Consider the following 917,074-nt stretch of genomic DNA (forward strand, 5'->3'; position numbering starts at 1 on the left):
GTACCAGGATTGGTGCGAGCAGCAAAATGGTGGGGGTGAGGTCCATGACCATGGAAATCACCAGGATCAGCAGCATCAGCACTACGATCAGCAGCCGCGGGTTGTCCATCACTGGCTGGATCAGGTCGATGATTTGCCCGGGGATGTCGGCGATGGTAATCATCCAGGCCGGGATCGAAGCGGCAGCTACCAGGAACATCACGGCAGCGGTGGTCTTGCCGGCGCGCAGCAGCAGTTGGTTGAGCGACTTGAGGCTGAGCTCGCGGTAGATCAGCGACGACACCAGCAGGGCATAGACACTGGCCACCGCACCGGCCTCGGTCGGGGTGACCACGCCAAAACGCAGGCCGACGACGATGATCACCGGCAGCATCAGCGCCCAGAAGCTGTCCACCAGGGCCTTGAGGCGCTCCTTGCCGCTGGCCTTGGGGCTCAGTTGCACATCGTTGTTACGCCGCGACATCAGCCACCAGGCCACCACCAGTGCGGCGGCGATCATCAGCCCCGGGGCGATGCCGGCGAGGAACAGCTTGGTGATCGACAGCCCCGAAGCCACGCCAAGCACAACGAAACCGATGCTGGGTGGAATGATTGAACCCAGCACCGACACCGATGCGATCAGGCCCCCGGAGCGGTTACGGTTGTAGCCGGCGATGACCATCATCGGCAGCAACAGGGCGGTCAGCGAGGCGGCGTCGGCCAAGGCCGAACCGGACAGGCTCGACAGCAGCACGCCGGCAAAAATGGTGACGTAGCCAAGCCCGCCGCGCAGATGGCCGACCAGGGTGATGGCCAGCTTGATGATGCGCTTGGACAAGCCGCCGCTGTTCATTACCTCGCCAGCGATGATGAACAGCGGAATTGCCAGCAGCGGGAAGCTGCCGGCCGAGTTGATGATGTTCTGCGCGATGATCTGGCCATCGAACAGGCCCAGCAGCCACATCAACGCCACGCCGCAAAGGATCAGGGCATAGGCGATGGGGGCGCCGATCAGGATGGCGGCCATCAGCACGCCGACGAAAACAGACAGGGCCATTATTCGACTGCTCCATCTTTGAGCGAAGTTTCGGTCTGGGCGGGCGCCGGGAGGGTGCCCGTCAGGTTCCTGACCAGCTGGGTGCAGATCAGCAGCGCGCTGAGGATGCAGAACACCAGGCCCGCGCCGTAGAACAGCGCCATGGAAATACCCGTGGAGGGAGCACCGACATGCAGGTTGATCAGGGTCTGCTTCCAGCTGCCGTCGAGAAACAGCCAGGTCACATACAGCATCAGCAGTTGTGTCAGTGCCAGCAGCCAGCGGGCCACGCCAGGCGAGACGCGGCGGGTGACGATGTCGACGCCGATGTGGCCGTGTTCGTGCAGCATCAGCTGCGCGCCAGCAAACACCAGCCATACAAACGCCAGGCGGGAAATCTCTTCGCTGAAGAACAACCCTGAGTTGAAGCCATAGCGCAGCACGACGTTGGTGAAGATCAGGCAGGTGATGCCGACCAGACAACCTACCACCAGCGTCTTGAGGATGATGAAGTAACCATCGACCAGGGTTTTCATGGCGCCTCCTGAGGCAGAGCTGCCCAGGAAGCGCCAAAAGCGCCCGGTGCGATCATGCGGACGCGAGCATCCACCTGTATGTATGAGCGGGACATGGGTTCACCTTTATTATTATTCGACATACGTCGTCGTATGACTGCCCCGATTCTTCTACGAAACGCCCGGCTTGCGCTGCCTCAAGTTTTTTATCAGCGGGATAAGAAATGGCGATCAGCGCAGACGCCACGGGTAGTTGTCCTATGACTTGGTTGCAAGGTGTAACGTATGGTCGCGGTTCTTGCGCATGGCCCTCGTGCTAGAATCCGCCCCTTCGAATCTGGAGGTACACGCGTGCGCAAACTGGCTGTGGTAATGGCAGTGCTTGCCCTGGCGGGCTGTGAAAACGAGGTCGAAGGCGTGCACAAGCAGGTGGCCGAACACCTGCATAACCCCAAAACCGCCAAGTTCGGCAACGTGCGGATCGACACACAGGGCACCATCTGCGGCCAGGTTCGCGGCAAGGACGATGCCGGGCAGTACGAAGCCTACCGCAGCTATGTGGCGATCAAGCGTGACGGCCAGTACGACATCATCGTCGACGACACCGGCAACAACCTGCGCATCCGCGAGGTGTGCGGCGGCGCCGATCTGCAGCGCCGTGCCGATGCACTGGCTGGCCAGCCGGCACCCGAGGGCTGGGACGTGGAAGTGATCCAGGGTGCCAACATGGGCGCGCTGAGCGACATGACCGCGCGGCTCATCGAGAAGGGTATCCCGTCTTCGGTGGAATACCGCAACGGCAAGCCGGTGGTGCTGATGGGGCCGTTCCCAACCCGTGAAGAAGCTCAAGCGCGCAAGGACGAAGTGATGGCCAAGCTGGGCACCGATTCGGTGGTCATCCAGCATGGCGCAACCCGCTAGAACTGCAGCAGTGGGTGGGAGCCCGGTGCCTTCGCGGCAGTTGTGGGAGCGGGCATGCCCGCTCCCACAACTGTTGCCGTCATAAGGCCCCGCCAACTGGGTGTGTGCAGCTTTGTGAGGCGTGTGTTAGACATTGTTCACACAAGTTTGGCTATGCTTGGGTGGAAGATGCCGAACGGGGGAGGGGCCTCATGTCTACACTGGAGCGGGCCATTGCCGTGGCCGCCAGGGCGCATGAAGGGCAATACGACAAGGGCGGGGTGGCGTATATTCTCCACCCGCTACGCGTGATGATGCGGGTGTCCACACCCGAGCAACGTATTGTCGCAGTCCTTCACGATGTGATCGAGGACACCCCGCTGACCGTGTCCGACCTGGCCCGCGAGGGTTTTACCCTGAAAATCCTTGCCGCCTTGCTGGCACTCAGTCGCCGTGAGGGCGAGCCGTACCAGGATTTCGTGGTACGCCTGGGCGATGACCCGTTGGCGCGAACCGTCAAGCTGGCCGACCTGGCCGATAACAGTGACCTTTCACGCATTCCTTGCCCTGGCCCCGCCGACCTGGCGCGGCTGGCCCGTTACCGGGAAGCCAGCGCCTATCTCCAGGCACTGGCCTGAGGCTCAACCGCACGCCTTGAGGTTGACTGGCCCGACAAACTCGTTTCCCCGCCCCATCACGCAGGCGACCTGTTGGTTGCGTTGCTGCTCCCAAACCTGCGGCGGGTAGGTCTTGTTCCAGGCCTCGAACAACTGGCGGTCCTGTTTGGACAGGCGCAGGTTGTACTGCTTGCTCATGTAGAAGTAGGTGCGGGCGATCATGCCGCGAATCGACGGGCGCGGCATCACCTTCCTGGCCTTGAAGTCGACCTGGGTCAGGCAGCTACCGTACTGGCCGCGTTGTTCCGGCAACCAGCCGAAACTGAAGTTGCTGCGGTCGCCGTTGACCTCACCGATGCTGGGCACCAGGTTGTGCAGGTCGGCTTCGGCGCGTTTGTACACTTCGTCATGCTGCGCGCACTGCTTGCGACCGCCGCTCTGCCAGCATTGGCGCTGATGGCCAATTTGCCAGGCAGGCACGATGTGTTCCCACTCGATGCGCGACGCGCGCTGGGCATTCTTGCGTGGGGCATAGCCGCAGGACGCCAGGTCGACCTTGTTGCCCTTGTATTTGCACCCGCAATAAAACTCGGTCGATTGCGGGGCATAGAGCTTCCAGGCGACCTTCTTGGCCTCCTGGAAGGTGCGTGGGGCATCGGCTTGAACAAGCGGCGTGGTCAGTAACAGGCAGGCTGCCGCGAAAAGCGAAACTCTCATGCGCGGTCAGTCTTCCTTCGGCACAGTCCAGAAAATCTGCACACCGCCATCGTCGCGGTGGGCGAGGGTCACGTTGTCGTTTTCTGCGATCTCCTCCAGCAAGCTTTCCCAGTCTTCCGGGCTTTCCTGTTCCAGGCGGAAGATCAGCGCCGCACGGCTGCGCTGGGCGGTGGGGCTGTTGATGATCTTCTGGATGCGTACACCCAGCTGTTCATAGCTGCTCGGAGTGGCGGAGGCGGTGCTGGACACAGGAAATTCCTTATTTTTGCTGTATGTGCATACAGTATTTCAGCGTAAGTAAATTCGCAACAGCTTGTCAGGAAAAAAACCACCGTTCGCGCTGGCGCTGCCGGTCTGGTGTAATACCGGCAATTTCCGGAAGCTGCGCATGTATCGATTTCTTTCTCGTTTTCCTTCATCTACAAGTCTGGTCCTGCTGTTTGCAGGTGGCATGAGCGTTAATGGCAGTGCCAAGGCCAGTTCACCCGATGTCGTCGTCATGGCACCGCTGGTGGTGACCGGTGCCTATGCCCCCACCAGCACATTCGACCTGCCGTTTTCGGTGGATACCGTTGACCTGTCCCACGGCACCGATGGCCAACTTGGCGTCAACCTGTCAGAAGTGCTGAGCAAAGTCCCTGGGCTGGTGGTGCAGAACCGTCAGAACTATGCGCAAGACCTGCAGATTTCGTCGCGGGGCTACGGTGCACGCTCGGCCTTCGGCGTGCGTGGCATCAAGCTGCTAAGCGACGGCATACCGGCCAGCACGCCCGACGGGCAAGGGCAGGCCGCCACGCTGAACCTGGATGTGGCCGACCGTATTGAAGTGCTGCGCGGCCCGGCAGCGACACTGTATGGCAGCAACGCCGGTGGTGTGATCCAGATGTTTACCCGGGACGGGCAGGGGCCTGCGCGCGTGGGGGCCGAAACCACCTTCGGCAGCGACGGCTTCAACAAGAATCACCTGTCGGCAGAGGGCGGGAACGACACCGCAGGGTTCGTGCTGGATGCCTCGCGCCTGGATACCGATGGCTATCGCGACCACAGTGCCGCGCGCCGTGACCAGACTTTCGCCAAGGTCAACTTCAAGCCCGACGACGACTCGCGCATGGCGCTGATCTACAGCAGCCTGGAGCAGAACAACACGCAGGACCCGCTGGGGCAGACCTGGGATGCCTACAAGCATGACCCACGTTCCACGGCAGCAGTGGCCGAAACCTACAACACCCGCAAAAGCATCGACCACCAGCAACTGGGCATGAACTACGAACGCTACTTTGGCGATGCCACGCTGCAGTTCAACCTGTACGCGGGGCGACGCAGCGTGGTGCAGTATTTGTCCATCCCCAAATCGGTGGCCTCCAACAGCCAGCGTGGCGGCGGGGTCGTTGACTTCGACCGCGAGTTCCACGGCGGCACCCTGCGCTGGATACAGCCGGTTGCGAATGTGCCCGGCAACCTAACCTTCACGGTCGGCGCCGATTACGACCAGAGCAAGGACGACCGACGCGGTTATCAGAATTTCAGCGGTGACCAACTGGGGCTTAAAGGTGAGTTGCGCCGCGACGAGAAAGACACCGCTACCAGCCTGGACCCTTACCTTCAGGCGCATTGGGAAATCGGCAACTGGACCAGTGAGCTGGGGCTGCGCTACAGCACCATGGAAATGCGTGTCGACGACCACTACTTGGCCAACGGTGACTCCAGCGGCTCGAAGAAGTATCAGCAGGCCACGCCATCGCTGTCGGTGATGTACGCGTTCACGCCAGATCTGCGCGGTTACGTGAGCGTCGGCAAAGGCTTCGAAACCCCCACGCAGGCCGAAATGGCCTATGCGCCGGGTGTGCTCGAAAGCTTTAACTTCGGCCTCAAGCCCGCCACCAGCATGCAGTACGAATTGGGTGTGAAGTACCGGCTTGGCGAGCGCACGCGCCTGAATGCAGCGGTGTACGAGATTCATACCGATGACGAAATCGTCGTCGCCAGCGCTACGGATGGTCGAACCAGCTATCGCAATGCGGGGCGTACTGTACGACGCGGCTTTGAGGCGAGCCTGCAAAGTGACTTGAGCCAGCAGTGGCAGACCACCTTGGTGTATACCCGCACTGATGCCCGCTATGCCGATGACATCAGCCAGACCATCCAAAGTGGCAACCGCCTGCCAGGTGTGCCGCTGGACAACCTGTATGGCGAGCTGGTCTGGAAGCCAGTGTCGTCCATCAGCATGGGGGTTGAAGGGCAGTACCGCAGTAAGGTGTATGTGGACGACAGCAACAACGCCAAGGCCGCACCTGCGTATGCGGTATTCAACTGGCGGACCCGGTTCGAGCAACATGTGGGGCCTTGGACGTTCCACCAGCTGGTGCGGCTGGACAACCTGTTTGACCGGCAGTATGTAGGCTCGGTCATTGTCGGCGACGGCAACGGGCGTTACTACGAAGCAGCGCCCGGGCGGTCGTGGTATGCGGGGGCGGGGTTGGAGTACCGGTTCAGGTAGCTGGCAACATCCTGACGAAGCATGCAGTGCGGTGAATGGCGGGGTGAACCCGATCTCATGGAATAAACGCTAACTCGGTGCCTTAGCAGGGGGTTTGTGGGAGCAGGCTTGCCCGACGCAAGGCCGCTCCCACAGTGGGGCGCGAGGTACTCAGTATTCCCAGAAGATCCGCTGCAGCTCTTTGCTGTCCTGGGTCTTGGTCATGGCGACCATCGCCAGAATACGAGCCTTCTGCGGGTTCAGGTCGTGGGCCACCACCCAGTCGTTCTTGTCATCCGGCTGTTCGGCATTGCGCAGCACAAAGCCACCCTGGTTGACGTGCGACGAACGGATGATCTGCACGCCGTTCTTGCGCAGCTCCTGCAACGCCGGCACCACCCGCGACGACACCGAACCGTTGCCGGTACCGGCGTGGATCAGCGCCTTGGCACCGTTCTGCGCCAGTGCCTTGTAAGCGGTGTCGGTCACGTTGCCATAGCCATAGGCAATGTCCACCTGTGGCAGGCTGCTGATCTGCTTGATGTCGAACTCGGAATTGACCGTGTGGCGCTTGGCTGGCAGGCGGAACCAGTAGGACTTGCCTTCTACCACCATGCCCATTGGGCCCCAGGCGCTCTTGAAGGCTTCGGTCTTGATGTTGACCGACTTGCTCACGTCACGCCCAGACTGGATCTCGTCGTTCATGGTCACCAGCACGCCCTTGCCGCGCGACTGCTTGTCGCCGGCCACGGCCACGGCGTTGTACAGGTTGAGCATGCCGTCGGCAGACATGGCGGTGCCCGGGCGCATCGAGCCGACCACCACGATTGGCTTGTCGGTCTTTTCCACCAGGTTGAGGAAGTAGGCGGTTTCTTCGAGGGTGTCGGTGCCGTGGGTAATGACGATACCGTCGACGTCCTTGCTCTCGGCCAGTTCGGCAACCCGCTTGCCAAGCTTGAGCAAGTCCTCGTTGGTGATGCTTTCAGAGGCGATCTGCATCACCTGCTCGCCGCGTACGTTGGCGATGTCGGCCAGTTCCGGCACGCCGGCAATCAGCTTGTCGATGCCCAGCTTGGCAGCCTGGTAGGTGGCGCTGTTGGCCGCGCTGGCGCCGGCGCCGGCAATGGTGCCGCCCGTGGCGAGGATGACGACGTTGGCCAGTTTCTGCTGTGTTTCGGCTTCTTTGGCAGAGGCGGTGGCTGGCAGGATCAGCAGCAGGGCGAGTGCGCTGGGGGCGAAGGTTTTGAGTGCGGCGTTCATCATTATTGTTCTCTCTTCCTAATGAGATTGTTGTTATTTCGCACAGAGCGGTAGGCATATTTCGTACCAAGCCATCGTGCGCCCCTTGTAGGGGCGGCTTTGCGTCGCGATGGGCTGCGTAGCAGCCCCGACAATGTAGGGTGTTGCACCTAAAACGGAGCGGCTACGCGACCCTTTCGCGACACAAGGACGTTCCTGCAAGAGACAATGTTCCATTCGTAATTCCGAACAAGCATAGGAAAGGCTGTTCGGTTTTCCGGAAAAAACTGCATAATCGGCTCCAGCAGCATCTGCCTCCGACAGCCAAACGGATTTGACAAACGCCGGTCTTGTTTCCATAGTTAGCCAACGCAAACGTTTGCGATCCGATAAAAAAACAAGATTCGGAGTCATCGTCCATGAAACTGCCGTTCCCCGGTCGTCTGCTGGCCCTCGCTGTCGTTTCCTCCCTTTCACTCGCACTTCCCCTGGCTGCCGCTCACGCCGAAGACAAACCCAAAGTCGCTCTGGTGATGAAGTCACTGGCCAACGAATTTTTCCGCACCATGGAAGACGGCGCCAAGGACTACCAAAAAAGTCACGCCGACGAATTTGAGCTGATTGCCAACGGCATCAAGAACGAGACCGACACCGGCGAGCAGATTCGCATTGTCGAACAAATGGTCAATGCCGGCGCCAAGGCGCTGGTGATTGCCCCGGCTGATTCCAAGGCGCTGGTGTCGGCGGTGAAGAAGGCCATGGACCAGGGTGTGGTGGTGATCAACATCGACAACCGCCTGGACCCTGATCTGCTCAAGAGCAAAGGCATCAGCGTGCCGTTCGTGGGCCCCGACAACCGCAAAGGCGCGCGCCTGGTCGGCGACTACCTGGCCAGCCAGAAGCTCAAGGCAGGCGACCAGGTGGGCATCATCGAAGGGGTCCCGACCACCACCAACGCCCAGCAGCGCACCGCCGGTTTCAAGGACGCCATGGACGCCGCAAAGATGGAAATCGTCTCGGTACAAAGCGGCAATTGGGAAATCGACAAAGGCAATGCCGTCGCCGCCTCCATGCTTAACGAATACCCCGACCTGAAAGCCTTGCTGGCCGGCAACGACAGTATGGCCCTGGGCGCCGTATCGGCCGTGCGCGCCGCCGGCAAGGCCGGCCAGGTGCAAGTGGTGGGCTACGACAACATCAACGCCATCAAGCCGATGCTTGCCGATGGTCGCGTGCTGGCCACCCTCGACCAGGCCGCCAGCCAGCAGGCGGTGTACGGCATCCAGGCTGCGCTGAAAATGGTCAAGGGCGAGAAACCGGATGTGGATGCCGACAACGTCATCCAGACCCCGGTCCAACTCATCACCAAGAAGCCCTGATGCTGCCAGGAGACACGGCCATGCCTGCATCGGCCAATGAAGTGGTGCTCGCCGGCAACGGCCTGGGCAAGACGTACGCCCAGCCGGTGCTGGGCGAAGTCAGCCTGAACCTGCGGGCTGGCGAAGTACTGGCCCTGACTGGCGAGAACGGCGCGGGCAAGAGTACGCTTTCTAAGCTCATCAGCGGCCTGGAGGCGCCCACCACCGGGCACATGACCTACCGCGGCCAGGCATACGCGCCCGGCAGCCGCAGCGAGGCCGAGCGCCTTGGCGTGCGTATGGTCATGCAGGAGTTGAACCTGCTGCCCACGCTGACCGTGGCGGAAAACCTGTTTCTCGACAACCTGCCCAGCCGCTTTGGCTGGATCAGCCAAAAGCGCCTGCGCCAGCTGGCTACGGCCGCCATGGCCCAGGTCGGGCTTGACGCCATCAACCCGGACACCCCGGTCGGCGAACTGGGCATAGGCCATCAGCAGATGGTCGAAATTGCCCGCAACCTGATCGGTGACTGCCATGTGCTGATCTTCGATGAACCTACCGCCATGCTCACCGCGCGCGAGGTGGAGTTGCTGTTCACCCAGATCGAGCGCCTGCGCGCGCGGGGCGTGGCCATCGTGTATATCTCGCATCGCCTCGAAGAGTTGCAGCGCGTGGCCCAACGCATCGTTGTGCTGCGCGATGGCAAGCTGGTGTGCGACGAGCCGATCCAACGCTACAGCAGCACCGAGCTGGTCAACCTGATGGTCGGCCGCGAGCTGGGCGAGCATATCGACCTGGGCCGCCGGCAGATCGGTGCACCGCTGCTCAAGGTCGACAAGCTCAGCCGTGCGGACAAGGTGCGCGAAGTGTCATTCGAGGTGAGGGCAGGGGAGATCTTCGGCATATCCGGCCTGATCGGCGCCGGCCGTACCGAGCTGTTGCGCCTGATCTACGGTGCCGATCGCGCCGACAGCGGCTGCATCGCGCTGGGCCTGCCGCCGCAGCCGGTAAGTATCGACTCGCCCAAAGCCGCGGTGCGCGCTGGTATCGCGCTGATCACCGAAGACCGCAAAGGCGAGGGCCTGCTGCTGACGCAGTCGATCAGCGCCAACATCGCCCTGGGCAACCTGGGTGCGGTATCGCGGGCCGGCGTGCTCGACGGCGAGGCGGAACAGGCTTTGGCCGAACGCCAGATCCAGGCCATGCGCATTCGCAGTGCCGGCGCGCAACAAGTGGTGGGCGAGCTGTCTGGCGGCAATCAGCAGAAAGTGGTGATTGGCCGCTGGCTGGAACGCGACTGCCAGGTGCTGCTGTTCGACGAGCCCACCCGTGGCATCGATGTGGGTGCCAAATTCGATATCTATGGCCTGTTGGCCGAGCTGGCGCGCCAGGGTAAGGCCCTGGTGGTGGTGTCCAGCGACCTGCGCGAGCTGATGTTGATCTGCGATCGCATCGCGGTGCTGTCCGCCGGCCGCCTGATCGACACCTTCGAACGTGACCATTGGAGCCAGGATCAGCTGCTTGCGGCCGCCTTTGCCGGCTATCAGAAACGTGACGGAATGCTGCACGGTGCAGCCCCCAGGATGGACGCATGAAAACCACCCCGCTCGATAGCCAAGGCGCCGCCCCTGTGCGCCGCAGTGGCACGTACTTTGGCCTGGGCACCTACCTGGGCCTGGCTGCCGCCTTGCTGGCCATGATTGTGCTGTTTTCGTTTCTTAGCAGCCACTTCTGGTCGTACAACACCTTCAGTACCCTGGCCAACCAGATCCCCGACCTGATGGTGCTGGCCGTGGGCATGACCTTGGTGCTGATCATCGGTGGCATTGACCTGTCGGTGGGCTCGGTGCTGGCGTTGGCGGCTTCTGCAGTGAGTGTGGCAATCCTCGGCTGGGGCTGGGGCGTGCTGCCCTCGGCGCTGCTGGGCATGGCCGTGGCCGCGCTGGCCGGCAGCATCACCGGCGGCGTTACCGTGGCCTGGCGCATCCCGTCGTTCATCGTCTCGCTCGGGGTGCTGGAAATGGCCCGCGGCCTGGCCTACCAGTTCACCGACTCGCGCACCGCCTACATCGGCGATGCCTATGCCTGGTTCTCCAACCCGGTTGCCTTTGGTATTTCGCCAGCGTTCATCATCGCCTTGCTGGTGATTGTGCTGGCCCACCTGGTGCTGACCCGCACGGTGTTCGGCCGTTACCTGATCGGCATTGGGACCAACGAAGAAGCCGTACGCCTGGCAGGCATCGACCCACGCCCGTACAAAGTGCTGGTATTCGCCCTGATGGGGCTGCTGGCAGGCCTGGCCGCGCTGTTCCAGATATCGCGCCTGGAAGCAGCCGACCCCAACGCCGGCTCCGGCCTGGAGCTGCAGGTGATCGCCGCCGTGGTGATTGGCGGTACCAGCCTGATGGGTGGGCGCGGCTCGGTCATCAGCACCTTCTTTGGCGTACTGATCATTTCCGTGCTGGCCGCCGGGCTGGCGCAGATTGGCGCCAGCGAGCCGACCAAACGCATCATTACCGGGGCGGTCATCGTCATCGCCGTGGTACTCGACACTTACCGCAGCCGGCGTGCAGGCCGGCGGAACTGACTATATGGCAACCATCAAAGACGTCGCGGCATTGGCGGGCATTTCCTACACCACCGTGTCCCATGTATTGAACAAGACCCGGCCGGTCAGCGAACACGTGCGGCAGAAGGTTGAAGCCGCCATTATCGAGCTGGACTACGTGCCCAGCGCGGTGGCGCGTTCACTCAAGGCGCGCAGCACAGCCACCATCGGCCTGCTGGTGCCCAACAGCGTCAACCCGTACTTCGCCGAGCTGGCACGGGGCATTGAAGATGCCTGCGAACGCAACGGCTACTGTGTGATTTTGTGCAACTCCGACGATAACCCACAGAAGCAGCGCAGTTACCTGCGCGTGCTGCTGGAAAAGCGCATCGATGGCCTGGTGGTGGCCTCGGTGGGCCAGGACAGCGACCTGCTGCAAAGCCTGGCATGCGTGCGCACGCCCATGGTGATCGTCGACCGTGAGCTGGAAGGCGTGGATGCCGACCTGGTGCGCATCGACCACGAGCACGGCGCCTACCTGGCTACCCAGCATCTGCTAGAGCTTGGCCACCGCGACGTCGCCTATATTGGCGGCCCCGCCGAAACCGGGGTTACCCAGCTGCGCCTGAACGGCTTCCGCCGTGCCATGGCCGAAGCCGGCGTGCCGGTACTGGGCAGCCGTGTGCTGCACTGCGACTTCACCAGCCCGGGTGGGCATGCGGCAGCGGCGCAGGTACTGGAGGGCAAACGGCCCACGGCGATTTTTGCCGGCAATGACATGATCGGGTTTGGCGTGCTGCGTGCGGCAGCCGAACGCAATATCAGCGTGCCGGGCGAGCTGTCGGTGATCGGTTTCGACGACATCGAGCTCAGCCGCTATGTGTACCCGCCGCTGACCACGGTAGGCCAGTCGATTCGCGAGCTGGGCGAGAGCGCCGCCTCTTTGCTGCTGTCGCGTATCGGCACACCGCGCCAAGGTGCGGCGGAGCAACGCATCGTTGCGCCGCGCATCGTACTGCGTGAGTCCACCGGGCCGCGCCCGGACCTGTTCAACGATTACCGCTAACGCTAAGGAAATGTCATGAATGCCAAGGTTGTGGTGGTCGGCAGCCTCAATATGGACCTGGTGGCTCGCGCCCAGCGCCTGCCCCGGGCCGGCGAAACACTCCCCGGCGATAGCTTTTTCACCGTGCCGGGCGGCAAGGGCGCCAACCAGGCCGTGGCGGTGGCACGGCTGGGCGGTAGCGTGGCAATGATCGGCAATGTGGGTGACGATGACTATGGCCGGCAACTGCATCGGGCCCTTTATGTCGAGGGCATCGACTGCCAGGGCGTCAGCACGTGCCCAGGGGTATCCAGCGGTGTGGCACTGATTACCGTGGATGCTGCCAGCCAGAACTGCATTGTCATCATTCCTGGCGGCAACGGCCTGCTGACGCCGCACTCGGTACAGCGCTTCGATGCGCTGCTGCAGGCAGCCGAGGTGGTCATCTGCCAACTGGAAGTGCCGGCCGACACCGTGGCCTGGACCCTGGCCAGGGCCCGTGAACTGGGCAAGCAGGTGATCCTGAACCCGGCGCCGGCCACCGGGCCCTTGCCGGCGGGCTGGTTTGCCTGCATCGATTACCTCACACCTAACGAAAGCGAGGCCGAAGCCCTGACCGGCGTGGCTGTTACGGACCAGGACAGTGCGCGGCGTGCTGGCGAGCGCTTGCTGCAACTGGGGGCGGGTAAAGTGATCATCACCCTGGGCGCGCAAGGGGCCTTGCTGGTGACTGCCCAAGGTCATCAGCACTACCCGGCGCCGGTGGTGCAGCCGCTGGACACCACCGCTGCTGGTGATACTTTCATCGGTGGCTTTGCTGCCGGGCTGGTGCGGGGGCTGGAGGAGGGCGAAGCCATTGCCTTTGGCCAGCGTGCCGCAGCCTTGTCGGTTACCCGTGCTGGCGCCCAGCCGTCGATCCCTTACCTGGCGGAGCTGACACCATGAAGAAAACCCCCTTGCTGAACGTTGCCCTGTCGCGGGTCATTGCCGGCATGGGGCATGGCGATATCCTGGTGATCGGCGATGCCGGGCTGCCGGTGCCACCAGGCGTGGAACTGATCGACCTGGCCATCACGCCCGGTCTGCCGGATTTCGCCAGCGTGTTGCGGGCGGTGTTGAGCGAGCTGCAGGTAGAGCGGCATGTGCTGGCTGAAGAAATGCAGAAAGTGGTGCCGCCAGCGCTGATCGAAATCGAGCGGCTGAAGGGCAAGCTGGGCAAGCGCGAATGGCTGAGCCATGAGGATTTCAAGGTGTTGTCGCGCAGTGCCCGTGCAGTGGTGCGTACCGGTGAGTGCCAGCCCTACAGCAACATCGCCCTCATCTCCGGCGTCACTTTCTGATAGCCACCGCGCTTTTTGTAGGAGCGGCCTTGTGCCGCGATGGGGCGCCAAGCGGCCCCAGATTTTCAGCTTCGCAGCAAAACTTTCCGGCGCCGCTTCGCGCCCCATCGCGGCACAAGGCCGCTCCTACAGGGGGCTGCGGTGTGTTTGTGTCCTGTGTTCTGGCAACAAGGAGTGCCCCATGCTCAAACCCCTGCTACAAGGACTCGCCTTCATGGCCACAGCCACCACCCTTCAGGCCGCCCCCATCGACCTGATCATCGACACCGACCCTGGCGCCGACGACGTGGTCGCGCTGTTTCTGGCCATGGCCTCGCCCGACGAGCTCAATATCCGCGCCATCACCACCGTGGCAGGCAACGTGCGCCTGGATAAAACCTCGCGAAACGCCCGCCTGGCCCGCGAATGGGCGGGTCGCGAAGACATCCCCGTGTACGCCGGCGCCGGCCGCCCACTGGTGCGCGCGCCGATATACGCCGCCGATGTTCATGGTGAAGAAGGCCTTACCGGGGTACAGGTGCACGAGCCCAAAGCGCCTCTGGCCCAAGGCAATGCCGTGCAATACCTGATCGACACCCTCGGCACAGCCAAACCGCACAGCATCACCGTGGCCATGCTCGGCCCGCAGACCAACCTGGCCTTGGCGCTGATCCAGCGCCCGGACATCGTCAAGGCCATCAAGGAGGTGGTGGTCATGGGCGGTGCCCATTTCAACGGAGGCAACATCACCCCTGTGGCGGAATTCAACCTCTATGCCGACCCGCATGCCGCCGAAGTGGTGCTGGCCAGCGGTGTGCAGCTCACCTACCTGCCGCTGGACGTCACTCACAAGCTGCTGACCAGCGACGCACGCCTGAAACAACTGGCAACCGTGAACAACCAGGCCAGCAAGCGCGTGGTGGATATCCTGAATGCCTACATCACCCACGACATGGACCTGTACGGCATGCCCGGCGGCCCGGTGCACGACGCCAGTGTCATTGCCTACCTGCTAAAGCCCGAGCTGTTCAGTGGCCGGCGTATCCACATGAGCATCGACAGCCGCGAAGGCCCGACTTTCGGCCAGACGGTTGCCGACTGGTACGGCGTGCTCAAGCAGCCGGCGAATGTGTTGTGGGTGGAGCAGGGCGATGCTCAGGGGCTGTTTGACCTGCTCAGCGCCCGTCTGGCGCGATTGGAATAGCCGCGTGCGGCGCGTAGCGCTCGAACACCTGGTCGATGAAGCTGCGGGCCGCCTCGGCACCGTTGTCGCGTACCAACAGGTCGATGGCGATCAACAGCAATTCTTCCGGTGTGCCAGGGCTGTACGCGCTCTGGCCCTCCGCCCATTTGACCTTGATGTCGGCATCGATGCTGTGGGTACTCATGAAAAGCTCTCGCTGGGGCCCGGGACGAAGGGGTGAACACCTGACCCTGGTGTTCGATGGAGGCGGGATGCGCTCCACTTCTTGCAGTAAATCATGGCTTTGCGCCAGTGACTGTGCGCGCTAAGCATATGGCAAACGCAGTGGGTTGTGCAAAATCCGGTCACGATTGCTTTTCGCCTCGCTGCCAGAGTTCAGGCAGACTTGACCGGTTTTGCAACGAATACCCAGCGGAGCTGTCGGAACAGACAGTTCCCGGACCTATTTAGGAGGCTTCATGTTCCGTACCCGTGCTTACCTGGCAACCCTGGCGGTGGCTGCTGTCCTGGCTGGTTGCAGCACTGGTGGCAACGCCGATGGTGGTGCTGTGCCAGCTTCGCCTGTAGCCAATGACGGCCGCTGCGATGCCAGTGGCGCCGATTTTGCCATTGGCAAGCCTGCCAGCGCCGAGCTGCTGGAGCAGGCACGCAAGGCCAGTGGCTCGCAGATGGCACGCATTCTCAAGCCGCACGACGTGGTAACCCTGGAGTACCGCTCCGAACGCCTGAACCTGAACGTGGACGAGCAGGGCAAGGTAACCCGCGTCAACTGCGGTTGATGCAGCTCCAAAGGCCCATGCGGTCCCTGTAGGAGCGGCCTTGCCGGGGCGCCGGACCGGCCGGAAAGGGCCGCAAAGCGGCCCCAGGTTTTTAGCTTCACCGCCTGAAGCAAAGAGCAGCGTGTGCCGCCTGGTCTGCGCCCATAAAAAAACCCGCCACAAGGGCGGGTTTTTTCACAGCTTCCGAATTACTCCGGACGAACCTGAGCAGCCTGCATGCCCTTCTGACCGCGCTCGGCGACGAAGGAAACAGTCTGACCTTCTTTCAGGCTCTTGAAGCCGTCGGATTCGATGGCTTTGAAGTGAACGAACAGGTCGTCGCCGCCGCCTTGTGGGGTGATGAAGCCGAAGCCTTTCTCATCATTGAACCATTTGACGGTGCCGGTTTGGCGATTGGACATGGGATGAATCTCCAGAAACTTGAAATTTTTCGAAGTGCCTAGACGCCTGAGCTGTCTGGCACAGAGGACATCATAGTCTAATTCTGCAGAACTAGCGCCTTTTACCTTCACCAGATGTTGATCTAACGCAAAATAGTTACCGGCGGTCACCGGCTTTAAGGGTTCAGCGCTTCGGTGCGCAGGCCTGTTGCACCACAGTCTGGGCCTTCTGCATCAGCTTGGCGTCAACGCCATCGTTGCTGTTAAGGTCGGCAATCTCGGCGTCGGTGAAATTCTTTTCGATGGCTCGTGCGCCGCAGTCGCAGTGTTTTTTCGCGGTGGCAGCGTCAACGCCCTGGCTGCCGGCCACTTGCGTGCACTGGGCGGTGTAGGCGGCCTCCTTCCCGGCGGGGAAGTTGCCAGCGTTCGCAGCCACGGGCAGCAGCAGGGCGCCAGCGGCCGCCAGGGCCAGAAGAGACGGAACTCGCATAACCAGTTACTCCTTGGGTCAAGGTCTCATCAAGAGTAGGTTGCTTCCTAAGGTCTGAGCCGTATTTTTCCGCGATAGTTCACCGCTGCGGTGCAATTTCCAAATATTTCTGCCTGGGGCGCAACCCGCGTGCTAGCATGCCCGGCTTGTAGTCGCGCTGTGCCGGCTGCAGCTATCTTTTTTCTTTCCAGTCACTCTGGTTCGTCCCTTGCAAGCCGAAAGGCTTCTGCCACTGTGAGGCAGGCTTCCTTATGAAGGAAGGCAGGTCGGATCTTGTACTGGCTCATCCCAACCCACGTGACCTTTGGTAGGGGTCACCACTAGGAGAGGAGGCGCCATGCCCATTATTACTCTTCCCGATGGCAGTCAACGTTCGTTTGACCACGCCGTATCCGTCGCCGACGTAGCCGCATCCATCGGTGCCGGCCTGGCCAAGGCCACGGTCGCCGGCAAGGTCGATGGCAAACTGGTCGACGCGTGCGACCTGATCAGCCACGACGCCACCCTGCAGATCATCACCCCTAAAGATGAAGAGGGACTGGAGATCATCCGTCACTCGTGCGCCCACTTGGTCGGCCACGCAGTGAAGCAGCTGTACCCGACCGCCAAGATGGTCATCGGCCCGGTTATCGATGAAGGCTTCTATTACGACATCGCCTACGAGCGCCCCTTCACCCCTGAAGACATGGCTGCCATCGAAAAGCGCATGATGGAGCTGATCGAGAAAGACTACGACGTGGTCAAGAAAGTGACCCCGCGCGCCGAAGTCATCGATGTGTTCAAGGCCCGTGGCGAAGACTACAAGCTGCGCCTGGTCGAGGACATGCCGGATGAGCAGGCCATGGGCCTGTATTATCACGAAGAATATGTCGACATGTGCCGTGGCCCGCACGTGCCGAACACCCGCTTCCTCAAGGCATTCAAGCTGACCAAGCTGTCCGGTGCCTACTGGCGCGGTGATGCCAAGAACGAGCAGCTGCAGCGCGTGTACGGCACCGCCTGGGCCGACAAAAAGCAGCTGGCTGCCTACGTTCAGCGCATCGAAGAAGCCGAAAAACGCGACCATCGCAAGATCGGCAAGCAGCTCGACTTGTTCCACCTGCAGGAAGAAGCCCCGGGCATGGTGTTCTGGCATGCCAACGGCTGGACTGTATACCAGGTGCTTGAGCAGTACATGCGCCAGGTTCAGCGCGCCAACGGCTACCTGGAAATCAAGACCCCGCAGGTTGTTGACCGTATTCTCTGGGAGCGTTCCGGGCATTGGTCCAACTACGCCGAGAACATGTTCACCACGTCGTCGGAAAGCCGTGACTACGCGGTAAAACCGATGAACTGCCCGTGCCACGTGCAGGTGTTCAACCAGGGCCTGAAAAGCTACCGCGACCTGCCGCTGCGCCTGGCCGAGTTTGGTGCCTGCCACCGTAACGAGCCGTCCGGCGCCCTGCACGGCATCATGCGCGTGCGTGGCTTCGTGCAGGACGACGCGCACATCTTCTGCACCGAAGACCAGGTGAAGAAAGAAGCCGCCGACTTCATCAAGCTGACCCTGGACGTGTACAAAGACTTCGGCTTCAGCGATATCGCCATGAAGTTGTCTACCCGTCCGGCCAAGCGTGTCGGTTCTGAAGAGCTGTGGGACCGTGCCGAATCGGCACTGGCCGACGCCCTGAACGAATCGGGCCTGGAGTGGGAATACCAGCCAGGCGAGGGCGCTTTCTATGGCCCGAAAATCGAGTTTACCCTGCGCGACTGCCTCGGCCGTAACTGGCAGTGTGGTACCCTGCAGTACGACCCGAACCTGCCAGAGCGTCTGGATGCCAGCTATATCGCCGAAGATAACAGCCGTGTTCGCCCGGTCATGCTGCACCGCGCCATCCTCGGTTCGTTCGAGCGCTTTATCGGCATGCTGATCGAGCACTACGCGGGTGTGTTCCCGGCGTGGCTGGCACCGACCCAGGCGGTGATCATGAATATCACCGACAAACAGGCCGATTTCGCCCTCGAGGTTGAGAAATCTCTGAACGGTAGCGGTTTCCGTGCCAAGTCGGACTTGAGAAATGAGAAGATCGGCTTTAAAATCCGCGAGCATACTTTGCTCAAGGTCCCGTACCTTTTGGTTATAGGGGATCGCGAAGTCGAAACGCAGACCGTTGCAGTGCGTACTCGCGAAGGCGCAGACCTGGGCTCCATGCCCGTCGCCCAATTCGCTGAGCTTCTGACACAAGCGGTTTCCCGGCGTGGTCGCCAAGAATCGGAGTAATGACTATTAAGCGTGAAATGAGAAACGATAAGCGTGCTGTACCGAAGGCCCCGATCAACGAGAATATCTCGGCCCGCGAGGTTCGGTTAATTGGCGCAGACGGCGAGCAGGTTGGCATCGTCTCGATTGATGAAGCGCTGCGTATCGCTGATGAAGCGAAGCTGGACCTGGTAGAAATCTCTGCAGACGCGGTACCGCCCGTCTGCAAGGTCATGGACTACGGCAAGCACCTCTTCGAGAAGAAGAAGCAGGCCAACGAAGCCAAGAAAAACCAGAAGCAGATCCAGATCAAAGAAATCAAGTTTCGTCCAGGGACGGAGGATGGGGATTACCAGGTAAAACTACGCAACCTGGTACGTTTCCTTACCGATGGGGACAAGGCCAAGATCTCTCTGAGATTCCGTGGTCGTGAGATGGCCCACCAGGAGCTGGGCATGGAGCTGTTGAAGCGGGTTGAAAATGACCTGCTTGAATACGGCACCGTTGAGCAGCATCCGAAGATGGAAGGACGCCAGCTTATGATGGTCATCGCCCCCAAGAAAAAGAAGTAATCTCCCGGGCACGGCAGGCCTGATGATTATGTGTAATTTTATCGAATGCGGAGTTCCAACATGCCAAAAATGAAAACCAAAAGCGGTGCTGCGAAGCGCTTCCTGAAGACAGCTTCGGGCTTCAAGCACAAGCACGCTTTCAAGAGCCACATCCTGACCAAAATGTCGACCAAGCGTAAGCGTCAACTGCGCGGTGCCAGCTTGCTGCACCCGTCTGACGTGGCAAAAGTCGAGCGCATGCTGCGCGTTCGTTAATTCTGGTTAAGATAGAGGAAGTTACTCATGGCTCGTGTTAAGCGTGGCGTCATCGCTCGTAAGCGTCACAAGAAAATTCTGAAACTGGCTAAAGGTTACTACGGTGCACGCTCGCGCGTATTCCGCGTAGCCAAGCAAGCGGTCATCAAGGCAGGCCAATACGCCTACCGCGACCGTCGCCAGAAGAAGCGTCAGTTCCGCGCACTGTGGATCGCTCGTATCAACGCCGGTGCCCGCAATAACGGTCTGTCCTACAGCCGTCTGATTGCTGGCCTGAAAAAGGCTTCGATCGAAATCGACCGTAAGGTTCTGGCCGATCTGGCAGTGAACGAAAAAGCGGCGTTTGCTGCGATTGTCGAGAAAGCTAAAGCCGTTCTGGCTTAAGTACCCGCGACAATCACCCGGCGGCGCTAGCGCCGTCGGGCATTGAACGTCATCGATAGGGGAAGAGCCTTCAAAGCTCTTCCCCTATTTTCGTATCTGGAGTCTGTACATGGAAAACCTGGATGCGCTGGTCTCCCAAGCCCTAGAGGCCGTGGAGCGCGCTGAAGACATCAATGCCCTGGAACAGATCCGGGTTAATTATCTCGGCAAGAAGGGCGAACTGACCCAGGTGATGAAGACCCTGGGCAACCTGCCAGCCGAAGAGCGGCCGAAAGTCGGCGCGCTGATCAACGACGCCAAAGAGCGCGTCACCGTTGTGCTCAATGCCCGCAAGGCTGCCTTTGAAGAAGCCGAGCTCAGCGCTCGCCTGGCTGCCGAATGCATTGACGTCACCCTGCCAGGCCGCGGCCAGGCCACCGGTGGCCTGCACCCGATCACCCGTACACTCGAGCGCATCGAGCAGTTCTTCACCCACATCGGCTACGGCATTGCCGAAGGCCCAGAGGTCGAAGACGACTACCACAACTTCGAAGCGCTCAACATCCCTGGCCACCACCCGGCGCGGGCGATGCACGATACCTTCTACTTCAATGCCAACATGCTGCTGCGCACCCACACCTCGCCGGTGCAGGTGCGGACCATGGAGTCCACCCAGCCGCCCATCCGCATTGTATGCCCGGGCCGCGTATACCGCTGTGACTCGGATATCACCCACTCGCCGATGTTCCACCAGGTCGAAGGCCTGCTGATCGATCGCGATATCAACTTCGCCGACCTCAAGGGCACTATCGAAGAATTCCTGCGGGTGTTCTTCGAAAAAGAACTGGCGGTGCGTTTCCGCCCGTCGTTCTTCCCCTTCACCGAGCCTTCCGCCGAAGTCGACATCCAGTGCGTGATGTGTTCCGGCAACGGCTGCCGCGTGTGCAAGCAAACCGGCTGGCTGGAAGTAATGGGCTGCGGCATGGTGCACCCGAGCGTGCTGCGCATGTCCGGCATCGACCCTGAAGAGTTCCAGGGCTTCGCCTTCGGCATGGGCGCCGAGCGCCTGGCCATGCTGCGCTATGGCGTCAACGATTTGCGTCTGTTCTTCGACAACGACCTGCGGTTCCTTGCCCAATTCCGCTAGGCCCAATCGACGCACATTCTAGGAGAACAGCATGAAATTCAGTGAACAGTGGCTGCGCGGTTGGGTAAACCCGCAAGTCTCCCGTGACGAACTGGTCGCCCGCCTGTCCATGGCCGGCCTCGAAGTCGACAGCGTTACCCCCGCTGCCGGCCAGTTCAGCGGCATTGTCGTGGGCGAAATCCTCGCCACCGAACAGCACCCGGACGCCGACAAGCTGCGCGTGTGCCAGGTGAGCAACGGCCAGGAAACTTTCCAGGTCGTGTGCGGCGCCCCTAACGCCCGCCCAGGCATCAAGGTGCCGTTCGCCATGATCGGCGCCGAGCTGTCTGGCGACTTCAAGATCAAGAAGGCCAAGCTGCGCGGCGTCGAGTCCTTCGGCATGCTGTGCTCGGCGGCCGAGCTGGAAATCAGCGAAGAGAACGACGGCCTGCTGGAGCTGGCGGCTGATGCCCCGGTTGGCGAAAACATTCGCACCTACCTGAGCTTGGACGACGCCAGCATCGAGATCGGCCTGACGCCCAACCGCGGTGACTGCCTGTCCATCGCCGGCCTGGCCCGCGACGTCAGCGCGTTGTATGACACCCCGGTCACCCGCCCGGTGGTGCCTGCCGTAGCGCCTGCCCACGACGAAGTGCGCCCGGTCGAGGTCAGCGCCCCGGCTGCCTGCCCACGCTACCTGGGCCGCGTTATCCGTAACGTCGACCTGAGCAAGCCGACCCCACTGTGGATGGTCGAACGCCTGCGCCGCAGCGATGTGCGCAGCATCGACGCCGCCGTCGACATCACCAACTACGTGATGCTCGAACTCGGCCAGCCGATGCACGCCTTCGACCTGGCAGAAATCAACGGCGGCATCCGCGTACGCATGGCCGAAGAGGGCGAAAAACTCGTCCTGCTCGACGGCCAGGAAGTTGCCCTGCGCGCAGACACCCTGGTAATCGCCGACCACACCCGCGCCCTGGCCATCGCCGGCGTCATGGGTGGCGAGCACAGCGGTGTGAACACCGAAAAAACCCGCGACCTGTTCCTGGAAAGCGCCTTCTTCGAGCCGATTTCCGTTGCCGGTAAAGCCCGTTCCTACGGCCTGCACACCGATGCCTCGCACCGCTACGAGCGCGGCGTCGACTCGCAGCTGGCCCGCGAAGCTATCGAGCGCGCCACCCAGCTGCTGCTGGACATCGTTGGCGGCGAAGCCGGCCCGGTCGTTGAAGCTGTCAGCGAGCAACACCTGCCAAAAGTGGCCCCCGTCACCCTGCGCGCCGAACGCATCACCCAGATGCTCGGCATGGAAATGGACCCAGCCCAGGTCGAGCAACTGCTCAACGCTCTGGAGCTGACCACCACCAAGAGTGGCGGCTCTGAAGGTGTAGCGCAGTGGACCGTCAACGTCCCGAGCCACCGCTTCGACATCAGCCTGGAAGTGGACCTGATCGAAGAGCTGGCCCGCCTGTACGGCTACAACAACCTGCCGGTTCGCTACCCGCAAGCCCGCCTGGCGCCAAAAGGCAAGCCGGAAACCCGCGGTGACCTGCCGACCCTGCGCCGCCTGCTGGTTGCCCGCGGCTACCAGGAAGCCATCACCTACAGTTTCATCGACCCGAAACTGTTCGAACTGTTCAGCCCGGGCGTAGAGCCGCTGTTGCTGGCCAACCCCATTTCCAGCGACATGGCCGCCATGCGCGCCTCGCTGTGGCCGGGCCTGGTCAAGGCACTGCAGCACAACCTGAACCGCCAGCAAGACCGCGTGCGCCTGTTCGAAAGCGGCCTGCGCTTCGTCGGCCAACTGGGTGACCTGCAACAGCAGCCAATGATTGCCGGCGTAATCACCGGCAGCCGCCTGCCAGAAGGCTGGGCCAACGGCCGCGACGGCGTCGACTTCTTCGACGTAAAAGCCGACGTCGAAGCCCTGCTGGGCTACTCCGGCGCCCTGAGCGACTTCACCTTCAGCGCCGGCAAACACCCAGCCCTGCACCCAGGCCAGACCGCCGCTATCGAGCGCGACGGCAAACTGGTCGGCTACCTTGGCGCCATCCACCCAGAGCTGGCCAAAGCCCTGGGCCTGGATCGCCCGGTGTTCCTGTTCGAGCTGGTGCTGGGCGACGTGGTCGAAGGCCGCCTGCCGAAATTCAGCGAGCTGTCCAAGTTCCCGGAAACCCGTCGCGACCTGGCTTTGATTGCAGGACGTGATGTAGCTTCTAGCGCGGTGCTTGAATTAATTCGTGACAATGCAGGCGAATGGCTCACAGACCTCAGGCTGTTTGATGTCTACCAAGGTAAAGGCATTGATCCTGATAGAAAAAGCCTTGCCGTTGGCTTGACCTGGCAGCATCCATCGCGCACTCTTAACGACGATGAGGTGAACACTACCCTGCAAAACATCCTCACCTCGCTCGAACAAAGGTTGAACACCACGTTAAGGAAATAACGGCATGGGTGCTCTGACGAAAGCTGAGATGGCCGAAAGGCTGTACGAGGAGCTGGGGCTTAACAAGCGTGAGGCCAAGGAGCTGGTCGAGCTGTTTTTCGAAGAAATTCGGCACGCACTTGAAGAGAACGAGCAGGTGAAGCTGTCCGGTTTCGGCAACTTCGACCTTCGCGACAAACGCCAGCGGCCGGGCCGCAACCCTAAAACAGGGGAAGAGATCCCGATCACTGCACGGCGCGTCGTCACCTTTCGTCCAGGGCAGAAGTTGAAGGCCCGGGTTGAGGCCTATGCTGGAACCAAGCCATAACGACGAACTGCCCCCCATACCGGGCAAACGCTACTTCACCATTGGTGAAGTCAGCGAGCTGTGTGCTGTAAAGCCACACGTGCTGCGGTATTGGGAGCAGGAGTTCGACCAGCTTAACCCTGTGAAGCGGCGGGGGAACCGGCGGTATTACCAGCGGCAGGATGTGCTGATGATCCGACAGATTCGTGCGCTGCTTTATGACCAGGGGTTCACCATTGGCGGGGCCCGGTTACGGCTCTCCAGTGATGAGGCTAAGGATGAATCCAGCCAGTACAAGCAGCTGATTCGGCAGATGATTGTTGAGTTGGAGGATGTGTTGGTGGTTTTGAAGAAGTGAGATCTTTCGCATAGGTGGAATTTTTTTAAGAAAAAGCTTCCACTTATCAGATGGTTAGGGTACATTCTTCAACGTCCTCAGCAACATTGAGGACATGCTTCAAAGCCCAGTCGGGGCGTAGCGCAGCCCGGTAGCGCACTTGCATGGGGTGCAAGGGGTCGAGTGTTCGAATCACTCCGTCCCGACCATATATTTCAATGACTTAGGCCATTTCCGAAAGGGATGGCCTTTTTCATATGCGTGATTTTTGCGTGACCTCTCAGGGTTTTACGCCTGCCTCCTCTTCAAAATTGTCAGCGTCGGTCCACGCGAGTCCGTCGCTGAAACTTTGGTTGCCGCCTCTATCAATGCTCCCTCACCCAAGCGGCATCAGTGAATCTCGTGGCTCGCCGGGACCCGCTGAGTTCCAGCGCCGCTCAATGCCGAAGCTCAGGGCGCTACCTCAATACTGTCTTATCCCAAGCTCCGGTCGCTCACGCCTTCCTTTTCGGAAAAGAATAGCCCCGACGAGCACGGCCCTAGCAGGGTGGATAATCGGTAGAACGGGCGGAAGCTACCGAGGCTTCTGCGGAGAGAGAAAGTGGCGAATGCCTTGCTGAAGTACTTGGTGATCGATACGCCCGACAGGAAGAACAACGGCGCGTAACAGCGCAGGAGGAGGCACGAGCCCATGCCCCAAGTTGCATGACGCGAACGACTGCGCCTTTCGACCATCGAACGTTCGTTTAGCGAGCGCCTGTCCAGATGAGGCGATCTCGTATAGGGGATCATCGCTCCATGTTACCGAGTCTTAACTTCCTCAGGATAACGCTGGCACATAGACAACTTGGTCACGCCCCCCATGTTTGGCCGCATAGAGACCGCCGTGAGCGAGCTTTATTGCATCATCAATCTGCTCACCAGAGGGTAGGAGACAAGATGGCATTTCTGTTACTCCACTCCTTGGTTCGTTTTTTCACAAAAGCGGATAGAAAATTCTCAAGCATCTTGGCCAATGCCGCACACGCTCGGCGCCTTCAGGCCAGCCTAAGTAGAAAGCATAGCAAACAGGTTGGCTCTATCCCGGATCTTCCAGTGGGTAATACCTGGCGTTGATCGGCGCGGCTCAATCGGTCGCTCAAGACCTCGACAAACTTCTCAGACCTACAGGTGGCTTGAACAAACGGTTGAGGTTGTCGCCCCTGGCAGCCTTATTGGAAAACCGGTATTGACCTCAAGTTAAGTCGGGGTTTTAGAGTGGCGTCCGGATGCTCTCGCTGCTTTCGGAAACGAACTCACAAAGGACCAGCAATGGACACTCCGACGTCACTGCTGATTTTTCAGATCACCTGCTGCATTGGCTTTAGCCTGTGGCTGAGTATAAGCCTGATCAACAACCTGCAGGCCTTTGCCAGCTCAGCCGGGGCGATCGGGGAGACCATGTCGATGGCGCCGCTGGCCCAACCTCCCGGAATCAGCCTCCCTCTGCTGGTGCGAGCGATGACCCCTCACGCCATCCATCGCTTGGCCTTGTCGATCATAGTGCTGACACAGGCAGCCGCCGTTCTCGCGGCCTGGATCGGGTGCTACGAACTGCTGCTTGGCGCCGGCTTGGAGGTGGCGCGGCCCTGGTTGAACTTGGCCTCGAGCGCAACGCTCAGGTTCCTGCTTGCGATGCTGCTGGGCGGGATATGGTTCGGGTACTGGATGCGCCAGGAAGTGTTGCAACTGACCCATCTGCTGATGATGGTCTGGATCCTGCTGCACTCAGTCGTACTGAATGTGCGGTGGAGTTGAACGGCCCAGTGAACCTCGGAGCATTTCAGCTAAAAGGAGCAACAGATGAAGATGATGATCGTAGGCGCCGGCAGAGGGTTGGGCCGGGCTTTGCTCGAAGGGCTCGGCAAGCCAGGGGACACGCTGATCGGCGTATCACGCAAACAGCCGTCAGACTTGGCCCTTGCCCCGGGCATCGATCTGCACTGGATCGATGCCGACCTTGCCAAGCCAACGGCGGCTGTGGCACAGATCGCGGATCGGACTCCTGCCGATCTGGATGTCCTGATCTACAACGTTGGCATCTGGGAAGAACACGCCTTCAGCGATCACTATGCATTCCTTGACGACAGCGACGAATCGATCACCAGGCTGGTCGAGGTGAATATCACGGCCACGCTGCTTCTGCTCAGGCGGCTAGTGCCCAAGTTGCTTGGTGCGCTCCGGCCGCAGTTGATCCTCACCGGTTCGACCTCAGCTCTTCGTCAGAGTGGGCGCCCGGAGGTAGCGTTCGGCGCCTCAAAGTTCGCCCTCAACGGCATGGCTGATGCACTGCGCGAAGGTTTCAGGGATGACAACCTGGCGGTGACCGTGCTTCACCTGGGTTATCTGAATACCGACGACTCCCTGAACACGCCATTGGCGCAAGCCGCAGCACGTGGCGAGCGGCGCCAGGTACCGGTGCATGATGTGGTCACCATGGTCGACGCGCTGTTGCGCTTGTCCGGGGCTTCGTTCGTACGGGAGCTGATCTTGCCGGCTATCGGCGATGAGCGCTTCTGACGCCAAAGCTGCCATCAGCCCTCAAGTTTGGTGGCTGTGCTGCCGTCGGTACTCGCCCGGTGTCATGCCTCTTCAGGCTCGAAGCGCGCAGGAAAGAAATGGAATTCATAAACTCAACCAGAAACGCGATTTCCCCTGGGTGCGGATTCCACGCCATCCGGCCACCCAGTCCACGCTCATCTGGCCAGGCATTCCACGGCCATCTGGCCACCTGTTCCACGGCCATCCGGCCGGGCAGTCGGAGCGCAGCGACGCAGGGGTGGCATTGTTAGTCTGAGGTGCCCGGCGTCGTCAATTTCTGCGTCCGTTTGCGCATTGATTCACCCTTCAGATTGATCCGATAAGCGTTGTGCACCAGGCGGTCGAGGATGGCGTCGGCCAGGGTCGGGTCGCCGATCAGCTCGTGCCAGTTGTCCACCGGCATCTGGCTGGTGACGATGGTCGAGCGCTGGCCGTAGCGGTCGTCCAGTAGCTCCAGCATGTCGCGCCGCTGTTCGGCGGTGAACGGGGCCAGGCCCCAGTCATCGAGGATCAGCAGGTCGGTCTTGGCGTAGCTGCTCATCAGCTTGGCGAAGCGCCCGTCGCCATGGGCCAGGCCCAGCTCTTCCAACAGGCGCGGCAAGCGCAGGTAACGCACGCTGTAGCCCTCTCGGCAGGCCTGGTGGGCCAGGGCGCAGGCCAGCCAGGTTTTACCGACACCGGTGGGGCCGCCGATGATCAGGTTGAGGCCGTCGCGCAGCCACTGGCCACTGCTCAGTTGCAGGATCAGCGCCTTATCCAGTCCGCGCGGGCTACGGTAGTCGATGTCTTCGAGGCAGGCGTTGTGCTTGAGCCGGGCCTGGCGCAGGCGGCTGCTCAGGCGCTTGTCATCGCGTTCGGTCAGCTCGCGGTCGACCAGCAGGCCGAGGCGTTCCTCGAAGCTCAGGCTGTCGATGTCTGGGGTTTTCAGTTGTTCGTTCAGCGCCTTGAGCATGCCGTGCAGGCGCAGGGTTTGCAGCTTGTCCAGGGTCGGATGGGGCAGCATGGTGAGTTTCCTTGTGTTCAGTGGTAGTAGCCGGGGCCGCGCAGGTTGGCGTGGTCGTCCGGCAGCAGCGGCAGGTTGGCTTGAGCCAGCGGCAGGCTTTCCAGGCCCTGGCGCAGGATCGATTCGAGGCTCTTGTAGCTGCACGCGCCGAGGCTGAGGGCGCGTCGGCAGGCCAGCTCCAAGCGCACTTCGCCATGAGTCTTGCCCAGGCGCAGGATGCCCAGGCAGGCCCGGTAACCCTGCTGCGGATGGATGCACCGCTCGAGGATGTGGCTGATCACGCCGGCGGTGTTCGGCCCGGTCTGCTCGGCCCAGCGGATCAGCCGCTGCGGCGTCCACTCGGCATGCTCGCGATGGCTCTTGGGCATGTGCTCGGCCTGCGTGCTGTGCCGGCCCTTGTGCATTGAGCGCAGGTGGCTGGCCACTCGCTGGTTGGCGTGGAAAAACTCGACGGTGCGCGCCGTCAGGCGCACCTCCAGCTGCTTCTTCACCAGTTGATACGGCACCGAGTAGTAATGCCCATCGACCTCGACGTGGTAGTCGATGTGCACCCGCGCCTTCTTCCACTCGGCGTAGACGTAGGGTTGCTCCGGCAGGGGGCGCAGCGCCGGACGATCCAGAGCTTCGAAGGCCGACTGCCGGGAGCCCGGCAGCTTGCGAAACGGTCGTCGGTTGAGCCTGTCCAGCAGCGCCGCGATGGCTGTGTTGAGTTCGTCCAGGGAGAAGAACTGGCGGTTCCTCAGCGCGGCGAGGATCCAGCGCTCGACCACCTGCACGCCGACCTCGGCCTTAGCCTTGTCGCGCGGCTTACGCGCCCGCGCCGGCACCACCGCCACGCCATAATGCTCGGCCAGATCGCGGTAGCTCGGGTTGATGTCCGGCTCGTAGCGATGGCTCTTGCTCACCGCGCTGCGCAGGTTGTCCGGCACCACGATCTCCGGCACGCCGCCGAGGAAGGCGAAGCAACGGGTATGCGAGCCTAGCCAGTCCGGCAGCTGCTGCGACCAGGTGGCTTCGGCGAAGGTGTAGCTGGACGCGCCAAGCACCGCGACGAACACCTGCGCCTGGCGGATCTCGCCGCTGTGGCGGTCGATAACCGGCACCGTCTGGCCGGCATAGTCGACGAACAGCTTCTCGCCGACGCGGTGCTCCTGACGCATCACCACGTCCAGCTTGCCCTGCCAGGCTCGGTAGTGCTCACAGAACCAGCTGTACTGAAAGCCCTGAGGCTGGCTCAGGCGGTACTCCTGCCAGAGCAGCGCCAGGGTTACGCCGGGGCGGCGCAGTTCGGCATGCACCCATGCCCAATCGGGTAAAGGCCGCTTCTCACTGGCAACCGCCGGGGCCGGCGGGAACAGTTGCTGCTCCAACTCGGCATCGGACAACGAACAGGGCCAACTGAGACCGCTGGCGGCAAAACGATTGAGGTAGTCGCCGACGGTGACACGACCGACCTGCACGCTGACCGCAATCTGGCGAGCCGATAGTCCGACCTCGAACTTGAGACGTAGTACTTCGCGAATCTTACGCATGGATAAACGCTCCACGACGACCTCTCTGCTTCGAAAAAGAGGTCGATGGTAGTGAAGAAATCCTGCGTTACTGCCTGCCCGGTTGAGTGGCCGGATGGCCGTGGAATCAGTGGCCGGATGCGCGTGGAATGGGTGGCCGGATCACCGTGGAATCGGTGGTCAGATGCTCATGGAATGGGTGGCCAGATGACCGTGGAATCCGCACTGGGGACAGGTTTGAGCGAAACGGCCTGTAGCCGTGCCGTTTCGTCTTCTTTTGAATCGAGAGCTACGCAAAACCACCCCTGCAGAGAGTTCGCTTGAGCGGTTAGGGCGACTGTGATCACGCCGGAATGGTGTCCTTTTTCCACTGCGCTGTAGGAAAATCCCTCTTTTTTGATAGGCTTCTGCCGTCAGTCGAGAGGAAAATGGAATGCCCGTCGTCATCGTTGAAAACGATACATCACAGTGGGAAGACCAGACAGGCGCTGTCTATCACTTCCCCAAGCGTTACCAAACCTTGCTCGCTCAGGGAACCGAGGTTGTTTACTACAAAGGGCGTATCAAAGATAAAGCCTTTGCCTCGGTCCGTCTGAGTGCCAATCCGCACTATTTTGGCAAGGCACGTATAGGCAAGGTCTACGCAGATAGCAGTAGTAATAAGGGTGATCTTTTTGCTTTGATTGAAAATTTCACTCCATTTGAAAGCGCTGTTCCCGCCAAAATCGACGGCGCGTACATGGAGACTATCCCCGGCAGCCGCGCGAGTAACTACTGGCGTGACGGGGTTCGGCTCATTTCTCAGTCTGATTACGACGCTATCTTAAGCCACGCGAAGCTTTTAGATCCGCGGTTGGATACTGCTCTACCGCAGTCAGAAGACGATCCGATTACATTTGAATCGTCTAATGAAGGCAGCAAGACAAGCTACTTTGGAAGCCGATACGAACGCCGGAAAGATCTTAGGATTAAGGCCATCGCTATTCACGGGCTTGACTGCAAAGCATGCGGTTTTGATTTCGAGCAGGCTTACGGCGAATATGCAAAGGGCTTCATTCACGTTCATCACGTAGTACCTATCTCGAAATTTGGTGGAGAACAGGCTGTGAATCCTGAGACAGACCTCGTAACGTTATGTGCCAACTGTCATGCGGTAGTCCACCGCAAGCGCGACATGACCCTCAGTGTCGATGAGCTGAAAGGCATGTTACGCGGACGATGGGTCATCGAACCTCAGTAGGCATACACATCCAAGCGTACCCGGGATATAGCCTAGCTACAGCGTTCAATCCAATAATATGAGTATCTTCTGACACGGCAATAGCTCTCGCTGAAGCAATGCACAATGGAGGTGGTATGCTCTTTGTTCGCCCTGTAGCAGCATCTGATTGGCGATCTTATCGGGATCTACGTCTGCGGGCCCTACGTGACTCTCATGAGGCGTTCGCGAGTACTCACGAGCGCGAATCAGTCCGGGCCGACGATGATTGGCGAGCCCGCGTATCAGCCGTCGCTAGCTCCAGCACTGCTCAAGCTTTCTTCGCTCATTGGAATAATGAGGCGTGTGGCTTGGTGTGGTGCAAGGCATCCGACGTTGAGTCAAGCGTTGTCGAGATTTTCCAGATGTGGGTTGCGCCTGATGCACGTGGGCTCGGAGCCGGGAGTGCCTTGCTTGAGAGGGCTATCACATGGGCTGAAGATCGCGGTGCGGCATGTGTCCGTCTTGGTGTGACGATTGCAGATCGCCCGGCGATGCACTTGTACAAAGCGAGCGGATTTCATGCAGCCGGTGCACCGGAGCCTTTGCGTGAAGGTTCGGCTTTGATGTCGCAATCGATGGAGCTGAATCTTGGATCACGTCTAGCAAGAAAGGGGCAGGGGCTAGGTCGTTGAGTCGCCTTCAAAACCGGAAGTCCCATAGGTCTTGAAGGCACCCAGTCAATGATGAGTCATTCAGCGCATCATCCCCAGCTCCGCATCATCCATCAGCGCTTTGGCCAAAGCGCAAAGGTAGTGGGAGGCCCAAATCAGCTGTGGCTTGTCTTCCATCAAGCCATCCAAGGTCATATCCCTTGCGTAGCCCATCAGCTCTGATGCTTGTTCCCGCGCGCTCTGGCAAGGGATACCGGCTTCAATGCGAAACAGCGGATGGGTCTGGTTTTCACCCTGATAGAAGGTGGTTTTGCCGACGGTGAATGTGGTTTCTTCTGTGGACATTGTTCAATCTCCCCGAAATCTCTAGTGCCTGGGCTGGCCTCTCGCCGGCAAGCCAGCTCCCACAAGTGCTGCATAGGCTTCACGGTCTGCGGCCTTGCACACATCAATGTCGGGGCTCGGCTTGCAGGCGTTTGGTTTCTGAGCGACACATCATTTAGGCTTCAGTGCAAAGTACTAGGCTCGGTGGGCATCTGCACCTGGATCAGTGCGGACTCAAGCAAAGCTCGCAGCGTCTCCAGTTCATGCATCGAGGCCATCATCAGAATCGACGCTGGTGACTTGGGCTGTAGCAGCATTGCCTGATGCACAACGGTCGCCGCGCATAGCGCGTAGTCCGTGGCTTGGATGAGGGTGTCTTCAAGGCAGAGAGTATTTTGGGGTGGATCTGGGACTATCTTCAGCATGCTTACGCTCCAACAATGGTTGAGCTGCTATCCACTTCGCTGTCAAACGGGAGGGTGGCAGCTGTACGCGGGTTGACAGACCGAGATTGTTGGCACTCGGCGCACACGAGGGTGCCCGCACGTACAGCCGCCATAAGCGTTTGCACACGGACAACAATCGACGGTCTGTCAAAACCGGTCGCTGAATTGGCAGCGACCGGTCGAGACTAGGGCTGACTATTTCCATGTGCAACGAAAAACAGGCGCGAGGAGTATCTTTGGGAAATGGCCTACAAGGAAGGGGTTATTTCTGATTTTTCGACCCGCTGCCGTTCCTCAAGACGTCGACAGGAAACAGGCGGGCAAAAGAAAGCCCGCCGAGGCGGGCTAAGTACTATCACGTAGGGATAGCTTGATACTGCCCAAGCCACTGTGAAAATGGGGTGAAAGAAAAGTCCCCAGAATGTGATCAGCCAGCGACGTTAGCGGGGCCTTGCGCCCTTTACAGCTGGGCTTTGTGCCGCTGGTAGCGCTGAAAACGGGTAACAGCGATCTGGACGGCAGCTGCCACGAGGCACAGCAGGCCGATTTTCCAGCTGCCCTCCAGGCCGTAATGCTCGGCGATTTTTCCAGTGAGTAGGACGCTAACGAAGATGGCGAAAGGCAGGATCAATTTGTTCATCGGGTCTTCCAGCAGGCTGCAAATGGCTTGGGTGAGGATGCGGTCACCCAGCGGAAATGCCGCGATCTTAGCAAATCTGCTACCGGCTTTGTGGTCACATCCCCAGCGGCTGCAAGGTCTGCTGTCTGTAGCGCGATAATAGCAAAGGGGCAGCATGGACTTCCGCCGTTCGGCGCTCGAAACTGATCCACTCTCATCTCGACCAGGGCAGGTCATGAATAACCTGAAACGGACCACCTCTCTCATCCTACTGCTGGCAGTGGCTTCGTTAACCGCTTGCGTCCCTTGGAAACGCGAGCGTGCCGCCTACGCGGACCTCTGCGAATCCCAGTTCCAGTTCAAGGTGCCAGGGCCGCAGGGTGAGACCACGCTTTACCTGGAAACCTACCTCTACGACCACGCCGCCCTATGGGGCGAAAAGCCCTACAAGCAAGCCCTGTACGTGCAGTACCCGGGCGAGAAGTACTCGCGGCAGGAATTTTATGTGCAAATGGTCGCCTACAACAAAGACCGTCAGCGCCCGTCGACTGGTTCCAAGCGTGGCGAGCCGCCGATACCGGTGCTGTACGACAGCCGTCAGGCTTACATTACCTTTGAAGACGGTTCGCGGCTGAATGCACGGCCCGAGGTGTACGTGGGCGTTAACGAGACCTACGACTTTCCGTTGGTAAATGAGAAGACCGCCCGGCCATCGCCGTACGACATCAACAGCGATGAAGTGCACCGGATGATTCCCAAGATGACCAACAACAAGCGCTATGGCTCGGCGTATGTGATTTTCCAGACGGACAAGTTCGATGCGGACTCCAAATGGACGATTCATCTGGGGGCACTGGATGTGCAGGGCCGCAAGGTGGAGATTCCGCCGCTGAAGCTCTGCTATCACCCGGTGAAGAAATGGATTGGGATTGAGCCGCTGATGAGGCCTTAAGGGTATTTCCGAAATGGGCCGGGGTGGGGCCGGGCCTGAGGTCGGCCAGCTATGGCCAATGGGGCCGCTTCGCGGCCCATCGCAGGCAAGCCAGCTCCTACAGCTGGCGGGGTGGGGCAGGGCTTGATGTTGGTCAGTTATGGCCAATGGGGCCGCTTTGCGGCCCATCGCAGGCAAGCCAGCTCCTACAGGTGCGGTGCATGGCTTGCTTTTGGGGCTTGAGGCTTGGGCAGCCGTGGTCAGTCAACCCACCGCCACAGGGGCTCGTCCAGCAAACCCACCCCTCGCAACTGCGTTTGCCCGTGGTGCTTCTCAAGCTCCAGCACATTGCACCCGTCGCACGCGGTCAATGCGTCGATCAGCGGCTTGCTGTGCGACACCACCCACACCTGGCTACGTTGGGAAGCGCGGATGATCAGGCGGGCAAGCGCAGGGAGCAGGTCGGCATGCAGGCTGGTTTCCGGTTCGTTCAGCACCATCAGTGACGGCGGGCGTGGTGTCAGCAGCGCCGCCATCAGCAACAGGTACCTCAAGGTGCCATCCGATAATTCAGCAGCCCCTAACGGGCGCAGCAGCCCATGCTGGTGTAGCCGCACGCTGAACAGCCCGCCCGGCGGTGCATCGATCGCCAGGCGGCTGCCGGGAAACGCGTCGTCCAGCGCCGCTACCAGGTCTTCGACATCACCTATCTCGATAATGGTCTGCAGCGCCGAAGCGAGGTTGCGGCCGTCGTGATGCAACACTGGCGACCGGGTACCCAGCTGTGGCTGTCGGCAAGGCGCGTCGCGGTCGATGCGAAAGTGGTCGTAGAACCGCCAGCTGTTGATGAACGCGCGCAGCTCACCAATCTCTGGCGCCTGGCGGGGCCGGCCGACGATGTTGAAAAAGCTTTCGCCGCTGTCGGCATGCTGATCGAGCACCGCCCAGCTGCGGCCCTCGCGGGCGCGCACCAGGGCGTTCTTGCGCTCGACCAGCAATGAAGCGGGCCGGTAGGCGCCAGCGCCCCAGATGGCCTCGCACTTTATCTCAGGGTCGAGCATGAACGCGGTTGGATACGGCAGGGGAATCGGCAGGCCGAGGGAGATGGCAAAACCGAAATGCTCGGTGGCAAAGCCCAGGCGCAGGCGCCTGGCTTCGCTCGGGTGCTGGCCTTGGATGGGCACTTCGCCGCGCCTCATCCGTGCGCTGGTTTCCGGGCCAGCCCACCAGGTCGAATCCAGCCCGCCTTCACGGGCCAGGGCTTCGATCACGCCGCCCTGGGCGGTTTCGGCCAGCAGGCGCAGGGCTTTGTACAGGTTGGATTTGCCGCTGCCGTTGGCACCGGTCACCAGGTTGAGTTGGCCTAACGGCAACACCAGGTGGTTGATCGAGCGGTAGTTGCCGATGGCGAGGGTGGTGAGCATGCGGTGCGTCCCAGCTTGACTGAGGGAGCGATTGTGGCCGAACTGCACCTGGCTTACTACCGCTCAACACGGCTGCGGGGGAGGGGCATGCACCCATCAAAAGCCGTTCCGCTTGGCTGCCGTCACCGAAAGTTGTCACGGCCATTGCGAAATTCCTGGTTTCGGCTAACTTGTACAAAAACCTGTACAAGCATGAGAGGTTGTACATGTCTTGCAAGTGGCCCTTCACGCTGTACTTTGACGGCGCCTGCCCATTGTGCGCTCGGGAGATAGCCTTTCTGCGCAGGCAATCGACCGGGGCAAAGCTCATCCTGATGGACATCAGTGATGACGATTTCGATCCGGCAGCATTGGGCTTGACGGTTGAGCAACTGAGGTCGTGCCTGCATGGAAGGTTCGCGAGCGGGCACTGGGTTACAGGCTTGGACGCCACCTTGTGGAGTTGGCGTGCTGCCGATGTGGGGATGTGGGTCGCGCCACTGGCCTGGCGTCCGCTACGTCCCCTGTTTTCGGTGCTTTACAGACTGTTCTGCCGTTTGAGGCCACACTTGGCCTGGCTACCACATCCCGCTGGCGGGCACCGCTGTAGCGGTGAGGAGTCCAAATGTCACATTCGTTAGCCGAGCACTATCATGAAATCCTGGTCGGTATTGGTGAAAACCCCCAGCGCGAAGGGCTCCTGGACACACCCCAGCGTGCGGCCAAAGCGATGCAGTACCTGTGCAACGGGTATGCGCAGAATCTTCACGAGGTCGTTAACGGTGCTTTGTTCGAGAGTGAAAACGATGAAATGATTGTGGTGCGCGACATCGAACTCTACTCCTTGTGCGAACACCACCTGTTGCCATTCATTGGCAAGGCGCATGTCGCGTACCTGCCAACAGGGCGCGTGTTAGGGCTTTCCAAGGTTGCACGCGTGGTGGACATGTTCGCCCGTCGTTTACAGATACAGGAAAACCTCACGCGGCAAATTGCGTATGCCGTGCAGGAGGTCACAGATGCCGCAGGGGTAGCGGTCGTGATCGAAGCCAAGCATATGTGCATGATGATGCGCGGTGTAGAGAAGCAGAACTCGGTGATGATGACATCCGTGATGTTAGGTGAATTTCGCGACGCCCCGTCGACGCGGCACGAATTCCTTAACCTCATTGGACGACACAATTGACACCCGGTCCTGAACCGCTGCGAAGGGGCGCCCAGATGAATACCGATGCTACTGCTTTATCTCCAAGCCGCTTCGCTGTCCTGGGGTACGGCGGTGTGCTGCCGTTTATTGGTTTGACGTTGCTCATCTTTTTTGGGGCTGAATATCGAGCGTTTTTCTCGATGATGCTGGTGGGCTATGGCGCGGTGATATTGAGCTTCGTCGGTGCCCTGCACTGGGGGTTCGCCATGACGTTGCAGGGGTTGCCCGCAAAGCAGCGTCAAGACCGACTGGTGTGGAGTGTCATACCGGCCCTGATCGGTTGGGTTGGCACGTTGCTGCCTGTGCCATTGGGGTGTCTGGTGTTGACCTTTGGTTTTATCGGCCATCTTTGGCAGGACCACAAACTGGCGCAAGCGGTGCCTGGGTGGTATCTGCCGATGCGCGTGCAGCTCACTGCTGTAGCGAGCCTCTGTTTGCTGATCAGTGGACTTGCGGTATCCCTTCATTTTTGAAACCCCAAGCCACCCTTGATGAGTCACTTCTCCGGCCCACCCCAAATATCTGTCCCGATGCACACAACCCCGTCAAATAACAAACGCGCCGTTCTCACCAACCCGCACCCTTTGATCACGCCATGTTCCAGGCTGATTTCCACCGTAAATTCCCCACTCGGATGCTCCACCGCCAAACGCTGACGATCACCGCCTGGCGTGCGGGCAAGGCCCTGTGCAACCGACCGTTCAATCAAGCAGGCCGTAGCGACACTCACCGCACCAAACACCCCGATGGACGCATGGCAACGGTGCGGGATGAACGAGCGCGTATTGACCGTGCCGCCGTTGCGCGGTGCCGACAGCAGGCACATTTTCGGCACATTGCGCTGGCTCACATCACCCAGGTTCATGCGTGGGCCCAGGTGCAGGCGGATAGCCTCCAGGCGTGTTTTCAGGGCGCTGTCGGCCTCCAGCGTTTCGCAAGGCTCGTAGCCCGTCACGCCAAGGTCTTCGGCACGCAGCAGCACTACCGGCATGCCGTTGTCGATGCAGGTGACTTCCAGCCCATCGACACGGTCGCGGCTGTTGCCGGTGGGCAGCAGGGCTCCGCAGCTGGCGCCGGCCACGTCGGCAAACGTCACCACCAGCGCCGCCGCCCGGCCCGGCACCCCATCAATGTGGGTATCGCCGGCGTACTCCACTTGGCCATCGGTGGTCGGCACCTGGGCGATGGCGATCTGCCCGGTGTTTTCCATGAAGATGCGCACCGGTGTGCTCGCGCCGCTGGCGGTCACCAGGCCGCGCTCGAGGGCGAACGGCCCTACGCCGGCCAGGATGTTGCCGCAGTTCTGCCCATAGTCCACCCGTGCCTCGTCCACCACCACCTGAGCGAACAGGTAGTCGACGTCGGCGTCATCGCGCTGCGAGGCGCGGATGATGGCGACTTTGCTGGTGAGCGAGTCGGCGCCGCCGATGCCGTCAATCTGCCGGGCATCGGGCGAGCCCATCACCGCCAGCAGCACCCGGTCACGCAGCGGGCCAGGGGCGGGCAGGTCGTCATACAGAAAATAGGCGCCCTTGGAGGTGCCGCCGCGCATCAGCAGGCAGGGGATGCGGGTCTGGCCCATGTTCAGCCTTCCAGGTCTGTGAGGTGGTCGACATAATGCAAACCCTTCGCCGCCAGGCGCGGTCGCATCTCATAAATATCCAGGCCAAGCTCGCCGGCGGCCAGGCGCTGGCGTTTGCGTTCTTCCAGGTCGGCGCGCTGGGTGGCGGCATCGAGTACCGCCTGGGCTTCGCCATGGCGCACCACCACGACACCGTCGTCATCGGCCACCACGATGTCACCGGCCTTTACCAGCTGCCCGGCACACAGCAGTGGCAGGTTCACCGAGCCCAGCACTTCCTTCACGGTGCCCTGGGCGTTGATGGCGCGGGACCACACGGCAAAGCCCATGTCGCGCAGTGTCTGGCTGTCGCGCACGCCCGCATCGATCACCAGGCCGCGCACGCCGCGGGCCTGGAGCGAGGTCGCCAGCAGGTCGCCGAAATAGCCATCGCTGCACGGCGAACTGGGCGCCACCACCAGCACGTCGCCCGGGCGGCACTGCTCCACGGCAACATGGAACATCCAGTTGTCGCCAGGGGCCACCAGCACGGTTACCGCGCTGCCGGCCACGGTCACACCCTGCTGGATGGGGCGCACGGCAGTGTTGAGCAGCCCCTTGCGACCTTGGGCCTCATGCACCGTGGCGACACCCAGCCGGCCCAGGGCATCAATCATGTGTGGCTCAACGCGCGGGATATTACGCACCACGATGCCGGTCTTGCCGATCAGCCCGCTCATGCCAGGTTCTCCGTCACACGCGGGAACACGCTCTGCAGGCCTTCGGCGTAGACGATGTTGCGTGCACTGGCGATGCCCACGTTGCGCTTGGCCTGCACGCCGCGCTGCAGGGCCACGCGGGTGTAGTACTCCCAGAGGTGTTCCTGGCCGGCCATGCACTGGATGGCGGCATACTTTTTGTCCCACACCGAGGTGATGTCCAGGAAGGTGTCCGGGCGCCATTCACACTGTTCGGGCTGGTGCGGCTCAAAGGCGTACACCGGCGGTGCGCCCACGATCTTCTCGCCCGGCTTGTAGCCTTCAGCCTGCGCGATAATGCGGGCTTCCTGGGCCAGGTGCATGGCCAGCGGGTGGTCGTAGTTGTAGGGGTCTTTAAGGGAGTGGCTGAGCACGAACTCCGGTTGGACCCGGCGATACACATCGGCCAGGCGGAACAGGGTGTCCTTGTCGGCGCGCATCGGGTAGTCGCCGATGTCAAAGAACTCCACGCTGGCACCGAGGATTTCGGCCGCCGCCATGGCCTCTTCACGGCGGGCGTCCTTGACCTTGGCTTCGTTCATTTCACCCTTGCGCCACAGCTTGGCAGACTCACCACGCTCACCGAAAGACAGGCAAACCACGTGCATGGCATAGCCTTGCTCGGCGTGCAGCGCAATGGCGCCACCGGCACGCCAGACAAAGTCGGCCGAATGTGCGCTGACCACCAGGGCGGATTTTTGTGGGGTATTCATTGCTTGTTGGCTCCTGCAGTGGGGGTTGGCGCAGGATGTCATTGGCCTGTGCAGGGCACTAATGCATTCATTTGCAACGGCTATGCGTTTTATTTATTGCCGGGCAAGCGGGGTAGAGGCATAGTCGCCGCAGTCACGAGCCGAGCGCCGGGGAACCTTCATGATCGACGTCGAACTGCCCAACCTGATGCAAGTACGCGCGTTCATCCGGGTAGCCGAGCTGGGCAGCGTGTCGCGGGCGACGCAGGTGTTGTTCCGTGCTCAGTCCGTGGTCACCCGCGCCATTGCCGAGTTGGAGGCGCGCTTTGCCGTGCCCCTGTTCGAGCGCCATGCCAATGGCATGCGCCTGACCGACTACGGCGAGTGCCTGCTGCCGCGTGCACAGCGGGTGTTGGCTGAACTGGACGGCGTGCCGAGTTTGCTGGGCACCGCGCAGGGCGAGCCCCTCTACCTGTTTCAGGCGCGGCGCCTGCAGGTGTTCGTGAAACTGTGTGAAACACGGCACATGCAAACCGTGGCGCGGCACTTCGGCCTTAGCCAGCCGGCCGTCAGTGCTGCTTTGAAGGTGCTCGAAGGCGGGTGCGGGCAGCCCTTGTTCGTGCGTACGTCGCGCGGCCTGCAGCCCACTGTGGCCAGCCGGGACATTCTGTTCCCCATACGCCGGGCGCTGAACGAGTTGCGCCTGCTGGACAGTGACCTCAGCGCGATGCAAGGCACCCTGCGTGGGGTGGTGCACGTGGGCGCGTTACCATTGGGCCGCTCGCGCATTCTGCCGGATGCCATTTTACGCTTCACTGCCCAGCATCCCCAGGTTCGGGTGGTGACCAACGAAAGCCCGTTCGACCTGCTGGCAACCGAGCTGCGGGTAGGGGATGTGGATTTTGTGCTGGGCGCCTTGCGGCCTTACGACTATGCCAGCGACCTGGTGGGCGAGCCGCTCATCAACGAGGAAATGGTGCTGCTGGCCCGTCGGGGGCATCCGCTGTTGCACACCCACCTGACGCTCCAGGGCGTGCACCAGGCGCGCTGGGTGTTGCCGCGGGCCGGCTCGCCTGCGCGCCAGCTGCTGGACAACTGCTTTGCCGCCGCCGGCCTGGCAGCGCCGTGGCCGGTGGTGGAAAGCGCTGATCTGGCGGTTATCCGTGGCCTGTTGGTGCGTTCGGACATGCTGGCAGCGGTGTCTGCGCACCAGCTGGCCTACGAGATTGCCAGCGGCGAACTGCAACGCCTGCCGCTGGCCCTGCCCGGTACCGCCCGCGCCATCGGCCTGATTCAGCGCAGCGGCTGCCTGCAATCGCCGGCGGCGGTTGCGCTAATGGCTTGTATCCGCCAGGTCATCACTGAGCAGGCGTAAGCCCAGGAGGGTGCCTTGTAGCAGGCTCAGCGGGCTGCATTAGTCAGTTGGGCGCTTTGCCGGCCACCGAGTAGCGAACCTGCTGGTTACGGGTTTTCATGAAGTCTTCGATGCTCTGCCCGCGCATGGCGGCGTAAATATCCAGGTTGGACACACCCAGCACGGCACCCAGCTTCTCCAGCACGAAGAAGATCACCCCGTAGTGGATCAGCCCACGCCAGTCGCGGCGGCGCAGCAAGTCGCTTTCTTCTTCGCTCAGGCCTGCCTCGCTGTACAGCGCTTCGGGCTCGCTGAGGAAGCGCTGGCGCCAGTGAGGCTCGATCATGCGATGCAAGAACTTGTTCAGGCGGTAGCCTTTGGCACTGCGCTCCAGGGTGTAGGGGTAGGTGCCTTCAAGCTGCTGCGCCCCAGCCAGCTGATGCTGCATGTGCTGGCGGTGGCGTTCGTTGACCGGCGCCGGCAGCGCCTGGTCGCGGTTTTCCAGCAGCAGGGTGGCGATGCCGGTCATCGACGGCAGGTAGTAGCTTTGGTGCTTGCGCTCAACATTGGCAGACAACGCGCCGCGCATGATCAGCCAGGTGATCACCTCGGCGCCTTCCATGCCCCCGAGCGTGGCGTACTCGGCCAGCGTCATCTCGGTAAGGCGCTGCGGGTCATTTACCAGCAGGTCAAGGAACTGCGCGTCCCACTCCGGGTTGTTGAAGCCGCAACGCTCGCCATGCACCTGGTGCGACACCCCGCCGGTGGCGACGATCGCCACCTTGAGGTCCTCGGGGTAGCTCTCGATGGCGCGGCGCAGCGCCTGGCCCAGTTTGTAGCAGCGCCGCGCCGTGGGTATCGGCAGTTGGAGTACGCCGACCTGCAGCGGCACGATCTGTACGGGCCAGCTTTCATCACAGGGCAGTAGCGCCGACATGGGCGAGAAGAAGCCGTGGTCCAGCGGCTTGTCGCGGAAAAAGCTCATGTCGAACTCATCGGCCATCAGGCTCTGGCCGATGTGCCGTGATAGCGCCGCATGGCCGCCTACTGGCGGCAGGTCCCGTGGGTTGCCCCCTTCATCGGCCACGCCGTATTGCTCGTCTACACCCAGGGTGAAGGCACTGTAATGATCAAAGAAGAACGAGGTGACGTGGTCGTTGAAGATGTAGAAGAGTACGTCCGGCTGGCGCTGCTGCAACCACGTGCGAATCGGCTCGAAGCTTTCGAAGATCGGCGCCCAGGCGGCTTCTTCCTGTTTGTCGTGGTCGACTGCGAAGCCGATGGTTGGGGTGTGGGAGACGGCCAGGCCACCAATGATACGAGCCATGTGAAGGTCCTCTTTTACAGGTTACGGCGCGGTTACTGCGGGTGTCGCGCGCAGCCGGGCGTGGCCGTTGGCCAGGATCGCCAGGGCGGCGGCGAATGCCGGCAGGCCGAGGAGGGTGAACAGCAGCGGCAGGCCCAGCCCCAGGCTGAGCACGGCACCACCGATGAGGGAGCCGAAAATGGCCCCGAAGCGCCCGATACCGAGCATCCAGCTTACACCTGTGGCGCGGAACTCGGTCGGGTAGTAGCCAGGGGCGAAGGCGTTAAGGCCGGTCTGCGCGCCGCTCATGCAGAACCCGGCAGCCGCCACGCCCACCACCAGCAGGCTCGACTCCAGGCTCAGGGCGCCCAGTGAGACGATGCAAAGGCCGCCCAAGGCGTACGCGATGGCGATGGCCCGGTTGGGGTTGTGTCGGTCCATGATCCAGCCGACCACGATTGCACCCACTGCACCGCCGATCTGGAACAGGCCGGTGATGGTGGCGGCGCGCTCGATGGACAGCCCGCCATCACGCAGCAGGGTCGGCAACCAGCCCATGGTCAGGTAGATCACCAGCAGGCCCATGAAGTAGGTCAGCCACAGGGCCAGGGTGCCAAACCGGTAGCGCTCGCTGAACAGCTGCCGGGCCGGCGCCTTGTGCTGCGTGGTTGGCTCACTGACGGTAAAGCGGGTGCCGGCAGCGAAGCGGCCGCCGAGTTTGGCCAAGGCTGCCGCAATCTGGCTGGCCGGTGCCTGGCGTGCAGCAAGGAAGCGGGCGGACTCTGGCAGCAGCCACCACAGCAAGGGCAGCAAGGCCAGTGGCAGCAGGCCGCCGGCCAGCAGTACCGATTTCCAGCCGTGATGAGGGATCAGCCAGGCGGACAAAAAACCGCCCAGGCCCGAGCCCATGTTGAAGCCGGTGAACATGATGGTGATCATCAGCGAGCGGTTGCGTGTGGGCAGGTATTCGGCGAGCAGGGTAGTGCAGTTGGGCATGGCCGCACCCAGGGCAATGCCGGTCAGCAGCCGCAGCACGGCCAGCTCATACGGGTTGCGGGCGAAGGCGCAGGCCAGGCTCAACAGGCTGAAACCGCTGACCGCAACCAGCAGCACTTTCTTGCGGCCCAACCGGTCGGCGTACGGGCCGGCGGTCAGTGCGCCGATGGCAAGGCCGACCATGCCGGCACTCATCACCGGGCCAAAGGCGGCGCGTGACAGGCCCCAGTCCTGCATCAGCGAAGGCGCGATAAACCCCATGACGGCGACGTCGAAGCCATCGAACAGCACGATCAGGAAGCACAGCGACAGGAGCAGCCACTGGTAGGCAGCAAGGGGGCGGTTATCGATCCAGTCTTTGACATCGATAGGGGCATCGACAGGCGGCTTGGGCATGCGTGGTCACCTTTGTTCTTGTATTGGTGTGAATTGCGCCGGGTTGCGGTAGGGCTTCCAGAGCGCTACGGCCCAGCAGCAATCACCCCGCCGGACTACGGCGTGAGGGCGACTCTAATCCCATGGCCCAGCCAGCGCCTGCGGGATTTCTTTAATGAGATATCTAATTTTTTTATCGCGGGCGTCGTAGCATTAAGGCGTACGTTAGCTTTATTGTCTGCATCTTTAGCCGCGTCCTAGCCTGTAAAGGTCTGGACAGGTTGGAAGTGAACTGGCGCGTAGCGGTGGCCTGGCAGTTGGCAGTACTCTTGAAGAACACACCACTTCTGCATGGTCCGAACAGATGACTCAACCACCGGATGGGCTGCCGATTTACCGAGTGCTGACTGGCCCCGATGACGCTTCCTTTTACCATAGGGTCAGTGATGCCTTGAAGCTGGGGTATCAACTTCATGGCTCGCCTGCACTCACGTTCAATGGCAAAAATGCGATCGTGGCGCAGGCTGTTATCTGGCCTGAGGCACGGAATGGGGCCGGCGACTAACCACTCAGGGCCCGTTTCAACACGTCGTAGATTCTGGCATCACCCGATTGAGCAACGTTAAAGCGGAGAAAGTCACCCGCAGTCATGGACTGGCTAAAAGCATTTCCGGGCGCCAGCACTACCCCGTCATTCAGACAGGTTCTGGCCAGGGTTGCTGCATCCTTGCCTTGAGGCAGTTGGCACCAGACGTACAGGCCTGCCTTGGGAATTATCCAGGGTTTGATCCCAATGGCCTGAAGCCTCGCTACTGTCTTGTCCATTGCCTCGGCCAACCGAAGGCGCACACTCTCCATGTGTTTTCGGTAGCCGCTATCGGTAATAGCGTGATGGATGATGTCCGCGGCCAACCGTCCTCCTCCGAATGTAGTCGCAATCTTGAGGTCGACCAGGCTCTCGATCCATTCACCACGCGCAGCAATGTAGCCGCATCGAACCGAAGCGGAGATGGTCTTGGAAAAGCTGCCTATCTGGATGACACGAGAGAGGCCATCGAAGGCAGACAGCCGTGGCGCGGGATTGGTCTCGAAATCCCCGAAGATGTCGTCCTCGACAATCACGAGGCTAGAGGTATCGGCCAGTTTTAGCAGCCTGTGCGCGGTGACCGGCGACAGGGTGGCTCCGCTGGGGTTGTGGATGCCGGAATTTGTTATGTACAGCCGGGGCGCGTGCGCGAGCAGGGCGGCGCCGAACGCATCGATGTCCGGGCCCGTGGCTGTGTAGGGGACGCCAACAATCTTCACCCTGTGCGCTTTCAATAATGCGTGAAAGTTGAAATAGCAGGGGTCGTCCACCAGCACAGTGTCGCCCGGTTCCAGCAGAAAACGGCACACCAGGTCAATGGCGTGAGTGCCGGACTCCGTGAGCATGATCTGTTCCAGAGGGGCTTCGATCCCGGCGGCTGCCAGTCGTCGCGACAAGAATTGCCTGAGGGGCGGATGCCCAAGGGGAGAAGCGTACTCAGTCAACTTCGCAGTATCAGAGCGGGCAACCGTTCGAAGGGCTTTTCGCATGCCAGCTTCGTACATCCAGGAGGGAGGTAGCCACCCGCACCCTGGCTTCAATGCATCGCTGGAGGTTTCAAGGGCCTGGCGCGAGATCCACAGCGGGTCTACCTCCCGATCAAGCTTGGGGCCAAGGTCGGTCAGTGCCAATGGCGCCACTGGCCCGGCTACGTAAAAGCCTGAACCAGGACGGGAGCTGAGTACACCCTGTGCCATCAATCGCTCATAGGCTTCAAGCACGGTGGATACCGATACCTGCATGGTCTGGGCCATGGCGCGGACCGAGGGGATTCTCGCACCTGGCGTGTAGGTGCGAGCGGCGATCCTGGACTGGATCTGACCCATGACAGTTTGAATACGCGTGCCGTTACGTTTCATCGCACCCTCAACTGTGCTGGATTAACATGCATAACAGTTCGGTTTAACTGTATTGGATTGTACGTGGCCCTGGTGAGCCTGTCAGTGATGTACTCAACCCTCGTTTATCGAGGGGTTACCGATGGAAAAATCAACAAGCGGGTGGATCAACGGCTTTATAGGCGTTGCAATCTTTGCGGGCTCGTTGCCGGCAACCCGTGTGGCAGTGGGGGCCTTCGAACCCACGTTTCTGACCTGTGCCAGGGCAACCATTGCCGCCCTGTTGGGGGCGCTTTTTCTGCTCGTGCTTCGGCAGCCGAGACCTGAACGTGCAGATTTGTCGTCATTGGCTATAACAGCGCTCGGCGTTGTCATCGGTTTCCCGCTACTGACTGCACTGGCGCTGCAGCACGTCACCTCTGCTCATTCCATTGTTTTTGTCGGGCTCCTGCCGCTCTGCACGGCAGGGTTTGCCGTTTTACGGGGCGGTGAGCGACCTCGGCCAGGTTTCTGGTTGTTCTCGATCGCAGGTGCCGGGCTGGTCGTTGGCTACGCGTTGATGAATGGGGGAGAGGCGTCGGCGGTGGGCGATCTGCTGATGATGGCGGCGGTGGTTGTGTGTGGGTTGGGTTATGCGGGAGGGGCGCGGCTGTCGAGAACACTGGGGGGGTGGCAGGTGATCAGTTGGGCATTGATTGTGGCATTGCCATTCATGCTGCTGCTGACAATCGCCAATTTCCCAGCGCTAGATGCCTTCGCCAAGGTAAGCGCCCCAGCATGGTTCAGCTTCGGCTACGTTTCATTGTTCAGCATGCTGATCGGCTTTGTGTTCTGGTACCGAGGGCTCGTCCAGGGTGGCATTGCAGCAGTGGGCCAACTGCAACTCTTCCAGCCGTTCATGGGGCTTGGCCTGGCTGCATTGCTGCTGCATGAACACGTCAGCTGGATGATGCTTGTGGTGACGCTCGGCGCTGTCGTCTGTGTTGCCGGGGCCAAGAAATACGCCCGGTAGATGAAGCGTCTTCGTAATACCTAAGTACAAAGACCGCGACCATACCGTTTGATGCCCAGCTTGTGCCGGGTGTAGCCACAGTCTGCGCTCAGGCGCAGGGCATCGCGTTGGGCGCCGGTGCACAGGCCCAGGTGGTAGTAGTCGCTGTGGCCTTTGGCATCGCGGTCGTCGGCATGTGCTTGCCGAATGTGTGATCTAAGCCGCTCAGTCTTCGTCAAGCATGCGACCCCTTACCTACCTCTGAAGGGGATTGAGCCAGGGCCTTTCATGCAAACGCTGTTGAACGAGATTCTTGAAGAAGTACGCCACTTGATCGGCAAGGGCAAAGTGGCTGATTACATCCCTGCGCTGGCCGACGTACCGGCGCAGCAGTTGGGCATCGCGGTCTATAGCAACGATGGCAGCCATTCCTGCGCAGGCGACGCAAGGGTGCCTTTTTCGGTCCAGAGTATTTCCAAGGTGTTCAGCCTGGTCCAGGCAATAGGCCACTCAGGTGAAGCCATTTGGGAGCGGCTTGGCCATGAGCCTTCAGGCCAGCCGTTCAACTCGCTGGTGCAGCTGGAGTTCGAGCGCGGGCGCCCGCGCAACCCGTTTATCAATGCGGGGGCGTTGGTGATCTGCGATATCAACCAGTCACGCTTCGCAGCACCCACGTTGTCGATGCGTGATTTTGTTCGACGGCTTTCGGGCAACCCTCACATTTCAATCGATGCCCGTGTCGCCGATTCGGAATATCAGTTCCGTGCGCGCAACGCTGCCATGGCTTACCTGATGCAGTCTTTTGGTAACTTCCATAACGAGGTCGAGCCGGTGCTGCGCAGTTACTTCAGTTACTGCGCGCTGCAAATGAACTGTCTGGACCTGGCCCGGGCATTCTGCTTCCTGGCCAACGACGGGTTCTGCAAGCACAGCGAAGAGCAAATCCTCACCCGGCGCCAGGCCCAGCAGGTGAACTCGATCATGGCCACCAGCGGGCTGTATGACGAAGCCGGTAATTTCGCCTATCGAGTGGGGTTGCCAGGCAAGAGTGGCGTGGGTGGCGGCATTGTGGCAATCGTGCCGGGGCAATTTACCGTATGCGTTTGGTCCCCCGGGTTGAATGCTGCGGGCAACTCCCTCGCGGGCATGGCGGCGCTGGAGTTGCTGAGTTCACGGATCGGGTGGTCGGTGTTTTGATCAGGGGGCGGGCTCGCCGGTAACGGAGCCTGCTATCTCCTGAGTCAGCCAACCCTTGAACGCCTCCGCGACCGGCGACGGGTGCATGGCGCCTGACTGGGCCAGCACCACTTTTTGGGGTGACACCTCTTCCAGTAATGGCCGGCACAGCAGCGGTGTACCGTCATAACAGTGGTCCCCGGCGGGGCGGGTGCATGACAAGGCAACCCCGTAGCCATGCGCGACCAGGCCGCGTTGCATCTCGAAGGTCTGGGTGTATTGCTGAGTGCGCGGTTGCAGGTTGTGCGCCCAAAACAGTGAAAGGAAATACTCACGCGTTTGCGCGATGTCCTCAAGAATAAGGCATTCCTGGGCCAGTTCATGCAGCGGTATCGCTGCCAGGTGGGCCAGGCGATGGTCCGTAGCGATGAGCGCGTACGGTTTCAACTCAGCCAGTACCTGGCGCGGCAGCGAGGGATCAAGGCCTATGTCGTAAGTAAGCGCAAGCTCTGCTTTACCGGCGCTCAGGTGGCGGTGCACGCCTGCCAGGTCCGTTTCGAACAGCGTTACCTCGACACCGGGGTACTGCTTGCGAAAGCTCGATAGCAGCCGGGGTGCGAAGTAAGGGCCTAAGTCTTGAAAGCAGATAAGCGACAGATTGCCGCGCAGCAAGCCTTGCGCCGAATCGGCGTTCTGATTCATGGCGATGGCCATGCCAATGATATCGCGGGCCTGTGCGAGCAATCGCGTGCCCGCTGACGTCAGCTCCAGGCCACGGCTGACCTGGCGGCGGAAAAGCCGCTCATTCAGTGCCTCTTCAAGTTGGGCAATGGCAACTGACACCGAGGGCTGTGAAACGTGGCGGGCTCTCGCCGCAGCGCTGATGCTGCCGTGTTCGGCCACGGCGACGAAATATTCGAGTTGCCTGAATGAGAACCCTATCATCTTTTCCTATACTCAGGATTAGGAAATATATTCTTTTCCTATTGGTGCCGAAAAGCAATACTCGCCGTGCACCTTGCAGAGTCCGCTTAACATCTGGCAGTGGTGCTGTTGCCCAATAAAAAGACCAAAGGGTGCTTTATGAAACAGTCCGCCGAATTTCAACTCAGCGAAGAAACCATCGAAGCTTTCCAGCGTGAGGGTGCTGTCTGCGTACGTAATCTGTTCACGCCGGAAGAAGTTGCACTGCTCGAAACGGGTATCGAACAGAACCTGAAAACCCCAAGCGAGCGCGCCAAAGTGGCGAGCCGCCCCGACGACCCGGGTTGGTTCTTCGAGGACTTTTGCAACTGGGGCGATATCGCAGCCTATCGCCAGTTCATCTTCGAAAGCCGGGTGGGTAGCGTTGCTGCTCAACTCATGAACAGCGAGACTGCCCGGCTTTATCACGATCACCTGCTGGTCAAAGAGCCGAACACGCGCCAGCGCACGCCTTGGCACCAGGACCAGCCGTACTACAACATCGATGGGCGCCAGAACTGCAGCATGTGGATGCCTATCGATCCCGTCGCCAGGGAGTCCACCCTTGAATTTGTAGCGGGCTCGCACCTCGGACCGTGGCTGATGCCACGCAGCTTCCTCAACAGCCAGGCGCAATGGTTCCCGGAGGGGAGCCTTGCTGACTTGCCGGATATCGAGGCCGATCGCAGTGCCTGGCATATCCTTGGCTGGGAACTCTCCCCAGGCGACGCGGTGTTCTTCCACATGCTGACCTTGCACGCTTCTGGAGGTGTCGGGGGCAACCGCCGGCGCCGTGCCTTCTCGGTGCGTTTCCTGGGCGACGACATCACTCACGCACCGCGCCAGTGGAAAACTTCACCCCAGTTTCCCGGGCTCGAAACACAATTGGCCAGCGGTGCCCAAATGAACCATGAGTTGTTCCCGGTGCTGTGGCCAAGAGCTTGATGATTGAATAAATGCGTGCCTGATTAAAACGCACAGCATCTGCGCTGTGCGGACCTGATAATAAGATCAAGAAGGTATCTATGAGCGCTCAATCTTCACAACAGCTGAAGCGGGGTCTCTCTACCCGGCATATTCGCTTCATGGCATTAGGTTCTGCTATCGGTACGGGGCTGTTCTATGGCTCGGCATCGGCAATAAAACTGGCAGGGCCATCAGTGTTGCTCGCCTATTTGATAGGGGGTGCAGCCATTTACATGATGATGCGCGCCCTTGGCGAAATGGCAGTTCATAACCCGGTGTCAGGCTCGTTCGGCCACTATGCCAGCCAATACCTGGGCCGCTATTTTGGCTTTCTGACTGGTTGGAGCTACGCGTTCTCCATGTTGGTGGTGTGCCTGGCAGACGTGACGGCGTTTGGCGTCTACATGGGGCTGTGGTTCCCCGAGGCACCCGCCTGGATCTGGGTGCTTGGAATAGTGCTCTTCATCGGGGCGCTGAACCTGTGTAGCGTGAAAGTGTTCGGCGAGATGGAGTTCTGGCTGTCGTTGCTCAAGGTGACCGCTATCGTTGCCATGATTGTGGCAGGCGGGGCCGTGCTGCTGTTGGGCATCCAGCTGAACGACGGGGCAGGCACCGTTGCCGGCATCTCGAACCTGTGGAGCCACGGCGGGTTCTTCCCTAATGGCATCGGTGGGATGATTGCTTCGTTCACCGTTGTGATGTTCGCTTTTGGCGGGGTGGAAATGATCGGCATCACTGCAGGCGAGGCAAAGGACCCGAAGCGCGTGCTGCCGAAGGCGATCAACTCGGTGCCTCTGCGTATTCTGCTGTTCTATATCCTGACCCTGTTCGTGCTCATGGCCATTTACCCCTGGACCGGCATTGGCAGCCACGGTAGCCCATTCGTTCAGATATTCAGTGGCCTTGGCATAAGCTCAGCGGCAACTGTGTTGAACATCGTTGTAATTTCCGCTGCGGTATCAGCCATCAATAGCGACATCTTCAGCGCCGGGCGAATGATGTACGGCATGGCTCAAAACGGCCAAGCCCCTGCCGGCTTCGCATCATTGTCGCGTTTCGGTGTGCCGTGGATGACGGTTGCGGTGATGGGCGTCGCTCTGCTGTTGGGCGTGGTATTGAATTACCTGGTACCAGAAGGCTTGTTTCTGGTGCTTGCCGCGGTTGTCACTTTCTCTATTGTCTGGGTCTGGTTGATGATCCTGCTGTCGCAAGTGGCCATGCGGCGGGGCATGAGCAAGGAGGAGGCTGCGGCACTGGATTATCGGGTGCCGCTGTGGCCGGTAGGGCCAGCGTGCGCGATTGCGTTCATGGTGTTCATCTTTGGCGTGCTCGGTTGGTTCCCGGCCAGCCGCACAGCCCTGTATGTCGGGGTTGGCTGGTTGGTCCTTCTGTCTTTGGGCTACTGGCTGTGGGGCTTGCGTACACCGCGACCAGTGTCAGCGAGTGCTTGAAGCATTGAAGCGTTCGCGTCCGCATGGCGAGGTGTTGTCTGGGCAGCTGCTCTTGCAGAAATATCCACGTCATGTGCTGTACCTGTGGGAGCGGGTTCACCCGCGAACACCGGCAAAGCCGGTGCCATCCAGCGCGCTGTCTGGTCCCGCAGGCATGATCTTGGCCGAATCGCCAGTACCGAGTGCGGTAGTTTTCAGCAGACCTCATCCGTTGCTGGCGCAGTGCGAGACTCAAGGTCGATTTCCGTTGGCCACTGGACTTTCGGGGCCAAGCAATGCATGTGGCTCAGGCCATCGTCATCGTTCCAGTCGCGGGGTGGGTGCACGAACTTGGGCAGGGCTTCAGGGCCTTGCTGCATGAAGAGCCGGGCGATGGCCCAGTACGCCTCGCCCTCATTCAGGGTATGAGTGAAGAAGACACGATCTATGACTTCGTCAGTCTCAGGATTACGGACTGACAGCATGACGTTTTCGATCAGGCCACCATGGCCAGGGGCGTAGATTCGGTAGACCTCGGCGGTGACGTCGTCCCAGTTGTAGGCGACGGGTTGGACACCCCAGCGCTTGCGGCTGAAGATGAAGACGCGGTCGAAGCGGTATTCGTAGATGTAGATTTTTCGACGCAGGCGATTGAAGCGAATGGGTTCGTCTCTGGGCAAGACAAGATCCTCCTTTATGTAAGGGATAAGGGCCCAAAGAGCTGCTGGTGGACCGAGCACTATCAATACATTAGTTAACCAGTCGCGCGTCCAGCCGTAGACAAATAAATCCCAGTATAATAAAAGTATTATTCCGGCGCAAAAGCACAAGCCAGGAATGCCGACGAGCGCTGCAAACCCTCGCAAACTTACTGTTTTTCTCGGCAGTTCTAGATATACGTCATTAAAATAGTTGGGTGAGGGGTTTACAGTCTCTGCCCAATAGTGGCTGTCTGGTGCCTCTCCCGTTGGAGGCAGGTCATGGCTCCAACCTATCGCGCGCTCCCATAACACCTTGGGCTTAAATGTCATTCATTCATTCCTCGAGAACAAACTTCAATATAGGCGTCCGGCAAATTGCGGTCAGGCCAATACATAACCAGCAGGGTGGCGGCGCTTAAGCTGTGGCTCCCAATCGTAGGTGCTAGCGGCACAACTCCTGAAATCTCAAGCTGAAAAACACCGCCATCTTCACCGGGATAAGGTCTTTGATATTCATCAGTGGAAAAATCACTCACATAGTCTGGATGTCGCGGGGGTGTAAACTTAGAAAAAGAGGATGACGGGGAAAGTGGCCTTATTGGGTGCGAAAAGTAATCACCCGAAGCAATACTTTCTCCGCCAACATAATCTGGAAACGCTCCATCACCGACACGATGTGCTATCAATTTCCAGCGATATGCGGATTTCGCTTTATTGAACTTGGGTAATGCAACGAGAAACTTGAGCTGTTGCACCGTGTTCAAGCTGACCAACCCTCCTATTCTTGGGAGTGTAGGATCCGTAGCCATACTTGACTCAAAATTTAGCCTTGCCTGCACACCCAACGTCGCAGCATTGAGCTCAGCGAATGCTATGTCTGAAAATTCCGGAGCATTCCAGTGTATGGAAGGTGTTTCATTAGCAAGCCCAAAATAGCAACGACGCGCCCAGCGTTCGAGAGCAGTTGATTCGTTGTTTTCTGCTCGCTTGCTAAACTCGTAGGCGACTAGCGTTAATGTGACTGCTAGCCCCAACGGTCCAAATACTAAAGGCCTGAAAACTGCAAACGCAAACGCCACTGTGCCCAAGCCGTACGCTGAAACTGCAATTCTATATTGCCGTGCAGCTGTACTGTCGCCAGTGGCCAAAGTGCGTTGTCTTGCCAGAATCGCTTGTGCCGTGTCAAAGACCCCTGCGACTGTGCTCAGTACAGCACCGATTTTTATTATTGCCTGTCCAGTGACAGCAGCTCCCTTAGCCCATGGCCTATGTATGTTGCCGGCGCCGGACCGCGTTATGAGTCCGATCAACTCAATCTGCCCGCCCAATATCCCCAATAGCGAACCCTGCAACGCCAGTTTGGCCTCATGCGCCTTGGACCCAATCTCCACTTCCGCTTTTTCCTGATTTCTGGCGAGGCTGTCGGATTGCAAGTACAGCCCTCCAATCGCCAGCAGTACTTCCCAGCTTCCCGCCACACCCCGCAAGCCGCGAAACGCGGTTCGCACCAACTGCGCCGCCTGCTGCGAAGTAATACGCATGCCCTGCAACACCTTTCGCGCATTCGACTCGAGCGTCCCCGCCGCGACCGAGACCTCCACCAAGGTACGCTGCGCCAAGCTGCTTGCCTGAGTTACCTGCATGTTGGCTTCCTCAAACAACCGACCATGCACGTCCGCCGCGGTACCCTCGACCCACACCGAGACACGAATCATGGTGTTGGTAAACCGCGGGTCCAGCACGGCCAGGCTCATCAACCCGTGCTGGATGATCGGCCGCACCTTGTTCCAGGCCTTGGTCGAATGAATGTCGATGTCAGCGATGTTGCGATGCATCCGGTCCCTGGCCTCGGCAATCGAGGCATTGGCCTTGTGCTGCAATTCGCGTAAATGGGCACTCTGCAGGGCGTAGTACTCGCCCAGCTTCATCTTCACTTCCAGCTCGATGAGGTGCACGCCGTTGTACAGGAACTGGGTTGCACTGTTCAGGTGCCGCACGGCGGTCTGAATGCCAGGTGGCAAATTGGGCGACAAGCGTTGGCTGGCGGCGTTGAGCGCGCCTTGGGTTTCGGCAATGGCCTGCTTGAGGGTGTTGCGCATGCGCAAGCCGGCGTCGTCGCTCGCAATGATCTTGCTCAGCATGCCGTAGAGCTTGTCGCTGTCATTCCAGTTGGTGACGTCGGAAAAGCTGGGAAGCAGCCCGGCCAACAACGCACGGTCACGCATCAACAACGCGCGATAGGGAGGGCTATCAGGATCCTGTAGCCATTTCTGCCAGAGCGTTTCGCTGGTGCCGGCAGCGGGACTCACATCGGACGCCACCGCCTCGGTAATACCGCCACCTAGGCATAAGGCCATGGTCTTGGCATACGCCACGCCAGACTCACGATGATCACCGTCGTAATCGTACTGCTCGGCCACCTTGAACATGGGCGTGTCGAACAGCGCGGCGTAAGCACGGGCGTCCTTGTCGATGAAGCGCTGGAACTCGGCTTCCTGCTGGTCATACCCGGCCTGGAACGCCGCCCGTTGCGGTTCGTGGTAGCGCTGTTCGAGTTTATCGTCGCTGTCCTTCATCGCTTGCTCGACCATGCGCAGCCGCTCTACCGTCGGATCAACCGGTACAAACGGCCCTCTACCCGCCATCGGCTCCAGCGAAGGCACCTTCTGCGCCGCCCACTCTCGCTGCGTGGCACGAATGACTTGCAGGATCTGCGAGGTCTGCAGCTGGTAGGCACGCATGGGGTCCTCACGCCAGACCTGGCGCTTCACCACCCAGGTCAACCGCTGATGGTTGAATTCCTGAATCAGGCCAACGGTATCGTCGAGCACCACTGCCAGCACGCCGTTCTCCAGCGTGTGCCGGTTCATCGCGTTGACCAGGTATCCCTTCAAGGCAAACCTGCGCAGCTTGCGAGTGTGAAAGCCATGCGCACTGTCAAACGGCGAGCACCCATGCTGGGCGTACTCGAACACATCCTTGTCGACCTGCAGGTTATCCGGCGTCATTGCAATGCCCAGTAATTCTGGGTTGTTACGCGCCTGGGTCAGGTCAATCCCCTCGAAGCGATGTGCAGGTGCCTGGCCCTTCTTGTAGGCATTCAGCACGCTGACCGGCCAGGCATCGCTGGAGAAGGCCAGCCAGGCTGTGCCATACCGGTCGGTATCGATGTTCAGGAAGGATGAAGGAATGTCGTGGTTTTCATTCACGCACTTTTCGGGCAGCGATGCGGGCAGGCCCTCTGACGGTTCGTAGGGGTTGAAGCGGCGCAGATGGCCCTGTTCGCTGACTTCGTAGGCATGCCAGACCTGCTGGTCGAGCAGTACATACAGGTAACCCATGCGCAAAGTACGCAGGCCCATCTTCCCCGAGATATGTTGGCTACCTGCCACAGTCGTGATGCACTCCTGTCGGGTATCCGGTACCAGGGCGCGGCGCAGCGGCAGGATCGGCAGGCCCTGGCGTTCGCAAGACATGCACTGGTCATGCGGCAGCCCGGCTTCGGCTGCCGCAATGGCGATACGTTGGCTGATTGTCAAAAACGACCTCGCATTGAAAGGACCGTGATGGTCCCTGAACACTAACGAGGAATCGCTTGCCGGAGGTTTATGGGCGTCTTAAAACCGTGTAGGAAACGTCTCTAAATCAACCATTGGACATTTTTTCCACTGACGGGCTCTCGAGTCAGGCGCAGACGTGTAGGGGGGGCGCGCCCGCAAACACCGCAAAGCCGGTGCCTGCACGGCGTCACCTGCTTCGCGGGACAAGCCCGCTCCCACAACTCAGGTGCATGCAGCTTCGCCGGCTGATCAGATTGAACGTTTCAGCTCCCAGCACCGTCGGTACTTCCATGTCTTGCGCAAAAGAGGTTGTCCATGAAGTATCGTGCACTCGGTAACACCGGCCTGTTGGTCTCAGAATTGGTGGTTGGCACTGTCCCCTTCGGCGGGCGTGGCGCGTTCGAAAAAACGGGTAGCGTGGATGTCGACCAGGCGCGGCGTATGTTCGACATGGCCTTCGATGCCGGGGTTAACCTGGTGGATACCGCCGACCTGTACTCCCACGGCCTGGCAGAAGAAATCGTTGGCACTGCGCTGGGGCAGCGACGCCATTCCATCATCCTCGCCACCAAGGCCCGCAGCCCGATGGGCGACAACCCCAACGACAGCGGGGCGTCGCGTTATCACCTGATTCGCGCCTGCGAGGCCAGCCTCAAGCGGCTTGGTACCGACCATATCGACCTGTACCAGATCCACAACTGGGACGGTGTCACGCCGGTCGAGGAAACCTTGGCGGCCTTGGACCACCTGGTGCAAAGCGGCAAGATCCGTTACTTCGGCACCTCCAACTACACCGCCTGGCAAATGATGAAAACCCTCGGCTGCGCCCGCCTCAACGGCTGGCAGCAGCCGGTGTCCCAGCAGATCTATTACACCCCTGAGGCCCGCGAGGCAGAGTACGAGTTGCTGCCGATGGCCATCGACCAGGGTTTCGCGACGCTGGTGTGGGGGCCGCTGGGGGAGGGTTTGCTGACCGGCAAGGTGCGGCGCGGGCAGCCGACCCCAGAGGGTACCCGCCAGGGTAATGATTGGCCGGAGCCTTACGTGCACGACCGCGAGCGGGCCTACGACATCATCGAGGCACTGATTGAAATCGCCCAGCGCCACGCGTGCTCACCGGCACGGGTGTGCTTGGCCTGGCTCAAAGACCGGCCTGGGATAACCAGCGTCATCACCGCAGGGCGTACCTTCGAGCAGTTGCACGACAACCTGCAGGCGGTGGAGCTGGTGCTCACGGCAGACGACCTGGAGCAGCTCGAGCAAGTAACGCGCATTGCACCGCAGTATCCGTACTGGCACCGCATTGCGGCAGGCATGGACCGCATCGATCCGGCGGAGGCGCCGTTCATCGAACTGCACCGCAAGACGATGAAGCTGCAGCAGCCATGATCGGCGTATGACGCGGCGGTGCGCTGAAGCGCCTGCTGCGTCAGCATCGAGGCATTATGAATTAATTCCTGCCCGGTTGGTCAGGTAATGAGCCCCTTATCTGCTTTTGAGGTTCTCATGCACGCGTACACAGTTCGCTATCTGATCAACGGCCAATCGGCCACTCATACCTTCGAACTTAAGCAGCCCAAGCTCGCCCTGCACGAAGCGGCGCTTCACCTGATGGTGCTGCACTTTGGTGATGGCGAGAACAGCTTGGTCATGCCGCCCGCCGACGCCACCCCTCAGCAGGTTCTCGCGCAGGCCCAGGTACTGGGTTTATCGCAAATCCACCTGGCTTGACGGATACCGGTGCAACACGCCTGCAACCTGGCCAGCAAAAGCCGCGAGCCCGGCCTTTTGCACCACCGGTCGAACACAAGGCACTCTCGCCAGCCGATTGCTCTCTGAACAACAGGCGCACCCTTGCTGCGCTGCAACCAGGAGAACGCCCATGGCAATCGACCACAATGGCCCCGACTCGCCGTACCCGGGGCCACCGCAAAACACCCCTGACGCAGGCGCGGGCCATGGCTCGGGCCTTGAACAGGCTGAGTCCGAGCCTAAGCAAGGCGTCGGTGAGGCTTGGTCCGAGAATCGCCCCGTAGACTGGGACCCACCTCCCGGCAATCCCGGTTCAGACCAGGACGGGCAGCTTGACCGGGACAACGGCACCGCAAGAACCAACGATGAGCAGGCTGGTGCAGGTGACGCAGAGGTGCCATTACCCGCAGATGATGACGGCCCGATTGAAGAGGAAATGAAAGACGTGGAGGCCAATAACTCGGTGTCTGCCGAGCATCCTCAACCGCGTTGATGGCGTTTGCATTTCAGGGCCGATGCCAACTCAGTGCGGCGTCCTGGGTCTGCCAGCCTGGCTTCATCGGCCGCTTTTCCATCAGGTATGGCACCGGCTGCGCCGGTGTTCGCGAGGCAAGCCCGCTCCCACAGACAGGGTGCTAAGCCCAGGATTTACGCGGTCCCTGTAGGGGCGGCCTTGTGCCGCGATGGGCTGCCCAGCAGCCCCAAATGGCGCATCAACGCCGCCGCAACACAGTGGCGAGCCCAACGGTCAGCAGCACGGCACAAGCCATGGCCAGCCCGATGGTAACGCCAACGCCCCACGTTTCGAGCAGCCCCGCCAATACAAGATAAAATGCGATCACCCCAACCGCCCCGATCGCATTGCCCCGCACCATTGCTACCATCCCGGGGCGCCCCCCTTGCACATGGGCGAACACCACCAGCGGCCAGGCAATCACCGGTATCGGCGCGAGCATCCCGCTGGTCGCCGGGCCCAGCCAGCTGGCCAGGCTGGTGGTGATCATCAGCAGGGATGTGGCAGACACCATGCGTAGCGGGATTTCCCAGTACCGGTGCCTGGGGCGGGCCAAGGTATCTGGTTCTGGTTCACGGCCGCTGGCGCGTATCAGCACGCCGATCAGCACCAGTGCCACGGCAATCGACAGGTTAAGGTTGCCCCAGTGGGTAAACGCATAGGCGGCCATACCATAGAAAAGCAACGCCAGCAGGGCTGCCAAGGCAACGCCGAGCCTGCGCGTGGCCAACAGATAGAAGGTGTAGGTGGCCTGCACTGCCGCCAGGCCGCCCAGTGCACCGGTTATTGCACCCAAGGCGAAGGCATTGCCCTGTTCCAGGCACAGGAAAGTCATCACCAGTGCCGAGGTGATCGGCAGGCCGGATAGCAAGCCCCCCAGCAAACCGCCCCAGCGCCGCGAGGCGAGGGAGATGGCCCACATCAGCAGGGGCGTGACGATAAGTTTCAGGTAGAGCAGGGTCATTGCGGGTGTATCCAGGCTAAATGAAGGTGCGCCCGCCGTCGGCATTGGGTGGGGCGCGGATGCATCACCCGCGGCTGGCCTCCAGGGCCTGGGCCAGGTCGGCGATGATGTCGTCGCTGTGCTCTATGCCAATCGACAGGCGCACCATGTCGCGCGGCACGCCGGCTTTTTCCAGCTCCTCGTCGTTGAGCTGGCGGTGAGTGGTGGAGGCGGGGTGGCAAGCCAGTGACTTGGCGTCGCCGATGTTCACCAGGCGCACTACCAACTGCAGCGCATCGATGAAGCGCGCCCCGGCAACCTGGCCGCCCTTGATGCCAAACGACAGGATCGACGCTGGCTTGCCGCCCGTGTAGCGCTGTGCCAGTTCATGCTCGGGATGGTCGGGCAGCCCGGCGTACTTCACCCAGGCCACCTGTTCGTGGGCTTGCAGGTAATGGGCAACTTTCAGCGCGTTTTCAGTGTGGCGCTCCATGCGCAGGGCCAGAGTTTCCAGGCCTTGCAGGATCAGGAAGGCGTTGAACGGTGACAGCGCGGCGCCCGTGTTGCGCAGCGGCACCACACGGCATCGGCCAATGAAGGCGGCGGGGCCGAAAGCTTCGGTGTAGGTAACACCGTGGTAGGACGGGTCGGGGGTGTTGAGCAGGGCGAAACGCTCCTTGTTGTCGGCCCAGGGGAACGTGCCGGCGTCGATGACGATACCGCCGATGCTGGTACCGTGGCCGCCGATGTACTTGGTCAGCGAGTGCACGACGATGTCCGCGCCATGCTCGAACGGTCGGCACAGCACCGGGGTGGCCACGGTGTTGTCGACGATCAGTGGTACACCGTGGCGGTGGGCGGCCTCGGCCAGTGCGGCGATGTCGACGATATTGCCGGCGGGGTTGCCGATAGACTCGCAGAACACCGCCTTGGTGCGCGCGTCGATCAACGCTTCGAGGGCGGCGACGTCGTCATGAGCGGCGAAGCGGGTCTGGATGCCCATGCGCGGCAGGGTGTGGGCCAGCAGGTTATAGGTGCCGCCGTACAGCTTGGCCACCGAGACAATGTTGTCGCCGGCCTCGGCGACGGTCTGGATGGCGTAGGTGATGGCCGCCATGCCCGAGGCCACCGCCAGCGCGCCCACCCCGCCTTCGAGGGCGGCCATGCGCTGCTCGAGCACATCGTTGGTAGGGGTCATGATGCGCGAGTAGATGTTGCCTGCCACTTTCAGGTCGAACAGGTCCGCGCCGTGCTGGGTGTCGTCGAAGGCGAAGGAGGTGGTCTGGTAGATCGGTACGGCCACGGCCTTGGTGGTCGGGTCGGGGCTGAAGCCCGCGTGGAGGGCGAGTGTTTCCAGCTTCATGCAATCGTTCCTTGAGCGTGGGGTGGAAGCGTTCGAGCATGCGGCGGTGGAAGGGCGTGGGTCAAGGACGCTTTAGAGCGTCAGTCACTCCATCCGACTGTAAAGATATGCAAAGTTTCCCTGTGCCATCACCCTGCAGTTCTAGAATCCGCTCGCTGCCAGACTGCTACTGGCAGGCAGCAGATCTAACCCTGTGGAGCGTTCCAATGAAGTCGAAACATCTTTTCCGTGCAGCCCTGGTTGCAGTCCTGGTATCCAGCCTGTCGGGTTGCTGGATGTTCATGCCGCCAGGTGGTGGCGGGGGGCACGGTGGTGGTCATGGTGGCGGTGGCTTCGGCGGTCATCAGGGTGGTGGCCCTCGCTGAGCTGATCTCGCGATGGAACGCATTGCCTCGGCCGGGCTGCAACCGCTACCCGGCGCGAGCGCACTCACCACGCTATCCGCTCGCCATCCCACCCCCAAAAACTGCCACTCTCCGATGGCCCAAGCCGCCCCACCTGCTCCATCACGCACTGTGCCGCAAACGCCGGTTCAAACAGCTTCCCCTCCGGCACATTCCCTTGAAACGGCCGCGACAGCCCGGTATCGGTAGTGCCCGGATGCAGCGCCAGCACCGTGGCGTTCGGGTTCAGGCGTTTCAGTTCGATGCTTGCCGTGTGCAGCAGCTGGTTCAGCGCCGCTTTGCTCGCGCGATAGCTGTACCAGCCGCCCAGTCGGTTGTCACCGATCGAGCCTACCCTGGCCGACAGCGCCGCAAAGGTGGCGGGCTGGTTGCGCAGCAGCGGCAACAGATGCTTGAGCAGCAGGATCGGTGCGAATGCGTTGGTGGCGAAGCTGGCCTGCAGGCTGGAGAGGTCCAGTTGGGCCAGCGATTTCTCGGCTTTGCTGCCCTCCTGGTGGAGGATACCGAGTGTGCTGATAACCAGGTGAAGGTGTGGGCAGGCATGGCCCACCTCGGATGCAAGCGCAGCCAGCGCCAGCTCGTCGCGAGCATCGCAATTGAGCAGTACCAAGCGTTCGCCATGTGCCTGGGCAAGTGCAAGCAGTCCCTCAGCGGTGCGGGCGTGCCGCGACACAGCGCAGACGCGGCTTACATCATCGCGGGCCAGCATCGCCTTACACAATGCCAGGCCGATACCTCGGCTTGCACCGCATATCAGCACGCGAGCATTGTCAGATAATCCGGGGATCAGGCTCATGGGGTGCGCCTCGTCTTTCGAATGAATCTAGCCCACCGGCATGGTCTTTTGTTTTAAATATGCGTTCTAGTTTGGGTTTTCGGGGCTGCGCAGCAGCCCCAGTCTGCCAACGGTGCATATCAGAAGTTGTAAGTCAGCCGGGTGAAGTAGTAACCCCCGGTAAAACCATAAGGCGAATAGGCCCCATACCCCTTGGTCATGGTCTTGCTGCTGGGGTTCTGCCGCTCGGGGTAAACATCAAACAGGTTCTGTGCTCCCACCGCCAGGTTGAGGTCTTTGCTCAGCTGGTACCCCACGTCGATATCGGTGATCCAGCGCGCCTTGTATTCACGGTCGAGGCTGCGGTCAGTCGCCGAGTTCACTTCACGCCATGAACCATAGCGGGTCAGGGTCAGGTTGCTGGTCCAGCGGTCGCGCTGCCAGTTGGCGCCCAGAATCAACTTGGTGTGCGGCTGCACCTCGGTCAGGAAGTTGCGCGCCTGGCGGTCCATCAGGCTGTAGTCCGTGCCCTGGATATTGACGTTCTCCTTGTAGCTCAGGATCTGCGTCTGGTTCCAGTTGAAGGCGGCGGTCCATTTCAGTTGCCCCCAGTTGCCCAGGTTCTGGTCGAAATTGCCCACCAGGTCCAGGCCCTTGGTGCGGGTATTGGCGCCGTTGGTGAAATAGCGCCCGCCAGAGGTGGAATCGATACCGTTGTCCAGCAGCGTCTGGGTCACTTCGTCGCCCAGCAGGGTACCGGTGAGGGTGATGCGGTCGCGCACGTTGATCACGTAAGCATCTGCGGTGAACGACAGCTGCGGTGCAGGCTGGTAGGTCAGGCCCAGGCTGTAGTTGGTCGAGCGCTCGGGCTTGAGTGCGGTGGCGCCCAATGCCTTGGCTGCCGCCGAGTCCACAGGCAGTACGCCGTAGTTGATCGATTGGTACACGCCATTGACCACACCGTAGGTGGTCGAGCGGGCGCTGAACAGGCTGTTGGCCAGCGACGGTGCGCGAAAGCCGTTGCTGACCGTGGCGCGCACGGCCAGCGCGGGGGTGAAGTCATAGCGGGTGGTCAGTTTGCCGCTGCGGGTGGCGCCCACCCCGCGGTTGTAGTGTTCGTAGCGCAGCGCGCTGCCCAGGTACCACTGCGGCAGCGGGTTGAAGCCGACGTCGATGTAGCTGGCCACGCTGTTGCGGCTGGTGCTGGTGGCTTCTTCCGGTGAGATACCGTTGGTGACCTGTGCACCGGAGGCGGCGCAGTCCCCGGGCGCACGGCAGTAGCCGCCGTTGGCCCACGAGGCCCAGTCGCCATCGCGCACCTGGTAGGTGTCACGGCGGTGCTCCAGGCCCCAGGACAGGTCAAGCGGCTTGCCCAGGCCAATGTCGAAGCTGCGCTGCAGGTCCAGGTTGCTGGTCAGCTGTGTGGCGACCCAGGTGCCCGATTCGAAATGGTTGGGCGTGGCCTCGCCCAGCGAGGCGTTCTGGTTGTGCGTGGTGCCTTGCAGCGCCTCGTTGCGCCCGTAGGTGCTGGACAGGTCCCAGGCCCATTCCCCGACATTGCCCTTGGCGCCGAAGGCGCCCTGCACATCCTCTTCCTCGATGTACCAGGTGGGTGTGTAACCGCTGGGGTAACCGTTAGGCCCGGTGGTGATGGTGTTGGTGATGGTCGGCAGGCGGAAGTTCTGCCCCTGCTCGGCCTTGCGGTGTGAATAGGTGGTGAACGAATACAGGGCCAGGTCGTCGCTTAGCGGCAGCTCGGCGTTGTAGCCCAAGGTCAGCAGGTTGATCTTCGGTGTGCCGTAGCCGCCGTAGGTTGACTTGCCAGCCTTGTCGAAGGCTTCGGCATAGCTGTAGCCGTTAGCACTGGCCTTGTTGTCGTCGTTCTGGCTGCGCGCATCCAGGGCCAGCTGCACGATGCCGCTGTCGCCGATCTCGAAGCCCTTGTTCAAGCCTTGCTGCACGGTCTGCTTTTTGCCGTCGTAACCCTGGCCTGCGTTGGTCACCGAGGTGCCGGAAGCGTCGGCCTTGAGGATCACGTTGATCACCCCGGCGATGGCGTCGGAGCCGTACTGGGCGGCTGCGCCATCGCGCAGCACCTCGACGTGGTCGATGAGGCTGATGGGGATCAGGTCGAGGTCGGTGGGCGCTGCGCCCGCATGGATGCCGCTGATGTTCAGGGTGGCGCTGGTATGGCGGCGTTTGCCGTTCACCAGCACCAGCACCTGGGCCGCATTTAACCCGCGCAAGCTGGGCGCACGGGCCATGCCGCTGGCGTCCCAGCCGGTTTTCTCCGGCAGGGTGAAAGACGGCACGCTGGCACTGAGGGCTTCCATCAGGCCGGGTTTACCGGTTTGCTGCAGCTGCTTGGCGCTGATCACATCGATCGGCACCGGGCTTGTGGTGACCGTGCGTTTTTCCGAGCCGCGGTTACCTGTGACGATCACGGTGCCCAGCTGTGCCGGGTCGTTGGCCTGGGCAGTGGTTTCGGCAAATGCAGCAGGCGTGGCCAGGCCGGTGGTGCCAAGGGCCATGGTCAGCAGTGCGGGTTGCAGGCGCGGGCTGGGCAGTTTCAGGGCGTGAAGCATGTTCGCTCTCCATGAGCGCTGTTGAACAGCGGGTGCACAGGGGCCGCCCGCCGGGTGGTCCCGGCAGGCAAGCAATAGGGGTGGGTTAGCGGCGTTTCAGGGCGCTTTTGCAGCGACCGCTTCGATTTCGACCAGGGCGCCCGGCAGGGGCAGGGCCACCACTTGCAAGGCGGTGCGGGTTGGCTTTCTCGGTTGCTCGGCAGTGGCGAAAAACTCGGTGTAGGCGGCTTGCAGCCCGGCAAAATCCAGCTTGCCCTCAGTGGCCGGGTCGCCTACCAGAAACACCCTCAGCTGTACTACGTCACCCAGGCCCAGACCCTGGCTTTGCAGCGCAGCCTGGATCTTGTTCAGCACTGAGCGGGTCTGGGTTTCGGTGTTGCCATAGGCGGCAATGGTCTGTGGTGGTGCCTTGGGGTCGGCAACGTCGGGCAAGGTGCCGCTGACGAAGGTCAGCGAGGTGCCGGCGGGTACGGTGACCAGTTGCGAAATGGGGAACTTCGAGCCTGGCGGGTCGACACGCTTGATGGTGTCGGCCTGGGCGGTCAGTGCGGACAGTGACATGAAGGCTCCAAGCAGCAGGGCAGTTGTGTTCATCAAAGGGCTTCCTTGTTCAGGCGGCGACGCCGCGTTGCTGTTGCAGGGCGTGCCGGGCGATCTGCCCGACCACATGGCGGGCCGAGTCCGCAGCACTGTTCTGCCAGATACCCACCCCGCCATGGGCCAGTGCATCGCTGGCCAGCCAGGTGCGGCCTTGGGGCTGGTTGAGGTGCGAATAACCGGGCTCGGCAAGCACGTCATGGACAATCCACGGGCTTTCGCTGAACGGTACCTTGGACCAGTTGACCGCCACCCCACGCTGCAACTTGCCGGCGTGGCCCGGGTGCAGCGACTCCACGGCCTGGCGCGACGCTGCCAGTTGCTGCTCTGTCGAGCGCGTGGCAAATGTGCGCGCCACTTCGCCGGTGTTGTAGGTGCCCACCAGGATGCCCTGGGCACTGTTCAGGTGGTCGCTGGGGTACCACAGCAGCCGCGCTTCGTGGTTGATATAGGAGAGCCCGCCATAGATCTGGAACTCGCTTTCCCAAAACCGGGGTGCCTGCCAGGCCACCTTGTTGGCCAGGTCCGGCTTGGCCTGGGCGATGGCCGCCTGGGTGGTTTTGCCAAAGTTGTGGTCAACCCGGGCCAGCAGTGGCAGGGGGATGGTGACGATGGCGTAGTCGGCGGTTTCCACTTGGGACTTGCCGCTGCGCCGGTCACGCCAGGTAACCTGGCTACCGTTGTCTCCGGTGCGGATCGCCTGCACTTCGGCATGCAGTTGCACCTTGTCCTGCACCTTGGCGTACAGGGCCTTGGCAATCTGGTCCATGCCGCCGACCGGCTGGAACATGGTGGCGGAAAACTCCGGGATCTCGTCGAACACCAGCGGCAGCATCAGGTTAGGGTTGAGCAGCTGCTTGAGTGCCACTGGCTGGCGCTGGATCGGTGTCTGGTCGCCCGCCCCGGCGAAGCGGGTGTAGCCGGCACGAACCGAGCCCTTGTAATGACGCTGCTCGTCGAGGTCACCGTACACCTTGAGAAAGTCCAGCAAGGCCTTCTGATCGCCCGTGTCCAGCTCCTTGTCCAGCGCTTTGCCGCTGATGCTGCGCGACAGCAGTTCGCTGAGGTGTCCACGGGTGTCATTCACCGCCTGGCGCAGCAGTAACGGTGGCTGCGCAAGGTCCGGTTGGGCGAGGGCGTTGCGGCTGCTGTTGACCAGCACTTCCAGCGGCACGCCCAGCTCGCGGCAGTAGCCGAGGATGGTCAGGTGATGGCTGGGCAGGCGTGCGGGCCCTGCATTGAAATAGTGGCCGTTGTCGAACCGCACCTGCTGGCGGCTGCCGTCATTGTGCAGGACCTCGTCACCGTTGCGCAGCGTCCAGGCGCGGCCGCCGATTCGCTCGCGGGCTTCCAGCACGCGCACGTCAAAACCGGCTTTGCCAAGTTCATAGGCTGCCACCAGGCCGCTGATGCCAGCCCCCACCACCAGCACGCGCTTGCCGTTGCCGGACGTGGTCGGCAGGCCCAGCGGCTGGAAGGTGCTGGCCGTGGCTGCTGCGGGCAACAGGCCCAGCGCGGACAGGCTGCCAAGCGCGGCGCCGTAGCTGCCAGCGGCCATCAGGTGGGCAATAAGGTCTCTACGGGTCAAGCCCATGGTGTGTTCTCCTTGCAAGTGGAAAGTGAGTCCGTTCAGCGCGGCGCTACAGCTCGTAGCGCACACTCAGCAGCACGGTGCGTGGGTCGTTGACCGAGTAGTAGGCGGTGCGGCTGGCGGCCGAGTAGGCGATGCTTTGCGGGTAGGCGCGGTCGAGCAGGTTCTTGACCGACAGGGTGGTGGTCCAGTGGCCGTCCGCGCTGGCATAGCTGGTGCTGGCATTCCAGAAGCCCTGGGCAGGTACTTCGTAGATGTCGGCGTTCAGCGGGTTGGCGTAGGAGCGGGTCTGGTACTGGTAGTCGGTGTTGGCCACCAGCTCACCCGGCAGGTTGACGGGCAGCGTCCAGTTCAGGCCAAGGCTGGCGTTCCATTGCGGTGCAAAGATCATTTCCTTGCCGTCGGCACTCACGCCTGGGCCACTGGCGTTCTGGAAGTCGTCGTACTGGCTTTTCAGGTAGCCCAGGTTGGCGGTCAGGCGCAGGTCGCGCGCCAGCAGCACGGTGTTTTCCAGTTCCACGCCGTAGGTGTGGGCACTGCCTACGTTGGTGCGCAGGTTGGCGCTGATGGCTGGGTCCCAGGCATTGGTCTGCAGGTCGTCGTAGTCGTTATAGAAGAAGGCGATGTTGCTGCGCAGGCGGCCATCGGCAAAGTCGCCCTTGAAGCCCACCTCATAGGTGGTGACGTTTTCCGGCTCAAAGCCCTGCTCGGCAGCGGCGCGGGTTGGCGCGCGGTTGTCGAAGCCGCCGGCCTTGAAGCCCCGGGCCACATAGCCGTACTGCACCAGGTTGTCGCTCCAGGCGTACTCCAGGCCGATCTTGGGGCTGAGTGATGCCCAGGAGTCGCTGGTTTCGGCAGCGAAGTTGGTGCCAGTAATTGCTCTGTCGGTGGTGATGGCGTAGTTGGTGTAATCGAAGTGCTTGTGCTCGTGGGTAAAGCGCAGGCCGGTGGTCAGCGACAGGCGTGGGGTGAGCTTGTAATTGCTCTGCCCGTACAACGCGTAGCTTTCGGTATCGGTGGTGCTGTATTGGCCGCTGGCGTTGACCCGGTTCTGCGCCACCGAGAAGGTCAGGCTGTCGCGCTCGGCGCGGAAGCGCTCCTTGTACAGGTACACGCCGAGGGTGTAGCTGAACCTGTCGTATTCGCCGTTGAGCTGGAATTCCTGGGTGGCGTAGCGCTGCTTGTAGGTGATCAGGTTGTTCTGGATCGGTGACGCGGTGCCGCTGTTGGCCTGGCCGGAGTTGTCGTAGTCCACCGGCTGGTCGAATTCCGACCAGGCCGTGACCGACTTGAAATTCAGGTGGTCATCGATGCTGTAGATCGCGCGCAGCACCGCGCTGCCCTGATCCAGCTGGTTCTTGGGGTCGAGGCTACTGTAGGTCTTGAATTTGTCGAAATGGCCGTTGGCCGGGTTGAAGGGCGTATAGCTGGTGGTATCGCCACGGTCGAAGGTGCCGGCCAGGGTCAGTTGCACGTCCCAGGGCGAATCCTGCGGGGCCAGGCGCAGCTTGCCGCGGTAGGACTGGATGTCGATGTTGTTGACATCCTTGTCACGGGTGCGGTTGTACACGGTGCCGTCGCGGGTCAGGCGGATCGCTGAAAAGCTGCCGAACAGGGTGTTGTCCACCAATGGCCCGCTGACCAGCAGGCGCCCGTTCTGTGCATTGAAGTTGCCGGCACCCAGCTCGACGAAGGCGCGGGCCTGCTGGGTCGGGTCGCGGGTGATTACCCGTATCGCGCCGGCTGCACTGTTGCGCCCGTACAGGGTGCCTTGTGGGCCGCGCAGCACCTCAACGCGCTCCACGTCGTTGAAGTCCAGCATCGAAGAAATCGCCCGCGGGATGTATAGGTCGTCGGCGTAGACCGCAACAGCCGCTTCCTGGATTGGGTCGGTCTCGCCAATGCCGCGTATGCCGTAGGTTTGTGCGCTGTAGGAAATGGATTGGCGGTTAAGCGTCAGGTTGGGCACCCAGCCAGACAGGTCGCGGATGTTGTTGATCTGCGCGTCCTGCAGGGTGCGCTCGTCGAAGGCGCTGATCGCCAGCGGGGTTTTCTGCAGGTTTTCTTCCCGGTGCTCCGCCGTGACGGTGACGGTTGGCAGCTTGTCGCCAGGCTTTTCGACAGGCTCGGCGAAGGCTGTGGGCGTGAACAGGGCGAACGCAACGGCGGCGGACAGGTGATGGCGAACAGGGTAGGGCAAGGGCTTCATGCTGCAGCTTCCAGATAACCAGCATCGAATGGGATTTCGGATACCTGGATACCGGAGCCGGGTGAGGTGACCTGAGGCTGAAGGAGGTATTAGGTTCCTTTGCCTCCGCCAGTCAGGGGTCGGTCTGGTGAGAACATATCTCTATGAAAAACGCTTTTGAAATACTTTTTCAACCTAAGCTAATATTCTCAAAAATGATTAAATCAAATTTGTAAAATCGAAAAAATGCATTTTTTGTGATGCCCAGGCGGGTGTTCTCCTTACGCCTGGTAGATCTTCGTCAGCAACCGCAACAACTGCCCGCGTTCCTCATCATCCAGCGCCGAGGTCGCCTCGCGGTCACTGTCATGGGCAATTTGCTTCAGTTCCTTCAACAGCGCTTCACCCGCTTTGCTCAGAAAAATCCCATAAGAGCGCTTGTCGGGCTTGCACCGCACGCGCACGGCCAGGGCTCGTTCCTCCAGCTTGTTCAGCAGGGGCACCACCTGCGGTGGCTCGATCGCCAGCGACCGCGCCAGGTCCGCCTGCATCAACCCAGGGTTCTGCTCGATCACCGCCAGCGCCGAGAACTGCGCCGGGCGCAGGTCGTGTGCCGAGAGCCGGCCAATAAGGTTCTGAAACAGCTTCAATTGGGCGCGGCGCAGGGCGTAACCGATCAAGTCTTCAAGCACTCCATCCGCAGCTGCAGCGGGCATGGAAGCGGTTTCGGTAGTGCGGGCAGACCTTGCCATGGGGGTACAGGCTCCTGGCTCATGGATAAGAAAGTTACCCAGTCTGCCTGCCTTGGCGTAATCCGGCTAGAGGAGTGTCTGGGAAATCACCGTCCAACAGGCAGTGCAGGAAAGATAATTTTCATAATAGTTAATTGACATAACTAATTAGCTCGCTTAGCTTGGTGTTCACCACCTCGAACAACAAGAGTGCAGAACCATGAGCAAATACGAAGGCCGCTGGGCTACCGTGAAGGTCGAACTGGAGTCGGGCATTGCCTGGGTCACCCTCAACCGCCCGGAAAAGCGCAATGCCATGAGCCCCACGCTGAACCGGGAAATGGTCGACGTGCTGGAAACCCTGGAGCAGGACAGCGACGCCGGGGTGCTGGTGCTGACTGGGGCAGGTGAGTCGTGGACCGCAGGCATGGACCTGAAGGAATACTTCCGTGAAGTGGACGCCGGCCCGGAAATCCTCCAGGAAAAAATCCGCCGCGAAGCCTCGCAATGGCAATGGAAGCTGTTGCGCATGTACGCCAAGCCGACTATCGCCATGGTCAACGGCTGGTGCTTTGGCGGCGGCTTCAGCCCGCTGGTGGCCTGCGACCTGGCCATCTGTGCCGACGAGGCCACCTTTGGCCTGTCGGAAATCAACTGGGGCATCCCGCCGGGCAACCTGGTCAGCAAAGCCATGGCCGATACCGTTGGCCACCGCCAGTCGCTGTACTACATCATGACCGGCAAGACGTTCGGCGGGCCTAAAGCCGCCGAGATGGGGCTGGTTAACGAAAGCGTGCCGCTGGCGCAATTGCGCGACGTCACCCGCGAACTGGCGCTCAACCTGCTTGAAAAGAACCCGGTGGTGCTGCGTGCGGCCAAGCACGGCTTCAAGCGCTGCCGCGAACTGACCTGGGAGCAGAACGAAGACTACCTGTACGCCAAGCTTGACCAGTCCCGCCTGCTGGACACCGAAGGCGGGCGCGAGCAGGGCATGAAGCAGTTCCTGGACGACAAGAGCATCAAGCCAGGCCTGCAGGCCTACAAGCGCTGAGTTCAAGCGGGCTGGGCCATTACCGGTCACAGCCTGCAGATATTCCCGACAAGTACAAAAAGAGGAATAAGCATGTTGCAGGTGCCTTTGCTGATCGGCGGGCGGGCGTGCCCCGCCAGTGACGGACGTACTTTCGAACGCTGCAATCCGGTCACCGGCGAAGGGGTGTCGCAAGCCGCCGCCGCCACGCTGGCCGATGCTGATGCGGCGGTAGCCGCTGCCAGTGCTGCGTTCCCGGCCTGGGCCGCCTTGGCGCCCGGCGAGCGCCGCAGCCGGTTGTTGGCCGGTGCAGACTTGCTGCAGGCGCGGGCAAACGAGTTCATCGCGCTGGCGGGTGAAACCGGGGCCATGGCCAACTGGTATGGCTTCAACGTGAAACTGGCCGCCAACATGCTGCGCGAAGCTGCAGCCATGACCACGCAGATAACCGGCGAAGTCATCCCATCGGATGTACCCGGCAGTTTCGCCATGGCCTTGCGCGCACCCTGTGGCGTGGTGCTGGGCATCGCGCCCTGGAACGCGCCGGTCATCCTTGCCACCCGGGCCATCGCCATGCCGCTGGCGTGCGGCAACACGGTGGTGCTCAAGGCATCGGAGCTGAGCCCGGCAGTGCATCGGCTGATCGGCCAGGTGTTGCACGATGCAGGCCTGGGTGACGGCGTTGTCAACGTGATCAGCAATGCCCCGCAAGACGCCCCGGCCATCGTCGAACGGCTGATCGCCAACCCGGCCGTGCGCCGCGTGAATTTTACCGGTTCTACCCACGTCGGGCGCATTGTCGGTGAGCTGGCCGCTCGGCACCTCAAGCCAGCCTTGCTGGAGCTGGGCGGCAAAGCCCCGTTGCTGGTACTGGACGACGCCGACCTGGACGCCACAGTCGAAGCCGCGGCGTTTGGTGCCTACTTCAACCAAGGGCAGATCTGCATGTCCACGGAGCGGCTGGTGGTGGACAGTCGCATCGCCGATGCCTTCGTCGAGAAGCTGGCGGCGAAGGTGACCGGGCTGCGCGCCGGCGACCCGCAGGCCAGTACGTCAGTGCTCGGCTCACTGGTCAGCGGGGCGGCTGGTGAGCGCATCAAGGCCTTGATCGACGATGCCGTGGCCAAGGGCGCACGCCTGGTATGCGGCGGCCAGCTGCAGGGCAGCATCCTGCAGCCGACCCTGCTCGATCACGTCGACAACAGCATGCGCCTGTACCGCGAGGAGTCCTTCGGGCCGGTGGCGGTGGTGTTGCGCGGTGAGGGTGACGAGGCCCTGCTGAAGCTGGCCAACGACTCCGAGTTCGGCCTGTCGTCAGCCATCTTCAGCCGCGACACCAGCCGTGCGCTGGCCTTGGCCCAGCGGGTGGAGTCGGGCATTTGCCACATCAATGGCCCGACCGTGCACGACGAGGCGCAGATGCCGTTTGGCGGGGTCAAGTCGAGTGGCTACGGCAGTTTCGGCAGCCGCACGGCCATCGACCAGTTCACCCAGCTGCGCTGGGTCACCCTGCAGCATGGCCCGCGGCATTATCCCATCTGAGCAACACGCGATTGGCCGCCACCGGCAGCGCCGGGCGGCGGCAGGATGTACAACAAGAACAAGGAGCAACCTGCGTGAATACCGAAGCCCGCTTACGGTCGTCCGACCCTGGCCAATGCACGCCCTACCGGCAGGTGTCCATCGGGCACCCTCAGGTGCAGGTCAGTGAAGCCGACGGCATCCTGCGCATGCAGCCGGTCGAGCCGCTGGCGCCGCTGCCTGCGCGCTTGCTCGACCGGCTGCTGCACTGGGCGCAGATGCGCCCCGATACAGTTTTTATTGCCGCGCGTGAGCCTGACGGCGCCTGGCGCGAGATCACCTATGCGCAAATGCTCAGCCAGGTGCGCACCATCGCCACCCACCTGCTGGGCTTTGGCCTGAGCGCCGAGCGGCCGTTGGCGCTGTTTTCCGGCAATGACATCGAGCATCTGCAGATTGCGCTGGGCGCCATGTATGCCGGCATCCCGTATTGCCCGGTGTCGCCGGCCTATGCGCTGCTGTCGCAGGACTTTGCCAAGCTGCGGCATGTGTGCCAGGTGTTGACCCCCGGCCTGGTGTTCACCACCGATACTCAGCCGTTTTTGCGCGCCTTCGATGCCGTGCTTGATGCGTCGGTACCCGTGGTCAGCATGCGCGGCGAAGCGCCGGGGCGTGGGCACTTGAGCTTCGACAGCCTGCTGCAACCGTGCGACACCGCTGCTGGCGATGCAGCGTTTGCCGCCACCGGGCCCGACACCATCGCCAAGTTCCTCTTCACGTCGGGCTCCACCAAACTGCCCAAGGCAGTGATCACCACCCAGCGCATGCTCTGCGCCAATCAGCAGATGTTGCTGCAGACCTTTCCGGTGTTTGCTGAAGAGCCGCCGGTGCTGGTGGACTGGCTACCCTGGAACCACACCTTTGGCGGCAGCCACAACCTTGGCATCGTACTGTACAACGGTGGCAGTTTTTACCTGGACGCGGGCAAACCCACCCCGCAAGGCTTCGGCGAAACCTTGCGCAACCTGCGCGAAATCTCGCCAACAGCCTACCTGACCGTACCCAAGGGCTGGGAAGAGCTGGCCAAGGCACTGGAACAGGACGCCCAGTTGCGTGACGTGTTCTTCGCCCGCATCAAGCTGTTCTTCTTCGCCGCCGCGGGCCTGTCGCAAAGCGTATGGGACCGCCTGGACCGCATCGCCGAGCAGCACTGTGGCGAGCGCATCCGCATGATGGCTGGCCTGGGCATGACCGAAGCGGCGCCGTCCTGCACCTTCACCACCGGGCCGTTATCGATGGCCGGTTATGTGGGGCTGCCGGCGCCGGGTTGCGAAGTGAAGCTGGTACCCCAGGCCGACAAGCTGGAGGCGCGCTTCCGTGGCCCGCACATCATGCCGGGGTACTGGCGTTCGCCGCAGCAAACCGCCGAAGCCTTTGACGAGGAGGGCTTCTACTGCTCTGGCGATGCGCTGAAACTGGCCGACCTGCAGCAGCCCGAGCAGGGGCTGATGTTCGATGGCCGTATCGCCGAGGACTTCAAGTTATCGTCCGGGGTATTCGTCAGTGTCGGCCCGCTGCGTAACCGAGCGGTACTGGAAGGCTCGCCCTATGTGCAGGACATCGTGGTAACCGCGCCGGACCGCGAGTGCCTGGGGTTGCTGGTGTTCCCGCGTTTGCCCGAGTGCCGGGCACTTGCTGGCCTGGCGGCCGATGCCAGTGATGCCGAGGTGCTGGGCTGCGAAACGGTACGCCACTGGTTTGCCGCGTGGCTGGCGCGCCTGAACCGTGACGCCCAGGGCAACGCCAGCCGCATCGAGTGGCTGGCGCTGCTCGAAGAGCCGCCGTCGATCGACGCGGGCGAAATCACCGACAAGGGTTCGATCAACCAGCGTGCGGTGCTGCAGCGGCGGGCCGTGCAGGTAGATGCGTTGTACCGCGGTGAAGGCCCGACCCAGCTGCACGCACAGGGTCGGTCATGAGCAGTGCCGGCCTGTGTACAGCGTTCGATGACGCAGCCATTGTGGGCATGGTGCGTACCCCCTGGGTAGACCTGGGCGGCGCACTGTCCGCTGTGTCGCCCATCGACCTGGGGATCAAGGCCGGGCGTGCGGTGCTGGCTCGGGCAGGTATTGCCCCGCAGGCGGTGGACAGCGTGCTCGCCGGCAGCATGGCCCAGGCCAGTTTCGATGCCTACTTCCTGCCGCGCCATGTGGGCTTGTACTGCGGCGTGCCTCAGGCCGTCCCGGCGCTGGCGGTGCAACGTATCTGCGGCACCGGCCTTGAACTGTTGCGCCAGGCCGGCGAGCAGCTGCGCAGTGGCGCCCAGCAGGTGCTGTGCGTGGGCGCCGAGTCGATGTCGCGCAACCCGGTTGCGGCCTACGAACATCGAAACGGTTTTCGGCTGGGTGCGCCGGTCGGCTTCAAGGACTTCCTCTGGGAAGCGCTGTACGACCCCGCTGCCGGGGTGGATATGATCGGTACTGCTGACAACCTGGCGCGTGAGTACGGCTTGCACCGTGAATGCGTGGATGCCTGGGCCTTGCGCAGCCACCAGCGCGCCTTGCGCGCCCAGCAGCAGGGCTGGTTCGATGAGGAGATCGTCGGTGTCACGGCTGAGGCATTCGATATTGAAGGCTGCTTGCCACGCGGGATCGAGCTGCCCCGTGGGGTAAGCGAAATCAGCCGGGACAGCCACCCACGCACGACGGATGCTGCAGCGTTGGCCCGGCTGCGTGCGGTGCACCGTGACGGCGTACAAACGGCGGGCAACAGTTGTGCAGTAGTCGATGGCGCTGCCGCAGCTGTGGTGGCGCGCTACTCAGCCTGTACCCGGCTGCCGTTGGCGCGCTTGCTGATGGCCACGGCGGTTGGTGTGTCGCCGCACACCATGGGCATCGGGCCTGCCCCAGCCATCGCGCTGCTGCTGGAACGCAGCGGCCTGCGCCTGGCGCAGATCGACCGTTTCGAAATCAACGAGGCCCAGGCTGCCCAGGTGCTGGCCGTGGCCCGGGCGCTGCAGCTCGATGTGGAAAAGCTCAACGTTCATGGTGGTGCCATCGCCCTGGGCCACCCTTTGGCCGCCACCGGCCTGCGGCTGGTGCACACCCTGGCTCGGCAACTGCGCCGGGACGGCCTGCGCTACGGGATCGCAGCCGCCTGCATCGGTGGCGGCCAAGGCATGGCGCTGCTGATCGAAAACCCCCAATTCACGGCTTGAACGCGAGGTAGCCCATGCCCTGGAAGGCGCCATTGGCGGACATGCAATTCGTGCTGCAACACTGGCTGCGGGCCGAGCAGGCCTGGCAGGCAATGCCTCCCTATGCAGATATCGATCTCGACCTGGCCACTCAGGTGCTGGAAGAGGCCGCCCGCTTCAGTGAACAGGTGCTGGCCCCGCTGAATGCACCGGGCGATCGCCAAGGCTGCCGCCTGGACGACGGTGATGTACGCACGCCGGAGGGTTTTGCGGCGGCCTATCGAGCCTATGTCGAGGGTGGTTGGCCGGCGCTGGCCTGTGCCCCGGAACTCGGCGGGCAAGGGCTGCCCCAGGTGCTGGATGCTGCCTTGCAGGAGATGCTGTTCGCCAGCAATCACGCCTGGGCCATGTACACCGGCATCGCCCATGGCGCCTACCTGTGCCTGAAAACCCATGCGTCTGACGAACTGCAGGCGCGCTATCTGCCGGGCATCGTCAGCGGCGAGACACTGCCGACCATGTGCCTGACCGAGCCTCAGGCCGGCAGTGACCTCGGCTTGCTACGTTGTCGCGCTGAACCCATGGGCGACGGCCGCTACGCCGTCACCGGCAACAAGTTGTTCATTTCTGGCGGCGACCACGACCTGACACACGACATCGTGCATCTGGTGCTGGCGCGGCTAACGGATGCGCCAGCGGGCAGCCGTGGTTTGTCGCTGCTGCTGGTGCCGAAATGGCTGGACGATGGCCAGCGCAATGCCGTGTACTGCGATGGCCTTGAGCACAAGCTGGGCATTCGCGGCAGCGCCACCTGCGCGCTGCGTTTCGAAGGGGCCAGCGGCTGGCTGGTGGGGCAGGCGCACGGTGGCCTGGCCGCCATGTTCGTGATGATGAACTCGGCCAGGCTGCATGTCGGCCTGCAGGGGCTGGCGCATGCCCAGGCGGCTTGGCAGTACGCCAGCGCGTACGCCTGGGAGCGCCGGCAGATGAATGCACCGGGGCAGGTCAAGGGCGCTGCCGACCCCATTCACCTGCACCCTGCCATGCGCCGCATCTTGCTGGAGCTGCGTGTGCGCACCGAAGGCATGCGGGCCCTGGGCTACTGGGCAGCGCACTGGCTGGATATTGCCGATGCATCAGCTGACCTCGCACAACGGGCGAAGGCCTCGAAGCTGGCAGCGCTGTTGACGCCCATCATCAAGGCCGTGTTCACCGACCTCGGTTTCAACCTGGCCAGCAAGGCGCTGCAGGTGTTCGGCGGCTATGGCTACACCTGCGAGTTCGCCATCGAGCAAACGCTGCGCGACAGCCGCATTGCGATGATCTACGAAGGCACCAATGAAGTGCAGGCCAACGATTTGCTGCTGCGAAAGGTGCTGGGGGATGGGGGCGAAGGCTTTGCGCTGCTGCTGGTCGAGCTGCGGCAGGAAACGGGTGCGGGCGAGGAGGGCGATGCGTTGCGCAGGGTTTGCGACACGCTGGAAATGGTGCTTGCCAAGGTGCAGCTCAGCGCAGCAGACGACCCCGAGTACCCGTACCGGGCTGCGGGCGATTTTCTGCAACTTTGCGGTACAGCCTTGCAGGCCTATGCCTGGGCCCGCACGTGCCGCTGCATCCAGGCGCTGCCTGTCGACGCGCCGCAGCGCCTGGAAAAGCAGGAAAGTGCCCGTTACTTCTTCGACTACCTGTTGCCCGATTTCGACCGGCAGGTGGCGGCCATCGACGCGGCCGCAGCACCTTTGCCGTTTATTCACCAACCGTTCTGAACCCTACGTGTGAGGTCGCCATGAACACCGGCTGCGGTTGCCGCGCCGAGGGCCGGTAGCGCATGCACCGGTCTGCCGAGCACAGGTGCGAACCGCCCTTGATCACGGCCACTTTCACCCCAGGTTCGGCGGGGTCGAAGCTTTGGTCCAGGGTGGGGCCTGGCGGGTCGAGGGCGGCGTCACGCTGTGGGTCGTGGCCAGGACGATAGCCCGTTCGGGTCAGTTCCCACACATTGCCCCCGGCATCGAACAGGCCAAAGCGGTTGGCCGGAAAGCAGCCCACCGGTGAAGTACCGGTGAAGCCGTCGGCTGCCGCGTTGTGATAAGGAAACTGGCCCTGCCAGGTATTGGCCATGATCCGGCCTTTGGGCAGTTCCGTTTTGCCCCAGCTGAAGTCGGCATCCTGCAAGCCTCCGCGCATGGCGTATTCCAGCTGGGCCTCGGTGGGTAGCGTGCGCCCGGCCCAGTGGGCATACGCCTGGGCATCTTCAAGCGCCACCTGCACCACCGGGTGGTTTTCCAGCCCCGCCAAGCTGCTGCCCGGGCCTTGCGGGTGACGCCAGCTCGCCCCAGGCATGAATTGCCAGCCAGGGCTGAGCACGTCCGGCCCTTGCTGGAATACCATCGCGCCAGGCACCCGCAGGTGCTCGGGCAGGGTGGGGTCGTCCTTGAAGCTGATGCCCCGCTCGGCATGGGTGAGGTAACCGGTAGCGGCTACGAAGCGTTCGAACTGGGCGTTGGTGACCGGATGCACATCGATCCAGAAATCCGCCACGCTAGCCGTATGGGGCGGGCCTTCTTCGTCGTAGAAGCGGTCCGAGCCAAAGCTGAACGTGCCGCCTGGCACGCGCACCAGGCCGTCACGCCAGGCGCCCTGGCGTGCTGCGGGCAGGCCACTGTAGCCGTTGCACAGCAGCACCGGCGCCGGGGCTTCTGGCCAGGCGCTGTAGCCCACGGCGAGCAGGCCGGCGGCGACCAGTGCGCAGCCGGCTACTCGGGCAATCATGGCTTGCTGGCCACGGTCGGGGTGGCCGGTTTGGCGGGGCTTGCGGGGTGGCCATCGGCGTCGATAGCGATATTGCTGCGCTGCGCATACGCTTTCCAGTCGCGCAGCATGCTGGCGACCTGCTCGGGGTGATCGGCAGCGATGTCGTGGTGCTCACCGGGGTCTTTGCCCAGGTCGTACAGGTGCCAGGCCGGCTTGCCATCGGTGGCATCCCACAGCAGTTTCATCGGGCCTTTGCGCAACGAGGCGCTGCCGTTGATTTCCCAGCCCAGGGCTTCGTCCTCGGCATGAATTCGCGTGTCCTGGCCCTGCAGGTAGGCCAACGCCGAGGTGCCTTGCGGCGGCACGATATCGCGTTCCCGGTATTTGATGCCGGGCATGGGCGCACCCGCCAGTTGCAGCAGGGTGGGCATGATGTCTCTGACGCTGGCCAGTTCTTCGCTGCGCCCAGGCTTGATCGTTGCCGGGTAATAGACAAAGGCGGGCACGCGGATGCCGCCTTGGTAGGTCGTCATCTTGTAGCGACGGCTGGGCAGGGCGCTGACCTGGGCCCAGGCCGGGCCGATCATCAGGAACGAGGCAGGTTTGCCGTAGTTGTCCAGGTTGTTGTCAAAATGCTGCTTGATCCAGTTCGGGTCGACGCGGGTAGCGTTTTCCGGCCCGTTGTCGGACATGAACAGGATCAGCGTGTTATCCAGCTCGCCGGCCTTGCGCAGGTGATCTACCAGCCGACCGACTTCGGCATCCAGTGCGGCGACCATGGCTGCGTACACCTCCATGGTGCGCGCTGACTGGCGTTGCTGCTCAACGGTCAGTGATGCCCAGCTCGGCACGCCCTCCAGTTGCGCTTGGCGCGGGAAGTCCGCCGGCACCAGCCCGGCTTTGCGCTGGCGCTCCAGGCGTGCGTGGGCAATGGCCTCGTAACCCTGATCGTAGCGGCCGCGGTACTGCGCCAGGTATTTGTCTGGCGCCTGCAAGGGCCAGTGTGGCGCGGTGTAGGCGGCGAAGGCGAAGAAGGGTTTTTGGCTGGCCTTGCCTTCGTCGATGGCGGAAATCAGGCGGTCAGTGAACCAGGTGCTTGAGTAGAAGTCGTCGGGCAGTTCGATGGGTTTGCCGTTGTGCTGGAACGTTGCGCTGTAGTTCGACTGCAAGTCCATGTTGGCTTGCTTGAAGTGCGCAGCGCCCCCTTCCAGCAGCACGTAGGCCTGGTCGAAACCGCGATTTTGCGGCTGCTGAGCGGGCTGCATGCCCAGGTGCCATTTGCCAGATATGTAGGTGCGGTACCCGGCATCGTGCAGCAGTTCGGCCAAGGTGGCGACGTTGGCCCCGAGCACGCCTTCGTAGCCTGCGCGCACTTCGGAACCCGAGGGCAGCCGTTTGCGTGCTTCGGCCATCATGCCCAGCCCGGCAATGTGCGGGTCGTTGCCCGACATCAGCATTGCGCGGGTGGGGGAGCAACTGGGCGCGGCATGAAAGTCCAGCATCAGGCGGCCGTCGGCCAGTAGCTGGTCCAGATGCGGGGTCTGGATTTCGCTTCCAAGCGCAGACAAGTCGGAAAAGCCGAGGTCATCGGCAACAATCAGCAGAATGTTTGGTTGCTTAACGGTTGGCGCAGCCAGGCTTTGGCTTGCGCCAAGCATCAGCAGGCCGAGGGCAGCAAGGGGTTTGAGGCAGTTCATGTAGGTGCTCTTGTTGTTTTAATGAGTGTTTAGACGCGTATGACCGCGTAGCAGACAGCGCGCAAGGCCAATAGTAGCCATCAATGGCGCCATATCGCAGCACCTGCGTGCATAAGCGTTCGATCAGCGAACGCTCAATGCCGCCTGCCTCTTGCGGGCAGTCGATTGGCTATTGACGGCAAGATGATTAACAAAAATAATCGTTAACAGAGTTATCCAATTTTATAAAAACAAGTAAAGGGAAATTCTGATGACGAGGTCGTTGAACCGGGCGTTGGTGCCCGTTGTGCTGCTTTCGCTGTGCCAGTGCGTGCAAGCGGCCAGTCCGCTTGAAGACAGCCGGCCAGGCAGGCCTGGCGCCCCGCGCTGGGTCGAGGACTACCGTTTTCTGGATGACCCCGCCAAGGCCGGCGACCCGTTCGATGGGCTGCGCTACCATCGTTTGTCCGAGTCGGCCTGGCTGCAACTGGGGGCTGAGGCGCGTTATCGCGCCGACGTACTGAACAAGCCCTTCTTCGGCTTGCGTGGCCTGAACGACGATTCCTATTTGTTGCAGCGCTTGCAAGCGCATGCTGACCTGCACCTGTTTGATGACGCCCTGCGCACCTTCGTGCAGGTCGAGAACACCCGTGCATTCGGCAAAGACCTGTACTCACCTAATGACGAAGGTCGAAATGAAATCCGCCAGGCATTCATCGACTTCAATCACGATTTTGCTGCGGGGCGCTATACGACGCGGGTCGGACGCCAGGAGATGGCCTTCGGCGACCAGGTGTTCGTCACCTACCGTGATGTGCCCAACCTGCGCTTGAGCTTCTATGGCGTGCGTGCCAGCCTCAACCTCAAGGACGGGCGCAAGCTCGATGCCTTTGCCGTCAGGCCGTTGAAAACAGGTGAAGACAGCTGGGACGATGGCAGTAACAACGCGGTGAAGTTTTACGGTCTGTACGGCACCCTGCCGCTGACGGCCGTATGGAACATGGATTTGTTCGCGTTCGGCCTGCAAACCGATGACCGCAGCCTGGCCGGCGAGGCTGGGGACGAACAGCGCTACACCTACGGCACGCGCCTGTTTGGCCGCTATCAGGCCTTGGACTGGAGCTGGAACCTGGCCGGGCAGGGCGGCCACCTGGGCGGCGCCTCGATCCGTGCCTGGGCAGTGTCGAGCGACAGTGGTTACACCTTCGACCACCCCTGGCAGCCGCGCCTGGGCATGCGTGCCGACGCCGCCAGCGGTGATAGCGACCCCGGCGACGGCAAGGTCGGCACCTTCGACCCGCTGTTCCCGCGAAACGGCGTTTACGGTGAGGCCAGCCTGACCACCTTGAGCAACGTGATCGTGGTCGGGCCTACGTTCGGCTTCTCGCCCTGGCGCACGGTGCGCTTCGAACAAGGCGTGCTCGAAGTCTGGAAGCAGCGCGAAGAGGATGGCGTGTACATGCCTGGCATGAGCATGCTGGCCAACACCCGCGGCACCGGCCGGCATGTGGGCACCATCTACCGCGCCAACACCCGATGGCTGGCGACGCCCAACCTCACGCTGGATCTCGACATGAAGTACTACGACGTAGGTTCCGCCATCAAGGAAGCCGGTGGCGAAGACTCGTCGTTCGTTTCCTTGCGTGCCACGTTCAGGCTTTGACTTCCCGACCCATAACAACAAAAGGGGCCATACATGAGTGATTCATCCTCATCTTCAAGCAAGCCGGTGCTTACCATCGGCCTGTGTTTTCTGGTGGCGCTGCTGGAAGGGCTGGACCTTCAGGCCACCGGGGTTGCTGCACCGCACATGGCCAAGGCATTCGCGCTGACGCCCGCCATGCTTGGCTGGGTATTCAGTGCCGGGCTGCTGGGGCTGTTGCCGGGGGCGTTCATTGGCGGCTGGCTGGCCGACCGCCTGGGCCGCAAGGCAATCCTGATCGTGGCGGTGCTGCTGTTCGGCGGCTTCTCGCTGGGTACCGCCCACGCTGATACATACACCTCGTTGCTGATCGCGCGCCTGATGACCGGGTTGGGATTGGGGGCAGCCTTGCCGATCCTGATTGCCCTGGCCAGCGAGGCCGCGCCGCAGCGCCTGCGCAGCACGGCGGTGAGCGTCACCTATTGCGGCGTGCCCTTGGGAGGGGCGATCGCGTCGGTCATCGGCATGGCCGGCCTGGGCGAGGACTGGAGGGCGGTGTTCTACGTGGGCGGTATCGCCCCCATTGCGATTGCCTTTGTGCTGATGGTGTGGCTGAAGGAGTCCCAGGCGTTCCGTGGCCAGCCTGCTGCCAGCACCGGCGGCAACGGCATGCTGGCCCAGCTGTTCGGCCCGGGGCAGGTAAGCCGTACCCTGTTGCTGTGGGTGGCGTGCTTTTTCACGCTAACCGTGCTGTACATGCTGCTCAACTGGTTGCCGTCGCTACTGATCGGGCAGGGCTACAGCCGTCCTCAGGCAGGTGCGGTGCAGATACTGTTCAACCTGGGGGGCGCAGCAGGCTCGTTCCTCACCGGGCGAATGATGGACCGAGGCTTGGCGGGGCGGGCCGTTTTCATTGCGTATGCTGGCATGCTCGCTTCGTTGGCAGGCCTTGGGTTGTCGACCAGCTTCGGCCTGATGCTGCTGGCAGGATTTACCGCAGGCTATTGCGCCATCGGTGGCCAGCTGGTGCTGTATGCACTTGCGCCGACGTTGTATTCGACCCACGTGCGTGCGACCGGCGTGGGGGCTTCGGTGGCTGTAGGGCGCCTGGGGTCGATGGCCGGGCCATTGGCTGCAGGGCAGATTTTGGCGGCCGGGGCCGGTGTAGGTGGTCTGCTGCTGGCAGCGTCACCTGGCCTTGTAGTAGCGGCATTGGCGGCGCGTGCGTTGCTGGGGCAGCGTAGCCGCCCGGCCGTCAATACCCCGGTCGAGGAAGTTGCTCGCTAGACAGGCTGGATGGCACCGGCAACGCCGGTGTCGTCCTGCTCCTGCACAGGCGTGTCGAGCGGGGAGCGCGTCGTTGAACGCTCCCTGTTCGCCACCCCGAACGGCACATGCACCATCGGCAAATCACCTGCCGGCGACTGCAGGTGACTGCGCTGGTCGTCAAAGAAGACATGCGGCTTGAGAATCGACAGCACCCTGGGTTTCTCCATCCCACCGAGAAAGAAGCACTCATCCGGCGACACCCCCCAATCCTTCAACGTCGTCACCACCCGCTCATGTGAGGGCGCATTGCGCGCTGTCACAATGGCAATCCGCAAGATCCGCTTGTACGCCGGGTCCTCGGCCAGCTTGCGGTCCTCCAGCATGCGTATCAGCGACAGCTTGCGGTACAAGTCCGCCAACGGCCCGGGCGAATGTGGAATGCCCTTGTGCACGCGCTCGTGCTCTTGAAAATCGTCCAGGTTGTCGTTGCGCTTGTACACGCTTTCCGCCTCGTCGTCGGCAATCACACCATCGAAGTCGAAGGCCACCCGCAATTCAGTGTCGATCTCGTCATCGTAGATGCGCGTCGGCAGCACCCGCCCGGCCGGGTAGTTGGCATCGATGGCTTTCTGCACGTCTTCCTCGTTGGCACTGAGAAACAGCGAGGCATTGAATGCCGGGATGTACTCGTAGGGCGAGCGACCCGACATGAACGCTGCGCGGGTGATGTCCAGCTGATAGTGGTTGATCGAACGAAACACCCGCAGGCCGGTTTCCGGGGAGTTGCGCGAAAGCAGCACCACTTCTACCGGCAGTTGATGGGGAAAGGCCTGGTTGATGCTCAGGAAGCGGCGGATGAACGGGAACGCCACGCCTTTGGGGAATGGCTCGTCCAGGTTCTGCTGCTGGTGATGGCGGTACGCCTCGACCCCCTGGGTCTTGTAGATGTCGTCCGAGACGGTGAGGTCGAACAGCGCACTCGAGGCAACGCCAATGACCAGTTTCTGTTCGATGGGGTAGGGCATTGAGCAACTCCTGAACCTGTGCTGAAGGGAAGTGTACGCCTGCGCAGCGACGAAAGCCCCCAGGCCTGCGGTGCCCTCGTTACCTGATCAACTGCTCAATTCTCTCGTTGGCCGGTGGATTCAGTGATGCCAATTTGATAGCTTTCCGCCCTTTACCGCTGTATCCGGACAGAAATTGATGAACCAGCCATACGAACCCAAGCAACAGCTCGACGACCTGCCGGCGCCGGCCGAGGGCCATGCTTTCTGCAGGCAAGAGGTGGAGCGCCTTGAAAGTGTGCAGGCCCAGCATGCACTCGAACTGGCTGCGCTGCAGGCCAGTGGCGAGGCGCAGAACCGGAAACTGGTGGCAAGTACCCTGGCCCGCGTGCAGAAGGAAGGGGCGATTCGCAAGAGCCTTGAGCAGTACCAGGAGCAACTGGCCGCGAGCAACCTGGCACGGGACGCGTTGTCCACCACTGTGACTACGGCGTTGAAGCGGCTAGCGCTGGCCACCAGCACCCAGGCTCAGCGAGTTGACAGCGTCGAGGCGCGTCTGGCCAGCCTGGCTGAGCGCCAGCGTGAATGCGAGCTGCAATTGCAGCAGCTGGCCGGCCCTGGCTGGGCGGCGTACCTGGAGCGCAATGCTGTGCCATTGGTAGCGCTGGCGGTGGCCGTTTTTGCGCTGGGGCTGAACCTGTTCGGTTGAACGCAACTTGAAGGCACATGCCCAATGGGCGCGTGCAGTCCATACGTAATGACTGGGGCTGCTATGCGGCCCATCGCGGGCATGCCCGCGCCCACAGGGCTCAGCGCCGAGCCGCCAGCACCTCGGGGTTGGCAACGTTCTTTGGCGTTCCTTCGAAAAACGCCAGCACATTGTCGAAGGCGTCGCCAAAGTACAGCTCGTAACCGTTCTTCTCCACATACCCCAGGTGCGGTGTACTGAGTACACGAGGGTGGCGCAGCAGCGGATGGGCGGGGTCGAGCACCGGCTCCTCTTCGAAAACATCCACTGCCGCGTAACCCGGCCGCCCGGCATCCAGTGCCTGCAGCAATGCCCCTGGGGCAATCAGTTCTGCGCGGCTGACGTTGACCAGCAGGGCATCGGGCTTCATGCTGGACAAGTCGCGGAAGGTGACCCCGTGGCGCGACTGTGCCGACAGGCGCAGGTTCAGGCTGACAATGTCCGCTTCAGCAAAAAATGCCTCACGCGAGGCGGCTGCGCGGTGGCCATCAGCCTGGGCTGCGGCGCGGCTGCTGTCGCTGCCCCACACCAGCACGTGCATGTCGAATGCCTGTGCGTAACGCGCCAGGCGCTGGCCGATCTTGCCGTAACCCCAAATGCCCAGCAGCTGGCCGGCCAGCGCCTGCCCCAGGTTGACCTGCCAATGGCCTTGGCGCAAGGCATCGATGGCCGGTACCAGCTGCCGACGGGCATTCAGGATAAGCGCCCAGGCAAGTTCCGCAGGCGCCACCGGCGAGCCACGCCCCTCGGTTACGGCTATGCCCCGCGCCGTGCACGCTGCCAGGTCCAGGTGGCTGGACACCTTGCCGGTCTGGCTGATCAGCTTGAGGTCAGGCAGGTGGTCGAGCAAGGCGGCGTCGATGCGGGTACGTTCGCGGGTGAGTACCAGTGCGTCGGCGTCGGCAAAGCGTGCTGCAAGTTGCTCTGGCGTGGCGGGTTGGCATTCATGAAGCACGCTGACAGCGTGCCCGCTCAGTTTGGCGAAGCAGTCGAGCGTGCGGATCACATCCTGGTAGTCGTCGGGAATGACAATGCGCATGGTGGTCTGGCCCTGGCCGTACAGTGAAGCGTCGAAGATAACCCAACTGTAGATATCAACGTCAGGTCAGACTGTGGTCGCAGCGCACCACGACCGGCTCATGCACCCTGTCGTGACACCAGGCCGCTCCCAACGCGTAGCCCGGAAGACGTTCTACAAGGGGGTGCGCAGGCCGCCCGACAAGTGCTCTATCAGAAAATCCACGAACACCCGGACCCGCGCCGGCATGGCCGGCCCGCCAACGAACACCGCATGGATCGGCTCGCGGTCGTCAGGGTTGTACGCCTCCAGCAATGGCACCAGCCGCCCGCTGGCCAAGTCATCGACCACCGTGAAGGTACCGATGCGTGCCACGCCGGCACCAAGCCTGGCCAGTTGCGCCAAGGCTTCGCCGCTGCTGCATTCGATATTCCCCGTCACCTTCAACGAGAACGCCTGCCCGTCGCGGCGGAACGGCCAGTCGGGCGCCGCGCGGCGGAAATTGAAGCGCAGGCAGTTGTGCCGGGCCAAGTCTTCAGGCTCAAGCGGGGTACCGCAGCGTTGCAGGTATTCGGGTGAGGCGACCACCACCTGGCCGGTTTCGCCAATGGCGCGGGCGCTCAACGAGCTGTCCGGCAGGTGCCCGAAGCGTAATGCCACGTCGGCCTGGCCACCGAGAATGTCGGCCACTTCGTCACTGAGGGTAAGGTCAACCAGCACTTGCGGATAGCGGGCGCTGAAGGCCGCCAGCAGCGGCACTACGGTCAACCGGGCGTGGCCCAGTGCGGCGCTCACCCGCAAGCGCCCGCGCGGCACCCCCTGGTCGGTGATGGCTTCTTCCACTTCGAGCATGTCGGCCAGCACCCGCCGTGCACCGCGCAGGTACGCCTCACCCTCGGGAGTGAGGGTGATTGCCCGTGTGGTGCGCAGCAGCAGGCGGGTGCCCAGGCGCTGTTCGGTGCGGGCGAGGATACGGCTGACCGCAGAAGGCGTCAGGTTCAGTGCCCGCGCGGCAGCCGACAAGCTGCCTTCTTGCGCCACCCTGGCAAATATCTCCATCTCGCCGGATCTTCCACTGAAGTCCATTTGTGCCTCGTGCGCAAAGGTGGTTAGCAAAAAAGCAGTCTAGTGCGCTTTTGAAACAGATCGTAGCATTTGCGGCATAGATAAGGAGCTTGCCATGCGTATCAATCCACCTCTTGTCGCACTCGCCATCGGTGCCTTTGGCATCGGTGTCACCGAGTTCGCCCCCATGGGCATGTTGCCCAGTATCGCCACTGACCTTGGCGTTTCCATCCCTGCTGCCGGGCTGCTGGTCAGCGCCTATGCCATCGGCGTGCTGATCGGCGCACCGCTGATGACCCTGGCCACGGTGAAGATCCCGCGGCGTTATCTGCTGATCGGGCTGATGGCCATTTTCACACTGGGCAACCTGATGTCGGCCCTGGCCAGCGACTACGCCAGCCTGTTGGTGGCCCGCGTTGTCACCTCACTGAACCACGGTGCTTTCTTCGGCATCGGCTCGATTGTCGCAGCCAGCGTGGTACCACCCGAGAAGCGTGCCGGGGCGGTGGCGGCGATGTTCATGGGCTTGACCCTGGCCACCATCGGCGGCGTGCCGCTGGCGACCTGGTTCGGTGAAATGCTGGGCTGGCGCACAGCCTTCTGGGGTATCGCCGGGCTTGGCCTGGTGGCGATGACCACCCTCTGGTACGCGCTGCCCAATGTGCCGTCGCCCAAAGGCGACGGGGCCATGGCTGAAATCCGTGTGCTGGGCCGCGGCCCGGTGCCGTCGCCCAAAGGCGACGGGGCCATGGCTGAAATCCGTGTGCTGGGCCGCGGCCCGGTGCTGGCAGCTTTGCTGCTGACGGTGGTGGGTTCCAGTGCGATGTTTACGGTGTTCACCTACATTGCGCCGATCCTGCAGAGTGAGGCGGCCGCATCCACCACGTTCGTGACAGCCATGCTGGTGTTGTTCGGTGTTGGCCTGACCTTGGGCAATGTGTGGGGGGGCAAGGCGGCAGACCGCTCGATCGACCGTACCCTGATCCTGTCGTTGGCGTTGTTGATTGCCGTGCTGCTGGTGTTCCCGCTGGTGCTCGACTGGCCGCTGCCGACAGCCGTGGCGATTCTGCTCTGGGGCGCGGCCAGTTTTGCCTTGGTGCCGCCGTTGCAGATGCGCGTGATGGAGGCAGCCAAGGATGCGCCCAACCTGGCCTCGGCGGTGAACATCGGTGCGTTCAACCTGGGCAATGCGATTGGCGCCGCGCTGGGTGGCGCAGTGATCAACGCAGGGCTGGGCTACCCGGCGATTTCCCTGGCGGGCGCCGCGATGGCGGCACTGGGGTTGGTGATGGTGTTGCTGTTTGCCTGGCGTGGGCGGGTGGTGGCAGCGGGGGGGCAGGTTGCGGCGTAACAAACTGAGATCGCCGGGGGCGCTGTGCGCCCCTTTCGCGACACAAGGCCGCGCCTACAGGGAAAATGGGATCTCTTGTAGGCGCGGCCTTGTGTCGCGATGGGCTGCAAAGCAGCCCCAGAATCCAGCAGTGCCGTTGCCGCCACCACGGTGATGCCGTTTTCGGTCTGCTCGCCGAGGCTGGCAGTGCCGGTCACGTTGGTCGGGTCCAGTGCCACAGCACCCAATGGCAGCGGTTGGCCGGGATCAGGCGGTAACCGCCGTCCTGCGGCATGGCTTGCAGGCCGCAGGACCAGTAACTGCTGCAGGGCTTGCTGGCTGAAGCTGCCACGCAGCCCGGCGCTGTATTTGCCGGCCAGGTCACCCGGGGGTAAAGGACTAGTGGTAATGACTCGCAGTATTACCCAATGCCCGGCAGTGAAACCCGTGTTGTACGTTTACGGTGTACCGTTACGGCCGTGCAGGTGATAGGCCGGGCGTTCGCTGAGGCGTTCGTAATAATCGCGCACCGCTGGCAGGTGCGGGTGTTCGAACGGCGTTTCGAACCAGCGGTTGACCGACAGGCCGATAGGGATATCGGCCAGGGTGAACTGGCTGCCGGCCACATACGCACCGGTGCTGGCCAGCTGGTGGTCGAGGATGTGCATGTAGCGAGACCAGTCCGCGCAACCGGCGGCAAGTGCTTGCGGGTCCTGGTGCGCGGGGGAGTGCCTGACCAGTGACATGAATGCGTAGCTCCACGAGCGGTTCAGGTCTGAGGCCTGCCAGTCGATCCACTGGTCGATCCTGGCCCGCGCCTGGGCATCGTCGGGGTAGAACGCGGTGGCACCATAGCGGTTGGCCAGGTAGCGGATGATGCTGTTGGATTCCCACAAGGTGAAGTCGCCATCCTGGATCACCGGGATCATGGCATTGGGGTTCAACGCCAGGAACTCGGCGCTGTCAGTGGCCTTGAAGCCAGAGCCCCAGTCTTCGCGCTCGAATGCAACCTCGAATTCAGCGCAGGCCCACAGCACTTTTCGCACATTGATGGAGGAGGCTCTGCCGAGTATCCGTAGCATGGTGTTCGTCCTGGGGTGGGGGAGGTTGATCGTCCGACACTGCCAGGTGGCGGTCAAGGGCTGATCGGTGGCGGAGGGCACACTTCATGGAGTGCTTGTAGTCCATTTCCGAAAGTGATTGTTACCACCCTGCTGGTCATTGTGGGGGGCAAAGCAGCGTCCTAGTCTGGGCATGCCCGCAACCGCCCGAGGAATGGACATGGACAACGACAACCCGAAAAGCAGCAAGCTCAATGTTGTGCGTGCAGCGAGCCGGTTTGGCAACGCCGATGCCGAACTGGTGCAGATGAAACCGCAGCTGCCGATGAGGACCGCACTGATGGAGGCATCTAGCATCATGGGCTGCATGACTGAAATCACTCGCAAGGCCATCGACAGGCCTGGCGACCGCAAGGTGATGATGCAGGCCACGGTTTACCTGGCGGGCATGGCCAAAGCACTGATCGATGGCCAGCTGCTGCAGATGCGTCAGGCGCGGGAAGGTGAACGCGAACGCTAGTCAAGCTTGCCTGGGGGGCCTTAACTTGGCACCCTTGGGCGGTTTGAATCGTCTGTATCACCACAAAAGGAAGTTCGCATTGAGCTGGGACAAGGTGGGGAAATTCCTCGTAGCCGTGCTTGCGGGCCTGATGGTCCTTTTGGCCGCCTACGTGTTGCTCAGGGGAAACCCGCGTCTGGAGGCGTCACTGACTTATGCCTACCTCACCTATCCCACCCAGTTCAGCGAGCGCATAAGCAAAGCCAGCGGGCAACTCAAGTATGAGCAGTTGCAGGGGCGCATCAACAGCATTGGCCAAGGCGAGCTAAGCCACGATCAGGTCGAGCGGTTGATAGAAATGGCCCAGGCACCCTATGCCCAGCTGTTCGCCAAGCCTTTCGAGGCCGGGCTGGTCGATCACCGTACTGGCTTGCTCATCGAACTACGCAACAGGGGTGATGCGCCAGTACGGGAGGTCAAGGTCCGTCTGCCAGCCAAGGGCCTGGTGCAGGTGCGTGATGCTGCCGGCAACGACACCCTGCTGGAAACCGCCACCGCGCAGGTGGACATCCCGGCCATCGAGCCGGGTGGCACGTGCAAGGTCTGGGTCTATTTCGATGCAGACTATTTGCAGATCCGCCAAGGCGGGGTCAGCATCAGCCACGCCGACGGCGTGGCCAATGTGCAGGTGTACCACGAAGTCATCGGTTTTCCGGCCATGGTGGCGCGCTACAGCCGCGAGTTGATGGTGTTGCTGAGCGTACTGGCGATCAGTGTGCTGGGCCTGGGTTACGCCTGCCTGGCACGGCGTAGACTGCGGTAAGCGCGTTACTCGAACATAAATACCTGATTGGGCGGGGCCCCTGGGGGAGCGGGCAAGCCCGCGAACACCGGCGCAGCCGGTGCCATGCAGCGCGTCGCACTCTTCGCGGGCGCGCCCGCTCCCACAGGATAAAGCGGCGTTTGCCGAAGCCTTGTTCCACGGGCGACAGCGCAGCATAACGGGCTGGTATGCGTGTTCTGCGATCAAGGGTCATTTGCTTGAAACTCAATACTCCCCCGTTGACGACCCTCTATAGTGCTCGGCATTACAAGACCCATGTCGAGCCTGCCTGATGATCCCTTCCCTGGATTCCATTTTTTCTCGCCTGCGCCTGCGCCAGTTGCGCCTGCTGATCGAGCTGGATCGCTGTGGTTCGCTGCACAAGGCTGCCGAAGCCATGGCCATTTCCCAGCCTGGGGCTACCAAGGCGCTGCGCGAGGTGGAGGAGGTGCTGGGGGTACCGTTGTTCCAGCGCCTGCCCAGCGGGCTGGTAGCCAACGACGTGGGCCGTTGCGTGGTGCGCTATGCGCGGCTGATCCACAGCGACCTGGGGCATCTGCGCGAAGAGGTGTTAGGCATCGTCCAGGGCCAGGGCGGGCGCCTGGCGGTGGGCAGCATCATGGGGGCCATGCCGACCCTAATCAGCGCCCTGGGGCGCTTGCGCCGCAAGCAGCCGCAGCTGGCAGTGGAAATTGCCGAGAATACCAGCGCCAACCTGCTCGCCCAGCTGGACGAGGGGCGCCTGGACCTGGCGATCTGCCGGCCGGGGCTGGGCCGCAACGCCACAGACTATGCCTTTGTCGAACTGGCCCAGGAGCCATTGGTAGTGGTCGCGCACCCGCAACACCCGCTTGCCGGGGCAGCGTCACTGCATATCAGCGACTTGAGCCATTACCGCTGGGTGGTCTACCCGGCGAACATGCCCATGCGCCAGGCGCTGGAGCGCGAGTTGAGCGAGGCAGGGGTGGAGGTGCCCCGTTATCCGCTGGAAACCTTTTCAACCTTCGCTACTTTCATGCTGCTGGAAGATGACCCGACGCTGGTGGCGGTCATTCCCAGTGCTGTGGCGACTTTTGCCGAGCAGCGCGGGTTACTGGTGTCGCTGGCGGTGCAGCTACGGGCCTTGAGCGAGCCGTTCGGCATCGTGCACCGTGTGGCGACGCCGCTAGCGCCAGCGGCGCGGTTGCTGGTAGAGGAATTGACGGCCGATTGAAACTTGTTGACGCCAGCCCTTCAGCCTGTTGCTGGCGGGGATAAATGCCGGTTATTGGTGGATCAGCTCTTTTCATTATCGGCGGCCCTGTCCTGTGCTCTAGATTACCCCCCTGAAACCCTACTGCATCAAGGACCAACACAATGGATCTAGGCATTACCGGCCGCTGGGCCATCGTCTGCGCGGCCAGCCAAGGCTTGGGCAAAGGCTGCGCCGAGGCGCTTGGCAAAGAAGGCGTGAACCTGGTCATCAATGCCCGCACCCAAGCCACCCTGGTACAGACCGCCAGCGAGTTGCGTGCGGCCTGCCCGGGCATCGAGGTGCTTACCGTGGCCGGCGATGTTGCTGATGCCCAGGTGCGCCAGGCGCTGTTGGCGGCCTGCCCGCAGGTCGACATCCTGGTCAACAACGCCGGTGGCCCGCCACCGGGGGACTTCCGTGACTGGGGGCGTGACGACTGGCTGAAGGCGCTGGACGCCAACATGCTCACCCCCATCGAGCTGATCAAGGCAGTTGTCGACGGCATGGCCGAGCGGGGCTTCGGGCGGGTAGTGAATATCACCTCAGGCGCGGTGAAGGCGCCGATCGACATGCTTGGTCTGTCCAACGGCGCCCGCAGTGGCCTGACCGGTTTCATTGCCGGCCTGGCCCGGCAGCAGCGCCTGGCGGGCAGCAATGTGACACTGAACAACCTGCTGCCTGGGGCGTTCGACACCGCGCGCTTGCAAAAAACGTTGCAGGCGGCGGGTGGCGATGTGCAAGCCACTGCCCAGGCCAGGCGCAAGGCCATCCCGGCGGCGCGCTTTGGCGATGCCGGGGAGTTTGGCGCGTACTGTGCGTTCCTGTGCAGTGCGCATGCCGGCTATATCACCGGGCAGAACCTGCTGATCGATGGCGGGGCTTATCCGGGTACCTTCTGAAAGGTGCGGGGGCGCAGTGCCCCTACAACCAAGGGGCCAGTCAAACTGGCAATGATCCGGTGAATACCGCATACTTGTCGGCAAACGCCGAAACAGGAGTATGCCATGCTTGCCGAAGTGCTTCGTGACAACGGTTACCACGAGTACCGGGCGCGCCTGCAGGCGCTGCTGGAAATACCCGAACTTGCCAGTGACTTCGAAATCCACACCCGGATCACCCACGGTTTTGCCGCTACCTGGCTGGTGAAGCTGACCGAGCGCGGTGTGTTCACGCCGGTGGAGCGGGACCAGATCATTCCCCTGCGCACCCTGAAAACCCGTATCGAGCGGGACCAGCCGCTGACCGTGGAAGAGAGTGATCGGCTGTTCCGTTCGGCCCACATCACCGCCATGGCCGAAGCCGTGTTTGGCGAGGCGGACAAGGCCAAGCGCTGGCTGTCCAAGCCCAAGGAACGTTTTTCGGGGCTGACGCCGATGCAGATGCTCACAACCCAGCAAGGCACCACTCAGGTCGAAGAGATGCTGCTGCAGATTGCCGAGGGTTTTGGCCTGTGATTTTGTGGCGTATCAGCGCCTATGCAGATTTGAGCGGCACTGGGGGGCTGCGTGTTAGCGGACGCTGGCACCAGGCGGGCCGGCCCGTGGTGTATGCCGCCACCAGCCCTTCCGGGGCGATGCTCGAGGTGCTTGTGCACCTGGAGATCGACCCAGAGGATTTTCCTACCACCATGCGCCTGATCCGTATCGAATTGCCTGATACGGTTTCACAGGCGCAGTTGCCCGCCTTGCAGCCCGGCTGGTCCGCTCAGCCTGAGTTGACCCGGGCGCTGGGCAATCGCTTTCTGGATGACTGCTCGGCTCTACTGCTGCCCGTGCCGAGCGCGATCATGCCCAGCACCATCAACTACCTGTTCAACCCACGGCACGCGCAGGCACAGCGTGCGAAAATCCAGGTCGAGGATTTTACCCCGGACAGCCGCTTGTTCTAGCGTGTGTTCACCACAGTGCAGCCGATGCCGTCGTCAGCACCCGGCCAAACACTGCGAGCGCCTGGTCCACTTGCGCCTCGGTCGTGAATCGGCCGATGCTCAAGCGCACACTGTTGCGCGCCTGACGCTCGTCCAGCCCCAGTGCCAGCAGCACATGGGAGGCGGCGTTACTCGCCGAGTTGCAGGCCGAAGTGGTCGACAAGGCCAGCTCGCTGGCCAGGGCCGCGCTGTTGAAGCCCTTGCTGTCGATGCACAGGTTCAGGGTGTGGGGGATGCGTTGGCTGGCGCTGCCGTTGAGGGTGACGCCGGGTAAAGCCAGCAGGCCCTCGCGCAGGCGCGTGGCCAGTTGCTCAAGGCGCTGGTGCTCGCTGTCACCTGGTTCGCCGGCCAAGGCAAAGGCGCTGCCCATGCCCGCGATCTGATGGGTTGCCAGGGTGCCGGAACGCAGGCCCTGCTCATGGCCGCCGCCATGCATCTGCGCGCGCATCAGCGTACGGGCGCGTGGGCCGACATAGAGCGCGCCGATCCCTTTTGGCCCGTAAACCTTGTGCGCCGAAAATGACATCATGTCCACGGCCACCGCCTTCAGGTCGATGGCCAGCTTGCCTACGGCCTGTGCGGCGTCCACGTGCAGGAGGGCACCGTGGTCACGCACCTGTTGGCCGATGGCGGCAAAATCGGTAACCGTGCCCAGCTCGTTGTTGACCGCCATCAGCGACACCAGGCGGGTATCGGCGCGCAACGCTGCCTGCACGCTTGCAGGCTGGATCAGGCCGGCAGCATCCGGCGCCAGGCGGGTGACGGCCCAGCCTTGGCGTTCAAGTTCGGCCGCGGTGTCGAGCACGGCTTTGTGCTCTAGCTGACTGGTGATCAGGTGCCCGGGCTGGTCGATGCCTTGGGCAATGCCTTTGAGTGCCAGGTTGTTGGACTCGGTCGCGCCCGAGGTCCAGACCAGGTTGTCGGCTTGCGCGCCGACGCGCTCGGCCACCTGCTGGCGAGCGTGCTCCACGGCCTGTCGCGCGGCCTGGCCGTAGGCATGGCCACTGGACGCCGGGTTGCCGAAGTTGGCCTCGCTGCCAAGGCAGGCAAGCATGGTTTCGATGACCCGGTCGTCGACGGGGGTGGTGGCGGCGTAATCGAAATAAAGAGGGGCGCTAGGCATTCGGGCGGGTCCATATCTGTCGCCGTGAAATCGGCGATTGTTGGGATAAGCGTACCCGCCATGAAGAAGATAGTTTTCGCTTCCCGCCAATTTTTTCTGAATCTCTGTAATATAAATTTCTCCCCTGTGAACTTTTTGGAGAATATTTTTCTACAGTCGAGCAGAGCTGAGGCGCCGCCGCTCGCAGGCGTCTTCAGGCGGGCTGTGGGGCTTTCTCTTCCTCGGCTACCACGCGTTCGCACAATTCGGTGATCTGCTCGCGCATCCAGCGGTTGGCCGGGTCCTGGTCGGTGCTTTCATGCCAGTACAGGTGCGTTTCCAGTGCCGGCACCTCCACTGGCAGTGGCTGGTAACGCAACTGGTGGCGACGGGCGAAGCGCTCGGGGACGGTCATCGCCATGTCGGTCTGCTGCAACACCTGCGAGGCCATCAGGTAGTGCTGCGAACGCAGGGCGACCTTGCGTTGTACACCCATCTTGCCCAGCGCCAGGTCGACGTAACCCAGGCCGTTGCGGCGGCTGGAAATATGGATGTGGGTCATGCTCAGGTAGCTGTCGAGGGTCAGCTTGCTGTCAGCCAGCGGGTGGCCTTGGCGCAGGGCGCACACATAGCGGTCTTGCATCAGTTTGATGTGGCGCACCTGCGGGTCGGTGTTCAGGGGCGCGTCAATGGCGAAGTCCAGGCGGCCGGCGGCGAGCTCCTTGGTGGTCTCGCGGCGCTTGCACAGGAAGCTTTCGATCAGCACCGCAGGCGCCAGACGGCGCAGGCGCTGGAACAGCGGCGGCAGGATGACCGCTTCGGTCAGGTCGGTCATGCTGATGCGGAAGGTCTTGTTGGCCTGCTGCGGGTTGAAGATGCGGCTTTCCTGCACCGAGGTACGCAGCAGTGCCAAAGCGTTGCGCACCGGGCCGATGATGTTCTGCGCCATCGGCGTGGGCACCATGCCTTGTGCAGTGCGCACAAACAGCGGGTCGTTGAAGGTTTCGCGCAGCCGCGAAAGGGCATTGGACACCGCTGGCTGGGTAATGCCGACAATCTGCCCGGCGCGGGTCAGGTTGGCTTCGGTGTAGATCGCATCGAACACGATGAACAGGTTGAGGTCGACCTTGCTGAGGTTCATGGGCGCCGCTCTTTGTTGGAATTATTGGCCGATCATATATCGGTTATGAATGTTTATACACGCGGAAAATAGACTAGGTGGATGGGGCTGCGCTGCTCTAGGCTCTGCCCATGTACTCCGAACCGTGAAGGTAGCCCCGATGGATTTCGCCTATTCGCCCAAGGTCCAGGCACTGCGCGAGCGCGTTACTGCGTTCATGGACGCCTACGTGTACCCCGCCGAAGCCGTGTTCGAGCGCCAGGTTGCCGAGGGCGACCGCTGGCAGCCCACGGCAATCATGGAAGAACTCAAGGCCAAGGCCCGCGCCGAAGGGCTGTGGAACCTGTTCTTGCCCGAATCGGAATACGGCGCCGGCCTGAGCAACCTGGAATACGCCCCACTGGCGGAAATCATGGGCCGCTCGCTGCTCGGGCCAGAACCGTTCAACTGCTCGGCGCCGGACACCGGCAACATGGAAGTGCTGGTGCGTTATGGCAGCGAAGCGCAGAAACGCCAGTGGCTGGAGCCGCTGTTACGCGGCGAGATCCGCTCGGCGTTTGCCATGACTGAGCCGGACGTGGCCTCCTCGGACGCGACCAACATGGCAGCCACTGCCGTGCGTGACGGTGACGAATGGGTCATCAATGGCCGCAAGTGGTGGACCTCCGGCGCCTGCGACCCGCGCTGCAAGGTCATGATTTACATGGGCCTGTCCGACCCTGAAGGGCCACGCCACCAGCAGCATTCGATGGTGCTGGTGCCCACCGATGCGCCGGGCGTGAAGATCGTCCGCCCGTTACCGGTGTTCGGCTATGACGATGCCCCTCATGGCCATGCCGAAGTGCTTTTCGAGAACGTGCGGGTGCCTTATGAAAACGTGCTGCTCGGTGAGGGGCGCGGCTTTGAGATTGCCCAAGGGCGCCTTGGCCCTGGCCGTATCCACCACTGCATGCGCTCGATCGGCATGGCCGAGCGTGCGCTGGAGCTGATGTGTAAACGTTCGGTGGAACGTACTGCATTTGGTCGGCCACTGGCACGGCTGGGCGGCAACGTCGACAAGATCGCCGACTCACGCATGGAAATCGACATGGCCCGGCTGCTGACGCTGAAAGCGGCATACATGATGGACACCGTGGGCAACAAGGTGGCCCGCAGCGAGATCGCGCAGATCAAGGTGGTGGCGCCGAACGTGGCGTTGAAGGTGATCGACCGGGCGATTCAGATTCACGGTGGGGCAGGGGTGAGTGGCGATTTCCCGCTGGCTTACATGTACGCCATGCAGCGCACCCTGCGCCTGGCCGACGGGCCGGATGAAGTGCACCGGGCGGCGATTGGCAAATATGAAATTGGCAAGTATGTGCCGGTGGAGCTGTTGCGTAGCGGGCGCTGAGTCAGCGGCCTGCACCGGCCTCTTCGCGGGTGAACCCGCTCCCACAGTGATCGCGCAAACTCCCGCAATGTGTAGGAAGTATCTGACCATGGGCGTCGGCAAGGACATGCTCGATCAAGGTTTGAAACAGGTCAGTCATACATTGACCAGTATCGAGCAGTTGCACCAGCGAGAGTTCATGCGCCATGGCCACTTGAACAGCCCAGCGTTTTTCGCTGAACGGCGCCGACTTTTGCAGCAGCTAGATGGACAGTTGAAAACGGCATTTCTGAACAAGCAGTTGAACCTTGGGAACTATGAGCGCTTGAGGAGGAGCTTGAATATTTCGACCAAGAGTCTTGTGCATCATTGGTCCAAGGCCGGTGGTCCGGGGCAGATTCCGGGGTACGCGACGCATCTGGATAAGGTTGCCAAGCTTAGCAAGCATCTCTCCTGCGGTGGATACGCTGCGGTTGGGCTAGGAGGGACTTCGTCCTACTTGAAAGTACGTGAGGTATGTCAAGCTGGAGAAACCGAAGCTTGTAAAAAGGTCAGACTGACCGAGACAGGAGGTTTTGCTGTTGGAACCGCCGGAGCTATGCTTGGCTCCTCAGGAGCAGTCCTCGTATCCGGAACAGTATGTGCCGTTGTTACTATGGGCTCTGCAGGTCTGGCCGGGCCAGTGTGCGGCATAGTGCTGGTGGGTGCCAGCGGTATGGCTGGGGGAGTGCTGGGCGGCAAGCTCGGTGAGTCGGTAGGCGAGGTTATCTACGAGGCGACCAGTGATTGATATTACTGGCTGGCAACCACTTGCCAAATTGGTAATTCTACTAAGTCCTTTTGTTATCGGTATACCTGGGCTAGCTCTTAGTGTTGTCGCGACGTTGACGAAAGATTATGGCGTCGCCTGCTCGGCCATCACGAGCAATCCCTACTTCGAAAGCATTAAGCGTGTATGGGGTTCTGGATCATTTGAGTGGCGCTGGCTGACCCTTTGTACGGTAAGTGGACTAGTTGCATTTCCGTGGTTAGCGCTGCGTATGGGGCAACTGGATGCTGGCGAGTTGAATGCCTTTCCGCAGAAGCTGAAGCGTAAGTTGAAGGTTGCTGCGTGGCTAAGCATGACTGGATTCATCTGGATGGTAGTTGTATGGGCATTATTTAAAATCAAGTAGCCGTATCAGATCCGCATCTGCGGGTCTTCGTCTTTCGGGCTGACTGGACAATCGGCATTTGAAGACTGCTCAGGCGAATGATCCGCGATCGCCGGGTTCTCCCCCCGCGTCTTGACCAACGAAACCACCACCCCACCCAGCAACAACCCGAACGTCACCCCCAACGACAGCAGTGCTGGCACCTTGCCCACCATGCCGTGATAGAAAATCTTGCAACCAATAAAGATAAGCACCAGCGCCAACGCATACTTGAGGTATACAAACCGGTGCATCAACGCCGACAGCGCGAAGTACAACGATCGCAGCCCAAGAATGGCGAAGATGTTCGAGGTGTAGACAATGAATGGATCCTGGGTGATGGCGAAAATCGCGGGCACGCTGTCGACTGCAAACACCAGGTCGGCCAGTTCGATCAGCACCAGCGCCAGAAACAACGGGGTGGCGTAGCGCAGCGCCTTGCTGTGCCCGGGCGGGGTCTGGCGCACGAAGAAGTGCGAGCCGTGGATCTGGTCGGTGACCCGCATGTGCCGGCGCACGAACTTGAGTATCGGGTTGTTGGCCAGGTCAGGGTGGCTGTCTTCTTTCGAAAGCGCCATCTTCACCCCGGTAAACAACAGGAAAGCACCGAAGAGATACAGCACCCAGGCAAAGTTCTGCACCAGCGCGGCGCCTACACCAATCATGATCGCCCGCAGGAATACCACCCCCAGGATGCCCCAGAACAGCACGCGATGCTGGTAACGGCGGGGAATGGCGAAGTAGCTGAAAATCATCGCCATGACAAAGACATTGTCCATCGACAGCGATTGCTCGACCAGGAAACCGGTGTAGAACTCCAGCGCCGATTGCGCGCCCAGCTGGTACCAGACCCCGACGCCGAACAAGACGCCAACGCTGAAGTAGCCCGAGTACAGCAGCAGGCTTTCGCGCATTTCGATTTCCCGGTCGTGGCGGTGCAGCACGCCCAGGTCGAGCACCAGCAAACCGATGACGATGGCAATGAACACCAGCCACAACCAGGTGCTGGTACCGAGTACGGGGGTGGTGAGGAATGCTTGCAGAGCTGTCATGAGCCCCTCCTTGAATGTCGACGTTGCATGGCAACAGTGATCCGACATGGCGGCTTGGCAGCCGTCAGAGGGGCCCGGTATCACATGACTTTGAGCCTAGACCCGATTGCAGGAGATACCGAATGGGGAGCTGTTACATTTCTTTGCCAGGGCCCCTGCATCAATTCAGTACACCCACACCTCAACCCGCCGATTGCGCAGTCGCCCTTGCTCCAGCTCATTGCCGGCCACCGGCAGTTCATCGCCCATGCCCGTCACCTCCAGCAACTCCACGCCATCGCGCGCCAGCTCCCGGCGCACTGCCTGGGCCCGAAGGCGCGAGAGCAGGGCGGCGCGGCCAGGCGTTTCCTTGGGGTCGCCAAACCCTACCAGCACCGCTTTGCTCTGCAGCTTGCCAGCCTGGCGCAGGTACTCGGCCACCCGCTGCACATCACGCAGGGCCTTGTTATCGAGGCTGGCGCTGCCTTCCTGAAAGCGGAAGTTCACACTCAGCCGCTGCGCCTGTTGGGCCAAGGTACGGTAGCGCGGCGGCATGTCTGCCTGGGGCACGACTGGCTGGGCCTTGATCTGCTGCGAAACAAAGCCCTGCTGGGCGACGATGGCCTGGCCGGCCGGGCTCTGGGCAAAGTCGGCCAGGGCTCTGGCCTGTGGCTTGGGGTTGGCCGGCAGGTAGAAGTACAGGCGCCGTGACAGCGGGTAATCTTCGCTGGCCACCAGGGCGCGCTCCGGCAGCATGGCCGGTGCGTCGCCTTCGGCTACCGCCAGCACCTTGGCCCCGTGCACCGCAGCCAGGCTGCTGAAGCCGATGGCCTGGCGGTCGGTGGCCACCTGCGCGGCCAGTTCGTCACTGGACTCGTAACGCAGAGCCTTGGCTGACAGCTCGTTGTGCTGGGGCTCCAGCACCAGCGCCTTGAACGTCTCGAAGGTGCCGGAGCGGTCGTCGCGGGCGTACAGGTGAATGGCGCCGCCAGGAATGCCCAATTGCTCCCAGCGTTGGATCTGCCCAGAGAAAATCTGCGCCAGCTGCTGCGTGTTCAATTGTGGTAGCGGGTTGTCGGGGTGGACGATGACCGCGACACCGTCCAGGCCGATCACTTGTTCGGCGCTGGCAGTGCGCAGGTCGCCAAGGGCCCGTAGTAGGCGCACTTCACTGTCGTTGATCGGCCGCGAGGCAGCTGCCAGGTCGGCATCGCCACGGCCGAGGGCGACGAAGCCGGTGCTGGACCCATGAGCGGCGATGTCGATGCGTACGGTTTGCCCCTGTGCGTCGCGCGCGGTTATCACCAACTCGTTGGCGACCTTGCCCGGCTGCTGCTCGACGACTGTGGCCTGCTGCGCGCGCAGTTGCCCTTTTACCAGGGCAGGGAGCAGCGCTGCGCCGATGGTGTTGGAGCCTTGAACGCGCAGGTGTACAGGCTCGGCCAGGGTGGCCAGCGGTAGCAAAGTGAGCAGCAAGACAAACAGGCGGGGCATGCCGGGTGGCCTATGGCATAGAGATGGCCGGCAGATTACGACAGTGGCGTGATGATAATGTGACAGCCGCTAGGGGAGGGCCTTGCCCTCCCTGTGCGGCGAGTGATGGACTCAATGCGCCCCGGCGGATTTGCTCAGGTCACTCTCGGCCCACTCGGTATAGATGCACGCATCGGCTACCGCCCAACGCACCTTCACGCTGTCACCCGGCTGCATCGGCATGCCCGCAGCCGACAGTGCTTTCACCGTCAGCTCGGTGCCCCCTGCAGTCACCACATGGCAGGTCTGGCTTTCACCCAGGAACAGCACTTCGCCCACCTTGGCACTCACCTCGTTCCAGCCCGCCGGCAGTGGTTCGCGGGCGGCCTGTTCGACGGTCAGGGCCAGGGCTTTTTCCGGGCGCACCATGATCAGCGCATCCTGCGCAGCGGCCACGCCCGGGGTCAGGCGGATGGCCACCGACTGGCCTTCGAAGCTGCCTGCGCCGTTGCTGCTGGCTTTGATGCGCAAGAAGTTGGAGTTGCCCAGGAACGAGGCGACAAAGGCATTCGGCGGGTTTTGGTACAGGTCGTAACCGGTGCCCAGGCCGACGATCTTGCCATGGCTGAAGATGGCGATGCGCTGGGACAGGCGCATGGCTTCCTCTTGGTCATGGGTGACGTAGACGATGGTGATACCCAGCCGACGGTGCAACTGGCGCAGCTCGTCCTGCAGGTCTTCGCGCAGCTTCTTGTCCAGTGCGCCGAGCGGTTCGTCCATCAGCAGAATGCGTGGCTCGTACACCAGTGCCCGGGCAATCGCCACGCGCTGCTGTTGCCCGCCGGACATCTGCGACGGCTTGCGGTGGGCGAACTGCTCCAGCTGTACCAGCTTGAGCATGGCGTCGACCCGTTTTTGGGTCTCGCTGGTGCTGAGCTTGCGGATGGCCAGGGGGAACGCGATGTTGTCGCGCACGTTGAGGTGCGGGAACAGCGAGTAACGCTGGAACACCATGCCGATGTCACGTTTGTGCGGCGGTACATTCACCAGCGACTGGCCATCCACCAGAATCTCGCCACTGCTGGGTGTTTCGAAGCCGGCCAGCATCGACAGGGTCGTGGATTTGCCCGAGCCGCTGGACCCGAGGAAGGTCAGGAACTCGCCGTCCTGGATTTCCAGGTCAAGGTTGTCCACGGCGGTGAAGTCACCGTAGTGCTTGTTCAGGCCGCGCAGGCTGACCAGGGTCTTGCCTGGCGCGTTGTCTTTGATCACTGCACTCATTGTTGTTTTCTCCGCGCGCTCAGGCGTTTGTTTCGGTGCGCCGGCGCAAGGCGGCGGCAATGAACATGACAAGCAGCGACAGGCCGATCAGCAGGGTCGATGCCACGGCGATGACCGGGCTGAGGTCCTGGCGCAGAGTGGTCCACATTTTCACCGGCAGGGTCTGCAGGTCGGGGCTGGCCATCATCACGCTCAGCACCACCTCATCCCACGACACCAGGAAGGCGAACAGGCCACCGGCGATCATCCCCGGGCGAATGGCCGGGAAGGTGACCTTGAAAATAGCCTGCAGGCGCGAGGCACCGCAGATCACCGCGGCATCTTCGATCGACTGGTCGAACAGCTTCAGCGAGTTGATGATCGAGATGATGGTGAAGGGCAGGGCGACGATCACGTGGCTGACCACGAAGGCGAACAGCGTGCCGGTGTAGCCGAGCTTGAGAAACAGTGCGTACACCGCCACGGCGATGATCACCAGCGGCACGATCATCGGCATGGTGAACAGGCCGTACAGCAGCTCACGGCCCGGGAAGCGGCCACGCACCAGGGCGAATGCGCTGGGCAGGCCCAGCAGCACGGCGGCGACGGTGGTCAGCACGGCCACCTTGAGGCTGGCCAGCGCGGCGTCCATCCACTCCGGGTTGGAGAAGAACTGGCCGTACCACTTGAAGGTCCAGCCCGGGGGCGGAAATACCAGCCACTGGGACGAGCCGAACGACAGCAACACGATGAACACCACCGGTAGCAGCAGGAAGGCCGCGATGACCCCGGTGGTCAGGTACAGGCCCGTACGCAGCGGGCGGCCCATGGCATTGGGAGACAGGAGCATGGCGGTTTACCTCGCGTTGCCGACCGGGGATTCCGGCTGCAGCTTCAGGTACAGGTAGAAGAGCACCAGGGTGATCGCCACCAGCAATGCCGCAGCGGCGCTGGCCAAGCCCCAGTTGAGGAACGACTGCACCTGCTGGATGATGAATTCGGGCAGCATCATGTTCTGCGCCCCGCCCAGCAGCGCAGGAGTAACGTAGTAGCCCAGCGACATCACGAACACCATCAGCGCCCCGGAGAACAGCCCCGAACGGCACAGCGGCAGGAACACCTTCCAGAAGTTGGTCCACGGGCTGGCGCCGCAGATGGAACCGGCCTGCAGCACCATCGGGTCGATGGCGTGCATGGTGGCCTGCAGCGGCAGCACGATGAACGGGATCATGATGTAGCTCATGCCGATTACCACGCCCGTGAGGTTATGCACCATTTCCAGCGGGGTATCGATGATACCCATGGCCATCAACGCCTTGTTGATCACCCCCGAGCTTTGCAGCAACACCAGCCACGAGTAGGTGCGCGCCAGCAGGCTGGTCCACATCGACAGCAGCACGATGTTCAGCAGCCAGCGGCCCCAGCCCTTGGGCACCAGGGTGATCGCCCAAGCCAGTGGGAAGCCCAGCAGCACGCTGATCAGGGTGACTACGCCAGCTACCGAGAAGGTGTTGAACAGCACCCGTGCGTAGGCTGAGTTGGCAAACAGCTGCTCGTAGTTGCCCAGCCCCGGCGTTGGCTCCAGCACGCCACGCAGCAACAGGCCGACCAGCGGTGCGAAGAAGAACAAGCCAAGGAACAGCAGGGCCGGCAGTAGGTTGCGGCTGCCTTTCCAGCGTTGGCTCAGGCTGGTGCGGCGAGGGGCCGTCCCAGGGGCGCCGGTGCCCGTGGGGGCACCTTGCGCGTTATGCAGGGCGTTGATGGCGACTTTCATTTGACCAACCACTCATTCCAGCGGGCCGCGATGGCCTGACCGTTTTTAGCCCAGTAGGCGAAGTCGAGTGTGACCTGGTCCTGGGCGTAGGCAGTGGGCAGGTTTGGCGCAAGGTCTTTGTCCAGCTTGGCCACGCTGTCGACGTTCACCGGGGCGTAGGCGGTCTTGTTGGCGAACTCGGCCTGGCCTTCGGCGCTGCTGGCGTTGGCCAGGAACTTCATGGCCGCCTCCTTGTTCTTGGCACCTTTGGGGATGACCAGGAAATCGGCCATGACCAGATTCTGCTTCCAGCTCACGCCCACGGGAGCGCCGTCTTGCTGCAGGGCGTAGACACGGCCGTTCCAGAACTGCCCGAGGGAAGCTTCACCCGAAGCCAGCAGCTGCTGCGACTGGGCTCCACCGCCCCACCAGACGATGTCTTTCTTGATGGTGTCGAGCTTCTTGAAGGCGCGGTCCAGGTCCAACGGGTACAGCTTGTCCGGCGCTACGCCGTCGGCCAGCAGGGCCAGTTCAAGCACGCCGGGGCTGGGCCATTTGTACAGGGCGCGTTTGCCAGGGTAGGTCTTGGTGTCGAACAGTGCGGTCCAGTCCACCGGCTTGTTGGCACCGAGCTTGCCTTCGTTGTAGCCCAGTACGAAGGAGAAGAAGAACGAGCCGACGCCGTGGTCGGACACGAAGCGCGGGTCGATCTTGTCGCGCTTGATCTGGTTGAAGTCGAGGGGTTCGAGCAGGCCTTCGCTGGCGGCGCGCAGGGCAAAGTCGGCTTCGACATCCACCACGTCCCATTGCACGTTGCCGCTTTCGACCATGGCCTTGAGCTTGCCGTAGTCGGTGGGGCCGTCCTGCACGACCTTGATGTCGGTGGCTTTGGTGAAGGGTACGGCCCACGCTTCTTTCTGGGCGTCCTGGGTGGTCCCGCCCCAGCTGACGAAGTTGAGGCTGTCAGCGGCTTGGGCGGCTTGACATGCCAGGGTCAGCAGGCTGGCGGACAGCACTGCGGTTACACGTTTGCTCAACAGCATGGTTACGCCCTCGTTGCTTTTGTTATTCGAGGCGGGGCTTGTGGTGCGCCCGCCAACAGTGTTCGGGGAGCAGCTAAAACAAAGTGTCTGGGTGGCCGTTTTTAATTGTAGGTGCCGGCCTGCAGATTTAAGGTCTACGGGATATCATATTATGGTATTCCAAACTTTTGGCAAGGGGTATGAGGCGACCGGCCATCACCCTGCCCTCAGGTTTGGTTGCCGGGGGCGTTGTGGGAGCGGCCTTGTGTCGCGAATGGGCCGCAAAGCGGCCCCAGGATTTCAGAGCTGACCGAAAGATTGCAGGGGCCGCTCTGCGGCCCATTCGCGACACAAGGCCGCTCCCACAAGGCCGGCGTCGCAGGGAGGGCGGAGGTCAGCCCGGCATTACGGGCTCGAACGCAATGCTCTGCACCACCTCCAGCTCATATCCCGCCAGGCCGGCGTACTTCAGCGGTGGCCCCAGGTGACGCAGCTTGCCCACGCCCAGGTCCTGCAGAATCTGCGCCCCGGTGCCCACTTCGGAGTACACCTTCGACTGCCCACGCTGATAAGGCCTTACCGGCTGGGTCAGCTGCGGTACACGCTCCAGCAGCGCCTGGGAGGATTCATGGTTGGCCAGGATCACCACCACGCCAGTACCTTCATCGGCCACCTTCTGCAGCGCTGCCCACAGCGTCCAATTGGGCGGGCCTGCGTATTCGGCACCGACCAGGTCGCGCAGCGGGTCGATCACGTGCACCCGCACCAGCGTCGGTTGCTCGCGACGGATGTCGCCCATGACCATGGCCATGTGCACACCGCCTTCAATGCGGTCCTCATAGGTGACCAGGCGGAAGGTGCCGTGCACGGTCGGCAGCTCGCGCTCGCCGATGCGCTTGATGGTCTGCTCGGTGCTCAGGCGGTAGTGAATGAGGTCGGCGATGGTGCCGATCTTGATGCCATGCCGGGCGGCGAACACTTCAAGGTCAGGGCGGCGGGCCATGGTGCCGTCGTCATTCAGCACTTCAACAATGACCGACGCCGGGCTGAAGCCAGCCAGGCGCGCCAGGTCGCAGCCGGCCTCGGTGTGGCCGGCGCGGGTCAGCACGCCGCCTTCGCGTGCGCGCAGGGGGAAGATGTGGCCGGGTTGTACCAGGTCTTCGGGGCGGGCGGTGGGGGCCATGGCCGCTGCCACGGTGCGCGCCCGGTCGGCGGCGGAAATGCCGGTGGTGACGCCGGTGGCCGCCTCGATCGACACGGTGAACGCCGTGCTGAAAGCGCTGCCGTTGGCCGGTACCATCTGCTCCAGGCCCAGGCGCTGGCAGTGTTCGTCGGTCAGGGTCAGGCAGATCAGGCCACGCGCTTCGCGGGCCATGAAGTTGATGGCCTGGGCGTCGCAACGCTCGGCAGCGATCAGCAGGTCGCCTTCGTTCTCTCGGTCCTCGTCATCCACCAGCAGGACCATCTTGCCTTGCCGGTAGTCCGCTAGAAGTTCCTCGATGGTGTTGAATGCCATGTTGCACGCTCACTGTGGTGGGGTGATTATTATGGTATACCATCATACACAAATATCGTCGTTTCAGGAGAGCAGCGCATGAAGGCCTATTGGATCGCCCACGTGGACGTAACCAACCCCGAGCAATACCAGCAGTACACCCAACGCGCTCCGGCAGCCTTCAAGGCATTCGGCGGCCGCTTCCTGGCACGTGGCGGGCGCAGTGAAGCGATGGAAGGGCGGCTAACCCCGCAGCGTAGCGTGGTGATCGAGTTTGATTCGTACGAGCAGGCCGTGGCGTGTTACCGGTCCGCGCTGTACCAGGAGGCGTGCAGCCATCGCCAGGGGGTGGCGAAGGCTGAAGTGATCATTGTCGAAGGGTTTGAACCCTGATGTTGGGCTGATGGCACTTTCGCGGGTAAACCCGCTTGTGTCTTGGAGAAGGAATAGAATCTGAAGTGAGAGCGGTGAATGGCAAGCTGATAGCCCGAGGTGCCCAGAGCACGTGTGGGAGCAAAAGCTGCCATTCACCGTTCCACTTTGGCGAGAGCCCGAACAGTTGGATGAGGGCCGTAATCTCGAATCACAAGCGTGGGCCAAACGCCGAAAATCGTGCGGCGAACACGCTGCAGGCCTCACCGCGTATCAACCCACCAACGCACCCAGCTCAATCAAACCGCCATCGAATTCATCCATGGCATCCAGCATCGCTGCCCGCATGTACACCCGTGACGCCCGATCAAACAGCAACTGTAATGTTGGACGCTCATCGCTGCCCACATTCACCACAATCACATTGATGCGTGCCACCGAAGTCTGCGCCACCGCCCCGGCCGGAAACGCCTCGGCACGCAAGTCCACTGCGCACAACTTGGCCATCACCGCACTGCCAAGGGCTCCAGACAACTGCAGCCAGGCATGGCTGTCCTGGCGCGGCAGCAAGTAGTTACGCTGGGCATCCTGCACCCACTCGGCCTCTGCGCCAGCCACCCGTGCGCCTTTGTCGGCCAGGCTGCCCAGCAGCAGGTACTCGGTCTGCGACAACCGCGCTACCCAGCCGCCGTCGTCCTGGCGCACGGCCTGGTTCGGCTGCGGCGGCAAACGGTAGCCGCGCTGCTGCAGGTAGGCGGCGGTGTCACCCCCGCGAAACCCGACCCGTGCCACATCGGTCAGGTCGGTCAACGCGCAGGTGTGCCGCCACTCGGCCCGCGGGCTGTGAGGGAGAAACGCTTCGGCTTGCAAACGGGTCATGGCTCAGAGCTCCTGGCGCTGGTTGTCGGGATCGTGGAACGGCAGTTGCACCACCTTGGCCTGCACCATCGCGCCGCCCTGCACGCGGATCGGGATGTGCATGCCTGGGGTGGCCTGGTGGGCACCGGCATAGGCCAGGCCGATGATCTGCCCTACGGTTTGCGAGTATTCGCAGGAAGTGACGTTGCCGCTGATGTCCGGCCCGTCCAGCACCAGGTGCCCCTCCAGTGGTTGCGGGCTGCCCTTCGGCAGGGTGAAACCGACCAGCTTGCGCTTGAGCGGCTGCGCCTCAAGGATTTCGATGGAGCGCTTGCCGACGAAGAACGGCTTCTTGCGGCCGATGGCCCATTGCATGTCGATCTCTGCCGGGTGGGTCATGCCGTCGGTATCCTGGCTGATGATCACATGGCCTTTTTCCAGGCGTAGCAGGCGCTGGGTCTCGACGCCGAAAGGGCGAATATCCAGGCCTGCACCGGCTTGCATCAGTTCGTCCCACAGGCGCTCGGCATGGCGCGCCGGCACATGCACTTCGTAGCCCAGCTCACCGACGAAGCCCACCCGCAGGATGCGTGCGGGGATGCCCGCTACATTGCCCAGGCGTACGCCGAGGTAGGGGAAGGCTTCGGCCGACAGGTCCACGTCAGCGCACACCTTGGCCAGCACCTGGCGTGACAGTGGCCCGGCCAGGTTTACCGCGGCCAGGGCGGCGGTGACGTTGGTGATGTCCACGTCCAGGCGCCACTGCGCGTTCCACTTCAGCATCTGTTGATAGATGCGGTCCACGCCGCTGGTGGTGGCGGTGACATAGAAGTGTTGCTCGCCCAGGCGTGCGCAGACGCCGTCGTCGATCACCACGCCCTGTTCGTTGGTCATCAGCGCGTAGCGGGTGCGGCCGACAGGCAGCTTGGCAAAGCCGAAGGTGTAGACGCGCTCCAGCAGTTCTGCGGCGTCTGGGCCGCGCACGTCCAGGCCGCCCAATGTAGACACGTCGATCAGGCCGACTTTTTCGCGCACATGGCGGGCTTCTTCCTGCATGCAGCGCTCACGTTCCTCGGGCTTGCCGTAGTAGGCCGGGCGTTGCCAGGTGCCGGCAGGCATCATTTTCGCCCCGGCTTGCAAGTGGCGGCGGTGCATTGGCGTTTGCCGGTAAGGGTCGAAGGCACGGCCGGCGACATGCGCCAGCTTTTCTGCCTGGAACGGTGGGCGGGCAGTAGTCACCCCGGTCTCGCTGATGCTGCGGCCGGTCGCCTGCGCTACCAGGCGTGCGGTGGGCAGCGCCGAGTGGCGGCCTTGGGACGGGCCCATGCCGACCGTGGAAAAGCGCTTAACCAACTGCACGTCGCGATAGCCGCTGCGGGTGGCGTTGACGATGTCGCGCACCTGCAGGTCTTCGTCGAAGTCGACGAAATCCTTGCCCTTGGGGTGCGCAAAGATTGGCCAAGGGAAATTGACCTTGGCTTCGGCGCTGAACACCGATTGTGGTGGCGCTTGCAGGCCCAGCGCTGCCACTGCATCGGCAGCCCCGCGCGTGGCATCGGCCAGCACGTTGGTCAGCGCGTGACGGCCGTTCACCGAGCCGGCGATGCCCAACCCGGCTGGCAGGTCGCTGATGGTGAACTCGTCGCGGTTGACGTCATAGGCCAACTTGCCACCGGCCTGGCACAGCAGCTGGTATACCGGCATGTAGCCCGCCGACATGCACAGCAGGTCGCAAGCCAGGCGCAGGCCATGAGGGCCGACCTTGCCCTGGCCGGTGATCGGGCGAATGTCCACGCCGTTCACATGACGCATACCCGCTTCGTGCAGTGCTTCGTACACCGTGCTGCCCAGGTACACGGGGATATCGCGGCGCTTCAGTTCGGCGGCCAGTGCGGCATCGGCCGGCGCAGCGCGCATATCGACCACTGCGGCCACGGCCACGCCTTGCTCCTGCAAGTCGAGGGCGGCCAGATAGCCGTCATCGTGGCCGGTGAGGATCACCGCGCGCTGGCCGGGCTTGACCGCATACAGCTTCATCAGCCGCTGGGCAGCGCTGGTCAGCATCACGCCCGGCAGGTCGTTATTGCGAAACACCACCGGCTGGTCGAACGAACCGGCTGCCACCAGGCAACGGCTGGCACGCACCTTGTACAAGCGTGTGTGCTGGATCACTGGCAAGTAGTTGTCGGTGAACCAGCCGTTGCAGGTGGCATCCAGCAGTACCTGGATGTTCGGGTGGACCTCGATGGCGGCCAACAGCGCCTGGCGCAGGCTGGCGGCGCGGGTGCCGGCGATGTCGAAGCGGGCGTAGGTGAGCGAGCCGCCCAGTACCGGCTGTTGTTCGATGAGCAGCACCTTGGCCCCGGCATTGGCCGCGTCCAGCGCGGCGCGCAGGCCGGCAGGGCCGCCGCCGATGACCGCCACATCGACGAACAGATAGGCTTTGTCGTAGTACTGCGGCTTGAAGCCAAGGTCGAGCACGCCCAGGCCGGCCTTTTTGCGAATCAGCGGTTCCCACACTTTCCACATGCCCTTGGGCTTGTAGAACGAGCGGTAGTAGAAGCCCACCGGCATGAAGCGTGAAAACTTCCCCAGACAGGCGTCGCGGTCATGCTCCAGGCTGCCGTTGAAGTTCTGCCCTGTGACCACCTGGCCCTCGCATGCGGCCTCCAGGTCGGCCAGCACGTTGGGTTCGTCAGGCAACTGCACCAGGGTGTTGGCATCCTGCCCGGCCATGCTCAGCGGGCCGCGTGGGCGATGGTATTTGAACGAACGCGACAGCAGCCAGCGGCCGTTACCGAGCAGGGCGCTGGCAATGGTGTCACCGGCAAAGCCCTGGCAGGCCTGGCCATCGAACTGGAAGCGCAGGGGCCGCTCGCGGTCGATCAGCAGGCCCATGGGCGCAGGGAGGCGGGTGTGGCTGTTCATCCGGCGATCTCCGGTGTGGCAACGGGGGTGAAATCGACACGGCGGTCGAACAGTGCTTTCGGGTCGAAGGTGCGCAGCACCTGGTCACTCACCGTGTGGCGCTCGGCCAGAAACCAGTAGCTGGAGGCGTTGTGCAGCCACCACTCGGTCACCACCCCGGCCAGGTTGTCGCTGTTGAACACGTAGTCTGCCCACTCGGCATCGCTGCAGCGGGCCGGGTCGGGCATGTGCTTGAATTCGCCGCCGTAGGTGAACTCGCTGATGTTGCGCGGGCCGTTCAAGGGGCAGGTCAGGATCTTCATTGGCGTTGCTCCTAGTGGCTGGCCGCAGTGGCGCCCATTTCGTTGACTTGCTGGAAGCGGCTGAAGCGCTCCAGGGCGAAGGGGGCGATCATTTCGGGCACTTTGCCGCCGCTGGCCACCAGCTCGGCCATGGTCTTGCCGCAAATTGGCGTGGCCTTGAAGCCCCAGGTGCCCCAGCCGGCGTCCAGGTAGTAGTTGTGCACCGGCGACAGGCCCATGATCGGGCTGTAGTCCGGGGTCATGTCGGTCATCCCGGCCCACTGGCGCATCAGCTTGGCGTTGGCCATGAACGGGAACATCTCGATGGCGTGGGCCAGCAGGCTTTCCTTGAGATCCAGTGTGGAGCGCGTGTTGTACAGCGGGTAGGGGTCGGAGCCGCCGCCAAAGACGATCTCGCCACGGCTGGTCTGCTGCACATAACAGTGCAGTGCCGACGAACTGACCAGCGGATCGAGGAACGGCTTGAACGGCTGCGTGACCATGGCCTGGAGCGGGTAGGTGTGAATCGGCGCACGTATGCCAGCCTTGGCCATCAGCAGCGAACTGGCGCCGGCCACGGCCTGGACCACGCAGCCGCACTGTACGGTGCCACGGTTGGTCTTGACCGCTTCGATGCGGCCATTGCGAATCAGCAGGTCCTGCACTTCGGTCAGCGGGTGGATTTCCACGCCACGCTTGGCTGCCTGCTTGGCGTAGCCCCAGGCGACTGCGTCATGGCGCGCGGTGGCGCCGTCGATGTGCCAAAGGCCCGCCAGCACCGGCAGGTGGCCGGGGTCGAGGTTAAGGCTGGGCACCAGTTCACGAATCTGCTGGCGGTCGATCATTTCGGTGCGCCCGCCGAAGTGCTTGTTGACTTCGGCCCGCTGGCGGAAGGCGCGCACGGTGGCATCGGTGTGCGCCAGGGTGAGCTGGCCGCGCTCGGAATACATGATGTTGAAGTCGAACTCGTTCGACAGGTTCTGGAACATGCGCACCGATTCTGCGTAAAAGCGCACACCTTCGCTGGTGAGGTAGTTGGAGCGGATAACCGCGGTGTTGCGTGCGGTATTGCCACCGCCCAGGTAGGCCTTTTCCAGCACAGCGACGTTGGTCACGCCATGGTACCTGGCGAGGTAGTAGGCGATGGCCAGGCCATGGCCGCCGGCGCCAATGATCACCACGTCATAGCGTGGCTTGAGTTCGCACGGTGGCGGCAGGTCGACCTCCACCGGGTAGTCGGCACTCAGGCCGTATTTCAGCAGGGCGAAAGGCATCAGGTGCGCTCCTGGTGGGCGGCCTGTTGTTGCAGGTCGAGGGCGAGCAGGGTGTTTTTCATCAGGTAGGCGATGGTCATCGGGCCGACGCCGCCGGGCACCGGAGTAATGCCGGCGACCTGGGGCAGGGCAGCGGCGAAGTCGACATCACCGACCAGGCGGCTGTGGCCGCCGTCATCGACGCGGTTGATGCCGACGTCGATCACCATCGCGCCGGGCTTGAGCCAGTCGGCACCGATCAGCCGTGGCTGGCCCACTGCCGCCACCAGGATGTCGGCCTGGCGGCAAAGCGCTGGCAGGTCGCGGCTGTGCGAGTGCACCACGGTCACCGTACAGTCGGCCTGCAGCAGCAGGGCAGCCATGGGTTTGCCGACAATGTTCGAGCGGCCGACCACCACCGCATGCTTGCCGCGCAGCTCGCCACAGGCGTCGCGCAGCAGGCGCATGCAAGCGCTGGGGGTGCACGGGGTGAGCACATCGCGGCCTTGGGCCAGGCCACCAACGTTCTCGCTGTGGAAGCCGTCCACGTCCTTGAACGGGCTGATGGCTTGCAATACACGGTGCTCGTCGATGTGCCCGGGCAACGGCAGTTGCACGAGGATGCCGTTTACCTCCGGGTCGCGGTTCAGGCGGTCGATCAAGGTCAGCAGGTGGGCCTGGGTGGTGTCGGCGTGCAGGCGATGTTCCAGCGAGCGGATGCCCACCTCTTCGGCGCGCAGCACTTTGTTGCGTACGTACACGTGGCTGGCGGCATCGGCGCCCACCAGCACCACGGCCAGGCCGGGTTGCACGCCGCCCTGGCGCAGTTCCAGCACCTGCTCGCGCACTTCGGCCAGCACCCGCGCGGCGGTGGCCTTGCCGTCGATCAGCTTGACGCTGAGAAGGGCGCTCATTTGAAGATCACCGTGCGGTCGTGGTTAAGGAACACCCGGTGTTCCAGGTGGTATTTCACGGCGCGGGACAGGGCGATGGTCTCGGTGTCGCGGCCGATGGCCACCAGATCGTCCGGTGCGTAGGCGTGGTCCACGCGCTGCACTTCCTGCTCGATGATCGGGCCCTCGTCCAGGTCGCTGGTCACGTAGTGGGCGGTGGCGCCGATCAGTTTGACCCCGCGCTGATAGGCCTGGTGGTAGGGCTTGGCACCTTTGAAACCGGGCAGGAACGAGTGATGGATGTTGATCGCCCGCCCCGACAGCTGCCGGCACAGGTCATCGGAGAGGATTTGCATGTAGCGCGCCAGCACCACCAGTTCGGTGCCAGTGTCCTCGACGATGCGCAGCAGCGCGGCTTCCTGTTCGGCCTTGGTGTCTTTGGTCACCGGCAGGTAGACGAAGCGGATGCCCTGGCGCTCGGCCATCGGGCGCAGGTCCAGGTGGTTGGAGACCACAGCGGTAATGTGCATGTCCAGCTCGCCCTTGGCGTGGCGGTACAGCAGGTCGGACAGGCAGTGGTCGAACTTGCTCACCATCAGCAGCACGCGCATCGGCCGGGCGCTACTGTGCAGGCTCCACTGCATGCCGAAGCGCTGGGCCACGTCGGTAAAGCCTGCCTCCAGTTGCGGCGTATCACCACGGATACCGGTGTTGAAGCGAAACACCGCGCGCATGAAGAAGCGCCCATTGTCCTCGTCGTCGAACTGCGCCATCTCGCTGATGTAGCAACCGTGCTCGGCCAGGTAGGTGGTCACTGCGGCGACGATGCCGGACACGGCCGGGCAACTGACGCGCAGGATGAAGTGATCGGGAGCGGGGTGCATGTCGGGTAGGCCTCGTGATGGAGTGGGGCAGGTCGGGCACAAGGGCAAAAAAGCTTCGCGAGGGGCAAAGTGGTGTTTCTTAGTGGGAATATAAATTTCCTTTTGGAGATTTATAGGCGAAATGAGGGGTGGGGGTCTAGCGGTTTGTGAAATTTTTTATCCTGACAGGAAAGTTTTTTTTCGAGGCCTTTGCCGGGCTATGCTTGCTCCATGACACCACCCCCTCTGCGCCAACCTTGCCCTCCTGGTGCCTGCGACTGCGGCCGTGAACACTTGGTCGATCACCCGCAGGCGGCCCAGCGCATCCTCCTGCTGACCCGACAGGAAGAAAAGCGCCTGCTTGAACGCCTGGAAAACCTCAAGGACTTCGAGGACCTGCAACGCCTGCAGCAACGCCTGTACGAAAACCTCGGCATCCGCGTGCACATTGCCCCCGGCTACAACGAAGTGCGGACCATGCGCGGTATCGTCATTGAACTGGATGACCAGCCGGGTCTGTGCCGCAAGACCCGGCAGTCGATCCCGGCGGCAATTCGCCGCGGGCTGGAGCGCAACCCGCAGGTAGCCTTCCGTCTGCTCGATACCCACGACCTGCTGCGTGATGCCTGACCTTTGATTTCTGCACCGCTCCCACATGGGGCGCGCCAGTTGCTCTAATTTTTTCACCGCGTGCTACGTCTACTTGAAAGCCCCCCTGCACCAGGCGTGCAGCGGCACTCATCATTCAAGGAGACAGGCAATGACTTCCGTTTTCGACCGCGACGATATTCAGTTCCAGGTAGTGGTCAACCACGAAGAGCAATACTCGATCTGGCCAGATTACAAAGCCATCCCCAACGGCTGGCGTGCCGTCGGCAAGAGCGGCTTGAAGAAGGAATGCCTGGCCTACATCGACGAGGTGTGGACCGACATGCGCCCGCTGAGCCTGCGTCAGAAAATGGCCGAAGCCGCCCAGTGACCGCGCTGAACCTGCTGTGCCTGCCGTACTCCGGGGCCAGCGCCATGGTCTACAACCGCTGGCGGCGCAAACTGCCCGCCTGGTTGCAAGTGCGCCCGGTGGAGCTGCCCGGGCGCGGCGCACGCATGGCCGAGCCGCTGCACACCGACATGCAAGTGCTGGCCCGGCAACTGGCCAGCGAGCAGCGCCTGGCGACGAGCGCCCCTTATGCGTTGCTCGGCCACAGCCTGGGTGCATTGCTGGCCTTCGAGCTGGCGCATGAGCTGCAGGCGCTGGGCTGCCCCGCGCCATTGGCCCTGTTTGCCTGCGGTACGGCGGCACCCTCCCGGCGCGAAGACTACGACGGCAAGAACTGGCGCGAGCCCAAGAGCGACGCCGAGCTGATCCGCGAGTTGCGTGAACTCCAGGGTACCCCTGAGGAAGTGCTGGCCAACGCCGAGTTGATGAGCCTGACCCTGCCTACCCTGCGCGCCGATTTTCTGCTTTGCGGCACTTACGCCTACCGCCAGCGGGCGGCGTTGCAGTGCCCGCTGCACGTGCTGGGCGGGGCGGATGACCGGGCCAGCGACGAGCAATTGCAGGCCTGGCGCCAGGAAACCCAAGCCGAGTTCTCGCTGCAGATGTTTCCCGGTGGCCACTTCTTCATCCATGAGCAGGAGGACCACGTGCTTGGCGCGCTCACGGCTTCACTGGAACCGCTTCGGCTTTCTGCCTGATTGACGTCACCGCTTGCCTGGGGGAGGCTAGGCCTTTTCCCAGGCAAGGGGCGGACAATGCTGATCGATCCACACAAGGCCACGCTGCTGGTCGTCGACATCCAGGAAAAACTCATCGACGCCATGAGCGACCCTGAGGGTACTCGGGCACGGGCACGCTGGTTGTTGGCGGCGACCGCCGAGCTGGAGCTTCCGACGGTGATTTCCGAACAGTATCCCAAGGGCCTGGGGCATACCTTGGCGCCACTGCTGGCCGCAGCACCGGCAGCCGAAGTGGTGGAGAAAAGCCATTTTTCCTGTGTGGCTGCCGGTTGCCTGCCAGCGAGCCTGATGGCGCGTGAGCAGGTGATCGTGTGTGGTATGGAAACCCATGTCTGCGTGCTACAGACGGTGCTTGGCCTGCTGGCCTTGGGCAAGCAAGTGTTCGTGGTCGAGGATGCCTGCGACAGCCGTACCGCTGCCAGCAAGGCGGCGGGCCTGGCGCGCATGCGTGAGGCCGGGGCGCAGGTGGTGACCCGCGAGATGGTGTTGTTCGAATTGATGGGCAGCGCCGGCCACCCGCTGTTTCGCCACATCAGCAAAACCTACCTGGTCGGTGAACAGCCCTGAACGGCCGGTTACTGGCTGCCGGGTTGATGGCGCTGGCGCTGCTGCAAGGCTGTGCCGGGCGCCGTGAAGAAGCGCCCGAGGCGGACCCGGTCAAAGTCCGCGCCCAGCTGTTGCGGTTGCTGCCTGCGCAGGCCAAGGACCGCGAAGGCTGGGCCAAGGACATCCAAGTGGCGTTCGAGGCCCAGCGTATTACGCCGAGCAAAAGCAATTTGTGCGCTGTATTGGCGGTGACCGAGCAGGAATCCACTTTCACTGCCGACCCGCAGGTGCCCAACCTGGGGCGTATCGCCCGCGAGGAAATCGACCGCCGTGCCGGGCGCTTGCATATCCCCAGGCTACTGGTTGACGGTGCGCTCAAGGCGCCCTCCGGTAACGGCCAGAGCTACCAGCAGCGTTTGCAGGCGGTTCGCAGCGAGAAGCAACTGAGCGAGCTTTACGACGAGGTCATCGCCCGTGTACCGCTGGGCAAGACCTTGCTGGACGGGCTGAACCCGGTGCGCACCGGCGGGCCGATGCAGGTCAGCATCGACTTCGCCGAAAAGCATGCGCAGGCGTATCCCTACAGCCATGACGGCACGATTCGCCAGGAGGTGTTCACGCGGCGCGGCGGCATGTACTTCGGCATCGCCCACCTGTTGGGCTACCCCGCCAGTTACGAACGCCAGCTCTACCGTTTTGCCGATTTCAACGCGGGCTGGTACGCCAGCCGCAACGCGGCGTTCCAGGCCGCATTGGGCAAGGCGACCGGCGTGCCGCTTGCCTTGGACGGCGACCTGATTGCACCGGGGGCGATCATGCCAGGTGCCACCGAGCAAGCCGCAAGAAAGCTGGGGGCGAAGCTGGGGCTGCGTAACCCGCAGATTCGCAGCCAGCTGGAAGAGGGCGACAGCCTGGCGTTCGAGGACAGCAAGTTGTACAGCGGGGTGTTTGCCCTGGCAGATGCCAAGGCCGGTAAACCTGTGCCGCGGGCGGTATTGCCGGGGATCGAACTGAAGAGCCCCAAGATCACCCGCAAGTTGACCACGGCGTGGTTTGCCGGGCGGGTGGACGAGCTCTATCAGCGGTGCATGAAGCGTTAACTTTTCAGCTGACGCGATCCATTGTGGGAGCGGCCTTGCGTCGCGAAAGGGCCGCATAGCGGCCCCAGGGTTTCTGCGTTGATACAAAAATTGCGGGGCTGCTGTGCAGCCCTTTCGCGACGCAAGGCCGCTCCCACATTGACCACATCGGCCTGCTCGATCAGCTTTCGCCCAATGCCCCAACCACCTGGTCGACACTGGTCTTGAGCCCTGCAAACGCATCGTCAGGGTCACTCTCCACCACCACCAGCTTCGCCCCGGCGGCCTTGATCGCTTCGGCTACTGCGGCCTCCGGCTGGCGGTGGTCCAGCACCAGTGCTACATCCTGCGCTTTCAGGTTCTCCTCCAGCGCCTTGAGCGCGGCAGCATCCCATTCGGTCGGCAGCGGTTGCTCCACCACATCCAGGTTCAACCCGCTGGCCAGGTAACCCAACCGCTCGGACAGGCTCACCACCGTCAGGTTGTCGACCTTGGCCAGGCGTGTCTGGCTGCTGGCAGAAAGCTCCAGCAGCTGGCGCTTGAGCCCCGCCAGGTTGCCCTGGATCTTCGCTTTGTCACCCGGGGCCAGGCGCTCCAGGTCATTGGCCACCACATCGGCCATACGCCCGAGGTTGGTCGGGTTGAGCCAAGGGTAGGCGCCATAGGCATCATCACCGGAGACTGCAATCCCTGGCAGCGCACCATCCACCGGCCGTGCGGCATCGATTTCGACGATGCGGATGTTGCTGCGCCGGGCCATCGGGTACAGCGGGTCGTCACGCCAGATCGAACGCACACCGATTACCGCGTCGGCCTGTTGTGCGGCTTTTTCCAGGCTGGCGCCACCGCGCCCGCTGAAGTACGACGGCTGCCGGCTGGCCGGCAGGTTGGCCGGCGCCGCACGTTTTAGCTGTACCGCAGTGCCGTCGAGCAGGGCGCTGGCCAGGCTGTGGGTGACGGGCAGGGTGGTCAGCACTTGTGTGGCAAAAGACAGCGACGGCAGGCCGGCCAGGGCCAGCGCCAGGGTCAGGCGTTTCAGGTTCATGCCGGGTTTCCTTGCAGGCGAGGGACAAGGGCGCGGGCCAGGGCGGCCAGGGCAAAGCAGATGCCCGCGACCAGGATGATGGCGGCGCCTGACGGTACTGGCAGGTCGAACACGATCGGAAGCAGGATGCCAAACAGGGTGCTGACAGTGGCAATCACCACCGACAGGAAGAAAAAGCCCTTGAGCGACTGGCTGACAAGGCGAGCGGCGGCAGCGGGAATGACCAGCAGCGCGCCGACCAGGATGGCCCCGATCACCTTCACGGCGGCCACGGTCACCAAAGTCACCAGCACCACGAACAGGTAGTCCAGGGTTTTCACCGCTACCCCGCGCACAGCTGCCAGCTGTGGGTTGAAGCTGGCCAGCATGATGCGGTTGTACAGCGGCAGCGCCAAAGCCAGCACCAGGACCGCGACGATGCCCAACACCACCAGGTCCTGGCCGCTGACGGTCAGCACCGAGCCGAACAGCACGTTCTCGAGGATGTGCACGTTGATCTTGCCCGCCAGCATCAACAGCAGGCTGGCGCCCAGCGCCAGCGACACCGACAGGAACACGCCAATCAGGGTGTCCGGCGACAGCCCGGTACGGTTGCGCAGGAAGTTGAGCAGGATGCCGAACAGCAGGCAGTAGCCGAACAGGCTGCCGTAAGGGCCGGTGTAGGGCTCGCCCAGCAGGATACCGATGGCCACCCCGGTCAGCGCGGCATGGCCCACTGCCTCGGAGAAGAAAGCGAAGCGCTTGACCACCACCAGGGTGCCCAGGCCGCCCAGCACCGGGCCGATCATCAGGCCGGCCAACAGGGCGTTGACCACGAAACCGTAGGCCAGCGCCTCGGGCAGGTAACCAGCGGTGGCCCAGTCCTGGACCAGTTGGCGAAATGCTTCAAAACTCATGGGGCAAGGCTCTCGCTACGCGGGTGAACAGAGAACAGGCCGAGCAGGCGCTCCGGGGTCAGGGCCTGGGCGGGGGGGGCGTCGAACAGCACCTTGCGGCTCAGGCCGGTTACCCGGTCAGCAAGGCGCAGCACCGCTTCCAGGTCGTGCTCGATCCACAGCACGGTGGTGCCCGCCTGGCGCCAGCCCTTGAGCAACTGCTCGAACACCTGGATACCGGCTTCATCGAGTGCCGACATGGGTTCGTCCAGCACCAGCAACTGCGGCTCGGGGATCAAGCCCTGGGCCAGCAGCACGCGCTGGCGCTCGCCCCCGGACAGCGCACCCATGCGCCGCTTGCGTTTGTCTAGCATGCCGACCTGCGCCAAGGCGGCGTCTATGGCCGGTTGCACCCGCCGCGACAGGCCGAGAAAGGCGGGGCGGCGCTGGCACATGGCGGCCATGAAGTCGTCCACGGTCATCGGCAGGCCGCGGTCGAACTCCAGGGCCTGCGGCACATAGCCGATCACCTCGCGTACGCTTGGCCAATGCAGGGTCAACTGGCCCTGATGCGGCATCTGCCCGAGCAGGGTCTTGATCAGCGAGCTCTTGCCGCCGCCATTGGGGCCGACGATGGCATGCACGCTGCCGGCGGCCACAGTGAAAGCGACCTGTTCAAGGATGCGTGTGCGGCCTAGCGTCAGGTCGATGCCAGCGAACTCGATGCGTGGCCCGCAGGCCGTCAGCAGGTTGGCGGCGGCGGTCACGCGCGGTTCTCCTGAATGGCGCGGACCACGGTGTCGAGGTTGCGCTTCATTTCCACTTCGTACTTGTCCTTGGTGTATTCGCCATAGGAGATGTGCGTCAGCGGGTACAGGCGCACACCAGATTCACGCTGGATGGTTTCGACATAGGCCGACGGGAAGTCCATTTCCGAGAAGATCACCTTCACGTCCAGGGCTTTGAGCTGGTCGATGGTCTTTTTCAACTGGGCCGGGCTGGGTTCGATGCCGTGGGCCGGTTCGACCACGGCGGTCACCTCCAGGCCGAAGTCGCGGACCAGGTAATCGTAGGCGGCGTGGATGGTGGCCACCCGGAAGGTGGCGCTGGGGGCCTCGGTGACCTTGGCCAGGGCATCGGCACGCAGGGCGCGCAGGCGCTTGGCGTAGGCGCGGGCGTTTTGCGTGTAGAGCTTGGCGTTGTCCGGGTCGAGCTTGCCCAGTTCGCGGGCGATGTTGTTGACCTGGGCGATGGTGGTGCTGATCGACAGGAAGGTGTGTGGGTTGACCACCTTGCCGGCGCCGCGGGCGGCAATACCGGTGGCCGCCAGCAACGGAACGTTCTGGTTGGCCTCGATGGTATTGATGCCGGGCTTTTCGCTGGCGGCGATCATGCGGTCGGCGAAGTCGTCGTGGCCCACGCCGTTGAGCACCACCACGTCCAGGGTGCCGATGCGCCTGATGTCCTCGGCCCGTGGCTCGTAGGCGTGGGGGTTGAAGCCCGCTGGAATCAGCGGCACCACTTCGGCCTTGTCGCCGACGATGTTGGTCACGTAGCTGTAGTAGGGGTGCAGGGTGATGCCGATGCGCAGCGGCTTGCCGTTATCGGCCAGGGCCGTTGCCGGCAGGGCAAGCGCCAGGAGCAGGGCGAGGGCGGAGCGGAACATGGGGAAGTCCTTGGGTTCAGTGACGGTGTTCGCGGGTAACCCCGGCGTCGTAGTGGCTGACCACCTGCTGCCAGCCAGCGGCAATCAGTGCCGCCTGGCCGAGGTCGTCCGGGGGCGTGGCGGCGCTGTCGCGGCGCAGCCAGACATCGGCCTGGCCAGTGCTCTCGGCCGGCAGGATCAGCAGCAGGCTGCCGGCGATTTCAGGGGCCTGGCTGCGGCCCAGGTAGGCGCCGGGCTCCAGCCATGACCAGTGGTGGCCGCCACGGCTCTGGCTGCCTGCGTCGACCACGAAGGGCGGCAGGCCTTCTTCGGCCAGGGCCTGCACGCTAGGCACGGCAGCGTTTTCTTCACGCAGCAGCTGGATCTCGTCGAAGGCCACCCGCAGGTCGGTGTACAGGCCTTGCTCGGCGGCGGTGAGGTCGCGACGGGCGTCGATCTGGTGGCTGGCGATGGTCTGTTCGTCTTCGCGCTCGCCACGCAGCAGCACCACGCTGGCGGCGAGCAGCACGATCAGCAGGCTGATCAGCAGCACGTACAGGGTTTCGTGCCCGGCGCCGGCCGGGCGAATCACTTGGGCGCGGCTCATGGCTGGCCAATATCGGCGTAGTCGACTTCCACGACATGCCCTGGGCCGGCATCAAACAGCACGTAGAACTCGCCGTCCGGGCGCTTGAAGGTGAGTGTCGAGTCGTCGCCAAGCTTGCCGCCGACCAGCACCTGTTCGTCATAACCGATCACATCCAGGGTCACCCCGGGGGCACCGCTGCCGTCCGAAAAACCGCCGGTGCACTTGACCTGGCCGCCGGCCGTCTCTTCGCATTCGCACATCGGGTTATGCGCCAGGGCGGGGCCGGCGGCCAGTACCAGCAAGGGCAGGGCGAGGGTTCGCATCAGCTGTTTCATTTCTTGCCTCCTTGTTTTTCGAGCCAGGCCACGGTGGCTGGCGATGCTTTGGCCAGGGGGACCGACGCCTGGTGCATGCTGCCGTCCCAGCCTTCCAGGGTGATCCAGATCTGTGCGTCAGGCTTGGTGCGGGGCGGGATGGGCAGGTTGGTGCCCATGCGATAAGGCGCACCAAAGAAGATCGTGCCGGCAGCACGCAGGCTGCGCGGTTTGCCAATGCGCAGGTAAACGGCCTTGACGTCATTGATGCAGGCCTTGCACAGCGCTGCGTTGAAGGATTTGAAATCGCCAGCGGGGCCGTCCGGGCGTGGTGCTTCGTCACGCAGTTCAGCCAAATCCAGGGTGTAGGGGCCTGCCTGGATACCGGTGATCACGTTGGCACCCAGCCCGGCGTCGCCACGGAACAGCTTTGCGTCGTTGAAATACTTGGGCATGAAGCCCAGCGGTACCAGGATCAGCAGGATGTTCAGGTGAAAACGCCACTTCAGCCACCACTGCTTCAGTGGGCTGGCGGGTACGGCCTGGGCGTGGCTCATGATTGGGTCTCCAGGGAGGTCTGGGCGCGTTCGGTACGGGGTGCGCGTTCGCTGCGCTTGAGGGCGGCGGCGGTGGCCTGCGCGGTGCGCTTGGTCCAGATCAGCAAACCGCTGAAAACCATCAGGGTGAGTATCAGCCCGAAGAAGAACCAGATCAGCTTGATCGGCAGGCCGCCGAAGTCGCCGGTGTGCAAGGGGCGCATGGACTCGGTGACGAACTCCAGCGTGGAGCGGTCGCTGAGCAGGAACTGGCTGTCGACTTTGCGCGTGTAAGGATTGACTTCGGCGCTTTGGAACATCAGCGGATACCAGCCGCGCCCGCCCATTGAAACATGGCTGTAAGCGGTAGACGGCAACGAAACGAAGGTGATATCCAGGCCGGGAATGGCCAGGCCGGCGATGCGTGCCGCCTCATCGAGGTCAATGCGCGGGGCAGGGCTGCCATCTGGTGTTTGCGGCACTTCTTCGCGGGCGATCACCGGCACGATGGGCCGGCTGGAAATGGTGATGTGGTTGTCGAACAGGATTGCCTGGATCAGGAACCAGGTACCGGTGATGGAAATGACCGCGATGAACCAGATCGACCAGACGCCCGCCAGGCGATGCAGGTCGCCCCAGAAGATGCGCGAACCATGCCCCGTGCGTACCGGTTTGAAGAAGCCCTTCCAGAACTTCTTGTACACCACCAGCCCGGTTACCAGCGATGCCAGCATGGGCAAGCCAAGGATCGACACCAGGTACCAGCCCCAGCTGAAGCCGTTGGTGAACGGCACCAGCCACCAGCCGTGCAGGGCGCGGGTGAAGGCTTCGAAGTTGAAGTCGGGGGACTTGCCCTGGATGGCACCGGTGTACGGGTTGACGTACAGCGTCGGGCTGGTGCCGTCGGGGAAGGTGACATCGGCCGTGAGGGCAAAGTGCGAGCCGTCGGGCTGTATGAGCGAGTCCACGACCATGTCCGGTTCGGCTTTGTGCAGGGCGTCCAGCACTTGCTGGAAGCTAAGGCGCTCGGCGTCGGCATCGGGTTTGCTGGCGCGCACATCGGGGTTGGCGAGCCAGACGATTTCCTGGCTGACCACGGCGAGCATGCCGGTAAAGCAGACAATCAGCACAAAGAACCAGATCGGCAGGGCGAGCCAGCTATGGACCAGGAACCACAGCCTGGATTTGGATTTTTTCGGTGATTTGGCCATCAGACGGTCTTCTGCATTGGGTGGTCGAGCGTGTGCCCAACCAAAGAGGGCTGTACTGATAAGGACGAATGAGAATTGAAAACCTGCCGTTTTAAATGCAAGCAAATGTTTCTAAGCGCAAAGCCGGCCTGTGCGCGAGGCGTCAGGCCGGCTTTGAAGGCATGCAGCAGCGGGGTCAGGCGTGGGTCATGGCCACGGCCGGTTGCGGTTTGCCGTGCAACTGCGCCAGGTCCTGGTACAGCGCCCGGCCAATTTCCGCAGCGCGGGCCGGCAGCACCGAGAGCAGGGTGTCGCTCAGGCCGTGGCTGTTCTCGCAGAACCCTTGCAAGTAAACCGACGCCTGCAGGTCGGGGCTTGCCAGTACGCGGTAGTTGCGGTCAACGCTGAAATCGTCCAGGTAACCGGCAAGCGGTGCCAGCAGGTCACGGTGCGAGCGGCGCTCGTAGCCGGTGGCGAGGATCACGGCGTCGTAGCGGTGGGTTTGCTGCTGGCCGGTGGCAAGGTCGCGCAGGGTCAGTTCCAGGCCGTCGCGGGTGGCCACCACGGCTTCGACCTGGCGGCGGCACAGCACGTTGTGACGGTGCTGGTGGGCGACCTTCTGCCGGTACAGGATGCCGTAGATGCGCTCGATCAGGTTAAGGTCGACCACCGAGTAGTTGGTGTTGTGGTATTCGCCCAGCAGTTTGCTGCGCTGGTCGGCCGGTTCGTTGTAGACCAGGTCGGTGTAGTCCGGTGAGAAGATTTCGTTGACGAACGGGCTGTCGTCGGCGGGTTTGAGGGCCGACCCACGCAGGATCATGTCGACCTTGACCGACGGGTAGCTGTCGTTCAGATCAATGAACGCCTCGGCGGCGCTTTGCCCCGACCCGATCACCGCGATGCGCATGGGTTTGCCGGCGGTGCACGGCAGCTTGTTGAGGCTGCTCAGGTATTGGGAGTGATGGAAAACCCGCGGGTCGTCCTTGAAGGCACCAAACTTTTCCGGGATTTTTGGTGTGCCGCCGCTGCCGACCACCACCGAGCGGGTGCGGCGGCTGTATTCGCGGCCTTGGGCGTCGCGCGAGACCAGGCGCAGGTGCTCGACCCGGCCGGCATTCACCTCTGGTTCGATGCGCAGCACTTCCTGGCCATATACCGCCTGGGTGGCGAAATGGTCGGCGGCCCAGCGCAGGTAGTCGTTGTACTCCAGGCGGCAGGGGTAGAAGGTGCCGAGGTTGATGAAGTCGGCCAGGCGCTGCTTCTGGTGCAGGTAGTTGACGAAGCTGTAGGGGCTGGTGGGGTTGCGCAACGACACCAGGTCCTTGAGGAACGAAATCTGCAGCTCGCTCTGGGTGGCAAGGGTTTCGCCGTGCCAGCGGTAGTCCTGCTGCTTGTCGATGAACAGCGCGTCGAGGGCATGGCCCTGGGACTCGGCGAGTTCTTCCAGGGCAATGGCCAAGGCCAGGTTGGAAGGGCCGAAGCCCACGCCGATCAGATCTTTGATGGTTTCCTGCTGTGAGGACTGGCTCATGGCTGCGATTCCCTGAATGGTCGAAATTGGACGCCCGCCGGCGCTCCGGCTCCTGCGCAAGTACATGTGTTGGAACGAGCCAGTCGCGGGGGAATTTAAGCGGGCTAAAGAACTGCCAGGGATGGCCGATAGGGTGGTTACGGCAAGGACCTATCTTTCAGCCAGGGAATCGAGATGAGCGCAATTACGGCTAGCAACCTCATGATCAATGGCGTTTCAGCGCAGACGCTGAGCGCCAACGCAGCCAACGAACGCGAACAGGCAAAGCAGGCCGGTGAGGCGCTGGGCCCCTTGAGCATCAGTAGCGACAGCATGAAAGTTTCAGCGGGTAGCCAGGCGCAACCTGCGGACAGTGAAGACAGTGGTGAGTCAGAGGCCGTATCCGAGCTGCGTCAGCTGATCAAGGATCTGCAGAAGCAACTGGTCGAGGAGCAGAAGCAGTTGGCTGCGCTGCAGAACAGCAAGATGGATGAAGCGGCCAAGGCCGCTGCGGTGGGCGCCAAGCAGGCAAGCATTGCCACTATCAACGGCCAGATCATGGCAGCCACGGCACAGCTGCTGGAGCTGTTGCAGCAAGAGGGTGGCAGCAGCTCGGGCGGGATGGTCAGCGCCACGGCCTGACTGCCTGGTGCAACGCCTGCAGGAGCGGCCTTGCGTCGCGATGGGCCGCTCCTGCACAGGTTCTGTGCAGCCCCAGGGGCATGCGGTTATTCGGCCGCTACACGCCCCTTGTTCTGCCGCTCGGTCTTGTACTGCATGGCCACTGCCGGTGCCGGCTTGGCGGCCCCGGTCTCCAGCCACTGACGCATGCGGCTGGCATCGGCAAAGTGGGTGTACTTGCCGAAGGCGTCGAGGATGACCATGGCCACCGGACGGTTATCCATGCGGGTCAGCAGCACCAGGCAGTGCCCTGCTTCGTTGGTGAAGCCGGTCTTGGTCAGCTTGATGTCCCAGTTGCTCTTGTTCACCAGGTGGTCGGTGTTACGGAAGCCCAGGGTGTAGTTGGGCTTGCGGAAGGCCACAGTCTTCTCACGCGTGGTCGACAGCTCGCTCAGCATCGGGTATTTGCGCGAGGCCATCAGCAGTTTGGCCAGGTCGCGTGCGGTGGACACGTTCTGCGTCGACAAGCCGGTCGGCTCAACGTAGCGGGTATGCGCCATGCCCAGGCTGCGGGCCTTGGCATTCATCGCCTTGATGAACGCCGGGTAGCCGCCGGGGTAGGCGTTGGCCAGGCTGTTGGCCGCACGGTTTTCCGACGACATGAGGGTGATCAGCAGGGTCTCGCGGCGATCGAGTTGGCTGCCCAGGCGTACGCGGGAATACACGCCTTTCATTTCCGGGTTGTTGGCAATGGTCATGGTGAGCATTTCATCCATGGGCAGCTTGGCATCCAGTACCACCATCGCCGTCATCAGCTTGGTGACCGAGGCGATCGGCACCACGCGGTCGGCGTGGCTCGAATACAACTCCTGGTTGGTATTCAGGTCGATCAGCAAGGCGCTGCCTGAAGCCAGATGCAACTTGGACGGATCTCGTTGGGCTTGGGCCGGGGGTTGTGCAGCAGCAGTCGACGGAAGGGTCGCGGTACCTGTGAGCAACAGCAGCAGGCTGAGGATGGACAGGGATTTTTTCACGTTGAGGCTCACTAAAAGTTGGTATGTCGTTGGCTGTGCAAGGGTTTTCCCCCTAAAACCGATGCATTCTGGAGTATGGCTGAATTGCTGTCGAATGCCTTATGACTAAAGGGCGCAAGGTGAACGAAATTTAATCCTGCGCCGATGCTGTACCCATTACGTTCTTTTCCAGTTTCGCCAGTTCCGCCCAATCGTTGGCAGAATTCAACCACTTAGCGTAGGTCGAGAGAAGCACCTGCACCGAGTGCCCAAGCTGCCCAGCAATAAACGCTGGATTCATCCCCGACATGAGGCACATCGTGGCATATGTGTGCCGGCAATTGTACTGAGGCCTGTGCCTGAGCCCCTTTGCCTCTAGCGCCTGGTTGAAGTGCCTGCCGCCGGTTTCGGGCACGGTGATGTGTGGTGATGAGCCAGAAGGCTGGAAGATGAATGGCGACTTCGTCGAGACGCGAATATCGCCGCTGTCGCCCGAGGCGAGGTAGCCACCCGCGCCGCCATTGTGCTCTCCGAGCTGCTCTCACGGGCTGATGAACGAGCGGGAGAGTTGGCGCAGGCTTATGACCGGGCACGCATAGCCGGTCATCAGTGCGAAGCGTCCTATGACGCACTCGGGCGAAAATAACCATCTGAGACTTCAGCCTCTCAAGATATTGAGAAATGCGACGTACCTGGCGATAATGGCGAATTAATCTCATACACTTGCAATGGACTGCGCGCGTGGAAAAATTCTACGGAATACAATATTTGAGAGGCATTGCAGCTGGGCTGGTTATCATCTACCATTCCATGGTGATGATTGCTGTAGCACCATACTTCGATAACCCGGTGGGTGATTTTGGTGTAGATATATTCTTTGTTATATCCGGGTTCGTAATGTGGGTAACCACAGAGGGTAAGAATAAAGGTATAAGAGAGTTTTGGGTTTCGCGGATATTGAGAGTGGCGCCGTTATACTGGGTGTTCACCTGTGTGCTTGTCGCTGCCGCGCTATTAATGCCAAGCTTGTTTTTCAACTCCCGCGCAGTCGATCCAGTATTCCTGCTTAAGTCACTGTTTTTCATTCCCGCCCTAAACCCAGATGTGGGTGATGTCACGCCTGTATACACCATTGGGTGGACCCTCACATATGAGATGTTCTTTTACGCGATATTCGGTCTCTCCTTAGCATTGCAAAACCTAAGAATGAGACTTCTGTTCTTGGCTGCAGTTATAGTTGCACTTGCTATTGTTGGGTCTGCTTTGGCTCCAGAAGGGCCATTGGGCAAAACCTACACAAGCCCGATCATCATTGAATTTCTGCTTGGCGTCTTGCTAGGGGTCACCAGGCAGCGCTGGGTGGGTATCGGTTTTTTGCCGACAAGTCTATTGGTTGGGGCTAGTAGTGTGGCGCTGGTATTAGCTGATTTCACCCTATTCACTCGGCCTTTAGTATATGGCGTCCCGGCGTTTTTCTTAGTCGCAGGATTTATCTCGATTGAGAAGTACATTCGGTCAAATATCAATAGGGTCGCTCTGTTGTTTGGGGAGGCATCTTATTCACTGTATTTGTCGCATCCAATTTCTCAACGAATCTGGTATGTGCTATTTGTAACGACGTTTGGGCAGATAACCAGCCTTGCGATGGCAGTCTGGTACGCGGTAGGCGCTGTGACTGCTGGGCTGCTAGGTGGAATTGTATGCTACCTTCTTGTAGAGAAATATCTGCTGACGCTGGCAAAAATTATTTCACGCTCGTCCCTTAAGGCCGGCACGGCTATTGAAGTGCAGCGCTAGCGTGATCACACCATTAGGCTGCTTGCTGGTTTTTTCTTTGAAGCAGCCTAATCTTGGCTCTGGAGGTTTCACGCTTGAATGGGCTTCAACGTTGGTTACTGACCAAACCTTTCCATATCATTCCTGCTTGGAGCTTAGGCATGGATGAGCGGACTTTCATCGGGATGGTTGAGGCCGGCGAGCCGCTGATTCAGAAGGCGATCGACGCCATGCGCTGTTACCACCAGACGCAGGATCATGGCGCGCCTGCAGAGGAGATCGAGCGCCTGCGCCTGCTGGCTGAGTCGCTCTTCCAGGCGGTCTCCGATTACAAGCTCCACGTCGTGGCCAAGGCCCGGGGCAAGGATCTGCCGCCGCTCCACTCAGCTGGCTTTATCAACTCAGCTCCCTGTTTGCGTACATTCCTCACGACTGAGCCCAACCGATACCACTCGAACCCGTCGGATAGCCCCTCGTCCAAAGTTGAGGGTTATTTGCTCGGCATGTGTGTTCGATGTAGTCAGGTTAGGCACGCTCTAGCAAGACTGGGAAAAGTACGCCGGATGTCGACCATGCTGTTGGAAATATTGGCTGTAAAGACCCCACCCTACGGAGGGGTGGGGCTCTACCTTTACGATAAATACAGCTTTTTAGCTGAGGCGCGCAGTTCTGGTGAGGCGGATTTAAGATATTTCTCCAAATTGAGAGGTCGTTTTGCTTCGCGCTCTTTCTGAATCTGTTCAATAATGGCGTTGCGATATTCTTGTGGGATTCCGATCAACTTAAGAGATTGATCGATTTGGAGATTGCTTGGGATGTTGCTGTAGTCAAGCAGGGACGTCTGTGCGTAATAGGCAATAGCATTTGTTGCTATATCTGAGATGCCTGAGCTTTCGAAATTGTAGGTCCACAGGCAATAGTCAATGCGTACGGGAACGTATGTTTCTTCGATGCCTTTATCTGGATCTGCTGCATGTCCATCGAGTGCGATTAAATAGAGCTTTTTGTTGCTTGATGCACCTGATGAGTTACCAATTAATGTGTCTAGTGCAGTACCTATCAAGCCGGTTAAGGCATCGCGCCATTTAGCTTCCGGACTATGTAATAGACTGTCGACAGCATTCTTGATGCCTGCCGACGGTCCAGAAGATGACATTACATGAGTCCCCTCGTCCTGCATAATGTAGAGGCCTGGAGGGATCTGGGTGGGCGATCCAGACTTAGCGTCAGACTTAGATTTGGCAATGTCGTCTTCAACGAGTCGTTTTATTTCTGAAAGTTTTGTTTGAGCGAGTACATCTAACATCTGCAAAGAAGCTTTCACTTCTTTAGCTTTTTCGTCAGCGTGATTCTCTAAAGCCCTAATAGCGTTTTGAACAATTCCCACTGTTAGCTCCTTGCTTACGTTATCCCTGGGGAGAGCTCTTGAAAAAAATCAAGAATCAAAATATCTAGCACAAAACTGGAAATCTGCCAGCTGCAGCCCGAAAGCACTTTCGAAAAATGTGGGCTAAGGGTCCTAACCTTGTGCTTGGAACGTAGCCGCCTGGTGACGAGAGGGGCTGGAAGGCCCGTAAATACGGGCCTCCGTAACTTTCTAGAACCCGCCAAAATCCAAAAAACACCTCTGGAGTATGGCTGAATTGCTGTCGAATGCCTTATGACTAAAGGGCGCAAGTTGAACGAAATTTATCCTGCGCCGCGTGAAAGGCGTATCAGGATGCGATCAGATAGGCCGCCAGGCCCTTGGCAATTCGCCACGGCTTCCAGATTGAAAGGTGATCGAACAGTCGGCTGTAGTTGCCCGCCAGCCCTGCAACCGCAAGGTAGACAAACCACTTTCGCAGCACCCTGGAGAACTTTCTTTTGATGAGTCGCAACAATCGGCACACCTTGAACCATGGCCCTGTCGCAAAAACGAAAAAGCCCAACATGGTGTTGGGCCTCAGCGCCACTCCTCAACGCAGGAATGACAGGAGGGGGAAATTTACGGCACGGCCATATGATACCGCAAGCCTTTTAGAGCCCCTGTTTCATGGGCGGGGCTGCTCTCTAGCCTTCGGGAAGCGTAATGCCGCACACGAACTCACTCGAGCCAAGGCGATGTGAACCGTACTCCACAACATAACCAGCGCCGAGGCGCGCTGCCTCCACCTGGGCTGTCTTCTGGTCGGCATAGACGTCGACAAAATGCCATGGATGCTTGTCCCGAAGCACACCCCAGCCGAGCACCCAGCCCTCCTTGTCGGGGTCTGGAGGCAGGTTTTTCGCCAGGCTGCGTATAACCATCAATCTGCTCGCAATATGGGGAACTGCTCTGCGGGATTGCGTGACTCGGCGTTCATCAACCCGCACGCAGTCGCAGCCTCGGATTTGTTGATATAGCCGCGCTTGAGTCGTTGTTTCTCCTGGTTGTCATAGATATCGAAGCCGCCCGAAGCGGTCGCGGCGTAGAACCGGTTGCCGATGCGGAAGGATTCACCTTCCACTGGCACAGCAGGAACGATAACGAATCTTGGTTGCATGTTTCGCGCCTCCCCAGGCAGAGAGGTAATTATTAGTCTGAGAGCGGGCAGGCAACAATATGACTCATCGAGACTAATCACTGGCGTGGCGTGTCACGCGCGTCAACCATGCGCTTTTGGTCAGTTGGCATCCCGATGCAATCTGTGATGGGGCGGGGCATCGGGATGCTTTGCCGGCTAATGTCGCTCAGCGATGAATCAGCGAGAGTTCGCTGATGATGCAGACCGAGCCGTCGTCGGCCGGTGTTGCGTCGGTATAGTCAACCTGGTTGTAGATGCCGCCGTGGAACTCGAACAGCTGCGAAGACCAGGTGCTGTCGAGCTGTAGATCGCCGGACGTGCCGGATACCCCGTAGCATTTGGCTGTTACATTGACCACGCCTGCAGACGTGGTGTGGAGGCTCACGTCGAACCTGCCCCCCAGCGGCACACCTTTGAGTACTGTCGAGTTTACCGGGTCGGTCTGGTTGTAGGTCCGCCGAAACCCCAGGGTAATGTTGCCTTTGTTCCAGAACACCTTCACCGGCGGGCTGTCATCCCCGCGCACGTGCATCTGGGCGATCACCACCTTTTGCGCCGCGTTGACCTTGGTCAGCGTCATGGTCTGGCGATTCCAGTGGTCCTGGGCGCTTCCCAGTGTCCAGTCTTCTGTTTCTGTCCATTCGCAGCGGGTCCTGTGGGTACTTTTGCTCGAAGCGCCCTTGGTGGGGGCTGAAAGCTGGATTGACCCATCGCTGAGGACCTTCACCACACTCGGGAACCGGGCGATCGCTTCAGCACCGCTGAGTTCGAGTGCTACAGGGTTGCTTGGGGAGACCGCCACCGGGGTGGCGATGGTGAGATCGTTGATGTCTACGGTCATGGTAACTCCTGACGAAAAGGGCCTGAATGACGAAGCGTTCCAGCAGCTTTGCGGTGGCTGGCGCAACGAAATTAGCCTTGGGCTAAATTCAAGTCAATAGCCATTGGCTAAATAAATTTCGCTATAGGCAAAATTGCCTGGAGGCGAAATTTTCCGGTTGCAGGGGTTTACGGTGGATTTGGCGGTGAGATAAGCTTTCCCTGAATACTGTACAAACATACAGATATCAGGATGAGAATATGTTCAAGCACGTGAACGCAGCCCCCCGGCAGTGCCAGGGAATGACCGGAGTAGAGCGGCTTAGCCTGCGGGTGTCGTCGATGATCAACCACCCGCTGGCGCAGACGCAGCGCTGGGTGGTTGTGCACCGGCTGGATACCGACGGTGATGCGGAATGGGACGAGGTGATGGGCCTGCTGCTGGAGACGCCCGAGTTGAACCTTACCTTCAACGATGACCAGAGCGTGACGGTGCGCTGGGCGCGCACCAGCGTGCAAGCACGTGACGACTTCAGCGTCGAGCAGTACAACGAGGAGGTGATGGAGGAGGCGCCGCCATTTTGAGCCTCAGCAAACGCCCGCCTTAAGAGGCGGGCTTCGTTTTACACAAGGTGGGCATTCCACACCAGTAGGACCCTGGCCTGGATGTAGGTCTCTTCTCGGCGGATCATGCGGTCCTTGTGCCGCGAATTGTCGGAGATCATCTCGAAATGGTCCTCATCAGCAATCTGCAGTCGCTTGATGTAAATATGGTCGCCCCAGGAGAAAAAGTAGATGCCATCGCCGACGAACTCGCGGATGCTGACATCGACGATCAGCGGGTCGCGGTGCTTGATGGTCGGCTCCATCGACTGGCCCCAGCCCGTTACCATCTTCAGGTGATGGTGCTCCGTGAACGTCACACCCAGTTCGCGCAGATGGCTGGGGCTGACGCGGACGTCTGTGAACATCTCGGGGTAGTCGTGAGGGATCTGGCCACCGCCCATGGCAGCCCGCACATCGTAGTGAGCAATCCACACTTCGTCGCCGACCAAGCCAGGGCGAACACGGTCAGCCTTTAGCAGCGTGGCATTCTGCGGTTCTTCTGCAGCGGCCAGCAACCTTTGGCGGGTTTCTTCAGGGATGCCTCTGCCGCTTCTGGCAAGCATCTGCTTGACCAGGTCGGCTGCCGAAAGTTTACCGTCGCCGGCTTCGACCGAAGGCTGCCCAGGGTCGCCTGCCGACAGTGCGTCGAACCAACCCCGAGGCAAACCTTCGATGCCCTCGATTCGGCGGGCCACGTCATCGCCCAGGTTTTTCACGGTCTTGTCGGAAAGGATCTGGCTGAGGTGTGCAGGCGCCATCCCCCAGCGTTCTGCGCAGGATCCCTTTCTCTGGCTGCCGATGAGCTTGACCAGGTTGTGCTTGCGAATGTCGTAGATGTCCATAGGGCGAAGCATGCCAGTGTTTAGCTTGCTGCTAAATGTTCGCATAGCTAAATTTCTCTTGTGGCAAAGTTAGCTGTAGGCTAAATTAAATTCACCAGCAAGGGAAGCCAGCGAGACATTTTTCTCCGGGGCTCATGGCATCATCATCTGTAATGAGGTTCACATGGATCCGACCGACTTCGGCCCGGGCACAGTCACTTGGCTGAGCGGCACGGGCACTGTGTTACTGGGTGCAGGTCTGTGGCTGCGCAAGTGGTTATCCAGGGATGCAACCGAGCGTGCGATGGACAGTGCAGATATTGCAGTCATCCGCCGACTGACCGACCTGCTGGACATTGAGCGCGATGCCCGCAGAGAGGCAGAGGCCAAAGCCGACCAGTTCGCCAGGGAACGCAACGAGCTGGTGATAAGCGTCGGCCGGCTACAGGGCAAAGTCCTGGCACTGACCAGCCAGTTGGCTATGGCTACAAAAAACACTGGCCCGAAAAAATTGTAGGAGCGAGCTTGCTCGCGATGCGCCCCCCACACAGTAACGGCCAGGCGTTTCGGCAAAAAAAAGCCCGCCAGATCGGCGGGCCATAAAGGGCGTAGGGAGCAACGCACAACAAATTCGGGTCAGGCGACCAGGGTGCCTGGTTGCAACTGTTCAACCAGGGCCTGCGCCGCAGCAAGGGTCGGCATCGGGCCGCTTACGGCTTCGCCGTTGCGCACCAGGTACCAGCATGCCAGCCGGCCCTGTTCACGCAGTGAAGTGGGAACGGCGCTGCCGACAACGGACATGATCTGGATAGTGGCCATGTGGACCTCCTGTGAAACATGGCCCTACCATACGCAGCAGCCTGGGCACTTTGAAATCAACTTCCTCGATAGTGGTCATTAGTTCTATCAACCATTACCAGCGTGGCGGTCCGTAATACACCGGTGGCGGGCCGTAGTAGGTGCGGTAGCCCGGGGGCGGTGGTGCCGGTGCGTAGTACGGCTGGTAGTACACCGGTTGCGGCGGCGGTTGCACGTACACCGGCGGCGGCCCGTAATAGACCGGCTGGCGTTCAACGTACACAGTACGGTCACGCCCGCCATAAACCGTTGCCCCGACCACGGCGCCGACCACTGCCGCACCCAGGACCGGGCCCGGTCCATACCAGCCACCGCCGCCATGGCCACCGTGAGCAGCAGCGGGCCCGCTGATGGCCAAGGCACCGACCAGCAGGGCGATTCCGGGAATGTGACGGATCATGGAGCACCTCGCAGAGAAAGCCCACGTTCGGGGGGCCTTGATAATATGACTCCAGTCTCTGTCAGCTGAGCACAGGGGAACGGTAAAGGTTGTGTAAGGGACGACCAGTGGTCGCCTCTGTTACGCTGCACAAACGTTTCAGTTCTGACACAGGAGCAGGTTATGTCGACAACTCCCAGCAGGGATACCGTGCTGTGCATCTCCTTGGCCGGCCGCCCCGGCACCTTTGGCGTGCGTTTTCACAACCACCTGTACCAGCAGCTGGGCCTGGACTTTTACTACAAGGCCATGCGTACCGATGACCTGCCGGCGGCGGTGGCGGGTATCCGCGCCTTGGGTATCCGCGGCTGCGGCGTGTCCATGCCGTACAAGGAGGCCTGTATGGCGCTGGTCGATGAAATCGACCCGTCGGCGGCGGCCATCGAGTCGGTCAATACCTTGGTCAATACCGGTGGCCACCTGAAGGCCTACAACACCGATTACCTGGCCGTGCGCCAGTTGCTGGCGCAGCATCAGGTCGATCCGGGCACCGCCTTTGCCCTGCGTGGCAGTGGTGGCATGGCCAAGGCCGTGGCCAGTGCCCTGCGTGATGCAGGCTTTGCCGAAGGCATCATCGTTGCGCGCAACGAGCAGGCCGGTCGGCAACTGGCAGATGTGTGTGGTTATCGCTGGCTGGCTGAGTTGGGCGACATCTGCCCGCCGATGCTGGTGAACGTGACGCCGATCGGTATGGCTGGCGGGCCGGAGGCAGAGGTGCTGGCGTTTTCTGAGCATGCCATAGCGGCGGCCGAGCGGGTGTTCGATGTGGTGGCGATGCCGGCGCAGACGCCGTTGATTCGCCGGGCGCAGGCGTTGGGCAAGCCGGTGATTACCGGGCTGGAGGTCATTGCGCTGCAAGCGCTGGAGCAGTTTGTGCTGTACACGGGTATCAGGCCGACGCGGGCGCAGGTGGATGCCGCAGTGGCTTACGCCCGGGAGGGCTAGTTACTCCTGTGCTGGCCCCTTCGCGGCTAAAGCCGCTCCCACAGGTACAGCAAAGCATCTGAAATCTGTGGATTACCTGTGGGAGCGGCTTTAGCCGCGAAGGGGCCAGTACAAACCTTGGAAGGGTCAGAACAGCTTGTGCCCGTCATCCAGCTGCTGGTCGACCAGTGCGCGGCCGTGGGCCAGCGACACATGCTGCGCGTTCTCCAGGTCGGAGACAAACTTCATCGGCATCGACATGCGCTTGCTGGTGTGCCCGTCGGGCGCGGTAATCAGGCAGCCGGCGGCGTAGGGCAGGGGGGAGTCGGGGTGGGGCATCACGCTGGCGGTGATGGTGTGCTCGCGGTATTCACAGTGAAGAGATTGCATCGTCCTTACCTCGCTGTGGCATGTGAAGCCGTTACCTTCATATACCACAGCAAGGGGCCGGGAGTTCCCGGCCCGACGAGCGAACAGCGATGAATGCTTAGCCTTTGAGCTCGGTCGGCTGGATCACTTCTACCCAGTAACCGTCCGGGTCCTTGACGAAGGCCAGGTGGTTCATGCGCCCGTCCTGCAGGCGTTTCTGGAACGGCACATCCAGTGCTTCAAAGCGCGCACAGGCGGCGCGCACGTCCGGCACCGAAATGCAGATGTGGCCAAACCCGCGCGGGTCGGTATTGCCGTTGTGGTAGGCAAACTCAGCATCGTTTTCGGTGCCGTGGTTGTGGGTCAGCTCCAGTACGCCAGGGATCGACTTCATCCACTGGTGGCGTGCAGCGTCATCAGCGGGAATCTGCGCCGGGTCGACCAGGGCAAGGAAGTACAGGCTGAAGGCGGCTTCAGGGAAGTCACGCTTGTCCACCACGCGGAAACCCAGTACCCGGGTGTAGAAGTCCAGCGACTTCTCGATATCCTTGACGCGCAACATGGTGTGGTTGAAGACGAAGTGGGCGGTAGCGGCATCCGGTTGGGCGGTGACGCCAGGCAGGGTGTGCAGATCGTGCAGGCTCATGGGAACTCCTGAGACGGGGCCGGGCGCAGGGCACCGGCAAAACAGACAGGCTGGCCATGATACGGAAGTGCGCCGATTGCGCAAATGAAAGCGCCCTGCACGGGGCAGGGCGCTGGAATTAGAGGCCCGCATGTGCGGGCGCGTGGGGTCGCTAGTCCTTTAGCTGTCTCGATATTGAGCCAGCCCTTGTGAAAAAAGTGTGAAGTGTGCGTTGACGTTTCATCAGCGTACCCAACTTTCCACCGTGGCGCCCCCATACTGTTCTTTCCAGGCCTTGAGGCCGCGGTGGTTGCCGCCCTTGGTCTCGATCCGCTCGCCGGTGTGCGGGTTTTGATAAACCTTTACCACGCGTGGGCGGCGCTGTTGCTTGGGCGCTGGGCCGCTAGTCTTGGCTACCGCCTTGGGATCGAGGATGGCGATGATATCGCGCAGGCTCTTGTCATAGCTTTTCATCAGGCCGACTAGTTTCTGCTCGAATTCGATTTCGCGTTTGAGGCCGGCATCCTTTTTCAATGCCTCCAGTTGCGCCATCTGCTCCTGGAGCGCTTTTTCGGCAGCACGAAACTCTGCAAGTCTGGACACTGTAATCACTCCTGTACGTCGGTCGTGGCAGGGCGTGACGAACATTAAAACTACATAAAACGCCAGCCACGCAGGTGGGGTCTGCTGTTCGCTGATAGTGAGTGTAGACATTCATCGGGACTGGGTAAACAGCAAACTTTTGTAAGTAAGGCGGGAACTTTCCTAGTTTTGCGCGCGCTATTTCACGGTTTTTTTGCCGTTCCCCAGCGGTTCGTCTAGACCATGGTCCAATGGCGCGCGCCAGCGCCGTTGCGCGATCATTTCAGATGATGGCCGTTGATTGTTCGGCCTTGTCGCAGTGCCGTGGCCAGTTCGTGCCGCAGTGTGTATCCCGCCTTTGATTCTGGATGTGTCTTCGCATGTTTGCCCCTTTCCCCCTCGCCCCTGGGCGCCGTGTTGCCGGCCTGTTCCTCTTGTGTGCCGGCGTCAACGCCCAGGCCACCGGATTTCTTGAAGACAGCAGTGCCAAGGTCGAAGCACGCAATGTTTATTTCAACCGGGATTTTCGTGATGGCCAAAGCGGTTCCAGCCAAGGCGCTTCCAAGCGGGAAGAATGGGCGCAAGGTTTCATCCTTAATGTGCAGTCGGGTTATACCCAAGGGCCGGTCGGTTTTGGCGTAGATGCGCTGGGCATGTTCGGCTTCAAACTGGACTCGAGTCCGGCAGACAGTAACAGTGGCCTGCTTCCTTCTTCCGGTCATGACCCGCGGCACTCGGTTGACCAATATGCAAAGATGGGGCTGGCGGCCAAGGTCAAGGTGTCCAAGAGCGTGCTCAAATACGGCTCGATGATGCCTGATGTGCCATTGCTCAAATACAACGACGGCCGCTTGCTGCCCACCCTGTTCCATGGCGCCATGCTCACTTCTGAAGAAGTGCGCGACTTGAAGTTCACCCTGGCCCGCCTGGACAAATACACCGCGCGGGATTCCACTGACCGCCAGGACATCCGCGTGCACTGCAAGAACAAGCGCTATGCCTGCGATATCGAAGCTGACCACTTTGACCTGGCCGGTGTCGACTACCGCTTCAACGAGCGAATCAGCGCCCAGTACCAGGTGGCCAAGCTGGAAAATATTTACCGCCAGCACTTCCTCGGCCTGGTGGCCAGCCAGCCGTTGGCGTTGGGCAGCCTGTCGGCCGACCTGCGCCTGATCAAGAGTGATGACATTGGCAATGCCCGCGCCGGTGCAATCGACCATCGCGCCTTCAGCGGCATGCTCGGCTACAGCCTGGGTGGCCACAAGATCAGTGCCGGCTGGCAGCGGATGTATGGCGACAGCGCCATGCCGTACCTGGATGGCAGCAACCCGTATCTGGTCAACTATGCTCAGGTCAACGATTTCGCCGCCGCTCAGGAGCGTTCCTGGCAGGTGCGTTATGACTATGACTTCAAGGCGCTGGGTGTGCCCGGCCTGACCTTCTTCACCCGCTACATCAATGGCGACAATATCAAGGTGCCGGGCAGCAGGGCCGAAGGCAAGGAATGGGAACGCGACACCGAGTTCAAGTACCAGGTGCAAAGTGGCACTTTCAAGGATGTCAGCGTGCGCCTGCGTAATTCCACTTACCGTAGCAATTATGAAAAGTGGGCGCGTGACATGGATGAAACACGGGTGATTGTCAGCTACAACTTCTCGGTTTTCTAAGCGGGCGTTTTGCCAAATACCGGTAGCCGCCTGACAATGGCGGCTGGTTCCCGCAAAGGGCAAAGCAATGAAAGACCTGTTGTTGATCGGGATCGGTGCGGGTGACCCGCGCCAGGTCACTTATGAAGCAGTCGATGCACTGCGCCGCGCCTGCGTGTTTTTCGTGCTCGACAAGGGCAGCGACAAGGATGAGCTGGTACGCCTGCGCAAGGCCATTGTGCAGCGCTACCGCCCCGAGGGTGGCTATCGCCTGGTGCAGGTCGCCGACCCCCTGCGCGATGGCCAGGCAGATGACTACCTGGGTGCGGTGCAGGACTGGCACCGGCAGCGTGCTGCGCTGTATGCCCAACTGATCGAGCAGGAGATTGGCGACGGCGAAACCGGCGCCTTTCTGCTGTGGGGCGAGCCGACCCTTTACGACAGTACCCTGCGGATTCTCGATCTGGTCCGCGAGCGCGGCGTGGCGCTGCGCTTGCAGATCATTCCAGGCATCAGCAGTGTACAGGCGCTGGCGGCGCGTCATCAGGTGCCCCTCAACCGCATCGGCGAGCCGCTGACCGTGCTGCCAGGGCGGCGCCTGGCCGCGCATGGGCCTATCGACAACGTGGTGGTGATGCTCGACGGGCAGTGCGCGTTTGCTCAGCTCGATGATCCGGGGTTGGTGATCTACTGGGGCGCTTGCCTGGGTACCGAGGATGAAGTGCTGATTGCCGGGCCGTTGCAGGAGGTGAAGGCGCGGATACTGGAAGTGCGTGAACAGGAGAGGCGGCGTAAGGGGTGGATCATGGATACTTATTTGTTGCGCAGGGAGCTGTGAGTTGTGTGCCCTGTGCCGGCCTCTTCGCGGGTCAACCCGCTCCCACAGGACCGTCACAGCGTTCGAAACCATGCGGTCTTTGTGCGAGTGGGCAAGCCCGCGAAGCAGGCTACACCGATTTCACGGGTGACCCAGAATGGCCACCACCTTGTCCCGCAACTGGTCGATGCTGAACGGCTTGCCGATCAGGTGCATGCCCTCGGGCACATTGATGCTGTCGGCATAACCACTGGCGAACAGCACGGGCAGCAGTGGCCGCAACTCGCGCGCTTTGCCTGCCAGCACATCGCCACGCATGTCCGGCAAACCCACATCGGTCATCATCAGTTCCAGCGGCTGGCTTGGGTTTGCGAGCACCTGCAGGGCGGCTTCGCCGTCTTCAGCCTCAATGACCGTGTAGCCCAACTCGTCGAGCACTTCGACCATCAGCATGCGTACGATGTCGTCGTCTTCGACTACAAGAAGATGCATGGTTCGGATCCTGTACAAATGAATGTCTTTTATCTGTGCGCCAAGTGACAACAGAAGTTCCCGAGGATACCGATCCCTGCAATCAGATGGAACGATTGGCGCACACCGCCTTCAAATACTGGCTAAATGCCCTGCCAGACCCGTCAAAGCTGGTTAGACTCGCTTATCAGGACGGCGCAGTGGCAGATAACAACAACGGTTGATCCGCCACTCTTTCCAATGGACTTTTTTTGCTCGGGCGTTTTCTCATGATTCAAGCAGCCTCGATAGACCAGCGAAGCTTTCGCAAGCTGTTGAGCCGCAACATCGGCCTCCCCCTGGGGGTGGGCCTGCTGGGGGCCGTAGCCTTCGTTGCGGTGATCAACTACCTGCTTTCGGCCATGCAGTGGGTCGAACACACCGATCGGGTCATCGGCAATGCCAACGAAGCGGTCAAGCTGTCGATCGACATGGAAACCGGCATGCGCGGTTTCCTGATCACCGGTGACGAGCGTTTCCTTGACCCCTACGAGGTGGCCAAGCCACGTATTCTCGGCAGCCTGCAAAGCCTGCGGGGCATGGTGGAGGACAACCCGCAGCAGGTCGACCGTATCGACCGGTTGATTGCTTTGCAGCAGGCCTGGAACGACTTCGGCAACGAGATGATTAACCTGCGCCGTAGCCAGGGCGATTACCAGGCCTCGATCGGCAACGGCCGGGGCAAGCGCATCACCGATGAAATCCGCAAGGAATTCGATGGCCTGATCAGCACCGAACAGCAACTGCGCATGGCCCGTAACGAAAAGGTCAGCTCTGTCACTGTGACGGCGATCTCGGCCTTCGTGCTGTTCATCGTCGGCCTCAGCGCCTTGCTGGCTTACCTGGGTCGTCGAGACCTGGTGGCGCTGTCGACCAGCTATGATGAGAACCTTCAGGCCCAGCAACGCTCGGCTCAGCGCCTGGAGCAGCAGGCCTGGTTGCGCAACGGCCAGACCCAGCTGGCTCAGCAGGTGCTCGGGCAACTGACCTTGCCCATGCTTGGTGACAACATCCTGCGCTTCTTTGCTTCTTATCTGGGCAGTGTAGTGGGCGCCGTGTATGTGCGCGATGAGCATGGCCGCCTGGTCCGGGTGGCCTGTTATGGCCTGGGCGCCGAAGAGCAGGCGCGCGAGCAGATCAGGCTGGACCACGACGGCCTGTTGGCTCAGGCCGTGCGTGAAGGCCGCCTGTTGCGCCTGGACAACCTGCCGGAAGACTTCTATCGCCTCAGTTCCGGCCTGGGCAGCGGCTTGCCGCGCAGTGCGCTGCTGATGCCGGCCACCGAGGACGGTCAGATCAACGGGGTGATCGAGCTGGGCTTCCTGCGCCCCCTGCAGGAGCGCGATGAAGAGCTGCTGGAACGGGTCGGCGGCAACCTGGGCATGTCGATCGAGAGTGCCCGTTATCGTCAGCGGCTGCAGGAAGTGCTGGCCGAAACCCAGCAGCTGAATGAAGAGCTGCAGGTGCAGCAGGAAGAGCTCAAGACTGCCAACGAAGAGCTCGAAGAGCAGTCACGGGTGCTCAAGGAGTCCCAGGCCCACCTGGAGACCCAACAGGCTGAGCTTGAGCAGACCAACGAGCAGTTGTCGGAACGCACCGATGCGCTGGACCGCAAGAACGAAGAGCTGGGCCGGGCACAGCTGGAGCTGCAGGCCCGCGCCGACGACTTGCAGCGATCGAGCAAGTACAAGTCCGAATTCCTCGCCAACATGTCCCATGAGCTGCGCACGCCGCTCAACAGCTCGTTGATCCTGGCCAAACTGCTGGCAGAAAACGGTGAGGGCAACCTCAGCGAGGAGCAAGTCAAGTTCGCCGAATCCATCTACTCGGCAGGCAACGACCTGCTCAACCTGATCAACGACATTCTCGACATTGCCAAGGTTGAGGCCGGCAAGCTTGAAGTGCGCCCCGAGACCACCCAGGTCGAGCGCCTGGCCGAAGGCTTGCGCGGCATGTTCCAGCCGCTTGCCGGCCACAAAGGCCTGGCCTTCGACGTCAAGCTCGAGCCGCAGGTGCCGGCCACGCTGTTCACGGATCGTCAGCGCCTGGAGCAGATCCTCAAGAATCTGCTGTCCAACGCCATCAAGTTCACTGAGCGTGGCCAGGTCAGCATGAACGTCAGCTACCAGCCTGGCAGCGGTATTGTGTTCGCCGTGCGTGACAGCGGTATCGGTATTGCTGCCGATCAGCACCAGGCGATCTTTGGCGCCTTCCACCAGGTCGATGGCACCAGCAACCGCCGCTATGGTGGCACTGGCCTGGGTCTGTCGATCTCCCGGGACCTGGCGCATCTGCTCGGTGGCCAGATCAATGTCGAGAGCAGCCCAGGCCAAGGCAGTGTGTTCAGCCTGATTTTGCCGGAACGCTATGCCGCCGATGCCGAAGACATCGAGCCGCAAAGCCTGCGCCCCGCCGTCGACGCGTTGCCGCCAGCACCGCAAGTGCCTGTGGCCGCTGCCGCCATGCGCCTGGTACCGACCTTTGCCGACGACCGCGAGCATGCCCCCTTCGATTCCCGTTGCATTCTGGTGATCGAAGACGAGCCAAACTTTGCCCGCATTCTGTTCGACCTTGCGCACGAACTGGGCTACAGCTGCCTGGTGGCCCATGGCGCCGACGAAGGCTTCGAGCTGGCGGCCCAATACATACCGGATGCGATCTTGCTGGACATGCGCCTGCCCGACCACTCGGGGTTGACCGTGCTGCAGCGGCTCAAGGAGCAGGCCGGCACCCGCCATATCCCGGTGCACATCATTTCGGTGGAAGACCGCGTCGAGGCAGCCATGCACATGGGGGCGGTGGGGTATGCGGTAAAACCCACCAGTCGTGAGGAGCTCAAGGAAGTCTTCGCGCGCCTGGAAGCCAAGCTGACGCAAAAGCTCAAGCATATCCTGCTGGTGGAGGACGACGACCTGCAGCGCGAGAGCATCGCCCGGCTGATTGGCGACGACGACGTCGAGATCACTGCCGTGGCCATGGCTCAGGATGCCTTGGCGCTGTTGCGCGAGAACATCTACGACTGCATGATCATCGACCTCAAGCTGCCGGACATGCTCGGCAACGAGCTGCTCAAGCGCATGACCGCCGAGGATATCCGTTCCTTCCCGCCGGTGATCGTGTACACCGGGCGCAACCTGACCCGCGAAGAAGAAGCCGATCTACTCAAGTACTCGCGGTCGATCATCATCAAGGGCGCGCGTTCGCCGGAGCGCCTGCTCGATGAAGTGACGTTGTTCCTGCACAAGGTAGAATCGCAGCTGTCCAACGAACGCCAGCGCATGCTCAAGACCGCCCGCAGCCGCGACAAGGTGTTCGAGGGGCGCAAGGTGCTGCTGGTGGACGACGATGTGCGTAATATCTTTGCCCTGACCAGTGCCCTGGAGCACAAGGGCGCCATCGTCGAGATTGGCCGTAACGGCCGCGAGGCCATCGAGCGCCTGGAGCAGCATGATGACATCGACCTGGTGCTGATGGACGTGATGATGCCTGAAATGGACGGCTTCGAGGCCACCCGGTTGATCCGCCAGCAAGCGCGCTGGCGCAAACTGCCGATCATCGCCGTGACCGCCAAGGCCATGAAGGATGACCAGCAGCGTTGCCTGCAGGCCGGCGCCAATGATTACCTGGCCAAACCGATTGACCTGGACCGTTTGTTCTCGTTGATTCGTGTATGGCTGCCGCAACTGGAGCGAATTTGACTAGCGAACGTAACACCGACATCGAAATCCGCTTGCTGATCGAGGCCATCTATCTCAAGTACAGCTACGATTTCCGCAACTATTCCGGCGCCTCGATCAAGCGCCGGATCCTGCATGCGCTGCGCCAGTTTGATTGCCTCACGGTGTCGGCGCTGCAGGAGCGCGTGCTGCACGACCCCGGCATGTTCATGCAGTTGCTGCAGTACCTGACGATCCCCGTCAGCGAGATGTTCCGCGACCCTGACCACTTCCTTGCCGTGCGCAACGAAGTGGTGCCGCTGCTGCGTACCTGGCCTTCGATCAAGGTATGGATCGCGGGCTGCAGCACGGGGGAGGAGGTGTATTCCATGGCCATCCTGTTGCGTGAGGAAGGGCTGCTTGAGCGCACCATCATCTACGCCACCGACATCAACCCGCATTCGCTAGACAGGGCCAAGCAGGGGATCTACTCGATGCAAAGCATGCGCGAGTACGAAGAAAACTACCGGCTGGCCGGCGGCCGTCGTGACTTTAGCGAGTACTACACAGCGGCCTATGGCAACGCCATCATGGACAGCAGCCTGCGCGATAACGTGACCTTCGCCGACCACAGCCTGGCCACCGACAGCGTGTTCTCCGAGACCCAACTGGTGTCGTGCCGCAATGTGCTGATCTACTTCAACAAAGAGCTGCAGGACCGCGCCCTCGGGCTGTTCCATGAGTCGCTCTGCCATCGGGGTTTCCTGGTGCTGGGCAGCAAGGAGTCGGTGGATTTTTCGGCCTACAGCGATCGTTTCGAGCCGCTGGTCAAGCCCGAACGGATCTTCCGTAAATCATGAACGGCGTACGCGCAGTGGTGATCGGCGCCTCGGCGGGCGGTGTGGCGGCATTGTTCGAGGTGCTTGGCGCGCTGCCGCCAGCGTTCGCCATACCTGTGCTTTGCGTGCTGCACCTGCCGGACGACCGCCACAGCCAACTGGCCGAAGTGCTGCAGCGTCGCTTGCATCGCCCGGTATGCGAGGCCGCTGACAAGGCGCAGATCAGCAGCGGGCGGATCTACGTGGCGGGGCCGGGTTACCACCTGTCGGTGGAGCACGACCTCACGCTGTCGCTGAGCCAGGAAGACCCCGTGCATTTCTCCCGTCCAGCGATCGATTTCCTGTTCATCTCGGCGGCCGATGCCTATGGCGAGGGCCTGCTTGGCGTGCTGCTCACCGGTGCCAACGAAGACGGCGCCAGAGGGCTTTCCTATATCAAGAACAACGGGGGCCGCACGATCGTCCAGGACCCTCGCGACGCACAGGTCTCCCTGATGCCGGAGGCCGCCCTGGTCCTGCATCAGCCCGACCATATCCTTACTCTGAGTGGTATCGGGCAGCTGCTCGCGACCTTGGAATACAGCGCATGCTAAGCCACACCATCGCCAAACTGCTGATCGTCGACGACCTGCCGGAAAACCTTCTGGCGCTCGATGCCCTTATCCAGGGCGAAGACCGCGAAGTGCACCAGGCCCAGTCTGCCGAAGCTGCGTTGTCGTTGCTGCTTGAGCACGAGTTCGCGCTGGCCATCCTCGATGTGCAGATGCCGGGCATGAACGGTTTCGAATTTGCCGAGCTGATGCGCGGCACCGACAAGACCAAGAATATCCCGATCGTTTTCGTCAGCGCGGCGGGCCGCGAGATGAATTATGCCTTCAAAGGCTACGAGAGCGGGGCCGTGGACTTTCTGCACAAACCGCTCGACACCCTGGCAGTGAAAAGCAAAGTCTCGGTGTTTGTTGACCTGTTCCGCCAGCGCAAGGTGCTTGGCCGGCAATTGGAAGCCCTGGAGCACAGCCGCCAGGAGCAGGAACTGCTGCTCAGCCAGTTACAGGTGGCGCGAGGTGAGCTTGAGCATGCAGTGCGCATGCGTGACGACTTCATGTCGATCGTCTCACATGAGGTGCGCACACCGCTCAATGGCCTGATCCTGGAAACCCAGTTGCGCAAGATGCACCTGGCGCGGGGCAACCTGGAAGCCTTCAGCGCCGACAAGCTGCAAGCCATGGTCGAACGCGACGAGCGGCAGATCAACAGCCTGATCCGGTTGGTCGAGGACATGCTTGATGTGTCACGCATCCGCACCGGTAAATTGTCGCTACGCCCCAGGCTGTTCGATCTCGGTCAACTGGTGCGTGGGTTGGTGGAAAACTTCACCGCGCAAGCCATGGCGCTGGACACCCACATCGAACTGCAGCGCTGTGAAGCATTGAAGGGTGAGTGGGACGAATTCCGGATTGAACAAGTAGTGGCCAACCTGTTGTCCAATGCAATGCGTTACGGCGAGCGCAAGCCGGTGGAGGTACGGGTGTTCGAGCAAGCGGGGATGGCCTGGGTGCAGGTTCAGGATCACGGCATTGGGATAAGCGCGGCCAACCAGCAGCGCATTTTCCAGCAGTTCGAACGGGTCGCTGCCCTGCAAGCCAGCGGGGGCTTGGGGCTGGGGTTGTACATATCCGAGCAGATCGTGCAAGCGCATGGTGGACGGATTCACGTTGAAAGCGAGGAAGGCAAGGGCGCCACATTCACCCTGCAATTGCCGCTGGCAACATTCAAAGAACAAAACGACCAGGCGCGGGCAACCTCTGCGTAAGCTTGGGGTCTGATGGCCAACTGTAAGAATTTCAAGGCGTTAACATGAGTGAAGATGCACAAGATGTGGTGTTGGTCGTCGAGGACGAACCGGCGATTCGCATGATTTTGCGCGATTACCTGGCGGGTGAGGGGTACCACGTGCTGGTTGCCGAAGATGGCGAGCAGGCGTTTGCGATCCTGGCCAGCAAACCGCACCTGGACCTGATGGTGACGGACTTCCGTTTGCCGGGTGGTATCTCCGGCGTGGAGATTGCCGAGCCCGCGGTGAAATTGCGACCAGACCTGAAGGTGATCTTCATCAGTGGCTACCCGGCCGAGATCCTCGAGTCTGGCAGCCCGATCACCCGCAAGGCACCGATCCTGGCCAAGCCGTTTGACCTGGATACCCTGCACGAGCAGATCCAGAGACTTTTGCGTTAAAGCGGGTGGCCCAAATCGTCGGCAAGCCAGCGCCCACAGGTACGCTACAGATCTCAAGGCCTGTGCAGTCCTTGTGGGCGCTGGCTTGCCGGCGATAGCGCCAGTACAGGCTATCGCAGGGTCCGCTCTATACCGCCTGCCAACATGCTCTCCATCAGCCCCAGCCCCTGTTCCTCGGGCAATGCCTTCAACATCCCCGGCAACTGGTTCAGCAGCGTCGCCACCACATGCGCCGTCGCCACCAAGGCTTGCCCCTGCAACGTTGCCTGTGGCGCGATCAACCTCAGCAACCCCGCCTCGTAACGTTTGCGCAACAAGGCCAGGCGCGCCTGCTGGTCATCGCTCAAACAGCACAAGTCGCGCTCCGCCAGCCGAAACTGCATCGGCCGCTCGGCATGCAATTGCCAGTGCGCTGCAATCAGGCAGCCCAGTGCCGAGGCCCCGCGCGCCATGGCTCGACGCCCCTGATCCAGAGTGGCCTGCAGTTCTTCGTACAACTCCTCGATCAAGTCGTACAACAGGTCCTGCTTGCTGGGAAAGTGATGGTACAGCGAGCCCGCAGTCAGCCCCACATGGGCCGCCAGTTCGCGCATGCTGACCTGGCCAAAGCCCTTTTCGGCAAACAGCGCCATGGCCCGGTCACGTCGCTCTTCAAAATTGGCACAGCGCATTGCGGCATTGACCGGAGGCATGGCGACTCGTCCTCAGTAGGTGAAGAAACCGCGACCGCTCTTGCGCCCCAGCCAGCCGGCCGCGACCATTTCCTTCAGCAGCGGGGCAGGGCGGTATTTGCTGTCGTTGAAGCCCTCATGGAAGGCTTCCATGATCGCCAGCAGGGTATCCAGGCCGATCAGGTCGGCCAGTGCCAGCGGGCCGATTGGCTGGTTGCAGCCCAGGCGCATGCCGGTGTCGATGTCCTCGGCACTGGCCAGGCCTTCCTGGCGCACGAAGATGGCCTCGTTGATCATTGGCACCAGAATGCGGTTGACCACAAAGCCTGGGCGGTTGCCCGCGGTGATCGGGGTCTTGCCGACCTTTTCGGTCACCACCAGCGCCTGGGCGTAGGTGCTGTCGCTGGTCTGCAGGCCGCGAATGATCTCCACCAGCGCCATCATTGGTACCGGGTTGAAGAAGTGCACACCAATGAAGCGCTCGGGGTGCTCGATGCTGGCGGCCAGCTGAGTCACCGACAGCGACGAAGTGTTGGTGGCGATGAGGCAGTCGGCAGCGACGTTGGCGGCCACTTGCTGCAGGATGCGCTGCTTGAGCTGCAGGCTTTCGGTGGCGGCCTCGATCACCAGCTGCGCGCCGCTGAGCTGGGCGTAGTCGGTGCTGGTGCGGATGCGCGTTTTCGCCGCCGCGGCCTTGTCCGCATCCAGGGTGCCTTTGCTGACCTGGCGTTCGAGGTTTTTGCTCAAGGTGGCCACGCCGCGCTCCAGCGCCGCGTCGGAAACATCCACCAGCAGCACCTGGTAGCCGGCGACGGCGCACACCTGGGCAATGCCGTTGCCCATGGTGCCGGCGCCGATCACGGCGATCTGTTCAATGCTCATGTGTCAGGCTCTCTCAGACGCGCTCGAAGACTACGGCGATGCCTTGGCCGCCACCGATGCACATGGTCGCCAGGGCGTAGCGGCCCTGGATGCGCTGCAGCTCATGGATGGCCTTGGTGGCGATGATCGCGCCAGTGGCACCCACCGGGTGGCCCAGGGAAATGCCCGAACCATTGGGGTTGACCTTCTCCGGGTCGAAGCCCAGTTCGCGGGCCACGGCGCAGGCTTGGGCGGCGAAGGCTTCGTTGGACTCGATCACGTCCAGGTCCTGTAGCTTCAGGCCGGTCTTTTCCAGCACCTTGCGGGTGGCCGGGATCGGGCCCAGGCCCATCAGTTCGGGCTCGACACCGGCGTGGGCATAGCCCACCAGACGCGCCAGCGGCTTCAGGCCCAGGCGACGCACGGCGTCACCGCTGGCCAGCACCAGGCCGGCTGCGCCATCGTTGATGCCGCTGGCGTTGCCGGCAGTCACGGTGCCGTCCTTCTTGAACACGGTCTTCATGCCGGCCAGTTGCTCGGCGGTGACGTCGCCCCGTACGTGCTCGTCCACGGCGAACTGTACGGTGCCTTTGCGGGTTTTCAGCTCCACCGGGACGATCTGGCTGTCGAAACGGCCTTCGGCGATGGCGCGGGCGGCGCGGCGCTGGCTGGTCAGGGCCAGCTCATCCTGCATCTCGCGGGTAATGCCGTGTTTGGCGGCGACGTTTTCTGCGGTGATGCCCATGTGGAAGTGTTCGAAGGGGTCCTGCAGCACGCCTACGGTGTAGTCGATGCCTTGCAGGTCGCCCATGCGCGCGCCCCAGCGTGCCTGCGGCAGCAGGTACGGGCCACGGCTCATGGATTCGGCACCGGCGGCCACGGCTACATCGGCATCGCCGAGCAGCAGGCACTGGGTGGCAGAGACGATGGCCTGCAGGCCCGAGCCACACAGTCGGTTGACGTTGAAGGCAGGGGTTTCCTTGGGAATGCCGGCGTTCATTGCGGCAACCCGCGACAGGTAGGCATCGCGCGGTTCGGTGGGGATCACGGTGCCCATGACCACATGGCCAACCTGCTCGGCGGCCACGCCCGAGCGCTCGATGGCGGCGCGGGTAATGGTAGTGGCCAGGTCGGCCAGGGGCAGGTCCTTGAGCGAGCCTCCAAAACCACCGATGGCGGAACGCACGGCACTGACGACATAGATTTCTGGGCTGCTCATAGAGGCTCCGTAAGCTTAGGCATGGCGGGAGCGGGCCAGGCTCTGCGAGAATGGCCGGCGGTCCCGGAGTGGGATCGAGTCTAGGCAAAGGCTCTGTTGCAGCCTATGCCGGATCTGTTCAAACAACCTGGCACTTTTTGCCACTCAGCATAGACAGCGAAAACCACCATGCGCGATAGCGATTCGGTCGCCGTGTACTTTCTCAATGCCATGCTCCACGCCCTGCGCAATAGCCCGGCCGAGCGCGATGCACAGCTGCGCGCGGTGGGCATCGACCCCCAGCTGCTTGAGCAGTCACAGGCCCGCGTACCGGCCAAGGCCTTCGCCGAGCTGTGGCTGACACAGATACAGCGCCTGGACGACGAGTTCTTCCGCCTCGACAGCCATGGCATGCCGCTGGGCAGCTTCGCCCTGATTTGCCGGGGCCTGATCCTTGAGCCGAACCTGGAAAAGGCCTTGCGCCAGTGCATGGCTGGCTTCGGCCTGTTCCTGCGCGACCTGCGCGGCAGCCTGACCGTACGCGGTGGGCGCGCGCTGATCAGCGTGCAGTCGAGCATTGCCGACCCGTTGACCCAGGTGTACGCCGAGGAAACCTACCTGGTGCTGATGATCGGCATGTTGTGCTGGCTGGCCGGGCGGCGGATCGCCATCGACCGCACCGAGCTGGCCGTCTCGCGCCCGGCCCAGGAAGACGACCTGCTGTTGTGGGGGCCGGACCTGCGCCTGGGCAGCGGCCGTACCGAAGTGGAGTTCGACAGCGCCTACCTGCGTCTGCCAGTGGTGCAGGACCTGGCGACCCTGAAAACCTTTCTGCGCAGTGCACCGCAGGGGTTGGTGATCCGCTTTCGCAACCAGAACGGGCTGGTGGCGGAGGTGTACCGCCATTTGCGCGCCCGGCACTATGGGCAGTGGCCGACCTTGGCGGCGCTGGCGCAGCTGCAGGGGATCAGTGCCAGTACGTTCCGCCGGCAGCTGGAGCGGGAAGGGCGGTCGTACCAGCAGATCAAGGATGAGGTGCGCCGGGCGATGGCCTTCGAGCGGTTGCGCGAGGGGGTGTTGAGCATTGCCGAGATAGCCGAGCAGGCCGGGTTCCAGGAGCCGAGTGCGTTTCACCGGGCGTTCAAGAAGTGGACCGGGCAGAGCCCCGGCAGCTATAGGGCGCGGTTGGCCGGGCGTTAGTTGTTCCCTGTACCGGCGATAGGGCCGGTACGGCGATCATTGAATGATCAGGCCGGCACCATGGCAAACCCGACCCCGAAGCGGTTCCAGGCGTTGATGGTGGCAATCGCCAGGGTCAGGTTGACCACCTCGGCCGGCTCGAAGTGTTCCTGCAGGGCTTCATATTGCCCCTGTGGCGCGCCCTGCTCAGGCAGGCGGGTAAGGCTTTCGACCCAGGCCAGCGCCGCACGTTCGCGCGGGGTGAAGTAGGCGGTTTCGCGCCACACGCTCAAGGTCTGCAAGCGTGCTTCGGTCTCACCTGCCTTGCGTGCATCGTTGGCGTGCAGGTTGACGCAGTAGGCGCAGCCGTTGACCTGCGAAGCCCGCAGGCGTACCAGCTCCAACAGGGAACTCTCCAGGCCGCTCTTGGCCAGGGCCTGCTCCAGGCCGACCATGGCTTTGTAGGCTTCCGGGGCGTGCTTGGCCCATTCGATACGGTTGTGCATGGCTGTCTCCAAAGGGTGCTGGATGGGAATGGCACTACTGTAGCGCTGCCGATTGGCCTCCCCGATAGCCAATTGCGCACATAAGCGGGAGGCCAATCGCCCATTCAGGTGGCCACTGACAAGCATCCAATCTCTTCATTTCTGCCAGCCCTGCCAAGCCGGGATAATGCCTGGGTCCTGTTACCCGAGAACCGATGCGCAATGAGAGCTGCTTTGAACCTGTTGCTGGTGATCCTGCTGGCGCTGAACCTGCGGCCGATCCTGACCAGTATCGGCCCGTTACTCGAACCCATGCGCGCCAGCACCGGGCTGGGCTACCAGCAGGCTGCCTTGCTGACGGCGTTGCCGGTACTGTGCATGGGCCTGGTGCCGTTGCTGCAGCCATGGTTGCGACGCTGGATCAGCGAGCATGGCGGCATGCTCGGTGGCCTGGCTGCAATCGCCCTGGCCTGCCTGTGGCGCCTGCAACTGGACAGCGCCTGGGCGCTGATTGCCAGTGCCGTGGTCGCCGGTCTGGGGGTGGCGGTGGTGCAGGGCATGATGCCTGGCCTGGTCAACCGCTGGTTCCCCAGCCGCCTGGCGGGGGCGATGGGGCTGTACTCGGCAGCGTTGATGAGCGGTGGCGGCATGGCTGCCGTGCTTGGCCCCCATATCAGCGACCATTTCGGCCACTGGCAGGTCGGCCTGGGCCTTTGGGCGATCCCGGCGCTGTTGGCGCTGGTGGCATGGGCGATATGGCGGCCACGGCAGGGGGCGCCAACGCTGGCCGGCACTGCTGGCGGGCACTGGTTCGGCACGCGCCGGGCCTGGTTGCTGGCCCTGTATTTCGGCCTGATCAACGGCGGCTACACCAGCATGGTGGCGTGGCTGCCGGCGTACCATCTCGAGCACGGCGGCAGTGCTCAGGGCGGTGCAGACCTGGTGGGCCTGATGACGGTCTTCCAGGTGGCCGGTGCACTGGGGTTGCCGCTGTTGCTGCGGCGTTGGACTGACCGCCGTCCAGGCTTGTGGTTGGCTCTGGCGATCCAGCTGGCCGGTTTTCTCGGCCTGCTGCTGGCACCCACGCAGGCGGCGGGGCTGTGGGTCGCGATGATCGGTTTTGGCCTGGGCGCCTGCTTCAGCCAATGCCTGACCCTGACCCTGGAGCACTTGAAGACGCCCGCCGAGGCCGGCAGCCTGGCCGCTTTCGTGCAGGGCATCGGTTTCATCATCACCGGTACAGTGCCGTATATCACCGGCTGGCTGCGTGACGTGAGTGGTGACTTCCAGGCGTCGTGGACGCTGCTCACTGTGACCGTGATGGCCATGTTGCTGGTAACCCGCTGGTTCAGTCCGCGTGGCTATGCCGCAGCCATCGCGCGCCCCGCCGCGCCAGGCAAGGCTGCGCCGGTCAGCTGAGGCGTTGCAGGGTATCGCGCACCCGGTCCAGCGCCGGGTCAATGTCCAGCAGCTCGATGGCGCCGAAGCCCAGCAATAACCCCGGGCGTACCGGCGCTTCGCTGAAGAATGGCGCCAGCGAGTACAGGCCGACCTCTACCTTGCGCGCGAGGTTGGCCAGCAGTTCGACATCGACCCCGGGATTGGCCAGTGCACTGAGGTGGAAGCCGGCGCTGGCAGGGATGGCGCTGAGCCACGGCGACAGGTCGCCCCCCAGGCGCGCCAGGATGCGCTCGCGACGGGCGCTGTAGACCTCGTGGCAGCGGCGGATATGCTTGTTCAGGTGGCCTTCGCCCAAAAAACGCGCCAGCGCCCACTGCAGCAAAGTCGGGCTGTGCCAGTCGCTGAGGTGCTTGGCCACGCAAGCGGCCTGCAGTACGGCAGGCGGCAGTACGGCATAGCCCAGCCGCAGTTCTTGCAGCAAGGTCTTGGAAAAGGTCCCGACATAGGCCACCAGCCCATGCCGGTCCAGGCGCTGGAGTGCGTCCGAGGCTGGCCCGTGGTAGCGGAACTCGCAGTCGTAGTCGTCTTCGATGATCAGTGCACCCAGTTCCGCGGCCCTTGCCAGCAGGGCGTGTCGGCGTGGCTCGCTCATCGGCATACCCAGCGGGAACTGGTGCGAGGGCGTTACGTAGATCAGCCGGGTGCCATCGGCGATCTGCTCCACGCACAGGCCTTCATCATCCACCGGCACGGACTGCAGGCGTGCGCCAAGGGCCAGGAACAGTTGCCGTGCCGGCGGGTAGCCGGGGTCTTCCATGGCCACCTGACAGCCTGGCTCGACCAGTACCCGGGCGATCAGGTCCAGCGCTTGCTGGGCACCGTTGCACACCAGCAGATCGGCTGCGCTGCAGTGCACGCCGCGGGCGTAGGCGATGTGGTGGGCAATGGCCTCGCGCAGCTCTGGCAGGCCCTGGGCCTGGAACTGCCGCTCGGGGTGGCGCTGGCTGCGGCGCAGCGCGTAATTCAGGCAGCTGCGCCATTGGTCGAACGGGAACTGCGACTTGCTCGATGCACCGCCGACAAAGTCATAGCGCGAGGGCGTTTGCAGCTGGCGTTGAGCGAGCACGGTGGCGCGCTGCTGCCAGCGTTCAAGGGATGCAGCGCCGGCCAGGGGAATGCTGGCTGATTCATTGCTGCGCAGTGGTTGGCGCGGGGTGATGAACGTGCCGCGGCCGACCACGCCGCTGAGCAGGTTGTCGTAGGTCAGCCGTGAGTAAGCCTCGGCCACGGTCTTGCGCGATACGCCCAGTTGTGCTGCCAGCAGGCGGGTGGGTGGCAGTTGGGTGCCGGCGGCCAGGTGGCCGCTGTCGATACCGGCGCGCAATTGCTGGTAAAGCTGCTCGGCCAGGCCTTTGCGGCCCTCCAGGCGAATGTGCAGTTCCATGGGCGGGTCCGGAGCGGGGGAGTGCTCAGGATAGCGGATTGGGCAGGAAGGCTCCCACAGGTATCGCGTGCCCCACAGGCTTGACGCGACCCCTATGAGAGCTGGCTTGCCGGCGATGGGCTGCAAAGCAGCCCCAAAAAGCTCAGAACCGGGCGGCGCTGACAGTGATGTAGCCTTTTTCCGCCAGCGCGATGCGTATTACTGTCTCATCCTCTGCCGCGTTGCGGTTGCGCCTGATGCGCACGCCTTCTACCGTCGAAGCCTTCATATACTCTGAAATGGCCCGCCCGTTCGCGTCGAAGAACACCTCGCTGGCCAGCAACTCGATGCGTTCGATCAATTGCCGGGAATGCTCATCGGTGGCGCAGAAGAACATGACCCCCGACAGGTGTGGGTCTTCATCGGGGTTACTCATGTCATGGGCCAGCATTTCGCGCAGGCTGCTGCGCAGTTCGGCGATGGGGCGGGCGTACAGGTGCATGCGGAGCCTCCTCTGGAGCGCAGCGTTGCTTGATCCAGCCCCGATCTTGTTTTCTGCGGGCGGCGGTAGCAAGTAAGACACTTCCGAGAACCCTGTGGGAAATGTCTGAAGCTGCCGGAATGCCACCCTTGACTGGCAGCAGGCGGGTGTCTGCGGCACAATTCGTCCCCACCCGATCGCGCCACAAGGCCGCTCCTGGAGTGACCGCGCAGCCTGGGCTAGCGTTGAACTTCCTGCTTGAAGCGCAACCGCCAGCCATGTAGCAACGGCTCGGTATAGCCGCTGGGCTGCTCGCGCCCTTTGAACACCAGGTCCCGCGCAGCTCGGAAGGCATACGATGTTTCGAAACCGGTGGCCATCGGCCGGTATGCCGGGTCCCCGGCATTCTGCTGGTCGACCACCTGGGCCATGCGTTGCAACGTCGCCTCGACCTGCTCGGCCCCGACTACCCCATGGTGCAGCCAGTTGGCAATGTGCTGCGCTGAAATGCGCAAGGTGGCGCGGTCCTCCATCAGGCCCACATCGTGAATGTCCGGCACCTTGGAGCAGCCGACCCCTTGCTCGACCCAGCGCGCCACGTAACCGAGGATGCCTTGGCAGTTGTTGTCCAGCTCAGCCTGGATATCAGCGGCGCTCCACGGCCGTTCGGGGCTGACCGGAATGCTCAGCAGGTCATGCAGCAATGCGCCACGCAGGGCCCCCAGGTCTACCTGTTCCAGCGTCTGCTGCACGGCAGCTACGTCTACCTGGTGGTAGTGCAGCGCATGCAGGGTGGCGGCAGTGGGCGACGGCACCCAGGCGGTGTTGGCACCGGCCTTTGGCTGGGCAACTTTCTGTTCCAGCATGGCCGCCATCAGGTCGGGCATGGCCCACATGCCCTTGCCGATCTGTGCCTTGCCGCGCAGGCCACAAGCCAGCCCGACCAGCACGTTGCTGCGTTCGTAGGCCTGGATCCAGGCGCTGCCTTTCATGTCGCCCTTGCGCAGCATGGCGCCGGCTTCCATGGCGCTGTGCATTTCGTCACCGGTGCGGTCGAGGAAGCCGGTATTGATGAACACCACCCGGGATGCCGCGCTGGCGATACAGGCCTTGAGGTTGACGCTGGTGCGCCGCTCCTCGTCCATGATGCCCATCTTCAGGGTCTGTGCCGGCAGGCCCAGCAGGGCTTCGACGCGGCCGAACAACTGGTCGGCGAAGGCCACTTCGGCCGGCCCGTGCATCTTCGGTTTGACGATGTACAGGCTGCCTTCGCGGGAATTGCCGCGGTGCTTGAGGTCGTGCAGACCGATCAGGCTGGTAATCACGGCATCGAGGATACCTTCGGGAATTTCACGGCCATCACGGTCGTGGATGGCCGGGTTGGTCATCAGGTGGCCGACGTTGCGGATGAACAGCAGCGAGCGGCCCGGTAGTGTCAGGGGGAGGCCGTCTATACCGTGGTAATGGCGGTCTGCAGCCAGGGTGCGGTTGAAGGTTTTGCTGCCTTTGCTCACCTGTTCGCTCAGGTCACCCTTCATCAGGCCGAGCCAGTTGCGGTAGACGTGGACTTTGTCGTTGGCATCCACGGCCGCTACCGAGTCTTCGCAGTCGATGATGGTGGTCAGTGCGGCTTCCAGGGTGATGTCCTTGACCCCGGCCAGGTCCTGCTGGCCGATCGCACTGGTCGGGTCGATCTGGATTTCGAAATGCAGCTGGTGGTGCTGCAACAGGATCGCCGTGGGTGTGTTCGGCTCTCCCTGGTAACCCCGCAGTTGTGCGCGATTGTGCAACACGGCCTGGCGGCCGTCGGCCAGGGTGACCCGTAGCGTGCCCTGGTCGATCACGTAGGCAGTGGCGTCGCTGTGTGAAGCGCCGTCGAGTGGGGCGCTAGCGTCGAGGAACTGCCGGCCATAGGCAATTACCTTGGCGCCGCGCGCCGGGTTGTAGCCTTGGCCGCGTTCGGCGCCAGCGGTTTCGGCGATGGCATCGGTGCCGTACAGCGCATCGTACAGCGAACCCCAGCGGGCGTTGGCGGCGTTGAGGGCGTAGCGGGCGTTGCTCAGCGGCACGACCAGCTGCGGGCCGGCTTGCAAGGCGATTTCGCGGTCAACGTTGGCGGTGCTGATCTGCACGTTTTCGGGAGCGTCGACCAGGTAGCCGATGCCTTGCAGAAAGTGCTGGTAGGCGGCCATGTCGCGGATCGGGCCAGGGTGTTGGCGGTGCCAGTTGTCCAGCTCGGTTTGCAGGCGCTGGCGTTCGGCGAGCAAGGCGCGGTTTTGCGGGGCGAGGTCGTGGACCAAGGTGCTGAAGCCTTGCCAGAAAGTGTTGGCTTCGATGCCGGTGCCGGGGAGGACTTCGTCTTCGATGAAGTGCTGGAGGGTGGGGGCGATCTGGAGTTCGTTTGGCATTGTCTGTTCGCTCGATGTTCTGTCTTCGGGAATTCAGTCACCTGTTCTGGCCTCTTCGCGGGCAAGCCCGCGAAGAAGCCAGCACAGGATCTACAGGGCTGCAGCTCCAGCCTTGGCCACCTGGGCATCCTGTTCGGATTTGACCCCGGACACACCAATGGCACCCACCACCTGGCCATCCACCCGCAGTGGCACGCCACCTTCCAGGCTGGTCAGCAGCGGTGCGGTGACGAATGCAGTGCGGCCCCCATTGACCATTTCCTCGTAATCCCGGGTTTCCTTGCGCCCCAGCGCGGAGGTGCGGGCTTTCTCCACGGCTATGTAGGCACTGGCTGGCGCACAGCCATCCAGGCGCTCCAGGGCCAAGGGGTGGCCACCGTCGTCGACCACGGCGATGGTCACGTTCCAATGCTGGGCCAGGGCTTCCTGGCGGGCGGCGGCCAGCACACGGGCGACGTCGGCCTGGCCGATCACGAACTTGCTATGCATGGGGGTTCTCCGGGTTCAAGGCGGCTTCGACGATTTCGATCCAGTGCCGTACCGGCGTGCGCCCGGCCCCGTCGAGGTGGGCCTGGCAGCCGATGTTGGCGGTAGCGATGACTTGCGGTTTGCCGCTTTCCAGTGCGTTGAGGCGGTTGTCACGCAGTTGCAGTGACAGCGCAGGCTGGGTCAGCGAATAGGTGCCAGCCGAGCCGCAACACAGGTGGCCGTCCGGTACCGAGGTCAGGGTAAAGCCCAGGCGCGTCAGCAGCGCCTCTACCGCCCCCCCCAGTTTCAGGGCGTGTTGCAGCGTGCAGGGGCAGTGGAAGGCCAGGCGTTGCTCGGCGCACAGGCCCAGTTGCTCGACCGGCTCATCGCGCAGTACTTCTACCAGGTCGCGGGACAGGGCGCTGACCCTGGCCGCTTTGGCTGCGTAGCGGGTGTCGTGTTCCAGCAGGTGACCATAGTCGCGCACGAACGCGCCGCAGCCGCTGGCGGTTTGCACGATGGCCTGGGCACCTGCTTCGATGGCCGGCCACCAGGCGTCGATATTGCGCCGCGCACGTTGCAGGCCTTGCTCCTGGGCATTGAGGTGGTAGTCCACCGCGCCACAGCAGCCGGCCTGGTGGATGGGTTGCACGCTAATCCCCAGGCGATCGAGCAGGCGCGTCGCAGCGGCATTGGTATTGGGTGACAAGGCCGGCTGCACGCAGCCTTCCAGCATCAGCACCTGGCGTGCGTGGCGCGGCGCGGGGCGCTCGCCGGGTGCCGTGATGTGCGCCGGCAGTTTGCGCTTGAGCGTGGCCGGCAACAGTGGGCGCAGGGCCTGGCCGCTGCGGGTCAGGGCCTTGAACAGCGCCGGGCGCGGCACTACCGCACGCAGGCCCTGGCGCAGCAGGCGCTGACCGAGCGCGCGCGGTACTTGTTGGTCGACGACGGCGCGACCGATGTCCAGCAGGTCGTGGTATCTGACCCCGGATGGGCAGGTGGTTTCGCAGTTGCGGCAACTCAGGCAGCGGTCCAGGTGCTGTTGGGTGCTGGCGGTGACCGGCTCGCCTTCGAGTACCTGCTTGATCAGGTAGATGCGCCCGCGCGGGCCGTCCAGTTCATCGCCCAGCAACTGGTAGGTAGGGCAGGTGGCGGTGCAAAACCCACAATGCACGCAGGAACGCAGGATGCTTTCGGCCTCGTCGGCGCGGGCCAGCCGGCGGCTTGTTTCGCTCAGGTTGGTTTGCATGGTCTGGCCTCACAGGTCCGGGTACAGGCGGCCAGGGTTGAACACCCCCTGGGGGTCGAGTTGCTGCTTGAGGGCACGGTGGTAACGCATCAGTGCGGCGGGCAGGGGCGGGCTGCTGGCTGCCCCGGGGGCGTAGCAGGTGGCGTGGCCGCCCACCTTGGCGACATGGTCGCGAATCGCCTGCGCCGGTGCACTGGACTTCAGCCAGCGCTGGGCACCCCCCCAGTCGATCAACTGCTGGCCGGGCAGTTGCAGCTCGCCGGTGGCGTTGGGCAGCGACAAACGCCATAGCGGCGCAGGGTCACTGAAGAACGCCAGGCGCTGTTCGCGCAGGTCGCTCCAGAAACCGCTGTCGAGCATTTCGCCGCCCAGCCGCTGGCGGGCCGACTGCACCGAGCCTTCACCGCCTTCCAGGCGCAGGAACAGGGCGTCACCGTCATGGCAGGCCGCGCTGATCGGCAGCGGCTGCTGGCCCCATTCGGCCAGCTCGGCCAGTGCCTGGTGGCAGCCCATCGGCAGGCGCAGGCTCAGGCATTCGCGCGGCCGAGGCAGCACTTTCAAGGAAATTTCAGTCAACAGCCCCAGGCAACCGAAGCTACCCGCCATCAGCCGTGATACATCGTAACCGGCCACATTCTTCATCACCTCGCCACCAAAGCGCAGCAGCTTGCCGTGGCCGGTGATTACCCGCGTGCCGAGCACGTAGTCACGTACCGACCCGGCCCACGGCCGCCTGGGGCCGGACAGGCCTGCCGCGACCATGCCGCCCAGGGTGGCCTCGGGGCCCAGGTGCGGCGGTTCGCAGGGCAGCATCTGGCCGGCCTCGTGCAGGGCCGCTTCGATCTCGCGCAGCGGTGTGCCCGCACGGGCGGTGAGCACCAGTTCGGTGGGGTCGTAGCTGACGATGCCACGGTGGCTGCGGGTGTCGACAACTTCGCCGGCCACCGGGCTGCCGAGCATGGCCTTGCTGTTGCTGCCCTGGATACGTAGTGGCGTGCCGTGGTTCAAGGCCTGGGTGACCTGCTGTAGCAGGGCCTGGCTGATGTCGCGGTCCATGCTCATCAGAAACGCTCCAGGTCAGGGAAGGGCAGTTGCCCGTGGTGCACATGCATGGCGCCGAACTCGGCGCAGCGGTGCAGGGTGGGGATGTTCTTGCCGGGGTTCAGCAGGCCCTGCGGGTCGAAGGCGGCCTTGACCGCGTGGAACAGGGTGATTTCGTCGCTGTTGAACTGGGCGCACATCTGGTTGATTTTTTCGCGGCCTACGCCGTGCTCGCCGGTAATGCTGCCGCCCACCGCCACGCACAGTTCGAGGATCTTGCCGCCGATGGCTTCGGCCCGCTCCAGCTCCCCGGGCAGGTTGGCATCGAACAGGATCAGCGGGTGCATGTTGCCGTCGCCGGCGTGGAACACGTTGGCCACGCGCAGGCCGTATTCGCGGGACAGGTCACTGATGCCCTTGAGTACCCGCGGCAGTTCGCGGCGCGGGATGGTGCCGTCCATGCAGTAGTAGTCCGGGGAAATGCGCCCCACCGCCGGGAAGGCGTTCTTGCGCCCGGCCCAGAAGCGCACGCGTTCGGCCTCATCGCAGGCCAGCCGCACCTCGCGGGCGCCGGCTTGCGTCAGCACCGCGGCCACCCGTTCGCAGTCGTCGTGCACATCGGCCTCCACGCCGTCCAGTTCGCATAACAGGATGGCCGCCGCGTCCACCGGGTAGCCGGCGTGGATGAAGTCTTCGGCGGCGCGGATTGCCAGGTTGTCCATCATCTCCAGGCCGCCTGGAATGATGCCGGCGGCGATGATGTCGGCCACTGCCCGGCCAGCGTCCTCGACGCTGTCGAAACTGGCCAGCAGCACCCGTGCCACCTGAGGCTTGGGCAGCAGTTTCACGGTCACTTCGGTGACAATGCCGAGCATGCCTTCAGAGCCGGTGAACAGTGCCAGCAGGTCGAAGCCGGGGCTGTCCAGGGCATCGCTACCCAAGGTCAGGTGTTCACCTTCGACCGTGAGAATGTCCACCTTCAGCAGGTTATGCACGGTCAGGCCGTATTTGAGGCAGTGCACGCCACCTGCGTTCTCGGCGACGTTGCCACCAATGGAGCAGGCGATTTGCGAGGACGGGTCTGGCGCGTAGTACATACCATGAGGTGCGGCGGCCTGGGAGATGGCCAGGTTGCGTACGCCGGGTTGCACACGGGCGTAGCGGCCCTGTGGGTTGACCTCAAGGATGCGGTTGAAACGTGCCATTACCAGCAGGATCCCCTTGGTCAGCGGCAGGGCACCCCCCGACAGGCCGGTACCGGCGCCACGCGCTACCACCGGTACGCCGCGTTGGTGGCAGAGCTTGAGCAGCGTCTGCACCTGCTCCAGGCGCTCGGGCAGCACCACCAGCAGCGGCACCGTGCGATAGGCCGACAGGCCATCGCATTCGTAGGGTTTCAGGTCTTCTTCGCGGTGCAGGATATCGAGGTCCGGCAGGGCGCTGTGCAGTGCCTGCAGCAGGGCTGCCTGGTCCACGGCGGGTAGCGCGCCATCGACGCGTTCGTCGTACAGGATATTCATCGGCTCACTCGGCAACGGTTTTTGTTGTTGTTGGCAAAGCGGTCACGGTTGCAGCCTGCGCGTGCCAGCGCCTGGGGTCGAGCATGGCGGGCACTGGTCCTACCAGTTTTTCGCCGTGGTACTGGTTATTGGTGGGTTTACCCGGCTAGATTTGGATAGATGGGCTAACTGGTCCTACCAGGAGGAGGGGGCACAATGGTTACTGACGGCAAAGCCAAGGTCGCCGACCAGGTGGCCGAGCGGGTCGAGCGGCTGATCGTCGACGGCGTGTTGAAGGTGGGCCAGGCCCTGCCATCGGAGCGGCGGCTGGTAGAGAAGCTGGGTTGTTCACGCTCGGCCCTGCGTGAAGGGCTACGCATTTTGCGCGGGCGCGGCATCATCGACACCGAGCAGGGGCGAGGCTCGTTCGTTGCGGACCTGACGGGGCAGGTGGGTGCCACCCCATTGATGCACCTGTTTAGTTCGCAGCCACGCACGCTGTTCGACTTGCTGGAGGTACGGGCTTTGCTGGAGGCCGAGTCGGCGCGGCTGGCAGCGTTGCGTGCCACCGAGGTCGACCGCTTGCTGATTCGCCGGCGTTATGAAGAAATGCTGGCTGCCCACGAGTCGGCCCAGGCGCTGGACGCCCGTGAGCATGCCCGCCGTGACCATTCCTTCCATCGGGCGATCAGCGAAGCGTCACATAACCCGGTGCTGGTGCATACCCTGCAATCGCTCAGTGATCTGACCTTGAGCACCGTGTTCGCTTCGGTCAACAACCTGTACTGCCGGCCGGCTCAGAAACGCCAGATTGATCGGCAGCATGCGCGGTTGTATCAGGCGGTGATGGAGCAATTGCCGGAGCAGGCGCAGCGGGCTGCGCGTGAGCATATCAACGGGATACGCGACAGTTTGCGGGAGATCGAGCAGGAAGAGCAGCGCCTGGTCAGGGCGACCATGCGCATGGATGGTTGGGGGTGATGCTGCCTGTGCCGGCCCTTTCGCTGGCTTGCCCGCGAAAGGGCCGGCACAGGATTGCCTCAATGATCGGCTATGCGGTCATCCTGAGAAAGAATAGCCCTGGCCAGTTCTTCATCATTGGCCTGTAGCCCTGGGTGGTCCTTGCGCGCCTGTTCCAGCGCCGACTCTACATAGGCGCCACGGATTGCACCGCCGCTGGCGACGAAGGCAGAAAGCTCGTCACGGGCCGGGATGATCCGTTTGTCGTCCTTGAAGGTCGAATACAGCGAAGCGGAAACACCGGCTGAGGTGGCGACGTCGCCCGCATCGACGCGGGCCAGGGCAGCACCGGCAGGCAGCAGGAGCAGCAGCGCAGGGGCGAGGAGTAGGTGGCGCATGTCGAGTTCTCCAATACGTGAAGCACAGGGAAATAAACCACTCAGTGTTTAAGAGGGCCAGGGGGGCGGGTAGTTCCCTTTGCAGGCTGGAGATTGTCGGGGCCGCCGCGCGGCCCCCGAGGCAGGGGCAGGCCAACTGGTTGGTGGTCTTCCCCCGGGCAAAGCACACGAAAACGGCTGGTCCGTTTACCGGGGCTGATACGTTCGATCATCCCTTAGTGCCCGGCCCGCCCTGACCGCGTCAACAGCCCGTCTAGCACCACCTCGCATGCCGCGCCCCAGGTGGCGCTTACCGGCTGATGCATCAGCACCGCGAGGCCATCGGCAGTAAAGGTGCCCGGCGTGGCAATGGCCTCGCCCAAGGCCTTGAGCGTACACGCTGGCTGCTGCCCGGCACTGGCCACGCAGTCTTGCAGGTTGCCCAGCACCAGCGCACGCGCTTCGGTTGCGGGCAGGCCTTTGTCCATCAGCCACTGCTGCAGGTCGTGTAGCAAGAAGTAGAACCAGCCATTCATGCACGCCGCCACGGTGGCCAGCTCGAATTCCGGCTCGCCCTGCAGCACCACCAGTTTGCCCAGTGGCTCCAGGTACTGCGTAGTGAGCGCATCGGGTGGGCACACCACTACCGTGGACTGGTTGTACTGCGCCGCATACGACAGCATCGCACGCACACAGAGGGCACCAGGGAACGCGGTGGACAGTTGCGCAAGGTTGACCCCGGCGGCGAGCGAGACCAGGCGCTGGCCTGAGCGCAGCTGTACGTCATTTGCCAGTTCGGCGAGCGATTGCGGGCGCACGCCAAGGATCACAAGTTCTGCCTGGTCGACCACTGCCTGGTTGCTTGCCATCACCTGGCAACCATGCTCCTGGGCCAGCACGGCTGCCCGTTGCGCATTGCGCGGTGACAACAGGATGGGGCCTTCGAAACCGCTGCGACGCAGGCCGATGACTGTTTTTTCGGTGAGCTCGCCCACCCCGAGAATGCCAAGGCTATGCATGGTGCCTCCTGATCAGCTTTGCAGGCCGGCGCGGCGCTGGCCCCGGTGCAGGTTGAGGTTGACGCCGGCGCTCAGCAGCGGCTCCGGCGGGTTGCGGTTGGGGCCTGCGGAGCCCAGAAGGACGTCGATCAGCGCGTCGCGTTCGCCGCTCACCCAGTCGGCCAGCAGGGTAACGGTAGCTGTGCCACGGGTGATGGCAAGGCCGTTGCAGCACAGTGCCGCATGCACGTTGGGAGCGAGGGTACCGAAGTGCGACAGGTGGTTGCGCGACAGGCCCATCGAGGCACCCACGTCTATTCAAACGCCATGCCAGACAGCATCGGGAAGCGCCGCTCGAACGAATCGCGATGCTGGCGTCCGGCACGGGCGATGTGGCGTGGGTTGGCGCCGAAACCGCCGCAACCGTTGTCGTGCGCGGGGGTAGAGGTGTTTCTGTACATGGTTTTTATCCGTGTTTTTTTGTCCACTATGGCATTGGCGGTTGGGCGGGGACTATGACGGGAGGGACGGGGAACGGGATGTTATGGCTGCAGGATTGCCTGCGGACGGATTGACCGCGCCGGGCCGAGCGTGATTTGCTCGGCGCTACGGCTTCTTCGCGGGTGAACCCGTGAATGACTCGATACGATCATTCAAAGGAAACTGAAGGTCCCACCATGCCCGACTACAAGCTGCATTGCTTCGCCGAATCCGGCAACGCCTACAAGGCTGCGCTGATGCTCGAACTCACGGGTCAGGACTGGCAGCCGGTGTTCGTCGACTTCTTCCATGGCCAGACCCGTGAGCAAACCTGGCGCGATGAGGTGAACGAGCAGGGCGAGGTGCCGGTGATGGAGCACGCTGGCAAGCGTTTCACCCAGTCTGCGCTGATTCTGGACTACCTCGCCGAACAGACCGGCCAGTTCGGGCCCCGTGACGATGACGAAAAGCGCGAGATCTGGCGCTGGATGCTGTTCGACAACCACAAGTTCACCAGCTATTACGCCGCGCTGCGCTTTCTGTTCTGCCTGAAGAATACCGGCGAAACGGACGTGACCCGGTTCCTGCGTGAGCGTGCCACGGCGGCTTACCGCATTGTCGACGCGCACCTGGCGAAGACGCCGTTCATGGTTGGCGGCCGGCTGACCATCGCCGACCTGTCGTTGGCTGGGTATGTATTCATGCCGGAAGACACCGGTATTCCATTGGCGGAGTTCACCCATATCGAGGCGTGGAAGGCGCGGATCCAGGCGCTGCCAGGCTGGAAGCACCCGTATGAACTGATGCCGCGCACGGCATCCTGACCCATTCGCGGGCACGCCCGCTCCCACAGGTACTGCATAAGCTTCAAGCTTGCGCTGTCCCTGTGGGAGCGGCTTTAGCCGCGAAAGGGCCGGCTCAGGCATTACAAAACTCAGATCGACAACCGCACCTCCCGGTTATCCAGCGCCTGCTGTTCCTGCCCGCGCCGCTTGTTCACCACCAGCTCGCCAATCGCAATCAGTCGCGTGCGGGTGATGTTGCGCGATAACCCCAGCAATTGCGCGGTATGCACCTGATTGTAATGGCAGAACCGATAGGCCGAGCGCAGCAGGGCGTTTTCCACTTTCTCGTACAGGTCGCCCGACTGCTCCTCGTACAGCCGGCTGAACGCCCGCTGTAGCAGGTCCTCCACACCATTGCCTGCCGGCTCCTCTTCTTGCCGCTCGATGCGCAGGTTGGACAAACGCAGGTCCTGTGCCTGTATCGTACCGTCGCCACAGGTCAGCAAGCTGTGGTGAATCACGTTTTCCAGCTCACGGATATTGCCCGGCCAACTGTATTCCACCAGCTTGGCCTGTGCCTTGGGGCTCAGTTCCATCGGTCCGTAGCCAAGCCGGTCGCTGTAAGTGCGGATGAAGTGCCGGGCCAGCGGCAGGATGTCACCCGGGCGGTCGCGCAACGGGTGCAACTGCAAGGTCACCACGTTCAGGCGGTAATACAGGTCTTCGCGGAAATGCCCGGCATTGATGGCCTTTTCCAGCTGTACGTTGGTCGCAGCCAGTACCCGCACGTTGATCGGGATGCTCTTGCGCGACCCAAGCCGTACCACCTCGCGCTCCTGCAGCACGCGCAGCAGCTTGACCTGGATCGGCAGTGGCAAGTCGCCGATCTCGTCGAGGAACAGGGTGCCGCCGTTGGCCTCCTCGAACCAGCCGGCCTTGGCCGACAGGGCGCCGGTGAAGGCGCCTTTTTCATGGCCGAACAGTTCGGCTTCCACCAGCGATTCGGAGAATGCGCCGCAGTTGACCGCAACGAACGGCCCGTTGCGCCGGCCGCTGAGGTTGTGGATGTGGCGCGCGACCAGCTCCTTGCCCGTGCCGGTTTCGCCAATGATCAGGACGCTGGCCTCGCTGGGGGCGACCTGTTGCAAGTGAGCGAGCAGCGCCTGCGATCTGGGGTCTTCGAAGACCTGTGCGGTCGCCCTGATCGAGGTGGCCAGTGTCGGTGACGGGGGGAGGGTCAGCAGTTGCATGGGCAGTCCTCAGGAGTAGAAGGATGGGGCAGGACGTTTGTCGTTGAGGGCCCACTCGCCGAGTTCGTGGATGCGATAGTCCACCGGGTCGTGCAGGGTTTGTGTGCGCAGGTTGCGCCAGTGCCGGTCGAAGCGCAGCGAGGCATGGGTGGCACGGGCACCGGTGACTTCGAACAGGCGGTTGCAGATGTCCAGGCCGTGGCGGCTGGCGGCGACCTTGGCGGTGCCGATGGCCAGCGCCAGGTCGCCGCGCTCCTCGGCGGTGAGGGCATGTTCCTTGGCCCAGGCGGCGTCCAGTTGGCGCGCGGCCCGTTCGATCAGCAGGCGCACGCTTTCCAGGCCGACCCAGAACTCGCCGTAATGACGCAGCACGTAAGGGTCTTCGGCACTGCTGGCGGCGCTGGAGCGGAACCACGGCCGGCTTTCCTTGAGCGTGTACTGACGGGCTTCGTCGAAGGCGCCCTCGGCAATGCCGAGGAACAGGTTGGCGAAGTGCAACTGGGCAATCAGCGGCCGCAGGGCGGCAAACGGCGTGCTCAGGGGGCCTGGGTCGAGCAGCAGTTCATTGTGCTCGACCCGCACACGTTCGAATGTGGCGCTGCCACTGTCGGTCTGGCGCTGGCCGATGTTGTTCCAGTCGCGGTGCAGGCTGATGCCGGTGCGGCCGCTGGGAATGGCGGCGATCAGCAGTTTGCCGCCGGCACGTTCGTCCACCGCCGAGGCGATGAGCATTTCTGAGTCGCTGGCGCCGGAGCAGAAGCTTTTCTTGCCAGAGAACTCGCACCAGCCGTCGAAGTGCTTGACCACCGTGCGCGTGTCCAGCGGGTTCAGGGCATTACCCCAGAACCACTGTTTGCGGGCGGTCTGTTCAAACCACGGCTGCCACTGGTCCGGGCGTGAGAACAGGCGAACGGTGGCCAGCATCAGGTGGTGAAAGCCGAATACATGGGCGATGGAGCTGTCGACCCGGGCGAATTCGCGCACCACCGCGAAGGTGTCGTGCCAGTTGGCGCCCTGGCCGCCGAAGGCCTGCGGGATCGCCAGCGACAGCAGGCCGCTGCCACGCAGCGCATCGCGCTCGGCTTTTGGCGTGCCGCCGCGCTCGTCGCGCTCGACGGCGGTCTGGGCAAACTGCCCGGCCAGTTCTCGGGCGATTGCCAACGCCGGGCGCAGGGGGGCATTTACAGGTGCATTCATGGCCGCTCCTCAGGCGCTTTTACGCAATGCGTGGTGGGCGCCGAACAGCGGCACGGCACGCTCGGCGGCCAGGCGGATGCGGGCGGCGAGGGCATCGCTGGACACCCGATAGTCGGCCAGTTCCGCCTGGCTGGCGAACACGCCGATGGGCAGGGTCAGGGCCTGCAGGAAGCTGAACAGCGGGCGCAGCTGGTGGTCGAGCACCAGTGCATGGCGTTCGCTGCCACCGGTGGCAGCGAGCAGTACCGGGGTGTCGACCAGGGCGTCCTGGCCGATCAGGTCGAACAGGTGCTTGAAGTGGCCGGTGAAACTGCCACGGTACACGGGTGTGGTCACCACCAGCAGGTCGGCCTTTTCCACCAGGCGCAGCTGCTGTTCGACGGTTTCGGGCAGTTCGCTGCGCCACAGGGCACTGCCCAGCGGACGGGCGATGTCGCCCAGTTCGATCAGGTGCGGCTTGATGTGCAGGTGTTCGGCCAGTTCGGCCAGGATTGCCTCGGTCAGGGCCAAGGTGCGCGAAGGGCGGGAAGTACCGCCGGACAGGGCTACGACGTTCAGTGGGGTGCTCATGGGCAGGTCTCCGGTTCTGGTGAGCGGGACTTTGCTTGAGCAATCGTCGTGCCGAATAAAAAAATCCCTATAAATCAACAAGTCAGCAACTTTTCAAAGGCGAGCTGCTGTTGCCGGACGGGCGTTTCGTGTTGATCGGGTGTTGCGCTGCCAACAGTTGGCCAAGTGTTGGCGGCTGTGCAGTGGCGAGAGTTATAGAGGATTATTTTTCATTAAAAAAAGAATAAGAATTTATATTGTTATTCTATTTTATCGATGTACGGCTGTTTTGCCGGTACCGACGATGCCCTGCACGAAGGTCACCAGTTGCTCCTTGGCGGTCATTACAGTCCCCCATTGCGCCTGCCCGCACAGCAAGCCCAGCACTGCATGGGCAATCGACCGCGCGCGCGGAGTCGTCAGGCCGCACTCGGCGGCGACGATGTCGCTGAGTAGCCCGCTGTATTCAGCTTTCAACTGTTCAACTTGCAACAGTTGCTCCTCGTTCAGATTCATGGCCTCCCGCGTCAGCAACACCAGCTTGTCCGGGTTGGCTTGGCTGTAGGTCACAAAGGCCTGTACAAAACAGGGCAAGCGTTCACTGGTGGCTCGGGCGCCTTTGAGGCATTGTCGGGTTTCATACAGCAGGTCGGTCAGGCTCGACTCGATCAGCTCGAACAGCAGGCCCTGTTTGGTATCGATATGGTGATACAGCGAGCCGGCGCGCAGGCCCAGGTGACTGGCCAGGTCACGCAGGCCGATGGCCTGGTAGCCATGGCTGGCAAACAGCGCGGTGGCCGCCTCCAGCAAGCGGTCCCGGGCGTGTGGGGTAGGTACGGGCGAGAGGCTGGAAGCGGGCATGGCAGCACCTGTCGGCGAATTGATGTTTGACCAAATGTAAGACAACAGGCATCTTACGTAAAGACTCAATCGCGGAGGTGTCTTGTGGATAATCAAACGGTGGTGATCGTAGGTGGTGCCTCGGGTCTGGGCCTGGAAACAGCCCGGCTGATGGTCAAGCGTGGCGCTGGCAAAATCGGCCTGATCGACCGCAACGAGCAATTGTTGGTACAAGCTGCAGAAGAGCTGCGCGGGCAGGGTGTGGAGGTGGCAATCGCAGTCGGTGACATTGCCCGCAAGGACACCGCCCACGCAGCCTTCGCACAGATCGTTGAAGGCCTGGGACGGGTGCATTGCCTGGTCAACAGCGCGGCCATCTACCCGCGCCAGGACATCTTCGAGATCACCGACGAAGAGTGGGACCTGGAAAACGCCGTGAACATCAAGGGCACCTACCACATGATGGTCGCGGCGGTGCGCCACATGCAGCAGTACGTGGCAGCCCCGGCGGTGACCGGGCGCATCGTCAACGTCACCTCGGTGGATGCCTTCAAGGCCCACCCGCAAAACGCCCACTATGCGGCGACCAAGGCTGCGGTGGTAAGCCTGACCAAGTCGTTCGCCCAGGCCTGTGCCAAGGACCAGATCCTGGTCAACTCGGTGGCGCCGGCCGGTTTTGCCACCGAGCGCGCCAAGCAGTTGGGCTTCCTTGGCGAACTGGCCGCCGCCAACCCGCTGGGCCGCGCGGCGGAGCCGGCAGAAATCGCCGAGTGGATCGTGATGATGGGCAGTAGCCGCAACAGCTATGCCACGGGTGAAAACGTGATTGTCAGCGGGGGTTACATCTATGCCTGAAGTCGCATTCCCCGAGGGCTACCAGCGCGCGCTGGTGACCGGGGCTACCAGCGGTATCGGCAAGGCCATCGTGCTGGCGCTGCGTGACGCCGGCCTGCAGGTGATTGCCGTGGGGCGCAGCCCGCAGGCGCTGGCGGAGCTTGCTGGCGAGCCAGGTGTGACCACCTTGCAGGCGGATGTGCGCGACTACCGGTCGCTGGCTGCCGCGCTGGAAGGGCAGGCGGTGGATGTGCTGGTCAACAACGCGGGCATTCTGTCTACCCGTGCGGCGTTCCAGGACATCGACGAAGCCGAAATCGACAATATGCTCGACATCAACCTCAAGGCGCCGCTGCACCTGGCGCGCCAGGTGTTGCCGGGCATGGTCGGGCGGGGCAGGGGGCATCTGTTTTTCATCGGCTCCAGTGCCGGCCGCGCGCCGCACCCTGGTGCGGCGGTGTACGGGGCGTCCAAGGCCGGCGTCAGCCTGTTCTGCGATGCCTTGCGCTGTGATCTGCTGGGCAGCGGGGTGCGGGTGACCGAAATTGCCCCGGGCAGGGTGCAGACCGAGCTGTACAAGGCAGCGATGGGCATGCAGGCAGCGGGTAGCGAGCTGTATGACGGCTACGAGTCGATCCAGCCGGAAGACATCGCACAGCTGCTGCTGGCGGCGCTGAAGATGCCCCGGCAGGTGGATGTGTCGCGGCTGGAAGTGTTCCCCACGGCGCAGGCGGTGGGTGGCGGGCGGATGGTCAAGACTGCGGGTTGATCTAGCAGTTGTGTTGCCTGTGCCAGCCTCTTCGCGGCGGTTCGGCGCCTCGATGAACCGCTCCGGCAGAAGCCGGCACAGGAAGGCGAGATTTGGGAAAATAGGTGCTTGACCACCTGTAAGACAACATATAACTTACATGAAGACCGTTTCAGCCGGTCGAGACAACTACAAAGCACTGCAGGGGATATGACGATGACTGCGACATCATGCCGGGTCGGCGTGGACATAGGCGGGACCTTCACCGATATCGCGCTGGACGTGAACGGCGTGCTGCATTCGACCAAGATCCTGACCGACTACGAGCTGCCCGAACGGGCCATCCTCACTGGCGTGCGCCAGGTGGTGGAGCAGGCAGGCCTGGCGCTGTCGGACATTGATCAGTTGATCCACGGTACCACCCTGGCCACCAACGCCCTGATCGAGCGCCGTGGCGCACGCACAGCCTTCATCACCACCGAAGGCTTCCGCGACACCTTGGAAATGCGCACCGAGAACCGCTTCGAGCAGTACGACATCAACATCGTCCTGCCGCCGCCGCTGATCGACCGCGAACACCGCTACACCCTGCGTGAACGCCTGAATGTCAAAGGCCAAGTGCTGATTGCCCCTGCGCAGGCCGAAATCGATGCCCTGGTCGAGCGCATCGCCGAAGGCAACTACCAGAGCGTCGCCATCGGCTTCATTCACAGCTACGTCAACGGCGCCCACGAGCGCCAGCTGCGCGATGCCCTGCAGGCGCGCCTGCCGCAGCTGTCGATTTCCATCTCCAGTGAAGTCTCGCCGCAGATGCGCGAGTTCGAGCGCTTCAATACCGTGTGCGCCAATGCCTACGTCAAGCCGCTGATCAAATCCTACCTGGACCGCCTGGTGGTTACCCTCAAGCAAGAGGGCGCCGATTGCCCGGTGTTCATGATTCACTCCGGCGGCGGCATCATCTCGGTGCAGAGCGCAGCAGAGTTTCCGGTGCGCCTGGTGGAGTCCGGCCCGGCCGGTGGTGCCATCTTTGCTGCCGACATCGCCCGCCGTTACCAGCTGGAGAACGTGCTGTCGTTCGACATGGGCGGCACCACGGCAAAAATCTGCCTGATCGAAGACCAGGTGCCGAAAACCGCGAAAACCTTCGAAGTTGCACGTACCTACCGCTTCAAGAAGGGCAGCGGCATGCCGATTTCCATCCCGGTGGTGGAAATGGTCGAGATCGGCGCGGGTGGTGGTTCCATCGCCAGCATCGACAGCATGCGCCAGATTCGCGTGGGCCCGCACAGCGCGGCGTCCGAGCCTGGCCCGGCCTGCTATGGCCGTGGCGGCCTGGAGCCGACCATCACCGACGCCAACCTGCTGCTTGGTCGCCTGGATGCCGACAACTTCGCCGGTGGCGCGCTACGCCTGTCCCGAGACAACGCCGCCAACGCCATGGCCCGGGTGATCGGCCAGCCGCTGGGCATGCAGGCCGACACAGCAGCGTTCGGCGTGTGCGAAGTGGTCGACGAGAATATGGCCAACGCCGGCCGTGTGCACGCGGTGGAAAGCGGCAAAGACATCGCCGACTACACCATGATCACCTTTGGTGGTGGAGGCCCGCTACACGCTGCGCGGCTGTGCGAAAAAATGGGCGTGGCGCGTTTCATCGTCCCGGCCGGTGCCGGGGTGGGCTCGGCCATTGGCTTCCTGCGTGCGCCGTTCGGCTATGAGGCCGTACGCAGCGCCTTCGTGCGCCTGTCCGAGTTCGAGGCCGCGCAAGTCAACGGCCTGATCGACGAGATGAAAGCCGAGTCGCTGGGCTTCCTGCGCCAGGGCATGCCGCAAGGCGAGCCGGAAATGGACTGCACCGCATTCATGCGCTATGTCGGCCAGGGCTGGGAAATCCCCGTCGCGCTGCCTTTCAAAGCCTTCAGCGCTGCCGACACGGTAGAGTTCAAGGCGCGCTTCGAAGAAGCCTACACCCGCTTCTTCGGCCGCCCCATCGAAGGACCGGACATCGAGATCGTCAGCTGGTCGGTCCGGGCCAGTTCGCCGCTGCCGCCGGTGGCACGCATCGAAGAAGTGGGCGCTGCCTACCGCGCCCACGAAGTCACGCGGCGCCAGGTGTTCGACGTGGCCGCTGGCGGTTTCGTCGAAGCCGGCATCTACCCACGCGAAGAGCTGCAGGTCGGTGCCCGTGTGGACGGCCCGGCGATCATCGTCGAGCGCGAAACTTCGACCTTCGTCACCTCCAACTTCACCGCCACGGTCCAGCCAGACGGCTGCCTGCTGGTCGTGCGCCGCTAACGCCTGATTCGGAAGCCAGAACCATGAGCGATACTTTGATCGACATTCAAATGCAGGTGATGTGGAACCGCCTGGTCTCGGTGGTCGAAGAGCAGGCGCTGACCCTGATCCGCACCGCGTTTTCCACCAGCGTACGTGAAGCCGGCGACCTGTCTGCGGGGGTGTTCGACCGTGCCGGCAACATGCTGGCCCAGGCAGTCACCGGTACCCCGGGCCACGTCAATACCATGGCCGAGGCGGTGGTGCACTTCATCAACGACATCGGCGAAGACAACATCTTCGAAGGCGATGTGTACGTGACCAACGACCCGTGGAAGGGTACCGGCCACCTGCACGACATCACCATCGTTTCGCCGTCGTTCTACAAAGGCAGGCTGATCGGCTACTTCGCCAGTACCGCCCACGTGGTGGACATCGGTGGCCGCGGTTTTGGCCCCGATGCCCGCGAGGTGTACGAGGAAGGGCTTTTCATCCCGATCATGAAGCTGTTCGAGCGCGGCAAGGTCAACCGTGACCTGATCAACATCCTGCGCAACAACGTGCGCGAGAACGACCGCGTAGTGGGCGACTTCTATGCGCTGTCGGCGTGCAACGAGACCGGTCACAAACGCCTGCTGGACATGCTCGAAGAGTTCAAGCTGGACGACCTGGAACACATCGGTGGCTTCATCCTGGAGCACAGCCGCCGCGCTACCCTTGAATGCTTCAAGTCGTTGCCCCACGGTACCTACACCAACAGCATGACCCTGGATGGCTACGACGTGCCGGTGACCCTGGTGGTGACCCTCACTGTTGGCTCCGACGGCATCAAGAGCGATTTCACCGGCACTTCGGGCATGAGCCAGTTCGGCATCAACGTGCCGCTGGGCTACGCCAAGGCCTATGCTTGCTATGGCCTCAAATGCATCGTCGCGCCGGAAATCCCGAACAACACTGCATCGTTGGCGCCGTTCGAGGTCACTGCGCCGGAAGGCTGCATCCTCAACGCCAAGCACCCGGCGCCGGTGTCGGTGCGCCATGTGCTGGGCCATTTCGTGCCCGACCTGGTGCTTGGCGCACTGCACAAGTGCCTGCCCGGCAAAGTGCCGGCCGAGGGCGCCAGTGCCTTGTGGAACCTGCACCTGAGCGTGCGCCCGCTGGAAAGCAACCCGACTGGCCGGAATGCCGAGATGCTGATGTTCAACAGTGGCGGCATGGGTGCCCGTTCGGCCATGGATGGCCTCAGTGCCACGGCGTTCCCCAGCGGCGTGCACACCATGCCGGTGGAAGCCACCGAGCATGCTGGCCCGGTGGTGGTGTGGCGCAAGGAGCTGCGTGAAGGCTCTGGTGGCGCCGGCCAGTTGCGCGGCGGCCTGGGCCAGGAGATCGAAGTGTCGGCGGCCGAGGGTTACAGCTTCCGCTTCAGTGCCATGTTCGACCGTATCCAGTACGCGGCACGCGGCCTGGAGGGTGGCAAAGCGGGCGCCGAAGGTTTTGTCGGCCTGGACGATGGCAGCCTGCTGCGCGGCAAGGGCCAGCAGTTCGTGCCTGCCGAGCGTCGCCTGGTGCTGCGCCTGCCCGGTGGTGGTGGCTACGGTGACCCGCGCCAGCGCGACCCCAGACAGGTTGAACGCGATGTGCGTGCGGGCTACATCAGCGCCGAACAGGCACGCAACGACTACGGCTTCGACGCCGCCCAGGAGCGCTAGAAAATGGACGTGCAAAGCAGCCGCGTGCGTGCGGTAAAAAGCTCGCCAAGCATGGCGGTGTCGGTACTGGCCAAGCAGATGCTGGCCCAGGGCGAACCGGTCATCAACCTGGCCCTTGGCGAGCCAGACTACAACGTGCCGGCTCACGTTATCGAGGCCGCGTACCAGGCAATGCGCGCGGGCAACAACCACTACACCGGGCCCAATGGCCTTGAAGTGTTGCGCCAGGCCATCGTCGACAAGTTTGCCCGGGAAAACGATCTGGTCTATGGCCTGGACGAAATCTGCGTGGGCAATGGTGCCAAGCAACTGTTGTTCAATGCCTTCCTCGCTACGCTCGAGTCGGGTGACGAGGTAATCACCCCGGCGCCGTACTGGGTGTCTTATACCGACATGGCCCTGCTCAATGGTGGCGTGCCAAAGGTCATCCCGTGCAGCGCGCAGCAGGGCTTCAAGCTCAAGCCCGAACAGCTGGAAGCTGCCATCACCCCACGCACCCGTTGGGTGATGCTCAACTCGCCGAACAACCCGAGCGGTGCGATTTTCACCCAAGAAGAGTTTGCTGCGTTGGGCAAGGTGCTGGAGCGGCACCCGAACGTGCTGATCATCTCTGACGAGATCTACGAGCACATCGTGCTGGGCGATCAGCCGTTCGTGTCCTTCGTCACGGCTTGCCCGCAGTTGCGTGAGCGCACCTTGCTGATCAACGGTGTGTCCAAGGCCTATGCCATGACCGGCTACCGGCTTGGCTACGCCGCCGGGCCAAAAGACCTGGTGGTGGCGATGAACAAGACCCAATCGCAGACCACCACCTGCCCGTCGAGCATTTCGCAGCTGGCGGCCGTGGCGGCGCTGAACGGGCCGCAGAACTTCGTGCGCGAAGCCAACCGCGAGTACCAGGCGCGTGGCGCGCTGGTGGTACAGGGGTTGGCGCAGATCCCGGGCCTGCAATTGCAGATGCCACAGGGCGCGTTTTATGCCTTCCCTGACGTCAGTGCCTTCATTGGCAAGCGCACCCCCGATGGCCAGGTCATTTGTAACGATGCCGACCTTTCGGCCTACCTGCTGCGCGTTGGCAAGGTCGCGACCGTCCCGGGTTCGGCGTTTGGCCTTGAGCCCTACATTCGTCTGTCGTTCGCCACGTCGCGGCAGGAACTGGAACAAGCCCTGGGGCAGTTGCGCGATGCGTTCGCGGCGCTGTCCTGACCCCACCAAGCATTCGAGGTAAGACATGAGCAAGCCTTTCAAACGACTGCTGATCACCGGCGCCGCCGGACGCCTTGGCAGCGTGCTGCGCAAGCACCTGGCCGCTTTCGCCGACGAGCTGCGCCTGACCGACATCGCCGAGATGGGCCACGCTGCGCCGCATGAACAGCTGGTGCGTTGCGACCTGGCCAATTTCAACGATGTGCTGCCGCTGACTGAAGGCGTCGACGCCATCGTGCATGCGGGTGGCGTACCCGTGGAGGACACCTTCGACAAGATCCTCAACGGTAACATCGTTGGCACCTACAACATCTACGAAGCGGCACGGCGCAATGGCGTCAAGCGTGTGGTGTACACCAGCTCCAACCACGCCATCGGTTTCTACGACCGCACCGAAACCATCGACGCAACCGCCGCGCACCGCCCCGACAGCCTGTATGGCGTCAGCAAGTGCTTCGCCGAGGACCTGGGCCGCTATTACTGGGACAAGTTCGCCATCGAGTCGGTCAACCTGCGCATCGGCTCGTCGTTCCCTGAGCCACTGGACCGGCGGATGCTCGCTACCTGGCTGTCGTTCGACGACTTCGCCCAGCTCACCGAGCGCTCGCTGCTGGCGCCGCGGGTCGGGCACATGATCGTCTACGGCATGTCGGCCAACCGCGAAAGCCTGTGGGACAACCGCCTGGCTTCGTCCATCGGTTACGTGCCCAAGGACAGCGCCGACGACTACCGTGACAAGGTGCTGGCCGAGCACCCGCCACTGGATCCGAACGAACCGGCCGCGCGCTACCACGGCGGCAACTTCGCCGGCGCCGGGCACTTCGAAGACCCGAAATAATCGCCTCGTCTGCCACAGGGACAGCGCGGCCCATTGTGGGAGCGGGTTTACCCGCGAAGAGGCCGGTGCGGGTAAAAGAAGCCCGCGTGGCGAGTGTGAATCTTGTATATCGCAACATCAGAAGAGAGCTAATTCCATGGCTTCCACCGCTAAACAACAGAATTACGATGTGGTGATCGTCGGTGGCGCGGTCAACGGCAGCGCCACCGCCTACTTCCTGGCCAACAACCCGGACTTCAACGGTTCGGTACTGGTCATCGAGCGCGACTGGACCTACAACAAGTCGGCCACCGCGCTGTCGAGCAGCTCGATCCGCCAGCAGTTCTCCAACCCGATCAACATCGAAATTTCCAGATTCGGTGCCGAGTTCGTGCGCAGCTTCCCCGAAGTGATGGAGGTAGATGGCGATCGCCCGGACCTGGCCTTCCACGAGAACGGCTACCTGTTTCTGGGTGATGACAAAGGCTACGAAGTGCTGCGCCGCCTGCACGATACCCAGGTATCCCACGGCGCTGACGTGCACTTGCTCGACCCCGAGCAGCTGCAGCGCACATTCCCTTGGGTGAACATCGACAGCCTCGCCGGTGCCAGCTACGGGCGTAGCGGTGAAGGCTGGTTCGACAGCCTGGGCATGCTCAACGGCTTCCGCCGCAAGGCGCGCTCGATGGGCATCGAGTACATCGAGAACGAAGTGGTGAGTGTCCAGCGTGAAGGCGACCGGATTACCGGCGTGCAACTGGCCAGCGGAGAGCGCATCGGCTGCGGCCTGCTGGTCAACTGTGCCGGTACCCGCGGTACCAAGGTGGCGCGCATGGCCGGCCTGGATATCCCGGTCGAGCCGCGCCGCCGCTCGCTGTTCGTGTTCGATTGCCGTACCCCGCTGGAAGGCACCGTGCCCCTGACCATCGACCCGACCGGGGTGTTCTTCCGCCCCGAAGGCAAGTTCTACCTGGGCGGTACCTACCCGAAAAACGACCCGGAAGTGGACTTCGAAGATTTCGATGTGCTGCACGAAGAGTTCGACGAAGAGGTGTGGCCGATCCTCGCTGAGCGGGTGCCGGCGTTCGAAGGCATCAAGGTGGTCAACTTCTGGGCCGGGCACTACGACTTCTGCGTGCTGGACCACAACGCCATCGTTGGCCCGCATAACGAGGTGAACAACTTCCTGTTCTGCAATGGCTTCAGCGGGCATGGGCTGCAGCAGGCACCGGCCATTGGTCGGGGGCTGTCCGAATTGATCACCTATGGCGGCTACCGCTCGCTCGACCTGAGCGCGCTGAGTTACCAGCGGGTGATCGACAACAAGCCGTTCCTGGAAGATTCGGTCATCTGACCGCAGCGCATGAGGGAGAACAACAATGAGCAACTCCGAAGTGAAGCGCAGTGGCGGTCAGGTACTGGTCGATGCCCTGCGGGTGAATGGTGTCGAGCGTGCGTTCTGCGTGCCAGGTGAAAGCTACCTGGCAGTGCTCGATGCGCTACACGATGTGCAGGATGAGATCGACCTGATCGTCTGCCGCCAGGAGGGCGGTGCTGCCTACATGGCCGAGGCCTACGGCAAGCTGACAGGCCAGCCAGGCATCTGCTTCGTCACCCGCGGCCCAGGTGCCACCAACGCCTCGGTGGGCGTGCACACCGCGTTCCAGGACTCCACGCCGATGCTGCTGTTCATCGGCCAGGTGGCACGTGACCAGATCGAACGCGAAGCCTTCCAGGAAGTGGACTACCGGCGCATGTTCGGCCAGATGGCCAAGTGGGTGGTGCAGATCGACGATGCCGCGCGCATTCCCGAACTGGTCAACCAGGCTTTCCAGCGCGCCATCAGTGGCCGCCCTGGTCCGGTGGTAATCGCGCTGCCAGAAGACATGCTCACCGACCTGGTGCAGGTCGCCGATGCGCGCCCGGCCCAGCGTGTCGAGGCTGCTCCGGCGCCCCAGGCACTGGGCGAGTTGCAGGCGCTGCTGGCCAAGGCCCAGCGGCCACTGGTGATTGCCGGTGGCGGTGGCTGGAATGACCAGGCGGTGGCCGACCTGAAGCGCTTCGTGCAGGCGCAGAACGTGCCACTGGCGGCGTCGTTCCGCTGCCAGGACCTGTTCGACAACACCGACCCGCACTATGCCGGTGACCTGGGCCTGGCTGCCGGCCCGTTGTTGGTCGATGCGGTAAAGCAGTCTGACCTGTTGATTGTGGTGGGTGCCCGCCTGGGTGAGATGACCACGGGCGGATATGCGCTGGTCGACATTCCAACGCCAAAGCAGGCGCTGGTGCATGTACATGCCAGCGCCGAGGAGATCGGCCGCGTTTACCAGCCGACCCTGGGCATCAATGCCGGCCCCGGCAGCTTCCTGGCCCAGGCCGCTGCCTTGCAGGCGGTGCGTCCGGCGGAATTCGCCGACTGGGTCGCCAGCCTGAACAGCGGCTACCGCGGCAACTTCGAAACACCGCGCTCGCCGGGTGATGTGCAGATGAGCGAAGTGATCGCCTGGCTGAACAAGACCCTGCCGGCCGACAGCATCCTCACCTGTGGTGCCGGCAACTACACCGGCTGGGTGCACCGTGGCTACCAGCACCGTGTATTCCGCACGCTGCTCGGGCCTACCAACGGCTCGATGGGCTACGGCGTGCCGGCGGCAGTGGCGGCCAAGCTGACCTACCCGCAGCGCACGGTGGTGGCGTTTGCCGGTGACGGTTGTTTCCTGATGAATGGCCAGGAACTGGCCACTGCGGCGCACTACGACGCACGGGTGATCACCGTGGTGGTCAACAACGGCATGTACGGCACCATCCGCATGCACCAGGAGCGCACCTATCCTGGGCGGGTGTCCGGCACCGAACTGCACAACCCGGACTTTGCCGCCCTGGCGCGCGCCTATGGGCTGCACGGTGAAACCGTTACCCGTACCGAGGACTTCGCTGCCGCTTTCGAGCGTTGCCAAGTATCCGGCAAGCCGGCGCTGATCGAAGTGCAGGTCGACCCCGAAGCCCTGACCCCGCGCATGACCCTCAGCCAGATTCGCGACAAGGCCCTGCAAGCCAAGCGCTGATTCACCTCGGGTGGGGCGCGGTCCGGCCCCACCTTTTTTCATTATCCGAACGAGCCAATCGACATGAAACTTGCCGATCGTGATCTGCTGCGTGAAGTTTGCTATATCGATGGAAAATGGCTGGCGGCTGACAGCGGCCAGCGCATTGCCGTGACCAACCCGGCCACCGGCCAAGTGCTGGGCCACGTGCCGCGGATGGGGGCAGAAGAAACCCGCCGTGCCATCGCGGCTGCCGAGTGCGCCTTGCCAGCGTGGCGGGCGCTGACTGCCAAGGAGCGTGCCGCCCGGCTGCAGGCCTGGTTCCGCGAAATCCTCGCTCATCAGGAAGACCTGGCGCGCATCATGACCGCCGAGCAGGGCAAGCCCCTGGCCGAATCCCGTGGCGAGATTGCCTTTGCCGCCGCTTATGTGGAGTTCTATGCCGAGGAAGGCAAACGCATCTATGGCGATGTGATTCCTTCGCCGAACGCTGATCGGCGCTTGATCGTGACCAAGGAACCGATTGGTGTGTGTGCGGCGATTACACCTTGGAACTTCCCGGCGGCGATGATCACCCGCAAGGCGGCGCCGGCTTTGGCGGCGGGCTGCACGTTGGTGCTCAAGCCCGCTTCGCAAACCCCGTTCAGCGCGCTGGCACTGTGCGTGCTGGCCGAGCGTGCCGGTATCCCGGTGGGTGTGCTTAGCGTGGTGACCGGCGATTCGGCGGCCATTGGCGGCGAGCTGACGGCCAGCCCGGTGGTGCGCAAGTTGTCGTTCACCGGCTCGACCCCCATCGGCATCCAGTTGCTGCGGCAGTCGGCGGCAACGGTGAAGAAGGTGACCATGGAGCTGGGCGGCAACGCTCCGTTCATCGTGTTCGACGATGCCGACCTGGAAAAAGCGGTGGAAGGCGCGCTGATCGCCAAGTTCCGCAACAGCGGGCAGACCTGCGTGTGCGCCAACCGCTTCTATATCCAGGACGGCATCTACGAGCGCTTCGTGGCGCGCTTTGCCGAGCGCGTGGGTGAGCTGGTCGTCGGGCAGGGCGATGCACCAGGTACACAGGTCGGCCCGATGATCGACGGGCGTGCGGCCAATGGTGTCGAACGGCTGGTCGGCGAAGCTGTGGAGGCCGGTGCGCGGGTGGTGGCGGGAGGGCGTCGGCACGCCATGGGCGAGGCCTTCTTCGAGCCGACCTTGCTGGCGGATGTGACGCCGGACATGCGCGTGGCGCGCGAGGAAATTTTCGGGCCGGTGGCGCCGATCTTCCGCTTCGGCAGTGAGGAGGAAGTGATTGCCCAGGCCAACGACACCGAGTTCGGCCTGGCCTGCTACCTGTATGCCCGGGATGTCGGGCGCATCTGGCGGGTGACGGAAGCGCTGGAGTACGGCATGGTCGGGGTCAACGTCGGCGTGGTGGCGACTGAAGTGGCGCCGTTTGGCGGGGTGAAGGCCTCGGGGTTGGGCAGGGAGGGGTCACGCTACGGGATCGAGGATTACCTGGAACTCAAGTATGTGTGCCTTGGGCTTTAAGGCATTCCTGAGGCTCTGAGGTTGCCTGTACCGGCCTCTTTGCGGGCAAACCCGCTCCCACAGGTACTGCACAGCTCTCAAGATCTGCATGGCACCTGTGGAAATTTCCCACAGGTACGGCGCATGATTTGAAGGCCGTGCGGTCACTGTGGGAGCGGGTTTACCCGCGAAGAGGCCGACACAGGGTTACGATCAGGCCTTGCTGTCGAGCAGCCGCTGGTAGCGCGACAGGCTTTCTTCCAGGTGCTTGCGCAGCGCCGTACGTGCGCTGGCCACATCGCCCATGCTGATCGCTGACAGGATTGCCCCGTGCTCGCGGGCAATTTTCTTGATGTGTGCCTGGCGGTTCTTGCCGGTTACTTGGCCATGTTTGAGGTTCAGGTCAAGGATGATGTCCGGCCCCAGCGCTTCCAGCAATTGCGTGAAATGCGGGTTGTTGGTGGCCCGTGCAATCGCCAGGTGGAATTCGAAGTCGGCCTTGGCTTCCTCTTCCTGCGTGGCACCGTCCAGCGAGTTGAAGCGGTCGAACGCCTCGGTGATCGCCGCCATGCTGGCCGGGCTGCGGCGCTCGGCGGCGCGGGCCACCGATTCCGCCTCGATCCCCAGGCGCAATTCAAGGATCTGCGCCGCAGCGCGTACGTCATCGACCACGCTGTCGATGGCAAAGCCGATGCGTTTCACATCCTGCTCGACCACGAATACGCCCACACCTTGACGGGCAACCAGGCGCCCGCCCAGGCGCAGCGAGGCCACCGCTTCGCGGATGACCGGGCGGCTGACGTTGAACTCTTTGCACAGCGCTTGTTCGGACGGCAGCTTGTCGCCCGGGCCGTAGGTGCCAGTGTCGATCCGGCTGGAAAGCTCCTGGATCACGATTTCCGCCAGATTGGCGCGACGCGTGCCTAACGACGCATTCATAGAAGGGTTGCTCCTGAAACTGATTGGCTCATCACGGTTGATTCTCCGGCAGGTTGCGCGCAGCCCTCATGCCCCTTGCGGCGGGATCCGTAGCCAACCAGCGGTGATGTTGTCGGCATATGTTATCAAACATCTTACTAGCTCGTCTGATGCCCCACTTCTTGACCACGCAGATCTCGTCGCCGGGAAAATTATTTTACCTGCTCGCGTAGCATACACCCATTGACAGTTGCCTGCTGACTGTTATCTTACAAGTGCGATGGCGTTCCGGCCATTTCGCATGCGGTAAGCGATGTCGAGGTTCGTCCAATCACTACTGGGAGCTGAGCATGAATAACAACAAGGGAGGGCGTACAGCCCTCGCGACCGCGGTAACATTGCTGATGGCCATGGGGACGGCAAACGCAGCAGACAGTGAAGTTGTCAGGATCGGCTTCGCCGGCCCCCTGACCGGCCCTTCGGCGCACCAGGGACAGGACGTCGAGCATGGCATTCAGATTGCCGTAGAAGAGGCCAACCAGCAGCAACTGAAAATCGGTGACAAGGTGGCCCAGTTCAAACTGGTCTCCGAGGACGATGTCGCCGACCCACGCACGGGCACGGCGGTGGCGCAACGCCTGGTGGACTCGAAAGTGGCGGTGGTGATCGGCCACTACAACTCCGGCACCAGCATCCCGGCTTCGAAGATCTACGCCGCCGCCGGCATCCCGCAGATCTCGCCCTCGGCCACCAACCCCACCTTGACCCAGCAGGGCATCCCTTCGGTGTTTCGCACGGTCAACGACGACGCCACCCTGGGCCGCTACGCCGGCAACTACCTGGTCAGCCAGCTCAAGGCCCAGCGCATCGCCATCTTCGATGACCGCACCGCCTATGGCCAAGGCCTGGCCGACGAGGTGACCAGGGCGGTCAAGGCGGCTGGCGGCAATGTGGTGGTGCGTGAGTACACCAACGACAAGTCCACCGATTTCAACGCCATCCTCACCACTGCCAAGGCGCAAAAGGCCGACGCGGTGTTCTTCGCGGCACTCGACTACCAGGCCGCACCCATGGCCAAGCAGATGAAAAACCTGGGCCTCAAGGCGCGCTTCATGAACATCGGCAACCTGCCCAATGACTCGTTCAAGCAGATGGCTGGCAGCGCCGCCGAAGGTACCTATGCCTGGAACTATGGCACGCCGCTGCTGGACATGCCCAAAGGGGCAGCCTTCGAACAGAAGCTCAAGGACAAGTTCGGCGTGGGTGTGGTGCAGTCGTCGCCCGCTGCGTATGACGCCACCTGGGCCGCGATCAACGCCATGGTCAAGGCCGGCTCCGACGACCCCAAAGTGTATCTGCCAGTGCTCAAGAGCCAGAGCTATGACGGCGTCACCGGCACCATCGCCTTCGATGACAAGGGCAACCTGAAGAACCCGGCTGCCACCGTGTTCCAGTTCGCCGAAGGTGGCTGGAAAACCTTGTCGGTCGAGCGCGACTGAGTTTCACCCCATAACAAGCGGGCGCACGCCTGCGACATAACAAGAAGACTTTTCCCACCTGCCAGGCCAGTCGGCGTGTGGCGCTGAGCCGCCGCGCGCCGACGACAACGCAGTTTCGAGGATTCAGCGCGTGGACGGTAATTTCGATATCTTGTTGCAACAGGTCCTTAACGGCCTGGTGCTGGGCAGCATCTATGCCCTGGTAGCCTTGGGCTACACCATGGTCTACGGCATCATCGGCCTGATCAACTTCGCCCACGGCGAGGTGGTGATGATCGGCGCCATGGTCACCATTTCGGTACTGACAATGCTCGCTGGCGCCGGCTTTGCCCCTGGCGTCATCACGTTGCTGCTGGCAATCATGGCTGCTGCGGTGGTGTGCATGCTGCTGGCCCAGGGCATGGAAAAGTACGCCTATCGGCCCTTGCGCAAAGCCCCGCGGCTGACCCCGCTGATCCTTGCCATCGGCATCTCCATCGCCTTGCAGAACCTGGCGATGATGATCTGGGGGCGCGGCTACAAGACCTTCCCTGAAGTGGTAGAGACGCGGCCCGTGGACGTGTTCGGCGCCACTGTCACCAACGTGCAGCTCTCGATCATGCTGGTTGCCGTGGTGATCATGCTTGGCTTGTGGCTATTGGTGGACAAGACTCGCCTGGGCAAAGCCATGCGCGCCACCGCGCAGAATCAGGAAGTGGCCGGGCTGATGGGCATCAACATCAATCGGGTGATCAGCGCCACCTTCCTGATTGGCGCCAGCCTGGGTGCCATCGCCGGGGTAATGCGCGCCATCAACTACGGCCAGGCCGATGCCTACATGGGCCTGCTGCTGGGCCTGAAAGCATTCTCCGCAGCGGTGCTTGGTGGTATCGGCAACCTGTTCGGGGCCATGGCCGGTGGCCTGTTGCTGGGGCTGATCGAATCGCTGGCGGCAGGCTACACCGGACAGTTGACGGGAGGCTTCCTGGGGGCCAACTACCAGGACATCTTCGCCTTTGCGGTGCTGATCCTGGTGTTGCTGTTCCGGCCCAATGGGCTGCTTGGCGAACGCCAGGCTGACCGGGCGTGAGGAGGCTGTCATGAAAAACCTCAAGACCCAGTACCTGTTGTTGATTCTCGGCTTCATCGCCTTGCCGTTCCTGGTCGAGGCCATTCCCATGCTGGGCGCTACCTGGGTGCGCATTCTTGGCTTTGCCATGCTCTACGTGCTGCTGGCGTTGGGACTGAACATTGTCATCGGTTATGCCGGCCTGCTCGACATGGGCTACATCGGCTTCTACGCCATTGGTGCCTACCTGTATGCACTGCTGGCTTCGCCCCACCTGCAAATGGCCGGCCTGCTTGAGGCTGTGCTGGACTGGCCGGTGTGGGTGATCATCCCGTTGGCTGCCGTGGCTGCGGCCATTTGCGGGGTGCTGATCGGTGCGCCGGTACTCAAGTTGCGCGGCGATTACCTGGCCATCGTCACCCTGGGCTTCGGCGAGATCATTCGCATCTTCATGAACAACCTGGACCAGCCGGTGAACCTCACCAACGGTCCCCAGGGCATCAGCAACATTGCCCCGCTGCACGTCGACTTCGGGGCATGGGCGCACGCGCCAGGTGCCGGGGCAACGCCGGTGCTGTCGCTGCAGCAAAGCTGGAGCCTGTTCGGCCTGCCCGTGTCGCCGGTGATCAGCTACTACCTGTTCTTCCTGTTCGTCGTCATCCTCTGCATCGTGCTGTCCAAGCGCCTGGAAGTGTCGCGTATCGGCCGCGCCTGGATGGCCCTGCGCGAAGACGAAGTGGCGGCCGAGGCCATGGGCCTGAACAAGCGCAACCTCAAGCTGCTGGCCTTTGCCATGGGGGCGACCTTTGGCGGGGTGTCCGGTGTGCTGTTCTCCAGCTACCAGGGTTTCGTCAGCCCCGAATCGTTCACCCTGATGGAGTCGATCATGGTCCTGGCCATGGTGGTGCTCGGCGGCATGGGCTCGATCCGGGGCGTGGTGCTGGGGGCGCTGATCCTGTCGGTGATGCCCGAACTGTTCCGCGACCTGGTCAACTGGGTCCAGCCGTGGGTGATGGACAACGTCACCTTCATCAGTCGCGATATCCTGCGCAACGTGCTGGATGCCTCAACCCTGCGCATGCTGGTATTCGGCCTGGCGCTGATCCTGGTGATGCGTTTTCGCCCCGAAGGACTCTGGCCGTCCAGTCGCCGCCGTGCCGAACTGCACGATGACGACCCTGAAGCCGAGCCGGCGCCTGCGGTGCTCAGCACTGCAATCAATGGACCGGCCAGCGAAGCCTCCTTCGAACTCCCGATCAAACAGGCGGACAAGGCATGAGCGATTTCCTTCTCGAGCTGCATCAGGTGAGCAAGTTCTTCGGTGGCCTGCAGGCCCTGCATGGCATTGACCTGAGCATCCGTCGCGGCGAGATCCGCGGCCTGCTGGGCCCCAATGGCGCCGGCAAGACCACGCTGTTCAACGTGCTCACTGGGCTGTATCGGGCCGAGCAGGGCAGGGTGATGTTCGACGGCAAGCCACTGCGCATCAGCAAACCGCACAAGGTGGTGGAGGCAGGCATCTCCCGCACCTTCCAGAACATCCGCCTGTTCCACAACATGACCGCCCTGGAAAACGTGATGATCGGCCGCCACGTACGCACCCGCAGTGGTGTGTTCGGCGCAATTCTGCGTACCCCGGCCTGTGTGCGTGAAGAGCGGGAAATCCGCCAGGCCGCGCGTTACTGGCTGAACTACGTCGGCATCGGCCACTTGGCCGGTGAACTGGCAAAGAGCCTGTCCTACGGCGACCAGCGCCGCCTGGAAATCGCTCGGGCGCTGGCCACCGAGCCAAAGCTGATTGCGCTCGACGAACCGGCGGCGGGGATGAACGCTTCGGAAACCGAAGGCTTGCGCCAGCTGATGTGCAAGATGAAGGCGGATGGCAAGACAGTGTTGTTGATCGAGCACGACGTGAAGCTGGTGATGGGCCTTTGCGACCACATCACCGTACTGGAATTCGGCCGCAAGATCGCCGACGGCCTGCCGGCCGACGTGCGCAAGGATCCACGCGTGATCGAGGCCTACCTGGGTGCAGAGGCAGTGGCATGAAAAACATCCTGCAAGTGAGTGACCTGAAGGTCAGCTACGGGGCTATCCAGGCCATCAAGGGCATCGACCTGACGGTGGGCGAGGGTGAGATGGTGGCGCTGATCGGCGCCAATGGCGCCGGCAAGACCACCACCCTGAAAACCTTGGCCGGCTTGCTGAAGCCCAGCGCCGGCAGCATCACCTTCGATGGCAAGGCGCACGCGGCGATCAAGGGCCATGACCTGATCCGCGAGGGGCTGGCGCTGGTGCCGGAAGGGCGGGGCATTTTCCCCAAGCTGACGGTGCACGAAAACCTCGAGATGGGGGCCTTCAGTCGGCGCGACGGCAAGGACGCCATCGGTGCTGACATCGAACGCATGTACGGTATCTTTCCGCGTTTGAAAGAACGTGCCTTTCAGCTGGCCGGCACCATGTCGGGTGGCGAGCAGCAGATGCTGGCCATTTCACGGGCACTGATGGGGCGGCCCAAGCTATTGTTGCTGGACGAGCCCTCCATGGGGTTGGCGCCGATCATCGTGCAGAAGATTTTCGAAACTATCGTCGAAGTGGTCAAGGGCGGGGTAACGCTACTGCTGGTGGAGCAGAACGCCCGCCTGGCGCTGCAGACCTGTCAGCGCGCCTACGTGATCGATGGCGGCCGTATCAGCCTGGAAGGCTGTGCCAAGACCTTGTTGCATGACGACCAGGTGAAGAAGGCCTACCTGGGCGAATGATCCAATCACAATGACAAGAGGATTTGCCCTGGGGTTGAGTGTTTGTCTTGCTGGCCTCTTCGCGGGCACGCCCGCTCCCACAGGAATCTCACAGGCCTCAGGATCTGTGCAGTACTTGTGGGCGCGGGCGTGCCCGCGAAGAGGCTAGTAGGCCCATGGCCGATTTCCTCCCAGGCAGGTTCCCCGAGCCCAGCACCGCACCGCAGCCATTGGGCGCGAAGCAGCCCCGAATTCTCAGATGTGTGGCACGTTACGGCCACTTGCACCGCCCGCATACTCAGGCTTCAGGTGCCCTTGCTCATCCAGCAGGTAAGCATCCATCACCTCGCGCACCACCGGCCCCGCCACCCGGCCCCCAGCCTCACCGTTCTCGATCATCACCGCCACCACCACACTCGGGTGGTCGGCCGGTGCAAAGCCGACAAACAGGGCGTTGTCGCGGTGGCGCTCCAGGGTCTTGTTGCGGTTGTAACGCTCACCCTGCTTGATCGCCACCACCTGCGCGGTACCACTCTTGCCGGCGATCCGGTATTGCGCGCCCGCCGCAGCGGCGCGGGCAATACCGCGCGGGTCGTGCATGACCATCTGCATGCCCTGGCTGACCTGATCCCAGGCATGCTTGTCGTGCAGCACGATGTTGGGCATCGGGTTGGGGTCCACCGGCGCATCGCCACCCACGGTCATGGCCAGGTGCGGGCGATGCCACACGCCCTTGCTCGCCAGCAGGCTGGTGGCCTGGGCCAGCTGCAGCGGGGTGACCTGCATGTAACCTTGACCAATGCCAAGAATCAGCGTTTCGCCCGGGAACCAGGCCTGGCGCCGGGTGGCACGCTTCCACTGGGCCGACGGCATCAGCCCGGAGGCCTCTTCGAACATGTCCAGCGACACCTTCTGGCCCAGGCCGAATTCGGCCATGTAGTCATGCAGGCGGTCGATGCCCAGCTTGTGCGCCAGGTCGTAGAAATAGGTGTCGTTGGACCGCATGATGGCGGTGTACATGTCCACCCAGCCGTCGCCGCTGCGGTTCCAGTTGCGGTACTTGTGGTCATAGTTGGGCAGCTCGTAATAGCCCGGGTCGAACACCCGGCTGCCTGGGGTGATCACGCCGCTGTCGAGGCCGGCGATGGCCACTTCCGGTTTCACCGTCGAGCCTGGGGCATACAGGCCGCGCAGCACACGGTTGAACAGCGGTCGGTCGATGGAATCGCGCAGTTCGGCGTACTGCTTGAAGCTGATGCCCTTGACGAACAGGTTGGGGTCGAAGCTGGGGTTGCTGACCATTGCCAGCACGTCGCCATTGGCCGGGTCCAGTACCACCACCGAGCCACGGCGGTCGCCCAAGGCCTTTTCTGCGGCCACCTGCAAGTGGGCGTCCAGGGTCAGGACGATGTCTTGTCCCGGGGTCGGGGCCTTGTGGTTGAGCACGCGCATCACCCGGCCCTGGGCGTTGGTCTCGACCTCCTCGTAGCCCACATGCCCGTGCAGCTGGCTTTCGTAGAAGTGTTCGATACCGGTCTTGCCGATTGACTGGGTGCCACGGTACTCGGTGCTGTCGAGAACCTTGGCCTCTTTCTCGTTGATGCGCCCCACATAACCCACCGAGTGGGCGAAATGTTCGGCCAAGGGGTATTCGCGGATGAACTGTGGCTCTACTTCCAGGCCCGGCAGGCGGAACTGGTTCACCGCCACCAGGGCGATCTGCTCTTCGCTCAGGCCCACCATCAGGGTTACCGGTTCGAACGGCTTGCGGCCACGGCGCAGGTCTTTGTCGAACTGCTTGCGGTCGTCTTCGGTCAGGCCTAGCACCTGGGTGAGGGTGTCGAGCACCTTGGCCGAGTCGCCGCCGGCCCGCTCGCGGGTCATGGTCAGGTCGAAGCTGGGTTTGTTGTCGGCCAGCACCACGCCGTTGCGGTCGTAGATCAGCCCGCGTTCGGGGGCGATGGGCAGCACGTGCACACGGTTGTTTTCCGACACGGCGGTCTGCTGGTCGTGCTGCAGCACCTGCAAGACATACAGCCGCCCCACCAGCACGGCGACCAGGCTGAAGACCAGGATGGCGCAGGCCAGGAGCCGGCGATTGACCAGGTGCTTTTCCTTTTCGTGGTCCTTGAGGGGGATGGGTTGTGGCATCAGTAGCTCTTGTCTGCAGGTATCGCGGTGGCTGTACGGGCGCGCGATCGGGCCGGGGATGCTACGCAACACCCACCGCGCCCTCAAGGCGAGTGGCGACTGACGGTGGGCGGTTAATGTCTGCCCACCCCGGAATCAGGGCGCTGGCGGGGAACATGAAGATTTGTTCATCGCTGCTGCCTCTTGAGCGCTCAGGCATGGATTTGGGCTTCTTTTATGGATCCACAAAATTGTAGCGTTCGATAAACGAACAAAATTTTTATCCAGCATTAAATCTGTAAATACCTGATTAATATAGATAAATACAATTTTGTTTGATGATTTTATCTTTTTCATGAACGGTTTAACTGGGGGGACTAAGCCTTGCTCATTGTTTGTGGATCCATTATCTGGTTGATTGAGCGCCTGACAGCGGCAGGAGCCCTCCTGCCGTATGCGATAACAATTACAAAAAGGGTCCAAGTCATGAATGGCTTCTCACGGCCACGGAACCGTCATGGTTCCTACCGCTTCGCCTGCGTCTGCACATCTGTCCTCTCACTTGTGGCCAACCCAGGCCGGCAGGTGACCCTATGAATGCCGATCTCAAGCAACGGCTGGACAACGACCCGATGGGCCGCTTTCAGTACCTGGCCATCGGTATTTGTATCGTCCTCAACATGGTCGATGGCTTCGACGTCCTGGTGATGGCCTTCACCGCTGCCTCGGTGTCCGCCGAATGGGGCCTTAACGGGGCGCAGGTGGGGCTGCTGCTCAGTGCCGGCCTGTTCGGCATGGCGGCCGGTTCGTTGTTCATCGCGCCTTGGGCCGACCGCTTTGGCCGCCGCCCGCTGATCCTGCTGTGCCTGGCGCTTTCCGGTATTGGCATGTTGCTCTCGGCAATGAGCCAGAGCCCGTTGCAACTGGCGCTGCTGCGTGGCCTGACCGGGCTGGGCATTGGCGGCATCCTGGCCAGCAGCAATGTGATTGCCAGTGAGTACGCCAGCAAACGCTGGCGCGGCCTGGCGGTGAGCCTGCAGTCAACCGGCTACGCCCTGGGCGCGACGCTGGGCGGTTTGCTGGCGGTATGGCTGCTGGGGCATTGGGGTTGGCGCTCGGTGTTTTTGTTTGGCGGCATTGTCACCGTGCTGGTAATCCCGCTGGTGCTGTTGTGGCTGCCGGAGTCGCTGGATTTTCTGCTGGCGCGTCGACCGGCCAATGCGCTGGCACGGGTCAACCGCCTGGCCATGCGCCTTGGCCAGCCGGCGCTGGCACACCTGCCAACACCCGTAGCAAGGGAGCCGGGCGCCGCCCGCGGCTTCCGGCAACTACTGGCGCCGTCCATGCGCCGCACCACGCTGGTGATCTGGTTACTGTTCTTCCTGGTCATGTTCGGGTTCTACTTCGTCATGAGCTGGACGCCGAAACTGCTGGTCGCCGCCGGCCTGTCGGCACAGCAGGGCATCACCGGCGGGGTGCTGTTGAGTGTCGGCGGCATCCTCGGCGCGGCGCTGATCGGTGGCCTGGCGTCGCGCTGGCCACTCACCCGCGTGCTGGTGCTGTTCATGCTGATCACGGCGGCGCTGCTGGTGCTGTTCGTGGTCAATGGCGCGTCGGTCAGTGCAGCCTTGGCCTTGGGGCTGCTGATCGGGCTGTTCTCCAACGGCTGCGTAGCCGGCCTGTATGCCCTGTCGCCGGTGGTCTATGACGCCTCGGTGCGCGCTACCGGCGTGGGTTGGGGTATTGGCATCGGCCGCATGGGCGCCATCTTGTCGCCGACCGTGGCCGGCGTGTTGCTCGATGGCGGCTGGCAGCCACTGCACCTGTACGGGGTGTTTGCCAGCGTATTCGTGCTTGCCGCGGGTTGCCTGCTGTTGCTGCGCCCAATGACCAAGCCGGCGCCTGCGCAGCCGGCAGATGCACTGAGCCACTGAGCGCAACCCGGCCTGGCCGGGTACCTGAATGCAGCGTGCTGCCCTGGGCCAAGTTGGCCTGGGGCGTTCGGCTGCGCCTATTGAAAGCGGAGAACAATAATAATGATGCACACAACCTGCACCCTGGCCCGTTCGGCCTCGGTGGTTTCGCTGGCGCTTGGCCTTGGTATGCCGGCTTGGGCCGAGGAGGGGGGCTTTTTTGAAGATGCCAAGGCCGGGCTGACACTGCGCAACTACTACTTCAACCGCGATTTCCGCGACCCAGGAGCGGCCAAGAGCAACGTCGAAGAATGGGCCCAGGGCTTCATCTTCAAGTTCAGCTCTGGCTACACCCCGGGGCTGATCGGTGTTGGCCTGGACGGCATCGCAATGTTCGGCATGAAGCTGGACAGTGGCCGCGGTACCAGCGGCTCCGAACTGCTGCCAGTGCACGATGACGTGCGTGCGGCCGACGAGTATGGCCGCGCCGGGCTGGCGGCCAAGCTGCGTATTTCATCGACCGAGCTGAAGGTGGGTGAGTTGCTGCCGGATATTCCGCTGCTGCGCTACGACGATGGCCGCCTGCTGCCGCAGACCTTCCGTGGCGCCATGCTCGACTCGCGGGAAATCGAAGGCCTGAGCCTGCAAGCCGGCCAGTACCGCGAGGTCAGCCTGCGCAACTCGTCCGATATGCAGGACCTTTCTGCCTGGGCCGCCCCCGGGGTTACCTCGGACGGCTTCAACTACGCCGGCACAGAATACCGTTTCAACCAGCAGCGTACGCTGATTGGCGCCTGGCATTCGCAGCTGGAGGATATCTACCAGCAAAGCTACTTCAACCTGCTGCATAGCCAGCGAGTGGGCGAGTGGACGCTGGGGGCCAACCTGGGTTACTTCATCGACCGGGATGACGGCCAGGCGCGCATTGGCGATATCAAGAGCCGCACTGGTTACGCTCTGCTGTCAGCTTCGCACAGTGGCCACACGCTGTACCTGGGGTTGCAGAAAGTCAGTGGCGACAGCCAGTGGATGTCGGTGTACGGCAGCAGCGGCCGCACCTTGGGTAACGACATGTTCAACGGCAACTTCAGTAACGCCGACGAGCGCTCGTGGCAAGTGCGCTACGACTACAACTTTGCCGCGCTGGGTGTGCCGGGACTGTTGGCCATGGTGCGTTACGGGCATGGCGAAAATGCCACCACGGCGGCGGGCAGCAATGGCAAGGAGTGGGAGCGTGATACCGAGGTGAACTACACGTTCCAGAGCGGAGCGCTGAAGAACCTCAACATCCGCCTGAACAACGCCACCAACCGGCGCAGCTTCAACAGCGATTTCGACCAGACGCGACTGATCGTCAGCTACCCGCTGACGCTGTAAGCGGCAATATGCCCAGTGAGCACGCTCCTTGTATCGCGCAGGGTTCAGGCTAATGCAGTACCTGTAGGGGCAACTGTCTTGCACCACACCTGAAAGCTGGCGCGAAAACCGCGGGGGCCATTGTGTTGCTCAATATCCGGAATCTAGCGCGGTATCTGTGGGAGCGGGCTTGTCCCGCGAACACCGGCAAAGCCGGTGCCAGGTACCGCGTTGCCTGCTTCGCGGGTGAACCCACACGCACACACCTGTCTCGAGCCTTGTGTGGTGCGCTCCGAACAGGCCTGCAGCATCCCCTCGGCTTGCGCTAAGATGCCCGCTCATGTCCCTGGAAGTAGCCTGGATGAGCAAACCCGGTCAAATGGTGCTGGTTGCGCTGCGCAAGATGATCGCCTCGGGCGAGCTGGCGGCCGGCGAGCGCTTGATGGAAGTCCCCACTGCCGAACTGTTCGGCGTCTCCCGCATGCCGGTGCGCATGGCGTTTCGTACCCTCGAGCAGGAAGGCCTGCTGGTGCGTTTTGGCGGCCGGGGTTTTCAGGTGCGCTCGGTCAGCGCCGATGACATCGCAGGTGCGGTGGAGGTCCGCGGCGTGCTGGAGGGGTTGGCCGCTCGCCAGGCTGCAGAGCGTGGCTTGTCGGCGCAAGCGCGCGCGGCGCTGCAACAGTGCCTGGTCGAGGGCGATCAGTTGTTCGACAAGGGCTTCGTCACCGAAGAGGACCTGCAGGCCTATCACGACCTGAACATGCGCTTTCACCAGGTGATCATCGAAGCCAGCCACAACCCGGCCATCGCCGATGCCCTGGCACGCAACGACCACCTGCCGTTCGCCTCCGTCACCGCACTGGCCGTGGACCGCCATGACCTGGCCCGCGAGTACCGGCGCTTCAACTTCGCCCATATGCAGCACCACGCGGTGTTCGACGCCCTGACCAACCGTCAGGGTGCCCGCGCCGAAGCGATCATGCGCGAGCACGCCAATGCCACTTTGCGCTACGCCGAGACCTTTGGCGGGGCAACGGCGGACGCGAGCATGAAAGTCATCCTGCCCTTGTCGTAAAACTGGTTCAGATATCCAGCACCAGCAGCGGCGACTTCGAGCGCGAGCAGCAGGGCGTGAACTGATCGTTCAGCGCCTGCTCCTCTTCGGTGAGGAACATGTCGCGATGGTCCGGCGTGCCTTGCAGCACCCGCGTCAGGCAGGTGCCGCAAATACCCTGCTCGCATGACATGGCGATCTCGATACCGTGCTCTTCCAGCACCTGCACCACGGTCTGGTCGGCTGGCACCTCGAACACTTGCCCCGTGCTGCTCACCTGCACCGAAAAACTACCGTCGTTGCTGGCATCCACGGGCGCTGCGGCAAAGTACTCGCGGTGCAGGTTGGCCTCCTGCCAGCCCAGCCCCTTGGCGCTGGCCAGCACATGCTGCATGAACCCGCCGGGCCCGCATACATACAGGTGCACATCGTCTTGCGGGTTGCCCAGCACCTGAGCGATATCCAGTGCGGTTTCCGGTTGCTCGTCAAAGTGCACGACCAGGCGATCAGCGAATGGCGCGTTGCGAATGCGCTCGACAAAGGCCGCACGCTCGCTGGAGCGGGCGCAGTAGTGCAGCTCGAACGGTTGGCCGCTGTGGGACAACTGCTCGGCCATGCACAGGATCGGGGTAATGCCGATGCCACCGGCAAACAAAAGGCTGCGCCGCGCACCCTCGGCCAGCGGGAACAGGTTGCGCGGCGCGCTGATGCGCAGCCGGGCGCCGGCCTGCACCTGCTCATGCAAGCTGCGTGAGCCGCCCCGCGAAGCCGGGTCGTTGAGGACGCCAATCAGATAACGGTGGCGTTCTTCGGGGTGGTTGCACAGCGAATACTGGCGCACGAGCCCATCAGGCAAATGCACGTCGATATGCGCGCCGGCGCTGAACGCCGGCAGCAGGCTGCCATCCGCCGCCGCCAACTCGAAACTGCAGATACCCTGCGCTTCATCGTTACGGGATACCACTACGGCATCGATCATGTCGGCTTCCTCAGGCAGGGGTGGCGCTGGTGGCGATCAGTTGCGGCTGCGGCGCACGTTCTTTGGCGATAATCCGCTCCAGCACCTTGCGCGACTGCACGCCGCCAGCATCGATGTTCAGCTTCAGCAGGTTGCGCTCGGGGTGGGCCAGCAGGTTCTGTTGCTGGCGCTCGAGCATCTCCAGGTCTTCGCTGAAAATCTTGCCCTGGCCCTCACGAATGTTGTCGGTCAGGGCCTGGTCGTGCGCGGCGAAGTTGCGCGCCATGCCCCAGAAGTACCAGATTGAGGTATCGGTTTCCGGGGTGATGAAATCGACCACGATGCTCGACGCCTTGTGCTGCGCTTCGGCGTGGTAGCCACCCTTGCCGGCATGGGCTACGCCCACTTCGATCAGCACATGGCTGGGCGGGGTGAAGCGGCAGATCTGCCAGCGATCCACCGGCACATCGTCGGCCAGGCCGTTGCCACGCAGGGCCATGCGCCAGAAGGGCGGGGCCATGATGTTTTCCATATGCCGGGCGGTGACCACCTCGTCTCCTGTGACGGTGGTGACTGGCGGGGCCTCGTCGATTTCCTTCTGGCCGATGCTGGAGGCATGCACATAGGTTTCGTGGGTGAGGTCCATCAGATTGTCGATCATCAGCCGGTAGTCGCAACCGATGTGGAACAGCCCGCCGCCGTAAGCCCACTCATCATTCACCGCCCATTCCAGATGCGGGATCAGCGCCGGGTCGGCCTGCGCCTGGTCGCCGGGCCAGACCCAGATAAAGCCGTAGCGCTCGACGGCCGCAAAGGTCTTGTTGCAAGGGAAGCCACGCACCCGCTGGCCCGGCATCGACACAGTCTTGCCGTCGCAGCCCATGACCAGGCCGTGGTAGCCGCACACCAGGTTGCCGTCCTCGACATAGCCCAGCGACAACGGTGCGCCGCGGTGGGGGCAGAAGTCCTCGACAGCGGCCACTTGGTTCTCCTTGGCGCGGTAGAACACGATCTTTTCACCGCAGATCTGTCGACCCAGGGGCTTGGTGGCTATCTCGTCGGGGGTGCAGGCGACGTACCAGGTGTTTTTGGGGTACATGGAAGGCTCTCCAGGGTTTTGTTTTTATTTAATGGATCCATTAGAGCTCTGGTATGAGAAGCAGGTCAACACCCTATGCGTATATTTCGCTGGTCATGTGCGGTTATCGAACGATCAGTGGATCCATTAATGCCAGTCCCTTAGGGCGCTCTCGGTAGCAGATGGGGCGGTTTCAGCGGCAGGTCTTGAAGGCAGGTGGGCGTGTGCCTTGGCCATGAGCCAAGGGCTGACGCACCCTCTGTAGGAGCAGGCTTGCCCGCTAACACGGGCGACCCCCGTGTCATTTGGTTGCGAGTTCTGTAGATGACACAAGTGATCTAAGCATTATTCGATATCTTGTAAGCTAAAGGATCTGCTTAAGACCAGATGATTCCTACGTGATAACTCTCGTCGCGCTTAGTTGCAATGCACGCCCTTGGCAGGGCCATCAAGCGGCTTATGAATAGAGTGCTCGCAAACATAATAGGTGTGAAAAAAGTGAAGCTCATTCAATACAACATGGGGTGTTGAAGTGGATGTGCTGATGGGTTTGGTGGCAGCCTTATGTTGGAAGGTTACGGTAGCGATCACTTCCCGCTCTATCGGCACGCAGCACGTCGGCGACAGGGAAAAACAGGCTGTGGCGACGTGTCTCACGAGAGGGCGGACGCTGCTCAAGGTCATCACCCTGCAAGGGGTACAACAACTCAAGCAGTTGGAAATAGTTGTACGGTTGGGCGCCCGTCAAAACAATGACGACAGTTTTTGCTCCAGGCCATTGATTTAATTTCAAGAAGTTAATTTTTATAAAGCCAGGAATAATCTTTAGGAAGTCTCCTTTTTGCTTGTTGGTGATTGTTCATTTTGACTGTTGGTTGCACCGATAAGCGTGGCGTCGCTAGCTATTTTGAGCTGTTGATTTATGCGCCAATTACCAAGACAACTGGTTATTCGCCCTGAAAAATTCAGACACGTGTTCGGCTGAAACTCCCCGAACCTGCTATTCCTGAAAGGACCCCCAAATCACCAAGGCCCGTCGATGCTCGCCATCGAACAGCTCCACAAATCATTCCTCACCCCCCAAGGCCCGCTCCCCGTTCTGCAGGGTGTGGACCTGCGCCTGGCACGCGGCAGCAGCCTGGCGCTGATGGGCGAGTCGGGCAGCGGCAAGAGCACGTTGCTGCACCTGATTGCCGGCCTAGACCGTGCCGACAGCGGCCGTATCCTGATCGATGACGTCCCGCTCGACGGCCGTTCGGAGGCGTCGCTGGCGCAGTGGAGACGGCAGGGGATTGGGCTGGTGTTCCAGCAATACAACCTGATCAGCAGCCTGGACGTGGCGGCGAACCTGGCCTTTCAGGCCAGGCTGGCGGGCAGGCATGACCCACAATGGGTGGCTTACCTGGCAGAGCAGTTGGGCTTGGCAGGTTTGCTGGCGCGCTACCCAGAGCAGTTGTCCGGTGGCCAGCAGCAACGGGTCGCCATCGGCCGCGCGCTGGCTGGGCGCCCGGCCTGGCTTTTGGCTGACGAACCCACCGGCAGCCTTGACGAAGCCAGCAGCGATGAGGTGCTGAGCCTGTTGCTGGAACTGGTCGCCGAGGCCGGCAGCGGTGTGTTGATGGTGACCCACAGCCCCCGGCTGGCGGCACGCTTGCAGCGGCGTTGCCAGCTGCAGGCCGGCCGCGTTCAGCCAGAGTTGGGGTGATGAGGCTTTTGTCGCTGGCCCTGTTGGCGTTGTTCAGCCATTGGCGGCGCCATCGTGTGCAGTTTTTCAGCATCTTCACCGGGCTGTGGCTGGCCACGGCGCTGTGGACGGGCGTGCAGGCGCTGAACAGCCAGGCACGCAGCGATTACGCCCGGGCCAGTGCCGTGCTGGCCGGGCCGCTGCAGGCGCAGCTAGTGCCGCGCAACGGTGAGCGCTTCGACCAAGGGCTTTACGTGCAATTGCGCAAGCAGGGTTGGCCAGTAATGCCCGTGCTGGAAGGGCGCTTGCGTTTGCCTGGGGAGCCCGCGCGCAGCGTGCGCCTGCTGGGCATCGACCCTTTGAGCCTGCCGCCAGCCAGCAGCATTGCCGGTGTCCAGCCGCAAGCATTCGATGTGCAGGCGTTCATCGGCACGCCCGGGCAAGCGTGGGCCGGGCCAGACACCTTGCGGCAACTGGGCGCAGAGCGTGGGGCAGCGGTGCGCGACAGCGAAGGGCAACTGTTGCCACCCATGGTCCTGCAGCCTGCATTGGCGCCCGGCGTGATCGTGGTCGATATCGGCCATGCCCAGCGGTTGCTGCACGCGCCTGGGCAGTTGTCGCGATTGCTGGTGGCCGGCAAGCCAGGGCCGCTGCCTGCTGATATTGCGGTTTACCTCGAACTGCAACCGCAACAGGACGACGGCGGGTTGCAGCGGCTGACTGAGAGCTTTCACCTCAACCTGACTGCTCTCGGCCTGCTGGCGTTCGTCGTAGGCCTGTTTATCGCCCATGCCGCAATCGGTCTGGCGCTAGAACAGCGGCGTGGATTGATCCGCAATCTGCGCGCCTGTGGCGTCAGCTTGAACACCCTGCTGTGCGCCTTGATGCTGGAGCTGGGACTGTTCGCCGTCCTGGGCGGGCTGGCCGGCGTGGCCAGCGGGTATGTGCTGGCGGCGTGGTTATTGCCCGATGTGGCAGCCAGTTTGCGCGGCCTGTACGGCGCCCAGGTTGCCGGTTCCCTGAGCCTGCCCGCGTGGTGGTGGCTGGTGGGGGTGCTTGTGAGCGTGCTGGGGGCATTGCTGGCAGGGCTGGGCAGCGTGTTGCGTGCTGCCCGGTTGCCATTACTGGCGTTGGCGCAGCCTCAGGCCTGGCGGCTGGCGCAGGGGCCATGGTTGAGGCGCCAGGCTTGCATAGCGTGCGTTCTGTTGCTGCTGGCCTTGGGCTGCGGCCTGCTGGGTAACCGCCTGGCCAGCGCGTTTGCCATGCTGGCTGGGTTGTTGCTGGCGGCGGCGCTGTTGTTGCCGGCCTTGCTCGACCGGGCTCTGGCCTTGCTGACGCCGTATTGCCGGCGACCTTTGGCGCAATGGTTCGTCGCCGATAGCCGCCAGCAACTGCCGGCACTGAGTTTGGCGCTGATGGCACTGTTGCTCGCGTTGGCTGCCAGTGTCGGCGTGGGCAGCATGACCGAAGGCTTTCGCAAGACTTTTGTCGGCTGGCTGGACCTGCGCCTGTCTGCCGACCTGTACGTCAGCCCTCGGGATACCGCCCAAGGTCTGGAAATTGCGCAATGGCTAGGGCAGCAATCGGCAGCCAGTGTGGTGCTGCCCGGCTGGCGTGTAGAAACGCAGTTGCAGGGCTGGCCAGTGCAGCTTCAGGGCATCGTCGATCACCCGGTCTACCTCAAGCGTTGGCCGTTGCTGCAGCAGCAGCCTCACGCCTGGGAAACGTTGGCCGGCGGGCATGCGGTGATGCTCAGCGAACAGCTGGCCAGGCGCCTGAAGCTGCAACTGGGCGATCGCCTGGCGCTGCCTTCAGAGGCCATGACGGTGGTGGGGATCTATGCCGATTACGGTAACCCCAAGGGGCACGTACTGGTCGATGCCAGCTGGTTGCGCAGGCAATGGCCGCAGGCAACGCTGACCGGGTTGAGCGTTGATCTGCCCGCTGAACAATTGCCCGTCATCAAGGCAGCGTTGCAGCAGCACTTCGCCTTGGACGACAGCCGCGTGGTGGAGCAGGCAAGCCTGAAACGCTGGTCCACCGAAGTGTTCAACCGCACCTTCGCCGCCACCGCCGCGCTCAACAGCCTCACGCTTGGCGTGGCCGGCGTGGCGCTGTTCATCAACTTGCTGACGTTGGGCCAGACGCGGCTGAGCCAGCTGGCCCCCCTGTGGGCACTGGGTGTGCAGCGCAGGCAACTGGTGTGGCTGAGCTTGGGGCAGACCCTGATGCTGAGCAGTTTCACGGTACTGCTGGCAATCCCGTTGGGGGTGTTGCTGGCCTGGGGCCTGGTGGCGGTGGTCAACGTGCAGGCGTTCGGCTGGCGCCTGCCGCTTTACGTTTTCCCCATGCAGTTGCTGCAACTGGCCGCGCTGGGTTTGTTCACCAGCCTGTTGGCCAGCGCCTGGCCGCTGTGGCAACTGGCGCGCCGCCAGCCCCGTGAATTGTTGAGGCCGTTTGCCGATGAAGCGTAACACCTTGCTGTTGCTATGCGGCCTGCTATGCGCTTGTGACCCGCCGGCGCCACAAAGCTATGCCGGGCTGGGGCAGCAGGCGGACGGTTTCAGCCAGGTGGCCCGCGCGCATCGCCTGGAATTCCCGCGTGACCATGGCGCACACGATGGCTTTCGCATCGAATGGTGGTACGTCACCGCCAACCTCAAGGACGCCCAGGGGCGTGACTGGGGCGCCCAGTGGACCCTGTTCCGCTCGGCCCTGCGCCCCGGCCCTGAAACCACCGACTGGAACAGCCCCAACCTGTGGATGGGGCACGCGGCCCTGACCGGGCCGGGTGGTCACCAGTCTGGCGAAACCCTGGCGCGTGGCGGTATCGGCCAGGCTGGTGTGCAGGCCCAGCCGTTCCGGGCGTGGATCAATGATTGGTCATTGCAGGGCAGGGGGGGTATCGAAAGCCTGCACATGGTTGCCGGTGGCGAAGGCTTTCGCTACGACTTGCGTTTGCGCAGTGATCGGCCCCTGGTGCTGCATGGCGATCAGGGTTACAGCGAGAAATCCGGCAAGGGGCAGGCCTCGTACTATTACAGCCAGCCGTTTTACCGGGTGCGCGGGGAAGTGGAACGTGAAGGCATGTGCATCGCGGTCACCGGCCAGGCCTGGCTCGACCGGGAGTGGAGCAGCCAGCCGCTGGCGGCCGGGCAAACGGGGTGGGACTGGTTTTCCCTGCACCTGGACAATGGTGCCAGGCTGATGGTGTTCCAGGTGCGTCAGGCTGAGGGCGATGCCTACCGCGCCGGCACGTGGGTTGGCCCGCACGGTGAAGTGGTCGCGCTGCTGGGCGCGCAGGTTCAGTTGCAGGCCTTGGCCTGGGCCGAGCAGAAGAATGGCAAGCAGGTACCGACGCACTGGCGGGTGCAGGTGCCGGCGCAGGGGGTGGATGTGCAGGTCGAGGCGGTGGAACCACGGGCCTGGATGGATACGCGGTTCCCTTACTGGGAAGGACCGGTGCGGTTGAGCGGGAGTGCGGGTGGGCGCGGGTATCTGGAGATGACAGGCTACTAGTGCAACACATTCCCGCGATCATGCACCCACCCTGTGGGAGCGGCCTTGTGTCGCGAAAGGGCCGCACAGCGGCCCCGGCAATTCTGCGGCGAGGCGCAAATCCCGGGGGCGCTGCGCACCCCTTTCGCGACGCAAGGCCGCTCCCACAAGGGACGCGTCATCGTTTCAGTCTTTGATCAGCCGCCGTAACACGGCGCGTGCTTCGTCGGTGCGCAAGCACTCGATGAACAACTGGCTTTCACGCGCCACCGTGGCCTCCAGCTCCGCCCGCTGGCTGTCCTTGATCAGCCGCTTGCTGATGCGCAATGCCGCCTGCGGGTAACTTTGCAGCTGCCGCGCCAGCTTGCGCGCTGCGGCCAGGCACTGTTCGCCATCTTCATGCAGCTCATTGGCCAGCCCCCAGGCCACTGCCTGTTCGCCATCCAGCAACGCGTTACCCAGCAGCAGGCCGGCGGCGCGGGCCTGGCCAAGCAAGCGGGGCAGTAGCAGGCTGGAGCCAAACTCTGGGCACACCCCCAACGGTGCGAAAGGCATGCGCAACTTGGTCGAGCGGCTGACCAGCACCTGGTCGCAATGCAACAGCAAGGTGGCGCCGATGCCGATTGCTGCGCCACTGACTGCCGCGATCAGCGGCTTGTCCAGGCCCATGACCACCCGCATCAGGCGGAACACCGGGCTGTCCAGGTCAGTGGGCGGGTTGTCGAGAAAGTCGCGCAGGTCGTTGCCAGCCGTGAAACAGTGCGGCCCTCCGGTGAGGATGATGACATCCACAGCAGGGTCTTCACCCGCCGCCAGCAACAAGTCGCCCAGTTGCTGGTACATGGCGGTGTTCAGGGCATTTAGCTTGTCGGGGCGGTTAAAGGCCAGGGTCAGCAGGCCTTGGTCCAGCTCGCGTGTGATCAGGTCGTTCATGGCAGCCGTTTTTGTTGTTGTGGGCGGGAGTGCCAAGGGTTTATCACGCAGTCCGGCTTGTTGTACAGTCGTTCAGCCCCGCACTGGAACCGAGAACTGCCGATGAGCCAGGAAGCCCGCTACCACCGCATGCTGCCGGAATTACGCAAGGCCAACCTGGTCGAAGCGACCTTGGTGTGCCTCAAGCGCCATGGTTTCCAGGGGGCTTCGATCCGCAAGATCTCGGCCGAGGCCGGTGTCTCGGTGGGGCTGATCAGCCACCACTACGCCGGCAAGGATGAACTGGTGGCCGAAGCCTACCTGGCCGTCACCGGCCGGGTGATGGGGCTGCTGCGTGACGCCATGGCGCAGGCTGCGCCCAATGCCCGCGAGCGGTTGTCGGCGTTTTTCCGCGCCTCGTTCTGTGCAGAGTTGCTCGACCCGCAACTGCTCGACGCCTGGCTGGCCTTCTGGGGCGCGGTGAAGACAGCCGACGCGATCAACCAGGTGCATGACCATTCCTATGGCGAGTACCGCAAGGAACTGAGCCGGTTGCTGGCCGAGCTGGCCACGCAGGAGGGCTGGCAGGGCTTCGATGCCGATCTCGCGGCCATCAGCCTCAGTGCCCTGCTCGATGGCCTGTGGCTGGAGTCAGGGCTTAACCCCGGCACCTTCACCCCCGAGCAAGGCGTGATTATCTGCGAAGCCTGGGTCGATGGCCTGCAGGCCGGCGGCCGGCGGCGCTTCAGCCTGCCCGAGGGCTGTTGATCGTCTGTTCAGTAACGAGTACGCTGCTGGCGCGAGTGTGTAGAACAACACCAATAAAAAAGAGACAACACGCAATGACGCCTCGGGTATTGATCGTCGATGACGATCCGCTTATTCGTGACTTGCTGCAGGCCTATCTGTCCCAGGAAGGCTATGACGTGCACTGCGCCGATACGGCGGAAAAGGCCGAAGCCTGGCTCGGCAGCCAGGACGTCGACCTGGTGTTGCTGGATATCCGCCTGCCTGGCAAGGACGGCCTCACCCTGACCCGCGAACTGCGCGTGCGCTCGGAGGTGGGCATCATCCTCATTACCGGCCGTAACGACGACATCGACCGCATTGTCGGGCTGGAATGTGGTGCTGATGACTACGTGATCAAACCGCTCAACCCCCGTGAGCTGGTATCGCGCGCCAAAAACCTGATCCGCCGCGTGCGCCATGCCCGCGAAGCGCAACCGGCACCGGCCTGCGCGCAGTCGCTGAAGCAGTTTGCCGACTGGGCGCTGGACACCGACCGCCGTCGCCTGATCGATCCACGCGGGGGGCAAACCCTGCTCACCCACGGTGAGTTCCAGTTGCTCAGCGTGTTCCTGCGTAACAGCGGCCATACCCTGAGCCGCGACCAGTTGATGGACCAGATTCGCAACCGCGAGTGGGTGCCCAACGACCGCTCCATCGATGTGCTGGTCGGCCGCCTGCGGCGCAAGCTGCACGATGACCCGGCCGAGCCGCAACTGATCATCACCATTCACGGTACCGGCTACCTGTTCACTGCCAGCGTGGCCGCATGATCCACCGCGCCCGCCGCGCCTGGGGGATGGTGCTGGCGTTGCTCGCCGTGCCGGCCGGCGCAGCACAGACGGTGCGCTACTGCGATTACCCGGTGTACCCGCCGATGTCCTGGAGCGACGGCCACCAGGTGCGTGGCCTGGCGCCAACCGTGGTGCGCGAACTGTTCGCCCGCATGGGCTACCCAGTGCAGACCGTGGTGCTGGGCAACTGGAAGCGTTGCCTGATGGACGCCGCCGCCGGGCGTGTGGACGTGGTACTGGCCTACAACAGCGATCAGCGGGACCAGCGCATGCGCTTTTCCACGGAGCCGGTGGTACGCGAAGAAGTCGCGGTGTTCTACAACCGCCTGCGGCCGGTCAGTTTCCAGCGCCTGGAAGACCTGGCCGGCTACCGTGGCGGCCTGTTGTACGGCGAAAGCTACGGCGCCGAATTCGACCGCTTCGTCGCCCGGCACCAGAACATCGAACGGGTGTCTTCCAGCCAGCAGAACTTTGGCAAGCTGATGCGCGGGCGCATCGACTACGTCATCCAGGAGCGGCGCACTGGCCAGCTGTTTATCGAGCACCTGCCCGGGGCGCAGGACATCCGCGTATTGCCCCGGGCACTGAGCGTGGACTACCTGCGCGTTGCCGTGTCCAGGCAATCACCCCTCAGCCAGCACATGGACGAAATCGACGCGCAGCTGCGGCGCATGAACCAGGCTGGCGAAATCGCGCGCTGGCTGGAGCAGAGCGAAGTCACCTACCGCGACATGATCAACCTGCCGGCAGATGCCCGATGATACGCCTGCACACCGATGGCCTGCTGCGCCGTCTGTTGCGGTTCATCCTGCTGTTCAGCCTGTGCTTCACCGTGCTGGCCAGTGGCGTGCAGCTGTACTTCGAATACCGCCGCGAAATGCGCGACATCGAGGCCCGCATGGCGTTGATCCGCGCCGGCTACCTGGCCAGCCTGGAACGCAGCCTGTGGGACCTGGACGAGGCGCAGCTGGACACACAACTGCGCGGCCTGGTGGATTTTTCCGACGTGGCCCGGGTGCGCCTGGTCAGCGACGATTTTCAACTGCTACGTGGGGAGGCTGAACCCAGAGGGCCGCTGCGCATCGAGCGCTTCCCCCTGGACTATCAGCCCCCCACCGGGCCGGCCAGGCACCTGGGCGAGCTGGAGGTCAGTATCGACCTGGGTGCGGTGCACCGTCGGCTGTACGCCACGGGCCTTGCCAGCCTGCTGTGGATGGGCGTGTTCCTGTGTGGCCTGGCGGTAGCGCTGTCGGGCCTGTTCTATCGCCTGGTTACCCGCCACCTGCAAGTGATGGCCGAGTTCGCCCGGCGTATTGGCGCCGGGCAGTGGCAGGAGCCGCTGCGGCTGGGGCGCCGCCGCTCGGCGCGGCCGGATGAAATTGACACCGTGGCCCATGCCCTGGACGACATGCGCCGCGCCATCCTCAGCGACATCGAGCGCCGCGAGCGCGACCGCCTGGCGTTGCAAGACAAGCGCGACGAACTGCAGGCCATGGTCGAACGACGTACAGCCAGCCTGGCCCGGGCCAAGGATGACGCTGAGGCCGCCAACCTGGCCAAGTCGCGCTTCCTGGCGACCATGAGCCACGAGCTGCGCACCCCGCTCAACGGCATTCTGGGCATGGCCGAGCTGCTACGCGGTGGCCGGCTGGAAGCAGCCGATCGCCAGCGCGTGGAGGCCCTGTACAAGGCCGGCGAGGGGCTGTTGGCGATTCTCAACGAAGTGCTGTATTTCGCCCGGCTAGAAGAAGGTGAGAGCCGCGCCGAACTGGTCGGCTTTTCGCTGCGCCAATTGTGCCAGGAGGTGCTGGCGCTGCTCGAACCCATGGCCGTGGACAACGGCGACACGCTGCACCTGGAGGTTGATGAGCAATTGGCCGTCTACCAGCACGGCGCCGAACAGTACCTGCGTCAGGTGCTCAGCAACCTGTTGGCCAATGCCATCAAATTCACCGAGCACGGCCAGGTGCGGCTCAAGGTGCAGGTGCTGGCCAGTGATGCGAGCGCGCAGCGCCTGCGGCTGTCGGTCAGTGACAACGGCATCGGCATCGAGCCGGCCGTACAGGCGAAAATCTTCGACCGCTTTGTCCAGGCCAGCGAGGCCGTGGCCCGGCGCTACGGCGGCACGGGTCTGGGCCTGGCGATCTGCAAACACCTGGTGGAAAAGCTGGGAGGCTGTATTGGCCTGGACAGTGTGCAAGGGCAGGGCAGTTGCTTCTGGTTCGAACTCGACATCGCCCTTGGGCAGCCGGTTTCGCCCTTTGACGCCGCCCAGGGGGCCAGCGCCAGCCTGGATATCCTGGTGGTCGAGGACGTCGCGCTGAACCGGGACGTGGCCGGCGGCTTGCTGGTGCGTGATGGCCACCGGGTGAGCTTTGCCGAAGATGCCGGGCAGGCCCTGCAAGTGTGCACACAGCAGCGCTTCGACCTGATCCTGCTCGACGTTCACCTGCCCGGCATGAGCGGGGTGGAGCTGTGCCGGCAGCTTCGCGCCACCCCTGGGCCTAACCAACACAGCCGGATCGTGGCACTGACCGCGGGCGTTCAACCGGGGCAAGTGCCAGTTTACCTGGAGGCCGGCATGCAAGGTGTATTGGCCAAGCCACTGCGCCTGGCCAACCTGCGCCAGGCGCTGGCCGACGCAACGCCGACCGAAGAGGCCGGTAATGACGCGAACATGGACTGGTCGCTGCTGGCCACTCACCGCTCCCTGCTGGGCGCACAGAAGCTGCAGGGCCTGTTGAACGTGTTGCGCCAGTCCCTGGAGCAGCACGCCACGGCGTTGGCCGAGGCGCTGACGGCCCAGGACTTTACCGAAGTGCTGCACCTGGCCCATCGCCTCGCCGGCAGTTGCGACTCCCTGGGTTTTTCTGGCCTGGCTGCGCTGTTGCGACGCCTGGAGGATGCAGCCCGCCAGCATGACGGGCAGGCGCTGAACGCCCTCGCCGAGCCATTGGCAAACCAGCTCGGCCAGGCCCGCGACACGCTGGAACGGTTGATCCAGAGCTGACGTACAAAAAACTTACGACTTTTTACATCTTCGATCCGTTCGTACAACGGCACCTTACATCCGTTTCCAATAATCCATGGCAACCGTGTTGCACGCGGTCCATGAGGCTTATTGGAGACAAGAATAATGACATGCCGTAGCGCTCAGCCCCTCCTTTGTACCGCCCCCCGTACCTGCCGCAATGGCGAGGTGCGCCATGACTGACAACCACGAAAAAATCCAGCTCACCCGCGCCCTGAAAAGCCGGCACATTTTCATGCTGTCGCTGGGCGGGGTAATCGGCACCGGCCTGTTCATGGGCTCGGGCGTGACCATCAACCAGGGCGGGCCGGTGGGCGCGATCCTGGCGTATCTGGTGGCGGGCTTGCTGATGTATCTGGTGATGGTGTGCCTGGGCGAACTGTCGGTGCAGATGCCGGTGTCCGGTTCTTTTCAGGCCCACGCCACGAAGTTCATCGGCCCGGCCACCGGCTTCATGATTGGCTGGGTGTACTGGATGAGCTGGGCCACCACTGTGGGCCTGGAGTTCACCGCCGCCGGCATGCTGATGACCCGTTGGTTCCCCGAGGTGCCGATCTGGTACTGGTCGGCATTGTTCGTGGTGGTGCTGTTCGGCCTCAACGCCTTGGCCACTCGCGCGTTTGGCGAGGCAGAGTACTGGTTCTCGGGCATCAAGGTGGCGACCATCCTTGGCTTCATCATCGTCGGCCTGCTGGTGATATTCGGCGCCATCCCGCTGAGCAGCGGGGCACCGGCGCCAATGCTGGACAACCTGGTGGGCGAGTCGCTGTTCCCCCACGGCCTGTCGGCGGTGTTCGCGGTGATGATGACCGTGGTCTATGCCTTCCAGGGCTGCGAAATCATGGGCGTGGCGGCCGGCGAGACCGAGCACCCGGAAAAAAGCATCCCGCGGGCGGTGCGCAACGTGGTGTTCCGCGTGCTGATTTTCTACGTGCTGGCGATTGCCGTGCTGTCGGCCATTGTGCCGTTCGAGCAGGCCGGCCTGATGGAAAGCCCGTTCGTGCAGGTATTCGACATGGTCGGCATCCCCTTTGCTGCCGACGTGATGAACTTCGTCATCCTTACCGCCATCCTGTCGGTGGGCAACTCTGGGCTGTATGCCTCTACGCGCATTCTCTGGGCGATGTCCAAGAGCGGCATGGCGCCGAAAAGCCTGGCACCGCTGAGCAAGCGCGGCGTACCGCTGCGGGCGCTGAGCATCACCCTGTGCTTTGCCCTGGTGTCGCTGATGACCAGCTTCATTGCCGCCGACACCCTGTTCATGGTGCTGATGGCGGTGAGCGGCATGTCTGGCACCGTGACCTGGATCGTGATCGCCCTCGCGCAGTACCGCTTCCGCAAGGCCTACCTGCGTGAAGGTGGGCAACTGCAGGACCTGAAGTACAAGGCGCCGCTGTACCCGCTGGTGCCGCTGCTGTGCATCACCCTGTGCAGCTCGCTGTTCGTGTTCCTGGCGCTGGATGAAACCCAGCGACCGTCGCTGTACTGGGGCTTTGGCTTCATTGCCCTGTGCTACGCGGCGTACTTCATCGTCAACCGCCGCCGGCAGGGCGCCTTCGAGCCCAGCGCGCCTGGCGTTTGATTCACGATTGCCGGGGCCGCTTTGCGCCCCTTTCGCGACACAAGGCCGCTCCCACAGGTACTACGCAGACTTGAACGCTGTGAAAGACCCTGTGGGAGCGGCCTTGTGTCGCGAAAGGGGCGCAAAGCGCCCCCGGCAATCCCACAGTTGTACAAAGTTGTAACAACCACCTCGGATTTAACCCTCACAAGTTCAAAAAAATCACTATTGAAACAATAGGTTAGGTTGCTTTCGAGTGATGTTGCAGGCCATTTTTCCGCCAATTGCCGCCTTGTTGAACACTCGTTTAGTATCTCCCTCATCAAGCCCTCCCAAAACCATCACAACAACACCGAGGCCCCCCATGACCATTCCGTCGTCGTCACTGTTGAGCAAGGTCGAAGCCGGCGTTGCCTGGATCACCCTCAACCGCCCAGAGCAGCGCAACGCGCTGGACATCCCCACCCTCAGGCAACTGCACGCCTTGCTCGACAGCCACAACAGCGACCCGGCGGTACGCGTGGTGGTGCTCACCGGCAGCGGTCGCAGCTTCTGCGCCGGCGCCGACCTGGCCGAGTGGGCTGCTGCCCAAGCCGCGGGCACCCTGGAAAGCTACGGCTGGACCGAAACCGCCCACGCCCTGATGTTGCGCCTGCACAGCCTCGACAAGCCCACCCTCGCCGCCATCAACGGCACCGCTGTGGGCGGTGGCATGGACCTGAGCCTGTGCTGCGACCTGCGTGTCGCCGCCGCCTCTGCGCGTTTCAAGGCCGGCTACACCAGCATGGGCTACAGCCCCGATGCCGGCGCCAGCTGGCACCTGCCACGGTTGATCGGCAGCGAGCAGGCCAAGCGCTTGTTGTTCCTCGATGAACTGTGGGGGGCCGAGCGCGCCCTGGCGGCCGGGCTGGTGAGTGAAGTCTGCGCCGACGAACAACTGCCCGCCGTGGCTGCCGAGCTGGCCGGGCGCCTGGCCAATGGCCCAACGTTCGCCTACGCGCAGACCAAGCAGCTGATCCGCGATGGCGCCCGGCGCACCCTGGCCGAGCAGCTGGAAGCCGAGCGCCAGGCGGGCCTGCTGTGTGGCCGCAGCCAGGATGGCGCCGAGGCGCTGCAAGCCTCGGTAGAACGCCGCGCCCCCCGTTTTATCGGCCAGTAACCCGATACCGACCCTGATCAGGACCTTTGCAGATGAATTTCCAACTGACCCAAGAACAAGAAATGTTGGTGGAAGCGGTACGCAGCTTTGTTGCCAAGGAGTTGGCGCCCCATGAGGAAGCGGTGGACCGCGCCGATGCCGTGTCGCCAGAGCTGGCCGCACACATCCGTGGCAAGGCCATCGCCGCCGGGTTCTATGCCTTCAACATGCCCGAGGAAGTCGGCGGCGGTGGCCTGGACTACTTGTCCCAGGCGCTGATCGAACGTGAGCTGTCCAAGGTGTCCTGGGCGCTGCACGTGTTTGTCGCACGCCCGTCGAAAATCCTCATGGCCTGCAAGGACGAGCAGATCAACGACTACCTGCTGCCTTGCGTGCAGGGTGAAAAAACCGATTGCTTCGCCCTCACCGAGCCGGGCGCCGGCTCCGATGCCAATGCCATCAAGACCCGCGCCGTGCGCCAGGGCGATGACTTTGTCATCAACGGCAGCAAACACTTCATCAGCCACGCCGGCCACGCCGATTTTGCCATTGTCTTCGCGGTCACCGACACCTACGAGCACAACGGGCGCAAGCGCAATGCGGTCACGGCGCTGCTGGTCGACCGCGGCACACCGGGCATGACCATCCGCCGCGGGCCCAAGTGCGTGAGCAACCGGGGCTACCACACCTACGAGCTGTTCTTCGACGACTGTCGGGTGCCGGCCAGCAAGGTACTGGGCGAAGTCGGCAAGGGCTGGGAAGTGGCCAACGCCTGGCTGACCGCTGGCCGGGTCATGGTCGCCGCCAACTGCGTGGGCCAGGCCCAGCGTGCCCTGGACCTGTCGCTGCAGTGGGCCGCCGACCGCAAGCAGTTCGGCCAGGCCATCGGTAGCTACCAGGGCGTGTCGTTCAAGCTGGCCGACATGGCCACGCAGATTCGCGCGGCCGAAATGCTCACCCTGCACACTGCCTGGAAGATGGACCAGGGCAGCATGACCGACGGTGAAGCCGGCATGGCCAAGCTGTTTGCCAGCGAAGTACTGGGCAAGGTGGCCGACGAAGCCGTGCAGATCTTCGGCGGCATGGGCCTGATGGACGAAGGGCCGGTCGAGCGCATCTGGCGCAACGCGCGTATCGAGCGTATCTGGGAGGGCACCTCGGAAATCCAGCGGCACATCATCGCCCGCGAACTGCTGCGCCCGCTGTTGCGCTGAGCGCCAGGAGAACACCCATGTCGCAATCGATTCGTGACAACCTCAAGCGCCTGCTGGCGCCCCGGCACCTGGCCTTCGTTGGCGGGCGCAGCATGGCGCGGGCGCTCAAGCGCTGCGCCGAAGGTGGCTTTGGCGGCGAGCTGTGGCTGATCAACCCTCAGCATGAAAGCCTCGAAGGCATCCCCTGCGTGGCACACGTGGGCGACTTGCCCTATGCCCCGGACGCAGTGTTCATCGCCACCAACCGTGAGCTGACCTTGCAGTGCGTTGCCGAGCTGGCCGCGCGTGGCGCCGGTGGTGCCATCTGCTATGCCTCCGGCTTTGCCGAAAGCGGCGAAGAGGGCCGCCAGTTGCAGCAGCGCCTGCTCGCTGCGGCCGGCAACATGGCCCTGCTCGGCCCCAACTGCTATGGCCTGCTCGATTACCTGCACGGTGCCGCCCTGTGGCCGGTGGCCCACGGCGGCAAGCCGGTGGAGAAGGGCGTGGCGATCCTCACCCAGAGCGGCAACTTCGCCTACAACCTGTCCATGAGCGACCGCTCGCTGCCGGTGGCCTACATGGCCTCGGTCGGCAACCAGGCGCAACTGGGGGTGGCCGAGTTGATGGACGTCATGCTCGACGACCCACGGGTAACGGCCATCGGGCTGCACCTGGAAGGCGTGAAGAACGTACCGGGTTTTGCACGCGCCGCTTACAAGGCATTGCAGCAGGGCACGCCGATCATTGCCCTGAAGACGGGTGTGTCGCAGATCGGCGCTGAACTGGCGCTCAGCCACACCAGCTCGTTGTCCGGCTCCGATGCTCTGTACGACAGCCTGTTCCAGCGCCTGGGCGTGATCCGCGTCAGCGGCCCGGTGAGCTTTGTCGAAACGCTCAAGGCCGCCGCTTGCGGGCGCTTGCCGGCAGAGGGCGAACTGATCGCGCTGGCCTGTTCAGGCGGCGATGCGGGCCTGATTGCCGATTATGCCGAACGCAACCATCTGCACCTGCCAAAGCTTGAACAAGGCCAAGTGACGGCACTGGCCGAAGTGCTGCCGGCCTATGCCAACCTGGTCAACCCACTGGATTTCACCACTGCCATCTGGGGCGATGAAGCTGCCCTGCAACGTATGCTCGACAGCACCCTGAGCGGCGCGGCCGATGCCGCCATGCTGGTGCTGGACTACCCGGCGGCCTTCACTGGCGAGCGCAAGGAGTGCGACTTGCTGCTGGCGCTTTACTGCGACGCGCTGGAGCGTCACGGCAAGATCGGTTTTGTCACCTCCGCCTTTCCGGAGCTGCTGCCTGCCAGTGCGCGTGAGCGCCTGCATGCCCGAGGCATCGCCGCCCTGCAGGGTGTGGAAGACGGCCTGGCGGCCTGGGGCCGCATCGTCGCTTACCAACGCAACCGTCAACGGTTGCTGGAGCAAGGCGAGGCTGCGCGGGTACCGCTGTGCCCACAAGCCGTCACGGGCGAAGGCCGTTTGCTGGACGAATGGCAAGCCAAGCAAGCCCTGCGCGCCTTCGGTTTGCCGGTGCCGGCAGGTGTGCTCAGTACGCCCGAGCGCGCTGTAGTGGATGCCGCCCGCGTAGGTTACCCGCTGGTACTGAAGGCGGTCAGCGCACAACTGCCGCACAAGACCGAAGCCGGTGCGGTGGCACTTAACCTGCGCGATGCCGCTGCCCTGGAGGCTGCACTGGTACAGATGCGCCAGCGTATCGCTGCCTATGCCCCACAGGTAGCGTTCGACCAGATACTGCTCGAACCCATGGCCGCGCCGCCACTGGCCGAGCTGATAGTGGGCATCAAACGTGAACACGACTTTGCCCTGGCGTTGGTAATCGGCGCCGGTGGCGTGCTGGTCGAACTGCTCAAGGACAGTGTCAGCCTGTTGCTGCCCACTACCGACAGCGCCATCCGCGCCGCGTTGCTGAGCCTGCGCAGCGCCAGCCTGCTGCAAGGTTTCCGTGGCCGGCCGGCCGCCGACCTGGACGCCTTGGTCGCAGCCATCCGCGCGGTAGCCGACTATGCCTGCGAAAACGCCGGGCAACTGCTGGAACTGGATGTGAACCCACTGATGGTCGGTGCCCACGGCACCCTCGCGGTCGACGCGCTGATCCGCCTCGGCCAGGCGCAAGGAGAACGACATGAATGACCTTACCCTGACTGCCGGCCAGGCGCTGGTGCGCCTTTTGGCCAACTATGGCGTGCAGACCGTTTTCGGTATCCCGGGTGTGCACACCCTGGAGTTGTACCGCGGCCTGCCGGGCAGCGGTATCCGCCATGTGCTTACCCGCCACGAGCAGGGCGCCGGTTTCATGGCAGACGGCTATGCGCGGGTGAGCGGCAAGCCGGGCGTGTGCTTTGTCATCACCGGCCCGGGGGTGACCAACGCCGCCACCGCCATCGGCCAGGCCTATGCCGATTCCATTCCGATGCTGGTGATTTCCAGCGTCAACCATACCGCCAGCCTGGGCAAGGGCTGGGGCTGCCTGCACGAAACCCAGGACCAACGTGCCATGACCGCGCCGATTACCGCGTTCTCTGCGGTGGCTTTGAGTGGCGACGACCTACCCGAATTGATTGCCCGTGCCTGGGCTGTGTTCGACAGCGAGCGGCCGCGCCCGGTGCACATTTCGGTGCCGCTGGACGTGCTGGCCGCACCCGTCAGCCGTGACTGGAGCGATGAGGTGGCACGCCGCCCCGAGCGTGGCCAGCCGTGCCGCGAAACCCTCGACCAGGCTGCCCTGAAGCTGGCAGCGGCCAAGCGGCCAATGATCATCGCCGGTGGCGGTGCGCTGCACGCGGCTGAACAGCTGGCGCAGTTGAGCACCCGGCTGGCCGCACCAGTATTCACCAGCGTGGCCGGCAAGGGCCTGCTGCCGCCGCAGGCGCCATTGAATGCGGGTTCCAGCCTGTGCGTGGAGCCTGGTTGGCAGTTGATCAGCCAAGCCGATGTGGTGCTGGCAGTGGGCACCGAAATGGCCGACACCGACTTCTGGCGCGAGCGCCTGCCAATCACTGGCGAGCTGCTGCGGGTGGACATCGACCCACGCAAGTTCAACGACTTCTACCCCTGTGCCATTGCCTTGCAAGGTGATGCCCGGCAAACCCTGGCCGGCTTGCTCGAACACCTGCCAGCACTCGACCGGGACCCGGCTCAGGCCAGCGAAGCGGTCAGCCAGTTGCGCCAGGCCATCCGCACCGGGCATGCACCGTTGCAGGCCACGCATCAGGCCATTCTGGACCGCATCGCCACCGTGCTGCCCGATGAGGCGTTCATCAGCAGCGACATGACCCAACTGGCCTACACCGGCAACTACGCTTTCGCCAGCCGGGCGCCGCGCAGCTGGCTGCACCCCACTGGCTACGGCACCCTTGGCTACGGCCTGCCGGCCGGCATCGGCGGCATGCTTGCCACCGGCCACCGCCCGGGCCTGGTGCTGGTGGGCGACGGTGGTTTTCTTTATACCGCCCAGGAGCTCGCCACTGCCGTGGAGGAGCTGGACCGGCCTTTGGTGGTGCTGCTGTGGAACAACGACGCCCTCGGGCAGATCCGCGATGACATGCTCGGCCTGAACATCGAGCCGGTCGGCGTGCTGCCGCGTAACCCGGACTTCATCGGCCTGGCCCGTGCCTTTGGTTGCGCGGTGCGCCAGCCACGTGATCTGGACACGCTGCAGGCCGACCTGGCCAGTGGTTTCGCCACCCCCGGCGTTACTTTCATCGAACTCAAACACACCTGCGTCTGTTAAGACGCGCACAACGACAAGAACAAGAGAAACCGACATGCCATTTCGCCGCACCCTGCTGGCCGCATCCCTGGCCCTGCTGATCACCGGTCAAGCCCCCCTGTATGCCGCACCTCCGCTGTCGATGGACAATGGCACCAACGCCCTGACCGTGCAGAACAGCAACGCCTGGGTCGAAGTCAGCGCCAGCGCCCTGCAACACAACATCCGCACCCTGCAGGCCGAGCTGGCTGGCAAGTCCAGGCTGTGCGCCGTGCTCAAGGCTGACGCCTATGGCCACGGTATCGGCCTGGTGATGCCGTCTATCATTGCCCAGGGCGTGCCCTGCGTGGCGGTGGCCAGCAACGAGGAGGCCCGCGTGGTCCGCGCCAGTGGCTTCACCGGGCAACTGGTGCGGGTACGCCTGGCCAGCCTCAGCGAGCTGGAAGATGCCTTGCAGTACGACATGGAAGAGCTGGTCGGCAGCGCCGAATTTGCCCGCCAGGTCGATGCCATCGCCGCACGCCACGGCAAGACCCTGCGCATACATATGGCGCTCAACTCCAGTGGCATGAGCCGCAACGGTGTGGAGATGGCGACCTGGTCCGGCCGTGGCGAAGCGCTGCAGATCACCGATCAGAAGCACCTCAAGCTGGTTGCGCTGATGACCCACTTCGCCGTCGAAGACAAGGACGATGTCCGCAAGGGCCTGGCGGCCTTCAACGAGCAGACCGATTGGTTGATCAAGCACGCGAAGCTCGACCGCAGCAAGCTCACCCTGCACGCCGCCAACTCGTTCGCTACCCTGGAGGTGCCGGAGGCGCGCCTGGACATGGTACGCACCGGCGGCGCGCTGTTCGGTGACACCGTGCCGGCGCGCACCGAGTACCAACGCGCCATGCAGTTCAAGTCGCACGTGGCGGCGGTGCACAGTTACCCGGCCGGCAACACCGTCGGCTACGACCGCACCTTCACCCTGGCCCGTGATTCGCGCCTGGCCAACATCACCGTCGGTTATTCCGATGGCTATCGCCGGGTGTTCACCAACAAGGGCCATGTGCTGATCAACGGCCACCGCATACCGGTGGTGGGCAAGGTGTCGATGAACACGCTGATGGTCGATGTCACCGACTTCCCGGACGTGAAGGGCGGCAACGAAGTGGTGCTGTTCGGCAAGCAGGCCGGGGGCGAAATCACCCAGGCCGAGATGGAAGAAATCAACGGCGCGCTGCTGGCCGACCTGTACACCGTGTGGGGCAGTTCCAACCCGAAGATCCTCGTCGACTGAAACCGCCAAAGAAGGGAGATTACCATGCGCTACGCCAAGCTCACCCAACGCATCGCCGGCGACGGGGCTGCGGCCTGGGACATCCACTACCGCGCCCTGGCGCTGCAGGCCGAGGGCAAGGACATCCTGCTGTTGTCGGTGGGTGACCCAGACTTCGACACACCTGCGCCGATTGTCGAGGCGGCCATCGACAGCCTGCGGGCGGGTCACACCCATTACGCCGATGTACGCGGCAAGCTGGCCCTGCGCCAGGCCATTGCCAGGCGCCACCAGCAGCGTAGCGGCCAGGCCGTCGACGCCGACCAGGTGACGGTGCTGGCAGGGGCCCAGTGCGCGCTGTACTGCGTGGCCCAGTGCGTACTGGACCCAGGCGACGAGGTGCTTGTCGCCGAACCGATGTATGTGACCTATGAGGCGGTGTTCGGTGCCTGTGGTGCCAAGGTGGTGCCGGTGCCGGTCAAGCCGGAAAACGGCTTTCGGGTATGCCCGCAAGACGTGGCCGAGCGCATCACCCCGCGCACCCGCGCGCTGGCCTTGAACAGCCCGCACAACCCGTCGGGGGCAAGCCTGCCCCGTGCTACCTGGGAAGCACTGGCCGAACTGTGCATTGCCCACGACCTGTGGCTGATCTCTGACGAGGTGTACAGCGAATTGCTGTACGAGGGCGAGCATGTCAGCCCTGCCAGCCTGCCGGGCATGGCCGAACGCACCGCCACCCTCAACAGCCTGTCGAAGTCGCATGCCATGACGGGCTGGCGGGTGGGTTGGGTGGTCGGTTCTACCGAATTGGCCGCCCATTTGGAAAACCTCGCGCTGTGCATGCTGTATGGCTCGCCCGACTTCATTCAGGACGCCGCTGTGGTGGCGCTGGAGCAGCCGTTGCCCGAGCTGGCCGCCATGCGCGAGGCCTACCGCCAGCGCCGTGACCTCGTGTGCGAACAGCTGGCCGGCTGCCCGGGCCTGAAGGCACTGAAGCCCGATGGTGGCATGTTCGTGATGGTTGATATCCGTGAGACCGGCGTAAGTGCCCAGGCCTTTGCCGACCGCCTGCTGGACCGCCAGGGCGTGTCGGTACTCGCCGGCGAAGCGTTCGGCCCCAGTGCTGCCGGGCATATCCGCCTGGGCCTGGTGCTGGGCGATGCGGCGCTGGTCGATGCCTGCCAGCGCATCGCCCGCTGTGCCGACGAGCTGAAACGGGAGTACGGCAATGCGTGAGTATGCGCGGCTGTACATCGATGGCGCCTGGCAGGTGCCGAGTGGGCAGGGTATGGCTGAGGTGATCGACCCGGCCACCGAGCAGGCCATTGGCCGGGTACCACTGGGTGGCGAGGCGGATGTCGAGCGGGCAGTGATGGCGGCGCGGCGGGCTTTCGCTGGCTGGTCGCGCACGCCGTCCAGTGTGCGTGCAGGGTACATCCAGGCGTTGGTGGCGCAGCTGAAAAGCCACGCGGCGGAAATGGCCGGGGCCATTACCGACGAACTGGGCATGCCGGTGCAGTGGTGCCAGGCGGTGCAGGTCGAAGGCCCGATTGTGGGGCTTGCGCAGTACGCCGAACTGACCGGGTTGATGGATGAGGTGCGCGAAGTCGGCAATTCGATGGTGTACCGCGAGGCCGTTGGCGTGTGCGCTTTCATCAACCCATGGAATTACCCGCTGCACCAGATGATCGGCAAGCTGGCGCCGGCCTTGGCCGCCGGCTGCACGGTGGTGGTCAAGCCCAGCCAGGAAACGCCGTTGCACGCGTTTTTACTGGCCGAAATGATCGACGCCATCGGCCTGCCGGCCGGGGTGTTCAACCTGGTCAGCGGCCCGGGGGCAAAGGTGGGTGAGGCCCTGGCCCGGCACCCGCAGGTGGACATGGTGTCGTTCACCGGTTCAACCGGTGCCGGTGTCCGGGTGGCACAAGCGGCCGCGCCGACGGTGAAGCGGGTGTGCCTGGAGCTGGGTGGCAAATCACCGTTTCTGATTACCGCCGATGCCGACCTGCACGCTGCGGTGCGCCATGGCGTGCAGGACGTGATGATCAACTCGGGGCAGACCTGCACGGCACTGACCCGTATGCTGCTGCCGGCCAGCCGCTACGCCGAGGCGCTGGAAATCGCCGAGGCCGAAACCCGCGCACTGGTCATGGGCGACCCGCGTGACCCGGCCAGTTTTCTCGGGCCGATGTGTTCGGCAGGCCAGCGGCGCACGGTGCTCGACTACATTCGCCAGGGCCAGGAGGAGGGCGCGCGCTTGTTGTGCGGTGGTGATAGCGGCGGCTTCGAGCGCGGGTTCTACGTGGCGCCCACGTTGTTCGCCGACGTCGACAACCGCATGCGCATTGCCCAGGAAGAAATCTTCGGCCCGGTGCTGTGCCTGATCCCCTACGCCGACGAGGCCCAGGCGCTGGCGCTGGCCAATGACTCGCCGTTCGGCCTGTCCAGCGCGGTGTGGGCGGGCAGCCGCGAGCACGGCCTGGCGCTGGCGCGGCAGATTCGGGCCGGGCAGTGCTTCATCAACGGGGGCGGGTTCAACTACCGGGCGCCGTTTGGTGGCTACAAGCAGTCGGGCAACGGCCGCGAGTGGGGCGAAGAGGGCCTGGCGGAGTTCGTCGAGGTGAAAGCCGTACAGTGCTGAGCCACCGCTGCAAGACAACCTGTTTTGTGTAAGGAGAATGTTTGTGAATGTACTGATCATCCACGCTCACCCCGAGCCGCAATCGTTCACCGCTGCCCTGCGCGACCAGGCCGTGGAAACCTTCCGCGCCCAGGGCCACCAGGTGCAGGTCAGCGACCTGTACGCCATGGGCTGGAACCCGGTGGCCAGTGCCGATGACTTCACCCAGCGTGAGAACCCCGAGTACCTGGTGTATGCCCTGGAGCAGCGCCAGGGGGTCAAGCGCGGCGCCCTTGCCGAGGATATCCAGCAGGAGCTGGACAAGTTGTTGTGGGCCGACTTGCTGGTGCTGAACTTCCCGATCTTCTGGTTCTCGGCCCCGGCCATGCTCAAGGGCTGGATCGACCGGGTGCTGGTGTCGGGGGTGTGCTATGGCGGCAAGCGTTTCTACGACCAGGGCGGGTTGGCGGGCAAGAAGGCGCTGGTGACCGTGACCCTGGGCGGGCGCGAGCACATGTTTGGCGAAGGGGCGATTCATGGGCCGCTGGAAGACATGCTGCGGCCGATACTGCGGGGCACGCTGGCTTATGTGGGGCTTGAAGTGCTGCCGCCATTCGTGGCCTGGCATGTGCCGTATATCAGCGATGAGGCGCGCCAGGACTTTTTGCAGCAATACCGGCAGCGCCTGGAGCAGCTCTCGGACGACCAGCCATTGGTGTTCCCACGCCTGGCCCAGTTCGATGAGGCGCTTTACCCTCTATCTTGAGTCGTGCGCAGCCCCCTGTAGGAGCGGCCTTGTGTCGCGATGGGCTGCGCCGCAGCCCCAGGATCTGCGCCCCAGTACAAATTGTCGGGGCTGCTGTCGCAGCCCATCGCGACACAAGGCCGCTCCTACAAAAAAGCGCGCACTCAGCGAAGCACTAAAAACGACCACCCACACATTCGGGGTATGTTGCCCCTCGGCAAATCCCTCGATAGTGAACCCATCGGCTCGATCCGGAGCACTCACACGATGGAGTTGCCATGCGCAAGGTACTGAAGGTGATTGGTGGTCTGCTGCTGGCGTCTGGTGCCAGCCTGGCCCAGGCGACAGAGGTAGACAGCGCCAACACGCTACGGCTGTACAACTGGACCGACTACATCGGCGAAACCACCCTGGCCGACTTCGAGAAGGCCACCGGCATCAAGGTCATCTACGACACCTTCGACGGCTACGAAACGGTACAGACCAAACTGCTGACCGGCCGCTCCGGCTACGACCTGGTCATGCTCAACGCCTCGCTGGTCCCCCCGCTGATCAGCGCCGGCGTGTTCCAGGCACTGGACAAGCAGCAACTGCCCAGCTGGCAAAACCTCGATCAGCAGGTGGTCAACAACCTGCAGGGTTACGACCCTGGCCTGAAGTACTCGGCGCCCTACACCTGGGGCAGCTCGGGGGTCACTTACAACGTCGACAAGATCACCGCGCGCATGCCCGATGCGCCGATCGGTTCGCTGGCCATGCTGTTCGACCCCAAGATCGTCTCGCGTTTCGCTGACTGCGGCGTCACCCTGATGGACGCGCCCACCGAGGTCATCCCGCTGGCCCTGCAGTACCTGGGCAAGGACCCGCGCAGTGCGTCGGCCGCCGACCTCAAGGCAGCCGAACAACTGCTGCTGGGCATCCGCCCCTACATTCGCAAGTTCGACTCGGTCAACTACCTCACCAGCCTGCCCAACGGCGATGTCTGCCTGGCGCTGACCTGGTCCGGTGACTACGCCACCGCCCAGGCCCGTGCGGTGGAGGCGAAGAAGGACATCAAGCTGTCGTTCTTCATCCCCCAGGAAGGTTCACTGATCTGGTTCGACAACCTGTACATCCCCAAGGATGCGCCGCACGCGGCCAACGCCCACCGCTTCATCGAGTTCCTGCTGCAGCCGCAGACCATGGCCAAGGTCACTGACTACATCCACTACGCCAACAGCAACGCCGCCGCCACCGCGCTGGTGCGTGACGATATCCGCCAGGACCCGGCCATCTACCCCGACGCACAAACCCGTGAGCGCCTGTTCGCGCAGAAAACCCAGAGCCCCAAGGACATGCGCGCCATCACCCGGGTCTGGAGCACGGTCAAGACCGGTTTCTGAACACTGCCTAACGTTTCCCGCCAAGGAGCTGCCCATGGCCACCCCAAGCAAAGCATTCGCTATCGCCCACGACACGCTGGTGGAAGCCGACAAGGCCCACTACATGCACGGCTACCATGTGTTCGACGAGCACCGCGAGCAAGGCGCGCTGAACATCGTCGCCGGCGAGGGCGCCTACATTCGTGACAGCCACGGCAACCGTTTCCTCGATGCCGTCGGCGGCATGTGGTGCACCAACATCGGCCTGGGTCGCGAGGAAATGGCCCTGGCCATCGCCGACCAGGTGCGTCAGCTGGCGTATTCGAACCCGTTCTCCGACATGGCCAACGCTGTGGCCATCGAGCTGTGCCAGAAGCTTGCGCAGCTGGCACCGGGCGACCTGAACCACGTGTTCCTCACCACCGGCGGCTCGACTGCTGTCGACACCGCCTACCGGCTGATCCAGTACTACCAGAACTGCCGCGGCAAACCACACAAGAAGCACATCATCGCCCGCTACAACGCCTACCACGGCTCTACTACCCTGACCATGTCGATTGGCAACAAGGCCGCCGACCGGGTGCCGGAGTTCGACTATCACCACGACCTGATCCACCACGTCTCCAACCCCAACCCGTACCGCGCCCCGCACGACATGGACGAGGCCGAGTTCCTCGACTTCCTGGTGGCCGAGTTCGAGGACAAGATCCTGTCGCTGGGCGCCGACAACGTGGCCGCGTTCTTTGCCGAACCGATCATGGGCTCGGGCGGGGTGATCATCCCGCCCAAGGGCTACTTCCAGCGCATGTGGCAACTGTGCCAGACCTACGACATCCTGTTCGTCGCCGACGAGGTGGTGACCTCGTTCGGGCGCCTGGGCACCTTCTTCGCCAGTGAAGAACTGTTTGGCGTCACCCCCGACATCATCACCACCGCCAAGGGCCTGACCTCGGCCTATCTGCCGCTGGGCGCGTGTATCTTCTCCGAGCGTATCTGGGAAGTGATTGCCGAGCCGGGCAAGGGCCGCTGCTTCACCCATGGCTTCACCTACAGCGGTCACCCGGTGTGCTGCACGGCGGCGCTGAAGAACATCGAGATTATCGAGCGCGAACAACTGCTCGATCACGTCAAGGACGTGGGTGGCTACTTGGAGCAGCGCCTGCAAAGCCTGCGCGAGTTGCCGCTGGTGGGTGATGTGCGTTGCATGAAGCTGATGGCCTGCGTCGAGTTTGTCGCCGACAAAGCCAGCAAGGCGCTGTTCGCGGATGAGGTAAACATCGGCGAGCGCATCCACAGCAAGGCCCAGGCCCGCGGCTTGCTGGTGCGTCCGATCATGCACCTGAACGTGATGTCGCCACCGCTGATCATCACCCATGCGCAGGTGGACGAGATTGTCGAAACCTTGCGCCAGTGCATCCTCGAAACCGCGCGTGAACTCACGGCGCTTGGCCTGTACCAAGGCCGATGAACCTGGCGCAAAGGGCTGTGCGCGGGCGTACCCGGCAGGCTAGACTGCCGGGCATGACCCAGGCCACTCCCGACACCCCGCTTACCCTGACAATGGGCGCGCTGCAGCAATGGCATGCGGCGCTGCAGCGTGCTTTGGCCAATAGCGAAACGCCCGAGGCGTTGGAGTATGTGGCCGCTGCCATTGGCCAGCTGGTGCAGGTGGAATCGATGATGATCAGCCTTGAGTGCCAGGGGCGCGCGCCGCAGCTGCTCTACCAGCAGGGCATTCCCGAGCTGCACCGCGCTGCGGTGCTGGAGCGTTATTTCAGTGCCGGCTACTTGCTCGACCCGTTCTGCCTCGCCGTGCAAAGCGGCCTGGCCGAAGGCTTTTACCACCTGCAGGAAATCGCCCCGGACAACTTCTTCGACAGCGACTATTACAAGGCCTATTACCTGGGCACCGGTTGCAGCGAAGACAGCTACTACATCGTCGATCTCAGCGCTGGGCGCAAGCTGTCGCTGAGCCTGTTCCAGGGTTGCAGCGGCACGCCTCTGAGTGCCGGGCAGGTCGACTTGCTGCGGGCGCTGGAGCCGATGGTGCGGGAACTGTTGGGGCGTTATGCCCGGCATAACCTGGAGCCCGGCGCAGCATCGGCCGAACACGGCAGCCTGCAGGCAGCGTTCGACAGCTTTGGTTGCCAGGTGCTGACCGACCGTGAGCGGGAGGTGGCACACATGATCTTGCGCGGGCACTCGGTGAAGTCGACCGCGCTGGCGCTGGGCATCTCACCGGAGACGGTGCGCATGCACCGCAAGAACCTGTACCTGAAGCTGGAGATCAACTCGCAGTCCGAGTTGTTTGCACGGTTTATCGACTGGTTGCGCGGCGATCAGCTGAAAATCTAGAAGTTTTTGCGGTCCCTGTGGGAGCGGGCATGCCCGCTCCCACAGGGACCGCGTCAGTTTTGAAATTTGGGGTAGTTCACGAAGCGGCCAGGCGGGCCTCCAGCGCGGCGATGTGCGCCTGTAGCCGCTCATGCTCCTGGCGCTCGGCGCTGATGTCTTCGAACACGCTGATCAGGTGTTCCGGTTCGCCGCTGTCCCGGCGCTGCAGTGAGGTGCGGGCGCGTACCCAGATGTACTCGCCATTCTTGCGGCGCACGCGTTTTTCCACTTCGTAACGCTCGGTTTCACCGGCCAGCATGCGTTGCAGCAACTGCAGGTTCTGCGCCAGATCGTCAGCGTGGGTGATCTGCTGGAAGGTCATGCCGTAAAGCTCTTCGGCGCGGTAGCCCAGCAACTCGCACAGGCTGTTGTTGACCCGCTGCCAGGTGCCGTCCGGGTCGATGTAGGCCAGGGCGCCCCAGGCCAGCTCGAAGATTGCCCGGAAGCGTTCCTCGCTCTGGCTTAGCGCCTGCTGGGCCACTTGGCGTTCGGTGTTGTCCATGCTGATGCCGACCATCTTCACCGACCGCCCGGCGCTGTCGCGTACCACCGTGGCGCGGGAAGAAATCCAGCGCACTTCACCGTCCGGGCGGGCAATGCGGAAGTCACATTCACAGCCACCGCCGTCTGCCACCGCGTCGGCGTACATCAGCTGCATGCGCTGCACGTCTTCGTCGGGCAGGTGCTTCCAGAAGTCTTCGTTGTGCCGCACCGGCCAGCCATAGACCTGCTCGACGTTGGGCGAGTAGGTGACTTCGTCGCTGATCAGGTTCCATTCCCAGGTGACGATGCGTGCGCCTTCCTGGGCGAGCTTCATGCGCGTTTCGCTTTCCATGATCTCGGCGGTCAGGCGCCGACGCACATCCGTCATCGGCAGCTCGACCACCTGCGGTTGCTGGATGTTCTGCAGTGCTTCGTCGCCATAGCGCAACCAGATCCAGTTGACCTTGAGAAAGTCGGCCAGCTTGCGCAGGTTGTCGTAGTCGATCTCGCCGCCGCGGGTCCACTTGTGCACGGCGGTGCGCGAGATGCCCAAGGCCGTGCCCACGGCTTGCAGGGTCAGCTTGTGATGCTCGAGCAGTTCCTTGAGGCGGAAGGCGAAGCTGTTTTCCAACATCGGCAGGGTGTCCTGATCTGGGCCAAGAGCCTGCCAGTATACCCAAGCTGTCAACTTTTGGTTGACGGGTCCTCACGCTGCCTCTTTTGGGGAGAACCTTGTGCTGCCTGCACTGGCCTCATCGCCGGCACAGGCAACATCAGCCGGGCGGTTGTTAAAGGTCCAGCACCAGCCGCGCCGTACGGGCGCGGGAAACGCACAGCATGATGCTCTGCTGCGCCGCTTTTTCTTCATCGCTCAGGTACTGGTCGTAGTGCTCTGCTTCACCCTCGAGGATGGCCGTCTCGCACGTACCGCACACACCTTCGCGGCACAGGCACTCGACCTTGGCAGCCTTGGACTTCTCGATGGCCTGCAGAATGGTCATGCCTTCTTCCACCTGCAGTTCCACGCCCGATTGCGCCAGCACCACGGTAAAGGCACTGCCGGTGACCGGGGTGGCGGCAAACTGTTCCCAATGCACGCGCTGCTCGGCAATGCCGGCCTTGGCGGCGCAGGCGATGACCGCATCGATCAGCGGTTTTGGTCCGCACACGTACAGGTGCGCTTGCTCGTCCAGCCCCGCGCACAGGGCGGCCAGGTCAAGCTTGCGGTCGAGGCTGTCGATGTAGAACTGGGTGCGTGCAGCGTGCGGGCCGTTGGCCAACTGGTCCTGGAACGCGCCGTGCCCTGGCGCGCGGAAAGCATAGTGCAGCTCGTAGTCGGCGCTGCCGCCTTCCAGCTCATGCAGTTGCGCCAGGAACGGGGTAATGCCGATGCCGCCGGCAATCAGCACGTGCCGGCCGGCCGAAGGGTCCAGGGCGAAGAGGTTGTTGGGCGAGGAGATGGTCAGGCGGGTGCCGACTTCCACCTGTTGGTGCATGAACGCCGAGCCCCCCTTGGACTGTTCTTCCAGGCGCACGCCGATCTGGTAGCTGCGGGTGTCACGCGGGTCGCTCATCAACGAGTAGGCGTTACTGAACTGGTTGCCGTCAGCGCCTTGCATCTGCACGATGACGTGGCTGCCGCCGGTGAAGGCGGGCATCGCCGCGCCGTCTTCGCGGGCCAGGGTAAAGCGCTTGATCAGCGGTGTGGCGTGTTCCACGTCGGTCACGCGCACGCTGAACATTTCATAAGTGTTGGCCATGGTTCACCTCGACTGCCTGGGTGCGCGGCAGGCCCTGCCGCGCACCTTTACGTGCCAATAAACGTGGAGCGGTTGCCATCAATCGTCGAGGTGGGCCACGGCGATCAGGTTGTGGAAGTGGGCAATGCCGTGTTCGCTCATGCCACTGCGCTCGCGGTCGGCCATGATGCGGCCCTGGCCACGGTAGCCACGCGACTTCAGGCCCTTCTGCACGCTTTCGACCAGGCGCAGGTCTTCTGGGCGGAACACTTCGCGGTACCAGTCGATCAACTTCTGCTGCTCTTCGGTGATGTCCTTGTTCAGGAAGTAGATGTCGTAGTGCTGCAGGGTGGTTTCGGCATCGACCGGGAACTCATAGATCACGGTCATGAAGTTGGCCCCTGGCGGCACGTTGAACATGGTGCACGGCCAGGCCCAGAAGCCGGCGAACGACGGGTCTTTCACGGTTTCGTCGAACTTGAACGACTGCTCCGAAGGCTTGGCCAGGCCATATTGCAGGGTCCAGTTACCGTGCATGGTGTGGCTGTACTGGCCGACGTCGACCGAGTCGGAGAAGCCTGGGTGCGCCGGGGCGCAGTGGTAGCATTCCAGGTAGTTATCGACGATCGACTTCCAGTTGGCCGGGGTGTCACTGACGAAGCGCGCCGCCAGGTGCAGGTCGTCGATGACCGCGCAGGCTTCACGCATGCGTGCTTGCATGCCTGGCAGCTGGTCTTCGACGGAGCCGGCCTCCATGTCCATGTTGATGAAGATGAAGCCGGCGTATTCCTCGACGCGCAGCTGCACCAGGGTGGAGTTCTCTTTGTCGAAGTTGACCACGTTGTCGCAATTGCGGGCGTGGGCCAGTTCGCCGTCGAGCTTGAAGGTCCAGGCGTGGTACGGGCAGGTGATGACGTTTTTGGCCTTGCCGCTACCGCTGAGCAGCTGGTGGCCACGGTGCGGGCAGACGTTGTAGAACGCACGCAGCACGCTGTCACGGCCGCGTACGACGATGATGCTTTCGCCGATCACTTCGCGGGTGATGTAGGCATTGTTGTCTGCCACTTCGCTGCGGTGGCCCACGCAGATCCAGCTGCGGGCGAAAATGGCTTCTTTCTCGTGTTCGAACACTGCGGCCTTGGTGTAGAAATTGGCCGGGATGGTGAAGGCCTCGTCGGCGTTCGCACAGAAATCGGCGGGCAGGCGTTTGAAGTCGTTCATGACAGGTTTCTCACAAGCTCGGTTTATAGTTGTTGGTTAACGCGTACCTGCCGGTTAACAGGCCAGGCAAAAAAAATTGCAGACAGCAAGGGGGCTGCTAGGCAGCCCATCGCGGGCAAGCTCGCTCCTACAGGGTTAATCAGTGCACCGCAGCTGCACTGCGCGGGGCCTGTTCGGCAGGTGTTTCACCGGCCATGCGGGCAGCCTCTTCCTCGATGACGTGGGCCGGTACCTGGCCGTAGTCGGCGATCATCCACTTGAAAAAGCCATAGATCTTCACCAGCAGAATCACCATGAACGGGATTGCAGTGAGCACCACGGCGGTCTTCATGGTCGACAGCGAGGCCTTGGCGAACAGCATGGCCAGTGGCACCAGGGTCAGCACCACGCACCAGAACAGGCGGTGGGTGGGTGTCGGGTCGTCACCTTCACGCAGGTTGCGGGTGCTGGTGGCAGCCACCGCATAGGCCGCGGCATCCATGTGCGAGGCACAGAAGATGGCCATGATGAACAGGTACACACCGAGGAACACCTGGCCCCACGGCAAGGCCAGCAGCAGGTGCGTCACGGCCGATTCGCCGCCTTGTTCGGCGAGCATTTTCGGTACATCCACGGCGCCGGTGATGAACTGGTGCATGCTGTAGCTTTCCAGCGCGCCGAAGAAGAACCAGCAACCGAAACTGCCCCCCAGCAGCAGGGCCAGGACCACTTCCTTGATCTGCCGACCGCGCGAAACGCGGGTGACGAACATGGCCACACCCGGGGCGTACGACACCCACCACAGCCAGTAGAATACTGTCCAGTTGCGGGTGAAGGCGCCGTCGCCCGCCGGGTCGGTGAACAGGCTCATGTGCACGTAGTTCTGGATCATCAGGCCAATCGAGTTGGCGGTGTTGTTGAGGGTGAACTGGGTCGGGCCCACCAGCAGGACGACAGCGGCAAACACCAGCGCGCCGATGCACACCATCTTGCTCAGGCGCTGCAGGCCACCATCGATACCGATGTAAGAGCTGAGCGAGAACATCACTGCGACGCCACCGATCACCATCAATTGCACGGTGAAGGTATCCGGGGTGCCGGTCAGGTCATGCAGGCCGCGGGTCAGGGTCGAGGCGGTGAGGGCCAGCGACACAGTCAGTGCGCCCATCATGGTCAGCAGGAAGATCAGGTCGACGCTACGGCCTACCGGCCCGGTGGCCTTGAAGCCCGTCACCGCTTCGATAACCGAAGCCAGGTTCAGGCCGCTCTTCTTGCGTACATGGAAGTGATAGGCCATGGCCAGTGATGCCAGGGCGTAGATCGACCAGGCGCTGATGCCCCAGTGGAAGAACGAATAGCCCACGCTGTACTCGAGTGCCTTGGGGGTGGCAGCAGCGATGTTCAGGCCCGGGGTCTGGTAATAGTAGGCCCATTCCATCACGCCCCAGTAGAGGGTCGACGAACCCATGCCGGCACAGATGAACATGAACACCCAGGTGGCGGTGGCATATTCAGGCTTGCCACTGCCCAGGCGGATGTTGCCGTACTTGCTGAAGGCCAGGTACAGCACGGCCAGGGTACTGCCAAACACCAGCACCTGCACGCTGGTACCGAAGGTGCGGGTGGACAGCTCGAACAACTGGTTGGCGGCGCTTTCAGCCTGGGCGGGGAAGGCTGCAAGGCCGATCACGGTGAGCAACACGGCGATCAGGCTCACGGTAATCAGGAACACATCAATCTTTTTATTCTTGTGCGACATCATCGTCTCCTGGACGTTGGCGTACTTGTTATACCCGGCAGGCATCCGGGGTGTTGCGGTACCACTCCTTCCTTGGCCGTTAACCGGTGGTTAACCAATATCTAATGGTTAACAGATTTTGCATACAATCCACGTCGCTCGCAAGAGGCAAAGGGCCGATTGTCAGACACTTCTGACAATCGGCCCGGGTGTTATCAGGCTTCGATCAGCGCGGTGATGGCCTGGCCCACCTGCTGGGTAGACTGCTGGCCACCCATGTCGCGGGTCACGTCACCGGCGGCGATGACCTGCTCGATGGCTTTGAGGATGTCGTCGTGGGCGGCGCGGTAGCGTGGGTCGGCGCCTTCGTTGCCGAGGAAGTCGAGCATCAGTGCACCGGACCAGATCATCGCGATCGGGTTGGCGATGTTCTTGCCGTAGATGTCTGGCGCCGAGCCGTGCACCGGCTCGAACAGCGACGGGAATTTGCGTTCGGGGTTCAGGTTGGCCGAAGGCGCGATGCCGATGGTGCCGGCGCACGCCGGGCCCAGGTCGGACAGGATATCGCCGAACAGGTTCGAGGCCACGACCACGTCGAAGCGGTCCGGTTGCAGTACAAAGCGGGCGCAGAGGATATCAATGTGCTGCTTGTCCCAGCTGATTTCCGGATAATTGGCTGCCATTGCTGCGGTGCGCTCGTCCCAGTACGGCATGCTCACGGCCATGCCGTTGGACTTGGTGGCCGAGGTGACGTGCTTGCGCTCGCGGGTCTGGGCCACCTCGAAGGCGTACTTGAGAATGCGGTCGACGCCACGGCGGGTGAACACCGATTCCTGCAGCACGAACTCGTTTTCGGTGCCTTCGAACATGCGCCCGCCCAGCGACGAGTACTCGCCTTCGGTGTTTTCGCGGATAACCACGAAGTCGATATCGCCGGGTTCACGACCCGCCAGCGGGCAGGGTACGCCGGGGAACAGGCGCACCGGGCGAATGTTCACGTACTGGTCGAAGTCGCGGCGGAACTTGAGCAGCGAACCCCACAGCGAGATGTGGTCCGGCACTTTGTCTGGCCAGCCTACGGCACCAAAGTACAGGGCGTCGAAACCTTTGAGCTGTTCGAACCAGTCATCCGGCATCATCTTGCCGTGGGCCAGGTAGTAATCGCAGCTGGCCCACTCGAAGAACTCGAAACTGATGTCCAGGCCGTGCTTGCGCGCGGCGGCCTCGACTACCCGAATGCCTTCCGGCAGTACTTCGTTGCCGATGCCGTCGCCTGGGATTGCCGCGATTCTGAACGTCTTGCTCATGGGGTGCACTCGTTGTCTAGGGAACAGGTGCTGGTCATGCTATAAGGGCTTGAGCCGGAGATAATCTCGCCAATCATGGATTCTTGGAACACGATACGTGAATAATCTGCCCAACCTCGACGACCTCAATATCTTCCTGCAAGTGGCCAAGCGCGCCAGCTTTGCGGCTGTGGCCGATGAGCTGGGCATGTCGGCGGCGTATATCAGCAAACGCATCCGCATGCTCGAGCAAACACTGGAAGTGCGCTTGTTGCACCGCACCACGCGGCGGGTGACGGTGAGTGAGGAAGGGGAGCGGGTGTATCAGTGGGCTTTGCAGATATTCGATGCCGTACAGCGCATGGGTGATGACATCAGCGCCCAGCACCGCGAGCCGGCCGGGCAGTTGCGCATCGCCAGCAGCCTGGGGCTGGGGCGGCGCTTCGTGGCGCCGGCTTTGTCGGAGCTGGCCGAGCGCTACCCGCGGCTGGACATTCGCCTGGATGTGCACGATCGCCTGGTGGACCTGATCGCCGAAGGTGTCGACCTGGACATCCGCGTGGGCAACGCCATTGCCCCCAACCTGATCGCCAAGCCGCTGGCGCGTAACCGCCGGGTGCTCTGTGCTGCGCCGGCTTACCTGGCGCGGCGGGGTTCGCCCAAGGTGCTGGGCGACCTGGGCAGCCACGACTGCCTGGTGATCAAGGAACGTGACCACCCGTTTGGTGTGTGGCAACTGATGGGGCCGATGGGTGAAGAAAGCGTGCGTGTGACGGGCGGCCTGTCGACCAACCATGGTGAAGTGGCGCACCAGTGGTGCCTGGATGGCCGAGGGATACTGCTGCGTTCATGGTGGGATGTGCATGACAGCCTGCAGGACGGGCGCCTGGTGCAGGTGCTGGAGGCCTATCACCAGCCGGCGGATATCTGGGCGGTATACACCTCGCCGCTGGCCAGCTCGGCCAAGGTGCGGGTGGCGGTGGACTTTTTCCGGCAGTACTTTGCCGAGCGCTACAGCTTGCCGGAGTAGGCCGAACCCAGATCATGTGCGCTCCGCTTTTGATTTTTTGTGGGATCAACTGTCTCGCACCATCAATCAGGCTACCGCATCACCCTGCAGGAGCAGCACAAGGCTGCTCCTGCAACAATCAAAAGCGCAGCGCGGTGGGTTTCAGGGCACGGGGATACGGGAAACCGCCTTCACTTCGCGCAGCGCCAGGCTTGACTGGATCGAGGCAATGCCTGGCTGACGGCGCAACACCTCTTCCACGAATCGCCCATAACTCTCCAGGTCATTTGCCAACACCGTCAGCACATAGTCAGCCTCGCCGGTTACCTTGTGGCAGGACAGCACCTGCGGCAGTTTCAATATCACCTGCTCGAACTCATCCGGTGCGTTGGCCGAATGGTTGCCAAAGCGCACCTGGGCAAACGCCATCACGTCGTAGCCCAGCTTCCTGCGGTCGAGGTTGGCCTGGTAATCCTTGATGATGCCCAGCTCTTCCAGCCGTTTGCGCCTGCGCCAGCAGGGTGTCACGGTCATCGACAAACGCTCGCCCAGCGCAGCGCTCGACAGGGTGCCGTCCTCCTGCAAAAGGCGCAGCAGCTCGCGGTCGGTGTCGTCCAAATGTTCGATAGCAAAGGCTTTGCTCATTACCGGCCAATTCTGTGATTAATTTCCTCAAGCATCCGGTTTGGCTGAGCATAAAGCAAAGCATTTTCACGGTTCAGGCGCGAAAATTGGTTATCCGGTAACCCCTTGAAAAAGGACATTCGTGTGCTGACAGTTTTTAGCAACAATCACCGCTTGCACCATGGCTCGGAACTCAAGGACGGCGCCATTACGCCATCGTTCGAAAACCCCCAGCGTGCCGACACCGTACTGGCCCGGGTGCGCAGCACGGGCCTTGGCGATGTCATTGCCGAACAGGCCTTCGACCGGGCCTGCTACGTGGCGGCGCACAGCGAGCGCTACGTAAGCTTCCTGGAAAACGCCTGGTCGGAATGGGCCGCCACCGGCAAAACCCACGATGCGCTGCCGCTGGTGTGGCCAGTGCGCGACCTGGCTATCGACCGTGAGCCCGGCTTCATCGACGGCAAGCTGGGCTTTTATGCCATGGACGCGGGGGCCCCGATCACCGCCGGCACCTGGGAGGCGGTGCGCAGCAGCGCCGACGTTGCCTTGACCGGCATGCAGCGCATCATCGACGGTGCCGACAGTGCCTTCGCCCTGTGCCGCCCACCGGGGCACCATGCGGCCCGGGAATACATGGGCGGCTATTGCTACCTGAACAACGCCGCCATCGCCGCCGAGCGCTGCCTGAGCCAGGGCGCCAGGCGCGTGGCTGTGCTGGATGTGGACTTCCACCACGGTAACGGCACACAGAACATCTTCTACGATCGCCCCGATGTGTTCTTTGCCTCCCTGCATGGCGACCCGCACGTGTCCTACCCGTATTTTTCCGGCTACGCCCATGAACAAGGCGCAGGCGCTGGCGAGGGTTTCAACGCCAACTACCCGATGGGCAAGGGCACCCGCTGGGCCCAGTACCAGCCGGCTTTGCAGGATGCACTCAAGCGCATTGTCGCGCACAAGCCGCAGTTTCTGGTTGTGTCGCTGGGGGTCGACACCTTCGAGGATGACCCGATCAGCCACTTCAAGCTTACCAGCGACGACTTCCTGCGCATGGGCGCCGAGATCGCCAGTGCCGGTATCCCGACCCTGTTCGTGATGGAGGGCGGTTACATGGTCGACGAAATCGGCATCAACGCAGTGAACACCTTGCAAGGTTTTGAAAGCGCGCGCTAACCCGCCTGAGAAGCCGTGACGAAGCCAGTAATGGGCGTCGCCACGGCACCGCGACATGTGACAGGCCAACAATAACAAGAGGTCGCCATGCAAGACATGCCCGCAAGCCTTGAGCAAAGCAAACCGGTAACGCCCGACCGTGACGGGCACCTGCAACGCACGCTGGAAAACCGCCACATCCAGCTGATTTCCATAGGGGGCGCCATTGGCACCGGCCTGTTCATGGGCTCGGGCAAGGTGATCGCGCTGTCCGGCACCTCGATCCTGTTGGTCTACGCCATCCTCGGGTTCTTCGTGTTCTTCGTCATGCGCGCCATGGGCGAGTTGCTGTTGTCCGACCTGCGCTTCAAGTCGTTCGCCGATATCGTTGCCCATTACCTGGGCTCGCGCGCCGGCTTTGTGCTGAGCTGGTCGTACTGGCTGAGCTGGAGCGTGGCGGTGGTGGGGGACGTGGTCGTGGTGGCCGGTTTTTTCCAGTACTGGTACCCCGATGCACCGGCCTGGCTACCCGCGTTCTTCACCCTGTTCGTGCTGCTGGGGCTGAACATGCTGGCGGTGAGGATTTTTGGCGAGGTAGAGTTCTGGTTCGGCATCATCAAGATCGTCGCCATCGTGCTGTTGATCATCACGGCAGCGGTCATGATCGCCACGTCCTATACCTCGCCCAATGGCGTGGTTGCCTCGCTGTCGCACGTGGTCGCGCCGGGTGCGGTGCTGCCCCATGGCATCAGCGGTTTTTTTGCCGGGTTCCAGATTGCCGTGTTTTCCTTTGCCGGTACCGAGCTGATCGGCACCACCGCAGCGGAAGCGAAGAACCCTCATCGCTCGCTGCCCAAGGCCATCAACACCATCCCCTTGCGCATTCTGCTGTTCTACATCCTGGCGCTGGTGTGCATTATCAGCGTGGTGTCGTGGGCCGAGGTGCCGGCCAACCGCAGCCCCTTCGTCGAACTGTTCCTGCTGGCCGGCTTTCCGGCGGCGGCCGGCATGATCAACTTTGTGGTATTGACCTCGGCTGCCTCTTCGGCCAACAGCGGTGTCTACTCGGGCTGCCGGATGCTGTTCGGGCTGGCCGAGCGGCGTAACGCGCCGGCCCTGTTCGCCAGGCTTTCGGCACTGAGCGTGCCGGTGTACAGCCTGGTGTTTTCCGGCGTGTGCATGCTGATCGGGTTGAGCCTGCTGTTCATCATCCCGGAGGTGATGACGGTGTTCACGCTGATTTCGACCGTGTCGGCAATCTTGGTGATCTTTACCTGGTCGATGATCCTTGCTGCGTACCTCGCCTATCGCAAACGCAACCCGGCTGCGCACAATGCTTCAGTGTTCAAGTTGCCGGGCGGGGTGCCGGTGGCGGTCACGACCCTGGGCTTTCTCGGCTTTGTGCTGGTGTTGCTGGCACTGCAGCCGGATACCCGCCTGGCACTGTGCGTGATGCCGTTGTGGTTCGTGTTCCTGTTGCTGGCCTACCGCCGCCGCGCTCAAGCGCATTCCTGAGCACAACACATACCCTGTGGGAGCGGGCATGCCCGCGAAGCAGGCGACGCGGTGGATGGCACGGGCTCTGCCCGTGATCGCGGGCGCGCCCGCTCCCACAGGGTGCAAGTTTTGTTCATAGTGCCTGTTGCTCGATCAACCCCAGGCACCGCTGCACGATCGGGCTCACATCACCCTTGCGCCGGCTCAGAATGATCGGGCTGACGGCGCTGCTATCGAGCAAGCCGACATATTCGATATCGGTGCGGTGTTGCTGTTGTACCGACGCCGGCACCAGCGTTACCCCCACGCCGACGGCCACCAGGCCGATGGCCGTCTGCAATTCGTTGGCCCACTGGCTGACGCGGATGCTCATGCCATGCTGGGCAAACAGCGCCAGCACGTGGTCGGCATAACTGGGCCGGGGGTTGGCCGGGTAGAGGATGAACGCCTCGCCAGCCAGCTGCGCCAGGCTGACCGGGCTGCCCGCCAGCGGGTGGCCCTTGGGCAGCACGGCCACCAGCGGGTCCTCCCGCAGAACCTCTTGGTGGATGGCCGCGTCGTCGATGCGAATGCGCCCGAAGGCGATGTCGATGCGCCCGCTCTTCAAGGCTTCCACCTGCTGCAGCGTGGTCATCTCGCTCAGGCCCAGTTCCAGCTCGCTGTCCTGGCGCAGCTCGCGGATCAGCTCTGGCAACACGTTGTACAGGGTCGAGGGGGCAAACCCGATGCCCAGCCACTGGCGCTGGCCCTGGCCAATGCGGCGGGTGTTGTCGCTGATGTTCTGCAGTTGCTGCAGCACGGTGCAGGTCTGTTCGTAAAAAAAACGACCGGCCTCGGTCAGCCGCAGCGGGCGTTCGCGCACGACCAGCAGGGTGCCGAGCTGGTCCTCCAGCTGGCTGATCTGCCGGCTCAAGGGGGGTTGGGCGATGTGCAGCAGCTCGGCGGCGCGGGTGAAGTTCAGGGTCTCGGCCAAGACTTTGAAGTAACGCAGGTGGCGCAGCTCCATCAGACCTCCAGGGTATGGTGGGAGATTCATTTGATATTGGACGGTCATCAGGGTCTCGCGCAATCCTTGAGCAATCAAGTAAATGCACCATTCGGGCCTGCAGCTGGCAGCCCGACCTGACGGGACCTGGCCACAATGACAAGCGCGCTGATTGAACGTATTGATGCAATTATCGTCGACCTGCCGACCATTCGCCCGCACAAGCTGGCAATGCACACCATGCAGCAGCAGACCTTGGTGGTATTGCGCGTGCGCTGCAGCGATGGCGTGGAAGGTATCGGCGAGGCCACCACCATCGGTGGCCTGGCGTATGGCTACGAAAGCCCCGAGGGCATCAAGGCCAACATCGACGCGCACCTGGCTCCGGCGCTGATTGGCCTGGCGGCAGACAACATCAATGCGGCCATGCTCAAGCTGGACAAGCTGGCCAAGGGCAACACTTTTGCCAAATCGGGTATTGAAAGCGCCTTGCTCGACGCCCAAGGCAAACGCCTGGGGCTGCCGGTGAGCGAGCTGCTGGGCGGCCGAGTGCGTGACAGCCTGGAAGTGGCCTGGACCCTGGCCAGCGGCGACACCGCCCGTGATATCGCCGAAGCGCAGCACATGCTGGAAATTCGCCGTCACCGGGTGTTCAAGCTGAAGATTGGCGCCAACCCGGTGGAGCAGGACATCAAGCACGTGGTGACGATAAAACGCGAACTGGGCGACAGTGCCAGCGTGCGGGTCGACGTCAACCAGTACTGGGACGAGTCCCAGGCCGTGCGTGCTTGCCAGGTGCTTGGCGACAACGGTATTGACCTGATCGAGCAACCGATCTCGCGCATCAACCGTGGCGGCCAGGTGCGCCTGAACCAGCGCAGCCCGGCCCCGATCATGGCCGATGAGTCGATCGAAAGCGTCGAGGACGCCTTCAGCCTGGCCGCCGACGGCGCGGCCAGCATCTTCGCCCTGAAAATCGCCAAGAACGGTGGCCCGCGAGCGGTGTTGCGCACTGCGCAAATCGCCGAGGCCGCCGGTATAGCGCTGTATGGCGGCACCATGCTCGAAGGCTCTATCGGCACCCTGGCCTCGGCCCATGCCTTCCTTACCCTGCGCCAACTGACCTGGGGCACCGAGCTGTTCGGCCCGCTGCTGCTGACCGAAGAAATCGTCAACGAGCCGCCGCAGTACCGCGACTTCCAACTGCACATCCCCCGCACCCCAGGCCTGGGCCTGACCCTGGACGAACAGCGCCTGGCGCGCTTCGCCCGTTGCTGATCAGCCAACAAGGAGATAATCATGCTGTTCCACGTGAAGATGACCGTGAAACTGCCGGTCGACATGGACCCGGCCAAGGCCACCCAGCTCAAGGCTGATGAAAAGGAACTGGCCCAGCGCCTGCAACGTGAAGGGACCTGGCGCCACTTGTGGCGCATTGCCGGGCACTACGCCAACTACAGCGTGTTCGACGTGCCCAGCGTCGAGGCGCTGCACGACACACTGATGCAGCTGCCGCTGTTCCCGTACATGGACATCGAGGTCGACGGCCTGTGCCGGCATCCCTCGTCGATTCACAGCGACGACCGCTGATACGCACCTGTCTGCCTGACAAGAACAATATGAGGTACGCACGATGACCGTGAAAATTTCCCACACTGCCGACATTCAAGCCTTCTTCAACAAAGTGGCTGGCCTGGACCACGCCGATGGCAACCCGCGCTTCAAGCAGATCATTCTGCGTGTGCTGCAGGACACCGCGCGCCTGGTCGAAGACCTGGAAATCACCGAAGACGAATTTTGGCACGCCATTGATTACCTCAACCGCCTGGGGGGGCGTAACGAGGCTGGCCTGCTGGCCGCAGGCCTGGGTATCGAGCACTTCCTCGACCTGCTGCAGGACGCCAAGGATGCTGAGGCCGGCCTGAGCGGTGGCACCCCGCGTACCATCGAAGGCCCGCTGTACGTCGCCGGGGCGCCGTTGGCACAAGGCGAAGCGCGCATGGACGACGGTACCGACCCCGGCGTGGTGATGTTCCTGCAGGGGCAGGTGTTCGATGCCGACGGCAAGCCGCTGGCCGGCGCCACCGTCGACCTGTGGCACGCCAACACCCAAGGTACCTATTCGTACTTCGACTCGACCCAGTCCGAGTACAACCTGCGCCGCCGCATCATTACCGACGCCGAGGGGCGCTACCGTGCGCGCTCCATCGTGCCGTCGGGATATGGCTGCGACCCGCAGGGCCCGACCCAGGAGTGCCTGGACCTGCTCGGCCGTCATGGTCAGCGACCGGCGCACGTGCACTTCTTCATCTCGGCACCGGGGCACCGCCACCTGACCACGCAGATCAACTTCGAGGGTGACAAATACCTGTGGGACGACTTTGCCTACGCCACCCGCGACGGTTTGATCGGCGAGCTGCGGTTTGTCGAGGACGCTGCTGCGGCGCGTGATCGCGGCGTGCAAGGCGAGCGTTTTGCCGAGCTGGCGTTCGACTTCCACCTGCAGGGGACCACGGCGCCGGAGGCCGAGGCCCGCAGCCACCGGCCCCGTGCGTTGCAGGAAGGCTGAGACTTTTGGGGCTGCTGCGCAGCCCATTCGCGGCACAAGGCCGCTCCCACAGGGATCGCGCGCGACAGTGCCATCGTGCAATCCCTGTGGGAGCGGCCTTGCGCCGCGAATGGGGCGCGTAGCGCCCCCACAATGCTGACCGTTTTTCGCTGTGATTTTGCCTGGGCCTTTCCGTGCGGGGAGGGCCCGGGCTTTTTGCTGCCGGGGCCGGTGATCTAGAATCGATCTTTTGCCCGAGCCCCGCCCATGCTGCCCATCGCGCTGCTGCCAACCACCGCTGACCAGGCTCCGCTGGTCCGCAACCTCTACCAGTTCTATGCCTACGAGTCCTCCGACTGGGAGCAGGAAGACGTCGAAGTGGATGGTCGTTTCTACATCCACGACGGGCACCTGCAACGCTACTGGCAGGACGAGGGCTGGGGCGCGTACCTGGTGCTGGCGGACGGCTTTATCGCCGGTTTCGTGCTGGTGGAACGCAGTGAGCTGCCGGGCATTCACGCGCTTGAACTGGCTGACCTGTTCATCCTGAAAAAGTACCGCCGCCAGGGCATCGGCCAGGCGGTAGCGTTGCAGCTGCTGGGCGGCGAGGGCGACTGGTTGCTGCGGTGCTACGCACACGACGCACCGGCCGTGGCGTTCTGCAGCGCCGTACTGGCGAACCTGTCGCGCCCGGCACAGGCCATTACGCTGACGGATGAACCGGACCTGCTCAGTTTCCTGGTGAGCGGCGCCCGGCATTGAGGATTGGCCGGCTGTTGTGCGGCGTTGAAGCGGAATAGCGACATTTTTGTGAGCTACTTCACAAAATCGTCATGGGCGGCATAATGCCATTAACGCCTCCCTAGACCTGGCAACCGCTTGCCGGGGTCCTTTTTCTTGCGCTTCGAAGGTTCAGGTAAAGTTCATGTCGCTAGCTGCAAACCCCGACATCATGTACCGGCTGTTGATTCAGAGCGTGGTGGATTACGCCATCTACCTGCTCACCCCCGAGGGTATCGTCGCCAACTGGAACCCCGGTGCCCAGCGCGCCAAGGGCTACCTTGCCGATGAAATCGTCGGCCAGCATTACTCGTTGTTCTACCCCGATGCCGAGCGTGCAGCCGGGCGGCCAGCGCTAAACCTTGAACAGGCGCGGCGCACGGGGCGTTTTGAAGAGACAGGCTCCCGCCTGCGCAAGGACGGCACGGCGTTCCACGCCCATGTAGTGATTGAAGCCGTGTACGACGATGCCGGGCAACTGGTGGGGTTCGCCAAGGTCACCCGCGACATTTCCGAACGCCGCCGCCAGGAACTGGAGCTGCTGCAGGCCAAGGAGCTGGCCGAGCAGTACAGCCAGGAAATGGCCAAGCTGTCGCAATTCCTGGACTCGGTCATTGCCAATATTCCCGCCAGCGTCATTGTCCAGGACCTGGAAAGCCAGCGCATCCTGTTGGCCAACCAGCAGGCCGAGCGCCTGTTCGGCGGCCCAGGGCGCAGCATGATCGGCCAACTGCCTGGCGAATGCCTGAGCCCGGCGGCCGCCGACTACCTTGAGCAGCAGCTGGCCCGTGGTGCCCGTAACACCAAAGGCCATGCTGCCGAGACCCGGGTCGAGACCGCCCGTGGTCCACGGACCCTGCGCAGCCGTACCTTGCTCAGCCAGCACTCCGAGGGCCAGGCGGATTACGTGCTGTTTGTCGCCGAAGATGCCACCGAGGAACTGGCGGCCCACGCACAGATTCACCACATGGCGCACCATGATGCGCTTACCGGGCTACCCAACCGCACCTTGTTCCACGAACGCCTGCGCCAGGCGCTGGTGCGTGGCAGCGAGAACGCCAAGCTGACCGCCGCCCTGTGCCTGGACCTGGACAACTTCAAGAACATCAATGACTCCCTTGGCCATGCCTTCGGCGACAAGCTGCTGCGCGAGCTGGGCAAACGCCTGCGCCGCGAGCTGCGCGAGCACGACACCCTGGCCCGGCTGGGTGGTGACGAGTTTGCCGTGGTACTGACCGGGCTCGATGGCCGCGATGCTGCGTGCAACACTGCGCAGCGGCTGATCAACGCGATCAGCCCGCCGTTCCGGATCGAAGGGCACCAGTTCTCCGTGGGGGTAAGTATCGGCATCGCCATCGCCCCGGATGACAATGATCAGGCCGAGCAGCTGCTGGGCTATGCCGACATGGCGTTGTACGAGGCCAAGCGCAACGGCCGCAATCGCTACGAATGCTTCGACGTGGAGCTTGACGTCGCTGCCCGCCAGCGCCGCCTGGTGGAAACCGACTTGCGCACAGCGCTGCACCTGAGCCAGTTGCAGCTGCATTACCAACCCGTGGTGGACCAGAAAACCAGTAGCGTGACCGGTTATGAGGCATTGCTGCGCTGGGAGCACCCGACCCGGGGCATGGTCATGCCCATGGACTTCATCCCTATCGCCGAGGAAACCGGGCTGATTCATGAACTGGGTATCCGGGCCTTGAACCTGGCCTGCCAGGAAGCGGCCAGCTGGGACAGTGAGCAGACGGTGTCGGTCAACCTGTCGCCGGTGCAGTTCAAAAATGCCAACCTGGTGCAGCTTGTCGCCTTGGCCCTGGCCGATTCGGGCCTGCCGGCGCAGCGCCTGGAGCTGGAAATAACCGAGTCGGTGTTGCTGGGTAACAGCGACGAAAACGTGCGCACCTTGCGCGCGCTGAAGGACTTGGGGGTATCGATTTCGCTGGACGATTTTGGAACCGGCTATTCATCGCTCGGCTACTTGCGCTCGTTCCCGTTCGACCGGATCAAGATCGACAAGTCGTTCGTGCATGACATGTGCGACAGCCGTGAAGCAATGTCGATCATCCGCGCCATTACCGACCTGTCCAACAGCCTGATGATCAAGACCACGGCCGAAGGGGTGGAGTCGCAAGAGCAGATGCGCCGGCTGGCGGCGGAGGGGTGCTCGCATTTCCAGGGCTACCTGTACGGGCGGCCGGCACCGGCGAGCGAGCGGTTGAAGCAGGTCATTACGCCAGGCTGACGGCTCACGCAGCCGATTGTGGGGGTAATTGGCTTGCTCAAATTTCAAGAGCTTGTGCAATCCTTGTGGGAGCGGCCATGCCCGCGAACACCGGCGCAGCCGGTGCCAGCCACCGAGTTGGCTTCTTCGCGGGCACGCCCGCGCCCACAAGGTCCGTGTCGCGCTTACGAATTTCAGCTATTCCAGTCTGGCGCAAACGGCGGGCTTACCACGCGCTGGTCTTTCGGCAATTGGGCAATCGCCGCGCGGTCTTCGTCGTCCAGTTGCACGTTCAATGCAGCCAGGTTGGCCAACTGGTTCTCGCAGCTGCTGGCTTTGGGGATCGCCGCCACACCGTCCTGGTCCAGCAACCACTTCAGTGCCACCTGGCTGGGCAGCACGCCATGCTTGCGGGCAATCGCCTGGATCACTGGCTGCGCCGCCGCCTGGCCCCGGGCCAGCGGGGTGTAGGCGGTGAGCAACAGGTCATGGCGGCGGGCGTAGTCGAGCAGCGGTTGCTGGCCGAGCAGCACGTGGTATTCCACCTGAATCGCCGACAACGGCGCACCCAGGGTTTCCACCACCTGGCGCAGCAGGCCCAGCGGGAAGTTGGCCACGCCAATATGCCGTGCCTTGCCCTCGTCACGCAGCGCAACCAGGGTGTCGATACTGCGCGCCAGGTCCCAATCCTTGCCGGGCCAGTGGATATGGAACAGGTCGACCTGCTCGGTGCCCAATGCGCGCAGGCTGTCTTCCAGCGACTGGCGCATGGCCTTGGGCTCCAGGCGGTCCCACCACACCTTGGTGGTGAGGTGGATCTGTTCGCGTGGTACGTCGCTGTCGCGCAGGGCCTGGCCAACGGCCGCTTCGTTTTCGTAGGCTGTGGCAGTGTCGATGTGCCGGTAACCCAGGTCCAGCGCCTGGTGCACGGCCTGGGTGCATTCGGTGCCGGTCATCGGCCAGGTGCCCAGGCCGATTGCAGGCAGGTCCAGACCGTTTCGGGTGGTGAGCCTTTGCATGTAAATTCCTTGTAGGGTGTGCAGGGTTCGCACTCGATGGTCGGCGATCAGCGAAGCGCGGGCCATGCGTTGGAGGCACAAACTGGTCGATCAGCGAACAGTATTTGCCGTCAGCGTGCGCAAGCGGCAATTGAACTTCCTTATCCTGCGGCATCTCTTCTAGAATTCGAGCTGTTGCATCCGCCGGGCCACGCCTGCGCGGCCTTCCCTGGGCGTGGCATGCCGCCGCGCCGTCATCGAGAGAGCCATGAGTTCCAGCACACCGCTGTCCGGCGTCAACCAACCCTTGCGGGGTATCGCACTGGTGGTGGGAGCGACGTTCCTGTTCGCCAGCCACGATGCCCTGTCCAAATTCCTCGGCGGCCTTTACCCGATCGTGATGGTGGTGTGGGCACGTTATGTGGTGCATACGCTGCTGATGGCCGGCATTTTCCTGCCCAAGTCTGGCCTCAACGTATTGCGCACCCGCCGGCCGGTATTGCAGACCTTGCGGGCCTTGAGCCTGCTGAGCACCAGCTTGCTGTTCACCAGCGGCCTTCAGTACCTGCCGCTGGCTGAGGCGACGGCGGTCAACTTCCTTGCCCCGGTGCTGGTCACCGCGTTGTCGGCGCCGCTGCTCAAAGAGCGGGTGACGGTGGGGCAGTGGGTGGCGGTAGTGCTGGGTTTCATCGGCGTGCTGGTGGTGGTGCACCCGGGTGGTGCGATGTTTACCCCGGCCATTCTGTACCCGTTCGGTTCGGCGTTGGGCTTCTGCTTCTATCAGCTGCTGACGCGCATTCTGGCTGCACATGACAGCCCGACTACCAGCAACTTCTATGCAGGGCTGTGCAATACCCTGGCAATGAGTGCACTGGTGCCGTTCTTCTGGGAGGTGCCGCGGTGGGACCATGCCCTGCTGATGCTGGCACTGGGCGGCTTTGGCATGACTGCGCACCTGCTGCTGACCCAGGCCTTCCGCCATGCGGCACCGGCGTTGCTGGCGCCGTTCAGCTACTGCCAGATCGTGTTTGCCGGTTTGCTTGGGCTTGTATTCTATAGCCAGGTGCCGGATACCTTGAGCCTGGTGGGGATTTCAGTGATCTGCCTCAGTGGGCTGGGGGCGGCGTGGATGCAGCGGCGCAAGTAAAACCTGTACCGCCTGTTCGGATTGATGCGCGGGTTTACCTGCGAAGAGGCCGGTACAAGCAAACCTGACAGAGCCAGCCTATCACCCTCTAACAGCCACTCTATTAGAACTCTGCCCAAGCTCGTCTAGTCTTTCCCGTGGCCCCGTGTAGACCTGATGAGGGGTAGCACGACCCCCACGCTCGGCTGAAAGAACACCTGGCATAGACCGGAAATCTGGATAACCGACCCAAAGGTACCCGCAGATGTCGAACGAATCGAAATGCCCGTTCCATCAAACCGCAGGTGGCGGCACCACCAACCGTGACTGGTGGCCTGACCAGCTCAACCTTCGAATTCTTCACCAGCATTCGTCGAAGTCCAGCCCCGATCCGGACTTCGACTATGCCAAGGCGTTCAAAAGCCTCGACTTCCAGGCCCTGAAGAACGACCTGGCTGCCCTGATGACCGACTCGCAGGACTGGTGGCCTGCCGACTTCGGCCACTATGGCCCGCTGTTCATCCGCATGGCCTGGCACAGCGCCGGCACCTACCGCATTGGCGATGGCCGCGGCGGCGCGGGCTCGGGGCAGCAACGTTTCGCCCCGCTCAACAGCTGGCCGGACAATGTCAGCCTGGACAAGGCCCGGCGGCTGCTGTGGCCGATCAAGCAGAAGTACGGCAACAAGATTTCCTGGGCCGACCTGATCGTGCTCACCGGCAACGTTGCTCTCGAATCCATGGGCTTCAAGACTTTCGGCTTCTCGGGCGGGCGCGCTGATGTATGGGAGCCGGACGAAGATGTGTACTGGGGGTCGGAAAAGGTCTGGCTCGGTGGCGATACCCGCTACGGCAAGGAACAGGTCAAGGCGCAGCCACCCGGGCAGGGTGACCTGGTGGCCGAGCCGGCCAAGCATGGTGAAGAGCAGAACCGCGACCTGTCGGCTGAGCGTAACCTGGAAAACCCGCTGGCCGCCGTACAGATGGGCCTGATCTACGTGAACCCGGAAGGCCCGGAAGGCAACCCAGACCCGGTGGCCTCTGGCCGGGACATCCGTGAAACCTTTGGCCGCATGGCCATGAACGATGAAGAAACCGTGGCGTTGATCGCCGGTGGCCACGCCTTCGGCAAGACCCACGGTGCCGGCCCCGCCGACAACGTCGGCCCCGAACCCGAAGCGGCAGGCCTGGAGTTGCAGGGCCTGGGTTGGCCCAACAAGTTTGGTTCGGGCAAAGGTGGGGATACCATCACCAGCGGCCTGGAAGTGACCTGGACCTCCACCCCGACCAAGTGGAGCAACGAGTACCTGAACAACCTCTTCAACTTTGAGTGGGAGCTGACCAAAAGCCCGGCCGGCGCGCATCAGTGGCAGCCGAAAGAAGGCAAAGGCGCAGGCACAGTGCCAGATGCCCACGATCCAGGTAAAAAACATGCACCGTCCATGTTGACCTCTGACCTGGCGCTGCGCTTCGACCCCATCTACGAGCCGATCGCTCGCCGCTTCAAGGACAACCCTGACCAGCTGGCGGATGCCTTCGCCCGCGCCTGGTACAAGCTCATCCACCGCGACATGGGCCCACTGGCGCGCTACCTGGGCCCGGAAATGCCCAATGAAGAGTTGCTGTGGCAAGACCCGTTGCCCAAGGCCGATCCAGCCACGATCAGCGAGCAAGACATCGCAGACCTCAAAACCAGGATTCTGGCTTCGGGCTTGACTGTGGGTGAGCTGGTCTCCACCGCGTGGGCATCCGCGTCGACCTTCCGTGGCTCCGACAAGCGCGGGGGGGCCAATGGCGCACGTTTGCGCCTGGCGCCGCAGAAAGACTGGGCTGCCAACCAGGGTGTAGACAAGGTGCTGGCGGCGCTGGAGAAGATACAGGGCGAGTTCAATAGCGGCGGCAAAAAGGTCTCCCTGGCCGATCTGATCGTACTGGCCGGTACTGCAGCCGTTGAAAAAGCTGCCCGGGATGCTGGCTACAGTGGCAGCGTCGGGTTCCGCCCGGGCCGCGTCGATGCGTCCCAGGCGCAGACCGACGTCGAGTCGTTCGCCGTGCTGGAGCCGTTGGCCGATGGCTTCCGCAATTTCGCCAAGGCTCGCTACAGCGTCAAGGCCGAAAAGCTGTTGCTGGACAAGGCCCAGTTGCTGACCCTGACTGCGCCGGAACTGACCGTGCTGATCGGCGGCCTGCGGGTGCTGGGTGCCAACCATGGCGGCAGCCAGCAGGGCGTGTTCACCGACAAGCCCGGCACCTTGAGCAACGACTTCTTCCGCAACCTGCTGGACATGGGCGTGGAATGGAAGTCGACGTCGCCGGACGACGAAACCTTCGAAGGCCGCGACCGCAAGACCGGGCAGGTTAAATGGAACGCTAGCCGGGTTGACCTGGTGTTTGGTTCGCATGCCCAGCTGCGGGCGCTGAGCGAGGTGTATGGCAGCAGTGACGGGGGTGACAAGTTCGTTCGGGACTTTGTGGCCGCCTGGCAGAAGGTCATGGAGCTGGACCGTTTTGACCTGAAGTAAAGGTGTTATGGGGGGCGCAAAGCGCCCCCTTGGCCCTGGTGATCCCGCCAATTCCAGGTCGGATAGGTACAAAAGCGTCCTCGTCGGTTCTGTTGCAATGCTTCTCAGGCAGCCAGCCTGAACAGCGTGCTTACAACGACAAGGAACCCCGACCATGCAAATGCCCAAGACCCTCAAAATCCGCAATGGTGACAAGGTGCAGCCGACCTTTTCGGCGCAGGAGTATGCGGCTCGCCATGCGCGGCTGCGGGCCTACATGGCAGACCAGGACATTGAGGCGGCGATCTTCACCTCGTACCATAACGTCAACTACTACAGTGATTTCCTCTACTGCTCGTTTGGCCGTCCCTATGCGCTGGTAATCACCCAGGACAAGGTTGTCTCTATCAGCGCCAACATTGATGGCGGCCAGCCATGGCGGCGTACCGTCGGCACTGACAACATCGTCTACACCGACTGGCAACGCGACAACTACTTCGTTGCCATCCAGCAGGCGCTGCCGCTGGCCTCGCGTATTGGCGTCGAATACGACCACCTCAACCTGCAGAACCATGCCAAGCTGGCCGCCTGCTACCCCAAAGCCGAGCTGCTGGACATTGGCGCGCCTTGCATGCGTATGCGCATGATCAAATCGGCCGAGGAACAGGCGCTGATCCGCCATGGTGCACAGGTCGCGGACATTGGCGGCGCGGCAATTGTAGAGGCGCTGCGCGACCAGGTGCCTGAGTACGAGGTGGCGCTGCATGCCACCCAGGCAATGGTCCGCGAAATCGCCAAGCGCTTCCCCGATGCGGAGCTGATGGACACCTGGACCTGGTTCCAGTCCGGGCTCAACACCGATGGCGCACACAACCCAGTGACCAGCCGCCGCGTCGGCAAAGGTGAAATCCTGAGCCTCAACTGCTTCCCGATGATCGCCGGCTACTACACCGCGCTGGAGCGCACACTGTTCCTCGACCACTGCCCGGATGAATACCTGCGCCTGTGGCAGGCCAACGTGGAAGTGCACGAGGCGGGGTTGAAACTGGTACGCCCGGGCATGCGCTGCAGCGACATCGCCCGTGAACTGAACGAAATCTTCCTGCGCCATGACCTGCTGCAGTACCGCACCTTCGGTTATGGCCATTCGTTCGGCACCCTGAGCCACTACTACGGGCGCGAAGCGGGGCTGGAGCTGCGCGAAGACATCGACACAGTGCTGGAGCCTGGCATGGTGGTGTCGATCGAACCGATGATCATGCTGCCCGAAGGGCGACCGGGGGCGGGTGGGTATCGCGAGCATGACATCCTGATCGTCAACGACAAAGGCGCCGAGAACATCACCAAATTCCCGTATGGGCCGGAGCACAACATCATTCGCAAATAAACACCGAAGCTGGCCTCATCGCCGGCAAGCCAGCTCCCATAGCTACTGCATAGCACGCAATACCTGTGCAGTCCCGTGGGAGCTGGCTTGCCGGCGATGAGGCCAGCCCGGACAACAAAAACATCACTGTATGACCACCAGACCCTGCCTCCAATTAAAAGAACCAGAGGGTCCCCGTCATGTCCAGCACCACACTTGACCCATCCGCCGTCGCCGGCCCCACATACAACGCCGAACGCCAGGCCCTGCGCAAGGCCGCCCGGGCCAGTTTCATGGGCAACTTCGTCGAGTGGTTCGACTACGCCGCCTACGGCTACCTGGCCACCATCATCGCCGCCACCTTCTTCCCGCAAACCGACAAGACCACTGGCCTGCTGGCAACCTTCGCCGTGTTTGCCCTGTCGTTCCTGGTACGTCCGCTGGGCGGCATCGTCTGGGGGCACTTTGGCGACCGCCATGGTCGGCGCAACGCACTGTCGTGGTCGATCCTGATCATGTCGGTATCCACCTTCTGCATTGGCCTGTTGCCAGGTTATGCGCAGATCGGCTTGTGGGCGCCGGGCTTGTTGCTACTTATCCGCCTGGTGCAGGGCTTTTCCGCCTCCGGTGAGTACGCTGGTGCTGCGGCGTTTCTGGCTGAATACGCGCCGCCCGGCCGGCGTGGCCTGTACACCAGCATCGTGCCGGCCAGTACGGCGGCGGGGTTGCTGTTTGGTGCGGCGTTCGTGGCGGTGCTGCACGAACTGCTCAGCAGCCAGGCCCTGCACGAATGGGGCTGGCGCCTGCCGTTCCTGCTGGCGGCACCGTTCGGCCTTGTAGGGCGCTATATCCGCATGAGCCTGCAGGACACACCCAAGTTCCTGGAGATGGAACAGCGCCTGGAAAACAAGGCCGGCATGACGCCTATGCCGCTGCGCGAGCTGCTGGGCCAGCACCGCCGCAGCCTGGCCATCGGCATTGGTGTCACCTGCCTGAACGCGGTGGCGTTCTATTTGCTGCTCAGCTACATGCCGACTTATCTGTCCAGTGAAATGGGCATGAGTGAGCGGGATTCATTCATTGCTTCGACCGTGTCGCTGGCCACTTACATCGGCTTGATCTTCCTGATGGGGCGGCTGTCTGACCGGTTTGGCCGCAAGACCATGCTGGTGGTGGCTTCGCTGTTGTTCCTGGGGCTGACCGTACCGTTGTTCCGCCTGCTTGACGGTCAACCGCTGCTGGTCATCCTGGCGATCCAGATTTGCTTCGGGGCGATTCTGGCGATGAATGACGGGACGTTGCCGTGCCTGCTGGCCGAGATTTTCCCCACCCGGGTGCGTTTCAGCGGGTTTGCCCTGAGCTTCAATGTGGCCAACGCGCTGTTTGGCGGGACTGCGCCGTTCATTGCCACCTGGCTTATCCAGGTGACTGGCAGCAAGCTGGCGCCGGCGGGGTATTTGCTGGCGGCAGCACTGGTGGCGCTGGTTGCCATGCTTATGTGTCGGGAGACCGCACATTCCGCCCTTGAGGATTAACTACCCTGTACCGGCCTCTTCGCGGGCGCGCCCGCTCCCACAGGGACCCCACAGATTCGAATACTGTGGGGTCCCTGTGGGAGAGGGCGTGCCCGCGAAGAGGCCGGTAAAACCAGTACAAACCTTGAATTAATGCAGCGAAGCCTGCCGCCGCTCCCCCAGCGGCGACAAGCCAAAGAACCGGCTGTAGCTCTTGGAAAAGTGCGCCGGCGAGCTGAACCCGCAGGCCAGCGCCACCTCGCGCACCTGCACGTCACTGCGCAGCAGCAACTCCCGCGCCCGCGACAGCCGCAGCTCCAGGTAGTACTGGCTGGGCGTGCGCTGCAGGTATTTATGGAACAGCCGCTCCAGTTGGCGCACGGTGACCTCGTTGAGGCTGGCAAGCTCCTCGAGCCCCAATGGTTCCTCCAGGTTGGCCTCCATGATCGCCACCACCTGGCTCAGCTTGGGTTGGGCGCTGCCAAGCAGGGTGCGCAGCGGTACCCGCTGGCGATCACGCTCGCCCCGCACCCGGTCGCACAGCAATAACTCGGCCGCCTTGGCCGCAATGTCCTGACCCCCGGGCTCGCGCGCCACCAGTTGCAGCATCATGTCCATGGCTGCCACACCGCCCGAGCAGGTATAGCGGTCGCGGTCCAGTTCGAACAGCTGGCTGGAAATGACAATGCCGGGGAAGTGCGCCTGCAGTGTCGGCAGGTCTTCCCAATGGATGGTGCAGCGGTAGCCTTTGAGCAGTTCGGCCTTGGCCAACAGGTAGCTCCCGGTGCAGATACCACCCAATGGCAGGTGCTGGCGGGCCAGCTTGCGCAACCAGTCGATCAGCGGGCGGCTGCTACGGCCCCGGTCGATCGGGTTGGCCCCGACCACCAGCAGCGCATCCAGCTGGGGGGCGTTGGCGATGCCGTAGTCAGGCAGTACCCGCATGCCGTTGCTGGCGACCACTGGCGCCTCGTCTGCGGCAATCAGCACGCTGCGAAACAGTGGTTTGCGTGCGGCCAGGTTGGCCATGCGCAGGGTTTCCACCGCCGACGCCAGGCCGATGGTGGTGAAGTTGGGCAAAATCAGAAAGCCGAACGTCTTTACCGAACAACTCTTTACAATAGAGGGCGATAGGTTTGCAGAAGCGGGGTAGACCATTGCGCTGTTCCTGTGCAAGCTGAGGCATAGTTCGTCAGGGGCAGTGAGAAAATACAGCCTCGCGTGGTTCTTGTTGTTATAGGTCGTTGCCGGCTCGATCTTACACCCCGGGCGCAGCGGCCAGGAATGGCCCCGCCGGCTGGCAGGGCCGACAGTGATTGCACAGAGAAGGTGATCGTTCGTGAACCCCGAAACCATGCTGGCGGCATTGCCAGGCTACGCCATGTCGCCCGAGTCGATCCAGGTGCTGCCGGATGCCAAGGCATACCGCGCCTGCTTGCTCGAACGCATCCACGCCGCGACCCGGCGCATCGTCATCGTCGCCCTGTACCTGCAGGAAGACGAGGCAGGCCAGGAAGTGCTGGATGCGTTGTACCAGGTCAAGGCCGAGCGACCAGGCCTGGAAATCACCATTGTGGTCGACTGGTTTCGTGCCCGCCGTGGTCTGCTGGGGGGCGGGCGCCAGCCGGGTAACGCCGCCTGGTATCAGGCCCAACGCCAGTTGCGTGGGCTGGATATCGTGATTCATGGGGTGCCGGTGCAGACCCGCGAGCTGTTCGGCGTGTTGCACCTGAAGGGTAGCATCATCGACGACTGCGTGATCTACACCGGCGCCAGCCTGAACAACGTGTACCTGCACCGCTTCGACCGTTATCGCCTGGACCGCTACCACCTGTTCCAGTCCCCGGGGCTGGCCGATGCCATGGTCGACCTGGTGCGGCGCCTGCTGCACCACACCGCCACACCGCGCCTCGACTTGCCTGCGCCACCTGCCACCCGTAGCCTGCGCGGCGACATCCGGCGCTTGCGTGCGCGGTTGCGGCGCATGGCCTACGAGGCACCGGCCAGCATGGCAGGGGAAGGGCTGCGGGTTATTCCGCTGTTGGGCGTGGGCCGTGGCAACCCGCTGAACCGGGCGCTGTGCGCCTTGTTGGCGGCGGCGCGCACGCAACTCATCATCAGTACGCCGTATTTCAACCCCCCGCGGGTGGTGATGCGCGAGCTTGACCATGCGCTGGAGCGTGGTGTGCAGGTTGAGCTGATTGTCGGCGATCGCACGGCCAATGACTTCTATATCGCCCCTGGCGAGCCGTTCAGCGCCAGTGGCGCCTTGCCTTATCTGTATGAAGACAACCTGCGTGCCTTCGCCCGGCGCCGCCATGCCGCCATTGCCAGCGGCCAGTTACAGGTACGCATCTGGAACGATCCTGGGCATACCTTTCATGCCAAGGGCGTGTGGGTCGACCAGCGCTATTCGTTGCTGACCGGCAACAACCTGAACCCGCGCGGGTTCAACCTGGACCTGGAGAACGGCCTGCTGATCGATGACCCGCACGGGCAATGGCTGACGCCGAGGGAAGCGGAGTTGAACGCGCTACGCCGGCATGCGCCGAAGATTGGTTCGGCAGAGGCGCTGGGCGTGAAGGCCGAGCATCCCAAGGAGGTCCGCAAATTTCTGCGGCGCTTGCGTTTCAGCCGGTTGGAACCGTTGATCAAGCGCGTGCTCTGAGGCACTGCTCCAGGCACTGCCGTGCTTTTTTGGGGGCAACGGGTGAGTTTGCTTTCAGGCATCGAGGGGGCGAGGGCACCGCGATTTCGGTGGTGCACGCGGTGCCTTGATGTCAATATGATGTTACCTGCGTGAGCCCTCCGTTGGGGGCTGGGCTATCATTTGCAGTCAACCGTACAAGGCCCCTCTGAAAAATCATCACGAGCGCATACAATCGGGCCCTTTCTTCGTTAACCAGATAGGCCAAAGCGTATATGGCGCTAGATCCACCCACGATGCTGACCATCTCGGTCGCCCTGGCAGCGGCGGCTGCCCTGTACCTGGCGATTGAGTGGCGCAGTGTCCGCGAAACCTCCTTGCTGTTCTGGAGCGCCGGCTTTGCCACGATTACTGTCGGTTGTGTCCTGGCCTTGTTGCGCGGGTCTGGGTTGTTGTTCATCGGCATCTGGTTCGCCAACGGTTTGCTGGTGGTGGCGCACGGGTTCTTCCTGACGGGCGTATTGCGTTTTACCCAGGACCGCTTGTCGCGGGGCTGGCTAATGATTGTGGTGGTCTGGTTCGCCTTGCTGTTGCTGCCTGTAGGGCCGCAGTGGTCGAAGGTGATGCTGATGGTCAACTCGTTGCTGGTGGCGTCGCTGACGCTCAAGGCCAGCTCCCTGCTGCGGCCCCATGGCAAGTCGCTGAGTGTGGGGGCAGTACAACTGCGCTATGTGTTGCTGATCCATGGGCTGTTCTATGCGGCCAAGGCGGGCATTGCCATCACGCCGGGGACGTTGATTGACCTGGCCACCTTTGGTGGCCTGATCATCCAGATCTCCTTGGTCGAGGGGGCGATGGCGATCATGCTGATTGCCTTGTCGATGACCGGCACCGTGCGCTATCGGCGCGAGGAGCGGATTGCCCGGCTGGCAGCCCGCGACCCGTTGACCGCGTTGTATAACCGGCGTGCGCTGGAGGTGCGGGCCGGGCATTTCTTCAAGGACGTGAGCCCGGCGCAGCCTGGGGCGTTGCTGCTGATCGACATCGACAACTTCAAGCTGGTCAACGACCTGCACGGGCATATTGCCGGGGACCGCTTGCTGGTTGCCTTGAGCGAGATGATTCGCACGGTGCTGCCGGAGCGGGCACTGGCCGCGCGGTTGGGCGGCGATGAGTTCGTCATCTTGTTGAATGGGGCGAGTAGCGAGCAGGTAATGGAGCTGGGCGGGCTGTTGCGCGAGCAATTCCAGCAGTATGCCGGCAAGACCGTGCCCACGCCGCACGCGGTTACCTTGAGTATTGGCGTGAACCTGTTCGACCAGCCGCCGGCGAGCCTGGCGGCATTGATCGAGCAAGGGGATGTGGCCTTGTACCAGTCCAAGCGCAGTGGGCGCGACAGTATTCGGTTTGTGGAGCGTCCGATGGCTGACATTAATCACTAGGCTGATTTTTGCTTTTTGCTTTTGCTTTTGCTTCTAAGCGCGCGACAGTTCAGGCAACGCAGATTGCGACTTCAGGAGGCCGAGCGCAGGGCTTGCGGAGGGAGGTGACGGGCATGGATGCCCGTCAAGCGCTGGGCCCCAGGATGGGGCCTGCAGCGCGGTCCTCCCGGGAGCAAGCCCGGAGCGAGGGGACCCCGGAGCGCAGCGTAGGGGCCGGATGATGGGAGCGCAGCGTTTTTTGGTTACTTTTTGTCGCGTTTGACAAAAAGTGACCCGCCGTAAGGGCGGAAAGGTGATTTGGCGCCACCTTTGAAAATGAATGTTGACTCATTGTTGATGCCCACACCTGAATGCGAACAGCGAACAGCGAACAGCGAACAGCGAACAGCGAACAGCGAACAGCGAAACAGTGCTGGTTTTTAGCTCGCGCATAGGCCATTTGCGATGGCGACACTAACTCACCTTTTCGCCCTTACGGCGAGTCACTTTTTGTCAGACGCGACAAAAAGTAACCAAAAAACGCTGCGCTCCGATCATCCGGCCCCTGCGCTGCGCTCCGGGGTCCCCTCGCTCCGGGCTTGCTCCCGGGAGGACCGCGCTGCAGGCCCCATCCTGGGGCCCAGCGCTTGACGGGCATCCATGCCCGTCACCTCCCTTCGCAAGGCCTGCGTTCGGCCTCCTGAAGTCGCGAAGATCAAGATCAAGATCAAGATCAAGATCAAGATCAAGATCAAGATCAAGATCAGAAGTATCAGGCCGTCAGGTTACCACTTGGTAGCAAGGTACATACGCCGCGCCGCCGGGCAACTTCATGCGATGCTGGTCAACGAAGGCTTGCAACAGCCGGCCCAGCGGGTCCAGCACGGCGCTGTCGCCGCGGATCTGGTACGGCCCATGCTCTTCGATCAGGCGGATGCCCTTGTCCTTCACGTTACCCGCTACCACGCCAGAAAACGCCCGGCGCAGGTTGGCAGCCAGCTCATGGGGTGGCAGCTCGCGGCGCAGGTCCAGTTCGGCCATTGCCTGGTGGGTCGGGTCGAACGGGCGCTGGAAACTCTCCTCGATCTTCAGCAGCCAGTTGAAGTGGAAGGCATCGTTGCGCTCGCGGCGGAACTGTTTGACCACCTTGAGCCCTTCGACCATGTGCCGGGCAACTTCTGCCGGGTCATCAATGATGATTTCGTACAACCGGTGCGCCGCCTCGCCCAGCGTGGCGCCCACGAAGGCATGCAACTGTTGCAGGTAAGGCTCGGCGCTGCGCGGGCCGGTGAGCACCACCGGGAACGGCACGTCCTGGTTATCGGGGTGCATGAGGATGCCCAGCAGGTACAGGAACTCCTCGGCTGTGCCGGCGCCGCCGGGGAAGATGATGATGCCGTGACCGACACGCACGAAGGCTTCCAGGCGCTTCTCGATGTCCGGCAGAATCACCAGCTCGTTGACGATCGGGTTGGGCGCCTCGGCGGCGATGATGCCCGGCTCGGTCAGGCCAAGGTAGCGGCTGCCATGCATGCGTTGCTTGGCGTGGGCAATGGTGGCGCCCTTCATCGGGCCCTTCATCACGCCCGGGCCGCAACCGGTGCACACGTCCAGCTTGCGCAGGCCCAGTTCGTGGCCGACCTTCTTGGTGTACTGGTACTCCTCGCTGCTGATCGAGTGACCACCCCAGCACACCACCATCTTCGGCTCCACACCCGGGCGCAGGGTGCGCGCGTTGCGCAGCAAATGGAAAACGTAATCAGTGATGCCCTGGGAGCTTTCCAGGTCGATACGCTGGCTGGCCAGCTCGCTTTCGGTGTAAACGATGTCGCGCAGGGCGCTGAACAGCATTTCACGGGTGCTGGCGATCATTTCGCCATCGACGAAGGCATCGGCCGGGGCATTCAGCAGCTCCAGGCGCACACCACGGTCTTGTTGATGGATTTTGACCTCGAAGTCTTTGTAGGCCTCGAGGATTGTCTTGGCATTGTCGACATGGGCGCCAGTGTTGAGGATGGCCAGGGCGCACTGGCGGAAAAGGGTGTAAAGGCTACCAGTACCGACTTCACTCAGTTGCTGAACTTCACGTTGTGACAGCGTTTCCAGGCTGCCTTTGGGGCTGACGGATGCATTGATGACATTGCGTTGAGGCATCTAAGTCTTTCCTGTGCGGGTAAAACATCCTTCTTTGACAACACCATACCGAGAAATGTGGGCGGCAACGAGGGGGCTGGTGAAAAACCTTGAGACCGGGTTGGCTTCTTCGCGGGCAACCCCGCGATGAAGCCAACCCGGTCCCGATTCAGCCCAACAGCTTTTGCACGCCAAGGGTAATCGCCAATCCACCCCCTACCAGCCACAGGTTCAGAATCGCCCCGGTAGCCAGCGCCTTTGGCCCCGCCTGGCGAATCTGGCTGAAGCGGGTTTCCATACCCAGCGCAGTCATGGCCATGGTCAGGGCAAAAGTGTCGAGGCTATTGACCGCTTGCGTCACGCTACCCGGCAGTACCTGCAGAGAATTCACCAATACCAGGGCGAGGAAGCCAAAGGCGAACCAGGGCATCGTAATGCGCCCATTGCCTTGCGCCTGATCAGCGTTGCGCGAGCGGCTGATCCACAGGCCGACTACCAGCAGTACCGGCACCAGCAGCATCACCCGGGTCATCTTGACGATGGTGGCGATATGGGTGGCTTCAGGGCTGACATTACTGGCTGCGCCCACCACCTGGGCGACTTCGTGGATAGTGCCGCCCAGAAACAGCCCCGCTCCCAGGGTGTCCAGGTGCAGCCAGCCGGCGTTGATGGCCAGCGGGTACAGGAACATCGACAAGGTGCCGAACAGCACCACGCTGCCGACGGCCATGGCGCTCTTGTGCGGGGCACTGCGCAGTGCCGACTCGAAGGCCAGCACGGCGGCGGCACCGCAGATGGCGCTGCCAGCGGCGGTCAGCAGGGCGGTATCGCGGTCCAGCTTGAACAGTTTCATGCCGCACCACAGGCCGATCAACAGGGTGCTGGACACCACCAGCAGCGACACGATAAGGCCCGACCAGCCGACTTCGGCAATTTCCTGCAGGCTGACCCGCAGGCCAAAGAAGGCCACGGCGATGCGCAGCAGGCCGCGGGCCGAAAAGTTGATGCCGGCTGCCCAGCTGGCCGGTACACCATCGCGCAAGGCATTGCCGTAGAGGGCGCCGGCGACGATGCCGACAATCAGCGGGCTGATGCCCAGATTGGCGATGGCGGGCAGTGCGGCCAGCTGAGTGACCGCAAGCGCGAACAGCGCGACGAACAGGATGCCATTGAGCCGCCCTCGGGTAGAGAGGGTAGGCGTAAAAGCGGGGTTGGACGGAACCGTGGCCATGTGTGTCCTCCGGAAAGGTGTTTCGACAAGGGCTACGTTAATCGGGTTATAAGCTTATAAAAAATCGTAATTTAAAATGGCAAATATCCGTTTAGCTGATATTTTTAAATCATGACCCCAGAACAACTGATAACGTTTGCCACCGTTGCCGAGCACGGCAACATCAGCCATGCGGCCCAGGCGCTTCATTTGTCGCAACCGGCGGTGTCCGGCCAGCTCAAGCTGTTGCAGGAGGCTTTTGGCGAGCCGCTGTATCAGCGCGCCGGGCGGGGGGTGCGGTTGACGGCAGCCGGCGAACAGCTGTTGGCCCATGCCGAGCGCCTGCGCGAAACCTTCCGCCAGGCCCAGGCACTGCGCGACGCCATGCGTGGCCTGGAGCGCGGTACCTTGCGCATCGGTGCCAGTACCACGCCTGCCAGTTACCTGCTGCCGTACCTGATCGCCGATTTCCATGCCAGTCACCCGGACGTGCTGGTGACTACATCACACGGCAACACGGCGGAGATCGTCGCTGCGCTGGGCAGTGTCGACATCGCCCTGATCGAAGGGCCGCCTGGGCAAGAGCTGCCGTTGGGCACGCAAGTGACAGCCTGGCGTGAGGACGAGATCGTTGCCATCGTGCCCAGCGGTCATCCGCTGGCTGGCAGTGGTCCGCAGACCTTGGGGGCGCTGGGCACTTACCCGTTGGTATTGCGCGAGAGCGGCTCGGGTGTGCGGCAGGTCGTCGAGCGCGCGTTTGCCCGTGAGGGTGTGGCGATGCGCGTAGCGCTGGAGATTGCCGGGGTGGAAGGGGTGAAGGAGGCGGTGCGTGCGGGGATGGGGGTTGGCTTTGTGTCGGCAATGTCGATCCGCCATGAGGATGGGGCCCTGCACCGACTGCAAGTTGCCCCTGAGCCGTTGGTCAGGCGGTTTTCCATATTGATGCCACATGCGGCAACGCCCTCAAGGGCGGCAGCGCGGTTTCTCGAGTTGTGTGTCGGCTTGCAGGCGGTGGGGTAACGGCCCCGGCCTGTTTGCGGGTGAACCCGCTCCCACAGGTCGAGAGTGCTGGCAGATCATCCCTCACATTGATGGGTCCAGCTGAGGTAGGCTGCCTTGAGTGATTGCGGAAGGTTGGGCAGGTTGCGTCCTAAATCCGGCACGGTGCCTCGCTGCCGCGCCCACTCCGTTAGCCATGCGATCACCAAAGGCCTGGTTACGGGGCTGGGCGATATTTGGCGTTCAAGCTCGTCTGCGACCTGGCCGAGTATCGCCATGTCCACATCCAGTTGGGCAATTTTGTCCACCCTGTAGTCACCCCTCATCAAGTCGTTTGCTTTGAAAGATAGCGTTTGCTCGATAGCAGTCAGCAACTGGCCAACCGTCCAAGGTTTTGAGAGGAACGTAGCAGACCCGGGTAAGCGGGAGCCGGCATCACGTTGGCCGGCCGACATCACGATCACGGCGGTGCCCGGCCATCGGTCAATGACCAGGTGCGCGAGGTCCACTCCATCGAGCTGGCCTGGCATCTGGATATCGGTCAACACGAGATCCAGGCGGGCCGTGGTTTCCAGCACCGTTATCGCCTCATCGACGCAGCCGCAGCTGCGCACGTCGAGGTCGAGCGATTCCAGCGCTTCGCAGGCGAGCATTCGAATCAACGCGTCATCCTCTACTACCAATACACTGCGAGCCATAACAAAACCCCGATCATGTAGCCATTCGGCGGGCGGCTATGACCAGTGGTTTCATGCAACTGACGGGTGGCGCTTGGGTTGTTGGCAAACCGAGCGATCTATACTTTCCCATTACCGCCGGGCTTAGATGGTTTTCGTCATTGCCATCGATGCTGGATCGTTGGTAAATGAAGCCACGAAAAGTTTTCGATCCCTGCCTGGCACGTCCGCAGGGGCCATGGTGTCGAACGGCGCGCCCGAAAGTAATCTTCCCAATTGCCAGCTGTGGATGAGAACCCATGCATCAACTGCCTCCCGATGAAATGATCAGGCTTGCACTGCAGAAGTCACAGGCCCGTTTACACAAGCAGCATCAGTTGGTGGTGGAGTATGGCGTTTCGTCGCTCAGGTCGACGAGTCTCGATACTTTGCTCACGCAGGCTTGTACCGTTGTGGCCAAAGGCATGCACACGCGTTTTGCCAAGGTGTTGATGCCATTGCCTGGCAGCGATGATTTTTTGCTGACCCACGGTGTCGGTTGGGATCCCTCTGATATCGGCCACGCCAAGGTCGGTGGCGATGTGGCCAGTCCGGCGGGTTATGCCCTCTCTACGTACCGCCCGGTGCTCTCCAACCATCTGGGCCAGGAGCAGCGCTTCCGCACGCCGGATCTGTTGAAAAAGTATGGCATCGAACGCGCCATCAACGTGCCCATCCGGGGGGCGCTACAGCCGTTTGGTGTGCTGGAGGCGGACAGCACCGAGGGTGACGATTTCATCGAAAGCGACCTGGTGTTCCTCGAAGGTATCTCCAACGTCATCTCCATGGCCGTGGAACGCCTGGCAAATGGGGCAGATGAGCAGCTACCGGATCGCTATTCGGAAAGCATGCTCAATGCCAGCCCCGATTGCGTAAAGATCCTCACCACGCATGGCGATATCGAATTCATGAATGATGCCGGAATGTACCTCATGCACATAAGCGAGCTGGCAGAGGTGCGCGGCAAACCCTGGACCCAGCTGTGGCCTGACGACTCCAAACCCGTCGTGCGTGATGCCATGGCGCGGTCCGTGGCCGGCGAATCGGCGAGGTTTGAGGCCTATTGCCCCACGGCCGGCGATGAGCCGAGATGGTGGGATGTAACCATTGCGCCCATTCTGAGTGCCGAGGGCAAGGTGGACAGGCTGATCGCAGTGTCGCGGGACATCACCGAGCGGCACCAGCACGAGGCTCAGTTGCTGTCCCTGATTGCTGTGCAAAACACCAAGCTGAGCGACAGCGATCTCTATCTTGAAGAGATACACCATCGGGTAAAGAACAGCCTGCACCTGGTGAACACTTTGCTCCAGCTTCAGGCCAACCTGTCGGCGGATGAGGCGGTCAAGGTCCAGCTGCAGACGGCAGCGAGCCGCGTGCTGACGATTGCCAGTGTGCATGAGCGCCTCTATCAGACTGCAGAAACCCAGGGCGTCCTGGCATCGGAGTATCTTGGCGCCTTGTTGAGTGACCTGGGGTCGGCGCTGGCTGAACGTAAGATCGTGCTCAACGCCGATGCTTTCATTCTCCCCCCACAGCGGATGGCGCCGTTGGGCCTGGTCATTTCCGAGCTGATCACCAATGCCCTCAAGTATGGCAAGGGCACGATTGGGGTGAGCGTCCAGAACGCAGGCGACCATGCTGTGATTACAGTAAGGGACGAGGGGGAGGGCTTTCCGGAGTCTTATCCCGAACCAAGCGGAACAGGCTTGGGTATGCGGCTGGTGAAAAGCTATTCAGGGTATGGAGCTGATGCAATCACGCTGGATCGGCTAGCCGAAAACAGTACGATTTGCGTGAAGTTCAAGCTGTAGTGCCCACTGCAATTCGCCCTGTGCCGCGCGTCACTCGTCGCCGTAGTTCATGATCGAGAGCAGGCGTATGGGCACCTGCACCAGTTTCTCCGGGCCGTGCGGGGTTTCGCCGTCGAATGTGAGGCTGTCGCCGGCGTGCATGTGATAGAGCTGGTTGCCATGGCGGTACACCAGCTCGCCCTCCAGCAAGTGGAGGAACTCGGTGCCGGGGTGGGCGAAGGTGGGGAACTCTTCGCTGGCGTCGTCCATGCTCACCCTATAGGCCTCGAAGTTTTTCTTCGGCCCCCTGGCGTGATTGAGCAAGTGGTAGGTGTGGCCCTTCTCGGTGCCGCGGCGCACTACTTCCAGACCTTCGCCAGCCTTTACCAGCAGAGCATTGCCGTCGGGCTGGTCATATTGGCTGAACAGCTTGGCCATCGGCATGCCCAGTACGTCGCACAGGCGGCTGAGGGTGTCGAGGCTGGTGGACACCTGGGCGTTTTCGATCTTGCTCAGCATGCCCTGGCTAATGCCGGCAATGCGCGCCACATCGGCGAGCTTGAGGGACTGGGCCTGGCGCTGGCGCTTGATCTGCAGTCCCAGGTACTGCTCCAGACGAAGGCGCGGTTCGGTTTCGGTCGACATCGAAAGTCCTGCACGGTTTCAGTTCAAGAATAAAGTTTTCGCACTGGGAAAGTGCGAAATGCAGCTGCGCTGGCCGCTTCTTTCCTCAGGTGAAAACAAGTTTCCCACAAATAGAACAGAAAATCCTGCCTGGGTTTTGTCTTGCCTGTGCCGGCCTCTTCGCGGGCAAGTCCACTCCCAAGCGGCTTTGCGGCGAATCCTGTGGGAGCGGGCTTGCCCGCGAAGAGGCCCGAACAGACACCCAAGGGCGCACCTTGAACAAACTTGGCAAGCGCATTGCATTCCTGTGAGGAAAGTAAGTTTCCTTTGCGGAATCGTCGCCCTTGCCCAGGAGTGTTCAACCCATGTTGCCAGCAGAAACCCAGCGCACCCTCGACCAGCACGGCATCAAGTACGTGCTGGCGCAGTTCGTCGACATCCATGGCTCGGCGAAGACCAAATCGGTGCCGGTATCGGGCCTGAAGATGGTAGCCGAGGAGGGCGCCGGCTTTGCCGGGTTCGCCATCTGCGGCATGGGCATGGAGCCGCACGGCCCGGACTTCATGGCCCGCGGCGATCTGTCCACACTGGTTCCGGTGCCGTGGCAGCCAGGCTATGGCCGGGTGGTGTGCGTGGGCCATGTCAACGGCCAGCCTTGGCCCTATGACAGCCGCTACGTATTGCAGCAGCAGGTGCAGCGCCTGGCCGAGAAGGGCTGGACCCTGAACACCGGCCTTGAGCCCGAGTTCAGCCTGTTCCGCCGCGACGAAGGCGGCAAGCTGCAACTGGTTGACGCCTCCGACAACCTCGACAAGCCCTGCTACGACTACAAGGGCCTGTCGCGCTCGCGGCTGTTCCTCGAACGCCTGACCGAGGCGCTGCAGCCGGTGGGCTTCGACATCTACCAGATTGACCACGAAGACGCCAATGGCCAGTTCGAGATCAACTACACCTACAGCGACGCCATGGAGTCGGCCGACCGCTTCACCTTCTTCCGCATGGCTGCCGGTGAGATCGCCAACGACCTGGGCATGATCTGCTCGTTCATGCCCAAGCCTGACCCCAAGCGCGCCGGCAACGGCATGCACTTTCACCTGTCGCTGGCCAGCAGCACCCACAAGAACCTGTTCCACGACCCGTCCGACAGCAGCGGCATGGGCCTGTCAAAGCTGGCCTATCACTTTGCTGCAGGGCTCATGGCCCACGGCGCGGCGTTGTGTGCCTTTGCGGCGCCGACGGTCAACTCCTACAAGCGTCTGGTGGTTGGCCGTTCATTGTCGGGCTCGACGTGGGCCCCGGCCTTCGTCGCCTGGGGGGCCAATAACCGTTCTGCAATGGTGCGCATTCCTTATGGTCGCCTGGAGTTCCGCCTGCCGGACGCCGGCTGCAACCCGTATCTGGTCACCGCCGCCATTATCGCCGCCGGCCTCGATGGCATCGACCGCCAGCTGGATCCGGGCGAGATGTGCAATGAAAACCTCTACAACCTGAGCCTTGAAGAAATTGCCGCGCGCGGCATCAAGACCTTGCCGCAATCGCTGAAGGAGGCCGTCGACGCGCTCGAAGCCGACCCGTTGTTCCGCGAGGTGCTGGGCGCCGGGATCGTCGACGAGTTCATCAAGCTCAAGCGCATGGAGTGGGTGGAGTACTGCCGCCACGTCTCCGACTGGGAAATCCAGCGTTACACCGAGTTCTTCTGACCGCCCCAATCCCCTGGGCGGCAGACACGAAAGCGCTCGCCCACTGCCTAGTAAGGAGCATCACCATGTGTGGAATCGTAGGTCTGTACCTGAAAAAGCCCGAGCTGGAAGGCCAGCTAGGCAAGCTGTTCGAACCCATGCTCCAAGCCATGACCGACCGTGGGCCGGACAGCGCCGGCTTTGCCATCTACGGCGATGATGTGGCCGAAGGCTGGGTCAAGCTGACCCTGCAAGCGACTGACACCAACTACCCCTGGACCACCCTGATGGGCCAGCTGGAAGGGCACCTGGGTTGCTCGCTGGACTGGTACCAGAACGCCAGCGCCGCTGTGCTCAAAGTGCACACAGATGAGGCCGCAGCCCGCGGCGCCTTGGCCGAGCTAGCGCCCGATGTGCGCATCATGAGCGCCGGGCAGAGCATCGAAATCCTCAAGGGCATGGGCCTGCCGGCGGAAATATCCAGTCGCTTCGGCCTGGCCGGCATGAAGGGCAGCCACATCATCGGCCACACCCGCATGGCCACCGAAAGCGCCGTGACCATGGAGGGCAGTCACCCGTTCTCCACCGGCGCCGACCTGTGCCTGGTGCACAACGGCTCGCTCTCCAACCACTTCCGCTTGCGCCAGGTACTCAAGCGCGAAGGCATCAGCTTCGAGACCGATAACGACACCGAAGTGGCCGCCGGCTACCTGACCTGGCGGCTACAGCAGGGCGACAGCCTGGCCCAGGCCCTGGATGGCGCGCTGGAAGACCTGGACGGCTTCTTCACGTTTGCCATCGGCACCCGCAACGGCTTTGCCGTGATCCGTGACCCGATTGCCTGCAAGCCGGCGGTGCTGGCCGAGACCGAAGACTACGTGGCCATGGCCTCGGAATACCAGGCACTGGCCGGCCTGCCCGGCATCGAGCACGCCAAGGTCTGGGAACCGGCGCCGGCCACCCTGTACGTCTGGGAGCGCGAAAGCGCCTGACCTGCCACCGAACCCCTGGAGAACCTTATGAAGACGATCGACCTATCCAGCACTTCGGTGCGTGTGCTCAACCAGTCACTGCACGGCGAGGTGCAGGACCTCGAATGGCAAGTGACCCATCCCGGCGGCAAGCACAACCTGGCGGTGGGCATCAACGCCGCCGTGGCGGTGGATATCGAAGGCCATGCCGGCTACTACTGCGCCGGCATGAACCAGCAGGCCAGCGTGACCGTGCACGGCAACGTGGGTGTCGGCGTGGCCGAGAACATGATGTCCGGCCTGGTGAGGGTCAAGGGCAGTGCCTCGCAGGCCGCAGGCGCCACCGCCCATGGCGGGCTGCTGGTGATCGAAGGTGATGCCGGTGCCCGTTGCGGTATTTCCATGAAAGGCGTGGACATTGTGGTCGGCGGCAGCATTGGCCACATGAGCTGCTTCATGGGCCAGGCCGGACGCCTGGTGGTGTGTGGCGATGCCGGCGATGCGCTGGGCGACTCGCTGTATGAGGTGCGCATCTACGTCAAGGGCTCGGTGCAGTCACTGGGCTCGGACTGCATCGAGAAAGAAATGCGCGCCGAACACCTGCAAGAGCTGCAGGAACTGCTGAACAAGGCTGGCCTGGACCATAAGGCCGCCGATTTCAAACGCTACGGCTCGGCCCGCCAGCTGTACAACTTCAAAGTCGACAACGCCAGCGCGTACTGATCCAGGAGCATTCCCATGAGCGAGCAATTCCCCCCGGTACTGCGTGAGTCGGCCACCTTCGATCGCCTGACCATCCAGGAAATCCAGCGTGCCGCCGAAACCGGCATCTACGACATCCGCGGCGGTGGCACCAAGCGCCGTGTGCCGCACTTCGACGACCTGTTGCTGCTCGGCGCCAGCGTGTCGCGCTATCCCCTGGAAGGCTACCGCGAGAAGTGCGGCACCGACGTGGTGCTGGGCAACCGGTTTGCGAAAAAGCCGATCCACCTGAAAATCCCGGTGACCATCGCCGGCATGAGCTTCGGCGCGTTGTCGGCCAACGCCAAGGAAGCGCTGGGCCGTGGTGCGACCATCGCCGGCACCAGCACCACCACCGGTGACGGCGGCATGACCCCGGAAGAACGTCGCCAGTCGCAGCACCTGGTGTACCAGTACCTGCCTTCGCGCTACGGCATGAACCCCGACGACCTGCGCAAGGCCGACGCCATCGAGATCGTCCTCGGCCAGGGCGCCAAGCCGGGCGGTGGCGGCATGCTGCTGGGCATGAAGGTAACCGAGCGGGTAGCCGGCATGCGCACCTTGCCGATCGGCGTCGACCAGCGCAGTGCCTGCCGCCACCCGGACTGGACCGGCCCGGATGACCTGGCGATCAAGATTGCCGAGATCCGCGAGATCACCGAATGGGAAAAACCCATTTACGTGAAGATCGGTGCCAGCCGCCCTTACTACGACGTCAAGCTGGCGGTAAAGGCTGGTGCAGATGTGATCGTGCTAGACGGCATGCAGGGCGGTACCGCAGCCACTCAGGAAGTGTTCATCGAGCACGTTGGCATCCCGATTCTTCCGGCCATCCCGCAGGCGGTGCAGGCGCTTCAGGAAATGGGCATGCACCGCAAGGTGCAGCTGATCGTCTCTGGCGGTATCCGCAACGGTGCCGACGTAGCCAAGGCCATGGCCCTGGGGGCAGACGCAGTGGCCATCGGCACGGCGGCATTGATTGCACTGGGTGACAACCATCCGCGGCTGGACAGCGAGCTGAAGAAGATTGGCTCGGCTGCGGGCTTCTATGACGACTGGCAGAACGGTCGCGATCCGGCTGGCATCACCACCCAGGACCCAGACCTGGCCGGGCGCCTGAACCCGGAAGAAGCGGGTCGCCGGCTGGCGAACTATCTGCGGGTGCTGGTGCTGGAGGCGCAGACCATGGCGCGGGCGTGTGGCAAGTCGCACCTGCACAACCTTGACCCGGAGGACCTGGTGGCGTTGACCGTGGAAGCGGCCGCGATGGCGCGGGTGCCCTTGGCGGGGACGGCCTGGGTGCCGGGGCAGGCGCAGTACTGATCCACCGTTTTTGGGGCTGCAAAGCAGCCCCAAGGCACCCCAATCGCCCATATCAGCGCCATCGCTGGGAGGCTATGTCGAGGGCGTATCGCCCATTGGGCAGGCACTGGTGCAGCTCAAGGGGGTGGCGTTCACCTTCGTGTACTGCTTCGTGGTGAGGCTGGGCGATAGGGCCGTTACAGGTTGAATCAGTGTCCCATGGCCAACTTGGCACTTGTCTGCCGACGACGGTAGGCACTGTCACGGCTGGCCAGCCACCAGTACAGCGGTGAGGTAATTGCCAGCCCTACCAGCCACGACAGGTCAGCCCCGTTGATGTGCTCGGAAATCGGCCCGACATACAGCGGCGTGTTCATGAAGGGGATCTGCACCACGATACCTACCGCATAGGCTATCAACGCCTGTGGGTTGTAACGCCCGTAGATACCGCCATCGACCTGGAAGATCGACTGGATGTCGTAGTCACCTTTGTGGATGGCATAAAAGTCGATCAGGTTGATCGCCGTCCACGGTACCAGCACCACCAGCAGCACCAGCACCATGTCGACGAAGTGGCCGATGAAGTCTGCCGAGGCGAACACCGCCACCACGCAGCAGGCCGACAGCACGATCAGCGACAGCACCGCACGGCTTTTGGCGGTGGGGATCCAGCGATAGGCGAAGGTTTGCACCAGGGTGATGATCGACAGTACAGCGCCATACAGGTTGAGGGCGTTGTGGCTGATGACGCTGAGCAGGAACAGCACCAGCATGATCGGGCCCAGGGTACCGGTGGCCAGCTTGACCGCATCCATGGTGTCCATCCCGGCCGGAATCGCCAGTACCGCCACGGCGCCGAAGATGAACGACAGGCTCGAACCCAGGGCTGAGCCCAGGTACGTTGTCCAGAACGTCGAGCTGACTTTCACATCTGCCGGCAGATAACGCGAGTAGTCCGACACATAGGGCGCAAAGGCGATCTGCCACAGCGCCGCCAGCGACACGGTGGCCAACCAGCCGGCCAGGTTGAAGCCGCCGCGGGTGAGGAAGTCGTCGCTTTGCACGTGGCTGAAGATGTAGCCGAAGCCGACCACGATACCGATGCCCAGTACCCAGGTGCCAATGCGGTTGAGCACGTGGATGAAGCGATAGCCGATGATGCCGATGATGCCTGAACCCAAGGCACCGATGACGATGCCCACCGGCACCGGTACGGCATCGACCACACCGTGCAGCGATTTGCCGGCGAGCACGATGTTGGAGGCGAAGAAGCCGATGTACATGACGCCGGCGATTACCACCACCAGCAGCGCGCCGAGCGTGCCGAACTGGGCGCGGCTCTGGATCATCTGCGGGATACCCATTTGCGGGCCCTGGGCCGAGTGCAGTGCCATCAGCACCCCCCCGACCAGGTGACCGACCAGGATGGCGACGATGCCCCATATCAGGTTCAGGTGGAACAGCTGCACGCCCAGCGCGCCGGTGACGATGGGCAGCGGGGCGATGTTGCCGCCGAACCACAGTGTGAACAGATCCCTTACCTTTCCATGGCGGTCTTGCGGGGGCACGTAGCCGATTGTGTGTTTTTCTATCAGGGGTGCCGAATTGGCTGCACTGGTCATGACTGACTCCAAGGCAAGGTAGGGCATCGGGAGCTGCCCGGGGGCGTGCCGGCGATGGGCAACGCGTTCTTGTTGGAGGGATGATGCGGGGCGCGGGGATAACGAGAAATTAGTAAATATGTACCCATAAACCTTAAAAAACCTAAGGCTGACAAAAGCTTAAGCGGGGGACGGTAGCAAGGACGGTGCCAGTTGGCGGCAGGGCTTGAAGTAGAGGGGTTGAGCCCTGTTTCGGCAGAACGCGGTGGGCTTTGATGGTGCGTCGTGCGCATTTGCAGGGCAGCTGAATGGTTGCCTGTACTGGCCCTTTCGCGGGGCTAGCCCGCGAAAGGGCCAGTACAGGCAATAGAGCTACATCGGCAACAACCGGTCCTGGATCACTTCCTTCATCACCAGGGTTGAGCTCAGGCGTTTCACATTGGGAATGCTGGTCAGGTGCTCGTCATACAGCTTCTGAAACGCCGGCAGGTCCTTGGCCACCACATGCAGCAGGTAATCCGGGTCGCCGAATAACCGCTGTGCTTCGACAATCTGCGGAATCTCCGAAAGTGCCGCTTCAAAATCCGCCACCGGCTGCCGGGTCACCTCGCGCAGGGTCACGAACACCAACGCGGCAAAATTCAGCCCCAGGGCGCTCGGCGCCAGGCGGGCGTGATAGCCCAGAATCGCCCCGGATTCTTCCAGTGCCTTCAAGCGCCGATGGCAGGGCGACAGGCTGAGCCCTACGCGGTCGGCCAGTTCGGTTACCGATAGCCGACCGTCTTTTTGCAGCTCGGCAAGCATTTTTCTATCAGTTCTGTCCATTGAGAAGGATCTTCCAGTCATTGAGCGATTGCAGGGAATATACGAAAGAAAATCCCCGGGCGGAATCCGTAATCTTTCGACATCCCAAGGCAGTAGATAAGGAAGATTCAAGTGGCTATCAGTGTGCTGACGGCGTTTTGGGCCGTGTCGATGCTGTTCGTGATTACCCCGGGCGCAGATTGGGCTTACGCCATTTCGGCAGGCATGCGTGGGCGCTGGGTAATGCCCGCGGTGGCGGGCATGTTGTCGGGGCATTGCCTGGCGACGCTGGTGGTGGCGGCCGGGGTAGGCAGCCTGCTGGCAGGCCACCCATTGGCACTGACCTTGCTCACCCTGGCGGGGTGCAGCTACCTGCTGTGGCTGGGTGGTAACCTGTTGTTGAGCCCGGCATTGCCGGCAGCCGGGCAGGGCGGTGCGGGGGATTCGGGTTCGCGCTGGGCGTTGAAGGGCTTCTGCGTCAGCGGCCTGAACCCGAAGGTTTTCCTGCTGTTCCTGGCTTTGCTGCCGCAGTTCACCGACCCACAGTCGAACTGGCCAGTGTCGTTGCAGATCTTGCTGCTGGGGCTGGTGCACCTGTGCAGCTCGCTGGTGATCTACTCACTGGTCGGCTATGGCGCCAAAGCCGTGTTGAGTACCCGGCCGGGGGCGGCGAAGCTGGTCGGGCGGGTGTCGGGGGTGGCGATGATTACGGTGGCCCTGGGCTTGATTGCCGGGCAAATCAACTGACACCGTGAGGCAAGGGGGCCAGGACGTTCCCGAGCGTCTGGCACAGCTGTTCTGCCGAGTAAGGCTTGGCCAGAAAGGTAAACCCTTGGTGCCCGCCTTCGGCAATTGCATCGCTGTAGCCCGAAGTAAGGATCACCGGAAGCTGCGGGCGCTGACGGCGCAGCTCCAGGGCAAGTGCCAACCCACCCATGCCGGGCATGACCACATCGGAAAACACCGCATCAAAACCGCCCGCCGGGCCAGTCAACTGCGCCAGCGCCTCTTCCGCCGAGCGTGCACAGCTGACCTGATAACCATGGTCCTCAAGGATCTGCGCGCTGAAGCGGGCCAGGTCGGAATTGTCCTCTACCAGCAGTATCCGTCGCCGCTCGCTCTGTGCTTGCAGCAGGCTGCCGGCCGAGGCGTCTTCCGACGGGGCAGCGGGCGGGTCCTCCTGCGGCAGGTAAAGGGTAAACGTTGTGCCTTGGCCGGGGGCACTGGTCACTGCTACATCCCCCCCGGACTGCTTGGCAAAGCCGAACACCTGCGACAGCCCAAGCCCGGTCCCTTCACCTGCAGCTTTGGTTGTGAAAAACGGGTCGAAGATGCGCTCCAGCAAATCGGCGGCAATACCGGTACCACTGTCGCTCACGGATATCGCCGCGAATGGGCCTGGCAGGGACGGCTGGCCGCGCAAGGCCGGCAGGCGCTGATCGGCCTGCAGGCGCAGTTGCAACACACCTTCGCCGGCCATGGCATCCCGGCCGTTGAGCATGAGGTTGATCACTGCGTTCTCCAGCTGGCTGAGGTCGGCGCGGATGTGGCACGGCGCAGGCGGTAACTGCAGCTCGACCTGGATGCGTGCGCCGGTGGCGGTGTCGAGCATGTCAGCCATCGCTTCCAACCGTGGTCCTGCCTCGAACACGTGTGGGCTGAGGGCCTGTCGGCGGGCGAAGGCCAGGAGCTGACCGGTTAGTTTGGCACCACGGTCGACGGTGTCGGATATGGTCTTGAGGTAACGTTCGCGACGCTTCTCGTCGAGGTTGGGGCGTTGCAGGAAGTGCAGCGAGGAACGGATGATGGTCAGCAGGTTGTTGAAGTCGTGGGCAACGCCACCTGTCAGCTGGCCGATGGCTTCCAGCTTTTGTGCCTGGCGCAGCACCGCTTCGGTGTGCAGCAGCTGGGTCGTGCGTTCTTCCACGCGGTGCTCAAGGTTGGCGTTGAGCGCCTCCAGCGCTGCCATCGCCTCACGCACTTCAGCATTGGCCTGAACCCGCTGGATATGCGCCCAGCAACGTTCGGTAACCTCGCTGATCAGCGCTTGCTCGTAGTCGGTCCATTCCCGGGGAAAACGGTCGTGAATCGCCATCAGCGCGGTCAGCCTGCCAGCCTTGATCAGCGGCATGCAGACAGTAGCGGTGATGCCGATGGCCTGAAATGTCGCCGCTTCGTCAGCGGCCAGTTCGCGAAGATTGTCATTGATCACCAACGCCAGGCCGCTGCGCAGGCGGCTGACCGCCAGGCGGCCGAAATCATGCAGGTGATATTGGCCCACCAGGCGTGGGGAGCCGGGTGCTACGGCATCGCCGCAGATGGTGAAGCCATTCTCGTCCGGCTCCATTACCGCATAGGCGCAGCTGGACAAGCCAAGGTGCTCGACCAGCATGCGCGTGGTGATGGCCATGATCTGGTCGGGGTCGGTGGCGTCGGCCACGGCGCGCCCGAGGCTGTCGAGAAAGTTGAGGCGCAGGTTGGTGACCACACCGGCGGTGGTTTCGGTAACCGTATCGAGCATGCCAAGCACTTCGCCATCCAGGCCGCGAATCGGGCTGTAGCAGAAGGTGAAATAAGCCTGCTCCGGGCCGCCGTTGCGGTCGATCGTCAGTGGGAAGTCTTCGATGTACACCGCTTCGCCGGACAACGCACAGTCGGCCATTTTGCTGATATCGGCCCAGGCCTCATGCCACACGTCGCGGAAGGGGATACCCAAGGCCGAGGGCTTGCGCCCGAGAATCGGGATGAAAGCATCGTTGTGCAGGGTGATGAGGTCAGGGCCCCAGAGCACCGCCTGCGGAAAACGCGAAGCCAGGCACAGGGCCATGGTGGTCTTCAGGGCGTCAGGCCAATGTTCCAATGCCCCCAGGGGGGTGGCGGCCCAGTTGTGGTTGCGGATGCGTTCGGCCATCAGCCCGCCGCCGTCTAGCCATTTCGCCATTTGTTCTGTCGGTCCTTTAACACAAGGCCTTAGGGTGCACCGAGAATAGACGGTTGGCGAGCATTTTGTGGTGGCCTGTGCCGGCCTCTTCGCGGGTTCACGCGCGAAGAGGCCGGCACAGGCTAGCGCATGAAGTGCACCTTGCCAGTGTCGTCATTGCCCATGTAGATCCCGTAGACCCCGGCCTGCCGTTCAAGGATGTAGCGCTCGAGAATCTGCCGGATAGCCGGATAGTAGATATCGTCCCACGGAATCTCGTCGGGCTCGAAGAACTTGTATGCCAGGGTCTCCGGCCCGTAGTGCCCGGTTTCTTCGGCGACGACGGCGCGGAAGATGATGTACACCTCGCTGATCCTGGGTACGCTGAAGATGGAGTAGGGCGAGACGATGTCGGCACGCACCCCGCTTTCTTCCCAGACCTCGCGCAGTGCAGCCTGCTCGGTGGTCTCGCCAGCTTCCATGAACCCGGCCGGCAAGGTCCAGGTGCCGGGGCGCGGCGGGATGGCGCGCTGGCACAACAGGTACTTGCCATCGCGCTCGATGATGCAGCCGGCGATGATCTTCGGGTTGATGTAATGGATGTAGCCGCAGCCGGTGCAGTGCAGGCGTTCGTGGGTGTCGCCTGTGGGAACGCCCCGGGCCAGTTCCGTGGTGCAGTGCGGGCAGTAGCGGGGGGCGTTGGGCATGATCAGCGGCCTATGCGAGGTTCCTTCAGGGCCAGGGGCTCGACGATGTCGCGCACCTTGGTGTTGTCATCCTGCTTCTGGCGCAGGTAGTCCAGGGCCACCTTGGCGGCAGCGCGGACGTGGTCGACCGAAGCTTGGTGGGCCACCAGCGGGTCACCACCCTTGATGGCTTCGACGATCTTTTCCATTTCGCGGTTGCTGGCGCCGCGGCGGTTTTCTTGCGACACCGAGGTGGCGCGCAGGTAGCTGATGCGCGCCTGCAACTGGCGCAGTTGCTGGGCCGCCACCTGGTTGCCGGAGCCTTCCAGCAGCACGTCGTAGAAACCTTGTACCGAATCCAGCACCTGTTGCAGCTCGCCCTCTTCCAGCGCTTCGCGGTTCACCTCCAGGGCGCGTTCCAGGGCACGGATGTCCTTGGCCTTGGCGTTGAGGGTGAACAGCTGCACGATCAGGCCTTCGAGCACACAGCGCAGCTCGTAGATGTCGCGGGCGTCTTCCAGGGTGATGATGGCGACACGCGGGCCTTTGGCGTCGGCGAATTCCACCAGGCCTTCGGACTCCAGGTGGCGCAGGGCTTCGCGCACCGAGGTACGGCTGACGCCGAGGCGGTCGCAGAGGTCGCGCTCCACCAGGCGGTCGCCGGGCAGCAGATGGAAGTTCATGATTGCGGCGCGCAGCTTGTCTAGCACGATTTCGCGCAGGGTAACGGGGTTGCGGTTGACCTTGAAGCTGTCGTCGAGTGGCTGGCGTTTCATCAGGAGCGCTCTTTATGAGGCTGTTGCGCCAACATCGCGGAACGCCCCGAACCGAGGCTTTCCATGCAGTGGTTCGAACAGCCCGTTGTTAACGGGTTGACTCCGCATCGGCTTCGGCAAACGCTTCACGGGCCAGGCGGAAACTGTCCACCGCCGCGGGTACGCCGCAATAAATGCCGACCTGGAGCAGAATTTCGCGAATCTGTTCACGGCTCAGGCCATTGCGCAATGCGCCGCGGATGTGCAGCTTGAGCTCGTGGGGCCTGTTGAGCGCGGAAATCATGGCCAAGTTTATCATGCTGCGCTCTTTGAGCGACAAGCCTTCGCGGCCCCAGACGTGGCCCCAGCAGTATTCGGTGACCAGTTCCTGCAATGGCTTGGTGAACTCGTCGGCATTCTGGATCGAGCGGTTGACGTAGTCCTCGCCCAGCACCTGGGTGCGGATGGCCAGGCCTTTGTCGTACTTCTCGTTACTCATGTGCCGTACTCCGGAAGAAAAAAGGGAACGGGGGCTGCAAAGCAGCCCCGGCGGTCTCAAGGTCAGCCCAGGGGCGGCAGGGCGCCCAGTTTGCCTTTGTGGTACACCATCGGCGTCACCGGCTCGGCCGGCAACACCAGGTTCTTCACTGCACCGACGATGATCGCGTGGTCCCCACCGTCATACTCGCGCCACAGTTCGCACTCGATGATCGCGGTCGCCTTGGCCAGCAGCGGGTTGCCCAGCTCGCTCAAATGCCACTCGACGCCCTTGGCCTTGTCCTTGCCCTTGCCGGCGAAGGCGTAAGCTTCAGCGGTCTGTTCGGCAGACAGCAGGTGAATCGCGAACTGCTTGCTGTCACGCAGGATCGGGTAGGTGTCGGAAGCGTAGTTGGGGCAGAACAGTACCAGCGCCGGGTCGATCGACAATGCGCTGAAGGCGCTGGCGGTGATGCCGACGATGGCGCCGTCGGCGTCCAGGGTGGTCACTACCGTGACGCCGGACGGGAAAGAGCCCATCACGTCTTTGTAGATGCCGGGTTCGATCATCTTGTGTTCCTCCTAGCGCATCACGAACGGGTCGGGCATCGGCGCGGTGGACAGGTTGATCCACACGGTCTTCAGCTCGGTATAGGCCAGCACCGAATCGATGCCGCTCTCACGGCCGTAGCCGCTGTTCTTGAAACCACCAATTGGCGCCATGGCCGACACGGCGCGGTAGGTGTTGACCCAGATGATCCCCGAACGCACGTCGCGGGCCAGGCGATGAGCACGGCCCAGGTCACGGGTCCAGATGCCGGCGGCCAGGCCGAACTGCGAGTCGTTGGCGATTTCCAGGGCCTCCTCCTCGGTCTTGAAGCGGATGACCGCGGCGACAGGGCCGAACACTTCTTCCTGCATGATGGTCATCGAGTTGCTGTCGCACTCGAACAGGGTCGGCTCGTAGAACCAGCCGTCACCCTCGACCTCGGCACGCTTGCCGCCCATGTGCAGCTTGGCACCTTCAGCCTTGGCCGCAGCCACCAGGCCTTCGACGACGGCCAACTGCTGCGCGGTGGCCATAGGGCCCATTTCGCTGGCGTCGTCCTGCGGGTTACCGATGCGGATGCGCTTGGCGCGGGTAATCAGGCGCTCTACGAATTCGTCGAAAATCTCGTCCTGCACCAGCAGGCGCGAACCGGCTACGCAGCTTTGCCCGGAGGCGGCATAGATGCCGGCCACGGCACCGTTGATGGCGCTGTCCAGGTCGGCGTCGGCGAAGATGATGTTCGGCGACTTGCCGCCCAGCTCCAGCGACAGCTTGGCAAAGTTCTCGGCACTGCTGCGCACCACATGGCGGGCTGTAGCGGCGCCGCCGGTGAAGGCGATCTTGCGCACCAGCGGGTGGCGGGTCAGTGCCGCGCCGGTGGTCGGGCCGTAGCCGGTGACCACGTTGACCACACCGGCCGGGAAGCCGGCTTCGAGGGCCAGACGGGCCAGCTCGAGGATGGTCGCCGAGGCATGTTCGGACGGTTTGAGCACGATGGTGTTGCCGGCAGCCAGGGCTGGGGCCAGCTTGATCGCGGTGAGGTACAGCGGGCTGTTCCACGGGATGATCCCGGCAACCACGCCGATGGGCTCGTGCACGGTGTAGGCGAACAGGTCGGGCTTGTCCAGCGGCAGGGTGCCGCCTTCAAGCTTGTCGGCCAGCCCTGCGGTGTAGTGGAAGAACTCTGGCAGATAGCCGACCTGGCCGCGGGTTTCGCGGATCAGCTTGCCGTTGTCACGGCTTTCCAGCTGGGCCAGGTGTTCCTTGTTCTCGCTAATCAGGTCACCCAGGCGACGCAGCAGCTTGCCACGCGCGGTGGCGGTGATGCTGCGCCATTCCTTGCTGTCGAAGGCACGCTGGGCGGCCTGCACGGCCAGTTCGACGTCGGTTTCGTCAGCGTCGGGAAGCTGCGCCCAGGCTTGGGCGGTGGCCGGGTTGAGGCTGTCGAAGGTCTTGCCGCTCTGCGCATCGCGCCATTGGCCGTCGATGCACATCTGGAAACGAACGAGGGTCATGCAACAATCCCCTTGGCGGATTCGGTGAGGGTGCGGGCTTGCGCGAGGAAGTCCAGCAGCATCTTGTTGACTTCACGGGGTGCTTCTACCGGCATCATATGCCGTTGCTCGGCGAGGACCACGCTGTGCGCACCCGGAATGCTGGCGGCAAGCTGGCGGGTCATGGCCGGGGTGGAGCCCGAATCGAGTTCGCCCGTGGCGATCAGCGTCGGCACCTGGATGCTGCCCAGGTCGTCAGCGCGGTACATGTCCTGAGTGGCGAACAACGAATACGTGGTGTGGTAGCCCTGCGGGTCGTTGCTCGCCAGCACTTGGCGAATGGCGGCGACCTGCGCCGGGTTGGCAGCCTTGTATTCACGGCTGAACCAACGATCCAGGGCGGCATCGACGTTGGCGTCGGGGCCCAGCTCCGCTGCCTGGGCAGCGCGAGCGATCACGCCGGCACTTTGCTCGGGGGTGCGGTTGAACACGCTGTTGAGCACGACCAGTGCAGTCAGGCGCTGCGGGTAGTGCAGGGCGAATGCACGGGCAACCAGGCCGCCCATGGAGAAGCCGATCACGGTCGCTTGTTGAATTTGCAGGTGGTCGAGCAGCTCGGCGAGCTGGTCGGCGTAGGCTTGCAGCGGTGTGTCGGCAGCCGGCACGCGGCTTTGACCGTGGCCGAGCATGTCGTAGGCGATGACACGGTAGTCGTTGGCCAGGCCAACGATCTGGCCGCCCCACATTTCCTTGTTCAGGCCCACGCCGTGGATCAGTACCACGGGTTGGCCCTGGCCTACGGACAGGTAGCTGGTGCCGGCAGGTGTACGTTCAGCGACAGGCTGAATCATGGAGGGCGCTCCTTGAAGGTCGGGCGCGGCGGGAAAGCACGCCACGCCCCGGCCCGTCTTGGTTGTTGTTATTGAGCGTTGGCTTTTTCGGCAGCCAGTTCTTCCAGGTCGATGTAGCGGTTGCCGATGCGCGGGTGCAGGCGGCCGCCGTCGGCAGCGCCCAGCACCACAACGATTTCATCGGCCCGCGGGGCGTCTTCGATCTGCATTTCCAGAGTGATGTAGTGCGAACGCAGGCCTTCGTCGTCCTTCTGCATCATCGGGATCTGAATCGAGGTGCCGGGGCCGCCGCGCTTGTTGGTGAAGCTCAGGTAGCTCTTGGCCTGCACCGCTTCGCGGTAGTGGTTGCCGAAGCGCAGGGTGTGGATCACAGCCGAGGCGTGCTCGATTTCGCCGTCGGCGCCGACCACGGCCGCTTTACCGTAGGCTTCGATCTTGTCGGCACCGCCAATGGCAGCGGTCAGGCGCTCGACCATCAGTGCACCCAGCTCCGAGCAGTTGGCGCGGATTTCCGGCTTCAGATCTTCAACAAAACCGCGACCGGCCCATGGGTTCTTGATCACGACGGCCAGGCCGACCATGGTCACTGGTTTGTCGGTGGCCTTGCCGCCTTCGATGCGGGTCTCTTCGGAGTAGGTGACGATCTTGCGGATTTCGAAACTCATGGAGGGCTCCTGGTGAGGGTTATCAGCTCTTGTTGTCTGATGGTATACCATAATATTTGTTGTGCAAGAGGTGTCAGGAAATTTCTCTTGTCGGGGGACGAAAGGTGGCCTGATGCCTTGATTTCGCTGCTGTCTGTACCTGGCCCTATCGCCGGCAAGCCAGCTCCCACAGGTACCGCGCTGCATTCAGAGCCTGTAGTGGCAATGTGGGAGCTGGCTTGCCGGCGATAGGGCCAGTAAAGGTTTAAAAAAAAGCCCGCTCACGCAGGCTGAAGGGGCCCACGTGAGCGGGCGCGTCCCGCAATGATTCAGGCAATGGGAATTCAGGCGAACGCCGGCACCACTTCCTTGATGAACAGTTCCAGCGACTTCTTCTTCTCGGCGTGGGGCAGGCTGTTGTCGCACCAGAAGCTGAACTCGTCGACGCCGAGCTCCTGGTAGTACTTGATGCGCGCGATGATTTCTTCCGGAGTGCCGATCATGGTGTTCTTGCGAATGTTCTCCAGCTGGAACGCCGGCACTTCGGCAAACTTCGATTCCGGGCTCGGCTCCAGGAAGCCGTTGACCGGAACGGTCTTGTTACCGAACCAGGCATCGAAGGTGCGATAGAAGCGCGAGATGGCCTGCGCGCCGACTTTCCAGCCTTCCGGCTCGGCCGGGCTGTGCACGTGGGTGTGGCGCAGCACCATCAGTTGTGGGCGCGGCACGTCCGGGTTGTTGTCCAGAGCGGCCTGGAACTTGTTCTTCAGGTCCAGTACTTCTTCGTCACCCTTCATCAGCGGGGTGACCATGACGTTGCAGCCGTTGGCCACGGCGAAGTTGTGCGAATCCGGGTCGCGGGCGGCGATCCACATCGGCGGCGTCGCGTTGAACGGTTTCGGCACGCTGGTGGAGGTGGGGAACTTGTACACTTCGCCGTCATGGGCGTAGTCGCCTTCCCACAGCTTACGTACGACCGGCACCATCTCGCGCAGCGCCTTGCCGCCGTCGGTGGCTGGCATGCCATTGGCCATGCGGTCGAACTCGAACTGGTAGGCGCCACGGGCCAGGCCCACTTCCATGCGGCCGTTGCTGATCACGTCGAGCAGGGCGCATTCGCCGGCGACGCGGATCGGGTTCCAGAACGGCGCAATGATAGTGCCGGCACCCAGGCGAATCTTGTCGGTGCGCGCGGCCAGGTAGGCCAGCAGCGGCATCGGGCTCGGCGAAATGGTGTATTCCATGGCGTGGTGCTCGCCAATCCACACGGTGCTGAAACCGCCGTTTTCGGCCATCAGGGTCAGTTCGGTCAGGTCTTCGAACAACTGGCGGTGGCTGACCTGTTCATCCCAACGTTCCATGTGTACGAACAACGAAAATTTCATGGGGCTTTCCTCAACGCTTGAAAGGGGCTGGCGCCTGGCAGGGGAGGCGCCAGTGGTCTCGATTCAGAACAGGCTTCAGGCAAAGGCCGGCAGGCTGGCCATCTTGCCGCGGCAGTACACCATCGGCCGGGGCGCTTCTTCGGGCACGATCAGGTTATGCACCTTGCCGACCATGATGGCGTGGTCGCCACCTTCATATTCACGCCACAGTTCGCATTCGATGACGGCGGTGGCGCCGGCCAGGATCGGGTTACCCAGTTCGCTCATGGACCACTCGATGCCGCTGGCCTTGTCCTTGCCCTTCTTGGCGAACGCATAGGCTTCGGCTTGCTGTTCACCCGAGAGCAGGTGAATGGCAAAACGCTTCTGTTTGATCAGCACCGGGTAGGAGTCGGAGGTGTAGTTGGGGCAGAACAGCACCAGCGGCGGGTCCATCGACAGGGAGGAGAAGGCGCTGGCGGTCAGGCCGACAACCGAGCCGTCATCGTCCAGGGTGGTGATGACGGTAACGCCGGAGGGGAAGGAGCCCAGGACGTTCTTGTAGACGGTTGCGTCGATCATCGGGAATACCTCTAAAAGGCTGCGGTGGTCCGCGGTTTTTATCGTTGATGTGTCTGATGGTATACCGTAATACCTATTTTGCAAGCGGAATTTTAATGCCCGAGGTTTACACGATGAACGGCTAAAGGCCACGTATACCGTGGCTTAGAGCGGTGACGCGGTTTGTTGTATGGGTTTGCAAAGCAGATCAGTGGACGCTTTTTCGTGCGGATCAGTGTTGTCAAAAGCTTGGAATACCATAATATGGTCCGCAGCTGAGAGGCCGCCTAGATGCGGTTTCCTTACAACGATAAAAACGACCTTTCGAGCTGAATCCTATGTCCCAACCGTCATCGCAACACCCGTTTGTCGAGAATCACACGGTCGATTACGTTCCACCTGCCGAGCGCCACGGGAAGGCGCGCGACCTGTTCACCCTCTGGTTCAGTACCAACATTGCGCCACTGCCAATTGTCACCGGCGCCATGGTGGTCCAGGTGTTCCACCTGAACCTGTTGTGGGGGCTGATCGCCATTGTGCTGGGCCATCTGGTCGGGGGCGTGGTCATCGCCCTTGCCTCTGCGCAGGGACCGCAGCTGGGCATTCCACAGATGGTGCAAAGCCGTGGCCAGTTCGGCCGCTACGGCGCCTTGCTGATCGTGTTCTTCACTGCACTGATCTATGTCGGCTTCTTTATTTCCAACATCGTCCTGGCGGGCAAGACCATTCACGGCATTGCCCCGAGCATGCCGATGCCGGGCGCGATCGTGATCGGTGCCCTGAGCGCCACGGCCATTGGCGTGATCGGCTACCGCTTCATCCATGTCCTGAACCGCATCGGTACCTGGGTGATGGGCTCTGCGCTGCTGGCGGGGTTCATCATGATGTTCGCCCAGGAGCTGCCGGCCGACTTCTTCAGCCGTGGTGCATTCAATCTGTCGGGCTTTATCGCCACCGTGTCACTGGGCACCATCTGGCAGATCAGCTTCTCGCCGTACACGTCCGACTATTCGCGTTATCTGCCACGTGAAGTGGGCATTGCCAAGCCGTTCTGGGCCACTTACTTTGGCGCGACCCTGGGCACCATCCTGTGCTTCAGCTTTGGTGCCGTGGCGGTGCTGTGCGTGCCGGAAGGTACTGACGCCATGGACGCAGTGAAGCAGGCTACCGGTTGGCTGGGCCCGATCCTGATGGTGCTGTTCCTGCTCAATATCATCAGCCATAACGCCCTTAACCTGTATGGCGCGGTGCTGTCGATCGTCACTGCTATTCAGACGTTCTTTGCCGAATGGACGCCAAGCATCAAGGTGCGGGTAATCCTGGCCTCGGTGATTCTGCTGGGCTGCGGGATGGTCGCGCTGAACGCCTCGGCGGACTTCATCGGCCACTTCATCGGCCTGATCCTGGCGTTGCTGCTGGTGCTGGTGCCGTGGGCTTCGATCAACCTGATCGACTTCTATCTGATCAAGAAGGGCCAGTACGACATTCCTTCGATCTTCAGCGCTGATGGCGGCATCTATGGTCGCTTCAATCACCACGCGATCATTGCCTATGCCTGCGGCATTCTGGTGCAGTTGCCGTTTGCCAACACCGCCCTGTATGTGGGGCCGTATTCGAACATTGTCGAAGGGGCGGACTTGTCCTGGCTGTTCGGGTTGCTGGTGACGGTGCCGTTGTATTACTGCCTGGCGACGCGGGGGCAGGCGGTCAACAGTGCGCGGGTTATCAGCGTCAACGACTGACAGTTGCAATGGGGGCCGCCTTGCGGCCCATTCGCGGGGCAAGCCCGCTCCCACAGATTCAACCAAAGCAATGGAGTGAACCTGTGGGAGCGGGCTTGCCCCGCGAATGGGCTGCAAAGCAGCCCCGGCTATATCCGATCAAACCTTGAACTGCGCCACCATGCCATTCAGGTCCACCGCCAACCGCGACAAGTCCTGTGCCGCCGCGCTGGTCTGGTTGGCCCCCGCTGAGGTCTGCATCGCCAAATCACGAATGTTCACCAAATTGCGGTCCACTTCGCGCGCCACCTGCGCCTGCTCCTCTGAAGCACTGGCAATCACCAGGTTACGCTGGTTGATCGACGCAATCGCCTCGGCAATCACCTCCAGCGCCTGACCGGCGCCCTGGGCCACTTCCAGCGTGCCCGTCGCACGCCCCTGGCTGCTGTGCATCGCCGTCACGGCCCGCTCGGTACCGTTCTGGATGCCGGCAATCATCTGCTCGATCTCTGCGGTCGACTGCTGGGTGCGGTGGGCGAGGGCGCGGACTTCGTCGGCCACCACGGCAAAGCCACGGCCTGCCTCGCCGGCGCGGGCTGCTTCGATAGCGGCGTTCAGTGCCAGCAGGTTGGTCTGCCCGGCAATCGCGCCGATCACATCCAGCACACGGCTGATCTCATTGGCATTATTGGCCAGCTGTTCGATCTCGGCCGAGGTGCCGGTCACGTCGGCCACCAGGTGCTGGATGGACGCCAGTGCCTGGTTGACCCGGTCACGGCCATCGCGGGTGGTCTGGTCGGCGCCTTTGGAGGCGTCCGCAGTGCTGACCGCATTGTTCGCCACTTCCTCGACTGCTGCGGTCATCTGGTTGACAGCCGTGGCGGCCTGGTCGATTTCGGCGCTTTGCTGATGCAGGCCGCGGCTGGTGTCTTCGGTGACGGTGTGGAGTTCTTCCGAGGCTGAGGCCAACTGGTCGGACGAGGCGGCGATCTTGCGGATGGTGTCGCGCAGGCTGCCTTGCATGCGGCTCAGGGCGCGCAGCAGCAAGGCGGGCTCGTCGCGGCCGGTGACGCGGATTTCCTGGGTGAGGTCGCCCGTGGCCACACGTTCGGCCACGGCCACTGCATCGGCCAGAGGCAGCACGATGCTGCGAGTCAGCACGGTAGCCATCGCGGCCAGGGCAAGCATGATCACAAGCAACGAGAAGATGATGGCGTTAAATGCTTCGTCCGCTACATCGCTGCTGCGCTGCGAGGCATCTTCGGCACCCTTGCTGTTGTAGTCGATCAGCGCCGTCAAGGCCTTCATCATGCTGTCGGCTCGTTGGGTGAGCGGGCCGCTGATCTGCTGCTTTGCCTCGTCCATGCGGCCTGCAGCAATGTCCTGCAGCACTTTCAGCTGCAGTTCGAGGTACTGGTGATACCCGTCGTTGAAGGTGTTGAAAAGGGCACGGTCGTCGGCCGCGATGATGGTGTCGGCGTAGTTCTTCAGGCCACCTTTGAGCTCGGCATTGATGGCTTCGAGCATCTGCAGGTTACGTGTGCGCTCGCCGGGGTTATCGTCCAGCGCGGCCCGCAGGGTAACGGCGCGGGCGCGCCCGAGGTTGCTGCTGATGTCACCCAGCGCTACCACAGCGGGTATCCAGGTGACCCGGATCTCGTCGGTGGCCGTGTCCATCTGGCGGGTTTCGTAAAGTGCGATAAGGCCCATGATCAGGACCAGGACGCCCAGCAGGGCAAACACGCTGGCAGCGCGAATGCCGATTTTCAAATTCCTTAACTGCATGGAATGCTCCTTGACGGTGGCGTGCAGGCGTCAGGAGCTGGCTGCAAAGCCAGGACACCGAGGTGGCGCCAGGCTCTTGATGCACTGCGGGTTAGTAGATTTTTCTCACCCTCTTGCATGGTTTTCTTCGAATGATGCCATATGGCCATCATTGTTGAACAGTCATTCAATGTAACGAAATAATTGACAAAACCGACGTTTTTTGACGGTTTTGTCAGGTTTTCTCGCATCAAACGATGGCAATCATCGGGTCGGCAGCTGCCAACGCCAAAGTGCGGTCAGCTGCCGGCGGGTAGATCCACACCGAGTTGATCTGGCGCTTGAGGTGCTTGCCTTCCTGGCCCTGCAGTTTCAATTCTCGTTCCCAGCCTTCGCTGTACGCCGCCCCCCACTCACCCAGGTCGAGGCAGGTGACGTACTTGGGCTGGCGGTACACCACAGGTGCCAGCCCCAGCAGGTCGGCCATGGCGTTGTTGCCACTGTGGCGACCCATCGGGATGGCGTGCTGGCAGGTCATCAGGGCGTGGTTGCCAGCTTCGTCCACAGCAGCCCAGGCAGTATCGCCGGTCGCATAGATGTGGTCCTGGCCAATGACCTTGAGGTGCCCGTCGACCTTGAGCCTGCCGAAGTTGTCACGCTCGCCGGCAACCTGAGCGGTCAGCGGGCTGGCCTTGACACCGACGGTCCAGATCACGGTGTTGCTGGCGATGTACTCGCCGTTGTCCAGGGTGACGCCACCGGCATCGACAGCCACCACCGAGGTGCCAGTCAGCCACTGGACGCCGGCAACCTGCGAGGCGGCAACAATCGACGGCTTGATGCCTGCACCCAATGCCGCGCCGATGCTGGCGCCACGGTCAACCAGCAGCACCTGCACATCGGCGCCTGCGAGGATGGCGCGCAGCCGGGCGGGCATTTCGGTGGCCGTTTCGATGCCGGTGAAACCACCACCGCAGACCACCACGGTATTGCGGGCAGGTGAAGGGGGCAGGGCAGCCAGGCCCGTCAGATGCTGCTCAAGGCGTACGGCCGACTCCATCTTGTCGACGTCGAAGGTGTACTCGGCCAGCCCCGGGACTGCTGGGCGCGCTACCTGACTGCCAGCGGCGAGGATGAGGCGGTCGTAGCTGATCTGGTGGCGCTGGCCTTGGCTGTCGATGTAGCTCACGGTGCGCGCATCGGCGTCGATGGCTTGGGCGTTACCGGTGATGAAATGCACGCCCACCGCAGTGAACAACTCACCCACGGGGGCCTTCAACGTGTGTGCGTTGGCCTCGTAGAAGCGCGGGCGAATGTGCAGTTCCGCTTGCGGCGCGAGCACGCTGATGCTCAGGTCTTCGCGCTGGGCCTGGTCGAGGAGCCGGGCGGCGCTCAGGGCGCTCCACACGCCGGCAAAGCCGGCACCGATGATCAGGATGTTGGATTTCATGCAGGTGCTCCGCAAAGGTCGGGGATGAAAACGGTGGCTTCGATCGCACGATAGGTGCCGCTCGAATAACTACGACTCTATTGGTCGTAGTTTGTCTCTGCAAGTTTTTTTCATCGTTGCGATGAGGCGAGCCCGAGGACGAACGAACGCAAAGGCCGTACTTCGTGCTGTCTTGGCTGCCGGCGGCAGGGCCGCAAACCTTGCTATCCCCACCCCCATCCGTTATAGATAAAAAAGAAACCATAAAGAAAAGAGGCCATTTCAGCCCCCCATGCACGAGATCACACGTATCTTCCGCCCTTCAGGCCCCCATTTCGCGCCTTGCGCAGATGGATACGGGCCCGCCCCCATGACCCTCTCTCCGCTTTCGAATCTGTACCACGTGTTGTCGATTCCGCCGGTCAACATTCTGCTGACCCAGATGCGCAAACGCCCCGTCCCCCCACCTGCACCGTAGCGCCTGAATTTCACCACCCCCCGGTCTTTTGCCGTTTGGGGTTGGGGAGCCTTTGCATTTTTTCAGCGTTCAACTGTTCAGGAATCACTATGACTCTTCGTGTCGCTATCATCGGTGCCGGCCCGTCCGGCCTTGCGCAACTGCGTGCCTTCCAATCCGCCCATGCCCAGGGCGCGCCCATGCCCGAAATCGTGTGCTTCGAAAAACAGGCCGATTGGGGCGGTATGTGGAACTACACCTGGCGCACTGGCCTCGACCAGCATGGCGAGCCGGTGCACGGCAGCATGTACCGCTACCTGTGGTCCAACGGCCCCAAGGAATGCCTGGAGTTCGCCGATTACAGCTTTGATGAGCATTTTGGCCGGCCGATTTCCTCGTACCCGCCGCGCGAGGTGCTGTGGGACTACATTCAGGGCCGCGTAAACAAGGCTGGGGTGCGCGACTACATCCGCTTCAACACGGTGGTCAAGCATGTCAGCTTCGATGAAAGCACCCGCGAGTTCACCGTCAGCGCCCACGACTACGGCGCGGGGCTTGGCATCGAGCAGGTGTTCGATTATGTGGTGGTGGCCAGCGGGCACTTTTCTACCCCGCACGTGCCGGAGTTCGAAGGCTTCGAACGTTTCACCGGGCGTATCTTGCACGCTCACGACTTTCGCGAAGCCATGGAATTCCACGGCCAGGACCTGCTCATTGTCGGCAGCAGCTACTCGGCCGAAGACATCGGCTCGCAGTGCTACAAGTACGGTGCGCGCTCGATCACCACGGCCTACCGTACCCAGCCGATGGGCTACAAATGGCCCAAGGGCTGGGAAGAGCGCCCGCAACTGGTCCGCGTCGAAAACGACCTGGCGTTCTTCGCCGATGGCTCGAACAAGCGCGTGGATGCGATCATCCTGTGCACGGGCTACCAGCATCACTTCCCGTTCCTGCCCGATGAACTCACCCTCAAGACCAACAACCGCCTGTGGCCTGCCGGCTTGTACCAAGGCGTGGTGTGGGAGCAAAACCCGCAACTGCTTTACCTGGGCATGCAGGACCTGTGGTACAGCTTCAACCTGTTCGATGCACAGGCGTGGTTTGCTCGTGACTACATGCTGGGGCGCATCAAGCTGCCGGCCAAGGCGGTCATGCAGGCTGACAGTGCGCGCTGGCGCGAGGATGAGGGGCGGCTGGCAACTACTGCTTCGATGTATGAATTCCAGGGCCGATACATCAAGCACCTGATCGAGCAGACGGATTACCCGCGCTTCGACATCGATGCGGTGAACCGCATCTTCCTGCAATGGAAGACCGACAAGAAGCACGACATCATGGGCTACCGTGACAAATCCTACCGCTCGGTGATCACCGGCACCAAAGCAGTGCCTCACCATACCCGCTGGATGCAGGCCATGGACGACTCGATGCAGGAGTACCTGCGCGAAACGGACGGCAAGCAAGCAGAGGTGAAGGTGCTGCGCAGGTAGCCGCCGAGCCTGACCTCGTGATCAGGATGCGCGGCTAGCGGGGAAGTCCCCATTTTTCAATCTGACGGTGAATTTTGCCCTTTGAATTACATAGGAATGCCAAAATGACTTAACAGTTGACTGTCAAGTTTCTCTGAGTTTTGTCGAAAACAGTCACAGTAAGAGCCAAATCATGCCAAAGATTTGAGATCTAAAATTAAGAGAATTAATTATTTTTCTGAGGATTTAAGGGACTTGATGTAGTCATGTACATCTTTTTTTGACAGCAAAGGGGTCGTTGTGGCAGAAGATAACGGGTAGCGCGCGATGAGTTTACCTGTTTTAATTAGAGCTTCTGCAAACTTAGGTTTTAGAATGAGATTGGCTTGTGGGCAAGTGTAATAGTTACTAAGGATTTCATCAATTTTATTTTTGTCGATAGGGGTGATGAATTTTAATTTGTTAATGGTGATAATTTTAATAGTGCCTGGCTTGCTGAATAAGTTGTAAAATGCAAGAGGGCTTATGTTGTGGGATTTGATAACGCTCTGTAAATTGTGTAGATTTAGTTTGAGGCAGTGATCTAGGCCTGCTCGGTGTTTTGCAGGTGGTTGGTTCTTTTCGGGGGAGGTATTTCTAATGAAAAAAGGAGAATTTGTTAAGGATTCAATAGAATATAAGCGCGAGCGCGAGATGTCCAGTGGACTTCCTGTGATTGGCGCAATTCCAAGCTGAGAAAGAGCTTTGACGATTTTTGAAGGGGTAATGCCTAACCAATCGGCTAAAGTAGCTGCTCTCACATAAAGCTCATAAAATTCATTAACTGACGAGCTGGTTATTAGCCGACGTTTACGTGTCAGGTGATAAATAGACTTCAAAAGGTTGCGATTTGCCATTGAAGCTATTGCTGCGGCGTCTACGTGAAGAAGTTTGGCAGTTTCAGTGATCGTTAGGCCATTTCCATCTTCTATAGTTGCTCCTTTAGCGGTCTTGTTCTGCAAGTTCTTGAAACTGTCTTTAGAATAAAAGATACAGGGCGTGCCATCTACCTCAGGACTGCGGACTGGAACTATATTGAGTTCAGCTGCTTTGCTAGATTGGCGATTTATAGCGCATCCAAGTAGGTTTGCTGCATCGCGTGAGTTGAAATGTTTATCAAGAAACGTATCAATGGATTCTTTGCTAACCGAGAAGCCATTTTTGGTTTCGAAAGTATAAGCGCCTTTTAATAGCCCCTTCGAAACTAGACTTCGTATTACCATTCTGCTCCTTCCCATGTAGCACGCACCCTCTGTAACCGTAAGCCAAGTTTCGGTGGGTGAGTCTGAAATCATGGGAAGGTTAAGTGTGCGTACAGGCGGAGGAGTTACGGAGGAGTTGCAGTAGGCTATGATTGCTGAATGATCTTTCCGGTGTATCAATTTTTCTTGTAATAGCCGACTTCTGCAGCTAGGGGGCAAAATTCTAAGCGCTGCTCGCGCCTTGAAGATGCGTGATGTTGTAAGGTTGTGGCTGGCTGCTAATAGCTCAATTGACGTTAAGTCATCGTCAAACCGAGATACGGATTCGGTAGTGATAACTAATTTGCTGGTCGGAGTTCGCAGTCCGGTTAAAAGACCTTCGTTCAAGATCTCGCGGAGCATCTTTAGGCTAATGCATAATTTTTGCATTGTCTCGTATCTTGACAGATGTAGCGGTAGTGCTGGGCTTGCCTTTAGTTTGCCGATGTTGAGACGGAATTTTAACGCCGCGTCAGAAATAGCGAGCGCCTGACGCCAAGTGTACGGGCCACGGTCACTAACTTTTACAACAGATGAGACGAATGCAGGCCAGTGTGGCATCGGGATTTTAAGCCACGCCATGAGTTGTGAGCTGATAAGTATGAACTCTATAGGTTTACCTTTCTTAGCATTTAAGCTGTTATCTTTGTATTGCAGGGGCGGTTTTTCCTCACTGCAGCGGTGGCGTAATACGCGTAACACTGAGTTCTGCATCATAGGGTGTGGGATTCGAGAGAATTTAGCGAACAGCACCCGGGCGGGTATGTCTGGATAAAGGGTGCGAAATTTCTTAAGGTTTTCTTCTATCAGTGATTGGCATTCGTCGATAACGCCTATTGCAATACCCAAAATGGCTCGGCCTGTTGAGCTCTGCCAGTCACACGCAAATGAATTTGTAATGGATATTAAAATTTTTTGCAATGCGTCGAATTTTTCCTGGTCATGGGTTCGGAATATTTTAAGCAAAAATTGCTCAATCACCGTGTCCGCTGGGTCGCAGGGAGGCGACTTGAGGACGCAACCGCATTGGCATTTGTCCTCTATCGGCTTCCACCATTTAATTGATTTTTTGCAGCGTGGGCATATCAGAATGTATTGAGTGTGGTGGAATGGGCAAAATGTGCTTAGTTTTATGTCTATTATGAAGTGTTCCTTGCCTTCTTTCCAGCAGTTAGAGCAAAATGCATTGTTGCGTGCTCTTATGTACTTTCTAGGCACTTTTATGCCGCTGATTATCAATGAAGATGTCACTACCTCATCTGGTGCGGGCGGGTAGAAACCATTGAGGACTAGGTCTCGAAGATGGCCAGCCTCCTCAGCCATTTTCATTATTGCTGGATTGTCTTGACAAATAGGAGCAGAGCTAATGGAGGTAGTGCCCAAGATTTTGAAAATTTCACGCCCGTAAAAACATCCATGTTTAAATGCCATGCGTTTAAGTATGCTGGTGGGGCTTTCTTCCGCTTGTGGGATAGGAATAAATAGTAAGTTATTCATCAGGGTCTCCATCTTTTTCGTTTATTATTTCTTTGAGCTCCGAGTAGCTGAGTGTGAAAGGGTTGGTCGCGCTTAGGCGTTCGGGCAGATCAATATATTCAGTGGCGATTAGGAAGTCATTTGCAGTAAGGGACATGGTTCCGTTACGATTGAGGCAATATTTTAGGGCGTCGCTGATAATAAGGCGCAGTGTCCCGATGTTACCATTGGTGGCAACGTATAACGCCGATGCAATAGCTCGGTCGTTCAGATGCGCCCCAAGACCGAGCGGTGTTAGCTGGTACATACTGGAGTCAAGTTTTTGGAGCATCGAATAAAACTCAGAATCCGGCCCTTCTGAGTAATGGAAGTTATTCAACTCTACTAGGTATGGATAACGGCGTGCAAAAGCTCTGTTGTTGTCACGAATATTTATGCACTCTTCGGTGCCCGAAAGAATAATTGGAATCCGGAGTGTATTCAAAAGAGAAACTATCCATGCTAACGAGTCAACCCGAACGTTTTCCCCGGCGGTGACGCACAGGCGTTGAATTTCGTCGAGAAAAATTACTTTGACACCTGCTGTGATCAAGCACGTGACGAGTTGGTGCGTCAGCTTTTCTCGTGTGCCCCCAGGTGTCCGATTGATCAACATGCGCAAGATATTAGTTATAAGGCCTTTGACGGTTGCTTGGGCAGGAACTTCGCAGTAGATTACTGGCATCCGTGTGTAGACACCGTCTTCCCTAACATCGTCGGGTTGGTGAAGGGTGCGAAAATAGTTGAGCAGCGTCGATTTTCCAAGCCCGCTAGGGGCAGAAAGTAAAGCACAAACTGGCCTCCCCAATGTTTGTGTGTTTTCAATCGCGTTCTGGATTTGCGAAAACGCTCGGCGAAAGCTTGGGTAGAAAATGATGGTTTTATCAAATGCGTGCAAGGCACTGGCCATGTCCGGTGTCATGATGACCTCCAAGGATATCTAGCCCTCACTGATCCACTGAAAGGTAGTGAAGGTAAATGCAGGTTTTTTCCCTTAATTTGATTTGCTGCTGCGTTAAATTCCAGGTGCCGAGTAATCATCTGGTGTGTCTTGATGATAGGGGTAATCCACTACAGGTTTCGTGCGTTGGATCAACTTACTTTTCTTCGGCTTGAGTTGCATTCCCTCTTTGCACTCTTCAATACGATGACGTTTGAGCCGATTTTTCTTGTTCTTAATATCGGAGATCTCACGCAGGATTTTGACCCTGGCTCTCCGTGCTACGCGAGAGTTAAATTTCTGCCGGTCTTCGCGCACGCGTTTTTGTATGAGCTTATGGAGGTGCAGGGTAAGGCCGTCTTGATAGTCAGCGTCTACCGCTTCTAATTCGAATACCTCTTCACGGTGATCAGGGTGGCAGACCCAAGCTTTTCCTAAATTGCTACGGTCGTAATAAACCAGTAGTTTCTTCTCTGTGGAATACTGATTAGCAAGGTAGCCGACCGCTGGGCCTGTCCAAAACAGCGAATCAAAGCGTAACCTTCCTTGGCTTGGCGTCGCTCTGAATGCTTGCCAAAAATGTTTGTTTAGTTCATCCGATGAGTATCGTTTTGGTTGAAAAAGAGCGTTGCTGTATTTCTCCCAGGCTTGCCGGGGTGAAATTCCGATGGTGCTGTGTCTCCGTTCAGCGTAAACCTCTGAAATCCATCGGCCAATAAATTCGACTAACTCGTCAAGTTGCAACATTGCTCGCTCCTCGGAGTCGTACTCGCCGCGATCAGCAGGGGCGGCAAAAGTCGTCCCTGGCATCAGGTGAATTAGCTCTTTGGAAAGAGTTCCGAAAAAAGCTTCGATGTGGGGCTTTTGGTTGGGAGAACCTGGTTCGCAGTAGCAGATTTCCCCGCCCAGCATCATGATAATGCGTTGTAAGTTTTCAGCTATGTACTCAGGTCCACCATCAAAAACGTAACGTTGGCCTACACCGCCATATGGATTGTCGCTAGACAAGGACAAACGAAGCGCTCTTAATGTGGTGTCCAAAGAGGGTGGATTGAATGATACAGCCCACGCGCAGATCATTCGGCTACAAACGTCCATAAAGGCGGTCAAGTATGGTCGCCCAATTACCTGGCCAAACTGATCGACTAATATTACATGCAGCATTTGGGTGTCGGCCTCTATCAGTTCCAAGACATGTGTTGCCCTACTGTGTTTAACGGACCAGTGGTGCTGCCGGCGGGCATACTTAACACCCTTCTGTGCGAGATCTTTTTCATAGCTATCGACTTCCCGTAAGATTCGATTCAAGGTCGAGCAGGACGGAGCTTTTAACTTGTCGTAGAGGGGGCGGGTCTCATTAACTTCGTCGAGTGTCTCGAGAATCGTGTCGATCACTTCGGTTTTTCGGGCAGGTTCCTCATTTAAGTAGTGGAGCTTAATTTCCGCCTCAATGATTTGTTGTACCTCGTGAGGCTGATTGTCTATCCGTTGCTTGAGTCTGGTTCGGGTCTTCGGTACTAGGCTAATATAGTTTTCTCCGCCGAGTCGCAGTTTGCGGACCCATCCCCGTACGGTATTCAGGCTTGGCGCGCTGATATCATTGATCTGTTGAGCAAGTTTGTGAATCAATGCTCGTGTCAGGACACTAGGCAGCCTGCCTGGGAAGCGATCATTGACCGGCTTCGTATAATGCTGCCGGCGGTTATATCCTTCTGCAATACGCTTGGGTAATCCAGCCAGAACAGCTGTAGGTTCATGTTGGATAGGTGCTTCTTGAACTTTTACAAGTCGACCACTTTTCCATGCCCCATAGAGTAGGGGCAAAGTGTTCCGCAGTATAGTTTTGGTGCCTTCGGTCGCTCGCAATTGGATGTGTTCACCGCGAATCTGGGTAACTTCGTAGCGGCAGCCGCGGTACTGGTAGCGCTCCCCGACTTTCATTTCGAACGCGTTCATGATTGCCTCCAAATGTGGGTCGACAGTGTCAACTTTTGATTGAGGTTGACCGACAGATGGCCTTGAAAAATTGCGTAACAGATATCTGAGGTGGCCACATCCATGTCTATAAGGGTCTTTAGATCCGTTCGGTTAGGTTGTACGTCACTCACCAATTGGCATACCCGCTGTGCAGAGCTTTCACTTCCAGCCAAGCTATGGTGGTAGAGGTACTGCAAGTTTTGGGTAATGATGGAATTGGGTAGTTGGGCATGCTCAATCCAGTGAAAGAAGTAGCCGCTATCCAGCAGCATGGTCTCCACTGCATTCATTGCTTGCTGTGCGTCAGGCATCTCCCGAAAACGCGGACTGAGCACCTTGTAATACACCCTTGATCCCGTTTTTAGATGAACCAGGAAGTCAGCATTGAACACGGTTGTGCCTCGGCAAAGGGTGGGCGGGCGGCATTCGTAGGCGATGACGTCCTTACGGTATTCAAGGTAAATGCACTGCTCGGCTTGCAGGACGTTGGCGCAGGCCACAGGGGTGTCATTCTTACGCGAATACAACAAGGTCACTCGTTTACCATGACAGCCCCTACGTAGTTCCTTGCGAGGCAAAAACTTGATTGCACTTTCGGCGGAGGTAATCATTGCTTGCTCCATTTGAGTGCGTTGACTCAAATCAATTGGGGGCAGCCGGTTGTGATGGCTGGTTCGCCAACGCAGTGGCTACAGTGGAGGCTGTGGTGCGTCCCTATGGCGAGACAGGTGATCACGATCGTAGAACGCCTGGCGGCGAGGACACCTCTATATTGCTGTCGAAACACACTTGGCATAGCCGTAGAAGTCTGCGAACTTCGGGATCGTACATCTGTTCAGACGTGGTCAACTGATAGCTCGGACCAGTAACATCAGTTGGTTGAGAAAAGTCGTTTGGTTACACAGTGAGTTGCTGTTCGACCAAATAAAAGCCAAACTGGTGGCAGTTAATTAGGCGGCCATGCCTGGTCGCCTTTGGCGATGTTCGTAGGCGCGTGATCTGCGCATGGACTGTATCTTCACAGTCGTCGGGATCAGCAGAAGCTAAAAAGTTGACCTTATCATCAGAGCCTCTAATTCTTTGGGTAGGACGCGGAAAAATGATTCTATGTAAGGTTTTTGATTGGGTGGAGCTGGTTCGCAGTAGTAGATTTCACAACCCAGCATCATGATCGTGCCTAGTATGTTTTTAGGTACATATTCAGCTGCTCTATCGACAATGTAATGTTGGGGTGCACCGCCATCTAGGTCGTCGCGAAGCACAGACTTTAATGCATGTTCAGAAGAGATAATCATTGTTTGCTCCTTTTGAGTGTGTCGATTCACATGAATTTTTGGGGGCAGGCGGCTGCAATAGCTTGCGTCACCGCCGTGACCGGAGTCGGCTCTGAGGTGCGTCCCAAAAGCGATACAGTTGCTCTCGATCGTAGAAGGTTTCTGTTAACGACCGCGTCCATCAGGTCAAGCCAGGCCCGTTAGGCTGCGCTTGACAGCAAAGGGGCATCACTAGCAGGCGAGCCGGTGGGGAGATGAGGCGGCATAGCTTTAGCTGTTGCGATTTCAGTTTCCGCTGTCAGTGGCCGGGTCAGGTCTGCAGCCAGGAAATGATGGAAGAGACCGTAGGCGACATCGTATTTTTGCATGCCCTGATGGAGCAGATAGTCAAGCGTCGCCCGCCCATGGGGTTGCTCTTTCAGCAATTGCTGAATGGCCGGGATCTGTGAGGCGGAACCGAGAGTGGCTTCGTGGTACAGGCGACGAAGTGAAGGGCAGTCCAGGCCGACATCGACCTGTTTCAAGGTGAGTCCAACATCTGCAAAACAGACGCGGCACTGCCGCAGAAGGCTGCGGATTTCGGGATCGTACCTCTGCTCGCGCGTGGTCAACTGATAATGCAAACAGGTCCCATCAGTCAGGCAAGCAACGTAGGTTGGATACACGGTGTAATGCTGATCGGTGAAGTGGAAGGCAAACGGACGGTTGGTATAAGCGTTAATTCGCCAGTCACATTCGAGGCGGATACAGAAGGAGGCGTGCCTTGGGTTGCAGGACATGATCAGGCCATTTTTCATGGACCGGAAATGCGCGAGGCGTGGTGTTGAGAGAATGCTCTTCCAAGAGGGGGGCTGAGTTACCGAGACACCGTTTGGAAGCATGCTGAAAGGATAAGTGAACATAGCTACCTCCTGATTTCTACGCACCAATCAATGTTGGCCGGTCGTTGTATGAAAGGGATCACCGCAATGAGCAGGACTGACCACAGAGAAGTTTGCTCCAGGACTCATCGCAGGATCCCTATGCGTTTTTGCATAGACTTCGCGTCTTCAGGAGAACGAGAGCACGTGCGTCCTTCGAAAGACGGTCAAAGCGGAAAAAATCATGCGGCGACGAGTAGCCGTCAGGGCTATGCACCCATCAGCGTCGGCACACGACCTGCCTACTTGCAACCGCGCCCACTTACGGAAGTGGGAAGGGAACGCGGGCATGGGCCTAATAAGGAGGCAGGGAGCGCTAAGTGAGGAGCCGATTACGAGAGAATTGAATGAGTAATGTTTCTTGGAATGGATATGTGCTCGGCGCTGCATGAGACAACGGGGGTCAACGACCCAAGGAGTCTTTCTCAAAGTTGCGAGTGTTTCTGCGAAGCGATAGGCCCAAATCACGTGTGAGCGTGCAGCCCAAGCAATTTGGGATGCGTAAATATCGGTACACGTTTCATCCCCTATCACCAGCTCCGCTCCAATTTGGTTCCGCTCCCAAAGGAAAGCTGCCTCAAATTGCGTTGCGGACGCTTTAGCGGTGGTTTGAGACGCTTTAAAGGACCAACGGCGCTCAGGAACACCCTGGCGCTGGCAAGCAGTTTTCCGGAGTGCAGGCATGTAGAGGATCTTATCGCGGCGCACCATGATGGTTCTCCAGGCTGGTCAAGTTAGGGTCGTTTTCCGCTTCGGATTCGTATTGTGGCTCACCCTGCTGGAGTTCTCGCAACGCAATATTTGGGAGTTTTGCGAAATCTTTTTCGTAGAAATGCCCAAATGATCGGGTTATGCTGTTTAAATATATGTATCGAGCTTTTTATTTTTAATTATTGTTACCGATTTTGAATTAATTTTTCCGGCCTTCATTACTTGGCTCTATCAATGGCCTCAAAAAGGTGTTTAATAAAGTGAACATCTAGTAGGGGGCGACGTCGTGAAGGCTACCGAGGGTGACGGCTTACCTTCCAATCTGCGAGGCACGATCAGAAGCATTTACGCGCGCATAGTGGCTCAAACACTGGCCAGCGCAGCGGATATCGTTGCGGCTCCAGCGCCATACGACGCCTTTGGGGAATATGGGAAGAGATTTGAAACGGTAGTTTTTGGCTTTGCCAGTGAAGGCTGTCGGGGTAAGTGGTCTCGCTTTTGCAGTGGAGTGATGATGTCGCTAAGGGTGCGTGAAGCGGCCTGCCGTGCCTTTCCCATCGTGTTGATGACACTGGCTAGCCCATTGTGGACTGTTCTGCTACATCTGGAGCAGGCAGCGCGGCTGCTAGATGCCTTGGGAAGAGGGAAGCGGCGGCCGAGTCGCCGATATCTGATCAAGATGCTTAATCAGCCATTACGCCGACTGCACATTAACCAGCGACCTTTTCTTGAAGCTTCGCCAACAGCGCGCCAGCGGTTGATGCTCCTTGGCGAGTGGCCGGTACTGTCCATCCAACTCGCCGTACTGGCGAGTCGGGCGCCTCAATACCAAACAACGCGGTGCTGGCTTGCTCGGCGATTCGCACTCGTCTTTTTACTGCACTGCCTGCATCCGAATGTGAGTTCAAGTGCCACTGCGTTATTTCTGGTGATCGATCAATTGATGCGCCGCGGTGTTCTATGGCCGGTACCGGGATGGCCGCAAGATGTGAAAGAATTTGAGGGCCGCCTGGCTCGCTTGGCCACATTAGAAGCGCAACTGCGTCTCGAGTATTGTTTGAGCGAAGCTGCAGCATTGCGCACGCTGCGCTTGATGTTTCATGATTTGAGTATCTTCAACAACCCCAAACCAGGCCAGCATTGTTGCGTACCGTTCGTTTCAGACTTGGCTCTGTTTAGTGCAGAGGGGGTGGAAGACTTAGCGGCTCCCGCTGTCGACGAATTGCTTGCGCGATGCGCGCGGCAACGACGATGGCGAGCTGACGCCGTCTTTACTTTCAAACGGTTGGCTTACACGACGGCATTTACACGCGTGCTGGAATACTGGCTGGAGCATGATGCATTAGCCCGGCAGGTGGATTGGAGTCAGCTTCGCCCTGGGGGTAAACGACGTCGCGGCAGCCCTCGACTTGTTGGTGGTCAGGGCCCACCTTGAAGGGGCGTGATGCCTAGATCAATTTGGGGGCAAGACTGCACATTTTTTCGCGCCGCTTTCCAGCCCTTATAGCTCAACAGGGGCGGGCCTTTCGTGGCTTGGCCAGGGATTTTTGGTGACGGGGTTCTGCACATTTTTTTGCAGATATGTTCAGACCTTCATATGGGCATATCCCGGTAGTCATCTACTAGGCGTACACGGTTGACCAATTTGGCTTGGGCGGTGCTGACCTAGCCGGCTTTAGAAACCCGATCAGGAGTGCACAGCGATCAGGATTTCGTGAAACGGTACGACAACGCTATTCAACGATCGCTAGCGCCACATTAGGTGTCAGGCCATGCCTGCGCTGATGGGTGACCCTGTGGTGTTAGCTCTATCGTCTGTTGCTGACCGAGGAAAAACCCCTCGTTGAAGTCAACGCCAAGTGATGAATCTGCTCGTCAATTGAATAGCGTCCCATGCGCATCGCTTCAGGCTGCATCCAGTACCCACGCCAGGTCGTCCATCATGACATCTTGGAATCAGGCCTCTCAGGTAGCTATTGGATGAGCTGAACCAGAGCGCCATAGCGCAGTCATGCTGGCTGGGGACTAGCGTCGAAATGATGGCTGCCAATGGCGAAAACTGAGTTCGCCGTCGACCCCTTGATTATGTGGCTATGAACCTGTTTGTTCAAAGATCGATTACTCGAACCCAGGTGATCCCGAGAACATTGTCGAGATGCATGCGCTTATGGATGCTCTTGCCGCCCGCAGAATCTTCAAGCGTAATGGGACCACAAATCCCTCGCCGGTAGATAAAACCGCTCTCCTTACGGGGAACCGTGTCGTGCTCACTCCAGGCTTACGCCAAGGTTTCCAGATGCTCCAATCATCTGATGAACCGATCACAGGCAACCGTCTGTCTAGCGGCGAACAGTCCTCGGAAAACTCGCCCGGTTGGCCTGGGGTTCGGCGCCTGGAATGCGCATAGTTTTTTCTGTCGGATCACAGAGTCCTCAGGTTGAAACCCTTTTAAAATGTTCTTGCCTTTCACCAGCGCCGAACCCAACCTATCTCATCGCTGACTCGCTGGTGTCGTGAGTGCGTCAGCTGTTTAATGGCGCTATAGGAATTTAGAAATTAGCGATCAAAAATTGCCCCAGAGCTCCCGTGATGCAACGCTCGTTTACCACTTTTGTTATGCAACTGTGCTCAAAGCGGCGGATGTGCGTTACGACGTCCGTGGCTACCTCTTATCTGAGCTGGTCAGCCTTTGCTTAGGCAACCGCGCTACCTTACCTTGGGCCTATCGCGCCCGTTACGAACGCTACGTGCAAAGGGAGGCTATTGCGTTCGTGGAGTCGTTCACCGCTCAGTTGCTATTTGGCTCGGGACGATTCTCTCCCCATGAATACCGTTACAGGGTAAAGGACCGGCAGCCCTTGGGAGACATCTCCAATCGCAAATCAGACCTCCCCGATGCAGTTGGGGTTTACCACTCGGGCGTTATGCAGCATGACTGTATTTAGAATCCTCGTACTCAGCTCGCCATTTCCTGACAGGTGTTGGAGCCTAAAGCACCGCTGCTTCATGAGGCGTCGCGAACAAATTTTGATGACAGCTGAGCAAGTGTTCGGCAATCCTGAACTGGCTGAAGCATGGCTCACCAAGCAGGCGATTGGACTTAGCCGGCGTCTGCCGTGCATGCTCTTGGAAACTGATCAGGGGTACATGGAGGTTGCGGATTTCCTGGTACGGCTCGATTACGGTGTCTATTGATCACCACGTAAATTCTAGGTAGCAGTTGCTGCCTGTCCCGAGGCTGCCGCATTCGAGTAGCAGGCGACGAAGCGCTTGGGCAGGGTCGCTGAGCGTAATACTATCCACCTAAATGTCATGATACGCGGGGTGCCCATGAAGCAGATCAAACACGAACCCAAGCCTCTGATGACCGCCCGTTTGCAAGCAGAAGCACGCCAAGCACTGGCCAAGCGTAGCAACCAAAGTCGCTTTCTCGACATTGCTGCCTCCAAAGACCGTAGTTGGGAGCCTGTAGGGCGTCTGGCAGGTTAAGTCTACCTGCGAAAAAGCGCTTTCCCGGGTCCAATGCTGAGCCTGTTGTGTCAGCTGCTTCGCTTACGCTGGTAAACGTTTCGTAGTCTGGTGTGCCTAAGAATCGGGCGAGGCAGGGCAAACCGTTGGGCTCCAATCAACCCTGTAGCGCCCCATACGTCTCGCTTCGGGCGGCATCCAGTACCCGCCCCGGGTCGTTCATCATCACATCTTTCGGCATCTGGCCCCCCAGGTAGCTATTGGAAGAGCCGAACCAGAGCGCCATAGCCCAGTCAGGCTTGCAGGAGCCGAGCGTCGTGATGATGGCTGCCAATGACGAAAATGGGCGGAAGCTCGAAGCGGGGTCAAAGGCATAGAGGGGAAAGTATTCCTTGTCTTCATGAGCCAGCGAAAAGATGTTGCCCGCGCGCTTCCACTCCTTGAGTTCAAGAGTGCATTGCTCCGTGCTCAGCTGAGCCAGCACGGCAAACGCATCGGCAGTCAAGAAATCACCGCTTCTCAGGAGGCGTACTTTGCCCTTCTCCAGCATGGCCGTTTCACGGGAAAGGGTAGGGCGCATACACATGGATTTCCGTCTGGTGATCAGTGGCCGCCTACCACCCAATTTAACGATTTGATCCGTAAGCCCACAATCCGGCCTTGTGCGGGCAGGACCCAGTGTCGTGAGCAGGGACCGCCAGGTCGCTGTGACAGGCTAGCCTAGTGCTTGAGTGGTATGAGGCTATGCGGGAATTTTCTGTTCAAAAAGACTCGGTCGTCAGTTTTTTCTTCAGCGGCCCATGAAAATCTTCAGTTTTGAGTTTTTCCTGCATTTTTTCTTAACTTTCCTACCGAGTATGCGCTGAGGCACACACCTACGCTCGCCTGAGGGACGACTCCGCGCCAGGCTTGATCCGTCATTAAGGAATTGGACTGTCGGATGACCCCGGCTCGACCAAGCCTTGCAGGCGTGCCAGTTGTTGCGCCTGCGCACGCAGAAGGCGCTGGTCATGTCGGTGGGCGAGGAGGTAAGACCTGGACTTCTCGCGTAGCAAGGTGATCTCGCTCGCCATTATTTCTGCCTGCTGATGCGCCTGGTTCATGAGCAGCTTTTCGGCCGCCAAGTGCTGTTGCGCGGCGTTCAACTCACGCTCGAGCTGACGGAGCTGTTGCTGCTGGTAGCCCTGAGCGCCGGTCGAACGTTCCAGATCTCGGTAGAGTTGAGTCAGTTCTTCCTGGCGGACAGCGAGTTGTTCACGCAATCCCCGCACCTCGGTTTGTAACTGACTTAACTGCTGATCATGCCGCTGCAGTTCTTCCTGGCGTTGCAGTTGATGCTGTTGGCGAAAGTGCTCCAGCGATTCACGTGCCTGCTGGTGTTTGGTCTCGAGCGAGTGGATCGTCGTCGCACGCTCCTCGAGGAGCTGAAGCTGTTGCCGGCAGGCTTCTTCAAGGCGCCGTCGCTCGCCTTCGGCCAGTTGCAGTTGGCCCGTCAGTTGCACTTCCCGCAGACGCAACTGCCGATGGGCCTCCATCTCTGCGGTATGTGCCACTTGCAACTGCTCGAAGCGCGCGCCCTCTACCGCGCGCTGTTGCTGATAGGCCGCTTGTTGCCGCTCCAGGCGGGCGCGGTCGACGGCGACCGTCGCCTGCGCTTCACTCGCCAAACGCTCAGCTAGACTCTGCAGCAGCGCCTGCAATTCTTCCGACAGGTTCACCTGTGGCGGATGGGGTTCTGCCACGTCCAGTTCACGCAGGTAGCGAAGGATGGTGGTCTTCGAGCCCGTGTGGCCGAGTTCTGCACGCACGGCCTCGATACTGGGTGACAGACCACGGGCGAGGAGGGCATCCCGTGCTCGCTGCACGAGGGCTTTGTTGATTCCGGCGCGGGCCATGGGTCTGCTCCCACTTTTTCGTACTGTTCAAACAGTATGGAAGTACACGTGTACAGGTGCCCGATTCGGTACCAATAATCGGACAGACTGACGTTTGAGAAGCCCAGATTCTCGAACGTGATCACGCTGTTCAGGTTTTTTGGCAGTGAACGGGGTACAGCGGGAGGAAGGTGTGGACACTTTGCCCGAGCGCTATCTCCGGGCCGCGCGTCGCGCCAGTACCGAGCGGCGCTATGCTCAAGCCATTGCACACTTCGAGGCGGAGTGGGGCGGGTTGCTGCCGGCGTCCAGCGAAAGTGTGGTGCGCTACCTGGCCGCCTATGGGGCGCAATTGAGCAGCGGGACATTGCGCGTACACTTGGCGGCCTTGGCCCAGTGGCACCGGGCGCATGGTTTTAGCGATCCGACTAAGACGGCGCGGGTGCGCGATGTTTTGCGTGGCATCCAGGCACTGCACCTGCAGCCGCAGCAGCAGGCCGAGGCTCTGGCGTTAGAGGATTTGCAGGCCTGTGTCGACAGCCTTGAGGAGGCGCTGGTCAGTAGCGAGAAGGCGGTACGCCTGCGCGCCGCGCGGGATCGCGCCCTGCTTTTGCTGGGCTTTTGGCGGGCCTTACGCGGCGATGAACTGTGCCGGCTGCAGACTGAGCACCTACAGATACGCCGGGGAGAGGGGCTCGTGGTATTTTTGCCCAGCAGTAAAACTGATCGCAGCAATCGGGGTCGTCAGCTGAGTGTGCCGGCGCTGAAGCGACTGTGCCCGGTAACGGCCGTTGAGCAGTGGCTGGAGTGCAGTGGCATCCAGCACGGTCCACTGTTTCGCGCTGTCGATCGGTGGGGACACCTCTCGGCACAGGCGCTGAATCCCAACAGTATTTCGCGGCTGCTGCGGCAAATCATGTTCAGCAGCAGCGTTGATCCGCAGGGCTATTCGGGGCACTCCTTGCGTCGAGGCTTTGCCACCTGGGCGAGTGCGAATCAGTGGAATAGCAAAGCTCTGATGGACTATGTTGGGTGGCGCGACATCCAAACGGCAACCCGCTATATAGATAGCAAGGCGCCATTTGGCGCGTGGGCGGAGTAACGCGGTCAAAACGCTGCCTGCGGTACTCTGTTGCTGGGTCGTCGGCCCATCATTTCAGTGAGCACCACCTGGAACGGTACGCGCAATCTGGTAGTCGCCCTGAACACGGCTGACGGCTATGCCTCGGCCCAGGGCGACAGTCTTGAAGCGTGCAACTTGGCCAGGGACTGAGGGGCTCGGCTCTGTCTGCGTGGCGCTCTAGTGGTAGGAACCTCTTCCGTTCGCTTGCTCCAGTGCATCGTCCACCGTGTGATGCGCAGCAGGGTAATGGCCGTTTTAGCTGATTCAGCTACTCGCTTAGAGGCAGGGGAGGGGGTCGCTGTAGCCTTCTATTGTTCGTATACTCCTCGGCATGATTGTGTGAAGCAGTGTGCGACACTCACCCCTTTAGTCTGGATGCCTTTATGAATACAGTGGAGTTCACCCGAGGTACGAATGGCAAACCCGCTGCGTCTGCCGCCCTTGAAGACTGTTTGGCAAATACCATTGGTCTTGATGGTAGTTGTTTCTTCGGTTACCCATTGATTGCAACTCCCGAAGGCAAGTATTTCGTGGATGCGACTTTTTTGAATCCCGATAAAGGCGTCATTCTCTTCGATATAGTAGAAGGGCAGAATCTAGGCGACTATGCTGATCGTCAAGATGATCTCGTCAACAAGATCGAATCGAAGCTGAAACTGCATAAAGACCTGATGAAGGGGCGGAAGCTCCTGCCGCAGTTGCATGTCATCACCTTCGCGCCATCGTTGATCAATCTTGCAAGTCATGCGCAAGAAGATTACCCGCTGGCGAATGAGCACAATCTCGCGTCGCTGATACAGAGTTTGGAATGGGACAATGCGGATGATGAAATTTATCGCCTGACGACGTCGGCCATCGAGAGCCTGTCGTCAATCCGCAAGAGCCGCTCAAAACGTAAAGTGACGCGCGTCGACTCGCTCGGTGCGAAGCTGAAAAAGCTGGAAGACTCCATTGCCACCCTGGATTACCGGCAGAATCGTGCTGTCGTGGAGACCGTTGAAGGGGTACAGCGTATTCGCGGCTTGGCGGGCTCGGGTAAAACCATCGTGCTAGCGCTAAAAGCCGCTTACCTGCATACCCAACAGCCCGATTGGCGAATCGCCGTAACCTTTAACACTCGTTCTTTGAAGGGGCAGTTTAAACGGTTGATCAACAATTTCTGTATCGAGCAGAGTGGTGAAGAACCCGATTGGACCAAGCTTCGGATCTTGAATGCTTGGGGCGCTCCTGGCGGGGCGGAGCGAGATGGGATGTATTACGAAGCGTGCCGCCAGAGTGGCACTGATTTCTACGATTTTCGCACTGCCAGTAGCCACTTTGGTGGCAGCAATCGGGCGTTTGACGGCGCCTGTAAGGCCGCGCTCAGTAAAATCAACAAGTCGTTAGATGTCTACGACACCATTCTGGTAGATGAGGCGCAAGATTTTTCGCCGAGTTTCCTGCAGCTGTGCTATTCCATGCTTAAGGCGCCGAAGCGGCTGGTTTATGCGTACGATGAATTGCAAAACCTGTCCGGTACATCGCTGCCACCGCCTGAAGATCTGTTCGGAGCGGATGAAGAAGGGAATGCCCTGGTCTCGTTCGCCGGAGATCACCAGCAACGGCGAGACGTGATTCTGCAAAAATGCTATCGGAATTCGCGACCGGTGCTGGTCACCGCACATGCCTTGGGTTTCGGAGTCTACCGTGCTCCCCCAAAAATGGCGGAGACTGGCCTGGTGCAGATGTTTGAACAGCCTGCTCTATGGGGGGAGATCGGTTATCGCGTCCACACGGGCGACCTGAGAAAGGGCGCACGAGTGTCGTTGGAGCGAACCGATGAAACCAGTCCTCTGTTCCTCGAAACCCACTCGTCCATCGATGAGCTGGTGCAGATTATCAAGTTCAACAGTGAAGCCGAACAGAATGACTGGGTTGCCCAGCAGATCGAGAAGAACCTGAGTGAGGATGAGCTGCGTTACGATGATGTCATCGTGATCAACCCTAATCCAATCAACGCTCGTGAGCGCTGTGCCGCAATACGAAAGACCTTATTTGGTCGAGGTATTCAAAGCCACCTGGCCGGCGTCGATACTGACCAAGATGTCTTCTTCCGCTCTGATTTGGGCTCGGTGACCTTCACCGGTATCTATCGGGCCAAGGGTAACGAGGCCGGGATGGTGTACGTCATTAATGCACAGGAATGTGATGGCGTGGGTGCTGGATTGTCGACGCTGCGCAATCGACTGTTTACCGCAATTACCCGAAGCAAGGGTTGGGTACGGGTGGTTGGTCATGGACCTGGCATGGATGCGTTGGTGCAAGAGTATGCGCAGTTGAAGCAGCATCAGTATCGATTGGACATGGTCTACCCCACCGACGCGCAACTGAGTAAATTGCGTATTGTTCATCGTGATTTGTCGGAGCATGACAAGCAGCGCTTGGAGCAAAAGAAGTACAATGCGCAGGAGCTGACTCACGCCCTAGAAACGGGTGAACTGAATCCTGAGGATCTTGACGGTGAAACGCGAGCGAAATTGCTTGCGCTGTTGAGTGGCAATAAATGAGTCGACATGCGCCGGCGCGTGAGAAGGTCAGGCACGATCTGGAGTGTCTGACGGCTGAGCTCATAGGGCTCGGGCTAGCGGATGATCAAAATTTTCCTGCGATGAGACAAATCGGCCCTGATGTGTGGGAAGTTACTTTTCATGGTGCCGAGGCGATTTCTCTCGCCATGGGCGATATTGACTATGGTGATCTGTATCAGGAGCTTTTTGCCAACCGATCATTTTGCCTGAAGCTAATCGATGGTGGCCTGCTGCAGTTGTCGTATCGGTTTGACAGGGACTCTTTGGTCAAGCATCGGCTCGCCTACTATCCCTCGCCGAGCTTGCGTCCGTTTCAAGATGATCCGGAGGTTTATTTGCGCGAGGAGTTGTACGTGGATATTGTCAGTCGTCGCTTGGTTCCCTTTCCCATACGTTTCGATTATGACTTGGGCGCTACAAAGGATGTAGCGCATCCTTCCTGTCACCTGACGCTTGGGGATGTTGAAGGATGCCGTATCCCCGTGCACTGCCCACTCACGCCACGACAATTCATTGAGTTCATTGTCAGGAATTTTTATCAAACCGATAAGCACGAATTCATTTCGCGGTTTCCTGGTCACAAGCATTTTTTCGATGCCAGTATCAGTGTCAACGAGCAAAAGCTGATTCACTTGACCGTACCGGGAGCAGAATAGTCCGAAGGTTTCACTGCCCGTAGATCCCGGCAGCGTTCAGTTAGCTCTGGCCGTCTTCGGGCAAGATCACGCTGAGGATGCTGGCGCGGATTGATGCCCGAGCTCGGTCTGTCCTCAAGTGAGTGCAAACCAAGGCGTCCTCGATGGGAGGCAGGTGGTGCCAGTTAAACGCAGCTGGCGACCGAGCTCAACGGCAGGCCCGGCACGAGGGCAGGGTGGCTGTTCTGTTGGGCCAGCCTGCGTGAGGCTGCACCAGCCTTTCATGAGGCTCATCCGAAGGACTGTTTGGGTGACCCGAAGCGGTCAACAGGGTACTATCGCCGGTCATCTTATTAGCGGACGACCTGCCCGGTCTAGTCATTGTCTCAGGGCAATCGGCTACCGCAGTTGTCAAATTTAAAAGCGAGAATTTTCAGTGGGTGATGTAAGCACTCCGAATCCTGCGTTGGCGTTACTTGCCCCAGCTAAGCAACGTTTGACCATCCCTGCGCTAACCCTTGCTGAAGCTGACGAAATTCCAGTTGAGACACTGATACGCTTTGCCATGCGAGACGGTCGGCGTCCGCGTCCTATCTACACCGCCCATAAGTGGTTTGCCCGCCGCCTGCCCTCCGTGTTTCGAAGCTTGCTAATTGGAGTGACGAGTGCGCCGGGGGCTGACTTTGAATCGCTGTATTACGGAGCTGCTGACCTACAAGGGCTTACCGTATTGGACCCGTTTGTAGGTGGTGGCACCTCGGTATTTGAAGCCTTTCGCTTGGGTGCTAACGTCCACGGCTGCGATGTCGATCCAGTCGCGTGTGCAGTCAGTCAACTCGAGCTCGATGCTGCCGACATGCCGGATTTGCAACCGGCCCTGGAGCAACTCAAGGCACGCGTGGGACAAAAGGTGCTCGAGTTCCATCGCTCCGGTGATGATCTCGTACTGCATCATTTCTGGGTGCAGCATGTCAGTTGCCAGCAGTGTTCGACTAGCTTCGATGCTCACCCCAGCTACATCCTCGCCGATGACGGAAAAGTGCGTCATGCTGTGTGCGCGCACTGTGACGAAGTGGCGACGCTTGTCTCTGGCACGCGGGCGTTTGATTGTACCTCCTGCGGTCAACACACAGTGTGTGACGCAGGTCCGGGCAAGGGGGGGCGAGCGGCGTGTCCGAACTGTGGGCATGCGGAACCGTTGATTGACCACGGTCGTCGTAGCGGTGTCCCCGCTTGGCGGCTTTTTGCCGTCGAGACGATACCCCGCACCGATGACCGTCGGGTAGTGCCAATTGCCAATCGGGTGTTCAGGCGCGCCAGTGACGATGACCGTCAGCAGTACGCGGAGGCTTCCATGGTATTGCGCCGCGGTCTGGCCGAGGGCAGTCTCGCCTTACCGGCGGACCCGATTGAAGCTGAGGGTTGGTCTGATGAACGCTTGACCGCGTACGGCTACCGTCAATGGTCTCAGCTGTTCAATGACCGGCAACTTTTGCATTTGGCGTGGCTATTGAAAGAAATAACCGAATTGCCGGACCCGGTTCGATCATTCATAGCCATGGCATTCAGCGACCATCTGACGACTAACTGCATGATGGCTTCCTATGCTTATGGCTGGCGTCGTCTGACTCCACTCTTTTCTGTCCGCGCGTTTCGTCACATTCAACGGCCAGTGGAATTGAATCCTTGGGTCGAGCGGACGGGGCGAGGAAGCTTCCCTAACACTGTTCGTAAGTTGGGGCAGGCCGCCGCTTATGCTAGGTCCCCTAAAGAACCAAAGGCGACAGCGGAGTTCATTTCTGTTACGCGTCGATTGTCGAAGCGTCCAGGACGCATCCACCTCGGCAGCGCACGTGCACTGAGCTTTCTCAAAAGTGGCTCTGTCGACGTGGTCATGACAGACCCGCCTTACTTCGACAACATTGCGTATTCCGAGCTTGCTCAGTTCTTCACCCCTTGGCTGAAAGCACTGGGGGTGATCGGCAGTTTGCCCCGTGATCATGTCATGAGCGAGAGCCTGGTCGCACGCAAGCACCAGCCACAGAGTGTTCAACACTTCATCACCGGGCTGGGCGAGGCGTTCGCAGAGATTGAACGAGTACTGCGCCCCAAAGGGGTGGTAGCATTTAGCTATCGGCATACCGAAGCACCTGCGTGGTTAGCGCTAGCAGAGGCCATTGCTGCTACCGGCTTACACGTTACTCGTGTTCTGCCAATGCCTGGTGAAGTGGGTATGGGTTTGCATGGACAGGGCGAGCGCGGGCTGTGGGATGCCATCTTCATCCTGCGACGTGGCCGGCGTCTTGTGGGTGAGACGCAGGAACTGCTTGTCTCCCCAGCTGACCTCTTGGCCGCAGATGTGGCGGTTGCTGAATGGCGCGATCGATATGGTTGCCTGTCGATAGCCTTTAATGCAATTGACGCGATTGCTCTGAGGAGGGCCTTTCTTGTGGGGCAAGCCTTGGCCAAGAATAAAAAAGTCGGGCTTGATCACGTACCGCTCAAGGAGGCGTTGCGTTAGACAGCTCAATTGAAGTGGAAGGAAACGCCAGTGCCTTATCTCAGTAAGCGGGTTATCAGCAACTATTTTCGTACCGATTGTCCGCGCCAGCTGGCGTTGATGCTCTATCCCCACAACAAACAGTACGAGCCTGCGCGCAGCGTGCTTGAAATGCCGCCCAAGGCGGTGGGGCGTACGGGCATGAACGCGCTGACTGAGGAGGGTGGGCGTTGGGAGCAGGCCAAGCTCCATGACCTCGAGGTAACCTTTGGTGGTAGGGCGGTGCTTGGTATAAAGACCAATAACGACTACCAAGACCAAAAACTGTCGACGGTCATCGCGCACGCATTGCCCGGTATGTTCCTCGTACGGCCGGAATTCCAGGTTGGTGAGACGTTTACGCGAGCGTTGACCATTGACGAGATGAGTGTCACTAACGAACTCGCCTTTGCAAACCTCATTCCCGATTTGATCCAGGTGATTGCACCGGAGGACATTGAGCGGATCGTTCACGCTGATGGCACCGTGCATCCTGCCGATGGTCGGGTAGGGCTTCGGGTCATTGACATCAAAATGACAGCCGAACCTAGTGCCTCGTATTTTGCCGAGATCACCTACTACTCGCTTGCGCTCGCCGGCTGGCTGCAGGATCAGGGATTCGCCGACCGATTCGCCGTGGTTGCCGAGGCGGCGATCTGGCCTGGTTCGCACGATGCGGCTGAGATCGTCAAGCTACAAGCGGCCAGGCGCGAGGAGGGTAGGCAAGCCTCGGATGCGGAGCTGCGAGCAGCTCTGCAACTGGACATCGAAACCCTGGAAATCGAAGTATTCGCTCCGCGGCTGCGTTACTTTTTCAACGTTGAACTGCGTACCGCCCTCCAGAGGCCTTGGCGCGGCCAGGACTATCACGTCAGTACCGCTTGCAGCGGCTGTGAATATTTGGGCTACAGCTGGAACCCGGATGTTGTGCCTCATGCTGAGCATTGCATACCGCGTGCAGCATCGGATGGTCACCTGAGCTCGATTGCTTTCTTGCCTCGGGGTGCACGACGGGCCTTGGGCGATCGTGCAGTGACCCAGGCAGAAACCTTGGCGGGCCTATCTGCTGATGATGAGGCGTTTGATTGTCACCCGCGGTTACGAGCGGCGCGCACGGTCGTGGCGGGCAGGGCACAGGCCCTCTCTACTAAAGTCAGCAGTATCCCTTCAGGCTCGGGTACCTCTGCAGTGCTGCCTAGCTGGTCGGACCTCAGCCTGTACCTCTCCGCAGACTTTGACGTCGGAAGTGGTTTGACGCTGGCGTTCGGCATAGGCGGTTTCTCCAGGATTAATGGCGAGACCGAGCGCGTCGATGCGCAGGTATTCGTGAATGACATTCGCAGCATTGAGAGCGAGCGCCGAGAGCTGCTGAACTTCCTGACTTACCTGAGCAAAGCGCTGAGCGCTGCGCTGAAGGCAGAGCCCAAGGCTACTGTCCAGATCTACCTCTGGGACTCGGTGACGTATGAGCACCTAATCCGGGTCATTGGCCGCAACTTGCAGTACATCATGGCCGATAGCAACCTTAAAAAGCTGGCCTGGCTGTTCCCTGGCGACGAGTTGATCGAAAACGCAAGCTACCGCTCCGCAAATGCGCCCATCACCATCGTGCGAAACGCGGTGCAAGCCTTGGTCGCGGCCCCGATTCCCCATTACTACTCGTTGTTGGCTCTGGCGCGCGAGTTCCGGCCGCCGATCAAGCCTGACCAAACACCCTTCGAGTTCCGAGTTCCCACCATTTTCGAGGATCCCTTATCCGACCAAGTGCCGTCAGAGCGGGCTCATGAAATTTGGACCCGGATGGGTGCCCCCCGCCCTTGGAGTCAGCAGGTCACCCAGCTCAGATCGACGGTCATTACCAAGTTGCGCGCGACGGCGTCGATTGTTAATCGCTTGCGCGTGGAGCTAAAAGGTGCTCTGCGCAGCCGATCGCCGAAGATCGCCGATATCAAAGCACCGTCTATGTTGGACAAGGTCAGCGCGGATGGGCAGGTCTGGTTTGCTTACGCCAAACTGAACGCTCAGGTGGCGGCACTTGAACAAACCATCACCATGGCCACTCCGGTACACGAGCGCGAGGCGCGCTACCTGGCGGCCCGACTCGAGCGCGAGCTGGTGGGGACTGAGGCTCATCAGGCAGCAATGTCGCTGGGGGTCGCTCAAGCGCCCGGCGTTCGGATTTATCGGCTTGGTCAGCATTCTCGGGAAGCGAAGTTCGAACCGGGCGACTTCCTCTGCGCTCTGTCGCCGGCGTCCATGGGCGATTTTCATATGAAGCGGGTGGGTGATGTGACCGGCGGTCAACCGTTGCCACCCGGGATCAAGCTGAACCCGTACGGTTACGCAACATCGTTAACCCGAACCAAGATTCTGGCGATTGACCGTGACAAGCGTTGTATTGCAGTGTATCTGGACCCGGAGGTTGATGATTTTCTGCGCTCGATCGAACCGAATCTAGATTTGAGTCGAGACGTGGTGTTGGACAAGTTGGTGACCGACTACTTGACCAAACGCTTGGAAACGGCACTGAAGGCAATTGGTAATCCCCCGCTCGCCGTAAAGGCGGGAATCTCGACTTTGCAGGTACTGGGCAAGCCGGCCGTCAAGAAAGTCAGCGCTTCGGTCCCGGTCGAAGAGGTGTTGTGGAATACCGCAACGCTGGCACATACCCCGACGGAGCGAAGCGTAACCAGGATTCGACCGCGCCTCGAAGGCTATGGCGTCAGATTGAATGACAGCCAGTGGGTTGCCCTGCGTCAGGCGGTGGAGCAGCGCCTGGCATTAATCTGGGGGCCTCCGGGTACTGGAAAGTCCGAGACGTTGCGGGCGATTCTGCTCGGACTGCTAGTGGACTCGCAGCAAACGGAGAATCCAATACGTATTCTGGTCACCAGCAATACCTACGATGCCACCGACAACGTCGTGGTGAAGGGTTTCAAAAGGATCTTGGAGTTAGGGGCGCAAGAGACCGGGGCGGTGCAGTTGGTACGCTTGCGTTCTGGTGCTAAGGCGGCGTCGAAGGAGCTGGCAGCGGAGATTGATCTGCTGAATGATCCTATGGATCCCAAAGTTCGCGAGTTGCATGCGACGCTGCGAGCGAAACTCTGCAGTGTCATCGTGTCGGCACCGCCGCAGCAGGTCACCAAGTTCGCGGCTGTCAACAACAATGCGGCAGAACCATTGTTTGATGTTGTGTTGATCGATGAAGCTTCGCAAATGGATATGGCGAATGCAGTCCTCGCCCTGGCTCCCATTGCATCCAATGGCGCCGTGATTGTAGTGGGTGACCCTAAGCAATTGCCGCCTATTCAGCAAGTTGAACCGCCCGTTGGTCTCGAGAAACTGGTGGGTTCGATTTATGACTTTGTGGCTGATCATCGCGGTGTTAAACCGGCCAGTCTGTTGGAAAACTACCGTTCCAATGCGGCCATTGTGGGGTTCAGCCGCTTTGCGGGGTACCCGGCAGAATTGAATGCATTCTTCCCTGATTTGCGGATCGCAACAGACGTACCGCTACCGAAGGTGCGCCCCCAGGATTGGCCACCCAGTATTGAGTTCGCCGAAGAATTGTCGATGCTGCTGGATCCGGCGCAACCTATTTCCGCATTTATTTACCCTGAGGGTAGAAGCAGTCAATGGAACGACTTCGAGGCGCAAACGGTCGCGGCAATGCTCGTGCTGCTGCGGCGGCATCTTATGAAGAATTTGGCCAACCTACCGGATGCAGTCGGGAACGATCTGCATGATGCGGAAAGTTTTTGGAAGAGCGGCGTCGGCGTGGTCACGCCACACCGAGCACATAAGGCACTGGTGGTATCTCGTTTGCAGGCATTATTCGGACCAATGGGTGACGACGCTCAGTTGATTCGTGATGCCGTGAACACCGTCGAACGTTTTCAAGGCCAGCAGCGAGATGTCATCATTGCCAGCTATGCATTGGGAGACCCCGATGCCATTGCCGACGAAGACGAATTTCTACTGTCACTCAATCGCTTCAATGTTATGTCGTCCCGACCGCGAGCGAAGTTGATCGTACTGGCCAGTCAGGAGGTCATCAACCATCTGCCGGGTGATATCAAGATCATGCGCGACTCCAGATTGCTCAAGTACTTCGCCGAGACTTTCCTCGACAGCCGCGCGGACATGTCGATACCATTTAAAGAGGGCGAGGGGATCATCAACCGACGTCAAGGCTCGTTCCGCTGCAAGCAGCCTCAGTCGTAAGCTCACCAGGCAGGCGGATTCATGCTCCGCCTGCTGCCGCGGCATATGAGAAAGCGCTGAAGCTAGCCGACCGCAGGAAGTGCGGGATGATTGAACTGCGCCAGCAATACATTGAATTGAGCATTAATAGCATTACGCTGAGCATCAAATGCCGCGCCCGCCTGAGCCGTTGCGAACATGCATCGATTGGCGAAAGGGTCAATTTCGCCAGAGGCGACATGTTTACGGAAAAGCTGACGAAGCAGGCGCAATTGGTGGTAGATCGCTGCCAACTGACTAGCCATAATTTTGTCACTGTACGAAAATCTAGGCTTCGTAGATAGGGTGCCGCTGATATGGCCCGTGTTGATGGCCTCGATTAAATCAGTAATGGCATCTTGGAAAGCATTGAGGTTAACTTCCCATTGCCACGGGTCTTGCAGCGCAGGGCGATCCATCAAATTACGAAGCTTAAGAATAGCGTCTTCATCAGACATCTGCTCAACCGCTGAAGCATTCTGACAGTAAGTGATCTCACGCTTCATCACATCCACGATGGCTTGTAGGGCTGTCGTGGACTGTTTGGTGATGTCGTGGACCAGTGAAGCGAGATCAATGACGTCTGTTTTTCCATTAAAAGTAACAGTTGGTGGAACTGAGATTGTACTGTAAGTTCCAGTTCGCTTCCCAATAATAAGTACTTTTAGTGTCGAGTAGGTGCTGCCCAGCCCATGGTTGGCGAAATTATCTACGGTTTTCTGAATTTTTGCCGCCTGGCGTTGCGCTGTGACTTGAATCGCCAACTTGCGGTGAGGATCGCAAAGGTCAATGGCTGCGGCGTTAAGCCGGGTGTGGTTCGCATTCGTGAGCTGGTAGCCGTAGACCTGGTTAAGAAGCTGTTGGAAGAAATGTTCAGATGCAATGTGATGATCGAAAAAATGGACTTTTCCCAAGAGTTCTGCTTGTACACTGATTCTCGTCAGATTCTCAATGATGTACTTCATTAGTTTTTCATGGGCCAGCATGGAGCACCTAAGTCGTAGTGTTGAGAAACGCTCAGATTAACATCGCCCCGCTCTAGTGCACAGTCTTGATTGGAGCAATGCCGAATGGATCGTTCTAGATAATGCATGTGAGCGAAATTTTTAATGTGCGGGGAAGCCTTGTGTTCGAAAACTACGGCTAGTCATCGAGAGCTAGGTGTGCTTTCCATTTGGTTGTCAAGGATCGATAACCGGCTTATCACTCATCGTTGGCTGCTCAGACTGGCTTGAGCATATGCCTCGCCGGTGTAGTTTGGACAGACGTTCACCAGCTACTAGCAAGTCAGGACAAAGCGACCAGATCCGAGCGGAACAGCCGCTACGAAGCCCGGATCGACTCAATTGTGAACCACCGGGCTGCGCGACCTTCGATGACTGCTCGTTTGTTAGCTCATTTGCTGAGCAAAAAAATTCCCAATCTATGTACAATTTGGATCGGTAACATACGCGCCGCAAAGCCCATTCCGTTGCTCATGGAGAGAACAATTGCATACATACAAACTGCCCAAAAAGGTCCTCAAAAACTGGTTGGTCGGGTACCCGTCTACAAAGGGTGCGGATTCCACGCTGACTCGGACACCCATTCCACGCGCATCCGGACAGTGATTCCACGCTGATCCGGACACTCATTCCACGAGCATCCGGACACCGACTCCACGGTCATCCGGACACTTTTCTGGCAGGCAGCCACGCAGGATTTATTCACTACCATCGATCTCTTTTTCGAAGCAGAGAGGTCGTTGTGGAGCGTTTCCATGCGTAAAATCCGAGAGGTGTTACGCCTCAAGTTCGACTGCGGCCTGTCCGTGCGCAAGATCGCCCGCAGCCTGGGCATTGGCCACAGCAGTGCCGGTGATTACCTCTGCCGTTTTGCCGCCAGCGGCCTCACCTGGCCCTGTTCGTTGTCCGATGCCGAGTTGGAGCAGCAACTGTTCCCGCCGGCCCCGGCGGTTGCCAGTGAGAAGCGGCCTTTACCCGATTGGGCATGGGTGCATGCCGAACTGCGCCGCCCCGGGGTGACCCTGGCGCTGCTCTGGCAGGAGTACCGCCTGAGCCAGCCTCAGGGCTTTCAGTACAGCTGGTTCTGTGAGCACTACCGAGCCTGGCAGGGCAAGTTGGACGTGGTGATGCGTCAGGAGCACCGCGTCGGCGAGAAGCTGTTCGTCGACTATGCCGGCCAGACGGTGCCGGTTATCGATCGCCACAGCGGCGAGATCCGCCAGGCGCAGGTGTTCGTCGCGGTGCTCGGCGCGTCCAGCTACACCTTCGCCGAAGCCACCTGGTCGCAGCAGCTGCCGGACTGGCTAGGCTCCCATGCCCGCTGCTTCGCCTTCCTCGGCGGCGTGCCGGAGATCGTGGTGCCGGACAACCTGCGCAGCGCGGTGAGCAAGAGTCACCGCTACGAGCCGGACATCAACCCGAGCTACCGCGATCTGGCCGAGCACTATGGCGTGGCGGTGGTGCCGGCGCGGGCACGCAAACCGCGCGACAAGGCCAAGGCCGAAGTCGGCGTGCAGGTGGTCGAGCGTTGGATCCTCGCCGCACTGAGGAATCGGCAGTTCTTCTCCCTGGATGAACTCAACACGGCCATCGCCGGGCTGCTGGAGCGGCTCAACCAACGCCCGTTCAAGAAGCTGCCGGGCTCCCGGCAGTCGGCCTTCGACAGCCTGGATCGTCCGGCGCTGCGCCCCCTGCCGGAGCAACCCTACGTCTACGCCGAGTGGAAGAAGGCGCGGGTGCACATCGACTACCACGTCGAGGTCGATGGGCATTACTACTCGGTGCCGTATCAACTGGTGAAGAAGCAGCTGGAGGTGCGCCTGACGGCGCGCACCGTCGAGTTTTTCCACGCCAACCAGCGAGTGGCCAGCCACCTGCGCTCAATGCACAAGGGCAGGCACAGCACGCAGGCCGAGCACATGCCCAAGAGCCATCGCGAGCATGCCGAGTGGACGCCGCAACGGCTGATCCGCTGGGCCGAGCAGACCGGGCCGAACACCGCCGGCGTGATCCGGCACATCCTCGAACGGCGCATCCATCCGCAGCAGGGCTACCGGGCCTGCCTGGGCATCCTGCGCCTGGGTAAAACCCACGGTGAGGCGCGTCTGGAGTTGGCCTGCCGTCGCGCCATCAGCCTCGGCACGTGCAGCTACAAGAGCCTCGAATCGATCCTGCGCCAGGGGCTGGAAAACCTGCCGCTAGCTCAAACCAACCTGCCGCTACTACCGGACGACCACGCCAACCTGCGCGGATCCGCCTACTACCACTGACCCCAAGGAATCCCACCATGCTGCCCCATCCGACCCTGGACAAGCTGCAAACCCTGCGCCTGCACGGCATGCTCAAGGCGCTGAATGAACAACTGAAAACCCCGGACATCGACAGCCTGAGCTTCGAAGAACGCCTCGGCCTGCTGGTCGACCGCGAGCTGACCGAACGCGATGACAAGCGCCTGAGCAGCCGCCTGCGCCAGGCCCGGCTCAAGCACAACGCCTGCCTCGAAGACATCGACTACCGCAGCCCGCGCGGACTGGATAAGGCGCTGATCCTGCAACTGAGCAGTGGTCAGTGGCTGCGCGACGGCCTCAACCTGATCATCGGCGGCCCCACCGGTGTCGGTAAAACCTGGCTGGCCTGCGCCCTGGCCCACCAGGCCTGCCGGGAGGGCTACAGCGTGCGCTACCTGCGCCTGCCACGTTTGCTGGAAGAACTGGGTCTGGCCCATGGCGACGGCCGCTTCGCCAAGCTGATGAGCAGCTACGCCAAGACCGACCTGCTGATCCTCGACGACTGGGGCCTGGCCCCGTTCACCGGCGAGCAACGGCGCGACATGCTGGAGCTACTGGACGACCGTTACGGCCAGCGCTCGACCATCGTCACCAGCCAGATGCCGGTGGACAACTGGCACGAACTGATCGGCGATCCGACCCTGGCCGATGCCATCCTCGACCGCCTGGTGCACAACGCTTATCGGATCAATCTGAAGGGTGAATCAATGCGCAAACGGACGCAGAAATTGACGACGCCAGCCAACCCGGACTAACAATGCCACCCCTGCGTCGCTGCGCTCCGACTGCCTGTCCGAATGAGCGTGGAACAGGTGTCCGGATCAGCGTGGGCTGAGTGTCCGAATGGCGTGGAATCCGCAACAAAGGGCAGCTATGGTCATTTGTTGCTTGAGCAGGTTGGAGCTAGCGACGCAGCGTTGGCAGCGGCATTTCGGCCATACTTTGAATCGGCACACCTGGACGCAAGAAAGCACTTTCACGAAGAAATTTGTATCGATTTACACCCTGATGCGGGGAGCGCCGGTTCTCACGCTACTTATCCCAAATGCTTGCCTATCGTTGCGCGAAGAGGGCTGTTCGGTGAGGTGATGGCGGGGATGCTTACTGAGCACTACACCTACGTCGGTAAACACGAATGGCAGGTCCCGATCTTCCTCTTTCGTCACCATGAGGACGCCAAACAGTATCTTTTTGCGCTGGCACGAGACGCTCAGCTTACGCGCCAGATGCTGGGTCGCCACGGATCAGACTTCCTGGCAATAGCCTTGGATGCTGACGGAAAGGTGAAGCGGTACCTTGCTGGTGAGGCTAAATGGCGAAAGACGCTTGGTAAAGCTGTCGTACAGAGCTTATTGAAAGACGCCGATGGCAAGGGAATTTGGTACCAGCTCAGTGAGCGCGACAAGAACATACCGCATGGAATGCGACAGCTTCAGAAATTGCTCAAGGAATCCGATCCGAAAAAGTTCCAGGCCGCTATTTTTTCGATCGATCAGGCCTTGCTGCTCAACAACGCAACCCCCATTCCACGAACAAATCTTGTCTTCATTTGTGGTAACGACTTCAAGGGCAGGGAGTCAGCGACCCCCATAATCGACTGGAAAAAAATGCCCAAAGACTATAAATCGGAGCACGATCTTCAGGTAGTCGAGCTGATTTTGTCGGGTGGAGGTGAGGACCTGATAGATATGATTTATGAGAGCCTTTGGAATGGGGTCTAAGGCATGACTGATTTTGAGGAAAAACGACTAAATCTTGCGGAGCAAGTACGCCTCGGTATAGCGAGCGAAAACCGTCTCCACCCTGAGCATGCTCGGGCTTTCGTTCGTGGGTTACAAACGACTTGGCGTGTACCGCCCATTCAGTGGCATGAGGGCGAGTCGGAAAAGCTAATCCATGACGCAAATAGGCTGATACACGCCGCCGAGATTTGTCGCGAACTGGATGGACCAGAATCAGAATCTGCCAAAGATTGCTTTCGTAGAGCCGCTGAACTACTTGAATGGCTCACACGGATGCAGGAGGAGCCTTCAAGCTTTGCTCCTGCAGGGCTGCTGGCTGCTGCGGCATTTCAGCTCGGGGGGCTGCCAGCGATGGCAACGGCCCTTTTAGGGCAGTTGGAGATTGCTGATGATGGCACTCGGTTACTTTCGAAGTTTCTTAGCGGAGATTTTAATGGGGTTGTTGAGGGGGCTTTAGCTTTCTGGCGGCAGAATCCCCACTTGACAGAGCGTGAATCTTCTATGCGGTTGTTAGCGGATAGGGAACCAGCGGAAGCAGAGGCGTCAGGAGAACTTGGGACCTCCCGCGAAGCTGGAAGCCTTGAATGGTACTTTGTTGTGGAGCTGGTGCGCAGTTTGGGTGTCATAGCATCCTCGCTGATGCAAGGCGACAGCGGTCGCACGCAGCAGGGCCTTCGAAAGTTAAAGGCGCTCGACAAAATGGCTACCCGAGCATATGGCGATGAGCTCTCTATGCTCATTTCGCTATTGGCAACCGTCGCCGAAAGCTACAGCTCTTCGAGCATTTATGGCCCAATTTTGCAGCTGGCCGAGATTAAGCCGGAGCGAGTGGATCGCCTGCGCAGATTTGCTCGTGACCAGTTCGGACGGGGGCGCGGCATCCTGTGGCCTTCCCAGATCCGCGGATTGGAGCGTTTGCTCAATTCTGCCTCGTTCGCCCTCTGTACTCCGACAGGCTCAGGGAAGACGTTGGTGGCCAACCTTGCGCTGGTTAAAGAACTGATGCTTGCGCCGGACGATCAGTCTGGGCCGCTTGCCCTCTATCTGGTGCCTTCCAGAGCTCTAGCGGGAGAGGTGGAAGCCAAGCTAGTCAGTGAGCTGGGTAGTGATCTTGTTGTTACAGGTCTTTATGGTGGTTCCGATTGGGGGATTACTGATTACTGGTTGAGGGCCGACAAGCCAACAGTCCTGATCGCCACAGTCGAGAAGGCTGACGCCATAATGCGCTATGTCGGCCCATTGATCGTTGCTCGCCTGCGGCTTCTGATTGTTGATGAGGCACATCAGGTCGTAGTCGCTGATCGCGATAGAGCAGAGGTGGACTTCGCGGAACATAGCAGTCGCACGTTGCGTCTAGAGAGTTTTGTTTCGCGACTGTTAGCTCGAGCGCCGAAAATTGCGCGCGTTGCTCTGACTGCTGTCGCCGGCGGGGCAGCAACGCCTGTCGCCTGTTGGGTTGAAGGAGTAAGGGAAGCTGAGCCTATTGGCGCAAACTACAGAAGTACGCGACAACTCATAGGAACGCTCGCTGCAACTTCGGGCGAAGCGGGGCAGATGAGCTTCGACTTGCTGAACGGGGCAGAACTCCAGGTTCGAGGTCGAGATGAGTCAGTTTACATTCCACTGCGCATAGCCCCGATGCCGCAGTTGCCAGCGACGATGCGTAACAGCATCGCTCGCTATAACGAAGTGAATGTCTTGTGGACCGCAATGCATTTGGTGGAGGGAGATCGTCGCGTCTTGATTTCCATAGCCCAGCAGCCTGAACTGACAATGAAGTGGTTTAAGGAAGCACTTGAGTTACCTCAATGGCGTGATGCCTGTCGATTCTCGGGCCCGACAGACCCTGAAGCAATCCTTCTATTTAAAGCAGCCAGAGCAAGCTGCGTGGATTACTGTGGCAAAACATCCTATGAGGTCTCATTGCTGGATCATGGCATTGCTACAAGCCACGGTCAGATGCCTCAGCGCCTTCGAAGACTGATGACGGCCCTTATCGATCGCAGGATCTGTACGATTACAGTTGCTACTGCAACCCTGACGGAAGGCGTTAATCTGCCGTTCGATCTTATTCTAGTTCCATCGATAACGCGGCGATCGTTTGACCCGACCAAAAACCAATCCAAAGTTAACCCCTTATCTGCGGCAGAATTTAGAAATCTCGCCGGCCGCGCCGGCCGACCAGGAGCATCTCAAGGTCAGGAGGGTATAACGCTTGTGGCGCTACCCACCAAGCCGTCAACGACAGCATCAGGGCAGATCCGAACTCAGCTGGGGCAGATAAAGGAGTTGCGAAAGCACTATAATGATTTGCTGGATAGACTCCGCTCAGAAGAGAAGGAGCGCAATGAGGTGCTGAGTCCTCTGACGTTGTTACTGGAGGCGATTCGGGAAAAAGCGCAAACTTTGCTTGGAGTTGATGAGGAGTACTTCCTGGACTGGCTCGAAGAGACGGCGCCTGACGATATCAGCGTAAAGGCTGGTTTAGTTGATGCTGATGATGAGTCTAGGCTTGCGGATTCTCTAGATGAGCTTGATGGCGTATTGCTGACGGCTATAGAAGAGCTGGCAACAGTTGGGGCGCGGGTGGACTCTCCTGCCAAGACAGAAGCTTTGCTTAAAAAAGTATGGAAGTACACGTTCAGCAAGGTTGTGAGCGCTGAAGAAGCTTGGCTAGAGCGGGCATTCGTACGACGTGGGCAAGGTATTGTTGGCACGCTATATAGCGATACCGATGAAAGGCGACGTCTATATCAGTATGGCTTCACTCCGTACGTGGGTCGAAGGTTTGAACGCATTGCGCCGAAAATTAGTGAGATACTGAAGATGGCGCAGGGCTATGGCTCCTCCGGTCCAAAGCAGCGTCTTGATCTCTTTAAGCGCTTGGGGCTTTTAGTATCCAAGGATCCTGGGTTTGGCTTCCGGGTACGTTCCAGTGTGGCCGATCAAGGACTACTCAAAAGCTGGAAGTCTCTGCTTGCGTGGTGGATGTGCGCGCCAGATGCAAAGGTACCATCTGCTGAGAACCTACGATCGTGGCAGCGTTTTGTATCGGATAACTTGGAGTTTCGACTAGGGGTTGCGATAGGCGCCGTAGTAGCGCGTGCATGGTCCGAGGGTGCCGACGATCCGAGCTCCGTCCCGTCTCTAAAAGAGTGGAAAGAGATCACGGGACTGCCGTGGTTCGGTTTCTGGGCTAGAGAGATGTTGCGATGGGGAACACTTGAGCCGTTCGTCGCGTTCGCTCTAGCGCAGGGTCTAGCGGGTACGCGCGATGAGGCTCAGGTTCTTCGACAAGAATTCAAAAACTGGATGGAGGAAAATTATACGGATATCGAGTCGGAAGACTGGATTGACCCTCAGTACTTTCTACAGTGGCAGCAGAGCTTACCGTTGTCCATGAAAGAGTCCTCTCAGCCTCAGAAACTAGGGGCCCAATTAACTGGGACCGACGGCCACAAAGGCCTTTATAGGGTGTTGCCATTGCCAAACCGTGAGGAAATAATCTGGCTCGATGCCTCTGGATTTGAATTGGCTAGGAGTACGACGCGTGAGGACATAGCTGGTATTTCGTATCGCGATGATTACGAGCTGAAAGTTTCACGAGGTATGAGTTACGTGCGTCGAGTTTTCCGAAGCTCCTGACATGCCCAATGCTGCTAATTGATCACTTTGATGGTTGCCGTCTGAACTCTGTGCGTGGGGGTTGGATTTCAAGGCAAATGCTGATGTGCTGGTGATGCGATCCCGCGCCGAGTACGTGAGGGTGCAGCGGGATGAACGCCGGCTGAATAGCCGCGGTTTTCTGATTGTGCAGCCGAATCTTTTTGTGGACGGGGTTGGCATTGAGGCTGTAGACCAAGGCGATGTCTGAACGACCTGGGCTTTGAGATTTGCTGTAGGTGCGGCGCTAAGGTGGCACGGGAAATCCGCTTGATGGGCCAGAAATGGTGTCCACTTAATTAGGTGGACACCATGGCCTTCGGCGGTCGCGACAGGAAGATGTGTTGGCCGGACGGATACGCTTATCACTCTTCGTTGGCTGCTGGGGCTAGCTTCAGCATAACTGCCGCCAGCCCTTGGGACCTAGGCACGACTCACTCAGAAACCAGGGGCGCTCTGGTTTCTGAATGTTCAATGCGCCTCACTCCAGGACCGACTAATAGCCGTAAACAGCCAGGGGCTTCGAACCGCTGGATATGAATGCTTGCACACCGGGTGACTTCCTTGCGTCAAGCCAGCCTGAAACGGCTGACCAGCACCTGCTGATGCTCGGCGAGTCGCGCCAGTTCCTGGCTGGTGACAGCAGTCTGCTGTGCGCCGGCGCTGACCTGGATCACCAGGTCGTTGATGCCCGTGACGTTACGGTTAATATCTTCGGATACGGCGCTCTGTTCCTCGGCGGCTGACGCGATCTGAATGTTTCGGTCGTTGATGCTCGCGACACCTTCGTTTATCGCAGCAAGCAGTTCACCGGCACGGCCGATTCGGCGGGCTCCGTCCTGAGCCTTGGCCAGGGTCACGTGCATGGACGTGCTCGCTCGGTCGGACCCGGCTTGCAGGTTGCTGATCATTTGCTGGATGCTGCCGGTCGATTCTTGAGTCTTCTGGGCCAGGGTGCGCACTTCCGATGCGACAACGGCGAAGCCTCGGCCATGGTCACCGGCGCGCGCCGCCTCGATGGCCGCATTCAAGGCCAGCAGGTTGGTTTGCTCGGCAATGTCCCGAATGACATCCAGTACCGAGGAAATCGTATCGCTCTCCTGTTTCAGTTCGCCGAGGATGGTCGCGGTATGCTGCGCTTGTGCCGACAACTCACGAATCAATCCTACGGTGCTTTCGATCTCGCTGCGTCCCTGGGCCGTACTAGCATGAATTTGTTGCGACAGGTTCGCAGCAGCGCTAGTGCTCTGGGCCACTTCACGTACTGTGGCGCTCATCTCGTTGATGGCGGTCGCCACCAGTTCGGTGCTCTGACGCTGTTGCTCGACGCTGCGGCTGGTCTGCAGGGTGACCGCAGAGGACTCATCGGCAGCAGTGGCCACTTGAGCGGTCGCGTGACCGATCTCCTGGATGATGTCGGTGATTTCGTGGGCCATGCGGTTGAGGTTGTCAGCGATATGGCCAAACTCATCCTGGCTGCGATAGCGAGTCCTGGCGGTGAGGTCACGTTCGGCAAGGCTTGCCAGTACAGCATTGATGTCCCGTACGGCCCCGCCGATCGTGCGGATGATACGCCACGAGAACAGCCCGGCTAGCAGCACTGCCGCCAGTGTACCGGCAAGCGTCAGCCACAATGCGCGCTTGGCATGCTGGAGCGCCTGGTTGGCCAATGCGGCGACATTGGCCGCCAATGCATGTTCCACCGTGCTCATCTGGTCGATGCGTCGGGTCGAGGTTTCAAACCAGCTGTCGGGCTTGATGCCGAGGGGTTGACCCAGCGGTGTCTCGATGGCCACCCGCTGTAAGCGAGCTACTTCAAGGGCATCGGCTGTGTGCAGAACCGTCTCGAACTGCTTCAGGGAGGCTGCGGATGCTTGGCGACGGAAGCCGTCGGCATAGGCGGAGAACTCTCCCAGGTTGCGACTGAAACGGGACAAAAGCACTTCATTGAAATGGTCCTGGCTGAACACGATGCCAAGCAGCGCACGTTCCCGACCGGCGCGCTCCTTCAGTTCGATGAACTGGTTGAGTGCTGCGAGGGCATGCACGACGGCAATATCATTGACTTGGTTCTCCAGTGCCTGGGTAAAGCTGATCAATTGCTGGATCATGTTCGTGTAGCGGGTGCCGGATTCGCTACTATCGATCGCCAGTCGATCTATCTGTTCGCGGGTGTCGGCCAGGTGCTCGATAGCCGCAAGTAACTTCTCGTTATCATCCTGTTTTGCGTCGGGCAGGCGGCGCACAGCAGCAATGGCCTGGTCACTGTTCTTGCGCAGTTGTTGCAGGCGATCCTGCAGGCTGGTGCCGCGGCTACCAATGAAGATGCCACTGGCTCCCCGTTCGCGCTGCAGGGCGGTAATCAATTGACTCAGGCCATCGACAGTACTGCTCGCGCTGACGGTGGACTGCATGTCGCGCACGGCACGGTAGTTGTCAGTGGCATACAGGCTGGAGAGACACAGGAACCCCAGGAGTGGAAAGATCAATATCAGCAACAGCTTCAGGCGAAGGGGGGCATTGGACAGCATGCTTATGGCCTCAAAAAGAAGGAGAGCTATTCAGTAGGCATCTGAGCGTTCGGTCTCATACAAAGAACGTCTGCCTGGACAGCAACTGATGCCCGGTCGCGAGACCACTACTGGCCCTCCAATGGGGGACTGGCGGGAGTCCGGGACGCCGCTCGCAGCTACCAGTTCAGTGATGCAGGCCAGCCCGCAGGCGTTGGTCAAGGGACGCCCATGTCATGTCGGGGACCTAACTCACCTCTGCAAATACCTCGCCACCGATAAGCGTCAGCAGTGGGTCGGAGCTAACCGTGAGACCGATCATTGATCGAGTTGAAATGGTCGAGGTCCAGCAACATCGAATCGCCTCTGATTTCGCCATGACCCTTCAATTTTGTGCGACCTACAAATTCCCCTCAGGAGTCGCGCCAAGGATTGGCTGCGAAGTGCACGTTCGGATATGCACATCAAGCTGACTGATCTGGGCTGTTCGACGATGGTCGGCCCCCAGCCTTACGAGAAGCGGCTATGTGGCTACTTGTAGAAGCCTCAATATCACTCGACGAGGTCATCCACGATCTTGTGTGGAGGCCAAGTAGCGTCGTGCGATTCGATATGGCGAGCTCGTTCGCACCACAAACAGTGCACGCCGATAGGGGCAATATGTTCGCCTACGCGATGTGCAATGCCGGAGAGCGATCATTCGTCATCAGTTGGTGCTGTTCCGATTGGATGGAACGTGTTGCTGGCGAAAAGAGAGAATCGGAAAAGCTCGCTTGGTCCCTAAAAAGGGGGGGGCGCTGCAGTTTTGTGCATCGATCAGAGCAGTTGCACCTTTGGGGCGCAATAGGCTGGTGTATGTCTAACTCTTAGGCTCCCACGATCGGAGGCCGAGAGGCACTCGCCATCTAGGTAGTTACGCTGCAACTGAAATTTGAATGGCCTAGCCAATCTGGTCATAAGTCGGAGGGTGATAGCTTCATCTGGATTGCGCTTGCATTCGAGGAGCATGGTTCGGCGCGGCTTTTGCGCTGATGTGAGCGACGAAGAAATTCGCTGCATTCTTCGTCGCTCACATCGATCAGAGCAGTGGCTCAGTCAGTTGTCATACCATTGCTTCAGGCATTACTGATGCTACGAGCGGTGTTTGAGAAGCGCCACACCAGGTCAGACTATTCTGATCACATCAAGGTCAAATCTTGAGCTCGCCCATAACACTTAAGACTGCACGGTGAGCAATGTCGATTATCCGGTCGACTTCTTCTCGGGTGGTGACCAGTGGTGGTGCGAAGCCAAGGATTTCGCCATGCGGCATAGCACGGGCGATCAGACCGCGATCACGGGCCGCCTTGGAAATACGCGCACCGACTTTCAGCGACGGGTCCAGGCGCGTCTTGGTGAGCGGGTCGGCGACGAACTCTATGGCCGCCATCAAGCCCACGCCACGCACCTCACCCACGATCGGCAGCGCGCCGAAGGTTTCCTGCATGGACTTCTGGAAGTACTCGCCGACCCTTGCCGCGTTGCCCGGAATGTCTTCCTGCTCGACGATGTCCAGCACCGCATTGGCAGCTGCGACCCCGATGGGGTGACCGGAATAGGTGTAGCCGTGGGAGAACGCCCCCACTTTGTCCGCACCTTCCTCCATGACCTTGTAAACCTTCTCACCCACGATCGAGGCGGAGAGCGGCGCATAGGCTGAGGTCAGGCCCTTGGCTACCGTGATCAGGTCAGGCTCGATGTCGTACTTATCGCAGCCGAACATGGCGCCGGTACGGCCGAAGCCGGTGATGACTTCATCGGCAATCAGCAGGATGTCGTACTTTTTCAGGATCGGCTGAATGGCTGCCCAGTATCCAGCGGGTGGTGGGGTGATGCCGCCGGTACCCAGCACCGGCTCGGCAATGAATGCACCGATGGTGTCGGGGCCTTCGCGCAGGATCAGTTCCTCCAGCTCGTTAGCTCGACGCTGCGAGAACTGTTGTTCGGTCTCACCTGGTTCGGCACCCCAGTAGTAGTGCGCAGCGCCGGTTCGCAAGATACCGGAGACCGGCAGGTCCATGAAGTCGTGGTAGAACGACATACCGGTCATGGAGCCCGAAACGACTGAGCAGCCATGGTAACCGCGATCACGGGAAATGATCTTTTTCTTCTTCGGCAGACCACGCAGGTTGTTGTAGTACCAGACCAGCTTGGCTTGGGTTTCGTTGGCGTCGGAGCCCGACAGGCCGTAAAACACCTTGCTCATCTTGCCCGGGGCCATTTTTACCAGCCGATCGGACAGCCGCGCCAACTCGTCGGTGGTGTGCGCGGCATAGGTATGGTAGTACGCGAGCTTGTGGGCCTGGCGGGAGATGGCTTCGGCTACCTCGGTGCGGCCGTAGCCGACGTTCATGCAATACAAGCCGGCGAAGCCGTCGATGTACTCACGGCCGGTCGCGTCTGTGATGGTGATGCCTTTGCCGGTCTCGACGATTGTTGGGTCTCCCAGTTTCCCGGAAGCGAAGTCCTTCAGGTGGGTGAACGGGTGCAGTACCGCGCCACGATCCTGGGCCGAAACGAGGTCGATCTTTTGCTTATCCATGGTTGTTCTCCTGTTATTTGATCAAAGGCCGCCGACGCAGACGTATTTAAGTTCCATGTACTCGGCCAGGCCATGTTTGGAGCCTTCCCGGCCCAGGCCGGACTGTTTCCAGCCACCGAAAGGAATCGGTGCTCCGGTGAATTTCGCCGTGTTGAGCGCGACCATGCCGTACTCCAACTGCTCGGAGACGCGCGCCGCGCGCTTCAGATCATTGGTGTAGACATAAGCCGCCAGGCCGTACTCGGTTTCATTGGCGCGCTGAACGACCTCATGCTCGCTGTCGAACGGTAGGATCGCCGCGACCGGGCCGAAGGTTTCTTCAAACGCGATGTCCATTTCATCGGTGACATCCGCTAGCACGGTCGGCAGGACGAAACTGCTGCCCAGGTTGTGATCCAGGCCACCGCACATCAGCCGTGCGCCCAGCGAAATCGCATTGCCAATATGGTCACGGCATTTGTTGGCAACGCTGACACGCGTCATCGGGCCGATATCCACACCCTCTGCCAGGCCGTGACCGACACGCAGTGACTTGGCCAGCCGAGTGAACTCGGTGACGAAGGCGTCATAGTGGCTGCGCTGCACGTAGATGCGGTTGGCGGCCAGACAGTCCTGGCCAGAAGTGGCAAACTTGGCGGCGATGCACGCTGTGGCGGCTTCGTTCACGTCGGCGTCATCGAAGACAATGAAAGGCGCGTGCCCACCCAGTTCAAGCGAGACCTTTTTCACCGTGTCGGCGGACTGGCGCAGCAGAATCCGGCCGACTTCGGTAGAGCCAGTGAAGCTGAAGGCTCTCACCTCGGTGTGCTGAAGCAACTGCTTGGACAGTTTCGGCGCGTCGCCGGTGACCACCTGGAATACCCCGGCCGGGAGCCCGGCTTCTTCGGCGAGCCTCGCCAAGGCGAGCGCGGAAAGGGGCGTTTCTGGCGCCGGCTTGATGATCATCGGGCAGCCGGCTGCAAGTGCCGCGCCGGCTTTGCGGGTGATCATAGCGTTCGGAAAATTCCAAGGCGTGACTGCTGCAGTGACGCCAATGGGTTGCAGCCGGGTAGTGAGCTGACTACCCGGCAGATGGCTAGGGATCGATTCTGCGTAGCTGCGCTCGCCTTCTGCTGCGAACCACTCCAGGAAGTTGGCACCGTAGTCGATCTCACCGAGGGACTCGGCGTAGGGCTTGCCTTGCTCGGCCGACATGATGGTCGCAAGGTCCTGGCAATGCTCACGGGTCAGCGCTGCCCATTTGCGCAGCAGATTGCCGCGCTGAGCTGGCAGCAGTGCACGCCAACTGACGAAGGCTTCGCTGGCCGCCTCCACTGCACGGTCGATCCAGTGCTCGTCGCAATGGGCGACGTGGGCAATGACCTCGTCGGTAGCAGGATCGGTGACGGCCAAGTGTCCTTCGCCATGAATCCATTGCCCTGCTATGTAGGCACGCAGTTCCAGGAGATCTGGACGGCTCAACTGTTGTAACGCTGCCGTTGCACGATTTTTCATTATTTTTTGCCTCGGTTTTTCCGGCGTGAGGGTTTGCTCATGCGGCGAGCATTACGCGGGATGTGGATCCCGCGTGTGGAACTGCCGACGCAAAGGAACAGTCGTCAGATGTTCATGCGGGATGTCAGGCACGCTTGCGTTCTGCGGCAATATCTTCCAGGTCCTTGAATCGATCGCCGATGCGTGGGTGGACACGCCCGCCATCACTGGCACCAATGGCGATGACAATCTCGTCAGGGCCAGGTGCGTCGGCGATCTGGAAGGTGGAGGTGATGAAGTGCGAGCGCTTACCCGTCTCGGACTTGTGGATCATCGGTACGCTGAGCAACGCGCCCGCGCCAACCCGGGTGTTGATGAAGCTGAGAAACGCCGTGCCATCCACCGCCTCGCGGTACACGTCGCCAAAGCGCAGGGTGTGGATCAGTGCGGCGGCGTGCTCGATCTCGCCGCTGGTGCCCACCACCGCGGCTTTCCCATAGGCCTGTACGTGCTCTTTGGGCAGGTGGGCCACCAGCGCCGCGGACATCATTTTGCCCAACTCGGGTGCCAGGCGAACGATCTCGGGACTCAGGTCTTCGACGAAACCTTCGCCGGCCCAAGGGTTGCGCAGCACGGCCGCGACAACCACCGAGGTAATCGGCCTGGGTGCGTCCTTGCCGCCTTCCTGATGGGTAGTTTCGATAAACGTCACGATCTTGCGGATATCAGCGGGCATCAAAGCCTCCAGGACAGTGGGCCATGTGGAATTGAAGGCCATGCTAGTCACTGATTCGGAGCGAATCTTCCGTCGAACCATCGCAAGATTCTGTTATTTTTCCTCTGATTCGATTAATCCTTATCGGTGGAAGGGGTCCCCGATGCCTGAACATCAAGAAAAAATCACGGCGTTGCGGCGGGTGGCGAGCCAGATCAGTTCCGACGAGGACCTGGAATCGTTGCTCGGTGAGTTGACCCGCTCAGCCTGCCAGCAAGGCGGCTGGGATCTAGGGTCTGTGATGTGCATTGATCTCGCTCACGGTTACGGTGTGGTCATGGCACGGTATGAGAGCAGCCGTTTGCCGCAGAAAATGCAGGACCGCTGGGAACTGGCGACCAGTCCCTCGCTAATCGCGTTGCAGAGTGGGGAGCCGGTCTACATCCGCGATGCCCAGCACACGACACGCTTTCCGGGCTATCGGCGTGACGCCCTGGCACGCAACTACCGAACCGTACTGGCCCTGCCGATGCCCAGCAGCGACGCTGAAGGACGTCCGATGGTGCTCACTGTCATTTCTCGCTCGGTCAGGGAGGTGGCCGAGGAGGACCTGACCTTCATGGCCGCGGTGGTTGATCTGGGGGCGATCGCGGTGGACCGTGCCCATCGACGCCGTGCGCAACTGGAAGCCAATGAGCAGTTACAACGCATCCTCGGTTCGCAGCGTTCGCTGTTACGCAACGTGCTGGCGGGCGACTCGTTGCAAGCCTTGGCCGCCACCCTGGGAGAGTTGCTCGGTGGTGCGGTACTGGTGGCGGATTTCTCCGCCGGCCACGTGGTCGGCTCGGCTTCGGCCTTGCCGGCGCTGTACGACGACACGCAATGGACACGCTGGCTGGCTGGCAGCGGCGGGCGCGAACTGCTGGGCTACATTCACGACACCTTGCAGCATCAGCGTGACGGTCAGGTGATGCTGCCGCTTGAGGGAGAGCATCGGCTCGCGGCGCACATCGAAGCGCTGACGGTGGATGATGAACAGGTCGGTGCGCTGCTGGTCGTGGGTGATGCGCCGCCCGACACCCTGCGCAAGCTGCTCCTGGAGAACGCCTGCTTCGCCTTGAGCGTGCAATTGATGCGCAGCGTGATCCGCTACCGCTTTGAGACCCGCACCCTGACCGAGTTGTTTTCCGAGATCGTCGAGCGCCGCTTCCGCGATTCGGAGGATGTCCTCGCGCGCGCCCGGCGCCTCGGCTTGCCGTTGGCCGCGCCGCTGCGCATGTTAGTCGTGGATTTTGCAGGTCATGGAAGCCATCGAAACAATCTGATGCTCGAATGCAGTCGGCAGGTTTCCGGCCTGGCCAAGCAGTTGCAAGTGCCCATGCACATGGTCACCCTAGGTAGCGGCCTGGTTTGTCTACTGCCGGTAGACGCCGAGCAGGTGGCGGTGCAAGCGCGGTTTGGCCGGCGTATCGCCGATGCCCTCGGGCGTGTGCTAGGCCATGAGCCGATCGTGGTGCTGGGAGAAACGTTCGAGGGGCTCGAGCCTTTGGCCATCGAGTGGGAGCGCTGTTGGCGGATGATCCGCGTGGCCCGTGACTACGGGCGCAGCGGCATGCTCGAAATGCCGGACCTGGGTGCGCTACCGCTGCTCATCGGCGCCGCCGACGCCACCGATGTGCGGCACTTCATTAGCGGCACTCTGGGCAAGCTGATCGAGTATGACAAGCGCAACTCTGCACCTTACCTGGAGACCGTGACGGCTTACCTGCGCTCAGGTTGTCGCAGCCAGTTGGCCGCCGATGCGATGGGCTTGCACGTGACCACGCTGCGTTACCGGCTGGCACGGATTCAAGAGCTGTTCGGTCTGGACTTCGATACTCCTGAGCGGCGTTTCGCCCTTGAACTAGCGCTGCAGTTACACCAACTGACTACCGGCGCAGAACTCGGCAAAAGATGAGGGGCAGGACTACCTCGGGTGAGGCGCAGGGGTAGTCTGCTTTGCTCTTAAACCGAGAATAAATAACCGATTATTCCTCCATACCTAGGAAGAACCCTGCCTGTCACCGTCCCTATAGTTGACCTCAATCAATGCAACGGCATTCTTGAGGTGAGTGACATGCAGACCGTTGAACACGAATACAAGACGATAGACCCAATGGCCCTGCGCCGTGCCTTCGGTACGTTCGTCACCGGGGTAACCGTGGTCACAACCCGTGACGAGCAGGGCAGCCCAAGGGGCATGACGGCCAATTCGTTCACCTCCGTTTCGCTTGATCCGGCGTTGCTGCTGGTGTGCATTGGCAAGGGTGCAGCGAGCTATCCGGTGTTCCTGCAGGCCGACAGCTTTGCCGTCAACCTGCTGCACGAAGGGCAGGTCGCGCTTTCCAACGTCTTCGCCTCCAAAGCCCCCGACAAATTCGACCAGGTTAGCCACGTCGCGGTGCACACCGGGGCACCGGTGCTGACCGATTGCCTGACCTGGTTCGACTGCACGGTGCACCAGTGCATCGATGCTGGTGACCATATCATCCTGCTCGGCCAGGTCCAGGCGTTCGGTACCAGCCCAGAGGCGCCGTTGGGTTTCTGTCGCGGCCGCTATGCCCAGGTCAAGGACCCGCTGCCACCGGGCTGGCTCTCGGCGAGCGACATGATCACCGGCTACCTGATCGAATCCGAAGGGCGCTTGCTCCTGGCCGAGGATGGCAAGGGCGGCTGGGTGCTGCCGACCGCTTCGCGTCGACTCAAGGACGGCCGTCTGCCGCTGTCCGTGGGCGGCGAGTTGGCTCTGTTGCCCGATGACACCTTCCTCTATTCGGTGTTCGACACCGCCGATAACGACCCGGGTTATCTGATCTATCGCGCCAAACTGGGCGAGTCGCTGCTGGAGGGTGCGTTGCCGCCTTCGCTGCACTTCTTCTCCCTCGATCAACTGCCCTACGAAACCATTATCTCCCACGAGATACGCGCCATGTTGCAGCGCTATGCGCGTGAGACCGAGCGCGGCAGCTTCGGCATCTACATGGACTCCCAGGAGGGCGGGCGTGTCGCGATGGTCGGCAGCGCGCAGAGCTGGGACAAAGCCTACTGAGTCAGAAATCAGGAGTTGATCACACATGCAAACCACACTGCAAAGCCTGCAAGGCTCCCGGCAGCAACTGTTCATCGACGGCCAGTTCACCGTCGCCCAGAGCGGCGAGTTCCTGCCCAGTTTTGACCCGACCACCGGGCAACCCTGGTACGAATTTTCCCAGGCCGATGCTCGGGACGTTGATGCAGCGGTACGTAGCGCACAGGCCGCATTGAAAGGCGCTGCCTGGCGTCGCATGACGCAAACTGAGCGCGGCAAGCTGGTGCGCCGACTGGGTGAGCTGGTTGCGGTTCATGCCGACGAGTTGGCGCGCATCGAGTGCCGCGACAACGGCAAGCTGCTCAAGGAAATGGTGGCGCAGATGCGCGGCCTGCCTGACTCGTTCTACTACTTCGCCGGCATGGCCGACAAGCTGCAGGGCGACACCATCCCGGTCAATAAGCTCGATGCGCTGAACTACAACCTGCGTGAGCCGATTGGCGTGGTGGCCATGATCACGCCTTGGAACTCGCCGTTGATGCTGCTCACCGGCACCCTGGCACCGTGCTTGGCGATCGGTAACACCGTCGTCATCAAACCGTCCGAACACACCAGCGCATCGACCTTGGCGTTGGCCGAACTGGCGATCCAGGCCGGTATTCCGCCGGGAGTGATCAACGTGGTGACGGGCGACGGCCCGACGACCGGCGAGGCGCTCAGTCGCCACCCCGGCGTTGCCAAATTGGTGTTTACCGGCAGCACTGCCACTGGCCGCAAAATCGCCGCCAATGCGGCGCAGAACCTGGTGTCGTGCCAGATGGAACTGGGCGGTAAATCACCCCATGTGGTGTTCGCCGACGCCAACATCGAATATGCGGTCAACGGCGTGGTCGCCGGTGTGTTCGCCGCCGCCGGGCAGACCTGCGTCGCTGGCTCGCGCTGCTTTGTCGAGTCCTCGATCTATCCCGCGTTCGTCGATGCGCTGGTCGAGCGCGCACGGCGGATCAAGGTCGGCCACCCGACCATGGAAGACACCGATATCGGCCCGCTGGCGCTGGCCGCGCAGTTGGAGAAAGTCGAGCACTACGTCGATTCAGCGATCCGAGAAGGGGCCCGGGTCGCCGTGGGCGGTCGGCGCGCGGCTGAAGCGGTGCGAGACGGTGGCTGGTACTTCGAACCGACGGTCATCGTCGATGCGCGCAACGACATGCGCTTCATGCGCGATGAAATCTTCGGCCCGGTGGTCGGGGTCGTGCCCTTCGATACCGAGGCGCAACTGATCGAACTGGCCAACGACACCGAGTACGGCCTTGCCGCCGGTGTTTGGACCCGAGACATTAGCCGCGCCATGCGCTTTGCCCGTGACGTCGACGCCGGCACGGTCTGGATCAACACCTATCGCTCGACGGCCTATATGTCGTCGAACGGCGGCATGAAAAACAGCGGCTATGGCATTCGCGGCGGTTTCGAGGTGATGCGTGAGTTCTCGCGCCTGAAAAACGTGCTGGTGGACTATTCCGAGACCTTGCAAGACCCATTCGTCATCCGCCTGCGCTGATTGCGCTTGCCCAACCCCACACGACTGGAGACAACAACAATGAAATTCGCAGTTTCCCTGAGCATGGAGCGCTTCAACCCCGAGGAGCGGATGAGCGACAAGATCCACAACTTCCTCAAGCTGGTGCGCATGGCCGATGAGGGTGGCTTCGAGACCCTGTGGACCGCCGAGCACCATACGCTCGAGTGCACGATCTCGCCCAACCCATTCATTACGCTGACCTGGCTGGCCCAGCACACGCAGAACATTCGTCTCGGCACCTCGACGCTGGTGGCGCCGTACTGGTCGCCGATACGCCTGGCGGGTGAGTCCGCCTTGTGTGACCACCTGACAGGTGGGCGCCTGGAGTTCGGCATCGCCCGCGGTGCCTACCAATACGAGTTCGACCGCATGGCCGGCGGCATCCCGCAGCAAGAAGGGGTGGCCTACATGAAAGAGTTGTTGCCGGCAGTGAAAAAGCTCTGGCAGGGAGATTATGCCCACGACGGCCATTACTGGAAGTTCCCGGTCGCGACCTCGGTACCCAAGCCGCTGCAGCAGCCACACCCGCCAATCTGGGTAGCCACACGTGATCCGGCAAGCTTTGACTGGGCCGTCAGTGTCGGCGCCAACATCCTCTCCACGCCGTTGTCAGCACCGGCCAGCGAAGTCGTCGTACTGGGTGAGAAGTTCCGCAAGGCGGTGGCCGACCATCCCGAGGTACCGCGCCCGCGCTTCATGATGCAGCGCCGCACCTGTGTCTACGACCGTGAGCAGGACTGGGAAGTGGCCGTGCGCCACAGCATCGACTACGGGCGCGCCTTCGAGAACCTGATGCAGAACATCGGCACCGTGAACAACGGCTTCCCCGAGGCGGTACCCTATGAACTGGTGGCCAACCGCGATAGCTACAACCCCGAGGCGATCCGTGAGAACCTGATGTTCGGTACCCCTGACGAGATCATCCGCAAGCTGGAATTGTACGAGGCGCAAGGGGTCGACCAGTTCTGCCTGGGGTTGGCCTTCAACCTCCCGTTCGAGTTGCAGGAGAAGACGCTGCGCCTGTTCATCGACGAAGTCATGCCGCATTTCGCCCGTCGCGCCGCCGCGCGTCAGGCCGATTGAGACGGACAGGGAGCGCATATGCTGACGCAAACCTCCGACCCATCGGGCATGATCCAGGGCACCCTGGCCACCGGCGGCATCGAACTGAACTACCGCCTGCAGGGGCGCGGCCCGCGCCCGCTGGTATGCATCCACGGTGTGGGCTCATACCTGGAAGCCTGGGACGCGGTTGCCAGCCACCTGGTCGAGGACTTTCGCATCCTCACCTTCGACCTGCGCGGCCACGGGCGTTCCTCGCGGGTGTACGGCCGCTACGAGATCGACGACTTCGTCGGCGACACCTTGGCGTTGGCCGCTCACGTGGGCTTCGACACCTTCGACCTGGCCGGTTTCTCCCTGGGCGGCCTGATTGCCCAGCGCCTGGCCTTACAGCACCCGCACCGGCTGCGGCGCCTGGCGCTGCTGGCCACGGTCTCTGGGCGCACCCGCGAGGAACGCACGCGGGTACTGGAGCGTCTGGCGGCGTTGCAGGAGGGCGAACGCGGCTCGCACCATGATGCCTCGCTGTCTCGCTGGCTGTCGGAGGACTTCCAGGCGCGCAATCCGGAACTAATCGCCTGCCTGCGCCAGCGTGACGCCGAGAACGACCCTCAGTGCTATGCGGCAGCGTACCGGGTGCTGGCTGAGACCGACTATGGCGGTTTCATCGACCAAATCCAGGTACCTACCCTGATCGCCACCGGCGAGCAGGACCAGGGCTCTAACCCGCGCATGGCGACTTTCATGCACGAATGCATCCCAGGCTCCAGGCTTGAAATCCTGCCGGGGTTGCGCCACTCGATCCTGATCGAGGCACCGCAGCAGGTCGCCGGCCTATTGCATGAGTTCTTCATGGACGATCAGTGAGTGGACGGACACGCCACCAAACTCGCTGCGGCGGGGGGTGTCGGTCCGGTCAGTGAGATTCTGTTTGCTACGAGAGTGCTGGCAATGAACATCGAAAAACGCATCCCCCGAATAAAAAGCGGTTCGATATCCCTCCACCTGGCCGCCTTGCGTGAGGCCGGGCCTTCATCGACTGCCGTGTCCCCGCGAACTCAGTTCGCGGGCCATCCGAACTTGCACGAGGAGTCGCAGCCATGACTGACCGACTGGTCATTGAGAATCTCTACAAGGTGTTCAGCGACAAACCCGGCCCAGCGCTAGCGATGCTGCGCGAAGGCAAGGGTCGCGCCGAGGTGCTGGACACCCTGAGCCAGGTGGTGGGCGTGGACGACGTGTCGCTGCGCATCCCGTCCGGCTCGATCTACATGATCATGGGCCTGTCCGGCTCGGGCAAATCTACTCTGGCGCGCTGCATCAATCGCCTCAACGAGCCCAGCGCCGGACGCATCCTGCTTGACGGCGAGGACCTCTGCGCGCTGGACGAAGCGGGCCTGCGCGAGGTGCGCCGCTCCCGGATCTCCATGGTGTTCCAGCACTTCGGCCTGCTGCCCAACCGGCGGGTGATCGAGAACGTCGAGTTCGGTCTGAAGATGCGCGGCACCGCGCCGGCCCAGCGCCGCGCCCGAGCCGAGGAAGTGTTGGCGGTGGTGGGCTTGAGCAAGTGGGCCTACCACATGCCCCATGAGCTCAGCGGCGGCATGCGTCAACGTGTTGGCCTGGCCCGGGCACTGGCCACCGACGCCGACGTGCTGATCATGGATGAGGCGTTCAGCGCCCTCGATCCATTGATCCGCACCGAGATGCAGGATGAACTGCTGCGCCTGCAACGCACCCTGAACAAGACCATCCTGTTCATCACCCACGACTTCCAGGAAGCGCTCAAGCTCGGCTCACGCATTGCCATCATGTCCGAAGGCCGGGTGGTCCGCGAGGGCACGCCGCAGTCAATTGTCATGGAACCGGGCAGCGAGTACGTGGCCGGCTTCACCCGCGAGGTCGACCGCGCCCGGGTGTTCGACGCCGCTTCCGTGATGACCGTGCTTACGCCGGTGTGGCGTGGCGAAGGCCGCACCTTGCTGGGTGCCAACAGCCAGGGACCGGGGTTCCTGGTCGATGGCGAGCAGCGGCTACTGGGCATCCTCAGCCAGCAGCAGGTTGCCCTAGCCCGCAGCGGCCAGCAGGCGCCGCAGCCGGCTGCAGGCTTCACTTGCGTGCCGAGCACGGCACGGCTGGTGGACGTCGCACCGCAGTGCATTGGTGGCCAACCAGTGGGAGTCACGGACGAGTCCGGGCGACTGCTCGGGTTCCTGGATGCGGGGCATATTCTCGCCCGTATTGGCGCCGCACAGGGCGTGGAGGTGCGACATGCTTGAAGCCAACGACCTGGCGGTGTTCCCCATCGCCGACTGGATACAAAACGGTGTGCAGTGGCTGGCGGAGAACTTCCGTCCGCTGTTCTCCAGCCTGAAGTGGCCAATCGAGCAGTTGCTCAACTTCGTCGACGGCGCCTTCCATGCCATGCCGTTCCCGGTGATGGTGCTGTTGACCTTCGTGCTGTTCTGGCGCCTGGCCAACCTTCGCGTGGCGCTCTTTAGCGTTGCCGCTTACGTGACCATCGCGGTGCTTGGGGTGTGGTCGGAGGCGATGACCACACTGTCGCTGATCACCACCGCCATCGTGTTCTGCGCGGTAATTGGTATCCCTATCGGCATCTGGTGCGCACGCAGCCCTGGGGCATGGATGGTGGTGCGTCCAGTACTGGACGTGATGCAGACCACGCCGACCTTCGTGTACCTGGTACCGGTGGTGATGCTGTTCGGTGTCGGCAATGTTCCCGGTGAAGTAGCGGTGGCCACCGCGGCGATGCCGCCATTGATCCGCTTCACCCAGTTGGGCATCTGCATGGTCGACAGCGAGATCGTCGAGGCCGGCCAGGCGTTCGGTGCCAACAAGTGGCAGCTGTTGTGGGAGGTGCAACTCCCGCTGGCGATGCCGACCATCCTCGGCGGCCTGAACCAGACGGTGCTGACCGCGATGGTGATGTCGGTGGTGATCTCGATGATCGGCGCCGAGGGCTTGGGCCTGGTGGTGCTGCAGGGCATCGGCCGACTCGACGTCGGTGGCGCGGCGGTCGGCGGCATCGCCATTGTGCTGCTGGCGATCATGCTTGACCGGTTCTCCCAGGCACTGGGCGCGCCCCGGTCAGGCAAGGCCCTGACCTTTAAAAGCGTGCTCCGCCGCTGCCTGCGCGGAGAGCGCCTGCTGTCCCAGGGGCGCTGAGCCGCAGCACCTTGCTTGATGCGTTTGCGTGTGTGTCACAACCCGATAACGAGCATAAAAAGAAGGTAGACAACGATGAACATGTTTCACAAGACGCTCGCCTGTGCCGCCGTACTATTGGCCCTGACGGGCACCGCCCGAGCCGAGGGGTTGCCTGGCGATGGCCGGACCATCCGCTATGCCCAGGACAGCAGCTTGGGCGGTAACTATGTGGTGGCGCAGATCGTCTCCGACGCCTTCAAGGCGCTGGGATACAAGGTCAAGCTGGTCACCCTGGACAACACCCTGTTCTTTCCCGCCGTAGCCCAACGTGACATGGACATCGGCACCGATATCACCCTGCCGCAGCGCGAACCAGGTTTTCGCGCCGTGGCAAAGGACGCCGAACTGGTGGGAGAGGGGATGATCATTGGCGGTGGCATCAACGGCTACTTGATCGACAAGAAGACCGCACTGGCCAACAACATCACCACCCTGGAACAGTTGAAAGATCCAAAGGTCGCCGCGTTGTTCGGCTCCAGTGGCAAGGCCGAGCTGACCAGCTGCGACCCGGCGTGGAGCTGTGGCAAGGTGATCGACTACCAGATGAAGGCTTTCGAGCTGACCGGCACGGTGCGCCAGGTGCGTGGCAAGTACGAGGCGCTGATGGCCGACGTGGTGACCAAGGTCAAGGGCGGCAAACCAGTGTTCTTCTACGCCTGGAGCCCGTCGTGGGTGACCAATGCGCTGGTCCCAGGTAGCGACGTGCTGTGGCTGCCTACGCCCAAGGACGCGCTGCCGCCGGACATTCCCAACGACGGCTCGGCGCTGGTCAAGGACGTCGAGGGCTGCGCCGGCGATGCCAACCCGTGCCGTATGGCCATGGGGTCGTGGAACTACCACACGGTGGCGAACAAGCAGTTCCTCGCCGATAACCCGGCGATCCGGCAACTGATGCAGCAGGTGCATTTCCCCACCGCCGTGTGGTCGCAGTGGGAGGCAGCGATCGGCAAGGAGGGCGGCTCGCCGGAAATGATCCGCAAGCTTGCCGACCAGTGGATCGGCGCCAACCAGGCGCAGTTCGATCAGTGGATCGCCGCGGCCAAGTGACAGTCACGCCGGGGCGGCTGGCGCCCCGGCGCTTATCCAGTATCGAAACGGAGAACCTTGCATGAATCAGGAATTGTTTGAACGCGGGCTGCAGACCCGTCGTGAAGTGTTAGGCGACGCCTACGTGGACGCCGCCCTGGCCAACGCTGATGAGTTCGGCATGCCGATGCAGGAACTGGTGTCGCAATACTGCTGGGGCGATGTATGGAACCGACCGGGCCTGGACCGGCGCACCCGTAGCCTGCTCAACCTGGCCTTCATGACTGCGCTTAACCGGCCTCATGAGCTTAAGCTTCACATTCGTGGTGCGCTGAATAATGGGGTGAGCAAGGAGGAAATCCGCGAGGTGTTCCTGCAGGCGGCGATCTACGCAGGGGTGCCGGCGGCGGTGGACAGCTTCCGCTGTGCCCGTGAGGTATTCCAGCAGGGTTGATGCCCTGGCACGGGGCTCTCGCGTCAGCGCTATCGCGAGTTCGCCCCGTGACTCAGCCGCTGCAGGCACACTTCCAACCCTTCCCACGGTGATATTCATGGACTACCGCTACTTGGGCCACAGCGCCCTGAAGGTCTCCCCCTTGTGCCTGGGTACCATGATGTTCGGCGGCGCGACCGACGAACCGACCGCCCAGCGCATCATTGCCCACGCCCATGCCCAGGGTGTCAACTTCATCGACACCGCCGACGTTTACACCGGCGGTGCCGCCGAGTGTATCGTCGGCCGGGGCATCGCCTCCCAGCGCGACGACTGGGTGCTGGCCAGCAAGTTCGGCTCACCCGTCGATACTGCCCCGAACCGCCAGGGCCAGTCGCGCAAGTGGATCAACCAAGTCGTCGAGGCGAGCCTCAAGCGCCTCGGCACCGACTACCTCGACATCCTTTACTTCCACCGTGCCGTTCCCGGTGTGACCTTGGAAGAAGGCGTGCGCGCCGTCGGCGACCTGATCCGCCAGGGGAAGGTACGTTATTTCGGGGTGTCAAACTTCCGCAGTTGGTACATTGCCGAAGTGGTGCGTCTGGCCGACGATATGAGCCTGGACCGGCCGGTGGCCAGCCAGCCGCTGTATAACCTGGTCAACCGCAGCGTTGAGATCGAGCATTTGCCTGCCGCCCATCACTACGGTTTGGGTGTTGTGCCTTACAGCCCGCTGGCGCGAGGTGTTCTGACCGGCAAGTACGCTCCAGACGGCCCGCCACCGTCGGACAGCCGGGCAGGGCGCGGCGACCAGCGCATCCGCCAAACCGAATGGCGGCGCGAATCCCTGCACATTGCCCAATCGGTCGCCGCCCACGCCGCCTCACGCGGCACCAGCAGCGCTGCCTTTGCTCTGGCCTGGGTCCTCAACAACCGCTGCGTGAGCTCGGTCATCGCCGGGCCTCGCACCGAGGCGCAGTGGTACGGTTACCTAGAAGCATTGCAGGTGCGTATCGAGGAGCAGGACGAGTGCTTCGTCGACAGCCTGGTACCGCCCGGGCATTGCTCCACGCCGCACTACACTGACCCTAGCTATCCGGTCGAGGGGCGTTTCAGTTCTCCCTTGCCTGGGCGCTAATGTCCCGCCGATCGTAAGCTTCACTTGGATGGCGAGCAGACCAACTTGCTGGCGTTCAATGTCGATATTGACGCTACCCGGCCAGGCCACCGTGGCCGGGGGTATGAGGCGAAGTAGGGTAGCAAGCAAGCGATTGGCCAGCGGGCTGTGGTGGTAGCGATCAACCCTGCAGCGTTGCCTTTGAAAGGTCAGAAAGCGTGCTCGCCAAAGTATCCATGTCTTCTCCACAGCGGATACCCATTCAAATACCCTTTCCGCACAAATCATTTGCCAGTCGGGTGGTTTTCAGCGCGCCCCCGAAAGGCCAGCATGACCTCGTCGGTCCTTCCAGATGCAAAGGGGAACGGGCCATGTTCTGACTCTGTTCGGTCCATTGTACTGGTCTTCAACCTCTGGGTGGCTCAGGTTTTTAGACTGGTCGCGGGTCGCAACTTCTTAGACTGAGGTTCATATGCCCGCTGCTTTCGCCATGCTCATCGGTGCACAACTGCTGGGGGAAATTGCCCGGCGCCTGTTCCATCTGCCGTTACCTGGGCCAGTGATTGGTATGTTCCTGCTTGCAGTGGCACTGGTCACTTTTGCCAACCATTGGATTGTCCCAAGTGATGGGGCACCGGCGCCGTTGACGCAAGTGGCGCAGTCGCTGATCGGTAACATGGGATTGCTGTTTGTACCGGCTGGCGTAGGTATTGTGGCCGAGTTGGGTGTACTCGAGCGAGACTGGATACCGATTGTGGTCGGCCTTCTAGTTTCTACACTGCTTGGCCTGGTGGTCACTGGCATGGTGATGCATCACCTGACGCGTCTGGCTGAACGGCGTCAAGCATCGGCGAGTGAAGAGGATCGGGCATGATTAGTTCATTGCTTGCGTTATGGACACCATTGGCAGTCTCTCCTCTGTTATGGCTGTCACTGTCGTTGTTAGCCTTCGTGGTCGGTCAACAGGTGCAACGCCGATGTGCAGGGGCCGCCTGGGCGAACCCCGTGTTGATAGCCATCGTATTGATGGTCGTGGTATTGCAAGCGACCGGGACCGACTACGACACCTACTATGCTGGTGCGCAGTTCATCAATTTCCTCTTGGGACCAGCAACTGTCGCACTTGCGGTACCACTCGCACTTAACCTCAGCCATGTGAGGCGCAGCTTGAGTGGGGTGGGGTTGGCCCTCCTGGCCGGTTCGCTCACCACGACGCTCAGCGGTGTTGTGCTGGTCTGGTTACTGGGAGGGGATCGGAGTGTGGCGCTTTCTATGGCACCCAAATCGGTCACTACGCCAATCGCCATGGCATTGGCGGAGGAAGTTGGGGGAGTCCCCGCATTGACCGCCAGCCTGGCCATTGCCGGGGGAATCGTAGCCGCAGTCTTGGGGCGGAGTGTGTTGGGTTGGCTACGTGTCGACGACTGGCGTGCCCATGGGCTGGCTGCTGGGGTCGCCGGCAGTGGGGTAGCCGCCGCGCAGATTGCTCCGCTCAGTGGGTTGGGGGCTGCGTTCGCGGCGGTCGGCATTGGCCTTAATGGACTGTTGACCGCAGTGATCGTCCCCCTGATCAGTTCCCTGTGGCCTGCCTGAGTGTTGCTTTACCCCTATACGGGGTAATGCGCCGGGTATGGCAGGCGGGCAACGCCTGACTCGACTGCAGCCTTGGCGACTGCGCTCGAAATCGCTACCAGCAAGCGGGCATCCATCGGTTTGGGCAAGATGTAATCCCGGCCAAATGCCAGACTGTCCAGTTGATAGGCCTGCAGTACGTCACTTGGGACCGGGGTTTTGGCCAACTGTCGCAGTGCCTCTACCGCCGCAATTTTCATCGCTTCATTGATATGTCGAGCCCTCACATCCAGGGCACCACGGAAGATGAATGGGAAGCCCAGCACGTTATTCACTTGGTTGGGGTAGTCAGACCGACCGGTGGCGATGATCAGATCGTCACGCACGGATTTGGCCAACTCAGGGCTAATCTCTGGGTCAGGGTTGGAGCAGGCAAACAGGATTGGCCTCGCTGCCATATTGCCGAGTGCCTCAGGGGTCAACAGGTTCGCACCAGACAGACCCAAGAATACATCGGCGCCTTGCAAGGCCTCGTCCAGGGTGCGTGCTCCTGAGTCATTGGCGAATGCCAACTTGTGCGGATCGAGACCTTCACGACCAGAGTGGATCACGCCTTGACGGTCCAGCATATACAGCTTGTCGCGACGGGCGCCGAGTGCAACCAGCAGGTTCATGCAAGCGGTTGCTGCCGCACCGGCACCAAGACAAACGATGCGAGCGTCCTCTAAGCGCTTGTCCTGGATTTCTAGCGCATTGAGTAGACCGGCCGCAGTCACGATCGCCGTGCCATGTTGGTCGTCGTGGAAGACAGGGATGTCGCACAGCTCAATCAATTTCTGCTCAATCTCGAAGCAGTCCGGCGCCTTGATATCTTCAAGGTTGATGCCACCGAACGTGTCGGCTATGCGTGCCACGGTATCGATAAACGTCTCGGGCGTCGTGGCCTTGACCTCGATATCTACCGAATCGATGTCCGCAAAGCGCTTGAAGAGCAGTGCTTTACCCTCCATCACTGGCTTACTGGCCAGCGGGCCGAGGTTGCCGAGGCCGAGGATCGCCGAACCGTTGCTGATAACGGCGACCAAGTTGCCCTTGCTGGTATAGCGGTACGCATCATCTGGGCAGGCAGCGATAGCCCTTACTGGCTCGGCGACGCCTGGGCTGTAAGCCAAGGCAAGATCGTTGGCGGTGTTGGCCGGCTTACTCAGTTCGATACGGATTTTCCCTGGCGTGGGATGTTCATGATAGTCCAGGGCTGCTTGCTTGAAATTGGAGGTCATGGGTTCTCACCGATCATGATTGGGGTGGAAAGGCGCCGGTGAACCCGGCGCCCGGTGGGTATCAGTGCACCAGCATGCCGGTGAACACGTATGCCTGGGACAGGGTGATCAGACCGATGATGGCGGCAAAGATCAGGCTGTGCTTCAAGGTGAAGCGGAACAGATCCGACTCCTTGCCGACGATGCTGGTGGCAGCACACGCCACAGCGATCGACTGCGGCGAGATCATCTTGCCGGTTACGCCGCCACTGGTATTGGCAGCGACCAGCAGGGTGTCGCTGACGCCAATCTGGTGCGCGGTGGTGGCTTGCAGCGAGCCGAACAGGGCATTGGACGAGGTGTCGGAGCCGGTCAGGAATACCCCCAGCCAGCCCAGGAACGGCGAGAAGAACGGGAACGCCGCGCCAGTACCGGCCAGCACCAGCGCCAAGGTGGTAGACATACCGGAATAGTTGGTGACGAAGGCGAAAGCCAGCACCATGCCGATGGACAGGATCGGTAGCTTGAGTTCGACCAGGGTCTCCTTAAAGCTGACCAGTCCGGTCTTCCAGTTGATGCGCAGGACAAACATCGAGACCAGCGCCGACAGTAAGATTGCACTACCACCCGCCGACACCAAGTCGAACTTATACACCGCCGCCATTGGGGTAGGTTGGGCGACGATGGGTGCGGCCTTCATCACCAGTTGGTCCAGGTGCGGAATCTTGAACATCAGCACCAACTGCTCGAGCGCGCCACCTGGGGCGAACATCGCCTTGAATGGTTTGAGCGTCCAGATGGTTACCAGCACAGTGAGGATCAGGAACGGCGACCAAGCCTTGAGGATCTGCCCGAAGCTATACGGCGACGGCGTACTGCCGCGAGGGCCGGAGAAACCGCCCATGACCGCCGCACCGCCGGACACGCTGACCACCTCACGATCGGCGGCACGGGTCGGCTGCCAGACCTTGAGGAACAGCGTCAGCGAGACGATGCTGACCAGCGCCGAGGTGATATCCGGCAGTTCCGGGCCGATGTAATTCGAGGTCAGGTACTGAGTGATGGCAAAGCTCGCACCGGCCACCAACGCGGCAGGCCAGGTTTCTTTGACGCCGCGCCAACCATCCATGATCGCTACCAGCCAGAACGGTACGATGACCGACAGCAGCGGCAGTTGGCGTCCGGCCATGGCGCCAATCTTGAACGCGTCGATGCCAGTCACTTGCCCAGCAACGATAATCGGCACACCTAAAGCACCGAAGGCCACCGGTGCGGTGTTGGCGATCAGGCACAGCCCGGCGGCGTACAGCGGATTGAAACCCAGCCCCACAAGCAGGGCGCCGGTGATCGCCACTGGCGCGCCAAAGCCGGCCGCACCTTCGAGGAAAGCCCCGAAGGAGAAGCCGATCAGCAGTACCTGCAGGCGCTGGTCATCGGTGATCGAGAGCACCGAGCTGCGAATCACCTCGAACTGACCGCTCTTGACCGTAAGCTTGTAGAGGAATACGGCCGCGACAATGATCCAGGCGATTGGCCACAGACCATAGGCGAAGCCGTAACCGGCAGCGGCAAAGGCCATGTCCAGGGGCATGTCGTAGGCCAGGGTGGCGACGAGGATCGACAACACCAAGGTGATGGTGCCGGCGATATAGCCTTTCATGCGAAAGACGGCGAGAGCAATAAAGAAGAAAATGATCGGGATCAGCGCGACCAGGGCTGACAAGCCCAGGCTGCCGAGGGGAGTGTACATCTGTTCCCAAGTTTGCATGTTAAAAGCCTCTTTTTATTGTTGATAGCTTGTAAGGGTGATGCGGATGTTTCGACGGGGTTAGCTGGTCGAATGTGTATGACGGTGAGCAATGCCTCCTCGCTGGCAAGCCAGATCCTGTCGGTACTGGATGCTGCGAAAACGTTATTTGGGATCTCCCACAGACGCGGTGCAGTCATGTGGGAGTGAGCTCATCAGCGACGGGCAGGTACGGGTTCAGCGAGCCTGTTTGAAGCGCAACCGCCAGGCATGAAGCAGCGGCTCTGTGTAGCCACTTGGCTGCTCACGTCCCTTGAACACCAGGTCACAGGCGGCTCGGAAGGCATGGCTGCTTTCAAAGTCCGGCGCCATCGGGCGGTAGGCTTGGTCCCCAGCATTCTGCCCATCGACCACCTGAGCCATGCGCTCCAGCGCTGCACGGACTTGGCCAGTGCTAACCACACGATGGTGCAGCCAGTTCGCAATATGCTGGGCGGAGATACGCAGGGTGGCGCGGTCTTCCATCAAACCTACGTCGTGGATATCGAGCACTTTGGAACAACCAACGCCCTGTTCGATCCAGCGCACTACATAGCCAAGGATGCTCTGGCAGTTGTTATCCAGTTCTGCCTGGATCTCGGTCGGGCTCCAATTGCGATCGACACTGACCGGCACACTGAGCAGGCCTTGCAGCAACTCGGCGCGCTGGCTGTCTAGGTCGATGCGTTCCAACTCTTGTTGCACTTGACGCACGTCTACCTGGTGGTAGTGCAGCGCGTGCAGCGTCGCGGCGGTAGGCGAAGGTACCCACGCGGTGTTGGCACCGGCCTTGGGGTGAGCAATTTTCTGTTCAAGCATGGCTGCCATCAGGTCCGGCATGGCCCACATGCCCTTGCCGATTTGCGCACGTCCACGCAGGCCACAGTCCAGCCCCACCAGTACGTTGTTGCGCTCATAGGACTGGATCCAGGGAGTCGACTTCATGTCGCCCTTGCGCAGCATGGCGCCGGCTTCCATGGTCGAGTGCATCTCGTCGCCCGTACGGTCGAGGAATCCGGTATTGATGAACACCACGCGATTGGCGGCTTCGGCGATGCACGCCTTGAGGTTGATGCTGGTGCGGCGCTCCTCGTCCATGATGCCCATCTTCAAGGTATGAGGGGCCAGGCCAAGAAGATCCTCAACTCGACCAAACAGCCTGTTGGCAAATGCTACCTCAGCAGGGCCGTGCATCTTGGGCTTCACAATATAGACGCTGCCGCTACGCGAGTTGCCGCGGCGGCGCAGGTCGTGAACGGCTGCAAGGCTAGTGATTACGGCATCGAGAATTCCTTCGGGAATCTCCTGACCTTCCTGATCGAGGATGGTTGGGGTGCTCATCAGATGACCAACGTTGCGCACGAACAGCAGCGAGCGCCCCGGCAGGGTTACTGGTTTACCGTCGCGGCCCTGGTAGGTGCGGTCAGGGTTCAGGGTACGCGTGAATGCCTTCCCGTTCTTGCTCACGGTTTCAGTCAGGTTGCCCTTCATCAGGCCCAGCCAGTTACGGTAGACAGCCACCTTGTCATCGGCATCGACCGCGGCCACTGAATCTTCGCAGTCCATGATGGTGGTCAAGGCCGACTCCAGCACCAGGTCCTTGACGCCAGCGGCATCGGTGCTGCCGACTGGGCTGGTCGGGTCGATCTGGATCTCCACGTGCAAGTCATGATGCACGAGCAGTACGACGGTCGGTGACGATGCTTCGCCCTGGTGACCAACGAATTGATCCGATTGGGCCAAACCGATCGCTTCACCGCTATGCAGCGATACCCGCAATTGACCATCCACTACCTGGTAGGCGCTGGCATCGACGTGAGAACCGCCCTGCAGGGGGAAGGCCTGGTCGAGGAAGGCGCGGGCGAACGCAATGACTCGAGCGCCACGCACCGGATTGTATCCAGGCCCCTTGCTGGCGCCGCCGTCTTCGGCGATGGCGTCGGTGCCATACAGGGCATCGTACAACGAGCCCCAACGGGCATTAGCGGCGTTGAGCGCATAGCGTGCGTTCATCACCGGCACCACCAACTGCGGGCCGGCCTGCACTGCTACCTCACGGTCGACATGGTCCGTGCCGACCTTAACCTTTTCAGGTTGTGGCAGCAGATAACCGATGCTGCCAAGGAAGCGCTGATAGGCCTCCATGTCCGTTACCGACCCGGGGTGGGCGCGGTGCCAGGTATCCAATTCGCCCTGCAAGTGAACACGCTCGGCCAGCAAAGCGCGGTTGCGCGGCGCCAGATCGTGCACCAGGGCATCGAGCCCCCTCCAGAAATGATCCGACGTAATCTCGGTGCCGGGGAGCACCTCATCCTCGATGAAGTGCTTGAAGTTCTCAGCCACCTGCAAACGCTGGCATGGCACGCGCTCGGTCATTCTCGTCTCTCCTATCGCTTGGTTCATCTGTTCTTGAAGCCGCGCTCAGAGCGCAGCGATCCCGGCTGCAGCCACTTGGGCATCCTGTTCGGCCTTCACTCCGGAAACGCCCACGGCAGCAACCACTTGCCCGTCCACCCGCAGCGGAAGGCCCCCTTCGAGCGATGTCAGCAGCGGTGCGCTGACAAACGCGGTGCGCCCGCCGTTGACCATTTCCTCGTAACCCTTGGTGTCGCGTCGGCCGAGCGCTGCGCTGCGAGCCTTTTCGGTGGCGATGTAAGCAGCGATGGGGGCGCAACCATCGAGGCGCTCGAGGGCCAGCGGGTGGCCGCCGTCATCGACTACGGCGATACACACCGCCCACTGGTTACGCTGCGCCTCTTCGCGTGCGGCAGCGAGGATGCGGGCGACTTCGGCTTGTTCGAGCACAGCTTTGCGTTGCATGGTGTTCTCCTGGCTAGTGCTTCTTGCATACTGCTATGCGTTGCATGGCACTAGGTTTTCTGTGGCTATCAGTCTGGATGAGGCTTGTTAGCGGCAGAACACTTGGAAAGCGTTTTCTGCCGATACAAAAGGTATCGAATGGCACTTCGGGAACTCCCACGGACGGAACGTAGCGCCGTGGGAGATCATCGGAGTCACCTAAACGAGTGCTTCTTCCACCAGTTCAATCCAATGGCGCACAGGTGTGCGTCCAGCGCCGTCGAGGTGGGTCTGGCAGCCGATGTTGGCGGTGACGATAACTTCCGGATTGCCGCTTTCCAGGGCGTTGAGCTTGTTGTCGCGCAGTTGAAATGACAGTTCCGGCTGAGTCAGCGAATAGGTGCCTGCCGAACCGCAACACAGGTGACTGTCAGGCACGGCGGTTAGGCTGAAGCCCAGTCGCTCAAGCACACCTTCAACAGCGCCACCGAGCTTTTGTGCATGTTGCAGAGTGCAGGGGCAGTGGAAGGCCAAGCGACGATCGCCGTGGATACCCAGCCGTTCCAATGGCTCGTCGCGCAACACCTCGACCAAGTCACGAGCCAGAGTACTGACCCGCGCGGCCTTTTCGGCGTATGCAGGGTCGTCTTCGAGCAGATGGCCGTAGTCGCGCACAAAAGCGCCGCAGCCACTGGCCGTCTGTACGATGGCTTCGGCACCTGCCTCGATAGCTGGCCACCAGGCATCGATATTGCGCCGGGCGCGTTCCAAGCCCTTTTCTTGAGCATTGAGGTGGTAGTCCACTGCACCACAGCAACCGGCCTCGCGGGCCGCAGTCACAGAAATTCCCAAGCGGTCAAGCACACGTGCTGCCGCCGCATTTGTGTTGGGCGAGAGGGCAGGTTGCACGCAGCCTTCGAGCATTAGCACACGACGTGCATGCAACAGTTGAGGACGAGGCTTGGCCGGGTGCGGATGGCGCGGTAGCTTGGCTTGCAGGGTTTGCGGCAGCAACGGACGGAAGGCTTTGGCGGTGCTGGTCAAGGCCTTGAACAGTGCAGGACGCGGTACCACTGCACGCAGGCCCTCACGCAGTAGCCGCTGGCCCAGCGGGCGAGGCACCTGTTGCTCAACCACGGCGCGGCCGATGTCGAGCAGGTTGTGGTATTGCACTCCGGACGGACAGGTGGTTTCACAGTTGCGGCAGGTCAGGCAGCGGTCCAGGTGAGCTTGGGTCTTGGCCGTGACCGGCTGTCCTTCGAGCACCTGTTTGATCAGGTAAATGCGTCCGCGCGGACTATCCAACTCATCGCCCAGCAGTTGGTAGGTGGGGCAGGTGGCCGTGCAGAACCCGCAATGCACGCAGGAGCGCAGAATACGTTCGGCTTCCTCGGCACGGGGAAGACTTTTGGCTTGTTCGCTCAGATTAGTTTGCATGGTGCACTCTCAGACTTCGGCGTACAGGCGGCCCGGGTTGAAGATGCCCTGGGGATCGAGTTGCAACTTGAGATTGCGGTGGTAGCGCAGCAGCGGTGCCACCAGCGGATGGAACGACGCCGGATCTGATTTATAAAGAGTCGCATGACCGCCGATGCGGGCTACCGCCTGGCGAATCAGTTCTGCGGGGACGTCGGATTTCAACCAGCGCTGTGCGCCACCCCAGTCCAGCAACTGCCTGCCCGGCAATTCGATCGGCGCGCTGTTGTGTGGCAGCGAAAGGCGCCACAGCGGTTGAGGGGCCTCGAAGAAGCCCAGGCGTTGCTCACGCAGGTCAGTCCAATAACTACCATCGAGGTCCTCACCTCCCAGACGCTCGACCGCGGAGGCCACCGAGCCTTCGCCGCCTTCCAGGCGCAGGTGCAGGGCATGCCCGTCGTAGGAGGCTGCACTGATCGGTATCGGTTGCTGGCCCCATTCGGCCAGCTCGCCCAAGGCCTGGTGCAGGTCCATTTCCAAGCGCAGGCTCTGGCACTTGCGCGGCTTGGGTAGCACCTTCAGCGACACTTCGGTCAACACCCCCAGGCACCCGAAACTACCCGCCATCAGCCGCGAGAGATCGTAGCCAGCGACGTTCTTCATTACTTCACCACCGAAGCGCAGCAGTTTGCCGTGACCGGTGATAACGCGGGTGCCCAGTACATAGTCCCGTACCGAGCCGGCCCAAGGGCGGCGTGGGCCGGAAAGTCCGGCGGCGACCATGCCGCCGAGGGTGGCTCCAGGGCCAAAATGCGGTGGCTCGAAAGGCAGCATCTGGCCGGCGGCGTCGAGCGCGGCCTCGATGTCCACCAACGGCGTACCGGCGCGGGCGGTTAGTACCAACTCGGTGGGGTCATAGCTGACAATCCCGCGGTGGCTGCGGGTATCAAGCACCTCGCCCGTGACCGGACAGCCAAGCATATTCTTGCTGTTGCTGCCCTGAATGCGCAGAGGCGTGCGTTCGTTGAGCGCCTGATTGACCTGCTCCAGCAGGGCAGCGCTAGCGTCGTGATCGTGTCGCATCAGAAGCGCTCCAGTTCAGGGAAGGGCAACTTGCCGTGGTGCACGTGCATCGAGCCAAATTCGGCGCAGCGGTGCAGGGTAGGGATATTCTTGCCGGGGTTGAGCAGGCCCTGCGGGTCGAAGGCGTGCTTGACGGCGTGGAACAGGGTCAGCTCATCGCTGTTGAATTGCGCGCACATCTGGTTGATTTTCTCGCGGCCCACACCGTGCTCACCGGTGATGCTGCCACCGACTGCCACGCACAGCTCGAGGATCTTCCCGCCCAACGCCTCGGCACGTTCCAGTTCACCAGGCTGGTTGGCATCGAAGAGAATCAGCGGATGCATATTGCCGTCGCCGGCATGGAATACGTTGGCGACACGCAAACCGTATTGTTCCGAAAGCTCCGTGATGCCATTGAGCACGCCCGGCAACTCACGGCGTGGAATGGTGCCGTCCATGCAGTAATAGTCTGGAGAGATGCGCCCCACCGCCGGGAAGGCGTTCTTGCGTCCGGCCCAGAAGCGCGCGCGCTCGGCTTCATCGCAGGCCAGACGCACGTCGGTCGCGCCCGCAGCCCGAAGCACTGCCTCGACGCATTCGCAGTCCTCCTGCACGTCGGACTCTACGCCGTCAAGCTCGCACAACAGGATGGCAGCAGCGTCCACGGGGTAACCGGCGTGAATGAAGTCCTCCGTGGCGCGGATAGACAGGTTGTCCATCATCTCCAGCCCCCCGGGGATGATGCCGGCGGCGATGATATCGCCAACTGCGCGCCCGGCTTTTTCCACCGAGTCGAAGCTAGCCAGCAAAACGCGTGCGACCTGGGGCTTGGGCAACAGTTTGACAGTCACCTCAGTGACAATGCCCAACATGCCTTCAGAACCAGTAAACAGCGCCAACAGGTCAAACCCTGGGGCGTCTAGCGCATCGCTGCCCAAGGTCATGTACTCGCCTTCGATGGTGAGAATCTCAACCTTGAGCAGGTTGTGTACGGTTAAACCGTACTTCAGACAATGCACGCCACCTGCGTTCTCGGCGACGTTGCCGCCGATTGAGCAAGCGATCTGTGAGGAAGGATCAGGTGCGTAGTACAACCCATGAGGCGCAGCCGCCTGAGAAATCGCCAGGTTACGAACACCGGGCTGAACCCGTGCGTAACGACCTTCGGGATTGACCTCAATGATTCGGTTGAAGCGGGCCATTACCAACAGAATGCCTTGCTCCAGTGGCAGGGCGCCTCCGGATAGACCTGTGCCAGCGCCGCGTGCGACCACCGGGACCTGACGGGCATGACAAATCTTTAAAAGGGCTTGGACGTGCTCGATCCGCTTAGGCAGTACCACCAACAGCGGAACCACACGGTAGGCGGAAAGACCATCACACTCGTAGGGAAGGAGATCTTCTTGGCTGTGGAGGATTTCCAGATCTGGAAGGGACTCTTGTAGCTCAAAAAGCAGGGCAGCCTTGTCGACCCGCGGCAGGGCACCGTCGACTCGCTCATCGTAGAGAATATTCATAAGGCTCACTTGTATTTTTGTTGTTTTTTGGCGTGGCCGGGGCGCCTGGGGGGATCACCCATACGACGCTGGCTCACCAGACCGAAGTCGAGATTAGGCTGCTCGTTCTATCGCGGGGAGTCGATGAGCACGCCAACTGGTAGGACCACTTTTTTGCCGCATGGCTAAAATGAATGTGGTGGTAGAGAGGTTTTTGCGTGAAAATCTTTCTCTAACGAGATAACAATAAGAAGCTGGTCCTACCAGTTGAGAGGTGGCAATGGACACCGTGGTTTCGCAGAAGCATGAAAAAGTACAGATCGCCGATCAAGTGGCCGAACGTATCGAAAAGCTGATCGTCGATGGTGTACTCAAGGTTGGCCAGGCATTGCCTTCTGAGCGACGTCTGGTGGAGAAGCTGGGATGCTCGCGATCAGCATTACGGGAAGGTTTGCGAGTGCTACGTGGCAGAGGCATTGTTGAGACCGAACAAGGGCGGGGTTCATTCGTTGCAGATTTGAGTAGGACAGGTAATGCGACCCCTTTGATGCACCTTTTTAGCTCACAACCGCGGACGCTGTTCGACCTGCTGGAAGTGCGAGCACTTCTTGAAGCAGAGTCGGCCAGACTGGCCGCACTACGTGCGACTGATATTGATCGGGTGCTGATCAAACGTCGCTACGACGAGATGGTAGACGCCCATGAGAATCCAGAATCCCATGACCCACGTGAGCACGCCCGGCGCGACCATGCCTTCCACAGAGCGATTAGTGAGGCTTCGCATAACCCGGTCTTAGTGCACACCTTGCAGTCACTCAGCGATTTGACGCTCAGCACGGTGTTTGCTTCCGTCAATAATCTCTACTGTCGGCCAGCGCAGAAACGGCAGATCGATCGCCAGCACTCTCGGCTCTACCATGCGGTGATGGAGCAGTTACCCGAACAGGCCCAACGAGCTGCTCGAGAACACATCACTAGCGTCCGTGACAACCTGCAAGAGATTGAGCAAGAAGAACAACGCCTGGTTCGAGCGACTATGCGCCTGGAAGGTTGGAAATAAAAACAGGCGCTTGTAAGCGCCTGTGCTCGGGACTATGGCCTGAGGGTCCTAGCTCATGGGAATTTGTTCTATGCGTAACGTGTTGGTGCTGCCAAGGCGTCCAAACGGCATACCGGCGGTTATGACAACCGTGTCGCCGGGCTTGGCCATTTCCAGCAATTGCACTTGAGAGAGTGCTGTACTCGTAACATCCTCGACCTTCCGCAACCGTTGATTGACGACCGAATAGACGCCCCAGGCGACGCTCAGACGTCGACCTGTGTTCAGATTTGGTGTCAGGTTGAGGATAGGAGCTCTCGGGCGCTCACGGGCGGCACGCAGGGTCGACGCCCCTGATTCGCTATAATTCACCAGCACCGCCACCGGCAGAATGCCGCTGATCCGGCGGATCGCACAACTGATCGCATCCGAGACAGTGGCCTCGGCCTGAGGCCGTCCAACGTCTAACTGCACCTGGTAATCCGGGCCCGCTTCAACCTGGCGGATGATCTTACTCATCATCTGCACCGCTTCCAGTGGGTAGTCACCCGAGGCAGTCTCGGCCGACAACATCACCGCGTCCGCACCTTCGGCCACGGCGTTGGCTACGTCCGTGACCTCAGCGCGGGTCGGGGCAGGGGAGAATCGCATGGACTCGAGCATCTGGGTCGCAACAACCACCGGGCGGCCCAACTGGCGGCAGATGGTGATGATGCTCTTCTGGATCTGCGGCACGCTTTCGGCCGGCACTTCCACACCTAGGTCACCACGGGCGACCATGATCGCGTCGCTCAGTTCGGCGATCTCGCGCAGTTGGGTAACGGCCGACGGTTTCTCGATCTTGGCCATGAGGAAGGCACGGTCGCCGATCAGTTGGCGCGCCTCGACGATGTCCTGCGGGCGCTGCACGAACGACAGCGCCACCCAGTCCACGCCCAGTTCCAGGCCGAAGGTCAGGTCGCGGCGGTCTTTCTCGGTGAGCGGAGAGAGGTCGAGCACCGCCTGCGGCACGTTCACGCCCTTGCGGTCGGACAGCTCGCCACCATTGAGCACCTCGGTGTCGATAGCATCAGCGTGCTTGGCGGTCACCCGCAGGCGCAACTTGCCATCGTCCAGTAGCAGATCCATGCCCAGCTCCAGGGCGGCGATGATCTCAGGGTGCGGCAGATTAACTCGACGCTCATCGCCCGGCGTGCCATCCAAGTCCAGGCGTAGAGACTGGCCACGTTGCAGATGGACCTTGCCTTCGGCAAAGCGGCCAACGCGCAGTTTCGGACCTTGCAGGTCCATGAGGATGCCCAGTGGGTAGTTCAGTTGGCTTTCCACTTCGCGGATCCACTTGAAACGCATCGCATGGTCGGCGTGCTCGCCGTGGCTGAAGTTGAGGCGGAAGATGTTCACCCCGGCCTCGACCAACTGGCGTACGTCGTCGATGCCCTTGATCGCAGGGCCCAGGGTGGCAAGGATCTTTACTTTTTTATCAGGCGTCATGTTGGGCAGTCTCGAGGATCAGGATGGCGCGGAAATCGTTGACGTTGGTGCGGGTCGGCTCGGTGACGATCAGCGCATCCAGCGCGGCGAAGTAGCCGTAGCCGTTGTTGTTGTCCAGCTCGTCGGCGGCCGACAGGCCCAGGGCCTGGGCGCGGGCGTAGCTGTCGGGGGTCATGATCGCCCCGGCGTTCTCTTCCGAACCGTCGATGCCGTCGGTGTCACCGGCCAGGGCGTAGACGCCCGGCAGGCCCTTGAGGCTTTCGGTCAGGCTCAGCAGGAACTCGGCGTTGCGCCCGCCACGGCCGTTGCCGCGCACGGTCACGGTGGTCTCGCCGCCGGAAAGGATCACGCAGGGCGCGGCCAGCGGCTGGCCATGCAGGCGGATCTGCCGGGCGATGCCGGCGTGCACCTTGGCCACTTCACGCGACTCGCCTTCCAGGTCGCCAAGGATCAACGGGCTGAAGCCGTGCTTGCGGGCGATCACGGCGGCGGCGTCCAGCGACTGCTGGGGCTTGGCGATCAACTGGAAGTGGCTGCGGGCCAGGGCCGGGTCGTTTTCCTTGACGGTTTCCGAAGCCGGGTTGTTCAGCCAGTCGATCACCGCTTTTGGTGCGGCGATGTTGTAGCGCTTGATGATCGCCAGGGCTTCGGCGCTGGTGCTCGGGTCGGCCACGGTGGGGCCGGAGGCGATGACCGTGGCGAGGTCGCCCGGTACATCGGAAATCGCATAGGTGTAGACCGTGGCCGGCCAGCAGGCCTTGGCCAGGCGGCCGCCCTTGATCGCCGAGAGGTGCTTGCGCACGCAGTTCATCTCGCCGATGGTGGCGCCGGACTTGAGCAGCGCCTTGTTGATCTGCTGCTTGTCGGCCAGGGTCAGGCCTTCGGCGGGCAGGGCCAGCAGGGCAGAGCCACCGCCGGAAAGCAGGAAGATGACACGGTCGTCTTCGGTGAGGTTGCTGACCATCTCCAGCACGCGCTTGGCAACGGCCAGGCCCGCGGCGTCCGGTACCGGGTGGGCGGCTTCGACCACCTCGATCTTCGAGCAGTTGGCGCCGTGGCCGTAGCGGGTGACCACCAGGCCCGAGACGTCGCCTTGCCAACTGCGCTCGACCACTTCGGCCATGGCTGCGGCGGCTTTGCCAGCGCCGATGACGATGACGCGGCCGGTGCGGTCGCTGGGCAGATGGGCTTCGAGCACCTGGCGGGGATGCGCGGCGTTGATGGCTGTATCGAACAGCTTGCGAAGGATTTTTTGCGGATCGACCGACATGGCAGGCTCCCAAAATTCTTGTTGTTCTGCAGAATCGAAAACGCCCCTGGAACTGCCTCCGTGCAGGCCGAACCAAGGGCGGGTATTGCTCATTGCCGCTGCCTGACCCGTGGTCGCAAGTCAGACAGTGCTGGACGCTTTGCGAACTTCCAGCGAAGAAACCGCTGTAGTCGCTAGGGAATCACTTCTCGTCGCGGATCGAGAAGTTGGCCATGTGCTCAAGGCCTTTGATCAGTGCGGAGTGGTCCCAGTTGCTGCCACCGATGGCCGCGCAGGTGCTGAACACCTGTTGCGCGTTGGCAGTGTTGGGCAGGTTGATGTTCAGTTCCTTGGCGCCTTGCAGGGCCAGGTTCAGGTCCTTCTGGTGCAGGCTGATGCGGAAGCCTGGGTCGAAGGTGCCCTTGATCATGCGCTCGCCGTGCACTTCGAGGATCTTCGAGGAGGCGAAGCCGCCCATCAGTGCTTCACGTACCTTGGCAGGATCTGCGCCGTTCTTGGCGGCGAACAGCAGCGCTTCGGCGACGGCCTGGATGTTCAGGGCGACGATGATCTGGTTGGCGACCTTGGCGGTCTGGCCGTCACCGTTACCACCGACGCGGGTGATGTTCTTGCCCATGGCCTGGAACAGCGGCAGAGCGCGTTCGAAGGCGTTCGGGCAGCCACCGACCATGATGCTCAGGGTCGCGGCTTTGGCACCGACTTCGCCGCCGGACACTGGGGCGTCGAGGTAGGCAGCGCCGGTGGCCTTGACCTTCTCGGCGAAAACCTTGGTGGCGGTTGGTGAGATCGAACTCATGTCGATCACCACCTTGCCTTCGCCCACGCCCTCGATTACACCGTTTTGACGAAACAGAACATCCTCAACGTGAGGGGTGTCGGGCACCATGACGATGATGAACTCAACTGCTTCGGCCACCGCTTTTGGGCTGGGCAGTGGTGTGGCGATGAGGTCGGCGGGCACCGGGTCATGGTGGGTAGAAACGAACAGTTCATGACCTGCTTTTTGCAGGTTTTGGGCCATGGGCTTGCCCATGATACCAGTGCCGATGAAACCGATTTTAGCCATGAGAAATTGCCTCTTTTCTATTTGTTGACCCCATACAGTTACGTGTCACGGAACTGTATGGGGGCTTTGGTCTCGATCAGGCCTTGAGCCAGCCGAGCCCCGCTTTGGTTGTTGTCAGTGGTTTGTATTCCGCGCCCACCCAGCCTTGGTAGCCAATGCGGTCCAGGTGTTCGAACAGGAACGCATAATTGATCTCGCCAGTGCCGGGCTCGTTGCGCCCAGGATTGTCGGCCAACTGGATGTGGTTGATCGCAGCGAGGTTGGCTGCCATCGTGCGTGCCAGGTCCCCTTCCATGATCTGCATGTGGTAGATGTCGTACTGCAGGAACAGGTTTGGGCTGCCGACCTGTTCACGAATCTCCAGCGCTTGCTTCGTGGTGTTCAGGTAGAAACCGGGGATGTCACGGGTATTGATCATCTCCATCACCAGCTTGATGCCCACCGCTTCGAGGCGGTCGGCAGCGTACTCGAGGTTGTCGAGCAGGGTGTTTTGCACCATGAACGGGTCTACACCCTGCGGCGTGATGCCAGCCAGACAGTTAACCTGGGTGTTACCCAGCACCTTGGCGTATTCAATGGCAATGTCGACGCCGGCACGGAAATCCTCGACCCGTTCCGGCAGGCAGGCGATACCACGCTCACCCTTAGCCCAGTCGCCAGCGGGCAGATTGAAGAGCACCTGTTGCAGTTGGTTGGCATCCAGGCGGGCGCGGATCTCCTCTACGGGGTAATCGTAGGGGAACAGGTACTCGACACCACGGAATCCGGCCTGGGCGGCGGCTTTAAAACGGTCCAGGAAGTCCACCTCGGTGAACAGCATGGACAGGTTAGCGGCAAAACGAGGCATGATCGGCTCCGGGTCAGTCCAGTGGCAGGATGGAAGTAGGGGCGTCGGCTCGACTGGTAGCCAGCGCCTCAAATTCGTTAATGGCGTTGATCTCAGTACCCATGGCGATGTTCGTGACGCGCTCCAGGATTACCTCGACCACCACCGGTACGCGGAAGGTTTCCATCAGTTCGCGGGCCTGGGCGAAGGCGGCGGGCAACTGGTTCGCGTCGAATACACGGATGGCCTTGCAGCCTAAGCCCTCAACCACGGTCACGTGGTCCACGCCGTAGCTACCCAGTTCTGGCGCGTTGACGTTTTCGAACGACAGCTGCACGCAGTAGTCGATGTCAAAGCCACGCTGGGCTTGGCGAATCAGACCGAGGTAGGCGTTATTCACCAGCACGTGGATGTACGGCAGGTTGAACTGTGCGCCCACCGCCAGTTCCTCGATCATGAACTGGAAGTCGTAGTCACCAGACAACGCGACGACCTGGCGCTCTGGATCGGCTTTCACTACGCCGAGAGCAGCGGGGATGGTCCAACCCAACGGCCCCGCCTGGCCGCAGTTGATCCAGTGACGCGGCTTGTACACGTGCAGGAACTGGGCGCCGGCAATCTGCGACAGACCGATGGTACTGACGTAGCAAGTATCCTTGCCGAAGAAACGATTCATTTCCTCGTATACCCGTTGCGGCTTGACCGGCACTTCGTCGAAGTGGGTCTTGCGTTGCAGGGTGCGTTTGCGTTCACGGCAGGCTTCAGCCCAGGCTTTGCGGTCCTTGAGCTTGCCAGCGGCCTGCCACTCGCGAGCTACCTCGAGGAATACATCGAGGGCGGCGCCTGCGTCGGAGACGATGCCGAGGTCCGGGGTGAACACACGACCGATCTGGGTCGGCTCGATGTCCACGTGCACAAACGTGCGGCCTTCGGTGTAGACGTCGACAGAGCCAGTATGGCGGTTGGCCCAGCGATTGCCGATGCCGAACACCAGATCCGACTCGAGCAGGGTAGCGTTGCCGTAGCGGTGCGAGGTCTGCAGGCCACACATGCCCGCCATCAACGGGTGGTCATCGGGCAGGGTTCCCCAGCCCATCAGGGTAGGGATTACCGGCACGCCGGTCAGTTCGGCGAAGGCCACCAGCTTGTCACTGGCGTCGGCGTTGATGATACCGCCACCGGCGACGATCAGCGGGCGCTCAGCGGCATTGAGCATGGCAAGAGCCTTCTCGGCCTGAACGCGACTGGCTTGGGGCTTGTGCACCGGTAGCGGCTCGTAGGCGTCGATGTCAAACTCGATCTCGGCCATCTGCACGTCAAATGGCAGGTCGATCAGTACTGGACCGGGCCGGCCGCTGCGCATTTCGTAAAAAGCTTTCTGGAAGGCATAGGGCACCTGACCTGGCTCCAGCACAGTAGTGGCCCACTTGGTCACCGGTTTGACAATGCTGGTGATGTCGACGGCCTGGAAGTCTTCCTTGTGCAGTCGAGCTCGAGGGGCTTGCCCTGTGATGCAGAGAATCGGAATGGAATCTGCCGAGGCGCTGTACAGGCCAGTGACCATGTCGGTGCCAGCCGGGCCGGATGTGCCGATGCACAGGCCGATATTACCTGCGTGGGTACGGGTGTAGCCCTCGGCCATGTGCGAGGCACCCTCGACATGGCGGGCCAATACATGGTCGATTCCACCAATTTTTTTCAAGGCAGCGTAGAACGGATTGATTGCGGCTCCGGGGATACCGAATGCGGTATCGATACCTTCACGGCGCAGCACCAGAACGGCGGCCTCGATTGCTCTCATTTTGGCCATTGTGTACTCCTTCGCACGGGTCGATAATTTTTGTAGTGGAGGTCAGTCTGTATTAGGCTTGCGTGCGTTAGAACACCTGAAAAATGTTTTCTGTCGATATGAAAGGTATCGAATGGCACGGTACACAGAGCTACATAGCTTCGTTCAGGTTGCCCAGAAGGGCAGCTTCGCTTCTGCCGCGCTGAGCGAAGGCGTGACCCCGGCAATACTCGGTAGGCGACTAGATGCGTTGGAGAAACGCTTGGGCGTTAAACTGATGCACCGATCGACTCGGGGTTTGCGCCTGACCGAACTTGGGGAGCAATTGCTGGAGCGCGCTAGGTTACTGCTGCGTGATTTTGACGACATGGAGGCCGATATCAGTGGCTGCGGCTCTATGGTCAAAGGCAACCTGATGGTTTCGGCGCCCGCTTCTTTTGGCAGAGTTCACGTTGCCCCGCACGCATTGGGGTTTCACCAAGAGTTTCCCAACTTGAAGCTCTCGTTCAACCTCACCGACAGCCTCGTCGATCTGGTTAGCGAGGGCTACGACATGAGCATCCGCATTGGCGGGGTAACCGACCCGAACTATGTAGCGGTCAAGTTGTTCAGCAATCGTCGGGTAGTTTGTGGCACCCCTGAATACTTTGCCCGGAATGGCCGTCCGACCACCCTGGAGGACCTGGCCGACCACAATTGCTTGGCATTTACTTTGCAGGGCGGCCAGCAACGGGGCTGGGTATTCCAGCGGAATGGCCGACAGGTAGCGATGCGGGTCAGCGGCAGTCTCGCGTGTAACGATGGCGAACTGCTGTTCTCATGGATGCGCCAAGGCTTGGGGATCGGCTGGCGCTCGACGTGGGAGATTCAGAAGGAGTTGCTAAGCGGCGAACTGGTCACGGTTCTGGATGACTTTGCCCTCGATGACTACGATATCCAAGCGGTGTATCCACAGCAGCGCTTCTTGCCAGCCAAGGTGCGGCATTTTATTGAGTACCTGAAGCTGGTGTACCAGAGCCCCGGATATTGGGAACAGTGATAGGGGCAGCGATGCACCCTATGGATGCTATAGAGGTCGCGGTTTGGATTATTTCAGTGCTTTGAATGCCTTCGTCGAGGCGGCGCGGCAGAGCAACTTCTCACGGGCGGCAGAACGACTGGAGGTGAAGGCCTCAACTATTTCTCGGTACGTAAGAGACTTAGAGACGGACCTGGGTATTGCTTTGTTTAATCGCTCAACCCGCGCGCTGAGGCTGACAGAGGGCGGGAGAACATTCCTGGTACATGCTCAGCGCGTGCTGGATGAACTGGAAGTCGCGCGCGCCGCAGCCTCTTCGTTGAATGACGAGCCCCGTGGCGTGCTCCAACTTAACGCACCACCGGCGTTTGCCCGGCACCACATCGTGCCGGCGCTGAGCGAGTTCAGGGCGCGATTTCCACAAATCCAAGTCGATCTCACCTGTGAGGAGAGTCAGGTCAATCTCATCGACGCCGGAGCCGATTTAGCAATACGTCTCGGTTGCTTGCCGGACTCCTCGCTTAAAGCCAGGAAGATTGCTGACGAGCAGTGGGTGCTGTGCGCCGCGCCCTCATTGTGGCATGAGCCGAGCGGACCAGAGCATCCAGAGGCCCTGGCGGATCAAGGCTTCATTGCGTCCAGCCAACGTCTGGACCTGTATTGGAGCCACGCTGGCGAGACAGTCCGGCAAAGTCACACGGTTACGTTGCGAACCAACGACCTTGAGGCTCAGCTAGTCGCCGCGCAGGCGGGGCAGGGCCCCGTCCTGCTGCCGGCTTGGCTGGTCGCTACGGCGATCCGCCAAGGCACGTTGGTGCGCTGGTTATCAGCATGGCAGTGCCAGCCTGGAGAGGTAGGTACCTCGCTGTGGTTTATCTATCCGCCGAAACGGATCGTTTCCTCTAAGGTGCGCAGCTTCATCGACTTCATGGTGCAACGCATTGGCGAGGCTCCATACTGGCGTCTTTGAGTGCCGGCCACAGTACTCAACTGAAACGGATATCTAAGGCGCGCAACCAGGTCTGCAGCCCTGCGTCCTGGATCGGGATCAGCAGCGCCTCACGATCGGAAGTATTGTAGTGGGCATGCCAGTAACCGGGCGGGGTGACGAAAGCCAGGCCTGGGGTCCAGTCGACCCGAGTCGGGTTAACGATTTCACCGGCTTCGTCGAGTTGTGTACCGACCAGACTGTAGCAACCTGGCGGGCAGTCGACGATAAAGTCCAGCGCGAGGGACTGGTGTCGGTGGGGTTTCTGCACGGCACCAGCCGGGACCAGGCCATACATCGCCCAAAGCACGTGGGTGACGGTGCGAGTTTGCGGGAAGTTACGATTACCGAGCAGAATGCTGACTCGGCTGCGGTCCTTGGCCCGCGGGTCGGCGGCGGCTTGGCGCAAGTGGGCGTTGGCGACCTCGCTGGCATACAGCGTCGGTGCAAAACGGTCCTCACTGCGTGTGGCGCCCAGGTAACGAAGCAGCGGTTCGTCGTGCACATAGTAGAATCGGCTGTCGCTAGACGCCTGAAGGATGCTCGCATGCATGGCCGGCAGCGCAACGAAGCAGCCTTTATGCCACTCGAAGGTGGATTTGTCATAGGTCAACCGACCCTCACCCTCGATGACGTAGAGCACTTGCGAGGTGGCGTTAGGAGCTAGACGCAAGCTGTCGCCAGCAAGTACTCGTACGAAGTTAGCGCACAGCCCCGGCCCCGTGGCAGGTCCTTCGCAACCCAGTGCTTGGCTTAAGTCCAGTGGTATGACTCGAGACTCGCCCTCCTGACATAGGGACGCCGGAAACGTATGGTACGGCACCCGAGAGATCAGCTTCGCGCCAATGGGATTGGCAGCTTTGCTGTACTCGAAGAATTCGGCTTCGGCTAAGTAGCTCGGACGTGCTGAGATGATCTGCTCGTTCAGGGGTTTGTTCACGGTATGACCTCTTGATAAACGATGAAAGCGGTGGTGCGAGGTCACTGTACAAACGTGGGGGAGGAGGATTAAGCCCCCAAAGAGCATAGGTGTTGTGCCAGTAGGGGATGTGAACAGCCTTACCATCATTGGATAATGACACCCCCACATATTGGACGGCACCTTCGTATGCAGACGAGGCCGTGCTCTTGCTCGATGGCGAAGGATTCAAAAACAGCTATAGCGCCGTATGCCTTTGTCAGCCCCCGGAACCAGTGAGGATCAAGCCCAAGTATGTATGCGCCATCTTCGAAGGTTGTACCTTCATCCTATTGCACTGAGCTTTGGGCTGTGAGGACCTGCAAAAACGAATACCAGTTCCGGTGTTACCAATCCGGATTTTTTTTGCTGTAAAAGCGCGGATATCACTCGTTTCCGTAGCGACGTCGCCGTTACCCTTCTTCATTAGTGGATTTGTCTATGCAGGGCTTTCCTGGCCAGGAGATCGATGCAATGGCGCCAGAGCGTGGCGCGTTCAACGATCTGCTTTTGCGCTTCATCTGCCTCATCACCCTGGCGATCTTCATTGTCGACACTCTGACTTCGTTCGAGATCGCCGTTGCCGTCCTCTACGTACTGGTCATCATGATCGCCACGACCCGTCTTTCGGTGAGGGGCATACGTCTGCTAGCAGCGATTTGTAGTTGCCTGACGTTGGCGGCTTTCCTGCTTTCGCACCACAACCAGTTCTTCAGTGAGGCTTTGGCCCGCTGCCTAGTCAGCCTTGTTGCCATTGCAGTCGCTGGCTGGCTTGCCGTGAAAAGTCGGAAGGTCACCGACCGTTTACGAGAGCAGTTTGCACTGCTGTCGCAGACCCATGATGCGATTATCGTCTGTACGTTTGACAGCCGTATTCGCAGTTGGAATTCCGGTGCCGAGGCACTCTACGGCTGGACCGCCGATGAAGTAATCGGACGAGACTGCTGGGATTTGCTCTGCAGTCGTTCATCACAGGCACCGCAGGCAATCAAGGCCGAGCTGTTGGAAAAAGGTGTTTGGGAAGGCGAACTGATCGAGACAACACGCGCCGGCAAAGAGGTCACAATCCTCAGCCGATGGTCGCTACACCGAGACCAACTTGGCAATCCCAGGGCGATTCTGGCCAGTAACAACGATGTGACCGACCGGCGCCTAGCCGAGGTCGCACTACATCGCTCCCAGGCTGAACTGGCCCACGTAAGCCGAGTCAGCATGTTGGGCGAGTTGGGCACCTCAATAGCTCATGAAGTTAACCAGTCACTGGCTGCCATCGTAACCAATGCCGAAGCGGCCCAACGTTGGCTGGACCGTGCCGACGCACATGAAGCGCGCGTGGCAATTGGCAGGGTGGCCAGCAATGCCCGACGGGCGAGCGATGTGATACAGCGGATTCGCGAACATACCCGCAAGGCCGAGCCACGGCATGAATGCCTGGATATAGAGAGTGTTGTGAGCGAATCCCTGACCCTCCTTGAGCGGGATATCCAGCATCGCCGGATACAACTCTTTCGAAGCCCGGTCCGTCGTCTGACGGTACGCGGTGACCGGATTCAACTGCAACAGGTCATGATCAACCTGTTGATTAACGGCATCGACGCTATCGACGAGCGTGAAGGCTCAGCTCGCCATTTGTACATCGAGGTTTGTGAGCAGGATCAGCAGGTGCAGGTCACGGTCAGAGACAGTGGTAAAGGTATAGAGGAAGAGCACCTCGACATGTTGTTCAACGCATTCTTCACCACCAAGGATGAGGGGATCGGTATTGGCCTGCCCATCTGCCGCTCAATCATCGAGGTGCATGGCGGTCGCATCTGGGCCGACAGCCGAGCGGGAGAAGGCGCGACCTTGTCGTTTGTACTGCCTAGAGTCTGCGAGGAGGTAATAGCATGAAAAACACCTGCATCTACATGGTGGACGATGATCACGACCTGTGCGAGGCCGTAGTTGGGCTTCTGCGTTCGGTTGATCTGGCCGTGAAAACCTTCGCTTCGCCGAATGAGTTCCTCCAGTTTCCGCGTCCGGAGGTTCCTAGTTGTTTGATTCTCGATGTGCGCCTCAAAGGCGCTAGCGGCCTGGACTTCCAAGCTCGTATGGACGATTTGCGGGTGAACATTCCAGTAATCATGATGACTGCCTACGGGGATATCCCAATGAGCGTCAGGGCCATGAAGGCCGGCGCCTTGGGCTTTCTCACCAAACCATTTCGCGATCAGGATCTACTCGATGCTGTAGTAGAGGCTCTTGAGCATGATCGTCAACGCCGAGTGAGCGAGGAAGGCATCATCGAGTTGCGTGAGCGCCACAACCGCCTAAGCACACGTGAGCAGGAGGTGATGGCCATGGCCACGACTGGCCTGTTGAACAAGCAAATTGCAGCCGAGCTAGGGATTAGCGAGGTCACGGTGAAGATTCATCGAGGCAGTGCGATGCGCAAGATGAACGCCGGCTCGTTCGCCGAATTAGTGCGCATGGCTCAAGCGTTATCAGTGCAATGGCAAGCACAAGGTCAAGCCTAGGGGCATACCAGAGCATGATTTGCAGCAGGCCAAGTGCAGCATAGTCTAAAGCTCGGTCTTTGGCTTTTCAGGTAGTACGTCTTGTCTCCCTACCATATTTGTATCGTCGATGACGATGAAAGCGTCAGGATGGCGCTCGATGGGCTGGTCCGTTCGATGGGCCATTGCGCTGACACCTTTGGGTCGGCAACTGAATTCCTGGCGTCGCAAGCATTGCACACCTGCGATTGCCTAATCCTTGATGTGCAGATGCCAGGGCTGTCCGGGCTCGAGCTGCAACAGCAGCTACTGACCTTGGGCGTATGCCTGCCGCTAATTTTCATTACCGCGTTTCCTGAGGCTCGCTGGCGTGAGCAGGCTCTGGCCGCCGGGGCTCTGGAGTTCCTTGGCAAACCCTTTGATGGTCGCACGTTGGTAAGCCTGATCGAGCGGGCGGGCCGACTTGGACGCGGGCGTTAATACCAAGGTATGAGTCGTTAGCACCATGATATGACGCCGGCTCGTCCAAGGTGTGGCAGGCGTGATCGTGACGCTGCTCCATCATTGAGACTCATCCGGAGATGGCATCTGGCTATCTCACGGCAGAAGAGTAGGAGAGGTATCTCCTGGGTTTATCTGGATGGGGGTCGCAGTGCTTTTGAGCAATCTTACGATAGGCAAGCGTGCGGCCTTGGGCTTCGCGGTGGTCACACTAATCTTCCTGCTCACTGGAATCTTCAGCTTGTCGCGCATGGCCGAGCTAAATCGAGTAGCACGACATGTGAATGATACTTGGATGTCGGGAATGAGCATCCTGCAAACCTTCAGTGCTCAGGTTGCCGTTATGCGAATTGAGAGCGTGCGCATTCGGTCGACATCTGATCCACAGGCCTTGGTTCGCAGTGAAGACTTGATCATCTCTGCCCGGCAGCGGCTGACCGAAGAGCTAGCGCGATACAAGAACCGCGGGATTTCGGCGCTAGAGAAACAAATGGTCGAGATGCTAGAGGTAGAGCTAGCAAATTACGTGGGCAATCTGGACCGGTTGCTTCGGCTCTTGCAGGTTGGCACCCCAGATGCTTCGCAACAGGCGGAAATCAATGCGGCCCTGGCACAAAGTGGGAGCCTGATCGGCGAACAGATCGACGCACTTGTTTCGCAGAACCAAGCAGGGGGGGCGAAGGCCATCACTCAGGCCCAAGCGCTGTACGAACGAGTGGTCGTGGTCGTCGCCTCTGCCTTGTGTGCCTCGATTGCGGCCACCGTACTGCTTGCGTTGCTACTCACCCGCAGCATCGTCAGGCCGTTGCATACCGCGCTGCAGGCGGCACGTGCCATCGCTGACGGTCACCTAGACAGGCCGATCGTACCCTCCGGCAAGGATGAGCCCGCGCAGTTGCTGCATGCGATGGCGGAAATGCAACATAGCCTGCGCACAACTATCGGCCTGATCAGTGACTCTGCCGGTCAATTGGCCACCGCCTCGGAGCAGATGAGCACGGCGATGGACGAGAGTACTCGAGGCCTTCAACAGCAAAGCGAGGAAATCGAACAGGCCGCGACCGCGATCACCCAGATGAGCAGCGCCGTGGATGAGGTGGCGGGCAATGCTGTTTCCACCTCCGAGTTGTCCCGCGAGTCGGACGAGGAGATGCGCAATGGTCACAGCCAGGTCGCCAACATCGTTGACCAGATTCAGGTTCTAGCCGAGGGCATCACGCGTTCCTCCGGGCAGGCAAGTGGACTGTCGGATCAGGTACGAGACATCAGCATGGTTATGGAGGTCATCCGTGGCATTGCCGAGCAGACTAATCTACTGGCCTTGAACGCCGCGATCGAGGCAGCCCGCGCCGGAGAGGCGGGGAGAGGCTTCGCGGTAGTAGCCGACGAGGTTCGCTCACTGGCTCAGCGTACGCAGAGTTCAACTCTGGAGATTGAGAGCATCATCACTGCGATCCAGCAGGGCACAGTCGTCACAGTTGAGGCCTTGCAGATGAGTGTTGGTCAAGTGGCTCAGACCCTTGAGAGGGCCCAGGCTGTGAGCGGTTCGTTACAGCGAACTACGGAGGCCGTTTCAATGATCAACGAACGCAATTTGGTCATTGCCAGCGCCTCCGAACAACAGGCCCTCGTGGCCCGTGAGCTCGACCGCAACCTGGTCAGCATCCGCACCTTGTCCAACCATTGCGCCACGAGTGCGACCCAGACGTCTGTGGCAAGCCTGCAGTTGTCACAACTGGCGGTCCAGCTCAAGGGTATGATTTCGCGTTTTTCGGTGTAACCCCATGATTTCGACCCGTGACAGCGCACGCTCGGCACTACAAACATGGCGTGGACATCTGTGGAAGGTATTCGGCTGCGGTCTGTTCGTGCTGCTCGCAGCCCTCTTGGTGGTGGCTTACCGACAGACAGAGCGTCAGGCGCGGCTGGATGTTCGCAATCTGGGGCTCGCACTAGAGGCGCGGCTTGATTCTGGCTTGCTACAACCTCTACACGCCAATCTGCGTACTCTGGCTACCCGGCTATCGGGCGGGGAGGTAAGTAACCACGGTTTGGATGCCACGTTGATCAGGCGCTTTCACGAAGAGGCGGCTAGCCTGCCAAGCCAGATGCCCTTCGAACTGATCGACGAAAAGGGGCGCCTGGTTGCTAGCAGCTTCGATGGCACCGCCGCGCCTTCCTTCGACCAACTTCGATACTGGTCACTGCTTGCTCGGCAAGCGCAAGACGGTGACTCGCTGGTGATCGAGCAAGATCCTAATCAACCGCGGCTGCACTTCGCCATACCTATCTTTGATCGCTTGGGAAGCAGGCAGGGTTGGGTCGCCACGTCGCTAAATTTGGCAACGGTGCTCGAACTGTTCCACGAGGTAGACGTCGGGCTCCACGGCGTCATCAGTGTACGTCGAGTGGATCGGCCGGAAAGCGTGCTGCGCGATCCCCCTCTGGCCAATCCTCTTGATCCTCAGGAACGCGTCGCCCTGGACGAGCAGCATGTGAGCGGACGCCGTGACGGTGACTTCTATATGCGTTCACCGCTGGATGGCATTGAGCGCCTGTATGGCTTTAAACGTATAGGCGAGTATCCGCTGGCATTAACTATCGGCCTTGCCACCGACGATTACCGAAAGGAATGGCACTACACCTTCGGTTGGGCCTGTGCGCTCAGCGCCGTGTTCTTTTTGGTGATCATCTCTCTGGACCGTCGTCTGCATCGTGCGCAACGGCGTGAGTCACGAGCGACAGCCGACCTCGCATTTATGGCGTACCACGATGCCCTGACCGGGCTGCCGAACCGGCATCGCATCAGTGAGCGCATTGAAGAAGCCATTGTCGACGCAGAAGATTTCCACCTGCTGTACCTCGATCTGGACAATTTCAAGACCATCAATGATTCCCTCGGTCATGTGGCCGGAGACCAGGTGCTGTGCGAACTGGCGCAGCGTCTTACAAGTCTGCAGGGCATCGATACTACTGCCCGCTTGGGGGGAGATGAGTATCTGATGTTGGTCAGAGCCACGACCAGAAAACAGTTGGAGCAGTTGCTGCGCGACCTTGACAGTCGTCTGCGAGAGCCTTGGCTGGTACATAACTGCTTGTTGGAGGTGCGGACTTCCATTGGTATTGCCTGTCATCCTGATCACGGGACGAGCTTTGACGACTTATTCAAGGCTGCAGACATTGCGCTGAATCAGGCAAAGAAATGCGGTCGGGCCCGGCATACCTTCTACACCCCAGCGATGGGAGAGCGAGCGCTGAAGTCACTACAACTGCAAGTTGAGTTGCGGGTTGCACTACACAACGATGAGTTCGAGCTGCACTACCAGCCGCAGGTGAATCTAGACAGCGGGGAGGTAGTCGGAGCAGAGGCATTATTGCGCTGGCGCCACCCTTCTCGAGGAATGATATACCCGGGGGAGTTCATTGCTGAAGCGGAGTCCAGTGGATTAATCGTGCCCATCGGGCGTTGGTTGCTTACCACTGCATGCGAACAGGCCGTGGCTTGGCAACGCATGGGCCTTGGAACACTCATAGTGGCGGTGAACTGCTCTGCTATTGAGTTCAAACAAGGCGATTATGTCGATAGTGTCGCCCTGGCATTAAGCACATCCGGTTTAGAGTCGTCTTTATTGGAGCTAGAACTCACCGAGTCGATTCTCATCGAGGACACCGAGAGGATGATCGCTTGTTTCCGGCGGTTGAAGGCTATGGGCGTACGGTTGGCAATCGATGATTTCGGTACCGGCTATTCGAGCATGGCTTACCTCAAACATCTTACGATTGATCGGCTGAAGATCGATCGCTCATTCGTCCAGAATCTGGCCGACAATGCCGATGACAGAGCTATCGTCGGCACAATGGTAACCTTGGCGCACAATCTCAATTTGCAGATCGTCGCGGAGGGTGTGGAAAGCGACAATGTATTACCCATATTGAGTCGTATGGGGTGCGACGAAGCTCAGGGCTATTACTTCTCCCGACCAGTGCCGGTGAAGGAATTCGAGTTGTTCATGTCATCTGCTTTGGGAGCAGTCTAATCAACCATGGCCGCGACATCCTGGTCGGTGACAAGGACTACGTCGACCTGACCAAACCGGGCGTTGAGCACTTCGTGGTCATGCCCTTCAAGGCGACTATCGTCATCAACGCCAAGCCTCGCGTGGTGCACACCCGCTACCTGACCTACCAACAATTGGTTGAGCTGGCATTCCCTGGTAGCCAGCATCCTCCGTAGACGGTTTACACGATTGATTATGACCACGGCCCTCACGACCAACCGGAGGGTTCGGTGGCAGACGGTCAACAAGTTCGTGTCAAAGAGGGGATGGAATTCTATGTCTCGGTCAGTGATAAGTCTTAATCAAACGCTCCTCGACCTCCGCAATGAGGGGTTCGAACTGGAAGTGCGCGAGGGTCATTTGGTCGTGCACTCCATTCCCTACCTCAACGCGCAAGGAGAGGTGAAGCGCGGTACGTTCTTCTGTCCGCTCGATCAGCCCAGCCCTGACGTGGTGGGGACTCCGAGCACTCATGTCATGCACTTCATTGGTGAATCCCCCCACAAGCACAATGGCGGCAGGATTACCGCAATTGAGTACTCGGCTGGAACATTACCCTTGACGTCGAGCCTGGTCGCGAACTTTGCCTTTTCAAACAAGCCGCAAGGTACCAATGGGTTTGCAAGCTTTTACGACAAGGTCTGGCATTACACCCGCATCCTCTGGAATGAGGCTCGGGCTGCGGACCCCGACGTCACACCCCTGACGTATAAAGTGGTGGAGGCGGAGTCACCGGATTCCGTGTTCCATTACGAAGATACGGCTTCGGCGCGTTACGGTACCACGGCGCTCAACGCCAGGTTTAGCTCACTGCGTATTGCCATTATTGGTCTGGGCGGTACAGGTGCTTAGCCTTTTCGTCGATAAGCTCATCCTCCAGCCCGGCAAGCGCGTCGCGTTGACGACTCTGAGAACTCTTTGGTTGGACGCGTATCCGGAACAGGTCGCAACGCCTGATAGGGATCAGCAGCTACTTGCAGCTTTAGCTTTGGCGCAGACACAGGGAGTTCTGCGCCTGCCCGGGCCAGCAAGCTTCGAGAAGCTGGGCAATCCCCCCATGCCAAAGGCGGTGACTCTGATTCGGGAGGAGAGGCGTCCTCAAGCAATTGATTACGGCGCTGTTTCCTGGCTTCCTGAAATGGGTTTCTGGCCGAACCTTTCGCCAGGCGAGCAAGCGACCGCCTTCATGATCAACGAATGGCTCATCCGGCGGCGGGGGCGCTTCATGCAGGTGCCGCTTCGGGAGCGTTCACTCGATATCTTGGGTGATGAGAAATTCCTGGATTCGCGGGCGCGCAATGGCGCGCTGTTCAACGGGCGCATGCCATTAAGTGCTATCGGGGCAATGCGGGTTGAGCATCCACTTGCATATCGGCCAGCCGATGCCATTGGGTTACCCGTGCTTGTGGTCGAAAACCACCACACTTTATGGAGCCTGGGGGAGTGGAATGAGCAGGCTAAGCGCTACAGCGCCATCGTTTACGGGAGTGGTAACACTATCTGTGCCTCAGGATTAGCACTGGTTGAGGTCATGCGCGAACGAGAGGCCCAGCGAGCAGAATATTTTGGAGACATTGACCCCGAAGGACTGAGCATTCCGCTGAAATTTAATCGACTGCACGAACTACAGTTGAGTCCGGGCGTCTTCTTCCAGATGCTGCTCGAGGTGGGGCGGCGGCGAGAGCTTGTGATGCTTCCTAGCGGCTATGAAAGTTTGGCGACGGCTTGGCTGCCAGACTTGGCTGAGGAAGTGAATACCCTGTGGGGCGAGGGCTTCTGGTTGCCCCAGGAGGGTTTGGGTCTAGAGCAGCTCATGAGGACTAGCTGAAAGGCGAGGAACAAGGGCAGCAATATTGCCGCCCATGCTATCTAGATGACCAGACTACCGCTTAGGAGCTCAGTGGGAAGCCCAGGATTCAACGGTTTCTGCACCGTACTGGGATTTCCACTCTTTCAAGGTTTTGTGGTTGCCGCCCTTGGTCTCGACGCGCTCACCGGTGTGGGGGTTTTTGTAGATTTTGAGCTGGCGAGGCTTTCGGCTAGCCTTCTCTACCGTTGGGGCAGAGCGGCGTGAGGCTTCCGGATCCAGCAGGTCAATCACATTGCGCAGGCTGAAGCCGTACTCGCCCAGCAGGCCACGAAGTTTGGTCTCAAACTCGATTTCCACCTTGAGACCGTCATCATTCTTGAGGCTTTCAAGCTCGGCGAGCTGCTGGGCCAATTGTTGTTCGAGTTTCCTAAATTCTGCGAGACGGGACATTTTGCACCTCTACCATGGGAGTGAATCACTATACATGACGAGCGTCATCCAGCGTGATGCGGTGCTAGGTTCTATACCTGAACTATGGAGGGTCGTACTGAATTTGGTTATCCATGAGTCCAGCTTCGCCAAGGATACCAGAGCTCCGATGTGACAGGAGCTCCGCTGTTCGTTGTCCCTGTCAGTATCGGTATTGCCGTATTTACTCTTTTGTGTAATCGACTATTGCCTGAGCCACAGATACCCGCCGGACGTTTAACGCACGAGTCTGGTGAATGGTGGAATGAGCATGCCCGCTTTCAAATTGTCGAGAAGGGAGTAATGTGCAGAATTTGCACATTGCAAATCCATACGAACCCATCAGCCTCTAGGGCCAGGCGGACTATAGTGTGCTAAGGCTTCTCACACCAGCCTTACTCAAGGCAGCACTAAGTCAGCCTGATGTCGAAAAACGGGTGAATTGGCTTCAGGGTTATCCCTGAACTTAGGCTCTGTACGAAATCCCGAGAAACCCAATCGCCGCCCCTCGAACGCTGAGATTTTGTAGAGTCCCCCGTCATCAACGGAAAGGAATCCTGTGATGGCAAAGCGTTACGAACTCTCGGACGAGGCCTGGGAGGTGGTGTCCGATCTCTTCATCGAAACCCATGGCCGAGGGCGCCCGCGCCTGAGCGACCGGCTGATGCTCGACGGCGTGCTCTGGGTACTCTGCTCGGGTGCTGCGTGGCGAGATATGCCGGAGCGCTTCGGCCCATGGTCAACGGTGTATCAACGGTTTCGGGGCTGGCGAAATCAGGGCACGTTCGATCAGATGCTCAAACGTCTGCACCTGAGATTGAATGAACAGGGCTTGATCGATCTGCAAACCTGGATGATCGATTCAACCGCAGTGCGCGCAACCCGAGCCTCATCTGGCGCCGGGAAAAAAGGGGGCCTGACGAGCCTGCCGATCACGCTCTAGGGCGCAGTCGCGGTGGTCTGACGACCAAAAACCACATGCTCTGCGACGCCAACGGGACACCGTTGCGCTTTCTCCTCTCTGGCGGTCAAGCCAGTGACATCAGCTATGCCCAGCCACTGCTGGACGAAGTCCGCATTCCGTCGAGCCAACGAGGCCGCCCGCGCAAGCGCTGTAAATGGCTGCTTGCTGACAAGGGATACGACGCCGAAGCGCTACGCCGCTACTGCGATCAGTATCGAATGCAGCCCGTCATCCCGCTGCGATCAATGAAGCGCAAAACCAAGCCTGGCTTACCCAGGCTGTTTGATCGGCCCAAGTACCGACAGCGCAACATCATCGAACGGATGTTTGGCTGGCTGAAAGAGAACCGCCGTATCGTGACACGCTTCGACAAGCTCGCGAAAAGCTATGCAGCTATGGTCTCGTTGGCTTGTTCCATGCAGTGTTTGCGACATCTTTTTTCGTACAGAGCCTAGTCCTTTGCACAGCTAGTTATAAAGGTTTAGAGCGTTTCAAAGCTTTCTCCTTGCCCGGGTAGTGGATGGTCATGTCAACGCCAGAGCAATCAGCTGTGGCAGTATTTTCTCAGCAGGGCCTATCAGCATGATCTCGTTCGGCCCATTCATGGATACATCTACGTTATTGACGTGTATGACCACTGCACCAGACGCTAAGGCGATATCTGGTAAGTCAGCAGCAGGCCTGACCACACCGGAAGTCCCGATAGAAAGCAGGATGTCACACTGTCGTGCTGCTTGGCTGGCGGCTTTCCATACACCTGGCGGGAGGTACTCACCAAACCACACGATAGCTGGACGCAAGCGGCCGTTGCATCGGCGGCAGCGGGGCGGTTCTATCAAAGCGCCTTCCGCTGGAATAATCGGAAACACCAGCGGTTCCACGACGAATCGATGACAGGCGAAACACTTGGGGCGCATCAGGCTGCCATGGAGATGAAGCACCTCCTGATTACCTGCCCGCTCGTGCAAATCATCAATATTCTGAGTGACCACGGTGACACTCCGGCCGCTGCCAGATAACCGATGGATCGCCTGATGTGCCGCATTAGGCTTGGCTTGCATTACTTGCTGGCGCCGCCATAGGTACCAGCCCCAAACCAGCGCCGGATTTTCGCGGAATGCCTGCGCCGTTTCTAAACGCTGCGGGTCTTGGCGCTCCCACAACCCGGTCAGCTCGTCGCGGAAAGTCGGAATCCCGCTGCCGGCAGAAACGCCAGCGCCGGTAAACACCATGATATGTTGCGCGGACCGCAGTGCCTCAGCGGCTTTTGCTAGGTTGTCCATGGGTATTCATCAGCCTAACGCGGGGCAGAGAGATCTGTCAGGATAACGGCCGCGAGCGGCATCGGAATTGACTTTATTAAGTGCACAGTTGTGACGGGCGCCTCGTGCCGAAATAGCCAGGCTCGCACTCGCAGAACCCAAACCGCATTCCAGTGGGGTTTTATCGGCCAATGACGGTGTGCGCTTCTGCATCAAAAGTGTGCGTACAACTGCGGTTCGTCAGCAGGTTTAGGTGGAAGGGCCACGCAGGTCGTTCGCGCTTTCAGGGTTCGCGCCGAGTACAACGCATGTGACCGTTTCCGCAGGCGTAAGTCGAGATCTCCTAATTTGTAGGTGGCCACCGCAGTCTCGTAAATCACCGCGCTTTGCGAGCACTCAAGCCCACGGTGAATCACAATCTTACGAAGCTCTTCCAGGCTCCAGTGCGGACGTCCGCTGATGGATGGAGGGCATAGCATTTGCACCTGCGCGATCTCGACGCCCGTTGCCTGGGTGAGGAAAACGTTGAGTTCGTAGGCATCTTCCACAACAGCTGCTCGCTCGCTCTCATCGTTGAAAAGCGACCGCAAGGTTACCCAAAAGCACATCCCCTCAATTTCACAATAAGAACCTGTACGGACAGTACGGGTGTGAGATTCGGACAAATAGATCAAAACGGGCTCCACTGAGCGCTGTATACCCCTTGGCGAACGGCCACCAGGGCTGGAAACCTCAAATTATCCCACAATGAACACTATAGATTGTAGCCCTATCGTGTTCGATAGCGCTTCATCATTCCTTTTCAGAGGAATGATGATGGAAATCCGTGAATCCCTGGGTGAGGCACTGCGGCGCATGCGCATTCTTCACGACCTGACCCAGGAAGATTTCGCCGTAGTCAGTAGCCGAACCTACGTGAGCTCACTCGAACGCGGACTCAAGTCGCCGACGATTCAAAAAATTGAAGAGCTGGCCGGCCGCATGGGTATCCACCCACTCAGCCTCATCGTGTCTGCATACCTTATCCAAGATCCCGATGTGGGCTTCGACGGGCTGATCAAGCAGGTGAAAAAGGAAGCGCTCAAGCCTTGAAAGTCGATCCAATGCCCAAAATGAGCGCTATAGTGTTCATGCCATCCTGAATCGACTACTATCGCGCTGCTCACTGAGAACCAGCTTCGGGGAGCAGCGTAGCCATGCGTAGATCATTCCATGGCTAAGGTGACCCCTTCTACATTCAAATGCCTATGGCCACCGCCGCTGCTCTCCGTTTTTCAATTGGCTTGTACAGGCGACCGTATCGAGAATCGTGGAGGATTCCTGACTAGCACTGGCGAAAGGCTGCAGGCAGGGAGCCTGGATGGAGGAGGGCATAGCTAAATAATGCTGTTTTGTCTCTCGGGTATAGCGAGCGAGGCGCGAGGATGGGCCTAGCCACGAGCAGCGCTAGCCATGCGAGACCCCATCTATCTCCTCCTGTGCGGCTTGAACAACCGCGTCGGGCTCGGAGGATATGAAGTCCTTCGGCAGCTTACCCCCCAAATACGAATTGGACGATTCGAACCATAAAGCCATGCCCCAGCCATTCACCCTGGTGGCCAGCACAGCGATGACGCGCTGCATTCCCTGGGCCGCAATGGCCAAGGTGCGTGCTTCGATGGCGAAACGTGGAAAGTACTCCACACCCTCGTAGTTGATAGAGAAGATCGCACCGTCTAAATACCGGTCAGGAGCGCCGTCGCTGCGTTGCTCAGCCACCGCCGGCAACAGGGCATTCAGCTCTGGCCAGGTAAGCCAGTCTCCGCTGGCTATGACCCTGGCTTGTGCCTTGGACTGGAAAATGGCCTCTCGGCGGGAAAGGTTCCTCACCTTTGGAGTTGCACGCATTCTGCAAGACGCTCCTTAAGCATTAGGGTGAGGGGATGTCACCAGCCAGTTCTGGTCTGCCCGCCGAGAGACAGATCATCGCTAATTCGGATTTTCAACGCTGGTCGTGGTCGACGTATGCCCAAAGTGACAGGCACACCCGGAAGTCCGCTTATAAGAGCGGGGCCAGGCAGAGCCTGGGTAACAGGTCGCTCATTGTTGAGTCTGCTAACCGCATGCGCAGAAACCTCTCCGTTGGCTGATTGATGCCAATTTATCAACGGCAGCCCGTGTCCTGGAAGTAATCGTCCTGGGCAACCAGGCCCAAATCACCGCTCTCAGCAGTCGGCTCATCACTGAACAGCTGTTGAACGCGTCGCTCTTGCTTCAGGTACGCCAAGGTCTGAAAAAAGCAGTGCTCACAGAGGTTTACCTCAAATCGCTGACCATCGTGCTCACTGCCATACCCCCAGTGGGCTTGTAGAGTTCCATACTGGTAACCACCCGCGGCCCTGCGCGTTGTCGGAAAACGCGCGCATGAATGCACGCACCGCCGCCTAGCCGTAAGCGTCCGGCGAACTCACCTTCCGAACTCCAGCATTAAGGGCGATGGTGTCCGCGTATTTTTAAGCGGACGCGATCACCCTTATCGCCAGGATTTCTATGCGCCAACGAAGCTCTTATCCGAAACCGTTCAAAGCCCAGGTCGTTCAGGAATGCCTGCAACCTGGCGCAACCGTGTCCAGTGTCGCCATCAACCACGGCATCAATGCCAACGTCATCCGCAAATGGCTGCCGCTCTATCGAGATCAGCCCGCAGCGGCTTCACTACCAGCTTTCGTCCCGCTAAAAGCCGCACCTAAACGGCCAGTCGAAGCGTCAGTGATCATCGAGTTGCCCGTGGCCGGGCAAGTGATCACGGTGAAATGGCCAGCCTCGGATCCCGAGGGTTGTGCGCAATTTATTCGGGCTTTCGCTCAATGATCCGCATCGATGCCATCTGGCTGGCCACCGAGCCGATGGACATGCGCGCTGGCACCGAGACAGCATTAGCCCGGGTGATTGCGGTGTTCGGTGCGGCGAAGCCGCACTGCGCTTATCTGTTCGCCAATCGCCGGGCTAACCGGATGAAAGTGCTGGTGCACGATGGCGTCGGTGTCTGGCTGGCAGCGCGTCGACTGAACCAAGGCAAGTTCCACTGGCCCGGCATTCGCCACGGCTGCGAGGTCGAACTCGACAGCGAACAACTCCAGGCGTTGGTGCTGGGCCTGCCGTGGCAGCGCGTCGGTGCAGGCGGTGTGATTAGCATGCTGTAAACGCCGGCCATTTGGCCGGTCTACTTGTCGTCGCCCCGCGCCTGCTCTGGCACAATCGGCGGCATGACTTTCTCGCCCAACCTCGACCAGATGACCCCGGAACAGCTTCGTGCCTTGGCGGCACAGGCGTTGCAATTGCAATCCCAGGTCGAGGCGATGAGCAGGAAGATTCAGAACGATGAAATCCTCATCGAACAGTTCAAGTTCGAAATCGCCCTGCTCAAACGGCACAAGTTTGCCAAGCGCAGCGAGCAAATCAGCCCGGCGCAAAGCAGCTTGCTGGATGACCTGCTCGACACAGACCTTGAAGCTATCGAGGCCGAGCTAAAACAGCTTCTCCCAGATGCGCCACAGGCCGAACCACGACAATCCCCGAAACGTGCGCCTTTGCCGCCGCAGTTTCCACGCACGGTGATTCGTCACGAACCCGAAAACACCCAGTGCGTCTGTGGCTGCCAACTTCAACGCATCGGCGAAGACGTCAGCGAGAAGCTGGATTACACGCCGGGCGTGTTTACCGTCGAGCAACATGTGCGGGGCAAATGGGCCTGTCGCCAGTGCGAAACCCTGATCCAGGCCCCGGTGCCAGCCCAGGTTATCGACAAAGGTATCCCGACCACAGGTTTGTTGGCCCACGTGATGGTGGCCAAGTTTGCCGATCACTTGCCACTGTACCGGCAGGAGAAAATCTTTGGTCGCGCCGGACTGGCAATTGCTCGTTCGACCTTGGCGCAATGGGTCGGACAAACTGGCGTGAGACTTCAGCCGCTAGTTGATGCGCTGCGTGAAGCGGTGCTGAACCAGGGCGTGATCCACGCTGATGAGACACCGGTGCAAATGCTTGCGCCAGGCGAGAAGAAAACCCACCGGGCCTATGTCTGGGCGTACAGCACGACGCCGTTTTCAGGGCTCAAAGCGGTGGTTTACGACTTCAGCCCAAGCCGTGCTGGCGAACATGCGCGCAACTTCCTGGGTGACTGGAACGGCAAGTTGGTCTGCGACGACTTCGCTGGCTACAAAGCCGGTTTCGAACAAGGCATCACTGAAATCGGCTGCATGGCCCACGCCCGGCGCAAGTTCTTTGATTTGCACGTGGCGAACAAAAGTCAGCTGGCTGAACAGGCCCTGCACTCGATCAGCGGCTTGTACGAGGTCGAACGTCAGGCGCGGGACATGAGTGATGAAGAGCGCTGGCGAATACGACAAGAATTGGCGGTGCCGATCCTCAAAAAACTGCATGACTGGATGTTGGCTCAGCGAGACCTGGTGCCCAATGGATCAGCCACGGCCAAAGCCCTCGATTACAGCCTGAAACGCTGGGTAGCGCTGACGCGCTACCTGGATGATGGGGCTGTGCCCATCGACAACAACCAGGTCGAAAACCAGATACGGCCATGGGCACTCGGGCGCTCGAACTGGTTATTTGCGGGATCCCTGCGCAGCGGTAAGCGGGCTGCGGCAATCATGAGTTTGATCCAGTCGGCGCGCATGAATGGGCATGATCCGTATGCCTATCTCAAAGATGTGCTGACGCGGCTGCCGACCCAACGGGCCAGTGAGATCGGACAGTTGCTGCCGCATCAGTGGGTGCCGGCCTGACTTACGCAAGGTGAGTTCGCCGGACGCTTACGCCTAGCCACGATCAGGTTCCAAAGCAGCTTCACACTCATCCAAAAAGGAAGCGACGCAGGCGAGCGATGAGCCCTGCAAACTGAAGTCTTGCTCGATAAAGTTATCGTAGGTTTCGAACAAGGGTGTGGGTGCGCGCGCCATGAAATACCAGCCAGAGTTTTGAAGACAATAGACTTCCAGTTATGACAGTAATCGGAAGTTAGAGGCATTATATGCGCCAATTTTACTGCCGCGTACTGAGGCCTTAGGCCTTGATGGATGAATCCAAATCACCTACAATCTCGTTACAAGCCACTTGGTTAGGAGTCAGCATGCGGATTCCACGCTGACTCGGACACCCATTCCACGCGCATCCGGACAGTGATTCCACGCTGATCCGGACACTCATTCCACGAGCATCCGGACACCGACTCCACGGTCATCCGGACACTTTTCTGGCAGGCAGCCACGCAGGATTTATTCACTACCATCGATCTCTTTTTCGAAGCAGAGAGGTCGTTGTGGAGCGTTTATCCATGCGTAAAATCCGAGAGGTGTTACGCCTCAAGTTCGACTGCGGCCTGTCCGTGCGCAAGATCGCCCGCAGCCTGGGCATTGGCCACAGCAGTGCCGGTGATTACCTCTGCCGTTTTGCCGCCAGCGGCCTCACCTGGCCCTGTTCGTTGTCCGATGCCGAGTTGGAGCAGCAACTGTTCCCGCCGGCCCCGGCGGTTGCCAGTGAGAAGCGGCCTTTACCCGATTGGGCATGGGTGCATGCCGAACTGCGCCGCCCCGGGGTGACCCTGGCGCTGCTCTGGCAGGAGTACCGCCTGAGCCAGCCTCAGGGCTTTCAGTACAGCTGGTTCTGTGAGCACTACCGAGCCTGGCAGGGCAAGTTGGACGTGGTGATGCGTCAGGAGCACCGCGTCGGCGAGAAGCTGTTCGTCGACTATGCCGGCCAGACGGTGCCGGTTATCGATCGCCACAGCGGCGAGATCCGCCAGGCGCAGGTGTTCGTCGCGGTGCTCGGCGCGTCCAGCTACACCTTCGCCGAAGCCACCTGGTCGCAGCAGCTGCCGGACTGGCTAGGCTCCCATGCCCGCTGCTTCGCCTTCCTCGGCGGCGTGCCGGAGATCGTGGTGCCGGACAACCTGCGCAGCGCGGTGAGCAAGAGTCACCGCTACGAGCCGGACATCAACCCGAGCTACCGCGATCTGGCCGAGCACTATGGCGTGGCGGTGGTGCCGGCGCGGGCACGCAAACCGCGCGACAAGGCCAAGGCCGAAGTCGGCGTGCAGGTGGTCGAGCGTTGGATCCTCGCCGCACTGAGGAATCGGCAGTTCTTCTCCCTGGATGAACTCAACACGGCCATCGCCGGGCTGCTGGAGCGGCTCAACCAACGCCCGTTCAAGAAGCTGCCGGGCTCCCGGCAGTCGGCCTTCGACAGCCTGGATCGTCCGGCGCTGCGCCCCCTGCCGGAGCAACCCTACGTCTACGCCGAGTGGAAGAAGGCGCGGGTGCACATCGACTACCACGTCGAGGTCGATGGGCATTACTACTCGGTGCCGTATCAACTGGTGAAGAAGCAGCTGGAGGTGCGCCTGACGGCGCGCACCGTCGAGTTTTTCCACGCCAACCAGCGAGTGGCCAGCCACCTGCGCTCAATGCACAAGGGCAGGCACAGCACGCAGGCCGAGCACATGCCCAAGAGCCATCGCGAGCATGCCGAGTGGACGCCGCAACGGCTGATCCGCTGGGCCGAGCAGACCGGGCCGAACACCGCCGGCGTGATCCGGCACATCCTCGAACGGCGCATCCATCCGCAGCAGGGCTACCGGGCCTGCCTGGGCATCCTGCGCCTGGGTAAAACCCACGGTGAGGCGCGTCTGGAGTTGGCCTGCCGTCGCGCCATCAGCCTCGGCACGTGCAGCTACAAGAGCCTCGAATCGATCCTGCGCCAGGGGCTGGAAAACCTGCCGCTAGCTCAAACCAACCTGCCGCTACTACCGGACGACCACGCCAACCTGCGCGGATCCGCCTACTACCACTGACCCCAAGGAATCCCACCATGCTGCCCCATCCGACCCTGGACAAGCTGCAAACCCTGCGCCTGCACGGCATGCTCAAGGCGCTGAATGAACAACTGAAAACCCCGGACATCGACAGCCTGAGCTTCGAAGAACGCCTCGGCCTGCTGGTCGACCGCGAGCTGACCGAACGCGATGACAAGCGCCTGAGCAGCCGCCTGCGCCAGGCCCGGCTCAAGCACAACGCCTGCCTCGAAGACATCGACTACCGCAGCCCGCGCGGACTGGATAAGGCGCTGATCCTGCAACTGAGCAGTGGTCAGTGGCTGCGCGACGGCCTCAACCTGATCATCGGCGGCCCCACCGGTGTCGGTAAAACCTGGCTGGCCTGCGCCCTGGCCCACCAGGCCTGCCGGGAGGGCTACAGCGTGCGCTACCTGCGCCTGCCACGTTTGCTGGAAGAACTGGGTCTGGCCCATGGCGACGGCCGCTTCGCCAAGCTGATGAGCAGCTACGCCAAGACCGACCTGCTGATCCTCGACGACTGGGGCCTGGCCCCGTTCACCGGCGAGCAACGGCGCGACATGCTGGAGCTACTGGACGACCGTTACGGCCAGCGCTCGACCATCGTCACCAGCCAGATGCCGGTGGACAACTGGCACGAACTGATCGGCGATCCGACCCTGGCCGATGCCATCCTCGACCGCCTGGTGCACAACGCTTATCGGATCAATCTGAAGGGTGAATCAATGCGCAAACGGACGCAGAAATTGACGACGCCAGCCAACCCGGACTAACAATGCCACCCCTGCGTCGCTGCGCTCCGACTGCCTGTCCGAATGAGCGTGGAACAGGTGTCCGGATCAGCGTGGGCTGAGTGTCCGAATGGCGTGGAATCCGCAGTCAGCATAGGAGCTGGTTTCGCCTTGGGATATGCGAAAGCACAAAAACCACCTTTTAGGTGGTTTTTTTGTGCCTGCTGTTTTTGCTCCTGACGGACACGTCCAGCCTGGAGCAAAGTACACGCTCCATGAAAGCCACATTCAAAGCGCTTCGCTGGTCCCTAGTGCTGTGCTCTCGATCTTCTGGAGCCCGCACGCCATGATGCGACCCGACGCCAAAGTCGAAAAAGTGTACCTCTACCCCAAACAGGTGGACTTTCGAAAATCCATAGATGGCCTGCTCCTTGCGCGCTTAGTGGATGCCGGTGTGGCAAACGCGGCAATACAGGATTTCGATGGCCACGTCGTCAGCTCGTGAGCTGCGACCGTTGAAAGTCATGGGGCGAGGGGAGCTGTGGCCGACTGGGCCGGCATAACCGATAGCTGTGTACATGTGATGCCTCGCTAAGTGCTGAGTGTTGAGGCGGCGCATTGTGCGCACCAGGCCGGGGTGCGGGCATGTCCGTTCCCGCGTAAGTAATGCCTAATCCTCCGGAGGTGTACGGCCGGGGAAACGCACAGGCACAGATCTGCGGTCATGTCATTGTCTAATCCTCTGTATGATCGCCCATGCTTCTGACTTCCCACACTACCGCCCACCGGCTCAACGGATGCTGTATGGGCGATCTGCACTTAGCATCTAGCGGTAGCGGCCTAAAGTGGGCGAAGCTGTTTACCATTACAAAGGTTAGGTCCCTTGGAATCTTCGCGTTCTTGTGCACATGCTCAGAGAATTCATTCTGCGTAGAGGCTGGTGTGCTCATCGTGAGCGGTGCCGGCACATCATGACCGTGATGGTGCAAACTCTCTCCTCACCGTCGTGGATCTCCTATTCTCTATTTGTAAAGCCATAGTCGGCTGCTTCTCAACCGTTCATAAAACGGGGTTGCCCCGCCAATTTGTGCTCTCGGGAGAAATGTATGGAGAATCAACGCGAACACTTCGGTTTGAGCCGGCGTGAGATGCTGATTTTTCTAGGGGCTATGGCGTGGGCGACCACAAGACGAGCGCAAGCGGCGCCGACCCCTTTTGACACAGAGTTAGCCCAGGCCATTGCTTCAAACGACCTGTCTTTCACTGGTGCAGACCGCGAAAAATTCATGGTCTACCCGGGCGATCAGCCCCGCTCTCAGGGAGGGTATCGTGGTCACCCGAGTGATCGGCAGATCTCGACATCAGCCAGGAGCCTAATTGTTGCTTGCGAGGTGACTAGCGAAGCCAACTACCGCTCCAAGCTCCAGAGCCCTATCTGGCCTGGTGGTGAGTCGGGCGTGACCATCGGCATTGGATACGATCTTGGGTATACCACGGCAGCTAACTTCCGATCGGACTGGGCCCGGCTGCTGCCTGAGCCTACAGTCGTCAGGCTCGCAAGGTGTTGTGGAACCAAAGGAAGACCGGCATCACAGAAGACTAGAGAACTCCGCGACGACAAGGTTGGCTGGACAGAATCAAATACCCAGTTCGATGCGTACCTTCGGTATGTGGTTGGCCAGACGGAGGATACGTTTAAGAACTGCAGCCATCTCCATCTGGACTCTTTCGGTGCATTGGTCTCACTGATTTATAACCGTGGAGCCAGTCTTTCTCGCACGTCGGATCGTCGCCGCGAAATGCGCGAGATCTACGCACTTATGCGAGACCGCGATTTTGGCGCCATTCCAACCAAGTTTCGTGACATGAAACGACTCTGGAAGGACGATCCTCAGGCACGAGGACTGCTGAAGCGGCGGGAACTTGAAGCGCTCCTTTTTGAGCAAGGCTTGAAGGCCTAACCTGGGAGCTCAATCATGTGGCACTATCGGCTCACAGCGGGGTTGCTTACTGTCTTCGTAGTGTTGCTGGCTGAATCCGCGATAGCGGCAAAATCTACAGACCAAGCGCGAAGTGTCGCCCAGCTAGTACACACGGGCGAATGGGAACTTGCGGCCGAGGGGGCGCGGATCGCACTCCAGTACCAGATGAGTCATCGCCGCGCTCCGGATGCGGTGCCCGCGGCAATCCTGTTGGCTCCCGCGCTCACTCTGCTAGATCGACATGCCGAGGCACTGCGCCTTCTGGCGCCATTGGGGAGCAGACCGGCAGTAGTAGCTGCACGGGGCACTATCCTATTGGATCAAGGCGACTATCAAGGAGCTACAGAGGCCTTTACGTTGGCACTACAAGATCCGGCGTCCCTGCCCAGAGTTACGCGGGCTCGGGTCATCTGCGAGCGGGCTTATGCTGACGAGCAGACCGGTGATACCAGTGCAGCTGCGGCGGGATATCTCGAGTCTTTGAAGTTGTACGCCGCGGCTGGACACGAACAAACCTTCTTCATGGATCGGCCCCGTGTCAGTGGCACCTTATGGGACCCGGTTGCCCCGCAACCAATCAAAGTACCTGGGCCCGTAGGAGACGTGATTACTGAGCTTGATGCGCTGGGCGAACCTAATGCGCAGGCAGGTTATTACTCTGAAGCGTTCTCAGCGTATTTGGAGGAAGAGTACCTAGACTCGTACCCGCGTGCTGGACCATTCGTGGACTGCCTTGTCCGGGTGGCCCAATATAAAGAAGCGACCGGCGAGAAGGAGCTGGCGCACGCGATCCTGCAGACCGCGATTGCGCAGGCCAGCGTATTGGAAGGGTTGGGGTACACGTATCGCCCAGCCCTTGTTTTCAGCGCGTACTTTGAATTTTTGGAACGGGCAAATTTCGAGCCCAAGCGGCTGGATCAGATGGCACAGTTTGCCCTGTTCGCAGCTGGGCAAATCAGTCCTGCATACAGTGAGGGCGACATCCGATCGCCAACGTCGCCGACATCCAGCCCGCGAATGAGGGCGTACCAGGCACTTGAAGCGGTACGACTGCGCTCGCTATTCAGGTCAGGTGAAATGTCTGACTCTGTCCGTGATGAAGCGTTTGTTGTAGCACAGGACTATCAATCGTCGATTGCGGCGCTTGCCGTTCACCGACACTCAGAAGGGAGAGTGCACCCGCGTGACCCTGCCGTTTTCACAAAGGCTGAGCACAAGGCGTTTTGGGAGCAGTTCGACCGGGACACGCCAAATAGCGCCCAACTGTCAGAGTTTCAGCTGAAACCTGGGCAGCTCTTTCTCATGATCAGCCCTGGTGCAGGTACAGGTGCCGGGCGCATTTGGGCGCAAGATACGCAGGGAACTGTGTGGGCCGCCCTCGGCACTGACCGCGAGACGTTACGTACAGACATCGAGACCCTTCGTTGCTCCCTGGACGTGAAGATGTGTTGCACGTTCCCTGCTAACTCACGAATGGGGGCTGCGTACCGCCGTCTCAAAGACGCATACATCGCCGAGTACAACCTTGATTCAGTCGAGGACTGCCCGTTACAAGAGGAGGACTTTGAGGCTTCAATAGCTTATCGAGTGTTCGACGAGATATTCGCCGATTCGACAATTCGAGGCATGGCTTCGAAGGCGGAAGAGTTGATCATTGTGCCTCAAGGGGAGTTAGCCTCGGTACCGTTCGGCGCGCTACCTTTTGAACGGCCGAGGGCAGGGCGCGGACCTGTCGCGGCGGCATCAACTAAGTGGTTGGGCTTAGAGAAGGCCATCCAGATCTATCCATCGGTCAACAGCTACTTAGAGGCGGATGTAAGTGAGCAGGCCCTCGACAAAATCCGCCTGTTTGGAGTGGGCGATCCGACCTTGGGTGACAATCTCGCTACAGGGCGTAAAGTCGATTGCACGCAGTTCACTCCCCGTAGCCGACGTGACCGCGGCGAGTCTTTTGGCGATCCGATGCGGGCGCTAGCGCCATTGCCAGGAACCCGGTGCGAGCTGCTGGCCATGTCCAAGCTCAAAGGCGTCGCGTCAAACAAAGCATCCCGTGTTCTCTTATGGGAGAGCGCCACAGAAACTGGGCTACGCGCCGCATCCAGAACCAAACGGTCCATGAACCAAGCGGAGGTTTTGGTATTCGCCACCCATGGGCTCATGCGAGGGGATTTTGGGCTCAAGAAGTCTGCCCTCGTGCTGTCCAGGCCAAGACTTAAAGGACCGACTCATTCAGACAGCTTCCTTACGTTGAGCGAAATCATGCAGCTGCAGCTGAAAGCGAGGCTTGCCATTCTTTCAGCGTGTAACACTGGCTCGAGTGGTGATGCTGCAGGTGATGCCTTGGCCGGCTTCGCCACTGCGTTCTTTCGAGCCGGCGCAGAGTCTGTATTACTGTCTCAGTGGACAGTACGTGATGATGTGGCCGCTTTCGTTACGCCAAGGATAGTTGCGCTAATGATGGGAGATCCCACGATCAAAGAGTGTGAGCGGGGAGGCCAAGCAGACCGCAACGCTGCGGAGGCCATGAGGATGGCGCTTTGCGAGGCTCGGCGCAGCCAGGCGCTGGTTGCCGACTTACCAGGCGATTGGGCCCCTTTCGTGTTGGTCGGAGGGCGTTCCAAGCTATAGAAAGACTCGGCCCGGGAATTAAGAGTTGTTCGGACTATCGCATCCAACTCTAAATTCCCAGCTCTCCAGCTACCCCAACTCGGGGGAGGACGATCGCACTCTCTATTACACCATGCAGGAGGAGTTCATCGACCCCATTATCGAAGTAACGGAGCCGGAGACCTGACCTGCCGGCAGCACATCGATCGCCTCGAACCTCTGTTATGGTTTCGGTTCCAGCTTTGCAGTAATGAAAGCATCTATCCAGCCGCGCCATTGATCATAGATGGGCCCACTTTGGAGGCTGTAGCTTACTAGCAGGGCTTTTCCATCTGGGCTTATTTGAACATTGGCTCCTTTGCTAGGAGAGTGGTTGAGGCTTACGTAATCTATTTTCAGGAATTCCTTGAAGACAAACCCTTCCGGCGCAGGAATGGTGTCTTTGAAGTCCTTTGATGTAATCTCTATGTTATGCGTATCAAGGGTTTTTGAGTAAGGGAAGGTTTGTACTCGAAAGCTGGGGGCTGCGTTTTTTGGTGATGTCGGCTCCAGCAATACTTCGATATTTGCGTTTACTGATGTTGGCAATTTGGGTTCTTTGCTAGTCCCTTTCACAAATATTTTAGAGCCATCCTTTGGAACGAATATTTCTGTTTTAACCCCTGGTTGATCGACTTTAATCGATTTGTAGGCCACGACCTTGTAACCTGTCGGTGGCGGTATTTCCTTCACAACTTTCGAGTAATCGATTGTTTCAGTGGTTATCACCTCAGCTGCTACTGGGCGTGGCTCCCGGCCCACCTTGATCGGTGATTCAATGAGGGCTGTGAACTGTGGCTTCAACTGTTTACCACAGTCAGGGTCGTAACTAACCCCCGCGAGTGGTTTTGAGGCATCACCAAGCGTCTGCATAACTTTTGACATTGGAACAGCTATGGAGGTTGATTGCATGCGCTCTGAGCCAACAGTTTTTTCACCAATTGCAATACCAAATACCATTCCTAGCTCGTTGAAGATTGGACCACCACTATTTCCTTTGTTTAACGGTATTTGCACCAGAATACTCGATGTCGCCCCAGCGCCAGCCATAACTGGTCCGTAATTACTCGTTAGTATTCGGTCTCCACCCTGGTAGCCCAATACCACGAAGTCGAAATTTCCGGCTCGTTTGTAGTTATCGCATAAACGCAAAAAGGGTCTCACTGTGTCTGAGTTCTTGATGCGTAGTAATGACACATCGTAGGGTGATTGAGTGGCAGTGATCACCTCCAACTCAACCGGCGGATCGACTGCGCTCAGTGCATCCTGATCCTTAGCGGGAAAATACCCTTCAATGAAGAAGCCATCTTCATCGAACAGAGATTTATCTGGGATATTGTGGCCGGCTGAGAGCACCAACCCATCCGGAGAAGCAACGAAGCCGGTACCGCGCTCATGGAAGTCCACTGATTGTTCGTTGGGAAGAGGCCGCTTGAGTGTGCCGTAGACATGGAGCTGTATAACGGCAGGCCCAGCTTCAAAGTATGGCTCGCCTAGCGCCGGCATTGCTGTGAGCGCTGCAGCGAAGGAAATTAGCCCCCTAAACATGCAATTGAGGCTCTGTTCGATAGGAGTGGAGCTTTAGCACTGGACCATCCTTGAGGAGCGACTTCCGGTTTATCGTATGCCTGGTTGGCGTCCCCTCAAACTGATTACCGCCAAGCACTAACACCTTGTCACCTTGATCAGCCAGAAAAAAACCGACGTGCCCCTTACCTTGTGACCTCATGTTTTTGAAAACAACAATGTCACCCGGGTTAGGTGATTTTGTCTCCTTTCCCCAGTCTCTGAATGAAAGCGCAGCAGCACTCTTGGTCCGGGGGCTTGCATCTGGCGGAAGCGTTTTGCCAGTCGAGGCCATCATGAGGCATTAGTTCATGAACGCCGCGCACCATGCTGTCGTGTCTCCACTGGGCTGAAGCCTTGTGGCCTTGAAAAACTCGACGATCACTGGGTTCCATCGTACCGGCCAAGCAGTGATGTAGGGTTTGCGGTCCTCTCCGTACTTGCCTTGACCCACGTCGTGGAAGTACAGAGCGATCTCAATTGGAGTACAATTCATGGGCACCGCCTTAAGCACCTCACGGGCAAGTCTCTCTTCCGCGCTCGTTGCCGCCTGGGTGCCCATCGGTGTGTAGTCTGTGAGCACGCCTTGGTTGAGGGACGGCTGATCCTTGAAGGCTTCCAAACTTGATGGAATGAGTGGTGCTTCATCGTCTTCCTGCGCGAGGGCACTCCAGTTCGGCCCGTCTGCCAATACGAATCGTGGTACGACTGCAGCGAGGCAGGTAGCTACCAAGATGTCGCGTCGTGATAGAGACATGGGAGTGCCCTCAAGTATGTTGCTGTGTACGCCCTGTCCCAAGTGGGGCGGGCTCTAGTGTCGGCAAAGTCAGCACAATTACTTCAAGTTGAAATAACACCCAAGAACGGAACAACCCTAGCTAAGCATTCTCGATGGGGGAGTACGGATCAAACTGGTCACAGTTAGTAATAGTAGCTCGCTAACCTATTCTCGCTACTTGTGGCACTCAGTGAGTATCCCGGCAGGGGACATACTGTCGCCTTCAGCTTCGGTCCGCCATACGTGCGGCTCACGCGGTTCCACAAGAATTGGTGGCTCGTAAAGATCAGCTGCTTGGCTTGGGAAGCCGGCGGATGCTCTACCCGATAGGACACAGAGTAGCCCTGGGAGCTCAGATTGTGAGATTTGGCGAAGGGTGTTGATGATCACGATGCAATTCTTCGGAAATACTGTATTAATAAACAGCCTTGGCTTACCCGTCAAATCCTGGTAGAAGGAGTTGTTCATCATTTTGCTGCTGCGCAAGGCAATGTGCCGGCACCGGCTCCTTGCATGCTCCGGGTCAATGCTGCCTTCAGCGGTGAAACTGCGCATCGCTGTACAGCCTAAAAGTCAATGCTCTCGAGTCCGTGCGAAGTCGGGGGATGGTGTCGGCGAATATATGCCTCCAGCCGCAGAATATCCTTTAGTAGGCGTTTGAAAGCCGTGAGGCAGCTCGGCCACCACTCGACCGCGTGCGCCCGTCAGGTCCGGTAGTAGAGAGCGCCGGCGCCTGATCTACTTCGGTTGGTGTTTCAGCAGAAACTGGTACGGTTTGTTCTCGGTCCCGGATCCGTCAAAAGATGTTGATGACCAGTAGGAATACCCTATCACACGTGGATCATTGGCCATTATTTCCTCGGTAGCAGATAGGGCTTTCCCCATCGCCTCGTCCCAAGTGTATCTACTCCATTGCTGTCCGTAGGCTGCAAGACCGAGCAAAATGGGGCCTCTGATACCCTTCATTATTCCTGCTATGTAATGCTGCCTGTTACCCGGGCCTGTCCTGCTGTCATCGAAAGGTTTGCAGTCTTCTTGGCACTTGCTGTAGGCCTGCATAGAGACAAAGTCGGCCGCCGACAGCGGAATCTCTTTAGCTCCAATGTGGCCCCCATGGGTTGTAATGCCCACTGATACACCTGGCTTCAGAGCCTTCACCCTATCCTTCAGGTCTTGAAATGCCTCGGCATGGGTTTTGTAGCCGCAAACTGCGTTACGCCTCCACTTGCCCTCAAGATCAAGCTCAACTGCATCGATGCCACCGGTAACCAAGGCGGGCACTAGGTCTGAGCTTGAATCGAGAAGGTCATCAATGGCGACCTTCGTTGGTGGCAAGTACACAGTCGCTATGACATGCATCTGCTTAGCTCGAAGAGCTTTCACCAGCTTCTCTACTTGGTCCAACGTGGCAAGAGGTATTGGTCTCTCGGCTTTGGAGGCAGGGATATGGGGCGGACATTTAGTTGCTTCTGCAGGGTCCTTCGTCAGCATGATGTGGACACGGCGGACACCAATGTCTTCGAGCTTTTGGATCAACGCGTCTGAGTAATTTGCAGGGCTTTTCCACCACACGCCACGCCCCTTGAGCACATCCTCGATATCAGCTGCTGACACACCCATTGAGAGCATTATCAGCAGGAACAGCGCTTTATTCATGTTGGGTCCACCGGGCTGATTGGTTGGATCAGCTTAGATTAGCCTCTGTGCGCCGTCCAATGAGCTCGGAGGCAAATTCGCGATATGCCTTATTATGGAATTAAATTTGATCCTCCTTGACGCGGGGCCGGAATGCGTCTGCACTGAGAGCTATAGCGTTCCCTCGAATTAATCATTGTTCAAGCGTCCTAGGTGAATGTACATGAGAGTCCACTCGAAGATAGCTAGTGTGTTGTTACTATTAGGTGCTTCAATGTCAATCTTTGCAGACGACTGTGGAGTGCCGGGGGCGATAGTAGGAAAATTAGATAAGAAGAAAATCGATTTAAAGGCTCGTTTCTTTCAAGACGGATCAATAGCTGTGAGAGCACGGTTATCTGTAAACCCAGATGGTGGTCCTGGTTCGTACACAGTTGGTGATCACGGATTCACCTATATTGCGAATGGTCTATCTGCCTGGCGGAATGGTAAGCGCCATGAGTGCGACATACCGTGCTCAAAAGAGTTTAGAAAAGCTGAATCGAAAGGCTTCGAAACTGGCACCACCGAGTTCTGCGTCTTCGCGATGGAGGTCGAGCCGTTGGAACCAGGCCGTGGACTTGTGTCATGCGGTGACGGACGACTTGTAATTGGGAACGGTAAGGGGAAACCAAAATTGGGCGGTATGCTAGATACTGTTACCGGCAAGCAAGTCAGATCTTATGTTTCTACAACATCTAGTAGGCATACTATTGAGGGGGTTGTTCAGCATTTGGATTCTGAAACACTCCCGATCGCCGTTACGCCAAGGACTGATCTGCTTGGAAAGGTTGTTTGGATAGGTGGTACGGGTTACAGAAGCACGTACGCCATAATCGGGGACAAAGGTCCTGCATTCGGTGAGGGTTCTATAGCGCTCCACCAGCTGTTGCGTACTGGAGTAATTTCAGAGCAGAAGTCAGGACCTATCGCTTTAGAAGATCGTTGTGGGGCTGGCGAACTAGGATTGCGGCCACCGTTTCAATCAAGACCGGACCGTCCTAGTGACAAATGCAGACCTGGTTATACGGCTAAGTCACCAAGCGATATTCGAGCCTACACAGGTATAATAGAAGAGTTGGATTTCGTGGTTCTTGGCGATGCCAAATTTCAAATGGATGGTAGAATAATAACAGAGGCAGTTTCTGCTGAGTCGATAAAGTCGACGGCGGACAAAGCTGGCTACACAAAAGAGGCAATTGATAAAATGCTCGCATGCCTTCCAAGGTGAATTTAAGTGCTTGTGATTAAATCCGTTCAAAAGTGATCACAAGCACTGCTTAGTTGAATTAGAACTGCTTGGTGCACGAATCGAGCCGAGCAAGAACCAAGGTTTCTTCTTCTTGCGCAAGGTTCGCGCTTGCAGCTTTTGCAGCAGCTCCATTTTTTATATATATATCGAATTTTGTATTGGCATCCATCTCAGCTCTCAGAGCTTCTTTTAATTGTTTCAAGTCTGGGTCCTTCAGAACCACAGTAGACTGAGCCTGATACAGCTTTCGGCGAACTTCTTCGATATTTTCAGACGCTGTTGTTATGCCCGGATTGGAGAGAGGGGTTACATCTGGGAGGGGAGCGACAACACCCAGCATGCAGTCCATGGCGATACTGGCTTTACGGTAGTTCAATGCCTGAATCGTAAAATCATAGCGCTGGCCGTAGATGGAAGAGCCGGCCGCAATGGCACTCCCGGTGTAAACGGTCGAGGCTGATTTAGTTAAACCTCCGATAACACCGATGATCCCACCAGCCACGGCCGTGTCCTTGGCAGCGTTATTCGCGGTGACAAGGTCGTTATGGACCTTGAAATAATGATCGCGGTAGATCATCAGGTTGAGCTTCAAGTCGTGTTGAGTCTCTGGTTTCTTTAAGGCCGCGGCGAGTGCACCTAGTCGTTCTGGGTTTGCTTCTCGCTGTGTACGTGCAGGCCTAGTCTTTCCACCGCCCCCCACGCCGGTTTGAGGCTGGAGAACGGAGTCATTCTCTGTTGGTTCATTGACGGGGAGGGGGTAGGGGTTAACACAACCTGTGAGCAAGCTAATCGATAGCACAGTTGCAGGGCCTAAACCTAAGCGCATACACGTCCCCTAATAATCGGTGATGAGGATACTCAATACCTGGATGATAGCTTAGGGCCACGATAAGTCATTCCTAGCGTAACTAGGAGCGATCGATATCGGCGGAGCCGTTATTTTGGCGTAGGTCATCAAACGATCAATGGCGTCTATAGCATGGCACTCCGGCCATCTAGACACCGCCTGAGCATTCCGCTCTCATACGTCACGCATACCAATGCGTTGGCATAATAATAAGAGTTCTGGGCTGTCCTTGGGTTGCTGTGACGCATGTCTTCTGCACTTCTTTGGGGCCGGAGTTTTAAGCTCGGCCGAGATGTGACAGACTGAAAAGGAACAGTTTTTGCTGATGGTCAGTCGTTAGCCATTCGCTTGTAGTGCATGGTAACTCAGCTAGGGCTGCTCCTGTTTAAACCTAAAGAACACCTTTTTCGTAAATAATAATTGACGAAAAATTACCCGCTTGAGTGCGGTTGAATGCAGGCTCATCATTCGTGTCAAGTCATCCTGACATCGTGTCAATGTTTCGTGACAAGTGGGGGAAGTGTTTTGCCGTGCTGGCACTCCCCGCGTATCATTTGCGACAAAGCTGGTCGGAGATTGATATGTCCCTTTACAGTGCTGGCGTCGAATACGGCATCCATTGCCTGCTGTTTCTGGTAGGCGAGGGCGGTGAGAGCCGTGATTCCAGCGTGCGCGACCTGGCCGAGTTGCAGGGCGTACCGCAGGAATACCTGGCCAAGGTCTTCACCAAGCTGGCACGTGCCGGGTTGGTGGCCGCCACCGAAGGCGTGCGCGGTGGTTTCCGCCTGGCGCGGCCGGCGGCTGAAATCAACGTGCTGGATATCGTCAACGCCATCGACGGGCCGAAGAAGATTTTCGATTGCCGCGAGATCCGCGAACGCTGCACGCTGTTCGAGGGCTCGCCGCCCGCTTGGGCGACGGAAGGCACCTGTGCGATTCATGCCGTGATGCTGGGGGCGCAGAAGCGCATGGAAGAGGCGTTGGCGCAGCAAACTGTTCTGGCATTGGCAATGCGCTTCGGGCGCAAGGCCCCGGCCGAGTTCGGGCAGCAGGTCGATGCCTGGATGGCCGAGCGGCGAGAGAGTAAAGGGGCTGGGGATATTGCAGTGGATCAGCTTTGATTTTGATTCCCACATTGGCGCCGGTGTCGAGGCCGGTGATGGCTTATCACGTCCAGGGCACCGCCGCCAATGTGGCGAAAGTTACACAGGCTCTTGCGCTGCTGGCGCAAAAAAAACGCTGTATGCATCATTGCTGGTCATACGTCTCATTATCGCTAAATGGGTCTGACGGTTATCGGAGTATGCATATTAAGCCGTGGCGGAGCGCCGTTAAATTGTCCGTGATAACCTGATGCCGTAATTTGCACGGGCAAGCTTTGACTTCTGACAGTAATAACCCAATTGCCTTGGGCTTCGTTTGGGTATTTTTTATATCGCATGGATATAAAGCCACATGCGTCCTGCGAGGGATGCAAGCTATCAGCTGTTGGCCGGTGCAAGAAGCTGTATTCTGTATGTGGTATGTACGCGACCTGCCCTTTCCCGTGTTCTTTCAGTAAATTGTACTGTTCGTTTTCTTTTTTACTGAAGACGTGATAAACACGATACTGCGTGTCATTTATCTGGTCCACAACAAAACTGCAGCCGCTGAAATTATCTGTGAATAGAGTGGTTGGCTCCGTGCCTGTGGGGTGAATCGGAATGTCATAATACTTGTTCTGAGGCACCCAGTACGCTGAAATGAGTTTGTTGTTGTCACTGGCTCGTTCAGTGCTCGTGGGTGTGACATTAATAAAATCGTGTAACGTATTGCTCCTTGGGGAATCAACCATAAAACGTCGCGTTTCAAACAATAAAATACCTGGCTCTCGGTCATTTCCCATCCACCTCGGATCTGACGGGAGTCTTGCATCAGCACCGATAGCGATCGGCAAGGCACTATTATCGGCCTCTTCAAAAGTTATAGGGAGTTTAAGTCGGATGGCGCCTTGGCCCACATAATTAGGGTCGTAGGATAACTGTGGCTCGGGGTTGTACCCAGAACGGATGTTTTGATAAAGAGGAATGGTCTTTTCGCCTACGCCTCCCCTTAATTTAAGTACGGTCCAGTTTCCATTACTCTCTTTTACAATATCGGTCGGCAAGTTGGTCACGGATGTGCCGTTTTTATCTGCCGGGATGGGTGAGCCATTTTTCCTGAAACCATTAATCCTTACCCATCTGCCATCGACATAGATATAGTCTTTGTTGGTGGTCAAGTTTCTATAATAACCGCCTTGATAGGTAATGCCTCTGAGCTCCAAATCGTCTGCAACAATTCTGGCTTCATGTGAAAAATTACCGTACAGTGGAGTTAATGGTTTGGATGTTATGATGAAGTCGCGAGATCCCCTGCTGTCGATGGTTGTATTTTCTATTAATTTTTTTTCATTAATTAGATTTCCATATTTAGGTGTTGCAAGGTTGGCCAGATCTCCAAAGCCCTTCATGAGACTGCTAATGTCAATAAGGTTGTCGTGTGTGATGGTGCCTGAATCAGTTACTTTGATAACTTCCTGAATCACAGCGCCAGCCATGGTTAATCCTGCAACTACCGGGCCCACAACAGGAACTCGCATAAGCAGGGTTTGTAAGATAAAGCCGATGGAGGAACCGATGTTATAGGCGATGGTAACACTTTCCCTGTTGGAGGTGAAAGGCAGGGTAATGACCGTTGCAAATACTCCCACAGGGTTTTTTAAAGCTTCGGCGGCTACATAAGCGGCTTTCGCCCAATTGAATGAACTGTACAAGGTGCCAATAAAATTCATTTGACAAACGGTGTTTATTTTGTCGTTGATTTTTTGAAAATCAGCTTCTGTATAGACAGCGTGAAGGGGTATCTCAGGCTTTGCTTGTCGCTTGTATCGGCTGACTGTCAAAGTGCCATTTAGACGTGAAGTTGTCAGGGTGTCCGCTAATGGGTGATAGTAAAGATTGTTTCTCAGGTGCAATGGGATATGTCCTCTGACCTCAACCCAAACACCTTCATCGTTTTTAGGCGGCTCGAAAGCGCTGTATCGATATTCGGCAATACGGAAACCTGCTTCGCTATCTTGTTTTGGGTAATATTTGAGCCACAAGCTAACGACTTTGAAGTCGTGGCCCCATGTGCAGACATTGGATTTGCCCTTGTTGTATTTCGCGGCGATTTTGTGATCACCATTTTCCACAGTTAAGGATGCTTTCCACTTACCCTCGCTGTCCGAGGTGGTTAAAGCAGAGAAATATATCGCTTCTCTCTTCCAACCGTTATGGCATAGCCAAATAAGTGTATTTGCTGGGGCGTTTCCTTTAAGGGTTATGTGTCGTCTGTTTATTTCGCGGTTTTTCAATGGGTGATAAATATGAATGTCAATCGCGTATGGCTTGCTGCATCCATATGGAAGTGTCTCGCCGGCGCTTATTTCCTCCTCAGTATCCTCAGCCTCCTCTTCGATGATGTCGACTTCTTCCTGTTCGACGGTGCCCTCATTCGGTTCTGCGGCCTCATCGTTGCCTTCTAGCGGTAAGTCATCCGAATGCATGATGACGCTTTGTAAAATCATTTCTGTTTCAGGGTCAAGCTGTGCATGCTCGCATATGAGCGTGTGCAACGCGTCGTCCGTCGTTGATGTCGTGTCAACTATAACTTTGAGGTCGTTGAGGGTTTTGCAGAGTGTGTTGAATTTGTCGATAAACTTTTTATTTCCAGTCACGATGAGATTTTTGTCAGGCGATATGCCAACATTTAGGACTGAGATTTTTGCCATTGGTTCATTGGGTAGAGAGATGTGCGTACTTAAGATGGATGGTGCAGAGGCTATAAATAGTTCTTCCAAATCGTTTTTTACGAAGTCATCAAAATGAAATGACTTTCCATTAAAGCTGTGCGTTTTTTTCAGGTCTATTGATTTGGTTTTTTTGTTGGTGTCGTTAAATATTTTTATTTTTCCTATCTTCCAATTTATCTCTTTGATGGTGCCCTGTTCCAAGACAGGGTTGATAGTGTTTTCAGCTTTTATCCATAGCCTCACATGGCTATCTTTTGCGAAATCGCTCAAGTTAAGGCTTTCATTCCCACTATGGGAAGGGTCAAACTGCTGATAAAGTTCCATGGGGTATCCTCAGTTTATGCATTTATCCTGGTAGCTGACGGCCGTATCCATAACGGGGCTGCGCCGGAATTATGCAGGCGGGCCATCGGCGAGACTTATACTGCGTAAGCCATTGCTCATGTATGACGATCTTCCGTTAATACCGCTTTGCGCTTGGTACGTTTGTCCTGCTTTTGACCGGGCGACCAGCGCCCGTGTTGATGGACGTTGTTCTATCTTCCAGCGTGGATTTTTTCTGAGGTCTTCAGGCTTGATTATGCAGGCACACTAATCCTATTGAAACTGGTAAAAATGTCAGGTCATAGGGGCAATTCAACTCTCAGTAAACCACTCGTCGTCCCTCGGGTATTTTGGCTTGTGAAGCCTCAGCAACGCTCTAGCTTGCGGCCACGGCTGTCCAGACACACCTCAAACCAATAGAAGCATGCGCCCATACTGCCGAGTTCTGTATTAAATCCCGCAAATCCAATTACTGCCGTTTGAATGTCAACGGGTGTTGTTTTGATTTCTTCTCTATGGCGGGCAAGGTAGGGCGTAGCAGTTACGCCTCAGCATGGCGGAGGGTGTCCTTATCCCGACAACCCAACCTGCCTGCCTTCCAAACGCTGCTCGCTCTAGGCGGTGAATGCACCCCCCTTTTCAGGCAGAGCCTAGCGGCCCTCATGTCGCCGCCGATAAGCCCCCGGCTGCTGGCCCACCGCCTTGGCAAAGGCCCGGGTAAACGCCGCCACCGATTGGTACCCCACCTGCGCGCCCACCTGTTCGACGGTATTGCCCGCCTGCAACAGCTGGCAGGCAAGGCGCATGCGCAATGCCAGGAGCACCTGCCCAGGTGACTGCCCGGCCAGCTCACTGAAACGCTTGAAGAAAGCCGAACGCGAAAGCCCGGTGCAGGCTGCCATGCGCTCCAGCGTCCAGGCCTGGCCCGGCGCTTCGATCAGCTGTGCCAGCAGCCCGGCAAACGCTGGCTGGCGGGCGAGGGCGACCAGGCCGCCCAGTGACTGCCCGGCAATGACCTGCTGGCGCAGCACGTACAGGAACAACAGGTGGGTCAGGCGCTCCAGCAACGTCTGCGACGGGCCAGCGGCCCGCCGGCATTCTTCCAGAATGAGCTCGAACAGCGCCCGCGCCGCACTGCCGGCGGGGTCTTCGGCGCGCAGCAGGATCCAGTCGGCCAAGCCTTCGACAATCAGTGAAGACAGGCCGGACTGGAAATGGAAGAAGCCACAAACCAGCCCGACGCCGTCGCTGGCTTCGCTATCCAGCGCCTGCATGGCCTGGCGCGGTTGGGCACAGGCGTCGACCGGGTCCTGATCGCTGGACAATCGATAGGCAAGGTCGCGCAACAGGAACACGGCATCTCCCTTTTCCAGGCGCACCGGCTGCGGCTGGCCGTCGATGTGCAGCCAGCAATGGCCCTGCACCACCAAGTGGAAGCTGGCGCGGCCCATGCCCTGGGTGCTGGCGTGCCAGCCACCGCAGTAGCGGCCGACATGAAACAGGCTGGCATCGAGCTCCAGGCCCTCTAATAACCAATCGACAAGGTGGCTGGACGAAATCATCTAATACAAAGACTCAGGAACAAGGAAAGGCGACTGATGAATATGGAGGGTAATTCTTATAACCAACAGACTGTAGTGACACCCATCAAAGGAGACCACTCCATGTCCTCGCGTATTACTTTACACACGCTGCAGAGTGCTCCGGAAGCGGCCCGGCCGTTTCTCGAGAATGCCCAGAAGAATTCGGGCTTCATCCCCAACCTGCTGGGCGTGCTGGCCAACGCCCCGGCGGCGCTGGAAACCTACGTGACCGTTTCGGCACTCAATGGCAAGTCCGAGCTGAGCCTGGCCGAGCGTGAAGTGGTGCAGCTGATTGCCGCCACCCGGCATGGCTGCGACTTCTGTGTGGCCGGCCACACCGCCGTGGCGCTGAACAAGGCCAAGCTGCCGCAGGAAGTAGTCGATGCCCTGCGTGCCCGCGGCGAACTGCCCGATGCCCGTTACGAAACCCTGGCCGCCTTCGCCCGTGAAGTGATCGACACTCGCGGCAACGTCGGCGAAGCCACCTATCAGGCCTTCCGTGAAGCTGGCTTCAGCGAAGGCAACGCGCTGGAAGTGATTTTGGGGGTAAGTCTCGCAACCCTCTGCAACTTTGCTAATGTTTTCGCCCAGACGCCGCTCAACGAAGAGCTTGGCAAGTACCGCTGGCAGCCTTCTGCATAGCCCACGTGTGAGCGCGGACCTGACGCGGTCGTTGTAGGAGCGGCCTTGTGCCGCGAATGGGCCGCAAAGCGGCCCTGGCGTTCAAAAAGGAGCAAGACCATGCAAGATTGTGCATTTCGACACTGGCTGGATGCCAATGCCGAGGCCATCGACCGGGGCCTGTGCGAACCGCAGCAGGTGCTGGCGCAGATCGCCGAATCTCAGCTGCTGCGCGTGGGTGTCGACCCGGCGCTGGGCGGCACGGGCGGGCAGGTGACCAACGCGGTCGAGGCGATTGCCGCTATCGCCAGCCGCTCGTTGGCCGCAGCCTTCGTCTGCTGGGGCCAGCGTGCCTTTATCGAATACCTGTTGCACAGCCCCAACCAGCCCCTGCGCGAGCGCCTGCTGCCGCGCTTGCTGACAGGCGAGCTGGCCGGCGCCACCGGGCTGTCCAACGCCATGAAGTTCCTTTCCGGCATTGAAGCGTTGCAGGTGCGTGGCCGGCCGGCAGCCGATGGCTGGCACTTGGAAGGGCGCCTGCACTGGGTGACCAACCTGCGCAAAAGCGGCTTCGTGGTGGCGGCGGCCATCGAAGATGAAGCCGGCGGCGCGCCGTTCGTACTGGCCATTCCTTCTGACGCCCAGGGCCTGGAACGCTCCGACGACTTGCAACTGATGGGCCTGCAGTCGAGCAACACGGCGGCACTGGCCTTCCACCAGGTGCCGTTGGCGCGTGACTGGCTGCTGCACGAGAATGCGCGCGAGTTCCTGCCACGGGTACGCCCGGCATTCCTGGCGCTGCAGTGCGGCATGGCCATCGGCCTGGCGCGACGGGCGCTGGAAGAGGTTCAGGCGCACCTGCACGGTCGCGCCTCGTTCCTCGACGAAGCCCGGCAGGTGCTCAGCGAGCGCCTGGAAAACACCGTCAGCGAGCTCAAGCAGGGCCTGCTCGAAGGCCGCTTCCAGCAACAGCCGGCGGCCTTGTTCAAGCTGCGCATCACCTTGGCTGAATGTGCCGCCGATGCAGTCCAGCTAGAGTTGCAGGCCAGCGGCGGCAAGGCCTACCTCAGCGAGTATGGAGAAGGCTTCGCCCGCCGCTGGCGCGAGTCGGCATTCGTGCCGATCGTGACGCCGAGCCTGGTGCAATTGCGCGCCGAACTGCAACGCCAGGCGGGCGCGGCATGAGTGAAGTGTTGCTCGAAGCCCGCGGCATCAGCCTGGGCTACCCGCGGGAGGGTGGCTGGCAGCAGGTGCTGGCGCAGTTCGACTTGCAGTTGGCGCCGGGCGAAGTGGTGAGCATTCTTGGCCCCAGTGGTGTCGGTAAATCCAGCCTGCTGCGGGTGCTGGCCGGCCTGCAACAACCCGGGGGCGGCAGCGTGAGCCTGCACGGCCAGCCCCTGCAAGGGCCGCACCCGCGCCTGGCGGTGGCCTTTCAGGACCCGAGCCTGCTGCCCTGGCTGAACCTGGAAAAGAACGTCGCCTTCGGCCTGGACTTTGCCCGCCAGCCCAAGCTGGCCGCTGACGAGCGGCGCGCGCGCATCGACCATGCGATTGCCGCCGTGGGCCTGGCCCACGCCCGTGGCCAGTACCCGGCGCAGTTGTCCGGTGGCATGGCCCAGCGCACCGCACTGGCCCGCTGCCTGGCCCGCCAGCCCGAGGTGCTGCTGCTGGACGAGCCGTTCGGCGCCCTGGATGAAGTGACCCGCGCCGACATGCAGCAACTGCTGCTGCAACTGATCGCCACCCACAACACTGCGGCGGTACTGATCACCCACGATATAGACGAAGCCCTGCTGCTGTCCGACCGGGTCCTGCTACTGGGCAACCACCCAGCGCACATCCTCGGCCAGTGGCACATCGACCTGCCGCAACCGCGCGCCCAACGGGTCGAAGAACTGGGCGCGTTGCGCATCGAAATCCTCAAAACCCTTCGGCGGGCAAGCCGCACAGGCGAACCTACCCCAACCCCGTTGCCCTCGGAGGCTGTCCATGTGCATGGATGACTGCTGTTCCACTTCTTCGCGTCGTGATTTTCTAAAGCTTGGGGCCATGCTCACCGCCGCCGGTGCGCTGCCGTTGCTGTCGAGCTTGCAGGCGCGCGCGGCTGCCGAGCCGGATGCGCCGGTGCGCATCGGTTACCTGCCGATCACCGACGCCACGCCGTTGCTGGTGGCCCATAACAACGGCCTGTTCGAGGCCGAAGGCATCAAGGCCGAGCGCCCGGTGCTGCTGCGCAGCTGGGCACAGGTGATCGAGGCGTTCATCTCTGGTCAGGTCAACGTCATCCACCTGCTGTCGCCGATGACTGTATGGGCGCGCTACGGCAGCAAGGTGCCAGCCAAGGTAGTGGCCTGGAACCATGTGGGCGGCTCAGGCCTGACCGTGGCGCCCGACATAAGCGACATGAAACAGCTCGGTGGCAAGACCGTGGCCATCCCGTTCTGGTACTCGATCCACAATGTGGTGCTGCAACAGATGCTCAACGACAACGGCCTGACGCCGGTGTCGAAGCCGGCCAATGCGCAGCTGGCCGCCACCGAGGTCAACCTGCTGGTGCTGCCGCCATCCGACATGCCGCCAGCACTGGCCAGCAAGCGCATTGCCGGCTACATCGTCGCCGAGCCGTTCAACGCCCTGGCCGAGAACCTCAAGGTTGGCCGTGTGCAGCGCTTTACCGGCGATGTATGGCGCAACCACGCCTGCTGCGTGGTGTTCATGCATGAGCATGACCTGAACAACCGCCCGGAGTGGTCGCAGAAGGTGGTCAATGCCATCGTCAAGGCCCAGCACTGGACCCGCGACCACCGCGCCGAAGCCGCTGCGTTGCTGTCCAAGGCCGGCCCCAACAAGTACACCCCGCACGAGCCCGCGGTGCTGGCCAAAGTGCTGGCGCCGGCCGCCGAGGACCGTGCCGGCTACGTTGCCAGTGGCGCCATTCGCCACCAGCAGTGGGACGAAAAGCGCATCGACTTCCAGCCATACCCGTTCCCCAGTTACACCGAAGAGCTGGTCAAGCGCCTGAAAACCACCCTGATCGAGGGCGACAACGCGTTCCTTGCCGGGCTGGACCCGGTGCAGACCGCCCGCGACCTGGTCGACGATCGTTTCGTGCGTAATGCCATCGCTGCGGTTGGTGGCCCGTCGGTGTTCGGTATTGCCGACAACTTCGAGCGTAGCGAGGAGTTCGCCGTCTGATGCGCACGCATGTCGTACACGCCAGTCTTGGGCTGGCTGGGTTGCTGGCTTTGATGCTGCTGTGGTGGGCCGGTGTTGCCGTGTTTGGCCAGGCCGAAGGGCTGTCGGCGCGCTTTTCGCCGGCGGCAACGTTGGCCAGCCTGGTCGAGCTGTTGGGGCAGGGTGAGGTTTACGGGCACATCTGGGTCAGCCTCAAACGTATTCTGGTCGGGCTGCTGCTGGCGCTACTGATTGGCGTGCCGTTGGGCTTGCTGGTGGGCAGCTATCGGCACCTGGAAGCGGCGACCACGCCGGCGTTTCAGTTTCTGCGCATGATCTCGCCCTTGTCGTGGATGCCGGTGGTGGTGATGCTGATGGGCGTGGGTGACCAGCCGATCTACTTCCTGCTGGCGTTTGCCGCCTTGTGGCCGATCTTGCTGAACACGGCGGCAGGGGTGCGGCAACTGGACCCACGCTGGCTGCAACTGAGCCGCAGCCTGAGCGCCACGCGCTGGGAAACCTTGTGCAAGGTGATCGTGCCGGGGGTGATCGGCCACGTGCTGACCGGCGTGCGCCTGGCCATCGGCATTCTTTGGATTGTGCTGGTGCCGTGCGAAATGCTGGGCGTGAGTGCGGGGCTTGGCTACTTCATTCTCGATACCCGCGACCGGCTGGCGTACTCCGAACTGATGGCGATGGTGCTGCTGATTGGCGTGCTGGGGTTCGTGCTGGATGCCTTGGCGCGTGGGTTGCATCGGCGCTGGGTGCATGGCTGACGGGTGTCATTGTGGGGGATTGCTCAGCCCCTTGGGCTGCGCTGTCCGGCAGAGAACACCGGTGATTGTGGGAGCGGGCTTGTCCCGCGAAGGGGACCGCACGGTGCATGGCACCGGCTTTGCCGGTGTTCGCGGGGCAAGCCCGCTCCCACAGAGACACTGCTGATTCAGTAAATCAGCGGTTTTTCCAAAACGGCAGGTTTACCCGCCAATCGGCCCTTGGGTCAATGCACGGTCTTGCGCTGGTGTACGCACTCCAGCGCCTGGGCGGCCAGTTCATCCAGCCGCTCATCGCGCATCTGCTCCGCTTCGATCATTGCATCCTCTCCCTGCTGATTAAGCAGGTAGGTATGAATCTGCAACACTTCAGCTGCCTGATAAATCGGCGCAATGTCCAGGCGCCCGATCAGCGCACCACTGGCCTGGCCGGTACTGCTCATCAGCACCTGCGGCCCATTGGCGGCCACCACTTGCATGCCCATCGTCTCGAACCACGGCACCTGGCTGGCAAAGGCATTCAGTTCCACACAGGCATGACGTGCCTGCAGGTCGCTCAGCAGGGCACGGGCGATGCCCTGGCGGCGATGGCTGGGGCGCACGGCAAGAAATGCCAATGAACACGCCTGTTCATCGTCCTCGGCCGGCAACGACAGGGCAAAGCCCAGCAGCTGGTCCGGCGCCTCGGCATCCAGGGCAAGGGTCAGCGCCACGGCAAGGCCGCGGGTGCCATCCAGCGCTTGCAGGTATTGGTGCACCTCCATGCCTACGCCGTACTGGTACAGCGGGTACAGCGGGTTGTCGGCGGTGATGGCGACACTGCTCAGTTCGCCGACATGGTGGATCACCAGCTCGCGGATCTGGTTCTGGAAGGATTCGGGCGGCACGCTGTCGAGGCGGCTCAGGATGAACATCTTGGGGGTCGGCTCCGGCGGGTGGGAATACAGCCCGGGCCAGGTTGGCGCGGGCTGTACAGTTTAACCGGTTTTGCCGTGTCAGCCTTGTTGCTGTAATGCACCGAGCATCAGGTCGAGGTTTTGCACGGCCGCACCGGAGGCGCCTTTGCCCAGGTTGTCGAACACCGCGGTAAGCAGCACCTGGCCATGCTCGGGGTTGGCATACAGCGCCAGGCGCAGGTCGTTGCTGTCGTTCAATGCTTCGGGGTCAAGGTTGGCGGCTGTGCCTTGCTGATGCAGCGGCATAACCTGGACGTGGCGGGCACCCTGGTAATGCTGTTCCAGGCAGGCCTGCAGCTGTTCGGCGCTGACCTGGCCGGGCAGCAGGCGCAATTGCAGCGGGATACTCAGCACGATGCCCTGGCGGTAGGCACCGTAGCCGGGCATGAACATCGGCCGCGCCGACAGCCCGGCGTGTTGCTGGATTTCGGGTACGTGCTTGTGTGCCAGCTCCAGCCCATACAGTTGCAGGGCCGGGGCATTGCCGGTACTGGTTTCGTGGCGCTCGACCGCCGCGCGGCCACCGCCGGAGTAGCCAGAAATGGCATGTATGCCCAGTGGGTAGTCGGCTGGCAGCAACCCGGCCTTGACCAGGGGGCGGAGCAGGGTGATGGCGCCAGTGGGGTAGCAGCCCGGGTTGCTGACACGCGTGCTTCGGGCGATGCGCTCGGCTTGCTGCTCGTCGAGTTCCGGCAGGCCATAGACCCAGCCGGGGGTGGTGCGGTGCGCGGAGCTGGCGTCGATCACCCGCACCTTGGGGTTGTGGATCGTCGCCACGGCCTCGCGGGCGGCATCGTCGGGCAGGCACAGCAGGGCGATGTCGGCGCTGTTGATTGCCTCGCGGCGGCGCCGCAGGTCTTTGCGCTCAGCCTCGGGCAGGGTGAGCAGGTGCAGGTCGCTGCGGCCTTGCAGGCGAGCATGGATCTGCAGGCCGGTTGTGCCTTGGTCGCCGTCGATGAAGACAACAGGAGTGTGCATGTTCGGGTCCGGTTGGGTAAGGATGGCCTATGCTCGCCTATGGCTTTGATAATGAAAATTTGAATATGATGACGGTTACATTCAGTTTTTCTGAACACGTCACTCAGGCCGGTACTGACCATGCGCGAAATCAGCCTCGACCGCCTCCGCACCCTGGTGGCCATCGCCGACCTGGGTTCTTTTGCCGAGGCCGCCCGCCAGCTCAACCTGGCAGCGCCCACCATCAGCCTGCATGTGGCCGAACTGGAAGCACGTATCGGCGCCCCGTTGCTTGGTCGCGCCCGCGGCCAGGTGCGCCCCACGGCCATTGGTGAAACGCTGCTGGCCCGTGCCCGGCGCCTGCTGGCCGACGCCGACCTGGCGCTGGACGAAGTGCGCCGTCAGGTTGAGGGGCTGACTGGCCGGGTACGCCTTGGCGCGTCTACCGGTGCTATCGCCCACCTACTGCCACAGGCGCTGGAGCACCTGCGTGTGGACCACCCGGGGATCGACGTGCAGGTACAAGTGCTGACATCCCAGGCGTCGCTGGGTCGATTGCGTGAGGGGACGCTGGATATCGGCCTGGTGGCCTTGCCGCAGGTGGCCGGCAAGGGGCTGACTGTTACCCCCTGGCGGCGCGACCCGATCCTGGCCTACGTACCGGCCGACTGGCAGCCGCCGGCGAAGGTCACGCCGGCCTGGCTGGCGCAGCGGTCGTTGATTCTCAACGACAGCAGTACCCAGCTGTCACGGGTTACCGGGGAATGGTTCGCGGCAGCGGGGTTTTACCCCGAGCCGCGGATCGAGCTGAATTACAACGATGCGATCAAAAGCCTGGTCGGCGCCGGGTATGGGGCGACGTTGTTGCCGCAGGAAGGCGAGGCAGGCGAGTTGGACCGGCGGATTGCGCGCCGGCCCCTGCGACCAGGGTTGTGGCGGCAATTGGGTATTGCCTGTCGGGAGGGGCAGGTGGAACGGGCCACGGGGTATGTGTTGCAAGCATTAGAGCGGTTGCGGCAGTAGGTTTACCGCTGGGCTGAAGCGCTGCGCTGCAGGTGATGGCCAACTATGCTTTTTGCTGCGTCGAGCCGAATACACCTCGACGAACCCCACGGTTTTCCAGGAGAACGTTCCATGAAGCCTATGAAATGCATACCTTTACTGGTGATTGCTTCAGTATTGAGTGTTGCCGCCCATGCTGACCCGGCAAGCAACTGTGCAGCCAAGATCAAGGAACTCGAGGACTTCCACAAAGCGAGTGGCCAGGCGATGCATGGCGGCATGGCCCATGATTTCAAAGTCCACCTGCAAAACGCAAAGGAGGCCCAGAGCAAGGGGGACATGGCTCAGTGTCAGGCGTCGGCGGACCAAGCCAAGACCATCTATAACAAGGCACGTAGCAAGTAAGCCCTTATCGGCCTTTTCGCGGATAGGACCGCGAAAAGGCCGGTGCGTCAGAACCAGCGGTCGTTCTTCCTGCGCCCCCGGGTCAGTGCCGGCAAGATCAGCCCCGCCAGCAAGCCCGCGCCGGCAATGCTGCCGCCATACACCATGTAGCGCATCATCACCTGCTTGTTCTCGTCACCCAGGCGCGCCTGGGTATCGCGCAGGGTCGACTGGCTCTCGTCGAGCTGCTCGTTCAGCGCTTTGTTGCGCGCCTCCAGTTCGTCGATCAGCTTTTTCCGTGAGTCGAGGGTTTCCTGCATGCCCTGTACGCGGCTCTTCCAGCTGTCATCGATGGTTTTCAACTGCCCTGTCAGGTCTGCCACCTGGGCATCGAGCTGCGGCAGGCGCTCGTTCTGGCCCGGCACCGCCTGCAAGTCGTTGCTGAGTATCCATACCACATCGCCATTCTGCCCACGCACCTGGCTGTAATTGCCCTGAGTGCCGAGCAGGGTCAGCGGTTGCCCGGACTTCAGGGTTCCGACAATGCGGTGGCCGTCGGTGGGGCCGCTGCGCACATAGGTGCTCAGGCTGTCGCTGACCCAGCGTGCGTCGCTGGCGGGCTCTTCGGCGTGCACCGGCGCGGCAAGGGCCACCAGGGTGGCAATCAGGCCGCCGCGCAGGGCAGGGAGGACGAAAGCGGTTGGGCGGGATTCGGGCATGTTGGGTCTTCGCTGAAACAGGACAAAAGTAGGCCCGGTGACTGGGCCGATGAACCGGTCGGTGAGTTGACCGTCAGCCAATGACCCTTTTTTTGTCAGCAGGTTCACTACCTGATGTCGGAAATATCTGCAGAATGTTGCAGAACTCGCCCTCCCAGCGCTTCGCCGCCGATGACGCAATTGTAATGCGCCGATCACCTTGCCGTTATCTGCCGGCCGTCAATCTCGGCCAGCCGACACCACTATAAAGACGACATACAAGGAGCATCGGATGACCTGCAGATCACCCCTGAAACTGGCTGCGTGCATGGCGCTCTCCGGCGTCGGCAACCTGGCGATGGCGTCGGACGAACCCGCGCAGGGTTTTGCCGAGGGCAGCACGCTCAGCGTGCTCAACCGCAACTTCTACTTCAACCGCGACAACCGCGATGCCGCAGCCCCCACGCGCAACCCCGGCAAACAACCTGATAACGGCTATTCCGAAGCTTGGGCGCATGCTGTCATTGCCCGTTTCGAGTCAGGTTTCACCCAGGGCACCGTAGGCGTTGGCCTGGATGCGTTCGCCATGCTCGGCCTCAAACTGGACACCGGGGGCGGCCGCAATGGCGGGCGCAGTTCGTTCGATGTTTTGCCGGTAGACCACGACGGTCAGGCCCGTGACGAGTACACCAAATTCGGTGGTGCCGCCAAGGTGCGCCTGTACGACACGGTGCTGAAGGTAGGCGATGTGTTCCCTGCTAACCCAGTGGTGGCCGCTGGCGACTCACGGCTGCTGCCGGAAAGCTTCCGGGGCGTGACCCTGGAGAATACCAGCATCAAGGACCTTGTCCTGCAGGCCGGGCGCCTGCATGCCATGAGCCAGCCGGTGTCCAGTGACCTGCGGGAGAACTTCGTGACCTTCTACGGCGGCCCGGTCGATTCGCCATGGATCGCCTACGGCGGCGGTGACTACACGCTGAACGATTATGTCAGTGTCAGCCTGTTCAGCAGCCGGCTCAAGGATGTGTGGAATCAGTATTACGCCGGCACCAGCCTGAGCTGGCCCCTGAGTGATGAGCTGGCGTTGATTGGCGGCTTCAACTATTACAAAGCCGTTGATGAAGGGCAGCAGCGCCTGGGCGCCTTCGACAACAACATCTGGAGCGCCAAACTGGGGGTGCGCTTCGGCGCCCACACCCTGGCGCTGACTCACCAGCGCAACAATGGCGACGATGATTTCGACTACCTGCGCCAATCCGACTCGATCTTCCTCGACAACTCCATCCAGTACAGCGATTTCAACTCGCCCAAGGAACGTTCGTGGATGCTGCGCTATGACCTGAACATGGCCGCCTATGGTATCCCCGGGCTGTCGTTCATGACGCGTTATGGCAAAGGCACCGACGCCGACTATTCCAATGCCAACGCCTTCTACATGCGCCGCGATGCCGACGGCAACCCGCTGACCGACCAGAAGCGCTGGGAGCGTGACATCGAGGTCAAGTACGTGGTGCAGACCGGCGCAGCCAAGGACCTGTCGTTGCGCGTACGCCAGGCTACCACCCGGGCCACGGCGTTCGAGTCGGACCTGGACGAGGTGCGGCTGATCGTGGAGTACCCGTTGTCGGTCCTGTGAATTCACCTGGGTAGCCTTGCTGCTCCTTTGGTTTGGGTGGATGTTTTGGCGCTCCGTGCGGGGCGCTTTTTTTTGCGCTCAAGGGTGCGGCTAGACTCAAGGGTTGATACCCTTCATGGAGCAAGGCCATGACTGCCAAGAACACCCTCTGCCTCTGGTACGACAATGATGCCGAGCAGGCTGCCAACTTCTATGCCAGCATTTTCCCGGACAGCAAGTTGATCGCACTGCACAAGGCCCCGGCAGACTACCCCTCGGGCAAGGAGGGCGATGTCATTACCGTCGAATTCACCGTCATGGGCATACCCTGTGTGGGGCTTAATGGCGGCGCTACGTTCAAGCATTCTGAGGCGTTTTCATTCCAGGTCAGTACCGAAGACCAAGCCGAAACCGACCGTTTGTGGGAGGCGATTATCGCAAACGGTGGCGAGGCCAGCGTTTGTGGCTGGTGCAAGGACAAATGGGGGATTTCCTGGCAGATCACCCCCCGTATTCTGATAGAGGCCATCGGCCACCCTGACCGCGCTGCGGCAAAGCGGGCGTTCGAGGCCATGATGCAGATGGGCAAGATCGATGTGGCCAAGATTGCAGCAGCATTGAAGGGGTGATCCCTCATCTGTTTGCTGCCCTTTGGTTATCGGCTTGGTTGGGCGATCTATCGTTGATCGAGGGGGCCGTTTTTTCTGGATCCAAGTGGCGGCCCCCGAATCAAGCGGTGAAGCGCGAGGCTAGCGTGTCAGGTTTCGGACACCTCGCTCGCTGCTGCTGCCACTTTCACCGAAGCCTTCTTCTCCTGTACCACGATGTAGAACTCCTCACCATGTTTCACAGCCCCGTACAACACCGCCTTTTCGATCAGCTCGTTGCCGCGCAGGTGGCGCAGCATCATCGGGTCTTTGCGCAGGTCGCGGTACAGCGCCAGGCACAGCAGCACCATCACCACGACAAAGGGCAAGGCCACGACGATGGTCAGGTTCTGCAGCCCGGTCAGCGCCTCGCCAGGGTCGCTCGGGTCGCCGATCGCCAGCATGATCGCTGCCACCGTTCCGGTGAGCGCGCCCCAGAAAATCACCGTGCGCCGCGAGGGTGCGGTGGTGCCGTGTTCCGACAGCGTGCCCATCACCAGTGACGCCGCATCGGCACCGGAGACAAAGAAGATGCCCACCAGGATCATCACCAGTACCGAGGAGGCCGATGCCAGCGGGTAGCTGTCGAGCAGCTGGTACAGCGCGTGGTTGCTGTTGACTGCACCGTTGGCCAGCTGGAAGGCGCCTTCGCGCAGGGCATCGATGGAAGCACCGCCAAAAATGGTGAACCACACCAGGCTGACCAGGCTGGGCACCAGCAGCACGCCGGTGACGAACTGGCGGATGGTACGACCGCGGCTGATGCGGGCGATAAACATGCCTACGAACGGTGTCCAGGAAATCCACCAGGCCCAGTAGAACACGGTCCAGCCGGCCAGCCAGCTGTTCATCTGATCGCCGCCACTGGCGTTGGTGCGGGCCATCATTTCGGGCAGCATCTTGATGTAGATACCGATCGAGGTCGGCAGCAGGTTGAGCATGAGCAGGGTAGGGCCGACCATGAACACGAACGCTGCCAGCACCAGTGCCAGCACCATGTTGGTGTTGGACAGCCACTGGATGCCCTTGCCGACACCGGACACCGCCGAGGTGACGAAGGCAATGGTCAGCAGGGTGATGATGGCGATGTAGAACAGCTTGCCGGGGCTTTCGACCCAGCCGTTGTATTCCAGCCCGCCGGCAATCTGCAGCGCACCCAGGCCCAGCGAGGCCGCCGAGCCGAAAAGCGTGGCGAAGATCGCCATCATGTCGATCAGGCGGCCGAGGGGGCCGTTGGCGTGCTTGCCGATCAACGGCCGGAAGGCCGCGGAAATCAGCTGCGAGCGGCCGCGGCGGTAGGTACCGTAGGCAATCACCAGGCCCACGATGGCGTACATGGCCCAGGGGTGCAGCGTCCAGTGGAACAGGGTGGTGGCCATGGCCACCTGCATCGCCTCGCTGGTCTGCCCGGTGGCCGAGCCGGGGGGCGGCGTCACATAGTGCGACAGCGGCTCGGCAACGCCAAAGAACATCAGGCCGATGCCCATGCCGGCACTGAACATCATTGCCACCCAGGACACCGTGCGGAATTCTGGCTGTTCGCCATCACGACCCAGTGGCACCCGGCCATAACGGCTGGCAGCCAGCCACAGCACGAATACCACGAAAAGTGTGGAGGTGAGCACGAAGAACCAGCCGAAGTTGAGAATGACCCAGGACTGCGCGCTGGATGCGCTGCTGGCGAGGCTGGCCTGGTTGAGGAAGCCCCAGAGGACGAACGCGACAGCCAGGAGGCTGGTAAAACCAAAGACGATCCAGTCGAGCTTGCCCTCGAAATGCCTGTCCTGGCGGGCTTCTGCGGTTTTCGAGGGGTCCGTCACGCCAAGGTCGAGTGTTTCGGTGATGTGTTCCTTTGCCATGAATGTTGAGGCCCTTTGAGGATTACCTGGACGCGCAGGCTTGTTGTTGTGTGGGCTACCGAGTTCGATGACGGCCTCGGCGGGGAGATTGCCGGCCGATTATCCAGTGCCCGAAACCGCTGTGCCTGTCCCGTAAACGTCCTGGGGCGTCCATTGCGCGACCTGCCAAATACTTTTAGTTCTGGGGGCGATGGCCCTTTCTGCCCCGCGTTCTGGTACCCTGTTGGCATTACCCTGGCCTGCACATCCGAGCACCGTAGAAGCGCTGCTGCCCGTGGGCCAGGCCGCACCAGGAAACGGAGATTCGTCAATGGCCACTGACCGTGTGAGCCTGATTCATTTCGATAAATTGAGCATGAGCCCTGCCGCCGCCGACCGGTTCCAGAAAGCCCTCGACGCGCTGGCAGCGCTCAAGCTGCAGGACCGTTACGTGTACCTCATCGCTCCTTATCTGGGTGATATCGCTGACGCCTCCGACGCCGAGCAACTGGACACCGCCAAGGGCCAGTGCATTCGGGTGATCGATGAACTGCTGGATGCCAGGTCGGTCAGCAAGGCCAAGGCTCAAGAGCTGCGCGAGGTGTTTGACAGTGCCGTCGAACGAGCACGGGCAGACATGGCCGGCTGAGTGGTGGCATGGCCAAAGACATCGATAACCCCTGCGTCTCGTTATGCCAGCTCAACAGCGAGCTGTGCGTGAGCTGTGGTCGCACCCGCGACGAAATTCGCAAATGGCGGGGCATGAAACGCCCGGAAAAGATGGCCACGGTGCAGCGCGCGGCGACGCGGATGAAAGCTATCGCCAAGAAGGCAGCCAAGCGGCAGAATGACTGAACCTGCGTGCCCTGCGCACGGCCTACCCTGATCTGCTTGAAGAGCCTGAAAATGGATGCTCACTCGCTGTTTGCGTTTACCCTGGTCGCCGCCATCGCGATTGCCAGCCCCGGTCCTGCCACCCTGATGGCCATCAACAACAGCCTTGCCCACGGCCAGCGCAGTGCGATCTGGTCGTCGCTGGGCAATGGCTCGGGCCTGTTCTGCCTGTCGGCTGCGGCCATGCTTGGGCTGGGCGCTTTGCTGGCCAGCTCCGAAGTACTGTTCAACGCTGTGAAGATCCTGGGGGCAGGTTACCTGTTCTACCTCGGTGCGCGGCAGTTGCTGAAAAAGAACCCGATGCTGGAGCAGGGCGCTGCTGAGGGGGCTGTCAAGGTACGGCCCACACCGCTGAAGTTGTACAAATCGGCTTTCCTCACAGCAGTGACCAACCCCAAGGCGACCATGTTTTTCACCGCGCTGTTCCCGCAGTTCATCGACCAAGGGGCGGCGTTGTTGCCGCAGTTTCTGACCCTGACCGGGATTTTCGTGAGCTTGTCGCTTGCATCTCTGAGCTTGTATGCCGCACTGGCCGCGCGGGCCAAGGGCGTACTGACCCGGCCGTCGATGTCACGCTGGGTGAGCCGCGTGGTGGGTACCACCTTTATCGGCTTTGGCGCGGCGATTCTGGCAATGCGTCGGCAGGGCGCCTGAGGCGTTGCTCGGCCGGTTCGTTGCTGAGCGATAAAAGGCCGCGGCTCCAAGCGTTCCTGGTCCAGACTGTTTAAAGCACGCGCAGACCAATGCTGCGTTCGAGCACAGGGCGTGGCGGCCTTTGGCCGCTTCGCCGGGTCGCCAGAGGTTCCATGTGCCGAGGGTTGTAGATGATCGAGCGTTGCTTGCGCCAAGCCTTGCTGTTGTTGCCTTGCCTGTTGCTGGCTTTTCCGGGCGCAGCGCAAGAGCCCTGCCGACGGCTGACCGCTACCGGTAACCCTGAGTATCCACCTTACCTATGGCGCGATCCGCAGAACCCTCGGCAACTGATCGGTGCCAACGCCGACCTGCTCAAATACCTGGGCAAGCAGCTGGGGCTGGAAATCGAGGTGGTGTACGGTGGGCCTTGGTCGCGTGCCCAAGAAGAAGTCCGCACAGGCCGGATCGACCTGCTGGCCGGGTATTTCATCACCCAGGCCCGGCAGCAACAGATGGACTTTGTCGCCCCGCCATTCCTGCACACCCCGAGCGTAGTCTGGGTACGCCAGGACAATGCCTTTGCCTACCATCAATGGGCAGACCTCAAGGGCCGCAAAGGCGGGACCCTGGTCAACAACAGCCATGGCCAGCAGTTCGATGAATATGCCCAGGCAAACCTCACCCTGGAAGCGGTGCCCGGTGCCCGGCAGGCGTTCGAGAAGCTGATGCACAAGCGCAGTGACTACGTGGTGTACGAGCAGTACCCCGGGATGGCGCTGGCCCGCACGTTGGGTATCACTGATACCGTGCAGGTGTTGCAGCCGCCTGTATCCAGTGAAGGGTTGTACCTGGCTATGTCACATGAATCGCCCTGCAACAAGCCACAGCTGCGTGAGGCGCTGGCGCGGGAGATGGCGAAGGTCGTTGGCGGGGCGCTGCCTGAGCAACTGCTGAAGCAGAACCTGGAGCGGTGGCAGTAACAGCCCTGGCACGTACCTGCAGGGACCGCGCTAGATTCTAGAAATTGAACAAGGCAGTTGCTCCCACAAAGTCACCGCTAAATCAGCAAATCAGTTAGGTTGCGCTGTCGCGTAGAGAACAAGTGCCATTGTGGGAGCGGGCTTGCCCCGCGAAGCAGGCGACGCGATGGATGGCCCCGGCTGCGCCGGGGTTCGCGGGACAAGCCCGCTCCCACAAAGTCACCGCTAAATCAGCAAATCAGTTAGGTTGCGCTGTCGCGTAGGGAACAAGTGCCATTGTGGGAGCGGGCTTGCCCCGCGAAGCAGGCGACGCGATGGATGGCCCCGGCTGCGCCGGGGTTCGCGGGACAAGCCCGCTCCCACAAAGTCACTGCTAAATCAGTAAATCAGTTGGGCTGCGCTGTCGCGCAGGGGGCAAGTGCCATTGTGGGAGCGGGCTTGCCCCGCGAAGCAGGCGACGCGATGGATGGCCCCGGCTGCGCCGGGGTTCGCGAGGCAAGCCCGCTCCCACAAAGTCATTGCTAAATCAGTAAATCAGTTGGGCTGCGCTGTCGCGCAGGGAGCAAGTGCCATTGTGGGAGCGGGCTTGCCCGCGAAGCAGGCGACGCGATGGATGGCCCCGGCTGCGCCGGGTTTCGCGAGGCAAGCCCGCTCCCACAAAGTCATTGCTAAATCAGTAAATCAGTTGGGCTGCGCTGTCGCGCAGGGAGCAAGTGCCATTGTGGGAGCGGGCTTGCCCCGCGAAGCAGGCGACACGATGCATGGCCCCGGCTGCGCCGGGGTTCGCGGGACAAGCCCGCTCCCACAAAGTCATTGCTAAATCAGTAAATCAGTTGGGCTGCGCTGTCGCGTAGGAAACAAGTGCCATTGTGGGAGCGGGCTTGCCCCGCGAAGCAGGCGACGCGATGGATGGCCCCGGCTGCGCCGGGGTTCGCGGGGCAAGCCCGCTCCCACAAAGTCACCGTTAAATCAGCAAATCAGTTAGGTTGCGCTGTCGCGTAGGGAACAAGTGCCATTGTGGGAGCGGGCTTGCCCCGCGAAGCAGGCGACGCGATGGATGGCCCCGGCTGCGCCGGGGTTCGCGGGACAAGCCCGCACCCACAAAGTCATTGCTAAATCAGTAAATCAGTTGGGCTGCGCTGTCGCGTAGGGGACAAGTGCCATTGTGGGAGCGGGCTTGCCCCGGGAAGCAGGCGACACGATGCATGGCCCGGCTGCGCTGGGTTTCGCGGGGCAAGCCCACTCCCACAAAGTCACCGCTAAATCAAATCAGAGTTTGTCCGATGGGAGCGGGCGCGCTGGCGAAGAGGCCGGTGCAAGAACCACGTCAATTCAGCGCATATGCAAGATGATCGGGCTGCTGCTGGCCGGGTCGGTATGACCACGCAACTTGCCTACCGCCTGCGCATCCACCGCACCACCCTGGTTGCCCCAGGCCGTACGCACAAAACTCAGCACTTCGGCAATCTCCTGGTCACTCAACTGCTGGCGGAAAGCTGGCATGCGATAGGCATCCGGCACCCCGGCAGCCACCACCCGCTGCGAACCATTGAGGGTGATATTGATCGCTGAGGCGTTCTCCCTGGCCAGTGCCGAGGTGGCACCTGCCAATGGCGGCATCCACTCGGCTTGGCCTTTGCCGTCCAGGCCGTGGCAAGACGCGCAGCGGGTCACATAGGTGTGCGCCCCCGGGCTGTCGAGCCGTGCCGCTGCCGATTCGACCCGGTACTGCCATGGCGCGCCGTCACGCTGTGGATCGCCGGGCAGTGATTTCAGGTAATGGGCAATGGCGGCCAGGTCATCGTCATGCATGAATTGCGTGGAGTTGTTGAACGCCTCAGTCATCGAGCCGAACACCACGGCATGCCGGTTGCGCCCGGTTTTCAGGAACTGCGCGATTTCTGCCTCGCTCCAGCGCCCCAGCCCGGTGTTAGGGTCGGCGCGCAGGCTCGGTGCGTACCAGCCGTCGAGCAGGGCGCCGGCCAGGAAGGGTTTGCCGCCTTCATCCAGGGCCTTTTCGTTGAACGCCAGGCCGCGTGGGGTGTGGCAGCTGCCGCAGTGACCTGGGCCCTGGACGATGTAGGCCCCCCGGTTCCACTGCGCATCCTGGCCGGGCTTGTCGGCGTATGGCGAGGTGGCGGCGAACAGGCCATTCCATAAGGCAATGGGCCAGCGCAGGTTCAGCGGCCAGGGAATGTCGCTGGGCAGATTGGCCTGCCGGGCGGGTTGCACGTTGTGCATGAAAAACGCATACAACGCCCTGACATCATCATCGCTGAGCTTGGCGTAGGACGGGTAGGGCATGGCCGGGTACAGCCGCCTGCCACCAGGGGCGACACCCTGGCGTACGGCACGGTCGAAATCGGCCAGGCTGTAGCTGCCGATACCGCTGTCGCGGTCGGGGGTGATGTTGGTGGCGTGGATGGCCCCCAGCGGGGTGGCCATTTCCAGTCCACCCGCGAACGGCTTGCCGTCCGGCAGGCTGTGGCAGGCCACGCAGTCGCTGAGGCGGGCGACGTACTCGCCGCGGCTGATCAGGGCCGGGTCAGCGGCAGTGGCCTGTGCGTCGGCAAACGGCGAGGCCGGCTCGCGGGTCACATACCAGGCCAGCAGGCCTGCCGCGACAAGGCACGGCAGCGCCAGCCAGCCAGCGGTTCTTGCGAAACGATGGGTCATCGGGCTTCCCTTGTGCAGTCAGCTGAAGGTATGGCGGCTCAGTGGCAGGCTACGCACGCGCTGGCCGGTAAGCTGCGCGACCGCGTTGGCCACAGCCGGGGCTACAGCGGGTAGCGGTGGCTCGCCGATACCGCCCATCTTCGCCCCGCTTTCGACAATGCGTACATGCACCCGCGCCATGCGTGAGGGCGGCAGGATCGGGTACAGGTCGTAGTTGCGTGCGCGCGGCTTGCCATCCACATAGACCGCTTCTTCCACCAGCGTCTGCGACAGGCCAAGGGCAACTGCGCCGTTGACCTGGTGTTCGATGATCGACGGGTTGACGATGCTACCCGGGTCGATGGCCTGCCAGATGTCGTGCACCTTGACCTGGCCGTTCTCGATCGACACCTCGGCAATGACTGCCGCTTCCGAGCCAAAGGGTGAGGCCATTGCCACGCCGCGTGCCCGTTTGCTGCCATCCTCGGCAGTGAAGGGCCCACGTTTCCAGCCACCGGACAGCTCGGCGACCGCGTTCAGCAGGGTGGTCAGGCGCGGGTTGTCGCGCAGCAGGTGCAGGCGCAGTTCGAACGGGTCCTTGCCGCCTTTGTCTGCCAGTTCATCGAGGAAGGATTCATAGAAGAAGTCGTTCAACGAGTTACCCACCGAGCGCCAGTAGCCGAGCATGGCCGGGCCTTTGACGTAGATCTGGGCAATGCGCTTGTTGGCGATGGCGTACGACTTGCCTGATAGCCCCTCAACCGCGGTCGGGTCGATCTTTTCCCCTTGCTTGCCAGCAAGAGCCTCGGTTGGGCCTTCGGTGGCGCTGACCGCTTCGAGGGCCACTGGTATGCCATCGGCATCCAGCCCGGCGCGGAATTTCACCACTGCAACCGGGCGCAGCACATCACGCAGGAATTCCTCTTCGCGGCTCCAGATGAGTTTTACCGGCCGGCCAACCGCTTTGGCCAAGGCAATGGCCTGCGGGTAGGGGTTGGCCGAGTCGTACAGGAAGTGGCGGCCAAAGAAACCGCCCAGCAGCGGCGAGTGCAGGTTGATTTGCGCAGGTTCCAGGCCGGTACGCTTGGCAATGTCATCACGGAACATGTCCGGGGCCTGGTTGGGCAGCCAGACGTCCAGGCTGCCGTCCGGGTTGAAGCGGGCGAGGGCGGACGGTGGCTCGAGCTGGGCATGGTTCAGGTACTGGTTGTGGTAGCTGGCCTCGACCTTGGTCTTGGCATTGCTCAGGGCGCCAGCGATATCGCCTTCGTTTTCTTCGTCCCGCGCCGGGCCCTCGACGTTGGCGAGGTGTTCCCGCCATGCGTCGCTGGAGAAGTCGGCCGGCATCGGTCGCACGTTGCTGTCGGCGGCCGGCTCTTTCCAGTCCACCTGAATCGCCTCTACCGCACGCTTTGCGTGCCACCAACGCTCGGCAACCACGGCCACTGCGCCCGGCAGTTGGTGCACGGAGTGCACGCCTTTCATGGCCTTGACCTGATCTTCGTTGCGCACGCTGCCCACGGTCATGCCCAGACGTGGTGCGTGTTGCACGGCGGCGTGCAGCATGCCGTCGACCTTTATGTCGATGCAGTACTGTGCCTTGCCGGTGGACTTGTCGTAGGCATCCAGGCGGCGAACAGGCTTGCCGATCCAGCGGAACTGGCTGGGGTCACGCAGCTTGACGCTGGCCGGGTCAGGTACCGGCAGGTCCATGGCGCGCCCGGCGAGGTCACCGTAGGGTATCGAACGCCCCGTCGTGGTATGTACCACGTTTCCTGGCGTGGTCGAGAGTTCGTCGACCGACACGCCCAGTTGTTCGGCGCCGGCCTGCAGCAGCATGGCCCGGGCAAGGGCACCCAGGCGGCGCATGGTCGGGTAGCTCATGCGCACCGACATGCTGCCACCGGTGATGCGCATGCCGTTTTCCATCACCACGTAAGCTTCGCCCGGTGGTGCGCTATCGACCACGAAATTGACGGGGTCGACATCCAGCTCTTCACCCACAATTTGCGCCATGGCGGTGAAGGGGCCTTGCCCGCCTTCCATAAAGGGGCTGAGCAGGCGTACCGTGCCGTCTGGGCGAATCTCCAGAAAAGCGGGCACCTGGGTACCGCGTTCCGGGGTGGCTGCAACCGCTGCCTGCACACGGCCCGACCCCATTGGCAGGCCGAAACCCAGCACCAGGGCACCGACAGCCGTGCCGGCAAGAAAGCGCCGGCGCGACAAATTGACTGTCTCGCCCAGTTGCAGCCTGAGCAGTTCGGCAGGGGTCTCTACGGGCGTATTCATCAGGCCTGCTCCCCTTGCGCCAGGTCATGCACGGCAGCGTGAATGGCGTTGTAGGTGCCGCAGCGGCACAGGTTGACCATGGCCGCGTCGATTTGCGCGTCGCTTGGCTTGGGGGTGTGCTTTAACAACGCCGTGGCGGCCATTACCTGGCCGGACTGACAATAGCCGCACTGTGCCACCTGGTGCTCGACCCAGGCCGCAACCACCCGTTTGCCAACGGCATCGGCTTCGATGGCCTCTATGGTGGTGACCTCGCGCCCCACCACACCGGCCACCGGTGTGACGCAAGCGCGTACCACGTTGCCGTCCACCAGTACCGAACAGGCGCCGCACTGGGCCAGGCCGCAGCCATACTTGGTGCCGGTCAGCCCCAGATCATCGCGGATCACCCACAGCAAGGGCGTGTCGGCGTCCGCCTCGACCTGGTAGGTCTGCTGGTTAATGCGTAGTTCCATGGTTCACCTGCCAGTCATCGGTTGCTGTTGCCATGTTTTTCTATGCGGGGAATACGTTGTTCCCCAGTGCAGAAAAGCTAGCACAGCGGTGTGACCGCTGGTCTGGTGGTTGGGCCAGGTTCAGAGGATCAGGCAAGCAATCCGGCGGAATGCGCAAGCCTGTACTGGCGCCATTGCCGGCAAGCCAGCGCCCACAGGTCGGCGTAAGAGTTGAAAGATATGCAGTCCCTGTGGGCGCTGGCTTGCCGGCGAGGGGCCAGGCAGGCAAACAGGACTTCTGGCGTAAAAACCCGGATAATGCCGGCCAATTTCGTTTTACACGCTTAAATCACGGTAATCCCGCATGGAAATCAAGGTCAATTTTCTCGACAATCTCCGTCTCGAAGCCAAGTTCGATGACTTCACGGTGATCGCCGACCAACCGATCCGCTACAAAGGCGATGGTTCGGCCCCAGGCCCGTTCGACTATTTCCTGGCGTCTTCGGCCTTGTGCGCGGCTTACTTCGTCAAGCTGTACTGCCAGGCCCGCGACATCCCAACCGAAAACATTCGCCTGTCGCAGAACAACATCGTCGATCCGGAAAACCGCTACAACCAGATCTTCAAGATCCAGGTCGAGCTGCCCGAGGACATTTCCGACAAGGACCGCCAAGGCATCCTGCGCTCCATCGACCGCTGCACGGTCAAGAAGGTTGTGCAGACTGGCCCTGAGTTCGTGATCGAAGTGGTCGACAACCTTGATGCCGATGCCCAGGGCCTGTTGATGCCGGTGGCAGACACCAGCACCTACATCCCCGGCAAGGACCTGCCGCTGGAGCAGACCATCGCCAACATGTCGGGCATCCTCGCGGGGCTGGGGATGAAGATCGAGATCGCTTCGTGGCGTAACATTGTGCCCAATGTGTGGTCGCTGCACGTGCGCGATGCGCAGTCGCCGATGTGCTTCACCAACGGCAAGGGCGCCACCAAGGAGGCGGCGCTGGCCTCGGCGCTGGGCGAATTCATCGAGCGCCTGAACTGCAACTTCTTCTACAACGACCAGTTCTGGGGCGAAGAGCTGGCCAACGCGCCGTTCGTGCATTACCCGAACGAGCAGTGGTTCAAGCCTGGCCCGCGCGACGCGCTGCCGGCCGAGATCCTCGACGAGCATTGCCTGGAAATCTACAACCCGGACGGTGAGCTGCGTGGTTCGCACCTGTATGACACCAACTCGGGTAACACCGCCCGGGGCATCTGCTCGCTGCCGTTCGTGCGCCAGTCCGACCAGCAGGTGGTGTACTTCCCGTCCAACCTGATCGAGAACCTGTTCCTCAGCAATGGCATGAGCGCCGGCAATACCCTGGCCGAGGCGCAGGTACAGTGCCTGTCGGAAATCTTCGAGCGTGCGGTGAAGCGCGAAATCCTCGAAGGTGAGCTGTGCCTGCCGGATGTGCCGCAGGACGTGCTGGCCAAGTACCCGGCGATCGTCGCCGGCATCCAGGGCCTTGAAGAGCAGGGCTTCCCGGTGCTGGTCAAGGATGCTTCGCTGGGGGGCGAGTTCCCGGTCATGTGCGTGACGCTGATGAACCCTCGCACCGGCGGCGTATTTGCCTCGTTCGGCGCTCACCCGAGCCTGGAGGTGGCGCTGGAGCGCAGCCTCACCGAATTGCTGCAGGGGCGCAGCTTCGAAGGCCTCAACGACCTGCCGCAGCCGACCTTCGAAAGCCATGCGCTGACCGAGCCGAACAACTTTGTCGAGCACTTCATCGACTCCAGCGGCGTGGTGTCGTGGCGCTTCTTCAGCGCCAAGGCCGACTTCGAATTTGTGGAGTGGGACTTCTCCGGCCACGGCGAGGATTCCAACCAGCAGGAAGCCGCTACCCTGTTCGGTATCCTCGAAGCGCTGGGCAAGGAGGTGTACATGGCGGTGTACGACAACCTCGGTGCCACGGCTTGCCGCATCCTTGTGCCGGGCTACTCGGAAATCTACCCGGTCGAGGACCTTATCTGGGACAACACCAACCGCGCCTTGTCGTTCCGTGCCGACATCCTCAACCTGCACAGCCTCGACAGTCGCTCCCTGAAGTTGTTGCTCAAGCGCCTGGACAACTGCGATGTGGATGACTACACCACCATCACCACGCTGATTGGTGTGGAGTTCGACGAGAACACCGCGTGGGGTCAGTTGACCATTCTCGAGCTGAAACTGCTGATCTGCCTGGCGGTGCAGCGTTTCGAGGATGCCAAGGAGCTGGTCGAGGCGTTTCTGCAGTTCAACGACAACACCGTCGAACGCGGCCTGTTCTACCAGGCGCTGAACGTGGTGCTGGAAGTGCAGCTGGATGACGAACTGCAGCTGGATGACTATGAAGCCAACTTCCGCCGCATGTTCGGGAATGCACGCATGGACGCGGTGCTGGGTTCGGTGAACGGCAGCGTGCGTTTCCATGGCCTGACTCCGACCAGCATGAAGCTCGAAGGCCTCGACCGCCACCTGCGCCTGATCGACAGCTACAAGAAGCTGCATGCGGCCCGAGCCAAATTCGCCTGAGAGCGGCGGTCCCACTCGTTATTTTGTGCTGGCTGTACCGCCGTCATCGCCGGCAAGCCAGCTCCCACAGGTACTGCACCGTTCTTGAGCGTTGTGCTGAACTTGATGGGGCTGGCTAGCCGGCGATTGGGTCAGCAGCTCTCATATAGCACTTTGAACCTGGCGCTATCCCCAAAGCGTCTTTCCGCTTCGCTTGAAAGGCGCGTAATTTTTTCTTCCCCCAATATATGGCGCGTTAACCGCCAGAAGGACCTCGGCCGCGCACAACAAGAAGGCGCAGACCATGAGCACCCCTTTGGACACCAACGCCCTTAAAGCCCGTCAGCAGGCCGCCTGGGCCAGCGGTGACTACGCGGTAATCGGCACCACCCTGCAACTGGTTGGCGAACGCCTGGCCGAGGCCTGCGACTTGCGCTGGGACGAGCAGGTGCTGGACGTTGCTGCCGGCAACGGCAACGCCACCTTGGCCGCTGCCCGCCGCGGCTGTCGCGTCACCTCCACCGACTATGTGCCCGAATTGCTCAAGCGAGGCGAAGAGCGGGCGCGGGCCGAGCACTTGAATGTGTTGTTCCAGGCGGCCGATGCCGAAGCGTTGCCGTTTGCCGACGGTACCTTCGATGCCGTGCTTTCCACCTTCGGCGTGATGTTCGCCCCTGATCAGGCGCAGGCCGCACGCGAGCTGGTCCGGGTGTGCCGGCCCGGTGGCCGCATCGGCCTGGCCAACTGGACCCCGCAAGGCTTTGTCGGGCTGATGTTCAAAATGCTAAGCCGGCATGTGCCGCCACCCCCCGGTGCCTTGCCGCCTTCGCGATGGGGCGATGAGGAGCAGTTGCGCGTGATGTTCGAAGGGGCGCTCGGCGAACTGAAAGTCAGTCGTCAGCAGTTCAACTTCCGCTATCGCTCGGCGGCGCATTTCATCGAGGTGTTCCGCACCTGGTATGGGCCGGTACACAAGGCGTTTGCCTCATTGGAGCCAGAGGCGGCCAGTGCGCTGGAGCGGGATCTGACCCAATTGCTGGAGGAGAACAACGTCGCTGGACCTTCATCGTTGGTGGTGCCGAGTGAATACATTGAGGTGGTGGTCATTCGGGGCTAGCAGGCGCTCCTTCCAATGCCTCCGCGGGTGGGGGGGCTGCACGGACATTGAAAAGCTTGCAGACGAAGTACCAAGCGATCGCGACCGTTAGGTTGTAGGGGAACAACACAGCCCAGAACGGCAGTTGCCAGTTTTTCTTGCCCTGCATTTCACCGGGCTCGCCGGTACGCCAGGGGGCATAGTGGCGCCAGGCTTCAGCCGGGGTCAGGCAGATGGCGTAGAGTGGCTTGTGCCACCAATTGGGCTCGCCGGGAGGCGGAAGCTTGTCCGGACCGTGGTTCATGAAATGGCGGAGGTACTCCCACACTTCGGCGACGTGTCTGACCCCGGGCTCGGTGGGTTCGTTGCTGTCGACCCAGAGGCAGTCTTCTTGGTGGAGGCTCCCATCCGCTCGGCGAGGGGCGAAGGCGAGGGCGTAGCTGGTGCTGAAGGATGAACCACCGTACTCGGTGCGTTTGAAAACGCCTCCGCCAGTGTTACTCCACTCAAAGACGAATATCTTGCTCAAGCGTTGATAGTAAATCTTCTGAGTTGATCGGTTGAAACATATGCTCGATAAGCGCTTTATGAAGTATATTCGATAAACTAGGAACGGGAGGAATGTGAAGGGCGTGAGTGCGAAGCTGGTCATTAAAAGTGGGTGGGATTTAAAGTACTTCATGAACTCCCCGTCAAATAGATAAGGGTAGAAGCCGATCATTGAGATGATTATTATTGCACAGTACAGTTTCCCCATGAATGCCGAGTCTGTTACCCATGGATTTCTCAAACATAAAAAATTGTCGGATGAGCTTAATAGCTGCCCAGTGATAGCGGGCTTGTGTCCTGAACCTGTCTTTGAATTGAACATCCAGATGGTTGCCATGGTCAGCGTTCCAGACGAAAAGTTGCGAGGCTCTCATTGTCTTCGTCCAACCCTTGATTGGCGCTGCAAGCGAGATGCAGTGAGACATGATTTTGGTTGGCTAGCGTGTTCTCGAAATGCAGAACTCAGCCAGCACCTACAGAGATGCGTGCGCTGCAGGCATGGCCGGAGGTGGCACTGCTGATGGAGGCGTCAGTCATGCGCGCTTCCCTTTGGCCGAATGTGCCGGGCGCTCCTCAAACGCTTCAGGCGGTGGTGACGCGACGCGAACATTGAATAGGCGACAGATGCCGTACCAGCAGATGGCGACGGTGAGGTTGTAGGGGAACAGCACCGCCCAGAACGGCAGTTGCCAGTTCTTTTTGCCCTGCATTTCACCGGGCTCGCCGGTTCGCCAGGGCGCATAGTGTTGCCAGGCTTCTGCCGGGGTCAGGCAGATGGCGTGCAGCGGTTTGTGCCACCAGTTGGGTTCGCCGGGCGGGGGGAGATTGTCCGGGCCGTGATCCATGAAATGGCGAAGGTATTCCCAGACTTCAGCGACGTGTTTGACACCAGGTTCGGAGGGGGCGTTGCTGTCGACCCACAGGCAGTCTTTTTGGTGGAGGCTGCCATCCGCTCGGCGAGGGGCGAAGGCGAGGGCATAGCTCGTGCTGAATGATGATCCGCCGTATTCGGTGCGTTTGAAAATGCCTCCGCCGGTGTTGGCCCATTCAAAGACGAATAGCTTACTCAACCGCTGATAGTAAATCTTCTGAGTTGATCGGTTGAAACATAAGCTTGATAAGCGCTTTATGAAATATATTCGATAAGCTAAGAAGGGTAGGAAAATGAAAGGTCCAAGCACTGTGAGGGTAATGAAAGTATAGCTAAAGGTGTATGGGTTCCAGGCTTCGCTGGATAGTAGGTAGGGGTAGAAAACTATTAATGATGCGATAATCATTGCGCAATAAATTTTTCCCATAAAAACAGAGTCCGTTACCCATGGATTTCGCAGGCATAAAGTGTTCTCGGATACGCTTGCCAGTTGCCCTCCAATTGCAGGTTTGTGCCCAGAATTTGACGTTGAATTGAATATCCAGATGGTTGCCATGGTCAGCGTTCCAGACGAAAAGTTGCGAGGCTCTCATTGTCTTCGTCCAACCCTTGATTGGCGCTGTAAGCGAGATGCAGTAAGACATGATTTTGGTTGGTTAGCGTGTTCTCGAAATGCAGAACCAAACCTGCACCTACGAGGTGGCCGGTTGGGGCGATTGGGAAAACGTCCATTCCTTGGTTATCTCGCAGGGCGCTCAAGCTCCCTGACCATTCGCTTACGCCTAGCCTGAAACCAGGCAGTAGCACTGTGAATTCAACGGTGGGTTGAGGTGTGGCTACTTCGTTATGGGTGATAGCAGTCCAGTTGGGCGGAGACCACTGATCATTCCGATGCCATTTAGTGTCAACTTTAGTTATGCCCAGTGACAGGGCCTGTTCGGCCATTAGTAGTTTTGGTCCGTAATGCTCGTTGTGCCAAGCTTTGATTTCAGTTTGTAGCGAGGCGAAGGCAGGAAGTTTATTTTCAAAATCCAAGGTGATGCCAGGGCGCCCCTCCCCATCATTGATGCGATTACCGAAGACGGTGCGTGCTGCCCACAGCTCAATTGGGCTGTGAAGGTGCTCATGTGCCTTGGCGTGCAGGTACAAACCTCCTGCAATGATGGCTACGCCTACGAGGACAAGGGCAGCCGCAGCCCATCCGGCAAAGGGTACTAATGTTGTCGCGCCCGCAACGGCAAGCCCTGCTTCAAGGGCGACAGCAGAGCCGATGGCCATAGTTACCCCTCCGGCCAAGGTGTATCCGCCTGCAGTTGAACCACCACTTTTCAGCTGACGCATTCCCTTTGATATGTCTGAAAATAGGCTGAATGCTATTGCAGGGTATCCGGCCAAACGCGCGAACAAGTTACTGCTTAAGAACTTGATGATTCCATTTCCAAAGGCCATGCCTGGTGCGGTCGGACTCAATCTCAACATCACGGCCTTCTGCGTTGCCCGCACGCTGACCATCGTCGCCGCCGCTGCACCGATCACCCCAAAAATCGATGAAGCAAAGCCCAAGGTGTATTCCGGTGCATCGTTCTTTTGCAGGCTGTTATAGGCCGTCTTCAGCGATAAGATGTTGAACCACAGCATCCCCGCGTTCAAACCACCCCCACCGCCCGAGGTGAGCAACCCGAGAAAGTTGGGCTTCACTCGCGCAGTGGTGGTCAGTTCTATCGATATTGTCCGGCTACCCGAGATGCGCAGTTGTTTCATTTCCTCAACCTGCGCCATGCCGCTCTTCAAATACTTCTGTGCCTCCTGGCTGAATGGATTTTCCGTGATGGCCTGTTCGGTGATTCGATAGCGCGCTGCCAACAGCCCCAACGCCTTCTCGGCATTCGCCTCCCGCGCCGCCAACAGCACCTGCTGACGCAGGCCATGACTGGCATCCCAGCGGGTTTGCCCGCGCAGGCGCTTGAGCACTACGGTATTGACCGCCTGGGCGGTAAGGTCGGTGATGTCGGCCATGGCCGGGAAGCGACCCACCAATCCTTCGATCACGTTGTCGCTGGCACCGAACAAAGAGCCGGTCGAATCCGCTTTGTCCTTGAACGGATTGAACGGCGCCAAGGCGGTGTAAAGCGGGCTGTCGTGCTGGTCCAACCATTGCTCCAGGCGTTTGAAGCGTCGGTCATGCTCTTCGGTGCCGGGTGTCGGCTGGCCCATCGGGTGAATCAGCAAAGCCAGCGAGATTTCCAGGCCGCGGGCGGAGGTGCGCTCGTCGCGGTCGTAACACGCCAGGGCGGCGGCCAGGCTGTGGGGGTTGTCGATATGTTGCGATTCGGCAGTGGCCAGCCAGGCGTCATGATCATTGCTGGCTTGCAACGCCAGGTTGCGCAGGGCTGCAATACGCCGTTCGACCTCGTCGCGTTCGGCAAGGAAACGCCGGTATTTGGCGATATCGATGCGCTTTGCCAGGCGCGCGCCGTTGGGGGAGTAATCCTCATGGGTGAGGGCCTGGAAATGTGACTCGGCCGCAGACAGCGCAGGGCCACGCCGCTCCGTGCCCAGCCTGAACGCGGCCAGTTCCGGTGAAGGCGCATCGGCCGGGTACATGCTTTCCAGCGTCTTGTTCAGCAGCATGCCCACCAGGTTGCGATGGTGAAAATCGCGGCTGTGCACGCTCAGTTGCTCGGCATCCAGGCGGTAGCACGCCGGCACGGGTTCCTGCTCGGGAGGTTGCGCGGGTTTTGTGTGTGCCAGTTGCTCGGCGGGCATCAGGTCGCGCATTTGATGCTGGTAGGCTGAGACCGACAGGCTCAGGTCCAGGGCCATGCCTTCGACGTCGGCGAGTGCTACCACCACCGGTACCTTCGGTTGGGTCCAGGGGTAGTGACGCGCCACGGCGACCAGGTTGCCGATAGGCAAGGTTTCGGTGATCGGGTCGCTGCTCCAGGTCAGCGGCATGCGCCGTTCGGTTGGCTTGAAGTCTTCGACCCAGGTTTGCAGGGCACTGACCGGCAACACATGGGGCTGGGTGGATGGCGCCTGGTTGCTGGCGATCAGTTCGGCCATGTCCAGCTGGCGCATATGCCGTTTGCGCAGGGCTGATGAACCGGTGATGCGGGCGGTCACGGCGTTGGTCCACAGGTGGGGGCTGTAGCCGATCCACACTTGCCTGGCGGTATCGGGGCAGGTATCGGCCCACACCCAGCCCATGCTCCGGCTGGAGAGATAGCGATCACGCAGGTGGTAGTTTTCCAGCCCTTTGTAACTCAGTTCCTTGTAAAGACCCGCGCCAACGTACTCATGGATGACCAGCTTTTCGCCCTTCGGACCTTTCATGAACACGTAGACATAACCCGGGCGCAAAGCGCGCAGGGTGTAGGCAGAGTGTTGCAGCGGGGGGAAGCTTTGTTCCAAATTGAAACCCGCACTGGCATAGCGGCAGGCGGGCGTGTCGCCGATGCGTGGCACGATGGCATAGCGCACTGGCAGGATGGGGATGCGTGCAGTACAGGCGGGACCGGAAGTGGCGCTGCTAACGGAAGAATTGCTCATGCGAGTTCCTTGCTCAGAGAGCAGTCTTTTCAGACCAAACGCGTAGAACGGCCTGTTCCAGTGCAAATAACGACTGGAAGAGTTGGCTGAGGCTAATGCTGTAGGAAATATCTTCCTTGTTTCAGGAGATGAAAAAACGATCGGCTTGTTAAGGCTCAGGCGACAGACAATGCCTCGATTTCTGCTTCTTGGTCGAGGCTGAAAGTGTAATATTTTATTTGAATGTTTTTGTGTTCCGCGAGTGTGGTTTTATAAGTGGAAAGTTTGACCTTTTCTGTAGGAGTTGTCTTACATATTAGGCGGTCGTTAAACTTTCAGTTCTTGCACTTGGCCATCACTACTTGGCAAGTTCGAGGTGCGCCCCCCGAGCGGCCGGCATAGCGTATGCAATTGTTCATGGATTTTTGCCGCGCAATGCTCAGGGTATTGCCCCAGGCCAGGCCGCCTTCGCCAGTCGTGGGTACGGCTTTGGCGAAGCAGTTGGAGCCTACTGCAGGCGTGGCGTAGCGCGCCTTGCTGCCTTTGCTGGAGCAACCAGCGGTGAGCGCCAGGCTGAGGGCGAGCAGGGTGGTCAGGGCCCAGTATGCGTTTGGTCTGCTCACGTGTTCCCCTTCTGCGCTTGGCAGCAAATGCCTTGCAGGATATTTCATTGTAGCGAAGCGGTGAACTATCGCGTCGCGAAGGGGCTCCTTTGCTAAGCGCACCTTGCGCTCACCTGATGGCGCAAGCCCATCAGCCCCCTGGGTCACTGAATGAAAAGGAGGCACTGTGACCGCTACTGACCAAACCCTCTACCGCTGTACGCCCAGCCCGCTGCACGCCCTGCTGCTGGCAGGCAGTGTGCCGTTGTTCCTTGGCGCACTGCTGAGCGATATCGCCTACTTCAACAGCTACCAGATCCAGTGGAGCAACTTCGCCGCCTGGCTGATTGCCGGTGCCTTGGTGTTCTGCGGGCTGGCACTGTTGTTCGCGCTGGCAAACCTGGTCCGCGCCGAACGCAAGGGCGGGCGCGCCACGCTGTACTTCGTGCTGCTGCTGGTGACCTGGGTGCTCGGCTTGATCAATGCGTTCGAGCACGCCAAGGACGCCTGGGCGGTGATGCCGTCGGGGCTGGTGTTGTCGGTGATCGTGACCGTGCTCTCGGTAGTGGCTGCCTGGACCGGCTTGAGCAACCTGCGCTCGGGAGGTGCAGCATGAAGCCTTTGCATGCATTGAGCCTGTTGAGCATGGCGGTGTTGCTGAGTGCCTGTGGTGGTGACGGCGAGCGTACCCAGGCCCATGGTCCGGACCCCAAGTTGCCCGAGCCGCAGCGCGGCTTGTTGCCGAGCATGAAGATTGCCCAGCCGGTGGCCTGGGGCGAGCAGAAACCGACCGTGCCGGAGGGTTTCAACGTCACAGCCATTGCCACTGACCTGAAGATTCCGCGGCAGAGCCTGGTGCTGCCCAATGGCGACATCCTGGTGGCCGAGGGCAGGGGCGGCAGCGCGGCCAAGCTCAAGCCCAAGGATGTGATCGCCAGCCAGATCAAGGCCAAGGGCAATACGCAGGTCAAAGGTGGCAACCGCCTGACCCTGTTGCGCGATGCCGACGGCGATGGCACCTATGAGGTGCAGACCGTGTTCGCGGAAAACCTCAACGCACCGTATGGCCTGGCCTTTGCCAACGGCAAGCTGTATGTGGCCAACCAGGATGCGCTGGTGCGTTTCGACTACAAGGATGGCCAGACCCAGGCAGACGGCCCGCCATCCAAGGTCACCGACCTGCCGGCCGAGATCAACCATCACTGGACCAAGGCGCTGACGATCAGCCCTGATGGTCGCTACCTGTATGTGGGGATCGGCTCGAACAGCAACATCACCGAGCGCGGCCTGGAGGTGGAGATCGATCGGGCGATGGTCTGGCAGGTCGATGCCGAAACCGGGGCGCACCGGCCTTACGCCACCGGCTTGCGCAACCCGACGGCATTGACCATTCAGCCGCAGACCGGGCAGTTGTGGACGGTGGTTAACGAGCGCGATGAGCTGGGCCCCGACTTGGTACCGGACTACCTCACTTCGGTGCGCGAAGGTGGCTTCTATGGTTGGCCTTACAGCTACTGGGGGCAGAATGTAGATGATCGGGTGCGGCCGCAAAACCCGGCCAAGGTGGCTGCGGCGATCAAGCCGGACTACAGCCTGGGCTCGCATGTGGCTGCATTGGGTGTCGACTTCTCGATCCCGGCCATGGGCAAGGAGTTTGCCGACGGGGTGTTCGTGGGCGAGCACGGCAGCTGGAACCGGCCCGATCCGGTGGGCTACAAGGTGATATTCGTGCCGTTCAGCAATGGCAGGCCGGCAGGGGCGCCCATCGACTTTGCCACGGGCTTCCGCGGCGAGGATGGCAAGACGCGTGGGCGGCCGGTGGGCGTTACTGTGGACCCGCGTGGGGCGTTGATCATTGCCGATGACCTGGCCAATACGGTATGGCGGGTGACGCGTAACCGTTGAGCAGCGGTGTGAACGGATCCACCCCCGTGGGGTGGGTTCACCCAGGAGCCGGTGAGGTAACTGGCGCCGGCAGGGTGGCGGGCACCGTCTATGCTTGTTGGCGCGTGAACAATTCGCGCCCTTTTTTGCTTGATCACATGGAAGCAGATCTATGAACCCGATTCGCTCTCTCGCTCGTGCTGTTGCCTTGGCCACGCTGGCATCCGCTGCCAGCTTTACGGCGTACGCTGCCGATATTCCGATTGCCAGTGAGGCACTGGAAAGCCATGTCACCACGCAGGTTACAGCTATCGACCAGGCCAACCGCCAGGTCACGGTGAAAGGCCCTGATAACAAAGCGGATGTGACGTTCCAGCTCACGGATCAGGCCAAGGCCCTGCCTAACCTCAAGGTCGGGGACAAGGTCGATATCTTTGTTACCCGCGCCGTGGCCTATGTGCTCAACACCGATGTGGGTGGGGCGCCGAAGGCCACCGAGGAGTCCGGCACCATTCGCGCCACAGCGCAGAACCCCAACCCGGGTGGCGAGGCATTCCGCCAGGTCTGGGTCACCTCGCAGATCAAGAAGATCGACCTCAAGACGCACGAAGTGAGCCTGCTGCCACCTGAGGGCAAGCTGCAGGTGGTCAAGGTCGAAAACCCGGAATTACAGGCGCGCATGAGTAATCTCGAGGTCGGCCAGACGGTCGATGCGATCTTTACCGAAGTGCTGCGCGTCGAAACGTCGCGCTGACTACTTACCGAGACAGGCTACGGGTTGCCCGTAAATGGATCCGTCGTGATGCCTTGCATGACGGCGGATGCTGTACGAACAGCTGAATCACCCAGTCCGGGCGGGTCTTGCTGGCGTCATTGAGCCAGTTGGCGACTGAGTCCTGGGCGTACTTGTCGGCTTCTGCCAGGCGCGGTACCAGCATTGGCTCGGCCGCTTCAGGCGTCTGCTTGAGTGCGGTGATGTGCTCGCACCAGACCCCACGGGGGCGCAGCACCTCGATGCAGAAGCGCCTTACCAGCGGGTCCGCATCGCCGGCATGCTGGCCGAGCAGGGTGAGCGCAGTCCCCAACTCCTGGACCAGGCGCGGACGCAGGGCGATCCAGGCCCACTCGCGCACGCCAAAATGCTCATCGCGGGCAAACCGCAACTGAGCCAGTAGCGCTGGCTCCAGCGCCTGCGTGCGCGACAGATGCACTTGGGCAAAAGCGGCCCAGCTGCGCACGGTATCGGAAACATGCGAGCTGCATTGTTCGAATACGTGCTGGCGGATTGGCGAGGAAGCTTGTTCCAACCAGTGCCCCAGCTCAAGGCCAATGGCTGCGATTTTCTTGGAAAGGCCCAGCGTCGCTGCTGCTTCAGCACAGGCGAGCAACTGTTCGACCAGTGTGTCGGGTAGCAGGCTGGCCAATGAGCCGACCAGGGTGGCCTGATTTACTGCCAGGCATTCGGCGAGGTTGCGGGTTGGCAACTGCCCGTGATCAATCAGGTTTTTGCGTTCATCAGTCATCGAATGTGTTCCATCACATCAGGTGTTTGTTTTTTCTTGCTGCTGTGACCCGTGCCCGTATGGCTCCTGGGGTTTCGCGACAGCACAGTATCCTAGCTCATGGGCAAAAAACGGACTCGCATATGCGCCTGGCGAATAAGGTGTGTGCAGGGTTTCGATTTCCATAAATGGAGGGAATTTTCGATCATGGCTTCAATATGTTTCAGCAATGAGGACTGCCATGTTCAGTAAAACCCTGTGCCTACTGCTGCTTCCCTTTGCCTTGGCGTTGCTTGCCGGGGCGGTATTGCCGTTTCAGGCCGCAGGTAATGCTGCCGTGGGCCGTGCCCTGGGGCATTGGTTGTGGGGGGCATTCACATCGTTGACCGTGAGTTCGCTAGTGGTAATCGCCGCGCTGTTGATCCTCAGGGTTCCCGTACCAGAGCTGGGCAAGGCCCTGCAGGGGCCGTGGTGGCTATGGATCGGGGGTGTGCTGGGGGCCATGTATGTGGCGGGCGCTGCGGCGCTTACGCCCAAGCTGGGCGCAGCGGGTTTTTTGGTGCTGGTGGTGGCTGGGCAGATCATCACGGCAGTGCTCGCCGACCACTACGGGGTGATGGGGCTGGGTGGCAAGCCGCTGAGCCTGGCCAGGGTGGCAGGTGTAGTGCTGATCCTGTGTGGCGTGCTGTTGGTTCAAGGCACCTGGGCGACGGCGCCAGCGACCAGTGCAATCACCACGGGAAAGCAGCCAGAAGGCTGATCAGCGTCCCGGCTGGCTGCAGGCCCACACGGTTTCGCGCAGCCAGTGGTGCCCGGGGTCGCTGTCCTTGCGGCTGTGCCAGGCCTGCTGGTAGTCGAACGAGGGAATGGTCAGTGGCGGCGTGAACTGGCGCAGCGTCTTGTGCTGGCGCAACGACCCTACCGCGCGGCTGGCCACTGTGAGGATCAGGTCGGTGCCAGCGAGTACCTCTACTGCCGCGCTCCAGTGTGGCAAGGCCAAGGCGATACGGCGGCGCAGGCCTGATGCTGCCAGAGCGCGCTCTATTTCGTCGAAGGCATCCGGGCGCATGGCCATCAGCACATGCGGGCGTGCCAGCCAGTCTGTCAGGGCCAGGCTGCCGCTGGCGGGCAACACCTGGCGATCGGCAACACTGATGAAATGGTCGGCAAACAGGGGCTGGGCGGTGATGTCCTGAGGCAGCTCCGGGAACAGGCCCAGTGCCAGGTCCAGTTCGCCATCGAGCAGTTGGGCCAGCATGGTTTCACGGCTGGCCTGGCTGATGGCCAGGTCCACCCCAGGTGCGATCTGACGCAGGTGGCGCAATAGGGGTGGCAGGATGATGCGTGAGGAGTAGTCGGACAGTGACAGCCGGAAACGGCGCTGGGCTCTGGCTGGGTCGAACTGGGGGGTGGCCAGCAGGCCGTTGAGATGGGTCAACGCATCCTGCAGCGGTTTTACCAGCGACTGGGCACGGGCGGTGAGGGCCATGCCGCCGCCTTGGCGTACCAGCAAGGGGTCGTCGAAGTGTTTGCGCAGCTGCGCCAACGCGTGGCTGACCGCCGGTTGGCTGCGGTGCAGCCGCAGGGCGGCACGGGTCACGTGCTTTTCGCTGAGCAGGGCATGCAGGGCGAGCAGCAGGTTGAGGTCGATCTTGCGCAGTTCATCCATGGGGTAAATGGCCTTGGTGCATTCCAGGGGTCTTTATTAGCTTAACAAGCCTTGCATATCGCCGGGGTCGCGTTGCGGCCCATCGCGACACAAGGCCGCTCTTGCAAGGATTGCGTTAACCGTTAGGGTTATACTCCTCGCCCGTTTTACTGTTATCCGAGTACTCCGATGGGTCTTTGCGCAACTGCCACACCTGAACCGCGTCGCCAGGGCGCGCCTATGATCGCCTTGGCCTTACTGTTGGCTGGCGCCTGGTTCCTCAATTTGAATGCCGGCTTCAAGCAGGTATTGCTCCTGCTGGTCGGCGCAGCGCTCGGCCTGACCTTGTATCACGCCGCCTTCGGCTTCACCTCGGCCTGGCGGGTGTTCATCACCGAGCGTCGCGGAGCAGGCCTGCGGGCACAGATGGTCATGCTGGCCCTGGCCGTGCTGCTGTTCTTTCCCGCATTGTCAGCTGGCAGCCTGCTCGGTAACCCGGTCACCGGCCTGGTGGCCCCGGCGGGTGTTTCGGTAGTGTTCGGGGCGTTCATCTTCGGCATCGGCATGCAACTGGGTGGTGGTTGCGCATCGGGCACATTGTTCACCGTGGGCGGTGGTAACGCGCGCATGCTTGTGACCTTGCTGTTCTTCATCATGGGTTCTGTAACCGCCACCCATCATGCCGACTGGTGGTTTGCCTTGCCGTCTTTCCCGGCAACCTCGCTCGTGCAGGTTTGGGGTATGGGGCCGGCGCTGCTGGTGAGCCTGGCAGTGTTCGGGCTGATTGCCTGGGTCACCGTGCTGCTGGAAAAGCGCCGGCACGGCGCGCTGGAAGCGCCAGTTGCCAGCGAGCACCAGGGCCTGCGGCGCTTCCTGCGTGGCCCCTGGCCGTTGCTGTGGGGCGCCATTGCCCTGGCACTGCTCAACTACGCGACCCTGGCGCTGGCGGGGCGGCCGTGGGGCATTACTTCGGCCTTCGCCTTGTGGGGGGCCAAAACCCTCAACGGCCTGGGCGTGGATGTCGGCAGCTGGGTGTTCTGGCAGGCGCCGGCCAATGCCAAGGCGTTGGCCTCACCGTTGTGGCAAGACATCACCACGGTGATGGACCTGGGCATCGTGCTGGGTGCGCTGCTGGCGGCTGGCCTGGCGGGGCGCTTTGCGCCAAGCCTGAAAATCCCGTTGCCGTCGCTGCTTGCCGCAGTCATCGGCGGCCTGCTGTTGGGCTACGGTTCGCGGCTGGCCTATGGCTGTAATATCGGTGCGTATTTCAGTGGCATAGCCTCGGGCAGCGTGCATGGCTGGCTGTGGCTGGTGGCGGCTTACGCCGGTAATCTGATCGGCGTGCGTCTTCGCCCGTTGTTTTTCGCGGGTGAGCGGCGCCCGGCGGTGCTGACGGGCTGCTGAGGCACTGCGTGAATTGCTGCAAGCGGTGCAGAAATCATCTGCACTTCGCCTGAGTATCCAACGTCTGCTGCCCAGTCGTGTGGCTGGGCAGCGTCACACTGGTCGCGATCGAGGGTGCTCGAAAACCACTTTATATTTCGTCGATAACCTATTGATAAATAGCAATTTATCTTTTGGCAAGAGCGTGCTGGACACACTGCTCATAGTAAGTCTGCCTGATCGCGGCAGGCTTGAGCCGCGAGCGGCTGTTGTAGGTCTGCTCGGTAATACCGAAGGCGGTCATGCGCATCCAGGGTTTGGGGAATTTGCGTACCTGCAGCTTCTTGCGCGTGGCATACAGGGTCACCCCGGAAAGCTTGGCCTGCTGGGCGTCGGCGGCGATCTGCGCACCCCAGCCGCAGGTGTGGCGATCGTTCTGGCTCAGCGCCCGGGCCTGGGCGCCAAAAGCCAGCGTGGCCAGCAGGCACCCGGCCATGGTTGCTAGAATTACTCGCATTTTGCTGTCCTAAGCATCTGAAGGAGAACGAAGTTTGCCTTCGCTTTACGATGCAGGGGGCCAGCAATTTGCCGTCAGATCACCGCCATGCGCAGCGGGCTGGCGGCTGGCGTGCGCAGGCTTGCCCAGGCCAAGCTGGCCGCCCAAATCACCGACACACCATAGTTCAGCCGTTCATACAGGCCGAACAGCTGGCCGTTTTGTGCTGCCTGGCCCATCAGTGCGACGGTAATGATCGCCAGCACCACGCAGGCCAGCGAGAACAGCGCCAGGGCCCGCGAGCCTGCAATGCGATTGCCCAGCCACGCCCACAGGGCACTGGCCAGGGTCAGCGAGAGGAACATCAGCAAGCCAAACAGGTTATGCAGTTGCTGCGAGATGGACGGCTGCGCCGGTGCGCAACCCTGGTCACAGGGGGACCAGCCGGTGCCCAGGCTGCCAACACCATGCAGCAACACCATGCAGCAACACCAGGGCCGCACTCAACAGTGACAGTTTGATCCACGCCAGCGCCGCGCCAGGCCCCAGGCAAACAGCGCGAACAGGGCCGCCAGGGGGAAGTTGTTGGCCAGTGGTGACCAGCTGTGGGTGGGCGCGCCTACGGCGCCGAGCTGGCTCATGGCCTGTTGCAGGTGGTCATAGCCGGGGTAAGCCTGGGCGGTGAGCCACACACCTGCCAGCAACCACAGGGGTATCAGCAGGCCGCTGGCGAGCAACAGACGGTCGAGAGGTTTCATGCTGCATTTTCCTTCCATGGATGAGTGAGCGCAAAGGCGCACAGTACAGGCTTGTGCGGGCTCTGGGCCAGCGCTTGTATCGGTTTTTCCATGGGCGAGGGGTGCAAGCAGGAGCAATAAATACCGCACCGGGTGTATGTGATCGTACAACTGCTTGCGCTATGATGAGCGCTGTCTTCCAAGGTGAAATACAGGGCAATGACAGAGCAGCAGGTACAGGCAAGGACCCGGCGCAAGCCGCGTAGTCTGGCCCAGGAACTGGTCACAGTGCTGACCGAACGCATTCGCAGTGGCCAGCTCAAGCGTGGCGACAAACTGCCGACCGAATCGCAGATCATGGTTGAAGAGGGCGTGAGCCGCACCGTGGTGCGTGAGGCGATCTCGCGGCTGCAGGCGGCCGGGCAGGTCGAGACACGCCATGGGATCGGTACGTTCGTGCTGGACGCGCCCGCTTCGGGGGGCTTTCGCATCGACCCGGCGACTGTGGTCACCCTGCGTGAAGTGCTGGCGGTGCTGGAATTGCGTATTGCGCTGGAGATCGAATCGGCGGGCCTGGCGGCGCAGCGGCGCAGTGATGAAGAGCTGGCGGGCATGCGCGCGGCGCTGGACGAACTCAACGAAGGGGCGGCCCATGCCAATGATGCGGTTTCGGCGGACTTCCAGTTCCACCTGCGCATTGCCCAGGCCAGCGGCAACCACTACTTTGCCGATATCATCAACCACTTGGGTACCAGCATCATCCCGCGTACCCGGGTGAACTCTGCGCGGTTGGCGCATGATGACCAGGCGCACTATATGAGCCGCTTGATGCATGAGCACGAGGCCATTTATGAAGCAATCGCCCGGCGTGACAGTGAAGGGGCAAAAATGGCCATGCGCATGCACCTGAGCAATAGCCGTGAGCGCTTGCGTCAGGTGCATGAAGAGGCTGAGGCGCAGGGGGTCTGAGACCTTTGGTCGCCGGTACTGGCCTCTTCGCGGGCACGGCCGCTCCCACTGGGATCTGCATATCCTTGAGGGTGTAGCAGGGCGCTAAAGCCCAAAGAAAAGCCCCGCCATATGCGGGGCTTTGTTGTTTCAGGCGTTCGGTCAGATCGCCTGGTCACTCCATTGCCCATTCACCAGGCGGCGCAGCCCCAATGGGTTTCCGTCGCGCAAGGCTTCAGGCAGCAGGGCCTGCGGGTAGTTCTGGTAACACACCGGGCGCAGGAAGCGGTCGATGGCCAAGGTACCCACCGAGGTACCGCGGGCATCCGAGGTCGCAGGGTAAGGCCCACCGTGGACCATGGCATCACTTACTTCGACACCAGTCGGGTAGCCATTGATCAGGATGCGTCCGACTTTCTCCTCCAGCAGCGGCACCAGCCAGGCGTAGGCCTCGAAATCTTCCGCTTCGCCGATCAGGGTAGCGGTCAGCTGGCCACGCAGGCCCAGCAGGGCGTTGCGCAGTTGGTCGTTGTCCTGCACTTCTACGGCCACGGTGGTTGGGCCGAACACTTCCTCCTGCAGCAGCGGATCAGACTCGACCAGCAGGCGGGCATCGGCCTTGAACAGCTGGGCGCGGGCCTGGTTGCCTTCTTGCGGCTGGCCGGCCAGGTGCTCGATACCGGCATGGGCCTGCAGGTGCTCAAGCCCTCCCACGTAGCTGCGCAAGCCCCCTGCGTTGAGCATGGTTTGCCCAGCCTGCTGGTCCAGATGCTGGCCAAGGTCGGCCAGTAGCTGGCTGTACTGTGGCGATTGCAGGCCGATCACCAACCCAGGGTTGGTGCAGAACTGGCCGGCACCCATGCACACCGAGCCTGCCAGTTCGCGGGCGATGGCCTCGCCACGTTTGGCCAGGGCGGCTGGCAGGATGATGACCGGGTTGATGCTGGACATCTCGGCAAACACAGGTATCGGCTGTGGGCGCTCGGCGGCCATGCGGCACAAGGCGTCGCCGCCCTTGAGCGAGCCGGTGAAGCCGACGGCCTGGATGGCCGGGTGCTTGACCAGCCACTCGCCTACACCGCCACCGAATACCATGTTGAACACACCCTTGGGCATGCCGGTGCGCTCGGCGGCGCGCACGATGGCGCACCCGACAAGGTCGGCAGTGGCCATATGGCCGCTGTGCGCCTTGAACACCACCGGGCAACCGGCGGCCAGCGCTGCAGCGGTATCGCCGCCGGCGGTAGAGAAGGCTAGCGGGAAGTTACTGGCACCGAACACGGCGACCGGGCCGACGCCAATGCGCATCTGGCGCAGGTCCACGCGCGGCATCGGCTGGCGCTCTGGCAAGGCCAGGTCGATACGTGCACCGAGGAAATCGCCACGGCGCAATACCTGGGCGAACAGGCGCATCTGGCCACTGGTGCGCCCACGCTCGCCTTGAATACGGGCGGCGGGCAGGGCGGTCTCGCGGCAGACGATGGCGACGAAGGCGTCGTCCAGCTCGTCCAGTTCGGCGGCGATGGCGTCGAGGAATTCGGCGCGGCGGGCCGGGGCCAGTTGGCGGAACTCAGCGAAGGCGGCAGCGGCGGCCTTGGCGGCCTGGTCTACTTCAGCTTCGCTGGCTTGAGCGAAGCTGTAGGGCAGGGCTTCGCCAGTGCTGGCGTCCAGGCTCTGCAGGCGCTGAGTGCCAGCGGCGCTGCGCTGGCCGGCGATGAAGTTGTGGCCGAGGATTTCAGGCATTGGGGTGCTCCTGTTGGCTGACGGGAAATTGGACTGTGGGAGCGGGCGTGCCCGCGAAGCAGGCAACCCGGTGTATGGCACCGGCTTTGCCGGTGTTCGCGGGCATGCCCGCTCCCACAGGGAAGGGGTTGGTTCTATGGTCCAGCAACCCCTGGGGCATCAGGTAATCGGTGCCGGGTTGAACAGGGTGATGTCGTTGTGCAGGCGGTGCTGCTCGGCCCAGGTCTGCTTGCGGCCGCTGGCTACGTCCAGGTAGTAATGGAACAGTTCCCAGCCCAGCTCTTCGATGCTCGAACGCCCTGTGGCGATGCGCCCGGCGTCAATATCGATCAGGTCGGGCCAACGCTGGGCCAGTTCGCTGCGCGTGCACACCTTGACCACTGGTGCCATGGCCAGCCCGTAGGGCGTGCCTCGGCCAGTGGTGAACACATGCAGGTTCATGCCGGCGGCCAGTTGCAGGGTGCCGCAGACAAAGTCGCTGGCCGGGGTGGCGCAGAAAATCAGGCCCTTGCGCGTTACCCGCTCGCCTGGGCCGAGCACGCCCTGAATAGCGCCACTGCCGGACTTGACGATCGACCCCAGCGACTTCTCGACGATATTGGACAGGCCACCTTTTTTGTTGCCCGGCGTCGTGTTGGCGCTGCGGTCGGCGGCGCCTTGTTGCAGGTAGCGGTCGTACCAGTCCATTTCGCGGATCAGGGCGCCGGCGACCTCCTGGTTTTCGGCACGTGAGGTCAGCATGTAGATGGCGTCGCGCACCTCGGTCACTTCGGAGAACAGCACGGTGGCGCCGGCGCGTACCAGCAAGTCGGCGGCGTAGCCCAGCGCGGGGTTGGCGGTGATGCCCGAGAAGGCGTCGCTGCCACCGCACTGCATACCAAGGATCAACTCGCTGGCCGGTACGGTTTCGCGGCGGCGCAGGTCAAGTTTCTTCAGTCGGGTTTCGGCCAGCGCCATGATCTGCTCGATCATCTCCACAAAGCCCAGGCTGGCGTCCTGCAGGCGGTACAGCCACGGGTCGCTGAGGTCTACCGAAGGGTCGTTTTCGTGCATCACCTGGCCGGCCTGCAGCTTTTCGCAGCCCAGGCTGATGACCAGCGCCTCGCCACCCAGGTTGGGGTTGCGCGCCAGGTTGCGCACGGTGCGGATCGGGATGTAGGCATCGCGCGCGTTGATGGCCACCCCGCAGCCGTAGCTGTGGGTGATGGCTACCACGTCATCGACATTGGGGTACTTGGGCAGCAGTTCACTGCGAATACGTTTGACCGCATGCTCGAGCACGCCGGTCACGCACTGCACGGTGGTGGTGATACCGAGGATGTTGCGGGTGCCGACGGTGCCGTCGGCGTTGCGGTAGCCTTCGAACGTGAAGCCTTCGAGCGGCGGCAGCGGGTGTGGGACGGCATCGCAGCGCGGCAGGCTGTCCAGCTCCGGGGCGGACGGCATGGCCAGTTGGCTTTCCTGCACCCAGCTGCCCTGGTGCAGGTCTTCCAGCGCGTAGCCAATGATTTGCCCATAGCGGCGCACCGGCTCACCTTTGGCGATGGCCACGGTGGCCACCTTGTGGCTTTGTGGCACCCCTTCGACCAGGGTCAGGCCGTCGGCAAAGCGGGCACCTTCGCCCAGGCCGCCGTCGTTGACCACCACCACGACGTTATCGTCGTCGTGCAGGCGGACGTAGCGGGGCGAGTCGGAATGTTCGATCAACTGCATGTTTGGGCCCTACTTGTCAGGTTCTCAGGCTTTTTTGTACATCCGCCCGCACCGGTTGCATCGGTGCGGGCGTGTTCACTCAGTGACGCGAGCTGGCCAGTTCGCCGTTGGCGGCAGGCTCAGCCTGTGGCTTTGGGGCATCGTCGCGCAGCTCGATACGCTTGATCGGGCCGACGATTACCAGGTAGCTGAACACCGCTACCAGGGCGTTGGCGCCCACGTACACCAGTGCCCACTTGAACGAGCCGGTGGCGCTGATGATGTAGCCGATCACGATAGGGGTGGTGATTGAGGCGATGTTGCCGAACGTATTGAACAGGCCACCGGACAGCCCGGCGATCTGCTTCGGCGAGGTATCTGCCACCACCGCCCAGCCCAGCGCGCCAATGCCTTTACCGAAGAACGCCATGGTCATGAAACCAACCACCATCCACTCGGCATCCACATAGTTGCAGAACACCATGGTGGTCGACAGCAGCAGGCCGCACACGATGGGCAGTTTGCGCGAGAAGGTCAGCGAGTTGCCCCGGCGCAGCAGCCAGTCGGAGATCACGCCCCCCAGCACGCCACCAATGAAACCGCAGACCGCCGGCAGGGAGGCGATGAAGCCGGCCTTGAGGATGGTCATACCACGTTCCTGCACAAGGTACACGGGGAACCAGGTGAGGAAGAAGTAGGTGATGGCGTTGATGCAGTACTGACCCAGATACACGCCCAGCAGCATGCGGCTGGTCAGCAGTTGCTTGATGTAGCCCCATTTCGGGCCGGCGTTGCCGCGCTTCTGGTCCATGTCCACCAGGCCACCGTTCTGCTCGATGTGTTCGAGCTCGCTTTGGCTGATGCGTGGGTGTTGGCGGGGGTTGTAAATGGTTTTCAGCCACACCATCGAGAAGATGATGCCTAGCACACCCATGACCACGAACACGTGCTCCCAGCCGAAGCTGAACACGATCCAGCCCATGATCGGGGCGAACAGCGCAGTGGCGAAGTACTGCGCCGAGTTGAAAATGGCTGAGGCAGTGCCGCGCTCCTGCGTCGGGAACCAGGCGGCGACGATGCGCGCGTTGCCCGGGAACGACGGGGCTTCGGCGAAACCGACCAGAAAGCGCAGGGTGAAGAGGGTGACGACAGCCCAGGCAACCGGCAGGCCACCGACAAACCCCTGCAGCAGGGTAAACAGCGACCAGGTGAAGATGCTGAAAGCGTAAACGTTTTTGGAACCGAAGCGATCGAGCAGCCAGCCACCCGGAATCTGGCCAGCCACGTAAGCCCATCCAAAGGCGGAAAAGATATAACCGAGGGTTACGGCGTCAATGCCGAGATCTTTCTGCAGGCTGGAACCTGCGATAGCAATGGTAGCGCGGTCGGCATAGTTGATCGTGGTCACCAGAAACAGCATGAACAGGATCAGGTAGCGCACATGCGTCTTCTTAGTCGCTTGCATGCTGGCAATACTCCCACTAGTTATTTTTGTGCGGGCTCACGAATTGTAACCGGAGCGGGGCTGGCCCACTCCGGGCGCGGCATGTGGCAGGCCGCGGGCAACGCTTACTGCGGGCCCATCTTGTCCATCAGCGCGGCGAGCATCTCGTACTCTTCTGCAGTGAGGTCGGTCAGCGGCGTACGCACCGGGCCAGCGTCGTAACCGGCAATCTTGGCACCGGCCTTGACGATGCTCACGGCGTAGCCGGCCTTGCGGTTGCGGATGTCCAGGTACGGCAGGAAGAAATCGTCGATCAGTTTGGCCACGGCAGCGTGGTCGTCACGGGCGATGGCGTTGTAGAAGTCCATGGCGGTCTTCGGCACGAAGTTGAACACGGCGGAGGAGTACACCGGTACGCCCAGGGCCTTGTAGGCGGCAGCATACACTTCGGCGGTCGGCAGGCCGCCCAGATAGCTGAAACGCTCGCCCAGGCGGCGACGGATCGACACCATCAGCTCGATATCACCCAGGCCATCCTTGTAGCCGATCAGGTTCGGGCAGCGCTCGGCCAGTTTTTCCAGCAGGTCGGCATTCAGGCGGCAGACGTTGCGGTTGTACACCACCACGCCGATCTTCACCGATTTGCACACTGCTTCGACGTGGGCGGCGACGCCGTCCTGGCTGGCTTCGGTCAGGTAGTGCGGCAGCAGCAGCAGGCCTTTGGCACCCAGGCGCTCGGCTTCCTGTGCGTATTCGATGGCCTGGCGGGTGGAGCCGCCCACGCCAGCGAGGATAGGGACAGAAGTGGCGCAGGTGTCGACGGCGGTCTTGATCACCTGGCTGTATTCGCTGGCGGCCAGGGAGAAGAACTCACCGGTACCACCCGCGGCGAACAGGGCGCTGGCGCCATACGGGGCCAGCCATTCCAGGCGCTTGATGTAGCCAGCCTGGTGGAAATCGCCCTGGGCGTTGAAGTCGGTGACCGGGAAAGACAGCAGGCCGTGGGAGAGGATGGATTTAAGTTCTTGTGGATTCATTGTTGTAGGCATCCTGTGGCGCTTTGGTGAAGGTGTTGTTCTGTGCTGGAGGTAAGTTATCGTACAACTTGAGCGATGACTAGTCCCCTTTGCGAGATTTTTTGCAGTGAGGCAAGGAGGAAGGGGGATTACCTGTACTGGCCTCTTCGCGGGTAAACCCGCTCCCACAGGGACGGCGCCCCCTCTGACCCCTGTGCAGATCCCTGTGGGAGCGGGTTTACCCGCGAAGAGGCCAATGCAGGCGAACCATGGCGCAAGGCAAGACACCGATGGCAGACTATCCGCTATCAGTCATCGTATCTCTTTATGGGGAAGGAAAAAAACGATCGCGGAGACAGGCACAAGGCCGCCGCCCGATTCCACGGGAAGTGTTCTGGGACCAGCAGAGGGTGACCGGGGATACGGGGGCGGCCTTGCGCCGCCCCGCGATCAAAGCAGAGGAAACTGAAGGTCAGGCCGCGTGCTGGCGCTTGATTTGCGCTTTGCGTACCTGGGCACGGCAAGCATCGCCGAAGGCCTGGAACATCTTGATCGAATCCGGGTTCTTCGCAGCTTGCCACTCCGGGTGCCACTGTACAGCGAACAGGAAGGGCGAAATGCTCGGGGCGTGAATGGCCTCGACCAGGCCGTCTTCGGCCAGTGCGATGGCTTCGATGCCGGCGCCGAGCGTGCGCAGCCCTTGGCCATGCAGCGAGTTGACGCGAATTTCGTCGGTACCCAGGGTGTCACGCAGCCAGCTGCCCGGCTTGATCTTCACACCATGTACCTGGGCGTACTGCACTTCAACCGGGTCTTCAGGGTTTTCCCGGTGGTCGTTGAAGCCAGGCTCGGCGTAGACCTTCTGGTAGATGTCGCCACCCAGGGCCACGTTGATTTCCTGCATGCCACGGCAGATACCGAAAATCGGCAGGCCACGCTTGATCGCCGCTTTCACCAGCGGGATGTCGAACAGGTCGCGGTTCTGGTCCTGGCCCTTGCCTGGGGTTTCATTCTCCTGGCCGTAAAGGGCCGGGTCGATGTTGCTGCCAGCGCCGGTCAGGTACACGCCGTCGGCCATGTCCAGGTAGGTGTCGAGGTCTTCAGTGCCGCAGCAGGTGGGCACCAGTACCGGGACGCAATCGGAGAATTCGACCAGCGGGGTGATGTATTTGTGGGTCATGACCTGATAGTCATGGCCTTTGCGCTCTTGGCTGCCCATGGTCATCAGGACGACGGGTTTGCGCAGGGAAGGTTGCTTGTTGCCAATGTTGCTGTTGGACATATGTCACCTTGGGACAGGTTCAGCCTGTCGTTGTTGTGCAGGTACACGGCGCGGGGCCCTGGGTGCAGCCTGAAGCTCCGAGCACTGCCGGCTCGTCAGAGGCGACGATTCCGGTCGGGGCTTGTAGATAGCTTGCCAGAGCCGTTCGATATGTCAAACGACGGAGCGGGCTTTAGTGCGGGGAATGCACCGGTTTTTGGGGGCTGAAACCGATGCGGGCCTGTGGCGGCGTGGGTTTGGCGGGGGTGTTGGTCAATAATATTTAACGACGCAGTTGGGTCTTTGCAGCGGTGCAATGAAGGGGGCCTGGAGTTTGTGCTACTGGCCCTATCGCCGGCAAGCCAGCTCCCACAGGTACTGCATCGGCCTTGAAAGCTGCAGATATCCTGGGGGAGCTGGCTTGCCGGCGATAGGGTCGGCACAAGCATCAAACATTTTGCTCAGTGCAGTATCTGCGCCAGGAACGCCTTGGCCCGCTCGGTACGCGGCTGGTTGAAGAACACCTGCGGCGGGCTGTCTTCGATGATGTGCCCACCCTCAAGGAACAGCACCCGCTCGGCTACCTGCCGGGCAAAGCCCATTTCATGGGTGACGCAGAGCATGGTCATGCCCGTGCCGGCCAGTTGTACCAGCACATCCAGCACTTCAGCGACCATTTCCGGGTCCAGCGCCGAGGTGGGCTCGTCAAACAGCATGATCCGCGGCTTCATGCACAGTGCCCTGGCAATCGCGACGCGCTGCTGCTGGCCGCCTGATAGCTGGCTGGGGTACTTGTGCGCCTGGCTCTCGATACCCACCTTGCTCAGGTACATGCGCGCCCGCTCTTCGGCGTCCTTGCGCGACAGCCCGCGCACGCTGGTGGGGGCCAGCAGGCAGTTGTCGAGCACGCTCATGTGCGGGAACAGGTTGAAATGCTGGAACACCATGCCGATGTCGCTGCGCACCTGCGCCGCTTCCCGGGTGGTGGCGGCCAGGTCGATGCCATCCACCTGGATGGTGCCCTGCTGGGCCACTTCCAGGCGGTTGATGCAGCGGATGAGGGTCGACTTGCCCGAGCCGGACGGCCCACACAGCACGATGCGTTCGCCTTCGCGCACCTGCAGGTTGATGTTGTGCAGCACGTGGAACGCGCCGTAGTGCTTGTTCAGGCCTTCGATGCGGATCAGCACCGGGCGTGGGTCGGGCTCGGGGGCAAGGCTTGCAAGGCTCAGGGGGGCGGTCATGTTGTTTTTCTCCCGCGTGGGTTCAGTCGAAACGAGTCGCGCTGTAGGGCGCAGGGTCGGTGAAAGGGGGCTCGCCGGTGATCAGCTCGGCCACCAGCCGGCCGCTGACCGGGCCCAGGGTAAGGCCGTGGTGGGCGTGGCCAAAGTTGAACCACAGCCCGGGGTGGCGCGCTGCGGGGCCGATGACCGGGCGCATGTCGGGCAGGCACGGGCGGCGGCCGAGCCAAGGGGTATCGTCCAGGCGCTCACCCAAAGCCGGGAACAGCTTGCGCGCCAGCGCCTCGCAGCGGCCCAGCTGGATCTGGTTCCCTGGTGCGCTGCTGGCGTCGAATTCGATGCCGGTGGTCAGGCGCACGCCGCGCGCCATCGGTGCCAGCACGTAGCCGCCCTGGGTGTCGCAGATTGAATGCTCAAGCGTTGCGCCGTCACGGGTGCTGTAGTGCATGTGATAGCCCCGCTTGATCGCCAGCGGAATCTGGTAGCCCAGGCCGCTGAACAGCTCGGCCGATTGCGGGCCGAGGCAGGCCACCACCTCGTCGGCGGTAATCGGGCCACGGCGGCTCTCTACCCGCCATTGGCCGTCGGCCTGGCGCAGGCTGCGCGCATCACCGTGCAGGAACTGCCCGCCGCGCTGCAGGAACAGCGCCGCGTAGCCGCGTGTGAGGGCGCCGGGGTTGTTCACGGTCTTGGGGTCGAGCCAGTGGATGCCGCCGACCACGGTGGCATCCAGTTGATGCTCGCGAGCCTGCAGCTGCCCGCATTCCAGGATTTCGAATTGCAGGCCATAGCGGCTCAGGCCCTTGGCGTCGGCCTTGGCCTGCTCGAACAGGGCAGGGTCACGGAACACTTCGATCCAGCCTTTGGCCTGCACCAGCCCTTCCAGGCCAGCGGCTTCGATCAACGCGTCGTGTTCTTCGACGCAGCGCTGCACCAGCGGCAGCATATCGGCGGCGGCCCCGGCCAGGCGCGCCGGGGCCGACTGGCGCCAGTAGCGCCATAGCCACGGCGCCGCCTTTGGCAGGTGCGCCAGGCTGTAGCGCACGTCGGGCTGGCGGTTCAGGCCGTAGCGCAGCAAGGCACCCACCTGCCGGGGGAAGGCATAGGGGATGACGCTGGAGCGCTCGATCAGCCCGGCGTTGCCGTGGCTGGTACCGCTGCCGGGTTCGTCGCGGTCGATCAGGACTACCTGGCGCCCGCGGGCCTGCAAGTGCAGGGCGGTGCTGACGCCGACGATGCCGGCGCCGAGGACAAGGGTCTGGCAATGCATGGAGCGTATCCTTCGGTCAGTTCAGGTGGCGGCCCAGTCGGCCTTCCAGGTGTTTCAGCAGGCGCCGCACCAGTTCGACGATCACCAGGTAGAGCACGGCGGCCCATAGGTAGATCTGGAAGTCGAAACTGCGCGAGAAGGCCAGTTTGGTCACGCCCATCAGGTCGTAGATGGTCACCAGCGAGGCAATCGCGCTGGCCTTGATCATCAGGATCAGTTCGTTGCCCAGCGGGCCGATGGCCACCAGCAACGACTGCGGCAGAATCACCTTGAAAAAGGTGGTAGAACGCTTCAGGTTCAGCGCCCGCGCCGCTTCATGCTGCCCCGGCGCGACGGCCATCAGGCTGCCGCGGAAGATCTCCGCCTGGTAGGCGGCGGTGTTCAGGGTGAAGGCCAGCAAGGTGCAGAACCACGCCTCGCGGAAAAACCACCACAGGCCGACGTCCTGCCAGAAGCCCTTGAGCGAACCCAGGCCGTAATACAGCAGAAACAGCTGGGCCAGCAGCGGCGAGCCGCGGAAGAAGTACACATAGCCGGCGGCCATGCGTTGCAGCAGCAGGCTGCGCGACATGCGTGCCAGGGCCAGTAACAGCCCGAGGACGGCGCCCAGGCTGAAGGAAATGGCTACCAGTTTGGCGGTGACCAGCAGGCCATCAAGAAAGCGTGGCCCGTAGCGTTCCAGCAGGTCGGGGTCGAGCACCAGTGCCAACAGTTGTTCGAAGCTCATGCCCGTGCTCCTTGCAGGTGGCGGTTACTGCGCCGTTCGATGAAAGCGAAGACGCGCCCGGAAAGCGCTGCGAACAGCAGGTAACCCAGGCAGGCGACGCCATAGAAGAACATTGGCTCCTTGGTCACGCTGACGGCCAGGTTGGTCTGACGCATCAGGTCGACCAGTGAGATGGTCGACACCAGCGAGGTGTCCTTGAGCAGCGACAGCCAGTTGTTCGACAGGCCGGGCAGGGCGATGCGGGTCAGTTGTGGCAGCAACACCTTGAAAAAAGCGGTGCGCTTGCTCAGGCCCAGTGCCGAGCAGGCCTCCAGCTGGCCCTTGGGCAGGGTCTTGAAGGCGGCGAGCCAGATCTCGCTTGAGAACGCGGCGAACACCAGGCTGAAGGCGATCATTGCGGCGAGGAAGGTGTTGATCAGGAATTCACCCTGATAGCCCATGGCCGCGAGGATTTTCTGCGCGGCGATCTGGCAGCCGTAATAGATGATCAGCAGTGTCAGCAGTTCGGGCAGGCCGCGGAACACCGTAGAGAAGGTGGTGGCCCAGGCCCGTGGCAGGCGCTTGCGCGAACGCGCCGCCAGCGCTACCAGCAGGCCCAGCGGCAGACCGATGGGCAGGCAGGCCAGTGCCAGAGAAACAGTCACCAGGGCGCCGGCCAGCAACGCCTGGCCCCAGCCTCCGCTGGCGAAGGACAGCAACGACAATTGATCGAGCATGACGAACACCTTGTGTTGACCTCACCGGCCTCATCGCCGGCAAGCCAGCTTTCACAAGAGACTGCACATCTGTCAGGCCTTGTGCGTCCTGTGGGAGCTGGCTTGCCGGCGATAGGGCCGGATCAGGCGAGACGGGCTCTAGGATCAGTTGTAGATATCGAAAGCAAAGTACTTGCTGGCGATTTTCTGGTATGTGCCGTTGGCCACGATCTGTTGCAGCGCGGTGTTCAGGCGCTGGCGCAGGGCTTCGTCATCCTTGCGCACGGCAATGGCGGCGTCGGCCTTGGTATCGGCCACGTCGCCGAGGATCTTGCAGCAGTCCCCGCCGTTCTTGTTCATCCACTCGTGCAGCGGGAATTTATCGGCAATCACCCCGTCCAGGCGCCCGGCGGCCAGGTCGGCGTTGGCTTCGTCCATGGTCGGGTACAGCTTCACATCGGCCCCGGCCTTGCCATACACGTCTTCGGCGTAGATAGCCTGGGTGGACGACGACTGGGCCCCGACGGTGTAGCCGACAAAGTCGGTTTGTGCGCTGTCGATCTTGCTGTCCTTGGCTACCGCCACGGTCAGCGGGGTGCGGTAGTAGTGGTCGGTGAAAGCAATTTTCTTGCGCCGCTCTTCGGTGTTGATCATCGATGCGACGATGGCGTCGTACTTGCGCGCCATCAGGGCGGGGATGATGCCTTCCCAGTCCTGGGCCACCAGCGTGCACTCGACTTTCATCTGTTCGCACAGGGCATGGGTGATGTCGATATCGAAGCCATGCAGCTTGTTATCGGCGTCTACATAGTTGAAGGGCGGGTAGGCACCCTCGGTGGCGAAGCGCAGGGTTTCGGCACTGGCGGCGCCCGTCAGCAGCAGGGCACACGCTCCCACCAAGGCCATGGTCTTGTTCATCTCGCACCTCATTGCACTCTTGCTATTGTTGTTTTCCCGTCGGCCACGAGGTGTAGCCGACGAACTCGTTATGTAGAGCGGCAGTCGCTTCCAAGCGTTTTTCAACATCAGGCCCGAGCTTCTTGCAGACCTCGTTGACCATCAGGTGCACCCACGACAACATCGTCGAGGTGGATTCCCAGAACAGATTGAACTCGGTGGGGATGCGGAACACCTCGTCGGCGTTGGCATCAGCCCAGTCGCAGAAGGTGTCGGTCACCAGGGTGACCGTAATGCCTGCCTCACGTGCCTTTTGGCACAGCAGCAGGGCGTGACGGGAGTAACGGCGCGCCTCGAACACCACCAAAGCGCTGTCTTCGGCGCGGCCCAGCAGCACGTCACCGAAGTGCCCGGCACTGAGATCGACCAGTTGCACCCCATCGCGCAGGTACTGCAGCAGGTGGCTCATGCACATGGCGATGCCGCGCTCGGTCTGGAAGCCGGCGATGAACACCCGCGGCTTGCTCGCCAGGCGTTGCGCTACGCTGTGCCAGGTCGGGCTCTGGCGGTACTCGTGGACGCGCATCAAGGCCGCGATTTCCAGCTCCAGGCTGCCGGCGTTGTCACCAGCGTCCTGATTCTGGCGGTAATCCTGCAATCGGTCGCCCACCAGCCATGGGCCATCGCCCAGGTCGTTCTGCAGGTCTTGCTTAAGTGCCTTGAGGTGGGCATAACCCAGTGAGCGGCAGAAGCGCCCGACGCTGGATTCGCTTACCTGCAGCTTGGCGGCGATGCTGGCCGAGGTCTGGAAAGGCAGTTCGTGCAGGTTGGCAAGCATGTAGGTGGCGATCTTGCGACCCGAGGCAGCGGCCCCTTCGAGGCTGTGTTCCAGGCGTTGCTTGATCGGTTGGCTCATGCTGCGGCTCCAGGGGGTAAGGCTTGGGAAGAAAATGAATGTTTTCTGTCATCAAGTCAACATTTGACAGATTGCTGTCACATGCAGGAAAGTTTTTGTCGTTGCAACGCTGTAGCCATTCCAATACCAACAAGGAGCTTCAGATGTCCGCACCTTCCACCAGCACCGTCGTGCGCGTGCCTTTTACCGAGCTCCAGAGCCTGTTGCAGGCCATCTTCCAGCGCCATGGGTGCAGCGAGGCCGTGGCCCGGGTGCTGGCCCACAACTGCGCCAGCGCCCAGCGTGATGGCGCCCATAGCCATGGGGTGTTCCGCATCCCCGGCTATGTTTCGACCCTGACCAGTGGTTGGGTCGATGGCAATGCCACCCCAAAGGTCAGCGACGTGGCCGCCGGCTACGTGCGTGTCGATGCTGCTGGCGGTTTTGCCCAGCCGGCACTGGCGGCAGCCCGTGAGCTACTGGTGGCCAAGGCGCGCAACGCTGGCATTGCGGTGCTGGCGATCCACAATTCGCACCACTTTGCCGCGTTGTGGCCGGATGTAGAACCGTTCGCCGAAGAGGGCCTGGTGGCCCTGAGCGTGGTCAACAGCATGACCTGCGTAGTGCCGCATGGCGCGCGCAAGCCACTGTTTGGTACCAACCCCATCGCTTTTGCAGCGCCTTGTGCCGAACACGACCCTATCGTCTTCGACATGGCCACCAGCGCCATGGCCCACGGCGACGTGCAGATTGCCGCGCGTGCCGGCCAGCAACTGCCCGAAGGCATGGGGGTGGATGCCAATGGCGAACCGACCACCGAGCCCAAGGCGATTCTGGAGGGCGGCGCGTTGCTGCCGTTTGGCGGGCACAAGGGCTCGGCGCTGTCGATGATGGTCGAGTTGCTGGCGGCGGCGCTGACCGGGGGGAATTTCTCCTGGGAATTCGACTGGTCGGAGCACCCGGGGGCGAAAACACCCTGGACCGGGCAACTGATCATCGTCATCGACCCTAGCAAGAGCGAGGGCGAGCGCTTTGCCCAGCGCAGTCGCGAACTGGTGGAGCAGATGCAGGCGGTGGGCCTGACGCGCATGCCGGGTGAGCGGCGCTATCGTGAGCGCGAGGTGGCCGAGGAGGAGGGGGTGGCGGTAACCGAGCAGGAGTTGCAGGGCCTGAAGGCGCTGCTTGCCTGACCCGGCCTGCCGGCGATGAGGGCATCACTGTCAGCGCCAATCTCCGGCCATGCAATGTTGCATAGACAACCTTGCACAATAGTGGATGTTCCTGAGCACACACTCCGGGTATGCTCAGGTCTGCCTTTTCGAACTGTCCTGATTCAAGGAGCTGCACGCTGTGTTCAAACATGTCGATGCCTATGCCGGCGACCCGATCCTCTCGCTGATGGAAACCTTCAAGGCCGACCCGCGCGCCGACAAGGTCAACCTGAGTATCGGCCTGTACTACGATGAGGCCGGCGTGGTGCCGCAACTGGCGGCTGTGGATGCGGTGGAAAAACGCATTGCTGGCCAGGACCATGAAGCGTCCCTTTACTTGCCAATGGAAGGCCTGGCCAGCTACCGCCAGGCTATTCAGGCGTTGTTGTTCGGTGCCGATCACCCGGCCGTGGCCGGCGGTCGCGTGGCCACCGTACAGACTGTGGGTGGCTCCGGCGCCCTGAAAGTCGGTGCCGACTTCCTCAAGCGCTACTTCCCGCAGTCCGAAGTCTGGGTCAGCAACCCGACCTGGGACAACCACCGCGCCATCTTCGAAGGCGCCGGCTTCAAGGTGCACACCTACCCGTACTTCGACCAGGCCTCCCGTGGCGTGGACTTCGACGGCATGCTGGCCACCCTGCAGACCCTGCCGGCCAACAGCGTGGTATTGCTGCACCCTTGCTGCCACAACCCCACCGGTGCCGACCTTACGCAAAACCAGTGGCAACACGTGGTCGAAGTGGTCAAGGCACGCCAGCTGATCCCGTTCCTCGACATTGCCTACCAGGGCTTTGCCGAAGGCCTGGTGGAAGACGCCTACGCCATCCGCGAAATGGCCCGCGCCGGCGTGCCGTGCCTGGTCAGCAACTCATTCTCGAAAATCTTCTCGCTGTACGGCGAGCGGGTAGGTGGCCTGTCGGTGGTCTGCGACGACGACGCCACGGCCCAAAGCGTGCTTGGGCAGCTCAAGGCAACCGTGCGCCGCAACTACTCCAGCCCGCCCAATTTTGGCGCCCAGCTGGTGGCAGGCGTATTGAGCGATGCAGCGCTCAATGCCCAGTGGGCCGATGAAGTCGAAGTGATGCGCAAGCGTATCCTCGACATGCGTCAGGCGCTGGTCGATGCCTTGGCCGTGTTGCTGCCAGGCCAGGACTTCCAGTTCTTCCTGCGCCAGCGTGGCATGTTCAGCTACACCGGCTTCAGCGTCGAGCAAGTGCGTCGCCTGCGTGACGAGTTCGGCGTGTACCTGATCGACAGCGGCCGTGTGTGCATGTCCGGCTTGCGCCCGGCCAACCTGCAACGGGTTGCCGAAGCGTTCGCTGCTGTTCAGAAGTAATCGCTCAAGGGGCCCTGCGCGGCCCTGCCTGTGGGAGCGGCCTTGCCGCTCCCTCAATTATCTTCTTTACCCACCGGTGTAGCCTGCTTGTAAAGACAAGTGCAACCGCCCCTCGGAAAAGGGCTTCGCAAGTGCAACCTTTCGGTGCACAATCGCGCCCCTCTTTTCCGGTTGAGTTGGGCGAAGGCACTGTTTCGCCATTCTCAGCCTGTTACAGTCTTGCGAGTGGAGCTTCACCCGGAATGAATGAGCAGGCCCCAAGCGTTGAACAACGCTTTGTAGAATCGACCCCCGCCACCCTCGGCAGCTGGGCGCGTCACGACACCACCTGGATGCTGGGCCTGTTCGGCACAGCCATTGGCGCCGGAACCCTGTTCCTGCCGATCAACGCCGGCCTTGGCGGTTTCTGGCCGCTGCTGATCCTGGCTGTACTGGCCTTCCCAATGACCTACTTCGCCCACCGCGGGTTGACCCGCTTCGTGCTCTCCGGGCGCAATGGTGGCGACATCACCGAAGTGGTCAAAGAGCACTTCGGCAGCAACGCCGGTGCCGCGATCACCGTGCTGTACTTCTTTGCGATCTTCCCCATCCTGCTTATCTACAGCGTGGCGCTGACCAACACCGTGTCCAGCTTCATGGAGCACCAGCTGCACATGGCGCCGCCACCGCGGGCCATCCTGTCGTTTGTGCTGATCCTCGGCCTGTTGGCCATCGTGCGCTGTGGCGAGCAGGCCACGGTCAAGGTCATGAGCCTGCTGGTGTACCCGTTCATCGTCGCCCTGGCGCTGCTGGGCCTGTACCTGGTACCGCACTGGACCGGTGGCATCCTCGACAGCGCCACCCAGGTGCCGCCGGCCTCGGCCTTCCTGCACACCCTGTGGCTGGCCATTCCGGTAATGGTGTTTTCGTTCAACCACTCGCCGATCATTTCGGCCTTCGCGGTCGACCAGAAGCGCCGCTACGGCGAGCATGCCGACGAGCGTAGCGGCCAGATCCTGCGCCGTGCCCACCTGCTGATGGTGGTGATGGTGCTGTTCTTCGTGTTCAGTTGCGTGCTCACCCTGAGCAGCGCCCAGCTGGCCGAAGCCAAGGCACAGAACCTGTCGATTCTGTCGTACCTGGCCAACCACTTCAGCAACCCGACCATCGCGTTCGCTGCGCCGCTGATCGCCTTCGTGGCCATCGCCAAGTCGTTCCTGGGCCATTACATCGGTGCCAGCGAGGGCCTGAAGGGCATTATCACCAAGACCGGCGCGCGGCCGGGCGCCAAGGCACTGGACCGCGTAGTGGCCGCGTTGATGCTGGTGGTGTGCTGGATCGTTGCCACCCTCAACCCGAGCATCCTCGGCATGATCGAATCGCTCGGCGGCCCGATCCTCGCGGTGCTGCTGTTCCTGATGCCGATGTACGCCATCCGCCGTGTACCGTCGATGCGCAAATACAGCGGTGCAGCCTCCAACGTGTTCGTTGTAGTGGTCGGCCTGGTTGCGCTGACCTCGGTGGTATACGGCCTGCTGGGCTGATTCACTGCTTTAGATAAAGAATGCCCAGGTCGCTTGTCGTAACCTGGGCATTTTTTTGTCCACAAAAATTGTCCGGCAATAGAACAATTTCACCTGCCCCCATAGGCACCCGGCCGCCTTCATGCTTAACTCACTGTCCTTTTCAAACCCAGCATAAGGATTTCGTCATGGCTCAAGTGACTCTCAAAGGCGGCCCGGTTCAAGTCAACGGCGAACTGCCGAAAATCGGCGCCCAGGCTCCGGCATTCTCCCTGGTCGGTGAAGGCCTGGCTGACAAGTCGCTGAAGGACTACGCCGGCAAGCGCAAAGTGCTGAACATCTTCCCGAGCGTCGACACCCCAACCTGCGCCACCTCCGTGCGCAAGTTCAACGCTCAGGCCAATGATGTGGCCAACACCGTGGTGCTGTGCATCTCCGCCGACCTGCCGTTCGCCCAGGCGCGTTTCTGCGGTGCCGAAGGCCTGGAAAATGTTAAGAACCTGTCGACCCTGCGTGGCCGCGAGTTCCTCGAGAACTACGGCGTCGCCATTGCCGACGGCCCGCTGGCCGGCCTGGCTGCCCGCGCCGTGGTGGTGCTGGATGAAAACGACAACGTGCTGCACAGCGAACTGGTTGGCGAAATCGCTGACGAGCCGAACTACGATGCAGCGCTGGCAGTACTGAAGTAAGGGTTGCGGGGCAGGGCGGCTGAGTCCTGTGGTGGCCTCTTCGCGGGTGAACCCGCGAAAGGGCCAGCCCAGGCAACCGAAACCTTTCAGCCCGCCACTCCTCCAAGCAACACCCTGTAACGGCCCGGAACGCTTTCCGGGCCGTTTTCATTTAAAGTTCAGCGTCTTGGCAACGTCAGCCAAAGGTAAACCTCTGGTAAAGGCCCTTTGCTAAAACGATACCATTGCTTATCGTTCATCCTCCCCAAGCCGCCATTCCGAACAAGGTTCGTTCAACCCATGCAAGTGTCCAATTCCCGTTCCCCCCGTCGCTGGCTCGTCGGCCTGCTGATCCTGCTGCTGGTGGCTGCACTGGCCTGGTGGCTGTGGCCTGCAGCAACGCCTGCGCATAAAGAAGCCGTCGGCGGCGGGCGCGGTGGCAAGGGCATGGGCATGATGGGTGGCCGCCCAGGGTTCGGCGGCTCCAGCGAAGCGGTGCCGGTACGCGTCGAACCGGTACGCGTAGGCGACTTCCCCCTGTATTACAAAGCCCTGGGCACCGTCACCGCCACCAATACGGTGAATGTGCGCAGCCGCGTGGCTGGCGAACTGGTGAAGATCCACTTCAAGGAAGGCCAGCAGGTCAAGGCCGGCGACCTGCTCGCCGAAATCGACCCGCGCTCGTACCGCATCGCCCTGCAGCAGGCCGAAGGTACGCTGGCGCAAAACCAGGCGCAGCTGAAAAACGCCCAGGTGGATGTAGCCCGCTACAAAGGCCTGTACGCCGAAGACAGTATTGCCAAGCAAACCCTCGACACCGCCGAAGCGCAGGTGGCGCAATTCCAGGGGCTGGTCAAGACCAACCAGGCACAGGTCAACGACGCTCGCCTGAACCTCGACTTCACCCAGATCCGTGCCCCGATCAACGGCCGCGTGGGCCTGCGCCAGCTCGACCTGGGCAACCTCGTTGCGGCCAACGACACCGCTGCATTGGTGGTGATTACCCAGACCGAGCCGATCAATGTCGCCTTCACCCTGCCGGAGACCGAGCTGAGCACCGTGCTGGAACGCTACCGCAGCGGCGCCAGCCTGCCGGTCGAGGCCTGGGACCGCAGTGACAGCAAGTTGCAGTCCACCGGCGTGCTGGGCAGTATCGACAACCAGATCGACACCACCACCGGTACCCTCAAGTTCAAGGGGCGCTTCGAGAACAAGGACCTGGCCCTGTTCCCCAATCAGTTCGTCAACGTGCGCCTGCTGGCCGATACCCTCAAGCAGGTGGTGTTGGCCCCGGCAGCGGCCATCCAGTTTGGCAATGACGGCACGTTTGCCTATGTGGTCAACGCCGAAAACACTGTGAATGTTCGCAAGCTCAAGGTCGGCGCCAGCGATGGAGAGAACAGCGTCATCCTCGAAGGCCTGAAGGCCGGCGACCGTCTGGTGCTGGAAGGCACCGACCGCCTGCGTGAAGGCACCAAAGTGGAAGTGGTCGAAGACAGCTCGCAAGTGCCGACCACCCCGGGCCAGCATCTCCAAGGGCAGGACACCAAGGGCGCGGCGCACACCGGTGAAGCTCAGCCAGGCAAAGCAGCAGGCAAGGCGGGCGCATGAACCTCTCGCGTCTGTTCATCCTGCGGCCGGTCGCCACCACGCTGAGCATGCTGGCCATTGTCCTGGCCGGCCTGATCGCCTACAAGCTGCTGCCGGTCTCCGCTTTGCCGCAGGTGGATTACCCGACCATCCGCGTCATGACCCTGTACCCCGGCGCCAGTCCGCAGGTCATGACCAGCGCCGTCACCGCACCCCTGGAGCGCCAGTTCGGCCAGATGCCCGGCCTGGAGCAAATGGCTTCGACCAGTTCCGGTGGTGCATCGGTGCTTACCCTGCGCTTCAACCTCGACATGAACATGGACGTTGCCGAGCAACAGGTGCAGGCTGCGATCAACGCTGCCAGCAATCTGCTGCCCAGCGACCTGCCTGCGCCGCCGGTGTACAACAAGGTCAACCCGGCTGACACCCCGGTGCTGACCTTGGCCATTTCGTCCAAGACCATGCCGCTGCCCAAACTCAATGACCTGGTCGATACGCGCGTGGCACAAAAGCTTGCACAGATCAGCGGCGTAGGCATGGTCAGCATTGCCGGCGGCCAGCGTCAGGCGGTACGCATCAAGGTCAACGTCGACGCCCTGGCGGCCAACGGCCTGAACCTGGATGACGTGCGCACGCTGATCGGCGCCTCGAACGTGAACCAGCCCAAGGGCAATTTCGATGGCCCCACCCGGGTGTCGATGCTCGATGCCAATGACCAGCTGCGTTCCCCCGAGGAATACGCCAACCTGATCCTGGCTTACAACAACGGTGCCCCACTGCGTCTGAAGGATGTGGCGGAAATTGTCGATGGCGCCGAAAACGAGCGGCTGGCCGCCTGGGCCAACGAAAACCATGCGGTGCTGCTGAACATCCAGCGCCAGCCTGGCGCCAACGTCATTGAAGTGGTCGACCGTATCAAGGAACTGTTGCCGTCGATCACCGACAACCTGCCGGCCGGCCTCGATGTGTCGGTGCTGACTGACCGCACCCAGACCATCCGCGCCGCGGTCAAGGACGTACAGCATGAACTGCTGATTGCCATTGTCCTGGTGGTGATGGTTACCTTCGTCTTCCTGCGCCGTTTCAGCGCTACCCTTATTCCGTCGATTGCCGTGCCACTGTCACTGATCGGCACCTTCGGCGTGATGTACCTGGCCGGTTTCTCGGTGAACAACCTGACGCTGATGGCCCTGACCATTGCCACCGGCTTTGTGGTCGACGACGCCATTGTCATGCTGGAGAACATCTCCCGGCACATCGAGGAGGGCGAGACGCCCATGCAGGCGGCGCTCAAGGGCGCCCGGCAGATCGGCTTTACCCTGATCTCGCTCACCTTCTCACTGATTGCGGTACTGATCCCGCTGCTGTTCATGGCTGACGTGGTCGGCCGCCTGTTCCGCGAGTTCGCCATCACCCTGGCAGTGGCCATCCTGATTTCCCTGGTGGTGTCGCTGACCCTGACGCCCATGATGTGCGCACGCCTGCTCAAGCGTGAGCCCAAGGAAGAGGAACAAGGCCGCTTCTACCGCGCCAGCGGCGCCTGGATCGACTGGCTGATCAAACACTACGGCAACGCCCTGCAGTGGGTACTCAAGCACCAGCCGCTGACCTTGTTGGTGGCGGTGGCCAGCCTGGTGCTGACCGTGTTCCTGTACATGGTAGTGCCGAAGGGCTTCTTCCCGGTGCAGGACACCGGCGTGATCCAGGGTATCTCCGAAGCACCGCAGTCTACCTCGTTCGCCGCCATGAGCGAGCGTCAGCAGGCCCTGAGCAAGGTGATCCTGCAGGACCCTGCCGTGCAAAGCCTGTCGTCCTACATCGGCGTCGATGGCGACAACGCCACCCTCAACAGCGGCCGCCTGCTGATCAACCTCAAGCCTCACGGCGAGCGCGACGCCACCGCCAGCGAAGTGATCAGCCGCTTGCAGCCGCAACTTGACCGGCTGGTGGGCATCCGCCTGTTCATGCAGCCGGTGCAGGACCTGAGCATCGATGACCGGGTCAGCCGAACCCAGTACCAGTTCAGCCTGTCATCGCCGGACGCCGACCTGCTGGCGCAATGGAGCGGCAAGCTGGTGCAGGCGCTGCAGCAACGCGCGGAGCTGGCCGACGTCGCCAGTGACCTCCAGGACAAGGGCCTGCAGGTGTACCTGGTGATTGACCGCGATATGGCCAGCCGCTTGGGCATCAGCGTGTCGCAGATCACCAATGCCCTGTACGACGCCTTCGGCCAGCGGCAGATTTCTACCATCTACACCCAAGCCAGCCAGTACCGCGTGGTGCTGCAGTCGAAGGACGCTTCAGTGATCGGCCCGCAGGCGCTGGAGTCGATCCACGTCAAGGCCACCGATGGCGGCCAGGTGCGGCTGTCGGCGCTGGCGCGCATCGAGCAGCGTCAGGCCCAGCTGGCCATTTCCCACATTGGCCAGTTCCCTGCAGTGACCCTGTCGTTCAACCTGGCCCATGGCGCCTCGCTAGGTGAAGCCGTGCAGGTGATCGAGCAGGTGCAGAAGGACATCGGCATGCCGCTGGGGGTGCAAACCCGCTTCCAGGGGGCTGCGGAGGCCTTCCAGGCGTCGCTGTCGAGCACCTTGCTGCTGATTCTGGCGGCGGTGGTGACCATGTACATCGTGCTGGGCGTGCTGTACGAAAGCTACATCCACCCGGTGACCATCCTCTCGACCCTGCCGTCGGCGGCGGTGGGGGCCTTGCTGGCCTTGCTCATCAGCGGCAACGACCTGGGCATGATCGCCATCATCGGCATCATTCTGCTCATCGGCATCGTCAAGAAGAACGCGATCATGATGATCGACTTTGCCCTTGAGGCCGAGCGCCACCAGGGCATGAGCCCGCGCGATGCGATTTACCAGGCTGCGCTGCTGCGCTTCCGGCCGATCCTGATGACCACCCTGGCCGCGCTGTTCGGTGCGGTGCCGCTGATGCTCGCCACCGGTTCCGGCGCCGAGCTGCGCCAGCCGCTGGGCCTGGTCATGGTCGGCGGGTTGCTGGTCAGCCAGGTGCTGACGCTGTTCACCACCCCGGTCATCTACCTGTATTTCGACCGCCTGGCCCGCCGCTGGCGCCCGGGCACAGACGTGAAGCAGGCCGAGGCATGAACCTGTCCGGTCCTTTCATCCGTCGCCCGGTAGCGACCATGCTGCTGAGCCTGGCGATCATGCTGCTGGGCGGGGTCAGCTTCGGCCTGTTGCCTGTGTCACCGCTGCCGCAGATGGACTTCCCGGTAATCGTGGTTTCGGCCAATTTGTCCGGCGCCAGCCCGGAGGTCATGGCCTCCACCGTGGCCACGCCACTGGAGCGCAAGCTGGGCAGCATCGCCGGCGTGACCACCTTGACCAGCAGCTCCAACCAGGGCTCCACGCGGGTCATCATCGGTTTCGAGATGGGCCGCGACATCGACGGCGCGGCGCGCGAGGTGCAGGCAGCGATCAACGCCACCCGCAACCTGTTGCCCAGCGGCATGCGCAGCATGCCCACCTACAAGAAGATCAACCCGTCGCAAGCACCGATCATGGTGCTGTCGCTGACGTCGGACGTGCTGCAGAAAGGCCAGCTGTACGACCTGGCCGACACCATCCTGTCGCAGAGCCTGGCCCAGGTATCGGGGGTAGGGGAAGTGCAGATCGGCGGCAGTTCGCTGCCGGCGGTGCGCATTGCCGTCGAGCCGCAATTGCTCAACCAGTATGGTGTGTCACTGGACGATGTGCGCACGGCCGTGGCCAACGCCAACCAGCGTCGGCCCATGGGCTTTGTCGAGGATGCCGAGCGCAACTGGCAGGTGAGGGCCAACGACCAGCTGGAAAGCGCCAAGGATTACGAGCCGGTGGTGATCCGCCAGCAGAACGGCACCATCCTGCGCCTGTCCGACGTGGCGAGCATTACCGATGGCGTGGAGAACCGCTACAACAGCGGTTTCTTCAATGACCAGAGTGCGGTGTTGCTGGTGGTCAACCGCCAGAGCGGTGCCAACATCATCGAGACGGTCGACCAGATCAAGGCGCAGTTGCCCGCCCTGCAGTCGTTGCTGCCGGCCAGTGTGCAACTGAACGTGGCGATGGACCGCTCGCCGGTGATCAAGGCCACCCTGAAGGAAGCCGAACACACCCTGCTGATCGCTGTGGTGCTGGTGATCCTGGTGGTGTACCTGTTCCTCGGCAGCTTGCGCGCCTCACTGATACCCAGCCTGGCAGTGCCCGTATCGCTGGTGGGCACTTTCGCGGTCATGTACCTGTGCGGGTTCTCGCTCAACAACCTGTCGCTGATGGCGTTGATCCTCGCCACTGGCCTGGTGGTGGACGACGCCATCGTGGTGCTGGAGAACATCTCGCGGCACATCGAGGACGGCCAGCCGCCGATGAAGGCGGCCTTCCTGGGGGCCAAGGAAGTGGGCTTCACCTTGCTGTCGATGAACGTGTCGCTGGTGGCGGTGTTCGTCTCCATCCTGTTCATGGGCGGCATCGTGCGCAACCTGTTCCAGGAGTTCTCGATCACACTGGCGGCGGCGATCATCGTGTCGCTGGTGGTATCGCTGACCCTCACGCCAATGCTGTGCGCCCGCTGGCTCAAACCACACCAGGCCGAGCAGACCCGCCTGCAGCGCTGGAGCGACAACGTCCACCAGCGCATGGTCAACGCCTACGACCGGAGCCTGGGTTGGGTCTTGCGCCACAAGCGCCTGACCCTGCTCAGCCTGCTGGCGACCATTGGTATCAACATCGCCCTGTACGTGGTAATACCCAAGACCCTGATGCCACAGCAGGACACCGGCCAGCTAATGGGCTTTATCCGCGGTGACGACGGCCTGTCGTTCACCGTGATGCAGCCGAAGATGGAAATCTACCGCCGCGCCTTGCTGGCTGACCCGGCAGTGCAGAGTGTGGCCGGTTTCATCGGTGGCAACAGCGGTACCAACAATGCCATGGTGTTGGTGCGCCTCAAGCCGATCAGCGAGCGCAAGATCGATGCGCAGAAGGTGATCGAGCGGCTGCGCAAGGAAATGCCCAAAGTGCCCGGTGGTCGGCTGTTCCTGATGGCCGACCAGGACCTGCAGCTGGGTGGCGGCGGGCGTGACCAGACCTCGTCACAGTACCTGTATACCCTGCAAAGCGGCGACCTGGCGGCTTTGCGCCAGTGGTTCCCCAAGGTGGTTGCGGCGCTTCGTGCACTGCCGGAGCTGACCGCCATCGACGCGCGTGACGGCTCCGGTACCCAGCAGGTGACGCTGGTGGTCGACCGTGACCAGGCCAAGCGCCTGGGCATCGACATGGACATGGTGACCACGGTACTGAACAACGCCTACAGCCAGCGGCAGATTTCCACCATCTACGACAGCCTCAACCAGTACCAGGTGGTGCTGGAAATCAACCCGAAATACGCCTGGGACCCGAGCACCCTCGAGCAAGTGCAGGTGATTACCGCGGACGGGGCCCGCGTGCCGTTGTCGACCATCGCCCGCTACGAGAACAGCCTGGCCAATGACCGGGTCAGCCACGAAGGCCAGTTCGCCTCGGAAGACATCGCCTTCGACGTCGCCGAGGGCTACAGCCCCGACCAGGCCATGGCGGCGGTGGAGCGTGCAGTGGCCAAGCTCGGCCTGCCCGAAGAGGTGATCGCCAAGCTTGGTGGTACGGCCGATGCCTTTGCCAAGACCCAGCAGGGCCAGCCCTTCATGATCCTTGGCGCACTGCTGCTGGTGTACCTGGTGCTGGGCATTCTTTATGAAAGCTACATCCACCCGCTGACCATTCTGTCGACACTGCCTTCGGCAGGCGTCGGTGCCTTGCTGACGCTGTATGTCACCGGTGGCGAATTCAGCCTGATCTCGCTGCTGGGGCTGTTCCTGCTGATCGGTGTGGTGAAGAAGAACGCCATCTTGATGATCGACCTGGCCTTGCAGCTGGAGCGTCACCAAGGTCTGTCGCCGGAAGAGTCGATCCGTCGGGCCTGCCTGCTGCGCCTTCGACCGATCCTGATGACCACCCTTGCAGCCATCCTTGGCGCCTTGCCGCTGCTGCTGAGCCACGCGGAAGGCGCGGAAATGCGCCAGCCGCTGGGCCTGACCATTATCGGTGGCCTGGTCTTCAGCCAGGTCCTCACCCTTTATACGACGCCGGTGGTCTACTTGTACCTGGACCGCCTGCGCCACCGTTTCAACCGTTGGCGCGGCGTGCGCACCGACGTCGCCCTGGAATCCCCGCTATGACTTTCGCCCAGACCCCACTTCACCGTGCGCTGCAAGCGTTGACCAAAGGGCGAGGCTCGCGCCTGCTAGGCGCCGGGCTGTGCGTGGCCTTGCTCAGTGCCTGTACCTTGAGCCCGGACTACCACCGCCCCGAGCTGAACAGCACGGCGGCGCAGTTCAAACACGCCGAAGGCTGGACCCAGGCCACGCCGTCCGATGCCATCGCCCGCGGCGCCTGGTGGGAAATCTACGGCGATGCAGGGCTCAATGCGCTGGTTGAAGAGCTTAACCGCAGCAACCAGACCGTGGCGCAATCGGAAGCGCAATACCGCCAGGCCCAGGCGCTGGTGCGCAGCAGCCGTGCAGCGTTGTTCCCAAGCCTGGACCTGAGCGCAAGCAAAAACCGCTCCGCCCAAGGTACCGGCAGCTCCAGTTCCAGCCTTTCCAACAACAGCAGTGGTATTCGCAATACCTACAACGCCCAGCTCGGTGTCAGCTGGGAAATCGACCTGTGGGGCAAGCTGCGCGAAACCATGAATGCCAACGAGGCCAGTGCCGAAGCCAGCTTTGCCGACCTCGCCTCGATCCGCTTGAGCCAGCAATCAGAGCTGGTGCAGAACTACCTGCAATTGCGGGTTATCGATGAGCAGAAACGCTTGCTGGAAGCCACCGTGGCAGCCTATGAGCGCTCGCTTCGAATGACCGAAAACCAGTACCGGGCTGGTGTCTCCGGGCCGGATGCCGTGGCCCAGGCCCGCACCCAGCTCAAAAGCACCCAGGCTGACCTGATCGACCTGATCTGGCAGCGTGCGCAGTTCGAGAACGCCATCGCTGTGCTGCTGGGCAAGACCCCGGCCGACTTCGCTCTGGCCGACAGCAAGGCCATTCCGGCATTGCCGCAAATTCCGGTTTCGCTGCCGTCGCAACTGCTGGAGCGTCGCCCGGACATCGCTGCTGCCGAACGCAACGTAATGGCGGCCAACGCCAATATCGGGGTGTCGCGGGCGGCGTACTTCCCGGACCTCAGCCTGAGCATGAGTGGTGGCTATTCCAGCAGCAGTTTCAGCAACTGGATCGAGTTGCCCAACCGGTACTGGTCGGTAGGCCCGCAGCTGGCGCTGACCCTGTTCGACGCCGGCAAGCGCAGCGCCGAGGTGGACCGCACGGTGGCGGTGTATGACCAGACCGTGGCCCAGTATCGTCAGACGGTGCTGGACGGCTTCAAGGAAGTGGAAAACCTGCTGGTGCAGTTGAAGGTGTACGGCGATGAAGCGGGGGTGCGCCAAGAGGCGCTGGATGCCGCACGCGAGTCGCTGCGCCTGACCGAGAACCAGTACCGCGCCGGGTTGATCGGCTACCTGGACGTAGTCAACGTGCAGACCACGGCACTGAGCAACGAGCGCAGCGTGTTGAACCTGCTGCAAGGGCGCCTGGTGGCCAGTGTGCAATTAGTGGCCGCATTGGGTGGCGGCTGGGATGCCGAGCAGGCGTTCGCCGAGCAGGACTGACCGGCACGTACAGGCCCTTGGAGGAGCGGCCTTGTGTCGGGATCGGGCCGCAAGGCGGCCCCGGCGATCTCTGTGTGCGCACCTGGTTTTGCAACCTCTGTGGTAGCGGGCTTGCCCCGCGAACACCGGCACAGCCGGTGCCATGCACCGCGTAAACCCCTTCGCGGGACAAGCCCGCTCCCACAATGGCCATGGGCCTTATTGGATCCATTCCCATTCGCAAAAACCCCGTGCGTTTCGCTTAAGCTTGAGTACAATCGTCAGCTTTTGCCGGGCCCCCTGTCCCGTCGCTGGAATTCCCAATGCTGACCGGTAGCTACTCCTCTTCACTGGTGTTGATTTCGCTGTGCGTGGCGATTCTGGCGTCCTATACCGCCCTTGACCTGACTGGCCGCATCGCCACCGCCAAGGGCCGGGCTGCCTACCTTTGGATGGGCGGCGGCGGGCTGGCCATGGGCATCGGCGTGTGGTCGATGCACTTCATTGGCATGCTTGCGTTCAGCCTGCCCATCGATCTGGGTTACGACCTTGCCTTGACCGCGTTCTCGCTGTTGATCGCCGTGCTGTCCTCGGGGTTTGCCTTGTGGCTGGTGAGCCAGCCGAGCCTGCCGGGGCTGCAACTGGGGTTCGGCGCACTGATCATGGGGGCCGGTATCGCTTGCATGCACTACACCGGCATGGCGGCGATGCGCATGCTACCGGGCATCGATTACGACCCCACATTGTTCGGCGCCTCGCTGCTGATTGCCGTGGGGGCCTCGGCGGCGGCGTTGTGGATCGCCTTCCGTCTGCGCAGGCACACCCCTTATGTGCGGCAGATCCGTGGTCTGGCGGCGGTGGTGATGGGCATTGCGATCGTGGGCATGCATTACACCGGCATGGCGGCGGCGAATTTCCCCGTAGGCAGCTTCTGTGGTGCGCTGGGCGGCGGGCTGCAGGGCGACGGCCTCGTCTATCTGGTGCTGATCACTACCCTGGCGGTGCTGGCGGTGGCCTTGCTGACCTCGGTGCTGGATGCCCGCCTGGAGGCGCGCACAGCCGAGTTGGCCCGTTCGCTGACACTGGCCAACCAGGAACTGACCCAGCTGGCCCTGCACGACACCCTTACAGATCTGCCCAACCGTACCCTGCTGGCCGACCGCATCGAGCAAGCCATCGCCAAGGTGGCGGAGCAGGGCGGCTGTTTTGCCCTGATGTTCATCGACCTGGACGGTTTCAAGCCGGTCAACGATGCCTTTGGCCACCATATAGGTGACCTGCTGCTCAAGGCCGTAGCGGCACGCCTGCGCGGCCACCTGCACAGCCAGGACACCCTGGCGCGCATCGGCGGAGACGAATTCGTGCTGCTGGTAGAGCTGCACGAGCCTGACGATGCCATGGACGTGGCGGTCAAGCAGGTGAATCTGGTGTCGCGGCCATTTCGCGTGGCCGAGCACGACCTGCAACTGTCGGCGAGCCTGGGCATCGTCCTGTACCCCGGCAATGGCCAGGACCAACACGAACTGTTGCGCAATGCCGATGCCGCCATGTACCACGCCAAAAGCGCCGGCAAGAACGGCTACAGCTTCTTTGACGCGTCGATGAACAGCAATGCACGTCAGCAACTTCAACTGCTGCAGGACCTGCGTCAGGCGCTGGAACAACGCCAGTTCCGGTTGCATTACCAGCCCAAGTTCGACGCCCAGGCCTGCCTGCCGATTGGTGCCGAGGCTTTGTTGCGCTGGGAACACCCGCAGCACGGTCTGTTGCTGCCCGACCGCTTCATCGGCTTGGCAGAAAAGACCGGCCTAATCATCCCGATCGGTGAATGGGTGCTTGACGAAGCCTGCCGGCAGATGCGCCATTGGCTGGACCAGGGGCACGCGGGCTGGCGCATGGCGGTGAACCTGTCGGCCATCCAGTTCTGCCATGCAGGGTTGGTCGAGAGTGTGGCCCGGGCCCTGCGGGAGAACGGCCTGCCGGCCAATTGCCTGACCCTGGAAATTACCGAGACCACCGCCATGCACGATGCCGATGCCAGCCTGACCGTGCTGCAACGCCTGTCTGACATGGGCGTGGACCTGTCCATCGATGATTTTGGCACCGGCTACTCCAGCCTGATGTACCTCAAGCGCCTGCCGGCCAACGAGTTGAAGATCGACCGTGGCTTTGTGCGAGACCTGGAGCAGGACAGTGACGATGCAGCGATTGTCTCGGCAATCGTCGCGTTGGGCCAGGCGCTGGGCCTGCGCATCGTTGCCGAAGGGGTGGAAACCGACAGGCAGCAGGACTTCCTGACCCGTCTGGGTTGTGATTCGCTGCAAGGTTATCTGCTAGGGCAGCCGGTACCGGCCGAGCAGTTCATGGCCAAGTTGCAGGCGTTGCACCAGGACAAGAGCGCCGCAGGTTAGCCAGCGCTGCGCAAGGAGAGGGCGGGTATGAACGCGTCCATTTCCGCTTCGACGGCTTCGATGATGCGCTCCACATCGGCTGCGGCCATGATTGCGGCACACGGGATGCCGGCGATGGCCATCAGGGTTTCGCCGGTGGTGCGGTCGAACAGCCGCGCGACCATGCTGCGGGGCGCATCCATGTTGGCTTCGAAGCCCAATGGATGAAAGTGCCAGCGCATCACCTGGCAGGCGTTGGGGAACGTCATTTTGTTCATGCCAGCCTCCTTGTCCGTGCCTGGACGTGGTGAGCAGCCAGCCACACCCATGTGGCTGCCGGGAATGTAAACATAGCAGTTGCTACGGGTGATTCTCGGCTGCAAACATGACAAATGTAGCAATCCATGACCTGGCTCACATCCGTGGGAGCATGCCCATGAGCCAGCTGCGTTCAGGCAAACGTTTACATCGCGCGATAGCAGCGGTTATCCGCGTCAAGCCGTACGTTTTCACGGGGTATCGGCGAAACACTTTTCGGACGAGCGGCAGGCTCACCCCAGCAGCCCGGCCGCGATGTTGATGGTGAACCCTAGGATCGCCGTATTGAACACGAAACCCACCAGCGAATGTGCCAGCACCACCCTGCGCAGTTGCCTGCCGGCAACGCCTACGTCGGAGGTTTGCACGGCCACGCTGATGGTGAACGAGAAGTAGTGAAAGTCCCAATAATCCGGGTTGCGCTCGCCGTCGGCGAAACGTAACGGTGGTTCATGGTTGCGTCCGGTATAGAACAGGCGGGCGTAATGCAGGCTGAAAATACAGCCGATCAGCAGCCAGGAGCCGGCCACGGTCAGGCCGGTGTAGAGGTAGTGCAGGGCCAGTGCCGTGCCCTGCAAGCCTTTGCTGGACACCAGTTGCAGGGTGACCGCGGCGAGGCTGGCGATGGCAGCGATGCACACCGTGAGCAGCACCATGCCTGCGTTTTCGTCTTCGACACGGGCCACCCTGCGGACTTTTTCCGGGCTGGCGCCCCAGGTGAGGTACAGCACCAGCAGCAGGTACAGCCATACGCCGAGGTTCCAGCCGGCGAGGATGTGCTGGACGGTGTCACCGGCGGGGATCAGCCAGGCGCCGACAAGGCCGACTGCGGCGGCGATGCTCAGGCGGGGGTGGGTTCGGGTCAGGCGGTGAAAAGCCATGGGGCCTCATTTACTGGGGGGGTGGCTACTACTCTAGACCGTTTACGCGCTGTCTCTGCTTCACGCGCCTACAAGGGCACGGTGCACATGCTGATTCTTTGATGTCGCCCGTCGCGCGACATTGCAACTCTCAGTACACTGCATGCTCCAACACCAACATCCGTTGAACTCGAGGTTTTTGCATGACGCTCAGTCCTTTGGCAGGCAAGCCGGCTCCGGCAAGTGTGCTGGTCGATATTCCCCGACTGCTCACCGCCTACTATACCGGCCGCCCCGACGCTGCCGTGGCGGCCCAGCGAGTGGCCTTCGGCACCTCAGGGCACCGGGGCACTTCGCTTGAATTGAGTTTCAACGAATACCACGTGCTGGCCATCACCCAGGCCATCTGCCTGTACCGCCAGGAAAAGGGCATCGATGGGCCGCTGTTCATCGGCGCCGACACCCACGCACTGTCGGCGCCGGCCACTGCCAGCGCGCTGGAAGTGCTGGCAGCCAATGGTGTGCAGGTGATGCTGTCCAAGGACGACGAATACACGCCCACCCCGGCCGTATCCCACGCCATTCTTTGCTACAACCGTGGCCGCCAGCAGGGCCTGGCCGACGGCATCGTCATCACCCCGTCGCACAACCCGCCGCAAAGCGGTGGCTTCAAGTACAACCCGCCCAATGGTGGCCCTGCCGACAGCGACGTGACCAAATGGGTCGAGGCCAAGGCCAACGAGTTGCTGGCAGCGAACCTGGCCGGCGTCAAGCGTATGGACCATGCCCAGGCGCTGAAGGCGCCGACTACCCAGCGCCACGACTACGTGAGCAGCTATGTGGCGGACCTGGAAAATGTGATCGACTTCGACGTCATCCGCAGCGCCAAGCTGCGCCTGGGCGTCGACCCGTTGGGCGGGGCAGGGGTGCGCTACTGGTCGGCCATTGCCGAGCATTACAAGCTGGACCTGGAAGTGGTGAACACCGAAGTGGACCCCACCTTCCGCTTCATGACCGTGGACTGGGACGGCCAGATCCGCATGGACCCTTCCTCGCCGTACGCCATGCAGGGCCTGATCGGCCTGCGCGAGCGCTTCGACGTGGCGTTTGCCTGCGATCCGGACCACGACCGCCACGGCATTGTCACCTCGGACGGCCTGCTGCAGCCCAACAACTACCTGGCCGTGGCCATCGACTACCTGTTCCGCCACCGCCCGCAATGGCGCACCGACGCCGCCGTGGGCAAGACCGTGGTGTCCAGCGGCCTGATCGACCGCGTCACCCAGCGCCTGGGCCGTGAGCTGTACGAAGTGCCGGTGGGCTTCAAGTACTTTGCCCAGGGGTTGTTTGACGGCTCGCTTGGCTTTGGCGGCGAAGAGAGTGCCGGTGCGTCGTTCCTGCGCCGTGATGGTTCGGTCTGGGCGACCGACAAGGACGGGCTGATCCCGGCCTTGCTGGCCGCCGAGATGACCGCCCGCACCGATCGCAACCCGAGCCAGGCCTATGCCGACCTGACTGACGCGCTGGGCAAGCCGTTCGCCACCCGTGTCGAGGCCAAGGCCGATGCGCGGCAGAAGGCGTTGCTGAGCAAGCTGGCGCCGGAGCAGGTGAAATCGACCGAACTGGCCGGTGAGCCAATCGTGCAGATCCTCAGCCACGCACCAGGCAATGGCCAGGCGATTGGCGGGCTGAAGGTGATGACTGCCAACGGCTGGTTCGCCGCGCGGCCGTCGGGCACCGAGGACATCTACAAGATCTACGCCGAAAGCTTCATCGACGAGGCGCACTTGCAGCGCCTGGTACAAGAAGCGCAGGTGTTGGTGGATGCGGCGATTGCCTGACAGGTAACAAACCGCTTGGTGCTGCGGCGTAACGTAAATTAGAATTAATACTGTTTACGCCGCCGCAGGGCCATTCCATGATTGACGTTGCGCCGCCACCGGAGCCTAGCCTGCCTGCCCTGTACCGGGAGCACCGCAGCTGGCTTGAAACCTGGCTACGCCGGCGCCTGGGCAATGCCTGGGATGCCGCCGACCTCAGCCAGGATACCTTCCTGCGGGTGCTGGCCAGTGCACAGCCACTGGCAGACATTCGTGAGCCACGCGCCTACCTGCTCACGGTGGGCAAGCGGCTGCTGAGCAACTTCCACCAGCGGCGCAGCCTGGAGCGGGCCTACCTTGATGCCTTGGCGCATCTGCCCGAGCAGCACGTGCCCTCGCCCGAGCAGCGCTGGCTGTTACTGGAAACCCTGCAAGCCCTGGATGAGCTGCTTGATGGCCTGAAGGCGCCGGTCCGCAAGGCTTTTCTCTGGAGCCAGCTCGAAGGCCTGGGCTATGCCGAGATCGGCACGCGCCTGGGCGTGTGCGAGCGCTCCGTGAAACGCTACATGGCGCAGGCTTACGAACATTGCCTGCTGGCCGAGTTGCAATGACCACCCACTCCCCCGAAACCCGTGAAGCGGTGCGTGCTGCCGCCCGCTGGCTGGCGTTGCTGGATTCTGGCGACGCCAGCGAGACTGATTTGCTGCGCCTGGCACAGTGGCGGGCCAGCAACAGCCTGCACGAACACGCCTGGCAAAAGGCATCACTGCTGCGCGAGCGTTTTTCCGGGTTGCCCGGGGCGTTGGCCATGGCCACCCTTGACCGCCCGGACGCCGGCCGCCGCGCGCTGCTCAAGCAAGCCTTGGGTGTCGCGGCGCTGCTACCGGCCGCCTGGTTGGCAAGCCGGGAGCTGCCGCTCGAGGCCTGGACGGCGGACATGCGCACAGGGGTAGGTGAGCGCCGGCAGGTGCTGCTGAGCGATGGCACTTTTTTACAGTTGAACACTGACAGTGCGGTGGATATCGACCTGGGCGCGCGCCGGCTGACGCTGTTGCGCGGCGAAATGGCACTCAGGGTACCCGACAGCGCGAGCCTGGCCGTGCAGGTGCCCTACGGTCAGATTGCCCTCAATGCAGGTGAAGTGTGTTTGCGCCTGGTCGATGAAGGCTGCCGGGTTTCAGTCGTCAACGGGCTGGCCAGCCTGCAGCCACTGCGTGGCGCGGCCCGGGTGCTGCACGCCGGGCAACAGGCCAGCTTGCAGAAGGCTGGCATCGGCCCCGTTACAGCCCTGAACGACTGGCCGCTGGGCTGGCGCGAAGGCGTGCTGCGCCTGGATGACCGACCCTTGGGCGAGCTGTTGCATGAACTGCGACGGTATCGGCCTGGTGTGCTGCGCTGGGCGCCAGAACTGGAACAGCTCCGGGTGACCGGTACTTTCCGTCTCGACGATACCGATCGGGTGCTGGACTTGCTTGCCGCCAGCCTTGCGTTGCAAGTGCAGGCACGCACGCGCTACTGGGTGACCCTGGCTGCGTGAGAGCATCGTGCTTGAGGCTGTCCCCTTTTTTTCACTTGCCGGTCATTACCGGTAGGAGAAACTAAAGGGGAGCCTTGTCAATGCCTGCAGTAATGTCTTGCCGCTTGCGCCCACTGGTGCGCGCAGTGCGTCCGTTGTTTGCCATGAGCCTGTTGTTGTCTGCACCCACCTGGGCTGATGAGGCGGAGCGACGTGCCTATCAGGTACCGGCCGCCAGCCTGGGCGCCGCGCTTACCCGGTTTGCTGACCAGGCCGGCGTCAGCCTATCGCTGGACCCGGCACTGGTCCAGGGCCGGCAGAGTAACGGCCTGTCTGGTAGCTACAGTGTTGAAGAAGGCTTCCTGCAGCTGCTGCGTGGCAGCGGCCTGCAGTTGCTGCCAGTGGGTGAGGGCGCATTCACGCTGGCGCCGGCGCCTCAGGCGGGCGGGGCGCTGGAAATTGCCCCAACCAGCATTGTTGGCGGCCTGGCGGCGGGTGGCGATGTTCAGCCTTATGCCGGTGGCCAGGTGGCACGCCAGGGCGCCCAGGGCCTGCTTGGCGCGCGCGACTTCATGGAAACCCCGTTCAGCATCACCAGTTACACCCACGAGCTGGTGAAGAACCAGCAAGCGCGCACCTTGGGCGAGCTCATCGCCAGCGACCCCTCGGTGCGGGCCACCAACCCGGCGGGTGGGCGTTTCGAGCAGTTCACCATTCGCGGCTTCAGCCTGTTCAACAGTGACGTGGCGTACAACGGCCTGTACGGCATCTTGCCGACCTACTCGATCGACATGGAAATGGCCGACCGGGTCGATATCATCAAAGGCCCCAGCCAGTTGATCAACGGCATTTCGCCGCGTGGCAGCGTGGGCGGCGGTATCAACGTGCAGCCCAAGCGGGCCGGCGACAAGCCGATCACCGAGTTCACCGGCAGCTACGCGTCGGCTGGTCAGGCAGGCGGCGCGGTGGACGTTGGTCGGCGCTTTGGCGAAGGCCAGCAGTTTGGCGTGCGCTTCAACGGTGTGAAGCAGTCGGGTGATACCGAATGGGACCACCAGCGCGTCGAGCGCGAGATGGCGGTGCTGGGCCTGGATTTTCGTGGCGAGCGCCTGCGGTTGTCGGCAGACCTCGGCCACACCCAGCGTGACACCGATGCGCCGCAAGAGCGTGTGCTGGTCGGTGCCAACGCCAGAGTGCCGGATGCCAACGATGTACGGCGCAACTATGCCCAGGCCTGGAGCAAGGCGCGCACCAACGACACCTTTGGCGCACTGCATGCCGAGTACGACGTCAGCGAGTCGCTGCTGGCGTATGGTGCAGTCGGCGCGCGCAAAAGCAACCATGACTTCCTGCGGCACAACGTGTCCATCACCAACGATGCCGGCGACTTCAGCGTGCAGCCTCGGGATTTTACCCGCGATGAAACGGTGCGCACCGCCATGGCGGGTGTGCGCAACTGGTTCCACACCGGGCCTGTCAGCCACGAGCTGAACCTGGCCGCCACCTACTTCTACATGGACTTCACCAACGGCGGCGCCCGCTATGCTTCGGCGCCCAGTAACCTCTACAACCCGATAGCGACGCCGACACCGGGTACGCCGACGCGCATCGATCCAGAGGTCTACACCGAGAACCGCTTCTCCGGCGTGGCGCTGGCCGACACCCTCGGGTTTTTCGATGACCGCCTGCTGCTGACCCTGGGGGCGCGCTGGCAGCGGGTGCAAGTGGATGACTGGAGCGACGGCGTCAAAGGTGACACCGCCTACGATGAAGAAAAGGTCTCGCCTTCTGGGGGCGTGTTGCTCAAAGTCACCGATCAGCTGTCGCTGTACGCCAACTACATGGAAGGCCTGAGCCAAGGCAAGATCGCACCGTCGACCTCGATCAACGAAGACCAGATCTTCCCGCCTTTCACCAGCCGCCAGGTCGAGGTAGGGGCCAAGTACGACCTGGGCCAGGTCGCCTTTACCGCCAGTGCCTTCCGCATCCGCCAGCCGGCGTACGAAACCAACGCCACTTCGCGGGTGTTCGGCCCCAATGGCAAGCGTGACAACCGCGGTATCGAGTTGAGCGTGTTCGGTGAACCCATGCAAGGGGTGCGGGTGCTGGGCGGGGTGATGTACATCGACAGCGAGCTGACCGATACCGTGGGTGGCGCCGTTGATGGCAACCGCGCGCCGGCCACCCCCGAGTACAACGTCAACCTCGGCGCCGAATGGGATGTGCCGGGGGTGCACGGCCTGACCCTGACGGCGCGGGGCATTCACTCCAGCTCGCAATACCTGGACCAGAACAACAGCAAGCAGATCGATGGCTGGGAGCGTTACGACCTGGGGGCGCGCTATGCCTTCAACGTGGACGCTACCGAGGTTACCTTGCGGGCCAGTGTCGAGAACGTGCTGGATGATCGCTACTGGAGCTCGGCCGGGGCCTCGGATGACAGTGAACCGGGGCTGACCCTTTCCACGCCGCGGACCTACCTGCTATCGGCAACCGTAGGTTTCTAGCTCAAACAGCCGGGGCTGCACAGCAGCCCCAATGGACTGATCAGCCTACATCGCCCGCCCAAGCTTTTGCGCCTGGCCCTGCAACACGCGCATCAGGTGCATCGCCGCATGCGACGGCGGCTCGAAGCGCGAATAGACAAAGCTGATGTCGAAGTGAATTTCGTCCGCCAGCGGCACCACTGCCAGGCCGCTGTCCTGCGCCACGAATTCGTCGATCACGCTGATGCCCATGCCTTGCTTGACCAGCGCCACCGCCTCGTTGGCATTGGTAAACGACAACAGCGACGGCAACTGCACGCCGTGCCGCTCGATGTGCCCGGCCAGCAGTTTGCCAAAGGGCATGTCGGGCCTGAACAGCAGCAGCGCATGGCCTTCCAGTTGCTGCAAGGTCAGCGAGGTATGCCTGGCCAAAGCGTGATCGGGTGGCATCACCACCACCATACGCCCGCGCATGAAGGCCTGCGAATGCAGGTGATCGTGTACCACGGGCAGGGCGGCAATCGACAGGTCGACCTTTTTCGACAGGATCTGGTTGGGCATCTCGCCCATCAGCGAGGTTTGCCACTCGATGTTCAGCGAAGGTGCCTCCCGTTTGAGTTGGGCCAGGGCAATCGGGATCACCACTGTGGACAGCGAAGCGCTGCACGAGATGCGCAGCTTGCGGTGGCCGCCTGCGCCCAGTGACAGGGCGCATTCGTTAACCTCCAGCGCCGCCTGGTACACCCGCTCAACTTCACGGAACAGCACCTGCGCCTCGGCCGTGGGCACCAGGCGGTTGTTGATGCGCTCGAACAGGCGGTAGGTCAAACGCCCCTCTATGTACTGGATCAGCTTGCTGACAGCGGGCTGCGATACGTACAGCAGCTTGGCCGCCGCGCTGATCGAGCCGGTCAGCATCACCGCACGGAACACTTCCATGTGCCGCAGTTTGAACACCATGGGGCTCGTGTCTGCGCCTTCGTTGCCAAGCAGCATGTGTATTACCTTCGGTTATGGTCTTGGCCATCTGGGTATGAGCGTCAAACCCGGCCACGCAGTATCTTGAACCCAGCCAAATCGCCTTGCGGCGCACAATAACAAGATCTGAAGGCCAGTGCAGTGGCGCTTGCCGGGAGTGTTGCGTGAACATCTTTGACGAACCGAAGATCGATTGCCATAACCATTTGTTTGATCCCGCCCGTTTCCCTTACCACCCCGACGCACCCTATGCGCCCTCCGGGCAGGAAGTCGCCACCCAGGAACAGTTCACCCAGGTGATGGATGCCTACGGCGTGCAACATGCCTTGCTGGTAGGCCCCAACAGTGGCTACCACACCGACAACCGCTGCCTGTTGCATGCCTTGGCCACCGGGCAGGGGCGGTTCAAAGGCGTGGCCGTGGTCGAGGCGGGTATCCACCTCGATGCCCTGGCTGCGCTGCAGGCGCAGGGCGTGGTCGGCATCGCCTTCAACCCCGCGCTTTACGGGGTAGCCAGCCTCAAGGACGTTGACGGGCTGTTCGGCAAGCTTGCCGAGCTCGGTCTGTTCGCCCAGGTGCAGGTATGCGATGACCAGCTGCTTGAACTGCGCCGCCTGCTCGAGGGCTCACGTGCACGCTTGCTGATCGACCACTGCGGTCGGCCGGACGTGGCGGCCGGCGTGCAGCAACCGGGCTTTCAGGCGTTGTTGCAACTGGCTGACAGTGGCCGCGCCAGTGTCAAGCTGTCAGGCATGCAGAAGTTCGCTGCAAGTGAGGCGTTGCTGGAGCAAAGCAGCGCCTACGTGCACGCCCTGCTCGAAGCCTTTGGTGCGGATGCCTGCGTATGGGGCTCGGACTGGCCGTTCATCCGCCAACGCTCGCGGGTGGACTACGGCCCGCTGCTGAAACTGGCCGAGCGCCTGATGCCGGATGCCCGGCTGCGCCGCACGGTGATGTGGGACACCCCCCGACGCTTGTTCGGGTTCGCCTAGAACCTGGTTTTTGCCATTCCAATAACAAGAGAGCAACCGTCATGAACACTGAACAGAACGCCAGCCTTGGGGTGTTTGACACCCCGGCACGCGCGCAGCAACGCACCCGCACCCGCTTCATGATTCTGGCGCTGATTTCGGGCGGCACCATGATCAACTACCTCGACCGCAGCGTGATGGGCATTGCCGCGCCCAGCATCAGTGCCGACCTGGGCCTGAACGCGGCAATGATGGGGGTGATCTTTTCTGCCTTCTCGTGGACCTACGCCGCCGCGCAGATCCCGGGTGGCATCCTCATCGACCGGCTGGGCACCAAGCTCACCTATTGGCTGGCGCTGACGCTGTGGTCGCTGTTCACCGGCCTGCAAGGGCTGGCGCAGGGCTTTATGTCGTTGCTGGGCATGCGCTTTCTGGTGGGCATGACCGAAGCACCGTGCTTCCCTACCAACAGCCGGGTGGTGGCTACCTGGTTCCCGCAGAGTGAGCGGGCCCGGGCGACGGGTATCTACACCTTTGCCGAATACACCGGGCTGGCGTTCCTGACGCCGCTGCTGTTCTGGGTGCTGCACGCCTATGGCTGGCGCTTTCTGCTGCTGGCCGTGGGCCTGGTGGGCATCCTCTATGGCCTGGTGTGGTGGCGCAAGTACCATGAACCACACGAGTCGACCACCGCCAACCAGGCCGAACTTGACTACATCGCCGCCGGTGGCGGGGTGGTCGATGGCGGGCAGAAAGCCACCTCGTTCCGCTGGTCGCAGATCCCGGCGCTGCTCAAGCACCGCAACATGCTGGGCATCTGCCTGGGGCAGTTCGCCTGCAACTCCACCAACGTGTTCTTCCTGACCTGGTTCCCCACCTATCTGGTGACCGAGCGGCACATGCCCTGGCTCAAGGTCGGCTGGGTGGCGGTGCTGCCGTTCATTGCCGCTTCGCTGGGCACATTGGTCGGCGGATGGCTGTCGGACGCCTTGCTACGCCGTGGCTACTCGCTGAACGTAGCGCGCAAGCTGCCAGTCATCGCCGGGTTGCTTACCGCCTCGGTGATCGTGCTGGCCAACTACGTCGAGTCCGACGCGCTGGTCATCACCATCCTGTGCATCGCCTATTTCGCCCAGGGCATGTCGGCGCTGGCCTGGATGATCGTGTCCGATATCGCCCCCAAAGGTTTGCTGGGCCTCAGTGGTGGGCTGTTCAACCTGTTTGCCAACGCGGCGGGCATTGTGACACCCCTGACCATCGGCATCATCGTTTCGCTGACCGGCTCGTTCGTGTGGGCCCTGGCGTTCGTGTCGTCGATCACCGTGCTGGGGGCGCTGTGCTACCTGTTCATGGTCAGCGACCTGCGTCGCTTGCCGGAAATTCCTTCTGAAGAAAATGGAGCTAAACAATGAGCCAGTACCTGCAAGGCCAGACCGCAATCGTGACCGGTGGCATGCGTGGCATCGGCCTGGCGATCGCCCAGCGCCTGCATGCCGCCGGCGCGCAGGTGGTGATATGGGACCTCGCGGTCGATGGCTGGGACAGCGTCGAAAACGGCTTTGAGCCGGTGCTGCGCCAGCCGGTCGATGTGTCGTCGCTGGCCTCGGTGGAGGCGGCTTTCGCCGAGACGCTGGCACGCTTGGGGCAAGTGCAGATCCTGGTCAACAATGCCGGCATCAACGGCCCGGTGGTGGCGTCGTGGGAGTACCCGCCAGAGGCCTGGGACAAGGTCATCGCCATCGACCTGAACGGTGTGTTCTATTGCTGCCGCACCGCCATCCCGCACATGCGTGAGCGCGGTTACGGGCGCATCGTCAACATCGCCTCCATGGCCGGCAAGGATGGCGTGCAGTACATCTCGGCCTATTCGGCCGCCAAAGCCGGTGTCATCGCCTTCACCAAGGCAGCGGCCAAGGAACTGGCCCAGGACGGTGTACTGCTCAACTGCGTGGCACCGGCCATGGTCGAGACGCCGCTGATGGCCGAGATGACGGCGGAACACATCGCCGCGAGCAAGGCCAAGATCCCCATGGGGCGCTTCCTCAAGGCCGAGGAGATCGCCAACATGGTCAGCTGGATTGCCGGGCCCGAGTGCAGCTTTACCACCGGTTTTGTATTCGACCTCAGTGGTGGGAGGGCGACCTATTGACTGGCCTGGGCGTGGCGCACCTGACGGCGCTGGAGCTGGCGCCGGCGCGGCTGGTACGCGAGGCGCGCCACGCCGGATTCAGTGCGGTGGGGCTGCGCCTGCACCCGGTAATGGCGGGTGCGTTGGCCTACCCGGTTGCCGCCGGTAGCCAGGCAATGCGTGAGCTGCGGGCGGTGCTGGCAGGGGAAGGCGTACGTGTGAGGGACATCGAGTTCGTGTCGTTGACGGCGCAAACCCGGGTTGCCGACTACCAGGCGCTGTTGGCCGCCGGTGCCGAACTGGGCGCGTTGAGCCTGACAGTGTCCGGCGACGACGAGGATGTTGCGCGGCTGACCGGGAACTTTGCAGCGCTGTGTGAAATGGCGCGGGACCATGGCCTGCGTGTGGACCTTGAGTTCATGCGTTGGCGCCCGGTGGCGACTGTGCAGCAGGCTTGTGCGGTGGTGACGGGGGCGGGGCAGGCCAACAGTGGCGTGCTGGTGGATGCGTTGCACCTGTTCCGCTCCGGTGGCCAGGTGGCCGACATCGCCGCAGTCGACCCGCGTTTGCTGCGTGCGGTGCAACTGTGCGATGCACCGATGCTGGCGCCCGCAGAAGCGCTGATCATCCCCGAGGCGCGCGAAGGCCGTTTGCTGCCGGGCCAAGGGCAACTGCCGCTGGCAGCGTTGCTGGCGGCGTTGCCGGGGGACGTGGACATCAGTGTGGAGGTACCGTGCGCCGGCTTGCCCCCCGAGCATCGGCTGCAAGCGGCAGCACAGGTAACCCACGCCTGGCTGCACGGCAGGCGACAACTGTCACCCGCTGTGCAGGTTGCCGGTCACTCCTGATCCGGTACCACGGCAATCACGTCGATCTCCATCAGCCACTCGGCCTGGGCCAACCCGGCAACCACCAGCCCGGTGGAGATCGGGAATACGCCCTTCAGCCACTTGCCCACTTCCTTGTACACCGGCTCGCGGAAACGTGGGTCGGTGATATAGGTGGTGGTCTTGACGATGTGTGACAGGTCGGAGCCTGCTTCTTCAAGCAATTGCTTGACGTTCTTCATGGCTTGCTCGGTCTGTGCCTGAGGGTTACCCAAGCCCACCAGTTTGCCTTCGAAGTCGGTACCGACCTGACCGCGCACGTAGATGGTATTGCCGGCCCGCACGGCCTGGCACAGGTCGTTGTCCAGGGTCTGGTTGGGGTAAGTTTCCTTGGTGTTGAACATGCGGATGCGAGTATGGGTAGGCATCAGTGGGCTCCGAAGGTGCTGACGTTGCTGATCGTGTTGGCTTGCTGCTCATCCGCCTCGCGCTGTTCGCGGTCGCGGTAGGCCAGGTAGGTGCGTTGCGTGGCAATGTGGCCGGCGACGTGCTTGGCGTCGTGCCACACGCCCCAGATGAACGAAGAGCCACGGCGCGACAACCACGGCAGGCCCAGGAAGTACACACCAGGTTCGCGGCCCACGCCGCGTTGGTGCTGGGGCTTGCCGTTGGCATCGAAGGTGTCCACCTGCAGCCAGCTGAAGTCCACGCCGTAACCAGTGGCCCAGATGATGCTGGTAACGCCGGCGTTGGCCAGGTCCAGTTCGCGCAGCGGGTTGCTCATGCAGGCTGGGTCGGCCAGGCGTGTGCGGGCTTCGGGTTCTTCAGGCAGGTCCAGGCCGTTGCTTTCGATGTAGGCATCGGCGGCATCCAGCAGGGCCAGGTAGTTTTCATCGCCGCGGTTGATGTTCTCGACCAGGTTGTCCTGGAAGCGCGCCACGCCGTTTTCGAACGACTGGGTAAGGCCGACCAGGGTCATGCCTTGATGGGCGAGGGCGCGGAAGTCCACGGTGTGGCCGCCGCGGGCGCCGCTGACGGCGATGGTCACGTGCTCGCGACCGGGCTTGGCGATTTCTGCGTCCCACTCACCCAGCACACCCAGCCACCAGCAGAAATCGCGGTTGCGGTAGGCCCGTGGCGGGCGGTCGTGGGCACCGACCGACAAATACACCTGGCGGCCTGCGCGCATCAGTTCTTCGGCAATCTGCACGCCGGAGGAGCCTGCACCGACCACCAGCACAGCGCCCTCAGGCAACTGCTCGGGGTTGAAGTAGGCGGCGGAGTGGATCTGGTGCAGGTTGCTGTCTTTCGGTGCGATGGCCGGGATCACCGGTTTCTGGAACGGACCCGTGGCGGCGACCACACGGTTGGCGCGAATCACCCCTTCATTGGTTTCGATGGTGAAGCCTGGGCGGTCGCTGTTGCGCACCACGCGCTTCACTTCGATGCCGGTGCGCACTGGCAGGTTGTACTTGCGTACGTACTGCTCGAAGTAGTCGGCCACCTGGTCCTTGCCTGCGAAAGCGTCGGCGTCGAGGTTGAATTCCAGGCCCGGGAAGCGGTCGTGCCAGACCGGGCCGTTGGCCACCAGCGAGTCCCAGCGGCCTGTACGCCAGGCCTCGGCGATGCGGTTGCGCTCCAGCACCAGGTGCGGCACGCCAAGCTTGTTCAGGTGTTCGCTCATGGCCACGCCGGCCTGACCGGCGCCGACGACGAGCGTATCGATTTCGAGGTTGTTCAGTGTCATGTCCGAGCCCTTGTTCAGGCGGTTTTTGTAAGGTCGGTTTGGAGGACCGCCGTTGCCTGGAGCCAGACTAGGGATGCTGCACGAATGGCGAAAATAGTATTTAGCTGGTGCTTGCCGATAAAACGGCGAAGGCCTTGGATTTTGTGGCGTGTAGTGTGTGTTGGCCCAGTGCATGTCCTGGTTTATGGGGGGTGCAGGAATCGAGCGCCGCGCGACCTCAGCCACAGCACAGTTTTTTCCTGCCTAACCCCTCGGAAAATGTTGGTTTCGTGGTCTAGAAGGTTGCGCCCAGAATGCCCTGCATCGCACAGGACAACAGGAGCTATACCATGACCTTCTCCATCATCGGCCGCTGCCAGGAAACCGGCCAGGTCGGCATCGCCATCAGTTCGTCGAGCATCGCTGTGGGCGCCCGTTGCCCCTGGGTACGTGCGGGTGTTGGCGCTGTTTCCACCCAGAACATCACCTTGCCGGCGCTGGGCCCGCAGATTCTCGATGCCCTGGAGCAGGGTCAGTTGCCGCCCGGCGCTGCGCTGGACCGGGTACTGAGCGCCAATGGCTGGAGCGAATACCGCCAGGTCACGGTGATCGACAGTCATGGTCAGGTGGCGCTGTTCACCGGGCGTGAGGCTTTGGGCACGCACCATGCCGTGGCCGGTGAGCAATGCGCGGCGGCGGGTAACCTGTTGTCCTCGACCCAGGTGATTGAAACGATGGTAGTGGCCTTCGAGCAGGCCGGCGGGCACCTGGCCGACCGCTTGCTGGCTGCCATGCATGCGGCGATGGCCGCTGGTGGCGAAGCCGGCCCGGTGCACTCGGCGGCGTTGAAGGTGGCTGGCGAGCTCACCTGGCCATTGGTGGACCTGCGCGTGGACTGGGCCGATACCGACCCGATCGGTGTGCTCGATGGCCTGTGGCAAGCGTACCGCCCGCAGATGCAGGATTACGTTACCCGTGCGTTGAACCCGACAGCCGCACCCTCCTATGGGGTGCCTGGCGATGAGTGATTTTGCCAGCCGCGCGCTGTTGGCCCGGCTGGTCGGCTTTGCCACGGTCAGCCGCGACTCCAACCTTGAGCTGATCGGCTTTATCCGTGATTACCTGGCCGAGCTGGGGGTGGAAAGCGAACTGTTCCATAACCCCGAGGGCACCAAAGCCAACCTGTTTGCCACCATCGGCCCTCTGAATGCTGGCGGCGTGGTGCTGTCAGGGCACACCGATGTGGTGCCGGTTGACGGCCAGGCCTGGACCGTCGAGCCGTTTGTCCTGAGCGAACGTGGCGGGCGCCTGTATGGCCGCGGTACGGCCGACATGAAAGGCTTCATCGCCTCGGTGCTGGCAGCCGTGCCCGCGTTTCTTGCCCAGCCGTTGCACCTGCCGGTACACCTGGCATTTTCCTATGACGAGGAGGTGGGTTGCCTGGGGGTGCGCTCGATGCTGGCCGCGCTTGAGCAGCGCCCGCACAAGCCACGCCTGTGCCTGATTGGCGAGCCTACCGAGCTGAAGCCGGTGCTGGGGCACAAAGGCAAACTGGCGATGCGCTGCCAGGTGCAAGGTGCGGCCTGCCACTCGGCGTATGCCCCGTATGGGGTGAATGCCATCGAGTTTGCGGCGAAGCTGATCGGCAAGTTGGGTGACATCGGTGAGGCGCTGGCATTGCCCGCGCATCACGACGCGCGCTTCGACCCACCGTTCTCCACGGTGCAGACCGGGGTGATCAAAGGGGGCAGGGCGCTGAATATCGTGCCGGCAGAGTGTGAGTTCGATTTCGAAGTGCGCGCGTTACCGGGGTTCGAGGCGCAAGCAGTGGCTGACCAGTTGCAGACCTATGCAGAGGCCGAGCTGCTGCCGCGCATGCGCAAGGTCAATGCGGCCAGTGACATTCGCCTGCAACCGTTGAGCGCGTATCCCGGGCTGGCGACCTCGGCTGATAGCGAAGCGGCACGGTTGGTGGCGTTGCTCAGTGGCTCGGAAGATTTCGGTACCGTGGCGTTTGGCACCGAGGGCGGGTTGTTCGACCAGGCGGGTATCCCCACGGTCGTGTGTGGCCCAGGCAGCATGGACCAAGGTCACAAACCGGACGAATTCGTCAGTGTCGAGCAGTTGCGCGGGTGTGATGCCATGCTGCTGAGGTTGGTGGATTACCTTCGCCAGGCTGCCGTCTGACAGGGTAAGAACGTATGCAGGAGCGGCCCATCGCGACGCAAGGCCGCTCCTGCAGGGATCGGTGTCTGCTTCAGGTTAGAAGCTGGCCTTGACCTGCAGGCCAACCACCAACGCGTTGTCGATCTTCTTCCCCGAGAACGCCCCCGGCTCGATGATGTACTGCACATCCGGGCGCAAGTTCAGCCACGGCGTTGCCTGGTAGCCATAGCTCAGTTCGATCAACTGCTCGGCGCTGTCGATGTCGGGGAACTGCTGGCCCGCGTCAAAGGCGGCATCTTCCAGCACATCGCGGCTACGCGGGTTGGGCACGGCACGGCCGTAACCCAGCGCCACGGTATCCTTCGGGCGGCCTTCGAACGGCTTGTACAGCACCACGCCGGCGCCATACCACTTGGTGAACGGCGAGGCGGCCTTGCTGGATGCCGAGTACTGGCCGAAGGCGTGCAGGCTGCGGCCTGGCGAGCGTTGGTCGTTCCACACCGCCTGGTCGATCAACAGGTAGTGGCCACCACGGCCGGCTACTTCGTCATCGCTGCCGATGCGTTTCACATCGGAGCTGTCGTAGTAGTAGCCCAGCTTGTATTCGCCGGGCAGTTCACCCTGCAGCTTGTACACCAGCTCCACCGGTACTACGGTGCCAGTGGTGTGCTTGGGGCCCAGATGCCAGGCCCGGCTCGAGTTGCCGTTGCTCTCAGGGTCGACGTTGAACGCCGCCACGCGCAGTTGCCAGGCCGGCGACAGGTCGTATTTCACCCGCACGCCCAGGTGTGCGTTGGGGTAGTTGGTCCAGCCACTGCCGCCGGACATGTTCAGCGGGTGGCCGCAGAAGCCGGCGTTCATGAAGTTGCACAGAATGCCGCTGTCCAGGCCGCCCAGGTCGTTACCCATGGCCATGTAGCCCAGCTTGACGTTGAGCGCCGGGGTGAACAGGGTGCGCTCGTAGCTCAGCTCGGTCAGGCGGGTGTACAGACCACCGAAGTTTTCCTGGATCGGCAGGCGGTTGCCTACCAGGTCTTCCGAGGCACTGTTACCGCGGCGGTCGTTGATGGTCAGCTGGACCTTGCCACCGTTGTCCAGGCCGTACAGTTTCGACAGGTCGAACTGCACGCCCAGCTTCAGGTTCTGCGAATAGCGCGCCGAGCGGTGCAGGCCGCCGTGGGCGTTGTAGGCGGTTTCGCCACTGTAGTCGCCGGTGAACTTGACGCCGTCGTCTTCAAGCTGGTGACGCAGGCCACCCCAGTCACCGGTCAGGGTGCTGCGGGTCATCAGGTCGCCGTCGGCCAGGGCAGTGGTGCTCGCCAAGGCCAGCAGCAGGGTAGGGGTCATGCGAATTGCGGATGGCATTGCTGTGTCTCGGTTGTTATTCAGGGGCCATTCACAGATGAACCCGCTCCTGCGTGGCCAGTGCTGACCTCGTGGGAGCGGGTTCACCGCGAAGGGGGCGACGCGGGCTTACGGCAAGGCGTAAGAAATCACGTAGTCGCCGCGGTCAGTCGACTGGCGCGCACCGCCAGCAGTGATTACCACATACTGCTTGCCGGTTTTCGGCGAAACGTAGGTCATCGGGCCGCCCTGGCTGCCCACTGGCAGGCGAGCCTTCCAGATTTCGTTACCGTTGCTGCTGTCGTAGGCGCGCAGGTAGAAGTCCTGGGTGCCGGCGATGAACACCAGGCCGCCTTGGGTCGACAAGGTACCGCCCAGGGTTGGCAGGCCGATCTTGATCGGCAGGTGCATGCGGATACCGAGCGGGCCGGTGTCTTCAACGGTGCCAACCGGTACTTGCCAGGCCACCTGGCGGGTCTTCATGTCGATGGCGGTCAGGGTGCCGAACGGTGGTGCCTGGCACGGAATGCCGGCTACCGACAGGAAGCGGTTCTTGTTCACCGCATACGGGGTGCCCTTGAGCGGTACTGCGCCCATGCCGGTGTTCAGCGCTTCGCCACCGGACGCCGCACCGCCTTTGTTCTGCGACGGAATCATCTGGATCCACAGGCCCAGGCGCATGTCGTTGACGAAGATGAAGCCGTGTACCGGGTCGGTAGAAATGCTGCCCCAGTTCATGCCACCCAGCGAACCCGGGAAGCTCAGCGACAGGTCGGTGCCCGGTGCGGTGTACAGGCCGTCGTAGCGCATTTTCTTGAAGTCGATGCGGCACAGCAGCTGGTCATACGGGGTGGCGCCCCACATGTCCGACTCGGTCAGGGTTTGCGCGCCGATCTGCGGCATGCCCACAGACTTCGGCTGGGTTGGGGAGTAAGGTTCGTTCGGGATGTTGCTTGGCTTGACCGGTACTTCGTCGACCTGGGTCAGCGGCTTGCCGGTGGCGCGATCAAGCACGTAGATCTGCCCGGCCTTGGTGCCGATCACCACCGCAGGTACCGACTGGCCGTCGTCCTTGGTGAAGTCGATCAGGCTTGGCTGCATCGGCAGGTCAAAGTCCCACAGGTCGTTGTGCACGGTCTGGAACACCCATTTCTGGTTGCCGGTGGTGGCGTCCAGGGCCAGCACCGAAGCGCCGTAGGTGTGGTCCAGCTTGCTGCGCTCTACACCGTAGATGTCGGTGGACGACGAACCCATTGGCAGGAACACGGTGTTCATCGCCGGGTCGTAGGACATCGGTGCCCAGCTGTTCGGGGTGCTGCGCACGTAGGTGCTGTCGCCCTGCGGTGCCTGGCGGTCTTCCGGGTTGCCCGGGTCGAAGGCCCAGCGCATTTCACCGGTGATCACGTCGAAACCACGGATCACGCCGCCTGGCATGTCGGTCTGGACGTTGTCGGCAACACGGCCGCCGACCACCACGGTGGTACCGGCCATCAGCGGTGCGGAGGACAGTTGGTAATAGGAATCCGGCACATTGCCCAGGCCGGTCATCAGATTGACCTGGCCGTTGTTGCCGAAGCCCTGGCAGAACTCGCCGTTGTCGGCGTCGACGGCAATCAGGCGGCCATCGATGGTGTTGGTCAGCAGGCGACGCTGGCAGTTGGCACCGGCCGGCACGCTCCCGCCGGCGACCGGCGAGCTGTTCGGCTGGGTCGGCTGGGCGATGGCGGCAGTGGCGTCGAAGTAGGCCATGCCACGGCAACGCTGCCAGACCTTGGACTGGGCGTTGATTTCGTTCTTCCACAGCTCTTTGCCGGTGTCGGCATCAAGGGCGATCAAGTTGTTGTGCGGGGTGCAGATGAACACCTTGTTGCCGATCTGCAACGGGGTCAGCTGGTCTTCGGCACCGTTGCCATCGCTGATGGCTACGTCACCGGTGTGGTAGGTCCAGGCCACCTTCAGCTTGTTCACGTTGTCGCGGTTGATCTGGTCCAGCGCGGCGAAGCGGCTGCCACCTTCGGTGTTGCCGTAGTGGGCCCAGTCCTTCTGCTCTTTGCCAGCTTCGACCGGGGTCATGCCCGGCCCTTTGCCGGTGGGAGCGACGCTTGGGTGGGCAACGAACATGTTGCCGGCGGCAATCACCAGTGCCACGGCCATCACCCCGGCAATGCCGTAGGCACCACGGCCGGCACTGGCGCCGTTGGCTCGGGCCAGCAGCGGGTAGACCAGTGCCACCACCATGCCGATCGCGGCAAACATGAACAGGCGCGAGAACAGTGGCCAGAACACCAGGCCAGTGTCGATCAGCGCCCAGATCGCGGTACCGATCAGGAAACCCGCGTACAGCCAGGCGCCGGTCTTCTTGCGGCAGGCGATAAGGACACCGGCGATGGCCATGGCCAGTCCGCCGATCAGGAAGTACAACGAACCGCCCAGGCCGGCCAGCTTGATGCCGCCAGCAGCCAGGAGGAGGCCGAGCAGGGCGATGATCACGCCCAGGCCGATCAGGATAATGTTTGTGGCGCCAGAAGCGCGCGGAGTTTCGTTCATGCCAGGGATCTCAGCAGGTGGAATGCGCGCAGTCTAAGCCCTTAGCTTGCTAATTAACAAGTTGGTACATAATTTAATGAGGCTGATTGTCGCAGGGCTGAACGTGCGATGATGTCGTTAAAAGTTTAGATCAGGTGTCGAAAAAAGCATTAAACGGGTGGATAAAGCTGGCTATGCAATCTTCATTCATACTTTGGTCGAGTACAAAAGTGGCCAGCCATCATGCGTCTTGACCCGCTCGGCTGTTTGTAAGAACTTGCTGAGATTTGGAAAACAGGCAGCAAATGGACAAATTCCTGGCGATGAAGATGTTCGTGGCCACCGTTGATGCACAGGGCTTTTCTGCCGCTGCGCGCAGGCTTGGGCTGGCCACTTCATCGGTAACGCGGCTGGTCGACGCCCTGGAAACGGCGCTGGGCGCCACGTTGCTCAACCGCTCGACTCGCCACGTCAGCCTGACCGAAGCTGGCGCCCGCTACTATGAGCGTGCGCGGGGTATTTTCGAAGCCTTGGACGAGGCCGATGCCAGTGTTGCCGACCGTGGCGAGCAGCCTGTCGGCGTATTGCGCCTGTGCCTGCCGGTGGAGTTCGGCAGGCGGGTGATCGCGCCGCACCTGGGGGCGTTTCTGGCGCGACACCCTGCGCTTGAGCTGGACATCGATCTCAGCGACCGCCTGGATGACCTGCTGGACGGGCGTTACGACTTGTCGATTCGCCTGGGCGACCCCTCGCCCAACGACGAACTGGTCTGTCGCCAGCTCGGGCGCTTCGAGCGTTGGTTGGTGGCCAGCCCGGCTTACCTGGCCGGGCGCGACACCCTGCAGCACCCCCGGCAGCTACTTGAGCATGCCTGCCTGCGCTTTCGTTACGGGCAAAAAGCGCGGCCCTGGCGCCTGGTGAGAGGTCAGGACAGCCTGGAACTGGACGTTACCGGGCCGTTGCGCAGCGCCAACGCCGACATGTTGCGCGAAACCGCACTGGCGGGCAGTGGCATCGCGCTGCTGGCCGACTGGCTGGTGCGCGAGGATGTGCTGGCCGGGCGCCTGCTGCGGCTGTTCCCTGACTGGCGAGCCAGCCCTGGCACGGCCAATGACAACATCAATGCCCTTTACTTGCCCAACCACCGTGGTTCGCGGCGGGTGAAAGCATTTATCGATTTTTGCGAAAGTTTGTCAGGTCAGCATAACTAGCGTTGCGCGGTGCGCAAAAGCGCGTTGCGCTACAACCGGATTCTCGGCACTGGCATGGCTGGTTAAGGTAGCCGGCATATTCCATCCCTTGTCCAGGAACCTCGCATGAATCCCTCCCTTGCCGCCGGGCAGCCCGCAACCACCGGCCTCAGCCGTGCGCTGGTAGTGCTGCTGGCGTTCTGCTGCGGCGCGATCGTCGCCAACATCTACTACGCCCAGCCCATCGTCGGTCTGATCGCTCCGGACCTGGGGCTGTCCACCGAGCATGCCAGCCTGATCGTTTCACTGACCCAGCTGGGTTATGCCTTGGGCCTGCTGTTGCTGGTCCCGCTGGCTGACCTGCTGGAAAACCGCCGCCTGATGGTCGCCACTGCTGTGCTGGCCTGTGTCAGCCTGCTGCTGGCGGGGACCAGCAGCAGCGGCCAGGGCCTGCTGTTTCTGGGCTATGCCTTGTTGATCGGCTTCAGTTCGGTGGCGGTGCAAATGCTCATTCCGCTGGCGGCGCACCTGGCGCCGGAGCAGCAGCGTGGTCGGGTAGTCGGTAACATCATGGGCGGGTTGTTGCTGGGTATCCTGCTGGCGCGGCCGTTGTCCAGCCTGGTGGCCGACCATTTCGGCTGGCGCGCGGTGTTCATTGGCGCAGCCGGGGTGATGCTGGCGATCATTTTGCTGCTGGCCCTGACCCTGCCGCAGCGGCGACCCGAGCACAAAGCCAGCTATGCCGGATTGATGCTGTCGTTGCTCACATTGTTGCGCCGCTATCCGCTGCTGCGTCAGCGCTCGTTGTACCAGGCACTGATGTTCGCGGCATTCAGCCTTTACTGGACCGCGGTGCCAATGGCGCTGGCGGGTGAGCATGGCCTGTCGCAGACCCAGATTGCCGTGTTCGCCCTCGTGGGCGCGGTGGGTGCCGTTGCCGCCCCCTTGGCTGGCCGCCTGGCAGACGCCGGGCATGCGCGGGCCGGCTCGCTGCTTGCGCTGCTGCTGGCGCCGGCGGCGTTGTTGCTCGGGTTGACGGTGCCGGGCTACAGCGTGATCGGCTTGGGCCTGACTGGCGTGCTGCTGGACTTTGCGGTGCAGATGAACATGGTCATCGGCCAGCGCGAAGTGTATGCACTGGACCCGGCGAGCCGCGGGCGGCTGAATGCGGTGTACATGACCAGCATCTTCGTGGGCGGGGCGCTGGGGTCGGCAGTGGCCAGTGCGCTGTTTTCCCAGTTTGGTTGGCAGGGCATCGCGCTGGTGGGGGCGGGATTGCCGGGTGTGGCATTGATCACCTTTCTGGCCAAGGCGCCCCGGGCATGAACGGTGTGCGGTCCTTGTGGGGGGCAGTCCACTTTGTGGGAGCGGGCTTGTCCCGCGAAGGGGGCCCTGCGGTGCATGGCACCGGCTTTGCCGGTGTTCGCGGGGCAAGCTCGCTCCCACAGCGCGCCTGCAAAATCAATGAGTCATGTTCTGCTCTATGAAAGGGCAGCCGCCATTTTCAGGGGCTATCGAGCAAGCGGCAGCGCCACGCCAATCACGGCAAACAGGCTGCCGCAGCAGCGGTTGAAACCTTTACCCCCCTTGGCCAGCCACGGCCGGATGCGAAACGCCAGGCGCGCCAGCAGGTACTCGACCAGAAACTCGACGCTGGCAAAGGTCGCCGCCATCACCACGAACTGCAGCATCAGCCCGCGCTGCGGGTCGATGAACTGCGGCAGGAAGGCGCCATAGAACAGCAGCACCTTGGGGTTGGCCATGGCCGACAACAAGCCTTGGCGGAACAAACCTGCATTGCCAAGGCGTGCACTGCGGTCGGTCAACTCCAGGTGCAAACCAGGGCTACGCCACAGCTGGATACCCAGCCAGACCAGGTAGGCGCCGCCCACCCATTTGAGCACGCTCAACACGGCGGCCGACGTCTGCAGCAAGGCGCTCAGGCCAAACATGGCCAAGGCGATCAGCGCGCTGAAACCGAACACGCCGCCAACAATGGTAAACAACGTGCGGCGGGCACCATACAGGGCGCCATGGGTCAGGGCCAGCAGGCTGTTCGGGCCGGGTGTCAGTGACAGGCCGATGCTGGCCAGCAGGTAGATGAGCCAGGTGTCGAGTGCCATGATGCTTGTAACCTTGGTGACTGGGAGGCTGGCAGTCTAAGGCGCACAGCCCCATCAGCAAGGGTATGATCTGGACATTGAATAGTCGTTTCTGGACGCAATGCCATGCTGCCTGATATCCGCCTGCTAATCCTGCCGTTACCGGATTTTGCCCTGCTGCCATTCGGTGGTTTTCTCGACAAATTGCGTTTCAGCGCCGACGACGAAGACTATAGCCAGCAGCGCTATTGCAGCTGGAGCGTGGCAGGGCTCACCCTCGACCCGGTGCCGTCGAGCAGCGGTGCGGTGGTGCAGGTCGAGGCGAGGGCCGACCAGCTCGATCTGGCCAGTTTCGACTATCTGGTGGTGTTCGGCGGGCGCAACGCCATGGCAACGGCTGCATTGGCGCCGCACTACCAAGCCTTGCTAAGGCAAGCCGGCAAAGCCGGGGTCAAGTTGGTGGGGGTCGACAATGGCGCCTTCCTGTTGGCTGCGTGCGGTTTGCTCAGGGGGCACAAGGTGGTCGTGCACTGGCGTCACGAAGCCGAGTTCCGAGCAGCGTTCCCACAGGTGCAGGTGCTGCGCGATCAACTGTATTGCATAGATGCAGGCCGTATCACCTGCGCTGGTGGCACGGCGGCCATTGACCTGGCAGTGGCACTGTTGTCACTGTCCTGTGGGCGAACCCGTGCGCTCAAAGGGCTGGCCGACATGCTGGTGGACGAAACCCGCGACAGCCGCCATGCCTTGCGCTCGCTGGAGCCGGGCGTGGGCCAGGGGCGCCAGGTACAGCGGGCACAAGCCCTGATGCGCCACCATTTGGGCAACCCACTGGCGGTGGAGCAACTGGCCGCTGAACTGGGTATCAGCCGGCGCCAGCTGGACCGGCAGTTCCAGGCCAGCCACGGCATGAGCGCCAAGGCCTGGTGGCTGGAAATGCGCCTGCAGCAGGCGCGCTGGCGCTTGCTCAACTCCAGCCACAGCCTGGCGCAGATTGCCGATGAGGTGGGGCTGGGCGATGCCAGTTACCTGGGTAAATGCGTCCGGCGGCGGTTTGGCTGCACGGCCGTGGCGTTGCGGGCAGCCAATCATCCAGGCTGAAACCCGGCGCAGCATTCACTGCGGTGTGCCGAACAAGCCGGTCCAGTAGATCCCGGCATCGCTTTTCGGGTCCACGGCATAGGCGGCACCCAGCTCACGGAATTCCGGGTTCATCAGCGTGGCGCAATGCCCCGGGCTCTCCAGCCAGCCATCAACCACCTTGTGCGCGGTGTCACGCCCGGCTGCGATATTTTCCCCGACTTGCTGGTAAAGGTAGCCTGCCAGCTCGGCCCGGTCACCGGGCGTGCGGCCATCCTTGTCGATGTGGTCGAAGAAGTTCTGGTTGGCCATGGCCCGCGTGTGGTTGGCAGCCACCCCGGCCAGCACTGTGCTCCAGCTCAACGCGGGGGCTGCGGCGAACGGCTGGCCGCCGCATTGGCGCGGTACCTTGCGCGCCGCGTTGATTTCTTGCAATACCTTCTGCCCCTCGGCCTGCCAGTCGCCCAGGCGGCCACTGAGCAGCGGCCGGGCCAGCACGATGCGCCAGTCGCGGCCCTCCTGGCTGACGCCGATATCGACGAACTGCGGGTCGAGTACCACTTGGCAGAAGCTTTCTTCGATGGCACGCATGGCCGCACGTGCATCGCGTGGCCCCGACAGGCTGATGGCCTGGACATTGACCATGGGGTAGGCGGCGCGGGTCATGGCCTGCTGCAGGTCGCGGGTGCCCTCTGGCGACAACGCCAGGCGGGTGTCGCTGTTGAGCGGGGGCAGCTCCAGCGACGCCTCACCACCGCAGGGCTGGGCCTTGCTGCGGTAGACATTGATCGACTCGATCAGTTGCGCCTCTTCGCCGGTGACAGCCAGTGCCCCGGTCGACATGACCAAGCCCAGCGACAAGGCGGCAACGGATGACAGGACGCGCATGTGGATCTCCCTATGACTGGCAGCGTCGTGGTATGCGCTGCTCATCCTACACAAGCCTGGGGCTTTTGGCCCTAGCGGGTGTAAAGCAATGACGGCGCCGGCAATCGCTGCTGGCGGCATAAGAGGGAGTAGACCAATGGTCGCCGGAAAAGTGCGATGAGTTGCTAATCATTCGTATCGAGCTAGCGCGTTCGGCTGTGTACGCATCACCGGGCCAACGCCTGGTTCGGCCTGTAGAACAGGAAGTGCGTGGTCTGCGCAGTCTTGCGGTAAGCCTTGGCCCAGTCGGGGTGCACCGTGCGGTCGTGGAAGTACAGCGCACCGCCGGTAGGGTCTTTCAATTGCTGGTTGAGCGCCTTGCGTGCAATTTCTTTTGCCACAGCGTAGCGTTGCGCTTCCTCGACCTGGTCAGGGCGCCCGTCGCACCACCAGGAAAACTGGCAGGCCTTGGTTTCCACGCCCTGCTTGACCACGCCGCAGATGGTATCGGGGAAGCCATCATGGCCCAGGCGATTGATCACAACACTGGCCACGGCTGACATGTCTTGCGCATCGGCGCCCTTGGCTTCCCAGTAGATGGTGCGTGCCAGGCAGGTGAGGCTGTCGTCCAGCGGCGCCTGGCCGGCCGGGTCGACTGCCTGGGCTTCGCTTGAGGTCAGTTTTTCCGTTTTTTTCGGAGGTGGTGCATCGTTGGCCACCTTTTCTTCCAGCACTTCGGCCTTGCCTTCGGCCACTGCGGCCTTTGCCGTGTCGGCCGCATGCAAGGGGCCTGCGATCAGGGCCAAGGTCAAGCCAATCACTATCCAGGTAGCGCGCATGACAGTGCTTCCGAAAGGGGGGCTGATTGCCAGTCTAGCCAAGCGTAAGCATTAATACCAAAGGCAGGGTGGCCGCGGCAGCTACGGTCTGCAGGGCAATGATGGTGGCCATCAGGGGGGCGTTGCCACCCATCTGCCTGGCCATTACATAGGAGGACGAGGCAGTGGGTAGGGCCTGGAACAGCACCGCCACCACCGCGGCCTGGCCACTCAGGCCCAGCACGCGGCACAGCCCCCAGGTGGTCAAGGGCATGACCAGGAATTTGAACGCCGACGCTGCCATCAGCGGGCGCACCTGCTGGCCCAGGCTGGCCCCACCCAGCGCTGCGCCCACACACAACAGCCCCATCGGTAGCGCCGCCTGGCCCAGCGCCTTGACGGTGGGTTCGATGCCTGGCGGCAAGCCCAGGCCCGTCACCCGCAGCAGCAGGCCGCCGGCACAGCCGACGATCAACGGGTTGGCGAAGATTGCCCGTAGCACCGTGGTCGGTGAACTGTGGCGGGCGCTGAAACGGGCGAACACCAGCACGCAGAGCAGGTTGACCAAGGGCACGATGGCGGCATTGGCCACCGCTGCAAGGGCGATGCCGGCGCTGCCGTAGAGGCCGGCGGCCAGGGTGGCACCGATGTAGTTGTTGAAGCGGATACCGCCCTGGAAGACCGAGGTAAAGTCAGCGCCATCGTGGTTGATCGCGCCTTGGTACATCACCAGCAGCACGGCGCCGGCCAAGGTCGAGAGCATCAGCACACCGACCATGCCCATCACCGGTACGCCGTCGAGGTTGGCGGTGGCCAGGCCGTGCAGGAACAGCGAAGGTAGCAGTACGTAGTAGCTCAGGCGCTCGGCACCGGGCCAGAAGCTTTCGGCCAGAAAGCCGCGCAGGCGCAGGAAGGTACCCAGGGTAATCAGCAGGATGATGGGTAGCAGGGTGGTCAGCAGCAAGTGGAGCATGGTCGACATTCCGTGGTCGGGTACGTGCACAGACTACGGGTGCGAAATGGTTTGTAAAAACGTTGTTTTCTGCACTGACTGTTGAGAATAAATGCATGTTTCGCAGGGGGGCGCTTTGCGCCCCAATCGCGACGCAAGGCCGCTCCCACAGGGTTGAGTGCAGCACGGACCCTGTGGGAGCGGCCTTGCGTCGCGATTGGGCTGCAAAGCAGCCCCTGCATTCTCAAGCTTCAAGCGCAGTCTTCAACACCGCACTCAAATGCCGCCGTTGGCTTTTCTCATGCTCCAGCAACACCACCCGCCGGGTCAGTTGCGGTTCGCCAAATGGCAGGCATGTGGCCGGCGGCAGGCGTTTCAGGTCGTCGTCTGCCATGGGGATGATCGCCACGCCCAGGCCCATGACGGCCATGCTTGCCAGCGCTTCCTGGCTGTCCAGTTCCATCTGCTCGCTCACTTGCAAATGCTGGCGACGCAGTTCCTGCTCGATCTGCCGCCCGGCCCAGGCACGCTTGTCGAAGCGCAGGAACGGTTGACTGGCGAGCAGCTCCGGTACGCTGTACCCGGCCAATTCGGGGCTGGCAATGGCCCAGAAGCGGTCCTCGAACAGTGGTGTGAAATCCAGGCTCTGTGGGTACGGGCTGACTGGCTCAGTGGTGATGGCCGCGTCCAGTTCACCGTCCTCCACCCGACGTGCCAGCTCCGCCGACATGCCCGAGGCCACGCTGATATGCAGCTGCGGGTAGTGGGCCTTGATCCACACCAGCGCCTTGGGCAGGCGCCGCGCCAGTACGGTGTGGATCGCGCCCAGGCGCAGGCGGCCGCGCAGGCTCGGGCCGCTGGCCAGGGCGTCGGCCAGTTCGTCGTAGGCAGCCAGAATGCTCTCGGCGCGGGCGACTGCCAGTTGACCTGCTTCGGTCAGCACCACCTGCCTGCGGCTGCGGTCGAACAGGGGGACCTTTAACTCGTCTTCAAGGGTTTTGATGTGCAGGCTCACCGCCGAAGGGGTAAGGCTGAGCAAGTCGGCTGCGCGGGCAAAGGTGCCGTGGCGGGCGATGGTTACCAGGGTGCGCAGGGCTTTGAGAGACATGCGGAAGCGGTCCGGTTACAAGCTGACAGGGCAGTATTGTCAGGCCCGGCCCTGTCGCCGGCAAGCCAGGGCCGCGACAGGCAACCTTGTTCAGCGCGCAATACGCCCATACGCTTGGCTGATCCGGTCGATCACCATGGCCAAGGCGACGATCGCCAGGCCGGCCTCCACACCCTGGCCGACGTTCAGGGTCTGGATTCCCGCCAGCACATCCTCACCCAAACCGCGGGCACCGATCATCGATGCCACCACCACCATCGACAAGGCCATCATTACCGACTGGTTGAGCCCAGCCATGATGCTTGGCAGCGCCAGTGGCAGCGCAATGCGCCGTAACCGCTGCCAGCGGCTGGCCCCCAGGCCGTGTGCGGCCTGCAGCAGCGAAGGGTCGATCTGGCTCAGGCCCAGTTCGGTCAGCCGCACCAGTGGCGGCAGGGCGTAGATCAGCGTGGCGAACACGGCAGGGACCTTGCCCAGGCCAAACAGCATCAGCACCGGGATCAGGTAAACGAAGGCCGGCAGCGTCTGCATCACATCCAGCACGGGTAACAGTAGCCGCCTGGCCAGTGGCCGGGACGCGAGCAGTATGCCCAGCGGCACGCCCACCAGCACGCACAAACCGGTGCTCACCAGTACCAAGGCCAAGGTTTGCAGCAGCTTGTCCCACAGCCCGAGCATGCCAATCAGCGCCAGCAGCGCCACCAGTACCGCGCTGCGCAGCAGGCTGCGGCTGGCGTGCCAGGCAAGCAGGCCAACCAGCAGCAACAACAGCCACCAGGGCAGCAGGCGCAGCAGGTTCTCCAGGCCGACCAGCAGTTGCAGCAGCTGGTCTGAAACCGCGCGCAACTGATCGCCGTAATTGAGTACCAGCCAGTCGACCAGCCTGTTTACGCTTTCAGCGAAAGAAAACTGCAGCGCTTGGGGAAAGCCGTTGCTCACAGGCTGCCCTCGACCTTGTCGGCGACGTCTGCGGGCAGCCAGGCTTTCCACACATCGCGATTGTCACGCAGGAAGGCGAGTGCGGCCTCGCGCGGTGGCGTGCGCTTTTCACTCATGACGGCCAGCGCCTTGTTGAGCCGATCGATCGGCAGGTCGACCTGCTCGAACACCGTCACCAGGTCCGGGTAGCCATCACGGAAGGCCTTGGATACGCCGATGGACAGTTTCGCCGGCAGTGAGCGGCTGCCCTTTGGGTTAGGGTTGCCGGCATCTGTCAGGGTGGCCCAGGCCTGGGCATCGAACGGTGGTTCTTGCAAGCGGATGAGTTTGTATCGCCCCATCAGCGGGGTCGGGTTCCAGTAGTAGAACAGCACCGGCTGGCCACGGCGGATGGCGGAGGCGATTTCGGCGTCCATCGCCGCACCGGAGCCACTGCGAAAGTTCGTGTACAGCTCATCCAGGCCATACGCCTTGAGTTTCTGGCTGTTGACCGTTTCCGATGTCCAGCCGCTGGGGCTGTTCAAAAAACGGCCCTTGTCGGGTGACTCGGGGTCACGAAATACCTGTGGGTAGCGCTTGAGGTCATCGACGCTGCGCAGTTCGGGCGCCAAAGGCTTCAGCTTGCGAACAGCGTCGCCCTCGATCACGTACGCGGGTACCCACCAGCCTTCTTCTGCATTTTTGACCGTATTGCCCAGTGCGAAAACCTGGCCTTCCTGTTCCGCCTTGACCCACGCAGGGCTGCGCCCGGCCCACTCTTCGGCGATCACCTGGAGGTCGTTGCGGGCCAAGGCCACTTCCATGCTGACGGTGCTGCCGGGCAGGGTGTCGGTGGCGTAGCCATAGCCGCGCTCCGCAATCAGCCGCAGAATTTCGGTGGTGAGGGCGCCGCTTTCCCAGCTTATGGCACCAAAGTGGATGGGGGAGGGTTGCTCTGCCGATACAGCACTGTCGGTGCTGGCCAGGCCTACGGCCAGCAACAAGCCGGCCAGCAGCGTTGAAAACTTGTTCATCCAGACCTCGTCGTTTACCGCGCCTTGGGGGTGGGGGCAAGTGTAGACGACGAGGTGTTGGCGCAGGGCAGGGCTGCTTGGGGCGGCCCCGTTTACCTCAAACGCGGAACTGGTCCATCAGCGCCTGCTGCTGGTTGGCGAGGCTGTTCAAGGACTGGCTGACACGCGCCGACTCGTTGGCCTGCCCCGACAGCGATTCGGTGACATCGCGGATCGTTGCCACGTTGCTGTTGATCTCTTCGGCCACCGCGCTTTGCTCCTCGGCGGCCGAGGCTATTTGCAGGTTCATGTCGGTAATGACCGTCACCGCCTGGCCGATACGCTGCAACGCAGTCACGGCCTGGCCAACCTGTTCGACCCCGCCCTGGGCCTGACGGTGGCTGTTGTCCATGGCACCGACCACTTCGCGGGTGCCGTCCTGCAAGGCCTCGATCACCTGGCGGGTTTCTTCTACCGACTCCTGGGTGCGTCGGGCCAGGTTGCGTACTTCATCGGCAACCACGGCAAAGCCACGGCCGGCTTCACCCGCGCGGGCGGCCTCGATGGCGGCGTTCAGCGCCAGCAGGTTGGTCTGTTCGGCAATCGAGCGGATCACTTCCAGCACCGAACCGATCTTCTCGCTGTTCTGCGCCAGGCCTTCGACTTCGGCCATGGCGTTGCTCATGTCGGCGGCCAGGGCATCGATGCGTTGGGTGGTGCGGTCGATGACTGCCAGGCCTTCGCGGGTGGCCTGGTCGGCATCGCGGGCGGCCTGGGCGGCCTGGGAAGCGCTGCGTGCCACGTCCTGGGCGGTAGCGCTCATTTCGTGCGAGGCCGTGGCCACCTGGTCAACCTGGCGGTATTGCTGCTCCATGCCGGCGCTGGTTTGCGTGGCAATTGCCGAAGACTGGTCGGCGGTGCCACGGGCAGCCTGCACCGAGCGTTTGACCTCGGCGATGGTTGGCTGCAGCTTGTCGAGGAACCGGTTGAACCAGCCGGCCAGTTCGCCCAGTTCGTCCTGCTTCTGATAAGTCAGGCGGCGGGTCAGGTCGCCTTCGCCGCTGGCAATGTCCTTGAGCATTGCGGCTACGCCGAGGATCGGCCGGGTAACGCCGCGGGCCATCAACCACACCATCAGCAGGCCGGCAATGGCTGCCGCCAGCCCCAGGCCCAGCTCCAGCAGGGTACCGCTGGTGTTGAGCGCGTCCAGTTCCTGCTTCAGTTTTTCGGCAGGCCCGGTCAGTGCGTTTTCCGGCACATCCAGCAGCACGCCCCAGGGTTGCGCGTCGGGGATCGGCCGGAACGCGGCCATCACCTTCAGGCGCTGCTGGTCGTGCAGGATGGTCATCTTGCCATCGGCCAGCTTGCGTACCAGCTCGGCGCCCTTGGCCTTGTCTACCTGGTCGAAGCGCTGGGCCAGCTTGCTGGCATCGGCGCTATAGCCTGCCAGCAGGCCGACCGGGCTGAGGATACCGACCGTGGTGCGGCCCTCGTACAGGCTGCGGCTGGCCTCCTGGCTCAGGGCCTGCAGGCTGTTGAGGTTGATGTCGATGGACAGCGTGGCAAGGGTCTTGCCGTTGACCACCAGCGGGAAGACGATGCTGGTCATCAGCACTTGTTGGCCATTGATGTCATAGAAGTAGGGCTCTACCACGCACACCTTGCCAGTGGTACGCGGGCAGACCCACCAGGTGTTGGCGGGCTGGCCGCTGGGGCCGATCTCGGTGTTGGCCATGTCCTGTTCAGGCAGCGCCATGGCGGTCAGCTGGCCGGGGCGCGGCTGCGACCAGCACAGGGCAAAGCGCCCGGTTTCGTTGCTGCCAAGCTCCGCCTTGCCGGCGAACAGGCTGTCTTTGTTGTCCAGCGCGTTGGGCTCGAACACCAGCGACAGGCCGAGCAGGTCGGGGTTGGCCTGCAGGGCGGTGCGCACTTGGCGTGTCATGTCTTCGCGCAGGTCAAAGGCGTCAAGGTAGCGCTTTTCTGCCTGTTCGCGCAGGAACAGCACTTGGCGGGCGAACCCAGCGCCGTACTGGTAGGCGTCCATGAACTGACGACGGATGTTCAGCGCCTGCACCTCACCCTGTGACTCGATGCGCGATTGCGCCGCTTCGGTCAGCATCTGCATGCTGCTGGCCTTGACCAGGTCCGAGCTGTGGTCCATGCGATATAACGACAGGCCGACGAGCAAGGTGACGATGCCGGCCAGGCAGAGGCCGGCGAGCAGGGTGATCTTCCACTGAATGGAAAGTTGGCGCAAAGGCATGGGGCGGATCCCTTTTCCGGGCTCTAAGGGTTTTGACTTTGAGGCTGGGTCAGGCACCCCCAGCGCAACACGTTATCGGCCCCTAGCGTTTTTTCTTTATTCAAACATTCAATTTAAATCCTGCCCCGCTGCGTAATGTGCCGCAACATGGCGCTTTTGACATCTGCAGCCTACTGCTTCAGAGTGCGCGCTTTTTTCTGTCGTAATGAGGTAAGCCAACCATGAATGCAGTGATCGCCGCGGTCGGCATCATGCTGATACTCAGCCTGTCCCGCGTGCACGTGGTCATCGCCCTGATCATCGGTGCCCTGGTCGGTGGGCTGGTGGGCGGCCTGGGCATCGAGGGCACGTTAAAGGCGTTCAACGGTGGCTTGGGCGGTGGTGCCACGGTTGCCTTGTCCTACGCTCTGCTGGGCGCTTTTGCCGTGGCCATTGCCAAGTCGGGCCTGGCCCATGCCTTGGCTGACCGTGCACTGGCCATGATCGATCGCCAGGGGAACACCAATGGCGGCAAGGTCAAATGGCTGATGATCGGCCTGATGCTGGTGGTGGCGGTGTCGTCGCAGAACATCCTGCCCATCCACATTGCGTTCATTCCGCTGCTGGTGCCGCCGTTGTTGTATGTACTGACCCGCCTGCGCATCGACCGCCGGCTGATCGCCTGCGTGATCACCTTCGGCCTGATTACCCCGTACATGTTCTTGCCAGTGGGCTTCGGCAACATATTCCTCAATGAAATCCTGCTGGCCAACGTCGCGCGCGCCGGTGTCGACGTGAGCGGTGTCAACGTCACCCACGCCATGGCCATCCCCGCTGCTGGCATGCTGGTCGGCCTGCTCCTGGCGGTGTTTATCAGCTACCGCAAGAAGCGTGACTACGACCTGGCGCGCATTGAGCAGGTGGAGCAGGTGAGCGTGCAGTACAACCCGCTGACACTGCTGGTGGCCGGGCTGGCAATCGCCGCCGCGTTCATCGTCCAGTTGCTGCTGGACTCGATGATCATCGGCGCCATGGTCGGTTTTCTGATTTTCTCGCTGTCAGGCATCGTCAAATGGAAGGACACTGACGGCCTGTTTACCGAAGGCATGAAGATGATGGCCATGATCGGCTTCATCATGATTGCCGCCTCGGGTTTTGCTGACGTCATGAAGGCCACCGGTGAGGTGCAGAGCCTGGTGGAAACCTCCGCCCGGTGGATCGACCACAGCAAGGGCATCGGTGCCCTGATGATGTTGCTGGTCGGGCTGCTGGTGACCATGGGCATCGGCTCGTCGTTCTCCACGGTGCCAATCCTGGCCGCGATCTTTGTGCCGCTGTGCGTGCAACTGGGCTTCGACCCGCTGGCCACCGTGTGCATCGTCGGTACTGCCGGTGCCTTGGGGGACGCAGGCTCGCCGGCCTCTGACTCGACTTTGGGGCCGACCTCGGGCCTGAACGTAGATGGTCAGCACCACCATATCTGGGACACCGTGGTACCGACCTTCATCCACTACAACCTGCCATTGCTGGCGTTTGGGTGGTTGGCAGCGATGACGCTGTAAGGGGAGGGTGTCAGCCCTTGTTGGGCGGCGGTGAGATGCGGTTGAGCACGGTGCTGCCGTCCTTGCTGCGGGTCAGGTAAATCGGCAGCACCTTGGGCAGGTTGTTGACCAGGCGGGCGACCTCGCGGGTGTTGTAGATACCGCTGATGCGGATGCGGCCGGTGCTGGCATCGGCCAGCTGCAGCGGCGCGTCGAGGTAGCGGTTGATCACTGGCAGCGCTTGCTCCAGGCTCAGGTTGTCGAGCACCAGCTTGCCACTGCGCCAGGCAAGGCTGTTGCTGTAGTCATTGCTCTGCTCCAGCTGCGGCTCGAAATCGCCCTTGTGGTAGCTGGCCTGCATCCCCGGGCCCAGGCGGTAGCCACCGGCGTTGCCGTCGCTGGATACCAGTACCGAGCCTTCCACCAGGGTGACCTTGACCTGGTCCTGGTACTTCCACACGTTGAACTGGGTGCCAGTGACGCGGGTCTGGCCATTGCCGGCATGCACGATGAACGGGTGGTTGCTGTCGTGCTGCACCTTGAAGAACGCCTCGCCGCGCTTGAGCGTGACCTGGCGCTGGTCCTTGTAGTTGAGGTAGGTAAGCTCGGTGTGGAGGTTGAGCTGTACCGTGCTGCCGTCGCTCAACTCGATGGTCTGCATGCGGTCGCCGGCTTCGAAGTGCTGGTAGTGGTTGGGCAGCCAGCCTTGTTCCCAGCCCACCCAGCCGGCCAGCGGCAGCACGGCCAGGGCGATGGCGGCAGCAGATGCCAGCGGACGCCAATTGCGCGGGCGTGCGGGTAGACGGGTGGCCGGGTTGAAGTCGACGACGGTGGCGTTGCGTGGCAACAGGTCGGCGGTTTGCCAGATTTCCAGCATTGCCTGGTATTCCTCGGCATGCCGCGGGTCCGCCGCCAGCCAGCGGGCAAACGCCTCGCGCTCGCCCGCCGTGCAATCTTCAGCGTGCAGGCGCATGCACCAGTGCGCGGCGGCGTCGGTGATGGCATCGTCAGGGCTGGTGTTGAGGCGGTCGTGGTTCATTGCGGCTCCGGATTTTGCATATTCTACCCTTGCTAGAGGGCTCCCGAGAACCAACGTAATGGCGAATGACTATCAGTTGTGACGGTTTTTCATCGGATTTGCAACGGTTTTTCAGCGTTTGAGAACCCTTCGCGTGCCGCCAGGGAGGCGGAAATCCATGGGGCTGCCTTGCAGCCCATCGCGACAAAAGGCCGCTCCCACAAGTAATCGCGCACCTCTTGTGGGGCAACTGTGTTGTACGAAATCACAAAGCTTGCGCGATCACTGTGGGAGAGGGCTTGCCCCGCGAACACGGGCGAAGCCCGTGCCATGCACCGCGTGGCCTGCTTCGCGGGCATGCCCGCTCCCACGGGTAATGCGCAGGCTTCAGAACTGCGCAGCCTCCAGCCCATAAAGGCTGCTGCTGCCCGCCTTGATACTGGCTTCCAGCCCCAGACCACGCGGCAGCACGCGCTGGAAGAAGAACGCCGCACACGCAAGCTTGGCACCATGAAACGCGTCATCCTCGTCACGTTTGGCCAAGGCCACCGCCGCCATCCGCGCCCACATATAGGCATACGCCGTCAGCCCGAACAGTTGCAGGTATTCAACCGCTACCGCGCTGACCAGGTTGGCATCATCGCCTGCTCGCGCCTGCAGCCAGGCGCTGGTGGCCTCCAGTCGCGCCAGGCTCGCTTGCAAAGCCTCGCGGTGCAGCGGTGCATCAACACTGAACGCACGTACTTCGGCGGCAAAGCTGGCCAGCGCCTGGCCACCGTCGCCCAGCACCTTGCGCCCCAGCAGGTCGAGTGCCTGGATACCGTTGGTGCCTTCATAGATTTGCGCAATGCGCACATCACGCACCCGTTGCTCCTGCCCCCATTCGCGGATGTAGCCATGGCCACCGTATACCTGCTGGCCGTGCACGCAGCTTTCCAGGCCGTTGTCGGTGAAGAAGGCCTTGGCCACTGGCGTCAACAGCGCCACCAGGCGCTGGGCGTGCTCACGTTCACCGGCGTCTTCGGCGTAACGCGCCAGGTCCAGTTGCTGGCCGACGTAGGCGGCAAACGCCCGGCCACCTTCGGTGAGGGTGCGCATGGTCAGCAGCATGCGCCGTACATCGCCATGGTGGATGATCGGGTCGGCAGCCTTGTCCTGCGCTTTAGGGCCGGTGGCGGCACGGCTTTGCAGGCGTTCGTTGGCATAACGGGCGGCGCTCTGGTAAGACGCTTCGGCGCAACCGAGGCCCTGGATGCCGATGGACAGGCGCTCGTAGTTCATCATGGTGAACATCGCCGCCAGGCCTTTGTGCGGTTCGCCCACCAGGTAACCCTTGGCATCGTCGAAGTTCATCACGCAGGTGGATGAAGCCTTGATGCCCATCTTGTGCTCGATCGAACCGCAGTGTGCGGCGTTGCGCGCGCCCAGGCTGCCATCGGCCTCGATCAGGTATTTCGGTACAAGGAACAGCGAGATGCCTTTGGCGCCGGCGGGCGCATCCGGCAACTTGGCCAGTACCAGGTGGATGATGTTCTCGGTCAGGTCCTGCTCGCCACCGGTGATGAAAATCTTGTTGCCGCTGATGCGATAGCTGCCGTCGGCCAGGGGTTCGGCCCGGCTGCGGATCAGCCCCAGGTCGGTGCCCGCGTGGGGCTCGGTCAGGCACATGGTGCCGGCCCAGCGGCCTTCGTAAAGTGGCGGCAGGTAAATGGCCTTGAGCGTCTCGCTGGCGTGGGCATCGATGGCCAGGCAGCTACCAGCGCTCAACGCCGAATACAGGCTGAAGCTGCAGTCGGCGGCATAGAGCATTTCTTCGAACAGCACCCCTAGCATTTTCGGCATGCCCATGCCGCCAAATGCCGGGTTGCCGCCCAGGCCGACCCAGCCGCCTTCGCGGTAAGTTTGCCAGGCTTGGCGAAAACCGTCTGGCGTGGTGACCTGGCCGGCGGCGAAGCGCACACCTTGCTCGTCGCCGTTACGGCTGAGCGGGGCGATCAGCTGGCCAGTGACTTTGGCGGCTTCTTCCAGGATCGCATCGGCGGTGTCGGCATCGATGCGCTCGGCCAGGGCGGGCAGGCGGGCCCACAGGGCCGGGGCGTTGAACACGTCATGCAGGACGAAGCGCATGTCGCGCAGCGGGGCGGAGTAAGTAGTCATCAGGGGCTCTTGAAGTGAAGACGATATCTGTGAAAATTGCGCCATACCCGTGCAGGAGCAGACTTGTGCTGCGAAAGGGCCGGCATGGCTGAAGGTAGTCTTCGCCGGTGAGGGCCTCTTCGCAGCACAAGGCTGCTCCTGCAGGGAAACGTCGAGGCCGTTACGGCTTCAGAGGGCTTTGGCCCGGTCGCGCAGTACGTACTTCTGGATCTTGCCGGTGGAGGTCTTGGGCAACTCGCCAAACACCACGGTCTTCGGCACCTTGAAACCGGCCAGGTGCTCGCGGCACCAGCCGGTGATGTCGGCTTCGCGGGTGTCCTCCCGGCCTGGCTTCAGGGCAATGAACGCGCATGGGGTTTCTCCCCACTTTTCATCCGGGCGCGCCACCACGGCGGCTTCAAGCACCGCCGGGTGTTTGTACAGGGCGTCCTCGACTTCAATGGTGGAGATGTTCTCGCCACCGGAAATGATGATGTCCTTGAGGCGGTCCTTGATCTCGACATAGCCGTCGGCATGCCACACGGCCAGGTCACCGGTGTGGAACCAGCCACCACGGAACGCTTCGGCGGTGGCTTCGGGGTTTTTCAGGTAACCCTTCATCACGGTGTTGCCGCGCATGAAGATCTCGCCAAGCGTATTGCCATCGCGTGCCACCGGCTCGAGTGTCTGCGGGTCGGCCACCATCAACCCGTCCAGGGTCGGGTAGCGCACGCCCTGACGTGATTTGATCCGCGCACGCTCTTCCAGCGCCAGTTCGTTCCACTCGTCATGCCAGGCACACACGGTCACCGGGCCGTAGACTTCGGTCAGGCCGTAGGTGTGGGTGACGTGGATGCCCATCTCTTCCACGGCGCCAATGACCTTGGCCGGTGGCGCGGCGCCGGCGACCATGGCCTGTACCGGGTGCTCGATGGCGGCTTTGGCGGCCTCGGGCATGTTGACCAGGGCGTTGAGCACAATCGGGGCGCCGCACAGGTGGGTGACCCGGTGTTCGCGGATCAGGTTCAGGATCTTCTGCGGGTCGACCCGGCGCAGGAACACGTGGGTGCCGGCCAGGGCGGTGATGGTCCAGGGGTAGCACCAGCCGTTGCAGTGGAACATGGGCAAGGTCCACAGGTACACCGGGCGGTGGCCCATGGCCCAGGTCATCTGGTTGCCCAGCGCGTTCAGGTAGGCGCCGCGGTGGTGGTAGACCACGCCCTTGGGGTTGCCGGTGGTGCCGGAGGTGTAGTTGAGTGAAATGGCCTGCCACTCGTCATCCGGCCATTCCCAGGCGAATTGCGGGTCGCCTTCGGCGAGCAGGGCTTCATAGTCCAGCGCGCTGACCGCACGGCCTTCGCCGTACTCCGGGTCATCCACATCCACCACCAGGGGCGGGTGTTCGAGCAACGCCAGGGCGGCTTCGATCACCGCATGGAACTCGCGGTCGGTAATCAGCACCTTGGCTTCACCATGCTGCAGCATGAAGGCGATGGCCTCGGCGTCCAGGCGCACGTTCAGGGTGTTGAGCACGGCGCCGGTCATGGGCACACCGAAGTGCGCCTCGAGCATCGCCGGGGTGTTGGGCAGCATCACCGCCACCGTGTCGCCACGGCCTATGCCACGGCCCGCAAGGGCGCTGGCCAGGCGCCTGCAGCGTTGGTAGGTTTCTTGCCAGTTGCGGCGGATGGCACCGTGGATCACCGCGGGGTAGTTGCCGTACACGGCAGCGGTGCGTTCGATGAAACTGAGCGGGGTGAGGGCGACATGGTTGACGGCAGCGGGCATCAGGCCCTGGGCATAGATCGACATGCGGTAATCCTGTAAGGGAGGCAGGCGCTGCTTGTGCGCTTGGCCCCCCGATGGCTGATTGTTAGCTCTGTTCAGGGTGCAGGGAGGCGGACGGTGGGCCGCTCCTTCTGTCGCAGTTTTACGCGAGTCGCTATGGTAATAGGAATATCGACTATAGCAATATAGTAAAACTACTATAACAACGAACCGCCTACCATGGACCAGACTGCTTACCCCTTGCTTGCCAAGGACCCACAACCCAGCCTTTTGCTGGCAGCCGACGCCAAGCCACTGGCACTCAATGCGGCGCTGCAAGCATGGGTTGACGAAGGCCCGGCGCTGGCCAGTTGGCTGCCGGCCAACTGTGCCGCCCTGGTGCGTGCGTGCCTGCGCCAGCATCGGGCGATTGCCGACGTCGAGGTGCAAGTGGGGGCGCGCACCGTGCTGTGGTCATTCATTCCGGATGACCAGGGCCAGCAGGTGCTCGGGCGCTGTCGCGACGCCAGCGAAGAGCGCCAAGGCGCACGGGAAGCCAGCCGCGCCCGGCGCTTGTACCGGCTGATCATTGAAAACACCACCGACCTGATCTCCCGGCACAGCCCGGATGGCCGTTTTCTGGATGCCTCGCCGGCAGCGTTTCGCCTGCTCGGCCTGTGGCCCGAGCAATTGCGTGGCATCGCCGTGCATACCCTGTTGCACCCGCGTGAGCGCCGCCAGGTGCTGCGCCAGGCGGCCGCTGCCCTGGACCAGGATGGCTATCACACCATGACCTGCCGGGTGCGCCAGGCCTCTGGCGGCTATCGCTGGTTTGAAATTGCCAGCCGGGCCATCCGCGAAACCTACACCGGCTCGGTGGTGGAGGTGGTCAGTGTGTCCCGCGACATCACCTTGCGCATTGAAGCCCAGGAAAGCCTGGCGCACAGTGCACGGTTGGCCACCCTCGGCGAGCTGGCTTCAGGCATTGCCCACGAGATCAATCAGCCACTGGCTGCGGTGGTCAACTATGCCAACGCCAGTCAACGTTACCTGCAAGGCCTGGAGCGTGATCCACAGGCCCGCGAGCGGGTAGGGCAGGGCCTGCAGCGCATCCGCGAGCAGGCCACCCATGCCGCCGAAGTGATTCGCCGCCTGCGCGCCTTCCTGCGCAAAGGACCACGGCGGCTGCAGGCGGTGGACGTGGCAGAAGTGGCTGGGGAAGCCATGCGGCTGTGTGCGTGGGAAGCCGCGCGTGACCAGGTGCTGGTGGAACTGCGCATGAGCGCGCAACTGCCCTCGGTGTATGCCGACCAGGTGTTGCTGGAGCAAGTGCTGCTCAACCTGTTGCGCAATGCCATCGATGCCAACCGCGAACTGCACGGCGAACAGCCGTCACGTATCCTGCTCGGCGCAGTGCGCGACGGCGACGGTGTGCTGGTCGAAGTGTCGGACCAGGGCGCAGGTGTGGCGCCCGAGCGCCTGGATGACATCTTCACGCCGTTCACTACCAGCAAGGCTGACGGTTTGGGCCTGGGTTTGAGCATGAGCCGCAGCCTGATCGAAGGCTTTGGCGGCAGCCTGTGGGCGCGGGCGGGTGACAATGGCGGTCTGGTACTGTGCTGTCGGCTGGCAGTCAGCAGGGGATAAGGGGAGGCGTGGTGCAAGCGAAAGTGTATGTGGTCGATGACGACCAGGGGATGCGCGACTCGACCGTCTGGCTGTTGCAGTCGGTGGGCCTGCAAGCCCTGCCGTTCGCCAGTGGGCAAGCGTTTCTCGATGCTTGTGTCGACGATGGGCCCGCCTGTGTGCTGCTGGATGTGCGTATGCCGGGGCTGGGCGGGTTGGCGGTGCAGCAGGCGATGCGCGAGCGCGGCCTGGCGCTGCCGGTGATCTTCGTCAGCGGCCATGCCGATGTGCCGATTGTGGTGCGGGCATTCAAGGCCGGCGCCTGTGATTTCATCGAAAAGCCCTATAACGACCAGCTGCTGCTCGACAGCGTGCAAGCTGCGCTGGAGCACGCCGGGCGGGCGCGGCAGGGCGACCAGGCGCTGGCCATGGTGCAGGCGCGGATCGACGGCCTGACGCCACGTGAGCGTGACGTGTTCGTGCCGTTGGCCCAGGGCTTGAGCAACCGTGAAATTGCCCAGCGGCTGGGGGTTAGCGTGAAGACCGTGGACCTGTACCGCGGGCGGGTGATGAAGCGCTTGCAGGCGGCCAGCCTGGCGGAGCTGGTCGGCATGGCGGTTGCCTGCGGGGCCGTGGAGGCGCTGGGCCTGCGGGCGCGTTAAGCACTTGTGGGAGCGGCCTTGTGCCGCGATGGGGCGCGAAGCGGCCCCCAGTTTTGTGCCAGGGCAGAGATTTTTGGGGCCGCTTTGCGGCCAATCGCGGCACAAGGCCGCTCCTACAGGGGGCAGTGTGACAGCCCGAAAATATGAAATTTTACATAGCTGGCTAATCAAAGCTTTGACATTCACTGCCTAGGCAGTAATATTTCTACACAATTGTCAGAGCAGCCTCGATGGCCCATTTCTCCCCCGAAAATTTCCAGACCTGCGCCATCGGCATGCTGCTGGGCCGCGCGGCAATCCTGAAGGACCGCATTCTCGACTGGCACCTCGAGTCAGAGGGCGTCACTGCCGCGCAGTTCAAGGTGCTGATCATCGTCACCCAGTACCAGGTGGATACCCCGGCCGAGCTGTGCCGCTACCTGGGCCTGGACAGCGGTTCGATGACCCGCATGCTCGACCGGCTCGAGCAGAAGGAGCTGATTGTGCGCAACCGCTGCGCCGAGGACCGCCGGCTGGTGCGCCTGGCGCTCACCACTGATGGCCAGCGCCTGGCCGACCGCTTGCCAGAAATCGGCGCTGCCGCCATGAACGAATTGTGCGGCGCGCTGGCCCCAGAAGAGCTGAAGAACCTGGAAGGCCTGCTGGCCAAGGTCCTGCTCGCTGCTGGCGACCCATTGACGATCCGCCGTTTCGGCGAACGTTGAACCCTGTAACGAATTCTCCAAGGTACTGTCATGGCCACTCCCGCAGACACCCCGACTCCCCCCGCAGCGCCCGAGCAGTCGCGCAAGCGCAAAGCCTGGCTGCTGGGCCTGCTGCTCTTGCTGATGCTTGCCGGTGCCGGCACCTGGGCCTGGTACAGCCTGGTCGGGCGCTGGCACGAAAGCACCGACGATGCCTACGTCAACGGCAACGTGGTGGAGATCACCCCGCTGGTCACCGGCACCGTCACCAGCATTGGTGCCGATGACGGCGACCTGGTTCATGCCGGCCAGGTATTGCTGCAATTCGACCCCGCCGACAGCGAGGTGGCCCTGCAGTCTGCCGAAGCCAAGTTGGCACGCAGCGTGCGCCAGGTGCGCGGGCTGTACAGCAATGTCGACTCGCTCAAGGCCCAGCTGGAAACCCGCCAGGCCGAACTGCGCAAAGCCCAGCAGGACTTCAACCGGCGCAAGGTGCTGGCTGACAGCGGTGCAATTGCTGCGGAAGAACTGTCCCACGCTCGCGATGACCTGAGTGTGGCCCTGGCCGCTGTAAACAGCGCACGTCAGCAGCTCAGCACCAGCAGCGCGCTGGTCGACGACACGGTGGTGTCCTCGCACCCGGAGGTCATGGCAGCCGCCGCCGATCTGCGCCAAGCCTACCTCGACCACGCCCGTACCACCTTGGTAGCACCTGTCACTGGCTACGTCGCCAAACGTACCGTGCAGCTGGGCCAGCGCCTGCAGCCTGGCACTGCGACCATGGCGGTAATCCCGCTGGACCAGGTGTGGATCGACGCCAATTTCAAGGAAACCCAGCTGCGTGACATGCGTATTGGCCAGCCGGTGCAGATCACCGCCGACCTGTACGGCAGCGAGGTCAAGTACAGCGGCACGGTCGATAGCCTTGGCGCCGGTACCGGCAGTGCCTTCGCGCTGCTGCCGGCACAGAACGCCACTGGCAACTGGATCAAGATCGTCCAGCGCGTGCCCGTGCGTATTCACCTGAGCCCCGATCAGCTCAAGGACCACCCACTGCGTATTGGCCTGTCCACCGTGGTGGAAGTCGACTTGCATGACCAGAGCGGGCCGGCCCTGGCCCAGCAGCCCCCACAGCAGGCCAGCTACACCACCCAGGTGTATGACCGTCAGCTGGTCGAGGCTGACAACCTGATCGCCCGGTTGATCCACGAAAACAGCGCACCCGGCAAGACGGCCCAGCGATGAGCAACAACGCCGCTGCCCAGTTCACGCCGCCCAGCCTGCTGTTGACCACCATCGGGTTGTCGCTGGCGACGTTCATGCAGGTGCTCGACACCACCATTGCCAACGTGGCGCTGCCGACCATATCCGGCAACCTGGGGGTGAGTTACGAGCAGGGCACCTGGGTGATTACCTCGTTCGCGGTGAGCAACGCCATCGCCTTGCCATTGACGGGCTGGCTCAGCCGACGGTTTGGCGAGGTGAAACTGTTCATCTGGGCCACGCTGTTGTTCGTGCTGGCCTCGTTCCTGTGCGGTATCGCCCAGTCGATGCCGGAGCTGGTCGGTTTCCGGATATTGCAGGGCGTGGTCGCCGGGCCGCTGTACCCGATGACCCAGACCTTGCTGATTGCCGTCTACCCCCCTGCAAAACGGGGCATGGCCCTGGCACTGCTGGCGATGGTCACGGTGGTGGCGCCGATTGCCGGGCCGATCCTGGGGGGCTGGATCACCGACAGTTACAGCTGGCCGTGGATCTTCTTCATCAACGTGCCCATCGGCCTGTTCGCCGCCGCCGTGGTGCGCCAGCAGATGCGCACCCGGCCGGTGGTCACCAGCCGCCAGCCGATGGACTACATCGGCTTGCTGACGCTGATTATCGGTGTCGGGGCTTTGCAGGTGGTACTCGACAAAGGCAACGACCTGGACTGGTTCGAATCGTCGTTCATCATTATCGGCAGCTTGATTTCGGTGGTGTTCCTCGCAGTCTTCGTGATTTGGGAACTGACCGACCGCCACCCGGTAGTCAACCTGCGCCTGTTCGTGCACCGCAACTTCCGTGTCGGCACCATCGTGCTGGTCGGGGGCTATGCAGGGTTCTTCGGTATCAACCTGATCCTGCCGCAATGGTTGCAGACGCAAATGGGTTATACCGCGACGTGGGCGGGCCTGGCGGTGGCACCGATCGGCTTGCTGCCGGTGATCATGTCGCCGTTCGTGGGCAAATATGCGCACCGCTTCGACCTGCGTGTACTGGCAGGGCTGGCGTTCCTGGCGATCGGCACCAGTTGCTACATGCGTGCCGGCTTCACCAGCGAGGTGGACTTCCAGCATGTGGCCTTGGTGCAGCTGTTCATGGGCATTGGCGTGGCGTTGTTCTTCATGCCGACCTTGAGCATCCTGCTGTCCGACCTGCCGCCGCACCAGATTGCCGATGGCTCGGGGCTGGCGACCTTCCTGCGGACCTTGGGCGGGAGCTTTGCCGCGTCGTTGACGACCTGGATCTGGATTCGCCGGGCGGACCAGCATCACGCTTATCTGAGCGAGAACATCAGCCAGTTCGACCCGGCGACGCGGCATACGCTTGAGCAGTTGGGTGGGGCCAGCCCGCAGAGTTATGCGCAGCTGGAGCAGATACTCAACGGGCAGGCTTACATGATGTCGACAGTGGACTACTTCACCTTGATGACCTGGGTGTTTGCCGGGTTGATCCTGCTGGTGTGGTTCGCCAAACCACCCTTCACTGCCAAGGCCGGGCCGGCATCGGCGGGGCATTAAGGCAACGAGGTGAATGGTTCGGGATGTAGGGTGGGGCGGATATCGAGCGCCGCCCGCGCGGCGCATCGCGAGCTGCGCTCGCTCCTACGTTTGTTTCGGGCCAGTAATGCCTGTACCCGTCGCGCGCGACCGCCTTGTTTGTACGGCACGATATCGAGCTATGCGCCAAGGCGTTCGCGTACAAATCCCACAGGAATAATTGGCCCGAAGCAAACGTAGGAGCGAGCGGAGCTCGCGATGCGCCGCGCGGGCGGCGCTGGATATCCGCCACGCCCAATCTCTCAAGTCAGGCACTGGGTGGCCCCTCTATTCACATACTGCTCCGTTTCGCCTATTGTCGACGGTCCCTTCCCCAAGCGATTGGCAAAATCATGGAGAACGTCATCGTCATCACCGGCGGCAGCCGCGGTATCGGTGCCGCCACGGCGCTGTTGGCGGCCCGCCAGGGCTACCGCATCTGCATCAACTACCACGCCGACGACCAGGCCGCCGAAACCCTCCTCGGCCAGGTCCGCGCCCTGGGCGCCGAGGCTATCGCCGTGCGGGCCGACGTCAGCGTCGAGGATGAGATCATCCACCTGTTTCAGCGCGTCGACGAAGAGCTCGGCCCGGTCACCGCACTGGTCAACAACGCCGGCACCATCGGCCAGCAGAGCCGCGTCGAGGCCATGTCCGAGTTCCGCCTGCTGAAGATCATGAAAACCAACGTCGTCGGCCCCATGCTCTGCGCCAAGCACGCTTTGCTGCGCATGGCACACCGGCATGGCGGGCAGGGCGGGGCCATTGTCAACGTGTCATCGATGGCTGCGCGCCTGGGCTCGCCCAACGAATATGTCGACTATGCCGCCTCCAAGGGCGCGCTCGACACCTTCACCATCGGCCTGGCCAAAGAAGTGGCAGGCGAGGGCGTGCGGGTCAATGGCGTACGCCCAGGTTACATCCACACGGGGTTCCATGCCTTGTCCGGCGACCCCGACCGGGTCAGCAAGCTTGAGCCGGGTTTGCCCATGGGGCGCGGCGGACGCCCCGAGGAAGTGGCCGAAGCCATCCTCTGGCTGCTCTCGGACAAAGCCTCCTACTCCACCGGCAGTTTCATCGACCTGAGCGGCGGGCGCTGAACGCGCCCGTCAATCCTCCAGCAGCTCGCGTACCCGCTCGGCGAGTACTTCGAGCTCGAACGGCTTGGTCAGCACCAACGTACCGTGCAACAGCTGGCCGTCGCTGAGCGCGGCGCTCTCATCGTAGCCGGTGATGAACAGCACCTTGAGGTCTGGGTAGCGCTCACGGCAGCGTTCGGCCACCTGGCGGCCATTCAGGCCACCCGGCAGTCCGATATCGCTCAGCAGCAGGTCTGGCCGTTCGCCGCTTTGCAGGTGGGCGAGGGCGGTCGGACCATTCTCGAAGGCGTCCACCAGATAGCCCAGCTCTTCCAGCACTTCGCCGACCACCAAGCGCAAGGCGGTCTGGTCTTCAATCAACAGAATGCGCCGTGCAGCCGCGCTGCTTGCTTGCAAAGGCGGGTGCTGCAGTTTTTCGGCTGGCGCCTGGGGCTGCTCGGGGTGTCGGGGTAGCAGCAGCTCGATGCGGGTGCCCTCGCCAAGCACCGACAGCACGCGTAATTGCCCACCCGACTGACGCACGAAGCCGTAGGTCATGGACAGACCCAGGCCGCTGCCCTGGCCCATCGGCTTGGTGGTGAAGAACGGGTCGACTGCGCGCTCCGCCACTTCAGCCGACATGCCTTTACCGTTGTCGACGATGCTCAGCCGCACATACTCGCCGGCTGGCAGTTGCAAAGCCAGGGCCTGCTCGTCGTCAAGCAGCAGGTTGTCGCCAATGATGTCGATCACCCCACCTGCGGGCATGGCATCGCGAGCGTTGATGCAGATGTTGAGCAGGGCGCTTTCCAGTTGGGGCGGATCAATGAAGGTAGGCCACAGCGGGCTGGCGAAGCGGCTGCTCAGGGTAATGGCCGGGCCAATCGTGCGGCGCAGAAGCTCTTCCATACCGGCCACCAACGTGGTCACCTGCGTGGAGCAGGGTTGCAGGGTCTGCTGGCGAGAGAATGCCAGCAGCCGGTGCACCAGTGAAGAGGCCCGCTGCGCCGAGCCGCTGGACAGCTTCAGCAAGGGCTCCAGGGCGTCGAAGCGTGACTGGTCCAGGCGTTGGCGCATCAGCTCCTGGGCGCCAAGGATGCTGCCCAGCAAATTGTTGAAGTCATGGGCGATGCCGCCACTGAGCTGGCCTACGGCTTCCATCTTCTGTGCCTGGCGCAGTGCTTCTTCGGCCTTGGCCAGGCGTTCCTGCTCTTGTACCCGGTCACTGATGTCATAAGCGAACAGAAACGCGCCTAGAATCTCGCCTTTTTGGTCGTGCAACGCGTTGAAGCGCAATTCGTAGTGGCGCAGCATGGGGGGCTTGCCGAAGATGCCGATCTCGATGAACTGCTCGCCTGCCAGGGCGCGCTGCCACATTGGCAGGATAGGCGTCTGGCCAGCGCTTCCATCTTCGAACAACCCGGGCAGGTAGTCGCCGATTTCCGGTGTTCTCCCGTACAGCAGGTGGAAGTCATGCCTGGCCTGGCGGTTGACAGCCAGCCAGCGCAGATTCTTGTCCACCACATGCACATTGACCACGCTGTGATCGACCAATTCGGCAAACAAGCGTCGTTCGGCCAGTGCGGCATTCACCCGCTGTTCCAGCTGTTCGTTAAGGCGCTGCAGGGCCTGCTCTGCACGCCGGCGTTCGGTGACATCCTTGAACAACACCGCTACCTGGCGTTTCTCAGCAGGCTCTACGCGGAAAGTAGTCACTGACAGCACATGGCCGGTGGCGACCAGTTCCTGCTCGAAGTGCAGCGGTTCGCCCGTGCGAAGTACAGCGCCATAGCGGGCCACCCAGTCATCGGCCTCATCGGGCACCATCTCGCGCAGTTTCTGCCCGACCACGTCGGGGATGCCGGCGTGCTTGGCGTAGGCCGCGTTGGCCATGACGTGTATATAGTCACTCAGAGGCCCATGCGGGCCATCGAAGAATTCGATGATGCAGAACCCCTCGTCCATCGTGTCGAACAGAAAGCGGTAGACGCTGTGGTCTTGATCCTGCTGTTGCCGAAGCTGTGCTTCCAGCTGCGCGTTATGCTGACGCAAGGCCTCGATTTCCCGGCGCAGGCCGGACAGGTCGCGGTGGTGCATGGCGACATTCCAGAAAAGTATCAGACAGACTGTACTGTGGCTGGCCCTTGAACGTACAGCTGTTCATTGCGGCGGATGCAGGTTTGCCAGCAGGTTTTCGATTTGCTCGCTGAGCAGCGCCAGGCTGAACGGCTTGCACAGCACGCTAGAGTGCTTTGATGGTTTGACATCTGCCTGGTCTTCGCTGTAGCCGGTGATGTAGAGCACTGGCACCTCCTCGGGAAGCGCTGCGGCCAATTGCCGGCCGTCGATGTCGCCTGGCAGCTCGATATCGGTCACCAGCAGGTCAGGCCGCAAGCCCTCTTGGCAGGCAGTCAGTGCGCTGCGTCCATCGACGAACGTGCGCACATCGTGCCCGAGTTCTTGCAGCACTTCTTCGATCACCAGGCGCAGGTTTACCTGGTCCTCCATGAGCATGATCAGGCGAGGTGTGCATTCAGTTTTGGCAGGCGTGGGTTGATGGCGCTCAGGCGGAGTTACTATTGCCGCGCTTTTCCTGGGGAGATAAAGGTCAATACGCGTGCCATGCCCAGGCGCACTATTGATCTGCAACTGCCCGCCGGACTGGCGGATGAAGCCGTAGACGATCGACAACCCAAGGCCTGAGCCCTGACCCAATGGTTTGGTAGTGAAGAATGGCTCCAGCGCGCGTTGAGCCGTGTCGGCGGTCATGCCAATGCCATTATCGGTGATACGAATCTGCAAGTAGTCACCCGCAGGGAGGTCCAGTACCCGGGCCTGTGCCTGATTCAATGGGGTGTTCGCGCAACAGATAGCTAATTCGCCACCCAGCGGCATGGCATCGCGGGCGTTGATGCACAGGTTGAGCAAAGCACTTTCCAGTTGCGGAGGGTCGATCGCTATCAGCCATTGGTCGGCCAGTGTCTGGTCAACGAAGTGGATGTCTTCATGCAGCGAGCGCTTGATCAGATCGTGCATACCGGCCACCAGTTGATGCACATCTGTAGTTTGCGGAATCAGGATTTGCTGGCGTGCGAATGCCAGCAGGCGTTGAACCATAGAGGCAGCACGCTTGGAGTCCTGTCGGGCGATGGCAAGTAGCCGTGTAGCTTCCGGGTAGCGCTGTTGTGCCTGGCGTTCGGTGGCCACTTCCAGGGCGGCGAGGATGCTACCCAGCAAATTGTTGAAATCATGCGCTATCCCCCCGGTCAGCTGGCCGATGGCTTCCATCTTCTGGGATTGGCGCAAAGCGTTTTCGATCTCTCGCAGCCGCTCGTGCTCTGCGACGCGTTCTGTGATGTCGTATGCAAACAGGTACCCCCCCTGGATTTGCTGCTGAGCATCACGCAAGGGGTTGTAGCGGATTTCGTAGTGGCGCAATGCTTGTGAGTTCCCAAGGGCGATTGTCTGGACGAATGCCTCGCCCGCCAGTACGCGTGGCCATAAGGGGTCAAGCTGACGCTTGATGTCCTGCTGGCCTGACAGGAATTGCGGAATGTAGTCGCCGACCTTGGGTACGAAACCGCGCAGGCGCTTGAACGTTTCCTGTGCGGTGCGGTTGATCGCCAGCAGCCTGAAGCTGCGGTCCGCAGCAAACACATTGGCCAGGCTGTGGTCGACCAGCTCGCCAAGCAGCTTGCTGTTGGCTTGCTCCTTGTCGACCCTGTTCGACAGTTCCTGGTTAAGTGCTTGCAGGTTATCGAGGGTTACCTGTTCGGCCGGCACCCCGGTAAAGACTACCGCTACTCGTTTCTGGCTGGCGGGCTCCAGGGGATACACCGACAGCTTTAGCCAGCGGTCGGTCACCGCCAGCCGCGCTTCGAACTGCAGGGGCTGCCCTGAGCGCGCCACTTCGGCAAACCGCGGAAGCCAGGTTCCAATTTCGTCCGGGATCGTTTCACGTGCCGTCTGGCCCAACTGCTTGGGGTGGGCGGTGTGCTGCATAGAGGCGTCGTTGGCAAGGATGTAACGGTAGTCGTACAGCTCTCCGTCACTGTTCTCGAGCATTTCGAGCACGCAGAAACCTTGATGCATGTGGCCAGTCATGACCTCATAACAGGCCGCCTTGAGGCGCAGCTCGGCATTCTGCGTCTCCAGTTCGAGTAGTTTTTGTTGTAGTTGCTCTATGCAAGCTGGGGTGTTGTCTTGGGGCATGCTGGCTATCCTGCCTGCGAGTCCGACAACTATAGCTGGCCTTCGATAGCTTTCCTTCAGAACGAGCGAATGATCCGCCCGAGCGTTTCCATGGCCCGTTCGGCACCGTCATGCCAGGGGCTGCCATAGTTAAGACGGATGCAGTTGCCGAAGCGGCGGGTGGGCGAAAAGATCGGCCCCGGGGCGATGCTGATGCCTTGTGCCAGGGCCATGTGGAACAGCTTGAGGGCGTCCATCTGCTCGGGCAGTTCCAGCCACAGGAAGTAGCCTCCTGAGGGCTGGCTGACCCGCGTCTGCGCCGGGAAGTGGCGGGAGATGGCCGCCAGCATGTTGGCCTGCTGGCCTTCCAGGGCGTAGCGCAGTTTGCGCAGGTGGCGGTCGTAGCCGCCGTGCTGCAGGTAGTCGGCTATCGCTGCCTGGGCCGGCATCGAGGCGCACAGCGAGGTCATCAGTTTCAGCCGTTCGATCTTCTGCGCGAAGCGACCGGCCGCCACCCAGCCGATGCGGTAACCGGGGGCCAGGCTTTTGGCGAACGAGCCGCAATGCATCACCAGGCCCTGGGTGTCGAAGGCCTTGGCCGGCTTGGGCGCCTGCTGCGAGTAGTACAGCTCGGCGTACACGTCGTCTTCGATCAACGGCACCTGGTGCCGCGCCAGCAGTTCCACCAGCGCCTGCTTCTTTGCCTCCGGCATGCTCGCGCCTACCGGGTTCTGGAAGTTGGTCATGCACCAGACGGCTTTTACCGGGTGCTTTTCCAGCGTCTGCGCCAGTGCCCCCAGGTCCATGCCTTCGCGCGGGTGCACGGGGATTTCCACAGCCTTGAGTTTGAGCCGCTCCAGCACTTGCAGGCAGGCATAGAAGGCGGGGGCCTCGATGGCTACCAGGTCGCCCGGCTGGGTAACGGCCTGCAGGCACAAGTTCAAGGCTTCCAGTGCACCGTTGGTGATCAGCAGCTCTTCCATTGGCAGCATCAGCCCACCGACCATGTAGCGCAGGGCAATTTGCCGGCGCAGCTGCGGGTTGCCGGGCGACAGGTCGGTCACCACCATGCGCGGGTCCATGCTGCGGCTGGCGCTGGCCAGTGAGCGCGACAGGCGCTGCAGCGGGAACAGTTCGGGGCTGGGGAAGGCTGAGCCGAACGGTATGGTGTTGGGGTCCTTGATCGAGTCGAGTATCGAGAACACCAGTGCGCTGACGTCAACGTCAGTGGACTCGCTGACCGGCTGCAACGCTTGCGGCTCGCTGAACTGGCGCGGTGCGTGGGCGTTGACGAAATAGCCTGAGCGCGGCCGGGCACGGATCAGCCCGCGCCGCTCCAGCAGGTAATAAGCCTGGAACACCGTGGACGGGCTGACCCCGTGGGTCTGGCTGGCGTAGCGTACCGAAGGCACGCGTTGGCCCGGGCCCAGTACCCCGGAGCGGATCAGTTCGGCAATGTCGTCGGCAAAGCGTTCGTAGCGTTTCATTCTGGCCTTCTGTCGAAGCCTGGCAGGCAAGGTGGCGTCAGTGTAAGGGATCAGCGGTTCATCGGTGCGACGAAGCGGCTTTGCGCCACACTGCGGATGGCGGGGTCGTCGCGCTCGCTGATTTCGAAGCTCAATGTTTGCGAGCTGCTGGCCGGGCGCTCGGCCAGCATCGCCACGGATACCGGCAGCTCGGTCATTTCGCCAGCCGGGATCACCAATTTGGTATTGCCCTGCAAGGTGAAACCGTCAGCGTCCAGCAGGCGCAGCGCATAGTGCTGGGTGCGCTCGGTCTTGTTGATGACCTTGAGCAGGTAGATGTTCTCGATCTGGCCCTGGGCATTTTCACGGAACAGGCCACGGTCCTTGATGACGTCCAGCGAAACCATCGGGCGCATCTGCAAGGCCACCACCAGCGCTGCGATCATCACCGCGAGCGCTGCGACGTAGCCCAGCAGGCGCGGGCGCAGCCAGTGGGTGGTGCCGCCCTGCAGACTGTGTTCGGACTTGTAACCGATCAAGCCGCGGGCGTAACCCATCTTGTCCATCACACCGTCGCAGGCGTCTATGCACGCTGCGCATCCGATGCAGGCCATTTGCAAGCCATCGCGAATATCGATGCCGGTGGGGCACACTTGCACGCACAGCGTGCAGTCGACGCAGTCACCCAGGCCTTGGGCGCCTACGTCACTGCCTTTCTTGCGCGGCCCACGGGCTTCACCACGGCGCGGGTCGTAGGCGACCGCCAGGGTGTCCTTGTCGAACATCACGGCCTGGAAGCGCGCATATGGGCACATGTGCAGGCACACCGCTTCGCGCAGCAGGCCTGCGTTGATGTAGGTCGCTGCGGTAAAGAACAGCACCCAGAACAGTGCCACGCCGCCCAGTTGCAAAGTGAACAGTTCTGCGGCCAATGGGCGGATTGGCGTGAAGTAGCCGACGAAGGTCAGCCCGGTGGCTACACCGATAGCCAGCCACAGGCTGTGCTTCAGCGTGCGGCGCACCAGTTTGTTCAGGCTCCAGGGCGCGGCGGCAAGCTTTATGCGCTGGTTGCGGTCGCCCTCAGTAACCTTTTCGCACCACATGAACAGCCAGGTCCAGGTGCTCTGCGGGCAGCTGTAGCCGCACCACACGCGGCCGGCATACACCGTGATGGCGAACAGGCCGAAGGCGCAGATAATCAGCAGCGCTGACAACAGGATGAAGTCCTGTGGCCAGAATGTGGCGCCAAAAATGTGGAATTTGCTCTCGGCCAAATCCCACAGGACGGCTTGGCGGCCATTCCAGTTCAGCCAGGCCGTGCCGAAAAACAGCACGAACAGTGCGCCGGCAAAGCCGATACGCAGGGTGCGGTAAAGCCCGGTGAAGCTGCGGGTGTGGATACCCTTGTCGGCGCTTCGCTGTCGTGAGCTGGCTGGGGCGTCGGCGATCTCTGTGAAAGGGATTCTAGTGTTCATGGCTCGGTGCTCATCAGGCCTCGATCAGGCATGAGCACTATGGCCCTGAGGCTGTTATCAGCACAGGCTCAGATTTTGCGATAAAAACCGTATCAGATGTGCCGGTTGGCCCCGCCAGGCCCTAGATCACCGAACCTGGCACACTGGTCTTCAGGTGCCTGCGGCTATCCACCGCACCTGCCACGGTCAGTGCATCGGCTTCGGATTCGGTGATGGGCACGCGTTGGCCTGCGAGCAGTGCCACTGACATGCGCAGATTTTCGTCGGTGACGATTTCGACATCAGGGCCGTCACCCTCGATACGCACGTTGTCGCCGATCAGCGTGCAGCGGCGAGTGGTTTCATCGATTTCAACGGGCATGGTGCAGTCCTCCTCGGGTTGTACAGGGTGGACCGCAATGAGGCGCTGGTTGCTGCATCAACAAGCTGAGCGGCACTTTGCCCTGTGGGCTGAGGTCAACCCTTGCATACGGCAGGCCGGCCTTTTCGCGGGCACGCCCGCGTAAAGGCCGGACCTGGCCATACAATGGTCAGCATGGGGACAACTGTGATGGACGTCATCTGGCAAGCAATCCAGGCCGAGTTCGCCGATGTCACCGATGAGCGTGAAGTGACGCGAATCCTCGTGCGGCTGCTTATGGCGGCAGTGCTTGGCGCTGTGCTGGGATTTGAACGTGAACACAAAGGCAAGTCTGCCGGCGTGCGCACCCACATGCTGGTTTCGCTGGGCGCGGCCCTGTTCGTGCTGGCGCCCAGCATGGCCGGGGCTGATGAGCAGGCGCTGAGCAGGGTGATCCAGGGTATCGTCGCCGGTATCGGTTTTCTGGGTGCGGGTACCATTCTCAAAGGAAACGGCCAGGACACCAGCCATGTGAAAGGCCTGACTACTGCCGCAGGGCTATGGATGACTGCAGCCATTGGTACCGCTGCCGGCATGGGGCGCGAAGCCACGGCGCTGATCAGCACGGTACTGGCCCTGCTGGTATTGGGCACGATGCCCATGCTGGTAGAAAAGGTAGAAGGACAGGGGGAGGAAAAGCAAAAGGAGGAGGAGTAGGGTGGGAAGCACTAAGGGGAGCCGAAGCTCCCCCCAAAGCGTTGCTGCTTGCTCTTTTTATTATTGAGGCTGGCTTTTTGTTGTTTTTGTAAGCCTGCCTTGGTGTTGCGTGCGACCCCCATGCGGGGTCAAGAGCAAACGTATTTTTTTGAGCGCTGACCTGCTTTCATCATGGCTGATCCGAACCTGGCTGTAGCTACCTTGAGGTAGTTTTATTGTTCTGTGCCAGACCGCGGGGCGTACCCCTGAAAAGCGTGTCGACTCCAAAAAGATCTGCTTGCTACGCCTCTGCCGTGTTGTTCTTGTTATGTCAGAGCCGTTACCTGTTGTTTTTATTGGGTGTCACATTTTTTTTGTTCTTGTACGAAAGATATAGCAGGGTGCGTGCCAACTTTTTTAAATCCTTTAAAATCAGGTGGTTGGCTACTTTTGGCAAAATCAGTCTGCCTGAAATTTTGTCGATTTGTTTCCCTGTTACCCGATTTTTTGCTGTGAAACGTGGGGGCGGTAACACTTCACCCACACGTATGTGACACCCGTGTGACTCAATGCGCGCTGCGCGCCCGCGCTACCCGCGACCCATTGCCACGGCCAAGCACACTGCTGATGCGCTGACCGGCGGCGATCAACCGGTCCAGGTCGATACCGGTGGCAATGCCCAACCCCTGGAGCAGGTACACCACATCTTCCGTGGCGATGTTGCCGGTAGCGCCTTTGGCGTACGGGCACCCACCCAGCCCGGCCACCGAGCTGTCGAACACGCTGATACCTTCGAGCAGGCTGGCATAGACGTTGGCCAACGCCTGGCCATAGGTATCATGAAAGTGCCCGGCAAGTTGCTCGCGCGGCACCTGGGCGGATACCACCTCGAACAGGCGGCGGGTATCGCCGGCGGTACCGGTGCCGATGGTGTCGCCCAGCGAGACCTCGTAACAGCCCATTTCATGCAGGGCGCGGGCTACCGGGGCCACCTGTTCGGCGCTGACCTTGCCCTCATAGGGGCAACCGAGTACGCACGACACATAGCCGCGCACGCGCACACCGTGGTTGTGCGCGGCCTCCATGATTGGTTCGAAGCGCTTGAGGCTGTCGCCGATCGAGCAATTGATGTTGCGCTGCGAGAACGCCTCGGAGGCGGCTGCGAACACCGCCACTTCCTTCACCCCGGCCGCCAGGGCGTCCTCGAAGCCGCGCAGGTTTGGCGCCAGTGCCGCATAGGTAACGCCGGGGCGTTGCTCAATACCGGCGAACACCTCGGCAGAGCCGGCCATCTGTGGCACCCACTTGGGCGAGACGAAACTGCCCACCTCGATATAGGCCAGGCCTGCCTCGGTGAGGTCGTCCACCAGGCGCACCTTGTCGGCAACGCTGATGGGCTGGGCTTCGTTCTGCAAACCGTCGCGGGGGCCTACTTCGACCAGACGGACTTCTTTGGGCAAGGGCATGGCGGGTTTCCTGTGGTGTTCAGCGGTTGTCTTTGTTGTTCAGGGTGGCGGCCAGGGCTTGCTCACAGCGCTCCTGGGCGGTGTCCAGCTCCAGTTGCATCTGGTGAATGTCGAGCATCTGCTGTTCCAGCTGTGCGCGCCGTTCGGCGATTTTCGCCAGCATGCTGTTGAGCTGCTTGAGGTTGCCGCTGGTGGGGTCGTACAGTTCGATCAGCTCGCGGCACTCGGCCAGCGAAAAGCCGATGCGCTTGCCGCGCAGGATGAGCTTCAGGCTGACCTTGTCGCGGGCCGTGTAGATACGTTCCAGGCCTCGGCGCTCGGGGCTCAGCAGGCCCTGCTCCTCGTAGAAGCGGATGGCGCGGGTGGTGATGTCCAGCTCGCGGGACAGGTCGGAGATGCTGTAGGTCTGGGTGCTCATGCTGGGGCTCGGCGTGGGGTATGCGTTTATCCTGACTGCAGGTTTACGTATACGTCAAGCAAGGGCTGAAAATGTGTGTGGCCTGCACCGGCCGCTTCGCGGGCTTGCCCGCTCCCACAGGGATTGCGTCAGGCTCGCAAGCGGCGCACTTCTGTGGGAGCGGGCAAGCCCGCGAAGAGGCCGATGCAGGTAACCCCATTTCATTCCGGCTGCACCGACCGACGATATCCATTGGGCGTCTGCCCACTCAAGCGCTTGAACCAGCGGGCAAAGTATGTCGGGTCGGTGAACCCCAGGCTGTCCGACAGCTGCCCGATACTCATCCGCGTGTAAATCAGGTTGCGACGCGCCTCCAGCAACAAACGCTGGTGCAGCACCTGCAGCGCAGTTTGCCCACTCAGCGCCCGGCACAACTGGTTCAGTTGCAGGCTCGGAATATTCAGTCGCGCGGCGAAGTCCTCCATCGACAGGTGCTCGCGGTAATGCGCCTCCACCAGTCGCAAGTACTGCCCCAGCAACTGGCGGTCACGCTCATCCCGATTGCGGGGCGCCTGCCCAGGTTGCGGGCGGCGGCTGATCCACACCATCAACGTGGTTACCAGCGCCTCCAGCAAGGCTGCCCGTGCCGGGGCATTGCCCTGGTACTCCTGCTGCAAGGTGCCGATCAGGCTGCGCAGGTGCACGCGGTCCTGGCCGAGCGGGTAACACCCAGGTTTTGCCAGCACCGTCAGCGGCGTGCCCAGGCGTTGTTCCAGGTTTGCCACCAGTGCGGTGCCAAAGGTCAGCACATACCCCTGGATATCGGCACTGAAGCGAAAGCCATGCACGGTCATTGGCGGCACCACCTGGATCGCCGCCTCACCGATGGCGCTGCGCACGCCTTCGATCTCCACCAGGGCCTGACCGCGCTGTACGTAAAGCAGCTGGAACAGCTCGGCATGCTGGTGCGGCTTGATTTCCCAGTGGTGCAGGCGGCTACGCGCCGGGATCGACTCGCAGTGCAGCAAGTCGGTGCCGGGCCAGGCCTGGTTTTCGCCATAGAGCTTGAACAAGGGGACGCCGGGGAGGGTGGATTTCATGCAGGCTGGCCTGTCCGTTAATCGAACGATTTTTGTAAAAGTGCAGGTTATTCATGGAATAGCACAGTTAATTGGCAGTTTTTGCCAGTAAAAATGCAAAGGCAAACCCTAACAGCAGATGCCGCCCCACTGCCAGTCCAGGGCCGGCATCGTCCGAAAAGAGACAACAACAATGAAAACTCAGGTTGCAATTATTGGTGCAGGTCCGTCTGGCCTGCTGCTGGGCCAACTGCTGCACAAGGCCGGTATCGATAACGTCATCGTCGAACGCCAGACGCCCGAGTACGTCCTTGGCCGCATCCGCGCCGGTGTGCTGGAGCAAGGCACTGTCGACCTGCTGCGCGAAGCCGGTGTGGCCGAACGCATGGACCGTGAAGGCCTGGTGCACGAAGGGGTCGAGCTATTGGTTGGCGGGCGCCGTCAACGCCTGGACCTCAAGGCCTTGACCGGTGGCAAGACGGTGATGGTGTATGGCCAGACCGAAGTCACCCGTGACCTGATGCAGGCCCGCGAAGCCAGCGGCGCGCCGATCATCTATGCTGCCAGCAATGTCCAGCCGCATGAGTTGAAGGGCGAGAAGCCGTATCTGACCTACGAAAAAGATGGCCGCGTGCACCGGGTGGACTGCGACTATATCGCCGGCTGTGACGGCTTCCATGGTGTCTCCCGGCAAAGCATCCCCGAGGGCGTGCTGAAGCAATACGAACGCGTTTACCCATTTGGCTGGCTGGGCCTGCTGTCGGACACACCGCCGGTCAATCACGAGTTGATCTATGCCCACCATGCGCGTGGCTTCGCGTTGTGCAGCCAACGCTCGCAAACACGCAGCCGCTACTACCTGCAGGTACCTTTGCAGGACCGTGTCGAGGCGTGGTCTGACGAGCGTTTCTGGGACGAACTGAAAGCCCGCCTGCCCGCTGACGTAGCGGCGGATCTGGTGACCGGCCCAGCCCTGGAAAAAAGTATTGCGCCGCTGCGCAGCCTGGTGGTCGAACCCATGCAGTACGGCCACCTGTTCCTGGTGGGAGACGCTGCGCACATCGTCCCACCCACCGGTGCCAAAGGCCTGAACCTGGCAGCTTCGGACGTCAACTACCTCTACCGCATTCTGGTCAAGGTGTACCGCGAAGGGCGTATCGACCTGCTTCAACAGTATTCGCCGCTGGCCTTGCGCCGGGTGTGGAAGGGCGAGCGTTTCAGCTGGTTCATGACCCAGCTGCTGCATGACTTCGGCAACCAAAAGGATGCCTGGGACCAGAAGATGCAGGAGGCTGACCGCGAGTACTTCCTGAACTCCGCGGCGGGCTTGCTGAACATTGCCGAGAACTATGTGGGGCTGCCGTACGAAGAAGTCGTCTGAGTTTCTGTGCTGCCTGTCCTGGCCCCATCGCCGGCAAGCCAGCTCCCACAGGTACTGCACATGACTTGAATACGATGCGGCCAATGTGGGAGCTGGCTTGCCGGCGATCACGGGCGAAGCCCGTGCCATGCAAACCTTGCCTACTGGGCCAGCAGCGCCTCCATCTCCCGATACCCTCGCTGGCGCGCATGCTCCAGCGCGGTGACCCCCTCCTGGTCGGCAATCTGCCGGTCCGCACCTGCCGCCATCAGCCGGCGCACAATCTCCACATGCCGCGGTCCGCCATCCCCCAGAATCACTGCCTCCATGAGCGCGGTCCAGTGCAGCCGGTTCAAGTGGTTCACGTCCACCCCGGCATCGATCAGCATCTGCACTGTTTCTACATGCCCACGCTCGGCCGCCGGTATCAACGCAGTTCCCCCGTATCGGTTGGTGCTCTTGAGGTCGGCACCGTGGCTCAGGGTCAGCCGCAGTATATCGTTCAGGCCCCGGGCGCCAGCATACAGGTAAGGGCTGTCAGCAATATTGTCCTCGGCGTTCACATCGGCACCGGCCTGGATCAGCGCTTGCGCCGCCGCCACCTGGTTGGCGTGGGTGGCCACCAGCAGGGCAGTGCGCCCTTGCTCATCACGGCTTTCCAGTTGGGCACCTTGCGCCAGCAACTGTTGCAGGGTGTGCACGTCGTTGTGGCGGGCGGCGGTGTGCAGGCGGTAGTCCATGGTGGTGTTCTCGGCGTGGGCGGCAAGGCTGGTGAACAGGGCAAACAGCATGGCTGCGACGGGTCTACGCATGGGGTGTGCTCCGGATTGGCCTGCCTGCATCCTAGAAAAATCGCACCAAGTCTTGAAGTTAAGTTTGCGCATGACCGACAGTGGTCTGCTGAATAGACAAGGCAGGAAGCAAAACGATGAAGTTCTCCGCACCGGTGATGAGCGCGCTGTGCCTGGCGATCGCCAGTGGGTGGGCCTGTGCCGATCACGTGTTGCCCGCGCCACCCGAACGGGCCTCCGGCTACCGCACTGGCCTGCAGCCGGTGCACGCCAACCGGCATATGGCCGCCGCCGCCAACCCGCTGGCCAGTGAAGCGGGGCGGGCGATGTTGCGTGCCGGTGGCAGTGCCATTGACGCCGCCATCGCCATGCAGATGGTGCTGACCTTGGTCGAGCCGCAATCCAGTGGCATTGGGGGTGGGGCCTTTATCCTCTACTGGGACGGGAAGCGCGTGCAGGCTTTCGACGGCCGCGAGGCAGCCCCGTCGCAGGTAACGGAAAAGCTGTTCTTGCAAGCCGATGGTTCACCGATGCCCTTCAGGTCGGCACAGATCGGCGGGCGTTCAGTGGGGGTGCCCGGGGTTTTGCGCGCGCTGAAGCTGGCTCACGAGCAGCACGGCAAGCTGCCTTGGCAGCAACTCTTTGCCCCGGCCATTGCGTTGGCACGTAGCGGTTTCCCGGTATCCGAGCGCCTTCACACCCTGGTGGCCGGTGACCCGTATATTGCCCGTTCACCGACCATGGCTCGCTACTTCCTGGATAAAAAAGGCAAGCCGCTGCCAGTGGGTACAACGTTGCGCAACCCCGAACTTGCGCAAACGCTCGAGCAAATTGCCGCGCACGGTCCCCAGGCGTTCTACACCGGTGAAATCGCCGCGGCCATCGTGGCCAAGGTGCGCAGCCATGCCAATGCCGGTTATTTGTCGTTGCAAGACCTCGAGCGGTACGGTGCCAAGGAGCGCGAGCCGGTGTGTGGCCCTTACAAGGCCTGGCGCATCTGCGGCATGCCGCCGCCGTCGTCGGGCGGGGTGACGGTGTTGCAGACGCTGGGCATGCTTGAAGCCGTGCAGCGCACCACGCCACAACGCGATCTGGCGGCGTTGCGGCCGCTGGCGAACGCGTCCCCGGCAGGCCTGGAGGCATCGCCGCTGGCCGTGCACCTGATCGCCGAAGCCGAGCGCCTGGCCTATGCCGACCGCGCTCAGTACCTGGCCGACAGCGATTATGTGCCGGTCCCGGTCAAGGCCCTGACCGACGCCACCTACCTGGCCCGCCGGGCAGCACAGATTGGGGCATACAGCATGAAGCGCGCTCGCCCGGGCCAACCGCCAGGCGCCGACCTGGCCCTGGCGCCCGATCGTTCGCCTTTGCGCATTTCCACCTCGCACCTCAGCGCAGTGGATGACAGCGGCCAGGCACTGGCCATGACCACCTCGGTGGAGGCCGCGTTCGGTTCGCACCTGATGGTCAAGGGCTTCCTGCTCAACAACCACCTGACGGACTTCTCGTTCATCCCTCAGGAGCACGGCAAGCCTGTGGCCAACCGGGTGCAGCCGGGCAAGCGGCCACTGTCGGCGATGGCGCCCACGCTGGTGTTTTCGCGGGCCTCTGGCGAGCTTGTGGCCAGCCTTGGTTCGCCAGGGGGCTCGCAGATCATTGGCTACGTGAACAAGGCGCTGATCGGCTTGCTGGATTGGCAGCTCGACCCGCAGCAGGCGGCCGGCTTGCCCAACTTCGGCAGCCGCAATGCCGGCACCGAAGTGGAAGCCGGGCTCGCCAGCCCATCGCTGATCCGCCAATTGGCAGCCTGGGGCCATGAGGTCACGCCGATGACCATGACCAGTGGCATGCAGATCATCCAGCGCAGCGGCGATGGCTGGTCCGGTGGCGCCGACCCTCGGCGTGAAGGTGTGGCCCTTGGCGACTAGCCGTGATAGAACGCAGTCTTGCCATTCAGCAGTTGAATACCAACATGTCTATCAGCGTGAAATCGAATAGAGCCCTGTTCGACCTCGACCTGCTACGCGCCATCGTGGTGGTGGCCGATTGCGGCAGCTTCACCACGGCGGCGGCGCGCCTGCACTCGACCCAGTCGACCATCAGCCAAAAGGTGCGCCGCCTGGAGGACATGGTCGGGCATCGCCTGTTGGTGCGGGGTAACCGCGATGTGCTACCGACCGACGCCGGGCAGACCTTGCTCGGCTACGCCCGGCACATGCTGGCGCTGAATGACCAGATGCTCGAAGCCCTGGCCGGGGCGATGGTGGGCACCACCGTACGCCTGGGCGTGCCCGAGGACTTCGTTGGCGGGCGCACCACCAATGCGCTGTCGGCGTTCAGCCGGCTGCACCCGCAAGTGAAACTGGAAGTGACCAGCGGCCTGTGCCGCGACCTCAGCCAGGCCTACGACAACGGTGAACTGGACCTGGTGCTGCTCAAGCAGCGGCGCAACACCCGGGAGGGCGTGGCTTGCTGGCCCGAGCGCCTGCAATGGATCGACAGTGCGCGCACCCCCGCCTTTGAGCTGGACCCGATCCCGCTGGTGACCTTCCCGCCGCGCGGCCTGTACCGCGAAGACATGATCAACGCGATCGAAAGCATGGGCCGGCGCTGGCGCATCAGTTTCACCAGTTCCAGCCTCAGCGGTATCCAGGCGGCAGTTGCCGATGGCATGGGCATCAGCCTGCTGCCACCAAGGGCGGCTACGGGGGAGCACCGGGTGCTGGGGGCAGGGCAGGGGCTACCGGAGGTCGACAGCTATGAAATCGTCATCGTCCACCGGCCGACGGCGGATGTGATGGTCAAGGCGTTGGCCGAGGTCATGACACAACTGCTGGCGGGCGGTGGGATCTGAGCCGGCCTGACGAACTGACGCGGTGTTTGTGGGGCGCCCCGGCAGGGCCGCTCCCACAGAAAATCGAGTCGGCCGACGATTGATGGGTCAGGCGCAGGCCGCAGCGAGGCGTGGCGACAGATGAATGCCGGCGATCATGCAGCGCACTGAGCCGCCGGCCATCTCAATGGTCGGCACGTCCAGCGGCACCAGCCGCGCCGAGCGCTCGATGCGCTGGCGTTGCTCACCGGTCAGGCTGTCGAAGGCCTTGCGTGACAGTGCCAGGATTCGCCCGTCACGCCCGGACAGCTCGATGGCATTGCCGGCAAACTGGCTGATCTGCTGGTTACTCAGGTCAATCACGTCGCGGCCCGATTCGATCAGCCGCATGCGCACTTCCTCGGCCCGCGCTTTGTTGGTGAACGTGCCAAAACCCACCAGTGCAAATTCGGTCGCCACGCACATCAGTACGTTGGTGTGGTAGATCGGCGTGCCTTGCTCGTCGGCCGTGTCGAACACCATCGGCTCGAAGTTGAAGTGCGTGCTGAAGCGCTCGAGGGCGATCGGGTCGGCGCGGTTGGAACGTGCGGTGTAAGCCACCCGCGACAGGTGGTCGAAGACCATGGCGCCGGTCCCTTCAAGAAACAGTTCGTCTTGCTCCAGCCCTGAATAATCGATGACATCTTGCACGCGGTACTCATGTTTGAGCATCTCGATCACATCCGCGCGCCGCTCGCGGCGGCGGTTGCGCGAATACATCGAGTAGATTGCGATGTGTCCACCGGGGTGGGTAGAGAACCAGTTATTGGGGAACACCGAGTCCGGGGTGTTGTGTTCGCCGAAATCATCGAACAGGTGTACCCGCACGCCTTCGGCCTCAAGGCGACCGGCGGCCTGCGTGACTTCTTCGCGGGCAACCTCGGCGAGCGCCTGTGCGGCGAGGCCGGGGCTGCTGCGCTGGAACGAGTTGTCGGCTGCGGTTTCCGGGTTGGGGGTGAACGCATGTGGCCTGACCATGACCACTGCTGCAGGTGCTTGAATCGAACGCGTTGGAAATGCCATGAGAAATACCGGGTTGAGTGCAGGGTTAGGCAACGCGTCGGATACGGCTTTTGGCAGCACGGCCGCGGGTGTGGCTGAACAGGTCTTTCGGGTCGTCTTCCACCCATGGCACCAGGTCGATCTTCGTGCCCATGCCGCGCTTTTCGGCCTGCTGTAGTACGTAACGTAGTACGGTGTAATCCTCCAGGGCGAAGCCCACCGAGTCGAATACGGTGACCTGGCGGTCGCTCTGGCGCCCCTCGGTCTCGCCGCGCAGCACACGCCACAGGTCAACCACCGGGAAGTCAGCGGGCAGCTGCTGAATGTCACCTTCGATACGGGTTTGCGGCTCGTACTCGACGAACACCCGGGCGTTGCGCAGCACATCGGCGTGCAGTTCGGTCTTGCCCGGGCAGTCGCCCCCCACGGCATTCAGGTGCATGCCAGGTTCGAGCATGTCGGGGGTGATGATGGTGGCGTAGGCCTTGTCGGCAGTGACCGTGGTGATGATGTCCACGCCTTTTACCGCTTCGGCCACCGAGCCGGCCCGGCGAATGGTGAGGCCGCTGTATTCCTTGAGGTTGGCAATCAGCTTGGCGGTGGCCAGCGGGTCGGTGTCATAGGCGACGATTTCTTCGATGCCCAAGTGCTTGTGGAACGCCAGCGCCTGGAATTCGCTTTGCGCGCCGTTGCCGATCAGCGCCATCTTGCGCGAGTTCGGTCGGGCCAGTGCCTGGGCTGCCATCAGCGAGGTGGCCGCAGTGCGCAGGGCGGTGGCAATGGTCAGTTCGGACAGCAGCACCGGGTAGCCGGTGTCGACATCGGCCAGTACGCCGAAGGCCATCACCGTATGCAGGTCACGTGCGGTGTTGGCCGGGTGGCCGTTGACGTATTTGAAGGCGTAGCGGCTGTTGTCGGCGACCGGCATCAGTTCGATCACACCCACTTCCGAGTGGCTGGCAACCCGTGCGGATTTATCAAACTCCTGCCAGCGTTTGAAGTCTTCACGCATGGCCGCAGCCAGTTCACCTATGAACGGCGCTACGCCGATGTCGTGCACCAAGTCCGACATGGTTGGAACATCAATGAAATACGTCATGCTCTTGCACCTTGTTATTGTGCGCTGCGCCCTGGATATTGCAGGGTGAGCGCTTAGGATTATCGAAGTGTCGCCGGCTCGAACATTTTGATGAAAGGTGGCGTCAACAGGAAGAATGCAGGTTGCCAGTTTCGCCAACTTTCTAGACAATCTGCCACCCCAAAGTAGCAATCTGATTATTTGGCAGGCATATGGACACTATCGATCGGGAACTGATTGCGCTGTTGCGGGACAATGCACGCACTCCCGTGCTGACCTTGGCAAAAAAACTCAAGGTGGCCAGGGCAACGGTGCAAAACCGCATCACCCGGCTCGAAGAGCAGGGCGTGATCATTGGCTACACGGTACGTTTGCGCTCCGATGCGCTGGACCAGGGCGTGCGGGCAATTACCAGCATAGGCATCAGCGGCCACCACGCTGCAGAGGTCAAGCACGCGCTGCGTGGGCACCCCAACGTGGTCGCCATCCACACCACCAATGGCCGTTGGGACCTGATGGCAGAGCTGCGCGCAGACACCCTTGAAGCGTTCGACCGGGCGCTGAATACCATTCGCTCCATTCCGCACATCGAGAATACCGAGACCAGCATCCTGCTCTCCACCTACAAGATGTGACCGCGGGGTCAGGCCTTTTGAAAGGCGCATTGCGCAAACTGTCACCCAGGCTTTCCACAGTGCAAAAAATCCCTTTGGCTGTGCGCATTCTGTAGCGTTCCGCTTGGCCCGGGCCACTGGCAGAATGAAACTGTTTTCGTGCAACGGTACAAGGCGCACCAACCAGGGTGCGTTTCAAACAATAAAAAAGCCCGCAGCTAAGTTGCACCGGGCGTGAGTGTCCGTTTTCGTTATTACCTGCGCTTTTATCATTTTCAATGACAGGGAACCTGCACCTTAGTGCCACTTACATGGTGCGGCGCGGGGCGCTGAAGTTTTACCAAAAAAGAATAAGAGGTCGACTATGCATCAAACGTGCAATGCGCAAAGCGCTGCTCCGCAAGAGGGCCGAGTGCTCAAGCGACGGCTGGAAAACCGACACATACAGCTTATTTCGATCAGTGGTGCCATTGGTACCGGGTTGTTTATGGGCTCGGGCAAGATCATTGCGCTGTCTGGCACTTCGATCATCCTCGTCTACGCCATCATCGGTTTTTTTGTGTTCTGCATCATGCGCGCCATGGGCGAGATGCTGCTGGCCAACCTGCAGATGGAATCGTTCGCTGACCTGGTGCACAACTACCTGGGGCCGCGGGCCGGTTACATTCTCAGCTGGTCGTACTGGCTCAGCTGGGTGGTGGCGGCGGTGGGCGACGTGGTGGTGGTCGCAGGGTTCGTGCAGTACTGGTACCCCGATGTGCCTACCTGGCTACCGGCTTTCGGCACCATGTTCCTGTTGCTGGGCCTGAACATGCTGGCGGTGAAGGCCTTTGGTGAAGTGGAGTTCTGGTTCGGCCTGATCAAGATCGTCGCCATCGTGCTGCTGGTGGTAACCGGCCTGGTGATGGTCGCCACCTCCTATACCTCGCCGGGCGGGGTGACGGCATCGTTCAGCCACCTGGTGGCCCCCGGCGTGGTCATGCCGCATGGCATCCTTGGCTTCCTCGCCGGGTTCCAGATCGCCATTTTCTCCTTCGTCGGCACCGAGCTGATCGGCACCGCAGCGGCAGAGGCCAAAGACCCCGAAAAGACCCTGCCCAAGGCGATCAACACCATCCCCGTGCGTATCCTGCTTTTCTACATCTGTTCGCTGGTGTGCATCATCAGTGTGGTGTCCTGGGCCAATGTGCCAGCCAACCGCAGCCCCTTCGTTGAATTGTTCCTGCTTGGCGGGTTGCCCGCTGCTGCTGGCATCATCAACTTCGTAGTGCTGACCTCCGCGGCATCGTCGGCCAACAGTGGCGTTTACTCGGGCTCGCGCATGCTCTATGGCCTGTCGCATCAACAACAGGCCCCGAAGGCGTTCGGGCGCCTGTCCGGGTCGGGTACGCCAGTGCGGGCGCTGGTATTCTCCGGGGTGTGCATGGCGATTGCGTTGACGCTGCTGTTCGTGATCCCGGAAGTGATGACCGTGTTCACCCTGGTGTCGACCATTTCTGCGGTAATGATCATCGTTACCTGGTCGCTGATCCTGCTGTCCTACTTTGCTTACCGCCGACAGAACCCGCAGGCCCATGAGCAGTCCAGGTTCAAGCTGCCGGGCGGCAAGGTCACCGCCGCGCTGGCGCAGCTATTCCTGATTTTCGTGCTGTGCCTGCTGGTGCTGGAACCGGACACCCGCACGGCGTTGTACGTGATGCCGCTGTGGTATGCGGGCCTGTTGCTGGCCTATCGGCGCAGGACCAAGGCCTCTGCCCAACCGCAGAGCGCTACTGCTGATTCGTTGATTTAGCGGGTGCTCTGTGGGAGCGGGCTGGCCCCGCGAACACCGGCAAAGCCGGTGCCAGGCACCGCAGGGTTGCCTTCGCGGGGCAAGCCCGCTCCCACAGCAGTCCAAAAGGGCTGGCGATCTGCTACAGCGGCCAGGACAGGTAGTTCCAGCATTCTTCAGGGCTGGCGTTCAGCAACCGCCCGCAACGTACGCAACGTTACCACCGGCGCATCCACCACAAACCGGTTGGCCAGCCAGCCGGGCACATCGCCGGCAGGGTCGGCCTGCAACTGGTAGGTCACCTCCGTCTCGCGCTCGCCCAGAGGTTTCATGCGCCACTCACCGCGCAGATGCTGCACCCGGATCAGGCCGTCAACCTTGGGAATCCTGTCAGGCTCGGCGCTCAGGCGCCGCAGCAGGGTGCCGTCATCCAGGCGTTCGCTGGTGACTTTCAGCACAATGTCCCGCGGCATCGTCGGCCACGGCAGGTTGGTGGTCAGGTACACCCAGGTATTGGCGCCATCCACTTCCAGCAAACGCATCTGGTCACAGGCGTATAGCCATTTGCAGGCTACCCGCAGGTTCTCTTGCAGGTCGGTGAGGGTGCGCACGCTGGCTTTCATGGTACTTACACCACGAAATTGCTGGTAGGGCGTGTCATGCGCGCTGCTCAGGTACACGCGAATGCCTTCGCGGTCATAGGCCAGGTTCCACTCATCGGCGGCCGGGGCAGGGGTACACAGCAGCAGGGCAGTGAGCAGCAGGCAGCGGTTCATGGCCGGTACCGCGCGGGGGATGGGTGTTTGAGTATGCGCGGCAAACAGAAAGCCCGCCAGGTTGGCGGGCTTGCGGGCATCAGCCTGGGCTTAGCGCTTAGGGTTCAGCGTCAGGTGCACGTGACGGTTAACGTCCTTGTACAGCAGGTAGCTGAAGTTGCCAGGGCCGCCGGCGTAGCAGGCTTGCGGGCAGAAGGCGCGCAGCCACATGAAGTCGCCGGCTTCCACTTCAACCCAGTCCTGGTTCAGGCGGTACACCGCCTTGCCTTCCAGCACGTACAGGCCATGTTCCATCACGTGGGTTTCAGCGAACGGAATAACGCCGCCCGGCTGGAAGGTGACGATGTTCACGTGCATGTCGTGGCGCATGTCGGCCATGTCGACAAAACGGGTGGTTTTCCAGCGGCCTTCGGTGCCCGGCATCTCGATGACGGTGGCGTTGTCGCGGTGGGTGACGAACGATTCTGGTACGTCCAGGCCCTCGACTTTCTGGTAGTGCTTGCGCAGCCAGTGGAAGGTGACGTTGGACTTGCTGTTGTTGCGCAGGCTCCACTCGGCGCCTGGCGCCAGGAAGGCATAGCCGCCGGGTACCAAGGTGTGGTGCTTGCCTTCCACGGTGATGTCCAGTTCGCCTTCGACGATGAACACCACGGCTTCGGCGTTAGCGTCCAGCTCGGGGCGCTCGCTGCCGCCTTCCGGGGCCAGCTCGACGATGTACTGCGAGAAGGTTTCGGCAAAACCGGTCAGCGGGCGGGCGATGACCCACATGCGCATCTTGTCCCAGAACGGCAGGTGGCTGGTGACGATGTCACGCATCACGCCCTTGGGGATGACGGCATAGGCTTCGGTGAACATGGCACGGTCAGTCAGCAGCTCGGTTTGAGCCGGGTGCCCACCGTGGGGGGCGAAGTACGAATGGTTCGACATGGACAATCTCGACTTGTTGTTCTCTCCCCATGCCGTGAACCGCACCGGCCGGTGCGGCGCAGGGGATGTGGCCACAGAATAGGGTCGAGCGCGTGCCATCCACAAATTAAATGTTGGAATACCCGGTATTTGATCGCTGAATGTCGACCTGGCGCCCGGCGTGGGCTTCCGGCAGTCGATCGCCTTGACCGAACAATTTTTGGCGCAAGGTCCCTTCGGTGTAACTCGAAGGGTAGCGGCCGCGTCGTTGCAGCTCGGGCACCAGCAACTCGACCACGTTGGCCAGGTCATCCGGCTGCACGGCGTAGGTCAGGTTGAAACCGTCGATGCCGGTCTGGTCCAGCCAGCTTTCCAGCTGGTCGGCCACCTCGCTGGCAGAACCTGCCAGTACCGGGCCGCGACCACCCAGGCCAACGAACTCGGCAGCCTCGCGCACGGTCCAGCGGCGGTTCGGGTCAGCGGCGGTAAACGCGGCCAGGGCAGCGCGGCCGGCGTCATTTTCGACGTATTCGATCGGCGCATCAGGGTCGAGGCCGGCAAAGTCGATGCCGGTCCAGCCCGACAGCAGCGCCAAGGCCGCGTCCAGGTCGACATAGCGACGGTATTCGGCGAACCGCGCCTCGGCTTCTTCCCGGGTAGGGGCGACAATCAGCAATGCCTGGGCATAGATCAGCACTTCATCACGACCTCGCCCGGCGGCTTCGCTGGCCTGGCGAATGCCATCGGCGTAGCGGCGCAACACTGTAGGGGTTGGGCCGCTGATGAACACGCATTCGGCGTGGCGCGCGGCAAACTGCTGGCCGCGTGCCGAAGCGCCGGCCTGGAACAGCACCGGCGTGCGTTGCGGTGACGGCTGACACAGGTGCATGCCGGGCACCTGGAAGTGCTCGCCCACGTGGTTGATCGGGTGCACCCGGGTTGGCTCGATGTAGCGCCCGCTGTCGCGCTCCAGCAGCACCGCGTCATCGTCCCAGCTCTTTTCCCACAGCTTGTAGAGCACCTGCAGGTACTCCTCGGCCAGGTCGTAGCGCTGATCGTGGCCCAGCTGGCGCGCCAGGCCGAGGTTGCGTGCAGCGCTGTCGAGGTAGCCGGTGACGATGTTCCAGCCGACCCGGCCGTTACTCAGGTGGTCAAGTGTGGACATGCGCCGGGCGAACGGGTAGGGGTGCTCGTAGGTGAGCGAGAAGGTCACGCCAAACCCCAGGTGCTCGGTGACCCCGGCCATGGCCGGCACCAGCAGCAGCGGGTCGTTGACCGGCACTTGCACGCCACCGCGCAGGGCGGCCTCAGGGCCGCCTTGGTACACGTCGTAAATACCCAGCACATCGGCAATGAACAGGGCGTCGAACAGGCCGCGCTCCAGCAGGCGGGCCAGGTCGGTCCAGTAGCTCAGGCGGTTGAAGGCGACGCTGGTGTTGCGTGGGTGGCGCCACAGGCCGGGGGACTGGTGGCTGGCGGCGTTCATGCTGAACGCATTGAAGCGGATCGGGCGGGGCATGTCAGTTGCGCTCCACTCAAGGCAATACGGAAGCCGGGTAGACCGCGTCGGCCACCTGCAGCTTGTGTGGAATCAGGCCCAGGCCCTGGAAGGTGTCAGCGAGTTTCTGTTGCTCGGCGACGATCTGCGAGGTGATGGCCACGGCGTTGTAGTTACGGCGCTCGCTGGCCACTTCAAGCACGTTGGCGTTGATGCCCAGCTGCGGGGCCAGCAGTGCGGCAACCTCTGCGGGTTTGGCGTTGGCCCACTGGCTGACTTTGCCCAGTTCGGTAAAGAAGGTTTTCAGCAGCGCACGGTGCTGGTCGGCGTAGCTGGCGGTGGACAGGTAGAAGGTGCGGTTGTTGGACAGGCCGCTGCCGTCACGCAGGTTCTTCAGGCCTGGCTGGCTTTCTGCAGCGGCGAGGAACGGGTCCCACAGGGTCACGGCCTGCACGCTTCCCGACTGCAAGGCGGCCACGGCATCGGCGGCATTGTTGACGTAGGCGGGGGTGATGTCCTGGTAACTCAGGCCAGCCTGTTGCAGGGCGACAGCCAGCAGGTACTGGGCATTCCAGCCACGGCCGGTGGCCACGCGTTTGCCTTTCAGGTCCTGCACGCCAGTCAGGTGGTCCTGCTCGCGTACCACCAGGCCGATGCCGCGTGGGTAGGGCTGTTCGGCGGCCAGGTACACCACCGGTTTGCCGGCGGCCTGGGCGAACACCGACGGTGCGTCGGCGGCGTGGCCGAGGTCGATGGCGCCCGTGCTCAGGGCCTCGAGCAGCTGTGGGCCGGCGGCAAACTCGTGCCAGCTCACCTTCACGCCTTGCGGGGCCAGGGCCTTTTCCAGGGCGCCGCTGCCTTTGAGAATGTTGATGCTGTTGAACTTTTGGTAACCGATGCGAAGGGTCTTGGCGTCGTCGGCCAGGGCTTCGGACCACGGCAGCAGGGCACTGGCGACACTGGCCAGCAGGCCGCCAATCAACAGGCGGCGCAGGGGGGAAAAGGCACGGATTGGCATGGGGATGCTCCTTCAGACCGGGTGGTAAACGATGGGCCCAGCCTAAGGAGATGGCGTTTGGCTTTCAATTTTTATATTCCGTTTCGTTAGATTGTTTTGTTATTTTTATATCCTTTTGTTTTGTAACGATTTGCATGCTTTCGACATTTTTTTCACATTCGCTTGCTAGCATCCCCGGCATTCCGAGGAGCCCTACATGCCGCAATTCCTGCGCCAACGCAGCGCCCGCATCGCCCTGACTGCCACTACCGGTTTGCTCGCCGCCACCTTGGGTTTTTTCGCCTGGCAGAGTTTCTACCCGGTCCAGGCTGCCGCTGGTTGGGATGTCCAGGTGCTGCATCGTGATGTGGCCAAGGCCGCATCGTTGTTGCCGCAAGCGGATGGCAGCCTGCTGGTCAGCCGCGAACTGGATGATGGCCGAGGCAGCATCCTCAAGATCACCGCGACAGGCGACCGCGTAGTGGTTATCGACAGCCTGTCGAAGCCCGACGGCATGGTCGCGGCACAAGGCGGTTGGGTGTTCAGCCAGGAAGGCGGTCAGGCGCCGGTGAGCCTGGCCCGCGATGGTCAGGTTACCCACCTGTTCGACGGTGAAAGCGTGCAGGGGCTGTGGAACGACGGCGACCACCTGTATGCCATCGAAGACCGCAAGGGCAATGGCCGCTTGATGCGTTATGACTGGGCCAGCGGCCAGCTTGAAGTGCTGCGTTCCGGCCTGACCGAAACCGAAGGCCTTGCCCGCTGTAACGACGGCCGCTTGCTGTACACCGAAAAAGCCAATGGCAAGGTTCGCGCCCTGTCCGACGATGGCCAGGACCCGGTAGTGGCCGAGGGGTTGCGCAACCCTACCTTCCTGTTCTGTGACCCGCGTGGCCTGTGGGTCAGCGAAGACAACACCCACCGCGCACGCTTGTTGCTCATCGACGCTGACGGCGTCCAGCACACCATGCTGACCTTCCTCAAGGCGCCGCAGTCGATCGTGGCGGACGGCAAGGGCGGCTACCTGTTGGCCGAAGGCGGGCGTAACCGCGTGCTGCACCTGACGCCGCCACCGACGCACGACACCGCCCAGCGCGACTGAGCCGGCGCTAGCTGGGCAGGCGCCGCACGCGCCCTGGCAGCAGGCCCAGCACCAGCATGCAACCAAGCAGAATTACCAGGCCTCCCGCTGCCTGCAACAGGCTCAGGGCTTCATTGAGGAACACCGCGCCGACCAGCACTGCCACCAGGGTGACCACGAACTCCACGCTGATGGCGCGGGTGGCACCGATACGTGCCACCAGGCCAAAGTACAGTACGTAGGTGGTCGCGCTCATCACTGCGCCGCTAATCAACAGGTAAAGCCAGTCGCTTGCCTGTGGCACACTGGGCACGGGAACTACCAGCAACAGCGGCAGGGTCATCAACCCGCCAGCCAGGAACGCGCCGCCGGTGACCGTCCACGGGTCCTGGCCGCGCAGGTGCAGGCTGGCGTAATTGCTGCCGTAGGCGGCGCTGATGGCGCCCAGCAGCGACGCTATACAGCCGTGGATGAAGTCGTCATCAATCGGCCGGGCCGGAAAACCGACCAGGATGGCGATGCCGGCAATGCCCAGCAGCAGCCCGGCCAGGCCTTGCAGGGTGATTTTCTCCAGGCCCCAGACCCGCCCGATCAGCATCGAGAACAGCGGAATGGTGGCGACAAAAATAGCTGCCATCGCGGTGCCGATGCGTGGGGTGGCGTACGACATGCCGATCAGTTGCCCGGCCACCGTGGTCGCTCCCACCACCAGCAAGGGTACCAGCAGCGGGCGCAGGCGCATTGGGCGGCCTAGCAGGGCTGCCAGGAGCGCCAGGGTGCCGCTGGCAATCAGTGCCCGCAGGCTGACCGCGCCCACCCAGCCAAAGGCATGCACCACCTTGAGCAACACCAGGAACGAAAAGCCCCAGGCTATGGCCAGGAACAGGTAGGCGGCGAGATCGCGTGGTTGCATGAGGCAGGGTCCATCCATGGCAGGGGCAGGCAGGCTAGCGGGTTGCAGGGCGCAATATCAAGGCCGGCCAGCCGCGATGCATTATGGCTACTCGACCAACAGCGTGCTTCCCTGCATGGCCGCGCTCACGGATAATCCCCGCTATTCCAATAAGTAGCCTGTGAGTGGGTATGAGTGATTCCGTAGTGAGCCTTGGCCAGCCTGAAACCGGGGGGGCGCGCAAAACGCGCAAGAACAACCCCGAGAAAACGCGCGAGGACATCCTCCAGGCGGCCATCAACGAGTTTGTCCAGCAAGGGCTGGCCGGCGCACGTGTCGACGCCATCGCCGAGCGTACCGCTACCTCCAAGCGCATGATCTACTACTACTTCGGCAGCAAGGAGCAGCTGTACTGCGAGTGCCTGGTGAAGCTGTACGGCGATATCCGCAAGACTGAGCAGAGCCTGGACCTGGAGTCGTTGCCGGCTGAGCAGGCGATCCGCCGGCTGGTGGAGTTCACCTTCGATCACCATGACCGCAACGTCGATTTCGTGCGGATCATCTGCACCGAAAACATCCATTACGGCGAGTACGTCAAGCAGTCGCCGGCGATCCGTGAAATGAGCAGCCTGGTGCTCGAGGCCCTGGGCAACACACTGCACCGTGGCGTGCAGGAAGGTGTGTTCCGCACCGGCATCGAGGTTATCGACCTGCACATGCTGATGAGCTCGTTCTGTTTCTACCGGGTGTCCAACCGCCACACCTTTGGCGAGATCTTCCAGATTGACCTGTCTGATGACCAGGTCAAGCTGCGCCACAAAGCCATGATTTGTGACGCAGTATTGCGCTATATCCGCGCCTGAACGCCGTTTACTCGCCCAGCCGTTGCTCGCGCGACGGCGGGTAGCCGAAATATGCCGCATAGCACTTGCTGAAGTGCGACACGGAAACAAACCCGCAGGCCACTGCAACGTCCATCACCGACAGGTCCGAATACTGCAGCAGCCGGCGGCTTTTGGTGATGCGCAACTCCATGTAGTAGCGCCGTGGCGAGGTGCCCAACTGAGCCTGGAACAGGCGGTCGATCTGCCGGCGCGAGCGCCCGCTGTAGGCGGCCAGCTGATCCAGGCTGAGGGTTTCTTCCAGGTTGTTTTCCATCAGCTCGACGATGGTGCGCAGGTGCAGGCTCATGGATTTCTTCGCCCCCGGGCCAACCTGGCGGTAGCGAGCCCCGGAGAACGACAGGATTTCCTCCACGCCTTCGGCCAGCCCGTCACCATACAGCCGGCGCACCAAGCCCAGCATCAGCTCCATGGCGCCATTGGGGCTGGCGGCGCTGAGGCGGTCGCGGTCGAGGGTGAAACTGGCCGGCGTGATGCGTGTTTGCGGGCTGCGCTCCGACAGGCTGGCGCGCTGCTCGGGGTGGATACTGCAGCCATAGTCGTCCAGCACCCCGGCGCGGCCAAGAAACCAGGCACCGTTCCACAGGCCGCCCAGGGCCATGCCGTGGGCGGCGCAGTCGTCCAGCAGGCGGTCGAGTTCAGGGTACTTCAGAGGCGTGCGCAAGCCGCCACAGATCACCAGCAGGTCCAGCGCCTTCAGCGCCCCGGCGGACAGCTCGGTGGCGACCAGCTCCAACCCCAGGTCGCTGGTTACCCGGTCGCCCTCCATCGACAGTGGGGTGAATTGAAAACTGTCGGCGCGTAGCAGGTTAGCCGTGACCAGCACGTCCATGGCAACGGTGAAGCTGGCCATCGAGAAGTGTTCGAGCAGGACGAAGTCGACCCGGTAAGGCGCCTGGGCATTGGCGCTGCTGGTTTTGAGCCGCAGCATGTTGCTGGTGCTGGTCTTCTTGCTGAACTGTCGTGGCGTGGGCACTCTGGACTCCGCTTCCTGGCTGGTCCCAGAGTGTGGCCGGTGGCCGGGGGAAAGACAATGTCCCGGGTGGGCGTGTCGTATTTCAGGTCGTGTTCAGGCAACCTGTCTGCCTTGGCCCATTGCCGCCATGCTGCCCACTGCCACTGAGGACGCCCTAGATGAAGTACGCCATTGCCCTGTTGTTCAGCCTGCTTCCACTGCTGGCCAATGCCCTGGAGCCGGGCGAGAAGCTGGCCCCATGGACGCTGCTCGACCAGCATGATCAAGCCTACAGCCTCGATAACAGCACGCACATTCTGCTGGTGGCCCGCGACATGGACGGTGCCAAGTTGGTCAAGGCGGCGCTGGCCCAGCAGCCCAAGGGCTACCTCGAGGCGCGCGATGCCGTATTTGTTGCCGATATCCAGCGCATGCCGGCGCTGATCAGCAAGCTGTTCGCCATCCCCGCCATGCGCGATTACACCTACCGGGTGCTGCTCGACCGGGACGGGCGCGTGGCCAGCCGTTATTCCGGGCAGGATGGCCAGGTGCAGTGGTTGCAACTGCAGCAGGGCGTGCTGGTGAGCCAGCAGTCTTTTGCCGATGCCGCAGCGTTGAAGGCGGCGCTGGAGAAGGCTGCGCAGCGTTGAGGGCATTCACCTCGTAAATCTATAGGCTATCGTGGTCATTGTGGGACCGCGAAAACGGGCGAAGCCCGTGCCATCCACTGTGCAGCCTGCTTCGCAGGAAGCGCTCGCGCCCACAGAGCCCGTGATCAAATCAATCTGAACCCTCAGCGCGACTAGCAACCCAACGCATTACATGCCAAACGGGAGAGTGGTTATGGAAACAGGAACGATCTGGATCATCATCGCAGCCTTGGTCATCCTGCTGGAAATCTGGGCCATCTGGCACATCATCGGCAGTGATCGGCGCGCCGAGCGCAAGATGCTGTGGGTCGTATTCGTGGTCTACGCACCCTTCCCTGGGTTGTTGTTCTGGGCCTGGCGTGGGCCGCGGGCGGTGAAGGGCAGGGCAGTGCTGCAGGAAAAATGACCGCGCCAGCGTCAGGCGCAGGGCGCGCTCTGCGCCCTTGACCTCAAGTTAACTCAAGGTCCGATACTGCTCCGCTCTTTCAACCGAGTGAGGCCTTGTCATGACCCAAACAACCGCATTCCAGCTTGGCAACCCTGAGGGCCTGTACGACCCCAGTGGCAATGCCTATTCCCATGTCGCCGAAGTGCGCGCTGGCAGCCGCCTGCTGTTCATCGCCGGCCAGGGCGGGGAGGACAGCAACGGCCGGTTATCGCCATTGTTTGCCGAACAGGCCCGTCAGGCGCTGGCGAACGTTGAGCTGGCCCTGGCGTCCAGAGGCGCCAGCCTGGCCCAGGTATTCAAGCTGACCCTGCTCATTGTCGAGCACTCCGAAGCGCGTTTGTGCCAATGGGTGGCCGAAGCCGACAGGGCGTGGGGCCCACACATGAAACCGACCTGCACACTGATCCCGGTACCGCGCCTGGCGCTGGATGGCATGTTGGTGGAAATCGAAGCTGTGGCAACGCTTTAGCGCCGGATGCTGTGGTCAGGACATTGAGGCGCTAGAAGAAACTGCGCTGCGCCTTGAGCGTGACCACGCTGTCGCAATAGGTATTGATGCCCGAATACGCATCGCAACTGCCGCCACTGAGGCTGGAGTTGCTGTAGATAAGGTTAAGGTCGATACCAAGCCAAGGCCGCGACAGCTCAAGCGACCAGTCAGAAAAGCCATTTACCTGGCTGCCGTCGCCAATGGTGAACGGCGTGCCCAGGCGATGATGGGCGAGCTTGACGGTGAGGTCGACATCGAACAGCGGCAGTTGGCCAAAGTCGGCGAACAAGGTCCCGGTGCGGTTGCCGGGGTTGTCGCGCAACGCGCCGCCGAAGCGGTTGCCCAGCACCGAGATGCCGCCGTACAGGGCATAACTGTCGGGGCCTGCGATTGTCGGCTGGCTGTAATGGATCAACCCCACTTCATAACCCAGGCTGCTGTCGAAATGGTGCTTGTAGCCCAGGTAGCTGTCCAGGCGCAGGGTCGAGTTGGGGGTAACACCCATGCTGGGGGCGTACTGGCCCAGGTACCAGCCACTGGCATGGTTGAAGTCGAGCCCACCGTGGAATGCACCGACGGCACTGGGTGAGATAAGGCCTTGGGCCATGCTGCGCGAGGGTGTGGTGCCGAGGGTGAAGTCGAAGTCGCCCAGTTCGCGTTTTATCTGCTGGGCCAGCAGCACTGGGCTGAATAGCAATGCAGCACTCAGCAACAGAAAGGGCCTGGTCATGGTCTCCGTCCTGGAAGGCTTGCGGTTGAGCGGTAGAGCATACCTGCGCAGGTTCAAGGAGGGAACCGTAGCGTGGCCGACTCAGCCTTTGGTCGAACGGTCTGCATCGGCAACTTCGGTCACCACTGGCAGGTTGCCGGCACGCTGGACCACCCGCCGTTGCTGCTCGTAATCGTCCAGGGACAGACCGCGGCGCTGCAACGCTTCCAGTTGCACTTGGCGGGTTTCTTCGGCGCTGTACGCGCGCAGCTCAGGGTGGTTGGCACAGCCAGCCAGTACAGCCATGCAGGTTGTGGCCAGGATAGCGAGGAAGAAGCGGGCCTAGGTAGTCATCGAGCAGCTCCGGGATGCAGGGGATTCGCCAGGTTCGAATCGATGGAGCCAGGTTAGTGAGGTGGGCCGCTCAGTAGAAATCGCCTTGTTCGATAGTCATTATTGACGCAAGCATCAGTGCCAAAACCGGGACCCGAGCGTGCAAGCGCTGGGCGCCTTCCCGCCGCTGCTCGCTACCCTGGGCCAGGACCCCGAATCCAGAACGTGGAAGAGGCCTATTGCCCCAGCATCTGGCGTACCAGCCATTGCCCTGCCGGCCCCAGCGCCCGCCGGCTCGACCAGGCTACATCCATGTCCACCCGGCGCGGGTAACCCGCTATCTGCAACTCCACCAGCTCGTTGCCAAACCGTGTCACCAGCGCCCTGGGCAGTTCGGCCCAGCCGAATCCGCGCACGGCAAACTCCAGCAGAGTGAGGTAATCCGGTGCCGACCAGGCCTGGCCGCGGCCTTGGTGCAGGCTGGGGGCATAGGTCTTGATGTACAGCTGCCGTGCGTTTTCAAGGTGTTGCGCTTGCACCGTTTCCAGGCCCGCCAGCGGGTGGCCGCTGGCCACATACACACCGAACTCCGCCTGCTCGGGCAAGCGCGCTACGGCAACGTCGGCGGGGTAGCTGGGCTGCGTCGCAAGGATGCCGACCTGGGCCAGGCCCTGCTGGATGATTTCGATCACATCGGCGTCTTCGGCCGGGCCGCAGCGCAGTTCTGTGTACGGGTAGTGCTGGGCGAAGCGTGCCATCACCGCACCCTGGAAGGTGACGCTATAGCTGTCCGACATCACCACCGAGACCAGCGCCTCGACGTTCTGCGCCAACCTGACCGCCAGGGCATCAAGCTGGGCGCTGGCGTCCAGGATCGCTTCGACATGGCTCAGCACCTGCCGGCCCGCTTCGTTCAGCGTGGGGTGGCGGCCGCCACGGTCGAACAGGGGGCAGCCTACGTCAGCCTCGAAATTGGCGATGGCGATGCTGACGGTGGATTGGCTTTTGCGCAATTTGCGCGCTGCAGCAGAGAACGAACCCAGCGATGCGGCTTCGACAAAGGCGACCAGAGCTTCGGGCGAGTAGCGCATGGTATTGATAAAACCGATGGTAGCTATGTCGCGAGTATCAGTTATATCAAAGAACATGGGAACCACGAATCACGCAATGGATGGATTTTGCAATGAAAACGGTCTCTTTTACCGAACGCCTGGTGCACGCCGTGGGCTACGAAGCATTCGCGGTGCTGCTGTGTGCACCGCTGTTGTCCTGGGTGATGGGCAAGTCGCTGGCGACTGCGGGTGCCTTGGCGGTAACCCTGTCGGTTATCGCCATGCTCTGGAACATGGTCTACAACGCGCTGATCGACCGCTGGGTGCAGACCGAACGCATCAACTGGAAGGCCAGTGGGCGCTTCGTGCACGGCCTGGGCTTCGAGGCTGGGCTGGTAGTGTGGTGCCTGCCGGTGGCGGCATGGATGCTGGATATCTCGCTGCTGCAGGCGTTCATGGTAGAGCTGGGCTTTTTCGTGATTATTCTGCCCTACACCGTGTTGTACAACTGGGCGTTCGATAAAGCCCGGCACCTGCTGATGCAGCGCCGCCTCGCGCGTTCCCTGTAGACCCTGTAGGAGCGGCTTTTAGCCGCGAACACCGGCATAGCCGGTGCCAACCACCGCGGTGCCTGCTTCGCGGGTAAACCCTCTCCCACAGGGACCGTGAGTCATCCAACAAAAACGGGGCATGCCATTGCTGGCATGCCCCGTTCTTATACAGCTGATACAGCTCAGGCCACCTTGACGATCCAGCCTGCCGGCGCTTCAACATCGCCGCTCTGGATGCCGGTCAGCTCGTTGTAGAGCTTCTGGGTAACCGGGCCGACTTTTTCCAGGTCGTGGAACACGTGCAGCTTGCCGTTGTACTCGATACCGCCGATCGGGGTGATCACCGCAGCGGTACCGCAAGCGCCGGCTTCGATGAAGCGGTCCAGCTTGCTGATTTCGACGTCGCCTTCAATCACGGTCAGGCCCAGACGCGACTGCGCCAGTTCCATCAGCGACAGGCGGGTGATGCCTGGCAGTACCGAGGCCGATTTCGGGGTAACGAACTCGTTGTTGGCGGTAATGCCGAAGAAGTTGGCCGAACCCACTTCCTCGATCTTGGTATGGGTCAACGGATCGAGGTAGATGGCGTCGGCGAAGTTGGCCTTCTTGGCCTCAGCGCCCGGCTGCAGGCTGGCAGCGTAGTTGCCACCGACCTTGGCGGCGCCGGTGCCTTGTGGGGCGGCGCGGTCAAAGCTGGAAATCTGGAAGTTGTGCGGCTTCATGCCGCCCTTGAAGTACGAGCCAACCGGAATGGCGAAGACCGAGAAGATGAACTCGGGGGCGGTGCGCACGCCAATGTTGTCACCGGTGCCGATCACGAACGGGCGCAGGTACAGGGCGCCTTTGCCGTGCGGTGGTACGAACTTTTCGTTGGCCTTGACCACTTGCTTGCACGCTTCGATGAACACATCGGTCGGCACATGGGGCATCAGCAGGCGGGCGCAGCTGCGCTGCATGCGGGCGGCGTTCTGGTCCGGGCGGAACAGGTTGATCGAGCCGTCCTTGCAACGGTAGGCCTTCAGGCCTTCGAAGCATTGCTGGCCGTAGTGCAGGGCCGTGGAGCCTTCACTGATGTGCAGCACGTTGTCGTCGGTCAGGGTGCCTTTATCCCACTCGCCATTGCGCCATACGGACAGGTAGCGTTTGTCGGTTTTGATGTAGTCGAAACCCAGCTTGTCCCAGTTAATGCTTTCGTTGCTCATGACACCCTCATTGTCTTGCAAGTGCCCGATCGCTCGGGCTGCTGTTATATGCGCACCACGTCACCATAATACATCCGTCGCGGATCGGGAACGGCCAGTCACGAATTGATAGCCTGCGATGCTTTTTTTTCGGTTCCTACAACCGTAGGTACTCATCCAGTGCCAGGTTTTCCAGCAAAACCGCATCATGGGACGCCACCATCAGCGCCCCGCGAAACTGCCCGAGCATGCGCTCCAGGGCTGCCAGTGACGGCAAGTCCAGGTGGTTGCCGGGCTCGTCCAGCAACAGCAGGTCGAGTGGCCGCTCGCGGTACAGCACGGCAGCAAGTGCTGCCTTCATCCGCTCGCCGCCGCTGAGCAGGCTGCTGGGCAACTCGACGCGGGCCGCATCCAGACCCAGTTGTGCCAGGCGGCTGCGCAACTCGCCCTGGGCCAGCACCGGGTTGGCCCTGCGCAGGTGTTCGAGCACGCTGCTGTGGCCTGCCAAGGTACTGCAGTGCTGGTCGAGCAGGGCGGTTTCGCCACGGCGGCGCAAAGTGTGTGGTGATGCCGGTAATTGCCCGTTCAGCAGCCTTAGCAGCGTGGACTTGCCACTGCCGTTGGCGCCGACCAGGCCCATCCGCTGGCCCAGGCACAAGCGCAGGTCAAGCGGTTTGCGGGTGCCATTGGGCAAGCGAAGTGCCTGCAACGCCAACACTTCGCGGCCCGCATGACGCTGGGGCGTGGGAGCATGCAAGGTAATCGCAGTGGCTTGCTCGACCTCGCGGGCGGCGTCATGCACTTTGCCCAGCAATGCTTGCCGCGCGTCGCGATGGTCGCGGTGCTGCTTGCCCGCCGTGGCCTGGCTGCGCTCCTGCTGGCGGTCGACCAGGATCTTGGCCTGGTTGGCATGCCTGGCTTGACGCCCGGCCCGGGCCTGATGGCGTTCCAGGTCTTCGCGCTGGCGCTGCAGTTCACGGGCTTGGCGTTGTTGCTGCTGCTTGAGCCGGGCAAGTTGCTGCTGGGCCTGCGCCACCTGGCTGGCTTTTTGTGCTGCATAGAAGCCGTAGTTGCCGCCATAGGCCTGTAACCCCAGGCTCGACAGTTCGACAATGCGCGCCATGTGCGCCAGCAGGCTGCGGTCGTGGCTGATCACCAGCAAACCTCGGTCCCAGGCCTCGATCATGCTCAGCAATTGGGCACGGGCGTCGCTGTCCAGGTGGTTGCTCGGTTCGTCGAGTATCAGGTAGTCGGCACCGCTGAGCCATGCGCCTGCCAGCGCCACGCGCATAGCCTGGCCGCCGCTCAGGCTGCGTGCGGGCTGGCGCCAGTCAAGGTGACTCAGGACGTTGCGTTGCAGGTGCATCTGCAGTTGCTCGCGGATATCCCAGCGCTCGCCGACGGTGTCGAAATCCTGGGGGTTGATGCTGCCTTGCTCGATGCGCTCCAGCGCCGCAACCACCGACCCCACCTGGGCCAGGTCGGCAAGCGTGGCGCTGCGCTCGATTACCTGCTGATTCAGCAGATGGACAGGCCCAAGGCGCCGGCACTGGCCGCTGCTCGGTGCACGCTGGCCGGCCAGAACCTGCCCTAGCAGGCTCTTGCCCACGCCATTGCGCCCGACCAGGCCGGTACGCCGTTGGTCGAAGGTTTCGTTGAGGTCGGTAAACAGTAGCCGGCCATCAGGCAAGGCCAAAGAGACGCTGTCCAGCGTCAGGATCGACGTGTTCGTCATGCACAACTCCACAAATGCCGCGACATCTCCGGAGCAAACCGGAGGCTGAAGACTGGCCGTCGAATGGACGGCGGCATTAATGGCGCATTGGACGAATACCTCGTACTGGGGGAGTGCGTAGCCTAACGGCCCGTTGGGGGCGGGTAAAGTACCGCCCGCCGTGTATGGGTTTCCTGCACTGGCGATGCGCCGCGCGAGCGGCGCCCGATCTTGTCTGGCCCTGGGCTCAGCGTCCCGTCAAGCGCTTGGCCCAGTCGCCTCCGTGGCTCTGTTTGCAGGCCTCTTCGCTGTCAAACCGTACATGCCAGGCCGGGTGATCCAGTTGTATGCCGGCGTGGTCCAACGCCTGACGGGTCAGCGCCAGCATGCGTGCCTTTGCTTCACCCGCCACTGCAGCGACTTTCTCGGCCTCTTGTTCAAACACCCAAGTAATACGCAGGCTGGCCGGAAAGTTCTCAGGGTCCAGGCGATGGGTGAGCCAGGTGAACCCGACGATTTCTGTCTTGGCGGTTTCACAGGCGTCCGTCAGGCACGCTACCAGCTCCCGCTCCAGGCGGGCCATTTCGCGTTTGCCCAGCGCCTTCACAGGTTGGCCTCGTCATCGATCTGCTGGCAGAAGCGCAGGCGGTTGCCGAACGGGTCGCACACCTGCATCTGCAGGCCCCAGTCCAGGCGCTCGGCTTCGGGCCGGGCGTAACCGTACTGTTTGCCTTGCAGTTCATGCTCCAGCGCCCGCAGGTCGTCGAGGCGGGCAAACACTGTAGAGCCGGGGCAGGCATCGCCATGGTGCTCGGTAAGGTGCAGGATCAGGCCATCGCGGTGAATCTGCATGTACAACGGCAGGTTCGGGCTGAAGCGGTGCTCCCAGTCCAGGCTGAAACCGAGGAAATCCATGTAGAACTCCCTGGCCTTGTCGACCGAGAAGATGCGCAGTACCGGGATGGCGGGGGCGAGGAGCATGGGGCGTCCTTGACAGTGGGCAAAGTCGCCACTGTACCGCAGTGCCGCCAAGAGTTGTCGGCAAGCCCCGCAGCAATGGTTGACCACCCGCCAGCCACTGCGTAGCCTTGCCACTTCGAGGTTCTTCGGCCAGGCCGAAGCTAAGACGGGAACGCGGTACAAGCCGCGGCTGCCCCCGCAACTGTAAGCACTGACAACGGATCGACACAGCCACTGCGCCAATGCGCGGGAAGGCGTCATCCCGCCAGCCCGCCGTTCAACTGAACGGGGAGCTGGAACGGTGCAAGCCAGGAGACCTGCCTCGCAACGTTTTCGACTTTCAACCGGGCGGGGTGATCCGGTGGCGAACAAGCCCGGCCGGCCTGGTCCGCGGCTGTCGTCCTGCATGCCCGCGCCATTCTGCCAAGGGCAATGCGACATGAAAACACTGGCCAAGCTCCCCGTTACCATCGTCACCGGCTTCCTCGGCTCGGGCAAGACCACCTTGCTGCGCCACATGCTCGACAACGCCCAGGGCCGTCGCATTGCGGTCATCGTCAACGAATTCGGCGAACTGGGTATCGACGGCGAAATCCTCAAGCAGTGCAGCATCGGCTGCACCGAAGAAGAAGCCAGCGGCCGCGTCTATGAACTGGCCAACGGCTGCCTGTGCTGCACCGTGCAGGAAGAGTTCTTCCCGGTCATGCGCGAGCTGGTGGCACGCCGTGGCGACCTGGACCACATCCTGATCGAAACCAGTGGCCTGGCCCTGCCCAAACCGCTGGTGCAAGCCTTCCAGTGGCCGGAAATCCGCAACGCCTGCACCGTCGACGCGGTCATCACCGTGGTCGATAGCCCGGCCGTGGCTGCCGGCACCTTCGCCGCCTACCCGGACCAGGTCGATGCCCAGCGCAAGCTCGACCCTAACCTGGACCACGAATCGCCGCTGCACGAACTGTTCGCCGATCAGCTGGCTAGCGCCGACCTGGTGGTATTGAACAAGGCCGACCTGATCGACGCCGAAGGCCTGGCCAAGGTGCGCGCCGAAGTGGCCGAAGAACTGCCGCCGGCAGTCAAGGTGGTAGAGGCCAGCAGTGGCAAGCTGCCGCTGGAGGTGCTGCTGGGTGTGGGCGCCGAGTCCGAGGCGCACATCGATGGCCGCCGTACCCACCACGATTCGCACCACGATGGCGACGATCATGACGACCACGACCACGACGCCTTCGACTCCATTTCCATCGACCTGCCGGAGGCTGACGAAAGCCTGTTGCTCGACGCCTTGACCCAGCTGGTGGTGGAGTTCGGCATCCTGCGCGCCAAGGGCTTCGCTGCCATCCCGGGCAAACCGATGCGCCTGCTGGTGCAAGGCGTGGGGACCCGTTTCGACAAACACTTCGACCGCGCCTGGCGTGCCGACGAGCCGCGCATCACCCGCCTGGTGTTGATCGGCCAGGAACTCGACGCTGCCCAGCTGGAAGCGCGCCTGCGCCAGGCCTTGGGCGCCTGACCCGTGCACCTGCTGCGGACCCAGCCCGGCGGCTTCGTGCCGGACGACAGTATTGCCGACCTTGGCCAGACACCCGCCGAACTGGTGATTCTCTGCAGCGGCGATTCGCACCTGGCGTTGCTCGCCGATACGGCCGAGCAACTGCCTGAGGATTTCCCCAGCCTGCGCCTGGCCAACCCGATGCAGGTGCAGAACCACGCTTCGGTCGACCTGTATGTCGACCAGGTGCTGCGCCACGCCAAGGTCATCCTGGTGTCGCTGCACGGCGGCGTCGGTTACTGGCGCTATGGCGTCGAGCAACTGGTCGAGCTGGCTGCCCGGGGCGTGCAGCTGATTCTGGTACCAGGCGATGACCGACCGGACCCGGAACTGACCCGCCTTGGCACCGTCAGTGGCGAGCAGGCCGAGCGCCTCTGGTACTACTTGCGCCAAGGCGGCAAGGCCAATGCCATCAACCTGTACAACTGCCTGGCCAACCAGTGGCTGGGCCGCGATTATGCCTGGGACGAGCCGCAACCCTTGCCGCGCACCGCTGTGTATCACCCGGCCAAGGGCAGTGTGGCACTGGAAGACTGGTACCCGCACTGGCACCCGGATTGCCCGGTGGCGCCGCTGCTGTTCTACCGCTCCCATTTGCAGGCGGCCAACACCGCGTTCATCGACGTGTTCTGCCAGCGCCTGCAAGCCGCTGGCTTGAACCCGTTGCCGATTGCCGTGGCCAGCCTAAAGGAAAGCGCCTGCCTGGACCAGGTCGAAGCCTGGCTGGACGAAGTCGGTGCCGAAGTGCTGGTCAATACCACCGGTTTTGCCCTGTCCAGCCCCGAACGGCCCAACCTGCGCCCGTTCCGCCGTGACATTCCGGTGCTGCAGGCCATCTGCGCGCAGGACAACCAGCCCGGCTGGGAAGCAAGCGAACAGGGGCTGGGTGCGCGCGACCTGGCCATGCACATCGCCTTGCCCGAACTGGACGGGCGCATCATCACCCGCCCGGTCAGTTTCAAGGACATGGCCTGGCGCAGCGAGCGCAGCCAGTCCGACGTGGTGTGCTACCGCGCCCACCCCGAGCGTATGGACTTTGTCGCCGAGCTGGCCCGGCGCTGGGTCGAGCTGGCGCGCCTGCCCAATGCCGAGAAGCGCGTGGCCCTGGTGATGGCCAACTACCCGACCCGGGATGGCCGCATCGGTAACGGCGTCGGCCTGGATACGCCCGCTGCTGCACTCAACATTCTTAAGGCGCTGCAGGCCGAAGGCTATCCGCTGGCCGATTTGCCGGGCAGCGGCACGCAAATGATCCACCAGCTGCTCGGCGGCGTGACCAACGACCTTGACCACCTCGACCAGCGCCCTTGCGCCCAGAGCCTGAGCCTGGCCGACTACCAGGCCGCCTTCGAGCGCTTGCCCGAGGCCAATCGCCAGGCAGTGCTGGAGCGCTGGGGGCCGCCCGAGCAGGACCCGATGTACCGCAGCGGCCGGCTGATGGTGGCCGGCTTGCGCTTTGGGCTGACCTTCGTCGGCATCCAGCCCGCCCGGGGCTACCAGGTAGACCCCAGCGCGGTGTATCACGACCCCGACCTGGTGCCGCCGCACGGCTACCTGGCGTTCCACTTCTGGCTGCGCCACGCGTTCGCCGCCGACGCGGTGATCCATGTCGGCAAGCACGGCAACCTCGAATGGCTGCCCGGCAAGGGCGTCGGCTTGTCGGCGCAGTGCTGGCCGGACGCGCTGCTTGGCCCGCTGCCGAACATCTACCCGTTCATTGTCAACGACCCGGGCGAGGGCGCCCAGGCCAAGCGCCGTACCCAGGCGGTGATCATCGACCACTTGATGCCGCCGCTGACCCGTGCCGAAACCTACGGCCCGTTGCGCCACCTGGAGCAACTGGCCGACGAGTTCTACGAAGCGCAGCTACTCGATCCGCGGCGTGCCCGCGAGTTGCAGCGCGACATCCTCGAACTGGTCAAGGTCAACCACATCGACCGCGAGCTGCAGTTGGAAGGGCAGTTGGATGATGCCGCCGTCTGGCTGCCGCGCCTGGACACTTACCTGTGCGACCTGAAGGAATCGCAGATTCGCGATGGCCTGCATGTGTTTGGCCAGTCACCAGAGGGGCGGCTGCGGCTGGATACGCTGCTGGCCCTGCTGCGGGTTGAGCGCGGCGACGGTCGTGGTGGTAATGCCAGCCTGCTGCGCGCCTTGGCCAAGGCCTTGGTGCCAGGCTTTGACCCGCTCGATTGTGAGCTTGGGCTGCCCTGGCAGGGCGAACGCCCTGAGCAGCTTCTGGCCATGAGCAGTCAACCCTGGCGCACCTGTGGCGATACCCGCGAGCGCCTGGAGCTTTTGGCGCAGCAGGTGATCGAGCAAGCGCTGGGCGGCACCCTGCAGTTGCCTGAACCGAGCGAATGGCAGCCGGTGCGTGACGTGGTGCACGCCTTGCGCGAAGCGGTGGCGCCCAGCCTGGATGCCTGCGGCGCTGCTGAAATGAACGGCCTGCTGGCGGCGCTGGCCGGGCGATTCGTGCCTGCCGGCCCCAGCGGTGCGCCCAGCCGTGGCCGCCTCGACGTGCTGCCCACCGGCCGCAACTTCTATACCGTGGACGTGCGCAACCTGCCCACCACCACGGCCTGGCGCCTGGGTTTCGCCTCGGCCAGCCTGATCCTTGAACGCCACCTGCAGGACCACGGCGATCACCTGCGCCAGCTTGGCCTCTCGGTGTGGGGTACGGCCACCATGCGCACTGGCGGCGACGACATCGCCCAGGCCATGGCGCTGATGGGCGTGCGGCCGGTATGGGCCACCGGCAGCCAGCGCGTTGACGATTTTGAAATACTGCCGCTGAGCCTGCTCGACCGCCCGCGGGTGGATGTGACCTTGCGCGTTTCCGGCTTTTTCCGCGACGCCTTCGGCAACCTTATCCGTCTGTTCGATGCCGCCGTGCAGGCGGTGGCCGCGCTGGACGAGCCTGACGACCTCAACCCCTTGGCCGCCCGGGTACGCAGCGAGCGTGCCGCGCTGCTGGCGCAAGGGCTGGACGCCGAGCAGGCCGCGCGGCAGGCGGGCTGGCGGGTGTTCGGCGCCAAACCCGGTGCGTATGGCGCCGGGGTGCAGAACGCCATCGACGGGCGCCTGTGGCACAGCCGCGACGACCTGGCCGAGGTCTACCTCAACCACGGCGGCTACGCCTACGGCGGCAGCGACGACGGCACCCCGGCCCGCGCCCAGTTCGCCCAGCGCCTGGCCAAGGTGCAGGCGGTGCTGCAGAACCAGGACAACCACGAGCACGACCTGCTCGACTCAAACGACTACTACCAGTTCCAGGGCGGCATGCTGGCAGCGTCGGAAACCTTGTCCGGGGCGCCGGTGGCCAGCTACCACGGCGACCACAGCCAGGCAGACCGTCCCCGCATCCGTACCCTGAAGGAAGAGCTGAACCGGGTAATCCGCGCCCGCGCGCTCAACCCCAAGTGGATCGACGGGGTCAAGCGCCACGGCTACAAGGGGGCCTTCGAGATGGCGGCGACGGTCGACAACCTGTTCGCCTTCGATGCCACAACGCACCTGATCGACGACCATCATTACCAGGGGCTGGCCGATGCGTACGTGCTCGACCCGGCGACCCGTGATTTTATGCGCGAGCACAACCCCGAGGCCCTGCGCGACCTTACCGAGCGCCTGCTGGAGGCCCAGCAGCGCGGGCTGTGGCAGGCGCCGGGCGAGTACCGCGAGGCCCTTGAGGAACAACTGCTCGACGGCGAGGAACAGGCTTGAAATGAGTGAACCCGTGCAATTTCCGCTGGCCGCCGTGGTCGGTGCCGACGACCTGAAGCTGGCGCTGTGCCTGACCGCCATCGACCCGAAAATCGGCGGCGTGCTGATCGAAGGGCCGCGTGGCATGGCCAAGAGCACGCTGGCCCGTGGCCTGGCCGACCTGCTCGGCGAGGGCCCGTTTGTCACCCTGCCACTGGGCGCCAGTGAAGAACGTCTGGTCGGGACCCTCGACCTGGATGCCGCGCTGGGGCAGGGCCGGGCGCAGTTTTCCCCGGGCGTGCTGGCTCAGGCCGACGGCGGCGTGCTGTATGTCGATGAGGTCAACCTGCTGCCCGACACACTGGTCGACCTGTTGCTCGATGTGGCTGCCAGTGGCACCAACCGCATCGAGCGTGACGGTATCTCGCACCGGCACAGCGCCCGCTTCGTGCTGATCGGTACCATGAACCCGGAAGAGGGCGAGCTACGCCCGCAGTTGCTCGACCGTTTTGGCCTGAACGTGGTACTGGAGGGCCTGCCTGAGCCGGAGGCCCGTCAGCAGATCATTCGCCGGCGCCTGGCCTTCGACAGTGACCCGCGGGCTTTCTGCACGCAATGGGCCGCGGCCCAGGCGCAGTTACGCGAGCGCTGCCAGGCGGCGCGCCATGCCCTGGCCGGTATTGCCCTGGATGACCAGGCGCTGGCCTGGATTACCGAGCGTTGCTACGCCGCCGGCGTCGACGGGTTGCGCGCCGACCTGGTGTGGTTGCGTGCGGCACGCGCCCACTGCGCCTGGCGCGGCTGTGCGGCCATCGAAGAAGTGGATGTCGAAGCGGTGGCCGAGTTCGCCTTGCGCCATCGCCGCCGCGTTACGCCCCAGGCCAACCCGCCGTCGGCGCCGCAGCCGCCTGACCAGCAGCCAGGCCAGCAAAGCGCTGGCAACGCGGGTGAACAGGGCGGGCAGGGCGACTGGGGGGCATTGCCGGCGCAACCTGTGGCCAGCGGCGCACGTCGCGAGGTGCCGAACTGGGCAAAAAAGCCCTGAGCATCCCCCAGTCACCTGCAAAAGGGGCGGATGCCAAAGCGGGCGCAGGCAAGCAGAACGGCGCCAGCCGTGGCCGCGCGCGCAGTGCAGCAAGCGGCCGGGTGGCCTGGCTGCCGACCTTGCTCAAAGGGCGGCCACGGCTACGCCAGGACCTGTGCTGGCAACAACGCCAGGCTAAACCGGCAGAGTTGTGGCTGGTGATCGTCGACGCGTCGGCCTCGACCCGCCGCCATCAGGCGTTGGCACACACCAAAGGGCTGCTGGTGGCACTGTTCGACCAGGCCTACCGCCAGCGCGCCCGCCTGGCCTTGCTGACCGCCAGCGGGCGCACACCGCAGTGGCAGCGCCACGGCCTGAAGGCCTCGGCAGCCTTGCAGCCATGGCTGCAGGCTTTGGGCGCCGGTGGCGGCACGCCGCTGATCGCTGCGCTGGAACAGGCCCGGCATTGGCTACAGGCGCGCCAGCGCGCCCATCCGGATGAAGCAGTACGCTGCCTGGTGTTTACCGATGGTCGCCTTCAGCACTGGAACGCCGTACAACCCATGCCCTGTACAACGTTGGTGGTGGACATGGAGTTGGCGCCGGTACGTGTTGGGCGTGCGCAACAGCTGGCCGAACAACTGCAGGCCGATTATCAGCACTTGCAACAGTTCAAAGTCGTGGACTGAACAGCAGGGTTGCGACACTGTGTCGCAACTGTGAAAGTTGCCAGAACAGCAACTTTGTATTTGACCAAGTGCGTGGCGCTGCACGCACTTGGTTTGCCGGGCACTGTTACTTTGGCATCGACCACGGTTGCAGGTCGTAACCTTTTTCGCACAGTTCGGCGCGCACTTCTTCGATCAGGCTGGCCCACTGGGCAGGGTCGGAGTAGATACGCGACGACACTTGCTTGCTGCCAATGCGGGTGCTGGTCCGGTCGATCACTGCCAGGCTCAGCTCACCAGTACCATTGGGTGCATCCCAGGCTACGCACTGGAAAGGTTCGAAGGCGTGGTCGGCAATCAGCAGTGCTTCGTTGACACGGAGCGGGGCATTCATGGTTCGGTCTCTCTATGGTCCCAAACATCGAAGTGAGTCCGCGTTGCTTCAAGGTCGCCTCAAGGGTTGCGAATTGCAGCGCGGGGTTATGTGTACTGATGCTCGTCCTCTGGGGGCAAGTCACACATTAGGTGTAAAATTTTTTGTCAGGCTTGAATCCGTTATTGCCTGCGCCGCCATGGGATGTCGTTAAAGTGCGAAAATTCCCGTGGGACATTGTAAAAAAATGCGTCAACAGACAGACGGTAGTGGGCACCGTCAACTTCGTTGCTACTGTTAAGCGAGCGCCACAACTTGCTGTTTTACTTCATAAAACCAAAAACTGGCGCCAAGGATCGGTTATGCAACAGCTTGCCGCTCAACGTCGTTTGCTCATCGTCGACCCGTGCGACGACTGCCACCAGCTGTTGCCTGGGCTGCGTAACGCAGGCTGGGATGTGGACAGTTGCATGCTCGCTGCCGCGCTGGATCATCCTTGTGATGTAGGGTTATTGCGATTGCAGGCTTCGCACCTGCGGCACCCGGACGCGGTCAAGGACATGATCAAGCGCAGTAACACCGAGTGGATCGCGGTGCTCAGTGCCGAACAATTACGCATGCCGGCCGTCGGCGATTTTGTTTGCGAATGGTTTTTCGACTTTCATACCTTGCCATTCGATGAGTCCCGGGTTCAGGTCACCCTGGGCAGGGCATTCGGCATGGCGCGGCTACGTGGCAAAGGGGCTGCCAGGGTGGACGAGGCGACCCACGAACTGCTCGGCGAAAGCCGGCCGATCCGCGAGTTGCGCAAGCTGTTGGGCAAGCTGGCGCCCACCGAGTCGCCCGTGCTTATCCGTGGTGAAAGCGGCACGGGCAAGGAACTGGTGGCGCGCACCCTGCATCGGCAGTCGCAGCGCAGCGACCAACCGTTCGTCGCCATCAACTGCGGGGCAATCCCCGAGCACCTCATCCAGTCAGAATTGTTCGGTCATGAGAAGGGCGCTTTCACGGGGGCCCATCAGCGCAAGACCGGGCGCATTGAAGCGGCCCACGGTGGCACGTTGTTCCTGGATGAGATTGGTGACTTGCCGCTGGAGTTGCAGGCCAATCTGCTGCGTTTTCTGCAAGAAAAGCACATCGAGCGGGTGGGCGGCAGCCAGCCGATTCCGGTGGATGCACGGGTCTTGGCCGCCACCCACGTAGACCTTGAAAGAGCCATCGAGCAGGGGCGTTTTCGCGAAGACCTGTATTACCGCTTGAACGTGCTGCAGGTGGTGACGGCGCCGCTGCGTGACCGGCATGGTGACTTGTCGATGCTAGCCAGCCATTTTGCCCATTTCTACAGCCTGGAAACCGGGCGCCGGCCGCGTTCATTCAGCGACCATGCCCTGGCGGCCATGGGCCGGCATGACTGGCCGGGCAATGTACGCGAGTTGGCCAACCGGGTGCGACGCGGCCTGGTCCTGGCCGAAGGCCGGCAGATCGAGGCGCAGGACCTGGGCCTGCAGACGTTGGACCAAGGGCAGCAGCCGCTGGGCACGCTAGAGGAATACAAGCAGCGCGCCGAGCGCCAGGCCTTGTGCGATGTGCTTAACCGGCACAGCGATAACATGAGCGTAGCGGCCAAGGTGCTGGGGATCTCCCGGCCGACCTTTTACCGCCTGCTGCACAAGCATCAGATACGCTGAATGAGCCACGAAACAATGGTCTGCGACACACCGCTGTGGGAGCGGACTTGCCCCGCGAACACCGGCAACGCCGGTGCCATGAACCGCGTCGCTGGCTTCGCGGGACAAGCCCGCTCCCACACTGACCACTGCCTGAAAATCAGTGTGGCGCGCGCACGATGGTCTTCAGCAGGTCTTCCGGGCTGATGTGCCCCACTACCTGAGCCACCGCACTGCCCGGGGTTGGCAGGTCGATGATGTGGCTTTTCATCTTGCCGACCACATGCATTTCGCACGGTTTGCAGTCGAACTTCAGGGTCAGCACTTCGTCACCCTGAATCAGCTGCATCGGCGCTACCTTGGTGCGCACACCGGTCACGCCCTTGGCCTGCTTGGGGCACAGGTTGAAGGAGAAGCGCAGGCAGTGCTTGGTGATCATCACCGGCACTTCACCGTGTTCTTCGTGGGCCTCGTAGGCAGCGTCGATCAGCTGCACGCCGTGGCGGTGGTAGAAGTCGCGCGCCTTCTGGTTGTACACGTTGGCCAGGAACGACAGGTGCGACTCGGGGTACACCGGTGGCGGCGAGGTCTCGGCCTTGCGCCCGCCACGCGGGTGCGCCTTGATACGCGCTTCGGTCAGCGCCTCGATGGCTTCACGGCGCAGGGCCTTGAGCTGCGAGTTGGGGATGAAGTAGGCCTGCGGCGCGTCCAGCTCGATGCTGCTGGCGTGGTACATCGTGGTCCCCAGCTGGCCGAGCAGGTCGTGCAACTGGTCCAGTGCCTGCTGCGGCTTGTTGGCCGTGCCGAACGGCCCGTCCAGGGCCACCTGCACGCTGACGCCTTCCTCGCTGCTGAGGGTGAGCATCAAGCGCTGCTCGCGCAGCACAGCATGCCATTGCACGCTAACCCGGCGCTCGGAAGAGGTGCGTTGCAGGGCCTGCTGCCAGTTGTGGTCAAGGTTGCGCGACAGCGGGTGGTTGGGCCGCAGCTTGTGCAGGCCTTCGGGCATTTCGTTTGGCTCAACGCGGTAGCGGTAGCGCTTTTGGCCGTCTTCCTCGAATTCGCCACGTGGTTCAGCGATGTTGGCGCGGAAACCCACCACTTCACGTTTGACCAGCACGTTCAGGCCGTCGCCGTTGGTCAGTGGCACCTCGGTGACCACTTGCATGTCACGCTTGCCGACCTTTTCCACCACACCCACCGGCAGGCCGGTGAAGGTGGGCGAGTCGAAGGCGCCGATATCGACTTTGCGGTCGGTCACGAAATAGTCGGTGCTGCCGCGGTGGAAGGTCTTGTCCGGGTCGGGCACGAAGAAGTGCTCGGTCCGGCCGCTGGACGCACGGGCATATTCCGGGCGGCCTTCGAGAATGGCGTCGAGCTCTTTGCGGTAGTGGGCGGTGATGTTCTTCACATAGCCCATGTCCTTGTAGCGGCCCTCGATCTTGAACGAGCGCACGCCGGCATCGACCAGGTCGGCCAGGTTGGCCGTCTGGTTGTTGTCCTTCATCGACAGCAGGTGCTTCTCGAACGCAACCACGCGACCCTGGTCATCCTTCAGGGTGTAGGGGAGGCGGCAGGCTTGCGAACAGTCGCCACGGTTGGCGCTTCGGCCAGTCTGCGCGTGGGAGATGTTGCACTGGCCGGAGAATGCCACGCACAGCGCACCGTGGATGAAGAACTCGATGGCAGCGTCGGTTTCGGCGGCGATGGCGCGGATTTGCTGCAGGTTCAGCTCACGGGCCAGTACCAGCTGGGAGAAACCGGCCTGGTCGAGGAACTTGGCCCGTTCCAGGGTACGGATGTCGGTCTGGGTACTGGCGTGAAGCTCAATCGGCGGGATGTCCAGCTCCATTACACCCAAGTCCTGCACGATCAGCGCGTCGACGCCGGCGTCGTACAGCTGATGGATCAGCTTGCGCGCAGGTTCCAGCTCGTTGTCGTGGAGGATGGTGTTGATGGTGGTGAACACGCGCGCATGGTAGCGACGGGCGAACTCGACCAGTTCGGCGATCTCGCTGACCTCGTTGCAGGCGTTATGGCGCGCGCCAAAGCTTGGGCCGCCGATGTAGATGGCGTCAGCGCCGTGCAGGATCGCTTCACGGGCGATGGCCACATCACGGGCAGGGCTGAGCAGTTCCAGGTGATTCTTTGGAAGGGACATATCGTTATATTTTCGGGCTGCCACGGTTTAGGCGGGCATTGTAGCGGTGAAACGGGCTGGCGGCATCATCGGGGTGCCGGGAGGTGTATTGCTGTTACCGGCCCCAACGCCGGCAAGCCAGCGCCCACAGGAGTTGCATAGGGCTTGAGGCCGATGCGGTCGAGGTGGGCGCTGGCTTGCCGGCGATAGGGCCCTTGCAGGTAGCTCAGCGCTTGGCAGCCATCGCCGTGACTTCTACGCGCATGCCGTCAAATGCCAGCGACGCCACACCCACGGCCGCACGTACCGGCCATGGCTTGCTGAAGAAGCGCTGGTACACCTCGTTGAACGCGGCACGGTCGGCCATGTCGGTCAGGTAGATGGTCAGGTGCAGCACGCGGTCCATGCCGCTGCCAGCCTTTTCCAGCGCCACTTTCAACGCCTGCAGGGTGCATTCGCTTTGCTCGACGATGCCGCCCAGCTCCAGGCTGCCGTCGGCGTGGGTCGGGATCTGGGTGGTGACCAGTACGCCGTTGAATTCGGCGACGTCGGACGAAATCGACTCGGCGTCCGGGTCCGGGGTGTAGATGATGTCTGCATGTGCCATGGTGTGTTTTGCCTTGCTACGGAAGGAAAACGGCAAGCCTACGCGAGCAGGCGCACCCGGTCGAGGGCACCCCGGTGTTTGAAATGCGCGACGTTCGCCGTCAGAATCGCGCCCATTGCAAAGCCAGGGGCACACTTTGAACGAACAGACTTTGTCCAGGCGCCTGGAGCGCGTGGCCGCACATGTGCCGCAGGGCGCGCGCCTGGCCGATATCGGCTCGGACCACGGTTACCTGCCGGTGGCATTGATGCTGCGCGGCGTACTCGAGGCCGCTGTAGCGGGTGAGGTGGCGCAGACGCCGTTCGCCTCGGCCCAACGCAACGTGCGCAGAAACGGCCTGCAAGACCGGGTCACCGTGCGCCTGGCGGATGGGCTGGCAGCGGTCGAGCCGCAAGACCGCATCTCGGTGGTCAGCATCTGCGGCATGGGCGGCGACACCATGTGCGAGATCCTCGAGGCCGGCAAGCAGCGCCTTGGTGGCATCACGCGCCTGGTACTGCAGCCCAATGGCGGTGAGCGTGAGCTGCGCCAGTGGCTGGCGGATAACGGTTACCACATCGTCAACGAAGAGCTGCTGCGGGAAAACCGCTTCGATTACGAGATCATCGTCGCCGAGCCGGGCAGGGTGGAATATAGCCCTGAGCAGCTGTACTTCGGCCCAGTGTTGATGCAGGAGAAAAGCGAGGCGTTTCTGGTCAAGTGGCGGCGCATGCTGCGGCAAAAGCAGCAGACCCTGGCCAATTTCCAGCGGGCTCGCGATGCGGTGCCTCAGGCGAAAATCGACGACTTCAATCAGCAGGTGGGCTGGATCACCCAGGTCCTGGCCTGACTCACTGCTGCGAGCAGTTGCCCATTTCGCGGTAGTCGATTTCGCGCTTCTGGCCCTGGTGGTCGACATACACCATGTGCGCAGTGCCGACCTGGCAGTCGGCGGCGTTGCTGGCGGGGGTGATGGAGATGACCTTGGCCACGTCCAGCGGCATGCCGTACTCATACGTGCTGCTGGCTGCCTTTGTACTGCCTGCATCAGCAAGGGCACCAAACGAGGCGAAGGCAGCAGCAACAGCAAGGACAGCGATCGAACGTTTCATGACAGGTTCCTTTTCTTGAATGTATGACTAATGATGTATTCATTGGTCATTCACAATAAATGGGCTGTTCCGTGATAGATTCCTGCCTGTAACGCAAGAATAAGACTGAACAAGGAGCACACTTTCATGGACATGCTGCATGCCATGCGTACCTTCGCCAGGGTGGTGGAATGTGGCAGCTTCGCTGCAGCCGCCAATGCGTTGGATATTTCAGCAGCGCAGGTTTCGCGTATCGTCGCCGAGCTGGAAAACCAGCTGCAGACCCGCCTGTTGCACCGCACCACCCGGCGGCTGCGCATGAGCGAGGCGGGCGAGCGGTTTCTGGAGCGCGCGCGGCAAATCATGCTGCTGACCGAAGAGGCGGTGGGTGAGGCCCGCGGTGCGCACCTCACGCCTCGCGGCCATTTGCGTTTGCATTGCCCGCACGGCCTGGGGCTGCTGCTGATGCCGCTGGTGGCCGGCTACAACGCACTGTGCCCGGAGGTGGTGATCGAGCTGACGCTGTCGCAGCGCAACCCTGACCCGCTGGCCGAAGGGCATGACGTGGTCATCACCGTGGACGGCGCGCTGCCGGACTCACAGCTGATTGCCGTCCCGCTCGGCAATATTTTCAGTATCCCCTGCGCAGCACCCAGCTATCTGGAGCGGCATGGGGTGCCTGAGCGCCCCGAGGACCTGCATGGGCACCGCTGCCTGCGCATGGCGTATCCCATGTATGAAGGTGACTGGGTATTCCCCCAGGGTGTGGACCAGTGTGTGATCACACCGAGTGACAACTTCTCCACCAACGTTGCCGATGCCATGCTGGTGGCCAGTGAATTGGGCATGGGCATTGGCCTGCTACCGTTCTATACGGCCAGCCAGGCGATCGAGCAAGGGCGGTTGTGCAGGCTGCTGGCGCCGTACCGCCTGCGCGAGAGCGCGCTGTATGCGATGTACCCGTCACGGCATTATCTGGATGCCAAGGTGCGGACCTGGATCGATTACCTCAAGGAGCAGTTGCCAGCGTTGTTCAAGGGGCATGCGCAGGTGGTGGATGATTCGCGGTACTGGCGTTGAAACGCAGATCCGCTTTCTTGTGAGAGCGGCCTTGTGCCGCGATTGGGCGCAAGGCCGCTCCCACAGATGGGGACCGCCGTACTACAGGGGGTAGTGCTTCAGCTCGCGTGCAATCAGCATGCGCTGGATCTCGCTCGACCCCTCATAGATCTGGGTAATCCGCGCATCGCGGTAATAGCGTTCCACCGGGTAATCTTCCAGGTAGCCATACCCGCCATGCACCTGGATCGCCATCGAACACACCCGCTCGGCCATTTCCGAAGCGAACAGCTTGGCCTGTGATGCCTCCGACAGGCACGGTTTGCCGGCGCTGCGCAGGCGGGCGGCATGCAGGATCAGCAAACGTGCGGCGTTTACCTGTACCTGCATGTCGGCCAGCAGGTTGGCGATGCTTTGGTGTTCGTTGATCGGTTTGCCAAATTGCACCCGGTCGCGCGAGTAGACCAGCGCCGCCTCGAAGGCTGCACGGGCAATGCCTAACGCCTGGGCGGCGATGCCGATACGGCCGCCTTCAAGGTTGGACAGGGCGATGGCCAGGCCCTTGCCACGCTCGCCAAGGATGTTGGCTGCGGGGATGCGGCAATTGTCGAAGGTGACCGCGCAGGTGTCGGAGGCGCGGATGCCCATCTTGTGCTCGCTGCGGTCGACCTTGAAGCCCGGGTTGTCGGTGGGCACCAGGAACGCCGAGAGGCCCTTCTTGCCCAGCTCCGGGTCGGTCACCGCGAAGACGATGGCCAAGCCGGCGCGGCGTGCATTGCTGACGAATTGTTTGGCACCATTGATTACCCACTCGCCATCGACCCGTTCGGCGCGGGTGCGCAGGTTGTGCGCCTCGGAGCCGGCCTGGGGCTCTGTCAGGCAGAAGCAGCCAATCACCTCGCCGCTGGCCAGGCGTGGCAGCCATTGCTGTTGTTGCTCGGCAGTACCGTAGGCCAGCAGAGGGCCGCAGCCTACCGAGTTGTGAATGCTCATCATCGCCCCGGTGGCGCCGCAGCCTGCGGCGATTTCTTCCACGGCCAGGGCGTAGGCGACGTAGTCGGTGTAGCTGCCGCCGAAGTCCTCTGGTACCACCATGCCCAGCAGGCCCAGGTCGCCCATCTTGCGCACCACGCCGTCATCGATCCAGCCGGCCTTTTCCCAGGCCTGGGCGTGTGGGGCGATCTCGCCGCGGGCAAAATCCCGGGCCATGTCGCGGATCATGATCTGTTCTTCGCTCAGTTCAAGGTCTTGCATCTGTGTACTCCCGGGCTCACAGGCCTTCGAAGAATTGGTCCACCCGCTGCTGCTGCAGCGCGGCCAGGGTCGGCGGGTTCCAGCGAGGCTGTTTGTCCTTGTCGATGATCAGGGCGCGCACGCCTTCGATGATGTCGCCATGCTGGAACCACTGGCGGTCCAGGTGCAGCTCCATGGCAAAGCAGTCTTCCAGCCCTAGCTGGCGACCGCGGCGCAACATCTCCAGAGTAACCGCCATGGCCAGCGGTGAGCGGCTTTCCAGCTGGTCGGCGGCGGCCACGGCCCAGGCATGGCTGTCGCCGATGCTGACCGCACGCAGTTGCTCGACGATGGCTTGCAGGGTGGGCAGGGAGAAGAAGTGATCGATGACTGGACGCAGTTTTTCCAGGGGGGCATCACTCAAAACCTGGGTGCCGAGCCTGGCCAGCAGGTTCTGCAGGTCCTTGAGCGGGTTGTCGCCAAAGCTCAGTTGCTCCAGGCCCTGGTCGAGGGCGGCAAGCTGGTCACTGGCCAGGTACCAGTCGGCCAGGCCACAGTAAAGGGCGTCGGCCGCCTGGATCTGGGTGCCGCTGACGCCCAGGTAAATCCCCAGCTCGCCGGGGATGCGCGACAGGAAGTAGCTGCCGCCGACATCGGGGAAGTAGCCGATGCCCACTTCGGGCATGCCCAGCCGGCTGCGCTCGGTGACCACGCGCAGGTCGCAGCCCTGGGCCAGGCCCATGCCGCCGCCGAGGGTGAAGCCGTCCATCAGTACCAACACGGGCTTGCGGTAGCGGTGGATGAGCAGGTCGAGGGCGTATTCCTCGACAAAGAAGGTTTCATGCAGCGTGTCGCCCGCTTTGAAACTGTCGTGCAGCGAGCGGATGTCACCACCGGCACAGAAGCCTTTGGGCCCCTCGCCGCGCAGCACCACGGCGCGCACGTGCGGGTCTTCGGCCCACTGATCCAGGTGCTGGCGCAGGCTACGAACCATGTTCAGGGTGAGGGCATTCAAGCCGGCGGGGCGGTTCAGGGTCAGGTGGCCAACCTGGTTGCGGACTTCGGCCAGTACAGGCTCGGTTGCCAAGGTTTGAGCGTGCGCAGTCATTGCGTTCTCCCTGCATTGTTATTGATTTTCCAAGTGAAGTCTGGAGTTCGCTGGAGGATCGCAGGATCCTGTCATGCGAATTTGCCCTGCACAATCGACAATTATGCAGGGGTATCGTGCATTTTTGCCGTGGGTGAGTCCTCTAGCAGGGCAATTCATTAACCTTATCGTAATGAACACACCGGCAGCTTGATTGATCCGCCGGGCAGCACAGCCCTAAGGTGATGTCCACGACAGCGAACCTGTGGAGTCACCATGACAATAACTCAGAATCCACCGCCGCAATGGTCGCGGCGGCGCGCCGAAAAGCAGCGCCGCCTCGATCGGGTCCGCCACCTTGCCGACGGCGTGGTGCTGCCCACCGAACGTATCGTCGAAGCCCTCGAACTGTTGCTGGCCCCCGGCGACCGGGTGGTGCTGGAAGGCAACAACCAAAAGCAGGCCGACTTCCTGTCGCGCTCGCTGGCCAAAGTCGACCCCGGGCGCCTGCACGACCTGCACATGATCATGCCCAGCGTCAGCCGCGCCGAGCACCTTGACCTGTTCGAACGCGGCATTGCCCGCAAGCTCGACTTTTCCTTCGCCGGCCCGCAGAGCCTGCGCATCGGCCAGTTGCTGGAAGAAGGCCTGCTCGAAGTCGGTGCCATCCACACCTATATCGAACTGTACTCGCGGCTGCTGGTCGACCTGATCCCCAATGTCACCCTGGTGGCCGGTTTCATGGCCGACCGTGACGGCAACCTGTACACCGGCCCCAGCACCGAAGATACCCCCGCATTGGTAGAGCCTGCTGCCTTCAGCGACGGCATCGTCATCGCCCAGGTCAACCAGCTGGTGGACCGCGTCGATGACTTGCCACGGGTCGACATACCGGCGTCCTGGGTCGACTTTGTGGTGGTGGCCGACCAGCCTTTCTACATCGAGCCGCTGTTTACCCGAGACCCGCGCCACATCAAGCCGGTGCATGTGCTCATGGCGATGATGGCCATACGCGGCATCTACGAAAAACACCAGGTGCAGTCGCTGAACCACGGCATCGGCTTCAATACCGCCGCCATCGAGCTGATCTTGCCCACCTACGGCGAGTCTCTGGGCCTGAAGGGCAAGATCTGCCGCAACTGGACGCTCAACCCTCACCCGACCCTGATCCCGGCCATCGAGACCGGCTGGGTGCAAAGCGTGCACTGCTTCGGCACCGAGCTGGGCATGGAGGATTACATCGCCCAGCGCCCGGACGTGTTCTTCACCGGCCGCGATGGTTCGCTGCGTTCCAACCGCATGATGTGCCAGCTGGCGGGGCAATACGCTGTCGACCTGTTCATCGGCGCCACTTTGCAAGTGGATGGCGATGGCCATTCCTCGACCGTGACCCGCGGCCGCCTGGCCGGTTTTGGCGGTGCGCCGAATATGGGCCACGACCCGCGTGGCCGGCGCCACGCGACCCCGGCCTGGCTCGACATGACCGTGCCGGAAACCCTGCTGGAGCGCGGCCGCAAGCTGGTGGTGCAAATGGTCGAAACCTACCAGGAAGGCGGCAAGCCCACCTTCGTGGAAACCCTCGATGCCGTGGAAGTCGCCAAGAAGGCCGGCATGCCGTTGGCGCCGGTGATGATCTACGGCGATGACGTCACCCACCTGCTGACCGAGGAGGGCATTGCCTACCTGTACAAGGCCCGCAGCCTGGAAGAACGCCAGCAGATGATCGCCGCGGTGGCAGGGGTTACCGCCATCGGCCTGCGCCACGATCCGAAAGACACCCTGCGCATGCGCCAGCAAGGCCTGATCGCCTTGCCCGAAGACTTGGGCATTCGCCGCACCGACGCCAGCCGCGAGCTGCTGGCCGCACGCAGCATTGCCGAGCTGGTCGAGTGGTCCGGCGGCCTCTACAACCCGCCTGCACGGTTCAGGAGCTGGTGATGAAAGCACTCGACTTGCAACCGTATGTGCAGCTTCGCGAGCATGCTCGCTCCCACAGGCTTGGCGCCGTCCTTGAGCCTTGTGCAGTCGCTGTGGGAGCGGGCAAGCCCGCGAAGAGGCCAGCCCAGGCAACCGAAATTCCCCTGGCCGACCACCTCGCCGACCTGGCCGTTGAAGCCCTGATCGACGAAGCCGACCTGTCCCCCAAACCCGGGCTGGTCGACCGCCGCAGCAACGGCGCCCACAAAGACATGACCCTGACCTTGATGCACGCTTCGGCCCTGGCCTTGTGGCCATGCCTGCGCAACATGGCCGAAGCCGCCCAGTCCATCGGCCAGGTTGGTCAACCTCTGCGCGCCGCACTGGGCCAGCTCGGCCGCGAAGGCGAGGCCGCGATGCTTGCCGCCACCCACGGGGTAAACACCCACCGCGGCGCCATCTGGGCACTGGGCCTGCTGGTGGCGTCCACGGCCCTCGATACCCAGGCAGACGCCTGCACGCTGGCCGCCCGTGCCGGGCGCATCGCGCTGTTCGACGACCCGGCCATGCCGCACCAGGACAGCCACGGCTCGCAGGTACGCCACCGCTACGGCACCGGCGGTGCCCGCGAACAGGCACAGCAAGGATTCCCCGCCGTGGTCGGGTACGGCCTGCCACAACTGCAACGTAGCCGCGCTGCCGGGGCCAGCGAGGCGCATGCCCGGCTTGATGCGTTACTGGCAATCATGGCCGTGCTCAGCGACACCTGCGTGCTCTGGCGCAGCGGCCCGGCCGGGCTGGCTGCCGTCCAGCAAGGTGCCCGCGCCGTACTTGCCGAGGGCGGCTGCGCCACCTTGGCCGGGCGCCGGCACCTGCGCGGGCTGGACCAGCAACTGCTGCACCTGAACGCCTCACCGGGCGGCGCCGCCGATTTGCTGGCCGCCTGCCTGTTCCTCGACAAAGCCGGGAGCCTGTGAAATGGAAACCCTGAATTTTCAATTCCCCGCCGCCGAACCTGGCCGTGGCCGCACGCTGGTGGGCTGCGTCAGCTCCGGCGACCTCGAGGTGCTGATCGAGCCCGGCACTGCCGGCAGCCTGCACATCCAGGTAATGACCTCGGTCAATGGCAGCGGTGCCCGCTGGGCGCAACTGTTCCAGCGCCTGTTCGAGGGCCGTGCCTGGCCGGCCGTGAACATCGACATCCACGATTTCGGCGCCACGCCAGGCGTGGTGCGCTTGCGCCTTGAGCAAGGCTTCGAGGAGATTGCCCATGACTGACACCGAACGTTTGCTGCGCAGCCGCAGCTTTGTCGAACTGGGCGCCCGACAGCGCGCCCGCGCCGTGCTCGACCCGGGCAGCTTCCGTGAACTGCTGGGCCCGTTCGATCGGCTGATGTCGCCGTGGCTGCCGCGACAGGGCATCGTGCCTCAGGCCGATGATGGCGTGGTTATCGCCAAAGGCCGGCTGAACGGGCGCCATGCCGTAGTCGCTGCCATTGAAGGTGGCTTCCAGGGGGGCAGCATGGGCGAGGTGGGTGGTGCAAAAATCGCCGGCGCCTTGGAGCTGGCCATCGAAGACACTCGCAACGGTACTCCCACCTGCGCTGTGTTGCTGCTGGAAACCGGTGGCGTTCGCCTGCAAGAGGCCAACCTGGGCCTGGCGGCGATTGCCGAGATCCAGGCGGCGATTGTCGAGCTGCGGGCCTTGCAGCCGGTGATCGGCCTGATCGCAGGTTCGGTAGGTTGCTTTGGCGGCATGTCCATCGCCGCAGGCCTGTGCAGCCACCTGCTGGTGACCCGCGAAGCGCGTCTGGGCCTCAACGGCCCGCAGGTGATCGAGCAGGAAGCCGGCATCGGCGAATACGATGCCAAGGACCGCCCCTTCATCTGGAGCCTGACGGGTGGCGAGCAACGCTACGCCAGCGGGTTGGTGGACGGCTATGTGGCCGATGATATCGATGCACTGCGCGATCGCTTGTTGCAACTGCTCGACGCACCCTCCAAAGACCGCGTCAGCCAGCACGCCTGGTTCCTCGACCGGCTGGCCCGGCTGGGCGAAAACTGCCCACAACTGGATGCCGCCGCCGTGCGCGCCCTTTATCAAGGAGAAGCCTAATGAACCGTGCCTTGAACTGGCTGCCGGGCCTGGCCGGCGGGCAAGCCTTGCCGGGCTACCCTGCGTCGCTGCGGGTGATCGACGGCGAACTGGACAACCGCCTGGCGCGCTTCATCGCCGTGGTACCCGATGCCGACAACCTATTCCCCCGTGCCCGCTCGGGCGAGGTCGGCCTGCTGGAAGGTTGGGGCCTGGCCAAGGCGGTGAGCGAGGCGGTGGAAGCTGACCGCGATGGCCAGAAGCGGGCCATTGTCGCGGTGGTCGACGTGCCCAGCCAGGCCTACGGCCGCCGCGAGGAGGCGTTGGGCATTCACCAGGCACTGGCCGGTGCCGTGCAGGCCTACGCCCAGGCGCGGTTGGCCGGGCACCCGGTAATCGGTCTGCTGGTCGGCAAGGCCATGTCCGGTGCCTTTCTTGCCCACGGTTACCAGGCCCAGCGCCTGATCGCCCTGGACGATGCCGGGGTCATGGTGCATGCCATGGGCAAGGCGGCTGCGGCGCGGATTACCCTGCGAAGCGTCGAGCAACTTGAGGCTCTGGCCGCCGAAGTGCCCCCCATGGCCTACGACCTGGCCAGCTACGCCTCGCTGGGCCTGCTGTGGCGCCGCCTGACAGTGGACAACGCCGAGGCACCGAGCCGCGCCGACATTGCCCAGGTGCGTGCCTGCCTGGCAGAAGCGGTGCACGATATTGGCAGCTCGACCGACCTGTCGTCACGGCTGGCGGGGGAAAACCGCAGCGCTTCGCGCCTGGTACGCGAACAGCTGCGCCGCCAGTGGCAGGGCGCTTGAGATGAGCGCGCCAAGGCCGCACGACCTGCTGTGGGGGATGCCCGTGTCGGGCTTGCCCGCCGATGCGCCGCAGTGGGCGCAGGACGTGCTGGCAAGCGGCCGGCCGGTGGTGGTGCGCCGCGCCACCTGTGAGGATGGCTGGGTGGCGGTTGGGGTGCGTGGTGTGGGCCGGGCACAGCGGTTGGGTGTGTTGATGCGCCTGGCCGATATCCAGCGTCGGCAAGGCCCCGAAGTGCTGCGTGTGAACGTACAAAGCCCATGGCCTGCGCTACAGGCACTGGCCTCGGTCGCCCCGGTATTGCAGGCCAGCGGGCTGGAATGGGGGCCGACGGGCGGGGTGGGGTATCAGATTGCGACCGGCGTTGAAGTGGTACACGCCGACAGTGACCTGGACCTGCTGCTGCGTACCCCGCAACCACTGGCCCGCGCTCAGGCGCGGGAGCTGCAGGATATCCTCGACTGCGCGCCGTGCCGTATCGATGTGCAACTGGAAACCCCGGCAGGCGCCATTGCCTTGCGCGAATGGGCCGGTTTTGCCCGCCGCGTGCTGCTCAAGTCGCCGCATGGCCCGCGCTTGGTCAGCGAGCCTTGGGCAGTGATGGAGCGTGCCGCATGAGCAGCCTGTTCGCCTTCCCTGGCCAGGGGGCTCAGCAGGTGGGGATGCTGCAGCATCTGCCAGAGGGCGCCGGGCAGCTGCTGGAGGAGGCCAGCGATACCCTGGGCGAAGCTGCGCAGGCGCTGGACAGCCCGCAAGCGCTGCAGTCTACCCGGGCGGTTCAGCTGTGCCTGCTGCTGAGTGGCGTGGCCTGGGCACGTTGGCTGATGCAGCGCAGCCCTGCGCCGGATTATGTGGCGGGCTTGTCGATTGGCGCTTATCCCGCAGCTGTCACGGCGGGCGCCCTGGGTTTTGCCGATGCCGTGCGCCTGGTCGCCCTGCGTGGCCGGTTGATGCAGTGTGCCTATCCGCAAGGCTACGGCATGACGGCACTCAATGGCATGGACTTGGCCACTGTCGAGCGTTTGCTGGTGGATGCCGGCGGTGAGGTGCATGTCGCAAACCTCAACAGTGAAAACCAGATTGTCATCGCCGGTAGCGATTCGGCGATGGCTGCGGTCGCAGCCCGTGCGCGTCGTCTTGGCCAAGGCGTCGCCCGGCGCCTTGCGGTCAGCGTGCCTTCGCATTGCCCGCTGCTTGATGGCCCGGCAGCGGAACTGGCCAGTGCCTTCGCCTCGGTCGAGTTGCACCGCCCACGCATCACCTACCTCAGCGGCAGCAGCGCGCGCCCGGTGTTCGACCCGCAGCGCCTGCGCGACGACCTGGCGGGCAACATGGCAAGGGTGGTCGACTGGCGTGCCACGTTGCGCAACGCCTTTGAGCGTGGCGTGCGACTGCACCTGGAAATACCGCCCGGCAGCGTGCTCAGCGGGCTGGCCCGGGCCGTGTTCGAACAGGGCAGGGTAGTGGCCGTGGAAGGCACCCGTTGGGACACCCTGGATGCGCTGCTGCGCCAGGAGGTGGCTGACCGGCGATGATGGCTGGCTAACGCAATCCCTGTGGGAGCGGCCTTGCGTCGCGATTGGGCCGCAGAGCGGCCCCGGCAATTCTGAAGTGAAGCGAAGATCCTTGGGGGCGCTGCGCACCCCTGTCGCGACACAAGGCCGCTCCCACAAAGACCGCGAACGCCGCATAAGTGTGTGTTTACGAAGAACAACAACAAGCAACTTCGACACAACCTGAGGACAACAACAATGATCATCTATGGTGTGGCTCTGCTGGCGGTCTGCACGCTTGCTGGCGTTATCGTCGGCGACTTCCTGGGCGTGCTGCTGGGCGTCAAATCCAATGTGGGCGGGGTTGGCATCGCCATGATCCTGCTGATCTGCGCACGGCTGTACATGCACCGCAAGGGCGGCATGAGCAAGGAATGCGAGTTCGGTGTCGGCTTCTGGGGTGCCATGTACATCCCGGTAGTGGTGGCCATGGCGGCCCAGCAGAACGTGGTCACCGCCCTGCACGGCGGGCCGGTGGCGTTGCTGGCGGCAGTGGGCGCGGTGCTGGTGTGCGGCGCGACCATCGCCTTGATCAGCCGCAGCCACCGCGGCGAGCCTTTGCCCGCGCTTGAACCCGCCCCTGAAACCCGCGCGCAGGTTACCCCTGCAGGAGGTCGTTGAACATGTGGCCGATTATTGAAAATGCCTTGGAGCACAACGGCCTGGTCACCGCCTTTGCTGCGGTGGGCGCAATCATGTGGTTGTCGGTTGTGCTGTCGAAATACCTCACCTTCGGCCGGGTGCACGGCTCGGCTATCGCCATCGTCATCGGCCTGGTGCTGGCCTGGGTCGGTGGCACCGTGACGGGCGGGCAAAAAGGCCTGGCCGACATGGCGCTGTTCTCCGGCATCGGCCTGATGGGCGGGGCCATGCTGCGTGACTTCGCCATTGTTGCGACGGCCTTCGAGGTGCAGGCCACCGAAGCGCGCAAAGCCGGGATGATTGGCTTGGTGGCGCTGCTGCTGGGCACGGTGCTGCCATTCATTGTTGGCGCGGCAGTCGCCTACGCCTTCGGCTACCGCGATGCGGTGAGCATGACCACCATCGGCGCCGGTGCCGTGACCTATATCGTCGGCCCGGTGACCGGGGCGGCGCTGGGTGCCAGCTCGGACGTGATGGCTTTGTCGATTGCCACCGGGCTGATCAAGGCGATCCTGGTGATGGTGTTCACCCCGGTGTCGGCGCGCCTGCTGGCGCTCGACAACCCGCGCTCGGCGATGGTGTTCGGCGGGTTGGCCGGAACCGTGTCGGGGGTGACGGCCGGGCTGGCGGCGACGGACCGGCGGCTGGTGCCGTATGGCGCATTGACCGCCACCTTCCATACCGGGTTGGGGTGCCTGATGGGGCCGTCGATTCTGTATTTCTGCGTACGTGGTCTGGTCGGCTGACGTCGTACCCTCCTTTCTGTGGGAGCGGGCGTGCCCGCGAAGCAGGCGACGCGGTGCATGGCACCGGCTTCGCCGGTGTTCGTGGCCACGGCCGCTCCCACAGTGATTGCATCGCCTTCAAGTCATGCAATCCGTTGCCCCCAAATCGGGGAAAACCGCCGGGGGATCCTCCCCAATTTGTTTCGATTGATCGTGCAAACCACTGATAAATAATAAAAATATCCTTCTGGCATACACCTTGCTCCACCCCTCCACAGAGTTCCCGTGCCCCGGAGGTGTAGCATGTCGACGCCACGCAAAGGCCCCCTTCTGTCATCACTCGTTCTGGCCCTGTTAGGCTGGGAAGCGACCAGCGAGGCGGCCGTGCAGTGCCAGCGCACCTTGGTCGCCAACGTGGTGGCACTGGACCAGCCACTGATGTTCAACCGCCTTGGCGCACAAAACGCCAACGGCATGATGTTCGCCCTGCGCGAAGATGTGGTGGACGACAAACAGGTCCCCCTCAGCAAGGGTGGCGCCGCAGTGCCGGGCAAGGTCACCCTGCGCCCCGACAAGCGCCCGCGGCCGATTGTGCTGCGGGTAGCAGCCGGTGACTGCCTCACCGTCAACCTGACCAACCTGCTGGCTTACCAGGCCAACCCCAACAAGCACGGCATCGAGGCCGAAGAGCCCGAGGGTGAGGAGGAGGGGCCGGAGGTTGAAAACCAAGGCGGTGAAGGCGTTGTAGCCGACGAACAGGTCGCCGAGCGCATGGTCGGCTTCCAGGTCAACGGCATGCAGGCGGTCAACAGTATCGCCGACATCTCCGCCTATACCGGGCGCAACGGCAATTTCTTCGCCAGCCCCGGCAGCACCCGCAGCTATACCTTGTATGCCGAGCGCGAAGGGGCATTTGCCGCTACCAGCAAGGCCGCCACGTTCGGCGGCGAAGGCACGGCAGGCAATGTTGCCAATGGCCTGTTCGGTCAGGTGGTGGTGGTACCCAAGTTGGGCCGCACCTACCGCAACACCCTCACCGAAGAAGAAATGCGCCTGGCCACGACCGGCCGCACTGCCACCGGCCAGCCAGTGATCGACTATGAAGCCCGCTACCCCCAGGCAGAGCCTTGGATCACCGAGGGCAAGGCTGGCAAACCGATCATTGCCATGGTTAATGGCAACGAGATCATCAACAGCGAAACCGATGCCATCGTCATGGGCCCCAACCCTGACGGCAGCTTCCCCAAGTCGACCTACCCACTGGAAAGCATCGGCAAGCGCAACCCGGCGTTGCCCAACCGGCTGGAGGCGTTCCGTGATTTCGCCTCGCAGTTCGCCGACGAGGTCGCCGGTACCCAGGCGTTCCCCGGCTACTGGGCTGACCCGGTGATGGGCCATGTGCTGGAGCCGACACGCGATTCATTCATGATCAACTACGGTTCCGGTGGCATGGGTGCCGAAGTGGTTGCCAACCGCCTGGGGGTAGGCCCGATGCACGACTGCCTGTCGTGCGCTTACGAAGAGTTCTTCCTGAGCGCTCACACCGTCGGTGACATCGGCACCCTGGTGGATGTGCCGGCCAACGTCGGCCTGGAGCACATCCGCCCGGGTGAAGTCCCCCCGGCCAGCGCTGTCGGGGTCAAGGCCAGCATGGCCCTTTATCCCTCAGAGCCGGCCAACGTGCACCATAGCTATATCGGTGACTTCACCAAGTTCCGCAACACCCACAACGGCCACGAACAGCACATCTTCCACTTGCATGGCCACCAGTGGCTATTCAACCCCAATGACGACAATTCCGACTATATCGATGCCCAGGGTATCGGCGCTGGCGTCGGCTACACCTACGAAATCGCCAATGGCGGATCGGGGAACCGCAACCGGGTGGCCGGTGATGCCATCTACCATTGCCACTTCTACCCGCACTTCGCCCAAGGCATGTGGGCCATGTGGCGCGTACACGACGTGTTCGAAGAAGGCACCCGCCTTGAGGTGAGCGGGCAGGGCGAGAACGGCTTCCACAGCACGCCGTTCGCCCTGCGCAGCGGCAAGCCGGCCGTGGGGGCCCGTGCGCTGCCAGACGGCGAGATCATCGCCGGCACGCCGATTCCGGCCATCGTACCGTTGCCCGGCAAGGCCATGGCGCCGATGCCCGGCAAGGTCGTGGTCGTGCCGAAGCTCTCTGAAGCGCTGGTTGCCGCCACCGAGGATGACGACACCGAAGAAGAGGGCGATGACGACCACGCCAGCCAGGGGGCTGTACGCAAGGCCGTGGGCTCGCTGGCGCTGGTCGACCGTACCGAGGCCAACCGCAACGCCGACGGCACCCTGAAAAACCCAGGCTACCCGTTCTGGATCGGCGGCATTGAAAGCAGCGTCGGCAACCGCCCGCCGACCCCGCCGCTGGACATGCTCGACCCAGCCCTGGCCCGGCAGTTGAAAGACAGCGGCAAAGCCCTGTGGGCCAACCTGGATGCGAACCAGGTCGATGGCTGGAACGGCGGCCTTGGCCGCCATGCACTGGACGGTGTATCCGCCGGTGGCGAAGCGCAAACCACCACCACCAAGCTGGACTTCACCAAGGTCGTGCACAAGGCCAAAGCCATCTATCTGCCAGAAGAGGGCACCGATGTCGAACAGGCGGCCATGCAATTCCACGCCATGGCCGAGCACCCCAGCTATGCCCTGATCCCTGGTAGCCAGCCGGTGCCCAAGGCGTTTCGCACCAATGGCGCCTTGCCGACTGCCGGCGCGCCGTTCTACGAACCGTGCATGGATGACCGCGGCAAGCGCCTCACTCAATCCTCCGGTGCGGGTGAGTTCGTTAGCGGCGAGAGCCTGACCGGCGTCAACTTCCGTGGCGCTTCCGCCTTTACCGCCGACCGTCCACGTATCTACAAAGGTGCCAACATCCAGTTCGATGCGGTGTACAACAAGGTCGGCTACCACTTCCCCCAGGCTCGCATCATCGCCTTGTGGGAAGACGCCTGGCCAGTGATCACCAAGCAGCGCCCGCCAGAGCCACTGGTGATGCGCATGAACACCTTCGACTGCACCATGTACCAGCACACCAACCTGATCCCGAACATCTACGAGATGGACGACTACCAGGTGCGCACCCCGACCGATGTGATCGGCCAGCACATCCACTTGCCGAAGTGGGACCTGACCGCTGCCGACGGCTCGGCCAATGGCTGGAACTATGAAGACGGCATTCTTTCGCCCGGCAGCGTGGTCGAGCGGGTGCAGGCTATTCGTGCATACAACGGCTGCACCGAGGGCGATAGCCGCGACGATACCGCTGCCTGTCCGAAAGCCAGACAGCATCCGTACTTCGGCCGCTTCGGCCGGGCTGACTGGCTGGGCGCACGCACGGCCATGCAGCGCTGGTTCGCAGACCCGCTGGTGAACGTGCATAACATCGACCGTGGCCTGGGCACCATCTTCACCCACGACCACCTTGGCCCATCGACCCACCAGCAACTGGGCCTGTATGCCACCGTGCTGGCCGAACCGGCCGGGTCCACCTGGTATCACGCCGAAACCGGCGAGCAGCTGTACAACCCTGCCACCCGCCAGGACGGAGGCCCGACGTCATGGCAGGCGGTAATCCAGACTGGCGACCACGATGGCGATGGCAAGAACGACAGCTACCGAGAGTTCTTCCTGGAATACAGCGACTTCCAGCATGCCTATGAAGCCGGGGTTTACGTAGGCGCAGGGCCGGACGGCGTGCCCAGTGCCCAGTCGTACCCGGCCACCGCCGACAGCTTCCGCTACGCAATCAACCCGCCAGTGCGCGGCAAGGCATCGAACCTGCTGGAGGCCATTGTCGAGGAACGTGGCGGTATCAACCCTGGCTGCCCAAGCCGGCCATGTCCGCAGGCGATCTCGGTGGATGACCCTGGCATGTTCGTCGTCAACTATCGCAACGAGCCGCTGGCCCTGCGCGTGTTCGACCCGAACAAGGTTGGCCCGGACGGCAAGCGTGGCATGCAGGCCGACGGCCTGGCCGGCGACCTCAGCTATGCCATGCAAACCCGCACCGACCGCGCCATCCCGGCGATGAACCTGTCACCCTCGGCGATAACTTCGGCCGTGGGTCCTACCGGCGGCACCACGCTGTTCCCGCCGCACATCAACAAGGCTGGCGCCGAGCCGGGCGACCCTTTCACCCCGCTGCTGCGCACCTACTCCGGTGACAACGTGCGCCTGCGGATGCACGCCGGTGGCCATGAGGAGGAGCACAACGTCACCCTGCATGGCGTGAAGTGGCTGCAGAACGGCACAGGTTTCGGTAATAGCTCAAACTCGGGCTGGAAGTCGTCGCAGATGATTGGTATCTCCGAGCAGATGGGCTTTATGGCACCGGTGTCGATGATCTCCAGTTCCGCCGCCACCAACGGCGACTATCTGTACTCGCTGGACGCCGCCCTGGAAGGCTACTGGAACGGTATCTGGGGCATCATGCGCAACTACACCGCGCAGCGTCCCGACCTGTTCCCGCTGCCCAACAACCCGCAACCGGTGGCCATGCGCAACACCGTGAACTTTGACGGCATCTGCCCGAAAACCACGGCCAACCCCAACGGCATCGGCACCCGCACCACGGTCAAGCGCAACTACGAGATCGTTGCGGCGCTGGCCAATGACATTCTCGAAAACCGTAATGGCGTCAGCATCAATGACGTGGAGGGTATCGGCCAACATGTCGGTGGCGCGCTCAAGGCCAACGGCGGCACCTTGGTGTTCAATAGCCGTAGAACCGCCATCCCGCTGGTGAGTGGTATAGACCCCGAAGATGGGGAGCCCTTCACCATCGGTGGTCACAGTGCACCGCTGCATGACCCGACCGCGATCCTGTACGTGCGCAAGGCTGACCTCGACGCCACCACCGGCAAGCTCAAGGCGGGTGTGCCGGTAGAGCCTCTGGTGCTGCGCGCCAACGCCGGCGACTGCATCAGCATCACCCTGGAGAACCGCCTGCCGCTGGTGATGCCAGACCTGCCGAGCACGGCAGTGATGCACAACGTGGTCAAGCGTGACCGCTTCGACAGCGAAGGTGCCACAGCCTTTGCCAACAACCTGATGCGGCCGTCGAGCCACGTGGGCCTGCATGCGCAGTTGCTGGCTTACGACATCACCAAGTCCGACGGCGCCAACATAGGCCTGAACCCGGTGCAGACCGTACCGCCACGTGCTGGCACCAGTGGCGCCTACCCGACCAAGGTGTACCAGTACTACGCCGGCCACCTGGAGCGTGAAGGCAAACCCGTGTCGCAGCTAGGCCGCACAGTGGACAACATCAACACGACTGCCATCGAGTTCGGCGGCCTCAACCTGACCCCGTCAGACTTCATCAAACAGCCGCAGAAAGGCCTGGTGGGTGCCATGAGCATTCTGCCGCAAACCGCCACCTGGACCGAGGACGCCGCTTCACGTGCCCAGGCCACGGTGAAGGTCAGCGGCCAGCCGGACTACCGCGACTTCGTCACCGTGTGGCAGCGCGCACTGAACATGCGCTGGGCCGATGGTCGTCCGGTAGAAGGCATCAATACCGAAGGCAACGGTGCTGCCGGTGACCCGCAAGACAACGGCAACATGGCGGTCAACTACAAGACCGAACCCTTGTGGCTGCGCTTCGGCATGGCGCCCGATTCGCCGTTCGGCCGTGCCAATGGCCTGGGTTTTGGTGATGTACCCAACGCCCATATGGCCTACGCCAACGCCCTGGTGGGTGGCGACCCGCAGACCCCGGTGCTGTACGCCAAGCCTGGGCAACCGGTGCGCAACCATATCGTGATGCCCAGTGGCGGCAGCCGCGGCATGGTCTACCAGCTGGACGGGCACCTGTGGCCATTGCACAACTACCAGGCCGAGAAAAGTGACCTGGACGGCTACCCGATGAGCCTGCCAGGCATTGGTTCGGTGCGTTTCGGCTACAACCCGATGGCCATGTACATCGGCGCCCAGGAGAGCGTACTGCCGGCGGCGCACTTCAGCTTCATGCTACCCAGTGCCGGCGGTGCCAACGCGGTGGCGGGTGACTACCTGTTCCGCGACTACGCCGCCTACGGCAACCTGTCCGGGTTGTGGGGGATTTTGCGGGTGACCAACGAAGCGCCGCCGGCAACGGCCCCGGCGCAGTGACAGAAGGGGAGCGCGAGCATGAACAAAAAGACTCGCCCTGCTTACTTGGGGGTATTGCTGGGAGTGGCGCTGATCGGCCTGGGCGTGGCGTATGAAAAGCTCTGGTGCGATCCGCGCGAGCTGTTGCAGGAACCTGCCGACCCGCAGGCCCTGCACCGGCTCAGCCGGGACGGCGTGACCGTGGAGTTCGAGGCCCGGCCGCTGGCCGGGGGCGAGTTGAAGGAAGGCGCCTTCGCCAACATCCGCTTCAAGGTCAGCGACCAGACCAGCGGCCAGCCGCTGTCGGGCATGGCGCCGGGGGCGTGGATCGACCCGGCGCAGTCGGCCCCGACAGGCGACCGCAGCCAAAGCTGCAAGGCGCGGGTCGCGCTGTTTCTCAAGAGCAGCATCGGCGCCCGACCGCTGCTCGACCTGAACAGCTACTTCCTGTTGATGCTGAACAACGACGCCAGCCTGACGGTGATCGATCCGACCGTTTCGGTGGGCGGCGTGACCAGCACCATGGCCCGCATCGACCTGCCCGGTCGGCCAATGGACTGGGTGGCCACTGCCGACGACAAGCAAGTATTCGTGTCGATCCCCGAGCGCGGCAAGGTGGCGGTCATCGATACCGAAACCTTCACCCGCGTGGCCGACCTGGACGCCGGCGAGCAGCCGCTGCGCGTGGCCTTGCAACCCGACCAGCACCGGCTGTGGGTCGGCAACAACAGCAGTGACCCGGCCAAAGGTGGGGTGACGGTCATCGACGTGCCGGGGCGCACGCCTCTTAAAAGCTTCAACACCGGCACCGGGCATCACGAAATTGCCTTCAGCGCCGACTCGCGCTTTGCCTACGTCAGCAACCGCGACAGCGGTACCCTCAGCGTCATCGATATCCCGCAAATGCGCCTTGCCAAAACCATCAAGGTTGGCCCGCACCCGCTGTCGGTCAGCTACTCGGCGCTGTCCCAGGCCGTTTACGTGGTCGATGGCGAGGAAGGCAGCGTGCGGGTGTTCGATGCGCGCAGCCACCAGCTGCGCCACACGGTCAAGGCCGAGCAGGGCCTGGGGCCGATGCGTTTCAGCAGCGATGGCCGTTACGGTGTGGTGCTCAACACGCTTGAGAACCAGGCCCTGGTGATCGATGCCAGTACCGACAAGCTGATCCACCAGATTCCGGTGGCGGCCGAACCCTACCAACTGACCTTCACCAAGGCCTATGCCTATGTGCGCGGCCTGGCGTCCCCGAAAGTGACCATGATCAACCTGTCCAGCCTGGGCGAAGGGCGCTCGCCGATCGTTCAGGGCTTCGAGGCCGGCCCTGCAGCGCCGCGCCAGGCGGGTGACCTGCCATTGGCCCAGGGGTTGTCGGTGTCACGTGATGACAACTCGGTGTTCGTGGTCAACCCGGTGGACAACACCACCTACTTTTACGCCGAGGGCATGAATGCGCCGATGTCCGGTTACAACAACCGTGGTCATCAGGCCCGCGCCGCCATCGTCATCGACCGCAGCCTGCGCGAGGTGGCACCCGGGGTGTACGGCTCAACGGTAAAACTGCCCGCTGCCGGCAAATTTGACGTGGCTTTTCTGCTCAACCAGCCGCAGATCATCCACTGCTTCAGCGCCGATGTCGCCGAAGCGCCCAATGCCGGCAAGCGCAAGGGCGCGCACGCAGAGTTCATCGGCCTGGACCAACCGCTGCCGCAGCACAGCGCCATTACCGCTCGGGTACGCATCGTCGGTGATGACGGCCAACCGCGGCTGGGCCTCACTGACCTGAGCCTGCGCTACTTCCTGGCGCCGTCGTCCATGCCACGCAACCTGCAGTTGCTGGAGGTGGGGCAGGGTGTCTATCAGGCGGCCCTGACACTGCCCGAAGCCGGCGCCTGGTACCTGCATGTCCAGTCGCCATCGTTGGGACGCAAGTTTGCCGAAGAGAATTACACCAGCCTGCGCGTCCTGCCGGCCGCAGCGACCAACGCTTCCCGGACTGACATGAGGAGTGTGCGATGAACGCCAAGCATTCTTTCCAACTGCTGGCCCTGAGCCTGGCCCTTGCCAGCAACCTGGCCATGGCCCACGCCGGGCACGATCACAAAGGCCACGCCGAGCCGCCACCGGCGGCTCGCCAGGAAAAGACCAGTGTGCGCTTTGCCGACGTTTCCCTGCTGAACCAGGACGGCATGCCGGTACGCCTGGAGCAGGACCTGGTCAGTGATCACCTGGTGGTCATGGGCTTTATCTATACCAGCTGCACCACAGTGTGCCCGGTGGTGTCGTCGATCATGGGCAAGGTCCAGCAACAGCTGGGTGGCCGGGTAGGTGAGGAGATCAGCATGGTCTCGATCAGCGTCGACCCGCAGCGTGACGATGCCAAGCGCCTGCAGGATTACGCCAAGGCTTTCCAGAAGGGGCCGGGCTGGAGCTGGCTGACCGGCACCCCCTACGCCATCACCGAAACCCTCAAGGGCCTGGGCAGCTTCAGCGCCGACCTCAGCCAGCACCCGCCGCTGATCCTGGTGGGTGACGGGCGAAGCGGGCACTGGACGCGCTACTACGGCTTCACCGACCCAACGGTACTGATCGAAGAAATAAACCGTCTCAGCGCCCGTCGGGCGCACGCCAAAAGCACGGCCATTGCCGACCACCATGAGGTGCAACCATGAGCTCTGTAACCTCCCGCGGCGGCATGCGCGGTTTCGACTGGCTGGTGCTGGGCGGCTGCCTGTGGATTCTCGCTTCGGTGGCGTTCGCCCACGAAGGCCACGTGGAGCAGGCCCCCGAGCCGCAACCAGCCCCCCAGGCGATGACCAGTGGCGGCGGCACCCGCGATGCCCAGACCTGGTTCACCGATACCGTACTGAAGGACCAGAACGGCCGCGAGCTGCGTTTCTACAGTGATGTGCTCAAAGACAAGGTGGTGATGCTCAACGTGATCTTCACCCACTGCACCGACGCCTGCCCGTTGATCACCCGCAAGCTGCGCGAAGTGCGCCAGGCCATGGGGCCGCAACTGGCCAGCCAGGTGACCTTCGTGTCGATCAGCAGCGACCCGCTCAACGATACCCCGCAAGCACTCAAGGCGTTTGCCGAGAAACAGGGGGTGGATGGGCCGAACTGGTTGTTCCTGACCGGCGACAAAGCCAATGTCGACCTGGTGCTCGGCCGCATCGGCCAGTTCCTGCCCAGCCCAGAGCAGCATTCCACGCAGCTGATTGCCGGTGATGTGGCGGGCAAACGCTGGAGCAAGATCCGCCCGGATGCACCACCGGCAGCGATTGCCCAGCGCATGCAGTTACTGACCCAGCCTCTGGCAGGGCGGTGATTGCCATGCGCGCCTGGGCTCGCCGTGCCGGCCTCTTCGCGGGGCAAGCCCGCTCCCACAGTTTTTTCATAGCCCTCAGGCTTGTACTGATCCTGTGGGAGCGGGCTTGCCCCGCGAAGAGGCCGGCATGAACACTGCAAAATTTATGGTGTTGCTCGTCAGTGTCAGCCTCTGCAGTTCAGCCCTGGCCTTTGATCTCACTGCCAACGAACAAGCCGGCAAACGCCTCTACCGCGAAGGGGTCTCCAGCAGCGATGCACAATTGCAGGCCCGGGTCGGCGCCAGCGACATCAGTGTGCCCGCCAGCGTGCTGCCCTGCGCCAGCTGTCACGGCAACGACGGCCGTGGCCGCGCCGAAGGCGGCGTGCGCCCACCCAACCTGGACTGGCAACGCCTGGCACAAGGCCAGGGCGCACGCGAAGCCAACGGCCGCAGCTACCCGGCTTATACCGACCGCAGCCTGGCCAGGGCCATCCAGCAGGGTGTAGACCCGGCTGGCAACCGCCTGGACCCGGCCATGCCACGCTTCGAACTGACCATGGCCGACCAGCGCAACCTTACCGCCTACCTCAAGCGCCTGGCCGAGGAGCGCGACCCCGGCATAGAGGAGGGCGTACTGCGCCTGGGCACCTTGCTGCCTGCCTCCGGGCCGCTGGCCGAGGTCGGGCTGGTGGTACGCGCGGTGCTGGAAGACGGGCTGGCGCAACTCAATCAGCAAGGCGGCATTCACGGGCGGCGTCTGCAACTGGTCGTGCTGGACCCGGGTGAAGACCCGGCCAGCGCCGAGCAAGCCTTGCAGCAGGTGCTGGAGCAGGAGCGCGTGTTCGCCCTGATTTCGCCCTTGGCACCGATGCTCGACCTGCGTTTGGCCTCCTTGCTGGCACCGCAGAATGTGCCCCTGATCGGCAGCACCCCGCGCAGTGGTGGCAGCGCACAGATATTCGACCCACTGCCTGGCCTGCCTACGCAACTGCTGAGCCTGGCTGGCCACGCCCGAGCAGCCTTGGGCCTGGCACCGGGCGATTTGCGCGTGGTGTACGCCGGCAACGAGCAGGCAGCCGCGGCCGAGCAGGTACGCGAGCGGCTGTTGCAGCAAGGCTGGGCGCCCCCCACCATTGAGGCCTTCGATGGCAAGGCCGTGGAGGGGCAGGGAATTGTATTCCTGGGCCGCGCGCAGGCATTTGCCGAACTGGCGACGGCATTGCAGGCAGCAGGCCGCAAGCCGTACCTGTTCGCCGCGTCCAGCCAAGTGGCCAGCGCCGTGGCGCGCTTGCCCGAACAATGGTCGCAACGGGTGTTTCTGGCCTATCCCTATGTACCCGAAGACTGGACCGAGCAAGGCCTGGCTACCCTCGCCGGGCTACAGCAGCGCCAAGGTCTGGACCCACGCCAGGCGTCGTTGCAGGTCAATACCCTGTGCGCGTTGCGCCTGCTGAGCGAAGCGCTCAAGCAGATCGGCCGTGATGCCAGCCGCGAGCAACTGATTGGCGCACTGGAAGGCCTGCACGATGTGGCTACCGGCCTGACCCCGGCGCTGGGCTTTGGCCCCGGTCGCCGCCAGGGCATGGCCGGTGCCCATGTGGTGGCGGTGGCCCTGCCCGGGCCGCACTTCACCGCAGTCACCCCGTACCGGCCGGTGCCGGACAGCCCTTGAGCGGAGGTTGCCATGCGTAGTGTGCTGCTGTGCCTGTTGCTGGTAATGGCCGGGCCGAGCTGGGCCGATGTACCGGCGGCTCGGGTCAATGGCGTGGAGATCGGGTTGACGCGCCTGGAACGCTATTTCAGTGAGTACCTGGACGCCCAGGGCCGCGCGGTGACAAGCATCCGCAACCCGGGCCTGTACAAGCGCCTGCGCGATCAGGCCCTGGACGAACTGATCGACAAGGAGCTGCTGTGGCAGGAGGCGCGGCGCCAAGGCATCGTCATCAGCGACGAGCAGGTGTCGGCGCATGTCGGCGAGGTAGAAGCCGCGTTTGGCAGCCCGGCCATTTTCGAACGGCGTCTGGCGCAGGCGGGCTTCGATAGGGCACAGTACAGTGAATACACCCGGCGAGACATGGCGGCCCAGCAGGTGTATGCCCAGCTCAGCGCAGTCGAAGCACCGAGCCAGGCTGAAGTGCAGGCGTTCTATGATGCCAACCAGGAAAGACTGCAAGGAGCGCAGAACCAAAATGATAACCCTTCAGTCATACATGAACAGGGCCTGGCCTTGGCCAGGGCTGCGCTTGTCGATCAGCGGCAGGCGCAAGCGCGCCAGTCTGTGCGCCAACGTTTGCGTGCTTCGGCTACAGTTGAGATCGCGGACTGAGGCCCCTTATAGCGTTTCCCCCAATGCTGGGGATTTACGGTTTGGCAATGTGCCATCATTTTCCCCGCTTGTGGGGAACTGGGCGGGTGCGGCTACCTGCTGCGTATCAGATGCTGGCCAGCACCCTCAGCGAATCAATGAGTTACAACGGCGCAACATGACTTTTCACGCCTGGCACGAAGCCTGCTCAAGCCTTTACAAGGGCGCACTTCGCAGACCGGGTAACCGGGCAGTTCTTGGGAGTCGACCTTGGTGAACAGAGTATTGGTAGTCGATGACGAACAGACTCTTGCGCAGAACCTGCAAGCGTACCTGCAGGCGCAAGGCCTGGAAGTTCATGTTGCCCACGACGGTGCCAGTGGTATCGAGCAGGCTGAACGCCTGGTCCCACAAGTCATCGTGCTGGATTACCGCTTGCCCGACATGGAAGGTTTTCAGGTTCTAGAGGCTGTACGCAAGAACAGGCAGTGCCACTTCATGCTGATTACCGCCCACCCCACCGTCGAGGTGCGTGAGCGAGCCGCCGAGCTGGGTGTGAGCCATGTCCTGTTCAAGCCGTTTCCACTGGTGGAACTGGCCCGTGCGATCTTCGACCTGATGGGCATCGAGCGCCGGCGCAGGGCCACGGACAACCCGGCTGACGGGTTCGTCGAACGACGCCAGAACAGGAACGAATCGTTCCCCCTGCAGTTGTACGATGGAAGCTGGGTGTTGGCTGAGCGCCGGTGTAATGGCGGCAAGCCCCCGAGGCCCGACGACGATCAACTGCTCACAGGGGAATAGCGGCGCCCGCATCCCTGGCTGAGCCAGCCTGCGACGCGCCCCCTGAGCGGAGTCGCAGGCCATGCCAGAAGCATTCGATGCAACAGTCTCAGCCTACCCCCGCGACCTGCTGGCCCAGGCCCGCCTGCAAGCCAGCGACGAGCGCTTGCTCAGCTGCCTCGAGCGCCTTGCCTGCGACACCCCCGACACCTTCATCCAGCGCCTGGGCCTGACCCTGCACTACCCGGTACTGGCCAGCCACACCCTGCTGGCCAGCAGCCCGCGCTTTGACAAGGTCAGCCTCGCCGCGTGCCTGAAGCGCGAATTCGTGTTGATCGAGCAGGGCGGCCAGCTGTTGGGCGTTTTCGCCGACCCCTTCGACCCCGCCCGCCTGGCCTGGATCGACGATGTGCTGCAAGGTGCGCCGTTATACCTGGCGCACCCCGCCGAACTGGCCACGTTCCTGGCCCGCCATGAAGAAAGCTTCCACGCCGTGGACGCCCTTGACCATGACGCCGAGGCCAGCAGCGAAGGCGACCCGCTGCAGCGCCTGTCGCTGGCCAGCATCAGCGAAGACCAGAGCCGCGTGGTCAAGCTGGTCAACGCCACCCTGTACGACGCCCTCAAGCTGCACGCCAGCGACATCCACCTGGGCATGACCGGCCAGGGCCTGACCATCAAGTACCGCATCGACGGTGTGCTAAACGGCGCTGGCAAAGCCAGTGGCAGTGCCTTTGCCGACCAGGTCATCTCGCGCATCAAGGTCATGGCCGAACTGGACATCGGCGAAAAACGCGTGCCCCAGGACGGCCGCTTCAAGGTTGCCGTGGGCGACCGGCAGATCGACTTCCGTGTATCGATCATGCCTAGCATCTTTGGTGAAGATGCCGTACTGCGGGTGCTCGACAAGCAGGACTTGTCCGACCGGGTCAGTGGCGTGCAGTTGCAAGCCCTGGGCTTTGCCGACGAAACCCTGCGCGCCCTGCGCCGGCTGGCCGCTGAACCTTACGGCATGATCCTGGTGACCGGCCCCACCGGCAGCGGCAAGACCACCACCCTGTACGCCATGATCAGCGAGATCAACCATGGCGTAGACAAGATCATCACCATCGAAGACCCGGTCGAGTACCAGCTGCCCGGCGTGTTGCAGATCCCGGTCAACGAGAAGAAGGGCCTGACCTTCGCCCGCGGCCTGCGCTCGATCTTGCGTCACGACCCGGACAAGATCCTGGTCGGTGAGATCCGCGACCCGGACACCGCGCAAATTGCTGTGCAGTCGGCGCTGACCGGCCACCTGGTGTTCACCACCATCCACGCCAACAACGTGTTCGACGTGATTGGCCGCTTCAGCCAGATGCAGGTCGACCCCTACAGCTTCGTCTCCGCATTGAACGCAGTGTTGGCCCAGCGCCTGATCCGCCTGGCTTGCCCGCATTGCTCCAGCCCCTGCGAAGTGGATGACGACACCCTGTATGGCTCGGGCCTGAGCCGTGAAGGCGTGGCCGGCTGGAGGTTCGTTCGCGTGCAGGGTTGCGGCCAGTGCCGTGGCAGTGGCTTTCGCGGCCGCAGCGCGATCGCGGAACTGCTGCACCTGGATGACGACCTGCGGCAAATGATTGTCGAGCGCCGCCCCCTGTCGCAAATCAAGACACTCGCCTGCCAGCGCGGCCTGCGCCTGCTGCGGGCCTCGGCCCTGGACCTGGTCCGCGACGGCCGCACCACCCTTGAGGAGATCAACCGTGTCACATTCATCTGATCGTTTCTGCGCTGTTTTGGGCGCCGAGGGTGTCGGCTTGGGTTGCTGGCACAAACACCAACACCAGTGGCTGGGCACCCGCGGGTTCAGTTGCGATGGCGCCCAGCCCGCCTGGGAACCCGCCGTCGACGCGCTGGCCGGTCTGTTGGCCGAGCACGCCGTACGTGGCGCCCAGTTGCGGGTGCTGCTGTCGGCCCGCTACAGCCGCTTCTGCCTGGTGCCATGGAGTGATGCCATCGGCCACCCGCGCGAGCTGGACGCCTACGCCCGGGCCTGCTTCGAAAACCTCTACGGCCAGCCGCTGGACGACTGGCGCATCGTGCTGTCGCCCGAGCCTGCCGGCGCCGCCCGCATCGCTACAGCGCTGCCCGACGCACTGCTGCAACGGTTGCAGGCGCTGGGCCGGGAAAGCCGCCTGAGCCTGCGCTCGGTGCAACCGTACCTGATGGCCGCCTACAACCGCTGCTCGCCACAGCTGCAGCAGGGCGACTTCCTGTTCGTGCTGGCCGAGCCGCGCCGCAGCGTGCTGTTGCTGGCTGCCGGCGGCGCCTGGCAGCAAGTGCTGACGCAAGGTTGCGCCGACAGCGACCAGGCCCTGCAAGCACTGATCGAGCGCACCTGCGAGCTGTATGGCGAGCACCTGCCGCGGGTGTACCTGCATGCCCCGGGCCGGGGCGACGTGCCGCAACTGGCGGCGGTGCAGCTGTGCCAGCCGGCCAGCGAAGCCGACCCCCTGTGCGCCATGTGGCGGGCGGTGGCCTGACATGCGCCGCCTTGAACTGGACTTCCAGCCCCGGCGCAGCGGCCCGCTGGCCTGGTCGCTGCTGGCCCTGGGCTGCGCCATGGTCGCCGGCCTGGTGCTGCTGCAACAGCAATTGCAGGCCGAGCAGGCAGACCTTGAGGCCAGCGTGCACAGCCTGGAGCTGCAACTGGGCCGCCGCCCGGCTACCACTGCCCCGCTAAGTACCGCTGCCAGCCGTGAGCAGACCGAGCGATTGGCACAGATGCGCAGTGTGTCGCAACAACTGCAACGCCCATGGCAGCAGCTGTTCGCCATGCTCGAAGCCTTGCCGCAAGACGATGTCGCGCTGCTTGGCCTGACCCCGGACGCGCGTAAAGGCCAGGTTCGCATCGCCGCTGAAGCACGCAACCTCGAGGCGATGCTGCAGTACCACCAGCGGCTGGAAGCCAGCGACGAGCTCAGCGATGTATCGCTGCTGAACCACGAGGTGTTGGCCGCGCAGCCTGAGCACCCGGTGCGCTTCACCCTCACTGCGACCTGGGAGACCGGCCATGCCCGCCCTTGAATCACTGAACAGCCTTATCCTTCAGGAACGCCTCCACCGCATCGGCCCGGTTGGCCTGGCTGCCGCCGCCGTGGGCCTGCTGGTGGTGGGTGTGGTGTGCGCCGGGGTGCTGCCGCAGTGGCAAAGCGTGCGCGAACTGCGCGCCACCGAAGCGGACGCCAGCGTCCAGGTCGAGCGGGTCAAGCGTGGCGAGGTGAAGATCGCCGTCAAGCCCGAGCAGCAAGCCCTCGACAGCCTTCGCCAGCAACTGCCGGGGCAGCCCCAGGCCAGCGAGCTGATCGAGCGCCTGTACCACCTGGCCAGCGCCGAGCACATCAGCCTGGCGCGCGGTGAGTACGCCCTGGGCATTGATCCCAAGACCCAGCTGGCGCGCTACCAGATCGTGCTGCCGGTGCGCGGCAGCTACCCGCAGATTCGCGGCTTTCTCAAAGGCCTGCTGAAGCAGCTGCCGACCTTGGTGCTGGAAGACCTTGAGCTGCAACGCAAACGCATCGGCGACAGCGAGCTGAATGCCCGCCTGCGCATGACCCTTTACCTGTCGAGGTCATGATGAACACACAACGTGCAGTGATCTGGGCCAGCTTTCTTGGCGTGAGCGCAGCCATCGCCTGGGCACCCGGGCACTGGTTCGGCCAGGAAGACAGCGTTGCGGCCTTCGCGGGCAAGTCGGATCGCCGCACCGCCGCTCCCACAGGCGTTGTGGGCAACGCCGAACCTGTGGCAGCGGCTTTAGCCGCGAAAGGGCCGGAACAGGCCTCCCGAGATCTGTTCCCAACCCAGCAATGGAGCAAACCCCAAGCCCTGGCCACCGTCACCGAACAACCCGTGGCTGTCGCGCCCATCGTGGCCGCAGCGCCGACCGCGCCGGCGCTACCGTTCCAGTTCATCGGCCGCATGGGTAACAACGACGATCTGCAGATCTTTCTGCAGAGCGGCGAAAAACTCTACGTCGTGCGCCAGGGCGACGTCATCGAAGACACCTATCGCCTCGATCGGGTATCGGCCAGTGAGCTGAACCTGGTCTACCTGCCTTTGCACCAGTCACAGACCTTGTCTGTCGGGAGCGCACCATGAAGTCGTCAAAGCTGTGCAAGCCTGCTCCGTTCCTGCTTTTGGCGTTGTGCGTGGCCATTGCCGGCTGCGGCTCCAGCGCGGTACGCAATGACAGCGACCAGTTGATGAAGGAGGGCCAGTACGAAGCTGGCATTGCCCGGCTGGAAGAGGCCCTGCGCGATGACCCGCGTGACACCGAGCTGAACATCGCCCTGGCCCACAGCCGCCAGGCCGCCGTGGAGGCACTGCTGACCCAGGCCGATGCCGACCGCATCCGCCATGACTTTGCCAACGCCCGCATGGGCTATGGCCGGGTGCTGACCCTGGAGCCGAACAACCGCCGTGCCCAGGAAGGTACGCGCCAGCTGGAGCTGATCCGAACCCTGGACGAGCGCGTGGCCCTGGGCCAGGCAGCATTGCGCCAGGGCGACCTGTTCGGCGCCGAGCGCTACATGCGCGAAGTGCTGCGCCTGGACCCGCAAAACCAGAAGGGCATTGCCCTGCGCAGCGACATCGAGAACGTCCAGGCGCGCACCGCGCAGCCCTTTCCGCAGCTGCGCAGCAAGCTGGATCGGCCGGTTACCCTGGAATTTCGCGATGCCAACCTGAAGACCATTTTCGAAGTGCTGTCCCAGGTTGCCGGCATCAATTTCATCTTCGACAAAGACCTGCGCCCGGACATGAAGGCCACCATCTTCGTGCGTGAAGTGCGTATCGAGGACGCGGTGGCGCTGCTGCTGGAGCAAAACCAGTTGCGCCAGAAGATCGTCAATGACAACACCCTGATGGTCTACCCCGACTCGCCGCAGAAGACCAAGGACTACCAGGAACTGGTCATGCGCACCTTCTACCTCACCAGCATCGACGCCAACACCGCGCTGAACATGGTCAAGACCATGCTCAAGACCCGCGACGTGTTCGTGGACGAGCGCCTCAACACCCTGACCATGCGCGACACCCCCGATGCCGTGCGCATGGCCGAGAAGTTGCTGCAGTCGCAGGACCAGTCCAACCCCGAGGTGGTACTGGAGGTGGAGGTGATGGAAGTGGCTACCTCGCGCATCCTCGACCTTGGCCTGCAGTGGCCCAACACCTTCGGCGTGCTGACGTCCGACGGCAAGTCGGTGAGCGTGCTCGACCAGCTGCGCGGCATCGATTCCAGCCGCATCAGCATCTCGCCGGCACCACAGGCCAAGATCAACGCCCAGGACAAGGACATCAATACCCTGGCCAGCCCGGTGATCCGCGTCAGCAACCGTGAGCAGGCACGCATTCACATCGGCCAGCGCGTGCCGATCATCAGCGCCACGTCGGTGCCGTCCACCCAGGGCCCGGTGATTACCGAAAGTGTCACCTACCTGGACGTGGGCCTGAAGCTTGAAGTGCAGCCCACCGTGCACCTGAACAACGAAGTGGCGATCAAGGTGGCCCTGGAAGTCAGCAACGCCACCCCGCTGGAGGCTACCCGCCAGGGCACCATCCCGGTTCAGGTCGATACCCGCAATGCCCAGACCACCCTGCGCCTGCACGATGGCGAAACCCAGGTATTGGCCGGCCTCGTGCGCAACGACCACAACGCCAGCGGCAACAAGATCCCGGGGCTGGGAGATATCCCCGGCCTGGGCCGGCTGTTCGGCAGCAACAAGGACGACATGAGCAAGTCTGAGCTGGTGCTGGCGATCACCCCGCGCATCGTACGCAACCTGCCGTACCAGAGCCCGTCGGACATGGAGTTTTCCACCGGTACCGAGTCGGCCATGCAGGTGCGCCAGATGGCACCGCTACCGCCGATGGAGGTGCCCGGCAATGCGCCGGCCACCGACGCGCCCGTGGTCGACAGCCAGATGGCGGTCGCCCCGGTCAACGGCAGCCCACGGCCATGAAAGCGCGCCGCCACCTGCAGGGTTTCAGCCTGATCGAAGTGGTGCTGACCCTGGCACTGCTCGGGCTGCTGGCCAGCATGGCCGCGCCGTTGACCGAAACCGTGGTCCGCCGTGGCAAGGAGCAGCAACTGCGCGAGGCGCTGTACCAGATACGCGATGCCATCGATGCCTACAAGCGGGCGTTCGATGCTGGCTACATCGAAAAGCGCCTGGACGCCAGTGGCTATCCGCCGAACCTGCAGGTACTGGTGGACGGTGTGCGCGATGTGCGCAGTGCCAAGGGCGCCAAGTTCTACTTTCTGCGGCGCATCCCGCATGACCCGCTGCTGGCGGCCAAGGATGAAGACCAAGGCGGCTGGGGCCTGCGCGCCTACGACAGCAGCCCCGACAGCCCGCGTGAAGGCGAAGACGTGTTCGACGTGTATTCCAGGGCCCGCGGCAAAGGCCTCAACAACATTCCCTACGGGCAATGGTGACAGCCATGAAACGCAGCAAAGGCTTCACCCTGATCGAACTGCTGGTGGTCATGGCGATCATCGCCACGCTGCTGACCATTGCCATGCCGCGCTACTTCAACAGCCTGGAAAGCTCCCGCGAAGCCACCCTGCGCCAAAGCCTGGCGGTGCTGCGCGAGTCACTTGACCACTACTACGGCGACACCGGCCACTACCCAGACTCGCTGGAGCAGTTGGTGGAGCAACGTTACCTGCGCAACACCCCGGTCGACCCGATCACCGAGCGCAGCGATGCCTGGCAACTGGTGCCACCGCCCGAAGGCGTGGCCGGCGGCGTGGCGGATATCAAGAGCGGTGCCACAGGGAGGGCGCGTGATGGCAGCCTCTTCGCTGAATGGTAAGGCCGATCGCGGCTTCACCTACCTGGGTGTGCTGCTGCTGATTGCGGTCAGCAGCGTGGCCCTGGCCGCCACTGGCACGATCTGGGCCAGCGCCGCCCAGCGTGATCGCGAGCGCCAGCTGCTGTGGGTGGGCAGCCAGTACGCCCAGGCCTTGCGCAGCTACTACCGTGCCTCGCCGGGCCTGGCCCAGTACCCGCAGGCGCTGGCCGACCTGCTGCAGGACAACCGCTTTCCGCAGGCCCAGCGGCACATTCGTCGGCTGTACCCCGACCCCATCACCAACAGCGACGAGTGGGGCCTGCTGCGCTCGATCGACGGCCGCATCACCGGGGTGCACAGCCGCTCGGACGCTACCCCGTTCAAGCGCAGTGGCTTCAGCGCCGAATGGAGTGGTTTTGAAGGGCTGGAGCACTACAGCGACTGGCAGTTCGTTGCCGAGCAGGCGTTTACCGACAGTGCAGGCGGCGTGCAGACCCATGCAGGCCCGGGAGATACGCCATGAGCCGCCTGGCTGCGTTATGCCTGAGCCTGCTGCTGATGGCGGGGCTGGCCACCTCGGCCAAGGCGGGTGTTGAAGACGAGATGCAGGGTTTTATCGTCGACAACACCATCTCGCACATCGGCCACGACTTTTACTACTACTTCGCCGACCGCCTGCGTGCCACCAGCCGCCTGGACTTCAACCTGGTGGTACGCGAACGCCCGGATGCCCGCTGGGGCAGCCTGGTCACCGTGGAGTTCGAGCGTGAGGTGATGTACCGCCGCTTTCTGCCACCGAACACCACCGAGCTCAAAGACGAGGCCGTGGCAGCCGCCGACCTGGTCAAGCAGCAAATCATTCAACGCAAGCTGCAACGCCTGCTACAGGACACCACTGACTTGGAGAGGGACGAGCTATGAACCACCGCATTCCACGTTGCATTGCCGCCTGCCTGCTGGCCAGCGCTTGCGCTGCCCAGGCCACCGAGCTGGTGTACACCCCGGTCAACCCGGCCTTTGGCGGCAACCCGTTGAACGGCACCTGGCTGCTGAACAACGCCCAGGCGCAGAACGACTACGACGACCCCGACCTCAAGGACCGTGCCTCGGCCTTTACCGGCACCACGGCCCTGGAGCGCTTCAGCAACCAGCTGGAGTCGCGGATGTTGTCGCAGTTGCTGGACAACATCAGTAACGGCAGCACCGGCAGCATGGCGACCGACGCGTTTCTCATCGACGTCATCGACGATTCCGGGGCCTTGAGCATCAAGGTCACCGATCGTGCCACAGGCGAGATTTCGATCATTGAGGTCAGCGGCCTGAACCCCTGAGAGGGAAGGGCTTTTATGTTGGGGAGAGAACACCATGAAACGTCTGCTGAGCACGCTGCTGATCCTCACCGCCCTGGGCCTGCAAAGTGGTTGCAGCCTGCGCGAACCCATGTCGGCCGAACAGGACTCGGAAACCCCGACCCTGACCCCACGCGCCTCGACTTACTACGACCTGATCAACATGCCACGGCCCAAAGGCCGGCTGATGGCAGTGGTGTATGGCTTCCGTGACCAGACCGGGCAGTACAAACCCACCCCGGCCAGTTCGTTCTCCACCAGTGTCACCCAGGGTGCAGCCAGCATGCTGATGGATGCCTTGAGTGCCAGTGGCTGGTTCGTGGTGCTGGAGCGTGAAGGGCTGCAGAACCTGCTGACCGAGCGCAAGATCATCCGTGCTTCGCAGAAAAAGCCGGATGTAGCGGAAAACATCATGGGCGAACTGCCACCGCTGCAGGCCGCCAACCTGATGCTGGAGGGCGGCATCATCGCCTACGACACCAACGTGCGCAGCGGCGGCGAAGGCGCCCGCTACCTGGGGATAGACATTTCCCGCGAGTACCGGGTGGACCAGGTGACCGTGAACCTGCGCGCGGTGGATGTGCGCACCGGGCAGGTGCTGGCCAACGTGATGACCAGCAAGACCATCTATTCGGTCGGCCGCAGCGCCGGGGTGTTCAAGTTCATCGAGTTCAAGAAGCTGCTGGAAGCTGAGGTGGGCTATACCACCAACGAACCGGCACAGCTGTGCGTGCTGTCGGCGATTGAATCGGCGGTGGGGCACTTGCTGGCGCAAGGGATTGAACGGCGGCTGTGGCAGGTGGCGGGGGATGCGGGGCAGGGCAACGCTACGGTGGACAAGTTTCTGAGCCAGAATCAGCAGCCTTGACTGGCCTGACAGCCCCTGCGGCACCTGATAGAACTGCCAGTAGGCATCACTTTTTTCCTGTGAGCAAATAGCACCAACGCCTGTGACCTATCTGAATGTCCAGGCTGAGACTGTTTGGAAAAGGTGCTTGGTGATGCTGACTCGAATGTGGCTGCTGTTTTTAATCATTGGTAGTTTGGTCGGTTGCGGGGCGCACACGCCCTTTGTGCAGGCTCCCCGCCCAGTCGCACAGACCCAGTTATTGATAAGTGAAACAGCCAAGTCTCAGCAGTTGACCGCGCTGAACAAGCGCGGGGAGCAGGTAATCGCGCAACTCAAGGTTTGGTATGACTCCGTTACCGAAGACTGCGGCGGCCCTGATAAACCGAGTTACCTGTGCAGCGGTATCGAAATGCGTGCCACGGGCTTCAGCCCAGACTTTCTACCTTGGGACCCGAGCCAGAAGCACCTGGACAAAGGCGCCATCGCGTTTTCCTGGGCGCGCCGCGATACCAACTTTGGCAGGGCGGCGGAACGCTTCAATGGTTTTTTGTTTCCGCCACTGCAGGCCATCCCGCACAACAAGATTCGCGATCTTGAGGTGTTGTGCACGTTCCCAATAGATGGCGGAACGGACAACCGCGATACGGCGAACGGGTGCGGACCGCAAGACGGGTTTGAAGCCACCACCGATGCGTGCCAGAAAGTCGGTGTAACGGATGCCGATGCGTGGCTGGCAACGTACAGCGACGATGACATTGTGAAGTCCAGAGTCTGCGGATGGGACCTGCGCGAAGCCCCCGCTAACATGAAGGCGCAGTGGTTCGAGATGCCGATAAAAGTCAGGGCGGGGTTGAGCGCAGACGCATGGATGGGCTACAACGAGATTTTGCTCCCCGTATGGAAAGTTGGCGTGGGCGCAGACTTGCCTTTGTATGCATTTTTCTATGTGGAGGGGCAAACGCAAGCGGGATTGCTGGCGCAATTTGACCAGGTCCGTTATCACGCAGCTTATGGCCAGGCGGTTCCTGTCATCCGAATCAAGCTCCCTACGGCAAAGGACCAGGTCATGCAGTTTACCTACGATGAGGAAGACCAGGCGGTGGGAAGACCCATCGTCACCTCTGACGTTGATTTTGAATCCGAGCAGATCGGTGAGCGAAAAGAATTCAAAGTTGACGGATCGACATTCATATTGCATGGCACGGGGGAAGTCAGCGATGACTCGCACGGGGGCGGTGGAAGCTCGATAAGCGCAAAACATCTCAAGTTTGAAGGTTCAACCGAGATTTTACTGCCTGGTAACGGGCGTCGCCGCGTCAGTTACGACTGGGGCTGCAGTGATGTATGCACAAGAGATCTCTCGTTTACCGACAACCACAGGCTGCTGAATGACCGTGAAGGTATGCATTATGGATCGGATGAACTTACGGTCGACGGCCCTGAAATCCTGCACCTTTATATGGTTGAAGATGGCGAGAACCCGAGAATGGTCATAGACAACCTGAAAGTCACGCAGGCGCAAGCGCGATAACAGCCTTTATGTTGGTCGCACCGTGGGAAAGACCGCGAAGCAGCCGGTGCGGCCAACAGAAGTGTTACTACACATGCCCTAAGCTTGAAACCCTTCCCTGACCCCGGTAGTCTTTGCCCGCTGCTGTCAATCCAGCAGCCGGGTTTGGTAGCCCGCGATCAATCAAGGCGCACAAGCGCCCGCTCTGCGATACAGTTGGCGCTTTTTTGTGCCCGGCTGTTTCGTTTTATGGCGGCTGTGCGTAGGGCGCCTTCGTGCGCGCCGGTTTCCTTGATTCCCGGTCTACCAACCTGCGTACAGCCGTCACCCTTTCGTTTGGTAGCGATTTGTGGCGGCTCCAGTGAATCAAGGAGCGACACAATGACAAAAGGCTTACCTGATCCCCCCGCCCGCGCCACCACGGCGTCTTCCAGCTTCTCGACTTGCGAATGCAGCCATCCGCCGTTGTTTGCCGTGCGTTCTGGGGTGGACTACGAAGATGCGCTAGTGCACCTGTCCACGTTGCTGAAAGGGGCGTTTGCGACAAACCTCAAGGCGTTGGAATTGGCCAAGGGGACCTGTCGTGATCTGCTGTTGAGCAACGACCATGGGCTGGATTCGGCCAAGGCGGTGGTGGAGGCGCTGCTGGATGGGGTAGAGGGGCAACAGTTGACCGTGAAGGGGTTGAGGGCAAGCCCACTTTAAGCGGTAAAGCGCCGCTCTTAAGATCACGCGGTCTCTGAGCGGCCTCGTGTCGCGAACGGGCTGCAGAGCAGCCCCGGCGATATGTGCATGATGGCAGACATTCCGGGGCTGCTTTGCAGCCCGATTGCGACACAAGGGCACCCCCCCTCAACCCATCAACCAGATGACGCCCAGCTTTTTCTCCCGCACACTGCGGAAAATTCCCAAGCCCGTACCCCGCCACCTTGCAGGGCACAGCCGGAGAAGAAAATGGCGCGACAACTAATAACAAACGCCCACGACCCGCTGCATGAATCCCGCCAGGCCCGGCTGAAGCTGGCCAGCGAAGGCGAGCTGCCGCTGGGCATGCTGCGCGACGAGATCGACGCGTCGTGGCGCCGCAGCCTGGGCCATGGCCTGGATTGCCTGCAGGGTGAACAGGTCGGCCTGGGCCTGGCGCAGGGCCACGACCTGCGTATGCTGCTGGAGCGCAACCGCTTGCTGGTCGACGCCGTTACCCCGGAACTGGATTACCTGGTCGCGCGTCAGGGCAAGGCCGGTATCGTCATCCTCGGCGACGCCCAGGCCAATGTGCTGGCCATCGAAGGGCAGAAGCATGTGCTGCAACGCGAGGGCCTGCGCGACCTGCACCCGGGCAGTAGCTGGAGCGAGTCGCTGCGCGGCACCAATGCCATCGGCACGGCCGTTGTAGAAGGCCGCCCGACGCTGATCAACTGCGGCGAACACTACCTTGACCGCCTCAGCCCGTTTTCCTGCACCTCGGTCCCCCTGCGTGACCCGCGTGGTGAGGTGATCGGCGTGCTCGACATCACGCGCGAAGGGGTAATGGCGCAACCGCAGGACAGCCTGTCGACACTGATGCTGGCCGCCGGCAATATCGAGAGCCGCCTGTTCGGTTTGTGCTACCCAGAGCAACTGGTGCTGGCCTTCCACAGCCGCCCGCAATACCTCAACAGTGCCTGGCATGGCCTGCTGGCACTGAGCCTTGATGGCGAGGTGCTGGCTGCCAACGACAGTGCCTGCCAGTTGTTGCAGGTGCCGCGCCCCGAGCTGATTGGCCGGCGCAGTACGGACCTGCTCGGCGAACGCTCACCCGCGTTTATTGCGCGCCTGTGGCAGGGCGGGGTGAGCAGTGTGCAAACGGCCAAGGGCGAGTTCTACTTCCGTGCCCTGCAGTTGCCGCGCCATGGCCGGGTCAATGGCAGCACGCCGGCCAGCAAGCCGACGCTGGGCAAGCAGTCGCCGGCACTCGACGCCCTGGCCGGTGGTGACCCACGGTTGGCGCGCAACCTGCGCATGGCTCGCCAGGGGCTGGGCAATGGCCTGCCGGTGTTGCTGCTGGGCGAGACCGGTACCGGCAAGGAAGTGGTCGCCCGGGCCCTGCACCAGGCCAGCCCGCGCGCTGACAAACCGTTTGTGGCCGTGAATTGCGCCGCCATCCCCGAAGGGTTGATCGAGTCCGAGCTGTTCGGCTACCGCGAGGGCGCCTTCACAGGCTCCCGGCGGGGCGGCATGGTCGGGCGGTTGATGCAGGCTCATGGTGGCACGCTGTTCCTTGACGAAATCGGCGACATGCCGCTGGCCTTGCAGGCGCGCCTGCTGCGGGTATTGCAGGAACGCCGGGTGGCGCCGCTGGGGGCCGGCGACGAGCAGGACATTGATGTGGCGCTGATCTGCGCCACCCACCGCGACCTCAAACGCCTGGTACAGGAGCAGCACTTCCGCGAAGACCTGTACTACCGGGTCAACGGCGTATCACTGCGCTTGCCGGCGCTGCGCGAGCGCGATGACCTGGCGCAGATCATCCAGGGCCTGCTGGACAAGGCCGATGCCCGTGGCGTAACCCTGGACCCGGCACTGGCCGCGTTGCTCGAAGGCTTCGACTGGCCGGGTAACATTCGCCAGCTGGAAATGGTAGTGCGCACGGCGCTGGCCATGCGCGAGGACGGCGAGCAGGTGCTGACCCTGGACCACCTCACCGATTGCCTGCTGGACGAACTGGCCAGCGGCACGGCGCCCTCCGGCAGCCTGAAGGACAACGAACTGGAATTGATTCGCGGCGCCTTGGCGCGCCACCAGGGGAACGTTTCTGCCGCGGCCGAGGCACTGGGGATCAGCCGGGCGACGCTGTACCGCAAGCTCAAACAGTTGCGCGGCTGACCATGGGCCCCTTGTTCGCAAGGCTGGTGGACTCCAGTGACCCTGCACTCATGCGCCAGGCGCTGGCCTGGCTGTATGGTTTCGTGCGCCCGCATCAACGTGCCATCGGCCTGTTGCTCGGCTTGTCGCTGGGCGCCTCGCTGCTGGCGCTGGCACAGCCCTGGCTGGTCAAGACGCTGATTGACGAGGGGCTGCTGGCCAAGGATTACCAGACCCTCTGGCACATGGCGGCGATCATGATCGGCGCGGGCCTGTTGGGCACGGTGCTGGCCGGGGTCAACCGCTACCTGCACACGCGGCTGTCGGGGCGCATCCTGTTTGCCCTGCGTGATGACCTGTACCGGCACCTGCAGCAGTTGTCGCCGACGTTCTATGGGCGGCGGCGCATGGGCGACATTCTTTCGCGGCTGGATGGCGATGTGGCAGAGATCCAGCGCTTTGCCGTGGATTCGCTGTTCTCGGCTGTATCCGCCGTCATTGGCCTGGTGGGCGCGGTGGCGTTGATGCTGATGCTGTCATGGCAGCTGTCGCTGTTGCTGGCGCTGCTGGTGCCGATCGAGGTGCTGTGGCTGCGCTGGATGCGGCGCAAGGTTGAGCGCGAGGTGCGCAGCCTGCGCGAGCGTTCGGCGGATGTGTCGTCGTTTTTGGTCGAGACCTTGCCGGCGATGAAGTTCATCCAGGCGGCCGGCCAGCAAAGCCGCGAGGCAGGGCGCCTGGACGCACTTGGCCAGGGCTACATGCGTCAGCTGCTGAAAGTGCAGGTGACCGAGTTCTTCACCCAGGCCATCCCCGGCACGCTTACCTCCTGGTGCCGCGCTTGCGCGTTTCTGGTTGGCGGCTGGTGGGTGATTCAGGGGACCTGGCAATTGGGCGCGCTGATCGCATTTTCCACCTACATGGGCATGGCAGTCGGCCCGGTGCAGAGCCTGCTTGGCCTGTACGTGGCGGTGCAGCGCATGGCGGTGAGCCTGGGGCGGGTGATGGAGCTCAAGCGCGAGGCCGTGGCCGTGCGCCCGGCCGCCCACCCGCAGCCCATGCCCGACGGGCCTGGCGAATTGCGCCTGGAGGCGCTGAGCTTTGCCCATGAAGGGCGCCAGGGCGCCGTGCTGAGCAATGTGCAGGTGTGCGTGCCGGGCGGGCTCAAGGTGGCCATCAGGGGGGCTTCGGGGGTGGGTAAGTCGACCCTGATCGACCTGCTGCAACGTTTTTATGACCCGGACGCCGGGCGTATCCTGCTGGATGGCATCGACTTGCGCGACCTGGACCTGGCTGCGCTGCGTCGACGCATCGCGGTGGTCAGCCAGGACATCGTGCTGTTCCGTGGCACCCTGGCGCAAAACCTGGCCTACGGTGTGCCCGAAGCCAGCCGTGCAGAACTGGAGCGCGTAGTGCGCCTGGCGCGACTGGATAGCCTGGTCGAAAGCCTGCCGTTGGGCCTGGACGGCCTGTTGGGCGAGCGTGGCCAGCAGTTGTCTGGTGGGCAAAAGCAACGCATTGCCATTGCCCGCGCAGTGCTGCAGGCCCCGGCGATTCTGGTGCTGGACGAGGCCACCTCGGCGGTGGACGAAGCCACCGAGCGCGAGGTGATCGCGGCCATTGACCAATTGTTCGCCGGCCGCACCCGGATCCTGATCAGCCACCGTGCGTCGACACTGGCCGATGCCGACCTGCACTTGCAACTGCATGATGGCCAGCTACAGGCGCTGGCGCAGGAGGCGGTCAAACATGGCCACTGACGTGCGCGTTGGCATCATCGACAGTGGCTGCTCGCCGGAGCAGGCCAGCGGTTTGCTTGGCTCCCGGCGTTTCTGGCTGGAAGACGGCCAGCTGCGTGAAGGCGAGAGGCTGCCCGACCTGCTAGGGCATGGCAGTGCAGTACTTGCAGGCCTGCGACGCGAAGCTGGCCCCGTGCCGTTGCTGGTGGCGCAGGTGTTCAGCGATCAGGCCAGCACCAGTGCCTTGCAGGTGGCGGCCGCACTGCTGTGGCTGGTGGAGTCGGGGGCAACGCTGGTCAACCTCAGCCTCGGCTTGCAGCAGGACCGGCCTGTACTGCACCAGGCTTGCGCTGAGGCCTTGGCTGCGGGTGTGCTGTTGTGTGCATCCAGCCCGGCACAGGGTGGGCCGGTGTACCCGGCCAGCTACCCCGGGGTGCTCCGGGTTACCGGTGATGCCCGTTGCGCGCCCGGCCAGTGGTCCTGGCTTGGCACCCGGCAGGCGGACTTTGGCGGTTACGTCGGGGCTGGTAGCAGGGCAGGCGCGAGTTTGGGCTGTGCAGCCTTGAGCGGCAGGATCGCGGCGCTGATGCATGAGGAGCCGGGTATGAACCGTCAGCGGGTGCACGACTGGTTGCGCAGCAATGCCGCATTCACCGGTCCGGAGCGACGAGGTGCCAGCCATGACTGAATCGCGCATTGTGGTACTGGGCGCCGGCCCTGCGGGGGCCGCCACGGCCATCGGCTTGCGGCGCCTGGGCTATGCGGTCACTGTGGTGTCGCAGTGGCGCCGGTTCGCCGCGGTCGAAGGTGTTTCTGTGCGGGTATTGGAGGGCTTGCGCCACGCAGGCCTGGGCGGCGCCTTGAGCCAGGCAGCCATGCCGGCCACCCGGCAGGTGCACTGGAACGGCCAGCACCTGCAAATGAACCAGGAATTTTTGCTGGATCGGCAACGGTTTGACCGGGCGCTGCGCGACGACCTTCAGCGTGCAGGTGTAAGCGTGGTTGAGGGGCGGGTGCGCGAGGTCACGCATGAGGGCAATCATCAAGTCCGTCTGGATGATGGGCAAGTCCTGATCGCTGATTTTCTCGTCGAGGCTCGAGGGCGTCAGGCACCGCTGGCTGCGGACCGCCTGCGCGGGCCGGAAACGGTCAGCCTGCTCAACGTCTGGCAGGGTAGCCCTGGGGCGCCTGCCTCGGCAGTGGAAAGCCTGGAGGATGGCTGGGCCTGGATGGCCCGCCTGGAAGATGGCCGCTGCTACTGGCAAGCCACCCTGGACGCCGGTGGGCTGCCGGGCAAGCTCGGATTGGCAGATTACTGCGCGGCGCGGCGTGCCAGCAGCACGCTGGTGGCCGAGCTGTTCGATGAGAGGGCGCGGGTGCCAGTACAGGTGCATGCGCGCAGCAGTACGGCGATTTTGGCGGGCGAATGTGTCGGGCAGGACTGGATACGGGTGGGTGATGCGGCGATGGCGGTTGACCCGCTGTCGGGCAATGGGATCTTCCAGTCGCTGTCTTCGGCGTTACAAGCACCGGTGGTAATCAATACGTTGCTGCGCAGGCCTGAACGGGCCGAGTTGGCGTGCCAGTTTCACCAGCAGCGGGTCGAGCAGCTGTTCTTGCGCTTTGCCCGTATCGGGCGGGATTTCTACGGGCAGGAGCAGGAGCGGGCGGGGCACTCGTTCTGGGCCAGGCGCCAAAGCTGGCCGGATGCGCAGCCACTGCATCAGGCGGCTGACCGGCAGGCCGTACGGGTTGAGCGGCGGCCGGTGCTGCGGGACGGTCTGGTGGAGGCGGCCGAGGTGGTGGTAACGCCGGATCAGCCGTTGGGGGTGTGGCATTTGCAGGGCGTGGAGTTGGCGCCTGTACTGCGGGAAATACGTAGTGGCCGGCCTGTTGAGGCAGTGTTGTCGGGGCTTGCGGGTGAACAGCAGAGGATGGTGCGGCGGTGGCTGATGGAGCAGGGCTTGGCTTGAGATTGCCGGGGCTGCAAAGCAGCCCCAGAATCTTGAATCAGAAGAAGGTCCCGACCACCAGTTGCATATAGGTCCCGGTGTCCGTCCCACCCAGCTGCGTACCGCCATTGGCCGCACTGCGCTCAGGCTTGTAGAACCCCACCAGCGGGCTGATCAGCAGATGGTCGTTGACCATCCATTCGACATACAGGTCCAGCTCCCGCCCGCCGAGGTTGCCCTGGTCGGTGTCCAGCGTATCGAAGTCGAAGTACAGCGCGCCGACGGTCAGGTTGTCCCGTGGCTTGCCTTTCAGCGCCACGTGGTGCACCTGGCTGTTCTTGTTGAACGGCCCGGCATAGTTGGCTGCCACCTCACCCTGGAACCAGGTGCCATAGCCCCGGCTCAGGCCGTAGAACAGTGGGTCGAATCCTTCCGAGAAGCGGCTGTAGCGGTAGGTGGCGGTGGGGGTCCATGGTAGCTCGGAGAAGGTCCAGTTGCCCTCCAGGTACCAGGCATTCTCGCGCCCGCCGGTCTTGTCCTGGGTGACGTATTCGCCCGCCAGCTCCAGGTCTTTCACGCCCAGGTTGCCCCGCCCGCGCAGGCTGGCGGTGTCCATGCCGTCGCGGTGTTGCAGGCCCATGATCTGCGCGTAACGCTGGTCCACGTCCAGGCCGCGGATCCAGCTCAAACCCACCGTGCCGGCATCGGTGACGTGTTCCAGGTTGGCTATCGCAAGGGAGGTGTCGGCCTGGTAATGGTTATCGGACTTCAGCCACATCAGGTCGCCGCGCCAACCCTGTTTGCCGCCCAGGCGCAGCACGGCGGTGCGGTCGAAGGCTTTGCGTGCGGCCAGGTAGTAGGCACCACCGCGGTCGAAGTTGGCGCCCAGGTCGGCCTTGCCCAGGTTCACCGGGTCGCCCTGGATCAGGAAGCCGTCACCCAATGTCACCACCTGGCGGCCACCGGAGATGTCTACCCCGTCTTCGCCCAGGGCCGGGAACAGGTTGGCCGAGCGCCAGCCCAGGTACAGGTCTTCGATGGCGGTGCGGCGCTCATCGCCCAAGGTCAGGCCGGCGGCGTCGCCATCGCCCCAGGTGGCGGAACTTAGCAGGTTGAAGGCGCCGTAGAGGGTGCCGCTATCGGCCAAAGCCTGGCTGGCGCTGAGGCCGTACTTGACGTAACCCTCTTGCCAGGCGGTGCTGCCTGGTTGGCGGTTGCCGGCCTGATTGAAGCTTTCGTCGCTGTGGAAGGCGCCGAACAGGGCTTCGAGGTCGGCGTTGAGGGTGGTGCCGTTCTGGTTGTACAGCGCGTGGGCCTGGCTGGCGGGTGCGGCGAGCAGCAGGGCCAACGTGCAGGCGAGTGAGTGCCTCATGGGGTGCTCCATGGTTTTTTGTTGTTGTTTTGGGTTGCCTGGGGTGGCCTCTTCGCAGCACAAGGCTGCGCCTACAGGGACCGGGTGCGCTTGTAGGCGCAGCCTTGTGCTGCGAAGAGGCCACCCCAGGCAGAAGATCAGAGCTTGATCAACACCGACTTCAGCTCGGTGTAGTGCTCGATGGCCGCTGCGCCCATCTCACGACCCACGCCAGACATCTTGTAGCCACCAAACGGCAGCGCCGGGTCCAGCGCGCTGTGGCAGTTGACCCACACTGACCCCGACTTGATACGCGGGATCATGCGGTGCACAGCAGCCAGGTCGTTGGACCAGATGCTCGCACCCAGGCCGTAGGGGTTGTCGTTGGCCATGCTGATCACTTGGTCGATATCGTCGAATGGCATCGCTACCAGCACAGGCCCGAAGATTTCTTCCTGCACCAGGCGGTGGCGCTGGTCGACATCGACGATCACTGTTGGTTTGACGAAGTAGCCCGGCCCAAAGCCTTCGCCGCCACAGGCAATGGTCGCACCCAGCTCGCGACCAAGTTCGATATAGCCGGTGACGCGGTCCTGCTGCTTGGCCGAAATCAACGGCCCCATCTGCACGGCCGGGTCCAGCCCGTTGCCCAGCTTCATGCCGTTGGCGATGCCGGCGATGTCGGCCACCACGTTGTCAAAGTGCTTGCGGTGCACGTACAGCCGCGAACCCGCGCAGCACACCTGGCCCTGGTTGAAGAAGATCGCCGTGGCAGCGCCGGCAGCGGCTTCCTGCAGGTTGGCGTCCGGCATCACGATGGTCGGCGACTTGCCGCCCAGCTCCAGGGTGACGCGGGTCATGTTGTCCATGGCCGCCTTGCCGATCAGCTTGCCGACCTCGGTAGAGCCGGTGAAGGTCAGCTTGTCTACGCCGGGATGGCGGCTGAGGGCTGCGCCGGCATTCAGGCCGGTGCCGGTGACCACGTTGAATACGCCTGCCGGGTAGCCGGCTTCATCTACCAGTTCCGCCAGCTTCAGCACACTCAGTGGGGTTTCGTCTGCGGGCTTTAGCACGAGGGTACAGCCGGTGGCCAGGGCCGGACCAAGCTTCCAGCAGGCCAGCAGCAGCGGGAAGTTCCAGGCGACGATGGCACCGACCACGCCGACCGCCTCACGGCGCACGAAGCCGTGGAACTGGTCGTTAGGCATCAGCGGCATGGAGGCTTCGACGGTGCTACCCTCGATCTTGGTAGCCCAGCCGGCCATGTAGCGCAGAAAGTCGATGGCCAGTTGCACGTCCATCACCTGCGCTACCGCGGCGCTCTTGCCGTTGTTCAGGCATTCCAGTTCGGCCAGCTGGCGAGCGTCGCGCTCCATCAGGTCGGCCAGGCGCCACAGCAGGTTCTGACGCTCGCGTGGGCGCAGGCGGCTCCACGGCGAATCGTCGAAGGCCTGGCGTGCCGCGCGCACGGCGCGGTCGACATCCTCGGCGTCGGCGGCGGGCACTTCACCCAGCACTTCGCCGGTGGCCGGGTTGCGGAACGACAGGGTGCGACCGCTGGCGGCATCCTGCCAGTCGGCGCCAATGCGCATCTTCAGTTTGCGTTCGAGAAAGGCGCGGGTGGCGGGCAGGATGGGCAGTTCACAAAGCATGGGGCTGTGCCTCTTGTCATTGGGTGTGAAGGGCACTGGCGCAATGGGCGTGCCAAGGTGGGCAGATGCCAGCAAGGCATTGAGTTGACTGGGTTTTGCCGTGATGCAAGGCTCGGATTGCAGGCGTGCGTTGTTGCACATTGAGACGGTGTGAGACCGTGGTGAAACAGTGGTTTCAAGGGCCAATCGCCGGCAAGCCAGCGCCTGCAGGTACAGCGCAGGTCTTCAAGGCAATGGTTAACCTGTGGGAGCGGGCATGCCCGCGAAGGCCTGCATGGCAGGCCCCTGTCTCAGGATGAAACACTCTGTCGCGAAATGGCACGCTGCAATTGGCCATCCTTGCTGCTGGCCAACCCCAGCAAACTGCCTAAGGGGTTGAAAGGCCACGCGTTTACTGCAACTGGCACAGTTCCTGTATCACCTCTGTCACATGCACACCTGCTGTACCAAAGCGTGCGAAAAACGATAAGAACAACAACCGTGGAGGTCTGACCTTGAAGACGACTCGACTCCGGCGGCATGCGGGCAAACTGGCGCTGGTCGCCGCCGCGCTGCTGAGCACCCAGGCCATGGCGGCCGAGCAGGGCCCGAGCCTGTTGCAGAACAAGTGCATGGGGTGCCATATCCCCGAAGGCAACGATACCTACAGCCGTATCAGCCACCAGCGTAAAACGCCAGAAGGCTGGCTGATGAGCATCGCCCGCATGCAGGTGATGCACGGCCTGCAGATCAGCGACGACGACCGTCGCACGCTGGTCAAGTACCTGGCCGACAAGCAGGGCCTGGCGCCCAGCGAAACCGATGGCGTGCGCTACGCCATGGAGCGCCGGCTGAACACGGTCGAGCATTTCGACACCCAGCTCAGCGAAACCTGTGGCCGTTGCCACTCTGGGGCTCGCGTCGCCTTGCAGCGCCGCCCGGCCAAGGAGTGGGAGCACCTGGTCAACTTCCACCTTGGCCAGTGGCCGTCCCTCGAATACCAGGCCCAGGCGCGGGACCGCGACTGGCTGCCGATTGCCCTGCAACAGGTGGTGCCGGAACTTGCCAAGCGCTACCCGCTGGACAACCCGGCCTGGGCTGAATGGCAGCAGGCAAAACCGAAGGCCGACGTGCTGCCGGGGCAGTGGGCGTTCAGCGGCCATATGCTGGCCAAGGGCGATGTGCGCGGTGTGATGAGCGTTTCGGCCGGGGAGGGCGACACCTTCAAGGTCGAGGTCAAAGGCGCCTATGCCGACGGTACACCTTTCAACGGTAGCGGCTCGGCGATCCTGTACAACGGCTATGAATGGCGCGGCAACGTCAAGGTTGGCGACACCCACCTGCGGCAGGTATTCGCGGCGCTGGATGGCGAAATGAAAGGCCGCATGTTCGAGGCCGAACACGACGAGCGTGGCCTGGACTTCACGGCTGCCAAGGAAGGCAAGACGCGGCTGCTGGCGGTGCAACCGGCCTTCATCAAGGCGGGTGGCGAAAGCGAGATCACCCTGGTGGGCAGCGGCCTGGAGGGCAAGCCTGACCTGGGTGCCGGGGTGGAAGTGACCGAAGTACTGGAGCAGACCCCGACCCTGGTACGGGTCAAAGCCCGCGCTGCAGCCGGCGCCAAGCCTGGCCAGCGCGAGGTTGCGGTGGGGGCGCTCAAGGGCGTGAGCCTGGCGGTGTACGACAAGGTCGAGGAAGTGAAAGTCGTGCCGGCGTTCTCCATTGCCCGCATCGGTGAAAACGGCGCTTCGGTGCCCAAGGTGCAGGGCCGCTTCGAGGCCGAAGCCTGGGGCAAGGACGCCAGTGGCCAGCCGCTGCGCATCGGCTATCTGCCGGCCACGTGGAAGGTCGAGCCATTCAATGAACGTGCGGTCGAGGACGAAGACGTCAAGTTCGCCGGGCAGATGCAGGCCGATGGCGTGTTCGTGCCAGGCGGCGCTGGCCCTAACCCTGAACGCAAGATGATGACCAACAACGCGGGCAACCTGAAGGTCATCGCCACGCTGGCCGACGGTGGCCAGACGGGCGAAGGGCACATGATCGTCACCGTTCAGCGCTGGAACAACCCACCGCTGCCGTAACGGCAGGGTGCAACGGTTTTCCAACGGATCGATTACCGGGAGGTCGCCATGGGCGCACTACTGAACCTGGTCGAACGCAACCTGCATGAAGTGCAGGTAGATGCCGACCGCATGCTGTTCCACATCCCCAGCAGTTCGCTGTTCACCGCCGACGCGGTGACCGGGGGCATCATCGACACCTTGCGCCAGCAAGGCTGTTCGGCCGAGGAGCTGATGCAGCGCCTGGGCCAGCAGTTTGCCGGCAACGATATCCAGGACACCCTGCGCGAGCTGATCGCCCTGGAGCTGGTCAGCGACGGCTCGCCGCTGACCGCGGAAATCGGCGTCAAGCGGGTCGAGCGCACCGCGCTGAATACCGTGGTGCTCAACGTCAACACTGGCTGCAACCTCAGCTGCACTTATTGCTACAAGGAAGACCTGGACAAGCCATCTGCCGGCAAGAAGATGAGCACCGCCACCGCCGAAGCTTCGGTGGAAATGCTGCTCAAGGAATCGCCTGACGAGGAGCGCTACAGCGTGGTGTTCTTCGGTGGCGAGCCCTTGTCCAACCGGCCACTGATCGAACACATGGTGGGCTACTGCGAGCGGCGTTTCGCCGAGGCGGGCAAGCAGGTGGAATTCATCATGACCACCAATGCCACGTTGCTGACCGAAGAGATCGTCGATTGGCTCAATGCCCATCGGTTCGGCCTGTCGATCAGCATCGACGGCCCCAAGACCGTGCACGACCGCAACCGCATCACGGTGGGCGGGCAGGGCACCTATGACGTCGTGCGGCGCAAGGCCGACATGCTGCTGTCGCGTTACAACAGTCGGCCGGTGGGGGCGCGGGTGACCTTGACCCGCGGCATCACCGATATCGAGACGATCTGGAACCATCTGTTCAACGAAATGGGCTTTGCCGAAGTCGGCTTTGCCCCGGTCACTTCCGGCGACATGGCGGACTTCAACCTTACCGGCGAAGAACTGGTTGAGGTCTTCGCCAACATGAAGGCGCTGGGGCGCCGCTACCTGGACGCCGCGCTGGAACACCGCAATATCGGTTTTTCCAACCTGCACCAGCTGATCACCGACATCCACGAGGGCCACAAGAAGGCCCTGCCATGCGGTGCCGGGCTGAAAATGCTGGCAGTGGACCATGAAGGCGAGCTGAACCTGTGCCACCGCTTCACCGGTTCCAGCCTGCCGACCTTCGGCAACGTGCACCAGGGCGTCAAGCAAGTGGAGCTGAACGACTTCCTGTCGCAGCGTCTGGACCGCAGCAACACCGGCTGCGAAAGCTGCCGCATCCGCAATCTGTGCTCTGGCGGCTGCTACCACGAAAGCTACGCCCGCTACGGCGACCCGCAGCACCCGACTTACCACTACTGCGAACTGATGCGCGACTGGGTCGACTTCGGCATCGAAGTCTACAGCCGCATCATGGCCGCCAACCCGGCCTTCATCGACCGCTACATCACCCCGCGGAAGGCGCACTGACATGAAGCACTTGAAGCCCCTGAACAACAAGGCGCGCATCCTTGAACAGGCCGCTGCCGAAGACCGCATCGAAGAAGTCATGGCCATGAGTGCGGTGGCCGGCTGCACGGCCACCACCGACCCGGGTTGGGAAGTGGATGCCTTTGGTGGCGTGAGCTCGCTGTGCCAGCCGATGGAGGCCGACCTGTATGGTTGCTCCGACCCTTGCTGGTGGCCGGCCCAGGTGCCGGACATGATGAGCACCTACCAGGACTGGAACGCCCAGGCGACCAACTCGGCGGAAGACTGGCGCAACCTCGGCACTGTGTTCCCGAAAGACAAGTGACCGGCCCAACAAGAATGACAAGGGGAAACCGCATGAAAGCTGGACGCTGCGCGCAATTCGCGCTCACCCTCGCCGCCACGGCCTGCGCCGGGCTGGCTCAGGCTGACGACACCGGGCCTGCGCTGAAGGCTGGCCACGAATACATGATCGTGACCAACTACCCGAACAACCTGCATGTGGTCGATGTGGCCAGTGACACGGTGTACAAAAGCTGCCAGATGCCCGACAAGTTCGGCCCTGGCACCGCGATGATGGCGCCGGACAACCGAACCGCCTACGTGCTCAACAACCATTACGGCGACATCTACGGCATCGACCTGGACACCTGCAAGAATACCTTCCGGGCCAACCTGTCCAGCGTGGCGGGAGAAGTGGGCCGGTCGATGTACTCGTTTGCCATCAGCCCTGATGGCAAGGAGGTGTACGCCACGGTCAACCCGACCCAGATGCTGAACGACCATTACGTGGTCAAGCCGCCACGGCTGGAGGTGTTCAGCACCGACGATGGCCTGCAGGCCAAGCCGGTGCGCACCTTCCCGATGCCGCGCCAGGTGTACCTGATGCGTGCCGCCGATGATGGCAGCCTGTTTGTCGCAGGGCCGGACATCTACAAGATGGATGTGAAAACCGGCAAGTACACGGTGGCCTTGCCGCTGCGCAACTGGAACCGCAAAGGCTACAGCGCCCCGGACGTGCTGTACTTCTGGCCGCACCAGAGCCCGCGTCACGAGTTCACCATGCTGTACACCATTGCCAGGTTCAAGGATGACAAGCAGGACCCGGCCACGGCCGAGCCGCTGTATGGCTACCTGAGTGTCGACCTGAAGACCGGCAAGACCCACACCCAGGAATTTGCCGACCTGACCGAGCTGTACTTCACCGGCCTGCGTTCGCCCAAGGACCCGAACCAGATCTACGGCGTGCTCAACCGCCTGGCCAAGTACGACATCAAGCAGCGCAAGCTGATCAAGGCGGCTAACCTTGAGCACACTTACTACTGCGTCACCTTCGACAAGAAGGGCGAGAAGCTGTACCTGGGCGGCACCTTCAATGACCTGGCGGTGTTCAACCCGGATACGCTGGAAAAGGTGAAGAACATCAAATTGCCGGGTGGCGACATGTCCACCACTACGCCACAGGTGTTCATCCGCTAGAGCCAGGGTGGATTTACTGGCCGCTTCGCAGCACAAGGCTGCTCCTACAGGACACCGTGTTCCCGTGTAGGAGCAGCCTTGTGCTGTGAAGAGGCCGGCCCAGCCCCCACAAAAACAACAAGAGAGTGCCCATGCCCCAGCCAAGCTACTCCCAGGGCAATCCAGACAAAGCCCTGCTTACCCAATGCATTGGCGATGCCTTCGACGCCACCGTCGCCCGCTTTCCCGACCGCGAGGCGCTGGTGGTGCGCCACCAGGCCCTGCGCTACACCTGGCAGCAACTGGCCGAGGCCGTCGACCAGCACGCCCGCGCGCTGATGGCACTGGGCGTGCAACCCGGTGACCGGCTGGGTATCTGGGCACCCAACTGCGCCGAGTGGTGCATCACCCAGTTCGCCAGCGCCAAGGTCGGCGCGATCCTGGTCAACATCAACCCGGCCTATCGCTCCAGCGAACTGGACTACGCCCTCGGCCAGGCCGGCTGCCGCTGGGTGATCTGTGCCGACGCGTTCAAGACTTCCGATTACCATGCGATGCTGCAGGGCCTGGTCCCTGGCCTGGCCAGCAGCCAACCGGGCGCGCTGACCTGCGAGCGCTTCCCCGAGTTACGCGGCGTGGTCAGCCTGGCTGCCTCGCCACCACCGGGCTTTCTGGCTTGGCACGCCTTGCAGGCGCGTGCCGAGTCCGTCAGCTGCCAGGCCTTGGTCGAACGCCAGGCGCAGCTGCGCTGCGACGACCCGATCAACATCCAGTACACCTCCGGCACAACCGGTTTTCCCAAGGGCGCCACCCTCAGCCACAGCAATATCCTCAACAACGGCTACATGGTGGGTGAAAGCCTGGGCCTGACCGAGCACGACAGGCTGGTGGTGCCGGTGCCGCTGTATCACTGTTTCGGCATGGTCATGGCCAACCTTGGCTGCATGACCCACGGCAGCACCCTGATCTACCCCAGCGATGCCTTCGACCCGCTGGCCACGCTGCGTGCGGTGGCCGAGGAAAAGGCTACCGCGTTGTATGGCGTGCCGACCATGTTCATTGCCGAGCTGGACCACCCGCAACGCAGGGAGTTCGACCTGTCGAGCCTGCGCACCGGGATCATGGCCGGCGCCACCTGCCCGATCGAGGTGATGCGCCGGGTGATCGGCGAAATGCACATGGCCGAGGTGCAGATTGCTTATGGCATGACCGAGACCAGCCCGGTGTCGCTGCAGACCGGGCCCGACGATGACCTGGAACGCCGGGTGACCAGTGTCGGCCGTACGCAGCCACGGCTGGAGAACAAAGTGCTGGACGCCGACGGCAATACCGTACCGCGTGGGGAGATAGGCGAACTGTGCACCCGCGGCTACAGCGTAATGCTTGGCTACTGGAACAACCCCAAGGCCACGGCCGAGAGCATCGATGAAGACGGCTGGATGCACACCGGCGACCTGGCGGTAATGGATGAACAGGGCTATGTGCGTATCGTGGGGCGCAGCAAGGACATGATCATTCGCGGCGGTGAGAACATCTACCCGCGCGAGCTGGAGGAGTTCTTTTTCACCCACCCGGCGGTGGCGGATGTGCAAGTGATTGGCGTGCCGTGCAGCAAGTACGGCGAAGAGATCGTGGCCTGGGTGCGCCTGCACCCGAGGCATACCGTCAGTGAAGACGCGCTGCGTGAGTGGGCGAGGGCGCGGATTGCGCACTTCAAGGTGCCTCGGTACTTCCGCTTTGTCGACGAGTTCCCGATGACGGTGACCGGCAAGGTGCAGAAGTTCAGGATGCGCGAGATCAGTGTCGCGGAGTTGTCCTCCCGATAACCATCACCCCTCAGCTACGCGGACCTTTGTAGGAGCGGCCTTGTGCCGCGAAAGGGCCGCACAGCGGCCCCAGCAATTTATGCATCACAGCTGAAATCCCGGGGCCGCTTCGCAGCCCTTTCGCGGCACAAGGCCGCTCAATGACCGCGCCATGTGCTTAGCCTTGCAATAGTTCCGGGCTGTTGAAGTTGCTTAGCCGGCGATCATCCTCGGCACACTCCAACCCCTGCACCGCCTCGCGCAGCAAGGCCTTCTGCAAACTCCGCTCTCCCGTCGCCCAGGCCTGCTCCAGCATTGGCAGTAACCGCCGTGGTAGCACGCTGAACATCGGCTGCCAATACCCGCCCTGGCGCACCATTGCCGCACTGTCACTGGCCTCCGCCAGCCTTAGCAGGTCCTCGATCAGTTCGCGGTCAACCCGCGGTGCATCGCAGGCCAGCAGCACCACCCACTCATGCCGAGCCACCTTGAGCCCGGCAATCACCCCTGCCAGCGGCCCAGGGAAGTCGGCTTCTGCATCGCCCACCAACTGGTCTGCATATGCCCGGTAAGCGGGCTGGTTGCGGTTACAGGAAATTACCAGGTCGTCGCTCAGCGGCCGCACCACACGATGAACGTGCGCAATCAGTGGTTCGCCTTGCCAGTAGACCAGGCCCTTGTCACGCCCGCCCATGCGCTGTCCGCGGCCGCCGGCGAGGATCAGGGCTGAACTGGGGGGCAAGGGGTTGGTCATGATTTCAACTCTAGGCAATGGGAGAAAGCAACCCTCCCACGGCCTGCAACAGTTGTCCAGAACGCCTTCGCCCGGGTTGAACCGACCTGACATTTTTGCCAGTTGTGCCGATCACGATCTCGTCCTTCAATAAGGCTGCAAGCCTGGTATCGCGATGGTGCCGAGAATTTTAATGAGGAGAGACACTTGAACAAATCGCAACTGGTAGCAGACGTGGCGCAACGCGCCGACTTGAACAAGGCAACCGCACAAAAAGTGGTTGACGCGTTTATCGATGCAGTCAAGGTATCACTCAGTGAGGGCAATGAGGTGGCCCTGGTGGGCTTTGGGACCTTTAAAACCGAGCAAACAAAAGCGCGAGCCGGGCGTAATCCGCAAACTGGCAAGCCGATGCAGATTGCTGCAGCGACCAAGGCCAAGTTCGTCCCCGGCAAAAGCTTGAAGGATACCGTCAATTTCAGCGAGTAACCCGATCAGAAGGCCAAGCCGCGCAAGTGAGGGAAAGGGGGCGGGGCCCCCTTGCTCATGGCATTCAATGCCCGCTGGGCAGAGTCTCGCTAGCGGGTTCGGCTGTGCCCCTGCCCGCAAGGCGCATCACCACCACGAAGAACACCGGCACGAACACCACCGCCAACGTGGCGCTCAGCATGCCGCCAATCACCCCGGTACCAATAGCTTGCTGGCTGGCCGAACTGGCGCCGCTGGCGATGGCCAGGGGTACCACGCCGAGGATGAACGCCAGCGAGGTCATCACGATCGGCCGCAGGCGCAGGCGGGCGGCCTGCACGGCGGCGTCTGCGGCGTCCATGCCCTGGTCGACCAGGTGCTTGGCGAACTCGATGATCAAGATGGCGTTCTTTGCCGACAGGCCGATCAGGGTAATCAGGCCAACCTTGAAGAACACGTCGTTGGGCATGCCGCGCAGGGTCACGGCCAGCACTGCACCGAGCATGCCGAGCGGTACCACCAGCAGCACGGCAGTCGGGATCGACCAGCTTTCGTACAGCGCTGCCAGGCACAGGAACACGATCAGTAACGACAATGCCATCAGCATCGGTGCCTGGCTGCCGGACAAGCGCTCTTGCAGCGACAGGCCGGTCCACTCCAGGCCGGCGCCGGGCGGCAGCTGAGCCACCAGGCGTTCGATTTCGGCCATGGCTTCGCCCGAACTGTGGCCGGCTGCCGGCTCACCGGAGATCGACACCGCCGGGTAGCCGTTGTAACGGGTCAACTGCACGGGGCCGCTGACCCACCTGGCCTGCACGAATGCGCCCAGTGGCACCATCTTGCCGCTGTTGTTGCGCACGTGGATTTTCAGCAAGTCTTCGACCTGGCTGCGCTGGTCGCCCTCGGCCTGCACCACCACCCGCTGCATGCGGCCTTGGTTGGGGAAGTCGTTGACGTAGCTGGAGCCCACCGCCACGTCCAGCACCGAGCCGATATCGGCAAACGACACCCCCAGGGCATTGGCCTGGCGGCGGTCGATTTCCAGCTGCACTTGCGGGCTTTCGGCCAGCGACGCTTCGCGCACGTTGGTCAGTACCTTGCTGTTGCCCGCATTGGCCAGCAGCGTGTCGCGGGCAGCCATCAGCGCAGCGTGGCCCATACCGCCACGGTCCTGCAGGCGGAACTCGAAGCCGGTCGACTCGCCCAGGCCGTCGATAGGCGGCGGCAGGACCGAAAACGCCACGGCGTCCTTAAGCTGGGAGAAGGCCGCGCTGGCACGGTCGGCAATCGACTGGGCGCTGTCGTCGGCACCGCGCTCGGACCAGTCTTTGAGGGTTGTGAAGGTCAGTGCCGCGTTTTGCCCGCTACCGGAGAAGCTGAAGCCGAGGATCACGGTGGTGTTGCCTACGCCGGGTTCTTCGGCGTTGTGTGCCTCGATTTGCGCAGCCACCTGTTCAGTGCGCATGCGGCTGGCCCCTGGTGGCAGCTGGATGTCGGTGATGGTGTAGCCCTGGTCTTCGGTGGGCAAGAACGCCGTGGGCAACTGGCTGAAGCCATAGCCCAGCACCGCCATTAGTACCGCGTACAGCAGCAGGTAGCGGCCGCTGCGCTTGAGCGCCTGTACCACCCAGCGCTGATAGCCGTTGCTCAGGTTTTCAAAACGGCGGTTGAACCAGCCGAAGAAGCCCTTGCGTTCATGGTGCTCACCCTTGGCCACCGGTTTAAGCAGCGTGGCGCACAATGCCGGGGTGAGGCTGAGGGCCAGGAATGCCGAGAACAGGATCGACACCGCCATCGACAGCGAGAACTGCTGGTAGATCACCCCCACCGAGCCTTGCATGAAGGCCATTGGCAGGAACACCGCCACCAGCACCAGGGTGATGCCGACGATCGCTCCGCTGATCTGGCCCATGGCCTTGCGGGTGGCTTCTTTGGGCGGCAGGCCTTCCTCGGCCATGATGCGCTCGACGTTTTCCACCACCACGATGGCATCGTCGACCAGAATGCCGATGGCCAGCACCATGCCGAACAGGGTCAGCACGTTGACCGAGAAGCCCATGGCCAGCATGACCGCGAAGGTGCCCATCAGCGCCACCGGCACCACCAGGGTGGGGATCAGGGTGTAGCGCAGGTTCTGCAGGAACAGGAACATCACCGCGAACACCAGCAACATGGCCTCGAACAGGGTGGTAATGACCTGCTCGATCGACACCTTGACGAACGGCGAGGTGTCATAAGGGATGTCGTACTTGACGCCTTCCGGGAAGTAACGCGCCAGGTCCTGCATTTTCGCCCGCACCAGGGTGGCGGTTTCCATGGCGTTGGCACCCGGCGACAGCTGCACGCTGAACGCGGTGGCCGGCTTGCCGTTCAGCCGTGTGCCGTACTGGTATTCCTGAGCGCCGATCTCGACCCGGGCGACATCACCGACGGTGACCGTGGAGCCATCCAGGTTGGCGCGCAGGACAATGGCGGCAAATTCTTCGGGGGTGCTCAGCTGGCCCTTGACCACCACGTTGGCGGTGATTTCCTGGGTGTCGCGGCTGGGCAGGTCGCCGATACTGCCAGGCGCCACCTGGGCGTTCTGCGCCGCGATGGCCTCGGCCACGTCGTTGGGCGTGAGGTTGAAGCCGATCAGCTTGCCGGGGTCGATCCAGATGCGCATGGCGCGCTCCGAGCCGTACAGCTGGGCTTTGCCCACGCCCTTGAGGCGGCGGATTTCGTCCATCACGTTGCGCGCCAGAATATCCGACAGTGCGGTCTCGTCGAGCTTGCCGTCTTCGGAGGTGAGGGTGCCCAGCAGCAGGAAACCGGTGGACACTTTCTCCACCTGCAGGCCCTGTTGGGTGACCGGCCGCGGCAGGCGCGACTCGACCACCTTCAGGCGGTTCTGCACGTCGACCTGGGCCAGGTCCGGGTGGGTACCCGGGGCGAAGGTGGCGGTGATGGTGGCGCTGCCCAGGCTGCTCTGCGATTCGAAGTACAGCAGGTTGTCGGCGCCGTTGAGTTCCTGCTCGATCAGGCTCACCACGCTTTCGTCCATGGTCGCCGCAGAAGCGCCGGGGTACACGGCGTAGATTTCCACCTGCGGCGGCGCCACGTTGGGGTACTGGGCCACGGGCAGCTGCGGAATGGCCAGCGCCCCGGCCAGCAGAATGAACAGCGCGACCACCCAGGCGAATACCGGGCGGTCGATGAAGAATTGCGGCATGAATCAGGCCCTCACTGGCCGGTATGCTGAGCGATGGGTGCTACGCCGGGGGGTGTTTCAACCTGCACGTGGTCACCGGCCTTGACATGCTGCAGGCCCTCGACCACCACCCGCTCGCCAGCGGCCAGGCCCTCGCTGACAATCCAGCGGTCGCCTTGGGCGCTGCCGAGCACTACCTGGCGGTCGCTGACCCGGGCCTGCTGGTCGACCACCAGCACTTTGGGGACACCGGCGCTGTCGCGCAGGATGGCGCGCTGCGGCACGCTCAGGCCCTTGGGTTGCACGGCCTGTTCCAGGCGCACGCGCACGTAGCTGCCGGGCAACAGGTCGAGGTCCGGGTTGGGGAACTCACTGCGCAGAGTGATCTGGTTGGTTGTGGGATCGACGCTGATGTCGGAGAACAGCAGCTTGCCTGGCAGCGGATAGGCGCTGCCGTCGTCCTGGATCAGCGTGGCGCGGGCCTGGCCGTCGCCCACCTGCTGCAATTCGCCTGCGCGCAAGGCGCGGCGCAGGGCATTGAGCTCGCGGGTAGACTGGGTGACGTCGGCGTGGATCGGGTCCAACTGCTGGATGGTCGCCAGCGGGGTGGTCTCGTTCTGGCCGACCAGTGCGCCTTCAGTGACCTGGGCACGGCCGATGCGGCCAGAAATGGGCGCTGTCACGGTGGCGTAGCCAAGGTTCAGGCGGGCACGCTCCAGGGCCGCCTTGGCGGCGGCCACTTCGGCGTCGGCTTGCAGGAAGCTGGCCTGGGCGTTGTCGTATTCCTGGCGGCTGACGGCCTTGTCGTCGACCAGCTCGCGGTAGCGCTGCTCCTGCAGACGTGCCTGGTACAGGGTGGCCTTGGCCTTGGCCAGGGTGGCGCGGGCGCTGTCATGGTCGGCCTTGAACGGCGCCGGGTCGATCAGGAACAGTACATCGCCCTGCTTGACGTCACTGCCTTCACGATACACCCGCTTGAGTACCACACCCGCGACACGCGCGCGCACTTCGGCGGTGCGCGGCGCCAGGATGCGGCCGCTGAGTTCGCTGCTGATGGCCAGTGGCTGCAGTTGCAGGGTTTCTACCCGCACTTGCGGGGTGGGGGCTTGCTCGTCTTGCTCGGCGCTGTCGCCACAGCCGGCCAGGGACAGGCTCAGAAACGCCATGAGCGCCACAGGGCGCAGGCGTGGGGGGAGGGTAGTAGGCATACGGATCTTCCGATGATGACCGGGGCAATGGTACGGCAGGTGTAGCCCGTGCGGCTGTTAATACCTGTAGGGCGAGTGTGAAAAAGTGTGAAGAACAATCCTTTCGAGCGGTTGGGTTCTATATTCTGCGCATACCTGTACTGGCCTCTTCGCGGGCTTGCCCGCTCCCACAGGTATTGCACAGGTTTCAGACTCTGTGCGGCCCCTGTGGGAGCGGGCAAGCCCGCGAAGAGACCAGTGAGGTCTACCACAACCTAGATCCCAAGCACCTATGCCGAATATTTTCCTGGTCGAAGACGACAGCGCCCTGTCCGAGCTGATCGCCAGCTACCTGCAACGCAACGACTTCCATGTCCAGGTGATCGCCCGGGGCGACCATGTGCTGGACGAATATCGTCGGCAAAAGCCCGACCTGGTCATCCTCGACCTGATGCTGCCGGGTATCGATGGTTTGCAACTGTGCCGCCTGCTGCGCCAGGAGTCGCAGAACCTGCCGATCCTGATGCTCACCGCCCGCGACGACAGCCATGATCAGGTACTGGGCCTGGAAATGGGCGCCGACGACTATGTGACCAAACCCTGCGAGCCGCGCGTGCTGCTGGCCCGCGTGCGCACGCTGCTGCGGCGCAGCAGCGTCAACGAGCCGCGGCTGGATAACGACCTGATCCTGATTGGAGGCCTGCGCATCGACCTGGCCGAGCGCACGGTCAGCTGGCGCGGCGAAGAGGTGGAGTTGTCCAGCGGCGAATACAACCTGCTGGTGGTACTGGCGCGCAATGCCGGAGAAGTGCTGAATCGCGACCGCATCTTGCAGCAGCTGCGCGGTATCGAGTTCAACGGCACTGACCGTTCGGTAGACGTGGCCATCTCCAAGCTGCGGCGCAAGTTTGACGATAACGCCGGCGAAGCGCGCAAGATCAAGACGGTGTGGGGCAAGGGCTACCTGTTCAGCCGCGTCGAGTGGGAGTGCTGACCGGCCATGCTCAAGATCCTGGTGCGGTTGTACCTGGTGATCATTGTCGCCTACGCCGGTGCGCTGCTGCTCATTCCTGACACCATCGTCGGCCTGTTCCAGGAGCGCTTCATGGCCTACAACCTGGACCAGGCCAAAGGCGTGCAATCGTTGATCGTGCGCCAGTTCCACCAGGCCCCGCGCGAGCAGTGGCCGGCCGTGGAGCAGGACCTGGCCAGTGCGTTCGCCCCGCTGGAAGTGAAGCTGCTGCGCATGGACCAGGCCGAACTGAGCGCGGATGAGCAGGCGCGCCTGGAACACGGCCAGTACGCCGTGCGCATTGCCGAGTGGGGCTACTACGAAACGGTGCTGGCACCGCTGGACAAGCAGTGGCTGGTGCGCCTGCATGCACCGCCAGACCCGCTGGACATCAATGTGTTGTCGTGGGGCGTGACCGTGCTGATCGGTGCGGCCATGCTGGGCTGCCTGCTGTTATGGGTGTGGCCGCACTGGCGCGACCTTGAGCGCCTGAAGGAAACCGCCCGGCGCCTGGGCCAGGGGCAGATGGCCGAGCGCACACACATTTCGCCGCATTCCAACATTGGTGAGTTGGCCGGGGTGTTCGACACCATGGCCAGTGACCTGGAGCGCCATGTCAACCAGCAGCGCGAGTTGCTCAATGCGGTGTCCCATGAGCTGCGCACGCCGCTGACCCGCCTGGACTTCGGCCTGGTGCTGCTGTTCGACGAAGTGCCGCCGGCCAGCCGCAAGCGCCTGCTGGAACTGGTGGGGCATGTGCGTGAGCTGGATGAGCTGGTGCTGGAGCTGCTGTCCTACAGCCGCCTGTATAACGCCGACCAGGCCCGCGAGCGGGTCGAAGTGTCGTTGCTGGAACTGGTCGACAGCGTACTCGGCGGTTTTGCCGAAGAGCTTGATGGCCGAGGTATCCAGTGGGAAGTACGGGCCGAGGGCAATTTGCCCCGGTTTGTGCTGGACCCACGGCTGACGGCGCGGGCGGTGCAGAACCTGGTGCGCAATGCCATGCGCTATTGCGACGAAAGCCTGTTGTTGCGCTTGCGGCTGGAGGACGATGGCGCCTGTTTGCTCACGGTTGAAGATGACGGGATCGGCATACCGGTAGAGGAGCGGGAGCGGATTTTCCAGCCGTTCTACCGGCTGGATCGCAGCCGCGACCGCAACACCGGCGGGTTTGGCCTGGGGCTGGCGATCAGCCGGCGAGCGATCGAAGGCCAGGGCGGCACCTTGACGGTAGCGCAGTCGGCGCTGGGCGGGGCGCAGTTCAGGATTCGCTTGCCTGCGGGGTGATGGGTGGCTGTACCGGCCTCTTCGCGGGTAAACCCGCTCCCACAGGTATGCCACAGCGTTCAAAATCTGTGCGGTCCCTGTGGGAGCGGGTTCACCCGCGAAGAGGCCGGGCCTGCTAACCCTGTGCCGCCAACTGTGTAGTCCACAGCACGACCCGGTCTTTGCCGCTGTGCTTGGCTTCATACAATGCCTGGTCGGCGCGGACCAGCGCTGTGGTCAGGCTGTCGCTCCGGTCCACCCGAGCCAGGCCTATGCTGATGGTTACCGGATGCTCGCCCCTGTCCTCGCGCACCCGTTGGCACAGCGCCGCCACCTGCTGCTCGGCACCCTGCTGGTCCAGCCCTTGCAGGAAGATCGCGAACTCTTCACCGCCCAGTCGGGCAAATGCATGACCGGCCATGCTCGCCTTGATATGCAGGGCCACGCGCTTGAGTACCTCGTCGCCGACGTCATGACCGAAGAGGTCATTGACCCGCTTGAAGTTGTCGATATCGATCATCGCCAGGTATTGCCCGGACGAGGCCATGCGCAGCTGACGGTCGGCCTGGGCCATGAACGACCGGCGGTTGGGAATGTCGGTCAGGGCGTCTATGTAGGCCTGCTCCAGCAGCACCTTGGACAGGTAGAAGTTGTGCAGCTTGGCTTTGCGGATTTGCAGGTAGCTGTAGCTGACCAGGCCGCTGAGAAACACTGCGTAGCTGATCAACATGGCGCCTTCGACCGCGTCCGGCTCCATGCGGGTGTGGTAGAACGGACTGAGCATCACCCAGGTGATGGCCATGGCGCAGAAAAATGACCAGCGCCGCACCGGCAGCACCGACATGGCATACAACACGGTGGAGACCCCGAGGATCAGCCACACCGGGCGCAGGGACACCGGGAGGCCTTCGATCACCAGGCGCATGCCCAGGGTGATGACGGTGATGAACAGCAGGTTAAGTACATCAAAGTGGTGGCTGCGGTGTGTGAAACGCAGCACCACGGTCAGGCTGCCGAGCAAGGCAATGAACACGCATGACAGCCAGGTAAAACCTTGGCCACCGAGGAAGCTGACGATAAGGTCGAAGACCAGCCAGATCAGGAGACTGATGCAGAACACCAACAGGCAGAACGGGCGCATGGACTCGAATTCGTGCTGGCGGAACTCGGCGCGCAGGGCGGCGGGGGCGACCTGTTTGCGTACGTGTTCCTCGATGGTCTTGAGCATGGAGGAGCTCCTGGGGGTACTGCTTTGCCAGGGCTGGCCCTGGCGACTCAATTCTGTGGCAAAACACCCCGGGCCCAGGGCCGGTAGCGCAAGTCAAACACCGCCTCGAGATGGCACCCGCCAACCAGCGTCGGCTCGGCAGGCTCAGCCCTGAATGCCTGACCTGGCACACTCACCTGGCGAAACGCCTCGCGCACTACACCTATTCGGCACGGCAAGGCCTGTTCGTAACCCTGGCGCACCAACGGCGGTAATCGCCCGGTGCCGGCGCCATCCTGCCACCACACAGTCAAGCCCAGGCCTGCCAGTTGATCCAGCCAGGCGCCATTGACCCGGGGCGACAGCTTGCCTGCGCTGAAGGCACTGATGTGCAGAGGCTTGTCCAGTTGGCGGTTGAAGGCCTGTAACTGGCTGTACAGCGCTTCGCGACGCGCGGGGTCGCGAAAATGCTGGTCGTCCAGTTCCATGGGCAGGTACCAGCCCTCCACCGGCAATTGCCAGGCCTGACGCAGTTGCTGGTGCTGGCTGAGTGAGCGCCCCAGCTGCGCTTTCCAATAGCTGTTCAGGCCCTCGCCGTCCAGCTCGTCCAGGCGTTTGTAGTAGGCGGGGTCCATGTAGAGGCCCAGCACCAACCGCAAGCCTTGTGCACGGGCGCTGCGCAGGCTGCTGGCCAGCCAGCCTTGGGCGCCGCCGAAGTCGCTGTCGCCATAGGCGCTCCATTGCACGATCAGGGTGTTGCCGCCCTGGGCCACGGTGGCATGCCACAGTTGTTGCCACTGGGCGGGGGTGACAGTGGCATCGCGGTTGAGCGGTTGGTAGAACAGGCGCTGGTCGGCGGTGGCAGGCAGGCACACGGCAAACAGGCAGATGGCGAGGAGCGTACGCATCAGAAGGTCATCTCCGCACCGACCAGCACGCCGTTGGCGCGCTGGTAAAGGTTGCCGCCCAGCGACTGCTGGTACTCGGCACGCACTTTCAGTGAGCCACGGTAGGCGTTATAGCGATCGTCATCAAACCACCATTGCCAGCGCACGCCAACCCCGGCCCGGGCGTCCTGACGCCAGTCGTTGCTCGGGTCCTGGCTGGAAAACTCGACAAAGCCATAGGGCATGAGGGTTTGCGGGGAGCTGCCGGGTAGCTTCCAGGCGTGGCCTTGCTGGTAGCGTGACAGCCAGGCGTGGTCCCCGGCGCGTGTCCACCAGGCCGCGTCGAGGTAGAGAAAGCGCTCGTTCCAGTCGTCTTCATCCACACGCCAGTCATTGCGCCAGTTGCCCTGGTCGAGGAACGAGGCGGTGGCGCGTAGCAGCAGGTCGTTGCTCGATTCGGCATTGTGGCACAGGTCGCCCCAGTTGCCGCCGACCTTGGCCGGGCTCAGCAACTGGCCAAGGCTCAGGCCGCGGTAGTGCGCTTCGTCGATCTGCCGCTGGTGGTACAGCTCGGCGTACAGGTTGAGGTTGGCCTGGCCGAGCGGTTTGTAACGCAGGCCGACCCCGGTACCCATGCTTTGCGCATAGTCGGTGCGGCTCTGGCCACCGAACAGTACCCGGCCATACACCGACAGCGTGCTGCCGTTGCGGCTGGGTTCTTCGCCCAGGGCATGGTCCCACATGGCTAACTGCACGTTCTGCGATTGGGCACGGCGTGAGCTGCCGCTGCGCTGGCCGTTGTCGAGAAACTTGTCGTTGGTCGAGGTGCCGGCGGGTGACCAGGTGCTGGCCAGGGTGATGGTGTCACGCCGTGACAGGCTTTCGTGGGCACGGCGCTGGCGGTATTTGCGGGCTTCCAGGCTGCCGTATTCATCGTCACCGGCGACCAGGTTCTGCTCCACATCGAGGATGCGGCGCAGTTCGCTGCGGGCTGAGGCGCTGTCTTCAGCTTCGTCGTAGCGCAAGGCCAGGGTTTCGCCGAGGCGATAGTCCTCGGGGAAGTCGTGGGTGGCACGCGTCAGGTAGGGGATCGACTGGCGGCGCTGGGCCTTGTCTGTCGAGCCGGCCAGGCGCATGCCGTAGTCGGCGCGGTAACGCGGCTGATCGGGGGCCAGGCGCACGGCTTGGGCGAGCCAGGCCATGCTCTGGGCGCTGTCGCCGGCCAGCTGCGCGGTGCTGGCCGCGGCGTAGTAGTGGTCGGCTCGTGGGCTGCTTGCCAGTGCCTGGCGCTGAAACCCCAAAGCAGCCTGGTAATCGCCTTGGCGCTGGGCAATGGCTGCGCCCAGTGCCCAGTCATCGGCGCTGTGGTGTGCGGCAGCGTCCCAATAGCGGCGGGCCGCGTCAGCGTCGCCTGCGTCTAGCGCGCCACCGGCGGCCGTGAGGCGGGCGTTGTCGGTCCAGGCGCTGTCCGGCAGGCTGCGCCAGATAGGCAGCGCGGCTTCGGAATCGCCGGCCGCTTCAAGTGCATAGGCCAACGCCAGGCGGTTGCCGGCGTCGCCCAGGCGTTCGCCGGCCTGGTAGTAGACCACCGCTTCACCGGGTTGGTCGGGCATAGCGCAGCGGCCCAGGGCGCGGTACTGGCCGGGCTCGCGGGGGGTGGCCGGCACCGCCTGGCGAACGGCGTCGCACTGGCCGGCCTCGGCCAGACGGCCGAGCAACTGGGCACGGGTACTGGCATCGACCCGGGGGATCAGGCCGAGCATGCGGTGGCTGTGCAGCGGCCCATCGTTGCGGGCAAACAGGTTGCCCAAGCGCTGCAACAGCGATGGGCTGAGGCGGCCCTGACGGCGATCGTAGGCCTGTTCCAGCAGTTGCCGGGCGTGTCCGGCCTGGCCCTGTTCCACCAGCAGAAACGTAGCTTGCTCCAGTGCGGCCAGGTCGCCACTTTGCCGGTAGCGGTTTTCCCATTCGCTGGCTGTGCGCGGTTGTGGGGGTTGCGGCGGGTCGCCATACAGGCGTTGCTTGAGCACGGCGTAGGCGCGTGTGTCGGTGGTGGGTGTGCAGCCTTTGAACTGTTCGCGGGCCAGGTTCGGGTCATGGCGTGACAGCCAGTCGACGGTGTCCAGGCAGGGGCGCTGCAGGTCGTTGCTCAGGCGGCGCACCAGTGCCGCATCATCACCTTCGCGGGCCAGCTCCCACAGCTGTTGACGCTGGTCGGGCTGATTCAGCTGATCGGGCGACAGCGACTGCAACCAGCGCTGGGCTTGCTGGTTGTGACCCACGGCGATAGCGCGGTTGGCCATGGCCAGGCGCGCCTGATCCGCCGCTTGAGGGGAGGGCGCGCTGGCCAGCAGCTTGTTCAGCCCTTTTTCGTTCACCTGCTGGACATAGGCATTGGCCAGGCGTTGCCAGTCTTCGGCGGGCAACTGGCCCTTGTCGGCGAGCGGCTGCAGTTGCTCGATGGTTTCCTGCCAGTTGCGTAGTTGTTCGGCGAAGTTGGCCCGAGCCAGGCGCAATACCTGGCCGTCACCCCTGGGGGGCAACTGGCTGAGCCAGTCCAGCGCCTTACCCGCACCGCCGAATTTGGCCAGGCTCAGGCTGTAGGCCTGCCACAGGCGCACGCGCTGATTACCCTCACTGGCCGCCAGCCATTGTTCCACCTGGCTGGCGGGCGGTGGGTCCTGTTCGATCCAGGTCAGGCGCAGTTCCAGCAGGGCGTCCGCGTATTCGGGGCTGCCGCCCAGCTGTTCGGCCTGCGCTTGGGCTTCCTTGTAGCGGCGTTGATGGGCCAGGGCCTCTACCAGCAGTGCGCGGGCCTCGTCGTTGTTGGGCACTCGCCCCAGCACGTGGCGGGTCAGGCGCTCCACCTCGGCCCAGTTGTCTTTCCTGGCTTCGCGATAGCTGCGGTCCATGAACGGGAAACTGGTGAACCGCTGGAAGTCGGTCATCGGCGTCGAAGCCGCAACAGGCAGGGCGGCGGCGCACAGCAACAGGCCAGTAAAGGTGAGGGAAACGCGCGGCTTCATGCCACCTCCCGGGTCAGATCAATGGCGGCCTGCTGTTCACTGGCCTGTTCGATCAGGGCCTGTTCCAGCACCTGCTCGGTGATGATGCCGCGGGCAATCAGGTGCTCGCCGAGGCTTTGGTGTTCGGGGTCAAAGTCGATCAAAGCCTGGTTGAACAGGGTCACAGGGACCATGCCGCGCACCTGCAGCAGCGCGCCGAGCATGACCTGGTGATGGCTAACCCGTTCCAGCAGCGCCTCATTGTCCTGGTGGCGTTCAAGCACGGCCAGCATGGCGCGGGTTTCTGGCTTCTGCCAGGGACTGGGGTAGTGATAGCGCAGGCCCAGTGTCACACGGCCCTGAGGCGCCAGGCGTGCTGTGACCGGGCGTTTAAGGTGGCGGCTGATCACCCCCAGCGAGACTTGGCTGACAGGGCTCTCGCTGGCCAGGATCAGCGTGTCACCGTCTTCGTCTACCGGCAGCACCGCATAGTGGGTGGCCAGCTTGCGCGGCAGTTTGGCGATCAATTGCGGGTCGAGCTTGAACGGGTTCAAGGGCGCCCAGGGCAAGTCCAGCTGCTCGGCCAGGGTGGCCACCAGTTGCTCGCTGGTTACCCAGCCACGCAGCAGCAGTTCGCGTCCCAGGCGCCGGCGTACCGGGCTGGTGAGTGCCTGTTGCAGCTGTTCGTCATTGATCAGCCCCTTGGCCACCAGACGCTGGCCCAGCGGCGTGCGGGCAGGGGCGGCGATGGCGGGAAATTCATGGGTGGTCTTGTCCCAGGCCACGCGGCGCGAGTCACCCATTTCCATCACCTGGCGCAGGGCCCGCAGGTTGGCGAAGAAGTTGACGAAGTTGCTCCACATCATCCGCGGTGCCGACAGCAAACCTTCGCCGATGCCGTAGAAACGGGTGACGAACCAGCCCCGCTGGAACAGGCGGTTCAACAGCAGCAGCCCGTTCAGCCACAGCAAGGTGGACAGCAGCCAGCTGTCGCTGAGGATTGACATGAAGCGCCATGCATCCGGCGCAATCACCGTCACCAGCCACATGGCCAGCAACACCAGCAACAACAAGTTGACCAAAAAGCTCAGCAGATAGGCGAACAGCCCACGGCGGTCGCGCCAGAGGAAGTAGTTAAGCGCCCCTGTGCGGCTCCAGCCGAGGTTGCTGGTGCCTTGGAACACGATACCCACGATCCAGCGCGACTTCTGCCGGATGGCATGCTGCCAGTCACGCGGGAAGTGCTCGCGCACGCAGATCACCTGCGAAAACGCCCGGCTCATGCCCGGACGCCATGCCTGCTTCAGGGTCAGTGCCGGGTCGGTGATGGAATAGCGGGCAAAAATGCACTTCATGCCCTTTTGCTTCAGCCGAAAGCCAATGTCGTAGTCTTCAGTAAGGCTCTGGACGTCGAAGGCAATGCCGTCGCCGTCCTCCAGCAGCGCGCCGATGGCCCGGCGGCTGAAGCAGGTGCCGACGCCGGCGCTGGGCACCTGACCGGTCAGTGCTTCGCGGACGATGACGTCCTTGCCGTGGTTTTCGGCAAATTCGTCGACATAGTGGCCGGCGGTAAAGCCTTTCCATTCCGGTGCGTAGGGATAGACCGGGATCTGGATCATGTCTTTGTTCGGCAGCAGGTAGTTGAACAGCCGCAGCTCCATGGGCGAGATCACGTCTTCGGCGTCATGCAGGATGAAACCGGCAAACTCGATGCCAGCGTCCTGCTGGAAGCGCAGCAAGGCGTCGATGATGTTGTTCAGGCAGTCAGCCTTGCTGGTGGGGCCAGGGCGTGCGCACACCACTTTGTGCACGTTGGGGTAATGCAGGCACACCGCGTCCACATCGGCCTGGGTTTGTGGGTCGTTGGGGTAGGTGCCGACGAAGATCTGGTAGTTCTCGTAGTCGATGGTCGAGGCTGCCAGGCGAGCCATTTCACCCACTACGCCGACTTCGTTCCAGGCCGGGACCATGATGGCCAAAGGTTTTTCCGGGACTTCGAACAAGCGCTTCTCGTCGGCCCTTTGATGCTTGTCGTAGATGCGAAAACGCCGTATCAACTTGCGCCCCCAGTAGCACAGGTCGATGAACAGGTCGTCCAGGCCGAGCAGGAACATCAACGAGGCAAGCATGATCGCCAGGATCTTCAGACCGAATAGCACATAGGTGAGAAAATCGATGAATGCCAGGCTCATGGGGCAGTCACCGGCACGGCAGAGTGGGCCATCGTCCTTATCCTCGCTCGGTTCCCTCGACGAAGTTGTACAAAATGACGCTATTTGTACGGGGTAAATACAAGCAGCCGAACGCGCTGTTGTCCAAATTTCGGGCTTTTTCTTGTGGGCCACATCTTGTAGTTTTACAGGTCGTTTACCCAGGGAGCTGAACATGCAAGGCAAGGCCCGCAAGATCGTCCAGGCCATTCTTTACGAAGCCATCGCCGTCGCCTGCGTGGCGCCTGCGCTGGAGCTGGCGTTTGGCGCCGGCATGGCGCAGTCGGCGGTACTGTCGGTGCTGATGTCAGGCATCGCGATGAGCTGGAACATGGGCTACAACTGGGTATTCGAACGCTGGGAAGCGCGCCAGCGCCAGCGTGAGCGCACCTTCATGCGGCGCTTGCTGCACGCCTTGGGCTTCGAGGGCGGGTTGGTGGTGATCCTGCTGCCACTGGTGGCGTACTGGCTGGATGTGAGCCTGTGGGCGGCGCTGCTGACCAACCTGGCGCTGTTCGTGTTCTTCTTCGTTTATGCCTTTGCCTTCCAGTGGGGCTTCGACAAGGTGTTCGATGTGCCACTTTCGGCGCAGCAGGCCAAGTGTTGACTTTGTGCCGCACTACCGGCTAAGTTCCTACCCCATGAATACCTTCCCGCATGTGAACGCCATTATTATTACCGCCATTATCAGCTTGGCGGGCTAGCGCGTACGTGCACCTGACCCGCCCTGGAGGCGGGTTTTTTCTCTCTGACTCCTGGGCAACGTGAAAACAGCCAAGGAGTCATTGATGACCAGTTTCAGCGTCCCTCGTACTACCGTCACCCCCCAGCAACTGCTGTCGGAGCAGGTGCGGCGCATTCTGGCCGCGCCGGTGTACGACCTGGCCATCGAAACGCCCCTGCAAGCGGCGCCTGCGCTATCTGCCAGCCTGGGTAACCAAGTGTTGCTCAAGCGCGAAGACCTGCAGCCTACCTTCTCGTTCAAGATCCGCGGCGCCTATACCCGCCTGTCGCGCCTCAGTGCTGTGCAGCGTGAGCGTGGGGTAATCACCGCCTCGGCGGGCAACCATGCCCAGGGCGTGGCCCTGGCAGCGTCGCACCTTGGCATGAAGGCGACCATCGTCATGCCGACCACCACGCCGTCACTGAAGGTGGAAGGGGTGCGTTCGCGCGGCGGGCATGTGGTGCTGCACGGTGAGAGCTTCCCACACGCTTTGGCCCACGCGCTGAAGCTGGCCGATAGCGAAGGCGCTACTTTTGTGCCGCCCTTCGATGACCCGGACGTGATCGCCGGGCAAGGCACCGTGGCCATGGAAATCCTGCGTCAGCACCCGGGCGCGCTGGACGCTATTTTTGTACCGGTGGGCGGTGGTGGGCTGATCGCTGGTATCGCCGCCTACGTGAAGTACCTGCGCCCAGAGGTGAAGGTGATCGGCGTCGAGCCGGAGGACTCCAACTGCCTGCAGGCCGCCCTGGCCGCCGGGGAACGGGTGATCCTGCCGCAGGTCGGCACCTTTGCCGACGGTGTAGCGGTGGCGCAGATCGGCGCCCACTGCTTCGAGCTGTGCCGGCATTTTGTCGACGAAGTGGTAACCGTCAGCAGTGATGAGCTGTGCGCGGCAATCAAGGACATCTACGATGATACCCGCTCTATCACTGAGCCGTCCGGTGCCCTGGCCGTGGCCGGGATCAAGAAGTACGTGGCACGTGATGGAGTGCAGGGGCAGACACTGGTGGCCATTGACTCCGGGGCGAATGTGAATTTCGACCGCCTGCGCCACGTGGCCGAACGGGCTGAATTGGGCGAGCAGCGCGAGGCGATCATTGCGGTCACCATCCCTGAGCAGCCAGGCAGCTTCCGCGCCTTCTGCCAGGCACTGGGCAAGCGGCAAATCACCGAATTCAACTACCGCTATTACCGCGGCAAGGAAGCGCGGCTGTTCGTCGGGGTACAGACCCACCCTGTGCACGACCCGCGTGACCAGCTGCTGGCCAACCTGCGCGAGCAGGGTTACAGCGTGCTGGACCTGACCGACAACGAGCTGGCCAAACTGCATGTGCGTCATACCGTGGGTGGCCACGCAGCGCCAGGTGCTGATGAGCGGGTGCTGCGCTTCGAGTTTCCCGAGCGGCCAGGGGCGCTGCTGGGCTTTCTGGAACGGCTGGGCAAGCGCTGGAACATCAGCCTGTTCCATTACCGCAACCACGGGGCGGCGGAGGCCCGGGTATTTGCTGCGCTGGAGGTGCCGGGCGATGAGTTGGCGGGCTTGCCGTTGGCGCTGAATGAGATGGGGTATCGGTATTGGGATGAGACTAACAACCCGGCGTACAAGCTGTTCCTGGGCTGACGGCTGACCCACACCACTATCGGGGGCCGCTGGGCGGCCCCATCGGGTTTGCTGATTCACCGTGGGGGAACAATCACCGGGCCAAGGTGGTCTGCTGTGAAGGCTGCAGCGGGACCCGGCGCCATTAAGCCGGTACTGTCCGGGCACTGTGTAGCCGCTCGCAACCGCGACACAGGGACGTGGCGGCCGATTAGGTTCAGTCAGGTAAAGTTGGGTAAATGCGGCCACGGCCTATACACGGACCAGTATTGTGGTTTGTACTGTCCAGTTAAAGATGACATTGATGAACACACTTCCGTCGCAGCCAAGTGCTGAACGCGGGGCGTTCTCCAGTTTTGAGGCGTGTCGCAACTCCCGGCAGGGCCCCGTGGTGATCCTTGCCTCCGGCGCTTCTGCCAAGCATTTTCCGCTGGGCGAATTCGCACATCTGCCCATCATTGCCATGAACGGTTCAGTTTCGATGACCGCCGAGCACGGTATCCGGCCTTTTTTCTATGTATGTACCGACAAAAGCTTCCCCAAGCAACAGCCGGGCTTGTTCGCCACGGCGTTGCGTGACAGCGAGCGCCTGGCGCTCTGGCCCGAGCAGTATGCCGGGGCCGATGTGCCCGCCGACACCGAGTGTTACGCCTTGCGCAAAGCCGACACGCCGGGCCTGCTGGACGGTTTGCGTGGCCATGGTGACAGCTGCGTTTGCAACCGCGCACTGTGGAGCAAACGCAGCCGCTCGATTGCCTTCAGCAAAGACCTGGGCCAGGGTTTTTTCGATGCCCGCACAGTGGCGTATGTGGCGTTGCAGCTGGCTTATCACCTTGGCTTTGAAGAAGTGTTGCTGGTCGGGGTAGATCTCGATCAGCGCGTTGGGCGCTTTTACGAGAACGGCCAGGGGCAGTGTTCGCCGTGCGGGCTCGACCAGCATTGGGAGAGCCGTATCCTGCCGTCGTTGGCGCTGATGGCAAGGGAAGTGCTCAACGAGCATTTCCATGTCTACAACCTGTCGGCGAGGTCGCGCATTCCTGCCGACCTGATCCCCAAGGTCAACCTCAGCCAGGCGCGGCACATTGCCGGCTGTGCAATTACCTGAGCAAGAAAGCGGGTGCATGAGGAACTGTGGATGCGTACAGTAGGTTGATCGCCATCTGCGGAGCCCGCTATGTCCAGCGCTTTCACGTTCATGCAATCGCCCGTCGGCACCCTGACCCTGGTGGCCCGCGGCGAGTGCCTGGCAGCCGTACTGTGGGAAGAGGAACGGGAAAACCGCGTGCGGCTCGGTGCTTTGCACCGTGACGACCAGTGCCCGGTGCTACTGGACACCGCGCGGCAGCTTGGCGAGTATTTTGCCGGCAAGCGCCAGCGCTTCGAGCTGGCGCTGGATTTTGCCGGTACCGAGTTTCAGCGCCAGGTGTGGGCCGCGCTGCTGGCAATACCCTTTGGTGAAACCCGCAGCTACGGCGACATCGCCCGGCAGATCGGCAACCCCAGCGCGGTGCGAGCGGTAGGCGCTGCCAACGGCCGCAACCCGATCTCGATCATCGCCCCGTGCCACCGTGTGATCGGTGCCTCGGGCAGCCTGACAGGCTTTGCCGGTGGCCTGGCGGCCAAGCAGTATCTGCTGGCGCTGGAAGGTCGGCAAAGCCTGGCATTGGACTTGTAGGCGTCACCTGAACCAACTGGCGAGCAGGCAAACCAATATCGCAAGCACCGAGCCTGCCATCAGGGTGTACTGCCGATGGGCCCGGCGGGCATGGGCTTTCACCGTACGCAGGTACTCGCCGGGAGTGGGTGCATCGGGCCGATGGCGCAAACCCTCGGCCACGTCGGCAAGCTGGCCCCGGATCAGCAAACCGACCAGATAGTAGGTGCAGGCGTAACTCAGCAACGCCAGAAACAGGTAAATCATGGCGCGTGCAGGTGCAAAGGCAGGGCCATTGCGCTGGCATTGCCAGTGTCCAGTATGATCAGCCCCTCACTGTGATCATCCAGGCTGGCCAGCAAGCGCCCCTGGCTGTCCCACGCTGCCGACCCGCCGGCACCGATGAAGGTATCGGCCGGCCCCACGCAGTTGGCCATCAACACCGGCATTGACAGTTCACGTGCCACCTCGGGGTAATGCGCGTAGCCCTCGCGGATGCCCTTGGCGGTTTTCGCCACACTGACCAGATACAGGTCGGCGCCGTGCTCGCGGGCGGCGGCCGCATGCGCCATGAACATCGATTCGTAGCAGATCGCCGGTGCCACCCGATGGTTGCCTGCCTGCAGCAGCAGTGCCTGATCGCCTGGGGTGAAGTAGGGCAGCTCGTCATCATGCAGGCGCCGTTTGGCATAGGCCTGGCGCGGTGCCCCGGGGCTGAAGATCGGCATGCCGATGCGAATGCCGTCGGGTGTCGGCAACGGCAGGCCTACGGCAACGGTGAGACCCAAGCGGTCACTGGCTGCCTGCAGCGGGCCCAGCCGTTCAGAGCTGACCGGCAAGGCGGCCTGGCGCGCAAGGCTTGGCTCATAGCCGGTCAGCGACAGTTCGGGGAAAACCACCAGCTCGGCGCCAAAGGCCGCAGCTTGCTCGATGCAGGCCAGATGACGCTGGAGGTTGCCTGGCAAGTCGCCCTTGAGCGACGCCAGTTGCACGGCGCACAGTTTCATGAAAAACCCTTCCCTGGTTCAGGTTGAAGGGTCGAGCATACTATTGGCATCAATGGCTGTGCCAGTGAAGGGTTATTCAGGTTGCCGAGCACGTCGGCGTGCGCGGCTGGCGCGCCGTGTGCCATGCTATCCAATGAAGCGCCATGGGCCCGGCACACACCGGGGGCAGCCTGCATTTTACGCCCGCCATGGCAGCGCCTGCAGAGGGAGATTGCAATGGGACGGTTTCGGCGGTTAATCGCCAATATCCGGGGACGTGACTTGGCAGTGGGTGATATCCATGGCCACTTCCAGCGCCTGGAGCAGTGCCTGGATGCGGTGGGTTTTGATCCGGCCATAGACCGCCTGTTCAGTGTGGGTGACCTGGTCGACCGTGGGCCGCACAGCGAGGCCGCGCTGGAGTGGCTCGCGCGACCCTGGTTCCATGCGGTGCAAGGTAACCATGAGGCGCTGGCAATTACCCGCGTGCGAGGGGGGCGGCTTGACCTGGAGATGTACCGCGCAGCGGGTGGAAGCTGGTTCCTGGACCTGCCGCGCAAGGCGCAATTGCGTTTCGTGGAACGCTTCGAGCAATTGCCGATTGCCATCGAAGTGGAAAGCGCGGCCGGCCTGGTCGGGCTGCTGCATGCAGACAGCCCGTTTGCAGATTGGGCAGCGCTACGTTCCTGTCTGCAGCTGGATGACGACCCTGAAGTACGCCAGGTATGCCAGTGGTCGCGGCGGCGCCTGAAACAAGGTGATACGCAGCAGGTGCAGGGCCTGCGTGCATTGCTGGTCGGCCACACACCGGTGCTGGAGGCAAAGCTGCTGGGCAATGTCTGGCACCTGGATACAGGGGGGTGGGCTAGCGGCCATTTCACCTTGATGGACATGCGTACCCTGCAACTGGTCAGCCCTGCGCCAGATGCATCAACAGCGCGGCGGCCAGGATCACCAGCATGATCCCTGAGGCCCGCTCAAGCCACGGCAGGCTGCGAGCGAAATGCCGCAGTACTCGTTGGTTGCCGATGGCCACGGCGACCAGCAGGTCCCAGAGCAGGACGATGCTGAACATCCACAGCGCGTAGGCCGATTTCCAGCCGGCGCTGGCGCTGGCGACCATGCTGGCGAGGCTGGCATAGAACAGCGCGTTCTTGGGGTTGAGGATACCGGACAACAAGCCCATGCCCAGATTGCGCCACCAGCCTTGAACCCTCGTGTTGCCTGCGACTGCGCCCAGGCGGGTTTGCCCGGCGTGGCGCAGGAACAGAATGCCGATGTAAAGCAGATAGCTGGCGCCGGCCAGTTGCAGTGCAGTGAACAGCAGGCTGCCTTCCTGCAGCACAGACAGGCCGGTGAAGGCCATGGCGATGAACGCGCCATTGGCCAGGGCAATGCCCAGGCAGGCGCCGCTGGCGATGCGCCAGCCGCTGTTGATCGAACTGCGTGCGACCAGGAAGAAGTCCGGGCCGGGTGAGAGCAGGGCGAGGAAGTGGGCGAGGGCAATGATCAGGAACGGTTGCATGGGCGGCGCGGCTCTGCGGGAAAAACCGCAGTCTGCTGCCGGGCCTGCCCCAGCGTATTGAACAATATTGCAAACAAAGCGGGGCACTGTCCCTGTGCAGGAGCGCACAGGCCTCTAATCGCCCCGATACTGCCCCGGCGTCACACCCACATGGGCTTTGAATACCCGTTGGAAATGGCTTTGATCGGCAAACCCGAGGCGGTAGGCCACCTCCGCCAACGCCAGCCCTTCGCCCAGCAACTGCCGCCCGCGATTGACCCGGGCATTGAGCAGATAGGCATGCGGCGTCAACCCTGTGGCCGTGCGGAATGCGCGGATCAACTGGTAGCGCCCAAGGCCGGCCTCGCGGGCCAGCACCTCCAGGCTGAGTTGCGCGGGGTCCTGGCCTTCAAGGTGTGCGATCAAACCGCTCAACGCAGTTGCCCCCAAGGCGGGGGCTGCTGCCAGCGGGGCTTGGGCGGAAAAGTCCAGGTCACCCACAAAGGCAATCAGCGCCGCATCCTTCTCACTGTTGCTGGCGCTGGAGAACAGCAACCTGTTCAGCTCGCAGAACTGCCCATACACCGCTGGCACCCGGCAGATACGCGCCGGCTCACCGGGCCCGGCGCCGCCCAGCCCCGACTCCAGCCGCACCTGGGTCAGCCAGTCGGCATCCACATGCAGCATCTGGTAGCTCCAGGCTTGCCCGGGTTGGGGGTTGCAGGCATGTACGCGGTGGGCTGGCACCAATACCAGCGTGCCGGGTGTCAGCCGTTCCTGCCCATGTGCGGCGCCGCTGAAATGGCTGTGGCCAGCATCCACCGCACCGATGGAGAACGTCGGGTGGCTGTGGGCCTTGTAACAGGCGCGGCTATGACAGGCGCGGCGGCTTTCCACATGGGGGAGTGCCGGGTCGCGCCACAGCTCGGCGTGGGAGCGGGGCATCACAAGGTCCTCTATTTCGCCCGCAGCGTAACAGGTGCCGCGTACCCATACAGTTTTTATCGCTGGCTGTAACTTGACCGCAAGGCCCGGCACACGCCGAAATAGACGCCTGTTGCCCAAGGAAAACAACAATGGACCTTTCAAGCCTGCTGCTTTTCATCCCCGCCTGCTTCGCCCTGAACATGGCGCCCGGGCCGAACAACCTGCTGTCGCTGCACAACGCCAGCCGCTACGGCCTGCGCACGGCCTGCGTGGCCGGTGGTGGTCGCATCGTCGCCTTCAGCGGCATGATCGCCTTGGCGGCCATGGGCCTGGCCGTGGTGCTGCACACCAGTGAATACCTGTTCCTGGCCATCAAGGTAGTGGGGGCGGCGTACCTGTTCTACATCGCCTGGCAGCTGTGGCGCGCACCGGTAGGCGAGGCCGTGGTGGCAGCCGATCACCCGCGTGGCACCTGGCGCCTGACGCGGCAGGAGTTTTGGGTGGCAGCTGGCAACCCCAAGGCCATCCTGATCTTCACCGCCTTCCTGCCGCAATTCGTCTCGGTCGGCAGCACCACCCCGGTAAGCGAGCAGTTCCTGTGGTTGGGGCTGTTGTTCCTGCTGCTGGAATGGGCGGCCATAGCCCTCTACGCAGGCCTTGGCGCCTACATGCAGCGCTGGTTCAGCCAGCCCGGCCCGCGCCGTTTGTTCAACCGGGTCAGCGCCTCCCTGCTGGGCTGCGCCGGCCTCGGCTTGTTGGCGGCGCGCCGCTAGAACTGCCAGCGCACCCCCAGGTTGATGCCGCTGGCTTCCTGCTGGCGGCTGTCCAGGTTGGCGGTGTACTGCACGCCGCCATGCAGGCTCAGCGCTTCGCTGACCTGCGCCACCACGCCGCTTTCCAGTTGTACCGAGGTGTAGCGGTAGTCGGTCTTGATCTTGTCGACATCATCGAAGGTCAGGGTGTCGCGGCCACCGTCGCCGTGCCACAGGTTGACCTGCGCATAGGGTTGCAACAGGCGCCCGCTGCTCCCCGTGAACGCACCTTCCAGGCGCACACCCAAGCGGCCGGTCAACTCTACCTGGGCGTCATGGCTGATGCGCGAGACACTATCGCTTGCGCTGTCGAGCGAAACTTTTTGTGCAATCAGCTGGGCTTGTGGCTCCAGCGTCCAGCGTTCGGACAGGGCGATGGGGTAGCCGGATTCGAGCGATGCCGTCCAGGCATGGCCGTCGATGTCCAGCTTGTCGCCGCGCTGCGAGCGGGCCCGCCCATCGAGACGGGTGTACTGCAACACGGCATCCAGGTACGCGCCGTGCGGCCCGACCAACGCCCAGTAAGTGCCAACGCTGTCGCCATCGAGTTTCAGGTCGCCAACGCTGCGGTCTTGCGCGGCCAGGGCGAAACCTTTGACGTCGGCATCCAGGCGGCTGTGGCTGACGTAAAAGCCGACATGGTGGCGATAACCGCCATCGCCCGTCTTGGCATACAAGTCCTGGCCCACCTTGAAACCGTACAGGTCGCCCTCCAGGCTCGGGCTGACCGTACCGCTCCATTGCTGGCGAAGCGTGCCGCCGTAGGCCTGTCCCCAACTGGCAGGCAGGGCGCCTTCGCCTTTGAGCAACTGTTGGTCGCCCTGGCGTTGATGGAAGGTACCCAAGGCCTGGCGCGCGATGATCGCAGCGCCTCTTGGGGCGGCAGCGTAAACCGGGACTTCCGGGCGATACAGCGGCAGGCTTTCGCCTTGCACGGGGGCGGGCAGGTCGACCTGGCCAGGTGCCGGAGCGGCAACAGGTGGCGTCTGGGCCGGTGCTATTACCGGCGGCCTGCCCGGCTGTGAAGGTTGTGTGGGTTGTTCGGGCTCGGGGCCCGGTGCTGGAGCGGGTGGCGCGACTAGCGTCGAGCGCAGGTACCAGCTGTTTTCGCTGCCAGCGGTTACACCGCCCTTGAACAACCGGTAGTCATAGGCACCTACCGATAGCGTTTGCGTCTGCACGAATGCAGTGGCAGAGCTGGTGGCGCCGTCACGGGCTTCGACGAGCTGGATGCCGTTTTGTGCGGTTGTTGCACCCGCGCCATTGAGGTTGTTGACGAACAATCGCGTAGAGCCGCTGATGGCGCCGCGGCTGATCACCAGGCGGTCGGAGGCAGCGCCATCGCCTGCCAGTACGCTATTCAGGCGCAGTGTGCCGTTGTCACCGGTGTAATCGCCCTGAACAGTCAGGCGGCCCTGAGCGTCGTTGCCACGACTCAGGTCGAGGGTGCCGGCGTTGACTAACGATACCTTGCTGTCACTCTGGATGCTGACGATGCTGCCCTGGCGGCTGATCAGCGAGCTGCTTGCATCGATCAGAAGGGTGCCTGTCCCAGTGGCGGGGATCCCGCGTGGCTGATCGCTGCCGAGGTCTCCCAGCGTGAGGGTGTCGTTGAGGGTGAGCTGGCTGCCTTGCTGGAGGTTGATGGACTCCCAGTTGATGTACGACGCCCCTTGGCCGACCTGACTCTGCTCGAACGTCAGTGTGTCCGTGCCGGTACCGCCGTCCAGAATAACGGCAGAGTTACCGAGGTCGAGGGCGCGGACGATGGCGGTGTCATCGTCATTCTCCATAATGACCCGCTTACCGATCTGGCCGCCCGTCCAGGTAAATTCATCCGCGCCGTTGCCAGTGCGTATTTCGCCTTTGAGCGTGCCGCCGCTGATGGTTATCTTGTCAACGCCGCTACTGGTACTGATATCACCGCCGACGGTGACGCCTGCCATGATGATCGTGTCGTTGCCAAGCCCACTGACAACGTTGCCAACAACAACGGTTTCGACCCCGAGCCCCTGGGAAATTTCGAGGAAGTTGTCAGCGAGCTTGAGATCGATTCGGCCAATGCTGCCGCCTTTGAACCATGCGGTGTCACCGTCTTCAAAAGCGCCCGTGATGATGCCGCCGGTCATGGTGAACGTGTCCATGTCACCGCCCTGGTTCAACGACCCTAGCGTGCCGCCAGACATCGTGAAGGTGTCCTCGCCATTGCCTTGTTGCAATGACTGCACCGTCCCGCCGCTGAGGGTGAACTCATCAGCGGCATCGGTTTGCACGACGGCGCCGAGGGTCTCACCGGGTGTAACCGTCAGGGATTGGGAATGAGCCAGCAATGGCAGTGCCAGCAGGGGTAAGGGCAGCAGCAAGCGGGGGCATCGCATAGGCAGGTCTCCGGGTCCATTGAAGGGTCCACTACCTGAAGCGACGCCAACGGGGTGGCTTCGGCCCTGCCGGAGTTGTATGTAATGTTTGGCGAGGGGACAACTGGCAAAAATGTCAGGTGGCCCGCTGCCATCAATCGCGATAGAACGTTTGCACCAGGTGGTAGCCGAACTTGCTCTTGATCGGCCCGTGCACTACACGCAAAGGCTTCTTGAAAATCACCTGGTCGATGGCGCCGACCATCTGGCCCGGGCGGACTTCGCCCAGGTCGCCGCCGCGCTTGCCAGAAGGGCAGACCGAAAACTTTTTGGCCAGCACGTCGAAAGCCTCGCCGTTGGCGATGCGCTGTTTAAGCTTCTCGGCTTCGTCAGCGGTTTTGACCAGGATGTGGCGGGCTTGGGCTTTCATGGGGTACCTGTGCTTCGGGGCGAAAAAAGGGGCGCATTATGCCTGATAGACTCGCCTTGCAGGAGCGGCACAAGGCCGCTCCTGCAGGGGCCGCGGTAGTTATTCGACTTTAGCCTTTTGCACGTCCTGCGACGCCGACCAGATGCGGTAGCGCACCTCGACATCCTTGGGCACATACACCACCACCGGCAGCTTGCTGTTGTAGCGCAGCAGGAAGCCGTCACCGATCACTGGCACGAAGGCCTTGGTCTTCTTGCCATCCGGGCAGGCCATCAGGGTGCTGGCCGGGCCGCTGACTTTGTCCAGGCGGTAGTAGTTGTAGCCCCAGCCTTCCAGGGTGCGTTCTTCAAGGCTACCCCCCAAGTGCTGGCGATTGCAGTCGACTTGCAACGTTTTGCCGGCGAGGATCTCCAGTTTGTAGGCCGATTCATCGGCCTGTGCCGGCAGGTGGATGACCTGCCGGGTAAAGCCTTTTTCCGCCTCGGGGTAAGGCGCGACGTCCTTCAGGCTGGCCGCCATCGCAGGCGTGGCGGCAGCCAGGGTGAGGGCCAGAATTGCGGTCATCGGGGTAGGGCGCATAGGGCCTCCTTGCAGGTAAACGAATGCGAACCCGCCGCCAGGCCCAGGCCGCCCGTCACTGGGCCAACCAGCCACCGTCGACGTTCCAGGCGGCGCCGCGAACCTGGCTTGCGGCCTCGCTGCACAGGAATAGTACCAGTTCACCCAGGTGCTCGGGGGTGACAAACGCCAGCGACGGTTGCTTTTCGGCCAGCAGATCATGCTGTGCTTGCAGCGGATCGCCACCGTTGGCAGCACGATCTTCGATCTGCTTTTGCACAAGCGGGGTCAGTACCCAGCCGGGGCAGATGGCGTTGCAGGTGACATTGCTGGTGGCGGTTTCCAGGCCCACCACCTTGGTCAAGCCGACCACACCATGCTTGGCTGCCACATAGGCCGCCTTGCCGGTCGAGCCGACCAGGCCATGCACCGAGGCAATGTTGATGATGCGCCCCCAGTTGCGCGTGCGCATGCCCGGCAGGGCCAGGCGCGTGCCATGGAACACAGCTGACAGGTTCAGGGCAATGATCTTGTCCCAGCTTTCCAGCGGAAACTGCTCCACCGGCGCGACATGCTGGATGCCGGCGTTGTTGACCAGGATGTCGACGCCGCTGAATTCGTGCTCGGCCAGGGCGAACAACGCTTCAATCTGGGCCACGTCCGACAGATCGGCCGGATGGTGAACCACCTTCACTCCATGGCGGGCGATTTCGGCTATGGCCGGTGCCGCGTCGCCAAAGCCGTTGAGCACGATATTGGCGCCGGCGCGTGCCAGCACCTGGGCGATACCCAAGCCGATGCCGCTGGTGGAACCGGTAACGAGTGCAGTCTTGCCTGTCAGGGTCATGCAAAGCTCCTTTTCAAGTAAAGGCCGGGCGTGAAGACTCATTTTCTGGGGTCGAACGCTTCGCGCAAGGCATCGCCGATGAACACCAGCAGCGACAAGATCACCGCCAGCGCAAAGAACGCGGTAAAGCCCAGCCATGGGGCCTCAAGGTGTTGCTTGCCTTGGGTCACCAGCTCACCCAGCGAGGCACTCCCGGCCGGCATGCCGAAGCCGAGAAAGTCCAGCGCAGTCAGGGTGGTGATTGCCCCGGTCAGCATGAACGGTACATAGGTCAGCGTGGCGTTCATGGCATTGGGCAAGATATGCTGCAGCATCACCTGGCTGTCTGCCAACCCCAGCGCGCGAGCGGCTTTCACGTACTCCAGATTGCGCCCACGCAGGAACTCTGCGCGCACCACATCGACCAGGGTCAGCCAGGAAAACAGTGCCATGATCCCCAGCAGCCACCAGAAATCCGGCTCGACAAAGCCGCTGAGGATGATCAGCAGGTAGAGCACAGGCAACCCCGACCACACCTCCAGCAGGCGTTGGCCAATCAGGTCGACCCAACCGCCGTGGTAGCCCTGCACCGCGCCGGCCACTACACCGATGAACACGCTGACCACAGTCAGGGCGAAGGCGAACAGCAGCGATACCCGCGTGCCATACAACACCCGAGCCAGCACGTCGCGGCCCTGGTCGTCGGTGCCTAGCCAGTTGCTCGTGCTGGGCGGGCTGGGGGTGGGTACCAGCAGGTCGTAGTTGGGCGTATCGGCGCTGAACGGGATGGGCGCGAACAGCATCCAGCCGCCCTGGTCTGCGATCAATTGCCGTACATAGGCACTGCGATAGTCGGGCTGAAATGGCAGCTGGCCGCCGAATTCCTGCTCGCTGTAGCGCTTGAGCGCCGGCACATACAGCTCGCCCTTGTAACTTAGAAGCAGCGGCTTGTCGTTGGCCACCAGCTCAGCGCCAAGGCACAGCAGCAGCAGGCCGGCGAACAGCCACAGCGAGACCCAGCCCAGGCGGTTGCGGCGAAAGCGTTGCAGGCGGCGGCGCGAGACGGGGGACAGCATCAGTGCGCCCTCGTGTCGAAGTCGATACGCGGATCGAGCAGGGTGTACGACAGGTCACCGATCAGGCGGATCAACAGGCCTGCCAGGGTGAAGATGAACAGGGTGCCGAACACCACTGGGTAATCTCGCGACACGGCGGCCTCGTAGCTCAGGCGGCCGAGGCCATCGAGGGAGAAGATCACCTCGATCAGTAACGAACCGGCGAAAAACACCGTGATCAGTGCCTGCGGCAACCCGGCCACCACCAGCAGCATGGCATTGCGCAGCACATGGCCGTACAGCACCCGGCGCTCACTCAGGCCCTTGGCCCGGGCGGTGACCACGTACTGGCGGGAAATCTCGTCGAGGAAGGCGTTCTTGGTCAGCAACGTAAGGGTTGCGAAACCGCCGATCACCAAGGCCCCGACCGGCAGCACCAGGTGCCAGAAGTAGTCGGCGACCTTGCCCAGCAGGCTGAGCTCGGCGAAGTTTTCCGAGACCAGCCCGCGTACCGGGAACCAGTTGAGCGAGGTGCCACCGGCGAACAGCACGATCAGCAGCAGCGCGAACAGGAACGAGGGCAGTGCGTAGCCGACCACAATCAGCGCGCTGCTCCAGGCATCGAAGCGGCTGCCGTGGCGTACCGCCTTGCGGATGCCCAGCGGGATCGACACCAGGTAGGTGATCAGCGTGGCCCACAAGCCCAGCGACAGGGTCACCGGTAACTTGTCCAGGATCAGGTCAGTGACTTTGGCCCCGCGGAAGAAGCTGCTGCCAAAGTCCAGCCGGGCATACTGGCCGAGCATCAACCACAGCCGTTCGGGGGCCGACTTGTCAAAGCCGTACTGGCGCTTGATTTCTTCGATCAGTTTCGGGTCCAGACCGCGGGTGGCACGCGACTCGCCATGTACCACCTCGGCGCGTGCGCCGGGTGCACCGCCGCCCAGGCCTTGCAGACGCGCCACGGCCTGCTCCACCGGGCCACCCGGCGCGGCCTGGACGATGGCGAAGTTGACCAGCAGGATTGCCAGTAGCGTCGGGAGGATCAGCAGCAGACGGCGCAGAATGTAGGCGGTCATGGTGATAGCTTCCGGCGTTCGGCCATTTGCGCGTTGGTCAACGGGGTGGGGCTTACCTCCCACCAGGTGTCCAGGCCTTCGTCATAGGTGGCCTGGACCTTGGGCAGGCCAAAGCGGTTCCACCAGGCGGTGGAGCTGCCCGGCGGGTAGTAGTTGGGGATCCAGTTGTAGTTCCACTGCAGCACACGGTCCAGGGCATGGGCGTGGTGCAGCATGTCGGCCTGTGTGCCGGCGCGCACCAGACCGTCGATCAGGTGGTCCACGGCCGGGTCCTGCAGCACCATCAGGTTGTTCGAGCCGGGGTCGTGCGCGGCTGCCGAGCCAAAGTAGTTGTACAGCTCGGCACCGGGCGACAGGCTGACCGGGTAGCCGGTGACGATCATGTCGTAGTCCCGTGCCATCAGGCGGTTGACGTACTGGGCCGAATCGACATTGCGGATGTTCAGGGTGACGCCGATCTGTGCCAGGTTACGCTTCCATGGCAGCAGCAGGCGCTCCATGCCAGACTGGCCGTTGAGGAAGGTGAATGCCAGCGGTGTGCCCTGGCTGTTCACCAGGCGGTCACCTTCGGGGTGCCAGCCGGCTTGTTCAAGCAGGTCCAGGGCCTGCAACTGCTGCTTGCGGACAATCCCCGAACCATCGGTTACCGGAGCGGTGAACACAGTGGTGAAGACTTCGTCCGGTATTTTGCCGCGCAACGGATCGAGCAGCTTCAGTTCGTCGGCATCCGGCAGCTTGCGAGCCGCCAGCGGTGTGTTGGAGAACACGCTTTGCTGGCGGATGTACAGGTTGCGCATCATCTGCCGGTTGCTCCACTCGTAGTCCCACAGCATGCCCAGCGCCTGGCGCACGCGGCGGTCCTTGAACTGCGGCTGGTCGAGGTTGAATACGAAGCCCTGGGCAACCTGCGGTTTGGCCGGGCCCAGGTGCGCGCGTTGCAAGCGGCCATCGTCCAGTTGTGCGCCGTTGTAGCCCAGGGTGTAGGCGGTGGCGGAAAACTCGCGGTTATAGTCGTAGCCACCGCCTTTGAGCACCTGCCGCGCCACCTCGGTGTCACCGAAGTACTCGATGCGCAGCTGGTCAAAATTGTAGCGGCCCCGGCTGGCCGGCCGGTTGCGTGCCCACCAGGTCGGGTCTCGTTCGAAGGTGATGCTGCGGCCGTTGTCGATGCGCCCGATGCGGTATGGCCCGCTGCCAATTGGCTTGTCGAAACCCGCACCATTGGCGAAATCGCGCTGCTGCCAGTCATGTTCGGGTAGCACTGGCAAGCTGGCGAGGTCCAGCGCCAGGGTCCGGCCGTGGTCGGGCTTGAAGTCGAAGCGCACGTGCTGCGGGCCTTCCACGGTTACGCCGGTGACATCGGCGAACTGCGTGCGGTACTTGAGGCTGCCCTTGCTCATCAACAGCTCGAAGGTGAAACGTACGTCCTCGGCGCGCACCGGCTTGCCATCGGCGAAGGTGGCAAGCGGGTCTATCTCGAAACGCAGCCAGGCATCCGCCGGGCCACGCTCCATGCTGCGGGCAATCAGGCCATAGACGGTATAGGGTTCATCGAACGAGCGTACGGCCAGTGGCGCGTACAGCAGGCCGTCGACCTCGCTGACGCCGATGCCTTTGTCGATGTACGGCAAAATATGGTCGAACTGGCCGATCTCGATGGCCGAGCGGCGCAGGATGCCGCCCTTGGGGGCGTCGGGGTTTACGTAGTCGAAATGCTGGAAGTTGGGGGCGTAGCGGGGGGCTTCGTCGTAGACGGTGAGGGCGTGGCTGGGAGCGGCATGGACGGTAAAGCCCATGCACGAAAACACAAGCCCCCACAATACTTGTGGGAGCGGGTTTACCCGCGAATGCGTCGGAGCAGGCAACGAGGTTGTCTGGTCTGGCCTCTTCGCGGGTAAACCCGCTCCCACAGGGGGTCTGATCACCGGGAGGGAGAATCAGTCCTGGCGGCTGGTCACTTCCAGCAGGTGGTAGCCGAACTGGGTCTTCACCGGGCCTTGCACGGTGTTGACCGGGGCGCTGAACACCACGGTGTCGAACTCCTTGACCATCTGGCCTGGGCCGAACGAGCCCAGGTCACCGCCCTGACGGCTGGACGGGCAGGTCGAGTTGGCTTTGGCGATTTCAGCGAAGTCGGCGCCTGCTTCGATCTGGGTTTTCAGTTCGTTGCATTTCTCTTCGCTGCTGACCAGGATGTGGCGGGCGGTTGCACGGGCCATGGGTACTGCTCCTTGGGGTAAAAACGCAAGCCTAGCGCACTTGCTTGGGGTATGTCTCGCCAGGCTCGCAACCTTCGGCTCACAGTTTTAGTGCAGCCTCACGCAACAAGGTTTCGGTCGAGGCCCAGCCCAGGCAGCCGTCGGTGATCGAAACGCCGTACTTCAGTGCACCCTTGCCCAGCGCCTGGCAGCCGTCGAACAGGTGCCCCTCGATCATCACGCCAACGATCGAGCGATCGCCTGCCAGGCGTTGCTCCAGCACATCGTTGAACACCGCCGGCTGACGAGCCGGGTCCTTGCCGCTGTTGGCGTGGCTGCAATCGACCATGATGCGCGCCTGAACGCCAACCTTGGCCAATGCCTGACGGGCCATGGCGATGCTGTTGGCATCGTAGTTGGGCCCTTTGTGGCCACCGCGCAGTACCAAGTGCGTGTCCGGGTTGCCCAGGGTTTCGATGATTGCCGGGTGGCCCTGCGCATCCATGCCGAAGTGGCGGTGCGGGTGGGCTGCGCTGCGCATGGCGTCGGTGGCGATGGAAATGCCGCCGTCGGTGCCGTTCTTGAACCCGACCGGCAGTTCCAGGCCACTGACCATTTCGCGGTGAATTTGCGATTCGGTAGTGCGTGCGCCAATTGCGGCCCAGGCCAGCAGGTCGTCGAAGTAGCCGGCGGCCATCGGTTGCAGCAGCTCGGTGGCCACCGGCAGGCCACGTTCGATCATGCTCAGCATCAGCCCGCGGGACAAGGCAATACCCGAGTGCATGTCGTCGCTGCCATCCAGGTGCGGGTCGTAGGCCAGGCCTTTCCAGCCGACGGTAGTACGCGGTTTTTCGACGTAGGCGCGCATCACCAGCAGCAGCTTTTCACCGACTTCGCGGCTGAGGGCGGCCAGGCGGTCGGCGTATTCCAGCGCCGAGCGTGGGTCGTGGATCGAGCACGGGCCGACGATTACCAGCAGGCGCTCGTCGCGGCCTTCGAGGATGTTGCGGATGGCCTGGCGGTGGGCCTGGACTTGCTGGGCCAGTTCACTGGACAGCGGCATCTGTTGCTTGAGCAGGTGCGGGCTGGGCAGGCGCTTGCTGACCGTGGTGTTGGCTGCTTGCGGCTGAGTCAGGGGCAGGGCGAGGTTGGAAGCTTGCATGGCGTTTTTCCCTGGGCGGACGGCGGGTTCAGGCCCGCGCTGTCGGCCCTATCGAGGTGTTCGACAGATCGTTGAATTCGTATTGGCTGCTGCATTGCCACCTGTTGAGGACCGATCGGAGGCGGCAGGCTGGCCCGAACGGGATTGGCTAAATCGCCAGGCATAGGTGTTTGCGTCGTAATAAGTGGCGTAGTTCATGAATCTGTCCTCAATGTGAATCGGTGTTGTTCAAAGGCCTGAAAAGCAAAACCCCCGGTCGGGGAGCCGACCGGGGGTTTGAGTATTCTCATGTTCGGCGGCCCCTCGAAGGTGGGCGCCGTGTGGGTATCGGCGCCTAGTGGCTAAACCAATACCCGAAGTAATAGCTGGCAGGTGCCACGCAGCCGGCAACGGCCAGCACAGGGCGCAGTTTGCGACCGGTGTGGTTGGCGTGGTTGCGGGTGTGTGTTGGCATGTTGCTCTCCAGTGAATGAGCCCGAGCTTACTTCAGTTGCACCGGGCCATTCAATGGATAAATGCGATGAGCTCGATCATTTGTTTTTGTACTGGATGGTTCAATGGCCGTAGCGCCCGATCAGGCTCTGCGCCCCTAATGCGTGGCCTTGCAGCAACTGCAACAGACCGCTGCGGTCCAGTCCCTCGGGAAGCGTGCCCAAGGGCAGGTCTGTGGCAATGAGCGTCAGTGCGTAATGGTGCGGGTTGTCGCCAGCGGGTGGGCAGGGGCCTCGGTAGCTGAGGGTGCCCCGCGAGTTGCGCCCCACAGTCACGTATTGCCCACTGAGCCCGGCCATGCCTTCCTTGAGCCCATCGTGCTCCGGGTCAATGTTGTACGCGACCCAGTGCACCACGCCGATACCCTTGCCGCCGTCCGGGTCGAACATGATCAGCGCGAGCGACTGGGTACCTGCGGGCAGGTTGTTCCAACTCAGTTGCGGGGTGCGCTCCTCGCCTGCGCCGCAGGCCGGGTCCTGCCCGACCTGCTGCAGGGCGATCACGCCCCCATCAGTGAATGACGAGGAACTGATCGACAGCGCCCCTTGGTTGCTACTGCTTGCCAAGGCTGTGCAGGGCAGCAGGGCGGCGAGCAGCCAGGGTTTGACGTTCATGGCGAATCCTTGGCAGGGCTTTGGGCGCAGTGTAGCCGAGGCGTGCCTCAGTGGCTGTCCTGGTCCTCGGCGGTGCCGCCGGTGTGCCCGGCGCCAGAGCCTGTCGCCTCGCCCGTGCTGTTCGAACCGCCGCTGGCCCCGTCGGCGGCATCGCTGTTGCTGCCGGTGTCGCTGCTGTCGTTGTCCTGGCCACTGCCGGGGCTGTTGACGCTGCTGTCGTCACCGGCGGTCTTGCCGCCAGACTGGTCGGTTTGCGGACGGCTGTCGGTGTTGGTGTCGGTGGCAGCAAAGGTGGTGCCGGTGAGGCTGGCCAGCGCGAGCGCCAGGCACAGGGAGAGAGAGCGAATGCGGATCATGGAGGGTCTCCTTGGCGGATGATCTGTCATTCGTTTGGCTGCGCGTCAGGGCAGGTGTGCCTTTCGGGCGACGAGTGGTCACTCTGTGGGAGCGGGCTTGCCCGGCGAACACCGGCAAAGCCGGTGCCATACACAGCGTTGCCTGCTTCGCGGGACAAGCCCCACACCAGCCACTGTTCTCTGCGTGACAGCACAACCTATAAGGGATGAGTGGCCTCCCACAAGGAGTCGGCAACGGATTCAGACAGGCTCTGAGCGTTGCGCCGGGCTTTCCACGGGATCCAGCGGCGGATGCTCCTGCGCCGCATGCATCAGGTCTTCGGTTACCCGCAGCTCGGCGCCGGTTGGCGAGAAGGTGGTCGAAGCGGTGAACGGTGCCGGGTGCTCTGCGGCCGGGCGCTTGCCGCGTCGCCACATGAAAAAGCACACCATGGCCAGGTTGACCACGGCAAAGGCCCAGAACAACCCGGCCTCGCCAAACTCGGTCATCATGGGCGAAATGGCCACCGGCGCCATGGCCGAACCCAGTGAGTTGATCAACAACAAGCCTTGAATCATCGGTACCAGCGCGTCGGAAGGCGCGCGGTCGGCCGCATGGCTGACCGCCACCGGGTACAGCGTGAACACGCCACCACCCAGCAGGAACAGCATGGCCGGCAGCAGGAACGAGTCCGACGGCAGGAATACTGTGACCAGCGACAACACCACGCACAGTGCAGCCAGGGCAATCAGCACATCCTGGCGATCCTTGCGGTCGGACCAGCGGCCCACCGGGTATTGCAGCAGCATGGCGCCGAGGATCACCCAGGCCATCATGTTGCCGACCTCGCCCACGGCCAGGCCGATGCGCTGCAGGTACAGCGGCAGCAGGGCATAAATGCCGGCAATCGCCACCCCCGAACCAAAGCAGCCAACCAGGCCAGACGGTGCCACACCCAACAATTGGCGGGGTTTGAGGGGTTCGACCTGGTCCAGCAGTGGCGATACCCGCGGGAGGATCACGATGGGCAGTACCGACAGGGCAGCCAGTACCCCAGCCAGCATGAAGGGTGCGGTGTCGCCAAGCTGGGTGATTTCGCCAAGGCCTGCCTGGGCAATCACCCCGGCGCCGTAGAAGGCGATCATGTACAGCGCCAGCAGGCGGCCGCGGATTTTTGCATCGCCGGCCAGCAGCAGCCAGCTTTCGATCACCAGGAACACGCCGACTGCCGCCCACCCGTTGATCAGGCGCAGCACCGACCACCAGGTGACGTCGTAGAACAGCCCCTGCAGCAGGATGGTCGCGCCGATCAGCGAAGCGAAGCTTGTGTAGGCGCGGATATGGCCGATGCGCAAGATCAGCCGGTCGTTGAAGATGGCGCCCAGGGTCAGGCCTAGGAAGTAGGTGGACGAGACGACGCCGATGGTGGTGGCCGACTCACCGGCAGCGCCCAGGCGCAGGGTAGTCAGGGAAGACATGAAGCCGTTGCCCAAGGCAATGATGAACAGCCCGAGCAGGGGCGCCAGCGCCATGGCCAGCAAACGCGGAGACATACAAACCTCTAGTTGGATGAGCGGAATGAGCGCCTTCTCGGACGCGCACACCGGCTTGACCCGATAAGGGGCGAGTGGCGACACGGATGCGACCTGGGCAAGACTCAACCGCTGGACCCTTTGGGAATGGGCCGGGCGGGGAGGGTTGAGCCTATTTCACATGTGCGTTCATGTGTTCAGGCACGGACTCTGTCATTGCTGCGGGTTGCCACCGTTCAAGGCGACGGGCGAAAAGGAAGCGGGATTCTACGGGCTTGGAAGCTTTTGCCCAAGGGGCACGGGTATGCGACGAGACGCCGCAGTCCAAGGGCGACATGAACGTGTCTTGGGCAGACATCTTGGCGCCGCTGTGCAGCCCCGGCCATCTCACGGACTGCTGCATAATGCTGAACCCACCCCAAGGAAGGCCCATCATGTTCGCGTCGCTGTTCGCAGTCCTGGCCCCGGTCTTCATCGTCGCCGGCATCGGCTTTGCCTGGGCCCGCAAGGGCCTGGACTACCCCACCGATTTCATCGCCCGGGTTGTGATGACTGCCGGTACCCCGTCGCTGGTGCTGTCCACCCTGAGTCGCACCGAGCTTAACCCTGACGCCTTCACCAGCATGGCCTTGGCTTGCCTGCTGTGCACCCTGGGCATGGCCTTGGTCGCCTTGCTGGTGTGTCGTGCTTCGGGCATGCATTGGCGGGTACTGCTGCCGGCGTTCATGTTTCCTAATACGGGCAATATGGGCCTGCCGATCAGCTTGTATGCCTTCGGTGAGCACGGCCTGGCACTGGCCGTGGCGTTTTTCCTGACCTTGTCGATCGTGCAGTTCACCATCGGCATGGCCATCTCTGGCACAGCGGCTTCGCTCAAGGCGCTGCTGCGCAACCCTATTGTCATCAGCCTGGCCGGCGCCATGCCCATCATCTTTCTCGATTTCGAGCTACCGCGCTGGCTGGCAAACACTGCAGATTTGCTCGGCGGCATGACCATTCCGCTGATGTTGCTGACCCTGGGGGTGTCGCTGGCCAGCATTCGCCTGCGTCACGTGGGCAGCGGCCTGTTGCTGGGCGGCTTGCGCATTGGCCTGGGGGCTGCGATGGGCTGGGCAGTGGGGGCGGCGCTAGGCATGGACAACCTTGAGCACGCGGTACTGGTGGTACAGTCGGCGATGCCGGTTGCTGTGTTCAACTACCTGATGGCGGTGCGGGCCAATCGTGAGCCGGAGCAGGTGGCGAACCTGGTGATGTGTTCGACGGTGCTTTCGTTTGTCTGGTTGCCGGTGGTGCTGGCCTGGTGGATGTAAGCCTGTTCTGGCCTCTTCGCGGGGCAAGCCCGCTCACACAGGTCCAGCGCAGCCTTTGAAAGCTGTGCAGTCTCTGTGGGAGCGGGCTTGCCCCGCGAAGAGGCCGGCCGCGAACACATCAATCCTGGCTACGGGTATCGATACTGACCACTACTGACATCCCCGGCCGCAGGTGCCTGGCTTCCGGCTGGTCGGCATCCACGGTAATGCGCACCGGAATACGCTGGGCAATCTTGACGAAGTTGCCGGTGGCATTGTCCGCTTGCAGCAAGGCGAACTCCGAGCCGGTTGCTGGCGAGATCTGCTGTACATGCCCCTGTAGCTTCAGGTGGTTGAGCGCATCCACGGTGAAGCTCACCGGTTGGCCGATGCGTACATTGGCCATCTGGGTTTCCTTCATGTTGGCAATCACCCACAGGGTGTCGGGTACCAGGGCCATCAACTGCGCGCCGGAATTCACATAAGCCCCCAGGCGCGTGCCGATCTGCCCCAGCTGGCCGTCGCGCGGGGCGGTGACCCGGGTGTTGTCGAGGTCGATGCGCGCCAGCTCCACCGCCGCCTTGGCGTTCTCTACCGAAGCTTGTAACGCGGCCCGGTTGACCACCACCGTTTCCCGGTCTTGGCGAGCGATTTCCAGCGCCGCCTTGGCCTGGGCCAGGCTGGCGACGGCAGCGGCTTCGCTGGCACGGGCCAGGTCCAGGTCACGGCGCGACACAGAGCCGTCATTGACCAGCGCCTGGTTGCGGCCAAGGTCGGCTTTGGCCTTGGCTGCCTGGGCCGCCGCATCGCCGATGGCCGCCTGACGCTGGGCGATGGTGGCTTCGGCGCTGTTACGCTGCTGCAGGTTGTTGGCCAGGGCCGCCTGCTGTTGCTGCAGTTGGGCGATGGCCTGGGCCAGGCGCTGCGTGTAGATGCGGTCGTCCAGTTGCACCAGCAAGTCACCGGTCTTGACGAACTGAAAGTCGTGCACCGGCACGTCGACGATGTAACCACTGAGCTGGGGGCCAATGATGGTCACCTGGCCGCGCACCAAGGCATTTTCGGTACTTTCGATGGCGCTGCCGAACGGCGGCAGGCGCCAGGCATACAGCACCAGCAGGATGCCGGCCAAGGCCACGCAGGCGAAGCTGATCGTCGACAGGATGCGCACCCGCCGCGAACGCGTCGGGCTGGTGGGCTCGCTGGGCGGTGTGGTGCCTTCCGGGGTTTCGGCGATGGCGTTGGTGGTCGTGGTGCGGGTGTCGTCGGTCATCGGGTGGGCGCGCCGGGGGTGGAGTCGGTGGAAGTGGTCTGGCGCCTTGCGTACCAGAGCCAGGTGCTGCGGATGCAGATCCAGACCATGGTCAGGATAGCGATGCTGCCGATCAGCACGAACACATCGTTGTAGGCCATGACATTCGCCTCGCGGGTGGCGGCATTGGCCAGCACACGCATGCCAGCTTCGTTGCGCATGGCCGGGTCGGCGAGCAAGCCGCCGTAGCCGGCGCCACCGCTTTGAACACGGCTGGTCACCAACGGTTCAAGGTAGCTGAGGCGGTCCATCAGGTGGCTTGAATGAAACTTTTCGCGCCAGGTCTGGAAGGTGCCCAGCAGTGCCGCGCCAATCAGGCCGCCGAGGTTGTTGCAGATGCCAAACAGCACCGAAAAGCTCACCAGATTGCGCGGGTTGGCGCGCACATGGCTGATGCCCAGTGCCATCGAAGGGCCGAGGAAAAAGGTGCTGCCGAACGCCAGCAGGAACTGGCTGAAGTACATTTGTGCCGGGCGGGTGAGGTTGCTGGAGCTGCTGTCCATGAACGCGCCTGTGGCCATGGCCAGTAGCGAGACGAGCAGCGGGATCACCAAGTGGTTGGGGTTGATGGTCAGGGCACTGCTGGCCAGGCCAGCCACAGCCCCCAGCAGCATGATCCAGTACAGCGTGCGCATCTGCTCGCTGCCCATGTTGAGCACCTGCAGGAAACCGACCGCACCGGTGGACTGTTCGGACGTGACCATGCGGATCAGTACCACACACAGGGCCAGGCGAATGATTGCACCGCTGCCCAGCCAGTGGGTCATCAGCAACGGGTTGCGGCGGTTGTGCTCGATGGCCAGGCCTGTGAAGATCAGCGCGATCGATGCCGCCAGTGCCACGCCGATCCACGGCGCCTCCAGCCACCAGTCTATGCGCCCCAGCGACAGCGCCGCGCAGAGCAGGGCGGTGCCGCTGGCCATCAGTGTAAAGGTGAGAAAATCCAGTGGTTCGAACGTCTTGAAGCGGTCACCGGGCGGCAGCTTGAGCATCAGTACGCACCCCAGCGCAGTCAGCGCCAGGCCCAGTTCGAACAGGTACAGGCCACGCCATTCGGCGATCTGCAGCAAGTCTTCGGAAAAGATCCGCGCCAGCGGCAGCGCCAGCTGCGAGGCGCCCAGGCCCAGTACCATGGCCTTTAGCCGCCATTTGGCGGGGAACGCCTGAATCATGTAGTACAGCCCCAGCGAGCTGAGCGCTGCGCCGACCATGCCGTGGGCCGCACGCACGGCAATGGCCGAGTTGAGATCGTTGACCAGCAGGTGGGCGAAAGTGACCAAGGCATACAGCACCAGGAACACTTCGGTGAACGCGCGCAGGCCGAACTGCTGGCGGAATTTCACCAACAGCAGGTTCATGGACACGTTGGTCATGACGTAGGCGGCCGGTAGCCAGGCCATTTCTGCCGTGGTCGCACCCAGGGCGCCCTGCAGGAACACCAGGTTGGCGGTGACCAGCGCGTTGCCCAGGCCACCGGTAATTGCCACCAGCAGGCCAACCACGCCGTAGGCCAGGCGCTTGGCTGGCGAATGCAGAGGCGTGGAGGGCGAGCCCGGCAGGCTGGGTTTTTCGTGGGGGAGCCACTGGCGAGGGGCGTATTTGTCCATGGGACAGACTGTACTTGAGCGGCGGTTGGTGCTGCTAGGTGCATCCTTTGGTTTTTGTGATGGCGATGCGCAGGTGCTACAAGGCTTTGGCCAAGAACGCCGCTGTGCGGCTGTCGGCACACGCGGCCACAACCTTGGGCGGCCCGCTGACCACTACTTTGCCCCCGGCGTCTCCGGCCCCTGGCCCGATGTCGATCACCCAGTCGCTCTGCGCCACCACGCGCATGTCATGTTCGACCACCACCACGCTGTGCCCGGCTTCGACCAGGCGGTTCAACTGCACCAGCAGCCGGTCGATGTCTTGCGGGTGCAAGCCATTGGTGGGCTCATCCAGCACGTACAGGGTTGCCCCACGGGCCGTGCGCTGCAGTTCGGTGGCCAGCTTGATGCGCTGCGCTTCGCCACCGGACAGTTCGGTGGCCGGTTGGCCCAGGCGCAGGTAGCCCAAGCCGATATCCTGAAGCACTTGCAAGCACCGGCGCGCCGGGGGCTGTTCGGCAAATACCTGCAGGGCCTGGTCGACCGTCAGTTGCAGCACTTGGGCGATGTTCATGCCTTGCCAGCTCACCGCCAGGGTTTCGGGGTTGTAGCGGGCGCCATGACAGGTGGGGCAAGGTGCGTAGACACTGGGCATGAACAGCAGCTCGACGCTGACGAAACCTTCGCCCTCGCAGTTGGCGCAACGGCCCTTGGCAACATTGAAGGAAAAGCGCCCGGCGTCGAAGCCCTTGCCCTTGGCCTGGTCTGTGGCAGCGAACAGCTTGCGCACATGGTCGAACAGGCCCGTGTAGGTAGCCAGGTTGGAGCGTGGCGTGCGGCCGATCGGTTTCTGGTCGACCTGCACCAGGCGCTTGATGCTGCCAAGGCCCGCACTCACATGGCCGCTGCTGGCCAGTTCAGGTGCGTCTTCCAGGCTTTGCTCTTCGGCTTCGCTGCGCTGCTCGGCATGGCCCAGGTGCGCGCCCACCAGTTCCAGCAGGGCCTGGCTGACCAGGCTGGACTTGCCCGAGCCGGAAATACCGGTGACGGCGGTAAAGCAGCCAAGCGGAAATGCCGCGCTGAGGTTATTCAGGTTGTTGCGGGTGATGCCTTCAAGCTTCAGCCAGTCGCGGGCCGGTCGGGGTTCACGCATGGTGTGGGTCGGGGCACTGAACAGGTAGGCGCGTGTGCGTGACGGCTCGACCTCGGCCAGGCCTGCGGGTGGCCCGCTGTAGAGGATGGTGCCGCCATGCTCGCCGGCAGCTGGCCCGACATCCACCAGCCAGTCGGCGCGGCGCATGGTGTCCAGGTCGTGCTCCACCACATACACCGAGTTGCCCGCGTGCTTCAGGCGCTGCAGGGCTTCGAACAGCGCTTCGCTGTCGGCAGGGTGCAAGCCGGCCGACGGCTCGTCGAGTACGTAGATCACGCCGAACAGCTGCGAATTCAGCTGGGTGGCCAGGCGCAGGCGTTGCAGTTCACCAGAAGACAGGGTCGGGGTGCTGCGCTCCAGGGCCAGGTAGCCGAGGCCAAGGTCGAGCAGGGTATCGATGCGTTCGAGCAACTCGTTTGCGATGCGTTGGGCTGCCAGGCGCTTTTCCAGGGTCAGCTCGTCTTGCTGGTGTGTCAGGTAGCCCGCTGCTGCCACCTTGCGAAATACCTCGGCCAGCGCTTGCAATGACAGGTGCGACAGCTCGGCGATATCCAGCCCTGCAAAGGTCACGCCCAGCGCTTCGCGCTTCAGGCGTTTGCCCTGGCACAGCGGGCAGGGGCTGGGGCGCATGAATTGAGCCACGCGCTTGCGCATCTGTGCGCTTTGCGAGTGCATGAAGGTATGCAGCACGTACCGTCGGGCGCCCATGAACGTGCCCTGGTAGCTGGGCTCCTGTTTGCGCTTTAGCGCTTCACGGGTTTGCGCCGGGGTCAGGCCGGCATAAACGGGGGCGGTGGGCGTGTCCTCGGTGAACAGGATCCAGTCGCGCTGCGCCTGCGGCAGGTCGCGCCAGGGAATGTCAACGTCATAACCCAACGTCACCAGGATGTCGCGCTGGTTCTGGCCTTGCCAGGCCATGGGCCACGCCGCCACCGCACGCTCGCGGATGGTCAGCGACGGGTCGGGGACCATGGTTGCTTCGGTCACCTCGTAGACCCGGCCCAAGCCATGGCACTCTGGGCAGGCGCCCTGGGGCGTATTCGGCGAAAAGTCCTCGGCGTACAGCATCGCTTGCCCGTCCGGGTAGTGGCCGGCGCGCGAGTACAGCATACGGATCGAGCTGGACAAGGTGGTTACGCTGCCCACCGAGGAACGTGCGCTTGGCGTGCCGCGTTGCTGCTGCAGGGCTACCGCCGGCGGCAGGCCGTCGATGGCATCGACGTCGGGCACGCCAACCTGATCGATAAGGCGCCGGGCATAGGGCGCCACCGACTCGAAGTAGCGGCGCTGGGCTTCGGCATAAAGCGTGGAAAAGGCCAGCGAGGACTTGCCCGAGCCGGAGACGCCAGTGAATACCACCAAGGCATCGCGTGGAACATCCACATCGATGTTCTTCAGGTTGTGCTCGCGGGCACCGCGTACGCGGACGAAGCCGCTGGGGGAGGTTGGGCGTGAAGGCATGACGCAGTCCTTGGCTGTGGCTGAGCAGTGAGCCCCAAGGTAACAGCAATTTCGACCCTTTCGGTTCCACGGTGTGAAACCAGATTCGATTGTGCTTCATCCCGCCTCGCGCTTATCTGTCAGCCAAGCACGACCTGCCTTAGCCGTCGTGACCTCAAGGCAAACAACAAGAACGGGAAACCACCCGCGCGAGGAGACTCTACATGTCCCGACATCAGCACATCCTGGCCTGGCTTGACGACGTGGCCAGCGACCTGCACACGATCCGTCACGATATCCACGCCCACCCGGAACTGGGTTTTGAAGAGAGCCGCACCTCGGCGCTGGTCGCCCGTCTGCTGGCGCAGTGGGGCTATGAAGTGCACACCGGCATCGGCAAGACCGGTGTGGTCGGTGTGCTGCGCAATGGCAGCAGCCCACGCCGGCTGGGCTTGCGCGCCGACATGGACGCGCTGCCCATACACGAAGCAACGGGCGCGGCCTACAGCAGCCAGCACCAAGGTTGCATGCACGCCTGTGGCCATGACGGGCACACCACCATGCTGCTGGGGGCGGCGCGCTACCTGGCGGCAACCCGGCAGTTCGACGGCACGCTGACGCTGATCTTCCAGCCGGCCGAGGAGGGCCAGGGCGGTGCCGAGGCGATGCTGGCGGACGGCCTGCTGGAACGCTTCCCCTGCGATGCGCTGTTCGGCATGCACAACATGCCCGGGCTGCCGGCCGGGCATCTTGGTTTTCGCGAGGGGCCGATGATGGCCTCGCAAGACCTGCTCACGGTGACCCTCGACGGGGTGGGCGGCCATGGCTCGATGCCGCACCTGACCGTAGACCCGCTGGTGGCAGCGGCCAGTGTGGTAATGGCGCTGCAAACCGTGGTGGCGCGCAACATCGATGCGCAGGAGGCTGCGGTGGTCACCGTCGGTGCCTTGCAGGCCGGCGAAGCGGCCAACGTGATTCCCCAGCAGGCGCTGCTACGCCTTAGCCTGCGTGCGCTGAACGCCGAGGTGCGGGCGCAGACCCTGGAGCGGGTGCGGGCGATCATCGTCAGTCAGGCCGAAAGCTTTGGCTGCCGTGCCAGCATCGAACACCGCCCGGCCTACCCGGTGCTGGTCAACCATGCCGCAGAAAATGCCTTTGCCACGCAGGTGGGGGTGGAGTTGCTCGGTGCCGAGGCGGTGGATGGCAACACCCGCAAGCTCATGGGCAGCGAGGACTTCGCCTGGATGCTGCAGCGCTGCCCAGGTGCCTACCTGTTCATCGGCAATGGTGTATCGCGGCCGATGGTGCACAACCCGGCCTACGACTTCAACGACGAGATCCTGCTGACCGGTGCCGCCTACTGGGGCGCGCTGGCAGAGCGATGGCTCGCGCCCGCCTGACTGCCTTTTGACGACTGCCGCTGGAACCCGGGCGCGATCGCGCCTGGGCGATCACCCAATCATTGTGTGGAGTGTTTCCTATGCAGACTTCGAGCACTGGCGTGTCGCGTACCCGGCAAGTGGTGGCCGCCGTTATCGGCAACGCCCTGGAGTGGTACGACTTTATCGTGTACGGCTTTCTGGCCAGCATCATTGCCCGGCAGTTTTTCCCGTCCGACGACGAGTACGCCTCGCTGCTGATGGCCCTGGCCACCTTTGGCGTGGGCTTTTTCATGCGCCCGGTGGGCGGCGTGTTGCTGGGCATGTATTCCGATCGCAAGGGCCGCAAGGCGGCCATGCAGATGATCATCCGCCTGATGACCGTGTCGATTGCCATGATCGCCTTTGCCCCCGACTACCTGGCCATCGGCATGGCCGCGCCGCTGCTGATCGTGGTGGCGCGCATGCTGCAAGGGTTTGCCACCGGTGGCGAGTACGCCAGTGCCACGGCGTTTCTGGTGGAGAGCGCGCCGGCCCACCGCAAGGGCCTGTATGGCTCGTGGCAATTGGTAGGGCAGTGCCTGGCGGTGTTTTCCGGGGCGGCGATGGTGGCCCTGGTGACGCACTGGTGTTCGCCTGAGGCGCTGGACAGCTGGGGCTGGCGGATCCCGTTCGTGCTCGGCCTGCTGATCGGCCCGGTGGGGCTGTGGATTCGCAAGCATATGGAAGAGCCCGAGGAGTTCGTCGAGGCGCGCCGCCAGGCCAAGGGCCAGTCGCCCAGCCTGTGGCAAGTACTGCGTGAGCATCGGCGCAGCCTGCTGGTATCGATGGGCCTGGCCTGTGGCGCTACGGTGTCGTTCTACGTGGTGCTGGTGAACATGCCGACCTTCGCCCACAAGAACCTCGGGCTGCCACTGGACCAGGTGCTTTTGGTGCAGATGCTGGCCGTGGGGCTGATGACCGTGGTCATTCCGCTGTCCGGCGCGTTGTCTGACCGCCTGGGGCGCCGCCCCGTGCTGATGGCCTTTACCCTGGCGTTCTTCATAATGGTCTACCCGCTGTATGTGTGGGTGGCCGCCGCGCCATCCGTGGAGCGGCTGCTGGTGATGCAGCTGCTGTTGTGCACCGCCATCGGCGGCTTCTTTGGCCCGGCGCCGACCGCCCTGGCCGAGCAGTTCCCGGTCGAGGTGCGCTCCACCGGGGTATCGGTGGCCTATAACGTGGCGGTGATGGTGTTCGGTGGCTTTGCCCCGTTGATCGTCACCTGGCTTACCAAGGTACTCGGTACCCCGGTCGCACCGTCGTTCTACGTGCTGTTCGCCTGCCTGCTGACGCTGGCGGGTACCTATTGCCTGAAAGAAGCACCCCGGGCAGGCAAGCCCACCACTTTCAACCTTGGAGTAAAACCGTGAAGCCGTCAGCCATCGACCCCATCGTTGCCCTCGATGCCGAAGCCTTGTCCCAGGCCATCCATGCCCGCCAGGTATCGTGCCGGGAGGTGATGCAGGCTTATCTCGCGCACATCGAACGCTGCAACCCGCAGGTTAACGCACTGGTGTCGCTGCGCCCGGCCGAGGCAGTGTTGGCTGAGGCCGATGAACGTGACTGCGAGCTGAAGCGGGGCCATTCCCGCGGCTGGATGCACGGCATGCCACAAGCGATCAAGGACCTGGCTGCCACTGCCGGGCTGCGCACCACCCTGGGCTCGCCCTTATTCGCCGAACAGATACCTGAGCATGACGCCATCAGTGTGGCGCGGGTGCGGGCGAGCGGGGCGCTGATCGTTGGCAAAAGCAACGTGCCGGAGTTCGGTCTCGGTTCGCAAACCTATAACACCCTGTTCGGTACCACCACCAATGCCTACGACCCGCAGCGGGTGGCCGGCGGCAGCAGTGGCGGGGCGGCAGCGGCGCTGGCCATGCGCCTGCTGCCGGTGGCTGACGGCAGCGACATGATGGGCTCGCTGCGCAACCCGGCGGCGTTCAACAATGTGTTCGGCCTGCGCCCTACGCAGGGCCGTGTGCCCCATGGTCCGGCACCCGAACTGTTCGTGCAGCAGCTGGCTACCGAAGGGCCGATGGGGCGCAGCGTGGTGGATGTGGCGCGGCTGTTGTCGACCCAGGCAGGCGTTGATGCACGGGTGCCGCTGTCGCTGAGCGAGGGCCGCCGCGATTTCGCTGCAGGGCTGCAGCGCGATTTTCGGGGTGTGCGGGTTGGCTGGCTGGGTGACTACAACGGCTACCTGCCGATGGATGACGGGGTGATGGGCCTGTGTGAAGCAGCGTTGGCCGATTTCGCCGAACTGGGTTGCCGGGTGGAGGCTTGCCAACCGGCGTTCGACCCGGCGCGCTTGTGGCAATGCTGGCTCACCCACCGCCACTTCCTGGTGCACGGCAACCTTGGCGCGGCCTATGCCGACCCAGCCAGGCGCGCCTTGCTCAAACCCGAAGCACAGTGGGAGGTAGAGGGCGCCTTGCAACTGAGCGCGGCCTCGCTGTACCAGGCGTCGCTGGACCGCAGTGACTGGTACCGCGCCTTGGCACACCTGTTCGAACGTTACGACTACCTGCTGTTGCCGTCCGCCCAGGTGTTCCCTTTCGATGCAAAACTGGCGTGGCCGACGGCCGTTGGGGGCCGGGCGATGGACACCTACCATCGCTGGATGGAGGTGGTGATCGGGCCGACCCTGGCCGGTTTACCCAGCATCAGTGTACCGGTCGGTTTCAACAGCGACGGTTTGCCCATGGGCCTGCAAATCATAGGCCCGGCCCAGGCCGACCATGCGGTGTTGCAACTCGCGTACGCCCATGAACAGCTGACCCGGTGGGTTGAGCGGCGCCCGCCACCGTGCCTGCTGGCCTGATGAAAGCACTGGGCAGGCGCGGTTCTTGCTGGCTATGCTGACCATCCAGCTACAGGGAGGTCATACCCATGGGCATTACGGCAGACAGTGGCGGTGTGCGTTCGGTGGAGCGCGCATTGGCCATTGTCGACCTGCTGGGCGAGCATCAGGCACTGGGCCTGGAAGAATTGCATTACCTCACCGGCCTGCCCAAGGCCACGGCCTCGCGCATGCTCGCCACCTTGCAGGAGCAGGGCTGGGTCTACCGTGGCCTCAGCGACCGGCGTTATCGCCTGTGCGCACGGCGGCTGTTCGGTGACCGGCAGATGCGCTTCAAGCGGCGGCTGGTGGAAAGTGCTGCACCGCTGCTGCTGGACCTGAGCGAGCGCACCGGGCTGGTGGTGGACCTGTCGTGTTTCGACGGCGAGCGGCTGGAGGTGATGGAAAGCGCCATCCCTCAGGTATTGCGCAAGCGGTACCCGCATACCTGCCAGATCGTCGGGCACCATGCCAGCCTGTTTCACTCGGCGATGGGGCGGGCGTGCCTGGGTGAGCTGGCGGTCGATGAAGTGCAACGCCTGGCGGCCCATGAGCGGCTGCGCGATGACACGGTGCTGCGCAACATCGAAGAAGACGCGCACAAGGGCTTTGGCCAGCGCACCGAAGGGTACTGGGAGTACCCGGTGCGTTTGCCGTTCCTGATCCGCGCCATTGCGCTGCCGGTGCACGCCGAAGGGCGCCTGGCCGGGAGCATTGCCTTGCACTGGCCGCTGGATCAGGCACCGGTGGAACGAGTAATGAATTTGCACCTGAGCAGCCTGGCGACCACGGTAGACGATGTGCAGCGGGCCTTGGCGGGCTAGTGCTGACCTGTGCTGCGAAGAGGCCAGTGCAGGCCACAGCAAAAGCCGGCAGATGTCACTGGCCCTCCCGAAACCCGCTAGGGCTCACCCCCGCATGCTTGCGAAAGAACCGGCTGAAATACCCTACATCGGCAAACCCCAGCTCATGGGCGATCTCTTTCACGCTCAGGCTTGAATGCCCCAGCATGCGCTTGGCTTCCAGTACCAGCCGGGCATTGATCACGTTCATGGGCGTCATGCCCAGGTGCTCCTGACACAACCGCCCCAGTGTCGCCAAGGTCATGCCGAGCTCGGCAGCGTAGTCCGCCAGTGGCCAGTGCGCGCGGTAGTGCATGTCCACCAATTCACGCAAAGCGGTCAGCTGCTGGCTGCGCCTTGACACTGGGCGCTGCCCACCCTCGGGCATGTGCGGTTCATGGCGCAGCACCTGGATCAGCAGCGTCAGCAGCAGGGCCATGCTGCTGGCCACATGCTCACGGGCGCGGTTGTGGTACTCCTCGCGCAAGGCCATGCACAGCGGCAGCAACGGGTCTTCGTCGACTGCCCACGAAGGCAGTGCGATCACCTGGGGTTTGCGCACCTGCGCCAGCAGGTTGGGTGCCAGCACCTGGGCAATGCTTTCCAGTGGGTGCTGGGCGGCGGTGATCACCAGGCCCTCGACCTGGCCGGCCCAATGAAAACCATGCACCACTTGCGCCGGTACATACACCACGCAGGGTGCCTGCACCTGGAGCCGGTCACTGTCGAACAGCACCTCACCGCCGCCGCTCTGCAGGTACAGCAGTTGCAGCAAGCCTTCATGACGGTGCGCGGCAATTTCCCAGTTATGTGCGCCAGAACGTTGGGAGATCTGTTCCACATGCAGGGCTTCGTGCCACACCGGTCGGGCGGTTTCACCATACAGGGCGTAGTTGGGGATCTTGTTCATGTTGTTGTAATTGTTCTGTTCGGTACCTGGTTACTGTGCCACAGCTGCCTGCAGGCTTCAGGCGGCAGGACGAATTTTGTCGGGAATGTGGGGCTGGTTGCAGGTTTTGTCCATTCTGCCGGTGTGCCTGCCGGCCCTAGGCTGTGGCCCAGATGAAGCGACACTCTGGAGAGCAGCATGCACAACAACAAGATCCCCTCTCAATGGCTGGGCCTGGATTCGGCCGTATGCGTGGTAACCGGTGCCGCCGGTGGTATTGGCGCGGCGCTGGCCGGCGCCCTGGTCGCACAGCAGGCCCATGTGGTGCTGCTGGACCGTGACCTGGACAAATGCCGTGAACTGGCCGCCACCTTGGGCGAACACAGTGTCGGAGAGGTCAGCGCCTTGGGCTGCGACATCGCCGACCCGGCCAGCGTGGAGCAGGCCGCAGCCCAGGTTCAGGCGCTGCACGGGCGCTGCGATGTACTGGTCAACAATGCCAGCGTGCTGCGCCCCGGCGCGCTGGACGTGCTGAGCCTGGAGCAATGGAACCAGGTGCTGGCGGTCAACCTCACGGGCTACCTGGTGTGTGCCCAGGCCTTCGGCCGTTCGATGCTGGCCCGTGGCCGAGGCCGTATGGTGCACGTGGCCTCGATCGCCGCGCATTACCCGCAACCCAATAGCGGTGCCTACAGTGCGGCCAAGGCCGGGGTCAGCATGCTGTCGCGCCAGATTGCCGTGGAATGGGGGCCACGAGGTGTGCGCAGCAACGCAGTCTGCCCAGGGTTGATCCGCACTCCCTTGTCTGCCGCGTTTTATGCCGACCCGCAAATCGAATGCCAGCGCAGCGCCATGACGGCCAACCAGCGTATTGGTGAACCACAGGATATCGCCGACGCTGTGCTGTTCCTGGCCAGCCAGCGCGCCGACTACATCAATGGTGCAGAGCTGACCGTGGATGGGGGGCTCGAGAGCATGCCCATGGCGCTGATCCCGCGGCCAGGCTTTGAGGGGGTACGCGCATGACCACACGTAACTGCGATGTGCTGGTGGTCGGGGCGGGTGCGGGTGGCCTGGCAACTGCCATTACTGCAAAGAAGCAGGGCCTTGACGTGATCGTCATCGAAAAGGACGACTGCTTTGGCGGTACCACGGCGTTTTCCGGCGGTGTGTTGTGGGTGCCTGGCAACCGGCACGCTGGCAACGACAGCCCCGAGGCGGCCATGACCTACCTGCGCAACGAAACCGGGGCCTGCTTTGACGCGGCCGGGGTCGAGGCGTTCTTGCGCTACGGGCCGCAGATGGTGGACTTTTTCGAGCGGGAAACCGCCGTGAAGTTCGTGCCCACGCTGTACCCCGACTATCACCCACAAGTCGAAGGGGGCGTCGATGTGGGCCGTTCGATACTGGCCGCACCTTACGACATCCGTGGCCTGGGGCCGGACATGGCACGCCTGCGCCCGCCGCTGAAGACCATCACCTTCATCGGCATGATGTTCAACTCGTCGAATGCCGACCTCAAGCACTTCTTCAACGTCACCCGCTCGTTGACCTCGTTCGTGTACGTGGCCAGGCGCCTGCTCACCCACCTGAAGGAGTTGGCCCTGTATCGCCGCGGTACCCAGGTGACCAGCGGCAATGCCTTGGCGGCGCGCCTGGTGCGCTCGGCGCTGGACCTTGGCATCCCGATTCTCACCGGCACCCCGGCGCGGCAGCTGCTGCGCGACGGTGGGCGGGTGGTGGGGGTACTGGCCGGGCAAGGCGACAGCGAACTGCGTATTCAGGCACGCCGCGGGGTGGTGCTGGCCTGTGGCGGGTTCTCCCATGACTTGCAGCGGTTGCGCCAGGCCTACCCGCATGTGCGCCGTGGCGGTGAGCATTTTTCCCCGGTGCCAGCGGGTAATACCGGCGATGGTGCCCGCATGGCGGAGGCGTTGGGTGCCAAGGTCGATATACGCCTGCAAGCGCCAGCTGCCTGGATGCCGGTGTCGAAGGTGCCGGTGGGTGGCGGGCGATACATCGCCTTTCCGCATCTGCTGGACCGCTACAAGCCGGGCGTGATCGGTGTATTGCGCTCTGGCCGGCGTTTCACCAACGAGTCCAACTCCTACCACGACGTGGGCGCAGCGCTGATCGAAGCCTGCGCCGGCCAGGCAGAAACCGCCATGTGGCTGGTGTGCGACCGCCGTACGCTGGCCAAGTACGGCCTGGGCTTTGCCAAACCTGCACCAATGCCACTGGGGCCATTGCTGCGTAACGGTTACCTGCTCAAGGGCAAGACCTTGGCCGAGCTGGCAGGCAAGGCCGGCATCGATGCGCAAGGGCTGGAGCGGACCGTGCGCGATTACAACCTAGGCGCAGTGCAGGGCGAGGACCGCCAATACGGCCGCGGCAGTAACAGCTTCAACCGCTACCTGGCCGACCCTCAGCAACAGCCCAATCCGTGCGTGGCGCCGGTGGGCGAGGGGCCTTACTTTGCCGTGAAGGTCATCATGGGCGATCTGGGCACCTTCGACGGGCTGCGCACCAGCGTGGTCGGCGAAGTGCTGGCCGCCGACGGGCAAGCCATCGAAGGGCTGTATGCGGTGGGTAATGACCGCGCCAGCATCATGGGCGGCAACTACCCCGGTGCCGGCATTACCTTGGGGCCGATCATGACCTTTGGCTACATCACCGGCCGCCACCTGGCAGGTGTCGAGCAGGGGCTGGCGGCAGCAAGCAATGCGCGGGAGGTAGCGTGATGGACAAGGCTGTGGTCGATCACCGCATCTACACCATTCGCCCGCGCTGCATGGCGGCCTTTATCGAAGCCTTCGACCAGTTGGCGATGCCGATCTTGCTGCGCCACCTCGGCGCACCGCTGGCGTTCTACACCAGCAGCATCGGGCCGCTGAACCAGGTGGTGCACCTGTGGGGTTATGACAGCCTCGATGACTTTGAAAAGCGCAGCGCGGCGCGGGATGCCGACCCGGATTTTGCCGCTTATCTGCATGCCACCCGTGACCTGGTGGTGGCGCAGGAAACCCGGATCCTAAGGCCTGTGTATCTGCGCAGCCTCGACAGGCAGTGATGTTGCCTGTGCCGGCGATTGGGCCGCAACGCGGCCCCGAAACACCGTCATAAAAACAACAACAGGTGATACCCATGAACAACACACTCGACGTGCGCCAACTGATCGACCAGCAACCCATCGGCCGTTACCAGAAATGGGTGGTGTTGCTCGGCTTTCTGATCATCGCCCTGGACGGCCTGGATGTGGCCATCATCGGCTTCATTGCCCCCCAACTGAAAAGCGACTGGGGCCTGGGCGCGCAAAGCCTGGGCCCGGTTTTGAGCGCAGCGCTGATCGGCCTCGCCCTTGGCGCTTTGATCGCCGGCCCCTTGGCTGACCGCTACGGACGCAAGGCAGTATTGCTGTACAGCGTGCTGCTGTTCGGCATCTGGACCCTGGCCTCGGCTTTTTCCCCGAACCTGGAAACCTTGGTCGTGCTGCGCTTTCTTACTGGCCTGGGCCTGGGGGCTGCAATGCCCAATGCCAGCACCCTGGTCAGCGAGTACGCCCCGGCGGGCAGCCGCTCGCTGCTGATCACACTGGCGTTCTGCGGGTTCTCCCTGGGGGCAGCGATGGGTGGTTTCGTCAGCGCCTGGATGATACCCAACCTGGGTTGGCGCAGTGTGCTGGTGCTGGGCGGGGTGTTGCCGCTGCTGGTCTTGCCGCTGCTGTACTGGCGCCTGCCAGAGTCGGTCACCTTCCTGGTCAGCAATGGCGCAGATCGCCAGCGCATTCTGGCCATTGTCCGCCGCCTGGCCCCCGACCATGTCAACGCCGACAGTACGTTCGTCATGCCCGCCAAGCGCCAGGGCACTGACGGTGCGATTGGCACCATCCTCTCGCAGCGCTATCGTTTTGGTACCTGCATGCTCTGGGCTGGCTACGTGCTGGCGCTGTTCCTGGTCTACCTGTTCAGCGGCTGGCTGCCGACGCTGGTGAAGGAGGGCGGTGGTTTTTCGGTGTCCGAAGCAGCCATTGTCACGGCCTGCTTCCAGATTGGCGGGCCGGCAGGGGCGATTTCAGTAGGCTGGGCCATGGACCGCTGTAACCCTCAGCGCGTATTGATGCTGACTTTTCTGTTCAGTGGTGCGGTGATTTTCACGATTGGCCAGGTGGTGGGGAATTTCGCCTGGCTGTGCGCCATTGCCTGCGCCGTGGGCTTTGGGCTGAATGGCGCAAGCGTTGGCATGAATGCATTGGCCGCAGCTTTTTACCCCACTGAGGCACGGGCAACCGGGGCCAGCTGGATGAGCGGCATTGGGCGCATTGGTGCCGTGCTCAGCGCCTTCGCCGGGGCTCAGATGCTGGCATTGGGCTGGAGCTTTGCGCAAGTGTTTGCATCATTGCTGATCCCTGCCGGGCTGGCGGCATTGGCGGTATGGCTGCAGGGGCGCAATGCTGCGCTACGGTTTAACGCTCAAGGCTGTACATCCGGCACTCCGCCAGCAGCGCCAGCAGGTTCGGCTCCCGCTCCCTAGCCTTCAGGAACACCACGCCTATATGTTGCTGCAAGCGGTATTGCGGCTTCAAGGCAATCAGCCTGACGCGGTTTTCGTACACCGCCGCAATGCGCCCGGGCAGCAGGGCAAAGCCCACGCCCGAGCTGACCATGCTCAGCAGGGTGAAGATGTCGTTCACCTGCATGGCCACCTTGGGCTCGAAGCCGGCCTGCTGGAACACCCGCGCGCCATCGCGGTGGGTGGCGAAGCCCTGGGTCAGGGTGATGAAGGTGGAGTCGGCGAGGTCGGCCAGGTCCACCTCGGCCTGCCCGGCGAAAGGCGAGTCGGTGGGCACAGCAAGGAAGATATCATCGGAGAACAGCGGCAGTTGCTCGCATGCCGGGTCGCTGATGCTGTCGTCGAGCGACACAAGGATAGCTTCCAGCTCGTGGTTTTTCAGGCGCTGCAGCAGGTCGACGTTGGAGCCCAGGGTAAGGTCGATGTTCAGCTCGCTGCGGCGCAGTTTCAGCCCCATGACCAGTTTGGGCACGGTCTTCACCGTCAGCGAGTAGAGTGCGCCCAGGCGGAAACGCTCGGCGTAGAAGCCGGCGGCTTCACGGGTCTGGCGGACCATCTGCTCGGCGTCCAGGATCAATTGCCGGGCTTTCTTTTCCAGCACGTAGGCGCTTTCCAGCGGGATCAGCTGGCGGCCTTCGTGCTTGAACAACGGGCAGCGCAAGGCGCTTTCCAGTGAGTGGATGGCCCGGTGCACGCTCACGGCGCTGGTGGACAACTCAACCGCCGCGCGGCCGAGGTTGCCCGTGCGCATGAAGGCAAGAAAGGTTTCCAGCTTTTTGAGGGTCAGTTCTTCGTCGATGAGCATGGGGGCCTGGGTGAGTATGGCGATAGAGTTATGGGGTGTTTGAGATCGAGCGCCGCCCGCGCGGCGCATCGCGAGCTGCGCTCGCTCCTACGTTTGTTCCGGGCCAATTAATCCTGTGGGATTTGCGCGCGAACGCGTTGGTGCATGGCTCGATATCGTGTCGTACGAACAGGGCGGTCGCGCGCGTTGGCGCAGGTGTTACTGGCCCGAAACAAACGTAGGCGCGAGCGCAGCTCGCGATGCGCCGCGCGGGCGGCGCTCGATCTCAAACACACCCCACACCTCAAGCCATACGCTCGATCAACGCCCACAACGCCGGGTCATTGAAATCATTCACGACCAGCCTGGCACCCGCCTCCAGCAACCGCTGCGGCGTCTGTGTCGTCGCCACGCCCACGGTAAATATCCCCGCGCCACTGGCGGCCGCAACCCCCGGCAATGAATCCTCGAAGGCCAGCGCCTGGCCGGCCTCGGCGCCCAGTTGCTGCAGGCCGGTGAGGTAGGGCAGCGGGTCTGGCTTGGGCCGCGCCAGCTCCTCGGCTACCAGCACATGCTCGAAATGCTGGCCAAGGCCCATGGCATTCAGCATGTGTTCGGCGTTCAGCCGCGGTGCATTGGTCACCACGCACATGCCGATGTCATGGGCCTTGGCATGCGCAAGCAGGCGCAAAAGGCCTGGCATCGGGTCAAGACATGGCGACAAGTCGCGAAACAGCGCCTCCTTGCGATCGGCCAGTGCCCGGCACTGTTCGACGCTCGCGCCGCTGAACAGCTCGGCGAACAACTCGCCGTTGGCGCGGCCACTGACCTGGGCATCGAACTGCGCCTGGCTCAGTTCGCGGCCGTCATGCTCACGCAGCAGTTGGCGAAAGGCCTGCAGGTGCAGGGTATCGGTGTCGGTGAGGGTTCCGTCGAGGTCGAACAGCAGGGCGGTGAGCATGGGGTATCCAGATCAAGAAAACACAAGCCTTGGGATCATAACCAATGCTGGCGACAAAGGGGGCTGTTCAGCGTGCTCCGAAAAGAGTACAAATGTGCTCCATGGACACTCTTACCCCCAAACGCCGCGCCATTTTCGAATTCATCCGCGAGCGCATTGCCGAGCACAGCCAGCCACCGAGCCTGGCCGATATCGCCACGCGCTTCGGTTTTGCCTCGCGCAGCGTCGCGCGCAAGCACATTACCGCCCTGTGCCAGGCCGGTTACATTGATGTCACGCCCAACCAGGCGCGGGGCATTCGCCTGGCCGAACCGCTGCGCCGGCCGGAAATCCTGGAAGTGCCGGTACTGGGCCAAGTGGCGGCAGGTGCCCCCATTGGCCCGGACCTGGATATCCACGAACAGCTCCTGCTCGACCCCAGCCTGTTCCGTCGCACCCCTGACTACCTGCTTAAAGTGCGTGGCGATTCGATGATCGACGACGGCATCTTCGACGGTGATCTGGTCGGCATCCTTCAACAGGCCGACGCCCGCGATGGCCAGATCGTGGTGGCGCGCCTGGACGGCGAAGTCACCATCAAGCGCCTGCAACGCCTGGGCAGCGGGTACCGGCTGTTGCCACGCAACCCGGCCTATGCACCCATCGATGTGAAACCCGACCAGGCGTTTTTCATCGAAGGCGTGTTCTGCGGCTTGCTGAGGCGTGACTGATGGGCGCGGTGGTCGACCTCGACAGGCTGCTCGACCAGCGCCGTGTCTGGCGCGGGCGGCAGGCCCAGGCACGGCCACTGGGGTTGCAGCCGACCGGTCATGCTGCCCTCGACGCGCGCCTGCCTGAAGGTGGCTGGCCGGCGGCGGCACTCAGCGAGTTGCTGCTGGCCAACCCCGGTTGCGGCGAGTTGCAACTGCTATGGCCCACACTGGCGCGGCTTAGCGCCGACGGCAGCCGGGTGGTGCTGGTGGCGCCGCCCTTCATTCCTTACGCACCGGCCTGGCAGGCAGCGGGGGTGGACCTGCGCTGGCTGGTGCAGGTGGACGCCGCCCCCGCCGATGCCCTGTGGGCCGCCGAACAGTGCCTGCGCTCGGGCAGTTGCGCGGCGGTGCTGTGCTGGCCTGAACGTGCCGATGACCGTGCCTTGCGGCGTTTGCAGGTGGCCGCAGAAACCGGCCAGGCGCTGGCATTCGCCTGCCGGCCGCATCAGGCAGCACACAACCCCTCGCCAGCAGCACTGCGCGTTGCCGTCGACACCCGTCCGGCACAGTGGCGTGTGCTGAAAAGCCGGGGCGGCATGCCACCGGCGCTGCCCATCGCCTGCCCTGGGCGGGGCTGATGCCCCATGCTTTGGGCCTGCATCCTGCTCCCGCAGCTGGCGCTGGACACCGTCCTGCGGGAGCGTGACGACCCCGACACACCCTTGGTGCTGGTTGGCGGGCCTAGCCAACGTCGGGTATTGCAAGCGGTCAGCCCGGCAGCGGCTGCACTCGGGTTGCGGGCAGGGCAGACCCTTACGGCGGCACGTGCCCTGGCAGAGGGTTTTACTTGCGTCGAAGTCGACCCCAGGCGCATCGAGCAGGTTCAGCAATTGCTGGCAGCCTGGGCCTATCGCTTCAGTGCCCAGGTCAGCCTGCATTACCCGCGGGCTTTGCTCCTGGAAGTGGGGTCCAGCCTGCAACTGTTCGGCCCCTGGCCGTTGTTCGAGGCACGCCTGCGCCAGGAGCTGGCAGATTTGGGGCTGCGTCAACGCATCGTCCTGGCCAGTAACCCGGTAGCGGCGCGCATGCTTGCCAATGGTCATGATGGCTTGGCCTTGAGCGACGCCGACGCCACCCGTGCGGCACTGCTGGGCATGCCCATCACCCGTATCGGCCTGCCGGCAGATGCCGCCGAGGCGTTTGCCCGCATGGGCCTGCGGCAGTTGGGCCAGGTACTGGCCTTGCCGCGCGATACAGTGGCCCGGCGCTTTTCGGCCCATGTGCAGTTGCACCTCGACCAGTTGCTTGGCCTGCGCAATGCGGGGCTGGACTTCTACCAGCCACCGGACCGCTTCGAAACCCGGCTGGAGCTGAACTTCGACGTTGAGTCGCACCAGGCGTTGTTGTTTCCGCTGCGGCGTATGCTCAACGACCTTGCCGCTTTCCTCGCCGGGCGCGACTGTGGCGTGCAGCGTTTTTGCCTGCACCTGGAACATGCCGAAGGGCCTGATACCCTGCTGCAGGTAGGCCTGCTGGCGGCCGAACGCGATGCCGCCATGCTGTTCGAACTGGCCCGTGGGCGCCTGGAGCCGCTGCGCATTCCCGCCCCTGTACGCAACCTGCGGCTGGTTGCCGAAGACCTGCCGCCCTTTGTACCGCAGCATCAGGCGTTGTTCGACCCACGCGCGCAGCAGGCACAACCCTGGGAACAATTGCGCGAGCGGCTGCGCGCTCGCCTGGGGGATGAGGCCGTCAAGGGGCTGAGCGCGGCAGCCGATCACCGCCCCGAGTGCGCCTGGCAGCTGACCGAGCAAGGCGCCCAAGGCAGTATGACGGTGGCTCCGGGCAGTCGCCCGGGCTGGCTGCTGCCAGCCCCGATGGCGCTGGACGCCAGCAGCTACCAGGTACAGGGCCAGGCCGAACGCATCGAGTCGGGCTGGTGGGATGGCGGCGACGTGCGCCGGGACTACTACCGCATCGAAACCCGTGACGGCCTGCGCGGCTGGGCCTACCGCGACCTCGGCCAGGCCGGCCCGCTGTGGCTGCAGGGCTGGTTCGCATGAGCACGCCGGGTTATGCCGAGTTGCATTGCTTGTCCAACTTCAGCTTCCAGCGCGGGGCGTCGAGCGCTGACGAGCTGTTCAGGCGTGCACGCGAACAAGGCTACCAGGCCCTGGCGGTCACTGACGAGTGCACCCTGGCCGGCATCGTCCGGGCCTGGCAGGCCGCCAAGGCCCATCAGCTGCGGCTGATCGTAGGCAGTGAGGTGCGGCTGCAAGAAGGCCCCAAGCTGGTGCTGCTGGTCGAGAACCTGGCCGGTTACCAGAGCTTGTGCGCGTTGATCACCCGGGCCCGGCGGCGGGCGCAAAAGGGCGAGTACCAGCTGTTTCGCGACGACCTGCAGCAGCACCATCAAGGCTTGCTGGCGCTATGGGTGGCCGATGACTGCGCCGATATGGCCACCGGGGAGTGGTTACGCAGTGTGTTCAGCGAGCGCTTGTGGCTGGCGGTGCACCTGCATCGAGGCAGTGACGATACCCAGCGTCTGCAGCACTTGCGTGGCCTGGCCGCTGAACTGGGTATCCGCGCCGTGGCCTGTGGCGATGTGCACATGCATGTGCGCGGTCGGCGTGCCTTGCAGGATTGCATGACTGCCATCCGCCAGCATTGCCAGGTAGCCGAGGCCGGGCGTTTTCTGTTTGCCAATGGCGAGCGGCACCTGCGCAGCCAGGCACAGCTGGGCGAACTCTATCCTGCCGACCTGCTGGCCGAGACCCTGGCCATTGCCGGGCGCTGCCAGTTTGACCTGAGCCAGCTGCAATACCAGTACCCGCGCGAACTGGTGCCCCAGGGCCATAACCCGGCAGGCTGGTTGCGTGAACTGTGCGAACAGGGGTTGCCGTTACGCTGGCCAGACGGGCCGGGTGACAAGGTGCGCGAAGTGCTGGCCACCGAGTTGGCGCTGATCGAGGAACTCGGTTACGAAAGCTACTTTCTGACCGTGCATGACATTGTCGCCTTCGCCCGCAGCCAAGGCATTCTGTGTCAGGGCCGCGGCTCGGCGGCCAATTCGGTGGTGTGTTTCGTGCTGGGCATTACCGAGCTCGATCCCCTGCAGCATCGCCTGCTGTTCGAGCGCTTCCTGTCGCGTGAACGTAACGAGCCGCCGGATATTGACGTGGACTTCGAGCACGATCGGCGCGAAGAAGTGATCCAGTATGTGTTTCGACGCTATGGCCGGCATCGTGCGGCGCTGACGGCGGTGGTCAACACCTACCACGCCGCCGGGGCTGTGCGCGATGTGGCGCGGGTATTGGGTTTGCCGGTGGACCAGGTGGATGCCTTGGCAAAATGCTGTGGTCGCTGGAGCGACCGTATTCCCGATGACCAGCGCTTGGCCGAAGCCGGCTTTGAGGCCAGCAGCCCTTCACTGCGGCGGGTACTGGTGCTGGCGGGCGAGCTGATCGGCTTCCCCCGGCACCTGTCGCAGCACCCGGGCGGCTTTGTCATTTCCCAGCAACCGCTCGACCAGCTGGTGCCGGTGGAGAATGCCGCGATGGCGGAGCGCACGGTCATCCAGTGGGACAAGGACGACCTGGACATGGTCGGCCTGCTCAAGGTCGATGTGCTGGCGCTGGGCATGCTCAGTGCCTTGCGCCGCTGCTTCGACTTGCTGCAGCGCCATCGGGGCCAGCACCTGACCCTTGCCACCATCCCCAGCGAAGACCCGGCCACCTACGCGATGATCAGCCGTGCCGAGACCATGGGGGTGTTCCAGATCGAGTCGCGTGCGCAAATGGCCATGCTGCCTCGGCTGCAGCCCAAGACCTTCTATGACCTGGTCATCGAAGTGGCGATTGTGCGCCCTGGGCCGATCCAGGGTGACATGGTGCACCCGTACCTGCGCCGGCGGCTGAAGCAGGAGCCCGTCACTTATCCCTCACCGCAGCTCAAGGAAGTCTTTGAGCGGACCTTGGGCGTGCCGCTGTTCCAGGAGCAGGTAATGGAGCTGGCCATGGTTGCCGCCGACTACACACCGGGCGAGGCCGACCAGCTTCGGCGCAGCATGGCGGCCTGGAAACGCCACGGGGGCCTGGACCCGCACCGCGAGCGGCTGGTGCGAGGCATGCTGCGCAATGGTTACGAACTGGCGTTTGCCGAACGCATTTTCGAGCAGATCAAGGGGTTTGGCAGCTATGGCTTCCCGGAGTCGCACGCGGCCAGCTTTGCCTTGCTGTGTTATGCCAGCAGTTGGCTGAAGTGCCATGAACCGGCGATCTTCACCTGCGCGCTGGTCAACAGCTGGCCCATGGGCTTCTATAGCCCTGACCAGTTGCTGCAAGAGGCCCGGCGCCAGGGTATCGAGGTGCGGCCGGTAGATGTCTGCCACAGCGAATGGGACTGTACCCTCGAGCCTGATGCTCAAGGCACATTGGCCATTCGCATGGGTTTGCGCCTGGTGCGCGGGTTGGCTGAGGCCGATGCCAGGCGGCTGGAGCAGGCGAGGGCTCAACGGCCATGGCGCGATGTCGAGGACCTGTGCCTGCGTGCCGGGCTCGACGCACGGGCCCGAGCCCGGCTGGCCGATGGCGGGGCGCTGCGAGCCTTGGCCAGCGATCGTCACCAGGCACGCTGGCAGGTGGCGGCGGTGCAGCCGCAGCTGCCGCTGTTCACTGATGTGCAAGCGGTGCCTGAAACGCCAGTGGACTTGCCTGTGCCCACCGTAGGCGAAGACCTGATGGCCGATTACCAGGCGCTGGGCACAACGCTGGGGCCGCATCCGCTGGCACTGTTGCGCTCACGCCTGAGGGCGCTGGGGTGTCGCAGCTCCAGCGAGCTGCAGGGTGTCGAGCATGGCGACAACATTGCCGTGGCCGGGTTGGTGGTGGGGCGGCAACGGCCCCAGACAGCCAGCGGAGTGACCTTCGTCACCCTGGAAGACGAGCACGGGATGGTCAACGTGGTGGTGTGGCGGGACATTGCCGAACGGCAGCGGCGGGCGCTGGTGGGGGCGCAGCTGCTCAAGGTGAGTGGGCGGCTGGAGCAGGAGAACGGCGTGCGGCACCTGATAGCACGGCGGCTGGAGGATGTGACCCCGTTGCTGCAAGGGCTGGATGTGCGCAGCCGGGATTTCCACTAACCCCCGGCCCTACCAAAAGCCGTGATGCTCGCGTATTCCTTGTGGGAGCGGGTTCACCCGCGAACACGGGCGAAGCCCGTGCCATCCACCGTGTTGCCTTCTTCGCGGGTAAACCCGCTCCCACAGGGGCCGCTCACGCTTTCAGATTGGCAAGATAAAGACGATTCACCGCTCGCCAGTTACACCATCGCCAACCGCTGCTTGCGCGTCGGTGCCGGGAACGCCCGGTCGATTGCCCGAAGGTCTTCGCTGTTCAAGGTCAGCGCACCTGCGGCTGCATTCAGCCGCACATGCTCGGGCGCCACGGCCTTGGGGATGGCGATCACTCCGTCATTACGGGTCACCCAGGCCAGGCTGACCTGGGCTGGCGTGGCGCCATGGCGCTCGGCGATTTCTGCCAGCACCGGGTGCTGCAGCAAGCGCCCGGCCTGGGCCAGCGGGCAGTAGGCCATGGTCGGCAACGCGCGCTTTTCGCACCACGGCAGCAAGTCGAACTCGATGCCACGCTGAGCCGGGTTGTACAGCACCTGGTTGGTGGCGCAGTCAGGGTTGTGCAGTTCGCGCAGGTCGTCGAGGTCGAAGTTGGACACGCCCCAGCGCTTGATCTTGCCTTGTTCGCGCAAATGCTCGAAGGCTTCGACGGTTTCTTCCAGCGGGTGCTGGCCACGCCAGTGCAGCAGGTACAGGTCGATGCAGTCGGTACCCAGGCGTGTGAGGCTGCGCTCGCAGGCGGCCGCCATACTGCGTCGGCCGGCATTGTGCGGGTACACCTTGCTGACCAGAAACACTTGGTCGCGGCGCCCGGCAATGGCTTGGCCAACCACGTCTTCCGCCCCACCTTCGGCGTACATCTCAGCGGTGTCGATCAGGCTCAGGCCCAACTCAATGCCCTGTTGCAACGCCGCCACCTCGGCGGCTTTGCGGCCAGGGTCCTCGCCCATGTACCAAGTGCCCTGGCCGATGGCCGGAACGCTCGAACCTGCCAGTTTCACGTAACGCATGTCACCTCCCGGATGCGGGTATTGGAAAGCACAACCTCAAGCAGCGCTTGCGCTGCAGTGGAAAGCTTGTGTTCGCTGAGGGCAATTACGCCGATGCGCCGCTCGACCGTGGGCTCCACCAGGGTGACGCAGCGGGCGCCGAGTTCCTGCATCTGGTTGATGCACAGCGCCGGTACGGCACTGACCCCCAGGCCGCTGGCGACCATCCGGCCGATGGTTGCCAGTTGGTGGCTCTCGAAAGCCACGGCCAGTTTGCCGTGGTGGGCGGCCACATTCTGCTCCATCAGCAGGCGCACCGCCGAAGGGCGTTGCAGCGCCACGAAGTCCTCGGCCATCAGCTGTGCCCAACTGACCTGTGGCAGCAGCGCCAAAGGCGAGTCTGCGGGTACCACCGCGACAAAGCGGTCCAGGTACAACGGGTGGAAGTTCAGCCCGTCGATGTTGTCCGGCTCGAAGCCGATGCCCAATTCGACGCGGCGATGGCGTACCAGTTCCAGCACCTGTTCGTTGATCACGTCATGCACCGTGACATTGACCTTGGGGTAGCACTGGCGAAATACCTTGAGCGAGTGGGGCAGCAGGTTGCCGGCAAAGGCCGGCATGGCCGCCACTGACACACGGCCCAGTTGCAAGGTGAAGCGTTGGCGCAGCATCTCTTCCGTGTCGTCCCAGTCTGCCAGCAGGCGCCGCGCCAGCGGCAGCAACACTTCGCCCTCGGCGGTCAGGCTGACGCTGCGCGTGGTGCGGCTGAGCAGGGCGCCGCCGAGGTTCTCTTCCAGGGCCTTGATGGTCAGGCTCAGGGCGGGTTGCGAGATATGCAGGTGTTCCCCGGCCTGGGCAAAGCTCTGGTACTTGGCCACGGCGACAAAGGCACGCAGTTGCTTGACGTTCATGACAGGCCTATTGTCTGTTTTGTAAAAGTTATCAATCGATGACGAAAACAAAATTAACAAATCAGTCGCGTGCGGTGAAGATGTCTGCACACGCTCACCGACAGCCTCGTCGGTTCTACAACTACAAAAGGCGGATCAGCATGGCCGGACTGGACAAGCGCGTTGCAACCTATGAACAGGCCCTTGAAGGCCTGACCGACAACATGACAGTACTGGCCGGTGGTTTTGGCCTGTGCGGCATCCCGGAAAACCTCATCAGCGAAATCAAGCGACGCGGCGTCAAAGGCTTGACCGTGGTGTCGAACAACTGCGGCGTTGACGGCTTTGGCCTGGGCGTGTTGCTGGAAGATCGTCAGATTCGCAAGATGATTGCCTCCTATGTGGGCGAGAACGCCGAATTCGAACGCCAGCTGCTCAGTGGTGAGCTGGACGTGGAGCTGACCCCGCAGGGCACCCTGGCTGAGAAGATGCGTGCCGGCGGCGCCGGGATCCCGGCGTTCTACACCGCCACCGGCTACGGCACCCCGGTTGCAGAGGGCAAGGAAGTGCGCGAGTTCAAGGGCCGCAAGTACATCCTCGAAGAAGCCATTACCGGTGACTTCGCCATCGTCAAGGGCTGGAAGGCTGACCACTACGGCAATGTGGTGTACCGCAATACTGCGCAAAACTTCAATCCGCTGGCGGCCACCGCCGGCAAGATCACTGTGGTCGAAGTGGAAGAGATCGTCGAACCCGGCGTGCTGTTGCCCAGCGAAATTCACACCCCGGGCATCTATGTGGACCGTGTCATCGTCGGCACCTTCGAAAAACGCATCGAAAAGCGCACCGTCAAGGCCTGAGCGCCATCCACCAGAACAACAAAGAGACCCTGACCATGGCACTGACCCGCGAACAGATGGCGCAACGCGTCGCACGTGAACTGAAGGACGGCTACTACGTCAACCTGGGCATTGGCATTCCTACCCTGGTAGCGAACTACGTACCCGCCGATATGGATGTGATGCTGCAATCAGAAAACGGCCTGCTCGGCATGGGCGAATTCCCGACCGAAAGCACCCTCGATGCCGACATGATCAACGCCGGCAAGCAAACCGTCACCGCCCGCCGCGGCGCCTCGATCTTCGATTCGGCACAGTCGTTCGCCATGATCCGGGGTGGCCACGTCGACCTCACCGTGCTGGGTGCCTTCGAGGTCGACGTGCAAGGCAACATCGCCTCGTGGATGATCCCGGGCAAGCTGGTGAAGGGCATGGGCGGTGCAATGGACCTGGTGGCTGGCGCCGAGAACATCATCGTCACCATGACCCATGCATCCAAGGACGGTGAGTCCAAACTGCTGCCACACTGCAGCCTGCCGCTGACCGGCGCCGGCTGCATCCGCAAGGTGCTGACCGACCTGGCCTACCTGGAAATCGAAGACGGCGCCTTCATCCTGCGCGAAACCGCGCCGGGGGTAAGCGTTGAAGAGATCATCGCGAAAACCGCCGGCAAGTTGATCGTGCCGGATGACGTGAAGGAAATGACCTTCTGATTCAACGGGCTTCATACATTCCCCTGCAGGAGCAGCTTTGGGCTGCGAAGGGGCCAGTGCAGGCATTCATATAATGTTTGTCTGTACTGGCCGCTTCGCAGCACAAGGCTGCTCCTACAGGGGTTTTGTGTTTTGGCTGATTTATCCGATAAAACCAATAAAAGGAATTCAACTGTGGCCGCTGAAATCCAAGACAGCCGTTCTGCGCGCTTTGCCTTGCGCTGCTCCAACTGGGCCGAACGCTGGTTCCCCGATTCCTGGGTGTTCGCCGCCCTGGCGGTGCTGCTGGTGTGTATCGGTGCCCTGGCCATGGGCGCCAAACCGACCGACACTGCCAAGGCCTTTGGTGACGGTTTCTGGAGCCTGATCCCGTTTACCATGCAGATGGCCTTCGTGGTCATTGGCGGTTATGTCGTGGCCAGCTCGCCTCCGGCCGCGCGGCTGATTGATCGCCTGGCGCGTATCCCCGGCAATGGTCGCTCGGCAGTGTGCTGGGTAGCCCTGATTTCGATGCTGGCTTCCTTGCTCAACTGGGGCCTGTCGCTGGTGTTCGGGGGCCTGCTGGTACGCGCCCTGGCGCGGCGCACCGAACTCAAGATGGACTACCGCGCCGCTGGCGCGGCCGCCTACCTGGGCCTGGGTGCAGTGTGGGCGCTGGGCTTGTCATCGTCGGCAGCGCAACTGCAGGCCAACCCGGCCAGCCTGCCTCCGTCCATCCTGTCGATTACCGGGGTAATCCCGTTCACTGAAACCATCTTCCTCTGGCAGTCCGGCGTGATGCTGTTGGCGTTGGTGCTGGTCTCGCTGGTAATCGCCTATGCCACGGCCCCTGGCCCGAACAGCGCGCGCAGTGCCGAAGACTGTGGCGTCGACCCCAGCTTCACAGCGCCACCTGCACCGCAGCGCACGCGCCCGGGTGAGTGGCTGGAGCACAGCCCGATCCTGATCTTGCTGCTGGTGGCCCTGGCCGCTGGTTGGCTCTACCAGGAGTTCGCCACCAAGCCGGCGATTACCGCGATCTCCGGGCTGAACACCTACAACCTGTTGTTCATCATGCTCGGCGCCTTGCTGCACTGGCGCCCACGCAGCTTTCTGGACGCTGTGGCGCGCGCCGTACCGACCACCACGGGTGTGCTGATCCAGTTCCCGTTGTACGGGTCCATCGCTGCCATTCTCACCCAGGTGAAGGGCGTCGATGAACAGACGCTGGCCCACCATATTTCGCTGTTTTTCACCCAGATTGCCACCCACGACACCTATGCCGTGCTGATGGGGGTGTACTCGGCCGTTTTGGGCTTCTTCATCCCTTCGGGCGGTGGCAAGTGGATCATCGAAGCACCGTACGTGATGCTGGTGGCCAACGACCTGCAGTACCACCTGGGCTGGGCGGTGCAGATCTATAACGCTGCCGAAGCCTTGCCGAACCTGATCAACCCGTTCTACATGCTGCCGCTGCTGGGCGTACTGGGGCTCAAGGCGCGCGACCTGATCGGCTTCTCGTTCGTGCAGTTGCTGGTGCATGTGCCGTTGGTGCTGGTGTTGCTGTGGGCGCTGGGTACGACGCTGCAATACGTACCGCCTGTGATGCCATGAAGGCAGGGCCGCTGTGCGGCCCATCGCCGGCAAGCCAGCTCCCACAGGCCCGGCTGACGCTGTATGTGTGGAACCTGGCTTGCCCGCGATGGGCTGCAAAGCAGCCCCAGCATTTCGCCGGCAGTCCACGTATCATGGTCAGGCTGACTCAGCCTGGGAAACCCGCGTCACATGTCTATCCGATTGAAACTGCTGCGTAAGAAACTGGGAATGACCCTGGAAATGCTGGCCGAAAAGACCGGCATGACCAAAAGCTATCTGTCCAAGGTCGAGCGCGGCCTGAATACACCCTCGATTGCTGCCGCGCTAAAGCTGGCCCGGGCGTTGAACGTGAATGTCGAAGAGTTGTTCGCCGAAGAGCAGGCTGGCCCGAGCCGCTACAGCCTGGTGCGCCACGGCGAACGCCAGGCCCTGGTAGGCGACGGGCAAGGGCCTGGCTATGCAGCCCTGACCAGCCAGGTCGGGCAGCGCAGCCTGTTGCCGTTCCTGATCCAGCCGCCGTCCGAGTTCAGCGACCCCACGTTCAAGGAACACCAAGGCGAGGAATTCCTGTTCGTGCACGCCGGCCAGGTGGAGGTGGATTTCATGAACGAACGGGTGCTGCTGGAGCAGGGTGATGCCTTGCATTTCAACGCCCAGACACCGCATCGACTGCGCTCGGTAGGTGCCCAGCCGGCGCAATTGCTGGTCGTGGTTCACCACGCAGACGAATAAAACCACGGGGCAGGGCACGCCCTACCTGTGTTCTCATCCGTGAAACGCAGCCGCCATCGCATCAGCCCGCCTTTGCATCTTTTGCATGTCGGTATTTTGACGAATACCGCCATCGCCCATTGAATTTTATTATGGTGTCGGATCATTGACGTAGTGTCATTGTGCCCATAAGCTCAAGTCAACAGCGAAACAACTCCCGCCATACTGTGCAAATAACTAATTGATTTTCCTCATTTCAGGAGGGGCGTATGCGCACGACTCTGATTATCAAATCGATGTTCTTGCTGGTGTTGCTGAGTGGCGCTGCGCGTGCGGCAGATTCGTATGTAAACCAAAACAGTATCATCCCTGTTTCAACCGCCGGCTGGTTGTTGGCCTTCGCTGTTGTCGGCTTTGTACTGGTCGCCAACAGAAGAAAAATCTGAGCCTGACCCGCTCCCTGTCAAAGCGAGCGCAGGTTGTTGCAAGCCGGGGGCTGGCTTGTGAATTTCCCAACCGTTGCTATATTCCCAGTAGCCCTTCAAAGGCCTTGGTTGCAGGGCACTGCAGCCCACATGTACGGCGTCAAGGTTGGGGCCTCCAGGAAGGTCGAGGCCATCGCGGTGGGTTCAAGCCGCGAAGCGGAGCGAGAGTTGGTGTGCTGTTCTCATTCAGTGCTCTTTTTCGGGCCATTTGGCCGGAGGGACCCTCATGATGCGTTCATTGATAGCCGCATTCTGCGTGCTGGCCGTGTGGTCCAGTGCTGGCAACGCCGATCAGAGTGGTACGGCTTACCTGCTCAGCCCTGGTGATGTGGTAATGGTTTCGGTGTGGCAGGAAGACAGCCTGCGTCAAGAAGCCACCGTACTCCCCGATGGCAGCATCACCTTCCCCTTGGCCGGGCGCATCAATGTTGCCGGCCTGGATGTAACGGCAGTTGAAAAGCAAGTGGCTGCCAAACTCGACAAATTCCTCCCCGACCCAAACGTCAGCGTTGTCGTCAAGAGCATCGCCGGCAACCTGGTCTATGTACAAGGCAAAGTGATCAAGCCGGGCCCCGTGCAAATGGCGGGCCCTACCGCAGTGCTTCAGGCGCTGAGCATGTCGGGCGGGCTGGACAAGTTTGCTGACGAAAGCGATATCAAGGTGGTCCGCGGTACTGGCGCTTCCCAAAAGATCCTGCCCGTGCGATATAAGGACCTGGTGTCTGGGCGGGACATGTCCACCAACATCCAACTTCAGGCTGGCGACACGCTGGTCGTTCCTTGATCTTGCCTTTAATAAGAACACTTAATGCCTCTTCTCAGAACAACAAGCATTGCAACGGCAATCATTGTCTTGCCGTTTACGGACGTGGTACTGGCGGCAAATTGGCAGTCTACGGTGGTGGTACCGACATCCGTTGAATATGACAGCAACCCTTTGTTGCTGACATCGGGGGAAAAGGGTGTAACGCGCACGATCATCGCGCCGGATTACACCCTGATCGGTACCTTCGATCAGGATGAACTGAGGTTGGGGCTGGGCATGCATGTATTGCGCTCGTCCGACACGGATGTGGTAGATGACCGTGAGGACCCCGATATCAGCCTGGGCTGGCAGCGCACCACCGAGCGTGGGCGTTTCGGGCTGGTGGCACGTTACAACGAAAGCTCGACGCTGTCGGGGACGGTGCTGGATACCGGGGTCATCACCACTGACGGTACGCAAAAGCTCTACACCCTGACCGGCAACTGGAGCCAGGCGGTGACCGAGCGTAGCACCCTGAGCAACGAAACCACGTACAACCGTGCCCGTTATGACATCAGCTCGCTGACGGGCTACGACGAACTGGCAAACGTATTCACCTGGACCTACGCCTGGAGCGAACGGGCCGATGTGTATTCCCGTTTCGGTGCCCGCCGCTATGAGCCCGAGCAGGACCTTACCGCGACCGCCTCCAACAGCTACACCCCGGCAGTCGGTATCAAGTACCAGCTTGCCGAAGGCCTGAGTGCCGATGCCCACATTGGCGTCAACGAGGTGTCTGGCGACGGCGGCGGCCGACGCGGGGAGGGTGGGGTGGCATTGCTGTACACCGGCACGCGCGCCGACGCCAGCCTGACCGCCGAGCGCAGCACGGTGGCCAGTGCCGAAGGCGGTTTCGCCGAGCTGGACCAGGTGCGTGGCGTGTGGAGTTATGCCGTTACCGAACTGGCGCGGGTGGGCGCTGACGCGGCCTGGCAAGACAGCAAAGGGCAGAGCCCTAACACACTGCAGACTTACAGCGTTTGGGCCAGCCGCCAGTTTTCACCGTACTGGGACTTGCGCCTGTCGCTCATGTACAAGGAACGGCAACAGGACCGAGCGCCCGATGCAACCGCGACGATCGTTGGTTTGACGTTGACGTACAGGTACCCCGACATCTGAACTTCAGGCAGGTGGCCCAATGAAGTCTGACTACGAACTCTCCATCAGAGATTACATCGCCATTATCAAGGACAGGGCCCTGGTGTTAGGGGTGAGTGCCGTAGTCATACTTGCCGCGACCGTGGCTGTCGCGTTGATGGTGCCGCCGATTTACCAGTCGACCGGCACCATTCTCGTGGAATCGCAACAGATTTCCCCTGAGCTGGTATCGACCAACACCACCAGCTTTGCCGATGAGCGCATCGAGGTGATTCGCCAGCGGGTGATGACGCGCGAGAACCTGCTGCGCATCATCGACAAGTACAACCTGTTCGCCGACAAGCGCTTGAGCGAGTCCGACAAGATCGACCAGATGCGCAATGCCATCGTGGTCGAAACCCTCACCACGTTCGTGCGCGGGCGGGGCGAGGCGACGGTTGCGTTCAATGTGTCCTTCGAACACAAGCAGGCGCAAGTCGCCAAGGAAGTGGCCGACGAACTGGTCACGCTGTTCCTCAACGAAAACCTCAAGCAGCGCACCGAGCGGGCCAACGAAACCACCGAGTTTCTTACCCAGGAGGCTAACAAGCTGGGCGCGGAACTGGCCAGCCTGGAAAACCAGCTGGCCGACTTCAAGCAGGCCCACGCCAATGCCTTGCCAGAGCACCAGACCCTGCGCATGAACATGCTCTCGCGTTCGGAGCTGGAGTTCCGCGAAGTTGACCGTGACTACAAGGCCGCCCAGGAAGAACTGCGCTACCTGGAGCTGGAACTGTCTGCGGCCAATGCTGGCCTTGCTACCAAGGTTACCGAGGGCACCAAGCCAGCCAGTGCTGACCAGGCTCAGGACCTGCCGAGCCTTAAAGCCGAGTACGCCCGGTTGCTGACCCGCTACAAGGATGCCCACCCGGATGTGGTGGCGATCAAGCGCAAGATCCAGGCGTTGGAAGCCAGTGGTGGGCGTACGGCCACGACGTCCACGGTCAGCCTCGACGTGGCGCGCGTCCGGGCCAAGATGAGCGCTGCCCAGGAACGTATCAGCTCGCTGGCCGATCAGAAGCGCGAGCTGACCCGAAAGATGGAAGGCTACGAGGCCGAGATCCTCGAGGCGCCGCAAGTCGAGCGTGGCTTGGTGACGTTGATGCGTGACCACGACAACGCGCGCAAGAAATACGAAGAAATCCGCGCCAAGGAAATGGGCGCTAAAATTACCGAAAGCCTGGAGCAGGAGAACAAGGCCGAGCGCTTTGTACTGCTGGAGCCACCGCTGATGCCTGAAAAACCGATCAAGCCTAACCGCAAGAAGATCGCGGCGCTGGGCCTGGTGCTGGCACCGGCAGGCGGTGGTGCCTTGGTGATGCTGCTGGAAATGCTCAACCAGCGCGTGCGCGGCGTCGGTGCGCTGGAAAACCTGCTGGGCAAACGGGTACTGGTGGCAGTGCCCTACATCGATACCAGAGCGGACGTGGCCAGGCGCAAACGCTGGCGGAACTGGCTGATCCTGGCGGCACTGGCGTTGGTAGCTATCATGGTAGTGCTGGTGCACGTCTTCTACATGCCACTGGATGTGCTGTTGTTCAAGGTCATATCTCGGTTTGCATAGGGAAAGCAGTGATGGACAGGACCAAGCCGGCTGTTGGCAACAATATTCACCAGGTTACCCCGGGTACCCCCCAGGCTTTATCACCTCCCCCTGGCACGGCACTGGCGGAGGTGCCTGGGCAGTTCGACTATGTGAATACCAAAGTCGTGCCGCTGCGGGCTGACCACCTTGAGCGCCACCGCATCGTGGCGTACAACAAGAACTCCAACATGAACGGGCCCATCGACCTGCTGCGCACGCAGGTGCTCAGGGCCATGGAGGAGAATGGCTGGCGGACCCTGGCCATCACCTCGCCAACGCCTGAGGCCGGCAAGACCGTGCTGGCGATCAACCTGGCCATGAGTATCGCTCACCACACCACCAAAACTGCCTTGCTGGTGGATTTCGACCTGCGCCGGCCCAAGGTCGGCAGCTGCCTGGGCCTGCCCATGGAGCAGGCGCTGAACGAGTTCCTGACGGACAAGGCCGAGCTGCAGGAGTGCCTGGTCAACCCGACTTTGCCACGCTTCGTGGTGCTGCCGACGCGGGTGCCGGTGCCGATGTCGACCGAGATGCTGTCGTCGCCCAAGGTGAACAACCTGATCAGCGATTTGCGCAACCGCTACGAGTCGCGCATCTGCATTTTCGATTTGCCGCCGTTGCTCAGCTCTGACGATGCGATCACCGTGATACCCAAGTTTGATTGTGTGCTGCTGGTGGTGGCCAACGGGATGAACAACAAGAAGGAAATCGAGGACTGCCTGCATCACCTGGCCACGGTGAACCTGATCGGGACGGTACTGAACAAGGCTGACGAGCAGCCGCGAACCTATTATTAAGGTTCGAAATTTTGGGGCTGCTTTGCAGCCCCCATAGATCTCAGCCCTGATGCAGGCTCCAGGGATACTGCAACTCCCACTGCCACGCATGCCGCACAATCTGCTCCAGCGAAGCAAACTCCGGCCGCCAGCCCAGCACTTGCAGCGCCTTGCTTGCATCCGCCACCAGCCGTGGCGGGTCGCCGGCACGGCGCGGCGCGTCAAGGGCATTGATGTGCCGCCCGGTCACCGCCCGGGCTGTATCGATCACCTGCTGCACCGAAAAGCCCAGGCCATTGCCCAGGTTGAAAGCAGTGCGCTCGCCACCCGCCAGTAAATAGTCCACCGCCAACGCATGCGCCGATGCCAGATCGGCCACATGCACGTAGTCGCGGATACAGGTGCCATCCGGGGTATCGTAATCCCGGCCAAATACCGTTACCGCCTCACGCCGGCCAGAGGCGGCCTGCAGGATCAGCGGGATCAAGTGGGTTTCCGGCTCGTGGCGTTCACCCAGCTGGCCATCCGGGTCAGCACCGGCGGCATTGAAGTAACGCAGGCATACCGACTTCAAGCCATACGCCCGGTCGAAGTCCTCGAGAATCTGCTCGACCATCCATTTGCTCAGCCCGTAGGGGTTGATCGGCCCTTTGACGTGCGCTTCATCAATCGGCACGTACTGCGGGTTGCCGTAAACGGCGGCACTGGAAGAAAACACCAGATGCCTGATACCCGCATTCACCATGGCCTGCAGCAAGGCCAGGGTGGCTGCAACGTTGTTCTGGTAGTACTTGCCGGGTGCGCTGACCGACTCGCCCACCTGGATGAACGAGGCGAAGTGGAACACGGCGTCGAAATGACAAACGCCGAACAGCACGTCCAGGGCCGCTTCGTCGGCGATATCGAGCTTGGCCCACTGGATGCCGGGGCCAGGCCAAACCAGGTCCGCCACCACTACCTCATGGCCGGCACCGAGCAGGTGCTTGACCATGTGCGAGCCAATGTAGCCCGCGCCACCCACTACCAGAAATTTCATCCGCACCTCCTGGAATCTGCTGTTTACAGACGCAGTGAACCGTCCCTGAAACGTGCAGGTGGGATGATCAGCTACAGGTGACCTGAGCGTAGATGGCCCTATGCCCTATTTCAAGAACAGCCAGTTGGACATGTAGTTGCTGTCGAAGGTAATGCTGTAATGCCCATCCTTGTACGCCACCGGCAGTGTCTTCAGCTGCGCCTGTGCATCGCGGGCGAACAGTTTGAGGCCGGCAGGTGCCTTGATGATCACGCTGCCTTCAAGCGGTTCGACGTTGAACGGCGTCGTGTCATCGGCCTTGGGCATGGCACGTGTCCCCAGTGACAGCAGCAGCTCACGCGACTGGCCCAAGGGCTTGCCGTCCAGGCTCTGTACCGCGACGCTGGCGTAAGGCGTTTTTGTCTGTAGCTGAACGGCCCCCAGGCTGATCGAGCGGCCACCCAGCCAGCCGGTGGCGGCCTGGGTCAGTGGCGTATCGATGGTGTAGATGCCTTGTTGCCAGTTGCGCTTGAGCTCGCCGGTGTCGGTGACCGATTCAGTGGCATCGGCGGCCAGTAGCGATTGCCCCGGGTCCTGAAGCACTTGCGCGCCAGAGGGGATGGCGGCAGGTTTCAGCCACGGCAGTTCTGGTGTTGGCGGCAGGGCAATCTGCAGTTGGCCCTTTTCCATGGCTGTGCGCAACAGTACCGAACTGCGCGGGGTGATCTCCTGGTTGTAGAGGGTGGCGGGCGTTGGTGCGAATACGTAGCGGGTAGTTGCCGGCTTGACGTCCCCACGGCGGTAGAGCAGGGCGGCAGCGGGCAGGGTGGCGATCATCGCCGGGTCGTTGTACGCGTGCCAGTTGTCCGCCGTGCGCCAGCCCGGGTTGAACCCTTGCTGGCTGTACGCGTACTGCATCATGGCGTCCCAGCCTTGATGGCTGGCGGTGCCGGCTACATACAGCGGCAAAGAATGGCGGTCGGGCAGCGGGAACGGTTCGGCGTTCCACTCGGTGACGGTTAGCGGTTTGCCGACCACCTGGGCGGCGGCGATCCAGTCGATCATGCCGTCGCTGGTCAACGGGTTCTTCTCCAGCTGGCCAATGGCGCCGTAGCTGTGGGCATCGACGACATCGCCTGCGGTCAGCGCCGGCAGTGCACTCAGGCCATTGCCGCCCCAGGTGCTGGTGGTGGCGATCGGCACTTTCACGCCCAGGCCGCGCAGGTGGGCGATCATGTCGGCGTTGAAGCGCTGCTCCAGGTCGTTCAGGAACAGCTTCGACGGGCCGTGCTCCCAGGCGCGCCAGGTAAGGTCGGCGGGAAGGTCATGCTGCCTGGCGAACGCTTTGGCTGCGGCCATGTAGCGTTCGCTGTGGCGCGGTACATCCTTGTTCGGCATCAGTGCGTTACCGTAGTGCTGGGTGAGATCGTTTTCGTTGGTGATCAGCACGGCGGCGATGGCGGGGTCGTCTTTGTAAGCCAGGCCGGTGTATTCATTCACATGGGTCAGGTACTGCTCGGCGAACCGCTTCATCGCTTTCTGGATACTGTCGTTCACGTAGGCGTAACCCTTCAGGTCGACGCGACCTTCCTTCTCGGGCAGCTCACCGAAGTCATCAATGTTGTCGTTGGCGGTAAACGCACGTTGCACGTGCATGTCCAGCCAGATGTAGATGCCTTCGTCCTTGAGTGCCTTGATCCACAGGTCGAGCTTGCGCAGCGACTCGGCGCTAAGTTGCTGGGTATCGCGCACCAGGGTGCCGTCGCCAAATACGTTCGGGCTCACCCACGGCGAATCGTGGTGGTGCAGGCGCACCAGGTTGAAGCCCAATGCCGACAGGCGCTTGGCCTGTTGGCGAATTTCGTCGTCGGGGCTCTTGAACAGCGAGTAGGCAGACAGGTTGGTACCCCAGAAGCGCACCGGGGTGTTGTCTTCAAACATCAACTGTTCGCCGACTGCCTTGACGAAGCCGCGCTTGCCGGCGGGCTTTTCTGCCGCATTGAGGAACGACAGGTCCACTGGCGAGGTGCGCCAGTCCAGCTGGTCATCGGGCCAGGTGGCGGGGTCGGCCAGGCCGAAACGCTCGGTGGGCGTAGGACCCAGTTCGATGTCGCCGGTAACGTTGAGCACCGCCTTGAGCTGCTGGCGGCCGGCGCTTATCGGGTCTTTGTAGAGAAACGCACGCAGCTCGGACGGGTTGCCGCGCTCGAAATAGACCTTGGCCAGTGGCGGATCGAAGCGCATCTCGACACGCCGGCCCTGGTCGGCCTTGCCCCACGACCAGCCGCGGTTGTCGGGCAGCAGTTGCGGGGCGCCCATGTCGCCCGCAATCTGCGCCGGGTCGAACTGGAACACCATGCCGCCGCCCATCACCCCGGCCTGGCGGCTGTGGGCGTTGAGGTCGAATGCCCAGCTCAGGGTTTGTGCCTGTTCCTTGCGGATATCCGCCTTCAGGTCAAAGTCCAGCTCCTTGTTCTTGCCCAACAGTGTGTACTGGTAGGGGCCATTGACCTTGAAGTCGGTGTAAAAGCCGGTCCAGCTCCAGTTGGCCGCCCAGAAGTCGAACTTGGCTTTCATCACCGGGCCGCCGCCGCGTGTCACGGTAGGCAAGCCATTTTGCTCATCGACACTGACCTGCCAGTCTGACCCCCAGCCGGTCAACGGCAGCAGGGCCAGGCCGGAAATGGCCGTAAGGCGCACGAAATGACGCAGGGTGAGCACGTTCATTGACATTACCTGGGTTGTAGGTCGGGTTCGGCCAGTTCCATGACCGGGCTGCTGTTCAGCCGGCGGACCATCTGGATGTAGGCCACGCCCAGCCCTGCGATTGACCAGTACACCACCGGGATGAAGGTGATGCTGCTGACGGTGAAGATGATCACCAGAATGCCGATCAGCGTTGCCAGCAGCACCCGCCCCAGCTGTCGTCGTTCGTCATCCTTGTCGGGAAAACTGAGCATGGCCCTGCGGATGCCCCTCAACACCACGGCAAAGAAGGCGACGAACAGACCGAGCCCGACCAGCCCGACCCGCAGCGCCAGGTTGATGTAGGTGTTGACGATGTCGATGATGCCTTCGCCCTGGATCATCGACTGCATTTCCGGGGTGTTGCGGAAGTCGAACGAGCCGAACAGCGGGTTGCGCTGGATGACGATCCAGGAGTTGTCCATCAGCCGCTCGCGGTAAGTGATGTTCTCTTTTTCGATGTTGCCGATGTAAGGCAGCAGGTCCAGCACCTTGTCGCCGCCCGGCACGACGGTCAGCAAGGGCAGCGCCAGCATGCCAGCCGCGCCGAGCAGCGCCAGGCGCCTGACCGCGCCTTTGCCCATGGCAATGAACACCACCACGATGACCACGACCCCGATCCACGGCCCACGTGACAACGGCGCGAACAGCCCGGCGGCCAGCAGCAGGGCGCCCATGGCCTTGTGCAGCGGGCGTTGCACATAACCCTGCACGAACAGGAACAGGCCGATGGCCACGCTCATCACATAACCCAGGGCAATCGCCTGGCCGGTGGTGACGCTGGCCCGCAGCGCGCCGCCGCGGCTGAGGTAACCGGACATGCTCCATGGCACGCCCATGGCGTCGATCAGGGCGCTGTACAGCAGCCAGTGGCGCACATATTCGGCCACGGCGATCAGCGCCATGACGAAAGCGGTTAGCACGAAGGCCAACAGGGTGTCCTTGAAGTCGCTGATCTGGCGCAGCCCACGGCTGGCCACGTAATACGGCAGGAATACGTCGACGTACAGGTACAGCGCCTGGCGCAGGGTGTCGGTGAGGGTGGTTTCGCGAAGGTACAGCACGCTCATCAACACCAGGCCGGCGGCCAGCAGCCTGTCGGCCCAGGTGCGGCCGAACCGCAACGTGTCAGCTTGCCGCCGCAGTTGCAGCGCGGCCGGCAGCAGCACGCAGAGGGTGAGCAGGCGGATATGGTTCAGGTCAACCAGATAGTTGACCACGCCGAACCCGGGCACCTGCACCGATGCCGGCGGAATCAGGAACAGCAGCATGTAGAACAGCGCCATGGGGTTGTGCTCACGGCGCCCGGCGAGCAACAGGATGACCGCGCCCGCCCCCAGATACAGCCAGAAGCTGTGGGAGACAAAGGCCAGCACCGTCAGCACAAACCAAAGATTGCGCCTGCGCTTGTAATCGCTGAGCGCAATGAGGTCGGTGGCAGGCCGCCGCGCCATCAGGAAGACCACGCTCGCCAAAAACAGGATGACGATCAACGCACGAAAATGTTCAGGCATCGGCTATGTACACCTTTCCCTTGGTGGGCAACGGCTAGCATCGTGGCTAATTGAAACTATAGTGACTTTTAGCCAATCAGTCAGAGATTGAAGTCATGCCGTCGATTGATGTGTCAGCCGCTGCGAGCCTGCGCAACCGGGCCCTGAGGGCCGGGTCGTGGAACCTGGTCTCGCAGGTGGCTTCTCAGGTGATGCGCCTGGGCGGCAATCTGATCATGGCCCGCTTGCTGCTGCCGGAAATGTTCGGGGTGATGGTCATCGCCACCACCGTTTCGGTACTCCTGCATCTGCTTTCCGATGTCGGCCTGCGCCAGAACATCATCCAGAGTCACCGTGGTGACGATCCGGATTTTCTCAACACCGCCTGGACCGTGCAGATCATTCGCGGCTTCCTGTTGTTTGCCCTGACCCTGCTGCTGGCCCTGGGCGCCTGGTTGGCCCAACTGGCGGAACTGTGGCCGGCGGACTCTACCTACGCCGCCCCGGTACTTCCGATGGTGCTGGCGGTAACCGGGCTGTCGGCGGCCATCTGGGGTTTCCAGTCCACCAAGATAGATGTGGCTGTAAGAACTTTCCAACAGAAGCGCGTGGTGCTGGTCGACCTGGCCTCGCAGGTGGCCGGCCTGGTGGTGATGCTGGTGCTGGGCTTGCTGACCCATTCGATCTGGGCCCTGGTGATCTCCGGCCTGGTGTCGGCCGTAGCCTGGACCGTGCTGGGGCATACCGCCCTGGAGGGGCCGAACAATCACCTGCGCTGGGACCGTACGGCGCTGACTGAGTTGATCGTGTTTGGCCGCTGGATCCTGTTGTCGTCGATGGTCGGCGTGCTGGCCATGTACGGCGACCGCATCTGGTTTGGCGCCAGCATGTCGGCGGCGCAACTGGGGGTGTATTCGATTGCCGTGCTGATCCTTGGCGCGGTGCAGACCGCGCTGATGAAAATTGTCGGGGCGGTGGCGCTGCCCGCTTTCAGTGAAGCAGCCCGGGCCGACGACAAGGAACGCCTGACAGCGCTTTATCACCGCTTTCGCCTGCTGGTCGACCTGCTGGTGCTGTTCATCTGTGGTGGTTTCCTGACCGCCAGCCCGCTGCTGATTGGCTGGATGTACGACGATCGCTACCGTGAAGCTGGCCCTATGCTGGCAATTCTTTCGCTGTCGTTCATCGTAATGCGCTATACATTGGCTCATCAGGTGTGGATTGCCCTTGGCCTGACCAAGTATCAGGCCATGGACAACATCATCCGCCTGGTCTCGCTGTGGGGGCTGCTACCGCTATTGCTGGCGATTGGTGGTGTGGAGTGGGCGATCTGGGGGGTTGCCCTGCATGCCGTGCCGACACTGGTGCTGGTCGTGTATGTGAACTGCAAACTGGGTATGTTCAGCCTCAAGCGTGAGCTGGTGGTGCTGCCGATGCTGCTGGTCGGGGCGCTGTGCGGAGCGTTGTTGACGGCCTTTTTCAACTGGCTTTGAAGCAGCGTGCTGGGTGGAACTTTCATGGGTACAGGTCACGGGATCATGGGGAAGCTCACTTTTTGTACTGCGCAGTTGGGCCGTAGAGGCTTTCTCCAGAGTTGTGTCTTGCTCGGTGTGGGTGGCGCGGTGTTTGGCGTCTCGGCGTCCGTTGCAGGCAAACCTGTCGAGCAGCCTGGGTTCGTGGTGATCAACGGTTGGGTATTGCCTTCCCGTTATTTCCGGAACGAGCCAGCATGATCAAGGACTTTCAGCAGCAGAAGGCGCTGCGCGACGACTACGATTTTTGCATCATCGGTGCCGGCCCGGCGGGTATCACGTTGGGCTTGCGCCTGGCCGCCGCCGGCTGGAACGTATTGCTCGCCGAAGGCGGGGGGCGCGAGTATGCGCCGCACTCGCAAGGGTTGTACGCGTGCGCGTCCACGGGCCTGGAGCTGTATGCCGAGGAGACCCGCCTGCGTTATCTGGGGGGCACCTCCAACCACTGGGCTGGCCGTTGCCGGCCATTCACCCCGTCGGACTTTACCGTCGGCCCGCCAGGTGACTTGCCGGGTTGGCCTATTCCTTATTCGGAGATCGAGGGCTACCTGCCGGCAGCCATGGACATCGTCGACCTGCCACCCGGCGCGGATTTTCGTGCGATGAACACCGGCCTGGATGGCGGTGACTTCGAGGCGGACCGCTTTCTGCTCAGCACGCCCACACGCTTTGCGCAAAAGTACGCCACGGCACTGGAGCAGACCAAAGGCCTGGACGTTTTCATCAACTGCAACTGCGTAGACCTGGAATTCGACAAAGGCTCTGGCCATCTGACTGCGGTGGTGCTATCCGACTACGAGCGCAATCGTCAGCGCCTGGTGGCCAGAAACTTCATTCTGGCCACCGGTGCCATCGAAAATGCCCGGCAGTTGCTCAACAGCCACACGCTGGTGGCGGCAGGCGTGGTGAACAAGGAAGGGCTGGTTGGCGGGTGTTTCATGGAGCACCTCAACATCGACCTGGGCACGTTCATCCTGAAGTCCGGGCAGGACCCGGAGCCGCGCCAGTACTACACCACCGATGCCTTTGTCGACGAGTACAAGGCCGGTAAAGGCAATGTCACTGCCGCGTTGCTGGCCGATGTGCAGACGTATGGCCGCACTGCCGAGGTCAAGCATTTTCTGGAGAACCTGGCCTGTGACATGGGGGTTGCCGGCAAGATCGCCTTCGTCGCCAAGTTCAGCTGCCCCGGCGACGGCGTGATCAGCACCATGATCGAGCAGTTCCCCAACCTGCACAGTCGCATCTCGCTGCTTGACGAGCAGGACGCACTGGGGGTGGCCAAGGTCAATGTCAACTGGGCGCTGAGCGCCGATGACCGACACACCATCAAGTGCATTGGCAGCGAACTGGCCAAGCAGTTCGCCGACATGGACCTGGGCTTCGTCAAGCTTAACGACTTTGTCTACGACACTTCGATACCACTGAAGATGGCACCGCACGCCCACCACATGGGCACCACACGCATGGCTGCCTCGCCGCAGTTCGGCGTTGTGGATGCCAATTGCAAGGTGTTCGGTACCGAGAATCTTTATGTCGCCGGCAGCAGTATCTTTGCCAAAGGTGGCGCCTCAAACCCGACCATGCCCCTGTTGCAGTTTGCCGTGCGGCTGGCCGACCACCTCGATACCAAGATGAGAGCGGCCAGCGGCGCCGCTGCGTGAAGCAGGTTGTACACGGGTTGAGTGCGCTGCGGTCAGCACCTAGAAGAACGAGACCGGAACGCCTCAGGACACTCCAGATTGTTCAGATCGCGAGGCCAGGCAGTATGAAGGGATGGATACGCAAGGCAGTGGCGCACTACGCCCATGCAACCGGGCGCGGGGGCAAGTTCTACAGGAGGTTCTGCAACCCTTCTGGTCTTGAATGGGGGGCCTATCTCGCCCGATGGGGTAACTTTCACTCAGTTGGCAGCAATTTCTTCGTCAATACAGGCTGTAAATTCCTTGACCCTTCGCTGGTACGTATCGGTAACAGCGTTGGCCTGTCCGACTGTACGTTGATCGGTCATGACGGGGTGGTTTTACTGATCGAACATCGCTTTGGCAAGCACCTGGATTCGGTCGGTTTCATTGATATCAAGGACAACTGTTTCATCGGCCATGGTGCGATCATCATGCCCCGCGTGACCATCGGCCCGGAATCGATCGTGGCTGCCGGCGCGGTGGTGACCAAGGACGTGCCGCCAGGCACCGTATTTGGTGGCAACCCGGCCCAGTTCATCTGCACCACCGAGCAGCTGATCAAACGGGTCGAGGCGCGTTGCGAAAGCTACCCGTGGATCGAACTGGTAAAACAGCGCAACGGCGCTTACGACCCGGAAGTTGAACCGCTGTTGATGGCGCAAAGGCGGCAATACTTCTTTGGGGACGGCAACAATGGCTAGCAAACCAGTGGATGTCATGGTGGTCAACTTCAATACCGCCGGGCTGCTGCAGCCGATGTTCGATGCGCTGCGCCGGGCCGACAGCGAGCGGCTGGCCAGTTACCTGGTAGTAGACAACGCATCGCGCGATGACTCGGTGCAGCGCATGGCCCAGGTGTGCCCCGAGGCACTGCTGCTGAGCAACAAGCAGAACGTGGGCTTCGGCCGGGCCAATAACCAGTTGCTGGCGCACCTGAAGGGCAAGTACGCCTTGCTGCTCAATACCGATGCCTTCGTTGCCGCCGACTCCCTGCAAAAAACCCTCGACTACATGGACACCCACCCGGAGTGCGGCGTGCTAGGGGTGCGCCTGGAAGGCCGCGACGGCGATCTGCAGCCCAGCTGCCGCTACTTCCCAACGCCGCTCAACGTGTTTGTCGGGCGTACCGGGCTGGGGCGGTTCTTCCCGGGGCTGAAGATGGTCGATGAAATGACCTGGGACCACGCCTCGGTGCGCGAGTGTGACTGGTTACCGGGTTGCTTCTATCTGGTGCGCCGCGAAGTGCTGGACAAGGTGGGCCTGTTCGACCCGCGTTATTTTCTTTATTACGAAGAGGTGGACCACTGCAAGCGGGTGAAGGAAGCCGGCTGGAAAGTCGTGTTCTACCCGCATACCACCGTGGTGCACATCGGGGGCGAAAGCTCCAAGTCGGTGGCCGAGCTGGAGGCGGCCAGCCGGCAGATCTCGTCCTACCAGATCGAAAGCGAGCTGTTGTATTTCCGCAAGCATCACGGGGTGGCGGGCCTTGCCCTGCACATGGCGCTGGTCACCCTGGGTGACCTGGTGCTGGCACTCAAGGCGCTGTTGAAGCGACGCGGCTGGGGCGCGATTCAGGCCTGCTGGCGTCATTGCCGGGCGACCTGGTCACTGTTGTTCAAGACCCGGTACGCCAGCCAACCGACAAGGTAGGTAAAGCCATGTTCGAGAATATTCGTGCCGACCTGCGCGCCCATGGCGGGGATTGGGGGGCGCAGGGCTTCTGGGTACTGCTGGTGTATCGCTTCGGCCGCTGGCGCTACACCGTGCGCCCGGCACTGCTGCGCAAACTCTTCTCGTTGATCTACAAGGTGCTGTTCAAGTTCGTGCAGATCATCACCGGTATCGAACTGCCGTGCGAAGTGGTGATTGGCCGCAACTTCGTCATCGACCATTTTGGCGGCATCGTCATCAGTGGTTATGCCCGGTTTGGCGATGACTGCCGTATCCGCAACGGCGTGGTAGTGGGCTTGAAGAATGTCGATGAACCGATTGCCCCGGTGTTTGGCAACAACGTCGATATTGGTACCGGGGCCAAAGTGCTGGGCAGCATTCGTATTGGCAACAACGTGATCATCGGCGCCAATGCCGTGGTGCTGGCCGATGTGCCGGACAATTGCCTGGCGGTAGGGGTGCCGGCCACCATCAAGGCCAGGCAGCCAGCTGCCACGGCGCCCGTCGAGTGACGCCCATGGCGGCTGCAATCGGTGTGGTGGTCATCGGCCGCAACGAGGGCCCGCGCCTGGAGCGCTGCCTGCGCTCGCTGGTAAACGGTGCTGGGAAGGTCATGTATGTCGACTCGGGCTCCACCGACAGTTCGCTGCAGCTGGCCCGCAGCCTGGGTGTGGAGGTATTGGCGCTGGACATGGCCATCCCGTTCACCGCCGCCCGCGCGCGCAATGAAGGTTTCAGCGCCTTGCAGCGGCTGCTGCCGTCGATGCAACTGGTGCAGTTTGTTGATGGCGATTGCGAGGTGGATGCCCACTGGCTGGCCACGGCGCAGCTGTTTCTCGACCAGCATCCCGAGGTGGCGGTGGTGTGCGGTCGCCGGCGGGAGCGCTTCCCGGAACGCTCGGTGTACAACCTGCTGTGCGACCTCGAGTGGGACACCCCCATCGGTGAGGCCAAGGCGTGCGGTGGTGATGCGCTGATGCGGGCAGACGCGTTTGCTGCTGTCGGGGGCTTTCGCGCCGAGCTGATCGCCGGTGAGGAGCCTGAGCTGTGCGTGCGTTTGCGGGCCAAGGGCTGGAAAGTCTGGCGCCTGGCCGCCGAGATGACCCTGCACGACGCCGCCATGACCCGCTTCAGCCAGTGGTGGCGGCGCAGCCTGCGTGCAGGCCATGCCTATGCAGAAGGGGCCTACCTGCATGGTCAGCCGCCCGAGCAACACTGGTTGCGCGAGTCGCGGCGGGCCTGGTTATGGGGCCTGGGCGTACCCTTGGTAATCGTGCTGGCCTGCCTGCTGCTGGGTGGCTGGGGCCTGCTTTTGCTGTTGATCTACCCGCTGCAGGCCGTGCGCCTGGCGCGCCGTGGTAGTAAGTCGGCGCGCGAAAACTGGCTCCAGGCAGTGTTCCTGGTGCTGGGCAAGTTCCCGGAAATGCTCGGCCAGGTGAAGTTCTTGCGCCACCGCTTCGCGGCCGGCAAATCGGCTTTGATCGAGTACAAGTGAGAGATGACCATGATGCTCGGCACCCTCGTGAAAAGCGTGTTTACCTTGCAACCGGGCTACTCGTTGCGGGCGTTGAACAACAAGTACAAGTTGATGCTGCAGATTGCCAGGCAATGGCCTGAGCTGCATGGCTTCATGCAGCGCATGACGGCGGCGTTGGGTGAGCAAGGTGTACAGCGCTTGGGCGTGGACTGCATCGGTGTGGTGCAGTGGCCTTACCTCAGCAAATCCTGGGAAGCCCCGCAGCGCCTGGCGGTGATCGCTTCGCACTTTGAAGTAATGGCCGGTCAGTTTCCGACGCTGTTACTGCTGGGGCGGGACGAAAGCCTGACGCTGTGCGAGCTGTCCAGCCATTCGCCAGGCTGCAGCCTGGTGCTGGACCGGCCGATCTGGTTCAAGCGAGAAGGCGAGTTGGTGCTGAACCTGTTTCAGGGCGACCTGCGGGTGGCTTCACTGGCGTTCACCCTGTGCCGCAGCCACGGTGAGCTGTACCTGTTCATCGGGGCCGTGCAGGGCATCCACAAGGGCATCGACAGTGAAACCTCGCTGACCATCTATCGTGACCTGACCAAGGACTTCGAGGGCCTGCGCCCGCGCAGCCTGGTGCTCGAAGCGCTGAAGTGCCTGGCCCGGGCGTTGGGTGTCGCGCACCTGTATGCCGTCAGCGATGCCTGCCGGCACCACCGGCACGCTTATTTTGGCAGCGACAAAGGCCAGGACCTTGCGGCCAACTATGACGTCATCTGGCAGGAACACGGCGCCAGCGCCTCGAACCAGGCGGACTTCTTCACCGTACCGCTGGCCCCGGCGCAGCGAGCAGAAAGCGACATTCCAGCAAAGAAGCGGGCGATGTACCGCCGCCGTCAGGCGATGCTCGACGATGTTTTCTCACGCTTGCAGGCAGCATTGCCGAGCAGCAGTCACAACCTTGGACTACAAGGAAAACAGGGGGATGCATTTGCTGTGAGTGCATCGGCAGTGGACAAACCGCCCGTAGTCGACAGCCTGAAGTGAGGGTTGGCAGGGAAGGTAGGTCATCAAGCGGGTTTGGATCTGGATTCGTATGCGCATCGCTTACTTCATCAATCAGTACCCGAAGGTCAGCCACAGTTTCATCCGCCGCGAGATACTGGCGCTGGAGCGCCAGGGCGTAGAGGTACAACGCTTTGCCTTGCGGGGGTGGGATGCCGAGTTGCAGGATGCCGAGGACACGGCCGAGCGGGCCAGGACCCGTTATGTGTTGCAAGGCGGCATAAAAGGGTTGCTGACGCCTGCGTTGCAGGTGCTGCGCGCGCAACCGCGGCGCTTTTTCCAGGCCTTGAGGCTGGCCATGCGCCTTGGCCGGCGTGCTGACCGTCCGTGGCCGTACCACCTGGTGTACCTGGCTGAGGCCTGCCAGCTGTTGCAGTGGCTGCAGGCCGATGAGGCCAGGCACGTGCATGCCCATTTTGGCACCAACTCTACCGAGGTGGTCATGCTGGCCCACCTGCTGGGCGGTCCCGCCTACAGCTTTACCGTGCACGGGCCGGAGGAGTTCGACAAGCCGCAGTTCTTGCACATGGGCGAGAAGGTGCGGCGTGCTGCTTTTGTGGCAGCGGTAAGTTCCTACGGGCGCAGCCAGCTGTTTCGCTGGGTGGCGCACGAGCACTGGGCCAAAGTGAAAGTGGTGCATTGTGGCCTGGAGCGAGGTTTCCATGAGGTGGCGCCGGTCAACGTGCCGGCGGTGCCGCAGCTGGTGTGCGTCGGCCGGCTCTGTGAACAGAAAGGCCAGCTGTTGCTGCTTGAGGCGGCGCGTCAGCTTGCGCAGCAGTCGATTGCCTTCGAACTGGTCCTGGCGGGTGACGGCGAGATGCGCGAGCAAATCGAGGCTCTGATTACCCGTCATGGCTTGCAGCAGCACGTGCGCATCACCGGCTGGATCAGCAGCGCACAGGTGCGCGAGGAAATCCTTGCCGCACGTGCGCTGGTATTGCCCAGCTTCGCCGAGGGCCTGCCGGTGGTGATCATGGAGGCCATGGCCTTGCGCCGACCCGTATTGACCACCTATGTGGCGGGTATCCCGGAGCTGGTGCGCCCCGGCGAAAACGGCTGGCTGTTCCCCGCTGGCGCCGTGGAGGAACTGGCCCAGGCCATGGCCGAGTGCCTTGCGCAACCCGCCGAAGCGCTGCAGCGCATGGGCGAGGCGGCTTACCAGCGCGTGCTGCAACGGCATGATATCGACACCGAGGCGGCCAAGCTGGCCGGCTATTTCAAGGCATCCGCATGATGAGTGTATTGAGTTGGTTACTGGGCCTGCTGGCGGTGATCGCCTTTGTGCCTGTGTCTGTGTTTTTCTTGCAGATGCTGCTGGCTTGCCTGCCGCCGCGCACGCGGCCCTTGGGCGTCAGCGTGCGTCCGCGGGTGGCAGTGTTGGTACCGGCCCATGATGAGGCTGCGATCATTCGTGCAACGCTGGCGAGCGTAACCCCGCAGTTGCTGCCAGGCGACCGCTTGCTGGTGGTGGCCGACAACTGCACGGACGACACGGCGCGGCTGGCCCGTGAGGCCGGCGCCGAGGTGGTCGAGCGCTTTGATACGTTGCGACGTGGCAAAGGCTACGCGCTGGACTTCGGCGTACGCCACCTGGCCGAACAGCCGCCCGAGGTGGTAATTGTGGTGGACGCCGACTGCCAGGTAGGCGAGGGGGCGATTGACTGCCTGGCGCGTCGTTATCACCAGGCCCAACGCCCGGTGCAGGCGCTTTACCTGATGCGCGCACCCGCCGGTAGCGGGCTGAAGGTACAGGTGGCCGAGTTTGCCTGGCGGGTCAAGAACCTGGTACGGCCGCGTGGCTGGGCCCGGCTGGGGCTACCGTGCCAATTGATGGGGGCAGGCATGGCATTCGGTTGGCACGACCTGGCCCTCATCAACCTGGCCAATGGGCACTTGGTGGAGGATGTAAAGCTGGGCCTGGACCTGTGCCAGCAGGGCAAGCCGCCGGTGTTCTGCCCCGAGGCGTTGGTCACCAGCCAGTTCCCTGCAAGCCAGCAAGGCATGAACAGCCAGCGCACCCGCTGGGAGCATGGCCACCTGGGCTTGATGCTGGCGGATGCGCCCAAGCGTGCGCTGGCCGCCATCCGCCAGCGCAACGGTAGCCTGCTGGCCATGACCCTGGACCTGCTGGTGCCACCGCTGGCGCTACTGGTGCTGGCGTTGCTGGGGCTCAACCTGGTGACCTGGCTGGCCTACCTGCTGTCAGGCCATGCGGCGCCTGCGTGGATCGCACTGGCTGCGCTGGTCATGCTCGGCCTTGCCGTTGTGCTGGCGTGGGCACGCTTCTGCCGTGAGCTGATCCCGTTTTCCGTGCTGCTGTACGCGCCTTTTTACGCCGCAAGGAAAATCCCCCTGTACCTGGGGTTCCTGATCAAGCGCCAGGTCGAATGGGTGCGCTCCAAACGGGATGATGACTGATGGCTCAGTGGCAATGGCAGAAACGCTGGCGGGGTATTATCGACACGCTGGAGGTGGTGCCTGACAGCGCTGCAGCGCAACGCCTGCTCGACAGGCTTGCCACCCCGGACTCTGCAACCGTACTGGGCTTCGTCAATGCCCACGCAATGAACCTGGTGGTGCGCGACGGCGCGTATTGCCAGGCGTTGTCGGCGGCCGATGTGCTGTTGCGCGACGGCTCTGGCATGGCGATCCTTTATCGCCGGTTGGGCCTGGAGCCTGGGCTCAACATGAATGGCACCGACTTCATTCCCAGCCTCATGGAGGCATACCGCGGACGACGGGTAGCATTCTGGGGCACGCAGCAACCGTACCTGAACCAGGCTGTGCAACGCAGCGAAGCTTTGTTTGGCGTGGTGCCGGTATCGGTCCACGATGGCTTTGCCAGCATCGACACCTACCTGCAACTGGCCCGTGAACGCCAACCGGAGCTCATCGTGCTGGGGATGGGCATGCCCAAACAGGAAGCGGTGGCGGCCAGGTTGGCAGCTGTCGGCGGGCCATGCCTGATTGTGTGCGGCGGGGCGATTCTGGATTTCCTGGGTGGTAAGGTCAGCCGGGCACCGCAGTGGCTGCGGCATTTGGGGGGCGAGTGGGCCTACCGGCTGTTACGCGAGCCGAAGCGCCTGTTCATGCGTTATGTGGTGGGTAACCCATTGTTCTTGCTGCGCACCCTGCTGTGCCGCAAGCCAGCCGATTCGGCCAGTGGAACCCTATGAATCGGCCAAAATCCGCGCTGATGGCGGGTGGCTGCTACAGTGAGATCAGTGGTTTGGGGGCTGCACGATCCTGCTTCACTGGCGTTGAATAAGCTGTTTTCAAGGCTTGATGTTTGATGGACGGCACTTGCTACGCTCAAATAGATGAGGTCTGAAATGGTTTTCGAACCCAGAAGCAGTCGTTCCTTACTCCAGAGAAGAAGCAGCGTCAGTAACGCCATTCAGGCGGGGCTTGATGGTATTGCAGTCACCGGTATTGCCTGGTACCTCATCTATGACCAGTTTGGTTACATTACCTCCGATTATGTAATCATGCTGCTGTTGCTGATTGGCGCACTGGCGGTCATCTACGACCATTATGCAATCTACCGTACCAACGTTGGCCTTTCGATCAAGGCGTTCCGCCTGTTCAAGGCGTGGTCGGCGACGTTCTGTTTTCTTGTGGTCATGGCGTTTTTGACCAAACAGAGTGAAACCTACTCCCGGTTGTTGGTCGTGCAGTTGTTTATCATTGGTTATATTGCCCAGTTGTTCTTGCATTTTGCGGTTCGTGAACTGCAAAAACGCTTTACCGCGCATGCGCGCCTGGACAACGCCCTGATTATCGGCAACGGCGATCTGGCCAATTTTCTTTACCAGAAGATCAGCAACAACCCCTGGTTTGGCGAACGGGTGCTGGGGTGTGTGCTGACTGACAAAGCCGGCGAACAGGGGCAGGAAAGTGCCGAGGGCAAGCAACGCCTGCCCGTGCTTGGGCACATTGCAGAGCTGGATGAAATCGTTGCCCGACATGGCATTCGCACCGTCTACCTGGTGACCCCGCTGGGGGGCTCAGAGGTCATCAACGATGTGTACTTCAAGTTGCTCGACAAATGCATCGCTGTGAACTGGGTGCCGGATATCTTTTCGTTGCGCCTTATCAATCACAGCGTGCGGGAAATTGCCGGCATTCCTGTGCTGACCCTTTCTGAAACGCCGTTGACGGGCATGAGCCTGTTCCTGAAAAATATCGAGGACCGCGTGTTGGCGGCATTGATACTGTTGTGTGCATCGCCTGTATTGCTGGGCGTTGCGCTGGCCATCAAACTCACCAGTCGCGGGCCGGTGTTCTTCCGCCAGGAGCGCACGGGCTGGACGGGCGAGTCGTTCCGTATCTGGAAGTTCAGAAGCATGCACGTTCACCTGCCGGACAATGGCGTGGTTAAACAGGCGCAGAAGAATGACCCGCGGCTGACTAAAATTGGCGCCTTCATCCGCCGTACCAGCCTTGATGAACTGCCACAGTTGTTCAACGTGCTGACCGGGGAAATGTCGCTGGTTGGGCCACGGCCACATGCGTTGCAACATGACACGTTGTATTCCCAGGACATCGTCGATTACTTTGCCCGCCACAACATCAAGCCGGGCATGACCGGCCTGGCGCAAGTGCGCGGTTTCAGGGGGGAGACCAAGGACATTGAGCAGATGATCCAGCGGGTGGACTCGGACATCGAGTACATCAACAACTGGTCGCTGTGGCTGGATTTTGTGATTCTGGTACGCACGTTGAATGCGTTTACCGGTAAGCAGGCATATTAATTAAAGTGCAATCCCGGCAGCAGTGTTGTGGGCGCGGGCTTGTCCCGCCAATAGCAGGCACGCGGTGCATGGCACCGGCTTGGCCGGTGTTCGCGGGGCAGGCCCGCTCCCACAGAGCCTCTATTCCTTGTTCAGCGGATGCAACTCCCTGAACCCTCGCGCCTCTTCCACCAGCCAGTCATGCACCGCCCGCGCGCCCGGCTGGTTCAACCCGCCTGGCGGGTAATGCACCACGTAGCGTTTGTGGTTGGCGATCGGCACGCCAAACGGCACGATCAGCGCGCCGCGCTCCAGTTCGTCATTGAGCAGTGTGCGCCGGGCGATCGCTACACCAATACCGGCAATTGCCGCCTCGATGGTGAGGTGGTTGCGGTTGAAGGTATGTCCACGCCGCACATCCAGGCCGGCGGCGCCAATCCCGTCCAGGTAGAACTCCCACTCCGCATACTCCGAGCTGCCCCGCCAGGCGGTAATGTCGTGCAGCAGCGGGTAGTGCACCAGGTCCGCCGGCCCATGCAGGGGGGGGCGCCCGCGCAGCAGGGTGGGTGAGCACACCGGGAAAATCTGTTCGTCCAGCAGCGGTGTCGAGAGCATCCCCGGGTAGCTGCCATCATTCAGGTCGATAGCCAGGTCGAAATCGCCTGGTGTCAATGCCTGGGCGCTGTCTTCGGCCACCAGGCGCAGCTCGATGTCCGGATACCGCTGCTGAAAGCGTGGCAGGCGCGGGGTAAGCCATTTGGCCAGAAATGACGGAATCGAGCGCACGCGCAAGGTGCCGCGTATTTCACCGGCGTCCAGGCGCAGCAGTTCAGCTTCGATACTGCCGTAAGCCTCGGCCACCGTCTGGGCCAGGCGTTGCCCTTCGGCACTCAGTTCCACGCCGCGCGCGCGGCGCAGAAACAGCCGGTAACCCAGGCGTTCTTCCAGCTGGCGCATCTGCTGGCTGACCGCGCCAGGGGTGATGTGCAGCTCTTCGGCGCAGCGGGTAAAGGACAGGTGCCGGGCTGCACAGGCGAATACATGCAGCCAGACAAACACCTGGCCATTGAGTTGTCGTCGCATCGTTTAGCACCACTAAAGGCTTGCTTAGAAAGATTCGTTGGTCATCCGTGAGCCAGCGCGTCAGTATCGCGCAAAATCGCAATACCGCTCAATTTCATTCACTAAACCGTGCTGTGGATTCAAATCAGGGTACGGTCAGGCATTAGCATGGCTATCAGTGTTTTCGACCTTTTCAAAATCGGCATCGGGCCGTCCAGTTCCCACACCGTCGGCCCGATGCGGGCAGCGGCGACGTTTGCCCAGGCCCTGCGTGAGCAGGGGCTGCTGGCACAGGTGTCGCGCGTCGAAGTGCGGTTGTATGGCTCGCTGTCGGCCACCGGGGTTGGCCACGCTACCGATCGCGCCTGCCTGCTTGGCCTGATGGGCCAGTGGCCGGACCGCATAGACCCGGCCACCATCGAGTCGCGCGTTGGTCAGGTGTTGCAGGAGCATTGCCTGATGCTGGATGGCAGCCACCCGGTGGCTTTCGAGTATGGCCGCGACCTGCTGCTGCTCGACGAGAGCCTGCCTTACCACCCCAATGCCATGAGCCTGGAAGCACTGGACGGGGAGAGCAGCCTGCTGCTGCAGACCTACTATTCGGTAGGTGGCGGCTTCATTGTTGAACAGGGCGAACTGGATGCCCCGGCAGGCGAAACCCATACTGTTGTGCTGCCTTATGAGTTCGACAGTGCTGCCCAGTTGCTGGCCTTGTGCAAAGCCCACGGCTTGAGCGTGGCGCAGCTGATGATGGCCAACGAATGTGCCTGGCGCCCGGAGGCGCAAGTACGTGAAGGCCTGCTGCGCATCTGGGCGGCGATGCAAGAGTGCGTTGACAACGGGCTGCGCAACGAAGGCATCCTGCCTGGCGGGCTGCACGTCAAGCGCCGCGCCGCGCGGCTGCACCGCAGCCTGCAGGAACTGGGCAAGCCCAACGTGATTGGTTCGACGCTCAGCGCCATGGAATGGGTCAACCTGTTCGCCCTGGCGGTGAATGAGGAGAATGCCGCCGGCGGGCGCATGGTCACCGCGCCCACCAACGGCGCGGCCGGTATCATCCCGGCGGTGTTGCACTATTACATGAAATTCAACCCGGTCGCCTGCGATGCGGATGTAGTGGACTTCCTGCTGGCGGCAGCGGCCGTGGGCATACTGTGCAAGAAAAACGCGTCGATTTCCGGTGCCGAGGTCGGCTGCCAGGGTGAGGTGGGCTCGGCGTGTTCGATGGCCGCTGCCGGCCTTGCACAGGTGTTGAGTGCCACGCCGCCGCAGCTGGAAAACGCGGCCGAGATTGCCCTGGAACACAACCTGGGGCTCACGTGCGACCCGGTTGGCGGCCTGGTGCAGGTGCCGTGCATCGAGCGCAATGCGATTGCTGCGGTGAAGGCGATCAACGCGGTGCAGATGGCGTTGCGCGGCGATGGCGAGCACTTTATTTCGCTCGACCGGGTCATCCGCACCATGCGTGATACCGGGGCGGACATGCATGCCAACTACAAAGAGACCTCGCGCGGCGGCCTGGCAGTCGCCTTTGTCGAGTGCTAGGAAAACTCACCGGCCGATGCAGTCTTTTGTGGGAGCGGCCTTGCGTCGCGAAAGGGCCGCAAACCGGCCCCAGCACTTTGTATATCAGGGCTTGAATCCTGTGGCTGCCTCGCAGCCCTTTCGCGACGCGAGGCCGCTCCCACAAGTATTGTGTTCGGGCGGCCCTTAGCGGGCTTTCTGCCTGGCTTCAATGAAGCTCGCCCGCATGTCCTTGGCCCAGCCATCGAGTACCGGCTTGACGTCATTCAAGGTCAGCTTCTGGGTATCGTTTTCCAGTTCCTGACCCGCGCCTTTGCGTACCACCTGGGCCAGCACTTTCTGGCTGGCACCGTCCAGGAACGCCGCCTCCACGCCGACATCCACGTCCTGGTCACGTCCACCCATGGCGGTGTTCACACCTGCCGAAATGAGCGCAATGGGGATCACTTCATAGGGCTTGAGGCCTTCATTGCTGGTGGACACCGCCGTGATTGCCGGGCGCACCACGATCACACCCGGGCCGGGCCCCTTGGCCAAGGGCATCACGCTACCGAGTTCACGGCGCAGCGCTTCATTGAAGTAGCGGGTGATTTCCTGCAGCGTCTGCTGCGAGATAACCGCTGTCGGCTGCGGCTTGGGGTAGAACTGGCTGGGCTCGATGAACACCTGGCTGTACTGGTTGATATTGACCTTGGGGTCGATCCAGCGCATCACCGGGTCACCCGACGGGCTCTTGGCTTCTTGCAACCGGCTGTAGTCCTTGAGGAAGCCGGAATAATCCTTGGGGTCCACGCGATTGCTGGAGCAGGCGGCCACGGCAAGCAGTGCGGCGCACAACAGGGTAATGCGAGGCAGTGATTTCATGATGAAGGCGCATCCATGAGAGGTCGGCCAGAACAACGCTAGCAGGTGCGCGACAGTTGGCCAGTGGGCGAGTTCAATCCCCTGTGGAAAGCGGAAAGAGTGGCGGCGCCCCTTCTCTCGGGCACCGCGTCCTTTGCAGCGCACTCAACCCAGCGCTTCGCGCAACCGGTACCACAGCATGCCCAGTGCCAGTAGCGGCGAGCGCAGCGCCTTGCCGCCAGGGAACGTCAGGTGGGGCACGGCGCTGAACACATCCAGGCCCTGGCTGTGGCCGAGGGCGATGCTTTCGGCCAGCAGTTTTGCCGTCCAGTGCGTCACGTTCAGCCCGTGCCCGGAATAACCCTGGGCGTAATACACATTAGGGTGCTGGCTCAGGCGCCCGACCTGGGGGAAGCGGTTGGCGGTGATGCCGATCATGCCGCCCCACTGGTAGTCAATGCGCACGTTGGCCAGTTGCGGGAACACCTTCAGCACTTTGGGCCGCATGTAGGCGGCGATGTCTTTGGGGTCGCGGCCGGAGTAGTGGCAGGCCCCGCCGAACAGCAGGCGGCGGTCTGCCGTGAGGCGGTAGTAGTCCAGGCCGACCTTCTGGTCGCACAGCGCCATGTTCTGCGGGATCAGTGTGGTCGCCAGCGGTTCGGGCAACGGTTCGGTGGCCACCACGTAACTGCCGGCTGGCAGCACCTTGCCGCTCAGCCGCGGCTCCAGTTCATCGAGGTGAGCGTTGCAGCCCAGCACCAGGCTGCTTGCCCGCACCTTGCCACGGGCCGTGTGCAAGGTCACGCGCGGGCCGTGCTCGATACGCAGCACGGGGCTTTGCTCGAAAATGCGCACGCCCAGGCTATGGGCGGCACGGGCTTCGCCCTGGACCAGGTCGAGCGGGTGCAGGTGGCCCGAACCCATGTCGACCAGGCCGCCGGCGTACTGGTCGCTGGCGACAATTTCATGCAACTGCCCAGGGCTTACAAGGCGGGTTTCAGGGCGATAGCCAAGCGCTGCCAGGTCATCCTGCTCGTCCTTGAAGGCAGCGAACTGCTCAGGCGTGTTGGCCAGTTCGCAGAAACCCCAGCGCAGGTCGCAGGCAATGCCGTACTGGGCGATGCGGCTGGCCACCAGCGCCACCGAATCGATGCCGGCCTGCTTGAGGTAGCGCACCCCATCCTGACCGACATGCCGGGTGAAACCGCTGACGTCATGGCCGATGCCGCGAATCAGCTGGCCGCCATTGCGCCCGCTGGCGCCCCAGCCAATGCGCCGGCCTTCCAGCAGCACCACCGACAAGCCACGTTCAGCCAGTTCCAGGGCGGTGTTGACGCCGGTCAGCCCGCCGCCGACCACGCACACATCAGCCGTCAGTTCGCCGTCCAGGGTTGGGTAGGGCGCCGCGTTGCGTGCCGTGGCAGCGTAGTACGAAGCAGTGTGTTGGGAATCGAAAGACATGGGCGTTCTCGGCTCAGCGGTTGGACTTGATCTTGCTCCAGGAGCGGGTCATGACGCGCATGATCTTCGGGCTCGGGGTGCTGGAGATGTAGAGCTTGTCCAGCACGTCCTGGGGAGGATAGATCTCAGGGTTGTGCACCAGCGATGCATCCATGTAGGCCTTGGCGTCGGGGTTGGCGTTGGCATAACCGACCGTGGCACTGACGTTGGCGATCACTTTCGGGTCGAGCAGGTAATTGATGAAGGCCAGCGCCTGCTCGGGGTTGCTGGCGTCCTTGGGAATGGCCAGCAGGTCGAACCACAGGTTGCTGCCTTCCTTGGGGATGCTGTAGGCGACTTTTACGCCGTTCTTCGCCTCCACGGCGCGGTTGGCGGCCTGGAACACGTCACCGGAATAGCCGAAGGCCACGCAGACATCGCCATTGGCCAGGTCGGACACGTATTTGGATGAATGGAAGTAAGTGATGTAGGGCCGCAGTTCGAGCAAGCGTGCTTCAGCCTTGGCGTAGTCGGCCGGTTTTTCGCTGCGTGGGTCAAGGCCCAGGTAGTTGAGCATCGCCGGGAACAGTTCGTCGGGCGAATCCATGAAGGCCACGCCGCATTGCTTGAGCTTTTTCAGGTTTTCGGGCTCGAACAGCACCGCCCACGAGTCGATATGGTCGATGCCCAAGGCTGCCTTGACCTTGTCGACGTTGTAGCCGATGCCGTTGGTGCCCCACAGGTAGGGCACAGCGTACTGGTTGCCGGGGTCGTTCTGTTCAAGCTGCTTGAGCAGCTTGGGGTCCAGGTGTTGCCAGTTCGGCAGCTTGCTGCGGTCCAGCGGCAGGAAGGCGCCGGCCTGGGCCTGGCGGGCGAGGAAGTGGTTGGACGGCACCACCACGTCGTAACCGGTGCGCCCGGCCAGCAGCTTGCCTTCGAGGGTTTCGTTGGAGTCAAACACGTCATAAACCACCTTGATCCCGCTGCTGGCCTGGAAGTCAGCCAGGGTGGTGTCACCGATGTAGTCGGTCCAGTTGTACACACTGACCGAGGGGGTGGCCTGGGTGGTGGTGGCGAACAGCAGGGCGAACGCAGCGGGGATCAGGGCTTGCAAATGACGCATGGGGACACCTCGTTGGTCTTGTTCTTTGAGTTTGGTGTACTGGGGGCGCACAGCGCCCCGGGTGGGTCAGACGCTCATCATCAGGAACTCACGCTCCCAGGAGCTGATGACCCGCTTGTAGTTCTCATGCTCGGCACGTTTGACCGCCACATAGCCCTGGACGAACTGCTTGCCCAGGTACTGCTGCACGGTTTCGCAGTCTTCCATGTGCTGCAGGGCGTCTTCGATGGTGATCGGCAGGCGCAGGTTGCGCCGTTCGTAGGCGCGGCCCTGCACAGGTGCGCTTGGATCGAGCTGTTCGACCATGCCCAGATAGCCGCACAGCAGGCTTGCAGCGATGGCCAGGTAAGGGTTGGCATCGGCGCCCGGCAGGCGGTTTTCCACGCGCATTGCCTCTGGGCTGGAGGTGGGTACGCGCAGCCCGGCGGTACGGTTTTCTTCACCCCATTCGACGTTGACCGGCGCCGAGGTGTCGGGCAAAAAGCGACGGAACGAGTTGACGTTGGGCGCGAACATCGGCAACAGCTTGGGGATGTACTTTTGCAAACCGCCGATGTGGTGCAGGAACAGCTGGCTCATGCTGCCGTCATCATTGGCAAAGATTGGCTTGCCGGTGGCGATGTCGACCACGCTCTGGTGCAAGTGCATGGCACTGCCAGGCTCGTCCGTGATCGGTTTGGCCATGAAAGTGGCGGCCACGTTGTGCTTGAGCGCCGCTTCGCGCATGGTGCGCTTGAACACGGTGATCTGGTCGGCCAGGTCCAGCGCGTCGCCGTGGCGGAAGTTGATTTCCATCTGCGCCGGGCCGTCTTCGTGGATCAGCGTATCCAGGTCCAGGCCCTGGATCTCGCACCAGTCGTAGACGTCCTCGAACAGCGGGTCGAATTCGTTGGCGGCATCGATCGAGAACGACTGGCGACCGCTTTCGGCACGACCAGAACGCCCCAGCGGCACCTGCAGTGGCAAGTCCGGGTCTTCACAGCGCTTGGTGAGGTAGAACTCCATCTCGGGCGCGACGATCGGCTGCCAGCCCTTGTCGGCGTAGAGCTTGAGCACTTTCTTCAGCACGTTGCGCGGCGACAGTTCGATGGGGTTGCCTTGCTTGTCGAAGGTGTCGTGGATCACGATCGCAGTTGGCTCGATCGCCCACGGGATCTGGTACACGGCGCAGGGGTCGGGCCGGCAGACCATGTCGATGTCGGCGGCATCGAGCAGGTTGTAGTAGATGTCATCGTCAACGTAGTCGCCGGTGACCGTCTGCAGCAGCACGCTTTCGGGCAGGCGCATGCCACGCTCGTGGAGGAACTTGGCGGTGGGCGCGATCTTGCCGCGGGCGATGCCGGTCAGGTCGCTGATCACGCATTCGACTTCGGTGATGCGGTGTTCTTTCAGCCAGGTGTACAGCTGATCGAAGGGGGCGTTCATACAGACCTCTTGGTTGGGTTTTAGTGTGGGAGCGACGCTTTTGACGAAAGCCGCAGTATGGCTTTGCAAGGTGTGCACTTCCCAGGTGACGCACTGGAGACTATCTTGGTCGCAGCCCCCGGGGCCGATCTATCCATTTTCTTCGGTAAGCAATGCACCAAAAGAGTGCAACTAGGATCTCGCGTGACAACGCCCAATGCGCTGCAAGTTCAGGCCTTTCATACCACCGATGTCTCTGAGCAAGTGCGCGCGACCCCCGGCTGGCAGCAGCAATACCGGCAGATGTCGCCGGGCAATTTCAGCGGAGAGTTGCGCTGGCTGGGGATGGATGGCGTGGAGGTATACGAGGAGCGTCTGAATACCCGGGTGGAGCAGTTTTTCCGCGCACCGAGCGGTTCACTGGCGTTTTGCTTTGACCGCAGCGAAAACAGCCTGTACTTGCTGAACGAACAAAGCCGCAATATCTGGATAACCCCGGAGAACTATCAGGAAGTGGCAGTGGTGTTCGACCAGGCCTTCCTCGCCCGCCATGGGCTGGACCCGCAACGCCTCGAAGGGTTGTTCATGGTGCCGTTGGGCAGTGGGCAGAACGCGTTGTTTGGCAGTTGGCTAAGCGCCACGCTGACCCGCCTCGGGCAGGCTGACTGCCCAGTGCAGGGGCAGGCACTGGCGGAACAACTGCTGGAGGATTGCCTGTTCATCCTTGATAACGCCAGCCAGCGACTTCAGGGCGTAGCCTTGGGGCGCCGCGACGAAGAGCGGGCGATCATGCGGCGGGTCAGCGAGTGGGCGGCTGATTGCCCCGAGGAGACGTTGAACCTGGTGGAGCTGGCGGATGTTGCACGGGTATCGCTGCGCCAGCTGCAGCAAGCGTTCAAGGCATTTACCGGCATGCCGCCAGCGCAGTGGCTGCGCTTGCGCCGGCTGAACGGCGCACGGCGCGATTTGTTACGCGATGGCAGGGCGACCGTGGCCGAGGTCGCGATGCGCTGGTCATTCTGGCATTTGGGAAGGTTTTCAGAGAGTTACCGTCAATTGTTCAAGGAGTTTCCGAGCGAGACCTTGCGGCGGGGCAGGGGTTAAGGTGTGACCTTCGAATCCACACTGTTTTTTTGTTTAATTTCATTTAGTTACCGAAACCTCATCAAGTAACTTCCTGATCTGGATTCTGGTGCAGCAGGCGACACTGAACTCAGCATCCCACGCCGAAAGTTGCTATCGTGCCGCCCTGATCCAACCCGAGGTGCCGATGTTCTACCTGCCTTTGCCCAGCGACCAGGCCGACCGCCTCGCCAGCGAGCCCAACACCGACTTCTTCACTATTGCCAGCGTCCTGGACGCTGCCGCTGTGCTGTTCGTGCAAAACCTGCCTCGCCAGCCGGCTACCGCCTCGGCCGATGCGCAAGAACGCCGCTTCGCCGAAATCGTGCGCATCGCCAACCAGGTCGAAAGCGCCGCACCGGGGCGCTTCCAAAGCCAGGTAGCGCAACATTTTGATCGCGAAGCCTTTGCGATGGGCCTGGGCATGCTGGGCGAAAATGGCATCGCGCTGCTGTCCGCCGAGGTGAAGTACACCGCAGATGAACTGCTGGATACCGAAGGCCAGTGGAATTTCCAGTTTGCCGACACCTACCGCCAGCGGGCCACACCGCTGCATCCGGTGTACCTGCCGTCCCTGGCCAGCGACCTGATGCTCAGCGACCAGCAGAACCGCCTGTTGCGCGAGTTTCTTGGTGGTATCGATGAGTCAGTGGCGGTGCAGGGCTTCGCTGGCACCGGCAAGACCTTCCTGATTCAACAGTTTGCCCGCCTGCTGGAACCACAGCGCACGTTGCTGCTGGCCTTGACCGAAGGCCAGTTGCGCGCCCTGCAGGCGCGGGTAAAGGACGCCGCCGCCTACACCGCGCTGACCTTCGGCCAGCTGGCAGACGAGCTCCTCAACAGCGACCTCACCAGCAACGGCTGGCGCCTGCGTGACCCTTATCGCACCAAACTGTCATGGCGCCCGCAGGACGCGCAGGTGGTGCGCTGGTTGGCCATCCCTGACATCGGTCCGCTCACCGCGCGCGATGTGGTTGCCTTGTGCGTCCGGGCCGTGCGCACCTTCTGCCACAGTGCCGACACCCAGCTTCAGCTGCACCACTTGCCCTGGGCCGGGCCTGGCACTTCACCGCTGGATCAGGAGGTGCTGTTGGAAAAAGCCCGCCTGTACTGGCAAGAGCTGATTCGCCCGTCCGCGCGGGACGTCCAGTTGCCGGTGCGCGACTACCACCGGGTCAAGCTGCTGTCGTTGACCGGTTATGTGATCGATAGCCGCTACACCCACGTGATCGTCGATGAGGCCCACGAGCTGTCGGCACCGATGCTTGCCGTGCTCGATCGCAGCCCGCAGTCGATCATTACCCTGGGCGACGAGTTGCAGAACCTCAACGGCCTCAGCCCGCACCATGGCAGCTTCATCCGTCAACGCTGCATCGACCATTCGTTACGTGCCGGGCCGGCGATGGACAATGTGCTCAACCCGCTGATCCAGGCGCACCCGGCGGCCATCCAGGGGGCCTTCAGTGGCAGCGCCGAGCATTACACCCGGGTCAGTTTCTTCGATCAGGTGACGGTGCCGGAGCAGCCTACGGCGCTGATCGTCGATGACGAATGGGGCCTGTTTGGCTGGTTTCAGCGCCTGACGCACCAGGGGGTGCCGTTCGTATTGCTGAAAAGCGCGCGCAAGGACTTCGAACTGTTCGTCGAGGACTGCATCGAGCTGTACCGCTACGACACTCGGCCGCGTCACCCGATGTTGTTCCGCTATGCCAGCTGGCAGGCCCTGGAGCAGGACAAGGGCGATGACAAGGCGTTCATTGCCGTGGCCAACATGCTGCGCAAAGGCTATACACCCGAGCACTTTGCCAAAGCCAAGAGCCGTTACCGCTGGGACAAGGCGCCCAAGTTGTTCCTGGCGCGGGTACGGGATGTGAAAAACATGGAGTTCGCCCGGGTAATGGTGTCGCCGGAGCTGATGGTGGCGCCGCAGGTGGCGGGCAACCGCAATGAGCGGGCGCGGATGCTGGCGGGGCTGTATACCGCCTGTTCGCGGGCGCGGCATGAACTGATCGTGCCGGGGGGGATGCTGGACTGGGTCAAGGACCAGGTCCGCGATTGAAGCCGTTCCCGCAGGAACACGCAATTTCCTGTAGGAGCGGCCTTGTGTGGCGAAAGGGCTGCAACGCAGCCCCAGCGTTGCCGATCAGTTACGGTCTAGCCACACTGTCTGGGCATTGGTGAACTCGCGCACACCGAAGTGCGACAGCTCACGCCCGAACCCGCTTTTCTTCACGCCGCCAAACGCCACACGGGGGTCGGAAGCGCAGTAGCCGTTGATGAACACGCCACCGGTATCCAGTGCCGCAGTCATGCGCTCGGCCAGTGCATAGTCGGCGGTATAGATGGTCGCGGCCAGGCCAAACTCGCTGTCGTTGGCCAACTCTACGGCATGGTCGGCATCACGTGCAGTGATGATGGCGGCTACCGGCCCGAACAGCTCTTGCTTGAATGCGGTCATTTGCGGGGTGACGTTGGCGAACACGGTCGGCGCGTAGAAGTTGGCTGCACCTTCGACCTTGTGACCGCCCAGCAGCAGGGTAGCGCCTTCGGCGAGGGTCGCCTGAACCTGGCCATCCAGCTCGTCGCGCAGGTCGTAACGGGCCATCGGGCCGATATAGGTACTGTCATCCAGTGGGTTGCCGACTTTCAGCTCGCGAGTAGCCTCAACGAACTTGCGGGTAAACGCCTCGGCGATGCTGTCTTCCACGATCAGGCGCTTGGCCGCAGCGCAAACCTGGCCGGTGTTCTGGTAACGGCCAATGACCGCAGCCTTGACGGCGGCATCCAGGTCGGCGTCGGCCAGCACGATGAACGGGTCGGAGCCACCGAGCTCCAGTACACACTTCTTCAGCGCGGCACCGGCCTGGGCACCAATCGCCATGCCGGCACGCACGCTGCCGGTCAGGGTCACGGCGGCGATACGCGCATCATTGATGGCGCGGGTGACGCCGTCCGGGGTCACGTTCAGCACTTCGAACACGCCCGCCGGCAGGCCGGCATCCTTGAACAGCTCGCCCAGCAGGTACGCGCTGCCCATCACGTTCGGCGCATGCTTGAGCACGTAGGTGTTACCTGCAAGGATCGCCGGCACGGCGCCGCGCAGCACCTGCCAGACAGGGAAGTTCCACGGCATCACAGCCAGGATCGGGCCGAGTGGGCGGTATTCGATTCGGGCTTTTTCAACCTGGGTCGGTTCCGGCGCAAGCATGGCCGGGCCGTGTTCGGCGTACCAGCGGCACAGGCCCACGCACTTGCTGACCTCGCCACGGGCCTGGGCAATCGGCTTGCCGATTTCGCGGCTGATCATCTGGGCAAAGGCTTCGGCCTTGGCTTCGAGGGTGCTGGCCAGCGCCAACAGGTACTCGCTGCGCTGACCCAGCGACACGTGGCGCCACTGGCGGTAACCAACCTTGGCACGTTGCAGCGCCGCTTCCAGTGCGGCGTCGGTGTCGAACGGGTAGGCGCCGATCTGCTCGCCGGTGTACGGATCGAGGGAGATGGCGTGGGTCAGGCTGCTGATCGCGCTCATGGCGGACACTCTCGTTGTTGTTAATCAGTGACGCCAGACTAGTGGGCTATGGCTTTAATGAAAACTGAATAATAATGAGCGAAACATTCACGTTTGGAGAAAGGCTGTGGACCTGGTGCAACTGGAGATCTTCAAGGCCGTGGCAGAACAGGGCAGCATCAGTGCCGCCGCGCAGCACATTCATCGGGTGCCGTCCAACCTGACCACGCGCATCAAGCAACTGGAAGAAGACTTGGGCGTGGAACTGTTCATTCGCGAGAAGAGCCGCCTGCGCCTCTCGCCTGCGGGCTGGAATTTTCTCGAATACACCCGGCGCATCCTCGACCTGGTGCACGAGGCGCGGCTGACCGTGGCCGGCGAAGACCCGCAGGGCACCTTCGCGCTTGGTTCGCTGGAAAGCACGGCAGCGGTGCGCATTCCGGCTTTGCTGGCGGCATACAACCAGCGCTACCCCAAGGTCGACCTGGACCTGTCCACCGGGCCTTCGGGGACCATGCTCGAAGGCGTGCTGTCTGGCCGCCTGGTGGCGGCTTTCGTCGACGGCCCGGTGCTGCACCCGACACTGGAAGGCATACCGGTGTTCGAGGAAGAGATGATGGTCATTGCACCGCTCAACCACGCGCCCGTCACCCGCGCCCAGGATGTGAACGGTGAAAGCATCTACGCCTTCCGCGCCAACTGTTCGTATCGCCATCACTTTGAAAACTGGTTCGTCAAGGACCAGGCAGTGCCAGGAAAGATCCACGAGATGGAGTCTTATCACGGCATGTTGGCCTGCGTGAGCGCTGGCGCCGGCCTGGCCATGATGCCGCGCAGCATGCTGGACAATATGCCCGGCTGCAGCACGGTCAGCGCCTGGCCGATGTCGGAGGATTTCCGCTACCTGAAAACCTGGCTGGTGTGGCGACGTGGCACCGTATCGCGCAGCCTGAGCATGTTCGTGAAGCTACTTGAAGAAGGTCGCTCAACTCATTGATAGATAAATAATAAATAACAAGAATTGATGATTGATTGCCACCTGTTGCTGTGACGGCTACGCATCAGCCAGAACACCCGTACCCCACGAGGATCAGATACTAGGTAAGCCATCCTCTGAAGGAGGGTCGTACCATGCGAAACCACCACTATGCGCTCGGCGCGGCGTTGCTGATTACCCTGGCCATGCCATGGACCTTGGCTGCCGCCGCCGACCTCAATGCACCCATCAACATGCAGGCCGTGCAGTTGCAACCGCAGGAACAGAACGGCGTGCGCTACGTGCAAGGCGGAATTGGCCAGGACGAAGCCAATGCGCTGCGCAAGACCACCGGTTATGACCTGCATGTAGAGCTTTCGACTGGGCCGCAAGGCAAGTTCCAGAGCGGTGCCACAGTCGACATCCAGAATGCACAAGGCCAGCCCGTACTCAGCGTCATGGATGCCGGGCCGTTGCTGTATGTGCAGTTGCCGGCCGGCAAATACAAGGTCACTGGCACCGCCCAGGGTGCGACGACGCAGCAATGGGTGACGGTGAACGGCAAGGCCCCCACCACCGTGAACCTGAACTGGCGTTGATGGGAGAAGGGGCGGGAGTACAGATGTGCTCCCGCCATAGCGCAGAGCCTGAATACATGAAGAAACACGGTGCTCGGCAAGGCACATCTTGACGAAGTCATTACGCCATTAGTGGCAATTCACTTTCAACTTTCTGATTATTTGGACAATAATCACAAAACTATTACTTCGTGTGACCGTCTGGATGCGCCGGTCACCTCATAAAGATCGAGGGGCAAAAGCCCCCGCTTGCCGTGTAGACCATCAGGAGAGTCGTTGATGAAAACCCGTCTTGCAGCTTCGCTGGCTGCTGCAGTGCTGGCCTTTGCAGGGGCCAACCTGGCCCAGGCCGCACAGGTGTCCGGTGCCGTGGGCGCCACTAGCCAAGGTGACATGACCTACCGTATCGGCCTGTCATTCGACTGGGACAAGAAATGGCTGGAAAGCAGTACCGGCTATGTGAGTGGTTACTGGGATGCCGCCTACACCTACTGGGAGGGTGGTGACGCCAGCGGTGCGCACTCGCTGTCCTTCAGCCCAGTGTTCACCTATGAATTCAGCGGTTTTACCTACACGCCGTACATCGAGGCCGGTATTGGCCTGGCGGCATTTTCCAAGACCGATGTGGGTGACCAGCGCATGGGGTCGGCGTTCAACTTCGAAGACCGCATCGGTTTCGGCCTGAAGCTGCCTGGGGAGCAGAAGGTCGGGATCCGCGCGATGCATTATTCCAATGCGGGGATCAAGCAGCCTAACGACGGGATTGAGTCCTACTCGCTGTTCTACAGCAAAGGTTTCTGAAGCAGGGGGCTGCAACGCAGCCCCAGCCATTCAGAATGTGTAGGAGACCCCAGCCTGCACCGTCCGAGGTGCTCCCGGGTAGGCGTAGGTGTTGAATGCACCTTCGTCATATTCCTTGTTGAACACGTTTTTCACGTCCAGGTTCAGGCGTACGTGCTCATTGAGCTGGTAGAAGCCCAGCAGGTCAACCACGGTGTACTGGCCCATATTGTAGGTGACCGCCTCGGTCTGACCATTACGGTCATCCACGTACTTCACGCCGATCCCCAGGCCCAGACCTTTGGCCAAGCCGTCCTGGAATTCATAGGTGTTGAGCAGGCTGAAACTATTACGTGGAATGTTTGCCAGGCGGGTGCCGGTGGGCAAGCGGTTGTCCTTGGTAACTTCGGCGTCGACATAGGCGTAGCCGCCGATCACCCGCCACTGCGGCGTGATGTTGCCCGCGATGTTGATGTCCAGGCCGCGGCTGCGCACCTGGCCGGCGGCCACGCTGTAGTTGGGGTCTGCCGGGTCGCGCGTCAGCACGTTTTCCTTGACGATGTGGTAAATCGCCGCGTCGACGCTCAGCTGGCGATCGAGCGCTTCCCATTTCACGCCCAGTTCGTAGGATTTGCCTTTCTCGGGGTCGAAACCGCGCCCCGTCGCACCTGCAGGGGCACCGCTGTTGGGTTTGAACGAACGTGCGGTGTTGGCATAGACCGCCACGGTGTCGGTCAGCTCATAGAGCAGGCCGAAACGTGGAGTGACGCCGTTCTCGCCCTTGTTGAAGTCACCCGCTGCGCTGAGTTTGTTGACGTAGTCGTGCTCAAAGCGCTCGAAACGCACACCTGCCAAGGCCTTGAGCCGCTCTGTAAGGGCTACCTGGTCCTGAACGAAGAGTGCCCAGGTCTTGAGGTTTTCCTTGTCGTGGGTGGTGGTACGGGTCAGTGCCGGACGTGCCTGGCCCAGCACCGGGTCGAAGATATCGATCGGGTAGGCGGTGGCGCCTGCAGCGGAGCGCTGGATAATCGAGTTGTAGTCGTAGTCTTCGTACTCGATACCGGTCAGCAGCGTGTGGGCGAAGCCGCCGGTGTCGAAGTGGCCGGTAAGGTTGAGCTGGTAATCGCGGTCGGTCCACTCCAGCTTACGGTAGTTGAAGTTGCGCCCAAGGGTGCGGCCGTCGGGCTGCAAGCCATTAGCCTCCACGGCATTGCCTTTGAGCGAGCCGTCCAGCCACTGCATGCCGCCGCCCAGGGTCCAGTTGTCGTTGAGCAGGTGCTCGAAGCGTAGCTGGGCCATGTTGTTGTCGTTATGCAGCAGGTTGTCGCTGCCTTTTTCCCAGATGTTGGTGTCGCGCGAGGCTGTGCCGAGCTGGCCGGGCAGCCGTGTCAGGCCGCGGTCCAGCGGGTGGTTGTTACGCATGAAGTCGCCTTCGAAGATGAGCTTCGTGGCGTCATTGACCTGCCAGCTGATGACCGGTGCGACATCATACCGTTCGCTTTCCACATCATCGCGGAAGCTGTCGCCTCCTTCCCCCAGCATGTTCAGGCGGTAAGCCAGCGAGCCGTCCTGGTTCAAAGGCCCGGTCGCATCCAGGGTTGCCCGGTGCATGCCCTGGTCATCGAACTGACTGCCCAGAGTGACCCTGGATTCCGGCAGTGGCTGTTTGCTGACCACGTTGAACGTGCCGCCGGGGTCGCCGCGGCCATACAGGCTGGTGGCCGGGCCACGGATCACTTCCAGCCGCTCGACGGTATTGGCGTCCGGGGCGTTGGGGTAGCCGCGGTTGATCGGGAAGCCATTGCGATAGAACTCGCCGGTAGTGAAGCCACGCACGGTAAAGGTAGTCAGGCCCTGGCCGCCGAAGTTGTTGGCGCGGCCGACACCGCCGGCGTAGTCCAGGCCGTCCTGCAGGCGCGTGGCGCCGGTGTCTTGCAGCACATCCTTGGGCACCACGCTGACCGATTGCGGCGTTTCGTGCAGCGCCGTGTCGGTGCGGGTGGCACTGGCTGAGCGGCTGGCTTTGTAGCCTTGGACCGGACCATCGGCGCGTTCGCTGTCGGCGGTGCCGGTGATGCTGAGGGCCTGGAGTTCGATCTGGGCGGGGGCGCCGAGCGTTTCAGGCTCGGCAAACGCCAGTGGGGAGACAGCATGGAGCACACAAAGCGAAACGAATGTGCGACGCATCGACGATACGATCCTGGAATAGGGCGCTGAAGGGAGGGTGGGCAAGCGCCGAGAAACTACTACGAATCATTATCAAATGCATTCTTTTTAAGTGGCACTGGTGTGCCAGATACCAACACGTGAAATCTGTGCCGGTCTCTTCGCGGGTCAAAGCGCGAAGAGACCGGTCAGGGCATATCAGCACTCAGCGAACGGCCTTGATCGCCAACACATTGCACAGCGGGTGTTCCAGCACATGGGCCGTGGTTCCGCCCAGGTAAGTCTGCATGGCGTCATGCCGGTGGCTGCCCATCACGATCACATCCGCCCGGCTGTGGCTGACAAACTGGGCAATGGCCCTGATCGCTGCGCCTTCCAGGAAGTGCCGCCGTTCCAGCGGGATCTGGTGATGGTCGCCCAGGCGGTTGAACGCAGCCCGCTGCGCAGTCCGCACGCTGCCATCGAAGCCGGGCATGGTCACGGTGCCGGCACCGAAGTCGGCGATATGGGTTTTGGCTGCATCGCACACATGCAGCAGGTGCAGCTCGGCGTTGCACTGCAGGGCCAAGGCGCGTGCGCAGTGAATCACCTGCTCATCCAGGTGCTCGCCAGCACCGTGGCTGTTGAGGTCCACGGCCGCGGCAATTTGCCGGGGCAGGGGCAGGCGGATGTCGCTGACCAGGTGCACGGCAACCGGGCTGTCCTTGAGCAACTGCCAATCCAGTGGCGTGACCAGCAGGCGTTTGAGCACCGGTTCGTGCTGCACATCCTTGACCAGCAGGTCACAGCCTTGCCGTTCGACCCGCTCCAGCACACTGCGCAGGGGGTCGCGGGTCAACAACAGTTCGGTTGAAACGTCCAGGCCCGCATTGCCCAACTGATCGGCCTCATCTGCCAGCCACTGGCGGTTGTCACTGAGCAGCCGCTCACGCTCGCGGCCATCGCCCATCAAGCCAAAGGTGTCGACATCGTCGACGAATACGTTGATATCCAGCAGTGCACCGCTGGACTCCGCCAGCGCCGCTGCGCGTTGCAGCGCTGGCGTATGGCGCATCTGCGGGCCGAGCATGACAAACAAGCGCTTGAATTGGCTCATCTCACACCTCCACGTGTGGCAGCCCCCCCGGTTAGCTGGTTCTGTTGAGTCTAGACCCGTGTGCACCTGATAGAACCATGCCCGTTTTTCACCAGGCGCATGGCCGGGTGTGGCTGGCGCCGCGTGTCGGGTATGATGCGCGCCCTATCATTGTCACGAGGCCTGTCCCATGTCCCTGAGTGCTGAACAGATCGGCGAATATCGCGCCTTCGCCGAGCAGTTGGCCGATGCTGCCGCAGTGGCGATCAAGCCGTACTTCCGCGCCAGCCTGGATGTCGAGGACAAGGGCGGGCGCCTTTACGACCCTGTCACGGTGGCTGACAAGGCGGCCGAGGACGCCATGCGCGAGCGGATTCAGGCACGCTACCCTGACCACGGTATTCTGGGTGAAGAGGCAGGCGTGGCCATTGGCAGCAGCCCGTTGACCTGGGTGCTCGACCCGATCGACGGTACCCGTGCCTTCATCACCGGCCTGCCGTTGTGGGGCACGTTGATTGCCCTGAACGATGGCACGCGCCCGGTGGTAGGCGTGATGAATCAGCCATTCACTGGCGAACGTTTTGTCGGCACCCCGGAGGGTGCGTGGTGCAGCGGTACGCCACTGAAAACCCGTGCCTGTGCCGACCTGGCTTCAGCCACGCTGATGTGCACCACACCGGACATGTTCGATACCGCCGAGCGCAAAGCTGCGTTCGAGGCCGTTGCCGGCAAGGCGCGCTTGATGCGCTACGGCGGCGATTGCTATGCCTACTGCATGCTGGCATCGGGGTTTGTAGATGTGATTGTCGAGGCGAGCCTGCAGCCGTATGACGTACAGGCGCTGATGCCGATCATCGAAGGGGCGGGCGGGGTGATCACGGCCTGGGATGGCAGCAGCGCACAGAATGGCGGGTGCGTAGTGGCCTGTGGTGACCCGGCGCTGCATGCGCAGATGGTAGAGATATTGCGCCACGCCATGTGAGCCACCTATCCCCGATCACTGCACTTTTTACGATTTCCGGGTTCTATGCTTGGCCAGGCTGCACTGACCCCCGGTGCGGCCGCCGAATATCGACCCGGTGCCGATGGTTGCAAGCTACCCGAATTTCCTCCCACGCCTGCTGCTGGCAGGCGCCCTCACATGCCTGTGCGCCTGCACCCAGGAGCAAGGCCGCGATATTGTCAGCCAGTTCGGCAACGGCAAGCCCAGTGAACTGTTCCAGACCAGCGTCGACCGCCTGGCCTCGCTGTCGATGCGCGACAACCTGCAAAGCCTGTACCTGCTGATGAACAAGCTGTACCTGCGCAACCCCAACCAGTGGAAGATGTCGGGCTACGTGGATGCCGCCACGGCTGAGCGGCAGATCCGTATGGCCATCGAACAACGCCAGCCACTGCCGCAACTGGGCAACCGCCGTGACCTGGCTGCGTTGAGTTACGCCCTGAGCCCGGAGTTTCGCGGAGATCGGGTGGGTGCTTTCATCTACGCCATCGGCAGCATGTTGATCACCGCGCACGGCGGGCGCACCGAGTTCTACATGACCGATACACTCGATCCGCTGTTCATCAACAACGCGGCGCGCAACATCGAAAAGGCCACCTGGATGCTTAGCCAACGGCAGGACGCCAATGGTGTGTTGCTGCTGTTTTCCAACGAGATTTCGGAAGAGGGCAGTAACCTGAGTTTTGCCGTGGAGTTCGGCAAGATCGTTGCGCGGCTGGACCTGTTAGCCGAGTTGCTGGATGAGCGCTATCGCCGGATTGGTTTGAATTACGCCCAAAGCCTGCTGCTGATGAACTTTTTGCCGGTGCAGTGAACCGCAGCCGTTGCGCAGGCCCTTGCAGGAGCGGCCTTGTGTCGCGAAAGGAGCGCGCATCGGCCCCAGGATTTCGGCTACCAAAGGCCATTGTACGGTTCAGAGCAGCGCCTGTATTGCCTGCCTGTAACGCTGCCCGGCCAGGCTCATGCTGTTGTTATGGGTGGCGCCGGGCACCAGCAGCAATGTCTTGGGCTGCCGGGCTGCGTCGAACAGCTGCTGGCTGAAGCGCGGGGGTACAAAACGGTCATCCGTGCCATGCACCAGCAGCACTGGCAGGCCGATGTTGCCGATCTTGTCCAGCGAGTCGAACTTCTGCGACATCAACCAGCGTACCGGCAGGGAGGTATCGGCCACCGCTGCCGCGACATCGCCCAAGGAGGTGAAGGTCGACTCAAGGATCAATCCGCGTGCCGGCGCCCCGACACCGTCTTTTTGCGCCTCACGTGCCAATTCACTGGCCAGTTCCACCGCTACCGCACCGCCCAGCGAGTGACCGAAGATCAGGCGCTTGCCAGCATCGGGCTGTAACTGGACAAAGCGCTCCCAGGCAACCCGGGCATCTTCGTACACCGTGGCCTCGGATGGCAGATCGCCCCGGCTTTGGCCAAAGCCACGATAATCCACGGCCAGCACCGAGTAGCCCATGGCATGCAGTTGCTCGATGCGGAACAATTGGCCGGTCAGGTTCCAGCGCACGCCGTGCAGGTACAGAACCGCCGGGGCATTGGCGCGTTTGGCCGGCCACCACCAGGCATGCAGGCTCTGGTTATCCCTGAAGCTGCGCGGGCGTAGGTCGAGTTCCTGCACGTCGCTGGGTAAACCGCGAAACCAGCTGGCCTGGCCAGGCTCTATGCGAAACACCAGTTCACGCTCCTTGTGCTGCAGCATGGCGCAGCCAGAGGGTAGGCCTATGACCAGCAAGGTGGCGCACAGCCAGGTGAGCCAGCGGCGGCGCAGGTGGGTAAGGAAGAGGGTAGGCATGTGCGATTTCTAGCAGAAGCACTGCGCCGGATGTTGAAAAAGTGACCGAATGGCAGGGTGGTTTGGTTGCAAGCTGTTTCTGGATGAAATGAAATATGACCGGCCTCGCGCGGGTTTACTCCCGAAGCGGCCGTGACAGGAACACTCTGTTCGGTAAACGAACGCCAGTTGCATCTGGCTTGTCCGCTATCCGCCCATCCAATCCCATCGCCGCATTGCCCAACCCCCGCCTTTTTGCTGTAGTGTGCCCATCCACCGGTTGTCGCCTGCCCCCGCAACCCGCAACCGGCCCGATAGAATGACCGTGACGACCGCAACCACCGCCCACAAGGCCGTAGGAAGCGGCGACCAGAAGAATAACGATACCGAGTGCCTTGCCTATGGAAAGCCGCCTGCTGAGCGAGCGCAGTAGCGTGTTTCACCACGCCGACCCTTATGCTGTGTCCGATTATGTGAACCAGCATGTAGGCCAGCATTGCATCGGTCTGTCCCGTACCACCCATCCCCAGGCCAGCCTCAGCCATCGCAAGTTCGCCGAACTCGACCTGTGCCGCATCAGCTACGGGGGCAGCGTTCGCGTGACTTCGCCAGCGCTGGAAACCATTTATCACCTGCAAGTGTTGCTCAACGGCAACTGCCTGTGGCGTGGGCACAAGCGCGAGCAGCATCTGGTGCCGGGCGAGCTGCTGCTGATCAACCCGGATGACCCGGTTGACCTGACCTACTCGGAAGACTGCGAGAAGTTCATCCTTAAAGTGCCAACCCGGCTGCTGGATTCAATCTGCGACGAACAGCGTTGGCAGCGGCCCGATGGCGGCGTGCGGTTCTTGCGCAACCATTACCGGCTGGATGAACTGGACGGCTTCGTCAACCTGCTGGCCATGGTTTGCCATGAAGCAGAAGTGAGCGATTCGCTGCCCAGGGTGCAGGGGCACTACAGCCAGATTGTCGCCAGCAAGTTGTTGACCCTGATGAGCACCAATATCCGCCGCGAATGCCTGAGCGCACCGCAGGCGGGCCTTGAGCGCATTCTTGATTACATCGAGCGCAACCTGAAACTGGAGCTGTCGGCTGAAGTGCTGGCAGAGCAGGCTTGCATGAGTGTGCGTTCGCTGTATGCGTTGTTCGACCAGCACCTGGGCATCACGCCCAAGCATTACGTGCGCCAGCGCAAACTGGAACGGGTGCATGCGTGCCTGAGCGACCCGACTTGCGGTGTGCGCAGTGTGACCGAGCTTGCCCTGGATTACGGCTTCCTTCACCTAGGCCGGTTTTCCGAAGTGTATCGGCAGCAATTTGGCGAGCTGCCTTCGCAGACGTTCAAGTGCCGGGGTGAGGCGCGCTAGCGAGGCCACCTGATAGTTCTGCCAGTTGTTGGCATTTCATGCACAGCCCACCATTTGCTTCATTTCGAGTAAAGGGTGGGAACCATGTTGACGTCGCAGATTTCATCTTGTGCACTCCAGTACACCGTTTATGGGCGTGATGGGGGCGAGCAAAGCGCATCCCTGCTGCGCTACAGCGGTCAGAGAAAAGAGTCGGCCACAGGGCACTACTTGCTGGGGAATGGATACCGTGCGTTCAATCCGGTTTTGATGAGATTCCATAGCCCTGACAGCATGAGCCCTATGGGTGCTGGAGGATTAAATTGTTACGCCTACTGCAGTGGGGATCCCGTGAACAATACTGACCCAAGCGGTCATTTGAAACTTCCAAGAGTAAAACTCTCAAGCATCCGCCCTAAGGCGGCGAGTATCAAAAGTGGGTATAGCATCAATCCTGATTTCAAAGGACTCCCGTCTGCCCCAGATGTAGTAAACCAGCGCGTTATAGACGCGGTTGATGCCTTGGGTCATGGTTATGGCAATCAAATAGAACCCATCATGAACTCAGCGCTATGGTCTGATGGGCAGAAATTGCTGGTGGAGGGCAGCGCCGTAACGCTGTCTGATCGTATCGGGAAAAACGCGATGCGGATTGATGAACTGCCAAGAGCCTGGAGCTTCGTGCGCAGATGGCTTGAAGCGCAGCAGCGCCAGAGGCTGGAAGCACTTATGGTTCTTGAACCGCTCCTTCGTAGTATGAAAGGCGCTAAGGACATCCCTCGATTAGACAGTTGGCTCCATAGCCCCAAAGGGTGGGCTCAAAAAGTAAGAGATCCCGACAAAGCTGGATAGCACTCTGCACAATCCGGATAGTCCCCCGCCAGTCGTCTCCCTAACCTGACCAGGTCTTAACAATAACAATGGAGACCCTGGCCATGTCCCTGGGATTCGACTACCTCAATGCCATGCTCGAGGACGACCGTGAAAAGGGCATCTACCGCTGCAAGCGCGAGATGTTCACTGACCCACGCCTGTTCGACCTGGAAATGAAACACATCTTCGAGGGCAACTGGATTTATCTGGCCCACGAAAGCCAGATCCCCGAGAAGAACGACTTCCTCACCCTGACCATGGGGCGCCAGCCGATTTTCATCGCGCGCAACAAGGACGGTGAGCTCAATGCCTTCCTCAACGCCTGCAGCCACCGCGGCGCCATGCTGTGCCGGCACAAGCGCGGTAACCGCTCCAGCTACACCTGCCCGTTCCACGGCTGGACGTTCAACAACAGCGGCAAACTGCTGAAGGTGAAAGACCCGAGCAACGCCGGCTACCCCGACAGCTTCAACTGCGACGGCTCCCACGACCTGACCAAGGTGGCGCGCTTCGAGTCATACCGGGGCTTTTTGTTCGGCAGCCTGAATGCCGATGTGAAACCCCTGGTGGAGCACCTGGGCGAATCGGCCAAGATCATCGACATGATCGTTGACCAGTCGCCGGAAGGCCTGGAAGTGCTGCGCGGTGCCAGCTCGTACATCTACGAAGGCAACTGGAAACTCACTGCCGAGAACGGCGCCGACGGCTACCACGTCAGCTCCGTGCACTGGAACTACGCCGCTACCCAGAACCAGCGCAAGCAGCGCGAGGCGGGCGACGAGATCAAGACCATGAGCGCCGGTGCCTGGGCCAAGCAGGGCGGCGGCTTCTACTCCTTCGACCACGGCCACCTGCTGCTGTGGACCCGCTGGGCCAACCCGGAAGACCGCCCAGCCTATGAGCGCCGTGACCAACTGGCCGCTGACTTCGGCCAGGCGCGTGCCGACTGGATGATCGAGAACTCGCGCAACCTGTGCCTGTACCCGAACGTGTACCTGATGGACCAGTTCAGCTCGCAGATCCGCGTTGCCCGGCCGATTTCGGTGAACAAGACCGAAATCACCATCTACTGCATCGCGCCCAAAGGCGAGAGCGCCGATGCCCGCGCCAAGCGCATCCGCCAGTACGAAGACTTCTTCAATGTCAGCGGCATGGCCACCCCCGACGACCTGGAAGAGTTCCGCTCCTGCCAGACCGGCTACGGCGGTGGTACCGGCTGGAACGACATGTCCCGTGGTGCAGCCCACTGGGTGGACGGCGCCGATGAAGCGGCCAGGGAAATCGACCTCAAGCCGCTGTTGTCCGGCGTGCGCACCGAAGACGAAGGCCTGTTCGTGCTGCAGCACAAGTACTGGCAGGACACCATGATCCAGGCCCTGAAGGACGACCAGCAACTGATCCCCGTGGAGGCCGTGCAATGAGCCTTTATGAGACTGTGCGCGACTTCCTCTACCGCGAAGCGCGCTACCTGGACGACGCCCAGTGGGACCAGTGGCTGGAGCTGTACGCCAGCGACGCCAGCTTCTGGATGCCGAGTTGGGACGATGACGACACCCTCACCGAAGACCCACAAAGCGAAATCTCGCTGATCTGGTACGGCAACCGTGGCGGCCTGGAAGACCGTGTGTTCCGCATCAAGACCGAGCGCTCCAGTGCGACCGTGCCCGACACCCGCACTTCGCACAACATCAGCAACATCGAGATCGTCGAGCAGGGCGAGGGCAGCTGCCAGGTGCGTTTCAACTGGCACACCCTGAGCTTCCGCTACAAGACCACGGACAGCTACTTCGGCACCAGTTTCTACACCCTCGACCTGCGCGGCGAACAGCCGTTGATCAAGGCCAAGAAGGTGGTGCTGAAGAACGATTACGTGCGCCAGGTCCTCGACATCTACCACATCTGATACAGGGTTTTGCGAGCACTGCCCGGTGCGTCATGCGACGCGCCGTGGGCTGGCTCGCCTGCGAGGTGCAACATGAGCTACCAGATCGCATTGAATTTCGAAGACGGCGTAACCCGTTTCATCGAGGCTACTGGCCATGAAACCGTGGCTGACGCTGCCTACCGCCAGGGCATCAACATCCCGCTGGATTGCCGCGACGGCGCCTGCGGTACCTGCAAGTGCAAGGCCGAATCCGGCCGCTACGACCTGGGCGACAACTTCATCGAAGATGCCCTGAGCGAAGACGAAATTGCCGAAGGCTACGTACTGACGTGCCAGATGCGCGCCGAAAGTGACTGCGTTATCCGCATCCCGGCCTCGTCGCAGCTGTGCAAGACCGAGCAGGCCAGCTTCGAGGCTGCCATCAGCGACGTGCGCCAGCTGTCGGCCAGCACGATTGCCCTGTCGATCAAGGGTGACGCGCTAAGCCGCCTGGCCTTCCTGCCGGGGCAGTACGTCAACCTCAAGGTGCCGGGCAGCGAGCAGAGCCGCGCCTATTCGTTCAGTTCATTGCAAAAGGGCGGCGAAGTCAGCTTCCTGATCCGCAATGTACCGGGCGGGTTGATGAGCAGCTTCCTGACCAGCCTGGCCAAAACCGGCGACAGCATGAGCCTGACCGGGCCGCTGGGCAGCTTCTACCTGCGCCCGATCCTGCGCCCGCTGTTGCTGTTGGCCGGCGGTACCGGCCTGGCACCGTTCACCGCCATGCTGGAGAAGATCGCCGAGCAGGGCAGTGAACACCCGCTGCACCTGATCTATGGCGTAACCAACGACTTTGACCTGGTCGAACTCGACCGCCTGCAAGCGCTGGCGGCACGCATCCCCAACTTCACCTACAGCGCCTGCGTGGCCAATCCGGAAAGCCAGTACCCGCAAAAGGGCTACGTGACCCAGCACATCGAGCCCCGCCACCTCAACGACGGCGACGTGGATGTGTACCTGTGCGGGCCGCCGCCGATGGTCGAGGCGGTCAGCCAGTACGTGCGCGAGCAGGGCATTACCCCGGCCAACTTCTACTACGAGAAGTTCGCGGCGGCGGCCTGACAGATCGCCGGGGCCGCGCTGCGGCCCTCCCAATTGCCATTAACCGGGTCATGCAGGAAAAACATATGAACAACAGATTCCAAGGCAAGGTCGCCCTGGTCACCGGTGCCGCCCAAGGCATCGGCCGGGGCGTGTGCTGGCGGCTCAAGGCCGAAGGCGCGCAAGTGGTGGCGGTAGACCGTTCCGAACTGGTCCACGAGCTGGCTGGCGAGGGCGTGCTCACCCTCACTGCCGACCTGGAACAACACACCGACTGCGCCCGGGTCATGGCCAGCGCGGTGGAAACCTTTGGCCGCATCGACATCCTGGTCAACAACGTCGGCGGCACCATCTGGGCCAAGCCTTTCGAGCACTACGAGGTCGAGCAGATCGAGGCCGAAGTGCGCCGTTCGCTGTTCCCCACCTTGTGGTGCTGCCATGCCGCGCTGCCCTACATGCTTGAACGCGGCAGCGGCGCCATCGTCAACGTTTCGTCCATCGCTACCCGTGGTGTCAACCGTGTGCCCTATGGCGCGGCCAAAGGCGGCGTCAATGCCCTTACCGCGTGCCTGGCCTTTGAAACTGCTGGCCGTGGCATTCGTGTCAACGCCACCGCACCCGGCGGCACCGAAGCACCGCCGCGGCGGGTACCGCGCAACAGTGCAGAGCAGAGCGAGCAGGAAAAACACTGGTACCAGCAGATCGTCGACCAGACCCTCGACAGCAGCCTGATGCACCGTTACGGCAGCATCGACGAGCAAGTGGGCGCGATCCTGTTTCTGGCGTCGGACGAAGCCTCGTACATCACCGGCGTGACCCTGCCGGTAGGGGGCGGCGACCTCGGCTAAGCAGCAACCTCAAGGCAACAGCTTTCCTCCACAACAAAAACAAGAGCGACAGATGCCATGCGAACCCTTGACGTACACCCGATCATCGACAACGCGCGTTTCACCCCGTTTCACTGGATGGTCATGGCCTGGTGCGGCCTGCTGCTGATTTTCGACGGCTATGACTTGTTCATCTACGGCGTGGTACTGCCGGTGATCATGAAAGAGTGGGGCCTGACCCCGTTGCAGGCTGGTGCGCTGGGCAGCTACGCGCTGTTCGGCATGATGTTCGGCGCCCTGGCTTTCGGCAGCCTGGCCGACCGCATCGGGCGCAAGAAGGGCATTGCCATCTGTTTCGCCTTGTTCTCGGGGGCAACCATCCTCAATGGCTTCGCCAGCAGCCCGAGCGAGTTTGGCATCTACCGCTTCATTGCCGGCTTGGGCTGTGGCGGCCTGATGCCCAACGCCGTGGCATTGATGAACGAGTACGCACCCAAACGGCTGCGCAGCACGCTGGTGGCAATCATGTTCAGTGGCTATTCGCTGGGCGGCATGCTTTCGGCGGGCGTGGGCATCTTCATGTTGCCGCGCTTCGGTTGGGAGTCGATGTTCTTCGCGGCTGCAGTACCCCTGTTGCTGTTGCCGGTGATCCTCTACTACCTGCCGGAATCCATCGGCTTCCTGGTGCGCCAGGGCCGCAACGATGAAGCGCGCAAGCTGCTCAAGCGGTTGGACCCAGGGTGCGATGTGCAGGCTGATGACGTATTGGAGGCGGCTGACCGCAAAGGCAGCGGGGCCTCGGTACTGGCGCTGTTCCGCAACGGCCTGGCCGTGCGCACCCTGGCGTTGTGGCTGGCGTTCTTCTGCTGCCTGTTGATGGTTTACGCACTCAGCTCCTGGTTGCCGAAACTGATGGCCAACGCTGGCTACAGCCTGGGTTCCAGCCTGTCGTTCCTGCTGGCGTTGAACTTCGGCGGCATGGCCGGGGCAATTCTCGGCGGCTGGCTGGGCGACCGCTACAACCTGGTCAAGGTCAAGGTGGCGTTCTTCATTGCCGCCGCACTGTCGATCAGCCTGCTGGGTGTCAACAGCCCGATGCCGGTGTTGTACCTGCTGATCTTCATTGCCGGCGCCACCACCATTGGAACGCAGATCCTGCTGTATGCCGGTGCCGCGCAAATGTATGGGCTGTCGGTGCGTTCCACGGGGCTTGGCTGGGCCTCGGGTATCGGCCGCAATGGCGCCATCGTCGGCCCCTTGCTGGGCGGTGCACTGATGGGCATCAACCTGCCCCTGCAACTCAACTTCATCGCCTTCGCCATCCCTGGCGCCATTGCCGCGCTGGCCATGGCCGTGCACCTGGCCAGCGGCCGTCGGCAAGCCCAGGCCGTGGTGGCGCAGGCATGACCCGAAAATAACAAGATGAGGTAACCCAAAATGACCGTGAAAATTGCCCACACTGCCGAAGTGCAGCGGTTCTTCGAGGAGGCCGCGGGCATTGGCAACGATGAAGGCAGCCCACGCCTGAAACGTATCGTGCAACGCGTGCTGCAAGACACCGCACGGTTGATCGAAGACCTGGAAGTCAGCGAAGACGAGTTCTGGCATGCCGTCGACTACCTCAACCGCCTGGGCGGGCGCGGCGAGGCCGGGCTGCTGGTGGCGGGCCTGGGCATCGAGCACTTTCTCGACTTGTTGCAGGATGCCAAGGACGAACAGGCAGGGTTTACCGGCGGTACACCCCGCACCATCGAAGGCCCGCTGTATGTTGCAGGCGCGCCCATCGCTCACGGTGAAGTGCGCATGGACGACGGCAGTGAAGATGGCGTGGCCACGGTGATGTATCTGCAAGGCCAGGTATTCGACCCCCAAGGGCAACCGCTGGCGGGTGCCACCGTCGACCTGTGGCATGCCAATACCCGTGGAACCTATTCGTTCTTCGACCAGAGCCAGTCCGCCTACAACCTGCGCCGTCGCATTGTCACCGACGCAGAAGGGCGTTACCGCGCTCGCTCCATCGTGCCGTCGGGGTACGGATGCGACCCGCAGGGGCCAACCCAGGAATGCCTGGACCTGCTGGGCCGCCATGGCCAGCGCCCGGCGCACGTGCATTTCTTTATCTCGGCAGCTGGGCATCGCCACCTGACCACGCAGATCAACCTCTCCGGGGACAAATACCTGTGGGATGACTTTGCCTATGCCACGCGGGATGGGCTGGTGGGGGAGGTGGTGTTCGTCGATGGCCCGGCGGGGCGGCATGCGCAGCTGAAGTTCGACTTCCAGTTGCAGCAGGCCCAGGGCAGAGCGAATGAGCAGCGCAGCAGCCGGCCGCGGGCTTTGCAAGAGGCCTGATACACCGAGTTGGCTTCTTCGCGGGCTTGCCCGCTCCCACAGGGGGCGCGGGAACCCGGGGCAGTGCACTGGACCTGTGGGAGCGGGCAAGCCCGCGAAGAAGCCAACACCAGAACAAGAGCCAGCCACAAAGGCCGGCCACTGCCTTGCGAGATGCGCCATGAAAACCCTGATCAAGGACAGTTCGCTGTCCGCCATCGTCGCGGGCTGCATCGCCACGATGATCTCTTACGCCGGCCCGCTGGTGATCATTTTCCACGCCGCCGAAGCTGCCGGGCTGTCCCACAAGCAGTTGTCATCCTGGGTCTGGGCCGTGTCCATGGGCAGTGCTGTGCTCGGTGCGCTGCTCAGCCTGCGCTACCGCGTGCCGGTAGTGATCGCCTGGTCGATCCCGGGCTCAGCGCTGCTGGTCACCGCGTTGCCGCAACTCGGCCTGGAACAGGCCGTAGGTGCCTACCTGGTGGCCAACCTGGTGCTGCTGCTGATCGGCCTCAGCGGTACCTTCGATCGCATCATCGCGCGCCTGCCGGGGTCCATCGCGGCGGGTATGCAGGCCGGCATCCTGTTCAGTTTCGGTATCGAAGTGTTCCGCGCCTTGCCCGTGCAGCCGTTGCTGGTAATGGCGATGTTCGTCACTTATGTGCTGATGCGCCGGCTACAGCCCCGTTATGCGGTGGCTGCGGTGCTGTGCGTGGGCACCCTGGTGACGGTGGCCAGCGGTGCGTTTCGCAGCGAGGCGCTGGTGCTGGAGTTGGCTTCACCGCAGTGGATTACACCGCAGTTCAGCCTGCCGGCGGTGTTCAGCCTGGCGTTGCCGATGGTGCTGGTGGCGCTGACCGGGCAGTTCATGCCGGGCATGGCGGTGCTGCGCAATGCGGGTTACCCCACACCGGCCAGCCCGTTGATCAGTGCCAGTGCCCTGGCCGGTATCGTGCTGGCGCCATTCGGCTGCCACGGGCTGAACCTGGCGGCGGTTACCGCCAGCCTGTGCACAGGCCATGAAGCCCATGAAAACCCACGGCGGCGCTATGTGGCGGCTGTTGCTGGCAGCACCCTGTACCTGCTGCTGGGCATCGCCGGCGCCACGTTGATGTCGCTGTTCACAGCCTTTCCGTCGGCGCTGATCGCTGCGCTGGCCGGGCTGGCCCTGTATGGCGCCATCAGCGAAGCCCTGGCCCGCAGCCTGGCAGAGCCGGCCGAGCGGGATGCGGGATTGTTCACTTTCCTGGTCACGGCTTCGGGGGTGGCATTCCTTGGCCTGTCGGCGGCGTTCTGGGGGCTGCTGTTTGGCCTGCTGGCCCACGCGCTGCTCAGGCTGCGCCAGCCACGTGCACGGGAGGTGCTGCGCCGCACCCCATGAGCTGCCGTGTTCCCAACGCTTTATCCATAAAAACAAGATCAAGAGAGCTTCGGAATGAATCACACCCCTTGCGTTGCCTTGGGCCTGACTTTGCTCAGCCAACCATTGCTGGCTGCCGACGGCGGTTTCTTCGAAGATTCGAAGGCTACCCTGAGTGCCCGCAACTACTACTTCAGCCGCGATTTCTCCGATATTGTCGGGGCCAACAAGCAGTCCAAGGCCGAGGAGTGGGCCCAGGGCTTCATCCTCGACTTCAAAAGCGGCTACACACCGGGTACGGTCGGCTTTGGCGTCGATGCACTGGGCCTGCTGGGCATCAAGCTGGACAGCAGCCCGGACCGCGCCAACACCGGCCTGCTGCCGGTGCATGGCGACGGCCGTGCTGCCGACGAGTACAGCCGCCTGGCGCCCACCTTCAAGGCCCGCCTGTCGAAGACCGAACTGCGCGTGGGCGAACTGCAACCCAACCTCCCGGTACTGACCTTCAGCGACATCCGCCTGCTGCCGCCGACCTATCAGGGCGCCAGCTTGAGTTCGTCGGACATCGACGGGCTGACCGTGCAGGCCGGGCACCTGAAAAGCACCCACCTGCGCAACGAAGGTGGCGACGGCAAGATGAACGCGCTGCTTGGCCATGTGCCGATGCGTCAGGCCCAGAGCGATGCCTTCAACTATGTGGGCGGGGATTATGCGTTCAATGCCAACCAGAGCAGCGTCAGCCTGTGGTACGGGCAATTGGAGGACATCTACGAACAGGGATTTGTCGGCCTCAAGCACAGCAAGCCTGTGGGCGACTGGGTGCTCAGTGCCAATCTGGGCTACTTCACCGCGCGTGAGGATGGCGATGCCTTGCTGGGCAACATCGACAACCAGGCGTTCTTCTCGATGTTCACCGCCCGACATGGTGGGCACAGTTTCCATGCAGGCTACCAGGGCATCTATGGCGACAGCCCGTTCCCACGGGTGTTCGCCAACATTTCGCCGCTGGGTAACGAGGTGCCGACCTATGAATTCGCTTACACAGACGAGCGTTCGTACCAGGTGCGTTACGACTACAACTTCGCCGCCATGGGGGTGCCGGGGCTGACAGCGACCGTACGCTACATCACCGGTAACAATGTTGATACCGGGCTGGGCTATGAAGGCCGTGATCGTGAGCGCGATCTGGATATCGGTTATGCAGTGCAGAGCGGGATGCTGAAGGGGCTGGGGATTCGGGTGCGCAATGCCATGGCACGCTCCAACTACCGCAGTGATATCGATGAAAATCGTTTGACGCTGGTGTACACCTGGCAGCTGTTCTGACAGGCGTACACAAAATGTCGAGCATTTCGCAGATCGCTATAGGAGCGGCCTTGTGTCGCGATGGGCTGCACAGCAGCCCCATAACCCTTGTGGTTCGAGACAGCCGGGGCTGCTGCGCAGCCCATCGCGACACAGGGCCGCCCCTACACGGGAATTGCGTATCGGCATAGGTTGAGGGTAGCTTTCAGAAACCACTTTTCAGGGATGCTACCCTTGGACTCCATCACCCAAGCTGTACTCGGCGCGGCGCTGCAAGGTACCCTCCTGGGGCGCATCCAGGGCCGTCGCTCGCTGCTGTATGGCGCAGCACTGGGTACGCTGCCGGACCTGGATGTGATCATCCGCTACGCCGACCCGGTGTCGCAGATGACTTACCATCGCGGCTTCTCGCACTCGTTGTTCGTGCTCACCGGGCTGGCCCTGCTGCTGGCCTGGTTAGTCAACAAATGCTGGCCCGGCAAGGGGTACACGTTACCCAGGCTGTTCCTCGCCTTCTGGCTGGTACTTGTCACCCACCCGCTGCTGGATGCCTTCACGGTATATGGCACGCAACTGTTCTGGCCACTGCAGCCTATCCCCCAAAGCTGGGCCGCTGTGTTCATCATCGATCCGGTCTATACCTTGCCGCTGCTGGCGGCGGTCATCTACGCAAGCTTCAAGGGTGTTACCGGCAGGGCTACACGCTTGCTGACCCTGTCACTGGTGTTCAGTACCGCCTACCTGGGCTTCGGCCTTGCCGGGCGCATGGCAGCCGAGCAACGCTTCCAGGCGGCACTGGACCAGCAAGGTATCGTCGTGAGCGAGGTACGCGCCGTGCCCATCGCATTCAACAGCCTGGTCTGGCGCGTAATGGCCAAGACCCAGGATGGCGATTACTACGAAGGCATCAGCAGCAGCTTCGACCGGCAAGCGCCAGAAATGCAGCGCTTGCCGCGCAACCTGGAACTGGCAAAAGCGCTGGCAGGCGACCCTTTGCATCAACGCTTGCGCTGGTTCACCGGCGACTGGCTGCGGTACGACCAGATAGGCAATGCGTTGGTGGTAACCGACCTGCGCATGGGCATCCCGGGCAACTACACCTTCCGTTTCAACATGGCCCACCGCGACAACCAGGGCAACTGGATTGCCGATGTGCCTTCGGTGTGGGAGGGTGCCGGGCCTGGGGCAATGTTCAACAGCTACGACCTGGCGCTGATCTGGCGTCGTATCGTCGACCAGCAGCCGCCTTTGCCGCTGGAGGCCTGGACCGACCGGTACCTGGGGGCAGGTGCGGTCGAACGCGGGCGCTGAGGCATGCGTTCGGCCGGGCTGGACCTGGTCAAATGGACAGCGATGCTGACCATGGTCACCGACCACCTGCGCTTCATGTGGCCTGAGGCCGATGGCTTGTTCGTGATTGGCCGGCTGGCGTTTCCGCTGTTTTGCCTGGCCATTGCGGTGAATGTGGGGCGTGCCAGGGCAAAGGTGCTCCATACCCGCGCCAACCTACGCTACCTGTCGCTGATGCTGCTGTTCGCGGTGCTCTCGGAGCCCGCCTATCGCTGGCTGGACAGTGGTTCACAGACGTTCAGTGTAATGCCGACACTGGTACTGGGGTTGCTGGTTGCCTGGGGTGTGCAGTACCCACTGTGGCCGGCGCGCGTACTTGGCCTTGCGGGCCTGCTGGCAGGGTGGTTGTTCAGCGAGCAATTGATGTACGGGCTGCCGGGGGTGTTACTACCTGGCGCCTGGCTGATGGCACGCAGGCAGGGTGGGGTAGCCTGGTTGCTGCCTTGCCTGATGGCCATTGGCGGCAACCTGACCAACACCTGGTTGCGCGAGCATCTTCTGGCGCCCATTACCCTGCTGACGCTGGTTGCCGCTGCGCTGGCAGTTCCTGTCGGGTGGCTGTTGTTGCGTCATGATGCCTGGCGGATACCTGCCGTAGGGCGTTGGGGCTACCTGTTCTATCCCGTGCACCTGCTGGTGATCAAAAGCTTGTCTTGAGGCTTAGCGTTCCTGGCGGATAACACCTGCGCTGTACCTGGGGCGCGGCCGCTCGCCAAACGCTGCAGCGTCGCCGCTTGCAATTCCCAGATCCATACCCATCTAAACCGGCCGCACCACACTCAGGAACCTGTCATGGAACCCAACCGCTTCGGCGATATTGCCGCCTTCGTCAGCGCCGCGAAGGCCGGCAGCTTCACTGCCGCCGCTGCCAGCCTGGGCCTGACCCGGTCGGCGGTAGGCAAGAGCATTGCTCGCCTGGAGGCCCGCATGGCGGTGCGTTTGCTCAATCGCACCACGCGCAAGCTGAGCCTGACCGACGAGGGCCTGGTGGCATTCGAACGCTGGCGGCAGATACTGGATGACCTGGACGAGGTGGAAAGCGCCATGGCCCAGCGCCGCGGTAAGCCTACAGGCACCTTGCGCCTGACTGCGCCGCTGTCGCTCGGCCAGCGCCATGTGCTGCCGGTGCTGGACCAGTACCTCAAGCAATGGCCGGAACTGCGCGCAGACATCCGCTTCACAGACCGCTTCGTCGACCTGGTCGAGGAGGGCGTAGACGTTGCGGTGCGCATTGGCGCACCCAAGGAAGACTCGCAGCTGTTGACCCGCACGGTGGCCTGGCAGCAGTTCGTCACCTGCGCTTCGCCCGCGTACCTCGAAGCGCGAGGCGTTCCCTTGGTGCCTGCCGACCTTTATGGCCACGACAAGATCGCCTTCCTCGCGGGCGAGAAAGCCATGCCTTGGCGCTTTGACACTGAAGCAGGCCTGCACCTGTGCGAAGACCCTGGGCGGTTGAACATCGACAGCTCGGAGGCGATGCTCGACGGCGCCCGGGCCGGCTTCGGGCTGATTCACCTGCCCACCTACATCACCGGTGACGACCTGCGCGCCGGCACCCTGGTCGAAGTCCTGCACGCCTACCGGCCACCGGCGGACCCGATTCGTATCGTGTACCCGAGCAAGCGCCACCTGTCCCCTCGGGTACGCGGTTTCATTGACTTGTTGGTCGCCAGCTGGGAATCGGGCGGGCCCTGGGAGCACTGACCTGGTGTAGTGTGCGTGTGTTTTCAGCGACTATTTTTGCGTACTGATAAAAGTGTGAGTGGCCAGTTGGCTTCAGATCGCCCAAGATGGAGCGTGAAGATGCCAGTCGATCGACTGGCGGCTCAACCATCCCGGTAAACGCACCAGCCAGCATTCGAGGGTTTAGAGTATGTCCAACAGACAAAACGGAACGGTCAAGTGGTTCAACGATGAGAAGGGGTTCGGCTTCATCACTCCCGAGGGCGGTGGCGACGACCTTTTCGTCCACTTCAAAGCCATTGAATCGGAGGGCTTCAAGTCGCTGAAAGAGGGCCAGAAGGTGTCTTTTGTTGCCGAGAAGGGACAGAAGGGCATGCAGGCTGCGCAAGTGCGCGCCGAGTAAGTTGCCCGAGTGTCCGGTACGCCCAGGCGTGCCCGGCCGCAGGAAGACGGAGCCCGTGGAGGGCTCCGTTTTTCGTATTATCGGTAAGCGCAACCTTCGCCAGCGCCCATGGCCTGGTGCAGAAACGGATAATCTGTATAGCCTTCGGGCCCATTGGCATAGTCGAACTGTGCCCGATGTTCGTTCAGAGGCGCATGCGCCCGCAGCCGCTCTACCAGGTCCGGGTTGGCAATGTAGCTGCGCCCGAACGCTACGGCATCGATCAAACCACGCCCAATCAAGTCTTCGCCTTTCTCGGCGGTGTAGGCACCCGCAGCAATGATAACGCCCGGATAGGCAGCGCGGATCGCCTGGCGGAACTCGTCACGCAGCGGCTTGCCACCGGCCCAGTCCGGCTCGGAGAGGTGCAGGTAGGCGAGGTTGCGCTTGGCCAGTTCCCGGATCAGGTATAGCCCTGCGGCCTCTTGGTCTTCGCCATTGTCCACGCCATTGAACCCGCCCAGCGGGAACACGCGGATACCCACGCGCTCGGCGCTCCAGTTGGCAATCGCCGCGTCCACCGCTTCAAGCACGATGCGCGCCCTGTTTTCGATGCTACCGCCGTAGCGGTCCTCGCGCTGGTTGGCGCTCGGGGTAAGGAACTGGTGTAGCAAGTAGCCGTGGGCAGCGTGCAGTTCGATGAAGTCGAAGCCGGCTTCGCGGGCGTTGACCGCTGCCTGGCCGAAGTCGGCCACGATGCCAGCGATTTCGTTCTCGCTCAGTGCACGCGGTGCGGAGGTTTCAACGCGTACCAGGTTGCCTTGCTCGTCGCGCAGGGTAGTGCGGGCGTCGGCCGGTAGCGCCGAGGGTGCGACAGGCGCTTCGCCACCGGGTTGCAACGAGGTATGCGATACCCGGCCGGTGTGCCACACCTGCACGGCGCTGTGCCCGCCTTCGGCGTGAATGCCTGCGTTGATGTGCCTCCAGGCGGCGATCTGCTCGGCACTGTGAATGCCGGGCGAGCCGGAATAGCCTTTGGCCTGGAAAGAGATCTGGGTGGCTTCGGTGATGATCAGCCCGGCGCTGGCACGCTGGCGATAATACTCAGCCATCATGGTGGTTGGCACATCACCCGGCTCAAGGCTGCGCAAACGGGTGAGGGGTGCCATGAACACACGATTGGCCAAGGTGAGCGGGCCGACTTGCAGGGGTTGGAAGAGTCTCATTGCAGCTCCAGAGGTGAAAACCAATGGTGCGCACGATACCGGGATGATTGGGGAAAGGGGGGACCGGAAGCCCGGCGCAGGGCTCCCCAATGGTGTTGTCAGTACCGGCCTCTTCGCGGGTACAAGCGGGCGATCAGCTACGGGCCAGCCGCCCGCTTACATAGTGCGCCACATCATTGAACCCTGGCGTGGACGCATGCCCCGGCGTCACCAGCGAATCGATGAACGCTTCGTCCTCTGCCGTGATCTTCACCGCCAACGCACCACCATAGGTATCCCACTGCTCCTCGGTACGCGGCCCGACAATCGCCGAGCTCACCGATTGGTTGTTCAGCACCCAGGCGATGGCAAATTCGACAATCCCCACGCCCTTGGCCGCTACATAAGCCTGAAGCTGGCGAGCGATGGCCAGCGACTCCTGGCGCCACTCCACCTCCATGATGCGTTTGTCCTGGCGGCCGGCGCGGCTGCCGGCATCGGGCACAGCACCCGGTGCATACTTGCCACTGAGTACGCCCCGGGCCAAGGGGCTGAATGGTACAACGCCCAGCCCGTGGGCGGCGGCTGCAGCCAGCTGCTCTGGCTCGGCCTGGCGGTTGACGATGTTGTACAGCGGCTGGCTTACCACGGGCTTCGGCACACCCAGTCGCTCGGCAATGTAGCAGACCTCGGCAATGCGCCAGCCACGGAAGTTGGACACCCCCCAGTAGCGGATCTTGCCTTGGCGCAGCAGGTCGCCCATCGCCTGTACGGTCTCTTCCAGTGGCACCTTGTGGTCTTCGCGGTGCAGGTAGTAGATGTCCAGATAGTCCATGCCCATGCGCGTCAGCGTGGCTTCCAGCGCGTTGAAGATGTGCTTGCGTGACAGGCCGCTGCGGTTTGGCAGGCCCTCGGCCGGGCCGAAACCGACCTTGCTGGCGACGATCCAGTCATGGCGATGGCGCGCCACTGCTTCACCGACGATCTCTTCCGAACGCCCGGCGTTGTACACGTCGGCGGTGTCGATGAAGTTGATGCCCTGGCCCCAGGCCTTGTCGATGATGCGCAGGGCGTCTTCGGTGCTGGTCTGCTCGCCGAACATCATGCTGCCCAGGGTAAGGGCGGAAACCTGCAGGCCACTGTGGCCGAGGGGGCGGTAGATCATGCGCGTGAGTCCTTTTGCAGTCGGCTGATCCCGCTGTTTTACACACATCCGCCGGGCATTGAAAGGCAGCCTTCAGCCGATCAGCGCTAACGCCTCCTGCAGGCTCAACGGGCGCTTCAGGCGCTGCGAAAGCGTCGCCATGGCATCGGAATACCCTTGGGCGATAACCGCCTCGACCCTGTCATCCACACACTGCAAGGCAATGAAATCGCCTTGTTCCGGCCCACCGACGAACTCGATCCGGTTCCACTCCCGCGCATGGCCGAGCACTTCATAGGTACGACCGTGCTGGTAGGTCCAGAAGAAGGGTACATCGGCGTAGCGGCGCTGCTCGCCGAGCATGTTTGCGGCGGCGATCACCCCGTGTTGCTGGGCCAGGCGCCAGTGTTCGATGCGCACCGGGCGCCCCGAGAGCGGGAACGTGGCGATGTCACCGGCGGCCCACAAACCGTCGGCGGCGCGCAGTTCGGCATCGACCCGCAACGACTTGTCCTCGCTCAGCGGCACGCCCTGAAGGAAGGCGGTGGCCGGTTGCACGCCGGTGCCAAGCAATACCACTGGCGTTTGCAAGCGTTCACCGTTGGCCAGCAGCACCGCCTCGATTTTGTCCCGGCCTTCGAACCGCTGGACCTGCGTGGGGCCATGGAAGGTGACGCCTCTGCGCTCATGCAGTTCGCGGATGCTGCGCCCGATGCGATCGCCTAGCTGCTTGGCAAGCGGGACCTCGTGGCGAGTCACTACATGCACCTGCACGCCGTACTCGTGCAGGGCCGAGGCCGCCTCCAGGCCGATGAAGCCATCCCCTACGATCACCGCCGGCTGGCCGGGCTCAGCTGCATCGAGCACCTGTGCGGCATCCTCCCGCGAGCGCAAGGTAAACACGCCCGGCAAGTCGACGCCGGGGATGTCGGGGCGCAGTGCCTTGCCGCCGCTGGCCAGCAGGCAGGCGTCGTAAGTGATTTGCCGGCCGTCGGCCATCATCAGTTGGCGTTTCTGGCTGCTCAAGCTGCGCACCTTACCGTGCTTACGCTCCAGCTGGCCCTTGCGCAGGGCGTCGGCTTCGAGCAACGCTGGCACTTCATCGGGCGCCATCTGCCCGGCAATCACGAATTTGCTCAGCGCGGTACGGTCGTAGGCCGGCTGGCGTTCCTGATCGATCCACAGCAACCGGCCAGCGAAGCCATGGGCCAGCAGAGTGGCAACTGCGGCGCTGCCGGCGGCACCGGCACCTATCACAACGAAGCAGCGGGCGTCGCTGTGCCTGGGTGGGTCGATGACGGGCAGCGGTTGGTCGTCGACCCAGACTGCATCGTCCTTCACCCAAGCCTTGTAGCGGCGCAGGTCAGCCAGCGCAGGGGGTTCGCAGACCACCCCGTCATCGACGGCGAATGCAGCCTTGTGCCAAGGGCAGACCAGCAGGCCGCCGCAGACCACGCCTTCGTCAAGCGGGGCACCTGCGTGGGGGCAGTTGCCCTGGTAGGCATGAACCTGATTGCCCTGGCGGATGAGGATGAGCTCTTCATTGCCGGCCTGGACGCGCAAGGGGCGGTGTTCGTCGAGTTGGGCCAGGCTGGCCACGGCGTGCTGGGTCATGGGGTTCTCCAAAGGGGCCTTTGGAACCATTTGACGCTTGGGGTGGGGAGGGGATGCGTTGATCTGACGACCGGCAGAGCCGGGCTTGGGGCGCTACGCGCCCCATCGCCGGCAAGGCCAGCTTCCACAAGAAGACAGTTGCTCCCACAAGTTGACGCCAAATCACTACGTTGTTCTATGAGAACAGGTTCAACTGGCCCGTGCAGAACTCAGCGCACCTGCCCGTGTGACACGCAGGGCCACCAGGCTACCCAGCACGATCAGCGCTGCCAGCGAGTACAGTGCGGCGTCGGTGGAGCCGGTCTGATCCTTGATAAACCCCACCAGGTACGGGCTGAGGAAGCCTGCCATCTGGCCCACGGAGTTGATGATCGCCAGGCCAGCGACTGCTGTGCCGGCGCTGAGCAGCGTGGTAGGCATGGGCCAGAACATCGGCAGGCCGGTCAGCGCGCCCATGGTGGCGATGGACAGGCCTAGAATGGCAACGGCCGGGTTGCCGGCGAAGTTCACCGCAATCAGCAGGCCAACGGCACCCATCAGCATCGGCACCACCAGGTGCCAGCGGCGCTCGTTGCGCAGGTCCGCCGAGCGGCCGCAAAGGATCATGAACACACCGGCCAACAGGTACGGGATCGCGCTGAGCCAGCCGATCAGCAGCGGGTTGTCGAAGCCCATGCTCTTGATGATCGACGGCAGCCAGAAGTTGATCGCGTAGACACCACTCTGGATACAGAAGTAGATAAAACCAAAGGTCCAGATCAGTGGGTGGGTCAGCACCGCGAGCACACCCTCGCCGGTGGTGGCGGGCTTGCTTGCTGCGTCGGCCTCCAGGTCGGTGGCGATCATCTGGCGTTCGGCCGGGCTTAGCCAGGCAGCTTTCTGGTAGCTATCGCTGAGCAGGAACACGGCCAGCACCCCGAGGGCAACAGTGGGCAGGCCCTGGATCAGGAACATCCATTGCCAGCCGGCCAAGCCATGCTGGCCGGCGGCGAAGTGCTGGAGGATCCAGCCGGAAAACGGCCCGCCGAGCAGGCCCGACACCGGGATCGCCGACATGAACAGGGCCATGATGCGTCCGCGACGGGCGGCCGGGAACCAGCGCGAAAGGTACAGCACCACACCCGGGAAGAAGCCTGCTTCGGCAGCGCCGGTCAGTAGCCGCAGGGCGTAGAATTCGGTCGGGGTAGTGACGAACAGCAGGCAGGTGGACAGGCTGCCCCAGGCAATCATCATCAGCGCAATCCAGCGCCGCGGGCCAAAGCGGTTGAGTGCCAGGTTGCTTGGCAGGCCGCAGAGCACATAACCAATGAAGAAGATGCCGGCGCCAAGGCCGTACACTGTTTCGCTGAATTTCAGGGCGTCGAGCATTTGCAGCTTGGCAAAGCCGACGTTGACGCGGTCCAGGTAGTTGAACAGGTAGCAGATGAAAATGAACGGAATCAGCCGCAGGGTGATGCGCCGGTACAGCGCGTTGCGGGTGATGTCCGTGCCTTGGTCAGGGGCTGGGCTGTGTGCCATGATCGGGTTCTCTGTTGTTATGGTTTTTGCCGCGTCGCCTGTTCCGGCGCTCGCTCTGACGAGTCTCGGGGACTGCGGCTAGCCTGTCTTTGTGCTTTTGCACAGTGCCTGGTTCAGGCTGCTGTGCCCGAGCCCAAAAGCCTAACCCCTAAAGGACCACGCAATGTTCGAACTCGACCATGACCTGGCGCAGGATATCGTTGACCGGGCGATGGCCATCTTGCCGTGCAACGTCAATGTCATGGACAGCCAGGGCTTGATCCTGGGCAGCGGCGAACCGGAGCGCATCAACACCCGCCACGAAGGGGCGCAACTGGTTTTGGCCAACGGCCGAATTGTCGAGCTGGATACCGACGCTGCCAAATGCCTGAAGGGCGTGCAGCCCGGGGTGAACTTGCCACTGATGCTCGATGGCCGGCTGATGGGCGTACTGGGCCTGACCGGTGACCCGCAGCAGGTGCGCACCTATGGGGAGCTGGTACGCATGACCGCCGAGATGCTGTTGGCCCAGCGCCACTTACAGGCTGACCAGCAATGGCGACGGCAGCGCTGCGATGATCTGCTGGCGTTGTTGCTGGGTGGTAGCGGTGATTCACCTCGGCTGCTCGACGAAGCCCGGCAGTTGGGCCTGAAGCCTCAACTGCCACGGGTGCCGGGCCTGTTCGAGCTGGCCTCGGGGCCCCCTGCCGAGGCGTTGTCGGCGTGGTTGATGAGCCGGTACCCGGACAGCTGGTGTGTCAGCCCGGCCCGCCAGTCATTGCTATGGTGCCGGCCAGCCGGTGTGGCACTGGATGAATCGCGCCTGCTGGAGCGCCTGCAACGCCATGGCTGGGACGTGGAGCGGCTGGCCTTGGGCAGTGCCGCGCAAAGCCTGGAGCAGCTGCGCCGGGGCTACCGCCGGGTACGTGACTTGCTGGCCTATGGCCGCGAGGTATTGCCCACCGAGCGCTTGCTCAGCCTGCAGCGCTACAGGCTGCCGGCGCTGTTGTGGCGCCACCGCAATGATGACGCGCTGGATGAGCTGCTGGAGCCGCTGCAGCGCATTCGCGCCAGGGACAACAGCGGGCAGTTGCTCACCACCCTGCGTGCCTGGTGTGCCCACGACGGTCAGAGCCAGGCCTGTGCCGATGCCCTGGGTATCCACCGCAACAGCCTGCGCTACCGCCTGGAGCGGATTGCCGAGCTGGGCGAGGTCGACCCGCTACGCATGGAAGGGATGCTTAGTTTGTATCTGGGGTTGCAGCTGTTGCCAGCAGATTGACGCGATTCCCGTAGGCGCAGCCTTGTGCTGCGAAAGGGCCGCTCAGGGCGAAAAACCGCTCCGACCATGCGGGCCTCTTCGCAGCACAAGGCTGCTCCTACAAGGCCGGAAAGCAGTTACGAAGGCATCCGCCCAAACAACCCGTCCGGCGTTTTGTGCATTTGACCGAGGCCCCCTTGCCGAACAGCTGTCAGCATGCCGCTCATCAGGACAGGAGAATCCCCATGAAGATCGTCATCGCCCCCGACTCGTTCAAGGACAGCCTCGACGCTGCCGGTGTCGCCCGCGCCATCGCCGCAGGCCTGCGTGCAGCATGGCCGGGCGCTGAACTGGTTGAGTGCCCGATGGCCGACGGCGGCGAGGGCACCATGGAGGCAATCCTGGCCGCCAGCCACGGCGAACTGCGCCGCCAGGCTGTGCGCGGGCCACTGGGGCAAACCGTGGAGGCCGGCTGGGGATGGTTGCCAGAAAGCCGCACGGCAATCATTGAAATGGCCCAGGCCAGTGGCCTGCAACTGGTACCAACCGGCCAGCGCGATGCTTGCCGCAGCAGCACCTGGGGCACCGGCGAGCTGATTGCCGCAACCCTTGCCGCCGGTGCGCAACGGGTAGTGCTGGCCATCGGCGGCAGTGCCACCAACGATGCCGGCAGCGGTATGTTGCGTGCACTCGGCCTGCGCCTGCTGGACGCGGATGGGCAAGCGCTGGAAGAGGGCGGCCTGGCCCTGGCCAAGCTGGCCCGCATCGACGCCAGCGACCTCGACCCACGGCTCGCCGAAGTGCAATTTGAAGTGGCGGCCGACGTCGACAACCCGCTGTGCGGCGTCAACGGCGCTTCGGCGATCTTCGGCCCGCAGAAGGGGGCCAACCCGCAGCAGGTGCAGGCGCTGGACCAGGCGCTGGGCCATTTTGCCGACCATTGCGCACAGCTACTGGGTGAGGACGTGCGCGATTACCCAGGGTGTGGCGCCGCCGGTGGCATGGGCTTCGCGGCGCGGGCCTTCATGGGCGCACAGTTCCGCCCTGGGGTGGAGGTAGTGGCCGAGCTGGCCGGCCTCGATGCATTGGTGCAGGGGGCAGATCTGGTGGTGACTGGTGAAGGCCGTTTCGATGCCCAGACACTGCGAGGCAAGACGCCGATGGGGGTGGCCCGGGTAGCCAAGCGTCATGGCGTGCCGGTGGTGGTGCTGGCCGGGACCTTGGGTGAGGGTTATCAGCAGTTGTATGCCCATGGGGTCGATGCTGCATTTGCGTTGGCCAGCGGGCCGATGAGCCTGGAGCAGGCTTGTGCCGATGCTGCGCAGCTGCTGCAGGCGCGGGCTTGTGACATTGGTCGGCTGTGGCACGTTGCAAAGCGAACATGAACATCGTGTAGGAGCGACACTAGGCCGCTCCTGCAAAAGCTTCACTCCTGCGTCTCGAACATGGCAATGAAGTTGGCCAGTGCTGGCGAAGCGTTCTGGGCGTTCCATTTCATGTACAGGCCGATCCCGGGGGCGGGTTGCTCATCGATAGGGCGGATCGGGCAAAACTGCACGCGTTCGCGCGGGGTTGAGCCAACGAACGAGGCCGGTACAAGGGCCACGCCAAAACCGCATGCCACCAGGCCCAGCAGTGTATGGATCTGCGCCGCCTCCTGCACGACCTTGGGATGAAAACCCGCCGCCTCGCACAGCGCGATCAACTGCGCGTGATAGCCACCGCCCAAGGCTTGCGGGGTGAATACGAAATCCTCATCGGCAAACTCGCGCAGGTCGACTTCCCCCTGTTGCGCCTTGGCGTGGCTGGCGGGCATGGCCATGACGATCTGCTCATCAAGCAACAACCGTGCTTCAAGGGTGCCAGCCGGCAGCGGCAGCCTGCGCATGAAGCCGATATCCGCCTCACCGGCCAGCAAAGCCTTGGCCTGCGACGCGGATGGCATCTCGCGAATGGTCAACTGCACGTTCGGGTAAGTCTCGCGAAAACGGCGCAAGCTGCCAAGTAGCGAGTCGTAATAGGCGATGGAAATGGCCGTGATGGTCAGCTTGCCGCTGACCCCTGCAGATACATTACGGGCGTACTCGATCCCCTTTTCCAGCTCAGCCAGCGTGCGGTAAGACGCGTCGAGAAACGCTGCACCCGCGGCGGTCAGGCGCACCCCGCGCTTGTTACGCAGCAGCAGGCTGAAACCCAGTTTTTCTTCAAGGCGGTTGATGGCCTGGCTCAGCGGCGGTTGCGCCATGTGCAGGCGCTCGGCGGCCTTGTGAAAGTGCAATTCTTCGGCCACAGCGATGAACTGCCTGAGCAAACGTGTTTCGATCATTCAGCATTCCTGCAGCATGGCCAGTTGGCGGTGATATCCAGGAGATATCAAACGTGCATGCTTTTAATATTAAGTCATAGATTTGATTGTTGATATCGTAAAAAGGAGAATTGAAGGTGGTCTGAAATGCCCGTTACAAAGCCTTTCCATAACAAAGTTGCGGTCATCACCGGTGCCGCACAAGGCCTTGGCCTTGCCTATGCCATGGCGTTGGCCGAGCGCGGCGCGCGTGTAGTCATCAGCGATTTGGGCACCGACAGATCCGGGCAAGGCCAGGACGCCTCGGCGCTCGAACATGCACTGACGGCCATGCGAGGCAAAGGTTTTGCTGTGGTTGGACACGCCGGCCAACTGGAGAACGAGGGCACCTGCAAGCAACTGATCGCGCTGGCTATCGAGCATTTCGGTGCGCTGGATATCCTCATTCACAATGCCGGCTGGGTCGACTACCAGCGTATCGAGGATCAGGAAGCCGCCTTTCTGCAACGAGCGCTGGGCATCAATGTGCAGGCGCCCGTGTGGCTGGCCAAGCATGCCTGGCCGCACCTCAAGCGCTCCGCAGCGCCGCGGGTAGTGCTGACGACCTCGGACCGGGCCATGTACCAGCGCTATGCGCAGCCTGGCCTGGTGGCCTATGCCGCCGGCAAGATGGCCCAGGTCGGCATCATGAACGCCCTGAGCATGGAGGGCCAGGAGCACGGCATCCTGGTCAATGCCATTTCACCGGTCGCGAAAACCCGCATGTGGGGCATCAGCCAACCGCCAGAAGAACTGAAACCCGAGTGGGTCACGCCCGGCGTGCTGTACCTGGCCAGTGCGCTGTGCCATGACACCGGCTACATCTTGCGCGCCAGCAACGGCCAGTTCACCGCCACCCGCTTCAACGAAAACAGCGGCGTCAGCTACCCCCGGGACCTGGGCCGTGTGCAGGCCGCTGACCTCGCGCAAGTGGCCGAACGCTGGAACCGCATCAAGGAATGCAACTACGTGCCGGTCAAAGTCGCCAACACGTGCGCGGACCTGGGCGAAAGCCTGGTCTGGGATGAGCGCACCGGCGCGTTGTACTTCGTCGATATTTCTGGCGGGCGCATCAACTGCCTGACAGCCGATGGCGACGTCCACACCCTTTACGCGTCAGCCGCGCGCATTGGCGCGCTGGCGTTGACCGACCGGGGTAACCTGATTTTTACCGAAGACGCCAGTGTGGCTATCTTCGACGTGCCGGCGCGCAAGGTGAGCCAGCATTCGGCATCAGTCCATCCGCGCTCGACCTACCGTTTCAACGACGGTGCTTGCGACCCGCAAGGCCGCTTCGTAACTGGCCTGATGGACGAAGTACCCAGCGGCAATACCGGGGCACTGTTCCGCTTCGACGGGCAGTTGAGCGACCAGGTGATCCATGACGACATGGCGTTGCCCACTGGCCTGGCCTGGTCGCAGGACGGCCATACGGTGTACTTCGTCGATTCGGCGGCGCGTGCCATCTACCGCGCCGAGTACCTCGTCGAAGGCCGGCTTGGCGCGGTCACGCTGTTTGCCGAAACCCCGGCCGAACTGGGGCGGCCGGATGGTCTGGCCCTGGACCGCGAAGGCGGGCTGTGGGTGTGCCAGTACCATGGCAGCTGCCTGCTGCGTTATGACCGCCACGGCCACCTGACCGACCAGGTGTTGATGCCGGTGCCATGCCCCACCAGTTGCTGCTTTGGCGGGCCCGGTTTGAACACCTTGTACATCAGTACCGCGCGATTCGACATGAACCCCGAAGAACTGCACCATTATCCCGATGCGGGCGACCTGTATGCCATTCGCCCGGAAACTGGCGGCGTTGCCCGGCACAGCTTCAAGGAATAAGCCGTGGCGTCTGGCTGGCCGGTAAAACGGCCAATTCGCCAAAGCGCTGGGCCGAGTCGATATAGCGCAAGGCCGACTTGGCGTCTTTCCAACCCACATAGCTCATCAGCGACTTCAGTTCCCAGCCATTGGCGGTTGCCCAGGTGGCGAAGCCACGCCGTAACGAGTGGCCGGTATACAACGCCGCCGGAACCCCGGCACGCTCCAGCATGCGCCGCAGCAGGCCGACCAGGCTGTTGCTGTTGAGCGCGCTGTCACCGAGGTTGCCCCAGCGGTCGAGCTTGCGGAACACCGGCCCATGGGCAATGCCGGCGACCTCCAGCCATTGCAGGTAGGCCGTGACCGGGCACAAGGCTTTCAGGGCAGGGGTGCGATGTTGCACGCCCAGGGCTTCTCGGTCGCCCTTGCTGCGCGGCAGGAACAACGTGATACCGACACCGGCTTCAGCCTGGATATGCTCGATGCGCAGGCGCGCCAGTTCATCACCACGAAAGCCACGCCAGAAACCCAGCAACAGCAGCGCACTGTCACGGCGGGCCCGGCGCAGGGCGGCCAGGTTGTGATGTTCACGTGCCTGGCGGGCCTCCTCTTCAAAACAGGTCACCGCAGTTTGCAGGTGCTGCAACAACAGCGGGGCTGCCTGCTTGGGCGGCGTCGGGTGCAGGGTGCGGATACCGCGGAGCACCTGGCGTACCAGCGGCGCCTTGGTCGGGTCGGGGAAGCCTTGGGCGACGTGCCATTGGCTGAGCGCAGCCAGGCGCTGGCGCAGGGTGCTGACAGCATGCTGGTCGGCGTGGTCGACCAGGTAGCGGGCAATACTCTCGGCGGTGGCCGGCAGAAAACCGCCCCAGTGGGATTCAAAGTGTTCGATGGCAGCCTGGTAGCTGCGCCGGGTGTTGTCACGGGTGGCGGCGCGAAGGTAGCGCTCGATATCGGTCATGGTGCGGGTGTCGGCGGGTGATGGGTACACGATAAACCGAATCAAGGGATATTGCATGCCAGCGCGGTTTCTGTAGGCGCAACGCGTCAGCTGGGGTCAGTGGGGCAACCATAGTCGGCCTGGCCAGCACCGCGGGTCAGGGCCGGTGTGCGCATTACACGCATGCTTTCTCCTCGACGCCATTGAAAGGCGGATATTCGTGCAACTGCGCCGGCGACAGTGGCCGACTGAAGTGGTAACCCTGGGCGATATCACAACCGGCGAGCTTGAGGCACACCACCTGTTCGCGGGTTTCTACGCCTTCGGCGACCACTTCCAGGCCCAGGCGCTTGGCCAGGATGATGGTGGAGGACACGATCGGGCTGTCATCAGGGCTGTTGGACAGTGGCGCGATCAGCGATCGATCGATCTTCAGCTTGCTCAATGGCAGCGAATGCAGATGGGCGAAGCCGGCGTAGCCGCGGCCGAAGTCATCCAGGCTGATGCCCAGGCCCGCGCCGCGCAGTCTGTGAAGGTGCGCCACGGCCGTACCTTCGGGGTCGAGGATGGTGGTTTCGGTAATTTCCAGCTCCAGCCGCTGCGGGGCAATGGCATACCGTTGCAGTTCGCTCAGCAGCCGCGAAGCGAAATCGCCTTGGCGCAGTTGCAGGGCAGATACATTGACGGCCAGTCGTGTTCCCCGGCCTTGGGCGTCCCAGCCCGCCAAAGCCTCACAGGCCAGGCGCAACACCTCCCAGCCCAGCTCGACAATAAAGCCGCTGCGCTCTGCCAGGTCGATGAAGCGGTCCGGGTACAGCAGGCCAAATTCGGGGTGGTCCCAACGCACCAGCGCTTCATAGCCCAGTACCTGTTGGGTGTCGAGGCGGATTTGCGGCTGGTAGTGCAGCACGAATCGGCGCTCGGCCAAGGCGCTGCCGAACGCCTGTTCGAGGGTGAAGGCCTGGATGTCGGCCAGGTTCAGCGAGGCGTCGAAGAAGCGGTACTGGGCCCGACCGGCCTGTTTGGCTGAATACATCGCGGCGTCGGCACTGCGGATCAAGCTGTCGATGTCCTGGCCATCGCGCGGGCAGATGCTCACGCCCACGCTTGGGCTGGTGTTGACCTCCTGGCCGTCAAGGGCATAGGTGGCCGACAACCGCTGGACCAGCTCACGGACCCAGGCATTGATCTGGTCTTCGCTGCGTTCGCCCGCCAGCAACACCACAAATTCGTCGCCGCCAAAGCGCGAAGCCTCGTCGCCGGGCTCCAGCAATCGCTGGATGCGCCCGGCCACGGCCTGTAGCAGGAGGTCGCCGATCTTGTGCCCGAGCGAATCGTTGATCGACTTGAAGCGGTCCATGTCGATGAACAGGATCGCCATCAACTGGCGCTTGCCACGCTGGCGGGTCAGCGCCTGGCCGGCCACCTCGACGAACTGGCGGCGGTTGTGCAGCCCGCTGAGGTGGTCGGTGGCGGCGGCATGGCTGCTGCGCCGGTGTTCGTCCTCAAGACGGCCGATAAGTTGCTGGTTTACCTGCTGGGCATGCTCCAGTGCGCTGAAGGCCTCCTGGCGCTTGCGCAAAAGGCGCAAGGTCCATAGCAGGCTGGCGATGATCATCAGCGTCATGCTCAGGTTCAACCAGAATTGTCGGGAATAGGCCAGGGCCGAAGGTGCGAGGATGTCCTCCTGGCGCTGGCTGACCACTACGCTGAACCCGCGCTCTGGCACATGTCGGTAGAGGCTCTGGTACGCACCGCCGGCCGCGTATTGGGTGAGCAGGCCAGTGTTGCTACCGGTATCTGGCAGTTCTGGCAGCAACACATCGCCGGCGCCCACCACGCCGCTGGTGTCTATGCGCAGCCGCTCCAGGCCGTCATCCTGCAGCAGGCGCACCAGCCCGCTGCTACCCAGATCGATATGCTGAAACAGCACCGCCAGGTAGCCGATGTCCAGTTGGACAACCAGGATGTTTTCGATTTCGCGGCCGGGCAGGTCGGTCAACGGCAGCAGAAAGGGCAGCCGCCAGTCGGGCAGGCCGGCCTGCTGGCCCGGCGGCTGCACGTTGGGTAGAAAGGGCTTGAATCCATAACGGGCTACGTGCCTTTGCAGCTGGCGTAACCAATCCTCGGGCAGCGCGGTGGCTTCGTCGGTATGGCTGGCTGACAACAGCCGGCCTTGCCGGTCGTAAAGGCTCATGCGCTTGAACACCGGGTCTTCGGCCAGTATCCGCGCCAGGCTGAAATTGCCCTGGCGCAGCACTTTCATGTCGTCCTGGGTGACCCGGCCAACGGCCTGGGCGCGGTCGACCAACTGGCGCAGGCTTTCGCCCACGATACTGGCCAGGTTCAAGTGCTCGGCGGCCTTGGCCGACAACGCGTCCTGGCGGGCAGCGGCTTTCTGCGTCATGTGCAGCCCCCACAGAAAGGCGAGGGTGGCGGCACACAGCATCAAGATCAGCAGTCGCAGGAGGCTGGCGGAGGAAAGCGAACGGCGTATCACTGCTGATAGTTCCCGACCCTGGGTGATGCTCCAAAAATACGACAAGGAGGTGACAGGTTGATGACTAATGGCTAATTGCCTTTAAGGGTTTCCTGTATGTGCCAGGGGCGCCTGCAGGCGTGCGGTTTCTTCCTCGATGTAGCTCATCAGTGCGCTGATTTCGGCATCGCCCAGGCGCATGTTGGGCATGGCCAGCCGGTTGTACTGCTCGTACAGCAGCATGGCCAAGGGGTCTTTCTCTGCGAGCATCTGGTCGGGCGCCTTCAACCAGCGGGTCAGCCAGCTGGCGTCACGCTGTCGGGTCACCCCCAGCAGGTCCGGGCCAATACCGGGCTGCCCTGGCTCGGTGTTACCCAGGGTGTGGCAGGAGGAGCAGCGGGTGCGGAAGATTTGCTCACCACTGCTGGGTGGCCGTATCTCGGGGGCCTGGGCGTAGTCATTGCTCATGGCGCTGGCCTGCTTCCAGTTGTGCAGGCTGTTGCCCAGCCGGTCCGCGAGAATGTACGGGCTTTCGAAGGGCGAGGCTTTCATCCAGCGGCCGGTGGCCTGGTTGCCGATGATAAGGCTCAGGTTGTGGTCTCTGGAACGGCCGTTTTCCAGGCCTTCAATCCACAGCCCCAGGCTACGGCGCAATTGCTCGATGTCGTCGGGCTCGCCGGTGAGCAGCGTCCAGCCAGGGCCGATGCCGAATTTTTCGGCGTAGCGCTTGAGGGTAGCAGGGCTGTCGTTGTACGGGTCGATGCTGATGGAATAGAAGTAAATGTCCTTGCCGACCCGGTCACCCAGAATCTTCTGCACCTGGCGCAAGCGCGCGGTTTCCACCGGGCAGGAGTCGGAGCAGCCGGTGAAGATGAAGTTGATGGCGACTACCTTGTCCTTGATCAGGTCGTCGAAGAAATGCACCTTCTCGCCGTCCTGGGTAAGCAGCGGGATATTCGGGAAGTAGCCGGCGCCCCAGGGGCTTGCGGTTTCTTCGGCCAACGGTTGTTGCGGCTGCAGTGGCCATAACGGAATGCTGGCGGCAAATACCGCGAGCACCAGCAGGAAACGCCATGAGCCGGGCATGATGCGATCCTCGTTGTTGGGTAAAAGGGGCCGCACAGCGACCCCTGCATTGCACTCACTGGTATTTGACTGGCGCTGTCACCGTTTGCCCCAGCGTCGATTTCACGGTAACTGTCGCGGGTGTGGCCGGGCCAAAGCCGGTAGTGGTCACAGACACCCGCCAGCGGGCGCCCGTAGTCGCGGCCGTCAGCGTGGCGTTGCCCAGGCTTACCGGGCCGCCGGTGGTTGCCGCAGTCACACTGATGCTGTTGCCCGTGGCGACCGTGGTCGTCCCCTGCACATCCCAGGTGAAGCGGTTGCCACTGCGCACCTGCACCGTGGCACTGCTGACCTGGATCTGGTCGACCGCCGCCGCCGCAGTCACAGCGATGCTGACTGTGGCCGGGGTCAACGACTCGGCCCCCTTGGCATCGCGCGCCGTGTAGTTGAAGCTGGCAGTGAACGGTGTGGCGAACGTGGCAGGTGGGGTGTAATTCACCAGGGTGCCGTCGGTGCTGACGGTACCCTGACCGGAGTCCGGCTGGGTGAGACCGGTCACGGTCAGCGGTACGTTGCCGTCCGGGTCGGAGTCGTTGGCGAGCACGTTCAGGGTGATAGGTTTGCCAGCGGTAGTCGCTGCACTGTCATTGGCTGCGACGGGGGGCTTGTTGGCCGGGTCATCGGTGTCGTCATGGCCTTTGGTACGGAAGGTCGGCAGGCCGACCGAAGCCATGTATTGCACGCCATCCCAGCCTGGCAGCGGGGTTGGCATCACCTGGAACTGCCCCGGGTGCTCGATGTCCCAGCGCAGCAGCATGGACGAGTCTTCATGCTGGGTGTTGTGGCAGTGCTCCATGTAGGTGCCGGCGAACTCGCGGAAGCGGATGGCCATTTCCACCTCTCCCGAAGAATCGGCTTCTGGCCCGATCCGGTACACGTCTTTGCGCGCCCATTTTTCCCATTCCGGTGGCGCCTTGCCGTCGCGGCTAAGAATCACGCCTTCCTCGAAATGCACGTGCACCGGGTGGCTCCAGCCATTGCCGCCGTTGACGATTTTCCACACCTCCAGGGTGCCGTCGCCGCTGAACCCACCGTCGGTGGACTGGTTGGCCAGTTGCGGTGCCGCACTGATGCGTCGTGGGTCCATGCTGTAACCGAAGCCGCCATCGGTCTTGATGGTCCACGGGCTGGTGTCGGTACCGTCGGAGCGGCCAAAGATGAACGCGCGGTGGCGGGCATCCTTGAGTCTGGCCTGGTCGGTCGCGGCGTTGCGGTCAATGGGCAGTGGCAGCATTTTCAGGCCTGCGGCCTTGCCTGGCTTGGCGGGCTCGTAGGCCACCGGGTCCATGCTCAGGTCCTGGCCGGTGTAGGGCTGCACCAGCAGTTGCAGAAACTTGCCGACTGCTGGGTCGCCTTTGTCCCACTGCGGGCCTTTGTTGGTCTGCTTGATCACGGCTTTGTACTTTTCCGACAGCACGTCGGCCAGCGAAATCGTACCTTCCGGGCCCTTGCCGGTGCGATGCTCTTCCAGGTTGACGAAGTACAGCTTGTCGCCTGCCTTGATGCCATTCTTGGCAAAGTTGATGATGATGTCGTAGCGCTCGGCGATGCCTTGCAGCGGCAGGATGCCATGGTTGTCCTGCAGGTTGCCGTCGCCGTTCAGGTCCATGGTCCCGTCGAAGGGCACGGCGTGTTCCATGATGTTGCCGTCGTTGGCGATCATGTGGAACGGCACCCGGGCATACGACAGGTTGGAGCCGGAGGGGCCTTTGAACTCCCCACTGGTACCGGCAATTTCCCGCACCACGGCAAACTTGAAATAGCGCGACACCGAGCCGTTGAGGATGCGGAAGCGGTAGCTGCGCGCCCGCACCTTGAGCCTGGGCTGGTACTGCCAGTTGACCAGAATCTGGTCACCGAGGAAGCCATCGGTGTTGAACGGGTTGAACCACAGCTGGCCGTTGGCATCCCAGGCCTTGTCGGCAATCACCAGGTTGACGTCGTAGTCACGGTTACCCCATGGCATGCCGGAGCCACTGGGGAAGCGCAGGTTGACGCCATCCTGCAGCGCCTCGTTACCGCGGTCCAGGGCGCTGTAGTAGTTCATCATCACGGCGTTGCCCTTGTAGACGTTCTGTGCCGTGAAATCCATCATGTGGTCGTGGAACCAGTGGGTGCTCATGGTTTCACGCCAGTCGCCGCGAATCTTGATGCTGCCGTTCTGGCAGGCTTTCAGGCCCGGCGTGCCGTCGTTGACGAACAGGGTTTCGCCCGGTGAGCAGGGGAAGGCTGCCCGCGGATCCTGGGCACGGGTGTTGATGGTGTCGTAGCCGGCCAGTTGCACTGGCCAGCGGTAGTCGTAGTACTGCCCCGGGAAGAAGTAGGCGTTGGCGAAGCCATCGCTCTCTGCCGGGGAGTGGCCATTGTGCTCGTGCGTCGAGATGGTGTGCAGGCCAAAGCCACCGTTGGCCGAGGGGTCGATGGGCAAGGCGTTGTAATGGCGCATCAGGATCGGCTGGCCGTAACGTACCATCAGCAGTTTGGGCGGGAAGGTGCCGTCGAATGTCCACAGTGATTTGTGGTTCTGCAAGGGCATATTCGGGTGAAAGCGCGTGTCAATGCCCTTGGTGGTGCCCAGCGTAGTGGGGATGTCGGAGGTCTGGTAGTACAGGCCGCCGGGTGCAAACTCGCCAGACGCATAGTTATGCAGCTGTTTGCGATCACGCAGACCGAGGTTGATACGCGCCCCGGCCTGGGCGGTCTTGAACGCCGCCTGCGGGTAGAACTCGTTCCAACGCTGGTGCGACCAGGCTTTTCCTGGTGGCCGGCCTTCAGCAGGCGAGCCGACCGGCTGGCGGTTGAGGAACATTTCGATCTGCGCCTTCCAGGGGTTGCGGTCCAGCACATTGGCGTACTGGCTCGGGTACGGATACAGGCCGGGCTGCTTGAGGAACGCTTCCAGGGCCGTACCACTTGGCCCGCTGCGCGCGACGACGTTGGGGTCCTGCGCCGGGGCCGCGCCGAGGGTGGGGACGGGAAAGGTAAGCTCCGGCGCCGGCGCCGGCGTGGTCGGCTCGAGCTTCTCTGGCCCGAATTCTTCGAACAGCAACAATTGCTGGGTGAAGGGTTGGGCTCCGAACAGTGGGCTGGGTTTGCCGTTGGTGGGGTACCTGTCCGAGGTTTGCAGTGCAGGCGGCAGCACGTTGTCTATCCGCACTGTATCGCGGTCGCCGTGCGCGCCATCGACCAGCTCCAGCGCGCCTTCGTTGGCTTCGGGCAAGGTACTGAGGTTGAGCAAGGCCGGAGTCGGGTCAGCCGGTTGCTCGGTGTAGGCCGATGGATCGGTCGGCGGCGGCTGACTGTTGTCGTCAAGGGGCGAGGCCATGACCGTGATCAGCCCGAGGCTGACCATCAGCGCAGTGACTGAAGAAAGCTGGAATGCGTACCTAACAGGGTGGATCACGGCATGTGTTTTCATTGCCTTGTGCCTCGCTCGCGGCTGCATGGCTCTAAGCCATCAATGGCGTTTTGCCCGATAAAAGGCCCTGAGCAACGGCTGTGCCAACAACTGTTTCAGTAATGCTTTGTTAAACAAATCCTTGTGGCACCTGAGGTGCGCTAAATGACGGGGCGTCAAGAATGGGTATAAGTCCCCACTGGCGGGGACCCAATGCCCACTGGATGGGTGGATTGGGGCGTGACACACCCGGCGCGCTGCGGTATATGTGTGGGCTACCAAGGGGAGCCCGGCAAAGGGCTGAGAAACCGCTGAACGCTGCAGCGCGGTGACCCTTCGAACCTGATCCGGATCATGCCGGCGAAGGGATGGGGCTTGTAACCTGCCTTTTTGCCGGCCTCACTGCGAGGCCCGTCCATGTCAACTGCCAAGGTCTCGCTGTCACCTTCATCAAGGACAGCATCATGACCGAACGTTTCAGCCAGTCCCTGCGCCGCCAGAGCGAGCCAACCTGGTCGGCGGCCGTTGGCCACCGTTTCGTGACCCAATTGTGCGACGGCAGCCTGCCGGACCCGATCATGGTCGACTATCTGGTGCAGGACCATCGCTTTCTCGACAGCTTCCTGACCCTGCTGGGCGCAGCCATCGCCACCGCCGATACATTCGAGGCGCGCCTGCGCTTCGGCCGCTTTGCCGGGATGATTTCCAGCGATGAAAACACCTACTTCCTGCGGGCCTTCGAGGCGCTGGATGTAAGCCCGGCGCAACGTAGTGAGCCGGCCGATACGGCGCCGACTGCAGGGTTCAAGGCCATCATGCGCGAAGCGGCAGCCACCCGCTCCTATGCAGCAGCGCTGGCGGTACTCAACGTTGCCGAAGGCCTGTACCTGGACTGGGCGCTGAAAGCGCCGAAACCCATGCCGCAGAACTTCGTCCATGCCGAATGGATCACCCTGCACGACAACCCGGCATTCCAGGCCTTCGTTGCCTTCCTGCAGGCCGAACTGGACCGTGTCGGCCCGCAGCACGCCGCACTGGCCAGTGACTTCTACCAGCGCACGGTTGCGTTGGAACTGGCCTTCTTCGATGCCATCTACCCGCAGAGCAAATGAGCATGGATATCTTCGATCGCCTCAAGGCCGCAGCCACGCAACAGTGGCGCTGTTACGTAGACCATGATTTCGTGCGGCAGATGGGAGAGGGCACGCTGAGCGAGGCCGCGTTCCGGACGTACCTGGTGCAGGATTACCTGTTCCTGATCCAGTTCGCCCGCGCCTGGGCACTGGCGGCCTACAAGAGCCGCCGGCCGGACGACATCCGCGCCGCGCAGGCCGGGTTGGCGGCAATTCTGGATGAAACCGAACTGCACGTGCGCCTGTGCGCCCGCTGGGGGCTGACCCAAGCCGACATTGAGGCCGCGCCAGAACACCAGGCCACGGTGGCATACACCCGCTACGTGCTGGACTGCGGCGCTGCCGGCGACCTGCTGGAGCTGCACGTGGCACTGGCACCTTGCGTGATTGGCTATGCCGAAATAGGCCGGACCCTGGCCGAGCAGATTGGTGATTTGAGCAACCACCCGTACCGCGAGTGGATTGGCGAGTATGCCGGGGAAGGCTACCAGGGGGTGGCGGCGGCAGCGCGCAAACACCTGGATGAGCTGGCGGCGCGGAGCATGACCGAGCAGCGGTTTGCCGAGTTGGTGGGAATTTTTGGCCAGGCGTCCAGCCTGGAGGCGGACTTCTGGCAGATGGGGCTGGACGGGGTGGCGTAGCCCCCCCGGGGCCGCTTTGCGCCCCATCGCCGGCAAGCCGGGCTCCCACAAAGACCGCGCAATGCTCGAAGGGTTGTACCGTACCTGTGGAAGCCTGGCTTGCCGGCGATGGGCTGCGCAGCAGCCCAAAAGTGCTTGGTCGACTGGGTGAATCCTACCCAGCCCAAGCCCGCTTTGGTGCATGAATGCCTCAAAATAAGTCGTCCGGCACACTTTCACAGCGCATAAAAGCGACTTTACTGTTCACAGTGCACATTGATGTCTGGGCTGCTTGCCCGATTTGATCACGGGTATCGGGGCTCGAAAAAGCGGCCCGCATATTGCTCTTCCAGCTCCCAACTACTACCCGGAGCCCCGTGCAATGAGCTCACCCAGCGAATTCCCCCTCAGCGAAGCCCCGCAGTCTGCCCGCAAAGGCCTGCTGCCGATTGCCATGGTCCTGTTCAGCTTTACCTTTTTCACCGGCACGATGTTCGCCGGCGGCAAGCTGGGCATGGCCTTCAATTTTGTCGACATGTTGTGGGTAGCCGCCCTCGGCAACAGCCTGCTGGCCTTGTATGCCGCTGCGTTGGCATTCATCGCCTCGCGCAGCGGGCTGAACACCGTGTTGATGGGGCGTTTCTGTTTTGGCGAAGCTGGCAGTCGGCTTTCGGACTTTCTGCTGGGTTTCGCTGAACTTGGCTGGTACGCCTGGGGCACAGCCACCGTGGCCATCGTGCTGGTCAAACTGTTGGGGCTGGCGGAAGGTTTCAGCGTACCGTTGATGGTGCTGTTTGGCCTGGGCTTCAGCATTACTGCCATCATCGGCTTCAAGGGGCTGGACGTGCTGTCGCGAGTATCGGTGCCATTGATGTTCGTGCTGCTGCTGGTGTCGATGTACATTGCCACCCGCGATGTTGGCGGCTTTGCCGGCCTGGCCGCAGTGGTACCGCACGAAACCATGACCTTTTCGGCAGCGGTGACCATGGTCTTCGGCACCTTCGCCAGTGGTGCCACCCAGGCCACCAACTGGACACGGCTGTCGCGCAGCGGCCGGGTGGCGGTGACCGCCAGCGTGGTGGCATTTCTCCTTGGCAACGGCCTGATGGTGGTGGCCGGTGCCTGGTGCGCGATGGTTTACCAACAGGCCGATATCGTCGAGGTAATGATGCTGCAGGGTTTGTCGTTTGCAGCGGTGGTGATGCTATGCCTGAACCTGTGGACCATCCAGGGGCCGACCATCTACAACGTGTCCGCGGCCGCCTGCCATTTGTTGCGCAGCGAGCGCCGGCGCACGGCAACGCTGGTGGCGGCGGGGGTGGGCATTGTGCTGGCGATGGGTGGCATGTACGAAATGCTGATCCCGTTCCTGGTGCTGCTGGGCTCGATCATTCCACCGGTGGGCGGGGTGATCATGGCTGATTTCTGGTATCGCCACCGCGGCAAGTACCCGGCACTGGGCATGGCAAGCCTGCCACGCTACAACCTCACCGGGCTGTTTGCCTATGCCGTGGGCGCGGTACTGGCGTACGCCTCGCCGTGGGTCGCTCCACTGGTGGGTATCGGCGCCTCGGCCCTGTGCTACATCGTCATCCTCGAACTTGGCGCACGCCGCCGGGCTCCGGGTCAGGCGGGTGTCGAGCCGTGAGCCTGGCGCTGGACGAGATTCTGCATTTGCCCGGTCTGCACGATATGCGCGTGCTGGCCGGGGCGCGCAACCTGCAACGGCGGGTACGCTGGCCCTATGTGGCGGAAAACGAAGGTATCGCCGAATGGGTAATGGGCGGTGAGCTGGTGTTCGTCACTGGCATCAACCACCCGCGCGGCGAGGCCAACCTCCTCAGCCTGGTGGAAGATGGTGCCGCAGTGGGCATCGCCGGCATGGTCATCCTCACTGGCGGCAGCTTTATCCAGTGCGTCCCTGCGGCTGTCATCGCGCGTGCCGAACAACTTGGCCTGCCGCTGATCGAGCAGCCCTATGCGCTGAAGATGGTCGTGGTCACCCACCTGATCGGCACGGCCTTGGTGCAGATGAGCCAGGTACGCCGCTCGCGTCACGATATCCTCGGCCAGTTGCTGACTGGCGACTACCCGAGCCTGGCCATTGCCCGGCAGCGGGCAACGCATCTGCAACTGGCACTGGATGAACCGCGGCGCTTGCTGGCTTTGCGCCTGGCGGGCGTGGATGGTTTGTTCGAGCGCCACGGGCTGAGCCACGGCGAGCGGACCTGGCAAGCTACCCGCCAGGCATTGGAAGATCAGCTGCAAGCCTGGTGCCGCCAACGGGCAGGGAGCGTGATGGCACAGCTGCCGGGTGATCTGTTCGTGGTACTGCTGGCCGATGCGCACGACTTGCCCGAGACCTTGGCTGGGCTTTATCGGCAGTTGCAGGCAGTGACGGGTGAACTGAGCCTGCACATGGGCTTGTCGAGCCTCGCCGACGACTGTGCGCACTACCGTCAGGCCCTCAATGAGGCGCGCCAGGCCTTGGACGTAGCGCAGCACTTGCGCCCGGCCAACGGCTATTGCAACTTCAGCGAACTGGGGGTGCTGCGCCTGTTGCAAGGCATCGTCGACCGCTCGCTGATCGACGACTTCGTCAGCCGTACGCTCGGCCCCTTGATCGCCCCTGGGCGCAAGCAGGCCAACGCCCTGGTGCACACCCTCGACGCCTTGCTCATGGAGAACGGCAACGGGCTCAAGGCCGCGCAGCGCCTGGGGCTGCACCGCAACACCATTAATCAGCGCATCCAGCGCATCGAACAACTGAGCGGGCAGTCCATCCACGACCCGCTTTTTCGCATGAATGCTTCGGTCGCCATGCTGGTATGGCGCATGAGCGAAGCCCACGGCAAGGAGTAACAGCATGAACATCCTCAACGCACGCCTGCGCGGCAAGCCTGGCCTGTTCCGCATCGAACTGAATGGTGAGCGCATTGCCGCCATCACGCCCCAGGGCGGGGTGCAAGCGCCTGGCGCTGGCGATGACCTGGACGCTGGGCAAAATCTGGTGGTGGCCCCTTTTGTCGAGCCGCACATCCACCTGGACGCGACCCTAACGGCCGGCGAACCCAGGTGGAACATGAGCGGCACCCTGTTCGAAGGCATCGAGTGCTGGGCCGAGCGCAAGGAGCTCACCACCCACGATGACATCAAGACCCGTGCGAAAAAAACCATCGGCATGCTGGTGGACCACGGTATCCAGCATGTGCGCACCCATGTCGATGTCACCGACCCGCAACTTACCGCACTCAAGGCCATGGTCGAGGTGCGTGACGAAGTACGCGAGCTGGTCGACTTGCAGATTGTGGCCTTCCCGCAGGAAGGCATCGAGTCCTACGCCAACGGCCGGGCGCTGATGACCGAAGCAGTGGCGATTGGCGCCGATGTGGTCGGCGGCATTCCCCATTTCGAGAACACCCGCGACCAGGGCGTGTCGTCGGTGAAGTTTTTGATGGACCTGGCCGAGCGCACCGGTTGCCTGGTGGACGTGCACTGCGATGAGACCGACGACCCGCAGTCACGCTTCCTCGAAGTGCTGGCCGAAGAGGCCCGGGTGCGCGGCATGGGGGCCCGGGTGACGGCCAGCCATACCGTGGCCATGGGCTCGTATGACAATGCCTACTGCTACAAGCTGTTCCGCCTGCTCAAGTTGTCGGGTATCAACTTCGTGTCGTGCCCGACCGAAAGCATTCACCTGCAGGGACGCTTTGACAACTACCCCAAGCGCCGGGGTGTCACCCGTGTTGCCGAACTTGACCGTGCCGGCATGAACGTGTGCTTTGGCCAGGACTCCATCGTCGACCCGTGGTACCCGCTGGGCAACGGCAACATCCTGCGCATTCTTGAGGCCGGCCTGCACATCTGCCACATGCTTGGTTACGAAGACCTTCAGCGTTGCCTTGACCTGATCACCGATAACAGCGCCCGCACCTTGAACCTGGGCGAGCGCTACGGCATCGAAGTGGGGCGGCCGGCGAACCTGCTGCTGCTGTCGGCGCCTGACGACTACGAAATGGTGCGCACCCAGGGACATGCCCTGGTGTCGGTACGCAATGGCAAGGTGCTGATGCAGCGTACGCCGGCCCAGGTGCAGCGTCTGCTCTGACTTCGCTGTCGCTTCAGGTGCCCAATGCAGCGAGGGCGCAGCTTGCGACTTGCGTGTCCTGCACTGCCACGCCGGTCAGGTCTGCCAGGGTGATCTGGCCGTCGTGCTCGCGCCCCTTGGCACGCCCGGCCAGCAGTGCCCCCAGTTCGATCAGCTGGTTCGCCTTTATCCGGCCACTGTCGAGCGCGTGGGCCACTTCGCCGTACTGGCTGCACTGGGCGACCGAGTCGACGATGATACGGTCCGCCCTGGCCACCAGTGCCGGGTCCAGTTCCTGCTTGCCAGGTGCATCGGCGCCGACGGCAGTGATATGCGTGCCCGGCTGGACCCACTCGCTGTGTAACAGCGGCTGGCGGGAAGGGGTGGTGCAGACAATCAGGTTTGCAGCGCCCGCAACTTCTGCCGAATCCTGCGTGCTGCGAACCTCGAAGCCCAGTTCACGGGCAAATGTCGCATAGGCCGCAAGCCCGCTTTCATGACGGCCCCAGACAACGACCTGGCGGCAATCGGTAACGGCGCGCAGCTGTTCAAGCTGCATCTGCGCCTGCATGCCGGTACCGAGGATGCCAATGGCCTTGACCTGGTCCGGCGCCAGCAGCCTGGCAGCAATACGCCCGGCCAGGGCGGTGCGCATGCCGGTCAGCCAGCCTTGGTCCTGCAGCAGCGCCAGCGGTTGCCCAGTGAGCGCAGACAGCACCAGCATCAGGCCATCGTTGCTCGGCAGGCCTTTGGCAGGGTTGTCATAAAAACCGGTTGAAAGCTTGACCGTGAAGGTCGGGCTGCCCTCGATATAGGCCGATTTCACACAGCAGTCACCGTTCGCCCCTGTAAATGCAAAGGCCTGCACGGGCGGCACCTGTACCGCGCCTTCGGAGTAGGCGATAAAGCCTTCCTCCAGCCTGCTTACCGCCAGCGCCGGGTTGAAGCTGGCGACGATCTGCGCCTTGCTGAAAACCTTCATCGAACGGCCTCCAGGAACTTTTCCAGCAGGATGTTACGGCCGCACAGGATCACGGCGACACGCTTGCCCTGGTAGCGCTTGGCGAGCTTTTGCATGCCGGCAACCGCGACGGCTGCAGCACCTTCGATGATCCAGCGTTCACTGCTGGCGATATCGCGCATGGCGGCGCGGATTTCGTCCTCGCTGACCAGCACGGTATCGGTGACCAGCGCCTGGCACAGCGGCAAGGTGATGGCGCCCGGCTCGACGCCGCCAGCCTTGCCGTCCGACAGCGTTTCCAGGGCGTCGACCTCGACAATTTCACCGGCCTTGATGGACTGCGCCAGGGCAGGGTCATTGGCCGGCCAGCAGCCAATGATCTCGGTGCCCGGGTTGAGCCTGCGCAGGGCGGCACCGATGCCGGCAATCATCCCGCCACCGCCTACGGCGACGAACACTGCGTCCAGGTCTGGTGCCTGCTCGAACAATTCCATGCCGATGGTGCCTTGACCGGCAATGACTTGCAGGTCGTTGTAGGGCGACACGAACGGTACACCCTGAGCCTCGGCTTGCCTGGCGGCTTCCAGCTCTGCACCCAGTGGGTCCGTAGGCAGGCAAAGCACTTCGGCACCCAGGGTGCGCATCGCCTCGATTTTGTATGGCGAAGCCGAAGTGGCGGTGTACACAGTCACTGGCACACCTGCCGTTTTGCCGGCTAGTGCGAGCGCCTGCCCATGGTTGCCGGACGAGGCAGCGATAACCCCATGCTTGCGCACATCAACCGGCAGCAGGCGGATCTTGTTGCTGGCGCCGCGGAACTTGAACGAGCCGGTGTGTTGCAGGTGCTCGCATTTGAGCAGGACTTCGCAGCCGGTCAGTGCCGACAACCGCGCGCTGTGACTGAGTGGTGTGATGCTGACGGCGGGGCGCAGTGCGCTGTGGGCTTCCTCAATGGACGTGTACAGTGCATCGAGGTCAACGGCATTGGCGGCAGTCGGTGAAGCAGTAGAGGCTGGCATGCTGCGCTCCTTATGGAATATATGTCCACGGTAGAATAATTATCCACGATAGACAAGTCCCTGAGCGCAGCCACTTGCAGCTTCTTGCCGGTGGCAGCGCGCCGCTAGGTCTTGAGTTCTTTCAGGTACTTGTAAACGGTGGCCCGGCCCATGCTCAGCACGTTGGCCACATAGTCAGCCCCACTTCGCCCCTCGAATGCGCCTTCGGCATGCAGCGCCTGCACCAGGCTGCGCTTGTCTTTCATCTGCAGTGTCTGTAGCGAAAGGTTGCGCGCTTGTAGCCACGCATGCAGGAAGGTGTTGATACGTTCCTGCCAGTCGTTGCGGAACAACGCGTCAGGTTGCGGTACCAGCCGGCTCATCTGGAAGAACGCATCGAGCGCCACGCGGGCTTGCTCCAATACCGACACGTTCAGATTGATGCACATCAGGTGCTCGGCTTCGCCTTGTGCGTTGCGTAGCACGGTGCTGATGGAGCGGACCTTCTGGCCGTTCCAGTTCAGCTTCTCGTAGGGGCCCAGGTTGGCGCCCTCAAGCAAATCGCCCAGTTCGTGATCAATCGCCGAATCATCGCCCAGCTTGCGTTGGGAGAAGTTGTTGGCGATGTGCACGACGGTCTGGCTGCGCAGCTCATGGACGATGACTTCAGCGTGCGGATACAGCAGCAGGGCGATGCTGTCGGCGATTGCTTTGTAGTTTTCCAGGGTCATTTTTTGTCGGTGATCAGTGCTGGACGCCCATGGTGGCGGCAAAGCGTAACCGGCACAAGGTGGCGCTCCTGCAGCGTGCGTACGGTGACAAAGCCCTCGAAACTGAAAGTCTGAAAGCAGTTGGCATAAACTTTCAATAAAAACAACAGCTTGGAATTTTGGCGCTTAACGTTTCAAAGATTCAGTTTTCATCCAGAAGGGGGGTAGGCCGCCAGGAAGGTCTCAGACACTAAATTTCTGAAGTTGCGCCTTGATAGTGCATAGCGGTGATGCAATTTTTCCATATGCTCTCTGCGACTGGGAATGCGAGAAGGGAGCTTGGAGCAGTGACTGGCATAGCAACGATGCTGCGTTTGATTGGGTGGCAAGCGGGAGTAACTGAATGCTGTATTGAAAACGGCAGGCTGACGTGCCTGCCGTTGGCGTGATCGACCTCGTTACCGAGACATTCAGGCTACTCGGCCGCCGAGGGTCTCAGCGACCCAGTCTGCAATGTATTGGCCGGCATTCATGCTGTTGTCGAAGCTCGCGTGCTGCACGCCGCCTTCGCGCTCCGTGAAGATTTTCAGCTCACGCTTGGGACTGTTTACCAGTTGCTCATAAGTACGGTGCGCCCACTTGAGCGGAATCTGTGAGTCCTTCTCGCCGTGGGTGACCAGGAAAGGCACCTTGATTCGGTCCAGCACGCCATCGAGATGGACGTTCTCGGCGATGGTCATGAATTCGTCCATGTCCTTGGCGCCCCAGACCCAGCGCACATGCGCCCAATAGTGCGGTACCGGGAAGTCGCCCTCTTTTTCCAGGCGACGCTTCTGCACGTCGCGCCAGTCGTGGTTGGCGCCCCACGACACACCACAGGCGAAACGTGGCTCGAAGGCGACGGCGCGCGGGCAGTAGTACCCGCCCAACGAAACGCCTTCCATGCCGATACGATTGGCATCGACATCCGCGCGGGTTTCCAGCCAGTCCACCACGCTTGAGCACGATCCGCAGGTTCTGACACGTATGACGCATGCCGAATATGTGCGACTGGGTGGGGCCGAAAGCGTTGAACAGATCATGTGGCTGGCGATGCGAGGTGCCGCTGAGGGGCCCCTTCGTAAAGTGCATCAGAACTACTATCTCGCAACGACCACGGCCATGACCGCGGTGCTCTATGAAACGCTGGAACCTTCAGCTAAAGACAACTAGGAGCTATCACATGAATCCACAGGTCGTTGGCATGGAAGAGATTGGTGGCACCTATGTGTTTGATCTTCGGGTCAGCAACAAGGCGCTCAAGTTGAATCGCTTCTTTTGGAAAATGATCGGCACAGAGTGGCGAGCGCGTTATCTGCAGGACGCCGAGAGCCTGATGACTGAGGCCGGTCTCGACGCGTGTGAGAAAGACTTGGTACGCCGTCGTGACTGGCTGGGGTTGGTCCCGTATGGTGCAAACTTTTTCGTCGTCGAAAAGTTCGCCCGGGTTGCCAAGATGAGCAATATGCAGGTTTACGCGATCATGCGTGGCGAGTCCTATGAGGACTTTCTCAACACCCGTCGCGTTCCCGATATGCGCTGATCCCGGTATCGGACTGACCGCGAAACAGGAAAGCGAACACTCCGCTGATTATTGAGATGCCCGCGGCTTCGAAAGGCGAAGACGCACCATGGGCGCTGCCTGGCAAATGAGATGCTTATTGCCCTCTGATTGGGAAACCGAAAATGAAGCAAAGTCTGTATTTGTTATCCGGGCTGTTGTGTGACGAGGTTGTCTGGCGTGCCCAGATCGACGCGCTGCAAGAGCGGGCGGATGTACATGCCCTCGACTTCAAGGGTTACCACAGTATTACGGCGATGGCGCAGCGGGTACTGAATGACGCGCCGGACAGGTTCGCGCTGGCTGGCCATTCCATGGGCGCGCGGGTAGCGCTGGAGGTCCATCGGTTGGCGCCGCATCGGGTCGACCGCCTGGCGTTGCTCGATACGGGGACTCACCCGGCCCGCGAGGGGGGAAGCGAAGTCACGGCAGGTGCTGATTGACCTGGCTCGCGAGCATGGCATGGCGGCAGTGGCGCAACGCTGGCTCGCGCCGATGCTGCACCCGGCGCATGTCGATGACCCGGGCATCATGAGCCCATTGCTGGCGATGGTCGAACGCATGAGTTTCGATACGCTGTCAGGCCAGATCAAGGCGTTGCTGGAGCGACCGGCTGCTGGCGAGCATTTGCGCACGATTCAATGTCCAGTGTTGATCGGGGTGGGTCGAGAGGATGCCTGGAGTTCGCTTGCGCAGCATCAGGTGATGGCCCAGCAAGTACCTCATGCGCGGTTGGTGATTTTTGAACGCTGCGGCCACATGGCCCCTTTTGAGGCACCGGAGGCTGTCAATGCGGCCTTGCGGGTTTGGCTACAAGACTAGCTTCAAGACTAGCTTCGAAGTGCTTCGGGGCAGGTTACTGTCCGAACGAACGATATTGTTTAGGGCGATATCGCCCTTGAGAGAGTTGGGATGAACGAAGCCGAATTGATGAATGAGATGCGGATTGAGCATGCCTGCACTCGCCTGATCAAACGTTTTGCATTACTTAACGATGCGGGGGACTACGAGAACCTGGCTTATGCATCGGCAGCGCAAGGGGAGGCCCCAATGGCATCCCCGCCCCATCTGATTGGCACCTTCAGGGATAAACTGCGTCTGGTCAAAGGCCATTGGCTGTTCAGTGAGCGCCTCGGTCAGGTAGACCTGGAGATCGCCGGGTAGCTGTGTAAACCCATCACGTATTTCCCATTTGGAGCGCACTACCGGTTTTCCTGACAAGCCTTCACAAAGGCGCCCCCTGCTAAGCCGGTGTAGGCTCATGCAGAGGGCGCTATGGGTCAACGGTCGAGCACCAGGCAGGCGCTGCGCGAGCGAGAGCAGCAGGGCGTGAACTGATCGTTGCGTGCACGCTCTTGTGCAGTCAGGAAACTCTCAAGGTGTTCCGGCTCGCCATCTATCTCGCCGGTAAAACAGGTGCCGCAGATACCCTGTTCACAGGCAAGGGGCACGCACACTCCGGCGTCCTCCAGCACTTCAGAGACGCTGCGATCAGCTGGCACCTGCAGAGTCATGCCGCTGTGGGCCAAACGTACTGCGGCGCGTTGTGCATCATTTGTTCTTGCGAGCGGGCGCAATTGTCGGTTGTGCGTTCTGCCTCGAGCAGCCGGTCGATGACGCGCCGCGACTGCACGCAACATTTGGTTGAGGGCGCCACACCGCCAGAACCCCATATTTTGCCTATCACATGCGATAAGCCGTGATTATTCCACCTGAGGAAATGTTTGCAGGCGTGGTATGTTATCGCCATAATTAGTACGTAATTACATGTTACATAACACAGTACAAAATCGTAGGAGCAAGCATGGCCCGGGGCGGTATCAACAAGGTGGTAGTGCAGCAGGCGCGTCAGGCGCTGATTGCCCGGGGGGAGAACCCCAGCATCGATGCCATACGTATCGAGCTGGGCAATACCGGCTCCAAAACCACGATTCACCGTTACCTGAAGGAGTTGAACGGCCAGCAGCCGGTGGCTTCTGAAGGCGGTGTGGCGCTCAGTGATGTGTTGAGCCGCCTGGTCGGGCAATTGGCAACGCAGTTACAGGACGAGGCCGACCTGAAGATCGAGCAGGCCGAGAGCACGTTCACGCAACAGCGGGAAAAACTTGAGGCGCAGCTTGAAATTGCCCAGCAAGCCCTGGCTGCAGCGCATCAGCAACACAAGATCGATGCAGCGGCCTTGGCCGCCGAGACAGAAAAACTGCTGTCCACACAAAGCACGCTGCAGGCCGAACAGCTACGCAGTGCCAGCCTCAACCAGTCGCTGGGTGAATTGCAGGTGCGCCTGGCTGACAAGGACGAACAGGTCAAGTCGCTGGAAGACAAGCACCGCCATGCCCGTGATGCGCTGGAACACTATCGCAATGCCAGCCGTGAACAGCGCGAGCAGGAACAGCGCCGCCATGAAGCGCAGTTGCAGCAGATGCAGGTGGAAGTGCGGCAGCTGCAACAGGGCATGATCGTCAAACAGGACGAGCTCACCCGCCTGCACCGGGACAACGAGCGGTTGCTGGGTGAGCACCGCCAGGCTGCCAGTGAGTGCCGGGCGCAGGAAGAGTTGCTGGAACAACGCGATGCGCAGATTCAGGGCTTGCGCACGATTCTGGCCCAGGCCCAGGGCGCCAGTGAGGAAATGCGCCGGCAGCTGGATGTGCAAGCGCAGAGCCTGGAGCACAGGCGCGATGTGTGCGCTGAACAGGCGCGGCAGTTGCAGCGGTATGAGGAGCAGCTGAAGGAGCGTGATCAGGCGCTGGCGCAATGTCGCGCGCAACTGGCTCCCGCTGCAGATTAATCAAACTTTCTGTGGCTGGCGCGTTCTTCCTTTGACACTCACGGGAGAAAACGCCATGCAGCCATCTGAGCCAGAACGCAAAGAAGGGCCTCACTCGACGGAGCAGGCCGACAAACCGGACGATCTTGGTTTCGACCCTGATTCCCCGGATCTTGACGACCCGCAGGTGGATCCGCAAGGGCCGGCCAAGGCGCCTGGAGACATCGAAAAGAACACGTGAGGGTGTTGGCCCGCCCACTCAAACAGAGCCCCTACTAGCTCAATGAGCTAGCAGGGGCTCCATGAGAGCGGCCTTTTGGCCCGACGGGCGGGTATTCAGGATTCGGCTTGTCGCGCGGCTTCGACACCCGCTGCCGACAGCTTGATCGGGTAGTGCACGCTGACCTGCTGGTCACTGCCCACGACCACGCTGCCGTCGTGAATCAAGCCGGCCTCCTGCAGCGTCTTCAGTACGTCAGCCACCGCCTTCTCACCGCGGTAGTTGTCCAGCACTTCCTTTCCCAGCCCTTGGGGATGCGAATGCAGCAGGCGGGTAAGGACTTCTGTTTTCAGTGCATCGTTGCTCATGGAGGGCCTCACTTGGCGTGCTTGGCCTGAAGCGCCTTGGCATGCTCCAGGTGCTGTTCGAGTTTTGGCAGGGTTTCGCTGGCGAAGGCCTTCAGCTCGGCCTTGTCGGACGATGCAGCCTCTTTCTTGAACAGTTCGACCGCTTTTTCGTGAGCATCAACCTGGTTGTTGATGTACGACTTGTCGAATGATTCATCACGCCATTCCAGGATCATCTTCTTGACCTTGTCGGTCATGGCCGCGTCATCCGGAACGGAAATATCCAGCTTGCGGGCGATGTCGCCGAGCTTCTGGTTCGCCTGGGTGTGGTCAGTGACCATTTGCTGGGCGAATGTCTTTATCTCGTCATTCTGGCTTTTTTCCTTAGCCAGGTTGCCGGTGACCACTTCGGCGATGCCGGCCTCGGTGGCCGCATCGACGAAGTCATCGGAGCTCGCCGCCAGTGCGTGCGCCGATGCCAGGCCCAACACCATGGAGAAACCAACGCGCTTGATGAAGAGATTGCTCATGCTTCACTCCTTAAACCGTGGGGCGACCTCAGTGTCGCGTACGGTTGAGGGTGAGAGTGAGGCAAAGGTTTAATTTTTTTCGCCACCGGTTTCGACCGCACCACGCGCCAACGCAGTGAAAACCGGCGAACACGGTATGGCCGTGCGCTCTGCACCCCAACGGTCAATGGGTCATGCAAAGACGCATGGCACAGCGCCCCTTCAGGCCCTGAGCGTGCTCACTGGCCAGCATGCGCAGGAGTCGTTCGCCCAGCCGCTCCTCATCGATCACCTCAAACCCGAACCGTGCATAAAACGGCGCATTCCAGGGCACATCGACAAAGGTGGTCAACGTCAGCTCGCGGACATCTGCGCAACGCGCTACATCGATGATCTGCTGCAGCAATCGGCTACCGACGCCTTGCCCTTGGGCATCCTGACGCACCGATATTTCATGAAGGTGCAATGCCTGGCCCGCACGCCGCACGCACGCAAACCCCACAATCTGCCCGGTCGGGTTTTCAGCAACCCAGCTACCACCGCCCGCGGCGAAAGCCCTGTGCGCGGCGCAATCCATCACATCAGCTTGGGCGAGCCAGGCCAGCGCTGGCCAGCCAGCAAAAGCCTGGGCTGCCGAACGCTCCACGTCCGGCAGGTATTGAATATCGTGCTCAAGGGTAGGGCGGATAAGCATGAAGCACTCCTGTCGTGCTAGTCGGCCGCCAACACGTGCGGCTGTAATTGCCAGCGCACCGAGCTGACGCCTTTTTCCAGGCTGACCCGGCTGACCAGCCGCTCCAGTTGAGCCGGTGCCTGTGCGGTACCCAGCAGCTCGGCGCGCACTTCCAGGCGTGCAGGGCTGTCCAGGTCTGCGCTTTGCAGCGACTGTAACCGCAGCTGCGGATCACCCAGGCTATGCAGCATCAGGCTGCGCACCTGGATTTCGTCCTCGGCGCGGCAGACGATGCGCACCTCGAAGTGTTGCTCCACCTCGCTGGCAGGCACTACGTCTTGACGGTCCAGGCGCTGGGCGATGTCCCGCAAGAGGATATTGGCGCACAGCACCACCAGGCTGCCCAGTGCCGCCTCCAGCACCAGCCCAAGGCTGCACAGCACACCGACCGCAGCCGTGCACCACAAGGTAGCCGCCGTGTTCAGGCCGCGCACGTTAAAGCCATCGCGCATGATCACGCCACCACCGAGAAAGCCGATGCCCGACACTACATAGGCGGCAACGCGCGAGGCATCGGCAGGCGCCATGCCTGGCACTGCCTGGGTCATCAGCACGAACAGACAGGCACCCGTACTCACCAGCGCATTGGTGCGCAGCCCGGTCAGGCGTTGACGCAATTGCCGTTCGGCACCGATCAGTGCCCCCAGCAGCAGGGCAATGCTGACGCGCAGCAAAAATACTTTCCAATCCATAGCAAACCTCTTCCGCGGGCACACACCCGCATGAACGCCATCTGTTGGCGTGGTTGAAAAACCAGAAAAATGCGCAGGACCACGAGGAGAGGAGGAGAAGCGGGGTTAAAGGAAACCACCGTCTTGCCAGGGCGGCCAGACAGTGCAGGACACTGCCGGGCTAGCGCACCACGTGGGCCTGTCGCAAGCGACTGGGGCTACTGTCCAAGGCAGGTCTCCTGTTGAGCAAAGCAAAATTGCGCTGCGGACCATACGCCGCGTGGCAGAGCAGGTCAAGGGCGAAAACATGACAATGGCTTCATGGGTGAATGGTTTGCAACGGTCATCCCTGCATGGAAAAAAACCTGGGTTGACGGTACCCTTGCGCCTCCCGTTGCCATCACCCGGACTGTTTCATGCTGTTCAATCTCGCCGTATTGTTCGGCACCTTGGTGGCCATGGAGGGCGTTGGCACGCTGGCTCACAAGTACATCATGCATGGCTGGGGCTGGTGGCTGCACCGCTCGCACCATGAGCCACACTTGGGCATGCTCGAGACCAACGACCTGTACCTGCTGGCGTTGGGGCTCATCGCCACGGGGTTGGTCGCCTTGGGCAAGGCTGGTTATGCACCCTTGCAATGGGTTGGCGGCGGCGTGGCAGGGTACGGCATGTTGTATGTCCTGGCCCATGACGGGTTCTTTCACCGGCATTGGCCGCGCAAACCACGGCCGGTCAACCGCTACCTCAAGCGACTGTATCGTGCGCACCGTTTGCACCATGCAGTGAAAGGGCGCACCGGGAGTGTGTCGTTCGGTTTTTTTTATGCGCCGCCTTTGAAAGTGTTGAAGCAGCAATTGCGCAGCAAGCGCAGCCAGCAGTGACAACCTGGATTTGCCTCTTGTGGGAGCGGGCGTGTCCCGCGAACACCGGCAAAGCCGGTGCCATACACCGCGTTGCCTGCTTCGCGGGACAAGCCCGCTCCCATACCAGTCACTGCTTCAATTCACTGTTTCCCCTTTGGGCGCTGCCGCCACGTGCCCGCGGCTGACCCACCAGCCAAAACCTGCCGCCGTGAAGAACATGATCAGGCTGTACAGCGCCGCGGGCACCGCCATGGTTGCGTTGTTCAGCAATGAAGGGCTGAGCGCCAAGGCAATCGCCAGCGTGCCGTTGTGAATGCCGATTTCCATGCCAATGGCAATTGCCTGCCGCTTGGGAATGTTCAACAGGCGCGGCACCCAGTAGCCCACGGCCAGGCTAAGCAGGTTGAACAGCAGGGCAGCCAGGCCCACCACCGGCGCGTACTCGACCACGGTCTGCCAGTCCTTGGCCAGCGCCAGGACAATGGTAAAGGCCAGGAACAGCGCCGCCACCAGTTTCATCGGTTTCTGCATGCGTGCGGCAAAACCAGGGGCGTAACGGCGGATCAGCATACCCAGTGCGACCGGCAACAGGACAATGGCAAATACCTGCAAGACCTTGGCAAATTGCAGTGGAATGGCCTGGTCCGAGGCCATGAACCAGCTCAGCGACAGGTTCACCAGCAACGGCATGGTCAGAATCGCGATTAGCGAGTTCACCGCCGTGAGCGTGATGTTCAGCGCCACATCGCCATGGGCCAGGTGGCTGAACAGGTTGGCCGTGGTGCCGCCCGGCGAAGCTGCCAGCAGCATCAGCCCCACCGCCAGGGCCGACTCCAGGCCAAAGCCATTGGCGATCAGGAAGCACACCAGTGGCAACAGCAAGATCTGGCAGGCCAGGCCTACCACCACCGGTTTGGGGTATTTCACCACGCGCGCGAAATCGGCCAGGGTCAGCGACAGCCCAAGGCCGAGCATGATGATGCCCAACGCGAGCGGCAGGAAGGCGGTTAACAGGGGCGAGGCGGTCATGAGCGGTCTCTCGGGCGAAGGGCCTCGAGGAGTGTAGGCTGGCGTTGATTGATAGCTAATTGCAAAGGGCCAGCTCTTGGTAACCGTTTGTTACCAACCGCAGCGATCAGCGAGGCTCCATGCCGCATTGCAGCGGGCCTGCAGGCGCAGTAGCATTCCGCTTTTGTCCGAGGATTAGCCTGTCATGCCGTTCCAGAAAGGGCTGCTTGCCACCCCGGTGCCGGCCCATGCCCGTCACCTGTTTTTCACCCTGCAGTCGCCCGAGGCGTTGCCTGCCGCTCTGGATGCCTTGCTGCAACAGGTCGATGGCGACCAACTGATCCTGGGGGTCGGCGCCCCGCTGGCCAAGGCCCTGGGCCGTGCAGTGCCAGGCCTGCGTGCTTTTCCGGTGCTGGACGCTGCTGTGGAGAACCCGAGCACCCAACATGCCCTGTGGCTGTGGCTGCGTGGTAACGAGCGCGGCGACCTGCTGCTGCGGGCCCAGGCCCTGGAACATCTATTGGCCCCGGCCCTGCGCCTGGCCGACAGTGTCGATGGCTTCCTGCACCGCGGCGGCCATGACCTGACAGGCTACGAAGACGGCACCGAGAACCCGGTGGACGAAGACGCCGTACAGGCGGCCATTGCTGCCGATGGTTCCAGCTTTGCCGCGTTCCAGCTGTGGAAACACGACCTGGAGTACTTCAAGTCGCTGCCCCAGGCTGACCAGGACAACATCATGGGCCGCCGGCTGAGCGATAACGAAGAGCTGGACGATGCCCCCGAGTCCGCACACGTCAAGCGCACCGCCCAGGAAAGCTTTGCGCCGGAGGCGTTCATGGTCCGTCGCTCGGTAGCCTGGGCTGACCCGCGTGGCGCCGGCTTGGCCTTCGTTGCCCTGGGCCACAGCTTCGATGCGTTCGAAGTGCAGTTGCGGCGCATGAGCGGCCTGGAGGACGGTATCATCGACGGTCTGTACCGCTTCAGCCGGCCACTGACGGGCGGCTATTACTGGTGCCCGCCCATGGGCGAGACGGGTGTGGACCTGAGCCAGCTGCTACGAGCCTGATCACTTAACATCCAGATACAGAAACACCTGCCGGCCCGGTATGGAGCGGCTAGCCTTGAAAGTTTCCGCTTCATGACGGGAGCTTTCCATGTACGCACGTCGTGACGTCCTACGCGCAGGTGCCACGCTGGGGTTGCTGGCCGCCGCCAGCCCCTGGCTGCACGCCGCCGCCCCGGCGGGCTTGCTGACGCGCAAAATACCGTCCACCGGTGAAGCGTTGCCGGTGATTGGTGCCGGTACCTCCGGCAGTTTCGAAGTAGAAACCGGCTCGGCCCAGTATCAGCAATTGAAAGCGGTACTCAAGGCGTTTTTCGAAGGGGGCGGCCGGGTAATCGACACCTCGCCCAACTATGGCGGTGCCGACAGCATTCTTGGCCAGTTGCTGGAAGAGGGCGGCTGGCACCGGCAGTGCTTTATTGCCACCAAGATCGCCGCCGACAGCCGGGCCGACGCCGAAGCGCAATGGGCCGGCAGCCTGAGGAGCCTGCGTACCGACAAAGTCGATCTGCTGCAAATCCACAACCTGCGTGACTGGCAGACCCAACTGCCCTATGCGCGCGAACTGAAGCAGCAAGGCCTGACCCGTTATGTCGGCATCACTCATTATCTGAATAGTGGCCATGACGACGTTGCCCGAATCGTGCGCAGCGAGCCGCTGGACTTCATCCAGATCAACTACTCCGTCAATGCCCCCGACGCCGCCCGCGAACTGCTGCCGCTGTGCCAGGACAGGGGCGTTGCGGTGCTGATCAACCGTGCCTTCGACGATGGCCGCCTGTTTGCCAAGGTCAAGGACCAGGCCTTGCCGGGCTGGGCCAGCGAAGCGGGCATCGGCAGTTGGGCGCAGTTGTTTCTCAAATTCGCCATCAGCCACCCGGCAGTGACCACGGTCATCCCCGCCACCGGCCGGCCTGATCGCCAGCTCGACCAGCTCAAGGCCGGGCATGAACCCATGCTCACCCAGGCGCAGCAACAGGCGCTGATCCAGCAGTTTGCCTGACATCATGCAAGCCTGGCGGCGGCGCCTTGTCCAAGGGCTGAACATGCAGCCCGGCGAGGGGCCGGCGGTAATCGCCGGCTTGCTGCTGTTCTACCTGCTGTTCACCGGTTACTTCATGCTGCGCCCGGTGCGCGAAACCATGGGTGTTGCGGGCGGCGTGGACAACCTGCAATGGCTGTTCACCGGCACCTTCATCGCCACCTTGGCGTGCCTGCCGCTGTTCGGCTGGCTGGCATCAAGGGTGCAACGCCGGCATATCCTGCCTTGGACCTACGGTTTCTTTGCCAGCAACCTGTTGATGTTCGCGGCACTGTTTGCCGGTAATTCGGACAATCTTTGGACAGCCAGGGCCTTTTACGTCTGGTTATCGGTGTTCAATTTGCTGACCATCTCGCTGGCCTGGAGCGTGCTCGCTGACCTGTTTTCCACCGCACAAGGCAAGCGGCTGTTCGGCCTGCTGGCAGCCGGGGCCAGCTTGGGCGGGCTAAGCGGCCCCATTCTCGGCACCTTGCTTGTCGCACCGTTGGGCCATTGCGGGCTGCTGATACTGGCGGCAGCGCTTTTGCTAGGCAGTATGGGTGCGGCCCTGTTCCTGCAACGCTGGCGAGTGCGCCACCCACTACCGCAACAGGCCGAGTCCCCGGGCTCGCGCCCCTTGGGTGGCAACCCGTTTACCGGCGCTACCGCCGTGCTGCGTTCGCCCTATCTGCTAGGCATTGCTCTGTTCGTGGTGTTGCTGGCCAGCGTCAGCACCTTCCTGTACTTCGAGCAGGCGCGCATCGTCAGCGAAACCTTCACCGACCGCACCCGGCAAACCCAGGTATTCGGCCTGATCGACACCGTGGTGCAGGCCCTGGCAATCCTCACCCAGGTATTGCTGACCGGGCGCCTGGCCCGGCGCTTGGGCGTCGGGGTGTTGCTGGTAGCTGTACCGCTGGTGATGGCAGCAGGGTTCCTGTGGCTGGCACTGGCACCGGTGTTCGCGGTATTCGTGGTGGTAATGGTAGTGCGCCGCGCCGGCGAATACGCGTTGGTGCGGCCAGGGCGGGAGATGCTGTTCACCGTGCTGTCCGCCGAGGACAAGTACAAAGCCAAGAATTTTATCGATACCGTGATCTACCGTGGCGGCGATGCCCTGAGCGGCTGGCTCAAGCGCGCGCTGGACGTGATGGGCGAGCACCCACAGCTGGCGATGCTGATCGGCGCAATCATTGCCGTGGGCTGGGCCGTGACGGGGGGCTGGCTGGGTCGGCAGCAGGCCCGCATGGATAACCCGCCGCACGACTGACAGGGGCGCCAAATATGGCATTGCCGCTTATTTAACGCCACCGGTCCGAACCCTTCGCAATAAAACGAATCCCCGCATATCGCCGAACTCCGAACTTGTGTACGGCAGCCTGCCGTGCATTTCGAAGTCATACGAGGTTTGAAGACCATGGCCACTAAAGACAACAGCCGTACCGGCAATCAAACAGGCAGCCAGGGCGGTAACAAAAACCCAGGCAACTTCGCCAACGACCGCGAAAAAGCGTCCGAAGCCGGGCGCAAAGGCGGGCAGTCCTCGGGCAGCCACACGCCCAGCGATCGCGAGTCGGGCCGCAAGGGCGGCCGTTCGTAAATGACCGACTTGCAGTGCCGGGACTGCCTGGCACTGCAATCAACCAGAGGGGGAGGCCCCATGCGACTGACTCCACTCATCATCCTGATGGGCTCGCTGACGATGCTCGGCGGCTGTTTCGACCGCGACAACGATCACCCTGGCAAGGATGGCGACCTCAGCAAGCCATCGCTGCAGATGCAACAACCCGACAGTAAACCGGCACCGCAGCCCGCGCCCGACCCTGAGCCGATGCCTGGTCAGAAACCGAGCCAGTAAGGCGCAATAAGGAGCACGGCATGAGGGTGATGAACCGCGACAACGCTTTAGCTTCGTCAATGGTCGCTGGGCGGTCCAGCCTGCAACAGCGCTATGAGGCAATGCTGGCCGGCGAAGATGACCCCAGCGCCCTGTGGCTCGACGAGCAACTTGCACGTGCTGAACGCTTGCCGGATGACCTGCCAGACTCACCTTCGGATTTGCCTGCCTGGAGCGCCAGGTGTGCTGCCGATGTCGCCGCCGGCTACGCCGACTACCTGGAACAGCGCCGGCAAGGCGCTCCACGCCGTTTCTTTGTCAATCGCGCTCACGCGCTGTGGTTTCTGCAGCAGGTCGCCCCGACCAAAGCGGTGGACGGTGCGTGGCTGCACGGCACGCTGTGCCACTGGCGCGACCCACGTTTTCACGGGTTGATCCGAACTTACCTGGAAGAGCTCGGCAACGGCGACCCGCGTAGTAACCATGTGTTGATCTATCAGCGCCTGCTGGGCCGCCTCGGGTGTGTCGAGGCAATGCCGCTTGACGAAGCACGCTACTTACAGGGTTGCCTGCAACTGGCCTTGGGGCACTGTTGCGACACCCACCTGCCTGAGGTCATTGGTTACAACCTCGGCTATGAACAACCGCCGCTGCACTTGCTGATTACCACCAGCGAACTGGCAGAACTGGGCATCGACGGCCACTACTTCCAGTTGCATGTGACGATTGACAATGCTGCCAGTGGCCACGCTCAACTATCGCTGCAGGCGCTGCGCCAGCTCTGCCCTCAGCATGACCAAAAGTCGTTCTACGCGAGGGTTCGCAACGGTTATCGCCTGAACGAGCTAGGTACTGCTGCGGCTGACCTTATCCGCCAGTTCGACCTGCAGGATGAATTGTTCGCCGCCTTGGAGCGCAAACGGGTTTATGGCCAATTCATGCATGCCGACCGTTGCCGCCTTGAACAGCGCACCGTCAACCAATGGCTGGCCACCCCTGGCGCCATGCCCGCGTTCGTTGCCGCGCTACAGGCCCAAGGCTGGATTCAGCGAGGCCAAGACCCGGCCCAGAGCCGCTGGTGGAAGCTGATCGAAGGGCCTGCAGCGGCAATGTTCGGCGTATTCAACAGTTATGAGAAACAACTGTGGCACGACTGGATTGCCGACACCTGGCGCCCCCCGATCCGCCGTGTAGCACCCGGTAGCTGGGGCCTGCCCGAATCCCCGGACGAAGCACACAGCGAAATGTCGGGTGACCGACCCGCAACGTTGATCGAGCGCATGGCCGGCAACCGCCACGCCACACCCGAGGGCCTGGCGGCGACCCGGGCATACATTCGCACCACCGGGCTGCTTCAGGAGGAACCCCGCTGATGAGGCTGACCGCCAGACAGTTCGAAGCCGATCAGGCATTGCTGCAGCTGGGCCAGCGGCTACGCGCCGACGGCTACCGATTTACCAGTGTGACACCTGCGACTCACACCCGCGTCAACGCCCGTGAGGGTTCCGGGCAGGCCAGCAACCTGCGCGACGTGTTCGGCTGGAGTCGGCCCTTCGCCCCGGGCCTGCTATCAACGGATGAATTGCAGTTGCTCGAACGCGCCCAGGTGCTGGTCCCGAAGGGCGACTTACTCGGCAGCTCAGTGCGCTGGTCCAGCCTGGACGACCTGCTGCTGGTGCATTCGGCGTTCCCCACCGATGGCAGCGATGCGGTGTTCTTCGGCCCGGACAGCTACCGCTTTGCCCAGGTCATTCACGAGCACCTGCAGCATAACCCCATGCCGGTGGAGCACGCAGTCGATATCGGCTGTGGCAGCGGGGTGGGCGCGTTGCTGATCGCGCGTGCGGCCCAGCATGCCCAGGTCAGCGCCGTCGACATCAACCCCTTGGCGTTGCGCTACGCCACGATCAACGCGGCGCTGGCGGGGGTGAGCAATGTGTCCGTAGTGGCCAGCGACCTGCTGGACGCCCTTACCGGTACGTTCGACCTGATTGTCGCCAACCCGCCGTACATGCTCGACCGTAGCGCCCGCACCTACCGCCACGGCGGCGGCGCCCTGGGCGCCGAACTGTCGCTGCGCATCGTTGAACAAGGATGCGAACGCCTGAGCCGCCACGGTACCTTGCTGCTCTACACCGGCGTAGCCATTGTCGATGGCCGCGATGCGTTGCTCGAAGCCATCCGCCTGCGCCTCGCAGGGCCACAATGGGCCTGGGTGTACCGGGAGATCGACCCTGACGTGTTTGGCGAGCAACTGGCCGAGCCGGGCTATGAGCAAGTCGAACGGATCGCCGCCGTGGCGCTCACCGTAACCCGTCATCGCTGAAGCAATATGGCCCGGGCCTGCACATTCGGCATCGAGGAAGAATACCTGCTGGTAAGGCTGGGCTCGGGACAGGTCCCGGCAGCACCATCGTCTGCGGTAATCGGGCGTTGCCGCGAAGCGCTGGGCCAATATTTTGTGCAGGAAATGTTCCGCAGCCAGATTGAGTTGGCCTCGCCGGTGTTCACCCACCTTCATGAAGCCCATGAGTTCTTCCAACTGCGGCGGCAGCGGCTGAGTCTTGCGCTGGCAGAGGAGGGGATGGGGTTGTACGGCGCGGCGAGCCACCCAAGCACCGCCTGGCTGCGGCAGAAGGCCGCTGCCCCGGCACATTACCAGCAACTGTTCGATGACTACCGGCATGTAGCCCAGCGAAGCCTGCTCAATGGGCTGCACGTGCACGTTGGGGTTCCGCCAGGTTGTGACCGCATGCAACTGATCAACCGCTTGCTGATCTGGCTGCCGTTATTACTGGTGCTGAGCACCTCATCGCCTATGTGGGCGGGTCAGCAGACCGGCTACATGAGCTATCGCCGAGTGATTTGCGGGGAATGGCCGCACATGGGTTTGCCCGAAGCCTTGCCGGACTGGGCTGCCTATGAACGCTACCGCGCCTTGTTGCAGCGGACCGGTGCATTGGCTGCGGATGGCGACTTCTGGTGGGCCATTCGGCCTTCGCGGCGCTTCCCGACGGTGGAGTTGCGTATCTGCGATGGTTGCCCGCGACTGGAAGATACCCTGTGCATCGCCGCGCTGTTTCGCCATTTGGTAGAGCACAAGGTTACCGGTCGCCATGACCTGTTGCCCTGCAACCGTGAGCTTCGCTGGATCGCTCAGGAGAACTACTGGCGCGCCATGCGCTATGGGCGTCATGCACGGTTCATTGGTATGCACGAACAACAGCCAGTCACGGCTGAGGGCTGGCTTGGTCAGTTGCAGGCGCTGGTGCCGGTCGACAGCGTAGATGCCGAGCGTGCTTGCCAGCATGCACGGCACCTGCTGCGCGAGGGCACTCATGCCGACCAGCAGTTGCACTGCCTGACACAGGCTATCGCGAGCGGGGTCGGCAAGGCACAGGCGCTGCAAGCGGTGGTGGCCGCCGGGACTTGCAATTAGCCGGGGTTGGCCGACAATGGCCGCGCCCCTTGCAGCCACGCGGAAACACCTGCTCCATGATGCTGATCAAGCAATTCCCCGACATTTCCCTGGATGACACGCTGTTCGTCTTTGCCCTCGAGGCCGAGGCGGGAGAAGTCTTCACCGAGGTGAACACCGTGTTCACCGGCATTGGCAAAGTCAATGCGGCCATTGCACTGACCAAGGCGATTGCAACCCGCAGGCCCAGACTTGTCGTCAACCTTGGATCGGCTGGCAGCCAGCGTCACGGCAAAGGCCAGGTGGTGTGCTGCAACCGTTTCGTACAACGTGACATGGACGTCACACCGCTGGGCTTTGCCCGATACGAGACACCCTTGTCGGATATCCCGGTAGTCCTGGAGCATGGCGCAGCAATCCCCGGGCTACCGTTGGAAACCTGTGGCAGCGGTGACAGTTTCGAGATCAACCATGGCGACGCGCCTTATGACGTGGTCGACATGGAAGCCTATGTGCTGGCGTTGATCGCACGCGGTGAAGGCATTCCGTTTGTGTGCCTGAAATACATTTCCGATGATGCCGGCAGCGATGCAGCAGGGGATTGGGCGGTGCAGGTTCACCTGGCGGCCGAGGCGTTCAAGCGGGTGCTGTTCAGCCAGGTGTGACCAAGCCTCATCACACCTGCGCCTGCAAACCCGCCAGGTAGTCACCAAACCCTTCTCGGGCGCGGCTGTCGAGGCGGCTGCTGGTGGCCACGCTGTGCCTGGCGGTCCAGACAATCTGCGCGCCGCTGGCCTGAAGGTCGCTGACCAGCTGCACATCTTCATGCGCCGCGAGGGGCTGGAAGCCACCCACGCGTTGATAGGCAGCGGCGCACACACCCAGGTTCGCGCCGTGCACATGGCGATGGCCTTCGCGCGCTTCATAGCGGCTCTGGTACAGCTTGCGCAGGGCAGCTTTCTGCCAGGGCTGCCAATACTCGACATGCACGGTACCGCACACCACCTCGGCGCTGCAGGCCAGCTGCGACACCAGCCAGTGCGACGGCACCTGGCTATCGGCATCGGTGCACGCCAGCCACTGCGCACCACGCTCGACCATGTGCGCTGCGCCCACCCGGCGCGCCATGCCGACATTACCGGCATCCACCTCCAAAACCCGCACACCGAAGCGCCGCGCCACCGCGCCACTACCGTCGCTGCAACGGTCCAGCACCACCAGCACGTCTACCCGGTGCCCCGCCTGTTGCGCTTGCATGGCAGCGACCAACACCGCCCGCAGGCAGCGCCCAAGGCGGCGGGCTTCGTTGTGCGCCGGAATGACCACGGCAATCATGGGCAGGTCTCGTCCAGGTCAACCACGCTGGGCTGGCAGGACCAGTATTCCAGTACGAAGTCTGCCTCTTCATGCCGGAACTGGTGATGCAGAGGCAGGTGCTGGGCCAGCATGCGATGCACTTCCCGTCCATCCTGTGGGCAACCCACGATGGGGTGTTTCCAGTGACAGGCGAGCAGGGCGCCGTCGTAGGTCAGGCTGGCCACCGATTGCTCGATGACCTGCAGCCAGTCTGTAGGATCGAGGTAGTAACCGACTTCGCTGAGCACGATCAGGTCGAAGCGCCCGCCCGGCCAGTCCGCTGGTAGCCGGGCCATTTCCACCGAGGCGTTGGGCACATCGACGAGGCGTTCGCGGGCCAGGCCTACGGCCGTTGGATCAAGGTCCTGGCACAGCAAGTCGGCGCAGCGATCGGCCAGCAACGCACTGAGCTCACCATTGGCACAGGCTGGCTCGAATACGCGCTGATAGCACTGGCGGGGCAGGCTGGCCATTACCAGCTCGCGTTTGCGCTTCTCGTACCAGCGGGTGCGAAAAGCCCAAGGGTCTTCATTGGTGGCGTACAGCTCGGCGAAATATTGCGGATCCAGGCTCATGACAGCTCCATTCACAGGAACACCAGTTCGAAAGGTTGCAGCAGACATTCCATCAAGCGGGGTGGCAGCACCGGCGGCTGCTCGGCGTCCGGCTCCAGCTGGCTGACGTGGGCAGCCAAGGCCTTGCGCTTGCGGGCCAGGCGGCTTTCATCGAGCTGCAGGCGGTGCGCACGCGGCCATGGCAGGCGCGGGTCATCGGGCTCGGCCCAGTGCCACGCCCACACCGGCACCTCTGCCAATTGCACCCCGCGGGCGGCCGCCGCGTGTGCCGCAGCTCGGCCTACGGCCTCGTGATCGCAGTGCCCATCATTACGCCAGGTGGCCATCAACAGGTCATCTGGCCGCAGCAACTGGGTGAGGTGACTGACCAGGAATGCCTCTTCGCGCGGTAACTGGCCGTCCTTCAGGTGCAGCCTGCGCCAGTCCAGATGGGTAAGGTCCAGGTCCAGCTGCAGCAGGGCCTGGCGGCTCTCTTGCGGCCGCTGTCGACGCAAACGGTGCTCGGTCCAGTGGCTGGAGCCGGGGTGGCTGCCTTCACCGTCGGTGGCGGAAATCAGCACCAGTTCATCCTCGCGTCCCTTGAAACCCGCCAGCAGACCACCTGCCATGAGGATTTCGTCATCCGGATGCGGCGCGATCAACACCAGCCGGCGCCCAGGTGGGCACAGCTGCATTGGATCGAGCCATGTAGCGCGGGCAAGATGCGCACCTTGCTGCCAGGCTGCCCAAGGCGTGCCGTTGGCGGACTGAATAAGGTTCTGGCTCATAGCTGCCACACCCCGGCCGGTAGTTGGGTGAGCAGATGGCCCAGCACCGCCAGATCGCGCTCGGCATGGCTCTGGCGCATGAATACCGGTAGGTCAGCGCACAGCCGGGCAAAATGGCTGCTGCGGCAGAATGGCGTGGCTCCCAGCGCTCGCCCAACGTGGCTGATCACGCGTTCCACGGCGTGTTCCACCTGGGCACGCGTGCGGCGCACTTCGAAGCTGGCATCTGCGCCAGGTTGCCGGTCGATCCAGGCCGCACATTCGCGCAGCGCCGCGCGGGCACCGTACAACGCAGCATCCACTGCCCCCAGGTGCGCATCGGCATGGGGGTCGGGGCGGGGCTTGCGGCAATGTTCGCGCAGGTAGTCTGCCAGTGCCTCGGCCGCGCCGTACCAGCAGGCAGCGATGCCCGCACCGCCATGCCAAAAGCCAGGGCGTGCCAGGTATTGGCCCGGCGTGCCGATGAGCGTGCCGGGGGTGTCGTTGAATGTCACCTCGACGCTGGCAGTTGTGGCCATGCCGACTGCTTGCCAATGTTCGATGCACAGCCCCTGGTTCGGCTGTGAAAGCTCGATCGCCACCAGTTGCGGCTGGTCCGCCTCATCCCAGGCAGTGATCAGCGCCCGGTCGATCTGCAAGGCCCCTGAACACCAGGCCTTGCGGCCTTGCAGGCGCACCTGGTCACCTTGGCGCGCCGTCACCTGCGCACGTGCATCGGGCGGCTCAGCGGCCCACACGCCCCAGATGCCGTCTACGGCGTGGTGGGCGGCGCCGCATTCAGCAAGGATGGCCAGGGCATCGGTGTGGCCTTCATAGAGCTTGGCCAGCGCCAGGTCGCAACCGGCCACACGGGCCAGGGTCTGCCAGCGGCGCAGTGTGTTGCCTTGGCCCGGCAATGGCAACAGGTCGAGATGGTCGGCGTGCAGCGCCTGGATCAGCTGCGGCAGTTGCGTATCGAGGTTAAGGGGTTGCTGGCGCTCGCCAAAGGTACGTAACAGGCGGTCGAGGGTGGTCAGGTTGAAGTCCTGAACGATGCTCATCATTGTGTCTCCAGGTTCATGTCCAATCGCCGTTGCCCCATCATTTCAGCCCCAGTTGCTTGCGCATGTGTGCGGTGATGGACTGGCGTACCTTGCCCATCTCCGCCCATGGGTCATCAACTTCTGCCAGCCGCTCGTGCAGGTTGGCAATGTTCCATTGGTTGGCAGCCTTGATGTGCGCCAGTTCCTCGCGCCAGATCGGTACCGACACAGGTAACCCCTCACGGGCACGCAAGGAGTAGGCACAGGCTGTGGTGGCGCCCTTGCCGTTGCGCAGATAGTCGATGAAGATCCGCCCCACGCGGTTTTTCGGCCCCGACACTGCACTGAGGCGATCCGGGAACAGCTTGGCCAGGTAATCGACGATGGCGTGGCTAAAGTCCTTGACCTCGTCCCAGCCCGACCGCCGGGTCAAGGGCACGACAAGGTGAATACCCTTGCCGCCACTGGTTTTCAGGAACACCTTCAGGCCCAGTTCGTCGAGCAGGGTGAGGGTGAGCTGGGTGGCCTCCAGCATGGCCTTCCAGGGCAGCGCGGGGTCGGGGTCCAGGTCAAGTACGAAGCGGTCCGGTTTGTCGAAGTCCTTGTCCGTGGCGTTCCAGGTGTGCAGTTCGAGCATGTTCATCTGCACAGCACCTAGCAGGGTGTCCGGGCGGTTGATGACCATCGCCGCCTGGCCGGCCTCGGCCTTTTCATAGCTGATGACGTTAGGTATGTGCAGCTGGCCTGCGTTTTTCTGGAAGAACAGCTCCCCGGCCAGGCCGTCCGGGGCGCGCACCAGCGCTACCGGGCGTTGCTTGAGCTGGGGCAGGATCCACTGGCTGACGCTGGCGTAATACTCGGCGACCTCGCGCTTGGTCACGCCGGTGGTGGCGTCGATCACCCGGTCGGGGTGGGTCAGGCGCAGTTCACCCAGGTTTTCAGGCGCCTTCGCCTGCTTGTTGCGTTTGGGCACGGTCTGGGTGGGCATGGCGCGCTCCAGGTCGATGGCGGTGGCCGCCTTGTCATCGCGCAGGCCATGGAACACCGAGTGGCGCACGATGCCGTCTCGGGTCATCTGGGCATAGGCGACTTCGGCCAACAATTGCGGTTGCAGCCAGTGCACACCGCGCGCTTCGGCACCGGTAGGCGGCTTGGCCAACGCTGGCTTGGCGATTTGCAGGGGTTTGAGCCGAGCATGGATGCTGGCCAGGGTCGCCGTGCTGAAGCCGGTGCCAACCTTGCCGGCGTAGCGCAACTGACCGCTGTCGTCGTCATGCAGGGCCAGCAACAGGGCCCCGAAGCCGCTGCGGCTACCTTTGGGGTCGGTATAACCGACTACCACGAACTCCTGGCGTTGCTTGCACTTGAGCTTGACCCAGTCCGGGCTGCGACGGCCGCTGTACGGGCTGTCGGCACGCTTGCCGATCAAACCCTCCAGCTCAAGCCGGCAGGCGCTGTCGAGCAAAGATTGCACGGGCTCGTCGAAGTCGGCAGAGAACTTGAGTACACCGGACTCATCGCGCTCAAGCAGTTGGCGCAAGGTGTCGCGCCGGCCCTGCAGCGCTACCTGGCGCAGGTCCTGGCCACCGAGGAACGGAAGGTCGAACAGGTAGTAGGTAATGGCGTCATCGTGCTCGGTGTCGAAGGCGTTCTGCAACGCCTGGAAATCGGCTGCGCCATTTTCGTCAGCCACCACCATTTCACCATCGAGCCAGGCTGCATCGAGGCCCAGCTCGCGCAGTGCGGCGATCTGGCGGGGCATCTTGCTACTCCAGTCATGGCCGTTGCGGGTGAACAGGCGGATGTCATCACCCTCGATACGGGCCAGAATCCGGTAACCGTCGAATTTGACCTCGTAGCGCCAGTCCCCGCTGGGGGGCGAGTCGACCAAGGTTGCCAACTGCGGACTCAGCTGTGCAGGCAGGGGCACCTTCGGGCCTTTGACGGTGCGCTTGCGGCTGGCGCGCGGTGCGGCGGCTTTTTTCGCAGCGGCTTTGCGCGGTACCAGGGTGCGGTCGCTAAGCACGCTATCGGGCTGAGCCTGCACGACGCTGTAGTCGGCCTCGCTGCGGGCCTGTTCATCGTGCGATTTCACCAGCATCCATTGCTCTTTCTTGCCATCCAGGCGGGTGCGAAACAGGTTCCACACACCGCTGAGCTTTTCGCCTTGCAGGCGGAAACGCAGCTTGCCTTTGGCGTAGGCTTCATGCGCATCGCCTTCGGGCTCCCATACACCGCGATCCCAGACAATCACATCACCTGCACCATAGTGGCCTTCGGGGATATGCCCCTCGAAGTCGGCGTAATCCAGCGGGTGGTCCTCGACGTGCACGGCCAAGCGGCGCACTTTGGGGTCGAGCGACGGGCCTTTGGGGATCGCCCAGCTTTTCAGGGTGCCATCCAGCTCCAGGCGGAAGTCGTAGTGCAGGTGGCTGGCGTCATGTTTCTGGATGCAGAACTGCAGCGCCTGCACCCGCTTGCCACGGCTGCGCTTGCCGCTGGGCTCGGGCGTGGCATTGAAGTCGCGCTTGCGCGCATATTCCTGCAGGGGCTTGGCCATGGCGGTTTCCGGGCAGTTCGCAGTCTCTAAGGTGGGAGGCGCCGCGTAGGGTGGTAGTTCAAAAAACTCTGAATCTTCCACACGCAGGCGCAGTCGACTTAATGAAGCCGCCTGACGGAGAACGCACATGGCACGCACAGATGAACCAAAGCCGTATACCCCTCCAGAGATCGACGACACCGAAGACCGCATGGGCAGCGTCCGTGAGCTGGACTTTGATGACCGCCTTGACGAACGTGAAGGGCATGTGGGCGATGAGCGACCGGCCGATGAAGTCGCCCGGGAGTTTCCGCCTCGGCGCGTGGCCGAAAGCGGCATGACCGGCGGCGAGGCCCTGAGCGACAGCTTGCATGAGGACAATGTTACCTATGACGACTTGAGCCCGGACACGTTGCTGGATGAAACCGGTGCCCGTGACCCGCACGAACCGGGTGGTAGTGGCGGCCCGGCAGACCAGAGCCTGCGGCACGTGGACGCCGACGAGATCGGCGGTGGCATAGGCCTGGATGAGGCCGAACTGGCCCGATCAGCGCCGCTGGATGGTAAACCGTGGACTGATGACGTGATCGAAGACGAGGAGGGCAAGCCGTGAACGAACCCCGCTGTACCTGCGCGCACTGTTCCTGCACCTTGGATACGCTGGTATGTGAGCTGTTCTAACTGGCGATTGCTCAGTCCTTCGGGCTTAGGCTGTGGGAGCGGGCTTGTCCCGCGAATTGGGGGCATGCGGTGCCTGGCACCGGCTGTGCCGGTGTTCGCGGGACGAGCCCGCTCCCACAGAGCCCCTTTCTGTGGAAGCGGCGGTAGGCGTGGCGGGTTAGTGGGTTTGCCAGATGCCGTTGTTTCGTTCGCAGTCGGTGCGGGCCTGGCCGAGGCTGGGGGTGTCGTAATAATAGGTGATCACCCGCGCATCTTTGGGCAACGCTGGTTTGTCCCCTCCTACGGATTTGGGGTTGGCCAGCGCTTCCTGAGTCAAAGGCGCGATGCAGCTGCCCACGCTGCCATCCGCACAGCGCGCTACCTTGCTCTTTTCGCTGTTGAGCATGTCCTTGCTCTCGTTGCTACACGACCAGTTGATCGCTTCGGCGGGCAGGTTGCTGTAGCTGTAGCAGGTGTGCCGCTCCACGGGTGTTACGGCATCGCTGGATGAGCGGGTCAGTACGTTGCAGCCCTCGGCCACGGCCTGGCCGCAGACCAGGCTGACGACCATCAGCGTCAAGATCCGTACACGCATTTGCCACCTCCAGGGCCAGCGGCCCTCGTCAGGTCTGGGCGGGCTTGTCGCCTTGGCGCATGGCCTTGGCGCGTTTTTCCAGGACCAGGTAGGTAACCACTGCCAGTAGCAGTGGAATCAGGTAGTACAGTGTGCGATACCCGAGCAAGGCAGCCACAAGCGTGCCTTGGGCCATCTGCCCGTGCAGCAAGGCCAGAAACACTGCCTCAAGTACGCCCAGCCCCGCAGGGATATGCGCAACCACGCCAGCCACGCAACTGATCAGCAGGATGCCGAGAATGGACGGGTAAAAAGCCTCGCCCGGCAGCAACCAGAAGATCAGCAGCGCCATCAGCGCCCAGTTGCTGGCACCCAGCGCAACCTGGCACAGCGCCAAACGCAGCGACGGTAGCGTCACTTCGTGGTTGCGCCAGGACCACGTGCGCTTGGTTGCAAAACCACAGGCCAGCAGGTACCCACCCGCGATCGCCAACAGCAGCAAGCCGATCAGGCGCAGACCTGTAGCGCCCACCGCCCAGCTGCTGGGCAGCTCCACGAAGCCGAGGGCGAATACGGTGCCGGCCAGCAGCATGTAGCCCATCCAGTTGGTCAACAGGCCCAAGGTGAGGATGCGCGTAATGGTCGGGGTATCCAGGCCCAGGCGGCCATATAACCGGTAGCGCAATGCAACGCCGCCTACCCAGGTCGTGAAGTTGAGATTGAAGGCGTAGCACACGAAGGCGACTGGCAGCACCTGCCGGGCGGGCAACTGGTGGCCGGTGTAGGCCCGTGCCAGCAGGTCGTAACTGGCAAATGTCAGGTAGCTGCACAGCGCCAGCGCAAGGCCGATGGCCAGGGTGCCGGGCTTGTAGGCCAGCAACGACTGGCGCACTTCGTTCCAGTCCAGATTGCGTGCCAGCATAAACAGCAGAACAGGTATGAGAATGAGGAACGCCAGCGTGAACAGGCGTTTCACCCAGGTTTGCCAGCCTTTGCGCGCCATCAGGTATTGCCCTCGTGCAGGTTACCCTGAGCCTCGACTTCCGGCTGCACCGAGCGCAAACGCTGGCGGTGTGCCGGGAACCAGCCAGCAATGCGCGGAAAATGGCGGATCACGTGGAAGCACACGAAGATCAGCGGTGCCCGCCACCAGTAACCGCGAATCATGCGCTCCAGGGTGACCGGCTTGCATTGCTCGCTGGCCAGGGCCTGTAGATGCTGGTTCAGTTGCTGGTTGAAGGCTCGATCACGGATGAAAAGATTGGCCTCCAGGTTGAATGACAGGCTCAACGGATCAAGGTTGCTGGAGCCAACGGTGGACCACTCATCGTCAACCAGTGCAACCTTGCCGTGCAGAGGCCGCTGGCAGTATTCGTGGATGGCCACGCCGTCGCGCAGCAGATAGTTGTACAGCAGCCTCGAAAGTGCACGGACCCAGCGCATGTCAGGCTGGCCCTGCAGAATCAAGCGCACATCCACGCCACGCCGGGCGGCGTTGCGCAGCTCCCGCATCAATCGATAACCCGGGAAGAAATACGCGTTGGCAACCACGATGCGCTGCTTTGCACCACGAAAAGCCTGCAGGTAGTGGGTTTCGATATCGGTACTGCGCAGCCCGTTGTCGCGTTCGACCAGCACGGCGCTGCTGGCCCCGGCCGGCTCGGTTACCGGGCGTACCGCGCTGGGTGGCTGCAGCACCGGCGACATCAGGCGCTTGCTGGCAGCATGCACCTGCGCTACCACCGGGCCGGTGACCTCCACCGCATAATCCTGCTTGGCCATGGCACCAAAGTCGCCAAGATGATCGGCGCTGTAGTTGATACCGCCGATAAATGCCCGCTCACCGTCGACTACCACGATCTTGCGGTGCAGGCGCCGGAACAGGTTGGTGCGCATGCCCACCAGCCGGGGCTGTGGGTCGAAAGCGTGAAAGCTCACGCCGGCATCGGTCATGGCCGAAATGAATTCGGTGGGCAGGTCGGCAGTGCCGTAGCCATCCACCGCTACCTCCACCCGCACACCGCGCTGGGCAGCGTCGATCAGCACCTGTTGTAACTGCTGGCCGACCTTGTCGTCGAAGATGATGAAGGTTTCCAGCAGAATTTCTTCCCGCGCCTGGGCCATGGCCTCGAAGACGCGGGGGTAGTATTGCTCGCCATTGATCAGCAACTGCACGCTGTTGCCGTCCACCCAAGGTCGATTCACAGGTTGATCTCCGCAGCCAATGGGGCGTGGTCGGACAGGTGCGACCACGGGTATGTCGAGAGCACTTGGGCAGTGCCGGGCATGGCGTTGCGCAAATAGATGCGGTCCAGCCGCAACAACGGCAGGCGCGCGGGGAAACTGCGCGCCGGGGTGCCGAAGTGCTCGCCGAAAGCCTCTATCAGGTGTTCGCACAGCACGGCATCTGCTTTCAGGCGCCAGTCGTTGAAATCGCCGGCGATAATGACCGGCGCTTCAGGCGGCAGACTGGCCAGCAGGTCGAGCATCAGCTTCACCTGGCGCTGCCGGTGGGCTTCGCGCAGGCCCAGGTGCACGCACACCGCATGCACCTGGTCGTGGCCTGGCACGTCCAGCTGGCAGTGCAGCAGGCCGCGCTGCTCATTGCCCTGTACTGACACATCGAGGTTGTTGAAGTGAGTAATGGGGAATTTCGACAGCAGCGCGTTACCGTGATCGCCATGCGGGTATACGGCATTGCGCCCGTAGGCGAACTGCGGCCACATGCTGTCGGCAAGAAACTCGTACTGCGGCATTTCTGGCCAGGCCGCATGGCGCAGGGCATGCTGCTGATGGCTGCCGTGCACCTCCTGGAGAAACACCAGGTCGGCGCCCGTGGCACGCACGGCCTCGCGCAATTCCGGCAGGATGAAGCGCCGATTGAAAAAGGTGAAGCCCTTGTGCACGTTCAGTGTCAGCACATTGAGCCGGCGTACCGCAGTGACCTTGTCGATGATGCTGCGTGGGGCGGGCAGGGTCTTGTTCACAAGGCCACCTCCGGCAGGACGCCAGGCTCGGTCATGAGCTCATGGTCCAGCGACAGCTTCTGCAGCAGGCGTCGCGCATCGTAGGGGGCGTGAACCTTCTGGTCGTTGTCGAAATAGCAGTAGACATCGCGGGTCGCCCGACGCGGCGGCGAGCCCTGGACGACCAATTGCGCATCCTCAGCCTGGCTACCCTGGCTCCAGCGCTGGATGCGCTGCTTCCAGCGCCTCAGTGCGTTGGCCGTATACCCACTGCTGTAGAGCTCGACATCGCCATGCAGGCGCATGTACACAAAGTCGGCGGTAACGTCTTCCACATACGGCCATTTGCCGGCGCTGTCGGCAACTACCAAAGCGACCCGGTGCTTGCGCAACAGCTTGATGAAGGTCTCACAGAGGAAACTCTCGTTACGGATCTCCACGGCATGACGCAACCGTGCATTGCCGTGTATGCCCAAGCTGCCGTTGCCCTGCAAGCGTGCCGCGCAGTGTTTGGCACATTCACGAGCCGCTTTATGGTTACGCGGCAGCAGTTCGAGAAACCGGGCAAAACGCTCTTCATCGAACTTCATGTTCGGTGGAAATTGCCACAGGATCGGGCCAAGCTTCTTGCCCAGCAACAGTGGGCCTGAGGCGAAAAAGTTCGCCACCGGTTCTTCGATGTCCCTAAGCCGCCGTACGTGCGTGATATACCGCGGCCCCTTCACCGCGAACACGAAGTCGTCCGGCGTCTCGTCACGCCAGCCCTGGTAACGTTCAGGCGTTTGCAGGCTGTAGAACGAGCCATTGATTTCGATGCTGTTCACCGCCCGCGAAGCGAAGGCCAGTTCGTCGTCCTGCCTCAGCCCCTTGGGGTAAAAGTCCTTGCGCCAGGGGCCATAGCGCCACCCGGAGATACCGATGCGGATATCGCTCACGCTGCCGTCCTCATTGCCGGTTCTATTTCGGTCGCTCCAAAGTGCGACCGATAAAGACAGGCCAGGGTTCAGCACGTTTGACCAACGGGAAAGGCTGATACCAGGTTGAACTTTGCGGCGCTTGGCGTTTCCACCGGATACCCGCTTCGTGGAAGGGTGTCAGGATAAAATCGAGGCAAGCATGGCCAGACATATCATCCATTTCACCGGGCCGATCAACTCGTCGACCTGTGGCAACCTGATCAACACCTGTTCGCGGGCGCTGCAACAGGGCGCCGGTATCCTGCAACTGAACATCGCTACCATGGGCGGCGAGTGCAGTTATGGCTTCACCCTGTACAACTTCCTGCGGGCGTTACCGGTCGAGGTGCATACCCACAACCTGGGCACGGTGGAGTCCATGGGCAATATCCTGTTCCTGGCAGGGGAACGGCGCACGGCGTGCAGTTTCAGCAAGTTCCTGTTCCACCCGTTTCACTGGACCTTGCACGGTTCGGTGGATCATTCGCGCATGGCTGAGTACGCCATGAGCCTGGATTATGATTTGAAGTTGTATGCGCAGATTGTCGCCGAACGAACCCAGGGGGCAACGGAGGTACTGGACGTGCCGCGGTACCTGATGGCCTATCCGCGGATTCTGGGGCCACGTGAGGCGCTGGATAACGGGATGATTCATGCCATCGACGAAATGCCAATCGAGGCGCAGTCGGTTCAGTGGAGTGTGCATGCCTAGGGTGTGGCTGTGCGTGCCTCTTCACAGTTGCGCGAAGGCACGCACCGAGTAACCGGGCTTACCGAACTGACGCGGCGGTGGCTCTGTCACAGGCCAGCAGCGAGCGGATCAGCAACTTGATCTCACCCTTGAGCCCAGGCGCCTGGTCCAGATGGGCAAAGCGGCAGTCGGTAATTTCATGCTGCGCCTTGGGCTGCGGCGCGTCGGCAAACTCTGCTTCGAACACGTAATGCATACGCGCGGGGGCCTCGTGACGCATCAGCAAGGTCAGTGACGCTGCCTGCAGCCCGGTTTCTTCCAGCAACTCACGCTCTGCAGCTTGCGCTGGCGTCTCGCCAGGCTCGATCTTGCCGCCGGGGAGGGTCCAGGCACCGTTGGATTTTCGCACCCATAACCATTTTTGTGTTTGCTTGCCGTGCCGGCAGATGATGGTGGCGCGATCCTTGTTCAGCTTCATTCATGCTCCTTGGTGATGCGCTTATTGCATGAAGATATGGCCGTTGGCGGCAATAAACGTTGCGTTTAACCCGACGAACGGTCAAAGCACGTAACGTGCCACCCACGGCTTTCGCCCGCCACGCAAACATTTTGCTGGCGTAAGATTTGTGCCACTGGTCAGTTGCCAGCAAAAGCATTGAGCAGAGCCGGGCAACAGTGGCTCGGAAACTAGGCATGGCACAGATTCGTGTCACCAGCCTATCCATCGCAAGGAGAACCCACATGGCGCAGGATCAAGAGCGGACAAGCCAGCGCGGCGGCACCAAGGAAACCAACCCGGGCAATTTTGCCAATGACCGGGAGCGTGCTTCGCGCGCGGGCCACAAGGGGGGGCAGGCATCTGGCGGCAATTTCGCCAACGACCGACAGCGTGCATCGGAAGCTGGCCGCAAGGGTGGCCAGAACAGCCACGGCGGGGGGCGCAACCCGTGAGGGCAACCGCTCGCTGAATGTCCAGGAACACATGTGGTGCCCGGCAGCGATTTCGGGTTTGCGAATCCGGAATCGCGCCATGACTTCGTCAGGAGAAACGAGCATGCGCGCATTGACCTATCACGGCGCAGGGGATGTCCGCGTCGACACCGTTGCAGAGCCCGGTCTGCAGGAAGACGACGATATCTTGCTGCGGGTAACGGCCACAGCCATTTGCGGCTCCGACCTGCACCTGTACCGGGGCAAGATCCCCATGGTCGAGCAAGGCGATATTCTTGGCCACGAATTCATGGGCATCGTCGAAGAGGTGGGCAGCGCGGTAACCGCGGTGCGCCCGGGTGACCGGGTAGTGATCCCGTTTGTCATCGCCTGCGGTGACTGCTTTTTTTGCCAACACGACTTGTTTGCCGCCTGCGAAACGACCAACACGGGGCGAGGCGCACTGCTGAACAAGAAGACCATACCGTCTGGCGCAGCGCTGTTCGGCTACAGCCACCTGTATGGCGGCATACCTGGCGGGCAGGCCGATTATGTGCGGGTGCCCAAGGGCAATGTAGGGCCGTTCAAGGTGCCGGGGCACCTGGCCGACGATCAGGTATTGTTTCTCTCGGACATTCTCCCTACAGCCTGGCAGGCAGTGCTCAATGCCGAAGTTGGCCAGGGTTCGTCACTGGCAATCTATGGCGCCGGCCCGGTCGGGCTGCTGTCTGCTGCTTGCGCACGCATGCTGGGGGTGGAGCAGATCTTCATGGTCGATGAATGTGCCTACCGGCTGGATTATGCTCATCAGGCCTACGGAGTGATTCCTGTCAATTTTGCCTATGATGATGACCCAGCCGATAGCATCGTGCGCCATACCGCCGGCATGCGTGGTGTGGATGCGGTAATCGATGCGGTGGGTTTCGAAGCCAAGGGCAGCACAACGGAAACGGTGCTCACCGCGCTTAAGCTCGAAGGCAGTAGCGGCAAGGCCCTGCGCCAGAGTATCGCGGCCGTGCGCAGGGGTGGGGTGGTCAGTGTGCCGGGGGTGTATGCGGGGTTTATCCATGGTTTTCTGTTTGGCGACGCCTTCGACAAGGGCCTGACCTTTCGCATGGGGCAGACCCATGTGCAGCGCTACCTGCCTGAGTTGCTGGCGCATATCGAAGCAGGCCGGCTGGACCCGCAGGCCATCGTCACCCACCGCATGGCGCTGGAAGATGCCCCGCGTGCCTACGAACTGTTCAATGGACAGCAGGATCAGTGTCGCAAGGTGATTCTGGTGCCCGGTGCGGCCCCGGACCCACGCGGTCAGGGTGCCGCAGTGCGCTGAAACGGCCGCTTGTGCCGAATGTTCGACAAAATTTTGAATCTTCTGGCCATGGCCCGATCAATCAGGGTGTCATCCATGGAGAAGAGGAGGCCCCTGCGATGCCTAGCCCACAGCTGTACATCATCGATTACCAACTGCATGGCCAACCGCGCAGTTTCATCATTCGCCTGGAACGCCTGGACAATGCCGAGGCCTGGCATTGGGCAAGTTGCGATGCGGGTATCGGCATTATTCCCAAGTTCGGGCGTGAGAAGATCAAGAAGATCAGCCGGCCGATGGCCGAGCGTTACGGGATTACCGGCGTAAGCTGGCGGATTTCGGGGAGCAAGCCGAGCCAGTCGGTGGGAGACCCGGCGGCGATGATGTAATACCACCTCAGCCTGACACATAACCATGCTGCAACGGGGTCCCCGGCTGCAGCATGGTGCCTGGATAAACCCTTTGTCAGGCGCCGGACTCGGGGTCACTGGCCGGGACGCCGGGGCGATTTTCCTCGTCGTCAGTCACATTGGGGTCGGCATCCGGGTCATCCACTTGGTCGTTGCGGCGATCCGGCTCAAGCTCCGGCCAGTCATCCTGCACATTGCCACCACCCATCCGCAGTAAGTAATCCATCGCGCCATCCTCGTCTGTGATCCTCATGGTTAGGAGCGAAAGACCTGTCTTAAAAGTCATCTGGATAGCGGCAGTCGCTGACCAACGGTGGCACCGTGTTGGACACTTGTGCGGGCCCTTTCGAGGTTTACCCGCGAAGGGGCCCGCAAGGTGAACACATCACGCCGGCTGTTTCAACACCAGGGTCAGAATGTCATAGCTGGCCACCAGCTCACCCAGCTGGTTGGTTACCTCCACATCCCACGCCACCACCCCTTGCGGCTGGCCCAGCGGGCTGGTTTTGCCCTGGTCGATCTTGCGCTTGCAGGTCAGCCGTGCCTGGATGGTATCGCCAATGCCCACCGGGTTGATGAAGCGCAGCGTATCCAGGCCATAGTTGGCCAACACCGGCCCGGCACCGGGCGACACGAACAGCCCGGCCGCCGCCGAGAGGACGAAGTAGCCGTGGGCGATACGTTTACCGAACTGCGATTCTTTGGCCGCGATTTCGTCGAAGTGCATGTAGAAATGGTCCCCCGACAGGCAGCCGAAGTTGACCAGGTCGGCTTCGGTCACGGTGCGGCGGTGGGTGAGCAACGACTCGCCGATGCGCAACTGCTCGAAGTATCGGCGGAACGGGTGCACTTCGGTCTCGATCACTTCGCCACCGCGCACGTATTCGCCGGTGACCGCCGTGAGCATGCTCGGCGAACCTTGTACTGCGGCGCGTTGCAGGTAGTGCTTGACCGCGCGCAAGCCACCCAGTTCTTCACCGCCGCCGGCCCGGCCCGGCCCGCCGTGCTTGAGTTGTGGCAAAGGCGAGCCGTGGCCGGTGGATTCCTTGGCGGCCTCGCTGTCGAGCACCAGCAGGCGGCCATGCCAGGCAGCCGCCACCGGTATGGCCTTGGCCGCAATACTGCGGTCGGCGGTGACCAAGGTCGCCACCAGGCTGCCTTTGCCTCGGGCGGCCAGTATCAAGGCTTCGTCAAGGTCGTGGTAGGCCATCAGTGTGTTGACCGGGCCGAACGCTTCGATATCGTGGGCGCCGCCGTCGGCGTGCGGGTCGCGGGCCTGTAGCAGGGTCGGGGCAAAGAATGCGCCCTCGGCCACGCCATCGCCACGCGGGGCGAAGCCGTCGCTGGCGCCGAACAGCTGGTCACAGCTTTGCAGCAGGCTGCGCACCCGCTCGGTCACGTCGTGCTGCTGGTCGTGGGAAGCCAGAGCCCCCATGCGTACGCCCTCCAGCGACGGGTCACCCACAACCACCTTGCTCAGCCGCTCGCGCAAGCGCGTGGCAACCGCATCAATGTGCTTGGCCGGCACGATGGCGCGGCGGATGGCGGTGCACTTCTGCCCGGCCTTGGTGGTCATTTCACGCACCACCTCCTTGATGTACAGGTCAAACTCTTCGCTGTCCGGGGTCACATCCGGGCCAAGAATGGCGCAGTTCAGCGAGTCGGCTTCGGCGGTGAACGGTACCGAATTGCGCACCAGGTTCGGCGTGACGCGCAATTTTGCGGCGGTATCGGCTGACCCGGTGAAGGTCACCACGTCCTGGCCTTGAAGGCGGTCGAGCAGGTCGCCGGTGCTGCCAATCACCAGTTGCAAGCTGCCCTCCGGCAGCAGGCCGGAGGCGTTCATCAGGCGGACGACGGCTTCGGTCAGGTAGCTGGTGGAAGTCGCCGGTTTGACGATGCACGGCATGCCCGCCAGGAACGTCGGGGCGAACTTCTCCAGCATGCCCCAGATAGGGAAGTTGAAGGCGTTGATGTGCACCGCCACGCCTGCGCGCGGCACCAGGATGTGGCTGCCGGCGAAATGACCTTGCTTGCCCAGCGCGATGGCCGGGCCCTCGTGCACCAGGTTGCCCGACGGCAGCTCGCGGCTGCCGATGCCGGCATAGGAGAACAATGTGGCGTTGCCGCCTTCTATGTCGATCCAGCTGTCGGCACGGGTGGCGCCGCTATGGTGCGACAGGGCGTAAAGCTGTTCCTTGCGCTCGGCCAGGTACAGGGCCAGCGCTTTCAGGCGTGCAGCACGCTGCTGGAAGTCCATGGCCATGAGGCTGGCCAGGCCACGCGCACGGGCGAAGTCCACGGCTTCGGCGAAGTCCGGGCGTTCTTCGTGGCTGTAGGCAAGTACGTGGCCATCAAGGGCGCTGCGCAGGGCTTGCGCGCCGTGCTGGCCGAGCCAGCGGCCGGCGATGAAGCTTTGCAGGGTAGGGGCGGCAGACATGCTGTTCTCCATACTGTTCGAATGTAGTGGGCGCTGTTACCACAGCGCCAGGGTGTAGCCGATGATCAGGCGGTTTTCGTCCACGGCGTTGGTCAGGCCATTGCCGGACCGGAAGGTGACGTTGCGCCAGCGCAGGCTGACGTCCTTGAATGGGCCGCTCTGGATGACGTAGGTGATGTCGGTGTCGCGTTCACGCTCGCGGCCATTGCTGACAGTGGCGGTTTCGGCGTGGCGGCCGTCGGTGTAGCGCGTCATGAAACTCAGGCCGGGGATGCCCATCGCTACAAAGTCGTAGTCATAGCGCACTTGCCAGGAGTCCAGCCCGGCGCGGGTGAAGGTGTTGTAGGTCACCAGGTTGACGGTAAACGGGTCGCCGCCGTTGACGAACGGGAAGGCACTGTCGCCGGACATCTGTTGCCAGGTCGCCGTGAACTTGTGTGCCCGCACGCCGAGGGTGAACATGGCGTTGAAGTTGCGGTTGTCGATGTTGCCAGCACGTTCGGCGCCGTCGTTGCGGCTGTCGAAATAGCGCAGGTCGCTGCGCAGGCTCACGCCTTCGCTCAAGGGGCGGGTGTCGATCAGGCCGACGAACTGCTGGCGGTAGATGTCCTCGAGCTTGGCGTAGTAGTAGCTGACGCTGGTTTGCGGGGTGATGGCGTAGCTGCCACCGCCAAAGTCCAGGTGGTCACTGCTGGCAGCGCCATAGCCGATGTCGTCGCGGCCCGAGGAGTCGCGCAGGTTGGCCTTGGTCAGGCGGCCGGCGTTGACGGTAAGGCCATCGAGATCCTGGCTGGTCAGCAGGCCGCCCTGGAAGGTGGACGCCAGCAGGCGGGTGTCGTTGTATACCACCACCGGCAGGATCGGTTGCAGCGTGCCCAGGCGCAGGGTGCTTTTGGACACGCGGATTTTGCCGGTCAGGCCCAGTTCGCTGTAATCATCAACCGGTTCGTGGCTGTTCGGGCCGAAGGGCAGCAGCCCGGTATTGCGGCGGTCGCGGCTGGAGTCGAGCTTGATACCCAGCTGGCCCATGGCGTCAACGCCAAAGCCGACCGGGCCCTCGGTGAAGCCGGACTCCAGCTTGGCGGTAAAGCCCTGGCCCCATTCTTCTGCCTTGGCCTGTGGTGCGTTGCTTTGGCGGAAGTCGCGGTTGATGTAATGGTTGCGCAGCTCCAGGCGTGCGTGGCTGTCGCCGATAAAGTCTGCCAGCGCCGGCAATGGCAAGGCGAGCGTGGCCAGCCAGGCAGCTGACATGATGTGCGTGCGGTTCATTGTTGTTGTTTTACCCGACATGGTGGTTCTTCCTTGAAGTCAGTGCTTGCTGGCGCCAGCGGCGCCGATACCGGTCATGGAGCGGATGAACTGGGCCAGGTAGCGGCCACGCTCCTCACTGGCACGTTCGGAGCTGTCGGTGACCGAGAACGCCCAGGCACTCAGGAACGCCAGGCTCATGGAGAACAAGGCCGGGTTGCTGTAAGGGAACAGCGCTTTATCGTGATGCAGCACGTTGACCCACACTGCCGGGCCCAGTACCACCAGCAGCACCGCCGAGGCCAGGCCGGCCATGCTGCCGCACACTGCGCCGCGGGTGGTCAGGCCTTTCCAGAACATCGAAAGCAGCAGCACCGGGAAGTTGACGGAGGCAGCCACCGCCAGCACCAGGCCGGAGAGGAAGGCGATGTTCTGCGACTCGAACATCAGGCCGAGCATGACCGCCAGCAGGCCGATCAGCAGGGTGGCGACACGCGATACGCGCATTTCCTCCTGCTCGGTGGCCTTGCCTTGGCGGATCACGCAGGCATACAGGTCGTGGGATACCGCCGATGCGCCGGACAGCGCAAGGCCGGCGACCACGGCAAGGATGGTGGCGAAGGCCACAGCAGAGATGAAGCCAAGGAACAAATTGCCACCGACAGCCTGGGCCAGGTGCACGGCGATCATGTTGCCGCCGCCAATGATTGCACCGGTGGCGTCGCGGTAGGACGGCTCGGTGCCGACCATGACGATGGCGCCAAAGCCGATGACGATCAGCAGCAGGTAGAAGTAACCGATGAAACCGGTGGCATAGAACACGCTCTTGCGTGCTTCCTTGGCATCACTGACGGTGAAGAAGCGCATCAGGATATGCGGCAGGCCGGCGGTGCCGAACATCATGCCCAAGCCCAGGGAAATGGCATCCACCGGATTGGACAGCAGGCCACCCGGGGCCATGATCGCCTGGCCCTTGGCATGCACGGCCACCGCGCTGGCGAACATGGCTTCGGTGCTGAAGCCGAAGTGCTTGAGCACCATGAACGCCATGAAGCTGGTGCCCGACAGCAGCATCACTGCCTTGATAATCTGCACCCAGGTGGTAGCGAGCATGCCGCCGAACGTTACATAAGCGACCATCAGCACACCGACCAGCATCACCGCATACAGGTAGCTGATGCCGAACAGCAGCTCGATCAGCTTGCCGGCACCGACCATCTGTGCCACCAGGTACATCAGTGCCACGACCAGGGTGCCGAACGCCGAGGTCAGGCGTACCGGGGTTTGTGCCAGGCGGTAGCTGACCACGTCGGCAAAGGTGTACTTGCCCAGGTTGCGCAGCCGTTCGGCGATCAGGAACAGAATGATCGGCCAGCCGGCCAGCACGCCCAGGGCGTACAACAGGCCGTCATAGCCGTTCAGGAACATCATCGCGGAGATGCCCAGGAAGGAGGCGGCGCTGATCATGTCGCCTGCGATCGCCAGGCCGTTCTGCATGCCGGTCAGGCCCCCGCCGGCGGTATAGAAGTCGCTGGCCGAGCGGGTGCGCAAAGCCGCCCAGCGGGTGATCAGCAAGGTGAAGCAGACGAACACCATGAACATCGAAATGGCTGTCCAGTTCATTGTGCGCACTCCTGCTTGACCTTTTCATTGAGCGGGTCGAGCACATTGTTGGCGCGGTGCACATAGATGCCGGTCAGGGCAAAGGACAGCAGCACCATCAACACACCCACCAGCATGCCGACGGTGGTCACACCGCCGCTGAGCGATTGGCCAAGGGTGCTGGGCGAAAACGCCACCAGCAGGACGAAGCCGTAGTAGATCACCAGCATGGCCAGGGTCAGGCTGCCGTTGAGGCGGCGTTTGCGCTGCACCAGGTGCTGGAAGTCGGGGTGGTTGGCGATGCTTTCTATGCGTTCGGGTGTCATGGCAAGCGATCTCTTGGTTTTGTAATTGTTTTGTTGAGGTCACGCGGGGGTTGCGGTATTGCAAAAGGGCCTCTTCGCGGGCATGCCCGCTCCCACAGAGAGGGTGTTGCCCTCAGCCCTTGTGCGGTGCTTGTGGGAGCGGGCGCGCCCGCGAAGCAGGCGGCGCGGTCTTAAAGCTGGTCGAAGTCGAGCACCACCTTGTCGCTCACCGGGTAGGTCTGGCACGACAGCACGTACCCGGCTGCCACTTCGTAGTCTTCCAGGGCATGGTTGCTGTCCATTTCCACTTCCCCCTCGACCACCCGGCATTTGCAGGTCGAGCACACACCGGCCTTGCACGAGTAGGGCAGCTCGGCGCCGATGGCATTGCCGGCGTCCAGCACGTTCTGGGTGTTGCGTGGCAAGTCGAAGGTAAGGGCGCGGCCGTCGCTGATCACGGTGATGTGGCTGAGCGCCGAATCCACCTGGCGCGCTGCTTCACGGGCCTCGCGACGGGTCTCGTTACCGGCGGCGGCGAACAGCTCGAAATGAATGCGCTCTTTGTCCAGCCCATTGGCCTGCAGGCTGTCACGTACGGTTTCGGTCATTGCCTGAGGCCCGCAGATGAAAGCCGCGTCCAGGCCTGGAACGTCCAGCCAGCGGGAGAACAGTTGGCCGCACTTGTCGGCGTCAATGCGGCCGTTGTACAGGTCAACATCCTGTTGCTCGCGGCTGAACACAAAAATCAGGTTCAGGCGGTCGAGGTACCGATTTTTCAGGTCTTCGAGCTTGTCGCGGAACAGCGCGCCAGAGCTGGAACGGTTGCCGTACAGCAAGGTGAAGCGGCTGCGCGGCTCACTGTCGAGGGTGGTGCCGATGATCGACAGGATCGGAGTAATGCCACTGCCGGCCGCGACGGCCAGGTAATTGCCCTGACGGGCAGGGTCCAGCGGCACGAAGAAGCTGCCCGATGGCGGCATCACGTCCAGTTGCTGGCCGGCCTTGAGCACTTCATTGGCAAACGCCGAGAAACGCCCACCTGGCACGCGCTTGACAGCCACGCGCAGCTCGCCGTCCTGCACGGCGCTGCAAATAGAGTAAGAGCGGCGGACCTCTTCGTTGTCCAGTTGAGTACGCATGACCAGGTACTGGCCCTGGGTGAAACGGAACTGTGCCTGCAGGTGCTCGGGCACGTCGAAGGCAATCGAAACCGCATCACGGGTTTCGTTGCGCACTTGCTTGATGGTCAGGCTGTGAAACTGGCTCATGGCGTTCTCCACGGCTCAAATGCATTTGAAGTAATCGAACGGCTCCAGGCACTCGCGGCAGCGGTACAGCGCCTTGCAAGCGGTGGAGCCGAACTGGCTGAGCATTTCGGTGCGGTTACTGCCGCACTGCGGGCAGCACACCTGGGGGGCTTCACCGAGCAGGCTGCGCTTGCTGGCGCTGCCCTGCGGCGGGGCGATGCCGTAGGTGCGCAGGCGCTCGCGGCCCAGCTCGCTGATCCAGTCGGTGCTCCAGGCCGGGGTCAGCCGGCGCTCAAGGTCCGGCGCGGGGAAACCCGCCTGCTCCAGCGCCTGGCGGATATCGCCTTCGATCACCTCGGTCGCCGGGCAGCCGGAGTAGGTCGGTGTCACCACCAGGTGCAGGTGGCCGGCGCGCCAGTCGAGGTCGCGAACGATGCCCAGGTCGACCACACTCACCACGGGCACTTCCGGGTCCATGACCTGGCCCAGCACCTCCCAGGCCCGGGCCAGGTCCTCGCCGCGTGGCGCCCGCGCGCCACGGTCGCCGGCAATCAGCTCACCAGGTTGCATCGGGGTAAGCCCTTGGCAGGAACTGCATTTCGGCCAGTAGCAGGCCCAGGTGCTCGGTGTGCAGGCCTTTGCGGCTGTCCAGGTAGAAGTGACTGGCAGCCTTGGGCAGCGGCAGCTCGACCGACGCGAAGGTCTCGCTCACCTGTTTCAGCCAGGCAGCACCAGCGGTGTCGGGGTCGGCAGCGATACCTGCCTGGGCCAACTGCACCTCGTTATCGCTGGCGGCCGTCAGTTCGACGGTAAAGCGCCACAGTGCAGGAATGGCGGCAAGCATGCGCTGACGGCTCTCTTCTGTGCCGCCACCCAGGCGCTGTACCCACTCGCTGGAGCGGCGCAGGTGGTAGGTGACTTCCTTGAGTGCCTTGGCGGCGATACCGGCGATACGCTCATCGCTTGAGCCGGCCAGGCCCTGTAACACGGCAAAGTGCCAGGCGTCGTAGAGGAATTGCTTGGTCATGGTCACGGCAAAGTCGCCGTTGGGTTGCTCGACCAGCAGCAGGTTGCGATAGGCCCGCTCGTCTCGGCGGAAGGCCAGGGCATCGGCGTCGCGGCCGTCGTCCAGCCGCTCGGCTGCGTATTCCAGCCAGTTGCGCGCCTGGCCGACCAGGTCCAGGCCAACGTTCATCAGGGCCAGTTCTTCTTCGATGGCCGGGGCGTGACCACACCATTCACAGAGGCGCTGGCCTTGTACCAGGGCGCTGTCGCCAAGCAGCAGCAGGTAGGGGATAAGGGCTTCGTTGTGCATGGCCAACCTCACATGTGTCCGACTTCATCGGGCAGCTCGTAGAAGCTGGCATGGCGGTAGACCTTGTCGTCCGAAGGGGCGAACAGCGGGTCTTTCTCGTCAGGGGAGGAGGCGGTGATCAGCGCCGAAGGCACCACCCACAGGCTGACGCCCTCGCTGCGTCGGGTGTACAGCTCGCGGGCATTTTCGATGGCCATGGCGGCGTCGGCGGCATGCACGCTGCCGACATGCTTGTGGTTAAGGCCGTGCTTGCTGCGCACGAACACTTCGTAGAGGGTCCAGACAGACATTTTCGATCTCCGCATCAATCGCCGCTCAGGCGGCGTTCTTGTTCTGTTGCTTGCGCGCGTAGGCCACGGCGGCCTCGCGAACCCAGGCGCCGCCCTCGATGGCCTGGCGGCGGGTGGCGACACGTTCCTGGTTGCACGGGCCGTTGCCCTTGATCACTTCGTAAAATTCGTCCCACTGAATTTCGCCGAAGTCGTAGTGACCGCGCTCGGCGTTCCACTTCAGTTCAGGGTCGGGGGCCGTGCAGCCGAGCAGTTCGAGCTGCGGCACGGTCTGGTCAATGAAACGCTGGCGCAGTTCATCGTTGGTCTGGCGCTTGATCTTCCAGGCCATGGACTGAGCGCTGTTTGGAGAATGTTCGTCGCTGGGGCCGAACATCATCAGCGATGGCCACCACAGGCGATTGATTGCGTCCTGGACCATGTCGCGCTGGGCCTGGGTGCCGTGACGCATCATGGTCAGGAGCATTTCGTAGCCCTGGCGCTGATGGAAGCTCTCTTCCTTGCAGATACGGATCATCGCGCGGGAGTAGGGGCCATAGGAGGTGCGCTGCAGTACCACCTGGTTGACGATTGCAGCGCCATCGACCAGCCAGCCCACTGCGCCCATGTCGGCCCAGCTGAGGGTGGGGTAGTTGAAGATGCTCGAGTACTTGGCCTTGCCGCTGTGCAGCTTGGCGATTTCTTCGTCGCGGTCGGCGCCCAGGGTCTCCATGGCGCTGTACAGGTACAGGCCGTGGCCGGCTTCGTCCTGGATCTTGGCCATCAGTTGCAGCTTGCGCTTGAGGCTAGGCGCGCGGGTGACCCAGTTGCCTTCGGGCAACATGCCGACGATTTCCGAATGGGCATGTTGGGAGATCTGCCGGATCAGGGTCTGGCGGTAGGCCTCTGGCATCCAGTTCTTGGCTTCGATCTTGATTTCGGCGTCGATCTTTTCCTGGAAGTTGCGTTCCGCGGCGGACATTTCTTCCAGCGATTTGACGCGCTTGACTCCGGTTTCCACTAGCTGTGCGTACATGTGCGGCGACTCCTGCTAAGGCATGAGTCATTTGTAAGCGATACAAAACATAACGTCAAACAGTTTTATATGTATCAAATAAGATTTGTGTATCGCTTTGGGGTCCCATCGCGGGTAAACCCGCTCCCACAGGGGCGCGCGGTACCTGTGAGCGCGAATAACACGCAAAAAAAACCCCGGACATTGCCGGGGCTGCACAGGCAGATGAATGACTCAGCTGGCCAACCGTTTGTCATACACGTGGCAAGCCTTGCCCTCGGAGCGTTTGAGCGTGCCGCAAGGCTGCAGGTGCACCTGGGTGCTGATGCCGATGTAGGTCTTGATCTGTTTGCTCAACTCCCCGGTCACCCGCTTGCGCTGGCCTTCATCGAGGTGCTGGCACTCCGCACGCAATTCAACATGCACCTCGACACTGTCCAGGTTGCCATTGCGATACAGGTGAATCTCATACAGCTCGGAAAGCTGTTTTATTTTCAATACCTGTTCTTCGATCTGGGTCGGGAACACGTTGACGCCACGAATGATCAGCATGTCGTCGCTGCGCCCGGTGATCTTGCCTATCCGCCGCATGGGCCTGGCTGTGCCGGGCAAAAGGCGGGTAAGGTCGCGGGTGCGGTAACGGATCATCGGCAGCGCCTCTTTGCTTAGCGAGGTGAACACCAGTTCGCCCAGTTGGCCGTCCGGCAACACCTCACCGGTGACCGGGTCGATGATCTCGGGATAGAAGTGGTCTTCCCAGATGGTCGGGCCGTCTTTGGTCTCGATACATTCCATCGCCACCCCGGGCCCCATGATTTCCGACAGGCCATAGATGTCGAGGGCATTGATGCCCAAACGCTGCTCGATCGAACGGCGCAGCTCGTCTGTCCACGGCTCGGCACCGAAAATACCCAGGCGCAGCTTGAGGTCATGGGGGTCGATGCCCTGGCGCTCGATCTCGTCGGCCAGGTTGAGCATATAGGACGGCGTCACCATGATGATGTCGGGCTGGAAGTCGCGGATCAGCTGCACCTGCTTCTCGGTCTGACCACCCGACATCGGGATTACCGTACAGCCCAGGCGCTCGGCGCCGTAATGCGCACCCAGCCCGCCGGTGAACAGGCCGTAGCCGTAGGAAACATGCACCTTGTCGCCTTTGCGCCCACCCGCAGCGCGGATCGAGCGGGCGACCACATTGGCCCAGGTATTAATGTCGTTCTGCGTATAACCGACCACCGTAGGCTTGCCTGTGGTACCGCTGGAAGCATGCAGGCGTACCACTTCCTCCTGGGGTACGGCAAACATGCCGTAGGGGTAGTTGTCGCGCAGATCGTTCTTGCCGGTGAAGGGGAACTTCGCCAGGTCTGCCAGGCACTTGAGGTCATCGGGGTGGGTGCCGCATTCGGCAAAGCGCTGGCGGTACAACGGTACATTGTCGTAGCCGTGCTTCAGGCTCCAGCGCAGGCGCTCCAGCTGGTGCTGGCGCAGGGCATCGACGCTGGCGGTTTCCATCGGGTCCAACAAGGCACGGTCGGCATCATGGTACATGTTCATGGCTTCACTCGAATTGTTCTTGTACGCCGTGCGGGGCCGGTTACGGGCCGCGCGGTGAGTGTCATGAGCGCAGCATATACGGCTGCGTTCGGTTCGGTAACAGGCTGAAGGTGTGACCCGCTCAGAGGCGTTCTATGACCATGGCGATGCCCTGGCCAACGCCAATGCACATGGTGCACAGGGCATAGCGGCCGGCAGTTTCCTCCAGTTCGTGCAGCGCGGTGGTTACCAGGCGCGCACCGCTCATGCCGAGCGGATGGCCCAGCGCAATGGCTCCGCCGTTGCGGTTGACCCGGGGGTCGTCGTCGGCCAGGCCTAGCTCGCGTAGCACCGCCAAGCCTTGGGCGGCGAAGGCTTCGTTAAGCTCGATGACGTCCAGGTCGGCCAGTGACAATCCCGTGAGCTCAAGTACCTTTCGGCTTGCCGGCACCGGGCCGATGCCCATCAGCCGTGGCTCAACCCCGGCCACGGCCATGCCGACGATACGGCCGCGGGGCTTCAGGCCATGGCGGCGGGCAGCGGTGCTGCTGGCCAGCAACAGGGCGCAAGCGCCGTCGTTGACACCGGAGGCATTGCCGGCGGTGACGCTACCCCCTTCACGGAACGGGGTGCCGAGACGGGCGAGTTGTTCCAGCGTGGTGTCGCCGCGCGGATGCTCATCGTGCTCGACCACTTTGGCCGGGCCTTTGCGCTGGGGGATTTCGACCGGCACGATTTCTTGCGCAAGGCGGCCGCGGGCCTGAGCAGCGGCCGCCTTGTGCTGGCTGCGCAGCGCGAAGGCATCTTGGTCGGCGCGGGAGATAGCAAACTGTTCAGCGACGTTTTCAGCGGTTTCCGGCATCGAATCGGTGCCGTAGGCAGCCTTCATCAGCGGATTGACGAAGCGCCAACCGATGGTGGTGTCGAACAACTCGGCTGCGCGGCCGAAGGCCTGCTCCGACTTGCCCATGACGAAGGGCGCGCGCGACATCGACTCAACGCCGCCAGCCAGCATCAGCCCGGCTTCGCCGCAACGCAGGGCGCGGGCAGCATTGCCGATGGCGTCCAGGCCGGAGCCGCACAGGCGGTTGATCGTGGTCCCCGGTATTTCGGGGGGCAGCCCGGCCAACAGGGTGGCCATGTGGGCCACGTTGCGATTGTCTTCGCCGGCCTGGTTGGCACAGCCGAAGATCACGTCGTCGACCGCTTTCCAGTCCAGCTCGGGGTGGCGCTGGATCAAGGCCTTCAGCGGAATGGCGGCGAGGTCATCGGCACGTACGCCGCTCAAAGCCCCGGCATAGCGCCCTATGGGGGTGCGCACGGCGTCGATGATCAGGGCATCGGCGAGGGTGTGTTCAGTCATCTTGCGTCTCCTGCGCCAGCACGGTGCCGCGCACTTTGTAGGATTTGCCATGGAACATCGCCACCAGCTCACCGCGCTGGTTGTGGATGCACACGTCGTACAGGCCGGTGCGGCCTTTGCGGCTGACCTCGCTGGCGTCGGCGGTGAGCACGTCATCGCGCAGCGCCGGTGCCAGATAGTCGATGCTGCAACCCAGTGCCACGGTGGCCTGGTCGTAGCTGTTACAGGCGAAGGCAAACGCCGAGTCGGCCAGGGCGAAGAGAAAACCGCCATGGCAGGTGCCGTGGCCCTGGATCATGTCGGCGCGTACTGGCATGCGCAGGCTTGCCCGGCCCGGGCCGGCATCCAGCAGGCTGATGCCCAGGCCCTGGGTGGCCAGATCGCGGGCATACATGGCGTCGGCACAGGCTTGTGCCAGTTCGAGTTCAGTCATGCAGGGTGCCTCCTTTGGCCTCGCAACGGCGTAACAGCAGAGAAGGGCGGTAGCGGCTCTCGCCGTAGCTGCGCTGCAGGTTGTCGAGCACGCGCAAGGTGTGGGCGATGCCGATGTGCGCAGCCCAGGCCAGCGGGCCACAGGGGTAATTGACACCGGCGCGCATCGCCAGGTCGATGTCAGCGGCGCTGCCGACGCCCTGCAACACGGCATCGGCAGCTTCGTTGGCGAGCATTGCCACTGTGCGCAGCACCACCAGGCCGGGCAGGTCGGCGACAGCAGTAACCTTGAGGCCGGCCCGCTGCAGCAGGGCCACAGCCTGGTCCCGAGCGCTTGCGGTGGTATCGGCCGACCAGCTGATGGCAATACGTGAGGCGGTGCTGTAGTCCAGCGCAAGATCAAGCAGCACCAGGTTGCGCAGGCCATCTTCACGGGCGCGCTGGCTGGCGAGGCGGCCATCGGACAGTGCCAGGGTGGCATCACCGACCTGGATCACGCCGCTGCCAGCACGCTGGGTGATGGCAATGCCGTTATCGCGCAGGCGTTCAGCCAGTGGCTGCAGCACTCCCAGATGCCCCTCGACAACACAGGCATCAACACTGGCGGGGCTGTGCAGTTCGGCCGGCACTGGGCGCTGCGCGCCTTCAGCGTAGCTATAGAAGCCTTGGCCTGTCTTGCGGCCGAGGCGACCGGCATCCACCAGCTCTTTTTGCACCAGTGAAGGCTGGAAGCGGAAGTCCCCATAAAATGCGTCGAACACCGAGCAGGTCACGGCGTAGTTGACGTCGTGGCCGATCAGGTCAGTAAGCTCGAACGCACCCATACGGAAACCACCGGCATCACGCAGCAGCGCATCAAGGCTGGCGCAATCGGCCGCTCCTTCCTGTAACAGGCGCAGGCTTTCGGCATAGAAAGGCCGCGCCACCCGGTTGACGATAAAGCCCGGTGTCGAGCGCGTGTGCACCGGCTGTTTGCCCCAGGCTTGGGCGGTGTCGTAGATGCACGCGGCCACGGCCGGTTCAGTTGCCAGGCCCGACACCACCTCGACCAGCGCCATCAGCGGTGCGGGGTTGAAGAAGTGCATCCCCACCACCTGCTGCGGGCGTTCAAGGCCGGCAGCAAGGCTGGTGATGGACAGCGATGAAGTGTTGCTGGCAATAATGCAATCTGCTGTGCACAGGGCTTCTAACTGATTGAACAGCGCCTGCTTGACCTGCAGGTTCTCGACGATGGCTTCGATCACCAAGCCGGCATCGGCCAGCGCGTCGAGCGTGTCGACCGGGCACAGGCGGATGCTGATCATTTCACGCTCGACAGCCTGCAATTTGCCTTTTTCCACGAGCCGGGCGAGCTGGCGATCAATACCGGCCACTGCCTGGGCAGCGGCCCCTGGGCGGTTGTCGTAAAGCTTTACCGGGTGGCCGGCCTGAGCCGCCACCTGGGCGATGCCGGCCCCCATGGCACCGGCACCGATCACCGCTACGGGCACATTGCTTGCGAGTGCGCCCATGTTCAGCGCCCCTTGAATGCGGGAGTACGCTTGTTGATGAAGGCGCTGACGCCTTCACGGTAGTCCTCGCTGCGCCCGGCCAGGCGTTGCAGGTCGCGCTCAAGCTCCAGTTGTTCATCGAAGCCGTTGTCGAAACTGGCATTGAGGCTGCGCTTGATCAACGCCAGGCCGTAGGTAGGCTGGGTGGCGAGCTGGCGGGCCAGTGTGAGGGCTTCGTCACGCAGTGCAGCATCGTCAACCACGCGATGGATCAGCCCCCATTGCTGTGCCTGTTCGGCGCCAAGGCGTTCGCCCAGCATGGCCAAGGCTTTGGCCCGCGCCATGCCGACCAGGCGCGGCAGCAGCCAGGTCCCGCCAGAGTCTGGCACCAGGCCAATTTTGCAAAATGCCTGGATGAAGCTTGCCGAGCGGGCGGCCAGTACCAGGTCGCAGGCCAGCGGAATATTCGCGCCGGCCCCGGCGGCAACACCGTTTACCGCACAGATTACCGGCAGTGGCAGGTCGCGCAGGGTGCGTACCAGCGGGTTGTAGTACGTGTCGATTGAAGCGCCCAGGTCTGGCATTTCAGCGCCTGGGGCAACGTTACGGTCGGACAGGTCCTGGCCTGCGCAGAAGCCGCGGCCCTCAGCCGTCAGCAACAGCACCCGCGCATCGCTGCTCTGGCGCACTTGCTTGAGTGCTTCGCGTACTTCCAGGTGCATGGCGGTGTTGAAGCTGTTCAGCTGCTCGGGGCGGTTCAAGGAGAGGAGGGCGACGCCGTCCTCAATGGAAAACAGGATGTGCTGGAAAGTCATGACAGACTCGCTCCGTCAGTCGAGGGAAAGGTGGTCAGCGGCCTTGGAAACGGGCCTGGCGCTTTTCCTGGAAGGCCCGGATACCTTCGTCGCGGTCGGCGGTGCCGGCCAGCAGGGTGAATGCATGGCGTTCGAAGCGCAGGCCACTGGCCAGGTCTGTATCGCCGGCCTTCAGCAGCGCCTCTTTTGCCAGGCGCACGGCCAGCGGCGCCTTGGCGGCGATGCTGCGGGCCACATGCAGGGCGCGTTCTACGGTGAATTCGGGCTGGGTCACTTCACTGACCAGGCCTGCCTGCTGGGCGTGACGGGCGCTAATGGCTTCGCCGGTCAGCACCATCTGCATGGCCAATGGCTTGCCAACGGCGCGCAACAGGCGCTGGGTGCCGCCAGCGCCGGGGATGATGCCGAGGTTGATCTCCGGCTGGCCGAAACGGGCGTCAGTACCGGCGATGACGATGTCGGCGCACATCACCAGCTCGCAACCACCGCCCAAGGCATAGCCATTGACTGCCGCAATCAGCGGCTTGGCAAAGCCGGCGATGCGCTGCCAGTGGGCTACCCGAGGATCGTTGAGGATGCCGATCAGGTCGCGCTCGGCCATTTCGCGGATGTCGGCGCCTGCGGCGAATGCCTTGCGGTTGCCAGTGACCACCACCGCAGCGGTCTGATCATCCTGGGCGGCTGTATCCAGTGCAGTGGCCAGCTCTGCCAGTAGCTCGGTACACAGGGCGTTGAGAGCCTCTGGCCGTTGCAAGGTGATGAGCTGAACGCCGTTTTCCGGCGCCTGCACATTGAGATATCGCGGCATGTCGGGGTCCTCTGGCTGCACGCACGGCACATCGTGGGGCCGGCATTTCTTGGAATTGTTTGCAGGGTCGTGATGCTGGGTCACGAACAGGTGAGCCCAGTATATGCATTATGCGATACACAAAATCAACATTAAAAATGCAATGCCGTATCCCTTCAATGAGGTCTTTAACTATTTCAATCGTTACGATTAAGGACTTTTAAACCGTATAATGTCGATTTTTAAATGGTTTTCGAGTGTTTTCGCCTGCCGATCCAAGCAGATATAAAGTGATACACAGCGATGGCGTTTGACGAGAAATTTCCTTGTGATACAAGATCGGGTCCCATTTCAAATCATTTCTGGAGTTCGCATGCCTTGCTATCGACTGGACGGCCTGACGCCCGTGGTTCACCCGACCGCCTACGTGCACCCCAGTGCAGTACTGATCGGCGATGTCATCGTCGGCCCTCGTTGCTACATAGGCCCCTTGGCATCGCTCAGGGGCGACTTCGGCCGCATCGTGCTAGAGGAGGGCGCCAACCTTCAGGACACCTGCGTGATGCATGGCTTCCCGGGTGGTGACACCGTAGTAGAGCGCAACGGGCACATCGGCCATGGCGCCGTGCTGCACGGATGCCGCGTGGGCGAAGACGCCTTGATCGGCATGAACGCAGTGGTCATGGATGGCGCCCACGTAGCGCCAGGCTGCATCGTTGCGGCCACCGCTTTCGTCAAGGCCGGCTTCGAATGTGCGGCTCAGAGCCTGGTGATGGGTTCGCCAGCGCTGGTAAAGCGCCCGTTGACCGATCAGGAGCTGGCCTGGAAGCAGGCCGGCACTGCGCAGTACCAGGAACTGACGCAGCGCTGCATGACCAGCATGGTCGAATGCCCGCCGCTGGCCGAGGCAGAAGTGGGGCGCCCGCGTATGGAAGACACCGGCTTCAGGCCCAAAGGCCAGGCAAGCGCATGAGCCTGGCAGCCACCCGCATTGGCCAGGCGGCCCGCCGCACAGGTATAGTCGGTGCTTTATCCGCGCACAGTTCGCCCATGAGCAATCTTGCCCCACTGAACCATTTGATCACCCGCTTTCAGGAGCAGACGCCAATCCGCGCCAGCTCGCTGATCATCACGCTGTACGGCGATGCCATCGAGCCTCACGGCGGGACCGTCTGGCTGGGTAGCCTGATCAACCTGCTGGAGCCGATAGGTATCAACGAGCGGTTGATCCGCACGTCGATCTTTCGCCTGACCAAGGAAGGCTGGCTGACCGCCGAAAAAGTCGGCCGGCGCAGCTATTACAGCCTCACCGGCACGGGCCGGCGCCGTTTCGAAAAAGCCTTCAAGCGCGTTTACAGTGCGAGCCTGCCCGCCTGGGACGGCGCCTGGACGCTGGTGTTGCTGTCGCAGCTGGAGGCCAGCAAGCGCAAGGCCGTGCGCGAAGAACTGGAGTGGCAAGGCTACGGCGCCATCGCCCCGAACGTACTCGGCTGCCCGCGCGCTGATCGTGCCGACCTGGCGACCACCTTGCGCGAGCTGGACGCCACTGACGACAGCATCGTCTTCGAAACCCACACCCAGCAAGTACTGGCCTCCAAGGCCATGCGCGCCCAGGTGCGGGAGAGCTGGCGGATCCAGGAACTGGGCGAGCACTACAGCGAATTCATCCGCTTGTTCCGGCCGCTGTGGCAGGCGCTCAAGGAGCAGAAAGAGCTCGATGCCCAGGACTGCTTCCTGGCACGGACCTTGTTGATCCACGAGTACCGCCGGCTGCTGCTGCGTGACCCGCAGTTGCCGGATGAGCTGCTGCCTGGGGACTGGGAAGGCAGGGCTGCTCGCCAGTTGTGCCGTAACCTCTATCGGCTGGTGTGGGACAAGGCCGAAGCGTGGCTGGGGACCGCGCTGGAGACGGCGGATGGGCCGCTGCCGGATGTCAACGAGAGCTTCTACAAGCGGTTTGGTGGTTTGGGCTGAAGCCGGCGATATTCCCTTTCAAGGCTTGCTGGGTGGTTGCGGATGTTCTGGCTTGGCAGGGTCGGCGTACCACTGCTCCCTTGGCACCCACTTGGCCTGCAGCGGGTCGCCGAGGTAGTGGGGCGACATGATCTGCACGCCGTACTCGTTGAAAACGTCCTGGATATTGGCGTGCAGCAGGCTGAGGAGGAGGGCGCGTGGCCTGGGCAGCGACGGAATGGCCTGGGCCACCAGGCGGTACTCCGGATAAAAATCCGACAGCGCCGTCTGGAACACCTGGGGTTCGGGTTTTGCCAGTACGCCATCGGTACGCCGGGCCGCCTCCAGCAACATGGCTTCGACCTGCCGCCACGGCGTGTCGTAGCCGATGGTCACCACCGTATCGACCACATAGCCTGGCCCCTCGACGATGCGTGAGTAGTTTTTCGTCACGGTGCCCGTGATCATGGAATTGGGCAGCGTGAGCACCTCGCCAAGGCCGGTGCGGATGGTGGTGGTGAATATGCCCACCTCGGTCACCGTGCCTTCGTAGTCGCCCACGCGCACGAACTCACCGGCGCGCAGCGTCCTTGTATAGGTGAGAATCAGCCCGGCCGCAGCCTGGCCGACGACACTGGTGGCCCCGAGCGAGATCATCAGCCCGAGCAGTACCGACAGGCCCTTGAACGCATCGGTACCTGAGCCAGGCAGGTACGGGTAGGCCATCACCAGGGCGAACAGCCAGATCGCCAATGACGTCAGCCGCATGGTGGGCTGCAGGGTTTCTTCGGTAAGCCACTTCAACGTGCCCGGCCGTGCCATGCGCCGCAGCACCCGTTTGGAAAACGCGCTGATACCGCGGGCAATGAAGAAAATCGACAGGGCAACGGCAAGCCCAGGGATGGCGTGAAGGATACCGCTGACCAGGTAGCCGAGCAGCGCCATCAGGTAGACATTCAGGCTTTCACCCCACGCCCGGGTATAGGGGAACTGCGACAGTACGAAGCCCAGCCATTGGTAGCAGAGCAATAGCAGCACCAGCCAGTACACCAGCCACAGCGAACGATCGGCCAGGTAGTAGAGGTTCTGCAGGTCGAACAGGGGTGTTTGACCCACCCTGAAACGCTCGGAGTGCTTGCCCATCAGTCTGGGCAACAGCCCCAAAAGCTTGCGCCGCACACCTCGCGCGCCCTTGGCCAGAAGCATGAACAGCAAGGTGGCCGCCGCCGAATAGCCGACAGCATTGAGCAGAAAGCGCACGCTGCGCGCCTGGCGTGTTTCCTCGACCACCAGGCGCAGGTTCTCTGCGGCCAGCTCGGCGGCTTCGCGCGCGGTGATATCGTTGGCGGCGGCGTCCTGCGGTGTGACGATGAACGCGCGGCGATCGCCCAGCAGTACCAGGTAACTGTTCAGGATAGAGTCGATTCTAATGCCCTGGTCATCTTCATCCTGCAACGCCTCTTCAATGGCCGACTTGGCCCGAAGGGCTCGAACCTGTGGTGTTTCACCCAGCAAGGTGGCACGAAAGACAAATACCGTGCGGTTGATGATTTGCAGCGCTGCAGGTTCAGGCGTTGCAGCACCGGCTGGCGTCGCTGAAGGCTCCAGGCCCTCTGCATGTAGGAGGGTTGAGCACAGCATCTGTAGCGCCAGAGCCAGCCAACACGCTTGCCTGCATCCACGCATGATCCTCATGCTTCGCTCCCCTGCGACCCGAGGTTGGGCTGCTTCCAGCATAGTCGGGTTTCTGGCCTGCCCAGCATCGCGTACACGGGTAACCAGGCCGTAAATACCCAAATATAAGGTTAACCATAACGATCTTTATGACACTTAAGGCTTATGGTGGTGCGTGTTATCTTTATCGTGAAAACCTTTAAAGCGTGCTATGGTTTACCTTATACAACTTAATATTAGTGCTGGTTGACTTTATGGATGACTTTTTTCCCGTCGCCTGCGCCGATACCCTTAATAAAATAGGGCTTCTGGTCAAGGCAAAGCGTTTGTCGCTCGGTTTACGCCAAACAGACCTCACGGTAGCAATCGGCGTCTCCGCGCATAACCTTCGCAAGATCGAAGGCGGCTCCGCGCGCGTGGACCTGCGTTCGTTCATGCTGGTGTTATGGCGCCTGGGTATCAGCGACACGGTCTTCGCCTCGCTGGAAGGCATTGAAAAAACCTCCCAGATCACCCGTTTCAGTGATGACGACGATGCCCACCAGCGCCTCGCATCCCGCCGCGTGCGGCTGGCAAAACCCAAGCCTGAGGAATTCTGATGTCCCGTGCCTACATCTATATGGAGCACCCCGACACAGCTGAGGTCATCACCCTTGGCCGGCTGACCCTAAAAGGCAAGGTCGGTGAGTTCCTCTATGCGCCTGACCATGTGGCGCGAGGTGGCTGGGTACCCGACCCGATCAATTACCCCCTGCGTGCCGAGCCCTATACAGGGATCGCCAAGAACCGCGGCATACCCGGCTTCATCAATGACGCCATGCCTGATGGCTGGGGTGAGCGGCTGCTGCATCGGGCGTACGGCCAGGAACTGGGCACGCTCGATTTCTTGCTTAAGTCACCGAACAACGACCGCGTCGGGAACCTGATGGCCGGCGGCGCAACCACGCCCGCACCTGGCCTGGGCGAGGGTGCGGTACCCACCTTGAAAGGCCTGGCGAAATTCGTCGCCGCGTGCGAAGCGGTGTACGACGGCCAGCTCGACGCCGAGTCGGTGGCAACCCTCAACGTACGCCAGCAGCGTTCCGCCCTGGGCGGCGCGCGCCCAAAACGTACGCTGCAGGACAACGGTATGCTGATTCTGGCCAAGCCCCGTGAGCGCTTCGATCACTACGACCTGCCCTCGATCGAATATGCCTGCATGACCTTTGCAGCAGGGCAAGGCTTGAACGTCGCAAAAACCGCGTTGCATGCCGAAAACCCTTCAACCTTGCTGATCGAGCGCTTCGACCGCACGCCGATTGCACAGGGCGCCCGGCGCATTCCCATGCTCAGCGCATTGACCCTGCTGAACTCGGAATGGAACGGCGCACACCACCGGGATTGGCGCTACGCCGCAGTAGCCGATGAAATGCGCCGGCGGGGTGTGCCCGACGCTGATCTGCAGGAGCTGTTCAAGCGCATGTGCTACAACGCCCTGGTGGGGAACTCTGACGACCATCCACGCAACCATGCGGTGATCTGGGTGGCCGGCGGGTGGCGTCTGTCACCGATGTACGACGTACTGCCGATGCTCGAGGAAGGGCCGGCCCAGACCTTGGCCATGGCTGTTGGCCGTGAAGGCCGCCAGATCAGCCGCGCAAACCTGCTCAGTCACCACGCTCACTTTGCCTTGACGCGGGAGCAGGCCGAGCAGCTACTGGAAGAAGTGGCGGGGTGGGAGCAGGCGTTGAAGGCGCATTACCAGCAGTTGCTTGCGGGGGAAGATTTGCGCATGGCGTGTGAGGCGGCGAGTGCGGTGCGGATGCTCAGCTGAGCGAGCGTCTTTCGCTTTTAAATGACATGCATTCCCATTTATACTTGCATCTCATTTCCTCTCTGTTCAACGCTATCGTGCAGGCAGATCCTCCAAAGCCATCATTGCTCGCCACCCTGATCCGTCATTACGACGACTTGGTCGACCATGTGCGCCGGCGCTTCGGTGAACGGGTCTTCGCGCGTGAAGTCGTTCATGACCTTTGCGTGCAGTTGCTGGAGGATGACGAGCGAGAAGGGGTGCGGCAGCCCTTGGCGCTGTTACGCAAGATCGCCCATGACAATGCGGTTTCGCATTGTCGTCGCGAGCGCCGGCGGGGCAACGTGATCATCACACTGGCCGAGCTCCCTGAAGTAGCCTGCAGTGCAGCACCACAGGAGCGCCAGGTCGATGCCGCGAAGACACTGGACAAGCTGGTTGCCGCCATTTCCCGATTGCCTCCTCGCTGCCAGGCAGTATTCATCATGCACAAGTTGCACCAGATACCGCAGGCCGAGGTCGCAGAGCGCCTGGGCATTTCCCTGAAAACGGTAGAAAAGCATTTGCGCCTTGGTATGATCGCTTGCCGTGAATATCTGCAAAGCGAGGGGGCACCGTGAGCCGTCTACGCGATAAAGACGATGCCGCAGTCGATGATGCGCTGGCCACGTGTCGCGAGGACTTGAAGCTGCGTTTCCCTCTACCCAGCCCGCCACCTGCCAGAAAACCTCGCAAAAGCACCAAGGCAGTCTCGTTGCTGGTGTTGGCCCTGGTGGCAGGTGCTGTGTGGCAGAACCCTGCGTACCGCAACGAGCACTATGTCACCCAGGTGGGGCAACGCCAGTCGGTGCAGTTGGCCGATGGCAGCCAGATCAAGCTGGACGGTGGCAGCGAGGTGCGCGTGAGCTGGCATTTGCGTAGTCGGAACATTGAGTTGGTACGGGGCCAGGCACTGTTCGCCGTTTCGCCCATGCTGTATCGGCCGTTTCTGGTCGATGCAGGCACTGCCGCTATACGTGTGGTCGGCACCCGATTCAACGTCAATAGATACTCGGATGATGTCCGGGTGACTGTTGCCCAAGGCCAGGTGGAAGTCAAAGGGCGCGCCTTGGACCGTACCTCGCAGCTGCTGGCCGGGCAGCAGTTGCTCGTCCACAACGGCATCCCCGCTGACGTGGTCAAGAGCAGTGTCGAAGACGCGATTGCATGGCAGCAAAGCCGATGGGTGTTCGAAGGCACACCACTGGTTGAGGTCGTTGCCGCACTGCAACGTTACTACGCCCAGCCGGTCGAGCTGGTGGGGCCTGAAGTAGGGCGCTTGCCGGTTTCAGGTGTTTTCAACAGCGACCAAGCCGAAACCTTGCTGGCGCTGCTGCCTGAAATTCTTCCGGTAAAGGTCACCAGGGAAGGCGCAAACCTGCGCATTCACCCCAAAGGGGCAAAAAATAATTCGCCAACGAGGTAGGGTTGCGACCGCTGGGAGGCGGCTATCACTTTGTACCCATCTCTTGGAGAATAAAAGTGAGTCAGCTCTTCCTGCGTGCACCTTGGCACGTATCGGTCTTGACCAGCACCCTGATGGCCAGCCAATGGTCGCACGCACAAGCGTTGGTGGTGGTTGAATTCAATGTTCCCGCATCAACACTGGAGCGCTCATTGAATGCCGTGGCTCGCCAGGCGGGCGCCCAGGTGCTGTTTTCCAGTGAACTGACTGCGGGGAAGCAGGCGCCGGCGCTGCAAGGGCGTTACACACTGGAGCAGGCGCTGGAGCATGTGCTTGAGCACAGCGGGCTGGTCGGCAAGGCGCGTGACGAGCGTACCTTCATTGTTGTGCCGCCAAACGATGCCATGATGGGCAGGGGGCTGGCTTCAACCAGCAGTACGGTGGAGCTGGCCAACGTGGAGATCACGTCCTCTCGGCTTTCCAGCAACGTGGTAGCGCAGGCTCGCCAGGTAAATGTCATCGAGCGAGAGCAACTGAAGCAACTGCGCCAAGGCTCTGATGGTTTGGCGACGTTACTGGCCAAGAGCATCCCGGGGATGGCCGATTCAAGCCGAACCATCACCGATTATGGGCAAACCCTGCGTGGACGTACGATGCTGGTCCTGGTCGATGGCGTGCCCCTGAACACCAACCGTGACTCCTCGCGTAACCTGGCCAACATCGACCCGGCATTGATCGAGCGCATCGAGGTGATTCGCGGCAGCAGTGCTATCTACGGCGCCGGTGCAACGGGCGGGATCATCTCTATCACCACGCGGCCAGCCGGCGGTGAAGCAATGGCCGAAACTACGTTGACCGGCGTGTCGCCCTTGAGCCAGATGGACAGCGATGGCCTGGGAGGGCAGTTACAGCACCATGTTGCCGGCTCACAAGGGGCCTTGGATTACGCGCTTGATTTCGGTGCACGCCATATCGGCGCCTCTTACGACGCCAAAGGGCATCGTATTGCGCCCGAGCCGAGCCAAGGCGACCTGTTTGATTCCAACACTTACAACATTGGCGGCAAATTCGGCTGGCGCATTGATGAGCAACAGCGCGTTCAGCTTTCGCTTAGCCACTACACCGCCGAGCAGGACAGTGACTATACCGCCGACCCCTCGGTCAGCCGGTTGCCGCCGGGTTCAGTCCCTGCGCAACCGTTGTCCGGGTTGTCACTCGACGAGCAAAACCAGATCAAGAACACATTAGTGAACCTTCAGTATGCCCACACAGAGGTGCTCGGAGGCACACTCGACACCCAGTTTTACTATCGCGACTATTTCACCCGCTTCACACCATTCGATGCGCGAGGCGTGGCCACCCGCGGGCGCAATGTCGATCAAGTCATGCAAAACAGTGAAGTCTTTGGTAGCCGCATCACGCTGCGAACCCCGTTAGGCGGCTCGGATATCGAGGTGTTATGGGGTGGCGACTTCAACCAGGAGCGCAGCGACATGCCCATCGATATCTTCGACCCGCAGGAATTCGATGCGAGCGGTGGGGCGGTGTTCAACAAGATCGGCAAGTTGACGTACATGCCAGACCTGACGTCCCGCAGCGTAGGCGCATTTGCACAGTTGCAGCACCGCTTCACCGAGCAGTGGTCAATGGAGGGCGGCGTGCGTTATGAATATGCCACTGCTAAATACGGGGACTTCGTGCCGCTGTCCGAATCGACTGCAGCGAGCCCAGCCACGGTGGAAGGCGGCAAGGTGCATTACGATGCGCTGCTTTCCAATATCAGCCTGACTTACTCGCCGGTCAGCGGACAGGCGATATATGCCGCCTTCAGCCAAGGCTTCCAACTGCCCGACATTGGCGTGCAATTGCGTAATGCGCGGCGGGACTTCGAGGTCGGATCTTCCAATCTGGAACCGGTCAAGACCAACAACTACGAACTCGGCTGGCGCGGCGACCTGGGCGAGCAGACCCTGGCATCGCTGGCCATTTTCTATACCACTTCCAAATTGGGGGATGTGCAAAGCTTCAACAATGGCCTGATCCTCACGCGCACCCAGGAACGGATCTACGGTGTTGAGGGCAGTGCCGACTGGCTGACCCGCCACGAGCATTGGGGGGCAGGGGGGAGCTTCACCTGGATGAAAGGGCGCGAGCAACCGGACGGAGGCGATTGGCAAGACATGACGGGCTACCGTATTCCACCGCTGAAGCTGACGGCTTATCTTCAATACAAACCTGACGAAGACTGGACCCACCGCGTGCAGGCGACTTACTTTGGCGCAGAGGACTACCGCCTCAATGGCGTAGAGAGTTTTGGCAGACGCAGGGTGGAGGGTTACACCACGGTGGACGTCATCAGCCAGTACCAACTGAGTGAAGGGGATCAGATCAGCGTAGGCGTACAGAACCTGTTCAATCGGTACTATTATCCGCTCTATAGCCAGCTGATGCGGAACAGCAACAACACCAGCCACTTGCCAGCGCCCGGTGCCGTAATCACAGCGAGTTATACCCACCGATGGTGATCTTGCAGGCCATGTTCAGCACGGTCTGAATATAACTAAACTAAATGAACATTTAGCGTAGTTATATTCAGAAGCAACCAAAGAGGCAGGTGGCGAGGTGAATAAAAAGGCGCATCAAGCAGCCGTCGCCTGCCTGGCTAGGTCAAGTGCCGGGGCCTGAGTGCCTTGCAACCTGTCACAGTAAAGGCCCACACCTTGTTCGACGGTCAATGTCGCCGCCTCGTAGCCTGCAGCGCGCAAGCGTTCCAGATCGGCACAGGTGTAACACTGGTACTTGCCACGCAAATGCTCAGGGAATTCGCCGTATTCCAGAATGCCTTCCAGCAAGGCGATCTCCAAGGACAATGGGGGTTGATGCTGGTACCCGCGCAGCCGATTGATCACCGTCAGGGCGACGTCATTAAACGACTGGGCGCGCCCGCTACCGACATTGAAGATACCGCTCAACTGTGGGTGATCAAGGAAGAACATGTTGACCTTGACCACATCATCCACCGCAACGAAATCACGCAGATGGCCACCGCTGGGATAGTCCCCATAACTGCCGAACAGGCTGACTTTTCCATGGGACTGATACTGATTGAAGCAATGCAGGGCGACTGACGCCATCGCACCTTTGTGCTGTTCATGTGGGCCATACACGTTGAAATAACGCAACCCGACGACCTGGCTGCGCGCTGTCATCAAATGCCGGCGTACCTGTTGATCGAACAGGTACTTGGAATAGCCATAGACGTTTAGCGGGCGCTCACACTCACGTTGTTCGCGAAAATCCTGCCCGGCGCCATAGACCGCTGCCGATGATGCATATAAAAGCGGGACCTGTTGCTGCTGAGCAGACGCCAGCAACTCACGGCTGAACCGGTAGTTGTTGTCCATCATGAAACGACCATCAGCCTCGACGGTGCTTGAACACGCGCCTTGGTGCAGCACAGCACGCACCTTGCCAAACTCACCGCGAGCAAAGCGATCGAGAAAATCGTCTTTGTCCAGGTAATCGGCAATTTCACTGTCGGCCAGGTTACGGAATTTGTCGCCATCGGTCAGGTCGTCGACGGCGATGATGTCGGTTTCGTTGCGCTGGTTGAGCGCTTGAACGAGATTGCTGCCGATGAATCCTGCAGCACCGGTTACGATGATGGTCATGCCAGATTCCCCGTGAGGGTGCGGAGCCCGCATTTTAACCAAGGCGACTTGAACCAACCTTAACCTGGATCAACGGAAGGACCGGTTTCGATGAATCAGGGATTTGTGCAGCTCAACATCTGGGCACTCACGGCGCAGTGACGAAATACGAATGTTCGGATAATGCATATTATGTTAAATCACTCATACCTCATTGATGCGTGTGCCTTATTGCTCCACTGACGGTGCAGCAAGCCTTTATCAGTAAGCGTCCGGGAAAGGCACATTGCGATGCGCTAAGCTGTAATCCATTTCAGGATTGAGGTCTCAGCATGAAATGCCACGTTCGTCCCGCTACGAGCAGAGATGCCGCAGCAATAAGCCGCGTAGTTATAGCCGCCCTGCGTGAGTCAAATTCAAAGGACTATCCACCTGACGTGATCGGTCAGGTTGAGCAGAGCTTTTCTCCTGAAGCCATCACCACGCAGCTTACGAAGCGTAGGGTCTTCGTTGCCTTATTGGGCGAAAACATTATTGGCACTGCCGGTCTCGACGGTGATGTCGTCAGAAGTGTTTTTGTTGACCCAGCTCACCAGAAAGGCGGTATCGGGCGGCACTTGATGGATGTAATTCATACAACTGCTGCCAGCGCCGGAATTGAAGCTGTACGTGTGCCATCGTCGATTACAGCTGAAAAGTTTTATACCGCGTTGGGTTATCAGAAAATCCGCGACGCGGTTCATGTGGCGGAGCGCACCATCATAATGGAGAAGCGGCTGTAAGATTAGCCCAGGCTATTTAACCGTTTCGGTTTTGCCTAGGAAATACGGGGGTTTGGGGCTTTCCACTCAATTCGCTATCACATCTTCGTTAAAAAACTAGACAAGGAGCTGATGCCAATCACCTCCTTGTCCGCTCGGATCAGACGCTGATTGGATCTACCTTCTCACCATCAATCTGCATCTCAGCTAGCGCTTTAGCCACGACATCACGACCAAGCACACCGTCGTCGGCCAGGGCCTTCAATGCAGCCAACACGACGAACTGCCGATCAACTTCAAAATGTCGACGCAGCGCCTCGCGGGTATCTGATTGTCCGAAGCCATCGGTGCCCAGTGCGACGAAGCGGCGATTTCCGACCCAGGGGCGGATTTGGTCGGCGTGGATTTTCATATAGTCGGTGGAGACCACTACCGGCCCAGCGTGACCGTCCAGCAATTGGGTCAGGTAAGGAACTTTCGGATCTTCCATGGGGTGCAGAAGATTCCAACGCTCAACCTGCTGTGCCTCACGACGCACTTCGGTCAGGCTGGTGGCACTCCAGACTTCGCTGCTCACGCCATAATCACGCTCCAGGATCTGCGCAGCGGCGATGACCTCCGGCAAGAGAGCACCGCTGCCCATGAGCTGGACATGCAGATCTTTCTTGACCTCTCGCTCAAGTGGCAGTCGATACAGCCCTTTGAGAATCCCCTCCTCCACACCTTCCGGCATGTCGGGATGAGGGTAGTTCTCGTTGAGTACGGTGATGTAGTAATAGATGTCTTCTTGCTCGACATACATGCGGCGCATGCCGTCATGCACGATCACAGCCAGCTCGTAGGCGTATGTCGGGTCGTAGGAAATACAGCACGGCACAGTAGCCGACATCACATGGCTGTGGCCATCGTCGTGTTGAAGGCCCTCGCCCATCAGCGTGGTGCGCCCTGAAGTTGCACCAAGCAAGAAACCTCGTGCACGGGCATCGCCGGCCGCCCACAGCAAGTCGCCCACGCGCTGGAAGCCGAACATCGAGTAGAAGATATAGAACGGTAGGGTCATCACACCGTGGTTGGCGTACGAGGTACTAGCCGCTATCCAGGATGAAGTGGCACCGGATTCGTTCAAGCCCTCCTGCATGATCTGCCCGTCCGCACTCTCCTTGTAGTAGGACAACGTGCCGGCATCCTGAGGTATGTAGAGCTGACCGACATGAGAGTGGATACCAATCTGCCGGAACAGACTCTCCATACCGAAGGTGCGTGATTCGTCGGGCACGATGGGGACGACTAGCTTGCCGATGTTCGGATCTTTCAGCAGCGTGCTGAGGATCCGCACGAACGCCATGGTCGTTGAAATGGAACGGTCGCCGGTGCCTTTGAGCTGTCCTTCTAATGCGGACAGCGGCGGAATCTGCAACGACTCAACCTGTGCATAACGAGCCGGAACATAACCACCCAAACTTTCGCGGCGCCCTTTCAGATACCGCGCTTCCGCACTTGCTTCGTCGGGCCGCAAGTAGGGCAACTCGCCGAGCTGATCGTCACTCAACGCCAGGCCGAAGCGATCACTGAAGGCTTTCACTGCCTCTGCGCCCATCTTCTTGAGTTGATGATTGATGTTCTGCCCTTCACCCGCTTCACCCATCCCGAAGCCTTTGACCGTTTTGGCCAGGATGACAGTGGGACGACCCTTTTGGCGGGTTGCTGCTGCGTAAGCGTTATAGACCTTGACTGGATCATGGCCACCACGTGCAAGCTTCCAGATCTGCTCGTCGCTGATGTCGCTGACCAGGTCCAGCAGCTCCGGGTACTTGCCGAAAAAGTGCTCACGCACATAAGCACCGTTCTGGGACTTGTAGGTCTGATACTCACCGTCGACGCACTCCATCATGCGCTGACGAAGCAGCCCGGTCTTGTCCTTGGCCAGCAAGGCGTCCCAGCCACTTCCCCAGATCACCTTGATGACGTTCCATCCAGCGGCGCGATAAAGGCTCTCAAACTCCTGGATCACCTTTCCGTTACCGCGAACAGGCCCATCCAGACGCTGCAGGTTGCAGTTGACCACGAAGATAATGTTGTCGAGCTTCTCCCGCCCGGCCAGGGAGATCGCCGCCAGCGATTCGGGTTGATCCATCTCGCCATCGCCCAGGAACGCCCAGACTTTACGGCCCTGATGTTCCTTCAGTCCACGGTTTTCAAGGTATCGCATAAAGCGCGCCTGATAGGCGGCCGTAATGGGCCCCAGGCCCATAGAGACCGTGGGGAACTGCCAGAACTCTGGCATCAGGCGCGGATGAGGGTAAGAAGAGACGCCGTCACGATCAGTTTCACGACGGAAGTTGTCCAGCTGTTCTTCGGTCAGCCGGCCCTCGGTGTAAGCACGGCCATAAATGCCGGGCGCCGAATGCCCCTGGATGTACACCATATCGCCCGCGAAGCGCTCGGTACGCCCTCGGAAGAAATGGTCAAAGCCAACGTCGTAGAGTACCGCCGCCGAGGCATAGGTCGCGATGTGCCCACCCACGCCTGAATGCTTGCCTGCGCGGAGCACCATGGTGAGTGCGTTCCAGCGGATATAGGCATTGAGGCGCTTCTCAATGTCGAGATCTCCCGGGTAGGGCAACTCGCGCTCCGGTGCAATGCTATTCACGTAAGGCGTGGTCACTCGACCATGGAAATCTCCGTGTACAGAAACGTCAAAGTCGAGAAGCTGGTCGATCAGGAAGTGCGCCCGGGGCCGCCCCTCCACTTCAACGACCGAAGCAATCGAGTCAATCCATTCGCGGGTCTCTTGTGGATCTTCATCGCGAAGCGGGTAGCTGTGCGCCATCGATAACTCTCCTTGTGTGGCTCGGCTGGTCGTTGTTCAACCAGCACCTTGTTGCATTTGCAATTGAATCTATCGTCAATCGAGCTATGATTGCAACTGCAATAACAACCTCGTTCTGGAGACGTCATGACCACCCCCACGCCAGACCTCTGGTACAACTTCATTCGTGCGCATCGCTGCCTCATCCGGGAAATCGAACGTCGCCTGGCTGAAGAGAACCTGCCGCCCTATGCCTGGTACGACGCGCTGTGGGGAATCGAAAGTGGGGAGGATGGTGCCCGTCGCATGCATGAACTGGCCGACGTGATGGCCATCGAGCGTTACAACCTTACCCGCCTGGTTGATCGCCTGGAAAAGGATGGACTGGTAGTGCGGAAAAAAGCGGCAGATGACGGCCGAGGTGCGATCGCTCGCATCACCGACAGCGGTCGCGATCTTCGCAAGCGGATGTGGACGGTTTACAAACAGTCCGTCGAGGAGCTTTTTCTGGCGGAGTTCAGTGATGAGCAACAGAGGTCGTTTGCGCTAGCCCTGGAAAGTGCGAGCCGTAACGCCCGCACTAACAGGCGTGCTAATTAGTCCAGTCGGTAACGCCTGACTGCCCCGCTTACCCAAGAACTGTCGGCTACGCCCCGGCGAACCAAGGCGCGCAGTGCGGTCAACACTACCCAATGACGATTGAGGCGTTGGCTAGGCTCCAGGCTATCCGCACCCAAAGCCGTGAACGGCGCAGTGACATGTGCAGCAAGTTGCGCAGCCACGAATTCATCGTACCCCGTCACCGCGATGACAGGCGTGTCTGCCGTGCCAAGACAGAGTTGAAGATGGCAGTTGGGCAGGTTCTCTTCTCTACGCAACCGTTGAAGACGAGCTCGCCTTTCTGCGTCCCGGGCAAGTCTGGTATAGCTCGGGCAACTCCATACCTCGGCTTTGATCCCCCACTCCGCTCGCAGCAGCTCGGCGGCTGCACATACCTCGCTAAGCATCGACCCAGCACCTAGCAGCCGAACAGATACTTCTTCGTCGACACCCTCAGACAAACGATACATTCCCAGGTAAGCCTGCGAGCGATCACATACCCGCCCTTCCCCTGGTTCGTCATGCAAAGTCATGTAGCAAAAACCAGGAGCTCCCTCCACGTACAACGCTTGCAACGCCCCAATACAAATAGCTTTGACTTCATCTCCACACGCGGGGTCGAAAGGTATGCATCGGCGATTGGATGCCAACCACAAGGGTAACCAGGGATGCGCTCCTTTCGCCCAACGGGACTGCGAAGACTCGATGTCGTTGAGGATGATGCCTCGCTCAGCAACCTGGGCGGTTAGCATCGACATTTGGGCGGATGTCGGTGACTGAGTCATGTAAAACAGCGGGCGCTCGGCGGCACGTGACTGCTCGCTAAACCAAAGGGGCCAGGCGCTGATCGCCGTGGTGCTCAACTGCTCGCTTATCCGATCATTGATCAAACCAAACTGCCCGCGGGTGCTGGAGCCGGTCTCAAGTCGCTTGAGAATATCGACAGCAGTTCCCAGGGGTGAGCCCGGCGCCCCTTCCCTTTCTTTGTAGCCTCGTTCGATGTGGCGAATGCAGGCCTGTGCGGCCGATATGGTGTCAGGGGTACGCTGTAAGCGAAGGTTGTCCATCCATGAAACTCCTCATGCGGTGTGCAATAGGGATAATCCAAGCTAGTTGCAAATGCAACCAGAAAGGATGGATCCTATGAGCTAGCAGCCTGTTGAAATTCGCCGCGATGATTACATCCACTGCTTCTGGCAGCAGCGGTCGCGCTCGTTTACTTCCCGTTTAGGGCGCCAATCGATGGAAATAGCCCGATTTGGCGTGCTCCAGGCGCACTTTCCCCGTCAACGCGCTCATGCCATTGAGCCTGTAGCCAGCAGCTTCGGCAGGCGCACCAGGTTGCTTGCCGCCATGGCCAGCTGGAACAGCGCGTCGACACGCTCAAGTCCGCGTTGCTTCACCTGGCGCAGCCCGGCCGCCGCCTTGAGCCAGCCGAAGTGGGTTTCGATCCAGGCGCGAATCTTCAGGCTCAGACCATAGCCGGCGTGGCGCGTGGTACGGCCATCGATGGCGCTGCGCCGACCATTGGTGTTCTGCGCAACATGGGGTGTCACGCCGAGGGCACGACAGGCGGCCACGAAGTCTGCCGTGTCGTAAGCCTTGTCCGCGGCCAAGGTGCGTCGACGGCGACCACCCAGCTTGCTCAGCATCGCCAGCGCGGCTTCGCGTTCGCCATGGCCACCGGCCAGAGTCACATGAGCATTGCGCACCAGGCCACTGCGGTGTTCCATCAGTACATGCCCCATGTAACTCAGCTGCGCGCCGGTGTTGTGGCTCTTGCGGTACAGCCGGGCATCCGGATCGCTGGTCGAGGCGTGGGTGTCGTTGCTGCGCTTGTGCCCCTTGAAGTCTGGCTGGGCATTGCGCGGGCCGGGGCCCGGGTCGTCTGGCGTATCGTCCTTGGGACGGAAACTCTTCTGAGAGGCCCAGGCTTGCAGCAATGTGCCGTCGACCGAGAAGTGCTCATCCGAGATCAGCCCCTGCTTCTCCGCCAGGCGTACCACCTCGTTCAGAAATTCGGTGGCCACGGCCTGGGCATTGAGGCGGTCACGATTCTTCGAGAAGACCGAGTGATCCCACACCGGATCATCAATGGCCAGGCCGACGAACCAGCGGAACAGCAGGTTGTAGCCCAGCTGTTCCATCAGCATCCGCTCGCTGCGCAGCGAGTAGAACAACTGCAGCAACTGCGCCCGCATCAGCTTCTCGGGGGCGATCGAGGCGCGGCCGGTGTCGGCATACAAGGTGTCGAACAGGGCGCTCATCCGCTGCAGAGCGGTGTCTGCCAGCTTGCGGATGGCGCGCAGGGGGTGAGTCGCTGGCACGAAGTCATCGAGCTTGGCGACAGTGAACAAGGATTCCTGAGTGATATCGGCGCCACGCATGGAAATCGGGGTTCCCGGCAGATTGGAGCCGATATCGTAAACCTTACACGGCAAAGTCAGACAGGCCGTAGGCGAATTTCAACAGGCTGCTAGGCCTGAATTGAGGAACCAAGAATGAGGGCGAAGAAAACGGCGCCCGAAGACGCCGTTGCGGATAGGTAGATCAGCCTACCGATTTCAATATCAGTTTATGTGCTGTGGCCATTCGGTTACCGGCGATGGAAACATGGCAGCACAGCTCCACAGGGCAACAGGCTTACCCCGCTGCGATTGACAGTGGCACCACCCTATTGGTCACCTGCCTTTGGCTGAGGTAGCGGGTGCAGCTTACCCTCAGGAACGAGGCAAAATTCACCACTTCTCCGCGGTAGTCCATGACCTCCTCGTACAGCTTGGCGATGAGCTGATTGGTGCTGACACTGTCCGCTGCAGCAATCTCGGTCAGGATGTCCCAGAACTGGTTTTCCAGACGCAGGGTGGTGACCACGCCCCGGATGCGCAAGGAGCGCGAGCGCGATTCATAAAGGATCGGGTCTGCCTTCACATACAGCTCACACATGGTGCCTCCGCTGGCTTTACCTGGCTAAGTCACGTCGAGGGCATACGCCCACGCCTGAAGGTACCGCCCCAAAGCAGCATATGGGTAATACACCGCTATTACACATGTCCATTGTGCTTTTGGGGCGCACGTAATAGCCACTTATTACCCATCAATTTCTCATACTGCCATCCTGAGTGCATAACAACACCACAGGAAAGCCTGATCATGCCGAAATTCCTTCACACCATGATCCGTGTAGGTGACCTGGATGCCTCCATGCGTTTCTACGGACAAGCATTCGACCTGCAGGAATCCCACCGCCTTGAGTTCGACGACTTCTCGCTCGTCTACCTACGCGACCGGCAAAGCGGCGCCGAAATCGAACTGACCTGGAACAAGGGCCAAGACGGCTACACCCACGGCAGTGGGTATGGCCATGTCGCCTTCGCAGTAGAAGATCTCGATCACCATCACGCTCGCTTGAGCGAAATGGGGCTCTCTCCTGCCGCCATCAAGGAATTCAAGCGTGGTGAAGCGCTGCTCGCTCGCTTCTTCTTCATCCAGGACCCGGATGGCTACAAGATCGAGGTGTTGCAGCGCGCCGGCCACTATCAGTAACGCAGCCACACGCATCAGACGCCTGGGCGTCGTCTATCAATATTGCGCGGCAAACGCCAATCCCCAACAAAGCAGCACCCGTGATGTCAGGCTCCTAATAAAAACAACAAGGAGAACAGCATGCAGGATATACAAGCCAGCCGCCGTAGCTTTCTGAAAGGCAGCGGCGGAATTCTCTTGGGCACGTTGCTTTTCACCTCCGGCCCCATCGCCCTGCTCGCCCCCAGTACAACCTGGGCGCTTGAGATGAAAATGCTGAACAACGATCAAGCCGCACGACTGATGGTTATAGTGCGCCGGATCTACCCTCACGATCAGATGGAAGACGCTGTGTACGCCTTTGCGATCAAAGCCTTGGACGACCGCGCCGTGACAGACCCATCCATTCTTCCCCTGCTTGAACAAGGTCTGAACGAGCTGGACAAGTCAGCTGATGGCGCCTGGCTGAATCTGGATGAGCCGCGCCAATTGGCCGTGCTCGAGTCCATCCAGACCACCCCGTTTTTCACTTTGGTCAGGTCAGTCTCGGTCAATGCCCTGTACAGCAACGAACTCGCCTACCAGCACTTCGGCTACGAAGGTGCCTCTTTCCCCAAAGGCGGTTACCTGATGCGCGGCTTCAACGACTTGAAGTGGCTACCTGCCGCCCCTACCGAAGCCAGCCCATCCGCCTTTTCCTGAGGATGCGTACATGACCACATTCAATTTCGACGATGACTCGGTAGTGGTGATCATCGGCTCTGGTGCGGGTGGTGGAACACTGGCCAATGAACTGTGCCAGAAGGGTATTCCAGTCGTCCTCCTGGAGGCTGGCCAGCGCCAGTCCTCTGCCACTTTCATCAATGACGAATGGCCCTCGTTCGAGCAATTGTCCTGGGGCGATACCCGTACTACCTCGGGCTCTTGGCAGATCGCCAAGGACTTCCCGAACCTCCCCGCCTGGATCTGCAAAACGGTGGGTGGAACTACCACTCACTGGGCAGGTGCCAGCCTTCGATTCCAGGAGCATGAATTCCGAGCGCGGCAGACCTATGGCGACATCAAGGATGCGAACCTGCTCGACTGGCCATTGACGCTCGCTGAACTGGAGCCCTTCTATGCAAGGGCCGAAGACAAGATGGGCGTGACGCGCACCAACGACATTCCTGGGCTACCGGGGAACAACAATTTTCAGGTGATGTACAACGGTGCTCGCAAGCTTGGCTACAAAAAGTGCAGTACCGGCCACATGGCGATCAACAGCCGTGCCCGCGCAGGACGCGCTCAGTGCATGCAACTTGGCTTTTGCTTCCAGGGCTGCAAGATGGGGGCAAAGTGGTCAACGCTGTACACCGAGATCCCGGCAGCGGAGGCCACAGGCAAGCTCGAGCTCCGTACGCAGGCGCACGCAGTAAAGATCGAGCACGATGCAAAAGGGCGAGCCACCGGTGTGGTCTACGCAGATGCGCAAGGGCGTCTGCAACGCCAAAAAGCGCGACTTGTTGCGGTCGCAGGCAATGCCATTGAAACCCCTCGCCTACTGCTTAATTCGACCAGCACATTGTTCCCTCATGGTATTGGCAACGGCTCCGGGATGGTCGGTAAACACTACATGCGCCATACCACCGGATCTGTGTTCGCAGAGTTCAAGGACCCTGTGCATTTCTATCGCGGCACCATCATGGCCGGCCTGATCGGTGACGAGGTGCACTTCAATCCCGACAGGGGCTTTGTCGGAGGCTACGAAATGGAAACCATCTCGCTTGGCCCTTCCTTCATGGCTGCGTTCTTCAACCCCGGCGCCTGGGGACGCGACTTCACCCGCGTCATGGACAACTACACGCATCTGGCTGGCATGTGGCTGGTCGGTGAGGACATGCCCCGGGAATCCAATCGCATTACCCTGAGCGATAACGTCAAAGACCGCTTTGGCATTCCTGTGGCCAACGTGCACTACGACGACCACCCCAACGATATTGCAATGCGCGAGCACGCCTATCAGCAAGGTAGCGCGGTCTATGAGGCCGTCGGTGCACTGAAGACCCACCGCGTACCACCCTACCCCTCGACTCATAACATGGGCACTTGTCGTATGAGCCACAAGGAAGCCGATGGTGTTTGCAACAAATACGGGCAAAGCCATGAAGTTCCAAATCTGTTCATTTCAGATGGCAGTCAGTTCACCACCAGCGCAGCCGAGAACCCTACCCTGACGATCGTCAGCCTGGCGATTCGTCAGGCGGAGTACATTGCCGATGCTCTGAGGACGCATGCGGCATGACTACCATCGCCGACAACCGCCTGGAGATTTGCGCAATCACGGCGTTTACCGACAACTACATCTGGCTTCTGCTCGATCACTCAAACCAGGCCTGTGCGGTTGTAGATCCAGGTGATGCCGGGCCAGTTCAAGCCTGGTTGGCTGAGCATCCCGGCTGGGCGCTCACCGATGTGCTGATCACTCACCATCATAGCGACCATGTGGGCGGTGTCGAGAAACTGAAGTCTGCGTTCGATCTCCGCGTGCATGGCCCTGCAAACGAGCCGATCCCTGCCAGGGATCGGCCACTGAAGGACGGTGATTCAATCCAGGTACTGGGGCGAACCATTCGCGTGATCGGGGTGCCTGGCCATACTTGCGGGCACCTGGCCTACCACCTGGTTGATGAGGATGTGCTGTTTAGCGGGGACACGCTGTTCAGCGCCGGCTGTGGGCGCCTCTTCGAGGGTACGCCGCTGCAGATGCTGACGTCGCTCGAACGCCTTGCCGTGCTCCCAGAGCAGACGCGGGTGTACTGCGCACATGAGTACACCCTCTCCAACCTGCCCTTTGCTTTGGCTGTCGACCCAGGCAATCAGCAAATCGCCGAGCGCTTGGCTGAGGTCAGCGAAATCCGCAATCGCGGGCAGTGCACTTTGCCTACCTACATTAGCGTTGAACGCGCAATTAACCCGTTCCTCCGTGTGCGGGAAGCGAAGATCGTTGAGGTTGTCCAACGCCAAGCGGGCCTGGCCATCACAAACGCCGAAGAATGCTTTGCTGCCATGCGCAAGTGGAAAGACAATTTTTGAACAACAAGAAGAAGATCATCCATGAGAAAAACACTGCTGATTGCCGCTACAGCCTTCATGATTGCTTCTGCCCAGGCAGGCCAAGAGCCTGAGGCCGTATTCGCGAAAACCTGCGCCATGTGCCACAACGGTCAACTCCCCAACGCGCCTAAGAAAGGTGATGTCGCTGCATGGCAACCACGCCTGGCTCAAGGGCAAGACGTACTGCTCAAAAACGTAGTGAATGGATTGAGTGTCATGCCACCACGTGGACTCTGCAGTGACTGTAGCGACGAAGACCTCGCGGCTACGATAGGCTGGATGTCCCGCTGATGACCGAAAGGAGCTCTGATTTAACAACGGTTATTTCAAGAGCTCCTATGGATGTCTTGCGCTTCAGTCACACGCTTGATTTCAGCGCGAGGCCGAGGCAGCAAGGCTTGTTGGCCATCGTTCGGATAGCCGTGTACACACTGCTCTAAGCGCCAGCAGATATCCCTCCACCCCCAATCCTGCAATCACGCCATTAGCCACGGTGGACATGATCGAGTGTCGATGGAGCTCATCGCGGGCATGAATGTTCGAAATGTGGACTTCCACCAGTGGCGCCTTGATCAATTTCAGCGCATCGAGCACCGGGATTGAATTAAACGAAAGGCCAGCCGGATTGATGATCACTGCGGCGTTCTTGTCGAATGCCTCCTGGATCCAGTCAACCATCACCGCTTCGCTGTTCGTTTGACGAAACTCGCAAACCAGATCCAGCTCGTTTGCAAGCTGCTCACAGCTTTGCTGAACCTGCTGCAGGGTCGTTGTGCCGTAAATTTCCGGCTCGCGGCGACCCAACATGTTCAGGTTGGGGCCATTCAGGACAAAAACTGCGCGACTCATGGTATGGCTCCGCTTTCACTTGAGGTATTGAGGGGAGTTGCTGAAGGTTACGTTCTCTGCTGGTTCGGACTTGCTGAGATCGATTCCGCGGGTTTCTGGCCCTATCAGGATCATCGCAAGCGACACCAGGTTGATCGCAGCGCATATCGCGACGAGCAACCATGGCGAATTGCCGGTCTGACTCATCAGCCACACGGCGAGGATAGGCATCGGGCCGCCAATCAGCAGGTTGGCGCCGGTATAAGCCAGGGCCGAGCCGGTGTAGCGCACGTTGGTTGGGAATGCTTCGGCGAATGCAACGGGTTGGATCCCGCTCTGGAACTGGGTGAATCCAAGGAACAGTCCCATGGCGGCCATGATCATGGCGGGTTGCTGCGTGTTCAGCATTGGGAAGTACACCAGCAGAATCCCGAGGGTCATGCATGAGCCGAAGGCGAGCGCTTTCTTGCGTCCCCACCGGTCACTGAGGTACCCGCCAGCCAGCGCGCCAAAAATCGCGCAGACGTTAGCCACCATCAGGGACATGAACCCCATGGACTGCGGCATACCGAGTTGCTTGACCAGGTAGCTGAGTGTGAAAATCACGATCAGGTAAAACAGAGCAGCGGGTGAGCAGAAAAAGAACATCAGCCGCAAGATGGTACGAGAATGGATCCTCAGCACATCTTTCAAAGGGCTTCCAACGTGGGGTGTTTCGTCCTGCTTCAAAGCGACAAAGGCTGGTGTCTCGCTGACCTTGAGCCGAATGAAGATCGCCACCACCACGAGCACGAAGCTCAAGAGGAAGGGAATGCGCCAACCGAAAGACTCAAATTGTTCTGCGCTCAGGAATCCCGCCAGCCCTAACAACGCGCCGTTTGCCAAGATTTGGCTCATTGGTGAACAAAGGCCCAGAAACCCAGAATAACGTCCACGTCGGTCTGGCCGTGCATGCTCCAACGCCATCAGCTGGGCGCCCGTGGACTCCCCACCCAAAGCAAAACCCTGAAGGATTCGCAAAATCACCAACATGATGGGCGCCCAGATGCCCACCTGTGCGTAGGTCGGCAGCAGCCCCATCAACACCGAAGCCAAGCCCATCAGCGTCACTGTCGCGAGCATGAGGTTGCGGCGCCCGAGTTTGTCACCGAGGTAACCACATGTGATCGCCCCTAATGGCCGCGCTGCCAGACCTACGCCGAAGGTCGCCAAGGAAGCGAGCAGCCCTGAAGTCGGCTCCATTGCGGGAAAGAACAGTTTCGGTAGCACGGTCGCGGAAACAGCACCGTACAGGGTGAAATCGAACCACTCCAACGCTGTACCAATGGTGGCGGCTGTCACCGCCTTTTTTGACATCTGACTGTCTGCAACAGAGGGCTCTGTAGTTTTCATGAGGGTCTCAGTCGTTATTGTTATGGGATACGCCCGATCTGGGTGTGGGCTGGTACTGAGTCGACTTTAGAAGCTTTTGCCTGCAAAATAATTATCGAATTATGGAGATTTCCATAAGGTAAGCTTATAGAGGGGCTTTGATGGAGCTACGTCATCTACGTGCGTTTGTCTGCGCCGCAACGTTCCAGCATTTCAGCAAGGCCGCGGAGCAGCTTGAGATCGCCCAGCCGGCCCTGAGTCAGCTGATCAAAACCCTGGAGAGCGAATTGGGGGTAGCGCTGTTTCGACGTGCCAACCGCGGGGTGGAACTGACTGCTGCCGGCGCAGCGTTCCTACCCCACGCCAAGGATGCGCTCTATTCCAGTGACCTGGCGGTAGCCGCTGCTCGGCGGGCTAGGCGGGGGGAAATTGGAGAGATCACGATCGGTTACCACTCGGCGTTGCTCGAAGCTAACCTCCCTCAACTGATGCGGCATTACTTCGGCGCCTATCCCGAGGTTAAGGTAACGTTGCTGGATGCGCGGATTCAGGCCCAATTCGATTTATTGCTTGAAGGGAAAATCGATATCGGCTTTGCCCGTATCTTCAAAGACCATTTGCCCGACCGACTACGCACCCACTGTTTCAGCCTCTCCAGGTTAGTCCTTCTAACCCCGGACAACCATGCGCTGGCGCGGGATTTCAACGGCGATCTGGCATCCCTTCGGCAAGAGAAGTTCATCTTTCTGGAAGACCCGGCGGGGATCGGCCTCACCTCGCACATCTTGCAATTATGCCGGCAGTACCAGCTGCATCCCGCCAACATCATGTACGTACCGTCGCTGATGAGTATTCCCGGCCTGATAGCCGCCGGCATCGGGATTAGCATCCTCCCGGAAACCCTTACGCAGCTGAGCATGCCGGGCATCCGTACGCTTCAGCTGAAACAGCCAGACATGCAGAGCGAATTGTCGCTCATTACACGCGTGGACGAGCGCTCGCGAGCTGTCATGCACTTTTTAGAAGAGGCGGGAAATTGGCTGAAATGACAGCGGCTGCAGCCAGTGAGCCGAATCGCTATCCCTACATGTGATAGACCTTGCCCACCTAGCAGCGTAATGCTGTTCACTTAAGATCGCCGGGGCCGCTCTGCGGCCCTTTCGCGGCACAAGGCCGCTCCTACAGTATCCGCGTGAGCCCCGTGAATATTGGCTTACGCGGTCGTGGTAGGAGCGGCCTTGTGCCGCGATGGGCTGCGCAGCAGCCCTAAGTGAACAGCATTACGCCTAGCAGCGGGCTTTCTTTTGTGCGCGATTTCTCATCGACTTGCACCAAACTGTCCGCTCTGTGTAGTGAAGCTCTGACTCTCATTGGGCCTCGCGGGCACTCGAAGGCGTTTGGTCCATCAAAATGTCTACGAGCACCTGCGCAGGCTTGCTCAGCTCGACACCAACCCGTGTCACCACCTCGTAGGGCTCGCTGTGCGACTTGAGTTGCAGCGGCAAACGCACCAGCATGCCGTGGTCCAGGGCCATCCTGGCGACATCCCACGGCATCACCGCGAGCAGATCGCGATCTTGCATAAGCATCGATAGCGTCGTGAAAGTCGATGAGGTTTCAATGGGGTACTGCGGAAAGCTCAAGCCGGCCTCGCGAAACTCACGCTCGAGGGTAAGCCGCATGGGCATGTTTACCGGGAACACCACCCAGCGCGAGTGCGCCAATTGCTCAAGCGTCAACGCTGCGCAGGCTGCCAGCGGATGCGCCGGGTTTGCCACCAGCACCAACTGCTCCTGATGTTTAACGCGGCTTTCATAGGCTGTAGGTCTCGGGCTGACGCTGGTTCGGCAAATCACCACATCCACACGGCCTTGGTCGAGCAGGTTGAGCAAGCGGTCACTGGTGTCCTCTACCACCGATACCGATAGGTCCGGTTGGTTCTCGCGCAAACGCGCCAGGCCTTCCACCATGATCGGCACCGCGCCCATGATGGTGCCCACCGACAAACGTCCCCCATGTCCTTGGAGAATGCCCAGCATCTCTTCACGCAGATGCGCAAGGTCATTGCCAATCAAGCGCGCATAACGCACCACACAGCGGCCCAGGTCATTGGCTTCGAGCCCTTTGCTGGTCCGCTCGAACAGTACTGCGCCAAGGGTAGACTCAATTTCATTAAGCGCCTTGGTGGCGCCAGGCTGGGTGATCGACATCGCCTCTGCGGCTTTGTGTATCGAGCCCAGTTCGTCAAGGCTGATCAAAAGGCGCAGTTGGCGTAAACGAAGGCGCGAAGCCATGGAGCTTAATGATGGCAGCATAGGGGATCACTAAAAGTTATCGGGCAGTCCGCAGCTCTCATTAGGCAGCAATGCCATGGAAATTTAAAGTGGCTGGCAAGTGCTTCCCCACAACAACAAACCGGAGCCAGCATGCGCCTGATCCAATTTGAAACTGCACCCGCCCAGCGCCATGTCGGCGTAGTGGAAGGCGACCTGATTCAGGTTGTACGCCACACCACGCATCTGCGAGAACTGGCCCTCGCTGCCATCCGCAACCAGCGCAGCCTCGCCGCTGAAGTGCTCGAACGCGGTCTGGACAGCACCGGCCAGCGCTACAGCGATGCCTTGAACGAATGCCGGGTCCTTCCACCGCTCGACCACGAAGACCCGGCACACTGCCTGATCAGCGGAACCGGGCTCACGCACCTGGGCAGTGCCTCCACCCGCGACAAGATGCACCAACAAAAAATCGATGACGGGGCGGCGCTCACCGACACCGCGCGCATGTTCCAGTGGGGCATTGAAGGTGGCCGTCCCCCCGCAGGTAGCGCCGGTGCGCAGCCAGAGTGGTTCTACAAGGGCGATGGCTCGATCGTCGTCCGCCCAGGGCAAGCCTTGCAGCCCCCCGCCTTTGCCGAGGATGCTGGTGAAGAACCGGAACTGGCTGGCCTGTATGTGATCGGTGATGATGGCCTGCCCTACCGGCTGGGCTTTGCCATCGGCAACGAGTTTTCCGACCACGTGATGGAGCGGCGCAGCTACCTGTACCTGGCACATTCCAAGCTGCGTAATTGCTCCTTCGGCCCCGAACTGCGTGTCGGCGAGTTGCCACGCCATCTGCAGGGCACCAGCCGGATACTGCGCGGTGACCAGGTGATCTGGGAAAAGGATTTCCTCAGCGGTGAGGACAACATGTGCCACTCGTTGGAGAATCTCGAGTACCACCATTTCAAGTACAGCCAGTTTTTGCGCCCCGGTGATGTGCACGTCCACTTCTTCGGTACTGCAACGCTGTCGTTTGCCGACCAGGTCAAGGCCGTTGAGGGCGATGTGTTCGAAATCAGTCTGGCGGAGTTCGGCGCCCCACTGCGAAACGGCATCAGCGAGACGCCTGCGGCCATCTCACCCGGCGCGGTGAAGACGCTCTGACCCGACGGTGGCGCAGGGCCGCGCCACCGCAGCATTTCATAACAATCACAAAAGTGAGATGAGCATGAACAACAGCCCCTACCCTCCGGCTCCCGCGCCGGCCCTGGCGACTGCCAACACTGACAGCGCCAAGCCAACCACCGTGCGCTGGCGCATCTTCCTGATCCTGCTGCTACTGGCAGCGATCAACTACATCGACCGCGCTTCGCTGTCCGTGGCACTGCCGTTGATTTCCGCCGAGTTTGCGCTCACTCCAGCGCTCGAAGGCTTGATCCTGAGCGCGTTCTTCTGGTCATACGCCTTGATGCAGATTCCTGCCGGGGTGCTACTCGACCGCTTCCAGGTGCGCAATATCATTGGCGTCGCGACGATCGGCTGGGGTGCCTTCCAGGCCTTGGGCGGGTTTGCTCACAACTGGATCACCTTGCTGGTCACGCGCATTGGCCTTGGCGTGGCAGAGTCGCCGATCATGCCCGCCGGCGCAAAGCTCAATGGCGCCTGGCTGACGCCGAACGAGCGTGGCCGCGGTGCCACGCTGGTCGACGGCGGCGCGCCGTTGGGCACCGCATTCGGCGCAATTATCATCGCGGGTCTGATCACCTGGTTCGACTCTTGGCGCATCGCCTTTATCGTCGCTGGGGTCGGCACGGTGGCTGCCGGTATCTGGGCCTGGTGGTACATCCGCAACCACCCCAGCGAGCACCCGCAAGTCAACGCCGCTGAACTGGCTTACATCACCCAGGCCAACGACGCCGCGAGCAAGGCCAACGGCAACCGCAAGGCGGTGCTCAAGGCGTTGCTCAAGAGCCGTTCGGTACTGTGCATGTTTGCTGGCTATGCCTGCTACAACAGCGTGTTCTACGGGCTGCTGACCTGGATGCCCAGCTACCTGCACCAGGCCCACAACCTCGATATCAAGGCGATGGGCGGTGCGACTTTCCTGATCTTCATGTGTGGTTTCATTGGTGAACTGATTGGCGGCTGGATCTCCGACAAGTGGAAAGCAAAAGGCGGCCAGCCGAATACCGTCATGCGCAGCATGTTCGCCGGCTCTGCTGCGGTCGCCGCCCTGTGCATCCTGCTGGTGGCCTATACCCCGGACGCCGGCCTGGTCATCGCCCTGCTCTGCGTGGCGCTGTTCTTCATCCGCTGGTGCGGCATGTACTGGTGTCTGCCGGCGATCCTCGGTGGCAAGTCCAAAGCTGGCGTACTAGGCGGCAGCATGAACTTCTGCGGCAACATGGTGGGCGTACTGGTGCCGATCCTCATTGGCCTGATCGTGCAGTTCACCGGTTCCTATTTCCTGGCCCTGATCTTCTTCGTGGTCATGGCCTTCGGCCTGATGCTGTTCTCTGGCCTGATCGACTACCGCGAGCGCGGGCTGGCCTGAGCCACGCGCCCTTTTGAGGTGAACACCATGCAACTCATTACAACAACAGGTAGTGCAAGCGCTGCCAACGCCGTGATTCGACTCAACCCACTGGACGATGTGCTGGTGGCACGCCAGCCGCTGACCGAAGGCCTGCTGCTGGAAGAGGGCATCGTTGTGCGCGAGCCGATCCCGGCGGGCCACAAGGTGGCTGCCCACGCACTGAGCGCGGGCCAGCCGCTGCGCCGCTATGGGCAGATCATCGGTTTCGCGAGCCAGGCGATCGCCGCAGGCGAACATGTGCACGTGCACAATCTGGCGATGGGCGAATTTGCCCGCGACTACGCCTTCGGCGTCGATGCCAAAGGCCAGCAGGCGCCCAACGACGATACCTTCATGGGTATCGTGCGCGCCGATGGCCGGGTAGCCACGCGCAACTACATCGGCATCCTCACCTCGGTGAACTGCTCGGCCACGGTGGCACGGGCGATCGCTGACCACTTTCGCCGCGATATCCACCCCGAGGCGTTGGCGCCCTACCCCAACGTCGATGGTGTGGTTGCCCTGACCCACGGCGTCGGTTGCGCGGTCGACCCCGGTGGCGAGGCGCTGGCAATGCTGCGCCGCACCCTCGGCGGCTATGCGGTACATGCCAACTTCGCCTCGGTACTTTTGATTGGCCTGGGCTGCGAGACCAACCAGATCCCCGACCTGCTGGCGGCCCAGGGCCTGCAAAGCAGCCACGCACTGCGCACGTTCACCATCCAGGGCACCGGCGGCACATCGAAGACCATTGCCAGCGGCATCGCCCAGGTCAAGTCGCTGCTGGCCGAAGCCAACCAGGTCGAACGCCAGCCGGTGAGCGTCCGCCACCTCACGGTCGGCCTGCAGTGCGGGGGCTCGGACGGCTATTCGGGGATCACCGCCAACCCGGCGCTGGGCAATGCGGTCGACCGCCTGGTGGCAGCCGGCGGCACTGCAATTCTCTCGGAAACCCCGGAAATCTATGGCGCCGAACACCTGTTGACGCGCCGCGCGGTCAGCCAGCAGGTGGGCGAGAAGCTGATCGCCCGCATCCAGTGGTGGGAAACCTACTGCCAGCGGATGGGCGCCGAGCTGAACAACAACCCCTCGGCGGGCAACAAGGCCGGCGGCCTCACCACCATCCTCGAAAAGTCCCTGGGTGCCGTGGCCAAGGCCGGTTCCAGTGACCTGATGGATGTTTACGAGTACGCCGAACCGGTGCGCGCCCACGGCCTGGTGTTCATGGACACACCCGGCTACGACCCGATCTCCGCCACGGGCCAGGTCGCCGGCGGCGCCAACCTGATCGCCTTTACCACTGGCCGCGGCTCGGCCTACGGCTGCGCGCCCTCGCCGTCGATCAAGCTGGCGACCAACACCCGCCTTTGGGAGACTCAGGAAGAGGACATGGACGTCAACTGCGGCGGCATTGCCGACGGTAGCATGACCATCGAAGAGCGTGGCGAACACATCTACCGGATGATGCTGAGCATCGCCTCGGGCGAGCGCAGCAAGAGCGAACAGCATGGCTACGGCCAGAACGAGTTCGTGCCGTGGCAGATCGGCGCCATCACCTGATCCCCCCAGCCTTCATCAATGGCGCCAGCATGAAAACGCCAATCCGCTGGGTATCAGCCGTTTGCTTGACGCTGAGATGCAGCGTTCAAGCCTGCCGGCCCCAGTGACAGTACCCCCGCGAGACGTTCATCGCCTTTACGGGGTACTCCTTTCCCCGGAGCGGACCTCAAGCTGTTGAGCACGTTCGGCCAGCCCGCTACTCGCCCCCCCCAACACGGTGCTATCCACGGTTCAATCACTCGCTCGAATACTGTCGGAAAAATACGCTTTTCCAAGGCTTCCGCGCTCGGTCCGGTTAAGGCTCTGTTTTGTCTACTTGTAGATTTTCGCTCGAACTCTAGAGCAAAAAACAACAGCTGACAGTTACGTATCTGGGCAGCGGGCATTAATGTCAGATATACCTCCACCTAGGCTCTGTTGTTCCTGCAACCAATCCCGCTCCCACCTGTAAACCACAAGCCTCAGTTTCACGCGCTAGCTGTGGGAACGGCGATCGTCCTTTCCAAAGGGACTGCGCAATGCAAACAACCCCGTCAAACAAAACCCTCGAAGTACGTACCAACCCGCAACCCAGAAGCTGTCCCTTCTGAAGAGTTTGCTTCAACCGTGTACTCTCCAGTGGGATACCCGAAGCGCCACCTGACTTATGGACGAAGGTGACTCTAAGGCGGGCATCCCTTCCCGCCTCCATGAAAGCCTTTGCAGGTATCTGTTTTTCTTATTGCATGAATGGAGCCCCCGAGCCGTTCGCCGAGCGGAAGGCTCTGCCAAGCAAAAAGCTGCGCTCCCTTTAGCTACCGTGCGTCCTCACAGAAGCCGTGAATGGCTTGGCACGCCGCACGCAGCGACTCGTCATCCAGCGCATAAGCAATGCGCAGGTAGCCAGAAAGACCAAATGCGCTGCCCTGAACGACAGCCGCAGAGGCTGAGGCTTCCTGCCCCTTAGAGGCAATAGAACTCGCTTACCTCTGCAACCACCTCCCCCTTGGCATCATACAAGCGCGCCTCAGGTGTCAGCGCCATCGACCTTCCTTCCAGCACATAGCGCTGGCCTGCCTGAAAGTTCGCGTAAGGGACTGTCAGGTAACATTCGCGTACAGTCGTGCCGCCCATCAGGCTCAGCCCGCCGCCACCGCCCACTTCATAGTCAAACCTGACGATCAACTCATGGCGCCCGGGGCTCACTTGAAAGAAGCGGCCGTCGCGCAACCGTTGCTTATCCAGCCGTTCGGCCATCAGTAACCTGTCATTGGGAAATGGCACCGAGAAATCAACCCAGGCCATCTGCGGATTGGCGCTTGGCAGCGGCGACTGGCAACCTGTAACTGCCGTGATTGCCAATAAAAGCATCATTGTGCGCATGATCGGTGCACCTGGGGCTGGGGCTTTCAGGATACCGCTAACCAGCACTCCATATCCTGCCAAATAGGTCCGTTCTGCCATTTCACAGGTAAACACGGCCGCAGGCGCGCAAGTGGGCTGCACAATTTCGGCTGCGCCGGTATGGTCAGGGTTCTGATATCGAACTGCATCGGAGGCAGTCATGACAACCCTCTTCCGCATCAGCGTGCTGGTATTGGTCGCAGGCATGTTGCTGGGCGATATCCTGCTTGCCAGTGTCGGCCTGGCAGGCGTGTGCGGGGTTGCCGTGTACAGCAACATCCAGCAGGACAAGCAGCCGGCTTGCCCTGCTGATTCGGAGTTTCTGGCCTGATGGCTCACGCCAGAGCAGCGGCTCTCCGACGCCCACCTGCGCGGTAATACCCGTCTACGCTTGTGCCGAACTTTTCAGCTATTGAGGGATGAGGTTTACTCATGGGCAAGGTGCTGTCATCGCGTATCGGCCTGCGTGGCCTGGTTCTTGGCTTTGTCCTGCTCGCCGTGCTGAGTACCCTGTGCAACAGCCTGATCACGGCCTACAGTGTACAACGCGATGCGCTGGTGCATTCGGCATTGGAGGCCAACCGTGCCTATGCCTTCAAGGTCGCCTCGAGCATCGATCAGTTTCTGTACTCGGTCAATGAGCGCCTGAAGTACAGCACACAACGCCTGGGCAGCGACTTTGCCAATCGAGCGTTGCTCGAGGAAGAAGCGCACCGCCTGCAGGCCCAGGATTCAGAGTTGAACACCGTGCTGATCACCGACCCTGCGGGCCGGGTGCTGCAGGCTTACCCGCCTGCGGTGCCGATCGGTTCGACGGTCAGCTCCGACGAACTGCACGAAGCGCTCAACGTGCGTCGCCCCATGGTCAGCCAGGCGTTTACCTCAACCAACGGCAAGCTGATCGTCTTCGTCTCCCAGCCTGTCTTCAGCCCCAAAGGCGAGTATCTCGGTCTGGTCGGCGGCTCCGTGGTCTTGCAACAGCGTGGCGTGATGCATTCTTTGATTGGTGAACATCACCTTGATGGCGCGTTTGCCTTTGTCGCCGATGGCAACCGCCGGTTGCTGTACCACCCCGATCAGCAACGAATCGGTGAAGTGCTCGGCTGGAGCGAAACGGTGGACAAGGCCTTGCTCGGTGACAGCGGCACGCTGGAGACGGTCAACTATCATAAGGTGCCGATGCTCGCCGGGTTCGCTCACGTGCAGGGCTCCAACTGGGCCGTGGTCGTCCAGCAACCCCGGGAACAGGCACTGGCGCCACTGGGCAAGCTGATGCGCGACATGCTGATCAGGATTGTCCCGGCAGGGGTGATCGGTCTGGTCCTGATACTGCTCGGCGTGATGCTGATCACTCGCCCATTGCGCGCGCTGGCCGGCCATGCCACCGACCTTTCGACCCCGAATGCAACGGCTGAACTATCAGCCATCAACGCCTGGTATGCCGAGGCCGCGGCGATCCGCCAGGCGCTGGTATTGCAGTCGCAACAGCTGCAACAGAAAATCGGCAGCTTGAACGCCGCGGCCGACACCGACCCGCTCACCGGCCTGGCCAACAGGCGCGCGATGAACGCGGCCCTTCAGGGGCTGGACGCAAGCCAACAGGTGTATTCGGCACTGGCGTTGGACGTCGACCATTTCAAGCGGGTGAACGACAACTTTGGTCACGATGTCGGTGACCTGGCCTTGCAGAGGGTGGCCCAAGTAATCCGCGACTGTACCCGGGCCGGGGACCTGCCGTGCCGGGCCGGTGGCGAAGAGTTCTGCCTGCTACTGCCGAACACCGCGCTGAACACGGCCTGCGAGGTCGCCGAGCGGATCCGCACCACGCTCAGCGCTGCCGCTGTGTCGGAGATCGGCACGTTGACCATTTCCATCGGTGTGGCCAGTCGCAGTGCACACACCCCCAACGCTACGGCCATCCTCAAGCGTGCCGACGAACGCCTGTACCTAGCCAAGCAGAATGGACGTAATCAGGTCGTGGCTGAAGATCGCCTGACGCTCTGATGCGTCATTGAAATACGGCACTTGTCAGCAGCAGTTCTTGAGTAAAGCATTCACGGTCAACGTCAGCGTTTCGAGTGTGAAGGGTTTTGTCAGCACAGCCGTGTTGGGCTCGAGCTGGGCATTGTCCAATATCTTTGGCTGCGCATACCCGGTCATGAACAGGACTGGCAGGCCAGGCCTGATGCTGCGGCCAGTATTGGCCATCTGCCTGCCGTCAGTGCCTCCTGGCAGGCCGATGTCTGTGACAAGCAGATCGATGCGGGTATCCGAGCGGAGCAACTGCAGGCCAGCCAGACTATCCGTGGCCTCAATGACAATGTATCCGCAGCTACCCAGCGACTCGCTCACAAACATGCGCACGGAGGGTTCATCGTCGACGACCAGAACCGTTTCGCCTGAGGAGGTCAGCTCTGATTCAGGCAATGGCTCGGTACGACCTGCCGCATCCGCCTCAACCTTGAGGCTGGGTAGCTGCAGATACACGCGGGCGCCCCGGCCCACTTGCGATTCGATCCGAACCTGCCCGCCTGACTGTTTGGCGAAACCATAGATCATGGACAGGCCGAGCCCTGTACCCGCCCCTACAGGTTTGGTGGTAAAGAATGGCTCGAATGCACGCGCTAGCGTCTCAGTGCTCATCCCTACCCCGTCATCGGCTACACAGACGGTGAAGTACGTGCCGGGTGCCAGTTCAGGATCGAGCGCGTCCCCTTGTACCAGCTCCTCGTTGTACGTCTTGATGGAGATCGATCCTCCACCTTCCAATGCGTCGCGAGCGTTGATGCATAGATTCAGCAGTGCGTTCTCGACCTGAGCCGGATCGACCAGACAGGTGCTTGATTTTGCCTGGAGCTCGACCTTGAGTTGGATCGCTGGCCCGACCGTCCTGCGTATCAGCTCCTCCATGTCGCTGATCAGGGTGTTGACATCGGTATGCACAGGCATCAGCGTCTGGCGGCGTGAAAAGGCCAAGAGCCGGTGGGTCAGGGACGCGGCCCTTTGTGCCGCACCATGTGCCACTGTCAGGTAACGTTCTACGTCAGCAATACGGCCCTGCTTCAGGCGAAGCTTGATCAAATCAAGGCTTCCCGTGATGCCCGCAAGCAGGTTATTGAAGTCGTGAGCGATACCCCCGGTCAGTTGGCCGACCGCCTCCATTTTCTGCGATTGACGTAGCGCTGCGTGCGCCGCCTCTCGCTCGGCCACGGCTTGTTCAATCTTCGCTTCCAGCGTGCGGTTAAGCTCCAGCAACTCCGACTCGGCATTTTTGCGCGCGGTGACATCGATGGACGAGCCAATCAGCCCCATGACCTCGCCTGCTTCGTCGCACAGGGGCGCTTTGACAGAGAGCCAGTAAGTAGCCGTGCCGTCCGGCATGTCGACGCGTTCTTCGATCTGAACGGCTTTCCCGCCATGCATGACGAGCCGATCGGTTTCCATTATCTGCCGTGCTTGAGCTTTGTCTTCCAGAAACTCCAGGTCGGTTTTGCCCAGGTAAAGCTCTGGTGGTTTGCCAACCAGTTGGGTGACACCATCATTCGCAACGATTAGCCGCCCCTCGCGATCTTTTGCGTAGACAACACCGGGAACGGCCGCCGTGAATGTCCGAAGCAAGGCTGACATCCTGTCACGCTCAGCCTCGGCTGAACGGCGTGACTCGACGTCCATGAGAATGCCGGGGAACCGCACAGCCTGACCTTCCTCGTCAAGCTCGGCTCTTCCATTGGCCTCGATCCAGCGGTAGCTGCCATCATGCTGCCTGACACGGTATTCACACCGGAAGCCCCCACCGCGGCCCATCGCCTCCTGGATATCGGCAGAGACACGATCTCGATCGTCCGGGTGAATCGAGGCGAAAGCTTCCTCGATTGGAATACCCGCCATGCATTTATCTGCAGGCAGTCCGAAAGATCGCGAGAATCGCTCATCCGCAGTCACCTGGTTGGGGCGAATATCCCACACCCACGTTCCAATGATGGCGCCAGCATCAAGCGCCAACTGTAGACGCTCCAACGCGGTCGTTGGAAAAGCAGACTCCTGATTGGTTAATGCGGGAGCATCCAGGTCTCCTGAAGAGCCGGCGGCTTCGCGATCCATAATTGCCTCTTTTCTAATGCACTGAACGACAGGCCAATGGATGCGATTCTAGAGCGTGATGCCTGGCAATAGCGAGCAAAGTCCTTCGCCGGATCTGTTTTCATTTTAGGAGCTCCCGAAACGCCGTGCCTCGCGAACCGGCAGGCATCGGCCAGCGTCATGGGTTTATAGCGGTCCGCCATCAAGCCTGCACACCAACCGCGCAGCCAGTGCCCACGTTTTGCAAGCGTTGCGCCAGCAGCCAGGTAAAGGCCAGCACCGGGATCAGCGCACAGCCTGCCGCCAGCCATAACAGTACGCCGAAGCCCTCACTGACCAGTTGCCCGGCCAGGGCCGGACCTGCCATGGAGCTCAGCGCAAAGGCGCCTGGAATCAGCATGATCGAACGACCGCTGCGGTCCAGGCGTGCAATCGCTGCGGTCTGATAGACACAACCCCAGGTAAAGCCCACTTCCCAGATCCAGGCGCCGGCGGCATACATCAAAAAGCCTTCGGCATTGCCCAGTAACAGCAGCCCGGTACCCAGCACCGCGAGAACGATCAGATGGGGGACGCGTACGCCCAGGCGGTCACCCACCACGGCCAAGGCAAGCGCCGCTGCGCCGCCCAGCAGTTTCAGCACGGCGAAGACGATACCCAGTTCCGCTGGCTGCAGCGCCAGGCCATGGCCCAAGCGTTCGAGAAACGCCCATAGGCCTATCTGCCCGGCGCCGAAAAGGAAGAAAAACGCCAACGCAGCATAAGCCGCCGGCGGGAACCTGAAGCGTGCCAGCAACGAATCGGCTTGCCCCTGCTGCGCTTCGTGAATGAATTCCTGACGCCTGGGCAACGCCAGCGCGCTTAGGCTCAACAGCAGAATGATCGCAGCCAGCATCAAGGCCGCGCCGGTGTAATGGAAATACGCAATTACCAGCGACGGCAAGGCAAACAGCACTGCGGCTACCACGCCCAGTTCAATACCCAGGCGCATGCCCAGGGCGCGTTCCTTGTTGGCCATTTCACCCATGATGCGCATACCCAGGCAAGTCATCAGCGCAGCAAAAAAGCCGATCACCGCCCACAGCCACGACTGGACCGCAGGCGGCAGCCAGGACGACATACCATATGCCGCCGCAGCGCCAAACGCACACCCCAGGGTCAACCAGCGCCAGTTCATGCGATCGATCAGCACCACTGCCAACAGCGTGCCGAGCAGGTAGCCGGCAAAACACACCGAGCCCAGCAGGCCGATCTGTTCGACAGTAAAGCCCAGGCTATCGACCATCGACCCGAGCAGGATAGGCAAGGTATTGAATGGCAAGCCGCCAATCGTCGAAGCGAAGCTGGCGGCCAGCATGATCGCCAGTGTATTTCGGCCACTCATGTTCATTGCTCTCTCCTGCTCGGGCGGCTTTCAGCGCTGGCCGACGGTAATGATTTCGCGCCGCTCGGCCATGGTGGCCGGCACGCTGGTTTCGTCCATGAAAAACTGCTCGTACCATTCACGCAGTTGATAGACCGGGCCATCGCCTTCGGCCAGGACCGGGTTGTTCACCCGAATCTTGTGCGCCCAGATATCCACGTCCTGGTAGAAGGATTCGCGGTTGCGCATCACATAGTCCTTGGCCATTTCCCGATTTTGTTCTTCGCTCCACCCCGGCACTTTCTTCACCATGCAGCCAAAACGCAGCTCAAAACTGTTGGCGGTGATCGGCACATGGCAGTTGAGCAGGATCGAGTGGATCTCCATGCCCTCAAAAACTGCCCGCATCCGGGTAAAGTGCGTGGCTGGTCCGTAGTACGCCGACTCGGCCACCAGATCACCGCCCAGGCGCTCGGAGTCACCATGGAAAATCTGCTGGGCAATGTGGCCTTCGAAGACGTTGGCGAAATACTTGGTTGGCGTGCCATGAACCGGACCGAAGTGCTGGGCATCTGCCAGGTTATCGACCAGTTCGCGTGGGTTGGTCTCGATAATCAGCTTGTCCATGTGCCAGTCGTGCAGCCATTCGTCACTGTCCTGTTCCGGCAGATGAGGAATCACAACACCGTCTGCCGGCGCCTTGCCTTCCGGGTTGTTCCAGACAAACAGAAGGTTGTTTTCTTCACACGTCAGCCAGCTGTGGGTCTTGGCTTTCGGCGGGATACGTTTGCAGTACGGGATCTCCACGCACTTGCCGCTGGCATCGTACTGCCAGTGATGAAAGGGGCATACCACCCGGTCATTTTCCAGGGTGCCGCGCGAGAGGTCAGCGCCCATATGCGGGCAATGGGCATCAATGACGCTGATCTGGCCGCTGGAAGTCGCAAATGCCAGCAAGCGCGTGCCGAAGATATTCAGGGTGTGCAGCTGGCCATCACGGTAGTCGGCCGCTTCACCCAGGCAGTGCCAGCCTCGGCCGAAGCGCGGGGCCAGAGCAGTTTCGACATTGATTGCTGCGAGCTTGGTCATTGTTATTGTTCCTCGTGTGAAAATCCCCGGTAACTTGCCCGGTCAATCTTCACCGAGCAGCCGCCGGTGCTCATCCTCCGCATGGACTAGATGAGCACCACGAGTACTTCTTCAGCCAGTGTTCATCGCCAGTTGGCGACGATGCCGTGCTCCAGCGCAAACGCCTGCGCGGCGATGGTGCGCCGTTGAAAGCGCGCGGCCTGATCGTGGGTGGCCAGCCACACCATCACCTCTGCCGGCACCTGGGGAGGCGCAGTGCCGATGCGCATGGCCAGCACGCCGTTCTCACCGATCGTGGCCTTCAGCGCGTCAGTGGTGACCACCCCCGGATTGAGCGTGAAGGCGCGAATCCCCTGCTCGCCCAGTTCGGCTGCAAGCACCCCCGAGACCCTGGAGACCGCAGCCTTGCCGGCACCGTACGCATAGCCCCAGCCACCGTCGACGGCGGCCACAGGCGGGTCGCCTTCACCGGCACCGGAGGTGACGTTGATCACCACCCCGGCGCCCCGTTCGAGCATGCCGGGCAACACGGTCTGGGTCAGCAACAGCGGCGCCAGCACATAACCCTGGAATACCCGCTGCATGGTCTGCGGCTGCAGCGACATGAATGCGCTGTTGAGGTCGTGACCCTGGTAGATGGCGTTGTTTATCAGCACATCGATGCGCCCGAGCGCCGCCAGTACTGCCTGCCCGGCGGCCAGTACCGAGGCGCTGTCGAGCAGATCCATAGGCACCACCAACGCCTTGCGCCCCAAGGCGCGGATCGCGGCTGCCGTACTGTTGAGGCTGCCCGCCAGGGGCACGCCCTGGGCATCGCACAGCCGATGCACTGTGCTTTCGCCCTCCTCAACAGTGCGGGCACTGATCGCCACATCGAACCCGGCCCGGGCAAAGGCCAATGCCGTCTCGCGCCCGATACCGCGGCTTGCCCCGGTAATGAATGCCACTTTGGTCATTGTTGTTCTCACGTGTACATAGGCTAGAAACGTGCCGGACGAACCATGGCATCCATACCGCCATCTACAAACATCACAGTGCCGTGGACAAAACTGGCTTGAGTCGACTGCAAGAATGCCACGACCTGGGCGATCTCCTCAGGGTTGCCGGCGCGCCCCAGCGGTGCGACAAACTCACGGACCGCCTTGGCAAAGCGTGGATCGTTCAGAGACGCCTGGTGCAACGGTGTCTCGACTGCCCCAGGCGCCACCACATTCAGGCGTATGCCTTGTTTTGCCCAGGCAACCGCCTTGCTACGGGCATTGCAGGTCACGGCGTATTTGGAACTGGCATAGGCCACATGGGACTGCCCCAACGTATTGGCGTGTTCCAGCGCCAGCGCTTCGTTGCCGGCCAGCATGGCCGCAATCATCGGCTGCTGATCCGGGTTCACATGGGTGGCGGCAATCGATCCGATCACTACAGCGGCTGGCCTTTCGCCTTTGGCCAGTGCATCGGCCAGGCCGTCAAGCAGCTCACAGACACCAAAGTAGTTGACCGACACGATAGTACTGGATTCCGCGCTGGAGCCGACCCCGGCGCAGCACACCAGGCCGTCGAGCACCCCGTCGCAGTGCTCGAGCACCTCACTGATGGCGGCCTGGCGCCCGCTTGCGCTGGACAGGTCGGCAATCACCTCGGCATTTGCCCGGTCGATGCCGATAGTGCGGTGCCCGGCGGCGCGTAGCGCCTGGCAGACTGCCGCACCGATACCGGATGCAGAACCGCTGACCGCTGTAACTGGCATAACGTTGCTCCTTGTTGAATGGTGGTGCTGGCTAGTATTGGTGCCGCGCAAACCCCACAACATCGTCCGCACGGACTAAAACGCCCCGGCCTTGCAAACAGGACCGGGGCGTTCGGGTAAGCGGGGCGAAGGTCAGGCGCTATTGCGCGCCGGGGTGGCCAGCTTCAACACCGGTTTTTCCGGCTTGTCGTTTGGCAGTGCTGCCAGTTTGGGCTTTCCCAAGGCAACCACACTGTTGAGAATGATGCGCACCAACTCCGTCTGGCGGCGCACACCCGTCTTTGAAAAGATCGAGCGCAAATGCGCCCGTGCGGTGTTGCGGCGCACATTCAATACTTCGGCGGCCTCTTCAAGCGACAGGCCGTTAGCCAGCTCCATGGCCAGTGCGGTTTCGGCCCGGGTCAGGTTGAACAGTTGCTTGGTTACCGTTTCGCTAGCCATAGAGCGGCCAACCGCGTCGCGGATGTATACCACCACCGCAGGTTTGCTCTTACCCTCGGCCCAGTCCTGGGTCGGAATGGCCTCGATCACTACCCCCAGGTTGACCTGGCCCGATGGCCTGGCCACCGACATCGCTTCGGCCGCAGTGCTGACCTTTTCGCTATTGACGTCACGCGCGAAGGCATTGCGTACCAGGCGCTGCAGTTCGCGGTTGTCGCTGGGATAGGTGGCTTCAAGGCGCCCACCCACCAGTTTCAGGCCGTCCGCCTGTTCCAGCAGTTCGCTGGCCACCGGGTTGAGGCGCAGCACGCTGCCACTCTGGTCAAGCACGATGGTGGCCACTGACAGGCGGCTGATGGCCTGGGCATACAGCTCGCTGATCGACTCGCTGCGATCGAGCAGGTTGTGCACGTGCATCGCACGGCGCAAATGCGGCAGGATCATTTCACACAGGGTGCGCTCGGAGGCGGTGAATTTCAGCGCGGCTTTGGGCCGGGTAATGCGAAACCGCAGCTTGCCGCCATCGGGAGTTGAAACGTCGGCACCCATGATGTGGTAGGTGTCGTGCACGGTACCGTAGGTCTTGTAGTAGACCGAATTGGCCCACTCGGCTTCGGTCATCAGGTCTTCGACGGTGAACACCTGGTCCATCGGCGGGTTGCTGAAGGGGGTAACAGCTTGTGGGTAGGCCCAGTAACTCACCTCCCCCTCGCCTTCGATGTCACCGACGACAATCATCAGGCCCAGGTCAGGTTGCTCTGGCACTCGCAAGATCAAGGTGACGTAATTGGCCTGATACAGGCTGCGTACGTGGCGCAAGGTCTTGGCCATCAACTTGTGGTTCAGCGAGCCGTCATAGAACTCGCCGATGAGCGTGTCATATTCAGCCAGCTCCATACCCATTTCTGCCAGCGCTCCAAACCCCACGGTGGAATTTCCCATCGCCCGTCTCCTCGCGGGGCACAGCCCAGGCCGTGCCCGCTTTTATTGTTATGATTCAAACACGTGCGCGCGCGCTGCACGGTTCGCTTTGACCGCAACCAGGGGTTTGCCGAGGTTGAACCAGGCGGCCAAGGCCGGCAGCAGGAAAATTGCCCCAAGTACATTGACCAGAAACATGAACGATAGCAAGACCCCCATATCGGCCTGAAATTTCAGCGGTGCAAAGGCCCAGGTGCACACCCCGATCGCCATGGTCAGGGCAGTGAAAACGGCCGCTGTTCCGCGTTGGCACATGGCCTGGTAGAACGCGTGGCGCAGGTTGGCGCCCTCGGCCATTTCGTGCTGGATCCGCTCATACAGGTAAATGCCGTAGTCAACCCCGACGCCAACCCCAAGCGCCATCACCGGCAGGGTCGCCACCTTCAACCCGATGCCAAGCATGGCCATCAGTGCATTGCACAGTACCGCCACGATGGCCAGCGGCACCAGGATGCACAACACCGCGCGCAACGATTTGAAGGTCAACCAGCAGAACAACAGCACCGAGCCAAACAACGCCACCAGCATCAGCACTTCGGCGCGCTTGACCGCATCATTGGACGCCGCCATTACCCCCACATTGCCACCGCCGAGAAAGAACCTGATTTCCGGCACCTGGACCTGGGCAATGATCCGCTTGGCCTCCTGGACCACATGCGAGACCGTGGCGCCATCGTGATCGGTGAGAAACACCAGAATCTGCATCTGCTGGCAGCCATCGGTCACCAGGCCGTCCTCGGGCATGTAGGCACGGGCACCTTGACTCAAGCCCCGGGCCGACCCAGGAATGGCCGCCCAACGTGGGTTGCCTTCGTTGTTGCCGGCAATCACCGTCTTGCCAAAGCCGGCCACCGACTGCACCGACTGCACGCCGGTGACGCTGCGCATCTGGAAGTCGAAGGCTTCCACCGCACGCATCACCGACGGTGACAGGCACGCCTCTTCCAGCCCCTGAGCCCGGACAAACACCGCCAGCACATCCAGGCCGATGGAGTAGCTGCTGACAATTTTCGTGTTGTCCTGGTTGTAACGTGACTCGGCGCGCAACTCTGGCGCGCCAGCACCGATGTCACCGACTTCCAGCTGCCGGGCCTTGAGCACCGCCACGCTCAGCAACATCAGGCTGAGCGCCAGCACCGCCAGGGCCGGGCGCGGTTCGGCCAGCGCCGACAAGCGCCACCACAGCGGGTGCCTTCCCTGCTGCTGGACGCACTCCTTGCTCAGCACACTACGCTCCAGGCGCAGGTAGGAAATAATGATCGGCAACATCAGCTTGTTGGTGATGATCATCAGCATCACGCCGATACAGGCCGTGACCCCCAGTTCATGCACGATAGGGATGTCGATCAGCATGATCACGCCAAAGCCCAAGGCATTCATCAGCAACGCCAGGGAGCCAGGAATGAAGATCTTGCAAAAGGCCAGTTGCGCCGCCTGCAGCGAATCCTTGCCGGCCAGCACTTCCTGTTTCCAGGCATTGGTCATCTGCACGGCGTGCGAAACGCCAATGGAAAAAATCAGGAACGGCACCAGTATCGACATCGGGTCGATACCCAGGCCCATCAGCGGTAACAAGCCCAAAAGCCACACCACCGGCAGCAAAGCCACCAACAGCGCCACTACGGTCAGGCGCAACGAGCGTGAATAGAGCCACAGCAGCAGGCCGGTGATCAGGAAGGCGACGACAAAAAAGCCGATCACGGTCATCAGCCCTTCGACAACATCACCCACCAGCTTGGCGAAACCGACAATGTTGATCTCGATCTGATCGCTGCTGTACTTGTCGCGAATGTCCTCCAGACGCTTGGCGACTTCAACATAACTGACCGATTTGCCTGTTTGTGGGTCAACGTCCTGTAAATCGGCACGGACCATCGCCGACTTAAGGTCATTGGCCACCAGCCGCCCGACCTGCCCGGAGCGCGCGGCGTTGCTGCGCACCTGAGCCAGGTCTTCGGCGCTCGCGGTGAAGCGTGGCGGTACCACCACATCACCAAAAAAGCCTTCTTCGGTGATTTCGATGTAACGCACGTTGGCGGTGAACAGCGAGGTTACGCTGGCGCGGCTGACGCCGTTGATGAAGAACACATCGTCAGTCACCTTGCGCAGCGTGTCGAGAAACTCGGGGTTGTAGATGTCGCCTTCGCCCTTCCATCTAACGCTCACCAGAAAGCGGTTAGCGCCGGTGAAGTACTGGCTGAATTCGAGGAAGTTGAGCATGTACTCATGCCGCACCGGGATCTGCTTGTTGAAGCCGGGGTCGAGCTGGGTGTGGGTAGCGCTGTAGCCCAGCCCCAGGGTCAGCAAAAGGAATACCGTCAACAGCAGTTTGCGTCGTGCCAACAGCAGGTCGGCGCAACGCTCGACCAAGCGCCCGGACCGCGCTTTAGCGTACTTCATGACTTTGCTCTCCTTTGCCCAGTGAGGCAACGCTGTTACCGTTCCCTTGGAAAACGCCCCGTTCACCGGCTACCAGCAACTGATCGGTGCCCACCACGATGGCTGAGGTCAAGGTGCCCAACCCCGGTTGCCGGGTGGTGCCGATCAAGCGGCCTTGTGCGTCCAGGCGCACCATCGAGCTGCCGCCGCCGACAATCAGTACGCCGCTGTGGTCTGGCAGCACAACATGGCCATAAAGCGGCTGGGTATTGCCGACCTTGATCGCCTGCCACTGCTCACCGAAGTTGTCGGTCACAAACACATGGCCGCGCATGCCGTAGGTCACCCAACGCTGGGCGCTCAGGCGAACCACGCCAAACAGTGAGCCGTTATAGAATGCCGGCAACTGTTGCCAATGCTGCCCGTTATCGGCGCTGCGCATGACCAGGCCCTGTTCGCCGACCAACATGCGTCGGCCATCGCTACCGCCATCCAGCGCATTGAGATGGGCACGGTCGACCTCCAGCGCCACCGCGCGCCAGCTGCGTCCGGCATTCTCAGACTGGTAGAACTTGCCGTAGCTGCCGAATACCACGACCTGCTCGCCACCGGCCGCCCATGCACCGAGCAACGGCTCGCCTGCTGCGGCATCAAATTGGACCTCTTGCCAGCTGCTGCCAGCGTCATTGGAGCGCAGAATCAGGCTGTCCTGGCCAACGGCTACCAATTGCTCGGGGTTCAACGCGGTCAAAGCCGTCAGGGAAATCTGGCGTTGCGGCTCGACCGTGGCTTGCTGCCAGGTGCGGCCGCGGTCATCGCTGATCAGGATGGTTCCGCGCTCACCCACCGCCACCTGACGGCTGCCCAGATTGAGCAGGCCGTTTATCTGCATGCGCTCGGTATTCAGCGTTGTCTGGGCGATGTTCAGCGCGCCGCGTGGGGTAAATGCCAGCGCAACGATTGCGGCGACCGTAATGCACACGAAATAGGCAATAAGCTTGGCGCATGGGCGACTGCGTGCAGCGACATCCAGGCGCTCGACAATAGACATACGGTCCACCCTCTTGTTCTTGTAGTCGTGAATCACCGCGCCACCCAGGCGCGGTGTCTGAGGTGTGTAGATAGTCCGTCTGCTCGACCTGCGGGACATCGTCCAAATGGCCTAACCCGGTGCCGATAGACAGAACCGCGGGTCAGTCCAGCTCGAACAGGCCCGCCGCGCCCATGCCCCCCCCGATGCACATGGCCACGACCACGTAGCGCACGCCGCGACGGCGCCCTTCCAGCAGGCCGTGACCGACCATGCGCGCACCCGACATGCCGAACGGGTGACCAATCGAAATAGCCCCACCGTTGACGTTCAGGCGCTCCGCAGAAATCCCCAGAGCGTCGCGGCAATGCAGGACCTGGCAGGCAAAGGCTTCGTTGATTTCCCATAACCCGATTTCGGCCACGCTCAAACCGAAGCGTTTGAGCAGTTTGGGCACCGCCAGCACCGGGCCGATGCCCATTTCTTCCGGCGCGCAGCCGGCCACGGCGATGCCGCGATACGTCCCCAGCGGCTTCAGGCCACGCCGGGCGGCCTCGGCGCGGCTCATCAGCAAGCTGGCCGAGGCTCCGTCGGAGAACTGTGATGCGTTGCCGGCGGTGATGAACTCGCCCTGCTCGACCCATTGGCCGTTCTTCCACACGGGTTTCAACGCCGCCAGGTCTTCGAAGCGGGTTGAAGGACGGTTGCACTCGTCGCGATCGGCAACCACCTGCTCATGGCCATCGGGCTGGCCTTCCTTGTCAAAGCGCAGCTTGCGCACTTGCAGCGGTACGATTTCTTCGTCGAACAGGCCATCGCGCTGGGCCACCGCGGTGCGCTGCTGACTTTGCAGGGAGTAGTCGTCCTGGGCCGCGCGGCTGATGCCGTAGCGCCGGGCAACGATCTCGGCGGTTTCGATCATCGGGATGTAGGCGCTTGGCATACACGCCAGCACCGCCTCCGACTGGTTGCGGTAGGTGTTCTTGTGCTTGTTCTGGGTCAGCGACAGCGACTCGACACCGCCGCCGATGGCAATGCTCATTTCACCGAGCAGAATGTTCTTCGCCGCCATGCCGATACTGATCAGCCCTGAAGCGCACATCCGGTCAAGTGCCATGCCCGGCACGCTGTCGGGCAAACCGCCGGTGTAGGCGCATAGCCTGCCAATGTTGTAGCCCTGGGTGCCCTGCTGTACTGCAGCGCCCATGATCACGTCATCTACCGCGCCAGGCTCGATACCTGCACGCTCGACCACCGCGCGTACCACATGGCCGCCAAGCACCGGGGCTTCGGTGTCGTTGAAAGAGCCGCGAAAGGATTTGCTCAGTGCAGTACGGGCAGTCGCTACGATTACAACGTCTTGCTTGTCCATGAACAGCCTCACTCGGTGACGGGATTGAAGGTGTAACGGCTGATGGTGTCGACCACGCAGCCAGGGCGTTCGGCGCCCTCGATCTCGACGCTGATGCGCACCACCAGCTGAACTGCGCTGCCGATCAGCTCGGCACTGATGACCTGCCCTCGGCCGCGTACCCGCGCACCGACTTTCACCACGGCGGGGAAACGCACGCGGTCGGTGCCGTAGTTCACCCCCATGGCCATGTTGTCGATGCTCATCAACTGCGGCATGAACAGGTTGGCCAGGGCCAGGGTCAGGTAGCCATGGGCGATGCACGCCCCGAACGGGCCATTGGCGGCGCGCTCAGGGTCGACATGTATCCACTGCTGATCGCCAGTGGCTTCGGCGAACAGATTGACCCGCGCCTGGGTCAGCTGCAGCCAGTCGGTGACGCCCAGGTCCAGGCCCTGGGCCTTGAGCATTTGCTCGGCGCTACTGAATCGGGTGCTCATGGGGTGCCCTCAAGCCTGTTGTGAACTGACCGACAGCACTTCGCCGACCATGTAGGAGGCGTAATCGCTGGCCAGGAGGATCATGACGTTGGCGACTTCCCACACTTCAGCGGCGCGGCCAAAGGCTTCACGATCGGCCAGTTTGGCCAGCAGTTCTTCGCTGCTGGCTTTCTTGAGAAATTCGTGCAAGGCAATCGACGGCGACACGGCGTTGATGCGCACCCCGCTTTCGGCGGCTTCCAGCGCACTGCAGCGGGTCAGCGCCATGACCCCGGCCTTGGCGGCGGCGTAGTGCGCCTGCTCTTTCTGCGCACGCCAGCCGAGTACCGAAGCGTTGTTGATGATCGCCCCGCTCCCTCGGCGCTCCATGTGCGGCAGCATCGCGCGGGTCATGCGGAAGGTGCCGGTGAGGGTCACATCAATTACCCGCAGCCATTCCTCGTCGCTCATCTCGGTGACCCGCCTGGAACCACCAAGGCCTGCGTTGTTGATCAGCACGTCGACGCCGCCAAGGGCCTGTTCGGCGGCGGCGACCAGGGCTTGCACCTCGGTTTCGACAGTGACGTTGCACAGCTGGCCGTACACGGCCTGCAAGCCGGTGTCGGCCTTGAGCTGTTCCACCGCCTGCTCCAGGCGCCGGGGATGAACATCGGAAATCATCAGGGCGCGGCAGCCTTCTTCGGCGCAGCGCTTGGCCACGGCATAGCCGATGCCAGCGCCAGCGGCGGCAGTGATGAGCACGGATTTGCCAGCCAGCAACTGGTGGCCTGGCACATAAGGAGGGGCTTGTTTCACGCGGTATACCTCTGACAGAAAACAGGTTGTCGACAGGTATAAAGGCCGCAGGGGGCAGGCACATCGTCAAAACGGACGGGGTCGGTTGTGGCAAGGCAAAAAGAGGCAGGCGCCGGTAATGCCGACGCCTGTGCATCAAGCTGCGCTCACGTACCCCAGACCTTTTGCGCCTTGGGTGCTTCGCTGAGGATCGCATCGACCGCCGCCCCTAGTTCAGCGACCTGCCATCGCGCCCCCTTGTCGCGGGTGACGCCGGTACGCCAGCCATCACCGAGGGAGATCCGGCCGCCCTGGCTCTCGAACAGCTGGCCACTGACATGTCCGGACGCCTCACTGCCCAGCCATACCACCAAAGGTGCGACGTTCTCCGGCGCCCAGGCGTCGAAGCTGTCGTCCTCGGGCTTCTTGACCATGTCCGGCATTGCGCTTTCGGTCATCGCCGTACGCGCCGCCGGGGCCAGGGCGTTGGCGGTGACGCCATAGCGGGCCAGTTCCGCCGCCTGCACCAGGGTCAGGGAAGCGATACCGCCTTTGGCCGCTGCATAGTTTGACTGCCCGATCGAGCCCTGCAAACCGGCGCCGGAACTGGTATTGATAATACGCGCCGCCACCCGGATACCGGCCTTCGCCTGATCGCGCCAGCGCCGGCCGAGGATGTTGGCCAGGCAGTAATGCCCCTTCAGGTGCACGCGCATCACCATGTCCCAGTCCTCTTCCGACAGGCTGATGAACATGCGGTCACGCAAGACCCCGGCGTTGTTGACCAAAACATGCACTTCGTCGAACGCCGCCAATGCAGCATCGACGATGCCTTGAGCGCTGCTCAGGGTGGTGATGTCGCCATCGTTGGCGATTGCTCGGCCACCCTGGGAGCAAATCTCGTCGACCACTGCCTCGGCGGCCTCGCGACGAATGTCATTGACCACCACATTGGCGCCTTCGGCGGCAAATGCCAACGCATACGCGCGGCCCAGCCCGCCACCGGCACCGGTGATGATCGCAGTACGACCTGCACAGATTCCCATAGGATGTTTTCCTGTTGTTGAGTGTGGGTAGCTTCAAAGCCGTTCGATGATGCTAACGTTGGCCTGGCCGCCGCCTTCACACATGGTCTGCAGGCCATAACGCCCGCCGGTGCGTTCAAGCGAATGCAGCAAGGTGGTCATCAAGCGCGCACCGGTAGCGCCCAGCGGGTGGCCAAGGGCGATGGCGCCGCCATTGACGTTGGTGCGAGCCGGGTCGTAATCGAGCTCCTTGGCCCAGGCCATGACCACCGAGGCAAACGCTTCGTTGATTTCCACAAGGTCGATATCAGCCATGCGCAGGCCAGCCTTCTTGAGCGCCGCACGGGTGGCTGCAATCGGTGCCGTGAGGTGCCAGATCGGGTCGTCGCCGAGCACCGACAGGTGATGAATACGCGCCCTGGGGGTCAGGTTGTAGCGCTTGAGCGCCGCCTCCGATACCACTAGCAAGGCCGCGGACGCATCGCAGGTCTGGCTCGATACGGCGGCTGTGATCGACGGGAACTCAGCGCTCACAGGCTCCAGGCTGGCCATTTTCTCCAGGCTGCTGACCCGCGGCGTTTCATCAAAGGCCAGGCCTTCACAGGCAACGATCTCGCGGGCGAAATAGCCGGCTTCTGCAGCCGCCAAGGCGCGACGATGGCTTTCCAGGGCAAACACTTCCATGTCTTCGCGGCTGATCTGCCAGTGATCGGCGATGCGCTGTGCGGCGTAAAACTGATTGACCGGCTGCTGCCCAAAGCGCGCCTGCCAGCCTTTGCTGCCGGAAAACGGGTCACTGAAGCCCAGCGGTTGGCCAGCGAGCATCGCCGACGAGATCGGGATCTGGGTCATGGTCTGCACACCACCGACAGCCACCACCTCCTGCATGCCACTCATCACCGCTTGCGCGGCAAAATGCAGCGCCTGTTGCGACGAACCGCACTGCCGGTCGACCGTGGTGCCCGGCACGTTCAGCGGCAAGCCGGCAGCCAGCCAGCTGGTGCGAGCGATGTCACCCGCCTGCGAGCCGATGGCGTCGACACACCCGAAAATCACGTCGTCATACGCGTGGGCAGGAATGGCGTTGCGTTCGACCAGCGCTTTCAACACATGCGCGCCCAGGTCAATGGCATGCACGTGGGCCAGACTGCCTTTGCGTTTGCCCGTGGGGCTGCGCAGGGCATCGACGATATACGCTTGGGGCATGGCTCAGTCCTCGAAGGTGGCGCCCGGCCCAAGCCGGGCTTCATCGCTGAGCACATAGGCGGCGACGCGGGTTTTATGGGTGGCACGGTCGCCCCAGGACGGGTCCAGCGACCACACGCGCTTCATGAACATCTGCAGGTCGACCTCCCAGGTGTAACCCATGGCACCGTGCACCTGGATACCGTGGCGCGCCGCCAGCCAGCTGGCGTCGCAACAGGCCAGCCTGGCCTGCGATACATAGACATCGGCGCGGCGATCCCCCTGCGCCAAGGCATAGGCCGCGCGATACAGCACAGGTTTGGCGAATTCGATCTTGCTGGCGATATCGGCCAGGTGATGCTTGACCGCCTGAAAGCTGCCGATCGGCTTACCAAATTGCTTGCGCTGGGCCACGTAGTCCACCGACAGGTCGAGGATTCGCTGGGCCAGGCCGAGCAGTTGCCCGGCAACCGACAAGGCGCCGCGGTTCAAGGTATCGGCCCACAAGGCCCGCCCCTGTTCGCCGCCGATCAGCAAGGTGTCGCGTGTTGGCTGCCAGCTCACCAGGCCCAGGCGCCTGGAGGCATCGATACTGGCGTTGGCCTGCACATCGACCTGCGCGCGCGGCACCGCATGCACCTCATCGCCCTGGGCAAGGATCAGCCACTCTGCCAGCGGTGCATCAGGCACCAACGGGTTGATCGGGTGGCCGATAGCCAGGCGCACGCTGCCATCGGCGATGCGCGGCAGCAGGCGGGCTTTGACCGGGCTGTCGTCTGGCAGGCCGTTGAGCAGCCCGGTGACCACATAAGCCGTGTCGGCCAGCGAGTCCGGGATGGCGTAGTAGCCCAGCTCCTGGGTCATCAGTGCCCAGGCCACATCGTCCATGCCCAGGCCACCGAACTGTTCGGGCACCGACAATGCCGTCAGGCCCTGTTGGGCTATCTTGTTGCGCAAGTCAGCGGAGCGGCCTGTATCGGTTTCCCAGATCTCGCGCAGCATTTCGGGCGCCGCCTCGGTCATCAGGAAACGGCTGATAGCTTCGCGAAACGTGAGCTGATCATCGGTAAAGGTAAAGTCCATGGCCGGCTCCTATTTCGGCAGGCCGAGCATGCGCTCGGCGATGATGTTGCGCTGGATTTCGTTGGTGCCGGCGTAGATCGGCCCGGCCTGGGCGAACAGGAAGCCATCAAGCCAGCCGCCTTCGACCGCTTGCGCAGCACTGCTCAACAACTCCCCGTGCGCACCCAGGATGCGCATGGCGGTTTCGTGCATCTTCAAGTCGAGCTCCGACCAGATGATCTTGTTGATGCTCGACTCGGCGCCGATTTGCGCGCCACGGCTCAAGCGCCCGACGGTGTGATAGGACGACAGCGCGTAGCCTTCAGCGCCCAGCCAGGCCTCGACAACCGCTTCGCGGATGCTCGGGTCGCGGTCGGCGCTCTGGCGGTTGGCGTTGTACAGCTGTATCAACTTGCGCGCCGTGGCCTGGAAGCGTGCCGGCGAACGCAACAGCAAACCTCGTTCAAAGCCGGCGGTGGCCATCGCCACATGCCAGCCCTGGCCTTCGGCACCAATGCAGTTTTCAACCGGCACGCGCACGTCGTCGAAAAACACTTCGGCAAAGGTGTTCTTGCCGTTCAGCGCCTTGATCGGCCGGATGGTCACGCCCGGGGCATCGAGCGGCACCATCACGAACGACAAGCCGTTGTGCCGGGTCGAGGCCGGGTCGCTGCGGAACAGGCCAAACAGCCAGTCGGCAAACAGTGCGCGGCTGGACCAGGTTTTCTGCCCGTTGAGCACATAGTGATCGCCATCACGGATGGCCTTGCTGGTGATCGCGGCCATGTCGGAGCCGGCATTGGGCTCGGACCAGCCCTGGGCCCACATGTCGACACTGGACGCCATGCGCGGCAGGAAGCGCTGCTTCTGCGCCTCGGTACCGAACTCCATCAACGTTGGGCCGAGCAGCAGCTGACCGTTCTGGTTGATACGCATCGGTGCGTCTGCGCCGTAGTACTCTTCCTCGAAAATCAGCCACTCGATCAGGTCGCAACCGCGCCCGCCGTAGGCCTTGGGCCACATGACCATCGACAGGCGCTGCTCGAACAGCTTCGCCTCCCAGGCCCTATGCTGCTCGAATCCTTCCCGGGTGTCGTAGTTGGCCAGCGGCGTAGTCGGCTGATTGGCCGCCAGCCATTCACGCACTTCCTCACGGAAGGCCTTCTGTTTGGGGGTATAAGCTAGTTCCATGGCACTCTCTCAGAACTTGGCGTCGCGTTTTTCGACGAAGGCGCGGCGGGTTTGCGCAGAATCCGGACTGGTGTAGGCCTGCAGGGTCAGCCCCTGCTCCCAGCGGTATTTGTCTTCCAGGTTGCCGTCCTCGATACCGTTCAGGGCTTCCTTGGCGATACCGATCATCACCGGGCTCTTGGCAGCGATTCTGGCGGCAATCTCCAGCGCGGTTTCGCGCAGCTGCTCTTTGGGCACCACGCGCTCGATGAAGCCATACTGCGCAGCCTCGGCGGCGCCGATCTTGTCGCCGGTGAAGAACAGATAACGAACCTTCTGCACCGGGAACAAACGCTGCAGGTGGGCGCCGCCGCCCATGGCCCCACGGTCAACTTCGGGCAAGGCAAAGGTGGCGCACTCTGAGGCCACGACAATGTCGGCAGCACCGGTAATGCCGACGCCACCACCGAGGACGAAGCCGTGCACGGCGACGATGACCGGCACAGGGTTGCGATGCACCGCCTTGAACGCCGCATAATTACCGGCGTTGACCGCTACGATGCGTTCGGGGTGGGCGTCCAGTTCCTTGATGTCGACACCGGCGCAGAAACCACGGCCTTCGGCACGGATGACGATTACCCGGACGTCGGGGTTGGCGCCCAGGGCTTCGACCTGATGGGCCAGGTCCATCCACTCCTGGCTGCCCAGGGCATTGACCGGCGGTTTGGCCAGCACCAGCTCGGCAATGCCCGCCTCGATCTGTGTGGTAAATGCTTGACTCATGAGGGTGTTCTCCAAAGTTCGGCAGGCTGATGCTCGCTACGGCAGGCCAACAGGGCTTCCAGGCAGCGTTCGGCTTCCTGGGCAATTTCTTCGATCACTTGCTGGCAACTCTTGAGTTCGCCAATGGCGGCGGCTACCTGGCCGCTGGGCAGAATGCCTTCGTCCGGAACACCGTCGATCATCGAACGCTGCAGCAGTACCGGCTGGTTGGCGGCCATCAGCGTTTGCGACAGCGCGCCGGGGTCTTCCTTGAGTGCCTGGCGCAGCACACCGAACAGATGGCTCAGGCTCATTCCGGTTTGCTGCTTCCATTTCCAGGCGCTGCGCAACGCGATGCACAGGCGCCCGAAAGACCCGGCCTGCTCCAGGCGGTTGATAAACGGGTTCTCGATCATGCGGTGGCGCATGCCATCTACCGCCGTGGTCACCCGCACCCGTTGCGGGTCGTTGACCTCGAGGTAATGCACCAAGGTGCTCGACGGCGTAGGCGAGTCCCGGGTCATCAAAAAGCGCGTGCCCATGGCAATACCCACAGCGCCGGTCGCCAGCGCGCCGGCAAGGCCTCTGCCGGTGGAGTAACCACCTGCGGCGATTACCGGGACCGACACCGCCGCGAGCACCTGGGGCAACAGGATCGAACTGGGCACACCACCGGTATGCCCGCCGCCCTCGCCGCCCTGGATGGTGATCATGTCCGCGCCCAGCTCCACCGCCTTCAGGGCGTGTTTGAGTGCACCCACCGTCGGGATGCACAGCACCCCGGCAGCCTTGAAGCGGGCGATGGTCTGTTTGTCCGGGCCACGTCCGTAACTGACCGCCCGCAAGCGGTAGCGAATCGCCAGGTCAACGCATTGGGTCGCGTTTTCCTGGAACATATGGAAGTTCAGGCCGAAATTGCTGCCACCGGTGGCGGCAATTACCTTGTTGATCTCGCCTTCCAGGGCATCGGCCGCAATCGTGGCCCCGGCCAGAAAACCGAAACCACCGGCGCGGGTTGTGGCAATCACCAGGTTGGCGTCTGCCACCCATCCCATGGCGGTCTGCACGATCGGGTAGCGGCAGCCCAAGGCTTCGGTCAGTGGCGTACACAACCAGCGGCTCATGCCTGCTCTCCACTGGCGGCAGCCTTGTTGGCCTGGGCCATGGCCTTGGCATCGAAGCCGCCCAGCTTGTCACCCGACAGCAGTTCGTTGTGGGCATGGGCGAAGTGGTGCCAGGCAAAGGCGGCGTCCATCGCCGTGCGTTTACCCTGCAGATCCTCGACGTGGTTAATGGCCTGCTTGGTCAGCGCAAGGCCCATTCGCGGCTGCCGGGCAATACCGGCCGCCAGCGCATAGGTGCCCTGCTCCAGTTCCTCACGGGGCACTACCCTGTTGACCATGCCCATCTGGTAGGCACGCTCGGCACTCATGCGATCGCCGGTGAACAGAAACTCCTTGGCGATGCGTGGGTTCAGTTCATACGGGTGGGCAAAATACTCCACCCCCGGAATGCCCATACGTACCACGGGGTCCTGAAAAAACGCATCATCGCTGGCCACGATCAGGTCGCACACCCAGGCCAGCATCAGCCCACCGGCCACACACGCACCCTGGACCATGGCAATGGTCGGCTTGGGCAGCTCACGCCAGCGCCGGCACATGCCCAGGTACACCTCTTGCTCGCGGGCATACAGCTGCTCGGCGCCGGGCTTGTTGGTGTGATCCCACCAGAGGTGTGCACGCTCGAACGGTTTGTTGATATCGCGCCCGGGCGTGCCAATGTCATGGCCGGCCGAAAAATGCTTGCCCGCCCCGCGCAGTACAATGACCTTGACCGCATCATCGTTGACAGCCTGGCGCAGCGCCGCATCCAGCGCATACGTCATCTGCGAGTTCTGCGCATTGTTGAAGCCTGGCCGGTTCATGGTCAGCGTGGCGATACCCTCTGCCACGCTGTACAACACCGGTTCCTGCGTTTCGTACACCGAGTGGTCTGCACGCTCGACGAATTCACTGTCAGGGCTGTTCATGCTCATGTCCCTCGCCTTACGCCAGGCGTATGCCAGCCGGGTTGCCCTTGATCGCCGAACTGCGCAGATCATGGGGGTCGAGCCGACGGATCAGCGCCAGTTGCTCAGGCGTCGGGTGTACGGTTTCTTTCAGCGACGCTGACTTGAGCAGCGGGAAACCGGTGTTTTCCTGCACCTGCTCAAAGCTCACCCCCGGGTGCAGGCTGCGCACCTGCACCGCGCGGTCCGGGCCGTCGAAATCCATCACACACAAGTCGGTGATGATCAGGCGGATGTCCATCAGGTCGCGACGTACGCCTTTTGGCCAGCGGTCGGCCTTGAAACCGACACCGGAGACCATGTCCACTTCGCCGCTGACGAACACGCGGGTGTTATGGTTGGGTACAAAGAACGAGTTGATGTGATTGATGCTGTTGCCGGGCAAGCCGCGCACACCCAGCATTGCGGCCTTGGGCTTGTGGTAATCGCCCACGCAAGAAAGGTTGCTCTGGCCCCAGCGGTCGATCTGCGTCGGGCCGATCATGGCGTGACGGCGGCCACCCCAGACGCACTCGAACACCCGTTCGAAGGTCAGCGAGCCCGAATATTTGGGCACATGATCGCCACGCGGCCCCAACGGGATCGGTTCTTCGACCAGGTAGGCCTCGCTGTCGGTCATCAGCAGTTGCGGGCTGTGGCTGAGTTTGGCCAGGCTGGCGCCCAGGCGCGGGATCACGCCCAGGCCCGAGGCGATCAGCTCGCCGTTGTCACGCCAGGCTTCGCTGGCCGCGACAATCATCAGTTCCGCGAGGGTGAATTCACAGGTAGTCGACATTTTCATCCTCCTCAGAATACTGGCAGGGCCAGGGAGCCCATGCGTTCGGCACCGCCGTTCTGCTCTTGATAAGCCCGCTCACCAGCCGCCACATACTGCGCAACATAGGCCTGCCAGCCGCCCTCTTCACCGGCACTGGCGGCATAGCGTTTGAGGTGGCTCAGGTCCCAGCCATACTCGGGCTGGCAGGCGGTCGGGTGGGCGCCGAACGGTGCATGGATCACGCCACTGACCAGGTACCGCTCAAAGGTGTTGCAGCGTGCCTGTTCGGTGGTCAGTTCCAGTCGTTCGTGCAATTGCTCGCAAGACACGAAGCACTGCTGGGCCGCGCGAGCGAACAGGTGGTCGAAATACGGGTCTGGGCCGGTCACCAGGGTGTTGCCCAGGCGGTCGGCGACGTTGACGTGGACAAACGCCACGTCCAGGTTCAGGGCGGGCATGGCCAGCAGCACTTCACCGTCGTCATACGGCGACTGGATGGTTTTAAGTTCAGGGTTCAACCGTGTGACATCGGTGGCCAGGCCGCAGCGGGTCGGTAGAAACGGCAAACGCATGGCCGCTGCACGCAGGCCCCACTGGAACATGCCTTCATCCACCTCTAGCAACTCCAGCCCACCGGCTTCGCGGGCTTTGCGGTAATAGGGTTCCAGCGGAATGGCATCGAGGGTGGCAAAGCCGAACACCAGCTTCTTGACCTTGCCCTCCGCACACAGCATGCCCACTTCCGGGCCACCGTAGGCGACCACGGTCAGGTCCTTGACGGGGGACCGCAGAATCTCGCGCACAACCGCCATCGGCTTGCGCCGTGGCCCCCAGCCGCCGAAGCCGATGGTCATGCCATCGCGCAGGTGCGCCACGGCATCGGCCGCCGTCATTTGCTTGTTCATTGCACATCTCCTTGCTGTTGGCCGACGGAAAAGTCATGCCCCCACAGGCTTACCCGGGTAAATTCGAAGGCCGAGTGCTCAGCCCAGTCCACTTGCAGGCCGCCGTAGCCGTACTCCAGGTCGAAGCCGGACGGGGTCTTCATGTAAAACGAGGTCATCCGGTCATTGAGGTGCTGACCGAGGGTCGCCGACAGCGGCACGTGATGGGCCAGGCGCCGGTCATGGGCGCGGCCCACTTCAGTCATCGAACCCACTTCCACCATCACGTGCACGCAGCCTGAAGGCACCGCGTACTCCGCCAGCGCCAGCGAGTGATGGCGGCTGTTGCGGCAATGCAGGAAGTGAATGCGGATTGGCGGTGCTGCCGGGTCGGGGCGAAAGTTGAAGATGTCCGACAGCTCGAAGCCCAGCACGTCCTTGACGAAGGCCAGGGTCGCGTCAAAGTCCGGGGCCGGCAGCACGGTATGGCCCAGGCCCATGTCGCCGGTGACAAAACCCGGTACGCCTTGCGGCGAAATGAACGGCAGGCAATCGGAACGGTGCCCCCAGCTCAACTCGTGGCGGTTGCCGGAGGGGTCCAGGACACTCACCAGTGCCTGTACGCCACGCTGCTCGATCTCGGCGGCAGAACCTGCTTGCCAGCGCACACCGTTTTGCTCCAGTGCCTGCAATGCGGCGTTGAATGCCCGCTCGCTGGCCAGCTCCCAGCCTGAGGCCAGGTACCCTGCCTTGGCGCCTTCGACGATGAGCATGCGAAACGGCCGATCGTCCATCTTCACGTACAGTCCGCCACTGGGCGCGGGCACCACCATCATGCCCAGCACGTCTTCGGCATAACGTTGCCACTGACTGAGGTTTTCGATTTGAGCGACAAAGTAGCTCAGCCCCCGGATATCCATCATGCCCTGCTCCTCAATGACTGGACCGTTGTTGGTCTTCATTGTGCTGAGGGCAGGCCTGGTGCTCATCGTCCGTTGAGACTAAGCAGTTGATCTATCGGGAGTACTGAAATGCAGGCGGTGGAAACAGGCTTGCCCCGCGACAGTGATGCGCAGGCACAACGCATCGCATCGCAGGGCAATCTCGCGCCTTCGGAGGGGTTACATGTACAGGATTACCAGGTCGTTGATGACCGAGGGCCGATCACTGCCGACGACGTGGGTATTCACCTCCAGGGTCAACTGGGTGCCGCGCTTGACCCGCGCCACCTGCTTGACCCTGGCCCGTGCATGAACCCGCGAGCCCGCCGGCACCGGCGCCGGGAAGCGCAGGCGGTCGGAGCCGTAGTTGACCATGGTGCTGAAACCGGTGATCTCATAACCCAGCGCCAGCTTGAGCCGCGACTGCAACACCTGTACCAGCGCGCCGTGGGCAATGGTGCCGCCAAACGGGCTGTCCTTGCGTGCACGCTGCGGATCGGTGTGAATCCAGTAGTCATCACCCGACAGCGCGGCGAAGGCATCGATCAGTGCCTGATCGATGACAATCTGGTTGCTCCAGGGGCTGAAGGTTTCATTGACCAGGCTCTGCAGTGCCACCTCATCATCCATGGCGACCAAGCGCACAGATGCTGCTTCACCCTGCTCCGGCGGTTGCGCCTGAGGCACGCCGTTGTAGCGCTGTAGCGCCGTGCTGTCCTGGTCCGGACCGGTAAAGCGCAGTAAACGCGTACCCTTGGCGTCGACTTCGGCAAACACCGGTTTGAGCCGCATGCCGATGCGGATCTGATCCTCTTCAAGCCCCACCAGGGTGGTGTTGATTCGCACGCCTTCGTCCAGTTCGATGACGGCCAGCTTTTGTGGCATCTCATCGGCAAAATCCGGCAACGTGGCAATGCGTGCCACGGTGAAGCTGTACAGGGTGGCGCTACCACTGACTTCGCGCCAGCTCAGGTCATGGGCCAGGCACTGCGGGCAGTGCCTGCGCGGGTAGAAGACCCAGTGTTCACAAGCATTACACTGTTGTATCAACAGGCGCTGTGCCTTCAGGCCTTCCCAGAACGGCGCGGAAATTTCAGTCGGCACCGGCATTGGCTTATTGTTCGACATGCGGGTCATGCTCCCTGAAGTATCAACGCGGCCTGCTCACTCATCACGCCACCGGTGCCGGACACGTAGACAGCGTCGCAGCGTTCAAGCTGGCGCTCCCCCGCCTCACCGGTGATCTGCGTGACAGCCTCGATCACCTGTGACATGCCCCCGGCAGCGCCGGCCTGGCCGAAACTCAACTGGCCACCGTGGGTGTTCATGGGGAAATCGCCGCGCCAGGTCAGGTCATGCTCGCGAACAAACTGCATGCCCTCACCCTTGGCACAGAAGCCGGCGTCCTCCAGGGTCAGCAACGCGGTAATGGTGTAACAGTCATAGATCTGCGCCGCATCGACATCGCCCGGTTTGAGCCTGGCCATCTCGAAGGCGCGGCGCGAAGCAGGCCCAATCGGGGTGTTGAGCATGTTCTGGGCATACGAAGGTGACTTGAACGCCAGGTGCTCACCGAAGCCTGTGATGAATGCCGGGCGCTTGCGTGCACGTGCGGCCACTTCTTTGGAGGCAATGATCAATGCCGCGCCACCGGCCACCGGCATGACAATCTCGAGTACGTGCAAAGGATCAGCCACACGCTTGCTCGCCAGCACCTGCTCGATCGTCAACGGCTGGCCATGGAACATCGCCTGGGGGTTGGCCAAGGCATTGGTACGTTGATCAACGGCAATCTTGGCCATGGCCACCGGGTCGTAACCGTACTGCGCGGCGTAGCGCTGGGCGATCATGGCGTAGCCGGTGTTCTGGCCCATGTGGCCGTAAGGCAGATCGAACTCCGCCTCTGGCGCGCCAAAGGCGGTACTGTGACCGCCGTAACGCATGGCGCGGGCCATTACCCCGGGATCTTCGTCGGGGCCCATCGGCGCCAGGCGCGCCGGCATCACACACAGCACCGCCTGGCACAGGCCCAGCTCGATCGCCGCGGCCGCGCGCCAGACCATACCCACTGCGGTACAACCACCAAGGTCGACCACTTCGGCGAAATTAACAGACAAACCCAGGTATTCAGCGGCCATGGCCGGCACGAACACCGAAGCTTCGTGGAAGTGCGGGCCATTGATCACCAGGCCATCGAGGTCGTCGGCACGCAAGCCGGCGTCGTGCAGCGCCTGCGCTGCCAGGTCGGCCACTTGCTCAAGATGGAACATTCGCGGCGCTGTGGCGTACTTCTCGGGTTTGTATTGCGCGGCGCCGACAATCGCCGCATGACCTTTAAGACCCATGTATCCCCCACTCGAAGGCTGTGTGCTTGAGGTTTTTGTCTTGCGACCATGCCACAGGTGCCGTGGCGAGTGATCGTCCATTTTGACTAGAACAGCGGCCAGCGTCAGGGTTGACTCACACCTGACGCCGGCGCGCTAATCAGAAGCTGTATTTGACCGAGAATGTACCGTAGTCGCGGTCTGCCAGCAGGCGCTTGACCGGGTCAGCGTCGCCCAGGTAGCCGGTAACCCGCAGGGCGACTTCCAGGTTGCCCAGGTACTTGAAGGTGGCGCCCAGGCTCAACCGGCGATCACCCTGCAACCCGGAGATGGTCCCGGCCATCGGCGTGGCACCACTGAACACGTTGGAGAAGTTCACCGGCACTTCCAGGTCCCAGCCTTCGAACACGCCCGGGTAGCTGAAAGACGCACCCAGGGTGTAGGCACTGGCAGTCTTGCTGCGCCAGCCAGTCGAGGTCTTGTAGGTGTAGTCGTCGGACGGTTGCACCAGCGGCCGCATGGACGGAATCAGGCTGTTGCCTAAACCCAGCAGGTTCGGCGCGGCCGAGGCTTCGTCCACGCTGTCGACACGCACATGCACGATCTCGGCGGTAAGCGAGGTCTGGCTCGCCCAAGGCCGGTCACCCAGAATACGGATCGCCGACAATTGCATTTGCTGGCCCTTGCCACGCGCAGGCGTGGGGCCAAGGCCGGTGTTGACCATCACTGGAGCACCGTCGCGATACGACCACTCGCCACCGATCTGGGTCTCGCCGATTTTGGTCGAGGCACTGATCCCGGTCAGCTTAATGTCTTCAAAGTAGGTAATGCGGTAGCCATCTGGCGTGCCGAAGAACACGCCTGGCCCGGCCGGGACGGCCCGGTAACCCACCAGGGCAGTGGCTGGGTTCTTGTCATGATAATTGACATGAAACAATGACAGTTCCAGGGCGGGCACGGGTCGAAAGCGTATCTGAGCCCCCCACTGACCGCTGTCACGCGGTTCATCGGTGCCCTGGTAGTTGATGCGCGTACCATTGGCCCCGATGAGAAATTCTCGTCCTGGCCCGACCACATCGCTGGTGGACAGGTAGCTGCCCACCGGCGGCAATTCCGTGCCCATCCATTCGTATTGCACGTAAGCGCCCAAGGTCCACTGCGGGTTCAAGCGATACGACGCCGACACCTGGCCGACCGGCAACAGCACTTCCTTGACCTCGACCCCGGGCTGCGCGGCCTTGACCGCATCGGACGGGTTCTGTACACCACTGACGCCGGGGTAGAACAAGCTTTCGCCCCACGACTCGATATGGCGCCCGGCCTTCACATCGAGCATCGAACCATTGTCAAAGCGCCAGCCGCTGAACACATAAGCATCGAGGAACTTGCTGCGCCCGCCGCTGTAATATTTGGTGTCGCTGGTGAACTCGTTATGGTCGCCAGCCTTGTTGACCGTGCCCGGTGAGTCGTTGTCGTTGGAACGATGGTAAACATCATCGTAGAAGGTACTGGCGCGCAGCACCCCGCCGTAGTTGTCCTTGCGCACGATCATCTCGGCCAGGGCGCCGATCCGGTTGGTCACCAGGCTGCCCTTGTCGAAGTTGCGATCGCCATCATCGGCGTTGGGTGTCAACAGTTTGCTTGACGGGTTCGACAGGCGAACCCCCAGGCCGTAGCTGGTGGTCACCGTCCAGTCGATTGTCGTGCCGTTGTCGAACTCGATCGTTTCACCAGACCATGCGGGTGTGCAAACCAATGCGGTTGCCACCACCAGACCCGATAATTCGAAACCCGATACAGCTGGGCCAGCACCATATTTGTTGTTTTTATTAGTCACACTGCCTCTCCGATTAACGACCTGACGGTCGCGCAAAAGTGCAAGAACACCACTCGTTAGCCTCAGCCCACTCACAGCTGCCCTAGCACCGACTGAACGTTGACACCCTCGGGCGTGCGCCCGTAGCGGAACACGCCGGCTGTTTCTTCACGCACCAGTTGCCCCTGCGCAATCAGGTAATTGACATGCGCCAGGGTCTCGCCAATCGCCATCAATTCATCGAAGCGCCCCTTCACCTTCGGAAACAGCTCGGCCATCAGCTCCACGGCACTGCGCGGCGCGGTGCAGGCGGCCAACAGTTGCTGCAAGTGCCCCAGGTGGTGCGCGCGCAGTTGATCAAGGCGCAGATGCAGGTTGTAAAACGGCCGTTCATGCGCCGGTAGCACCAGCACGCTATCGGGCACCTCCCGCAAGCGCTCGACCGAATCCAGCCAGTCGCGCAATGGGTCGGCATCGGGCTCGGTGACCTGCACGCAGACACTGGAGGTGATGCGCGGCAGCACCTGGTCACCGGAAATCAACAGGCCGTCCTCGGCGCAGTACAGGCAGGCATGTTCGGGCGAATGGCCGCGGCCGATCAGGACCTGCCAACGGCGCCCGCCTATCACCAGTTGTGTGCCTTCACTCAGGCGCCGGAAACTGGTGGGCACCTCTGGCCGAAAGTGCGCGGAGCCCAGCAACGGGAACAATGCTGCGGTCTGTTCCTGGTTGAAGCCTGCGCGCTGGTAATGCTGGTAAAACGCCCAGCTAGTGCTGGTGTCACCTGGCGCGCGCAGCTGGTGCATCGCCTGATATTCACTGGCGCTCATGAACACCGGGCAGCGGAAGCGCTCGGTCAACCAGCCGAGCACCCCGACATGGTCCGAGTGAAAGTGCGTGCAGATCACCGCCAGCAGCGGCAAACCACCCAACACCGTCACAAACAGCGCTTCCCAGATGTCGCGGGTCTGCGTGTTGTTGAGCCCGGTATCGACCGCCACCCAGCCCTCGCCGTGGCGCAGCAGGTACAGGTTGATGTGGTCAAGCCCGAACGGCAGCGGCATGCGCAGCCACAACAGCCCTTCGGCAACCTGCTGAACCTCGCCATTGGCTGGTGGCTGCGGCCAGGGGAAGCGCAGGCCTGCGCGCCATTCGTGCCCCTGGGCATCCAGGCTACTCACTGACGTCACCCGCAAAAGCGGCCAGGCCAATGCGCCTTAGCACGTGGGTGCTGTACGGCACATAGCTGCGGCTGCTTTCGTCACGGATGAACAGCGGGTCGCTGAACGCCGTCGGCGCGTAGCCCTGGCGCTGCAGGTCGACCTTGCGCAATTTGAAGGTGCTGGTCAGGTCAGCCGCCGCTGACACCCGCACGAACACCGGCGCCGCATAGCGTGGCAAACGCACCTCGGTCAGCGCATAGAACGCTTCAGGGTCAAATGGCTGGCCAGGCTGCATCAGCACCGCCGCCATGCCGGCGCGCCCCTCTTGCCCGGGCACCTGCACACCGTAGATGTTGATCAGCTCGAGCCCGGCAAAATCCCCCAGCGCAGCCGCCACCTCCAGGGTGGAGACGTTCTCGCTCTTCCAGCGAAAGGTGTCACCGATGCGGTCGATGAAGTACAGGTAGCCGTCTTCGTCATAACGCAGCAGGTCGCCCGAACTCCAATAGGCATCCCCTGGGCGCAAGACATTGCGGCGGATCTTGCTGTCGGTTGCCTCGGCCGAGGTGTAACCCTCGAAGCGGCCGCCGCCGATCTGCGGGTGGTCGATGATCAAGCCCAGGGCTTCACCCACTTCACCCACTTCGCAGAGCTGGTAAAAACCGTGCTCGTCGCGTGGATGGCTGTCGGTTTCAACGTCATAGCGCACCAGGCGCAGGTTGCTCTTGTCCCAGAACGGTATGCGCCCGCAGGCGCCCACATAGTTGTCGACGTTGACCACGTTGGTATTGGACTCGGTAGAACCCCAGCCCTCGAACACCTGGATCGGCCCGAAACGCTGCACCCAGTTCTGCCAGGTCTCGCGCGTCAACCCGGCGCCGAGCATGCAGCGCAGGCCATGGTCGCGTTCGCCGGCCGCCTTGGGCTGGTTGAGCAGGTAGCGGCAGATCTCGCCGATGTACTGGAACACGCTGATGCGGTGCTCGCGCACGTCCTTCCAGAATTCGCGGACGCTGAACTTGCGCCGCACCACGATCGCCGCACCTGTTTTCAGCGCGGTTGACGTCACTGAAGTGGCCGCTGCGCCGTGGTACAGCGGCAGGCAGCAATAGAACACATCGCCGGGCGTGGTCTGCAGAGTGACTTCCATGATGTCGCCCGTCGACATCCAGCGCATATGGCTGTAACGCGCGGCTTTCGGCAAACCGGTGGTGCCCGAGGTAAAGATCAGCAGGCTCGGCGACTCGGCGCGCAGGTCGGCACGCAGGTCACGCGGGAATGGCGTGCACGGGGCATTGGCCAATGCTTCGGCCAGGCCGGTGTCAACCTGTGCAGGCATTGCCCCGGCCCACGCTTGCTCGGCTTCTTCGACCAGCAACAGCGGCAGCGGCGGCAGGCCTTCGGTTGCCAGAACGTTGCCCAGCACTTCCTCGCCGACGAGCATCGCTTTGGCGTCGATTGCCTCCAGCGCGTGCACCAGCGGCCGGCCACTGACCTGGGTATTGACGAAGCCCACCACCACACCGAGCTTGACCAGGCCAAACCAGCAGCAGAAAAACGCCGGGCGGTTCTCCATGGCCAGCGCGCAGACATCGCCGGGGCGCAGGCCACGGGAATGAAATACGTGAGCCAGTTGGTCGGCCCGGGCGTTGACCTGGGCGTAGCTCAAGCGCTGATCGCCATAAATGACGAAAGGCCGCTCGCCGTGGCGTTGCGCCTGTTCTTCGAGGCGATCCGCCAGGGTATAGCGATCCGCAGGTTTGATCCGCGCGGCAGCTTCGGCCCGGCGATCAAGGATGGCCTGGGTTTGTTCGCGGGGCACAACCCCGCGATCAACACTGGACAGCAGGCTTGCGTTGTTATTGAAATTGTTCATCCCTACCTCCGATAAAACCGGCTGTTCATGCAGTCGCCTGGGCGTGGGTCGGATAATCCGAATAGCCAGGCGATCCTTTCGTATAGAGTGTCTTGCGGTCGAAACCGGCTAGGGGCAGGCCGGCACGCAGGCGTTCGACCAGGTCCGGGTTGCCGATAAAGTGGCGGGCGAACGACACTGCGGCGCCCTGCCCAGCTTCTATTGCCGCAGCGGCCGAAGGCCCGTCGAAACCGTCATTGAGGATCAACCCGCTGCTGCTATGGCTGCGCGCCAAGGCAAAGGCATCCAGTGTGGCCAGCGGCGAGCGCATGATGTGCAGGTAAGCCAGGCCAAGCGGCTCGACTTGCTCACACAAGGCTTGTGCAGTGCCGGCCGGGTCAGCGTCGCTGATGTCGTTGTAAGGGTTACCCGGGCACAAGCGAAAACCTACGCGCCCCGAGCCGATTGCCGCCGCCATCGCGGCCAACACCTGGGCCGGGAAACGCACACGGTTGGCTGCTGCGCCACCATAGCCATCACTGCGCTGGTTGCTGCCGGACGCCATGAACTGCATCGGCAGGTAACCACTGGTGCAATGCAGCTCGACCCCTTCGAAGCCGGCTTCGCGGGCGTTCAGGGCTGCGCGCCGGTATTGCTCGATCACGCGGTCAATGTCCTCAAGGCTCAACGCCTGAGGCTCATCGGTATCGACCAGGCCGGCCCCATCGCAGAACACCTGGGTGCGGGCGCGTATCGCCGATGGGGCGACGGTCCGTGCCCCCGCCGGTTTGTTTTGCCAACTGGCGGCGCGGCCCACGTGCATCAACTGCAACACCATGCGCCCGCCGGCATTGCTCACCGCGCGGGTGATCTGGCGCCAACCCTCGATCTGCGCGCTGTCGTAAATGGCCGGTGTGCGGCAATAGCCCAGCCCCTCGGCTGACGGTGCGGTGCCTTCGGCAATGATCAGCCCGGCACTGGCGCGCTGGCGGTAATAGTCGACCATTTCAGCTGTCGGCACGGCCTGTACGCTGGCGCGGCTGCGGGTCATCGGCGCCATGACAATGCGGTTGCTCAGCTCCAGCTCACCCAGGCGCAGGGGTTCAAACAATATGCTCATCGCGAGTCCTCAGCGCACACGAATCTTCGGTGCCGCAGCACCGCGTCGCAGGGTGGCTAGAAAGTGCTCAAGGGGCGCGGCCGGGGCAACATCAGGCAGTTGCTCCTTGCCCGGGCGCCGGGCCCAGAACTCGGCCCACGACGGGAACAGGTCGTGGAAGCTGCCGGCATAGGGTTCACGCCCTGGCCAGCGCATCTTTCGCTCGCCGATCGGCGGCTTGTTGAGGTCGCTGGCGTACCAGTAGCACGGCAGGCGGCGACGGAAGTACCAGCGGCCATCGATGCGCTGGTAGTCATCCCAATAAAGCATTTGCATGGTCACCCACTCGGGGCCGGTCTCATGCTCGTTCTTGGAATACACCACGCCAACAGCATTGTCGGCGTCAAGCAGTTCGATGATGTGCTGGCCCAGGTGATGCGAGGTACCGCTGAACTGATCGCGCAAGGTGGCATCGACCCACGCTTTCAGATGCGCACGGCCAGTCTTTTCGCGGCCAACGCGGATGTCTTCGGCAAACAGATTGACATGGGCATCGAGGTCGCGCATGTCCAGCGACAGCGAGTACTTGGCCGCCAATTGACGAATTTCCTCAATCGACTCAAGCCGGTCGATGCGTGCCAACAACGTGTTCGGTTCCATGCTCATCACTCCAGCACCGTGTAGAGTTCCGAGCTGCGCCCGCCATCCACCGGCACACACGCGCCGGTGATATAGGACGCTTCGTCGCTTGCCAGGAACAGAATCGCGTTGGCGACCTCCTGCGCCTGGCCGATACGGCGCAGCGGGATCAGTTTCTCGGTGTTGCCACGGGCCTTGGCGTCGGCCAGCATGCTCGCGGTTGCCGGGGTTTCGATGACGCCCGGGACCACCACGTTGCAGCGAATCCTGTTGGCCGCCCCTTCGCTGGCTGCAGCTCGGCTGAAGTTGATCACTGCGGCCTTGGCTGCCGAGTAGCCGGCCATCCAGGGCGTACCAAACAACCCGCAGATCGAGGCGATGTTGACGATGGCGCCGCCGCCTTGGGCTTTCATCAGCGCCATGGCCGTGCGCGTGCCCCAGAACGTGCCGTCCACGGTGGTGCGGAAGTTGGCGTGCCAGTCGCCCGTGCTGGTGCTGTCGATGGCACCCCAGGTGTAGGCCATGGCGTTGTTGACCAGGATGTCCAGGCGGCCATGCTGCTGCGCTGCGGCCTCGATTGCGCCGACAAAGGCTTGCTCGTCGCTGACATCGACGACCTGCCAATGGGCCTTGCCACCTGCTTCGCGAATGGTGCTGGCAACAGCTTCCAATGGCGCCTGATTACGCCCGCAGAGCACCACGGTGGCGCCCTCCTGGGCAAAGCGTCGGGCGGTGGCGGCACCAATCCCGGAGCTGGCGCCGGTAATGAAGGCGATCTTGCCTTGAAGTCGTGTGCTCATTGCCTGCTCCCGGTTCAAATGAAGGCCATGCCGCCGTTGACGGCGAGGTTCTGACCGGTGATGAAGCTGGCGTCGGAACTGGCCAGAAACACGGCGGCGCGGGCGATCTCATCGACCTCGCCCATACGGCCTAAGGGGATTGCCTTGAGCATGCCCTGCAGCCACTCATCGGGGATGTCGGCCATCATCGGTGTGTTGGTCGGGCCGGGCACCAAGGTGTTGACGCGGATGCCGCTGGCGGCCAGCTCCCGCGCCATGCTGCGGGTCAGCCCCATGACGCCGGCTTTGGCCGCGCAGTAATGGCTTGGGCCTTCGCCAGTCATCGCGGCGGTGCTGGAAATATTGATCACCACGCCCTGAATGGCGTGCTTTTGCATCAGCCGCACCGCTTCACGGCTGCACAGGAAGGTGCCCGTGAGGTTGACCCCAATGACCCGCTGCCAATGCGCGTCCGGGGTGTCGACAAAGCTGTCGACTGAACCGACACCGGCGTTATTCACCAGGATGTCGAGGGCGCCGAAACGGGCTTCCAGCCTGTGCATCGCCGCCGCCACCGAGTCGCTGTCGGCGACGTTGCACGCCAGCGCCAGGGCGTGCTCACCGAGCCCTTCGATCGTCTGCTCGGCAGCCTGCAGGTTGATGTCGACCGCCACCACCCGCGCGCCGGCCTCGGCAAAGCGCTGGGCAATCGCCCGCCCCATGCCTTGCCCGGCGCCCGTGATCAGGGCCACTTTGTTCGCTAACTTCATCGTTGATCTCCCGCAAGCCTTGGCTTCCCCGATCACCGGCACAACGCGCTGGATGATCGAGCACGGGACAAATCATTAACCCTGTACAAAACCGCAACATCGTCCGATAAGACTACGCAGCCGCGCTTGCCCGCTGTGCCGCAAGCAAGTGGTCTGAATGGACGATGTGCCCGAGCGTGATCGGCGCCACGCTCCTGCTCACTAGAACAAAACCGGGAGCACCCGTCGTGAACTCTTCCAACCGCGTTACCTGGCGTAGCCACTACGCACTGTTCGTGCTGGCCGTGATTTACATCTTCAACTACATCGACCGGCAGTTGATGGCGATCCTGATCGAGCCGGTCAAGGCGGAGTTCGGCATTTCCGACACGGGCATCGGCCTGCTCTCGGGGGTGACATTTGCGGTGTTCTATACCCTGTTCGGCTTCCCCCTGGGCCGGCTTTCCGACCGTATCGGGCCGAAACCGGTTATCGCCGCCTGCTGCATTGCCTGGAGTGTGATGACCATGGCCTGTGGCCTGGCCACCAGCTTCTGGCTGCTGGTGTTGGCGCGGATCGGCGTAGCCGTTGGTGAAGCGGGCGGCACGGCGCCTTCGGTGGCGATGATTTCGCAGCTTTACCCAGCAAAAAATCGCTCCACTGCGCTGTCCATCCTGATGCTTGGCTCAAGCTTCGGCGCCATATTCGGCCTCGGTTTTGGTGGCTGGATCGCCCAGCATTATGGCTGGCGCTCGGCGTTTGTGATCATTGGTCTACCGGGCATCCTGCTGGGGCTGCTGCTGTGGCTCACGGTCCGTGCGCCGAAAATTGCCAGCGAAGTGCAGACCAAGGTCGAAGTCATTCAAGAAGGCTGGGCGAAGACGGTGGCCAAGCTGATGGAAACCCCATCGTTCCTTTGGCTGGTGCTGACCGGCGCGTCCAGCGCCATCGCCGGCTATGCGATTGGCACCTGGAGCCCGAGTTTCCTGATCCGCTCCCACGGTTTGAACCTGCAGGATGCAGGTTTTCTGGTCGGCGTAGTGGGCGGCAGCGGTGCCACCTTCGGCACTCTGGCCTGCGGCATAATCTCCGACCGCATGGCTCGCCGTGATGCCGGCTGGCAGATCGGCGTCCCGCTGCTAGCCACCCTGGTCAGTATCCCGTTCGCATTGGCGTACTTCCTTTGGCCAACCGGCATTCTGTTCCATCTGGGCAGCACCCCGGTGCCGACCGCATTCCTCTTCTATGCAGGCTTTGCCTTCTTTGGTACCTGGTGGGCGACCCCGTGCCTGGGCGCCGTCACACATTTGTTCCCGGCTGCGCGCCTGGCCCAGGCAACTTCAATCTTCGTCATGGCCATGACCCTGCTGGGTGTCGGCGTTGGCCCGCTGTTGATCGGCGTACTCAGCGATCTGCTCGCCCCGTCCCTCGGCACCGAAGCGCTGCGCTACGCCCTGGCCGCCTCCATTTCGATGCTGATGCTCTCGACCGTATTCCTGGGCATGGCCCTGCCCCGCTACCGCGCCCAACTGCAGCGATCGGCTGCACCGACTGCCACCCCTGAAAATGCCGTAACTGCCTGATCAATGGAGATTCGAAGATGTCAGAACAAGACCTACCGTTGCCTATCGGCCACTTCGTCACCCTCGACAACGGCCTGCGCCTGCATTACCTCGACGAAGGGAGCGGCCCCGTCGTGGTGTGGTTGCATGGCAGTGGCCCGGGCGCTAGTGGCTACAGCAACTTCAAGGGCAACTACCCCGACTTCGTTGCGGCCGGCTTTCGTAACCTGGTGATCGACCTGCCCGGCTTCGGCCGTTCGGACAAGCCCGACAACGTCCAGTACAACCTGGATTTCTTCGTCAACGCCGTGTCCGGCTTGCTCAAGGCCCTTGAAGTGCAACGTTGTACCCTGCTCGGCAATTCCCTGGGTGGCGCCATCGCCATTGGCCTGGGGCTGGCCGAACCGCAATTGCTCGACAAGCTGATCCTGATGGCCCCGGGCGGTGTCGAAGAGCGCGAAACCTACTTCAAGAAGATCGGTATTCAGCGCATGGTCGAGCTGTTCAATGCCGGCCCGCTCGACATCGACAAAATGCGCCAGATCATGAGCCTGCAGCTGTTCGATGCCTCGCAACTGCCCGACAGCCTGCTGGCCGAACGCGTTGCCGTGGCCAAATACCAGCCGCACTGCCTGTTCTCGACCATGATGGTGCCGAACATGACCGAGCGCCTCGAGGAGCTGCGGGTACCGATTCTGGGGTTCTGGGGCACCAACGACAACTTCAACCCGGTCGGTGGCGCGATGAAAGTGCTCGACAACGCCCCTGACGCCCGCTTTATTCTGCTCAATCGCTGTGGACATTGGGTTCAGGTGGAGCACCGTGAGTTGTTCAACCGTTCCTGCCTCGAGTTCCTGCGCCAAGCCTAGTCGTCGTACGCAACGTACCTTGCGACAGCAGCAACCTGGCCGCTGTCGTATCGACTGGCTTCTACCAAGGGCTGACATAACAATGACAAAACTCTCCCACTTGCTTGCGCCTGGCCGCATCGGCCCCCTTCAACTGCGTAATCGCATCATCATGGCGCCCATGGGCTCCAACTTCGCCGAATCCGACGGGCACTGTGGCGAACGTATCCAGGCCTACTACGAAGCACGTGCCGAAGGCGGTGCCGGGCTATTGATCATGGGGGTGTGCGCCGTCGCCTTCCCGGCCGGTACCGCCGAGCCGTACCAGGTCGGTGTCTCTTCTGATGAATTCATCCCGGGCCTTGCCCAACTGGCTGAACGCGTGCACAGGCACGGTACAAAGATCGCCATGCAGCTGCAGCACGCCGGCAAGAACGCCATACGGGACATGGCTGCGGGCCGGCCACTGTGGGTGCCGTCGTTGCCCCCGGCCAGTACCTCCGACATGATGCAGGCCTTGACCCCGGAAGAACTCGCCTCCTTTGTCAGCGCCGTACGCGGTCGCAAAGGCAGGATTGAGATGCGGGTGATGGACCAGGACGACATCGCACAGATGGTCGAATGGTTCGCAGCCGCTGCCGAGCGTGCACATCGCGCCGGGTTCGACGGTGTGGAAATCCATGCCGCGCACAACTACATCATCGCCGGCTTTTTATCGCCGTATTACAACCGCCGTGAAGACGCATACGGTGGCACAGTGGAAAACCGTGCGCGCTTGCTGCTTGAGGTCCTGGCCGCCATACGCGCGCGGGTTGGCACCGGCTTTGGCGTCTGGCTGCGGCTGGATGCCGAAGAACTGCTGACCCCCGGTGGCATCACCCTCGACGATGCCAAGGCGGTTGCTCGCCTGGCTGAGGGCGCCGGCGCCGATGCAGTCAGTGTCTCGGCCTACGCCATGACCAGTAGCGGCGTGGCCTTTACCGAAGCGCCGCTGGTGCAAAAGCCCGGGGCTTTTCTCCAATGGACAGCGGCCATCAAGCAATGCGTAAGCATTCCGGTGATTGCCGTCGGGCGTATCGAACCAGAAACCGGCGACGCCGCGATTGCCGCCGGCCAGTGTGATTTCATCGCCATGGGCCGCAAGTTGCTGGCCGACCCACAATTGCCCAACAAACTGCAGGCCGGTGAGCTGCAGGCCATTCGACCGTGCATTTACTGCTACGTGTGTGTCAGCCAGATCTTTATCAACGAGCGGGTCAAATGCGCGGTCAACCCGCAAACCGGGCATGAAAGCGAGCGCGTCATCACTCCGGTTGCAGCCCCGCAACATGTGGCGGTGATCGGCGGTGGCCCGGCGGGCCTGGAAGCCGCGCGCGTGGCGGCCTTGCGCGGCCATCGCGTGACGCTGCTCGAGCGCAGTGACCGCCTGGGCGGCACCCTGTTCTTTGCTGCCCTCGCCTACCCCGAAAACGGACGCCTGCTCGACAACCTGCTGTACCAGGTGCGGCAACTGCCCATCGATGTACGCATGGGCAGTACGGTGGATGCAGCCTTGCTGCGCGACCTGGGCGTCGATCAAGTGATTGTGGCCACCGGCGCACAGCGCGCCGCACCGGGCATCCCAGGCGCCGAGCAGGATCATGTCTGGAGTGGTGATGAACTGCGCCGGCTGATGACCGGCGACCGTGCCGAAGAGATCGCCCGGCGCAAGCTGTCGCTGACGCAACGCACCCTGATGAAGGCCGGCAACCTGATCGGCGTCACCGACAGCACCGACGCCATGCAAAAGCTGTCACGCGTGTGGATGCCCCTGGGCAAACGCGTGATCATTGTCGGCGGTGGGCTGGTGGGGCTGGAACTGGCGGAGTTCCTGATTGCACGTGGGCGTCAGGTGTGTGTGCTGGAAAACAGCGGCCACCTGGGCCGGGAACTGGCGATTGTGCGGCGTTGGCGGGTGCTGCATGGCATCCGTGTGCACGGTGGGCAGCTGCTGACCGGGGTGAGCGTTACCGCCATCGACGGTAACCGCGTGCGCTATCAGACAGCCGAAGGTGAAGCTGCCGAGGTGCGCGGTGATTCGATGGTGCTGGCCAGTGGTGCGACGCCTGATACCCGCCTGAGCGATGCACTGAGCAGTGCCGGGTTGAAGGTCGTCAGCATTGGTGACTGTCAGAGCCTGGGTTACATCGAAGGCGCCATCGCCGCCGGCAATCGCGCTGGGCGAGAAGCCTGAAGCCAAAAAAACCCCAGGTTCTACCTGGGGTTTTTTTGGCTTTGTCGTTACCGCCCCATCGCCCTCGCCGCATCGGCGGTGTACATGTCCGGGGTGAATTTGGCTTCGTTGAGAATCGGTCCTTTCTTCGATTCGTTGGTCATGGCGTAGCCGGTGTACTGGCCCGAGTTCAGGTCCATGAAGAACTGCGAACCGGCCTGCCAGGCGCTCATGTCCGGGTGGTAGTAGTAGTTGATCATCGCGTGCTTCCACAACGCACCACGGCTGTCATAGTTGTCCGAAACCACCGCGTTCCAGGTGTCTTCGTCAATAAACAGCACACGCTTGCCGTATACATGGCGGTAGCCTTCTTTCAGCTTGGCCTCAAGCACCCACACACGGCGCAGCTCGTAGCGCATGTAGTCGGGGTTGGGGTGGTTGGGGGTAAGCATGTCGGCGTACTTGATGTCACCGGTATTGGGTTTGAAGGCGTTGGCCGGCACGTAGACTTCGCGCTTGCCGATCAGCGTCCAGTTGAAGCGCTCGGGCGAACCGTTGTAAAGACGGTCTTCGTCAACCGTCATGGTCCCGTTGGTGCCGATCATCGGCTGATCGTACCCGTAGCCAGGCAGTTGCCGCACACGCCGGGTAGACGGGCTGTAGCTCCAGGCCTGGCGAGGGTTGGCGAGGAAGTTATAGGGCTCTTGCGAAATACTCACCACACCGTTGTCGCGCACCGGCTTCAAGGTGGTGTTCCAGCTCATGGCTTGTATCTGGCCTTCGGTTTTTGGCTCGACGGTCGGTGAGTTGGCTTGCGAGAGGTTGCGCGCATAGGCGCGGCCCCAGCCGATGCTGCCGTTTGGCAACACCGAAGCCAGGTCGCTGACCTTTTCTTCGGTGTAGGCCCGTGCCGGCAACTGGTGATTCCACAGCAGTTCCATGCCGTTTTTCGGAATCGGGAACGGGACTTGGCCAATCCCCTCGATGCCCATGCCGTCGTCGACCAGCTTGGCGCTCAAGGCGTTCTTCATCGCCCGCTCGCAGACGTAGTCCGGGTAACGAAAGTCCCGATGGCCCGGGTAGATGTTCATTTTGTAGCTGGTGGGATAGCGCTTGAGCAGGGCCTTCTGGCCTTCGGTCAAATGGCTCTCGTACTGGCCCATGTTCTGCGCGGTGATCACCAGGATGGGCTTTTCGTTGGCGTAAGGGTCGACCGGTTGATCGCCAGAGAACTTCACATGGTTCCAGCCCGGCACTTCGCCAAGGTACTTGCCGGTGTAGGGCGGAATGGTACCCTCGGCATTACCGGCTTTCTCGGCACCGACACAGGTCAGTTCCTTGCCGAGTTTGGCAGCCTCTTCAGGCGACACTTGCGCAAGTGCGTTGCCTTGCAGGCCGACATTGGCGGCCACTGCAGCTACGAACATCACGCCTTTTGTTGTTATTTTCATCGGTTGGCTCCTTCGCAGACCAGGACTACTGGGGTACCTCCATTGTTCCTGATCTGCGGGGGAGTACATCGTCCGGAAAGACTAATCAGTCAGGCGCCGACCAATGATTCCTTCAGTTGCGCCTTGATCACCTTGCCCGACGCATTACGCGGCAGCGGATCGCGGCGCAGGTGTACCTCGGCTGGCACCTTGTAGGCCGCCAGGCGCTGGCCGATAAAGGCGCACACTTGCTCCGGGGTAGGCGCTGGCTGCAGTTCGCTGCGCAATACCAGGGCCAGGCGCTCGCCCAGTTCCTCATCGTCCAGGGCAAAGGCGGCCGCCTCGGTCACGCCAGGCATTTCGCAGATACACGACTCCACTTCACTGGCGGATATCTTCTCGCCCGCCCGGTTGATCAGGTCCTTGGCACGGTCGGTGATGTACAGAAAGCCCTCGTCGTCCAGATGGCCAATATCACCGGTGTCGAGCCAACCGTCGCGCAAGGTCTCGGCACTGGCTTCGGGCAACAGCCAGTAGGCGCTCATCAGGGTCGGCGAACGTAGCCAGATCAAACCGCTGCGCCCCGCGGGTAGCGGTGAGTACGGGTCCGGGCCGATGCATACATCTACGATCGGCAGCGGCCAGCCCACCGAGTCGGGCTTGTAGACGAACTGATCGCCGCCCACCGCGGCACCGATGCCGTTGCTTTCGGTCAAGCCATAGCCACTGCCGCCAATCGCATGGGGCTTGCGCTTGCTGATGTGCGCCAGCAGCCGGCTGGAAGCCACCGCCCCGCCCAGGCCGAGGCCGTACAGGCTGTCGCTGTCGGTGCTGGCAAACCGCGGCGAGCCAAGCAATTGCTGCATCATTACCGGTGCGCCGTTGAACTGGGTGCAGCGCTCGTCGCGAATCAGGTCGAAGGCTTTGTCCACGTCCCATTTGTACATCAGCAACAAGCGCCGGCCGCTGCGCAGCCCCAGCAAAAACTGGGCGTGCAGGCCACTGACATGGAACAGCGGCACCGCCATCAGGTTGGTCGGCGCCAAGCCGCTGGCGATTACCGCCTGGATACGCTCGGGCGAACTCACGGCGCAGAACGCCGACTGGAACTCCAGCGCGGCCAGTGCCTGGCAAATGGCCCGATGGCTGGACAGCACGCCCTTGGCCCGGCTGGTGGTGCCAGAGGTATAGAGGATAAGCGCCGGGTCAGCCGGATTGATCTCGATGGCCGGCAGCGCCAGCAGCGGCCCCTGGATCAGATCTTCGAAACGCTGGCAGTTGGCCGATAATGCTTGCCCCGCCGGCATGCCAACCACAATGCTGACCAGTCGCTGTGCGAGCAGATCGCTGGTCAGCAATTGCAGGCGTTGTTCGTCACAGACCAGCACCTGCGCACCGCTGTCTTGCAGGCCATGGAACAATTCGTCACGCAGGCCCCAGCTGTTCAACGGCACGCACACCGCGCCACAACGCTGCACCGCGACAAAGGCCACCAGCCAGGCAGGCTGATTGCGCATGGCAATGGCCACTCGATCACCCTGCTTTACCCCGAAGCGCTGCGCCAGTTGCGCAGCCAGGCGGTCGACCTGATCGAAAAAGCCGGCGAACGTCAGCCGTTGCTGCTCCCACACCAGAAACTCACGGTCACCGTGCGCACGGCCCGCATCGATGGCTTCGAGCAAGTTCGCAGGTGCATGGCGAAAATACCGCAGGCCGTCGTTGGGCGAAGACACCACCTCGAACGGCGAACCAGGGCCAATCAATTGCTGCCAGGCGTTGCGCCACTGTTCCAGCTTCATGTTCTTAGCTCTCCAAAGACGCGAAAGCGGCGTAGCGCGCGCACTGGAAGTCACTGTCACCCAGGCACGCCTGGGCCACGCGAATCCGCTTGAGGTAAAGGCCGACGTCCAGCTCATCGGTGACACCGATGCCACCGTGCATCTGTACCGCCTCATTGCTGACCTGGGCGGCCACCTCGCCGGCCTTCCATTTGCCCAGGCTCACCAGCCGCCCGCGCTCGGCCGCGCTCAACGCGTTGTCATCGAGTGCGGCCAACGCCGCCATCACCGCGCTGCGGGCCAGCTGCAACTCCACATGCAAGCGCGCGGCCCGATGTTGCAGGGCCTGGAACGAACCGATGGGGACATCGAACTGCACGCGGGTCTTGAGGTATTCCAGGGTCATGGCAAACAGTTGCTCGGCAGCGCCGAGCAACTCGGCGGCCAGGCAAGCACGTCCCCGGTCCAGCGCCTCGTCCAGCACCGACCAAGCCCCACCGAGCGTACCGAGCAAAGCTTCGCTGCCCACTTGCACGGCACTCAGACGCAGCCGCGCGCAATTGCGCGAGTCGATCAGCGTCAATGCGCTGACCTGCAAGCCCGGGGTGTTCGCCGGGATCAGGAATGCACTGATGCCCTGCTTCTCACCCGCGCGGCCACTGGTGCGCGCCGCTACCAGGTAGGCATCGGCGCCCAGGCCATCGATGACGAAGAATTTCTCGCCATCCAGACGATAACCACCAGCCTCGGCCGTCGCCGTCAGTGCCGTGTGCTCAGGGGCATGGCGCGGTTTTTCATCCAGTGCCAGGGCCAGGCGCCGCTCGCCACTGATCACCGCCGTCAGCCACTGGTCGTGTTGCGCCGCGCCGCCAGCCAGATGGATCAGCGAGCCACCGAGTACCACACTGGACAACAAGGGTGAAGCCGAGAGGTTTCTGCCCATGGCCTCGAAAATCGGCCCCAGGCCCATGCAGCCGAATTCAAGCCCGCCCAACGCCTCGGGAAATGGAATGCCACTCCAGCCCAGACCCACGGCTTCTTGCCACAGCTGCGGGTCATACCCTGGCACGCTTGCCTCGTCGCGCAGGCGCCGCTGCGCCGCCACCGGGCTGCGCGCCGCGAGAAATTCGCGGGCGCTGTCGGCCAACAGGCGTTGCTCTTCGCTATACACCAGACTCATGTTCACACTCCCCTCAAGCACTGGGCAGGTTCAAGACCCGCTTGGCGATGACATTCAACTGCACCTCCGACGAACCGCCGGAAATGGTCAGGGCATAGCTGTTGAGCCAGCCTCGGGTAATCGCCAGTTCCTGGCCGCTGAACGGCTCGCCTTCAACGCCCAGCGCGCGGTAGCCAAGGGCATCGAGGAGAATCTCGAACTTGTCGCGTTCCTGCTCGGTATGCACCAGTTTCATGATGGCCATGATCGCGCTGATATCCAGGCCAGCCCGGGCCTCCTCGCCCATGCGCTGCACGGTGAGGTTGTAGGCCTGTTCATTCATCGCGCAGGCCTGGGCCCGAGCACGCAGGGCCTGGTCGTCAGGCGCCTGGCTGTCGGGCAGGTAGCGTTCGATCAACGGCAGCAGGTGAAAGTGCGTGGGCAGGCTGAACTCGCCGAACTTGGACATGGCCTTGCGCTCGTGCTGCAGCAGGCTCTTGCCCAGGTTCCAGCCACCGTTGAGCGGCCCGATCAACTGGCTTTGCGGAACGCGCACGTTATCGAAGAATACCTGGCAGAAAGCCGATTTGCCGCTGATCAGGTCAATCGGTGAAACACTCACCCCAGGGCTTTTCATGTCCAGCACGATCAGGCTGATCCCCTGGTGCTTGGGCGCTTTCGGATCAGTGCGCACCAAGGCGTACATCCAGTCGGACTTGTCGCCATAGGAAGTCCAGATCTTGGTGCCGTTGATCACGAAGTCATCGCCATCGGCCACCGCCGAGGTTTTCAGGCTGGCGAGGTCGGAACCAGCATTGGGTTCGGAGAAGCCTTGGCACCAGCGCACCTCACCACGACACATCGGTGGCAGCAGCGCCTGTTTCTGCGCTTCGCTACCGAACTCCAACAGCACCGGGCCAAGCATCCAGATACCCAGGTTGATCTGCGCGGGCCGACACTTTAGCCGGCGCAGCTCGCTTTCCAGCACCGCGTTGTACTCGGCGCTCAACCCGCCCCCGCCGTATTCGCTGGGCCATTGCGGGCAGAACCAGCCTTTGTCACGCATACGCTCGAACCAGAGCCGGGCGTCTTCGCTGGGAAAGTCTACTTGACGGCCACCCCAGACGATTTCGCCGTCGGGGGTGGGCGTGCGCAGCGATGGCGGGCAATTGGCCTCCAGCCATTGGCGCGTCGCTTGCCTGAACTGCTCGATTGCGCTCATTCGTTCACCTGAAAGGGACGTTATTGTTATTCGCTTCAAGGGTACAACGGTGACTCAGCGTTGCGTGCGCGGCATGCCCAGGCCGAACTGGGCAATCAACTCGCGCTGGATTTCATTGGTACCACCGCCGAAGGTCAGGTTCACCGAGGCGCGCACTTCATACTCCAGCTCGCCGAGCAGATAAGCCGCCGCAGAGCCCGCCCGCGTCAAGCCGCTGGCACCGACGATGGCCGACAGCTTGCGCAGGATCTCGATCGCCGATTCCGAGCCGTAGACCTTGGTGGTCGAGGCCAGCGCGACATCGACGCGGTCCCGCTCAAGGTCGGCGGCAATACGGAAGTTGATCAGGCGCATGGCTTCGAGCCGGGCATAACACTCGGCCAGATCGCGGCGCACCCAGGCGTGGTCGGTAGCACGCTGGCCTTGCTCATCGGCACAACGTGCCCACAGGTACACCCGGCTGAACAGGCTGACGACCTTGTCCGACCAGGCACCCAGGCCCAGGCGCTCGTGGTTGAGCTGTGCGGTGATGAGTTTCCAGCCACCGTGCAGTTCGCCCACCAGCATATCCCTCGGCACCCGCACGTTATCGTAATACGTGGCGGCCGTGGGGTTGCCGGAGGTTGGAATCAGCGTACTGGAGAAGCCTTCGGCCTGGGTATCGAGAATCAGGATCGAGATGCCCTTGTGCCGCGCCTGCTCCGGGTCGGTACGTGCCGCCAACCAGATGTAGTCGGCCGAGTCGGCGCCCGAGGTCCACAGTTTGCTGCCGTTGACCAAAAAGCCGTCGGCGTCTTCGCGCGCGGTGGTTTTCAGCACGGCCAGGTCGCTGCCGGCACTGGCTTCGGAGTAGCCGATGGCAAAGTTGATCTCGCCGGCGGCGATACCGGGCAGGAATTTTTCTTTTTGCAGCGCCGAGCCGTGGGCCATGAGGGCCGGGCCAACGGTGCTGATGGTCACGAACGGCAGCGGTGCGCCAGCGATGTTGGCTTCTTCGAAGAAGATCAATTGCTCGGTGGCCGCGTAACCCTGGCCGCCATAGGCCTTCGGCCAGCCAACCGCCAGCCAGCCGTCACGGCCAATCTGGGCGATGGTGCGGCGAAACAGCTCGCCGCCTTCGGTGCCGCGCATCTGCTGGCGAAGCTCGGGGGTCATCAGGTTCTGGAAATAGTCCCGGACCTTTAGCCTCAGGGCATGCTGTTCGGGGGTGAGATCGACGAACATGGGACGCTCCTTATACCGCGCCGAGAATCAGGCCGCTGGTAAGCACGCCGGTTCCGGCGGTCACCAACACGTTTTCGACACTGTCCACCTGGTTGGCCGCCGTACCCCGAACCTGGCGCACGGCTTCGGCGATGCCATTCATGCCGTGGATGTAGGCTTCGCCCAACTGCCCGCCGTGGGTGTTGATTGGCAGTTTGCCGCCACGGGCGTGGTGCCCGGCACGGATGAATTCCTTGGCTTCACCGCGCCTTGCAAAGCCGAATTCTTCCAGTTGCGGCAGTACGAATGGCGTGAAGTGGTCGTAGATCACGGCAGTCTGCAACGCCTCCGGGCCCAGGCCCGACTGGCTGTAGAGCTCTTTGGCGACCACACCCATTTCCGGCAGCCCGGTGATGTTGTCGCGGTAGTAGGAGGTCATCACTTGTTGCCCCGCGCTGATGCCCTGGGAGCCGGCCTTGATGATCACGGGCTTTTGCTTGAGGTCTCTGGCCCGCTCGGCCGAGGTGATTACCATGGCCACCGCGCCATCGGACTCCTGGCAACAGTCCAGCAGGTGCAACGGCTCGCAGATCCAGCGCGAGGCCTGGTGTTCTTCAAGGGTGATGGGCTTGCCGTAGAAAAATGCCTGGGGGTTGGTGGCGGCAAAATCGCGCACTGCCACCGCCACCCGGCCAAAGTCCTCGGAGGTAGCACCGTAGGTGTGCATGTAGCGCTGGGCAAACATGCCGACCCAGGCCGCCGGGGTGTGAAAGCCGTGCGGCATGTACCAGCCGTAGTTCACGTTCTCGAAGGTCGGCGTCGAGGCAAAGCCATAGCTGCCGGTACCGAAGCGGTACCAGGAGCGTTCGTTCATCGCCCGATAGACCACCACCACCTTGGCCACCCCGGTGGCCACCGCCATCGCCGCATGCATCACCGGCCCGCAGGCGGCGCCGCCACCGTGGGGCACCTGGGAGAAGAACTTGACGTCTTTGCAGCCCAGCAGGCGGGCAATTTCGTACTCCGGTACCTTATCGACCGAATAGGAACTGAAACCCTCCACTTCGCCAGGGTCAATTCCGGCGTCCTCGAGCGCTGCCAGGGTCGCTTCCATGGCCAGGCGCAGTTCGGTGCGCCCGGAATTCTTGGAAAACTCGGTCGCGCCCAGCCCTGCAATGGCAGCGCGCCCGGAAATCGACGAATTCGTCATCTGTGTTGTCTCCCGCGGATCAAGGCAGAACCAGCGCGACCGTGCCGGTCACGTGATTGCCCATGGAGTTTTTGCCCTTGAGGGTCACTTCCAGGCTGCGCGTAGCCGCATCCTGATGGGTCACTTCGCCGCTGAGGGTCATGCTGTCGCCGGGGTAGTTTGGCGCGCCCAGTTTTATTTTCAGCGTACGGAACTGAACCTGCGGGCCGCTCCACTGCTCGATGAAGCGTTGCACCAGGCCGTTGGTGGTCAGGATGTTCATGAAGATATGGGGCGAACCCAGCTCGCGCGCCGCGTCCAGGTCATGGTGACCGGGAAAGTAGTCGCGTGTGGCTATCGCCCCACCGGCAATCAGGCCAACCGTGATCGGGATCGTCAGCTCGGGCAGTTGCTCGCCAGGGCGCACGTCTTCAAAGCGCTTGGTGTTCATCGAGGTCATATTTCCATCCCAAGGTAGTGTTATCGCTCAACCAGTCGCCCAGACGCTCCAGGATCATCGACGACCCTCCCAATGCGCTGCTCAGGGCGCGGCTCCAGTAGAGAAAGCGATGGATCGGGTACGTCAGGTCGACGCCGATGCCGCCATGCACATGCTGTGCGGTGTGGCCGATGCGGTGCCCGGCTTCGCACGCCAGGTACGCGGTGGCCAAGGCCTGCGAAGGGGCCGGCAGACCGGCGTCGAGGCGGTAGCACAATTGCCACACGGCACTGCGCAACACCTCCAGGTGCACATGGGTGTCGGCCATGCTCATTTGCACGGCCTGGAAGCTCCCGATACAGCGGCCGAATTGCTGACGCTCGCTGACATAGGCGACGGTGCGGTGCACCTGCTCGGCGCTGACGCCCAACTGCAAGGCCGCCAGGGAGGCAATTGCACGCGGTGCCAGCCAATCCAGGGCCGCGGCGGGCAGCACCTGCAGATTGTTCAGGGTGACGCCGCTGAAGCTGAGGTCAGCAATGGCTTCGCCGTGGGTCATGACCCCCGCTACCCGGCTGATGCCCGACTGTCCAAGGTCTACCAGAACCAGCCGTGGCTGCCCCATCACCCGGGCCAGTACCAGCGCTGCCACCGACTGCTCGGCCAACGCGAGTGCCGCAACCCGGCCATCGAGGCGCCACCCGCCCTCTTCGGCGCTGGCCTCGAGCTCGATGCCGCGCACCGTGTTCAGGCCATCGAGGCTCAGGGTCAGCAAGCCTGAGCCCGCCACAGCCTGTTCCACCCATGGTGCCAGGGCCTTGTCGCCGAACTCGGCGAGGGTGGTCGCGGCCAATTGGTGACGCCACAACGGCACTTGCGCCAGGGCACCGCCCTGGGCATTGAGGATCTGCACCAGCTCGGTCATGCCCAGCCCGCTGCCACCAGCAGCTTCGGGGATAGCCAGGGCATGCAGGCCGGTTTGTACGCAGCTGTGCCACAGGTCTTGCATATAGGCTTGCCCGCAGAGGTCCCAGTCACGCAGGCGCTCGTCGGTGCAGTAGTCGCTCATCAGGCTGCCCGCCATTTCGGCGATGGCACGCTGCTCTTCGCTGAGTTCAAAATCCATGGTGCCCCCTACTGTGCCGATGGACGGAACATCGGCAGCGCCAGGTCGTCGTCGAAGGTCTGAAACTCGACCTCCACACGCTGGTCAATGCTGATGTCTTCACGTTTGACGCCAACCAGGCCGGCGATCAGGCGTACGCCCTCGTCCAGTTCGATCAGACCGATCGGGTTGGGATGATCGAACGGTGCCACCTGCGGGTAGTGCATCACTACGAAGGAGTACAACCGGCCCTTGCCGCTGGCCTGCTGGGTATCCCAGTCGAAGCCATGGCACTCGATGCACACCGGTGCCGGCGGATGGCGCAAGGTGCGGCACTGCGTACAGCGCTGGATCAACAGCTTGCCTTCCTTGCAGCCGTCCCAGAAAAACCGCGTGTCGTCGCTGACGCCGGGCGCCGGACGCTTCGCCTGCGCCGGCTCGGCCACGGCCTGGGGCTGCCCCTGGACCTTGTGCGCGTTGGCCGGGCGGAACTTGAACACCCGGAACAACAGCTCGCCGACTTTTTCGTCGCCCGTGGCCTGCTGCGAGAAGTAGCTCATGACCAGGGTGACAAAAAAGCCAGTGCCAAGGCCGGTGGTCTTTTCCTCGCCGACCGAGTCCAGGCGGGTGGTGTAGTAGAGCTTTTCGCCCAGGCGCAGGTTGCGCTCGAAGGTCAGCTCAGAGTTCACCGCCACCACCGACGGGTAGCCATAGCTTTCAATCACACCGAGCACTTCATAGGGGTTTTCGGTGGTCGAGCCTGGTGCGTAGTTATTGATGTGAAAGCCTTCCATGCACCAGATCTGCAGCATGGGTGGCGGCGCGATGATGCCGTCATTGCTGCTGTTGGCAGCTGCCACAGGGTCGGTGTAGAGCGGGTTTTCAAGGCCGATGACTTCGCACCACTGGCGAATCATTGGCGCGTTGACCTCGTCCCAGGCGTTTACACGGCCGTATTGGCGCCCAACCAGGGCGCGCACTTTGGATAGCAATTCTGGATCAGCCAAGTTCGTCTCCTGCGTGTTCAAAGCGGCGCCCGCAACGCAACGCCGACGTGGGTCGATCAGTGCGGGGTAGCCTGCGCCGCACCGAGATAAGCCGGGCGTTCACCACCGCCATGCAGCAACAGGTTGCAACCGCTGGCGTAAGTGGCCAGCGGTGAAGCGATATAGAGGCAGGCGTTGCCGATGTCCTCGGGCACCGCCATGCGCCCGGCCGGGATACCGGCGCTGACCGCAGCGATGCCTTGCGCGTCGCCATAGTGCAGATGGGCAAGCTCGGTGCGCACCAGGCCTGGGCTTACCGCCACCACCCGCACCTTTGGCGCCCACTCCGCCGCCAGCGACTGCACCAGGGCCAGCACGCCGGCCTTGGCCGCGCCGTACGCCGCTGTGCCGGGCGAGGCACGCAGGCCGCTGATGCTGCCAATAAACACGATGCAACCGCCGTCGGCCTGGGCCTGCATCAGCAGGTTGGCTTGCTGGGCGACATTGAGCGGTGCAATCAGGTTGAGGCGGATAATCCCCTCATGAAAACGCGGCGAGGCGCTAGCGGCGTCGGCCGAGGGGCTGCCGCCCGCGTTGTTGACCAGCACATCGAGGCGGCCGTATTTGCTGCGGATGCTCTCAAACAGGCCTTGCAAGGAGGCCTGGTCGCGCACGTCGGCGGCGATGAAGTCCGCCTGGCCCTGAGCCACGCTCGGCAATTGCTCAGGCAGGTTGCGCCCACACACGATCACCTTGGCCCCGGCGGCCAGATAGCTGCGGGCAATGCCAGCGCCAATGCCTTTGGTACCGCCGGTGACCAGTACCACCTTGCCGTTGTAATCCAGTCCCGAGTGACCACTCATGGCACGCTCCTCATGCTTGTGTTGAGGGCCACTCTAGGGACAAAACTGCTCGACCACGTCGTCTGAACGGACGATGAAGCGTGGCGCCGCGCTGGCAACAATCCGCGCAATGGCGCCCGCTCTGCGGTGCCTACTGCCAGAGGTTGATCATGTCCGATTCAGTTACCGCGTCGGTGCTGCTGGAGTACCCGGCCCCAGGTGTCGCCCTGGTGCGGCTCAACCGCCCGCACGCCACCAATGCCCTGAGCCTGGAGCTACAGGCGCTGCTGTCGCACTACTTCATTGAGCTGGGGAGCAATGCTGATGTGCGCTGCATTCTGCTGACCGGCGGCGACAAGGTGTTCGCCGCCGGGGGCGATATCAACAGCCTGGCCGGGGTGGGTCCCATTGATATCTATCAGCGCCACACCGAGCGGGTCTGGGCGCCGATCCAGCACTGCCCCAAACCTGTGATCGCGGCGGTATGCGGTTACGCCTATGGCGGTGGCTGCGAGCTGGCGATGCTCGCCGATATCATTGTTGCCGGGCAGAGTGCACGCTTCTGCCAGCCGGAAATCAAGATCGGGATCATGCCCGGGATTGGCGGCACCCAGCGGTTGGTGCGGGCGGTCGGCAAGGCCAAGGCAATGCGGATGGCGCTGACCGGCCAGCCGATCACGGCTGAAGAGGCCTGGATTGCGGGGCTGGTCAGTGAGGTGGTGGCCGATGATCAGGTGCTCGCCCACGGCTTGAAATTGGCGCAGATGGTTGCGGCAATGCCGCCGTTGGCTGCCGAGCAGATCAAAGAGGTGATTCTTGCGGGGATGGATGCACCGCTGGAAGCGGGTTTGGCGCTGGAGCGCAAGGCCAATGCGTTGTTGTTTGCCTCACGTGACCAGAAGGAAGGCATGCAGGCATTCATTGATAAGCGGCCTGCCCGGTTTGAAGGGCACTGATGGGGCCGGCCCAGCACCACGGAACGCTCCAGGGGCCCTACGCTGCACTCCGGGCCCCCTCTCTGCTACGTCGCTACGCGATATTCCTACGGCCTGCGGGGTTGATCAATGGGGGCCTCATCGCCAGGCCAGCCCGCCCTCGCCCTGCAGAACCGCCGCACGCAGCTCAGGTTTGACCACCTTGTTCGAGGCATTCACCGGCAACGCTTCAAAGAACCGAACCTGTCGCGGCACTTTGTAGTTGGCCATCCGCTCTCTGGCCCAGGCGATCAGAGACGGCTCATCCAGGTGCTGGCCTGCACGCAATACCACGCAGGCACACCCCACCTCCCCCATGCGCTCATCCGCAACGCCGATCACCGCCACCTGCGCGATGGCCGGATGCTCGATCAAACCCGCCTCGATCTCTGCCGGATAGCAGTTGAAGCCGCCGACAATGAACATATCCTTGAGGCGGTCGGTAATTTGCAGGTTGCCATGCACATCCAGATTGCCGATGTCGCCCGTGTGTAGCCAGCCCTCGGCATCAATGGCCTGCGCCGTCGCTTGCGGGTCATTGAAATACCCCTGCATCACATGAAAACCGCGCAGGCAGATTTCTCCTGACACGCCCGTGGCCACCGGTTGATTATCTGCCGAACGAATGCACACTTCAGTGCCATCGATGGCCCGGCCGCTGGTGCCGGCAACGATGTCGGCAGGGTCATCCGGGTTGCAGATGGTCGCCAGGCCGCCACACTCAGTCAGCCCATAGGCGGTGGTCACCACGTCGACTCCGAGCTCCCGCCGCATGCGCTCGATCAGCACCGGCGGGATCGTCGATGAACCAGTCACAGCGATGCGCAAGCTGGACAGATCAGTCTGGGCCAGGCGCGGGTGGGCCAGCATCGACAAGTACAGCGTGGGCGGCCCTGGCAGCACGCTTATGCGCTCGGCGGCAATGCGCTGGAACACCGCTTCGGCATCGAACACCGCATGCGGCAGGATAGTCGCGCCAGCCAGCATGCAGGTTAGCCAACCGGCCTTGTAGCCAAAGGCATGAAAAAACGGGTTGATGATCAGGTAACGATCACCCGGCTGCAGGCCAATGACCCGCACATATTCGTTGTATGCCCGCAGGTTCTGCCCATGGGCACTCATCACACCCTTGGGTTTGCCGGTGGTGCCGGAGGTAAACAGCAAGTCGGACAAGTCCCGCGGGCCCACCGCCACCGCACGCTGGCGGGCTTGCAGCTCACTGACAGACTCGCCCCTGGCGAGAAAACTGGCCCAATCCAGGTCGCTGGCCGCCTGAGGCGGCTGTGTACCGAACACCACCAGCTGTTCCAGGCTGGCCGGACGTAGCGGCGCCAGCATGGCCGGGTAGTCCAGCCCCAGAAATACCCCTTGCGTCAACAGCACCCGCGCCTGGCTGCGCGCCAGAATATCGGCCGCCTCGGCGCCTTTCATGCGGGTATTGATCGGTACCAGCACAGCCCCCGCGCAATGCACGCCCAAGGCGGCGATCACCCAGTCGCGGCAATTGGGTGCCCAGATCGCCACGCGGTCGCCCGCCTTGATCCTCAGTGCCATCAGGCTGCGGCAGACACCCAGTGCCAACCCGGGCAAATCCCGGTAATCGGTCGCAATGCCGTCTTCCTCGATCGCTGCCCGACCGGCAAAGCGTTCAGCACTGGCGAACAACAAAGCAGGAATCGACAAAGGCAACAGGTTCCAGGCATGCACGCTGCCCGGTAATGCTGAACATGCAGTCATAGTGACAAACTCGCCATCGGGTTATTCGGGAAAGAGCACCCGCAGGTGCTCGCTGCGGGCCAGGGACTGGCAAGCCAGCGTCCAGCCCTGGTCTATCTCCTGCTGGTCAAGGGCATCGTTGCGCAACATCTGCACCTCACCCCGTTCGACCGTGCACATGCAGGTTGCACAGGAGCCGACCAGACAAGAACTTGGCGGGCTCAGGCCGGCCCGGCGCATGGCGTTAAGCAGGGTTTCACCTTCGGCGCAGGGCACCTCGAACTCTTCACCGTCCAGGCGCACCGAAAGCTGGCTGCTCGGGCGGCGGGTATCGACAGCTGCCGGCACTGCGACTTCGCCCTCTTCGGGCAGCGAGACAAAGCGCTCGACATGGACCTGCGCACTCGGCATGCCTAACGTCTGCAGGGCAGCGACGGCAGCATCCATGAACGGTCCGGGGCCGCAGATGAACGCCTCGGCACTCGCGAACGGGCGCGCCAGTTCGGCCAACTGGCTCACCGACGCAATGCCCTGCACCGAGTCGAGCCAGTGGATCACTTGCAGGCGCTGTGGGTGCGCCCTGGCCAGGGCCTTGAGCGAGTCACGGAATATCACCGACGCTTCGTCGCGGTTGGCGTAGATCAGCAGAATACGCCCAGTGCCCGCCAACAGCGCCGAGCGCAGGATGGACAGCACCGGGGTGATGCCACTGCCGCCGCCGAACAGCAGCAGGTCGGTGTCCAGCTGGCGCGGCACAAACACCCCGGCCGGCGCCAGCACCTGCAAGGTATCGCCCGCCTGCACGGCGTCACAGAGCCAGTTCGAGGCGCGCCCATCGCGCACCCGCTTGATCGTGACCCGCAATGGCTCATCGAGCAGTGGCGTGCTCGACAGAGAGTAACAACGCGGCAACCACCCCCCCTGGTGAGGCACACGCAAGGTCAGGAATTGCCCTGGTCGATAGCGCAAGCGCTCGGCAAGCGCTTCTGGCACCTCGAACTCCAGGGAGCGGCTGTCGGCAGTCTCTTCAATCACGCGGGTTACACGTACTGACAGGTAATCCAGGCTCATATCAATTGCTCGCTGGGTTCGATTTCGATGTCAGCCGTGGCCGCCGTCAACGACCGTCCGGCACGTCGCCCGGAAAACACACAATCGGCCAGCGACAGGCCGCTGACGTACAAATGGCAGGGAATGCCGATGGCGGTACGGCCGGCGGCGTACAAACCGGGTATTGGCAGGCCTTCAGGGCCCAGCACCGCGCCGCTGTCTTCATTGACCTTGAGGCCGCCCAGGGTCAACGCCCCAAGGGGGAACAAGGGGTTGCTGACAGAGATGTCACAGGCATAGTAAGGGCCCTGGTCGAGTACCTGACGGCTGCTTTGCGACTTGCCAAAGGCATCCTCGGCGTCCCCCCGGGCAGCTGTGTTGTAGGCTTGCAATGCGCTGCGCAATACATCCGCGCGCATGCCCGTGGCCTGGGCCAACTGCTCGATGCTCTGGCCTTTGCGCACACCGCGCAGCATCAGCAGCAATGCCGGCAAGCTCTGGAACCACCAGTAACCGTCGAACAGCGCTTGCTTGATCGACTGCTTGCGCAGGCGTGCGTCCAGCACCAGCCAGGCCTTGCCGCCCTGCTCTTCACACAGGGGCTGGCCCAGGGTGGCGCCGTAGACTTCTTCGTTGACGAAGCGCTGCCCGAGGGTGTTGACCACAATGCCCTTGGGCCAGCACAACGGTGGGTTGATAAAGCGCCAGGCCGACACCCGCTGCAGTCGGTCGCTGACCCCACCGACACTCACGCCCAGGCGTACGCCACTGCCATCGCAGCCGGTCGCGCCGACTTTGAAGTTGCGGCGAAACTTGGGGGCATGCTCGCTGACCATCTCGCGGTTGAAGATGAAGCCACCGGTGCTCAGCACTACGCCACGCCGGGCGCGTACCAGCCGCGGCCGGGCAAAGTCGAGTTCCAGCTGGTGCACGCGTTTGCGCAAGGTATCGCAGTAGCGCGGGGCAAAGTTCTGCAGCCGTTCGGCACGCGCAGCCAATTTGGCATGCAACCGAGCCTGGGCACTGCCGGCCGGCAGGCACCACAGTTCCACGCCGACGACCCTGCCCGTGTGATCCCTCACCAGACGCCGGGCAGCGGACTGAACTTGCGGCCGCACACCGTTGCGCAGGCAAGCCGCCTTCAGCTGCGCGTACAGCACCGCGCCACATTGGCCCCTGCCTACCGTGCGATGGCCACGCGGGGCCGGCGGCAACTCGCTTCGGTGCGACGGCACCAGCTCATTGCCGGAGTAATACAGAAACTGGCCATCGGCTGGATACGAGGTTTTGCCACCGGGCGGCATGCTGTGGGCATAGGGCACGCCATGCCCCTCCAGCCAGGCCAGGTTGCTGGCACTGTCCTGGCAAAACCGCCGCAAGGTAGCATCGTCGACCACACCCTGGGTTTCGTGCTTGAGATAGGCGAACATCGCTTCGGGCGTGTCGCTGAACCCAGCGGCCTGCTGCTGGCGGGTGCCACCGCCGGCGTAAACCACGCCACCGCTTTTGGCACTGGCACCGCCGCCGGTAAAACGGTCGGCGACCAGCACGTCAGCACCCTGGGCGCGGGCCTCAAGGGCGGCGCAGGCACCGGCCGCCCCCCAGCCGATCACCAGCACATCACAGTGGTCATCCCAGAGCATGGCGTCGGCATCGGCCACCTGCAATGCCGGCTGGATATCGGTACATGTCGATTTGACAGCGGCTGGCATGGCAATTCCTCAACGGTTGGCAGCAATGTGATAGGCCGCGATATAGCCGAACGTCATGGCCGGCCCCAGGGTGCCGCCCGCACCGGGATAGCTGGTGCCCATGACCGACGCCGAGCAGTTGCCAATGGCATATAGGCCAGGAATGACCTCGCCGTCCTGGCTCACAACCTGGGCGTGTTCGTTGGTCAATAGCCCACCTTTGGTGCCGATATCGCCAGCGTCCAGGCGCATCGCGTAGTACGGCCCCTTGCTCAGGGGCGCCAGGCACGGGTTGGGTTTGACGTTGCTGTCGCCGTAATAACGGTCGAACACGTTACCGCCACGGCCGAAGTCGGCATCGACGCCGCTGCGGGCGTAGGCGTTCATCTTCTGCACGGTCTGCTCGAGCCCTGCGCGGTCGACGCCGATCTGCGCCGCCAGCGCCGCCAGGCTGTCAGCCTTGAAATACAAGGTATTGAGCCATTCCTTGCGCAGTCGGCTGTCGGGCATGACCTGGGCCGGCATCAACGGCCCCATGGCGTAGTTGAAGCGAAAATGGCCGTCGAAGATCACCCAGGATGGGATCGACTTGCCGCCGGTGTGCTGGTTGTCGCGGTACATGGCGTCGACAAATTCCAGGTACGGCGCTGCCTCATTGACAAAGCGCCGGCCCAGGCTGTTGACCACGATGGCACCAGGGAACGCCCGCTCGGCAAATATCCCACGGGGTTTTTCTTCGCCGGGCACGGTAATGGTCGGCGCCCACCAGGCCCAATCCATCAGGGCGGTCGCCGCACCCAGTTCGATACCGGCTTGCAACGCAGCACCGGTGTTGTTGCCCGGTGGCGTGGCGCTCCAGTCACGCAGGGTGGGCTGTGGTAGGTAGCGCTCGCGCAAAGCCTGGTTCTGTTCAAACCCCCCGGAGCCGAAGATCACCGCATGGCGGGCATGCAGCTGCAGCGTCTGCCCGTCACGACAAACCTGCATGCCAATGACCCGGCCGTTATCGGTGATCAGGTTCTGAAAGTCGGTGTTCAACCACAGTGGGATGTTGCGGTCCATCAACGAGCGGCGTAGCGACGCAACCAGCGCACTGCCCAAGGCCGCGCGGCGGTCGCGCCGGCTTTTGCGGCGCCATTTGAAGTCGAGCTTGTAGCGCAGCATCAGGCCGAGAATCAGCAGGCGCCAGCCAAAGGAGCGCGACATGGCCTTGTGCGCGTGCCGGGCGGTCCAGGCGATGCGCCCCATCAGCAGTGTCGAGGGTGACGGTGTGCGCAGGTTGGCCAGTTCATCACCGAGCAGGCTGGTATCGAACAGTTCCGGGTCGAGGGTGCGCCCCCCGGCCAGCGAGCCTGGCAGTTGCGGATAGTAGTCCGGGTACTTCGCCGCCACGGCGTAACGCACATGGCTGTTGTCCACCAGGGCCCGGATCATCTGCGGCGCGTGCTTGACGTAGGCACGCAAGCGCTTGTCATCGCCATGCTCACCGGTGGCAGCTTTGAGGTACTGCAGGGCCAGCTCCACACTGTCGCCACCGCCTTTGGCGGCAAAGTAGTGGTTATTGGGAATCCAGATGCCGCCGCCGGAGATCGCCGACGTACCGCCGAACTTGTCGCTTTTCTCGACAACCAGTACCGATAGACCCTGCTCGGCAGCAAACAGCGCCGAGGTCATCGCACCGGCACCGGAGCCGACGACGATCACGTCGTAGTGTGAAACAGGCTGAGCTTTAGCTGTCATTGTTGTTGTGCCTTGGCTGTGATCGGAAATTTCCCGGCGTGCCGGCCAGGGGTGCGCATACCCGGGCCTGCAGCTAGGCCCGGGCACGGCTCATACGTAAGGATCAGGGTTGGGCAGGCCCAGTTGCACGGCGCCAAGGCTGCGGCTGAAGGCCATGTAGTTGTTGGCGATATGCCCACGTGCCTGGTGCAGGTCGCGGAACAGGCGCGCCACGGGGTTGGTGTTATAAAGCCCGGAAGCGGCCATGCAGCGCAGCAGTTCGTTGACCTTCTCGGCGCAGATATTGGTGACATAGGAGGATTGGTAGCGGTACAGCAGACGGGTTTCCACATCCGGGTACTCACCCGCTTCGGCCAGCGCCATCAGGTGCGCGTAGTTCCGCTCCAGTACCAGCCGCAGGCTGTCGACGATGATCGTCGCCTCGGCAACGGTGGTTTGCGCCACCGGGTCATCGGCGGTTTTCATGCCGTGCTTGCCGATGTGCGCAGCGGCATTGGCACGAAATTCGTTGATCGCCCCCTGCAAGGCACCGATGGCCGATGAGGACACAGCGCGCGTGAACACCTGGGCGAAAGGAATGGCATAAATCGGATTGGTGTTCACCAGGCGTCCTGGCGTCGCGTCCAGCGTGCAGTTATTGGTGCGTTGCACGCGGTGTGCCGGCACGAAGGCATCTTCGACCACAATGTCGTGGCTGCCGGTGCCGCGCAGGCCCAGCACGTCCCAGTTGTGCTCGATACGGTAGTCGCTGCGCGGGATCAGGAAGGTGCCGTGCTCCGCTGCACGGTCGCCATCGGCGGGCAGCACCCCGCCAAGGAAGCACCATTGGCAGTGTTCGCTGCCGCTGGAAAAGCCCCAGCGACCACTGATGCGATAACCGCCTTCGACCACGGTTACCTTGGCCACGGGCATGTAGGTGGACGAGATCAGGGTGGTATGGTCCTGGCCCCATACATCGCGCTGGGCCTCGATCGGGTAGCGCGCCAGCTGCCAGGGGTGTACGCCCATCACGCCATAAATCCACGCTGTGGACATGCAGCCCTCGGCGAGGATCATCTGGATTTCGAAAAACGTCCGCGGATCGACCTCGTAGCCGCCAAACGCACGTGGTTGCAAGGCCCGCAACAAGCCGGCCTGTTGCAATTCGAAGATGGTTTCGTCCGGTACCCGGAACTCGCGGTCAGCGCGCGCGGTGCGGCTTTTGAGGGCGGGCACCAGGCGCCGGGCGTGTTCAAGCAGTTCGATTTCTTCCGGCGTTCTTACTCGCATGCTGTCCATCCGTTCGTTCTCCCAATCTCGTTGCGCGGTTGCGCGAGTCTTGGTTGATGATCGAATGCAGCAGGCGAATATTCATCGTCAAAGCGGACTAGGGAAACACGGTACGGCGCCGTCCCTGGCGCCTTTCAGGCTCAGATCGCGGCGCGCCTGGCGGCCCACGGGCGGTCCTGCTCCAGCTGCGAGGCCAGGCGCAGCAGCACGTCTTCCCCGCCCAGGCGAGCGGTGAACATCATGCCCACTGGCAGGCCGCTGTCACTCATGCCCAACGGCAAGGAAATAGCCGGCTGGCCGCTGACGTTGGCCAGCACGGTAAACGCGGCACTGCCCATGGCCTTGCGGGCGTAACTTTCGTAAGGCTGGTTGAGCGAGAGCTCGCCCAGGGCCGGCGTCAGGCTGGCGGTGACCGGCGAAAGGATCACATCAAAGCGCTCGAACTGCTGTTCCATGGCCATGCTGATGTCTTCGAACGCATGCCGGGCACGCACTACCCCCTCACCCGTGGCTTTCGCTGCACGCTCCAGCACACCAAAGGTGATGCTTTCCAGATCCTGCGGCCCCAACGCGCGGCCCAGGGCTTTCTCCCGGTCATTGACCGTGACCAGCAAGGAGTTGCCGATGGCAACGCCGTGGGCGCCGAACAGCTGCTGGGCCTGAATCGGCAAGCGCAGTTCTTCCACTTCGTGGCCAAGGCCCAGCAGTTGCTTGATGGTGTCCTCCAGAACCTTGGCAATCGCCGGGTCCAGCGGTGCCCCGGTCAGCGATTCCCGCACCAGTGCAACCCGTAAACGGCCCGGGTCACGGCCCAGCTCCTCGACGTAGGGACGTACCAGCGGTGAGCTCCAGTACGGGCTCCCTGGTTCGTGACCCTGACCGGCATCAAGAAACAACGCGGTATCGCGCACGCTGTGCGAGACCATGTTGGCGACACTGGCGCCAAACGAGCCTTCCAGGCGGGCCGGCCCGCTCGGCGTGCGGTAGCGTGTCGGCTTGAGGCCGACCAGCCCGCAGTAGGACGCCGGGATCCGGATCGAGCCGCCACCGTCGGTGGCATGGGCGACCGGGACGATACCGGCGGCAACCGCCGCGGCGGAACCACCGGACGAACCACCCGAGCTCAACGCCAGATTCCAGGGGTTGCGGGTCTGCCCCCATGCCAACGACTCGGTGGTGGTGGTCAGGCCGAACTCCGGGCTGGTGGCTTTACCAAAAGGCACTGCCCCGGCGGATTCATAACGGCGGATCAAGGTGCTGGTAACGCTCGAAGGGGGCGCGTCCTTGAACAGCCGGCTGCCGTTGCTGGTGGTCGTGCCCTGCAAGTAGGTGTTGAGGTCCTTGAGCAGGATCGGCACGCCCGCCAGCGAGCCCTGGGTCAGGGTGCCGGCCTTCTGCCTGGCCGCCAGCAACGCGCGGGCATAATCGTCATGGCGCATGTTGACTGCGTTGATCTTCGGGTTGACCAGGTCACAACGGGCGAATGCTGCGCCGAGCAAGTCTTCGGCACTGAAGTGGCCGGCCTGCAAGCCCTTGGCCATGGCCCAGGCATCCAGGCCCAGGTAATCGCTGGCCGACAAGCCGCCTGCGGCCCGGGCATCGGCAAAGCGCCCCAGTAGCCCGACGCCCAGCGCCACCGCGCCGGCCTTGAGCACCTGCCGGCGCGGCCATCCGTCAGCGGCGTCGGCACCCGCTGGGGCAAGCGTGTCGGCCAGTGGCAATGCGTTTTTTTCCATGTGCAGAATTCCGTTTTTTATTGTGTCTGTTCGATTCGCTCAGCGCGCCGGTTTCCCCGATCAGTCCGGGGTGATCTGCGCTTTCATCGCGGCCAGGAAGTGTTCGCTGTAAGGCGGTAGCAGGCCCCATTCACCGCGCGGATCATGCTCGGGCGCCTTGAGTACTGTGCGCAGGTGGCTGAACTCGATAAAGCCTTCGCGACCGTGGTAGTGGCCCATGCCTGACCCGCCAACCCCACCGAACGGGGCATCATGCAAGGCGGCATGCATCATCACATCGTTGAGGGTGACACCGCCGGACAATGTGTGCTCCAGCACCTGGCGCTGCTCCTTGGCGTCGCTGCCAAAGTAGTAAAGGGCCAAAGGCCGCGGGCGGGCGTTGATCTGAGCGATGACCTGATCAACCTCATCAAAAGGCAGAACCACCATTGCCGGGCCGAAGATTTCTTCATGCAGAATCAGGCTGCCTTGCGGCGGGTCGATCACCAGTTGCAGCGGTCGGCGGCGGTTTTGCTCATCAGCCGCTTGCGCGTAGGGCAGGCTCACTACCCGGGCACCGGCTTGAAGCGCCTGCTGAACCAGGTTTTCAACACGGGACAGGTGTTGGGCATTGACCACCGCGACCACGTCCGGGTTGTCGCTCACCTCAGGGATGAACTGGCGGTAAGCGCTGGCAAAGGCCTCAAGAAAGGTTTCCAGCTGCTCGCGTGGCACGTAGACCAGGTCCGGGTTGATGCAGACCTGGCCACTGTTGGTGGTCTTGGAAAGCGCAATACGAAACGCTGCGGTGCCCAGGTCGGCGCTGCGGGCGACGATGACCGGCGACTTTCCGCCCAGTTCCAGCGTCAACGGCACCAGGTGTTCGGCCGCGTTACGCATCACGGACCTGGCCACCGCGGTACTGCCGGTAAACACCAGGTGGTCGAACGGCTGTGCGGTGAAGGCCTGGGCCAGGTCCGCGCCACCGGTGACCACAGCCACTTCGAGCGGATCGAACGCCTCGGCAAACAGCTTCGCCACCAGCGCAGCAGTGCGTGGCACCACCTCCGAAGGCTTGAGGATCGCCCGGTTACCCGCCGCCAACGCCGAACCCAGGGGGCTGAGCAAGGTATACAGGGGGGCGTTCCAGGTGCCCAGAATGCCCACCGTACCCTTGGGCTGATACATCACCCAGGCCTCGGCGCCCAGCTGATCGTAAGGGCTGAAGACGGGCCGCGGCTCATCCTGCATCCATCCTTCGAGGTGGTCGCGCGCGTGCTTGAGGGACCCGAGCGAACCCAGCACATCATTCATCAACGAAAAACCCTGGGGCCGGCCGCCAAAGTCCGCATCCATCGCCTCGGCCAGCGCTTCGTGGTGCGCCACCAGCATGTCGATCACCCGCTGGATCCGCGCGCGGCGGGCCACGGCAGTGACAGCCCCTTGAGCGTTGAACGCAGCCTTTTGTTCACGCAGCAAGGCCGACAGCATGTCGACGGAAGAATTTGCACAACTCATTGGTGCCTCCTCAACTGAACAAGGGCCAGCATGTCGCCTCTGTGCCCACCATGGCCGTCGTTGCACGACGCCCTGCCCCGCAAACTAGCCCCAGACCCCGGAGACCGCCTCGTCCAAGTGGACGATCGAGCCAAAAACGTTAGTCCGTTGAGACGATGCAAAGCCCCGTGACGCTGGGAATACTGCCAGCACGCACACTCATTCCATGAGGCCCATCATGGCAACGCCCGCCTGTTTCGACCCTCAAGCGTTTCGCGCCGCGCTCGGCACCTTTACCACGGGAGTGACCATCATCACTACCAAGGCCGAAGACGGCTCGCCCGTTGGCATCACGGCCAACAGCTTCAACTCGGTCTCGCTCAACCCACCTCTGGTGCTCTGGAGTCTGTCCAAGAATGCCCGCAGTCTGCCGGTGTTCAGCGGTGGTCGCCACTGGAACGTGCACGTTTTGTCGACGGAGCAGGAAACGCTGTCCGGCCGCTTTGCCCGCCAGGGTGAAGACAAGTTCTCCGAAATCCAGCTCGACACAGGTATCAGCGAGGCACCGCTGCTGCAAGACTGTACGGCGCGCTTCCAATGCCGCACAGCCTTCCAGTATGAAGGCGGCGACCATGTCATCTTCGTCGGCGAAGTGCTCGCTTTCGACCATAGCGACCGCGCGCCCCTGGCCTTCCAGAGTGGCCAGTACGCTCTGGCGATGCGCAAGCCGCGCAACGAACTGCGCCTGGCAACTACCCCGCCACCGCCCGAGTGCAGTTACACCGAAGACTTGCTCGGCTACCTGCTCGGGCGCTCGCACTACCAGATGCTGTTTGCACTGCGCCGCCTGCTGAAGAACCAGCAGCTCGATGAACACGCGTTCTTCATTCTCTCCACCCTGTGCATTCGGGACAACCTGACCCTGGACGAGATCAACGCCTTCGTCGGCTACACCGGCCATGTGGTCAGCGCCACCAGCATGCGCTTCCTGGAACGCCAGAACCTGGTCGCCCGTGAGCTTGATAATGAGCAGGTCCGCTATGTGCTCACAGCCGACGGGCGGGAGGCTTCGCTGCAGGAGGTGGCCCTGGCCAAAGCCGTCGAGGAGGATATCGCTGCCCGTCTTGGCGCCGGTGATAGCCAGGCACTCAAGGTGTTGCTCAAGCGCCTGATCGCCACCTCCGACCCGGGCTTGCCGGACCTGTGGGCGCCGCGCTAAGCACTGTGTCTTCCCTGAACCATTAGAACAATAAGGACAGCCATGAGCATTCTGCAACGCTTCAACCTCACTGGCAGTGTCGCCATTGTCACCGGCAGCGGCCGCGGCATCGGTCGCGCCATTGCCTTGGCCTACGCCGATGCTGGCGCTGATGTAGTCTGCAGCGCCCGTTCGCTGGCAGATGTCGAGGCCGTCGCCGAAGAGGTACGCAGCCGAGGGCGGCGCGCCCTGGCCCTGAGCTGCGATGTCACCGACAGCGAACAGCGCTGCGCCTTGGTCGCCAACGCCGCCGAACAGCTGGGGCGCATCACCCATCTGGTCAACAATGCCGGGGGCGGCGGCCCCAATGACCCGCTGAAGATGAGCCCGCAAGACTTCGAGCAGGTGTTGAGCTTCAACGTCAGCGCCGCCTATGCCCTTTCACAGCTCTGCGTACCCCTGATGCGCGACGCCGGGGGCGGCAACATCATCAACATTACCTCGGTCGCCGCCCGTTATGCCCAGCGCCATTTCAGCGCCTATGGCACCGCCAAGGCTGCCCTGACTCACCTGACGCGCCTGCTGGCACAAGAGTTTGCGCCGCAGATCCGGGTCAATGCGGTGGCGCCAGGGCCAATCCTGACCGACGCCCTGGCCGGGGTCATGCCCGATGCCATGCGCAAAACGATGGAAAGCAACACCCCGCTCAAATGCCTGGGGCAACCAGAGGACATCGCCGCCGCGGCCCTTTACCTGGCAAGCCCCGCCTCGGCCTGGGTCACCGGCAAGATCATCGATGTCGATGGCGGCGCCGATTCCAGTGTCTGGCCGGGTTGAGGCCTTTTTGCCGGGCGTGCCTGCAGCTGGCCCGGCCTGTTATCCACTTGCCACAGAGCGACCTCCCTATGGATGCGCAACTGATTGAAACACTGGGCGACGAGCTGTTCCATGCCCTGAACGCACGCCAGAGCCTGCCCCCGCTGACCCAACGTTACCCGGCCATCAGCCTTGACGACGCCTACCAGATCTCCCGGCGATTTCTGGCGCGTCGCGAAGCGGTGGGCGAGCAAGTGATCGGCAAGAAAATCGGGGTGACCAGCCGCGCCGTGCAAGAAATGCTCGATGTGCATCAGCCCGATTTTGGTTTTCTAACCGACCGTATGCAGGTTGCCGATGGCAGCGACATCAGCTTTGCTGCCCACCATCTTGTGCAGCCACGGGCCGAAGGCGAGATTGCCTTTGTACTGGGCGAAGACCTGCAAGGTACCGATATCACCGCCAACGATGTGCTGGCGGCCAGCGAGTGGGTTATGCCGTGCTTCGAAATTGTCGACTCGCGTATCGAGAACTGGCAGATCCGCATTCAGGACACCGTTGCCGACAACGCTTCATGCGGTGTTTTCGCCCTGGGCCAGCAGCGCGTCGATCCGCGTGAACTGGACCTGGCCGAGGTCCAGTTGCACCTGTTCAAAAACGGCCTGCCGGTGGGCAGCGGCCTGGGCTCGGCGGTGCAAGGCCACCCCTGCGCCGCCGTGGCCTGGCTGGCCAACACCCTGGGCCGACTGGGCATCCCGTTTCGCAAGGGCGAAATCATTCTGTCCGGTGCCCTTGCGCCACTGGTACCGGTCGCACCGGGTGACTTCGTCAGCCTGTCGCTGAGCGGCATGGGCGAGATGCACCTGAACTTCGTGCCCTGAGCCTGCGGCCGTTCCTTCTTCTGATCGAGAACAATGCCATGAGTAAAAAGATAAAATGCGCCCTCATCGGGCCCGGCAACATCGGTACCGACCTGCTGTACAAGCTCAAGCGCAGTGAAGTACTGGAGCCCGTCTGGATGGTGGGTATCGACGCCACCTCCGAAGGCCTGGCCCGCGCCGCCGCGCTGGGCCTGAAGACCACCAGCGAGGGCGTCGACGGCCTGCTACCGCATGTAATGGAAGACGGCATCCAGATCGCCTTCGATGCTACCTCCGCGTATGTGCATGCCGAAAACAGCCGCAAGCTCAATGCCTTGGGTGTGCTGATGATCGACCTGACGCCAGCAGCCATCGGCCCCTACTGCGTGCCACCGGTCAATCTCAAGCACAACCTAGGCCTGGGCGCGATGAACGTCAACATGGTGACCTGTGGCGGCCAGGCGACCATCCCGCTGGTGGCCGCGGTGTCCAGCGTGCAGCCGGTGGCCTATGCCGAGATCATTGCCACGGCGGCCTCGAAATCGGTCGGCCCAGGCACACGCAAGAACATCGATGAATTCACCCGTACCACCGCTGCGGCCGTGGAACAGGTTGGCGGCGCAAAAAAGGGCAAGGCAATCATTATCGTCAACCCCGCCGAGCCGCCGCTGATCATGCGTGACACCGTGCACTGCCTGACCGAAACCGAGCCTGACCAGGCAGCCATCACCGCCGCGATTGCCGACATGATCAAGCAAGTCCAGCGCTATGTGCCCGGCTACAAGCTGGTCAACGGCCCGGTGTTCGACGGTAACCGGGTGTCGATTTTCATGGAAGTCGAAGGCCTGGGCGACTATCTGCCCAAATATGCCGGCAACCTCGACATCATGACCGCCGCCGCCGCGCGCACCGCCGAGATGTTTGCCGAAGCGATGCTCAAAGGCGAGCTGACCCTGCGTGCCAGCAGCCCACAACCTGCCATCGCCTAAGGAGCGCACCATGGACCTTCACGGCAAATCCATCACCGTCCACGACATGTGCCTGCGTGACGGCATGCACCCCAAACGCCACCAGATCACCCTGCAGCAAATGAAAGACATTGCCTGTGGCCTCGACGCCGCCGGTGTGCCGTTGATCGAGGTGACCCATGGCGATGGCCTGGGTGGCAGTTCGTTGAACTATGGTTTTCCGGCGCACAGCGACGAGGCGTATTTGTCGGCGGTCATCCCGCTGATGAAAAACGCCAAGGTCTCCGCACTGCTGCTACCGGGCATCGGCACGGTCGATCACCTGCAGATGGCCTACGAACTGGGCGTCAGCACGATTCGCGTCGCCACTCACTGCACGGAAGCAGACGTGTCCGAACAGCACCTTGGCGCGGCCCGCAAGCTGGGCATGGACAGCGTCGGGTTCCTGATGATGGCCCATATGAACAGCCCGCAAGGCCTGGCCACCCAGGGCAAGCTGATGGAGAGCTACGGGGCCAATTGCATCTACATCACCGACTCGGCCGGCTACCTGCTGCCCCACGACGTCAGCGCGCGGGTCGCGGCGCTGCGTGCAGCGCTCAAGCCCGAGACTGAAATCGGCTTCCATGGCCATCACAACCTGTCGATGGGCGTATCCAACTCGATCGCGGCCATTGCCGCTGGCGCCACCCGTATCGATGCCGCGTGCGCAGGCTTGGGCGCGGGTGCTGGCAATACCCCCATGGAAGTGCTGGTGGCCGTCTGCGACCGCATGGGCATTGAAACTGGCGTGAGTGTGTTTGGTATCCAGGACGTTGCCGAGGACCTGGTGGTGCCGATCATGGACTTCCCGATCCGCAGCGATCGCGATGCCCTGACCATGGGCTATGCGGGTGTCTACGGCTCGTTCCTGCTGTTTGCCAAGCGCGCTGAAAAAAAGTACGGCGTCCCGGCGCGGGAAATTCTTGTCGAAATGGGCCGGCGCGGCATGGTCGGCGGCCAGGAAGACATGATCGAAGACACCGCGATGACCCTGGCCAAGCAACGCCAAGCCAGCGCCTGACCGCTTCACGGGGCCCAGGCACAGCTTGGGCCATTGCCCATCTCTGCGGTTTGACCGGGAGTCATCCATGAGCAGTACGCACCCTCAACCCATCGGCTGGCGCAGCCATGGTCTGCTGTTTGTGCTCGCGATGATGTACGCCGACAACTTTGTCGGGCGGCAGATCATTGCCGTGATGATCGAACCGCTCAAACAAGAGTTCGGTGCCAGCGACACCGCCATGGGCCTGGTTTCGGGCCTGGCCTTCGCTGCCGTCTATGTGCTGCTGGGCCTGCCAGCCGGGCGCCTGGCCGATCGCCTGTCACGCACACGCCTGCTGGCCATTACCTGCTCGTTGTGGGCGCTGGCAACGGTGGCCTGCGGCCTGTCCACCAGCTTTGCGATGCTGGTGATCGCACGCATGGCGGTAGCAGTCTTCGAGTCACCAAGCACCTCGACCTCGATGTCGATCATTGCCGATATCTACCCACCGCACCGGCGTTCTTTTGCCATCAGTTGCTACACCGCCGCGCCGACGTTTTCGACCATCGTTGCCCTTAGTGCCGGCGCCTGGGTGGTCGACCAATATGGCTGGCGCAGCGCTTTTTTTGCTGTCGCCCTGCCTTCCCTGCTGATCAGCGCGGTGTTTGCCTTTTTGATGCGCGACCCGGTACGGGGTCGCTTCGACCTCCCCCATAGCCACGCCAGCCAGGGCGCACCGCCCATACAAAGCCTGCTGGGCAGTGCGCGGGCACTCATGGCACAGCCTGCCTACCGTTGCCTGGTGCTGGCTTGCGGCATTACCACCTTCAGCGCCTATGCCTTTGCCATGTGGAATGCCAGCTTCCTGGTGCGATCGCATGACCTGCCCTTGCACTACGCGGGCCTTCTGGCCGGCTTGGTAGGCGGCACCTTTGCCGGGCTAGGGGCGTTGTTCAGTGGATGGCTGACCGACCGCCTGGTGATCAGGAGCCAGCATTGGCAAATCGGCATTCCGCTCATCGGCCATGTGCTCGGCAATTGCGCATTGATCATCTACCTGCTTTGGCCACGTGACATCCTGCTGCATGCGGGTGCAGTTCCGGTACCCAGCGCGATGCTCTGGTGTGCGCTGGGCAGCTTTTTCTCGGTATGGTGGGTCGGCCCCTGCTTCTCGTTGTTGACCCAGTTGGTGCCCGCCCACCGCAGGGCGACTGCCGTCGCCCTGCAGACCATTATCTCGACCTTGTGCGGAGTCGGTATCGGCCCGTTGGCAACCGGGCTACTGAGCGATGTACTGATGCCAGTGCTGGTGGACGAGTCGCTGCGCTACGCCCTGCTGCTGGTCAGCCTTACCATCGTCATACCGATCGTGCTGCTCTGGCGGACCTATCAACACCTGGCCGCCCCTTCGCGCCTTTCTGCGTATGCCTGAAACCTGAGCACTGGCGCACAATCGCCGATCAACTAGTTGAAACGGACGATCCACCCGCACATTCCCTACGTTACCGTCATTGTCAGACACCCGCTGCCCCGCGTTCGCAATATCAATGACTGGAGAGCTTATGAGGATACTGGTAAGCGTCAAACGAGTGGTCGACTACAACGTCAAGGTTCGCGTCAAGGCGGACAACTCCGGCGTCGACCTTACTAACGTCAAGATGTCCATGAACCCCTTCTGCGAAATCGCCGTGGAAGAGGCCGTACGCCTGAAGGAAAAAGGCGTTGCGACCGAGATCGTTGTCGTTTCCGTCGGCCCGACCTTTGCCCAGGAGCAACTGCGTACCGCCCTGGCCCTGGGTGCCGACCGTGCCATCCTGGTAGAAGCCGCTGACGAGCTGAACTCCCTGGCGGTGGCCAAGGCGCTGAAAGCCGTTGTCGACAAGGAGCAGCCTCAGCTGGTCATCCTTGGCAAGCAGGCCATCGACAGCGACAACAACCAGACCGGCCAGATGCTGGCTGCGCTGACCGGCTACGCCCAGGGCACCTTCGCCTCCAAGGTGGAAGTCGCCGGCGACAACCTGAATGTCACCCGTGAAATCGATGGCGGCCTGCAGACCGTATCGCTGAACCTGCCAGCCATCGTCACCACCGACCTGCGCCTGAACGAGCCACGCTATGCGTCGCTGCCGAACATCATGAAGGCCAAGAAGAAACCGCTGGAGACCGTCAAGCCTGACGATCTGGGCGTTTCGCTCGCCTCCACCAACAAGACCCTGAAAGTCGAAGCGCCGGCTGCCCGCAGCGCGGGTATCAAAGTCAAGTCGGTGGCCGAGCTGGTCGAGAAGCTGAAGAACGAAGCGAAGGTGATCTGAATGACTGTCCTGGTTGTCGCTGACCTTCTACAAGGTCCTGAGAACGGTGCAGTAGCACCGTCTACCCTGAACACTGTTGCCGCAGCTGCCAAGATCGGTGGTGATGTGCACGTGCTGGTCGCTGGCCAGAACGTCGGTGGCATTGCCGAGTCTGCTGCCAAGATCGCGGGTGTGGCGAAAGTGCTGGTTGCCGACAACGCAGCTTACGCACACGTCCTGCCGGAGAACGTGGCGCCGCTGATTGTCGAGTTGGCCAACGGTTACAGCCACGTGCTGGCCCCGGCCACCACCAACGGCAAGAACATCCTGCCACGCGTTGCCGCACTGCTGGATGTGGACCAGATCTCCGAGATCATCTCGGTCGAGTCCGCCGACACCTTCAAGCGCCCGATCTATGCCGGTAACGCCATTGCCACCGTGCAATCGAGCGCTTCGGTCAAGGTCATCACCGTGCGTACCACCGGCTTCGACCCAGTCGCCGCCGAAGGTGGCTCGGCCGCTGTTGAAGCGGTGGGTGCCGCGCACAACGCCGGTATCTCGGCCTTTGTCGGTGAAGAGCTGGCCAAGTCCGACCGCCCGGAACTGACCGCTGCCAAGATCGTCGTTTCCGGCGGCCGCGGCATGGGTAACGGTGACAACTTCAAGCACCTGTACAGCCTGGCCGACAAGCTTGGCGCGGCCGTCGGCGCTTCGCGTGCTGCGGTCGACGCAGGCTTCGTGCCGAACGACATGCAGGTCGGCCAGACCGGCAAGATCGTTGCGCCACAGCTGTATATCGCCGTCGGTATCTCCGGCGCGATCCAGCACCTGGCCGGCATGAAAGACTCCAAAGTGATCGTTGCGATCAACAAGGACGAAGAAGCGCCGATCTTCCAGGTGGCCGACTACGGCCTGGTCGCTGACCTGTTCGAAGCGGTGCCAGAGCTGGAAAAGCTGGCCTGACCCGCCTGCCTGGTTTTTGAAGAAGCCCGGCCCTCTTACAAAGGGTCGGCTTGCAAATGCTTCTTCAAAAAAGCCCGGGTACGATCCTGCACCGGGTTCCTCAGAATGTCCCCAGGAGCCCCCTGTTCCACAACAACCCCACCATCCATGAATACGATCTGGTCAGCAACCTCGCCGGCAAAGCGCATCTCATGCGTGACGATCAACATGGTCATGTGCTCGGCCGCCAGTTGCTTCATTACCAGGTTCACCTCTTCCACAAGCTCCGGGTCCAGGGCTGAGGTCGCTTCATCGAACAACATCACCTTGGGTTGCATGGCCAACGCCCGGGCAATGGCAACGCGCTGCTTCTGCCCACCGGACAAGCGCGACGGATATTCGTCAATCTTGTTTTCCAGCCCGACCTTTTGCAGGTACTCCAGGGCCAGCGCTCTGGCCGCACTTTTCGAGTAGCCTTTGAGCTTCACAGGCCCTATCGCGACGTTTTCACAGACGGTGAGGTGCGGGAACAGATTGAAGTGTTGAAACACCATGCCCATCTGCTGGCGCACCCGGTTGATGTGCTGCTCGAAGGCGCGGCCTTTCAAGGGGCGGTTGACCTGATCACCATCCAGCCAGATTTCACCGTCATTGAGCACTTCGAGATGGTTGATCGACCGCAGCAAGGTGCTTTTGCCAGAGCCACTCGGGCCGATGATAGCGAAGATCTGCCCACGCGAGACCGACAGGTCGATGCCCTTGAGCACCTCAAGTGTGCCGTAGGCTTTGCGAGCGCCCTTCACTTCTACCATAGCGTTGTTGTTCATCGTGACATCTCGACCTTGGCTTCAATAAGATGCAACCCGGCCTCGAGCACCAGGTTGGCCACGTAGTAGATCACTGCGACGGCGATATAGAATTCGAACGGGCTGTACGTTTCGCTGACGGCCAACTGGGCGCTGTAGACGAGTTCGGCGATACCGATGATCGACACCAGTGAAGTGTCCTTCAGCAACACAATGAGGTTGTTCCCCAGTGGCGCAATGGTTTTTCTGAGCGCCTGCGGAACAATGATGTAGCGCTGGGTCATGGCCTTGCTAAGGCCAATCGAGCGCGCGCCCTCTATCTGGCCTGGGTCGACCGCCTCGATCCCGGACTTGATCACCTCGGCGTTGTACACCGCAAAATGCAGGCTTAGCCCGATTACCCCCGCAGCCAGCGCCGGAATATCGATACCCACCTGAACCAGCCCGTAATAGATCAGATACAGTTGCAGCAACAATGGCGTGCCCATCAACAGCCAGGTCACGAAACGCACAGGCAGTGCCATGGCTTTCGGCGCATACAGGTCGATCAAGGCGAATAACACACCCACCATCAGGCTGATGACGCTGGAACAGAGAAACATGACAACCGTCCACCACAGACCGGTTGCCAGCATTTCATAGTAAGACGTGATGACACTCAGGTTGAACCCTTCCACTGGCACTCCTCACTGGGTTGCGTAGCGCCGGTCCAGCACTTCCACCAGGTACTTGACCGCGTAGACCATGACGATATAAAGCAGCGCCGACACCATGAATATCTCGAACGGTTTGTAGGTTGAACTGATGAAGCGCTGCGCGGTGTAAGTCAGTTCGACCACCGAAATGGCCGACACCAGGGCAGAACCCTTGATCAGACCGATAGCATTTACGCCAAGCGGTCTGATCATCAGCCTCATTGCCTGGGGAATGATGATGAACAGCAACGTCTGCCTGCGGCTGAAGCCAATCGACCGTGCGCCCTCCTCCTGGCCCGGGTCGACATTATCGATAGCCCCTCGAATGGACTCCGACATATACGCCGCTATATTCATGCCTAAACCGATCACCGCAGCAGCAAACGGCTCAAGCTCAATACCTATTTGTGGCCCACCAAAATAGATAATGAACAACTGCACCAGGCAGGGTGTACCGCGAAAGACACTGACGTAGATTTTGGCTGCCCACCGCAAGAGAATAAATGGCGATAACCGGCACGCCACCAGCACGCATGCAAGGAGTAAACCCAGTAAGAGTGATAGCAACGAAATCTGCACAGTTACCCAGGCGGCGTTCAGGAAGAACGGGTAGGTGCGATGGATCAATGACAGGTCCATAAAAACCACTCACAAAATTCAGCCAACCCGGCCCAACCTGTCGGTCAGGCCACTCCAGGTGTGCATCAGCGAATATCGCTACCCACCCATTTCATGGAGATTTCTTTATAGGTGCCATCGGCCAGAATCTCGTCCAGCGCCTTCTGCAACTGGGCCTTGAGTTCAGGGTTGTTTCTGCGAATGGCAATGCCCAGGCCTTCACGGCCACCCTGCTCGTCCGGCAGGCTGATGATGCGCACCTTCTGCCCGGTCTCTTTTACCGCAACCATGACCGGAATACTGTCCATCACTACCGCGTCGATACGACCGGCTTCCAGGTCCACCAGCATTTCCGGTAAGCCTTTATAGGTGCGCACTTTAAGATTGCCGCGATTACGCGCCCATTTGTCATGCGAGTCGCCCAACGTAACGCCAACGGTGACATCCTTCAGGTCATCAAGCCCCTTGATCGAAGAGTCTTCCTTGACGCCGATGGTACGGCCTGCATGGTAATAAGGGCCCACGAAGTCGACGGCTTTCAGCCGCTCGGGGGTAATGGTCATCGAGGCAATGACAGCGTCATACTTCTTGGCCAGCAGCCCGGCGATAATGCCGTCAAACGGTGTGGTGATAATTTTTATATTCACACCCAGACGCTGGGCGAGTGCTTCACCAATGGAGGCGTCGAAACCGACAATTTCATTCTTTTCATTGGCGAAACTGAACGGAGAGTATTGGCCACTCATTGCCACGCGCAGTACTTTTGAATGTTGAACGGCCTGCAAATCATCGGCGTGCGCCATGCCGTGAGAAAATAATGCAGCCGCTGCAACAGCGGTGGAAGCCAGTAGCATCCTGGTTTTTCTTGCCAGCATCGAGGCACTCCTTGGAAGTTTCTATTTCTTATTGTCTTGGGTTCTGAGGCCCCAACCTTCACTGAGAGCTTTGCACACTGATCCCTTGAAATTACCCTGCAATGTGCGCGTTCGACTGGCACATTGCCGGAATCGACCGACACAATGCCGGCACTACTTCGGGCCTTGAAAAACTGGAGTAGTGTCTGCCGATGCACTAAAAACAAGCAAGTATTCGGCTGGTTTACCTACTGTACTTTGGGCGGCCAGTCACTTATCGGTGATCAGGCGGGAGTGTCAGCATTGCGCGAATTAGACGTCAAAGATCGAGAAATCCTCGACATACTCTCCAAGGAAGCGCGTGTGGCACTCAAAGCGCTGGCTGCAAGAGTTGGCCTGTCAAGAAGTGCCACCAGCGAGCGGGTTTTGCAACTGGAACGCAGTGGGGTCATTCGCGGATATCGCGCCGACATCGGTGAAATCGATGCCCATGTCATACGGGCAATCATCCTGGTAGCGCTGAAACGTACACCGGCACTTGGGTTGTTGGACCTTCTGGCACAGAACGCCCAGGTGAAACGGGTTTCATCGGTCAGCGGGCAGCTCGACTTGATAGTGGAGGTCGAAGCACGGACGATTGATGATTTGAACCGTGTGCGGGACGCCGTGGCATGCCACGACTCTGTAGATGACATTACTACGGCAGTAGTGTTGCGGCGTGACATAGACCGGCAGAAGGCGTGATGCAGGCGCGGCCTTGTGTCGCGCCTGCAAAGACCGCGTAGTCTGCAAAAGCTACTTCAGTGCTGCGGTAAAGCTGTCTTTCAGCACGTCGAGGAGGAAGTCGGCATTGGCCCGGCTGAAAATCATCGATGGCCGCATTTTCAGCACGTTGTCATGCGGGCCTTCAGTGCCGATCAATACGCCGCGTTCCCTGGCGCCATCAGCCACTTTCCGGGCCAGGGACGTGGCCGGCGCCTTCGACTTGCGGTCGGTGACCAGGACGATGCCGAGGAAAAGCCCAAGCCCGCGCACATCACCAATCACATCGAATTGCTGCTGAAGCTTGCGGAACCCATCGAGCAGGTAGTTACCAACACTCAAGGCATTTTCTTTCAACTGGTCGCGCTCGATTGCATTGAGCACCGCCAGGCCTACCGCGCACGACACAGGGTTGCCGGCGAAGGTATTGAAATACTCCATCCCATTATTGAAGGCATCGGCAACCTCACGCGTGGTGACAACCGCCGACATCGGGTGGCCGTTACCAATCGGTTTGCCCATGGTGACGGCATCCGGCACCACGCCCTGGGTCTCGAATGCCCACCAGTGGCTACCGACGCGGCCGAACCCGACCTGTACCTCATCGGCCAGGCAAAGCCCACCCTCGGCGCGAACCATGGCGTAGACCTCCTTGAGGTAGTTGTCAGGCAGGAACACCTGCCCCGCCACGCTGGGGATCGACTCGGCAAGGAAGAAGCCTGGGCCCTTGCCTGCCTTGCGTATGGCATCCAGCTGCTCTGCGACCGACTCGGCAAAACGCTTGCCGTGCTCTTCCACTGGCCAGTGCCCGGGCGCGTAGTAGCTGTCCGGGACCATCGCCTCGTGAACATGCGCCGCCCTGCCCTTGCCGGCCTTGCGCTTGTACTTGTAAGGGCTAAGGTCGATGAGTTCTTGCGTGGTGCCGTGGTAAGCCCAGTCCAGCACGATCGCCTGGTCACTGCCTGTGTAGTTGCGCGCCATGCGCAGCATCAGGCTGTTGGCTTCACTCCCCGAACAACCAAAGGACGCTACGCAAAGACCCTCTGGCAGGGTACCGGTCAGGCGTTCGGCGTACTCGACGATGTTGTCGTGCAGGTAACGGGTGTTGGTGTTGAGTAGCGCAGCCTGGCGGGTCAAGGCCTCGACCACGTCGGGATGGCTATGGCCCAGGTGGCACACGTTGTTGAAGCAGTCCAGGTAGGCGCGCCCGAAGTTGTCGATCAGCCATACGCCATCACCACGCACGAACTTGATCGGGTCGGTGTACGAAATTGACAGGTTAGGTAGCAGCAGATCCTTGCGCTTGGCAATAATCTGGGCCTTGGTCATCCCTTGCTGGGTGTAGGTCTCTGGCGGGATACCCGCCAAGGCCGAGGCATCGGGGAACAGGTCGGCCCATACCTCCTGGTACTCGGGCTCACCCACGCCAATGACCTCGCTCGCACTCAGCTGGGTATCGGTGGTCATCTGCAGGTGCAGGTGGGGAATCCAGCCGCCGTTTTCATGATCGGTGCCCATGTAACCGACCAAGTCGCCGGCTTCGAGCTTGTCACCGGCTTTCAAGCGGCTGAGCGCTTCATGGGCCATGTGCCCCCACAGGGTCAGAAATGGCGGGCAACCGGGTGGCGTGTGCTCGATCATCACCAGGCCACCATACCCCAGCGGGTCTGGTTCAACCTCCACACTTCTGACAGTGCCAGCGACCGGTGCGTACAACGGCGTACCCGCTGGCATCACCAGGTCGACACCGACATGCAGTGTGCGGCGCTGCCCTTTGATGAAACGGGACTCGAACGCGCTGTCAGTGTAGATGGTGCGCAACTCCCCCCATGGCCCGATGGCCAATGGCACCTGGTGAGCAGCAGAAAACGCTTCCCACCAACGGGTTGCATCTGCAGGGCGCTGCTCAGCCGAGGCGATGGTCATCTCGTGGGTGGCGTCACCAAACGGTGCAATCACCTTGTTGAGGATGGCGGCGGACGGGCGCACCAGGTCGGCGAAGGATTTGTGGTTGTCCGCAATCCAGCGGCGGACATCACCCGCGCCTTCGATGGCATCGAAACCACAGGCCTTGCGCAGTATGCCGGTGGCCAGCCGTGGGTTCATCGAGTCGAGTTGTTCCAGCAGGCGCCAGGCAGGCGCTTCACTGATCGCCAGGTAGGGGTTGTGCTCTGTCTGATCCTGCCGGGAAGCGGAGAACGTGACGCTGACGACCAGGCGCATGGCGATCAGGTTGAACAACACATCAAGCTCTTGCGCCTGCAACGGGTATGTCTCGTGGAAACCGGCGGCCAGCGCAGCAGCAGCGCCGATCGGGTCGTCCATGTCCAGAATGGCGTACGCGCTGGCAATCGCGACCTCGGCAATCAGCACGGTATGCACGGCATCGCCAAAGTCGATGAAGCCCGTCACGGTACTGGTGGTTTCGGCATCGACCAGGATGTTCCAGTCGTTGGCGTCGTTGTGAATCACCTGCGCCCGGAGGGACGCCAGCTTGGGCTGTACGGTCTGTTCAAACCGGGTGATGAAGCGCTCGACAATGGCCCGGCGTTCAGGGCTCTTGATGAAGTGCAGGCGCGACCGGGAGCGCGCAGCATGGCGCAGATCCCAGTCAAGGTCGCGGACGGCACCCGGGTGCATGAAGCCCTGCAGTGCGCGGTCGAGTTCACCGAGTGCCCGACCGAAGTTTTTCATCAGGGCGAATGAGCGCCTGGCCTCGGCAAGTGGCGTACCGGCTAACCAGCTGACCAGGCGTACCGCGTGCGTTTCACCTGTGGCACTGGTCACCGATGGCAGGTAGTCGCCAGCCATGCTGGCCCGCAAGTGAGGCACGCGCAAATGCGCGCCGTGCACGGCCAGGTGATCAAGCAGCGCGGTTTGGAACTCGCTTTCCACCCTGGGTTCGCTGGCATTGACGATTTTCAGTATCCAGCCTGCATCCAGGCCAGTCTCCAGCCGGTAATTACGATCACGCTCCCCATCCAGGGGCGTGGCAGTGCCAGAGACATTGAAGAAATCTTTTGCAAGGCCCTCGGCTTCGCTTGCCGAAAACCGAGGTGCCGGGTGGGAAAGGTCTGTCATGTCATCACGTTCCGAGCGAGCAAATTGTTTTTCAATAGCTTGTCATGCACCACCGAAACCGACACCCTGCATACCGTCGGGATCAACAGGCATTATGCCGGTTCCGACCGGCATAATGACGGCAAGCTAATCAGGTGGTGCAATGCGTGAGCTGGACGCAAAAGATCGTGAGATTCTTGAAGTACTTTCGAAGGACGCGCGCATTGCGCTGAAGGCATTAGCCGGCCGCATAGGCCTTTCCAGAAGCGCCACGACCGAGCGCGTCGCCAACCTTGAACGCAGCGGGGTCATTCGCGGTTATCGGGCGGATATCGGCGAAATAGATGCCAATGTGATACGCGCGATCTTGCTGGTGACATTGCAGCGCACGCCTGCCATGGGGCTGCTCGACCAGTTGGCCACGGACGCACGCGTGCGGCGGGTTTCCTCGGTGAGCGGCCAGCTTGACCTGGTGGTTGAAGTGGAGACCCGGACGATCGACGACCTCAACCAGGTACGCGACAACGTGGCACGGCACGAATCCGTGGATGACATTACCACGTCGGTGGTCCTGCGCCGTGATATCGACCGGCAGGGTGCCTGACGACCTGCAGGATGGCACGGGCTTCGCCCGTGTTCGCGGGGCAAGCCCGCTCCCACAGTGACCTCGCTCGCTTTCAGCCTTTGTGCGAGACAGTGGCTCTGCACAGGGTATGCAGATTGGCCGCCAGCGCAGTTTATACCTGCCTAGCGAGTCAACCTGGCCCTGCTGTCTGACTCAAAATCCAGAAGCCTGCGCGGTCACTGTGGGAGCGGCTTTAGCCGCGAAGAATCCAGCACGGTGGATGGCACGGGCTTCGCCCGTGTTCGCGGGGCAAGCCCGCTCCCACAGTGACCGCGCTCGCCTTCAGCCTTTGTGCGAGACAGTTACTCTCCACAGGGTATGCAGATTGGCCGCCAGCGCAGTTTATACCTGCCTAGCGAGTCAACCTGGCCCTGCTGTCTGACTCAAAATCCAGAAGCCTGCGCGGTCACTGTGGGAGCGGCTTTAGCCGCGAAGAATCTTGCACGGTGGATGGCACGGGCTTCGCCCGTGTTCGCGGGGCAAGCCCGCTCCCACAGTGACCGCGCTCGCTTTCAGCCTTTGTGCGAGACAGTGGCTCTGCACAGGGTATGCAGATTGGCCGCCAGCGCAGTTTATACATGCCTAGCGAGTCAACTTGGCCCTGCTGTCTTACTCAAAATCCAGAAGCCTGCGCGGTCACTGTGGGAGCGGGCTTGCCCCGCGAACACCGGCCAAGCCGGTGCCATCCACGCCTAGAGAATCAAGCTTCGCGTATAGGCCGCTCCTGGCGTTCCTGCCGCTCCTTGGCCTCGATGCTCAGTGTCGCGGTCGGCCGCAGCAGCAAGCGCTTGAGGTCGATGGGCTCGCCGGTGTCCTTGCACCACCCGTACTCACCCCGTGCAATGCGCTCCAGGGCTTCGTCAATCTTGTCCAGCAGCTTTTTTTCCCGCTCAAGCAGGCGCAGCTGCCGTTGCCGCTGCTCTTCCTCTGCGCCGTCCTTGACCCACAACACTTTGCACGGCAACCCATTCATGCGTTGTATTGAGGAAACCGGGCTCTAACAGCCAGAACATGTTGCTGGCACAACTCACATGTGTGCAAGCACGCCCTGTATCTCGCCAACTACCTGCCGCGTTGCCTCGTCGATCGTCCCCTCATTACGGCACAACACCCAGCCGTACTCTGCAACGGCACGCTCGAACGCCTCGGTACAGGCCACCTGCTCATCAAGGTTGTAGATCACCGTACTGCCAAGCCCACGCGTACGCGCTGCGGCTCGTGCCCATGAGGTTTCAGCGGCTGTGACAACCCCGACATGCAAATCGGGCACTTGCACGTTTCGCTCAAGGTTCAGGCGCAAGATCTGGTCAAAAGGCACCGTGCGACGAAAAGCAGCATCAGAGGGATACCAGCGATCAATCAGGATGATGCTGTCAGCTGGCTGCCTGGGCAGCACATGCCGGGAAATCCAGGCGCGGCTCTCTGCAAAGCGCTCGCACACCTTGAACTCCAGGTCCGGGCATGGGCTTCTGGCAAGCTGGTTGACCAGGACCATGGTCTCGCCCCGGTAAGGGTCGTTGTTTCTTTCGCAAAGGCGGATCACCTTATTCCCGTCCAGGCGCAAGGCTTGAGTGACGGCCTCCAGCAGCGTGGTCTTGCCGGTACCCTTGGGCCCATCGATGGCAACAAACAGCGGGCGGTTCATCGTTCAATACCCGTTGGCTCAAGCGCGGAATGAAAGCATTGATCGTGGCTTGTCTTCAAGCGATTCGCTTGCTGCGTTAACCCTGAGCTTTCCAACCCACTTGCTCAAGGGCCTTCAGCAACCGCGAACCCTCCAGGCCTGGCACTTCTCGCCCGTCCTCTGTCTGCAGGGTCCTGCCTGCCAGGATCGCGTTGACAATGGCCTCTTCTACCGCATCGGCCGCTGCCGCGAACAGCGGCGAAATATTGGCAAAGCACGGTTGATGGCGCGCCGGGCCTTCGCGGGGCTCGATGACACTGACACCGGTGCGTACAGGCTTGCCGTTATGGTGCTTGCTCAGGGTGGCGTGGCCAACCCGTACACCCGGCACATCGGTAATGGCGTTGTGGGGGCCAGGCCGACCAAGGCCCAGCGTGAAACCGAAATCGCGTGCTCGCATCTTGTCTCTCGCTCAAAGTTTCTGGAAGGCCGGGCTCAACTTGCCATACGTGCCGTACAGCAACACGGAGGTAAGCAGAATGCCAAGAATGATGAAAATGTCCCGGGCTGAAGCCGTACTTAACAGGGTCGTCAACAGGTACCCGGCCCCGTCACCGCAGCCAAGGCCGGCAGTGGCCACAGCGGCATCCGGTAAGGGTGCTCACGGTCGCGGCGCAGCACGCGGCTGAACAGCGCGCACATCCCGACCACCAGGTACACGCACAGGATCAGCAGTACGGTGAAATCTCGCCAGAAACCATAAAGGTGCACCGGCGTCATCTGTACGCGAAGCTGAACATATCGTCTCACCCCGAGCTGTTTTCGATGTTCATACGAGAGTTGGGTTTCACAGATGAACGGGCACATACCCCGTCAACCTGAAAAGGCAGCCACTCGGCAATGCCCAAGGCGGACAATGCCTGCTAGGCTGACGGTGGCGGCCCTTCTGGCAGCCTACTCTTTACCCTTAGGCACGGGCCAAATGACCTCCGATCCGCAAGTAAACCTGACCAACTGCGACCGCGAACCGATCCAGATCCCTGGCAGCATCCAGCCCCACGGCTGCCTGCTGGCCTGCGATGCATCCGCGACCGTGGTCCTGCGCCATTCGCTCAATGCCCCGCATTTGCTGGGCCTGGCAGGCGATATCAACGGGCAGAAGCTGCACACAGTCTTAGGGGACGAGGTAGCCCACACCTTGCGTAACGCGTTGGCCCGTACCCGCGAAGCCTCGCGCCCTGCACTCAGCTTTGGCGTGATGCTGCCCAACGGCCAGGCCTTCGATATCGCCGCCCACCTGTTCAAGGGGTCGGCCATCCTGGAGTTCGAACCGGCGGGCGCCAGCATCGCCGAGCCCATCGAACTGGCCCGCACCCTGATTACCCAGCTGCGCGAAACCGCCCAGACCACCCAATTGATCCGCGACGCTGCCCGCTTTGTCCGCGCGGTGCTGGGCTACGACCGTGTAATGATCTACCAGCTCGGTGCAGACGGGGCTGGCCAAGTGGTAGCGGAAGCCAAGCGCGGCGACCTCGAAAGCTTCATGGGCCAGTATTTCCCCGCCACCGACATCCCGCAGCAGGCCCGAGCGCTTTACCTGCGCAACCCCATCCGGGTGATCTCCGATGCCCAGTTCAAACGGGTCGCCATCGAGCCTGTCCTTGACCCGTCAGGCGAACCGCTAGACCTGTCCTACGCGCACCTGCGCAGCGTGTCGCCGGTCCATTGCGAGTACCTGTGCAACATGGGCGTGGGCGCCTCCATGTCGATATCGGTGATCGTCAACGGCGAGCTGTGGGGGATGATCGCCTGCCACCACTACACGCCACGTACACTGACCATGGGGCAGCGGGTGGCCGCCGAAATGTTCGGCGAGTTCTTCGCGTTGCATCTCGAGACCCTGCGCAGTCGGCAAAAACTCGAAGCCGCCGTGCGGGTTCACAACGCACTGGACGACATCGTGCGCGATGCCACCCTGTCAGTGGACCTCGATGGGTTCTTCCACTCACGCCTGCCGCAACTCATGTCGCTGATCCCCTGCGATGGCGTCGGCATATCGCTGCAAGGCCGCTGGGTATCATCCGGGCTGGTATTGCCGAAGGCTGCCGTGCCCGAACTGTTGAACCTGGCAGGCAGGGTCACCGATGGCCGGACCTGGGCGTCCAACCGCCTGTCGATGGTGCATCCCTCTGCCCAGGCTTACTTCACCGACGTCTCTGGCGTTTTGATCATCCCGATATCGCAACAGCCGAGGGACTACCTGATCTTCTTCCGCAAGGAGGTCATCGAGACACTCGCCTGGGCGGGGGACCCTAACAAGACCTACGACAGCGGGGCGCTGGGGGATCGTCTGACACCGCGCAAAAGCTTCGCCGTCTGGAAAGAAACCGTTCACCAGCATTCGCTGCCCTGGACCGAGCAGGATCGCCAGTTTGGTGATGCCATCCGCACCGCCATCGTCGAAGTGGTGCTGCACAACAACGAGCTGCTCGCCGGCGAGCGATCGAAGGCAGAAGTGCGCCAGCGCATCCTCAATGAAGAGCTCAACCACAGGGTCAAGAACATCCTGTCGCTGATCGGGGCATTGGTTGCCCATCCGACCGCTGAGGGGCAGACACTCCAGGACTATGTGACGACATTGAAAGGTCGTATACAGGCATTGTCACTGGCCCATGATCAAGTGGTGCGGGGTGATGGTGGCGGTCGCCTGGAGAGGCTGCTGGAGGCCGAGCTTTCGCCCTATCGCACGGCTGCCGGCATGATCGAGCTGCAGGGCCCTAACGTCATCCTCGATGCGCGCGCCTACTCGGTAATGGCCCTGGTGCTGCACGAACTGGCTACCAATGCGGCCAAGTACGGCGCGCTATCGCGGGCCGGCGGCAGGCTTTCGGTAAGCTGGGCACTCGACGCCGCGAACGCCTGCGCCATCAGCTGGCGTGAAAGTGGCGGGCCAACGGTACGCCCGCCCAGCCGCAGTGGCTTCGGCTCGGTACTGATCGACCGCAGCATCCCGTTCGACCTGGGCGGCACCAGCACAGTGGAGTATTACCCCGAAGGCCTGCAGGGCTTTTTCAGTATCCCGGCCAAGCACCTTACCATTGCCGAAACCTTCGAACCCGTCATCCCGGCCTCGGCCATGGCCCGCGTGCGCGATACCTTTGCAGCGCGGGAGGACTTGTGCGTGATGATCCTCGAAGACCAACTGGTGATTGCAGTGGGCTTGGAGCAGATTCTCACCGATGCTCAAATCAAGCACGTGATCACCGCTAATTCCGAAGCTGAGGCAATGCAACTGCTCGCCGGTTGCACACCGGATGTGGCCATACTGGATGTCAACCTGGGTACCGGCACATCCATTTCCGTGGCCGATGAACTGTTACGCCGTCAGGTTCCCTTCCTCTTTGCCACCGGCTATGGCGACGGTATCAGCATTCCCGAGCACTTGAAGGCTGC

At 62.0% G+C, this 917,074-nt stretch carries 804 protein-coding genes, 1 tRNA gene, 20 pseudogenes and 2 riboswitches (2 of these 827 running past the window's edge); of the genes and pseudogenes, 425 read left to right on the forward strand and 400 right to left on the reverse strand.

Annotated features, from left to right (window positions below):
• Together J3A71_RS12060 and J3A71_RS12065 are read right to left on the reverse strand one after the other, a co-directional pair.
• Nucleotides 1-1,036, reverse strand: partial view of a TRAP transporter large permease subunit gene (locus J3A71_RS12060; protein ID WP_016487903.1) — the 5' portion only. It extends 248 nt beyond the left edge of the window; only the first 1,036 of its 1,284 coding nucleotides appear in the window; its start codon is at nt 1,034-1,036; the stop codon falls past the left edge of the window.
• On the reverse strand, nt 1,036-1,551 hold the full coding sequence (locus J3A71_RS12065; RefSeq protein WP_016487902.1) for a TRAP transporter small permease: 516 nt from the start codon (nt 1,549-1,551) through the stop codon (nt 1,036-1,038). The genes J3A71_RS12060 and J3A71_RS12065 overlap by 1 nt, the downstream gene beginning before the upstream one ends.
• A 330-nt stretch (nt 1,552-1,881) precedes the next feature.
• Here J3A71_RS12065 and J3A71_RS12070 point away from each other — a divergent pair, with 330 nt between their 5' ends.
• Together J3A71_RS12070 and J3A71_RS12075 are read left to right on the forward strand one after the other, a co-directional pair.
• Nucleotides 1,882-2,451, forward strand: coding sequence for an SPOR domain-containing protein (locus J3A71_RS12070; RefSeq protein ID WP_016487901.1), 570 nt, complete (start codon nt 1,882-1,884; stop codon nt 2,449-2,451).
• A gap of 191 nt (nt 2,452-2,642) precedes the next feature.
• Complete coding sequence (locus J3A71_RS12075; RefSeq protein WP_016487900.1) at nt 2,643-3,068, forward strand: GTP diphosphokinase; 426 nt, start codon at nt 2,643-2,645, stop codon at nt 3,066-3,068.
• A gap of 3 nt (nt 3,069-3,071) precedes the next feature.
• Here J3A71_RS12075 and J3A71_RS12080 read toward each other — a convergent pair whose 3' ends face one another.
• Nucleotides 3,072-3,764 (reverse strand): endonuclease I family protein, encoded by a 693-nt coding sequence (locus J3A71_RS12080; RefSeq protein ID WP_016487899.1) that lies wholly within the window; start codon nt 3,762-3,764, stop codon nt 3,072-3,074.
• Nucleotides 3,765-3,770: 6 nt separating this feature from the next.
• Complete coding sequence (locus J3A71_RS12085; protein WP_016487898.1) at nt 3,771-4,013, reverse strand: DUF1654 domain-containing protein; 243 nt, start codon at nt 4,011-4,013, stop codon at nt 3,771-3,773.
• A 202-nt stretch (nt 4,014-4,215) separates the two neighbouring features.
• Between J3A71_RS12085 and J3A71_RS12090 the strand changes: the two genes are divergently transcribed.
• Nucleotides 4,216-6,261: a TonB-dependent receptor gene (locus tag J3A71_RS12090; RefSeq protein WP_023048702.1), complete on the forward strand. Its 2,046-nt coding sequence runs from the start codon at nt 4,216-4,218 to the stop codon at nt 6,259-6,261.
• 150 nt (nt 6,262-6,411) lie between these two features.
• Here the strand turns inward: J3A71_RS12090 and J3A71_RS12095 are convergent, their stop codons facing one another.
• Nucleotides 6,412-7,500, reverse strand: a complete 1,089-nt coding sequence (locus tag J3A71_RS12095) for an asparaginase (protein ID WP_096426979.1) — start codon at nt 7,498-7,500, stop codon at nt 6,412-6,414.
• 398 nt (nt 7,501-7,898) lie between these two features.
• Here J3A71_RS12095 and J3A71_RS12100 point away from each other — a divergent pair, with 398 nt between their 5' ends.
• The 7 genes from J3A71_RS12100 (at nt 7,899) to J3A71_RS12130 (ending at nt 14,953) form a co-directional block, all read left to right on the forward strand.
• Nucleotides 7,899-8,858 (forward strand): sugar ABC transporter substrate-binding protein, encoded by a 960-nt coding sequence (locus J3A71_RS12100; RefSeq protein ID WP_031312265.1) that lies wholly within the window; start codon nt 7,899-7,901, stop codon nt 8,856-8,858.
• 20 nt (nt 8,859-8,878) lie between these two features.
• Nucleotides 8,879-10,432 (forward strand): sugar ABC transporter ATP-binding protein, encoded by a 1,554-nt coding sequence (locus J3A71_RS12105; RefSeq protein WP_096426428.1) that lies wholly within the window; start codon nt 8,879-8,881, stop codon nt 10,430-10,432.
• Nucleotides 10,429-11,424: an ABC transporter permease gene (locus tag J3A71_RS12110; RefSeq protein WP_096426427.1), complete on the forward strand. Its 996-nt coding sequence runs from the start codon at nt 10,429-10,431 to the stop codon at nt 11,422-11,424. The genes J3A71_RS12105 and J3A71_RS12110 overlap by 4 nt, the downstream gene beginning before the upstream one ends.
• A 4-nt stretch (nt 11,425-11,428) precedes the next feature.
• The gene (locus J3A71_RS12115) at nt 11,429-12,451 is read left to right on the forward strand and encodes a LacI family DNA-binding transcriptional regulator (protein ID WP_016487892.1); all 1,023 of its coding nucleotides are present in this window, start codon (nt 11,429-11,431) and stop codon (nt 12,449-12,451) included.
• Nucleotides 12,452-12,466: 15 nt separating this feature from the next.
• Nucleotides 12,467-13,375, forward strand: coding sequence for a ribokinase (rbsK, locus tag J3A71_RS12120; protein ID WP_095115555.1), 909 nt, complete (start codon nt 12,467-12,469; stop codon nt 13,373-13,375).
• Complete coding sequence (gene rbsD / locus J3A71_RS12125) at nt 13,372-13,770, forward strand: D-ribose pyranase (protein WP_016487890.1); 399 nt, start codon at nt 13,372-13,374, stop codon at nt 13,768-13,770. Before rbsK ends, rbsD begins: the two co-directional genes overlap by 4 nt.
• A gap of 181 nt (nt 13,771-13,951) precedes the next feature.
• Nucleotides 13,952-14,953 (forward strand): nucleoside hydrolase, encoded by a 1,002-nt coding sequence (locus tag J3A71_RS12130; RefSeq protein WP_016487889.1) that lies wholly within the window; start codon nt 13,952-13,954, stop codon nt 14,951-14,953.
• Here J3A71_RS12130 and J3A71_RS12135 read toward each other — a convergent pair.
• A complete protein-coding gene (locus J3A71_RS12135; protein WP_016487888.1) occupies nt 14,925-15,137 on the reverse strand; it encodes a hypothetical protein in 213 nt (70 codons plus the stop codon). The two genes, J3A71_RS12130 and J3A71_RS12135, sit on opposite strands and share 29 nt — an antisense overlap.
• Before the next feature lie 274 nt (nt 15,138-15,411).
• Between J3A71_RS12135 and J3A71_RS12140 the strand changes: the two genes are divergently transcribed.
• Nucleotides 15,412-15,732, forward strand: coding sequence for an I78 family peptidase inhibitor (locus tag J3A71_RS12140; protein ID WP_016487887.1), 321 nt, complete (start codon nt 15,412-15,414; stop codon nt 15,730-15,732).
• Nucleotides 15,733-15,920: 188 nt separating this feature from the next.
• On the opposite strand, the gene J3A71_RS12145 is transcribed toward J3A71_RS12140, so the two are convergent.
• Nucleotides 15,921-16,133 (reverse strand): cold-shock protein, encoded by a 213-nt coding sequence (locus tag J3A71_RS12145; protein ID WP_012273095.1) that lies wholly within the window; start codon nt 16,131-16,133, stop codon nt 15,921-15,923.
• A 163-nt stretch (nt 16,134-16,296) separates the two neighbouring features.
• The gene (locus J3A71_RS12150) at nt 16,297-16,602 is read right to left on the reverse strand and encodes a hypothetical protein (RefSeq protein ID WP_023049112.1); all 306 of its coding nucleotides are present in this window, start codon (nt 16,600-16,602) and stop codon (nt 16,297-16,299) included.
• A 337-nt stretch (nt 16,603-16,939) separates the two neighbouring features.
• Here J3A71_RS12150 and thrS point away from each other — a divergent pair, with 337 nt between their 5' ends.
• The 10 genes and pseudogenes from thrS to J3A71_RS31390 all read left to right on the forward strand — a co-directional run.
• Complete coding sequence (gene thrS / locus J3A71_RS12155; protein ID WP_016487885.1) at nt 16,940-18,862, forward strand: threonine--tRNA ligase; 1,923 nt, start codon at nt 16,940-16,942, stop codon at nt 18,860-18,862.
• On the forward strand, nt 18,862-19,413 hold the full coding sequence (gene infC, locus J3A71_RS12160) for a translation initiation factor IF-3 (RefSeq protein ID WP_016487884.1): 552 nt from the start codon (nt 18,862-18,864) through the stop codon (nt 19,411-19,413). Before thrS ends, infC begins: the two co-directional genes overlap by 1 nt.
• A 60-nt stretch (nt 19,414-19,473) precedes the next feature.
• Nucleotides 19,474-19,668 (forward strand): 50S ribosomal protein L35, encoded by a 195-nt coding sequence (rpmI, locus tag J3A71_RS12165; RefSeq protein ID WP_003250667.1) that lies wholly within the window; start codon nt 19,474-19,476, stop codon nt 19,666-19,668.
• Nucleotides 19,669-19,695: 27 nt separating this feature from the next.
• Nucleotides 19,696-20,052, forward strand: a complete 357-nt coding sequence (gene rplT, locus J3A71_RS12170; RefSeq protein ID WP_009394046.1) for a 50S ribosomal protein L20 — start codon at nt 19,696-19,698, stop codon at nt 20,050-20,052.
• Between the two features lie 109 nt (nt 20,053-20,161).
• Nucleotides 20,162-21,178 (forward strand): phenylalanine--tRNA ligase subunit alpha, encoded by a 1,017-nt coding sequence (gene pheS / locus J3A71_RS12175; RefSeq protein WP_016487883.1) that lies wholly within the window; start codon nt 20,162-20,164, stop codon nt 21,176-21,178.
• Nucleotides 21,179-21,209: 31 nt separating this feature from the next.
• The gene (gene pheT / locus J3A71_RS12180; RefSeq protein ID WP_016487882.1) at nt 21,210-23,603 is read left to right on the forward strand and encodes a phenylalanine--tRNA ligase subunit beta; all 2,394 of its coding nucleotides are present in this window, start codon (nt 21,210-21,212) and stop codon (nt 23,601-23,603) included.
• A gap of 4 nt (nt 23,604-23,607) precedes the next feature.
• Entirely contained in the window at nt 23,608-23,910 is a 303-nt protein-coding gene (gene ihfA, locus J3A71_RS12185) for an integration host factor subunit alpha (protein ID WP_003250679.1), read from the forward strand.
• Nucleotides 23,891-24,247, forward strand: a complete 357-nt coding sequence (locus J3A71_RS12190) for a MerR family transcriptional regulator (protein WP_003250681.1) — start codon at nt 23,891-23,893, stop codon at nt 24,245-24,247. The genes ihfA and J3A71_RS12190 overlap by 20 nt, the downstream gene beginning before the upstream one ends.
• Nucleotides 24,248-24,358: 111 nt before the next feature.
• A tRNA-Pro gene (locus tag J3A71_RS12195) sits at nt 24,359-24,435 on the forward strand.
• Between the two features lie 361 nt (nt 24,436-24,796).
• Nucleotides 24,797-24,976 (forward strand): annotated as a pseudogene (locus J3A71_RS31390) (DUF2514 family protein); the annotation flags it as partial.
• Between the two features lie 70 nt (nt 24,977-25,046).
• Here the strand turns inward: J3A71_RS31390 and J3A71_RS31745 are convergent.
• Nucleotides 25,047-25,160 (reverse strand): annotated as a pseudogene (locus tag J3A71_RS31745) (GGDEF domain-containing protein); the annotation flags it as partial.
• Between the two features lie 377 nt (nt 25,161-25,537).
• Here J3A71_RS31745 and J3A71_RS12205 point away from each other — a divergent pair.
• Together J3A71_RS12205 and J3A71_RS12210 are read left to right on the forward strand one after the other, a co-directional pair.
• Nucleotides 25,538-26,023, forward strand: a complete 486-nt coding sequence (locus tag J3A71_RS12205) for a DUF2165 domain-containing protein (RefSeq protein ID WP_016487738.1) — start codon at nt 25,538-25,540, stop codon at nt 26,021-26,023.
• 45 nt (nt 26,024-26,068) lie between these two features.
• Entirely contained in the window at nt 26,069-26,785 is a 717-nt protein-coding gene (locus tag J3A71_RS12210) for an SDR family oxidoreductase (protein ID WP_096426262.1), read from the forward strand.
• Between the two features lie 268 nt (nt 26,786-27,053).
• Here J3A71_RS12210 and istB (J3A71_RS12215) read toward each other — a convergent pair whose 3' ends face one another.
• Nucleotides 27,054-27,809 (reverse strand): IS21-like element ISPpu7 family helper ATPase IstB, encoded by a 756-nt coding sequence (gene istB / locus J3A71_RS12215; RefSeq protein ID WP_045107743.1) that lies wholly within the window; start codon nt 27,807-27,809, stop codon nt 27,054-27,056.
• Nucleotides 27,810-27,826: 17 nt separating this feature from the next.
• The gene (istA, locus tag J3A71_RS12220) at nt 27,827-29,341 is read right to left on the reverse strand and encodes an IS21 family transposase (protein ID WP_209952938.1); all 1,515 of its coding nucleotides are present in this window, start codon (nt 29,339-29,341) and stop codon (nt 27,827-27,829) included.
• A gap of 412 nt (nt 29,342-29,753) precedes the next feature.
• Between istA (J3A71_RS12220) and J3A71_RS12225 the strand changes: the two genes are divergently transcribed.
• Nucleotides 29,754-30,560 (forward strand): HNH endonuclease, encoded by an 807-nt coding sequence (locus J3A71_RS12225; protein WP_102667834.1) that lies wholly within the window; start codon nt 29,754-29,756, stop codon nt 30,558-30,560.
• 98 nt (nt 30,561-30,658) lie between these two features.
• Complete coding sequence (locus J3A71_RS12230) at nt 30,659-31,213, forward strand: GNAT family N-acetyltransferase (RefSeq protein WP_096426260.1); 555 nt, start codon at nt 30,659-30,661, stop codon at nt 31,211-31,213.
• Nucleotides 31,214-31,273: 60 nt separating this feature from the next.
• Here the strand turns inward: J3A71_RS12230 and J3A71_RS12235 are convergent, their stop codons facing one another.
• From J3A71_RS12235 to J3A71_RS31750, 3 genes are all read right to left on the reverse strand, one after another.
• Entirely contained in the window at nt 31,274-31,537 is a 264-nt protein-coding gene (locus J3A71_RS12235) for a DUF3077 domain-containing protein (protein ID WP_016487735.1), read from the reverse strand.
• A gap of 161 nt (nt 31,538-31,698) precedes the next feature.
• On the reverse strand, nt 31,699-31,941 hold the full coding sequence (locus J3A71_RS12240) for a hypothetical protein (RefSeq protein WP_096426259.1): 243 nt from the start codon (nt 31,939-31,941) through the stop codon (nt 31,699-31,701).
• 481 nt (nt 31,942-32,422) lie between these two features.
• Nucleotides 32,423-32,602: a hypothetical protein gene (locus tag J3A71_RS31750; protein WP_016487733.1), complete on the reverse strand. Its 180-nt coding sequence runs from the start codon at nt 32,600-32,602 to the stop codon at nt 32,423-32,425.
• 214 nt (nt 32,603-32,816) lie between these two features.
• Between J3A71_RS31750 and J3A71_RS12250 the strand changes: the two genes are divergently transcribed.
• A complete protein-coding gene (locus J3A71_RS12250) occupies nt 32,817-33,533 on the forward strand; it encodes a hypothetical protein (RefSeq protein ID WP_096426258.1) in 717 nt (238 codons plus the stop codon).
• A 239-nt stretch (nt 33,534-33,772) separates the two neighbouring features.
• On the opposite strand, the gene J3A71_RS12255 is transcribed toward J3A71_RS12250, so the two are convergent.
• Nucleotides 33,773-34,936 (reverse strand): AAA family ATPase, encoded by a 1,164-nt coding sequence (locus tag J3A71_RS12255; protein WP_016487731.1) that lies wholly within the window; start codon nt 34,934-34,936, stop codon nt 33,773-33,775.
• A 206-nt stretch (nt 34,937-35,142) separates the two neighbouring features.
• On the opposite strand from J3A71_RS12255, the gene J3A71_RS12260 reads away from it, so the two are divergent.
• From J3A71_RS12260 to J3A71_RS12270, 3 genes are read left to right on the forward strand one after another with little or no spacing between them, the layout of a single operon-like run.
• Nucleotides 35,143-35,556, forward strand: coding sequence for a DUF393 domain-containing protein (locus tag J3A71_RS12260; protein ID WP_096426257.1), 414 nt, complete (start codon nt 35,143-35,145; stop codon nt 35,554-35,556).
• On the forward strand, nt 35,541-36,101 hold the full coding sequence (gene folE / locus J3A71_RS12265; RefSeq protein ID WP_016487730.1) for a GTP cyclohydrolase I FolE: 561 nt from the start codon (nt 35,541-35,543) through the stop codon (nt 36,099-36,101). Before J3A71_RS12260 ends, folE begins: the two co-directional genes overlap by 16 nt.
• A gap of 35 nt (nt 36,102-36,136) precedes the next feature.
• The gene (locus J3A71_RS12270) at nt 36,137-36,595 is read left to right on the forward strand and encodes a DUF3429 domain-containing protein (RefSeq protein ID WP_096426256.1); all 459 of its coding nucleotides are present in this window, start codon (nt 36,137-36,139) and stop codon (nt 36,593-36,595) included.
• Between the two features lie 23 nt (nt 36,596-36,618).
• Here J3A71_RS12270 and J3A71_RS12275 read toward each other — a convergent pair whose 3' ends face one another.
• Genes J3A71_RS12275 through galB form a run of 3 tightly spaced genes read right to left on the reverse strand, consistent with a single transcriptional unit; the run spans nt 36,619 to nt 39,196 of the window.
• Nucleotides 36,619-37,704, reverse strand: coding sequence for a 4-oxalomesaconate tautomerase (locus J3A71_RS12275; protein ID WP_096426255.1), 1,086 nt, complete (start codon nt 37,702-37,704; stop codon nt 36,619-36,621).
• 2 nt (nt 37,705-37,706) lie between these two features.
• Complete coding sequence (locus J3A71_RS12280; RefSeq protein ID WP_016487727.1) at nt 37,707-38,423, reverse strand: 4-carboxy-4-hydroxy-2-oxoadipate aldolase/oxaloacetate decarboxylase; 717 nt, start codon at nt 38,421-38,423, stop codon at nt 37,707-37,709.
• On the reverse strand, nt 38,420-39,196 hold the full coding sequence (gene galB / locus J3A71_RS12285; RefSeq protein WP_146018908.1) for a 4-oxalmesaconate hydratase: 777 nt from the start codon (nt 39,194-39,196) through the stop codon (nt 38,420-38,422). Before galB ends, J3A71_RS12280 begins: the two co-directional genes overlap by 4 nt.
• 118 nt (nt 39,197-39,314) lie before the next feature.
• Between galB and J3A71_RS12290 the strand changes: the two genes are divergently transcribed.
• Nucleotides 39,315-40,508 carry a LysR family transcriptional regulator gene (locus J3A71_RS12290; protein WP_096426253.1) on the forward strand — a complete coding sequence of 398 codons (1,194 nt, stop codon included), beginning with the start codon at nt 39,315-39,317 and terminating at the stop codon, nt 40,506-40,508.
• 43 nt (nt 40,509-40,551) lie between these two features.
• On the opposite strand, the gene J3A71_RS12295 is transcribed toward J3A71_RS12290, so the two are convergent.
• Together J3A71_RS12295 and J3A71_RS12300 are read right to left on the reverse strand one after the other, a co-directional pair.
• On the reverse strand, nt 40,552-41,814 hold the full coding sequence (locus J3A71_RS12295) for a gallate dioxygenase (protein WP_016487724.1): 1,263 nt from the start codon (nt 41,812-41,814) through the stop codon (nt 40,552-40,554).
• A gap of 21 nt (nt 41,815-41,835) precedes the next feature.
• Entirely contained in the window at nt 41,836-43,185 is a 1,350-nt protein-coding gene (locus J3A71_RS12300; RefSeq protein ID WP_096426251.1) for an aromatic acid/H+ symport family MFS transporter, read from the reverse strand.
• 343 nt (nt 43,186-43,528) lie between these two features.
• Here J3A71_RS12300 and J3A71_RS12305 point away from each other — a divergent pair, with 343 nt between their 5' ends.
• Nucleotides 43,529-43,729 (forward strand): DUF1737 domain-containing protein, encoded by a 201-nt coding sequence (locus tag J3A71_RS12305; protein WP_096426250.1) that lies wholly within the window; start codon nt 43,529-43,531, stop codon nt 43,727-43,729.
• Here J3A71_RS12305 and J3A71_RS12310 read toward each other — a convergent pair.
• Nucleotides 43,726-45,108: a PLP-dependent aminotransferase family protein gene (locus J3A71_RS12310; protein ID WP_016487721.1), complete on the reverse strand. Its 1,383-nt coding sequence runs from the start codon at nt 45,106-45,108 to the stop codon at nt 43,726-43,728. The two genes, J3A71_RS12305 and J3A71_RS12310, sit on opposite strands and share 4 nt — an antisense overlap.
• Before the next feature lie 121 nt (nt 45,109-45,229).
• Between J3A71_RS12310 and J3A71_RS12315 the strand changes: the two genes are divergently transcribed.
• Nucleotides 45,230-46,099 (forward strand): DMT family transporter, encoded by an 870-nt coding sequence (locus tag J3A71_RS12315; RefSeq protein ID WP_209952940.1) that lies wholly within the window; start codon nt 45,230-45,232, stop codon nt 46,097-46,099.
• Between the two features lie 20 nt (nt 46,100-46,119).
• On the opposite strand, the gene J3A71_RS12320 is transcribed toward J3A71_RS12315, so the two are convergent.
• A complete protein-coding gene (locus tag J3A71_RS12320; protein ID WP_096426249.1) occupies nt 46,120-46,317 on the reverse strand; it encodes an autotransporter domain-containing protein in 198 nt (65 codons plus the stop codon).
• Between the two features lie 49 nt (nt 46,318-46,366).
• On the opposite strand from J3A71_RS12320, the gene glsB reads away from it, so the two are divergent.
• The gene (gene glsB, locus J3A71_RS12325) at nt 46,367-47,275 is read left to right on the forward strand and encodes a glutaminase B (RefSeq protein WP_096426248.1); all 909 of its coding nucleotides are present in this window, start codon (nt 46,367-46,369) and stop codon (nt 47,273-47,275) included.
• Here glsB and J3A71_RS12330 read toward each other — a convergent pair whose 3' ends face one another.
• Together J3A71_RS12330 and J3A71_RS31400 are read right to left on the reverse strand one after the other, a co-directional pair.
• Nucleotides 47,276-47,968: a LysR substrate-binding domain-containing protein gene (locus tag J3A71_RS12330; RefSeq protein ID WP_245353513.1), complete on the reverse strand. Its 693-nt coding sequence runs from the start codon at nt 47,966-47,968 to the stop codon at nt 47,276-47,278.
• Nucleotides 47,969-48,016: 48 nt separating this feature from the next.
• A pseudogene (locus tag J3A71_RS31400) lies at nt 48,017-48,199 on the reverse strand (LysR family transcriptional regulator); the annotation flags it as partial.
• 138 nt (nt 48,200-48,337) lie between these two features.
• Between J3A71_RS31400 and J3A71_RS12335 the strand changes: the two are divergent.
• On the forward strand, nt 48,338-49,162 hold the full coding sequence (locus J3A71_RS12335; protein ID WP_096426246.1) for a phytanoyl-CoA dioxygenase family protein: 825 nt from the start codon (nt 48,338-48,340) through the stop codon (nt 49,160-49,162).
• Nucleotides 49,163-49,242: 80 nt separating this feature from the next.
• A complete protein-coding gene (locus J3A71_RS12340) occupies nt 49,243-50,634 on the forward strand; it encodes an amino acid permease (protein WP_096426245.1) in 1,392 nt (463 codons plus the stop codon).
• A gap of 194 nt (nt 50,635-50,828) precedes the next feature.
• On the opposite strand, the gene J3A71_RS12345 is transcribed toward J3A71_RS12340, so the two are convergent.
• Both J3A71_RS12345 and J3A71_RS12350 read right to left on the reverse strand, forming a co-directional pair.
• Nucleotides 50,829-51,644 carry a DUF6708 domain-containing protein gene (locus tag J3A71_RS12345; RefSeq protein ID WP_331717002.1) on the reverse strand — a complete coding sequence of 272 codons (816 nt, stop codon included), beginning with the start codon at nt 51,642-51,644 and terminating at the stop codon, nt 50,829-50,831.
• Nucleotides 51,641-54,853, reverse strand: coding sequence for a T6SS effector BTH_I2691 family protein (locus J3A71_RS12350; RefSeq protein ID WP_096426243.1), 3,213 nt, complete (start codon nt 54,851-54,853; stop codon nt 51,641-51,643). The genes J3A71_RS12345 and J3A71_RS12350 overlap by 4 nt, the downstream gene beginning before the upstream one ends.
• A 336-nt stretch (nt 54,854-55,189) precedes the next feature.
• Here J3A71_RS12350 and J3A71_RS12355 point away from each other — a divergent pair, with 336 nt between their 5' ends.
• From J3A71_RS12355 to J3A71_RS12365, 3 genes are all read left to right on the forward strand, one after another.
• Nucleotides 55,190-56,263 (forward strand): aldo/keto reductase, encoded by a 1,074-nt coding sequence (locus tag J3A71_RS12355; protein ID WP_023048180.1) that lies wholly within the window; start codon nt 55,190-55,192, stop codon nt 56,261-56,263.
• Nucleotides 56,264-56,350: 87 nt separating this feature from the next.
• Nucleotides 56,351-56,605, forward strand: a complete 255-nt coding sequence (locus tag J3A71_RS12360) for a hypothetical protein (RefSeq protein WP_306390790.1) — start codon at nt 56,351-56,353, stop codon at nt 56,603-56,605.
• Nucleotides 56,606-56,756: 151 nt separating this feature from the next.
• On the forward strand, nt 56,757-57,119 hold the full coding sequence (locus tag J3A71_RS12365) for a hypothetical protein (RefSeq protein ID WP_096426242.1): 363 nt from the start codon (nt 56,757-56,759) through the stop codon (nt 57,117-57,119).
• A 220-nt stretch (nt 57,120-57,339) separates the two neighbouring features.
• Here the strand turns inward: J3A71_RS12365 and J3A71_RS12370 are convergent, their stop codons facing one another.
• Both J3A71_RS12370 and J3A71_RS12375 read right to left on the reverse strand, forming a co-directional pair.
• Nucleotides 57,340-58,104, reverse strand: coding sequence for a hypothetical protein (locus J3A71_RS12370; RefSeq protein ID WP_096426241.1), 765 nt, complete (start codon nt 58,102-58,104; stop codon nt 57,340-57,342).
• A 64-nt stretch (nt 58,105-58,168) separates the two neighbouring features.
• Nucleotides 58,169-59,446: a bifunctional O-acetylhomoserine aminocarboxypropyltransferase/cysteine synthase gene (locus tag J3A71_RS12375; RefSeq protein ID WP_096426240.1), complete on the reverse strand. Its 1,278-nt coding sequence runs from the start codon at nt 59,444-59,446 to the stop codon at nt 58,169-58,171.
• Nucleotides 59,447-59,652: 206 nt separating this feature from the next.
• Between J3A71_RS12375 and J3A71_RS12380 the strand changes: the two genes are divergently transcribed.
• The gene (locus J3A71_RS12380) at nt 59,653-59,811 is read left to right on the forward strand and encodes a hypothetical protein (protein WP_172901738.1); all 159 of its coding nucleotides are present in this window, start codon (nt 59,653-59,655) and stop codon (nt 59,809-59,811) included.
• A 64-nt stretch (nt 59,812-59,875) separates the two neighbouring features.
• Here the strand turns inward: J3A71_RS12380 and J3A71_RS12385 are convergent, their stop codons facing one another.
• The 6 genes from J3A71_RS12385 to J3A71_RS12410 all read right to left on the reverse strand — a co-directional run bounded on the left by J3A71_RS12385 (nt 59,876) and on the right by J3A71_RS12410 (nt 68,302).
• Complete coding sequence (locus tag J3A71_RS12385; RefSeq protein ID WP_024717913.1) at nt 59,876-60,646, reverse strand: SDR family NAD(P)-dependent oxidoreductase; 771 nt, start codon at nt 60,644-60,646, stop codon at nt 59,876-59,878.
• A gap of 119 nt (nt 60,647-60,765) precedes the next feature.
• Entirely contained in the window at nt 60,766-63,156 is a 2,391-nt protein-coding gene (locus J3A71_RS12390; RefSeq protein WP_049870382.1) for a TonB-dependent receptor, read from the reverse strand.
• A gap of 150 nt (nt 63,157-63,306) precedes the next feature.
• On the reverse strand, nt 63,307-63,804 hold the full coding sequence (locus tag J3A71_RS12395; RefSeq protein WP_016487706.1) for a RidA family protein: 498 nt from the start codon (nt 63,802-63,804) through the stop codon (nt 63,307-63,309).
• 16 nt (nt 63,805-63,820) lie between these two features.
• Nucleotides 63,821-65,401, reverse strand: a complete 1,581-nt coding sequence (locus J3A71_RS12400) for an FAD-dependent oxidoreductase (RefSeq protein ID WP_016487705.1) — start codon at nt 65,399-65,401, stop codon at nt 63,821-63,823.
• A gap of 46 nt (nt 65,402-65,447) precedes the next feature.
• Nucleotides 65,448-67,607 (reverse strand): TonB-dependent receptor, encoded by a 2,160-nt coding sequence (locus J3A71_RS12405; protein WP_023049343.1) that lies wholly within the window; start codon nt 67,605-67,607, stop codon nt 65,448-65,450.
• A 260-nt stretch (nt 67,608-67,867) separates the two neighbouring features.
• Nucleotides 67,868-68,302: a MarR family transcriptional regulator gene (locus tag J3A71_RS12410; protein ID WP_224372568.1), complete on the reverse strand. Its 435-nt coding sequence runs from the start codon at nt 68,300-68,302 to the stop codon at nt 67,868-67,870.
• Between the two features lie 235 nt (nt 68,303-68,537).
• On the opposite strand from J3A71_RS12410, the gene J3A71_RS12415 reads away from it, so the two are divergent.
• The 5 genes from J3A71_RS12415 to J3A71_RS12435 all read left to right on the forward strand — a co-directional run bounded on the left by J3A71_RS12415 (nt 68,538) and on the right by J3A71_RS12435 (nt 75,830).
• The gene (locus tag J3A71_RS12415; RefSeq protein WP_016487703.1) at nt 68,538-69,368 is read left to right on the forward strand and encodes a p-hydroxycinnamoyl CoA hydratase/lyase; all 831 of its coding nucleotides are present in this window, start codon (nt 68,538-68,540) and stop codon (nt 69,366-69,368) included.
• Between the two features lie 72 nt (nt 69,369-69,440).
• Nucleotides 69,441-70,889: an aldehyde dehydrogenase gene (locus tag J3A71_RS12420; protein WP_016487702.1), complete on the forward strand. Its 1,449-nt coding sequence runs from the start codon at nt 69,441-69,443 to the stop codon at nt 70,887-70,889.
• Between the two features lie 74 nt (nt 70,890-70,963).
• Nucleotides 70,964-72,847, forward strand: a complete 1,884-nt coding sequence (locus tag J3A71_RS12425; RefSeq protein ID WP_016487701.1) for a feruloyl-CoA synthase — start codon at nt 70,964-70,966, stop codon at nt 72,845-72,847.
• Nucleotides 72,844-74,085 (forward strand): thiolase family protein, encoded by a 1,242-nt coding sequence (locus J3A71_RS12430; RefSeq protein ID WP_070086379.1) that lies wholly within the window; start codon nt 72,844-72,846, stop codon nt 74,083-74,085. Before J3A71_RS12425 ends, J3A71_RS12430 begins: the two co-directional genes overlap by 4 nt.
• Before the next feature lie 14 nt (nt 74,086-74,099).
• The gene (locus J3A71_RS12435; RefSeq protein WP_096426239.1) at nt 74,100-75,830 is read left to right on the forward strand and encodes an acyl-CoA dehydrogenase; all 1,731 of its coding nucleotides are present in this window, start codon (nt 74,100-74,102) and stop codon (nt 75,828-75,830) included.
• On the opposite strand, the gene J3A71_RS12440 is transcribed toward J3A71_RS12435, so the two are convergent.
• Both J3A71_RS12440 and J3A71_RS12445 read right to left on the reverse strand, forming a co-directional pair.
• Nucleotides 75,811-76,836 carry a formylglycine-generating enzyme family protein gene (locus J3A71_RS12440; RefSeq protein WP_095115522.1) on the reverse strand — a complete coding sequence of 342 codons (1,026 nt, stop codon included), beginning with the start codon at nt 76,834-76,836 and terminating at the stop codon, nt 75,811-75,813. The genes J3A71_RS12435 and J3A71_RS12440 overlap by 20 nt on opposite strands.
• Nucleotides 76,833-78,515, reverse strand: coding sequence for an arylsulfatase (locus J3A71_RS12445; RefSeq protein ID WP_096426238.1), 1,683 nt, complete (start codon nt 78,513-78,515; stop codon nt 76,833-76,835). Before J3A71_RS12445 ends, J3A71_RS12440 begins: the two co-directional genes overlap by 4 nt.
• 250 nt (nt 78,516-78,765) lie before the next feature.
• On the opposite strand from J3A71_RS12445, the gene J3A71_RS12450 reads away from it, so the two are divergent.
• Nucleotides 78,766-80,157 (forward strand): alginate export family protein, encoded by a 1,392-nt coding sequence (locus tag J3A71_RS12450; RefSeq protein ID WP_096426237.1) that lies wholly within the window; start codon nt 78,766-78,768, stop codon nt 80,155-80,157.
• Nucleotides 80,158-80,190: 33 nt separating this feature from the next.
• Nucleotides 80,191-81,423, forward strand: coding sequence for a 3-(3-hydroxy-phenyl)propionate transporter MhpT (mhpT, locus tag J3A71_RS12455; RefSeq protein ID WP_209952943.1), 1,233 nt, complete (start codon nt 80,191-80,193; stop codon nt 81,421-81,423).
• Here the strand turns inward: mhpT and J3A71_RS12460 are convergent.
• Nucleotides 81,420-82,430, reverse strand: a complete 1,011-nt coding sequence (locus J3A71_RS12460) for a 5'-nucleotidase (protein ID WP_096426236.1) — start codon at nt 82,428-82,430, stop codon at nt 81,420-81,422. The two genes, mhpT and J3A71_RS12460, sit on opposite strands and share 4 nt — an antisense overlap.
• A 178-nt stretch (nt 82,431-82,608) precedes the next feature.
• Here J3A71_RS12460 and J3A71_RS12465 point away from each other — a divergent pair, with 178 nt between their 5' ends.
• On the forward strand, nt 82,609-83,118 hold the full coding sequence (locus J3A71_RS12465; protein WP_016487693.1) for a hypothetical protein: 510 nt from the start codon (nt 82,609-82,611) through the stop codon (nt 83,116-83,118).
• Nucleotides 83,119-83,218: 100 nt separating this feature from the next.
• Here the strand turns inward: J3A71_RS12465 and J3A71_RS12470 are convergent, their stop codons facing one another.
• On the reverse strand, nt 83,219-84,196 hold the full coding sequence (locus J3A71_RS12470) for a D-2-hydroxyacid dehydrogenase family protein (protein ID WP_016487692.1): 978 nt from the start codon (nt 84,194-84,196) through the stop codon (nt 83,219-83,221).
• 153 nt (nt 84,197-84,349) lie between these two features.
• Nucleotides 84,350-85,261, reverse strand: a complete 912-nt coding sequence (locus J3A71_RS12475) for a LysR family transcriptional regulator (RefSeq protein WP_096426235.1) — start codon at nt 85,259-85,261, stop codon at nt 84,350-84,352.
• Between the two features lie 94 nt (nt 85,262-85,355).
• On the opposite strand from J3A71_RS12475, the gene J3A71_RS12480 reads away from it, so the two are divergent.
• Complete coding sequence (locus tag J3A71_RS12480) at nt 85,356-86,591, forward strand: MFS transporter (protein WP_096426234.1); 1,236 nt, start codon at nt 85,356-85,358, stop codon at nt 86,589-86,591.
• A gap of 193 nt (nt 86,592-86,784) precedes the next feature.
• Here the strand turns inward: J3A71_RS12480 and J3A71_RS12485 are convergent, their stop codons facing one another.
• Together J3A71_RS12485 and J3A71_RS12490 are read right to left on the reverse strand one after the other, a co-directional pair.
• Complete coding sequence (locus J3A71_RS12485) at nt 86,785-86,922, reverse strand: hypothetical protein (protein WP_157754405.1); 138 nt, start codon at nt 86,920-86,922, stop codon at nt 86,785-86,787.
• A gap of 106 nt (nt 86,923-87,028) precedes the next feature.
• A complete protein-coding gene (locus J3A71_RS12490) occupies nt 87,029-87,652 on the reverse strand; it encodes a glutathione S-transferase (protein WP_016487689.1) in 624 nt (207 codons plus the stop codon).
• A 199-nt stretch (nt 87,653-87,851) separates the two neighbouring features.
• Here J3A71_RS12490 and J3A71_RS12495 point away from each other — a divergent pair, with 199 nt between their 5' ends.
• From J3A71_RS12495 to J3A71_RS12520, 6 genes are all read left to right on the forward strand, one after another.
• Complete coding sequence (locus tag J3A71_RS12495; RefSeq protein ID WP_016487688.1) at nt 87,852-88,151, forward strand: DUF3077 domain-containing protein; 300 nt, start codon at nt 87,852-87,854, stop codon at nt 88,149-88,151.
• Between the two features lie 79 nt (nt 88,152-88,230).
• Nucleotides 88,231-88,953 (forward strand): hypothetical protein, encoded by a 723-nt coding sequence (locus J3A71_RS12500; protein WP_096426233.1) that lies wholly within the window; start codon nt 88,231-88,233, stop codon nt 88,951-88,953.
• A 292-nt stretch (nt 88,954-89,245) separates the two neighbouring features.
• Nucleotides 89,246-90,166, forward strand: coding sequence for a LysR family transcriptional regulator (locus tag J3A71_RS12505; protein ID WP_060517273.1), 921 nt, complete (start codon nt 89,246-89,248; stop codon nt 90,164-90,166).
• A gap of 143 nt (nt 90,167-90,309) precedes the next feature.
• Nucleotides 90,310-91,086, forward strand: coding sequence for an SDR family oxidoreductase (locus tag J3A71_RS12510; protein WP_095115508.1), 777 nt, complete (start codon nt 90,310-90,312; stop codon nt 91,084-91,086).
• Between the two features lie 105 nt (nt 91,087-91,191).
• Complete coding sequence (locus J3A71_RS12515; protein ID WP_016487684.1) at nt 91,192-91,641, forward strand: MbcA/ParS/Xre antitoxin family protein; 450 nt, start codon at nt 91,192-91,194, stop codon at nt 91,639-91,641.
• A complete protein-coding gene (locus J3A71_RS12520; protein ID WP_016487683.1) occupies nt 91,638-92,075 on the forward strand; it encodes an RES family NAD+ phosphorylase in 438 nt (145 codons plus the stop codon). The genes J3A71_RS12515 and J3A71_RS12520 overlap by 4 nt, the downstream gene beginning before the upstream one ends.
• Before the next feature lie 7 nt (nt 92,076-92,082).
• Here the strand turns inward: J3A71_RS12520 and J3A71_RS12525 are convergent, their stop codons facing one another.
• Both J3A71_RS12525 and J3A71_RS12530 read right to left on the reverse strand, forming a co-directional pair.
• A complete protein-coding gene (locus J3A71_RS12525; protein WP_016487682.1) occupies nt 92,083-93,237 on the reverse strand; it encodes an aminotransferase class V-fold PLP-dependent enzyme in 1,155 nt (384 codons plus the stop codon).
• Between the two features lie 193 nt (nt 93,238-93,430).
• Nucleotides 93,431-94,357 carry a LysR family transcriptional regulator gene (locus tag J3A71_RS12530; RefSeq protein WP_060517277.1) on the reverse strand — a complete coding sequence of 309 codons (927 nt, stop codon included), beginning with the start codon at nt 94,355-94,357 and terminating at the stop codon, nt 93,431-93,433.
• A gap of 139 nt (nt 94,358-94,496) precedes the next feature.
• Here J3A71_RS12530 and J3A71_RS12535 point away from each other — a divergent pair, with 139 nt between their 5' ends.
• The 3 genes and pseudogenes from J3A71_RS12535 to J3A71_RS12545 all read left to right on the forward strand — a co-directional run bounded on the left by J3A71_RS12535 (nt 94,497) and on the right by J3A71_RS12545 (nt 96,880).
• Nucleotides 94,497-95,726 carry an acyl-CoA dehydrogenase gene (locus tag J3A71_RS12535; protein ID WP_096426232.1) on the forward strand — a complete coding sequence of 410 codons (1,230 nt, stop codon included), beginning with the start codon at nt 94,497-94,499 and terminating at the stop codon, nt 95,724-95,726.
• An 82-nt stretch (nt 95,727-95,808) separates the two neighbouring features.
• Nucleotides 95,809-96,495, forward strand: a pseudogene (locus J3A71_RS12540) (hypothetical protein); the annotation flags it as partial.
• Nucleotides 96,488-96,880, forward strand: a complete 393-nt coding sequence (locus J3A71_RS12545) for a hypothetical protein (protein ID WP_031311787.1) — start codon at nt 96,488-96,490, stop codon at nt 96,878-96,880. The pseudogene J3A71_RS12540 and the gene J3A71_RS12545, both read left to right, overlap by 8 nt.
• Before the next feature lie 5 nt (nt 96,881-96,885).
• Here J3A71_RS12545 and J3A71_RS12550 read toward each other — a convergent pair whose 3' ends face one another.
• The 7 genes from J3A71_RS12550 to ribBA all read right to left on the reverse strand — a co-directional run bounded on the left by J3A71_RS12550 (nt 96,886) and on the right by ribBA (nt 104,953).
• On the reverse strand, nt 96,886-97,950 hold the full coding sequence (locus tag J3A71_RS12550; RefSeq protein ID WP_070086374.1) for a TerC family protein: 1,065 nt from the start codon (nt 97,948-97,950) through the stop codon (nt 96,886-96,888).
• 165 nt (nt 97,951-98,115) lie between these two features.
• Nucleotides 98,116-99,423: a phosphate ABC transporter substrate-binding/OmpA family protein gene (locus J3A71_RS12555; protein WP_095115504.1), complete on the reverse strand. Its 1,308-nt coding sequence runs from the start codon at nt 99,421-99,423 to the stop codon at nt 98,116-98,118.
• A 111-nt stretch (nt 99,424-99,534) separates the two neighbouring features.
• Entirely contained in the window at nt 99,535-100,683 is a 1,149-nt protein-coding gene (locus J3A71_RS12560; RefSeq protein WP_096426230.1) for an ABC transporter ATP-binding protein, read from the reverse strand.
• A gap of 19 nt (nt 100,684-100,702) precedes the next feature.
• The gene (locus tag J3A71_RS12565; protein WP_016499074.1) at nt 100,703-101,512 is read right to left on the reverse strand and encodes an ABC transporter permease; all 810 of its coding nucleotides are present in this window, start codon (nt 101,510-101,512) and stop codon (nt 100,703-100,705) included.
• Nucleotides 101,513-101,518: 6 nt separating this feature from the next.
• Entirely contained in the window at nt 101,519-102,436 is a 918-nt protein-coding gene (locus J3A71_RS12570) for an ABC transporter permease (RefSeq protein WP_016487673.1), read from the reverse strand.
• Complete coding sequence (locus J3A71_RS12575) at nt 102,433-103,458, reverse strand: ABC transporter substrate-binding protein (protein ID WP_016487672.1); 1,026 nt, start codon at nt 103,456-103,458, stop codon at nt 102,433-102,435. The genes J3A71_RS12570 and J3A71_RS12575 overlap by 4 nt, the downstream gene beginning before the upstream one ends.
• Nucleotides 103,459-103,831: 373 nt before the next feature.
• Nucleotides 103,832-104,953, reverse strand: a complete 1,122-nt coding sequence (gene ribBA, locus J3A71_RS12580) for a bifunctional 3,4-dihydroxy-2-butanone-4-phosphate synthase/GTP cyclohydrolase II (RefSeq protein ID WP_096426229.1) — start codon at nt 104,951-104,953, stop codon at nt 103,832-103,834.
• A 78-nt stretch (nt 104,954-105,031) separates the two neighbouring features.
• On the opposite strand from ribBA, the gene J3A71_RS12585 reads away from it, so the two are divergent.
• Nucleotides 105,032-105,325: a DUF1330 domain-containing protein gene (locus J3A71_RS12585; RefSeq protein ID WP_096426228.1), complete on the forward strand. Its 294-nt coding sequence runs from the start codon at nt 105,032-105,034 to the stop codon at nt 105,323-105,325.
• Between the two features lie 252 nt (nt 105,326-105,577).
• Here the strand turns inward: J3A71_RS12585 and J3A71_RS12590 are convergent, their stop codons facing one another.
• Genes J3A71_RS12590 through purU form a run of 6 tightly spaced genes read right to left on the reverse strand, consistent with a single transcriptional unit; the run spans nt 105,578 to nt 112,401 of the window.
• Nucleotides 105,578-106,183 (reverse strand): sarcosine oxidase, encoded by a 606-nt coding sequence (locus J3A71_RS12590; protein ID WP_095115502.1) that lies wholly within the window; start codon nt 106,181-106,183, stop codon nt 105,578-105,580.
• A 3-nt stretch (nt 106,184-106,186) separates the two neighbouring features.
• Entirely contained in the window at nt 106,187-109,090 is a 2,904-nt protein-coding gene (locus J3A71_RS12595; protein WP_096426227.1) for a 2Fe-2S iron-sulfur cluster-binding protein, read from the reverse strand.
• Nucleotides 109,087-109,392, reverse strand: a complete 306-nt coding sequence (locus J3A71_RS12600; protein WP_016487667.1) for a sarcosine oxidase subunit delta — start codon at nt 109,390-109,392, stop codon at nt 109,087-109,089. Before J3A71_RS12600 ends, J3A71_RS12595 begins: the two co-directional genes overlap by 4 nt.
• 11 nt (nt 109,393-109,403) lie before the next feature.
• On the reverse strand, nt 109,404-110,645 hold the full coding sequence (locus J3A71_RS12605; protein WP_016487666.1) for an FAD-dependent oxidoreductase: 1,242 nt from the start codon (nt 110,643-110,645) through the stop codon (nt 109,404-109,406).
• Nucleotides 110,645-111,538, reverse strand: coding sequence for a bifunctional methylenetetrahydrofolate dehydrogenase/methenyltetrahydrofolate cyclohydrolase FolD (folD, locus tag J3A71_RS12610; RefSeq protein WP_023049264.1), 894 nt, complete (start codon nt 111,536-111,538; stop codon nt 110,645-110,647). Before folD ends, J3A71_RS12605 begins: the two co-directional genes overlap by 1 nt.
• Entirely contained in the window at nt 111,535-112,401 is an 867-nt protein-coding gene (gene purU, locus J3A71_RS12615) for a formyltetrahydrofolate deformylase (protein WP_016487664.1), read from the reverse strand. Before purU ends, folD begins: the two co-directional genes overlap by 4 nt.
• A 210-nt stretch (nt 112,402-112,611) precedes the next feature.
• On the opposite strand from purU, the gene J3A71_RS12620 reads away from it, so the two are divergent.
• The 5 genes from J3A71_RS12620 to J3A71_RS12640 all read left to right on the forward strand — a co-directional run bounded on the left by J3A71_RS12620 (nt 112,612) and on the right by J3A71_RS12640 (nt 115,763).
• Nucleotides 112,612-113,010, forward strand: a complete 399-nt coding sequence (locus J3A71_RS12620; protein ID WP_016487663.1) for a hypothetical protein — start codon at nt 112,612-112,614, stop codon at nt 113,008-113,010.
• 130 nt (nt 113,011-113,140) lie between these two features.
• Complete coding sequence (locus tag J3A71_RS12625; protein ID WP_016487662.1) at nt 113,141-113,359, forward strand: MbtH family protein; 219 nt, start codon at nt 113,141-113,143, stop codon at nt 113,357-113,359.
• Nucleotides 113,356-114,075, forward strand: a complete 720-nt coding sequence (locus J3A71_RS12630; protein WP_016487661.1) for an alpha/beta fold hydrolase — start codon at nt 113,356-113,358, stop codon at nt 114,073-114,075. Before J3A71_RS12625 ends, J3A71_RS12630 begins: the two co-directional genes overlap by 4 nt.
• Nucleotides 114,076-114,132: 57 nt before the next feature.
• The gene (locus J3A71_RS12635) at nt 114,133-114,684 is read left to right on the forward strand and encodes a hydrolase (RefSeq protein ID WP_016487660.1); all 552 of its coding nucleotides are present in this window, start codon (nt 114,133-114,135) and stop codon (nt 114,682-114,684) included.
• A gap of 26 nt (nt 114,685-114,710) precedes the next feature.
• Nucleotides 114,711-115,763: a DUF1615 domain-containing protein gene (locus J3A71_RS12640; protein ID WP_096426226.1), complete on the forward strand. Its 1,053-nt coding sequence runs from the start codon at nt 114,711-114,713 to the stop codon at nt 115,761-115,763.
• A gap of 160 nt (nt 115,764-115,923) precedes the next feature.
• On the opposite strand, the gene J3A71_RS12645 is transcribed toward J3A71_RS12640, so the two are convergent.
• The 9 genes from J3A71_RS12645 to J3A71_RS12685 all read right to left on the reverse strand — a co-directional run bounded on the left by J3A71_RS12645 (nt 115,924) and on the right by J3A71_RS12685 (nt 123,467).
• On the reverse strand, nt 115,924-116,787 hold the full coding sequence (locus J3A71_RS12645) for a zinc ABC transporter substrate-binding protein (protein WP_096426225.1): 864 nt from the start codon (nt 116,785-116,787) through the stop codon (nt 115,924-115,926).
• Complete coding sequence (locus J3A71_RS12650; RefSeq protein ID WP_016487657.1) at nt 116,784-117,683, reverse strand: metal ABC transporter permease; 900 nt, start codon at nt 117,681-117,683, stop codon at nt 116,784-116,786. The genes J3A71_RS12645 and J3A71_RS12650 overlap by 4 nt, the downstream gene beginning before the upstream one ends.
• Nucleotides 117,680-118,429: a metal ABC transporter ATP-binding protein gene (locus tag J3A71_RS12655; RefSeq protein WP_209952945.1), complete on the reverse strand. Its 750-nt coding sequence runs from the start codon at nt 118,427-118,429 to the stop codon at nt 117,680-117,682. The genes J3A71_RS12650 and J3A71_RS12655 overlap by 4 nt, the downstream gene beginning before the upstream one ends.
• Nucleotides 118,426-119,328: a metal ABC transporter substrate-binding protein gene (locus J3A71_RS12660; protein WP_016487655.1), complete on the reverse strand. Its 903-nt coding sequence runs from the start codon at nt 119,326-119,328 to the stop codon at nt 118,426-118,428. The genes J3A71_RS12655 and J3A71_RS12660 overlap by 4 nt, the downstream gene beginning before the upstream one ends.
• Nucleotides 119,329-119,344: 16 nt before the next feature.
• Nucleotides 119,345-119,914 carry a DUF6162 family protein gene (locus tag J3A71_RS12665; RefSeq protein WP_096426224.1) on the reverse strand — a complete coding sequence of 190 codons (570 nt, stop codon included), beginning with the start codon at nt 119,912-119,914 and terminating at the stop codon, nt 119,345-119,347.
• On the reverse strand, nt 119,911-120,231 hold the full coding sequence (locus J3A71_RS12670; protein ID WP_016487653.1) for a hypothetical protein: 321 nt from the start codon (nt 120,229-120,231) through the stop codon (nt 119,911-119,913). Before J3A71_RS12670 ends, J3A71_RS12665 begins: the two co-directional genes overlap by 4 nt.
• Complete coding sequence (locus J3A71_RS12675; protein ID WP_016487652.1) at nt 120,228-120,767, reverse strand: hypothetical protein; 540 nt, start codon at nt 120,765-120,767, stop codon at nt 120,228-120,230. Before J3A71_RS12675 ends, J3A71_RS12670 begins: the two co-directional genes overlap by 4 nt.
• A complete protein-coding gene (locus tag J3A71_RS12680; protein WP_016487651.1) occupies nt 120,764-121,957 on the reverse strand; it encodes a PepSY domain-containing protein in 1,194 nt (397 codons plus the stop codon). Before J3A71_RS12680 ends, J3A71_RS12675 begins: the two co-directional genes overlap by 4 nt.
• Before the next feature lie 175 nt (nt 121,958-122,132).
• Nucleotides 122,133-123,467 carry a SidA/IucD/PvdA family monooxygenase gene (locus tag J3A71_RS12685; RefSeq protein ID WP_016487650.1) on the reverse strand — a complete coding sequence of 445 codons (1,335 nt, stop codon included), beginning with the start codon at nt 123,465-123,467 and terminating at the stop codon, nt 122,133-122,135.
• A 174-nt stretch (nt 123,468-123,641) separates the two neighbouring features.
• Between J3A71_RS12685 and J3A71_RS12690 the strand changes: the two genes are divergently transcribed.
• Nucleotides 123,642-124,088 (forward strand): hypothetical protein, encoded by a 447-nt coding sequence (locus J3A71_RS12690; RefSeq protein ID WP_016487649.1) that lies wholly within the window; start codon nt 123,642-123,644, stop codon nt 124,086-124,088.
• Nucleotides 124,089-124,174: 86 nt separating this feature from the next.
• On the opposite strand, the gene pbpG is transcribed toward J3A71_RS12690, so the two are convergent.
• On the reverse strand, nt 124,175-125,101 hold the full coding sequence (gene pbpG, locus J3A71_RS12695) for a D-alanyl-D-alanine endopeptidase (RefSeq protein WP_016487648.1): 927 nt from the start codon (nt 125,099-125,101) through the stop codon (nt 124,175-124,177).
• Nucleotides 125,102-125,231: 130 nt separating this feature from the next.
• Nucleotides 125,232-125,477, reverse strand: a pseudogene (locus J3A71_RS12700) (site-specific integrase); the annotation flags it as partial.
• A gap of 84 nt (nt 125,478-125,561) precedes the next feature.
• Here J3A71_RS12700 and J3A71_RS12705 point away from each other — a divergent pair.
• The 3 genes and pseudogenes from J3A71_RS12705 to J3A71_RS31405 form a co-directional block, all read left to right on the forward strand.
• Nucleotides 125,562-125,726: pseudogene (locus J3A71_RS12705) on the forward strand (DUF2514 family protein); the annotation flags it as partial.
• A 95-nt stretch (nt 125,727-125,821) separates the two neighbouring features.
• Nucleotides 125,822-126,877: an acyltransferase gene (locus J3A71_RS12710; protein WP_023048810.1), complete on the forward strand. Its 1,056-nt coding sequence runs from the start codon at nt 125,822-125,824 to the stop codon at nt 126,875-126,877.
• Nucleotides 126,878-127,017: 140 nt separating this feature from the next.
• Nucleotides 127,018-127,239 (forward strand): annotated as a pseudogene (locus tag J3A71_RS31405) (hypothetical protein); the annotation flags it as partial.
• A 248-nt stretch (nt 127,240-127,487) separates the two neighbouring features.
• On the opposite strand, the gene J3A71_RS12720 reads toward J3A71_RS31405, so the two are convergent.
• The 5 genes from J3A71_RS12720 to J3A71_RS12740 all read right to left on the reverse strand — a co-directional run bounded on the left by J3A71_RS12720 (nt 127,488) and on the right by J3A71_RS12740 (nt 130,243).
• On the reverse strand, nt 127,488-128,243 hold the full coding sequence (locus tag J3A71_RS12720; protein WP_145914032.1) for a hypothetical protein: 756 nt from the start codon (nt 128,241-128,243) through the stop codon (nt 127,488-127,490).
• A 328-nt stretch (nt 128,244-128,571) separates the two neighbouring features.
• The gene (locus tag J3A71_RS12725) at nt 128,572-128,739 is read right to left on the reverse strand and encodes a hypothetical protein (protein ID WP_156343155.1); all 168 of its coding nucleotides are present in this window, start codon (nt 128,737-128,739) and stop codon (nt 128,572-128,574) included.
• A gap of 169 nt (nt 128,740-128,908) precedes the next feature.
• The gene (locus tag J3A71_RS12730) at nt 128,909-129,145 is read right to left on the reverse strand and encodes a hypothetical protein (protein WP_016487643.1); all 237 of its coding nucleotides are present in this window, start codon (nt 129,143-129,145) and stop codon (nt 128,909-128,911) included.
• A complete protein-coding gene (locus J3A71_RS12735; protein ID WP_016487642.1) occupies nt 129,145-129,381 on the reverse strand; it encodes a hypothetical protein in 237 nt (78 codons plus the stop codon). Before J3A71_RS12735 ends, J3A71_RS12730 begins: the two co-directional genes overlap by 1 nt.
• A gap of 187 nt (nt 129,382-129,568) precedes the next feature.
• On the reverse strand, nt 129,569-130,243 hold the full coding sequence (locus tag J3A71_RS12740; protein ID WP_096426223.1) for a polysaccharide lyase family 7 protein: 675 nt from the start codon (nt 130,241-130,243) through the stop codon (nt 129,569-129,571).
• Nucleotides 130,244-130,482: 239 nt separating this feature from the next.
• Between J3A71_RS12740 and J3A71_RS12745 the strand changes: the two genes are divergently transcribed.
• Complete coding sequence (locus J3A71_RS12745) at nt 130,483-130,806, forward strand: DUF1654 domain-containing protein (RefSeq protein WP_016487640.1); 324 nt, start codon at nt 130,483-130,485, stop codon at nt 130,804-130,806.
• A 38-nt stretch (nt 130,807-130,844) separates the two neighbouring features.
• Here the strand turns inward: J3A71_RS12745 and J3A71_RS12750 are convergent, their stop codons facing one another.
• On the reverse strand, nt 130,845-131,669 hold the full coding sequence (locus J3A71_RS12750) for a S24 family peptidase (protein WP_016487639.1): 825 nt from the start codon (nt 131,667-131,669) through the stop codon (nt 130,845-130,847).
• A 163-nt stretch (nt 131,670-131,832) separates the two neighbouring features.
• On the opposite strand from J3A71_RS12750, the gene J3A71_RS12755 reads away from it, so the two are divergent.
• Nucleotides 131,833-132,165, forward strand: coding sequence for a chemotaxis protein (locus J3A71_RS12755; protein ID WP_023048806.1), 333 nt, complete (start codon nt 131,833-131,835; stop codon nt 132,163-132,165).
• A 119-nt stretch (nt 132,166-132,284) separates the two neighbouring features.
• On the opposite strand, the gene J3A71_RS12760 is transcribed toward J3A71_RS12755, so the two are convergent.
• Together J3A71_RS12760 and J3A71_RS12765 are read right to left on the reverse strand one after the other, a co-directional pair.
• Nucleotides 132,285-132,467, reverse strand: a complete 183-nt coding sequence (locus J3A71_RS12760; protein WP_016487637.1) for a hypothetical protein — start codon at nt 132,465-132,467, stop codon at nt 132,285-132,287.
• Nucleotides 132,468-132,561: 94 nt separating this feature from the next.
• Nucleotides 132,562-132,906 (reverse strand): hypothetical protein, encoded by a 345-nt coding sequence (locus tag J3A71_RS12765; RefSeq protein WP_016487636.1) that lies wholly within the window; start codon nt 132,904-132,906, stop codon nt 132,562-132,564.
• 162 nt (nt 132,907-133,068) lie between these two features.
• On the opposite strand from J3A71_RS12765, the gene J3A71_RS12770 reads away from it, so the two are divergent.
• A complete protein-coding gene (locus J3A71_RS12770; protein ID WP_016487635.1) occupies nt 133,069-133,890 on the forward strand; it encodes a shikimate 5-dehydrogenase in 822 nt (273 codons plus the stop codon).
• 126 nt (nt 133,891-134,016) lie between these two features.
• Here the strand turns inward: J3A71_RS12770 and J3A71_RS12775 are convergent, their stop codons facing one another.
• The 3 genes from J3A71_RS12775 to J3A71_RS12785 form a co-directional block, all read right to left on the reverse strand.
• The gene (locus J3A71_RS12775) at nt 134,017-134,259 is read right to left on the reverse strand and encodes a hypothetical protein (RefSeq protein WP_209952948.1); all 243 of its coding nucleotides are present in this window, start codon (nt 134,257-134,259) and stop codon (nt 134,017-134,019) included.
• 97 nt (nt 134,260-134,356) lie between these two features.
• Nucleotides 134,357-134,884 carry a lactoylglutathione lyase gene (gloA, locus tag J3A71_RS12780; protein ID WP_023048589.1) on the reverse strand — a complete coding sequence of 176 codons (528 nt, stop codon included), beginning with the start codon at nt 134,882-134,884 and terminating at the stop codon, nt 134,357-134,359.
• Between the two features lie 222 nt (nt 134,885-135,106).
• Complete coding sequence (locus tag J3A71_RS12785) at nt 135,107-135,466, reverse strand: histone-like nucleoid-structuring protein, MvaT/MvaU family (protein ID WP_016487632.1); 360 nt, start codon at nt 135,464-135,466, stop codon at nt 135,107-135,109.
• Between the two features lie 359 nt (nt 135,467-135,825).
• Between J3A71_RS12785 and J3A71_RS12790 the strand changes: the two genes are divergently transcribed.
• Complete coding sequence (locus J3A71_RS12790; RefSeq protein ID WP_016487631.1) at nt 135,826-137,115, forward strand: OprD family porin; 1,290 nt, start codon at nt 135,826-135,828, stop codon at nt 137,113-137,115.
• A 67-nt stretch (nt 137,116-137,182) separates the two neighbouring features.
• The gene (cobF, locus tag J3A71_RS12795; RefSeq protein ID WP_096426221.1) at nt 137,183-137,932 is read left to right on the forward strand and encodes a precorrin-6A synthase (deacetylating); all 750 of its coding nucleotides are present in this window, start codon (nt 137,183-137,185) and stop codon (nt 137,930-137,932) included.
• Nucleotides 137,933-138,052: 120 nt separating this feature from the next.
• On the opposite strand, the gene J3A71_RS12800 is transcribed toward cobF, so the two are convergent.
• Nucleotides 138,053-138,403, reverse strand: a complete 351-nt coding sequence (locus J3A71_RS12800; RefSeq protein ID WP_016487629.1) for a response regulator — start codon at nt 138,401-138,403, stop codon at nt 138,053-138,055.
• A 248-nt stretch (nt 138,404-138,651) separates the two neighbouring features.
• Here J3A71_RS12800 and J3A71_RS12805 point away from each other — a divergent pair, with 248 nt between their 5' ends.
• From J3A71_RS12805 to J3A71_RS12825, 5 genes are read left to right on the forward strand one after another with little or no spacing between them, the layout of a single operon-like run.
• Entirely contained in the window at nt 138,652-142,119 is a 3,468-nt protein-coding gene (locus tag J3A71_RS12805) for a response regulator (RefSeq protein ID WP_096426220.1), read from the forward strand.
• Nucleotides 142,116-142,937 (forward strand): protein-glutamate O-methyltransferase CheR, encoded by an 822-nt coding sequence (locus J3A71_RS12810; protein WP_016487627.1) that lies wholly within the window; start codon nt 142,116-142,118, stop codon nt 142,935-142,937. Before J3A71_RS12805 ends, J3A71_RS12810 begins: the two co-directional genes overlap by 4 nt.
• Nucleotides 142,934-143,509 (forward strand): chemotaxis protein CheB, encoded by a 576-nt coding sequence (locus tag J3A71_RS12815; protein ID WP_209952950.1) that lies wholly within the window; start codon nt 142,934-142,936, stop codon nt 143,507-143,509. Before J3A71_RS12810 ends, J3A71_RS12815 begins: the two co-directional genes overlap by 4 nt.
• Nucleotides 143,503-144,729 (forward strand): hybrid sensor histidine kinase/response regulator, encoded by a 1,227-nt coding sequence (locus J3A71_RS12820; protein WP_209952952.1) that lies wholly within the window; start codon nt 143,503-143,505, stop codon nt 144,727-144,729. Before J3A71_RS12815 ends, J3A71_RS12820 begins: the two co-directional genes overlap by 7 nt.
• A 44-nt stretch (nt 144,730-144,773) precedes the next feature.
• Complete coding sequence (locus J3A71_RS12825) at nt 144,774-145,151, forward strand: response regulator (protein WP_016487624.1); 378 nt, start codon at nt 144,774-144,776, stop codon at nt 145,149-145,151.
• A gap of 110 nt (nt 145,152-145,261) precedes the next feature.
• Here J3A71_RS12825 and J3A71_RS12830 read toward each other — a convergent pair whose 3' ends face one another.
• Genes J3A71_RS12830 through J3A71_RS12840 form a run of 3 tightly spaced genes read right to left on the reverse strand, consistent with a single transcriptional unit; the run spans nt 145,262 to nt 147,902 of the window.
• Entirely contained in the window at nt 145,262-145,843 is a 582-nt protein-coding gene (locus tag J3A71_RS12830; protein ID WP_016487623.1) for a TetR/AcrR family transcriptional regulator, read from the reverse strand.
• A 12-nt stretch (nt 145,844-145,855) separates the two neighbouring features.
• Nucleotides 145,856-146,704 carry a 3-hydroxybutyryl-CoA dehydrogenase gene (locus tag J3A71_RS12835; RefSeq protein ID WP_060517319.1) on the reverse strand — a complete coding sequence of 283 codons (849 nt, stop codon included), beginning with the start codon at nt 146,702-146,704 and terminating at the stop codon, nt 145,856-145,858.
• 13 nt (nt 146,705-146,717) lie between these two features.
• A complete protein-coding gene (locus tag J3A71_RS12840; protein ID WP_016487621.1) occupies nt 146,718-147,902 on the reverse strand; it encodes an acetyl-CoA C-acyltransferase family protein in 1,185 nt (394 codons plus the stop codon).
• A 168-nt stretch (nt 147,903-148,070) separates the two neighbouring features.
• On the opposite strand from J3A71_RS12840, the gene J3A71_RS12845 reads away from it, so the two are divergent.
• Complete coding sequence (locus J3A71_RS12845; RefSeq protein ID WP_060517320.1) at nt 148,071-149,081, forward strand: AraC family transcriptional regulator; 1,011 nt, start codon at nt 148,071-148,073, stop codon at nt 149,079-149,081.
• A 47-nt stretch (nt 149,082-149,128) separates the two neighbouring features.
• On the opposite strand, the gene J3A71_RS12850 is transcribed toward J3A71_RS12845, so the two are convergent.
• Complete coding sequence (locus J3A71_RS12850; protein WP_016487619.1) at nt 149,129-149,566, reverse strand: carboxymuconolactone decarboxylase family protein; 438 nt, start codon at nt 149,564-149,566, stop codon at nt 149,129-149,131.
• Nucleotides 149,567-149,767: 201 nt separating this feature from the next.
• Between J3A71_RS12850 and J3A71_RS12855 the strand changes: the two genes are divergently transcribed.
• Nucleotides 149,768-150,964: a cyanate transporter gene (locus J3A71_RS12855; protein WP_096426219.1), complete on the forward strand. Its 1,197-nt coding sequence runs from the start codon at nt 149,768-149,770 to the stop codon at nt 150,962-150,964.
• On the opposite strand, the gene J3A71_RS12860 is transcribed toward J3A71_RS12855, so the two are convergent.
• The 7 genes from J3A71_RS12860 to glcD (J3A71_RS12890) form a co-directional block, all read right to left on the reverse strand.
• Nucleotides 150,957-152,390: a PLP-dependent aminotransferase family protein gene (locus tag J3A71_RS12860; RefSeq protein WP_023048416.1), complete on the reverse strand. Its 1,434-nt coding sequence runs from the start codon at nt 152,388-152,390 to the stop codon at nt 150,957-150,959. The two genes, J3A71_RS12855 and J3A71_RS12860, sit on opposite strands and share 8 nt — an antisense overlap.
• Before the next feature lie 142 nt (nt 152,391-152,532).
• Nucleotides 152,533-152,871 carry a hypothetical protein gene (locus tag J3A71_RS12865; protein ID WP_016487616.1) on the reverse strand — a complete coding sequence of 113 codons (339 nt, stop codon included), beginning with the start codon at nt 152,869-152,871 and terminating at the stop codon, nt 152,533-152,535.
• Nucleotides 152,872-153,089: 218 nt separating this feature from the next.
• A complete protein-coding gene (locus J3A71_RS12870; protein ID WP_096426218.1) occupies nt 153,090-155,258 on the reverse strand; it encodes a malate synthase G in 2,169 nt (722 codons plus the stop codon).
• A 90-nt stretch (nt 155,259-155,348) separates the two neighbouring features.
• Nucleotides 155,349-155,747, reverse strand: a complete 399-nt coding sequence (locus J3A71_RS12875; protein WP_016487614.1) for a heme-binding protein — start codon at nt 155,745-155,747, stop codon at nt 155,349-155,351.
• Nucleotides 155,740-156,975 carry a glycolate oxidase subunit GlcF gene (gene glcF, locus J3A71_RS12880; RefSeq protein ID WP_096426217.1) on the reverse strand — a complete coding sequence of 412 codons (1,236 nt, stop codon included), beginning with the start codon at nt 156,973-156,975 and terminating at the stop codon, nt 155,740-155,742. The genes J3A71_RS12875 and glcF (J3A71_RS12880) overlap by 8 nt, the downstream gene beginning before the upstream one ends.
• A gap of 9 nt (nt 156,976-156,984) precedes the next feature.
• Nucleotides 156,985-158,037, reverse strand: coding sequence for a glycolate oxidase subunit GlcE (gene glcE, locus J3A71_RS12885; RefSeq protein ID WP_016487612.1), 1,053 nt, complete (start codon nt 158,035-158,037; stop codon nt 156,985-156,987).
• Nucleotides 158,037-159,536: a glycolate oxidase subunit GlcD gene (gene glcD, locus J3A71_RS12890; RefSeq protein ID WP_016487611.1), complete on the reverse strand. Its 1,500-nt coding sequence runs from the start codon at nt 159,534-159,536 to the stop codon at nt 158,037-158,039. The genes glcE (J3A71_RS12885) and glcD (J3A71_RS12890) overlap by 1 nt, the downstream gene beginning before the upstream one ends.
• Nucleotides 159,537-159,731: 195 nt before the next feature.
• Here glcD (J3A71_RS12890) and glcC (J3A71_RS12895) point away from each other — a divergent pair, with 195 nt between their 5' ends.
• Entirely contained in the window at nt 159,732-160,496 is a 765-nt protein-coding gene (gene glcC / locus J3A71_RS12895) for a transcriptional regulator GlcC (protein WP_096426216.1), read from the forward strand.
• Nucleotides 160,497-160,555: 59 nt separating this feature from the next.
• Here glcC (J3A71_RS12895) and J3A71_RS12900 read toward each other — a convergent pair whose 3' ends face one another.
• From J3A71_RS12900 to J3A71_RS12910, 3 genes and pseudogenes are all read right to left on the reverse strand, one after another.
• Nucleotides 160,556-160,873, reverse strand: a complete 318-nt coding sequence (locus tag J3A71_RS12900; protein ID WP_016487609.1) for a DUF2388 domain-containing protein — start codon at nt 160,871-160,873, stop codon at nt 160,556-160,558.
• 215 nt (nt 160,874-161,088) lie between these two features.
• Nucleotides 161,089-161,871: an NAD(P)-binding domain-containing protein gene (locus J3A71_RS12905; RefSeq protein WP_096426215.1), complete on the reverse strand. Its 783-nt coding sequence runs from the start codon at nt 161,869-161,871 to the stop codon at nt 161,089-161,091.
• 12 nt (nt 161,872-161,883) lie between these two features.
• A pseudogene (locus tag J3A71_RS12910) lies at nt 161,884-162,248 on the reverse strand (FAD-dependent oxidoreductase); the annotation flags it as partial.
• Nucleotides 162,249-162,527: 279 nt separating this feature from the next.
• Between J3A71_RS12910 and J3A71_RS12915 the strand changes: the two are divergent.
• Nucleotides 162,528-163,154 carry a glutathione S-transferase gene (locus J3A71_RS12915; protein WP_023048997.1) on the forward strand — a complete coding sequence of 209 codons (627 nt, stop codon included), beginning with the start codon at nt 162,528-162,530 and terminating at the stop codon, nt 163,152-163,154.
• A gap of 110 nt (nt 163,155-163,264) precedes the next feature.
• Here J3A71_RS12915 and sfnR read toward each other — a convergent pair whose 3' ends face one another.
• The 4 genes from sfnR to J3A71_RS12935 all read right to left on the reverse strand — a co-directional run bounded on the left by sfnR (nt 163,265) and on the right by J3A71_RS12935 (nt 166,972).
• A complete protein-coding gene (sfnR, locus tag J3A71_RS12920; RefSeq protein ID WP_096426214.1) occupies nt 163,265-164,365 on the reverse strand; it encodes a sigma54-dependent transcriptional activator SfnR in 1,101 nt (366 codons plus the stop codon).
• Nucleotides 164,366-164,374: 9 nt separating this feature from the next.
• A complete protein-coding gene (locus J3A71_RS12925; RefSeq protein WP_016487603.1) occupies nt 164,375-165,562 on the reverse strand; it encodes an acyl-CoA dehydrogenase family protein in 1,188 nt (395 codons plus the stop codon).
• Between the two features lie 9 nt (nt 165,563-165,571).
• Nucleotides 165,572-166,132, reverse strand: a complete 561-nt coding sequence (gene msuE, locus J3A71_RS12930) for an FMN reductase (protein ID WP_016487602.1) — start codon at nt 166,130-166,132, stop codon at nt 165,572-165,574.
• Nucleotides 166,133-166,381: 249 nt separating this feature from the next.
• Nucleotides 166,382-166,972: a TetR/AcrR family transcriptional regulator gene (locus J3A71_RS12935; protein ID WP_095115475.1), complete on the reverse strand. Its 591-nt coding sequence runs from the start codon at nt 166,970-166,972 to the stop codon at nt 166,382-166,384.
• Between the two features lie 84 nt (nt 166,973-167,056).
• Between J3A71_RS12935 and J3A71_RS12940 the strand changes: the two genes are divergently transcribed.
• From J3A71_RS12940 to J3A71_RS12980, 9 genes are all read left to right on the forward strand, one after another.
• Nucleotides 167,057-167,806 (forward strand): SDR family oxidoreductase, encoded by a 750-nt coding sequence (locus J3A71_RS12940; RefSeq protein ID WP_016487600.1) that lies wholly within the window; start codon nt 167,057-167,059, stop codon nt 167,804-167,806.
• Nucleotides 167,799-168,554, forward strand: coding sequence for an SDR family oxidoreductase (locus J3A71_RS12945; protein WP_096426213.1), 756 nt, complete (start codon nt 167,799-167,801; stop codon nt 168,552-168,554). The genes J3A71_RS12940 and J3A71_RS12945 overlap by 8 nt, the downstream gene beginning before the upstream one ends.
• Nucleotides 168,555-168,749: 195 nt before the next feature.
• Nucleotides 168,750-170,825, forward strand: coding sequence for a hydantoinase/oxoprolinase family protein (locus J3A71_RS12950; RefSeq protein ID WP_096426212.1), 2,076 nt, complete (start codon nt 168,750-168,752; stop codon nt 170,823-170,825).
• A 23-nt stretch (nt 170,826-170,848) separates the two neighbouring features.
• Nucleotides 170,849-172,513, forward strand: coding sequence for a hydantoinase B/oxoprolinase family protein (locus tag J3A71_RS12955; RefSeq protein WP_016487598.1), 1,665 nt, complete (start codon nt 170,849-170,851; stop codon nt 172,511-172,513).
• 3 nt (nt 172,514-172,516) lie between these two features.
• Nucleotides 172,517-173,719: a pyridoxal phosphate-dependent aminotransferase gene (locus tag J3A71_RS12960; protein ID WP_016487597.1), complete on the forward strand. Its 1,203-nt coding sequence runs from the start codon at nt 172,517-172,519 to the stop codon at nt 173,717-173,719.
• A 25-nt stretch (nt 173,720-173,744) separates the two neighbouring features.
• A complete protein-coding gene (locus tag J3A71_RS12965; protein WP_016487596.1) occupies nt 173,745-174,557 on the forward strand; it encodes an NAD(P)-dependent oxidoreductase in 813 nt (270 codons plus the stop codon).
• A 136-nt stretch (nt 174,558-174,693) separates the two neighbouring features.
• Entirely contained in the window at nt 174,694-175,890 is a 1,197-nt protein-coding gene (locus tag J3A71_RS12970) for an FAD-dependent oxidoreductase (protein ID WP_016487595.1), read from the forward strand.
• 25 nt (nt 175,891-175,915) lie between these two features.
• Nucleotides 175,916-177,601, forward strand: a complete 1,686-nt coding sequence (locus J3A71_RS12975) for a thiamine pyrophosphate-binding protein (RefSeq protein WP_096426211.1) — start codon at nt 175,916-175,918, stop codon at nt 177,599-177,601.
• 63 nt (nt 177,602-177,664) lie between these two features.
• The gene (locus J3A71_RS12980; RefSeq protein ID WP_016487593.1) at nt 177,665-179,113 is read left to right on the forward strand and encodes an NAD-dependent succinate-semialdehyde dehydrogenase; all 1,449 of its coding nucleotides are present in this window, start codon (nt 177,665-177,667) and stop codon (nt 179,111-179,113) included.
• A gap of 192 nt (nt 179,114-179,305) precedes the next feature.
• Here J3A71_RS12980 and J3A71_RS12985 read toward each other — a convergent pair whose 3' ends face one another.
• Nucleotides 179,306-180,031 (reverse strand): FadR/GntR family transcriptional regulator, encoded by a 726-nt coding sequence (locus tag J3A71_RS12985; RefSeq protein ID WP_016487592.1) that lies wholly within the window; start codon nt 180,029-180,031, stop codon nt 179,306-179,308.
• A 329-nt stretch (nt 180,032-180,360) separates the two neighbouring features.
• Between J3A71_RS12985 and J3A71_RS12990 the strand changes: the two genes are divergently transcribed.
• The 5 genes from J3A71_RS12990 (at nt 180,361) to J3A71_RS13010 (ending at nt 185,319) form a co-directional block, all read left to right on the forward strand.
• Complete coding sequence (locus tag J3A71_RS12990) at nt 180,361-181,509, forward strand: branched-chain amino acid ABC transporter substrate-binding protein (RefSeq protein ID WP_024717576.1); 1,149 nt, start codon at nt 180,361-180,363, stop codon at nt 181,507-181,509.
• A 130-nt stretch (nt 181,510-181,639) separates the two neighbouring features.
• The gene (locus J3A71_RS12995) at nt 181,640-182,578 is read left to right on the forward strand and encodes a branched-chain amino acid ABC transporter permease (RefSeq protein WP_016487590.1); all 939 of its coding nucleotides are present in this window, start codon (nt 181,640-181,642) and stop codon (nt 182,576-182,578) included.
• Between the two features lie 10 nt (nt 182,579-182,588).
• Complete coding sequence (locus J3A71_RS13000; protein ID WP_023047821.1) at nt 182,589-183,836, forward strand: leucine/isoleucine/valine transporter permease subunit; 1,248 nt, start codon at nt 182,589-182,591, stop codon at nt 183,834-183,836.
• Nucleotides 183,833-184,606: an ABC transporter ATP-binding protein gene (locus J3A71_RS13005; protein WP_016487588.1), complete on the forward strand. Its 774-nt coding sequence runs from the start codon at nt 183,833-183,835 to the stop codon at nt 184,604-184,606. Before J3A71_RS13000 ends, J3A71_RS13005 begins: the two co-directional genes overlap by 4 nt.
• Complete coding sequence (locus J3A71_RS13010; protein ID WP_016487587.1) at nt 184,603-185,319, forward strand: ABC transporter ATP-binding protein; 717 nt, start codon at nt 184,603-184,605, stop codon at nt 185,317-185,319. Before J3A71_RS13005 ends, J3A71_RS13010 begins: the two co-directional genes overlap by 4 nt.
• Nucleotides 185,320-185,553: 234 nt before the next feature.
• On the opposite strand, the gene mrdA is transcribed toward J3A71_RS13010, so the two are convergent.
• Nucleotides 185,554-187,449 carry a penicillin-binding protein 2 gene (gene mrdA / locus J3A71_RS13015; RefSeq protein ID WP_016487586.1) on the reverse strand — a complete coding sequence of 632 codons (1,896 nt, stop codon included), beginning with the start codon at nt 187,447-187,449 and terminating at the stop codon, nt 185,554-185,556.
• Between the two features lie 572 nt (nt 187,450-188,021).
• On the opposite strand from mrdA, the gene J3A71_RS13020 reads away from it, so the two are divergent.
• The 3 genes from J3A71_RS13020 to J3A71_RS13030 all read left to right on the forward strand — a co-directional run bounded on the left by J3A71_RS13020 (nt 188,022) and on the right by J3A71_RS13030 (nt 191,772).
• On the forward strand, nt 188,022-189,362 hold the full coding sequence (locus tag J3A71_RS13020; protein WP_096426210.1) for an MFS transporter: 1,341 nt from the start codon (nt 188,022-188,024) through the stop codon (nt 189,360-189,362).
• A 102-nt stretch (nt 189,363-189,464) separates the two neighbouring features.
• On the forward strand, nt 189,465-190,718 hold the full coding sequence (locus J3A71_RS13025) for an OprD family porin (RefSeq protein WP_172901737.1): 1,254 nt from the start codon (nt 189,465-189,467) through the stop codon (nt 190,716-190,718).
• 340 nt (nt 190,719-191,058) lie between these two features.
• Nucleotides 191,059-191,772, forward strand: a complete 714-nt coding sequence (locus J3A71_RS13030; protein WP_016487583.1) for a GntR family transcriptional regulator — start codon at nt 191,059-191,061, stop codon at nt 191,770-191,772.
• A 7-nt stretch (nt 191,773-191,779) separates the two neighbouring features.
• Here the strand turns inward: J3A71_RS13030 and J3A71_RS13035 are convergent, their stop codons facing one another.
• Nucleotides 191,780-192,730, reverse strand: coding sequence for a PDR/VanB family oxidoreductase (locus J3A71_RS13035; RefSeq protein WP_096426209.1), 951 nt, complete (start codon nt 192,728-192,730; stop codon nt 191,780-191,782).
• A 10-nt stretch (nt 192,731-192,740) separates the two neighbouring features.
• Nucleotides 192,741-193,808 (reverse strand): aromatic ring-hydroxylating dioxygenase subunit alpha, encoded by a 1,068-nt coding sequence (locus J3A71_RS13040; protein WP_016487581.1) that lies wholly within the window; start codon nt 193,806-193,808, stop codon nt 192,741-192,743.
• A gap of 1,018 nt (nt 193,809-194,826) precedes the next feature.
• On the opposite strand from J3A71_RS13040, the gene J3A71_RS13045 reads away from it, so the two are divergent.
• Genes J3A71_RS13045 through J3A71_RS13055 form a run of 3 tightly spaced genes read left to right on the forward strand, consistent with a single transcriptional unit; the run spans nt 194,827 to nt 198,990 of the window.
• Nucleotides 194,827-195,492, forward strand: a complete 666-nt coding sequence (locus J3A71_RS13045; RefSeq protein WP_060517345.1) for an ABC transporter ATP-binding protein — start codon at nt 194,827-194,829, stop codon at nt 195,490-195,492.
• A complete protein-coding gene (locus J3A71_RS13050) occupies nt 195,492-197,945 on the forward strand; it encodes an ABC transporter permease (RefSeq protein WP_096426208.1) in 2,454 nt (817 codons plus the stop codon). The genes J3A71_RS13045 and J3A71_RS13050 overlap by 1 nt, the downstream gene beginning before the upstream one ends.
• Complete coding sequence (locus tag J3A71_RS13055; RefSeq protein WP_016487577.1) at nt 197,935-198,990, forward strand: lipocalin-like domain-containing protein; 1,056 nt, start codon at nt 197,935-197,937, stop codon at nt 198,988-198,990. Before J3A71_RS13050 ends, J3A71_RS13055 begins: the two co-directional genes overlap by 11 nt.
• A 165-nt stretch (nt 198,991-199,155) precedes the next feature.
• Here the strand turns inward: J3A71_RS13055 and J3A71_RS13060 are convergent, their stop codons facing one another.
• Complete coding sequence (locus J3A71_RS13060) at nt 199,156-199,902, reverse strand: enoyl-CoA hydratase-related protein (RefSeq protein ID WP_060517348.1); 747 nt, start codon at nt 199,900-199,902, stop codon at nt 199,156-199,158.
• Nucleotides 199,903-200,004: 102 nt separating this feature from the next.
• On the opposite strand from J3A71_RS13060, the gene J3A71_RS13065 reads away from it, so the two are divergent.
• The 16 genes from J3A71_RS13065 (at nt 200,005) to J3A71_RS13140 (ending at nt 220,464) form a co-directional block, all read left to right on the forward strand.
• On the forward strand, nt 200,005-200,649 hold the full coding sequence (locus J3A71_RS13065; RefSeq protein WP_016487575.1) for a TetR family transcriptional regulator C-terminal domain-containing protein: 645 nt from the start codon (nt 200,005-200,007) through the stop codon (nt 200,647-200,649).
• Between the two features lie 74 nt (nt 200,650-200,723).
• A complete protein-coding gene (locus J3A71_RS13070) occupies nt 200,724-201,440 on the forward strand; it encodes a response regulator (protein WP_016487574.1) in 717 nt (238 codons plus the stop codon).
• The gene (locus tag J3A71_RS13075; RefSeq protein WP_016487573.1) at nt 201,437-202,222 is read left to right on the forward strand and encodes a transporter substrate-binding domain-containing protein; all 786 of its coding nucleotides are present in this window, start codon (nt 201,437-201,439) and stop codon (nt 202,220-202,222) included. The genes J3A71_RS13070 and J3A71_RS13075 overlap by 4 nt, the downstream gene beginning before the upstream one ends.
• Nucleotides 202,219-204,471, forward strand: a complete 2,253-nt coding sequence (locus tag J3A71_RS13080; RefSeq protein WP_096426207.1) for an ATP-binding protein — start codon at nt 202,219-202,221, stop codon at nt 204,469-204,471. Before J3A71_RS13075 ends, J3A71_RS13080 begins: the two co-directional genes overlap by 4 nt.
• A gap of 196 nt (nt 204,472-204,667) precedes the next feature.
• Nucleotides 204,668-206,074 (forward strand): amino acid permease, encoded by a 1,407-nt coding sequence (locus J3A71_RS13085; protein ID WP_096426206.1) that lies wholly within the window; start codon nt 204,668-204,670, stop codon nt 206,072-206,074.
• 343 nt (nt 206,075-206,417) lie between these two features.
• Entirely contained in the window at nt 206,418-207,212 is a 795-nt protein-coding gene (locus tag J3A71_RS13090) for an enoyl-CoA hydratase/isomerase family protein (protein ID WP_096426205.1), read from the forward strand.
• A 32-nt stretch (nt 207,213-207,244) separates the two neighbouring features.
• Nucleotides 207,245-208,405, forward strand: coding sequence for an acyl-CoA dehydrogenase family protein (locus tag J3A71_RS13095; protein ID WP_016487569.1), 1,161 nt, complete (start codon nt 207,245-207,247; stop codon nt 208,403-208,405).
• A 17-nt stretch (nt 208,406-208,422) separates the two neighbouring features.
• Nucleotides 208,423-210,540, forward strand: coding sequence for an acetate--CoA ligase family protein (locus tag J3A71_RS13100; protein WP_096426204.1), 2,118 nt, complete (start codon nt 208,423-208,425; stop codon nt 210,538-210,540).
• On the forward strand, nt 210,533-212,140 hold the full coding sequence (locus J3A71_RS13105; RefSeq protein WP_023048790.1) for a 5-guanidino-2-oxopentanoate decarboxylase: 1,608 nt from the start codon (nt 210,533-210,535) through the stop codon (nt 212,138-212,140). Before J3A71_RS13100 ends, J3A71_RS13105 begins: the two co-directional genes overlap by 8 nt.
• Before the next feature lie 34 nt (nt 212,141-212,174).
• The gene (alr, locus tag J3A71_RS13110) at nt 212,175-213,404 is read left to right on the forward strand and encodes an alanine racemase (RefSeq protein ID WP_016487566.1); all 1,230 of its coding nucleotides are present in this window, start codon (nt 212,175-212,177) and stop codon (nt 213,402-213,404) included.
• Between the two features lie 24 nt (nt 213,405-213,428).
• A complete protein-coding gene (locus J3A71_RS13115; protein ID WP_096426203.1) occupies nt 213,429-214,619 on the forward strand; it encodes a pyridoxal phosphate-dependent aminotransferase in 1,191 nt (396 codons plus the stop codon).
• On the forward strand, nt 214,612-216,024 hold the full coding sequence (locus J3A71_RS13120) for an aldehyde dehydrogenase family protein (RefSeq protein ID WP_096426202.1): 1,413 nt from the start codon (nt 214,612-214,614) through the stop codon (nt 216,022-216,024). Before J3A71_RS13115 ends, J3A71_RS13120 begins: the two co-directional genes overlap by 8 nt.
• Nucleotides 216,025-216,067: 43 nt before the next feature.
• On the forward strand, nt 216,068-216,769 hold the full coding sequence (locus tag J3A71_RS13125; RefSeq protein ID WP_033731667.1) for an NAD(P)H-dependent oxidoreductase: 702 nt from the start codon (nt 216,068-216,070) through the stop codon (nt 216,767-216,769).
• Between the two features lie 257 nt (nt 216,770-217,026).
• Nucleotides 217,027-218,130 carry a polyamine ABC transporter substrate-binding protein gene (locus tag J3A71_RS13130; RefSeq protein WP_096426201.1) on the forward strand — a complete coding sequence of 368 codons (1,104 nt, stop codon included), beginning with the start codon at nt 217,027-217,029 and terminating at the stop codon, nt 218,128-218,130.
• 34 nt (nt 218,131-218,164) lie between these two features.
• Nucleotides 218,165-219,577 (forward strand): aminotransferase, encoded by a 1,413-nt coding sequence (locus J3A71_RS13135; protein ID WP_096426200.1) that lies wholly within the window; start codon nt 218,165-218,167, stop codon nt 219,575-219,577.
• Nucleotides 219,574-220,464: a helix-turn-helix transcriptional regulator gene (locus tag J3A71_RS13140; RefSeq protein WP_031311943.1), complete on the forward strand. Its 891-nt coding sequence runs from the start codon at nt 219,574-219,576 to the stop codon at nt 220,462-220,464. The genes J3A71_RS13135 and J3A71_RS13140 overlap by 4 nt, the downstream gene beginning before the upstream one ends.
• A 76-nt stretch (nt 220,465-220,540) precedes the next feature.
• On the opposite strand, the gene J3A71_RS13145 is transcribed toward J3A71_RS13140, so the two are convergent.
• From J3A71_RS13145 to J3A71_RS13165, 5 genes are all read right to left on the reverse strand, one after another.
• On the reverse strand, nt 220,541-221,620 hold the full coding sequence (locus J3A71_RS13145) for a helix-turn-helix transcriptional regulator (RefSeq protein WP_016487559.1): 1,080 nt from the start codon (nt 221,618-221,620) through the stop codon (nt 220,541-220,543).
• 154 nt (nt 221,621-221,774) lie between these two features.
• On the reverse strand, nt 221,775-222,746 hold the full coding sequence (locus J3A71_RS13150) for a PDR/VanB family oxidoreductase (protein ID WP_096426199.1): 972 nt from the start codon (nt 222,744-222,746) through the stop codon (nt 221,775-221,777).
• A gap of 78 nt (nt 222,747-222,824) precedes the next feature.
• A complete protein-coding gene (locus tag J3A71_RS13155; RefSeq protein ID WP_060517370.1) occupies nt 222,825-223,946 on the reverse strand; it encodes a ring-hydroxylating oxygenase subunit alpha in 1,122 nt (373 codons plus the stop codon).
• Between the two features lie 139 nt (nt 223,947-224,085).
• Entirely contained in the window at nt 224,086-225,684 is a 1,599-nt protein-coding gene (locus tag J3A71_RS13160) for a BCCT family transporter (protein ID WP_096426962.1), read from the reverse strand.
• 194 nt (nt 225,685-225,878) lie between these two features.
• Nucleotides 225,879-226,970 carry a tartrate dehydrogenase gene (locus J3A71_RS13165; protein WP_016487555.1) on the reverse strand — a complete coding sequence of 364 codons (1,092 nt, stop codon included), beginning with the start codon at nt 226,968-226,970 and terminating at the stop codon, nt 225,879-225,881.
• Nucleotides 226,971-227,067: 97 nt separating this feature from the next.
• Between J3A71_RS13165 and J3A71_RS13170 the strand changes: the two genes are divergently transcribed.
• Nucleotides 227,068-227,979, forward strand: a complete 912-nt coding sequence (locus J3A71_RS13170; RefSeq protein WP_016487554.1) for a LysR substrate-binding domain-containing protein — start codon at nt 227,068-227,070, stop codon at nt 227,977-227,979.
• Nucleotides 227,980-228,120: 141 nt separating this feature from the next.
• Here J3A71_RS13170 and J3A71_RS13175 read toward each other — a convergent pair whose 3' ends face one another.
• On the reverse strand, nt 228,121-228,603 hold the full coding sequence (locus tag J3A71_RS13175) for an Lrp/AsnC family transcriptional regulator (protein ID WP_016487553.1): 483 nt from the start codon (nt 228,601-228,603) through the stop codon (nt 228,121-228,123).
• Nucleotides 228,604-228,726: 123 nt separating this feature from the next.
• Here J3A71_RS13175 and J3A71_RS13180 point away from each other — a divergent pair, with 123 nt between their 5' ends.
• Together J3A71_RS13180 and J3A71_RS13185 are read left to right on the forward strand one after the other, a co-directional pair.
• Entirely contained in the window at nt 228,727-229,758 is a 1,032-nt protein-coding gene (locus tag J3A71_RS13180) for a histone deacetylase family protein (protein ID WP_023047754.1), read from the forward strand.
• An 87-nt stretch (nt 229,759-229,845) separates the two neighbouring features.
• A complete protein-coding gene (locus tag J3A71_RS13185) occupies nt 229,846-231,252 on the forward strand; it encodes an amino acid permease (RefSeq protein WP_023047753.1) in 1,407 nt (468 codons plus the stop codon).
• Nucleotides 231,253-231,367: 115 nt separating this feature from the next.
• Here the strand turns inward: J3A71_RS13185 and catR are convergent, their stop codons facing one another.
• Nucleotides 231,368-232,240 (reverse strand): HTH-type transcriptional regulator CatR, encoded by an 873-nt coding sequence (gene catR, locus J3A71_RS13190; protein WP_016487551.1) that lies wholly within the window; start codon nt 232,238-232,240, stop codon nt 231,368-231,370.
• A gap of 135 nt (nt 232,241-232,375) precedes the next feature.
• Between catR and J3A71_RS13195 the strand changes: the two genes are divergently transcribed.
• The 5 genes from J3A71_RS13195 (at nt 232,376) to J3A71_RS13215 (ending at nt 237,789) form a co-directional block, all read left to right on the forward strand.
• Nucleotides 232,376-233,497, forward strand: a complete 1,122-nt coding sequence (locus J3A71_RS13195) for a muconate cycloisomerase family protein (RefSeq protein ID WP_023047752.1) — start codon at nt 232,376-232,378, stop codon at nt 233,495-233,497.
• A 21-nt stretch (nt 233,498-233,518) separates the two neighbouring features.
• On the forward strand, nt 233,519-233,809 hold the full coding sequence (gene catC / locus J3A71_RS13200) for a muconolactone Delta-isomerase (RefSeq protein ID WP_016487549.1): 291 nt from the start codon (nt 233,519-233,521) through the stop codon (nt 233,807-233,809).
• A gap of 43 nt (nt 233,810-233,852) precedes the next feature.
• A complete protein-coding gene (gene catA, locus J3A71_RS13205) occupies nt 233,853-234,788 on the forward strand; it encodes a catechol 1,2-dioxygenase (RefSeq protein WP_016487548.1) in 936 nt (311 codons plus the stop codon).
• Nucleotides 234,789-235,034: 246 nt separating this feature from the next.
• Entirely contained in the window at nt 235,035-235,529 is a 495-nt protein-coding gene (locus tag J3A71_RS13210; protein WP_096426198.1) for a GNAT family N-acetyltransferase, read from the forward strand.
• Between the two features lie 163 nt (nt 235,530-235,692).
• On the forward strand, nt 235,693-237,789 hold the full coding sequence (locus J3A71_RS13215; protein ID WP_096426197.1) for an EAL domain-containing protein: 2,097 nt from the start codon (nt 235,693-235,695) through the stop codon (nt 237,787-237,789).
• A gap of 173 nt (nt 237,790-237,962) precedes the next feature.
• Here the strand turns inward: J3A71_RS13215 and J3A71_RS13220 are convergent, their stop codons facing one another.
• Entirely contained in the window at nt 237,963-238,787 is an 825-nt protein-coding gene (locus J3A71_RS13220; RefSeq protein ID WP_096426196.1) for an aldo/keto reductase, read from the reverse strand.
• 247 nt (nt 238,788-239,034) lie between these two features.
• On the opposite strand from J3A71_RS13220, the gene J3A71_RS13225 reads away from it, so the two are divergent.
• The 4 genes from J3A71_RS13225 to J3A71_RS13240 all read left to right on the forward strand — a co-directional run bounded on the left by J3A71_RS13225 (nt 239,035) and on the right by J3A71_RS13240 (nt 245,293).
• Nucleotides 239,035-239,913 carry a DMT family transporter gene (locus tag J3A71_RS13225; protein WP_016487544.1) on the forward strand — a complete coding sequence of 293 codons (879 nt, stop codon included), beginning with the start codon at nt 239,035-239,037 and terminating at the stop codon, nt 239,911-239,913.
• A gap of 244 nt (nt 239,914-240,157) precedes the next feature.
• The gene (gene katG / locus J3A71_RS13230; RefSeq protein WP_096426195.1) at nt 240,158-242,413 is read left to right on the forward strand and encodes a catalase/peroxidase HPI; all 2,256 of its coding nucleotides are present in this window, start codon (nt 240,158-240,160) and stop codon (nt 242,411-242,413) included.
• A gap of 154 nt (nt 242,414-242,567) precedes the next feature.
• Complete coding sequence (locus tag J3A71_RS13235) at nt 242,568-243,779, forward strand: M24 family metallopeptidase (RefSeq protein ID WP_016487542.1); 1,212 nt, start codon at nt 242,568-242,570, stop codon at nt 243,777-243,779.
• 179 nt (nt 243,780-243,958) lie between these two features.
• Nucleotides 243,959-245,293, forward strand: a complete 1,335-nt coding sequence (locus tag J3A71_RS13240; RefSeq protein WP_023047750.1) for an MFS transporter — start codon at nt 243,959-243,961, stop codon at nt 245,291-245,293.
• 129 nt (nt 245,294-245,422) lie between these two features.
• On the opposite strand, the gene J3A71_RS13245 is transcribed toward J3A71_RS13240, so the two are convergent.
• A complete protein-coding gene (locus J3A71_RS13245) occupies nt 245,423-246,430 on the reverse strand; it encodes a GlxA family transcriptional regulator (RefSeq protein WP_016487540.1) in 1,008 nt (335 codons plus the stop codon).
• Nucleotides 246,431-246,611: 181 nt separating this feature from the next.
• On the opposite strand from J3A71_RS13245, the gene pssA reads away from it, so the two are divergent.
• Together pssA and J3A71_RS13255 are read left to right on the forward strand one after the other, a co-directional pair.
• A complete protein-coding gene (gene pssA / locus J3A71_RS13250) occupies nt 246,612-247,940 on the forward strand; it encodes a CDP-diacylglycerol--serine O-phosphatidyltransferase (RefSeq protein ID WP_016487539.1) in 1,329 nt (442 codons plus the stop codon).
• Between the two features lie 275 nt (nt 247,941-248,215).
• Nucleotides 248,216-249,361: a GGDEF domain-containing protein gene (locus J3A71_RS13255; protein WP_096426194.1), complete on the forward strand. Its 1,146-nt coding sequence runs from the start codon at nt 248,216-248,218 to the stop codon at nt 249,359-249,361.
• A 759-nt stretch (nt 249,362-250,120) separates the two neighbouring features.
• Here J3A71_RS13255 and ppnN read toward each other — a convergent pair.
• Together ppnN and J3A71_RS13265 are read right to left on the reverse strand one after the other, a co-directional pair.
• Nucleotides 250,121-251,494 (reverse strand): nucleotide 5'-monophosphate nucleosidase PpnN, encoded by a 1,374-nt coding sequence (gene ppnN, locus J3A71_RS13260; RefSeq protein ID WP_016487537.1) that lies wholly within the window; start codon nt 251,492-251,494, stop codon nt 250,121-250,123.
• A gap of 148 nt (nt 251,495-251,642) precedes the next feature.
• A complete protein-coding gene (locus J3A71_RS13265; RefSeq protein ID WP_096426192.1) occupies nt 251,643-252,704 on the reverse strand; it encodes a YeiH family protein in 1,062 nt (353 codons plus the stop codon).
• Between the two features lie 111 nt (nt 252,705-252,815).
• On the opposite strand from J3A71_RS13265, the gene J3A71_RS13270 reads away from it, so the two are divergent.
• Nucleotides 252,816-253,703, forward strand: coding sequence for a LysR substrate-binding domain-containing protein (locus J3A71_RS13270; RefSeq protein WP_016487535.1), 888 nt, complete (start codon nt 252,816-252,818; stop codon nt 253,701-253,703).
• Between the two features lie 56 nt (nt 253,704-253,759).
• Here J3A71_RS13270 and J3A71_RS13275 read toward each other — a convergent pair whose 3' ends face one another.
• Nucleotides 253,760-254,380 carry a response regulator gene (locus tag J3A71_RS13275; RefSeq protein ID WP_172901736.1) on the reverse strand — a complete coding sequence of 207 codons (621 nt, stop codon included), beginning with the start codon at nt 254,378-254,380 and terminating at the stop codon, nt 253,760-253,762.
• Between the two features lie 278 nt (nt 254,381-254,658).
• Here J3A71_RS13275 and J3A71_RS13280 point away from each other — a divergent pair, with 278 nt between their 5' ends.
• Complete coding sequence (locus tag J3A71_RS13280) at nt 254,659-256,209, forward strand: PAS domain-containing protein (RefSeq protein WP_060518325.1); 1,551 nt, start codon at nt 254,659-254,661, stop codon at nt 256,207-256,209.
• Between the two features lie 30 nt (nt 256,210-256,239).
• Here J3A71_RS13280 and J3A71_RS13285 read toward each other — a convergent pair whose 3' ends face one another.
• The gene (locus J3A71_RS13285) at nt 256,240-256,833 is read right to left on the reverse strand and encodes a helix-turn-helix domain-containing protein (RefSeq protein WP_016487532.1); all 594 of its coding nucleotides are present in this window, start codon (nt 256,831-256,833) and stop codon (nt 256,240-256,242) included.
• Nucleotides 256,834-257,177: 344 nt separating this feature from the next.
• Here J3A71_RS13285 and glnT point away from each other — a divergent pair, with 344 nt between their 5' ends.
• From glnT to J3A71_RS13305, 4 genes are all read left to right on the forward strand, one after another.
• Nucleotides 257,178-258,512 (forward strand): type III glutamate--ammonia ligase, encoded by a 1,335-nt coding sequence (glnT, locus tag J3A71_RS13290; RefSeq protein WP_016487531.1) that lies wholly within the window; start codon nt 257,178-257,180, stop codon nt 258,510-258,512.
• A gap of 65 nt (nt 258,513-258,577) precedes the next feature.
• Nucleotides 258,578-259,483: a glutamine amidotransferase family protein gene (locus J3A71_RS13295; protein WP_096426191.1), complete on the forward strand. Its 906-nt coding sequence runs from the start codon at nt 258,578-258,580 to the stop codon at nt 259,481-259,483.
• Nucleotides 259,484-259,510: 27 nt separating this feature from the next.
• Complete coding sequence (locus tag J3A71_RS13300) at nt 259,511-260,185, forward strand: protein glxC (RefSeq protein ID WP_023047053.1); 675 nt, start codon at nt 259,511-259,513, stop codon at nt 260,183-260,185.
• A 15-nt stretch (nt 260,186-260,200) separates the two neighbouring features.
• Nucleotides 260,201-261,526 carry an FMN-binding glutamate synthase family protein gene (locus J3A71_RS13305; protein ID WP_096426190.1) on the forward strand — a complete coding sequence of 442 codons (1,326 nt, stop codon included), beginning with the start codon at nt 260,201-260,203 and terminating at the stop codon, nt 261,524-261,526.
• A gap of 188 nt (nt 261,527-261,714) precedes the next feature.
• Here J3A71_RS13305 and J3A71_RS13310 read toward each other — a convergent pair whose 3' ends face one another.
• Complete coding sequence (locus J3A71_RS13310; protein WP_016487527.1) at nt 261,715-263,127, reverse strand: cytosine permease; 1,413 nt, start codon at nt 263,125-263,127, stop codon at nt 261,715-261,717.
• A gap of 351 nt (nt 263,128-263,478) precedes the next feature.
• Nucleotides 263,479-263,931 carry an Lrp/AsnC family transcriptional regulator gene (locus J3A71_RS13315; protein ID WP_016487526.1) on the reverse strand — a complete coding sequence of 151 codons (453 nt, stop codon included), beginning with the start codon at nt 263,929-263,931 and terminating at the stop codon, nt 263,479-263,481.
• Nucleotides 263,932-264,042: 111 nt separating this feature from the next.
• On the opposite strand from J3A71_RS13315, the gene J3A71_RS13320 reads away from it, so the two are divergent.
• Nucleotides 264,043-264,657 carry a LysE family translocator gene (locus J3A71_RS13320; RefSeq protein ID WP_209952957.1) on the forward strand — a complete coding sequence of 205 codons (615 nt, stop codon included), beginning with the start codon at nt 264,043-264,045 and terminating at the stop codon, nt 264,655-264,657.
• Here J3A71_RS13320 and J3A71_RS13325 read toward each other — a convergent pair.
• The 10 genes from J3A71_RS13325 to J3A71_RS13370 all read right to left on the reverse strand — a co-directional run bounded on the left by J3A71_RS13325 (nt 264,650) and on the right by J3A71_RS13370 (nt 274,232).
• Nucleotides 264,650-266,851, reverse strand: a complete 2,202-nt coding sequence (locus J3A71_RS13325; protein ID WP_095115119.1) for an ATP-binding protein — start codon at nt 266,849-266,851, stop codon at nt 264,650-264,652. The genes J3A71_RS13320 and J3A71_RS13325 overlap by 8 nt on opposite strands.
• A 122-nt stretch (nt 266,852-266,973) precedes the next feature.
• Nucleotides 266,974-267,537 (reverse strand): NUDIX hydrolase, encoded by a 564-nt coding sequence (locus J3A71_RS13330; protein WP_016487523.1) that lies wholly within the window; start codon nt 267,535-267,537, stop codon nt 266,974-266,976.
• A gap of 2 nt (nt 267,538-267,539) precedes the next feature.
• Entirely contained in the window at nt 267,540-268,292 is a 753-nt protein-coding gene (locus tag J3A71_RS13335) for a GntR family transcriptional regulator (RefSeq protein ID WP_016487522.1), read from the reverse strand.
• A gap of 88 nt (nt 268,293-268,380) precedes the next feature.
• On the reverse strand, nt 268,381-268,770 hold the full coding sequence (locus J3A71_RS13340; protein WP_023047056.1) for a carboxymuconolactone decarboxylase family protein: 390 nt from the start codon (nt 268,768-268,770) through the stop codon (nt 268,381-268,383).
• Between the two features lie 62 nt (nt 268,771-268,832).
• Nucleotides 268,833-269,318 carry a flavin reductase family protein gene (locus tag J3A71_RS13345; protein ID WP_016487520.1) on the reverse strand — a complete coding sequence of 162 codons (486 nt, stop codon included), beginning with the start codon at nt 269,316-269,318 and terminating at the stop codon, nt 268,833-268,835.
• Between the two features lie 12 nt (nt 269,319-269,330).
• Nucleotides 269,331-270,812 carry an aldehyde dehydrogenase gene (locus J3A71_RS13350; RefSeq protein ID WP_016487519.1) on the reverse strand — a complete coding sequence of 494 codons (1,482 nt, stop codon included), beginning with the start codon at nt 270,810-270,812 and terminating at the stop codon, nt 269,331-269,333.
• Nucleotides 270,809-271,642, reverse strand: coding sequence for an alpha/beta fold hydrolase (locus J3A71_RS13355; protein ID WP_016487518.1), 834 nt, complete (start codon nt 271,640-271,642; stop codon nt 270,809-270,811). The genes J3A71_RS13350 and J3A71_RS13355 overlap by 4 nt, the downstream gene beginning before the upstream one ends.
• 68 nt (nt 271,643-271,710) lie before the next feature.
• Nucleotides 271,711-272,307 (reverse strand): amino acid synthesis family protein, encoded by a 597-nt coding sequence (locus J3A71_RS13360; protein ID WP_003256068.1) that lies wholly within the window; start codon nt 272,305-272,307, stop codon nt 271,711-271,713.
• 323 nt (nt 272,308-272,630) lie between these two features.
• Nucleotides 272,631-273,671: an LLM class flavin-dependent oxidoreductase gene (locus tag J3A71_RS13365; protein WP_016487517.1), complete on the reverse strand. Its 1,041-nt coding sequence runs from the start codon at nt 273,669-273,671 to the stop codon at nt 272,631-272,633.
• Nucleotides 273,672-273,746: 75 nt separating this feature from the next.
• Nucleotides 273,747-274,232 carry a flavin reductase family protein gene (locus J3A71_RS13370; RefSeq protein ID WP_016487516.1) on the reverse strand — a complete coding sequence of 162 codons (486 nt, stop codon included), beginning with the start codon at nt 274,230-274,232 and terminating at the stop codon, nt 273,747-273,749.
• Nucleotides 274,233-274,549: 317 nt separating this feature from the next.
• Here J3A71_RS13370 and J3A71_RS13375 point away from each other — a divergent pair, with 317 nt between their 5' ends.
• A complete protein-coding gene (locus J3A71_RS13375; protein WP_096426188.1) occupies nt 274,550-275,953 on the forward strand; it encodes a cytosine permease in 1,404 nt (467 codons plus the stop codon).
• A 138-nt stretch (nt 275,954-276,091) separates the two neighbouring features.
• Here the strand turns inward: J3A71_RS13375 and J3A71_RS13380 are convergent, their stop codons facing one another.
• Nucleotides 276,092-277,717 (reverse strand): methyl-accepting chemotaxis protein, encoded by a 1,626-nt coding sequence (locus J3A71_RS13380; protein WP_096426187.1) that lies wholly within the window; start codon nt 277,715-277,717, stop codon nt 276,092-276,094.
• A gap of 229 nt (nt 277,718-277,946) precedes the next feature.
• Nucleotides 277,947-279,146, reverse strand: a complete 1,200-nt coding sequence (locus J3A71_RS13385; RefSeq protein ID WP_096426186.1) for an NAD(P)/FAD-dependent oxidoreductase — start codon at nt 279,144-279,146, stop codon at nt 277,947-277,949.
• 546 nt (nt 279,147-279,692) lie between these two features.
• Here J3A71_RS13385 and J3A71_RS13390 point away from each other — a divergent pair.
• Nucleotides 279,693-281,072: an NAD(P)/FAD-dependent oxidoreductase gene (locus J3A71_RS13390; RefSeq protein WP_060518311.1), complete on the forward strand. Its 1,380-nt coding sequence runs from the start codon at nt 279,693-279,695 to the stop codon at nt 281,070-281,072.
• A 209-nt stretch (nt 281,073-281,281) separates the two neighbouring features.
• Here the strand turns inward: J3A71_RS13390 and J3A71_RS13395 are convergent, their stop codons facing one another.
• The 6 genes from J3A71_RS13395 to J3A71_RS13420 form a co-directional block, all read right to left on the reverse strand.
• Complete coding sequence (locus J3A71_RS13395) at nt 281,282-283,828, reverse strand: TniQ family protein (RefSeq protein ID WP_158246729.1); 2,547 nt, start codon at nt 283,826-283,828, stop codon at nt 281,282-281,284.
• The gene (locus J3A71_RS13400) at nt 283,821-284,768 is read right to left on the reverse strand and encodes a TniB family NTP-binding protein (protein WP_012314154.1); all 948 of its coding nucleotides are present in this window, start codon (nt 284,766-284,768) and stop codon (nt 283,821-283,823) included. Before J3A71_RS13400 ends, J3A71_RS13395 begins: the two co-directional genes overlap by 8 nt.
• A 93-nt stretch (nt 284,769-284,861) precedes the next feature.
• A complete protein-coding gene (locus J3A71_RS13405) occupies nt 284,862-286,742 on the reverse strand; it encodes a DDE-type integrase/transposase/recombinase (protein ID WP_012314155.1) in 1,881 nt (626 codons plus the stop codon).
• Nucleotides 286,739-287,374: a hypothetical protein gene (locus tag J3A71_RS13410; RefSeq protein WP_042111387.1), complete on the reverse strand. Its 636-nt coding sequence runs from the start codon at nt 287,372-287,374 to the stop codon at nt 286,739-286,741. Before J3A71_RS13410 ends, J3A71_RS13405 begins: the two co-directional genes overlap by 4 nt.
• Nucleotides 287,375-287,806: 432 nt before the next feature.
• A complete protein-coding gene (locus J3A71_RS13415) occupies nt 287,807-288,058 on the reverse strand; it encodes a hypothetical protein (RefSeq protein ID WP_012314157.1) in 252 nt (83 codons plus the stop codon).
• Between the two features lie 179 nt (nt 288,059-288,237).
• Complete coding sequence (locus J3A71_RS13420) at nt 288,238-288,939, reverse strand: hypothetical protein (RefSeq protein ID WP_012314158.1); 702 nt, start codon at nt 288,937-288,939, stop codon at nt 288,238-288,240.
• Nucleotides 288,940-289,954: 1,015 nt separating this feature from the next.
• On the opposite strand from J3A71_RS13420, the gene J3A71_RS13425 reads away from it, so the two are divergent.
• The 3 genes from J3A71_RS13425 to J3A71_RS13435 all read left to right on the forward strand — a co-directional run bounded on the left by J3A71_RS13425 (nt 289,955) and on the right by J3A71_RS13435 (nt 293,157).
• Entirely contained in the window at nt 289,955-291,103 is a 1,149-nt protein-coding gene (locus tag J3A71_RS13425; RefSeq protein ID WP_012314159.1) for a hypothetical protein, read from the forward strand.
• A gap of 1,571 nt (nt 291,104-292,674) precedes the next feature.
• Nucleotides 292,675-292,863 (forward strand): antitoxin Xre/MbcA/ParS toxin-binding domain-containing protein, encoded by a 189-nt coding sequence (locus J3A71_RS13430; protein ID WP_012314161.1) that lies wholly within the window; start codon nt 292,675-292,677, stop codon nt 292,861-292,863.
• A gap of 135 nt (nt 292,864-292,998) precedes the next feature.
• Nucleotides 292,999-293,157 carry a hypothetical protein gene (locus tag J3A71_RS13435; protein ID WP_173857510.1) on the forward strand — a complete coding sequence of 53 codons (159 nt, stop codon included), beginning with the start codon at nt 292,999-293,001 and terminating at the stop codon, nt 293,155-293,157.
• A 136-nt stretch (nt 293,158-293,293) separates the two neighbouring features.
• Here the strand turns inward: J3A71_RS13435 and J3A71_RS13440 are convergent, their stop codons facing one another.
• Nucleotides 293,294-293,716: a hypothetical protein gene (locus tag J3A71_RS13440; RefSeq protein WP_042111389.1), complete on the reverse strand. Its 423-nt coding sequence runs from the start codon at nt 293,714-293,716 to the stop codon at nt 293,294-293,296.
• 340 nt (nt 293,717-294,056) lie between these two features.
• Nucleotides 294,057-295,031: a DNA-binding protein gene (locus tag J3A71_RS13445; RefSeq protein ID WP_012314163.1), complete on the reverse strand. Its 975-nt coding sequence runs from the start codon at nt 295,029-295,031 to the stop codon at nt 294,057-294,059.
• A gap of 172 nt (nt 295,032-295,203) precedes the next feature.
• On the opposite strand from J3A71_RS13445, the gene J3A71_RS13450 reads away from it, so the two are divergent.
• The 5 genes from J3A71_RS13450 to J3A71_RS31755 all read left to right on the forward strand — a co-directional run bounded on the left by J3A71_RS13450 (nt 295,204) and on the right by J3A71_RS31755 (nt 306,098).
• Nucleotides 295,204-296,112, forward strand: coding sequence for a site-specific integrase (locus tag J3A71_RS13450; protein ID WP_042111950.1), 909 nt, complete (start codon nt 295,204-295,206; stop codon nt 296,110-296,112).
• Between the two features lie 404 nt (nt 296,113-296,516).
• Nucleotides 296,517-298,679: an ATP-binding domain-containing protein gene (locus tag J3A71_RS13455; protein ID WP_209952960.1), complete on the forward strand. Its 2,163-nt coding sequence runs from the start codon at nt 296,517-296,519 to the stop codon at nt 298,677-298,679.
• Entirely contained in the window at nt 298,676-299,356 is a 681-nt protein-coding gene (locus J3A71_RS13460) for a DUF2290 domain-containing protein (protein ID WP_012314166.1), read from the forward strand. Before J3A71_RS13455 ends, J3A71_RS13460 begins: the two co-directional genes overlap by 4 nt.
• Nucleotides 299,357-299,771: 415 nt before the next feature.
• Nucleotides 299,772-301,856 (forward strand): hypothetical protein, encoded by a 2,085-nt coding sequence (locus J3A71_RS13465; RefSeq protein WP_146018917.1) that lies wholly within the window; start codon nt 299,772-299,774, stop codon nt 301,854-301,856.
• 30 nt (nt 301,857-301,886) lie between these two features.
• Nucleotides 301,887-306,098, forward strand: a complete 4,212-nt coding sequence (locus tag J3A71_RS31755; protein WP_012314168.1) for an ATP-binding protein — start codon at nt 301,887-301,889, stop codon at nt 306,096-306,098.
• 62 nt (nt 306,099-306,160) lie between these two features.
• On the opposite strand, the gene J3A71_RS13475 is transcribed toward J3A71_RS31755, so the two are convergent.
• On the reverse strand, nt 306,161-307,102 hold the full coding sequence (locus J3A71_RS13475) for an SMEK domain-containing protein (RefSeq protein ID WP_012314169.1): 942 nt from the start codon (nt 307,100-307,102) through the stop codon (nt 306,161-306,163).
• Between the two features lie 773 nt (nt 307,103-307,875).
• Between J3A71_RS13475 and istA (J3A71_RS13480) the strand changes: the two genes are divergently transcribed.
• The 4 genes from istA (J3A71_RS13480) to J3A71_RS13495 are packed head-to-tail and all read left to right on the forward strand — an operon-like array spanning nt 307,876 to nt 314,795.
• A complete protein-coding gene (gene istA / locus J3A71_RS13480; RefSeq protein WP_019437638.1) occupies nt 307,876-309,390 on the forward strand; it encodes an IS21-like element ISPpu7 family transposase in 1,515 nt (504 codons plus the stop codon).
• Nucleotides 309,391-309,407: 17 nt separating this feature from the next.
• Nucleotides 309,408-310,163: an IS21-like element ISPpu7 family helper ATPase IstB gene (gene istB, locus J3A71_RS13485; protein WP_019437637.1), complete on the forward strand. Its 756-nt coding sequence runs from the start codon at nt 309,408-309,410 to the stop codon at nt 310,161-310,163.
• Nucleotides 310,164-310,205: 42 nt separating this feature from the next.
• Nucleotides 310,206-311,129, forward strand: a complete 924-nt coding sequence (locus J3A71_RS13490; protein ID WP_209952962.1) for an aminotransferase — start codon at nt 310,206-310,208, stop codon at nt 311,127-311,129.
• 3 nt (nt 311,130-311,132) lie between these two features.
• A complete protein-coding gene (locus J3A71_RS13495; RefSeq protein ID WP_012314171.1) occupies nt 311,133-314,795 on the forward strand; it encodes a DEAD/DEAH box helicase in 3,663 nt (1,220 codons plus the stop codon).
• Between the two features lie 587 nt (nt 314,796-315,382).
• Here J3A71_RS13495 and J3A71_RS13500 read toward each other — a convergent pair.
• The 4 genes from J3A71_RS13500 to J3A71_RS13515 all read right to left on the reverse strand — a co-directional run bounded on the left by J3A71_RS13500 (nt 315,383) and on the right by J3A71_RS13515 (nt 322,113).
• Nucleotides 315,383-317,344 (reverse strand): methyl-accepting chemotaxis protein, encoded by a 1,962-nt coding sequence (locus tag J3A71_RS13500; protein ID WP_012314172.1) that lies wholly within the window; start codon nt 317,342-317,344, stop codon nt 315,383-315,385.
• A gap of 1,168 nt (nt 317,345-318,512) precedes the next feature.
• Nucleotides 318,513-319,904, reverse strand: a complete 1,392-nt coding sequence (locus tag J3A71_RS13505; RefSeq protein ID WP_012314173.1) for an aspartate aminotransferase family protein — start codon at nt 319,902-319,904, stop codon at nt 318,513-318,515.
• Nucleotides 319,905-319,925: 21 nt separating this feature from the next.
• A complete protein-coding gene (locus tag J3A71_RS13510; protein ID WP_102667722.1) occupies nt 319,926-321,398 on the reverse strand; it encodes an NAD-dependent succinate-semialdehyde dehydrogenase in 1,473 nt (490 codons plus the stop codon).
• A 124-nt stretch (nt 321,399-321,522) separates the two neighbouring features.
• Nucleotides 321,523-322,113 (reverse strand): amino acid synthesis family protein, encoded by a 591-nt coding sequence (locus J3A71_RS13515; RefSeq protein WP_012314175.1) that lies wholly within the window; start codon nt 322,111-322,113, stop codon nt 321,523-321,525.
• Between the two features lie 142 nt (nt 322,114-322,255).
• Between J3A71_RS13515 and J3A71_RS13520 the strand changes: the two genes are divergently transcribed.
• From J3A71_RS13520 to J3A71_RS13575, 12 genes are all read left to right on the forward strand, one after another.
• On the forward strand, nt 322,256-324,049 hold the full coding sequence (locus tag J3A71_RS13520; RefSeq protein ID WP_209952963.1) for a helix-turn-helix domain-containing protein: 1,794 nt from the start codon (nt 322,256-322,258) through the stop codon (nt 324,047-324,049).
• Nucleotides 324,050-324,208: 159 nt separating this feature from the next.
• Entirely contained in the window at nt 324,209-325,180 is a 972-nt protein-coding gene (locus J3A71_RS13525) for a flavin reductase family protein (RefSeq protein ID WP_012314177.1), read from the forward strand.
• A 46-nt stretch (nt 325,181-325,226) separates the two neighbouring features.
• On the forward strand, nt 325,227-326,717 hold the full coding sequence (locus tag J3A71_RS13530; RefSeq protein WP_233100439.1) for an aldehyde dehydrogenase: 1,491 nt from the start codon (nt 325,227-325,229) through the stop codon (nt 326,715-326,717).
• A 39-nt stretch (nt 326,718-326,756) separates the two neighbouring features.
• The gene (locus tag J3A71_RS13535; RefSeq protein ID WP_012314179.1) at nt 326,757-327,821 is read left to right on the forward strand and encodes an LLM class flavin-dependent oxidoreductase; all 1,065 of its coding nucleotides are present in this window, start codon (nt 326,757-326,759) and stop codon (nt 327,819-327,821) included.
• An 18-nt stretch (nt 327,822-327,839) separates the two neighbouring features.
• Complete coding sequence (locus J3A71_RS13540; protein WP_012314180.1) at nt 327,840-328,667, forward strand: alpha/beta fold hydrolase; 828 nt, start codon at nt 327,840-327,842, stop codon at nt 328,665-328,667.
• Nucleotides 328,668-328,900: 233 nt separating this feature from the next.
• Complete coding sequence (locus J3A71_RS13545; RefSeq protein ID WP_012314181.1) at nt 328,901-330,079, forward strand: glycine betaine/L-proline ABC transporter ATP-binding protein; 1,179 nt, start codon at nt 328,901-328,903, stop codon at nt 330,077-330,079.
• Nucleotides 330,072-330,986 carry a proline/glycine betaine ABC transporter permease gene (locus J3A71_RS13550; RefSeq protein ID WP_012314182.1) on the forward strand — a complete coding sequence of 305 codons (915 nt, stop codon included), beginning with the start codon at nt 330,072-330,074 and terminating at the stop codon, nt 330,984-330,986. Before J3A71_RS13545 ends, J3A71_RS13550 begins: the two co-directional genes overlap by 8 nt.
• Before the next feature lie 75 nt (nt 330,987-331,061).
• The gene (gene proX / locus J3A71_RS13555; protein WP_102667721.1) at nt 331,062-332,075 is read left to right on the forward strand and encodes a glycine betaine/L-proline ABC transporter substrate-binding protein ProX; all 1,014 of its coding nucleotides are present in this window, start codon (nt 331,062-331,064) and stop codon (nt 332,073-332,075) included.
• Nucleotides 332,076-332,136: 61 nt separating this feature from the next.
• The gene (gene pcaC / locus J3A71_RS13560) at nt 332,137-332,508 is read left to right on the forward strand and encodes a 4-carboxymuconolactone decarboxylase (RefSeq protein ID WP_012314184.1); all 372 of its coding nucleotides are present in this window, start codon (nt 332,137-332,139) and stop codon (nt 332,506-332,508) included.
• A gap of 97 nt (nt 332,509-332,605) precedes the next feature.
• Entirely contained in the window at nt 332,606-333,625 is a 1,020-nt protein-coding gene (locus J3A71_RS13565; RefSeq protein ID WP_012314185.1) for an aldo/keto reductase, read from the forward strand.
• A gap of 451 nt (nt 333,626-334,076) precedes the next feature.
• The gene (locus J3A71_RS13570) at nt 334,077-334,478 is read left to right on the forward strand and encodes a CidA/LrgA family protein (protein ID WP_012314186.1); all 402 of its coding nucleotides are present in this window, start codon (nt 334,077-334,079) and stop codon (nt 334,476-334,478) included.
• The gene (locus J3A71_RS13575; protein WP_042111395.1) at nt 334,475-335,197 is read left to right on the forward strand and encodes an LrgB family protein; all 723 of its coding nucleotides are present in this window, start codon (nt 334,475-334,477) and stop codon (nt 335,195-335,197) included. The genes J3A71_RS13570 and J3A71_RS13575 overlap by 4 nt, the downstream gene beginning before the upstream one ends.
• 14 nt (nt 335,198-335,211) lie before the next feature.
• Here the strand turns inward: J3A71_RS13575 and J3A71_RS13580 are convergent, their stop codons facing one another.
• The 7 genes from J3A71_RS13580 to glcD (J3A71_RS13610) form a co-directional block, all read right to left on the reverse strand.
• Nucleotides 335,212-336,456 carry a malic enzyme-like NAD(P)-binding protein gene (locus tag J3A71_RS13580; protein ID WP_004577328.1) on the reverse strand — a complete coding sequence of 415 codons (1,245 nt, stop codon included), beginning with the start codon at nt 336,454-336,456 and terminating at the stop codon, nt 335,212-335,214.
• A gap of 61 nt (nt 336,457-336,517) precedes the next feature.
• The gene (locus J3A71_RS13585; protein WP_012314188.1) at nt 336,518-338,203 is read right to left on the reverse strand and encodes a lactate permease LctP family transporter; all 1,686 of its coding nucleotides are present in this window, start codon (nt 338,201-338,203) and stop codon (nt 336,518-336,520) included.
• A gap of 216 nt (nt 338,204-338,419) precedes the next feature.
• Nucleotides 338,420-340,597 carry a malate synthase G gene (locus tag J3A71_RS13590; RefSeq protein WP_012314189.1) on the reverse strand — a complete coding sequence of 726 codons (2,178 nt, stop codon included), beginning with the start codon at nt 340,595-340,597 and terminating at the stop codon, nt 338,420-338,422.
• Between the two features lie 45 nt (nt 340,598-340,642).
• Entirely contained in the window at nt 340,643-341,041 is a 399-nt protein-coding gene (locus J3A71_RS13595; protein WP_004577331.1) for a heme-binding protein, read from the reverse strand.
• A 198-nt stretch (nt 341,042-341,239) separates the two neighbouring features.
• Nucleotides 341,240-342,457 (reverse strand): glycolate oxidase subunit GlcF, encoded by a 1,218-nt coding sequence (gene glcF / locus J3A71_RS13600; RefSeq protein ID WP_012314190.1) that lies wholly within the window; start codon nt 342,455-342,457, stop codon nt 341,240-341,242.
• A 9-nt stretch (nt 342,458-342,466) separates the two neighbouring features.
• Nucleotides 342,467-343,519, reverse strand: a complete 1,053-nt coding sequence (glcE, locus tag J3A71_RS13605) for a glycolate oxidase subunit GlcE (RefSeq protein WP_012314191.1) — start codon at nt 343,517-343,519, stop codon at nt 342,467-342,469.
• Nucleotides 343,519-345,018 carry a glycolate oxidase subunit GlcD gene (gene glcD, locus J3A71_RS13610; protein WP_004577334.1) on the reverse strand — a complete coding sequence of 500 codons (1,500 nt, stop codon included), beginning with the start codon at nt 345,016-345,018 and terminating at the stop codon, nt 343,519-343,521. Before glcD (J3A71_RS13610) ends, glcE (J3A71_RS13605) begins: the two co-directional genes overlap by 1 nt.
• 259 nt (nt 345,019-345,277) lie before the next feature.
• On the opposite strand from glcD (J3A71_RS13610), the gene glcC (J3A71_RS13615) reads away from it, so the two are divergent.
• Entirely contained in the window at nt 345,278-346,057 is a 780-nt protein-coding gene (glcC, locus tag J3A71_RS13615; RefSeq protein WP_012314192.1) for a transcriptional regulator GlcC, read from the forward strand.
• A gap of 48 nt (nt 346,058-346,105) precedes the next feature.
• Here the strand turns inward: glcC (J3A71_RS13615) and pyk are convergent, their stop codons facing one another.
• From pyk to gcl, 5 genes are all read right to left on the reverse strand, one after another.
• The gene (gene pyk / locus J3A71_RS13620; protein WP_004577336.1) at nt 346,106-347,527 is read right to left on the reverse strand and encodes a pyruvate kinase; all 1,422 of its coding nucleotides are present in this window, start codon (nt 347,525-347,527) and stop codon (nt 346,106-346,108) included.
• Nucleotides 347,517-348,797, reverse strand: coding sequence for a glycerate kinase (locus J3A71_RS13625; RefSeq protein WP_004577337.1), 1,281 nt, complete (start codon nt 348,795-348,797; stop codon nt 347,517-347,519). Before J3A71_RS13625 ends, pyk begins: the two co-directional genes overlap by 11 nt.
• A 181-nt stretch (nt 348,798-348,978) precedes the next feature.
• Entirely contained in the window at nt 348,979-349,863 is an 885-nt protein-coding gene (locus tag J3A71_RS13630; RefSeq protein WP_004577338.1) for a 2-hydroxy-3-oxopropionate reductase, read from the reverse strand.
• A gap of 76 nt (nt 349,864-349,939) precedes the next feature.
• Nucleotides 349,940-350,710, reverse strand: a complete 771-nt coding sequence (hyi, locus tag J3A71_RS13635) for a hydroxypyruvate isomerase (RefSeq protein WP_012314193.1) — start codon at nt 350,708-350,710, stop codon at nt 349,940-349,942.
• A 13-nt stretch (nt 350,711-350,723) separates the two neighbouring features.
• Nucleotides 350,724-352,499, reverse strand: coding sequence for a glyoxylate carboligase (gene gcl, locus J3A71_RS13640; RefSeq protein ID WP_004577340.1), 1,776 nt, complete (start codon nt 352,497-352,499; stop codon nt 350,724-350,726).
• A gap of 112 nt (nt 352,500-352,611) precedes the next feature.
• Between gcl and J3A71_RS13645 the strand changes: the two genes are divergently transcribed.
• Together J3A71_RS13645 and J3A71_RS13650 are read left to right on the forward strand one after the other, a co-directional pair.
• Nucleotides 352,612-353,517, forward strand: coding sequence for a LysR family transcriptional regulator (locus tag J3A71_RS13645; RefSeq protein WP_004577341.1), 906 nt, complete (start codon nt 352,612-352,614; stop codon nt 353,515-353,517).
• A gap of 43 nt (nt 353,518-353,560) precedes the next feature.
• Nucleotides 353,561-354,466, forward strand: coding sequence for a LysR family transcriptional regulator (locus tag J3A71_RS13650; RefSeq protein ID WP_004577342.1), 906 nt, complete (start codon nt 353,561-353,563; stop codon nt 354,464-354,466).
• A 16-nt stretch (nt 354,467-354,482) separates the two neighbouring features.
• Here J3A71_RS13650 and J3A71_RS13655 read toward each other — a convergent pair whose 3' ends face one another.
• On the reverse strand, nt 354,483-355,412 hold the full coding sequence (locus J3A71_RS13655) for a cupin (protein WP_042111954.1): 930 nt from the start codon (nt 355,410-355,412) through the stop codon (nt 354,483-354,485).
• 471 nt (nt 355,413-355,883) lie between these two features.
• On the opposite strand from J3A71_RS13655, the gene J3A71_RS13660 reads away from it, so the two are divergent.
• The 5 genes from J3A71_RS13660 (at nt 355,884) to J3A71_RS13680 (ending at nt 362,475) form a co-directional block, all read left to right on the forward strand.
• Nucleotides 355,884-357,332 (forward strand): ATP-binding protein, encoded by a 1,449-nt coding sequence (locus J3A71_RS13660; RefSeq protein ID WP_052293013.1) that lies wholly within the window; start codon nt 355,884-355,886, stop codon nt 357,330-357,332.
• Nucleotides 357,329-357,958, forward strand: a complete 630-nt coding sequence (locus J3A71_RS13665) for a response regulator (RefSeq protein ID WP_004577345.1) — start codon at nt 357,329-357,331, stop codon at nt 357,956-357,958. The genes J3A71_RS13660 and J3A71_RS13665 overlap by 4 nt, the downstream gene beginning before the upstream one ends.
• 81 nt (nt 357,959-358,039) lie before the next feature.
• On the forward strand, nt 358,040-358,417 hold the full coding sequence (locus J3A71_RS13670) for a response regulator (protein ID WP_004577346.1): 378 nt from the start codon (nt 358,040-358,042) through the stop codon (nt 358,415-358,417).
• A gap of 160 nt (nt 358,418-358,577) precedes the next feature.
• Nucleotides 358,578-360,218 (forward strand): methyl-accepting chemotaxis protein, encoded by a 1,641-nt coding sequence (locus tag J3A71_RS13675; protein WP_012314196.1) that lies wholly within the window; start codon nt 358,578-358,580, stop codon nt 360,216-360,218.
• Nucleotides 360,219-360,222: 4 nt separating this feature from the next.
• Nucleotides 360,223-362,475 (forward strand): EAL domain-containing protein, encoded by a 2,253-nt coding sequence (locus J3A71_RS13680; protein ID WP_102667719.1) that lies wholly within the window; start codon nt 360,223-360,225, stop codon nt 362,473-362,475.
• Here the strand turns inward: J3A71_RS13680 and J3A71_RS31690 are convergent.
• Nucleotides 362,472-362,606, reverse strand: a complete 135-nt coding sequence (locus J3A71_RS31690; protein WP_256587412.1) for a hypothetical protein — start codon at nt 362,604-362,606, stop codon at nt 362,472-362,474. The genes J3A71_RS13680 and J3A71_RS31690 overlap by 4 nt on opposite strands.
• An 85-nt stretch (nt 362,607-362,691) precedes the next feature.
• Here J3A71_RS31690 and J3A71_RS13685 point away from each other — a divergent pair, with 85 nt between their 5' ends.
• Both J3A71_RS13685 and J3A71_RS13690 read left to right on the forward strand, forming a co-directional pair.
• A complete protein-coding gene (locus tag J3A71_RS13685) occupies nt 362,692-363,348 on the forward strand; it encodes a DUF6791 domain-containing protein (RefSeq protein ID WP_233100425.1) in 657 nt (218 codons plus the stop codon).
• Entirely contained in the window at nt 363,341-364,324 is a 984-nt protein-coding gene (locus J3A71_RS13690; protein ID WP_052293016.1) for a DUF2220 family protein, read from the forward strand. The genes J3A71_RS13685 and J3A71_RS13690 overlap by 8 nt, the downstream gene beginning before the upstream one ends.
• A 69-nt stretch (nt 364,325-364,393) precedes the next feature.
• On the opposite strand, the gene J3A71_RS13695 is transcribed toward J3A71_RS13690, so the two are convergent.
• Nucleotides 364,394-364,756 (reverse strand): histone-like nucleoid-structuring protein, MvaT/MvaU family, encoded by a 363-nt coding sequence (locus J3A71_RS13695; protein ID WP_012314205.1) that lies wholly within the window; start codon nt 364,754-364,756, stop codon nt 364,394-364,396.
• Between the two features lie 580 nt (nt 364,757-365,336).
• On the opposite strand from J3A71_RS13695, the gene J3A71_RS13700 reads away from it, so the two are divergent.
• Nucleotides 365,337-366,193, forward strand: a protein-coding gene (locus tag J3A71_RS13700; RefSeq protein ID WP_085984877.1) for an IS5 family transposase whose coding sequence is annotated in 2 segments (ribosomal slippage) — nt 365,337-365,678 and nt 365,681-366,193 — 855 coding nt in all. Because the reading frame shifts where the segments join, the coding sequence is not laid out codon by codon here.
• Between the two features lie 69 nt (nt 366,194-366,262).
• On the opposite strand, the gene J3A71_RS13705 is transcribed toward J3A71_RS13700, so the two are convergent.
• Entirely contained in the window at nt 366,263-367,021 is a 759-nt protein-coding gene (locus tag J3A71_RS13705; protein ID WP_012314208.1) for an NAD-dependent deacylase, read from the reverse strand.
• 191 nt (nt 367,022-367,212) lie between these two features.
• On the reverse strand, nt 367,213-367,674 hold the full coding sequence (locus J3A71_RS13710) for a hypothetical protein (RefSeq protein ID WP_173857497.1): 462 nt from the start codon (nt 367,672-367,674) through the stop codon (nt 367,213-367,215).
• A gap of 142 nt (nt 367,675-367,816) precedes the next feature.
• On the opposite strand from J3A71_RS13710, the gene J3A71_RS13715 reads away from it, so the two are divergent.
• Nucleotides 367,817-368,092, forward strand: a complete 276-nt coding sequence (locus tag J3A71_RS13715) for a helix-turn-helix transcriptional regulator (protein ID WP_012314210.1) — start codon at nt 367,817-367,819, stop codon at nt 368,090-368,092.
• A gap of 354 nt (nt 368,093-368,446) precedes the next feature.
• On the opposite strand, the gene J3A71_RS13720 is transcribed toward J3A71_RS13715, so the two are convergent.
• Entirely contained in the window at nt 368,447-368,887 is a 441-nt protein-coding gene (locus J3A71_RS13720) for a hypothetical protein (RefSeq protein ID WP_012314211.1), read from the reverse strand.
• A 642-nt stretch (nt 368,888-369,529) separates the two neighbouring features.
• On the opposite strand from J3A71_RS13720, the gene J3A71_RS13725 reads away from it, so the two are divergent.
• The 6 genes from J3A71_RS13725 (at nt 369,530) to J3A71_RS13750 (ending at nt 375,080) form a co-directional block, all read left to right on the forward strand.
• Nucleotides 369,530-369,850 (forward strand): transposase, encoded by a 321-nt coding sequence (locus J3A71_RS13725; protein ID WP_010954361.1) that lies wholly within the window; start codon nt 369,530-369,532, stop codon nt 369,848-369,850.
• On the forward strand, nt 369,847-370,182 hold the full coding sequence (gene tnpB, locus J3A71_RS31425; RefSeq protein ID WP_004575513.1) for an IS66 family insertion sequence element accessory protein TnpB: 336 nt from the start codon (nt 369,847-369,849) through the stop codon (nt 370,180-370,182). The genes J3A71_RS13725 and tnpB overlap by 4 nt, the downstream gene beginning before the upstream one ends.
• 63 nt (nt 370,183-370,245) lie before the next feature.
• Nucleotides 370,246-371,781 (forward strand): IS66 family transposase, encoded by a 1,536-nt coding sequence (locus tag J3A71_RS13735; protein WP_182375016.1) that lies wholly within the window; start codon nt 370,246-370,248, stop codon nt 371,779-371,781.
• Between the two features lie 548 nt (nt 371,782-372,329).
• A complete protein-coding gene (gene istA / locus J3A71_RS13740) occupies nt 372,330-373,844 on the forward strand; it encodes an IS21-like element ISPpu7 family transposase (protein ID WP_019437638.1) in 1,515 nt (504 codons plus the stop codon).
• A 17-nt stretch (nt 373,845-373,861) separates the two neighbouring features.
• Nucleotides 373,862-374,617, forward strand: a complete 756-nt coding sequence (gene istB / locus J3A71_RS13745; protein ID WP_019437637.1) for an IS21-like element ISPpu7 family helper ATPase IstB — start codon at nt 373,862-373,864, stop codon at nt 374,615-374,617.
• Between the two features lie 136 nt (nt 374,618-374,753).
• Nucleotides 374,754-375,080 (forward strand): hypothetical protein, encoded by a 327-nt coding sequence (locus J3A71_RS13750; protein ID WP_102667843.1) that lies wholly within the window; start codon nt 374,754-374,756, stop codon nt 375,078-375,080.
• Here the strand turns inward: J3A71_RS13750 and J3A71_RS31430 are convergent.
• Nucleotides 375,018-375,155: pseudogene (locus J3A71_RS31430) on the reverse strand (NAD(P)-dependent alcohol dehydrogenase); the annotation flags it as partial. The gene J3A71_RS13750 and the pseudogene J3A71_RS31430 overlap by 63 nt on opposite strands.
• 526 nt (nt 375,156-375,681) lie before the next feature.
• Between J3A71_RS31430 and J3A71_RS13755 the strand changes: the two are divergent.
• Together J3A71_RS13755 and J3A71_RS31760 are read left to right on the forward strand one after the other, a co-directional pair.
• Nucleotides 375,682-376,536 (forward strand): hypothetical protein, encoded by an 855-nt coding sequence (locus tag J3A71_RS13755; RefSeq protein ID WP_012314214.1) that lies wholly within the window; start codon nt 375,682-375,684, stop codon nt 376,534-376,536.
• A gap of 624 nt (nt 376,537-377,160) precedes the next feature.
• Nucleotides 377,161-379,185 carry a CHAT domain-containing protein gene (locus J3A71_RS31760; RefSeq protein WP_190273322.1) on the forward strand — a complete coding sequence of 675 codons (2,025 nt, stop codon included), beginning with the start codon at nt 377,161-377,163 and terminating at the stop codon, nt 379,183-379,185.
• Between the two features lie 201 nt (nt 379,186-379,386).
• Here J3A71_RS31760 and J3A71_RS13765 read toward each other — a convergent pair whose 3' ends face one another.
• The 3 genes from J3A71_RS13765 to J3A71_RS13775 all read right to left on the reverse strand — a co-directional run bounded on the left by J3A71_RS13765 (nt 379,387) and on the right by J3A71_RS13775 (nt 383,203).
• Entirely contained in the window at nt 379,387-380,610 is a 1,224-nt protein-coding gene (locus J3A71_RS13765) for a serine protease (protein ID WP_158246725.1), read from the reverse strand.
• A 463-nt stretch (nt 380,611-381,073) separates the two neighbouring features.
• Complete coding sequence (locus J3A71_RS13770; protein WP_209952966.1) at nt 381,074-381,526, reverse strand: hypothetical protein; 453 nt, start codon at nt 381,524-381,526, stop codon at nt 381,074-381,076.
• A 759-nt stretch (nt 381,527-382,285) separates the two neighbouring features.
• Nucleotides 382,286-383,203, reverse strand: coding sequence for a hypothetical protein (locus tag J3A71_RS13775; protein ID WP_012314219.1), 918 nt, complete (start codon nt 383,201-383,203; stop codon nt 382,286-382,288).
• Between the two features lie 202 nt (nt 383,204-383,405).
• Here J3A71_RS13775 and J3A71_RS13780 point away from each other — a divergent pair, with 202 nt between their 5' ends.
• Nucleotides 383,406-384,452: a hypothetical protein gene (locus tag J3A71_RS13780; protein ID WP_146018910.1), complete on the forward strand. Its 1,047-nt coding sequence runs from the start codon at nt 383,406-383,408 to the stop codon at nt 384,450-384,452.
• Nucleotides 384,453-384,510: 58 nt separating this feature from the next.
• On the opposite strand, the gene J3A71_RS13785 is transcribed toward J3A71_RS13780, so the two are convergent.
• Complete coding sequence (locus J3A71_RS13785; RefSeq protein ID WP_012314220.1) at nt 384,511-385,065, reverse strand: hypothetical protein; 555 nt, start codon at nt 385,063-385,065, stop codon at nt 384,511-384,513.
• An 836-nt stretch (nt 385,066-385,901) separates the two neighbouring features.
• Between J3A71_RS13785 and J3A71_RS13790 the strand changes: the two genes are divergently transcribed.
• On the forward strand, nt 385,902-386,441 hold the full coding sequence (locus J3A71_RS13790) for an Rrf2 family transcriptional regulator (protein ID WP_023047062.1): 540 nt from the start codon (nt 385,902-385,904) through the stop codon (nt 386,439-386,441).
• Between the two features lie 155 nt (nt 386,442-386,596).
• Here the strand turns inward: J3A71_RS13790 and J3A71_RS13795 are convergent, their stop codons facing one another.
• Together J3A71_RS13795 and J3A71_RS13800 are read right to left on the reverse strand one after the other, a co-directional pair.
• Nucleotides 386,597-389,458 carry a hypothetical protein gene (locus J3A71_RS13795; protein ID WP_209952968.1) on the reverse strand — a complete coding sequence of 954 codons (2,862 nt, stop codon included), beginning with the start codon at nt 389,456-389,458 and terminating at the stop codon, nt 386,597-386,599.
• 650 nt (nt 389,459-390,108) lie between these two features.
• Nucleotides 390,109-391,020, reverse strand: a complete 912-nt coding sequence (locus tag J3A71_RS13800; RefSeq protein WP_016487508.1) for an AraC family transcriptional regulator — start codon at nt 391,018-391,020, stop codon at nt 390,109-390,111.
• A gap of 102 nt (nt 391,021-391,122) precedes the next feature.
• On the opposite strand from J3A71_RS13800, the gene J3A71_RS13805 reads away from it, so the two are divergent.
• The 5 genes from J3A71_RS13805 (at nt 391,123) to J3A71_RS13825 (ending at nt 395,612) form a co-directional block, all read left to right on the forward strand.
• Nucleotides 391,123-391,683 (forward strand): carboxymuconolactone decarboxylase family protein, encoded by a 561-nt coding sequence (locus J3A71_RS13805; RefSeq protein ID WP_024717863.1) that lies wholly within the window; start codon nt 391,123-391,125, stop codon nt 391,681-391,683.
• 99 nt (nt 391,684-391,782) lie between these two features.
• The gene (locus J3A71_RS13810) at nt 391,783-392,847 is read left to right on the forward strand and encodes an acyl-CoA dehydrogenase family protein (RefSeq protein ID WP_016487506.1); all 1,065 of its coding nucleotides are present in this window, start codon (nt 391,783-391,785) and stop codon (nt 392,845-392,847) included.
• Nucleotides 392,844-393,665 (forward strand): ABC transporter ATP-binding protein, encoded by an 822-nt coding sequence (locus tag J3A71_RS13815; protein WP_016487505.1) that lies wholly within the window; start codon nt 392,844-392,846, stop codon nt 393,663-393,665. Before J3A71_RS13810 ends, J3A71_RS13815 begins: the two co-directional genes overlap by 4 nt.
• Nucleotides 393,652-394,857, forward strand: a complete 1,206-nt coding sequence (locus tag J3A71_RS13820; protein ID WP_016487504.1) for an ABC transporter substrate-binding protein — start codon at nt 393,652-393,654, stop codon at nt 394,855-394,857. Before J3A71_RS13815 ends, J3A71_RS13820 begins: the two co-directional genes overlap by 14 nt.
• Nucleotides 394,857-395,612, forward strand: a complete 756-nt coding sequence (locus J3A71_RS13825; RefSeq protein WP_016487503.1) for an ABC transporter permease — start codon at nt 394,857-394,859, stop codon at nt 395,610-395,612. The genes J3A71_RS13820 and J3A71_RS13825 overlap by 1 nt, the downstream gene beginning before the upstream one ends.
• Nucleotides 395,613-395,836: 224 nt before the next feature.
• Here J3A71_RS13825 and J3A71_RS13830 read toward each other — a convergent pair whose 3' ends face one another.
• A complete protein-coding gene (locus J3A71_RS13830) occupies nt 395,837-396,523 on the reverse strand; it encodes a GNAT family N-acetyltransferase (RefSeq protein WP_016487502.1) in 687 nt (228 codons plus the stop codon).
• Between the two features lie 81 nt (nt 396,524-396,604).
• On the reverse strand, nt 396,605-397,543 hold the full coding sequence (argC, locus tag J3A71_RS13835; RefSeq protein ID WP_095115125.1) for an N-acetyl-gamma-glutamyl-phosphate reductase: 939 nt from the start codon (nt 397,541-397,543) through the stop codon (nt 396,605-396,607).
• A 120-nt stretch (nt 397,544-397,663) separates the two neighbouring features.
• Between argC and J3A71_RS13840 the strand changes: the two genes are divergently transcribed.
• Complete coding sequence (locus J3A71_RS13840) at nt 397,664-398,545, forward strand: LysR family transcriptional regulator (RefSeq protein WP_016487500.1); 882 nt, start codon at nt 397,664-397,666, stop codon at nt 398,543-398,545.
• A 111-nt stretch (nt 398,546-398,656) separates the two neighbouring features.
• Entirely contained in the window at nt 398,657-398,929 is a 273-nt protein-coding gene (locus J3A71_RS13845; RefSeq protein ID WP_016487499.1) for a hypothetical protein, read from the forward strand.
• A gap of 47 nt (nt 398,930-398,976) precedes the next feature.
• Here the strand turns inward: J3A71_RS13845 and J3A71_RS13850 are convergent, their stop codons facing one another.
• Complete coding sequence (locus tag J3A71_RS13850) at nt 398,977-399,627, reverse strand: TIGR04211 family SH3 domain-containing protein (RefSeq protein ID WP_096426184.1); 651 nt, start codon at nt 399,625-399,627, stop codon at nt 398,977-398,979.
• 271 nt (nt 399,628-399,898) lie between these two features.
• Here J3A71_RS13850 and J3A71_RS13855 point away from each other — a divergent pair, with 271 nt between their 5' ends.
• Nucleotides 399,899-401,242, forward strand: coding sequence for an OprD family porin (locus tag J3A71_RS13855; protein ID WP_096426183.1), 1,344 nt, complete (start codon nt 399,899-399,901; stop codon nt 401,240-401,242).
• A 128-nt stretch (nt 401,243-401,370) separates the two neighbouring features.
• The gene (locus tag J3A71_RS13860; RefSeq protein WP_016487496.1) at nt 401,371-401,850 is read left to right on the forward strand and encodes a VOC family protein; all 480 of its coding nucleotides are present in this window, start codon (nt 401,371-401,373) and stop codon (nt 401,848-401,850) included.
• Nucleotides 401,851-401,978: 128 nt separating this feature from the next.
• Here the strand turns inward: J3A71_RS13860 and J3A71_RS13865 are convergent, their stop codons facing one another.
• Nucleotides 401,979-403,727, reverse strand: a complete 1,749-nt coding sequence (locus J3A71_RS13865) for a BCCT family transporter (protein ID WP_060518305.1) — start codon at nt 403,725-403,727, stop codon at nt 401,979-401,981.
• Nucleotides 403,728-404,037: 310 nt separating this feature from the next.
• Between J3A71_RS13865 and J3A71_RS13870 the strand changes: the two genes are divergently transcribed.
• From J3A71_RS13870 to J3A71_RS13885, 4 genes are all read left to right on the forward strand, one after another.
• Nucleotides 404,038-404,355 (forward strand): hypothetical protein, encoded by a 318-nt coding sequence (locus J3A71_RS13870; protein ID WP_016487494.1) that lies wholly within the window; start codon nt 404,038-404,040, stop codon nt 404,353-404,355.
• A gap of 8 nt (nt 404,356-404,363) precedes the next feature.
• On the forward strand, nt 404,364-404,561 hold the full coding sequence (locus J3A71_RS13875) for a DUF1289 domain-containing protein (protein ID WP_016487493.1): 198 nt from the start codon (nt 404,364-404,366) through the stop codon (nt 404,559-404,561).
• A 51-nt stretch (nt 404,562-404,612) separates the two neighbouring features.
• Nucleotides 404,613-405,254, forward strand: a complete 642-nt coding sequence (locus J3A71_RS13880) for a LysE family translocator (RefSeq protein WP_016487492.1) — start codon at nt 404,613-404,615, stop codon at nt 405,252-405,254.
• A gap of 170 nt (nt 405,255-405,424) precedes the next feature.
• Complete coding sequence (locus tag J3A71_RS13885) at nt 405,425-406,213, forward strand: transporter substrate-binding domain-containing protein (protein WP_209952970.1); 789 nt, start codon at nt 405,425-405,427, stop codon at nt 406,211-406,213.
• A gap of 1,332 nt (nt 406,214-407,545) precedes the next feature.
• On the opposite strand, the gene J3A71_RS13890 is transcribed toward J3A71_RS13885, so the two are convergent.
• The 3 genes from J3A71_RS13890 to J3A71_RS13900 are packed head-to-tail and all read right to left on the reverse strand — an operon-like array spanning nt 407,546 to nt 411,612.
• The gene (locus J3A71_RS13890; protein ID WP_095115131.1) at nt 407,546-408,889 is read right to left on the reverse strand and encodes a cytochrome c; all 1,344 of its coding nucleotides are present in this window, start codon (nt 408,887-408,889) and stop codon (nt 407,546-407,548) included.
• An 18-nt stretch (nt 408,890-408,907) separates the two neighbouring features.
• Nucleotides 408,908-411,157 carry a molybdopterin cofactor-binding domain-containing protein gene (locus J3A71_RS13895; RefSeq protein WP_096426182.1) on the reverse strand — a complete coding sequence of 750 codons (2,250 nt, stop codon included), beginning with the start codon at nt 411,155-411,157 and terminating at the stop codon, nt 408,908-408,910.
• The gene (locus J3A71_RS13900; protein WP_016487486.1) at nt 411,157-411,612 is read right to left on the reverse strand and encodes a (2Fe-2S)-binding protein; all 456 of its coding nucleotides are present in this window, start codon (nt 411,610-411,612) and stop codon (nt 411,157-411,159) included. Before J3A71_RS13900 ends, J3A71_RS13895 begins: the two co-directional genes overlap by 1 nt.
• A gap of 343 nt (nt 411,613-411,955) precedes the next feature.
• On the opposite strand from J3A71_RS13900, the gene J3A71_RS13905 reads away from it, so the two are divergent.
• Nucleotides 411,956-414,142, forward strand: coding sequence for an OsmC domain/YcaO domain-containing protein (locus tag J3A71_RS13905; RefSeq protein WP_023048053.1), 2,187 nt, complete (start codon nt 411,956-411,958; stop codon nt 414,140-414,142).
• 283 nt (nt 414,143-414,425) lie between these two features.
• Nucleotides 414,426-415,238 carry a class I SAM-dependent methyltransferase gene (locus J3A71_RS13910; protein WP_016487484.1) on the forward strand — a complete coding sequence of 271 codons (813 nt, stop codon included), beginning with the start codon at nt 414,426-414,428 and terminating at the stop codon, nt 415,236-415,238.
• Here the strand turns inward: J3A71_RS13910 and J3A71_RS13915 are convergent.
• The 4 genes from J3A71_RS13915 to J3A71_RS13930 all read right to left on the reverse strand — a co-directional run bounded on the left by J3A71_RS13915 (nt 415,225) and on the right by J3A71_RS13930 (nt 420,788).
• The gene (locus J3A71_RS13915; protein ID WP_031312006.1) at nt 415,225-416,103 is read right to left on the reverse strand and encodes a DUF6708 domain-containing protein; all 879 of its coding nucleotides are present in this window, start codon (nt 416,101-416,103) and stop codon (nt 415,225-415,227) included. The two genes, J3A71_RS13910 and J3A71_RS13915, sit on opposite strands and share 14 nt — an antisense overlap.
• Nucleotides 416,104-416,299: 196 nt before the next feature.
• On the reverse strand, nt 416,300-417,193 hold the full coding sequence (locus J3A71_RS13920) for a DUF6708 domain-containing protein (RefSeq protein ID WP_031312005.1): 894 nt from the start codon (nt 417,191-417,193) through the stop codon (nt 416,300-416,302).
• 2 nt (nt 417,194-417,195) lie between these two features.
• On the reverse strand, nt 417,196-420,186 hold the full coding sequence (locus tag J3A71_RS13925; protein WP_096426181.1) for a T6SS effector BTH_I2691 family protein: 2,991 nt from the start codon (nt 420,184-420,186) through the stop codon (nt 417,196-417,198).
• A gap of 314 nt (nt 420,187-420,500) precedes the next feature.
• Nucleotides 420,501-420,788: a DUF4189 domain-containing protein gene (locus tag J3A71_RS13930; protein WP_016487480.1), complete on the reverse strand. Its 288-nt coding sequence runs from the start codon at nt 420,786-420,788 to the stop codon at nt 420,501-420,503.
• 166 nt (nt 420,789-420,954) lie between these two features.
• Between J3A71_RS13930 and J3A71_RS13935 the strand changes: the two genes are divergently transcribed.
• The 3 genes from J3A71_RS13935 (at nt 420,955) to J3A71_RS13945 (ending at nt 423,405) form a co-directional block, all read left to right on the forward strand.
• A complete protein-coding gene (locus J3A71_RS13935; protein ID WP_016487479.1) occupies nt 420,955-421,383 on the forward strand; it encodes a DUF2231 domain-containing protein in 429 nt (142 codons plus the stop codon).
• On the forward strand, nt 421,380-422,672 hold the full coding sequence (locus J3A71_RS13940; RefSeq protein WP_016487478.1) for a sorbosone dehydrogenase family protein: 1,293 nt from the start codon (nt 421,380-421,382) through the stop codon (nt 422,670-422,672). Before J3A71_RS13935 ends, J3A71_RS13940 begins: the two co-directional genes overlap by 4 nt.
• A gap of 151 nt (nt 422,673-422,823) precedes the next feature.
• Nucleotides 422,824-423,405, forward strand: a complete 582-nt coding sequence (locus tag J3A71_RS13945; RefSeq protein ID WP_096426180.1) for a hypothetical protein — start codon at nt 422,824-422,826, stop codon at nt 423,403-423,405.
• A 4-nt stretch (nt 423,406-423,409) separates the two neighbouring features.
• Here the strand turns inward: J3A71_RS13945 and J3A71_RS13950 are convergent, their stop codons facing one another.
• Nucleotides 423,410-424,174, reverse strand: coding sequence for a hypothetical protein (locus J3A71_RS13950; RefSeq protein ID WP_023047720.1), 765 nt, complete (start codon nt 424,172-424,174; stop codon nt 423,410-423,412).
• A gap of 220 nt (nt 424,175-424,394) precedes the next feature.
• Between J3A71_RS13950 and J3A71_RS13955 the strand changes: the two genes are divergently transcribed.
• A complete protein-coding gene (locus tag J3A71_RS13955) occupies nt 424,395-424,913 on the forward strand; it encodes a DMT family transporter (protein WP_209952972.1) in 519 nt (172 codons plus the stop codon).
• On the opposite strand, the gene J3A71_RS13960 is transcribed toward J3A71_RS13955, so the two are convergent.
• Nucleotides 424,914-425,822 carry a LysR family transcriptional regulator gene (locus J3A71_RS13960; RefSeq protein WP_060518282.1) on the reverse strand — a complete coding sequence of 303 codons (909 nt, stop codon included), beginning with the start codon at nt 425,820-425,822 and terminating at the stop codon, nt 424,914-424,916.
• Between the two features lie 168 nt (nt 425,823-425,990).
• Between J3A71_RS13960 and J3A71_RS13965 the strand changes: the two genes are divergently transcribed.
• The gene (locus tag J3A71_RS13965; RefSeq protein ID WP_024717475.1) at nt 425,991-427,205 is read left to right on the forward strand and encodes a YeeE/YedE family protein; all 1,215 of its coding nucleotides are present in this window, start codon (nt 425,991-425,993) and stop codon (nt 427,203-427,205) included.
• Nucleotides 427,206-427,371: 166 nt separating this feature from the next.
• On the opposite strand, the gene J3A71_RS13970 is transcribed toward J3A71_RS13965, so the two are convergent.
• Both J3A71_RS13970 and J3A71_RS13975 read right to left on the reverse strand, forming a co-directional pair.
• Nucleotides 427,372-427,701: a hypothetical protein gene (locus J3A71_RS13970; RefSeq protein WP_016487472.1), complete on the reverse strand. Its 330-nt coding sequence runs from the start codon at nt 427,699-427,701 to the stop codon at nt 427,372-427,374.
• Nucleotides 427,702-427,775: 74 nt separating this feature from the next.
• Nucleotides 427,776-428,438 (reverse strand): annotated as a pseudogene (locus J3A71_RS13975) (DUF998 domain-containing protein).
• A 198-nt stretch (nt 428,439-428,636) separates the two neighbouring features.
• Here J3A71_RS13975 and J3A71_RS13980 point away from each other — a divergent pair.
• The gene (locus tag J3A71_RS13980) at nt 428,637-429,386 is read left to right on the forward strand and encodes a FadR/GntR family transcriptional regulator (protein ID WP_016487470.1); all 750 of its coding nucleotides are present in this window, start codon (nt 428,637-428,639) and stop codon (nt 429,384-429,386) included.
• Between the two features lie 141 nt (nt 429,387-429,527).
• Here the strand turns inward: J3A71_RS13980 and J3A71_RS13985 are convergent, their stop codons facing one another.
• The 11 genes from J3A71_RS13985 to J3A71_RS14035 form a co-directional block, all read right to left on the reverse strand.
• Nucleotides 429,528-431,108 carry an aldehyde dehydrogenase (NADP(+)) gene (locus tag J3A71_RS13985; protein ID WP_060518280.1) on the reverse strand — a complete coding sequence of 527 codons (1,581 nt, stop codon included), beginning with the start codon at nt 431,106-431,108 and terminating at the stop codon, nt 429,528-429,530.
• A 159-nt stretch (nt 431,109-431,267) separates the two neighbouring features.
• Entirely contained in the window at nt 431,268-432,821 is a 1,554-nt protein-coding gene (gene garD / locus J3A71_RS13990; protein WP_096426178.1) for a galactarate dehydratase, read from the reverse strand.
• A gap of 79 nt (nt 432,822-432,900) precedes the next feature.
• Entirely contained in the window at nt 432,901-434,265 is a 1,365-nt protein-coding gene (locus tag J3A71_RS13995) for an MFS transporter (RefSeq protein ID WP_096426177.1), read from the reverse strand.
• A 104-nt stretch (nt 434,266-434,369) separates the two neighbouring features.
• Nucleotides 434,370-435,281 (reverse strand): 5-dehydro-4-deoxyglucarate dehydratase, encoded by a 912-nt coding sequence (kdgD, locus tag J3A71_RS14000; protein ID WP_016487466.1) that lies wholly within the window; start codon nt 435,279-435,281, stop codon nt 434,370-434,372.
• Between the two features lie 451 nt (nt 435,282-435,732).
• Nucleotides 435,733-436,542: a type 1 glutamine amidotransferase gene (locus tag J3A71_RS14005; protein WP_016487465.1), complete on the reverse strand. Its 810-nt coding sequence runs from the start codon at nt 436,540-436,542 to the stop codon at nt 435,733-435,735.
• A gap of 440 nt (nt 436,543-436,982) precedes the next feature.
• Nucleotides 436,983-437,765, reverse strand: coding sequence for an amino acid ABC transporter ATP-binding protein (locus J3A71_RS14010; RefSeq protein ID WP_016487464.1), 783 nt, complete (start codon nt 437,763-437,765; stop codon nt 436,983-436,985).
• 22 nt (nt 437,766-437,787) lie between these two features.
• Entirely contained in the window at nt 437,788-439,032 is a 1,245-nt protein-coding gene (locus J3A71_RS14015) for an FAD-binding oxidoreductase (RefSeq protein WP_016487463.1), read from the reverse strand.
• 16 nt (nt 439,033-439,048) lie between these two features.
• On the reverse strand, nt 439,049-439,759 hold the full coding sequence (locus J3A71_RS14020) for an ABC transporter permease subunit (RefSeq protein WP_016487462.1): 711 nt from the start codon (nt 439,757-439,759) through the stop codon (nt 439,049-439,051).
• A complete protein-coding gene (locus J3A71_RS14025) occupies nt 439,756-440,475 on the reverse strand; it encodes an ABC transporter permease subunit (protein WP_016487461.1) in 720 nt (239 codons plus the stop codon). Before J3A71_RS14025 ends, J3A71_RS14020 begins: the two co-directional genes overlap by 4 nt.
• 144 nt (nt 440,476-440,619) lie before the next feature.
• Nucleotides 440,620-441,372: a transporter substrate-binding domain-containing protein gene (locus tag J3A71_RS14030; protein ID WP_016487460.1), complete on the reverse strand. Its 753-nt coding sequence runs from the start codon at nt 441,370-441,372 to the stop codon at nt 440,620-440,622.
• A gap of 22 nt (nt 441,373-441,394) precedes the next feature.
• A complete protein-coding gene (locus tag J3A71_RS14035; protein WP_060518276.1) occupies nt 441,395-442,267 on the reverse strand; it encodes a MurR/RpiR family transcriptional regulator in 873 nt (290 codons plus the stop codon).
• A gap of 143 nt (nt 442,268-442,410) precedes the next feature.
• Between J3A71_RS14035 and J3A71_RS14040 the strand changes: the two genes are divergently transcribed.
• The 9 genes from J3A71_RS14040 to J3A71_RS14080 all read left to right on the forward strand — a co-directional run bounded on the left by J3A71_RS14040 (nt 442,411) and on the right by J3A71_RS14080 (nt 458,650).
• Nucleotides 442,411-443,436 (forward strand): Ldh family oxidoreductase, encoded by a 1,026-nt coding sequence (locus tag J3A71_RS14040; protein WP_016487458.1) that lies wholly within the window; start codon nt 442,411-442,413, stop codon nt 443,434-443,436.
• 160 nt (nt 443,437-443,596) lie between these two features.
• Nucleotides 443,597-444,793 carry an amino acid aminotransferase gene (locus tag J3A71_RS14045; RefSeq protein WP_096426176.1) on the forward strand — a complete coding sequence of 399 codons (1,197 nt, stop codon included), beginning with the start codon at nt 443,597-443,599 and terminating at the stop codon, nt 444,791-444,793.
• A gap of 242 nt (nt 444,794-445,035) precedes the next feature.
• Entirely contained in the window at nt 445,036-446,316 is a 1,281-nt protein-coding gene (locus tag J3A71_RS14050) for a serine/threonine transporter (protein ID WP_016487456.1), read from the forward strand.
• A 167-nt stretch (nt 446,317-446,483) separates the two neighbouring features.
• On the forward strand, nt 446,484-446,984 hold the full coding sequence (gene tpx, locus J3A71_RS14055) for a thiol peroxidase (RefSeq protein ID WP_016487454.1): 501 nt from the start codon (nt 446,484-446,486) through the stop codon (nt 446,982-446,984).
• A 279-nt stretch (nt 446,985-447,263) separates the two neighbouring features.
• Nucleotides 447,264-448,574 carry an MdtA/MuxA family multidrug efflux RND transporter periplasmic adaptor subunit gene (locus tag J3A71_RS14060; protein WP_096426175.1) on the forward strand — a complete coding sequence of 437 codons (1,311 nt, stop codon included), beginning with the start codon at nt 447,264-447,266 and terminating at the stop codon, nt 448,572-448,574.
• On the forward strand, nt 448,571-451,669 hold the full coding sequence (locus J3A71_RS14065; RefSeq protein ID WP_209952975.1) for an MdtB/MuxB family multidrug efflux RND transporter permease subunit: 3,099 nt from the start codon (nt 448,571-448,573) through the stop codon (nt 451,667-451,669). Before J3A71_RS14060 ends, J3A71_RS14065 begins: the two co-directional genes overlap by 4 nt.
• Complete coding sequence (locus tag J3A71_RS14070; protein WP_096426174.1) at nt 451,666-454,773, forward strand: efflux RND transporter permease subunit; 3,108 nt, start codon at nt 451,666-451,668, stop codon at nt 454,771-454,773. The genes J3A71_RS14065 and J3A71_RS14070 overlap by 4 nt, the downstream gene beginning before the upstream one ends.
• Nucleotides 454,770-456,260: an efflux transporter outer membrane subunit gene (locus tag J3A71_RS14075; RefSeq protein ID WP_016487450.1), complete on the forward strand. Its 1,491-nt coding sequence runs from the start codon at nt 454,770-454,772 to the stop codon at nt 456,258-456,260. Before J3A71_RS14070 ends, J3A71_RS14075 begins: the two co-directional genes overlap by 4 nt.
• Nucleotides 456,261-456,562: 302 nt before the next feature.
• Nucleotides 456,563-458,650, forward strand: coding sequence for an EAL domain-containing protein (locus J3A71_RS14080; protein ID WP_016487449.1), 2,088 nt, complete (start codon nt 456,563-456,565; stop codon nt 458,648-458,650).
• On the opposite strand, the gene J3A71_RS14085 is transcribed toward J3A71_RS14080, so the two are convergent.
• Nucleotides 458,647-458,907 (reverse strand): DUF1652 domain-containing protein, encoded by a 261-nt coding sequence (locus J3A71_RS14085; protein ID WP_016487448.1) that lies wholly within the window; start codon nt 458,905-458,907, stop codon nt 458,647-458,649. The genes J3A71_RS14080 and J3A71_RS14085 overlap by 4 nt on opposite strands.
• Nucleotides 458,908-459,180: 273 nt before the next feature.
• Nucleotides 459,181-459,828, reverse strand: a complete 648-nt coding sequence (locus J3A71_RS14090) for a DUF1345 domain-containing protein (protein ID WP_016487447.1) — start codon at nt 459,826-459,828, stop codon at nt 459,181-459,183.
• Nucleotides 459,829-460,010: 182 nt separating this feature from the next.
• Between J3A71_RS14090 and pgm the strand changes: the two genes are divergently transcribed.
• From pgm to J3A71_RS14110, 4 genes are all read left to right on the forward strand, one after another.
• Nucleotides 460,011-461,648: a phosphoglucomutase (alpha-D-glucose-1,6-bisphosphate-dependent) gene (pgm, locus tag J3A71_RS14095; RefSeq protein ID WP_096426173.1), complete on the forward strand. Its 1,638-nt coding sequence runs from the start codon at nt 460,011-460,013 to the stop codon at nt 461,646-461,648.
• Nucleotides 461,649-461,725: 77 nt separating this feature from the next.
• The gene (locus J3A71_RS14100) at nt 461,726-462,238 is read left to right on the forward strand and encodes a sigma-70 family RNA polymerase sigma factor (protein ID WP_016487445.1); all 513 of its coding nucleotides are present in this window, start codon (nt 461,726-461,728) and stop codon (nt 462,236-462,238) included.
• On the forward strand, nt 462,235-463,164 hold the full coding sequence (locus tag J3A71_RS14105; protein ID WP_096426172.1) for a FecR domain-containing protein: 930 nt from the start codon (nt 462,235-462,237) through the stop codon (nt 463,162-463,164). Before J3A71_RS14100 ends, J3A71_RS14105 begins: the two co-directional genes overlap by 4 nt.
• 80 nt (nt 463,165-463,244) lie before the next feature.
• Complete coding sequence (locus tag J3A71_RS14110; protein ID WP_096426171.1) at nt 463,245-465,650, forward strand: TonB-dependent receptor; 2,406 nt, start codon at nt 463,245-463,247, stop codon at nt 465,648-465,650.
• A gap of 45 nt (nt 465,651-465,695) precedes the next feature.
• Here J3A71_RS14110 and J3A71_RS14115 read toward each other — a convergent pair whose 3' ends face one another.
• The gene (locus tag J3A71_RS14115) at nt 465,696-466,625 is read right to left on the reverse strand and encodes a LysR family transcriptional regulator (RefSeq protein ID WP_016487442.1); all 930 of its coding nucleotides are present in this window, start codon (nt 466,623-466,625) and stop codon (nt 465,696-465,698) included.
• Nucleotides 466,626-466,771: 146 nt separating this feature from the next.
• On the opposite strand from J3A71_RS14115, the gene J3A71_RS14120 reads away from it, so the two are divergent.
• Genes J3A71_RS14120 through J3A71_RS14135 form a run of 4 tightly spaced genes read left to right on the forward strand, consistent with a single transcriptional unit; the run spans nt 466,772 to nt 470,554 of the window.
• Nucleotides 466,772-467,599 carry an amidohydrolase family protein gene (locus tag J3A71_RS14120; RefSeq protein WP_023049345.1) on the forward strand — a complete coding sequence of 276 codons (828 nt, stop codon included), beginning with the start codon at nt 466,772-466,774 and terminating at the stop codon, nt 467,597-467,599.
• Between the two features lie 41 nt (nt 467,600-467,640).
• Nucleotides 467,641-468,990: an MFS transporter gene (locus J3A71_RS14125; protein WP_016487440.1), complete on the forward strand. Its 1,350-nt coding sequence runs from the start codon at nt 467,641-467,643 to the stop codon at nt 468,988-468,990.
• Complete coding sequence (locus tag J3A71_RS14130; RefSeq protein WP_016487439.1) at nt 468,987-469,727, forward strand: SDR family NAD(P)-dependent oxidoreductase; 741 nt, start codon at nt 468,987-468,989, stop codon at nt 469,725-469,727. The genes J3A71_RS14125 and J3A71_RS14130 overlap by 4 nt, the downstream gene beginning before the upstream one ends.
• On the forward strand, nt 469,724-470,554 hold the full coding sequence (locus J3A71_RS14135; protein ID WP_016487438.1) for a TIM barrel protein: 831 nt from the start codon (nt 469,724-469,726) through the stop codon (nt 470,552-470,554). The genes J3A71_RS14130 and J3A71_RS14135 overlap by 4 nt, the downstream gene beginning before the upstream one ends.
• Here J3A71_RS14135 and J3A71_RS14140 read toward each other — a convergent pair.
• Together J3A71_RS14140 and J3A71_RS14145 are read right to left on the reverse strand one after the other, a co-directional pair.
• Entirely contained in the window at nt 470,545-470,961 is a 417-nt protein-coding gene (locus tag J3A71_RS14140) for a RidA family protein (RefSeq protein ID WP_012271993.1), read from the reverse strand. The genes J3A71_RS14135 and J3A71_RS14140 overlap by 10 nt on opposite strands.
• A complete protein-coding gene (locus J3A71_RS14145; protein WP_016487437.1) occupies nt 470,961-472,280 on the reverse strand; it encodes an NAD(P)/FAD-dependent oxidoreductase in 1,320 nt (439 codons plus the stop codon). Before J3A71_RS14145 ends, J3A71_RS14140 begins: the two co-directional genes overlap by 1 nt.
• Before the next feature lie 329 nt (nt 472,281-472,609).
• On the opposite strand from J3A71_RS14145, the gene J3A71_RS14150 reads away from it, so the two are divergent.
• Together J3A71_RS14150 and argE are read left to right on the forward strand one after the other, a co-directional pair.
• Nucleotides 472,610-473,287 carry a DUF1028 domain-containing protein gene (locus J3A71_RS14150; RefSeq protein WP_060518262.1) on the forward strand — a complete coding sequence of 226 codons (678 nt, stop codon included), beginning with the start codon at nt 472,610-472,612 and terminating at the stop codon, nt 473,285-473,287.
• Nucleotides 473,280-474,446 carry an acetylornithine deacetylase gene (gene argE / locus J3A71_RS14155; RefSeq protein WP_060518260.1) on the forward strand — a complete coding sequence of 389 codons (1,167 nt, stop codon included), beginning with the start codon at nt 473,280-473,282 and terminating at the stop codon, nt 474,444-474,446. Before J3A71_RS14150 ends, argE begins: the two co-directional genes overlap by 8 nt.
• 75 nt (nt 474,447-474,521) lie before the next feature.
• On the opposite strand, the gene J3A71_RS14160 is transcribed toward argE, so the two are convergent.
• Nucleotides 474,522-475,790 (reverse strand): carbohydrate porin, encoded by a 1,269-nt coding sequence (locus tag J3A71_RS14160; RefSeq protein WP_060518258.1) that lies wholly within the window; start codon nt 475,788-475,790, stop codon nt 474,522-474,524.
• A gap of 108 nt (nt 475,791-475,898) precedes the next feature.
• Complete coding sequence (locus tag J3A71_RS14165) at nt 475,899-478,316, reverse strand: glucose/quinate/shikimate family membrane-bound PQQ-dependent dehydrogenase (protein ID WP_096426170.1); 2,418 nt, start codon at nt 478,314-478,316, stop codon at nt 475,899-475,901.
• Nucleotides 478,317-478,600: 284 nt separating this feature from the next.
• On the opposite strand from J3A71_RS14165, the gene J3A71_RS14170 reads away from it, so the two are divergent.
• Together J3A71_RS14170 and J3A71_RS14175 are read left to right on the forward strand one after the other, a co-directional pair.
• Nucleotides 478,601-479,506 carry a LysR family transcriptional regulator gene (locus tag J3A71_RS14170; RefSeq protein ID WP_096426169.1) on the forward strand — a complete coding sequence of 302 codons (906 nt, stop codon included), beginning with the start codon at nt 478,601-478,603 and terminating at the stop codon, nt 479,504-479,506.
• Between the two features lie 105 nt (nt 479,507-479,611).
• Entirely contained in the window at nt 479,612-480,811 is a 1,200-nt protein-coding gene (locus J3A71_RS14175) for an MFS transporter (RefSeq protein WP_070086538.1), read from the forward strand.
• 185 nt (nt 480,812-480,996) lie between these two features.
• Here the strand turns inward: J3A71_RS14175 and J3A71_RS14180 are convergent, their stop codons facing one another.
• Nucleotides 480,997-481,608 carry a LysE family transporter gene (locus J3A71_RS14180; RefSeq protein ID WP_023048309.1) on the reverse strand — a complete coding sequence of 204 codons (612 nt, stop codon included), beginning with the start codon at nt 481,606-481,608 and terminating at the stop codon, nt 480,997-480,999.
• A 105-nt stretch (nt 481,609-481,713) separates the two neighbouring features.
• Here J3A71_RS14180 and J3A71_RS14185 point away from each other — a divergent pair, with 105 nt between their 5' ends.
• On the forward strand, nt 481,714-482,688 hold the full coding sequence (locus tag J3A71_RS14185; RefSeq protein ID WP_096426168.1) for a helix-turn-helix domain-containing protein: 975 nt from the start codon (nt 481,714-481,716) through the stop codon (nt 482,686-482,688).
• Between the two features lie 15 nt (nt 482,689-482,703).
• Here J3A71_RS14185 and J3A71_RS14190 read toward each other — a convergent pair whose 3' ends face one another.
• The 7 genes from J3A71_RS14190 to J3A71_RS14220 all read right to left on the reverse strand — a co-directional run bounded on the left by J3A71_RS14190 (nt 482,704) and on the right by J3A71_RS14220 (nt 490,606).
• On the reverse strand, nt 482,704-483,555 hold the full coding sequence (locus tag J3A71_RS14190; protein ID WP_060518254.1) for a CAP domain-containing protein: 852 nt from the start codon (nt 483,553-483,555) through the stop codon (nt 482,704-482,706).
• Between the two features lie 206 nt (nt 483,556-483,761).
• On the reverse strand, nt 483,762-484,373 hold the full coding sequence (locus J3A71_RS14195) for a cell wall hydrolase (protein ID WP_016487427.1): 612 nt from the start codon (nt 484,371-484,373) through the stop codon (nt 483,762-483,764).
• A 34-nt stretch (nt 484,374-484,407) separates the two neighbouring features.
• The gene (locus tag J3A71_RS14200) at nt 484,408-485,325 is read right to left on the reverse strand and encodes an AEC family transporter (protein WP_096426167.1); all 918 of its coding nucleotides are present in this window, start codon (nt 485,323-485,325) and stop codon (nt 484,408-484,410) included.
• Between the two features lie 223 nt (nt 485,326-485,548).
• A complete protein-coding gene (locus J3A71_RS14205) occupies nt 485,549-486,412 on the reverse strand; it encodes a LysR family transcriptional regulator (protein ID WP_016487425.1) in 864 nt (287 codons plus the stop codon).
• Nucleotides 486,413-486,502: 90 nt separating this feature from the next.
• Entirely contained in the window at nt 486,503-487,351 is an 849-nt protein-coding gene (locus tag J3A71_RS14210; protein WP_023048698.1) for an ABC transporter permease subunit, read from the reverse strand.
• Nucleotides 487,348-488,364 (reverse strand): ABC transporter substrate-binding protein, encoded by a 1,017-nt coding sequence (locus J3A71_RS14215; protein WP_016487423.1) that lies wholly within the window; start codon nt 488,362-488,364, stop codon nt 487,348-487,350. The genes J3A71_RS14210 and J3A71_RS14215 overlap by 4 nt, the downstream gene beginning before the upstream one ends.
• 97 nt (nt 488,365-488,461) lie before the next feature.
• Nucleotides 488,462-490,606 carry a methyl-accepting chemotaxis protein gene (locus J3A71_RS14220; RefSeq protein WP_209952977.1) on the reverse strand — a complete coding sequence of 715 codons (2,145 nt, stop codon included), beginning with the start codon at nt 490,604-490,606 and terminating at the stop codon, nt 488,462-488,464.
• A gap of 221 nt (nt 490,607-490,827) precedes the next feature.
• On the opposite strand from J3A71_RS14220, the gene J3A71_RS14225 reads away from it, so the two are divergent.
• Nucleotides 490,828-492,147, forward strand: a complete 1,320-nt coding sequence (locus J3A71_RS14225) for a Na+/H+ antiporter NhaC family protein (RefSeq protein ID WP_102667577.1) — start codon at nt 490,828-490,830, stop codon at nt 492,145-492,147.
• 10 nt (nt 492,148-492,157) lie between these two features.
• Here J3A71_RS14225 and J3A71_RS14230 read toward each other — a convergent pair whose 3' ends face one another.
• The 3 genes from J3A71_RS14230 to J3A71_RS14240 all read right to left on the reverse strand — a co-directional run bounded on the left by J3A71_RS14230 (nt 492,158) and on the right by J3A71_RS14240 (nt 497,092).
• Nucleotides 492,158-493,165 (reverse strand): FecR family protein, encoded by a 1,008-nt coding sequence (locus tag J3A71_RS14230; RefSeq protein WP_016487420.1) that lies wholly within the window; start codon nt 493,163-493,165, stop codon nt 492,158-492,160.
• Between the two features lie 366 nt (nt 493,166-493,531).
• A complete protein-coding gene (locus tag J3A71_RS14235) occupies nt 493,532-495,301 on the reverse strand; it encodes an acyl-CoA dehydrogenase C-terminal domain-containing protein (RefSeq protein ID WP_096426165.1) in 1,770 nt (589 codons plus the stop codon).
• Nucleotides 495,302-495,469: 168 nt separating this feature from the next.
• Nucleotides 495,470-497,092: an acyl-CoA synthetase gene (locus J3A71_RS14240; protein WP_060518243.1), complete on the reverse strand. Its 1,623-nt coding sequence runs from the start codon at nt 497,090-497,092 to the stop codon at nt 495,470-495,472.
• Nucleotides 497,093-497,287: 195 nt separating this feature from the next.
• On the opposite strand from J3A71_RS14240, the gene J3A71_RS14245 reads away from it, so the two are divergent.
• The 6 genes from J3A71_RS14245 (at nt 497,288) to J3A71_RS14270 (ending at nt 503,913) form a co-directional block, all read left to right on the forward strand.
• Entirely contained in the window at nt 497,288-498,694 is a 1,407-nt protein-coding gene (locus tag J3A71_RS14245; protein ID WP_060518241.1) for an ATP-binding protein, read from the forward strand.
• A gap of 8 nt (nt 498,695-498,702) precedes the next feature.
• Nucleotides 498,703-499,335 (forward strand): response regulator, encoded by a 633-nt coding sequence (locus tag J3A71_RS14250; RefSeq protein WP_096426164.1) that lies wholly within the window; start codon nt 498,703-498,705, stop codon nt 499,333-499,335.
• A 230-nt stretch (nt 499,336-499,565) separates the two neighbouring features.
• Nucleotides 499,566-500,039, forward strand: a complete 474-nt coding sequence (locus J3A71_RS14255; RefSeq protein WP_016487415.1) for a MarR family transcriptional regulator — start codon at nt 499,566-499,568, stop codon at nt 500,037-500,039.
• Between the two features lie 30 nt (nt 500,040-500,069).
• The gene (locus J3A71_RS14260; RefSeq protein WP_096426163.1) at nt 500,070-501,263 is read left to right on the forward strand and encodes an HlyD family efflux transporter periplasmic adaptor subunit; all 1,194 of its coding nucleotides are present in this window, start codon (nt 500,070-500,072) and stop codon (nt 501,261-501,263) included.
• Nucleotides 501,260-502,795: a DHA2 family efflux MFS transporter permease subunit gene (locus J3A71_RS14265; RefSeq protein ID WP_016487413.1), complete on the forward strand. Its 1,536-nt coding sequence runs from the start codon at nt 501,260-501,262 to the stop codon at nt 502,793-502,795. The genes J3A71_RS14260 and J3A71_RS14265 overlap by 4 nt, the downstream gene beginning before the upstream one ends.
• A 371-nt stretch (nt 502,796-503,166) precedes the next feature.
• Entirely contained in the window at nt 503,167-503,913 is a 747-nt protein-coding gene (locus tag J3A71_RS14270) for an SDR family oxidoreductase (protein ID WP_016487412.1), read from the forward strand.
• Nucleotides 503,914-503,922: 9 nt separating this feature from the next.
• On the opposite strand, the gene J3A71_RS14275 is transcribed toward J3A71_RS14270, so the two are convergent.
• From J3A71_RS14275 to J3A71_RS14295, 5 genes are all read right to left on the reverse strand, one after another.
• Nucleotides 503,923-505,989, reverse strand: a complete 2,067-nt coding sequence (locus tag J3A71_RS14275; protein WP_096426162.1) for a PAS domain-containing protein — start codon at nt 505,987-505,989, stop codon at nt 503,923-503,925.
• A gap of 63 nt (nt 505,990-506,052) precedes the next feature.
• Nucleotides 506,053-508,104 carry a PAS domain-containing sensor histidine kinase gene (locus J3A71_RS14280; RefSeq protein ID WP_096426161.1) on the reverse strand — a complete coding sequence of 684 codons (2,052 nt, stop codon included), beginning with the start codon at nt 508,102-508,104 and terminating at the stop codon, nt 506,053-506,055.
• Between the two features lie 56 nt (nt 508,105-508,160).
• Nucleotides 508,161-509,570, reverse strand: coding sequence for a GntR family transcriptional regulator MpaR (gene mapR, locus J3A71_RS14285; RefSeq protein ID WP_016487409.1), 1,410 nt, complete (start codon nt 509,568-509,570; stop codon nt 508,161-508,163).
• A gap of 50 nt (nt 509,571-509,620) precedes the next feature.
• Nucleotides 509,621-511,024, reverse strand: coding sequence for a cytochrome c oxidase accessory protein CcoG (ccoG, locus tag J3A71_RS14290; protein WP_096426160.1), 1,404 nt, complete (start codon nt 511,022-511,024; stop codon nt 509,621-509,623).
• 121 nt (nt 511,025-511,145) lie between these two features.
• Nucleotides 511,146-511,385 (reverse strand): DUF3203 family protein, encoded by a 240-nt coding sequence (locus tag J3A71_RS14295; RefSeq protein WP_096426159.1) that lies wholly within the window; start codon nt 511,383-511,385, stop codon nt 511,146-511,148.
• A 189-nt stretch (nt 511,386-511,574) separates the two neighbouring features.
• On the opposite strand from J3A71_RS14295, the gene J3A71_RS14300 reads away from it, so the two are divergent.
• On the forward strand, nt 511,575-512,081 hold the full coding sequence (locus J3A71_RS14300; RefSeq protein WP_016487406.1) for an MgtC/SapB family protein: 507 nt from the start codon (nt 511,575-511,577) through the stop codon (nt 512,079-512,081).
• Between the two features lie 545 nt (nt 512,082-512,626).
• On the opposite strand, the gene J3A71_RS14305 is transcribed toward J3A71_RS14300, so the two are convergent.
• From J3A71_RS14305 to J3A71_RS14315, 3 genes are all read right to left on the reverse strand, one after another.
• Nucleotides 512,627-513,526 carry a hydroxymethylglutaryl-CoA lyase gene (locus tag J3A71_RS14305; protein ID WP_096426158.1) on the reverse strand — a complete coding sequence of 300 codons (900 nt, stop codon included), beginning with the start codon at nt 513,524-513,526 and terminating at the stop codon, nt 512,627-512,629.
• A gap of 19 nt (nt 513,527-513,545) precedes the next feature.
• Nucleotides 513,546-513,944 (reverse strand): MerR family DNA-binding transcriptional regulator, encoded by a 399-nt coding sequence (locus J3A71_RS14310; RefSeq protein WP_016487404.1) that lies wholly within the window; start codon nt 513,942-513,944, stop codon nt 513,546-513,548.
• A gap of 200 nt (nt 513,945-514,144) precedes the next feature.
• Nucleotides 514,145-515,023: a helix-turn-helix domain-containing protein gene (locus J3A71_RS14315; protein WP_096426157.1), complete on the reverse strand. Its 879-nt coding sequence runs from the start codon at nt 515,021-515,023 to the stop codon at nt 514,145-514,147.
• Nucleotides 515,024-515,195: 172 nt separating this feature from the next.
• Here J3A71_RS14315 and pobA point away from each other — a divergent pair, with 172 nt between their 5' ends.
• Nucleotides 515,196-516,383: a 4-hydroxybenzoate 3-monooxygenase gene (gene pobA / locus J3A71_RS14320; RefSeq protein WP_096426156.1), complete on the forward strand. Its 1,188-nt coding sequence runs from the start codon at nt 515,196-515,198 to the stop codon at nt 516,381-516,383.
• A gap of 140 nt (nt 516,384-516,523) precedes the next feature.
• On the opposite strand, the gene J3A71_RS14325 is transcribed toward pobA, so the two are convergent.
• The gene (locus J3A71_RS14325; protein ID WP_096426155.1) at nt 516,524-517,174 is read right to left on the reverse strand and encodes an ankyrin repeat domain-containing protein; all 651 of its coding nucleotides are present in this window, start codon (nt 517,172-517,174) and stop codon (nt 516,524-516,526) included.
• A 116-nt stretch (nt 517,175-517,290) separates the two neighbouring features.
• On the opposite strand from J3A71_RS14325, the gene ggt reads away from it, so the two are divergent.
• Both ggt and J3A71_RS14335 read left to right on the forward strand, forming a co-directional pair.
• A complete protein-coding gene (gene ggt / locus J3A71_RS14330) occupies nt 517,291-519,081 on the forward strand; it encodes a gamma-glutamyltransferase (protein ID WP_096426154.1) in 1,791 nt (596 codons plus the stop codon).
• A 44-nt stretch (nt 519,082-519,125) separates the two neighbouring features.
• A complete protein-coding gene (locus J3A71_RS14335; protein WP_016487399.1) occupies nt 519,126-520,007 on the forward strand; it encodes a LysR substrate-binding domain-containing protein in 882 nt (293 codons plus the stop codon).
• Nucleotides 520,008-520,094: 87 nt separating this feature from the next.
• On the opposite strand, the gene J3A71_RS14340 is transcribed toward J3A71_RS14335, so the two are convergent.
• Together J3A71_RS14340 and J3A71_RS14345 are read right to left on the reverse strand one after the other, a co-directional pair.
• On the reverse strand, nt 520,095-521,003 hold the full coding sequence (locus J3A71_RS14340) for an arginine deiminase-related protein (protein ID WP_082422016.1): 909 nt from the start codon (nt 521,001-521,003) through the stop codon (nt 520,095-520,097).
• 70 nt (nt 521,004-521,073) lie between these two features.
• Complete coding sequence (locus J3A71_RS14345) at nt 521,074-522,126, reverse strand: ornithine cyclodeaminase (protein ID WP_016487397.1); 1,053 nt, start codon at nt 522,124-522,126, stop codon at nt 521,074-521,076.
• Between the two features lie 191 nt (nt 522,127-522,317).
• Here J3A71_RS14345 and J3A71_RS14350 point away from each other — a divergent pair, with 191 nt between their 5' ends.
• Together J3A71_RS14350 and J3A71_RS14355 are read left to right on the forward strand one after the other, a co-directional pair.
• Nucleotides 522,318-522,740 carry an Lrp/AsnC family transcriptional regulator gene (locus J3A71_RS14350; protein WP_016499380.1) on the forward strand — a complete coding sequence of 141 codons (423 nt, stop codon included), beginning with the start codon at nt 522,318-522,320 and terminating at the stop codon, nt 522,738-522,740.
• Between the two features lie 343 nt (nt 522,741-523,083).
• On the forward strand, nt 523,084-524,511 hold the full coding sequence (locus tag J3A71_RS14355) for an amino acid permease (RefSeq protein ID WP_024717557.1): 1,428 nt from the start codon (nt 523,084-523,086) through the stop codon (nt 524,509-524,511).
• A gap of 155 nt (nt 524,512-524,666) precedes the next feature.
• Here J3A71_RS14355 and J3A71_RS14360 read toward each other — a convergent pair whose 3' ends face one another.
• The 4 genes from J3A71_RS14360 to J3A71_RS14375 all read right to left on the reverse strand — a co-directional run bounded on the left by J3A71_RS14360 (nt 524,667) and on the right by J3A71_RS14375 (nt 528,688).
• The gene (locus J3A71_RS14360; RefSeq protein ID WP_016487395.1) at nt 524,667-525,266 is read right to left on the reverse strand and encodes an START domain-containing protein; all 600 of its coding nucleotides are present in this window, start codon (nt 525,264-525,266) and stop codon (nt 524,667-524,669) included.
• Between the two features lie 90 nt (nt 525,267-525,356).
• Entirely contained in the window at nt 525,357-526,193 is an 837-nt protein-coding gene (locus J3A71_RS14365; protein WP_060518220.1) for a bifunctional allantoicase/(S)-ureidoglycine aminohydrolase, read from the reverse strand.
• Nucleotides 526,194-526,299: 106 nt separating this feature from the next.
• A complete protein-coding gene (locus tag J3A71_RS14370) occupies nt 526,300-527,691 on the reverse strand; it encodes an LLM class flavin-dependent oxidoreductase (RefSeq protein ID WP_024717556.1) in 1,392 nt (463 codons plus the stop codon).
• A 16-nt stretch (nt 527,692-527,707) separates the two neighbouring features.
• Nucleotides 527,708-528,688, reverse strand: coding sequence for an aliphatic sulfonate ABC transporter substrate-binding protein (locus tag J3A71_RS14375; protein ID WP_096426153.1), 981 nt, complete (start codon nt 528,686-528,688; stop codon nt 527,708-527,710).
• Nucleotides 528,689-528,884: 196 nt separating this feature from the next.
• Between J3A71_RS14375 and J3A71_RS14380 the strand changes: the two genes are divergently transcribed.
• The gene (locus J3A71_RS14380) at nt 528,885-529,769 is read left to right on the forward strand and encodes a hypothetical protein (protein WP_016487391.1); all 885 of its coding nucleotides are present in this window, start codon (nt 528,885-528,887) and stop codon (nt 529,767-529,769) included.
• Nucleotides 529,770-529,776: 7 nt separating this feature from the next.
• Here the strand turns inward: J3A71_RS14380 and J3A71_RS14385 are convergent, their stop codons facing one another.
• Nucleotides 529,777-530,661: a DMT family transporter gene (locus J3A71_RS14385; protein ID WP_096426152.1), complete on the reverse strand. Its 885-nt coding sequence runs from the start codon at nt 530,659-530,661 to the stop codon at nt 529,777-529,779.
• A gap of 170 nt (nt 530,662-530,831) precedes the next feature.
• Between J3A71_RS14385 and J3A71_RS14390 the strand changes: the two genes are divergently transcribed.
• The gene (locus tag J3A71_RS14390) at nt 530,832-531,503 is read left to right on the forward strand and encodes a TetR/AcrR family transcriptional regulator (RefSeq protein ID WP_016487389.1); all 672 of its coding nucleotides are present in this window, start codon (nt 530,832-530,834) and stop codon (nt 531,501-531,503) included.
• 7 nt (nt 531,504-531,510) lie between these two features.
• Here the strand turns inward: J3A71_RS14390 and J3A71_RS14395 are convergent, their stop codons facing one another.
• Entirely contained in the window at nt 531,511-532,518 is a 1,008-nt protein-coding gene (locus J3A71_RS14395) for a GlxA family transcriptional regulator (protein ID WP_016487388.1), read from the reverse strand.
• 158 nt (nt 532,519-532,676) lie between these two features.
• Between J3A71_RS14395 and J3A71_RS14400 the strand changes: the two genes are divergently transcribed.
• The 3 genes from J3A71_RS14400 to J3A71_RS14410 all read left to right on the forward strand — a co-directional run bounded on the left by J3A71_RS14400 (nt 532,677) and on the right by J3A71_RS14410 (nt 534,064).
• A complete protein-coding gene (locus tag J3A71_RS14400) occupies nt 532,677-533,147 on the forward strand; it encodes an FAD/FMN-containing dehydrogenase (RefSeq protein WP_096426151.1) in 471 nt (156 codons plus the stop codon).
• 193 nt (nt 533,148-533,340) lie between these two features.
• Nucleotides 533,341-533,553, forward strand: a complete 213-nt coding sequence (locus J3A71_RS14405; RefSeq protein WP_016487386.1) for a PLD nuclease N-terminal domain-containing protein — start codon at nt 533,341-533,343, stop codon at nt 533,551-533,553.
• Between the two features lie 100 nt (nt 533,554-533,653).
• Entirely contained in the window at nt 533,654-534,064 is a 411-nt protein-coding gene (locus tag J3A71_RS14410; protein WP_209952979.1) for a RidA family protein, read from the forward strand.
• Nucleotides 534,065-534,095: 31 nt separating this feature from the next.
• Here the strand turns inward: J3A71_RS14410 and J3A71_RS14415 are convergent, their stop codons facing one another.
• The 3 genes from J3A71_RS14415 to J3A71_RS14425 form a co-directional block, all read right to left on the reverse strand.
• Nucleotides 534,096-534,815 (reverse strand): TorF family putative porin, encoded by a 720-nt coding sequence (locus tag J3A71_RS14415; RefSeq protein ID WP_016487384.1) that lies wholly within the window; start codon nt 534,813-534,815, stop codon nt 534,096-534,098.
• An 81-nt stretch (nt 534,816-534,896) separates the two neighbouring features.
• The gene (locus tag J3A71_RS14420) at nt 534,897-535,100 is read right to left on the reverse strand and encodes a hypothetical protein (RefSeq protein WP_096426150.1); all 204 of its coding nucleotides are present in this window, start codon (nt 535,098-535,100) and stop codon (nt 534,897-534,899) included.
• A gap of 263 nt (nt 535,101-535,363) precedes the next feature.
• Nucleotides 535,364-536,218, reverse strand: coding sequence for a LysR family transcriptional regulator (locus J3A71_RS14425; RefSeq protein WP_096426960.1), 855 nt, complete (start codon nt 536,216-536,218; stop codon nt 535,364-535,366).
• A gap of 92 nt (nt 536,219-536,310) precedes the next feature.
• Between J3A71_RS14425 and J3A71_RS14430 the strand changes: the two genes are divergently transcribed.
• The gene (locus tag J3A71_RS14430) at nt 536,311-536,748 is read left to right on the forward strand and encodes a multidrug/biocide efflux PACE transporter (RefSeq protein ID WP_023048341.1); all 438 of its coding nucleotides are present in this window, start codon (nt 536,311-536,313) and stop codon (nt 536,746-536,748) included.
• A gap of 164 nt (nt 536,749-536,912) precedes the next feature.
• On the opposite strand, the gene J3A71_RS14435 is transcribed toward J3A71_RS14430, so the two are convergent.
• The 4 genes from J3A71_RS14435 to J3A71_RS14450 form a co-directional block, all read right to left on the reverse strand.
• Entirely contained in the window at nt 536,913-537,932 is a 1,020-nt protein-coding gene (locus tag J3A71_RS14435; protein WP_016487380.1) for a branched-chain amino acid aminotransferase, read from the reverse strand.
• Nucleotides 537,933-538,068: 136 nt separating this feature from the next.
• Nucleotides 538,069-539,646 (reverse strand): ATP-binding cassette domain-containing protein, encoded by a 1,578-nt coding sequence (locus J3A71_RS14440; RefSeq protein ID WP_096426149.1) that lies wholly within the window; start codon nt 539,644-539,646, stop codon nt 538,069-538,071.
• A gap of 226 nt (nt 539,647-539,872) precedes the next feature.
• Entirely contained in the window at nt 539,873-540,232 is a 360-nt protein-coding gene (locus tag J3A71_RS14445) for a hypothetical protein (RefSeq protein WP_096426148.1), read from the reverse strand.
• Nucleotides 540,229-540,606 carry a glyoxalase superfamily protein gene (locus J3A71_RS14450; RefSeq protein ID WP_016487377.1) on the reverse strand — a complete coding sequence of 126 codons (378 nt, stop codon included), beginning with the start codon at nt 540,604-540,606 and terminating at the stop codon, nt 540,229-540,231. The genes J3A71_RS14445 and J3A71_RS14450 overlap by 4 nt, the downstream gene beginning before the upstream one ends.
• Before the next feature lie 101 nt (nt 540,607-540,707).
• A riboswitch (cobalamin riboswitch) is annotated at nt 540,708-540,925 on the forward strand.
• 99 nt (nt 540,926-541,024) lie between these two features.
• Between J3A71_RS14450 and cobW the strand changes: the two genes are divergently transcribed.
• The 4 genes from cobW (at nt 541,025) to J3A71_RS14470 (ending at nt 547,549) form a co-directional block, all read left to right on the forward strand.
• A complete protein-coding gene (gene cobW / locus J3A71_RS14455) occupies nt 541,025-542,092 on the forward strand; it encodes a cobalamin biosynthesis protein CobW (RefSeq protein WP_016487376.1) in 1,068 nt (355 codons plus the stop codon).
• 3 nt (nt 542,093-542,095) lie between these two features.
• Entirely contained in the window at nt 542,096-545,857 is a 3,762-nt protein-coding gene (cobN, locus tag J3A71_RS14460; protein WP_096426147.1) for a cobaltochelatase subunit CobN, read from the forward strand.
• 1 nt (nt 545,858) lies between these two features.
• Nucleotides 545,859-546,881 carry an AAA family ATPase gene (locus J3A71_RS14465; protein WP_096426146.1) on the forward strand — a complete coding sequence of 341 codons (1,023 nt, stop codon included), beginning with the start codon at nt 545,859-545,861 and terminating at the stop codon, nt 546,879-546,881.
• Nucleotides 546,882-546,982: 101 nt separating this feature from the next.
• On the forward strand, nt 546,983-547,549 hold the full coding sequence (locus tag J3A71_RS14470; RefSeq protein ID WP_096426145.1) for a VWA domain-containing protein: 567 nt from the start codon (nt 546,983-546,985) through the stop codon (nt 547,547-547,549).
• Nucleotides 547,550-547,655: 106 nt separating this feature from the next.
• On the opposite strand, the gene J3A71_RS14475 is transcribed toward J3A71_RS14470, so the two are convergent.
• Complete coding sequence (locus J3A71_RS14475; RefSeq protein ID WP_013972506.1) at nt 547,656-547,922, reverse strand: hypothetical protein; 267 nt, start codon at nt 547,920-547,922, stop codon at nt 547,656-547,658.
• 341 nt (nt 547,923-548,263) lie between these two features.
• Between J3A71_RS14475 and J3A71_RS14480 the strand changes: the two genes are divergently transcribed.
• Nucleotides 548,264-549,589, forward strand: a complete 1,326-nt coding sequence (locus J3A71_RS14480; protein WP_016487372.1) for a sigma-54 dependent transcriptional regulator — start codon at nt 548,264-548,266, stop codon at nt 549,587-549,589.
• A 139-nt stretch (nt 549,590-549,728) separates the two neighbouring features.
• Here the strand turns inward: J3A71_RS14480 and J3A71_RS14485 are convergent, their stop codons facing one another.
• Both J3A71_RS14485 and J3A71_RS14490 read right to left on the reverse strand, forming a co-directional pair.
• Nucleotides 549,729-551,729, reverse strand: coding sequence for a U32 family peptidase (locus J3A71_RS14485; RefSeq protein ID WP_060518152.1), 2,001 nt, complete (start codon nt 551,727-551,729; stop codon nt 549,729-549,731).
• A gap of 205 nt (nt 551,730-551,934) precedes the next feature.
• Complete coding sequence (locus J3A71_RS14490) at nt 551,935-552,315, reverse strand: RidA family protein (RefSeq protein ID WP_016487370.1); 381 nt, start codon at nt 552,313-552,315, stop codon at nt 551,935-551,937.
• A 136-nt stretch (nt 552,316-552,451) separates the two neighbouring features.
• On the opposite strand from J3A71_RS14490, the gene J3A71_RS14495 reads away from it, so the two are divergent.
• A complete protein-coding gene (locus J3A71_RS14495; protein WP_096426144.1) occupies nt 552,452-553,144 on the forward strand; it encodes a tRNA (adenine(22)-N(1))-methyltransferase TrmK in 693 nt (230 codons plus the stop codon).
• A 1-nt stretch (nt 553,145) separates the two neighbouring features.
• Here the strand turns inward: J3A71_RS14495 and J3A71_RS14500 are convergent, their stop codons facing one another.
• A complete protein-coding gene (locus J3A71_RS14500; RefSeq protein ID WP_016487368.1) occupies nt 553,146-553,406 on the reverse strand; it encodes a DUF2790 domain-containing protein in 261 nt (86 codons plus the stop codon).
• A 126-nt stretch (nt 553,407-553,532) separates the two neighbouring features.
• Between J3A71_RS14500 and J3A71_RS14505 the strand changes: the two genes are divergently transcribed.
• On the forward strand, nt 553,533-554,465 hold the full coding sequence (locus tag J3A71_RS14505) for a LysR family transcriptional regulator (RefSeq protein ID WP_096426143.1): 933 nt from the start codon (nt 553,533-553,535) through the stop codon (nt 554,463-554,465).
• An 81-nt stretch (nt 554,466-554,546) separates the two neighbouring features.
• Here the strand turns inward: J3A71_RS14505 and J3A71_RS14510 are convergent, their stop codons facing one another.
• Together J3A71_RS14510 and J3A71_RS14515 are read right to left on the reverse strand one after the other, a co-directional pair.
• Nucleotides 554,547-555,698 (reverse strand): acyl-CoA dehydrogenase family protein, encoded by a 1,152-nt coding sequence (locus J3A71_RS14510; protein ID WP_016487366.1) that lies wholly within the window; start codon nt 555,696-555,698, stop codon nt 554,547-554,549.
• A 16-nt stretch (nt 555,699-555,714) separates the two neighbouring features.
• On the reverse strand, nt 555,715-556,785 hold the full coding sequence (locus tag J3A71_RS14515; RefSeq protein ID WP_096426142.1) for an enoyl-CoA hydratase/isomerase family protein: 1,071 nt from the start codon (nt 556,783-556,785) through the stop codon (nt 555,715-555,717).
• A 255-nt stretch (nt 556,786-557,040) separates the two neighbouring features.
• Here J3A71_RS14515 and mdcA point away from each other — a divergent pair, with 255 nt between their 5' ends.
• The 34 genes from mdcA (at nt 557,041) to J3A71_RS14685 (ending at nt 594,129) form a co-directional block, all read left to right on the forward strand.
• Entirely contained in the window at nt 557,041-558,702 is a 1,662-nt protein-coding gene (gene mdcA, locus J3A71_RS14520) for a malonate decarboxylase subunit alpha (RefSeq protein WP_096426141.1), read from the forward strand.
• The gene (locus J3A71_RS14525) at nt 558,702-559,658 is read left to right on the forward strand and encodes a triphosphoribosyl-dephospho-CoA synthase (RefSeq protein ID WP_096426140.1); all 957 of its coding nucleotides are present in this window, start codon (nt 558,702-558,704) and stop codon (nt 559,656-559,658) included. The genes mdcA and J3A71_RS14525 overlap by 1 nt, the downstream gene beginning before the upstream one ends.
• A 1-nt stretch (nt 559,659) precedes the next feature.
• Entirely contained in the window at nt 559,660-559,959 is a 300-nt protein-coding gene (locus J3A71_RS14530) for a malonate decarboxylase subunit delta (protein WP_095115243.1), read from the forward strand.
• A complete protein-coding gene (locus tag J3A71_RS14535; protein ID WP_016487361.1) occupies nt 559,952-560,797 on the forward strand; it encodes a biotin-independent malonate decarboxylase subunit beta in 846 nt (281 codons plus the stop codon). The genes J3A71_RS14530 and J3A71_RS14535 overlap by 8 nt, the downstream gene beginning before the upstream one ends.
• Nucleotides 560,797-561,588: a biotin-independent malonate decarboxylase subunit gamma gene (mdcE, locus tag J3A71_RS14540; protein WP_096426139.1), complete on the forward strand. Its 792-nt coding sequence runs from the start codon at nt 560,797-560,799 to the stop codon at nt 561,586-561,588. Before J3A71_RS14535 ends, mdcE begins: the two co-directional genes overlap by 1 nt.
• 1 nt (nt 561,589) lies before the next feature.
• Nucleotides 561,590-562,204 carry a malonate decarboxylase holo-ACP synthase gene (locus J3A71_RS14545; protein ID WP_024717553.1) on the forward strand — a complete coding sequence of 205 codons (615 nt, stop codon included), beginning with the start codon at nt 561,590-561,592 and terminating at the stop codon, nt 562,202-562,204.
• Nucleotides 562,201-563,121, forward strand: a complete 921-nt coding sequence (mdcH, locus tag J3A71_RS14550) for a malonate decarboxylase subunit epsilon (RefSeq protein WP_016487358.1) — start codon at nt 562,201-562,203, stop codon at nt 563,119-563,121. Before J3A71_RS14545 ends, mdcH begins: the two co-directional genes overlap by 4 nt.
• 216 nt (nt 563,122-563,337) lie before the next feature.
• Nucleotides 563,338-563,760 (forward strand): malonate transporter subunit MadL, encoded by a 423-nt coding sequence (gene madL, locus J3A71_RS14555; protein ID WP_102667897.1) that lies wholly within the window; start codon nt 563,338-563,340, stop codon nt 563,758-563,760.
• Between the two features lie 2 nt (nt 563,761-563,762).
• Nucleotides 563,763-564,527, forward strand: coding sequence for a malonate transporter subunit MadM (gene madM / locus J3A71_RS14560; protein WP_016487356.1), 765 nt, complete (start codon nt 563,763-563,765; stop codon nt 564,525-564,527).
• A gap of 282 nt (nt 564,528-564,809) precedes the next feature.
• A complete protein-coding gene (mnxG, locus tag J3A71_RS14565) occupies nt 564,810-570,656 on the forward strand; it encodes a manganese-oxidizing multicopper oxidase MnxG (protein ID WP_070087008.1) in 5,847 nt (1,948 codons plus the stop codon).
• 18 nt (nt 570,657-570,674) lie between these two features.
• Complete coding sequence (locus J3A71_RS14570; RefSeq protein ID WP_070087009.1) at nt 570,675-572,651, forward strand: cytochrome D1 domain-containing protein; 1,977 nt, start codon at nt 570,675-570,677, stop codon at nt 572,649-572,651.
• Entirely contained in the window at nt 572,648-573,304 is a 657-nt protein-coding gene (locus tag J3A71_RS14575; RefSeq protein WP_095115257.1) for an SCO family protein, read from the forward strand. The genes J3A71_RS14570 and J3A71_RS14575 overlap by 4 nt, the downstream gene beginning before the upstream one ends.
• The gene (locus tag J3A71_RS14580; RefSeq protein WP_060518133.1) at nt 573,301-573,963 is read left to right on the forward strand and encodes an SCO family protein; all 663 of its coding nucleotides are present in this window, start codon (nt 573,301-573,303) and stop codon (nt 573,961-573,963) included. Before J3A71_RS14575 ends, J3A71_RS14580 begins: the two co-directional genes overlap by 4 nt.
• Before the next feature lie 127 nt (nt 573,964-574,090).
• The gene (locus tag J3A71_RS14585) at nt 574,091-575,617 is read left to right on the forward strand and encodes an ABC transporter substrate-binding protein (protein WP_096426136.1); all 1,527 of its coding nucleotides are present in this window, start codon (nt 574,091-574,093) and stop codon (nt 575,615-575,617) included.
• Between the two features lie 12 nt (nt 575,618-575,629).
• On the forward strand, nt 575,630-576,271 hold the full coding sequence (locus J3A71_RS14590; protein ID WP_096426135.1) for a SurA N-terminal domain-containing protein: 642 nt from the start codon (nt 575,630-575,632) through the stop codon (nt 576,269-576,271).
• A 249-nt stretch (nt 576,272-576,520) separates the two neighbouring features.
• Nucleotides 576,521-577,054, forward strand: coding sequence for a response regulator (locus tag J3A71_RS14595; RefSeq protein ID WP_016487349.1), 534 nt, complete (start codon nt 576,521-576,523; stop codon nt 577,052-577,054).
• Nucleotides 577,055-577,115: 61 nt separating this feature from the next.
• Nucleotides 577,116-578,789 carry a GspE/PulE family protein gene (locus J3A71_RS14600; RefSeq protein WP_016487348.1) on the forward strand — a complete coding sequence of 558 codons (1,674 nt, stop codon included), beginning with the start codon at nt 577,116-577,118 and terminating at the stop codon, nt 578,787-578,789.
• A complete protein-coding gene (locus J3A71_RS14605) occupies nt 578,773-579,552 on the forward strand; it encodes a hypothetical protein (RefSeq protein ID WP_070086652.1) in 780 nt (259 codons plus the stop codon). The genes J3A71_RS14600 and J3A71_RS14605 overlap by 17 nt, the downstream gene beginning before the upstream one ends.
• A gap of 1 nt (nt 579,553) precedes the next feature.
• On the forward strand, nt 579,554-580,096 hold the full coding sequence (locus J3A71_RS14610; RefSeq protein ID WP_060517948.1) for a hypothetical protein: 543 nt from the start codon (nt 579,554-579,556) through the stop codon (nt 580,094-580,096).
• A complete protein-coding gene (pilO, locus tag J3A71_RS14615) occupies nt 580,083-580,646 on the forward strand; it encodes a type 4a pilus biogenesis protein PilO (RefSeq protein WP_060517946.1) in 564 nt (187 codons plus the stop codon). Before J3A71_RS14610 ends, pilO begins: the two co-directional genes overlap by 14 nt.
• Nucleotides 580,646-581,170 (forward strand): hypothetical protein, encoded by a 525-nt coding sequence (locus J3A71_RS14620; protein WP_060517944.1) that lies wholly within the window; start codon nt 580,646-580,648, stop codon nt 581,168-581,170. The genes pilO and J3A71_RS14620 overlap by 1 nt, the downstream gene beginning before the upstream one ends.
• Entirely contained in the window at nt 581,167-583,032 is a 1,866-nt protein-coding gene (locus J3A71_RS14625) for a secretin N-terminal domain-containing protein (protein ID WP_023049215.1), read from the forward strand. Before J3A71_RS14620 ends, J3A71_RS14625 begins: the two co-directional genes overlap by 4 nt.
• A complete protein-coding gene (locus J3A71_RS14630) occupies nt 583,029-583,508 on the forward strand; it encodes a type II secretion system protein (protein ID WP_016487343.1) in 480 nt (159 codons plus the stop codon). Before J3A71_RS14625 ends, J3A71_RS14630 begins: the two co-directional genes overlap by 4 nt.
• Before the next feature lie 5 nt (nt 583,509-583,513).
• The gene (locus tag J3A71_RS14635) at nt 583,514-583,888 is read left to right on the forward strand and encodes a type II secretion system protein (RefSeq protein ID WP_043197484.1); all 375 of its coding nucleotides are present in this window, start codon (nt 583,514-583,516) and stop codon (nt 583,886-583,888) included.
• Nucleotides 583,863-584,390 (forward strand): type II secretion system protein, encoded by a 528-nt coding sequence (locus J3A71_RS14640; RefSeq protein ID WP_060517942.1) that lies wholly within the window; start codon nt 583,863-583,865, stop codon nt 584,388-584,390. Before J3A71_RS14635 ends, J3A71_RS14640 begins: the two co-directional genes overlap by 26 nt.
• A complete protein-coding gene (gene csgE / locus J3A71_RS14645; protein WP_016487340.1) occupies nt 584,387-584,788 on the forward strand; it encodes a curli production assembly/transport protein CsgE in 402 nt (133 codons plus the stop codon). The genes J3A71_RS14640 and csgE overlap by 4 nt, the downstream gene beginning before the upstream one ends.
• The gene (locus J3A71_RS14650) at nt 584,785-585,198 is read left to right on the forward strand and encodes a curli assembly protein CsgF (RefSeq protein WP_016487339.1); all 414 of its coding nucleotides are present in this window, start codon (nt 584,785-584,787) and stop codon (nt 585,196-585,198) included. Before csgE ends, J3A71_RS14650 begins: the two co-directional genes overlap by 4 nt.
• A gap of 34 nt (nt 585,199-585,232) precedes the next feature.
• Nucleotides 585,233-586,084 (forward strand): CsgG/HfaB family protein, encoded by an 852-nt coding sequence (locus tag J3A71_RS14655; RefSeq protein ID WP_016487338.1) that lies wholly within the window; start codon nt 585,233-585,235, stop codon nt 586,082-586,084.
• 133 nt (nt 586,085-586,217) lie between these two features.
• On the forward strand, nt 586,218-587,597 hold the full coding sequence (locus J3A71_RS14660) for a hypothetical protein (RefSeq protein ID WP_095115269.1): 1,380 nt from the start codon (nt 586,218-586,220) through the stop codon (nt 587,595-587,597).
• Between the two features lie 444 nt (nt 587,598-588,041).
• Complete coding sequence (locus J3A71_RS14665) at nt 588,042-588,281, forward strand: hypothetical protein (protein WP_024717550.1); 240 nt, start codon at nt 588,042-588,044, stop codon at nt 588,279-588,281.
• Nucleotides 588,282-588,530: 249 nt separating this feature from the next.
• Nucleotides 588,531-590,441 (forward strand): sigma-54-dependent Fis family transcriptional regulator, encoded by a 1,911-nt coding sequence (locus J3A71_RS14670; RefSeq protein ID WP_209952981.1) that lies wholly within the window; start codon nt 588,531-588,533, stop codon nt 590,439-590,441.
• Nucleotides 590,442-590,443: 2 nt separating this feature from the next.
• Nucleotides 590,444-592,177 (forward strand): ABC transporter ATP-binding protein, encoded by a 1,734-nt coding sequence (locus tag J3A71_RS14675; protein WP_095115273.1) that lies wholly within the window; start codon nt 590,444-590,446, stop codon nt 592,175-592,177.
• Nucleotides 592,167-592,844 carry a peptidase S8 and S53 subtilisin kexin sedolisin gene (locus J3A71_RS14680; protein ID WP_096426134.1) on the forward strand — a complete coding sequence of 226 codons (678 nt, stop codon included), beginning with the start codon at nt 592,167-592,169 and terminating at the stop codon, nt 592,842-592,844. The genes J3A71_RS14675 and J3A71_RS14680 overlap by 11 nt, the downstream gene beginning before the upstream one ends.
• Nucleotides 592,837-594,129, forward strand: a complete 1,293-nt coding sequence (locus J3A71_RS14685) for a tryptophan 7-halogenase (RefSeq protein WP_096426133.1) — start codon at nt 592,837-592,839, stop codon at nt 594,127-594,129. The genes J3A71_RS14680 and J3A71_RS14685 overlap by 8 nt, the downstream gene beginning before the upstream one ends.
• 37 nt (nt 594,130-594,166) lie before the next feature.
• On the opposite strand, the gene J3A71_RS14690 is transcribed toward J3A71_RS14685, so the two are convergent.
• Both J3A71_RS14690 and J3A71_RS14695 read right to left on the reverse strand, forming a co-directional pair.
• Nucleotides 594,167-595,480, reverse strand: coding sequence for a hypothetical protein (locus J3A71_RS14690; RefSeq protein ID WP_060517932.1), 1,314 nt, complete (start codon nt 595,478-595,480; stop codon nt 594,167-594,169).
• A 137-nt stretch (nt 595,481-595,617) separates the two neighbouring features.
• The gene (locus J3A71_RS14695) at nt 595,618-597,111 is read right to left on the reverse strand and encodes an aldehyde dehydrogenase family protein (RefSeq protein ID WP_095115277.1); all 1,494 of its coding nucleotides are present in this window, start codon (nt 597,109-597,111) and stop codon (nt 595,618-595,620) included.
• A 494-nt stretch (nt 597,112-597,605) separates the two neighbouring features.
• On the opposite strand from J3A71_RS14695, the gene peaA reads away from it, so the two are divergent.
• From peaA to J3A71_RS14720, 5 genes are all read left to right on the forward strand, one after another.
• Nucleotides 597,606-599,171, forward strand: a complete 1,566-nt coding sequence (peaA, locus tag J3A71_RS14700) for a quinohemoprotein amine dehydrogenase subunit alpha (RefSeq protein WP_096426132.1) — start codon at nt 597,606-597,608, stop codon at nt 599,169-599,171.
• 48 nt (nt 599,172-599,219) lie between these two features.
• Nucleotides 599,220-600,650 (forward strand): quinohemoprotein amine dehydrogenase maturation protein, encoded by a 1,431-nt coding sequence (gene peaB / locus J3A71_RS14705; RefSeq protein WP_016487328.1) that lies wholly within the window; start codon nt 599,220-599,222, stop codon nt 600,648-600,650.
• Between the two features lies 1 nt (nt 600,651).
• Complete coding sequence (qhpC, locus tag J3A71_RS14710) at nt 600,652-600,975, forward strand: quinohemoprotein amine dehydrogenase subunit gamma (protein ID WP_016487327.1); 324 nt, start codon at nt 600,652-600,654, stop codon at nt 600,973-600,975.
• Nucleotides 600,976-601,007: 32 nt separating this feature from the next.
• On the forward strand, nt 601,008-602,129 hold the full coding sequence (gene peaD / locus J3A71_RS14715; RefSeq protein WP_096426131.1) for a quinohemoprotein amine dehydrogenase subunit beta: 1,122 nt from the start codon (nt 601,008-601,010) through the stop codon (nt 602,127-602,129).
• 131 nt (nt 602,130-602,260) lie between these two features.
• Complete coding sequence (locus J3A71_RS14720) at nt 602,261-603,934, forward strand: fatty acid CoA ligase family protein (RefSeq protein ID WP_096426130.1); 1,674 nt, start codon at nt 602,261-602,263, stop codon at nt 603,932-603,934.
• Nucleotides 603,935-604,091: 157 nt separating this feature from the next.
• Here the strand turns inward: J3A71_RS14720 and mobA are convergent, their stop codons facing one another.
• Entirely contained in the window at nt 604,092-604,667 is a 576-nt protein-coding gene (mobA, locus tag J3A71_RS14725; protein ID WP_096426129.1) for a molybdenum cofactor guanylyltransferase MobA, read from the reverse strand.
• A 186-nt stretch (nt 604,668-604,853) separates the two neighbouring features.
• Here mobA and J3A71_RS14730 point away from each other — a divergent pair, with 186 nt between their 5' ends.
• Nucleotides 604,854-605,135, forward strand: coding sequence for an HU family DNA-binding protein (locus J3A71_RS14730; RefSeq protein ID WP_060517921.1), 282 nt, complete (start codon nt 604,854-604,856; stop codon nt 605,133-605,135).
• Nucleotides 605,136-605,199: 64 nt separating this feature from the next.
• On the opposite strand, the gene J3A71_RS14735 is transcribed toward J3A71_RS14730, so the two are convergent.
• Nucleotides 605,200-608,325, reverse strand: a complete 3,126-nt coding sequence (locus J3A71_RS14735; protein WP_096426128.1) for an efflux RND transporter permease subunit — start codon at nt 608,323-608,325, stop codon at nt 605,200-605,202.
• 11 nt (nt 608,326-608,336) lie between these two features.
• Nucleotides 608,337-609,512 (reverse strand): efflux RND transporter periplasmic adaptor subunit, encoded by a 1,176-nt coding sequence (locus J3A71_RS14740; RefSeq protein ID WP_060517917.1) that lies wholly within the window; start codon nt 609,510-609,512, stop codon nt 608,337-608,339.
• A 271-nt stretch (nt 609,513-609,783) separates the two neighbouring features.
• Here J3A71_RS14740 and J3A71_RS14745 point away from each other — a divergent pair, with 271 nt between their 5' ends.
• On the forward strand, nt 609,784-610,485 hold the full coding sequence (locus J3A71_RS14745; RefSeq protein WP_016487321.1) for a response regulator transcription factor: 702 nt from the start codon (nt 609,784-609,786) through the stop codon (nt 610,483-610,485).
• Between the two features lie 6 nt (nt 610,486-610,491).
• The gene (locus J3A71_RS14750) at nt 610,492-611,790 is read left to right on the forward strand and encodes an ATP-binding protein (RefSeq protein WP_016487320.1); all 1,299 of its coding nucleotides are present in this window, start codon (nt 610,492-610,494) and stop codon (nt 611,788-611,790) included.
• Between the two features lie 115 nt (nt 611,791-611,905).
• Here J3A71_RS14750 and J3A71_RS14755 read toward each other — a convergent pair whose 3' ends face one another.
• The 4 genes from J3A71_RS14755 to nrfB are packed head-to-tail and all read right to left on the reverse strand — an operon-like array spanning nt 611,906 to nt 619,060.
• On the reverse strand, nt 611,906-612,997 hold the full coding sequence (locus J3A71_RS14755; RefSeq protein ID WP_096426127.1) for a GGDEF domain-containing protein: 1,092 nt from the start codon (nt 612,995-612,997) through the stop codon (nt 611,906-611,908).
• Nucleotides 612,998-613,044: 47 nt separating this feature from the next.
• The gene (locus tag J3A71_RS14760; RefSeq protein WP_096426126.1) at nt 613,045-613,884 is read right to left on the reverse strand and encodes a DUF4434 family protein; all 840 of its coding nucleotides are present in this window, start codon (nt 613,882-613,884) and stop codon (nt 613,045-613,047) included.
• Entirely contained in the window at nt 613,884-616,889 is a 3,006-nt protein-coding gene (locus J3A71_RS14765) for a phage receptor (RefSeq protein ID WP_209952984.1), read from the reverse strand. Before J3A71_RS14765 ends, J3A71_RS14760 begins: the two co-directional genes overlap by 1 nt.
• Nucleotides 616,886-619,060, reverse strand: coding sequence for a cyclic di-3',5'-guanylate-activated glycosyltransferase NrfB (nrfB, locus tag J3A71_RS14770; RefSeq protein ID WP_060517907.1), 2,175 nt, complete (start codon nt 619,058-619,060; stop codon nt 616,886-616,888). The genes J3A71_RS14765 and nrfB overlap by 4 nt, the downstream gene beginning before the upstream one ends.
• A 193-nt stretch (nt 619,061-619,253) precedes the next feature.
• On the opposite strand from nrfB, the gene J3A71_RS14775 reads away from it, so the two are divergent.
• The 4 genes from J3A71_RS14775 (at nt 619,254) to J3A71_RS14790 (ending at nt 623,080) form a co-directional block, all read left to right on the forward strand.
• Entirely contained in the window at nt 619,254-619,685 is a 432-nt protein-coding gene (locus J3A71_RS14775) for a PACE efflux transporter (protein ID WP_016487315.1), read from the forward strand.
• 181 nt (nt 619,686-619,866) lie between these two features.
• Nucleotides 619,867-621,426, forward strand: coding sequence for a threonine ammonia-lyase, biosynthetic (gene ilvA, locus J3A71_RS14780; RefSeq protein WP_096426124.1), 1,560 nt, complete (start codon nt 619,867-619,869; stop codon nt 621,424-621,426).
• Nucleotides 621,427-621,709: 283 nt separating this feature from the next.
• Nucleotides 621,710-622,510 (forward strand): lipopolysaccharide biosynthesis protein, encoded by an 801-nt coding sequence (locus J3A71_RS14785; RefSeq protein WP_096426123.1) that lies wholly within the window; start codon nt 621,710-621,712, stop codon nt 622,508-622,510.
• Between the two features lie 69 nt (nt 622,511-622,579).
• Complete coding sequence (locus tag J3A71_RS14790; RefSeq protein ID WP_016487312.1) at nt 622,580-623,080, forward strand: methylated-DNA--[protein]-cysteine S-methyltransferase; 501 nt, start codon at nt 622,580-622,582, stop codon at nt 623,078-623,080.
• Between the two features lie 3 nt (nt 623,081-623,083).
• Here J3A71_RS14790 and J3A71_RS14795 read toward each other — a convergent pair whose 3' ends face one another.
• Both J3A71_RS14795 and J3A71_RS14800 read right to left on the reverse strand, forming a co-directional pair.
• Nucleotides 623,084-623,326: a hypothetical protein gene (locus J3A71_RS14795; RefSeq protein ID WP_016487311.1), complete on the reverse strand. Its 243-nt coding sequence runs from the start codon at nt 623,324-623,326 to the stop codon at nt 623,084-623,086.
• Nucleotides 623,323-624,066 carry a carbon-nitrogen hydrolase family protein gene (locus tag J3A71_RS14800; protein WP_096426122.1) on the reverse strand — a complete coding sequence of 248 codons (744 nt, stop codon included), beginning with the start codon at nt 624,064-624,066 and terminating at the stop codon, nt 623,323-623,325. The genes J3A71_RS14795 and J3A71_RS14800 overlap by 4 nt, the downstream gene beginning before the upstream one ends.
• Nucleotides 624,067-624,282: 216 nt before the next feature.
• On the opposite strand from J3A71_RS14800, the gene J3A71_RS14805 reads away from it, so the two are divergent.
• Nucleotides 624,283-625,008, forward strand: coding sequence for a metallophosphoesterase (locus tag J3A71_RS14805; RefSeq protein WP_096426121.1), 726 nt, complete (start codon nt 624,283-624,285; stop codon nt 625,006-625,008).
• On the opposite strand, the gene J3A71_RS14810 is transcribed toward J3A71_RS14805, so the two are convergent.
• Both J3A71_RS14810 and J3A71_RS14815 read right to left on the reverse strand, forming a co-directional pair.
• Nucleotides 624,956-625,570: a LysE family translocator gene (locus tag J3A71_RS14810; protein WP_096426120.1), complete on the reverse strand. Its 615-nt coding sequence runs from the start codon at nt 625,568-625,570 to the stop codon at nt 624,956-624,958. The genes J3A71_RS14805 and J3A71_RS14810 overlap by 53 nt on opposite strands.
• A 114-nt stretch (nt 625,571-625,684) precedes the next feature.
• A complete protein-coding gene (locus J3A71_RS14815; RefSeq protein WP_096426119.1) occupies nt 625,685-626,494 on the reverse strand; it encodes an AraC family transcriptional regulator in 810 nt (269 codons plus the stop codon).
• 131 nt (nt 626,495-626,625) lie between these two features.
• On the opposite strand from J3A71_RS14815, the gene J3A71_RS14820 reads away from it, so the two are divergent.
• Nucleotides 626,626-627,249: a LysE family translocator gene (locus J3A71_RS14820; protein ID WP_016487306.1), complete on the forward strand. Its 624-nt coding sequence runs from the start codon at nt 626,626-626,628 to the stop codon at nt 627,247-627,249.
• Here the strand turns inward: J3A71_RS14820 and J3A71_RS14825 are convergent.
• The 12 genes from J3A71_RS14825 to J3A71_RS14880 form a co-directional block, all read right to left on the reverse strand.
• On the reverse strand, nt 627,246-629,666 hold the full coding sequence (locus J3A71_RS14825) for an autotransporter outer membrane beta-barrel domain-containing protein (RefSeq protein ID WP_096426118.1): 2,421 nt from the start codon (nt 629,664-629,666) through the stop codon (nt 627,246-627,248). The genes J3A71_RS14820 and J3A71_RS14825 overlap by 4 nt on opposite strands.
• Nucleotides 629,667-629,799: 133 nt before the next feature.
• Nucleotides 629,800-630,075 carry a peptidylprolyl isomerase gene (locus J3A71_RS14830; RefSeq protein ID WP_016487304.1) on the reverse strand — a complete coding sequence of 92 codons (276 nt, stop codon included), beginning with the start codon at nt 630,073-630,075 and terminating at the stop codon, nt 629,800-629,802.
• A gap of 99 nt (nt 630,076-630,174) precedes the next feature.
• On the reverse strand, nt 630,175-630,654 hold the full coding sequence (eco, locus tag J3A71_RS14835) for a serine protease inhibitor ecotin (protein WP_016487303.1): 480 nt from the start codon (nt 630,652-630,654) through the stop codon (nt 630,175-630,177).
• A gap of 55 nt (nt 630,655-630,709) precedes the next feature.
• A complete protein-coding gene (gene hbdH / locus J3A71_RS14840) occupies nt 630,710-631,480 on the reverse strand; it encodes a 3-hydroxybutyrate dehydrogenase (RefSeq protein WP_096426117.1) in 771 nt (256 codons plus the stop codon).
• Nucleotides 631,481-631,518: 38 nt separating this feature from the next.
• The gene (locus J3A71_RS14845) at nt 631,519-632,535 is read right to left on the reverse strand and encodes an ABC transporter permease (RefSeq protein ID WP_096426116.1); all 1,017 of its coding nucleotides are present in this window, start codon (nt 632,533-632,535) and stop codon (nt 631,519-631,521) included.
• A complete protein-coding gene (gene yejB, locus J3A71_RS14850) occupies nt 632,535-633,593 on the reverse strand; it encodes a microcin C ABC transporter permease YejB (protein WP_016487300.1) in 1,059 nt (352 codons plus the stop codon). Before yejB ends, J3A71_RS14845 begins: the two co-directional genes overlap by 1 nt.
• Nucleotides 633,590-635,389: an extracellular solute-binding protein gene (locus J3A71_RS14855; RefSeq protein WP_096426115.1), complete on the reverse strand. Its 1,800-nt coding sequence runs from the start codon at nt 635,387-635,389 to the stop codon at nt 633,590-633,592. The genes yejB and J3A71_RS14855 overlap by 4 nt, the downstream gene beginning before the upstream one ends.
• 141 nt (nt 635,390-635,530) lie before the next feature.
• On the reverse strand, nt 635,531-635,812 hold the full coding sequence (locus J3A71_RS14860; RefSeq protein WP_023048866.1) for a peptidylprolyl isomerase: 282 nt from the start codon (nt 635,810-635,812) through the stop codon (nt 635,531-635,533).
• A 79-nt stretch (nt 635,813-635,891) separates the two neighbouring features.
• Nucleotides 635,892-636,953 carry a 3-deoxy-7-phosphoheptulonate synthase gene (locus J3A71_RS14865; protein WP_209952986.1) on the reverse strand — a complete coding sequence of 354 codons (1,062 nt, stop codon included), beginning with the start codon at nt 636,951-636,953 and terminating at the stop codon, nt 635,892-635,894.
• A 554-nt stretch (nt 636,954-637,507) separates the two neighbouring features.
• Complete coding sequence (locus J3A71_RS14870) at nt 637,508-638,059, reverse strand: YbhB/YbcL family Raf kinase inhibitor-like protein (RefSeq protein ID WP_023048864.1); 552 nt, start codon at nt 638,057-638,059, stop codon at nt 637,508-637,510.
• Nucleotides 638,060-638,106: 47 nt separating this feature from the next.
• A complete protein-coding gene (locus J3A71_RS14875; protein WP_016487294.1) occupies nt 638,107-638,415 on the reverse strand; it encodes a hypothetical protein in 309 nt (102 codons plus the stop codon).
• A 240-nt stretch (nt 638,416-638,655) separates the two neighbouring features.
• Nucleotides 638,656-639,948, reverse strand: a complete 1,293-nt coding sequence (locus J3A71_RS14880; protein WP_016487293.1) for an MFS transporter — start codon at nt 639,946-639,948, stop codon at nt 638,656-638,658.
• A 413-nt stretch (nt 639,949-640,361) separates the two neighbouring features.
• On the opposite strand from J3A71_RS14880, the gene J3A71_RS14885 reads away from it, so the two are divergent.
• Nucleotides 640,362-641,237: an AEC family transporter gene (locus J3A71_RS14885; RefSeq protein ID WP_096426114.1), complete on the forward strand. Its 876-nt coding sequence runs from the start codon at nt 640,362-640,364 to the stop codon at nt 641,235-641,237.
• A gap of 118 nt (nt 641,238-641,355) precedes the next feature.
• Here J3A71_RS14885 and J3A71_RS14890 read toward each other — a convergent pair whose 3' ends face one another.
• The 3 genes from J3A71_RS14890 to J3A71_RS14900 all read right to left on the reverse strand — a co-directional run bounded on the left by J3A71_RS14890 (nt 641,356) and on the right by J3A71_RS14900 (nt 646,728).
• Nucleotides 641,356-642,489, reverse strand: a complete 1,134-nt coding sequence (locus tag J3A71_RS14890; protein WP_016487290.1) for an HlyD family secretion protein — start codon at nt 642,487-642,489, stop codon at nt 641,356-641,358.
• Nucleotides 642,486-644,135: an MFS transporter gene (locus tag J3A71_RS14895; RefSeq protein ID WP_060517896.1), complete on the reverse strand. Its 1,650-nt coding sequence runs from the start codon at nt 644,133-644,135 to the stop codon at nt 642,486-642,488. The genes J3A71_RS14890 and J3A71_RS14895 overlap by 4 nt, the downstream gene beginning before the upstream one ends.
• A 76-nt stretch (nt 644,136-644,211) precedes the next feature.
• A complete protein-coding gene (locus J3A71_RS14900) occupies nt 644,212-646,728 on the reverse strand; it encodes an excinuclease ABC subunit UvrA (RefSeq protein WP_096426113.1) in 2,517 nt (838 codons plus the stop codon).
• 203 nt (nt 646,729-646,931) lie between these two features.
• Here J3A71_RS14900 and J3A71_RS14905 point away from each other — a divergent pair, with 203 nt between their 5' ends.
• From J3A71_RS14905 to J3A71_RS14920, 4 genes are all read left to right on the forward strand, one after another.
• The gene (locus J3A71_RS14905; protein WP_016487287.1) at nt 646,932-648,107 is read left to right on the forward strand and encodes a M20 aminoacylase family protein; all 1,176 of its coding nucleotides are present in this window, start codon (nt 646,932-646,934) and stop codon (nt 648,105-648,107) included.
• 80 nt (nt 648,108-648,187) lie between these two features.
• Nucleotides 648,188-649,498 (forward strand): citrate-proton symporter, encoded by a 1,311-nt coding sequence (locus J3A71_RS14910; protein WP_016487286.1) that lies wholly within the window; start codon nt 648,188-648,190, stop codon nt 649,496-649,498.
• Nucleotides 649,495-650,949 (forward strand): amidase, encoded by a 1,455-nt coding sequence (locus J3A71_RS14915; RefSeq protein ID WP_016487285.1) that lies wholly within the window; start codon nt 649,495-649,497, stop codon nt 650,947-650,949. The genes J3A71_RS14910 and J3A71_RS14915 overlap by 4 nt, the downstream gene beginning before the upstream one ends.
• Nucleotides 650,950-651,017: 68 nt before the next feature.
• A complete protein-coding gene (locus tag J3A71_RS14920; RefSeq protein ID WP_016487284.1) occupies nt 651,018-651,791 on the forward strand; it encodes an IclR family transcriptional regulator in 774 nt (257 codons plus the stop codon).
• 55 nt (nt 651,792-651,846) lie between these two features.
• On the opposite strand, the gene J3A71_RS14925 is transcribed toward J3A71_RS14920, so the two are convergent.
• On the reverse strand, nt 651,847-652,719 hold the full coding sequence (locus J3A71_RS14925) for a helix-turn-helix domain-containing protein (protein ID WP_096426112.1): 873 nt from the start codon (nt 652,717-652,719) through the stop codon (nt 651,847-651,849).
• 177 nt (nt 652,720-652,896) lie between these two features.
• Here J3A71_RS14925 and J3A71_RS14930 point away from each other — a divergent pair, with 177 nt between their 5' ends.
• The 4 genes from J3A71_RS14930 (at nt 652,897) to J3A71_RS14945 (ending at nt 657,228) form a co-directional block, all read left to right on the forward strand.
• Nucleotides 652,897-653,724, forward strand: a complete 828-nt coding sequence (locus J3A71_RS14930) for an SDR family oxidoreductase (RefSeq protein ID WP_096426111.1) — start codon at nt 652,897-652,899, stop codon at nt 653,722-653,724.
• Nucleotides 653,721-655,439, forward strand: coding sequence for an FAD-dependent oxidoreductase (locus J3A71_RS14935; protein WP_016487281.1), 1,719 nt, complete (start codon nt 653,721-653,723; stop codon nt 655,437-655,439). Before J3A71_RS14930 ends, J3A71_RS14935 begins: the two co-directional genes overlap by 4 nt.
• A complete protein-coding gene (locus J3A71_RS14940) occupies nt 655,439-655,768 on the forward strand; it encodes an NIPSNAP family protein (protein WP_016487280.1) in 330 nt (109 codons plus the stop codon). Before J3A71_RS14935 ends, J3A71_RS14940 begins: the two co-directional genes overlap by 1 nt.
• 74 nt (nt 655,769-655,842) lie before the next feature.
• Nucleotides 655,843-657,228, forward strand: coding sequence for an aromatic acid/H+ symport family MFS transporter (locus J3A71_RS14945; protein ID WP_209952988.1), 1,386 nt, complete (start codon nt 655,843-655,845; stop codon nt 657,226-657,228).
• Here the strand turns inward: J3A71_RS14945 and J3A71_RS14950 are convergent.
• Nucleotides 657,161-658,072 carry a LysR family transcriptional regulator gene (locus tag J3A71_RS14950; protein WP_016487278.1) on the reverse strand — a complete coding sequence of 304 codons (912 nt, stop codon included), beginning with the start codon at nt 658,070-658,072 and terminating at the stop codon, nt 657,161-657,163. The genes J3A71_RS14945 and J3A71_RS14950 overlap by 68 nt on opposite strands.
• A 283-nt stretch (nt 658,073-658,355) precedes the next feature.
• The gene (locus tag J3A71_RS14955; RefSeq protein ID WP_060517881.1) at nt 658,356-659,012 is read right to left on the reverse strand and encodes an HAD-IA family hydrolase; all 657 of its coding nucleotides are present in this window, start codon (nt 659,010-659,012) and stop codon (nt 658,356-658,358) included.
• A 92-nt stretch (nt 659,013-659,104) separates the two neighbouring features.
• Here J3A71_RS14955 and lexA point away from each other — a divergent pair, with 92 nt between their 5' ends.
• The 4 genes from lexA to J3A71_RS14975 are packed head-to-tail and all read left to right on the forward strand — an operon-like array spanning nt 659,105 to nt 664,844.
• Nucleotides 659,105-659,722, forward strand: coding sequence for a transcriptional repressor LexA (gene lexA / locus J3A71_RS14960; RefSeq protein ID WP_016487276.1), 618 nt, complete (start codon nt 659,105-659,107; stop codon nt 659,720-659,722).
• Nucleotides 659,722-660,342, forward strand: coding sequence for a translesion DNA synthesis-associated protein ImuA (gene imuA, locus J3A71_RS14965; protein WP_070086425.1), 621 nt, complete (start codon nt 659,722-659,724; stop codon nt 660,340-660,342). Before lexA ends, imuA begins: the two co-directional genes overlap by 1 nt.
• A gap of 6 nt (nt 660,343-660,348) precedes the next feature.
• Entirely contained in the window at nt 660,349-661,767 is a 1,419-nt protein-coding gene (locus J3A71_RS14970) for a DNA polymerase Y family protein (protein WP_016487274.1), read from the forward strand.
• A complete protein-coding gene (locus J3A71_RS14975) occupies nt 661,764-664,844 on the forward strand; it encodes an error-prone DNA polymerase (RefSeq protein WP_060517878.1) in 3,081 nt (1,026 codons plus the stop codon). Before J3A71_RS14970 ends, J3A71_RS14975 begins: the two co-directional genes overlap by 4 nt.
• Nucleotides 664,845-665,023: 179 nt before the next feature.
• Here the strand turns inward: J3A71_RS14975 and J3A71_RS14980 are convergent, their stop codons facing one another.
• Both J3A71_RS14980 and J3A71_RS14985 read right to left on the reverse strand, forming a co-directional pair.
• On the reverse strand, nt 665,024-665,845 hold the full coding sequence (locus J3A71_RS14980) for an aldo/keto reductase (protein WP_016487272.1): 822 nt from the start codon (nt 665,843-665,845) through the stop codon (nt 665,024-665,026).
• Complete coding sequence (locus tag J3A71_RS14985) at nt 665,833-666,738, reverse strand: LysR family transcriptional regulator (protein WP_060517876.1); 906 nt, start codon at nt 666,736-666,738, stop codon at nt 665,833-665,835. The genes J3A71_RS14980 and J3A71_RS14985 overlap by 13 nt, the downstream gene beginning before the upstream one ends.
• Before the next feature lie 140 nt (nt 666,739-666,878).
• Here J3A71_RS14985 and J3A71_RS14990 point away from each other — a divergent pair, with 140 nt between their 5' ends.
• The 9 genes from J3A71_RS14990 to J3A71_RS15030 all read left to right on the forward strand — a co-directional run bounded on the left by J3A71_RS14990 (nt 666,879) and on the right by J3A71_RS15030 (nt 675,364).
• Nucleotides 666,879-667,577, forward strand: coding sequence for a CoA transferase subunit A (locus tag J3A71_RS14990; protein WP_016487270.1), 699 nt, complete (start codon nt 666,879-666,881; stop codon nt 667,575-667,577).
• A gap of 35 nt (nt 667,578-667,612) precedes the next feature.
• A complete protein-coding gene (locus J3A71_RS14995) occupies nt 667,613-668,269 on the forward strand; it encodes a CoA transferase subunit B (RefSeq protein ID WP_016487269.1) in 657 nt (218 codons plus the stop codon).
• 174 nt (nt 668,270-668,443) lie between these two features.
• The gene (locus J3A71_RS15000) at nt 668,444-669,862 is read left to right on the forward strand and encodes a TIGR00366 family protein (RefSeq protein WP_016487268.1); all 1,419 of its coding nucleotides are present in this window, start codon (nt 668,444-668,446) and stop codon (nt 669,860-669,862) included.
• A gap of 171 nt (nt 669,863-670,033) precedes the next feature.
• Nucleotides 670,034-670,576: an XRE family transcriptional regulator gene (locus tag J3A71_RS15005; protein WP_016487267.1), complete on the forward strand. Its 543-nt coding sequence runs from the start codon at nt 670,034-670,036 to the stop codon at nt 670,574-670,576.
• A gap of 248 nt (nt 670,577-670,824) precedes the next feature.
• A complete protein-coding gene (locus J3A71_RS15010; RefSeq protein ID WP_016487266.1) occupies nt 670,825-671,001 on the forward strand; it encodes a hypothetical protein in 177 nt (58 codons plus the stop codon).
• A gap of 265 nt (nt 671,002-671,266) precedes the next feature.
• Entirely contained in the window at nt 671,267-671,824 is a 558-nt protein-coding gene (locus J3A71_RS15015) for a polysaccharide biosynthesis/export family protein (RefSeq protein WP_016487265.1), read from the forward strand.
• Between the two features lie 24 nt (nt 671,825-671,848).
• On the forward strand, nt 671,849-672,964 hold the full coding sequence (locus tag J3A71_RS15020) for a hypothetical protein (protein ID WP_096426109.1): 1,116 nt from the start codon (nt 671,849-671,851) through the stop codon (nt 672,962-672,964).
• 19 nt (nt 672,965-672,983) lie between these two features.
• On the forward strand, nt 672,984-674,546 hold the full coding sequence (locus J3A71_RS15025) for a Wzz/FepE/Etk N-terminal domain-containing protein (RefSeq protein ID WP_096426108.1): 1,563 nt from the start codon (nt 672,984-672,986) through the stop codon (nt 674,544-674,546).
• An 11-nt stretch (nt 674,547-674,557) separates the two neighbouring features.
• A complete protein-coding gene (locus J3A71_RS15030; protein WP_016487262.1) occupies nt 674,558-675,364 on the forward strand; it encodes a CpsD/CapB family tyrosine-protein kinase in 807 nt (268 codons plus the stop codon).
• 40 nt (nt 675,365-675,404) lie between these two features.
• Here J3A71_RS15030 and galE read toward each other — a convergent pair whose 3' ends face one another.
• From galE to J3A71_RS15045, 3 genes are all read right to left on the reverse strand, one after another.
• Entirely contained in the window at nt 675,405-676,379 is a 975-nt protein-coding gene (galE, locus tag J3A71_RS15035) for a UDP-glucose 4-epimerase GalE (RefSeq protein WP_016487261.1), read from the reverse strand.
• 105 nt (nt 676,380-676,484) lie between these two features.
• The gene (locus J3A71_RS15040; RefSeq protein ID WP_209952991.1) at nt 676,485-679,085 is read right to left on the reverse strand and encodes a cellulase family glycosylhydrolase; all 2,601 of its coding nucleotides are present in this window, start codon (nt 679,083-679,085) and stop codon (nt 676,485-676,487) included.
• A 5-nt stretch (nt 679,086-679,090) separates the two neighbouring features.
• The gene (locus tag J3A71_RS15045) at nt 679,091-680,617 is read right to left on the reverse strand and encodes an O-antigen ligase family protein (protein WP_016487259.1); all 1,527 of its coding nucleotides are present in this window, start codon (nt 680,615-680,617) and stop codon (nt 679,091-679,093) included.
• Between the two features lie 95 nt (nt 680,618-680,712).
• On the opposite strand from J3A71_RS15045, the gene J3A71_RS15050 reads away from it, so the two are divergent.
• The 11 genes from J3A71_RS15050 (at nt 680,713) to J3A71_RS15100 (ending at nt 692,765) form a co-directional block, all read left to right on the forward strand.
• The gene (locus J3A71_RS15050; protein ID WP_016487258.1) at nt 680,713-682,089 is read left to right on the forward strand and encodes an oligosaccharide flippase family protein; all 1,377 of its coding nucleotides are present in this window, start codon (nt 680,713-680,715) and stop codon (nt 682,087-682,089) included.
• 236 nt (nt 682,090-682,325) lie between these two features.
• Nucleotides 682,326-683,792: a GMC family oxidoreductase gene (locus J3A71_RS15055; protein WP_096426106.1), complete on the forward strand. Its 1,467-nt coding sequence runs from the start codon at nt 682,326-682,328 to the stop codon at nt 683,790-683,792.
• A gap of 104 nt (nt 683,793-683,896) precedes the next feature.
• Complete coding sequence (locus J3A71_RS15060) at nt 683,897-684,514, forward strand: acyltransferase (protein WP_016487256.1); 618 nt, start codon at nt 683,897-683,899, stop codon at nt 684,512-684,514.
• On the forward strand, nt 684,507-685,463 hold the full coding sequence (locus J3A71_RS15065; RefSeq protein ID WP_096426105.1) for a glycosyltransferase family 2 protein: 957 nt from the start codon (nt 684,507-684,509) through the stop codon (nt 685,461-685,463). Before J3A71_RS15060 ends, J3A71_RS15065 begins: the two co-directional genes overlap by 8 nt.
• A gap of 8 nt (nt 685,464-685,471) precedes the next feature.
• Nucleotides 685,472-685,996 carry a serine acetyltransferase gene (locus tag J3A71_RS15070; protein WP_096426104.1) on the forward strand — a complete coding sequence of 175 codons (525 nt, stop codon included), beginning with the start codon at nt 685,472-685,474 and terminating at the stop codon, nt 685,994-685,996.
• A gap of 5 nt (nt 685,997-686,001) precedes the next feature.
• The gene (locus tag J3A71_RS15075; protein ID WP_016487253.1) at nt 686,002-686,979 is read left to right on the forward strand and encodes a glycosyltransferase family A protein; all 978 of its coding nucleotides are present in this window, start codon (nt 686,002-686,004) and stop codon (nt 686,977-686,979) included.
• A gap of 9 nt (nt 686,980-686,988) precedes the next feature.
• Nucleotides 686,989-687,993, forward strand: a complete 1,005-nt coding sequence (locus J3A71_RS15080) for a VirK/YbjX family protein (RefSeq protein ID WP_024717499.1) — start codon at nt 686,989-686,991, stop codon at nt 687,991-687,993.
• 49 nt (nt 687,994-688,042) lie between these two features.
• A complete protein-coding gene (locus J3A71_RS15085; protein WP_016487251.1) occupies nt 688,043-689,245 on the forward strand; it encodes a glycosyltransferase in 1,203 nt (400 codons plus the stop codon).
• Nucleotides 689,242-690,429 carry a glycosyltransferase family 2 protein gene (locus J3A71_RS15090; RefSeq protein WP_096426103.1) on the forward strand — a complete coding sequence of 396 codons (1,188 nt, stop codon included), beginning with the start codon at nt 689,242-689,244 and terminating at the stop codon, nt 690,427-690,429. The genes J3A71_RS15085 and J3A71_RS15090 overlap by 4 nt, the downstream gene beginning before the upstream one ends.
• Nucleotides 690,429-691,187, forward strand: a complete 759-nt coding sequence (locus tag J3A71_RS15095; protein ID WP_096426102.1) for a WecB/TagA/CpsF family glycosyltransferase — start codon at nt 690,429-690,431, stop codon at nt 691,185-691,187. Before J3A71_RS15090 ends, J3A71_RS15095 begins: the two co-directional genes overlap by 1 nt.
• Nucleotides 691,188-691,343: 156 nt before the next feature.
• On the forward strand, nt 691,344-692,765 hold the full coding sequence (locus J3A71_RS15100) for an undecaprenyl-phosphate glucose phosphotransferase (RefSeq protein ID WP_209952993.1): 1,422 nt from the start codon (nt 691,344-691,346) through the stop codon (nt 692,763-692,765).
• 120 nt (nt 692,766-692,885) lie between these two features.
• Here J3A71_RS15100 and J3A71_RS15105 read toward each other — a convergent pair whose 3' ends face one another.
• The gene (locus J3A71_RS15105) at nt 692,886-693,827 is read right to left on the reverse strand and encodes a LysR substrate-binding domain-containing protein (protein WP_016487247.1); all 942 of its coding nucleotides are present in this window, start codon (nt 693,825-693,827) and stop codon (nt 692,886-692,888) included.
• 147 nt (nt 693,828-693,974) lie between these two features.
• On the opposite strand from J3A71_RS15105, the gene J3A71_RS15110 reads away from it, so the two are divergent.
• A complete protein-coding gene (locus J3A71_RS15110) occupies nt 693,975-695,351 on the forward strand; it encodes an L-serine ammonia-lyase (RefSeq protein WP_016487246.1) in 1,377 nt (458 codons plus the stop codon).
• Between the two features lie 165 nt (nt 695,352-695,516).
• On the opposite strand, the gene J3A71_RS15115 is transcribed toward J3A71_RS15110, so the two are convergent.
• From J3A71_RS15115 to J3A71_RS15130, 4 genes are all read right to left on the reverse strand, one after another.
• Complete coding sequence (locus J3A71_RS15115; RefSeq protein ID WP_016487245.1) at nt 695,517-696,194, reverse strand: DUF3313 domain-containing protein; 678 nt, start codon at nt 696,192-696,194, stop codon at nt 695,517-695,519.
• Nucleotides 696,195-696,338: 144 nt separating this feature from the next.
• Nucleotides 696,339-697,634, reverse strand: a complete 1,296-nt coding sequence (locus tag J3A71_RS15120) for an FAD-binding oxidoreductase (protein WP_016487244.1) — start codon at nt 697,632-697,634, stop codon at nt 696,339-696,341.
• 13 nt (nt 697,635-697,647) lie between these two features.
• On the reverse strand, nt 697,648-698,736 hold the full coding sequence (locus tag J3A71_RS15125; RefSeq protein ID WP_016487243.1) for a polyamine ABC transporter substrate-binding protein: 1,089 nt from the start codon (nt 698,734-698,736) through the stop codon (nt 697,648-697,650).
• A gap of 66 nt (nt 698,737-698,802) precedes the next feature.
• Nucleotides 698,803-700,161, reverse strand: a complete 1,359-nt coding sequence (locus J3A71_RS15130) for a glutamine synthetase family protein (RefSeq protein WP_023048145.1) — start codon at nt 700,159-700,161, stop codon at nt 698,803-698,805.
• Nucleotides 700,162-700,344: 183 nt separating this feature from the next.
• Here J3A71_RS15130 and J3A71_RS15135 point away from each other — a divergent pair, with 183 nt between their 5' ends.
• Together J3A71_RS15135 and J3A71_RS15140 are read left to right on the forward strand one after the other, a co-directional pair.
• Nucleotides 700,345-701,244, forward strand: a complete 900-nt coding sequence (locus J3A71_RS15135) for a helix-turn-helix domain-containing protein (protein ID WP_096426101.1) — start codon at nt 700,345-700,347, stop codon at nt 701,242-701,244.
• Nucleotides 701,245-701,410: 166 nt separating this feature from the next.
• Nucleotides 701,411-703,321 carry an AAA family ATPase gene (locus J3A71_RS15140; protein WP_016487240.1) on the forward strand — a complete coding sequence of 637 codons (1,911 nt, stop codon included), beginning with the start codon at nt 701,411-701,413 and terminating at the stop codon, nt 703,319-703,321.
• 84 nt (nt 703,322-703,405) lie between these two features.
• On the opposite strand, the gene J3A71_RS15145 is transcribed toward J3A71_RS15140, so the two are convergent.
• Complete coding sequence (locus tag J3A71_RS15145) at nt 703,406-704,791, reverse strand: aldehyde dehydrogenase family protein (protein ID WP_060517858.1); 1,386 nt, start codon at nt 704,789-704,791, stop codon at nt 703,406-703,408.
• Nucleotides 704,792-704,897: 106 nt separating this feature from the next.
• On the opposite strand from J3A71_RS15145, the gene J3A71_RS15150 reads away from it, so the two are divergent.
• The 3 genes from J3A71_RS15150 to J3A71_RS15160 all read left to right on the forward strand — a co-directional run bounded on the left by J3A71_RS15150 (nt 704,898) and on the right by J3A71_RS15160 (nt 707,125).
• Nucleotides 704,898-705,767, forward strand: a complete 870-nt coding sequence (locus J3A71_RS15150) for a LysR family transcriptional regulator (RefSeq protein ID WP_096426100.1) — start codon at nt 704,898-704,900, stop codon at nt 705,765-705,767.
• A 134-nt stretch (nt 705,768-705,901) separates the two neighbouring features.
• Complete coding sequence (locus tag J3A71_RS15155; RefSeq protein ID WP_096426099.1) at nt 705,902-706,345, forward strand: hypothetical protein; 444 nt, start codon at nt 705,902-705,904, stop codon at nt 706,343-706,345.
• 258 nt (nt 706,346-706,603) lie between these two features.
• Complete coding sequence (locus tag J3A71_RS15160; RefSeq protein WP_016487236.1) at nt 706,604-707,125, forward strand: acyloxyacyl hydrolase; 522 nt, start codon at nt 706,604-706,606, stop codon at nt 707,123-707,125.
• A 30-nt stretch (nt 707,126-707,155) separates the two neighbouring features.
• Here J3A71_RS15160 and J3A71_RS15165 read toward each other — a convergent pair whose 3' ends face one another.
• Entirely contained in the window at nt 707,156-709,291 is a 2,136-nt protein-coding gene (locus J3A71_RS15165) for a TonB-dependent siderophore receptor (RefSeq protein WP_016487235.1), read from the reverse strand.
• A 184-nt stretch (nt 709,292-709,475) separates the two neighbouring features.
• Nucleotides 709,476-710,366 (reverse strand): universal stress protein, encoded by an 891-nt coding sequence (locus J3A71_RS15170; protein WP_096426098.1) that lies wholly within the window; start codon nt 710,364-710,366, stop codon nt 709,476-709,478.
• 169 nt (nt 710,367-710,535) lie between these two features.
• Between J3A71_RS15170 and hisN the strand changes: the two genes are divergently transcribed.
• Both hisN and J3A71_RS15180 read left to right on the forward strand, forming a co-directional pair.
• Nucleotides 710,536-711,327 carry a histidinol-phosphatase gene (gene hisN, locus J3A71_RS15175; protein WP_096426097.1) on the forward strand — a complete coding sequence of 264 codons (792 nt, stop codon included), beginning with the start codon at nt 710,536-710,538 and terminating at the stop codon, nt 711,325-711,327.
• A gap of 103 nt (nt 711,328-711,430) precedes the next feature.
• Entirely contained in the window at nt 711,431-712,162 is a 732-nt protein-coding gene (locus tag J3A71_RS15180; protein ID WP_024717498.1) for a hypothetical protein, read from the forward strand.
• 99 nt (nt 712,163-712,261) lie between these two features.
• On the opposite strand, the gene J3A71_RS15185 is transcribed toward J3A71_RS15180, so the two are convergent.
• Nucleotides 712,262-713,146 carry an alpha/beta hydrolase gene (locus J3A71_RS15185; protein WP_016487231.1) on the reverse strand — a complete coding sequence of 295 codons (885 nt, stop codon included), beginning with the start codon at nt 713,144-713,146 and terminating at the stop codon, nt 712,262-712,264.
• Nucleotides 713,147-713,526: 380 nt separating this feature from the next.
• Between J3A71_RS15185 and benR the strand changes: the two genes are divergently transcribed.
• From benR to J3A71_RS15255, 14 genes and pseudogenes are all read left to right on the forward strand, one after another.
• A complete protein-coding gene (benR, locus tag J3A71_RS15190) occupies nt 713,527-714,492 on the forward strand; it encodes a benABC operon transcriptional activator BenR (protein ID WP_060517850.1) in 966 nt (321 codons plus the stop codon).
• Between the two features lie 81 nt (nt 714,493-714,573).
• Nucleotides 714,574-714,849, forward strand: a pseudogene (locus tag J3A71_RS31440) (RHS repeat-associated core domain-containing protein); the annotation flags it as partial.
• Between the two features lie 557 nt (nt 714,850-715,406).
• Nucleotides 715,407-716,765 carry a benzoate 1,2-dioxygenase large subunit gene (gene benA, locus J3A71_RS15200; protein ID WP_016487229.1) on the forward strand — a complete coding sequence of 453 codons (1,359 nt, stop codon included), beginning with the start codon at nt 715,407-715,409 and terminating at the stop codon, nt 716,763-716,765.
• Nucleotides 716,762-717,247 (forward strand): benzoate 1,2-dioxygenase small subunit, encoded by a 486-nt coding sequence (gene benB / locus J3A71_RS15205; RefSeq protein ID WP_016487228.1) that lies wholly within the window; start codon nt 716,762-716,764, stop codon nt 717,245-717,247. The genes benA and benB overlap by 4 nt, the downstream gene beginning before the upstream one ends.
• A 72-nt stretch (nt 717,248-717,319) precedes the next feature.
• A complete protein-coding gene (benC, locus tag J3A71_RS15210) occupies nt 717,320-718,330 on the forward strand; it encodes a benzoate 1,2-dioxygenase electron transfer component BenC (protein ID WP_096426095.1) in 1,011 nt (336 codons plus the stop codon).
• Nucleotides 718,331-718,395: 65 nt separating this feature from the next.
• Nucleotides 718,396-719,157, forward strand: a complete 762-nt coding sequence (locus tag J3A71_RS15215) for a 1,6-dihydroxycyclohexa-2,4-diene-1-carboxylate dehydrogenase (RefSeq protein ID WP_016487226.1) — start codon at nt 718,396-718,398, stop codon at nt 719,155-719,157.
• Nucleotides 719,158-719,214: 57 nt separating this feature from the next.
• Nucleotides 719,215-720,543 carry an aromatic acid/H+ symport family MFS transporter gene (locus J3A71_RS15220; RefSeq protein ID WP_016487225.1) on the forward strand — a complete coding sequence of 443 codons (1,329 nt, stop codon included), beginning with the start codon at nt 719,215-719,217 and terminating at the stop codon, nt 720,541-720,543.
• Between the two features lie 30 nt (nt 720,544-720,573).
• A complete protein-coding gene (gene catA, locus J3A71_RS15225) occupies nt 720,574-721,488 on the forward strand; it encodes a catechol 1,2-dioxygenase (protein ID WP_096426094.1) in 915 nt (304 codons plus the stop codon).
• A gap of 160 nt (nt 721,489-721,648) precedes the next feature.
• Entirely contained in the window at nt 721,649-722,848 is a 1,200-nt protein-coding gene (locus J3A71_RS15230) for a benzoate/H(+) symporter BenE family transporter (RefSeq protein WP_016487223.1), read from the forward strand.
• A gap of 54 nt (nt 722,849-722,902) precedes the next feature.
• Complete coding sequence (locus tag J3A71_RS15235; protein ID WP_209952995.1) at nt 722,903-724,153, forward strand: OprD family porin; 1,251 nt, start codon at nt 722,903-722,905, stop codon at nt 724,151-724,153.
• A 213-nt stretch (nt 724,154-724,366) separates the two neighbouring features.
• Nucleotides 724,367-725,443: a metal-dependent hydrolase gene (locus tag J3A71_RS15240; RefSeq protein ID WP_096426093.1), complete on the forward strand. Its 1,077-nt coding sequence runs from the start codon at nt 724,367-724,369 to the stop codon at nt 725,441-725,443.
• Between the two features lie 3 nt (nt 725,444-725,446).
• Nucleotides 725,447-726,139, forward strand: coding sequence for a TraX family protein (locus tag J3A71_RS15245; protein ID WP_096426092.1), 693 nt, complete (start codon nt 725,447-725,449; stop codon nt 726,137-726,139).
• Between the two features lie 135 nt (nt 726,140-726,274).
• Nucleotides 726,275-727,186, forward strand: coding sequence for a LysR family transcriptional regulator (locus tag J3A71_RS15250; protein WP_023047413.1), 912 nt, complete (start codon nt 726,275-726,277; stop codon nt 727,184-727,186).
• A 169-nt stretch (nt 727,187-727,355) separates the two neighbouring features.
• The gene (locus J3A71_RS15255; RefSeq protein ID WP_023047412.1) at nt 727,356-727,568 is read left to right on the forward strand and encodes a cold-shock protein; all 213 of its coding nucleotides are present in this window, start codon (nt 727,356-727,358) and stop codon (nt 727,566-727,568) included.
• 77 nt (nt 727,569-727,645) lie between these two features.
• On the opposite strand, the gene J3A71_RS15260 is transcribed toward J3A71_RS15255, so the two are convergent.
• The 4 genes from J3A71_RS15260 to J3A71_RS15275 all read right to left on the reverse strand — a co-directional run bounded on the left by J3A71_RS15260 (nt 727,646) and on the right by J3A71_RS15275 (nt 733,028).
• Entirely contained in the window at nt 727,646-728,773 is a 1,128-nt protein-coding gene (locus J3A71_RS15260; RefSeq protein WP_016487218.1) for an alkene reductase, read from the reverse strand.
• A 133-nt stretch (nt 728,774-728,906) separates the two neighbouring features.
• Nucleotides 728,907-729,917, reverse strand: a complete 1,011-nt coding sequence (locus tag J3A71_RS15265; protein WP_096426091.1) for an aldo/keto reductase — start codon at nt 729,915-729,917, stop codon at nt 728,907-728,909.
• A gap of 72 nt (nt 729,918-729,989) precedes the next feature.
• Entirely contained in the window at nt 729,990-731,510 is a 1,521-nt protein-coding gene (locus tag J3A71_RS15270) for an FAD-dependent oxidoreductase (protein ID WP_096426090.1), read from the reverse strand.
• A gap of 189 nt (nt 731,511-731,699) precedes the next feature.
• Nucleotides 731,700-733,028, reverse strand: coding sequence for an MFS transporter (locus J3A71_RS15275; RefSeq protein WP_060517828.1), 1,329 nt, complete (start codon nt 733,026-733,028; stop codon nt 731,700-731,702).
• A gap of 163 nt (nt 733,029-733,191) precedes the next feature.
• Here J3A71_RS15275 and J3A71_RS15280 point away from each other — a divergent pair, with 163 nt between their 5' ends.
• Together J3A71_RS15280 and J3A71_RS15285 are read left to right on the forward strand one after the other, a co-directional pair.
• Nucleotides 733,192-734,289, forward strand: coding sequence for a sugar diacid recognition domain-containing protein (locus tag J3A71_RS15280; RefSeq protein WP_016487215.1), 1,098 nt, complete (start codon nt 733,192-733,194; stop codon nt 734,287-734,289).
• Nucleotides 734,290-734,513: 224 nt separating this feature from the next.
• Nucleotides 734,514-735,653 (forward strand): glycerate kinase, encoded by a 1,140-nt coding sequence (locus tag J3A71_RS15285; protein ID WP_096426089.1) that lies wholly within the window; start codon nt 734,514-734,516, stop codon nt 735,651-735,653.
• A 41-nt stretch (nt 735,654-735,694) separates the two neighbouring features.
• Here J3A71_RS15285 and J3A71_RS15290 read toward each other — a convergent pair whose 3' ends face one another.
• Nucleotides 735,695-736,594, reverse strand: coding sequence for a LysR family transcriptional regulator (locus J3A71_RS15290; RefSeq protein ID WP_016487213.1), 900 nt, complete (start codon nt 736,592-736,594; stop codon nt 735,695-735,697).
• Between the two features lie 204 nt (nt 736,595-736,798).
• On the opposite strand from J3A71_RS15290, the pseudogene J3A71_RS31445 reads away from it, so the two are divergent.
• Together J3A71_RS31445 and J3A71_RS31450 are read left to right on the forward strand one after the other, a co-directional pair.
• Nucleotides 736,799-737,278 (forward strand): annotated as a pseudogene (locus J3A71_RS31445) (SDR family oxidoreductase); the annotation flags it as partial.
• 57 nt (nt 737,279-737,335) lie between these two features.
• The gene (locus J3A71_RS31450) at nt 737,336-738,445 is read left to right on the forward strand and encodes an SMP-30/gluconolactonase/LRE family protein (protein WP_224372564.1); all 1,110 of its coding nucleotides are present in this window, start codon (nt 737,336-737,338) and stop codon (nt 738,443-738,445) included.
• Here J3A71_RS31450 and J3A71_RS15300 read toward each other — a convergent pair.
• The 4 genes from J3A71_RS15300 to J3A71_RS15315 all read right to left on the reverse strand — a co-directional run bounded on the left by J3A71_RS15300 (nt 738,435) and on the right by J3A71_RS15315 (nt 746,386).
• On the reverse strand, nt 738,435-739,442 hold the full coding sequence (locus J3A71_RS15300) for a site-specific integrase (protein WP_096426088.1): 1,008 nt from the start codon (nt 739,440-739,442) through the stop codon (nt 738,435-738,437). The genes J3A71_RS31450 and J3A71_RS15300 overlap by 11 nt on opposite strands.
• Before the next feature lie 97 nt (nt 739,443-739,539).
• The gene (locus J3A71_RS15305) at nt 739,540-741,864 is read right to left on the reverse strand and encodes an EAL domain-containing protein (RefSeq protein WP_096426087.1); all 2,325 of its coding nucleotides are present in this window, start codon (nt 741,862-741,864) and stop codon (nt 739,540-739,542) included.
• A gap of 81 nt (nt 741,865-741,945) precedes the next feature.
• Nucleotides 741,946-742,929, reverse strand: coding sequence for an SCO family protein (locus tag J3A71_RS15310; RefSeq protein ID WP_096426086.1), 984 nt, complete (start codon nt 742,927-742,929; stop codon nt 741,946-741,948).
• A gap of 55 nt (nt 742,930-742,984) precedes the next feature.
• Nucleotides 742,985-746,386, reverse strand: a complete 3,402-nt coding sequence (locus J3A71_RS15315; protein WP_096426085.1) for an Ig-like domain-containing protein — start codon at nt 746,384-746,386, stop codon at nt 742,985-742,987.
• A 250-nt stretch (nt 746,387-746,636) separates the two neighbouring features.
• Nucleotides 746,637-746,751, forward strand: a riboswitch (TPP riboswitch).
• A 78-nt stretch (nt 746,752-746,829) separates the two neighbouring features.
• On the opposite strand from J3A71_RS15315, the gene J3A71_RS15320 reads away from it, so the two are divergent.
• From J3A71_RS15320 to codA, 5 genes are all read left to right on the forward strand, one after another.
• Nucleotides 746,830-747,477: a TenA family protein gene (locus tag J3A71_RS15320; protein ID WP_016487207.1), complete on the forward strand. Its 648-nt coding sequence runs from the start codon at nt 746,830-746,832 to the stop codon at nt 747,475-747,477.
• Nucleotides 747,474-748,139 carry a thiaminase II gene (tenA, locus tag J3A71_RS15325; protein WP_033734335.1) on the forward strand — a complete coding sequence of 222 codons (666 nt, stop codon included), beginning with the start codon at nt 747,474-747,476 and terminating at the stop codon, nt 748,137-748,139. Before J3A71_RS15320 ends, tenA begins: the two co-directional genes overlap by 4 nt.
• Nucleotides 748,140-748,500: 361 nt before the next feature.
• The gene (gene codB / locus J3A71_RS15330; protein WP_023047406.1) at nt 748,501-749,766 is read left to right on the forward strand and encodes a cytosine permease; all 1,266 of its coding nucleotides are present in this window, start codon (nt 748,501-748,503) and stop codon (nt 749,764-749,766) included.
• Nucleotides 749,763-750,980 (forward strand): PucR family transcriptional regulator, encoded by a 1,218-nt coding sequence (locus tag J3A71_RS15335; RefSeq protein WP_096426084.1) that lies wholly within the window; start codon nt 749,763-749,765, stop codon nt 750,978-750,980. Before codB ends, J3A71_RS15335 begins: the two co-directional genes overlap by 4 nt.
• Nucleotides 750,981-750,984: 4 nt before the next feature.
• Nucleotides 750,985-752,226: a cytosine deaminase gene (codA, locus tag J3A71_RS15340; RefSeq protein WP_016487203.1), complete on the forward strand. Its 1,242-nt coding sequence runs from the start codon at nt 750,985-750,987 to the stop codon at nt 752,224-752,226.
• 13 nt (nt 752,227-752,239) lie between these two features.
• Here the strand turns inward: codA and J3A71_RS15345 are convergent, their stop codons facing one another.
• The 4 genes and pseudogenes from J3A71_RS15345 to J3A71_RS15360 form a co-directional block, all read right to left on the reverse strand.
• Nucleotides 752,240-753,187 carry an ornithine cyclodeaminase family protein gene (locus J3A71_RS15345; RefSeq protein ID WP_096426083.1) on the reverse strand — a complete coding sequence of 316 codons (948 nt, stop codon included), beginning with the start codon at nt 753,185-753,187 and terminating at the stop codon, nt 752,240-752,242.
• Nucleotides 753,184-754,185, reverse strand: coding sequence for a threonine/serine dehydratase (locus tag J3A71_RS15350; protein WP_209952997.1), 1,002 nt, complete (start codon nt 754,183-754,185; stop codon nt 753,184-753,186). The genes J3A71_RS15345 and J3A71_RS15350 overlap by 4 nt, the downstream gene beginning before the upstream one ends.
• Before the next feature lie 104 nt (nt 754,186-754,289).
• Entirely contained in the window at nt 754,290-754,895 is a 606-nt protein-coding gene (locus tag J3A71_RS15355) for a PAS domain-containing protein (RefSeq protein ID WP_016487200.1), read from the reverse strand.
• A gap of 449 nt (nt 754,896-755,344) precedes the next feature.
• Nucleotides 755,345-755,869 (reverse strand): annotated as a pseudogene (locus J3A71_RS15360) (prolyl oligopeptidase family serine peptidase); the annotation flags it as partial.
• Nucleotides 755,870-755,900: 31 nt separating this feature from the next.
• Here J3A71_RS15360 and J3A71_RS15365 point away from each other — a divergent pair.
• From J3A71_RS15365 to J3A71_RS15385, 5 genes are all read left to right on the forward strand, one after another.
• Entirely contained in the window at nt 755,901-756,086 is a 186-nt protein-coding gene (locus tag J3A71_RS15365; protein WP_016487198.1) for a hypothetical protein, read from the forward strand.
• 10 nt (nt 756,087-756,096) lie between these two features.
• Nucleotides 756,097-756,456 (forward strand): protocatechuate 3,4-dioxygenase, encoded by a 360-nt coding sequence (locus J3A71_RS15370; protein WP_096426081.1) that lies wholly within the window; start codon nt 756,097-756,099, stop codon nt 756,454-756,456.
• Nucleotides 756,457-756,599: 143 nt separating this feature from the next.
• Nucleotides 756,600-756,917, forward strand: coding sequence for a hypothetical protein (locus tag J3A71_RS15375; protein ID WP_197708363.1), 318 nt, complete (start codon nt 756,600-756,602; stop codon nt 756,915-756,917).
• Between the two features lie 19 nt (nt 756,918-756,936).
• Nucleotides 756,937-757,296 carry an alpha/beta hydrolase gene (locus J3A71_RS15380; protein ID WP_209952999.1) on the forward strand — a complete coding sequence of 120 codons (360 nt, stop codon included), beginning with the start codon at nt 756,937-756,939 and terminating at the stop codon, nt 757,294-757,296.
• Nucleotides 757,297-757,386: 90 nt separating this feature from the next.
• A complete protein-coding gene (locus J3A71_RS15385) occupies nt 757,387-757,638 on the forward strand; it encodes a hypothetical protein (RefSeq protein ID WP_016487196.1) in 252 nt (83 codons plus the stop codon).
• A gap of 116 nt (nt 757,639-757,754) precedes the next feature.
• On the opposite strand, the pseudogene J3A71_RS31455 reads toward J3A71_RS15385, so the two are convergent.
• Nucleotides 757,755-758,009: pseudogene (locus J3A71_RS31455) on the reverse strand (2Fe-2S iron-sulfur cluster binding domain-containing protein); the annotation flags it as partial.
• 269 nt (nt 758,010-758,278) lie between these two features.
• Between J3A71_RS31455 and J3A71_RS15395 the strand changes: the two are divergent.
• Together J3A71_RS15395 and J3A71_RS15400 are read left to right on the forward strand one after the other, a co-directional pair.
• Complete coding sequence (locus J3A71_RS15395; RefSeq protein WP_060517806.1) at nt 758,279-759,265, forward strand: DNA-binding protein; 987 nt, start codon at nt 758,279-758,281, stop codon at nt 759,263-759,265.
• A gap of 55 nt (nt 759,266-759,320) precedes the next feature.
• Nucleotides 759,321-759,485 (forward strand): DUF6021 family protein, encoded by a 165-nt coding sequence (locus tag J3A71_RS15400; RefSeq protein WP_016487193.1) that lies wholly within the window; start codon nt 759,321-759,323, stop codon nt 759,483-759,485.
• A 95-nt stretch (nt 759,486-759,580) separates the two neighbouring features.
• Here the strand turns inward: J3A71_RS15400 and J3A71_RS15405 are convergent, their stop codons facing one another.
• The 4 genes from J3A71_RS15405 to J3A71_RS15420 all read right to left on the reverse strand — a co-directional run bounded on the left by J3A71_RS15405 (nt 759,581) and on the right by J3A71_RS15420 (nt 761,745).
• Nucleotides 759,581-759,832, reverse strand: coding sequence for a hypothetical protein (locus tag J3A71_RS15405; protein ID WP_023047394.1), 252 nt, complete (start codon nt 759,830-759,832; stop codon nt 759,581-759,583).
• Nucleotides 759,833-759,840: 8 nt separating this feature from the next.
• Complete coding sequence (locus J3A71_RS15410; protein WP_023047393.1) at nt 759,841-760,341, reverse strand: DUF4142 domain-containing protein; 501 nt, start codon at nt 760,339-760,341, stop codon at nt 759,841-759,843.
• Between the two features lie 163 nt (nt 760,342-760,504).
• Nucleotides 760,505-761,014, reverse strand: a complete 510-nt coding sequence (locus tag J3A71_RS15415) for a GNAT family N-acetyltransferase (RefSeq protein WP_016487190.1) — start codon at nt 761,012-761,014, stop codon at nt 760,505-760,507.
• 17 nt (nt 761,015-761,031) lie between these two features.
• Entirely contained in the window at nt 761,032-761,745 is a 714-nt protein-coding gene (locus J3A71_RS15420) for an MgtC/SapB family protein (RefSeq protein WP_023047391.1), read from the reverse strand.
• Between the two features lie 395 nt (nt 761,746-762,140).
• Between J3A71_RS15420 and J3A71_RS15425 the strand changes: the two genes are divergently transcribed.
• The gene (locus J3A71_RS15425; protein WP_023047390.1) at nt 762,141-762,608 is read left to right on the forward strand and encodes a sterol desaturase family protein; all 468 of its coding nucleotides are present in this window, start codon (nt 762,141-762,143) and stop codon (nt 762,606-762,608) included.
• A 117-nt stretch (nt 762,609-762,725) separates the two neighbouring features.
• On the opposite strand, the gene J3A71_RS15430 is transcribed toward J3A71_RS15425, so the two are convergent.
• A complete protein-coding gene (locus J3A71_RS15430) occupies nt 762,726-763,619 on the reverse strand; it encodes a bile acid:sodium symporter family protein (RefSeq protein ID WP_016487187.1) in 894 nt (297 codons plus the stop codon).
• A gap of 184 nt (nt 763,620-763,803) precedes the next feature.
• On the opposite strand from J3A71_RS15430, the gene J3A71_RS15435 reads away from it, so the two are divergent.
• The 9 genes from J3A71_RS15435 to J3A71_RS15475 all read left to right on the forward strand — a co-directional run bounded on the left by J3A71_RS15435 (nt 763,804) and on the right by J3A71_RS15475 (nt 771,605).
• A complete protein-coding gene (locus J3A71_RS15435; RefSeq protein ID WP_016487186.1) occupies nt 763,804-764,667 on the forward strand; it encodes a Dyp-type peroxidase in 864 nt (287 codons plus the stop codon).
• An 88-nt stretch (nt 764,668-764,755) separates the two neighbouring features.
• Nucleotides 764,756-765,667: an aldo/keto reductase gene (locus J3A71_RS15440; protein WP_096426080.1), complete on the forward strand. Its 912-nt coding sequence runs from the start codon at nt 764,756-764,758 to the stop codon at nt 765,665-765,667.
• A 4-nt stretch (nt 765,668-765,671) separates the two neighbouring features.
• On the forward strand, nt 765,672-766,955 hold the full coding sequence (locus J3A71_RS15445; RefSeq protein WP_016487184.1) for an MFS transporter: 1,284 nt from the start codon (nt 765,672-765,674) through the stop codon (nt 766,953-766,955).
• Between the two features lie 147 nt (nt 766,956-767,102).
• The gene (locus J3A71_RS15450) at nt 767,103-767,285 is read left to right on the forward strand and encodes a KGG domain-containing protein (protein ID WP_016487183.1); all 183 of its coding nucleotides are present in this window, start codon (nt 767,103-767,105) and stop codon (nt 767,283-767,285) included.
• A 60-nt stretch (nt 767,286-767,345) separates the two neighbouring features.
• Nucleotides 767,346-767,543: a hypothetical protein gene (locus tag J3A71_RS15455; protein ID WP_016487182.1), complete on the forward strand. Its 198-nt coding sequence runs from the start codon at nt 767,346-767,348 to the stop codon at nt 767,541-767,543.
• Between the two features lie 20 nt (nt 767,544-767,563).
• Nucleotides 767,564-768,895, forward strand: coding sequence for an iron-containing redox enzyme family protein (locus J3A71_RS15460; RefSeq protein ID WP_060517800.1), 1,332 nt, complete (start codon nt 767,564-767,566; stop codon nt 768,893-768,895).
• Nucleotides 768,895-769,848, forward strand: a complete 954-nt coding sequence (locus tag J3A71_RS15465) for a class I SAM-dependent methyltransferase (RefSeq protein WP_060517798.1) — start codon at nt 768,895-768,897, stop codon at nt 769,846-769,848. The genes J3A71_RS15460 and J3A71_RS15465 overlap by 1 nt, the downstream gene beginning before the upstream one ends.
• Before the next feature lie 6 nt (nt 769,849-769,854).
• Nucleotides 769,855-770,961 carry a carboxylate-amine ligase gene (locus J3A71_RS15470; protein ID WP_096426079.1) on the forward strand — a complete coding sequence of 369 codons (1,107 nt, stop codon included), beginning with the start codon at nt 769,855-769,857 and terminating at the stop codon, nt 770,959-770,961.
• Nucleotides 770,962-771,017: 56 nt separating this feature from the next.
• Entirely contained in the window at nt 771,018-771,605 is a 588-nt protein-coding gene (locus tag J3A71_RS15475) for a nucleosidase (protein ID WP_016487178.1), read from the forward strand.
• Nucleotides 771,606-771,615: 10 nt separating this feature from the next.
• On the opposite strand, the gene J3A71_RS15480 is transcribed toward J3A71_RS15475, so the two are convergent.
• Genes J3A71_RS15480 through ligD form a run of 5 tightly spaced genes read right to left on the reverse strand, consistent with a single transcriptional unit; the run spans nt 771,616 to nt 777,220 of the window.
• A complete protein-coding gene (locus J3A71_RS15480; protein ID WP_016487177.1) occupies nt 771,616-772,275 on the reverse strand; it encodes a glycosyltransferase in 660 nt (219 codons plus the stop codon).
• Nucleotides 772,272-772,871: a class I SAM-dependent methyltransferase gene (locus tag J3A71_RS15485; RefSeq protein WP_016487176.1), complete on the reverse strand. Its 600-nt coding sequence runs from the start codon at nt 772,869-772,871 to the stop codon at nt 772,272-772,274. The genes J3A71_RS15480 and J3A71_RS15485 overlap by 4 nt, the downstream gene beginning before the upstream one ends.
• 11 nt (nt 772,872-772,882) lie before the next feature.
• Nucleotides 772,883-773,638, reverse strand: a complete 756-nt coding sequence (locus tag J3A71_RS15490; RefSeq protein ID WP_016487175.1) for a PIG-L family deacetylase — start codon at nt 773,636-773,638, stop codon at nt 772,883-772,885.
• Nucleotides 773,635-774,678, reverse strand: a complete 1,044-nt coding sequence (locus tag J3A71_RS15495; RefSeq protein WP_096426078.1) for an acyl-CoA dehydrogenase family protein — start codon at nt 774,676-774,678, stop codon at nt 773,635-773,637. Before J3A71_RS15495 ends, J3A71_RS15490 begins: the two co-directional genes overlap by 4 nt.
• A gap of 40 nt (nt 774,679-774,718) precedes the next feature.
• Nucleotides 774,719-777,220, reverse strand: coding sequence for a DNA ligase D (gene ligD / locus J3A71_RS15500; RefSeq protein ID WP_096426077.1), 2,502 nt, complete (start codon nt 777,218-777,220; stop codon nt 774,719-774,721).
• Nucleotides 777,221-777,347: 127 nt separating this feature from the next.
• On the opposite strand from ligD, the gene J3A71_RS15505 reads away from it, so the two are divergent.
• Nucleotides 777,348-777,812, forward strand: coding sequence for a phosphotransferase system, HPr-related protein (locus J3A71_RS15505; protein WP_096426076.1), 465 nt, complete (start codon nt 777,348-777,350; stop codon nt 777,810-777,812).
• 225 nt (nt 777,813-778,037) lie between these two features.
• Here J3A71_RS15505 and J3A71_RS15510 read toward each other — a convergent pair whose 3' ends face one another.
• Genes J3A71_RS15510 through J3A71_RS15530 form a run of 5 tightly spaced genes read right to left on the reverse strand, consistent with a single transcriptional unit; the run spans nt 778,038 to nt 782,334 of the window.
• Nucleotides 778,038-778,454, reverse strand: a complete 417-nt coding sequence (locus tag J3A71_RS15510) for a hypothetical protein (protein ID WP_023048029.1) — start codon at nt 778,452-778,454, stop codon at nt 778,038-778,040.
• Between the two features lie 28 nt (nt 778,455-778,482).
• A complete protein-coding gene (locus tag J3A71_RS15515; protein ID WP_023048028.1) occupies nt 778,483-779,436 on the reverse strand; it encodes a lysylphosphatidylglycerol synthase domain-containing protein in 954 nt (317 codons plus the stop codon).
• Nucleotides 779,436-780,638 (reverse strand): cardiolipin synthase ClsB, encoded by a 1,203-nt coding sequence (clsB, locus tag J3A71_RS15520; protein ID WP_016487169.1) that lies wholly within the window; start codon nt 780,636-780,638, stop codon nt 779,436-779,438. The genes J3A71_RS15515 and clsB overlap by 1 nt, the downstream gene beginning before the upstream one ends.
• A complete protein-coding gene (locus tag J3A71_RS15525) occupies nt 780,635-781,420 on the reverse strand; it encodes an endonuclease/exonuclease/phosphatase family protein (protein ID WP_016487168.1) in 786 nt (261 codons plus the stop codon). The genes clsB and J3A71_RS15525 overlap by 4 nt, the downstream gene beginning before the upstream one ends.
• On the reverse strand, nt 781,417-782,334 hold the full coding sequence (locus J3A71_RS15530) for a DUF72 domain-containing protein (RefSeq protein ID WP_016487167.1): 918 nt from the start codon (nt 782,332-782,334) through the stop codon (nt 781,417-781,419). Before J3A71_RS15530 ends, J3A71_RS15525 begins: the two co-directional genes overlap by 4 nt.
• A 169-nt stretch (nt 782,335-782,503) precedes the next feature.
• Between J3A71_RS15530 and J3A71_RS15535 the strand changes: the two genes are divergently transcribed.
• Nucleotides 782,504-783,067: an ATP-dependent Clp protease proteolytic subunit gene (locus J3A71_RS15535; RefSeq protein WP_256219675.1), complete on the forward strand. Its 564-nt coding sequence runs from the start codon at nt 782,504-782,506 to the stop codon at nt 783,065-783,067.
• Nucleotides 783,068-783,125: 58 nt separating this feature from the next.
• Here the strand turns inward: J3A71_RS15535 and J3A71_RS15540 are convergent, their stop codons facing one another.
• Nucleotides 783,126-783,524: an NUDIX hydrolase gene (locus J3A71_RS15540; RefSeq protein WP_016487165.1), complete on the reverse strand. Its 399-nt coding sequence runs from the start codon at nt 783,522-783,524 to the stop codon at nt 783,126-783,128.
• Between the two features lie 263 nt (nt 783,525-783,787).
• Here J3A71_RS15540 and J3A71_RS15545 point away from each other — a divergent pair, with 263 nt between their 5' ends.
• The 3 genes from J3A71_RS15545 to J3A71_RS15555 all read left to right on the forward strand — a co-directional run bounded on the left by J3A71_RS15545 (nt 783,788) and on the right by J3A71_RS15555 (nt 785,677).
• Nucleotides 783,788-783,997 carry a general stress protein gene (locus J3A71_RS15545; protein ID WP_016487164.1) on the forward strand — a complete coding sequence of 70 codons (210 nt, stop codon included), beginning with the start codon at nt 783,788-783,790 and terminating at the stop codon, nt 783,995-783,997.
• Nucleotides 783,998-784,100: 103 nt separating this feature from the next.
• The gene (locus J3A71_RS15550) at nt 784,101-785,309 is read left to right on the forward strand and encodes a zinc-dependent alcohol dehydrogenase (protein WP_070086399.1); all 1,209 of its coding nucleotides are present in this window, start codon (nt 784,101-784,103) and stop codon (nt 785,307-785,309) included.
• 98 nt (nt 785,310-785,407) lie between these two features.
• On the forward strand, nt 785,408-785,677 hold the full coding sequence (locus J3A71_RS15555) for a DUF6555 family protein (RefSeq protein WP_023048027.1): 270 nt from the start codon (nt 785,408-785,410) through the stop codon (nt 785,675-785,677).
• 76 nt (nt 785,678-785,753) lie between these two features.
• Here J3A71_RS15555 and J3A71_RS15560 read toward each other — a convergent pair whose 3' ends face one another.
• The 16 genes and pseudogenes from J3A71_RS15560 to paaF form a co-directional block, all read right to left on the reverse strand.
• Nucleotides 785,754-785,924, reverse strand: coding sequence for a hypothetical protein (locus tag J3A71_RS15560; RefSeq protein ID WP_016487161.1), 171 nt, complete (start codon nt 785,922-785,924; stop codon nt 785,754-785,756).
• Between the two features lie 159 nt (nt 785,925-786,083).
• Complete coding sequence (paaZ, locus tag J3A71_RS15565) at nt 786,084-788,138, reverse strand: phenylacetic acid degradation bifunctional protein PaaZ (protein ID WP_095115386.1); 2,055 nt, start codon at nt 788,136-788,138, stop codon at nt 786,084-786,086.
• A gap of 36 nt (nt 788,139-788,174) precedes the next feature.
• Nucleotides 788,175-789,407 carry an OprD family porin gene (locus J3A71_RS15570; RefSeq protein WP_016487159.1) on the reverse strand — a complete coding sequence of 411 codons (1,233 nt, stop codon included), beginning with the start codon at nt 789,405-789,407 and terminating at the stop codon, nt 788,175-788,177.
• Nucleotides 789,408-789,446: 39 nt separating this feature from the next.
• A pseudogene (locus J3A71_RS15575) lies at nt 789,447-791,009 on the reverse strand (cation acetate symporter); the annotation flags it as partial.
• The gene (locus J3A71_RS15580) at nt 791,006-791,314 is read right to left on the reverse strand and encodes a DUF485 domain-containing protein (protein WP_016487157.1); all 309 of its coding nucleotides are present in this window, start codon (nt 791,312-791,314) and stop codon (nt 791,006-791,008) included. The gene J3A71_RS15580 and the pseudogene J3A71_RS15575, both read right to left, overlap by 4 nt.
• A 170-nt stretch (nt 791,315-791,484) precedes the next feature.
• Nucleotides 791,485-792,561, reverse strand: a complete 1,077-nt coding sequence (gene paaE / locus J3A71_RS15585; protein WP_096426075.1) for a 1,2-phenylacetyl-CoA epoxidase subunit PaaE — start codon at nt 792,559-792,561, stop codon at nt 791,485-791,487.
• Nucleotides 792,562-792,576: 15 nt separating this feature from the next.
• Nucleotides 792,577-793,110: a 1,2-phenylacetyl-CoA epoxidase subunit PaaD gene (gene paaD / locus J3A71_RS15590; protein ID WP_016487155.1), complete on the reverse strand. Its 534-nt coding sequence runs from the start codon at nt 793,108-793,110 to the stop codon at nt 792,577-792,579.
• Nucleotides 793,097-793,855, reverse strand: a complete 759-nt coding sequence (gene paaC / locus J3A71_RS15595; protein WP_060517774.1) for a 1,2-phenylacetyl-CoA epoxidase subunit PaaC — start codon at nt 793,853-793,855, stop codon at nt 793,097-793,099. The genes paaD and paaC overlap by 14 nt, the downstream gene beginning before the upstream one ends.
• 8 nt (nt 793,856-793,863) lie before the next feature.
• Entirely contained in the window at nt 793,864-794,145 is a 282-nt protein-coding gene (gene paaB, locus J3A71_RS15600; protein ID WP_004374528.1) for a 1,2-phenylacetyl-CoA epoxidase subunit PaaB, read from the reverse strand.
• Between the two features lie 25 nt (nt 794,146-794,170).
• Nucleotides 794,171-795,160, reverse strand: a complete 990-nt coding sequence (gene paaA, locus J3A71_RS15605) for a 1,2-phenylacetyl-CoA epoxidase subunit PaaA (RefSeq protein WP_023048138.1) — start codon at nt 795,158-795,160, stop codon at nt 794,171-794,173.
• A gap of 213 nt (nt 795,161-795,373) precedes the next feature.
• Nucleotides 795,374-796,693 (reverse strand): phenylacetate--CoA ligase PaaK, encoded by a 1,320-nt coding sequence (gene paaK / locus J3A71_RS15610; protein ID WP_096426074.1) that lies wholly within the window; start codon nt 796,691-796,693, stop codon nt 795,374-795,376.
• A 121-nt stretch (nt 796,694-796,814) separates the two neighbouring features.
• Nucleotides 796,815-798,035, reverse strand: a complete 1,221-nt coding sequence (gene pcaF / locus J3A71_RS15615) for a 3-oxoadipyl-CoA thiolase (RefSeq protein ID WP_096426073.1) — start codon at nt 798,033-798,035, stop codon at nt 796,815-796,817.
• Nucleotides 798,028-798,468, reverse strand: a complete 441-nt coding sequence (paaI, locus tag J3A71_RS15620) for a hydroxyphenylacetyl-CoA thioesterase PaaI (RefSeq protein ID WP_016487150.1) — start codon at nt 798,466-798,468, stop codon at nt 798,028-798,030. Before paaI ends, pcaF begins: the two co-directional genes overlap by 8 nt.
• Complete coding sequence (gene paaH / locus J3A71_RS15625; RefSeq protein ID WP_096426072.1) at nt 798,461-799,978, reverse strand: 3-hydroxyacyl-CoA dehydrogenase PaaH; 1,518 nt, start codon at nt 799,976-799,978, stop codon at nt 798,461-798,463. The genes paaI and paaH overlap by 8 nt, the downstream gene beginning before the upstream one ends.
• Before the next feature lie 2 nt (nt 799,979-799,980).
• Nucleotides 799,981-800,772, reverse strand: a complete 792-nt coding sequence (paaG, locus tag J3A71_RS15630) for a 2-(1,2-epoxy-1,2-dihydrophenyl)acetyl-CoA isomerase PaaG (protein ID WP_016487148.1) — start codon at nt 800,770-800,772, stop codon at nt 799,981-799,983.
• A gap of 34 nt (nt 800,773-800,806) precedes the next feature.
• On the reverse strand, nt 800,807-801,580 hold the full coding sequence (gene paaF / locus J3A71_RS15635; RefSeq protein WP_096426071.1) for a 2,3-dehydroadipyl-CoA hydratase PaaF: 774 nt from the start codon (nt 801,578-801,580) through the stop codon (nt 800,807-800,809).
• A 352-nt stretch (nt 801,581-801,932) separates the two neighbouring features.
• Between paaF and paaY the strand changes: the two genes are divergently transcribed.
• Both paaY and paaX read left to right on the forward strand, forming a co-directional pair.
• Entirely contained in the window at nt 801,933-802,532 is a 600-nt protein-coding gene (paaY, locus tag J3A71_RS15640) for a phenylacetic acid degradation protein PaaY (RefSeq protein ID WP_016487145.1), read from the forward strand.
• A gap of 77 nt (nt 802,533-802,609) precedes the next feature.
• Nucleotides 802,610-803,533, forward strand: coding sequence for a phenylacetic acid degradation operon negative regulatory protein PaaX (gene paaX / locus J3A71_RS15645; protein WP_175444007.1), 924 nt, complete (start codon nt 802,610-802,612; stop codon nt 803,531-803,533).
• 18 nt (nt 803,534-803,551) lie between these two features.
• Here the strand turns inward: paaX and J3A71_RS15650 are convergent, their stop codons facing one another.
• Entirely contained in the window at nt 803,552-805,207 is a 1,656-nt protein-coding gene (locus tag J3A71_RS15650) for a mechanosensitive ion channel family protein (RefSeq protein ID WP_024717490.1), read from the reverse strand.
• 233 nt (nt 805,208-805,440) lie between these two features.
• Between J3A71_RS15650 and J3A71_RS15655 the strand changes: the two genes are divergently transcribed.
• From J3A71_RS15655 to J3A71_RS15675, 5 genes are all read left to right on the forward strand, one after another.
• Entirely contained in the window at nt 805,441-805,785 is a 345-nt protein-coding gene (locus J3A71_RS15655; RefSeq protein ID WP_016487142.1) for a helix-turn-helix domain-containing protein, read from the forward strand.
• The gene (locus J3A71_RS15660; RefSeq protein ID WP_102667566.1) at nt 805,785-806,999 is read left to right on the forward strand and encodes a type II toxin-antitoxin system HipA family toxin; all 1,215 of its coding nucleotides are present in this window, start codon (nt 805,785-805,787) and stop codon (nt 806,997-806,999) included. Before J3A71_RS15655 ends, J3A71_RS15660 begins: the two co-directional genes overlap by 1 nt.
• 77 nt (nt 807,000-807,076) lie before the next feature.
• Nucleotides 807,077-807,598: an RNA polymerase sigma factor gene (locus J3A71_RS15665; protein WP_096426959.1), complete on the forward strand. Its 522-nt coding sequence runs from the start codon at nt 807,077-807,079 to the stop codon at nt 807,596-807,598.
• Nucleotides 807,595-808,443: a FecR domain-containing protein gene (locus tag J3A71_RS15670; RefSeq protein ID WP_096426069.1), complete on the forward strand. Its 849-nt coding sequence runs from the start codon at nt 807,595-807,597 to the stop codon at nt 808,441-808,443. The genes J3A71_RS15665 and J3A71_RS15670 overlap by 4 nt, the downstream gene beginning before the upstream one ends.
• Before the next feature lie 113 nt (nt 808,444-808,556).
• Entirely contained in the window at nt 808,557-810,947 is a 2,391-nt protein-coding gene (locus J3A71_RS15675; protein ID WP_172901762.1) for a TonB-dependent receptor, read from the forward strand.
• 114 nt (nt 810,948-811,061) lie between these two features.
• Here the strand turns inward: J3A71_RS15675 and rfaD are convergent, their stop codons facing one another.
• A complete protein-coding gene (rfaD, locus tag J3A71_RS15680) occupies nt 811,062-812,093 on the reverse strand; it encodes an ADP-glyceromanno-heptose 6-epimerase (RefSeq protein ID WP_060517760.1) in 1,032 nt (343 codons plus the stop codon).
• 311 nt (nt 812,094-812,404) lie between these two features.
• Between rfaD and J3A71_RS15685 the strand changes: the two genes are divergently transcribed.
• Nucleotides 812,405-812,854: a GNAT family N-acetyltransferase gene (locus J3A71_RS15685; RefSeq protein WP_096426068.1), complete on the forward strand. Its 450-nt coding sequence runs from the start codon at nt 812,405-812,407 to the stop codon at nt 812,852-812,854.
• 139 nt (nt 812,855-812,993) lie between these two features.
• On the opposite strand, the gene aceE is transcribed toward J3A71_RS15685, so the two are convergent.
• On the reverse strand, nt 812,994-815,663 hold the full coding sequence (gene aceE / locus J3A71_RS15690; RefSeq protein WP_016486884.1) for a pyruvate dehydrogenase (acetyl-transferring), homodimeric type: 2,670 nt from the start codon (nt 815,661-815,663) through the stop codon (nt 812,994-812,996).
• A 126-nt stretch (nt 815,664-815,789) separates the two neighbouring features.
• Here aceE and J3A71_RS15695 point away from each other — a divergent pair, with 126 nt between their 5' ends.
• Complete coding sequence (locus J3A71_RS15695; RefSeq protein ID WP_016486883.1) at nt 815,790-816,242, forward strand: MarR family transcriptional regulator; 453 nt, start codon at nt 815,790-815,792, stop codon at nt 816,240-816,242.
• On the opposite strand, the gene J3A71_RS15700 is transcribed toward J3A71_RS15695, so the two are convergent.
• The 3 genes from J3A71_RS15700 to J3A71_RS15710 all read right to left on the reverse strand — a co-directional run bounded on the left by J3A71_RS15700 (nt 816,239) and on the right by J3A71_RS15710 (nt 819,188).
• On the reverse strand, nt 816,239-817,309 hold the full coding sequence (locus tag J3A71_RS15700; RefSeq protein ID WP_096426067.1) for a pyruvate dehydrogenase: 1,071 nt from the start codon (nt 817,307-817,309) through the stop codon (nt 816,239-816,241). The two genes, J3A71_RS15695 and J3A71_RS15700, sit on opposite strands and share 4 nt — an antisense overlap.
• Before the next feature lie 228 nt (nt 817,310-817,537).
• Nucleotides 817,538-818,629, reverse strand: a complete 1,092-nt coding sequence (locus J3A71_RS15705; protein ID WP_023446582.1) for an IS5-like element ISPa8 family transposase — start codon at nt 818,627-818,629, stop codon at nt 817,538-817,540.
• A 256-nt stretch (nt 818,630-818,885) separates the two neighbouring features.
• Nucleotides 818,886-819,188 carry a ribbon-helix-helix domain-containing protein gene (locus tag J3A71_RS15710; RefSeq protein ID WP_016486881.1) on the reverse strand — a complete coding sequence of 101 codons (303 nt, stop codon included), beginning with the start codon at nt 819,186-819,188 and terminating at the stop codon, nt 818,886-818,888.
• 207 nt (nt 819,189-819,395) lie between these two features.
• On the opposite strand from J3A71_RS15710, the gene J3A71_RS15715 reads away from it, so the two are divergent.
• The 5 genes from J3A71_RS15715 to J3A71_RS15735 all read left to right on the forward strand — a co-directional run bounded on the left by J3A71_RS15715 (nt 819,396) and on the right by J3A71_RS15735 (nt 823,151).
• Complete coding sequence (locus J3A71_RS15715) at nt 819,396-819,788, forward strand: VOC family protein (RefSeq protein WP_016486880.1); 393 nt, start codon at nt 819,396-819,398, stop codon at nt 819,786-819,788.
• A gap of 120 nt (nt 819,789-819,908) precedes the next feature.
• On the forward strand, nt 819,909-820,469 hold the full coding sequence (locus tag J3A71_RS15720) for a tat pathway signal sequence (protein ID WP_016486879.1): 561 nt from the start codon (nt 819,909-819,911) through the stop codon (nt 820,467-820,469).
• A 10-nt stretch (nt 820,470-820,479) separates the two neighbouring features.
• Nucleotides 820,480-822,048, forward strand: a complete 1,569-nt coding sequence (locus J3A71_RS15725; protein WP_060517748.1) for a GMC family oxidoreductase — start codon at nt 820,480-820,482, stop codon at nt 822,046-822,048.
• Nucleotides 822,045-822,839, forward strand: coding sequence for a hydroxyacylglutathione hydrolase (gloB, locus tag J3A71_RS15730; protein ID WP_096426066.1), 795 nt, complete (start codon nt 822,045-822,047; stop codon nt 822,837-822,839). The genes J3A71_RS15725 and gloB overlap by 4 nt, the downstream gene beginning before the upstream one ends.
• Nucleotides 822,840-822,860: 21 nt before the next feature.
• Nucleotides 822,861-823,151: a c-type cytochrome gene (locus J3A71_RS15735; RefSeq protein ID WP_080641040.1), complete on the forward strand. Its 291-nt coding sequence runs from the start codon at nt 822,861-822,863 to the stop codon at nt 823,149-823,151.
• An 81-nt stretch (nt 823,152-823,232) separates the two neighbouring features.
• Here the strand turns inward: J3A71_RS15735 and aroQ are convergent, their stop codons facing one another.
• Together aroQ and J3A71_RS15745 are read right to left on the reverse strand one after the other, a co-directional pair.
• Complete coding sequence (aroQ, locus tag J3A71_RS15740; protein ID WP_016486876.1) at nt 823,233-823,709, reverse strand: type II 3-dehydroquinate dehydratase; 477 nt, start codon at nt 823,707-823,709, stop codon at nt 823,233-823,235.
• Between the two features lie 15 nt (nt 823,710-823,724).
• Complete coding sequence (locus J3A71_RS15745; protein WP_016486875.1) at nt 823,725-825,080, reverse strand: MFS transporter; 1,356 nt, start codon at nt 825,078-825,080, stop codon at nt 823,725-823,727.
• 140 nt (nt 825,081-825,220) lie between these two features.
• Here J3A71_RS15745 and J3A71_RS15750 point away from each other — a divergent pair, with 140 nt between their 5' ends.
• Nucleotides 825,221-826,108 (forward strand): LysR family transcriptional regulator, encoded by an 888-nt coding sequence (locus J3A71_RS15750; protein ID WP_016486874.1) that lies wholly within the window; start codon nt 825,221-825,223, stop codon nt 826,106-826,108.
• A 318-nt stretch (nt 826,109-826,426) separates the two neighbouring features.
• Here J3A71_RS15750 and J3A71_RS15755 read toward each other — a convergent pair whose 3' ends face one another.
• Complete coding sequence (locus tag J3A71_RS15755; protein WP_096426065.1) at nt 826,427-827,374, reverse strand: LysR family transcriptional regulator; 948 nt, start codon at nt 827,372-827,374, stop codon at nt 826,427-826,429.
• A gap of 111 nt (nt 827,375-827,485) precedes the next feature.
• On the opposite strand from J3A71_RS15755, the gene araD1 reads away from it, so the two are divergent.
• From araD1 to J3A71_RS15770, 3 genes are all read left to right on the forward strand, one after another.
• Entirely contained in the window at nt 827,486-828,484 is a 999-nt protein-coding gene (gene araD1 / locus J3A71_RS15760; RefSeq protein ID WP_096426064.1) for an AraD1 family protein, read from the forward strand.
• 64 nt (nt 828,485-828,548) lie between these two features.
• On the forward strand, nt 828,549-829,874 hold the full coding sequence (locus J3A71_RS15765; RefSeq protein ID WP_173857465.1) for an MFS transporter: 1,326 nt from the start codon (nt 828,549-828,551) through the stop codon (nt 829,872-829,874).
• A gap of 27 nt (nt 829,875-829,901) precedes the next feature.
• Entirely contained in the window at nt 829,902-831,455 is a 1,554-nt protein-coding gene (locus J3A71_RS15770) for an altronate dehydratase family protein (RefSeq protein WP_060517734.1), read from the forward strand.
• Between the two features lie 794 nt (nt 831,456-832,249).
• Here the strand turns inward: J3A71_RS15770 and J3A71_RS31460 are convergent.
• Both J3A71_RS31460 and J3A71_RS15775 read right to left on the reverse strand, forming a co-directional pair.
• A pseudogene (locus J3A71_RS31460) lies at nt 832,250-832,381 on the reverse strand (aspartate transaminase); the annotation flags it as partial.
• A gap of 16 nt (nt 832,382-832,397) precedes the next feature.
• Complete coding sequence (locus J3A71_RS15775; protein ID WP_024717887.1) at nt 832,398-832,817, reverse strand: hypothetical protein; 420 nt, start codon at nt 832,815-832,817, stop codon at nt 832,398-832,400.
• Nucleotides 832,818-832,998: 181 nt separating this feature from the next.
• Here J3A71_RS15775 and J3A71_RS15780 point away from each other — a divergent pair, with 181 nt between their 5' ends.
• A complete protein-coding gene (locus tag J3A71_RS15780) occupies nt 832,999-833,169 on the forward strand; it encodes a hypothetical protein (RefSeq protein WP_016486868.1) in 171 nt (56 codons plus the stop codon).
• A gap of 101 nt (nt 833,170-833,270) precedes the next feature.
• On the forward strand, nt 833,271-834,842 hold the full coding sequence (locus J3A71_RS15785) for a sensor domain-containing diguanylate cyclase (protein ID WP_016486867.1): 1,572 nt from the start codon (nt 833,271-833,273) through the stop codon (nt 834,840-834,842).
• Between the two features lie 24 nt (nt 834,843-834,866).
• Here J3A71_RS15785 and J3A71_RS15790 read toward each other — a convergent pair whose 3' ends face one another.
• The 30 genes from J3A71_RS15790 to J3A71_RS15935 all read right to left on the reverse strand — a co-directional run bounded on the left by J3A71_RS15790 (nt 834,867) and on the right by J3A71_RS15935 (nt 868,872).
• Complete coding sequence (locus J3A71_RS15790) at nt 834,867-836,939, reverse strand: PAS domain-containing sensor histidine kinase (protein ID WP_016486866.1); 2,073 nt, start codon at nt 836,937-836,939, stop codon at nt 834,867-834,869.
• A gap of 181 nt (nt 836,940-837,120) precedes the next feature.
• Complete coding sequence (locus tag J3A71_RS15795; protein ID WP_231995330.1) at nt 837,121-838,302, reverse strand: MFS transporter; 1,182 nt, start codon at nt 838,300-838,302, stop codon at nt 837,121-837,123.
• Nucleotides 838,303-838,332: 30 nt separating this feature from the next.
• A complete protein-coding gene (locus tag J3A71_RS15800; RefSeq protein ID WP_016486864.1) occupies nt 838,333-839,370 on the reverse strand; it encodes a Rieske 2Fe-2S domain-containing protein in 1,038 nt (345 codons plus the stop codon).
• Nucleotides 839,371-839,492: 122 nt separating this feature from the next.
• The gene (locus J3A71_RS15805; RefSeq protein ID WP_016486863.1) at nt 839,493-840,326 is read right to left on the reverse strand and encodes an SDR family oxidoreductase; all 834 of its coding nucleotides are present in this window, start codon (nt 840,324-840,326) and stop codon (nt 839,493-839,495) included.
• A 23-nt stretch (nt 840,327-840,349) separates the two neighbouring features.
• Complete coding sequence (locus J3A71_RS15810) at nt 840,350-841,114, reverse strand: SDR family oxidoreductase (protein ID WP_016486862.1); 765 nt, start codon at nt 841,112-841,114, stop codon at nt 840,350-840,352.
• Nucleotides 841,115-841,246: 132 nt separating this feature from the next.
• Entirely contained in the window at nt 841,247-842,497 is a 1,251-nt protein-coding gene (locus tag J3A71_RS15815) for a helix-turn-helix transcriptional regulator (RefSeq protein ID WP_016486861.1), read from the reverse strand.
• 48 nt (nt 842,498-842,545) lie between these two features.
• Nucleotides 842,546-844,936 carry an MMPL family transporter gene (locus tag J3A71_RS15820; protein ID WP_023049060.1) on the reverse strand — a complete coding sequence of 797 codons (2,391 nt, stop codon included), beginning with the start codon at nt 844,934-844,936 and terminating at the stop codon, nt 842,546-842,548.
• The gene (locus J3A71_RS15825; RefSeq protein ID WP_016486859.1) at nt 844,923-845,966 is read right to left on the reverse strand and encodes a YCF48-related protein; all 1,044 of its coding nucleotides are present in this window, start codon (nt 845,964-845,966) and stop codon (nt 844,923-844,925) included. The genes J3A71_RS15820 and J3A71_RS15825 overlap by 14 nt, the downstream gene beginning before the upstream one ends.
• Nucleotides 845,967-846,108: 142 nt before the next feature.
• A complete protein-coding gene (locus J3A71_RS15830) occupies nt 846,109-847,317 on the reverse strand; it encodes an acetyl-CoA C-acyltransferase (protein ID WP_016486858.1) in 1,209 nt (402 codons plus the stop codon).
• Nucleotides 847,318-847,325: 8 nt separating this feature from the next.
• A complete protein-coding gene (locus tag J3A71_RS15835; RefSeq protein WP_016486857.1) occupies nt 847,326-847,796 on the reverse strand; it encodes a MaoC family dehydratase in 471 nt (156 codons plus the stop codon).
• Between the two features lie 9 nt (nt 847,797-847,805).
• Nucleotides 847,806-848,591 (reverse strand): SDR family oxidoreductase, encoded by a 786-nt coding sequence (locus J3A71_RS15840; protein WP_016486856.1) that lies wholly within the window; start codon nt 848,589-848,591, stop codon nt 847,806-847,808.
• Nucleotides 848,592-848,737: 146 nt separating this feature from the next.
• Entirely contained in the window at nt 848,738-849,616 is an 879-nt protein-coding gene (locus tag J3A71_RS15845; protein WP_016486855.1) for an SDR family oxidoreductase, read from the reverse strand.
• A gap of 33 nt (nt 849,617-849,649) precedes the next feature.
• Nucleotides 849,650-850,801, reverse strand: a complete 1,152-nt coding sequence (locus J3A71_RS15850) for an acetyl-CoA C-acetyltransferase (protein ID WP_023049055.1) — start codon at nt 850,799-850,801, stop codon at nt 849,650-849,652.
• Nucleotides 850,802-850,804: 3 nt separating this feature from the next.
• Nucleotides 850,805-851,863: an acyl-CoA dehydrogenase family protein gene (locus tag J3A71_RS15855; protein WP_016486853.1), complete on the reverse strand. Its 1,059-nt coding sequence runs from the start codon at nt 851,861-851,863 to the stop codon at nt 850,805-850,807.
• A 9-nt stretch (nt 851,864-851,872) separates the two neighbouring features.
• Entirely contained in the window at nt 851,873-853,033 is a 1,161-nt protein-coding gene (locus tag J3A71_RS15860; protein WP_016486852.1) for an acyl-CoA dehydrogenase family protein, read from the reverse strand.
• 9 nt (nt 853,034-853,042) lie between these two features.
• Nucleotides 853,043-853,795: an enoyl-CoA hydratase family protein gene (locus J3A71_RS15865; RefSeq protein ID WP_016486851.1), complete on the reverse strand. Its 753-nt coding sequence runs from the start codon at nt 853,793-853,795 to the stop codon at nt 853,043-853,045.
• Nucleotides 853,792-854,898, reverse strand: coding sequence for a nitronate monooxygenase (locus tag J3A71_RS15870; protein WP_016486850.1), 1,107 nt, complete (start codon nt 854,896-854,898; stop codon nt 853,792-853,794). Before J3A71_RS15870 ends, J3A71_RS15865 begins: the two co-directional genes overlap by 4 nt.
• Nucleotides 854,895-855,806 (reverse strand): enoyl-CoA hydratase, encoded by a 912-nt coding sequence (locus J3A71_RS15875; protein WP_024717888.1) that lies wholly within the window; start codon nt 855,804-855,806, stop codon nt 854,895-854,897. The genes J3A71_RS15870 and J3A71_RS15875 overlap by 4 nt, the downstream gene beginning before the upstream one ends.
• 16 nt (nt 855,807-855,822) lie before the next feature.
• A complete protein-coding gene (locus tag J3A71_RS15880) occupies nt 855,823-856,620 on the reverse strand; it encodes an acyl CoA--acetate/3-ketoacid CoA transferase subunit beta (RefSeq protein WP_016486848.1) in 798 nt (265 codons plus the stop codon).
• An 11-nt stretch (nt 856,621-856,631) separates the two neighbouring features.
• On the reverse strand, nt 856,632-857,507 hold the full coding sequence (locus J3A71_RS15885; RefSeq protein WP_016486847.1) for a CoA-transferase: 876 nt from the start codon (nt 857,505-857,507) through the stop codon (nt 856,632-856,634).
• On the reverse strand, nt 857,504-858,409 hold the full coding sequence (locus J3A71_RS15890) for a VOC family protein (protein WP_060517742.1): 906 nt from the start codon (nt 858,407-858,409) through the stop codon (nt 857,504-857,506). Before J3A71_RS15890 ends, J3A71_RS15885 begins: the two co-directional genes overlap by 4 nt.
• A 198-nt stretch (nt 858,410-858,607) precedes the next feature.
• Nucleotides 858,608-859,555 carry an OB-fold domain-containing protein gene (locus J3A71_RS15895; RefSeq protein ID WP_095115429.1) on the reverse strand — a complete coding sequence of 316 codons (948 nt, stop codon included), beginning with the start codon at nt 859,553-859,555 and terminating at the stop codon, nt 858,608-858,610.
• Between the two features lie 5 nt (nt 859,556-859,560).
• Entirely contained in the window at nt 859,561-860,772 is a 1,212-nt protein-coding gene (locus tag J3A71_RS15900; protein ID WP_096426062.1) for a thiolase family protein, read from the reverse strand.
• A 139-nt stretch (nt 860,773-860,911) separates the two neighbouring features.
• Entirely contained in the window at nt 860,912-862,588 is a 1,677-nt protein-coding gene (locus J3A71_RS15905; RefSeq protein ID WP_016486843.1) for a DUF1302 family protein, read from the reverse strand.
• 71 nt (nt 862,589-862,659) lie between these two features.
• The gene (locus J3A71_RS15910; RefSeq protein WP_016486842.1) at nt 862,660-863,748 is read right to left on the reverse strand and encodes an MBL fold metallo-hydrolase; all 1,089 of its coding nucleotides are present in this window, start codon (nt 863,746-863,748) and stop codon (nt 862,660-862,662) included.
• A complete protein-coding gene (locus J3A71_RS15915) occupies nt 863,741-865,606 on the reverse strand; it encodes a long-chain-acyl-CoA synthetase (RefSeq protein WP_016486841.1) in 1,866 nt (621 codons plus the stop codon). Before J3A71_RS15915 ends, J3A71_RS15910 begins: the two co-directional genes overlap by 8 nt.
• Before the next feature lie 25 nt (nt 865,607-865,631).
• Nucleotides 865,632-866,705, reverse strand: a complete 1,074-nt coding sequence (locus J3A71_RS15920; RefSeq protein WP_016486840.1) for an alkene reductase — start codon at nt 866,703-866,705, stop codon at nt 865,632-865,634.
• 9 nt (nt 866,706-866,714) lie between these two features.
• Nucleotides 866,715-867,344 carry a nuclear transport factor 2 family protein gene (locus J3A71_RS15925; RefSeq protein WP_209953002.1) on the reverse strand — a complete coding sequence of 210 codons (630 nt, stop codon included), beginning with the start codon at nt 867,342-867,344 and terminating at the stop codon, nt 866,715-866,717.
• A gap of 5 nt (nt 867,345-867,349) precedes the next feature.
• Nucleotides 867,350-868,123 carry an SDR family NAD(P)-dependent oxidoreductase gene (locus tag J3A71_RS15930; RefSeq protein WP_023049051.1) on the reverse strand — a complete coding sequence of 258 codons (774 nt, stop codon included), beginning with the start codon at nt 868,121-868,123 and terminating at the stop codon, nt 867,350-867,352.
• A gap of 14 nt (nt 868,124-868,137) precedes the next feature.
• On the reverse strand, nt 868,138-868,872 hold the full coding sequence (locus J3A71_RS15935) for a 3-oxoacyl-ACP reductase family protein (protein WP_016486837.1): 735 nt from the start codon (nt 868,870-868,872) through the stop codon (nt 868,138-868,140).
• A 227-nt stretch (nt 868,873-869,099) separates the two neighbouring features.
• Between J3A71_RS15935 and J3A71_RS15940 the strand changes: the two genes are divergently transcribed.
• The 3 genes from J3A71_RS15940 (at nt 869,100) to J3A71_RS15950 (ending at nt 873,494) form a co-directional block, all read left to right on the forward strand.
• The gene (locus tag J3A71_RS15940) at nt 869,100-870,434 is read left to right on the forward strand and encodes an MFS transporter (protein ID WP_016486836.1); all 1,335 of its coding nucleotides are present in this window, start codon (nt 869,100-869,102) and stop codon (nt 870,432-870,434) included.
• A gap of 17 nt (nt 870,435-870,451) precedes the next feature.
• Complete coding sequence (locus tag J3A71_RS15945; protein ID WP_016486835.1) at nt 870,452-871,282, forward strand: alpha/beta hydrolase; 831 nt, start codon at nt 870,452-870,454, stop codon at nt 871,280-871,282.
• 82 nt (nt 871,283-871,364) lie between these two features.
• A complete protein-coding gene (locus tag J3A71_RS15950; protein ID WP_060517724.1) occupies nt 871,365-873,494 on the forward strand; it encodes an FAD-dependent oxidoreductase in 2,130 nt (709 codons plus the stop codon).
• Between the two features lie 47 nt (nt 873,495-873,541).
• Here the strand turns inward: J3A71_RS15950 and J3A71_RS15955 are convergent, their stop codons facing one another.
• The 10 genes from J3A71_RS15955 to J3A71_RS16000 form a co-directional block, all read right to left on the reverse strand.
• Complete coding sequence (locus tag J3A71_RS15955) at nt 873,542-874,924, reverse strand: DUF1329 domain-containing protein (RefSeq protein ID WP_031312508.1); 1,383 nt, start codon at nt 874,922-874,924, stop codon at nt 873,542-873,544.
• A gap of 89 nt (nt 874,925-875,013) precedes the next feature.
• Nucleotides 875,014-876,702: a class I adenylate-forming enzyme family protein gene (locus J3A71_RS15960; RefSeq protein WP_016486832.1), complete on the reverse strand. Its 1,689-nt coding sequence runs from the start codon at nt 876,700-876,702 to the stop codon at nt 875,014-875,016.
• Nucleotides 876,703-876,706: 4 nt separating this feature from the next.
• Complete coding sequence (locus tag J3A71_RS15965; RefSeq protein WP_016486831.1) at nt 876,707-877,861, reverse strand: acyl-CoA dehydrogenase; 1,155 nt, start codon at nt 877,859-877,861, stop codon at nt 876,707-876,709.
• A gap of 13 nt (nt 877,862-877,874) precedes the next feature.
• The gene (locus tag J3A71_RS15970; RefSeq protein WP_016486830.1) at nt 877,875-879,062 is read right to left on the reverse strand and encodes an acyl-CoA dehydrogenase family protein; all 1,188 of its coding nucleotides are present in this window, start codon (nt 879,060-879,062) and stop codon (nt 877,875-877,877) included.
• A 54-nt stretch (nt 879,063-879,116) separates the two neighbouring features.
• The gene (locus J3A71_RS15975) at nt 879,117-880,286 is read right to left on the reverse strand and encodes an acyl-CoA dehydrogenase family protein (RefSeq protein WP_016486829.1); all 1,170 of its coding nucleotides are present in this window, start codon (nt 880,284-880,286) and stop codon (nt 879,117-879,119) included.
• Nucleotides 880,287-880,296: 10 nt separating this feature from the next.
• The gene (locus J3A71_RS15980; protein WP_209953004.1) at nt 880,297-881,475 is read right to left on the reverse strand and encodes a lipid-transfer protein; all 1,179 of its coding nucleotides are present in this window, start codon (nt 881,473-881,475) and stop codon (nt 880,297-880,299) included.
• A 19-nt stretch (nt 881,476-881,494) separates the two neighbouring features.
• A complete protein-coding gene (locus J3A71_RS15985) occupies nt 881,495-881,914 on the reverse strand; it encodes a MaoC family dehydratase (RefSeq protein ID WP_024717895.1) in 420 nt (139 codons plus the stop codon).
• Nucleotides 881,886-883,019: an acyl-CoA dehydrogenase family protein gene (locus J3A71_RS15990; protein WP_096426061.1), complete on the reverse strand. Its 1,134-nt coding sequence runs from the start codon at nt 883,017-883,019 to the stop codon at nt 881,886-881,888. Before J3A71_RS15990 ends, J3A71_RS15985 begins: the two co-directional genes overlap by 29 nt.
• An 8-nt stretch (nt 883,020-883,027) precedes the next feature.
• Nucleotides 883,028-884,005, reverse strand: a complete 978-nt coding sequence (locus J3A71_RS15995) for an OB-fold domain-containing protein (RefSeq protein ID WP_016486825.1) — start codon at nt 884,003-884,005, stop codon at nt 883,028-883,030.
• Between the two features lie 56 nt (nt 884,006-884,061).
• A complete protein-coding gene (locus J3A71_RS16000) occupies nt 884,062-884,847 on the reverse strand; it encodes an SDR family oxidoreductase (protein WP_016486824.1) in 786 nt (261 codons plus the stop codon).
• 149 nt (nt 884,848-884,996) lie between these two features.
• Between J3A71_RS16000 and J3A71_RS16005 the strand changes: the two genes are divergently transcribed.
• Nucleotides 884,997-885,782, forward strand: a complete 786-nt coding sequence (locus tag J3A71_RS16005) for an enoyl-CoA hydratase (RefSeq protein ID WP_016486823.1) — start codon at nt 884,997-884,999, stop codon at nt 885,780-885,782.
• Between the two features lie 117 nt (nt 885,783-885,899).
• Here J3A71_RS16005 and J3A71_RS16010 read toward each other — a convergent pair whose 3' ends face one another.
• The 7 genes from J3A71_RS16010 to J3A71_RS16040 all read right to left on the reverse strand — a co-directional run bounded on the left by J3A71_RS16010 (nt 885,900) and on the right by J3A71_RS16040 (nt 896,499).
• Complete coding sequence (locus J3A71_RS16010; RefSeq protein ID WP_209953006.1) at nt 885,900-887,537, reverse strand: FadD3 family acyl-CoA ligase; 1,638 nt, start codon at nt 887,535-887,537, stop codon at nt 885,900-885,902.
• 21 nt (nt 887,538-887,558) lie between these two features.
• Nucleotides 887,559-888,587 (reverse strand): ferredoxin--NADP reductase, encoded by a 1,029-nt coding sequence (locus J3A71_RS16015; RefSeq protein ID WP_016486821.1) that lies wholly within the window; start codon nt 888,585-888,587, stop codon nt 887,559-887,561.
• The gene (locus tag J3A71_RS16020; RefSeq protein WP_016486820.1) at nt 888,584-890,278 is read right to left on the reverse strand and encodes an FAD-binding protein; all 1,695 of its coding nucleotides are present in this window, start codon (nt 890,276-890,278) and stop codon (nt 888,584-888,586) included. The genes J3A71_RS16015 and J3A71_RS16020 overlap by 4 nt, the downstream gene beginning before the upstream one ends.
• Nucleotides 890,279-890,287: 9 nt before the next feature.
• Entirely contained in the window at nt 890,288-891,997 is a 1,710-nt protein-coding gene (locus J3A71_RS16025) for an FAD-dependent oxidoreductase (RefSeq protein ID WP_016486819.1), read from the reverse strand.
• A gap of 90 nt (nt 891,998-892,087) precedes the next feature.
• A complete protein-coding gene (locus tag J3A71_RS16030) occupies nt 892,088-893,275 on the reverse strand; it encodes an acyl-CoA dehydrogenase family protein (protein ID WP_016486818.1) in 1,188 nt (395 codons plus the stop codon).
• Nucleotides 893,276-893,406: 131 nt separating this feature from the next.
• Nucleotides 893,407-895,002: an amidase family protein gene (locus J3A71_RS16035; RefSeq protein WP_016486817.1), complete on the reverse strand. Its 1,596-nt coding sequence runs from the start codon at nt 895,000-895,002 to the stop codon at nt 893,407-893,409.
• A gap of 60 nt (nt 895,003-895,062) precedes the next feature.
• A complete protein-coding gene (locus J3A71_RS16040; RefSeq protein ID WP_031312446.1) occupies nt 895,063-896,499 on the reverse strand; it encodes an aldehyde dehydrogenase family protein in 1,437 nt (478 codons plus the stop codon).
• A gap of 217 nt (nt 896,500-896,716) precedes the next feature.
• Between J3A71_RS16040 and J3A71_RS16045 the strand changes: the two genes are divergently transcribed.
• The 8 genes from J3A71_RS16045 (at nt 896,717) to J3A71_RS16080 (ending at nt 904,598) form a co-directional block, all read left to right on the forward strand.
• Nucleotides 896,717-897,697 carry a flavin reductase gene (locus J3A71_RS16045; protein WP_016486815.1) on the forward strand — a complete coding sequence of 327 codons (981 nt, stop codon included), beginning with the start codon at nt 896,717-896,719 and terminating at the stop codon, nt 897,695-897,697.
• 42 nt (nt 897,698-897,739) lie between these two features.
• Nucleotides 897,740-898,513 (forward strand): glucose 1-dehydrogenase, encoded by a 774-nt coding sequence (locus J3A71_RS16050; RefSeq protein WP_016486814.1) that lies wholly within the window; start codon nt 897,740-897,742, stop codon nt 898,511-898,513.
• A gap of 68 nt (nt 898,514-898,581) precedes the next feature.
• Complete coding sequence (locus J3A71_RS16055; protein ID WP_016486813.1) at nt 898,582-899,373, forward strand: fumarylacetoacetate hydrolase family protein; 792 nt, start codon at nt 898,582-898,584, stop codon at nt 899,371-899,373.
• 38 nt (nt 899,374-899,411) lie between these two features.
• Nucleotides 899,412-900,341 (forward strand): acetaldehyde dehydrogenase (acetylating), encoded by a 930-nt coding sequence (locus J3A71_RS16060; protein ID WP_016486812.1) that lies wholly within the window; start codon nt 899,412-899,414, stop codon nt 900,339-900,341.
• Nucleotides 900,342-900,351: 10 nt separating this feature from the next.
• The gene (gene dmpG, locus J3A71_RS16065; protein WP_016486811.1) at nt 900,352-901,383 is read left to right on the forward strand and encodes a 4-hydroxy-2-oxovalerate aldolase; all 1,032 of its coding nucleotides are present in this window, start codon (nt 900,352-900,354) and stop codon (nt 901,381-901,383) included.
• Nucleotides 901,384-901,450: 67 nt separating this feature from the next.
• Nucleotides 901,451-902,776 (forward strand): MFS transporter, encoded by a 1,326-nt coding sequence (locus tag J3A71_RS16070; RefSeq protein WP_016486810.1) that lies wholly within the window; start codon nt 901,451-901,453, stop codon nt 902,774-902,776.
• A gap of 130 nt (nt 902,777-902,906) precedes the next feature.
• Nucleotides 902,907-903,656 carry an electron transfer flavoprotein subunit beta/FixA family protein gene (locus tag J3A71_RS16075; protein WP_016486809.1) on the forward strand — a complete coding sequence of 250 codons (750 nt, stop codon included), beginning with the start codon at nt 902,907-902,909 and terminating at the stop codon, nt 903,654-903,656.
• Entirely contained in the window at nt 903,657-904,598 is a 942-nt protein-coding gene (locus J3A71_RS16080; protein ID WP_023049029.1) for an FAD-binding protein, read from the forward strand.
• 35 nt (nt 904,599-904,633) lie between these two features.
• On the opposite strand, the gene J3A71_RS16085 is transcribed toward J3A71_RS16080, so the two are convergent.
• The 4 genes from J3A71_RS16085 to J3A71_RS16100 all read right to left on the reverse strand — a co-directional run bounded on the left by J3A71_RS16085 (nt 904,634) and on the right by J3A71_RS16100 (nt 907,571).
• Nucleotides 904,634-905,404, reverse strand: a complete 771-nt coding sequence (locus J3A71_RS16085; protein ID WP_060519957.1) for an amino acid ABC transporter ATP-binding protein — start codon at nt 905,402-905,404, stop codon at nt 904,634-904,636.
• Nucleotides 905,401-906,018 carry an amino acid ABC transporter permease gene (locus J3A71_RS16090; RefSeq protein WP_219740377.1) on the reverse strand — a complete coding sequence of 206 codons (618 nt, stop codon included), beginning with the start codon at nt 906,016-906,018 and terminating at the stop codon, nt 905,401-905,403. The genes J3A71_RS16085 and J3A71_RS16090 overlap by 4 nt, the downstream gene beginning before the upstream one ends.
• A 51-nt stretch (nt 906,019-906,069) precedes the next feature.
• Nucleotides 906,070-906,717, reverse strand: coding sequence for an amino acid ABC transporter permease (locus tag J3A71_RS16095; protein WP_096426059.1), 648 nt, complete (start codon nt 906,715-906,717; stop codon nt 906,070-906,072).
• A gap of 65 nt (nt 906,718-906,782) precedes the next feature.
• Nucleotides 906,783-907,571, reverse strand: a complete 789-nt coding sequence (locus J3A71_RS16100; protein ID WP_031312448.1) for an ABC transporter substrate-binding protein — start codon at nt 907,569-907,571, stop codon at nt 906,783-906,785.
• A 282-nt stretch (nt 907,572-907,853) separates the two neighbouring features.
• Between J3A71_RS16100 and J3A71_RS16105 the strand changes: the two genes are divergently transcribed.
• Complete coding sequence (locus J3A71_RS16105) at nt 907,854-908,294, forward strand: Lrp/AsnC family transcriptional regulator (protein ID WP_096426957.1); 441 nt, start codon at nt 907,854-907,856, stop codon at nt 908,292-908,294.
• A 51-nt stretch (nt 908,295-908,345) separates the two neighbouring features.
• On the opposite strand, the gene J3A71_RS16110 is transcribed toward J3A71_RS16105, so the two are convergent.
• Complete coding sequence (locus J3A71_RS16110) at nt 908,346-911,393, reverse strand: aminotransferase class III-fold pyridoxal phosphate-dependent enzyme (RefSeq protein WP_016486803.1); 3,048 nt, start codon at nt 911,391-911,393, stop codon at nt 908,346-908,348.
• A 142-nt stretch (nt 911,394-911,535) separates the two neighbouring features.
• Here J3A71_RS16110 and J3A71_RS16115 point away from each other — a divergent pair, with 142 nt between their 5' ends.
• On the forward strand, nt 911,536-911,976 hold the full coding sequence (locus J3A71_RS16115; protein ID WP_016486802.1) for an Lrp/AsnC family transcriptional regulator: 441 nt from the start codon (nt 911,536-911,538) through the stop codon (nt 911,974-911,976).
• Between the two features lie 721 nt (nt 911,977-912,697).
• Here J3A71_RS16115 and J3A71_RS16120 read toward each other — a convergent pair.
• The 5 genes and pseudogenes from J3A71_RS16120 to J3A71_RS16135 form a co-directional block, all read right to left on the reverse strand.
• Nucleotides 912,698-912,922: pseudogene (locus J3A71_RS16120) on the reverse strand (TraR/DksA C4-type zinc finger protein); the annotation flags it as partial.
• A gap of 102 nt (nt 912,923-913,024) precedes the next feature.
• Entirely contained in the window at nt 913,025-913,642 is a 618-nt protein-coding gene (locus J3A71_RS16125; protein WP_016486799.1) for a dTMP kinase, read from the reverse strand.
• A 76-nt stretch (nt 913,643-913,718) separates the two neighbouring features.
• The gene (locus tag J3A71_RS31465; RefSeq protein ID WP_232895358.1) at nt 913,719-913,886 is read right to left on the reverse strand and encodes a P1 family peptidase; all 168 of its coding nucleotides are present in this window, start codon (nt 913,884-913,886) and stop codon (nt 913,719-913,721) included.
• Between the two features lie 3 nt (nt 913,887-913,889).
• Nucleotides 913,890-914,081, reverse strand: a pseudogene (locus tag J3A71_RS31470) (P1 family peptidase); the annotation flags it as partial.
• A gap of 12 nt (nt 914,082-914,093) precedes the next feature.
• Nucleotides 914,094-914,365, reverse strand: a pseudogene (locus tag J3A71_RS16135) (APC family permease); the annotation flags it as partial.
• Between J3A71_RS16135 and J3A71_RS16140 the strand changes: the two are divergent.
• Together J3A71_RS16140 and J3A71_RS16145 are read left to right on the forward strand one after the other, a co-directional pair.
• Nucleotides 914,366-914,503, forward strand: a pseudogene (locus J3A71_RS16140) (LuxR C-terminal-related transcriptional regulator); the annotation flags it as partial.
• 100 nt (nt 914,504-914,603) lie between these two features.
• Nucleotides 914,604-917,074: the 5' portion of an HWE histidine kinase domain-containing protein gene (locus tag J3A71_RS16145; RefSeq protein WP_016486796.1), read on the forward strand. 70 nt of this gene lie beyond the right edge of the window; 2,471 of the gene's 2,541 nt are visible here — the first part of the coding sequence; it begins with the start codon at nt 914,604-914,606; the stop codon falls past the right edge of the window.

The organism is Pseudomonas sp. PvP089 (genome assembly GCF_017875165.1).
Lineage (GTDB): Bacteria > Pseudomonadota > Gammaproteobacteria > Pseudomonadales > Pseudomonadaceae > Aquipseudomonas > Aquipseudomonas fortuita.

Bases quoted from the DNA above. Each gene is read 5' to 3' on its own strand.
- J3A71_RS12065 (WP_016487902.1), bottom strand. From the start codon at position 1,551: ATGAAAACCCTGGTCGATGGTTACTTCATCATCCTCAAGACGCTGGTG.
- J3A71_RS12075 (WP_016487900.1), top strand. From the start codon at position 2,643: ATGTCTACACTGGAGCGGGCCATTGCCGTGGCCGCCAGGGCGCATGAA.
- J3A71_RS12080 (WP_016487899.1), bottom strand. From the start codon at position 3,764: ATGAGAGTTTCGCTTTTCGCGGCAGCCTGCCTGTTACTGACCACGCCG.
- J3A71_RS12090 (WP_023048702.1), top strand. From the start codon at position 4,216: ATGAGCGTTAATGGCAGTGCCAAGGCCAGTTCACCCGATGTCGTCGTC.
- J3A71_RS12095 (WP_096426979.1), bottom strand. From the start codon at position 7,500: ATGAACGCCGCACTCAAAACCTTCGCCCCCAGCGCACTCGCCCTGCTG.
- J3A71_RS12100 (WP_031312265.1), top strand. From the start codon at position 7,899: ATGAAACTGCCGTTCCCCGGTCGTCTGCTGGCCCTCGCTGTCGTTTCC.
- J3A71_RS12105 (WP_096426428.1), top strand. From the start codon at position 8,879: ATGCCTGCATCGGCCAATGAAGTGGTGCTCGCCGGCAACGGCCTGGGC.
- J3A71_RS12110 (WP_096426427.1), top strand. From the start codon at position 10,429: ATGAAAACCACCCCGCTCGATAGCCAAGGCGCCGCCCCTGTGCGCCGC.
- J3A71_RS12115 (WP_016487892.1), top strand. From the start codon at position 11,429: ATGGCAACCATCAAAGACGTCGCGGCATTGGCGGGCATTTCCTACACC.
- rbsK (WP_095115555.1), top strand. From the start codon at position 12,467: ATGAATGCCAAGGTTGTGGTGGTCGGCAGCCTCAATATGGACCTGGTG.
- rbsD (WP_016487890.1), top strand. From the start codon at position 13,372: ATGAAGAAAACCCCCTTGCTGAACGTTGCCCTGTCGCGGGTCATTGCC.
- J3A71_RS12130 (WP_016487889.1), top strand. From the start codon at position 13,952: ATGCTCAAACCCCTGCTACAAGGACTCGCCTTCATGGCCACAGCCACC.
- J3A71_RS12135 (WP_016487888.1), bottom strand. From the start codon at position 15,137: ATGAGTACCCACAGCATCGATGCCGACATCAAGGTCAAATGGGCGGAG.
- J3A71_RS12140 (WP_016487887.1), top strand. From the start codon at position 15,412: ATGTTCCGTACCCGTGCTTACCTGGCAACCCTGGCGGTGGCTGCTGTC.
- J3A71_RS12145 (WP_012273095.1), bottom strand. From the start codon at position 16,133: ATGTCCAATCGCCAAACCGGCACCGTCAAATGGTTCAATGATGAGAAA.
- J3A71_RS12150 (WP_023049112.1), bottom strand. From the start codon at position 16,602: ATGCGAGTTCCGTCTCTTCTGGCCCTGGCGGCCGCTGGCGCCCTGCTG.
- thrS (WP_016487885.1), top strand. From the start codon at position 16,940: ATGCCCATTATTACTCTTCCCGATGGCAGTCAACGTTCGTTTGACCAC.
- infC (WP_016487884.1), top strand. From the start codon at position 18,862: ATGACTATTAAGCGTGAAATGAGAAACGATAAGCGTGCTGTACCGAAG.
- rpmI (WP_003250667.1), top strand. From the start codon at position 19,474: ATGCCAAAAATGAAAACCAAAAGCGGTGCTGCGAAGCGCTTCCTGAAG.
- rplT (WP_009394046.1), top strand. From the start codon at position 19,696: ATGGCTCGTGTTAAGCGTGGCGTCATCGCTCGTAAGCGTCACAAGAAA.
- pheS (WP_016487883.1), top strand. From the start codon at position 20,162: ATGGAAAACCTGGATGCGCTGGTCTCCCAAGCCCTAGAGGCCGTGGAG.
- pheT (WP_016487882.1), top strand. From the start codon at position 21,210: ATGAAATTCAGTGAACAGTGGCTGCGCGGTTGGGTAAACCCGCAAGTC.
- ihfA (WP_003250679.1), top strand. From the start codon at position 23,608: ATGGGTGCTCTGACGAAAGCTGAGATGGCCGAAAGGCTGTACGAGGAG.
- J3A71_RS12190 (WP_003250681.1), top strand. From the start codon at position 23,891: ATGCTGGAACCAAGCCATAACGACGAACTGCCCCCCATACCGGGCAAA.
- J3A71_RS12205 (WP_016487738.1), top strand. From the start codon at position 25,538: ATGGACACTCCGACGTCACTGCTGATTTTTCAGATCACCTGCTGCATT.
- J3A71_RS12210 (WP_096426262.1), top strand. From the start codon at position 26,069: ATGAAGATGATGATCGTAGGCGCCGGCAGAGGGTTGGGCCGGGCTTTG.
- istB (WP_045107743.1), bottom strand. From the start codon at position 27,809: ATGCTGCCCCATCCGACCCTGGACAAGCTGCAAACCCTGCGCCTGCAC.
- istA (WP_209952938.1), bottom strand. From the start codon at position 29,341: ATGCGTAAGATTCGCGAAGTACTACGTCTCAAGTTCGAGGTCGGACTA.
- J3A71_RS12225 (WP_102667834.1), top strand. From the start codon at position 29,754: ATGCCCGTCGTCATCGTTGAAAACGATACATCACAGTGGGAAGACCAG.
- J3A71_RS12230 (WP_096426260.1), top strand. From the start codon at position 30,659: ATGCACAATGGAGGTGGTATGCTCTTTGTTCGCCCTGTAGCAGCATCT.
- J3A71_RS12235 (WP_016487735.1), bottom strand. From the start codon at position 31,537: ATGTCCACAGAAGAAACCACATTCACCGTCGGCAAAACCACCTTCTAT.
- J3A71_RS12240 (WP_096426259.1), bottom strand. From the start codon at position 31,941: ATGCTGAAGATAGTCCCAGATCCACCCCAAAATACTCTCTGCCTTGAA.
- J3A71_RS31750 (WP_016487733.1), bottom strand. From the start codon at position 32,602: ATGAACAAATTGATCCTGCCTTTCGCCATCTTCGTTAGCGTCCTACTC.
- J3A71_RS12250 (WP_096426258.1), top strand. From the start codon at position 32,817: ATGAATAACCTGAAACGGACCACCTCTCTCATCCTACTGCTGGCAGTG.
- J3A71_RS12255 (WP_016487731.1), bottom strand. From the start codon at position 34,936: ATGCTCACCACCCTCGCCATCGGCAACTACCGCTCGATCAACCACCTG.
- J3A71_RS12260 (WP_096426257.1), top strand. From the start codon at position 35,143: ATGTCTTGCAAGTGGCCCTTCACGCTGTACTTTGACGGCGCCTGCCCA.
- folE (WP_016487730.1), top strand. From the start codon at position 35,541: ATGTCACATTCGTTAGCCGAGCACTATCATGAAATCCTGGTCGGTATT.
- J3A71_RS12270 (WP_096426256.1), top strand. From the start codon at position 36,137: ATGAATACCGATGCTACTGCTTTATCTCCAAGCCGCTTCGCTGTCCTG.
- J3A71_RS12275 (WP_096426255.1), bottom strand. From the start codon at position 37,704: ATGGGCCAGACCCGCATCCCCTGCCTGCTGATGCGCGGCGGCACCTCC.
- J3A71_RS12280 (WP_016487727.1), bottom strand. From the start codon at position 38,423: ATGAGCGGGCTGATCGGCAAGACCGGCATCGTGGTGCGTAATATCCCG.
- galB (WP_146018908.1), bottom strand. From the start codon at position 39,196: ATGACATCCTGCGCCAACCCCCACTGCAGGAGCCAACAAGCAATGAAT.
- J3A71_RS12290 (WP_096426253.1), top strand. From the start codon at position 39,315: ATGATCGACGTCGAACTGCCCAACCTGATGCAAGTACGCGCGTTCATC.
- J3A71_RS12295 (WP_016487724.1), bottom strand. From the start codon at position 41,814: ATGGCTCGTATCATTGGTGGCCTGGCCGTCTCCCACACCCCAACCATC.
- J3A71_RS12300 (WP_096426251.1), bottom strand. From the start codon at position 43,185: ATGCCCAAGCCGCCTGTCGATGCCCCTATCGATGTCAAAGACTGGATC.
- J3A71_RS12305 (WP_096426250.1), top strand. From the start codon at position 43,529: ATGACTCAACCACCGGATGGGCTGCCGATTTACCGAGTGCTGACTGGC.
- J3A71_RS12310 (WP_016487721.1), bottom strand. From the start codon at position 45,108: ATGAAACGTAACGGCACGCGTATTCAAACTGTCATGGGTCAGATCCAG.
- J3A71_RS12315 (WP_209952940.1), top strand. From the start codon at position 45,230: ATGGAAAAATCAACAAGCGGGTGGATCAACGGCTTTATAGGCGTTGCA.
- glsB (WP_096426248.1), top strand. From the start codon at position 46,367: ATGCAAACGCTGTTGAACGAGATTCTTGAAGAAGTACGCCACTTGATC.
- J3A71_RS12330 (WP_245353513.1), bottom strand. From the start codon at position 47,968: ATGGCCATCGCCATGAATCAGAACGCCGATTCGGCGCAAGGCTTGCTG.
- J3A71_RS12335 (WP_096426246.1), top strand. From the start codon at position 48,338: ATGAAACAGTCCGCCGAATTTCAACTCAGCGAAGAAACCATCGAAGCT.
- J3A71_RS12340 (WP_096426245.1), top strand. From the start codon at position 49,243: ATGAGCGCTCAATCTTCACAACAGCTGAAGCGGGGTCTCTCTACCCGG.
- J3A71_RS12345 (WP_331717002.1), bottom strand. From the start codon at position 51,644: ATGACATTTAAGCCCAAGGTGTTATGGGAGCGCGCGATAGGTTGGAGC.
- J3A71_RS12355 (WP_023048180.1), top strand. From the start codon at position 55,190: ATGAAGTATCGTGCACTCGGTAACACCGGCCTGTTGGTCTCAGAATTG.
- J3A71_RS12360 (WP_306390790.1), top strand. From the start codon at position 56,351: ATGAGCCCCTTATCTGCTTTTGAGGTTCTCATGCACGCGTACACAGTT.
- J3A71_RS12365 (WP_096426242.1), top strand. From the start codon at position 56,757: ATGGCAATCGACCACAATGGCCCCGACTCGCCGTACCCGGGGCCACCG.
- J3A71_RS12370 (WP_096426241.1), bottom strand. From the start codon at position 58,104: ATGACCCTGCTCTACCTGAAACTTATCGTCACGCCCCTGCTGATGTGG.
- J3A71_RS12375 (WP_096426240.1), bottom strand. From the start codon at position 59,446: ATGAAGCTGGAAACACTCGCCCTCCACGCGGGCTTCAGCCCCGACCCG.
- J3A71_RS12380 (WP_172901738.1), top strand. From the start codon at position 59,653: ATGAAGTCGAAACATCTTTTCCGTGCAGCCCTGGTTGCAGTCCTGGTA.
- J3A71_RS12385 (WP_024717913.1), bottom strand. From the start codon at position 60,646: ATGAGCCTGATCCCCGGATTATCTGACAATGCTCGCGTGCTGATATGC.
- J3A71_RS12390 (WP_049870382.1), bottom strand. From the start codon at position 63,156: ATGGCCCTTGGCACCACCGGCCTGGCCACGCCTGCTGCATTTGCCGAA.
- J3A71_RS12395 (WP_016487706.1), bottom strand. From the start codon at position 63,804: ATGAACACAACTGCCCTGCTGCTTGGAGCCTTCATGTCACTGTCCGCA.
- J3A71_RS12400 (WP_016487705.1), bottom strand. From the start codon at position 65,401: ATGGGCTTGACCCGTAGAGACCTTATTGCCCACCTGATGGCCGCTGGC.
- J3A71_RS12405 (WP_023049343.1), bottom strand. From the start codon at position 67,607: ATGAAGCCCTTGCCCTACCCTGTTCGCCATCACCTGTCCGCCGCCGTT.
- J3A71_RS12410 (WP_224372568.1), bottom strand. From the start codon at position 68,302: ATGCCCGCTGCAGCTGCGGATGGAGTGCTTGAAGACTTGATCGGTTAC.
- J3A71_RS12415 (WP_016487703.1), top strand. From the start codon at position 68,538: ATGAGCAAATACGAAGGCCGCTGGGCTACCGTGAAGGTCGAACTGGAG.
- J3A71_RS12420 (WP_016487702.1), top strand. From the start codon at position 69,441: ATGTTGCAGGTGCCTTTGCTGATCGGCGGGCGGGCGTGCCCCGCCAGT.
- J3A71_RS12430 (WP_070086379.1), top strand. From the start codon at position 72,844: ATGAGCAGTGCCGGCCTGTGTACAGCGTTCGATGACGCAGCCATTGTG.
- J3A71_RS12435 (WP_096426239.1), top strand. From the start codon at position 74,100: ATGCCCTGGAAGGCGCCATTGGCGGACATGCAATTCGTGCTGCAACAC.
- J3A71_RS12440 (WP_095115522.1), bottom strand. From the start codon at position 76,836: ATGATTGCCCGAGTAGCCGGCTGCGCACTGGTCGCCGCCGGCCTGCTC.
- J3A71_RS12445 (WP_096426238.1), bottom strand. From the start codon at position 78,515: ATGAACTGCCTCAAACCCCTTGCTGCCCTCGGCCTGCTGATGCTTGGC.
- J3A71_RS12450 (WP_096426237.1), top strand. From the start codon at position 78,766: ATGACGAGGTCGTTGAACCGGGCGTTGGTGCCCGTTGTGCTGCTTTCG.
- mhpT (WP_209952943.1), top strand. From the start codon at position 80,191: ATGAGTGATTCATCCTCATCTTCAAGCAAGCCGGTGCTTACCATCGGC.
- J3A71_RS12460 (WP_096426236.1), bottom strand. From the start codon at position 82,430: ATGCCCTACCCCATCGAACAGAAACTGGTCATTGGCGTTGCCTCGAGT.
- J3A71_RS12465 (WP_016487693.1), top strand. From the start codon at position 82,609: ATGAACCAGCCATACGAACCCAAGCAACAGCTCGACGACCTGCCGGCG.
- J3A71_RS12470 (WP_016487692.1), bottom strand. From the start codon at position 84,196: ATGCGCATTGTCATTCCCGACGACTACCAGGATGTGATCCGCACGCTC.
- J3A71_RS12475 (WP_096426235.1), bottom strand. From the start codon at position 85,261: ATGGACTTCAGTGGAAGATCCGGCGAGATGGAGATATTTGCCAGGGTG.
- J3A71_RS12480 (WP_096426234.1), top strand. From the start codon at position 85,356: ATGCGTATCAATCCACCTCTTGTCGCACTCGCCATCGGTGCCTTTGGC.
- J3A71_RS12490 (WP_016487689.1), bottom strand. From the start codon at position 87,652: ATGCTACGGATACTCGGCAGAGCCTCCTCCATCAATGTGCGAAAAGTG.
- J3A71_RS12495 (WP_016487688.1), top strand. From the start codon at position 87,852: ATGGACAACGACAACCCGAAAAGCAGCAAGCTCAATGTTGTGCGTGCA.
- J3A71_RS12505 (WP_060517273.1), top strand. From the start codon at position 89,246: ATGATCCCTTCCCTGGATTCCATTTTTTCTCGCCTGCGCCTGCGCCAG.
- J3A71_RS12510 (WP_095115508.1), top strand. From the start codon at position 90,310: ATGGATCTAGGCATTACCGGCCGCTGGGCCATCGTCTGCGCGGCCAGC.
- J3A71_RS12515 (WP_016487684.1), top strand. From the start codon at position 91,192: ATGCTTGCCGAAGTGCTTCGTGACAACGGTTACCACGAGTACCGGGCG.
- J3A71_RS12525 (WP_016487682.1), bottom strand. From the start codon at position 93,237: ATGCCTAGCGCCCCTCTTTATTTCGATTACGCCGCCACCACCCCCGTC.
- J3A71_RS12530 (WP_060517277.1), bottom strand. From the start codon at position 94,357: ATGAACCTCAGCAAGGTCGACCTCAACCTGTTCATCGTGTTCGATGCG.
- J3A71_RS12535 (WP_096426232.1), top strand. From the start codon at position 94,497: ATGGATTTCGCCTATTCGCCCAAGGTCCAGGCACTGCGCGAGCGCGTT.
- J3A71_RS12550 (WP_070086374.1), bottom strand. From the start codon at position 97,950: ATGACAGCTCTGCAAGCATTCCTCACCACCCCCGTACTCGGTACCAGC.
- J3A71_RS12555 (WP_095115504.1), bottom strand. From the start codon at position 99,423: ATGCCCCGCCTGTTTGTCTTGCTGCTCACTTTGCTACCGCTGGCCACC.
- J3A71_RS12560 (WP_096426230.1), bottom strand. From the start codon at position 100,683: ATGAGTGCAGTGATCAAAGACAACGCGCCAGGCAAGACCCTGGTCAGC.
- J3A71_RS12565 (WP_016499074.1), bottom strand. From the start codon at position 101,512: ATGCTCCTGTCTCCCAATGCCATGGGCCGCCCGCTGCGTACGGGCCTG.
- J3A71_RS12570 (WP_016487673.1), bottom strand. From the start codon at position 102,436: ATGAAAGTCGCCATCAACGCCCTGCATAACGCGCAAGGTGCCCCCACG.
- J3A71_RS12575 (WP_016487672.1), bottom strand. From the start codon at position 103,458: ATGCTGTTGAGCAAACGTGTAACCGCAGTGCTGTCCGCCAGCCTGCTG.
- ribBA (WP_096426229.1), bottom strand. From the start codon at position 104,953: ATGGCATTCAACACCATCGAGGAACTTCTAGCGGACTACCGGCAAGGC.
- J3A71_RS12585 (WP_096426228.1), top strand. From the start codon at position 105,032: ATGAAGGCCTATTGGATCGCCCACGTGGACGTAACCAACCCCGAGCAA.
- J3A71_RS12590 (WP_095115502.1), bottom strand. From the start codon at position 106,183: ATGACCCGTTTGCAAGCCGAAGCGTTTCTCCCTCACAGCCCGCGGGCC.
- J3A71_RS12595 (WP_096426227.1), bottom strand. From the start codon at position 109,090: ATGAACAGCCACACCCGCCTCCCTGCGCCCATGGGCCTGCTGATCGAC.
- J3A71_RS12600 (WP_016487667.1), bottom strand. From the start codon at position 109,392: ATGAAGATCCTGACCTGCCCCTTGAACGGCCCGCGCAACATCAGCGAG.
- J3A71_RS12605 (WP_016487666.1), bottom strand. From the start codon at position 110,645: ATGCCTTTCGCCCTGCTGAAATACGGCCTGAGTGCCGACTACCCGGTG.
- folD (WP_023049264.1), bottom strand. From the start codon at position 111,538: ATGAGCGCCCTTCTCAGCGTCAAGCTGATCGACGGCAAGGCCACCGCC.
- purU (WP_016487664.1), bottom strand. From the start codon at position 112,401: ATGCACCCCGCTCCCGATCACTTCATCCTGCGCGTCAGTTGCCCGGCC.
- J3A71_RS12620 (WP_016487663.1), top strand. From the start codon at position 112,612: ATGACACCACCCCCTCTGCGCCAACCTTGCCCTCCTGGTGCCTGCGAC.
- J3A71_RS12625 (WP_016487662.1), top strand. From the start codon at position 113,141: ATGACTTCCGTTTTCGACCGCGACGATATTCAGTTCCAGGTAGTGGTC.
- J3A71_RS12635 (WP_016487660.1), top strand. From the start codon at position 114,133: ATGCTGATCGATCCACACAAGGCCACGCTGCTGGTCGTCGACATCCAG.
- J3A71_RS12640 (WP_096426226.1), top strand. From the start codon at position 114,711: ATGGCGCTGGCGCTGCTGCAAGGCTGTGCCGGGCGCCGTGAAGAAGCG.
- J3A71_RS12645 (WP_096426225.1), bottom strand. From the start codon at position 116,787: ATGAACCTGAAACGCCTGACCCTGGCGCTGGCCCTGGCCGGCCTGCCG.
- J3A71_RS12650 (WP_016487657.1), bottom strand. From the start codon at position 117,683: ATGAGTTTTGAAGCATTTCGCCAACTGGTCCAGGACTGGGCCACCGCT.
- J3A71_RS12660 (WP_016487655.1), bottom strand. From the start codon at position 119,328: ATGTTCCGCTCCGCCCTCGCCCTGCTCCTGGCGCTTGCCCTGCCGGCA.
- J3A71_RS12665 (WP_096426224.1), bottom strand. From the start codon at position 119,914: ATGAGCCGCGCCCAAGTGATTCGCCCGGCCGGCGCCGGGCACGAAACC.
- J3A71_RS12670 (WP_016487653.1), bottom strand. From the start codon at position 120,231: ATGAAACAGCTGATGCGAACCCTCGCCCTGCCCTTGCTGGTACTGGCC.
- J3A71_RS12675 (WP_016487652.1), bottom strand. From the start codon at position 120,767: ATGAGCCACGCCCAGGCCGTACCCGCCAGCCCACTGAAGCAGTGGTGG.
- J3A71_RS12680 (WP_016487651.1), bottom strand. From the start codon at position 121,957: ATGGCCAAATCACCGAAAAAATCCAAATCCAGGCTGTGGTTCCTGGTC.
- J3A71_RS12685 (WP_016487650.1), bottom strand. From the start codon at position 123,467: ATGAGCCAGTCCTCACAGCAGGAAACCATCAAAGATCTGATCGGCGTG.
- J3A71_RS12690 (WP_016487649.1), top strand. From the start codon at position 123,642: ATGAGCGCAATTACGGCTAGCAACCTCATGATCAATGGCGTTTCAGCG.
- J3A71_RS12730 (WP_016487643.1), bottom strand. From the start codon at position 129,145: ATGGTTATACGCAGCCTGGCGAAAAACCTGCCTCCAGACCCCGACAAG.
- J3A71_RS12735 (WP_016487642.1), bottom strand. From the start codon at position 129,381: ATGCAACCAAGATTCGTTATCGTTCCTGCTGTGCCAGTGGAAGGTGAA.
- J3A71_RS12740 (WP_096426223.1), bottom strand. From the start codon at position 130,243: ATGACCGTAGACATCAACGATCTCACCATCGCCACCCCGGTGGCGGTC.
- J3A71_RS12745 (WP_016487640.1), top strand. From the start codon at position 130,483: ATGTTCAAGCACGTGAACGCAGCCCCCCGGCAGTGCCAGGGAATGACC.
- J3A71_RS12750 (WP_016487639.1), bottom strand. From the start codon at position 131,669: ATGGACATCTACGACATTCGCAAGCACAACCTGGTCAAGCTCATCGGC.
- J3A71_RS12755 (WP_023048806.1), top strand. From the start codon at position 131,833: ATGGATCCGACCGACTTCGGCCCGGGCACAGTCACTTGGCTGAGCGGC.
- J3A71_RS12760 (WP_016487637.1), bottom strand. From the start codon at position 132,467: ATGGCCACTATCCAGATCATGTCCGTTGTCGGCAGCGCCGTTCCCACT.
- J3A71_RS12765 (WP_016487636.1), bottom strand. From the start codon at position 132,906: ATGATCCGTCACATTCCCGGAATCGCCCTGCTGGTCGGTGCCTTGGCC.
- J3A71_RS12770 (WP_016487635.1), top strand. From the start codon at position 133,069: ATGTCGACAACTCCCAGCAGGGATACCGTGCTGTGCATCTCCTTGGCC.
- J3A71_RS12775 (WP_209952948.1), bottom strand. From the start codon at position 134,259: ATGCAATCTCTTCACTGTGAATACCGCGAGCACACCATCACCGCCAGC.
- gloA (WP_023048589.1), bottom strand. From the start codon at position 134,884: ATGAGCCTGCACGATCTGCACACCCTGCCTGGCGTCACCGCCCAACCG.
- J3A71_RS12790 (WP_016487631.1), top strand. From the start codon at position 135,826: ATGTTTGCCCCTTTCCCCCTCGCCCCTGGGCGCCGTGTTGCCGGCCTG.
- cobF (WP_096426221.1), top strand. From the start codon at position 137,183: ATGAAAGACCTGTTGTTGATCGGGATCGGTGCGGGTGACCCGCGCCAG.
- J3A71_RS12800 (WP_016487629.1), bottom strand. From the start codon at position 138,403: ATGCATCTTCTTGTAGTCGAAGACGACGACATCGTACGCATGCTGATG.
- J3A71_RS12805 (WP_096426220.1), top strand. From the start codon at position 138,652: ATGATTCAAGCAGCCTCGATAGACCAGCGAAGCTTTCGCAAGCTGTTG.
- J3A71_RS12815 (WP_209952950.1), top strand. From the start codon at position 142,934: ATGAACGGCGTACGCGCAGTGGTGATCGGCGCCTCGGCGGGCGGTGTG.
- J3A71_RS12820 (WP_209952952.1), top strand. From the start codon at position 143,503: ATGCTAAGCCACACCATCGCCAAACTGCTGATCGTCGACGACCTGCCG.
- J3A71_RS12825 (WP_016487624.1), top strand. From the start codon at position 144,774: ATGAGTGAAGATGCACAAGATGTGGTGTTGGTCGTCGAGGACGAACCG.
- J3A71_RS12830 (WP_016487623.1), bottom strand. From the start codon at position 145,843: ATGCCTCCGGTCAATGCCGCAATGCGCTGTGCCAATTTTGAAGAGCGA.
- J3A71_RS12835 (WP_060517319.1), bottom strand. From the start codon at position 146,704: ATGAGCATTGAACAGATCGCCGTGATCGGCGCCGGCACCATGGGCAAC.
- J3A71_RS12840 (WP_016487621.1), bottom strand. From the start codon at position 147,902: ATGAGCAGCCCAGAAATCTATGTCGTCAGTGCCGTGCGTTCCGCCATC.
- J3A71_RS12845 (WP_060517320.1), top strand. From the start codon at position 148,071: ATGCGCGATAGCGATTCGGTCGCCGTGTACTTTCTCAATGCCATGCTC.
- J3A71_RS12850 (WP_016487619.1), bottom strand. From the start codon at position 149,566: ATGCACAACCGTATCGAATGGGCCAAGCACGCCCCGGAAGCCTACAAA.
- J3A71_RS12855 (WP_096426219.1), top strand. From the start codon at position 149,768: ATGAGAGCTGCTTTGAACCTGTTGCTGGTGATCCTGCTGGCGCTGAAC.
- J3A71_RS12860 (WP_023048416.1), bottom strand. From the start codon at position 152,390: ATGGAACTGCACATTCGCCTGGAGGGCCGCAAAGGCCTGGCCGAGCAG.
- J3A71_RS12865 (WP_016487616.1), bottom strand. From the start codon at position 152,871: ATGCACCTGTACGCCCGCCCCATCGCCGAACTGCGCAGCAGCCTGCGC.
- J3A71_RS12870 (WP_096426218.1), bottom strand. From the start codon at position 155,258: ATGCCAAACGAACTCCAGATCGCCCCCACCCTCCAGCACTTCATCGAA.
- J3A71_RS12875 (WP_016487614.1), bottom strand. From the start codon at position 155,747: ATGCATAGCAAGTTCGTGATCGGCCAGGCCGACGTCGCCCGTGTGCTG.
- glcF (WP_096426217.1), bottom strand. From the start codon at position 156,975: ATGCAAACCAACCTGAGCGAAACAAGCCGCCGGCTGGCCCGCGCCGAC.
- glcE (WP_016487612.1), bottom strand. From the start codon at position 158,037: ATGAGCATGGACCGCGACATCAGCCAGGCCCTGCTACAGCAGGTCACC.
- glcD (WP_016487611.1), bottom strand. From the start codon at position 159,536: ATGAATATCCTGTACGACGAACGCGTCGATGGCGCGCTACCCGCCGTG.
- glcC (WP_096426216.1), top strand. From the start codon at position 159,732: ATGGTTACTGACGGCAAAGCCAAGGTCGCCGACCAGGTGGCCGAGCGG.
- J3A71_RS12900 (WP_016487609.1), bottom strand. From the start codon at position 160,873: ATGCGCCACCTACTCCTCGCCCCTGCGCTGCTGCTCCTGCTGCCTGCC.
- J3A71_RS12905 (WP_096426215.1), bottom strand. From the start codon at position 161,871: ATGCATAGCCTTGGCATTCTCGGGGTGGGCGAGCTCACCGAAAAAACA.
- J3A71_RS12915 (WP_023048997.1), top strand. From the start codon at position 162,528: ATGCCCGACTACAAGCTGCATTGCTTCGCCGAATCCGGCAACGCCTAC.
- sfnR (WP_096426214.1), bottom strand. From the start codon at position 164,365: ATGCAACTGCTGACCCTCCCCCCGTCACCGACACTGGCCACCTCGATC.
- J3A71_RS12925 (WP_016487603.1), bottom strand. From the start codon at position 165,562: ATGAATGCACCTGTAAATGCCCCCCTGCGCCCGGCGTTGGCAATCGCC.
- msuE (WP_016487602.1), bottom strand. From the start codon at position 166,132: ATGAGCACCCCACTGAACGTCGTAGCCCTGTCCGGCGGTACTTCCCGC.
- J3A71_RS12935 (WP_095115475.1), bottom strand. From the start codon at position 166,972: ATGCCCGCTTCCAGCCTCTCGCCCGTACCTACCCCACACGCCCGGGAC.
- J3A71_RS12945 (WP_096426213.1), top strand. From the start codon at position 167,799: ATGCCTGAAGTCGCATTCCCCGAGGGCTACCAGCGCGCGCTGGTGACC.
- J3A71_RS12950 (WP_096426212.1), top strand. From the start codon at position 168,750: ATGACTGCGACATCATGCCGGGTCGGCGTGGACATAGGCGGGACCTTC.
- J3A71_RS12955 (WP_016487598.1), top strand. From the start codon at position 170,849: ATGAGCGATACTTTGATCGACATTCAAATGCAGGTGATGTGGAACCGC.
- J3A71_RS12960 (WP_016487597.1), top strand. From the start codon at position 172,517: ATGGACGTGCAAAGCAGCCGCGTGCGTGCGGTAAAAAGCTCGCCAAGC.
- J3A71_RS12965 (WP_016487596.1), top strand. From the start codon at position 173,745: ATGAGCAAGCCTTTCAAACGACTGCTGATCACCGGCGCCGCCGGACGC.
- J3A71_RS12970 (WP_016487595.1), top strand. From the start codon at position 174,694: ATGGCTTCCACCGCTAAACAACAGAATTACGATGTGGTGATCGTCGGT.
- J3A71_RS12975 (WP_096426211.1), top strand. From the start codon at position 175,916: ATGAGCAACTCCGAAGTGAAGCGCAGTGGCGGTCAGGTACTGGTCGAT.
- J3A71_RS12980 (WP_016487593.1), top strand. From the start codon at position 177,665: ATGAAACTTGCCGATCGTGATCTGCTGCGTGAAGTTTGCTATATCGAT.
- J3A71_RS12985 (WP_016487592.1), bottom strand. From the start codon at position 180,031: ATGAATGCGTCGTTAGGCACGCGTCGCGCCAATCTGGCGGAAATCGTG.
- J3A71_RS12990 (WP_024717576.1), top strand. From the start codon at position 180,361: ATGAATAACAACAAGGGAGGGCGTACAGCCCTCGCGACCGCGGTAACA.
- J3A71_RS13000 (WP_023047821.1), top strand. From the start codon at position 182,589: ATGAAAAACCTCAAGACCCAGTACCTGTTGTTGATTCTCGGCTTCATC.
- J3A71_RS13005 (WP_016487588.1), top strand. From the start codon at position 183,833: ATGAGCGATTTCCTTCTCGAGCTGCATCAGGTGAGCAAGTTCTTCGGT.
- J3A71_RS13010 (WP_016487587.1), top strand. From the start codon at position 184,603: ATGAAAAACATCCTGCAAGTGAGTGACCTGAAGGTCAGCTACGGGGCT.
- mrdA (WP_016487586.1), bottom strand. From the start codon at position 187,449: ATGCCACAACCCATCCCCCTCAAGGACCACGAAAAGGAAAAGCACCTG.
- J3A71_RS13020 (WP_096426210.1), top strand. From the start codon at position 188,022: ATGAATGCCGATCTCAAGCAACGGCTGGACAACGACCCGATGGGCCGC.
- J3A71_RS13025 (WP_172901737.1), top strand. From the start codon at position 189,465: ATGATGCACACAACCTGCACCCTGGCCCGTTCGGCCTCGGTGGTTTCG.
- J3A71_RS13030 (WP_016487583.1), top strand. From the start codon at position 191,059: ATGAGCAAACCCGGTCAAATGGTGCTGGTTGCGCTGCGCAAGATGATC.
- J3A71_RS13035 (WP_096426209.1), bottom strand. From the start codon at position 192,730: ATGATCGATGCCGTAGTGGTATCCCGTAACGATGAAGCGCAGGGTATC.
- J3A71_RS13040 (WP_016487581.1), bottom strand. From the start codon at position 193,808: ATGTACCCCAAAAACACCTGGTACGTCGCCTGCACCCCCGACGAGATA.
- J3A71_RS13045 (WP_060517345.1), top strand. From the start codon at position 194,827: ATGCTCGCCATCGAACAGCTCCACAAATCATTCCTCACCCCCCAAGGC.
- J3A71_RS13050 (WP_096426208.1), top strand. From the start codon at position 195,492: ATGAGGCTTTTGTCGCTGGCCCTGTTGGCGTTGTTCAGCCATTGGCGG.
- J3A71_RS13055 (WP_016487577.1), top strand. From the start codon at position 197,935: ATGAAGCGTAACACCTTGCTGTTGCTATGCGGCCTGCTATGCGCTTGT.
- J3A71_RS13060 (WP_060517348.1), bottom strand. From the start codon at position 199,902: ATGAACGACCTGATCACACGCGAGCTGGACCAAGGCCTGCTGACCCTG.
- J3A71_RS13065 (WP_016487575.1), top strand. From the start codon at position 200,005: ATGAGCCAGGAAGCCCGCTACCACCGCATGCTGCCGGAATTACGCAAG.
- J3A71_RS13070 (WP_016487574.1), top strand. From the start codon at position 200,724: ATGACGCCTCGGGTATTGATCGTCGATGACGATCCGCTTATTCGTGAC.
- J3A71_RS13075 (WP_016487573.1), top strand. From the start codon at position 201,437: ATGATCCACCGCGCCCGCCGCGCCTGGGGGATGGTGCTGGCGTTGCTC.
- J3A71_RS13080 (WP_096426207.1), top strand. From the start codon at position 202,219: ATGATACGCCTGCACACCGATGGCCTGCTGCGCCGTCTGTTGCGGTTC.
- J3A71_RS13085 (WP_096426206.1), top strand. From the start codon at position 204,668: ATGACTGACAACCACGAAAAAATCCAGCTCACCCGCGCCCTGAAAAGC.
- J3A71_RS13090 (WP_096426205.1), top strand. From the start codon at position 206,418: ATGACCATTCCGTCGTCGTCACTGTTGAGCAAGGTCGAAGCCGGCGTT.
- J3A71_RS13095 (WP_016487569.1), top strand. From the start codon at position 207,245: ATGAATTTCCAACTGACCCAAGAACAAGAAATGTTGGTGGAAGCGGTA.
- J3A71_RS13100 (WP_096426204.1), top strand. From the start codon at position 208,423: ATGTCGCAATCGATTCGTGACAACCTCAAGCGCCTGCTGGCGCCCCGG.
- J3A71_RS13105 (WP_023048790.1), top strand. From the start codon at position 210,533: ATGAATGACCTTACCCTGACTGCCGGCCAGGCGCTGGTGCGCCTTTTG.
- alr (WP_016487566.1), top strand. From the start codon at position 212,175: ATGCCATTTCGCCGCACCCTGCTGGCCGCATCCCTGGCCCTGCTGATC.
- J3A71_RS13115 (WP_096426203.1), top strand. From the start codon at position 213,429: ATGCGCTACGCCAAGCTCACCCAACGCATCGCCGGCGACGGGGCTGCG.
- J3A71_RS13120 (WP_096426202.1), top strand. From the start codon at position 214,612: ATGCGTGAGTATGCGCGGCTGTACATCGATGGCGCCTGGCAGGTGCCG.
- J3A71_RS13130 (WP_096426201.1), top strand. From the start codon at position 217,027: ATGCGCAAGGTACTGAAGGTGATTGGTGGTCTGCTGCTGGCGTCTGGT.
- J3A71_RS13135 (WP_096426200.1), top strand. From the start codon at position 218,165: ATGGCCACCCCAAGCAAAGCATTCGCTATCGCCCACGACACGCTGGTG.
- J3A71_RS13140 (WP_031311943.1), top strand. From the start codon at position 219,574: ATGAACCTGGCGCAAAGGGCTGTGCGCGGGCGTACCCGGCAGGCTAGA.
- J3A71_RS13145 (WP_016487559.1), bottom strand. From the start codon at position 221,620: ATGTTGGAAAACAGCTTCGCCTTCCGCCTCAAGGAACTGCTCGAGCAT.
- J3A71_RS13150 (WP_096426199.1), bottom strand. From the start codon at position 222,746: ATGGCCAACACTTATGAAATGTTCAGCGTGCGCGTGACCGACGTGGAA.
- J3A71_RS13155 (WP_060517370.1), bottom strand. From the start codon at position 223,946: ATGAACGACTTCAAACGCCTGCCCGCCGATTTCTGTGCGAACGCCGAC.
- J3A71_RS13160 (WP_096426962.1), bottom strand. From the start codon at position 225,684: ATGTCGCACAAGAATAAAAAGATTGATGTGTTCCTGATTACCGTGAGC.
- J3A71_RS13165 (WP_016487555.1), bottom strand. From the start codon at position 226,970: ATGAGCAAGACGTTCAGAATCGCGGCAATCCCAGGCGACGGCATCGGC.
- J3A71_RS13175 (WP_016487553.1), bottom strand. From the start codon at position 228,603: ATGAGCAAAGCCTTTGCTATCGAACATTTGGACGACACCGACCGCGAG.
- J3A71_RS13185 (WP_023047753.1), top strand. From the start codon at position 229,846: ATGCAAGACATGCCCGCAAGCCTTGAGCAAAGCAAACCGGTAACGCCC.
- catR (WP_016487551.1), bottom strand. From the start codon at position 232,240: ATGGAGCTGCGCCACCTGCGTTACTTCAAAGTCTTGGCCGAGACCCTG.
- J3A71_RS13195 (WP_023047752.1), top strand. From the start codon at position 232,376: ATGACAAGCGCGCTGATTGAACGTATTGATGCAATTATCGTCGACCTG.
- catC (WP_016487549.1), top strand. From the start codon at position 233,519: ATGCTGTTCCACGTGAAGATGACCGTGAAACTGCCGGTCGACATGGAC.
- catA (WP_016487548.1), top strand. From the start codon at position 233,853: ATGACCGTGAAAATTTCCCACACTGCCGACATTCAAGCCTTCTTCAAC.
- J3A71_RS13210 (WP_096426198.1), top strand. From the start codon at position 235,035: ATGCTGCCCATCGCGCTGCTGCCAACCACCGCTGACCAGGCTCCGCTG.
- J3A71_RS13215 (WP_096426197.1), top strand. From the start codon at position 235,693: ATGTCGCTAGCTGCAAACCCCGACATCATGTACCGGCTGTTGATTCAG.
- J3A71_RS13220 (WP_096426196.1), bottom strand. From the start codon at position 238,787: ATGCAAAGGCTCACCACCCGAAACGGTCTGGACCTGCCTGCAATCGGC.
- J3A71_RS13225 (WP_016487544.1), top strand. From the start codon at position 239,035: ATGAGTTCCAGCACACCGCTGTCCGGCGTCAACCAACCCTTGCGGGGT.
- katG (WP_096426195.1), top strand. From the start codon at position 240,158: ATGTCGAACGAATCGAAATGCCCGTTCCATCAAACCGCAGGTGGCGGC.
- J3A71_RS13235 (WP_016487542.1), top strand. From the start codon at position 242,568: ATGCAAATGCCCAAGACCCTCAAAATCCGCAATGGTGACAAGGTGCAG.
- J3A71_RS13240 (WP_023047750.1), top strand. From the start codon at position 243,959: ATGTCCAGCACCACACTTGACCCATCCGCCGTCGCCGGCCCCACATAC.
- J3A71_RS13245 (WP_016487540.1), bottom strand. From the start codon at position 246,430: ATGGTCTACCCCGCTTCTGCAAACCTATCGCCCTCTATTGTAAAGAGT.
- J3A71_RS13255 (WP_096426194.1), top strand. From the start codon at position 248,216: ATGCTGACCATCTCGGTCGCCCTGGCAGCGGCGGCTGCCCTGTACCTG.
- ppnN (WP_016487537.1), bottom strand. From the start codon at position 251,494: ATGCCTCAACGCAATGTCATCAATGCATCCGTCAGCCCCAAAGGCAGC.
- J3A71_RS13265 (WP_096426192.1), bottom strand. From the start codon at position 252,704: ATGGCCACGGTTCCGTCCAACCCCGCTTTTACGCCTACCCTCTCTACC.
- J3A71_RS13270 (WP_016487535.1), top strand. From the start codon at position 252,816: ATGACCCCAGAACAACTGATAACGTTTGCCACCGTTGCCGAGCACGGC.
- J3A71_RS13275 (WP_172901736.1), bottom strand. From the start codon at position 254,380: ATGGCTCGCAGTGTATTGGTAGTAGAGGATGACGCGTTGATTCGAATG.
- J3A71_RS13280 (WP_060518325.1), top strand. From the start codon at position 254,659: ATGCATCAACTGCCTCCCGATGAAATGATCAGGCTTGCACTGCAGAAG.
- J3A71_RS13285 (WP_016487532.1), bottom strand. From the start codon at position 256,833: ATGTCGACCGAAACCGAACCGCGCCTTCGTCTGGAGCAGTACCTGGGA.
- glnT (WP_016487531.1), top strand. From the start codon at position 257,178: ATGTTGCCAGCAGAAACCCAGCGCACCCTCGACCAGCACGGCATCAAG.
- J3A71_RS13295 (WP_096426191.1), top strand. From the start codon at position 258,578: ATGTGTGGAATCGTAGGTCTGTACCTGAAAAAGCCCGAGCTGGAAGGC.
- J3A71_RS13300 (WP_023047053.1), top strand. From the start codon at position 259,511: ATGAAGACGATCGACCTATCCAGCACTTCGGTGCGTGTGCTCAACCAG.
- J3A71_RS13305 (WP_096426190.1), top strand. From the start codon at position 260,201: ATGAGCGAGCAATTCCCCCCGGTACTGCGTGAGTCGGCCACCTTCGAT.
- J3A71_RS13310 (WP_016487527.1), bottom strand. From the start codon at position 263,127: ATGACCAGTGCAGCCAATTCGGCACCCCTGATAGAAAAACACACAATC.
- J3A71_RS13315 (WP_016487526.1), bottom strand. From the start codon at position 263,931: ATGGACAGAACTGATAGAAAAATGCTTGCCGAGCTGCAAAAAGACGGT.
- J3A71_RS13325 (WP_095115119.1), bottom strand. From the start codon at position 266,851: ATGGCGAAATGGCTAGACGGCGGCGGGCTGATGGCCGAACGCATCCGC.
- J3A71_RS13330 (WP_016487523.1), bottom strand. From the start codon at position 267,537: ATGCCCAACGCCCCCCGCTACTGCCCGCACTGCACCACGGAACTGGCC.
- J3A71_RS13335 (WP_016487522.1), bottom strand. From the start codon at position 268,292: ATGAAACGCCAGCCACTCGACGACAGCTTCAAGGTCAACCGCAACCCC.
- J3A71_RS13340 (WP_023047056.1), bottom strand. From the start codon at position 268,770: ATGAGTAACGAGAAGTACGACAAAGGCCTGGCCATCCGCACCCAGGTG.
- J3A71_RS13345 (WP_016487520.1), bottom strand. From the start codon at position 269,318: ATGATCGAACCCGGCATCTACAAAGACGTGATGGGCTCTTTCCCGTCC.
- J3A71_RS13350 (WP_016487519.1), bottom strand. From the start codon at position 270,812: ATGACCCTCGTTCGTTTCCAGATGTGCATCGACGGCCAATGGCGCGAT.
- J3A71_RS13355 (WP_016487518.1), bottom strand. From the start codon at position 271,642: ATGATTCAGCCTGTCGCTGAACGTACACCTGCCGGCACCAGCTACCTG.
- J3A71_RS13360 (WP_003256068.1), bottom strand. From the start codon at position 272,307: ATGAGTTTCGAAATCCGCAAGATCGTCACCTACTCCGAAGAGACCCGC.
- J3A71_RS13365 (WP_016487517.1), bottom strand. From the start codon at position 273,671: ATGAAATTTTCGTTGTTCGTACACATGGAACGTTGGGATGAACAGGTC.
- J3A71_RS13370 (WP_016487516.1), bottom strand. From the start codon at position 274,232: ATGATCGACGCAACCGTCTACAAGAACGTCCTGGGCTCCTTCCCCTCC.
- J3A71_RS13375 (WP_096426188.1), top strand. From the start codon at position 274,550: ATGTCCCAACCGTCATCGCAACACCCGTTTGTCGAGAATCACACGGTC.
- J3A71_RS13380 (WP_096426187.1), bottom strand. From the start codon at position 277,717: ATGCAGTTAAGGAATTTGAAAATCGGCATTCGCGCTGCCAGCGTGTTT.
- J3A71_RS13385 (WP_096426186.1), bottom strand. From the start codon at position 279,146: ATGAAATCCAACATCCTGATCATCGGTGCCGGCTTTGCCGGCGTGTGG.
- J3A71_RS13390 (WP_060518311.1), top strand. From the start codon at position 279,693: ATGACTCTTCGTGTCGCTATCATCGGTGCCGGCCCGTCCGGCCTTGCG.
- J3A71_RS13395 (WP_158246729.1), bottom strand. From the start codon at position 283,828: ATGAATAACTTACTATTTATTCCTATCCCACAAGCGGAAGAAAGCCCC.
- J3A71_RS13400 (WP_012314154.1), bottom strand. From the start codon at position 284,768: ATGACACCGGACATGGCCAGTGCCTTGCACGCATTTGATAAAACCATC.
- J3A71_RS13405 (WP_012314155.1), bottom strand. From the start codon at position 286,742: ATGAACGCGTTCGAAATGAAAGTCGGGGAGCGCTACCAGTACCGCGGC.
- J3A71_RS13410 (WP_042111387.1), bottom strand. From the start codon at position 287,374: ATGATTACCTCCGCCGAAAGTGCAATCAAGTTTTTGCCTCGCAAGGAA.
- J3A71_RS13415 (WP_012314157.1), bottom strand. From the start codon at position 288,058: ATGATTATCTCTTCTGAACATGCATTAAAGTCTGTGCTTCGCGACGAC.
- J3A71_RS13420 (WP_012314158.1), bottom strand. From the start codon at position 288,939: ATGTTCACTTATCCTTTCAGCATGCTTCCAAACGGTGTCTCGGTAACT.
- J3A71_RS13430 (WP_012314161.1), top strand. From the start codon at position 292,675: ATGAGGCGTCGCGAACAAATTTTGATGACAGCTGAGCAAGTGTTCGGC.
- J3A71_RS13435 (WP_173857510.1), top strand. From the start codon at position 292,999: ATGAAGCAGATCAAACACGAACCCAAGCCTCTGATGACCGCCCGTTTG.
- J3A71_RS13440 (WP_042111389.1), bottom strand. From the start codon at position 293,716: ATGCGCCCTACCCTTTCCCGTGAAACGGCCATGCTGGAGAAGGGCAAA.
- J3A71_RS13445 (WP_012314163.1), bottom strand. From the start codon at position 295,031: ATGGCCCGCGCCGGAATCAACAAAGCCCTCGTGCAGCGAGCACGGGAT.
- J3A71_RS13455 (WP_209952960.1), top strand. From the start codon at position 296,517: ATGAATACAGTGGAGTTCACCCGAGGTACGAATGGCAAACCCGCTGCG.
- J3A71_RS13460 (WP_012314166.1), top strand. From the start codon at position 298,676: ATGAGTCGACATGCGCCGGCGCGTGAGAAGGTCAGGCACGATCTGGAG.
- J3A71_RS13475 (WP_012314169.1), bottom strand. From the start codon at position 307,102: ATGCTGGCCCATGAAAAACTAATGAAGTACATCATTGAGAATCTGACG.
- istA (WP_019437638.1), top strand. From the start codon at position 307,876: ATGCGTAAAATCCGAGAGGTGTTACGCCTCAAGTTCGACTGCGGCCTG.
- istB (WP_019437637.1), top strand. From the start codon at position 309,408: ATGCTGCCCCATCCGACCCTGGACAAGCTGCAAACCCTGCGCCTGCAC.
- J3A71_RS13490 (WP_209952962.1), top strand. From the start codon at position 310,206: ATGAGCGTGGAACAGGTGTCCGGATCAGCGTGGGCTGAGTGTCCGAAT.
- J3A71_RS13495 (WP_012314171.1), top strand. From the start codon at position 311,133: ATGACTGATTTTGAGGAAAAACGACTAAATCTTGCGGAGCAAGTACGC.
- J3A71_RS13500 (WP_012314172.1), bottom strand. From the start codon at position 317,344: ATGCTGTCCAATGCCCCCCTTCGCCTGAAGCTGTTGCTGATATTGATC.
- J3A71_RS13505 (WP_012314173.1), bottom strand. From the start codon at position 319,904: ATGGATAAGCAAAAGATCGACCTCGTTTCGGCCCAGGATCGTGGCGCG.
- J3A71_RS13510 (WP_102667722.1), bottom strand. From the start codon at position 321,398: ATGAAAAATCGTGCAACGGCAGCGTTACAACAGTTGAGCCGTCCAGAT.
- J3A71_RS13515 (WP_012314175.1), bottom strand. From the start codon at position 322,113: ATGCCCGCTGATATCCGCAAGATCGTGACGTTTATCGAAACTACCCAT.
- J3A71_RS13520 (WP_209952963.1), top strand. From the start codon at position 322,256: ATGCCTGAACATCAAGAAAAAATCACGGCGTTGCGGCGGGTGGCGAGC.
- J3A71_RS13525 (WP_012314177.1), top strand. From the start codon at position 324,209: ATGCAGACCGTTGAACACGAATACAAGACGATAGACCCAATGGCCCTG.
- J3A71_RS13535 (WP_012314179.1), top strand. From the start codon at position 326,757: ATGAAATTCGCAGTTTCCCTGAGCATGGAGCGCTTCAACCCCGAGGAG.
- J3A71_RS13540 (WP_012314180.1), top strand. From the start codon at position 327,840: ATGCTGACGCAAACCTCCGACCCATCGGGCATGATCCAGGGCACCCTG.
- J3A71_RS13545 (WP_012314181.1), top strand. From the start codon at position 328,901: ATGACTGACCGACTGGTCATTGAGAATCTCTACAAGGTGTTCAGCGAC.
- J3A71_RS13550 (WP_012314182.1), top strand. From the start codon at position 330,072: ATGCTTGAAGCCAACGACCTGGCGGTGTTCCCCATCGCCGACTGGATA.
- proX (WP_102667721.1), top strand. From the start codon at position 331,062: ATGAACATGTTTCACAAGACGCTCGCCTGTGCCGCCGTACTATTGGCC.
- pcaC (WP_012314184.1), top strand. From the start codon at position 332,137: ATGAATCAGGAATTGTTTGAACGCGGGCTGCAGACCCGTCGTGAAGTG.
- J3A71_RS13565 (WP_012314185.1), top strand. From the start codon at position 332,606: ATGGACTACCGCTACTTGGGCCACAGCGCCCTGAAGGTCTCCCCCTTG.
- J3A71_RS13570 (WP_012314186.1), top strand. From the start codon at position 334,077: ATGCCCGCTGCTTTCGCCATGCTCATCGGTGCACAACTGCTGGGGGAA.
- J3A71_RS13575 (WP_042111395.1), top strand. From the start codon at position 334,475: ATGATTAGTTCATTGCTTGCGTTATGGACACCATTGGCAGTCTCTCCT.
- J3A71_RS13580 (WP_004577328.1), bottom strand. From the start codon at position 336,456: ATGACCTCCAATTTCAAGCAAGCAGCCCTGGACTATCATGAACATCCC.
- J3A71_RS13585 (WP_012314188.1), bottom strand. From the start codon at position 338,203: ATGCAAACTTGGGAACAGATGTACACTCCCCTCGGCAGCCTGGGCTTG.
- J3A71_RS13590 (WP_012314189.1), bottom strand. From the start codon at position 340,597: ATGACCGAGCGCGTGCCATGCCAGCGTTTGCAGGTGGCTGAGAACTTC.
- J3A71_RS13595 (WP_004577331.1), bottom strand. From the start codon at position 341,041: ATGCAACGCAAAGCTGTGCTCGAACAAGCCGAAGTCGCCCGCATCCTC.
- glcF (WP_012314190.1), bottom strand. From the start codon at position 342,457: ATGCAAACTAATCTGAGCGAACAAGCCAAAAGTCTTCCCCGTGCCGAG.
- glcE (WP_012314191.1), bottom strand. From the start codon at position 343,519: ATGCGACACGATCACGACGCTAGCGCTGCCCTGCTGGAGCAGGTCAAT.
- glcD (WP_004577334.1), bottom strand. From the start codon at position 345,018: ATGAATATTCTCTACGATGAGCGAGTCGACGGTGCCCTGCCGCGGGTC.
- glcC (WP_012314192.1), top strand. From the start codon at position 345,278: ATGGACACCGTGGTTTCGCAGAAGCATGAAAAAGTACAGATCGCCGAT.
- pyk (WP_004577336.1), bottom strand. From the start codon at position 347,527: ATGACGCCTGATAAAAAAGTAAAGATCCTTGCCACCCTGGGCCCTGCG.
- J3A71_RS13625 (WP_004577337.1), bottom strand. From the start codon at position 348,797: ATGTCGGTCGATCCGCAAAAAATCCTTCGCAAGCTGTTCGATACAGCC.
- J3A71_RS13630 (WP_004577338.1), bottom strand. From the start codon at position 349,863: ATGGCTAAAATCGGTTTCATCGGCACTGGTATCATGGGCAAGCCCATG.
- hyi (WP_012314193.1), bottom strand. From the start codon at position 350,710: ATGCCTCGTTTTGCCGCTAACCTGTCCATGCTGTTCACCGAGGTGGAC.
- gcl (WP_004577340.1), bottom strand. From the start codon at position 352,499: ATGGCCAAAATGAGAGCAATCGAGGCCGCCGTTCTGGTGCTGCGCCGT.
- J3A71_RS13645 (WP_004577341.1), top strand. From the start codon at position 352,612: ATGGCACGGTACACAGAGCTACATAGCTTCGTTCAGGTTGCCCAGAAG.
- J3A71_RS13660 (WP_052293013.1), top strand. From the start codon at position 355,884: ATGCAGGGCTTTCCTGGCCAGGAGATCGATGCAATGGCGCCAGAGCGT.
- J3A71_RS13665 (WP_004577345.1), top strand. From the start codon at position 357,329: ATGAAAAACACCTGCATCTACATGGTGGACGATGATCACGACCTGTGC.
- J3A71_RS13675 (WP_012314196.1), top strand. From the start codon at position 358,578: ATGGGGGTCGCAGTGCTTTTGAGCAATCTTACGATAGGCAAGCGTGCG.
- J3A71_RS13680 (WP_102667719.1), top strand. From the start codon at position 360,223: ATGATTTCGACCCGTGACAGCGCACGCTCGGCACTACAAACATGGCGT.
- J3A71_RS13685 (WP_233100425.1), top strand. From the start codon at position 362,692: ATGACCACGGCCCTCACGACCAACCGGAGGGTTCGGTGGCAGACGGTC.
- J3A71_RS13695 (WP_012314205.1), bottom strand. From the start codon at position 364,756: ATGTCCCGTCTCGCAGAATTTAGGAAACTCGAACAACAATTGGCCCAG.
- J3A71_RS13705 (WP_012314208.1), bottom strand. From the start codon at position 367,021: ATGGACAACCTAGCAAAAGCCGCTGAGGCACTGCGGTCCGCGCAACAT.
- J3A71_RS13715 (WP_012314210.1), top strand. From the start codon at position 367,817: ATGGAAATCCGTGAATCCCTGGGTGAGGCACTGCGGCGCATGCGCATT.
- J3A71_RS13720 (WP_012314211.1), bottom strand. From the start codon at position 368,887: ATGCGTGCAACTCCAAAGGTGAGGAACCTTTCCCGCCGAGAGGCCATT.
- J3A71_RS13725 (WP_010954361.1), top strand. From the start codon at position 369,530: ATGCGCCAACGAAGCTCTTATCCGAAACCGTTCAAAGCCCAGGTCGTT.
- tnpB (WP_004575513.1), top strand. From the start codon at position 369,847: ATGATCCGCATCGATGCCATCTGGCTGGCCACCGAGCCGATGGACATG.
- J3A71_RS13735 (WP_182375016.1), top strand. From the start codon at position 370,246: ATGACTTTCTCGCCCAACCTCGACCAGATGACCCCGGAACAGCTTCGT.
- istA (WP_019437638.1), top strand. From the start codon at position 372,330: ATGCGTAAAATCCGAGAGGTGTTACGCCTCAAGTTCGACTGCGGCCTG.
- istB (WP_019437637.1), top strand. From the start codon at position 373,862: ATGCTGCCCCATCCGACCCTGGACAAGCTGCAAACCCTGCGCCTGCAC.
- J3A71_RS13750 (WP_102667843.1), top strand. From the start codon at position 374,754: ATGCGAAAGCACAAAAACCACCTTTTAGGTGGTTTTTTTGTGCCTGCT.
- J3A71_RS13755 (WP_012314214.1), top strand. From the start codon at position 375,682: ATGGAGAATCAACGCGAACACTTCGGTTTGAGCCGGCGTGAGATGCTG.
- J3A71_RS13770 (WP_209952966.1), bottom strand. From the start codon at position 381,526: ATGTCTCTATCACGACGCGACATCTTGGTAGCTACCTGCCTCGCTGCA.
- J3A71_RS13775 (WP_012314219.1), bottom strand. From the start codon at position 383,203: ATGAATAAAGCGCTGTTCCTGCTGATAATGCTCTCAATGGGTGTGTCA.
- J3A71_RS13780 (WP_146018910.1), top strand. From the start codon at position 383,406: ATGAGAGTCCACTCGAAGATAGCTAGTGTGTTGTTACTATTAGGTGCT.
- J3A71_RS13790 (WP_023047062.1), top strand. From the start codon at position 385,902: ATGTCCCTTTACAGTGCTGGCGTCGAATACGGCATCCATTGCCTGCTG.
- J3A71_RS13795 (WP_209952968.1), bottom strand. From the start codon at position 389,458: ATGGAACTTTATCAGCAGTTTGACCCTTCCCATAGTGGGAATGAAAGC.
- J3A71_RS13800 (WP_016487508.1), bottom strand. From the start codon at position 391,020: ATGATTTCGTCCAGCCACCTTGTCGATTGGTTATTAGAGGGCCTGGAG.
- J3A71_RS13805 (WP_024717863.1), top strand. From the start codon at position 391,123: ATGTCCTCGCGTATTACTTTACACACGCTGCAGAGTGCTCCGGAAGCG.
- J3A71_RS13810 (WP_016487506.1), top strand. From the start codon at position 391,783: ATGCAAGATTGTGCATTTCGACACTGGCTGGATGCCAATGCCGAGGCC.
- J3A71_RS13815 (WP_016487505.1), top strand. From the start codon at position 392,844: ATGAGTGAAGTGTTGCTCGAAGCCCGCGGCATCAGCCTGGGCTACCCG.
- J3A71_RS13820 (WP_016487504.1), top strand. From the start codon at position 393,652: ATGTGCATGGATGACTGCTGTTCCACTTCTTCGCGTCGTGATTTTCTA.
- J3A71_RS13825 (WP_016487503.1), top strand. From the start codon at position 394,857: ATGCGCACGCATGTCGTACACGCCAGTCTTGGGCTGGCTGGGTTGCTG.
- J3A71_RS13830 (WP_016487502.1), bottom strand. From the start codon at position 396,523: ATGTTCATCCTGAGCCGCCTCGACAGCGTGCCGCCCGAATCCTTCCAG.
- argC (WP_095115125.1), bottom strand. From the start codon at position 397,543: ATGCACACTCCTGTTGTCTTCATCGACGGCGACCAAGGCACAACCGGC.
- J3A71_RS13840 (WP_016487500.1), top strand. From the start codon at position 397,664: ATGCGCGAAATCAGCCTCGACCGCCTCCGCACCCTGGTGGCCATCGCC.
- J3A71_RS13845 (WP_016487499.1), top strand. From the start codon at position 398,657: ATGAAGCCTATGAAATGCATACCTTTACTGGTGATTGCTTCAGTATTG.
- J3A71_RS13850 (WP_096426184.1), bottom strand. From the start codon at position 399,627: ATGCCCGAATCCCGCCCAACCGCTTTCGTCCTCCCTGCCCTGCGCGGC.
- J3A71_RS13855 (WP_096426183.1), top strand. From the start codon at position 399,899: ATGACCTGCAGATCACCCCTGAAACTGGCTGCGTGCATGGCGCTCTCC.
- J3A71_RS13860 (WP_016487496.1), top strand. From the start codon at position 401,371: ATGACTGCCAAGAACACCCTCTGCCTCTGGTACGACAATGATGCCGAG.
- J3A71_RS13865 (WP_060518305.1), bottom strand. From the start codon at position 403,727: ATGGCAAAGGAACACATCACCGAAACACTCGACCTTGGCGTGACGGAC.
- J3A71_RS13870 (WP_016487494.1), top strand. From the start codon at position 404,038: ATGGCCACTGACCGTGTGAGCCTGATTCATTTCGATAAATTGAGCATG.
- J3A71_RS13875 (WP_016487493.1), top strand. From the start codon at position 404,364: ATGGCCAAAGACATCGATAACCCCTGCGTCTCGTTATGCCAGCTCAAC.
- J3A71_RS13880 (WP_016487492.1), top strand. From the start codon at position 404,613: ATGGATGCTCACTCGCTGTTTGCGTTTACCCTGGTCGCCGCCATCGCG.
- J3A71_RS13885 (WP_209952970.1), top strand. From the start codon at position 405,425: ATGATCGAGCGTTGCTTGCGCCAAGCCTTGCTGTTGTTGCCTTGCCTG.
- J3A71_RS13890 (WP_095115131.1), bottom strand. From the start codon at position 408,889: ATGACCCATCGTTTCGCAAGAACCGCTGGCTGGCTGGCGCTGCCGTGC.
- J3A71_RS13895 (WP_096426182.1), bottom strand. From the start codon at position 411,157: ATGAATACGCCCGTAGAGACCCCTGCCGAACTGCTCAGGCTGCAACTG.
- J3A71_RS13900 (WP_016487486.1), bottom strand. From the start codon at position 411,612: ATGGAACTACGCATTAACCAGCAGACCTACCAGGTCGAGGCGGACGCC.
- J3A71_RS13905 (WP_023048053.1), top strand. From the start codon at position 411,956: ATGGAAATCAAGGTCAATTTTCTCGACAATCTCCGTCTCGAAGCCAAG.
- J3A71_RS13910 (WP_016487484.1), top strand. From the start codon at position 414,426: ATGAGCACCCCTTTGGACACCAACGCCCTTAAAGCCCGTCAGCAGGCC.
- J3A71_RS13915 (WP_031312006.1), bottom strand. From the start codon at position 416,103: ATGGCAACCATCTGGATGTTCAATTCAAAGACAGGTTCAGGACACAAG.
- J3A71_RS13920 (WP_031312005.1), bottom strand. From the start codon at position 417,193: ATGGCAACCATCTGGATATTCAATTCAACGTCAAATTCTGGGCACAAA.
- J3A71_RS13925 (WP_096426181.1), bottom strand. From the start codon at position 420,186: ATGAGCAATTCTTCCGTTAGCAGCGCCACTTCCGGTCCCGCCTGTACT.
- J3A71_RS13940 (WP_016487478.1), top strand. From the start codon at position 421,380: ATGAAGCCTTTGCATGCATTGAGCCTGTTGAGCATGGCGGTGTTGCTG.
- J3A71_RS13945 (WP_096426180.1), top strand. From the start codon at position 422,824: ATGAACCCGATTCGCTCTCTCGCTCGTGCTGTTGCCTTGGCCACGCTG.
- J3A71_RS13950 (WP_023047720.1), bottom strand. From the start codon at position 424,174: ATGACTGATGAACGCAAAAACCTGATTGATCACGGGCAGTTGCCAACC.
- J3A71_RS13955 (WP_209952972.1), top strand. From the start codon at position 424,395: ATGTTCAGTAAAACCCTGTGCCTACTGCTGCTTCCCTTTGCCTTGGCG.
- J3A71_RS13960 (WP_060518282.1), bottom strand. From the start codon at position 425,822: ATGGATGAACTGCGCAAGATCGACCTCAACCTGCTGCTCGCCCTGCAT.
- J3A71_RS13965 (WP_024717475.1), top strand. From the start codon at position 425,991: ATGGGTCTTTGCGCAACTGCCACACCTGAACCGCGTCGCCAGGGCGCG.
- J3A71_RS13970 (WP_016487472.1), bottom strand. From the start codon at position 427,701: ATGCGAGTAATTCTAGCAACCATGGCCGGGTGCCTGCTGGCCACGCTG.
- J3A71_RS13980 (WP_016487470.1), top strand. From the start codon at position 428,637: ATGACAGAGCAGCAGGTACAGGCAAGGACCCGGCGCAAGCCGCGTAGT.
- J3A71_RS13985 (WP_060518280.1), bottom strand. From the start codon at position 431,108: ATGCCTGAAATCCTCGGCCACAACTTCATCGCCGGCCAGCGCAGCGCC.
- garD (WP_096426178.1), bottom strand. From the start codon at position 432,821: ATGCAGTTGATCGAACATTCCGACTCGCCCCGCTACGTCCGCCTGCAC.
- J3A71_RS13995 (WP_096426177.1), bottom strand. From the start codon at position 434,265: ATGCAAGCGACTAAGAAGACGCATGTGCGCTACCTGATCCTGTTCATG.
- kdgD (WP_016487466.1), bottom strand. From the start codon at position 435,281: ATGAATCCACAAGAACTTAAATCCATCCTCTCCCACGGCCTGCTGTCT.
- J3A71_RS14005 (WP_016487465.1), bottom strand. From the start codon at position 436,542: ATGTCCAACAGCAACATTGGCAACAAGCAACCTTCCCTGCGCAAACCC.
- J3A71_RS14010 (WP_016487464.1), bottom strand. From the start codon at position 437,765: ATGACCGCCCCCCTGAGCCTTGCAAGCCTTGCCCCCGAGCCCGACCCA.
- J3A71_RS14015 (WP_016487463.1), bottom strand. From the start codon at position 439,032: ATGCATTGCCAGACCCTTGTCCTCGGCGCCGGCATCGTCGGCGTCAGC.
- J3A71_RS14020 (WP_016487462.1), bottom strand. From the start codon at position 439,759: ATGAGCTTCGAACAACTGTTGGCACTGGTGCTCGACCCCGACCTGCTG.
- J3A71_RS14025 (WP_016487461.1), bottom strand. From the start codon at position 440,475: ATGCTCGATCAATTGTCGTTGCTGTCCTTCGCCAGCGGAGGCTGGGGC.
- J3A71_RS14030 (WP_016487460.1), bottom strand. From the start codon at position 441,372: ATGAACAAGACCATGGCCTTGGTGGGAGCGTGTGCCCTGCTGCTGACG.
- J3A71_RS14035 (WP_060518276.1), bottom strand. From the start codon at position 442,267: ATGAGCCAACCGATCAAGCAACGCCTGGAACACAGCCTCGAAGGGGCC.
- J3A71_RS14040 (WP_016487458.1), top strand. From the start codon at position 442,411: ATGTCCGCACCTTCCACCAGCACCGTCGTGCGCGTGCCTTTTACCGAG.
- J3A71_RS14050 (WP_016487456.1), top strand. From the start codon at position 445,036: ATGAATGAGCAGGCCCCAAGCGTTGAACAACGCTTTGTAGAATCGACC.
- tpx (WP_016487454.1), top strand. From the start codon at position 446,484: ATGGCTCAAGTGACTCTCAAAGGCGGCCCGGTTCAAGTCAACGGCGAA.
- J3A71_RS14060 (WP_096426175.1), top strand. From the start codon at position 447,264: ATGCAAGTGTCCAATTCCCGTTCCCCCCGTCGCTGGCTCGTCGGCCTG.
- J3A71_RS14065 (WP_209952975.1), top strand. From the start codon at position 448,571: ATGAACCTCTCGCGTCTGTTCATCCTGCGGCCGGTCGCCACCACGCTG.
- J3A71_RS14070 (WP_096426174.1), top strand. From the start codon at position 451,666: ATGAACCTGTCCGGTCCTTTCATCCGTCGCCCGGTAGCGACCATGCTG.
- J3A71_RS14075 (WP_016487450.1), top strand. From the start codon at position 454,770: ATGACTTTCGCCCAGACCCCACTTCACCGTGCGCTGCAAGCGTTGACC.
- J3A71_RS14080 (WP_016487449.1), top strand. From the start codon at position 456,563: ATGCTGACCGGTAGCTACTCCTCTTCACTGGTGTTGATTTCGCTGTGC.
- J3A71_RS14085 (WP_016487448.1), bottom strand. From the start codon at position 458,907: ATGAACAAAATGACGTTCCCCAACGCCTGCCAGGTGATGCGCTGGCAC.
- J3A71_RS14090 (WP_016487447.1), bottom strand. From the start codon at position 459,828: ATGGCTTTTCACCGCCTGACCCGAACCCACCCCCGCCTGAGCATCGCC.
- pgm (WP_096426173.1), top strand. From the start codon at position 460,011: ATGACGCTCAGTCCTTTGGCAGGCAAGCCGGCTCCGGCAAGTGTGCTG.
- J3A71_RS14100 (WP_016487445.1), top strand. From the start codon at position 461,726: ATGATTGACGTTGCGCCGCCACCGGAGCCTAGCCTGCCTGCCCTGTAC.
- J3A71_RS14105 (WP_096426172.1), top strand. From the start codon at position 462,235: ATGACCACCCACTCCCCCGAAACCCGTGAAGCGGTGCGTGCTGCCGCC.
- J3A71_RS14110 (WP_096426171.1), top strand. From the start codon at position 463,245: ATGCCTGCAGTAATGTCTTGCCGCTTGCGCCCACTGGTGCGCGCAGTG.
- J3A71_RS14115 (WP_016487442.1), bottom strand. From the start codon at position 466,625: ATGCTGCTTGGCAACGAAGGCGCAGACACGAGCCCCATGGTGTTCAAA.
- J3A71_RS14125 (WP_016487440.1), top strand. From the start codon at position 467,641: ATGAACACTGAACAGAACGCCAGCCTTGGGGTGTTTGACACCCCGGCA.
- J3A71_RS14130 (WP_016487439.1), top strand. From the start codon at position 468,987: ATGAGCCAGTACCTGCAAGGCCAGACCGCAATCGTGACCGGTGGCATG.
- J3A71_RS14140 (WP_012271993.1), bottom strand. From the start codon at position 470,961: ATGCCTACCCATACTCGCATCCGCATGTTCAACACCAAGGAAACTTAC.
- J3A71_RS14145 (WP_016487437.1), bottom strand. From the start codon at position 472,280: ATGACACTGAACAACCTCGAAATCGATACGCTCGTCGTCGGCGCCGGT.
- J3A71_RS14150 (WP_060518262.1), top strand. From the start codon at position 472,610: ATGACCTTCTCCATCATCGGCCGCTGCCAGGAAACCGGCCAGGTCGGC.
- argE (WP_060518260.1), top strand. From the start codon at position 473,280: ATGAGTGATTTTGCCAGCCGCGCGCTGTTGGCCCGGCTGGTCGGCTTT.
- J3A71_RS14160 (WP_060518258.1), bottom strand. From the start codon at position 475,790: ATGCCATCCGCAATTCGCATGACCCCTACCCTGCTGCTGGCCTTGGCG.
- J3A71_RS14165 (WP_096426170.1), bottom strand. From the start codon at position 478,316: ATGAACGAAACTCCGCGCGCTTCTGGCGCCACAAACATTATCCTGATC.
- J3A71_RS14170 (WP_096426169.1), top strand. From the start codon at position 478,601: ATGGACAAATTCCTGGCGATGAAGATGTTCGTGGCCACCGTTGATGCA.
- J3A71_RS14175 (WP_070086538.1), top strand. From the start codon at position 479,612: ATGAATCCCTCCCTTGCCGCCGGGCAGCCCGCAACCACCGGCCTCAGC.
- J3A71_RS14180 (WP_023048309.1), bottom strand. From the start codon at position 481,608: ATGGCACTCGACACCTGGCTCATCTACCTGCTGGCCAGCATCGGCCTG.
- J3A71_RS14185 (WP_096426168.1), top strand. From the start codon at position 481,714: ATGCTGCCTGATATCCGCCTGCTAATCCTGCCGTTACCGGATTTTGCC.
- J3A71_RS14190 (WP_060518254.1), bottom strand. From the start codon at position 483,555: ATGCGCGTCCTGTCATCCGTTGCCGCCTTGTCGCTGGGCTTGGTCATG.
- J3A71_RS14195 (WP_016487427.1), bottom strand. From the start codon at position 484,373: ATGCGCGCTACCTGGATAGTGATTGGCTTGACCTTGGCCCTGATCGCA.
- J3A71_RS14200 (WP_096426167.1), bottom strand. From the start codon at position 485,325: ATGCTCCACTTGCTGCTGACCACCCTGCTACCCATCATCCTGCTGATT.
- J3A71_RS14205 (WP_016487425.1), bottom strand. From the start codon at position 486,412: ATGTCTCTCAAAGCCCTGCGCACCCTGGTAACCATCGCCCGCCACGGC.
- J3A71_RS14215 (WP_016487423.1), bottom strand. From the start codon at position 488,364: ATGAACAAGTTTTCAACGCTGCTGGCCGGCTTGTTGCTGGCCGTAGGC.
- J3A71_RS14220 (WP_209952977.1), bottom strand. From the start codon at position 490,606: ATGCCTTTGCGCCAACTTTCCATTCAGTGGAAGATCACCCTGCTCGCC.
- J3A71_RS14225 (WP_102667577.1), top strand. From the start codon at position 490,828: ATGAATGCAGTGATCGCCGCGGTCGGCATCATGCTGATACTCAGCCTG.
- J3A71_RS14230 (WP_016487420.1), bottom strand. From the start codon at position 493,165: ATGAACCACGACCGCCTCAACACCAGCCCTGACGATGCCATCACCGAC.
- J3A71_RS14235 (WP_096426165.1), bottom strand. From the start codon at position 495,301: ATGACTACTTACTCCGCCCCGCTGCGCGACATGCGCTTCGTCCTGCAT.
- J3A71_RS14240 (WP_060518243.1), bottom strand. From the start codon at position 497,092: ATGTCGATCTATGCCCAGGGCCTGATGCCCGCTGCCGTCAACCATGTC.
- J3A71_RS14245 (WP_060518241.1), top strand. From the start codon at position 497,288: ATGGACCAGACTGCTTACCCCTTGCTTGCCAAGGACCCACAACCCAGC.
- J3A71_RS14255 (WP_016487415.1), top strand. From the start codon at position 499,566: ATGGCCCATTTCTCCCCCGAAAATTTCCAGACCTGCGCCATCGGCATG.
- J3A71_RS14260 (WP_096426163.1), top strand. From the start codon at position 500,070: ATGGCCACTCCCGCAGACACCCCGACTCCCCCCGCAGCGCCCGAGCAG.
- J3A71_RS14265 (WP_016487413.1), top strand. From the start codon at position 501,260: ATGAGCAACAACGCCGCTGCCCAGTTCACGCCGCCCAGCCTGCTGTTG.
- J3A71_RS14270 (WP_016487412.1), top strand. From the start codon at position 503,167: ATGGAGAACGTCATCGTCATCACCGGCGGCAGCCGCGGTATCGGTGCC.
- J3A71_RS14275 (WP_096426162.1), bottom strand. From the start codon at position 505,989: ATGCACCACCGCGACCTGTCCGGCCTGCGCCGGGAAATCGAGGCCTTG.
- J3A71_RS14280 (WP_096426161.1), bottom strand. From the start codon at position 508,104: ATGCCCCAAGACAACACCCCAGCTTGCATAGAGCAACTACAACAAAAA.
- mapR (WP_016487409.1), bottom strand. From the start codon at position 509,570: ATGAAACGCTACGAACGCTTTGCCGACGACATTGCCGAACTGATCCGC.
- ccoG (WP_096426160.1), bottom strand. From the start codon at position 511,024: ATGAACACTAGAATCCCTTTCACAGAGATCGCCGACGCCCCAGCCAGC.
- J3A71_RS14295 (WP_096426159.1), bottom strand. From the start codon at position 511,385: ATGCCCGTTGAAATCGATGAAACCACTCGCCGCTGCACGCTGATCGGC.
- J3A71_RS14300 (WP_016487406.1), top strand. From the start codon at position 511,575: ATGGACGTCATCTGGCAAGCAATCCAGGCCGAGTTCGCCGATGTCACC.
- J3A71_RS14305 (WP_096426158.1), bottom strand. From the start codon at position 513,526: ATGCCCTTGCCCAAAGAAGTCCGTCTGGTCGAAGTAGGCCCCCGCGAC.
- J3A71_RS14310 (WP_016487404.1), bottom strand. From the start codon at position 513,944: ATGAGCACCCAGACCTACAGCATCTCCGACCTGTCCCGCGAGCTGGAC.
- J3A71_RS14315 (WP_096426157.1), bottom strand. From the start codon at position 515,023: ATGAAATCCACCCTCCCCGGCGTCCCCTTGTTCAAGCTCTATGGCGAA.
- pobA (WP_096426156.1), top strand. From the start codon at position 515,196: ATGAAAACTCAGGTTGCAATTATTGGTGCAGGTCCGTCTGGCCTGCTG.
- J3A71_RS14325 (WP_096426155.1), bottom strand. From the start codon at position 517,174: ATGCGTAGACCCGTCGCAGCCATGCTGTTTGCCCTGTTCACCAGCCTT.
- ggt (WP_096426154.1), top strand. From the start codon at position 517,291: ATGAAGTTCTCCGCACCGGTGATGAGCGCGCTGTGCCTGGCGATCGCC.
- J3A71_RS14335 (WP_016487399.1), top strand. From the start codon at position 519,126: ATGTCTATCAGCGTGAAATCGAATAGAGCCCTGTTCGACCTCGACCTG.
- J3A71_RS14340 (WP_082422016.1), bottom strand. From the start codon at position 521,003: ATGGTCAGGCCACATGCGTTCACCCCCAACCCGGAAACCGCAGCCGAC.
- J3A71_RS14345 (WP_016487397.1), bottom strand. From the start codon at position 522,126: ATGACGTATTTCATTGATGTTCCAACCATGTCGGACTTGGTGCACGAC.
- J3A71_RS14350 (WP_016499380.1), top strand. From the start codon at position 522,318: ATGGACACTATCGATCGGGAACTGATTGCGCTGTTGCGGGACAATGCA.
- J3A71_RS14355 (WP_024717557.1), top strand. From the start codon at position 523,084: ATGCATCAAACGTGCAATGCGCAAAGCGCTGCTCCGCAAGAGGGCCGA.
- J3A71_RS14360 (WP_016487395.1), bottom strand. From the start codon at position 525,266: ATGAACCGCTGCCTGCTGCTCACTGCCCTGCTGCTGTGTACCCCTGCC.
- J3A71_RS14365 (WP_060518220.1), bottom strand. From the start codon at position 526,193: ATGTCGAACCATTCGTACTTCGCCCCCCACGGTGGGCACCCGGCTCAA.
- J3A71_RS14370 (WP_024717556.1), bottom strand. From the start codon at position 527,691: ATGCCCCGCCCGATCCGCTTCAATGCGTTCAGCATGAACGCCGCCAGC.
- J3A71_RS14375 (WP_096426153.1), bottom strand. From the start codon at position 528,688: ATGCCAATCCGTGCCTTTTCCCCCCTGCGCCGCCTGTTGATTGGCGGC.
- J3A71_RS14380 (WP_016487391.1), top strand. From the start codon at position 528,885: ATGCCGCAATTCCTGCGCCAACGCAGCGCCCGCATCGCCCTGACTGCC.
- J3A71_RS14385 (WP_096426152.1), bottom strand. From the start codon at position 530,661: ATGCAACCACGCGATCTCGCCGCCTACCTGTTCCTGGCCATAGCCTGG.
- J3A71_RS14390 (WP_016487389.1), top strand. From the start codon at position 530,832: ATGAGTGATTCCGTAGTGAGCCTTGGCCAGCCTGAAACCGGGGGGGCG.
- J3A71_RS14400 (WP_096426151.1), top strand. From the start codon at position 532,677: ATGAAGTACGCCATTGCCCTGTTGTTCAGCCTGCTTCCACTGCTGGCC.
- J3A71_RS14405 (WP_016487386.1), top strand. From the start codon at position 533,341: ATGGAAACAGGAACGATCTGGATCATCATCGCAGCCTTGGTCATCCTG.
- J3A71_RS14410 (WP_209952979.1), top strand. From the start codon at position 533,654: ATGACCCAAACAACCGCATTCCAGCTTGGCAACCCTGAGGGCCTGTAC.
- J3A71_RS14415 (WP_016487384.1), bottom strand. From the start codon at position 534,815: ATGACCAGGCCCTTTCTGTTGCTGAGTGCTGCATTGCTATTCAGCCCA.
- J3A71_RS14420 (WP_096426150.1), bottom strand. From the start codon at position 535,100: ATGGCTGTACTGGCTGGCTGTGCCAACCACCCTGAGCTGCGCGCGTAC.
- J3A71_RS14425 (WP_096426960.1), bottom strand. From the start codon at position 536,218: ATGCGCTACTCGCCCGAAGCTCTGGTCGCCTTTGTCGAAGCCGCATCG.
- J3A71_RS14430 (WP_023048341.1), top strand. From the start codon at position 536,311: ATGAAAACGGTCTCTTTTACCGAACGCCTGGTGCACGCCGTGGGCTAC.
- J3A71_RS14435 (WP_016487380.1), bottom strand. From the start codon at position 537,932: ATGAGCAACGAAAGCATTAACTGGGACAAGCTGGGTTTCGACTACATC.
- J3A71_RS14440 (WP_096426149.1), bottom strand. From the start codon at position 539,646: ATGACGAACACGTCGATCCTGACGCTGGACAGCGTCTCTTTGGCCTTG.
- J3A71_RS14450 (WP_016487377.1), bottom strand. From the start codon at position 540,606: ATGCTCCTCGCCCCCGCCATCCCGGTACTGCGCATCTTCTCGGTCGAC.
- cobW (WP_016487376.1), top strand. From the start codon at position 541,025: ATGAAAACACTGGCCAAGCTCCCCGTTACCATCGTCACCGGCTTCCTC.
- J3A71_RS14465 (WP_096426146.1), top strand. From the start codon at position 545,859: ATGAGTGAACCCGTGCAATTTCCGCTGGCCGCCGTGGTCGGTGCCGAC.
- J3A71_RS14475 (WP_013972506.1), bottom strand. From the start codon at position 547,922: ATGAATGCCCCGCTCCGTGTCAACGAAGCACTGCTGATTGCCGACCAC.
- J3A71_RS14480 (WP_016487372.1), top strand. From the start codon at position 548,264: ATGCAACAGCTTGCCGCTCAACGTCGTTTGCTCATCGTCGACCCGTGC.
- J3A71_RS14485 (WP_060518152.1), bottom strand. From the start codon at position 551,729: ATGTCCCTTCCAAAGAATCACCTGGAACTGCTCAGCCCTGCCCGTGAT.
- J3A71_RS14490 (WP_016487370.1), bottom strand. From the start codon at position 552,315: ATGGCACATGCAGACATCATCTACACCCCGGACCCGGACGCCGAGTCG.
- J3A71_RS14500 (WP_016487368.1), bottom strand. From the start codon at position 553,406: ATGAAACGTTCGATCGCTGTCCTTGCTGTTGCTGCTGCCTTCGCCTCG.
- J3A71_RS14505 (WP_096426143.1), top strand. From the start codon at position 553,533: ATGGACATGCTGCATGCCATGCGTACCTTCGCCAGGGTGGTGGAATGT.
- J3A71_RS14510 (WP_016487366.1), bottom strand. From the start codon at position 555,698: ATGCAAGACCTTGAACTGAGCGAAGAACAGATCATGATCCGCGACATG.
- J3A71_RS14515 (WP_096426142.1), bottom strand. From the start codon at position 556,785: ATGACTGCGCACGCTCAAACCTTGGCAACCGAGCCTGTACTGGCCGAA.
- mdcA (WP_096426141.1), top strand. From the start codon at position 557,041: ATGACAATAACTCAGAATCCACCGCCGCAATGGTCGCGGCGGCGCGCC.
- J3A71_RS14525 (WP_096426140.1), top strand. From the start codon at position 558,702: ATGAAAGCACTCGACTTGCAACCGTATGTGCAGCTTCGCGAGCATGCT.
- J3A71_RS14530 (WP_095115243.1), top strand. From the start codon at position 559,660: ATGGAAACCCTGAATTTTCAATTCCCCGCCGCCGAACCTGGCCGTGGC.
- J3A71_RS14535 (WP_016487361.1), top strand. From the start codon at position 559,952: ATGACTGACACCGAACGTTTGCTGCGCAGCCGCAGCTTTGTCGAACTG.
- mdcE (WP_096426139.1), top strand. From the start codon at position 560,797: ATGAACCGTGCCTTGAACTGGCTGCCGGGCCTGGCCGGCGGGCAAGCC.
- J3A71_RS14545 (WP_024717553.1), top strand. From the start codon at position 561,590: ATGAGCGCGCCAAGGCCGCACGACCTGCTGTGGGGGATGCCCGTGTCG.
- mdcH (WP_016487358.1), top strand. From the start codon at position 562,201: ATGAGCAGCCTGTTCGCCTTCCCTGGCCAGGGGGCTCAGCAGGTGGGG.
- madL (WP_102667897.1), top strand. From the start codon at position 563,338: ATGATCATCTATGGTGTGGCTCTGCTGGCGGTCTGCACGCTTGCTGGC.
- madM (WP_016487356.1), top strand. From the start codon at position 563,763: ATGTGGCCGATTATTGAAAATGCCTTGGAGCACAACGGCCTGGTCACC.
- mnxG (WP_070087008.1), top strand. From the start codon at position 564,810: ATGTCGACGCCACGCAAAGGCCCCCTTCTGTCATCACTCGTTCTGGCC.
- J3A71_RS14570 (WP_070087009.1), top strand. From the start codon at position 570,675: ATGAACAAAAAGACTCGCCCTGCTTACTTGGGGGTATTGCTGGGAGTG.
- J3A71_RS14575 (WP_095115257.1), top strand. From the start codon at position 572,648: ATGAACGCCAAGCATTCTTTCCAACTGCTGGCCCTGAGCCTGGCCCTT.
- J3A71_RS14580 (WP_060518133.1), top strand. From the start codon at position 573,301: ATGAGCTCTGTAACCTCCCGCGGCGGCATGCGCGGTTTCGACTGGCTG.
- J3A71_RS14585 (WP_096426136.1), top strand. From the start codon at position 574,091: ATGAACACTGCAAAATTTATGGTGTTGCTCGTCAGTGTCAGCCTCTGC.
- J3A71_RS14590 (WP_096426135.1), top strand. From the start codon at position 575,630: ATGCGTAGTGTGCTGCTGTGCCTGTTGCTGGTAATGGCCGGGCCGAGC.
- J3A71_RS14600 (WP_016487348.1), top strand. From the start codon at position 577,116: ATGCCAGAAGCATTCGATGCAACAGTCTCAGCCTACCCCCGCGACCTG.
- J3A71_RS14610 (WP_060517948.1), top strand. From the start codon at position 579,554: ATGCGCCGCCTTGAACTGGACTTCCAGCCCCGGCGCAGCGGCCCGCTG.
- pilO (WP_060517946.1), top strand. From the start codon at position 580,083: ATGCCCGCCCTTGAATCACTGAACAGCCTTATCCTTCAGGAACGCCTC.
- J3A71_RS14620 (WP_060517944.1), top strand. From the start codon at position 580,646: ATGAACACACAACGTGCAGTGATCTGGGCCAGCTTTCTTGGCGTGAGC.
- J3A71_RS14625 (WP_023049215.1), top strand. From the start codon at position 581,167: ATGAAGTCGTCAAAGCTGTGCAAGCCTGCTCCGTTCCTGCTTTTGGCG.
- J3A71_RS14630 (WP_016487343.1), top strand. From the start codon at position 583,029: ATGAAAGCGCGCCGCCACCTGCAGGGTTTCAGCCTGATCGAAGTGGTG.
- J3A71_RS14635 (WP_043197484.1), top strand. From the start codon at position 583,514: ATGAAACGCAGCAAAGGCTTCACCCTGATCGAACTGCTGGTGGTCATG.
- J3A71_RS14640 (WP_060517942.1), top strand. From the start codon at position 583,863: ATGGCAGCCTCTTCGCTGAATGGTAAGGCCGATCGCGGCTTCACCTAC.
- csgE (WP_016487340.1), top strand. From the start codon at position 584,387: ATGAGCCGCCTGGCTGCGTTATGCCTGAGCCTGCTGCTGATGGCGGGG.
- J3A71_RS14650 (WP_016487339.1), top strand. From the start codon at position 584,785: ATGAACCACCGCATTCCACGTTGCATTGCCGCCTGCCTGCTGGCCAGC.
- J3A71_RS14655 (WP_016487338.1), top strand. From the start codon at position 585,233: ATGAAACGTCTGCTGAGCACGCTGCTGATCCTCACCGCCCTGGGCCTG.
- J3A71_RS14660 (WP_095115269.1), top strand. From the start codon at position 586,218: ATGCTGACTCGAATGTGGCTGCTGTTTTTAATCATTGGTAGTTTGGTC.
- J3A71_RS14670 (WP_209952981.1), top strand. From the start codon at position 588,531: ATGGCGCGACAACTAATAACAAACGCCCACGACCCGCTGCATGAATCC.
- J3A71_RS14675 (WP_095115273.1), top strand. From the start codon at position 590,444: ATGGGCCCCTTGTTCGCAAGGCTGGTGGACTCCAGTGACCCTGCACTC.
- J3A71_RS14680 (WP_096426134.1), top strand. From the start codon at position 592,167: ATGGCCACTGACGTGCGCGTTGGCATCATCGACAGTGGCTGCTCGCCG.
- J3A71_RS14685 (WP_096426133.1), top strand. From the start codon at position 592,837: ATGACTGAATCGCGCATTGTGGTACTGGGCGCCGGCCCTGCGGGGGCC.
- J3A71_RS14690 (WP_060517932.1), bottom strand. From the start codon at position 595,480: ATGAGGCACTCACTCGCCTGCACGTTGGCCCTGCTGCTCGCCGCACCC.
- J3A71_RS14695 (WP_095115277.1), bottom strand. From the start codon at position 597,111: ATGCTTTGTGAACTGCCCATCCTGCCCGCCACCCGCGCCTTTCTCGAA.
- peaB (WP_016487328.1), top strand. From the start codon at position 599,220: ATGGGCGCACTACTGAACCTGGTCGAACGCAACCTGCATGAAGTGCAG.
- qhpC (WP_016487327.1), top strand. From the start codon at position 600,652: ATGAAGCACTTGAAGCCCCTGAACAACAAGGCGCGCATCCTTGAACAG.
- peaD (WP_096426131.1), top strand. From the start codon at position 601,008: ATGAAAGCTGGACGCTGCGCGCAATTCGCGCTCACCCTCGCCGCCACG.
- J3A71_RS14720 (WP_096426130.1), top strand. From the start codon at position 602,261: ATGCCCCAGCCAAGCTACTCCCAGGGCAATCCAGACAAAGCCCTGCTT.
- mobA (WP_096426129.1), bottom strand. From the start codon at position 604,667: ATGACCAACCCCTTGCCCCCCAGTTCAGCCCTGATCCTCGCCGGCGGC.
- J3A71_RS14735 (WP_096426128.1), bottom strand. From the start codon at position 608,325: ATGCCGCAATTCTTCATCGACCGCCCGGTATTCGCCTGGGTGGTCGCG.
- J3A71_RS14740 (WP_060517917.1), bottom strand. From the start codon at position 609,512: ATGCCTACTACCCTCCCCCCACGCCTGCGCCCTGTGGCGCTCATGGCG.
- J3A71_RS14745 (WP_016487321.1), top strand. From the start codon at position 609,784: ATGCCGAATATTTTCCTGGTCGAAGACGACAGCGCCCTGTCCGAGCTG.
- J3A71_RS14750 (WP_016487320.1), top strand. From the start codon at position 610,492: ATGCTCAAGATCCTGGTGCGGTTGTACCTGGTGATCATTGTCGCCTAC.
- J3A71_RS14755 (WP_096426127.1), bottom strand. From the start codon at position 612,997: ATGCTCAAGACCATCGAGGAACACGTACGCAAACAGGTCGCCCCCGCC.
- J3A71_RS14760 (WP_096426126.1), bottom strand. From the start codon at position 613,884: ATGCGTACGCTCCTCGCCATCTGCCTGTTTGCCGTGTGCCTGCCTGCC.
- J3A71_RS14765 (WP_209952984.1), bottom strand. From the start codon at position 616,889: ATGAAGCCGCGCGTTTCCCTCACCTTTACTGGCCTGTTGCTGTGCGCC.
- nrfB (WP_060517907.1), bottom strand. From the start codon at position 619,060: ATGAGCCTGGCATTCATCGATTTTCTCACCTATGTGCTATTCGGTCTG.
- J3A71_RS14775 (WP_016487315.1), top strand. From the start codon at position 619,254: ATGCAAGGCAAGGCCCGCAAGATCGTCCAGGCCATTCTTTACGAAGCC.
- ilvA (WP_096426124.1), top strand. From the start codon at position 619,867: ATGACCAGTTTCAGCGTCCCTCGTACTACCGTCACCCCCCAGCAACTG.
- J3A71_RS14785 (WP_096426123.1), top strand. From the start codon at position 621,710: ATGAACACACTTCCGTCGCAGCCAAGTGCTGAACGCGGGGCGTTCTCC.
- J3A71_RS14790 (WP_016487312.1), top strand. From the start codon at position 622,580: ATGTCCAGCGCTTTCACGTTCATGCAATCGCCCGTCGGCACCCTGACC.
- J3A71_RS14795 (WP_016487311.1), bottom strand. From the start codon at position 623,326: ATGATTTACCTGTTTCTGGCGTTGCTGAGTTACGCCTGCACCTACTAT.
- J3A71_RS14800 (WP_096426122.1), bottom strand. From the start codon at position 624,066: ATGAAACTGTGCGCCGTGCAACTGGCGTCGCTCAAGGGCGACTTGCCA.
- J3A71_RS14805 (WP_096426121.1), top strand. From the start codon at position 624,283: ATGGGACGGTTTCGGCGGTTAATCGCCAATATCCGGGGACGTGACTTG.
- J3A71_RS14810 (WP_096426120.1), bottom strand. From the start codon at position 625,570: ATGCAACCGTTCCTGATCATTGCCCTCGCCCACTTCCTCGCCCTGCTC.
- J3A71_RS14815 (WP_096426119.1), bottom strand. From the start codon at position 626,494: ATGCCCCGCTCCCACGCCGAGCTGTGGCGCGACCCGGCACTCCCCCAT.
- J3A71_RS14820 (WP_016487306.1), top strand. From the start codon at position 626,626: ATGGACCTTTCAAGCCTGCTGCTTTTCATCCCCGCCTGCTTCGCCCTG.
- J3A71_RS14825 (WP_096426118.1), bottom strand. From the start codon at position 629,666: ATGCGATGCCCCCGCTTGCTGCTGCCCTTACCCCTGCTGGCACTGCCA.
- J3A71_RS14830 (WP_016487304.1), bottom strand. From the start codon at position 630,075: ATGAAAGCCCAAGCCCGCCACATCCTGGTCAAAACCGCTGACGAAGCC.
- eco (WP_016487303.1), bottom strand. From the start codon at position 630,654: ATGCGCCCTACCCCGATGACCGCAATTCTGGCCCTCACCCTGGCTGCC.
- hbdH (WP_096426117.1), bottom strand. From the start codon at position 631,480: ATGACCCTGACAGGCAAGACTGCACTCGTTACCGGTTCCACCAGCGGC.
- J3A71_RS14845 (WP_096426116.1), bottom strand. From the start codon at position 632,535: ATGCTGTCCCCCGTCTCGCGCCGCCGCCTGCAACGCTTTCGCCGCAAC.
- yejB (WP_016487300.1), bottom strand. From the start codon at position 633,593: ATGACCGCCTACATTCTGCGCCGTCTGCTGCTGATCCTCCCGACGCTA.
- J3A71_RS14855 (WP_096426115.1), bottom strand. From the start codon at position 635,389: ATGGGCTTTACCGTCCATGCCGCTCCCAGCCACGCCCTCACCGTCTAC.
- J3A71_RS14860 (WP_023048866.1), bottom strand. From the start codon at position 635,812: ATGGCCCGTGCAACCGCCCGCCACATCCTGGTCAGCAGCGAAGAGAAA.
- J3A71_RS14865 (WP_209952986.1), bottom strand. From the start codon at position 636,953: ATGCAAGCTTCCAACCTCGCCCTGCCCCTGACTCAGCCGCAAGCAGCC.
- J3A71_RS14870 (WP_023048864.1), bottom strand. From the start codon at position 638,059: ATGAACGTCAAACCCTGGCTGCTCGCCGCCCTGCTGCCCTGCACAGCC.
- J3A71_RS14875 (WP_016487294.1), bottom strand. From the start codon at position 638,415: ATGATCCGCATTCGCTCTCTCTCCCTGTGCCTGGCGCTCGCGCTGGCC.
- J3A71_RS14880 (WP_016487293.1), bottom strand. From the start codon at position 639,948: ATGTCTCCGCGTTTGCTGGCCATGGCGCTGGCGCCCCTGCTCGGGCTG.
- J3A71_RS14885 (WP_096426114.1), top strand. From the start codon at position 640,362: ATGTTCGCGTCGCTGTTCGCAGTCCTGGCCCCGGTCTTCATCGTCGCC.
- J3A71_RS14890 (WP_016487290.1), bottom strand. From the start codon at position 642,489: ATGACCGACGACACCCGCACCACGACCACCAACGCCATCGCCGAAACC.
- J3A71_RS14895 (WP_060517896.1), bottom strand. From the start codon at position 644,135: ATGGACAAATACGCCCCTCGCCAGTGGCTCCCCCACGAAAAACCCAGC.
- J3A71_RS14900 (WP_096426113.1), bottom strand. From the start codon at position 646,728: ATGCCTTCACGCCCAACCTCCCCCAGCGGCTTCGTCCGCGTACGCGGT.
- J3A71_RS14905 (WP_016487287.1), top strand. From the start codon at position 646,932: ATGTCCCGACATCAGCACATCCTGGCCTGGCTTGACGACGTGGCCAGC.
- J3A71_RS14910 (WP_016487286.1), top strand. From the start codon at position 648,188: ATGCAGACTTCGAGCACTGGCGTGTCGCGTACCCGGCAAGTGGTGGCC.
- J3A71_RS14920 (WP_016487284.1), top strand. From the start codon at position 651,018: ATGGGCATTACGGCAGACAGTGGCGGTGTGCGTTCGGTGGAGCGCGCA.
- J3A71_RS14925 (WP_096426112.1), bottom strand. From the start codon at position 652,719: ATGAACAAGATCCCCAACTACGCCCTGTATGGTGAAACCGCCCGACCG.
- J3A71_RS14930 (WP_096426111.1), top strand. From the start codon at position 652,897: ATGCACAACAACAAGATCCCCTCTCAATGGCTGGGCCTGGATTCGGCC.
- J3A71_RS14935 (WP_016487281.1), top strand. From the start codon at position 653,721: ATGACCACACGTAACTGCGATGTGCTGGTGGTCGGGGCGGGTGCGGGT.
- J3A71_RS14940 (WP_016487280.1), top strand. From the start codon at position 655,439: ATGGACAAGGCTGTGGTCGATCACCGCATCTACACCATTCGCCCGCGC.
- J3A71_RS14945 (WP_209952988.1), top strand. From the start codon at position 655,843: ATGAACAACACACTCGACGTGCGCCAACTGATCGACCAGCAACCCATC.
- J3A71_RS14950 (WP_016487278.1), bottom strand. From the start codon at position 658,072: ATGCTCATCGACGAAGAACTGACCCTCAAAAAGCTGGAAACCTTTCTT.
- J3A71_RS14955 (WP_060517881.1), bottom strand. From the start codon at position 659,012: ATGCTCACCGCCCTGCTGTTCGACCTCGACGGAACCCTCACCGACACC.
- lexA (WP_016487276.1), top strand. From the start codon at position 659,105: ATGTGCTCCATGGACACTCTTACCCCCAAACGCCGCGCCATTTTCGAA.
- imuA (WP_070086425.1), top strand. From the start codon at position 659,722: ATGGGCGCGGTGGTCGACCTCGACAGGCTGCTCGACCAGCGCCGTGTC.
- J3A71_RS14970 (WP_016487274.1), top strand. From the start codon at position 660,349: ATGCTTTGGGCCTGCATCCTGCTCCCGCAGCTGGCGCTGGACACCGTC.
- J3A71_RS14975 (WP_060517878.1), top strand. From the start codon at position 661,764: ATGAGCACGCCGGGTTATGCCGAGTTGCATTGCTTGTCCAACTTCAGC.
- J3A71_RS14980 (WP_016487272.1), bottom strand. From the start codon at position 665,845: ATGCGTTACGTGAAACTGGCAGGTTCGAGCGTTCCGGCCATCGGCCAG.
- J3A71_RS14985 (WP_060517876.1), bottom strand. From the start codon at position 666,738: ATGAACGTCAAGCAACTGCGTGCCTTTGTCGCCGTGGCCAAGTACCAG.
- J3A71_RS14990 (WP_016487270.1), top strand. From the start codon at position 666,879: ATGGCCGGACTGGACAAGCGCGTTGCAACCTATGAACAGGCCCTTGAA.
- J3A71_RS14995 (WP_016487269.1), top strand. From the start codon at position 667,613: ATGGCACTGACCCGCGAACAGATGGCGCAACGCGTCGCACGTGAACTG.
- J3A71_RS15005 (WP_016487267.1), top strand. From the start codon at position 670,034: ATGTCTATCCGATTGAAACTGCTGCGTAAGAAACTGGGAATGACCCTG.
- J3A71_RS15010 (WP_016487266.1), top strand. From the start codon at position 670,825: ATGCGCACGACTCTGATTATCAAATCGATGTTCTTGCTGGTGTTGCTG.
- J3A71_RS15015 (WP_016487265.1), top strand. From the start codon at position 671,267: ATGATGCGTTCATTGATAGCCGCATTCTGCGTGCTGGCCGTGTGGTCC.
- J3A71_RS15020 (WP_096426109.1), top strand. From the start codon at position 671,849: ATGCCTCTTCTCAGAACAACAAGCATTGCAACGGCAATCATTGTCTTG.
- J3A71_RS15025 (WP_096426108.1), top strand. From the start codon at position 672,984: ATGAAGTCTGACTACGAACTCTCCATCAGAGATTACATCGCCATTATC.
- J3A71_RS15030 (WP_016487262.1), top strand. From the start codon at position 674,558: ATGGACAGGACCAAGCCGGCTGTTGGCAACAATATTCACCAGGTTACC.
- galE (WP_016487261.1), bottom strand. From the start codon at position 676,379: ATGAAATTTCTGGTAGTGGGTGGCGCGGGCTACATTGGCTCGCACATG.
- J3A71_RS15040 (WP_209952991.1), bottom strand. From the start codon at position 679,085: ATGAACGTGCTCACCCTGCGTCATTTCGTGCGCCTTACGGCCATTTCC.
- J3A71_RS15045 (WP_016487259.1), bottom strand. From the start codon at position 680,617: ATGCCTGAACATTTTCGTGCGTTGATCGTCATCCTGTTTTTGGCGAGC.
- J3A71_RS15050 (WP_016487258.1), top strand. From the start codon at position 680,713: ATGCCGTCGATTGATGTGTCAGCCGCTGCGAGCCTGCGCAACCGGGCC.
- J3A71_RS15055 (WP_096426106.1), top strand. From the start codon at position 682,326: ATGATCAAGGACTTTCAGCAGCAGAAGGCGCTGCGCGACGACTACGAT.
- J3A71_RS15060 (WP_016487256.1), top strand. From the start codon at position 683,897: ATGAAGGGATGGATACGCAAGGCAGTGGCGCACTACGCCCATGCAACC.
- J3A71_RS15065 (WP_096426105.1), top strand. From the start codon at position 684,507: ATGGCTAGCAAACCAGTGGATGTCATGGTGGTCAACTTCAATACCGCC.
- J3A71_RS15070 (WP_096426104.1), top strand. From the start codon at position 685,472: ATGTTCGAGAATATTCGTGCCGACCTGCGCGCCCATGGCGGGGATTGG.
- J3A71_RS15075 (WP_016487253.1), top strand. From the start codon at position 686,002: ATGGCGGCTGCAATCGGTGTGGTGGTCATCGGCCGCAACGAGGGCCCG.
- J3A71_RS15080 (WP_024717499.1), top strand. From the start codon at position 686,989: ATGATGCTCGGCACCCTCGTGAAAAGCGTGTTTACCTTGCAACCGGGC.
- J3A71_RS15085 (WP_016487251.1), top strand. From the start codon at position 688,043: ATGCGCATCGCTTACTTCATCAATCAGTACCCGAAGGTCAGCCACAGT.
- J3A71_RS15090 (WP_096426103.1), top strand. From the start codon at position 689,242: ATGATGAGTGTATTGAGTTGGTTACTGGGCCTGCTGGCGGTGATCGCC.
- J3A71_RS15095 (WP_096426102.1), top strand. From the start codon at position 690,429: ATGGCTCAGTGGCAATGGCAGAAACGCTGGCGGGGTATTATCGACACG.
- J3A71_RS15100 (WP_209952993.1), top strand. From the start codon at position 691,344: ATGGTTTTCGAACCCAGAAGCAGTCGTTCCTTACTCCAGAGAAGAAGC.
- J3A71_RS15105 (WP_016487247.1), bottom strand. From the start codon at position 693,827: ATGCGACGACAACTCAATGGCCAGGTGTTTGTCTGGCTGCATGTATTC.
- J3A71_RS15110 (WP_016487246.1), top strand. From the start codon at position 693,975: ATGGCTATCAGTGTTTTCGACCTTTTCAAAATCGGCATCGGGCCGTCC.
- J3A71_RS15115 (WP_016487245.1), bottom strand. From the start codon at position 696,194: ATGAAATCACTGCCTCGCATTACCCTGTTGTGCGCCGCACTGCTTGCC.
- J3A71_RS15120 (WP_016487244.1), bottom strand. From the start codon at position 697,634: ATGTCTTTCGATTCCCAACACACTGCTTCGTACTACGCTGCCACGGCA.
- J3A71_RS15125 (WP_016487243.1), bottom strand. From the start codon at position 698,736: ATGCGTCATTTGCAAGCCCTGATCCCCGCTGCGTTCGCCCTGCTGTTC.
- J3A71_RS15130 (WP_023048145.1), bottom strand. From the start codon at position 700,161: ATGAACGCCCCCTTCGATCAGCTGTACACCTGGCTGAAAGAACACCGC.
- J3A71_RS15140 (WP_016487240.1), top strand. From the start codon at position 701,411: ATGTTCTACCTGCCTTTGCCCAGCGACCAGGCCGACCGCCTCGCCAGC.
- J3A71_RS15145 (WP_060517858.1), bottom strand. From the start codon at position 704,791: ATGAGCGCGATCAGCAGCCTGACCCACGCCATCTCCCTCGATCCGTAC.
- J3A71_RS15155 (WP_096426099.1), top strand. From the start codon at position 705,902: ATGCGAAACCACCACTATGCGCTCGGCGCGGCGTTGCTGATTACCCTG.
- J3A71_RS15160 (WP_016487236.1), top strand. From the start codon at position 706,604: ATGAAAACCCGTCTTGCAGCTTCGCTGGCTGCTGCAGTGCTGGCCTTT.
- J3A71_RS15165 (WP_016487235.1), bottom strand. From the start codon at position 709,291: ATGCGTCGCACATTCGTTTCGCTTTGTGTGCTCCATGCTGTCTCCCCA.
- J3A71_RS15170 (WP_096426098.1), bottom strand. From the start codon at position 710,366: ATGAGCCAATTCAAGCGCTTGTTTGTCATGCTCGGCCCGCAGATGCGC.
- hisN (WP_096426097.1), top strand. From the start codon at position 710,536: ATGTCCCTGAGTGCTGAACAGATCGGCGAATATCGCGCCTTCGCCGAG.
- J3A71_RS15180 (WP_024717498.1), top strand. From the start codon at position 711,431: ATGGTTGCAAGCTACCCGAATTTCCTCCCACGCCTGCTGCTGGCAGGC.
- J3A71_RS15185 (WP_016487231.1), bottom strand. From the start codon at position 713,146: ATGCCTACCCTCTTCCTTACCCACCTGCGCCGCCGCTGGCTCACCTGG.
- benR (WP_060517850.1), top strand. From the start codon at position 713,527: ATGGAAAGCCGCCTGCTGAGCGAGCGCAGTAGCGTGTTTCACCACGCC.
- benA (WP_016487229.1), top strand. From the start codon at position 715,407: ATGTCCCTGGGATTCGACTACCTCAATGCCATGCTCGAGGACGACCGT.
- benB (WP_016487228.1), top strand. From the start codon at position 716,762: ATGAGCCTTTATGAGACTGTGCGCGACTTCCTCTACCGCGAAGCGCGC.
- benC (WP_096426095.1), top strand. From the start codon at position 717,320: ATGAGCTACCAGATCGCATTGAATTTCGAAGACGGCGTAACCCGTTTC.
- J3A71_RS15215 (WP_016487226.1), top strand. From the start codon at position 718,396: ATGAACAACAGATTCCAAGGCAAGGTCGCCCTGGTCACCGGTGCCGCC.
- J3A71_RS15220 (WP_016487225.1), top strand. From the start codon at position 719,215: ATGCGAACCCTTGACGTACACCCGATCATCGACAACGCGCGTTTCACC.
- catA (WP_096426094.1), top strand. From the start codon at position 720,574: ATGACCGTGAAAATTGCCCACACTGCCGAAGTGCAGCGGTTCTTCGAG.
- J3A71_RS15230 (WP_016487223.1), top strand. From the start codon at position 721,649: ATGAAAACCCTGATCAAGGACAGTTCGCTGTCCGCCATCGTCGCGGGC.
- J3A71_RS15235 (WP_209952995.1), top strand. From the start codon at position 722,903: ATGAATCACACCCCTTGCGTTGCCTTGGGCCTGACTTTGCTCAGCCAA.
- J3A71_RS15245 (WP_096426092.1), top strand. From the start codon at position 725,447: ATGCGTTCGGCCGGGCTGGACCTGGTCAAATGGACAGCGATGCTGACC.
- J3A71_RS15250 (WP_023047413.1), top strand. From the start codon at position 726,275: ATGGAACCCAACCGCTTCGGCGATATTGCCGCCTTCGTCAGCGCCGCG.
- J3A71_RS15255 (WP_023047412.1), top strand. From the start codon at position 727,356: ATGTCCAACAGACAAAACGGAACGGTCAAGTGGTTCAACGATGAGAAG.
- J3A71_RS15260 (WP_016487218.1), bottom strand. From the start codon at position 728,773: ATGAGACTCTTCCAACCCCTGCAAGTCGGCCCGCTCACCTTGGCCAAT.
- J3A71_RS15265 (WP_096426091.1), bottom strand. From the start codon at position 729,917: ATGATCTACCGCCCCCTCGGCCACAGTGGCCTGCAGGTTTCCGCCCTT.
- J3A71_RS15270 (WP_096426090.1), bottom strand. From the start codon at position 731,510: ATGACCCAGCACGCCGTGGCCAGCCTGGCCCAACTCGACGAACACCGC.
- J3A71_RS15275 (WP_060517828.1), bottom strand. From the start codon at position 733,028: ATGGCACACAGCCCAGCCCCTGACCAAGGCACGGACATCACCCGCAAC.
- J3A71_RS15280 (WP_016487215.1), top strand. From the start codon at position 733,192: ATGTTCGAACTCGACCATGACCTGGCGCAGGATATCGTTGACCGGGCG.
- J3A71_RS15285 (WP_096426089.1), top strand. From the start codon at position 734,514: ATGAAGATCGTCATCGCCCCCGACTCGTTCAAGGACAGCCTCGACGCT.
- J3A71_RS15290 (WP_016487213.1), bottom strand. From the start codon at position 736,594: ATGATCGAAACACGTTTGCTCAGGCAGTTCATCGCTGTGGCCGAAGAA.
- J3A71_RS31450 (WP_224372564.1), top strand. From the start codon at position 737,336: ATGTGGGGCATCAGCCAACCGCCAGAAGAACTGAAACCCGAGTGGGTC.
- J3A71_RS15300 (WP_096426088.1), bottom strand. From the start codon at position 739,442: ATGCAATATCCCTTGATTCGGTTTATCGTGTACCCATCACCCGCCGAC.
- J3A71_RS15310 (WP_096426086.1), bottom strand. From the start codon at position 742,929: ATGCCCGGCTCATGGCGTTTCCTGCTGGTGCTCGCGGTATTTGCCGCC.
- J3A71_RS15315 (WP_096426085.1), bottom strand. From the start codon at position 746,386: ATGAAAACACATGCCGTGATCCACCCTGTTAGGTACGCATTCCAGCTT.
- J3A71_RS15320 (WP_016487207.1), top strand. From the start codon at position 746,830: ATGACCGAACGTTTCAGCCAGTCCCTGCGCCGCCAGAGCGAGCCAACC.
- tenA (WP_033734335.1), top strand. From the start codon at position 747,474: ATGAGCATGGATATCTTCGATCGCCTCAAGGCCGCAGCCACGCAACAG.
- codB (WP_023047406.1), top strand. From the start codon at position 748,501: ATGAGCTCACCCAGCGAATTCCCCCTCAGCGAAGCCCCGCAGTCTGCC.
- codA (WP_016487203.1), top strand. From the start codon at position 750,985: ATGAACATCCTCAACGCACGCCTGCGCGGCAAGCCTGGCCTGTTCCGC.
- J3A71_RS15345 (WP_096426083.1), bottom strand. From the start codon at position 753,187: ATGAAGGTTTTCAGCAAGGCGCAGATCGTCGCCAGCTTCAACCCGGCG.
- J3A71_RS15350 (WP_209952997.1), bottom strand. From the start codon at position 754,185: ATGCCAGCCTCTACTGCTTCACCGACTGCCGCCAATGCCGTTGACCTC.
- J3A71_RS15355 (WP_016487200.1), bottom strand. From the start codon at position 754,895: ATGACCCTGGAAAACTACAAAGCAATCGCCGACAGCATCGCCCTGCTG.
- J3A71_RS15365 (WP_016487198.1), top strand. From the start codon at position 755,901: ATGACGCATGCCGAATATGTGCGACTGGGTGGGGCCGAAAGCGTTGAA.
- J3A71_RS15370 (WP_096426081.1), top strand. From the start codon at position 756,097: ATGAATCCACAGGTCGTTGGCATGGAAGAGATTGGTGGCACCTATGTG.
- J3A71_RS15375 (WP_197708363.1), top strand. From the start codon at position 756,600: ATGAAGCAAAGTCTGTATTTGTTATCCGGGCTGTTGTGTGACGAGGTT.
- J3A71_RS15380 (WP_209952999.1), top strand. From the start codon at position 756,937: ATGGCGGCAGTGGCGCAACGCTGGCTCGCGCCGATGCTGCACCCGGCG.
- J3A71_RS15385 (WP_016487196.1), top strand. From the start codon at position 757,387: ATGAACGAAGCCGAATTGATGAATGAGATGCGGATTGAGCATGCCTGC.
- J3A71_RS15395 (WP_060517806.1), top strand. From the start codon at position 758,279: ATGGCCCGGGGCGGTATCAACAAGGTGGTAGTGCAGCAGGCGCGTCAG.
- J3A71_RS15400 (WP_016487193.1), top strand. From the start codon at position 759,321: ATGCAGCCATCTGAGCCAGAACGCAAAGAAGGGCCTCACTCGACGGAG.
- J3A71_RS15405 (WP_023047394.1), bottom strand. From the start codon at position 759,832: ATGAGCAACGATGCACTGAAAACAGAAGTCCTTACCCGCCTGCTGCAT.
- J3A71_RS15410 (WP_023047393.1), bottom strand. From the start codon at position 760,341: ATGAGCAATCTCTTCATCAAGCGCGTTGGTTTCTCCATGGTGTTGGGC.
- J3A71_RS15415 (WP_016487190.1), bottom strand. From the start codon at position 761,014: ATGCTTATCCGCCCTACCCTTGAGCACGATATTCAATACCTGCCGGAC.
- J3A71_RS15420 (WP_023047391.1), bottom strand. From the start codon at position 761,745: ATGGATTGGAAAGTATTTTTGCTGCGCGTCAGCATTGCCCTGCTGCTG.
- J3A71_RS15425 (WP_023047390.1), top strand. From the start codon at position 762,141: ATGCTGTTCAATCTCGCCGTATTGTTCGGCACCTTGGTGGCCATGGAG.
- J3A71_RS15430 (WP_016487187.1), bottom strand. From the start codon at position 763,619: ATGACCGCCTCGCCCCTGTTAACCGCCTTCCTGCCGCTCGCGTTGGGC.
- J3A71_RS15435 (WP_016487186.1), top strand. From the start codon at position 763,804: ATGCCGTTCCAGAAAGGGCTGCTTGCCACCCCGGTGCCGGCCCATGCC.
- J3A71_RS15440 (WP_096426080.1), top strand. From the start codon at position 764,756: ATGTACGCACGTCGTGACGTCCTACGCGCAGGTGCCACGCTGGGGTTG.
- J3A71_RS15445 (WP_016487184.1), top strand. From the start codon at position 765,672: ATGCAAGCCTGGCGGCGGCGCCTTGTCCAAGGGCTGAACATGCAGCCC.
- J3A71_RS15450 (WP_016487183.1), top strand. From the start codon at position 767,103: ATGGCCACTAAAGACAACAGCCGTACCGGCAATCAAACAGGCAGCCAG.
- J3A71_RS15455 (WP_016487182.1), top strand. From the start codon at position 767,346: ATGCGACTGACTCCACTCATCATCCTGATGGGCTCGCTGACGATGCTC.
- J3A71_RS15460 (WP_060517800.1), top strand. From the start codon at position 767,564: ATGAGGGTGATGAACCGCGACAACGCTTTAGCTTCGTCAATGGTCGCT.
- J3A71_RS15465 (WP_060517798.1), top strand. From the start codon at position 768,895: ATGAGGCTGACCGCCAGACAGTTCGAAGCCGATCAGGCATTGCTGCAG.
- J3A71_RS15470 (WP_096426079.1), top strand. From the start codon at position 769,855: ATGGCCCGGGCCTGCACATTCGGCATCGAGGAAGAATACCTGCTGGTA.
- J3A71_RS15475 (WP_016487178.1), top strand. From the start codon at position 771,018: ATGATGCTGATCAAGCAATTCCCCGACATTTCCCTGGATGACACGCTG.
- J3A71_RS15480 (WP_016487177.1), bottom strand. From the start codon at position 772,275: ATGATTGCCGTGGTCATTCCGGCGCACAACGAAGCCCGCCGCCTTGGG.
- J3A71_RS15485 (WP_016487176.1), bottom strand. From the start codon at position 772,871: ATGAGCCTGGATCCGCAATATTTCGCCGAGCTGTACGCCACCAATGAA.
- J3A71_RS15490 (WP_016487175.1), bottom strand. From the start codon at position 773,638: ATGAGCCAGAACCTTATTCAGTCCGCCAACGGCACGCCTTGGGCAGCC.
- J3A71_RS15495 (WP_096426078.1), bottom strand. From the start codon at position 774,678: ATGAGCATCGTTCAGGACTTCAACCTGACCACCCTCGACCGCCTGTTA.
- ligD (WP_096426077.1), bottom strand. From the start codon at position 777,220: ATGGCCAAGCCCCTGCAGGAATATGCGCGCAAGCGCGACTTCAATGCC.
- J3A71_RS15505 (WP_096426076.1), top strand. From the start codon at position 777,348: ATGGCACGCACAGATGAACCAAAGCCGTATACCCCTCCAGAGATCGAC.
- J3A71_RS15510 (WP_023048029.1), bottom strand. From the start codon at position 778,454: ATGCGTGTACGGATCTTGACGCTGATGGTCGTCAGCCTGGTCTGCGGC.
- J3A71_RS15515 (WP_023048028.1), bottom strand. From the start codon at position 779,436: ATGGCGCGCAAAGGCTGGCAAACCTGGGTGAAACGCCTGTTCACGCTG.
- J3A71_RS15540 (WP_016487165.1), bottom strand. From the start codon at position 783,524: ATGAAGCTGAACAAGGATCGCGCCACCATCATCTGCCGGCACGGCAAG.
- J3A71_RS15545 (WP_016487164.1), top strand. From the start codon at position 783,788: ATGGCGCAGGATCAAGAGCGGACAAGCCAGCGCGGCGGCACCAAGGAA.
- J3A71_RS15550 (WP_070086399.1), top strand. From the start codon at position 784,101: ATGCGCGCATTGACCTATCACGGCGCAGGGGATGTCCGCGTCGACACC.
- J3A71_RS15555 (WP_023048027.1), top strand. From the start codon at position 785,408: ATGCCTAGCCCACAGCTGTACATCATCGATTACCAACTGCATGGCCAA.
- J3A71_RS15560 (WP_016487161.1), bottom strand. From the start codon at position 785,924: ATGGATTACTTACTGCGGATGGGTGGTGGCAATGTGCAGGATGACTGG.
- paaZ (WP_095115386.1), bottom strand. From the start codon at position 788,138: ATGTCTGCCGCCCCTACCCTGCAAAGCTTCATCGCCGGCCGCTGGCTC.
- J3A71_RS15570 (WP_016487159.1), bottom strand. From the start codon at position 789,407: ATGAACCGCACGCACATCATGTCAGCTGCCTGGCTGGCCACGCTCGCC.
- J3A71_RS15580 (WP_016487157.1), bottom strand. From the start codon at position 791,314: ATGACACCCGAACGCATAGAAAGCATCGCCAACCACCCCGACTTCCAG.
- paaE (WP_096426075.1), bottom strand. From the start codon at position 792,561: ATGAGCCAGTTTCACAGCCTGACCATCAAGCAAGTGCGCAACGAAACC.
- paaD (WP_016487155.1), bottom strand. From the start codon at position 793,110: ATGCAACCTGGTGAGCTGATTGCCGGCGACCGTGGCGCGCGGGCGCCA.
- paaC (WP_060517774.1), bottom strand. From the start codon at position 793,855: ATGCACAACGAAGCCCTTATCCCCTACCTGCTGCTGCTTGGCGACAGC.
- paaB (WP_004374528.1), bottom strand. From the start codon at position 794,145: ATGTCTGTCTGGACCCTCTACGAAGTGTTCGTGCGCAGCAAGCACGGC.
- paaA (WP_023048138.1), bottom strand. From the start codon at position 795,160: ATGTACGCACAGCTAGTGGAAACCGGAGTCAAGCGCGTCAAATCGCTG.
- paaK (WP_096426074.1), bottom strand. From the start codon at position 796,693: ATGAACATGTACCATGATGCCGACCGTGCCTTGTTGGACCCGATGGAA.
- pcaF (WP_096426073.1), bottom strand. From the start codon at position 798,035: ATGACTGAACACACCCTCGCCGATGCCCTGATCATCGACGCCGTGCGC.
- paaI (WP_016487150.1), bottom strand. From the start codon at position 798,468: ATGACTGAACTCGAACTGGCACAAGCCTGTGCCGACGCCATGTATGCC.
- paaH (WP_096426072.1), bottom strand. From the start codon at position 799,978: ATGGGCGCACTCGCAAGCAATGTGCCCGTAGCGGTGATCGGTGCCGGT.
- paaG (WP_016487148.1), bottom strand. From the start codon at position 800,772: ATGACTTTCCAGCACATCCTGTTTTCCATTGAGGACGGCGTCGCCCTC.
- paaF (WP_096426071.1), bottom strand. From the start codon at position 801,580: ATGCCGCGATATCTCAATGTGCAGGCGCCGGAAAACGGCGTTCAGCTC.
- paaY (WP_016487145.1), top strand. From the start codon at position 801,933: ATGCCTTGCTATCGACTGGACGGCCTGACGCCCGTGGTTCACCCGACC.
- paaX (WP_175444007.1), top strand. From the start codon at position 802,610: ATGAGCAATCTTGCCCCACTGAACCATTTGATCACCCGCTTTCAGGAG.
- J3A71_RS15650 (WP_024717490.1), bottom strand. From the start codon at position 805,207: ATGAGGATCATGCGTGGATGCAGGCAAGCGTGTTGGCTGGCTCTGGCG.
- J3A71_RS15655 (WP_016487142.1), top strand. From the start codon at position 805,441: ATGGATGACTTTTTTCCCGTCGCCTGCGCCGATACCCTTAATAAAATA.
- J3A71_RS15660 (WP_102667566.1), top strand. From the start codon at position 805,785: ATGTCCCGTGCCTACATCTATATGGAGCACCCCGACACAGCTGAGGTC.
- J3A71_RS15675 (WP_172901762.1), top strand. From the start codon at position 808,557: ATGGCCAGCCAATGGTCGCACGCACAAGCGTTGGTGGTGGTTGAATTC.
- rfaD (WP_060517760.1), bottom strand. From the start codon at position 812,093: ATGACCATCATCGTAACCGGTGCTGCAGGATTCATCGGCAGCAATCTC.
- J3A71_RS15685 (WP_096426068.1), top strand. From the start codon at position 812,405: ATGAAATGCCACGTTCGTCCCGCTACGAGCAGAGATGCCGCAGCAATA.
- aceE (WP_016486884.1), bottom strand. From the start codon at position 815,663: ATGGCGCACAGCTACCCGCTTCGCGATGAAGATCCACAAGAGACCCGC.
- J3A71_RS15695 (WP_016486883.1), top strand. From the start codon at position 815,790: ATGACCACCCCCACGCCAGACCTCTGGTACAACTTCATTCGTGCGCAT.
- J3A71_RS15700 (WP_096426067.1), bottom strand. From the start codon at position 817,309: ATGGACAACCTTCGCTTACAGCGTACCCCTGACACCATATCGGCCGCA.
- J3A71_RS15705 (WP_023446582.1), bottom strand. From the start codon at position 818,629: ATGCGTGGCGCCGATATCACTCAGGAATCCTTGTTCACTGTCGCCAAG.
- J3A71_RS15710 (WP_016486881.1), bottom strand. From the start codon at position 819,188: ATGTGTGAGCTGTATGTGAAGGCAGACCCGATCCTTTATGAATCGCGC.
- J3A71_RS15715 (WP_016486880.1), top strand. From the start codon at position 819,396: ATGCCGAAATTCCTTCACACCATGATCCGTGTAGGTGACCTGGATGCC.
- J3A71_RS15720 (WP_016486879.1), top strand. From the start codon at position 819,909: ATGCAGGATATACAAGCCAGCCGCCGTAGCTTTCTGAAAGGCAGCGGC.
- J3A71_RS15725 (WP_060517748.1), top strand. From the start codon at position 820,480: ATGACCACATTCAATTTCGACGATGACTCGGTAGTGGTGATCATCGGC.
- gloB (WP_096426066.1), top strand. From the start codon at position 822,045: ATGACTACCATCGCCGACAACCGCCTGGAGATTTGCGCAATCACGGCG.
- J3A71_RS15735 (WP_080641040.1), top strand. From the start codon at position 822,861: ATGAGAAAAACACTGCTGATTGCCGCTACAGCCTTCATGATTGCTTCT.
- aroQ (WP_016486876.1), bottom strand. From the start codon at position 823,709: ATGAGTCGCGCAGTTTTTGTCCTGAATGGCCCCAACCTGAACATGTTG.
- J3A71_RS15745 (WP_016486875.1), bottom strand. From the start codon at position 825,080: ATGAAAACTACAGAGCCCTCTGTTGCAGACAGTCAGATGTCAAAAAAG.
- J3A71_RS15750 (WP_016486874.1), top strand. From the start codon at position 825,221: ATGGAGCTACGTCATCTACGTGCGTTTGTCTGCGCCGCAACGTTCCAG.
- J3A71_RS15755 (WP_096426065.1), bottom strand. From the start codon at position 827,374: ATGCTGCCATCATTAAGCTCCATGGCTTCGCGCCTTCGTTTACGCCAA.
- araD1 (WP_096426064.1), top strand. From the start codon at position 827,486: ATGCGCCTGATCCAATTTGAAACTGCACCCGCCCAGCGCCATGTCGGC.
- J3A71_RS15765 (WP_173857465.1), top strand. From the start codon at position 828,549: ATGAACAACAGCCCCTACCCTCCGGCTCCCGCGCCGGCCCTGGCGACT.
- J3A71_RS15770 (WP_060517734.1), top strand. From the start codon at position 829,902: ATGCAACTCATTACAACAACAGGTAGTGCAAGCGCTGCCAACGCCGTG.
- J3A71_RS15775 (WP_024717887.1), bottom strand. From the start codon at position 832,817: ATGCGCACAATGATGCTTTTATTGGCAATCACGGCAGTTACAGGTTGC.
- J3A71_RS15780 (WP_016486868.1), top strand. From the start codon at position 832,999: ATGACAACCCTCTTCCGCATCAGCGTGCTGGTATTGGTCGCAGGCATG.
- J3A71_RS15785 (WP_016486867.1), top strand. From the start codon at position 833,271: ATGGGCAAGGTGCTGTCATCGCGTATCGGCCTGCGTGGCCTGGTTCTT.
- J3A71_RS15790 (WP_016486866.1), bottom strand. From the start codon at position 836,939: ATGGATCGCGAAGCCGCCGGCTCTTCAGGAGACCTGGATGCTCCCGCA.
- J3A71_RS15795 (WP_231995330.1), bottom strand. From the start codon at position 838,302: ATGAGTGGCCGAAATACACTGGCGATCATGCTGGCCGCCAGCTTCGCT.
- J3A71_RS15800 (WP_016486864.1), bottom strand. From the start codon at position 839,370: ATGACCAAGCTCGCAGCAATCAATGTCGAAACTGCTCTGGCCCCGCGC.
- J3A71_RS15805 (WP_016486863.1), bottom strand. From the start codon at position 840,326: ATGACCAAAGTGGCATTCATTACCGGGGCAAGCCGCGGTATCGGGCGC.
- J3A71_RS15810 (WP_016486862.1), bottom strand. From the start codon at position 841,114: ATGCCAGTTACAGCGGTCAGCGGTTCTGCATCCGGTATCGGTGCGGCA.
- J3A71_RS15815 (WP_016486861.1), bottom strand. From the start codon at position 842,497: ATGGGAAATTCCACCGTGGGGTTTGGAGCGCTGGCAGAAATGGGTATG.
- J3A71_RS15820 (WP_023049060.1), bottom strand. From the start codon at position 844,936: ATGAAGTACGCTAAAGCGCGGTCCGGGCGCTTGGTCGAGCGTTGCGCC.
- J3A71_RS15825 (WP_016486859.1), bottom strand. From the start codon at position 845,966: ATGTCTATTGTCGAGCGCCTGGATGTCGCTGCACGCAGTCGCCCATGC.
- J3A71_RS15830 (WP_016486858.1), bottom strand. From the start codon at position 847,317: ATGGACAAGCAAGACGTTGTAATCGTAGCGACTGCCCGTACTGCACTG.
- J3A71_RS15835 (WP_016486857.1), bottom strand. From the start codon at position 847,796: ATGAGCACCCGATTCAGTAGCGCCGAGCAAATGCTCAAGGCCCAGGGC.
- J3A71_RS15845 (WP_016486855.1), bottom strand. From the start codon at position 849,616: ATGGGAATCTGTGCAGGTCGTACTGCGATCATCACCGGTGCCGGTGGC.
- J3A71_RS15850 (WP_023049055.1), bottom strand. From the start codon at position 850,801: ATGCCCCAAGCGTATATCGTCGATGCCCTGCGCAGCCCCACGGGCAAA.
- J3A71_RS15855 (WP_016486853.1), bottom strand. From the start codon at position 851,863: ATGGACTTTACCTTTACCGATGATCAGCTCACGTTTCGCGAAGCTATC.
- J3A71_RS15860 (WP_016486852.1), bottom strand. From the start codon at position 853,033: ATGGAACTAGCTTATACCCCCAAACAGAAGGCCTTCCGTGAGGAAGTG.
- J3A71_RS15865 (WP_016486851.1), bottom strand. From the start codon at position 853,795: ATGAGTCAAGCATTTACCACACAGATCGAGGCGGGCATTGCCGAGCTG.
- J3A71_RS15870 (WP_016486850.1), bottom strand. From the start codon at position 854,898: ATGAGCCGCTGGTTGTGTACGCCACTGACCGAAGCCTTGGGCTGCCGC.
- J3A71_RS15875 (WP_024717888.1), bottom strand. From the start codon at position 855,806: ATGAACAGCCCTGACAGTGAATTCGTCGAGCGTGCAGACCACTCGGTG.
- J3A71_RS15880 (WP_016486848.1), bottom strand. From the start codon at position 856,620: ATGTCGACTACCTGTGAATTCACCCTCGCGGAACTGATGATTGTCGCG.
- J3A71_RS15885 (WP_016486847.1), bottom strand. From the start codon at position 857,507: ATGAACAAGCAAATGACGGCGGCCGATGCCGTGGCGCACCTGCGCGAT.
- J3A71_RS15890 (WP_060517742.1), bottom strand. From the start codon at position 858,409: ATGATGGATATCCGGGGGCTGAGCTACTTTGTCGCTCAAATCGAAAAC.
- J3A71_RS15895 (WP_095115429.1), bottom strand. From the start codon at position 859,555: ATGTCGAACAATAAGCCAATGCCGGTGCCGACTGAAATTTCCGCGCCG.
- J3A71_RS15900 (WP_096426062.1), bottom strand. From the start codon at position 860,772: ATGGGTCTTAAAGGTCATGCGGCGATTGTCGGCGCCGCGCAATACAAA.
- J3A71_RS15915 (WP_016486841.1), bottom strand. From the start codon at position 865,606: ATGAACAATTTCAATAACAACGCAAGCCTGCTGTCCAGTGTTGATCGC.
- J3A71_RS15920 (WP_016486840.1), bottom strand. From the start codon at position 866,705: ATGAGCATATTGTTTGAACCCCTGCGCCTGGGTGAGCTGGAGCTGAGC.
- J3A71_RS15925 (WP_209953002.1), bottom strand. From the start codon at position 867,344: ATGGAACCGAACACGTTGTTGGCACGCATCGACCGGCTTGAGTCGATT.
- J3A71_RS15930 (WP_023049051.1), bottom strand. From the start codon at position 868,123: ATGAGCACACGACTTCAAGGCAAGATCGCCTTCATTACCGGCGCCAGC.
- J3A71_RS15935 (WP_016486837.1), bottom strand. From the start codon at position 868,872: ATGAAGTTAGCGAACAAAGTGGCCCTGATCACGGGCGCCGGGCAAGGC.
- J3A71_RS15945 (WP_016486835.1), top strand. From the start codon at position 870,452: ATGTCAGAACAAGACCTACCGTTGCCTATCGGCCACTTCGTCACCCTC.
- J3A71_RS15950 (WP_060517724.1), top strand. From the start codon at position 871,365: ATGACAAAACTCTCCCACTTGCTTGCGCCTGGCCGCATCGGCCCCCTT.
- J3A71_RS15955 (WP_031312508.1), bottom strand. From the start codon at position 874,924: ATGAAAATAACAACAAAAGGCGTGATGTTCGTAGCTGCAGTGGCCGCC.
- J3A71_RS15960 (WP_016486832.1), bottom strand. From the start codon at position 876,702: ATGAAGCTGGAACAGTGGCGCAACGCCTGGCAGCAATTGATTGGCCCT.
- J3A71_RS15965 (WP_016486831.1), bottom strand. From the start codon at position 877,861: ATGAGTCTGGTGTATAGCGAAGAGCAACGCCTGTTGGCCGACAGCGCC.
- J3A71_RS15970 (WP_016486830.1), bottom strand. From the start codon at position 879,062: ATGAGCGCAATCGAGCAGTTCAGGCAAGCGACGCGCCAATGGCTGGAG.
- J3A71_RS15975 (WP_016486829.1), bottom strand. From the start codon at position 880,286: ATGTTCGTCGATCTCACCCCCGAACAGCATGCCCTGAGGCTAAAGGTC.
- J3A71_RS15980 (WP_209953004.1), bottom strand. From the start codon at position 881,475: ATGACGAATTCGTCGATTTCCGGGCGCGCTGCCATTGCAGGGCTGGGC.
- J3A71_RS15985 (WP_024717895.1), bottom strand. From the start codon at position 881,914: ATGACCTCGATGAACACCAAGCGCTTTGAAGACGTGCGCCCTGGCGAG.
- J3A71_RS15990 (WP_096426061.1), bottom strand. From the start codon at position 883,019: ATGGATTTTGAACTCAGCGAAGAGCAGCGTGCCATCGCCGAAATGGCG.
- J3A71_RS16000 (WP_016486824.1), bottom strand. From the start codon at position 884,847: ATGAGTGGTCACTCGGGACTGGATTACAACGGCAAGGTGGTACTGGTC.
- J3A71_RS16005 (WP_016486823.1), top strand. From the start codon at position 884,997: ATGTCCGATTCAGTTACCGCGTCGGTGCTGCTGGAGTACCCGGCCCCA.
- J3A71_RS16010 (WP_209953006.1), bottom strand. From the start codon at position 887,537: ATGACTGCATGTTCAGCATTACCGGGCAGCGTGCATGCCTGGAACCTG.
- J3A71_RS16015 (WP_016486821.1), bottom strand. From the start codon at position 888,587: ATGAGCCTGGATTACCTGTCAGTACGTGTAACCCGCGTGATTGAAGAG.
- J3A71_RS16020 (WP_016486820.1), bottom strand. From the start codon at position 890,278: ATGCCAGCCGCTGTCAAATCGACATGTACCGATATCCAGCCGGCATTG.
- J3A71_RS16025 (WP_016486819.1), bottom strand. From the start codon at position 891,997: ATGACAGCTAAAGCTCAGCCTGTTTCACACTACGACGTGATCGTCGTC.
- J3A71_RS16030 (WP_016486818.1), bottom strand. From the start codon at position 893,275: ATGGACAGCATGCGAGTAAGAACGCCGGAAGAAATCGAACTGCTTGAA.
- J3A71_RS16035 (WP_016486817.1), bottom strand. From the start codon at position 895,002: ATGGAAAAAAACGCATTGCCACTGGCCGACACGCTTGCCCCAGCGGGT.
- J3A71_RS16040 (WP_031312446.1), bottom strand. From the start codon at position 896,499: ATGAGTTGTGCAAATTCTTCCGTCGACATGCTGTCGGCCTTGCTGCGT.
- J3A71_RS16045 (WP_016486815.1), top strand. From the start codon at position 896,717: ATGGCAACGCCCGCCTGTTTCGACCCTCAAGCGTTTCGCGCCGCGCTC.
- J3A71_RS16050 (WP_016486814.1), top strand. From the start codon at position 897,740: ATGAGCATTCTGCAACGCTTCAACCTCACTGGCAGTGTCGCCATTGTC.
- J3A71_RS16055 (WP_016486813.1), top strand. From the start codon at position 898,582: ATGGATGCGCAACTGATTGAAACACTGGGCGACGAGCTGTTCCATGCC.
- J3A71_RS16060 (WP_016486812.1), top strand. From the start codon at position 899,412: ATGAGTAAAAAGATAAAATGCGCCCTCATCGGGCCCGGCAACATCGGT.
- dmpG (WP_016486811.1), top strand. From the start codon at position 900,352: ATGGACCTTCACGGCAAATCCATCACCGTCCACGACATGTGCCTGCGT.
- J3A71_RS16070 (WP_016486810.1), top strand. From the start codon at position 901,451: ATGAGCAGTACGCACCCTCAACCCATCGGCTGGCGCAGCCATGGTCTG.
- J3A71_RS16075 (WP_016486809.1), top strand. From the start codon at position 902,907: ATGAGGATACTGGTAAGCGTCAAACGAGTGGTCGACTACAACGTCAAG.
- J3A71_RS16080 (WP_023049029.1), top strand. From the start codon at position 903,657: ATGACTGTCCTGGTTGTCGCTGACCTTCTACAAGGTCCTGAGAACGGT.
- J3A71_RS16085 (WP_060519957.1), bottom strand. From the start codon at position 905,404: ATGAACAACAACGCTATGGTAGAAGTGAAGGGCGCTCGCAAAGCCTAC.
- J3A71_RS16090 (WP_219740377.1), bottom strand. From the start codon at position 906,018: ATGCTGGCAACCGGTCTGTGGTGGACGGTTGTCATGTTTCTCTGTTCC.
- J3A71_RS16095 (WP_096426059.1), bottom strand. From the start codon at position 906,717: ATGGACCTGTCATTGATCCATCGCACCTACCCGTTCTTCCTGAACGCC.
- J3A71_RS16100 (WP_031312448.1), bottom strand. From the start codon at position 907,571: ATGCTGGCAAGAAAAACCAGGATGCTACTGGCTTCCACCGCTGTTGCA.
- J3A71_RS16110 (WP_016486803.1), bottom strand. From the start codon at position 911,393: ATGACAGACCTTTCCCACCCGGCACCTCGGTTTTCGGCAAGCGAAGCC.
- J3A71_RS16115 (WP_016486802.1), top strand. From the start codon at position 911,536: ATGCGTGAGCTGGACGCAAAAGATCGTGAGATTCTTGAAGTACTTTCG.
- J3A71_RS16125 (WP_016486799.1), bottom strand. From the start codon at position 913,642: ATGAACCGCCCGCTGTTTGTTGCCATCGATGGGCCCAAGGGTACCGGC.